The sequence below is a fragment of the Pseudomonas moorei genome (assembly GCF_042846945.1).
Taxonomy (GTDB): Bacteria; Pseudomonadota; Gammaproteobacteria; order Pseudomonadales; family Pseudomonadaceae; genus Aquipseudomonas; species Aquipseudomonas moorei.
This window is the reverse complement of the sequence record NZ_AP035776.1, coordinates 5411887-6324358: the sequence shown is the minus strand read 5'-3', so window position 1 is coordinate 6324358 and position 912472 is coordinate 5411887. Positions and strand designations below refer to the sequence as shown.

The window sequence follows — 912472 nt, the reverse complement described above, 5'->3', positions numbered from 1 at the left end:
CCTTCGGCTCAGTGCGAAGAGCACAGTCCAAGACCGATTGCAGTACAACTGCTGTTAGAGGTTCTGAATCGCTTGGCAAAAGCCGAAGCCGGTCACTGCCGTACGACACGAGCGCACCGGACAACTCCAGCTTTACGTCCGTAAGCCCAGGCTCACCGCAATCCCAAGTTATCTTCTGCAGTAAATCCAGCCGTAGCTCTTCATCATTGCGGGCTTGAATAAACGATCTCACGCGGTTAGAGATTTCGGCTCTCAAAATCGCATCACGTAGTGGTTTCACCTCAGCATTGCGCGCTGCTTGTTGCCAGTAATCGAGTACTGCGTGGCCATCTACCCGGTGGCTGATTTCTCGCTCACGGCCGATAGGTGAGGTGGAGAGAAAGCGAAGGGTGACTTGGGTGTCCGGGTTGCGCTCGACTAAGTCGACAAAGTTGTCCAGAGCCTCCCGCACGTCCTGGGAGTTGATCGTGATACTTCCGGATCCGAGAGTGTCCTTGACTTGGACGCCTTTTAAAGAGTCCTCAGCCGCGATCGCATAATCTTCTGCCACCTCAAGATAAAGCCGTTCACCCGACTTCAAGCGGATCCACGCAAGCGCGCTGACATAGAGCTGATATGCATACCCCCGGAGGGCATCAACAGCCTGCCTCTTTGGGTCTCCAGATGGATCTAGCAGACGGGGGCCTGACGAAAATAAATTGCTCATGTGCGCTTACAGACCTGGTGAACCACTGAAAGGTATTGTGCGGCTTAGTGCACGGCGTCAGCTTAATCTTCGTCAATGTCACTGAACGTAGAGCGCTGACCCTTGCCGGATGGTGCTTCTGCCGTGGGCATGTCAAAGAATACGCTCGTGCCCTCATCTTCTGACTGCCTACGCTCGCATGCAGATATCGCTTCGCGAGCATCACTCGAAAGATTGTGCAACTGTTGCTTAAGATCGTCGTCATTCACGCCCAATATTTCCGCGTATTTTATGAACGATGTGACCTTGGAAAATTGATCCTCGATGTCGGAATCGAGATTCACATCTAGCTCTATATTCGCGATCTCCTCTGAGATGTAGTTATTTATAACATCAAGAATTTTCAAGGTCAGAGTGATCAGCTCATGGGGCCAGAACAGGGTCAGTATCTCTTCGCTGGGGAGGAACGAGATGTCCCATTTTTTGAGCGCGGCCTGCTCCAGTTCAAAGCTGCACCGGCTTCTAACGTCATCAGGAAGGAGTAACAACGAATGCGCTTTGGCGAGCATTCGATATTCGGCCCGCCATGCAATTTTGTACCATGGATCGGATCGACCTCTGCGGCGGAGAAGCTCAGGTTCCAACTCAATTAATCGTTTCAAAAAGGTCAGGGGAGCTCGCCGGCTGAGGAAGGCAAACAGATTTTCGTTCTGCTTGGGTTCGTTTGGAACCTCCAACAACCTCTCTGCCAACGTTTCAAAATGCGCTGTGCGGATCAATACAGCATCTTTTACGTTCTGCACGCCATCGCAGACGGCCTCCGTCAGAATCGTTTCAGTTTTCGCGCCTTTCAGATAGAAACCCACTAGGTCTGGGCGAGCGCTAAGTATGCTGCTGATGGCGTCTGCGAAAGTCGGATGGATGAAAGACCAGTAGATCTCGTTGTTTTCCTCTTTCTGCGTAAGGAAGGAGTCTTTCAGTTGAAGAAGAGCTTGGGTGATGAGGGCTTCTGTGGTTCCAAATTTATCAGCAACTTTTTGGATGCTTTCAAGCTCGCCTTGAATTGGTAGGCGCGACCTGGCAAGAAACACGATGGTCAGGGCTGCTAGCTGGGGGGCGGCCAACTCGTTAATCGTGTCTTTCAAAAACTCTTGTGGATGATTGATGAAACGAACCAGGTCATCCGGAAGTTTTTTGATGGCGGATGTGTAGGTGGGATCGCCTAGACGCCGTGCGATTTCGGGCAGCAAGTTTAGGTCTTCAGAAATACCGGCCAAGTGAGGTTTAACCTGACGCTTCCAGTCGTGAGGCTGCTGACCTGCCTTGATATGGTTATACAGAATTTGCTCACGCTCGCTCGCAAGAAGCTCTCCCACCTGTACGGTCGCTTTCCCACTAGCAAGCAGTTGGTGGTTCCGAGTTCCAAGACGAAGCTTGGCTTCATTCCAGATATGCGTTCTTGAGGTGAGTATGAAATAGCAGCCCTGTTCCAATGCGGTCTTCATTTTGGGAAGGAATTCGATCCATGCATCGACGTAATCTTCCCTCATCTGGTTCGGGCCAAATGCATCGTCGACCCAAAAAAGTCTCTTGGGCTCGTTAGGGTTCCAATACGTTTTGATCTCCAATGGGCCGTCACATTTGAAACACTCCAACTGATCAGTATCTGCCGCCATCGTCGCGAGGATAGCTGCGAGCATAGACTTACCAGCCGCCGGTGCTCCCAAAAGCAATACGAGTCGATGCTCCCCGAGCACCTTGACCGCTGCTCGATGCGCATCTGTTGGAACGTAGATTCGAAGGGAGGGGAGGAGATGCCCCAGCAGTGCACGTGTCTGTGCAGCACATCGCTCATCAATAATCGATGATAGGTCGCCCAAGCCGTATACCCTGGGTACCAGGGCTCTCAAGCGAGCACTAGCGCGGATCTCGGTCGTCAGCCATTCCTTGCCACATACGTGGGGGGCTTGAACACCTTGAGCCCGCAGAAGATCTCCTATACCCGCCGCTACTGGGGCATCTACCCCCATGTTCGTGATCAGGTAGTAGCTACTTGCACGACCGTCTTGAACCAAAGCAGCCACGCTCTCCAGCTCAGGATGGATATCGCTGATTTTCAAACGGCGCTCAGCCTTGCCGCTGAATTTGCACTGGACGGTCGCCTCTTGGAACTGTCCCGAATCATCCAGCAACAGGAATACTGCGTCCTGGCCCCCATCTTGAGCCTCTCGATAGGTTAAAACTGTCCGATGGAGGGATTCGCTGCACACCTGGGCGCAAAGATCTTGGAACGCTTTCCAGCCGAGAGTATGCAATGAAAAGTCGGGCTGATATATGGCTTGAGCGGATGGCGGGAGGGTCACGATAGCGTCAGTCCTTGGCTTCGATCATAGACATTTCGATCGCGCACTCAGTGTTTCACTCGATTGAGAGCGTTTCAACAGTTTGTCGGCCGCTACGGCGCAGGAACGTTTCTATCACTCAGATCTATTCCAGTGCCTGCCAACAGTCGAAGTAGATATCCCGAGCTTCCTAGCAACCTCTCTCTGGTTCAATCCTTGCTGCTTCAGTTCAAGGACATCGCGCGTTGTCTCACTCCCTTTTGCCGTAAGCGGATGAGCGATCTCATCACTGGTTACGTGCGTCTCTAGAATTTGCAAACTTCCCAGCTCGTTCTTTACGCGCAGGAGCATCTCAGCGGGTGTCGAATTTTGTTCGGCCGCATAAACGAGTGCCATGAGCGAAAGAGGGTGCAACTTCAAGCCTTTCGCGAGCTCATCGCTCGCCTCAACGGTCACTGAACACTGCGCGGCTTCCAATCGGCTGACGTATGAGGCAGTCATCGAGCCAGAAATTTTTTGCTGCGATAGACCTTGCCGCCCGCGTACGAACTTTAAGGCAACTGCAAAAGCTTGGCGAAGCGTCATGCCGAACGTCCCTTCAAACAGAACGATATGCCGCGATTGCCTAGTCCCGTACAAATGCATATACTCATTCGTGCGGGATTTAATCGCTTTTGCACCCTTGCTGCAGTCGGGCGTTCAACCGTGATGCGCCCAACCTGATGTGTTTCTTGGCCTACAGGAAGCTGAATTCAATATAGGGCCAAATCGAAAATTCACTCGGTTTCTGGCATTTCCAGATTTCGGCTCATGCTGGTGGCACGGCGTTTCCACGCGATTTATGGCTGATCCATATCGTCGCGTTTACCGTGTGATTTACAGCTTTAAAAGGTTGGGGAAGCGCCCTATATCAGCCAATCCAAATCGGCAATTGATCATGAAAATCCAGATTTATTCAGACCTGCACAACGAGTTCGTGCCGTTCACACCACCCGCAACCGACGCAGACATCGTCGTTCTGGCCGGGGACATCGACGTCCTGGCGAGAGGTGTGAAATGGGCCAACGAAACGTTCAACCAGCCCGTCATTTACTGCGCAGGGAATCACGAATTTTACAAAGGCCACATCGACCACACGCTTCGCAAAATGCGAGAGGCCGCTGCGCCGCATGCGCATGTCCTGGAAAATCAGGTTTGGATTTGCAACCAAACCCGATTTTTGGTCACGACCGGCTGGACGGATTTCTCCTCCACCGGAGACACCGTGGAAGCAATGGTGTCCTGCGGACTATGGATGAACGACTTCCAGGTGATCAGAGCAGAGGAACGCTTTCGTCGGCTACGTCCGTCAGACGTGATTGAGCGAAACCATGATGCGTTCGACTTTCTGGTCGGTGAACTCGCCAAGCCGTTCGAAGGGAAAACAATCGTTGTCACGCACCATTGCCCAATCGCAGAAGTGGTAGGCGATAAGCATGACGGCCATCTAAGTGCTGCTTATACAAACCGGTGGAACTCACTTCTTGCAAAGGTGGACGTTTGGATTTTTGGACATACCCACAGGGCTATTGATATCGAGCTGGGCGGGTGCCGGCTCATCTCAAATCCGCGTGGTTATCCCCAAGAATTTACAGGCTTCATCTCGGATTTCACGATGGAAATCTGAGCGGTGATGGAGGAGGGGGAGGATGTACTGGATCAAAACTTACGGAGCGAGATTGTCCGACTTCAGGTTTCACAGGTATCCAGCGGTCATTGAGAGAGCGCGAGCTGTCATTGCTGATCCAGACGTTATTGGATACCTGTTGTGTGCTCTGGAGCTCCCTCCAAAAATCACAGGGCTGCTCTTTTGCGACCCTGCGCAAAGGTACCCCGAAGGCTTACCCATACATGCACTACCCGTTGTAGATCGAAGCCAGCGTGCAGGCTACGACGTTTTTACGACTATCGATGGTGGTGTTTTTGTCGTCGCTCACTGGCTGTTTGAGAACGGTGCCTTAGATCGGTTCGACAGAGTTCATTGATGTTTTTGGTGGGACGCTTGTGGTGATAAACGAGGCTGAGGAAAGAAAGTATGGGGCTCCCAACATGCGTTTTGGACGCCAAGAAAATTGATTTCGGTGTCCAAGTGACAGGCTACCTGTGCTGCGCTGAATTCCAGCCTCCCTGCATGATCGGAGTGGTTTTTTCTGAAACACGCGGGCGGTTTGAGGACGGGAAAACGATCCGTACTTCCAGGCTCGAAAGGGTGTTCGAACTGATGGGATATCAGCTTTGTGAAACGCACAATGGAAGTCGGTACGTGATTTGTCACTGGTGGCATGAGAACGGCGCCATGCCCGATTTCAATTTGATCCATTAGTGAATTACAGGCTTTTTCAATCGGCATCCAAGGTTACCCAACTCCCGCGATGCACGGCTCCCAGATGTCTGGATCCGTGTCGCTTTGAAAGTCTTTAGAAAACAAGGCAACAGTGTGCAAGCAGATTTGATTGAAGATGTGCTGTATGGCCCCGCGCAGATGCTCGGAGGCTCTCAGCTTGAAGACGGTGAGCTCATTCAACTGGCGCGTGAGGAGTTCGAGGGGCAGCCATTTTGCATTGTTCGGAATTGGATGCTACTCGACGTCATGCTCGCCGAGGCCCAGGAGTGTGAAGTGAGGAAGCAGGGACTTCAGCCCACTGTCCTTTTCATCAGCCATGCTGTGTACGACAGTGATGCCAGCGTCCCAGCTAGCGATGGTTTCGTTACCGGTTATCAGAAAGACTTCCACGGATGCTTTTTTGAAAGCAAAGACACGCTGTACATCCTGGCTGGCCGTGGTGCAAGAAAGCACGTTAGTGTGCCTGCAATTTCAGCGCTGAATGAAAATTTGTCTGGGCTCATCAGATAGTTGCGAGATTGGGAAAAGCTCCATAGTTGGGCTCAGTGCCTTGCTCGCGATTGGAGTGATTCAGAGACGCTGATCAAGAAACTATTCCCCGCTGTCCAGGGGTACCCACAGCATCCCAAAAGCTCGGCGGACTCATATTGATCAAGGCACAGTGAGGCTACGGCAATTTGCCAAGATGATGTATGGAATCCATCACGCTCCAAGTTCACTCGGAAGACCATTGGTATGATGCAATGGTAATAAGCTTCGATTCATCAAGAGATAGCCTGCGGAGCCGGTGCACTATCCACTATCAACCCGAATATCTTGTGGATCAGCACGCTCAACTGGGTACGGTTAAAGCGCCTGCCGTCAGTGCGAACCTCCCTCTGGAGTGGGATATTCGGCGTGAGCCTGCCCCCGCTTTTCTGCACGATATCATCCCAGCCGGTGCTGGACGTCGGCACCTCTTGTCGAGAATGGCAGTACCGCCAGGGATGTCGATTGATCTCTTTCTGCTGCAGCAATTCGCTGCTGCTCCCATTGGGCATATGCGTATAAAAAGTGCGGCCGGAGCGCTGTGTTCCGCACAAAAATTAGCTGGTGGGTTTAACCGAGACGAGGTTATTCAGGAAGGTATGGGCATTCTCGACCAGGCCATGGAATCGGGAATGGTGATAAGCGGTGCCCTTGGCGCCGGCGGCGAAGCTAAAAAAATGCTGCTGGTCGAAGATGCTTGGGGGCAGCTTTATCCTGAGGGAGCGCTACGCGACGCTGATGTGTGTCGGCATTGGTTTGTTAAGTTTCCGCGTAACACCGCCACTCAATTAGATCGCGACATCCTTCATAGCGAATACTGCTTTTACCGCGCGCTGGGTGAACTAGGGATCGACACGATCGCCGCCGATGGCCTGACCCACGAAGCAGCGAAGATGCCGAGCATTTGGATGCAAAGATTCGATCGGACAGTCACTCCGGACGGGGTGGAGCGCATCGCAGTGGAGTCAATGTATTCATTATGCGGAGTCAGCAATCGAGGTGGTTTTTTGAATCATTTCGACGTCGTGGATCGGCTAGCGGAAACATGGATTGCTGCCGGCCAAGAGTCTGAAATACCGGACATGCTTAGCGAATACTTGCGGCGGGATTTGATCAATCAGATCGTCGGGAACACCGACAACCACGGCGGAAATCTCTCGATCCTTCGGGGCAAGGAGCGAGTGAGCTTTGCACCGGTTTACGATCTTGCACCCATGTTGCTGGATGTTGAAGGCATAGTGCGGATCACCCGGTGGTCAGCGCAGATAGAACGATTAGGTTCGGTCGATTGGGAGGCTGTGTGTGCTCGCTTCGCGCATAGGGCAGATCCGCAATGGTTGTTCGATCGCTTAAAGGCGGATGCCCGGTTGTTGCTGGCGTTGCCGGATTTGCTACTGGATCTAGGGATCCCCCAGGTAGCTTGGAGTTCGCCGATGATTCCTTTGAGTCGTCTGGAAGATACGTTTCGTCGTTGGAAGTTGATGTGATTGATCCACTTCCAAGTTCGCAGATATTGATCTCAAGCCAAATGGTCACATCCGATGCAGCCGGTGTTCAGAGCGGATGAAAATGACTATTGAGGGCGAGTGCGAAAGGGCGGCCAAGTCAGTGCAATTATCCTGATTGAGCACCTGTCCACGCGGCATCATTTTCACGACACAAGCCGATCAAATGAAGGGAGGAGAAGAAACCTATGACTGAAAATTTATTGCCTATCTTGCGTGAACGCTACCCAGAGTTTTTTTCCAGCGCTCCGCTTCGTGAAATTGGGTGTTTGCCAGGATGGCTAAATTTAATCGATGAGCTCTGCCGCACACTGAAAGCTCACTTGGATGCGCACCCCGAGGTGCCTCAAATCCAGGTACGTCAGGTGAAGGAAAAGTTTGGCGGATTGCGCTTGTACTATTCTGGCGGTGATTCGGTGTGCCGTGAAATGGTTACCGCTGCAGAACAACAGTCGATGTCGATCTGCGAGGTGTGCGGGCAGACCGGGACTTTAGGAGGCGAACGTTGGCTGAGTGTACGTTGTTCTGACCATATCAATTGGACACCCTCAGACGAAGGAAAATGAACTCATAGGTAGCCAACCATCGCCCATGAGAACAGACATCTGGGACGCTTTGCATGCGTCTACGCCAAGCATAGAACTTCACGACGTCTCTCGCCGGAAGATTACTCATTCTTCATTTCAAGCTTTGGCAGATTTGCTATGTATGGATGAAAAAACGCTTGGAATGTATCTGGGGGTATCGGCTGAAACGTTGGTGAAGAGGGCGAAGACAGGTTTTTTTCAGTACGCGAAAGCAAGCGCCTTGATTCGCTGATTGCTGTTGTGCGGTCGTCCTCAGAGCTGTTTGAGGGCGATGTCCTGGCGGCAGCCTCTTTCTTGCGTTCGCCATCGCGCGCTTTCAATTCGAAGGCACCGTTGGAGATACTTGATGCAGTGGGCGATGCTCGTGCCGTGATTGATTTGATCGGCCGGCTTGAGCACAGGATCGTCGTCTGAATGCATCGCTTTTTAATGGGGGAAGATCACGGTGTAGGGACGCGGAGCGCCTCCTTGGACGAAGATCAAGACGTTATCTAGATGCTGGGATTTTTGGAGGCTGACATTCATCCCCGTCCCGACTCAAAGCTGCCGCTCGCGACAGGCAGGAATCGGCCAGAAGCGGACATTCGCCATCCGCCTTAAAGTGCTTTTGGTTTGTATGGAAAGGAATACCGAAAAATAGCATCCTCCAAATACCAACCGAGTTCAAAAGAGTAAGCGCACCGAGCCTCTCCTGCTAACCATGTCTTCGGCCAATTTTGTCCTACGAAATCTGATGTGATTTACATTGCTAGCCGAAACCACTGCAACAAGAGATACGGCCTTGAGCTATTCTGAAGCTTTGAGATTTAGTATCTACAAGAGAGTACCACTCGATCTTCTACTGGGAGCGAGAAAATGGGTAAGCAACGCAAAGCCCCGAACAAAGAGGATACATATACCCCAGAGCTATGGAAAATGTTGGAGTGGGTGGGTAAGAAATTTGGAGTTGTTGGAATTGTAGTGCTGGTCGTCATTCTCGGATGGTGGAATTTGGACACGATTCGCAGTATGCCTGGTGTGGAGAAAGCTTATAGCTATCTGTTTCGAAGTTCCCTACCAAAGCCTGAGAATGGGAAGTTTAATATTGCAGTAACTCATCTTGTTGGGGATACTCAGGGAGTAGCTGAAAATAGTATTATCACTTCCATTCAGGATATCTTTCCATTCGCACATACAAAAATATTCGATCGCCGAATAGTCGAAGGCGATGAGCCGTTACTAGGAGTTGAGCAAGCGCAGAGGATACTCAAGGAGTCTGGGTTCGATGTTATTATTTGGGGCGAAACCATACCCGGCGCCCAGAGCCTCCTCAGACTTCACCTCACTGCCCCCATCAACATTAACTCCACTTACTCTAAGCGATACCAAAAAACTGAAGATCAAAATTTACCGAATTTATTTTGGCAAGATCTGACTAACATCCTTAGCCTACTCGCCGTCACTCATCAATTAAAAACATTTGATTCGAGCGACGTTCGTGACACTAAAGAGATGGAAGTTTTCATATTTCAATTAGAAGAATTACTGAAAAAAAGTAAAATTGAACAGTGGGAAAGTAACACTCGCTCGTTAGTTCAGCTATTGCTTGCGAACGAGCTTGCTGCTCTGGGGCAGACAAAGCACGACAAAAATTTAATAGAACGAGCCATTCCTATTTACGAGGAAGCGTTGCTCTCCTTGGAAGGAGCGGAGTACAAAGCGATTAGATTGAATGGTAAAATGAATATTGGTGCCGCCAAATTCATACTCGGCTCTTTAATATCTGATGAGCACCTGCTTTTGGAGTCGAAGAAGATATTAAGTGATCTACTTGCAGGAAGCGTAGAATTGGATCGCGAAGAAAGGGCAAGCATCAATAATAATCTCGGATCTATATTTAATTCTCTAGGTCAGATCCGTTCGGATGCGTCTTTAATGTATAAGGCTATTGATTTTTATCGCGAAGCCCTTTCAGATCGAAACAAAGATGAAGCACCATTGACTTGGATTGAAACAAAAAGAAATTTGGGCAACGTTTTTTTCAATGTCGGTGAGTTATTGTCAGATCCTAATCTTTTGAATGAAAGCCTATCTGAATATAGGGATATCTATGATTTACGGTATTCATCGCAGCTGCCTCTTAAGTCATCCATTGCCTTAGTTGATATTGGAAGGTCTCTAAACCTTCTCGCAAGCCTACAAAATGATAAAAAAATCAATGATGAGGCCATAACTGTCGAAAGACAGGCAATATCTGAGATAATTTTTGAAATTAGCCCATATGATTGGGCGAGAGCTTATTTATTCTTGGGTAACGCGTTATATTTTCGGTGGTCACTCAGCCATGATAAAGCTGCGCTTGAAGAGTCTATAGCCTCCTTAGAAGAGGCTCGAAAGGGCTTTGCTATGGTCGGGTCTGACGATGTGAAAATTGCAGAAAAAAATATTTCATTGCTCAAGAGCCTTGCGAAGTGAGCTTGGAAAATTAGTTGCAAAGGCTTTCGAGTTGCTAGTGTTAGTCTCAGCGGGCGGAGACCGGCCAAAAGCAGTCATGCACAATCCTTTTTAATCAACGCGCATTAATTAGTTAATGCAGAGTGTAATTTATGTGATGCGACCATTGCGCTCTCACCTCAACTTTGATCAAATGATGTCGCTCGCAAAAATACCTTACAATATTTATGAAGGCCGAGATGAAACTTACACAATGGACGCTATTTATCGACATGCTCGGATACCGAGATATAAATGGTGCAATTGACAGCGACGACAAAGCAGAGGAATTCGTCTCATTCATGCAGGCGAATCGGGAGATTTTCAGTGCTACTGACTCTCAAAGTGTCAGGGATCAATATGCGAAAAACAACGGATTCGATCTATACAAATATTACGAAATATCCAGCTGTTTTGTTTCGGACTCCTTAATAATTACATATAAACCAAAAGAGGTTGATGATCTCGACAACGAAGATTTGGCTTTCATGCATTCGGCCAACGCCTTATTCATCATCGCTATGCGTCTTCAAGCATTCACCTTTCATTGTTACTCAGAAAAAAGGTTGTTTCTTCGAGGCGGGATATCCAACAAGTACTGCCACGTAAAAGACAATTTTGCTGTCGGCGAGGGGCTTGTACAGGCATATTTGGCGGAGAGCAAAATTGCGATACACCCTAGAATTATATTGCATCCTGAAATACAAAAAAATGAAAACCTGATGAAAAAAATCGATTTCATCGCCAAGGTCATGTATCGAGGCAGATCGATTTTACAAAAAGATGATGATGACGGTATTTATTTCATCGATCACCTTGGGTATGCCGTATCTGTAATCGACAAAAAAATTCCAATGATTGGAATTTCAGCACTGAAAAATCCTATGCAATATTTACTTAGTCTGGAATCAGTCGATCGATATATAGCACGACACGCAGAGTCTGTAATGAATAAAATTCAGGAGCTTGAAGAAAAAACGATATCTCTTGCAGATAACCCTAAAGAGCTATCGAAAGTACAGTCAGTAATAGACAAGTTTGTCTGGCTGAAAAACTACCATAATAGAAGTATTGGCGACCATGATTTTCTAGCCAAATACTCATTGAAATAATTTAGCGCTTGACGGCGATCAAAGGATATTTACATGATCGATGAACTGGAGTCCATATATCGCCTTCAAGGAATATTGGCGACAGATTTTGCATGCCGGTATAAGAGCCAGTGTAGTGCGGGCTGTGATAACTTCAGTGAAGCAAAGTCCGCATTCGTGAGCAGCGGATACGCTTCTGGAAAGGTACCACGGCTCCTGTTCCTTTCACTGGATCCAGGTAGTACTGACAAGACGCTGGGCCCGGAAGCAAGGCTCCCCTCCCAAGTCAGAAGATATGAAGAGTTCGATCGAGACTTCGCAAGTCTCAACAAGACTAGGCATTGGTATCGGACACACCAACTTGCTTGGTACATCCTTAAGCGTTTCGTTCCAAACCTCGTCATTGCTGATGCAAGAAAGTACTTTGCACATGCCAACTCAGCGAAATGCAATATGGGGAAATCCCAAAACGCCAAGGCAAATAGCATCCTATTCCTGAACTGCCAAACGTACTTGCCTAGAGAGCTAGGGGTGCTCAAGCCTGACGTGATTGTGACTCAAGGTTCCGAGGCTAAGTGGGCCATAGAAAGTAATTCCACAGTTATTGCAGCGCTGGAGCCTAAAGTAAAAATGATAAGCCTGCACGGGAGAGAAATATTGTGGCTCCACACCTACCACCCTAGGTATGTCAAAGGCTTTTATGCACAAATGGCGGTTCAATCAGGTGTTGCAATGGGTTGGGAGCTCTTGGCTGACCACGTACTTGAATTTGTAAGCCGTCAGCAACGTTATGCTGGTCTGCCTGAATAAAAAGCAAGCCTGCGGAACACAGGCCGTAATGGAGTAAAAGGGCAACATGATGAGCGCACTTGCTGTCCTGCTCGACCGTCAGCTTTGGGTCGTTTTCTACCCCTCGCGACAGGCAAAAAACGGCTAAAAGCAGTCCTTCAAATTTGTTTAGGAAATCAGAGGCGATTCAGAACGCAATTTGCGCCCTAAGTAATCCTCTGCGTAAACTCAGCGAGCATGTTGTTAAGATCAATAAGTGTGCAAGGAGAGCATCTATGAGTCAGTCTATACGCTACTACGGAGTTCAGTCGTATGCCCATCGCGACCTCTACGTCAGGGTAGAGCATCGCCCACTGACGCGGTTCGGGCTAGACGGAAAAAAATCGCATGCCTGTCCCCTGTTGTCTCAAGAGGACGTTCAACTCAAAACTCCGACCACGAATAGACGAGCCGACTACGTCTTTGTTGATCCGTCTTTTAAGCCAGACGGGCAAGGATTTACTGATGCTTATCTAGTATCCGCAGAGCAGGAAAACGTGAAGGTTCTGATACCAGCGTGTCGTTTTCAGGTGGTTTCCGTTTGAGCTGAATAGGCCTTTATCTCGCAGATATCTGACCGCCTGCTTCTGGCCGCTCTCTGCCGGTCATGGTTACAAAGCCTCAATGCGTTGGCGTTCAGAGCGGATGCAAATGACGGATGAGGTCGAATGCAAAGGAGTGGACAAGTCAATGCAATTACCCTGTCCACCTTCCTCATCGCGACAACTCTCGTCGCCGTCGTGAACCATAAGAAATTATGAGCGACGGTGAGCCGCCAGATGCTCCATGTCTCGAATCCAGACCCTCAGAAATCGACGCCAGTCGTGGGCATAGGTTCCTTCCGAAAAACGTTCGGAGAGCGCGTTGGCCGCTTCGAATCGCATTCGCCAAACTTCAGGGATGTGCTGGTCTAGAACGATCACGAAATGGTGGCCGTCGCTGCTTTCGTACGGCGTTTCGGGTACAGAATTTCTCAACTCTTCAATCGTCGTGATCTGAGCTTCCCCATGCTCAAGATCTTGTCGATCAATTTCATCGAGAATGCTCAGGTGAGGTTTTGCGCGTTCATCACCGGGTCGCAATCCCTCCAGATCCCATAGAGCCGCACGTCTCGCACGCTCGCGCTGCCATAGGCTTTTCAAGTCGACCGCCATCAGTGTTTCCTTAATACATCACATTCTGCGTTAACGTTGATCTGTAGGAGTGGGCTCAAGCTCATCCACCATCTCCCTGGACGACCGAGGCGTTTCAACAGCACATGTAATTGTACGCTGTTGGGCGTTTAGATCTGAATGGGTTCGTCGAACAGCCTTCGAGCAAAACGAGCATGGGGTCGTCGTGAAGTCTTGATGAGCAGTGTCAATACAAATATATTTTCAGACCCCCCCTTGAAATTTTTTTTCAGCGACGGATCTTTATTATTTGAGAGCAACAGAAAAGCGGCGATCTCGGCGCTCCTCCTTACGCCGTTCCTTCTGGGGAAAACGGTGTCTGTTTTTGCTTTCGCAGTGCTTCTGCTTCTGGCCTTTTCTTGCGATTTATCCTGCTGACGCTGACGTATGGCCTGCCCCATGGGCATAGCAAAATCGGCTCTGTGCGGCGTAAGCCGCTGCTTCCCCGTTTGATTTCAAACAACGAGTCATTTTTTAAAAAAATACCCGTGTCGGACAACATTTGGATGGGGCTTTCAGTGGGCGAGCAGTGAGGTATGTATGCAGAATGAACTCGAATCTATAGTGTGCTTATCGGTTCAGCAAACATGTGACGCCATAGCGTTCGAAGCATTAATCCTGCGGGCCGTGGATAGTTTCAAGAGGCCCCCGGGATTTGATCCGCTAGTGCGATTGCATGCTTCCGACATTGGCCCGCAAGGTGTTGAGGTACTGCGTGCAGTGCTTCGACAACGAGGGCTTCACCCTGAATCCCGTATTGATGTTCCTGGTTACCTTGAACTGAGGTCTCGACTCAAAGACCACCTACGCTGTCAGCTCCAGTGGTATCTGGTGAGGGGTGGGCACGCAACTGAAGAGCTCCAAGAAGACCAACTCCACAGAGATTTGGGGCTGTAAAACGATCTATGATTTGCCCACACTACGTGCTATCGAAAAATAAGGAGCTTTGCCCATGTCTCGTTTGGCTGAATTTCGTAAACTCGAACAACAACTGGCCGCCCAGCTCGCAGAGCTTGAGTCGATGAAAAGCGATTCCGGCCTTAAGAAGGAAATGGAGTTTGAGAGCAAGCTGCGCGCGTTGCTTGGCGAGTATGGCTTTAGTTTGAAGAATATCATCAACATCCTTGACCCCCAGGGCAGTCGTCGCGCTCCAGCTGCCGAACCAAAATCCGGTACTCGTAAGCCGCGCCAAGTGAAGGTCTACAAAAATCCGAACAGTGGCGAAGTCGTCGAAACCAAAGGCGGCAACCACAAAACACTAAAAGAATGGAAAGCGAAATACGGCTCCGACACCGTGGAGTCCTGGCTGACCAAGTGAGTTTGGTTTGAGTACAAAAGGGCCCATTGAGGGCACTTTTTGTCGGCTAGGATGAGGGCGGATGGAGAAAAATGGAGAGGCAGAGAAGTTTCCTAAGCTTTTGCCTTTAGATGGCAGGCTTGCCGCCTGCCGGCCATAGCAATTTGCTTTCGCCCCAAGTCGGACATAAAGCTCTTCCCCTCAAACAACAGTTTATTTCGAAGGAAGACCGAAGCTGGCGATGAGACTTGCCGTCGCTAAAGTGCTTATCACAACGAGCAACGGTGTTGAGCCGAGTTTGTCTAGAATAACAGCGGCTGCCACAGGGCCTACTGCCTGTGCGACCAACATTGGACGGGCCAATAAGCCCATGCGGGCACCGTAGCCATCTTGCCCAAAAAGAGCCAGTGGGAGTGTCCCTCGTGCAATGGTCAGAATCCCATTGCCAGCGCCATATAGCGCCATCGCAATGAATGCCAGCCATGGAATAGCCGGCAACAGCAGTCCGATTCCTATCCCACTTAGCAATATCGCTGCCTTGGCAGATGTGGTCGGATGCAAGTTTCTCCCAAGGGAGAACTCTGCCAGCCGAGCTACGACTTGCGATGGCCCTATCATCATACCGATGGCCAGTGCGGTGGCCGTAGCGATGCCGAGCAGTTTCAGTACATCAAGCAGATGGACAGAAACTGAAGATATCACCAGCGACTGGAGTGTCAGTAGCGCTGCCAACAGCAGAAAGATGCGATTGCTTGACTTTGTGTGATGGGCGGTGGCCACGGGAGAGGCGTGTGTAGGAACTGCCGCACTGTTAGGAATGCTCTCACTCTTTGGAATCAACAAGAGATGAATCGGTAATCCTATGACCAGATGAGCTGCGGCTAACGCGACGCAGCTATATCTCCAGCCAATCTGATGTTCTAGGCCGGCGATCAGTGGCCAGCCCAAAGTGCTGGCGAACCCACCCAGTAGAGTGAGGCCGGTCATCGAAGTGCGTGCGCTGTCCCCAAATAGACGTCCAAGAGTCGAGAATGCGGCGTCATACAGGCCGGCGGCCATGGCGACGCCAATAAATGTCCAGGCCAGGTAATAGATGACCAGGTTGCCAGCCACACCCATCAGAAGCAGCCCCAGTGCCATCAATATCGAACTGGTTGCCAGGATGGGACGACCACCATGCCGATCTATCTGCCTCCCGACCATAGGAGAGCACGCCCCTGCGACCAACAAACCCCATGAAAGTCCCGCTACGGTGCTGGTAATTGACCATCCCATCTCTCGTGCAATCGGCGTCGCGAGGACTGCGGGCAAGTAGTACGTTGTACTCCACGCGAGTATCTGTGCGATGCCCATCGCCCAGACCAGCCCAGCTCTATTGATTGTGACCTGACTGCTGATTGGATAACTCACAAGGTGCGAGCCTATTTTAGTTGCTAGATGCAACAAATTAGCGACGCCGGTACAGCATCGTCAACCAAAATGAAGGAGTGGTTGACCGTTTCCTAAAATCAGGATTATTGTTGCGTCTAACAACTAATTTGTGATGGCCATGGCGAAGCAAAAAAAAGACCAGCTGACTCAGGATTCCGAAGATCTGTACGAAGCCTTGAACCAGCTCGTTCGGGTGTATCAGTTCCGCGACCGGGATCGCATCTGCTGCTACGACGTTTCAGTCACGCAGTGCTATGCCATCGAGACTTTGGTCAAGAGGGGCCGACTCCGCCTGCAAGCGCTGGCAGAAGAGATGTTTCTGGATAAAAGTACCGCGAGCCGGGTGGTCGATACGCTTGAACGCAAGGGCTATGTGTCGCGGGTGGAAGACAGCGAAGATCGTCGCGCAGTGCAGGTTGAGGTTACAGAATCTGGTCATGAGCTTTACCAGAAAATCCGCGCTGATCTGATCGCTGAAGAGCGGGCAATGATCGAACAGTTGTCACCCGAAGCTCGGCAAGGCGCGTTGAGCTTGCTGAAGCAGATCACTCGAACGACTGAGATTCGCTGTGGCCTGGTCAGTGGCTGCTGCCCATCGCTGCCTGATGTGAAATGAGGGGGAGCCCCTTTTTTTGTTTAAAATGTTGTTACTACCAACTTGATGGGTTCAAGCATGCACATTCGATTTGCTGAGGTCAGGGACGCTACGTCGATAGCTGACATCTACAACCAGGGTATTGAGGAGAGAAGCTCTACATTCGAGACCACGTTGCGTAGGCCAAATGACATGCTTGAGCGCATTGCCTTGATGGAGCGCTACCCGACCTTGGTTATGGTTAACGATGCAAATGAGGTGGTCGCTTGGGCAGGTTTGAGTAGTTACCGTTCCCGCACCTGTTACGACGGTATCGCAGATTTTTCGATCTACCTGGATCGGGGCATCCGAGGCCAGGGGCTAGGAAAAGTTTTGCTTCAAGCGCTACTGGATGAGGCCCAAGCCCGAGGTTTTTGGAAGGTGCTGTCGCGCATCTTTACCTTTAATGCGGCCAGTTTGGCGTTGTGTCGTTCGTGTGGGTTTCGGGAGGTGGGTGTGTACGAAAAACATGCATGCCTTGAAGGTCGGTGGCTTGATTGTGTGATCGTCGAGTATCTAATCCCTGCTAATCAGCCGCATTGAAGCGAGGAGTCAGTCATGGACAGTAAACTTCCTATCGCCATCATCGGCGCCGGCCCCGTGGGGTTGGCTGCTGCCTGCCACCTCCTCACGAGAGGGCTGACTCCCATGATCTTCGAGGCAGGGCCCAGTGCCGGGGCAAGCATCGAAAACTGGGCACACGTGCGGATGTTCTCTCCATGGAGGTTCAACATCGACAAGCAGGCCGCCAGTCTGCTCACGGCCCAAGGATGGGTGGCGCCCGCTGAGGATGTTTATCCCACCGGGCGTGAACTGTTAGATGACTACGTATATCCACTTGCAGCACTGCCATCCGTGAATAGGCATCTATGCCTGAACACCGAAGTCCTAGCGGTTACTCGGTTCGGCCAGGACGTCATGAAGACGAAGAGCCGTGCAGCCGCATCATTTCTGCTACGGGTCAGGACTCCAGAAGGCGAAGAGGATGTGCTTGCCAGCGCTGTCATAGATGCATCCGGCACCTTCCGCTCGCCAAATTGGATGGGAGCACATGGTATTCCTGCGTTAGGCGAGAAGGATTTGGCTGAACGCATCGCTTACGGCATTCCCGAAGTGCTTCATAGGGAACGCCAACGGTATGCAAATCGGCGTGTCATGGTGATAGGCAGTGGGCACTCTGCGTTCAACGTCTTGCAAGACTTGGCCCGGCTTGCCCTCCAGGAGCCTGGCACGAAGATTTTCTGGGTGATTCGCAGCTCTTCTTTGGATCGCATATTGGGCGGAGGGGCAAACGACAAACTGGAGGAGCGAGGGAAACTGGGGCAGAGGATTCGCCAGCTGTTGAATGATGGGGCCATTGAGCTATTCACCAACATCGCCATCGACAGGGTTGTTGCAACTGACGATGGCATCGTTGTTGAGGCGGGCGGTCAAGCCCTTCCCATGGTGGATGAGGTCGTAGTCGCAACGGGTTTCCGACCTGAATTGGGACTACTTGCCGAACTGCGCTTGGCGCTAGATTCAGCGACTCAAAGCCCCATTCATCTTGCTCCGCTGATTGATCCGAATGAGCATAGTTGCGGCACTGTTCGCCCACATGGTGCCGTCGAGCTGGCCCATCCTGATGAAGGGATCTTCATCGTAGGAATGAAGAGCTATGGCCGTGCCCCGACCTTCCTGCTCCTGACAGGCTATGAGCAGGTGCGTTCGGTGGTGGCGGCGCTGGCCGGTGATTGGGATGCGGCCAAGCGAGTTGAATTGGTCTTGCCAGAGACAGGTGTTTGCAGCACGCAATTCGATGATTCTGAATGCTGTAACCGTGCGGTAAACCCAGACTGCTGCGAGCCAACTTGTTGAACCGATGCGGATAAGGCTGCTGAAGTTGCGCCGACATCGACCCGCTCCTGCTGCTCGTAGCTGTATGCGAGGTAACTAGGCATTTGCCCAGAGATCTTTCTGGCTGAGAAGGATGCCTAGCGCCCCTCATGCACAGGCACGAGGGGCGGAGTATCTAACTGGACGACCTATGGAAGATGCGTCCGGCTAGCTGCTAAACAAGCGTAATTACACGTTAAACCTCCGCGACTTGAAGCTGATTTTCTCTTTGAATTCCTCCACTTTTCCGATGCGGCGAATGTTCGCCCATGTTCCTTTGTAATATGGGATTACGTTCCGGTCTGTCCATGGCGTGGTCAGGTCACCCATCACGCCGTTGAAATGGCCGAACTGCATAAACGTCTGGTTCCGCTTGATATCCGACTCCAGGTAGGCCAACGCATAGGATGAGCCGTAGTCATTAAACACCTCGACCACGTCCCCTGATGTAATAGCCAAGGCTTGTGCATCGTCGGGGTTAATTTCCAGATAGGCCATCGGCACACGCCGCTGCACGAAATCGTTGTATTGGTCGTGGTAGAGCGTTTGCCACACTTCGTTGATGCGCCCGCTGTTGACCCAGAACTGGAATTTCTCCTTCTGCTCTGCCACCGGTTTCGGTAACCCTGGCCACGTCGCAGGCTTGAACTCAGCCTTGCCGTCCGGAGTGTCGAATTTGTAGTCGGTGTAGAGCATCTCGGTGCCGATCAGTTTGCCATCTCGGTATTCTTTGGCGGGTAACTGGACTCCATTGTTGCCCATGGCCCTCAACCGCTCATAGGTGACGAGATTTCCCGTGGTGCCTCCCTGACTGTCGATTGGGCCAGCATCGGGTTGGCCAGCCATACGGAAGCCGTCATTGAAGGCGTCCTCCTCGCTTTTCCAGTCGAACCCTGCAAAACGCGCCGCCATGTCCTGTTTCCCTTCGTCCGTATACATCTGCCGAAGGGTGTTAGCGATAGCCGCTGCGATGAGGCAATCGGCTTTCGCCGAACCAGGGGGATCCATGAATTTTTGAGACAGGCGCATACGGCGCTCGCCATTCATTGAGGTGAGATTCATTTCGCCTGGATGGGTCGCCGGCAGCATCACATGGGCGGCTTCTGCCAGCTTGGTAGGGTAGAGGTTGATGTTGGCGAAAAAGAGACCGCCTTTGTTTTTCACCGCGTCGTAAATTGCGTCCACCATCTGCGCAGTTGTACCGCCGCGAACATTGGCCATGGCCTCCCTGACAATGTTCGCGCGTTTTAGAATGACTGCACGATGTTGCTCAGCATTGAGTGTGGTCTGGAAGGGATTGGCCCCCCATGCCGTATACATCATGCCCTTGCCGTTGATGATCTCCTGATCCACATAGATCTTGGTATTGCCTGGATAAGGGGGGCGTGTGTACCCCTCTTGGTGCCCACCCATCCGCACCACGCCCGTACCTCGTCGTCCGACGTTGTGAGTGGCCAGCACCAAGTCGACCAATGCCGACTGGATAAGGTAGTTGTCATTGCCCCAGATGACTCCTTTTTCGTAGGCGTGCATGGTATGGGGGCGGTGGCCAGAGGTTTTGGGTTTGTAAGCCCATTCGGCTGCTTGCTTGAGCTTGTCCACCGATACCCCGGTAACGCGACTGGTTTCCTCAAGCGACATTCGATTGGCTTGAAGTGCCTGCTCAAACGCTTTGGTATGGGCCGCGATGAATTCCTGGTCATGCCATTTTTGGTTGACCACGTAGGTCAGCAGACCGTTGAACAGAGCGATATCCGTTCCCGGTTCGATATCCAGGTGAAGCACGTTGTCTTTACCTGCTGCTTGCTCCGCTATAGCGATGGTCGGCGTCCTGCGAGGGTCGACAAAAATCACCTTGGCTGGGACAACGGACTCTCCAGGAAAACGCTGCTTACGTTTGTCGACTGTCTGGCCCTGCAAGTTGGGTAGCCAGTGGGCCAGGAAGTAGTTGGTTTGGGTTTCGTATGAGTTGCAGCCGATAGCAACAATGACGTCGGCCAGCTCGGCGTCTTCATAGCTGTTATTGAGTTCGCCAATGCCCATCTCGCGGGTAGCGTGGCACTCGGAGTTATAGGCAGGGCGGTTGTGGATACGCACCAATGGAGTTTTCAAGGCAGTGAACATCAACTTGCCGGTGCCCCAGGTATTCTCAAACCCGCCTCCAGCGCCTCCGTGGTCGAAGCAGTCAAAGGCGAGAGCGGCTGGCCCGTCATTATCGAGAATCTTCTTGGTCACCCCTGCATAGAGCGCCAGAGCATCATCCCAACTGGTGTCTACCCACTGATCAGCCACATAAACGCGCGGGCTCCGTAAGCGCTCCCTACCTACCCCGTCGGGGCTGTACATGACCTTGGCCAGTTGTCCGCCTCGTGTAGACGAGAGTCCTTTATTAACGTCGCACTGTTTGTCCGGCACGATCATGATGTTGTAGTGCTTGCCGTCCTTATCGGTGATCGTGTTTTGCATTGCCGGTGTCATGGTGACAGCCAGGGGGGGTAACTGTTTGCGGAAGTCGAGCCCGAGTGCATTCTCATCGGGGGCGCGTCCTCCTTCCTGATTTTCCGGCCATTTGTACACGTGATAGCCACAGCCCACGATGCAGAAGTGGCATGTCAGGTTGGTCTTTTGGGCATCTACAGGAGGCAGTGCCACACGATCTTTGTTGGTTGCCATTTGAATCTCCTTATCAAAGGAGGTTGGACTGACGTCCGTAGATCAACCCTTCGACGGCAACTGCACGTACTGAATCGTCTTTTGGGTTGTATTCGAGTACTACGCTGGGCAAGTTCTCGGTGGCTTGGCCAGACACCATCTGGCCCGCATGTTCAGGGTCGAAAATGCTGAAATGGCAGGGACATTTGAACACCTTCTGTCCCGCGTCATAGGCGACCGGACACCCCATGTGGGTGCAAAGCGTGCTGTAGGCAACAATGTCGCGCTCTGGGCCGACACCTCCCGGAACGGGTGCGCCCATCTTAATCAACGCGCAAGGTGAAGCCGCGTCAGGATAGAAAAATGAGACTGGTGTGTTGACCAGCAATTTTTGCGCCGTGGTGATTGCTTTCATCTGGTAAGGGAGATTGACTCGCCCCTCGACCACAGGCGTTGGCGTTGCGGCTTGAGTTAAATCGGGCACTCCGAAGGCCGCGCTCGCAGCAACCCCGCCTCCCGCCTTCAAGAAGGTTCTTCTGGAAATGGATGTCATCTCTGCCTCCGCAATTGCGCTTGCGATGCAGTCAGCCCTGTCTGTGTCGTAAGCAGCTATTCGTTCCAGCTATTCAGCATAGGATAGAAAACCCTGTGTTGTGGCCTAAATGGCAGCTTAGATGTCGAGTGAATTCACAGGGCCCGCTATTGGCAATGCAAGGATCCGGTCAAGGGAGGCGTGCATCATTGCTTTGGTTGCTCATCGCTGCGCGGCTATCACCTTTTCTGTGCCTTTGGAACGCAGATGGCGAAGTAAATGTGGAAGGATGACTTCAGCGTCAGGCCCCACACCTCTGAGGGTTGCTGAGGCGAAATTGCGCTGCTTCGGTAAACCTACAAAGTACAGGCCTGGGATGTGCAGTGCTCGTCCATCACGCTGCATCAGTCGCCCTCGATCATCCGTCACCGCTAGGTCTTCCAGAAAGGCAGTATTTGGGCGGAACCCGGTGGCGAACACCAGGCAATCAACGGCTTCCTGCTGACCATTCGCCCAAACAACTCCGGTTGGGGTTACTTGCTGGAACATTAACCGCTGATTGAAAAGCCCTGACTTCAGCGCTTTTTTGTAAGTACCGTCATCCAGTACCGGCGTGCTCTGATCATTGAGCCAGCGGGTTCTTTCCAGGCCTGTCCATTTCAGCCAGGCGTGGAAATCTGCGCCGAGTAGCTTCTGCGGAAAGAATCGAATCGCCTCGCGCGTGGCAAGCGTGACCTCGGCCACCTTCGCTAGCTCGTAAGCAATCTGCACTGCCGAGTTCGCCGCTCCAATTACTACGATGCGTTTTCCACTGAACATCTCAACATTCCGATACTCGGCACTGTGAATGCGAACACCTTGGAAGCTTTCGAGCCCTGGAACTTCGGGTGTATAGGGGCGACTGAATGCCCCTGATGCCACGATCAGCGCCCTGGTAAAGAAGCGCTGCCCATTGGCAGCCACTATCTGGAACGCACCAGCTTCCTGATCCACCTTTATGACCTGTATCCCCGAAAGAATCGGTAACTGGAAGAAGCTGGCGTACTGCTCCAAGTAGTGCACTACTTCATTGCGGGAGGGGTAGTGCCCCGGTTCTCCAGGAAACGGCAGCTCCGGTAGTGAGGAGTACGCTGCCGGCGAGAACAGTTCGAGGCTGTCGTAGTAGTTACGCCAGTTCCCACCCGGTTGCTGCTGCTCATCCAAGATCAGGAAATCGAGTCCCTGCTGTTTCAAATGCCAGCCACAGGCCAGTCCTGCCTGTCCTGCGCCTACTACGACAACATCGAATGGGTGATCTAATGCGTTCATGTGTGCGCACCTATACACATATAAAGGTAAGAAAAAATCAGCTAGACCCACCTGGGCAGCACAATAATGCGATGCTCTTGGTGTGATGGAGGATGTCCTCCAGTCGCTTGACGATGGCTGGGCCGTCCACCTCATAGAACATCTGACGTCCCACCTTAGTGGCGCGCACGATCCCGGCATCCAGCAGCACCTGAAGATGACGAGATACCACCGAACGCTCCTGGGGTAGATCAGCCGCAATCGCGGTCACATCTGCTCGACCTAATTGCATCACGCGCTTCAGCACAGCGACTCGTGGCGGCTCGCAGAGGGCTTTGAAAAATGCACCATCGAGAGACTCAATGGCAGACTCAATGGCTTGAGATCGGTTGCTGGTGACGTTCATGCCGAGAATATATGTGCATGTACATGCACATGTAAAGCCCTGTTTGGAGAATGGTACTGCCCCTTTTAGCAGAGAACAGTCAGGGTCAGTTTTTTCATCGCAAGGTTCCTGTTTGGGGGTTGAGGTGTAGGAGAGCCTAAGCCACTACGATGACAGGTTAATTACTAAGTACGGATATATGTGTAATCAGATGTTAAGCGGCTGGAGGCAGGCCATTGGCCGCGATACAGCTAAGGCTCATGGACGTCTAGGGCTTGAAATTACCTATATTTACGGTCATTGGTCTTTCTTCTTTACTGAATATTCGAAAAAACATATATTCGTAAAACCATATCCAATTCGAGACTTGGCGATGACCGATAAGACCCGCGTGCTGTTTGTTTGTGTGGCTAACGCTGCTCGCTCGCAGCTTGCTGAAGCTCTGCTACGGCACACTGATTCCGAACAATTTGACGCCTTCAGTGCAGGTACTGCGCCCAGCGAGATCGATCCCCGCACCCTGGGATCGCTTCAGCACCTAGGTGTAAGTACCCATGGGTTGTACAGCAAGTCTGTCGATGAGTTCGCGGGAGAGCGTTTCGATTACGTCATCACGCTGTGCGATAAATCGTCTTTGGAATGTCATGCCCTTCCAGGCGCCGGAGAGGTGCTGGCTTGGAACTTTGAAGACCCGGTGACCAGCACCAAGCACGATGCATTCCGTCACACCCTTCATGAGATCCATGAACGCATCAAGATGTTCGTGTTGGTGAAAAACAAACGTTGAGACCCCTATGGCTGACCATCTGACACCGACCACCGTATTCAAATGCCTGGCCGACGAAACCCGCATTCGCCTTATGTTGCTCATCACCCGTGAGGAAGAGCTGTGCGTTTGCGAACTGACCTGCGCACTCGATGAGAGCCAACCGAAGGTTTCCCGCCACCTGGCGCAACTGCGCAACTGCGGTTTACTGGAGGATCGTCGGCAAGGCCAGTGGGTTTATTACCGCCTGCATCCGAGTCTGCCGGATTGGGTGATCGCCGTACTGAAAACCACTCTTGACGCCAACCAGCATTGGCTCAGTCCCGACGCCAAGCGCCTCGACGTGATGGGTGATCGCCCTCAGCGCCTAGCCGCTTGCTGCTGAGTTAACGCCTGCCCGAGCAGCGCTCGGCCTTTACGAGATCGCCTGATGAAGATTCTGTTTCTGTGCACCGCAAACAGCTGCCGCAGCATTCTTTGTGAAGCCATGTTCAATCATTTGGCTCCGACGGATATGCACGCTTACAGCGCCGGCAGCCATCCGAAGGGAGAAGTGCACCCGCTGAGTCTGAAAACGTTGGATAAGGCTGAAATCTCGCCCACGGGGCTCTACAGCAAGTCCAGTGATGTCTACGAGAACCTGGCGCCTGATTTCGTCATCACGGTGTGTGACAAGGCTGCCGGCGAAGCCTGCCCGGTATTTTTCGGGCCAGCCACCAAGGCCCACTGGGGCTTGGCAGACCCTTCTGAATACCAAGGGACTCAAGAAGAGATCGAGGCGGCTTTCGAAGCCACTCTGGAACAGATCAGAACCCGAATCGAAGCCTTCCTGGCTTTACCGCTCAAGCAGTTAAGTGCCGAACAACTCAAGGCCGAGCTGGCCCTGATCGGCACCCTCTGACACTGGAGACATGACGATGAGTAAAAGCCGTCTTTCTTTTTTGGATCGCTATCTGACGGTCTGGATCTTTCTCGCCATGGCGATTGGTGTCAGCTTGGGTAGTCTGTTCGAGGGGCTGCCGGCCTGGCTTAACAGCCTTTCGGTGGGTTCGACCAACATCCCGATTGCCATCGGCCTGATTGTGATGATGTATCCGCCGTTGGCCAAGGTCAGGTACGAAGAGCTGCCGGAGGTGTTCAAGGATAAGCGCATCTTGGCGCTATCGTTGATCCAAAACTGGGTGATTGGCCCAGTGCTGATGTTCGTACTGGCCATCGTCTTTCTCGCTGACAAGCCGGAGTACATGACCGGCCTGATCCTCATCGGTTTGGCTCGCTGCATCGCCATGGTGCTGGTGTGGAATCAGATCGCGGGCGGCAACAACCAATACGTCGCTGGGTTGGTGGCCTTCAACAGCATCTTCCAGATCCTGTTCTTCAGTGTGTACGCATGGATCTTCCTTGGTCTGCTGCCGCCATTGTTCGGCCTGCAGGGCAGCGTAATTGACACCAACTTTGTCAGCATCGCCAAGTCCGTGCTGATCTACCTGGGCGTCCCATTCCTAGCTGGTTTCCTTACGCGCAAGATCCTCATCAGCCGCAAAGGTGAGACTTGGTACAGCCAACGCTTCATTCCGCGCATCAGTCCTTTGACGCTGGTCGCGCTGCTGCTGACCATAGTGGCGATGTTCAGCCTCAAGGGCGACATGCTGCTGCAACTGCCATTGGATGTATTGCGCATCGCAATCCCGCTGACCATCTACTTCGTGGTGATGTTCTTCATCAGCTTTTGGATGGGCAAGCTGCTCCGCGCTGACTATCCACGCACTACCGCGCTGGCCTTTACCGCTGCCAGCAACAACTTCGAGCTGGCCATAGCCGTGGCCATCGCGACTTTCGGTCTCGCCTCACCTGTGGCATTCGCCACGGTGATTGGCCCACTGGTGGAAGTGCCGGTGCTGATCTCCCTGGTTGGCGTGGCCCTCTGGCTGAAACGCCGCTGGTTCGATCAACCCAAAGGCGCCCTCACACAGGAATAAATCTATGACTGAAGAACTGATCCCCAACCTCGATGCCGAACTGGTTGATCTGCCGACACTTGATAAGCTCGGCAGTTCGTTGTCGGCCACGCACAAGCCGCGCATCCTGCTGCTCTACGGCTCGACTCGCGAGCGTTCATTCAGCCGCCTGCTGACCGAAGAAGCTGCGCGCCTGTTGCAGCACTTCGGCGCAGAAACGCGCATCTTCAATCCATCTGAACTGCCTTTGCCAGACGACGTGCCGGACAGCCATCCCAAAGTGCAAGAGCTACGCGAACTGGTGCTCTGGTCAGAAGGTCAGGTCTGGTGCTCCCCCGAGCGCCACGGCTCGATGAGCGCGGTGTTCAAGGCGCAGATCGACTGGATTCCGTTGACCATGGGCGCGGTGCGCCCAACCCAGGGCAAAACGCTGGCGGTGATGCAGGTCTGTGGCGGCTCGCAATCCTTTAACGTGGTTAACCAGCTGCGTGTGCTTGGTCGCTGGATGCGGATGTTCACCATTCCTAACCAGTCCTCGGTGCCGAAGGCCTATATGGAATTCGACGATAACGGTCGGATGAAACCTTCCCCCTTCTACGACCGTGTCGTGGACGTAATGGAAGAGTTGGTGAAATTCACACTACTGCTTCGCGACCGCCAGGACTATCTGGTCGACCGCTATTCCGAACGCAAAGAATCGGCGGAAGAACTTATGAAACGTGTTAATCAGCGCTCCATTTGAGGATATTTCGTCGTGCAACAACACCCATATTCCGTACTGCCCCTGGCACAGTTCAGTGGCCAATTGATCTTCACCCCGTGCCCCGGCACGAAGGGCACCCTACCTTTCGAAGCGCTGCAAACGCTTAAGAATGCAGGTGCATCGGCGTTGCTGACACTGATGCCGACTGAGGAGTTAATTCAGAACGAGATCGACCTGCTGCCCGAAGAGTGCCAAATGCTCGGCATCGAGTGGTTTCACCTGCCAGTAGACGATGATCAAGCTCCTGGCGAAGCATTCAAAAGCGCATGGGAACAGCACCATTCACGAATCAAACAACTGCTGAACGAAGGGCAAACCATAGCCATCCATTGCAAGGGTGGCTCGGGCCGTACCGGCTTGATCGCGGCGCAGCTGTTGATCGAGAGCGGTGTGCCATTCAGCGATGCCATCCGCGATGTTCAGTCGTTGCGTCCACGCGCCATTCAGCATCCAGCCCACATTGAATATATCGGCCAGTTCGACACGCAGTCGAACTCCCACTGACGACAGATACAGGGCACAACAACATGACTATCAAAGTTGGCATTAATGGATTTGGTCGGATCGGTCGCCTCGCTCTACGAGCCGCTTGGAGTTGGCCAGAGTTCGAGTTCGTGCAAATCAACGACCCGGCAGGCGATGCAGCAACCCATGCGCACCTGATCAACTTCGACTCTGTGCATGGCCGCTGGCACAGCGAAGCCAGCGCCGAAGACGATCATGTAGTGATTGGCGGTAAGCGCATCAAGGTCACCGCGAACAAAGCGATTGGCGACACCGACTGGTCGGGTTGCGATCTGGTGATCGAGGCCAGCGGCAAGATGAAAACGGTGGCGGTGTTGCAGGCCTACCTGGATCAGGGTGTTAAGCGTGTGGTGGTCTGTGCTCCGGTCAAGGAACAAGGCGCCTTGAATGTGGTGATGGGCGTTAACCAGCACCTATTCGACCCGGCGCAGCACCGCATTGTGACTGCTGCATCCTGTACCACCAATTGCCTGGCTCCGGTCGTCAAAGTGATCCACGAGAACCTGGGCATCCGCCACGGCTCGATCACCACGATTCACGACCTGACCAACACCCAGAGCATTCTCGATCAACCGCACAAGGATCTGCGCCGTGCCCGTGCCTCGGGCATGAGTCTCATCCCGACGAGCACCGGCTCGGCCACCGCTATTGCGGAAATCTTCCCCGAGCTGCGTGGCCGCCTGAATGGTCACGCGGTGCGCGTACCGTTGGCCAACGCCTCGCTTACCGATTGCGTGTTCGAAGTGGAGCGCGCCACCTCGGCGGAAGAGGTGAATGCGTTGCTCAAGGCGGCGGCAGAAGGCCCGTTGAAAAATATCCTCGGCTATGAAGAGCGCCCATTGGTGTCCATCGACTACCGCACCGACCCGCGCTCCTCAATCATCGATGCGCTGTCGACGATGGTGATCAATGGCACTCAAGTGAAGATCTATGCCTGGTATGACAACGAATGGGGTTACGCCAACCGCGCTGTTGAGCTGGCCAAACTGGTCGGTTTGGCCGATTAACAGGGAAATATCATGAACGCGTTGTCAGCCCTTTCACCGCAAGTGCGCCAGTATCTGTTGGTGACCGGCAATTACTGGGCCTTTACCCTCACCGACGGTGCGCTACGCATGTTGGTGGTGCTGCACTTCCATGCGTTGGGCTACAGCCCGTTACAGATTGCGTTTCTGTTTCTGTTCTACGAAATCTTCGGTGTCATTACCAATCTCGTGGGCGGTTACCTGGGTGCCCGCCTAGGCCTGAACCGCACCATGAACATTGGTTTGGGCCTACAGGTGGCAGCCTTGTTGATGCTGACTGTGCCCGCCGCCTGGCTGACCATCCCTTGGGTGATGGGAGCCCAAGCGCTGTCGGGTATAGCCAAAGACCTCAACAAGATGAGCGCGAAGAGCTCCATCAAGCTTCTGGTTTCTGATGGGCAGCAAGGCAAGCTCTACCAGTGGGTGGCGATCCTCACCGGCTCGAAGAACGCGCTCAAGGGGGTCGGCTTCTTTCTTGGCGGAGCCTTGCTGGCATTGATCGGTTTCAAAGGCGCGTTGCTGGCCATGGCGGGTGTCCTGGCGCTGATCTGGAATAGCAGCGTGATTCTGTTGAAGAGGGATCTGGGCAAAGCGAAAGCCAAGCCCAAGTTTCGCGACATCCTGTCCAAGAGCCGGGCGATCAATATCCTCTCGGCGGCCCGAATGTTCCTGTTCGGCGCCCGCGATGTCTGGTTCGTGGTGGCCTTGCCGGTGTACCTGAGCAGCGTGTTTGGCTGGGACTTCTGGAAGGTTGGTGGCTTCCTGGCGGCCTGGGTGATTGGATACGGCATCGTGCAGTCCATCGCACCCAATATCACCGGCAAGAAACGAGGGCACTTACCGGATGGTCGAGCGGCGTTTCTGTGGGCACTTGCACTGGCGGGTATGCCAGCGGCCATTGCTCTCGGGCTCAATACTGAGCTATCGCAACAGGTGGTGCTGCTCGGCGGATTAATGGTTTTTGGTGCGTTGTTCGCGGTGAATTCGTCGCTGCACAGCTACTTGATCGTCTCCTACGCCAAGGAAGATGGCGTGTCGCTGGATGTGGGATTTTATTACATGTCGAACGCCATGGGACGGCTGATAGGCACAGTGCTGTCCGGCTGGGTTTATCAGGTATATGGGCTACAAGCATGCTTGTGGATATCAAGCGCATTCGTATTGCTGGCTGCCCTGATTTCTATCGCCTTACCCAGGCATGCCGAGGCAATATGAAAAAGTTAAGCTGAGATAATTGCTAGGCTCTCGATATCCAGCTTGCAAGTTGCGAGAGGTAAACCGAGGGAGAATCAGTCACTATTTCCGCTGAAGAGATTTTAGGCATAAGAATTTCCTAAGGCGTATGACATTGCTCCCACCCTAGCCGGAAGGTCTCATAGAATGACGCATACGCATGATGGTCATGCTGACGTACCCAAGAGATACGATAAAGCTTTCGGTCTTGGTATAGCGCTAAATTTCGGTTTTGTTTTAGTCGAAGTGTTCTACGGCTGGAAAGTTGACTCACTTGCTCTATTGGCGGATGCAGGCCATAACCTTAGCGATGTAGGAGGATTGATTCTGGCTTGGGCGGCGTTGGCTGCTACACGCTTACAGCCAAATGATCGGCATACCTTTGGTTGGCGACGCGGCTCGATTCTCGCTAGTTTTATCAATGCGTTTGTTTTGCTGATTGCGATGGGATCGCTTGGATGGGAGGCGTTTCAACGCCTTCAGGCTCCGGTGCCGATAGCTGGTGTAACAGTGATGCTCGTTGCTGGTATTGGTATTTTGGTCAATACCATTACCGCTTGGCTATTCATTTCCGGAAGCCGAAACGATCTAAATTTGCGCGGAGCTTTCCTTCATATGTCAGCCGATGCTCTGGTATCGGTAGGCGTATTGCTGGCAGGGGCGTTGTATCAATGGAAAGGTTGGTACTGGATTGACCCGGTAATTAGTTTGGTGATTGCGGTTATTATCGTCGTTACTACTTGGTCATTGTTTCGTAAATCCCTCCATTTGCTGTTTGACGGCGTGCCCGATCAGGTCAATTTGCCTTCGATACGTCAATATCTCCTGAGTCAGCCAGGCATCACCGATATTCACGATTTGCATGTATGGGCTATGAGCACGACGGAGGTTGCGCTGACTGCCCATTTGGTTATGGCGTCATTGCCGGATAGCGATCAGTTCTTGCAGGATATGGCTGAAGAATTACGTGAGCACTTCGAGATCACTCATTGCACTCTGCAACTGGAGCGTGATTTAGGTTGTTCATCAGGTTGTAGCGGGCTATAGGGGCTGTGGTGCTATTTACGCTCAGGTTTGATTTCCCTGAACGATTGATCTGTCTGTGCGTCAACCTACCGTTTGGGGCCTGGGTACACAGGTGCAAAACCGCCGCCCAGTGTACGGAAGTTGGTTGTCTGGCCTTGGTATAGCCGTGCAGCCACCGACAGTACCTCGCCAGCATAGGCGTAGTTACGAACGTCGAACTTCAGCACTGGGGCCGTAGTTTCGGCTGATAGCGTTCGTTGGCCAGGCAAGATCAAGGCTTGGGCAACATAATCACCGGCGAGAATCTCCTTCCAGACCCGCTGAGTGAGCTTGTCACCACGGTAGGCCGCCCGGCTGCCAAATCCGGCGCAAGGTTTGAAGAACAGCCCCCGGCGCTCACGCCACAGGCGCTCTGCATTTTCTGCCGTTACTATTTCGGTATGCGGAATGCTGCTCAGTAATAGATCTTGGATAGCTTGTGGCACCTTCCATGCCTTCAATTGCTGTGCATCGCAGAGTAGGGCCAGATTGCGCTTGTCTGCGTACAAGGCGTGAGCTTGTGGGTGTGGCGTGAGTAGCGTTGCTCGTTCCAGGTAGGCTTGGCGCAGCGTGGCGTTGCTAACGGCCTCAAGGGAAAAGTCGGTCAACCGGTTGTAGACCATGTCGATGGTCAACCGGCCATGCCAAAGCAGACCATCCCTCAGGCTGAGCTCAGAGGGATCGACGATCACCGCTTCTAGTCCATGACGCTGGAACAGTTGTTGGAACAGCAGGAACTCTGGGTACAGGTACTGTTGTTCGGGTGACACATCAACAATGGCAATACTGCGCAACGGTTTATCCAGGCCGTACTGTGACCACTCTTGGCGAAACATTGCGATGATTTTGCTTTCAAACGTTTCGGCCCTTGCCGATGGTGGCAGCAGCTGTTCTATTGCCGGGCAGCAGGCATGTTGCGCTCGTGACAACACGGCGTTGAGCATTGCTCCACCAGCATTGGTGTTGATCTCGATCAGGCCGAAATTGTTTTCAGTGACATGAAAGTCATACCCAAAGAACACGCCCTTGACCCCACCCGGATCATGTCGTGCGATAGCAGGAGATTGAGCCAGCACTTCCTCACGGTAAGCCGGGAGCGCAACGACTGCTTCGACTGCGCGCACCACCTGCGCCATGCGATCCAAGTGGGCCGGTGCGATGAAGACTGGATGGGCTGCGAATAGATGAGGGCAGCGTTGCTGCACAAGCTCAAACAAACCTGGCTGACCGAGCGTCGATTCCAGAGTCTTGCGCAGGGCATCTTTATCCAGGCTGATGCAAAAGCACTGACTGTTGAGGGTTTCGATAGATACTCCTGCCAGAGCTGCTGCAGCGGCTGCCGTTGAAAGAAACGCGGCATCATTGTCGAGCAAGGGCATAACCAACTTAGGCATCGCTATTTCCCCTAGGGCTCTAAGACTTGACGGGCCGAGTCCCTAGCCAGAAGCCTGTAGTTGTTTGAGTCGGGCAGTTAGGCCTCTCATCACCGAGTATGTCTGGATGCCCAGAGGCTGCCTATCTAAGCGCTGAGCCACTCTTCAACCTTGTCACGGCTCGGGATGCCCCCTGAGTGAACAACCTTTCCATCAATCACGACACTCGGGGTGGACATGACCCCGTAGCTGACGATCTGTTGCATGTCTTCGATTTTTTCCAGCTTAACGGGGACGCCTCTCGCACTCGCCACCTGTTCGATGATGGCTACAGTCGATTTGCATTTTGCACAACCGGTGCCCAGAACCTTGATGTCTTTCATAAAAACCTCGGTGGGTGGATTACAACGCGAAGTTGAAGACGTAACCAACGATGAGAATGCCGACGGCGACGACCCCAATGAAGGTGGCTATCAGGCGAACTTTCAGCACCTTGCGCAAGATCACCATCTCCGGAAGGGATAGAGCGATGACACTCATCATAAAGGCCAGCACAGTGCCCAGCGCTGCGCCCTTTGCGAGCAGTGCCTGCACAATGGGGATGATGCCTGCCGCATTGGTATACATGGGGATGCCGATAAGAACCGCGAGCGGAACTGACCACCATGCTTCCTTGCCCATGAAACTGGCCATGAAGTCCTCAGGTACATACCCGTGAATGCCTGCGCCAATGGCAATGCCAGCAAGGATGTAAGGCCATACTTTTCCGACGATTTCACGGACGCTGCTGAACCCGGCATTTATCCGCTCATACAGCGGCATACTCGTGTCCCCGGTGGTTGCCTGGATCTTGGGCATATCACGAACCCAGTCTTCCAGATAGGCCTCCATTTTCAGGCGCCCAATGACCCAGCCGGCAACAATCGCAATACACAACCCCAGGCCGAGGTACAACAATGCAACTTTCCAGCCGAACAGGCCAAGCAGCAGTGTCAGCGCTACCTCATTCACCATGGGCGCAGAAATGAGGAAAGAGAAAGTCACCCCCAGGGGCACTCCAGCTTGAACAAAACCTATAAACAGAGGAACGGCTGAGCACGAGCAAAACGGGGTAAACACACCGAGAGAGGCCGCCATGACATTGGCCGTGCCCTCGCTTCGACCCGCCAACATTGCACGGGTACGTTCAGGCGTGAAGTGGGAGTTGATCATGCCCATCAAGAACACGATGCCGGTCAACAGCATCAGCACTTTGGGCGTGTCGTAGAAAAAAAACTGTAAGGCGCCTCCCAGGTGGCTATTACGATCAACAGGAAGCGCTGCGACCAAAGCCTCTGAAACAGGTATCAGGGCTTCATACAATCCGAACCAGACAAGCGCTGCTACCGCTAAAAACAGGCGGGGATTGCGTTCAGGCCAGCGCACGATCATTTCATTCATGTCCTCTACTCCTATGGTGTAGGCGCACTAGGCCACGGACGGATCGCCAAGATAGGTCGCAATCTCATTGACTGTGCTGCGTGCTGTGCGTGTTACACCGATCAGCGTGGCGGAAGCCGAACCTGTCCACTCGCCATAGCCCACCAGCCATAGTCTTGGTTCCTGGATCGAGTGAGTGCCTTCGACCTCAACACGACCTTCAGTGTCGATCACCCCCAGCGTATTCAGATGCTGAAGTGCGGGCCTGAATCCGGTACACCAGATCACCACATCCACTGCAGATTCAGATCCATCGGCCCACATTACACCGTCGCGAGTGAAGCATTCAAAAGGGCGTACAGACTTGAGAACTTCACGCTCACGGGCTTCTACAACTGGCGGCACCATGACAATGTCTCCCAACCCGCCGACGGGCTGATCAATGACACGCCCCTCCTGCTGAGCTTTCAAGCGCTGAGTGGCACGTTCGAATAGCACCCGCCCATCCACTTCATCAGGCAAAAACACCGGCTCAGTAGGAGTCACCCAAGTGGTCTCAGCTACCTTGGAGACTTCTGCCAAAATCTGCGCCCCTGAATTACCGCCACCCACCACCAAAACCTTCTTGCCAGCAAACGCTTGTGCTTCGACATAGTTCGCGGAGTGCAATTGCCGACCGGCGAATAACTCGGCATTAGGGTAGTGAGGGATATACGGATTGCTCCAGGTGCCGGTAGCGCTGATGACAACCTTGGCATCCCAATACCTGTCGTCAGAACGTACTCGTAAGCCAATTTCAGTACGCTCCACAGCGGTGACCCGAACCGGACGCTCAACAGGAAACTGGTAGCGCTGCTCATATTGGTTGAGGTAGTCGATTACATGATTTCGCGTTGGATACCCCTCCTGCGCAGGCGGCATCATCCAGCCAGGGATCGAGCTCCAGGTGGACGGGGAGAATAAACGCAGCGAGTTCCAACCATGCCGCCAGGCACCACCGGGCTCCTCCTCTGCGTCGAGGATGACGAACGAAAGTTGAGTTCGACGCAGGAAGTACGCTACCGCCAAGGCTGACTGACCCCCACCGATAATGACTACATCTCGTTGGTCACTGGCCGAATGAGTCATGGTGGAAACCTTAAGTCGATGCTGGGCGGTAGCCAGTATAGCGATCCAGGTTTGAACTCAACTGATCCAGCTCATAGGTTGAGGATGCTGTGTGGTCGACGGAAATTGGCCGAGGCGGTGAAAAATCATTTTAGAGCAGGTTTGACTGTCAGGCTTTGGCTAAAAAACGCGTTTCTGCGAAAAATTTGTGGTCTGCTGACTAGCTACGCGCTGACAGGTTTTATGTAGCAACGCAGTCTTCAAGACGGTGCCCGCGTTTTTACAGAGCCTGGGCCAGAAGTCGGCAATCGAAAGCCTATGCGAGAGCAAATTTGATTCGCTGTGTGGAATATTACATTTCTGACAGCTAGCCGGCGGTAGGTGGTCTATGGGCTAGAGTGAAGTACCAACGTTGCTATTCAAAGGGCTTGAAGATGAGCTTAGCCATTCACGCCATTGCAACGTGATTGGTGGAAACAATAGTGAGATCTAATTGGCGTTGGAAATTGCGTCCGCGATAGCTTCACTCAGTCAGGAGCACTTGAAATGACAAACACCCAAAAGTTGCTGTTCGCTTTAGGATCCGCAATCGCACTGCCAGTTGCCACATGCCTTGCACAAGCGGCAGAGCCGCAGATCAAGACGCTCACTTCTCCGAAAGATCCAACGGAAAGCGCAGTGCTAATAGGTCGAGTCATCAACGACGGGCTAACAATCCAGTTGGAGCTTGAGGGCGCCGAAGCTATGTGGATGCAGATGGGGACGCCTGCTCAGTGGAGTGAACATGTTCCCGCAAAGGACGAGCGGTATCACATCGAGATCAAGGTGACGGACAATAGAACCAAGACGCGACTCCCGTACTCCACGGTTACCTTCGCTGCAACGAACAAAGCCAATGGAAAGAGCGTAGAAACGGTTCTACCACCAATGTGGGGCGGCAGTGGTTTGCATTACTCTGAAAACAGTCCCTTGGCTGGCGATGGTGTTTACGCCGCTACGGTCATTGTTGGTGTTCCAACGTTCGCTCGTGAAATGAAGGACAAAGACCTCTGGTCGAAACCGGTAACCGCCCACTTTCACTTCAAATTGAAGGACAGTGTACTTGTCGAGGTATCAGAACCCGTCTCGGCAGCAAACTAGCGGATCCCATTTTGCCGAAGGAGGGCGCAGACAAGCACATGAGTGCCAGTAAAATGACCCAGCGGTCAGCGCGGTTAGAAACTCGATTAAAGTGAACTGACTTCGTCAGGGAGTGAAGCAGTAGTCGTGCCGGGCAGAAACGGCCAAAAAAGCTACCGCTCAAGCCAGTCGAAGAAAGCGGAGGTGGCTCACACTCCTCTGACGGGCCCTCACCGACAAACTAGTCATTAGATCTACGATACGTCGATCACATAACCCATGCCGCGTGAGGTGTGAATCAATTTTGATTCACAATGGTCATCAATTTTCGCTCGCAGTCTACGCACGGCAACTTCGATGACATTGGTGCCACTCTCAAGGTGGATATTCCAAACCTGTGATGCAATGAGTGATTTCGGAAGAACTTCACGACGGTGCTGGAGCATAAATTTCAATAACGAAAACTCTTTCGCCGTTAGGTCAATCCGTTTCCCTCCGCGAAACACCTGATGCTTGAGTAGGTCAAGCTCAAGATCACCGATTACTAGATGTGTCTGACTGGAAGGAGGGTTTGCTCTACGCAGCAGGACTCGGACTCTAGCAAGCAGCTCGGAGAACGCAAAAGGCTTGACCATGTAGTCATCAGCCCCCAGATCCAACCCTTTAACTCGGTCTTCTACGCCATCCCGAGCTGAGAGGAACAACACTGGCATACTTACGCCTGCGGCTCGGATCTTTGTCAGGACATCCCAACCGTTGAGACCAGGCATCATCACATCCAGGATGAGAAGGTCATAGGGTCTTTCCAGAATGAGTTGAAGAGCGTCGTTACCATTTATGACGCGGTCAACACTGAAACCGGCCTCGGTGAGGCCTTTCTGCAGGTAAATTCCAGTTTTCAGTTCATCTTCAGCTACCAAGAGTTTCATATTGGCAGGTTCCACGATTTGTATTGCAGCAGTTTGCGGCCAAAACCGATGCCTCAATACAAGCTGATGTAGTTTCTACAGCCGACTCAGCGCGGACGCACAGGCTCAACATAGAATATTGGGAAGCACTGCCTGCATTCACTTCACGGGTTACTCAGCTGACATCTCCATCTCTGGGCTGAGTGTGCCGAGCCAGGCAACCAGGCCCATAATGATCACCGCGACCGAAAACTCTAGAATCATGCTCCGCCGTAAAGCGTTGATGGCGATGGTGTGAGTACCTGACTGAATGGATCGCTCAAGCAGCGGGCTCAGGTGAAAGCGGTTCACCGCCGCAAATACCAGCATCCCCGCAAACAAGAAGACCTTCAAAGACAACAGGGCCCCGTACGTGCTGGATGTCAGCGTCTCGAATGCTGGCCCGACAACCATCAGATAGTTGACGATCCCGGTGATAGCCAGGGTTGCGACGATAAGCGTCCCCGCTAATTCGAAACCAGTCAGCGTTCGTGCCAGCAGCCGTATCTGCAGATCGCCTGTGAGGTGGGTCGAGCGCAATAACAGCGCGAATGCGGCGAGTGCACCCAACCAGCTGCCTGCACCCAGAAGATGGACAATATCGCTGGTGAAGTGCAGGTAGCGTCGACTGCCTTCATCCATGGCGCCATGCCCTGTCCAGGCCAGCGTCGCGAGGGCGATGGCCCCACACACTGTGACCAGCCAGAGGCTCAATGCCGGGGCTCGTCGATTGAGAGTCGCGGCGATGACCGCCACCGTCAACGAGGCTATTCGGGCCATCCAGGTCAACCCGACGTCAGTGTCCATCAGCATCATCTGCAGGATGTGGTGATGCAGTTCCATGACGCTGGACATACCGCTCATCGTCTTGGCCATGTGGAGCATGGCCGCCATCGATAGCAGTATGCCGATAAGGGCAGTTCCCCCCAGTAACGACCCAAAATTCAACACGGCACCGTCTGCGCGTTCCTTTCCTTTGAGACTGTACAGGCCAAACAGTGCCAGCCCGAAGAGCAGCATCAGGTCGATATAGAGCGCGAAGCGAAGGCTAATGTAGATTGAGTCGTCCATGGATCACTTGACTTTAAAGGTCACGGTGCCTGTGATCGGGTGGGTATCGGAAGAAACCGCCCTCCACTCAACCTGATATGTGCCAGGTGTGAGCGGTGCTGCCGGGGTGATAACCATCATTTTCGGATCGGCGCTACCCGCGACACTCGCTTTGACACCCATGGGGGAGTGGGCGGACATGCCCGGCATTTCGGTCATGATCAGTTTCGCGCCGGAAAACTGGGTGGTGAGCTTTTCTGAGAAATTCAGTTCGATTTTTGCCGGTGCAGCCACGGTGGCGCCATTGACCGGGGTAGAGGACAGTAGTTTTGGATGCGCCTGGGCAGCAGCGCTCAACAACAAACCGATGCTGAGTGCAGCGACAACACCGAGGGCTTTAAACGATGACATGCAAGGCTCCTGACGGCCTGGGCCGTGGGTGGGGTGTTACTGATTGAATGGATGTGGGGTGTATCTATCGGTCGGGTTTAGAACCACATTCGTACACCGACGACAAAGCGCGTATCGCTCTGGTCTTCGCCTTCTTCAAGGCGGTAATCCGCCGTTTTGCCGTAGGCGCGGTTCCAGGTCACGCCGAAGTAAGGTGCGAACTCGCGGCGTATTTCATAGCGCAGTCTCAGGCCGACCTCGGTGTCCGACAGCCCGGAGCCTGTGGCCCGTTGCGGGTCGTTTTTGCCATAGAGGTTGATTTCAGCAGTGGGTTGCAGAATCAAACGGTTGGTCAGCAAAATGTCGTAGTCGCCCTTGAGCCGCATCGCGGTCTGGCCAGCCTCGCCCAGGTAAGCGGTAGCTTGAGTTTCGAAGTCGTAGAGCGCCATGCCTTGCAGCCCCAGTGCCGCCCATGTCTGGGGTGCGCCAGGTTTGAAGTCTTGTCGCACACCGCTGACCACGTCCCACCAGGGACTCACGGCGTGACCCCAGAGTGCCTGAAGCTCAGCGCTTTCGGTCACGCCATTGGTTCGTTCGCCTTCGGTGCGCAGCCAGAGACGATCCGTGTCACCGCCAATCCAGCCGTTGGCTTCCCAACGTAATGCACTGCCCTTGTCAGCGTCTTGCCATTCGAGTTGATCGATCAGGAAAAATGAGTTGATCGAGCTGTCGTGCATCTGGTGGCCGGCATGGCTTTCAAACACCGCCGCGCGATCTGCATCGGTGAGCGCCGGAATTGGTGTACGGCTTTGCTGGGGCGCTGCGGGTTTCATACCCTGCATCTGGCTGTAATCCATGCCCTGCATCTGAGAGTGATCCATACCCGGCATTTGGGAATGATCCATGTCCTGCATCTGCTTGCCGTCCATGCCTTGCATCAGCTCGGTCTGCCCATATGCAAATGGCATGACACCCATCCCCAGGATGGCAAGGCCGGCGAGTAGCGGTTTTGCGGTTCTTTCGAAGTTCATGTCTGGCTCCTACTCTTGCACACGGACTTCGCGAAACATGCCCATTTCCATGTGGTACATCAGGTGGCAGTGGTAGGCCCATCGCCCCAGGGCGTCGGCGGTCACGCGGTAGCTGCGTTTGGTGCCAGGCGGCATGTCGATGGTGTGCTTGCGAACCATGAAGTCACCGTTCTCATCCTCCAAGTCACTCCACATGCCATGCAGATGAATGGGATGCATCATCATGGTGTCGTTGACTAGAACTACTCGGATGCGCTCTCCATATTTGAGATGAAGTGGCTCGGCATCCGCAAATTTGACGCCGTCAAAAGACCACGAGAATTTTTCCATGTGTCCGGTCAGGTGCAGGGTGATGGTGCGGCTTGGTTCGCGGCCATCGGGATCTTCGAAGGTGCTCTTCAGGTCTGAGTAGGTCAGTACCCGGCGACCGTTGTTTCTCAATCCCATGCCAGGATCGTTGAGTTTCGGTGTGGGGCTCATCGCCTGCATGTCGACCAGCGGGTTATTCGCTTCCGAGGCCGGGTGAGGCTCCATCGAGTTCATGCCGCTCATGCCCGACATCGAGTGACCTGACGTGTCTGCCGAGCCTGGCGTCGGACTGTGATCCATGCTCTGCATCGATCCACCGTCCATGCCCGTCATACCCTGCATGCCTTTGTCGTCGCCGGCCGACATTTGGCTGTGATCCATACCCTCCATGCCTTGCATAGAGTCCTGGGTCATACCCTTCATATCGCCATGATCCATGCCGGCCATATCACCCATGCCCATGTCGCTCATCGTGATCAACGGACGTGGATCCAGGGGAGGCACAGGAGCTGAGAGCCCTTCATGTACAGCCAGAGTACCTCTTGCGAAACCGGTACGATCCATCGACTGGGCGAACAAGGTGTATGCGTTTTCGGTGGGTTCGACGATCACATCAAAGGTTTCGGCCACGGCGATGCGGAACTCATCGACGCTCACCGGTTTCACGTACTGCCCGTCTGCGGCGACGACAGTCATTTTCAGCCCAGGAATACGCACGTCAAAGTAGCTCATCGCCGAGCCGTTGATGAACCTCAGGCGTAGCCGTTCTCCGGGCCTAAAAATACCTGTCCAGTTGCTATCGGGAGCCTGCCCGTTAAGCAAGTAGGTGTAGGTGGCGCCGCTAACGTCAGCAAGATCGGTGGGGTTCATTTTCATTTCAGCCCACATTTTCCGATCCGCGACGGTGGCAGACCAACCGTTCTTACCGACGTCATCAATGAAGTCGCCGACGGTGCGCTTGTGCAGGTTGTAGTAACTGGATTGTTTCTTGAGTTTCTTCATGACCCGCTCGGGGTCTTCATCCGTCCAGTCGGACAGCATCACCACATAGTCACGGTCATAGCTGAAGGGTTCGGGATCCTTTGCATCGATGACCAACGGGCCGTAGACGCCGACCTGCTCCTGGAACCCGGAATGACTGTGATACCAGTAGGTGCCGTTCTGTTTGACCTTGAACGAATAAACGTACAGGCCGCCCGGTTCGATGCCGTGAAAACTCAGACCCGGTACACCGTCCATGTTCACCGGCAGAATGATGCCGTGCCAATGGATCGAGGTGTCTTCCTTCAGCCGGTTCCTGACCCGCAACGTCACCGTATCGCCTTCACGCCAGCGCAATATCGGGCCGGGGAGGCTACCGTTGATGGTCATGGCGGTGCGGGGCGTGCCAGTGAAGTTCACCCCCATCTCCCCGATAGTCAGATCGAAATGAGTGCCAGCGAGCACATTCGGCTGCCCCTGACTGGTAATTGCCCACACCGGGCTGCGCCACAGCCCAAAGCCTGCGAGTACCCCGCCTGCCGCCAAGGCTTTCACGAAAGTGCGTCTTGATGTTCTGGAATGCATCGGGGGGTATCCAGTAAGTCTGAGTCCAGGCAGATACGGAACCGCTGCCATAGTACGGCCATGGCTCGCTACAGATAGTCGGTTCCAGGCGCCATTTTTCGAGCACGATGTCACATCATCAGGCGGCGCGTGATTACATTTGCGTCAGGTTGGCAACGGCAATTTGGCTGGGCTGCGATTGAGCGGCACCGATAGATTTGTCTTGTTTTGATAGGCCGTGTCTGGCCAGCCCTAAAGTAGTCGTCAATTGCCGTTTAAAAATAGCGCTTACCGACAGCAGCAACCGCCGCCGTTCCCACCACAACCTGAGGCTTTCTTACTCGCTACGCTTTCCATTGTCGCCAGCTGTGCTGGATAGCCAGCGTCCTGCAGGGCTGTAAGCAGCGCATGGCTGTCCGAATCGCCGCTGACCTTCACCCGTCCGGCTTGGAGATCCACTGATATGTCGCTGACGCCTTCAAGTGGGCGCAACGCTTCGGTGACGTGTTTGATACATGAGCCACAGCTCATGCCTTGGACTTGCAGTTCAACGGTTTTCATCGGTGATTCCTCATAACAAAATGCATCATGCAAAGACTGAGGCATTCGGCTTTTCTATGACGTTGGCTGATCTTCAACCTTGCTGCTATGGCAAGGTCAAGCGGTCTTTATCACTCAATTAATGGACGCCTGGCGCAGGCGTAACGCGTTGAATACCACCGACGCCGAGCTCACGCTCATGGCTAGTGCGGCAATTAGCGGTGACAAAAGGTGACCGGTAAGCGGGTAGAGCAAGCCGGCGGCCAATGGGATGCCCATGGCGTTGTAGAGGAAGGCGAAGGTCAGGTTCTGGTGCATGTTTCTCACCGTTGCTACGGAAAGGCTGCGAGCACGCAGGATACCGAGCAGATCGCCTTTGACCAGGGTGACCTGAGCGCTGTTCATCGCCACGTCAGTGCCAGTGCCCATGGCGATTCCTACATCAGCGCGTGCCAGTGCAGGGGCATCATTAATGCCGTCGCCGGCCATCGCCACACGGTGTCCGGCTTGTTGCAGAGACGCGACCAGACGTTCTTTATCTTGCGGTTTGACCTCTCCATGTACCTCCTCGATACCCAAATGCAGAGCGACCGCACGCGCCGTGGTAAGGCCGTCGCCAGTGGCCATGATGACTTTGACGCCATCCGCCTGCAGGCGCTCGACCGCCAGCTTCGAGGTGGGTTTGATGGGGTCGGCTACAGCCAGCAAGCCTGCCAGGGCGCCATTGACAGCTAAGTACATGATGCTCGTGCCATCGCCGCGTAGCTTCTCGGCCTGCGTTTGCAAGCTCTCGGTGGTGACGCCAGCCTCTTGCATCAACGCCGTATTGCCCAACTTTAGGCGACGGCCCTCGACTTGACCGCTTACTCCAATACCTGAGGCCGACTCAAAGGTTTCAGGTGGGCTCAGTGTCAGACCTGCGGCGCGTGCCTGATCGACGATGGCGCGGGCCAACGGGTGCTCGCTGCCCTGATCAAGACTCGCAGCCAGGCGCAGTACTTCATCCTGAGGAAATCCAGATACAGCTTCGACGCTGTGGAACGCTGGCCGCCCTTCAGTGAGGGTGCCCGTCTTGTCGACAATCAAGGTGTCTATATTGCGCAGATTTTCGATGGCAGCGGCATCACGAAACAAGACGCCGCTGCCAGCGGCCTTGCCGGTGGCGACCATGATCGACATGGGTGTCGCTAGGCCAAGGGCGCAGGGACAGGCGATGATCATCACTGCGACAGCGTTGATCAGGCCAAATACCCAGCTTGGCTCAGGCCCCCATAGTCCCCAACCGAGGAAAGTCAGTGCCGCGATGGTTATCACCACGATCACGAAGTAACCGGCGATTACATCAGCCAGGCGCTGCATCGGCGCCTTCGAGCGCTGGGCCTGAACAACCATCTGCACGATTTGTGCGAGCAGGGTGGCCGATCCTATCTTCTGCGCTTGCATCACCAGGCTGCCGTGGATGTTGAGAGTTGCGCCGATCAGCGCGTCCCCGGCCCTCTTCATGATCGGTATCGGTTCGCCAGTGAGCATCGACTCATCCACAGCGCTTTCGCCTTGCAGCACCTGACCGTCGACGGGCACTTTTTCGCCTGGTCGCACACGTAACGTATCGCCGCTGTGTACGTGCGTAAGGGGGATGTCTTCTTCCGTGCCGTCGGCATTGATCCGTCGTGCAGTTTTGGGGGCCAGTCCAAGCAGTGACTTGATGGCCGCCGAGGTTTGCGAGCGCGCCTTGAGTTCAAGCATCTGGCCGAGCAGGGTGAGTGAGATGATCACAGCCGCAGCCTCGAAGTACACGCCGATTCGACCGTCCATCATGAAGTTGCTGGGGAAGGCGCTGGGGGTCAGGGTGGCGACGACGCTGTAAATGAAAGCCGCTGCCGTGCCGAGGCCGATCAGTGTCCACATGTTCGGACTGCGCTGAATTACCGAATGTATGCCGCGTACATAAAACGGCCAGCCAGCCCAAAGCACGACGGGAGTGGCCAGCCCCAGCTCAATCCAGTTCTGCGTGGCGCCGTGGAACAGCATCAGGGCATGGCCGCCCATGGCCAGCGCGGTAACGATCACGGTCAGTGGCAATGTCCACCAAAAGCGCCGGGTGAAGTTCTTGAGTTCCGGGTTCTCTTCTTCCTCCAACTCGGGAATCACCGGCTCTAAGGTCATGCCGCACTTGGGGCAGACGCCAGGGCCGAACTGGCGGATTTCCGGATGCATGGGACAGGTGTATTCAGTGGCACTCGTTAACGGTTCTGCTGGTGCCTGATGGACGTGTTCAATTTCAGTCGGAGATATTTGATATCGCTCGGGCTCTGCCCTGAAGGTCGTTTGGCATTTCCGGCTGCAGAACCGATAGTTTTGCCCCTTGTATTCCGTACTGAACTGGCTTTCGTTACTGACGGTCATGCCACATACCGGGTCATGGGAACCGGTGGGTTCAGGCTTGTGTATTGGGTCGTCTTGACGAAGCTCAGGGGCGTGCATGGGCTAACTCCTGTTCGCATCCTTGGTTGAGTCTGAGCTTGCGCCGTGATGACTGTGTCCACCGTGGTGGTGCCCGAAAAAATGCATCAGCGGACACAACAGCAAAATCATATAAGGCAGTAAGCCCAGCATATGGCCGTAGTGTTCTCTGGCCAGATAAAACAGCGCGATCACCAACAGCATGCCCAGCGCTATACCGGGTTTGCTCCTCCAAAATGCTGGAGAGGTGTTAGCTGAATGTGGTGAGTTCATCATGGCTTTGTACTCCTGAGGGAGTGATGTCTAGTAGTACGGCGGTGTCACCCAGGCCATGCTGGCCACGGCGACACCGCCTTTGCATTGCCAGCGCCGCAATCCTTGGTGGATAGCGGTCGTCACTTCTTCATTGGCATGTCCATCATCGACGACTGCTGATCCATCATTTTCATCATCATCTCCATCATTCCTTTACTCATACCCATACCGTCCTTGGAGCCAGTCATCCCCATCCCTGAGCCCATCTCCATACCCGTACAACCAGCAGCACCTTGCTGCTTACTCATCATTGCCAAGCTGTCCTTCATCGTATTCATGCCCTCTTGCATAGCTGCTTGCCGTTCGGCTGGCGTCTTCGCCGCAGCAGCTTTGTCATGAGCCGCTTGCATTTTCTGCATTTGCTCGCTCATCGCTTTATTCATCGCCGACTCGGACGGTGCGCTGGCAGTCGTTGCGCTGGCAGGTGCGTCGGCAGGGTGATGCTCATCTTCGGCAGAAGCCATGAAGACGCTACTGGCCAAAATGGCGGCAAGAACCAGTTTCAATTGTGTTTGCATGGTGAACTCCGGGTATTTAGAGATAAGTAGGAACTACTAAGCCGCGCCGAATTGGCGCAATGAAGCAGAGCGGCCACGGTGTGACCTCCCTGAAAGTCGGATTAATCGTTGAAACGGACGAATATCAGGCGGGCTGGAGGCCCCGATGGCGCGGGGCGCTTCAGTGCGAGTGCAGCGAAGGTTAATGTTTGAGCGGGGATAAGCAGCAGCATCGCAGGTAACAGCAAGGCAAGCGCCAAACTGGCGAGATCCAGTGTCGGGATCTGCGATGCGGGACTGATCGTGTTTGCTGCATCGGCACAATGCTTAAGGCAGCCGCTGGCATGCAGCGCATGTTCATCCACCTGTTGCAGCGTGGAAGGCTTCTCGTGCGTTGCACTCAGGCTGTGCTGCGGCTGCACCAGGCAGCCGTGAAATACCGTCACGATCACAGCCAACACCCACACCCCTAGGGTGAGTCGCAAAAGATTGCGGTAGTGATGACGGAACCAATACATGACGTGCTCCACGGGCTTGTTAGTCCCTAGTTGTTCCAGTGTAGACATCCAGGCAGTCGCAGAGTTGACTTCAATCAGGTAAGTGGGTTTTTAGGTGCGCTTGGGCAGCAAGGCTGTTGCTCGGCAAGCAGGTGTTGCGGTGGTCATGATGCCGAGAGTGCAATCTTCCCGAGTCGGTTTATTTCGGCAAAACTAAACTCAGCTTTCTTGGATGCAGGCCATCCTCGCCGGCTGTTCATCGGCAGGCTGTAGGTAAATTGGAGCTAAGGTTTGACGTTGATGCCGGCGGCGATCAGAGCGCTGCGTAAGGACTGAGGCGCAGCGAAAGCGAGTCGCACAACTCGAAACTGCCAATGCATGACAATCGGTAAGTCCCATGAGAAAAAAACCTGAGCATCACCTTCAACTTCGAGTACGCGAGCTTGGGCAGTTGTTTAACTCGATGGATCCGACACCTTTTCTTAACAAGGATCTCGATCGCGAAGCTGAAGCGTTCATTGAAACTTGGGCTGCGGAATTTTCGTCGGACAGCCGGCTTCGTATCACAATCCACCTTGAGCACCTACCAGCAGAAGGCGATCCAAGTGCGATCATGATCGAGGCAATCCACAATTACTTTGATCATAAGGCAGGCATCACGCGCAGTGAGTTAAAACACCTCCTTCGAGATGGCCGAATCAGTCTGGTGATCGGCATCGCCTTTGTTACCCTTTGCCTGATTGCCGTGGATGTAATCGGCCAACTTGGTACTGGCGCTGTAGTCGGCATGGCGCGCGAAAGCCTGGTGATCGTTGGCTGGGTGGCGATGTGGCGACCGCTGCAGATTTTTCTATATGACTGGTGGCCGATTTTAAGATTGATTCGCGTCTACAAAGCCATCAGCCATGCGCATGTTCGAGTGGTGCAAGGTAAATGATTTCTGCCGTAAGCCGAAAGACGCCGGTATCGGCAATGTACTTGCTAGTCCATATTCGCCGCTATCAATCGGACATCGATTTCTGTGTCTTACCGTGACGAGCTAGCAGGACATCGCCATCCCAATCCCCATTTGCTGTTCCTGGGGGACGAGGAAGAAGTCGTCCATCGTCAAAAGCGACAGCTAGTGTGCTTCGTGGTGCATTTACACCAGGCTGTGTCGACGTCAACGTGATGAGGGGCACGGGGTGATAGATACGCTCCTCGACAACTGATCCCATCCACAGCGATGAAGTACGCCCGTTTGTGAGCTCAAAATCGACGACCCACACTCGAAGCACGAGGCGTGAACTGGTGAGTGCGCCCCCACTGTTCAGTCGAACGAGCGTCAGACTGGGGAAGCGACCACTGGCGAAAAGTGGAATAACCGGAAGAGCTGCCGGGTCGGTCTGGACGGAAAGCCAATTCAGGGCATTCAGAGTTGTCCAGGCCGCTGAGTCGCGCCACCCATTACGCTGCAGGACATCTTGCAATTCGCTCAGATCACCAGCCCACTGGAACGTTAGTGGCTCATTCATCTCGCCAGTCAGATCGATACGCCGTGCCGGTAGTTGTTGCCAACCCGACGCCCACCAATCGGTGGTGGCCATGGACGGAGTCCTTACGTTGACAGCATAGCGGTCGCTGTCGGTCGCATGGCTACGATAGATATTGAGCCCCCCGGCGAGAATCAGTGCTGAACAACCGGCGGCGAACAAGCCTTTTGGCTCAATGCGTCTAACTTGGCGCCGTAGGTAGGACAGCCCGAGCAGCGCCAGCCAAGCCGACCCGAATGCCAATCCCCCAATTACGTCGGAAAACCAATGCGCACCGAGGTAGAGGCGCGAAGAGGCGATCAGAAATATCAGGATTGCTGCGCCGAGAGCGACCACGAGGCGCCATGCCGGATGGAGATCGCGCGCGATGAGAAACGCGAGGAAACCGTAGAGCACGACATTGACCGTGCTATGGCCACTAGGAAAGGAAAATGCACTCCAGCCGGAATAGAGAAGCTCGCCGGGGCGAGCTCGATGCAACGCCACTTTGATGACCGAGTTGAGTGCTGAGGCGCCGGCAATCGCAATCAGCCAATAGGCCGCTGTGCGCCAGGCGCGTTTCCACATGAGCCATAACAAGACAACCATCGTTACCGCTGCCACGACCGTGGTGTCACCGAGTTCAGTAATAGCGATCATTACCGCGTCGCCTGGGGCTGTACGAAGCTCCTGGAGCACGTGGTATATCGCGCTGTCGACGAGCAACAAGGGGTCACCGGTGACGACATCCTCAAGGACGCCAAAGAAGAGCCAGGCTGCACCGAATAGAAGGACGGCTGACAATGTGAGAGTTCGTGCTTCGGGCCGCGAAGGATCGAGTAAATGGCTGAGACTGCGGCCCAACCAATTGTCGTGGGCGCCTGCCCAGTATCGCAGCCGTTCCAGAGTGTCGATGAAGTAGAGGACGCCTCGACGTAATGCCCAGCGCACGATATGCAGAAGTATCCAGCCCGTGATGAGTAGAGCGACCAATAGAATCGCAAGTGGCTTTGCTGCCGCCCCGAGAATGCTGAACGTTGCACCCACGAGTACACCGGACAGGATATGCGAGGGAGCCCAAACGAGCGCCGAGGCAACATTGACGGCATAGAATCGACTAACTGCCATGCCCATCATTCCAGCGAGTAGCGGGATGAAGGCTCGGACGCCTGGTACGAAACGCGCGAAAAATACACTCTTGACGCCGTGACGCTGGAAAAAGGCCTCGCTACGCTGAATCAGTTCGGGGTGGCGATTTAAAGGCCAGAAACCAAGAATTTCGCGGTGGTATCGATGCCCGAGCCAGAACGAAAGACCATCACCCGCGATGGCACCTAATGTGGCGGCGATCAGCAATGGCCAGAGGAGTAATACGCCGCTCGGCACCAAGGCACTGAGCGCGAGGATCACGGCTGTGCCGGGAACGACAGCGCCGACAATCGGGATTGACTCAGAAAGTGCCAGAAGAAACACCGCCAGATAGGCAACATGCGGATTCGTCGTGAGAAACTCGATGATCGATGAGACCAGGGACGTCATCATTCGCGGGCAACCTGTGCAATGTCGGCCGTAAGGCGATCAAGGAACGTTCTTCCCGTCAGATCGCACAATTGATATGAAGCAGGTGTCACGTTAGCGGGGAACTCTACTATGCGCTTTCAAAACGTCCCGAATGCAGCGTCATGGATGTGTTTGACCATATCCCCCTGGGGGGGATAGGATGCCGGCGCAATTCAGTGCGGCCTGAGGCTCAAATCATGAGTGAGCATGAACACGTCCATTCCCATACCCACCAGAGTCATGAGGCGATCATCAAGCGGCTCAAGCGGGCGGACGGCCATTTACGCGGCATCATCAGCATGATCGAAGAGGGTCGAGAGTGCGTAGACATTGCCCAGCAACTGCATGCTGTCGAAAAAGCTATATGCCAGGCCAAGCGCACGCTCATCCAGGATCACATTGATCACTGCCTGGAAGACACTGTCTCGGCCTTGAACAATGGCGAGCGCGCGCCACTGGAAGCATTCAAACAAATCACCAAGTACCTCTAGGTCTGTCATGCCCAATTTCGCTGAACTGCTGCAACAGGGCGGGGCTCACGCCGGGCTGTATTTTCCGAGTGCTATCTTGCTCGGCGCCTTGCATGGCCTGGAACCAGGCCATTCAAAAACCATGATGGCGGCCTTCATCGTGGCCATCCGTGGCTCGGTCAAACAGGCTGTGTTTTTGGGATTGGCCGCGACGCTGTCGCACACTGCAGTGGTCTGGTTGGTCGCCATCGTTGGTATGTACCTGGGCAAAGGCCTGGATGCTCAAACCACGGAGCCTTACTTCCAGATTGCATCCTCCGCCGTGATCATTCTGATTGCGCTTTGGATGCTGTGGCGTACCTGGCGTGGCGAGCAGATGTTCAAGTTCGAGCAAGGTGATGATCACCACCACGGCGACCATGGTCATAGTCATGGTCATCATGATGAGACTCATCGAATTGACACGGGCCATGGCCGTATCGAGCTTTCGATTTTTGAAGAGGGTACGCCACCGCACTGGCGCCTGAAGGCATTGTCCGGGCATGCGTGGCCTGCATCCGATGTTCGTCTTACTACTACCCGTCCAGACGGCAGCACTCAAACGTTTTCATTTATCGAGCGCAAAGGTTTCCTGGAATCGACGATCGATATTCCAGAGCCTCATGAATTTAGTGCTCGCTTGAGTATTGGGCATGCGGGTCACTCCCATGATTACGACCTCGATTACCAGGAGCATGATCACGGGCATGTACATTCCGACCAGGAAGGCTTGGAGTTGTCGGTTGACGTCTATCAGGATGCTCATGAGCGTGCGCATGCCAATGATATCCGCAAGCGGTTCACCAACCGGGAAGTCACCACGGGCCAGGTCGTCATGTTTGGTTTGACGGGTGGTTTGATCCCTTGTCCTGCCGCCATTACCGTTCTGCTGCTCTGCCTTCAGGTTAAAGAGGTAGCGCTGGGTGGCATGCTGGTTCTGTGCTTCAGCATCGGTTTGGCTCTCACCTTGGTCGCTGTTGGTGTTGCCGCAGCAATTGGGGCCAAACAAGCCTCCAATCGTTGGCCATGGCTGAGTACCGTTGCTCGTCGCGCACCTTACCTATCCAGCGTATTGATCATCGGCGTCGGCCTTTACGTGGGCATCCATGGTTGGATCGGCCTGAACGCATAAGGCGACGTCCGAGTGTTTGAACTCAACGCTTCCTTCGGCTTGTTCCTCGAAGTATTTGGCGTTGCCAATCGGTTGATGTTGGTCGGGAAATTGTCCTCCCCCCAACATACGCAGCACCGCCGAGATGAAAGTGAGGATCGATATATGCTTTTGAGCAAACGCGAACAGGCACAACTTGAGCGTCGCCTGATTACCACCCTCACCGAGGCCTGCGAGACGGCCAAAGCGGAGATTGTGGGTTTCTCCTGGTTGACTCACGAGGTGGATTACGCGCTGTTCCCATCCAGTCTTATGATTGTTTGGATTTTCGAGACCCATGCCAGCAGGAATCAAGCGCTTGCCTGCGGACAAGACAAACGGATGCTTGAACTGACCACTCGGGCGTTACTCGCAGCGGGTATTTACATCACTCAAGTGATGGCTCACCTGCACTTCGATAGTGAAGAGCAATGTCGGCAGGTGAACGCTGGTGACTGGCAGCAGCGCTTCGCGCTCAAACGTTTTGCGGAGAGTTGAAGCATGGCCAAGGATATCGAAAACCCCTGTATTTCTGTTTGCCAACTGAACAGCGAACTGTGCCTGAGCTGTGGTCGCACCAAGGAAGACATCAAAAAATGGAAGCGCATGAAGCGCCCAGAAAAGATGGCCGCCGTGCAGCGTGCGACTCTGCGTCTGAAAAGCATGCAAAAAAGAACACCTAAATCTCTGTGATTATCGATTCTGAGCAAGGCCGTTTGTGCTTGTTATCGGAAACTGATGAGCATCGCTTGATGTGATGGCGTTAAGCCGCTAATAGTTAGGGGGACTAGAAGAGGGATTAAAGATGAATTCGAGATTCGTTGTTGTCCCTGCAATCCCAAAAGAAACGGGATCAATGCGTAACGGAGCGCGTTTCCACTGTGAGACTGCGCCCATAGAATTCAACATTTATGACAACGAAGAGAAGCTACGTCTGACGACTACCTATCAGGCCCGAGAAGACGCCGAGGTTGAGTGTCAGCAACTGAACCTGGAGCGCCTTCAAAACGTACTTACGGATCAAGGATCCATGACTGTGCTAAAGGGCATTTCCCCTCTCTAGAAGGTATCAAATGCTTGGCGTTTCGAGACAAGTGGATCAAATGCTCAGGGACGTATGAAGCCTGATCGAGCATTTCAACGACTCTTATCGAGCTACTCACTCCGGCGTCATGAGCACCGCGAGCGTCATGTTGATGAACTCTTCGTTTCTATCGATAGCTGCCAGTGCACCGCGAACGTTTCCGGCGACCTCCGCCGATCCTCGTTGCTCGACCCATAGTGTGAGCTCCATGATTGCTGCTTCGAGAGCCAATTGATTTTGATTGATCTTGAAGAGTAGGGAAGGGAGCAGGTCTGCGATTCAATGATTAGCAGCCGTTGCTCGTTAATATCCGACTTTTTGATCATCACTTTTTGGCGTCGAACTATCTACCTGATAGGCATGCAGAAGCTTTTGAGGTGTCGGCTTTTCAGTGCGTGGCGCTTGCTGTCCGTAGCGCTTGCCAAAGGTTTTCCTTTTATCAATAAGGCGACGAACCCGCATTAACTGCTCGCCTTTGAGTACTCCGTTTTCGTAGGCTTCCATCATGGCCTTTTGGAGATCAACATCCTTAGATCGAGCAATTTCCATCGCCAATTTTATGGATAGCCAACCCTTCTCGACCGCAGCGATTAGACGCTCTTCTCCCTGGCGCAATAGCAGAAGAATTCCGTGTATGTAGCCTGAGTCCAAACAGGTTTTTTCAGCTATCTGCGGGCAGGTATATCCCCGAGCCGTGACTATCTACCAACTGCCGCCGGAGGCCAAACCCTGCTGGGCCACCTTGGCGGTATCCCAATTCGATAAGTCGCGACTGCCCTGCAAAAACTTTCACTGACAGTTCACGGCTGTACTCGCCTGCCATCATCCGCTTCACGCTCTTAACGATGTTGGAGACAGGCGATCCGTCGTTAGTGAATTGCTCTGCACAGTATTGAACGGAGACTCCGGCTTGGCGGCAGCGAACCTCATAGCTCGCGCTGACGTCCGGATCCTGGAAGCGCCCCCAGCGACTGACGTCATAGACCAGAACAGTGGAGTACTCCGCACGACCGCTTTCCACATCGAAAAACAGTTGCTTCAAGGCATCGCGACCCTCTAGGCGCAGGCCGCTCTTACCCGCATCGGTGTAAACCTTGCTGATCTCAAGATCATGGGTAACTGCGTAGAGGCGAATGGTGTCGAGCTGATTCTCGGTCGAGTATTGCTGATGCTCAGTGGACATCCGAACGTACGCCGCTGCCAAGGCCGTGCTCGGTTCATTGAGTGTATTACCCACACCAATTAGATTCTGCATCGACAACATCCTCAACTTTCTCGCGGCCACTAAGGCGTCGCCAGACGTGATGGGATACCGCGTTTTTCGATTTAGCTCTAAAGAAGGTAGAAGATCAGGAAGGGAAAAATGTTCACGAAAACGGGCAATTCTTTTCTGGCTCAAAAAGAGTACGCAGCCGGCATCGCCAAGGCGCTTCATATGGAGCTCGGAGAAACACACCAAGCCACCAAAACGCTGATGCGCTGGACGAACGCAAATGATAGGACAGTCAAGAACTGGATGGCAGGCAGCAGCGGCCCAAGAGGTGAGCACTTGGTTGCGTTGGTTAAGCATTCAGACCGTGCGTTGGCTTCTTTTCTCGGGATGGCGGGGCGACCACACGCGCTGAATGCTTCAGAGTTACCAACGCTCAGGCTGAAGCTTCAAATGGCAATCGAGGGAATAGATTATTGTCTAGCGATTAGGGATTGATAAGAAGCATTCCCTACATTCGCGTCGACTTGCCTACATTCGGGTAAGATCCATGGAGATCACCAGTAGCGTTTTATACGGCCTGAGCGCCCGAATCTTTTAGATGCTGTACGAGGGTTTCCTTCAATTCGAGAAGCGCCTCTCGCAGTCGCGAGTCCTCTCTGGCGTCGTCTGACGCCGGCCTGAACTCTTCAACGTGCCTGAGCAAGGCTTCGGCATTGTTTGTGTTGAGATCAAAAACAATCATGTTGAGTCCTGGGCTTGGAGGAGGGTGATGTCAGCAAGCGAATCCGTGACTGAGTTTTTCAAGCTCAGCCTTTACGAGTTCGTAGCCCGCTTCAGTGAGAGCGACCTCCAATGGTGTGCGACCACCGAAGGCGATTTTTGGTTGGGTCAGCCAGATGTCGGCTTTTTCTTTGTTGCCAAAGACCTGTTCGGCTTGGCGTTGGATCAGCTCAACGTAATTCACATTCGGGCCCTCGTGGGGATTGCTCGCATCCGTTCACTCCTCACTAAGTTCGTATCTGACACTTTTGGATGGAAACGGATATACATTTTCATCATTTCGCAAGAGATGTTCCGCTTCGTCCAATTGATGTAAAAGCATCACTTCTCGTGCCAGTGACTGATGGTAGAGCTTTTTCCAACACTCAGCTTCCTCCTTCCAACGTCGAATGGATTCATTTACCAGCTTCTTCGGTTGAGCACGCAGCTTCTGTTCGGCGGCAAATCGCATTACCTCCTTGATAAGCTCGTGATAGACGGGGCGTTGTTTTTTGATGCTCCCGGCACTTTTTCCCGCCTCTAAAGCAACAGCATTGAGGGTGATTGCTGTCCCAATCGGAACGCGGGCAGGTCTTCCTTCCACCAGCCGCTGCAACGCCTCGAAATACTGAAAAACACTGTCCGAACGGGTACCGTCGCCTTTAGTCAATTGGGTGTTTGTCATATCTTGCTCGCAATGTTTAATCAGTCCGCTTTCGCAACCAAGCGGTCGCGCATTTTTTCCAAGTCCTGGAGGTTTTGTGCATCCATACGATATTCGACAGATCCAGGGTCAAGCGTTTCCAGATCGAAGCGCAGAACTTCAATCGTGTAGTCGAGCTTGCTAAGTTTGATTACTGACTCGCTGCATCCATCACAAGTAGAGAAGTCGGCATGTGCTCGCTTCTCGCATGGCTGAATCGAAAGGCACAACCCCACAGGAGTTGTTGCGCAAGCGATCAATCCCTTCTTCTTTCGAATAAGCAGTTGATCAATAGTTTCCTCTAGGACGATCGCTTGTTTATCTTTATCGTTTTGAATCCTCCGACCTTCAACTCCGTGCAGCTTTTCTTCGGAATAGAGTATATCTCTGATATAAATAGCGTTGCTCGCATCAAGAGCAGCTTCTTTGAATTCAGCTACCATTTCAGGTGACCACTCACTCATTTTCATGAGCCCGGCTGAACAGCCTTTTTGGTAGTGTTCAGAGGTTTTTCCTGACAAATGACCTAGCACTCTTTTGAGGGGGGCTATGTCCATAAGATCGTCTTCGGCGCAGTAGACTGTCATAGTGCGTCGAAACTGGTGAGTAGTGAAACTCCAAGGTTTACCGATCTGAAATTTCTTTTCGGAGCGCCAGTCCCGGCTAGGGTCGATTAGCTCTAGGCAGAAAAGATCTTCTTCTTCGATGGGGATCGGTGGTAAACGAGTTTCATATTTAAAAGAAATACATTTATTGAATAAGACAGGCTCCTTTCGTTTGGTAATCGGGATGTGAGTCGGCGCAATAAAAAAATTTTTTATGCCTTTGTGTTCGTTTGGCAAGTAAGGGTGAATGATCTCATAGATTTCAACAAGTGTTTGAAGAGGAGTCTGAATATGCTCAGTTGTGATCCATCTGGTGTCAACAGCTCTTCCAGTCGACTTGGTTGAAATTCCAACTACATAAACACCTTCTTCGCACCAGCCGGTCGCCTTTTCAAGGCATTCATGCTCAAGTAATAATGCCTCGCCGCTGCGCATAAACGTCAAAATATGCACTAAAGCCTTAGCGCAATATTGCGCCATCCCTAAAAATGATGGGGCAAACGAGACATCCAGAATTTTATATTTTCGGAATAAATGATCGAGACCATGCATTCTTGCGGCTTCATCGAAGTCAGGCTCGCCTGCTGCATCTTGGCTAACCTCATTGAGTTTCTTGATCATGTACTGAGAATGTGTGCCTCTTGCGTAGAGGCGATTGCTCGCGGCTAGTTGGAGAAACTCAGTCAGCTGGGTGCGGTGTTGTTTGAAGTCTTCTAAGACTTCATGATAGTGACCCCAGCGAAGGTTCAAGATCCGAGGAGGGATTACTGGGTGTTGTTTTTTACTCTTATGCGACGTGCCCCTGTAAACATTTTTCAGCGCCTTCATGAAAGCGTTTGGTATCAAAAACCAGTGGTTTGGGCATTTGGTGATATTGAATATCCTTAAAATTTGCCACAAAACGCTCGCGCGCGCATGAGCCATGCTTGCCAGCATAGGTTTGTATAGATCCGGTCTGTGTACAAGATCGCGAATCAGAATGTCATGATCATCGGCATATCTGCATAAATATAATAGTGAGTAAAGCCCACCAAACTGACTGCTAGCACGAAGTGTCTTGGTAGCTCCCTTGTTAGAGAACATACGCATCAGAAAAAAAATCTGAACCAGGAAAATGTTTTCACTGTTTGTAGTTTTATTGCACTTCAATCCGGAAAAAGAATATGTGATGTTGTCAGTGATGACGAGTTTGAATTGGGTCATCTCCCAAATAAGATCACTTAGCTTCGACAAAGGCTGTCCGTGCTCATCAATCGACAGAATCAAGTCTTTAGATATATTGTCGAAAGACATTCCATAATAAACCTGAGGTTTGGCGACTGCCGGTTTAGTTAGTAAAGGGGCCTCGTCCCTCATAATAGGAAGTCGTGTGTTGACCTTTGCAGTGTCTTTTGTTGGTGTCATCGGATGGCTCCAATTTTGATGAAGCGTTCAAGGTATTTCGTCCAGTACTCGGTGAGTTCACGCTCGTCATAAACGCGCTTCCGGATGATTTTCGAGTCAGCTATAGCTGTTGGGTTAATTTCGTGAATTCTGTTCAAAAGTTTCTCGATGATTTCTAGCGCAGGCTGATGTATAAGGTTGAAATGATCAAGGTCGTTACAGGTTCCTAGGAATTTCTTGATGACATATTCCAGGCTGTAAAGTTTGTGGATACTCTCAGGCTCAGGTGTCACGCGAAATTCATTGCAAAAAAGGCATCCTCGGCTATTTTTGCAGTCTGGTTCATAGCCAGGCGGAATTGAAACTGCGCTTGTTGGTTTTGCGCCGCTGCATAAACCTGATGGGACTCTGAGGTGCTCTGCACTATCGAGCATGTTGACTATTTTTCTAACTGCCTCAACTATTCGGTCTATCGCCTCTTTTTCTTCAACGTTTGTGTAGCTTGCTCGCTGAGTTTTATCTGAATGATGTAAAAGAGCAGCTGCTGTATCTTGGTCGTAGTTTTTTACCAGCCATGAATCTTTATACGCCCTAAGCTTTTTATAGCTCAACATCGGAAATGCTGGGTCAACCATAGCCTGCATTTGCACACAAAGATTTCTAAGCAGGTTTTCATCAAGTTGACGGAACTCGGAGATCGTTCGGTAATCGAATCCAATAAATAATTTGTCGAATTGATGCCCGTTAAGAATGTGCTTGCGTAGTTCAATGAATTTTTTGAAATGCTTGACGAATGGCGCAGCTACGGTAAAGGTGATGGGTTGCACTCCTCCTCTCTGCTTGATGCTGATAATACGTGTGCCTATGCTCCCCTTCGAAATCTCGTAAGCGCCATTCCAAGGGGTGGATATAATGGTTGACTCATTCTCCCCGCTATTGAGTGCGAAAAGTGCTACGAAGCTGTCATGCGCTAACTTGTGCAGTCGAACCATTCTTTGGCAGTACAGATCAGAATTGCCCTCCGCGAGACGGTTAGCAGATTTATAAGCAAAGGATTGATAGTTTTTATAGTTTGCATTCGGATTCTCTTTGTGGACTTCAGACCAAAGCTTGCATTTTCCGGTTTCGTAGTCGACGTATCGGCTTATGTGCCCGCTGCGAACTTTGTTCGTTACAACGCTGTCGGTAAGGAATGGATAAGCCTCCGTAGTAAGAACTGCCCGTTCGTTGTCGATCTTTATAGCATGCGGAAAAAGATGTTTGCTTAGAGTGAAATCAGACAGTTCATTGAACACGCTTGTGAAAACATTGACAAACCGCTTGACCGGAGCCTCTGGAGGCGGCTTTGTAGACGAAGATTTATCCGTGATGGACTGAATTCGTTCGATGCCTGCACTAAAATCAATTTTTGATTCCGGAAAAAGATACGAGCCACACTCTATCGCCACCGATTGAAGTTTCGCTTGTGTAACTTCCTTTCGGTTGCTTTCTTTGAGGTGTGTAGTGAATGCTTGTAATGCACACTGATAGCTTTCTGGCGACTCAAGGAAGCCTATAAGATCACTGTTGTTGCAGAAGTTGACAATCAACGCAAAGTCAGCAAGTTTTGAACCGGCTCCGGCAGCAGTTTTATCTGAACATGCCATCGTAATTACTTCACTTACCAAATTTTGAATAGGCTTCGCCCGCTCTGGTCTATGGAGTGATACCTCCACAGTTTTAGGCAAGCGCACGCTTTTTTTACCTGTGAAGCACCAGGCACCAACGTCATGGTGTTTTCGATGCGCCGAGCGAACTACGATGTTCTCTAGAACATTGGACTTCAACAGCGCCTGCAGGTAAACCGAGGTGCGCACACCATATTTTTTTGGCTGTTGGGTATCGATATGTAAATCAATGGTTGAAATATTATCTAGGTTGCGCATGTTTAAATCTCGTTGTTGCACATGTCTATGATGTGCTGCTGGTACTCCTTATCTGCTTGGTAAATAATGTCTTTATTTTGCTGGAAGTTTAGGTAAGCTTGGGTTGTTTTTGAGTTGCTGTGATTCATGCGCTTGCGTACATAATCAATCAATTGCATATAGTTGATCTGCCCTCGGTTAAGCATTTCGCGTCGTTCCTCTACCAAATTCATTCCAAAGGTTGCACGAAGGTCGTGAAAACTAAAGTCCACGTCACACTCCAATTCTTGCATTAAAGGTTTCAAGTATTTTGAAATGAAGCTACGTACATATGAGCCTTTCTCGTTGCTTTCGAACCTGCCTCTATCGCTTTTCGCAACATAGTAAGGGGTGCCAGTCTTGCTCAAAAAAATATACTGCGCGCCCTCAGGTTGCTCAGGGGCTAACGCTGCTCGATGTAAATAGCGATCGGAATTGATATAAATGCTCAACTTATGGTGTAACCATTTTGGCATCATGATGGTCTGAGGTTTGTCGTGCTTCGCGTCAACCAGTGAGCCTCTCCCCGCGCGCACTGGTACAAGATCGAAGCTATTAGATTCGCTTGGTTGAATTGATGAAACTCGAAGCGTTAATATGGTTTGAATGCGCATCCCCGTCACCAAAGCAATCGTAAAAATCAAGAGCATTTCGGGATGCCCGGTTTTTATTAAGGCTTGGAGCAGTGCCAGTTGTTCTTTCTTACTCAGCGGTATCAGCTTTCCACCATCAATTATGTACTCGCCCGTGGAGTTGGGTCGGGTCGCGGGGAAAGTTAAATCCGTGTGCGTAATGTACTTGGTGCGCTCATATCCATAAGCATCTTCAAACTTTATCGTGGACTTCTTGGTTTTCCATGGGGGCTGTTCAGGAGTGAAGTTTCTATTCTCCATCAAGTCCTTATAGAACGTTATCATTGTCCGTATTTTTGCGTTTGCAGTTGCTTCGGAGATCAAAAGTTTTTTTGTTGGTAGATTGAATTTCTCTTTGTAGATGTAAGTTGGTCGCTCGAAGCGATACCCGCTAAAGTCGAGAAAATGCCGGCCTTCACTAGCTAGCGTGGTCATGAAGTCTGCCAGGTGTCCCGCCATGGCTAGCAGGGTTTCTGGGTCTTTTGAATCATCATCAAGAGCCAGGCGCAACAGGAAAAGTGTTCCCTCCTTCCATATCGAGCCATCAGGACTAAGAATGACAGGCTGGGATCGTATAACTTGAACTGTATGATCAATGCAAGTCACAGGATAACGAGTTCCGCCATGCTCACTTGGTTGAACCCAGCCTCGCGCCTCAGACTCGCCGCAACGTTTGAATAGGTCAACGTTGAATAATTTTTGTGCTCTGAATACTGTTGCGATATTTGTGTTATCGCTCTGGCTAACTTTTTCAGTGGCAGCGGGGGGCTTCAAAAGCATTAGCACTTTCCCAAAATTTGTCAAAAAAGGATTTCTCAACTGGTTTTCATCAGCTGTCTTGAAATGCAACTTGTGTTAGTGAAGATCAAGAATTGAAGGTGGGTGGGTCTCGGTCTTTGTTATTGGCCCCGTTGTCCGTTAGTTGTGTCCATCGTATTCAACTCACCAGCCGTTGTCGCGCCATCCCGACGAGCGGTAGTTGTTTTTGTCATATATTGGTGAGCAGGTTTTTTTTTGGTGGGTGAGGCTTATCCCCGCATAATTATTTATTTAGGTGCGAATTTGGTTATTAAATTACAAGAAATACAGGGATCCCTGCGTAGTTAGAATTGACGGGTTTGTCATATATTGATTTTGGATTGTGGCGTAAAAACTGACGTATTTTGGAATTGACGGCATCTTAAGATTGCGTGTTGCGTTCGAGATTTGAATAGGATCTGTCAACGCCCGCTCTATTAGGACGGGTGACGAAGTGGCATATTAATGAGGGTGGAGAACTCCGAGTAGATCGAGGTGGTTTGTCGAGGCTCAGACCTGGTGTCCAACTGCGTATCAATCGATAAGCTTGAATGAGCGAGACTTGGCAAGGGATGGTTGTAGTGGTCAACTGATTTCGGACGCGACGTTAAGTTTTTTACGCGGCCTGAGTTGGGGCCAGCCCATAGTTGAATTGGTGCGGTCGAATCCAGTTGTATCGATGCATCCGGTAATGACTTATGTTTCGGTGCGCTTCTTGAGCCGTCATATAGCCCACGGTCAGTATTCATTCATTTTTCAGGCTACGAAATACGCGCTCCATCGGCACATTATCCCAACAGTTTCCACGACGGCTCATGCTTTGGCGCATTCGGTAACGCCAAAGCCGTTGGCGAAACTGGCGACTGCAATATTGGGCGAGCCCTGGTCCGAGTGAAACAGCAGCCCTTGAGACCTTCCACGCTGTACATAAGCCTCGTCCAACCCCTTGATCACCAACTCGGCATCTGGCTTGTTCGACAGCGCCAAGCCCACAATTTGGCGCGCGGAAAGATCCAGAACGACGGCCAAGTGATGCCATTTCCCTTGAGCCCAGATGTCTACATATACACCGAGGGGGAGATTGAAGGGAGGGTAGGCAGGGATCGTCAAGCGGTTGGGAACGGGGAGAATTGCGAATCGGGCGATGTGCTGACGTCGGTGTCCATGGAGGAGCTGGATTCGGACTGGTATTGGGAGAGCAGGGTTGTCGATTCCTCGGTATCGCTCTCCTCGGCTGTCCATTTTTGCTGTGAGGTCACACGATGCGTGTTTTGGGCAAAGGTCACGCGTAATTCTGCACCTTGACCGTGTGCAGCGTGATGTCCACCACATCGCCATCGGCGCCGACCTGCGGCATCTCGATCCAGTCGCCGACGCGCAGCATGTCGTTGCTGGTCAGCTGCACACTGGCGACGAATGACAGCAGGGTGTCCTTGTAGACCAACAGGATCACCGCCGACATTGCACCCAGACCCGACAGCAGCAACAGCGGCGAACGATCGATCAGCGTGGCGACGATGATGATCGCGCCAAACACGTACAAGACCATTTTCGTCAGTTGCACATAACCTTTGATCGAGCGGGTGCGGGCGTGCTCGGTGCGGGCATAGATGTCCAGCAGGGCATTGAGCAACGCTGCGATGGCCAGCAGCAGGAACAGGATGGTGAAGGCCAGTGCGACGTTGCCGAGGAAAACCATCGCCGTTTTGCTCAGATCCGGCACCAGGTGCAGGCCGAACTGGATCACCAGCGACGGGGTGATTTGCGCCAGGCGTTGAAACACTTTGTTGTGGCGAAAGTCGTTGATCCAGTGCAGGCCGGCTGGCGACCGAGCATGCGGCTGGCATGCAGTATCAGATAGCGTGCCACTCGTCCGAGTACCAGGGCGATCACCAACAGCACTGCCAGCGCCAGACTGGAATGCAGGAGCGGATGCTGATCGAGAGTGCCCCAAAGGTCTTGGGCGTTGAGCCAGAGCTGTTTGATATCCATGGGTGAAACGATTCTTCTATAGGAAGCGACGGGGCGATTAAAGCATTTAAGACGCTTTGTATTACGCTCAGGGACAAATCAGGCAACAAAAAAGCCACTGTTTGCTGTCGTTTGCATAAAGAAACTCGGCCTGAGCGCTCGAAACCGGTACCCTATGCAGCTGTTTTTTTGCATATCTTCGAGGTAGCACCCGTGTTTTCCCAATTCGCCCTGCACGAACGCCTGCTCAAAGCCGTGGCCGAGCTGAAATTTGTCGAGCCAACGCCTGTGCAAGCAGCGGCCATTCCGCTGGCGCTCCAGGGGCGTGACCTGCGGGTGACAGCGCAAACCGGTAGCGGCAAGACCGCTGCATTCGTCTTGCCGATCCTCAACCGCCTGATCGGTCCGGCCAAGATCCGCGTCAGCATCAAGACCCTGATCCTGCTGCCGACCCGTGAGCTGGCTCAGCAGACCTTGAAAGAAGTCGAACGCTTCTCGCAGTTCACCTTCATCAAGTCTGGCCTGATCACCGGCGGTGAGGACTTCAAGGTTCAGGCCGCCATGCTGCGCAAGGTGCCGGACATCCTGATCGGTACGCCGGGCCGGATGATCGAGCAACTGAACGCCGGGAACCTCGACTTGAAAGAAGTCGAAGTGCTGGTGCTTGACGAAGCCGACCGCATGCTCGACATGGGCTTTGCCGACGACGTTCAGCGCTTGGTGGACGAGTGCACCAACCGTCAGCAGACCATGCTGTTCTCCGCCACTACCGGTGGTTCGGGCCTGCGCGAGATGGTCGCCAAGGTGCTGAACAACCCTGAGCACTTGCAGCTCAATGCGGTCAGCCAGCTGAACGAGACCACTCGTCAGCAAATCATCACTGCCGACCACAACCAGCACAAAGAACAGATCGTCAATTGGCTGCTGGCCAACGAGACCTACCAGAAGGCCATCGTGTTCACCAACACCCGGGCCATGGCCGACCGCATCTACGGTCGCCTGGTGGCTCAGGAGTACAAGGCGTTCGTGTTGCACGGCGAGAAAGACCAGAAGGATCGCAAACTGGCGATCGACCGCCTGAAGCAGGGCGGGGTGAAAATCCTCGTGGCGACCGACGTTGCCGCTCGCGGCCTGGACGTGGACGGCCTGGACCTGGTGATCAACTTCGACATGCCACGCAGCGGCGATGAGTACGTGCACCGCATCGGTCGTACCGGTCGCGCCGGCAACGATGGCCTGGCCATCTCGCTGATCTGCCACGGCGACTGGAACCTGATGTCGAGCATCGAGCGCTACCTCAAGCAGAGCTTCGAGCGTCGCACCATCAAGGAAGTCAAAGGCACCTACGGCGGACCGAAAAAGGTCAAGGCCTCGGGCAAAGCCGTTGGCGTGAAAAAGAAAAAGACTGACGCCAAGGGCGACAAGAAAAAAGTCGCCGCCAAGACCCCGACCAAGCGCAAGAGCGCCAACCGGCCGAAGAGCGATTCCCTGGTCAGCAAGGATGGCATGGCCCCGCTCAAGCGTCGCAAACCGGAAGCGCCGGCTGCTGAATAAAACGCCGTAGCGATCCCATAAAAAAACCGGACTCAGGTCCGGTTTTTTTATGCCTGCCAATAGTTGCTGCTATACGGACCTTTTGATCACTGGCTTGCAGGCGAAGTCGACCCCTTGACCCGTCACGCCGGGTGGGAGATCGCCAGCAAGCCGCCTGCCGTTTCAACCCTCGGTCTTTTTCTCCGCCGATCCCAGTTCCTTCAAGCGCTGGTCGATCAACTGGCACTTGTCCGGCAAATCCTTGGACGCAGTCCCAAGGTCCATCTTCTGCAACTCGGCATTGATCTCCTTGGCCTTGGTCGGGTTCTGCTCTGTGAGCCTGGCCACTTCCTGTGCCAGTTGTTCGCGTTTGGCGGTGGCCTCTTCGGGCGTGCAGGCCCAAGCGGGCAGGGCACAGGTCAAAGCGCCGGCGAGGGTGAGCTTAAGCAGTGTTTTCATGGTGGCAGGCCTCGGTTCCGGTTAAGGCGGGTTACCCGGTTGAGCGCTGCCCCATGGCAAAAGTTCAGTGACAGGTGATGGCCGCGCCTCTGTCGCTGGAGGTTAGTCTGCGTGGCAGCAGCTCGACTTCGCCCCTTCCGCGTACCGGTCGTGATGCCGCACCCATTCCATGATTTCCTCTTCATTCCTGCCCTTGGGCGTCAGATCGAGGTAGTTGTAGGCGCCGACCAGCATGTCCAGGCCTCGGGCGTAGGTGGAATAGGTGTGGAAAATTTCTCCGGCCTCATTGCGATAAAAAACACTGAGTCCCGGGAGTTCTTCCTCGGAACCGTCGGTTTTTTCGTAGTTGTACGTAGCCGTTCCGGCGGCGACCTCTTCGGCTCGGGCACTGACGCCAAAGTCATAATTGAAATCGCTGCCGGCCGACGATACCCAGTCGAATTTCCAGCCCATGCGACGCTTGAATGCCTGGAACTCGGCGAAGGGCGCATGGGAGACGGCCACCAGCGCGATGTCGTGGTGGGCCAGGTGCTGGTTGGCACCGTCGATGTGATCGGAGAGAAACGAGCAACCGGGGCAACCTTCGTCCCAGCCTTCGGCGAACATGAAGTGGTAAATGACCAACTGACTGCGCCCGCCGAACAGATCAGCCAGATTCAATTCGCCACCTGGTCCCTGAAAGCGATAGTCCTTGTCGACTTTCACCCAAGGCAGGGCGCGGCGTTCGGCGCTGAGTTTGTCCCGCTCCCTGGTGAAGGCTTTTTCGTGGGCCAAATGTTGTTTGCGGGCGACCAGCCATTCTTCCCGGGACACGACGGGATGATTCTGAATGTTCATGGGGTTTTCTCCTGCGCGATGCTTGGAGTTGACTGACACAGCTTAGTCGCTTGATCCCTGCCCAATTCGACATACCGCCGGTCGGTGCTGTTCGAAACCCCGGCTGAACGGCTGCCGTTCAGGCCGGTCACAACCTATGAAGGCCCTCTCACTCACGGGCACCGGAGGTTGAATCAGGATGACGACTTATAACTGGGATTTGATTGAGCGTTTGCTGCACGAGGTGCAAAACGGTGCGAGCAGTTTCACCCCGCGACCCTATGCCGAGCAGTACGCGACGCAGAAGGCAGCGGAAGGCGAGCAGACTGAAAACCTGGATCACCTGAAAGCGGTGGCTGGCGAGTACGAAAAGTTGCTGCTGGAGCGTGGCTACATTGAGCCTCGGCCCGAGGATCAGGGCGGCAGCGGTTCCAATTACATTTTGACGCCCCGTGGCTCAAGCCTGTTGAGCCTGATCGACAGCAGCATTCCGGGCAATGACCATCCACGCCAGGTGCTGGATGAACAGGAAGATGCGCTGGCTGTCGAGACGTTTGATGCAGTGGCGGCGAAGGCGCAGATTGCCTGAAAACCACGATCGCAGCCTTTTGCAGGCGTTGCCCGAGGCTGCGATTCATTTACCGCTGTTACCCCTGTTTTACCGCCTTCAGGCATTTCAAATCGCTGAAATCCTTGCGCACGCCCTCCATTTTCTTCAGCAAGCGTTGACGTTGTTCCGGCGTGCTCTCTGCCATCAAATCCACAAATAGCGAACGCGCCTGGGCTTCGGTGTTGGCGAAGGCCTCGCGGTATTGCGGTGTCCACAAACTCTCGCGATTGACCAGAAGCGTCTCGATTTGTTGTGGGAATTGTGGGCTCTGACGTTGCGCCACGGCCTCACTGAACTGTTTCTGCCAATGGGCACGGTTGGCGATCCATTGCGTGTTCTGGTCGCCCAGGCTGGTGGACCAGGCAACGACGCGCTGTTGCTGGGATGGATTGAGGGGGCCAAGCCAGTCTCGCAAGCGTTTTTCCATGCGCTCGCCGCGCTCCTTGATCTGCTGATCAAGGGACGGTTTCAAATATTGCTCCTGGTGTTTGCGCAGGTCCTTGGCGAAAGCTTCGTTCATTTCCGCGACCTGTTTGTCATTCAGGCCTTGCAGCAACTCGATGGCCGAGGGGGTGATCTCCCGTGCGGTCTCGGCGATTGCCTGTTTGGCCTCCTCCGTGCGGGCCTGCAGCGCCGCATCCGTGACTTGATTGGTTTCGACCATTGCCTGCAAGCGATCCAGCCAATCGAGGTAACCGGGTATTTGCGTGGAGCAATGCCAGCTGAGGTGTTCCCTGAGGCGTTCGTTGAGCCAGCTTTTTTGCTCAATGTTCATGTCCAGATAGTCGCTGAGCGACCATGGAATGATGATGTCGAGATTTCGGTAAGCAAGGCCCATGCGACTGCACCCGCCAAGCGCGAGGGTGACGGTCAGCACAACGGCGATGCGTATTAACCAGCGCGACATGGACCCTTCCTTGCGAAAACCCGGCTTACCGGGCTGATACTCATGTGAACGCAGGTTGAGCCCGGCAGTTCAGCTGATCAATAGAAGCTGCGCTCTGCCTTAAGCGTGACCAGTCCGTCGCACTGGCTGTTGTGCCCGGAGTAGGCTGAGCAATTGCTGCCGCTGAGGCTGGAGTCGCTATAGATCAGATCAAGGTCGATGCCCATGAACGGACGGGACAGTTTCAGCGACCAATCGGTGAAACTGCCCACATAGCCACCGTCCACCGCGACCGGAGTATTCAACTGATGGGTGGTGTATTTGAGGCTGACCCCGATGCCGAAGGGTTGATTGCCGCCCAAGTCGGCGAACAGGGTGCCGTTCTGTTTATCCGGGTCGTTGCTGAACGCAGCACCGAAACGGCTGCCGAGCAGGGTCAGGCCACCGAACAGTTCGTGGCTGTCGAGGGTGTCCACTTCGGGGTAGCTGTAATGAATGACGCCTACTTCATAGCCGAGGGTTTGGTCAAAGGGGTGTTTAAACCCTGCGTAGGAATCGACTTCGAGATTTTTCCCGGGGCTTATTCCCATGCTTGGCGACCACTGCCCCACATAGAAGCCGCTGTCATGAGTCAGGTCCAGGCCGCCGTGGAACGAGCCGACGGCCGATGTTTTCACCAGTCCCTGAGCCATGCTGCGAGTCGGGTTGGTGCCCAGCTTGAGGTCGAAATCACCCAGCTCGCGCTGAAAGACTTGCGCATGAGCCAGCGAGCAGACCAGGAGGCTGCCGAGCAGTAACAAAGGACGGGAGGTTTTGAGCATGCGTCACTCCATGAGCAGCGAGCGCAGGCTGATGGCCTGCTGAAACGCTTGATCCAGACGCGTGCAAGGATACCGGCGAATGATTGGCGTCGATGGCCGTTCGTCGATTTATACGAGATCAGTGGTAGGCAAGGAGGGTGTTTCAGGGTTCCAGTCCAAGCGCTTCGAAGCTCAAAGCGCTCGTGGACCAGGTGACGCAGAGGGTTTTACTTTTTGCCCAAGGTGATCTGCTTGGACGGGCCGAACGTCTGGCCGCTGACGCCTTTGGCAATTTGCTGGATTTCACCACCGGACTTGAGGAACGCAGCAATCTGATTGTTGATTGATTCGCTGGTTTCGACGGCTGGAGCTGGCTTTGCTTTGCTGTTGGATGCTTTTACGCGCATGGCGGCCATTAACCTGTAGAAAATTAACTTGGCCAGGCATCGTACAGGAAATGCCGGCTAATTGCTTGGTAAATATCCCTTGAAGGACCGCGGGCAAGAGCGAGGTCGAGCGCAAGTTATTATCTTGATTAATCCACTAAGCTACTGTTTTAACTAAAGACAAGGGCGAAAAAATGGGTGTTGCGCCTGTGAGTGACTGACGCTCGAATCCCGAGAATGGACTGACGAGCGGCCACGCCACCCGCCAGAACCCATGGTTTTTAAGGCTTTGAGCGAGATTTTCCTGCACCATCGGGCTGGGCACCGAACGCGCCTGGGAAAACCGGGTAGAATGCGCCCACGCAATGAGGGTATTGAACATGGCTTTAGTCGGGCGTTACAACAGTTTGCAAGTGGTTAAACACACTAACTTCGGTTTATATCTGGACGGTGGTGCGGATGGCGAAATCCTTCTGCCTAATCGTTATATTCCAAAAGATATTCCCAGCGAAGATGAAGACTGGCTCAATGTTTTTGTTTATCTGGACAGCGATGACAAACTCATCGCAACTACAGAGAAGCCGAAAGTTCAGGTCGGTGAATTTGCAAGTTTGAAAGTTGTTGAAGTCAACAGTATTGGCGTGTTCCTGGATTGGGGACTGCCGAAGGATCTGTTGCTGCCGTATTCCGAAGAGAAGCGGCAGATGACCGCGGGCGAATACGTCGTGGTGCATGTCTACCTCGACAAGCACACCCGCCGCATCACCGCGACCGCGCGTCTGGACCGTTACCTGGACAAAACGCCGGCCAACTACACCGCAGGCCAGGAAGTGGACTTGCTGGTTGCCGAAGCCACCGACATGGGGTTCAAGGCGATCATCAACAACAAGCACTGGGGCCTGATCCACAAGAACGAAATCTTCAAGTTCATGCGCGCCGGTAAAGAGGAGAAGGGCTTTATCAAGGAAGTCCGCGCCGACGGCAAGATCAGCCTGAGCCTGCAACCGGTCGGCCAGGAAGCGGCCACCAGTCTGAACTCGAAGATCCTCGCCAAGTTGCGCGAGAACAATGGCACCCTGGCGGTCAGCGACAAGAGCGATCCAACGCTGATCAGCAGCATGTTCGGTGTCAGCAAAGGCAACTTCAAGAAAGCCATTGGTGCCTTGTACAAGAATGGCCAGATTGTCATTCACGCCGATCGCATTGAACTAAGCTAAGCGCTTGCCAGCCCCATACAGGAGCGGCCCGAACCGGCGGCGGCTCCTGTAAGGGCAGGATGATGAAAAAAACACTCATAGCCTATGTCACCACCCTGGCGGCGTTTCTCGTACTCGATGGACTCTGGCTTGGCGTCCTCATGGCTTCGACTTACCGGGAGCTGCTCGGTTCGTTAATGCTCGAACAACCACTGTGGGCCCCGGCAGCGCTGTTTTATCTGCTTTATGTCGCCGGTTGTGTGGTGTTTGTGGTGATGCCGGCGCGGAGCTGGCCACACGCCGCGCGTCTGGGGGCATTATTGGGCGCGGTGGCCTACGGCACCTATGACTTGTCTAACTGGGCGACTCTGCAAGGGTGGTCGGCGCGGTTGGCGTTGATTGACATGGCGTGGGGGGCGGCGGCGACCTGTATCGCCTGCGCTACCGGTTTCCTGGTGGCGAGCAGATTGTCCGGGTCCATTCGCGACAGACCGGTGTAGGCGCGATGACGCAAAGGGCAATTTCAAGGTCTCTGTCAGGCGGCAGTTTCTGGCCATCTGGTTAATAATCGACAGCATAATTTTTCGCCCCGACACCGCTTGTTCAGCAAGCGGGTCGGGGCTTTGCTTTTACTGTCGAGTCACTGCCATGTTCTATGTCGTTTTCGAGGTCTTGCTGTGAGCGTCACTCGGCGTAGCGCCGATGGATTTGCCCTGCAAGTGATGCTGGGCTTGTGCCTGATCTGGGGCGTTCAGCAGGTGATGATCAAGTGGGCAGCACCTGACATCGCGCCAGTCATGCAGGCAGCGGGGCGTTCGGGCATGTCCGCGTTGCTCGTTGGGTTGTTGATCTGCTGGAAGGGCGGTTGGGATCAAGTCGGCACTACCTGGCGCGGTGGCGTGTTGGCCGGCGCACTGTTTGGCCTGGAGTTTTTCTTCATTTCCGAAGGCCTGCAACTGACCACGGCGGCCCATATGTCGGTGTTCCTCTACACCGCGCCGATTTTTACCGCGCTGGGTGTGCATTGGTTATTGCCGAGCGAGCGGTTAAGACCTGTGCAATGGCTGGGGATCTTCCTCGCCTTCGTCGGCATCGCCATAGCGTTTGCCGGTGGCGTGTCCTGGGCCAACCTCGATCACCGCATGCTGATGGGGGATGCGCTGGGTGTATTGGCGGGTGCCGCCTGGGGCGCCACCACGGTGGTGGTGCGTGCTTCGCGGCTGTCGGAAGCCCCCGTGACCCTGACCCTGTTCTATCAGTTGATCGTCGGCTTTGTCGGCCTTCTGTTGATCGCGCTGCTCAGCGGCCAGATCACCCACGTCAGCCTGACCACCGTGGCAGTGGCCAGTGTGCTGTTTCAAGGCGTGGTGGTGTCGTTCTTCAGCTATCTGACCTGGTTCTGGCTGTTGCGCCGGTATCTGGCGGCGAACCTGGCAGTCTTCTCGTTCATGACGCCGTTGTTCGGTGTCACGTTCGGTGTGGTGTTGCTGGGCGAAAAACTGAGCCTCAACTTCGTGATCGGCGCGGTTCTGGTGCTGCTGGGCATCACCTTTGTCAGCGCTGAGCAGTGGGTGCGTCGCCGTTTGCGCAAAGCGCTTGGCCAGCACTGACCGGGCTCAGGAGCAACCCGCCGGCCAGCAGCAAGCCACTGCCGGCGATCACCAGCGCAGGTTGCAGACCACCGCTGAAATGGCTGCTCAGTGCCGCCAGTAAAGGCCCGCTGAGCTGGCCTACGGCAAAGCACGCGGTCAGCAGCCCGGCATTGCGTTGGCTGGCGTGGGGCGCCAGTTCCCGGGAACGCTGCATCACCAGTTGCATGCAGGCCAGGAACGGGGTGCCACACAAGATCACCCCCAGCGCGAGTCCCGGACCGTTGCCCAGCAGGCAAGCGAAGACCCCGGCGGCTTGCATCCATAAGGTCAGGGTCAGCCAGTGACGCGTGGTATTGGCCGCTTGTCGGCGCAGACTCACCAACACCACGCCAATCGTCGCTGCCAGGCCGAAGCAAGGCCAGAACAGATCGGCCTGCCACTGCCCGTGGAACTGCGCGCTGGCCATTTGCGACAGGAAAGTGGCCGGGATGATGTAGCCCAGGCCGTACAGTCCATAGACCACGCCTAAACGACCGATGCCTCGATTACCCGTGCTGACAACGCTTTCAGAGGCGGGCACGGCCGCGCCCGGCTGCGGCAGGAAGCGCAAAACCCCCAACAACATCAACAGGGCAACGGCGGCATACACCAGCCACAACGTGGCGGAAGTCTGGCCCAGGAGGTTCGCGATCAGCGCCAGCACCCCGGTCAGGAAAATCCCCAGACCCGGTCCGGCAAATACCACGGCGCCGAGCCGCGGGCGCCCGGCGGCAGCCGCCAATGGCTGGCTCAGCGCGGTAATCATCACCAATACCCAGGCACTGGCCACGCCGGTGCCGAAACGCAGCAACAGATGCGACCAGAACCCGTTGGCCCAGAACGACGCCAGGGTCAGCAACACACAGAGCCACAAACCGCCCAACAGGCGACGGCGGACTTGATCGGCACGACGGGACAGCATCGCGTCCACGGCGCCGACGAAGTAGCCCAGGTAATTGGCGGCGGCAATCAATCCGGCGGCGGTCAGGTCGATCTGGCCTTCGCTGAGTAAATGCGGCAGTTGCGGCGTCAAGGCAAAACGGCCAATGCCCATGGCCATCATTAGAGCGACAAAACAGGCAAGCAAGCGAATCAAGGGAGACATGGCATGAGTTCCAGCTGAGGATCAATGACCGTCAGGCTAGGATCGATTGACTTTCTTTAAAAATGAATAATAGTGAGTAACTTGTTCTTGTTTGGAGAATGGCGTGGAATTCAGTCAATTGCGGATTTTCCAGGCGGTGGCGGAGGAAGAGTCCATCACTCGTGCCGCCGAACGCCTGCACCGGGTACCGTCCAACCTGTCGACCCGGCTTAAACAGCTGGAAGAGCAACTGGGGGTCGAACTCTTCCTGCGCGAGCGTCAGCGTTTGCAGTTATCGCCTGCGGGAAAAGTCCTGCTGGACTACACCACCAAGTTGTTTGCCTTGCATGATGAGGCTCACGCTGCCGTACAGGGCGGGCAACCGGCCGGTGACTTCGTGCTCGGCACCATGTACAGCACCGCCGCCATTCACCTTCCGGCGCTATTGGCGCGCTATCACCGAACCTACCCGGCGGTGAACCTTCAGGTGCAGTCCGGGCCCAGCGGCGAATTGCTGGAAGGCTTGCTGACCGGTCGGCTCGATGCGGCGCTGGTGGATGGTCCGCCGGAGCTGGCGGGGCTCGACGGTGTGCTGTTGTGCGAGGAGCGACTGGTGCTGATCAGCGAGGCGGACCACCCACCAGTGCTCAGTGCGCGAGATGTGGAAGGGCGTTCGGTGTTCACCTTTCGTCAGGGCTGCTCTTACCGGATGCGCCTGGAGGCCTGGTTTTCCCATGATCATGCGGCGATGGGCCGGGCCATGGAAATCGAGTCCTATCCGGGGATGCTGGCGTGCGTGATTGCCGGTTCCGGGGTGGCACTGATGTCGGAGTCGATGCTCGCCAGCCTGCCAGGCCGTGAAAGCGTGGCGGTACACCCGCTGGCCGAGCCGTTTGCCACGGCAACCACTTGGCTGATGTGGCGCAAAGGCATGGTTGGGGCCAACCTGAATGCGTGGATCGAACAGCAAGAGGCGGTGTATCCGTCGGCGCAAGTTCAGTCGCGTGCGATGGCATAAGTTGATATTGGTCAATTGTGATCGATTCAGTAACAGATCATTGCCAATTTGGTTGAGCATTGCACAGCACTTCAGACTATTATCAGTGCGAAGGGGCTACAGAATTCCGGCCGCTCGGCACTACCCTGAAGGGGGCATCATGAAAGAGAAAATTCAGAACTGGCTGCATGACCTGGGTGTCGCACTCGGTTTGATCGAACCGCCTCTGCAACCTGTGCCAATTCGCACGGACGACGAACAACGCCGTCGCCAGCCGCGTCGCCGGTAATCCTGTAGGAGCGGGCTCGCTCGCGATGAACGTTAACGATAACGCTGGTTGTTTTGAACTAAGCGTCGCCTGTAAGTTTTTCGCGAGCAACTTTGCTCCTGCAGGGGCGCGTACGGATGGGTTCAAACGGCGATCATGATCGCTAATGTCTGCCAATCTCCAGCAAAAACCGACTCAAGTCTTTCACTGTCCGGGCAGTCTTGAGCAGTCGGTCCTCCTCGGCGGTAAACGCCGTCAAGCCGAACTCGTCTTCCAGATGGAAGATCAACTCTTCGATATCCGTTTTATCCAATCCCAACTGCGCCAGGCTGGCGTTGTCGTCGAAGTCATCCTGACTCTCCAGCAGACGGCTGATGAAGTGATGCACTGCGGCACGAACGGCAGCTTTTTTCATGATGGTTCTTCGAGGGCGTTATCGTTGTTGTCCCTGCGTTGAATGTCCTGAAGAGGAGTACAGCAGGCTTCAGCCGTGACAGCGCTGCCACTCGTCAATCATGTGGCGCAAATGCTTCCCGGAGAAACTGCCGAAATGGCCGCCATGCACCGTGCGTATCGGCAGGCTGCGCAAGCGTTGCAGGCTGCGCGCGTAGTCATCGAGGTTGGAATGGTAGGCATCTTCGATCAATGGTCCGTCGTAGATGATGTCGCCGCTGAACAGGGTCTCGGTCGCCGCTTCGTACAGGCAGATGCCGCCCGGCGAGTGCCCTGGCGTGTGCACGACCTGCAATACCCGATTGCCCAGATCCAGCACATCTCCGTCTTCGACAAAACCCGTGGCCGGTGCGGCCTTGACGCTGTACTCGGCGTAGCAAAGCGGGCAGTCCGGATGCGCCTCGAACATATCGTCACCGACGAAAGCCCTGCTCAAGTCGTTTTCGCCGTCCGGTGCGGCGAGGATGTCCGCTTCGGCGGGATGCACCAGGCGCTCGGGGAATTCGTGATGACCGGCGATGTGATCGAAATGGCAATGACTGGCCACTGCCACCAACGGCCGCTCGGTGATCCACGGCAACTGCTCGCGCAAGCTGACCAGCCCTGAGCCGCTGTCGAGCAGCAGGTCCTTGTCCCGGCCCTGGATGTGCCAGAGGTTGCAACGGTAGAAGGGTCGGATGAACGGCTCGTGAATCAGGTGGATGCCGTCACTGAGCTGTTTGACTTCGAACCACTGATCGCGAGAAACAATTTTCATCAAAGGTTTTCTCCAGACGAAAAAAAACGGGTGTGGCAACCGACGCCACACCCGCCGAAGAAAGCATCAAGTCGTTATATTCAGCTTAGGCGGCGCTTGCCACTGTCACTTGGCGACGGGACATCAGGCTGACAATCACGAAGCTCACCAGGCCTACGCCGAGGCTGTAGTAGATCGGGGTGTTGGCGTCCAGACCATCCTTGACCATGAACAGCAGGGCAGTGGCGAAGCCCAGGCCCATGCTGGCGATGGCGCCGGCGGTGGTCGCGCGTTTCCAGAAAATCGCACCGATCAACGGAATCAGCATGCCGCCTACCAACAGGTTGTACGCCAGGGTCAGGGCGCTGATCACGTCATTCACGACCAGGGCGATACCCAATACCACCACACCGGTCAGCAGGGTCACCAGACGGTTCATGCCCAGGCTCGACTGTTTACCGCCGCGCAGTTTCGGCAGCAGGTCTTCGGTCAGGGTGGTGGCAGCGGCGAGCAGGCCGGCGCTGGCGGTGGACATCATGGCAGCCAGCGCTGCAGCAATCACCAGGCCACGGATCCCGTCCGGCAGGGACAGTTTGACGATGGCGGCAAAGGCGTTGTTGACGTTGTCCAGATCAGGGATCAGTACGTGTGCAGCCATACCGATCAAGGCACAGGCCAGACCGTAGATGATGCAGTAGATGCCGGCAGCCGTACCTGCGACCTGAGCGACTTTCGCGGTCTTGACGGTGAACACCCGTTGCCAGATGTCCTGACCGATCAGGATGCCGAAGAAGTAGATCATGAAGTAGGTGATGATGGTGTCCCAGCCGATGGTGGTGAAGCTGAAGCTTGCCGCCGGCAGTTTCAACACCAACTCATCCCAGCCGCCCACGCGATACAGGCAGATTGGCAGCAGGATGAACATCAGGCCGACGGTCTTGATCACGAACTGGACGATGTCGGTCAGGGTCAGGGACCACATGCCGCCAATGGCCGAGTAGATCACCACCACGCCACCGCCCAGCAGTACCGACACCCAGAACGGCAGGCCGAACAACACTTGCAATACGGTGCCGATGGCCAGGATCGAGGTCACGCCGATCATCAGTGCGTACGCCAGCATGATCGCCGCGCTCGCGGAGCGGGCCATCGGGTTGTAGCGCTTCTCCAGCACCTGGGTAACGGTGTAGATCTTCAGTTTCAGCAGCGGTTTGGCGAGGAACAGGTTCAGCGCGACGATCCCGCAACCCAGTGCGGCGCACAGCCAGAAGCCGGAAATGCCATGTACGTAACCCAGACGCACGGTGCCCACGGTGGAGGCGCCACCGAGAACGGTAGCGGCCATGGTGCCCATGTACAGGCTCGGGCCGAGGTTGCGACCTGCGACCAAAAAGTCTTCGTTGGTCTTAGCCTTGCGCATGCCGTAATAGCCGAGAAGCAGCATCGCGGCGGCATAGATGAGAACGACGAATAAATCCAATGCCATGATGGCGTGTCTCCGATTGTCTTTTTTATGGTGGAACTGAAATCAATCCCTGTGGAGCCACCTGTTCCTGTGGGAGGCGTGGCTTGCCTGCGATGAGGGCGCCGCGGTCTGTCAGGCAGACCGTGTCATCGTTCTTCGCGGGCAAGCCACGCTCCCACAGGTCATGTGTTGACCACAGGTAATGCGTTGAGTCAGGCGACTTGTCGCATCGCCGGTTTTGCGAGCGAGCCCGCTCTTTTGCTACGTGGATCATTCGGCCCGAACACCGCAGCCGATTCCGGGAACAGGCTCAGCAATGCCAGGTACACCAGTGAGGCCAGGCCCAGGGTGACTGGCAAGCTGATGTCGATACCATCAGCCAGGTTGCCCAGCGGACCGACAAACTGCCCCGGCAGGTTCACAAAGCACAGGCCAACGGCCGCGCTTGGAATCCATGCACCCAAACCACGCCAGTTCCAGCCGTGGCTGAACCAGTAACGACCACCTTTCTCGCCGCGGGTGAACACTTGCAGGTCATCCGGGCAGTAGAAGCCGCGACGCACCAGCAGGCCGATGATCATGATCACCATCCATGGGGTGGTGCAGGTGATGATCAGCACGGCGAAGGTCGACACGCTCTGCACCAGGTTCGCCGCAAAGCGCCCGATGAAGATGAAGGCAATCGACATCACACCGATCAGCAGCGTGGCCTTGACCCGCGACAGTACCCGTGGGAATACGCTGGACATGTCCAGGCCGGTGCCGTAGAGCGACGTGGTGCCGGTGGACATGCCGCCAATCACCGCGATCAGGCACACCGGCAGGAAGAACCAGCTCGGCGAGACCGCCAGCAGACCGCCGACGTAATTGTTGGCCGCGATGTAGTCCGGTGCCTTGATCGCTACGATGGTGGCGGTGGCGAGACCGAACAGGAACGGAATGAAGGTCGCGATCTGCGAGATCACCACCGCCGCCATGATCCGGCGCTTGGAGGTTTCACGCGGGATGTAGCGCGACCAGTCGCCGAGGAACGCGCCGAAGGAAATCGGGTTGCTCATGGCTACCAGTGCCGCACCGATGAAAGCCGCCCAGAAACCTGGCTGACCCATGTTGACGGTGCCGGCGTAGTTCACATCGAAAGGACCGGCGAAGGCGAAGACGCCCAGCAGGAACAGCAGGCTGGCACTCCACACCGCGATCTTGTTGACCCACAGCAGGAAGCGGAAACCATAGATGCAAACGGTCAGCACCAGAACCGCAAACAGACCGTAGGCCAGACCCAGGGTCAGGTCGGTTTCCGGCAGGCCGATCAGGCGCTTGGCGCCACCGATCAGCGCATCACCCGAACTCCACACCGAGAGCGAGAAGAAGGCGATGGCGGTCAGCAATGACAGGAACGAACCAACGATCCGCCCGTGCACGCCGAAGTGCGCACCGGAAGACACGGCGTTGTTGGTGCCATTGATCGGGCCGAACAGGCCCATTGGCGCAAGGATCAGCGAACCCAGCAGCACGCCCAGCACAATCGCCCAGACCCCAGCCTGAAAAGACAGGCCGAACAGGACCGGGAAACTGCCGAGTACGGCAGTGGCGAAGGTGTTGGAACCACCGAAGATCATCCGGAACAAGTCCGTCGGGCCTGCGGTGCGTTCGTTGTCCGGGATCTGTTCGACCCCGTAGGTTTCAATTTGTGTAAGGCTTTGGTCGTTGTTGTTTTTATTCATGATCTGCTCCGATCATTAAGGCGCACTCATCGTGTGTGAGTGTCACCCATATTGGCTAAGGGGTTGGCAGCCCTTCCGGCATCGCGGACAAATGTTCGTGACAGGCTAGCCATAGGCCTTGTTGTTCTTGGCCAGACGCTTGTTTCTTGAAAACAATCGTCTCGCGCTCCTGGCTAAAGTGCTGTTCCCCTTGCATGCGCAGTTCGGTGGCTACGTCATGAATGAAAATCGCCACGTCACCTTGCAGGCTGACGAAGGCGTTGCTCGAGGTGCACGAAATCACCTCGAAGCCGTCCTCGGCACGCCAGCTGTCCCACAATGCCTGATAGGCATCGCGCGACAGCAGGGGCTGTTCGAGGGTGTAGAAGACAAAGCTGGCATCGGCGCTGAACGCGCCGAAGTAGGCTTCGCGATCGTTACGGGCAAATGCCGACACCAGATCGGCGGCGGCTTTCAAAACCTGATCACGTTGGTTCACGGTCAATCCTTAGCGGTGGACCACGCCTGGCAGTACACAGAGCATTTCGTACAGCAGGTTGGCGGCCAGCAGCGAGGTGTTGCCGGTGGTGTCATAAGCGGGCGAGACTTCTACCAGATCGCAACCGACCAGGTCGAGGCCTTGGCAGCCACGAACGATCTCGATTGCCTGAATGGTGGTCAGACCGCCGATTTCCGGAGTGCCGGTACCTGGCGCCCAGGCCGGGTCGATACCGTCGATGTCAAAGCTCAGGTAAACCGGACCGTTGCCGACTTTTTCGCGAACTTCGGCCATCAGCGGTTCCAGGGATTTGTGCCAGCACTCTTCGGCCTGGACCACGCGGAAACCCTGGTTACGGCTCCAGTTGAAGTCATCAGCGGTGTAGCCCTGGGCGCGCAGGCCGATTTGCACAACGCGATCCGGGTCCAGAAGGCCCTCTTCAACGGCGCGACGGAAGGTGGTGCCGTGGGCGATTTTCTCGCCGAACATGTGATCGTTCACATCGGCGTGAGCGTCGATGTGCACCAGGCCGACCTTGCCGTGCTTTTTGTGGATGGCACGCAGGATCGGCAAGGTGATCGTGTGATCGCCGCCCAGGGTCAGCGGGATTACACCGTGTTCAAGGATATTGTCGTAGGACTCTTCGATGATCCGTACGGCATCCAGCAGGTTGAACGTGTTGATTGCGATGTCGCCGATGTCGGCCACCGACAGCGAGTCGAACGGTGCAGCGCCGGTCGCCATGTTGTACGGGCGAATCATGACCGATTCGGCACGAATTTCGCGAGGCCCGAAACGGGTACCAGGGCGCAGCGAAGTGCCGATGTCCAGCGGGACGCCAACGAAGGCAGCATCCAGGCCGGCAGCAGTTTCCAAATGGGGGAGTCGCATCATGGTGGCGATGCCGCCGAAGCGCGGCATTTCGTTGCCGCCCAGTGGTTGGTGAAGAATCTTTTCCACGGGTAGGGCCTCATCGTCGTTGTTTTATTTATGTCGGATACACCGTCCCACAGTAGGCACGGGCACCGCTGGGAATTGATTCTGCGAAATGTAGTGGCGGGGAAGAATCGCTACGGGCAAATACTTAGTTCAGATTTTTCTAAACTAACGGCAAAGGCCGAGATAGACTTTATGCCGTGCGCAGCATTCTGTGGCGAGGGAGCTTGCTCCCGCTGGGCTGCGAAGCGGCCCCAAAACATTCACCCTCATGAGCCAGATGCACTGCACCGTCAGATTTCAGGACTGCTGCGCCCGGACGCGGATCGACCGAACGGGAGCCAGCTCCCTCGCCACAAAAGCAACATGCACTGCCTTGCAAATGGAGCCCTTCATGGCCAACGCTTTACCCGACCTGAAACTATTGCGCATTTTCGTCAGCGTAGTGCGCCATCAAGGCTTCGCCAACGCCCAGCAAGAGCTCAATCTCTCGACGTCGGCCATCAGCACCTACATGAGTCAGCTCGAAGCGGCGCTGGGCCTGGTGTTGTGCCATCGCGGCCGTGGCGGTTTCAGCCTCACCAGCAAGGGTGAGCTGTTCCACCAGGAAACCTTGCGATTACTGGGCGAGCTGGAAGGCTTCGAACAGTATGCTGCCGCGCTCAAGGGCGAGTTGCGCGGGACGCTGAACCTGGGGGTGATCGACTCCACCGTCAGCGACAAGGCCCTGCCATTCGCCGAGGCGATTGGCGCCTACAGCCAGGAACACCCGGCGGTGCATCTGCATTTGTCGGTCATGAGCCCCTACGAACTGCAACTCGGCGTGCAGGACAACCGTCTCGACCTGGCCATTGGTGCGTTCTCCACGCGCATGAGCGGTCTGGTGTACATGCCGCTTTACCGTGAACAGCACTGGTTGTATTGCAGTACCCGGCACCCGTTGTTCAATGAGCGGCGTATCCCCGAGCAGGTCATCACCCAACAACGCATGGTCGGTCGCGGTTACTGGAGCCAGGCCGAGCTGGCGCGGCACGGCTTCAAGCACAGCGCCGCCACCGTGGAGAGTATGGAAGCGCAGTTGATCCTGGTGCTGTCCGGCGCCTACATCGGTTACTTGCCCGAGCACTACGCCCAGGCCTGGGCGGACAAGGGCGACTTGCGGGTGCTGCTGCCAGCGACCTTCGGCTATCAGGCGCCGTTCTCGATGATCGTGCGCCGTGGACGCAGCCGCGAGCCGCTGATCCAGACCTTCCGCGATTTGCTCAAAGCGCAGCTCAACCAGGCCGCTTAAGGAACCGTCGCGATGCCCAGAATTCAATGTTCCCGCTGCCTGCGTCCGCAAAGCCATTGCCTGTGCCCGCTGATCCCCCGTCTCGACAGCCGCACCCGTGTGTTGTTGCTGCAGCACCCGAGTGAAGTGAACCATGCGCTGAACACCGCGCGCCTGGCCGCGTTGGGTTTGAGCAATGCCGAACTGATCGTCGGTGAGGTCTTCGAGGATCTGCCGGCGCTGTTGAATCAACCGGGGTATAAGGCGCGGTTGCTGTTTCCTGCTGAAGACGCACTGCCGTTGCATGCCTGTGCCGGCTCCGATGAGCCGATATTGCTTGTGGTTCCGGATGGCACCTGGCGCAAGGCACGCAAGCTATTGCACCTCAACCCGCTGCTGGCGGCGTTGCCGAGGGTGACCCTGGCCGAGGGGGGAGTGTCCCGCTATCGGCTGCGCAAGGCCCCGGGGCCTGGAGCGTTGTCGACGATTGAGGCGATTGTCCAGGCGCTGGAAACCCTAGAGGCACCGACTTCGTTCGGGCAATTGCTCAGGCCGTTCGAAGCGTTAATCGAGGGGCAGATTGCGGCGATGGGGGAGGAGACTTACCAGAAGAATCACGGCGGATGATCATTTGTGGCGAGGGGGCTTGCCCCCTCGCCACAGGGAATGAGTCAAATCTACCTTTCGCGCATCGCCTCGGTCCGCGCTTTGAGCACCGGTTTGAGCAGGTAATCCAGCACACTTTTCTCCCCGGTGATGATGTCCACCGTCGCCACCATCCCCGGAATGATCAACAGCGGTTTGGCATCCCCGCCCAAGTGGTTTTTGTCGGTACGCACCTGAATCAGATAGAAGCTGTTGCCCTTGTCGTCGGTGATGGTGTCGGCGCTGATCAATTCCAGCTTCGCGCTCAGGCCGCCGTAGATGGTGTAGTCGTAGGCGCTGAACTTGACCATGGCTTTCTGGCCCGGATGCAGGAACGCCACGTCTTGGGGCCGGACCTTGGCCTCGATCAGCAGGTTGTCTTCCAGAGGCACGATTTCCACCATGTCGTTGCCCGGCTGGACCACGCCGCCGATGGTATTGACCTTCAGCGTTTTGATAATCCCGTGAACCGGCGAGACCACCGTAGTGCGGGTCACTCGGTCGTCGATGGCAATGCTCGATGCGGTGATTTTCGACAGGTCGGTACGTTTCTCATTCAGCTCCTTGGCGGCTTCCGAACGGAAGGTTTGTTCGGACTCGTCAATCTTGCTCTTGATTTCGTTGATCGCCGATTCGGCGCGGGGAATGGCCAGGGTGGTGGCGTTCAGCGAGCCGCGAATCTCCACCGCGCTGCGTTTGAGGCGCAGGATCTCCACCGGTGACACCGCGCCGGTGCCCACCAGCGGCGTGGACATGTTCATCTCTTGCTGCAGGAGTGCCAGGCTTGAGCTGTACTGTCCCTGTTTCGAGCGGAATTCCGCCAGTTCCTGGGTTTTTTGTCGAAGTTGTTCCGTCAGCGTCCGTTGTTCGCTGGCCAGTCGACGTTGCCGTTGTTCATACAGCGAACGTTCGTCTTCAGCCACCTGCGGCGCCTTGGCGATCACTTCGTCCGACAGCTTGAACGGCCGGCCTTCAGCCTCCGCCGACAGGCGTTCGACCTGTGCGGTCAGTGCATAGCGATCAGCCTCGCTTTCGCCCTTGTTCGACAGATAACGCGTGTCATCCAGGCGCAGCAAGGTGTCGCCCTTGTTCACCATTTGCCCTTCACGCACGAAAATTTCGGTGACGATGCCGCCTTCAAGGTTCTGGATCACCTGAACCTTGCTCGATGGAATCGCCTTGCCTTCGCCCATGGTGACTTCCTGCAGCACCGCGAATTTGGCCCAGACCAATGCGCTGATCAGCAAAGCGGCCGCCAGCCACACGGTGATCCGCGACCAGCGCGGCGAGTCCTGCAATGAAGCGCCGGCAGTTTCCGGCATGAATTCGCTTTCGGCGCTCTTGGCGAAACTGCCGAAGTAACCCCGCTGCTTCGAATGGGCAGGCGACTTGTCGGATGATGAACGGGCCATGAGTCGCTCCTAGACGGCCGCAGAGCCGACGCGGCCCTTGCGCAGTGCATCGATGACCGCTTCTTTGGGCCCGTCGGCGACGATCCGCCCGTTGTCCAGCACTACCAGCCGATCGACCAGGCTGAGCATCGAAGTGCGATGGGTGACCAGCAACACGGTTTTGCCCTGGACACAGCCATGGAGTTTTTGCCGCAGAGCGTCTTCGCTGCTGTTGTCCATGGCGCTGGTGGGTTCGTCGAGCAGCAGGATCGGTGGGTCGAGCAACAACGCCCGGGCCAGCAACACGGCCTGGCGCTGACCGCCGGAAAGTAACTGCCCACGCTCGCCGACAGGGCGGTCGAAGCCTTGCGGGTGTTGCCGGGCCAGTTCGGTAACGCCGGTGAGTTCGGCCACTTCAAGCATGCGTGAATCGCTGATATAGCGTGCGCCCAAGGTCAGGTTATCGCGCAAGCTGCCGGCCAACAGCGGCAGGTCGTGGGCGACATAACCGATCTGGTGGCGCAGGTCGGCGACGTCCAGTTGTCGCAAGTCCAGGCCATCGAGCAGCAGTTGGCCTTCCTCCGGTTCATAAAAACCCATGACGAGTCGCGCCAGGGTGCTTTTGCCCGAGCCGCTGCGACCGATGACGCCGACCCGCTCGCCGGGCTTCACGCTGAAGCTGACATTGGCCAGCGCCGCATTGTTCTGGCCGTTGTAGTGGAAAGTCACGCCGACGACATCCAGGGCGCCTTGCAGTTGCGTGCGCTCCAGCGGCCGCTGTTTGGCATCGCGTTCCTGGGGCAGCGACATCAGTGCGTCGGTGCTTTTCATGGTCAGCTGCGCTTGCTGGTAGCGTGTAATCAAGCCGGCGATCTGGCCCAGTGGCGCCAGCACGCGGCTGCCGAGCATGTAGCTGGCCACCAGTGCGCCCACGCTGAGGTTGCCGGCGATGATGCTGTAGACGCCAGCAACGATGGTCGCCATGCCGGAAAACTGCTGGATGAACAACGTGCCGTTGGTGGCCAGCGCCGAGAGGTTACGCGCGTGGCTGTCGAGGCGGGTGAGGGCGCCATGGGTGCTTTCCCACTTGTGCTGGCGCTCGCTTTCGGCGCTGCAGGCCTTGAGGGTTTCCAGGCCTCCGAGGGTTTCGATCAGCAGGGCCTGGCGTTCGGCACCGAGGCTGAGGCTCTTCTGCACGGTGTCGCGCAGACGCCTCTGGATCACCATGGCGAAAATGATCGTGATCGGAAACGCCAGCACCGGGATCACCACCAGCCAGCCACCGAGCAGGCCGATCACTACCAGCATCAGCACCACGAAGGGCAGGTCGATGAGGCTGGTGAGCGTGACCGCCGTGAGGAATTCCCGCAGGCCCTGGAAGTCATGAATGCTCTGGGCAAAACCACCGATGGTTGCCGGCCGCGCTTTCATCGACATGCCGGTGATGCGCTCGAACAGGGTCGCCGAGAGGATCACATCGGTTTTCTTCCCGGCGGTGTCCAGCAGATGCGCGCGCACCACCCGCAGCACCAGTTCGAATCCGGTGCCGATCAGCAAACCGATGGATAGCACCCACAAGGTCGATGTGGCCTGATTCGGCACCACGCGGTCGTAGGTCTGCATCACGAACAGCGGCACCATCAGGCCCAGCAGGTTGATCAGGAAACTCGCCAGGATGGCGTCGCTGTACAGCCATTTCGACAGCTTCAGGGTGTCGCGGAACCAGGCCTGTACACGGGGCACCAGCGGTGAGCGCAAGTCTTCCAGTTCATGTCGTGGTCGGGCGAACAAGGCCTGGCCGGAATAATGTGTTTCAAGTTCCTCGGGGCTGATCCATTGTTCGCCGCCGTCGGCTTCGCTGGGCAAGATCAGCACCCGACCGTCATCGCCGTAGCGGCGTAAAACGGCAGTGCGGCCGTTGTCGAGCAGCAGCAACACCGGCAAGTTGAGCGCAGAGATGTCATTGAGATTGCGACGCAGCAAGCGCGCCTGCAAACCCGCCCGGGCCGCTGCGCGAGGCAGCAGGTCCAGGCTCAGGCGTTGGTGTGCCATTGGCAGCCCGGCACTCAGGCTGGCGCGACTGACCGTCGCGCCATGAAGTTTGCAGAGGATCAACAGACCGTCCAGGAGCGGGTCATCGAAGCTCAGACGCGGATCGACACCGATGTTGCCGGGTTCCATGCTGGTCAAGTTAGTCGCTCCAGGTACTACTTCAGTTCAGGAAGACGCGCTTGGTTTTTCACCTCGTTCCGGGCGACGGCATCGGCGGGCAGCACCACCCGCTGTTTGCTCAGTAACTGGCCCATGCTCGCCAGTACACGGTACATCGAAAACTCCTCGGTGTAGCGAACTTCGGTGTAGCGGCGGTTGGCGTTGTAGAGCTCGTTTTCACTGTCCAGCAGGTCGAGCAGGGTGCGTTGGCCAAGGCCGAACTGATCCTGATAGGCCACTCGCACGCGTTTACTGGTCTCGGCGTATTCACGGGCGGTCGGGGTCTGTTTCTTGGCGTTGACCATGGCGTTCCAGGCCAGGTGGATGTTTTCGTTGAGCTGGCGCAGGGCGTTGTTGCGGATGTCCATCGCCTGATTGATCTTGTGGGCATCACTGGCCAGGCGGGCCTTGTCGCTGCCGCCACGGAACAGGTTGTAGTTCATCACCACGCCCACTCGCCACTCGTTGTCGTGGCCTTCGTCGCCCTGGATGTTGTTGTTGGCGCCGACCGCGGCTTCAGCATCGAGGCGCGGATAAAACGGCGACTTGGCCACTTCGTACTGGCTTTCGGCCGATTGCACGTCAGCCTGGGCGGATTTCAGGTAAGGGTTGTTGTCCACCATGCTCTGCTGGGCTTCCTGCAGCGAGGCAGGCACTTCGCCGCGGGTCGAGGGCGGTGTTTCAAGCTCATCGGGCATGCGTCCGACGACGCTGTAGAAATTCGACTCCGCATCGGCCAGGTCGACTTCGGCGGTGTCGAGGTTGTTCTCTGCCAATGCCCGGCGTGCGCTGGACTGGTCGGCGTCGGCATTGCTGCCGACACCGCGCTGGGTGCGCAGGCCGATCTGGTCATTGACCCGCAAGTGCGCTTGCAAGTTGTTCTTGGCCAGTGTCACCAGTTCGCGGCGCTTGAGCACTTCGAGGTAGACCTCGATGGTGCGCAGGGCCAGGTCCTGTGCGGTGCCCTGGGCGTAATAGGCCCGGGAGTTGACGACGCCTTTGGTGCGCTCGACTTCGTTGGCGGTGTTGAAGCCGTCGAAGAGCATCTGCCGCAGGCGCAGTTCCGATTGGGTGTAATTGAGGATTGCGGTGTGGTGATTGCCTAAAGCCCGGGTGTTGGTGTTATCGCTGTACCCGCGCCCGTACGCGGCATTCAAGTCTACCGATGGATAAAAGCCTCCCTTGGCAACCTTGACGTCTTCATCAGCCGACAGACGGCTGTCCACCCGCGATGCCAGCTCAGGATGGGTCGCGATGGTGCTCTGGATCGCCTCGGTCATGGACATTGCGTCAGCTTGAGAAGTGCAGGCCATGGCCAGCAAAACCGCGCTGCAGAGGGGGGTTAAGAGGCGCATGGGTACATCTCCCTGATTCCTGATGGTTCTTTATCAGTCGCCAATTATTTGACGACATTTATAGGTAAACCGTTTCATGCTTTTAACAACAGAGCTAAGAACATTCTGGGGAGGAGCTAAGAACTATTTCTCATAATTCCTATGCCAAAAAAAACTTATGCGCTCCGCAAAATCCAGCACATTGTTCAATGCGAAAGCCCTTGATTTAAGAGCTTTAGGGCGCTCTTCGGGGTTTGAGGAAAGTTCCAATCCACTTATCGACAATGGACGGAGAAGTGCTGGAGGGGAGGGACGCGTAGCAGACTGGGGGTGACGGTTTTTTGTCACTCGTGTGATTCAGGATCGTTACGCTGCGCTCGCAGGACCGGTTGTGCCGGATTTGGATCCCGATGCCATTGATTGCAAACGGGTTTATCCAGATACGCGAACGATGTCCGTGAGTTTTACGCTGGGCGAGTTGGTCGCCAGGACGGCGGTTTATTCAGATAAACCTGCTGACCGGCAGACGATCCGCCAGGCAACCCGCCTGAGCCATCGAGCATGTTCTCCGCGATAAAACAGGGTGCCGACAGCGGTTGGCAGCGGAGGAAATGCACATGGCTACGCTCATCGGTATCGTCAGTAAAGTCATCGGTCAGGTGTTCGCAGTGGCAGGTGACGGCACGCGCCGTGTCCTGGTCGAGGGGGACCGGTTGTTCGCCGGCGATCAACTGAATACCGGGGCCGAAGGCGCAGTGGCGGTGCATTTGCAAAATGGCCATGAGCTGACTCTCGGTCGCGGCAGCAGTCTGCAAATGACCCCTCAGTTGCTGGCCGATCAGTCGCCCCATGTGGTGGACACCAATGAGTCGGTGACGCAAAGCCAGGCGCAACTCACCGATGTCGAGCAACTGCAAAAGGCCATCGCTGCCGGTGATGACCCGACGCAAACCGCCGAGGCCACGGCGGCCGGTCCAGGTTCGACCGGGCCTGCCGGTGGTGCGCTGGGCGGTGGCCACAGTTTTGTCATGCTCGAAGAAGTGGCAGGACGGGTCGACCCGACCATCGGCTTCCCGACTGCCGGCTTCAATGGCATTCCCGAGTTTCCCGAAGCGCGGCACAACGCCGACATCAACAATGGCATAGACAGCACGGGAATCTCGGCGCCAGTCATCACTTCGCCTGTCGTTACGCCACCGGACGTCACGCCGCCTGTCGTTACGCCACCGGATGTTACGCCGCCTGTCGTTACGCCTCCGGACGTTACACCTCCCGTCAATCACCCGGTCACTCTCAACGGCCTGTCCGTCGAGGGCGGTGAACTGACCGTCAAGGAAGCCAACCTTGCCGATGGCTCGGCGAGCAATCCCGCTGCACTGACTCAGAATGGCACATTCACCGTCACGGCGCTCGACGGGCTGACCAGCCTGAGCATCGGCGGGATCAACGTGATCACCGGCGGCGTGGCTGCAGGTTTTCCGCAGTCGATTACCACAGCGCTGGGCAGCACCCTGACCGTCACCGGATACAACCCGGTCACTGGTGTGGTGAGTTACAGCTACACGCTCAATGGCAACGAAAACCATGCGAGCGGGGACGGCACCAGTCTCAGTGAACACTTCACTGTAGTGGCCAGCGACAGCAATGGCGACACGGCAACCGGGTCGCTGGACGTCAACATCACCGATGACACGCCCAAAGCCGTCGACGACAGCCATGATTTGACCGCTTCGGAAACGCAACTGACCTTGAGTGGCAATGTCCTGACCAACGACGTGCAAGGTGCCGACCGCGTTCCCACCGGCCCCAACAGCGGCCCGATCACCCCCGGTACGTTCAATGGCACATACGGCACCCTGGTGCTGAATGCCAACGGCACCTACACCTACACCCTGAACACCAACGATGCCGATTTCAAAGCCCTGCACGGCAGTGGCAACGGCACCGAAACCTTCACCTACACCCTCACTGATGCCGACGGCGACACCAGCACCGCCAATCTGGTTTTGCAGGTCCACAACAACGACGACCCGGTCACGATCGGCGGCCTGAACGTTGAAGGTGGCGAGCTGACCGTTTACGAAAAAAACCTCACCTACGGCAGCAGTCCCGACCATACGGCGCTGACCCAGAGCGGCACATTCACCGTCAATGCGCCGGACGGTCTGCAAACCCTGACTGTGGAAGGCGTCGCAATTGTCAGCGGCGGTGTACCGGTGGGCTTCCCGCTATCGGCTTCCACGGGCACCGGCGCCACCTTCACGATCACCGGTTACAACGCCGAGACGGGCGTGGTGAGTTACACCTACACCCTCAATTACAGCGACACCCATCCGAATGCCAACGGTACCAACAGCATCAGTGAGAACTTTACAGTCGTGGCTACCGACACCGACGGCAGCACGGCGACTGGGCAAATCAACGTTAACATCGTCGACGACGTACCGAAGGCCAACGCCGATGTGGCTTCGGTCGGCGAGGGTGGCATCGTCACCGGCAACGTGCTGGCAAACGACATTGGCGGTGCGGATGGCCCGGCCGTCGGTGGCGGCGTGGTCGGCGTGCGCGCCGGTTCGGACACCTCGACGCCGGTGGTGGGCGGCCTCAACAGCCAGATCAACGGCACCTACGGCTACCTGACCCTCGACGCCCACGGCAACGCCGAATACCACAGCTACCCCAACAGCGTGAACGGCCCCGGTGCGACCGATACCTTCACCTACACCTTGCGCGACGGTGATGGCGATCAAAGCACCACCACCATCACCATCGACGTGCACAACAGCTGCATCCAGGCGGTCAGCGACAACGACGTGACCGTGTTCGAAAAAGCCCTCGACTTCACCAAGGACGGCCAGGACCTGAGCGGCGGTTACGCCACCGGCAGCGAGCCGGGCAACACCGGCGAAACCGCCAGCGGCACCCTGGTCGGCTCGGTCACCGGCGGCAGCGGTGCGCTGACCTACACCCTGGTCGGCAGCGCCCAGGGCAACTTCGGGCTGATCCAGCTCAACCCCGACGGCACCTACACCTACACCCTGACCAACCCGGCGCACACCACGCCGCAGGCCAACGACGGCCCGAACACGGTGACCGAGACCTTCACCTACCACGCCACCGATTCGCTGGGGAACGTGGCCACCAGCACCATCGTGGTCAACATCGTCGACGACGTGCCGAAGGCCAACGCCGATGTGGCTTCGGTCGGCGAAGGCGGCATCATCACCGGCAACGTGCTCGCAAACGACATCGGCGGTGCGGATGGCCCGGCCGTCGGTGGCGGCGTGGTCGGCGTGCGCGCCGGTTCGGACACCTCGACGCCGGTGGTGGGCGGCCTCAACAGCCAGATCAACGGCACCTACGGCTACCTGACCCTCGACGCCCACGGCAACGCCGAATACCACAGCTACCCCAACAGCGTGAACGGCCCCGGTGCGACCGATACCTTCACCTACACCTTGCGCGACGGTGATGGCGATCAAAGCACCACCACCATCACCATCGACGTGCACAACAGCTGCATCCAGGCGGTCAGCGACAACGACGTGACCGTGTTCGAAAAAGCCCTCGACTTCACCAAGGACGGCCAGGACCTGAGCGGCGGTTACGCCACCGGCAGCGAGCCGGGCAACACCGGCGAAACCGCCAGCGGCACCCTGGTCGGCTCGGTCACCGGCGGCAGCGGTGCGCTGACCTACACCCTGGTCGGCAGCGCCCAGGGCAACTTCGGGCTGATCCAGCTCAACCCCGACGGCACCTACACCTACACCCTGACCAACCCGGCGCACACCACGCCGCAGGCCAACGACGGCCCGAACACGGTGACCGAGACCTTCACCTACCACGCCACCGATTCGCTGGGGAACGTGGCCACCAGCACCATCGTGGTCAACATCGTCGACGACGTGCCGAAGGCCAACGCCGATGTAGCCTCGGTCGGCGAAGGCGGCATCATCACCGGCAACGTGCTCGCAAACGACATCGGCGGTGCGGATGGCCCGGCCGTCGGTGGCGGCGTGGTCGGCGTGCGCGCCGGTTCGGACACCTCGACGCCGGTGGTGGGCGGCCTCAACAGCCAGATCAACGGCACCTACGGCTACCTGACCCTCGACGCCCACGGCAACGCCGAATACCACAGCTACCCCAACAGCGTGAACGGCCCCGGTGCGACCGATACCTTCACCTACACCTTGCGCGACGGTGATGGCGATCAAAGCACCACCACCATCACCATCGACGTGCACAACAGCTGCATCCAGGCGGTCAGCGACAACGACGTGACCGTGTTCGAAAAAGCCCTCGACTTCACCAAGGACGGCCAGGACCTGAGCGGCGGTTACGCCACCGGCAGCGAGCCGGGCAACACCGGCGAAACCGCCAGCGGCACCCTGGTCGGCTCGGTCACCGGCGGCAGCGGTGCGCTGACCTACACCCTGGTCGGCAGCGCCCAGGGCAACTTCGGGCTGATCCAGCTCAACCCCGACGGCAACTACACCTACACCCTGACCAACCCGGCGCACACCACGCCGCAGGCCAACGACGGCCCGAACACGGTGACCGAGACCTTCATCTACCACGCCACCGATTCGCTGGGGAACGTGGCCACCAGCACCATCGTGGTCAACATCGTCGACGACGTGCCGAAGGCCAACGCCGATGTAGCCTCGGTCGGCGAAGGCGGCATCATCACCGGCAACGTGCTCGCAAACGACATTGGCGGTGCGGACGGCCCGGCCGTCGGTGGCGGCGTGGTCGGCGTGCGCGCCGGTTCGGACACCTCGACGCCGGTGGTGGGCGGCCTCAACAGCCAGATCAACGGCACCTACGGCTACCTGACCCTCGACGCCCACGGCAACGCCGAATACCACAGCTACCCCAACAGCGTGAACGGCCCCGGTGCGACCGATACCTTCACCTACACCTTGCGCGACGGTGATGGCGATCAAAGCACCACCACCATCACCATCGACGTGCACAACAGCTGCATCCAGGCGGTCAGCGACAACGACGTGACCGTGTTCGAAAAAGCCCTCGACTTCACCAAGGACGGCCAGGACCTGAGCGGCGGTTACGCCACCGGCAGCGAGCCGGGCAACACCGGCGAAACCGCCAGCGGCACCCTGGTCGGCTCGGTCACCGGCGGCAGCGGTGCGCTGACCTACACCCTGGTCGGCAGCGCCCAGGGCAACTTCGGGCTGATCCAGCTCAACCCCGACGGCACCTACACCTACACCCTGACCAACCCGGCGCACACCACGCCGCAGGCCAACGACGGCCCGAACACGGTGACCGAGACCTTCACCTACCACGCCACCGATTCGCTGGGGAACGTGGCCACCAGCACAATCGTGGTCAACATCGTCGACGACGTGCCGAAGGCCAACGCCGATGTGGCTGCGGTCGGCGAGGGTGGCATCGTCACCGGCAACGTGCTCGCAAACGACATTGGCGGTGCGGACGGCCCGGCCGTCGGTGGCGGCGTGGTCGGCGTGCGCGCCGGTTCGGACACCTCGACGCCGGTGGTGGGCGGCCTCAACAGCCAGATCAACGGCACCTACGGCTACCTGACCCTCGACGCCCACGGCAACGCCGAATACCACAGCTACCCCAACAGCGTGAACGGCCCCGGTGCGACCGATACCTTCACCTACACCTTGCGCGACGGTGATGGCGATCAAAGCACCACCACCATCACCATCGACGTGCACAACAGCTGCATCCAGGCGGTCAGCGACAACGACGTGACCGTGTTCGAAAAAGCCCTCGACTTCACCAAGGACGGCCAGGACCTGAGCGGCGGTTACGCCACCGGCAGCGAGCCGGGCAACACCGGCGAAACCGCCAGCGGCACCCTGGTCGGCTCGGTCACCGGCGGCAGCGGTGCGCTGACCTACACCCTGGTCGGCAGCGCCCAGGGCAACTTCGGGCTGATCCAGCTCAACCCCGACGGCACCTACACCTACACCCTGACCAACCCGGCGCACACCACGCCGCAGGCCAACGACGGCCCGAACACGGTGACCGAGACCTTCACCTACCACGCCACCGATTCGCTGGGGAACGTGGCCACCAGCACAATCGTGGTCAACATCGTCGACGACGTGCCGAAGGCCAACGCCGATGTGGCTGCGGTCGGCGAGGGTGGCATCGTCACCGGCAACGTGCTCGCAAACGACATTGGCGGTGCGGACGGCCCGGCCGTCGGTGGCGGCGTGGTCGGCGTGCGCGCCGGTTCGGACACCTCGACGCCGGTGGTGGGCGGCCTCAACAGCCAGATCAACGGCACCTACGGCTACCTGACCCTCGACGCCCACGGCAACGCCGAATACCACAGCTACCCCAACAGCGTGAACGGCCCCGGTGCGACCGATACCTTCACCTACACCTTGCGCGACGGTGATGGCGATCAAAGCACCACCACCATCACCATCGACGTGCACAACAGCTGCATCCAGGCGGTCAGCGACAACGACGTGACCGTGTTCGAAAAAGCCCTCGACTTCACCAAGGACGGCCAGGACCTGAGCGGCGGTTACGCCACCGGCAGCGAGCCGGGCAACACCGGCGAAACCGCCAGCGGCACCCTGGTCGGCTCGGTCACCGGCGGCAGCGGTGCGCTGACCTACACCCTGGTCGGCAGCGCCCAGGGCAACTTCGGGCTGATCCAGCTCAACCCCGACGGCACCTACACCTACACCCTGACCAACCCGGCGCACACCACGCCGCAGGCCAACGACGGCCCGAACACGGTGACCGAGACCTTCACCTACCACGCCACCGATTCGCTGGGGAACGTGGCCACCAGCACCATCGTGGTCAACATTGTCGACGACGTACCGAAGGCCAACGCCGATGTAGCCTCGGTCGGCGAAGGCGGCATCATCACCGGCAACGTGCTCGCAAACGACATCGGCGGTGCGGATGGCCCGGCCGTCGGTGGCGGCGTGGTCGGCGTGCGCGCCGGTTCGGACACCTCGACGCCGGTGGTCGGCGGCCTCAACAGCCAGATCAACGGCACCTACGGCTACCTGACCCTCGATGCCCACGGCAACGCCGAATACCACAGCTACCCCAACAGCGTGAACGGCCCCGGTGCGACCGACACCTTCACCTACACCCTGCGCGACGGTGACGGCGATCAAAGCACCACCACCATCACCATCGACGTGCACAACAGCTGTATCCAGGCGGTCAGCAATAACGACGGGAATGTCGTGGCAGTCGATGATCACGTCATCACCAACGTGCTGTCGGGCAGTGTGACGTTGCCGGGCGAGTTGCTGTTGGCCAACGATACTGCCGCCAATGGCGATCCGCTCACGGTGTCGCCGACGACCTTCAACACCGGCTGGATCTCCAAGGCAGCGGACTTCACCGGCACTGGCGCGATCAACTTCAAGGGTACTAACCCCAACAGCACCGAGAACCAGAACCTGTGCGACGTGCGCAGTGCCTTCTCGGCCAATGCCGCGACCATGACGGCGGTGCTGGTGGTCAGCGGTTTCCTCGGTGCGGTGACCAATGCCCACGCTAATGATGAGGATCGCATTACCGTCAACCTGAAGCAGGGCGAAACCCTCAACCTGGACCACAACCTGGCAGCCGGCCATGTGGCCATGGAATATTCGGTCGACGGCGGAGCCTGGATTGCCCTTGCGGACGGGCAAACCCTGACAGCAACGTCGGATGCGACCTACCAGATCCACATCACCAACATCACCAACACCAGTGGCAGCAACTCCAACGGGGCGGAAGACTACCAACTGACCATGACCGTCAATTACGCCGGTGCCCATGACATAGCGCCCGATTACCATGGCGCCTACACCGCCAGCGACAGCCATGGCGGCAGCGACAGCGCCAACCTGACCATCAGCTACCAGGACAGTCACATCCTCACCGGGACCGCAGGCAATGACACGCTGGTGGCGGGCAATGGCGACAACATCCTCAATGGCGGTGACGGCAATGACATCCTCATCGCAGGCACCGGAAATAATGAGTTGCACGGCGGCGCCGGCAACGACTTGCTCTACAGCGGTCCGGGCAATGATCTGCTCGACGGTGGCATCGGCAACGATACCGCCAGCTACGCCCACGCCACGGCCGGGGTCACGGTCAACCTGAGCCTGCTCGGTGCGCAAGACACCCTGGGTGCAGGCATCGATACCCTGGCCGGTATCGAAAACCTGACGGGCTCGAACTACAACGACACCCTCACCGGTGACAATAACAACAACATCATCAACGGCGGCCTGGGCAACGACGTGCTCAACGGCGGGGGCGGCGATGACATTCTGATTGGCGGCCTGGGCAACAACACCCTCACCGGCGGCAGTGGTGCCGACACCTTCGAGTGGCTCAAGGGCAATAGTGGCCACGACGTGATCACCGACTTCGCACCGGGCACTGACAAACTGGACCTGTCGCAACTGCTGCAAGGCGAAACCAACACGGCGGCATCGCTGGATAACTATCTGCACTTCACCGTCAATGGCAGTGGCGCGTCGGTGGTGACCAGCATCGACGTCAGTGCATTGGCCGGCGCGGCGCCGAACCAGACCATCGATCTGGCAGGCGTCAACCTGGCCAGCCATTACGGGGTGACGCCGGGAGCGGGCGGGGTGATTACCGGGGCGGATACGGCGACCATCATCAACGGGATGCTCAATGATCATTCGTTGAAGGTGGATACGGTGTAGACAGCCAATGTGGGAGCGGACTTGCTCGCGAAAGCGGTTTCAGATTCAACAGTGATGTTGACTCAATCACCGTATTCGCGAGCAGGCTCGCTCCCACAAGGGGTTCTACAGTGAATCAGTGTTTTGTGAACGACGCGTTCCTCTGTGGAAGTGAGCCTGCTCGCGAAGAATAATGCGGTGTAAGCAAAAACTCACATCGGCTCTGGCGGCCCGATCAGTCTTCCCATCACCCCGAACACCCCCAGTTCCTTGATCGTTTCCAGTTCACCCCGGGTCTCGACCATCTCTGCAATCAACGGCAAATCGATGCTGTTGGTGGCCCTGAAGATTGCCTCGATGAACAGCCGTTTGTCTCGCTGCTCATCGATGTGCCTGATGTAGGCCCCATCGATTTTCAAGTAAGCCAGGCCCAGCTGCGTCAGGTTACCGATCTGGCTGAAGCTGCCGCCAAAATGCTGCAGGCCGATGCGGTAACCGGTGTTGAGCACACTGTGGCTCAGCCGTTGCAGTTCGTCCGCAGGGGGCAGCTGGCATTCGTCGATTTCCAGGGTCAGCAGTGGAGACAGGTCCGGCAGCGATTCGAGCATGTCGAGGATCAGTCGCAGTTGCACCGGGTCGCGCAGAGTGCTGCCGGACAAGCTCAGCGCCAGTGGCCAGCGGTTGGCGGCGAGATATTCGAGTGTGGCGTCGAGCATCGCCAGATCGAAGCGTGACGACCAGCCCAGTCGCTCGATCCACGGCAGGAAATGCCCGGCGGCAATCGCTTCGCCCTGCGGGTCGATCAGGCGTGCGAGGACTTTGTGGTGCAGCACCTGACTGGTGTCAGCGCATTGCACCACCGGCTGAAAATACAGCTGTAGTTTGCCTTCGGTCAGGGCGTCGTCGAGCCAGGTACGCCAGTCATGTTGAGGCTGATTCGGTACGCTCTCGTGGTGGCCCAGCATCACCCAGGGGCGGTCGGGGCGTTGCCGGGCTTGAGTCAGTGCATGGTCCTGGCGCAGTAGCACGTCGCTGGCCGGCTCACCGGGGTGATAGGCGACAATTCCCAAATGGGCGACGGGCGTGCAATCGCTGGCGCCGCTCAGGCGCAGGTTTTCCAGGGTGGCACAGATCTCGGCCGCCAACCGCGTGGCGTCTTCGGTGTCCAGGCCTGGCATCAGCAGGCTGAATTCGCCGCCACGATTGCGAGCTGCCAGCCAGGCGCGTCGCTCAGGCAATCGAGTCAAGCGCTTGAGCAATTCGCCAACTGCGCCGATCAAGGAATCGGCGCGTTGCCCGCCAAGTCTTTGGTTGAGACCCACCAGGTCGTTGATCTGCAGCGTCAGCAAATGGCCGTCACTGTTTTGTTCATCGACCAGTAAATAATCGGCCAGTTGTTCATCCAGCAAACGACGATTGGCCAGCCCGGTCAGGCTGTCCTGATAGGACTCGCTTCGTAGTTTTTCACTGCGTTCGGCTTCTTCGGCGAACAAGGCCTTGAGTTTCTCGACCATCTGGTTCATGGCCAACACCACGCGTTTCAATTCCGGGGTGCGTGGCAATTTCGGCAGGCTCAGGAACTCACGCTTGCTGATGGCTTCGGCCTGTTTGACCAGGGTGTCCAGCGGGCGAAATTGCCGACGCAACAGCCAGCCGCCGAAGACCGCGCTGAGCAGTCCGCACACCATCAGCCAGATCAGGCTGCCGAGGGTACTGTCCCAGAGTTTGGCCAGGGCGAACTGCGGATTGCTTAATACTTCCACCCGCGCCGCTTGCTCCCAGCCGCGCATGATCAGCGCGTCGCCCCCTTGGACACGCAGATTCACCAGGTTGACGAACCACCCCGGCACGCCCTCGATGCTCCCCGCAAAGTTGCGCTCTACCAGCACCTGCTGATTCTGGACATCGACAACGCGAATGCTACTGAAGTAACCGCTGTCGAAAATCGAACTGACCATCAGCTCCATCATGGCCGGATCATCGATTTGTGCTGTGAGCGACAAACCCAATGCAGTGGCCGCGTCCTGGGCGTGGGAACGCAGTTGACCGAGCATCTGCTCGCGGGAGCTTTCAAGGCTGACAAAAAAACTGCCACTGAACGCCACCAGCAGGAACAGGCAGATGGCGAGAAACAATTGGTTGCGCAGTTTCATCGAACGCTCCTTGCTCTGGCCGTTAACCGTTGCCCACGGCGAACCCTTCGGCCTGCATCTTTTTCAGTATGTCTTGCCAGCGCGACAGTTTTTTCGAGTCGCTACTGCGGTTGCCGCCATTGGCACCGGGCAGGTACAGGCCTTCGGCATTGAAGGCATACACCGGCAACAAGTCTTTGCGTTGGGAAGCGGGGCGGATGTCACCGATCAGGTTATCCAGCACCAGCGGGTCGGCGGCAGGGCTGCTGTAGAAGGTCAGCACCATATGCGCCTGGTTCTGGGTCAGCGCCTTGACGTAGGTAATGCGCAGTTTCTCGCTGGGAATGCCGAGTTGGCGCAGGCTGAAATATTTCGCCAGTGCGTAGTCCTCGCAATCGGCGGCGCCCTTGATCAGGGATTCGACCGGCGTGGCCCAGTAATCGGTCTGATGCCAGATGCGGGTATCGTCCTCAAAGTTCAGTTGTTGATTGAAGAAGCGATTGACCACATTGAGTTGTTCGCGCTCAGGCGCGTTGCGTTCGCCCTGGAGCATTTGACTCCAGGCCACGATACGTCCCTCTTCAAGGCCGAGTGGACCGTAGCGCTGGCCGACGGTTTGCAGGATCTGCGCAAAATCCCAATAGGCCCCGGCACTGCTGAGTCCGGCCAGCAGAAAAACGGCCAACAGCAGTCGTCTGCCGATCCGAAGTCGGAACGCTGGCCACCCTGGACTTCGCTGGCTGCGGGACATGTCCGGCTGCTCGTGTGCTGAGTGTTGAAGTCTAGGTGGTGTTTACGACGAAGAGGGGCAGATCGTCGGACGAAGGTGTCACGCAGGACTGCCTGAGTGGCGAGGGAGCCACGGAGGTTCAGGGTTTGTGCAGGGTTTTCTGGCGAAGGATATAGATCGTCACCAGCACCGCGCTGGTCAGCATGAAGCCGCGTGCCCATGGCAGCGGCACCAGATAGCAGGAGAACAGAATGCTTACCCACATCAGACCGATGGCGTAGACCTTGCCCTTGAGCGGAATGCCATTGCCATCGAGGTAGTCGCGAATCCAGGGCCCAAGGTGCCGGTGCTCCACCAGCCATCGATAAAAACGCGGCGAGCTGCGGGCGAAGCAGGCGGCCGCCAGCAGCAGGAAGGGCGTGGTGGGCAATACCGGCAGGAAAATCCCGATTACCCCCAGCGCTACGCTGAGCCAGCCGATGGCCAGCAGCACGTAGCGCAACATCAGGGGGCGGTTGCCTATGGGGGCGTCCATAGGCAGAACCTTAGTGGTGACGTGGCTTGAGGATCGCCGGTTTTTCGTCTGGCGCGTTGCACAGCAGGTACAGCGCGGTCAGGGCTTCCGGGATCTGCACGATCATGTCGTCCATCAGGTTGGCGTCGGCGGCGATGTCGGAGAACTCCGGTTGCTCGTCGAACAGGCCCGAACCGACCATGATCGGCAGCAGCATTTCGCTGACTTCATCTTCGGCGGTTTCGAACCAGGCTTCTTCGCGCAGGAACACGCCTTCCATGAAACCGATGCACCAGCCGCGCAGATCGGAGTCGTCCGGGTCTTCGCCCAGGTCCAGGTCGCACGGCAACTCGAACTCCTCATCGGAAGCCAGTTGACGGGCGATGTGGGCCTTGAGGGCCAGCAATGTGGATTCGATCGCTTCACGCTCGGTGTCGTCGGCGTAATGCGGCTCTTCGGCGAAGAGGGCGTCGATCCACTCACGATCCGGCACCACTTCGGAACAGATCGACAGGGCGGTGAGGTAGCCGTGGGCGGCCACGTAGTCCAGCGCCTCGTCATGCAGTTCATCGGCGTCGAGGAAGACTTGCAGGCGGGTTAGTTGCTCAGCGAAGGACATTAAAGGACTACCTTGGGGAATTAACAGATGCGGGAATTCTAGGCCTTCTTGAGCGCTCAGGCCAGCCGCGCGGCATATTTGCACCGCATTCGCTGTGGGAGGGAGCTTGCTCGCGATGAGGCCGTACCGTCCAACCCCATCGCTGCCTGATTCGCTGCTATCGCGAGCAAGCTCGCACACAGGATTTGTACTGTGTTGATGGAGTGTCTTATCAGCGGCGCCCTTTGCCGGACGGTGCTCGGGTATACTCGCGCGTTTTGTGATGCCCTGCTGGCGTCGCGGCTGAAATGTGAAGCGTCATGCAACGCGCACTTACGATTTGTCGGTGCGGTGCTGGTGGTTCTGGACCAGCCTTGCAGGGATGTTTCGGTGATTTTTGGAGTTTTTATGCTCGAACAGGCTCAACGCGTCCTCAAGGACATCTTCGGCTACGACAGTTTCCGTGGCCGTCAGGGTGCAATCATTGAGCGCGTGGCCAGCGGCGGCGATGCCCTGGTCCTGATGCCTACCGGTGGTGGCAAGTCCTTGTGCTTCCAGGTGCCGGCGCTATTGCGCGATGGCCTGGCGGTCGTGGTGTCGCCGCTGATCGCCTTGATGGATGACCAGGTCGCGACCCTCGAAGAGCTGGGCGTGGCCGCCGCCGCGTTGAACTCCACCCTCAGCGCCGAGCAACAGCGCGACCTGGCGGCCCGCATCAAGCGCGGCGAAGTCAAAATGCTCTATCTCGCGCCCGAGCGGCTGGTCCAGCCGCGCATGCTGGCGTTCCTGCAAGGCTTGAACATCGCCCTGTTCGCCATTGACGAAGCGCACTGCGTGTCGCAATGGGGCCATGATTTCCGTCCGGAGTACCTGCAACTGGGCCAGTTGGCGGAAATGTTCCCCGACGTACCGCGCATCGCCCTGACCGCCACCGCCGACAAACGCACCCGGGAAGAGATCGTCACTCGTCTGCACCTGCAGAACGCCGAGCGCTTCCTGTCGAGCTTCGACCGCCCGAACATCTTTTATCGCATCGTGCCCAAGGAACAGCCGCGCAAGCAGTTGCTGGCGTTCCTCGCCGAACGACGCAGCGATGCCGGCATCGTCTATTGCCTGTCGCGCAAAAAGGTCGAGGAAGTGGCGGCGTTCCTCAGTGAGCAAGGCTTCCCGGCGCTGCCGTACCACGCCGGACTGCCCAACGATTTGCGCGCCTATCACCAGAAGCGCTTCCTCAACGAGGAAGGCCTGATCATGGTCGCCACCGTGGCGTTTGGCATGGGTATCGACAAACCCAACGTACGTTTTGTCGCGCACCTCGATTTGCCGAAGTCCCTTGAGGCCTACTACCAGGAAACCGGTCGCGGTGGCCGTGACGGGCTGCCGGCAGATGCCTGGATGGCCTACGGCCTGCAAGACGTGGTGATGCTCAAGCAGATGCTGCAGAACTCCGAAGGCGACGAACGCCACAAGCGTCTGGAGCAACACAAGCTCGACGCCATGCTCTCGCTGTGCGAAGAAACCCGCTGCCGCCGCCAGACCCTGCTGGCCTATTTCGATGAAGACATGCCCGAGCCCTGCGGCCATTGCGACAACTGTGTCGACGGCGTGCAAACCTGGGACGCCACCGAGCCCGCCCGTCAGGCACTTTCCGCGATCTACCGCACCGGCCAGCGCTACGGTGTCGGGCATTTGGTGGATGTATTGTTGGGCAAGGACAATGAAAAGGTCCGCAGTTTCGGTCATCAACACCTGTCGGTTTTCGGTGTCGGCAAAGCGATGGCCGAAGGCGAATGGCGTTCGCTGTTTCGACAACTGGTCGCCCGTGGCCTGGCCGACATCGACCTCGAAGGCTACGGCGGCTTGCGCCTGAGCGACAGTTGCCGGCCGCTGCTCAAGGGTGAAGTGACCCTGGAGCTGCGCCGCGACCTCAAGGCGCAAACCACGACCAAAAGCAGCAAGAGCCAGGCGAGCCAACTGGTGCGCGGCGAAGAACGCGAACAGTGGGAAGCCCTGCGTGCCCTGCGCCGCAAACTCGCCGAAGAACACGGTGTGCCGCCTTACGTCATCTTCCCCGATTCCACCTTGCTGGAAATGCTTCGCAGCCAACCCACGTCCCTGGCGGAAATGGCCCGGGTCAGCGGCGTCGGCGCGCGCAAACTGGAGCGTTATGGCGAGGCCTTCCTCGAAGTGCTCGGCGGCCAGGTCGAGGCACCGAAGGCGGTGGCCGATGTGCGCCACGAATTGATCACCCTGGCACGCGCCGGCATGACGCCGCTGCAGATCGCCGGTCAGTTGCAATGCTCGGAAAAGAACGTCTACACCCTGCTGGCCGAGGCCATTGGCAATCAGCAGTTGTCGCTGGAACAGGCACTGGATTTGCCCGAGGACTTGATGGGCGAGGTTCAGGATGCCTTCCTCGACGGCGAAGGCGAGTTACCGCCGGTGTCGGAGATTTCAGCACTGTTTGCGGGCAGGGTGCCGGAAGGTGTTTTGTACTGTGTACGTGCCGCATTGCAGTCCGAATTCGAGATTTGAGTGGCCTGTCGTGCTGATTTAACGATTCACTAAAGATCAAGTCTTGCCTCAAGGCAAGGCTCATGCTTAGCTGACTAATAATTAGTATTTCTCTATTTCTGTCTAATCATGAGTGTTTTATGCCGTTAACCGATCAACACCGCTTTGGCATGCAACTGGCCCAGATGTCGCGGGGCTGGCGTGCCGAACTCGACCGCCGACTGGCCGGCCTCGGACTGTCCCAGGCGCGTTGGCTGGTGCTGCTGCACCTGGCGCGTTTCGATGAAGCCCCGACCCAACGTGAACTGGCGCAAAGTGTTGGCGTAGAAGGCCCCACCCTGGCCCGACTGCTCGATAGCCTGGAAAGTCAGGGCCTGGTGCAGCGTCAAGCAGTGCTGGAAGATCGTCGAGCCAAGAAAATCGTCCTCTGCGCCCCGGCGCTCCCCCTGATCGAACAAATTGAAACCATTGCCACGCAACTGCGCCACGAGCTGTTCGAAGGTGTCGATGAGGCGGATTTGGCGGTGTGCATGCGGGTGCACGGGCACATCCTGGCCAACCTTGAAAAATCTTGAGGCATAACCCCGCGCCAGACTTCTGAGAGGCCGCGTTGAGCAGACTATAAGAACTACTGCGCAATATCGTGTTCGTACCGCAGGTGCGAACACGTGCAGGTTGGTTCTGGTTACCCAAGGGATGCTCATGCTTGAGAGTCGGCTTTTCGTTGTTCGGGGTTGCACCCGATTGTTGCTGGTCAGTGCCATTGTCATTTATTCGGGCTTGGCGTCAGCGCTGGGCCTCGGTGAGATTACCGTTCACTCGGCAATGAATCAGCCGTTGCGAGCCGACATTGCGCTGGTGGATGCCGCAGGCCTGCAAGAGGGTGAGCTGTCGGTCAGCCTGGCGACGGCGGACGAATTCAGCCGGGCCGGTGTCGAGCGAGGAATCTTTCTCAACGATCTGAAGTTCACGCCGATCCTGCGGGGCAACCGCAGCCTGATTCGGGTGACGTCGCGCAAACCGGTCGATGAACCTTTCCTCAATTTCCTGGTTCAGTTCAATCAGGCCAACGGCCGTGTACTGCGCGAGTACACCCTGCTGATCGACCCTCCGGGTTCACCTGCGATTGTGCCGGCGACGGATGAGCCGTTGGTCAGCCAAGCCTCTTCAGAATTTCCCGACGTGCAACCGGCCGTTGCGACAGTGCCGGAGCGCAAGGAACCCACCAGTGTCCCCGCCACGCCGGCGATGGATCCCCTCGCCGAGCAAATGGCCGCCAGCGTTGTGCAAAACCAGCAGTTGCAGGCAACCATCGATGAGCTCAAGGCGAAGCTTCAGGCAACGGATGAACAGTTTTCCGCTGAGAAAAAGCAGGTGGCCGAGCTACAGGCCCGGTTGGCAGAAGTCCGGCAGGCGACAACGAAGCCGATTGAACCGGAGGTGACGGCACCGGCTCCTGTCATTATTGAAAAGCCCGGAACGGACTGGCTATTGATGTGTGGGTCGCTGATGCTGGTGACGTTGCTTCTGCTGGCCTGGTTTATTCGGCGTCGCCGCCAGCCATTCCAGGCTGTCTCCGAACCCACTGGCAAGCAAGAACCGATGCTGAACCGATCTGAGGAACCATTGCTGCCAATGTCATTACTGAAGCCGGTTGCCACTCCCGCTGAAGAAACACCTGCAAGGGATGTACTTGAAGGGGGCGCCATGCCTGGCGACGAGTTCCAGTTGAACCTGAATGACCTGTCGATGGATGCTAACTGGGACTTGACTGCCCCGAGCGAAAACCCGCCACCCGCCGCGCTGCCATCGAGTGAGTGGTTACTGGCAAAGCCGGGGGTTGAATGGGACATCGAGCCTGTCCTCCAAACCGAGGACGACATCGTTCTCGATGAATTCGCAGAGCCCGGTCAGTTGTCCGGCCTTGAACCGCTGCACCTGGCACCGCCGCCAAACCGCTGAAACCGGCCGCGCGAATCCTGTACAGGTGTCATGTGTTGTAAGCTGGACCGCATTCAAACGTCAGTCTTTCTGCCTCAGGGAACCTGTCTTTCATGACCGCGCACAAACCGGAAATCGTCATCACCTATTGCACCCAATGTCAGTGGTTGTTGCGCGCTGCCTGGCTCGCCCAGGAACTGCTCAGCACTTTCGGTGACGATCTGGGAAAGGTGTCCCTGGTACCAGGCACGGGCGGGGTCTTTCATATTTTCTGTGACGACGTGCAGATCTGGGAGCGCAAGGTTGACGGTGGCTTTCCCGAGGCCAAGGTTCTGAAACAGCGGGTCCGCGATCAAATCGATCCGGACCGCGACCTCGGACACAACGACCGCACTCAGTGAGAGGCGGCCTCTGCGGCGACGGCTTTCTTGCTCGAACCACCCGCAAGCCTGCTGGACACCACAATCGCGATGATGATCAGCGCACCGCCCAGCAACATGCGCAGGGTCGGGTTTTCATCGAATAACAGCCAGGCCACGGTGATGCCGTAAACCGGCTCCAGGGCAAAGACCACGGCGGCGGTACGCGCCTTGATCACGGCGAGACTCGCGACGAACAGACTGTGGGCGACCCCGGTGCAGAACACCCCGAGCAGGCCGATCCACAGCCAGTCGATGGCACGCACCTCGCTCAATTGCGGCGCCGCCACCGGCAACAGGCACAGGGCGACCACCACGTTCTGACACAACGCTGCCTGCACTGGCGGAATGCGGCCGGAACTGACGCGATTGGTCAGCGACAGCAGGGCAAACAACAGACCTGAGGCCACTGCCCAGAGCAGGCCAGTGGTAGCGCCGCTGGCCAGATCGAACGCTGGCGTCACGAGTACCAGCCCGATACTGACCAGCACGACCAGCAGGATTTCATTGGCGCGGATGCGCTCGCGGAAAATGAGGCCTTCGAGGATGACCGTAAAGGCCGGGAAACTGGCAAAGCCCAGCGTTGCAATCGCCACGCCAGCCACTTTCACCGCAATGAAGAAACTCACCCAATGCCCGGCCAGCAACAGACCGCTGAGCAACAGTCGACGCCAATCCACGGCTTGAAGTTTTTGCCAGCGGTGCTGGCTGGCGAATCGCGCAAAGAATGCCAGCGCCAGTACTGCGAAGGCCGCACGGCCGAAAACGATGATGGCCGGCGAAGCCGCGGCGAGTTTGCCGAACACGCCGGTCAGGCCAAACATCAGTGCGCCGATATGCAGGGCGCCAAGGGCGGTTCGGGGAGTCATTACAGTCCTTGATAAGCATTGTGAGCCAGGCCATTTAACCGCGCCCGATACCGTCGTGTCTGTCGCCAGACGCTCACAGTTTGTCGGCTGCCTCGCGTTGTCACAAGACTGACTTGCCCCTGTCATGGGCTATTAACCCGCCCGGCGCAAGCTGGCAAAAACCAGTCCTGAGGGTTGCCCATGACCAGCGCCGAGCTCGCCAAACCCAGCCGTAAACAACGAGTACGGACCCTATGGATTTCCGACGTGCATTTGGGCACGCGCGATTGCCAGGCCGAGCACCTGTCGCAGTTTCTCAAGGGGTACCACGCAGACAAAATCTATCTGGTGGGCGATATCATCGACGGCTGGAAACTGCGCGGCGGCATGTACTGGCCGCAGGCGCACACCAATGTGATCCGGCGCTTGCTGACGATGGCCAAGCGCGGTACCGAGGTGATCTACGTCACCGGCAACCATGATGAATTCCTGCGCCGCTATTCAAAGCTGATTCTGGGCAACATCCAGTTGGTGGACGAAGCGGTGCACGTGACCGCTGACGGCCGGCACCTGCTGGTTATCCACGGTGACCAGTTTGACGTGATCACCCGCTATCACCGCTGGCTGGCGTTTCTCGGCGACTCGGCCTACGAATTCACCCTGACCCTCAACCGTTGGCTCAACCATTGGCGTGCCCGTTATGGCTATGGTTACTGGTCGCTGTCGGCGTACCTCAAGCACAAGGTGAAAACCGCCGTCAGCTTCATCAGCGATTTTGAAGAAGCCATTGCCCATGAGTGTGTCAAACGCGAGCTGCATGGCGTGGTATGCGGGCACATTCACCACGCCGAGATCCGCAAGGTCGGTGAGGTGGACTACCTCAATTGCGGGGACTGGGTGGAGTCGTGCACGGCGTTGATCGAGCATTGGGATGGCACGATCGAGTTGTATCGCCTGGCCGATGCCCAGGCGCGGGAGGCGCAGTTGAAGACGTTGAAAGTGGCCGAGCCGGCGTGAACATTGCGCTGATTGTACTGGCCTCATCCCGAGGTCTGTCAGACGGATGAATATTCTTCCATCGCCGCCTTGTAGATCGAGTACTTCGGCTGTGCAAACAAGCGCGCCATCATCGGTTCAAAGAAGCTCAGCGGCAGCGTGTCATACGCTGGATCAAACGCCGCGGCATCGTACTTGGCGCAGAACTCGATCGTCGCTTGGTATTGCGGGTGGTCGCTGAATTGCTCACGCAGGTGCCGGTCCATGCCCAGGTGATGGAAGAAGTAGTAGCCCTGGAAAATCCCGTGTTTCTCGACCATCCACAAATTCTCGGCGCTGACGAACGGCTTGAGAATGGCGGCAGCGATGTCCGGGTGATTGTAGGAGCCCAGGGTGTCGCCGATGTCATGGAGCAGGGCGCAGACCACGTACTCTTCATCCCGGCCGTCGCGCCAGGCGCGGGTGGCGGTTTGCAGCGAGTGGGTCAGGCGGTCCACCGGAAAGCCGCCAAAATCACCCTCCAACAACTTCAGGTGCGCCGCGATTCGTGTTGGTAATTGGCGGGCATAGGCACTGAAATCGGCAGCAATGATCGCCCAGTCTTCCTGGGTGCCGTCCTTCATGTGGGTGAAACGGGCATTGGCATTCATCGGCAATCCTCTTGTCCTCTAGAACGGTACGCGTCCCAGAATCATGTCGCGATACATCACGAAATCGCCGAGCAGGCTGTAGAAGGGATGCTGGAAGGTTGCCGGGCGATTCCTTTCGAAGAAGAAATGTCCGACCCAGGCGAAGCTGTAACCGGCCAGCGGCAAAGCCCACAACAGCATCCAGGCGCCCCGACCGATGGTCAACGCCAGAATGAAAATAACCAAAGTCGTGCCGATGAAGTGCATTCGTCGGCAAGTACTGTTGCTGTGTTCGCTGAGGTAATACGGGTAAAACTCAGCGAAGCTGTTGAATCGTTTGACGTTTTCCACGACTGCGATCTCTGTGGTTATTGTTCTGGCTGCAAGTTGTTCTGCGGGTAGCTTATTTGAGTCTAGAGTGATCAAAGGCATCAGCCAGTGACAATAGGCGCCACTTTAGTATCCTTGGGAAATTGGCCGTGACCGGCGGCTCATCATGTAAGAACCCGACATGAGCGAACGAACGACTTCTGCAAGCTGGGCGATGGGGATTGTCAAAGCACTGGAAATGGACGGCCTGGATTGCCGGGTTCTGTTCAAACAGCTGGGGCTCGACTTCGAGGCACTGGATGATCCGGATGCGCGGTTCCCGCAGGACTCCATGACACGACTTTGGCAGCGCGCGGTTGAGCTGTCCGGCAACCCGGCGATTGGCCTGAACATGGGCAAGGTGGTGCGGCCCGCGCAGTTTCATGTAACCGGTTACGCCTTGATGTCCAGTCAGACCCTGGCCGAAGGCTTCAAGCGCCTGGTGCGTTACCAGCGAATCATCGCTGAAAGCGCCGACCTGAGTTTCCGACTGCTGGATGAGGGGTATGCGCTGATCCTGACGGTCCACGGCGACCATTTACCACCCACCCGCCAAAGCGCCGAAGCTTCACTGGCCTGCGCCCTGGCGCTGTGCGGCTGGCTGACCGGACGCACGCTGCACCCGCGCAAGGTGCTGGTCCAGGGCGATCAACCGGCGAATCTCGAACCTTACAAACAAGCCTTTCATGCGCCGCTGGTGTTCAACGCGCCTTACGATGCGCTGATTTTCGAGCGATCGGATATGGAAGCACCGCTGCCGACGGCTAACGAGGCCATGGCGCTGCTGCATGACCGCTTTGCCGGCGAATACCTGGCCCGATTTTCCGAGAGTCGCGTGACCCACAAGGCGCGTCAGGTGTTGTGCCGCTTGCTGCCACAGGGCGAACCCAAGCGCGACGCCGTGGCGCAAACGCTGCACCTGTCGCAACGTACTTTGCAGAGACGCTTGCAGGAAGAGGGCACGAGTTTTCAAACGTTGCTCGACGACACCCGGCGTGAACTGGCCGAGCAGTATCTGGCACAGCCGACCATGACCTTGCTGGAAATTGCCTACCTGCTGGGGTTCGCTGATCCGAGCAACTTCTTCCGCGCCTTCCGGCGCTGGTTCGATGCCACCCCCGGCGAGTACCGGGCGCGGCTGATGGAAGTGCCGCCGGTCAGTGACGCCAGAACGCCGGAATACACAGAACAAACACCGTAATGATCTCGAGTCGGCCCAAGAGCATGCCGAACGAGAGAATCCATTTGGCGGCGTCTGGCAAAGAGGCGAAGTTGCCGGCCGGGCCGATGGTTTCACCCAGGCCGGGGCCGACGCCGGACACGGTGCTGGCGGCACCGGTGAGGGCGGTCATCCAGTCGACTCCGAGCAGCGACAACAACAGCGCGATCACGCAGATGGTGATGGCGAAGAAGAACGAAAAGGTCAGAATCGAACGCACGATTTCTTCATCGAGTCGGTGACCGTTGTACTTCTGCTTGATCACTGCGCGCGGGTGAATCAACTGGTTAAGGTTGGACTTGAGCAGGATGTAGGCCACCTGGAAACGGAAAATCTTGATCCCGCCGGCCGTCGAGCCGGAACAACCGCCGACAAAGCCCAGATAGAAGAACAGCATCAGCGAGAAATTACCCCACAGGCTGTAGTCTCCCAGTGCGAAACCAGTGGTCGTCACCACCGACGTCACGTTCAGCGCCACATGTCGCAGCGCTTCCAGCCAATGCAGTTTGGTGGTCCACCAATACCAGGTGCCGAGCACCAGCCAGGTCACCAGCAACATGCCGAGCAAGCCTTGAACCTGTTGATCCTTGATCAGCGCCCGCCGGTTGCCGCGCAGGGTCGCTACATACAGGGTGAACGGCAGGCTGCCGAGAATCATGATGACGATCGCCACCCAGTGCACCGCCGGCTGCGTCCATTTGGCCAAGGACTGGTCGGAGGTGGAGAAACCCCCGGTGGAAATCGCCGACATCGCGTGGTTGATCGCATCGAACAGGCTCATCCCGGCCCACCAGAACGCCAGGCTGCCGACAATGGTGATGCCGACGTAGGCGGCGACGATCAAGCGCGCCACCATGTGCGAACGGGGCATGACTTTTTCGGATCGGTCCGATGACTCGGTCTGAAACAGGCGCATGCCACCGATGCGCAGCAGCGGCAGAATCGCCACCGCCATGCCGATGAAACCGATGCCGCCGAGCCAGTGCAACAACGAGCGCCACATCAGAATGCCGGGGGACATGGTGTCCAGGCCACTGAGCACCGTTGAGCCGGTGGCGGTGATGCCCGACATGCTTTCGAAGAACGAGTCGGTGTAGCTGATGTGCTGGGTCAGCAGAAACGGCATTGCGGCGAAGATGCACACCACCAGCCAGCTGCTGACTGTCAGCAGATACATGTCCCTGGGACGCAGGTGTATGTGTTCGGGACGTCCGGGAATCACCAGGGCCAGGCCGGCGACAAAGGTGATCATGCTGGCCCAGAGGAACGACGGCAGATCACTGGTGCGGTCGAAGATCACCAGCGTGGCCATGGGGACGACCATGGAAATGGCCAGGGTTATCAGGAAGATGCCGATGATGAAACCAATGATCCGTAAGGTCGGCAACGCCATGAGGTCCGCTCGGCTGATAGGGGAAAGGGCGCCATTCTACCTGCGGTGCGGGGCATGTAAACCGGCACTCTGGCGGTAGATACCGCTAGAATAGCCGCACACATTTTTCAGGAGGTGGCCGATGCAGGCTCTCGACGTATTGCTCAACCGTGTTTCCGTCCCACGTCTGGTCGAGCCGGCCCCCACCGCCGAGCAGCGCGAAGCGCTGTTTGCCGCGGCCATGCGTGCACCCGATCACGGTCATTTGCAGCCTTGGCGGTTCCTGACGGTCGAAGGTGCTGCGCGCGAGCAAATGGGTGAGCTGCTGGCAGAGGCGGCGAAGCTGCAGGATGGCGACGTCAGCGAGGCGGTCATCGACAAGGCGCGCAACGGTCCGCTGCGGGCACCGCTGGTGGTCGTGGTGATTGCACGCTTGCAGGATCACATCAAGTATCCGAAGTCCGAGCAGTTGCTGGCGGCTGGCTGCGCGGCCCACGGGATTTTGCTGGCGGCCTATGCGCAGGGCATTGGCGCGGTGTGGCGCACCGGCGACCTGGCCTATTCGGAGCATGTGGCCAAGGGCCTGGGGCTGGCTGAAGGGGAAGAGGTGATTGCGTTTCTGTACCTGGGCACGCCGCAGAAAGAACCGCGCGTTGCGGAGAAAGTCGACCTGACTGAATTTGTCAGTGCCTGGCCCGGTAAAGCGTGACGACCTCGATCAAAGGTGGGAACGAGCCTGCTCGCGATAGCGGTGTTTCAGTCACATTGATTGTGAATGTACTGCCGCTTTTGCGAGCAGGCTCGCTTCCACAGGGGGTCAGGGTTGGACCATTGCGCCGGGGACGAGTGGTAATTCCAGACTCGCGATAAACCCGCCTTCCGGGTGATTGGCCAGCACCAGACTGCCGCCATGTCTCTCCGCTGCCCGTCGTGCAATGGCTAAACCCAAACCATGACCTGCCGCCGTCTGGCCCGGTGCGCGGTAGAACGGCTCGCCGAGTTGATGCAGGTGTTCGGCGTCGACGCCAGGCCCATGATCGCGCACGGTCACCATGATCCGTTCACCCTGACGCAATGCCAGCATTTCGATCGGTTGCCCGCCCACCGGGTTGAAGCGTTGGGCGTTGCGCAGCAGGTTGTCCACGGCGCGCTCAATCATGGTCGGCCAGCCTTTGAGGTTCAGTTGCGACTCGGCCTCCAGTCTTACGCTTTGCTCCGGTGATGCCAATTGCGCATCCCGTTGCAACGTTGTGAGCAAGGCATTGAGATCGACCTCTTCAGCGCTGGCGTTATCGGCATCGACCCGTGCCAGTACCAGAATTTCGCTGATCAGCGCTTCGAGTCGGTCGCATTCGCGAGTCAGTCGCGGCCAGAGTTTCTGCCGTTCTTCCGGTGTCGCCCGTTCGGCCAAGGCCAGCGCAATGCGCAGCCGTGCGAGGGGAGAACGCAGTTCGTGGGATACATCGCGCAGCAACTGTCGCTGGCTGCCGATCAGGCTTTGCAGGCGCGCACCCATGCGGTTGAAGTCAGTGGCCAGTACGCCAAACTCATCGCGGCGGTTGGCCAGTTTGACCAGGCTGTTTTGTTGGTAAGTGGTTTGCCCCAGATCATGCACGGCACCGCGCAAACGGCTGAGGGGGCGGGTGATGGAAAGGGTGACGAACAAGCTGAACAGGGTCAGCACCACCAGGGCGATCCCCAGTGCGCTCAGCGGCCAGAGCAGGCTTTCGCGGTGCCAGGCGTCCAGTTCCGGGTGTGGAATACGATAAATCAGCAGGTAGGTGTCACCGGTTTTTTCGCTGGTGTATTCCGCGGTCAGACGGCGCCATGGCAGGCGTCGGTCATCATTGTTCTGGCGTGCTTCGAAGGCCGCCGCGCGGCGGGGGAAAGTACCGCGCACCACTGGATCGCCGCTTTCGTTGAGCACTTGAACATCGATGTGATACTGGCGTTTGCGCTGTTCGAGAATGTCCTGGGCAGCATCCTCACCCTGGCTCTCGTAGGTTTGCGTCCACTCTTGGGCCAGGGTGTTGAGGCCAGGATGGCGACTGAGAATCCACGCGTCCTGATTGAGCATGTGCCCCAGCAGAATGGAGAGTCCTGCAACCAAAGCGATCGCCAGCCAGAAGCTGGCCAGAATACGCCAGAACAATGAGCGCACAGAAAATCCTCGAACTGACACAAACCAGTGTGGGAGCGACCTGCTCGCGAAAGCGTCGGCACATTCAACATCAACGTGACTGAAAGAACGCTAATCGTGAGCAGGCTCGCTCCCACATTTTCAAAAGCAGCAGACCCAACGGGGTGAGCCATTGGGTCCGGGGGTTAACGCATTATTGCGCTTTTTGCTGTTGTTGCGCTTTCCAGGCCTGGAATTCGGCCCATTCGGCGCGGCGCTCAGCCTGTTGCTTCTGGATCTCGTCGAATTTCTTCTGTTGATCCGGCTTCAGCAGGGCGCGGACGTCGGCTTCGGCTTTCTTGTGGTTGGCGGCCATTTCGTCTTTCATCGCCTTCTGGTCGGCTGGCGAGAGTTTTTCCAGGTACTTCTCCACCAGTTGCTTACGCTCGTGCATCTGCTCGCCCATGATCTTGCGGATCTGGTCGCGCTGTTCGCGGCTCAGGTCCAGTTGGCTGTACGGGCCTTTGCCGTGCATGCCGTGCATCTGACCGCCGTGGCGCGAACCGTCCATTGGCCCACCCATCGGGCCGGTGCCTTCAGGCATGGCCATGGCAACGGTCGGCAGGGCGGCGGCGAACATCAGAGCGATAAGAGTCTTGCGCATGGTGAATCTCCTTGTCTCGTTCCCGGTACGTTCCGGATGAGTACAGATTACGGAGATCAAGGTCAGCGGCGGTCAGTGGAGCGTAAAGCTTGGGTAAAGATGGTTTTGCGCCGACCTGACATAACGCCATGTGGGGCGTCGGTCTGTGGCCAGGGAGCAAGCTCCCTCGCCATAGGTTGCAGTCGGCCAGCTCTTTCTCGGTTTACAGGCTGTAGTAGTAACCGCGGCTACGCAGGGCGACGATGCGCGGACGGCCATCGGGGTGCGGGCCGATCTTCTTGCGCAGGTTGCTGACGTGCATGTCCAGGCTGCGGTCATACAGGGTCAGTTTGCGGCCAAGGGCGATTTGCGCCAGTTCCTGTTTGTCCAGTGGCTCGCCGGGTTGCTTGAGCAGGGCTTCCAGCAAGCGGCTCTCGGAGACGGTGAGGGTGAATTCCTGTTCGTCGATGCTGACCACGCCACGCACCGGGCTGAAACACAAATCGCCCAGTTCCAGTTGGCTGGAAACGGCCGCCGGGTGGCTGCGGCGCAACACTGCTCGCAGGCGCGCGGTCAGTTCCCGAGGGTCGCAAGGTTTGGCCAGATAATCGTCGGCGCCCAGCTCCAGACCAAGGATGCGGTCCAGCGGTTCACCACGGGCCGACAGCATCAGCACCGGCAAGTCCGGGTGATCGCTGCGCAGTTGCTTGAGCAGTTCCAGGCCGCTGCCGTCCGGCAACATCACATCCAGCACGACGGCTGCCGGGGACGTTTCGGCCAGTGCACGACGGGCGCTCTGACCATCGTGACAGGCACGGACCTGAAAGCCTTCCTGACTCAGCCAACTGCTCAGGAGCTCGCACAGCTCCTGGTCATCATCAATAAGTAACAGCTCGCTCATGACTCACTCAATTTAGCCATTGTCGACGTTTTCGACTTGCACCACTGGCGAAGATACCGCAGAGCAGGGCCAATAGCGCAACTCCTGCGCCAATGACGAACCATTGTTGCTGGTCGGTCAGCAAGCGCGGCAGAGGGCTGCTGGCCTGGGCCTCCTTGAGTTGCAGCTTCAAGCGCTGGTTCTCCTGGCGCAAACGGGCCAGCACAGGGCTTTCGCGTTCGCCATCGGCATTCTGCAATTGTTTGCTCAATTCTTCCCGTTGCCGTTCGCTCTCTTTCAAGCGCTGCTGCAACTCGGTGATCTGGCTGCCGGCGCTCAGGGACAGCGGCGTCGAACTACCGCCGCTGGCGCTTTCTTCACCGTGGGCGGGGACCACGATCGATAACGTGACCAACATCAGACACAACGGACCCTTGCGCATCGCGACTCCTGGTTCCAATACGAGTATTGGGCAGTTTGTCGGCCGGCAAACGGGAATAATGAGCGATTGAGAGCGCGATGAACCGATAAGGTTCATCGCGGGAGGGGGAATTACGGCAGGACTTGCTTGAACGGCTTGACCGAAACGTTGGCGTAGACGCCCGCAGCGATGTACGGATCGGCGTCGGCCCAGGCCTGGGCGGCGCTCAGGGAGTCGAATTCGGCAACGATCAGACTGCCGGTGAAACCCGCCGCGCCCGGATCATTGCTGTCGACAGCCGGATGCGGGCCGGCCAATACGATGCGACCTTCGCCCTTGAGCACTTGCAGGCGCTCAAGGTGCGCAGGCCGGGCGGCCAGGCGGGCTTCCAGGGAGTTGGCGACGTCTGTGGCAATGATTGCGTAAAGCATGTCAGTCCTCGGTTTTTGGCGTAGTGGTATCGGCGTCGTGCAGGTGGCGGGACAGGTAGATGCCCTGGCCGACCAGGAACAGCAGCGTCATGCCCAGGCTGCCGAAGACCTTGAAGTCGACCCAGTAGCTCTGGAAGGTGAACGCGACAAACAGGTTGGCGGCACCGCAAAACAGGAAAAACACGATCCAGGCGATGTTCAGGCGCGTCCAGACCGGTTCCGGCAGGGTCAGCGCGTGGCCCATGATGCGTTTGATCAATAACTGATCACCGATGAAATGGCTGCCGATGAACGCGAGGGCGAACAGCCAGTTGACCACCGGGGCTTTCCATTTCAGGAACGTCTCGCTGTGGAAGGCCAGGGTCAGGCTGCCGAAGACCAGGCAGGCAATGAGGGTCAGCCACTGGCTCTTTTCCAGCTTGCGCTGTTTGATGAACAGCGTGCCGTAGACCACCAGGGAGCTGATGATGAGCATCGCGGTGGCGCTGTAGATACCGCCTACAGTGACCTCGTGGCCGGCAATGTCGACGACCCGTGGATCGATCTTGAAGACGATGAAAAACAGCAGGAGCGGGATGAAATCGATGAATTGTTTCACAGTGGCAGCCAGAAGCAGGATGTGGCGGCATAATAACAAACATATGGGCGCGCGATAGCGCCAGCTGATTTGAGGTTACAAAGCCCCGTGAATGTTGATTTGCATTGCCATAGCACGGCCTCCGATGGCGCCCTGGCGCCTGCGGTTCTGGTTGCGCGTGCGTTCGAGAAAGGCGTGCGAGTCCTGGCCTTGACCGATCACGACACCCTGGAGGGCCTCGATGAGGCGCGCGACGCGGCGAGCGCGCTGGGGATGCAACTGGTCAACGGCGTTGAGTTGTCCTGCACCTGGGGTGGCGCGACCATTCATGTGCTGGGTTACGGTTTTGACGTGAATGCCGCGCCGCTGGTCGAGGCCATTGCCCGATTGCGTGATGGCCGCTGGCTGCGTTCGGAGGAGATCAGCCGAAAACTGGCGCTCAAAGGCATGCCGGGCGCGCTGGAAGGCGCACGGGAGATCCAGCAGGAGTTGGGTGACAGCGGCAACGCGCCGGCCCGCCCGCACTTTGCCGACTGGATGGTGCGCGAAGGTTTCGTCAAGGATCGTGCCGAAGCGTTCCGCAAATGGCTGGGCGCCGGCAAGCTGGGCGACGTCAAGCAACATTGGCCGACCCTGGAAGAGACGGTCGAAACCCTGCGCGCGGCCAAGGCCTGGGTCAGTCTGGCGCACCCATGGCACTATGATTTCACTCGCAGCAAGCGTCGCCGCCTGATTGCCGACTATATTCAAGCAGGGGGCCACGCGATTGAAGTGGTCAATGGTCATCAGCCCGCCGAGCAAGTGGGCAGCCTGGCCATTCTCGCCCGGGAGTTTGGTCTGCTGGTCAGCGCCGGCAGTGATTTTCATGGCCCTGGAGGCTGGTCCGAGATCGGTGAGTACCGCCCGGTCCCGGAGGATCTGCCACCACTTTGGTGTCGATTCAAGCATGACCCAATTATTGCCGCCGTCTGAACAGGTAGAGAATGTGAGTCAATTTTTCCAGATTCATCCGGAAAACCCGCAAGCGCGCCTGATCAAACAGGCGGTCGAAATCATCCGCAAAGGCGGGGTGGTGATTTATCCCACAGACTCGGCTTACGCCATCGGTTGCCAGATCGGCGACAAGACCGCCGTGGAACGCGTGCGGCGTTTGCGTGGGCTGGATGACAAGCACAACTTCGCGCTGATTTGCAGCGATCTGTCGCAATTGGGGTTGTTTGCCAAGATCGACACCGGCCTTTTCCGCCTGCTCAAGGCCCATCTGCCGGGCCCGTACACCTTCATTCTCAACGCCACCCGTGAAGTGCCGCGCCTGCTGTTGCACCCGAAAAAACGCACCATCGGCCTGCGGGTGCCCAGCCATCCGATTGCCTTGGCGCTGCTCGAAGAGCTCGGCGAGCCACTGATGAGCGTGACCCTGATACTGCCCGGCGAAACCGACCCGATGACCGATCCCTATGAAATGCGCCAGGTGCTTGAGCATCAGGTTGACCTGATCATCGACGGCGGTTTCGGCGGGGTCAAGGCGTCCACCGTGATCAATCTCGCCGACGGCGAGCCGGAAGTGATCCGCGTCGGTTGCGGCGATCCCGCGCCGTTCATGGCCGAAGCCTAGATGTCTGCAGTAGAACCCGTCGACAGTCAGGCCGGAGCCCAGCAAGAGCTGCCCTTCGCGATGGTGTACGGCCAGGCGGTCATGGAGATGCCGCTGGATCTGTACATCCCGCCGGATGCGCTCGAAGTCTTTCTCGAAGCCTTCGAAGGCCCGCTGGATCTGCTGCTGTACCTGATCCGCAAACAGAACATCAACATCCTCGACATTCCGGTGGCGGAAATCACCCGCCAGTACATGGGCTACGTCGAGTTGATGCAGTCGGTGCGCCTGGAGCTGGCCGCCGAATACCTGGTGATGGCCGCGATGCTGGCCGAGATCAAGTCGCGGATGCTGTTGCCCAGGGCCGAAACCGTCGAAGACGAGGAAGAGGACCCGCGCGCCGAACTGATCCGCCGCTTGCAAGAGTACGAGCGCTTCAAGGCCGCTGCCGAAGGCATCGACGGGCTGAGTCGCGTCGGTCGCGATGTGCTGGTGCCCAAGCTCGACGCCCCGGAAGCCCGGGCGCGCAAGTTGCTGCCGGACGTGCGGTTGTCGGAACTGCTGCTGTCCATGGCCGAAGTGCTGCGTCGCGGCGACATGTTTGAAAGCCACCAGGTCAGCCGCGAGGCGCTGTCCACCCGCGAACGCATGAGCGATGTGCTGGAACGGCTCAAGGGCGGCGGGTTTGTGCCGTTCGTCGAGCTGTTCACCGCCGAAGAAGGGCGTCTGGGAGTGGTAGTGACTTTTATGGCGATCCTCGAGCTGGTCAAGGAATCCTTGGTCGAGCTGGTGCAGAATGAGCCGTTCGCAGCGATCCATGTGCGAGCCCGAGCCGAATAACGAGTTGAATCATGAACCTGAGTGAACCCCGCGAGCTGGCACCTTTGCTCGAAGCCTTTCTGTTGGCCTCGGGAAAACCGCAATCCCTGGAGCGCCTGTACGAACTCTTCGAAGAGGGCGAACGGCCGGAGCCACCGGTTTTCAAGAAAGCGCTGACGATACTCGCCAAGTCTTGCGATGGCCGCGCCTTCGAACTGAAGGAAGTTGCGTCCGGTTATCGCCTGCAAATCCGCGAAAAGTTCTCGCCGTGGGTCGGTCGTTTGTGGGAAGAACGCCCGCAGCGCTATTCCCGCGCCATGCTCGAAACCATCGCCCTGATCGCCTATCGCCAGCCGATCACCCGTGGCGAAATCGAAGACGTACGGGGTGTGGCGGTCAACAGTCAGATCGTAAAAACACTGATGGAGCGTGAGTGGATCCGCATCGTCGGATACCGCGACGTGCCGGGCAAACCGGCGATGTTCGCCACCACCAAGGCGTTTCTCGATCACTTCAACCTGAAGAACCTCGACGACTTGCCACCGCTGGCCGAACTGCGCGAACTGGAGCCCGATCCGGTGCTCGATTTCGACGACGCGCCAGTGCCTGCCGGTCTGCAAGAATTGGCGGACGCCAGCGCCGAGCCGGAAGAGCCCAAGGAAGAAACCAGTTTCCATACGCTGTTGCTGGAACTTGACAGCATGGAGGAGGGGATCAAGACCGATTTCGATGATTTGTTGCGCGATGGCGAGGCATCCGTGACTGATCCGGAGTTCGCTGATGTTCAGCCGGGCACCGAAGTCGCGCAGATCGAGCCGGAGCCTGACCTTGAAGTCGAGCCCGAACCCGACATCGAGCCGGAGCAGGAAGACGACATTCTTGGTGTCGCCGAAGCTCGGGAAAAACTGCTGGCGGCGGTCGCTGCCCTGGAACAGCCGAAACCCGAGCTCAGCGATGAAGAGGCCGAAGCACTGGCTTTAGCCGAAGCCATCGAAGCCGAACGCCGCGAATTCGAAGACTGACCGCAATCCTGTAACCACCCAATCCCCCTGTGGGAGCGGGCTTTGGTAAAACATCACCCAATCACCGGTCGGCGGAAAAGCCATTAAGCTTTGGCGGATCAACTAGTCTCTGATGCGCAAACGCCCTGATGAGCGTATGATTCGCGACCCTTCGGCGATCCCTTCGCCCAGGTACACAGATTTGCAACGTTCCAGGCCACGCCTGGACAGACCACACCGGGAGGTGCCCAGATGAGTATCAACGACCAGAAAGACGACCAGGAAATCGGCCCAGCAGGCGAAAAACTGCAAAAGGTCCTCGCCCGTATCGGCGTCGGCTCGCGCCGTGACGTGGAAGCCTGGATCAGCCACGGCCGCATCAAGGTCAATGGCAAAGACGCCACCCTTGGCCAGCGTGTCGACATGCACGACGCCATTACCATCGATGGCAAGGTGATCAAGCGCGAAGAAGCCGCCGAGTCGGTACGCCGCGTGATCATGTACAACAAACCCGACGGCGAGATCTGCACCCGTGTCGATCCGGAAGGTCGTCCGACCGTGTTCGACAAGCTGCCGCGTCCGAAAGAAGGGCGCTGGATCAATATCGGTCGCCTGGACATCAACACCACGGGTTTGCTGATGTTCACCACCGACGGTGAACTGGCCAACCGCCTGATGCACCCGTCCTACGAGATGGACCGCGAATACGCCGTGCGTGTACGTGGCGAAGTCGATGACGAGATGATCGAGCGCCTGAAAGCGGGCGTTGTGCTCGAAGACGGCCCGGCGCGTTTCACAGATATCCAGCAGGCCCCGGGTGGCGAAGGTTTCAACCACTGGTACCACTGCGTGGTGATGGAAGGTCGCAACCGCGAAGTCCGTCGCCTGTGGGAGTCCCAGGGGCTGGTGGTCAGCCGTCTGAAGCGCGTGCGTTTTGGTCCGGTGTTCCTCAACTCCGACCTGCCGATGGGGCGCTGGCGCGAAATGAGCCAGTACGAAGTCGACATTCTCAGTGCCGAAGTTGGCTTGACCCCGGTGGCCATGCCGCAACTGAATGCCAAGAGCAAAGACAAGCTTGAGCGTATGCAGCGCAAATCGTCGCGTCCGATGGCCAAGACCGAGCGTGTACGTACCTTGCGTCCGGCGGCTGGTGCGCCGGCCGCGCCACGCGAAAGCCGCGAGCCGCAGATCGAAGGCGAGCGTCCGGGTCGCAAGCCTGCCGCGCGTCAGGACGGTGAGCGCGGTCCACGTTCGCCACGTCCGGCCAATGGCCGCACCGAGCGCGGCGAAGGTCGCGGTACGCCAGTCGCCGATCGTCCGGCCGACACCAAGCGCCCGGCCAAGCCGGCACCGAAGCGTCCGGGGATCAAGCTGGTCGAGGGTGACAAGCCTTCCGGCAAGCGTCGCGGCGCACCGGCCGGTTCGGGCCAGCGTCCGGGGTTTGGTCGTCGCAAGCCGGAGTGATCGGTAAGCGCTTCATAAAAAACGCCAACCCTCGGGTTGGCGTTTTTTTTCGCCTGGTTTAAGCGATGTGTTGTTTTTGAGAGCCTATTCGCTGGCAGGTCAGCTCCCACAGGGTTATTGGGTGTAGCTGAAATTGAGCAGTGCCAGAGATCAGTGTGGGAGCGGGCTTGCCCGCGAAGGCGTCAGGCGCAACGCCGCCATACTGGAAATGGAAATCCGTCGTTACACCCTGTAAAGAAAATCTGACGGAATCCACGGATTATCCCCGTGAAATCCTCACTCTTCTGAGGCTGTAAGAAAATTCTTCCACTTCACCTCCCGTTCAGTCTCCATCGAGGGCTCTAACCCGCTTGTTTGAACGCCTCATGCAGGGTGTTATGCGCGCCATGCCTGTCGTGCAGGTGCATAACAAGAAGGAGGCGCAATGAACGCCGCAATCCGTTTTCACCTCTCTGCATGGGACGAGTTTTCTGCCGTCCCCGTCAATGACCCGCAAGGGTCTGAGCCCTTTTTTGCAGCCGCCCGAGCCATTCGGGGTGGACACGGGCAATCCCGGCAACCGACACGCTGATTCAGCGGTGTCTGGCAGCAGGGGGTTAGCGGTGTACAATGCGCCGCGTTTTACCTGTGACCTCCTGCGCACCTGCGCAAACCTCGAGGCTATCCGCCTTGTTCACTCCGCCGCGTCACGAGCGCGTCGGGTTCGATTTCGTCACAGATAAAAACAAACAGGTGACGCATGACCGTTGTAAATACGCTGAACTCCTGGTGCCTGCGCTGGGGTTTGATCGGTGCCGCTTAACGTCTTTCCTGAGCAGCAACGTCGACTGAACATCATCAAACCTTGCGTGAGACCCTTTTCATGAGTGGACAAAACTCGCATTCAGGCGAGCTGAAACGCGGCCTGAAAAATCGCCACATCCAACTGATTGCCCTTGGTGGCGCGATTGGTACCGGTTTGTTCCTCGGCTCGGCCGGGGTACTGAAATCCGCCGGTCCGTCGATGATCCTTGGCTACGCCATTTGCGGCTTCATTGCCTTCATGATCATGCGCCAACTGGGCGAAATGATCGTTGAAGAGCCTGTGGCCGGTTCTTTCAGCCACTTCGCACACAAGTACTGGGGCGGTTTCGCCGGCTTCCTGTCGGGCTGGAACTGCTGGATCCTGTACATCCTGGTGGGCATGTCGGAGCTGACCGCCGTTGGCAAATACATTCACTACTGGGCGCCGCACATCCCGAGCTGGGTCACGGCTGCTGCCTTCTTCATGCTGATCAACTTGATCAATCTGGCCAACGTCAAAGTCTTTGGCGAGGCCGAGTTCTGGTTCGCGATCATCAAGGTCGTGGCGATTGTCGGCATGATTGCCCTGGGCAGCTACCTGCTGGTCAGTGGTCACGGCGGCCCACAAGCGTCGGTGAGCAACCTGTGGTCCCACGGTGGCTTCTTCCCGAACGGTGTCAGCGGCCTGGTGATGGCCATGGCGATCATCATGTTCTCCTTCGGTGGCCTGGAAATGCTCGGTTTCACCGCAGCCGAAGCCGACAAGCCGAAAACCGTGATCCCCAAAGCCATCAACCAGGTGATCTACCGCATCCTGATTTTCTACATTGGTGCGCTGGTTATCCTGCTGTCGCTGACCCCATGGGACAGCCTGCTGGGCACATTGAACGCCTCCGGCGATTCCTACAGCGGCAGCCCGTTCGTCCAGGTGTTCTCGATGCTGGGTAGCAGCACCGCCGCGCACATCCTCAACTTCGTGGTCCTGACGGCAGCGTTGTCGGTGTACAACAGTGGCACCTACTGCAACAGCCGCATGCTGCTGGGCATGGCCGAACAGGGCGATGCGCCGAAAGCGCTGTCGAAGATCGACAAGCGCGGCGTGCCGGTGCGTTCGATCCTGGCCTCGGCCGCTGTGACCCTGATTGCGGTGCTGCTGAACTACCTGATGCCGCAAAGCGCGCTGGAATTGCTGATGTCGCTGGTGGTGGCCACCCTGGTGATCAACTGGGCGATGATCAGCTTCTCGCACTTCAAGTTCCGCCAACACATGAACAAGACCCGCCAGACGCCGCTGTTCAAGGCCCTGTGGTACCCGTACGGTAACTACATCTGCCTGGCGTTCGTGGTGTTCATCCTCGGCGTGATGCTGTTGATCCCGGGGATCCAGATCTCGGTGTACGCGATTCCGGTCTGGATCGTGTTCATGTGGGTCTGTTACGGCATCAAGAACAAGCGCAGTGCGCAACAGGCGTTGCAGGCTGCAAGCGCGAAATAAGCGTAGAGCATAGAAACAACAAACCCGGCCATGTGCCGGGTTTTTTTGTTCTTGATGTTTTTATTTTGCGATTGCACTGAAGTCCGGTTCCTACAAAGTCGGGTGTCGATTACTACAGTCATTTCGGAACTTTTAATAAAACGGATGAATTCAGAACGGGCCTACACCCTGCCTGCTTGTGTTTGCCCTAGACTCGGGCGCTCCCATTAACCAAGGAGTGCTGATTGTGGCGAGTCAAAGTTACATGAGTATCACCGGTAAGCGACAAGGTTTGATTTCGGCGGGCTGCTCAGGCCAACGCTCTATCGGCAACAAGTGCCAACTCGGCCATCAGGATGAAATCATGGTGTTGGCCTACTCGCACGATATGCTCACGGGTAATGATGGCAGTGTTACAGGCGGTCGCGGCAGGCATATGCCGATCATGATTACCAAAGCCATCGATAAATCATCGCCTCTGCTGGCAAGTGCGCTGCATGAAGGTGAAGAACTGGACTGCATCATCAATTTATACCGAACCTCCTCGACCGGAGGTCAAGAACGATATTATTCGATACACCTCACCGATGCGCGTATTGCGCATATCAGCCAGCAGGTTCCCCATGCCATTCGCATGAATGATGCCGAGCCGCAAGAGTTGGTGTCTATCCGATACGGAAATATTGCCTGGGCGCATGTTCCAGCGGCCACCAGTGCTTATAGCAACTGGATGAAAGAGGGTGACTGAATCTTCCTGCGATATTCATGATGTAACCAGGTCTGCTTCTGATCTGGTTGCAGCGGGATGCGCCATTGGCATGGCGTATATTCCTGACGGTTTTGCACGGCTTCGATTTGGTTCGATGGTCGCCGCCTATGTTGATGAAGTGATTCAGGCGGTTGATGAGGGGGTTATCAGTGCGTGGCAGGCCGTGCAGGAAATAAGAGCCGAATATGAAGACTTGTCGGCAAAGGCGCGCTTTTATCTTCAAAATGGTGTTGGGGTTGTGGCGGGGGTGATGCAGATTAGGACGGGGTTTACGATTATCGGAACTCCGGGAGGGCTCGGTGTGATTCCAGGCACCCTCATGGTTGGGCATGGAGCAAATAATATCTATGAAAGCTTCGGAAATATTTATCGTGGGCCGGGTGCTCCGAGCACGGTTGGGCCTGTTAGGTATTTTTATAGGGATATGTTTGATGAAAAGGGTGACATGGTTTACTACTCAATGGACTTGTTTCTTTCCGCAATCGGGGTTTTTAGGCCGGTGTCAAAGCCTGGTTCGGTGGAGTTGTTCAGGCGTGATCCAATTAACTATGAGATGGCTTATCGACAGAGTGGTAGGTTGGCTTTGTTTTTTGAAGTATTAGTTGATTTTTTTACGATAGACTCAATGCTGTCAGATTGATCTTTTGCTCTAACTCTAGAAAGTATTTTAGGAGGCGAATTTGGTCATATCACTCCACGCATTCTAGGGATGTAAATCTTTAAGCCGCAAATAACTAGAATTATGTAGGTTGTCAGATAGGCTATGTCTAGATTGCTTTCATCTATGTAGATTAGTTTTCTGATGCCGAACACAATAATTCCGGTGGGGAGTCCGGAACAGCCTAAAACCATGAAGGTGACTGCAATATGATATCGAATGTTTTCAATGTTCATGGGTTGTAAGGTCTTGTTTTTTTGGGTGCGTTGGATGAGGTGGTTGTGTAGTCTGTAGTGACTTATGCGAGTGTTATGTCATTCCTCGCATTCTAGGTATATAAATTCGTAGTCCAATTAAAACAAGTGCTATGTAGGTTGTAAGATATGCGATTTTTAGATGTTCTTCATTTATTTGAATTACTTTATTTATGCAGAATACAATGGCGAGTGTGGGTAATCCCGAGGACCCCAAAACCAAAAGAGTAACCGCAATATGATATCGAATATACTCAAAATTCATTATCTAAGTAATCGGCTTGGTGTGAAGTCTTAGATTAGTGTGGTCACTGGAAACAATGCAACATCCCTTTTGTAAATCCGACAACACTGTAAGAATAATCCGACAAAGGCTTTTTCAATTTCGCCTGCACCAGTGATTGTCCCCTATTCAAAACGCTATCGCGGTATCCTGAACGCTCCCCACCCCGGACCCCTTTTCCATGCTGGTGATTTCCAACAACGTGCACATACCGGATGCCGAGATCGAGTTGACCGCCATTCGCGCCCAGGGCGCCGGTGGGCAGAACGTCAACAAGGTTTCCAGCGCGGTGCATCTTCGCTTCGACATTCCGGCCTCGTCCTTGCCCGAGTTCTACAAGGAGCGGCTGCTGGCGTTGCGCGACAGCCGCATCACCAGCGAAGGTGTGTTGATCATCAAGGCCCAGCAATACCGGACCCAGGAACAGAACCGGGCCGATGCGTTGGCGCGTTTGACCGAGTTGATCCTCAGCGCCACCAAGGTCGAAAAGAAACGTCGCCCGACCAAGCCGACCCTCGGTTCGAAGACCCGTCGGCTCGAATCCAAGAGCAAGCGCGGCAACATCAAGGCCGGGCGCGGCAAGGTCGATTTCTAGCGGGATTCTCGCGCTTCGCGCTGTTTCGGCGCCTGCCGGTACAAGTAGATGCTGAGCATCAAACCGCTCAAGGCGGCGAGGGCGGCGAACAGGAAGATCGAAGCAAAACCGAAGCCTGCCGCAATCGCGCCGGCCAAGGGCCCGGTGATCCCCAGCGACAGGTCAATGAACAGCGAATAGGCGCCAACCGCCGCACCACGGCTGGAAGCAGGCACGAGGTTGACCGCTTCGACCCCCAGCGCCGGAAACACCAGTGAGAAGCCAAAGCCACTGAGCGCCGCGCCCGCGAGCGCCCAATGCGCGTCGGGTGCCAGCCACAGCAGCAACAGCCCCAGGGTTTCCACCGACAGGCAGGCAATCGCCACACGAAAGCCGCCGAGACGGTTGATCAGGTTGCCGAACAACAGCCGTGCACCGATGAAGCTGGCGCCAAACAGGCTCAGGCACAGCACGGCGTTGTCCCAATGCCGGGTGGCGTAATACAGGGTGATAAACGTGGCGATGGTGCCGAAACCGATGGAGCCCAAGGCCAGTCCGCAGCCGTGGGGCAACACCCGCCCGAGTACATGCATGAACGGCAAACGCTCACCGACCACAATCGGCGCAGCGGTTTTCGGCCACGCCAGCAACAGTCCCAAAGCGGCCAGCAGCACGATGCTCACGCCCATGCTCCACAAGCCCATTCGATTGACCAGTAGCACCCCCAACGGCGCACCGACCGCCAGTGCGCCATAACTGGCGATGCCATTCCAGGAGATGACTTTGGCGGTGTTCGCCGCGCCAACCCGGCCGATGCCCCAGCCAATCGAACCGGAGCCCACCAGGCTTTCCGCGCTGCCGAGCACCAGGCGGCCGACCAGCAGGCTGATCAGACTCAACATCGGCAGGCTTTGGGTCCAGGCTGAAATCAACATGAACACACCACTCAAGCCGCAGCCGGCGAGGCCATACATCACCGCCAGTTTGCTGCCCTTGTTATCGATGATTTTCCCGGCGTACGGACGGCTGAGCAGGGTGGCGAGGTATTGCACGCTAATGACCAATCCAGCGATCACGGCGCCAAAGCCGAGGTCGCTGTGGACGTAGCCCGGCAATACGGCCAAGGGAATGCCGATGTTCAGGTAGCCGATAAAGGTAAACAGGACGATGGAGACAACTTGCAGCGTGACCGCCAGGGGGCGCTGGTTTTCAGACATGGGTAAAGGTCCACGGGGAAGCAGATAGATAGGCTGCTTATGATAACGGCGTAGACGGTCGTGGGTTGTGAAAAAAGTAAAACTATTTGCCGAACGGGATCGTTCAGGGCTTGGCCGGTGCAACCAGTTGCGTAGTGACCAGAGCGGCCAACGCATTTTCTTCGCTGCCGAATCGAGCCAGCAAGGCGGCTTGTTTTTCCGGCGGGAGACGATTCCAGATTTCGATCATTTTCTCGGCGGTGCCGATCAGGACGCTGGCCTGCAGCGCTTCATCAAAAGGAGGCGTGAAATCATCGGTCATGGTGCGGGGCTCAGGGTTCAGGCTGTGTGGAAAGCGCATGTTAGCGCTTTCCACACGGTCTGTACGGCGGGTGTTTCAGTCTTCGCTGTCGGCCTTGCGGCTGTCAGTGGCTTCTTTCGGCTGGGGCTGTTGGGCACCGGCTTGTTGCGTGGTCGTCTGCTCAGGTTCGTGCAGGCTTGGGAAGGGGAGATTGGGAATCTCGTGCATAGTCGCGCTCCTCGCTAAGTCTGTTGACAGATCTGGTAGATCCGCGCTTTTAAAAAAGCCTGGGCAGGATACAGCAGGAGAAATGACAAACAGACTTTTATATCCATTTGTTTCGACGGATGGGATTGTCTAGACAGGTCTATTGTTTTGTCGCAGACCCACTTGCAGGAGCGAGCTTGCTCGCGATGGTGTGTCAGTCACTGAGGTGTCAACTGATACTCCATCGCGAGCAAGCTCGCGCCTACAGGGGGCAGTGCTAGAGGGTTACTTGCAGACGTCAGCAATCGCCTCGGCCAGCAGATCCAGGCGTGTCGCATCAATCCCCGCCACGTTGGCCCGACCTGAACTGACCATGTACACGCTGTGGTGGTCGCGCAGTTTTTTCACTTGTTCCGGTGTCAAACCGGTGTAGGAAAACATCCCGCGCTGCACACCGATATGCGCAAAGCGCTCGCGCAAACCATAGGGTTCAAGGGCTTGCACCAGGCCGCTGCGCAGTTGGGCGATGCGCAAGCGCATGGTTTCCACTTCGTCGGCCCAGAGGCGTTTCAACTCCGGATCGCCGAGGATGGTTGCCACCACGGCTGCACCGTGATCCGGTGGCGTCGACCACAGGTTGCGGGCGATGTTGGCCAGCTGGCTGCGGATATCCACCAGCTTGTCGGCGGTTTTTGCGCAGACAATCAGGGCGCCGGTGCGGTCGCGATACAGGCCGAAGTTCTTCGAGCAAGAGCTGGTGATCAGTACTTCCGGCAACTCGGCGGCGAACAGCCGGGTCGACCAGGCGTCCTGTTCCAGGCCATCGCCGAAGCCCTGGTAGGCGAAGTCGATCAGCGGCAGCAATTCACGCCGGCGCACCACTTCCAGCACGCGGCGCCAATCTTCATGGGTCAGATCGAAACCGGTCGGGTTATGGCAGCAGGCATGCAGCAGTACCACGTCACCCTTTGGTGCTTCATTGAGCACGGCGAGCATGGCATCGACGTCGAGACGGTTGTCGCTGCCCACGTAGGGGTAATGACTGACCTTGACCTTGGCCGCCGCGAAAATGGTTTCGTGGATTGGCCAGGTCGGATTGCTCAACCAGATGCCCCGGCCCGGCAGGCACTGGGCGATGAAGTCGGCACTCAAGCGCAACGCGCCGGTACCGCCCGGTGTCTGGGTGGCGCCGGCGCGCTGTTCACTGATCAGCTTCGAGTCGGTGCCGAGCACCAGCTCACTGATGAGCCTGCCGAAGGCCGGTTCGCCATGACCACCGATGTAGGTCTTGGTGGTCTGGCGCTCGACCAGTCGCGCCTCGGCGAGTTTCACGGCCTGGGGAATCGACGTCAGGCCCTGGGCGTCTTTATAGACACCCACGCCGAGGTCGAATTTGCGCGGGTTGGGGTCCTGCGCATAGGCCTCCATCAGACCGAGGATCGGGTCGCCGGGCACCCGGCCGATGGCGTCGAAATGCATTACTTGCGGCCCTCGGCGTCCTTGGCCACTTCGTCGGTGCGCGCGGCCATGATGAAGTCGTTACGGTGCAGGCCCTTGATCGAGTGGCTCCACCAGGTCACGGTGACTTTGCCCCACTCGGTCAGCAGGCCCGGGTGATGACCTTCAGCCTCGGAGATTTCACCGACGGCGTTGGTGAATGCCAGGGCGTGCTTGAAGTTTTTGAACAGGAAGACTTTTTCCAGCTGCATGATGCTGTCGCGCACTTCGATGTTCCAGTCCGGGATCTGCTTGATCAGTACCGGCAGTTCTTCGTCGCTGACTTGCGGTGCATCGGCGCGGCAGGCTTCGCAGTGGGCTTGGTTCAATGTGGACATGATGGATTCCTGAAATCGAATAAATGGAAATCGGCCGTCAATGTCACCACGCTAAAGCAAAGCGTGGATTCCTGACAGACTCACTTGATCGTAAAAGTCGCGGATCACGCGGCTTTTGGCGGAAATTTCGGGGCGTGCAGACCCAACTGCATGCCTTGTTTGACCAGGCCCATGATGTCTTCGTGGGCGAGATCGAACAGACGCTTGAGGTTCGGCAGGACAAAGTACAACGGCTGCAGGATGTCGATGCGGTAAGGCGTGCGCATGCATTCCAGCGGGTCGAAGGCCTGATGCTCAGGCTCGTCCGACAGGCTGTAAACGGTTTCTTTCGGCGAAGACAGAATGCCGCCACCGTAGATGCGCCGGCCTTGCGGAGTTTCCACCAGGCCGAACTCGATGGTCATCCAGTACAGGCGCGCCAGGTATACGCGTTCTTCCTTGGAAGCCTGCAGGCCAAGTTTGCCGTAGGTGTGGGTAAATTCCGCGAACCAGGGGTTGGTCAGCAGCGGGCAGTGGCCGAAGATCTCATGGAAAATGTCCGGCTCTTGCAGGTAGTCCAGCTCTTCGCGGGTGCGAATGAAGGTGGCCACCGGAAACTGCTTGTTGGCGAGCAATTCGAAAAAGGTCTGGAAGGGGATCAGCGCCGGCACACGGGCGACCTGCCAACCGGTGGTTTCACCGAGGACCTTGTTGATTTCGCCCAGTTGCGGAATGCGGTCGTGGGGCAGACCGAGTTTTTCGATACCGTCCAGGTATTCCTGGCACGCACGCCCTTCGATCACTTTCAACTGGCGAGTGATCAGCGTGTTCCACACCGCGTGTTCTTCGGCGGTGTAGTCGATAAAACCTTGCGCATCGGGCTCGCGAGCCACGTATTGCGTCTGCTTCATGCTGCTCTCCTGCGAGGGGGATTCGTTCTTGTTATGTCCAGCTATGGACCTAGAAATAACCCATGGATTGCAGCCTTGCAGCAGGTGTTCAGCGTCGAGCGCAGGAAAAATCCGTAGAAAACGTAAAGTTTTCGTTACGTGTTGGGCGGCATCGCGCAGCTATTGAGATTTGCCGGTTTGAAAAGCGCTCCGGGTGTCACATAATCTTGACGACTATCTGTTGACCTTGGCAGAAATATCCGTCCGTGGCGCTGCAATTTCCCTGTGGGTGCGCCGGCAATGACTTCATCCACCGCTTTTCCAGGCCTTTTATATGCGTATCAAAGTCCACTGCCAGAACCGCATTGGCATCCTGCGTGACATTCTCAACTTACTGGTGGAGTACGGGATCAACGTCGCTCGCGGGGAAGTGGGCGGCGAGCATGGCAACGCGATCTACCTGCATTGCCCGAACCTGATCAACATTCAGTTCCAGGCCTTGCGTCCGAAGTTCGAGGCGATTGCAGGGGTTTTCGGCGTCAAGCGCGTAGGGCTGATGCCCAGCGAGCGCCGGCACATGGAACTCAACGCGTTGCTCGGCGCGCTGGAATTTCCGGTGCTGTCGATCGACATGGGCGGCTCCATAGTCGCGGCCAACCGTGCAGCCGCACAGTTGCTGGGTGTACGCGTCGATGAAGTGCCGGGGATACCGCTGTCGCGTTACGCCGAAGATTTCGATTTGCCGGAACTGGTACGCGCCAACAAATCGCGGATCAATGGGCTGCGGGTCAAGGTCAAGGGCGACGTGTTTCTGGCCGATATTGCGCCGCTGCAATCGGAGCATGACGACAGCGAAGCGATGGCCGGTGCGGTATTGACGCTGCACCGCGCTGACCGGGTGGGTGAGCGCATTTACAACGTGCGCAAACAGGAGTTGCGTGGCTTCGACAGTATCTTTCAAAGCTCGAAAGTCATGGCAGCGGTGGTGCGTGAGGCACGGCGCATGGCGCCGCTCGACGCACCGCTATTGATAGAAGGTGAAACCGGCACCGGTAAGGAATTGCTGGCGCGTGCCTGTCATCTGGCCAGTCCTCGCGGTCAGTCGCCATTGATGGCGCTCAATTGCGCCGGTCTGCCGGAGTCCATGGCCGAGACCGAATTGTTCGGCTACGGCCCTGGTGCTTTCGAAGGTGCGCGGGCCGAAGGCAAGCTCGGCCTGTTGGAGCTGACAGCGGGCGGTACGCTGTTTCTCGATGGCGTTGGGGAAATGAGCCCGCGCTTGCAGGTGAAATTGCTGCGCTTCCTGCAGGACGGTTGCTTCCGTCGTGTAGGCAGTGATGAAGAGGTCTACCTCGATGTGCGAGTGATCTGTGCGACCCAGGTCGACCTGTCCGAGTTGTGCGCCCGTGGGGAATTTCGCCAGGACCTCTATCACCGCTTGAACGTGTTGTCGCTGCACATCCCGCCGCTGCGCGAATGCCTCGATGGTTTGACGCCGCTGGTGGAGCACTTCCTCGATCAGGCCAGTCGGCAGATCGGTTGCCCGCTGCCGAAACTGGCACCGACGGTCATGGAGCGACTCAGTCATTACCATTGGCCGGGCAACGTTCGCCAGCTGGAAAACGTGCTGTTCCAGGCGGTGTCCCTGTGCGACGGCGGTACCGTCAAGCCTGAACACATCCGTTTGCCTGATTACGGCGTGCGTCAGCCTCTTGGCGATTTTTCCCTCGATGGTGGCCTGGATGAAATTGTCGGGCGCTTCGAAAAGGCCGTGCTGGAGCGGCTGTACACCGAGCATCCGAGCAGTCGGCAGTTGGGCAAGCGATTGGGGGTATCCCACACCACCATTGCCAACAAGCTGCGTGATTATGAGGTTGGCAAGGACAACGCCTGACCCTGTGGCGAGGGAGCAGCTCCCTCGCCACAGGATGCTGTGCTGCTCCGACAGGTCAAGCATTGCCACCCACCGGCATAACACCGCCGGTTTTTCGTCTTTGATACAAATCCTCCCCGTCAGCTCAATCCCTCAAGTCCTTTGTTTGCCGGGCCTCGTGCCGTCAAAAACAAGTTGGTCTGCAAATTGCTTATCGCTCAGCAGTACAGCAGTGGGCGGCAAACGTCCGGAAGGCAGAGGAAAGAGCGTGGACAAGTACCTTTACGTGGCAATGACCGGCGCCAGCCAGAATGCACTGGCGCAAAAGGCCCATGCCAACAACCTGGCGAACATCTCCACCAACGGCTTCCAGAAAGATCTGGAGCAGGCGCGTTCGATGCCGGTGTTCGGTGACAGCTTTCCGGCGCGTGCGTTTGCGATGTCCGAACGCCCGGCCACTGACTTCTCCCCGGGCGCCCTGGTAGAAACCGGTCGCGACCTCGATGTTGCCGTGCAAGGCAGCGGCTGGCTGGCAGTGCAGAACCCCGATGGCGGTGAAAGCTACGTGCGCACCGGCAGCCTGGTGGTTGACGCCCTGGGCGTGTTGCGGGCCGGCAACGGCATGCCGGTGATGGGCAATGGCGGGCCGATTGCCGTGCCGCCGCAGCAGCAGGTCGAAGTGGGCGAAGACGGCACCATCAGTATCCGTGCAATGGGCGAAGGCCCGCGCGTGATGGCCGAAGTCGACCGTATCAAGCTGGTCAACCCCGACATCAAGAACATGACCAAAGGCCTGGACGGTTCGATTCACACCAAGGACGGTCAGCCGGCGCAAGCCGATGCCAACGTCAAACTGGTGTCCGGGTTCCTCGAGTCGAGCAACGTCAACGCCGTGGAAGAAATGACCTTGGTACTGGCCTTGTCCAAGCAATTCGAACTGCACATCAAGATGATGAACACCGCCAAAGACGACGACCAGGCCATGGCTCGGGTCTTGCAGATCAGCTAATTATCAGAACGTCGCGCCGTAAAACAGGCGCACGAGGAGAATCGAATGCTTCCGGCTCTATGGGTTGCCAAAACCGGTCTGTCCGCTCAGGACACCAACCTGACCACCATTTCCAACAACCTGGCCAACGTGTCGACCACGGGTTTCAAGCGTGACCGTGCCGAATTCCAGGATCTGCTCTATCAGATCAAGCGTCAGCCAGGCGCCCAGTCGACCCAGGACAGCGAACTGCCGTCGGGTCTGCAACTGGGTACCGGTGTGCGTATCGTCGGCACCCAGAAGAACTTCACTGCTGGCAGCCTGCAAACCACCGAGCAGCCGCTGGACATGGCCATCGACGGTCGTGGCTTCTTCCAGATCCTGCAGCCGGACGGCACCACGGCCTACACCCGTGACGGTACCTTCCACCTCGACTCCAATGGCCAGATCGTCAACGCCAGCGGTTTCGCCCTGGAGCCGGCCATCGTCATCCCGAACAACGCCCAGAGCTTCACTGTCGGCACCGATGGCACGGTATCCATTACCGTGCCAGGCAACCCGGCCGCTCAGGTGATCGGCAACCTGCAAACCGCCGACTTCATCAACCCGACCGGTCTGCAGGCCGTTGGTAACAACCTGTTCCTGGAAACCGCCGCTTCCGGCGCGCCGCAAATCGGCACCCCGGGCCTGAACGGTTTCGGTACCACGCTGCAGAACACCCTGGAAGGTTCCAACGTCAGCACCGTTGAGGAGATGGTCAACATGATCACCACACAGCGTGCCTACGAGATGAACTCCAAGGTGATCTCCACCGCCGACCAGATGCTCTCGTTCGTAACGCAGAATCTGTAATCAAGTCTATGAGGCGGCCATGAGGCCGCCTGCAACACCGTGAGGAAGGGTCATGAATCGTTTCGTTTCTGTTCTGGCATTGACCGGGGTTACCGTGCTCGCGGGCTGCGTGCCGTCGACACCCAAGCCCAATGATCCCTACTACGCCCCGGTGTTGCCGCGTACGCCGCTGCCGGCTGCCGCGAACAACGGCTCGATCTACCAGGCCGGTTTCGAACAGAACCTGTACAGCGACCGCAAGGCGTTCCGGATTGGTGACATCATCACCATCACCCTGAACGAGAAGACCCAGGCCAGCAAGAACGCCAACTCGCAGATCGACAAGAACAGCAAGACCGGCATCGGTCTGACGTCGCTGTTCGGCTCTACGCCCAATACCAACAACCCGTTCGGCAGTGGCGACCTGAGTCTGAACGCCAGCTATGAAGGCGACCGTGCGACCAAGGGTGACAGCAAGGCGGCACAGGGCAACACCCTGACCGGTTCGATCACCGTGACCGTCGCCGACGTGTTGCCCAACGGCATCATTGCCGTGCGAGGCGAGAAGTGGATGACCCTCAACACCGGCGACGAGCTGGTGCGGATTGCGGGTCTGGTGCGCGCTGACGACATCGCCACCGACAACACCGTTTCGTCGACCCGTGTCGCCGATGCGCGCATCACCTACTCGGGCACCGGTTCGTTTGCCGATGCGAGTCAGCCAGGCTGGTTCGACCGTTTCTTCCTCAGCCCGCTGTTCCCTTTCTAGGTGGCTTTCCAGTTGAGCATGTTGAACTTCAAACACCTCATGGTGGCCGCCGTTTTGTTGTCCGCGGCCTTCAACGCTCACGCCGAGCGATTGAAGGACATCGCCAGTATTTCCGGCGTGCGTTCCAACCAATTGATCGGTTACGGCCTGGTGGTCGGGCTCAATGGCACCGGCGACCAGACGACCCAGACGCCGTTCACCCTGCAGACCTTCAACAACATGTTGTCGCAGTTCGGTATCAAGGTGCCGCCGGGCTCGGGCAACGTGCAGTTGAAGAACGTCGCCGCGGTGTCGATCAGTGCTGAGCTGCCGGCGTTCGCCAAGCCGGGGCAGCAGATCGACATCACCGTTTCGTCCATCGGCAACTCCAAGAGCCTGCGTGGCGGTACCTTGCTGCTGACGCCGCTCAAGGGTATCGACGGCAACGTCTATGCCGTCGCCCAGGGCAACCTGGTGGTGGGTGGCTTCGATGCCGAGGGGCGTGACGGTTCGAAGATTACCGTCAACGTTCCGTCGGCCGGTCGCATCCCGGGCGGTGCTTCGGTAGAGCGGGCGGTGCCAAGTGGATTCAACCAGGGCAATAGCCTGACCCTGAACCTCAACCGTTCCGACTTCACCACGGCCAAACGCGTCGTCGACAAGATCAACGACATGCTTGGCCCAGGTGTGGCTCAGGCCATCGACGGCGGTTCGATTCGCGTCAGCGCGCCACTGGACTCCAGCCAGCGCGTCGATTACCTGTCGATCCTCGAGAACCTTGAAATCGATCCGGGTCAGGCGGTGGCGAAAGTCATCATCAACTCCCGTACCGGCACCATCGTGATCGGTCAAAACGTCAAGGTTTCCCCGGCCGCCGTCACCCACGGCAGCCTGACCGTGACCATCACCGAAGACCCGATCGTCAGCCAGCCCGGGCCTCTGTCCAATGGCACGACGGCCGTCGTGCCTCGCTCGAAGATCAATGCCCAGCAGGAAGCCAAGCCGATGTTCAAGTTCGGCCCGGGCACCACCCTCGACGAAATCGTGCGGGCGGTGAACCAGGTCGGCGCGGCACCGGGTGACTTGATGGCGATCCTCGAAGCACTCAAGCAGGCCGGCGCATTGCAAGCCGATCTGATCGTGATCTGAGGACGGCGCTCATGGATATGCGCAAGAGTGGTTTGGCCAGCAGCAGTGACTCAGGCTCCTATTCGGACCTCAATCGCCTGAACCAGCTCAAGGTCGGCGACAAGAACAGCGACGGCAACATGCGCAAGGTTGCGCAGGAGTTCGAGTCGCTGTTTCTCGGTGAAATGCTCAAGTCCATGCGCTCGGCCACCGAAGCGCTCGGTCAGGACAATCCGCTCAACACCCCGGCGGCCAAGCAATACCAGGAAATGTACGACCAGCAGTTGGCCGTTTCCATGTCCCGCGAGGGCGGTGGTATCGGTCTGGCGGACGTCCTGATGCGGCAGATGTCGAAGAACAAGCCGATGGCACCCGGTGAGGCGGCAGCCGCATCGGCCGCCAGGCAGGAAGCGGCAAAAGCTGCGGTGCAGACCCCGGTGGCTGCCGGTACCGTCGCACTCGGCGGGCCGCTTTCGCGGGTCAATGGCCAGCGTCCATTGTGGGCCTCGCGGTCGGTGCACGCGCCGACGGGCGAGGGTACCCATCTCAATGACATGGCAATGATCAATCGGCGACGCCTTGCATTACCACCGAAACTGGCTGATCGCTTGCTGGCGGGGCTGGTGCCCTCGGCAACGACCACGGCGGCGAGCGCAACCACGGCGCAGAACAAGATCCAGTTGCCACAGAACACGCGCAGCGGCTCCGGCCCGTTGTACAACGGCGACTGGCTCGCTGCGCAAGCGGATTCAACATCGAGCGGCAGCCTGCAGATTTACGGTCGTGCAATGGCGCAGATTCCTCTCGCACCGGCGAAAAAAGCCTTCAGCTCCGCCGACGAATTCGTCAATACCATGCTGCCGATGGCCAAGGAAGCGGCCGCGCGCATCGGTGTCGACCCGCGTTACCTGGTGGCCCAGGCGGCGCTGGAAACCGGTTGGGGCAAATCGGTCATGCGCGCCCAGGATGGCAGCAGTAGCCACAACCTGTTCGGCATCAAGGCGGGCGATAGCTGGAAAGGTAATTCGGCGCGGGCCATCACCAGCGAATTCAGGAATGGCGAGATGGTCAAGGAAACGGCGCAGTTCCGTTCCTACGACTCTTACAAGGACAGCTTCCATGACCTTGTGACTTTGTTGCAAACCAACAATCGCTATCAAGATGTCGTGAAGTCGGCCGATAACCCAGAACAGTTTGTACGCGAGTTGCAAAAGGCCGGTTACGCAACCGACCCGGACTACGCAAGCAAGATTTCGCAGATAGCCAGGCAGATGACGAGTTACCAGAACTACGCTGCGGCGGGCGTTTCAACGAATTTATAAGGTCTGAACCATGAGTTTGCTCAATATCGGGATGTCGGGTCTGAGTGCGAGCCAGAGCGCGTTGGTGACCACGGGCAACAACATTTCCAACGTCGACACCGCCGGGTACTCGCGCCAGCAGACTGTGCAGGGCACCAAAGGCTCTATTCAGTACGGCAATGTGTTCATCGGTACCGGCACGACGCTGGCCGATGTGCGCCGGGTGTATAACTCCTATCTCGATTCGCAGCTGCGTACCGCCACTTCGCTCAACAGCGAAGCATCGGCCTACAGCGCTCAGGTCACACCGCTGGATGCCACGCTTTCCGATAACAACACCGGTTTGACCGGTGTGTTGCAGAACTTCTTCACCTCGATGCAGGGTGTTGCGACTTCGCCAACCGACGACACGTCCCGCCAGTCGGTGCTGACCGGTGCACAGGCGCTGTCCAGCCGTTTCAATTCGATTGCCAAGCAGCTGAACGACCAGAACACCAACCTCAATGGCAGCCTGTCTGACATGGCGGGCCAGGTGAACAAGCTGGCCACCTCGATTGCCAATCTCAATCAGAAGATCTCCGAGCTTTCCACCGGCAGCAGCCAGCCCAACGACCTGCTCGACTCGCGCAACGAAGCCGTGCGTCAGCTGTCCGAGCTGGTCGGTGCGCAGGTTGTCGAGCGCGGCACCAACTTCGACGTGTATGTCGGCAGCGGTCAGCCATTGGTCGTCGGCAATACCACCAACACCCTGCAAACCGTCCCGAGCAGCGATGATCCGTCGCGCATGGCGCTGCAGATGAACCGTGGCTCCAGCACCATCGACATCACCTCGGTGGTCAGCGGCGGTTCGATCGGTGGTCTGCTCAACTACCGCAAGGACGTGCTCGACCCGTCGCTCAATGAGCTGGGGCGTGTGGCGCTGGTGGTGGCTGACCAGATGAACAGTCAGCAAGCGCAGGGCATCGACAAGAACGGCGATTTCGGCGCGGCGATTTTCAACAACATCAACAGTGCCGCCCTGGTCAGCCAGCGCAGCATTGCCCAGGCCGGCAACAGCGCCGGTTCCGGCAACCTCGATGTGACCATCAAGGACACTGGAAAGCTGACCACCAGCGATTATCAGGTAACGTTCACCAGCCCGACCGACTACACGGTCAAGCGCTCGGACGGCACTGACATGGGCGCCTTCAGCACCACGACCACACCGCCTCCGGTGATCGACGGCTTCACCCTGAACCTCAACGGTGGCGCGCTCAGCGCCGGTGATTCGTTCAAGGTGACACCGACCCGTGGCGCGGCGGCGAGCATCCAGACCGTGCTCACCGACCCGAAAAAAATCGCCGCGGCTGCACCCTTGACCGGCAATGCCAGCGCCAATAACGGCGGTACCTACACTCAGCCGGCACTGACCAGCACCCTCGATATCTACAATCCGGCGGCCCAGGCGGAAATGCAGACCGCGCTCAAGTACTCGACGCCGGTCAAGCTGGTTTTCGGTGCCGCAAGCGGTGGCAGCCAGAGCTACAACCTGGTCGATGCCAAGGGCAATTCGATCAGTACCGGCACCATTGTTCCGGGTCAGAGCAACACCCTGAACCTGAACGTGGGGATGGTCGATGGCACGGGCGCTCCGATCATGGACAACAGTGTCGTTCCGGCGGTGCAGAAGACCTTCACCGTGCAGACCACGGTCGGCGGCACACCGGCCAGCGGCGAAAGCTTCACGATCAACCTGACCGGCGCCGCGTCTTCGGATAACCGCAACGCGCGATCCCTGGTGGGGCTGCAAACCAAACAGACCGTCGATACCGGCTCGGCGAGCAAGGGCATCAGCCTGACCGACGCGTACGGCAAGCTGGTGACCAACGTCGGCACCAAGGCCGCCCAGGGCAAGTCTGACGGCGATGCCACTACGGCGATCCTGACCAATGCCAAAGGTGCCCGTGATTCGGTGTCCGGGGTGAACCTGGATGAAGAAAGCGGCAACCTGGTCAAATACCAGCAGTACTACACCGCCTCTTCGCAGATCATCAAAGCTGCGCAGGAAATTTTCAGCACGCTGATCAACAGCCTTTAAGGAGTCGTAATTCATGCGCATTTCTACCGCCCAGTATTACGAAACCACCGCTGCCAACTATCAGAGCAACTACAGCAAGGCCATCGCGACGAGCAATGAAGCCAGCAGCCTGACTCGCATCAACACCGCCGCCGACGATCCGATCGGTGCCGGGCGCTTGCTGAGCCTTGGCCAGCAGAGTGCGGCGCTGAATCAGTACGGTACAAACATCGACAGCACCAAGAGTGCGTTGAGCCTGCAGGAAACCACGCTGACCTCCATTGGCAACGCGTTGCAACGCGCCAAGGAGCTCGCCCTGGCTGCCAGCAACGGCACGGCTACTGACGCCGACCGCAAGGCCTATGCGTCGGAAGTGGGCCAGATCCAGCAGCAAGTAATGGGCCTGATGAACTCCAAGGACTCGGCGGGCAACTATCTGTTCTCCGGTTCGAAAACCGACACCGCGCCTTATTCGCAGAACTCGGACGGCACCTTTACCTACAACGGTGACCAGACCAGCATCAACCTGGGCATTGGCGACGGCATGACGGTGGCGACCAACACCACCGGTTGGGATGCTTTCCAGCAGGCCATCAACACCAGCCGCACCCAGACCACCATGACCGCTCCAGCGGTGGATGACGGTCGGGTGGTGCTGTCCAACGGTACGATCGGCACCAGTTCCACCTACAACGCCAAGTTCGCCGGCGGCCAGCCCTACACCGTCAACTTTCTCAGCAGCACCCAGTTGCAGATCACTGATGCGCTGGGTAATGACGTGACGGCCGAAGCCAGCCAGAACGGTGTCATCAGCAATGCCAACGGTGCCAACCAGACGGTGAGTTTCCGTGGCGTTGACCTGAAGCTGAACATCAACCTCAAGTCCACTGACGCCAACCCGGATGCGGTGATCGCCGGCCACAGCTTCCAGTTGGCGGCCACGCCTGACAGCTTCAATGCTTCGCGCAGTCCTGGAAACACCTCGACCGCGGTCATCACCGGTTCCAGCGTGACCAACCAGGCGGCTTACACCAACGCCTTCCCGTCGGGCGGTGCAGTGCTCAAGTTCACCAGTGCCACGGCCTTTGACCTGTACGCCGCACCGATCACCGCCGACAGCCGGCCGGTCTCCTCGGGCACCGTCTCGGGTGGCAATGCCACCGCAGCGGGCGTGACCTTTGCCTTGGGCGGCGGCGCTCCGGCCTCCGGTGACCAGTTCCTGATCCAGAACAACGATCATCAAACCCAGAACGTGCTCGACACCCTGGGCCACATGGTGACCGCGCTGAATACGCCGATCGACGGCAACCCGGTGGCCAAGCAGAATTTCCTCGGCGCCATGGAATCCGGCCTCGGCAACATCGACAGCGCGGTCAACCAGATCGGCTCGGCCGTTACCTCGATCGGTGCCCGCGGCCAGTCGCTGGATAATCAGTCCGCGACCAACGAGAGCCTGACCCAGGCGAACGCCACGAGCCAGTCGTCGATCCGTGACTCGGACCCGGCGGAAGTCATGACTCGCCTGACCTTGCAACAGACCATGTTGCAGGCTGCGCAGTTGGCGTTCAGCAAGATTTCTCAACTGGGTCTGTTCAACAAGATCTGATGGTGGTCGGGCGCTCAGGCGCCCGTCTGCCTTGTCCCTTCAGTATTGATCGTCTTTTTTGCGGTATTCGAGGGCTCGCTTTTCAGGGCGGGCTCGCGCCGCCTGTGAGCCCGCCGTGAATTCACTCCCCCTTGTCAGCCTGGTCATTCCCGCCTTCAATCCACGCTTTTTCGGTCGCGCCTTGCACACGGCCGTGAGTCAGAGCTATGGCCATCTGGAAATCATTGTTTGCGATGACAGTCGCGGTCATGAGATCGAAGACATCGTCAACTCGGTGATCGAGCAGGGTGCGCGCATACGTTATGTGCGCAATGCACAAACCCTGGGGTTGGTCGGCAATCTGCAAGCTTGCCTGGAGCAGGCACAAGGCGAGTTCATCAAGTTTCTGTGTGACGACGATCAGCTGTTTTCCGCCTGTATCGAGCGTCAGGCCCAAGTGCTTATCGATTGTGCCGACGTCAATCTGGTGGTCGCCCAACGATTGTTCTGGGATGCCGACGACATGCCGTTGCCATCGCGCATGGAAAACACTCCGCTGTCTCCGGTGGGCGGGGTGTTCAAAGGCGATGACCTGCTGGCGATATTCGAAAACTTCCCGGTCAATATCCTCGGGGGCTTCAGCAACGCGCTGTTCCGTCGGGCAGATCTGCTTGAACTGTTCCCGGCATTGACCCAGCCCGGTCATTGCTTTGTTGCGACGCTCGATTTTGCCTTGTACGTCTGCCTGATGCGGCGGGGCAATATGGCGGTGTCCAATCATGTGCTCGGCGTCGAACGCCTGTATCCGGAGCGTTTGAGCAGCCAGCAATCAATGAAGGATGCGGCGGAAATCGAGCGGCAATGGCTGTCGCAGATGCTCAAGGCGCGTAGCGGCGAATCGGCGCCGGCTCCAGGCTGGGTGCGCTACCTGCCGCTGACCAGGGTCGACGAGTCACCACGGGTCTGGGAAGAGTTGCCATTGAGCCGGACCCTGGGCACAAAGCAGACCACCCAGGGTTGGCATGTGGGTATTGACAGTGTCAGTTTCTCCCAGCTCTACGCTCAATGGCTGGAGTGCCGGCATCTGACTGACGGCCAGCGCAACCTGCTGCCAGACACGCTGGCAGCCTGGCCCAAAGTGCCGAAAATCGTTCCGGTCATCATTGATGAGGACGGCAGCCGTTCGGCGCTGGAGATCACGCTGCAGTCGCTCGCCGCGCAGGATTATCCGCCTGAGCTGACCGTGGTTCTGTCGACGTCCTGCACGCGGGTCGAACTGGAGGAGCGGGTTTTCCGCGTGCCGCTGCAAGACGACTGGCAGCAGCAGGTCAACGAGTTGTTGTCGCAACTGGAAGGCGCCGACTGGTTCTATCTGTTGCGTGCCGGCGATCGTCTGGTGGTGCCGGCTTTGTTGGTCATGGCCGAGCGAATTGCCCTCACGCCGGCGATGACCTGCCTGTACAGCGACGAAGGTGGGCTGTACCAGGGTGAATCCGCAGAGCCTGCGTTCAAGCCCGATTTCAACCTTGACCTGATGCGCAGCTACCCCTATGTCGGACGCGCCCTGGCGTTTGAGCGTAAGCGTTTCCTGGCCGTGGGCGGCTTCAATTCCCGGTTCGCCGAGCTGGCGCCTCACGATGTGCTGTGGCGTATGGTCGAAGATGACGGCACGCAGGTGGTCGGCCATATTGCCGAAGTTTTGCTGGAGTCCACCCTGGATCTGGCCAAATGGCTGTCGCAGCCGCAAGTGCTGGACACCAACCCGCTGTTGCTCGAAGCACACCTGCAGCGCCTGGGCATTGCCCATGAGATTCGCCCAGGCAGTTCGACGATCCTCAATCGTGTCGATTACCTTCATGGTGAGCGCTCGCTGGTTTCGATCGTCATCGTCAGCAAAGACCAGACCAGTGCCTTGCAGCGCTGCGTCGAGAGCCTGCTGGAGAAAACGGCCTACAGCGAATACGAGTTGTTGCTGGTGGACAATGGCAGTGAAGGTGTCGAGGCGCGCACCTGGTTCGACGGTATGGCGAAGCTGGGCAGTGAGCGGGTTCGGGTACTGAGACAGGAGCGACAAGGAAGTCTGGCGCAGGCGCGCAACTTTGGCGTGAGTCAGGCTTCGGGCGACTATGTCCTGATGCTCAATCCGTACACGGTCATCACCCAGGGCGAGTGGCTTGCCGAGCTGCTCAATCACGCGCAGCGTCCGGAAGTCGGCGTGGTCGGGGCCAAGCTGTTCAACCCCGATGGTCGAGTGCTGCATGCGGGCCTGATCCTTGGCTTGCAGGGGCCGGCCGGCGTGCCGTTCCATGGCGAGCCGATGCAGGCAGCGGGCTACATGTTCCGCTTGCAGACGGCTCACGATTTGAGTGCCGTGGGCGGTGATTGCCTGATGGTGCGCAAGGCGGTTTTTGAAACCGTCGGCGGCCTGGATGAGCAAGACCTGGCGCAGTCCCTCAACGAGGTTGATCTGTGCCTGCGCATCGGTCAGGAAGGTTATCTGGTGGTCTGGACGCCTCATGCCCAACTGGCTTTGGGGGTGCAACCGCTCGTGGCGGCGCAGGAAGGTGACCAGGCTCGCAGCGAACAGGAGCAGGAGGCTTTCTACAAGCGCTGGCTGCCGATCATTGCCCGCGATCCTGCCTATAACAGCAACCTGGCGTTGCAGGGTGTGGGTAATGCAAGCTTCAGTCTTGAGCCTGGTCTGCGTTCCGGCTGGAGTCCGTTTTCCCAGGCCCAACTGCCTAAAATTCTCGCGTTGCCAGTCAATGCCTCAGCCATCGGTCATTATCGGGTGACTCAACCGTTGATCGAACTGGAAGCCGCCGGCAGGGCACAGGGGCGCATTCACTACAATCTGCCGACCATCATTGAAGTCGAGCGTTATTCGCCTGATGTGATCATCTTGCAGGGGCGCTATTCGGAAGGGCCGATCAACGAAATTCCGAGCCTGCAAAAATACTCCAGCGCGCGACGCATCTACGAGCTGGATGACTACGTGATCAACGTGCCTCATCGCAATGCCCATATCCGCAACATGCCGGGCAAGGACGAGATGGAGAAACTGGTCCGTCGCGCCATCGGCATGTGCGATCGCGTGGTGGTTTCCACCGAGCCGTTGGGCAACGCCTTGTCGGACATGCATCACGACATCCGCGTGGTGCCGAACATGTTGGCGGCCCACTTGTGGACCGATTTGCGCAACCAGCGCCGCACCTCGAAAAAGCCGCGGGTCGGTTGGGGGGGCGGCACCAGTCACCACGGTGATCTGGCGGTCATCGCCGATGTGGTCCGTGAGTTGGCCAATGAAGTCGACTGGGTGTTCTTCGGCATGTGTCCGGATGATCTGCGTCCATACATGCATGAGTTCCACGGGGTGATCGGGTTGGACGTCTACCCGGCCAAGCTGGCCAGCCTGAATCTGGACCTGGCCCTGGCGCCACTGGAGTTCCACATCTTCAACGACTGCAAGAGCAACCTGCGCTTGTTGGAGTATGGCGCTTGCGGCTACCCGGTGATCTGCACCGACACTCAAGCCTATAGCGGCTACTTGCCGTGCACCCGCGTCAAATCCAACTCCACGGACGAGTGGCTGCAAGCCATTCGCATGCATCTGGCCGATCCGGAAGCCAGCTATCGCATGGGCGATGAGTTGCGCGAGATTGTGCTGCGTGACTACGTGCTGCGTGGCGACAACCTGCGTTATTGGGAAAACGGCTGGCTCGCGGACTGACAGTCCGGGCGTTGGTCAAGTCAAGGCAGGCGACGATGAGTCGCCTGCCTTTTTTTTGTCTCGAAGACCTTCGCGCGGCAACGCCGCAACCCTCTCGTCGTATCGCCTGGCGCCGGACCGAAAGAGCTGGCGCGTTTCCTGCAAGTCCCCTCTATATCGCCATAAAACGAGCACTTGCGGTGATTGCGCAGGTGCGTCGAACGGTACGCAGGTATTACCCAGATGGCCCGCAAAAGCTTGATACAGCTTGGCTGAGCCCTGTGACGAACAAGAGGGGAAGGGAATGAAGGCAGTTATTTTGGCGGGTGGCCTGGGCACGCGAATCAGCGAGGAATCGCACCTCAAGCCCAAGCCAATGATCGAGATCGGTGGCAAGCCAATTCTCTGGCACATCATGAAACAGTACTCCGTTCACGGAATACACGATTTCGTGATTTGCCTTGGCTACAAGGGCTACGCGATCAAGGACTTCTTCGCCAACTATTTTCTGCACACCTCTGACGTTACGTTCGACATGCGTAACAACCGCATGGATGTTCACCAGAATTACAGTGAGCCATGGCGCGTCACCCTGATCGACACCGGGGAAGAAACCATGACGGGCGGGCGCTTGCGCCGCGCTCGACGTTATGTCGAAGACGAACAGGCATTTTGTTTTACCTACGGTGATGGTGTGTCTGACCTGAACATTGGTGCGCTGGTCGACTTCCATCTTTCACACGGCAAGATGGCGACCGTCACCGCCGTCCAGCCACCTGGCCGTTACGGTTCGTTGAGTCGCGAAGGTGACCGCGTTCTGGGCTTCACCGAAAAACCGCGTGGCGACGGCGGATGGATCAATGGTGGTTTTTTTGTCCTGTCGCCCAAGGTGCTGCCGTTGATCGACGGCGACGAAACCTCGTGGGAGTCCGGTCCGCTCGATGGTCTTGCCGCGCGCGGCGAGCTCATGGCGTTCCAGCACGATGGTTTCTGGCAACCCATGGACACCCTGCGTGACAAGAATCATCTGGAAGCGTTGTGGCAGAGCGGGGAGGCCCCATGGAAGCAATGGGACTGAGCCCGCAATTCTGGCGTGGAAAGCGGGTCCTGGTCACCGGCCACACCGGTTTCAAAGGCAGTTGGCTGACGCTGTGGCTGCAAAGCCTGGGGGCCCAGGTCAGCGGGTTTTCCCTGGATCCGTCCACCGAGCCGAGCCTGTTCGAACTGGCACGGGTGCACGAAGGCATCAACGATCAGCGGGGCGATCTGCGTGATCTCGGCGCCTTGCTGGAGCTGATCGCCGAAACCCAGCCGGAAATCGTCTTGCACCTGGCGGCCCAGCCGCTGGTGCGCGAAGGTTATCGCGACCCGTTGGGCACCTATTCCAGCAACGTCATGGGCACCCTCAACCTGCTCGAAGCGATTCGTCAGGTGGGCGGCGTGCGCGCCTGTGTGCTGGTGACCACCGACAAGGTCTACGCCAATCAGGAATGGTTGTGGCCGTACCGCGAGAACGAAGCACTGGGCGGTCACGACCCTTACAGCAGCAGCAAGGCTTGCTGCGAGTTGCTGGCGCAATCCTATGCCGCCTCGTTCTTTCCTCCGGAAAAGCATGCCGAGCACGGCCTGGCCCTGGCCACGGCGCGCGCCGGCAATGTGCTGGGCGGTGGCGATTTTGCGCCGGAGCGTTTGATTCCCGATGTTCTCCGGGCCTGGTCGGCGGACGAGCCCGTGACCCTGCGCTACCCGCAGGCCGTGCGTCCCTGGCAGCACGCGCTGGAACCCTTGGCCGGTTATCTGCAATTGGCTGCCGGCTTGTATGAGCAAGGCCCGCAGTTTGCCGGTGCGTGGAACTTCGGCCCGAGCGAAGCGGACATGTGCAGCGTCGGCGAAGTGGTCGAATTGCTCGCCAGTCGCTGGCCGCAGGCACGCGGCTTGCGCATCGAACCGAGCGACTTGCACGAGGCCGGTCTGCTGCGTCTGGACAGCAGCCGCGCCCGTCAATTGCTGGCCTGGCAACCGCGCTGGTCGTTGCAGCAGTGCCTGACCCAGACCCTGGATTGGCATCTGGCGCGGCAGAACGGTGACGACATGCGCCTTATCACCCTGAACCAGCTCAACCTGTACCGAGGCGCGCTGTGAGCGAATTTCTGTTGAAGGCGCTGCCGCTGGACGGGTTGTTCAGCGTGCAGCACAAACGCTTCGAGGACGAGCGCGGACACTTCGCCCGGCTGTTTTGCGAGGGCAGCCTGAGCGCCTTCGGCCAGGCGTTTCACATCCGTCAGATCAACCATTCCTGCACCCGCGAACGCGGCACTGTACGCGGCCTGCATTATCAGAACGCCCAGGCGCCGGAAGCCAAGTTGATCACCTGTTTGCGCGGTGAGGTCTGGGACGTCGCGGTGGATTTGCGCCCAGACTCCGAAACCTTTCTGCACTGGCATGCCGAGCACCTGCGCGCCGGCGATGGCCGCAGCCTGCTGATCCCGGCCGGGTTCGCCCACGGTTTCCAGACCCTGAGTGCCGATGCCGAGCTGCTTTACCTGCACAGTCACGATTACACGCCTGAGCACGAAGGCGGGTTGTCGGTGAACGATCCACGGCTGGCGATTGCCTGGCCACTGCCTGTCAATAATCTGTCGGCGCGCGATGCCAGCCATCCGTCGCTCGATGAACACTTCGCCGGAGTGCGTTTATGAACTGCCGTGGTTGCGGTACTCCGCTGGCCTTGCCGTTGATTGATCTCGGCACCTCGCCACCGTCCAACGCCTACGTGCGCGCCGATCAGCTGGAGCAGGCCGAGCAATGGGTGCCGTTGAAAGTCGCCGTATGCCAGCAGTGCTGGCTGGTGCAGACCGAGGACTACACCAGCGCCGACAGCCTGTTCGATGCCGAGTACGCCTATTTCAGTTCGTTCTCCAGCACCTGGCTGGCGCATGCGGAAAAGTATGTGGCCGAGATGGTCGAGCGTTTCAGCCTGACCGCTGAAAGCCGAGTGGTGGAAATTGCCGCCAACGACGGTTACCTGTTGCAGTACGTGGCCAGGCGCGGCATTCCCTGCCTGGGCGTCGAGCCAACCCGCAGCACCGCCCAAGCGGCACGGGAAAAGGGCCTGGATATTCGCGAACTGTTTTTCGGTCGCGACACCGCTGCGCAATTGCTTGGCGAAGGCTGGGGCGCCGACCTGATGGCCGCCAACAACGTGTTGGCCCACGTGCCGGACATCAACGATTTCCTCGGCGGTTTCGCGACCCTGCTCAAGCCGACCGGCGTGGCGACATTCGAGTTTCCACAACTGCTGACCCTGATGGCCGGCCAGCAGTTCGACACGCTGTATCACGAGCACTATTCCTACCTGTCCCTGACCGCCGTGCAGACCCTGTGCGAGCGCAATGGCCTGGAAGTCTTCGACGTCAGTCAACTCTCGACCCATGGCGGTTCGCTGCGGGTATTCGTGCAGCGCCTCGATGGCGAGCGTCGTGAGGTGCAGCCAGCGGTTGCGCAGCAGTTGCAGGCCGAGCTGATTGCGGGGGTGAAAACCCCGGAGTACTACGCGACCCTGGCGCCGGCTGCCGAACGGATCAAGCACGAACTGCTGCGCTTTTTGCTCCAGGCCAAGGCCGAGGGCAAGCGCGTGGTCGGCTATGGCGCCGCCGCCAAGGGCAACACCTTGCTCAACTACGCCGGGGTCAAGCCGGATCTGTTGGCCTGGGTCGCCGATGCCAACCCGCACAAGCAGGGCAAGTTCTTGCCGGGCAGCCGCATTCCGATCGTGTCGCCGCTACAAATCGAAGTCGAAAAGCCTGACTACGTGCTGGTGTTGCCATGGAACCTGCTGGATGAAATCACCCAGGCCTTTGCCTGCATTCGTGCGTGGGACGGTCGTTTTGTGATCGCCATTCCTGAGTTGATTATTCGATGAGCCGAATTCATTACACCAAGCCAAGTGTTGGCGAGCTGGAAGCAGACTATGTACTCGACGCCGTTCGCCACGGCTGGGGGGAACGCTGCTACGAGTACCTCACCCGCTTCGAAAAATCCTTTGCCGGGCACGTGGGCGCGACCTATGCGATTGCAACCTCCAGTTGCACTGGAGCGCTGCACATGGGCATGGCGGCCCTGGGCATTGGCCCCGGCGATGAGGTGATCCTGGCCGATACCAACTGGATCGCTTCGGCCGCGCCCGTGACCTATCTTGGCGCGACCCCGGTATTCGTCGACGTGTTGGCGGACAGTTGGTGCCTCGACCCGCAGCAGGTTCGACAGGCAATCACTCCAAGGACCAAGGCGATACTGGCCGTACACCTTTACGGCAATCTCTGCGACATGGATGAGCTGCTGGCCATCGGTCGCGAGTTCGGCCTGCCGGTCATCGAAGACGCTGCCGAGGCGATCGGCTCACAATGGCGTGGTCAGGCAGCCGGATCGCTGGGGGCTTTCGGTGCGTTTTCCTTCCATGGCACCAAGACCATGACGACCGGCGAAGGCGGCATCTTCGTGACGTCGGACAAGGCCTTGTATGAGCGAGTGCTGACCCTGTCCAACCATGGCCGGGTCGCAGGCAGCAGCAAACAGTTCTGGCCGGATTTCCTGGGCTTCAAATACAAGATGAGCAACCTGCAAGCGGCCGTCGGTTGTGCGCAAGTCGAGCGGATCGACGAGCTTATCCGGCGCAAGCGCGAGATCTTCGCCAACTACGCCGAGGCATTGCGCGATTTGCCGGGCCTGTCCATGAACCCTGAGCCGGAACATTCGCGCAACGGTTACTGGATGCCCACGGTGGTCTTTGACAGTGAATTGGCGATCACCCGAGACATGTTGATCGCAGCCTTCCAGGGCGCGGATATCGACGCTCGGGTGTTCTTCTGGCCGCTCTCGTCGTTGCCGATGTTCAGCGAGTTGACGGCTGCAACGCCTGTGGCCTGCTCGCTGCCGGAGCGCGCGATCAATCTGCCGAGCTACCACGATATGACCGATGACGATCAGCGTCGGGTCATCGAAATCTTGCGCACCCTGGTGCTCAAAAGGACCCGGCTATGAAAGTGTATTTGCTGGGGGCCGCCAATCCTGAAGCGGTGCGGATGATCCTCACGCTGCAACGCTGCCAGCCGGATCTGCAGTTTGCCTTCCTCGATAACGACCCGGCGAAGCAAGGCACGCTGTTTTATGGCGTGCCGGTAGTGGGGGGCACCGACAGGGTTGCCGAACTGAAAGGTCCCGACACCCGCTTCGTCAATTTGATTACCGGCAGCACGGCGCTGCGTTATCGAACCACCTGCGAGATTGTCGAGGCCGGTGGCACCCTGGGCAACTTCATACATCCGGGGATCGACCTGACGATGATCACCCTGGGGGTCGGCACGTACCTGCAAGAGGGCGTGATCATGCAGGCGCAAGTCAGCCTGGGCGATAACACCAGTATCAGCGCCGGCAGCGTGGTCGGCCATGAGGGGCAGATCGGCCATTCGGTGTTCATGGCGCCCGGTGTATGCATCGCCGGTTGTGTCGAGATCGGTGACGGCACCTTCATCGGCACCAACGCAACGATCCTGCCGCGTTTGCGGATCGGCCGTTGGGTCACCATCGGTGCAGGCGCGGTGGTGACCAAAGACGTTCCAGACCATGCGGTTGTGGTGGGTAATCCCGCCAGGACCATCAAGACCAATCCTGTTTCCTTTCAAGACGGTCGGGTTTTCAACTAACCACCGCGGCTAAATTCTGGAGAGTGTGCAATGAATCCTCATGAGCTGTTTCGTGAAGAAGTAAAAGAGAACATCGAAGGCCTGCAACAGGACAAAGCCCTGCAAGCCACGTCGCTGGATTGGGTGGGGACTACCGCCCGGCACAAGTACACCTACAACTTCAGCTGGATGGGGCGCCCGATCATTCAGTTTCCCCAGGACATGGTCGCCATGCAGGAGATCATCTGGGCGCTGCGGCCGGACATCATTGTCGAGACCGGTATCGCTCATGGCGGCTCCCTGGTGTTTTACGCCTCGATGCTGGAGCTGATCGGTCATGGTGAAGTGCTGGGCGTCGACATCGACATCCGTCAGCACAACCGCGAGGCAATCGAATCGCACCCGATGAGCAAACGGATTCAGATGATCCAGGGTTCAAGCATTGATCCGGCGATTGTCGATCAGGTCCGTCAGCGCATCGAGGGCAAGAAAGTGCTGGTGGTTCTGGACTCAAACCATACCCACGAACATGTCCTTGAAGAGCTGCGGGCCTATGCGCCGATGACCTCGGTAGGCAGTTACTGCGTCGTGATGGACACCGTCGTTGAAGACATGCCGGAAGATGCGTTTCCGGATCGTCCATGGGGCAAGGGCGACAACCCGAAAACCGCGGTATGGGCTTACCTGGAAGAGAACCGCGATTTCGAAATCGATCAGGCCATTCACAGCAAATTGCTGATCACCGTCGCGCCGGATGGCTATCTGCGTCGCGTGCGTTAATCGACAAGACATCGTTGGGTTTTTCGGCTAATGGCCGGTTGTGGGGAAATTTATGCAAGGCAAAAACAGTTCTGAACACGGTGCGGCACTTCACGAACAATTGACCGTGGTGCTGATGTCTCACGAACGTCCGGCATTTTTGCGCAGGGCAGTACGTTTTTACAGCGACTTGCCTTGCAGGATTCTGGTGCTGGACTCTTCGGCTCAAGCCCAGCCAGCAGACATGGCCGGGCAGTTTGCGAATGTGGATTACCAGCATGTGCCGCAGTACGGGTACTGGGGCGTTCGGGCCAAGCTGGCCTATGGCGTGGAACAATTGACCACGCCATTCATGGTGTTCGCCGCTGACGATGACTTCCATGTGCATGACGCCCTGCGCGAAGCCGTTGCCTTCATGGATGCCAATCCCGACTACGGCCTGTGCCAGGGTTACAGCCTGATGTACCTGGCACTGCCCAATAGCGTCAATTACTACCGTCGTGACAAGAAGGTCTGCGAAGACTATTCGGCCGAGTTGGCCCAGGATCGTGTACTGGAATACATGCACCAGTACCTCCCGCCTTTCTATGCGGTACAGCGCACCGAACTGGTACAGGACTGGTTTGCAGCCCTCCCTCATGACGCGTCCTTCCAATGGCAGGAAATCGGCCACACGTATTACATGCTGGCGCGAGCCAAGGCGCGGATTCTGCCGATCCCGTATGTCGTGCGCGAGATGAATTACGGGTACTCCGAACACAATACCGAGATCTTTCACACACTGGTTCATAACGACGCCAAGTCGGTCGCCGAGCGTGAAACCTATGCGACTTTTCTTGCCGGGCTGCCGACTCAAGTTCAAGCGCAGGACCCCGAGCAAGGCAAGCAATTCGCGTTGCAGAGCTTTGAGGCCCTGGCCGATAGCTTGCGCACCGGTCGGGCATTGACGACCGAGCTGATATTCCAGTCTGGCTGGACGAATATCGCGTCAGGCCCCCAGCGCCGTTTCGGCCCCAGGCAGTACGTCGAAATGCCGTTCTACAATCAGGCGTTTTTCGATCAATTGACCCATTTCGAATTCCTGTTGCACGCCATGCCGGCCGGGCGGGTTCAACTCAGTGGCCTGGAGGGTGTATGGACCCGTCAGCAGAATCTGATGCTGGCGCGTAACAACGACACGCCGGAAAGTGTGGTCGATCGTTTGTGGCAGGCTCACGACATCAACGTGTTCAACCGCACGGTGATCAAGCATCTGGCGGCTCAATTGGAACTGCTGGTTGACGACGAAGAGGCGCAGACCCTGCGTGACTGGGCCGCGCGTCTTGAGGCGGTGTCGATCGAGGGCAATCGTGCGACATTCGACAAAACACTGTCCGGTCGACTGCTCAAGTGGCTTGAACCTCGTCAGCCCGATGCACAAGAGGCCGAATCGATTGCCCGCCACCTGGCGGCCAACGACGGTGGTCCACAGTTCGGGATCTTCCTGCTGGATCTGGATAACGATATCGAAAAACTGCAAGTCAGCCTCGACAGCCTGCTTGAAGGTCACAGCAAGGCATTCAAAATTGTCGTGTTCACCACGGGTGAAGCACCGGCGGCCACCACGGCGCAGAACACCTTGCACTTCGTCCGGGTCACTCAAAGCAACTATGTCGACAAGCTGAACCAGAGTGCTCGTCAGTCGCCTTGCGATTGGTTGCTGCTGGCTGAGGCGGGTGACGAATTCACCGCCGGTGGCCTGTTGCGTGCCAGCCTGGAATTGCTGGGCGCTGCGGACTGCCGTGCAGTCGCCACCGACGAAATCCAGCGCACCGCCGAAGGCGCGCTGGTGGACGTGTTCCGCCCTGGCTTCAATCTGGATCTGCTGCAAAGCCTGCCGGCCGTGATGGCGCGTCACTGGTTGGTGCGTCGTGACGTATTCATGGAAGTCGGTGGCTACCAGGCCGATTTCAGCAAGGCCCTGGAGTTCGACTTGCTGCTGCGCATCATCGAGCAGGGCGGCCTCAACGGGCTGGCCCACCTGGACGAGCCGCTGCTGATTGCCCGCGCACCGGTACTGGAAGAAAACGCCGATGAGCGCCTGGCGTTAATGCGCCACCTGGGCAATCGTGGCTACAAGGCCAAGATCACTTCGGCGCAGCCTGGCACTTATCAGATCGACTACCGTCACACCGAGCGCCCGCTGGTTTCGATCATCGTGCCCGCCGGTGACGATCTGCCGGCCTTGCAACAATGCCTGCAAGGCGTATTGCTGCGTACGCGCTACAACCAGTATGAAGTCGTTGTTGCGGTCAATCCGAATCAGTCGGCTGAGGTCAACGACTGGCTCGGTACTTATCAGCATCCGAAAGTCAGCATTCTGCGTACTGACAAGCTCATGAGCGTTCCCGCGCTGTACAACGCCGCCAGTCAGCAGGCCCAGGGCGAATACCTGGTGCTGCTGGGCGCCGACAGTGAAGTGGTCAACCCGAACTGGCTTGAGTCGCTGCTCAATCACGCCCAGCGTCCGGAAGTCGGGGTGGTCGGTCCCAAGTTGATCGACCGTGATGGCAAGGTCACCCAGGCCGGCCTGATTCTGGGCATGAACGGTGGGGTTGGCTCGGCCTTTGTCGGTGAGAAGCAGGATGCCAATGGCTACATGCACCGGCTGGCTCTGGAGCAGAACTATTCGGCCGTGTCGAAGGTTTGCCTGATGATCGGTAAAGCGTTGTTCACCGACCTGGGTGGTCTGGACAGCTCGACCTTCGCTGAAGGTTTCAGCGATGTCGATCTGTGCCTCAAGGCCGGCCAGGCCGGCTACCTCACCGTCTGGACGCCGCTGGTTCAGGTCATTCATCAGGGTGAAATGCCGCAGGCGCCGAACGCCCTGGATGCGCTGCGTGAAAAATGGGCTGCCGCCTTCGCTCAGGACCAGGCCTACAACGCCAATCTGGCTTTGAGCGGCAAAGGGTTCTCCCTGGGTAAAAGCGCCCCGGTGGACTGGGCGCAGTTGCTCGCATAAGCCTGGCGGACAGGTATAAGGATTCAGGCATGTTCAACGGTAAATCGATTTTCATCTCAGGCGGCACCGGGTCGTTCGGTCGCAACTTCATCCGCCGCTTGCTGGAGCAATACCAGCCCAAGCGAGTGGTGGTGTTTTCTCGGGACGAACTCAAGCAGTACGAGATGCAGCAAACATTCAACGCGCCGTGCATGCGTTACTTCCTTGGCGATGTGCGCGATGCCGAGCGTTTGCGTCAGGCCATGCGCGGTATCGATTATGTGGTGCATGCCGCAGCGTTGAAGCAAGTGCCGGCGGCCGAGTACAACCCGACAGAATGCATCCGCACCAACGTCAACGGTGCGGAAAACATCATCGCCGCTGCCATCGACAACGGCGTGAAGCAAGTCGTCGCGTTGTCCACGGACAAGGCGGCCAGCCCGATCAACTTGTATGGCGCGACCAAGTTGCTGTCGGACAAGCTGTTCGTCGCCGCCAACAACATCGCTGGCGAACAGCAGACCCGTTTTGCCGTGGTTCGCTACGGTAACGTGGCCGGTTCCCGTGGCTCGGTGGTGCCGTTCTTCAGCAAGCTGATCAACGAGGGCGCCAAGGAGCTGCCAATCACCGATGAGCGCATGACCCGGTTCTGGATCACCCTCGATCACGGTGTGCAGTTCGTGCTCGACAGCTTCGCGCGCATGCATGGCGGCGAAGTGTTTGTGCCGAAGATTCCGTCGATACGCATTGTCGACCTGGCCTTGGGCATGGCTGAGCACTTGCCGCATAAACACGTGGGGATTCGCCCCGGCGAGAAGCTCCACGAGTTGATGGTGCCGGTGGACGATGCGCGCATGACCCTGGAGTTCGCCGATCACTACACGATCCAGCCATCGATCCGCTTCACCAGCGTCGATGTGGATTTCGCCGTGGATAAGCTGGGCGAGCGGGGGAAACCAGTAGGCGAAGATTTCGAGTACCGCTCTGACACCAACCCGCACTTCCTGTCGGTGGGGCAAATTGCAGATCTGCACGCTCGGTTGTCGGCATGATTCCCTATGGTCGGCAAAGCCTTGATCAGGGGGACATCGATGCGGTGGTCGAGGTCTTGCAGTCCGACTGGCTGACCCAGGGGCCGGCCATCGAGCGTTTCGAACGGGCGATGGCCGAACGCTGCCAGGCTGATTTTGCCGTCGCGGTGTGCAACGCCACGGCCGCCCTGCACATCGCTTGCCTGGCCGCTGGCCTGGGGCCGGGTGATCGGTTGTGGACGACGCCCAACACCTTCCTGGCTTCGGCCAACTGTGGTCGCTATTGCGGCGCCGCAGTGGATTTTGTCGATATCGATCCCCAGACCTGGAACCTCGACGCCGAGGTATTGGCCGCCAGGCTTGCCCGGGCCGAGCGTGACGGCACGTTGCCGAAAGTGCTGGTGGCCGTGGCGTTCTCCGGGCAGAGCTGCGACATGCGCAGGATTGCCGGGTTGGCCGAGCGTTATGGCTTTACGGTCATCGAAGATGCGTCCCATGCGGTCGGCGCGTCCTACGCCGGTCGTCCGGTGGGCTGTGGCGAGTTCGCGGCAATGACGGTGTTCAGCTTCCATCCGGTGAAAATCATCACCAGCGCCGAGGGCGGCATGGTCCTGACCAACCGCCCGGACCTCGCCGAGCGCCTGCAACGCTTGCGCAGCCATGGCATGACCCGGGATCCTGCGCAGATGACCGAGCCGAGCCACGGGCCCTGGTACTACCAACAGGTGGAACTGGGTTTCAACTATCGCCTCACTGATCTGCAAGCGGCGCTGGGGTTGTCGCAGTTGGGCAAGCTCGATGAGTTCGTCGTGCGTCGGCGTGAGCTGGCCGCACGTTACAAGCGCTTGCTGGCGCACTTGCCGCTGACCTTGCCTGGTGCGCAGGCGGACGCTGAATCGGCGTGGCATCTGTACGTGGTGCGCCTGCAACTCGACCGAATCAAGCTCAGTCATCGACAAGTATTCGAAGGGTTGCGGGCCGCCGGGGTCGGTGTGAACCTGCACTACATTCCCGTGCATTTGCAGCCGTACTATCGCCAACTGGGATTCGCCGAAGGTGACTTCCCGCAAGCCGAACGCTACTACGCCGAAGCCATCAGCCTGCCGCTGTTTCCGTTGCTCAGCGATGAGCAGCAGGATTATGTGGTCGAGCAACTGCGACGGCTGACTGAATAACTGCCGCAGAGCGGCTGATGGAAAATGTGCGATGCGTGAACTGACCGAACAGGAAAAATTCTGGCAAGGCGACTTCGGCAACCAGTACGTCGAACGTAACGTCGGGCAACCGCTGGTGGCGGCCAACCTGGCCTTGTTTGCCAAGGCGTTGACGCGAGCCGGACGTATTGAAAGTCTGTTGGAGCTGGGTACCAATGCCGGGAACAACTTGCAGGCCTTGCACCAGTTGTTGCCGCAATGTGAATTGTTCGGCGTCGAGATCAACGCCAGTGCCTGCGCCCAGGCCCGGACGCTGGGCATCGGGCAGATCTGGCACGGCTCGCTGTTTGATTTTCCGCGTGAGCGCAGCTTCGACCTGACCCTGAGCAAAGGCGTGCTGATTCATCTCGCTCCAGAGCTGTTGCCAGCCGCCTATGCGCAGCTGTATGAGCTGAGCCAGCGCTACATACTGATCGCGGAGTACTACAATCCTTCGCCGGTTGAAGTCTCGTATCGCGGCAACAGCGGCAAGCTGTTCAAGCGTGATTTTGCCGGTGAAATGCTCGATCGCTACGACGACCTGCAGTTGCTCGATTACGGATTTGGCTACCACCGCGATCGGCAATTCCCGGTCGACGACATCACCTGGTTTCTCCTGGAAAAACGCCCTTGAACAGCGTCGCCATCATTCCGGCTCGCGGTGGCAGCAAACGTATACCGCGCAAGAATCTCAAGCTGTTCGATGGCGTGCCGATGATTGTCCGCTCGATTCGGACCGCCATTGATTCGGGGTTGTTCTCCCAGGTGGTGGTCAGCACCGATGATCCAGCTATCGCCGAACTGGCGCGTTCGGCAGGCGCTCAAGTGCCGTTCATGCGCCCCGCAGCGCTGGCCGACGACTTCACCGGCACCGCCGCGGTAATTGCCCATGCGCTGCAAGCCCTGCGCGAGCAAGGTCAGCAGTTCGATTACGCCTGTTGCATTTACGCCACCGCGCCGCTGCTGCAGGCGCGATTTCTCAAGCAAGGGCTGCAGTTGCTGGAACAGCATCCGGACAGGTCCTTCGCATTCTCGGTGTGCGATTTCGGCTTTCCCGTTCAGCGAGCCCTGACCGTTGACGATCAGGGGGCGCTGACTGCGCTTTACCCTGAGTTTCGCGAAACTCGCTCACAGGATTTGCCAGCGGCATATCAAGACGCCGGCCAGTTCTATTGGGGACGCAGCAAGGCCTGGTTGAACGGTGAGGTGCTGTATTCACCGGCAAGCTTGCCGGTCATCCTGCCGCGCTATCTGGTGCAGGACATCGACACGCCTGAAGACTGGAAGCGCGCCGAATACCTCTACGCCGCCTTGAAGGCGGGAGGGGAGCTGCAATGAGAGTGCTGATCCGTGCCGACGCTTCGCCCACCATTGGCAGCGGACACATCGCCCGCTGCCTGACCCTGGCCAGGGTGTTGCGCGGGCAGGGCAGCCATGTGGCCTTTGCCTGTCGTCTGTTGCCGGGGCATCGCCTGGATGCGTTGCGGGCCGAGGGCTTCGAAACCTTTGCACTACCCGAGCGTTATGAGGGTGAAGACCCGCAGCCGGCCATCGAATCCATGTTGCCGTGGCAGGCGGACATTGCCGCGCTGGGGCAGGTGCTGCAAAGCCATTCGGCGTTCGACTGGGTCATCGTCGATCACTACGGCCTGGATCATCACTGGCAGACCGCCGCCCGCCGCTGGGCGCCACGGATCGCGGCGGTGGACGACCTGGCCAGCCGAACCTACAGCGTCGACCTGCTGCTGAACCAGAACCTCTCAGGTACAGCTGAGGCTTACGCATCGCTGCTGGCGCCCGGCTGCCGGACTTTGCTCGGCCCACGATTTGCCCTGCTGCGCGAGGAGTTCTGCTGTCCGCCGATCGAGATCAAACCGAGAGCCAGACGCGTACTGGTGAATTTCGGCGGGTTCGACGCGGCGATGCAGACTCATCACGCGATGCTGGCGCTGATGGATTTCCATGAGTTGGAAGTCGATTTTGTGGCCGGTGCCGATAACCCGGCCTGGACGCAGATGCAGGCCCTGGCGGCAGGTCGTCCGCTCTGGCGTTTGCATGCGTTTGTCAGCGACTTTTACCGGTTGATGACTGAAGCGGACCTGTTCATTGGCGCTGGCGGTGGTACCAGTTGGGAGCGAGCGGCCCTGGGGCTGCCAACGATCAGCATTGCGGTGTCGAACAATCAGCAGGCCAATGGCGAGGTGATGGCGGCTGCGGGTGCGCATGTGTTCATGGGTGCCCGCGAGCAGGTCAGCGTCGAGCAATTGCGCCTGGCCATCGGTTTTGTCGCGGACAATCAGGGCCTGCGCCAGAGCATGGCGGCACGATCGCGTCAGCTGGTCGACGGTCGTGGCGCACAGCGAGTGGCGGCGGCGCTGGCGGGCGCTGTGTTGAGCGTGCGCCGGGCAACCCTGGCTGATGCACAATTGTTGTTCGATGGGCGCAATGCCGAGCCGGTGCGGCGCTGGTCGCTGGAGAGCGGTGTGATCGAATGGTCCGCGCATCAGAACTGGCTGACCGCAAGCCTGAGCAACGCCCGGCGGCTGTTGCTGATCGCCGAGGCCGATGACGGGCCGGTCGGCGTGTTGCGTTATGACCTGCGCGGCTTTGCCGCCGAAGTGTCGATTTACCTGTTCGAAGACCGGCTCGGCCTGGGCTGGGGCAGGGCGCTGCTGGCGCGGGGTGAAGCCTTTGCGATGGCCCATTGGCCGCAACTGGAGTCGCTCAACGCAACCGTAATGCCGGGCAACCAGCCTTCATTGAAGGTTTTTCGCGAAGCCGGTTTCACCCAGAGCGCTTGCGCGTTCACTCGCGTATTGAAGGATCACAGAAATGACTAGTTTCAAGATTGGCGAGCGCCTGATCGGTGCCGAAGCGCCGCCATTCATCATTGCCGAGATGAGTGGCAACCATAACCAGTCGCTTGAACTGGCCCTGCGGATTGTCGAAGCGGCTGCCAGGGCCGGTGCTCATGCGTTGAAGCTGCAAACCTACACCGCCGAGACCATGACGCTGGATTTATCCGAAGGTGAGTTCTTCATCAAGGACCCCAACAGCCTCTGGGCGGGTTCCTCGTTGTACGCGCTGTATGAGAAGGCGCATACGCCATGGGAATGGCACGCGCCGATCTTTGCCCGGGCCAGGGAGCTGGGCATGCTGGCATTCTCGACCCCTTTCGATGAGACAGCGGTGGACTTCCTCGAAAGCCTCGACGTGCCGGCCTACAAAATCGCCAGTTTCGAAAACACCGACTTGCCGCTGATTCGACGGGTGGCCGCCACTGGCAAGCCGTTGATCATTTCCACAGGCATGGCCAGCATCGCCGAGCTCGATGAATCCGTACGCGCCGCCCGGGAGGCTGGTTGCAAGGATCTGGTGCTGCTCAAGTGCACCAGCACCTATCCAGCGACGCCCGCCAACAGCAATGTGCGAACGATTCCCCATCTGCGCGAACTCTTTGGCTGTGAAGTCGGTTTGTCGGACCATTCCATGGGTGTCGGGGTGTCCGTCGCGGCGGTGGCGCTGGGGGCTACGGTGGTGGAAAAACATTTCACCCTCGACCGTTCGGCGGGTGGTGTGGACGCCAGCTTTTCTCTGGAACCCGCGGAACTGGCCAGTCTGGTAGTCGAAACCGAGCGGGCCTGGCAGTCCATGGGGCAGGTGCATTACGGCGTGACCGAGGCCGAGCGCAAGTCCCTGGTGTACCGCCGTTCGCTCTATGTGACTCAGGACATGACCGCCGGCGAACCCTTCAGCACCGCCAATCTGCGGGCCATTCGTCCGGGCCTGGGACTCGCCCCCAAACACGCTGAAAGTCTTCTGGGGCGCCGCGCCCGCGGGGCGATCAAGCGTGGAACAGCGCTGGATTGGTCGTTGGTCGAATAACCTGTCGCGGGTCTGATTCGGCAAAATAGCGTGACCTGCGAGTCATAACGCGCATCTTCACTGTATTGTATTAACCGGGAAGGTGGCGCCTGGGGTCTGACTGGCCCAGTGATTGCCTTTTTATTCTTCCCGTTGTCGCCGCCTCGGGGTGACGTTTTTCTCTGTTTGTCGGCGCCCCTCGAATCCTTGCGAGCGGTGGTATTGGGCTGTTTATTATTGGGAAGCCGTAATGATTGGCATAAAAAGCATTGCGAGCTACGTTCCTGTAGCCGGCGTGGACAATTACGCACAAGGTGCAAAATTCGATAAGGATGAAGAGTTCATCCTGGGCAAGATCGGTTCGGCCTTCCTGCCGCGCAAAGGCGCTGAACAGGAAACATCCGATCTGTGCGTTGAAGCGGCCAATGCGCTGTTTGCCAGCAACCCTGATCTGAAACGCGAATCCATTGATGCTCTGATCGTCGTTACCCAGAACGGTGACGAAGAAGGTCTGCCCCACACGGCTGCCATCGTCCAGGACAAGCTGGGCCTGCCGACGACCGTGGCGGCGTTCGATATTTCCCTGGGCTGTTCCGGTTATGTCTACGGCATTTATGCGATCAAGGGCTTCATGGAAGCCGCTGGCCTGAAGAATGGCCTGTTGATCACCGCCGACCCGTATTCGAAAATCGTCGACCCGGAAGACCGCAACACCACCATGCTGTTTGGTGACGCGGCTACCGCCACCTGGATGGGCGAGGACCCGGTCTGGGCGCTGGGCAAGGCCAAGTTCGGTACCGATGGCGCCGGTGCGCCGCACTTGAAGGTGACTGACGGGGTGTTCTTCATGAACGGTCGTCAGGTGTTCAACTTCGCACTGCTCAAGGTTCCGGCGCATTTGCATGAATTGCTCGCTGAATCGAGTCTCTCGGCGGACGATATCGATGCTTTCTGTATTCATCAGGGCAGTGCGGCGATCGTCGATGCGGTGGCGCGACGCTTCGAAGGCGAGCCGGAGAAGTTCATCAAGGACATGGTCGAGACCGGTAACACCGTGTCATCGAGCATTCCGTTGCTCCTGGAGAAGCACGTTCTTGATTCGAGCTGGAAACGCGTGGCGCTGAGCGGTTTTGGTGTGGGGCTATCCTGGGGTTCGGCGATCATCTATCGTTCCTGAGTGAAAGTCTTTTCATAAAAAAGACCGATACAAAAAAAGCGTTCAAGGGGTAACCTTGGACGCTTTTTTTGCTTTAAAGGAATGCGAGGCTGCATGAGCGAATGGTTTGAAGACAATGCTCAAGTGATACAGCGACGCTGGCCGGCGCTGTATTCGCGACTGTTGATGGAGGACGGCGAGGTCCCGGTCGAGCTGCTCAAAGGCATGGACTCGACACTCAGTGTGGATGGCATCCAGCTCACCAGTCGACATGATCGTCTTCACGAAGCCCGTATCCAGGCAGCCAGCCTGCCTCTCGACAAGCCCCGGCTGCACGTCTACGGCACTGGACTCGGGGATCTGCCTCGCGTGTTGCTGGAGCGTCCAGGGCTCGAGAAGTTGTATGTTCACATCCTCAATGGCGCGCTGTTCAAGCTGGTGCTGCAACTGCTTGATCACCAGCAATGGCTTGAACATCCGCGAGTAGAGCTATTGTTTGCCGGCGACCTGCCGGACATCTGCACGCCGTTTTTTGCATTGCCGGCTGAAATGCTGCTGGCGGATGACTTCAACGCGAAGATCCGTGATCGACTGGTCAGCGAAGTGCATCTGAGCTTCAACAATCGCGAGTTCGATCCGCAGTCACCGTTCATTCGGCAGCGCCTGCAGGATTGCCTTGATGTGTTGCTCACCGACGCGGACGTGGCGCAATTGTTTGGCACCTGTGCCGGTCGGGAAATCTATGTGATCGGTACCGGGCCGACGCTCGAAGGGCATTTTCAGCGCCTGGCGGCGGTACGCGGGCAAGCCGAGCGTCCCCTCTTCATTTGTGTCGATACGGCGTATCGACCCTTGCGCGAAAACGGGATCGCACCGGATCTTGTGGTGAGCATCGACCAGCGCATCAGTTTTCGGCATTTGCCCTTCGAAGAGTCCGACGGCATCCCGCTGGTCTACATGCCCATGAGCGACCCGCAGGTGCTGAAGGCCTGGAGGGGCAAACGCTATGGCGGTTATTCCCCCAGCCCTATTTATGCGCAGTTGCGTCAGCAGTACCCACGGGGACAGTTGCATGTAGGCGGCAGCGTGATCCACCCGGCGGTCGACCTGGCGGTAAAAATGGGTGCCTCGCGCATTACCTTGTTCGGCGCTGACTTTGCCTTTCCGATGAACAAGACCCATGCCGGATGGAATGACGGTGACCTTGGGCCGGCGGTCAGTCAGGCGCGGCACTGGGTGTTGGACGGGCAGGGTGAGCGTGTCAGGACACAGCTGAATTTCCGCAGTTACCTGTGCGTGCTCGAGCGCTATATCGCCGGGCATCCACAGGTGCGTTTCCTCAACAGCAGTCGGGCCGGGGCAATGATTGCCGGGACACAGTTCAATACGGATTTCGCGCAATGAATGCCAGGTTGAAATGCCTAAATGAATGCCGTCAGTGCGCCCAAATGTTCCGTTTGGGACGAGATGTCGAAGCGGCGTTGACCATGGTCGATGTGATCGATGAGGCGCAGGCATTGGTGTTGACCGCGTCTCAGGATGTTCAGCAGGCATGGACCTGCGTGTTGACTCAAATGCTGGCCTGTCAGGAGCGTCAGGATTGGTTGGGGCTTGCCGACTTCCTGGAGTACGAGTTGTTGGAGCTGCTGGAATCCGTTCCGTCTTGAGCCGGGCCGACCTCGCTGGCGCGCGGGTTTGCGTCAGGGTTGATTTTATGGCGTCATTTTTTTGCGGTTGAGGGGCGCTAAGCCCTTGTTTTCTCGGGGGTGGCAGGGTGATGGCAATTTTTTTTAAAAAAGCCCTCAAGCAACCTGCCAACCCGACGATAACTATTACGAAGGTTCTCTAGGCCATACCCGGCGGTTGCCAGGGCCGGAAGCCGCAGTACCCAACCAACGAGGAATTCGTCATGGCTTTAACAGTAAACACCAACACCACGTCGTTGAACGTTCAGAAGAACCTGAACCGTGCTTCCGACGCTCTGTCGACTTCGATGCAGCGCCTGTCTTCCGGCCTGAAAATCAACAGCGCCAAAGACGACGCAGCTGGCCTGCAGATCGCTACTCGCATGACTTCGCAGATCCGTGGTGGTAACCAGGCAATCCAGAACGCCAACGACGGTATCTCCGTTGCCCAGACCGCTGAAGGCGCTCTGCAAGCATCGACCGACATTCTGCAGCGTATGCGTGAACTGGCTGTTAAAGCACGTAACGGCACCAACGGTACTGCTGACCAGACCGCTACCAACTCCGAATTCGCTCAGATGTCTGACGAATTGACCCGTATCTCGGCTTCCACCAACCTGAACGGCAAAAACCTGCTGGACGGTTCGGCTGGTACTGTACAGCTGCAAGTCGGCGCCAACACCGGTTCGGCCAACCGTATCGACCTGGTACTGAGCTCCAAGTTCGACGCCGTTTCCCTGTCCGTAGGCAGTGGTACTGTTGTTCTGACCGGTGCGACTTCTGCCACTCTGTCTGCGAACATCGACAACGCGATCACCGCGATCGACGCTGCAATTGCAAACATCAACGCCACTCGCGCAAACCTGGGTGCTTCGCAAAACCGTCTGACCAGCACCATCTCCAACCTGCAGAACATCGTGGAAAACACCACTGCAGCACAGGGTCGTGTACAAGACACCGACTTCGCCGCAGAAACCGCGAACCTGACCAAGCAGCAAACTCTGCAACAGGCTTCCACTTCGGTTCTGGCTCAAGCCAACCAACTGCCTTCCGCTGTACTGAAACTGCTTCAGTAATTTCGGAATGAGTTTAAGCGGGAGGGTGTGCTGGTCACGCTCTCTCGCTTTTTACGTTAAGAGGTGATGGACATGGATATGAGCGTAAAGCTTAACGTGTCTTATCCGGCTCCCCAGTCAGCGAGTGCCGTTTCGGATAAGCAGCCAGAAAAGCCTGTGGCCGCCGATGTTGCTCCGGTGGTGGATAAAAAACAGGATGCGAATGACACCAAGCTGAAACAGGCCGTGCAGGAGATCGAAAAGTTTGTCCAGTCGATCAAGCGCAATCTGGAGTTCTCGATAGACGAGCAATCCGGAAAGGTCGTCGTCAAGGTGATTGCAAGCGAGACGGGCGAGGTCGTTCGGCAGATCCCCTCCGCAGAAGCGCTGAAGCTGGCAGATAGCTTGAACAATGCCAGTCACGTATTGTTCGACGCCAAAGCCTGATAGCTGGCACGAATAATGTTTGTACGATCTTTGGGCGCCGGTAAGGGTCAAAAGACTGGCTGCAACTTGAAGGGAGACAAAACATGGCAAGTCCAATTTTACCGGGTACGGGCCTGGGTTCTGGCCTGGACATTGGTTCGATCGTCACGGCACTGGTCAACTCCGACAAGGCGGCCAAGCAGACGCAGATCGACACTCAGACCAAGTCCAACACGCTGAAGATTTCCGGCGTGGGATCATTGAAAAGCGCACTGACGGCTTTCCAGACCGCACTGACCAATCTTGGCAGCACGACCAATCCTGCGTTTGCCGGCTTTACGGCGACTTCGGGTACTCCGTCGATCCTTACTGCGACCTCTGACAACACAGCCGTTGCCGGTACCTACAGTGTTGTCGTGAACAGCCTGGCCACCGGTTCGAAAGTAGCCAGTGCTTCTTTTGCCGGCGGAGCGGCCAGTGCCATTCCGAGTGGTACCCTGAAAATCAGTCAGAATGGCACTGATTACAATGTCACGATTCCTGCCAATGCAACCTTGCAGTCAACGCGGGATGCGATCAACTCGGCGCAGGCGAGCAACGGTATTTCCGCCAACATCGTGACCGACAGCAGCGGTTCGTCGCGTCTGGTGATCAGCTCCAGCAAGACCGGCGCGGGCTCGGATCTTGTTGTCAGCGGTATTGCGGGTCTTGCAATCGATGGCACTCAGCCGATGGGGGCTAATCCTTCGGCCTCCGCTTCCGGGGCTGTCAACGGGATTGCCACGGATGCATCGCTGAGCATCGATGGTCTGGCAGTGACCAGCAAGAGCAACACGGTGACGGGCGCCATCAGCGGTTTGACCCTGAACCTGGCATCCGTGAGCACCGGCACTCCTCCGGCTGCGGCGACTGTCACGGTGGGGACCAACTCCACCGGTCTGCAAACATCGATCCAGTCGTTCGTCGATTCCTACAACACCCTGATGAACACCATCAACAGTCTGTCAAAGGCAACAGCGGACAAAGATGGCAAGCTCACGGTTCAGGCGGCGTTTACCGGTGACTCGATGCCACGTGCGTTGATCTCCGATATCCGCGGCGTGTTGACTGCTCCCGGGGCGGGCGGCCCGTTGGCTGTGTTGTCGCAGATCGGCGTAATGACGGACCAGAACACCGGCAACCTGGCGTTCGATACCACTGCGTTCAACAAGACGATGTCCACCAGCGGCATGAGTGGTCAGGTGCAGCAGTTGTTCAGCGGAACCGACGCCACCAATGGCCTGCTGGCGCGCATGGGCAAGGCAATCACGCCGTACGTTCAGACCGGTGGCTTGCTCGATCAGCGCAACTCCAACCTGCAAACCGTGAGCAAGACCCTCTCCGATCAGCAGGCTGCGCTGGATTTGCGAGTCACCAACATGACGGCGACGCTGACCGCCAAATACAACGCCATGGACCTGCTGGTCGGGCAAATGAAGGCGACGGCGAGCAGCATCACCTCGTTCTTCACTTCGTTGAACGCGCAGAAATCCAACGGCTAGTCATGAGCTGACGACAAAAACCCGGCTACGCCTTTTGGCGTGCGCCGGGTTTTTGTCTTTTGAACTAAAGTTTTCTGACTCTCGGGCGATACACTGGTCATACGAGTCAGTGTGGTAATGAGGTAGAACATGAATCCAATGTTAGCCCTTCGGCAATATCAGAAAGTGGGCGCGCATGCCCAGGCGTCCGAAGCGAGTCCGCATCGTTTGGTGCAAATGCTCATGGAAGGTGGCCTGGATCGAATTGCTCAGGCCAAAGGCGCCATCGAGCGCAAGGATATTCCCGGCAAGTGCGTGTCCATCAGCAAGGCCATCGGCATCATTGGCGGCCTGCGTGAAGGCCTGGATCTTGAAAGCTGCGCCGATGCGGTGGGCGAACTCGACAGTCTCTACATCTACATGATGAAGCGTCTGGCAGAGGCGAACATCAGCAACGATCTGAAGATCCTCGATGAGGTTGCCGGGTTGCTTCGTACGGTGAAAGAAGGCTGGGACGGTATTGCTACGCCAGGTCCGCAGTTCTAGGGAGATCGCCATGAGTCTTGTGTTGCAGCGAATTGAACACACGCGTGAAGCGCTGGTTGATGCGCTTGCCGAGCGCAACTGGGAGGCTATCGGTCAATTGGACCTGGATTGCCGTTCCTGCATGGAAGACGTCTTGAGTGAGGCTTCGCTGGACGAGGCGGTGCTTCGCAGTAACCTTGAAGAGCTGCTGTATGTCTACAAGCAGTTACTTGAGGTGGCGATGGGGGAGAGGCAGGCGATAGTCGACGAAATGTCTCAGATCCAGCAAGCGCGGAACGCGGCAAAGGTTTACCATCTGTTTGGTTAATTAATCCTCGGTTAATCCAAACATAGTGCGCCATAAATTTGACTGTGCACGGTTTTTTGACTTAACTAGTGGCTGGTTCCAGATTTCAGTCGTCTTCAGGCATGACCTGCCTGCAAGCGTTTAGCTTGCCCCAGCATTTTGGGCATTGAGTTGACTAGGGAAGTTGCTATTGCATGTGGCGTGAAACCAAAATTCTGCTGATTGATGACGATAGCGTCCGCCGCCGCGACCTGGCGGTGATTTTAAATTTTCTGGGCGAAGAAAATTTACCCTGCGGTAGCCACGACTGGCAGCAGGCTGTCGGCTCTTTGTCGTCAAGTCGTGAAGTAATCTGTGTCCTCATCGGGACGGTCAATGCTCCTGGTGCACTGGTGGGCTTGTTAAAGACACTCTCGAACTGGGATGAGTTCCTTCCGGTTTTGCTGATGGGCGATAATTCTTCGATTGATCTGCCCGAAGACCAGCGTCGCAGAGTGCTTTCGACCCTCGAAATGCCACCCAGCTACAGCAAGCTGCTCGACTCCCTGCACCGTGCCCAGGTCTATCGCGAGATGTACGACCAGGCCCGTGAGCGCGGTCGTCATCGCGAGCCCAATCTTTTCCGTAGCCTTGTCGGCACCAGCCGGGCGATTCAACACGTCCGTCAGATGATGCAGCAAGTCGCCGATACCGATGCCAGCGTGCTGATCCTCGGTGAGTCGGGGACGGGCAAGGAAGTGGTTGCGCGCAACCTGCATTACCACTCCAAGCGCCGTGAGGCACCATTCGTGCCGGTCAACTGCGGGGCGATCCCTGCAGAGCTGCTGGAAAGCGAATTGTTCGGTCATGAGAAGGGCGCCTTCACCGGCGCGATCACCAGCCGTGCCGGGCGTTTCGAGCTGGCCAACGGCGGCACCCTGTTCCTCGACGAAATCGGCGACATGCCGTTGCCGATGCAGGTCAAATTGCTGCGCGTTTTGCAGGAGCGCACCTTCGAGCGTGTGGGCAGCAACAAGACCCAGAGCGTCGATGTGCGCATCATTGCTGCGACCCACAAGAATCTCGAAAGCATGATCGAGATCGGCACCTTTCGCGAAGACCTGTATTACCGCCTGAATGTGTTCCCGATCGAGATGGCGCCGCTACGCGAACGTGTCGAAGACATCCCGCTGTTGATGAACGAATTGATCTCGCGCATGGAGCACGAAAAGCGCGGTTCGATCCGATTCAACTCAGCGGCAATCATGTCGCTGTGCCGTCACGGCTGGCCAGGTAACGTCCGCGAGCTGGCGAACCTGGTGGAGCGCATGGCGATCATGCATCCGTACGGTGTGATCGGTGTGGTCGAGTTACCGAAAAAATTCCGCTACGTCGATGACGAAGACGAGCAACTGGTCGACAGCCTGCGCACCGATCTGGAAGAGCGGGTGGCCATCAACGGCCACACTCCGGACTTCAGCGCCAACGCCATGCTGCCGCCGGAAGGCCTGGACCTGAAGGACTACCTTGGCGGTCTGGAGCAAGGCTTGATTCAGCAGGCCCTGGACGATGCCAACGGCATTGTGGCGCGCGCTGCCGAGCGCCTGCGTATCCGTCGCACCACCCTGGTGGAGAAGATGCGCAAGTACGGCATGAGTCGTCGTGAGGGTGATGAACAGGCGGATGATTGACGCCTGTTTTTCAAGTCCTTCATTTATGGGCGGTTTTTTTTAGGCACGGGTATTGCTAAGTCCCTCGCAACGTTCCGTTTCACTGACGGTCAGCCACGCGAGAGAGCACGATGCCCCAAGCCGCCCAGATGTCTCCTGTCTCAGATGCTTTTGGCCAAGCCCTGGGGCAACCGTCGTCGGTAGAGCAGGCAAGCCGGCAGGGTCTTGAAGAGGCTTTTGCCCTGTTCAACCAGATGTCGAGCCAGTTGACCGATTCCTACAGCATGCTCGAAGCCCGGGTCACTGAACTCAAGGGTGAGCTGGCGGTGGTCAGTGCCCAGCGCATGCAGGAGCTGGCGGAAAAGGAACGCCTGGCCAACCGCCTGCAAAACCTCCTGGATCTCTTGCCTGGCGGCGTCATCGTCATTGACGCCCAGGGCATCGTGCGCGAAGCCAATCCCGCGGCCTGCGAACTGCTCGGGCTGCCCCTTGAGGGCGAGCTGTGGCGCCATGTCATTGCACGGTGTTTTGCGCCCCGCGAGGACGATGGTCATGAAGTCTCCCTCAAGGATGGCCGGCGTTTGTCGATTGCCACGCGCTCGCTGGATGCGGAGCCCGGTCAATTGGTGTTGCTTACCGATCTGACTGAAACCCGTCATCTGCAAGATCAGCTGGCCCGTCACGAACGTCTGTCGTCTCTGGGGCGAATGGTCGCGTCGCTGGCTCATCAGATCCGTACGCCCTTGTCTGCCGCGTTGCTGTACGCCAGTCATTTGACCGAGCAGGCATTGCCGGTCGAGACACAGCAACGGTTCGCCGGGCGCCTCAAGGAACGCCTGCATGAGCTGGAGCATCAAGTGCGCGATATGCTGGTGTTTGCCCGCGGCGAGTTGCCCTTGACCGATCGGGTCACCCCCAGGCAACTGATGCAGTCGCTGCAAGCGGCGGCGCTGACCCATGTGCAGGGCCTGCCGATCCGCTGGCAGTGCGACAGTCATGCCGGCGAATTGCTGTGCAGTCGCGACACCCTGGTCGGAGCCATTCTCAACCTCATCGAAAACGCCATTCAGGCCAGCGGCGGTGATGTCCGTCTGAAGGTTCATCTGTACACCCGTGAAAACACGTTGCGCCTGTGTGTCAGTGATAGCGGCAGCGGTATCGATGATGCCGTGCTGGCGCGTTTGGGGGAGCCGTTTTTCACTACGAAATCCACCGGAACCGGCCTGGGCCTGACCGTGGTCAAGGCGGTTGCGCGTGCTCATCAGGGAGAATTGCAACTGCGCTCGCGGTTGGGGCGCGGCACGTGTGCGCAGGTGATACTGCCGCTTTTTTCCGGTGAAAAAACCGGTGCCCCGGGAGTCGAGTAAGCGTCATGGGTATCAAGGTTCTGCTGGTCGAGGATGACCGCGCGCTACGCGAGGCGCTGGCCGACACACTGTTGCTCGCGGGGCACGATTACAAAGCCGTCGGTTCGGCAGAAGAGGCACTGGTTGCCGTTGGGGGCGAGGCGTTCAGCCTGGTGCTCAGTGACGTCAACATGCCGGGCATGGACGGCCATCAGTTGCTCGGTTTGCTGCGCACGCGTCAACCGCAACTGCCGGTGTTGCTGATGACGGCACATGGTGCCGTCGAGCGCGCGGTCGATGCGATGCGTCAGGGCGCTGCGGATTATCTGGTCAAGCCGTTCGAGCCCAAGGCCTTGCTTGATCTGGTCGCCCGCCATGCCCTGGGCAGTCTCGGCGTCCCCGAGAGTGAAGGGCCGGTAGCGTTCGAACCGGCCAGTGCGCAATTGCTCGAACTGGCTGCGCGGGTTGCCCGCAGTGATTCCACGGTGTTGATTTCCGGTGAGTCGGGCACGGGCAAGGAGGTGCTGGCGCGCTACATTCATCAGCATTCCCATCGTGCCAGCCAGCCATTCATTGCGATCAACTGTGCGGCGATCCCGGACAACATGCTGGAGGCCACGCTGTTCGGTCATGAAAAGGGCTCGTTCACCGGTGCCATAGCCGCGCAGGCCGGCAAGTTCGAACAGGCCGATGGCGGCACCATCCTGCTTGATGAAATTTCCGAAATGCCTCTGGGTCTGCAGGCCAAACTACTGCGGGTGTTGCAAGAGCGCGAAGTGGAGCGGGTCGGTGCGCGCAAGCCGATCACCCTGGACATTCGTGTCGTCGCGACCACCAACCGTGATCTGGCCGCAGAAGTGGCGGCGGGGCGATTCCGTGAAGACCTTTACTATCGCCTGTCGGTGTTTCCGCTGGCCTGGCGTCCTCTGCGCGAGCGCGCCGCTGACATCCTGCCTTTGGCCGAGCGATTGCTGGCCAAACACGTCAATAAAATGAAACATGCCGCGGCGCGACTGTCGCCCGAGGCTCAGGCTTGCCTGGTCGGTTACCCGTGGCCCGGGAACGTCCGTGAGCTGGATAACGCGATTCAGCGTGCGCTGATCCTGCAGCAGGGCGGCTTGATTCAGCCACAGGATTTCTGCCTGAGCGGCCCGGTCGCCTGTGCGCCTTTGCCGGCCATGGCGTCGGTGCCGACCTCTGTTCGGGTTTTGGAGGTCGAAGCCGAATCTGCCGGGGCGCTTGGCGATGATCTGCGTCGCCGTGAGTTCCAGATGATTATCGACACCCTGCGCACCGAGCGTGGCCGACGTAAAGAGGCCGCTGAGCGCCTGGGCATCAGCCCGCGTACCTTGCGCTACAAGTTGGCGCAAATGCGCGATGCGGGAATGGACGTGGAAGCCTGTCTGTTCGCCACCTGAACGCGTGCTTGTGTAGGCGCGAACCTGCTCGCGATGGTCGTTAACGATGACCCGGGGTTTCAGGATAAACGCGGTGCTCTTGCGCTCATCGCGAGCAGCCTCGCTCCTGCAGGACGAGGTTCGGCTCAGGGCGGTGGATGGCTTTTATTGGGCGCAGTCGCGGAGCTGGCACCCTTGTTGCTAACACCTCACTACCCGCCGAGTGAGTGTCAAAAAATTGCGGGACGCTAACGACGTAGTTCGTCAAAGAGAGAGACCATGAGCCAAGGTATTGAATTCAATCGGTTGATGCTGGATATGCGCGCCATGCAAATGGATGCCATGTCTGCGCCGAAGTCGACTGCCGCGGTCCCTGAAATGGGTGGCACCAGCTTTTCCGACATGCTCGGTCAGGCCGTCAATAAAGTGAACGACACCCAACAGGCGTCCAACCAGTTGGCTAACGCCTTCGAGATCGGCAAGAGCGGCGTCGACCTGACGGACGTGATGATTTCCTCGCAAAAGGCCAGTGTGTCCTTTCAGGCATTGACCCAGGTGCGTAACAAGCTGGTTCAGGCTTACCAAGACATCATGCAGATGCCGGTTTAAGGACGAGATTGAGTCATGGCAGAAGCAGTCGCCGATAATGTTCCGGCCAAGGCCACACCGGTAGACGGCAAACCGCCGTTGTTCGGCTTGTCCTTCCTGGAAAACCTTTCCGAGATGACCATGCTGCGTCAGGTCGGCCTGCTGGTCGGCCTGGCCGCGAGCGTGGCGATTGGTTTTGCCGTGGTGTTGTGGTCCCAGCAACCGGACTACCGGCCGTTGTACGGCAGTCTTGCCGGTATGGATGCGAAACAGGTCATGGATACCCTGGCCTCCGCCGATATTCCTTACACCGTTGAACCCAATTCCGGTGCCCTGCTGGTCAAGGCCGATGACCTGTCCCGTGCGCGGCTCAAGCTCGCGGCCGCTGGTGTCACTCCCAGCGATGGCAATATCGGTTTTGAAATCCTCGATAAAGAGCAGGGTCTGGGCACCAGCCAGTTCATGGAAGCGACCCGCTACCGTCGCGGCCTCGAAGGCGAGCTGGCGCGGACCATCTCCAGCCTGAACAACGTCAAGGGTGCCCGCGTGCACCTGGCGATTCCAAAAAGCTCGGTGTTCGTGCGCGACGAGCGCAAGCCAAGTGCTTCGGTTCTGGTCGAGCTTTACTCCGGTCGCTCCCTGGAGCCGGGTCAGGTCGTGGCCATCATCAACCTCGTGGCGACCAGCGTTCCCGAGCTGAGCAAGTCGCAGATCACCGTCGTCGACCAGAAAGGCAACCTGCTGTCCGATCAGGCGGAGAATTCCGAACTGACCATGGCCGGCAAGCAGTTCGATTACAGCCGTCGCATGGAAAGCATGCTCACCCAGCGCGTGCATAACATCCTGCAACCGGTACTGGGCAATGATCGCTACAAGGCCGAAGTCTCGGCCGATGTCGATTTCAGCGCCGTCGAATCGACCTCCGAGCAGTTCAACCCGGACCAGCCGGCGTTGCGCAGCGAACAGTCGGTCAACGAACAACGTACCGCCAGCAATGGCCCGCAAGGCGTGCCGGGTGCCCTGAGCAACCAGCCGCCATCGCCGGCCTCGGCGCCGCAAACCACCGGTGGCGCCACTGCGTCGGCCGGCATGGTGCAGCCAGGCCAGCCATTGCTCGATGCCAACGGTCAGCAAGTCATGGACCCGGCCACCGGTCAGCCGATGCTGGCGCCGTATCCGGCGGACAAGCGTCAACAATCCACCAAGAACTTTGAACTCGACCGTTCCATCAGCCACACCAAGCAGCAGCAGGGCCGTTTGAATCGCCTGTCGGTGTCGGTGGTGGTGGATGACCAGGTCAAGATCAACCCGGCCAACGGTGAAACCACCCGTGCGCCGTGGAGCGCCGACGAATTGGCGCGCTTCACGCGTCTGGTGCAGGACGCCGTCGGTTTCGACGCCAGCCGTGGCGACAGCGTCAGCGTGATCAACATGCCGTTCTCCGCCGAGCGCGGTGAAGTGATTGCCGATATTCCGTTCTACTCCCAGCCGTGGTTCTGGGACATCGTCAAGCAAGTGCTGGGCGTCCTGTTCATCCTGGTGCTGGTCTTCGGTGTGCTGCGTCCGGTGCTCAACAACATCACCGGTGGTGGCAAAGGCAAGCAGCTGGCCGGCATCGGCAGCGACGTCGAGTTGGGTGGCATGGGCGGCCTGGACGGCGAACTGGCCAACGACCGCGTCAGCCTCGGTGGCCCGACCAGCATCCTGTTGCCGAGCCCGAGCGAAGGCTATGACGCACAGTTGAACGCAATCAAGAGTCTGGTGGCAGAAGATCCGGGTCGTGTGGCCCAGGTCGTGAAAGAGTGGATTAACGCAGATGAGTGATAACCGAGCCGTTGCCGCCAAGCTGTCCAAGGTCGACAAAGCCGCGATCCTGCTGCTGTCCCTGGGTTCTACCGATGCGGCCCAGGTGCTGCGCCACATGGGGCCCAAGGAGGTCCAGCGTGTTGGCGTGGCGATGGCGCAGATGGGTAACGTGCACCGTGAGCAAGTCGAGCAGGTGATGAGCGAGTTCGTCGACATCGTCGGCGACCAGACCAGCCTGGGCGTCGGCTCCGACGACTACGTGCGCAAAATGCTCACCCAGGCCCTGGGCGAAGACAAGGCCAACGGCCTGATCGACCGGATCCTGCTGGGCGGCAACACCAGTGGCCTCGACAGCCTGAAGTGGATGGAACCGCGCGCCGTCGCCGACGTGATCCGCTACGAGCACCCGCAGATCCAGGCAATCGTGGTGGCGTACCTCGACCCGGATCAGGCCGGTGAAGTGCTCGGCAACTTCGACCACAAGGTGCGACTGGACATCATTCTGCGGGTTTCCTCGCTGAACACCGTGCAGCCGGCCGCCCTGAAAGAGCTCAACCAGATTCTCGAGAAGCAGTTCTCCGGCAACTCGAATGCCTCGCGCACCACCCTGGGCGGCATCAAGCGCGCCGCGGACATCATGAACTTCCTCGACAGCTCGATCGAAGGTCAGTTGATGGACTCGATCCGCGAAGTCGACGAAGACCTGTCCGGTCAGATCGAAGACCTCATGTTCGTGTTCAACAACCTGGCCGATGTCGACGACCGCGGTATCCAGGCATTGCTGCGCGAAGTGTCCTCCGACGTGCTGGTACTGGCCCTCAAAGGCTCGGACGAAGGCGTCAAGGAAAAGATCTTCAAGAACATGTCCAAGCGTGCGGCCGAACTGTTGCGCGACGACCTCGAGGCCAAGGGCCCGGTGCGCGTCAGCGACGTGGAAACCGCGCAGAAGGAAATCCTCACCATCGCCCGCCGTATGGCCGAAGCCGGGGAAATCGTTCTCGGCGGCAAGGGCGGCGAGGAAATGATCTAACACCATGGCCAAGCATGATGAGTCGCCCACTGACCTGATCCGGGCCAGGGATGTCAGTGGTTTCGATACCTGGGCACTGCCCAGCTTCGATCCGCCTGAGCCCGAGCCTGAACCGGAGCCGGAACCCGAACCGCCGGAAATGGAAGAAGTGCCGCTGGAAGAAGTCCAGCCACTGACCCTCGAAGAGCTCGAAAGCATTCGCCAGGAAGCCTATAACGAAGGCTTCGCGACCGGTGAGCGAGAAGGTTTCCACAGCACCACGCTCAAGGTTCGTCAGGAAGCCGAAGTGGCGCTGGCGGCGAAGATTGCCGGCCTGGAACAACTGATGGCGCACCTGTTCGAGCCTATCGCCGAGCAGGACACGCAGATCGAAAAGTCTTTGGTCGACCTCGTGCAGCACATCACCCGACAAGTGATTCAGCGCGAACTGGCCATCGATTCGACGCAGATCGAACACGTCATGCGCGAGGCCCTCAAGCTGCTGCCGCTGGGCGTCGGCAATGTGCGGTTGTACATCAATCCGCAGGATTTCGAGCAGGTCAAAGCCCTGCGCGAGCGTCATGAGGAAACCTGGCGCATCGTTGAAGATGAAGCGTTGCTGCCGGGCGGTTGCCGGGTCGAGACCGAACACAGCCGTATCGATGCCACGATCGAAACCCGGATTGCACGGGTGATGGACAAGCTGTTCGATCAATTGCACGAACAGTCCCTGCACCCGGCCGCCCCCGACCTGAGCCTTGAACTGCCGATTGAAGCCAGGCCTGCCGTTGCGCCAGTGCCGGACGCCGCCGATGCGTCTTGATCGCACCAGTTTCGCCAAGCGCCTGGGCAGTTACGCCGAGGCCACGGAACTGGCTGGCGCGCCAATCCTGGAAGGGCGTTTGCTGCGCATGGTCGGCCTGACCCTCGAAGCCGAAGGCTTGCGCGCCGCCATGGGCAGCCGTTGCATGGTGATCAACGACGACAGCTATCACCCGGTGCAGGTCGAAGCCGAAGTCATGGGTTTCTCGGGCAGCAAAGTATTTCTGATGCCCGTCGGCAGCGTCGCAGGTATTGCGCCTGGCGCTCGTGTGGTGCCCCTGGCCGATACCGGTCGCCTGCCGATGGGCATGAGCATGCTCGGGCGGGTACTCGATGGCGCCGGGCGTGCGCTGGACGGCAAGGGCGGGATGAAGGCCGAGGACTGGGTGCCGATGGACGGCCCGACCATCAACCCGCTCAAGCGCGAACCGATCAGCGAGCCGCTGGATGTGGGCATTCGCTGCATCAACGGTATGTTGACGGTTGGCCGTGGCCAGCGGCTCGGGCTGTTCGCCGGTACCGGCGTCGGTAAATCCGTCTTGCTGGGCATGATGACCCGCTTCACCGAGGCCGACATTATCGTCGTCGGGCTGATCGGTGAGCGGGGTCGTGAAGTCAAGGAGTTCATCGAGCACATCCTCGGTGAAGAAGGGCTCAAGCGTTCGGTGGTCGTTGCGTCGCCAGCGGACGATGCGCCTTTGATGCGTCTGCGCGCGGCCATGTACTGCACGCGAATCGCCGAATATTTCCGCGACAAGGGCAAGAACGTCCTGTTGCTGATGGATTCGCTGACCCGTTTCGCCCAGGCTCAGCGGGAAATCGCTCTGGCCATCGGCGAGCCGCCGGCCACCAAGGGCTATCCGCCGTCAGTGTTTGCCAAGTTGCCGAAGCTGGTGGAGCGGGCCGGTAATGCCGAGAAGGGTGGTGGCTCGATCACTGCGTTCTACACCGTACTGTCCGAAGGCGATGACCAGCAGGACCCGATTGCCGACTCGGCACGGGGCGTACTCGATGGTCACATCGTCCTGTCCCGGCGCCTGGCCGAAGAGGGGCATTACCCGGCCATCGACATCGAGGCTTCCATCAGCCGGGTGATGCCGGCGGTGGTATCGGCGGAGCACATGGCTCGTGCGCAGTATTTCAAGCAGTTGTGGTCGCGCTATCAACAGAGTCGCGATTTGATCAGTGTCGGTGCCTATGTCGCCGGTGGTGATCGCGAGACCGACCTGGCGATTTCCCTGCAGCCACAATTGGTCAAATACCTGCGTCAGGGGCTCAACGACAGCATCAGCCTGGGCGAAAGCGAAGCGTATCTGGCCTCGATCTTCGCGCCAGCGGCGAGCGGCTAACCGGTCATGGCCCAGACTCGAGCAGGGCGCCTGGCCCCGGTGGTGGAGATGGCCGAAAAGGCCGAGAAAACCGCGGTCCAGCGTCTTGGGCACTTTCAGGGGCAGGTGCGTTTGGCCGAAAGCAAACTCGCCGACCTCGAAGCCTTTCGACTCGACTATCAAGAGCAATGGATCGTGCGCGGTAGCGGTGGTGTCTCGGGCCAATGGTTGCTGGGCTACCAGGGATTCCTTGCGCAACTGGGTACGGCCATCGACCAGCAGCGCCAAAGCCTGGCCTGGCACCAGAACAACCTGAACAAGGCCCGGGAAACCTGGCAACAGGCGTTCGCCCGGGTCGAAGGTTTGCGCAAACTGGTACAGCGCTATGCGGATGAAGCGCGAGTGCTCGAAGACAAGCGCGAACAGAAACTGCTGGATGAATTGTCCCAGCGCTTGCCGCGCCAGGATGCGTATTGAATCAAGTGAGCGGCGATCGGATGGACACCACCCTTTTCCAGCCTTGCCCCAACCTTTACCAACTGCTAAACCTTGTACAGGCAGGTTCCCCAATGACAAGGAAGCCATGACATGTCAGTCGTTAAAGAAATCTCTGCGGATGGGAAAAAGCTGACGATTTCGGTCAAGGGGCGATTCGATTTCGCCAAGCACCAAGAATTTCGCGAATCCTATGAGCGCACCGATGGCGCCATGCCGAGGTCCGTTGTAGTCGATCTCAAAGAGGCGACTTATCTCGACAGCTCTGCGCTCGGCATGTTGTTGCTGCTTCGGGATCATGCGGGTGGCGACCACTCCGATGTTCGCCTCGTCAACAGCAGTTCCGATGTGAAGAAAATCCTCGCGATCTCCAATTTCGACAAGCTGTTCGACATCAGTTGAACGCCGTGCAGCCTGCACTCGAATCGCTGACGATTCTGATTGCCGAGGACAGCGCGGCCGATCGCATGCTGTTGTCGAGCATCGTTCGTCGCCAGGGGCATCAAGTGCTGACCGCGGCCAACGGTGCCGAAGCGGTCGAAGTCTTTCGCCTGCAATGTCCGCAACTGGTGTTGATGGACGCGATGATGCCGGTGATGGATGGCTTCGAAGCGGCCCGGCAAATCAAGGCATTGGCCGGGGAAACCCTGGTGCCGATCATCTTCCTGACGTCATTGTCGGAAAGCGAAGCCCTGGCCCGTTGCCTGGAAGTGGGCGGCGACGATTTTTTGGCAAAGCCTTACAACCAGGTGATTCTCTCGGCCAAGATCAAGGCGATGGATCGCTTGCGACGATTGCAGGCCACTGTGCTGCAGCAGCGCGATCAGATCGCCCGGCACCACGAGTATTTGCTCAACGAGCAACGCGTGGCGAAGGCCGTGTTCGATAAGGTGGCCCATTCCGGCTGCCTCAATGCCCCCAATATCCGTTACTTGCAATCGCCCTATGCGTTGTTCAACGGCGATTTGCTATTGGCCGCGTTCACCCCCGCGGGCGACATGCATGTGCTGCTCGGCGACTTCACCGGTCATGGTTTGCCGGCTGCCGTCGGTGCGATGCCCCTGGCTGAAGTCTTTTACGGCATGACCGCCAAGGGCTATGGCCTGGCAGAAACCTTGCGCGAGATGAATGCCAAGCTTAAACGCATCCTGCCGGTGGACATGTTCTGCTGCGCGACGCTGCTGTGCTTGAGCTTTCAGCGGCGTTCGGTGGAGGTCTGGAACGGTGGCATGCCGGACGGTTACCTGCACAGTATTGCCACTGGCGAACGAACACCGCTGACCGCCCGGCATTTGCCCCTGGGGGTGCTGAGCCCGCAAGCATTCGATGACCGCACCGAAGTGTTTCCCATGGCGCTCGGGGATCGGGTATTCCTGCTGTCGGACGGGGTGATCGATACCTGCGATGCCGACGAACAGCTGTTTGGCGTGCAGCGGCTGCAAGCGGTGTTCGCCGCCAACCGTCATCCGGATGCCTTGTTTGAGGAAATCGAACAGGCGCTGCGGGATTTTGGCGGCGTAACACGCGACGACGTCAGCATGGTCGAAATCAGTCTGCTGGAGCCCGCACAGCTGAATCCGCCCGCCCTGGTTTATTCCGACAGCGGCCAGTCCTGCCCGCTGGACTGGTCGGTGAGTTTCGAGTTTCGTGCCGCCACGCTCAAGCGCTTCAACCCGTTGCCCTATTTGCTGCAATTGCTGCTGGAGGTTCACGGTCTGCGGACGCAAAGCGGGGCGCTCTACAGCGTACTGGCGGAACTGTATTCCAACGCGCTGGAGCATGGTGTGCTGGGACTGGACTCAAGCCTCAAGCGCGATGTCTCGGGTTTTACCCGCTACTATCAACAGCGCAATGCACGTCTTGATGAGCTGCAGGACGGTTTTGTCCGGGTGCATTTGCAGGTCACACCGCAAGGCGAGGGTGGTTGTCTGGCGATTCGTGTCGAAGACAGTGGCAAGGGATTTGATGTCGAGCGGGTGCTGGAGCGTCCGCTTGACCCTGTCCGTCTGTCGGGACGCGGTGTCAGTCTGATCCGCCAGTTGGGGCGAAATGCCAGTTGGTCCGACGATGGTCGCAGTGCCCGCGTGGAGTTTTACTGGGAGGCTCTGGCATAATCCGCGCATTCTTGATCAAGGAGTGAACAAGTGGCTGACACACATCTCGACCCGAACGTGCTGAGCGCGTTGCAAGAGATCATGGAGGACGAGTATCCGACCCTGGTGGATACCTTTCTCGCTGATTCCGAACAGCGCTTGCAGCTGCTCAAGCAGGCTGCCGATGCTACACAATTCCTTGAGACAGCCCACAGCTTCAAGGGCAGTAGCAGCAACATGGGCGCGATTCGCCTGGCTGATCTGTGTCATGAGCTGGAGCAGCAGGCCAAGGGGCTGGATCTTTCAGGCATCGAAGCGCTTGTCGCGGCAATCGACCGCGAATTCGCCTTCGTCCGGCCGCTTTATGAAGAGGAACGACGGCGTTCGTCTCCACCAGTTTGACCATTCGACGCTAATAGAACGCCTCCAGAGCAAAGCTGGCGCGACCCTTGCAACAATCCCCCCAACTGTACCTACGATCCCAGTGCAGCGGAGACCGTTTCATGCCCGTTACCCCCCAAGTGCTTCTTCAGGCCGCCACGCAGGCCAAGACTCAAGCCGCCGCCAATTCCACGGCGCCGGCCGCTGAGACCGGGGATAAAGCGTCCAGCTTCGCGCAGGTCTACGCCAGGCAAGCCCAAAACAAACCCTCTGTGGTAGTGGATGGATCGGCCAAGCCGGTACGTGATAAATCCCCGGACAATGCCGGTAAAAAAGACCGCCTTGCCGACAAATCTGCCGCCCCGGAACCGGCGGTTGCCGATAGCGGCAAAACCTTGCCCGCCGATAAACCGGCGCAAGCCAGCGACTCGAACGGCAACGATAATGCGTCGGACACCCAGCAAACCCCGGTAGCCGATGCCGCGCCCGTTGACCCGACGCTCGATCCTGCCCAGATGCAAGCCGCACAGTCCGTGGTGAGCGTACCTGTCCCGGTAACGCCGCCAGTGGCTGAACCTGTGCAACCATCGGTCCAGGCACCGGCCCAGGCACCGGTTGCAGCGGCGGTGACGGCAACGACGACGGCTGCCACTGCCACCACCGATACCCATTTCGATCCTGAAGCCGATCCCCTCGATGCGCTGCCAGCCTTGCGCATGGCCATGGAGCAAAGCGGACACCTTTCCGCCTCCAGTCAGGCACAACCTAAAGCGGCGTCGACCTCCGCGCAGGCGCAGGCCGATGGCGAGCAGACACCGGCGCAAGTCTTCGCCGCCGGCATGGCGAGCATGCTCGATGTGCAGGCTGACAAGGACAGCACCAGTCAGGGCGGGGACAAGGCGTTCAGCGGCCTGATCGATGACGGTCTCAAGGACCTCAAGTCCGCCAGCAGTGACACTCGGGTCGACGATTTCGCCAACCGTCTGGCGGCACTGACGCAAGCGGCCACGCCGAAAACCGCCAACGCGTTGCCGGTGAACCAGCCGATCGCCATGCATCAAAGTGGCTGGACCGAAGAAGTGGTGAATCGGGTCATGTACCTGTCCAGCGCCAATCTCAAGGCCGCTGACATCCAGCTGCAACCGGCTGAACTGGGGCGCCTCGACATTCGCGTGAACATGGTGCCGGACCAGCAGACCCAAGTGACCTTCATGAGTGCTCACCCTGGCGTCCGTGAAGCGCTGGACGGTCAGATGCATCGTCTGCGGGACATGTTTGCGCAGCAGGGCATGGGGCAGGTTGACGTCAATGTGTCGGACCAGTCCCGTGGTTCGCAGCAAGGTCAGAATCAGGCCCAGCAACAGCAAAGCGGGCGTACCAGCGCCAGTGGCGGGCGCCTCGATGCCATGGATGAAGATATCGCCCCGAGCGTGGCTGAAGTGGCGGCAACGATCACCAGCGTGATCGGCTCCAGCGCTGTCGACTACTACGCCTGATCCAGCCAGAGACTTAACCCTGTGGGAGCGGGCTTGCCCGCGATGACGCCATTACATTCAGCATCATCGTTGATTGTTACATCGCTCTCGCGGGCAAGCCCACTCCCACAGGGTGTTGCTGTGTGCTTCGGATCGTACACATCCCCACCCATCTCCCTTCCGATACTTCTGGCATAACACTTGCTCTTGCCTTGCCGTGCGACTGTGAAAACCCGAATAGTGACGGATTATTGGCATGGCGAAGAGCGAAGCAGCAGTAAAAGACCCCGCAACCAAAGGCAAACTCAAGCTGATTATCTTGATCGTGGTGGCCCTGCTGCTGGCGATCGGTTTGTCCGTGGGCGCGACCTGGTACTTCATGCACAGCGCTCAGAGCAAGCCTGCCCCAGTGGCTGAAACCGCCCCGGTCGGCAAGCAGCCGGCGATTTTCGAATCGATGGCACCGGCGTTCGTCGCCAACTACAACCAGAACGGCCGTCAACGCTACATGCAGGTGAGCATCACCATGCTCGGCCGCAACCAGGCCGATCTGGACGCGCTCAAAGTCCACATGCCGGTGATCCGCAACAACCTGGTCATGCTGTTCTCCGGGCAGGACTTCGCCACGCTGGCGTCGCCGGTCGGCCAGGAAATGTTGCGGCAGAAGGCCACGGCCAGCGTCCAGGAAGTGGCGCAGAAAGAACTCGGCAAAGTGGTCGTCGAACAGTTGCTTTTCACTAATTTCGTACTGCAGTAGGAACACGACATGGCCGTGCAGGACCTGCTGTCCCAGGATGAGATCGACGCGCTGTTGCATGGCGTCGACGATGGTCTGGTACAGACCGATACCGTTGCCGAACCCGGCACCGTCAAAAGCTACGACCTGACCAGCCAGGATCGCATCGTCCGTGGACGCATGCCGACCCTGGAAATGATCAACGAGCGTTTCGCCCGCTACACGCGCATCAGCATGTTCAACATGCTGCGTCGCTCGGCAGACGTGGCGGTCGGTGGCGTGCAGGTGATGAAGTTCGGCGAATACGTGCACTCGCTGTATGTGCCGACCAGTCTCAACCTGGTCAAGATCAAACCGCTGCGCGGTACGGCGCTGTTCATTCTCGACGCCAAACTGGTGTTCAAGCTGGTGGACAACTTTTTCGGCGGCGACGGCCGGCACGCGAAGATCGAAGGGCGTGAATTCACCCCGACCGAACTGCGTGTCGTGCGCATGGTATTGGAGCAGGCCTTCATCGATTTGAAGGAAGCCTGGCAGGCGATCATGGAAGTGAACTTCGAGTACATCAACTCGGAAGTGAACCCGGCCATGGCCAATATCGTCGGCCCGAGCGAGGCCATTGTGGTGTCGACCTTCCATATCGAACTCGATGGCGGTGGCGGTGACCTGCACGTCACCATGCCGTACTCGATGATCGAGCCGGTGCGCGAAATGCTCGACGCCGGCTTCCAGTCGGACCTCGACGATCAGGACGAACGCTGGGTCAATGCCCTGCGCCAGGACGTGCTGGATGTCGATGTGCCCATCGGCGCCACGGTTGCCCGTCGCCAACTGCGCCTGCGCGACATCCTGCACATGCAGCCCGGGGATGTGATCCCGGTGGACATGCCGGAAGAGATGATCATGCGTGCCAATGGCGTACCGGCCTTCAAGGTCAAGATGGGCTCGCACAAGGGCAACCTCGCGTTGCAAGTGATCGAGCCGATCGAACGCCGCTGACAGGCACCCCATACATTCGCTTTTAACTGACGGCTTCCAATCGAATGGTTGCCTGCCGAGGACAAATGATGGCTAACGATATCAATACCCAGGACGACCAGGCGCTGGCGGACGAATGGGCTGCGGCCCTGGAAGAAACCGGTGATGCCGGGCAGGACGACATCGATGCCTTGCTGGCGGCCGATGCGGCCAGTTCGTCATCCAATCGCTTGCCCATGGAAGAGTTCGGCAGCGTGCCGAGGAGCAACGAGCCGGTCAGCCTCGAAGGTCCGAACCTGGACGTGATCCTTGATATCCCGGTGTCGATCTCCATGGAAGTCGGCAGTACCGACATCAACATCCGCAACCTGCTGCAACTGAACCAGGGTTCGGTGATCGAGCTCGACCGCCTGGCCGGTGAGCCACTGGACGTGCTGGTCAATGGCACGCTCATCGCCCACGGCGAAGTGGTGGTGGTCAACGAGAAGTTCGGCATCCGCCTGACCGACGTGATCAGCCCAAGTGAACGCATCAAGAAGCTGCGCTGAGTGAAAAGGCTTCTGGGGTGTGTACTGGCGCTGCCGCTCAGCGTGCTGGCAGCCGAACCGGTGGCGACGGCTGCGAGCGCGGCTGCCGCGCCGGCGGTCACGAGCGGAGTGGCCGGGCAATTGACGCAACTGGTATTCGGCTTGCTGCTGGTGCTGGTGCTGATTTTTTTCCTCGCCTGGCTATTGCGCCGGGTGCAGCAGGCCGGACCGGCCGGCAAGGGCCAGGTGATCGAACTGATCGGTTCCCGTGCCTTGGGCCCGCGCGACCGATTGATGCTGGTGCAAGTGGGCAATGAGCAGATTCTTCTGGGCCTGAGCCCTGGCACCATCACGGCATTGCATGTGCTCAAGGAGCCGGTGCAAGTGCCGACGACCGAGACGACGACCCCCGAGTTTGCCCAGCGCCTGATGGAGCTGTTGGGCAAGGATCAGAAGGATAAGAAGTAATGGGTGCGTTACGCATCGTCTTGACGCTGGCGCTGATGCTGGCCGCGCCGCTGGCATTCGCCGCCGATCCGTTGTCGATCCCGGCGATTACCCTGGGCACCAACGCCCAGGGGGCTCAGGAGTACTCGGTCAGCCTGCAGATCCTGCTGATCATGACCGCGCTGAGTTTCATTCCGGCGTTCGTCATGCTGATGACCAGTTTCACCCGGATCATCATCGTCTTTTCGATCCTGCGCCAGGCCCTGGGCCTGCAGCAGACGCCATCAAACCAGATCCTCACCGGCATGGCGCTGTTCCTGACCCTGTTCATCATGGCGCCGGTATTCGATCGCGTTAACCAGGATGCCTTGCAGCCGTACCTGGCGGAAAAACTCACCGCCCAGGATGCCGTGGCCAAGGCCCAGGTACCGATCAAGGACTTCATGCTCGCCCAGACCCGCACCAGCGATCTGGAACTGTTCATGCGCCTGTCCAAGCGCACCGACATTGCCACGCCGGATCAGGCACCGCTGACCATCCTGGTACCGGCGTTCGTGACTTCCGAGCTGAAAACCGCATTCCAGATCGGCTTCATGATCTTCATTCCGTTCCTGATCATCGACCTGGTCGTGGCCAGTGTGCTGATGGCCATGGGTATGATGATGCTGTCGCCGCTGATCATTTCCCTGCCGTTCAAAATCATGCTGTTTGTACTGGTGGATGGCTGGGCGCTGATCATCGGCACCCTGGCCAGCAGCTTTGGAGGTGTGTCGCCATGACCCCTGAAGTGGCGGTCGATATCTTCCGCGAAGCGCTGTGGCTGACCACCATGATGGTGGCAGTGCTGGTGATTCCGAGTCTGCTGGTGGGCCTGCTGGTGGCAATGTTCCAGGCCGCCACGCAGATCAACGAACAGACCCTGAGCTTTTTGCCGCGCCTGTTGGTGATGCTGGTGACGCTGATCGTCGGCGGCCCATGGCTGGTGCAGACCTTCATGGATTACATCCTGCAGTTGTACGGCAGTATTCCGCAGGTCATTGGTTAAACCATGTCGCTGCTCGCATTGACCGACACCCAGATCAGCACCTGGGTGGCGTCATTCATGTTGCCGCTGTTTCGCGTCGGGTCGCTGCTGATGGTCATGCCGGTTTTCGGCACGACCCTGTTGCCACGGCGAATACGCCTGTATTTCGCCGTGGCGATCACGGTGGTCATCGCCCCGGGCCTGCCCCCCATGCCACCGGTGCATGCGCTGGACCTGAGCGGATGGATGCTGATCGCCGAGCAGATTCTTATCGGCGCCGTAATGGGCTTCTCGTTGCAGCTGTTCTTCCAGGCCTTCGTCGTGGCGGGGCAAATCGTCGCCATTCAGATGGGCATGGGCTTCGCCTCCATGGTCGATCCCACCAATGGAGTCTCGGTGGCGGTGATCGGGCAATTCTTCACCATGCTGGTGACGCTGTTGTTCCTCTCGATGAATGGCCACCTGGTGGTGTTCGAGGTGCTCACTGAGAGCTTCACCACGCTGCCGGTCGGTGGCGGCCTGACGGTCAATCATTTCTGGGAACTGGCCGGCAAGCTCGGCTGGGTGCTTGGCGCGGCGCTGCTGCTGGTGTTGCCGGCGATTACGGCGCTGTTGGTGATCAACATCGCCTTTGGCGTGATGACCCGGGCGGCGCCGCAACTCAACATCTTCTCTGTCGGCTTTCCGCTGATCCTGGTACTCGGGCTGTTTATCGTCTGGGTCGGGCTGGCGGACATTCTCAATCAGTATCAACCGCTGGCCTCCGAGGCCCTGCAGTTTTTACGCGAACTGGCACAGGCGCGCTGAGTCATGGCAGAGAGCGAAAGCGGTCAGGACAAAACAGAAGACCCCACGGAGAAAAAGAAAAAGGACGCCCGGGAGAAGGGTGAGATTGCCCGCTCCAAGGAGCTGAACACCCTGGCCATCATGCTGATCGGCGCCAGTGCGCTGCTGATTTTCGGCGGGGCGATGGCGCAAGACATGGTGGAGCTGATGCGCCTGAACTTCTCGCTGCCACGGGAAGTGATCCTGGATCAACGGTCCATGGCCACCTACCTGATGCATTCAGGGCAAATAGCGCTATGGTCGATTCAACCGTTCATGATTGCGATGGTGCTGGCGGCGGTCATCGGCCCGATATCCCTCGGTGGCTGGTTGTTCGCGGCAGGGTCCATGGCGCCCAAATTCAGTCGCTTGAACCCCGTCCCGGGCCTCAAGCGCATGTTCTCCACCAAGGCGCTGGTCGAGCTGCTCAAAGCCCTGGCCAAGTTCATCATCATCCTGTTCGTGGCCCTGGCGGTGTTGTCCTCCGACATCGACGACTTGTTGCGCATCGCCCACGAACCGCTGGAAATGGCGATCATCCACAGTCTGCAAGTGGTGGGCTGGAGTACCTTGTGGATGGCGTGCGGGCTGATCATCATCGCCGCCGTGGACGTCCCGGTGCAGCTGTGGGAAAGCCACAAGAAACTGCTGATGACCAAGCAGGAAATCCGCGACGAACACAAGGACCAGGAAGGGCGGCCAGAGGTCAAGCAGCGGATTCGCCAGCTGCAGCGCGAAATGTCCCAGCGGCGGATGATGGCGGCAATACCCCAGGCCGACGTGGTCATCACCAACCCGACCCACTACGCCGTGGCGCTCAAGTACGATCCGGACAAGGGCGGGGCGCCGATGCTGATCGCCAAGGGCAGCGACTTCCTCGCCCTGAAGATTCGGGAGATCGCGGCGGCCAACGAGATTCTGTTGCTGGAGTCGCCTGCGCTGGCGCGGTCGATCTACTACTCAACGGAGTTGGAGCAGGAAATTCCGGGTGGGTTGTATCTGGCGGTGGCGCAGGTGCTGGCGTATGTCTATCAGATCCGCCAGTACCGCGCGGGCAAAGGAAAGCGGCCGGAGCCGCTTAAGGATGACTTGCCGATTCCGCCGGATTTGCGGCGGGATGCTTGAGTTGTGCAATCACCCGCACTTTATTTTTTAGTAATTGGCACCGGTCGATAACAGTTCGGGCCGATTGGTGTCAGCGGTAACTATCTCGAATGGACTTACTGTCGGGGAGAGCAAAGGCTGGGAACGCGCTATGTAGGCGTCCGCTTCCAGGTTGTTGCAGTTCGTAGGTTAATGCGGCCAATGTTTCTGCTCTGCTGATATTTCCATATTTTCCACTGAGTGCTGCTTTGTAAGTTTCAATCTTTACGGAGTTGATACTATCTGGTGTTATGTAATTGATTTTTCCAATATTGGCAGAGATTGTATCTGCAAGATTTGGTTCGGGGATTGTGCCAGGAAGATTTATGTGGAGCTTCAGCTCTTGCAAATCGCGGCTATCAATTTTTCCAGCGGCAATGGATCTGAGCGATATTGGGCGCTTGAGTTCCATTGGGGCAGTGTGTGAGTACGTGGTCAGGAAAGATTGATTGGAAGCATTCGTGTATTTATTTTGGGTTAGATAGGTGGTGTTTGTCGTTGACTTAGTGAATGTCATGGCTTCTATGGTTTTTGTTGTAGGACCTTTTTTTAATCTGGAAAGGAATTGCATTGCCAACCCTACGGATTTAAAAGATATATGGCCACTGGGGTCGCTTCGATTGGTTGGGTTTCCCAAACAGTATGTATATGAATTCAATCCACCCTTCCCAAACGGACTCCAACTATCCGGACTGTTAAATCGCATCAACACAGGATTAAACGCCCGGTACCCATTCCCCAATAAATAACACCCGGTCACCGGGTCCGGCCGTTCGCCGTTGAAACCCAACAGACTGAGCAAGGCGCTGAGCGCCGAGCGATGGCCGTAGGGGGAGTAGGCGATGGGGCGTGGCGGGAGGCCCTTCTTCAGGGTGTGCAGGACCGAGCGCTGAAGGTCCGTGGCCAGCAGCGTGGTATCGAGTGCATTACCTTCGTGTTGCTGCTGCGCCAATAGAAGGTCGTCGTGCTGAATGATCGAATGCTTCGTCGCGCCCTGAATTTCGGTCGCCAGGCGGCTTTTGCAGTAGAAGCGCTGATGTACCGGCGTATCAGGCTGTGTCTGGTGGACCAGCCGATCCAGTGGGTCGTAGCGATATTGGCAATGCAGGGTTGTGGATGGGGCGGTCATTGGCTCACTCCGCAGATAAAAAATGGAGAGCTTGAGTATCTGCGCAGGTGCCTGGGTGGGGTACTAGCAGAACTGATAGTCCTCGAGCATCGCTCCTTTTCATAGCCATACAGGTCGACCCATATCCCCCTGAAAAAACGATCTATTTCCCCTTCGCAAAAGTTGGAAGGCTTCTTGCAGTAGCCGCCCTGCGCCCGCTTCAGGCGTCAAAAGTTTGCTTTAAAGGAACGGGGAAAACCGGTGGATCGCTCTCAGTTAATCAACAGTGCCCGCAGCAATATCGCTGACCTCAGTCGAGGCAACATGGGCGTGCCGCTGTTGCTGCTGGTCATGCTGGCGATGATGATGCTGCCGGTGCCGCCGTTCCTGCTCGACGTGTTCTTCACCTTCAACATTGCCCTGTCGATCGTCGTGCTGCTGGTGTGCGTGTACGCCTTGCGGCCGCTGGATTTTGCGGTGTTCCCGACCATCCTGCTGGTGGCGACCTTGCTGCGGCTGGCGTTGAACGTGGCTTCCACGCGGGTGGTGATGCTCCACGGCCAGGACGGTCATGCCGCGGCAGGCAAGGTGATCCAGGCGTTTGGTGAGGTGGTGATCGGCGGTAACTACGTGGTCGGTATCGTGGTGTTCGCGATTTTGATGATCATCAACTTCGTCGTGGTGACCAAGGGTGCCGGACGCATCTCCGAGGTGAGCGCGCGTTTCACCCTGGACGCGATGCCCGGCAAACAGATGGCCATCGACGCCGACCTCAACGCCGGCCTGATCGATCAGAGCCAGGCCAAGCTGCGCCGGATGGAGGTTGCCCAGGAGGCCGAGTTCTACGGTTCGATGGACGGTGCCAGCAAGTTCGTTCGCGGTGACGCCATTGCCGGCCTGCTGATTCTGTTCATCAACCTGATCGGCGGCATGGCGGTCGGGATCTTCCAACACAACATGAACTTTGCCGATGCCGGCAAGGTGTATGCGCTGTTGACCATCGGTGACGGTTTGGTGGCGCAATTGCCATCACTGCTGCTGTCCACCGCTGCCGCGATCATGGTGACCCGTGCTTCCGGTTCGGAAGACATGGGCAAGCAGATCAATCGCCAGATGTTCGCCTCGCCCAAGGCGCTGGCGGTGGCGGCGGGCCTGATGGCGGTCATGGGCCTGGTACCCGGCATGCCACACTTCTCGTTCCTGAGCATGGCGGCCCTGGCGGCAGGCGGCGCCTACCTGTTCTGGAAGAAGCAGAACGCGGCCAAGGTCCAGGCGCTGCAAGAGGTCAAGCGTCAGCAGGAACTCTTGCCTTCGCCGGCCCGCGCTCAGGAAACCAAGGAGCTGGGTTGGGACGATGTGACGCCTATCGACATGATCGGCCTGGAAGTGGGTTATCGCCTGATTCCGCTGGTCGACCGCAACCAGGGTGGCCAGTTGCTCGCGCGAATCAAGGGCGTGCGCAAGAAGCTCTCCCAGGATCTCGGTTTCCTGATGCCCACCGTGCATATTCGTGACAACCTCGACCTCGCGCCAAGCGCCTATCGCTTGACCCTGATGGGGGTGATCCTGGCCGAAGCCGAGATTTACCCGGAGCGCGAGTTGGCGATCAATCCGGGGCAGGTCTACGGCACGCTCAACGGCATTAACGCCAAAGATCCGGCTTTCGGCCTGGAGGCGGTCTGGATCGAAATCAGTCAGCGTTCACAGGCGCAATCGCTGGGTTACACCGTGGTCGATGCCAGTACAGTAGTGGCAACCCACTTGAACCAGATTTTGTACAAGCATTCGAGCGAGCTGATCGGTCACGAAGAAGTGCAGCAACTCATGCAGTTGCTGGCCAAAAGCTCGCCAAAACTGGCGGAAGAGCTGGTACCGGGCGTGGTTTCGCTGTCGCAACTGCTCAAGGTTCTGCAGGCGCTGTTGGCCGAGCAGGTGCCGGTGCGGGACATCCGCAGCATTGCCGAAGCCATCGCGAACAATGCCGCCAAGAGTCAAGATACTGCCGCATTGGTGGCCGCCGTGCGCGTCGGCGTATCCCGCGCCATCGTCCAAAGCATTGTAGGCACTGAGTCGGAGCTACCGGTTATCACGCTGGAGCCAAGGTTGGAACAAATATTGCTCAATAGTCTGCAGAAGGCAGGGCAAGGCTCGGAAGAGGGCGTTCTGCTGGAGCCAAGCATGGCCGAGAAGCTGCAGCGCTCATTGATCGATGCAGCGCAGCGTCAAGAGATGCAAGGTCAACCGGTGATTCTGCTGGTGGCCGGTCCGGTTCGCGCGATGCTCTCGCGATTTGGCCGGCTGGCAGTCCCGGGTTTGCATGTGTTGGCTTACCAGGAAATCCCTGACAACAAGCAAGTGACCATCGTTGCGACAGTAGGGCCCAACGGCTGAGGTAGTGGTTTATGCAAGTTAAGCGTTTTTTCGCCGCCGATATGCGTCAGGCCATGAAGCTGGTTCGTGATGAGCTGGGCGCCGACGCCGCCATCATTGGCAACCGCCGCATTGCCGGTGGTGTCGAGCTCACGGCTGCCCTGGATTACAAACTGTCGGCGCTGGCCCCGCGTGTTCCGAACATGGAACTCGAAGACGAGCTGCGCAAGACTCAATCGCGGATCGTCACCGCCCAGGCTGAATTGAGCCTGCGAGGCGATGGCGAGAGCGACAAGAGCACCAATCGCCAGTTGTTCGCCGGCCTGCCGTTGACCGCCGCCGAGCCGTTGATCGAGCCCACCTATGCCGAACCCCGTCGTCCTGCGCCGGCCGCTGCGCCAGCCTCGAGTGGCGTGGACCCGCGGGCGTTCGATTCGATGCGTTTCGAGCTCAATAGCTTGCGTGAACTGATGGAAGTGCAGCTGGGCTCCCTGGCCTGGAATCAGCTGCAAGGCAGCCGCCCTGAACAGGCGAACCTGTGGCGCCGCCTGCAGCGCATCGGTCTGTCCGGCCCGCTGTCGCGGGATTTGCTGGCGCTGATTACCGATATCGACGAGCCCCGTCAGGCCTGGCGCATGTTGCTGGCGCATCTGGCGCGGATGATCTCCACGCCGGAACTGGAACCACTGGAAGAGGGTGGCGTGATTGCCATGGTCGGCCCCGCCGGCATGGGCAAGACCACCACCCTGGCCAAGCTGGCCGCCCGTTACGTGCTCAAGTACGGCCCGCAGAACATCGCGCTGGTGAGCATGGACAGCTTCCGGATCGGGGCTCAGGAGCAGCTCAAGACCCTCGGTCGGATTCTCAACGTGTCGGTGACCCACGTCGATCCGGGGCAATCGCTGGTGCAAGCGCTGGATCCGTTGCTGCGCAAACGCGTGGTGCTGATCGACACCGCCGGCCTGCAGGCCAGCGATCCGGCCCTGCGCATGCAGCTGGAAAGCCTGGCCGGGCGTGGCATCAAATCGAAAAATTATCTGGTTCTGGCAACCACCAGCCAGAAACAGGTTCTAACCGCCGCTTATCACAGTTACAAGCGCTGCGGGCTCGCGGGCTGCATCCTGACTAAACTGGATGAAACGGCAAGTCTGGGCGAGGTGTTGAGCCTGGCCATCAGTCATGAATTGCCGGTGGCCTACCTGACCGATGGCCCGCGGATCCCGGATGATTTGCATCTGCCGCGTCGTCATCAGTTGGTCAGTCGCGCCGTCAGCGTGCAAATGCAGGAAGAACCCAGCGAAGAAGCCATGGCTGACATGTTCGCTGACATCTACCACAGCCCGACCAAGCAGGTTGGCTGAGGTAAAAATGAATAGTTTTTGTACCTACATCGATGGTCTGCCATGCATTGTTCCGGTTGAGAACGCGCAGCCAGTAATGTGGCCTCCGTCTATGCAAGACAAGGTAAAGAAATAACATGGGCAGCATGCATCCCGTACAGGTGATCGCGGTGACCGGCGGCAAAGGTGGCGTCGGGAAGACTAATGTGTCAGTGAACTTGTCCCTGGCTTTGGCTGAGCTTGGCCGGCGCGTCATGCTGCTGGACGCCGATCTGGGGCTGGCGAACGTCGACGTTCTGTTGGGGCTGACACCCAAACGTACCCTGGCCGACGTGATCGAAGGCCGCTGCGAGCTGCGCGACGTCCTGTTGCAGGGCCCCGGCGGCATCCGCATCGTTCCCGCCGCGTCCGGGACCCAGAGCATGGTTCATCTGAGCCCGGCGCAACACGCCGGCCTGATCCAGGCATTCAGCGATATCGGCGACAATCTCGACGTACTGGTGATCGACACCGCTGCGGGCATTGGTGACTCGGTAGTCAGTTTTGTCCGCGCGGCGCAGGAAGTCCTGCTGGTGGTCTGCGACGAGCCGACGTCGATCACCGACGCCTACGCCTTGATCAAGTTGCTCAACCGCGATTACGGCATGAACCGTTTCCGCGTCCTGGCCAACATGGCGCAGAGCCCGCAGGAAGGCCGCAACCTGTTCGCCAAGTTGACCAAGGTCACGGACCGCTTTCTCGACGTTGCCCTGCAATACGTCGGTGCCGTGCCTTACGACGAAAGCGTGCGCAAGGCCGTGCAGAAGCAGCGCGCCGTCTATGAAGCGTTTCCGCGTTCCAAGTGTTCGCTGGCGTTCAAGGCCATCGCCCAGAAAGTCGATACCTGGCCGCTGCCGGCCAACCCCCGTGGGCACCTGGAGTTTTTCGTCGAGCGCCTCGTGCAACAAACGGCAGGACCCGTGCTATGACCGCCAGCGGTTACAACCTCTACAAGAAGTCGGCACGTGACGCGCAGTACGAATTGATCGAGCGTTACGCGCCACTGGTTAAACGCATTGCCTACCACTTGCTGGCGCGTCTGCCGGCCAGTGTCCAGGTCGAAGACCTGATCCAGGCCGGCATGATCGGCCTGCTGGAAGTCTCGACCAAATACGACGCCAGCAAAGGCGCCAGTTTCGAAACGTACGCGGGCATCCGAATCCGCGGCGCCATGCTCGATGAGGTGCGCAAGGGGGACTGGGCACCTCGTTCGGTTCACCGCAACACGCGCATGGTCAGCGATGCAATTCGCTCGATTGAAGCTAAAACCGGCCGTGACGCTAAAGATCACGAAGTTGCGGCCGAACTCCAATTGAGTCTCGACGATTATTACGGGATTTTGAACGACACCCTGGGCAGCCGGTTATTCAGTTTCGACGATCTGTTGCAGGACGGCGAACACGAAGGGCTGCACGAGGATGGCGCGAGTGCTCATCTCGAGCCGTCGCGCGACCTGGAAGATGAACGCTTTCAGGCGGCGCTGGCGGACGCGATTGCCAATTTGCCGGAGCGTGAGCGACTGGTGTTGGCGCTGTACTACGACGAAGAGTTGAATCTCAAGGAAATCGGTGAGGTCCTGGGGGTTAGCGAATCTCGGGTCAGCCAGTTACACAGCCAGTGCGCGGCCCGTTTGCGGGGGCGTTTGGGAGAGTGGCGAGCGCGTTGAAGGCAGTGTGGGGGCACTGCGACGTGGCGGGTGGGGTGTTGAACCGCGCCGGTCTCGATCCGTTGTACTCCAGACAGTCATTGAGTGCTTTGCCAGATTGATTGAAATGGCGCGTCCAGGTGCTGGGCGCGTTTTAGTCTGCTTGGAGGTCGAATTGGACAAGAACATGAAAATCCTCATCGTTGATGACTTCTCAACGATGCGGCGGATCATAAAAAACCTGTTGCGTGACCTTGGGTTCACCAACACGGTCGAGGCCGACGATGGCACTACCGCCATTCCGGTTCTCAACAGCGGGAGCATCGACTTTCTGGTGACGGACTGGAACATGCCTGGCATGACCGGTATCGATCTGCTGCGCCACGTGCGTGCCGATGAAAAGCTCAAGCATCTGCCGGTGCTGATGGTGACCGCCGAAGCCAAGCGCGAGCAGATCATCGAAGCCGCCCAGGCCGGTGTTAACGGCTATGTGGTCAAACCCTTCACGGCCCAGGCGTTGAAAGAAAAAATCGAAAAGATTTTCGAACGCATCGGTTGAACTGCGCCACGGGGGAGCTATGGGGCATAACGAATCATCGCAGGGCGATTTCGAATCGACCCTGAAAAAACACGCCGTCGAACTGGTCGCGAGCCTTGAAAAGGGCAGGTTCGGCGATGCTGTGCAATTGATCCATGAGCTCAACCAGACCCGTGACCGCGGCCTGTACCAGGAAGTGGGCAAGCTCACCCGCGAGCTGCATAGTGCGATCGTCAATTTTCAGATTGACCCGCACATGCCGCAAGCCGAGGAAGTGTCACAGATCACCGATGCCACCGAGCGTCTGGGGTATGTGGTCAAGCTGACGGAGGCTGCGGCCAACCGCACCATGGACCTGGTGGAAAACGCCACGCCGCTGGTCAATCGCCTGAGTGAAGAAGCCCAGGCCTTGAGCACGGACTGGGGACGTTTCATGCGCCGCGAAGTCGGGGCTGAAGAGTTCCGCGAGCTGGCCCGGCGAGTCGACGGGTTCCTGGCGCGCAGCAGTGAAGACGGGCGTGCGGTGTCGAGCAACCTCAACGACATTCTGCTCGCCCAGGATTACCAGGACCTCACCGGTCAGGTGATCAAGCGTGTGACCCAACTGGTCACCGAAGTCGAAAGCAACCTGCTCAAGCTCGTGCTCATGGCCAGTCAGGTGGACCGCTTCGCGGGCATCGAACATGACCGTGAAGCGATGCTTGCAGAAAAAGATCCACAAAAACATCTCTCTCAGGGTGAAGGTCCGCAGATTCATGCCGATAAAAGAGAAGACGTTGTGTCCGGTCAGGACGATGTGGACGATTTGCTATCCAGCCTAGGGTTTTAGAGTTCTAGGTATTTTAGGTTTTTAGACCTGTAGGAGCACACCCTTAATGAGCTTCGGCGCCGATGAAGAGATCCTTCAGGATTTCCTGGTTGAGGCCGGCGAGATTCTAGAGCAACTGTCCGAACAACTGGTCGAGCTGGAAAGCCGGCCGGATGACGCGGACCTGCTCAATGCAATTTTTCGCGGTTTTCACACTGTAAAAGGGGGCGCCGGCTTCCTCCAGCTCAACGAGTTGGTGGAGTGCTGTCACATCGCCGAGAACGTGTTCGACATCCTGCGCAAGGGCGAACGTCGCGTCGACTCGGAATTGATGGACGTGGTTCTCGAAGCACTGGACGCGGTGAACAGCATGTTCAGCGAAGTCCGCGAGCGTAGCCCGATCACGGCGGCCACACCCGAATTGCTCGCAGCCCTGGCCCGTCTGGCCGAGCCGCAAACCGCTGACGAGGCGGCGCCTGCACCTGCGGTAGAAGAAGTGGTGCAAGAGCCTGTTGCCGAAAGCGAGTCGGGCGACATCACTGACAATGAATTCGAACAACTGCTGGACTCGCTGAATGCCGTCAAGGCTCAGGCCGAAGCGCCAGCCGCTCCAGCAGCAGATAGCGCTGCCGCTGCCAGTGACGAAATCACTGACGCCGAGTTCGAGTCACTGCTCGATCAATTGCATGGTAAAGGTCAGTTCGCCGTCGATGCCCTGGCATCACCTGCGGCGTCCAGCGAACCGCCTGCGCCTAAAGCGCCAGGCGACAGCTCCGACATCACCGACGACGAATTCGAAGCGTTGCTCGATCAGTTGCACGGCAAGGGCAACTTTGCGGTCGACGCACTGGAATCGGCCATCGCTTCGGTGCCGGCGCCGGCAGCACCTGCCGCTGCGGCGGCGGGTAGCGATCTGATCACCGATCACGAGTTCGAATCGCTGCTCGACGAATTGCACGGCAAAGGCAAGTTCACTGATGTGGGTACTGCTGCAACCGGTACCGCCGCTTCGGTGGCCACGCCAGTCGCCAAGGCAGCAGCGCCGAAACCTGTCGCCAAAGCCCCCGAACCCAAAGCTGAAGCGCCGGCGCCTGCCGCCGCACCGGCAGCCGCCCGTGCCCCGGCCGCTCCGCCTGCGGAGAAGCCGGCCAGCGAAGCCGAGACCACCGTGCGGGTCGATACCGCGCGTCTCGACGAAATCATGAACATGGTCGGCGAATTGGTATTGGTGCGTAACCGCCTGGTCCGCCTGGGGGCCAACAGCGCCGACGAGGCCATGTCCAAGGCGGTGTCGAACCTGGATGTGGTTACCGCCGATCTGCAAACCGCGGTCATGAAGACCCGGATGCAACCGATCAAGAAGGTCTTCGGTCGCTTCCCGCGTCTGGTTCGCGACCTGGCTCGCCAGCTCAAGAAAGAGATCAACCTGGAACTGGTCGGCGAAGAAACCGACCTCGACAAGAACCTCGTCGAGGCCCTGGCCGACCCGTTGGTCCACTTGGTCCGTAACGCGGTCGACCACGGCATCGAGTCGCCGGAAGAACGCGAAGCTTCGGGCAAGGCCCGTGGCGGCAAGGTGATCCTGGCCGCGGAACAGGAAGGCGACCACATCCTGCTGTCGATCTCCGATGACGGCAAGGGCATGGACCCGAACGTCCTGCGCTCCATCGCGGTAAAACGCGGAGTGATGGACAAGGACGCGGCCGATCGCCTGAGCGACACCGAGTGCTACAACCTGATCTTCGCCCCGGGCTTCTCGACCAAGACCGAGATTTCCGACGTGTCGGGTCGTGGCGTGGGCATGGACGTGGTGAAAACCAAGATCTCCCAGCTCAACGGTTCGATCAACATCTACTCGGCCAAGGGCCAGGGTTCGAAGATCGTCATCAAGGTGCCGTTGACCCTGGCGATCATGCCGACACTGATGGTCATGCTCGGCAACCAGGCGTTCGCGTTCCCGCTGGTGAACGTCAACGAGATTTTCCACCTCGACCTGTCGACCACCAACGTGGTGGACGGCCAGGAAGTGGTGATCGTGCGGGACAAGGCGCTGCCGTTGTTCTACCTCAAGCGCTGGCTGGTCAGCTCCGCCGCTCATGAAGAGCAGCGCGAAGGCCATGTGGTGATCCTTTCCGTGGGCACTCAGCGGATCGGCTTCGTTGTCGATCAACTGGTGGGTCAGGAAGAAGTGGTCATCAAGCCATTGGGCAAAATGCTCCAGGGAACCCCGGGCATGTCGGGCGCCACCATTACCGGTGACGGCCGCATCGCGCTGATTCTCGATGTTCCGAGCATGCTCAAGCGTTACGCCACGCGGCGTATTTGATTCTGATGGAGCGGGGCGACTGAGCCTCGCTCCGTCTAACGGAGTGTTTATGGCAGTCAAAGTCCTGGTGGTGGACGATTCGGGGTTTTTCCGCCGCCGCGTCTCGGAAATTCTTTCAGCGGATTCGAATATCCAGGTCGTCGGCACGGCGACCAACGGAAAAGAGGCGATTGATCAGGCTCTGGCCCTCAAGCCCGACGTGATCACCATGGACTACGAGATGCCGATGATGGACGGCATCACGGCGGTGCGGCACATCATGCAGCGCTGCCCGACCCCGGTGTTGATGTTTTCCTCGCTGACCCACGAAGGCGCCCGGGTCACCCTGGATGCGCTGGACGCCGGCGCGGTGGACTTCCTGCCGAAGAATTTCGAAGACATCTCGCGCAACCCCGAGAAGGTCAAGCAACTGCTGTGCGAGAAGATTCTCAGTATCGCGCGCAGTAACCGTCGTGTCAGCACCTACACGGCACCGCCACCGGTAGCGGCCTCCGCGCCGACACCAGCGCCTTCGAGCGTTGGCAGTTTCAGCGGCAACGTGCCCGCGCGTCCGGCCCCGGCTCCGATCCCGGCTCGTGCGCCAGCGCACGCACCCACGTCGCCTGCGCCCAAACGCAAAGCCTACAAACTGGTGGCCATCGGCACCTCCACCGGTGGCCCGGTGGCCTTGCAGCGGGTCCTGACCCAGCTGCCGGCCAACTTCCCGGCACCGATCGTGCTGGTCCAGCACATGCCCGCGGCCTTCACCAAAGCGTTCGCCGAGCGTCTGGACAAGCTCTGCCGCATCAGTGTCAAGGAAGCCGAGGACGGCGATATTCTGCGTCCGGGCCTGGCGCTGCTGGCACCGGGTGGCAAGCAAATGATGATCGATGGCCGTGGCGCGGTGAAAATCCTGCCGGGCGACGAGCGTTTGAACTACAAGCCTTGCGTGGACATCACCTTTGGTTCTGCGGCCAAGTCCTACGGTGACAAAGTTCTGGCGGTCGTGTTGACCGGCATGGGCGCCGACGGTCGCGAAGGCGCGCGCCTGCTCAAGCAGGGCGGCAGTTCGATCTGGGCCCAGGACGAAGCCAGCTGCGTGATCTATGGCATGCCGATGGCCATCGTCAAAGCCGAACTCGCCGACGCGGTGTATAGCCTCGACGACATTGGCCGGCACCTGGTCGAGGCGTGTGTCTGATGGACGTTCTAAGCCTGATCGGGATCATTCTGGCGTTCGTTGCCATCATCGGTGGCAACTTCCTCGAAGGCGGTCACCTCGGTGCATTGGCCAACGGCCCGGCGGCGCTGATCGTACTCGGCGGCACCTTCGGCGCGGCGTTGCTGCAATCGCCGATGAGCGCCTTCAAGCGCGCCCTGCAGATTCTGGCGTGGATTCTGTTTCCACCGCGCATCGATCTGGCCGGTGGCGTCGACCGTGTCGTCAACTGGAGCCTGACCGCGCGCAAGGAAGGCTTGCTCGGACTGGAAGGGATGGCCGACACCGAACCCGACAACTACGCGCGCAAAGGCCTGCAACTGCTGGTGGACGGCGCTGAACCCGAAGCGATCCGCAGCATTCTGGAAGTCGATTTCTATACCCAGGAAAGCCGCGACATCGAAGCCGCCAAGGTCTTCGAAAGCATGGGCGGTTATGCGCCGACCATCGGCATCATCGGTGCGGTGATGGGCCTGATCCACGTCATGGGCAACCTGGGTGACCCATCGCAGCTGGGCAACGGCATTGCCGTGGCCTTCGTCGCCACCATCTATGGCGTGGCCAGTGCCAACCTGGTGCTGTTGCCGATTGCCGCGAAACTCAAATCCATCGCGATGCGTCAGTCGCGTTATCGGGAAATGTTGCTCGAAGGCCTCCTGTCGATCGCCGAAGGTGAAAACCCGCGCTCCATTGAGTTGAAGCTTCAGGGCTTCATGGATTGATGGGGGGCATGGATCATGGCACGTCGTCGCCAGCATGAAGAGCATGTCAACCACGAACGTTGGCTGGTTTCCTACGCCGACTTCATCACCTTGCTCTTCGCCTTCTTCGTGGTGATGTACTCGATCTCCTCGATCAACGAAGGCAAGTACAAGGTCATTTCCCAGGCGCTGATCGGGGTATTCACGGACGCCGATCGTTCCTTGAAACCGATCCCGATCGGCGAAGAACGGCCCAAGACCGTGACCCCGGCCAAGCCACTGGTCAACGACAGTGACCAGGTCGAAGCCGGTGTTGCTGGCACCAGCGATCCACTTAAAAGCATCGCCGACGACATCAGTGCAGCGTTCGGTGACTTGATCAGCTCCAATCAGATGACCGTGCGCGGCAACGAGTTGTGGGTCGAGATCGAACTCAATTCCAGCCTGTTGTTTGGCAGTGGTGACGCCATGCCCAGCGACATTGCGTTCAACATCATCGACAAGGTCGCCGCGATTCTGAAGCCGTTCGACAACCCGATCCACGTCGAGGGTTTCACCGACGATCAACCGATCCGCACGGCGCAGTACCCGACCAACTGGGAACTGTCTTCGGCCCGTTCTGCCAGCATCGTGCGCATGCTCGCCATGCAAGGGGTAAACCCCAGTCGTCTGGCGTCCGTGGGGTACGGCGAATTCCAGCCGGTGGCCAATAACGCCACGGCAGAAGGCCGGGCGCGCAATCGTCGGGTGGTGCTGGTGGTGTCGCGCAATCTCGACGTGCGGCGCAGCCTGACCGGCACGGGGACTGCTCACGCACAACCGGACGCGGCGTTGAAGCGTGCTGGCACACAAACTGCACCGACCCCGGTCAAGTCGCCGGGACGAGAGGGAGCCGTCAATTCTCCGTCACCCGCATTAACACGTTGAGCTATTTCTCGGTCGATCCGTTCGGCCGGGAGGAACAATCCGAATGAGAGTCTGGGCAGTCGCCAATCAAAAGGGTGGTGTCGGTAAAACCACTTCCTCTATCGCTTTAGCCGGTTTGCTGGCCGAGGCGGGCAAGCGCGTGGTCGTGGTCGATCTCGACCCCCACGGCTCCATGACCAGCTATTTCGGTTACGACCCCGATACCCTGGAACACAGCAACTACGACCTGTTCCTGCATAAGGGCAGCGTGCCTGAGGGCTTGCCCGGCCAGTTGTTGCTGTCCACCAGCGACGAACGTATTTCCCTGTTGCCATCGAGCACCGCGCTGGCGACCCTTGAGCGCCAGTCACCGGGCCAGAGTGGCCTGGGCCTGGTGATCGCCAAGAGCCTGGCGCAGTTGTGGCAAGACTTCGATTACGCGGTCATCGACAGCCCGCCGTTGCTGGGCGTGCTGATGGTCAATGCCTTGGCGGCGAGCCAGCAACTGGTGATTCCGGTGCAGACCGAGCACCTGGCGGTCAAGGGCCTGGAACGCATGGTCAACACCCTGGCGATGATCAATCGCTCGCGCAAACAGGCGCTGCCGTTCAGCATCGTACCGACCCTGTTCGATCGTCGTACGCAAGCGTCCCTGGGCACGCTGCGTGTCCTGCGCGACAAATTCCCGGATGAAATCTGGCAGGGCTACATTCCGGTGGACACGCGTTTGCGCGATGCCAGCCGGGCCGGGCTGACGCCTTCGCAATTCGACGGCAAAAGCCGTGGGGTTCTGGCCTACCGCGCGTTACTCAAGCATTTGCTGGCGGCACAACTTGTTCCGCAGGTGGCGTGAGATGAATCCAGTCCCTGTAGGAGCGAGCTTGCTCGCGATGGACGACAACGATAACGCGGGGTTGATGGAGATGCGCGGTGTCCATACCTTCATCGCGAGCAAGCGCTCTCCTGCAAGGGGGCTGGCATGAATCGGCCGGTGAAGACCACCTCGCGTCCGCAACTGGCGCTCCAGTCCTATCTGGACAGCTTGCTGATGGAGGCGACCGAAGAACTGCCGGTTGAAGTTCAAGCGCTTGCTGAAATCGTCGAAGTTGTCGAAGCGATTGAAGTAGAAGCTGCGCTGGATGAGTTCCAGGCTGCGGTGCTCGAAGAACAGGCCCGTGATGCGCAGAAAAGCGCCGCCCTTGCCGCGCCGGTCCTGGCACCAGTCGTTGAAAAAACTCAGGTCGCCGTGATCGAAGCCACTGCACCGGTACTCGCTCAGGTATCGACCATCGCACCATTGCTGCAAGCGTTGGCACCGCCAGCCGTGGAAGAGCAACTCGCTGTGGTACCGCCGGCTGCCGAGGTACCTCAAGCGCTGGTGCCACCGGTCGTCGAAGTGCACCTGCCGCCTGCCAACACACCGCCACCGGTGGAAACCGATGGCCGTCCGTCCTGGGCCGCCGAACCGTTCGAGTGCCTGTTGTTCGATGTCGCGGGCTTGACCCTGGCGGTGCCGCTGGTGTGCCTGGGGTCGATCTACCCGCTGGCGGGGCATGAGCTGACGCCGTTGTTCGGCCAGCCGGAATGGTTCCTGGGCATCCTGCCGAGCCAGGCCGGCAATCTGAAGGTGTTGGACACCGCGCGCTGGGTCATGCCGGACCGGTATCGCGAGGATTATCGCCAGGGCCTGCAATACGTCATTTCCGTTCAGGGCTACGAATGGGGGCTGGCAGTGCATCAGGTCAGCCGCTCGTTGCGCCTGGACCCGAACGAAATCAAATGGCGCAGCCATCGTGGTCAACGACCATGGTTGGCGGGCACCGTGATTGAACACATGTGTGCGTTGCTCGACGTTTCCGCGCTGGCCGAGTTGATCGCCAGCGGTGGGGCCAGGCACATGGGCGGCAGCAAGCCGACTCAAAAAACTACATAACAGAACAACACCGCCAGGGCGGTTTTTCGAGGGGTCAGGGTATGAATGATAAGGCGACGGCGGCAAAGGGTTCCGAAGATCCGATCCTGCAATGGGTCACCTTCAAGCTGGACAACGAAACCTACGGCATCAACGTGATGCGCGTTCAGGAAGTCCTGCGCTACACCGAAATCGCCCCGGTACCGGGTGCCCCGAGCTACGTGCTGGGCATCATCAACCTGCGCGGCAATGTGGTCACCGTGATCGACACCCGTCAGCGCTTCGGCCTGATGAACGCCGAAATCAGTGACAACACCCGTATCGTCATCATCGAGGCCGACAAGCAAGTGGTCGGGATCATGGTCGACAGCGTGGCCGAAGTGGTTTACCTGCGTCAGTCGGAAATCGAAACCGCGCCGAACGTGGGTAACGAAGAGTCCGCCAAGTTCATTCAAGGCGTGTGCAACAAGAACAACGAACTGCTGATCCTGGTCGAACTCGACAAGATGATGAGCGAAGAAGAATGGTCGGAACTGGAGAGTATCTGATTGATTCTTGAGGTGGCGGTCATTGTCCTGTTCCTGTTTTGGGCGGGCACGCTGGCAATGTTTCTGGCGTACATTCGCGGTCAGCGGCTGATTGCCGCGCAACAGGCCCAGAGTGATGCGCTGCGCGATCAGCGCATCAAGGACCTGGCCAAGCGCGTCGACAATTACCAGAACGGCAGCGTGCGCATGGGTGAAGACCTGCACGAACTGCGCGCGATCGTCGCGCCTTTGCCGGACAAACTGGCCCAGCTGGAACAGCGCGACCCTTCCAGCCTGTCGTTCGCCCAGGCGGCGCGACTGGTGGGCATGGGCGCCAGCGTCGACGAACTGACCCAGTCCTGCGGCTTGACCCAGGCTGAGGCAGAGTTGATGAGCAAGTTGCACAAGAGCAGCTAAAAGCCTGTAGGAGCGAACCCGCTCGCGATGGGCGTTAACGATGACGCGGGCTGACTGAATCAACGCGTCGCGCTTGAGTCCATCGCGCGCAAGCTCGCTCCTACAGTGGTTTCAGGCTGGTCACAAAATCGGTGTTCACTGAACATCAAATGTAGGAGCGAACCCGCTCGCGATGGACGTTAACGATGACGCGTGCTTTCTGAAGCAACGCGTCGCGCCTGAGTCCATCGCGAGCAGGCTCGCTCCTACAATGGTTTCAGGTCGGGCACAAAATCGGTGTTCACTGAACATCAAATGTAGGAGCGAGCCCGCTCGCGATGGGCGTTAACGATGACGCGGGCTGTCTGAATCAACGTGTCGCGCCTGAGTCCATCGCGAGCAGGCTCGCTCCTACAATGGTTTTGGTCGTACCCGCTGCCTCTGTGGTCGTGACCTCATTCGCGATGGCATTTTTGAAGACTCAATAATCATCCCCGCGTTCAGTGACATCCTTCTCGACCCAGGGCGCATCCGGAACATGCCCAGCCGGAAACTTGCCTTTCAGGTTCCACGCAAACGCGATGATCTCGGCAATCGTCAGATAGAGTTCCTGCGGAATACTGTCCCCCAGCTCCATCCGCGCCAGCAGCTTCACCAGTTCGGCGTTTTCGTAGATCGGCACTTCGTAGTCGCGAGCGATTCGCAGAATTTCTTCCGCCAGTGCTTCATCGCCCTTGGCCGTGAGGGTCGGGGCGTGGGTGCCGTCGTATTTGAGGGCGATGGCCTGGCGTGGGGCGTGGGGGTTATTCATGCGTTTTCGTCGACCCAGCGTTGTTCGAGGCGGGTTTGAGTGCCCTGGGGCGGTGTGCCGAGGTGGCAGTCGAGATCGCCGACATTCAGGCCTGATGCCAGCAGGCGTTCGCGCAATGCCGACAGATTGCTTTCGATCAGGCTCGCGGTGTAGGGCCGCTCGGCCCACAGCTGGCTCGACAGGCTGCCTTTGATCAACTGTGCCTGAACCTGCAACGGCCCCAAGGGTTCCATGTCGAACGCCAGGTCAACGCGCCACAGATTCTGTTTGGGTTCGCGTTCGTCGCGGCGTTCCTGTTGCGGTTCTTTCTCGGGGGCCTCTTCACGCTGAAACTTCACTTGCAACGGCACGATGTCCTGCAGGTTACGCATCGGGATTTCCAGTTGCCAGGTGCTCATCAGGCGCCCGTCGGCGGTCACGCCGGTCTGTTCCAGACTCGATAATTGGTGGCTTTGCAGGCGTGAGACCGCAGCGGCGGCCAGGCGCAGCAGATGTTCGAGGTCATCTTCACTCTCGGCACTTTGCAACAGGCGCTCGGGCAGCGGAAAACTGGTTGGCGAGGGTTTGGCGCTGACCTGCCCGAGCATGCCCAGGGCATTGCGCACGAAATTCGGCATGGCCTGGGCCAACGTATTCGCCGCGATGATCGCGCTGAGGTTGGTGTTGGCCTGAAGCCCTGGCGTCAATTGCGCGATCAGCTTCAGCAGGTCGGCTTTCAAGTCGGGCGCCAGCGCCGGGTTCTGGCCGGTCAGCAACTTGGTCTCGAGGAACGCACCGCTGCCCAGTAATGCCTGGGCCAGGCCTTTGGCCGTACTCAGTTGCTGAACATCGGGCAAACCGGCGAGCAATCGGGAAGCGGCGTTACGCAGGTCTACGGAGGTCTGGTCGGAATCCGGCAGGTCTTGCAGGAGTTTGAGCAAACCGTCCAGCGAGCCCTGGCGATTTTGCTGGTCGACCAGTTGCTGGGTCACGGCCAGTTGATCCTGCCGGCTGCTCAATGGCACGAACTTGAGCGTCTGGGTATCCTGGACCAGCGCGCTGAGCAAGGTGCCGATGCGCAACGGTTGCGAGCTGTCGATGCTCAGGGTGCTGCCGCTCAGGGCTGTGTTGAGCAAGCTGACCATCGAGCGAAACACCGTTGCCTGGCCTGGCACCTGCGGCAATACCTGGGAGGTCAGCACTTTGGCTTGCAGCAGGGTACCGACCGGCAATTGCGCCGTGTCGATGCGGGTGAGGGTGGCGACGCTGGACGCAATGGCTTGTTGCACGGTCACTGCCAGATTGCTCGCCGAGGGCTGAGTGACCACCATGCTGGTGCCCTGGGCCAACGGCTGGTTGCTGGTGGCCTGGACCGTGGTCTGGCGGCCGCTGTCGAGGGTGACCTTGAGCAACAATTGAAATGTCTGATCCGCCTGCTTGAGCGACAGCACCTCGGCCCTGGCGGTCTGACCGGCGTCGATCAGCCCCTCCATTGGCGTCAGTAGCTTGATCAGCTCGCCACTGACCGCCAGCGGACGTGCGGTCGCCGGTGCGGTCTGCGGTAGCGGGAGGATGTTCATGTCGCCTGTCATACGCGGTCACAACCTTGGGAAAATGCGCTCTTTAGAGTAGGAAATGGCATGTATAATGCCGCCCCGTTGTATACAGAGTGGCCGAAACATTGCAATTATTTGACCCAGCTCTCTAGTTCGGGCTGCCAATACCTTTATTCTGCCTCTCTTTAACGGCCGCGCCAGAGCCGACTTGAACCGTATAAGGCCCGTGAACCCTTGACCAGTCCTGTCCTGCAAACCGTTGCCCTTGCCTGTGAGCGAGACCTTCGGCTGCTCTTCGAAAATCTCGATTTGAGACTGGCCAGTGGCGAAATGGTACAGATCAGCGGCCCCAACGGCAGTGGGAAAACCAGCCTGCTACGCCTGCTTTCGGGCCTGATGCAGCCGACCGACGGTCAAGTGCTGCTCAATGGCCAGCCACTTAACGAACAACGCACGGAACTGGCGCGCAACCTGCTGTGGATCGGCCATGCCGCCGGGATCAAGGACCTGCTGACGCCCGAAGAGAACTTGAGCTGGCTTTGTGCCCTGCATCAGCCGGCCTCCCATGAAGCCATCGGGCAAGCCCTGGCGGCGGTCGGACTGCGGGGGTTCGAGGATGTTCCCTGCCACACACTGTCCGCTGGCCAGCAGCGTCGTGTCGCGCTGGCCCGGTTGTACCTGGATTGCCCCCCCCTGTGGATTCTCGACGAACCGTTCACCGCCCTCGACAAACAAGGCGTGGCGCAACTCGAAGAGCACCTCGCCGCGCACTGCGAGCGCGGTGGCATGGTGGTGTTGACCACTCACCATACCCTGAGCCGGATGCCGGCCGGTTATCGCGACATTGATCTGGGGAAATGGGCCGTATGAGTGTTTTCGGCCTGTTGGTCGCCCGTGAGGCCCGTTTGCTGTTTCGCCGTCCGGCGGAACTGGCCAATCCGCTGGTATTCTTCGCCATCGTCGTTTCGTTGTTCCCGCTGGCGGTCGGACCTGAGTCTCAATTGTTGCAAACCTTGTCTCCGGGACTGGTCTGGGTCGCAGCCCTTTTATCGGTTTTGCTCTCGCTGGACGGGCTTTTCCGCAGTGATTTCGAAGACGGATCACTGGAACAGTGGGTCCTTTCGCCGCACCCCCTGGCTCTTCTGGTATTGGCCAAGGTGCTGGCACACTGGATGTTTTCCGGCCTGGCACTGGTTTTGCTCGCGCCCTTGCTGGCGTTGATGCTCGGTTTGCCTGCCGCTTGTCTGCCGGTGTTGCTGCTTTCCTTATTGCTGGGTACACCGGTGCTGAGCCTGCTCGGTGCGGTGGGCGCGGCACTGACGGTGGGTTTGAAGCGCGGTGGCCTGTTGCTGGCGCTGCTGATTCTGCCGTTGTACATCCCGGTGTTGATTCTTGGCAGTGGCGCCTTGCAGGCGGCGTTGCAAGGCATGCCGGCGACCGGTTATCTCCTGTGGCTTGGTAGCCTGACCGCCCTGGCGATAACCCTGACACCCTTTGCAATAGCCGCTGGCCTGAAGATCAGCGTCGGCGAATAATGAGGTCTGGTTAAAAAGTAACCAGTAAAGACCCTTTGGCCGGCTCGTGACAACGGGCGGCAACCGTGATGGAAACAGTATGAACTGGACGTGGTTTCACAAGCTCGGCTCGCCCAAGTGGTTCTACGGCATCAGCGGCAAATTGCTGCCGTGGCTGAGTGTCGCGGCGTTGCTGCTGATCGGCGTTGGCGTGGTCTGGGGCCTGGCCTTCGCGCCGCCGGACTACCAGCAGGGCAACAGTTTTCGGATCATCTACATCCACGTTCCGGCCGCCATGCTGGCGCAGTCCATTTATGTGATGCTGGCCGTGTGCGGCATCGTCGGCCTGGTCTGGAAAATGAAACTGGCCGATGTCGCCCTGCAATGCGCGGCGCCCATCGGTGCCTGGATGACCGCCGTGGCGCTGGTCACCGGCGCGATCTGGGGCAAACCGACCTGGGGCTCGTGGTGGGTCTGGGATGCCCGACTAACGTCCATGCTGATTCTGCTGTTCCTGTACTTCGGTCTCATTGCGCTGGGCAATGCGATCAGCAATCGTGAGAGCGCCGCCAAGGCGTGCGCGGTGCTGGCCATTGTCGGTGTGATCAACATCCCGATCATCAAGTACTCGGTGGAGTGGTGGAACACCCTGCACCAGGGCGCGACTTTCACCCTCACCGAAAAACCGGCGATGCCCGCCGAAATGTGGCTGCCGTTGTTGCTGACGGCGCTGGGTTTCTACTGTTTCTTCGGCGCTGTGTTGTTGCTGCGCATGCGCCTTGAAGTGCTCAAGCGCGAAGCGCGGGCCAGTTGGGTGAAAGCCGAAGTGGAAAACAGTCTGGAGGTCGCTCGATGAGTTTTGCTTCATTCGGCGACTTCATCGCCATGGGCCATCATGGCCTGTATGTCTGGTCAGCCTACGGCATTTGCCTGGCGGTGCTGGCCATCAACGTGGCGGCGCCGATCCTGGCCCGCAAGCGGTATCTGCAACAAGAGGCGCGACGTCTGCGCCGGGAGAACGGCAAGTGAATCCCCTGCGTAAAAAGCGTCTAATCATCATTCTCGCGATCCTGGTCGGTGTCGGCGCTGCCGTCGGCCTGGCCCTGAGCGCCTTGCAGCAGAACATCAATCTGTTTTACACCCCGACCCAGATCGCCAACGGCGAAGCGCCGCATGACACGCGCATCCGCGCCGGCGGCATGGTCGAGAAGGGGTCGCTGCAACGTTCCAGCGATTCCCTGGACGTGAAGTTCATCGTCACCGACTTCAACAAATCGGTCACCATCACCTATCGCGGCATCCTCCCGGACCTGTTCCGCGAAGGGCAGGGCATCGTTGCCCTGGGCAAACTTAATGCCGATGGCGTGGTGGTGGCCGATGAAGTGCTGGCCAAGCACGATGAAAAGTACATGCCGCCGGAAGTGACCAAGGCCCTCAAGGACAGTGGTCAAACCGCTCCAACACCTGCGAAGGAGGGTTGATCCATGACTTCCGCAATCTTCATCCCCGAACTGGGCCACCTGGCCATGATCCTGGCGCTGTGTTTTGCGCTGGTACAAGCCGTGGTGCCGTTGCTCGGTGCCTGGCGCGGCGACCGCTTGTGGATGAGCCTGGCCCAGCCAGCGGCCTGGGGCCAGTTCGCCTTTCTGGTATTCGCCTTCGGGAGCCTGACCTACGCGTTCATGACTGACGACTTCTCCGTCGCCTATGTCGCCAGCAATTCCAACAGCTCGTTGCCCTGGTACTACAAATTCAGCGCCGTGTGGGGCGCGCACGAAGGTTCGTTGCTGCTCTGGGCGCTGATCCTTGGCGGCTGGACCTTCGCGGTGTCGGTGTTCTCCCGGCAGTTGCCGCAAGTGATGCTGGCGCGGGTACTGGCGGTCATGGGCATGATCAGCACTGGTTTCCTGCTGTTCCTGATCCTCACGTCCAACCCGTTCTCGCGGATCCTGCCGCAGATTCCGGCAGACGGTCGCGACCTGAATCCGTTGCTGCAAGACATCGGCCTGATCGTGCACCCGCCGATGCTGTACATGGGCTATGTCGGTTTTTCCGTGGCCTTCGCGTTCGCCATCGCCGCATTGCTGGGCGGTCGTCTTGATGCCGCGTGGGCTCGCTGGTCGCGCCCCTGGACCATCGTGGCCTGGGCGTTCCTCGGTATCGGCATCACCCTTGGCTCGTGGTGGGCCTACTACGAACTGGGTTGGGGCGGCTGGTGGTTCTGGGACCCGGTGGAAAACGCTTCCTTCATGCCATGGCTGGTGGGCACCGCGCTGATTCACTCGTTGGCGGTCACGGAAAAACGTGGCGTGTTCAAAAGCTGGACCGTGCTGCTGGCCATCGCCGCTTTCTCGCTGAGCTTGCTGGGCACGTTCCTGGTACGTTCCGGCGTGCTGACCTCGGTGCACGCCTTTGCCTCCGACCCGGAGCGCGGCGTGTTCATCCTGATTTTCCTGTTGTTTGTGGTCGGTGGCTCGCTGACGCTGTTCGCGCTGCGCGCTCCGGTGGTCAAGAGCCAGGTCGGCTTCAACCTCTGGTCACGGGAAACCCTGCTGCTGGGCAACAACCTGGTGCTGGTGGTCGCGGCTTCGATGATCCTGTTGGGCACCTTGTATCCGTTGGTTCTGGACGCGATGACCGGCGCCAAGCTGTCGGTCGGCCCACCGTATTTCAACGCGCTGTTCATTCCGTTGATGGCACTGCTGATGCTGGTGATGGCGGTCGGCGTGATCGTGCGCTGGAAAGACACGCCGGTGAAATGGCTGGCGGGCATGCTGACCCCGGTGTTGCTCGGCAGTGCTGCGCTGGCCGTGGTGGCCGGCATCGCCTATGGCGATTTCAATTGGGCAGTGCTGGCGACCTTCATGCTGGCCGCCTGGGTGTTGCTGGCCGGTGTGCGTGACATCTTCGACAAGACACGTCACAAGGGCCTGATCAAAGGCCTGCCGACCCTGACCCGCAGTTATTGGGGCATGCAGCTGGCCCACCTGGGCATCGCGGTCTGCGCCCTCGGCGTGGTGTTGTCGAGTCAGAACAGTGCTGAACGCGACCTGCGCCTGGCGCCCGGCGAGTCGATGGATCTGGCCGGTTATCACTTCATCTTCGAAGGCGCCAAGCACTTCGAAGGCCCGAATTTCACGTCTGACAAGGGCACCATCCGGGTCATCCGCGACGGTCGGGAAGTCAGCGTGCTGCACCCGGAAAAACGCCTCTACACCGTGCAGAATTCGGTGATGACCGAAGCCGGGATCGACGCCGGGTTCACCCGTGACCTGTATGTCGCACTGGGCGAGCCGTTGGGCGATGGCGCGTGGGCCGTGCGCGTGCACGTCAAACCGTTTGTGCGCTGGATCTGGCTCGGCGGGTTGCTCACCGGTCTGGGTGGGTTGCTGGCGGCGCTGGATCGACGGTATCGAGTCAAGGTGAAAAGCCGCGTGCGTGAAGCACTGGGCATGTCGGGAGCCACTGCATGAGACGTTGGTTGATGCTGTTGCCACTGGTGATTTTTCTGGTGGTCGCTGTTTTCCTGTATCGCGGTCTGTACCTGGACCCGGCCGAGTTGCCTTCGGCCATGATCAACAAGCCGTTCCCCGAGTTCTCCCTGCCAGCGGTGCAGGGCGACAAGACCCTGACCCGTGCCGACATTCTGGGTAAGCCGGCGCTGGTCAACGTGTGGGGCACCTGGTGCATTTCCTGTCGGGTCGAGCACCCGGTGCTCAACAAGCTCGCCGAGAAGGGCGTGGTGATCTACGGCATCAACTACAAGGACGTCAACGCCGACGCCCTGAAGTGGCTGAACGAGTACCACAACCCTTACCAGCTCGACATCCGCGATGACGAAGGCACCCTGGGCTTGAACCTCGGCGTCTACGGCGCCCCGGAAACCTTCTTCATCGACGCCAAGGGCATCATCCGCGACAAGTTCGTCGGCGTGATCGACGAGCAGGTCTGGCGTGAAAAACTGGCCGCCAAGTATCAGGCGCTGGTCGACGAGACCAAGCCATGAAGCGCTGGATCGCCGCCGTCATTTTGGGTTTGAGCCTGGCCGGTGTGGCGCAGGCGGCCATCGACACCTATGAGTTCGCCAAGGAAGCGGATCGCGAGCGTTTTCGCGAATTGACCAAGGAGTTGCGCTGCCCCAAGTGCCAGAATCAGGACATCGCCGACTCCAACGCGCCCATCGCCGCCGACCTGCGCAAAGAGATTTTCCGCATGCTCGGCGAGGGCAAGGACAACCAGCAGATCATCGACTTCATGGTTGATCGCTACGGTGACTTCGTCCGCTATAAACCCGCTCTCAACGCCAAGACTGCACTGCTCTGGTTCGGCCCTGCCGGTCTGCTGCTGGGCGGTTTCGTGATCATCGCGGTGATCGTCCGCCGTCGTCGCGCGCAACGCGCTGACACCCCGGGCTCGCTTTCTGCCGAGGAGCGCGAGCGCCTCGACCACCTGTTGGATAAAAACCAAGAATGATTGATTTCTGGCTCGCTGCAGGTCTGCTGCTTCTGGTGGCCCTGAGTTTTCTGCTGATCCCCGTTCTGCGCAGTCGTCGCGCCCAGCTCGAAGAGGATCGTACCGCCCTGAACGTGGCGCTGTATCAAGAGCGCGTGGCTGAGTTGCAGACTCAGCAGGAAGAGGGCGTGCTCAATGCGGCGCAAATGGACGCCGGTCGTGCCGAAGCTGCCCGTGAATTGCTCGCCGATACTGAAGGCGTCGCCGCGCCGCGGGTATCGCGCCTTGGCAAGCCCGCGCCGTTGCTGGCAGCGGTCCTGGTGCCGGTGCTGGCCCTGGGTTTGTACCTGCATTTCGGCGCCAGCGACAAGGTCGAGCTGACCCGGGAATTCTCCCAGCCACCGCAGTCGATGGATGAAATGACCCGGCGTCTGGAGCGTGCGGTCGCGGCGCAGCCGGATTCTGCCGAGGCCCTGTATTTCCTCGGTCGTACCTACATGACTCAGGATCGTCCTGCCGATGCCGCGAAGATTTTCGAGCGCACGGTGAACCTGGCGGGTCGTCAGCCGGAATTGCTCGGTCAATGGGCCCAGGCCCAGTACTTCGCCGATGGCAAGCAGTGGTCCGAGAAAATCCAGGCACTGACTGACGAAGCACTCAAGGCTGATCCGAAAGAAGTCACCAGCCTCGGGCTGCTGGGTATCGCGGCTTTCGAAGGTCAGCGTTATCAGCAAGCCATTGATTACTGGAATCGCCTGATGGAGCAATTGCCGCCAGACGACCAGTCCCGAGTGGCGCTGCAGGGTGGCATCACCCGCGCCACCGAGAAACTGGTGGCCAGCGGCGGCAAGGTGGCCGAGGCACCTGCGGCCAAACCGGCGGCGCGGCTCAAGGTCCATGTGGACCTGGCTGCCGAGCTGAAGGGCAAGGTCCAGCCGGGTGACAGCGTGTTCATCTTCGCCCGCGCCACTTCCGGCCCACCCGCGCCGTTGGCGGCCAAGCGCCTGACCGTGGCGGACTTGCCGGCAACCGTCGAACTGGGCGATGCCGATGCGATGATGCCGCAGTTGAAACTGTCGAACTTCCCTGAAGTCCAACTGGTTGCGCGCATCTCCCGTGCCGGTCAACCGACGGCAGGTGAGTGGGTCGGTCGCAGCCAACCCCTGGCCAGCAGCACCACCGCGCCGCAGACACTGACCATCGACAGCCCGGATAAATAACAGGAAACGCCACCATGACCGCCATCGCTCGTATCACCTTGCTCAGCGTTGTTTTGGGGCTGAGCGCTTGTGCGGTCCAACGGCCACCCGAGCATCAGACGCCGCCACCGATCCCGTCACAGCCTGGCACCAAGCCGACGCCCTCGACCGCGCCGGGCAAACCGACCACACCGGGCAAGCCCGCCAAGCCGCTGCCGCGCACCTCGGCCAGCTTCGCGCCGCCGCCGGGTGGCAACAGCCATTGGGACCCGAAACTGGGGGTCTATGTGCTCGACGATCAACCGAATACGTTTTACCGTCAGCGCACCTACTACCGCTGGGATAATGGCTGGAGCCGTTCGATCAGTCCGAACGGGCCGTGGGAAGAGACGGATATCCATGGGGTGCCGGGTGGTTTGGGGCGGCAATTCGGGCAGTAATGCAAAGGCGACCTTCGGGGTCGCCTTTTTTGTGGGGGCTTGAATGGCTTGTCGGCGCTGGCTTGTCGGGGTGCCGCATCGCAGCGATGGCGGCCTGACAGCCGACCTGTGTGTTGTTGACTGAGTACATATCCGTTGCTGCGGTAACGGCGGCTTAGGGTTTCGCCCGTACGGCGACTTACTTTTTTTTCAAACGCCAAAAAAAAGATAAGCAAAAAAAGGCTCGCCCCGAGCGTCCGGCTCCTCGCTAAGGCTCGGCGTTCCTTCGCTGCGGTATCCATTCGGGGACACTGCCCTCCGGTCGGCTTCGCTTCGACCTACATGCAGCGTGTTCGACTGCGTCGAACGGCGCTACGCGCCACTCCCCGGATGCACACCTCCACTCAGCCTCCCGAAGGGGCGGGTGGATCAAGATCAAGAGCTGCAGGCGAGCTAACGCTCGGCCTGATGAGTGGTGAAGAGCGGGTGGGTGTACGCCGTCGTGCTTTTCTGAGCTGGCTTGTCGGGGCGCCGCATCACAGCGATGGCGGTGTGTCAGGAGGCACTTGGTTGATTGGCCAGGTGTCGTCGCAAGCAAGCTTCACTTCTGCAAAACCGGCACCTGTCTCGATCAAGCCTTCGCCTGGCGTGGTGCACCCCTCCAATGGATTGCCAGGGCGATGAGTCCGAGCACGACACCAAAGACGACGATGCCTGACCAGCCGTAGCGTGCCATCAGCCAGCCACTGACCGCCGCTCCCACCGCACCGCCGAAGAAGGTGGCAGTCATGTACAGGCTGTTGATGCGACCCTGTGCTTTGGGGTCTACGGCGAATGCGCGGGTCTGGTTGGACACCAGGCCGGACTGCACGCCGATATCGAGCACAATCACCCCCAGTACGAGCAATGCCAGCGAGGTCTGCGCGCCGGCCAGCAGCAGGTAGGCCAGGGTGACGATACCGATGCTGGCGCCAATCACACTGCGCGAGCCCAAGCGATCAGCAGCACGGCCACCCAGCGATGCAGCGAGTGCACCGGCCGCGCCGATGATGCCGAAGCCTCCCGCCCAGGCACTGCCCAGCTGCCAGGGACCCTTGGCCAGCAAGGTCGCCAGGTTGACCCAGAAGGCGTTGAAGCAGGCCCACAACAGTGCCTGGACGATCATCGATTGCCGAATCGCCGAGTTATCGCGCATCAGTGGCCAGAGTGAGGCGAGCAGGCGCGGATAGGAAAGATGGGTGCTCGGCACACCTTGCGGAAGCAGTGTGGCTGCAGCGATCCAGACCGGGATCATGAACGCGGCTTCCACGCCATAGACCGCGCGCCAGCCCCAAGTCTCACCGACCACGCCACTGATGGTGCGACCGAGCAGGATGCCGACCATGATGCCACTGACCACCGTGCCGACGTTACGCCCGCGCTCGCTCGGCTTTGACATCACGGCGGCGAATGGCACCAGTTGCTGGGGCACGCAGCTGACGATGCCGAGGCCGAAAGACGCCGCGATCAGCGTGCCGACACCGGGCGAAATGGCTGCCGCGATCGCGAAGCAGAACGCCAATGCGATTTGACCCAGCACCAGTTTGCGCCGGTCAAAACGGTCGCCCATGGGCAGTAACAGGGCCAGCCCGGTGGCGAACCCCAGCAGGGCCGCGCCGGCTACCAGATCGACTGTCGTCACGTCGAGCCCTAGATCCGACGCGATCAATGGCAGAATCGGCTGGGTGCAGTAAATGTTGGTGATCACCGCGCCGGCGATGATCGCCATCATGATGATCTTGCCGCGGGACGCCAGGGCCGGCGCTGTCGTACTTTCGGATGATAAGGGCAGGGCGCTCACGAAACTCTCCTTCCAGGTTGGTTTTCCGGCATGTGCGACGTGATATCGCGCGCGGAAGTTGAATGACCAACCTTACGGGTTCGCATAAATATGGATAATCCCCTAGGATCGGGAATCATCCTTCCATAATTTGATAGGGACACGATGAATCGCCTTGAATCCATGTCTGTACTGATCGCCGTGGTCGATTCGGGCAGTTTGTCGGGTGCCGCGCGGCAGCTTGGCATGCCACTGGCTACGGTCAGCCGCAAGGTGGCGGAGCTGGAATCACACCTGCAGACGCGTCTGCTTCACCGAACCACCCGGCAACTCTCGTTGACCGAAGCCGGCGCTTCGTACGTGGCGGCCTGTCGGCGTATTCTTGAGGACATCGCCGAGGTCGAGCGCGCCGCGACCGGGGAATACGCCTCGCCCAAAGGTGAACTGGTGGTCACCGCTCCGGTGGTTTTCGGACGCTTGCATCTGGTGCCGGTGATTGCGGAATTTCTCGCGCATTATCCGGAGATCGAGATCAATCTGATGCTCACCGACCGTGTCGTGCATCTGATGGAAGAGCACTGCGATGTCGCGGTGCGCATTGGCGACTTGCCCGACAGCTCGCTGATGGCCACACAAGTGGGTGCCGTGCGCCGGGTTGTTTGTGCAAGCCCTGATTACCTCGCGACCCATGGCATACCCTTCAAGCCTGCGGATCTGGCCGGGCACGCCTGCATTACCTTCGAAGTCCTGGCGTCCGTAGGGGCCTGGGTGTTCGGGACGGGCAAATCAGAGATGTCCGTGCGCGTTCATTCACGGCTGGCCGTCAATACGGCGGAAGCAGCCATCGACGCGGCGATGCTCGGGGTGGGCGTGATACGGGTGTTGTCCTATCAGGTTGCCGATGCCTTGCGCAAAGATGGCCTGCGTGTGGTGCTCGAGCCTTTCGAATCGTTGCCGCTGCCTGTCAGCCTCGTGCATAAGGGGCAGGCGCCACTACCCCTGAAGTTGCGGGCATTCCTCGACTTTGTGACCCCGCGCTTGCGTGCTCGCACGGCGGGCCAGGCCGCTCCGGGAGAACGCGTTTCTCTGTAGGCGCGATGGCGGTCAACGATGACGCGTGCTGGCTGATTGACCGCATTATTCACCCCGAACAGTGCGCGGCGGATCGCACTCGGGTAACGTGGCCGCCGCTGACCTAGTGGCTCAAGGGCTGTCGGTGGTCCAACAACAAGTCTGGCGACAAGCGAAGAGGGTGTTTTGATGGCGGGCAGGTTGATCTATCTCATCGGACCTTCCGGTTCGGGCAAGGACAGCCTGCTGGATGCCGCGCGGTTACGACTGGCCGAACACGGCTGTCGTATCGTGCGGCGGGTCATCACTCGCTCGGCAGAGGCGGTGGGGGAGGCGGCGCTGGGTGTCAGCATGCAAGAGTTCGCCGAGATGGAGGCCCAGGGCGCCTTTGCCTTGAGCTGGCACGCCAACGGTCTGGCCTATGGTATTCCGCGGGAAATCGACGACTGGCTGGAAGCGGGGGACGACGTGCTGGTAAACGGCTCTCGCGGGCATCTGCAGGACACTCGAGAGCGCTATCCCGATGTGGTCGTTCTGTTGCTGACCGTGGATCAAGCCGTGTTGCGCCAGCGCCTGCTGGCGCGCGGGCGTGAATCGGTGGTCGAGATCGATCAGCGATTGGCACGCAACGCCCGTTTCAATGAGCGCTTGCTGGCCGATAGCGAGCCTGCCGTGCATCTGCTCGACAACTCCGGGCCGCTGGAGTACACGGTGGAGCGCTTGCTGGTCTGCATCGATAAACCGGACGCATGAGACTGATGTTGCTGGCGCTTGTAGGGTAATCGTCAGATCCGTGGATTTGAGCATCGCTGTTAAATCATCGCTCTGAAATCGTTGAGTGCCTTGACGGATTGAACCAAGCCTTGGCGCAACAAGAGGTCGAGATAATTGCCCACGTCCATCGGCGGTGCTTTCAACTGATGGCGTTGTCGTTGGGCAGCAGAGACCACTGCCGCGGGATCCAGGTCAAACAGATTGTCGACGAACTCGTCAGGGTGCTGAGCCTCTATACCGAATGGAGCGAGTGCCGCAACGGGAAAGTCTTTCTGATTGAAGGTGACAATGACGCAGGCACTACAGCGAATCGCGGCGGCCAATACATGTCGATCATCAATGTCGGGCAACGACAGTCCTTCAATCAGCTCTTCGTAGCCTGTGATGCAGGCGTCAGGAATGGCCTCATCCATCAACCCGGATGTGCGGTCCAGTTGTTCGACGGTCAGATCCGGGCGTTTTTTCAACAGGTTGCGTTTCCATTCGTTGTGTATCTCCCGGGACCAGCGCTCTGAAGCAACCGGAAAGTGCGAGCCACATCAGAAAGTCTCTCAAGGGCGCGGGATAAAGCACACAAGCGTCATATACAACGGTAAAAGAAGAGTGCCTCACTCGTATCCTGTCCTTAAAGCCTGTGCCTGCTCGGCGAGGAGCATCATTGCTTGTTCGCTGGCTACTTCACGCCGGTTTTTATAGTCCATCAAATCGACAAATCGCACCCGTCGGTGCTTGCCGGTTTTGTGGTAAGACAATTCGCCGGATTCGAGCAGTTTGATCAGGTGCGGACGTGAGACGTTGAGCAGGTCTGCTGCTTCTTGCGTGGTCAATTCGGCGTGAATCGGCACCACTTTGACGGCGTTGCCCGCAGCGAGTTCTGCCAGGATATCGACGAGCAGCCTTAGCGCGGAGGTGGGTAGTTCGACGCTGTGCGCTTCGTTCTGGTCATCGAAAATCTGGATGCGCTGGGTTTCGAGTTGAGTGGCGAGATAGGCGGCCAAGGCACGCTGGCCCTTGATGGCGGCTTGTACTTCACGCTCGAGAGGCAAGGTAATGGTCGGATCAATGACTGTCGACATGACGGTTTCCAATATTCTGATAAATCGATGTCGGCAGGCTATTCGAATTATTCGAAAACCTCAATAAACGAAATAATCGAAATTCAAAAGCGTTTTTCTCAGCAACCCCAGGACATACTCGACAAGCGCCCGAGCCGTGGCGCTGGCCAGCCTGCCTGCCATTTATGCGGTAACCAGGGAAGGTTGTTTTGACACTATCAAAAACCGCAGCAACGCCAGCAGCGGAAACGCACTGCCAACCACCACGATCCACAACCAGCCACCCTGTTCGTACACCAGGCTGGCCACCGATGATCCGAACGCACCCCCAATGAAGATGCTGGTCATGTACAGGGCGTTGAGTCGGCTGCGGCTTTTGGCATCGAGAGCGTAGACCGCCCGTTGGCCCAGGACCATGTTCATCTGCACGCAGAAATCGAGTACCACACCGGTCACTGCCAGACCGATGACGCTGTAGGCCGGATGGATGAAGGCCGGCAAGAAGCTCAGGCTGGCGAACAGCAGGGCCAGCAAGGACGCGACGCGGGTGTGGCCGGCATCGGCCAGGCGACCGGCGATGGGGGCGGCGATGGCGCCGATGGCACCGACCAGCGCGAAGATCGCAATCTGGCTTTGCGACAGGCCATGGTTGCGCGCCAGTTCCAGGGGCACCGCCGTCCAGAACAGGCTGAACGTGGCAAACATGCAGCCCTGGTAGAAGGCGCGTTGACGCAGCACCGGTTGCTGGCGCAACAGCGTCCACAGCGAGCCCAGCAACTGGCCATAAGAAGCGCTGTGATCCGGTTGGCGCTTGGGGATGGTCAGGGCCAGCACACCGCTGATGGCAGCCATCAACAGCGCCGCAATGACAAACATCGCTCGCCAGCCGAAGTGGTCCGCAACGACGCTGGAGACCGGCCGCGCCAACAGAATCCCCAGCAGCAAGCCGCCCATGATCCCGCCGACCACACGACCGCGAGATGCCTCCGGCGCCAGGTGCGCGGCCAGTGGAATCAGGATCTGCACGGACACCGAACTGAAGCCCACCAGCAGCGAAATCAGCAAAAACACGTTCGGCTGATCGGTGAACGCCGCGCCCAGCAGGCTGGCAATCGCCACTACCGTGGTGATGATCATCAGCCGACGGTTCTCCAGCAAATCACCCAGGGGTACCAGGAAGAACAGGCCCAGCGCATAACCGATCTGGGTCAACGACACGATCAGGCTGGCCATGGTGTTGGTCAGGCCGATGTCCGGGGCGATCAGGCCGATGATGGGTTGCGCGTAGTAAATGTTGGCCACGATGGCGCCACAACAGAACGCGAACAGCAGCACCATGCCTCGGGTCATTGTCGCGGTGCCGTGGGGCACTTGAGTTGCCTGGTTCATAACGTGTCTCGCTGAGCAAAAGGGGATGCGCGCAGGCTAATGGCCTGACCGGTACGGCGGAAGAGTGATTGGAGTGATAGCACTCATTCCGTTGCGGAATGAGTGAAGGGTCATGTGCCGTCGGCCCGTGAACCTTGCGTCGAAACTTTGAGGGCTGATGATACATTCACTTACATCTTGTTCGATAGCATGCTTATGTTCGCCCTTGCCTCCTTAACGTTCATTAGCGGAAGTCACGTCCATGAATGCGATGTTGCGTTACCTGATTCGCGGCGCCTCTCTGGTTACGTTGGTCAGTTTGTTCTCGGTCAGTTGGGCTCAGGCACAAGAGGCGCCGGGCATGCACATTGGTGTGCGCGGCGAGATCATCGAGGTCAGCGCCGATCGGGTGAAAGTCCATGCCAACAGCGGTGAAAACCTGACCGTCAACCTGAACAAGGACACCAGGATTCGCGCCGTTACCCTGGCCAATATCGAAGACATCAAACCCGGCAGTTACATCGGCTCGGCCGCCATTCCTCAAGAGGATGGCAGCCTGAAGGCGCTGGAAGTCCACGTTTTCCCGCCGGAACTGGCGGGCAGTGGCGACGGGCATCGCCCCTTTGATCTGGCCAAGGGCAGCAGCATGACCAATGGCAGCGTCGGCGACCTGGTGGTCAGCAACGGCCGGATCCTGACCGTTAACTACAAGGGCGGCCAGCAGAAGATTCTGGTGCCGGAGGACGTGCCCATCGTCAACGTGCTGCCGGGGGATCGCAGCTTGCTCAAAGTGGGGACGAAAATCGTCACGTTCGTCACCCAAAGCGCCGATGGCACGCTGACGGCGCAGTCGATTTCGGCCGGCAAGGACGGGGTGACGCCGCCGATGTAAGGCCTACCGACCATCCGAAGAAAAACCCGCTTAGCCCTGACGGCTAGACTCTACAGGGGGATCACTTCAACGCGTCCTTACCAAGCGGGAGCATCACGATGAAAATCGTATCTTCGCTGGCATTGGTGGTAGCGGTCGGGTGCATCTGCGGATGCTCAACAGTGCCTGACCGTCAGGTCACCAATGTTCCCCTCAATGCTACTTCCATCAACGCCGGCCATATCGCCCGGCCCATCATGATGTCCAGTGGTCATGAAACCGTGTTCTGGTTTGCCGTCAGTGGCGAGAGCATGGGCAGCGCTTTACCAGGCCGTCTGATGGCCTACATCTATCCGGGAAGCTGTGCGAGCCTGGGTTCGAAACCGGCCTATGACATGAACGACGGTCCGAACGCGCGGTTCTATTCCCAGGCATCGCACCAGTATTTCTGGAAAAGCGCACCGGTAGCCGTCGAGACGCTTCGAGCGGGCGGCTATGCATTGGTGGTGCGGGAAAGTCCGGCCGATGGTCACCAGAGTATTTTCTGCGGCAACTTGAGCTGAAACAGCAGATGAAAAAAACTGTGGGAGCGAGCTTGCCCGCGATGATATCTGCACAATCAACATCGTCGTTGACTGCCATGACCCCATCGCGAGCAAGCTCGCTCCCACAGTCGTCGCAGTGTTCAGGTGATTACTGACCGCTATAGATCTGGTCGAAAACGCCACCATCATTGAAGTGGGTTTTCTGCACAGTGCGCCAGTCGCCAAAGGTTTTCTCTACCGAGAGGAATTCCACTTTCGGGAAGCGATCGGTGTACTTGGCCAGAACGGCCGGGTCACGCGGACGCAGGTAGTTCGCCGCCGCAATCTCCTGGCCTTCCGGCGACCACAGGTACTTCAGGTATTCCTCGGCGGCGGCGCGGGTGCCTTTTTTGTCCACGGTTTTGTCGACCACCGACACCGGCGGCTCGGCTTCGGCGGAGACGCTTGGGTAGATGACTTCAAACTGATCGCGACCGAATTCGCGGGCGATCATTTCCGCTTCGTTTTCGAAGGTCACCAGCACATCGCCAATCTGGTTGGTCATGAAAGTGGTGGTAGCGGCGCGACCACCGGTATCGAGCACCGGCGCTTGCTTGAACAGTTTGCCGACGAAGGCTTTGGCCTTGTTCTCGTCGCCGCCGTTCTTCAGCACATAGCCCCACGCCGACAGGTAGGTGTAGCGGCCGTTACCCGAGGTTTTCGGGTTCGGCACGATGACTTGCACGCCATCCTTGAGCAGGTCCGGCCAATCCTTCAGCGCTTTCGGGTTGCCCTTGCGGACGATGAACACGGTAGCCGAGGTAAACGGCGCGCTGTTATTCGGCAGGCGCGTCACCCAGTTGTCCGGGACCAGTTTGCCGTTGTCTGCCAGGGCGTTGATGTCGGTGGCCATGTTCATGGTGATGACGTCAGCCGGCAGGCCATCGATGACCGATCGCGCCTGTTTGCTGGAGCCGCCGAAGGACATCTGCAGGGTGATGTTTTCGTTGTGTTCGGCTTGCCAGTGTTTCTGGAACGCAGTGTTGTAGTCCTTGTAGAAATCGCGCATCACGTCGTAGGAAACGTTGAGCAGGGTCGGTGCGGCCTGAGCCACACTGGTCAGTGCCAGGCCAGCGGCCAGAAGCGAGGCGCCTAAGAGTTTTTTCACTGCGCAATCCTTGTTCTGAAAGTTTGTTTTTAAAGGTGAGGCAATTTGCCAGCGACTATAGCCGGGCTCGCATAGTCCTTTAAAGATTAAAAAGCACTTTGCTTATTCCAGTTTCTTGAACAATGCATTGCCGCAACGAGAGCAGAACGCGGCGTCGGGTTCATGGCTGTTTTTCCGGCACACCGGGCATTCGTGGTGAAGGTTTTCACCCCGCATGGCGTTGGCCAGTTCAGCGGTGAATATGCCGGTCGGCACGGCGATGATCGAGTAACCGGTGATCATCACCAGCGAGGAAACCACCTGCCCCAGCGGCGTCTTCGGCACGATATCGCCGAAGCCTACGGTGGTCAGGGTCACGATGGCCCAATAGATGCCTTTGGGAATGCTGGTGAACCCGTGTTCCGGGCCTTCGATCACATACATCAAGGTGCCGAACACGGTCACCAGCGTGCAGACGCTGACCAGGAACACCACGATTTTCTGCTTGCTGCCGCGCAGGGCAGACATCAGGTAATTGGCCTGTTTCAGGTAAGGGCTGAGCTTGAGCACGCGGAAAATCCGCAGCATTCGAATGATCCGGATGATCAGCAGGTACTGCGCATCGGAATAGTACAGCGCGAGGATGCCGGGCACGATGGCCAGCAAATCCACCAGGCCATAAAAGCTGAAGGCGTAGCGCAGTGGCTTGGGCGAACAGTACAGGCGCAGGCCATATTCAATGGCGAAGATGACCGTGAAACCCCATTCGATATACGCCAGCACATCGGCGTAGTCCTGGTGCACCGCATCGATGCTGTCGAGCATCACGACCACCAGGCTGGCGAGGATGATCAACAGCAAAATGCCGTCGAAACGCCGACCGGCCTTGGTGTCGGTCTGGAAAACCATGACGTAGAGTTGTTCACGCCATTTTTTAGTACTGATGTCCATGGATAACGCCTGACTCGAGAATCAGCGCAGCCTAGGTCGATTCTCCCCGGGAGCGCAAGGCGCAGAGACATCCATGGCGTTGCCGAACACTTGAGCCACCGAACGGACCAGCCAGCAGGCGAGGATGAACGGCGCGGTCAGCGTGGGCAGGCCGATCGTGGCGAACACCGGCGTCAGCAGCAGCGCCAATGCAATGCCGGCCAGTGGCAGCCACGGTTGCTGGCGCTGCGAGCTGAAGGCGAGGGCAGCGAGCACGGCGTTATAGCCACCGAGGCCGAGCAGGGCGGTGTAGAAATCATGGTGCAGCAGGCTCCAGCCCATGCCCGCGACAGACGCCAACAGCGCCCAGCAGAATGCGCGACGGTCAGCAATCAGCAAGCCGGCGGCAATCATCGCACCGGCCAGCGGATGACCAAGGAACATCACCTGACCAAAGCCTTTGAGGGGCGCGGCGAGCATGTTCGGCGTGTCGACTTCGATCAAATGTGCCTGGGTCGAGGGCGTGGCGAAGCACAGCAGCACCCAGCTCAATACCACGAAGGGCGTGGTGTAGGCGGGCAGGCATTGGTTGAACCGGGCGCGCTTGAGCCACTGTTGAGTGAGCATCGCGCTCAGCCCGCCGCAGGCGATGATCACCAGCGGCAGCATGGCCGACCAGGGGAAGTACAGGCTCAGCAACAACCCGAGCAGGACGCCGTTGTAACTGAACAGCCCGGCCTGGCGATCGGCCTTGGCGTAGCCACGACGTTGTGCGGTGAGCAACCCGGCGACGCCGCCGAGCAGCGCGCCGCCGAGCAGGGCGGGGGCGGTAAACAGAATGGCAAGCAGGCACAACAGACCGAACAGCGGGTGACGCTGGAGGAATATCTGGCTGAAGCCGTTGAGCGTGGCCGTTGCCCAATCGGGGCAATGGGTGTTGAAGTGGTTGGCAGGCATGGCAGTTCTGAAAGTCAAAGGGAGCGAGTCGGTCGAGCGCGACCCCGGCGGATCGCCAGCAGGCTGGCTCCCACACTGAATCTCTGTTCAGTATTGATTTCATGATCGACACAAAAACCATGTGGGAGCCAGCCTGCTGGCGATGAGGCCGGTATGGGCGCTCTAGATCAACGTCTCGATGCGCAAAGAGTTAGTCGATCCCGGCTGCCCAAACGGCACACCTGCCGTGATCAATAATGTGTCGCCACGCTGGGCCATGCCTTGGGCCTGGGCGATTTCCAGTGCGGTCGAGCAGACTTCATCGACCTGGCGCAGGCGATCGTTGACTACCGAGTGCACGCCCCACGCCACGCTCAGGCGACGGGCGGTTTGCAGGTTCGGAGTCAGGTTGAGGATCGGCACCGTCGGCCGCTCCCGTGCCGCTCGCAGGGTCGACGCGCCGGACTCGCTGTAATTCACCAGTACGGCCACCGGCAGCACATTGCTGATGCGACGGATCGCGCAGCTGATCGCGTCGGAAACGGTCGCTTCGGCTTTCGGCCGGCTGACGTCCAGTTGGGTCTGGTAGTCCGGACCGTTTTCCACCTGACGGATGATCTTGCTCATCATCTGCACGGCTTCGAGCGGGTATTCGCCGGAGGCGGTTTCCGCCGACAGCATCACCGCATCGGCACCTTCGGCCACGGCGTTGGCCACGTCTGTGACTTCGGCACGGGTCGGGGCCGGCGAGAAACGCATCGATTCGAGCATCTGGGTAGCCACCACCACCGGTTTACCCAGTTGGCGGCATGTGCTGATGATGTTTTTCTGGATCTGCGGCACGCTTTCGGCCGGCACCTCCACGCCGAGGTCACCCCGGGCAACCATGATCGCGTCGCTCAATTCGGCGATTTCCCGCAGTTGGGTGACCGCCGAAGGCTTCTCGATCTTGGCCATCAAGAACGCTCTGTCGCCGATCAGGGCGCGGGCTTCGCGGATGTCGTCCGGACGCTGCACGAACGACAGTGCCACCCAGTCCACACCGAGTTCGAGACCGAAGCTCAAATCGCGGCGATCCTTGGCGGTCAACGGGCTGAGATCGAGCACCGCTTGCGGCACGTTCACCCCTTTGCGATCCGACAGCTCGCCACCGTTGAGCACGGTGGTGTCGATGGCGTCGGCGTATTTGGTGACCACCCGCAGGCGCAGCTTGCCGTCGTCCAGTAGCAGGTCCATGCCCGGCTCCAGCGCGGCGATGATTTCCGGATGTGGCAGGTTGACCCGGCGCTCATCGCCCGGCGTGGTGTCGAGGTCCAGGCGCAGGGCCTGACCGCGGACCAGTTGCACCTTGCCCTCGGCAAACTTGCCGACCCGCAGTTTCGGGCCTTGCAGGTCCATCAGGATGCCCAGCGGATAATTCAGCTGACGCTCGACTTCACGGATCCACTGATAGCGCTGGGCGTGGTCGGCGTGATCGCCGTGGCTGAAGTTCAGGCGGAAGATATTGACCCCGGCCTGCACCAGCTCGCGGATGTCGTCGATTCCGTCGGTGGCAGGGCCGAGGGTGGCGAGGATTTTGACCTTTTTATCAGGCGTCATGGTTTTGGGCTCTCGAGAATCAGAATGGCGCGGAAGTCATTGACGTTGGTGCGGGTCGGCTCGGTGACGATCAGTGCGTCCAGCGCCTCGAAGTAGCCGTAACCATTGTTGTTGTCCAGCTCGTCGCTGGCGCTCAAGCCGAGGGCGGCGGCGCGCTCGTAACTGTCCGGGGTCATGATTGCGCCGGCGTTGTCTTCGGAGCCGTCGATGCCATCGGTGTCACCGGCCAGCGCGTAGACACCGGGCAGGCCCTTGAGGCTGTCAGTCAGGCTGAGCAGGAATTCAGCGTTGCGTCCGCCCCGGCCATTGCCGCGCACGGTCACCGTGGTTTCGCCACCCGAGAGGATCACGCACGGCGCCGGCACTGGCTGCCCATGCAGGACCACTTGGCGGGCGATGCCGGCGTGGACTTTGGCCACCTCGCGGGATTCGCCTTCCAGGTCGCCGAGAATCAGCGGGCTGAAGCCGGCCTGGCGGCATTTCACGGCGGCAGCTTCCAGCGATTGCTGCGGGCGGGCGATCAACTGGAAATGACTACGGGCCAGGCTTGGGTCGCCGGGCTTGACCGTCTCCGATTCCGGGCTTTGCAGCCAGGTGCGCACGGACGGCGGAACTTCGATGTCGTAGCGCTTGAGAATCGCCAGCGCCTCGGCCGAAGTGCTGGGGTCGGCCACGGTGGGGCCAGAGGCAATGACCGTGGCGAGGTCGCCCGGTACATCGGAAATCGCATAGGTATAAACAGTGGCGGGCCAGCAGGCCTTGCCCAGACGCCCGCCCTTGATCGCCGAGAGGTGCTTGCGCACGCAGTTCATTTCGCCGATGGTCGCGCCGGATTTGAGCAGGGCTTTGTTGATCGACTGCTTGTCGGCCAGGGTGATGCCGGCGGCGGGCAGGGCGAGCAAAGCCGAACCCCCGCCCGAGAGCAGGAAGATCACGCGGTCGGCTTCGGTCAGGTTGCTGACCAGTTCAAATACCCGTTTGGCCACGGCCTGGCCGGCTGCATCCGGTACCGGATGCGCGGCTTCGACCACTTCGATTTTTTCACAGGGCGCGCCATGGCCGTAACGCGTCACGACCAGGCCGGACACTTCACCCTGCCAGCAGCGTTCGACCACCTGGGCCATGGCCGCGGCGGCTTTGCCCGCACCGATGACGATCACCCGACCGCTGCGATCCTTGGGCAAATGGGCTTCGAGGACTTGCTGCGGATGGGCGGCGTCGATGGCTGTGGCGAACAGCTCGCGGAGGAATTGTTGCGGATCGACCGACATGGCGGGCTCCCGGAATTCTTGTTATTGGAGTAGGGCGAAAACAGGTGTTTCGGCTCGGTCCCTGTGGGAGCTGGCTTGCCAGCGATGCAGGCGCCGCAGTCTTACAGGCAGACCGAGGCGATGTCATCGCGGGCAAGCCCGCTCCCACAAGTATTGCGGCGAATGTTACTTATCGCGAATCGAGAAATTCGCCATGTGCTCCAGGCCTTTGATCAGTGCCGAGTGATCCCAGTTGCTGCCACCGATGGCCGCGCAGGTGCTGAACACTTGCTGGGTGTTGGCGGTGTTCGGCAGGTTGATGTTCAGCTCCTTGGCGCCTTGCAGGGCCAGGTTCAGGTCCTTCTGATGCAGGCTGATGCGGAAGCCCGGATCGAAGGTGCCCTTGATCATGCGCTCACCGTGCACTTCCAGGATTTTCGACGAAGCGAAACCGCCCATCAGGGCTTCACGCACCTTGGCTGGATCGGCACCGTTTTTCGAGGCGAACAGCAGGGCTTCGGCCACGGCCTGGATGTTCAGGGCCACGATGATCTGGTTCGCCACTTTCGCGGTCTGACCGTCGCCATTGCCACCGACCAGAGTGATGTTTTTGCCCATGGCCTGGAACAGCGGCAAAGCGCGTTCGAAGGCATCGGCGTCGCCACCGACCATGATGCTCAGGGTCGCAGCTTTGGCGCCGACTTCACCGCCGGACACAGGCGCGTCGAGGTACTGGGCGCCTTTCTCGTTGATTTTGGCGGCGAACGCCTTGGTGGCGGTCGGCGAGATCGAGCTCATGTCGATCACGATTTTGCCTTTGCCAACGCCGGCGGCAATGCCATCGGCGCGGAACAGCACGTCATCGACCTGTGGAGTATCCGGCACCATGACGATGATGAATTCGGCTTCCTGGGCCACTTCTTTCGGGTTCGCCAGGGCAACGGCGCCAGCGGCGACCAGGTCGGCAGGCGCGGCGTCGTGGTGCGCCGACAGGAACAGGCTGTGACCGGCTTTCTGCAGGTTCAACGCCATTGGGTGGCCCATGATGCCGGTGCCGATAAATCCGATTTTAGCCATGAGAAAATCCTCTTGTTTTTGTCTTGCTCAAGCAAATAGGGAACTGTTTTTTGTGGGAGTGAGCCTGCTCGCGATAGCGGTGTGCCAGGCAACATAGATGTTGAATGTGCCGGCCTCTTCGCGAGCAGGCTCGCTCCCACAGGATTTGTGTCAGATCGCGTTATGGGTTTTCAGCCAGCCCAGGCCTGCTTCAGTGGTGGTCAACGGCTTGTATTCGCAGCCGACCCAACCCTGGTAACCGATGCGGTCCAGGTGTTCGAACAGGAAGCGGTAGTTGATTTCACCGGTGCCTGGTTCGTTGCGCCCCGGGTTGTCCGCGAGCTGTACGTGGTTGATCTCGCCCAGGTGCGATTGCAGGGTGCGGGCCAGATCGCCTTCCATGATTTGCATGTGGTAGATGTCGTATTGCAGGAACAGGTTGGCACTGCCGACCTGCTCGCGAATCGACAGGGCTTGCGCCGTGTTGTTCAGGTAGAAGCCCGGGATGTCGCGGGTGTTGATCGCTTCCATCACCAGCTTGATGCCCGCCGCCTGCAGCTTGTCGGCCGCGTACTTGAGATTGGCGACGAAGGTTTTTTCCACGGTGGCGTCGTCGAAGCCTTGTGGACGAATCCCGGCCAGGCAGTTGACCTGGGTGTTACCCAGCACCTGTGCGTAAGCGATGGCCAGATCGACGCCGGCGCGGAATTCTTCGACACGGTCCGGCAGGCAGGCAATGCCGCGTTCGCCCTTGGCCCAGTCACCGGCCGGCAGGTTGAACAGCACTTGGGTCAGACCGTTTGCGTCGAGCCTGGCCTTGATTTCGGCAGAGCTGAAGTCGTACGGGAACAGGTATTCGACACCCGTGAAGCCGGCCTTGGCGGCCGCGTCGAAACGGGCAAGAAAGTCCTGTTCGGTGAACAGCATGGACAGGTTGGCTGCGAAACGCGGCATGGTGGTCTCCTGTAAATTTGTCAGGTCCCTTATGGGAGCGAGTCTGTGGCGAGGGAGCAAGCTCCCTCGCCACACAGGCGCGCTCACACGGAGGAATCAATCAAGCAACGAAATCGCTGTCGGTGCGTCGTTGCCGACCAGCGCCAGGTCTTCGAATTCGTTGACGGCGTTGATCTCGGTGCCCATGGAAATGTTGGTCACGCGCTCCAGGATGATTTCAACGATCACCGGTACCTTGAACTCTTCGATCAGCTCCTGGGCCTTGCGCAGGGCAGGCTGGATCTGAGCCGGTTCGAATACGCGCAGCGCCTTGCAGCCAAGGCCTTCGGCAACCGCGACGTGGTCGACACCGTAGCCGTTGAGTTCCGGTGCGTTGAGGTTGTCGAAGGACAACTGCACGCAGTAGTCCATGTCGAAACCGCGCTGCGCCTGACGGATCAACCCCAGGTACGAGTTGTTCACCACGACGTGGATGTACGGCAGCTTGAACTGCGCGCCCACCGCCAGTTCTTCGATCATGAACTGGAAGTCATAGTCGCCCGACAGTGCGACAACCTTGCGGTCCGGGTCAGCCTTGACCACACCCAGCGCCGCCGGAATGGTCCAGCCCAACGGGCCGGCCTGACCGCAGTTGATCCAGTGACGCGGCTTGTAGACGTGCAGGAACTGCGCGCCGGCAATCTGCGACAGACCGATGGTGCTGACGTAGCAAGTGTCTTTGCCGAACACCTGGTTCATTTCTTCATACACACGCTGCGGCTTGACCGGCACGTTGTCGAAGTGAGTCTTGCGCTGCAGGCTGGCCTTGCGCTGCTGGCAATCCTGCAACCAGGCGCTGCGGTTTTTCAGCTTGCCGGCGGCTTGCCATTCGCGAGCGACTTCGATGAACACGGTCAGCGCGGCGGCGGCGTCGGAAACGATGCCCAGGTCCGGGGTGAACACGCGGCCGATCTGTGTGCCTTCGATATCGACGTGGATGAACTTGCGGCCTTCGGTGTAGACATCCACCGAACCGGTGTGACGGTTGGCCCAGCGGTTACCGATACCCAGTACCACGTCGGATTTCAACATCGTGGCGTTGCCGTAGCGATGCGACGTCTGCAAGCCAACCATGCCGACCATCAGCGGGTGATCGTCCGGGATCGTGCCCCAGCCCATCAGGGTCGGGATGACCGGGATGCCGGTCAGTTCAGCGAATTCAACCAGCAGATCGCTGGCGTCGGCGTTGATGATGCCGCCACCGGCCACCAGCAATGGACGCTCGGCCTGATCGAGCAGGGCCAGTGCCTTCTCGACCTGAACTCGGGTAGCGGTCGGTTTGGCCAGCGGCAGTGGCTGGTAAGCGTCGATGTCGAATTCGATTTCGGCCATCTGTACGTCGAATGGCAGGTCGATCAGCACCGGGCCAGGACGGCCGGAACGCATTTCGTAGAACGCTTTCTGGAACGCGTAAGGCACTTGGCCCGGCTCCAGGACCGTGGTTGCCCATTTGGTGACTGGCTTGACGATGCTGGTGATGTCGACAGCCTGGAAGTCTTCCTTGTGCATACGGGCGCGGGGTGCTTGCCCGGTGATGCACAGGATTGGAATCGAGTCGGCCGAGGCGCTGTAGAGCCCGGTGACCATGTCAGTACCGGCAGGGCCGGAGGTGCCGATGCACACGCCGATGTTGCCGGCCTTGGTGCGGGTGTAGCCCTCGGCCATGTGCGACGCGCCTTCAACGTGGCGGGCGAGGACGTGATCGATGCCGCCGACCTTTTGCAGGGCGGAGTACAGCGGGTTGATGGCGGCACCGGGGATGCCAAAAGCGGTATCAACCCCTTCACGGCGCATCACCAGAACGGCGGCTTCGATTGCTCTCATTTTGCTCATGGTTTTGTGCCTCTTTACGTTTTGTAATTGTATACAAGTGGCTTTGCGCAGAGTGTATTCACGGCGGACGGCGCAGGTCAATCCATTTTCTCAAGCGGTTGTTTCATTCGTCGGAAGCCCGAATCAGTGTGGCTTTTCGTCGCATGTGGCGCTTTTCGATAATTATTGTATACAAAAAAATAATTCATTGTGTTCTATTTGTTGCATCGGGCTGCGGCACATCGAAGCAGCCCAACGGCTTTCCGAAAAACAAAATGAGGACGGCACCATGAGCGCTTTAACCTTGAAAGTCGCAGTCAACCTGGTCAACGAGGCCATCACCGCGGGGCGTGCAATCAGCGCGGCACCGTTGACCATTGCGGTACTGGATGCCGGTGGGCATCTGATCGCCCTGCAACGCGAAGATGGCGCGAGCCTGCTGCGCCCGCACGTTGCCATTGGCAAAGCCTGGGGCGCCATCGCGCTGGGCAAAGGCTCGCGCCTGCTGGCGCTGGATGCGCAACAACGCCCAGCGTTTATCGCTGCGTTGAACAGCCTGGGCCAGGGCAGCGTCGTGCCGGCACCGGGTGGTGTGCTGGTTCGGGATCAGGAGGGGAAAGTGCTGGGCGCAGTAGGGATCAGCGGCGATCTGTCGGATGTCGATGAGCAGTGTGCGATCACGGCGATTGAGGCGTTGGGGTTGAGGGCGGATGCGGGGGTGAGTGCTTGAACTTAATAGTTTGAAGGACCGCATCGCGAGCAAGCTCGCACCCACACAGGACTTGTATACGACGCGAAACCCTTGTGGGAGCGAGCCTGCTCGCGATTGCTATCGACCAGACACAACCAGCTAAAAGTCTGCCTCATCCTCTGGCTGACAAAGTCTAGCCTTCTTCATGACTTCATCATGCAAGGAGCTAAGGAATGCCAGATTTACCCGCTTCAAACCGCCTGCGCATCGGTCGCTATACCGAAAAGAGCAGAGTTTATCTGCTGACCACCAACACATTTCACAGAGAACCTGTTTTCAGCGACTTTGCGTTGGGAAGACTGGTTGTCGCACAATTTCGCGCTGCGCAGGATCAAGGATGTGCAAACTCGTTGGCCTGGGTTGTGATGCCCGACCACTTTCATTGGTTGGTGGAGTTGCAACGCGGGTCATTGAGCGCATTGGTGCAGAAGACTAAATCCTTGAGTACTAAAGCGGTAAATCGATGCTCCGGACGTAAAAACAGCCTTTGGCAGAATGGCTTTCATGATCGAGCGCTGCGCCGTGAGGAAGACTTGGTGAGGTTGGCACGGTACGTCGTGGCCAATCCATTGCGTGCGGGGTTGGTTGAAAAGTTGGGTGATTATCCGTTGTGGGATGCTATGTGGGTTTGATTTGAAACCGAGCTGACGCTATCGCGAGCAGGCTCGCTCCCACGGGAAACGCGAACACCGTAGATACAATATGAAGCTGCTCGCGAATCCTCTCACTGCGGCTTAGCGATCCGGCTCACAACCCTTGAGCACCAACCGGATGATCGTCTGCGCCGCCGCTTCATAATCTTCTTCATCCAGCTTGGCCTTGCCGGTGATGGCGGTGATTTGCCAATCGAAGTCGGCGTAGGTCTGGGTCGCGGCCCAGATGCTGAACATCAGGTGGTTGGGGTCGATCGCGGCGATCTGGCCGCGGTCGATCCAGGTCTGGATGCAGTCGATGTTGTGTTTGGCCTGGCTGTTGAGTTGCTCGACCAGGTCGGTGCTCAGGTGCGGGGCACCGTGCATGATTTCGCTGGCGAACACCTTGGAGGCAAACGGCAGGTCGCGGGAGATGCGGATCTTCGAGCGGATGTAGCCACTCAATACTTCGCTGGGTACACCCTCGGGGTTGAAAGGGGTCGAGGCCTGCAGGATCGGCTCGATGATGCTTTCAAGAACCTCGCGGTAGAGGTTTTCCTTGGATTTGAAGTAGTAGTAGACGTTGGGCTTGGGCAATCCCGCCTTGGCTGCGATGTCGCTGGTTTTGGTCGCAGCGAAGCCTTTGTCGGCAAATTCTTCACTGGCGGCACGCAGGATCAGTTGTTTGTTGCGCTCGCGGATAGTGCTCATAAACCAGGTGGTTCCTTGCCTGTACTGGCGGTTGCGCATGGTAGCACCGGCCTTTGGCGGCGCTCAAGAATGCGCCGTGCGGCGCTCGGCCGCGTTATGCTGCACGCCACCTCTACAAGAAGGAAGCCTGATTCATGGCAGGAAGCAGTTTGCTGGTGCTGATCGACGACATCGCCGCCGTACTCGACGACGTTGCGTTGATGACCAAGATGGCCGCCAAGAAGACCGCCGGCGTGCTCGGTGACGATCTGGCGCTCAATGCCCAGCAGGTCAGCGGTGTGCGTGCCGAGCGGGAAATTCCGGTGGTATGGGCGGTTGCCAAGGGCTCGTTTGTCAACAAGCTGATCCTGGTGCCATCGGCGCTGGCCATCAGTGCGTTCATCCCGTGGCTGGTCACGCCGTTGTTGATGGTCGGCGGCGCGTACCTGTGCTTTGAAGGCTTCGAGAAACTCGCCCATAAGTTCCTTCACAGCAAGTCCGAAGATCAGGCCGAACATGCCGGACTGGTCGAGGCGGTCGCCGATCCGGCGGTCGATCTGGTGGCATTCGAAAAGGACAAGATCAAGGGTGCCATCCGTACCGACTTCATCCTCTCCGCAGAAATCATTGCCATTACCCTCGGCACCGTGGCCGGTGCACCGCTGACCCAGCAAATCATCGTGCTTTCGGGCATTGCCATCGTCATGACCATTGGCGTCTACGGGCTCGTGGCGGGCATCGTCAAGCTTGATGATCTGGGCTTGTGGCTGACGCAAAAGCCCGGACGGATGGCCCAGCGCATCGGCCGCGGGATTCTGCGCGCGGCGCCGTACATGATGAAGAGTCTATCGGTGATCGGTACGGCGGCGATGTTTCTGGTCGGTGGCGGCATCCTGACCCATGGCGTGCCGGTGCTGCATCACTGGATCGAAGCGATTGGCGCGGGGGCGGGCGGTGCCGGGTTTATCGTGCCGACGTTGCTCAATGCTGCGGCGGGGATTGTGGCGGGGGCGGTGGTGTTGGTGGGGGTGATGGCTGTCAGCAAAGCCTGGAAAAGGGTGAAAACCTGAACCTGTGAGTCGTTCCCACAGTGAATTGTGGTGTGACACGAATATTGAAAGGCCATTCGATGTGAGTCGAATGGCCTTTTTTGTACCCGCTGGAGCTACTCGGCAATCCGCAATTTGCGTGACTCGGTGTACACGTAACGTACCTTCTCGTATTCGAACGGCGAGTTCAGTTGGCCATAGCGGAAGTTGGTCTGGTAGCGCTTGTCGATGCCGCGCAGTACCCAGATTTCCGGATGGTTGGAGCTGACTTCAGAGACGTTCAGGTAGTTGATCGCCGACTCCGCACTGAAGTCCACCACCAGCCCGCCGGTGTCGCGGAAGTTCGATGGTCCGAGGATCGGCAAGACAAAGTAGGGGCCGCCCGGCACACCATAAAAACCCAGGGTCTGGCCGAAGTCTTCGTCCTGGCGAGGCAGGCCCATGGCGGTGGCCGGGTCCCAAAGTCCGGCGATGCCGATGGTGGTGTTGAGCAGGAGGCGCCCGGTAATTTCCATTGAACGGTGGCCCTTGAACTGCAACAGGCTGTTCAACAGGTTCGGTACGTCGCCGAGGTTGTTGAAGAAGTTGCTGACCCCCGTGCGCAAGAAGCCTGGCGTGACGTAGCGATAGCCGTTGACCACGGGCAGGAATACCCACTGATCGAACCGGTAATTGAAGTGGTACACCCGGCGGTTCCACTGTTCCAGCGGATCGTAGACGTTCAATGCACTGAGCGTAGAGCGTTCGAATTCACGCTGATCCAGCCCCGGATTGATCTTGAGTTTGCTCAGGGGTTCCTTGAAACCGTCGCTGTCGACCACAACCGGGGCGTTGGCTTTGCTGTTGTCGGCGTTGGCCGCGCCTGCACAGAGTAACGCAGCGATAAGCAGGAGGTATTTAGCCACGGAAAAACTCCAGCATGGCGTCGCTGTTGACGCGGTAGTTAAGGTTGCCGCAATGGCCGCCCAGCGGATAAAGGGTCAGGCGATCGCCAAAGGTCTTGCGCAGGAAACCGAGGTCGCCAGGGCCGAGGATCACGTCGTCGGCGTTATGCATGACGGCAATTTTCGGGCTGTCGTGCAGATAGTCCTTCAGCGCATACAGGCTTACCTGGTCGATCAGTTGCAGCAAGCTGCCGCCATCGGTGCGGGCGCGCCACATCGGAATCACCTGCTCGGTGATGTAGCAGTCGAAGTCACACTGCAAAGCGCGTTTGAGGAAAGGCGTCAGGCTGGTGCCCTCGGTGATCGGGTACTTCGGTGGGGTAATCAGGCCCCGACGGTTGATCAGGTCGGATGTGAAAGCGATGTCGGCCGCCGAGAAGCGAAATGAGGTGCCGATCAGCATGGCCATCTGTTCATTGGTCAGGTGCTGCTTGGACTGCTGGAGGTCGTAGAGCAGTGCATCGTTGAGATCGATGTAGCCTTTCTGCTGGAAGTAGCGGGTCAGTTTGTTCAGCACCAGTTCATAGAAGGTGGTGGTGTTATTGATGCCCTTGACCTCGGTTTGCACCAGCTTGTCGAGGTTGGTGATCGAGGTATAGAGGTTGACCGGCGGGTTGAGCAGCAGGACTTTCTTGAAGTTGAAGCTGCGGCGGGTTTCGTCCAGGTGCGCGACGAAGGCGGCGTCCAGGGCGCCCAGGCTATAACCGGTCAGGTAGTACTCGGTAACGGGCACGTTCGGGTTTTGCGCCCGCACGGCCTGCATCACCCGGTACATGTCCTCGGCGTCTTCCTTGGTAATACCCGGGGTGGCGAAGCGTGAAGCGGCGCTCATGAAGTCGAAGCTGGTGGGCGACGACAGTTGCACCACATGATAGCCGGCCTTGTAGTAGAGCTTTTTCAGGTATTCGTTAATGCTGCTGTCATAGCGCGCGCCAGTGCCGGCGATCAGGAAGATCAATGGAGCGGCTTTATCCTGGGTGGCAATGCGGTAGGTGAGTTTCTTTACCGCCCAGAAGTTGTCCGGCAAGTTGAATGCCCGCTCCGGGCGCAAGGTCATGCTGCGATCCGACTGATGGATGTCGTCGTCCAGCGGAAGCTCCGGACGCAAGTTTGGTGGCGTCGTGGCGATGGTCGCCTCGAACGGGTTGGTCAAGGGGTAGCCATAACTGGCGGCGTCGATATCGACCGCCATTGCGGACGCACTTAATATCAGGCCGCCAAACAGGGCAGCGAAGCGCAAGGAACGGAGCATGACTAGATCCCTTAAAAAAGGTGTCGAATGAAGTTCGCAGGCTATGACCATTGAATTTGCGCCAAAGTGCCACGCATCGGCACCAAACAGGCCTAATTTCGAAGTAATAGTAGCTGGACGATACACTTTGCAGCGTTTGAATGGCCAGTTAACTGTTGTTAGCGCTTGCGTAAGGCTGGCGGGCGATTAAGCTGGCCGCCGTTTTTCGCTTATTGGAGTGCTTCATGTCCCGTCGACTGTCTGTGGTTTTGCTGCTCGTTTTGCTGCCTTTATGGCTGGCCGCCAGTTATGGCGCGCGGTACGGCTTCATGGAGGATGCGCAATGGGTCGGCATTTGCGTGGATGAGGCGAGTCGTTGGGAGTGTCAGGTCCGTTCGAATCTGGGCCTGATGATTCACTTCAGCGTATTGGGTTGGAGTGCGGTCGCGGCTGCCGTGATCGGCTTCGTGCTGCCGGGGCGGGCAGGGTGGTGGTTGGCGGTGTTGGCGCTGGTGTTCGGGTTTCCGGCGCTGGCGCTGTACAACACGACCCTGGCTGTTTTTGCGGTGGTGATTGCCGGGTTGCGGTTGGTGCGTGGGTCGCGCACTGCCTGATAGATCGTCAGAGAGGGCAAGCCTGCCTCCACAGTGGGTTTCAGTGAATACGGAGTCTGCGTAAGACAAAGATTCCTGTGGGAGCGTGGCTTGCCCGCGATGAGGCCAATAAAGGCGCTAAAGATCAGCCCTTGCGAACCCGCAAACACCGCCACAACGCCGTCACCATCAACACGCTCACCAGCGCCCAGCCCCAGGCCTGCTGGTTCTGCAGACCTTCGCGGTACAGCTGAGGCGCAATGCCGGCGCCGATGATGAAGGTCAGCAAGGCAATCTCCCGACGCGGCACGTTCACCGGGCGGCACAGATAAACCAATGCCGGCACGATGAATGCGACGCTCGGGAAGCTGCGATAGCGTGGGTCGAACACCATTTCCAGCATCATGACCGCGGCCGCAAACCCGACCACTGCCAACAACCCTCCAGCCCGACGTTCCAGCGCATTGAATGCCCGTTCGCGCCAGCCAATGCGTGCGCTCAGCGTCAGTGCTGCATGGGCCAGCACCAACAGGTTCAACGCTGTCAGCAAGGCCACCCAGAGCCATTCACTGGTAAAGCGTGTGGTGACCCGTGCCAGGTCGCCCCAGGCACCGATCGCGCAGGCGGCCAACGCTCCCAGCAGTGGCAGCACCAGTGCCGCGCGAGTGCTGCGCACACGACCGCCAAGGATCAGCGTTCCGAGGAAGATCAAGCCACCCACCACCAGCCACTGCGACCAGTACGGCACGTTCGTCACCGGCCCGGCCAGCACGCCCTTGTCCTGGCGATCGGCATCGAACAAGCCCCAGTAGCCGCCGACCGCACCCTCGCTGGCGCGCTTCCACGGTTGGTCGAAGGCTTCGATCAGGTTGTAGTGCCAGCCCTGCTGCTCGGCCATGGCCACGAAACCGCGAATGAACTTGGCTTCATTGACCCGGCTAGGCAAGGCGGTTTCGCGCTGGCGGCCTTCACTTGGCCAGCCCGTCTCGCCAATCATCACGTCCTTGGGGGCGAATTTGTTGCCGAACACCTGGCGCACTTCGGCCACGTGTTGCAGCGCGGCGTCGATGTTCGAAGGATCGTCTTCCCAATAGGGCAGCAGATGGATGGTGAGGAAATCCACGGCAGGCGCGATTTCCGGGTGCTTGAGCCAGAACTCCCAGACATCGGCATAAGTGACAGGCTGTTTGACCTGGCTTTTGACTTTATTAATTAGCTTCGCCAGCTGCGCGCCGGTAACTTCCTTGCGCAACAGGGTTTCGTTGCCGACGATCACCGCCGTGACCACGTCGGCGTTGGCGTTGGCCGAGGCGATCAGCAGGTCGACTTCTTTTTCGGTGTCCACCGGATTGCTGTTGACCCAGGCGCCGATCATCAGCTTCAACCCATGCTTGCGCGCCAGGTCCGGCAGCGCCTCAAGACCGGTCATCGAGTAAGTACGGATGCACTCGAAGCGGGTCGCCAGCAGAGCGAGGTCAGCGTCCATGCGCTCAGGGCGCAACTTGAACGGTTGATCGAACGGCGATTGATCCTTGTCGAAAGGGGTGTAGGAGGCGCATTGCAGCTTGTGCGTCGCGCTGGCGACGTCCGGCAGGATCACCGGTTTGCCGAGGCCGTACCAGAAACCACACAGGGCAAAGAGGCCCAGCAGGCAGGCGAATAGATAAGCAAAAAAAGGAAAGCGTGATGTCGCAGGCATGATCAGGCCGTCTGGGAACAAAGCCGCGCATGTTACCTGCATTTGCTGTGCGCTTGGTGACCCGCATGATTTTGACATGCAAAGTTCGGGCGGACTGGCCGGTGCATTCGCTGTGCCGTGGATTAATGGCTTTCTGATGTCGTTTCTCGATGCCTTGAGGTCGCTGGTAGAGCAGGTCGCCATTGTCGTCAGGTTGATTATCGAAGGCGTCAGTTCCCTCGTTGATAAACGCGCTGATGATCGAACGGGTTTGCGGTGGGCGTGATGGGGGCGCTGTGCACCATAACAATACGTTGACGCGACTCGGCATCCGTCGAGCGCAGCACTTTCGGGGAAGTAACGATGAAGATGCGACGACTTTTAGGCGCGAGTGCCGCTCTGGTACTTGCGATTGGCTCCACATTCGCCAATGCCGAAAGCAAGACCGTGAGCATCGGTTACGTTGACGGCTGGTCCGACAGCGTCGCGACTACTCACGTAGCGGCAGAAGTGATCAAGCAGAAACTCGGTTATGACGTGAAGCTGCAGGCCGTTGCGACCGGGATCATGTGGCAGGGCGTGGCGACCGGCAAACTCGATGCCATGCTGTCGGCCTGGCTGCCGGTAACCCATGGCGAATACTGGGCCAAGAACAAGGATCAAGTCGTCGACTACGGTCCGAACTTCAAGGATGCGAAGATCGGCCTGATCGTGCCGGAGTACGTCAAGGCCAAGTCCCTGGCGGATCTGAAAACCGATGACAGCTTCAAGGGGCGTATTGTCGGTATCGATGCCGGTTCAGGCGTGATGCTCAAGACCGAACAGGCGATCAAGGACTACGATCTGACCGGCTATCAACTCAAGGCCAGTTCCGGCGCCGGCATGATTGCCGAATTGACCCGGGCCGAGAAGAAAAACGAATCCATTGCCGTCACCGGTTGGGTGCCGCACTGGATGTTCGCCAAGTGGAAACTGCGTTTCCTGGAAGACCCGAAAGGCGTCTATGGCGCGGCTGAAACCGTGGACAACATCGGCAGCAAAGAACTGGCAACCAAAGCACCGGAAGTGGCCAAGTTCCTGAAGAACTTCCAATGGGCCTCGAAAGACGAAATCGGCGAAGTCATGCTGGCGATCCAGGATGGTGCCAAACCTGAAGCTGCTGCAAAAGACTGGGTGGCGAAACACCCTGAGCGTGTTGCCGACTGGACCAAGTAAGAGCAAGGCAAGCGCCTGATCCGCGCTTTACAGGGCTGCCCGATATCCATGTCGGGCGGCCCTTTTTATTGCCAATGGATTAACGTCGCGTGACGGCTGTTTTTTATCGACCGGAATTTGGCGAAAACGTCATGCCGTTCTAAGACTAAGGTCGTCTGGAACCTGGCTCGCAGCCGCATAGAGTGGATATCGTTCCAACTAAATCTGTGCTGCGAGGATAAAAACAATGAACGACAGCATTTACCTCTCGATTCAAAACAGCCCGCGATTCAAGGAGCTGGTTAGCAAGAGAGAACGATTCGCCTGGATTCTCTCGGCGATCATGCTAGGGCTTTACTCCGGTTTCATCCTTTTGATTGCTTACGGGCCGCATATTCTGGGAGCGAAAATTAGCCCGGAATCTTCGATTACCTGGGGCATACCGATCGGCGTCGGGCTGATTGTTTCGGCCTTCGTCCTGACCGGTATTTACGTACGACGCGCCAATGGCGAATTCGACGACCTGAACAATGCGATTCTCAAGGAGGCTCAGCAATGATCCGGCGTCTAATGGCTCTATTGAGCATTGCAGCATTTGCACCTGGCGCCTGGGCAGCCGAAGCGCTGACCGGCGAAGTGCATAAACAACCGCTCAACGTTGCCGCGATTATGATGTTCGTGGTGTTCGTCGGCGCGACGCTGTGCATTACCTACTGGGCTTCCAAGCGTAACAAGTCGGCGGCCGACTACTATGCGGCGGGCGGCAATATCACCGGTTTGCAGAATGGTCTGGCGATTGCCGGTGACTACATGTCTGCAGCGTCCTTCCTGGGTATTTCCGCCCTGGTATTCGCCTCCGGGTACGATGGCCTGATCTACTCGATCGGTTTTCTGGTGGGCTGGCCGATCATTCTGTTCCTGATCGCCGAGCGTCTGCGTAACCTGGGTAAATACACCTTTGCCGATGTGGCGTCCTATCGCCTGGGGCAAACCCAGATCCGCACGCTGTCGGCTTGCGGTTCGCTGGTGGTGGTGGCGTTTTACCTGATCGCGCAAATGGTCGGTGCCGGCAAGCTGATCCAGCTGCTGTTCGGTCTCGACTACTACGTTGCAGTGATACTGGTGGGCATTCTGATGTGCATGTACGTGCTGTTTGGCGGCATGCTGGCGACCACCTGGGTGCAAATCATCAAGGCGGTGTTGCTGCTGTCCGGTGCTTCGTTCATGGCGCTGATGGTGATGAAGCACGTCAACTTCGACTTCAACATGCTGTTTTCCGAGGCGATCAAGGTTCACCCTAAAGGTGAGGCGATCATGAGCCCCGGTGGTCTGGTGAAGGATCCGATTTCGGCATTCTCTCTTGGTCTGGCTCTGATGTTCGGTACCGCTGGCCTGCCGCACATCCTGATGCGTTTCTTCACCGTGAGTGACGCGAAAGAAGCGCGTAAGAGTGTTCTGTACGCAACCGGCTTCATTGGCTACTTCTACATCCTGACCTTCATCATCGGCTTCGGCGCGATCCTGCTGGTCAGCACCAATCCGGCCTTTAAAGATGCGGCTGGCGCGCTGTTGGGTGGTAACAACATGGCGGCGGTGCACCTGGCCAATGCGGTGGGTGGCAGTATTTTCCTGGGCTTCATCTCGGCAGTGGCGTTCGCGACCATTCTGGCAGTGGTTGCCGGTTTGACCCTGGCCGGTGCCTCGGCGGTGTCTCATGACCTGTACGCCAGTGTGATCAAGAAGGGCAAGGCCAACGACAAGGACGAAATCCGGGTTTCGAAAATCACCACCATCATTTTGGGCGTGCTGGCGATCGGTCTGGGCATTTTGTTCGAAAGCCAGAACATTGCGTTCATGGTGGGCCTGGCATTCTCCATCGCGGCGAGCTGTAACTTCCCGGTGCTGCTGCTTTCGATGTACTGGAAGAAGCTGACCACTCGGGGTGCGATGGTCGGTGGCTGGTTGGGTCTGGTGAGTGCTGTGGGCTTGATGATCCTTGGGCCAACCATCTGGGTGCAGATTCTGCATCACGAGAAGGCCATCTTCCCGTATGAGTACCCGGCGCTGTTCTCGATGATCATTGCCTTCATCGGTATCTGGTTCTTCTCGATCACCGACAAGTCGGCGGCGGCTGATAATGAGCGGGCGCTGTTCTTCCCGCAATTTGTTCGCTCGCAGACCGGGCTGGGCGCGAGTGGGGCGGTTTCGCACTAAGGCTTCATGCTTTTATATAAGTAACGCAGTTGTAAAAGATGTCCCGGTCGAAAGATCGGGGCATTTTTTATTGGGCGGTGATCGCACGATTCCGTGAATATCCCCCCGATAGGAAGGTAGGGGCGAGCTTGATTGCTAAAAAACTAGCGGATAACTCGGACGGTTAGACAGGGCGCGTTATCGTTACCGACCGAACGGATATGTACAGACGCGCAAAAGAAAGCGCACAAACAAAAACGGCCTCTATATAAATAGAGGCCGTTTCCGGTGCAACCCAAGACGTTATCGCAAGACAGGTCTTACTTGCGGTCTTCCAGCTTGGTGATGTCACGCGACTCGTAGCCAGTGTACAGCTGGCGCGGGCGGCCAATCTTGTACGGGCTGGAGAGCATTTCTTTCCAGTGGGAGATCCAGCCGACAGTCCGCGCCAGGGCGAAGATTACGGTAAACATGCTGGTTGGAATGCCGATCGCCTTGAGGATGATCCCCGAGTAGAAGTCGACGTTCGGGTAGAGCGAGCGCTCGATGAAGTAAGGGTCGGTCAGGGCGATCTCTTCCAGGCGCATGGCCAGTTCGAGTTGCGGATCGTTCTGGATGCCCAGTTCCTTCAATACTTCGTCGCAGGTCTGCTTCATGACGGTAGCGCGCGGGTCGCGGTTTTTGTAAACGCGGTGACCGAAGCCCATCAGTTTGAACGGATCGTTCTTGTCCTTGGCCTTGGCAATGAACTTGTCGATGTTGGAAACATCGCCAATCTCATCAAGCATGGTCAGAACGGCCTCGTTGGCGCCGCCGTGGGCAGGGCCCCACAGTGCAGCGATACCGGCGGCGATACAGGCGAACGGGTTGGCACCCGAAGAGCCGGCCAGGCGTACGGTGGAGGTCGAAGCGTTTTGCTCGTGGTCGGCGTGGAGGATGAAGATCCGGTCCATGGCCTTGGCGAGTACCGGGCTGATCGGTTTGATCTCGCACGGGGTATTGAACATCATGTGCAGGAAGTTCTCCGCATACGACAGGTCGTTGCGCGGGTACATCATGGGTTGGCCCATGGAGTACTTGTAAACCATCGCTGCCAGGGTCGGCATCTTGGCAACCAGGCGGATCGCGGAGATTTCGCGATGCTGCGGGTTATTGATGTCCAGGGAGTCGTGGTAGAAGGCCGAGAGGGCGCCGACTACGCCGCACATGACGGCCATCGGGTGGGCGTCGCGGCGGAAGCCGTTGAAGAAGGTCTTCAGCTGCTCGTGAACCATGGTGTGGTTCTTCACGGTGCCGACGAACTGGGCCTTCTGTTCTGCGGTTGGCAACTCGCCATTGAGCAGCAGGTAGCAGGTTTCCAGGTAGTCCGACTTTTCAGCCAGCTGTTCGATCGGGTAGCCGCGGTGCAGCAGAATGCCGTTGTCGCCGTCGATATAGGTGATCTTCGACTCGCAGGAGGCGGTCGACATGAAGCCAGGGTCGAAGGTGAAACGGCCCGTGGCCGTGAGGCCCCGAACATCGATAACATCGGGACCAACGGTGCCGGTTAAAATGGGCAGCTCGACGGGGGCTGCGCCCTCGATGATCAACTGCGCTTTTTTGTCAGCCATGTGGCCTCCTATTTATGCTTGAAATCATCAGACAGACCCCCCACGCAGGGCCCGCACCACTATAGTGAGATAAATTCGAATGTCAATTTGCCTAAAGTCTTGCTCCAGAAGGCTTTAACCGGACTTTTTTCTCGAAATTGCCTGCCATTTACGCCTTTTATGCCAGATGCGCAATCCGCTGTTTGGGTGAGGTGTTTGCGTTGTCATTAGTAGCCTAACTGTCTATACTCGGCAGCCGACCGCCAAGGGCTTTTGGGCTTGCTTTATTGGGGGTCGCCTCCCTGGGTGGTGGTTACCTGACCAGTGCACTCCCCAACAACTTTGCCCTGATTGTTAGGGGCTCTTCAGTGTGAAAAAAAAGCCGTGAAAAGCCAACGACCTGTAAACCTAGACCTAAGGACCATCAAACTCCCAGTCACTGCTTACACGTCCATTCTTCACCGTATCTCCGGTGTCATCCTCTTCGTGTGCCTTGCCATCATGCTTTACGCATTGGACAAGTCGCTGAGCTCCGAGGAAGGCTTCGGTCAGGTGAAAGCGTGTCTGACCAGTCCGCTAGCGAAGCTAGTGATTTGGGGCATCCTGTCCGCTCTGCTGTATCACTTGGTTGCCGGTGTGCGCCACTTGATCATGGACATGGGCATCGGTGAGACGCTGGAAGGCGGCAAACTGGGCTCGAAAATCGTTATCGCCGTTTCCGTGGTGGTAATCGTTCTGGCAGGAGTTTGGATATGGTAACTAACGTCACGAACCTGTCGCGTTCGGGCCTCTATGACTGGATGGCGCAACGTGTGTCTGCGGTCGTTCTCGCGGCTTACTTCATTTTCCTGATTGGATACGTCGTTGCCCACCCGGGTCTCGGCTATGCCCAGTGGCATGAACTGTTCGCCAACAACTGGATGCGTATCTTCAGTCTCCTGGCCCTCGTTGCCCTTGGCGCTCACGCCTGGGTCGGCATGTGGACCATCGCGACCGACTACCTGACGCCAATGGCGTTCGGCAAGTCCGCGACTGCTGTACGTTTCCTTTTCCAGGCAGTATGCGGCGTTGCGATGTTCGCTTACTTCGTCTGGGGTGTGCAGATTCTCTGGGGTATCTGAGTCATGGCTAACATTCCAACGATTTCTTTCGACGCCATCATTATTGGTGGTGGCGGTGCTGGCATGCGCGCAGCGCTGCAATTGGCACAAGGCGGTCACAAGACTGCCGTAATCACCAAGGTTTTCCCGACTCGTTCGCACACCGTATCGGCACAGGGTGGCATCACCTGCGCCATCGCGTCCGCTGACCCGAACGATGACTGGCGCTGGCACATGTACGATACCGTCAAGGGTTCCGACTACATCGGTGACCAGGACGCTATCGAATACATGTGTCAGGAAGGCCCGGCTGCAGTTTTCGAACTGGACCACATGGGTCTGCCATTCTCCCGTACCGAAACCGGCCGCATCTACCAGCGTCCGTTCGGCGGTCAGTCCAAGGACTACGGCAAGGGCGGCCAGGCTGCGCGTACTTGCGCGGCATCCGACCGTACCGGTCACGCACTGCTGCACACTCTTTATCAGGGCAACCTGAAAGCCGGTACCACGTTCCTGAACGAGTACTACGCTGTCGACCTGGTGAGAAACCAGAAAGGCGAGTTCGTCGGTGTGATCGCAATCTGCATCGAAACCGGTGAAACCACCTACATCCGTGCCAAGGCTACCGTTCTGGCAACCGGCGGTGCAGGTCGCATCTACGCGTCCACCACCAACGCCCTGATCAACACCGGCGACGGCGTTGGCATGGCTCTGCGTGCTGGCGTTCCGGTGCAGGACATCGAAATGTGGCAGTTCCACCCGACCGGCATCGCCGGCGCCGGTGTACTGGTGACTGAAGGTTGCCGTGGTGAAGGTGGTTACCTGATCAACAAGCACGGCGAGCGTTTCATGGAGCGTTATGCTCCGAACGCCAAAGACCTGGCGGGTCGTGACGTTGTTGCCCGTTCGATGGTTAAAGAGATCATTGCCGGTAACGGCTGTGGCCCGAACGGCGACCACGTAATGCTCAAACTCGACCACCTGGGCGAGGAAGTGCTGCACAGCCGTCTGCCAGGTATCTGCGAACTGTCGAAGACATTTGCGCACGTTGACCCGGTTGTTGCGCCGGTTCCGGTTGTTCCGACCTGCCACTATATGATGGGCGGCGTTGCCACCAACATTCACGGTCAGGCGATCACTCAGGATGCCGATGGCGTAGACACCATCATCCCTGGTCTGTTCGCTGTAGGCGAAGTGGCTTGCGTATCGGTTCACGGCGCCAACCGTCTGGGCGGCAACTCGCTGCTCGACCTCGTGGTATTCGGCCGTGCTGCCGGCCTGCACCTGGAAAAGGCGCTGACCGACGGCATCGAATACGACGACGCTACCGACGCCGACATCAATGCGGCCCTGGCACGCCTGTCCGCTCTGAACGAGCGTACCGATGGTGAAGACGTGGCGACCCTGCGTCGCGAGCTGCAAAGCTGCATGCAGAACTACTTCGGTGTATTCCGTACTGGCGAATACATGCAGAAGGGTATTGCCCAGCTGGCTGATCTGCGCAAGCGCATCGCCAACGTCAAGATCAACGACAAGTCGCAGGCGTTCAACACGGCGCGTATCGAAGCTCTTGAGCTGCAGAACCTGCTGGAAGTGGCTGAAGCTACCGCCATCGCCGCCGAAGTACGTAAGGAATCCCGTGGCGCTCACGCCCGTGAAGACTACGAAGATCGTGACGACGAAAACTGGCTGTGCCACACCCTGTACTTCCCGGGTGAGAAACGCGTCGCCAAGCGTGCCGTAAACTTCTCGCCGAAAACTGTTCCGACTTTTGAACCTAAGATTCGGACTTATTAAGGGTGGCCGCCATGTTGCAAGTCAGTGTTTATCGTTACAACCCTGATCAGGACGCTGCGCCGTTCATGCAGGAATTCCAGGTTGATACCGGTGGTAAAGACCTGATGGTGCTGGACGTACTGGCACTGATCAAAGAGCAGGACGAAGGTTTCTCCTATCGTCGCTCTTGCCGTGAAGGTGTTTGCGGTTCCGACGGCATGAACATCAACGGCAAAAACGGCCTGGCGTGCGTCACGCCGCTGTCTGCCGTCGTAAAAGGTAACAAGTTGATCATTCGTCCTCTGCCAGGTTTGCCGGTTATCCGTGACCTGGTCGTCGATATGAGCATCTTCTACAAGCAATACGAGAAGGTTAAGCCTTACCTGCAGAACGACACGCCGGCTCCGGCCATCGAGCGTCTGCAGTCCCCTGAAGAGCGTGAAAAGCTCGATGGTCTGTACGAGTGCATCCTGTGCGCTTGCTGCTCGACCTCTTGCCCGTCCTTCTGGTGGAACCCGGACAAGTTCCTGGGTCCAGCTGCACTGCTGCAAGCGTATCGCTTCCTGGCAGACAGCCGCGACACCAAGACGTCCGAGCGTCTGGCTTCGCTGGATGACCCGTTCAGCGTATTCCGCTGCCGGGGGATCATGAACTGCGTCAACGTTTGTCCGAAGGGCCTGAACCCGACTAAGGCCATCGGTCACATTCGTAACATGCTGCTTTCCAGCGGCGTGTGATTCAGCTGCTGTACCCGTAGGACCGCTATACCCGTAGATGCTACGGTGCAGGCTTCAACCGGCACCGTAGTTTTAACCTGAGCAGCAGCTCAAAAAGCTGCCGCTCTTATTTTGAAGAAATGAGACAAGCAGGGGCATCCGGGCTGGTACCCGGACTATCAGTGTGATCCTAGTGGCTTGTTTTGGTCGCTGCATTCGGACTTCTGCAAGTTTGCTCGGTGTCGACACCGATGGTGTTCCCCTAACCGAGGGTGACCAAGCATGCAAGAAAGCGTGATGCAGCGCATGTGGAACAGCGCCTACCTATCCGGTAGTAACGCTGCCTATGTGGAAGAGCTCTACGAGCTCTACCTGCACGACCCTAACGCTGTGCCAGAAGAGTGGCGCACCTACTTCCAGAAGTTGCCTGCTGACGGCAACCCTGCCACCGATGTTTCGCACTCCACAATTCGCGATCATTTCGTCTTGCTGGCAAAGAACCAGCGCCGCGCTCAACCGGTTTCCGCCGGCAGCGTGAGCAGTGAGCACGAGAAGAAGCAAGTTGAAGTGCTGCGATTGATCCAGGCCTACCGTATGCGTGGCCACCAGGCAGCCCAGCTTGACCCGCTGGGGCTGTGGCAGCGTCCTGCACCTGCAGACCTGTCGATCAATCATTACGGCTTGACCAATGCCGATCTTGATACGACCTTCCGTGCCGGCGACCTGTTCATCGGCAAAGAGGAAGCGAGCCTACGCGAAATTCACGAAGCGTTGCAGCAGACATATTGCCGCACCATCGGCGCTGAATTTACGCACATCACCGATTCCGAGCAGCGCCAGTGGTTCCAGCAGCGTCTGGAAAGCGTGCGTGGTCGTCCGACGTACTCCGCTGACATCAAGAGCCACCTGCTCGAGCGCGTCACTGCCGGTGAAGGCCTGGAAAAATACCTGGGTACCAAATACCCGGGCACGAAGCGTTTCGGTCTGGAAGGCGGCGAGAGCCTGATTCCGATGCTCGACGAGTTGATCCAGCGTTCCGGTTCCTACGGCACCAAGGAAATCGTCATCGGCATGGCCCACCGTGGCCGTCTGAACGTGCTGGTCAACACCTTCGGCAAGAACCCGCGCGAACTGTTCGATGAGTTCGAAGGCAAGAAGAAGGTCGAGCTGGGCTCCGGTGACGTTAAATACCACCAGGGCTTCTCGTCCAACGTGATGACCACCGGTGGTGAAGTTCACCTGGCCATGGCTTTCAACCCGTCCCACCTGGAAATCGTTTCTCCAGTGGTCGAGGGTTCGGTCCGTGCCCGTCAGGATCGTCGCAACGACCCTACCGGCGAGAAGGTTTTGCCGATCTCCATCCACGGCGACGCGGCATTTGCCGGTCAAGGCGTGGTCATGGAAACCTTCCAGATGTCGCAGACCCGCGGTTTCAAGACCGGCGGTACCGTGCACATCGTGATCAACAACCAGGTCGGTTTCACCATCAGCAACCCGCTGGACTCGCGTTCCACCGAGTACGCCACCGACGTTGCGAAGATGATCCAGGCGCCGATCCTCCATGTGAATGGTGATGATCCGGAAGCCGTATTGTTCGTGACCCAGCTGGCCATCGACTACCGCATGCAGTTCAAGCGTGACGTGGTGATCGATCTGGTCTGCTACCGTCGTCGCGGCCACAACGAGGCCGACGAACCAAGCGGCACCCAGCCTCTGATGTATCAGCAGATCACCAAGCAGCGCACCACCCGTGAGCTGTATGCCGATCGTCTGACCCAGAGCGGTGTGCTGGACGCAGAGCGTGTTCAGGCGAAAGTCGATGAATACCGCAATGCGCTGGACAATGGTCTGCACGTAGTGAAAAGCCTGGTCAAAGAGCCGAACAAAGAGTTGTTCGTGGACTGGCGTCCGTACCTGGGCCACGCCTGGACTGCGCGTCACGACACTCGTTTCGACCTGAAAACCCTGCAGGAACTGTCCGCCAAGCTGCTGGAAATTCCGGAAGGCTTCGTGGTGCAGCGCCAGGTTGCCAAGATCTACGAAGACCGTCAGAAAATGCAAGCCGGCGGCCTGCCGATCAACTGGGGTTACGCCGAAACCATGGCGTACGCGACCCTGGCGTTCGAAGGTCACCCGATTCGCATGACCGGTCAGGACATCGGCCGCGGTACGTTCTCGCACCGTCACGCCGTGCTGCACAACCAGAAAGACGCGGGCACCTACATCCCGCTGCAGAACCTGTACGACGGTCAGCCGCGTTTCGATCTGTACGACTCGTTCCTGTCTGAAGAAGCGGTGCTGGCGTTCGAGTACGGTTACTCGACCACCACGCCGAATGCCCTGGTTATCTGGGAAGCCCAGTTCGGCGACTTCGCCAACGGCGCCCAGGTAGTGATTGACCAGTTCATCACCAGTGGCGAGCACAAGTGGGGCCGTCTGTGCGGTCTGACCATGCTGCTGCCGCACGGTTATGAAGGTCAGGGTCCAGAGCACTCCTCGGCTCGTCTTGAGCGTTACCTGCAGCTGTGCGCCGAGCACAACATTCAGGTGTGCATGCCGACGACGCCGGCTCAGATCTACCACTTGCTGCGCCGTCAGGTGATTCGCCCGCTGCGCAAACCTCTGGTAGTCCTGACTCCGAAGTCGCTGCTGCGTCACAAGCTGGCCATCTCGACCCTGGAAGATCTGGCCGAAGGTTCGTTCCAGACCGTTATTCCGGAAATCGATGCCCTGGACCCGAAAAAGGTCGAGCGCGTTGTTCTGTGTAGCGGCAAGGTCTACTACGACCTGCTGGAAAAACGCCGTGCCGAAGGCCGTGACGACATTGCCATCGTGCGTATCGAGCAGCTGTACCCATTCCCTGAGGACGACTTGAAAGAAGTCCTGGCTCCTTACACCAACGCCAAGTATGCCGTCTGGTGCCAGGAAGAGCCGATGAACCAGGGTGCCTGGTACTGCAGCCAACACCACCTGCGTCGCAGCATCAGCAACCTCAACAAGTCTCTCGTACTCGAGTACGCGGGCCGTGAGGCTTCTGCTGCACCTGCTTGTGGTTACGCATCGATGCACGCCGAACAGCAGGAACAACTGCTGAAAGACGCCTTTACTGTTTAACGCCTTCGCGCACCTGAAACCGAATTTAAGGAACCACAGATAATGGCTATCGAGATCAAAGCCCCCACTTTCCCGGAATCGGTTGCCGATGGCACCGTTGCCACCTGGCACAAAAAACCGGGCGACGCCGTCAAACGTGACGAACTGATCGTCGACATCGAAACCGACAAAGTCGTACTGGAAGTTCTGGCCACTGCTGACGGCGTGCTGGGCGCTATCGTCAAGAACGAAGGCGACACCGTTCTGTCCGACGAAGTCCTGGGCTCCATCGTTGAAGGCGGCGCTGCTGCCGCTGCTCCAGCCGCTGCCGCTCCTGCTGCCCAGGCTGCTGCTCCGGCTGCCGAAGGCGAAGACGATCCTGTTGCTGCACCGGCTGCTCGCAAGCTGGCTGAAGAGAATGGCATCAACATCGCTTCCGTTGCCGGTACTGGCAAAGGCGGTCGTGTGACCAAGGAAGACGTGGTTGCAGCCGTTGCTGCCAAGAAGGCCGCTCCGGCTGCCGCACCTGCCAAGGCTGCTGCTCCGGCTGCCGCTGCTCCGGTTTTCTCTGCCGGTGACCGCGTTGAAAAACGCGTTCCGATGACCCGCCTGCGTGCCAAGGTTGCCGAGCGTCTGGTTGAAGCTCAATCGAACATGGCGATGCTGACCACGTTCAACGAAGTCGACATGACCGAAGTCATGGCGCTGCGTTCGAAGTACAAGGACCTGTTCGAGAAGTCCCACAACGGCGTGCGCCTGGGCTTCATGTCGTTCTTCGTGAAAGCGGCCACCGAAGCGCTGAAACGCTTCCCGGCAGTCAACGCGTCGATCGACGGCTCCGACATCGTTTACCACGGCTATGCTGACGTCGGTGTGGCTGTTTCCAGCGACCGCGGCCTGGTTGTACCGGTTCTGCGTAACGCCGAACTGATGAGCCTGGCTGAAATCGAAGGCGGCATCGCCACTTTCGGCAAGAAAGCCCGTGACGGCAAACTGTCGATGGAAGAGATGACCGGTGGCACGTTCACCATCACCAACGGTGGTACCTTCGGTTCGATGATGTCGACTCCGATCGTCAACCCGCCGCAAGCAGCGATTCTGGGTATGCACAACATCATCCAGCGTCCTATGGCGATCAACGGCCAAGTCGTGATCCGTCCGATGATGTACCTGGCACTGTCCTACGATCACCGTCTGATCGATGGCAAAGAAGCTGTAACCTTCCTGGTGACCATCAAGAACCTGCTGGAAGATCCGGCTCGTCTGTTGCTGGATATCTGATAGAAGCAGCCATGAGCTGCAGGCTCGAGCTGTCGGAAAACCCGCAGCGCGGCTTGCAGCTCGCGGCTTCAAGCTTTTCGCTAAAGAGGATTTTTTGAATGTCGCAGAAATTTGACGTAGTAGTGATCGGTGCCGGCCCTGGCGGCTATGTGGCTGCCATCAAGGCCGCGCAGCTGGGTCTCACCACTGCCTGCATCGAGAAGTACACCGACGCTGAAGGCAAGCAAGCCCTCGGCGGTACTTGCCTGAACGTCGGCTGCATTCCGTCCAAGGCGCTGCTGGACAGCTCCTGGAAGTACAAGGAAGCCAAAGAGAGCTTCAACGTTCACGGTATCTCGACCGGCGAAGTCAAAATGGACGTCGCTGCGATGGTTGGCCGCAAGGCTGGCATCGTCAAGAACCTGACCGGCGGCGTTGCCACCCTGTTCAAGGCCAACGGCGTTACTTCGATCCAGGGCCACGGCAAACTGCTGGCCGGCAAAAAAGTCGAAGTCACCAAGCCAGACGGTTCGGTTGAAATCATCGAAGCTGAAAACGTCATCCTGGCTCCAGGTTCTCGCCCGATCGACATTCCGCCGGCTCCGGTTGATCAGAAAGTCATCGTCGATTCGACTGGCGCTCTGGAATTCCAATCCGTACCTAAGCGTCTGGGCGTAATCGGCGCTGGCGTGATCGGTCTGGAACTGGGTTCGGTCTGGTCGCGTCTGGGTGCAGAAGTGACTGTCCTGGAAGCCCTGGACACCTTCCTGATGGCAGCCGACACCGCTGTTTCCAAGGAAGCGCTGAAAACCCTGACCAAACAGGGCCTGGACATCAAGCTGGGCGCTCGCGTGACCGGTTCCAAGGTGAACGGCGACGAAGTCGTTGTGAACTACACCGATGCCAACGGCGAACAGACCATCACTTTCGATAAGCTGATCGTAGCCGTTGGTCGCCGTCCGGTGACCACCGATCTGCTGGCTGCCGACAGCGGCGTGACCCTGGACGAGCGCGGTTTCGTGCACGTTGATGATCATTGCGCCACCACCGTACCGGGCGTCTACGCCATCGGTGACGTGGTTCGCGGCATGATGCTGGCGCACAAGGCCTCGGAAGAGGGCATCATGGTTGTCGAGCGCATCAAGGGCCACAAGGCTCAAATGAACTATGACCTGATCCCTTCGGTTATTTATACTCACCCGGAAATTGCGTGGGTGGGTAAAACCGAGCAGGCCTTGAAAGCTGAAGGCGTTGAAGTTAACGTCGGCACCTTCCCGTTCGCAGCTTCTGGCCGTGCCATGGCTGCCAACGATACCGGTGGTTTCGTCAAGGTTATCGCAGATGCCAAGACAGACCGCGTATTGGGCGTCCACGTGATTGGCCCAAGCGCTGCAGAACTGGTTCAGCAGGGCGCAATCGGTATGGAGTTCGGCACCAGCGCTGAAGACCTGGGCATGATGGTCTTCTCCCATCCGACCCTGTCCGAAGCCCTGCACGAAGCAGCCCTGGCTGTGAATGGCGGCGCCATCCACATCGCCAACCGCAAGAAGCGTTAAGACAATAAGAAACCACGGCGGTTGCGGCCCGTCGTGAGCCTTGCGTGCAAGACTCACCGCGGAATGTCCGCTGGACGCAGTCTTGCGTAGCTCAGCTACGCAAGCAGCAGTCACAGGTGGTGCGGCACTTCAATAAGTGCAGCACCGAATGCGCAGTACCTAACGAAGACGGTAATAAGCATGAATCTTCACGAGTATCAGGGTAAGCAGCTGTTCGCTGAGTACGGCCTGCCAGTATCCACCGGTTACGCGGTAGACACCCCGGAAGCAGCAGCAGAAGCTTGCGACAAAATCGGCGGCAGCGAGTGGGTTGTCAAAGCCCAGGTTCACGCCGGTGGTCGCGGTAAAGCGGGCGGCGTCAAGCTGGTTCGCAACAAAGAAGACGCCAAAGCCTTCGCACAGCAGTGGCTGGGCAAGCGTCTGGTGACTTACCAGACTGACGCCAATGGTCAGCCAGTCACCAAGATCCTGGTTGAATCGTGCACTGATATCGCTAAAGAGCTGTACCTGGGCGCTGTCGTTGACCGTTCGAGCCGCCGCATCGTGTTCATGGCTTCCACCGAAGGTGGCGTGGACATCGAGAAAATCGCTCACGACACTCCAGAAAAAATTCTGAAAGCCACTATCGATCCACTGGTTGGCGCTCAGCCGTTCCAGGGTCGCGAGCTGGCATTCCAGTTGGGTCTGGAAGGCAAGCAAGTTGCCCAGTTCGCCAAGATCTTCGTAGGTCTGGCCAAACTGTTCCAGGATCACGATCTGGCCCTGCTGGAAGTGAACCCGCTGGTGATCAAGGCTGACGGCGATCTGCACTGCCTGGACGCCAAGATCAACATCGACGCCAACGCCATGTACCGTCAGCCTAAGCTGAAGACTTTCCACGATCCGTCGCAAGACGATCCGCGCGAAGCGCACGCTGCCAAGTTCGAACTGAACTACGTGGCACTGGAAGGCAACATCGGCTGCATGGTCAACGGTGCCGGCCTGGCCATGGGTACCATGGACATCGTCAACCTGCACGGCGGCAAGCCAGCCAACTTCCTCGACGTAGGTGGTGGTGCTACCAAAGAGCGCGTGACCGAAGCCTTCAAGATCATCCTGTCCGACACCAACGTCGCTGCAGTACTGGTCAACATCTTCGGCGGCATCGTTCGTTGCGACATGATTGCCGAAGGCATCATCGGCGCCGTGAAAGAAGTCGGCGTGAAAATCCCGGTTGTTGTTCGCCTTGAAGGCAACAACGCTGAGCTGGGCGCTAAAGTACTGGCAGAAAGCGGTTTGAACATCATCGCTGCTACCAGCCTGACCGACGCTGCTCAACAAGTTGTCAAAGCTGCGGAGGGCAAATAATGAGCGTCCTGATCAATAAAGACACCAAAGTTATCTGCCAGGGTATTACCGGTTCGCAAGGTAGTTTCCACACCCAGCAAGCCATCGAGTACGGCACCAAGATGGTTGGTGGTGTAACTCCAGGCAAAGGCGGTACCGAGCACCTGGGTCTGCCAGTGTTCAACACTGTGAAAGACGCTGTAGCTGCCACTGGCGCTACCGCCAGCGTGATCTACGTTCCGGCTCCTTTCTGCAAGGACTCGATCCTGGAAGCTGCTTTCGGCGGCATCAAGCTGATCGTTTGCATCACCGAAGGCATTCCTACCCTGGACATGCTGGACGCTAAAGTTAAGTGCGACGAGCTGGGTGTAATCCTGATCGGCCCTAACTGCCCAGGCGTGATCACTCCAGGCGAATGCAAGATCGGCATCATGCCAGGTCACATTCACTTGCCAGGCAAGGTCGGTATCGTTTCCCGTTCCGGCACCCTGACCTACGAAGCTGTGAAGCAAACGACTGACGCCGGTTTCGGTCAGTCGACTTGCGTCGGCATCGGTGGTGACCCGATCCCGGGTTCGAACTTCATCGACATCCTGAAGCTGTTCCAGGAAGACCCGAAGACCGAAGCGATCGTGATGATCGGCGAGATCGGCGGTTCGGCTGAAGAAGAAGCGGCTGCCTACATCAAGGCACACGTGACCAAGCCGGTTGTTTCCTACATCGCTGGTGTGACTGCTCCTCCGGGCAAGCGCATGGGCCATGCTGGCGCAATCATCTCTGGCGGCAAAGGCACTGCAGACGAGAAATTCGCTGCTCTGCAAGACGCAGGTGTTAAAACCGTGCGTTCGCTGGCAGACATCGGCAAGGCCCTGGCCGAGCTGACTGGCTGGGCTGTCAAGTAAGCTTCGCGCTTAGCTGACGCTTCACCAGGCAAAGGCCACCTTCGGGTGGCCTTTGTCGTTTCTGGTTCTTGGAAATGCCCGAGGCTTCCGTGGCGGGGGAGCAAGCTCCCTCGCCACAGGGGGTTAGTGGAAAAATATAGGCGTAAACACGACACGGAAATGTCGTGTATCGGATAGTTCGCCCCTTAACAGTGCGCTTGACGCTCAAATTCGTTAGGATACGCGCCATTTTTGCGTCCGCGGCCCACAAGGCAGCGACGCGCTAAACGGGTCAGTCTCATACGGACCGACAGCATTTCCCTCACCCATAGGGAAATCCCTCTCTAAATTCCGATTCAGTAGTGTGGTATTTCCTTAATGAAAGTGTTGAAAGGCCAGGACATCCTGGCACTTGGTTTTATGACGTTTGCCCTGTTTGTCGGGGCCGGCAACATCATCTTCCCACCTATCGTCGGTTTGCAGTCCGGGCCTAATGTCTGGATGGCGGCGCTGGGTTTCCTGGTCACCGCCGTCGGTCTGCCGGTGATCACCGTTGTCGCACTGGCCAAGGTCGGTGGTGCGATGGATGCCTTGAGCAGTCCGATCGGTAAAGTCGCTGGTGGACTGCTGGCGGCGGCGTGCTATCTGGCTGTTGGTCCGCTGTTCGCGACACCACGTACCGCGACCGTATCCTTCGAAGTGGGCCTGGCGCCGTTGACCGGCGAAAGCCCGCTGGCGCTGTTCCTGTACAGCTCGGTCTACTTCCTGCTGGTGTTCTTCATCTCCCTGTACCCGGGCCGCTTGCTGGACACGGTCGGGCGCTTCCTCGCGCCCTTGAAGATCATTGCCCTGGCGGTGCTGGGCATCGCGGCATTCGCCCTGCCGGCCGGTGACATCGGGCACGCAACGCCCGAATACGTTGCGGCGCCATTCTCCCAAGGCTTCATCAATGGTTACCTGACCATGGATACCCTGGGCGCATTGGTATTCGGCATCGTCATCGTCAATGCCATCCGCTCCCGTGGCGTCGAATCGCCGGCCCTGATCACCCGCTACGCGATCATCGCCGGCTTGATTGCCGGTGTGGGGCTGGCGCTGGTTTATGTCAGCCTGTTCCGTCTGGGATCGGGCAGCCATGAAGTGGCGGCTGGTGCTACCAACGGTGCGGCGGTGCTGCATGCCTACGTGCAACACACCTTTGGCTCCCTCGGCAGCGGTTTCCTTGCGGTACTGATTTCTCTGGCGTGCCTGGTGACGGCGGTGGGCCTGACCTGCGCCTGCGCCGAGTACTTCAGTCGTGTACTGCCACTGTCCTATAAGGCGCTGGTCATCATCCTGGCTGCGTTTTCCCTGTTGGTGTCCAACCTGGGCCTCACCAAGTTGATCGCATTCTCGATTCCGGTGCTCACGGCGATCTACCCGCCGTGCATCGCCCTGGTGGCGCTGAGCTTCTGCAAGGACTTCTGGCACGAGCAAGGCCGCATTGTCGGCCCGGTGATGCTGGTGTCGTTCCTCTTTGGCCTGATCGACGCCCTCAAGGGCGCGGGTCTTGCGGACTGGATGCCGTCCCAACTGTCCCATTTGCCCCTGAGTGAGCAAGGGCTGGCCTGGCTGGTGCCTTCGGTGATGACTTTGGTGGTCGCCGTAGTCTGTGACCGTATGTTGGGCAAGCGCCAGGAAGTCCTGGCCTAAGCTTATCCGGCCCGTCACGAGCGGGCCGATCAAGCAGCAAACCGAAATGCCCCGTATCAATCGATACGGGGCATTTTTTATGGTGGGATGCGGTGCCTTTTCTTCTGCGCTAACGTCGAAGGGTTGCGCAATCCACTTGCAGGAGCGAGCTTGCTCGCGAAGAACCTGAGAGCAACGCGTTTATCCAGAAAACACGCGCCATTATTCGCGTCCTTCGCGCGCAAGCTCGCTCCTGCAAGGAAACGTGTCCCTGCCACTACATCACAAGGACCTGCATGTCGTTCATCCAAGCCAACCTGATCCACATCCTCGCCGCCCTCTGGTTTGTTATCTGTTGGGGTGGCTACACCCGGTACGCGACATGGAAGGGCCGCGATACCGCGTGCCTGGCCAGCGTGCTGCACCTGTATCGTGAAGACTGGATGCGCCGCATGTTGCTGCGCGATAACCGCATTGCCGATGCCAGCGTGATTGGTAACCTGGAGCGCAATGCATCGTTTTTCGCTTCGAGTACGCTGATTATCCTGGCCGGTATTCTCACGGTACTCGGCGCTTCGGAAAGGGCGCTGTCACTGCTGGCGGATATCCCGATGGTGCAGCAGGCTTCCCAGGGGATGTCGGAAATCAAGTTGCTTTGCCTGGCGCTGGTGTTCGTCTACGCGTTCTTCACGTTCAGCTGGTGCATGCGCCAATACAACTTTGCGGCCGTTCTGGTGGGGTCGGCCCCCATGGTCGGTGAGCGCCAGGTGTCCGAACAGGAGCGCAAGGCTTTTGCGGCCCGGGCTGCCCGGGTTATTTCCATGGCGGCCAACCAGTTCAACTTTGGCCTGCGTTCTTATTATTTCGGGATGACCATGTTGGCCTGGTTCGTCAGCCCCTGGTTGTTCATGTTGATGAGTGCCGGTGTCGTGTTTGTGCTGTATCGCCGGGAGTTTCACTCCGACGTTCTCGACGTGATGGTCTATACCCCTACAGAGGCACCGTTGCCCGAGGTGAATAAAGAGGCTGCTTGATGAGTATTCCATTCTGGTGCGTGTTTATCAGTGCCTTGCTGATTTATATCGCGCGAATACCCGTGACCAAGGCCATGAAGGAGCAGGGCGGTTACAACAATCACCTGCCGCGCCAGCAGCAGGGGCAACTGATCGGCTTGGGGGCTCGTGCGTTGGCGGCTCACCAGAATAGTTTTGAAGCCTTCATATTGTTTGCAGTTGGTGTGCTGATGGCGCATACCACGCAAACGGCGGGATGGCTCATTGATTGGCTGGCGATCATCTTTGTCATCTCGCGAGTGATCTATTTACTGTGTTACTGGAAAGATCTGCCATGGCAGCGCAGCCTGGTTTGGCTGGTGGGACTCGTCTGTTCGCTATTGCTGATGATTAGTCCGACTTTTCGTACGATTTTGCTCTAACGAGGTTATGGCTAATCCTATTGCAGGCAAAAGAAAACCCGCACTTGGCGGGTTTTCTTTATCACGCTAAAAACCGTTTCAGTTTTTAGGCGCGGCTTCTTTTGCCGCTGCTTCGTTCGATTCAGCCTGAGCTTTGGCAGCTTCAGCGTTTTCTTTCGCAGCGTCGTTCACTTTATCCTGAGCTTTGTTCATGTCTTGCTGAGCTTGCTCAGCATGTTTGGCAGCATCTTGAGCTTTGTCCTCGGATTTTTTATCGCAGGCAGCGAGACCGAGGGAAGCGGTCAACATCAAGGCAATAGCTAAAGTCTTACGCATGGGGTGTTTCTCCTTATGGAAAATATCTACTGGCCTTTCGAGCGCAGCCATCAAGGTTAAGTTCCTCAAAACGTTCAGATATATAAGTTTGTTCTAATGCGGAACTTTTGCCGGGACCGTTACTTCATTGCACGAATTTTTAAATGTGAGTTTCTATCAAATGGCCGAAAACCCCGTTTTTGAGCGCGCCACACGATTCTTGTCGGCACTGCGCCATTGCCAGGTCCTTGGGCTTCGCGTTCACAGTGCCAGCAGCGAAGGGCTGACGGTGGTGCTGCCCTATAGCCCGCAAATCGTCGGAAATCCGCAAACCGGAGTCATCCATGGCGGTGCGCTGACCACACTGATGGACACCGCCTGCGGCATGTCCACCCTCTGTGTACTGCCGGAGTTCGAGGTCTGCCCGACCCTCGACCTGCGCATCGACTACATGCACGCCGCCGAGCCGAATAAAGATGTCTTCGGTTTCGCCCAGTGCTACCGCGTGACCACCGATGTGATCTTTGCCCGCGGCTTCGCCTATCAGGACGATCCGGAGCAGCCCATTGCCCACGTGGTGGGCACCTTCATGCGGATGGGCAAGGGCATCAAGGGCGCCAAAGGCTTTGGTGGTGCGATCACAGGAGGCGCAAAAAATGACTGATTCCTTCAAGGAGCAACTGCGGCTGGCTCATGAGCGGGGCGACTATGCCGTGCTGTCGCAGCGCATTCCCTATGCCACGCTGATCGGCGTCGAATGCTCGCGGGTGGGGGACGAACTGCTGTTTCGTCTACCGGCCAACAAGGACAACATCGGCAATCCCTTATTGCCGGCCATCCACGGCGGAGTGATTGCCGGCTTCATGGAGCTTGCTGCTGCGCTGCACCTGCTGGTGTTCACCGGTTCGCCAGGCGTACCGAAGATTATCGACTTCTCCCTCGACTATCTGCGTGCCGGGCAGTTTCGCGATACCTGGGCCCGATGCCAGGTATGTCGCCAGGGACGCCGGGTCGCCAACGTCGCAATCACCGCCTGGCAAAGTACCGAAACCGAACCCATCGCCACGGCCCGGGCACATTTCAAACTTGAGGAGCCCTTGAAATCCTGAACACCGCCCCCAACTCTGATCACATCCCGCTGCTGGCCCTCAGGGTCGCGGCTTAGCCATCTGATTGGAGTTTGATGACCATGAGTGTGGAAACTCAAAAGGAAACCCTGGGCTTCCAGACCGAGGTGAAGCAACTGCTGCACCTCATGATCCATTCGCTGTATTCCAACAAGGAAATTTTCCTTCGCGAACTGATCTCGAACGCCTCTGACGCTGTAGACAAATTACGTTTCGAAGCGCTGTCCAAGCCCGAACTGCTGGAAGGCGGCGCCGAACTGAAAATCCGTGTGAGCTTCGACAAGGACGCCAAGACCGTCACCCTCGAAGACAACGGCATCGGCATGAGCCGTGAGGATGCGATCACGCATCTGGGCACCATCGCCAAATCCGGCACCGCCGACTTCATGAAACACCTGACCGGTGACCAGAAGAAAGACTCGCACCTGATCGGTCAGTTCGGTGTCGGTTTCTACTCTGCTTTCATCGTCGCTGACAAAGTCGACGTCTACAGCCGTCGTGCCGGCAGCGCCGCCAGCGAAGGCGTGCACTGGTCTTCCAAGGGTGAAGGCGACTTCGAAGTTGCAACCATCGATAAAGCCGAGCGCGGCACCCGTATCGTCCTGCACCTGAAATCCGGTGAAGACGAGTTCGCCGATGGCTGGCGCCTGCGCAACATCATCAAGAAGTATTCCGACCACATCGCCTTGCCGATCGAGCTGCCAAAAGAAGTGGCCGCCGTCGAAGGCGAAGAGAAGCCGGCCGCCGAATGGGAAACCGTCAACCGCGCCAGCGCCCTGTGGACCCGTCCGCGTACCGAGATCAAGGACGAGGAATACCAGGAGTTCTACAAGCACATCGCTCACGACTTCGAAAACCCACTGAGCTGGAGCCACAACAAGGTCGAAGGCAAGCTGGAGTACAGCTCGCTGTTGTACGTGCCGGCCCGTGCTCCGTTCGACCTGTACCAGCGTGAAGCGCCGAAAGGCCTGAAGCTATACGTGCAGCGTGTGTTCGTCATGGACCAGGCTGAGTCGTTCCTGCCGCTGTACCTGCGCTTCATCAAGGGTGTGGTCGACTCCAATGACCTGTCGCTGAACGTGTCGCGGGAAATCCTGCAGAAAGACCCGATCATTGACTCCATGAAGTCGGCGCTGACCAAGCGCGTTCTGGACATGCTGGAAAAACTGGCGAAGAACGAGCCTGAGCAATACAAAGGCTTCTGGAAAAACTTCGGCCAGGTCATGAAAGAAGGTCCGGCAGAAGACTTCGCCAACAAAGAGAAAATCGCTGGCCTGCTGCGGTTCGCATCGACCAACGGTGACGACGGCGAGCAAGTGGTGGGTCTGGCCGATTACCTGGCTCGCGCCAAGGAAGGTCAGGACAAGATCTACTACCTGACCGGCGAAACCTACGCGCAGGTCAAAAACAGCCCGCATCTGGAAGTCTTCCGCAAGAAAGGCATCGAAGTGCTGCTGCTGACCGACCGTATCGACGAGTGGCTGATGAGCTACCTCAACGACTTCGACGGCAAGAGCTTTGTTGACGTGGCACGCGGTGATCTGGACCTGGGCAACCTTGATTCGGAAGAGGACAAAAAGGCCGCGGAAGAAGTCGCCAAGTCCAAGGAAGGTCTGGTTGAGCGTCTGAAAACTGCGCTGGGCGAATCCGTTGCCGAAGTTCGGGTTTCCCATCGCCTGACCGATTCCCCTGCGATTCTGGCCATCGGCGAGCAGGACCTGGGCCTGCAAATGCGTCAGATCCTGGAAGCCAGCGGGCAGAAGGTTCCGGATTCGAAACCGATCTTCGAATTCAACCCGGCTCACCCGCTGATCGAGAAGCTCGACAACGAGCAGAGCGACGAACGCTTCGGCGACCTGTCGCACATCCTCTTCGATCAGGCGGCCCTGGCGGCCGGCGACAGCTTGAAGGATCCGGCGGCGTACGTGCGTCGTCTGAACAAGCTATTGGTTGAGCTGTCGGCTTAACTGCGTTGTAGAAAAACCCGCTTCGGCGGGTTTTTTCATTCTGGTGTTTAACAATCAGGAGTCAGAAATGAGCCAAATCACTGTACGTTCCGTTGCCTATCAAATTGACGGCCAGCCCTACGAAAGCCGTCTGGCTTTTGACGCCGACCTTAAGGGTCCGCGTCCGGGCCTGTTGATGGCGCCGAACTGGATGGGCGTCAGCGCTGGCGCCGAGGAAATCGCCAGGTCGGTGGCGGCCAAGGGTTACGTGGTACTGATCGCTGATCTTTACGGTCAATCGGTTCGTCCACAGAACAACGATGAAGCGGGCGCGGCGATGATGCCGTTGAAGAACGACCGTCCATTGTTGCGCAAGCGTATGCAAGCAGCGTTCGAACAGCTGCAAAGCCAGGGCGAAGTGGCCGTTGATACCTCGAAGCTGGCCACGTTCGGTTTCTGCTTTGGTGGATGCTGCGCGCTGGAGTTGGCCCGTACGGGTGCGCCGGTGAAAGCGGCAGTCTCCTTCCATGGCACCCTCGACACCCCGGACGTCAATGATGCGAAAAACATCAAGGGCAAGGTGTTGGTCCTGCATGGTGCTTCCGATCCGTTGGTGCCGAAAGAACAGCTGCCGGCGTTTGAAGAGGAAATGAATGCTGCAGGCGTGGATTGGCAACTGCTCAGCTACGGCGGCGCGTTCCATTCGTTTACCGATCCGCATGCGAATGTGCCGGGCATGATGATGTATAACGCCAAGGTTGCTGCTCGGGCGTTTACCTCGATGCACAACTTGCTGGATGAAGTGTTCAAGGGCTGATGTTGTCCGGCACTGGCTAATGCAGTGCCCGGGCTGGCCTCTTCGCGGGCAAGCCCGCTCCCACAGGAACTGATGGCGTTCGCATAATTTGTGAATCACCTCGAACCCTGTGGGAGCTGGCTTGCCAGCGAAGGCGACCTGCCATGCGATACAAAACTACGGCAATTCGATCCGCTCGACTTCCCCCGGCACCGTAGGCCAATCCCCGGCCGCCCAGCGTCGGCGCGCTTCATCGATAGCCGCCGGATCGCTCGCCACAAAATTCCAGTTGATCCGTCGCGGACCATCCAGCGGGGCACCGCCAAACAACACGGCATGACAGTCGCTTTCGGCGAACAATGTCATTTCCTCCCCTTCAGGCAATACCACCAGTGCATGGGGTTCTACAGGCTCACCGTCCAGTTGCACCTCGCCGCTCAAGACATACAGCGCACGTTCTTCATGTTCGGTGGGGATCAGCAGCGTCGTCGCCGATTGCAGGTTCAACTCCGCATAGAGCGTCGGAGACAGTACGGGTACCGGCGATTCCAGGCAGAAGCCTGTCCCGGCAATCATGCGGATTTTCACCCCCAGGTTCTCGCTGACCGGCAGTGTGGCGGCGGGGTGATGGCTGTAATGCCCAGGACCTTGTTCATGATCCTTGGGCGAGGCCAGCCAGATCTGCAGGCCGTGCATCGTAAAGCCGTTTTCCTTGAGCGCCTCTGGCGTGCGCTCGACATGGGCAATCGCGCTGCCGGCGGTCATCCAGCTGACATCGCCGGTATCCACCACCTGATCGGAGCCGAGGCTGTCCTTGTGCTGGATCTGCCCCTGGAACAGGTAGGTGAGGGTGGAGAGGCCGATGTGCGGATGTTGGCGGATGTTCATGCCTTTGCCCGGCGGGTAGCGAGTTTCCAGCATATGGTCGAAAAACACAAAGGGTCCGACGCTGCGGCATTTGGCGGACGGCAGTGGACGAAGAATCGGCTGGCCCTCGACATCTTCGGCGCGGGGGCGGATCACGAGCGGAGTGTTCATGGTGCATTCCAGGCTGGGGCGGGTGATGCGTTCGAGCATAACCCGCTTGTGCAGCCCTTGCCGCTATTGGCTGAACGCACCCTCGGACAAATGGGTTTCGATGCTGACGTCGCTGGTGGTCATCAACTTGTGAATTGGGCAGCGGTCGGCCACGCGGTGCAGTTCTTCGCGCTGGGCGTCAGTGAGTACGCCCTTGAGGGTCAGTTTGACGTGCAGTGCGTATTGGCCTTTCTGCTCCTGGCTGTTGTCGCGCTTGACCTCGACCCCGACTCCGGTCAGCGGAATGTCTTTTTTCTTCGCGTAAAGCTTCAGGGTCAGGGCCTTGCAGGCACCGAGGGCGGCGTCGAAATAATCATGGGGTTCAGGGGCCGAGCCTTCGCCGCCTGCCGAAGGTGGTACATCGGCAAAGAGCTCGTGGTCATCAATCTGGACGCTGTGACGAAAGCCTTCGCTGGAGACGGTGTTCACGGTAACTGTCATGGGAAACCTCGCAGGCAACTGGAAATTTATTCGATCAAAAAAGACCTCGAAGGTATAGAGCATTCTCGCCGATGCGTGTTCAGGTTGATTTGCCAATCGTGGATTTGACGCTGAATCGTTACTGCCTGTTGATCGTAGTAGTAAGGCTTTTTGATATCACTTTTTCGTCTTACGCAAATTTTCAACAGTCCGATACCGTCTAAGAGACCAGCTGCCTGACGCAGCGCTTTTGGAAGGAACCAGGGGAATGAGTATCAGAAGTCTCAATATTGCGCCGCGCGCGAGTCTGGGTTTTGGCCTGTTGGCGTTGATGGTTTTTGGCTTGGGGGTATTTGCGCTGCTGCAAATGTCGAACATGCGGGCGCAGTCCGATCAAGTCGATGACAACTGGCTGCCCAGCGTGATGGCAGTCGGAGACATGAGTCAGGACATGTTGCGACTGCGAGCGCTGACCATGCGCTTGCTGATCAATCGCGATCCGCAGGCGCAGGCGCAGAATGTCAGCAAAATCAACGAACTTAAAAGTGTTCTCGACCAAGCCCAGCAACGCTACGACAAGTTGATCGTGCTGCCTGAGGAGCGTGCGTTGTTCGATCGCTTCAAGACTGCTGAGCGCAAGTATCTGCAGTTTCAGAGTCAGGTAATGGTCGAAGCTACCCAGGGACGGGTGGAAGAGGCGGCGGCCATTCTCAACGGCGAGATGAATCCGTTGGCCGATGAGATCACCGTAGCCCTCAAGGAGCTGGTTGCACTCAATCAGAACAACGCCAATCTGGCGACAGAGGCCGGGCGTCAGGTGTTCAACCAGTCGCGGGTCTGGGTGGGGGTGATGATCGGTGTGAGCGCGCTGATCACCATTGGCCTGGCGCTCCTGTTGACTCGCAGTATCGTGTTGCCGCTGTCGCAATCGCTGAAAGTGGCCGAGGTGGTTGCTGGCGGCGATCTGACCGGTGTCATCAACATCACCGGCAAGGACGAACCCGCACGGTTGCTGCATGCGCTCAAGAGCATGCAACAGAGCCTGCGTGAAACCATTCAACGCATCTCCGATTCATCCAGCCAATTGGCCTCGGCCTCGGAGGAGCTCAGTTGCGTCACGGAAGACGCCACTCGTGGCCTGCATCAGCAGAGCCTGGAAATCGAGCAGGCGGCCACGGCGGTCAATCAGATGACCGCCGCCGTGGAGGAAGTGGCAAGCAATGCGGCGGCTACGTCGCAGGCTTCTCGCGAGTCCGATCGCATTGCCCAGCATGGTCGTGAGCAGGTGCATCAGACCGTGTTGTCGATCCAGTCATTGGCCGAGGGCGTCACCACCAATGTCACTCAGGTCGAGGATCTGGCACAGAAGGTACATGGCATCACCAAAGTGCTGGACGTGATTCGCGCGATTGCCGAGCAGACCAATCTGCTGGCGTTGAATGCCGCGATTGAAGCCGCGCGGGCGGGGGAAGCGGGGCGCGGGTTTGCAGTGGTCGCCGATGAAGTACGGGCGCTGGCGCATCGCACCCAGCAGTCGACCCGGGAGATCGAGCAGATGATCGCGGGCATCCAGCAAGGCACCGATCTGGCTGTCAGCTCGATGCAGCACAGCAATACCCGTGCGCGCTCGACACTGGAGGCGGCGAAAGCGGCGGGCGAAGCACTGGAGGACATCGCTTCGGCATTCACCCTGATCAACGAGCGCAATATCGTGATTGCCAGCGCTTCCGAGGAGCAGGCGGCCGTGGCACGGGAAGTGGATCGAAACCTGACGAACATCCGCGATCTGGCGCTGCAAAGCTCGGCGGGGGCAAATCAGACCAGTGCCGCGAGTCAGGAGTTGTCACGCCTGGCGGTGGATCTGAATACGATGGTGGCGCGGTTTTCGGTCTAGGTGCCAGATGAAAAAAGCCCCGCGATGGCGGGGCGTGTTTGTCGGCTGGCGGAGATCAAATGTGTTGAGGGGGCTTGCCCCCCCCTCGCCACAGGGATCAGCTGCCTTTGACGGTCTTGCCGTTGACCTTGCCGTCCAGGAGCATGATGTTGTACTCCTTGCCGTCGGTTTCGACCTGTTGCAGACGAACCAGCAGGTAGTCCCAATCCTTGGCGAACCACATCACGGTGATGCGTTTGTTCTGTGTCGGGTCGCGCACACGTTCGACCTTGATCGCATCGATCATGCCGGCCTTGGTGTCGACTTTTTCAGTGCCCAATACGCGGAAGTCATAGGTATCGACATCACTGCCGTCGACCACCTGATAGTTCATGCTTTTCTTGCCGGCGGCGACATCTTCCTGCAAGGCCAGCTGATAGCTGGATTTGTCGAGCATGCCACGGTTCAGCGGAACCTTGACTGCATCACCGCGATCGGTGCCGGTGATCATTTTGGCGTTCCAGTCGAAATCCAGGTCCGACTTCTTGGCCTTGCCCAGGCCGCCTCGTTCAAAGTGGTAGGACTGTGGCAGCAAGGTGTCTTTGTCCAGGGTCAGCGTACTTTCTTCGGTGAGGCTGGCGATCATCATCGAAGCCTTGAAGCTGAGCTTCCAGACACCATTCGCTTCCTGGGTCAGGCTGCGTTCGGCGGTGCCGCTCATGGGTAACTGCTTCCAGTCTGCGGTGTAGCTGGCGGAGAAAGGTTGAAGGTCCGCAGCCTGCGCGAATGGCAAGGCGAGCAGAGCACAAGCGAAGAGCAGGGCACGACGCATAAAATCTCCTAGGTTCGAATCAAGTGGCCGCTGGCCGCGAGTAACTGTCCATCCAGTAAAGCACCTTGCTCGCCGAGCGATAACCGGCCTTCGGCGAACCAGCGGACGGCCAACGGGTAAATCAGGTGTTCCTGAACATGGACCCGCTGAGCGAGGCTCTGCGGCGAGTCGTGTAACTCTACCGGTATTACTGCCTGTACGACCAGTGGTCCGCCATCGAGTTCCTCGGTGACAAAGTGTACGGAGCAGCCGTGTTCGGTATCACCGGCTTCCAGCGCTCGCTGATGAGTGTGTAACCCTTTGTATTTGGGCAGCAGCGAGGGATGGATATTGAGCAGGCGTCCTTGATAGTGGCGCACGAAGCCGGCACTGAGGATGCGCATGAAACCGGCCAGAACCACGAGTTGGGGATTGTAGGCGTCGATCAGTTCGATCAGCGCGGCATCGAAGGCCTCGCGGCCTTCGAAAGCCTTGTGATCCAGGGTGCGGGTGTCGATGCCCGCGTCCCTGGCGCGTTGCAGGCCGTAGGCGTCGGCGCGGTTGGAGATCACCGCAGCGATGCGGACCGGGCTGTCGCCGGTCCGCGTGCTGTCGATCAAGGCCTGCAAGTTACTGCCGGTGCCGGACAACAGCACCACAACATCACAGGTCTTGGGCATCAGTGAGCCTTGAGGTTCTTCAGTTCAACCTGGGCTGCGCCTTCGGCAGCAGTGGAGATCTGACCGATGACCCATGGCTGCTCGCCGGCTTCACGCAGAACCTTCAGGGCAGCTTCCACGTGCTCTTGCGCCACGCAGATGACCATGCCCACGCCGCAGTTCAGTACGCGGTGCATTTCGTTCTCGTCGACGTTGCCTTTCTCTTGCAGCCAGTCGAACACCGCCGGACGGGTCCAGCTTGCCACGTCAACCACTGCCTGAGCGCCTTTTGGCAGGACACGCGGGATGTTGTCCAGCAGGCCGCCACCGGTGATGTGGGCCATGGCTTTGACGGCGCCGGTTTCCTTGATCAGCTTGAGCAACGGCTTGACGTAGATGCGGGTAGGGGCCATCAGCAGGTCGGTCAGCGGCTTGCCGTCGAGCTGGGTGTTTTCGATGTCGGCACCGGAGACTTCGATGATCTTGCGGATCAGCGAGTAACCGTTGGAGTGCGGGCCGGACGACGGCAGGGCGAGCAGGGCATCGCCCGCCGCGACTTTGGAGCCGTCGATGATTTCGGATTTTTCCACGACGCCGACGCAGAAGCCGGCGAGGTCATAGTCTTCGCCTTCGTACATGCCAGGCATTTCAGCGGTTTCGCCGCCAACCAGGGAGCAGCCGGACACTTCGCAGCCTGCACCGATGCCGGTCACGACCTGGGCCGCGGTGTCGACATTCAGTTTGCCGGTGGCGTAGTAGTCGAGGAAGAACAGCGGCTCGGCGCCGCACACCACCAGGTCGTTGACGCACATGGCAACCAGGTCGATGCCGATGCTGTCGTGCTTGTTCAGGTTCAATGCCAGGCGCAGTTTGGTGCCGACGCCGTCAGTACCGGAAACCAGCACGGGCTGCTTGTAGCCAGCCGGGATTTCGCAGAGGGCGCCAAAACCGCCCAGGCCGCCCATGACTTCCGGGCGCGCAGTGCGCTTGGCGACGCTCTTGATGCGTTCGACCAATGCTTCACCGGCGTCGATGTCTACACCGGCGTCCTTGTAGCTCAGGGAGGGTTGCTTGCTCATGATCCAGGCCTTTAGGGGGGATTCAGGGGTAACGACCGAGTTCAGCGGGGCCGCCGAAACCGACGAGGGCGATTGCCTCACGCGAATTTCGAAAGTGCCCGGCTGTTGCCGGTCTGCGAAGGCGCGCGATTTTATCAGGCTTGAAGGGCAGCGGCCATCCTCAGGCCGACGGCAGGGGCATATCCGCCTAAAAAAACCGCATTTGCCCCGTGTTACTGGCATCCTTTACGCCTGCACAAGCTATCGCCATTAAGCGTCTATCGTTATGACAGTGCGAAAACTTACTCAGGACGTGTGAATGTTTTGCGCCGGGCGATGGTCACAGCCTTGCTCGATCGTCTTCATGCGGTCTGTTCCAGCCGCTCTTGTCGTCAGGAATCTTCCATGCGTTTTTGTAAATTCTTGTTTGTGGGCTGTTTGGCGCTGGTCAGTCTGGCCAGCCATGCCGAAACCGTCAAAGGCCTCTATCAGGTGCGCGAGCCCGTCAGCAGTCAGACGCAGGAGGAGCGTGATCAAGCGACTCAGCGCGCGCTGGATACGCTGGTGTTGCGCCTGACCGGCGACCCCAAGGCGGCGCAAAATCCGGGGCTGGCAGCGATTCGCAAAGACCCGCAGCAAATCATCAGTCAGTACGGATTCGATGCCGGCCCGCCGCAAGTGCTGAAAGTCGATTTCGACCCGACAACCACCGAACAGGCGTTGCGCCGCGCCGGGCTGGCCTTGTGGGGCGCAAACCGGCCATCGATCCTCGGCTGGTGGTTGAACGACTCCGCGGAGGGTTCAAGCCTGGTGGGCGATGGCCAGGCCAGTGCGGCGCCCTTGCGTCGAGCCGCGCAACACCGTGGCCTGCCGTTGCGTCTGCCGCTGGCGGATCTGAACGAGCAGGTGGTCGCCACCGCACCGAATCTGGAAAGCTCCGATCCGGCAGCGTTGCGTGCCGCCTCGGAGCGTTATAGCGCCGACGCTGTGCTGGCGGTGCATGCCCGTGAAGAGGGCGGCCAATGGCAGGCCAAATGGCATTTGTGGCTGGGCGACCAGAAAGAAGCCGGCAGCGTACAGGGTGCCGATCAGGCCGCCGTGGCGGATGCGGTGATGCTGGCGGTCAATGAACGTCTGGCGCCTCGATTCGTCGCCAGGGCCGGGGCTTCGACGCAGCAGTTGCTGGAAGTGCAGGGCATGAATCTTGAGCGCTATGCGACGCTCGGACGTTTGCTGGAACCTTTTGGCGGGCGGCCACAGAGTGTCGACGGCGACCGGATTCTGTATCGGGTCAATGGCAGTGTCGATCAATTGCGGGCGCAATTGTCGCTCGCCAAATTGCAGGAGGTGGCCGCAGCGCCGACCCCGGTCCCGGTCGCTCCGGCCCAACCTTCGACCGGTTCGGCCCCGGCCGCGGCGCCCGCTCCGGTGGTGACGCCGCAGTTGCGTTTTCGCTGGTAGATTTTCTTTCTTTATATAGAAGCAATGGAGTGGTTCATGGCCGATACGCGGCGTTGGTTCTGGTTGGGTGGCGTTGTTTTTATCTGCGCGTTTGTCTGGTTGTTGCATCCGATCCTCACGCCGTTCCTGGTGGCGTTACTGTTGGCCTACCTGTTCGATCCGCTGGTCGATCGTCTGGAAAAGGCCGGTTTGTCCCGGACCCTGGGCGTGGTCGCGGTGTTTGCGCTGTTTACCTTGATCTTCACCACGTTGCTGCTGGTCCTGGTGCCGTTGCTAGCCAAGCAGCTGTTCCGTTTGTATGAGTTGGCACCGCAGATGCTCGACTGGCTGCAGCACACCGCGCTGCCATGGGCGCAATCGAAGTTCGGTTTGTCGGAAGGCTTCTGGAAATTCGACAAGCTCAAGGCCGCGATCAGCGAGCACATGGGCCAGACCACCGACATCGTCGGCGTGGTGCTGAGCCAGGCCACGGCATCCGGCCTGGCATTGATTGGCTGGCTGGCGAATCTGGTTTTGATTCCGGTCGTCAGTTTCTACCTGCTGCGGGACTGGGACCTGATGATGGCCAAGATTCGCAGCCTGCTGCCGCGTGATCGTGAAGAGCGCGTGGTGTTGCTGGCCGGTGAATGCCATGAAGTGCTCGGAGCGTTTGTCCGTGGCCAGTTGCTGGTGATGGTGGCGCTGGGTGTGATCTACGCCGCCGGCCTGATGCTGGTGGGGCTGGAGTTGGGGCTGTTGATCGGCCTGATTGCCGGTCTGGCGGCCATTGTGCCGTACATGGGTTTTGTCATCGGGATCGGCGCGGCGCTGATCGCGGGCCTGTTTCAGTTTGGTGGCGATCTCTACCCCATGGTCGGGATCGTCGCGGTGTTCATGGTGGGGCAGGCGCTGGAGGGAATGGTGCTGACGCCATTGCTGGTGGGAGACCGGATTGGCCTGCATCCGGTGGCGGTGATTTTCGCGATTCTGGCCGGTGGCGAGCTGTTCGGTTTTACCGGCGTGTTGCTGGCGCTGCCGGTTGCCGCAGTGATCATGGTGCTGGTGCGCCATGTGCATGATTTATATAAGGATTCTGATATGTACAGCGGCGTCGACGAGCCAGAGCTCTAGGTCTGGTCGCAGGTAGCCCGGTTCGATGCCGGGCTGCCGTCTGCACCGCCAAAGAAACTGTCATAAAACCGGGGCATCAACGCAAACCTTTGATTTTGCATGTGGTCTGTCGCATTGTGCGGTCGGCTTCACGGGTATAAACTTCGCAAACTTTACACAGAGGCCACTAACGGTTCCTTTGGAACTGTTCAGTCAGCATGAAACCGATTCAGCTGCCCCTAGGTGTGCGTCTGCGTGACGACGCCACCTTTATCAACTACTACCCAGGCGCCAATGCCGCTGCACTCGGCTATGTCGAGCGGCTATGCGAAGCCGACGCCGGCTGGACCGAAAGCCTGATTTACCTCTGGGGCAAGGACGGGGTAGGGCGTACGCATCTTTTGCAGGCGGCCTGCCTGCGCTTCGAGCAGTTGGGCGAACCGGCGGTCTACCTGCCATTGGCCGAGTTGCTGGATCGCGGCATAGAAATCCTCGACAACCTTGAACAGTACGAACTGGTCTGCCTGGATGATCTGCAGGCAGTGGCCGGGAAGGCCGACTGGGAAGAAGCGCTGTTCCATCTGTTCAATCGCCTGCGCGACAGTGGCCGGCGCCTGCTGATTGCCGCATCGACATCCCCACGTGAACTGCCGGTGAAGCTGGCGGACCTCAAGTCCCGCCTGACCCTGGCGTTGATCTTCCAGATGCGTCCGCTGTCCGACGAAGACAAGTTGCGTGCCCTGCAACTGCGCGCGTCGCGTCGGGGGCTGCACCTGACCGACGAAGTCGGACATTTTATCCTGACCCGCGGCACTCGCAGCATGAGCGCGCTATTCGAGTTGCTCGAGCGACTCGATCAGGCCTCCCTCCAGGCGCAGCGCAAGCTGACAATTCCCTTCTTGAAAGAGACGCTTGGCTGGTAGAAAAAAGCCGGGAATGCCAATGCTGGCGGGGCTTTCGGCATATTTCAGGCGCCAGAAAATCCGCCTTCCTACAGGGTTGTAGGCTGCGCAGGTGTCTAAATGGGGCTTAAACGCTTAGATGTTGGCGAGAAACTGAAAAGTCACAAAAAGTTAGATTGAATTTGCAAATGAGGTTGATAGCGGGCATAGTCTCGACTTCTTTACAACTATCAGCCACGGTCGTGCCCATGCTAAAGCGCTTCGCACCCCTCGTGCCTCTCGCACTCGTCACCCTGTTGTTCGGTTGCGCTGCTCACACTCCGGTGTCCCAGCAGGACCAACAGGTTAAAAATAGTGTTACCGCCCAATCTTCCGCTCGTTATCAGGAAGCTCTTTTCCAGGAAGAGACGGCCACCGAAAAAGAACTGGCTGCCTTCGCTGATGGCAAGTCCTACAAGCTGCCGGTTCTGGCCGACAGTATCCTCGAACGTGGCATGTCCCTGATCGGTACCCGTTACCGTTTCGGCGGTACCTCTGAAGCCGGTTTCGATTGCAGTGGTTTCATCGGCTATCTGTTCCGCGAAGAAGCGGGGATGAACCTGCCACGTTCCACTCGCGAAATGATCAACGTGGACGCGCCACTGGTGGCTCGCAGCAAGCTTGAGCCTGGTGACCTGCTGTTCTTCGCGACCAACGGTCGTCGCGGTCGTGTCAGTCACGCAGGGATCTACCTGGGTGACAACCAGTTCATCCACTCCAGCAGCCGCAAAAGCGGTGGCGTGCGGATTGATAGCCTGGGCGACAGCTACTGGAGCAAGACCTTCATCGAAGCCAAGCGTGCACTCGCCATGGCACCGAATGCTGAACCGATCGTCACCGCACGCAAGTAAGCGGACATTTTGTAAGGCGAACTTAAAGTCTTACTTGAAGTTTGCTACATAAGCGCTAGAATCATGATCCATGAATGATGGCAAACCGCCTGCGTGACGCGCAGGCGGTTTTGTTTTCTGCGCCCCCAGCAGAAAAAAGCCGCAGCCAGATCAGGATGTTCTGCTTATGTCGACGTCGGCCCGCCTCACAATCATGCTTTTCGCAGCGCTGCTCAGTGCGTGTGCCAGCCGCACGCCGCCACCTGCGCCTGTGGTTCGCGCTCCCATTATTTTCGGTTCTTCCCAGGCCTTTTCGCCTGAAGCGGAGGATGTGCTGTTCCGCGCGTTGGGATTGGTGGGGACGCCTTATCGCTGGGGTGGCAACACGCCGGATTCCGGCTTTGATTGCAGTGGGCTGATCGGCTATGTGTACCGCGATGTCGCCGGCATTTCCCTGCCGCGCACCACGCGGGAAATGATCTCCATGCAAGCGGCCGATGTGGGCAAGGAAGGCCTGCAGACCGGTGATCTGATCTTCTTTGCCACCAATGGCGGTTCACAGGTCAGTCATGCGGGCATCTACGTCGGCGAAGGCCGCTTCGTGCATGCACCTGCCACCGGCGGCACAGTCAAGCTCGACAGCTTGTCCAAGGCGTATTGGCAGAAAGCCTACCTGAGCGCCAAGCGTGTCCTGCAACCGGAACACCTGGCGCGCAACCCGTAATAGCCAGAGAGTGCTCTCATGACCGCTCGCACGCTCAATCTCGACGACTCGCTCTATCACTACCTGCTCGACGTGTCCCTGCGCGAAACGCCGCTGCTCAAGCGCTTGCGCGACGAAACCCAGGCGCTGCCGATGGCGCGCTGGCAAGTGGCGCCGGAGCAGGGTCAGTTTCTTGCGTTGCTGGTGAAGCTCACCGGTGCCCGACGTCTGCTGGAAATCGGCACCTTCACCGGTTACAGCGCGCTGTGCATGGCCGCGGCATTGCCCGATGACGGCTCATTGATCTGCTGCGACATGCCGGGTGACTACAACGCCACCGCACGCCGTTACTGGCAGGAGGCCGGGCTGGCCGGTCGAATCGATCTGCGTCTGGCACCTGCGCTGCAAACCCTGGACGAACTGGAACGGCAAGGGCAGGACGGGCGGTTCGATCTGGTGTTCATCGACGCCGACAAGGCCAATTACCCCACTTATCTTGAGCACGCGCTGCGACTGCTGCGGGTGGGTGGCTTGGCGGTGTTTGATAACACGCTGTGGAGCGGGCGGGTGCTGGAAGAGAATCCGCAGAGTGCAGACACCCGAGCCATCCAGGCACTCAACCGTGCCTTGAAGGATGACTCGCGGGTGGATCTGTCGTTGTTGCCGCTGGGCGATGGGCTCACGCTTTGCCGCAAACGCTGATCCCTTGTGGCTCCAGGTGGGGGCGGGCTTGACGTGTCATTATTTAGCCGCTGAAACCCGCCAAACCTTGTTCCCCACATCATCTGCCACCAACAAGTCGCCCTGCTGATCGATCACCACGCCCACCGGCCGGCCCATGGCTTTTTCTTCGTTATTGAGGAAGCCCGTGAGTACGTCCACCGGCTGCCCGCTGGGTTTACCGGCGCTGAACGGTACGAAGATCACCTTGTAGCCACTGTGTGGCTTGCGGTTCCATGAGCCATGCTGGCCGACGAAGGCGCCTTCGGTGAATGGCGCCGGCAACCGGCTGCCTTCGGCAAATGTCAGGCCCAGTGACGCCGTGTGCGGGCCGACTGCATAGTCCGGCGCGATCGCCTTGGCCACCAGGTCCGGGTTCTGCGGTTCGACGCGAACGTCGACATGCTGGCCGTAGTAGCTGAACGGCCAGCCATAGAACGCGCCGTCCTTGACCGAGGTGATGTAGTCCGGCACCAGATCACTACCGATTTCATCGCGCTCATTGACCGCTGTCCACAGTGCGCCGCTTTGCGGCTCCCAGGACAGGCCATTGGGGTTGCGCAAGCCCGAGGCAAAGATCCGGTGGTTGCCGGTGGCGCGATCCACTTCCCAGATCGCCGCGCGACCTTCTTCCTTGTCCATGCCGTTTTCGGCGACGTTGCTGTTCGAACCCACCGTGACGTACAGCTTGCTGCCGTCCTTGCTGGCGATGACGTTTTTGGTCCAGTGGTGATTCAGCGTACCGCCGGGCAGGTCGAGCACTTTGACCGGTGGCGACTTGATCGCCGTATCACCGGTTTCATAGTGAAAGCGCAGCAGGCGATCGGTGTCGGCGACGTACAGGTCATTGCCGACCAGCGTCATGCCGAAGGGCGAGTTCAGGTTTTCCAGAAACACCGTGCGGGTTTCCGCGATGCCGTCGTGGTCCCGGTCGCGCAGCAGGGTGATGCGATTCGCGCTCGGCACGCCCGCACCGGCGCGGCCCATGACTTTCTTCATGACCCATCCGCGCAGGCCTGTGCCGTCATCGGGTTTGGGTGGGGCATTGGTTTCGGCGACCAGCACGTCGCCGTTGGGTAGCACATAGAGCCAGCGCGGGTGGTCGAGGTTCTCGGCGAACGCAGCGACTTGAGTGCCGGCAGCGGCGACGGGGCTCGCGCCGTCGGGCCAGCCAATCGCCGGGGCGATGTTGATCGTCGGCAGCAGCGTCTTGTTGGGTTCTGGCAACTTGGGTGACGGGCCGGTGCCGTCGGCGACTTGCAGGCTGGAGGTTTCACCGCAAGCGGCGAGCCCTCCGGCGAGCGCGATAACGAGAACGAGCTGGGGCTTGCGCATACTGATCTTCCCTGTGAATGCAGTGACCTGATCAATAGAGAAGTTTCGTTGCGCGATGGTTCAACCGTTAGCCGCGAGCTTCCTTGAGCAGCACGGCGATACCGGGGTGGTAGTGCCCCCCTTCGTTGCGCAACTTGCGGTAGGCGTAAGGGAAGTACCAGGCGACGGCGCAGGTGTGCTCTTTTTGCAGGTCGTCGACCATGTCCTGCAGTTCTTCCGGGGTGGCGCCTTGCTGGGCTTTGTGCGGTGCCACGAACAGGCAGCCGAGTTTCAGGTCGCTGGCGTAGCTGATGCGTTTGGCGTCACTGGTGATGTCCTGCAGGGCTTGCGTCAGGTTCAGGCTGTTGACCCGTGGCCAGCGTTGCGTGGCCTGTAACCAGGCGCGTGATTCAGGCGTGGCGATAAACAGATCGGCGCGGCCGTTGCGCTCGCCTTCCTCGATGTGTTTGCGCGTGGGCGATTGTTGCAGGGTCACCATTTCGGCCATCCAGGCGGCGGCGGAAAGCAGGCCGAGATTGGCTTTTTCGTCGAGCCAGTAAGGCGTTTCGTTATCGCCGCGCACGGCGTTGTAGCGGTCGATACAGTCAAACCAGCGCTCCAGCAGCGGGCGCAGGAATTCCAGCTTCGGATTGCTGATGATGATGCCTTGCATGGGGCTTACCCTTGTTATTGTGATGTGGGTTGTGGCTCTTTGATATCATTGCTTGCAGTGTGGCACAAGATTGGCGTCAGTTTATTGATCAACGGCAGTTATTCACTCGCCCGGCCGGTCTTCATTTGACGCTCCACCCCCAACCCTCTAACCTTCGCGGCTTGTTTCAGGTGCTCTGTGGCTTGGGTCGACAGAGTGAAACAGGGAAGCCGGTGAGTGGACGCTTCGAGCACGAAGGCCGCGATCCCGGCGCTGCCCCCGCAACGGTAAATGAGTGAAGACTGTGCCTTGAGCCACTGTGCCGAGTATCGACACGGGAAGGCGCACAGTCAGGCCAACGCCGCTCATGAGCCCGGAGACCGGCCTGATCCATCCAAGCGGCGTCACGGTGGGCGATGCCAGGCTTCTTGCCGTCTTTTCTTGTGCCCGCCCGCCGTTATCCTGCCTCAACGGAGAGCTCTCCCATGACTGATACCCCTGATCGTGACGAACGTCATCTGGCGCGCATGCTGCGCAAAAAAGCCGTGATCGATGAGCGCATCGCCAACTCCCCGAACGAATGCGGCCTGCTGCTGGTACTCACCGGCAACGGCAAGGGCAAGAGCAGCTCGGCGTTCGGCATGCTGGCCCGGTCGATGGGCCATGGCATGCAGTGCGGTGTGGTTCAGTTCATCAAGGGGCGCAATAGCACGGGTGAGGAGCTGTTCTTCCGGCGCTTCCCGGAGCAGGTGCGTTTTCATGTGATGGGCGAGGGCTTCACCTGGGAAACCCAGGATCGCCAGCGCGACATCGCCGCCGCCGAAGCGGCCTGGGCGGTTTCGCAACAGTTGCTGCGCGACCCCTCCATCGGCCTGGTGGTGCTGGATGAGTTGAACATCGCCCTCAAGCACGGCTACCTCGATCTCGATCAGGTGCTCGGCGATCTGCAGGCACGCCCGCCGATGCAACATGTGGTGGTTACCGGCCGTGGCGCCAAGCCGGAGATGATCGAGCTGGCCGACACCGTCACCGAAATGGGCATGATCAAGCACGCCTTCCAGGCCGGTATCAAGGCGCAAAAAGGCGTCGAGCTGTGAGTCGTATTGTATGAATAGCCCTCGTCAATGCCCGGCGGTGCTGATTGCCGCGCCGGCCTCCGGTCAGGGCAAGACCACCGTCACCGCTGCGTTGGCCCGTTTGCATCGCAATCAGGGGCGCAAGGTTCGCGTGTTCAAATGTGGCCCGGACTTTCTCGACCCGATGATTCTGGAGCGCGCCAGCGGTGCGCCGGTGTATCAACTGGACATGTGGATGGTGGGCGAGCAGGAGAGTCGTCGGCTGTTGTGGGAGGCCGCGGGTGAAGCGGACCTGATCCTCATCGAAGGTGTCATGGGCCTGTTTGACGGCACGCCGTCCAGTGCCGACCTGGCGCGGCACTTCGGTGTGCCGGTGCTGGGGGTGATCGACGGCACTGCCATGGCCCAGACCTTTGGTGCCCTGGCCCTGGGGCTGGCGCGCTATCAACCCGACTTGCCATTTGCCGGTGTCCTGGCCAACCGCGTGGGCACCCTGCGTCACGCGCAATTGCTTGAGGGCAGCCTGACCGAAGGCCTGCGTTGGTACGGCGCGTTGTCCCGTGAAACCGGAATCGAATTGCCGAGTCGTCACCTCGGACTGGTGCAGGCCAGCGAGTTGAACGATCTTGATCTGCGCCTCGATGCGGCGGCCGATGCCCTGGCCAGCAGTTGCGAGGTGGCGCTACCGCCGGCCGTGGAATTCGCGGCCCCGGATGTCATCGCTGCCGATCCCTTGCTGGCCGGTGTGCGCATTGCTGTGGCCCGTGACGAAGCCTTTGCCTTTACCTATGGCGCAAGCCTGGATTTGCTGCGGGCCATGGGCGCCGAGCTGGCGTTTTTCTCGCCGATCCGTGACACCGGTTTGCCCGAGGCAGACAGCCTCTATCTGCCGGGTGGTTATCCCGAACTGCACCATGTGGCGTTGTCGCAAAACACCTCGATGTTGAACGCGATCCGCGCGCACCACGAAGCGGGCAAGCCGTTGCTCGCCGAATGTGGCGGCATGCTGTATCTGCTCGATTCGCTGACCGATGTCGAGGGTTCGCGTGCAGAACTGGTCGGCTTGCTGGCCGGTGATGCGGTGATGCAAAAGCGTCTGGCGGCGCTGGCGCTACAGGCTGTCGAATTGCCGGAAGGGTCGCTGCGCGGGCACACCTATCATCATTCGCTGACCACCACTGAGCTTGTACCGATTGCCCGAGGCTTGAGCCCCAATGGCGGGCGCGGGGCGGAGGCGGTTTATCGTGAGGGACGGATGACAGCCTCTTATGTGCATTTCTATTTTCCGTCCAATCCGACGGCTGTAGCCGCATTGTTTGCACCCGATCTTGAGGACGCCTTCGCCGGCAAGCCGGCTCCTGCAGTTGATCACCTGAACCCTGTAGGCGCTGGCTTGCCAGCGAAGAGGCCATGACCGACAACGCATTCACCGAAGCCGAACGCGCAGCGGTTTACCGCGCCATCGGCGAACGTCGCGACATGCGTCACTTCAGTGGCGGTACGGTCGAGCCCGAATTGCTGCGGCGGTTGCTCGAAGCCGCGCACCAGGCGCCGAGTGTCGGCTTGATGCAGCCCTGGCGGTTCATCCGCATCAGCGACCGAACCCTGCGCGGCCAGATCCAGGAACTGGTGGAGCAAGAGCGCATTCGCACCGCCGAAGCCCTCGGCGAACGCACCGACGAATTCATGCAGCTCAAGGTCGAAGGCATCAGTGATTGCGCCGAGGTGTTGGTGGCGGCGCTGATGGACGATCGCGAGCGGCATATTTTCGGTCGTCGCACCTTGCCGGAAATGGACATGGCGTCGTTGTCCTGCGCGATCCAGAACCTGTGGCTGGCGGCCCGGGCCGAAGGTTTGGGCATGGGCTGGGTTTCGCTGTTCGAACCGCAAGCCCTGGCCGATTTGCTCTGCTTGCCCTCCGGGGCCAAGCCACTGGCCGTTTTGTGCCTGGGACCGGTCAAGGAATTCTACCCGGCGCCGATGCTGGTTCTGGAAGGGTGGGCGCAGGCGCGTCCGCTAAGTGAACTGCTGTACGAAAATTATTGGGGAGTGCGCCAATGAGTGTGGCGTTGTTGAGTGTCGCCGCTGTGGCGCTGGATGCGCTGCTGGGTGAACCCAAGCGCTGGCATCCGCTGGTGGCGTTCGGCCGGTTTGCCGAGCGTATCGAGCAGCGTTTCAACGCGGGTGGTCGCGGCTGGCGCAGTCACGGGTTCACCGCGTGGGTGATCGCGGTGTTGCCATTGACCTTGTTGGCCACGGCATTTTCCTGGGCGCCTTATGTGGGCTGGATGGTCGAGATTCTCGCGCTGTATTGCGCCCTCGGCATGCGCAGCCTGGGCGAACACGTCGAGCCCGTGGCCAAGGCCTTGCGCAGCGATGATCTGGATGCGGCGCGTACGCGCGTCAGTTACCTGGTCAGCCGCAAGACCAGCGAACTGGATAAAACCGAAGTGGCCCGTGCGGCCACCGAATCGGTGCTGGAGAACGGCAGTGACGCGGTGTTTGCCGCACTGTTCTGGTTTGCCGTGGCCGGCGCGCCAGGCGTGGTGCTCTACCGTTTGAGCAACACCCTGGACGCCATGTGGGGCTATCGCAACGAGCGCTTCGAGCGTTTCGGCTGGGCGGCAGCCAGGATCGATGATGTGCTCAATTTCATTCCTGCGCGTCTGGTGGCGTTGACTTACGCCTTGCTGGGCAAAACCCGACTGGCCCTCAAATGCTGGCGGACCCAGGGTCCGACCTGGGACAGCCCGAACGCCGGTCCGGTAATGGCCGCGGGGGCCGGTGCGCTGGGTGTCGAGTTGGGTGGGGCGGCGATCTATCACGGTGAACTGCATCAACGTCCGCAACTGGGCGAAGGCCTGCCGGCGGATGCCGACTCCATCGATCGTGGCTGGCAATTGGTCCAGCGCGGGGTATGGTTATGGCTGCTGATTCTCTGCCTGGGGGCTGAATTTTATGCTTGAGCACGGTGGACGGTTGCGCAAGGCGGCGCTCGAATACGGCATCGAGGAAGCCGATTGGCTTGACCTGTCCAGCGGCCTTGCGCCCTGGCCGTTTCCCATTCCGGATATCCCCCTGCGAGCATGGGCGCGCCTGCCGGAAACCGATGACGGGCTGGAACAGGCCGCCTGCGACTACTACGGCACTCTGCAGGTGTTGCCGGTGGCCGGTTCGCAGATGGCCATCCAGTTGCTGCCGCGTCTGCGCCGGGCCGGCAAGGTCGGCGTGCTGTCCCCCTGTTACGCCGAGCATGCCGAAGCCTGGCGGCGTAACGGCTACATCGTGCGTGAAGTGCTCGAGCAGGAAGTCGACTTTTATGTCGACAGCCTCGATGTGCTGGTGGTGGTCAACCCGAACAATCCGACCGGTCTGAGCCTGACGCCCAATCGCTTGCTCGACTGGCACTCGCGGCTGGCCCAGCGCGGTGGCTGGCTGGTGGTGGATGAAGCGTTCATGGACAACACACCGCAGCTGAGCCTGGCGCCATTTTCCCATCAGGTCGGCTTGATCGTGCTGCGTTCGTTCGGCAAGTTTTTCGGTCTGGCCGGGGTGCGGCTGGGATTTGTCCTGGCCGAGCGCAAGTTGCTCAAGTTGCTCGCCGAGCAAGTGGGACCATGGGCTGTCAGCGGTCCGACCCGAGTAGTGGGCGAGGCCTGCCTGCGCGACACCAAAGGGCATGCGCTGCAGCGCAGACGGGCTGAAGAGGCCAGCGAACGTCTGGCGGCGTTACTGGAGCAACACGGTTTCAAACCTCAGGGTGGCTGTGCGTTGTTCCAGTGGCTGATCACCGAGCGCGCCGAAGAACTGCATGAGTTCATGGCCGGTCGGGGCATTTTGCTGCGCTTGTTCGCGCAAAACAGCAGCCTGCGTTTCGGTTTGCCTGGCGATGAGGCTGACTGGTCGCGTCTTGCCACGGCGTTCGAAGCTTTTGCCAGGGAATGCCAATGACAACGCTGATGGTGCAGGGCACCACATCCGACGCCGGTAAAAGCACGCTGGTGACGGCGCTGTGCCGCTGGGTCACGCGTCAGGGCGTTAGCGTGGTGCCGTTCAAACCACAGAACATGGCGCTCAACAGTGCCGTGACGGCCGACGGTGGCGAAATCGGTCGCGCGCAGGCGGTGCAAGCGCAGGCCGCCTTCCTCGAGCCGCACACCGACATGAACCCGGTGCTGCTCAAGCCCAACAGCGATACCGGCGCCCAGGTGATTATCCATGGTCGCGCGGTCACCACCATGAATGCCGTCGCTTATCACGATTACAAAGCCATCGCCATGCAAGCGGTGCTGGCGTCCCATGCACGCTTGAGTGAGGCCTATCCGCTGGTGATGGTCGAAGGTGCGGGGTCGCCGGCCGAGATCAATCTGCGTGCTGGCGATATCGCCAACATGGGCTTTGCAGAAGCGGTGGATTGCCCGGTGCTGCTGATCGCCGACATCAATCGTGGCGGTGTGTTCGCGCATCTGGTGGGCACGCTGGAGCTGCTGTCGCCCACTGAACAGGCGCGGGTCAAGGGCTTCATCATCAATCGCTTTCGCGGCGATATCGCCTTGCTGCAACCCGGTCTCGACTGGCTGGAACAGCGCACCGGCAAACCGGTGATCGGTGTGCTGCCCTACGTGCTGGACCTGCACCTGGAGGCCGAGGACGGCATTGACCAGCGTCAGACCGACAAGGTCGATCAGGTACTGAAAGTGGTGGTGCCGGTGCTGCCGCGCATCAGCAACCACACCGATTTCGACCCGCTGCGCTTGCACCCGCAAGTGGACCTGCAATTCATCGGTCCCGGCCAGGCGATTCCGCCAGCTGATTTGATCATCCTTCCCGGCTCGAAAAGTGTGCGCAGCGACCTGGCGTATCTGCGCGCCAACGGTTGGGAACAGGCCATTTCCCGACACTTGCGCTACGGCGGCAAACTGCTGGGCATCTGCGGCGGCTTGCAGATGCTCGGCGAGCAGGTGCACGACCCATTGGGCCTGGAAGGCGTTCCGGGGTCCAGCGCCGGGCTGGGGTTGCTGGCGTTTGAAACCCGACTCGAAGAACATAAGCAGTTGCGTAATGTGCGCGGGCGTCTGGCGCTGGAGAATGCGGAAGTCAGCGGCTATGAAATCCATGCCGGCGTCACCACCGGCCCGGCGCTGGAAAACGCCGCCGTACAACTCGACGACGGACGCTGCGACGGCGCGCAAAGTGTCGATGGGCAGATTCTCGGCACCTACCTGCATGGTCTGTTCGAATCCCCGGCGGCCTGCAGCGCACTGTTGCATTGGGCAGGTTTGCAGGCGGTGCAGGACGTGGATTACCACGGTTTGCGCGAGCGCGATATCGAGCGGCTGGCGGATCTGGTGGAGAAGCATCTGGATACCTCGCTGTTGCGTGAACTCTGTGGGATTTGAAGTGACTGCACAGGCCCCATCGCGGCCAAGCCCGCTCCCACAAGGATCGGGGCTGTCTACCGATTTTCGGTCTGCACACAGAACCTGTAGGAGCGGGCTTGCCCGCGATGAGGCCTGTCGCTACACCGCCAAATAAAAGGTTAAGAATATGCTCCAACTGATCCTCGGCGGCGCCCGCTCCGGCAAGAGTCGTCTGGCCGAAAAACTCGCATTGGACAGTCAGCTGCAAGTGACCTACATCGCCACCAGCCAACCGCTGGACGGTGAAATGAGCGACCGGGTCGCCCATCACCGCGCCCGTCGTCCGGCCGAATGGGCCTTGATCGAAGAGCCGCTGGAACTCGCCCGTGTCCTGCGGGAAGCCGCCAATGCCGATCGCTGCCTGTTGGTAGATTGCCTGACGCTGTGGCTGACCAATCTGCTGATGCTCGACGATGCGCAACGCCTGGACACCGAGCGCGATGCCCTGCTGGAGTGCCTGGCGTCGTTGCCGGGTGAAATCATTTTTGTCAGCAACGAGACCGGAATGGGTGTCGTGCCGCTGGGCGAATTGACTCGCCGCTATGTCGATGAAGCCGGTTGGCTGCATCAAGCTTTGGCCGAGCGTTGTCAGCGAGTCATCCTGACCGTCGCCGGCCTGCCCCTGACTTTGAAAGGAACTGCGTTATGACCCAATCCTGGTGGCTGAACCCGTGCAAACCGATCGACGTCGACGTGATCGAGCAGGCGCAGGCCCGTCAACAACAACTGACCAAGCCGGCCGGCTCTCTCGGTCAGCTCGAAGCGGTGGCGGTGCAATTGGCGGGATTGCAAGGGCAGATCAAGCCAAGCCTGGATCAACTGTGGATCGCGATTTTTGCCGGTGACCATGGTGTGGTGGCGGAAGGGGTATCGGCATTTCCCCAGGAGGTTACCGGGCAGATGCTGCATAACTTCGTCACCGGCGGTGCAGCGATCAGCGTGCTGGCGCGGCAGTTGGGGGCTTCCCTCGAAGTGGTGGACCTGGGCACGGTGACGCCGGCATTGAACCTGTCGGGTGTGCGTCATCTGAACATCGGTCCGGGGACGGCGAATTTTGTGCAGGGTCCGGCGATGACCCAGGCTCAAGGTGAGCGAGCTCTCCAGGCCGGTCGCGACAGCGTGCAGCGCGCACTCGCGTCGGGCGCCCAGCTGTTCATCGGTGGTGAGATGGGCATCGGCAACACCACGGCGGCCAGTGCCCTGGCGTGCGCATTGCTGGAATGTCCGGTGGTGCATCTGGCCGGGCCGGGCACCGGGTTGAATGCGGCAGGCGTCAGCCATAAGGCTCAGGTGATCGAGCGCGCATTGGCCCTGCACGGCGCTCAGCGTGGCGATGCGTTGCAGACCCTGTTGAACCTTGGCGGTTTTGAAATCGCGGCCTTGGTGGGCGCTTACCTGGCCTGCGCCCAGGAAGGTATTGCGGTGCTGGTGGACGGTTTCATTTGCAGCGTCGCGGCGCTGGTCGCGGTGCGCTTGAATCCCGAGTGCCGACAGTGGCTGCTGTTCGGCCATCGCGGCGCCGAGCCGGGGCATCGCCATGTCCTGGAAACCTTGAGCGCCGAACCCTTGCTCGACCTCGGCCTGCGTCTGGGGGAGGGCAGTGGCGCTGCGCTGGCCGTGCCATTGCTGCGCCTGGCCTGCGACCTGCACGGGCAGATGGCGACGTTCGCCGAGGCGGCGGTGGCGGATCGTCCGGCATGACGTTGCGTCTGGATTTGCTGCGCCATGGCGAAACCGAACTCGGTGGCGGCCTGCGCGGCAGCCTCGACGATGCGCTGACCGAAAAAGGCTGGCAGCAAATGCGCGAGGCGGTATTGGCGCAAGGGCCTTGGGATCGTCTGGTCAGTTCGCCCCTGCAGCGTTGTGCACGGTTCGCTGAAGAACTGGCAGGGCGATTGGGCTTGCCGGTCGAGTTGCAGGCAGACCTGCAAGAACTGCATTTCGGCGCCTGGGAGGGGCAGAGCGCTGCGGCGCTGATGGAAACCGATGCCGATTCCCTGGGTTTGTTCTGGGCCGATCCCTACGCATTCACACCACCGCAAGGTGAGCCGGTGGCGGCGTTCGCCGCGCGGGTGCTGGCGGCGGTAGCGCGTTTGCATGCCACCTACGCGGGCGAGCGGGTATTGCTCGTCAGCCATGGCGGCGTCATGCGTTTGCTGCTGGCGCAGGCGCGCGGCTTGCCGCGGGAGCAGTTGCTCAACGTCGAAGTCGGTCATGGCGCACTGTTCTCGCTGTCGGTCGAATCCGGCGGATTGCTAAGGGAAGTGCACTGACCATGCTGCCGTTCTGGATCGCCTTGCAGTTTCTCAGCAGCCTGCCGATTCGTCTGCCGGGCATGCCGGCACCGCAGGAGCTGGGGCGGTCGCTGCTGTTTTATCCGCTGGTGGGCTTGTTGTTCGGCGGGATCCTATGGGTGCTCAACTGGCTCATGCTCGGCACACCGCTGCTGCTGCACGCGGCACTCCTGCTGACGGTCTGGGTGTTGCTCAGCGGCGCATTGCACCTGGATGGCCTGGCCGATAGCGCCGATGCGTGGCTCGGTGGCTTCGGCGACCGAGAACGCACGTTGACCATCATGAAAGACCCGCGCAGCGGCCCGATTGCCGTGGTCACCCTGGTATTGGTGCTACTGCTGAAATTTGCCGCGCTGCTGGCCTTGATCGAACAGCAGCAGGCCATGGCGCTGATCATCGTGCCGTTGCTCGGACGCAGCGCGTTGTTGGGGTTGTTCCTGACCACGCCTTATGTTCGAGCCGGTGGTTTGGGCCAGGCGCTGGCTGATCATCTGCCACGCTCGGCGGGCAAGCAGGTGTTGGCGGTCAGTGGGTTGGTTTGCGTGCTGATTGCTGGCCTGAGTGGTTTTTTTACGGTGATGCTGGCTGTGGTGCTGTTTGTCTGGCTACGACAGCTGATGCTGCGACGGTTGGGCGGGACGACGGGCGATACGGCCGGGGCGTTGCTGGAATTACTGGAAGTTGCGATGCTGGTCGGGCTGGCCTTGATGTAACGCACTCGCGAGCGGGCTCGCTCTGTGAGTTGCCTGTAACAAAAAAATTGCTTTCATTTAACCACGGGTATATACACGCACCATGCTCGAATCCCAATGCTTATGCATCAACCTGCGTCGCGCCGCCCGTGGCGTCAGCAGGCATTACGACGGCGCTCTCGACGGTTTCGGGATCAACGTTGCGCAGTATTCTTTGCTGTGCAATCTGCAACGCCTGGATCAACCGAGTATTTCCACCCTGGCCGAGGCCATGGGGCTGGACCGCAGCACCCTGGGGCGTAATTTGCGCGTTCTGGAAGGCGAGGGCCTGGTGATGCTGGTCGAGGGCGAAGACATGCGCAATCGCATCGTCCGGCTGACGGATGCCGGGGCCGAGCGTTTGCAAGCGGCCTTGCCGGCCTGGGAAGCGGCGCAACAGCGATTGATCGATCGCCTGGGTGCCGAGAAGCGTGAAACCTTGTTGAAGCTGCTGGACGAACTGGCTTGATGCCGGTTTTTCCGACCTTAAGCGGGTATATACCCGCGATTGGAGAATAAGAATGACATCGATGTGGCGTACCTGTGGTTGGGTGTTATTGGGGAGTGCGCTGATCCTTGCGTTGTCTCTTGGCGTGCGACACGGCTTTGGCCTGTTTCTGGCGCCAATGAGTGCGGAATTTGGTTGGGGGCGGGAAGTCTTTGCCTTCGCCATCGCCCTGCAGAATCTCATCTGGGGGCTGGCGCAACCCTTTACCGGGGCGCTGGCTGACCGTTTCGGCGCGGCGAAAGTGGTGCTGATTGGTGGCGTTCTGTACGCCCTGGGCCTGGTGTGCATGGGCTTGTCGGATTCGGCAGTCACCCTGTCCTTGAGCGCTGGCCTGTTGATCGGTATCGGGCTGTCCGGTACTTCGTTTTCGGTGATCCTCGGCGTGGTCGGGCGCGCGGTACCGCCAGAGAAACGCAGCATGGGCATGGGCATTGCCAGCGCCGCCGGTTCATTCGGCCAGTTCGCCATGTTGCCCGGTACGCTGGGGTTGATCGGCTGGCTCGGCTGGTCCGCGGCGCTGCTGGCGCTGGGCTGTCTGGTGGCCTTGATCGTGCCACTGGTGAGCATGCTCAAGGACAAACCCTTGCCAGTGCTGGGCCATGAGCAGACCTTGTCCGAGGCACTGCGCGAAGCCTGTTCCCATTCGGGTTTCTGGCTTCTGGCGTTCGGTTTTTTTGTCTGCGGTTTTCAGGTGGTCTTCATTGGCGTCCACCTGCCGGCCTACCTGGTGGATCAACACCTGCCGGCGACGGTCGGCACCACGGTGCTGGCGCTGATCGGCTTGTTCAATATCTTCGGCACCTACACCGCAGGCTGGCTCGGCGGGCGCGTGTCCAAGCCACGTTTGCTCACGGGACTTTACCTGTTGCGCGCGGTGGTGATCGCGCTGTTCCTGTGGGCGCCGGTGACAACGACTACCGCCTATCTGTTCGGTATGGCCATGGGTTTCCTGTGGCTGTCGACGGTGCCGTTGACCAATGGCACGGTAGCGACCTTGTTCGGTGTACGAAATCTGTCCATGCTGGGTGGGATAGTTTTCCTGTTTCACCAGCTCGGTTCGTTCCTCGGTGGCTGGTTGGGCGGGGTGGTGTACGACCGGACCGGGAGCTACGACTTGATCTGGCAGGTAGCGATTCTGTTAAGCCTGATGGCCGCCGCCTTGAACTGGCCTGTGCGTGAAACGCCGGTGGCGCGCCTGCAACCGCAAATGAGTGCAACATGAACCGTCTCTGGCCGCGAATCACTGTTCTTACTGTCTGTGCCTTGCTGCTTGCCCTGGCATGGTGGGGCTGGCATCAGGGAGGCCTGGCCCTGATGCAATTGGGGATGGGCGCTTGCTAGCGGGATGCGCGGGCGAGTAACTTCGAAGTCTGACGACTTACAAGGAAGCCCTGACATGTTGATGCGCTGGCTGGCAGTACCTGCATTTTTGGTCGCGTTTACCGGGTTGGCTCAAGCGGCGCAATGCCCGACGTTGTTGGAAGGTTCGCTGCCGAAACTACGGGCCAAGGAGTCCATCGACCTGTGCCAGCGATTCGCCGGCAAACCCTTGGTGGTGGTCAATACCGCCAGTTTCTGTGGCTTCGCCCCGCAATTCAAAAGCCTTGAAGCGCTCAACCAGCGTTTCAAGGATCAGGGGTTGGAGGTGATCGGTGTGCCGTCCAATGACTTCAAGCAGGAGTCCAAAGATGGCGCGGAAACCGCCAAGGTCTGCTACGTGAACTACGGCGTGACCTTCACCATGACCGAGCCGCAGAAGGTGCGTGGCGACGATGCGACACACCTGTTCCGGGTGCTCGCCGAGCAGTCCAGCGCGCCGAAGTGGAATTTCTACAAATACGTGGTCGATCGCCAGGGCAAGGTGATCGCCAGTTTCTCCAGTCTGACCAAACCTGATGATCCGGACTTCATCGCGGCGGTGGAGAAGGCTCTGGCTTCACCGCCTCCAGCTTCAACACCCTGATCGATGCCCACTAAAAAGCCCCGCCTCTGTGCAAGAGTGCGGGGCTTTTTTGATTCAGCTGGCGAGGGGTTCAGGCTCGCCGTGAATCGTCAGAAGCGGTAGGTAGCGCCGACACCGAAACCGTTCGCACTGTTTTCGTACTTGGCGTTGTAGGACTGACCCAAGCCGTTGGCGCGATTGACAGTGACAGACTCTTCCTTGAGGTAGGAGTAGGCCACATCGATGGTCCAGTCGTCGGTTGGGCTAAAGCCTGCACCGACACTGAAGATAGTCCGGTCGCCGGTAGGAATGCGTGGCGAACGATCAGTGTTGTTGGTAGGCGACTGGTCAAAGGTGAGACCGGTACGCAGTACCCACTGCTTGTTCAACTGGTAGGAAGTACCCACGGCGTAGGCCCAGGTATCATGCCAGTTCTGCTCTTCCGTGATGGTACCCACGATGGATGGCGCGAGGGCACCACCGGTAGCTGCGGTTACGCCTTCGTTGTTGACGGTGATGTCTTTCAGGCGGCTCCAGCGAGTCCAGGTCGCACCGGCATAGAGCTTCCAGGCATCATTCATGTCCTGAGTCACGGAAAGGTCGTAGGACTCAGGTGTTTCGATCTTCAGCGAGGCATCGTAACGGTTGGATCTGAGTAGCTGAGGTGGCACACCAGCGCCGGTAGTCACATCGGTGTGGCCGTCGAGCTTGTAGTTCACTTTCGAGTGATAGGTCAGGCCTACGCGAGTGGTGTCGGTGGCTTGCACCAGGACGCCGGCGTTAAAGCCCAGGGCCGTATCGTCACCCTTGATCTCCACATTGTTGTCGCCGGTGCGGGGGATAGGGAGGGCAATGTCCGATTCCAGGGTGCCGGAAATGCGGTTGATGGTAGGGCCAAAACCGATCGACACTTTATCGTTGAACGCGTAGCTGACGGTTGGCTGCAGAGTGACAACCTTGACTTCGCTCTTGCTGCCGAAGGCGCGGCCCTGAAAGCCGTTTTCGTAGTTGGTGATCAGCCCGAACGGAGCGTAGACACCAAGGCCAAAAGCCCATTCATCGTTGATTTTGTTTGTGTAGAAACCCATCGGTACTGTGGTGAACGGAACCATATCGCCTTTGTTGGTTCCGCTTGAACGGCCACCGGTATCGCTGATGTCGGTCGAGGCGTCGATCGATGCGATACCGCCAGTGATTTGCTGGCCTTTGAGGCGGGCCATACCGGCAGGGTTACCAAAAACTGTGCTTGCATCATCGGCAGAAGAAGATCGCCCTGCAAAACCAGTCCCCATCCCGCTGATGCTTTGTTCGTTGAGGGCAAAGCCACTTGCGAAGATCTGGGTGGATGCCATGGCAACGGCGAGGCTAATGGTGGTTTTGAGCATTACTTTTTTCATTATTAGAACTCCTGATGATCACCGGGCCGAAAATTACCAACATTTTCGTCCCAGCGCTATAGGCTGTATCGCTTGATTTAGAGCGGTTTTGTAGGACAATCCGACCAAATTCGCAGCTCGATGTGCGAACTTTGGATCCAGCGGGATCAGCAGGCTACCTGATTCAGCGGTGAAACACAGGTTTGCCAGGCGTGAGTGAAGTCTCGCAGGCGTCCTTGAGGCTGGAAGGTCTGACGCCAGATTCGCGCCATTCCCAGCAGGTCGTCCGCTTCGGGCAGGGGGGTGTTTTGTTCTTCGACCAGCAGCCAGGCAATGGCGGTGGCGTAACGCAGGTTAACGGTCAATTCGAGGTGCGGACCGCTGAGGAAAGCATGTTGACTGGCCAGGCCGCGTACCAGGCTGGCGCGTTCGGGGTCGAGTGCGAGGTAGTGGTCCCAGAGCGCCTGATGGCGTGGTTCGGCGATCCGGTAGAGACCATGGCCTCGGCGGTCGTGAAGGGCGGTGCCGAGGGCTGACTGGCTGGCGGCGATGCCTACCAACAGGGATTCGGCAGTTGCGCTGTGGCGTCCAAGATAGAGGAGTGTCGGACGGATCACATAGCGGCACAGTTCGCTGGCAGCGATACCCATAAAACCCTCGAAACACTCAATGGGGCGGCGATACCTGAATGGGCCTTGGCAGCAGTGGATCGACTCAGGCTCGCCGGAAGCGGAACAAGCCGCTTGAGTTGAAGTGTAGTGTCATATTCACGACGTAAAGGTCTGTTTTTAAAATATTTCCGGCGTCGAGTTATAACCGTTATACCGGTTAGTACTTAGTCGGCACGCCTGGATTGTGAAATTCCGGGCAACAAAAAGCCCCGCTTTCTTGGCGGGGCTCCTGGTGTTACAGCCTTGCTGGCGTATCAGGCAACCAGTGCCTGACGGGTACGCTCGATCACGGCCTGCAGCGGTTCAGCGCTGGAGTATTGATCGGGGTACAGGCGTTCGCTGTGACGAGCGATGCCGTGTTCGTTGACCAGCGTGAAGCTGAAACAGCCTTTGCGAGCAGCCATGATCAGGCAGTTCATTGGTGCAAAAGCGTTGGTTAGGGTGCGGATGGCATCCTGGGTATGGATTTGAGTAGACATAGTCATTGGTGTTCCTACAAGCGACACGGATAAGAACCGTGCAAAATTAAAACGTTCCAGTGACGACGACCACCATTGGTCGAACGAAGAACCTGACTGGAACAAAGCAGCCAGTTTGAAGCGCTGATAAAGTTGGCGCGCTTGGGCTGGCAGGTAGGTACTTAGGAGGGCAGGCAACACATCAAGGGCAAAGGTTCTGGGCCCGGGGTGAAGATCCTGATCAATTTGCAGGCTGGTTCGGTCAGAGTAAGTGAGCCTGGCAACACCCTTTGCTTTCGATTCAAAGGCTGTGTTGGCGCAAGATTTACCTGGAAACCATCGAGGTGGTCGATCCCGCTTGTTCGGTGGAGGCTTCGTTTGGGAAGGCTGTCCGGGGGGATTTGTTCGACCAGAATTGACTTTCAGCTTGGTACTAACGCCGCGGATACTAACCGATTGAATTGGAGAAGGGAAGTGTGATAGCAAAAAAGATCACTGGCGCGGCATTCAATTCCATCGCCCCAGGGCGGTTGATCGCAACTGATGCTTTCCCGATACGCCATTAAATAGCCCGTCATCCGACCAGTGGCGGTGGAGATCCAACCAGTCAGAACCTGCTTTGGTCATGGGTTTGTCACAGATTATCCCCAAGCGTGTTGCCAAAATGCGCCGAAAAAGCGCATCGATATAACCGTCGAGAAGGTACTTGTGCACATAAGTTGCGCAGTCTGTCACCCCACTGTCATCCAGCCTTCAACCGCAGTGGGTGCCTGTAACCAAAATTTAAGTCAATGAAAAACATCGCTTTTTTTTACTGGTGAAAAAATCGTCAGTTTGACTGCAGGCCCCATTCCACAGGGCTTTGCGAGAGTTCAGGGGCGGTTGTCCACTGAGTTATCCACAGCTTCTGTGGATTGTCCCTAGCGCTTGCTCTAGGACGGGCGTGCAGCGTTTTTTTTGACTTTACCTGTAAGAAAAAAAGAGTAGAGTGGCGCGCCTTCCGAAATGCCCCACAGTGCTTTATGAAGTTTCGTTCACAATTTCTTTCCAGCCCTGCCAAACCTTCCGCTGTTGTCCCGCCCAAGCGCTTTTCGATGCGTGTGGCCGAGTGGCTTCTGGATAGTCCGCACCTGGGCGCAAACCCGAATGTGAAACACATCGCCGGGCGTTTGCTCAAGCAACCGGCCCGTGATGGGGTCGTGGCTGCGCAAAGCCGACTCGGCCAACTGATGTGCCGGGAATGTGGCAACGCCCGGGATCGGCGGATTGGCCATGACCTTCTGCGTCAGGCCGCGCGTGCAGGCGATCTGCGCGCGCAAAAGGAACTGGGCCTGATCGAAGACTGAGCTGTCCAAGACCTGACGCCTTGGTTAACCTTCAAGCTTTATTTCAATGGCAGGAATGGCTATGGCTATGGACGTGACCAGCGCATTGCTCGGTCTGGCGGGTGCTGCACTGCCGCTACTGGTGTTGGCCTGGCAACTGCAACGCCGGGCAAGCAATGCGCAGGCGCAGGTGGCGTTGCTCGAAGAGCGCCTGGCCACGGCGCATCTGGCTCAAGATGGATTGATTGCCCAGCTTGAAGCCTGTCGCGATGAAATCGCCGATTTAAGCCAGGCCAATTCCGTCCGGCAAGCCGACCTTGCCGCCGTGCGCCGCGAAGTCGAACTGCTGCAGATCGAACGGGACGATGCCCGCGACGCCGCCCACGCCTGGAATATCGAGCGTGCCGGCAAGGACGCCGAACTGCGTCGCCTCGACGCCCAGGCCGCCGCTCTCAGCGCGGAGTTGCGCGAACAACAGGAAAGCCATCAGCAGCGCCTTGATGACTTGCAAGGCTCGCGAGACGAGCTGCGAGCGCAGTTCGCCGAGCTGGCGGGGAAGATCTTCGATGAGCGTGAGCAGCGTTTTGCCGAAACCAGTCAGCAGCGCCTCGGCCAGTTGCTCGACCCGCTGAAGGAGCGCATCCAGTCCTTTGAAAAACGCGTGGAGGAAAGTTACCAGGCTGAGGCCCGGGAGCGTTTCTCGCTGGCCAAGGAGCTGGAGCGCCTGCAACAACTCAATCTGCGCCTGAGCGATGAAGCCACCAACCTGACCCGTGCCTTGAAAGGGCAGAAAACCCAGGGTAACTGGGGCGAACTGATTCTTGAGCGAGTGCTTGAGCATGCGGGTCTGGAGAAGGGGCGCGAATATCAGACCCAGGTCAATCTCAAAGGGCCGGATGGCGAGCGGTTTCAACCGGATGTGATCATTTACCTGCCGGGCGACAAGCAGGTGGTGGTCGATTCCAAAGTCAGTCTCACGGCGTATCAGCAGTACGTGGCCGCAGAAGACGAAGCCATCGGCCAGATCGCCATCAAGCAGCACGTGCTGTCCCTGCGCAACCACGTCAAGGGCTTGGCGGGCAAGGATTACAAGCGTCTGGACGGCCTGCACAGCCTGGATTTCGTCTTGTTGTTCGTGCCGATCGAAGCCGCATTTTCCGCCGCGCTGCAGGCTGAACCGACGCTGTTCCAGGAGGCGTTCGACCGCAACATCGTGATCGTCAGCCCGACCACGTTGCTGGCGACGCTGCGTGTCATCGACAGCCTGTGGAAACAGGAACGCCAAAGTCAGAATGCGCGGGAGATCGCCGAGCGGGCCGGGTGGCTGTATGACAAATTCGTGCTGTTTATCCAGGATCTGGATGAGGTCGGCAATCGCCTGCAGCAGCTGGACAAGGCCTACAGTTCGGCGCGCAACAAGCTGACAGAGGGCCGTGGCAACCTGGTCAGTCGCAGTGAACAACTCAAGTTGCTGGGGGCGAGGGCAAGCAAAAGCCTGCCGGCCGATTTGCTTGAGCGGGCGATGACGGATGTGGACGGGTTGGTCGAGTTGCCGGAGTAGCGAAACCGCTTCGCGAGCAGGCTTGCTCTCACAGGGGAATGCGGCGAATGAGGGAGCGAGTCTGCTCGCGATGGCGGTGGTCGCACCACCGCGGCAGCCAGGCACTACAACGGCAAATACCGACTCAACAACGCCCGCAACGCCGCCGGTTTCACCGGTTTGGCCAGGTAATCCAGTCCGGCTGCATGCACCTGTGCCATGGTCTCGGGGCGTGCGTCGGCGCTGATCACCACGCCCGGCACCGGCTCACCCAAGCGGGTGCGCAGCCAGGCCATCAGCTCCGTGCCGGTTTCGCCGTGGTCGAGATGGAAGTCCACCAACGCCAATTGCGGACGCACTCCTTCATTGAACAATGCCACGCACTCATCGCGATTGCGTGCAGTCCAGACCTGGCAACCCCAGCGAGTCAGCAAGCTGTTCATGCCGATCAGGATGCTGTCCTCGTTGTCGATGCACAGCACCTGCGCACCACTGAGTAATTTGCCATTGAGTTCGGCAGCCTTGGCCGGCTGCGCGGTTTGCGCCCTGGCCAGCGGGACACTGACGCTGAACACGCTGCCGCGCCCCGGCCACGAGCGAACGCGCAAGGAATGCCCGAGTACGCGGCACAAACCGTCGGCAATCGCCAGGCCCAGCCCCAGGCCTTTCTCGGCACGGGTCTGATGGCTGTCGAGGCGTTTGAATTCTTCGAAAATCACCTGCTGCTTGTCTTCGGGAATGCCGGGGCCACGGTCCCAGACCTCCAGGCACAACTCGCCCTTTTGCCGGCGAACCCCCAGCAACACCGGGCCCTTGGCATAACGGAAGGCGTTGGTCAGGAAGTTTTGCAGGATCCGACGCAACAACTTGATATCGCTGTCGATGCGCAGCGTGCTGCTTCTCACACGAAATTCCAGTCCCTGTTCCCGCGCCAGTGCCTTGAACTCGGCCCCGAGTGTGTCGAACAACTCGTTAAGCGCGAACGGCTTGGGATGGGGATTGATCTTGCCGTTTTCGAGGCGGGAAATATCCAGCAAGTCGCTGATCAGGTCTTCGGCTGAACGCAGCGAGCTGTCCAGGTGCTGGACCAATTTCTGTGCCTCTCCGGACAGTCCCTCGTCCTGATGGGACAGGGCAGCGGAGAAGAGTCGCGCGGCATTCAAGGGTTGCATCAAGTCATGGCTGACGGCCGCCAGGAAACGGGTTTTCGACTGGTTGGCGGCCTCGGCGGTGCCCTTGGCTTCAGTCAGGGCAATGTTGAGCTGAGACAGCTCGTGGGTACGTTCGGTGACCCGTTGTTCCAGGCCTTCATTGGCTTCGGTCAATGCCTGTTCGGCTTCGCGGAACGCGGTGATGTCGGTGAAGCTCATGACGAAACCACCGCCCGGCATCGGATTGCCGATCAGCTCGATTACCCGGCCATTGGGAAACAAGCGCTCGGAGGTATGTGCACGGCCCTGGCGCATCCAGTGCAGGCGGCGGGCGACGTGCACTTCGGCTTCACCGGGACCACACAGGCCGCGCTCGGCGTTGTGGCGAATGATGTCGGCAATCGGCCGACCGACACTGATCAGGCCATCCGGGTAATCGAACAGCTCCAGGTAGCGCCGGTTCCAGGCCACCAGTTTCAGCGACTGGTCGACCACGCTGATGCCCTGGGTGATGTTCTCGATCGCGCCTTGTAGCAGTGCGCGGTTGAATTGCAGTACCTCCGAGGCTTCGTCGGCGATGCGTACGACGTCCTCCAGTTGCATCTCCCGACCTTCGATGGCGGCCTTTACTACCGCACGCGTCGAAGAGGCGCCGAGCACGCCGGCCAGCAAGCGTTCAGTGTGGGCGATCCATTCACCGTCGGCGTTCTGGTTCGGATTGAAGCCTTTGCCCTGGCGGTAGGCAAAGCGGATGAAACTCTGGCGCGCACGTTCCTCGCCGACAAAGCGTGCCGCCAATTGCAGCAAGTCGTCGATCTGTACCGCCAGCATCGAACGTGCGCTAGGGCGGGCACTGATTTCCTGGCCGATGAAGCGACCGGCCTGCCAATGTTCCGAAACCCGCGTGCGAGACAGTACCGAGACCCAGGCGAACAGGGTGAAGTTGCCGGCGAGGGACAGCACCACACCCTGGGTCAGCGGTGTGATCGGCAGGTGCAGCGGGTTACTGTGCAGCCACGCCAGGCCGGGGAAGCTGCTCAGCGACCAGCCCAGGCTAAGGGCGGTAATCGGCAGGATCAGGGTGTAGAACCACAGGAACGTACCGGCGGCGAGGCCGGCGAACACGCCACGGCGATTGGCCTGTTTCCAGTACAGCGCGCCAAGCATGGCCGGAGCCAGTTGGGTCACCGCCGCAAAGGCGATCTGGCCGATGGTCGCCAGGCTTGCGGTCGAGCCCAGCAAGCGATAGCTGACGTAGGCCAGCAGCAAAATGACCACGATACTCACCCGGCGTACCGAGAGCATCCATTGACGGAACACTTCGAAAGGGCGCTCGGCGTTGTTGCGGCGTAGCAACCATGGCAACAGCATGTCGTTGGAGACCATGGTCGACAGCGCCACGCTGGCCACGATCACCATGCCGGTCGCCGCCGATGCGCCGCCGATAAACGCCAGCAGGGCCAAGGCGGGATGCGCCTGGGCCAGGGGCAGGCTGATGACGAAGGAGTCCGGCAGCACTGAACTCGGCAACAGCATCTGACCCGCCAGCGCAATGGGCACGACGAACATTGCCGCCAATGCCAGGTAGGCCGGAAAAACCCATTTGGCCAGGCGCAAGTCCTGCGGATCGATGTTTTCCACCACGGTCACATGGAACTGCCGTGGCAGGCAGATGATCGCCATCATCGCCACACCGGTCTGTACCACCATCGATGGCCAGTTGACCGTTTCCTTCCAGTATTCCTCGAGTCGCGGGGCGAGCATGGCCTGGTTAAACAGGTCGTCGAAACCGTCATAGAGGCCGTAGGTCACGTACGCACCGACTGCCAGAAAGGCGAACAGCTTCACCAGCGATTCGAACGCAATGGCCAGCACCATGCCGCGGTGGTGCTCCGTGGCATCGAGGTTGCGAGTGCCGAAAACGATGGTGAACAGCGCCAGCACCAGCGACACGATCAATGCGGTGTCCTGCGCACGTACGCCCATGGCATCGGCACCGGCGCCGATCAGCAGGTTCACCCCGAGCACGATGCCCTTGAGCTGCAGGGCGATGTAGGGCAACACGCCGACCAGGCAGATCAAAGCGACCACCACCGCCAGCGATTGGGATTTGCCGTAGCGGGCGGCGATGAAGTCGGCGATGGAGGTGATGTTCTCCTGCTTGCTGATCATCACCATTTTTTGCAGCACCCACGGTGCCCCGACCAGCAGCAGGATCGGCCCGAGGTAGATCGGCAGGAATGACCAAAGCTGTTCCGCGGCCTGGCCCACCGCGCCAAAGAAGGTCCAACTGGTGCAATAAACGGCGAGCGAAAGGCTGTACACCCAGGCACGCACCCGCGGCGGCAGCGGCGCACTGCGTCGGTCACCGTAAAAGGCGATGGTGAACATGATGGCCATATAGGCCAGGGCGACGGCGGCAATCAGCCCGCTGGACAGCGACATGGGAACTCCCGGCAACCAAAGACACCCGGGCCTCCCGCCCGGACAGACAGTCTCGCACGACCGCCCCGGTTAGTCAGTGTCGACCAAGGTCGTGGCGTGGCGGGGTGTCGCAGCGTGGCGGGCAGCTGGTTTTTTGCGGTTTGTGCCTGCCCCATCGCGAGCTGGCTCGCGATGGTGGCCTTACTGACTCAACGCAATTTCGATCAGCTGATGCAGTTCCTCGACTTGCAACGGTGCCTCGGAGAACAGAATGCGAAACACGATGGGCGCAGCCACCAGGTTGATCAGGCGGTCGACGCTGGGGCGGGGCTGATCCGGATAGCGATCCAGAATCGCCTGTAGCTGTCCGCCAATGATTGTCGCGCAATAGCTCGGCTTGAGGCTCGATTGCACGTCGCGCAGCATGTGGCGGCCGGGGGCGGAGCTCATTTCATCGAGGTACTGTTCCGCCCAGGCACACACGTCTCCGCGCAGGCTGCCGGTATTGGCCGACTCGGTTTCCGGTTGCATGCGGGCGAGGGCTACATCCGCCAGCAGCGCCGACAGATCACCCCAGCGCCGATAAATGGTCGAGGGCGTGACGCCCGCGCGAGCGGCGATTTGCGGCACGGTCACGCTGGCCCGATCCTGCTCTTCGAGTAGTTCGCGCACGGCCTTGTGTATGGATTCCTGCACCCGGGCACTGCGGCCGCCGGGACGTAAAGTCGGAGCTGTCATCACACTTTTCCTGTCTCGCGTCGAAGCCTGCCAGCCAGCAATCGCCTCGATCCTGAAAATGCTGTATCGGACCTTAACACAAAGAATTTGCTTTAAGCGCCAGGCGGTAGCACACTCCGCAAAAGCAAAAAATTAGCTTTTGCGGAGTGTGCCCATGTCCAATACCCATTCAAACCGCGCAAGTCTGTGGTTTCTGGCCATCACCTTGCTCAGTTTTCTCGCCGCCTCCACGGCACCCACGCCGTTGTATCACCTGTACCAGGAACAGCTGCGGTTTTCGGCCGCCATTCTGACGCTGATTTTCGCGGTGTACGCCCTCAGCCTGCTGGTCGCGCTACTGACGGTCGGCTCGCTGTCGGATCACCTTGGACGCAAGCCGGTGATTTTCACGGCGGTGCTGCTGAACATTGTCGCGATGCTGCTGTTTATCCAGGCTGACAGCGTCGCCTGGCTGATCAGTGCACGGGTGCTGCAAGGCTTTGCCACCGGCATGGCGACGGCGGTATTGAGCGCTACGCTGCTCGATACCGACCGCCAGCAGGGGGCGCTGATCAACAGCGTCGCACCCTTGATCGGCATGGCGCTGGGTGGGATGGGGTGCGGTTTGCTGGCTGAATTTGCCCCGGCTCCGTTGCACTTGACCTATTGGCTACTGCTCGTGTTGTTCGTGATGCAGGGGGTGTACGTCTGGCGTTTGCCGGAAAGTGTCTCGCGCCAGCCGGGAGCGTGGGCTTCATTGCGACCCACCCTGCATGTGCCGGTTCAGGCGCGTTCGACCTTGTGGCGGGTACTGCCGCTCAATACCGCAACCTGGGCGCTCGGTGGGTTTTACGCGTCTCTGGCGCCTTCGTTGGTACGCACGGCGACGGGGTCAACCTCGAACCTGATTGGCGGCGCGACCGTCGCCGTGCTGACGTTGACCGGTGCCTCGATGATTTTCATCCTGCGCAATCGGCCTGCCGGCAACGCGCTACAGTTGGGGGCCGGTTGCCTGGCGACGGGCGTTGCCCTGATTCTCCTGGGTGCGCATGACGCCAGTCTGCCGCTGTTTTTCCTTGGCACGCTGGTCGCCGGTTGTGGTTTTGGTGCCGGTTTTCTTGGGGCTTTGCGCAGCGTAGTACCGTTGGCCTTGCCCCATGAGCGCGCCGGTTTGATGTCGGCGTACTACGTGCTCAGTTACCTGGCCTTTTGCCTGCCGTCACTGCTGGCCGGTAACCTGGCGCGCACCTTTGGGCTGGTGATGACCACCGATGGTTATGGTGTCGTGCTGATCCTCCTGGCCCTGGGGGCTTGGCTGGCGCACCGTCTTCGTCGCTCTTCCGGGGTTTGCAGCGCTACCGGGCAGTCGTGAAAAAAACGCACCCGAGCCGCCAGTTCACTGAGGGCGGCTCGAATTATGGTGATCCAGGCGGAAGGCAATGCCTGATTGCTTATCTGTAAAATAGATAACTCTTAGAGAAATTACCCGTTATATAGATATTCGATCCGGATCTATGATGGATTCCACCTCACTTGAGGACAGGAGTTCAGACATGACATGCCCCAACACGATCAAGCCCGGTATCAAGCCGTTCAGCCACCTGCAGCACCCCCGCGAAGTCATTCGCCAGTTCACTCCGAACTGGTTTGCCGCCACCATGGGCACCGGAGTGCTGGCGTTGGCGCTGGCACAATTGCCCGTCGTCACTCCCGGTTTGCGCGCTATCGCCGAAGCGCTCTGGCTGTTTAACATCTTTCTGTTCGTGTTGTTCACCGCCCTGTACGCGGCGCGGTGGGTGCTGTTTTTCAATGAGGCCCGGCGGATTTTTGGTCACTCCACGGTTTCGATGTTTTTCGGCACGATCCCCATGGGCCTGGCGACCATCATCAACGGTTTTCTGGTGTTCGGCCTGCCGCGCTTTGGCGAAGGCGTGATTCAGGTGGCCGAAGTGTTGTGGTGGCTGGATGTGGCGATGTCGCTGGCGTGCGGCGTACTGATTCCCTACATGATGTTCACCCGCCAGGAACACAGCATCGACCAGATGACCGCGGTTTGGCTGTTGCCGGTGGTGGCGGCGGAAGTGGCGGCCGCCAGTGGTGGCCTGCTGGCGCCACACCTGGTCGATGCTCACTCGCAATTGGTGGTGCTGGTGACCAGCTACGTGCTTTGGGCTTTTTCCCTGCCCGTGGCGTTCAGCATTCTGACGATTCTGTTGCTGCGCATGGCGCTGCATAAACTGCCTCACGAAAACATGGCCGCTTCGAGTTGGCTTGCGCTCGGGCCGATTGGTACCGGGGCACTGGGCATGTTGCTGTTGGGTGCCGATGCGCCGGCCATCTTCGCCGCCAATGGGCTGCCGGGTATCGGTGAAATCGCTGCCGGGCTGGGGCTGGTCGCCGGGATCACGCTGTGGGGCTTTGGCCTGTGGTGGATGCTGATGGCCGTGCTGATCACTCTGCGTTATCTGCGCGGCGGCATTCCCTTCAATCTCGGCTGGTGGGGCTTCACCTTTCCGTTGGGCGTCTATTCCCTGGCAACGCTGAAACTGGCCAGCACCTTGCACCTGACGTTTTTCAGTGTATTCGGTTGTGTGCTGGTGAGTTTGCTGGCCGTGATGTGGCTGATCGTCGCCAAACGCACCGTGCAGGGTGCCTGGCGCGGTGAACTGTTTGTCTCGCCGTGCATTGCCGGATTGAAGAAATAACCGGCAAAGATTAGGTAATGTGTGGCCTGGATCGCCGTGCGACATTCCAATAAATGTATCCACGCCACTCACACCTGAATCAGGGACACGGAAGATGAGTCACCCCTCACAGTTCACCTTGCTGCGCACCCGACGTTTCCTGCCTTTTTTCGTGACACAGTCCCTCGGGGCATTCAACGATAACGTCTTCAAGCAGTCGTTGATCCTCGCCATCCTGTACAAGCTGACCATCGACGGTGATCGTTCGATCTGGGTCAACCTGTGTGCGCTGTTGTTCATCCTGCCGTTCTTTCTGTTTTCGGCCCTGGCCGGGCAGTTCGGCGAGAAGTTCGCCAAGGACGCGCTGATCCGCCTGATCAAGCTCGGCGAAATCGTCATCATGGCGATCGGCGCGGTGGGTTTCCTGTTCGATCATTTGTCGCTGATGCTGGTAGCACTATTTGCCATGGGTACGCATTCGGCGCTGTTCGGACCAGTGAAATACTCGATCCTGCCCCAGGCGCTGCATGAAGATGAACTGGTGGGTGGCAACGGTCTGGTGGAAATGGGCACTTTCCTGGCGATCCTGGCCGGGACCATCGGTGCCGGAATCATGATGTCGTCCAGTCACTATGCGCCCATCGTTTCCACGGCCATCGTCGGGATTGCCGTGCTGGGCTACCTGGCCAGCCGCGGCATTCCACGGGCCGCGGCGGCGTCGCCGCAGATGCGCCTGAACTGGAACATTTTCAGTCAGTCCTGGGCCACCTTGAAACTCGGCCTGGGGCAAACCCCGGCGGTGTCGCGCTCGATTGTCGGCAACTCGTGGTTCTGGTTTGTCGGGGCGATCTATCTGACGCAAATCCCGGCCTATGCCAAGGAATGGATGCACGGCGACGAGACCGTGGTGACCTTGATTCTGACGGTGTTCTCGGTGGGTATCGCACTGGGCTCGATGCTGTGTGAGAAATTGTCCGGACGCAAAGTCGAAATCGGCCTGGTGCCATTCGGTTCTTTCGGGTTGACCGTATTCGGCTTGTTGCTGTGGTGGCATTCCGGCGGGATTCCGGACAGCGTCGAAGGCCATGGCTGGGTCGAGATTCTCGGCTTTGGCCACACTTGGCTGGTCTTGATCGACATCCTCGGCCTGGGTGTTTTCGGCGGTTTCTACATCGTCCCGCTGTACGCACTGATCCAGTCGCGCACCGCCGAAAACGAGCGGGCGCGGGTCATTGCCGCCAACAACATTCTCAATGCGCTGTTCATGGTGGTGTCGGCGATTGTCTCGATCATCCTGCTGAGCATGGTCAAACTGTCGATCCCGCAACTGTTCCTGGTGGTGTCGCTGCTGAACATCGGCGTCAATGCCTACATCTTCAAAATCGTCCCCGAATTCACCATGCGTTTCATGATCTGGCTGCTCAGCCATTCGATGTACCGTGTGGAGCATCGCAACCTGGATTTGATACCCGACGAAGGCGCGGCGCTGCTGGTATGCAACCACGTGTCGTTCGTCGATGCCCTGCTGATTGGCGGTGCGGTGCGTCGGCCGATTCGCTTCGTGATGTATTACAAAATCTACAACCTGCCGGTATTGAATTTTATCTTTCGCACGGCCGGGACGATTCCGATAGCGGGGCGCCAGGAAGACATCCAGATCTACGAAAAGGCCTTCACGCGCATTGCGCAGTATCTGAAGGATGGTGAGCTGGTATGCATCTTCCCCGAAGGCAAATTGACCGCCGATGGCGAGATCAACGAGTTCAAGGGCGGGGTTAAGCGGATTCTCGAAGAGACGCCGGTGCCAGTGATTCCATTGGCGCTGCAAGGGTTGTGGGGAAGTTTCTTCAGTCGCGATCCGAATAAAGGGTTGTTTCGCCGATTGTGGTCGCGGGTGACATTGGTGGCCGGGCCTGCGGTGGCGGTCGAAGTGGCTGAGCCGGCCAGATTGCAGGCGTTGGTCGGGGAGTTGCGCGGGGCCGTTAGATAAAAGTTGTTCGTGCGTGCCTCATCGCAGGCAGGCCCGCTCCCACAAGGATTGGTGATGTGCCTGCTATGTTTGGCACAAAACAAACCCTGTGGGAGCAGGCTTTCCCGCAATGGCGTCAGAGACTTATGCGCTGACCTTGAGCCCAACCAGTCCGGTGATGATCAACGCCACACTGGCCAGCCTCACCAGCGCCATGGACTCGCCAAACAGAATGATCCCGGCGATCACCGTGCCGACGGCACCGACACCGGTCCAGATTGCATAGGCCGTGCCCAGCGGCAGTTCCTTCATGGCAAGGCCCAACAAGCCAAGGCTGACGCCCATGGCTGCAACGGTCAGTGCGGTGGGGAGAGGGCGACTGAAGCCGTCGGTGTATTTCAGGCCGACAGCCCAGCCGACTTCGAACAGGCCGGCGAAAAACAGAATGATCCAGGACATCGAAGACCTCCATCGATTGACGGGGTCGTCCCCAGATTAATGACTCGATTGAGCCGCGAGGTCGTCCTCGCGTTGCGCAATATAGTGCCCAGCATTAACCCGGGGATCAAGTTTGCGGATTAATCGGCGGCTTGGCGAGCCGCCATTTCCCGGTCCTGCTTCTCGCTCATGCGACGGAAATACGTCGAGAGCAACGCCCCGGAAATATTGTGCCAGACGCTGAACAGCGCACTGGGCACCGCCGCCAGAGGCGAGAAGTGCGCGCTGGCCAGGGCCGCGCCCAATCCCGAGTTCTGCATGCCGACCTCCAGCGCCAGGGATTTGCGCTGAGCCAAGGGCAGTTTGAACAAACGCCCGGTGAAGTAGCCCAGCAGGTAGCCGAAGCTGTTGTGCAACATGACCACGGCCATGATCAACAGGCCGGACTCGGCAATCTTCGCCTGGCTGGCGGCCACCACCGCCGTGACAATGATCACGATGCTGACCACCGACACCAGTGGCAGCACCTCGACCGCGTGACGAACCCGATTGCCAAGCAGGCGCTGTGCTACGACGCCGAGCACGATCGGCAGCAGCACCACTTGCAGGATCGACCAGAACAGCTCCATGAAGGACACCGGCAACCAGGCCGAGGCCAGCAACCAGATCAGGGCCGGAGTCAGCAGCGGGGCGAGGAGGGTGGTGACGGCGGCAATGGCCACCGACAGCGCCAGATCGCCGCGTGCCAGCCAGGTCATCACGTTCGACGAGGTACCGCTTGGGCAGCAGCCGACGAGGATCACGCCGACAGCGATTTCGGGCGGCAGGTGAAACGCCTGGCAGAGCAACCACGCCACACCGGGCATGATCACGAAATGTGCAACCACGCCCAGGGCCACGCGCCATGGATGGCGAGCCACTTCGGCGAAGTCTTCGAGCTTGAGGGTCAGGCCCATGCCGAACATCACCAGCCCCAGCAGCGGCACGATGGCGCCCTTGAGGCCGATGAACCACGTCGGTTGCAGAAACGCCACGATGGCGAAAATCAGTACCCAGTAAGCGAAGGTGTTGCCGACAAAACGACTTAAAGCAGCCAGTGCGCGCATGGCCTGATCCTTTTTATTAAGTAGCAGCACAAGACCCCTGTAGGAGCGAGCCTGCTCGCGATGGAGTGTCAGACAAAAAGGGGGACTGACACTTCATCGCATGCAAGCTTGCTCCTGCATTAGAGATCACAAGGCTTCAGATCCCCTGCGGAGTCTCTTCTCCGCCCAATGCCTCGACCAGCGCCGGCAGGAAGTCGCCAAAGGTGAGCATCATCAGGGTAAAGCTGGCATCCAGTTGGCCGAGGGCTTCGTCGCCACCGTCCTGTTCCGCCTGGTCTTGCAGCAGATCCTCGAACTTCAGGCGCTTGACCACCATCTTGTCGTCGAGGACGAAGGACAGTTTGTCCTGCCAGGCCAGCGACAACTGAGTGACCACCTTGCCGGTGCTCAAGTGCAGCTGGATTTCTTCGCTGGTCAGGTCCTGACGCTTGCAACGCACGATGCCGCCGTCTTCGTGGGTGTCGCGCAGTTCGCACTCGTCCAGCACAAAGAAATCGTCCGCGGCTTTCTGGGTGGTGACCCACTCGGTCATGGTCGCGGTCGGAGACATTTTTACCGTCAACGGGCGAACCGGCAGAGTACCGATCACTTCACGCAAGGTGGACAGCAGGTCCTCGGCGCGTTTCGGGCTGGCCGAGTTCACCAGGATCAGGCCTTGCTTCGGCGCGATGGCGGCGAAGGTCGACGAGCGACGGATGAAGGCGCGCGGCAGGAACGCCTGAATGATTTCATCCTTGATCTGATCGCGTTCTTTCTTATAGACCTTGCGCATTTGCTCGGCTTCGATCTCTTCGACCTTTTCCTTGACTGCGTCACGCACGACGCTGCCAGGCAGAATGCGTTCTTCCTTGCGGGCGCTGATCAGCAGGAAGTCACCACTGACGTGCACCAGCGGTGCATCTTCGCCCTTGCCGAACGGCGCGACGAAACCGTAGGTGGTCAACTCCTGGCTTGCACATGGACGCGCCAGTTTGGTGGCCAGTGCAGTTTCCAACGCCTCGGCATCAACAGGCAGATCTTGGGTCAGGCGATAGATAAGCAGGTTCTTGAACCACATGGGGTGAGTCTCTCCTTTATACAAAGGGGGGCATTATTGACTTCGCGGTGCCATAGGCCAACCCTTCTCTAAGCCTTTGGAAGGCATGAAAAAATTAATTAAAAAAGTGCTTGCCAGAGGTGGGGTCGCTCCGTAGAATGCGCGCCACACCGAACGTGAAGGGTGATTAGCTCAGCTGGGAGAGCGTCTGCCTTACAAGCAGAATGTCGGCGGTTCGATCCCGTCATCACCCACCATTCGCATTCAGTGTTACGCGCAGCGGTAGTTCAGTCGGTTAGAATACCGGCCTGTCACGCCGGGGGTCGCGGGTTCGAGTCCCGTCCGCTGCGCCATATTCGGTAACCTGGAACACTGAACGCCAGGTCACCACGGAAAAGCCCGCTGAAGCGGGCTTTTTTCTGCCCCAAGTTTGTATGTTGTTCCTGCGGGTTGCATCGTTTCACCGGTTTTTAGATTTTTTTGAAAAAAACTTCAATTAAATCAACACTTTATAAAAACCTGTGGCATAATGTTTCCCGCAACGAAGGTAAAGGGTGATTAGCTCAGCTGGGAGAGCGTCTGCCTTACAAGCAGAATGTCGGCGGTTCGATCCCGTCATCACCCACCACTTTCAACGCTACGCGCAGCGGTAGTTCAGTCGGTTAGAATACCGGCCTGTCACGCCGGGGGTCGCGGGTTCGAGTCCCGTCCGCTGCGCCATATTCGGTAACCTGGAACACTGAACGCCAGGTCACCACAGAAAGCCCGCTCAATGCGGGCTTTTTGCTGTCTGGAATTTGGCTATTCCTGCAGCGAGTCGGTCCTTCCATGGTAAGAGCGAACGTGCTCCGGGCGCCGTTCCGACGATGGTCGTCAAGGATAGCGCTGCAAATCCGCCCCTCCGTGGTGTTCTCGGTTTTTTTCGCGAGCTGGCTCGCTCCTACTGTTCGGCGTTGCGGGCGTGTCGGTAATCGCTGACGGCTTCGTAAACGGCTTTGCGCAACCGGTTGATGCCGCCGATAGGGCGATGAGCCTCGAGTCCAAACCACGGGTTGAACGACAGGTTATCGCATTGCAGGTTCAGCGCAGGCGTATCGAAGTCCTGGGCGGGCACCTTGATTCGTGCCACGGTCTGGAAGGGCGCATCGTTCTCGCTCCACTCTATGCTGGTGTCTTCGATCGGCATGTACTTGTTGGCGTCCTGGCGCTGGATCTGCAAGACGAAACACGCAGGTACCCGATCAGTCGACAGCTGCTGATTCAGCGCATTGCGCAGGAAGTTCGGCAATTTCCGGTTTTGCGCCGGCAAGTTGTAGGGCGGGCAGCTTTGCGGGTCGGGCATCACACGAAACTTGGCGTTGGCTTCACCGAATTTGTAGGGCGAAACTGAAAAGTAGGTGGTCTGGGTCGGACTGGGCGTCGCGGGTGACAAGGTCGCCAATGCAATGAACAGGTGACGAACCTGCCAGGTGCGCGGATCCCAGCCCGGAAAAAAGGCCATGACTTTTTTGCCATCTGCCTGCGCGGCAACGTTCTGACGATACTCGGCGACATTACTGACGAAAAAGTTCGGGTGGCTGAACATCACGAAGTCTTGTTCGCTTCGCTGCGTTTGATCGCTCAGCAGTTGTTTGCCCGGCACGTCGAGTAGCTTGATCGCCATGCCCCGGGCATCGCGCATGCTGTCGAACTGTGGATAGGCATTGCCGTTGGACAGGCGCATCGTCGCTTGCCAGGTTTTGCCAGGCTCGTTGAACACACCCTGACGCAAATCGCTCGCCAGGTCCGGCAGCACCTGGACTTCAGCCTGCACGCAACCGTGGGCCTTGGCATGGGCGTCGCGCAGATAGCGGGTGCTTTCACGGTGTTGGTCGACGATGCGCACGGCCGTCTGAATGATGTCCTGAGTCATCGCTGCTTCACCGTCCGGAATCTGCTCTTGCGCCGATACCGGACCGCCGTGTTGCCAGGCGAACCACGCCGAGGCCAAGGCCCAGGCAAGCAACCCAAGACCCAATAGCCAGAGCAGAGTCTTGCCGAGAAAAGCGGCCAGGCGCAGCCAGAGGGTCATGAGCATGGGGGATTCCTTTTGTAATGGGCGAGGGTCATGGCAATTGCGACTCCAGCGGGCCGCCCAACACCTTCAGATACTCCAGCAGCGCCCAGCGCTCCTGTGGTTGCAGCAGACGTCCGATCACGCCGTTGCCCAGTTTGCCGGCACGGAACTCGTGACCGCTGTTGAGGTTGCCGGTGATGCGCGTGTCGAACAGAAAGGCATTGGTAAAGGCTTCGGTGCGATAGCCCAGGTGCTTCGGGTCGTACTCGAACGTGCCTTTGTAGAAGGTGGTTGAGCGTTCATCCTGAGGCGAGAGCAATTGATAAAGGCTTGGCACCGAGCCGTTGTGCAGGAACGGCGGTGTCGCCCACACGCCCGCCAACGGCCGGGCCTTGTAGGCGCGTAACTCGCGGACACCGATCGGCAAGCCGAACCCGTCCATTTCAGGCCGTGCGGCGGGTGTGATGCCCGCCTCGCGATAGGCCCGGTTCGCCACAAACGCCGTGACATAGGCCAGCCCTTTGGCCACGGACATCTGGCTCAGATCAAGGGGGTGCGTGGGTTTGGGTTCGACATCCAGTTGACCGAGCTCCGCCGGATTCCATTGCAGTGCCGTCAAGTCGTAGCGGTGATCGGCGATGTTGTTGGCCGCGCCGGGGTCGGTGCCGATGTATTCCACGGGGAGCATTTTCAGGTGTTGGACGTATCGTCCTTCGCCTTGGGTCGTCCGCGGTACGTGACAGCCTGCGCAGTTTTCGCTGAACAGTGCGCGACCCTTTGCCGCCAAGGATTTGTCGATGGGCCCCAGCAGTTCTTCGGGCCAGGCAGGCGGAGCGAGCCGTTGCAGGGTTTCTTCGATCAGATGGAGATCGCGCACCCGGACGCTGGAGGGGTAACGATCGTCGCCCTTGAAGGGCTGACCATCGCGGTCGAAGAAATTCAGTGTGGCGCCGACACCCAGGGCTTCACCGATATTGCGCGCCATGGGCTGCTGCGCCGAGCCGTTCCACTGCACCCAGTCGAAGGTCCACATGTCCCACAACTGCGGGTAGTCCACCGGGGCATTGGCCACGCGATAATTGTCGGGAGAAATGGCATCGCCGAAGCTGGCGTTGGCGATACGACCGAAGGCATCGGTACGCCCGGGCCCTTCCTCAGTCGGATAGAGCCCGCGATGGGTATCGTTCCAGGCCACTTTCAGAAAGGTATCGAGCGAAGCCTTGATTTCGTTGCGCAGTTGCTGGCGCCGGGAGTCGTAATCCCCGGCCAGTACCTGGCGTGCGAAACGTTCGAATTTCCAGGGGTTGTAATAAGTTGCGGCCAGGCTCGCTACCAAGGCTTGTCCGAAACTGCCACCTCGCAGTGTAGGAACGCTGGAGGGCAACACATGCTGTGCCGAACCGCCATCGATGCGCACAGCTTGACCGTTGAAACGCAGTTCTCCGGTATGGCAGGCGGCACAGGTAATATCCAGAAACGTATCCGCACTCCCGGGATTTTGGTGCCGGGCAAAGCCCACCGGAAGATTTCCAGGGTTGTTCGGGGTGGGTTTCTGGCTGGGGTCGATCAGAAAGCCGAAGCGTGCGAGGTACTCAGGGGAGGCGAGTCGTTGTTGCGAAAAGGGCAATTCAAGGGCCGTGAACCAGTCGTAGTGCAGGCCCTTGACCTGCGTACCCTGAGGCGTGAAGTAGTATGTCTGGCGGTCGGCATCGTCCCATTGGTCGAGATAATGCACCTGTTGTGCGGGTGACCAGAGCGGTAGCTCAGGGTTGGCAACGTAGTACAGAACCACGGCCAGAGCCACTCCCAGCAGGATTGCGATCGCCATGAGCAAGCGGAATAAGAGGCGCAAGATGAACATCCGTGTCGATTAATGTTCCGTTATGCCTTAGCCTCAGATCAGCGGCAAGTGGCCATTACGCCAGACATTGTGGGATACGGGATCTGTCTCGGTATGAGTCGGATGACAGATGTTTCATCATCTACACTGCGAAAAGCGTTTAAACACCTGAACTTATCCGAAATTTCCGGCTCTCATGCCGGTAGCCATTGGTCGTGGCCGCCTGATAAGCTCGCGGCTTTACTCGATTGCCCTTTAGGCGCATGAACAAGGAAATAGCATGAAACAGCATCGGTTGGCGGCGGCGGTGGCCCTGGTTAGCCTGGTACTTGCGGGTTGCGACTCGCAGACCAGCGTAGAGCTGAAAACCCCGGCGCAAAAAGCTTCCTACGGAATTGGCCTGAACATGGGCAAAAGTCTGGCTCAGGAAGGCATGGATGACCTGGACTCCAAAGCCGTAGCCCAGGGCATCGAAGATGCCGTCGGCAAGAAAGAACAGAAACTGAAAGATGAAGAGCTGGTTGAAGCCTTCGCCGCGCTGCAAAAGCGTGCCGAAGAGCGTATGGCCAAGATGAGCGAAGAGTCGGCAGCCGCTGGCAAGAAGTTCCTCGAAGAAAACGCCAAGAAAGCTGGCGTAGTGACCACCGCTTCGGGCTTGCAGTACGAAGTGATCAAGAAAGCCGATGGCGCTCAGCCAAAGCCGACTGATGTAGTGACCGTCCACTACACCGGCAAGCTGACCAATGGCACCGTTTTCGACAGCTCCGTCGAGCGCGGCAGTCCGATTGATTTGCCGGTTAGCGGTGTGATTCCGGGTTGGGTCGAAGGCCTGCAACTGATGCACGTAGGCGAGAAGTACAAGTTGTACATTCCTAGCGAACTGGCTTACGGCGCGCAAAGCCCAAGCCCGGCGATCCCGGCCAACTCGGTGCTGGTGTTCGACCTGGAGCTGCTGGCGATCAAGGATCCGGCAAAAGAAGACGCTGCCAAGTAATCAGCGTCTGCTCTTAGAACAACGCCTCGCTTTTGCGGGGCGTTGTTGCATCTGGTGTCTGGTGCGGGTAAACAAAGCGAACAGATGCTGCAGGCTGGAGTCATAGCCATTGTAGGTGTGGTGCTAACCGCGCCAGAGCGCCAAGTCAATGAAATCTTGGGTTTTTTTAGATGGGCAAAAAACGCCCGATCTGAGTTCGGCCCTTGTGCAGCGGGGCTTTCAGCCTTTAAAAGTCGCTCTGTTCACAAGGTTATCCACAATTTGTGTGGATAACATTTACATGGGAGGAATGATGAAAGCGCCCTGGAATTTTGCTCGTTTCCTGCCTCTGGCTGGACGACTGCTCGCTCGTGGACGTTTGCCAACGCTGTTGTTTGCAGTGGCCAGCAAAGGTGCCAGCCAAGGCAATCGCCTGGGCAAGTTCAAGGATGATCTGCGCCTGTTGCAGGCACTTTGCCTGGCCTACTGGCGCGGTGAGTATCGGGCCATCAGCCCCAAAGCGCTGGTCTCGGTCGTGGCGGGCCTGATGTATTTCCTCAGTCCGGTGGATGCGATTCCGGATTTCATTCCGGTATTCGGCATGCTGGACGACATTGCGGTCCTGGCCTGGTTGATGAAAGTCTTCGATGACGAACTCAACGCGTTTCGCGTCTGGCGCCAACGCCAGATGCCTGAGAAGCTCGCAGTGGTCGAGCGCCTGCCCGATACCCTTGAGCAACTCCAGCTTCAGGGACCGAAAAAACCCTGATCGGTTCCCATCTTGCCCGCAGATAGATGCCCCCCGCGACCTTAGCCGCTGTTAGGATTACACTTCTAGGGAAAAGTGCCGACTCGCTAAGTGTTTTTGTCCTACGGGGTAGTCATGGATATTCAGATAATTACACGCGAAGGCGAGCCCGAATATGCGGTTCTGCCATGGGCTCAGTATCAGGCTCTACTGAAAGCAGCAGGCATCAACGAAGCACCGTCGCGTCCGGCCGCAGCGCCGCTTGCGACACCCCAGGACCCGATTCTTCCAGGTCTTGATCAACTACGCAGTTTGCGCGAAGGGAAGGGCATCGCCATCGAGGCGCTCGCCTGCACGGTAGGCATCAGCCCGTCTTATCTGGCCATGATCGAAAGTGGTGAACGTCTGCCCGACGCTGCCATTCGCCGAAGCCTGGCCTGGGAATTGACGGTGCCAGGGTGGAGGGATGAATCGTGAGCGTACGCATCAGTCGTCAACATTGGGACGGGTTGCTGGGCGAGCTGGATCAGGCTCGCCGTCAGCGTCATCTACTGACTTATCGGGCACTGCTGGAGCGTTTACAGCTTCCCACGCCCGCCATGCAAACCTTGACTGCCGCGCTTGAGCATCTGGCGGCGCTGGACGCCAAGGCTGAACAGCCGCTGCGCAGTTCGCTGGTGATCAGCCAGGGCGCCAGCCGTCTGCCACGCACCGGCTTCTTTGAATGTGTCGAGCGCCTCGGGCGATTCTCCGGGCCATCCGATGGCGTCGCCGCCGCATCCTGGCACGCCTCGGAAGTGGTGCGCGTATTTGAGTACGAGTACCCCGAGTCGGCGGAGGCCTGAGTGTTTTTTCGACTCAAGGCGCAGGTCAGTTACTGGCTGGCACGCAGGCTTTTTCACTGGCAATGGTTCGTGCGACAGCCGCGTGGCTGGAGCTGGCTTGAAGGCCAGTTCGCCCGTATGGCTAACCTGGGCGATGTCGACGCTCAGAGCTTCTATGGCCACATCCTGACCTTTCGCGGTGTCGGTCTGGGCGCTCGCGAAGAGGGCCTTCGCCTGCTGCGCCTGGCGGCATTGGCCGGCGATGGCAAAGCGGCCTATCAGGTCGGAGTGATCAGCCTCGCCGGAACGCCGAGCAAGGCGCCGGATCCGACTGAAGCGGCACGCTTCTGGAGCATTGCAGCGAAGGCCGGGCATCCGTTGGCCGAGCTCAAGCTAAAAGAGCTGGCGGCTCGAGATGATGGGCTATAGCCCAGAATGGTGTTGTTCCGGCGGGTGCCATCGCGAGCAGGCTCGCTCCCACAATGGATCTGTTGAAGACGCACAATTCGTGTGACTCAGCATTACCCTGTGGGACGCGATGGCCTCAGGCCATTCATCGATGCCCGGCCAGCAGCACATCCTCTTTCTCCGGCGCCGCCAGACTATCGATCACATGCACGCTGTATCCCTGCACATTCTTCGCATGGTGTTTGGCCTGGGACGCCATCTCGGCCAATTGACTGGCGTCGAGTTGATCGCAGGCCTGTGGATGCAAATGCACCACGCCGATGGAGAGGGACAGCAAGGGAAACTCCTGGCGCACGCCCTGGCGATTGGGCGCGATGAAACAGCCGGCTTCGAGGTGTTCGCTGCGGTAGAAGCGTCGGCACTGGCTCTGGAAGTCATCCAGTAACTGGTTCAAACGTTTGCGCCAGTCTTCCGGGCCGAGCACCAGGAGGAAATCATCGCCGCCGATATGGCCGACGAAGTCGCGGGATGGGTCGACGCGGTCGTTCAGACATTGCGCCAGGCAGAGCAGGACTTCATCACCACGGCCGTAGCCATAGATGTCGTTGAAGGGTTTGAAGCTGTCGATGTCGACGTAGCAGATCACCGATTCCCGTTGCTGTTGCAGCAGCCGCGTCAGGCATTGCTGGATCGGCACGTTGCCTGGCAGCAGGGTCAGGGGATTGGCGTAGCGCGCTTGCTGGATCTTCAGTTCGGTAATCAGCTTGAGCACATCGATGACCCGGCCCAGGCCCAGATAGCTGCCGTTGAGGGTGATGATGAAGTCTTCTTCGATACGTTGGCGGGCGCGACTGGTGATCAGGCGACTGACCTGCTGCAGCGACTGACTCATTTCGACGGCCAGGAAGTCATCGTTCATCAAGCGGCTGATGGGTTTGCGGGCGAACAGGTCGGTGGCAAACGGCTTGAGCAGGGCATCGGAAAGCGAATGCCGGTGGACGATGCCACACGGCTGGCCGTGCTCATCCAGCACCGCCAGCGAATTCAGATTGGCCTGGCGGCGGAAGGCTTCCAGTACCGTGGCAGTCGGCGTGTCACGCGCTACTGCCGGTTGCTCGTTGAGCAGGGCGCTGAGGTCGCTGCCTTCATCATTGAGCACCACAACGGCATTGTCCTGACGCGGCATCAGGGAGCGGGCATCCCGGGGCGGATGTTCTTGCGGTCGGCAGAGCAAATAGCCCTGGATCAGATCGACCCCCATTTCAGTCAGCACCGCGAGTTCTTCCGGCAATTCGATGCCTTCGGCGATCACCTGTGCCCGCGATGCCTTGGCAATCTGCAGGATCGAGCCGACGAATTCGCGCTTGAGGGCATCCTGGTGTATGCCATCGATAAAGTGCCGGTCGATCTTCACATAGTCCGGTCGCAACTCGGACCACAGACGCAAACTTGAATAGCCTGCCCCCAAGTCATCCAGGGCAATGGAAAACCCCATTGCCCGATAGTGATGCAGGGCGGTTTGCAACAACTGGAAGTCGTCGGTTGGTGTCTGCTCGGTGAGTTCGATCACCACCTGGCTCGGCGGGATGCCGAAATCCTCCAGCAGTTGCAGGGTGCGGCCGGGTTGGTGCGCGGCTTCGAGCAGGGATTCCGGGGACACGTTGAGGAACAGCTTGCCGGGCAGTTGCTGTTCATTGAAGCGTCGACAGGCGCTTTCACGGCAAGCGATTTCGAGTTCGCTCAAGCGCCCGGCCTGGCGGGCGACGGCAAACAACGCAATAGGGGAGTGCAGCGGGCTGTTGGAGGGGCCGCGACTGAGGGCTTCGTAGCCGAGAATCCGTCGTTCAGAAAGACAAATGATCGGTTGGAACAGGCTGTGCAAACCGCCTTGAGTCAGGATTGAACTCAACGCACTCAGCTGTTCTGTCGTGGTCATGGCGATCTCTGGCGATAAAAAAAGGACCGGGCGTGCTCTTGGTAAGAGAGCACGCCCAGTCCTCTATTTCACGACAGAATGATGACTGTTTGATGACGCTCCGGGGAGCGTCAGCATTAAATTGCCATCATCTTAGTGCTTGGCTACCGCGGTATTGAGCTTGAGGTAGTCCAGCAGAATGCGCCCGGTTTCGCTCAGGTAGGCGTCGTCTTCTGGCTTGGTCTTGTCCGGCTCGGCCGCGATGGCGTCTTCGTCTTCTTTCTTCAGCTCTTTGAGTGGCTCTTCGCCCTTGGCCTTGCGACGAATGTTCTCCATGGCCAGTTGCTTGGCTTCGATATCGGCGTGTTGCGCACGACGGTCGGCTTCATTGAGGCTGACGGTTTTTTCTGCCATCAGTTTCTGCGCCAGGGCCAGCTTGTCGCGAATGAACACGAACTCCGCGTCCTTGGCCGTACGCACGTCATGCTCGGATTTGAGCTGGCTGATATACGGTTTGAACGGGTCGACCGCAGGCTTGATGGCCGCTTTGATGGTGTCCCACGGCATGGCTTCCGGCAGGGCGCTCTCGCCGATTTCCTTGGTGTCGATGATCGACGGGTAATCGATGTCCGGCAGCACGCCCTGATGCTGGGTGCTCTGGCCGGAAACCCGGTAGAACTTGGCCAGGGTCAGCTTCAGTTCGCCATGGTTCAGCGGCTGGATGGTCTGCACGGTGCCTTTACCGAAGGTCTGGCCGCCGATGATCAAGGCGCGGTGGTAGTCCTGCATGGCACCGGCAAAAATCTCCGAGGCCGAGGCGGACAGGCGGTTGACCAGCAACGCCATCGGACCCTTGTAGAACGCACCCGGGTTTTCATCTTCCAGCACATCGACTCGTCCGTCGGCGTTGCGCACCAGCACGGTCGGACCTTTGTCGATGAACAGGCTGGTCAGCTCAGTGGCTTCCTGAAGGGAGCCGCCGCCGTTGTTGCGCAGGTCGATGACCACGCCGTCGACCTTGTCTTTCTGCAACTCGGTCAGCAGTTTCTTGACGTCGCGGGTGGTGCTCTTGTAATCCGGATCGCCGGCACGGAATGCCTTGAAGTCCAGGTAGAACGCCGGGATCTCGATGACACCGAGCTTGTAGTCCTTGCCATCCTGCTTCAGGTTGAGGACCGATTTTTTCACCGCCTGATCTTCAAGCTTCACCGCTTCTCGGGTGATCGGCACGATCTTGCTGGTCTGGTCGTTCGGCGCATTGCTGGCCGGAATCACTTCCAGGCGCACCACGGTGCCTTTCGGGCCGCGGATCAGCTTGACCACTTCGTCCAGGCGCCAGCCGACCACGTCGACCATTTCTTTGTTGCCCTGGGCAACACCGATGATCTTGTCGGCCGGTGCGACCTGCTTGGTCTTGTCCGCCGGACCTGCCGGCACCAGGCGCACGACTTTCACTTGATCGTTATCGCTCTGCAACACGGCGCCGATGCCCTCCAGGGACAGGCTCATGTTGATGTCGAAGTTTTCCGCGTTATCCGGCGACAGATAGTTGGTGTGCGGGTCGTAGGACATGGCGAAGGTGTTGATGTACGCCTGGAAGATGTCTTCCGCACGGGTCTGGTCCAGGCGCGCCAATTGGTTCTTGTAGCGCTTGGTCAGGGTTTCCTGGATCTGTTTGGAGTCCTTGCCGGCGATCTTCTGCCGCAACACTTCGTCCTTGACGCGCTTGCGCCACAGGTCGTCGAGTTCAGCGGTGGATTTGAGCCAAGGGGCGTCCTTGCGATCGACCAGCAAGGTTTCCTTGGTGGTGAAGTCCATCTTGTCGACGCCCTTGCCCAACTCTGCAAGGGCGAAGTCCAGACGCGATTTGACGCGGTCCAGATAGCGCTTGTAGATGGTAAACCCGGCGTTCAGGTCGCCGCTTTTGAGGAAGTCGTCGAACTGGGTCTTCCACTTGTCGAATTCGGCGATGTCGCTGGCCATGAAGTAGCTGCGCGACGGATCCAGCAGCTTGAGGTAGCTGTCGTAGATGATCACCGAGCGCGCGTCATCGAGCGGCGGCTTGCTGTAATGATGACGCTTGAGTAACTCCACGACGTTCAGACTGGCGATGACTTCGTCACGGTCAGGTTGAAGGTTGTCCCAGCTGTTGGCTGCGAAAGAACTGCTCGACATCGGCAACAGGCCGATACCGATGAATAGGGCGAGGGCGGTGCTGGGGAACAAACGCTTCATGTTGATTCGACGCGGGGACAATTGATAACGCATATTAGGCCGTCTTTGAAGTCGCCGGTTCCACAAGGGCCGGTCGCATGATGCAAAAAGCCCGGCGCTACAGCTTCGGGCTCAGTCCAGACTCACTATGGAGGCACTGTGAAAGCATTGCAAGGCGTTGACGGTCAAGTGGAGTGGGTTGAAGAGCCAAGTCCGGCATGTGATGTCGGCCAAGTTCGCATCCGAGTGGCGGCAGCAGGTCTCAATCGTGCCGATTTGTTGCAGAAAGCAGGTTTGTATCCGCCGCCGCCGGGGGCCAGCCAGGTGCTCGGTCTAGAGTGTTCGGGGGTGATCAGCGAGGTCGGGCCGGGCTCGTCCTGGCAATTGGGGGATCGGGTCTGCGCCTTGCTGGCCGGGGGCGGGATGGCCGAAGAGGTGGTTGTCGACGGACGGCATGTGTTGCCGGTTCCCGACGGAATGTCATTGGTCGAAGCCGCCGCGTTGCCGGAAGTGTATGCGACCGTTTGGTTGAACTTGTTTCAACTCGCAGCGCTCAAGCCTGGTGAAAAAGTTCTGCTGCACGCCGGCGCCAGTGGAATTGGTTCAGCTGCCATTCAGTTGTGCAAGGCGTTTGGTAACCCGTGCTGGGTCAGCGTGGGGTCTGCCGAGCGTCTGGCGTATTGCGAAGCGCTCGGAGCCCAGGGTGGCGTGGTGCGCACCACCGACCTGGAGAGCTTGAGCGACCTGGGACCGTTCAATGTCATCCTCGACCCGGTGGGCGGTAATTATTCGGCGTTGAACCTCAAGCTGCTGGCGCAGGACGGACGCTGGGTGCTGATTGGCCTGATGGGTGGCCGCGAGGCGAAGCTGGACCTGGCTCAAGTACTGGCCAAGCGCGTGCAGTTGCTGGGGTCGACCCTGCGCAGCCGCGACGAACAGTTCAAGGCCGATCTTTTCAGTGATCTGAGCCAGCATGTGTGGCCGCTGTTTGCCGAAGGGCGGTTGAGCCCGCAATTGGCCAGGACCTTTGCGATCAAGGACGCCGAAGCGGCGTTCGCGGAGCTGGCGAGCAACAAGGTGGCGGGGAAGGTGGTATTGGTGATCGACGAAAGCTTGAGCTGAATCCTGAGGGAGCGTGGCTTGCCCGCGATGAACGATGACGCGGTTTGACAACTTCACCGCGTCGCCCGAATCGCGAGCAAGCTCGCTCCCACAGGGGATCGTTGTTATTTCCAGAGGTGGATCGGCCAGCCCGCTTTCTCGGCGTGCTCAAGGAGCACCGGATCCGGATTGACCACATGCGGGAAATCCACCTTCAACAGCAACGGCAAATCGTTGCGTGAGTCGGAGTAGAAACTCGCCCCTTCCAGGTTTTCCTCTTCCGCATCCAGCCACTCCAGCAGCCGGGTGATCTTGCCTTCGCGGTAGGTCAGAGTGCCCACGGTTTGGCCGGTGTAGACACCGTGAGCCACTTCCAGCTCGATGCCGAGAATCTCGTCGATGCCCAGGCGTTCGGCAATCGGTCGCACCAGGTGCGTGCCCGAGGCGGAGATCACCAGAATGCGATCGCCGAGCTTGCGGTGCTCGGCAATGGCGCGGGTGGCGCCGCTGAAGATGATCGGTTCGATGATCTCCTCCACCCATGGACTGACCAAGTGCTCGATCTCTTCCGGCGTGCGCCCGATCAACGGTTCGAGACTGAAGGCCATGTAGTCTTCCATGGCCAGGTGGCCCCGGCCGTAGGCGTCCATCAATTCCCTGTCGCGGCGCAGGAAGGATTCGCCGTCGACCCAGTTGAGACGGGCCATTTGCTCGCTCCACAGCGAGGCGCAATCGCCGTGGATCAGGGTTTCGTCCAGATCAAAAATTGCCAGGGCCATCAGTGCAGTTCTCTCTTCAACATCAACAAGGGCATCAGGCTACCTCACACAGCGCCGTCGGATCGATGGAAAGCGCGAGGCGCTGACCATCGGGGTGCAGATCGGACGTCGAGCGGTTGAGCACATCCACCACCAACTCCACGCCGCGTGCTTCGATGCGGTAACGGATCACGTTGCCCAACAGACTGTGGCTGCGCACCTGCGCGTCCAGCTCGCCGTCGAGACTCAGCTCGATGGCCTCCGGGCGAATGGCGATGCGATGGCTGATCGGCCGCTGCAGCAGCTTCGAGGCGGCGTCGGCGTCCAGCAGATTGTAGTTGCCGATGAAACCGGCGGCGAACACATCCACTGGCGCCGTGTACAGGGTCTCGGCGTCACCGCTTTGTACGATTTTTCCCTGATTCATCAGGAAAATGCGGTCAGACATGGTCAGCGCTTCTTCCTGATCGTGGGTGACGAAGATCGTGGTCAGGCCCAGTTCGCGCTGGATCTGACGGATCTGTTCGCGCAAGTGTTTACGAATTCGCGCGTCAAGCGCCGATAGCGGTTCATCCAGCAGCAACAGGCGTGGTCGCGTGACGAGCGAGCGGGCGAGGGCCACGCGCTGGCATTGGCCGCCAGACAGTTGATGCGGGTAGCGCGAGGCAAAGTCGTTCAACTCGACCAGTTTCAGCACTTCGGCAACGCGCTTGTGGCTGTCGTCGGCGTTGACCTTTTGCATGCGCAGACCGAAGGCGACGTTCTGCTCCACGGTCATGTTGGGGAACAAGGCGTAGCTCTGGAACACCATGCCGATTCCGCGTTTTTGCGGGCTCAAAGGGACGATATCAACACCATCGAGCAGGATCTTGCCACCATCTACCGAGGTCAGGCCGGCGATGCAGCGCAGCAGCGTCGACTTGCCGCAACCGGACGGGCCGAGCAGGGTGACGAACTCGCCTTTCTGGATTTCGCAGTTGATGTCGCTGAACACCGTGGTGCCCGCGTAATTCTTTTGAAGATGTTGGACGCTGACATAGCTCATTCGCTTTTGTCCTTGTTCAAGATATTGGCCGCCCAGGTCAGAACCAGCACAAAGAAGAAGTAGGAGATCACCAGCGCACTGGTGAAGTGGCCGCTGCTGTTTCGCATGTTGTTGAGGTAGACCTGCAGGGTTTCGTAACGGGTGCCGACGAGGATGTTGGCGAACACGAACTCACCGAACAGGAACGAGAACGACAGCAGCAACGCCACCATCAAGCCCTTGCGCAGGTTCGGCAGCACCACCAGGAACGCCGCTTGAAAGGTGCTGGCGCCGAGCAGTTGCGCGGCGTCCATCAGGTCGCGCAGGTTGATCGCTTGCAGGTTGTTGGTGATCGCCCGATACATGAACGGTAACGCGACGGTGAAGTAGCAACCGATCAGAATCCAGGGCGTGCCGACCATCGCAAACGGTCCGGAACCGTAGAGCTGCAACAAACCCACCGAGGACACCACGGGCGGTACGGCGAACGGCAGCAGGATCAGGATGTTCATCAGCGCGTCGAGTTTCGGGAAGTGGTAATGCACCACGAACAGCAGCGGCAGAATCAGCACCACCGAGAGAATCAGCGCGCCGATGCAGACCAGCAGCGATTGGCCGAAGGCACTGAGAAACCGTGGATCGCTCCACAGCTGCGCATACCATTTGATACTGAAACCGCTGGGCAGAATCGTGGCCGACCAACTGCTGGAAATCGAATAGATAAACGTACCGAGCAACGGTAACAACAGGATCGCAAACAGCAGGTACACCACCACCCGATGGTAAATGCCCACGGGGCCCAATTCAGCGCGAGACATGGTAGCTCCTCTTCAACAGCAGCTGATGCACGATGGTCACCAGGGTCATCAAGGCCACCAGCACCACGGCCAGGGCACTGGCCAGGTTCGGATCGAGGGAGATGTCCCCCGAGACCATCGCCGCGATACGGATCGGCAGCACGTTGAAGTTGCCGGTGGTCAGGGCGTACACCGTGGCGTAGGCGCCGAGGGCGTTGGCCAGCAGAATCACGAAGGTGCCGAGCAGTGCCGGGGTCAGTACCGGCAAACCGATGTGGCGCCAGAACTGCCAGCCGTTCGCCCCGAGCAGTTCCGCGGACTCGCGCCAGTCTTCGCGCAGGGCGTCGAAAGCGGGGTAGAGCAGCAGTACGCCGAGGGGAATCTGGAAGTAGGTGTAGAGAATGATCAGCCCGGTTTTCGAGTACAGGTTGAAATCCTGAATGATCCCCGCCTGCTTGAGCATGATGGTGAAGCTGCCGTTGAAGCCCAGCAGGATGATGAACGCAAAGGCCAGGGGCACGCCGGCAAAGTTGCTGGTCATGTTGGCGAACGCGTTGACGAAGTTGCGCAGTTTCGAGTCGACCCGCCGCAGCGAATACGCGCCGAGCACGGCGATGATGATCCCGAATACGCTGGACCAGAAACTGATCTCGAGGCTGTACTGGATCGCCTGCAGGTAGAACTTCGAGTTGAAGATTTTGCTGAAGTTGGCCAGGCCCCAGCCGAACTCTTCCGACTCCAGGCTGTTGATCATCACCCATGCCAGCGGGGCGATTTCGAACACGATAAAGAACAGTGCGAAGGGCACCAGGCACAAGGCTGCCAGCCATTTGCCGCGAGTCATGGCATTCACTTGAGCAGCTCCCGGCACACGGGTTTGTCATGGGGCACGCCCAGCAGCTCGCAGACCGTGCCGCAAATGTCCGTCTGTTTCGGTGCCGCGTCGGCATTGAAACTGAAGGCATCGCCGAGCACGAACAGCGGTACTTCGCGTTCTTCTGGCAACAGGCCGTTATGGGAACGGTCGTTGTTCATGCCGTGATCCGCCGTCACCAGTACCTGGTAACCGGCGTCGAGCCAGCCTTGCAGGTAGTCGGCGATGATGATGTCGGCCGAACGGGCGCTGTTGCGGTACTGCGGGGTGTCGAGACCGTGCTTGTGTCCGGCGTCGTCAATGTTCATGGGGTGGATCAACAGAAAATTCGGCGCATGGCGCAGGCGCAGGTTTTCCGCGTCGGCGAACAGGTGCGAGTCGGGGTAGTGATCGCTCCAGTAAAAGTGGCCGTACTGAATCGGCAGGTCGGGGTCGTCGGTATGGCGATCCCGGGCAGGCACGAACGGTGAACGGTTGTACAGCTCGCTGACCCAGTGATAGGCCGCCGCGGCGGTCTTCAGGCCGGCATCCCTGGCGTAGTGGTAGATGCTGCGCTGGCTGGACAGGCGCGAGACGTTGTTGTGCACGATACCGCTGTCGATCGGCGTGACACCGGTCAGGATGCATTCGTAGAGCGGTCGGGACAGGGCCGGCAACTCGCACTCCAGTTTGTAGAGCGCTGCGCGTCCTGCGCCGACATAAGCCTGCAGGTGCCCCATGGCGTGCCGGGCAACCTCGTAGCTGAGGCCGTCGAGCACGACAAGGATGACGTTGTGCTTCATAGGGGCAATGACTCCGTGAAACGGGAATTCGGAACTCACTCGATCCACTGTGGGAGCGAGCCTGATCGCGAAGGCGCCCTGCCAGTCAACAAGTGTGTTGAATGCAAGTGCGCTATCGCGAGCAGGCTCGCTCCCACAGGGATTTCCATTGGCCCGTCAACTGGCGGGCTACAGCATCACTTCATTTCGACAATGACTTCTTCGTTCCACTTCTGCGGCAGCGCCTTGGAAGTCTTCTCCCACGCATCCGCGTCCTTGATCGGCGTGACGTTTTTGTACTGCTCGTTAGGCAGCAGCTTGGCCTTCACGTCATCCGGCAGTTTCACGTGTTCGGCGCGGATCGGACGGGCGTTGCCGCGCGCCAGGTTGGTTTGGCCGGCATCGCTGAAGATGTACTCGCGGGTCAGCTTGGCGGCGTTCGGGTTCTTGGCGTATTTGTTGATGATGGTGGTGTAGCCGGAAATCACCGAGCCATCGGACGGGATCAGCACCACGTAGTCATCCGGATTGGCCATCTTGGCTTTGTAGCTCAGGCCGTTGAAATCCCAGACCACGCCGACTTCGATCTCGCCTTTTTCCATGGTGGCGATGGTCGGGTTAGCCATCGACAGGCGGCCCTGTTTGGCGATATCGGCAAACATCAGCAAGGCAGGTTGCAGGTTTTTCTCGTCACCACCATTGGCCAGTGCGGCGGCCAGTACGCCGTTGGCGGCCTGGGCGGCGGTGCTCACGTCACCGATGGAAACCTTGTATTTGCCGTCCTTGAGGTCGGACCACTTGGTCGGTACATCGGAACCGTGCAGCAACTTCTTGTTGACGATAAAGGCGATGGAACCGGTGTAGGCCAGTGCCCAGTTGCCGTCCTTGTCCTTGGCCCAGCCAGGCACTTGGTCCCAGGTCGAAGGTTTGTACGGTTGCACCACGCCTTGCTTGACCGCGATCGGGCCGAAGGCGGCACCGACGTCGCCGATGTCGGCGCTGGCATTGTCTTTTTCGGCGGCGAACTTGGCGATTTCCTGCGCCGAGCTCATGTCGGTGTCGATGTGCTTGAGGCCGTAAGTCTTGGCCAGGTCGTCCCAGGTGCCTTTCCAGTTGGCCCAGTCATCGGGCATGCCGACGCTGTTGACTGCGCCTTCCGCTTTCGCAGCGGCTTCCAGGGTTTTCAAATCATCAGCCGCCATGGCGGCGGTGCACATGGCAATGGTCGAGCCTAACAGTGATGCCAGGAAAAGCTGTTTCATTCCGAAGCTCCTATGGGCGTTTTCAACGCTGCGATTGCGGTTGTGTTGGTCTAGGTCAGCAATACCTGAGCCAATTTAAGGGGACTCGATGACACTTTGATGTCGTTCGTCGCCCGACAAGACTTTTATGTGGCCGATATTGGAGGGTGCCCGGTAAGCGTAGACCATGGGCAAAGGCTCGCTAGACAGGGCACTTGGCCGGTGAATTGCAGGTTTTCAATTGACCCTTGGATAACGTTCGGAATGACCGTTCGGTAGGTTGTCATCTCTCAGTCATCTGCACTGCCTACGCTTGCAGAACGTTGATCGAGCCGATTTGTCGTGCGGTTCCGCCCCGAAACAGTGCTGGTCTAGTCCAGATAGGTAACATTGATGCGCGATGAGGCAGTAAAAGCGGTGACAGCCATTGGCCAGGTGCTTCAGGAGCAGCTCGACCATGGGCTGTTGGCTCCCGGCAGCAAGTTGCCGGCCGAGCGCAAGCTCAGCGAGTTGTTCGGCACCACGCGGATCACCGTGCGTGAGGCCTTGTTGCAGCTGGAAGCCCAGGGGCAGATTTATCGTGAAGAGCGACGTGGCTGGTTCGTCTCGCCACCGCGCCTGGCCTATAACCTGATGCAGCGCAGCCACTTTCACGCGATGGTCAGCGCCCAGGGGCGGGTGCCGTCTACCGAGGTGATTTCGGCGCGATTGCAACCGGCGTCAGCGGCGGTCTGTGCCTGGTTGCAACTGCCGGCATTGTCGAGCGTGATTCAGATTTGTCGCTCGCGGCGTATCGATGGGCGGTTGGTGCTGTACGTGGAGCACTACCTCAACCCGCAGTATTTTCCGGGGATTCTGGCGTTCGATTTGAATCAGTCGATCACTGAGTTGTACGCGCGACACTACGATTTGCACTACGGCCGGGTGCGCTTCGAGATTGTGCCCACTGCGTTGTCGGCCGATGCGGCGGCGGCTTTGCGCGTTTCGGTGGGCAGCCCGGGCCTGCGTATCGCCCGGGTCAATTACGATCAGCATGAACGCCTGATCGACTGCGATCTGGAGTTCTGGCGACATGATGCGATTCATGTCGGTGTGGATGTGGTCTGAGACGTTGGGGGCTATTCCTTCTGTGGGCCGCCGCCAGCCGTGATGACTTGCACGCTCATTCGCGGTGTCGCCAGGTCCATGCCCGCTTCATCCAGATGGCGTTTGAGTGACAGGTTGAAGGCGCGCGAAACCTCCCACTGCTTGATCGGCGCGGTCTTGAACCGGGCGCGCAGAATCGCGTTGCCGGACTCGAAACTCTCCACGCCCTGAATTTCCAGTGGCGACCAGATGTTGCGCCGTTGCAGCGGATCGGTGCGCATTTTCTGCCCGACGTCGCGCATCAGTTTGATCGCGTTGTCGATGTCCATGCTGGCAGGCACCGCGACCCGGAAGATCGCGTAGCCGAATTCCCGGGAATAGTTCTTGATGCTTTTGATTTCGCTGAACGGAATGGTGTGGACGATGCCATCGATATCCCGCAGGCGCACGGTTCGAATGGTCAGGCCTTCGACGGTACCCAGGTGACCGCCGACGTCAACGTAGTCATCGATGGCCAGGGAGTCTTCGATGATGATGAACAGCCCGGTGATCAGGTCGGCCACCAGCGACTGGGCGCCGAAACCGATCGCCAGGCCGATCACACCGGCACCGGCCAGCAGCGGCGTGACGTTCATGCCCATGTTCGCCAGGGCGACGATCAGCGCAATGATGAAAATCGCCACGAACAACACGTTGCGGATCAGCGGCATCATCGTCTGTGCACGGGCATTGGCCAGGCCTTTGCGCGAGCGGGTGAGGGCGTGATGCACGGCGGTATCGCTGAGAATCCAGATCAGCCAGGCAAAGATCAGGGTGCCGCCGAGGCTGAACAGTTTGACGCTGACCTCATGCCCGTCGCCTTCGGTGAAGCGGATCAGCGACATGCCCCAGACCCGCAGACCCAGTTCGATGAACGCCAGCCACACCAGCAGGTGGGCGAGGGTATAGCAGAAGCTTTTCAGGCGTTCCGAGTACAGTGCGTGACGCTTGCCCCCGCGTTGCGGCTTGAGGGCATGGCGGCGCACCAGCCCGTTGATGACCATGCACAACACCAGCAGCACGGTACAGATCAGCGACTGTCGCAGCGCGGTGCTGGTATCGCCGGCCGAGACGAAGGTGGCGAACAGGGAAATCCCCACCAGCACCAGCGCCGGCACGTACCAGAAGGTGCCAAGGATATCGATGGTATCGCTGAGGGCTCGGCGGGTCAGGCGCCGGGACAGTGGCTGATTGCGGATCAAGTGGGCAATCGGCCGGCGGAAACGCAGGATGAACAACCCGGTGGACAGCGCCGCCAATACGTTGGCCACGGTCGCGGCGGTATGCGCCAGGTTTACGCCAAGGCCGTCGATCAGGCGTGGGTCGTTCAACGCCTCGCCAAACGCGGCGAAGCTGCCAATCAGCCATAACGGCCGAAAGGCCTGATGCCGGAGGATGTACAAGGCGCGGTGGCGGTGGGGACCGTCGAGCAAGGAAAAAGCGATCACACAGATCGCCGAAAAACAGGTGCCGACCACCAGCGCATACGCCAGCACCATGGCCAGGCTTTTGCCCAGGGACGAAGGCAGCGCGTAGCTCATGTACACCGTGATGACCAGGGCGATCAGCCACGGCCCCAGTTTGCGCAGGGCGAAACGCAACATGTCCAGGGCCCTGGGGTGTTGCGGCAGTTCTTCGGTCAGGCCGAAGCGCATGCGCACCCGATGGCTGACCCAGATCAGCGCCGCCGCCAACAGGCTCCAGACCATCAGGATCATGGCAAAGGCGAAGACCATTGGCAGCCACTCACTGGCCGGCAGCACCAGTGCCGCCAGTTCGTCCTTGGCCAGGTCAAACTCGTCGGACCAGCGAGTGATCGGGCTGTCGACGCCGGAAAACTGTTTTTCGAAACTGGCCAGGGTCCCGCCAATCAGACCCAGCACGCCCTCTTCGGCGGTCGGTTGTGCCTTTTTCGTGGCATCGCGCAGCTTCTTCAGGTCTGCCAGCAACTGGGTGCGCTGTTGATCGTTTTCCAGTGACTTGATCACTTCGTCCAGGGATTGCCCCAAGGGCACTTGCGCCTCGGGCTGGGTCTTCCCCGAGCTGTTGAGCAGGCCCGGCAAACCGACCGCCTGGGCAGGCGCCATCGGCAGCAGCGTCATGAGGCAGACAAGGAACAGGCACGGTAGGGCGAACAGGCGAGCGAACACTAGGCGGTCAACCTCGGGATGAGCGGGTCGATCGAGTGTACGAGCCCGTGAAATTCAATGCGAGTCGGGGGGAGGATTTATTCGTTGAGTTTGGCGAGGATCTTGAACACCACGGTGGCGAGGATGGTGAGCATGCCGATCCACATGGCGAACACGCCGAGATTCTTGTCGCGAAAATTGAAACCGATGGCCAGCAGGATCATTCCGACCAGAATCGGGACCAGCATGGCGTGGAACGAGGAGAGCGAGATCATGGCGACTGCCTTGTCGAAAGGGATGGTTAAAGTTTAGGCGGCTTTTGATGGGGTGCAGTGATGTGTATCAGAAATGCATCACTGCAATCATGAACTTTGCGTTGAATTGGCTGATGTCATCGCGGGCAAGCCCGCTCCCTCAGGTTAATGCGAATTCCTGTGGGGGCGGGCTTGTCCGCGATGTTTTTCAAGGGTTACGGCAGCTCACGACTGGCGTAGAACGCGCTCAGCACCTTGACCAGGTGCGCCAGGTCATGGCTGCCGCACAGCTCACGGATCGAGTGCATGGCGAAGGTCGGCAGGCCAATATCCACGGTGCGTACGCCCAGATGACTGGCGGTGATCGGACCGATGGTTGAGCCGCAACCCATGTCGCTGCGCACCACAAAGCTTTGCACCGGTACTTCTTCAGCCATGCACAGGTGACGGAAGAACCCGGCGGTTTCGCTGTTGGTGGCGTAACGCTGGTTGCTGTTGACCTTGATCACCGGGCCGGCATTGAGTTTCGGGCCGTGGTTGGCGTCGTGTTTGTCGGCGTAGTTGGGGTGTACGCCGTGGGCGTTGTCGGCCGACACCAGCAGGGATTTCTGAATGGTCCGTACGAATTCATCACCTTCGGGCAACAGGCGGCGCAGCGTCTGCTCCAGCATCGGGCCATCGGCGCCGCAGGCCGAACAGGAACCGACTTCTTCGTGATCGTTGCAGACCAATACGCAGGTTTCTTCGGTGTCGGCATTCAGCAGTGCTTGCAGGCCGGCGTAGCACGACAGCAGGTTGTCCAGGCGCGCGCCGGCGATGAAGTCGCCGTGCAGGCCGATCACGGCAGCGCTTTGGGTGTCGTAGAAGCTCAACTCGTAATCGAGCACGACGTCGGCGTTCAGCCCGTGTTCGCGGGCGAGTTGGTCGGTGAGCACGGCGCGGAAATCCACGCGTTCGTCGCCGGCAAATTGCGCGAGCACAGGTGGCAGCTCGGTCTGGGCGTTGATCGCCCAGCCCATGTTGGCTTCGCGATTGAGATGAATGGCCAGGTTCGGGATGATCGCAATCGGTGCCTTGAAGTCGATCAACTGGCTTTCGACCTTGCCGTCGCGGCGGAACGTCACGCGGCCAGCCAGGGACAGGTCGCGGTCGAACCAGGGGGCCAGCAGTGCGCCGCCATAGACTTCGACACCCAGCTGCCAGAAACCCTGGCGCTGCAGTTCCGGCTGCGGCTTGACCCGCAGGCACGGGCTGTCGGTGTGGGCGCCAACCAGGCGAATACCGCCATGCAGCGGCGAATGACGGCCCATTTTGACCGCGACGATCGAGGAGTCGTTACGGGTGACGTAGTAGCGGCCATTGGCCTCGGTGTTCCATGGCTCGCGCTCGTCGAGGCGCTGATAGCCCGCCGCTTCCAGACGCTGAACCAGGCTGGCAGTGGCATGAAACGGGGTGGGGGAGGCCTTGAGGAAGTCGATCAGGCCTTGGTTCAACTCTTCGCGCATGTGTTAACTCCAGACAGCAATGGCGCCAGTTTAACGTATTGGCCTGGTAAATGGCGTCGCACTGATGGTTGAGGCGGGCGCAGATATTGAATCTGGAGGAGAACCCTGTGGGAGCTTGCTCGCGATGATGGAGTGTCAGCCAGCATCCCGCTGGATGTGCCGGCCTCATCGCGAGCAAGCTTGCCCACAGGTTTTGCGCCCGTGATTTAGAACGGTGCCGGGCACTCGAAGCGCAGGCGTTCGCCCGTTTGGGGATGGGTGAAACTGAGCATGCTGGCATGCAGGCACAGTCGCGGCCAGGCGGCGAGTGCCTGTTCGTGGGCGTAGAGCCCGTCGCCCAGCAGCGGATGTCCGATGGACAGCATGTGCACGCGCAGTTGATGCGAGCGACCAGTGATCGGCGTCAGTTCGACGCGGCACCAGTCATCGCAACGTTCCAGCACGCGCCAGAACGTCAGGGCATGTTTGCCGAATTCATGGTCGACCACATGGCGTGGCTTGGTCGGCGGGTCGTAGCGCAGCGGCAAGTCAATGCTGCCGCTGTCGAGTTCCGGCTGACCCCAGCACAGTGCGGTGTAGGCTTTTTCGGTCTCGCGGTCGTGAAACTGCCGAGACAATTCGCGATGCGTGTCCGGGTCGCGGGCCAACAGAATGATGCCGGACGTTTCCCAATCCAGTCGGTGGACGATTCGCGCTTCCGGGTAGCCATTTTCTTGCAGGCGGGTGATCAGGCAGTCCTTGTTGTCGTCGGCTCGGCCGGGGACGGAAAGCAACAGGGTCGGCTTGTTCACCACCAGCACGGCGGCGTCCTGATGAATGATATGGATATTGGACAACGGCATTAAACAGCCTCGTTACAAACGCCAACGGCGGTTCGATCATTCATACGCCCCTCTCTGTAGGAGCTGGCTTGCTGGCGATGCAGGCAACGCGGTCTGACTGTCACAACGCGTTGATGCTATCGCTGGCAAGCCAGCTCCCACAGGGAAGGCGTTTCGAATGATCGAGCCGCCGTGGCTCCTGCCGGATCGACTCAGCGATCGGGCAGGGTGATGTTGAGTTCCAGAATCGAGCAGCTGCCCTGGCTTTCCAGTGCGACGTGCACGTCATCGGACCCGATATTGACGTACTTGCGGATCACCTCGACCAGTTCCTTCTGCAAGGCCGGCAGGTAGTCCGGGGTGCTGCGTTGGCCGCGTTCGTGCGCCACGATGATCTGTAGACGCTCTTTCGCTACCGACGCGGTGCTTTGCTTTTTGTTGGCACGAAAGAAGTCAAAAAGGTTCATTGCTTAGTTGCCTCCAAACAGGCGCTCGAAGAATCCCTTCTTCTTTTCATCGAGGAAACGATGTTCCACGGTCTTGCCCAACAGGCGGTCAACGGTATCGCTGTAGGCCTGGCCGGCATCGCTCTGGTCGTCGAGAATGACCGGAATACCCTGGTTGGATGCCTTGAGCACCGCCTGGGATTCCGGGATCACGCCGAGCAGGGTCACCGAGAGGATTTCCTTGACGTCTTCTACGCCGAGCATTTCGCCTTTGCTGACACGCTCCGGGTGGTAACGGGTAATCAGCAGGTGTTCCTTGATCGGATCCTGGCCCTGTTCGGCGCGACGGGACTTGCTGGCCAGCAGGCCGAGCATGCGGTCGGAGTCACGAACCGAGGACACTTCCGGGTTGGTCACGACAATCGCTTCGTCCGCGAAGTACATGGCCAGGTGGGCGCCCTTTTCGATGCCGGCCGGGGAGTCGCAGACCACGAACTCAAAGTCTTCCTTGAGTTGCATCAGGACTTTTTCCACGCCTTCAACGGTCAGCGCGTCTTTGTCGCGGGTCTGGCTGGCGGCCAGCACGTAGAGGTTTTCCAGGCGCTTGTCTTTGATCAGGGCCTGTTGCAGGTTGGCTTCGCCGTTGACGACGTTGACGAAGTCATACACCACGCGGCGCTCGCAACCCATGATCAAGTCGAGGTTACGCAAGCCGACGTCGAAGTCGACGATAACTGTTTTGTGACCGCGCAAAGCGAGGCCGGTACCGATAGCGGCGCTGGTGGTGGTCTTACCCACACCACCCTTGCCGGATGTAACCACGAGAATCTTGGCCAAGGTGTTTCACCCCTAAGGAAAAAGGACTTTTAGCCCCTGAAAAACATCTCTTGAAAACTACTGCAGTCGGACAGCCTTGGCTGGAACCCGGTCCCTGGCGGCGTTTACCCCCGGTAAACACTGCTTTCGACCTTTTTCCTACTTCGTTTGAGCCGTTTTCGCTACGTTTTAGAGATGCTTGGAAAATGCGGCAGTATCCGTTAAAGCCGAATGATGTTCAACACATCGCCCGACAGGCTCACCTGTACGCCCGAACCCCATAGAGGATCGCGACGCAGGTCTTCGGAAACCTTGTAATGACCGGCGATGGAAACCAGTTCAGCGCTCATTTGCTGACAGAAAATCCTGGCTTTCGTGTCGCCTTTGACCCCGGCCAGCACACGGCCACGCATCGGGCCGTATACATGGATGTTGCCATCGGCGAGAAGTTCCGCCCCCGGGCTGACCGACGAGATCACCACCAGGTCGCTGCCCTGGGCATAGATCTGCTGACCGCCGCGCACCGGTGAGGTGATGATTTTCGTCGGCTTGATGGTCGGCTCCGGTGGTTTTTCCGGTTTTTTCGCCACCACGCCTTCGTTCAGGTCCAGCGGACGCTCGCGGGCGCCGGAGGGCGGCAACACCGGCAGATCGACGGCAATCGCGGCCGCGATGTCTTCGATGCGGCTGGCGCGGATCGCCAGGGTGCGCAAACCATGTTGGCGGCAAACGCGCATCAGGCCCGGCAGGTCGACCGCGCCTTCGGTGGCCGGCAGTTTGTCCAGGGCCAGTACCAACGGCGCGTTGCTGAAGAAGTTCGGCGCCTGGGCGACCTTGGCGGCCAGTTGCCGGTCAAGGCTTTCGAGGTCGTTACGGGCCAGTTCCATCACCGTAATGGCGAGCATGCTGCCCTTCAGCTGGAACACGGGATCTTGGTCTAGCGGTTCGGTTTGGCTCATGGTTGGCATACAGCGACTTGTCACTAAAAGTGCCGAGACTTATAACGAGAACGCCCGCAGGCCGCAAGCCGGGTCGAACGATGTAGAATGCGCGGCCATTGTCATTTCGGAACCTTTAATGGATCGCCCGCGTTTTCGAACAACCTTTCTTTCTCCGCGCTTCTGGCCGCTGTGGTGCGGCCTGGGGCTGTTGTGGCTGATTGTGCAGTTGCCATATCCGGCATTGCTGTGGATCGGTCGTGCGCTGGGTGCCTTGATGTATCGCGTGGCCGGCGACCGACGGCGCATCGCCAAGCGCAATCTGGAACTGTGTTTCCCCGAAAAAAACGCTGCCGAGCGCAAGCGCCTGCTCAAGGAAAACTTCGCCTCCACCGGCATCGCCTTTTTCGAAATGGCCATGAGCTGGTGGTGGTCGCGCAAGCGCCTGGCGAAACTGGCCCACGTCGAAGGGCTGGAGCATTTGAAGCAGGCCCAGCGCGAGGGCAAGGGCGTGATTCTGATGGCGCTGCATTTCACCACGCTGGAAATCGGCGCGGCGCTGCTCGGCCAGCAACACACCATCGACGGCATGTACCGCGAACACAAAAACCCGTTGTTCGATTACGTTCAGCGCCGTGGCCGCGAGCGGCACAACCTCGATTCGCTGGCGGTCGAGCGCGAGGACGTGCGCGGCATGCTCAAATTGCTGCGCTCAGGCCGGGCGATCTGGTATGCGCCGGATCAGGACTACGGCGCCAAGCAAAGTATCTTCGTGCCGTTGTTCGGCATTCAGGCGGCCACGGTCACCGCCACCAGCAAGTTCGCACGGCTGGGCAAGGCATGGGTGGTGCCGTTTACTCAAGAGCGCCTGGCGGACGGCAGCGGTTATCGCCTGGTGATTCACGCACCGCTTGAAGGCTTTCCCGGCGAAACCGAAGAGGCCGACTGCCTGCGTATCAACCAGTGGATCGAAGGCGTTTTGCGCGAACACCCTGAGCAATACCTCTGGGCCCATCGCCGCTTCAAGAGCCGTCCACCCGGTGAGCCCAAGCTGTACGCCAAACGCGGTTGAACCACGATCCCCTGTAGGAACGAGCCTGCTCGCAAAAAAGCTGAGAGCGCTGTGGGGTGTCAGACGCCCGGCGTTATCGTTGACGACCTTCGTCGGAGCGCCGCCCGGAGCCGGCTCGCTCCTACAGTGACATCCCATCAAGCACCATGGAGCGTTGTGCATGAGTCCAAAGGAACCGGTTACAGGGTTGATTCTTTCCGGCGGCGGGGCGCGGGCGGCTTATCAGGTCGGCGTCCTGGCGGCGATTGCCGAGCTGTTGCCGTTGGGCGCGGACAATCCGTTTCCGGTGATCGTCGGCACTTCCGCCGGGGCAATCAATGCCGTCAGTCTGGCCAGTGGAGCGACGGATTTTCGCGCGGCCATCGAGCGCCTGACCGCGTTCTGGCAGGGTTTTCGCAGCCACCTGGTGTTGCGCAGCGACTGGCCGGGGGTGATCCACCAGGCCAGCCGCTTTGTCAGCCACAGCTTGCTCGGACTGGGCGCCCGGGTCCCGGTGGCGCTGGTCAATAGTTCGCCGTTGCGCAGGCTGCTCAACAGCAAATTGCAGATGAACGGCATCGCCGAAGCCATCGCGCAAAAGCAGTTGCATGCGGTAGCCGTCACCGCGTTCGGATATGAGTCGGGTCAGGCCGTCACCTTCTATCAAGGGGGCGGCACGATTGACGCCTGGCTGCGTCATCGACGAATCGGCATTCCAACCCAATTGTCCGTTGAACATTTGCTCGCCAGTTCGGCGATTCCGCTGCTGTTCGCCCCGGTGAAAATCGGCGAGGAGTATTTCGGCGATGGTGCGGTGCGCCAATCGGCACCGATCAGCCCGGCGCTGCACCTGGGGGCCAGTCGAGTGCTGGTGGTGGGGGTCAGCGGCAACCCGCGGGGTTTCGACCCGGAGCAGCCACTGCAACGCGCCTACACCGGTCAGCAACCGTCCCTGGCGCAGATCGGCGGGCATCTGCTCAACAGTACGTTCATTGATAGCCTGGAAGGTGACATCGAGCTGCTGCAGCGTCTGAACCAGTTCAGCCACCTGTTGCCCGAGGGTACGCCAACCCGGGCCCTGGGTGTGGCGCCAGTGGAAGTGCTGGTGATTTCACCCAGTCAGCCCATCGATGAAATTGCCGCACGCCATCGCCAGGAACTGCCGGCGGCACTGCGCCTGTTCCTGCGCGGGCCGGGCGCGACCAAGACCAGCGGGGCGGGGGTGCTGAGTTATCTGTTGTTCGAGGCGGGGTATTGCAGCGAATTGATCGAGTTGGGACGGCGGGACGCGCTGGCCAAGAAGGAAGAGCTGTGCCGGTTTCTGGGGTTGTAGGAGCGCGCCTGCACGCGATGGACGTTAACGATGACGCTGGGAGCCTGACACCCCGTGGCGCTCTCTGATCCATCGCGAGCAGGCGCGCGCCTGCAAGATCAGAAGTGGTACTTCACCAGCAGGCTGGTCGCGCTCTGATCGGTCTTGAAGGACTCGCTGTCTTCAATCCCGTACTTGTTTTTCCAGTAATCGTACTCGACGCCCACGTATAGCTGCTTCGCACCGATATTCAGCGCTTTGCCCAGGTCGTACTTGATCTGCGGATTGAAGTGCAGGTTGGCGTGGTAGGTGCCCTTGGCATTGGTGTCGTTGTCGACCACCCAGTCCATGAAGCCGTCGATCAGGATGCTCGAATCGCCCACGGGAATGGTGTAGGACCAGACTGGCGTGATCTGCCAGATGTTGTCGCCCGGACGACTGCCTTCGGTGTGGCGGTTGTAGAAGTTCAACTGGAAGTAGTCGAAGCCGGGGATCGCCAGGTCAAAACCAGGACCGATCAGGTAGGACTCGGTATCGTTTTCACCGAACTCGTAAGTCATGGCGAGCAATACGTCCTTGACCGGACCGAACTCGAGCTTCTTGTCGAAGATTTTGCCGAACGACAGCCGCGGGCTGATTTCACCGTAGTAGGTGTTCGAGCCGGCGTAGGCGTCGCCCTTTCCGTTGTAGAAAATCTTGTCGACGAACATGAAGTTGTCGCCGTATTTCCAGGCATCGGCGTGTTCGAAGGTCACCGTCTGCTGAATGGTCGGGTTGACCCGGAAGTCCCGGCCATACAGATAAGTCAGGCTGTTGTTCTGCCATTGCAGCAGATCGCCGGCCATGGCCTGGCCCCCTGCCAGCATCATCCCCGCCAGCATCAGGCTAGTGCACGTACGTTTCATTCGGTTGCTCCCAAAAAAGTAGGTGGTTCCACGTCATTTTTTTAAGGTCGGCGCTCTGGTGTGGCGCCTTTTTCTGTTGCGATAAAAAATCATCCATTCGGTCAGCTTTAGTGCTGTTAGCAAGAGCTGCGCCAAGGCATTCGAAAAGCAAAAAAACTCCCGCTCGGCTGCTCAAGAACAGTCGATTGAGAGGGGTTTGGGGATGCCTTGGTACCGTCCAGAGCCGGGATAAGTTGGCTTTCTGGTCAGGAATTAAATCCGGGCTTTTTTTTAAAGCGGATTCAGGCGGCCGCGGAGAATACTGACTCCTCGGCCAGGTCTCAAGTGCCCCGCAACAGCGCACCGACGACAGGTTTGGGGCACGGTTGCGGGTCATCTTAGAAATGCACCTTCACCAGCAGGCTGGTGGTGTTTTCGTCGGTGTCGAGATTGGCGTTGTTTGAGATGCCGTATTTGTCTTTCCAGTAGCTGTACTCGACGCCGACATACACCTGTTTTTCGCGCCAACCCAGGGCTTTGCCCAGGTCGTACTTGATCTGCGGGTTGAAGTGCAGGTTGGCGTGATAGGTGCCGTGTGAGTTCTGGTCGTTGTCCACCACCCAATCGATGTAGCCATCGATCAGCAGGCTCGAACGCCCCAGTGGAAAGGTGTAGGACCACGCCGGCGTGATTTGCCAGACGTCATCGCCGGGACGCGAGCCTTCGGTGTGGCGGTTATAGAAGTTCAAGGTGAAAAAATTGAAGCCCGGTACCGCGAGGTCGAAACCTGGGCCGATCAGATAGGCCTCGCTGTTGTCTTCGCCATTCTCGTAGGTCATGGCCAGCAGCACGTCTTTGATCGGGCCGAATTCGAAACGGCGATCGAGTATTTTGCCGAAAGAGAGGCGAGGGCTGAACTCGCCGTAATAGGCATGAACGCCTTTGTTTCGATCCCCCTTGCCGTTGTAGTAGGTACTGTCGACAAACAGGAAGTTGTCACCGTACTTCCAGCGGTCGGCGTGCTCGAAGGTCACCGTCTGCTGGATCGGCGGATTGACCGCGAAATCCTTGCCGTACAGATAGCTCAGGCTGTTGGTTTGCCACAGCAGTAAATCGCCAGCCATGGCTTGAGTGGCGGCCATCAGACCGCCTCCCAACAACAGGTTTGTGTGTGTGCGGATCATCTGTTGCTCCTTCTTGTTCTTATTGTTTAAGGCGCAGGCAACCCCTGCCCTGTAGGCGCGAGCCTTCTCGCGATGGTCGTCAACGATTACGCGTGTTACCTGGATAAACGCGGTGTCTCGAGTCCATCGCGAGCGGGCTCGCTCCTACAGGGGGGATGGTTACCTGTCAGTGAGCGTGGCAGTCGTTAATGGCTGCGCGTTCGGCGCCGCCGAGGATGTTGAACAGCAGGTTCAAGGTCAGCGCGCTGAGCGTGGCCATGGCGATACCGCTGTGGGTGATCGGGCTCATCCACACCGGCAGGTGGGCAAAAAACTCCGGACGCACCACCGGGATCAGGCCCATGCCGATGCTGACCGCCACCAGCAACTGGTTGCGCCGGTCGCCGATATCGGCTTCCTGGAGAATCTTGATGCCGGTCGCGGCGACCATGCCGAACATGGCAATGGCGGCACCGCCGAGCACCGCTGGCGGAATCGAGGCCACCAGGAACGCGGCTTTCGGCAACAGGCTGAGGACGATCAGCAAGCCGCCGGCCACGATGGTCACCGAGCGGCAGCGCACGCCGGTCATCTGCACCAGGCCAATGTTCTGGGCGAAGGAGGAGTGGGTGAAGGTGTTGAAGAATCCGGCGACAAACGAGGCGCCGGCATCGCACAACAAGCCGCGACGCAGCATGCGCGGGCAGACTTCCTGGCCGGTGATCTTGCCCAGGGCCAGGAACATCCCGGTAGACTCGACGAAGATGATCACCACCACCAGGCACATCGACAGGATCGGCGCGAGTTCGAATTTCGGCAGGCCGAAATGCAGGGGGGTGACGAATTGCAGCCACGGCGCCTGGGCCATGCCACTGAGGTCGACCATGCCAAGCAGGCCGCAGAGCACATAGCCCAGGCACATGCCGATCAGCACGGAAATATTGACCCAGAAGCCGCGCATGAAGCGATGCACCAGCAAAATGGTGCCCAGCACCAGTGCGGCGATGGTCAGGTAAATCGGCGAGCCGAATTGACTGGCGGCAGCACCGCCACCGGCCCAGTTCACGGCCACGGGGAACAGCGATAATCCGATCGAGGTGATGACCGTGCCAGTCACCAGGGGCGGGAAGAATCGAACGACCTTGGACATGAACGGGGCGATGATCATGCCGAAGAACCCGGCGGCGATGGTGGCGCCGAAGATTCCTTGCAAACCGATACCGGGCATGCCGGCCATGGCGACCATGCTGCCGACGGCGGCGAAACTGGCGCCCATCATCACGGGCATGCGAATGCCCACGGGGCCGATGCCGAGTGACTGAACGATGGTGGCAATGCCAGCCACCAGCAGGTCGGCGTTAATCAGAAAGGCAATTTCTTCACGACTCAGGCCAGCGGCCTGTCCGATGATCAGCGGCACCGCGATGGCACCACCGTACATCAGCAGAACATGTTGCAGACCGACCAGGATCAGTTGCAAAAGGGGCAAACGCTGAATGGCGGGTGCGTCGGGGATGCGCGCTTTGGAGAGCTCGGACATGCAACACCTCGGATCTTTTTTATTCTTGTGATTGAACAGCTGCCGGGTTGCTCACAGCTGTTTCTTTGCATCAGGTAAACCGCGTTGCGGCCAATCGCTGGCAAGCCAGCTCCCACACAGGCAGTGCAAAACCCTGTGGGAGCTGGCTTGCCAGCGATGCTTTTAACGATTAATTGGTCTGGGCTCCCTGAACAATCCAGGCGCCGATCAGGTCACGTTCCTGCTGGGTCATCTTGGTGATGTTGCCCAGGGGCATGATCTGGCTGGCGACGGCCTGAGCCTGGATCCGCGCTGCGTTCTGGCGGATCTGCTCGGGGGTGTCGAACATCACACCGGCCGGAGCCGCGCTGAACAGCGGACTGGTCGGTTTCGCCGAGTGGCAAACCGCGCAACGTTCCTGAATCACGCTGTGCACCTTGTCGAAGCCAGGACCTGCATTCGAGGCTTGTGCCGGAGCGGCAGCAGGCGTCTCGGCGGGTTTTGCTTCAGCGGGTTTCAAACCACCACCCAATGCCGTTTCCGGCAGCGGTTGGTATTCGATCTTCGCAGGTGCCTTGGCCACGTCCGGGCTGGTCATCGGCGCAGGGCCGGTGACGTAGGCCAGGCTGATCATGCCGACCGCTGCCACGGGCAAGGTCCAGGCAAACTTGTGGCTGTCGTGACGGGTGTTGAAGTAGTGACGAACCAACACTGCCAGTACCGCGATCCCGGCCAGGATCAACCAGTTGTATTGGCTGCCGTAGGTGCTCGGGAAGTGGTTGCTGATCATGATGAACAGCACTGGCAAGGTGAAGTAGTTGTTGTGACGCGAACGCAGCAAGCCTTTGGCTGGCAGCGCCGGATCCGGCGTGCGGTTCTCGGCAATCGCCGCCACCAGTGCCCGCTGCGCCGGCATGATGATGCGGAACACGTTACCGACCATGATGGTGCCGATGACTGCGCCGACGTGCAGGTACGCACCACGACCGCTGAACACCTTGCTGAAGCCGTAAGCGGCGCCAATAATCAACACGAACAGGATGAAGCCGAGCAGGGCAGGGCGTTTGCCCAGGGCCGAGTCGCACAGGAAGGAGTAGACGAACCAGCCGATGAACAGCGAGCCGATACCGATGGCGACGCCTTCAGGACCGCTCAGGGTGCTGCCGGGAGTCAGCAGGTAGAGCGTCGGGTTGGAGTAGAACACCACGCACAGCAGCGCGATCCCCGACATCCAGGTGAAGTAGGCTTCCCATTTGAACCAGTGCAGGTTGTCCGGCATGGTCGGTGGGGCCAGTTTGTATTTTTCCAGGTGGTAGATACCGCCGCCGTGGATCGCCCACAAATCACCGGCCAGGCCACTTTTCGGGTTGACCCGATTGAGGTTGTTTTCCAGCCAGACGAAGTAGAACGATGCGCCGATCCAGGCCACACCAGTAATCATATGAACCCAGCGCACGCTCAGGTTCAGCCATTCCAACAGATGTGCTTCCACAGTCTTTACCTCTCGCCTGTCACTCTGTTGTCGAGTGATCAGACCTTCTCTTATTGGTGGGGGGCGAGGATCAAACGCTCATCCTCTTTGAAAAAATGCTCATCGCAGTTATTGCCTGTGCCACTGCGATCAACCACCAGGAAGTCATCCCGCTTTTCGATCGTCAGCACCGGGTGGTGCCAGACGCCGCGATGGTAATTGATGCCCTGCCTGCCGTTGGTAACGAAGGCGCGGACCAAGCCTGATACAGGTACATCGCCAAGTGGCGCGACCACGATCAGAAAGGGGTTGCCGAGCAGCGGAATGAAAGCCTGGCTGCCCAGCGGATGGCGCTCCAGCATGCTGACGGTCAGCGGCATGTCCTGCGCGTCGGCGCGGAAGATGCTGATGATCGCCTTGTCCTCTGGCGTGGCGGTTTCCACCGTCGCCAGTTTGTGAAAGCGCATGGTCGAACCGTTGTTGATCATGAAGTGATCGCTGCCGTCGGTTTCGATCACGTCACCGAAAGGGGCGAAGGCTTCTTTGGTCAAGGGTTCAATCGTCAGTGTGCGCATGCTGTTCTTATCCGAATTCTGTGTTGTTGGTTCTATCGTCATCGCTGGCAAGCCAGCTCCCACAGGTTGTGTGTACACCACAATTCGTTGTGGGAGCGGGCTTGCCCGCGATTAGGGGCGACGCTTATTTCGCGACCTTGCCCAGAACACGCAGGCGGCTCACACCACCATCCGGGAATACGTTCAGGCGGATGTGGGTGATCGGGCCCAATGCCTTGATCTGCTCGGCGAAGGTGTGCTCGGCGTGCATTTCCAGCTTCTGGCTTGGCAGCAGTTCGCGCCAGAACAGCGATTGGGTTTCGATCTGGCTGTCGGTACCGCCCTTGACGAAGGCGCCCTGGATCGAGCAGCTGTCCGGGTAGTTGCCCTTGAAGTGCAGGGTATCGACGATGATTTTCTCGATTTCGCCCGGGTGGCCCAGTGCGACGATCACCCAGTCATTGCCCGGTGTACGGCGACGCGCGGTTTCCCAGCCGTCGCCCATGTTGATGCCACGGCCCGGGTTGAGGATGTTGCTCATGCGGCCGAAGTGTTCGTCAGAGCAGGCGAGGGCGCGGCCACCGTTGAGGGCTGCAGCCAGGTCGACTTGCTCGTTGTCGCCCACAGCGGACCAGTCGCGGAACGGAATGCCGTACACGCGCAGACGGGCAACGCCGCCGTCCGGGTAGATGTTGAAGCGCAGGTGGCTGAAGGCCTGGTCGTTGTTGATTTCGTGGTAGTGGTGGCTGTTGCCTTGCAGCTCCACGGCGGACAGCACTTCAGTCCACTGGGTGTTTTCGTTCGGCTCGCCTTCGGCCAGGAAGCAGGCTTCCAGGGAGGCCGACGGCGGGAAGTTACCGGTGAAGAATGAAGTGTCGATGTCGACGCCTTTGATCGAGCCAGGCACGCCCAGGCGGATCACTGCGCTGTCGTAGCCTTCAAAGCGCTTGCGGCGCGATTCCCAGCCGTCCATCCACTTGCCGTTGTCATCGAACACGCCCTCCTTCCAGACGGCCGGAGTCGGTTGGAACAGACGATTGGCGTCTGCGAACCAGTCATCGGTGACCGAGATGATTTTGGTGCCCAGGCGGGCGTCGGCCAGGTTGACGAACTTCTCGAAAGGTACGGCGTAAGCTTTCATTCTTCTTGTCTGCCTTTAATAAGTTGGCTTGGGATGCTCTCAGGGCCCTGGGCGATTTGTGCGTTCAGTTACGCTCGGGCCAAGGTCGCTATAGGGTCAGTAAACGGAACAGGGCGATCTTGTTGATCTCCGCCAGCGCGCACTTGAATTCGGTGTCGACCGAGTTGTGAATGCGCGTTTCGAACGCCGCGAGGATCTGATGCCGGTTGCTGCCTTTTACCGCCATGATGAAGGGAAACTTGAACTTGGCTTTGTAGGCGTCGTTCAGCTCGGTGAAGCGCTGGAACTCTTCGGCCGTGCATTGGTGAATACCGGCGCCAGCCTGTTCATTAGTGCTGGCTTCGGTCAACTCGCCCTGGACGGCGGCTTTGCCGGCCAGGTCCGGGTGAGCATTGATCAGGGCCAGTTGGCTTTGCTGATCAGCACTCAACAGGATGTCGCTCATGCGCTGGTGCAGGGTTTCGATCTCGTCGATCGAAGCGTCCTGGCCCAGCTCGAAGGCTTTTTCGGCCACCCATGGCGAATGTTCGTAGATATCGGCGAACGCGCTGACGAAAGCGTCGCGGCTCAGGGTCGATGGCTTGATGGATTGAAAGGTGCTCATTTGGCAGCCCCTTGGTACGGGTGGGTTGCTTGCCAGTGGCGTGCAATGTCGACGCGACGGCTGAACCACACCTGTTCATGACTTTTAGCGTATTCGATAAAGCGCTTGAGCGAGGCCAGACGCGCCGGACGGCCAATCAGACGGCAGTGCAAGCCAATCGACAGCATCTTCGGTGCTTCGGCGCCTTCGGCGTACAGGACGTCGAACGCGTCTTTGAGGTATTCGAAGAAATCGTCGCCCTTGTTGAAACCCTGGACCTGGGTAAAGCGCATGTCGTTGGTGTCCAGGGTGTACGGGATCACCAGGTGCGGCTTGCCGGTCGGGTTGTTCGGTTCCCAGTAGGGCAGGTCGTCGTCGTAGGTGTCGCAGTCGTAGAGGAAACCGCCTTCTTCCATCACCAGGCGACGGGTGTTCGGGCCGGTGCGGCCGGTGTACCAGCCCAATGGGCGTTCGCCGGTGATTTCAGTGAGGATGCGGATCGCTTCGAGCATGTGCTCGCGTTCCTGGGTTTCATCCATGTACTGGTAGTCGATCCAGCGGTAGCCGTGGCTGCAGATCTCATGGCCGGCTTCGACCATGGCACGGATCACGTCCGGGTGACGCTGGGCGGCCATGGCGACGGCGAAGATGGTCAGCGGAATGTCGAATTCCTTGAACAGTTTCAGAATCCGCCAGACACCGGCACGGCTGCCATACTCGTAAAGCGATTCCATGCTCATGTTGCGCGCGCCTTGCAGCGGCTGCGCCGAGACCATTTCAGACAGGAAGGCTTCGGATTCCTTGTCGCCGTGCAGGATGTTGCGCTCGCCGCCTTCTTCGTAATTGAGTACGAACGACAGGGCGATGCGGGCATTGCCCGGCCAGTGTGGGTGAGGAGGGTTACTGCCGTAACCGACCAGGTCGCGTGGGTAGTCAGCGCTCACTGCAGGCTTCCTTCTTATTCGATGATGACGGTTGGTGCGACGCAGCTGAAAAACTCGATGGTAGGCTGGCGTCACAGCGATGGGCTGATTGTATACAACTTTATATTCAATTTGTAAGCCTGATTTTTTGCATTTTTCTTTAACGGTCATCTTTTCGTGCGCTTGACCCGGTCCTGCAAGAAACCTGCCTGATAGGTCAGCTAATGGCTGGAGGGTTCAACAAGTCTGCGGTTCGGCCGTTAATCGCCGGGAAATCCATGGATGGCGCTGGTCGCGGTAAAAATGTGGTTTTTATTGTGTACAATTTTTTTGAAAAGTGTCTTAATCAGTCGCTCGCCGCAGCTTTTCGTGCTCCGAAACGGTGCGGTCTCCTTTTCAACTGACTTCGGGAGGCGCGAGGTCTGACTGCTTCATGCAGGCAGGCGCGCAGAATCAATGGGACGTTTGACTACACATGTTTTGGACGCTGCACATGGCTGCCCGGGCAGCTCGATCAAGGTCGAGTTGTACCGTGTTGAAGGTTCGCAGCTGGAATTGGTCGCCAGCGCGATAACCAACAGCGATGGCCGTGTCGATGCACCGTTGTTGCAAGGTGATGACTACCGTACCGGGGTCTATCAGGTTCAGTTTCATGCGGGCGATTACTACCGCGCCCGTGGCGTTCAACTGCCGGAACCGGCGTTCCTGGATGTGGTGGTGCTGCGTTTTGGCATTTCTGCGGAGCAGGACCACTATCACGTGCCCTTGCTCATTTCGCCGTACAGCTACTCCACGTATCGCGGCAGCTGATCCCCCAAGCAGCTGCCTCAACCTGGAAGCGACTGCGCATATAGCTTCTTTGGTCTTTCGCCCGCTCACACTGCGGGCTTTTTTTCGCCTGGATAAAAGTGGTGCCTGCGCTGGCGCTTTCGCCGGCAAGCCGGCTCCTACAAGGGATTCGCACGACCTGTGGGAGCTGGCTTGCCAGCGAAGCTGTTAACGGCTGAGCAGGGACGCTGCCCCGGCTCCACTGAACAACCCGGCACTGATCCGGTTGAACCAGCTCTGCCCCTTGCCACTGCGCAGATACCGCGCCGCGCCATGGGCACCCAGCCCGTAAGCCAATTTGCACAGCAGGTCCAGCACGGTCCAGGTGGCAATCATCACCAGCAACTGCGGGAGGAACGGCTGTTCGGCGCTCAGGAACTGCGGGAGGAAGGCGGCGAAGAACAGAATGTCTTTCGGGTTGCTCGCACCCAGCATGAAGGCGCGCCCGAACAGGGCACGAAAGCGTGGCGCCGGGGCCGCTTGAGGCACTTCGGCGCCATGGGCCGGTTGACGCGATTGCTGCCAGCTCTGCCAGGCGAGGTAGAACAGGTACAGCGCACCGACGATCTTCAACGCGCTGAACAATTGCTCCGACGCCAGCAGCAGCGCGCCCAGACCCAGCGCCGAAGCGCTCAGCAGGCAAATCGAGGCAATCACGCCACCGAGAAAGGCCGGGTAGGAACGCACCAGACCGTAATTCAAACTGTTGCTGATCATCAGCAAAGACAGTGGCCCCGGGATCAGGATCACCACCAGCGCAGCGCCGCTGAACAGCAGCCAGGTTTCCAGACTCATCACTTTCCTCCATTTGCACAAAAGCCTCACCCGACGGGGTGAGGCTGGTTTGAAGCGCGTACCGCGTAAGGTTTACAAGAAGATGAACTTGGCGATGAAGATCGCGCAGAGCACCCACAGACTCGCGGAAATTTCCTTGTACTTGCCAGTGCCGGCCTTCAGGACCACATAGGTGATGAAGCCCAGCGCGATACCGTCGGCGACCGAAAAGGTCAGGGGCATCATGATGGCGGTGACGATCGCCGGAATGCTGTCGGTCGCTTCGTCCCACTCGATGTGCTTCATGCCACCCATCATCAACATGGCCACGTAAATCAGTGCACCTGCGGTGGCGTAGGCGGGAATCATGCCGGCCAGTGGAGCGAAGAACATGGCTGCAATAAATAGCACACCTACGGTCACTGCGGTAAGACCAGTCCGACCACCCGCCGCTACACCCGCGGCACTTTCCACGTAGCTGGTGACGGGAGGAACACCGACGATCGCGCCAAATACGCTGGAGGCACTGTCGGCTTTCATGGCGCGGGAGAGGTTTTCGATGCGACCATCGGCGTTGACCAGATTTGCGCGCTGCGCCACGCCCATCAAGGTGCCGGCGGTGTCGAACATGTGCACGAAGAGGAAGGCCAGCACCACGCTGATCATGCTGACGTTGAACACGCCGGCAAGGTTCATCGCCATCCAGGTCGGGGCCAGGCTCGGCGGTGCCGACATGATCCCTTCGTAATGCACCAGGCCCAGGCCCCAACCGGCCAGGGTTACGGTGATGATGCTGATGAGGATGGCGCCAAAGACCTTGTGGTAGCTGAGTACGGCGATCATCAGGAAGCAGATGGCGGCCAGCAGCGGGGCTGGCTCGCGCAGGGAGCCCAGTTTGATCAGGGTGGCCGGACTGTCGACGATGATGCCGGCGGTTTTCAAACCGATCAGGCCCAGGAACAGGCCCACACCCGCACCCATGGCGAAGCGCAGGCTCACCGGAATGCTGTTGAGCAGCCATTCGCGGACGCGAGAGAAGGTCAGGATCATGAACAGCACACCGGACACGAACACCGCACCGAGGGCGGTCTCCCAGTTGTAGCCCATGGTGCCGACCACGGTATAGGTGAAGAAGGCGTTCAGGCCCATGCCCGGCGCCAGGCCGACGGGCCAGTTGGCGTACAGGCCCATCAGCAGGCAACCCAGTGCGGCGGCGATGCAGGTGGCGACGAACGCCGCACCGTGATCGATCCCGGCGTCCGCCATGATGTTGGGGTTGACGAAGATGATGTAGGCCATGGTGATGAAGGTTGTCAGACCGGCAATCAACTCGGTCTTCACCGTGGTGCCATGCAAGCTGAGTTTAAAGATGCGCTCCAGCCAGCCATTGCGTAAAGGCGGCGAGAGATCCAGCGTCGATGCTTCGGATTTGCGGCTTTCCACAGCGAATACTCCTCAAGAGTTTTATTGTTATTTCCAGGGCCGGACCCGAGAGGGTGGCAGCGGCCCTTTGAGGCACTTGCGATTTTGTTGACCGCTTGGTCAGGAACTCGCACGAGGTGGATTATGCTTTTGTGTACAAATAAAGCAAATATTGTTTTTTGTTTTGTAGACGAAAAAAATGACGATAGCGGTATATCGCCAGGAAGGGTGCCATCGCGGGCAAGCCACGCTCCCACAGGAATTGTGTCGTTCACCGACCTTGTGAATGACAAAAAATCTGTGGGAGCGCGGCTTGCCCGCGATGGCGTCAGATCAATCGATACATCTGTCGCGGATCAAATATTCAGTCAGCGGCCACTTGGCTTTTCCCCAGCGCCAGATTCACCGCCAACCACCCATTCACCGCCGTTTCCCCGGCCTCGGCAAACACCCGCTCCAGCAATCTCACCTGCTCACGACGCAGCGCCTGCTCGAAGCGCGCCCCCTCGTCGGTCAGCTCCAGCAGGCGTTTACGCTTGTCGGTCTCGGACGCAATGCTGTTCACCAGATGCATTTCCAGCAATTGGCGCAGTGGCATGTTCAGGGCTTGCTTGCTTACGCCCAGCAAGGCCAGCAACTCTTTCACACTCAAGTTCGGGTAACGGGCGATGAAAAACACGATGCGTTGGTGCACACGGCTCAAGCCTCGGCGTTCAAGCATTTCATCGGCCTTGGCGGTGAAGGCCTGGTAGCCGAAGAAAAACGCTTCCATGGCTAGCTGCTGGGATGTCGGGTTTTTAAGGTCAAGCATATTGACGTATCCGCTCGGGCTGACGTAATTTCGGTCAACAAGTTTGACTCATTTTCCTCTGGCCTCGCTACCGGTGATCCCCATGGCTTTTTCCGAACGTGTTTCGCGCCTTAAAAGTTCTCTGATCCGTGAAATCCTTGCCGCTGCCCAGCGCCCGCAAGTGATGTCGTTCGCCGGCGGGTTACCGGCCGAAGCCATGTTGCCAAAGGTCGAATGGGATCAGATGCCGCTGACCATGGGCCAATACGGCATGAGCGAGGGCGAACCGGCGTTGCGCGAAATGTTGGCGGCCGAGGCCCGGGCACTGGGCCTGCCCTGCGAGGCGAGTCAGGTGTTGGTGGTCAGTGGTTCGCAACAGACCCTCGATCTGGCGGCCAAGCTCTACATCGACAAGGGCACCGAGATCCTGCTCGAAGCGCCGACCTACCTGGCGGCACTGCAAATCTTCCAGCTGTTCGGTGCCGAATGCCTGACCGTGCCGCTGCAAGCCGATGGCCCGGACCTGGCGCAATTGCGCATACGCCTGGAAAAACACCGTCCGGCGTTCATCTACCTGATCCCGACGTTCCAGAATCCATCGGCCGTGCGGTATAGCGAAGCCAAGCGCGATGCCGTGGCGGCGTTGCTCGACGAGTTCGGCGTGACCCTGATCGAAGACGAACCTTACCGCGAACTGACCTTCGACGGTGGCAGTGCGACACCTATTGTCAGTCGCTTGAAAAAATCCAGCTGGATCTATACCGGCACCGTGTCGAAAACCTTGCTGCCGGGTTTGCGCGTCGGTTACCTGATAGCCAGCGCCGATCTGTTTCCGCATTTGCTGAAACTCAAGCAATCGGCGGATCTGCACACCAACCGCGTCGGCCAGTGGCAAGCGCAGCAGTGGATTGGCAGCGAAAAATTCCGGGAGCATTTGAGTGAATTGCGCGACTTCTACCGCGGGCGTCGCGACGCGTTTCAATCGGCCCTGGAGACGCATTTTGCCGACCTGGCGGATTGGCAGGTGCCGCAAGGCGGGCTGTTTTTCTGGCTCAGCCTCAAGCAGCCATTGGATACCCGAACCTTGCTGCACACGGCGTTGGCCAATGATGTGGCGTTCATGCCGGGCGAGCCGTTCTTCCCGGATCCGGACAACAACCCCGGTCATCTGCGGTTGAATTTCAGCCACATCGATCCGGCGCGGCTGGATGAGGGGCTCAAGCGGTTGGCGGCGGTGGTGCGTCAGGCGCAAGCGGCGCAAGCCGCCTGAAAACAGATAAACCGGTGCAAGGGCCGGTTTATTTTTGCCTGAAGATGTGTGGTGACTGTAGCGGCCCCGCTGAAGTTTTTCAGGCCGCAGCGAAGCGCTTGTCCAGATAATCAATGATCACCTTGGACTCATACATCCAGGTGGTCTGGCCATTCTCTTCGATGCGCAGGCACGGCACCTTGATCTTGCCGCCTTGCTCCAGCAGGGTCTGGCGATCCTGTTCGTTGTTCTTCGCATCGCGCAAGGCCACCGGCACATTCAGGCGGCGCAGGGTGCGGCGGGTTTTCACGCAGAACGGGCAGGCGTGGAATTGATACAGGGTCAGGTCCTTGGCGGCGCTGTTGACCTGGGCCTGAGCCTCGGCCGGGCGCTGCTTTTTGCCTGGGCGGGTGATGAAGTCGATGAAGATGATCAGTTGGCCAAGGCCGACACGAAGCGCTTTTACGAACACGTTGAAAGCCTCACGGAGCGAAAAATGAAGGGCGCGCAGCTTACCTGATTTTCGCTGACGAAAAAAAACCGGCGATGAATGCCGGTTTTCTTCGTGCTGCGAATTACTTGATGAGGCTGAGGAATTCACTGCGAGTCGCAGCGTTCTCGCGGAACTCGCCGAGCATCACCGAGGTGATCATCGACGAATTCTGCTTTTCCACACCGCGCATCATCATGCACATGTGCTTGGCCTCGATCACCACTGCAACGCCCAGGGCGCCGGTGACTTGCTGGACCGCGTCGGCGATCTGGCGGCTGAGGTTTTCCTGGATCTGCAGGCGGCGGGCGTACATATCGACGATCCGCGCAACTTTCGACAGCCCCAGGACCTTGCCGCTCGGGATGTAGGCGACGTGGGCCTTGCCGATGAACGGCAGCAGGTGGTGCTCGCACAACGAGTACAGCTCGATGTCCTTGACCAGCACCATTTCGCTGTTGTCGGAGCTGAACAAGGCACCGTTGGTGACTTCTTCGAGCGTCTGTTCATACCCGCGGCAGAGGTACTGCATGGCTTTGGCGGCACGTTTTGGCGTGTCGAGCAGGCCCTCGCGGGAGACGTCCTCGCCCAGTTGGCCGAGAATCGCGGTGTAATTCTGTTCCAGGGACATGAAACTACCTGTGGGATTTTACGCAAAGGGCAAGGGTACGGTGGCGGACACGTCGCTGCAAGCATGACGCATCAGCTTTACTCGTCCCGACCTTCCATCATGGTTCGTTTGAGCATCACATAAACGGCGCCGGCACCGCCGTGCCGAGCCTGGCACGAGGTGAAGCCCAGTACCTGCGAATGCTGGCGCAACCACGTGTTGACGTGGCTTTTGATCATCGGCCGCTTGCCGTCCAGGCGCACGGCCTTGCCGTGGGTGACGCGCACGCAGCGAATTTCGAATTTGGTGGCTTCAGCGAGAAAGGCCCAGAGGGCTTCCCGGGCCTTTTCCACACTCATGCCATGCAGATCGAGGCTGCCTTCGAACGGAATCTGACCGATCTTGAGCTTGCGCATCTGGCTTTCCTGTACACCGTCGCGCGCCCACATCAGCTCGTCTTCCGGACCGACATCAATGACAAATTGATCCGACAGCCCGTCTACGGTGGTGGCGTCGGTGCGCACGGTGGCGGCCTGACGCAGCTTGGCGATCTGCGCGCGGTCAGCCTTGGGTTTGCCGGTTTCGGCGCGATCGTGCTTGATCGGCTTGACGCCTTGGATCGCGCTTTTGAACAGGGAAAAATCGTCGTCTTGCATGTCAGCCTCCGCGAAGGGCGGCCAGTTTACCCAACTCGAAGCGAATGGGCGCGCGACAAAACGCGCGACCTTCGGCTCAGTCGTGTTTTTTCATCAAATGCGGGGACATGGCCAGCTCCCGCGACTGGCGTGCGCGACGACGGCAGCGCCGCCACAACCAGACACCGACGTACAGCACGACCAGGCCAATCGCCAGAATCACAGCGGCGCCAGCGCGGTTGGTGTTCATTTCGCCCAGGGCGGGTGCGTGGCCGAGGAGGCTGGCAATGCCGGCCATGATCAGCAGCACGCCAGACATGGCCAGCAACGCGGCAATCGTCGCGCCGATTCGAAAACGCCAGTTGCTTCGGCCTTTGGGCCGCAAGCGGCGAGCGTCAAAACCATCGGATAACTTCATTCCGACCTTCCTCAATGGGTATCGGCCCTTCGACCGGGAGTTGACCGGGATGTTCCTGAGGCTAAGACAATTACGGCTAACGAGAGGCTTTTGCGGATGAGCGGCGCTTTAGACCGCTCATTGAACGTCGATCAAATCAGATCGCGAGTCAGCGCGAGGGTGGCGAAGTTGTCCGCCATGATCGCCATTTCGGTCTGCTGGACGTGCTCGGCGCTCAGGACGCCGCCCTTGTAGGGCAAGTCGCGGGTGGCACAGGCGTCTTCCACCAGTGTGCAACGGAAGCCCAGGTTCTTCGCGGCGCGTACGGTGGTGCTGACGCTGGAATGGCTCATGAAACCGCAGACGATCAGGTCGAGGGCGCCAAGATCCTGCAGGCGTTTTTCAAGTGGGGTGCCGTGGAACGCGCTCGGCAGCAATTTGCCGATGATGGTTTCGTCGCCCTGTGGTTCGAGCCCCGGGATGAATTCACCGCGCTCGCCTTGTGGGTCGAACAGGCCACCGACGGTGCCGAGGTGGCGTACATGCACGATCGGGCGGCCGGCGGCACGGGCCGCGGCCAGCAATTGCTTGATGTTCGCGACGGCAGCGTCCATGCCGCTCAGGGCCAATGGACCGCTGAGGTATTCTTTCTGGGCATCGATGATCACAAGTGTCGCGTGGCTCAGATTGGCTGCTGCGTAACCGCGGCCGCTGAGTTGAAACATCGTTTTTGGAACGGACATTCTGGGGCTCCTTTGAGTGGGGCTTTTGCGACATTCTCCTCTGGCTGAGCGCTTCTGTGAATCGCTACCATCGCAGGCACCGTCGTTACTGGCGTGCAGCCTTGTCAAGTGGGCCGTTTTGTTCAACCCCAAGCGGAAAAAAGAGAAGGGTCCTACATTTGCACCGTTGGTTTTCCTGCGTCGTCGCGACGGCGTTTGGCTGATAGAATCGCCCGTCGATTTTTCTGGAGTTTGCCGTCGTGATCACTTCCCGCCTTCGTACCCTGCGTGACCATATCCGTTGGGCCGTCAGTCGCTTCCATGGGGAGGATCTGTTTTTCGGCCATGGCACTGACAATGCCTGGGACGAAGCCCGTCAACTGGTGTTGGGTGCGCTGCATTTGCCGTGGGAAATCTCCGATAGCTACCTGGACTGCAATCTGGAGGAAGACGAAGTCGTTCATCTGCAGCACCTGCTCAAGCGCCGTATCGAAAAACGCGTGCCGACTGCTTACCTGCTGGGTGAAGCCTGGTTCTGCGGCATGTCATTCATTGTCGATGAGCGCGTGCTGATCCCGCGTTCGCCGATTGGCGAGCTGATCGAAAACCGCTTCACTCCCTGGCTGGCCCACGAGCCTGCGCGAATTCTCGACCTGTGCACCGGCTCCGGTTGCATCGGTATCGCCTGCGCCTACGAGTTCCAGAATGCCGAAGTGGTACTGGCCGACCTGTCGTTCGAAGCGCTGGAGGTGGCGAACCAGAACATCGAGCGTCACGGTGTCGATGAACGGGTCTACACCGTGCAGGGTGATGGTTTCGACGGTTTGCCGGGGCAGCGTTTCGACCTGATCGTGTCAAACCCGCCTTATGTCGATGCCGAAGACTTCGCCGACATGCCTGACGAATACCAGCATGAACCGGAGCTGGGCCTGGCCTGCGGCGAGGATGGTTTGAATCTGGTACGGCGCATGCTCGCCGAAGCGGCCGATCACCTGACCGAGAAGGGGTTGTTGATCGTCGAGGTGGGCAACAGCCAGGTACACGTCGAGGCGTTGTACCCTGAAGTCGATTTCGCCTGGCTGGAATTCGAGCGCGGCGGGCATGGGGTGTTCATGCTGTCGGCAGAACAGTGCCGGGATCATCGGGCGCTATTCGCCTCCCGCGTCTGACCGCAATCACTGTGGCGAGGGAGCTTGCTCCCGTTGGGCTGCGTAGCAGCCCCCAAACCTGCCGACTCGGTGTACCAGAATCTCAACGAGGGAAAGGTTTACGACGGCTTCGCCGCCGAACGGGAGCAAGCTCCCTCGCCACAAAAGCGTCTCACCACCGACTGATTTCGGCGCTTACCGGTGCGTCGCAATCCAGATCAACAAGCCCGCCTGGAACACCGCAAACGCCACCAGGCAAGTGATGGTGAAACGCAGCCCGGCGTCTTCGCGCTTGTACTTGCTGACTTTTTCTTCGTGTTTCTTGAGTTTGACTTCCTGCTCGGCCAGGTTGTGCTCGGCTTGCTGGAGCATCTGCGCTGCCTCGAGAATTTCCACAACCTGCAGTTTTTCCGTGTTCCAGTCACCCGACAGGTCGCCGACCTGGACTGCCTTGACGCTGCCCTTCAAATGCTGGGCGTCGGCGTAGACCACATCGAAACCGTGCACGCGCAAAAAATGGTCGCGACGCAGGCGGGTGTCTTCGTTCAGCGCATCCTTGTTGTTCAGGTCGGTGCCGTCGACGGTGTAGCCCGGCCATCTCTTCTTCGCCCAGGTAATGCCCTGGGCCGCCATGAAGCGACCGATACCGCGGTTCAGCGGTTCGATTTGCAGGCCGCTGTCGGGTCCGAAATGCACACGTTTTTCGCTGTGGTCGACCCACACGTCGAGCTGATTCTGTTCCTTGCGCACGCGTTGGCCGGGCAGGGTGATGTTCATGCGCATCAGGCTGCGCTGCTTGTCGTTGCGTTCGGCATAACCAAACTCGACAAAGCGCAGGGGGCGCCCGCCGGTGTTGCGGTCGGTCTGCAACGGCGCCAGACGGAGCATCTTGTGGTGCTCGACGCGGACGTCCGCCCAAGGCAGCTCGACCACTGGCGGTGTGTCTTGTTCAGCGGTGGTGTCGGGTGAAGTCTGGGTATCAGTCATAACGGCGAGATCCTGTCCAAGCTCTGCTTGTCGCCAGCCAGTGCGCTGGCGACAAAGGCTTATCGGCCGTTTTTTTCAGGACTGGAGGGCCAGGGGGCGTTCTCGACCGGTTTTCACGCCACGTTGTCGCCTAAAGCGCTCAACTGGCGCGAAGTCCGTCAATAAACCCGAGGATTCGAGTGCCCAGTTCTGCCGCCAGGGGCAATTGCGGATCCTTATAGGAAGCCAATTGCCGTTTCACATCGTTGGGCACGATGCGCATGACGTGGTTCATGCCTTCGATCACTGCCAGTTCGGCGTCCGGTTTGGCGGCCTTGAGCATTCTGGCGTCATTGACGCCGACCTGGATATCGTTGCTGCCCTGGATGATCAGCGCCGGCATTTTCAACTTCGCAAATGCCGCCGCAGGGTCCTGGCGGAACAGCGAAATCAGGTACGGCTGCACGCTCGGGCGAAATATTGCCTGCAAGGGTGGTGGCACGTTGTCGTCGGTCTTCCCGGCCTTGAGGCTGTCGAGCAGTTCGTTACTGCGCAGCATCAGTGGCGGTGGCAGGTGATTGCTCAGTTGTTGGCGCACCACTTGATCGATCGGCCGTGCGCTGCCGGACAAGGAAATCACCGCGGCCGCATCGACACTCGGTGCCGCGAGGCTGGCGATCAAGGCACCCTCGCTGTGCCCCAGCAAAATCAGCTCGCCGAAGCGTGGATCGGCCTTGAGCTTCTGGCCCCAGGCTTGAGCATCGGAAACATAGGCCTCCAGCGTCAGATTGCGTTCATCGGGGGTCGCCGCCAGGCTCGCCGCAACGCCGCGTTTGTCGTAACGCACACTGGCGATGTTGTGTTTGGCCAGCACCCAGGCCAAGCGTTTCAGGCTGTCGTTGCGCCCGCCGTCGGGGTTGTTGCCGTCACGATCGGTTGGGCCGGAGCCGGAAATGATCAGGACAACTGGTACAGGGGTGTCGGACTTGGGCAGCAACAGCGAGCCGAAAAGCTCGCCGTTGCCGGTATCCAGCGTGATCGGCCGTTGCAGGACGGAGGCCTGGACGAAACCGGTAAACAGGGTAAGGCTCAAGGCTAGAACTCGCAGCATCATCACGCCATCATGAACGAAGATGCCGTTTGGACTCGCCGGCACCCGGAAGGTTCGAGGATGAACTACTTGGGTAGCCTGCGTATACTGGCGCGCATTACGTATTCAGGTTCATTTCACGGAGCGTCCTGCATGTCCGGCAATACCTACGGCAAGCTGTTCACTGTCACCACCGCTGGCGAAAGCCATGGTCCGGCGTTGGTCGCCATTGTCGATGGCTGCCCGCCGGGCCTTGAGATTTCGCTGGAAGATCTGCAGCGCGATCTCGACCGGCGCAAGCCTGGCACCAGTCGCCACACCACCCAGCGCCAGGAAGCCGACGAAGTCGAAATCCTCTCCGGCGTGTTCGAAGGTCGTACCACCGGTTGCTCGATCGGTCTGCTGATCCGCAACACCGACCAGAAATCCAAGGACTACTCGGCGATCAAGGACCTGTTCCGCCCGGCCCACGCCGACTACACCTACCACCATAAATACGGCGAGCGCGATTACCGTGGCGGTGGCCGCAGTTCGGCCCGTGAAACCGCCATGCGCGTAGCCGCTGGCGCGATCGCGAAAAAATACCTGGCGACCCAGGGCATCGTCATTCGCGGCTACATGAGCCAGCTCGGTCCGATCGAAATCCCGTTCAAGACCTGGGACTCGGTCGAGCAGAACGCTTTCTTCAGCCCGGACCCGGACAAAGTGCCGGAGCTGGAAGCCTATATGGACCAGTTGCGCCGCGACCAGGATTCGGTCGGCGCCAAGATCACCGTGGTCGCCGAAGGCGTGATGCCGGGTCTGGGCGAGCCGATTTTCGATCGCCTCGACGCGGAACTGGCCCATGCGCTGATGAGCATCAATGCGGTCAAGGGCGTGGAAATCGGCGCCGGTTTCGCCAGCGTCGCCCAGCGTGGCACCGAGCATCGCGATGAAATGACCCCGCAAGGTTTCCTCAGCAACAACGCTGGCGGCATTCTCGGTGGCATCTCTTCCGGTCAGCCGATCGTCGCGCACCTGGCCCTGAAGCCAACGTCCAGCATCACCACGCCGGGCCGTTCGATCGACATCCATGGCAACCCGGTGGACGTTATCACCAAGGGCCGTCACGACCCGTGCGTCGGCATTCGCGCCACGCCGATTGCCGAAGCGATGATGGCCATCGTGTTGATGGATCACCTGCTGCGTCACCGTGGGCAGAACGCCGATGTGCGCGTGAGCACCCCGGTGCTGGGTCAGCTTTAATGGCTGACCTGATAGCCGCTGCAGTCTGATGGCTGCGGCGGCGCTGCCGTACTGGCGGCTTTCCAGTTTCTATCTGTTCTATTTCGCCTTGCTCGGTTCGACGGCGCCGTTCCTGGCGCTGTACTTCGATCACCTGGGGTTTTCCGCTGCGCGCATCGGCGAGCTGGTGGCGATCCCGATGCTGATGCGATGCGTGGCGCCGAACATCTGGGGCTGGCTGGGGGATTACACCGGCCGGCGGCTGGCCATCGTACGATTCGGCGCGGTCTGCACGCTGCTGACCTTTTCGCTGATTTTCGTCAGCAAGACCTACGCCTGGCTGGCGATGGTCATGGCCTTGCATGCGTTCTTCTGGCACGCCGTGTTGCCGCAATTCGAGGTCATCACCCTCGCACATCTGCAGGGCCAGACGTCGCGCTACAGCCAGATTCGCCTGTGGGGCTCCATCGGTTTCATCATCACCGTGGTCGCGCTGGGCCGGTTGTTCGAATGGCTGAGTCTCGACATCTACCCGGCGGCGCTGGTGCTGATCATGGCCGGGATCGTGCTCAGCAGCCTGTGGGTGCCGAACGCGCAACCGGCGCCGGGCCACCGGGTAGTGGGGGAGGGATTCCTCAAGCAGCTGCGCAGCCCCGGCGTGCTGGCTTTTTACGCGTGCGTGGCGCTGATGCAGATGAGCCATGGTCCGTACTACACGTTTCTGACCTTGCACCTCGAGCGATTGGGTTACAGCCGCGGGGTGATCGGCATGCTCTGGGCTGTCGGTGTGGTGGCCGAGGTGCTGATGTTCATGGCCATGAGCAGAATCCTTGCGCGCTTCTCGTTGCGCCGGGTGCTGCTGGCGAGTTTTCTGCTGGCGGCGTTGCGATGGTTGTTGCTGGGGTCGCTGGCCGAGTTTCTCTGGGTATTGTTGTTTGCCCAGGTGCTGCACGCGGCGACATTCGGCAGCTTTCACGCCGCTGCCATTTCATTCGTGCAACGTAGCTTCGGCGCGCGTCAACAAGGCCAGGGCCAGGCGTTGTACGCCGCGTTGGCCGGGACCGGCGGCGCCCTGGGCGCGTTGTACTCCGGCTACAGCTGGAACGTCCTGGGCGCCGCATTGACCTTTAGTATTGCCAGCCTCGCAGCCCTGGCGGCTGCCGTTATCATTGCCACGTGCATGCAAGAGGACAGGCCATGAGCCTTACCCGTGAACACCTCGCCCGGGAAATCATCGACGCCGGACGTTTTCTGTATGGCCGCGGCTGGTCGCCCGCCACCAGCAGCAATTATTCGACCCGCCTGTCGCCAACCGAAGTGCTGTTGACGGTGTCGGGCAAGCACAAGGGCCAATTGGGCCTGGACGATGTGCTGGCCACGGATCTGTCGGGCAACAGCCTGGAGCCCGGCAAGAAGCCGTCCGCCGAAACCCTGCTGCACACTCAGCTCTACAGCTGGCGCCCGGAGATCGGCGCGGTGTTGCACACTCATTCGGTGAACGCCACGGTGCTGTCGCGCCTGACGCCTGAAGACTTCATCGATTTCGAAGATTACGAACTGCAAAAAGCCTTCAGTGGCGTGACCACCCACGAGACGCGGGTGCGGGTGCCGATTTTTGATAACGATCAGGACATTGCGCGCCTCGCCGCCAAGGTGCAGCCTTGGCTCGACGTTCATCCCGATTGTGTCGGCTACCTGATTCGCGGCCATGGTCTCTACACCTGGGGCGCGCGCATGAGCGACGCCCTGCGGCAGATCGAGGCCTTTGAATTCTTGTTCGAGTGCGAGTTGAAAACCCGCTCGCTCTCTAACCGTAAAGCATGAACCGTTTAGGAGTTGCCTGATGAGCAGCCTGTCCGTCTACCACGTCTCAAGCCCTGACATTCCAAACAAGGTGCTGACCCATTTCGAAGACATCGCCTCGACCCTGGCCGAGCAGGGCGTGCGGTTTGATCGCTGGCAAGTGGCGGCGAAGATCCAGCCGGGCGCCAGTCAGGAAGAAGTGATCGGCGCTTATCAAGAGCAGATCGACAAGCTGATGACCGAGCGCGGTTACATCACAGTCGACGTAATCAGCCTGAACAGCGATCACCCGCAAAAAGCCGAATTGCGCGCCAAATTCCTTGATGAGCACCGTCATGCCGAGGATGAAGTGCGCTTTTTCGTCGCCGGCCGTGGCTTGTTCACCCTGCACATCGACGATTACGTCTACGCCGTGCTCTGCGAGAAAAACGACCTGATCTCGGTGCCCGCCGGTACCAGGCACTGGTTCGACATGGGCGAGCATCCGCATTTCGTCGCGATTCGCCTGTTCAACAACCCGGAAGGCTGGGTGGCCAATTTCACCGGTGATGACATCGCTGGCCGCTTCCCGCGTCTTGAGGATTGAAACGATGCCGATCAAAGCAATTCTCACCGACATCGAAGGCACCACCAGCGCGGTGAGTTTTGTGTTTGACGTGCTGTTCCCCTATGCCGCGAAACACCTGCCCGATTTTGTCCGTCAGAACGCCGGGCGCAACGACGTCGCCGAACAACTGGCCAGCGTGCGCCGCGACAGCAACGAGCCGGATGCCGACGTCGAGCGGGTGATCGGGATTCTGCTGGGCTGGATTGCCGAAGACCGCAAGGCCACGCCGCTCAAGGCCTTGCAAGGGATGGTGTGGGCGCAGGGTTATCAGGCAGGTCAGTTGAAAGGTCATGTGTACCCGGATGCCGTCGAAGCGCTGAAACGCTGGCATCAGGATGGCTATCAACTGTTTGTGTATTCCTCGGGCTCGATCCAGGCCCAGCGCCTGATTTTCGGTTGCTCGGAGGCAGGGGATTTGACGCCGCTGTTCAGCGGCTACTTCGACACCACATCAGGACCCAAGCGCGAAGCGCAGTCCTACACCCGCATCACCCAGGCTATTGGCGTTCAAGCCTCGCAGGTTCTGTTTCTGTCGGACATCGTCGAAGAGCTGAATGCGGCGCGCACAGCGGGGATGGCCACGTGCGGACTGGCCCGTGAGGGCGGGGCGTTGGCGGGGCATGTCACGGTGGACAGTTTTGCGCGGATCGATCCCGCTTCGTTCCAGGCCACACATAACCCGTAGGAGCCAGCCTGCTGGCGATGGACCGGAGTGCCCGCGTTTAACCAGGCCACACGCGTCATCGTTGACGACCATCGCGAGCAGGCTCGCTCCTACAGTTGTTTCAGGCTTTACAGCGAATGATAGGTTGGCAAGGCAAACCGCTGCTGGCTCTGGAGCATCGAGATTTGCGGCAGTTCGCTGGCCTGTTCGGCGAGGTCTCGGCGAATCGCGCTGATGACCCACGACAGTTGATCGCCGTTGTGCAATTGCTGGTAGGAAATCGAGCGCTTGAACACTTTGTCTTCGCCACCGCGCAGGGTCAGCAGAATCCCGCCGTCAGGTCGTGCCTGGGTGGTGACTTCGAAGTTGGAGAACAAGGACGAAAATTTTTCTTGGATCAGGCTCATGTCTTTCGGCTCCGTTAGCTCTGGAATGGCAAGCATGAGGAGGTAGTTGCAGTGATTGTGCCAGTACGCCAATTAACTAAAATTCTATATAAATCAGTAAGTTAAGATTTTTACTGATTTATTCTTCCGTGCAATTTGCATGAATGGCCATCGTGCATCCTGCATTTTGCGTGGTCGTCGGCGATTCGATGGAACCATTGCGCGTGCAGATGCTCATGATTTCCAACATCGCTGTGGCGGATACAAAACATTTCAAAAACCGCGTGTACAGCTCAAGAACCGTTGACGTATTTTCGGGCTCAATCAACGCCGCCCGACAATAAGAAGACAGAACGGGAGCAATCATGAGCCGCACGCCAAGCGACACGATCACCTGGGGCATGATGCTCCGCAAGCTGCCGACCATTGCCAAAGCCATTCCACGGGTGGTGAAGGGGATGAAGGTGGCTAACGTCAAGGACCCGACCCAAGCGTGTGGCCTGGGCTGGAGTTTCGAACAAGCCACCTTGCGCAATCCCCAGGGCCCGGCCTTGCTGTTCGGCGAGGTGGTGCTGACTTATGCACAGGTCAACGAGTGGGCCAATCGCATCGCCCATCACTTGATTGCCCAAGGCATCGGCAAGGGCGATGTGGTGGCGGTATTCATCGAGAACCGTCCGGAGCTGCTGGTGACGATATTGGCGGTGGCCAAGGTCGGTGCGATCAGCGCCTTGCTCAATACCTCGCAGACCCGCGATACCCTGGTGCATAGCCTGAATCTGGTCGCGCCGGCGGCCATCGTCGTCGGCGAAGAATTGGTCGCGGCGTATTTGGCGGTGCGCGAGCGGGTTTCGATTGCGCGGCCTCGCACCTGGTTTGTCGCTGATCGGGATACCTACAGCCATCCTGGCATTGCTCCCGAGGGTTTCATCAACCTGATGACCGCCAGCATCGACAGCCCCGGCGACAACCCCGTCAACACTCAGCAGGTGTTTTGCGACGACCCCTGTTTCTATATCTACACCTCGGGTACCACCGGGCTGCCCAAGGCCGGAGTGTTCAAGCATGGGCGCTGGATGCGCAGCTCGGCGAGCTTCGGCATGATCGCGCTGGACATGCGCCCGGACGATATCGTCTATTGCAGCTTGCCGCTCTATCACGCCACCGGGCTTTGTGTGTGCTGGGGCTCGGCCATCAGCGGTGCCTCGGGATTCGCCATCCGCCGCAAGTTCAGCGCCAGTCAGTTCTGGAACGATGTGCGCAAATACCGCGCGACCACCCTCGGTTACGTCGGCGAATTGTGCCGTTATCTGGTCGATCAACCGCGCAGTGCCGACGACCGCAAGCACGCTGTCACCAAAATGATCGGCAACGGCCTGCGCCCTGGCGCATGGGGCGAATTCAAGACACGTTTCGGCGTGCGTCACATTTGCGAGCTGTACGCCGCCAGTGACGGCAACATCGGTTTCACCAACATTCTGAATTTCGACAACACCGTCGGTTTTTCCCTGATGTCCTGGGAGTTGGCGGTTTACGATCACGACAGCGGCGCGCCGATTCGCCAGGCCAACGGCTTCATGCGCAAGGTCGGCAAGGGTGAGCAGGGTTTGTTGCTGGCCAAAATAGACGACAAGGCGCCGCTGGACGGTTACACCGATCCGCAAAAGACTGAAAAAGTCGTGCTCCACGACGTGTTCGTCAAAGGCGACCGCTACTTCAATACGGGCGATCTGCTGCGCAACATTGGGTTTGGCCATGCGCAGTTTGTTGATCGACTGGGCGATACCTATCGCTGGAAGGGGGAAAACGTTTCGACCACCGAGGTCGAGAACATCCTCCTGCGACACCCGCAAATCTCCGAAGCCGTGGCCTATGGCGTGGAAGTCCGTGATACCAATGGTCGCGCCGGGATGGCCGCCATCACGCCGGCCGAATCCCTGGCCACCCTGGATTTCACCGAACTGCTGGCCTTTGCCCGGCAACAGATGCCGGCCTACGCCGTGCCGTTATTCCTGCGGGTGAAAGTGAAAATGGAGACCACCGGGACGTTCAAATACCAGAAAACCCGGCTCAAGGATGAAGCGTTCGACCCGACCCGGACCGGCGCTGACCCGATCTACGCCTGGCTGCCGGGAACCGAAACGTACGTGCAGGTGACCGAGCAGGTGCTGAAGGATATTCACGGCGGTCGATATCGATATTGAGTGTGCCTATGGCCCCGTTTCAGAAAAAAGAAGTGACAGTGCCGGGGCTGCTCTGGAAACTGTCGGTTTTGCGAATAACTGAAAGTGGAGCGTTCAATGTCCGACAAAAGCCGCCAGATGACCCCCGAAGAAGCGGCCGAATTTGCCGAGCAGGTATTCAACAAGGCACGCGAGGGCGATGCGGCCATGATGGCTGCGCTGCTGACCAAGGGCCTGCCGCCGAACCTGCGCAATCACAAGGGCGACACCTTGCTGATGCTCGCCGCTTACCATGGTCATCTGGACACGGTAAAAGTCTTGCTCGAACACAAGGCCGATCCGGAAATCCGCAACGACAACGGCCAGAGCCCGATTGCCGGTGCCGCCTTCAAGGGTGACCTGGCAGTAGTCACGGCGTTGGTGGAAGGTGGGGCGCAAGTCGAAGGCTCGTCTTTCGATGGTCGTACCGCGCTGATGATGGCGGCGATGTTCAACCGCGTCGCCATCGTCGACTACCTGATCAGCAAGGGCGCCGATCCGAAAGCCAAGGACGCCAATGGCATCACCGCGCTGGAGGCCGCCAGGACCATGGGGGCGGTCGATACCGTTGCGCAACTGGAAAAACTGCCGGGCTGACGCTGTACTTCTGTGGCGAGGGGGCCAGTTCCCTCGCCACAATATCATCTTGAATGCGTTATCCTTCGCGCCCTCAAAATTCCCTCGCTACAGGATCTGCCCCCATGAAAGCCGCACTCGTCGAACTCATCAGCAAAATCAGCTCCGGGTGCATGGGCGATGACGAAATCCTCAAGGTCGCTGACGAGGCGGCCCAGGCATACGCGGACCCAGAGGCTTTTCTGGCGGCCAACCCTGACATCAATTACGACGACACCTTCCCGATCCCGCTGGGCGAATGGGTAGTGGTCGGCAGCCTGCCGGAGACCGTGCTGTTCCAGGCCGACACCTACATGGACCTGTTTGCGCAGATCGTTGCTTCGTTCGGGCCGGGTGTCGAATTCAATCTCAAGCCCAAACAACTGGCCAAAACCGAAGCCCTGACCGCGCTCAATCGCATCCAGGTGCAAATGAGCAGCCTGAACAAGGAAAACGGTGGCTATGTGCTGATGAACTTCAGCCAGTTGCTCGACGACGAACTGCAAGTGGTGCTGGTCTATGGCAACGACGTGCCTCGGGTGCTTGAGTTGTGCGCCGAAGTGGGAATCGCCGCTGCACCGTCCCTGGAAGCCTTGAAAGTCGCCATCCACGTCTGAAACGCCAAAGCTGTCAATAAAAACGGAACCCTGGCCTTGGGCAGCTATCCTAAGAGGGCCAATCACTCTTCAGGAGCGTCACCATGGGTTCCACGTTCAACAGCCTGGTAGGCCTGATCATCCTTGCCCTGGACATCTGGGCCATCATCAACGTACTGAAAAGTGGCGCCGAAACCGGGATGAAAGTCCTCTGGGTGCTGTTGATCCTGTTGCTGCCGGTTTTGGGGCTGATCATCTGGGCGATCGCCGGGCCACGGGGAAACGTCAGAATCTGAAGTCATTCTCCCAAGCGACATAAAACCTGTGGGAGCGAGCTTGCTCGCGATGACGGCGGCACATTCAGAATTAATGTGGCGGACAAATCGCTATCGCGAGCAGGCTCGCTCCTACAAGGCATTCTGGCGAGCCATCGAGTGAGGTTCGACCTGTCATCTTCCGCGACGTAAAATGCGCGCCTTTCCCGGGCAATCGAGCCGATCGATTGGCCATCATGGGCGGGTAACCGTCCGTTGCCATCCGCAATCATCGGAGCGCTTCCCATGAGCACCACCCCGACCAACGACTACCTGGAAACCCTCTACGAAGGCTATGGCCAGCGCTTTCGCATGGAAAAACTGCTGCACGAAGTTCGCACCGAACACCAGCACCTGGTGATTTTCGAGAACCCGCGCATGGGCCGGGTCATGGCGCTGGACGGCGTGATCCAGACCACCGAAGCCGATGAATTCATCTACCACGAAATGCTCACCCACGTGCCGATCCTCGCCCATGGCACCGCCAAGCGCGTGTTGATCATCGGCGGTGGCGACGGCGGCATGTTGCGTGAAGTGGCCAGGCACCGCAGCGTCGAGCACATCACCATGGTCGAGATCGACGGTACCGTGGTCGACATGTGCAAGGAATTCCTGCCGAATCACTCCAAGGGCGCGTTCGACGATCCACGCCTGAACCTGGTCATCGACGACGGCATGCGTTTCGTCGCCACCACCACTGAAAAGTTCGACGTGATCATTTCCGACTCCACCGACCCGATCGGGCCAGGCGAAGTGCTGTTCTCGGAAAACTTCTATCAGGCGTGCCACCGTTGCCTGAACGAAGGCGGCATCCTGGTCACGCAGAACGGCACGCCGTTCATGCAGATCGAAGAGGTCAAGACCACCGCCGGTCGCCTGCGCAGCCTGTTCCCGGACTGGCACTTCTATCAGGCCGCCGTGCCGACTTACATCGGCGGGGCGATGACCTTCGCCTGGGGCGCGACCAATACCGCTTATCGCAAATTGTCCCGCGAAACCCTGCAACAGCGTTTTGCCGGCAGTGGCATCATCACCCGCTACTACAATCCGGAAATCCACATCGGCGCCTTTGCCTTGCCGCAATACGTATTGCAGGCGGTGAACAAGCCCAGCAACGACTGATGATGCACCCATGCAGGAGCGAGCAAGCTCGCTCCTGCAGATCGATCGTGTGGATTGGCGGAACGATTAGCCAGCTATCAAGGTCGAGATGGATAGAGGCCCATCCATGGGTTTTATCGAGGAGGCACTGATGCAAAAGTGGAAAATCACTTTCGTGGATGATCACGGTGAAACTGTCGACGAAGTCTTTGAGTGCGACGAGTGCCCGGATAACGAACACGCGGCCAAACTCATCAAGGCCCGGTTGCTCCCCGTCGCCGCCGAACTGGATCTGAACGATCTGGAAGGGCGAACCGCCGATGCGACTGTCAAAAGTCTCAGGGCCCAGAACAGCATTCAAATCCTCGGCATCACGCCAATCTGAATATCTCTTGTTACATTCTCAACCAGGCCTTGGCAGCGGCTCTATCTTGGGGCTAATCTGCAAGCGAGATCAGCGAATGGATCGCTAAGGTCTGGTCTTGTCAGCTCCATGCTTGTTTCCCGTCGGCACACCGGATGCCGTCGTACGCACCGTTCGGTTGCGCACGCTGGGAGTACGGAAAGTCTATCCATCAGTTTGAGGAGGACGTTTCATGAGCACAGCCTATCAAGAAGATATCAGCAGCAGCGTTCTGCGCCGCATGAAAGAAGGCGGTTTCGACTTTTCACGGTTCCATCCCATCGAGTTCTACGCCATTTTCCCGGACGAGGAGCGGGCACGCAGGGCGGCAGGTCATTACCGTGGTGAATCCCTGAATGCGCAAATCAGTGTGCGCGATGACGGCGCATGGGCACTTGAACTGAGCAAGGTCATGTACGCCACTTACGATGACATCGGCGATTTCGAACAGGGTTTCGAAGCTGTGGTCGAGCCATTGGGCGGCATCATTGAGGGCTGGGGTGTCAAACAGGAGGTACGAGGGCGACTCGCATAAGCTTATGAACAGCAGCAAGCATCACTAACGGCTGACCCTCGGGTTGGCCGTTTTCGTTTGAGCGGATCGGAAGTTGAATACAAGGCGCTGCGGTGCGGCGATCCGACTTGCCAGCGAAGGCGTCCCCGAGCGCACCACATGACTAAAAACCACTTCGCCGGCAAGCCGCCACCTACCGACTATGCTGGTGACAGGCGTCAATAACGCCTTGCAATGAAGCGGAGGCGATCGGGTTGGAGCATTTGTCGCACAGGATTGGTGCGGTGCGTGTGGGGTGATTATCCAACTGATTGATATCAAAGCGTTTCTGCCGATGGCACGGGCCTTGCGAAGGCCTGTATGTCCGGGTGACAAGGAGTACGGCATGATCCGCACCTATTTTGATGAGATGTACGATGCCGGCGGCCAGGTCCGCCCGCATTATCGGGAGTTTGCCCGTTGGCTGGCCGAAACGCCTGACGAGCTTTTGGCACAACGGCGACGCGAGGCCGATCTGTTGTTTCATCGCGCCGGGATTACTTTCACGCTCTACGGTGATGAGCAAGGGACAGAGCGACTGATTCCCTTCGACACCATTCCCCGCAGCATTCCCGCCAGTGAATGGCGCATTGTCGAACGCGGCTGCATCCAGCGGGTCAAGGCGTTGAACATGTTTCTCGCCGACCTCTATCACGAGCAACGCATCATCAAGGCCGGCATCATTCCGGCCGAGCAGGTGCTGGCCAACGAGCAATACCAGTTGGCAATGCAAGGGCTGGATCTGCACCGCGATATCTACTCGCATATCTCGGGCGTCGATCTGGTGCGCGACGGCGACGGCACCTATTACGTGCTTGAAGACAATCTGCGAACGCCGAGCGGCGTCAGCTACATGCTCGAAGACCGCAAGATGATGATGCGACTGTTCCCCGAACTGTTCGCGGCACAACGCATCGCCCCCATCGACCACTACCCGAACCTGCTGCTCGATACCCTGAAAAGCTCCAGCCCGATCGACAACCCGAGCGTTGTTGTGCTGACGCCGGGGCGTTTCAACAGCGCGTTTTTCGAACATGCGTTCCTGGCACGGGAAATGGGCGTGGAGCTGGTGGAGGGCGCGGATCTGTTCGTACGTGACGACAAGGTGTTCATGCGCACAACCGACGGGCCTAAAGCCGTCGATGTGATCTACCGTCGCCTCGACGACGCCTTCCTCGACCCGCTGGCGTTCAATCCGGATTCGATGCTCGGCGTGCCAGGGCTGCTGTCGTCTTACCGATCCGGCAATGTCGTGTTGGCCAATGCCATCGGCACCGGGGTGGCGGACGACAAGTCGGTGTACCCGTTCGTCACCGACATGATCCGTTTCTATCTGGATGAAGAACCGATCCTGAAGAACGTACCGACCTGGCAGTGCCGTAATCCCTCGGAGCTTTCCCACGTACTGGCCCATTTGCCGGAACTGGTGGTCAAGGAAACCCAGGGCTCCGGCGGCTACGGAATGCTGGTGGGGCCGGCGGCGACGGCAGCGGAAATCGAAGCCTTCCGCGCGCGGATCATTGCCAAGCCCCATGCCTATATCGCGCAACCGACGCTGTCGTTGTCGACCTGTCCGACCTTTGTCGAAAGCGGCATCGCGCCACGTCACATCGACTTGCGTCCGTTTGTATTGTCTGGTCGCGAAACCCGGGTCGTGCCCGGTGGTTTGACCCGTGTCGCCCTGCGCGAAGGCTCCCTGGTGGTGAACTCCTCCCAGGGCGGCGGAACCAAGGACACCTGGGTGGTCGAGGATTGAAGGAAGCCTGTCATGTTAAGTAGAACTGCCTCGGATCTGTATTGGATGTCGCGTTACCTGGAGCGGGCGGAAAACCTCGCACGGATGCTCGACATCAGTTATTCGCTGTCGCTGATGCCACAGGATGGACGCGGTGACGGCCTGCACGAACTGGCCATGCCACTGCTGATCACCGGCACCCTGGATGATTACCTCGAACGCCACGGCGAATTGCACGCCGAACGACTGCTGCATTTTTTCGCCCTGGATGCGGCCAATCCGGCCAGCATCTACAGCTGCCTCGGTGCCGCGCGGGCCAGTGCTCACGCGGTACGTGGCCGAATCACCGCCGACATGTGGGAAAACATCAACGCGACCTGGCTGGAAATTCGCGGTATTGCCGAGCAAGGCTTGAGTCGCTACGGCATGAGCCGTTTCTGCGAGTGGATCAAGGAACGGTCCCACCTGTTCCGGGGCGCCTCCTACGGCACGATCATGCGTAACGATGCGTTCCGCTTCATTCGCCTGGGGACCTTCATCGAGCGCGCCGACAACACGCTGCGCCTGCTCGATGCCCGCTACGAGATGGCGGGTGATCAGGCCGAAGCGGTCAGCGATGGCACGGCCCACGCGTACTACCAGTGGAGTGCCTTACTGCGGGCCTTGTCGTCATTCGAGGCCTACACCGAAATTTATCGCGACGCCCCCGGCGCACGGCATGTGGCCGAGTTGCTGTTGCTGCGCGCGGATGTGCCGCGCTCCCTGCGAGCGTGCACCGAAGAAATCGACCAGATCCTTGCCCAGTTGCCAGGGGCCAACGGCCGTCCCGCGCAGCGCCTGGCGGCGGAAATGGACGCGCGACTGCGCTACACCGGCATCAACGAAATTCTCGACGAAGGCCTGCACGCCTGGCTCACCGAGTTCATCCCACTGGTGCGCCAGCTGGGTAACGCGATTCACAGTTCTTATCTGGAGGCTGCATGAGACTTTCGATTAGCCACGAGACCACCTATCACTACGAAGATCAGGTGCGGGCGAGCATCCAGTACCTGCGACTGACCCCCCATGACAGCGAGCGTCAGCACGTGCTCAGTTGGCAGCTTGACCTGCCGCGGCCGGTGCGCGCGCAACTCGATCCGTTCGGCAACATCCTGCACGTGCTGACGATGGACGAACCGCACGAAGCGATCATCATCGGCGCCCGTGGTCAGGTCGACATCGACGAGTTGCGCGAAGCCGAGCACGAAAGCCAGTCAGCGCTGCCGTTCCTGCGCTTCACGCGCCTGACCGAAGCCGACGCAGCCCTGCGCGCGTTTGCCGAAAAGGAGTGCAAGCAACGTCGGGATCGCACAGCGCTGATCGACTTGATGCATGGCCTGAACCAGCACATGACCTACACGCCCGGCGCCACCGAAGTGGACACCAGCGCGGCCCAGGCCTTCGCCGGTCGTTCGGGCGTGTGCCAGGACCACACCCACGCGTTCCTCGCCTGTGCCCGCAGCCTGGGGATTCCGGCGCGGTATGTCTCGGGCTACCTGTACAGCGAAAACAGCGAACACCTAGCCAGCCATGCCTGGGCCGAAGCCTGGCTCGATGACGCCTGGTACAGCTTTGACGTGACCAATGAACTGGCGCGGCCTGAGCGCCACTTGAAACTGGCGGTGGGCCTGGATTATCTGGATGCGTGCCCGGTGCGCGGGATGCGCCGCGGCGGCGGCTGTGAACAGATGCATGCCAAGGTGTTTGTTTCACCGACGCCGGTGCTGGCGCCGGTTATCTCAGTGCAACAACAATAAATAGCAACAGCGCACATCTCTGTAGGAGCTGGCTTGCCAGCTCCTACAAGGGGAATGTGATCAGGGCTTCACCTTGCGCCCAACCATATGCTTCAAATACCCCACCAGCATGCCCAGATCCTCGTCCGGCAACACCTCGGCCGAGAATCCGGGCATCTTCGCTTGCGGCCACTGGCGCAAACTCTGCGGATCACGGATATAGCGCTTGAGGAAGTCCGCGCCGAAGTACTCGGTCGGATTGTAGGGAATATTCAGGTCCGGTCCGAATTGCGCGTCACCGGCACCATTGAGGCGATGACAGGCCAGGCAGTTTTTCTGAAACAGTGCAAAGCCCTTGTTGACCGGATCGTCCGCCTTCAACGCAGGATCGGGCAGCAGGGCAGGGAAGCGTTCGGCCACCGGAGCCATGCGCTTGATGCTCGCGACTTCGAACGGCCACTGCTCCGGGCTGATATTGCCCGCTTGCGGGTTGGTCCAGACCAGGTAGAACGGCCCGGCGCTGGGCTTGCCTTCGGACAGCGGCGGCCAGGGTTTGGCCGGATCCTCGATCGCCAGCCAGGCGCGCGCGCCTTGGGTATTGAGCAGCGGGGCAGCGGCCATCTCGGCGGCAAAACCGTCCAGGGCCACGGCTTGCAGATGGTCATCCGGCTGAATGCCGGTCAGCAGTACAGACAGGGGCACGGCGCGATAGCTCATGTCCCGTTTATAGGAAACGTCGTTGGTGATCGTGATGGTCTGGGCTTGAGGATGCTTGAGCAGCTCCTCGGTCTGCCAGGTGCGATTGCTCGCGCCCAGCTCAAGGTTCAGCTGTGCGGCATACAGGGGCGTGCTGATGAGCAAGGCCCCGAACAGAATGAGCGTTTTCAAGGGATCGCCGTCCATGTCGTGGAAGTGCCACAAAGGTTGGCACAGCCACGCCGGCCCGGGTAGCGAGCCAGTCACATTTTTTAACGTGGCGATCTAAAACTCTGGTGCCGTATTGTTTGATAACCGACTAGCCGATCACCTTGGTCAGGTTCGGCAAAATCAAAAGCAATGTGGTGGCGAAAAGAATGAGCCCGGCTTGACGAACTTTCGATTGTTTGAACATGGCTTGACCGCCTTTTTTGTTATTTCCTGATGCCTGCCTACATATCTCCATGACGGCAAGCGTTGCACTTCCTGTAGGACGAGCGCCTCGGCAAAACCCGACGACAACTTCGTATAACTTCACCTTAGAGCCCGCGTCTCGCTTGATTTAGATCCATTTCGTATGGAAATCCAACTAGATGCTATTAAAAAGGCATGAGGCCTATTGCCAGCTTCTTGGGCGGCCTTTTGCTAGACGCTTGCGTGTCCGCAAGCAGCCAATTGTGTCGCGGACTACCGTCCGTCTGAGCGTGTCCGTCAACGCCAGTGAGCGCTGCGGTCATTGAATCCCTTGCGTCCGGGGACAAGAGTGGGGGCTCTGTGTTTACTCACCTGCACTGCGGTTCGAGGACGTCATGACCCAAGCTTTGATTTTCGACGCGATACGCACGCCCCGTGGCAAAGGCAAGGCAGATGGCGCCTTGCACAGTGTCAAACCGGTGAACCTGGTGGCCGGGTTGTTCACGGCGCTGCAACAGCGAACTGATCTCGATACCAGTCAGGTCGATGACGTGGTGCTTGGCTGTGTGACACCGATCGGCGATCAAGGCGCCGATATCGCCAAAACCGCCGCTCAGGTGGCGGATTGGGACGTCAGCGTGGCGGGGGTGCAGATCAATCGTTTCTGCGCGTCGGGGCTGGAGGCGGTGAACCTCGGGGCCATGAAGGTTCGTTCCGGTTTTGAAGACCTGGTGGTGGTCGGTGGCGTCGAGTCCATGTCCCGAGTCCCGATGGGCAGCGATGGAGGGGCCTGGGCACTGGACCCGCAGACCAATCTGCACAGCCACTTCACGCCCCAGGGCGTGGGTGCCGATCTGATCGCGACCCTTGAAGGCTTCAGCCGCGTGGACGTCGATGCCTATGCGCTGCATTCCCAGCAAAAAGCCGCGCGGGCGCGGGCCAATGGCTCGTTCAACAAATCGCTGGTGCCGGTTCAGGACCAGAACGGCATCATCCTGCTCGATCACGATGAGTTCATCCGTGCCGACTCGACCCTGGAGGGCCTTGGCAAACTCAAGCCCAGTTTCGAGATGATCGGGCAGATGGGCTTCGATGCCACCGCGCTGCGGGTCTACAGCCATGTGGAGCGGATCAATCACGTGCATACACCCGGCAACAGTTCCGGGATCGTCGATGGCGCGGCGTTGATGTTGATCGGCTCGGAGGCCAAGGGCCGGGCGTTGGGCTTGCAGCCCAGGGCGCGGATTGTCGCCACGGCAGTGACCAGTACCGACCCGACCATCATGCTCACCGGCCCTGCGCCCGCCACCCGCAAGGCACTGGCCAAGGCCGGGCTGCGGGTGGAAGACATTGATCTGTTCGAGGTCAACGAGGCGTTCGCCTCGGTGGTGTTGAAGTTCATCAAGGACATGGCCGTCGACCCGAACAAGGTCAACGTCAATGGCGGCTCCATCGCCATGGGTCATCCGTTGGGCGCCACCGGCTGCGCGATTCTCGGCACCTTGCTCGATGAACTGGAAAGCCGGCACCTGCGCTATGGCCTCGCGACCCTGTGTGTCGGCGGCGGCATGGGCATTGCCACCATCATCGAACGCCTCTGAGCCCCGAATTCAAGGACAAGTGACATGACCCAAGCCATACGTTATGAAAAAGGCCAGGACCGGATCGTTGTGCTGACCATCGACATGCCGGGCCAGAGCGCCAACACCATGAACGCGGTTTACCGTGAAGCCATGGCAGACTGCGTCGCCCGTCTGGTCGCCGACAAGGACGCCATCGCCGGCGTCATCATCACCTCAGCCAAGAAAACCTTCTTCGCCGGCGGCGATCTCAATGAGCTGATCAAAGTCGGCAAGCCTGAGGCCAAAGCCTTTTACGAAATGGTGCTGACCCTCAAGGGACAACTGCGCACCCTGGAAACCTTCGGAAAACCGGTGGTCGCCGCGATCAACGGCGCGGCATTGGGCGGTGGCTGGGAGATCTGCCTGGCCTGCCATCATCGCGTGGCGCTGGATCATCCGTCGGTCCAACTCGGCTTGCCGGAAGTGACCCTGGGTCTGCTGCCGGGCGGCGGCGGGGTGGTGCGCATGGTGCGCATGCTCGGCCTGGAAAAAGCCCTGCCGTATCTGCTCGAAGGCAAAAAAATACGGCCACAGCAGGCAATGCAGGTGGGGTTGATCGACGAGTTGGCAGCCGATCACGAAGAACTGATGGCCAAGGCGCGAGCCTGGATTGTCGCTAACCCGGTAGCGCTGCAACGTTGGGACGTGAAGGGTTATCAGATTCCCGGTGGCACGCCATCGAACCCGAAAGTTGCGCAGATGCTGGCCATTGCGCCGTCGATCCTGCGCAGCAAGACCCAGGGCTGCCTGCCGGCGCCGGAGAAAATCCTTTGCGCCGCCGTGGAAGGCGCCCAGGTGGATTTTGACACCGCGCATCTGATCGAAACGCGCTACTTCACCGAGCTGACCACCGGCCAGGTCTCGAAGAACCTGATCGGCACCTTCTGGTTCCAGCTCAATGAAATCAATGCCGGTGGCTCGCGTCCCCAGGGCTTTGTCCCGTACGTCACGCAGAAGGTCGGGGTGCTCGGTGCCGGGATGATGGGCGCGGGCATTGCCTTTGTCAGCGCCTCTGCCGGCATCAACGTGGTGCTCAAGGACATCAACCTCGCGGCAGCAGAGAAGGGCAAGGCGCATTCGGCGGTGCTGCTGGACAAGAAAGTCGCACGCGGGCAAATGAGCGCCGAGCAGCGAGAAGGCATTCTGGCGCGCATTCAGACCACTGAAGACGATGCAGATCTGGCCGGTTGCGATCTGATCATTGAAGCGGTGTTTGAAGACCGCGAACTGAAGGCCAAAGTCTCCCTGGCTGCGCAAAAGGTCGTCGGCCCGGACGCGGTGATCGCTTCCAACACGTCGACCCTGCCCATCAGCGGCCTGGCCACGGCGGTGCCGGACCAGAGCAAGTTCATCGGCCTGCATTTCTTCAGTCCCGTGGACAAAATGGCCCTGGTGGAAATCATCAAGGGGGCCAACACCAGCGATGAAACCCTGGCTCGCGGGTTTGACTTCGTCCTGCAAATCAAGAAAACCCCGATTGTGGTCAACGACAGTCGTGGTTTCTTCACGTCGCGGGTGTTCGGCACGTTCACCAATGAAGGCATCGCCATGCTCGGTGAAGGCATCAGCGCGCCGATGATCGAGACCGAAGCGCGCAAGGCCGGCATGCCCATCGGTCCGTTGGCGATCTCTGACGAGGTTTCCCTCAGTCTGATGAGCCATATCCGCCAGCAAACCGCCAAAGACTTGCAAGCCGAAGGCAAACCGCTGGTCGAGCATCCGGCCTTCGCTGTGATTGACCTGCTGCTCAATGAGTACAAGCGCCCGGGCAAGGCCGCAGGAGGTGGTTTCTACGACTATCCCGCAGGCGGCCAGAAGCATCTCTGGCCAGGGTTGAAAACCCGCTTTGAGAAGATTGACGGACAGATTTCACCCAAGGACGTGCGCGATCGACTGCTGTTCGTGCAGGCCATCGAAACCGTGCGCTGCCTGGAGGAGGGCGTGTTGACGTCGACGGCGGATGCCAATGTCGGCTCGATCTTCGGCATCGGCTTCGCGGCGTGGACCGGCGGGGCACTGCAGTTCATCAATCAATACGGGGTCCAAGACTTTGTCGCCCGTGCCCAGTACCTGGCCGGACAATATGGTGAACGCTTCGCGCCGCCGGCACTGCTGCTGGAGAAAGCCGCCAAGGGGGAGGCGTTTTAAGGGGGGATTGATGCATGCCGGGGCTTGCCTTGTCACTGTGTTTCAAGGCAGGCTCTGGGGTGTGCATTATTCCCATCACGTGTCAGGTATTTTTTATGTCGTTACGCATCTGCATTCTGGAAACCGACATCCTGCGTCCGGAATTGGTTGACCAGTACCAGGGCTACGGGCAGATGTTCAAGCGCCTGTTTTCTCAGCAACCCATCGCCGCCGAGTTCACCGTCTACAACGTGATGCAGGGTGAGTACCCAAGCGATGAGCTGACCTTCGACGCTTACCTGGTCACCGGCAGCAAGGCCGATTCCTTCGGCACCGACCCCTGGATCCAGACCCTCAAGACCTACCTGCTGACCCGCTACGAACGTGGCGACAAGCTGCTGGGCGTGTGCTTCGGTCATCAGTTGCTGGCCCTGTTGCTGGGCGGCAAGAGTGAGCGCGCCATCCAGGGCTGGGGCGTCGGCACCCATCAATACAAACTCGCGGCCAAGGCGCCGTGGATGAGTCCGCTGAAGGAAGAGCTGACGTTGTTGATCAGCCACCAGGATCAGGTAACGGCGCTTCCGGAAAACGCCACGGTGATTGCCTCCAGCGATTTCTGCCCGTTTGCCGCGTACCACATCAACGATCAAGTGCTGTGCTTCCAGGGCCATCCCGAGTTCATCCACGACTATTCGCGGGCACTGCTGGAAATTCGCCAGCAAGCGCTGGGAGAAGAGATTTTCTCTAAAGGTATCCAGAGCCTGGAGCATGAACACCACGGCGCCACGGTGGCCGAGTGGATGATGCGATTTGTGGCACACAAGCCGGAAAATCAGGCGGTGTAAGACGGCGGCATCACACCTGTGGCGAGGGAGCAAGCTCCCTCGCCACAGCGTTTGTCAAAGCCAGCCCGACTTCTTGAAACTCGCCCACAAACCCACACACCCCACCGTAATAAACCCCAGCACCGCGAAATACCCGTAGTGCCAGCTCAGCTCCGGCATGTTCTGGAAGTTCATCCCGTAAATCCCCGCCACCGCCGTCGGGAACGCCAGAATTGCCGCCCATGCCGCGAACTTGCGCTGCACTACGCTCTGGCGTGAAGCCTCCAGCAATACCCCGACCTCGATGGTCTGGCTGGCAATATCGGCCAGGGTCGTCAGGTCTTCCAGCTGTCGGGTGACATGGATTTGCACATCGCGGAAGTACGGGCGCATGTTCTTGTCGATGAACGGGAAGTTCAGCTTTTGCAGTTCCTCACCTATCTCCACCATCGGTGCCGCGTACCGGCGCAGCCGCAATACGTCCCGGCGCAGGCTGTGCAGGTTCTGGATGTCGCGCTCATTCAGCGAGCCGCACAGGACGTTGCGTTCCAACTCATCGATACGGGCATGAATGGCTTCGCCCATCGGTTGGTAGTTTTCAATGACGAAATCGAGGATGGCATAGAGTACGAAATCTTCCCCGTGCTCCAGCAACAGCGGACGCGCCTCACACCGTTGCCGGACATGGGCGTAGGACGCCGAATGTCCGTTGCGGGCCGTGATGAGGTAGCCCTTGCCGGCAAAGATATGAGTCTCGATAAACTTGAGTTTGCCGTCCTCCATGATGGGGGAATAGGTGACGATGAACAGTGCATCGCCGAAGGTTTCCAGTTTCGGCCGGCTGTGTTTCTCCAGGGCATCTTCAATCGCCAGTTCGTGCAGGTTGAACTGGCGTTGCAGGTTATACAGTTCTTTTTCGTTCGGCTCTTCGAGGCCGATCCAGACGAAGTGACCCGGCTTTGCAGCCCAGGCCGCGCCTTCGTCGAGGGTGATATTGGTGACTTTCTTCCCGGCGCTGTAAACCGCAGCAGCAACAACTCTACCCATGATGTTTTTTCACTTCTTATTGGCAGCAATCTATTGGCAAATGGCCGTGGCAGGCAGTGATCAGCTTAATCCTGTCTACTGCTTGAGAGTCAGTGAAATCTGCTGAGTTCGCAGGCAAAAGTTCGCAGGCAAAAGAAAACCCGCACAAGGCGGGTTTCTGTCAGGCGGCTTGCAGTTGCCGGTCCATCGAGTCGATGCATTCGCGCATCTGCTCGCGGCACCGGGCCATCAGCATCGGCATGTCATCCAGGCTCAAGCCCGCCGTGGGAATGGCCGGTAGCGAGCGAATCAGAATTTTCCCACTGCGCCAGCGGTTCAATCGCATGTGCTTGACGTAACTGCTGACACACACCGGCACGATTGGCACCCCGGCAGCGATCGCCATTTGGAAGGCGCCTTTCTTGAACGGCAACAGCTCTTCGCCCAGGTTGCGTGTGCCTTCCGGGAAGACCCAAATCGAGGTGTCTTCGTTTTGCAGGGTGTGGGTGGTGGTCAGCATCGATTGGCGCGCCTTCTGCGCATTGCCGCGATCGATCAGAACATTGCCGGCCAGCCAGAACAACTGGCCGAACAGGGGAACCCATTTCAGGCTCTTTTTGCCGATGCATACGGTGCGCCGGGGCACCACGTTGCCAAACACGAACAGATCATAGTTGGACTGGTGGTTGGCGATGATCACGCAGCTGTCGGGTTTGTTCATCAAGGGGCCGACATCGGCTTTAACCCTCAGGCGCAAAATGCACATTGCGGGCCATGCATAGAGGCGCGCGCATAAACGGCTGTTGTCCGGATTGAACGGGCGGCACAGGCCGAGCACCACACCCAACATGCCTGCCAGGATAAAGTGCAGGCCCATCAATGACATACGTAAAGCAAACAGCATTTGCAGGCCCCACCGGGACAAAAGGTGGCGCAGTGTACGGATGTGCACTGTTTTCGGCAATTGCCGTTATATAGGTGGGAGATAGACGATGTTTGAGCGCATGTTTCCGACTGATGGGTCAGACGCATGCCAGAGCGGTTGCAGGCTTTTTCAACGGAGCAGGTGCGAAAAAGCCCGACACGACGGCCGGGCTTTTCGTTATTGCCGGCTTGGATTAGCCCAGATGTTCCTGATCCAGGATGATTGCGTTATCCAGGGCTTCCAAAAACGCTTTGCGCACTTTCAGTTTGGTGTTCTTGTGCGCCGTCATGTTGATCTTCTTCAACTGACGAGCCGCGGCCAATGCTGCGCCTTGCAGTTCTTCGGCCGACACCACGACGTCGAGGAAGCCGGCATCCACGGCGCTCTTCGGGTTGAACATCTCACCGTTGATGACCGAACGCGGGAACGCCGATTTGCTCAAGCGATCACGGGCGATCTCGATGCCGGCGTGGTGCATGGTCATGCCGATCTGCACTTCGTTCAGGCCGATGCTGAACGGGCCGTCCGTACCGATACGGTAGTCGGCCGACAACAGCAGGAAGGCACCCTTGGCCACCGCGTGACCAGTGCACGCCACAATCACCGGGAATGGGTGCGACAACAGGCGACGGGCCAGCGTCGAGCCGGCAGTCACCAGCGAGACCGCTTCCTTGGGGCCGGACGTCATCACTTTCAGGTCGTAACCGCCCGAGAGAATCCCGGGCGTACCGGTAATGATCACCACCGCACGATCAGTCACCGCCTGATCCAGCGCAGCGTTAAACGCAGCAATCACGTCCGGAGAGATGGCATTCACCTTGCCATTGCTCAAGGTCAGGGTCGCGATACCGTCTTCGAGATGGTAGGAAATCAACTCACTCATGACGCTAGTCCTTTTAATAAAGTTGGGCAGACGTTACCCAGCGTCACAGGCCAGGTAAAGCGCCGTGACTGACCCGCCAGTCACGCTTTGCGTGCCCGGCAAGCAGGCTGCGCCACGCCCGCCATGCATTGCCCTCTATATAGAAGGGCGGCCGGAGCCGGAGAATGGCCGGTTTGCCATTGCCTTCATCGGTTCGAAACCCCCGATCGAGTTAAGCGCATGAAAATTCTCAAAAAAATGTTTGCCAACAGAAAAGCTTTCGACTACATTAGCGCGCCTCGACAGACAGAACATGTTTGAAGAGATACGGTGAAGTGTCCGAGTGGCTTAAGGAGCACGCCTGGAAAGTGTGTATACAGGAAACTGTATCGAGAGTTCGAATCTCTCCTTCACCGCCAAATTCGATGTAAACAAAACCCCTGGTTTCGAAAGAAGCCGGGGGTTTTGTGTTTTTGGCGGGTCAATTTCTGATGGGGCATGGCTTCAAGCAAAGGTGCTTTCGGTTTGATGGAGGACAAGGGGCTGACGTGTGATATGTCAGTTTGGAAAATCGATGCAACTAACGTATCTCTATCGACCCGAAGGCCGAGATGGTGATCGTTCGCTACGCATCGCATCCGGTTGCCAGCAACTCCGCCAACGATCCTGTGACGTTGCCGGCATTCGACGCGCTGGCTCAATACCTGAGCAGGAAGGAAAACCAATGATCACCACCACGACCCACGCCATCGAAGGCCGACACATTACCGCCTACCTGGATATCGTCAGCGCCGAGTCGGTACAGGGCGTCAACGTTGTGCGTGATGTCTTCGCCGGGATGCGCGACTTTTTCGGTGGGCGCTCTCAGACCCTGGAACGTGCGCTGCAGGAAGCGCGAATCCAGGCCACTGACGAAATCAAGGAGCGGGCCCGCGCGCTTCAAGCGGATGCGCTGGTGGGGCTCAATTATGAGATCAGCATGCCGGCCGGGAAGGGGGGAATGGTCGTGGTGTTTGTCACCGGTACGGCGGTGAAGCTGAGATGACGCGTGAGCCATTCGTCGGGCATTTGGCAAACTGAATAACAAGTCCATTAATGACCGGCTAGTCTCAAACGCTTGGTGATGGGTATTTTTCAGGCAAAGGGCTTGCCGGTATCCATCACGCATTTGAGAGGGGGTGAAGAGATGGCTGATCCGTATATCGAAGACGACGGGGCAGAGTTTCCGATCAACAATTGCGTGCAGTGTGGACAAACGGTCTATGTGGCGAGTTTCGGTGAAGATCAGACCGAGGTCGACAGGATCAAATCCAAGGCACGCCGAGTGCTGAAAGCCAAATTTTTACCCAGGATAGCGGCACCGGTCAGGAAGTGATTAAACCGCCAGCAGACCCCGTCATTGAACGGGGTTTTTTATGTCTGGCGGATTATTTAACCGTTTGTTTCTGCAAATTATCTTTCACAAAGTTTTCACAGCGCCTTACGTAGGCTCAACTCATCCGTTAGAAAGCAACACCCTGCCCGTTCCCCAGCGGGCTTTTTTTTGTCCGGCATAAAACCTTTTCGATAAATGCTGTCCAACCGTCGCCAATAACGAGGTTGAGCACACGCATGTCTGGACTTTTTCGTCTCTAAAGCATTCAATCTCGCCCCTTTCGATTTACACCCTTTTTGTTGAGGTTTTTGTCATGCGTTTCACTCTGCCTGCTTTGGTTCTGGGTCTTCTGGTTGCTCAAGGTGCAATGGCTGGCGACGGCACTGCTGCCGTTGGTGGCGGTTTGGGCGGCGCGCTGGGTAACGTCGTGGGCCAGAGCATGGGTGGTAGCACTGGCGCAGCGATCGGTGCTGGCGTAGCAGGCGCGGCGGGCAGTGCCGTTGCAGCCAAGAAAGGCCATCGCACCAGCGCCGCTATCGGCGGTGGCGTTGGCGCGGCCGGTGGTTCGGTGATCGGTAACAGCCTGGGCGGCAAGGCCGGTTCGACTATCGGTGCAGGTCTGGGTGGTGCATTGGGCGGCGGCGTTGGCAGCAACCTGGCCAATGGTCACAAGCGTCACTGATTCTGATCGGCGACTCAAAAAAGCCCGGCTCGATGCCGGGCTTTTTCGTTTATGAACGATTTTCTCTGCGTTGCCTCCAAGTGATAAGCCCATTGAATACGAGGCATGCCATGAACCCCATGACTACTAAGAGCAAGGAAGTGAATATGTCCGGTCGTTTGACGTTGCCTGCGCTGGTGCTAGGCCTGTTGCTCACACCGCTGGCGATGGCGGCCGGTGATGGTACGGCGGCGGTCGGTGGCGGTCTTGGTGGTGCGCTGGGTAATGTGGTCGGCGGACAAATGGGCGGCAGCACGGGTGCCGCGATTGGTGCCGGTGTGGGTGGTGCCGCCGGGAGTGCGGTCGGCGCACCCAAGGGTAGCCGCACGGAAGCCGCGATAGGCGGTGGGCTGGGCTCCGCAGGAGGCTCGGTGATCGGCAACAGTCTCGGTGGGTCTACCGGTTCGACCATCGGCGCAGGCCTGGGCGGGGCAGCGGGTGGTGCGGTCGGCAACAATCTGGGCAGCGACAACGGCGGCTCCCATTCCGGTGGCGGTCATAAACACAAGAATAAACACGGAAACAAACATCACTGACGGGGTGTCGCACTCCACCCAAAACCCGGCCGCGCGCCGGGTTTTTCGTTTCCGTCGGCAGGGCGCTGGAACGTTTGACTGAGCGTCGCCTCGAACGTGATACACCCCCCAGAACAATGCGAGGCATGCCATGACTCCGGAAACCGAAGGCAAGGAAGAAAAGGGCCCGAGTGGACTGCCGTTCATCAATGATCCCGGTAATGAAGATCCGGGTTCTCTGATAGATGACGCCACGGTGCCGCTCAACGATTCGGATGACGCGGGCGACGTGGGCAACACCGAGTTTGAGGATGAGGACGACCAGGATTGAGCGGCGTCGCGATTATCCGTGCATTGAAACATCAGGTGCCCGTTGCCCTGAGCCAGCTGCGCTCGTTATGCTGCTGAAACCTTTAATCAGTCATCGAGCCGGCCGCAATCGAGCCGCCTGGGATGTCGTTGAAAACGGATCAGATGCGATGAGTGCAGCGCTGGATGAGTTCGGCCCGATCAAGGCTGTGATATTCGATATGGACGGCTTGTTGCTGGACACCGAGGGCATCTACACCGAGGTCACGTCGATCATTGCCGAGCGCTATGGGCGCACGTTCGACTGGAGCATCAAGCAGAACATCATCGGTCGTGGCGCGGGTGATCTGGCTCGTTATGTGGTCGAGGCGCTGGACCTGCCCATGAGTGCCGAAGAGTTCCTGGTGATCCGCGAACCCCTGATGCGCGAGCGTTTTCCTACCGCTCAGGCCATGCCTGGCGCACAGGAACTGGTACGGCATCTGAAGGCCAATAACATCCCCATTGCGGTAGGTACCAGCTCTTCGAGCCAGTCATTCGGCCAGAAAACCACCTTGCACCGCGACTGGTTCGCGCTGTTCGACATCATCGTCACGGCCGATGACCCGGAAGTCGGCGCAGCCAAACCGGCGCCGGATATTTTCCTCACCGCAGCCCGGCGCCTGGGTGTCGCCCCGCAAGATTGCCTCGTGTTCGAAGATTCACCCTTTGGCGTCACGGCGGCGAAAGCGGCGGGGATGACGGCGATTGCGATTCCCGATGCGGCCATGGCTGATGAAAAATACGCACACGCCGATGGCATTCTTCGCACGCTGAAAGCGTTCAAGCCAAGTGCTTGTGGTTTGCCGGCCCTCGAATGGGCCTGACAACGGACAATGTGGGAGCAAGCTCCCACATTTGATTGACCTCTAACTCATCAAGCGCCGAAACCACCGTCGATGGTCAGGCTCGCACCGGTGATGTAGCCGGCCTCGGGGCCGACGAGGTAGGCGACGAAGCTGGCAATCTCTTCGGCTTTGCCGTAACGGCCGACGGCCATCAGTGGAATCAGACTGTCGGCGAAGTCACCGTCGGCCGGGTTCATGTCCGTGTCGACCGGCCCCGGTTGCACGTTGTTGATGGTGATGCCTTTCGGGCCAAGATCGCGGGCCAGGCCCTTGGTCAGGCCGACCAGTGCCGACTTGCTCATCGCGTACGGGCCGCCACCGGCGAAGGGCATGCGATCGGCGTTGGTGCTGCCGATGTTGATGATGCGACCGCCTGCGGTCATGTGCCGGGCGGCGGCCTGGGTGGCGATGAACACGCTGCGCACGTTGATGGCCAGTGTCTGGTCGAAGTCTTCGAGCTTGAAATCTTCCAGTGGCGCAACGGCCAGCACGCCTGCGTTGTTGACCAGGATATCCAGTTGGCCAAAGGCTTCTACCGTGGCGGTCACCGCGCCACGAATGGCGTCGGCGTCGGCGCTGTCAGCCTTGATGGCCAGGGCATTGCCGCCGTTCCCAATGATGCTGTTCTGCAGCTCTTCGGCCTTGGCCGTGGAGCTGACGTAGGTAAAGGCGACTGCCGCGCCTTCAGCCGCCAGGCGCTTGACGATGGCCGCGCCGATGCCGCGGGAACCGCCTTGAATCAAAGCCACTTTGCCGCTGAGGTTCTGAGTAGTCATATCGATCTCCAAAGTCCCGAGGCGAGATTGCCTTGGTTGATGGAGCCTAGTATTGATTCGGGATTACAGGCTGAGTAGACCGCCATTGCAATAGTCTGTGTAAACCAAAAGTTTATAGTGGCGACTATGGAAACCTTCAGCAGTATCGAATGCTTCGTACGCAGTGCCGAGGTCGGCAGTTTCGCCGAGGCTGCACGGCGCTTGAGCCTGACGCCGGCGGCAGTAGGTAAAAGCGTGGCCAAACTCGAAGCCCGGCTGGGCGTCCGGTTGTTCCAGCGCAGCACTCGCCGCCTGACGCTCACCGAGGCCGGTCAGCTGTTTCTCGATGAAGTCAGTGCCAGTCTGCACACCATCCAGAATGCCGTGGCCAATCTGGCCAGTGCCGAGGGGCGACCGGCGGGGACACTGAAAGTCAGCATGGGCACCGTGTTCGGGCGTCTGTATGTCGTACCCTTGCTTGGGGAGTTTCTCAGGCGCTTCCCGGCGATCAACCCCGACTGGCATTTCGATAATCGTCAGGTCGACTTGATCGGCCAGGGTTTCGATGCAGCAATTGGTGGCGGATTCGAGCTGCCCCAAGGCGTGGTGGCGCGCAAGCTGACCCCGGCCCACCGTGTGCTGGTGGCGTCTGCCGACTACCTGGCAGCACATGAAGCCATTGCCGGGCCCGACGATCTCAAACTTCACGACGGCATCCTGATTCGCTCGCCGCAGACCGGCCGGGTGCGTTCCTGGCAGTTGACCAGTCGTAGCCAGCAACACAGTCCATTGGTGCTCAAAGCGCGAATGACCATGAGCGATTCTGAGGCGGCCTGCGCAACGGCCACCCAGGGCTTGGGCATTGCGCTGGTGAGCATGCCGTTCGCCTCGGGTTATCTGGAAGCGGGGACCTTGCAGCGGGTGTTGCCGGACTGGTATGTCGACGACGGCAATATTTCCATCTATTACGCCGAGCATAAATTGCTGCCGGGCAAGACTCGGGCATTTGTGGATTTTATTATTGAGCAGTTTGCCGAGCAGGGGCTGACGCAGAGGTTTAGTGCTTTATGAGCTTGGCCTGGGACCGAGTTGTTTCCATCGCGAGCAGGCTCGCTCCCACACGGGATCTGCAGCCTTCACAAATCTCTTGTGAGGGCAAGCCTGCTCGCGATGAACGATGACGCGGTCTACTGCCCAAACCGCCCCGGCCAGCCAATAATCCTTTTCGGCCGTGGCGTCGCGTAAGTCCGCACTTTCGACGTCGACAACCCCAGACGCACCAGGGATTCGGCAATGGTCACCGCCGCCGTCACACCGTCCACCACCGGCACTCCGGTGCGTCGGCGAATCTGTTCATCCAGCCCGGCCATGCCTCCGCAGCCGAGGCAAATCACCTCGGCCTTGTCCTGGGTCACCGCCAGTTCGGCCTGATGCACGATAGCTTCCAGTGCGCGTTGCGGTTCGTGCTCCAGCTCCAGTACCGCCAGACCACTGGCCCGCACCGACGCGCAACGATCCCAGAGCCCGGAGAGTTTGAGACGATCCTCGATCAGCGGCACCGTGCGGTCGAGGGTCGTGACCACCGAATAGGCATGGCCGAGAAACATCGCGGTGCTCGCCGCCGCATCGGTGATGTCCACCACCGGCACGTTGAGCAGTTCCTGCAGGCCTTCGCGGCCGTGCTCGCCGTAGCCGGCTTGAATGACGGCGTCGAAGGGCTGGTCGTAGGACATCACCCGATCCATTACCGCAATGGCCGCCAGATAGCTTTCAAAGTTGCCTTCGACGGAATCGGCACCGAAGTGCGGGGTCAGGCCGACGATTTCCGTGCCCGGGGAGGCAACGGACTGGGCCGAGCGGGCGATGGCCTGGGTGATGGATTCGGTGGTGTTGACGTTGACCACGAGAATTCGCATGGGGGAGTCCTTATTGCGCGGTGATTCGCGGCCCGGGCATGCCGGGCCGCCGGGTGATTAATGACTGACGTTGTCGACCGCGATCGCTTCGCCGCTGACATCGGCGTAGTGCGGTTGGCGTTTGGCGATGATCAGGTAGAGCATCCCGGCAATCCCGGCGCCGATCAGCCAGGAGAACGGCGATACGAGGTGGAAGCCAGGCACCAGCGCCAGGACGATGGCGATCAGGGCGGCAGGAATGAACGCCGCCACGGCGCGCAGGTTGACCCCGCGGCTGTAGTAATAGGCGCCGTTCGGGTCTTCGCTGTACAACTGCGGCACGTTGACCTGACCTTTTCGTATCAGCCAGTAGTCGACCATGATCACGCCATACAGCGGCCCGAGCAGGGCGCCGAGGCCTGACAGGAAGTACACGATCACCAGCGGGCTGTTGTAGAGGTTCCAGGGCAGGATCAGCACGGCGATGGTCGCGCTGATCAGCCCGGCGCGACGGAACGTCAGGTATTTCGGTGCCAGGTTGCTAAGTACGAAGGCCGGGGCGACGAAGTTGGCCATGATGTTGACCGCGACTGTGACGATGAGGAATGCCAGACAGCCAAGTACCAGGAAGAAGGTGTTGGGGATCGAGGCGATAATTTCTGTAGGGCTTTCAATAATGTGGCCATTGATCTGGAATTGCGCGCCGCACAGCAGCACGGTGATCGAGGCAAACACCAGAATGTTGACCGGCAGTCCCCAGAAATTGCCGACCTTAATGGTCTTGCGGCACGGCGAAGAACGGGCGAAGTCGCAGAAATTCAGGATCAGCGTGCCGTAGATCGCCAGCCACAGCGCGCCACCGGCAAAGATGTTGCGCCACATCTCGCCACCGGTCAGGGGGTCGCGGATCGACCAGGCGATGGTCGCATTGGCCTGGGTGTACATCCACGCGGCGAGTGCCGCGACAGTCAGCAGGATCACCGGCCCGGCAAAGGCCTCGTAGCGTCGCACCATCTCCATGCCATAGGCGAGGATCGCCAGCTGCACGAACCAGATCGCCACGAAGCACACCCAGCCCAGGGTCGACAAACCGAGGATCGAGTTGTGGTCGTAGTCGGCGAATCCGGGGTGGACGGCGGTCAACAAGACGCGGAACACCACCGAGGCCAGGTATGTCTGAATGCCGAACCAGGCAATGGCGATGACGGCGCGGATCAACGCGGGAATCTGCGCACCGTGAATACCGAAACTGATGCGGCTGATGACCGGGAAGGGCACCCCGGTCTTCTGGCCCATGTAGCCGGAAAGGTTCATGAAGCAATACACCAGCGCCGCGCCAATCCCCAGGGACAGCAGAATCTGCCAGCCACCCAGGCCCAGGGCGTAGAGGCCGATGGCGAACGAATAGTTGGCGATGTTGTGAACGTCGTTGGTCCATAGGGCAAAGATGCTGTAACGACCCCAGCGCCGGCCTTCGGCCTTGGTCGGTGCCAGGTCCTTGTTATGCAGGCGCGGGCTGAGTGCCACGGGGGATTGCAGGGTTGGGTCACCAGGTGCGTGCGTGACGTGGGAGGAGGGTAGATCCAGCGCGATAGTGTTGTTGGAGAGACTTGTACGCATTCCGGCAGGCTCCTGATGCTCGACGCCGCGATGACTGTGCATGAGCGCAAGGGCTCGACAAATCTTCGTCGCGGGTGGCGAATATCATTGGTTACGGGGCATCTGCAGCCTGTACGGGATAGGGCGCTTCAGGCTTGTGGATCTAATGTGTGTGTATGTTTTGAGATGATTGTATACAAAACATGTATGCACCTTTGCCAGATCCATGCCAGCCAGGAATCTATAAAGTCAGCTGCTCATTTCCTTTTGTTATGGGTTGATGCTAAGTGCCTGAAAAAAAGGCGATATAAATTGACCGTTCGAACAGGTATTTATTTTTCGACAGGCTTTGTGGGAAGAGTCGACCCAGGTGGTCGGAAAGGCAGGATGTAACTTTTTCGGGCGAGGAAACTAAAAGTGCACACAGAAATGGCACCGATGGTGACATTTCTGTGTACACATTTTTGGATGTGTCACGAATCCTGTAGGAGCGAGCCTGCTCGCGATAAACCCGAGAACGCCGCGGCGTGTCAGGTTCCCAGCGTTATCGTTAACGACCATCGCGAGCAGGCTCGCTCCTACGGTGGGTTTACGCTTTGGACTTGCTGATGATATTGCCCGCGTGCAGCCCGCATTCCTTCTGCGTGGCTTCTTCCCACCACCAGCGGCCTTCGCGTTCGTGCTGGTTCGGCAGTACCGGGCGGGTGCAGGGTTCGCAGCCGATGCTGATGAACCCGCGCTCGTGCAGGCTGTTGTATGGCAGCTCCAGCATGCGGATGTAGCCCCAGATCTCTTCGCTGGTCATTTGTGCCAGCGGGTTGAATTTGTACAGGGTGCGCTCCGGGGTGGAAAACGCGCCGTCGATTTCCATTACCGCGACCGCGCTGCGAGTGCCGGGGCTCTGATCGCGGCGTTGGCCGGTGGCCCAGGCTTTCACGCCTGACAGCTTGCGGCGCAGCGGTTCGATCTTGCGGATGCCGCAGCATTCGCCATGGCCGTCCTTGTAGAAACTGAACAGGCCCTTTTCCTTCACGAACGGTTCAAGTCTGGTGTAGTCCGGCGACACCAGTTCGATGTCGATCTTGTAGTGCTCGCGCACTTGATCGATGAAGCGGTAGGTCTCGGGGTGCAAGCGACCGGTGTCGAGGCTGAACACCTTGACGTTCTTGTTCAGCTTCCAGGCCATGTCCACCAGCACCACATCCTCGGCGCCGCTGAAAGATATCCACAGGTCATCGCCAAACTCGGCGAACGCGAGTTTCAGGATGTCCTGGGCGGATTTATTGGCATAGGTCGTGGCGAGTTCCACGACGTCGAACGTTGGGCTCATCAGGGCGGCTTCCTACAGGTCATTGGCGCTGGGCGCTCTATATTGGGCCGATGGTAACAAAAAGCTGCGCCGGTCGGGGTGTCCTCTGCGTTGCGTGGTGGGGGAGTAATCGCTAGAGTTCGGGCTCGCTCGACTCAATAAACAATACAAATGGGAGTGTCTTGTGGAAATTGCCTGTCTGGACCTTGAAGGTGTGCTGGTCCCGGAAATCTGGATCGCCTTCGCCGAAAAAACCGGGATCGAATCCCTCAGGGCCACCACCCGGGACATTCCCGACTACGACGTGTTGATGAAGCAGCGCCTGCGGATTCTCGACGAACACGGCCTGAAGCTCGCTGATATCCAGGAAGTGATCGCCACGCTCAAGCCGCTGGACGGCGCGATCGAATTCGTCAACTGGCTGCGTGAGCGCTTCCAGGTGGTGATTCTGTCGGACACCTTCTACGAATTTTCCCAGCCGCTGATGCGCCAACTGGGCTTCCCGACCTTGCTGTGCCATCGCCTGATTACCGACGATGCCGGCCGGGTGACGAGCTATCAGTTGCGTCAGAAAGATCCGAAGCGCCAGTCGGTGTTGTCCTTCAAGAGCCTGTATTACCGGGTGATTGCTGCGGGTGATTCCTACAACGACACCACGATGTTGGGCGAGGCCGATGCCGGCATTCTGTTCCATGCACCGGACAACGTGATCCGTGAGTTCCCGCAATTCCCGGCGGTGCACACCTTTGAAGACCTGAAGCAGGAATTCATCAAGGCCTCTAACCGCGCCCTGAGCCTGTAACCCGCCCCCCTGTAGGAGCAAGCCTGCTCGCGATGGACGTCAACGATCACGCGTTCAGTCTGAAAGCGAGCGGGGTCTTCAAGTTCATCGCGAGCAGGCTCGCCCACAGGGGACGGTGTTAATCAGAGGTTTTGCAGGGTGTCGAGCAGCACCTTCACCTTGGTGATCGATTCCTGATACTCGGCCTGCCACTGCGAATCCGCGACAATCCCGCCACCGCCCCAGCAACACACCTGCCCATCCTTGATCAGCAAACTGCGAATGGCGATGGAGCTGTCCATCTCGCCGCGCACGTCCAGGTACAACAACGAACCGCAATACAGCCCGCGCCGGGTCGGTTCCAGCTCATCGATGATCTGCATCGCGCGAATTTTCGGCGCCCCGGTAATCGAGCCGCCCGGGAAGCTGCCGGCGATCAAGTCCAGCGCATCGCGATCATCGGCCAATTGGCCGGTCACGCTGCTCACCAGGTGATGCACGTTGGGGTAGCTTTCCAGACTGAACAATTCCGGTACCCGTACCGAACCCGTTCTGCAGGTCCGACCGAGGTCGTTGCGCAGCAGGTCGACGATCATCAGGTTTTCCGCGCGATCCTTGGGGCTGGACAACAGTTCGGCGGCGTTGGCCGCGTCTTCGGCGGGTGTGACACCGCGAGGGCGAGTGCCTTTGATCGGCCGGGTTTCAACCAGCCGCTCGCTGACTTTGACGAAGCGCTCCGGCGACAGGCTCAGCACGGCGGCGCCGTCGGGCAGGCTCTGGAAGCCGGAAAAGGGTGTCGGGCACGCCGCCCGCAACGCGCAGTACGCGGTCCATGGATCACCCTGGCAAGGGGCGCGGAAGCGTTGGGCGAAGTTGACCTGATAGCAGTCGCCGGCCTGGATGTATTGCTGAATGCGCTCGATGGCGTGGCGATATTGATCGGCGCTCAGGTCGGCATTCATCGGCGCTTGCAGTTTGAAAGCCTCCACCGATTCAACCGCCGGCTGCTCGAACAGCTGAATCAAACGCTCGCGCTCGCTGTCCGGCAGCGCCGGATGAAACACCAACTGAGTGGTCTGCCGCTGGTGATCGCTGATCAATGCCCAGTCGTACAGGCCGAAGCGCGCATCCGGCAATTGCAGGTCGTCCAGGGCCTGGCTCGGCAGGTGTTCCAGATGACGGCCGAAATCGTAGCTCAGGTAACCGATCAAGCCGCCGGCAAAGGGCAGTTCACAGTTGTCAGGCATGGCGGCATCGCCGAGACGCGTCAGGTTTTCCCGCAGGCGTTGCAGGAAATCAGCACCGCTTTCGTCGGGCAATACCGTCAGTTGTTCCAGCGGCCAGGCGCTGAGCAAGTCATAGCGCCCGCGTTCGGCGCTCGGTCGGCCGCTGTCGAGCAGCACGGCACCGGGGGCATGGCGGATGGCCGCGAAGTAATCGGCGGGGTTGGCACGATAGGGAAGCGGGTGTACGGAACAGGTCAACATGGGTGAGGGCGATCGGCCGTTGAGGCGGGGTGGGGATTGTAGTCCCCTGCAGGATTTGGTCCTAGAGGGGATGTCGGAAAATGGCTGGTTGGAGTCCGTTACGCAAAACCTGTGGCGAGGGAGCTTGCTCCCGTTGGGTTGCGAAGCAGCCCCCTTGCTTTCTTGAGTCCCACCGAGTGTTCTGGTTTTGCGACTGCTTCGCAGCCGAGCGGGACCAAGCTCCCTCGCCACAAAAGCAATGAATATCCCTGAGGGAGTGGGAATCAGCCCTCGACGGTCGGGACATGCCCGAACATCTCCTGCACAAACGCGACGCGCTCTTCGACGGTTTCGGTCACGCCGCGAGCCTTGAGGTCTTCCAGTCGCGCTTCGACCGCATGGGTGCGCAGGGTCAAACCGCAGTGGTTGGCAATCTGGATGTTCAAGCCCGGCCGGGCGTTGAGCTCCAGGATCAGCGGACCTTTTTCCTGGTCCAGCACCATGTCGACACCGATGTAACCCAGGCCGCACAGCTCATGGCAACCGGCGGCGAGTTTCATGAAACCGTCCCAGTAAGGCAATTGCACGCCATCAACCGCGTTGGTTGTGTCGGGGTGTTTGTTGATGATGTTGTTCAGCCAGGTGCCGCGCAGGGTCAGGCCGGTGGCCAGGTCGACACCGACGCCGATGGCGCCCTGGTGCAGGTTGGCCTTGCCGCTGGACTGGCGGGTCGGCAAGCGCAGCATGGCCATGACCGGGTAACCCATCAGCACGATGATGCGGATGTCCGGTACGCCTTCGTAACTGATGCTTTTGAAGATCTGGTCCGGGATCACCCGGTATTCGATCAGCGCCCGGTCGCGATGGCCGCCCAGCGAATACAGGCCGGTGAGGATGCTGGAAATCTGATGCTGGATTTCCTCCCGGCTGATGATTTTTCCGGACACCGTGCGAAAACGACCCTCGAAGCGGTCAGCGACCACCAGGATGCCGTCGCCGCCCGCGCCCTGGGCCGGCTTGATCACGAAGTCGTTGCGATCACCGATGATGTTGTCGAGGTTGTCGATTTCTTTCTCGGTGGAGATCACGCCATACATTTCCGGCACGTGGATGCCGGCGGCGATGGCGCGTTCCTTGGTAATGATCTTGTCGTCGACGATCGGGTACAGGCTGCGCTTGTTGTACTTGAGTACGTAGTCCGCGTTGCGCCGATTGATGCCCATGATGCCGCGGGCTTCCAGGGCCTTCCAGGTCTTCCAGAAGCCGAACATCAGCTGTCAGCCTTGTTCAGGAAGGCCTTGAAACGCACCAGTTCGGTCAGTCGATAGCCGCGATAACGCCCCATTGCCAGCATGAAGCCCACCATGATCAGCAGGACTGCCGGGAAGGTGAAGACGAAGTACACCAGCTCCGGCACGGTCATGATCAGGTGGGCCAGGGAGGCCGCGAACAGCGTGCCGATCGCCACTTTCATGGCGTGGCTGGCACCGCGTTCTTCCCAGGTGATCGACAGGCGTTCGATGGTCATGGTCAGGATCACCATCGGGAACAGCGCCACCGACAACCCGCGCTCCAGGCCAAGCTTGTGGCTGAACAGGCTGATTGCGGCGATCAACACCACTACGAATGTCAGCACCACGGACAGCCTTGGCAGCATCTGCAGCTTCAAGTGCTCAAGGTAGGAACGCAGCGACAGCCCCAACGCCGTGATGATGGTAAACAGCACGATGCCGAAACCGAGCTGGGTCTCGCGGAAGGCCAGGGCGATCAGCACCGGGGTAAAGGTACCCAGCGTCTGCAGGCCGACCAGGTTGCGCAGGATCAGGATCACCAGCACGCCGATCGGGATCATCACCATGATCATGAAGGTCTGCTGGGTTTGCAGCGGCAGGCCGTACAACGAGTATTCGAGGAAGTTGGCGTCGGTGTTTTCGTCGGTCAGCTTCGCCAGGCGAATGGCGTTCATTTCGCTGTTGTTCAGGCTGAAGGTCACGTTGGCCTTCTTGCCGCCATCGACGGTGATCAGGTTTTCGTCACCCGTCCACCACAGCAGGCGGTCGGTCGGCAGGCCTTGTTCACCGGTTTCCGGGTTGAAGTACAACCAGTCGGTGCCGTTGAAGCTGCGCAGCCAGAGTTCCGGGGTTTGTGGCTGATCGGCTACCAGGCGAATGGTGTGGACTTTCTCGATGGGCACGTGGGCGATGGACAGCAGCAGTTCGACGATCCGGGCCTTGTGCACGGTGGATGGATCACCGGCCAGCAGCAACTTCACGTTGTCATCGTTGAGATTGTTGACACGTTTGATGGCTTCGCCGATGAACGTCTCGACGTCGGCCGAGTGTTGGCGGATTGGTGCGAGCAGGGCTTCGGCGGCGATTTTTTCCGGGCCTTCGATGGCGATGCTGTCGCGGAAAGTCGGGCCCTTGACCTTGGACTTTTCGCCGGAATAGCGCTTGGTCAGCACCAGGCGGTAATACAGGGTCTGGTTGCCCTTGGCGCGGCGCGCGGACCAGGTGACCTTACGGTTGCCGTCGACGCGGTTCACCGCCACGCCGTAGTTGTTGGAGATGAAGCTCTCATTGAGGCTGACGAAGTCGCGGCTCAGGGGCGGCACGAACATCTGGATCTTGACCGGGTCCTTGGCATTGGCGACGAACTCGACCTTGGCGTCGATGTTCCACAAGTCGTCGGTGGCGTCTTCGGTCACGGGAATGCCGAGCACGAAGATCTGATAGGCCGTAACTGAAATGCCCAGCACCACCAGAATGGCGATCAGCAGTTTCAGGTGAAGGGTAAGAGAGCGCATTTAAATTACTCTGCGGTATGAGCGTCGGTGGTGCAGGCGGGTTTGCCGGCAGCATATTTGAGGCTGGGGTCGACCAGCGCGTCGAAGCGTTTGAGTGCTTCGGAGCCAATCAGGAGCGGGTATTGAAAAGCGCTGCGGTCGGTCAGGTTCACTTCGATGCTGCGCAGGGCCGAGCCCATGCAGATATCCAGTTCGATCACCGGGCGGGCGGTGTATTTCTTGCCTTCTTCGGGGTCGTAGTCGCCGGCCCGACGCTTGATCTTGCTGACCCGGGCCAGCGGTCGTTCGATCGGGTGCGAATGGGCAGCGTCGATGGCCAGATAGAAACGCACCCACGACTCGCCGTTGCGTTTGAAGCGTTTGATGTCGCGGGCACTCAGGGACGCGGTTTTCGCCCCGGTGTCGAGTTTGGCCGCCACTTCCAGGTCGATACCGCCCAGGGATGCGTATTCATTGAGGCCGTACACGGTCTTTTCCCCCGCTGCGGCAAAACCGGGCAGACAGAGAAAATAAAGGAGTGTGGGGAAGGGCTTGAGTCTCATAAATCCTGGTGCGCAGCGGTCCGTACTTCGATTCAAGGCCCTGGCATCGCTGCGCAAGCTCCCTCGTATGCCTATCAGCTATTTATGACAAGCCGTGCAGATGTGGCAAACAAATGCGGGCGGCATTCTAGCACGGTGGTTTTATGGCGCCAGCGCTGGCGGGCGGCTATAAACAGAGGTTTCTGCTTTGTTATGGTGCAGACGGTTATTAGACGATTGTCGACAATATCTAATTATCCTTTGACTAAGGCGCCTTGATTCGCTAGTTTTTGCGGCATTGGCTTTCAAGGTGTCGACAATATGCTGGATCAACTCGATCCCCCGCTCATTGCCCAGGACGATTCGGAAACACTTTCCGAGAACGTCTTCCGGCGCATTCAGGCGGCCATCGTCAAGGGCGAGATCGCCCCGGGCAGCAAAATCTCCGAACCCGAGCTGGCGCGCACCTACGGCATCAGCCGTGGTCCGTTGCGCGAAGCCATCCACCGCCTCGAAGGCCAGCGCCTGCTGGTGCGTGTGCCGCACGTCGGTGCGCGGGTGGTGTCGCTCAACCATGCCGAGCTGCTGGAGCTCTACGAAATCCGTGAGTCCCTCGAAGGCATGGCCTGTCGCCTGGCCGCCGAGCGCATGACCCTCGAAGAAATCGACGAGCTGCGCCGGGTCCTCGAAACCCACGAGCGCGACGAGGCGTTTCAGGCGGGTCGGGGCTACTACCAGCAGGAAGGCGATTTCGACTTCCATTACCGAATCATCCAGGGCAGCGGCAACCGTACGCTGACGCAAATGCTCTGCGGCGAGCTGTATCAATTGGTGCGCATGTACCGCATCCAGTTCTCCACCACGCCCAATCGCCCACACCAGGCGTTCGCCGAGCACCACCGAATTCTCGATGCCATCGCCGACCGTGACGGTGAACTGGCCGAGTTGTTGATGCGCCGCCACATCGGCGCTTCCAAACGCAATATCGCCCGTCATTACCAGGACGGCGCCAACCCGACAGCCAAACGAGGTGAGTCATGAGTTTGAACAAGAGCACTCCAGGCCAGCGTTTCCGCGATGCGGTCGCCAGCGAGCATCCATTGCAAGTGGTCGGCGCAATCAACGCCAACCACGCGCTGCTGGCCAAGCGCGCCGGTTTCAAGGCGATCTACCTGTCGGGTGGTGGGGTGGCTGCGGGCTCCCTCGGCGTGCCGGACCTGGGCATCACCGGCCTGGATGACGTGCTGACCGACGTGCGTCGCATCACCGACGTCTGCGACCTGCCGCTGCTGGTAGACGTGGACACCGGTTTCGGCTCCTCGGCGTTCAACGTCGCCCGTACCGTCAAGTCGATGATCAAGTTCGGCGCGGCGGCGATTCACATCGAAGATCAGGTCGGCGCCAAGCGTTGCGGCCACCGTCCTAATAAAGAAATCGTCTCGCAGCAGGAAATGGTCGACCGCATCAAGGCCGCCGTCGATGCCCGTACCGATGACAGCTTCGTGATCATGGCCCGTACCGACGCCCTGGCAGTGGAAGGTCTGGAATCTGCCCTGGATCGCGCCGCCGCGTGCATCGAGGCCGGCGCCGACATGGTGTTCCCGGAAGCCATCACCGAACTGGAGATGTACAAGCTGTTCGCCAGCCGCGTGAAAGCGCCGATCCTGGCCAACATCACCGAATTCGGCGCGACGCCGCTGTACACCACCGAGCAACTGGCAGGCGCCGATGTGTCGCTGGTGCTGTACCCGCTGTCGGCGTTCCGCGCCATGAACAAGGCTGCCGAGAACGTCTACACCGCGATCCGCCGCGACGGCACGCAGCAGAACGTCATCGACACCATGCAGACTCGCATGGAACTTTACGATCGCATCGACTACCACACCTTCGAGCAGAAGCTCGATGCGTTGTTTGCGCAAAAGAAAGGCTGAATCAAACCCTGTAGGAGCGAGCCTGCTCGCGATGGTCGCCAACGATAACGCGGGACATCTGATACCCCGCGGTGTGCGACCCGCCATCGCGAGCAAGCTCGCTCCCACAGGAGGTGGGATCTATCCCGACCAATGTATTTGCCGATTCCCTAACAAATTCAAGAAGACTGGAGACAGCAATGGCCGAAGCAAAAGTACTCAGTGGCGCCGGGCTCCGTGGCCAGGTGGCCGGACAAACCGCACTGTCCACCGTGGGCCAGTCGGGCGCAGGCCTGACCTATCGCGGCTACGACGTTCGCGAACTGGCGGCTGACGCACAATTCGAAGAAGTCGCCTACCTGCTGCTGTACGGCGAACTGCCGACCAAGGCGCAGCTGGCGGCTTACATCACCAAGCTGAGCAAGCTGCGTGATCTGCCACAAGCCTTGAAAGAAGTGCTCGAGCGCATCCCCGCCGATGCTCACCCGATGGATGTGATGCGCACCGGTTGCTCGTTCCTGGGTAACCTGGAGCCAGAGCTGGATTTCTCCGAGCAACACGACAAGACCGACCGTCTGCTGGCCGCGTTCCCGGCGATCATGACCTACTGGTATCGCTTCAGCCACGAAGGCAAGCGCATCGATTGCGTGAGCGACGAGCCGACCATCGGTGGCCACTTCCTGCACCTGCTGCACGGCAAGAAGCCGAGCGAGTTGCATGTCAAAGTGATGAACGTGTCGCTGATCCTCTACGCGGAGCACGAATTCAACGCCTCGACCTTCACCGCACGGGTTTGCGCATCGACCCTGTCCGACCTGTATTCCTGCATCACCGCAGCCATTGGTTCGCTGCGCGGTCCGTTGCACGGTGGCGCCAACGAAGCGGCGATGGAAATGATCGAGCGCTTCTCCTCGCCTGAAGAAGCGGTCGAAGGCACCCTCGGCATGCTGGCGCGCAAGGACAAGATCATGGGCTTCGGCCATGCGATCTATAAGGACAACGATCCGCGTAACGAAGTGATCAAGGGCTGGTCGAAAAAACTCGCCAACGAAGTGGGCGACAAGGTGCTGTTCCCGGTTTCCGAAGCCATCGACGCCACCATGTGGGAACAGAAGAAGCTGTTCCCGAACGCCGACTTCTACCATGCCTCGGCGTACCACTTCATGGGCATCCCGACCAAGTTGTTCACACCGATTTTCGTCTGCTCGCGCCTGACCGGCTGGGCCGCCCACGTGTACGAACAACGCGCCAACAACCGCATCATCCGCCCGAGCGCCGAGTACATCGGCGTCGAACAGCGCAAGTTCGTGCCAATCGAACAACGCTGAATGGTCGGGGCGACGCAGGGATCTGAATAACGCATCGATCCCTGTAGGAGCGAGCCTGCTCGCGATGGAATGTCATTCACATTGGTGTCGACTGACACACCATCGCGAGCAGGCTCGCTCCCACAGTGGACAGTGTTTACTTCATGCCCGGTGCCAGCCCCACCCTTTGTAATTACCGTGACCGAGTCCTGACGATGAACACAGAATTTCGCAAATCGCTGCCTGGCAGCCATCTGGATTACTTCGACGTCCGTGCGGCTGTCGAAGCCATTCAGCCGGGCGCCTACGACACCCTGCCGTACACCTCCCGCGTGCTGGCGGAAAACCTTGTGCGTCGCTGCGACCCGGCCACGCTCACCGAATCCCTGAAGCAATTCATCGAGCGCAAGCGCGACCTCGACTTCCCGTGGTTCCCGGCCCGCGTGGTGTGCCACGACATTCTCGGCCAGACCGCGCTGGTCGACCTCGCCGGCCTGCGTGACGCCATCGCCCTGCAAGGCGGCGACCCGGCGCAAGTGAACCCGGTGGTGCCGACCCAATTGATCGTCGACCACTCCCTGGCCGTCGAGCGCGGCGGTTTCGATCCGGAAGCGTTCGAGAAGAACCGTGCCATTGAAGATCGTCGCAACGAAGACCGTTTCCACTTCATCAACTGGACCAAGAAGGCGTTCAAGAACGTCGACGTGATTCCGCCGGGCAACGGCATCATGCACCAGATCAACCTGGAGAAGATGTCTCCGGTGATCCAGGTGCGTGATGGCGTGGCGTTCCCCGACACCTGCGTCGGCACCGACAGCCACACCCCGCACGTCGATGCGCTGGGCGTGATCGCCATCGGCGTCGGTGGTCTGGAAGCGGAAAGCGTGATGCTCGGTCGCGCATCGTGGATGCGACTGCCGGAAAGCGTCGGCGTTGAACTGACTGGCAAGCTGCAACCGGGCATCACCGCCACCGACATGGTGCTGGCGCTGACCGAGTTCCTGCGCAAGCAAAAAGTCGTCGGCGCATGGCTGGAGTTCTTCGGCGAAGGCGCCGCCGCGCTGACCCTTGGCGACCGCGCGACCATCTCCAACATGGCCCCGGAATACGGCGCCACGGCAGCGATGTTCTACATCGACCAGCAGACCATCGACTACCTCAAGCTCACCGGCCGTGAAGACGAGCAGGTGCAGTTGGTGGAGAACTACGCCAAGACCACGGGCCTATGGGCTGACAGCCTGAAAGGCGCGCAATACGAGCGCGGCCTGACGTTCGACCTGTCCTCGGTGGTGCGCAACATGGCTGGCCCGAGCAACCCGCACGCCCGTGTCGCGGTGTCGGATCTGGCGGCCAAGGGCATCTCCGGCCAGTGGGACGATGTACCGGGCCAAATGCCTGACGGCGCGGTAATCATCGCGGCCATCACCAGTTGCACCAATACCAGCAACCCACGCAACGTGATCGCTGCCGGCCTGCTGGCGCGCAACGCCAACAACCTCGGCCTGACCCGCAAGCCATGGGTCAAGTCGTCCCTGGCACCGGGTTCGAAAACCGTGGCGCTGTACCTCGACGAAGCCGGCCTGACCAGCGAACTGGAACAACTCGGTTTCGGCGTCGTCGCCTTTGCCTGCACCACGTGCAACGGCATGTCCGGTGCGCTGGACCCGGTGATCCAGCAAGAGATCATCGACCGCGACCTGTACGCCACCGCTGTGCTGTCCGGTAACCGCAACTTCGACGGACGGATCCACCCGTACGCCAAGCAAGCGTTCCTCGCGTCGCCGCCGCTGGTGGTCGCCTACGCCATCGCTGGCACCATCCGCTTCGACATCGAGAAGGATGTGTTGGGCGTGGTCGATGGCAAGGAAATTCGCCTGAAAGACATCTGGCCGAGCGACGAAGAAATCGACGCGGTGGTCAAGGCTTCGGTGAAGCCGGAGCAGTTCCGTCAGGTGTACATCCCGATGTTCGCCATCCACGAAGACACCGGGCCGAAAGTCGCACCGCTGTATGAGTGGCGCGAGATGAGCACCTACATCCGCCGTCCGCCGTACTGGGAAGGCGCGCTGGCCGGCGCCCGTCCGCTCAAGGGCATGCGCCCGCTGGCCGTGCTGCCGGACAACATCACCACTGACCACCTGTCGCCATCGAACGCGATCATGCTCGACAGCGCCGCCGGTGAATACCTGGCGAAAATGGGCCTGCCGGAAGAGGACTTCAACTCTTACGCGACTCACCGTGGCGACCACCTCACCGCGCAGCGCGCGACCTTCGCCAACCCGAAACTGTTCAACGAAATGGTTCAGGAAAACGGCAAGGTCAAGCAGGGCTCGCTGGCTCGCGTGGAGCCGGAAGGCAAGGTCATGCGCATGTGGGAAGCCATCGAAACCTACATGGACCGCAAGCAGCCGCTGATCATCATCGCCGGTGCCGACTACGGTCAAGGCTCGTCCCGCGACTGGGCGGCGAAGGGCGTGCGCCTGGCGGGCGTGGAGGCGATTGCCGCTGAAGGTTTCGAGCGCATCCACCGCACCAACCTGGTGGGCATGGGCGTGTTGCCGCTGGAGTTCAAGCCGGGCACCAACCGTCACACCCTGGCCATCGACGGCAGCGAAACCTACGACGTCGTCGGTGACCGTACACCGCGCGCCGAGCTGACGCTGGTGATCCATCGCAAGAACGGTGAGCGCGTCGAAGTGCCGGTGACCTGCCGTCTCGACACCGCCGAAGAAGTGTCGATCTACGAGGCCGGCGGCGTGCTGCAACGCTTCGCCCAGGACTTCCTCGAAGAATCGGCGGTTGCCGTGTAACACGCGCTGCACGGACACGGGACTTTGAGTCCCGTGTCTTTTTCCAGATCAGGAGTAATGAGCACCATGGCTCACGCACCGCAAATCAAGATTCCCGCCACCTACATGCGTGGCGGCACCAGCAAAGGCGTGTTCTTCAGCCTGCAAGACTTGCCTGAAGCCGCACAGGTTCCAGGTCCGGCCCGCGACGCCTTGTTGCTGCGCGTGATCGGCAGCCCCGACCCGTACGACAAACAAATCGACGGCATGGGCGGCGCGACGTCGAGCACCAGCAAAACCGTGATCCTGTCGAAAAGCATCAAGGCCGATCACGACGTCGACTACCTGTTCGGCCAAGTCTCCATCGACAAGCCTTTCGTGGACTGGAGCGGCAACTGCGGCAACCTGTCGGCGGCGGTCGGTTCGTTCGCCATCAGCAACGGTCTGGTGGACGCCAGCCGCATTCCGCACAACGGCGTGGCCGTGGTGCGCGTATGGCAGGCCAACATCGGCAAGACCATCATTGCCCACGTACCGATCACCAACGGCGAAGTGCAGGAAACCGGCGATTTCGAACTCGACGGCGTGACCTTCCCGGCCGCTGAAGTGCAAGTCGAATTCATGGATCCGGCTGCGGAAGAAGAGGGCGGTGGCGGGTCGATGTTCCCGACCGGCAACCTGATCGATGATCTGGAAGTGCCCGGCGTCGGCACCCTCAAGGCGACCATGATCAACGCCGGCATCCCGACGATTTTCGTCAATGCCGAAGACATCGGCTACAAGGGCACCGAGTTGCAGGGCGCGATCAACGGCGATCCAAAGGCTTTGCTGATGTTCGAAACCATCCGTGCCTACGGCGCGCTGCGCATGGGCCTGATTGCCAACATCGACGAAGCCGCCAAGCGCCAGCACACGCCGAAAGTGGCGTTCGTGGCCAAACCGGCTGACTACGTGTCGTCCAGCGGCAAAACCGTTGCGGCGGGTGATGTGGACCTGCTGGTGCGTGCGTTGTCGATGGGCAAGTTGCACCACGCGATGATGGGCACGGCGGCTGTCGCCATTGGTACCGCGGCGGCGATTTCCGGCACCCTGGTCAACCTTGCGGCGGGCGGTGTGGAACGTAATGCGGTGCGCTTCGGTCACCCGTCCGGCACCTTGCGCGTCGGCGCCGAAGCCAGTCAGGTGAATGGTGAGTGGACCGTGAACAAAGCCATCATGAGCCGCAGCGCGCGGGTGTTGATGGAAGGATACGTTCGCGTGCCGGGTGATTCGTTCTGACGTAAATCTCGATATCACCGCAAATCCTGTGGGAGCGAGCTTGCTCGCGATGAGGCCTTCGCTTTCAGCCTCCTTGTTGGCTGACTCAGCGCTATCGTCGGAACGCCGCCCGGAGCAAGCTCCCACAGTTGATCGAATTTCAGAACAACAAAGCAGTAATCGACCGAGATTGCCCTGAACCGAGGCCCCATCAACGAAACCAGTGCGGAGTGAAATCGAACATGAGCGCCAACGTTGACCTCAACAATCGCCCGGACTACGACCAGGTTCTGCAGGACATCGCCGATTACGTACTGACCTACACAATCGAGTCCGAGGAAGCCCTCGATACCGCCCGTAACTGCCTGATGGACACCCTCGGCTGCGGGTTGCTGGCCCTGCGTTTTCCCGAATGCACCAAACACCTGGGGCCAATCGTCGAAGGCACCGTCGTGCCGTTCGGCGCTCGCGTGCCCGGTACCAGCTACCGCCTCGATCCGGTCAAGGCCGCCTGGGACATTGGCTGCATCGTCCGCTGGCTCGACTACAACGACACCTGGCTCGCGGCCGAGTGGGGCCATCCGTCGGACAACCTCGGCGGCATACTCGCGGTGGCCGATCACGTGTCGCAAAAGCGCCTGGCCCAGGGTGACGCGCCGTTGACGGTTCGCACGGTGCTGGAAGCGATGATCATGGCCCATGAGATACAAGGCGTGATCGCGCTGGAAAATTCGTTCAATCGCGTAGGCCTCGACCACGTCATTCTGGTGAAAGTCGCCTCGACGGCGGTCACCGCCAGGCTCATGGGCGCCAATCGCGAGCAGTTGCTCTCGGCGTTGTCCCACGCCTTCGCCGACGGCCAGGCGCTGCGCACCTATCGCCATGCACCGAATGCCGGCTCGCGCAAATCCTGGGCGGCGGGGGATGCGTCCAGTCGTGGTGTTCGTCTGGCGGACATCGCCATGCGCGGCGAGATGGGCATTCCTGGTGTGTTGAGCGCCAAACAATGGGGCTTTTACGACGTGTTGTTCAGTCACACCAACAACGATCTGGCGCTCAAGCCCGCAGACAAACGTGCTTTCGGTTTCTCGCGGCCATACGGCAGTTATGTGATGGAAAACGTGCTGTTCAAGATCAGTTTTCCCGCCGAGTTCCACGCGCAAACAGCCTGTGAAGCCGCGGTGACCCTGCATCCGCAGGTGCGAAACCGCCTGCACGAAATCGACCGGATCGTCATCACCACCCACGAATCTGCAATACGCATCATTTCCAAGGTTGGCCCCTTGGCCAATGCCGCCGACCGCGATCACTGCCTCCAGTACATGACCGCGGTGCCACTGGTCTTCGGCAACCTGGTGGCCGAGCATTACGAAGATGACTTCCATAAGGCACATCCGATCATCGATGTGTTGCGCGAGAAAATGGTCATCGTCGAAAACCCGGTGTACACCCGTGAGTACCTGGAGGCCGACAAGCGTTCGATCGCCAACGCCATTCAGGTTTTCTTCAAGGACGGTACCAGCACCGAGAACGTGGTGGTGGAGTACCCGATCGGCCACCGCCGGCGTCGTGTCGAGGGTATTCCGCTGTTGGAGGAGAAGTTCAGGGCGAACCTGCTGACTCGATTCACCGGGCAACGCAGTGGAGAGATTTTTGCGTTGTGCAAGGATCAGGCGAGGCTTGAAGCTACGCCTGTGAATCGGTTTGTGGATTTGTTTGTTATCTAGGAGGCCGCGTTATCGTTCATCGCGGGCAAGCCACGCTCCCACAGGGTTTTGTTGTGAATGCAAAATCTGCATTCATCAGATAACCCTGTGGGAGCGGGCTTGCCCGTGAAGGCGTCAGATCAGACGCCGCATGCTTATTTGAAGCGCCGCTCGACGCCTTTTTCCACGAGGATCTTCGCCGAGATCTCTTCAACGGAAAAATGCGTGGAGTTGATGTGCGGGATGTTCTCGCGGCGGAACAGGTTTTCCACTTCGCGCACTTCAAACTCGCATTGGGCGTAGCTCGAATAGCGGCTGTTGGGCTTGCGCTCGTTACGGATCGCGGTGAGGCGATCCGGGTCGATGGTCAGGCCGAACAGCTTGTGCTGGTGGGCACGCAGGGCACTTGGCAGTTGCAGGCGCTCCATGTCGTCCTCGGTCAGCGGGTAGTTGGCGGCGCGGATACCGAACTGCATGGCCATGTACAGGCAGGTGGGTGTCTTGCCGCAGCGCGATACGCCCACCAGGATCAGGTCGGCCTTGTCGTAATAATGCGTGCGGGCGCCGTCGTCGTTGTCGAGGGCGAAGTTCACTGCCTCGATCCGCTCCATGTAATTGGTGTTGGAGCCGATGGAGTGGGATTTGCCGACGGTGTAGGAAGAATGCTCGGTCAGTTCCTGTTCGAGAGGCGCCAGGAAGGTCGAGAAGATGTCGATCATGAAACCATTGGAAGTCGCGAGGATCTCACGAATGTCCTGATTGACGATGGTGTCGAAGATAATCGGACGGAAGCCGTCGGTTTCGGCGGCTTTGTTGATTTGTTGTACCATGGCCCGGGCTTTATCCGCGCTGTCGATGTACGGCCGCGTGAATTTGCTGAAGGTAATGTTTTCGAACTGCGCCAGGAGGCTTTGACCCAGGGTTTCGGCGGTAATGCCGGTGCCATCGGAGATAAAGAAAGCAGATCGTTTCATTTGCACCTTGGGCCTTAAGCTAGTGACGAATCTTGGATATGATAGGCGCGATTTGTCGGCCGCCAATGGCCCGCATTCTCACTTATTTTCCAGGTCCAGGCCATACAGCTGGCAAACGCTCTTCCGAGCAGCCGGCTTCTGAGCTTTTCCAACACAGTTAGTGGAGAGATCACCTTGGTAGAGTACGTAGTTTCCCTCGATAAGCTCGGCGTCCATGATGTGGAGCATGTGGGGGGCAAGAACGCATCCCTGGGCGAGATGATCAGCAACCTTGCGGGTGCCGGTGTATCGGTGCCCGGTGGCTTCGCCACGACCGCTCAGGCTTATCGTGATTTCCTGGAACTGAGCGGCCTGAACCAGCAGATTCACGACGCCCTTGATGCCCTGGACGTCGACGACGTGAATGCCCTGGCCAAGACCGGTGCCCAGATCCGTCAATGGATCATGGAAGCCGAGTTCCCTGAAAAACTGAATACCGAAATCCGCACGGCGTTCGCCACGTTGTCCGCGGGCAACCCTGACATGGCCGTGGCCGTGCGTTCTTCCGCGACCGCCGAAGACCTGCCGGACGCTTCCTTCGCCGGCCAGCAGGAAACCTTCCTGAACATCCGGGGCGTCGAAAACGTCATTCGCGCCGCCAAAGAGGTGTTCGCCTCGCTGTTCAACGACCGCGCCATTTCCTATCGCGTGCACCAGGGCTTCGACCACAAGCTCGTTGCCCTGTCGGCCGGCGTGCAGCGCATGGTCCGTTCCGAAACCGGCACTGCCGGCGTGATGTTCACCCTCGATACCGAATCGGGTTTCCGTGACGTGGTGTTCATCACCGGCGCCTACGGCCTGGGTGAAACCGTCGTGCAAGGCGCGGTGAACCCGGATGAGTTCTACGTGCACAAGGGCACGCTGGCCGCCGGTCGTCCGGCAATCCTGCGCCGCAACCTGGGCAGCAAGGCCATCAAGATGATCTACGGCGACGAGGCCAAGGCCGGTCGTTCGGTCAAGACCGTCGATGTCGACAAGGCCGATCGCGCGCGTTTCTGCCTGACCGACGCCGAAGTCAGCGAACTGGCCAAGCAGGCGATGATCATCGAGAAGCATTACAAGTGCCCGATGGACATCGAGTGGGCCAAGGATGGTGACGACGGCAAGCTGTACATCGTGCAGGCCCGTCCGGAAACCGTGAAGAGCCGCACCCAGGCAAACGTCATGGAACGTTACCTGTTGAAAGAAACCGGCACCGTGCTGGTGGAAGGTCGTGCCATCGGCCAGCGCATCGGCGCCGGCAAGGTCCGCATCATCAAGGACGTGTCCGAGATGGACAAGGTCCAGCCAGGCGACGTGCTGGTTTCCGACATGACCGACCCGGACTGGGAACCGGTCATGAAGCGTGCCAGCGCCATCGTCACCAACCGTGGCGGCCGTACCTGCCACGCGGCGATCATCGCCCGTGAACTGGGTATCCCGGCCGTGGTCGGTTGCGGTAACGCCACCCAGCTGCTGAAAGACGGCCAGGGCGTGACCGTTTCCTGCGCCGAAGGCGACACCGGTTTCATCTTCGAAGGCGAACTGGGCTTCGACATCAAGAAGAACTCCGTGGACGCCATGCCGGAGCTGCCGTTCAAGATCATGATGAACGTCGGCAACCCGGACCGTGCCTTCGACTTCGCACAGCTGCCGAACGCCGGTGTGGGCCTGGCCCGTCTGGAGTTCATCATCAACCGCATGATCGGCGTGCACCCCAAGGCACTGCTGAACTACGCCGGTCTGCCGCTGGACATCAAGGAAAGCGTCGACAAGCGTATCGCCGGTTACAACGATCCGGTCGGTTTCTATGTCGAGAAACTGGTTGAAGGCATCAGCACCCTGGCGGCGGCGTTCTGGCCGAAGAAGGTCATCGTGCGTCTGTCGGACTTCAAGTCCAACGAATACGCCAACCTGATCGGCGGCAAGCTCTACGAGCCGGAAGAAGAAAACCCGATGCTGGGCTTCCGTGGCGCTTCGCGTTACATCAGCGAATCGTTCCGTGACTGCTTCGAACTCGAATGCCGTGCTCTCAAGCGCGTTCGCAACGAGATGGGCCTGACCAACGTCGAAATCATGGTGCCGTTCGTCCGTACCCTGGGCGAAGCGAGCCAGGTTGTGGACCTGCTGGCGGAAAACGGCCTGGCCCGTGGCGACAACGGTCTGCGCGTGATCATGATGTGCGAACTGCCGTCCAACGCCATCCTGGCTGAAGAGTTCCTCGAGTTCTTCGACGGGTTCTCCATCGGCTCCAACGACCTGACCCAGCTGACCCTGGGCCTTGACCGCGACTCCGGGATCATTGCGCACCTGTTCGACGAGCGTAACCCGGCGGTCAAGAAGCTGTTGGCCAACGCCATTGCCGCGTGCAACAAGGCCGGCAAGTACATTGGCATTTGCGGTCAGGGCCCTTCGGACCACCCGGACCTGGCCAAATGGCTGATGGAACAAGGCATCGAAAGCGTGTCGTTGAACCCTGATTCCGTACTGGAAACCTGGTTCTTCCTGGCTGAGGGTCAGGCGCAAGCTTGATCCGGTGTAAACGGGCCGCTCTCTGTAGGAGCGAGCCTGCTCGCTATGGTCGTAAACGATAACGCGTGTTTACTCGATAAACGCGTTGTTCTGGAGTCCATCGCGAGCGGGCTCGCTCCCACAGGGGGCGGTGCCTTTAAGATTCAAGTAGGGCGGGCTCCTCCGGATGCCGCCCTTTTTTGTGCAAGAGCTTATGCAAAGCAGCAGCAACCTATTTCCTGTCGCCCTGATCAGCGCCGAGCGGCGCGGTGATCTGAGCGAAGATGTTTATCGTTTAAAGCCCGGCAACAGCCCCGACGGCACCGTCGAAATCGCGGTGACTCGCCTCGGTATGGCTGATGAGCCGGCGGTGCGTGGCGTGCCGGTTATCCTGCTGCACGGCAGTTTTTCCAATCGACGCTTCTGGTTTTCTCCGAAAGGGCTGGGTCTCGGTGCCTATCTGACGCGCCTGGGCTTCGACGTGTGGATTCCGGAGATGCGCGGTCACGGCTTGTCCCAGCGCAACCGCAACTACCGCAAGAACCGCGTCGCCGACTACGCTCGTTACGATCTCCCGGCCATTGGCGCGTTCGTGCGTGAGCAAAGCGGCCAGGTGCCACACTGGATCGGTCACTCGCTGGGTGGCATCACCCTGGCGGCAGCGCTGGGCGGTGAATACATCGGTGAGCCCGTGGTCGCGTCTGCGGCGTTCTTTGGCACTCAGGTCAGCCGGACCTACTGGCCACTGAAGATTCCACCGGTGGAGTGGAGTGGGCGCTTCATTCTCAAGCGTTTTGCCCAGCTGTCGGGTTCGCGGCTCAAGCGCGGCCCGGAGGACGAGCCGATTGGCCTGGCCCTGGAAAGCATGCGCTGGTACGGCCTGTTCGGGCGCTTTGGTGATGCCGACAAGAACTGGTGGGCGGGTTTGGCCGAGGTTAAATTGCCGGTACTGGCGGTGAGTGCCGCCGGTGATCATCAGGACCCGGCCTGGGCTTGTCGCAAGCTGTTCGATCAGATGGGTTCAGAGCACAAGCAATTTATCAATCTGGGGCGCGAGCAGGGCTTTGCCGACAATTTTGGCCACGTGGAAATGCTGGTCAGCAAAGCCGCACAGGCTGAAGTCTGGCCGCTGGTGGCCCGTTGGCTGGCGGACCAGCAAACCCCTCTGCCGGGTGCAGAAGCGGATTTGGCTGCGGTGATTTGAATTGGCCGCTCTATCAAGGGCATTTCGCTCTGATCGGCTAGCGGCTAAGATATGACGCATTGAGCTGTTCTGGTCATTTTCGATGACTGAGTCATCAGTGATGTTCGTGCTGTCTTCCTCTTAACAGGAGTTTCTCGATGAACCATTACCTCACGCCTGACCTGTGCGACGCCTATCCGGAGCTGGTGCAGGTGCTGGAACCGATGTTCAGCAATTTCGGTGGTCGGGATTCCTTCGGCGGCGAAATCGTGACCATCAAATGCTTCGAAGACAACTCGCTGGTCAAGGAGCAAGTCGAGCTCAAAGGTAATGGCAAGGTGCTGGTGGTCGATGGCGGAGGCTCCCTACGTCGTGCATTGCTGGGTGACATGCTGGCCGAGAAAGCCGCGAACAACGGCTGGGAAGGGCTGGTGATCTACGGTTGCATCCGTGACGTCGACGTGATCGCGCAAACCGATCTGGGGGTTCAGGCTTTGGCCAGCCACCCGATGAAAACCGACAAGCGCGGTATCGGCGATCTGAACGTGGCCGTGACCTTTGCTGGCGTGACCTTCCATCCGGGCCATTACATCTATGCGGACAATAACGGCGTGATCATCTCGCCTAGCCCGCTGAAAATGCCTGAGTAAGCTTTGACCGAAGGAATGCGGATGTTTGAGGAAGAAAACGCGCAATGGGGGCTGGTACATGCCCTGGTACTGGATGGTAAAGGCGGCGCGCGTTCGATAGCCCGGACTGAACTCGATGAATTGCAGCTGCAGGCCCATGAAAGCCTGTGGCTGCATTGGGATCGCAGTCATCCGCAGACCCAGACCTGGCTGCGCAAATCCAGTGGTCTGAGTGAGTTCAGCTGTGATCTGCTGCTGGAAGAAAACACCCGACCGCGTCTTTTACAGCTTTCGGACAGCGAACTGCTGCTATTTTTGCGCGGGGTCAATCTGAATCCGGGTGCCGAGCCTGAAGATATGGTCTCGGTGCGGATCTTCGGGTCTGCCCAGCGCGTCATTTCCTTGCGTTTGCGCCCATTGCGCGCCACGGATGAGTTGCTGGTGCAACTGGCGGATGGCAAAGGACCGAAAACGGCCTCCGAACTCATCCTGTATATGGCGCAGTACTTGACCAACAAGGTGCAGGATCTGGTCAGCGACCTCTCGGAAGTGGTCGATGAGGAAGAAGAAAAACTCGATGCCGACGAACGGTACACGCCCGAGCATGGAGCGATTTTACAGATCCGTCGGCGAGCGGCTGCGTTGAAGCGGTTTCTCGCTCCGCAGCGGGATATTTTTGGTCAGCTGACACGGATCAAATTGCCCTGGTTCGTCGACGACGATGGTGATTACTGGAACGAATTGAACAACAGCCTGACCCGGTATCTGGAAGAGCTGGAATTGACCCGGGAGCGGGTGGGGCTGGTCCTGGAGGCTGAAGACCGGCGTTTGAGCGTGCGCATGAACCGCACGATGTACCGCTTCGGGATCATCACCGGGATTTTTTTGCCGATGAGTTTTCTGACCGGTCTGCTGGGAATCAACGTCGGTGGAATCCCGTTCTCGGGGAACCCTTACGGGTTCGTGATTGCCTGCCTGATAATGGTCGTGGTGGCCTTGGGGCAGTGGTGGTTGTTCCGCCGTTTGCGCTGGGTTTGAACGTGAGCCATGTGACCTGGGCAAATTTGATCGCGTCTTTCACAGACATCACGAGAGGTGCGTATGCACGATCCGTTTGAACAGTCTTTGCGTGACATGCTCAAGGCGTCTCCGTCCACCCGGGACGACGATGCTTGCCTTGGTCGTGTACTGAAAACCGCCAATCGCCAGGTCGGCGCCGGTGATTTGTTCAGCCTGCTGGGCCGTTGGTTGCCCGCCCTGATGATTGCCCTCAATAACGGATCGGCCCATGTGGCGCCGGTATCCCGCCTTCGTAAACCTACTGCTCGCACTGCTGATAAGGCTGATTGAATATGGAACTTGATCTCTGGACTCAGAGCCTCGTCACTGCAATGACTGCGTTATGGACCAAGGTTGCGAACTTCATTCCGAACCTGTTTGGCGCACTGGTCGTGCTGCTGTTGGGTTTTGTCGTGGCCAAATTGCTGGACACGCTGCTCTCCAAGTTGCTGGCCAAACTGGGCCTCGATCGCCTGATGGGCGGCACCGGTCTGACCAAGTTGCTGTCTCGGGCAGGCCTTCAGGTACCGATCTCGACGCTGATCGGCAAGATCGTCTATTGGTTCGTTTTGCTGATTTTTCTGGTTTCTGCCGCAGAATCCCTTGGACTTGAGCGAGTTTCAGCTACGCTGGACATGCTCGCGTTGTATTTGCCGAAAGTGTTTGGCGCAGCGCTGGTGTTGCTGGTGGGAGTCTTGCTGGCGCAACTGGCCAACGGGCTGGTGCGCGGCGCGGCGGAAGGCGTGGGCCTGGACTACGCTTCCGGCCTGGGGCGAATTGCCCAGGGACTGGTCATCATCATCAGTATTTCGGTCGCGATCAGCCAGTTGGAGGTCAAGACTGACCTGCTCAACCATGTGATTGTGATTGTTTTGATTACCGTTGGTCTGGCGGTTGCGCTGGCCATGGGATTGGGAAGCCGGGAAATTGCCGGTCAGATTCTTGCGGGAATCTATGTGCGTGAGTTGTACCAGGTTGGGCAACAAGTACGTGTTGGCGAGGTCGAAGGCCAGATCGAAGAGATCGGCACGGTTAAAACCACATTGCTGACCGATGAGGGTGAGCTAGTCTCTCTTTCCAATCGGATCCTGCTTGAGCAGCATGTGAGTAGCCGCTAACCCGGCAAACCCTGCTAATGTATGCCGCCGCAAAATGCCCGCTGATGCTGGCTGCGGCGGACATTGACCTGACTGTCGGCCCGACTTGTTTTGAATAAAGCCCAATCGCTATCCATGCGCTACGACCCCCGCGAGCTCTCTGATGAGGAGTTGGTCGCGCGCTCGCACACCGAGCTGTTTCACGTGACGCGCGCCTACGAAGAGTTGATGCGGCGTTACCAACGAACATTATTTAACGTCTGCGCACGATATCTCGGGAACGATCGCGACGCAGACGATGTCTGTCAGGAAGTGATGTTGAAGGTGCTGTACGGCTTGAAGAACTTCGAGGGCAAATCGAAGTTCAAGACATGGCTATATAGCATCACTTACAACGAATGCATCACACAGTATCGGAAGGAACGGCGAAAGCGTCGCTTGATGGACGCCTTGAGTCTTGACCCCCTTGAGGAGGCGTCCGAAGAAAAGGCGCCGAAACCCGAGGAAAAGGGTGGACTCGATCGCTGGCTGGTGTATGTGAACCCGATTGACCGCGAAATTCTGGTGCTACGATTTGTCGCAGAGCTGGAGTTTCAGGAGATCGCAGACATCATGCACATGGGTTTGAGTGCAACAAAAATGCGGTACAAACGCGCTCTAGATAAATTGCGTGAGAAATTTGCAGGCATTGCTGAAACTTAGTTCAGCGCAAATATCTCTTACGTGTAGGCAAGTTCTGTTAGACTTGCCGCCGAGTTGTCCCCCGGTTTGCGGGACTGCTTCACAATCACCAGATGGGGATTTAACGGATGAAACTGAAAAACACCTTGGGCTTGGCCATTGGTACTCTTATTGCCGCTACTTCGTTCGGCGCTCTGGCACAAGGCCAAGGCGCAGTTGAAGGCGAGCTCAACTACGGGAAAAAGTACAACGACAGCGTCAAGAACGTTGAAGATGGCTACACTCCTGGCGCTTCCATCGGTTACTTCTTGACCGACGACGTGTCGTTGAACGCGACCTACAACAACGATGACTACACCCGTTCGAACAACGGCACTGGCCATCAGAAAATCGAAGGCGACCAGTTCGGTCTGAACGCTCAGTACCACTTCAACAACGCTGGCGACGCTCTGCGTCCTTACGTTCAAGGTGGTGTTAAGCACGGCAGCATGACCAACGTAGCCGCTGATGGCCACACCGGTCGTGACCAGTCGACTTTCCTGACCGCTGGCGGTGGTGTTAAGTACTACTTCCTCGAGAACGTTTACGCCCGTGCTGGCGTAGAAGCTGACTACAAGCTGGACAACGGCAAGTGGGACTACATCCCGTCCGTAGGTCTGGGCGTGAACTTCGGTGGCGGCAACAAGCCTGCTCCAGCTCCAGTTCCAGCACCGGCTCCAGAGCCAGCGCCAGTTGCAGAAGCTCCAGTTGCTGAGGTTGTTCGTGTTGAGCTGGACGTCAAGTTCGACTTCAACAAGTCGGTCGTTAAGCCAAACAGCTACGCTGACATCAAAAACCTGGCTGACTTCATGAAGCAGTACCCATCGACCACCACTACTGTTGAAGGTCACACCGACAACGTCGGTCCTGACGCTTACAACCAGAAACTGTCCGAGCGTCGTGCAAACGCCGTTAAACAAGTTCTGACCAACCAGTACGGTGTTTCGCCATCCCGCGTTCAGTCGGTTGGCTACGGCAAATCCCGCCCAGTTGCTGACAACAGCACTGAAGCTGGTCGCGCTGTTAACCGTCGCGTAGAAGCGAAGGTTGAAGCTCAAGCTCAGTAATTAGCTTGCAGCTCTGAAAAGCCCGGCTTAGGCCGGGCTTTTCTTTGTCTGCGATTTGATGAAGCAACGGGCAATCAGGCAGATCAGGCGGTTTGATCGGCCACCATCGCGGGCAAGCCGCGCTCCCACTGAGAAGACGTTGCACAGGCCGCTACTGTGCCGATGACCAGAATGGCCGGGCTCTTGAGCTCGAAGGCGCAGGCATCTTCCTCCATCGCCGTCAGGTCACTCCGACATTCCCGTTGATGGGGCAAGGACGCGTTTTCAATCATCGCCACTGGCGTATCCGTCGCCATTCCACCGGCAAGCAGCTGTTCGCGGATTTCTCCGAGCTTGGCCACCCCCATGTAGATCACCAGGGTCGTTCCGCTCTGGGCCAGCGCCTGCCAGTTCAGATGACTGCCGTCCTGGGTATGGGCCGTGACCAGCGTCACGCCACGCGCAACACCGCGCAGGGTCAACGGAATAGCGCATTGGGTCGCGCCCGCGAGTCCGGCCGTGATGCCGTTGACCAGTTCAACCTCGACCCCGCGCTCACGCAGCCACGCTGCCTCTTCGCCGCCGCGCCCGAATATGCAGGGATCGCCACCCTTGAGTCGCACCACGCATTTGCCTTGGCGCGCGTAACGCAGCATCAGCCGATGAATGAACGCTTGCGGGGTAGAGCGACATCCGCCGCGTTTGCCCACGGGGATGATCCGCGCACCAGCGCAATGTTCCAGTACGGCGCCATTCACCAGGTCATCGATCAGCACGACATCAGCCTCTCTCAACGCCCGAACGGCCTTGAGGGTCAGCAATTCCGGATCGCCAGGTCCCGCGCCTACCAGCCAGACTTTTGCGTTCATAGTATTTTCCTCACGAGGTGACCGCGACCGGGCGCGCAGCGGCGACCAGCAAACGCTTGATTTCCGGGACGCACGAGCCGCATTGCGTGCCGCAGCCCAATTGCTCTTTCAGCCCCTGCAAGTCCAGCCCTCGGGTAATCCCGGCGCAGACCGCGCTTTGACTGACGTTCTTGCAGTTGCACAGGGTTTTATTGCCGGCAACCGACGTAGCCCCGTGGCCCGGTGGCGTGCTCAGTGGCGCCAATAGCCAGCGTCGCAGCTGTTCGTCGGCACGACCTTCCAGCCACAGGTTTTGCAGCCAGTGCTGGGCGAGGGTCTCGCCGGCCAGGCGAATCGCGGTAATTCGGCCGCTGTCGATCCGCACGCGCTTACCGATGGAGCGCTGCGGGTCGTCGTAGGCCAATACCGTACCTTCATGCAGCCCCAGGCATTGATCGATCTCCCGCAGCAAGCTTGGGTCCGCTGCTGAGGCGCTGGCGGCGCGTATAAGCAATGCTGGGCGTTCGCGGCCTGCCAGGCTAAGGCTTGCGTAGGAAAACGCCTCGCAGAGGGTGCGTAGCGTCTCAAAATGCTGTTGAACATCGCCTTCGATCAATGCGAACAGACGCCAAGGCAACTGCACCGGCTCCAGGCGCACGCCGCTGTGCTTGAGTTCGGGTTGTTTGGACAGTGGATCAAAGTCGGGAAGGGTGAGGCTGTTCACGCCGCCCTTGAGAAAGCGATCGCCCCAATGCATCGGCAGGAACGCTTGGCCGGGACGCACGTTGTCGTCGCTGCTGACCGGCACAATCACTTCACCGCGCCGGCTTTTCAGGCTGACCAGGTCGCCCGGTTGCAGGTCATGTTGGCGCAGCTCCTGCGGATGCAGGCTCAATACCGCTTCGCCCACATGGCCGAACAGTTGTGCGGCAGTGCCGGTACGGCTCATGCCATGCCATTGATCACGCAGGCGGCCGGTGATCAGCGTCAGCGGGAACTGTGCATCGCGCTGCTCCTTGGCGGCGCGGAATGGATCGGCAACGAACTGCGCGCGACCGTTGGCGGTGGGGAAGACGCCGTCGCCGTACAGGCGGGCGGTGCCTGCGCTGGCATTCGTAGGGAAGGGCCATTGTTGCGGGCCGATCCGGTCGATCAGGCCATGGCTGATGCCGGACAGGTCCAGATCTCGACCGCGGGTCAGTTGTTTATATTCGTCGAAGAGCTGCGTCGGGGATTCAAAGGCAAATAGGCTGGGTTGTCCGGGGCGCAGATGCTTTTCCAGGCGTTGTGCGAAATCTACGGTGATCGCCCAATCGGGCCGCGCTTCACCAGGTGCGACGATGGCTTGGCGGACGTGGGAAATGCGTCGTTCGGAGTTGGTCACCAGGCCGTCTTTTTCGCCCCAACTGGCGGCGGGTAATAGCAGGTCGGCGAACGCCGCTGTTTCGGTGGTGCGAAACGCTTCCTGCAACACCACGAACGGACAGTTTTGCAATGCAGCGCGCACGGCGTTTTGGTCCGGCATCGATTGCGCCGGGTTGGTGCAGGCGATCCACAATGCCTTGATCTTGCCGCTGCGCACCTGCTCGAACAGTTCGATGGCGGTAAGCCCGGTACTGGCCGGGAGCTGTTCGACGCCCCAGTAAGCAGCCACTTCAGCGCGGTGGTCGGCACTGGCGGCTTCACGATGCCCGGGCAACAGGTTCGACAGGCTGCCGGTTTCACGGCCGCCCATGGCATTGGGCTGACCGGTCAGGGAGAAAGGCCCTGCGCCAGGGCGGCCAATTTGCCCGGTGGCCAGGTGCAGATTGATCAATGCGCTGTTTTTGGCGCTGCCAGCGGTCGACTGATTCAACCCCATGCACCACAGCGACAGAAAACTTGGGGTAGTGCCGACCCATTCAGCACACTGCTGCAGTTGTTCAATGCTGATGCCGCACAGCTGCGCAACCATGGACGGCGTGTAGTCGTGTACCAGGTGCTTGAGTTCCGTCAGACCTTGGGTGTGCGCCTCGATGAAGTCGCGGTCGACCCGGTTTTCCCACAGCAGCAAGTGCAAAATCCCATGGAACAAAGCGACATCGGTGCCCGGCAGAATCGCCAGATGCAGGTCAGCCAAATCACAGGTGTCGGTGCGGCGCGGGTCGATGACGATGACTTTCATCTGCGGACGGCGGGATTTGGCTTCCTCCAGGCGACGAAACAGCACCGGATGGGCGTAGGCCATATTGCTGCCAACGATCATCACGCAATCGCTCGATTCCAGGTCTTCGTAGCTGCACGGTGGTGCGTCGGCGCCGAGGCTGCGTTTGTAGCCCACCACCGCAGACGACATGCACAGCCGGGAGTTGCTGTCGATGTTGTTGGTGCCCACCAGCGCTCGCGCCAGTTTGTTGAAGGCGTAGTAGTCCTCGGTCAGCAGCTGTCCGGATATGTAGAACGCGACACTGTCCGGGCCATGTTCGGCGATGGTGCGGGCAAACACGCTGGTGGCGTGATCGAGGGCGGTGTCCCAGTCGGTGCGACTGCGGGCCAGGCCTCTGCCCAGGCGCAATTCGGGATGCAGCGCCCGCGCACTCAAGTCACCGGTCAAATGCAGGGTCGAGCCCTTGCTGCACAGCTTGCCGAAGTTGGCAGGATGGGCTGGATCGCCGCTGACGCCGAGGATGCGCTCGCCGTCATGCTCGATCAGCACGCCGCAGCCGACTCCGCAGTAACAACAGGTGGACGCAGTGATCTGGCGGTTCATCAGGCGACTTCCCGCGTTGGTCCGACGTCAGCCAAGGCCTGTTCCAGGGTAAAGGAATGGCCGAACATCAACTGATCGCGGATTTCGCCGATGACCTGGTGCTCAAGGATTTGCCGAAAGTACCAGCCACCGTCGGCCGTATCGCCGTAGAGGCAGGCCCCGACCAGTACGTCATCCTTGATCACCAGTTTTTTGTAAACGCCGCCGATGGGGTCGGTGAGGGTGATGGTTTCAGTGCCTTCACCGCCCATGTAGTCGCCGGCGGAAAACAGGTCGATGCCGGTGACTTTCAATTTGGTCGAGGTCACCGAGCCTTTGTAGCTGGCGAAGCCCAGTTGTGCGAGATGATTGGCGCAAACCTTGGCCTGGTCGAACAACGGCGCCACCAGGCCATAGGCGATGCCGCGATGGCTGGCGCATTCGCCGATGGCGTAGACCCGTGGGTCGTAGGTTTGCAGGGTATCGTTGACCAGAATCCCGCGGTTGCAAGGGAGGCCGGATTGTTCCGCGAGTTCGATGTTGGGGCGGATGCCGGCGGCCATTACCACCAGATCGGCGGGAATAATGTCGCCGTTCCTGAACTCCACCGAGCCAACCCGGCCATTACCGGCATCGTGCAGCGCCTGGGTTTGCTCGCAGAGGCGAAAGTGCAGGCCGCGGGCCTCCAGGGCATTTTGCAGCAGCTGCCCGCTGGTCTTGTCCAGTTGCCGATCCAGCAGCCATTGGCCGAGGTGCACGACGGTGACGTGCATGCCCCGCAGCATCAGCCCGTTGGCCGCCTCCAGCCCCAGCAGTCCACCACCGATGACCACCGCGTGTTTATGGGTTTTGGCGGTGTCGATCATGACCTGGGTGTCGGCGATGTCACGGTAGCCGATCACGCCCTGCAGCGTGTTGCCGGGAATCGGCAGGATGAACGGGCTGGAGCCTGTGGCGATCAACAGGCGATCGTATTCGGCCACGGTGCCGTCTTCGGCAATGACCCGGCGCCTGACCCGGTCGATTTCCACGACTTTGCGGTTGAGCAGCAACTTGATGTCGTTTTCCAGGTACCAGTCCAGGTCGTTGAGCACGATCTCTTCGAAGGTCTGCTCGCCAGCCAGCACCGGCGACAGGAGGATACGGTTGTAATTGGTATGGGGTTCGGCGCCGAAGACCGTGATGTCGTACAGCTCGTTGCTCAGTTTCAGCAGTTCTTCGAGGGTACGAACGCCGGCCATGCCGTTGCCGATCATCACCAGTTTGAGTTTTTTCATCAGGTCCTCCGGGGAACACAGACCCGCCTCTTCAGGCTTTCCAGGTCTTGCTCGACAATTTCGCGCAAACAAAAAAAGGCGTCCCGCCAGTTGCCTGACGGGGACGCCTTTGTCCGGTCCCGTTCTCTCGGGAAGCACAGTCTTCGTCGTTGAAGCCTGCACGTTATGTGTGATGAGAAGGCTAATGCAGTGGTTGTGCCAAGTCGTTCTGACCCATGGTTCGGCGTGTGTGCAGGCGTTCGCCATGGGCCAATGACGTTTTGATGCACCGATTCAACGCGCGGCGCCCATTAATGGAGCGCCAACACCAGTAGCACCAGATTCACCACCAGCGAAATCAGCGCCAGGGTCCGCCACACCTTCAACGGTTCGCGCTCCAGCAATGGCCGGGGGCGTACGCTCAAGCTGCGTCGCTCGCCCTGTTCCATCAGCAACAACCACTCTTCTGCGGTTTCAAAGCGTTGAACCGGATCCGCCGCGACCGCGCGTTCCAGGGTTTGTATCAGCCATTCCGGGAGGTCGGGACGATAGCGGCTGGGACTCACCGGAACGCCGAACCGTGGGCGCTGGAAAGCTTCAATTTCGCCATAGGGAAAATGTCCGGTGAGCAGGACATACAGGGTCACGCCGACCGAGTACAAATCCTGTTGCGCACTCGGCGGGTCTCCGCGAAACGCTTCCGGCGCAATGTAGCTGGGGGTACCGGGCAGGGCAGAGGGTTCGTCGAGGGACAAGCCAGGGCAATAGGCGAGGCCGAAATCGAGCAGCCGCAACTCGCCGTCGTCCCCGAGCAGCAGGTTCTCCGGTTTGATATCGCGGTGCAGAATCTGCCGCCGATGCAGCATGCCCACCGCTCGCAACAGGCGTTCGGCCAGGTCTTGCCATTGCGCCAGCGGCAAGGGGCCGGCTTGTTCATGCAGTTGTGCCAGGGTCGATCCCGAATATTCGCGCATCACGTAGTACACATGCTGACGCTGACTGGCGGCATGCACTTCAGGGAAGTGCCGCCCAGCGACACGCTTCAGAAACCATTCTTCCGACAACAACGCTTGCCCGGCCGGGTGATCGTCGCGCAAGTGAGCGGGCAGGGTTTTCAGCAACCAGGTTTGCCGCTGACTGTCACGCACGCGATAGAGCAGGGATTGCTGGCTCTGGCCGACGATCCCTTCGACCTGCCAGCCCTCGAAGTCCTGACCCGGTTTCAGTGCGGGCGGCAGTGGCCATTGCTGCAGTTGAATCAACGCGTCGCCGATGCTGGTTTCACCGAGGGCGTCGACCCGCACCAGCAAGGCGCTGGCATTGTCCTGGCTGCCGGCCAGGTGCGCGGCATTGACCAGGGTTTGTGCGGCGCTGTGCAGATCCGGTTGGTCACGCAGAATCGCGGCAATGGCCGTGTCACCCAGGACCGCCCAGACCCCGTCGCTAAGCAGTACAAAGCTTTCATCAAGACGCAATTCGCCGTCGAGAAAGTCCAGCACCAGGTGCTGATCGAGCCCCATCGCCCGTTTGAGCACATGCTGCATCCCCGGCTGGTCCCAGACGTGATCCTCGCTGATGCGCTGCAACTGATCGGCATGCCAGCGATACACCCGGCAATCGCCCACATGGGCCAGGGTGAAACGCCGGCCGCGCATGACCAATGCGCTGACCGTGGTCAGCAGCGGTTGTCCACCGCCATTGGCCTGCAGCCAGCGGTTTTGCGCCAGCAGCAGACGATCCAGTGCCTGGGCGACGCCCCAGGTTTCCGGGGTGGCGTAGTAATCCAGTGCCAGCGCCTGCAAGGTGGAGCGAGCGGCCAGTCCACCGTCGGCGCACTGGCTGACGCCGTCGGCGATGGCGAACAGGTAACCCTTGCTCGCCGCCAGCGCCGGGGCTGGTGTGACCAGCCGCAACGCATCCTGGTTTTCTTCGCGCGGGCCGATGGCGCTCGCTTCGGCGAAGCTCAGTTGCAGGCTCATCGCCGGCTCAGACCCGCGCAGCGGTCACAGCGGCCGAACCCCAGGTGGTTCTCCAGCGACGTTTCACCCCGTGCAGGCCGAACCAGGCGAGGACGCCAAGGCTGGCGAACAGCCACAGGGCCATTTGGTAGCTGCCGGTGCTTTGCTTGATCGCACCCATGCCGGCCGCCAGGGCAAAGCCGCCGATGCCGCCAGCCATGCCGATCAGACCGGTCATCACGCCGATTTCACGACGAAAGCGCTGTGGCACCAACTGGAACACGGCGCCGTTGCCCGCACCGAGACCGAGCATGGTGCAGACGAAAAGTGCCAGCGCGGCGTAGGAGCTCGGCAGGTTGAAGCCGACCGCGGCAATGCAGATCGCGGCCACGGTGTACATCGCCAACAGGGTGCGAATGCCGCCGAAACGGTCGGCCAGGGCACCGCCCAACGGGCGCATCAGGCTGCCACCGAACACGCAGGCGGCGGTGTAGTAGCCGGCAGTCACCGGGCTCAGGCCGTATTGATCGTTGAAATAGCCGGGCAGGGCGCTGGCCAGGCCGATGAAGCCACCGAAGGTCACGCTGTAGAAAAACATGAACCACCAACTGTCGCGGTCGCCCAAGGCCTTGAAGTAGTCGGCCATCGACTTGGCTTTCGGCCGTTCAGGCGCGTTTTTGGCCAGCCAGGCGAAAACAATCAACGACAGGATCAGTGGAATGAGGGCAAAACCGAACACGTTGCTCCAGCCATACGCCGCCGCCAGAACCGGCGCGATCAACGCCGCGAACACGGTGCCCGAGTTGCCGGCACCGGCGATGCCCATGGCTTTGCCTTGATGCTGCGGCGGATACCATTGCGATGCCAAAGGCAGGGCCACCGCGAAAGATGCGCCGGCCATGCCGAGGAACAAGCCCAGGACCAGAGCTTGCTCGTAGCTGTGGATGCCGAGCTTCCAGGCCCCGAACAGTGCGCAGATAACGATCACCTGGCCAATCAGGCCAGCGGTTTTCGGTGACAGGCGATCAGCCAGCATGCCCATGATGAAACGCAATACCGCGCCGGCGAGAATAGGCGTGGCCACCACCAGCCCGCGTTGTTGTGTGGTCAGGTGCAGGTCGGCGGCGATTTGCACGGCCAGGGGGCCAAGCAGGTACCAGACCATGAAGCTCAGATCGAAATAGAGGAAGGCGGCAAAAAGGGTTGGGGTATGGCCGGATTTCCAGAAGCTTGAATTCATCGCGCACCTCAGCTGATAGGAGTCTCGAACGGGAGTCATGCAGGTGGGGCGCCTTGAGGGCTGCACCACCAGCCCCGGGCAATGGGGCCAAAACAAAAAAACGCCGCCACCTGATTCGCCATGGGGCAAATGAGGTGAGCGACGTCTTTGTCGTAGGTGGGGCAACCGCCGTTGGTTACCGGTGTGGATTACGTAGCGAGATTTGTGCCAACCGTCGGTATTGGTTGGCTGAGGAAATTATTGTGGCGAGGGAGCTTGCTCCCGCTTGGGTGCGCAGCACTCACAAAGCAGGCAAGGCTGCCGGATTTTGGGGCCGCTTCGCAGCCCAGCGGGAGCAAGCTCCCTCGCCACAGGGGGGTGTCAGCCCAGCAATTCACTCATCGCGATGATTTGCTCCGCCACCTGAATCAGCTTCTGCTGGCGGCTCATGGCCTGGCGGCGCATCAAGGTGTAGGCCTCTTCTTCATTGCAGTCCTTCATTTTCATCAGCAGCCCTTTGGCCAGCTCGATGCGCTTGCGCTCGGCCAGCTGCTGGTCGCGGGCGTGCAGTTGCGCACGCAGGGCCTGGTCGCTTTCGAAGCGCGCCATGGCCACGTCGAGAATCGGCTGCAAGCGTTGGGCGTGAATACCTTCGACGATGTAGGCACTGACCCCGGACTTGATCGCCTGGCGCATCACGTCCGGATCGTGTTCATCGGTGAACATCACGATCGGTCGTGGTTGGTCGCGACTGACCAGTACCACTTGCTCCATCACATCGCGGCCCGGTGACTCGGTATCGATCAGAATCACATCCGGACGCACCGTTTCGACGCGCTCGGGCAGGTCGATGGTCAGTCCCGACTCGTCGATCACCTCGAACCCGGCCTCGGTCAGGGCCGCCTTCAGGCGTCCGACTTTTTTGGCGGTGTCGTTGATCAGCAGAATACGCAGCATGTTTGCAATCTCCTGTCAGCGGTTGGCCAGTCGGTACGAGCTGTCGCTCATGGCGTGCAGTTTGAAACTGCGGGCATAACCGGCAGGGTCCGAGCCGTCCCAGACCTTGCCGTCGATCAACTGGCTGCTGCGCATTTCCTTGTCCGGTGCGGCGACGCCGACAGCGCTGGCGGCCTCACGATACAAGCCCAGTTGTTGAACCTGGCGGGCCACCGCGAGGTAATCCGGATCGTCGCGCAGCAGGCCCCAGCGCCGGAACTGGGTCATGAACCACATGCCATCGGACAGGTACGGCAGATTGACTTCACCCTCGCCGTGGAAGCGCAAGGCGTGCGGATCCTGCCAGCGATTGCCGAGACCGTCGTCGTAGTCGCCCAGCAAACGCGGTTCAATGCATTCGATCGGCGCATCAAGGTATTGCGCGGCACTGAGCAATTGCGCGGTGCTGCGACGATTTTCGCTGCTTTGCTCGATGAAACGGCTGGCCTGCAGAATCGCCATTACCAACGCGCGGGCGGTGTTCGGGTATTGCTCGACGAAGGCGCGGGTGCAGCCGAGCACTTTTTCCGGGTGATCGGGCCAGAGGGTCTGGCTGGTTGCCATCGTAAAACCGAGGTTCTGTTGCACCGCGCTGGCCGCCCAGGGCTCGCCGACGCAGAAACCGTCGATGCGTCCCGCTTGCAGGTGCGCGACCATTTGCGGCGGCGGCACCACTACGCTGTCGACGTCCTGCAACGGGTGAATGCCCTGGCTGGCGAGCCAGTAATACAGCCACATGGCATGGGTGCCGGTGGGGAAGGTCTGGGCAAAGGTGAGTTTTGGGCGACTTTGGTGCACATGCCGGTCCAGTGCTTCAGGACTGGTCACGCCCAGCGCCTGCAAACCGTGGGAGAGGTTGATGCTCTGGCCGTTCTGGTTCAGTCCCATCAGTACGGCCATGTCTGTGGGCGCCACACCGCCGATGCCCAGGTGTACCGCGTAGATCAGGCCGTAGAGGCTATGGGCGGCGTCGAGTTCACCGCTGACCAGTTTGTCCCGCAGGTTGGCCCAGGATGGCTGGCGCTTGAGGTTCAAGGTCAGGCCGTAGGGCTGGGCGAAGCCCTGGGTGGCGGCGACCACGACTGAGGCGCAGTCGCTCAGGGCCATGAAGCCGAGGTTGATTTCGGACTTTTCCGGGGCATCGCTGCCATTGACCCAGGCCAGCGGGCCGGCTGATGGTTCGTTCATCGCGTCTTCACCTTGCAAAAAAAAGCGTCGTCCCGCGTCCTCGCACGCGCAAGGCCGGATGACGACGCCATTGTCCTGGCACTCATCCCGCCGTTGGCACGAGTGCTGATGACTGGAGCGGTGCAAGGCATATGCCATCGTCGATTGATTGAGTCGCGCGCCTCGCCTGTGGGCCTCTTGCCCGGCTATAATCGCCGCCACTTTTCATAGCCCAGAGTCAAAGCCGCCCATGTACACCCTGGCCCGTCAGCTGTTGTTCAAACTTTCCCCGGAAACCTCCCACGATCTGTCCCTGGACCTGATCGGCGCAGGCGGGCGTCTGGGGCTCAACGGCTTGTTGTGCAAGGCGCCGGCGAAGGTGCCGGTGACGGTCATGGGCCTGGACTTCCCGAACCCGGTGGGCCTGGCGGCCGGTCTGGACAAGAACGGCGCGGCCATTGACGGCTTTGCCCAGCTGGGTTTCGGCTTTGTCGAAATCGGCACCGTCACCCCGCGTCCTCAGCCAGGTAACCCTAAGCCACGGCTGTTTCGCCTGCCGGAGGCCGAGGCGATCATCAATCGCATGGGTTTCAACAACCTCGGCGTTGATCACCTGCTGGCCCGCGTCGCTGCGGCCAAGTACAAAGGTGTGCTGGGCATCAATATCGGCAAGAACTTCGATACCCCGGTCGAGCGTGCGGTCGACGATTACCTCATTTGCCTGGACAAGGTTTACGCCCATGCCAGCTATGTGACGGTCAACGTCAGCTCGCCGAACACGCCGGGGCTGCGCAGCCTGCAGTTCGGTGACTCGCTCAAGCAACTGCTGGCCGACCTGGCCACGCGCCGGGCGGAACTGGCGCTGCGCCACGGCAAGCATGTGCCCCTGGCGATCAAGATCGCGCCGGACATGAGCGACGAGGAAACCGCGCAGGTCGCGCAGGCGTTGATCGAAACCGGAATGGACGCGGTCATCGCCACCAACACCACCTTGAGCCGCGTAGGCGTCGAAGGCATGGAGCACGGTGACGAGGCGGGTGGTTTGTCCGGCGCACCGGTTCGTGACAAGAGCACCCACACCGTGAAAGTGCTGGCGGCAGAGCTGGCGGGTCGCTTGCCGATCATCGCCGCGGGCGGTATCACCGAAGGCAGGCACGCAGCGGAGAAAATCACCGCCGGGGCGAGCCTGGTGCAGATCTACTCGGGCTTCATCTATAAAGGCCCGGCGCTGATTCGTGAGTCGGTAGACGCCATCGCAGCCCTGCGCTGATCCTTTGTAGGAGCAAGCTCGCTCCTAGAGAACGAACAGGCATAAAAAAGGGCTCCTCGAAGGAGCCCCTGGGCCGGAGCCCGCCGTCCGGATGGGACGTGCGTGGTTAATTCGTTACGTAATCAGATTGTCGTGTCGGAGTGTGTGCCCTGTGTTAGCCGACGGCGTGAAGTTCGTTGAGTCTGTGGATTCCCGCAGTGCCGGTCATACCGTCCCAGTTGTCGCCGCGTCCTTCTCGCCAGCCGTTAATCCAGGCTTGGCGTACCGACGGTAGAGTAAATGGGCAAAGCTCACGGGATTTGCCACCAACGCCATATTGATATCCGCGCAAAAACGCTCTTTCCAACGGATCACGCTTAAGTCTTCTCATAGGGTGTAGCCCTCACTTGTTGACTGTTTTCATCGCGTCGACCTCAATCGAGGTCAGGCAGAAAAACTCTGCCGTTGGGGGGCTCGCTGCCGGCGTGGCGAGCCAAGGTGTTGGCGTCATTGCGGCGTCAACCTGAGTTGAGTTCTAACCAATGCGTCACATCGAGGGAATGATCGTTTTGTCATAAGGACGTAACCATAAAGATGCTATGGCCATAAGTAACACGATGTTTGTCGCGTATTTATTGATCAAAGCCCTGTATGATCGGCCCCCCGCCGGATGCCGGGGTTAATCCTTTGGTGAGAATGCCTCGCGTTGCAGCGCGGGATTATTCGACGAAGGGTCGAGTTATGACATTTTGTTGCATCAACTTTTTTATCTGTCCTTGCATCTAAGCTCTTTTAACCCGAGCAGCAGGGGTGGAACGGCACACCTTCGTGCCACGCGGGCGCTCTTCGAGAAAAGCGCCTGATTGAAAACCGGGCCGGCAATGCGTTGCCGGCTCACTCAGCTAAAGGCTCTGGAACTCCCATGTCCGATCGTTTCGAACTCTTCCTCACTTGCCCCAAAGGCCTTGAAGGCCTGCTCATCGAGGAAGCCGTCGGGCTTGGCCTTGAGGAAGCACGGGAGCACACCTCTGCCGTGCGCGGCATGGCCACCATGGAAACCGCTTATCGCCTGTGCCTGTGGTCGCGTCTGGCGAACCGCGTGCTGCTGGTGCTCAAGCGCTTCCCGATGAAGGACGCCGAAGACCTCTATCACGGCGTGCTCGATATCGAGTGGCAAGACCACATGCTCAACGACGGCACCCTGGCCGTCGAGTTCAGCGGTCACGGCTCGGGCATCGACAACACCCACTTCGGCGCCTTGAAGGTCAAGGATGCCATCGTCGACAAACTGCGCACCCCGCAAGGTGACCGCCCGTCCATCGACAAGCTCAACCCGGACCTGCGCATCCACCTGCGCCTGGACCGTGGCGAAGCGATCCTCTCCCTCGACCTGTCGGGCCACAGCCTGCACCAGCGCGGTTACCGCCTGCAGCAGGGCGCGGCGCCGCTGAAGGAAAACCTCGCGGCCGCCATCCTGATCCGTTCCGGCTGGCCACGCATTGCAGCCGAAGGCGGGGCGCTGGCGGACCCGATGTGCGGTGTTGGTACATTCCTCGTCGAAGCGGCAATGATCGCCGCCGATATGGCGCCGAACCTGCGCCGCGAGCAGTGGGGTTTCACTGCGTGGCTCGGTCACGTGCCGGCGCTGTGGAAAAAACTGCATGAAGAAGCCGTCGAGCGTGCAGCGGCCGGGCTGGCCAAACCACCGCTGTGGATTCGCGGTTACGAAGCCGACCCGCGCCTGATTCAGCCGGGCCGCAACAACGTCGAGCGTGCCGGCCTGAGCGAGTGGATCAAGATCTACCAGGGCGAAGTCGCGACCTTCGAACCGCGCCCGGACCAGAACCAGAAAGGCCTGGTGATCTGCAACCCGCCGTACGGCGAGCGTCTGGGCGACGAGGCGAGCCTGCTCTACCTCTACCAGAACCTCGGCGAACGCCTGCGCCAGGCCTGCCTGAACTGGGAAGCGGCGGTGTTCACCGGCGCGCCGGACCTGGGCAAGCGCATGGGCATCCGCAGCCACAAGCAGTATTCGTTCTGGAACGGCGCCTTGCCGTGCAAATTGCTGCTGATCAAGGTGCTGCCGGACCAGTTCGTCACCGGCGAGCGTCGTACCCCGGAACAGCGTCAGGCCGAGCGTGAGCAAGCGATCTACGATCAGGCGCCGACCGAGCCGCAAGAGCGCAAGTACAACAAAAACGGCAATCCGATCAAACCGGCGCCGGCACCGGCTCCGGTGATCGAGCAGCCGCGCCTGAGCGAAGGCGGGCAGATGTTCGCCAACCGCCTGCAAAAAAATCTCAAGGCGCTGGGCAAGTGGGTCAAGCGTGAGGGCATCGATTGCTACCGCGTCTACGATGCCGACATGCCGGAATACTCCATGGCCATCGACCTGTATCACGATTGGGTCCACGTTCAGGAATACGCTGCGCCGAAATCCATCGACCCGGAAAAGGCTTCGGCGCGCATGTTCGATGCCCTGGCGGCGATTCCGCAGGCCTTGAACATCGACAAGAGCCGTGTAGTGGTCAAGCGCCGCGAGCGTCAGAGCGGCACCAAACAGTACGAGCGTCAGGCTGCGCAGGGCAAGTTCGTCGAGGTCAATGAAGGCGGCGTGAAGCTGCTGGTGAACCTCACCGATTACCTCGACACCGGGCTGTTCCTCGATCACCGGCCGATGCGCATGCGCATTCAGAAAGAGGCGGCCGGCAAGCGCTTCCTCAACCTGTTCTGCTACACCGCGACGGCCAGCGTTCATGCGGCCAAGGGCGGCGCGCGCAGCACCACCAGCGTCGACCTGTCGAAAACCTACCTGGACTGGGCGCGTCGCAACCTGTCGCTGAACGGTTTTTCCGACAAGAACCGCCTGGAGCAGGGCGATGTGATGGCCTGGCTGGAAAATGCCCGTGAAGAGTACGACCTGATCTTCATCGACCCGCCGACCTTCTCCAACTCCAAGCGCATGGAAGGGATCTTCGACGTGCAACGTGACCAGGTGCAGTTGATTGACCTGGCCATGGCACGTCTGGCGCCAGGCGGGGTGCTGTACTTCTCCAACAACTTCCGCAAGTTCGAGCTGGAACCCAACCTCAGCGAGCGTTATGCGGTCGAGGAAATCACCGCCCAGACCATCGATCCGGATTTTGCCCGTAACGGCAAGATTCACCGTGCCTGGAAAATCATGGCCCGCTGATACGCGGATCCACTCGTAGGAGCGAGCTTGCTCCGGGCGGCGCTCCGACGATGGTCGTCAACGATAACGCGTGCATTATTGAATGCACGCGGTACATCGGAGTCCATCGCAAGCCGGCTCGCTCCTGCGGGGCACTGGTCAAATTAGTGGCTAATAGCTATAACTCCACTCAGGGCCAAAGGGCTTTCCTGCACCTGGCGTTTTGAGTCGCGTTTATGTCGTTGCACGCCGTGCGCCCAAAAATCCTGGGTTTTATCAGCGAAGACGTTTCGGCCTGGCTGGTCGCGCTTCTGGTATTGCTCGTCGGCGGGATCCTCACGGGATTGCTGGCCTGGTCGACGCTGAATGTGTTTCACCATCAACTGCGGCAACGTTTCCAGCTGCTGGCCAGCGAGCGTTACAGCCGTATCGAAGAACGTTTCCAGGATCAGGAGCAGCGCCTCGATGGCCTGCGCCGCTTCTTTACCAATTCCGACGCGGTCTCCCGTGCAGAATTCAACGGCTATACACAGCCTCTGTTACGCCGTACACAGGCCTATTCGTTCGCCCAGCGGATAAGGGGCGACCAGCGGGAGGCGTTCGAGCGTCGAGTGCGGGATGAGGGCCTGACGAATTTCACCGTGCGCGAGCTCAACGCTGATGGTCAACTGCAACTGGCCGGCGAGCGTGATGAGTACGTGGTGGTGCTGTACAGCCAGACGCAAAGCAAGCTCGGTGCGCCGTTTGGCTATGACTTGCTGGCCCAGCCCTTGCGGCGCGCGACCCTGGAGAGGGCCGATCAGCATCGCGGCATGGCGGTGTCGCAACCCATGCATCTGGTCAGTATCGAACCCGCCTATGCGCGGGGCGTGCTGCTGGTCGCGCCAGTCACGTTGCGCGATGACCCCGATGCGGTAAACAACAAACCCTTCGGTTATGTCATGGCGGTGATCAGCATGCGCCAGTTGCTGGCCGACGGATTGCCCGAGGCTGAGCGTGACTACCTGTCGGTGCGCATTCTCGATTTATCCACAGACGATCAGCATGAAGTGCTGTTCGAATCGCCCAATGCACCGGCACTCAGTGAATTGTCGACGACTCGCCTGTTACGCCTGGCTGACCATGATTATCAGGTCGATATCCAGCCCAGCGAGGCCTTCCTGTTGGCCAATCATTCGTCAGTGACCACACTGGTGGTGCTCGGCGGTTTGCTCAGTGTGCTGCTCAGTGCCTTGCTGTATGTGCTGGTCAGTCAGCGTCAGCGCGCGTTGAAGCTGGTTGAGCAGCGCACCGGTGAACTGCGCGCCCGAGAGCAGGAATTACGCGGCACCCACGGCCAACTGCGCGGCGTGCTGAATGCCGCGACCCAGGTAGCGATCATCGCCACGGACTTGCGTGGGGTCATCAGCACCTTCAATGCCGGCGCCGAACAGATGCTCGGCTACCGCGCCGCCGAAGTGGTGGGGCACATGACCCTGGAAAACCTGCACCTGCCCCGGGAGCTGGAAGCACGTTCGGCGGAGTTGAGCGCACGTTATGGCAAACCGGTGCCAACCTGCCACGCGATGCTGGTCGAGGGCAGCGTGGAAGGCAATGTGGAGGGCGGCCACGAAGCGCAGGAATGGACGCTCGTACGGGGCGATGGCAGCCACCTGATGGTCAACATGCTGGCGACCCCGGTGCTGGACGAGCAGGGGTTGTGGGTCGGACACCTGGCGGTTTGCATCGACATCACCGAGCGCAAACGCGTGCATGAAGCGCTGGCGGCACGGGACGTCTTGCTGAAGAAGCTCAGCGCCCATGTGCCCGGCGGGATCTACCAGTTCAAGATGGAATTCGACGGTCGCTTCAGCGTGATCTACGCCAGCGACGGCATCCGCGAGATCTACGAACTCGATCCGGACGTGCTGTTGCTCAACGCCGAGGCGATCTTCACGCGGATTCATCCCCAGGACACTACCCGGGTCCGTGCTTCGATCCGGGCCTCTGCCGACACCCTCAGTCCCTGGCGCGAGGAGTACCGCGTACAGCTTCCCCAGCGCGGCCTGCGTTGGGTGCGCGGCGAGGCGACCCCCGAGGAGCTGCCCGGCGGCGGTGTGCTCTGGCATGGTTATATCTCGGACATCTCCGATTTGAAGCGGGTGGAAGAAGAGCTGCGCGCGCTGTCTGTCACCGATTCCCTGACCGGCATTCACAACCGTCGCTATTTCCAGGAACGCCTGACCAGCGAAATGGCCCGGGTCGAGCGCGGTGGTGGCGAATTCTCGGTGATCATGCTCGATATCGACCACTTCAAGCGCATCAATGACCAGTATGGCCATGCCGTCGGCGATCGGGTGTTGAAGGCGGTGTGCGAGCGCATCGGCCTGCGGTTGCGCCGCACGGACGTGTTCTGTCGTCTGGGTGGCGAAGAGTTCATGGTGCTTTGCCCGGACATTGGCGGCGAACAGGCTTATCTGCTGGCGCTGGAATTGTGGCAAAGCTTGCGCAGTGCACCGATCGACGAAGTGGGGGTGGTTACCGCGAGTTTCGGGATTGCCAGTTGGCGGGCCGGCGAGGGCGCCGATGCGCTGTTGCTGCGGGCGGACTCGGGGGTTTATGTGGCGAAACAGGAGGGGAGGGATCGGGTGCAGGGCGAGGCGGACTGACCTGACGCAATCCCTGTAGGAGCGAGCCCGCTCGCGATGGTGCATCAGCTACAGAGTCGTCAACTGACACACCATCGCGACCAGGCTCGCTCCTGCACTGGGTTTCGCGGCGTATTACAGCGCCGAGGCGGTCTGCGCCAGTTTTGGCTGGCGATACAGGTCCAGCAGCACCTGATCAAGCACCGACGAGGCGCCAAACGGTGCCTTGTCGTTGAGGATCGCCACCACGGCCCAGGTATTGCCGTTGACGTCGCGGCTGAAGCCGGCGATCGCGCGCACGGTATTCAGGGTACCGGTCTTGACGTGGGCTTCACCGCGCATTGCCGTGGTTTTCAGGCGTTTGCGCATGGTGCCGTCAGTGCCGGCAATCGGCATCGAGCTGATGTATTCGGCGGCGTAAGGGCTGTGCCACGCGGCTTGCAGCATCGAGGCCATTTCCCGGGCGCTGACGCGTTCGGAGCGGGACAGGCCGGAACCGTTTTCCATCACCAGGTGCGGTGCGGTGATGCCTTTCTTCGCCAGCCACTGACGCACCACACGCTGGGCGGCCTTGGCGTCGTCGGCATCGGCGTCGGTACGGAATTTCTGGCCCAGGCTCAGGAACAGCTGTTGAGCCATGGTGTTGTTACTGTATTTGTTGATGTCGCGGATGATTTCCGCCAGGTCCGGCGAGAACGCCCGTGCCAGCACCTTGGCGTCTTTGGGCGTTGGCGCCAGGACATCTTTGCCCTGGATGCTGCCGCCCAGTTCCTTCCAGATCGCGCGCACGGCGCCGGCGGTGTAGGTCGCGTGGTCGAGCAGCGACAGGTAGGTCTGCGAACTGCAGCCTTCTCCCAACTGGCCACCCACGGTCACGGTCACGCTGCCATCGGCCTGGGGCACCGGGTTGTAGCGCACGCCGCCGGTGCATTGTTTGGAATTGATGGCCTTGACCTGATTGTCGATGCGGATGGTGGCAATCGGCGGCTCCACCGAAACCAATACCTTGCCCGAGTCGTTACGCGCAACGAATCGCAGGGCCTTGAGGTTGACCAGCAACGCATCGGGCTTGACCAGGAATGGTTTGTTTTCGTCGTTGCCGTCGTCATTGAACTCCGGCAGTTGCGGTTGCACGAAGAAGCTCTTGTCCAGCACCAGATCGCCGGTGACCTGGGTCACGCCATTGGCCCGCAGGTCGCGCATCAGCAGCCAGAGTTTCTCCATGTTCAGCTTCGGATCGCCGCCACCCTTGAGGTAGAGGTTGCCGTTGAGGATGCCGCCACTGAGGGTGCCATCGGTGTAGAACTCGGTTTTCCACTGATGGTTCGGGCCGAGCATTTCCAGGGCCGCGTAGGTGGTCACCAGTTTCATGGTCGAGGCCGGGTTGACCGACACATCGGCGTTGAAAACAGTCGGGGTGCCGGGGCCGGTGAGTGGAATCATCACCAGCGACAGGGCGTTGTCCTGCAATTTGCTGGCCTTGAGGGCTTTCTCAACGTTGGGCGATAACGCGGTGTTGATCGGATCAGCGTAGACGGGGAGGGCCAGGGGAAGGAGAAGACCGGCCAGGAGCAATGGACGCAACGATTTGATCATGTGAAATAAAACCCTACAGCCGAGGGGGAAAAGACGAGGGCATGAAAACAAATTCCCTCAGTGGTCATGAAAGTGTCGGCATTATGCCCCAAGGTGTTGTGGCTTGTGCCGTGCCTTGGCCCTCTAATCCGCTATTTTTTACCAATGGCAGGTCTGGCGCCGTTCAGAGGCGGGCAATCGGCGGCTTAAACTGCTAAAGTGCCGCCCGTTATTACTTAAGAGGATTGTTCCAATGGCGACTAACCGTTCCCAGCGTCTGCGCAAAAAACTGTGCGTCGATGAATTTCAAGAGCTGGGTTTCGAGCTGAACCTGGATTTCAAAGAAGATTTGGCTGATGAAGCCATTGATGCTTTCCTCGACGCGTTCCTGAAAGAAGCCATGGAAGCCAACGGTCTGGGCTATGTGGGCGGCGACGACTTCGGTCTGGTTTGCCTGCAGAAGCGTGGTTCGGTGACTGAAGCTCAGCGCGCCGCTGTTGAAGCCTGGCTCAAGGGCCGCAGCGAACTGACCGAAGCAACTGTCAGCCCGCTGATCGACGTGTGGTACCCGGAAAAGCCGATCAATCCGGTAGCTTGATGTTCTGAAAAGTGGCGACCCATGGGTCGCCGTTTTTTTGTAAGCGTCGCGATGAACCTCAAAGCGCTGCGGGGCGTCATGTGTCCAGCGTTATCGTTGACGACCATCGCGAGCAAGCTCGCTCCTACAAGGCTTTGCGCCAGTTCAGAATCAGCAGCGTCACCACCCCCGCGACAATCCCCCAAAACGCCGAACCAATGGAAAACAGCGTCAGCCCCGATGCCGTGACCATGAAGGTGATCAGCGCCGCTTCACGTTCCTTCACTTCACTCATCGCAATGCTCAAGCCGTTGATGATCGAGCCGAACAGCGCCAGCGCGGCTATCGACAGCACCAGTTCCTTGGGCAGTGCGGCAAACAGGGCCGCCAGCGTCGCACCGAACACCCCGGCGATCCCGTAGAAAATCCCGCACCAGACGGCCGCCGTGTAGCGCTTGTTGCGGTCTTCATGGGCGTGCGGCCCGGTGCAAATGGCAGCGCTGATGGCGGCGAGGTTGATCCCGTGGGAGCCGAACGGCGCCAGCAGCAGCGAGGCGATGCCGGTGGTGGTGATCAGCGGTGAAGCCGGCACCGTGTAACCGTCAGCGCGCAATACGGCGATGCCGGGCATGTTCTGCGAGGTCATTGCCACGACGAACAGTGGAATGCCAATGCTGATGGTCGCGGCCAGGGAGAAGTGCGGGGTGGTCCAGACCGGTGTCGCCGCTTCCAGGTGGAATCCACTGAAGTCCAGCAGCCCCATCAGTCCCGACAACGCCGTACCGATCAGCAGCGCGCCCAATACCGCATAGCGGGGGGACAGGCGCTTAACCACCAGGTAGGTGAAGAACATGCCCAGCACCAGCGCGGTGCGATGCTGGGCGGCGACGAAAATTTCACTGCCGATTTTGAACAGGATTCCCGCCAGCAATGCAGCCGCCAACGATGCCGGGATTTTTTTCATCAGGCGTTCGAAGCTGCCGGTCAGCCCGCAGATCGTCACCAGCACGGCGCAGGTAATGTAGGCACCAATGGCCTCGCCGTAGCTCACGCCGCCAAGGCTGGTGATCAGCAGGGCGGCGCCAGGGGTCGACCAGGCAATGGTGATCGGCGTGCGATAGCGCAGCGACAGGCCGATGGAGCACACCGCCATGCCGATGGAGATCGCCCAGATCCACGACGAAATCTGCCCGCTGCTCAGGCCCGCCGCTTGCCCGGCCTGGAACATCAGCACCAGGGAGCTGGTGTAGCCGGTCATCATGGCGATGAAGCCGGCGACGATGGCGGAAGGCGATGTATCGGCCCATGGGCGCAGTTGCGTGTGCGTGGCGTCGCTCATGACGGTGATGTTCCTTGTTCTGATAAAGATGTCCGCCACACCACAATTCCATTGTGGGAGCGGGCTTGCTCCCACAGGGATCCTGTGCAAAGGCGGATTCTGCGATTAAGCCTAAACTCAAACGTAACCAATCGTTGCGATACAGCGGAAGCGACAAACAGCCATACAGTCGTGTTGCCACCATTCATTGTGTACAATTGCAGTGTTTTTTACGCGATACTTGCCAGCGACCCACTGTGCCGTATTACAGTCACGGTCAATTCGCCGCAGTTCTCCCGACTCGAGTGCCCATGAACGAACAGTTGCAGCCCCTCAAGAAACAACCGCGAGCAGGCAAAGCCGGCCGCAGCGGTACCCAGGACGATATTGTCTATGCGCATATCTTCGAGGCGATCCTCGAACAGCGCCTGGCGCCCGGCACCAAGCTGAGTGAAGAAGCGCTGGGGGAAATTTTCGGGGTCAGCCGCACCATCATTCGTCGTGCACTGTCGCGCCTGGCTCATGAAGGCGTGGTACTGCTGCGTCCGAATCGCGGCGCGGTGGTGGCCAGCCCGAGTGTCGAAGAGGCCCGCCAGGTGTTCATGGCACGGCGTCTGGTAGAGCGCGCCATCACCGAACTGGCGGTGCAACACGCTACCGCCGAACAGATTGCCGAGTTGCGTCAGATGGTCAACGACGAGCGCGACAGCTTCTCCCGCGGCGATCGCGGTGCGGGCATCCGCCTGTCGGGCGAATTCCACCTGAAACTGGCTGAAGCGGCGAAAAACGCCCCGTTGATCAGCTTCCAGCGCAGCCTGGTGTCCCAGACTTCGCTGATCATCGCCCAGTATGAAAGCGGCAACCGTTCCCACTGTTCCTACGACGAACACACCCAGTTGATCGACGCCATCGAGGCGCGCAACGGTGAACTGGCAGTGGACCTGATGATGCATCACATGGATCACATCGACAGCAAACTCAACCTCGACGAAGAGAGCGCGTCAGATGATTTGCATGCGGTGTTTTCACATTTGTTGCAGACCAAGAAGCCTGGGCGTTCCACCGCAAAGCTCTGAAATACCGAAGGCGGTCTCAAGGACACAAAAAATCCCCCGGTATCTGACGATCACGGGGGATTTTTTTATGCCTGTGAAACCTAGCGCTGATGCACCAGATTCCCCGCCGCATACGTCTGCAGCACGGTCCGGTCATCCCCCAGGGTCATCAGCACAAACAGCGTCTCGGCGATGTTATTGGCCTGCTTCAGGCGATAGCCCAGCAGTGGCGTGGCGTTGTAGTCCAGCACCAGGAAGTCGGCGTCCGTGCCCGGCTGCAGGGTGCCGATCTTGTCTTCCAGGCGCAGGGCGCGGGCGCCGCCGAGGGTCGCCAGGTACAGCGACTTGAACGGGCTCAGGCGCGCACCTTGCAGTTGCATCACCTTGTACGCTTCGTTAAGGGTTTGCAGCAGCGAGAAACTGGTGCCGCCACCGACATCGGTACCGATGCCGACATTGAGCTTGTGCTTCTCGGCCATCGGCAGATTGAACAGGCCGCTGCCGAGGAAGAAGTTCGAAGTCGGACAGAACGAAATGGCCGAGCCGGTTTCTGCCAGGCGCGCGCACTCGTCATCGCACAGGTGCACGCCGTGGGCAAACACCGAGCGCTTGCCCAGCAACTGGTAGTGATCATAGACGTCCAGGTAGCCCTTGCGCTCCGGGAACAGTTCCTTGACCCACTCGATTTCCTTGAGGTTCTCGCTGATGTGGGTCTGCATGTACAGATCGGGGTATTCGGTCAGCAACTGGCCAGCGAGGGTCAATTGTTCCGGGGTGCTGGTCGGCGCGAAGCGCGGGGTCACCGCGTAGTGCAGGCGGCCCTTGCCGTGCCAGCGCTCGATCAGCGCCTTGCTTTCGACGTAGCTGGACTCGGCGGTGTCGGTCAGGTAATCCGGGGCATTGCGGTCCATCATCACCTTGCCGGCGATCATCCGCAGGTCCAGCTGTTCGGCGGCTTCGAAGAACGAGTTCACCGATTGCGGATGCACGCTGCCGAACACCAGCGCGGTGGTGGTGCCGTTGCGCAGCAGTTCCTTGATGAAGATGTCCGCGACCTCATCGGCGTGGGAGTTGTTCGCGAACTGACTTTCGCACGGGAAGGTGTAGGTGTTGAGCCAGTCCAGCAGTTGCTCGCCATAGGCACCGACCATGCCGGTTTGCGGCAGGTGGATATGGGTATCGATGAAGCCCGGGGTGATCAGGGCATCCTGGTAATGGGTGATCTCGATGTCCGCCGGCAGGGTCGGCAGCAAGTCGCTGGCGTGGCCAAGGGCGCAGATCTGGCCGTTATCCACCACCAGCAGGCCGTCCTCGAAATACTCGTAGGAGGCTTCGATCCCGACTTCGGCGGGGTCGGCAATACTGTGCAGAATGGCGGCGCGGTAGGCTTTGCGAGTCAAAGGCATGGTCATTCTCTATTTATGAAGCTCATCAGTTTGAGGCTTTCAGTTTTGTGGCCTGACTGCGGCGCGACACGGGCAGCAGTTTGGCAATCGGTTCGGCGCTGGCGATCTGTTGGCCGAAATTGGCGTTATAGGTGGCGATGATTTCGCCGGCGATGGAGATGGCGATTTCCACAGGCAACTTGCCTTTGACTTCGCCGATGCCCATCGGGCAGCGCATGCGTTGCACGACGCTGCTGTCGAATCCGCGGTCGCGCAGGCGATGTTCGAATTTCACGCGCTTGGTCTTCGAGCCGATCAGGCCGAAGTAAGCGAAGTCATTGCGCTTGAGGATCGCGGCAGTGAGTTCCAGGTCGAGCTGGTGGTTGTGGGTCATGACGATGCAGTAGCTGCCGGCGGGCAGGTCGTCGATTTCGTCCACCGGTTCTTCGCTGACAATCTTGCGCACGCCGTGGGGGATCTGCTCGGGGAACTCCGCATCCCGCGAGTCGATCCAGCGCACCCGGCAGGGAAGGCTGGCCAGCAGCGGCACCAGTGCGCGACCGACATGGCCGGCGCCGAACACGGCGATCTGCGCCTGGACCTGGCCCATCGGTTCGAACAGCAATACGGTGGCGCCCCCGCAGCACTGGCCCAGGCTCGCGCCGAGGCTGAAGCGCTCCAGATGGGTGTCCTGCTTGCCGCTGGCGAGCATCTCGCGGGCGATCTGCATGGCCTTGTATTCCAGGTGCCCGCCACCGATGGTGTCGAACGTCTGGCTGGCACTGATGACCATCTTCGAGCCGGCATTGCGTGGCGTCGAGCCGAGCTCTTCGATGATGGTCACCAACACGCAGGGTTCACCGCGGTTTTGCAGGTCGGCGAGGGCGTCGATCCAGTTGTACATGTTCACCTCGACATCTTCGTTGTCTGTTCGGGCCTCTTCGCTGGCAAGCCAGCTCCCACAGGGTTTGCGTCGATCGCATAAGCGTGATTCAGCGCCTGTCTGTGGGAGCTGGCTTGCCAGCGATGGCAGCGCCTCGGGCTTAGAGCGGAGCCAACTCGGTTTCAGCCTCGACAGCCTTCGCCACCTTCAGCTGGCGCATCTGCTCACAGCCCCACAACACGCGCTCCGGGGTCGCCGGTGCGTCGATTTTCGGTTGATGCTTGTAGTCGCCCAGGCTTGCCACGGCGTCCTTGATTGCACACCACGCGGCGATACCGAGCATGAAGGGCGGTTCGCCCACGGCCTTGGAGTGGAACACCGTGTCTTCCGGGTTCTTGCGGTTTTCCACCAGCTTCACCCGCAGGTCCAGCGGCATGTCCGCCACGGCCGGGATCTTGTAGCTGGCCGGGCCGTTGGTCATCAGCTTGCCTTTGTTGTTCCAGACCAGCTCTTCCATGGTCAGCCAGCCCATACCCTGGATGAAACCGCCCTCGACCTGGCCGATGTCGATCGCCGGGTTCAGCGAGGCGCCAACGTCATGCAGGATGTCGGTGCGCAGCATCTTGTATTCGCCGGTCAGGGTGTCGACCAGCACTTCGCAGCACGCCGCGCCGAAGGCGAAGTAGTAGAACGGACGACCACGGGCCTGGCTGCGGTCGTAGTAGATTTTCGGGGTCTTGTAGAACCCGGTGCTCGACAGCGACACCTGGGCGAAATACGCCTGCTGGATCAGGGCTTCGAAGGTCAGGATGTGATCGCGAACCCGCACGTGGCCGTTGTGGAATTCCACGTCTTCTTCGCTGACCTTGTATTGCCGCGCGGCGAATTCCACCAGGCGCTGCTTGATGGTTTCGGCGGCGTTCTGCGCCGCCTTGCCGTTCAGGTCGGCGCCACTGGAGGCAGCAGTCGGTGAGGTGTTCGGCACTTTATCGGTGTTGGTCGCGGTGATCTGCACGCGGTCCATTTCCACCTGGAACACTTCGGCCACGACCTGCGCGACTTTGGTGTTCAGGCCCTGGCCCATTTCGGTGCCGCCGTGGTTCAGGTGAATGCTGCCGTCGGTGTAGACATGCACCAGCGCTCCGGCCTGGTTGAGGAAGCTGGCAGTGAAGGAAATGCCGAATTTCACCGGGGTCAGCGCCAGGCCTTTTTTCAGGATCGGGCTGTTGGCGTTGTAGCGGCGGATCGCTTCGCGGCGCTCGGCGTACTGGCTGCTTTCTTCCAGTTCGGCGGTCATTTCCTCGAGCATGTTGTGCTCGACGGTCTGGTAGTAGTGGGTGACGTTGCGCTCGGTCTTGCCGTAGTAGTTGGCCTTGCGCACGGCCAGCGGATCGAGGGCCAGATGACGGGCGATGGCGTCCATCACTTCTTCGATGGCGACCATGCCTTGCGGACCGCCGAAACCACGGTAGGCGGTGTTCGACGCGGTGTTGGTCTTGCAGCGGTGACCGTTGATGGTCGCGTCGCCCAGGTAATACGAGTTGTCGGAGTGAAACATCGCCCGGTCGACGATCGAGGCCGACAGGTCCGGTGAGCAGCCACAGTTGCCGGCCAGTTCCAGGGCGATGCCGTGCAGGCGGCCGGTGCTGTCGAAGCCGACGTCGTACTCGACATAGAAGGGGTGACGCTTGCCGGTCATCAGCATGTCTTCGACGCGCGGCAGGCGCATCTTGGTGGGCTGTCCGGTCAGGTGCGCGATCACTGCGCACAGGCACGCCGGGCTCGCCGCCTGGGTTTCCTTGCCACCGAAACCGCCACCCATGCGGCGCATGTCGACGACGATTTTATTCATCGACACATCCAGCACTTCGGCCACCAGTTTCTGCACTTCGGTGGGGTTCTGGGTCGAGCAGTAGACGATCATGCCGCCGTCTTCGGTCGGCATCACCGAAGAGATCTGGGTTTCCAGATAGAAATGTTCCTGGCCGCCGATGTGCAGCGTGCCCTGGATGCGATGTTCAGCGGTGGCCAGCGCGGTGGCTGAATCACCGCGTTGATGGGTGTGGCTGTCGAGTACGAAGTGACGCTTGCGCAGGGCTTCGACCACATCCAGCACCGGCTCCAGATCTTCGTATTCAATGATCGCGGCCATCGCCGCCTTGCGCGCGGTTTCCAGGTCTTTCGCGGCAACCGCGACCACCGGTTGACCGACGAACTGCACGGTATCGATCGCCAGCAGCGGGTCGCCCGGCAACAACGGACCAATGTCTTTCAGGCCCGGCACGTCTTCGTGGGTGATGGCGATGCGCACGCCTTCAAAGGCGTAGCACGGCGCGGTGTCGATGCTGATGATCCGGGCGTGGGCACGGTCCGACAGGCGGGCGTATACGTGCAACTGGTTCGGAAATTCCAGGCGATCGTCGATGTACTGCGCTTCACCGGACACGTGCTTGGCGGCGCTGTCATGCTTGACGCTGCGGCCGACACCGGTGGTCAGGTCCTTGGCGAACAGTTCAGCCAGTTCGGCCTGGGTCTTCTCTACGGCGTGATGATTAGACATAAGCGGTCACCCGAGTCTCGATGTGCGGTGTTTGCAGTTCGATGAAGTATTTGCGCAGCAGGTTCTGCGCGCTGAGCAGGCGATATTCCTTGCTGGCGCGGAAGTCCGAGAGCGGTGTGAAATCTTCGGCCAGGGCCGCGCAGGCACGTTCGACCGTGGCGTGAGTGAAAGGCGCACCCAGCAACGCGGCTTCACAGGCGGCGGCACGTTTCGGAATGGCTGCCATGCCGCCGAAGGCCACGCGGGCGTCTGCGACCACTCCATTTTCCAGGCGAATGTTGAAGGCGCCACACACTGCCGAGATGTCATCGTCCAGGCGCTTGGAGACTTTGTAGGCGCGGAACAGTTTTTCAGCGCTGGCGCGCGGCACGATGATCTTCTCGATGAACTCGCTTTCCTGGCGGGCGGTGACGCGGTAATCGATGAAGTAATCCTCCAGCGCCAGGGTGCGGCGGGTTTCGCCCTTGCACAGAACGATTTGCGCGCCGAGGGCGATCAGCAGGGGTGGCGAGTCACCGATGGGCGAGGCGTTGCCGATGTTGCCGCCCAGGGTGCCCTGGTTGCGGATCTGCAAGGAGGCAAAACGTTGCAGCAATTCGCCGAAGTCCGGGTACTCGGCTTTCAAGGCGTCGTAGCAGTCGGAAAGGGCTGTGGCGGCGCCGATTTCCAGGCGATCCTCGAAGCGCTCGATGCGTTTCATTTCGGCGACGTTGCCGACGTAAATCATCACCGGCAGCGTGCGGTGGAACTGGGTGACTTCCAGCGCCAGGTCCGTGCCGCCGGCCAGCAGGCGGGCCTGTGGATAAGCGTCGTAGAGGTCGGCCAGGTCAGCCACGGTCAGCGGCACCAGGCAGCGTTTGTCGCCACTGTTGAGTTCGCCGATAGCGGTCGGGGCAATGGCTTTGAGGCGGGCGATGGTTTCGGCTTCACGGGCGTCGAACTGGTCGGGCTGTTTAGCGCAGCAGGACTGTTGGGCCGCTTCCAGAATGGGGCGATAGCCGGTGCAGCGGCAGAGGTTGCCGGCCAGGGCTTCGTGGGCTTTATGGGTGTCGGGTTCGTCGCTGTTCTTTTGCAGGGCGAACAGCGACATGACGAAGCCCGGCGTACAAAAACCACACTGTGAGCCGTGGCACTCGACCATGGCTTTCTGCACGCTGTGCAGCTCGCCTTTGTGCTTGAGGTCTTCGACGCTGATCAATTGCTTGCCGTGCAGGGACGACACGAAGGTCAGGCACGAGTTGAGGCTGCGATAACGGATGTGTTCGCGACCCTCGTCATCCGTTTGCAATTCGCCGACCACCACGGTGCAGGCACCGCAGTCACCGCTGGCGCAGCCTTCTTTGGTGCCGGGTTTGCCCACATGGTCGCGCAGATAGTTGAGCACGGTCAGGTTCGGGTCCAGGGCGTGCTCGCTACGGAGTTCCTGGTTTAGTAAAAACTGGATCACGGAAGGCCTCGCAGACTCATTATTGTTGTTAACCGACTTGAACCGAATTTAGCAGGTCTGACTTTTCGGTCAATGATTTTCTGACTTAAAGGTCAGGAAATTGCATTTTGTCGATCGACAACCGGTTTCTTCATTATTGACCCTTGCGGGATAGCCTGCTTTTTTGCGCGAATCGTGCCAAAAACCACCGGGCGGGCCCTGCGCCATGTCGTATCAATTGCGCTACACTGCGCCGCCTGTACAGATCGAAGAGTTTGAAGGGAAAACCATGACGTTCAAGGCGCCGGACAGCCTCGCCGAGCAAATCGCTCACCACCTCGCCGAACGCATCATTCGCGGCGAAATGAAGCCCGGAGAGCGCATCCAGGAGCAGAAGGTCACGCTGGCACTCAATGTCAGCCGCGGCTCGGTTCGCGAGGCCCTGCTGATCCTTGAACGCCGACACCTGATCGCGATCCTGCCGCGACGTGGCGCCCATGTCACCGAACTCACCGCGCACAAGGTGCAGAGCCTGTGCACGCTGATGAGCGAGATGTACATCCTGCTGGGCAATGCCGTGGCCAATGGCTGGCAAGTCCAGGCCGACCTGGCGCCGTTCGTGCAGATCCAGCAGCGCCTGAGCAGCGATTTCGAGCGCCAGGACATTCGCAGCTTCGTCGATGACAGTTTCAGCGTGATGCGCGCTGCGTATCCGTTTGCCAACAACCCGTACCTGCAGGAAACCGTCGAGAACCTGCAGCCGGCCATGAGTCGGGCGTATTTTCTCGCCCTGGACCAGCGCAAAGCGTCGATGAGCGAGTTTCTGGAGCTGTTCGAACGCTTGCTTGCCGCCGTGATCGCCCGTGACTTTGCGCAGATTCGCCTGGTGCTGACGGCTTACGCCCAGCGCAGTTGCGATCTGGTGGTCTCTGCCCTGACGGACGCTTAAGCGTGCGGCTCAAGTGCATCAAGCTGGCGGGGTTCAAATCCTTCGTCGATCCGACCACGGTGAACTTCCCCAGTAACATGGCGGCGGTGGTCGGGCCCAATGGTTGCGGCAAGTCGAACATCATCGACGCCGTGCGTTGGGTCATGGGCGAGAGCTCGGCCAAGAACCTGCGCGGCGAGTCGATGACCGACGTCATCTTCAACGGCTCCACCAGCCGCAAGCCGGTGAGCCAGGCGAGCATCGAACTGGTGTTCGATAACTCCGACGGCACGCTGCTCGGTGAATACGCTGCTTACGCGGAAATTTCCATTCGGCGCAAAGTCACCCGCGACAGCCAGACCACCTATTACCTCAACGGCACCAAATGCCGGCGCCGTGACATCACCGATATTTTCCTCGGCACCGGCCTCGGCCCGCGCAGCTACTCGATCATCGAGCAGGGGATGATCTCCAAGCTGATCGAATCCAAGCCCGAAGACCTGCGTAACTTCATTGAGGAAGCGGCGGGCATCTCCAAGTACAAGGAGCGCCGGCGCGAGACTGAAAACCGCATCCGCCGCACCCACGAAAACCTGGAGCGCCTGACCGACCTGCGCGAAGAGCTCGAACGCCAGCTCGAACGCTTGCACCGTCAGGCCGAGGCCGCCAAGAAGTATCAGGAGCTCAAAGGCGAAGAGCGGCAGCTCAAGGCCCAGCTGTCGGCCCTGCGTTGGCAGGATCTGAACGCTCAGGTCGGCCAGCGCGAAGCGGTCATCGGCACCCAGGAGATCAGTTTCGAGGCGCTGGTGGCCGAGCAGCGTAACGCCGATGCCAGCATCGAGCGTCTGCGCGACGGGCACCATGATCTTTCCGAGCGCTTCAATCTGGTGCAGGGGCGCTTCTATTCGGTCGGTGGCGACATCGCCCGGGTCGAGCAGAGCATCCAGCATGGTCAACAGCGCTTGCGCCAGTTGCAGGATGATTTGAAGGAAGCCGAGCGCGCGCGTCTGGAAACCGAGTCTCACCTGGGCCACGACCGCACCTTGCTGCTGACCCTCGGCGAAGAGCTGGACATGCTCACCCCCGAGCAGGAAGTCACCAGCGCTGCCGCCGAAGAAGCCGCCGCCGCGCTGGAAGAGTCCGAAACCACCATGCACGGCTGGCAGGAGCAGTGGGACACCTTCAACCTGACTGCCGCCGAACCGCGACGTCAGGCCGAAGTCCAGCAGTCGCGAATCCAGCAACTGGAAACCAGCCTTGAGCGTCTGGCTGATCGCCAAAAGCGTCTTGGCGAAGAGCGCGCCTTGTTGTCGGCGGACCCGGAAGACGCGGCGATCATGGAACTCAGCGAGCAACTCGCTGAATCCGAGGCGACCCTTGAGGATTTGCAGACCAGCGAAGAAGCTCAGGTCGAGAAGCTAGAGCAGTTGCGTCAGCAATTGCAGCAAGCGCTGACGGCGCAGCAGCAGGCCCAGGGCGATTTGCAGCGCCTCAACGGTCGACTGGCCTCCCTGGAAGCCTTGCAGCAAGCCGCCCTCGATCCGGGCACCGGCACCGCCGAATGGTTGCGTGAGCAGAACCTGGCCGATCGCCCGCGTCTGGCCGAAGGGCTGAAGGTCGAAGCGGGTTGGGAGCTGGCGGTGGAAACCGTGCTCGGTGCCGACCTGCAAGCCGTGCTGGTGGATGATTTCAACGATTTCGATCTGTCCGGATTTGCCCAGGGTGATCTGCGTTTGCTCAGTCCCGCGACCGATGGCGTGCGCGTGCCCGGCAGTTTGCTCGACAAGGTCGAGGCGCAGATCGATCTGTCGCCGTGGCTGGGGCAGGTCAAACCGGTGGACAGCCTCGAACAGGCATTGGCCTTGCGTGGTCAGTTGGCGGTCGGCCAGAGTCTGATCAGCCGCGACGGGTACTGGGTCGGTCGGCACTTTTTGCGGGTGCGCCGCGCCAGCGAAGCGGAAAGCGGCATGCTGGCCCGAGGGCAGGAAATCCAGAAGCTGGGCCTTGAGCGCGAAGAGCGCGAAGCAGCGGTCGAAACCCTGGAAACCGAATTGCAAAACCTGCGGGCGCAGCAGCGTCAGCAGGAAAACGGACGCGAACACTTGCGTCGTTTGCTGCAGGACGAGGCTCGTCAACAAGGCGAATTGAAAGCCCAGTTGTCGGCCGGAAAAGCCAAGGCCGAGCAGTTGACCTTGCGCCGCACGCGTCTTGATGAAGAAATCGAGGAGTTGGGCGAGCAACGGGCCCAGGAGCACGAAAACATCGGTGAAGCGCGCATCCAGTTGCAGGAAGCCCTCGACGCCATGGCGCTGGACACTGAGCAGCGTGAGTTGCTGCTGGCCCAGCGCGACAGCTTGCGTGAGCGTCTTGACCGGGTGCGGCAGGAAGCGCGGCAGCACAAGGACCACGCTCATCAATTGGCGGTACGCCTCGGGTCGCTCAAGGCCCAGCACGATTCGACGCGCCAGGCACTGGAGCGTCTGGAGATGCAGTCCGAGCGCCTGACCGAAAAGCGCGAGCAATTGAGCCTCAATCTGGAGGAGGGCGAGGCGCCACTGGAGGAGCTGCGCCTGAAGCTTGAAGAGCTGCTCGACAAGCGCATGACCGTCGACGAAGAACTCAAGACCGCGCAGATCGCTCTCGAGGATGCCGACCGCGAGCTGCGCGAGGCCGAGAAGCGCCGTACCCAGGCCGAGCAACAATCCCAGCTGATTCGCAGCCAGCTGGAAACCCAGCGCATGGAATGGCAAGCCCTGACCGTGCGGCGCAAGGCATTGCAGGACCAGTTGCTGGAAGACGGTTACGACCTGCACGGCGTACTCGCCACGCTGACACCTGAAGCCAACGAGAAGGACGCCGAGGAAGAACTGGAACGCATCGCGGCGCGGATTCAGCGCCTGGGTGCCATCAACCTCGCGGCCATTGACGAATACCAGCAACAATCCGAGCGTAAACGTTACCTGGATGCGCAGAACGACGATCTGGTTGAAGCGCTCGACACCCTGGAGAACGTGATTCGCAAGATCGACAAGGAGACCCGTAACCGCTTCAAGGATACCTTTGATCAGATCAATGGCGGTTTACAGGCACTTTTCCCAAAAGTTTTCGGTGGAGGCCGCGCGTATTTGGAACTGACGGGCGAAGATCTACTCGATACAGGGGTGACGATCATGGCGCAGCCGCCAGGAAAGAAGAACAGCACCATCCATTTGCTCTCAGGTGGCGAAAAAGCCCTGACCGCATTGGCCCTGGTTTTTGCGATCTTCAAGTTGAATCCGGCGCCGTTCTGCATGCTCGACGAAGTTGACGCACCCCTGGATGACGCTAACGTTGGACGCTACGCACGATTGGTCAAAGAAATGTCGCAGACCGTGCAGTTCATCTATATCACCCACAACAAGATCGCCATGGAAATGGCCGAGCAATTGATGGGGGTGACGATGCATGAGCCTGGTTGTTCGCGACTGGTAGCGGTGGATGTCGAGGAGGCGATGGCGATGGTGGACGCCTGATGACGGCGTGTATCAGGGTAGACAAGACGTTTTACTGGCCTGGACTTGCTGGCCAATCGACATAATCGCTGAAGCCAGCGTGACAAGCGGTGTAAAGTTACCTTTGGTCGTGCTAGTTTAATGTCAATTTTTCGTATACGTGGGCAAAACGCCTGTCAGAACATAGAGTTGGCGCCACGTTTTAAAGCGGTTTACAGGTTGTAAACCCCTTATTTTTCAGCATTTTTTATAGAGGCACGGGATTACATGGAAATCGGTCTGCGCGAGTGGCTGATCGTCATCGGCATTATTGTCATTGCCGGTATTCTTTTCGATGGCTGGCGCCGTATGCGCGGCGGCAAGGGAAAACTGAAATTCCGTCTTGACCGAAGCCTGTCCAACCTGCCGGACGAGGACACCAGCGCCGAGCTGTTGGGCCCGCCTCGGGTGCTGGACACCCACAAGGAACCGCAACTGGACGAGCAGGATCTGCCGTCGGTGAGCATGCCGGCCCGCGAACCGCGTGAATCGGGTTCCAAGCGCGGCAAGCGTGGTCATGGCGAACCTTCGCAAGGTGACATGAACCTCAGCCTGGACCTGGATGGCGGCCCGAGCTTCAGCAGTCGCGACGACGATTTCGTCGAAGATGCCAAGGCAGCCCCTGCGGTCAGCGACAAGGATCATCCGCAAGCCGAAGAAGTGCTGGTCATCAGTGTGATCTGCCGTGACGCAGCCGGCTTCAAGGGCCCGGCCCTGTTGCAGAACATTCTGGAAAGCGGCCTGCGTTTTGGCGAAATGGACATCTTCCACCGTCACGAAAGCATGGCGGGCAACGGTGAAGTCCTGTTCTCCATGGCCAACGCGGTGAAGCCGGGTGTCTTTGATCTGGATGACATCGATCACTTCAGCACGCCGGCGGTGAGCTTCTTCCTGGGTCTGCCAGGCCCGCGCCATCCGAAGCAAGCCTTCGACGTGATGGTGGCGGCGGCACGCAAATTGTCCCAGGAGCTGAACGGCGAGCTCAAGGATGACCAGCGCAGCGTGCTGACGGCCCAGACCATCGAGCACTACCGTCAGCGTATCGTCGAGTTCGAACGTCGCGCCCTGACCCAGAAACGCTAGGATCGCTGTTGTGGCGAGGGAGCTTGCTCCCGCTCGGCGGCGTAGCCGTCGTAAATCTGCAAACTCGTCGTACCTGGCACAATGAGGTGGATGGCCTTGGGGCCGCTTCGCGGCCCAGCGGGAGCAAGCTCCCTCGCCACAATCTCCATTGCCTTGAGCGAGTGTGATTAAGAATATTGAGCAGCCTCGGCTGCTCTTTTGCTTTATGAGAGAACACCCATGACTGCCGCCAAAAACCGCATTCTAGAGCTGCGCGCCGAGCTGGATCAGCACAACTATCGCTATCACGTGCTGGACGAGCCGAGCATTCCGGACGCCGAATACGATCGGTTGTTCAACGAGCTCAAGGCGCTCGAAGCCGCCAACCCGGAACTGATCACCAGTGACTCGCCAACTCAGCGAGTGGGCAGCGCGGCGCTGTCGGCGTTCACTCAGGTGCGCCACGAAGTGCCGATGCTCAGCCTCGGCAACGCCTTCGAAGAAACCGACATGCGTGAATTCGACCGCCGGGTGACCGAAGGGCTGGATCTGCCGGCCGGTGATCTGTTCGGTGGCGGCGCGGCGGTCGAGTACAGTTGCGAGCCGAAGCTTGATGGTCTGGCGGTCAGTTTGCTGTATCAGAACGGCGTACTGGTGCGTGGCGCAACGCGCGGCGACGGCACCACCGGCGAAGACATCAGCGTCAATGTGCGCACCGTGCGCAACATTCCCCTCAAACTGCATGGCACCGGCTGGCCGGCCACGCTGGAAGTGCGCGGCGAAGTGTTCATGTCCAAGGCTGGTTTCGAGCGGCTCAACGCCACGCAACTGGAAGTGGGTGGCAAGACCTTCGCCAACCCGCGTAACGCGGCGGCGGGTAGCCTGCGTCAGCTGGATTCGAAGATCACCGCCAATCGCCCGCTGGAATTCTGCTGCTACGGCATCGGCCAGGTGTCCGCCGATATCGCCGATACGCATATCGGTAACCTGCAGCAGCTCAAGGCCTGGGGCATGCCGATCAGTCATGAGCTCAAGCTGGCGAACGGCATCGACGCATGTCTGGATTACTACCGTGATATCGGTGAGCGGCGCAACGCACTGCCTTACGAAATCGACGGCGTGGTGTTCAAGGTCAACAGCATTGCCTCCCAGCGCGAACTGGGTTTCCGCGCTCGCGAACCGCGTTGGGCCATCGCCCATAAATTTCCGGCCATGGAAGAGTTGACCGAGCTGCTCGACGTCGAATTCCAGGTCGGGCGCACCGGCGCCGTCACGCCCGTGGCCCGCCTGAGGCCAGTCAAGGTGGCGGGTGTCACCGTGGCCAACGCGACGTTGCACAACATGGACGAAGTTGCGCGCCTGGGGCTGATGATCGGCGACACCGTGATCATCCGCCGTGCTGGCGACGTGATTCCGCAAGTGGTTCAAGTCGTGCTTGAGCGTCGTCCGGACGATGCGCGACCGGTTCATATTCCCCGGCAATGCCCGGTGTGCGGCTCCCATGTCGAGCGCACGCAACTGATCAAGCGCAGCAAGGGCCGCGAGACTGTCAGCGAAGGCGCGGTGTATCGCTGTGTCGGTCGACTGGCCTGTGGTGCGCAACTGAAGCAGGCGATCATTCACTTCGTTTCGCGTCGTGCGATGGACATCGAAGGCCTGGGCGAGAAGAGTGTCGAGCAACTGGTGGACGAAGGCCTGGTGAGTTCGCCAGCCGATCTGTACGCCCTGACGTTCGAGCAGATCGTGGATCTGGAAGGCTTTGCCGAGCTGTCGAGCAGGAACCTGCTTGGCGCCATCGAAGACAGCAAGAAGCCGGGTCTGGCACGGTTCATCTATGCCCTGGGGATTCCCGATGTCGGCGAGGAGACAGCCAAGGTGCTGGCGCGCTCCCTGGGTTCGCTGGAGCGGGTACAACAGGCTCTGCCGCAAGTGCTGACGTACTTGCCGGATGTCGGGCTGGAAGTCGCCCACGAGATTCACAGCTTCTTCGAAGACGAGCATAACCGGCAGGTGATCGCCAATTTGCTCAAGCACGGTTTGCAAATACAGGATCAGGGCGAACTGGGCGCCGAATTTGCCGCCAGCACGACATTGGGCGGCTTTCTCGACAAGCTGAACATTCCTTCGGTCGGGCCGGGCGGAGCACAAAAGCTCGCCGACAAGTTTGGTTCGCTGCAAGCGGTCATGAGTGCCGACTGGCTGGATATGCGTCAGGCGTTGCCGGAGAAACAGGCCAGCTCGGTCCGCGAATTTTTTGCGATCGAGGAACATCGCCAATTGGCCGAGGCTGCCGAAAAACAACTGGCCGACTTCGGCATGCATTGGCACAGCGAGAAGAAGGTCGTCGAAGGCTTGCCGCTGGCCGGTCAGACCTGGGTACTGACGGGCTCGCTGGAGCTGATGAGCCGCGATGTGGCCAAGGACAAGCTGGAAAGCCTTGGCGCCAAAGTGGCGGGCTCGGTGTCGGCCAAGACCCATTGCGTGGTCGCCGGGCCGGGCGCCGGGTCGAAATTGACCAAGGCCAATGAGCTGGGGCTGAAAGTGCTGGATGAAGAAGCGTTTGTCGGGTTCCTGAGCGGGCACGGTATTTCAGTCTGACGTCATTCGCTGGCAAGCCGGCTCCTGCAAGGACGACGCAGTTCATTGCAGGCGCGGGCTTGCCAGCGAAATCGGTATCAGCCCCTTTGAAAGTCACGGGAACGATCGACGGCCAATCATGATCTAGTCTTGGCAAGCCCCAGGGAGAGATCGCCATGTACCGCTACTTCGACCAGCTCAGCTCGCGCATCGCTGCGCCTGTCATCGGCGAAAGCTCACGCAATAGCAAGGTCTGGCCGTGTCGTTGCGGGCAGTCATTGTTCTTTCGCAACAGCCAGTGCCTGGCCTGTTCGGCGGCGTTGGGTTATCACCCTCGGCTCAGTCGTGTCTCTTCATTGCAACCGGGCGTGCAAACTGACACCTGGTTGCTCGACGCCGACCCTGGCGCTGGCGTGTTCCGTCGGTGTGCCAATCTCGACTCCCCGGCGGCCTGTAACTGGCTGCTGCCCGCCAATGATCGCGATGCCTTGTGCATGGCCTGTAGCCTCAATCGCACCATCCCTGATCTGTCATTGGCCGAAAACCATGAACGCTGGTGCAAAGTCGAAACTGCCAAGCGGCGCCTGATCGCGCAGTTGGTCAGCCTCGGATTGCAGGTCATCCCGAAAACTGTCGACGAGGACACCGGCCTGGCCTTTGACTTTATCGGCGTGAACCTCGAGGGCAAGCCACCGACCACGGGCCATGCCAACGGCTTGATCACGCTGGATATCAATGAGGCCGACGACGCCCATCGCGAACGGGTACGCGTGCAAATGCACGAGCCCTATCGCACCCTGCTCGGGCATTTTCGTCACGAAGTCGGGCATTACTACTGGGATCGGTTGATCGCCGGCAGCGATTGGCTCGAAGCCTTTCGCGGCCTGTTCGGTGACGAGCGCGCCAGCTATGCCGAGGCCCTGGAGCAGCATTATCAGCAAGGTGCGCCACTCGACTGGCAGCAGTCTTACGTCAGCGCCTACGCCACCATGCATCCCTGGGAAGACTGGGCGGAAACCTGGGCTCACTACCTGCACATGATGGACGCGGTGGATACCGCGCTGGGGTTTGGCATGAGTGCCCGGGAAATGGATTTCGACTACCAGCCGTTCCCTTCAAGCACCCTTTATGATCCGCAGCATCCCGGTGCCGAGGCGTTCCTGTCCTTCGTCAATGCCTGGATCGAACTGGCCGGCATGCTCAATGAACTGTCGCGCAGCATGGGGCAGCCGGATTTTTACCCTTTTGTATTGCCGCCGGCGGTGATCACCAAGCTGCATTTCATTCACCTGGTCATCCAGCGCGAGGGCGGCAGGGCAGACGAGGTGCTGCTGGACCTGTAGGAGCGAGCTCGCTCGCGTAGAACGTGAACGCGACGCTTACCTTCAGGCAACACACGTCACCGTCAACGTCTATCGCAAGCAAGCTCGCTCTTGCACGGGCTGATTTTTATCGTTGGCGCATGTCCTTGACCGGACTGATATTTTTTATCCGAAACCAACGGTTGTAACTTCGCCGCAGATAGGTACAATGGCGCGGCTCGCCGTCAGGTGAGCGTCGTTATGGTGACCCCATCGGTCCCCCCGCAACGATCAGCCGTGAACCCGGTCAGGCCTGGAAGGGAGCAGCCGCAGCGGTGACATTGTGTGCCGGGGTGTGGCTGGTGGGTTCACCACCTATCTCTAAGTCCTTGATTCTACAAGGATTTATCAGTCAAAAATCTCGAAGTGTGACAGCGCTTAGGTACACCGAAGTGGTGCACCGTAAACGGCATGCTAGCGTGTCTGTTTCAGCTATTCCACCCGATCCTGCAAGAACTCCTTCACGCACGCTCAGCCTTCTTGCGAAAGGGCAGCTATGCCTTCGTCAATCATTCGCTGTGTACGGTCGAGGTGGTCTAAGCAATCCCTGACGTGTCTTCCTACCTGTTCTGAACCGCGAGATTCGATCCATTTGGCCAGTTCCTCTACCGCAGCCGCGACGGCAACTTGATTGTCGTTCAAGGCGCGTAGGATGCTGGGTAGCACGTTGTCTTTCATGTCGGTCTATCTCTATCGGGGTTGAGTGCGGTGCCGTTGTTTGACAAAGGGTTGTACCATCGCGGGATACGCATCGCCACACCCACCGAACAAGGGGAAAAGGCAAGGAATGGCACACGACGACAAACGGGTAAAGATCAAGCTCGAACCTGCAAGTTACGCAGAACTGTGCGAAGAAGCGGCAGCTCGCAATGTTGATCCCGACGTACTCTGCCGGGAGACAGTTGAAGCCTTCCTAAAAGAGTTTCGTGAAGCAGAATCTGATCCCGAAGCAATGCGTGCTCTGCAAAAGAAGCTGGGCCTGAAGAAAAAAATGCTCCACTGATGCACGAGAGCGTCTAGCTCTCACCAGTATCCCTGCACGAGTGGTGTGTTTCTCTCCCTGCCGGGTTTACCTTCGAGGAGAGCGTGGTGAGCGTGTGCTCACAGCTACCAGTGAAGGCCCACCAATACCCACAACATCACGCCTGAAAGAAAAAGGACGATGATGAAAACCATATCGAGTAATGACGGTTGCAGGCTCATTCAATACCCTCCTCATTGATAAGTTTGAGGGTAGCCTATTGCCATTACGATGCTCGAATAATCCATATTTTTTTATGGTTTATTGTTCCGGCTAGCCAGCACCATGGGGCGTCTGAGTCACAGGTCAGCTCTTCGCCTTTGCGGCTCGGAAGGTGGTTCAGGACCAACTGAGGCGACCTCTGCAACTGGGTGCGGGAATGGCGCGTGTAGGAATGGCTACGGGCACAATTCGCCCGAGGACAAGACTAGCCCCAGGTTGGCGGAGTGATGTGCTGGCGATTAATGCAGCAGCAACGAAACCCACCCATCCCACCAGAAGGCCATAGACAACATCATCAGCCCATAGGCTCCTATCAGCAGCAGGCACACCCAATCATGTAAAAGAATACGAGTGATCATAGCGTCCACCTCCCTGACAACTAGATCCAGCGTAGCGGAGCTTCTCCTGGGACGACTGTCGCAACAGACCATTTCCGTATCTTCTTGGCTGATAGCGACGGAAGGGTGTTTTCCACAGAATCCGTTTTCGCCACTCCGGGCAAGGTCAAACTCTCGATGCGAACTAGCGGCGTCTGGGTCTGGAGGCCGATCGGTACCTTGAGTAATACCTATGACTGGCGAATCCGAATGATGGCGTCTCTGATGCCTTGAGCGTTGGTGTCCAGCGTTTCCATGGCAGTAATCGCGTTAGCAGCGACACTCCCGACACCATTCTCAGAGAGCCACTTGGTGATCTCTTCAATTGCTGCACATATAGCGTGCTGGTTGTGTAGGAGCAAAGTCAGTGCATCGGCAGTGGCGATCTTGGCATCTGGGTTATTTGACATGGCCATGGTCCTGGACTAATTGGTGCGGGAAGACTGGCTGGCATTTGAATGGTGAAGTTCGTCTCAGGACTCGGAGAGGAAGTTCCGGTAACATGCTCTCCACGGGGAAGGTCTCAGAAATTATGCAACACTAGTGCGTAGGGGCTGATCTTGGCGCTCTGCTCGATCGAAAGTTCTGAAAGGGATATCAATGAGAATCTTATCGTCAATCTTACTAGCGTCAATTTGGTCGACCGGCTACGCCGCTGATGATTGCACCCGTATCAATGAAGATAGCAAACGTCTTGCGTGCTACGACATGAAATACCGCCCGGTCTCCACTGTTGAGCAGGCTTCTAGCTGGGAAGTTAGCGAGACAGTCTCAAAGATTGATGACAGTAAAACTGTCGTATTGCATGCGACCTCCAAAGAGGTAGTGGCGAAGCAGTTCGGGGGGCGCGATACAGCTGACCTTTACATTCGCTGTGCCGAAGGGGCAACGTCGTTGTATTTCGTCTTGGCCGGGAACTTTCTAGCTGATTCAGAGGAGTACGGACAAGTGATTTACCGGGTTGATAATCAAAAAGCCCGGACGTATAGCTTTTCGTCCTCCACTGACAACAAGGCTCTTGGTCAATGGGGTGGTCAATACGCTATTCCTGTGGTGAAGCACTTATTCGACGCTCAACAGGTAGTTGTCCGTATCACGCCCTATAACGAATCACCGGTAACGGTGACCTTTCCTGTTTCTGGCCTGCGGCAAGCCATTGCCCCCTTGCAGTTAGCGTGTAAGTGGAAGTGATGTCCAAAATCAATGCGGCACCGAATAAGCCAATTTCTCAACACCTTTTGTGGCGATAGGCTACTATCAAGTCAATTCATTGGTATGCACCAGGAGAGAGGGATGGGTAAGGTCAAGGCGCTGGCAGGGGCGGCGGTGACGCTAGTAAGGAGGCTCGACGGCCATCGAGACCGGGTTGCTGATCACGCTGATACAGCGGCCAAAGCTGGCAGATTGGTGGCTGCTGCGACGGTGGCTGGTGCATCAGTTGCCGCTCCTACCGGATTGACCGCAGTGGGGGTAACAATTGGTGTTGTCAGTGCTCCTGCCATTGTTACTGCTGCCCCCATTATTGTTTCCATCGCGGGAGGTATGATGCTCTTTTCGGCGGCAGCCTCTCTCTATACAAAAGCTCGGAAGAGACGGCTGAATAGCTAATAACTCACGGTTAGCGTCGTCCCTATCTCTCCGCTATTATTCGTAGAGCCCCGCAGATCGACGTTTGCGGTGCTTTTTCGTTTCTGGATTGTACGTAGCTGCTGGGCCTCATTTCCAGTGGACGCGGGGGTGGCGCTTTGATAGCTTCACTTGTTTTGTCGATTTCCGGTTCGGAAGGCAGCACTCCTGAGAGCAGGTATCGCGGACTTCCACCTTTCCCAATTCCGCAAGGAGCGACATCCCTTGGCTCTTCAAATATCGCTGTTCAACCACAAAGGTGGCGTAAGTAAGACCACTACCGCATTTAACTTGGGCTGGATGCTGGCTCAAAAGGGTAAGAAGGTCTTATTAGCCGACTGCGATCCGCAGTGTAACCTCACCGGAATGGTGCTAGGGTTCAAGGGCAGCGATGACTTTGCAGAGATATATAACTCAGGCGGAGTCAGAAACATTCGTGATGGTCTAGCGCCAGCGTTCGAATCCAGGCCTGCTCCAATTCAACCGGTCAAGTGTGAGGCTATCGTAGGTCAGGAAAATCTACACCTGATCCCTGGCCATATTGGGCTTGCGGAATATGAAGTTACCTTGGGAATTGCTCAGGAGTTGTCGGGCTCCCTTGTTACTCTCCAAAACCTTCCTGGCTCGTTTAATCATCTTTTCCAGTTGACTGCAAAAGAGTATGGCTGTGACTACATTATCGTAGATATGAGTCCAAGTCTGGGGCCGATAAACCAGAACCTGTTGATGACTAGCGACTTTTTCTTGGTCCCGATGAGCCCTGATTATTTCTCGGTTATGGCCACCGACTCGCTGGCAAGTGTACTTCCAAAGTGGAAGGCCTGGGCTAATGCGGCCCACTCTACCCAAGTGCTGCAAAAGGCTACTTATCCCTTCCCAGTAGTTGAGACTAAGTTTCTCGGTACTGTGGTACAGAAGTATCGTGTCCGTGAGGGGGTAACTGCTTCGGCGGCCTTCCAGAAGTGGATTGACGAAATTGAAGCGGGCGTAAAGTCTAAGCTTGTGCCGGCGCTGGACGCTTGTGGAATGATGATGGCTCCGGAAGCTTATGCCTCAATTGGCGTAGAGCCGGGGGAGCCGCTTCTCCAGATGTCGGACTTTAATGGTTTGATCGCCCTGTCTCAAAAGCATAAGGTTCCAGTCTATGCATTGAGCGATGAGCAGTTGGAGCAAACAGGCATTGTGCTTGAACGGACTAAAAAGTCGATGGAGAAGTTTGGCGCTCTTTTCTCAGAGGCGGCGGACCGAATCATCGCTCTGACCGAACATGCTTAAAGCACTTGAGGCTGCTCGTGAAAGCCTCCTTCGAGTCGAGCATTTGGGCGGTCTTTACAGTGCCCTACAATCATTAACAACGTCAGCGATAGATTCAAGTGACCTGCTTCGGGCCCAAGTAGTACTGGCAGTCAGTGCACTGGATTTCTATATTCATGAAGTTACGGTGGCGGGGATGTTGGAGGTGATAAAAGGTGATCGCCCTTCAACGCCAGCATTCGATAAGAACCGTGTTTCAGTTGGGGCGATGCTGGGTGGAATGCAGTCGCAAACATTTGATTGGTTCGAGGCTGATGTGCGGGAAAGGCATAGTTTCTTATCGTTTCAGCAGCCGGAGAAAATTGCCGATGCAGTTCGACTATTTTCGAATGTTAGGCTGTGGGAAACGATTGCTGAGAAGATGGGAGACAATGAAGTAAAGAGTCGGCTGCGATTGATCGTGGATAGGCGGAACAAAATTGCTCACGAGGCTGACATGTCGCCTAGCTACCCAGGAGAGCGATGGCCCATCACGCAGTCAGATGTCGCAGAGATTCGCGTGTTCATTGGGCGTGTCGTAGAGGCGATACACGAAAGCGTGGTTTCGGTATAACTATGTCTGTGCCTTCGGGTAGGGGCGTCCGCTACTAAGATGCCCGAATATCAGTGCTTGCTGGCTTGGGGGAGTTGATGTTTGGCTTTTCAAAACGACACTCGCCCTGGGCCAAATATCACCCCGCGAACCTGTAGCCAAATATCAAAGAGATATCTGGGTAAAACCCTAATAAGCGGGGGCGGTCCTTAACGCCGATACTAAGCCGCCTCTCGATCGACGGTTGTGATTCCAAAATATCGTAGGCAAAACAAAAGCCCCGCACTTGGCGGAGCTGCGGTATCCGCTAGAAGGGATTAGGCCTTGTTCCAGTGCCGTTTTACTGTAGCAATGCCGATCTTTAGTTCACCAGCTACTTGGGCTTGAGTCATATCCCTTACCTTGAGTCGCTGCACTGCTGCTGTGGTGTCTGTCGCTTCTGGGCGTCCCAACTTCTTGCCTTCGCTCTTTGCACGCTTCAACCCTGACTGTGTGCGTTCGATCAGCAGGTCACGTTCAAACTCTGCCACGGCGCCGAGAACTTGCATGGTCATCTTGCCTGCGGCGCTAGTGAGGTCCACACCACCAAGTGCGAGGCAGTGAACACGAATGCCAGCAGTCGCCAAGTGCTCGACGGTCTGGCGTACATCCATCGCGTTACGGCCTAAGCGGTCCAGCTTGGTCACGATCAGCACGTCACCAGATTCCATTTTGCCCAGCAGTGTCTGGAAGCCTTTACGCTCACTGGCGGGGATACTGCCTGAAATGGTTTCCTCGACCACCCGGCTCGCCTGTACATCGAAACCAGCGGCTTTTACTTCTTGCACTTGGTTCTCAGTGAACTGGTTCAAGGTGCTAACGCGGCAATACAAGAAAGTGCGGGACATGGCGGGTGACTCCACTGGTATCACTTAAGGTAGCATCAGTTTATCAAGGTATCGACAATGACCAAAGGATATTTTGATGATGCTTAATACCGCTCGTCAGGAAGGTATCGTTTAACGGTCGTTTGTTGGTACTAGCCGGGGTGCGGTAACTCCCCCTGAAAAGTCAGGGCTGAAAACTTAGTAGCTACGATGATGACTCAATCTTGAGCCACCTAGAGGCTCAGGCTCACTATGCTGAGTTTCCGCCGAGTACGGTGTGGCTCGATAGGGGCAATAGATGACGCAAATCTGCGTCATGTCTGAGCAACTTTGCTCGCTCATCTGAATCGCGGCTCGACGTAAAGTTGCGTTCAGGGGGAAGTCTGCTCGAAAAAAGCGAGGCAGGCTTAGCCCCAGCAGTGGCAATGCCCCGTAAACAGTAGGCTGAAGGCCGGGATGAATACCAGAAAGGCGGGATTCAGTCACGAAGGGGATTAGTTATAGTAATAGGTATTGCGTAGCTATCTTGAGGGGGCATTCTCAGAGAATTACTTGTAGAGTGTTTTAAGTCGCAGAGTTATATGTGTGACGTACCGTCACGCAATAATCAACTTATGCCGCTCGGCATAGTTAACATCAAGATCAAGAGCAGGGTGGCGGCTGAGCCCCCTATCCACCCTACTGAATAGAGTTGTTATCTTGCCTCACGGCGTACATGTAATTGGTGGGGCAGGGGCAGACAAGCCCCACATGCTGTTGATCTGAACCGTGTAGGTATGTGGTGACTGACAGTCACGGATAACTGACCTCCAAGTCTGCAACGTCCATCATACCTACTTGTGCCTCAGGGCACGATTAACAACTGTTCAAGTTTCAAGGGAGGAAAGGGGGAGAGCCACCTCCCGCTTTTTCTTTGAATTGTGCAAGGGGAACTGGTGCCTGAAGGCACAGACTAATCCCCTGTGATCATAGTCACTGGTAATCCTTCAATGATTTATTAGTCGTGGCGTATACGCCACAGCTTCAGAACCTCTACAGTATTCTGCACAGTTAAAAGCAAGATCAAGATCAAGATCAAAAGCGGGAGGGGGCTTCTTGCCCCGTCTCTCCCCTTTACTTTATAGAGTTATAACTCGTGCCTCAGGCACAGGTGGTTATGCTGTAGCGTCTACGCTACAAGATAACTATATAAAAATGGTTAATCTCAAAGCTACGCTTTGGCGATGCGTTCCCGCTCCTACCTCCGGTAGAAGTGGTCACTTCTTTTAGATACATGCGGCCGAATTACTTCCCCCCCCCTCCGGCAGGTGGGGGGCAAACAGCCTGGAACTTGTCTTGTTCAGCGTGCATCTCGTCGCGCCACTTCCTGATCGTCTTCGCAGATACGCCAGTTTCTCTCTCGATGGGTTTGACTAGCATTCCATCCATTAACATCTGTAACGCCTGGCCTTTCTTCGGATGCTGCTGACGAGTTGGGAAGGCAATGATGTTTGGCGTGGGGGCTTTGTATTCCAGCTCAGCTTCGTACTCTTCGGCGGTCTTGTACTGAGTTAGTGTCCGCAAGTCATGGTGTAGTTTGGCCAGCTCTTCGGGGCTCGGAGTGATTGACTCATTGCAGTCTTCCCAATCAGAGACTCGCAGCTCGGGCTCGACACCCTCCATCTCGTTGATAATGGATCGGGGGCGACTCTTTATCATCCATGGAATGATCAATTCAATCGCCTTCACGTAGCGCCTGGCGTGCCTCTCCCCAAGTCGCAGCAATTCTTGTACGGCCTCGGTGGTTACGATGGGGAGGGATTCGAGAATAACTGCAAGGTTGCGTACAGACAGTGGCATCGACTTGCCTCCTACTTCGGTAGGGCGATCATGCCAATCGAGTCTTGCCACGCCCTCAATGATGTCGAGTGCAAAAACCGGGTAGCGCCCCCAGTAAGTAGTCACGCCAATAAAGCCGTAGAATGGATTAATGGCGGCTTTGGGTTTGCGTCCTCTAGTACTCTTAAGCTGCACCGGTTCTTTGATCCTGGATGAGTCTTTATTCTGCTGTACCATCTTCCCCAGCCATTTGTCGGCATTGGTGGCAATCCGGGCGTTCAGAGTTTCCAGTTCAGACTGAGAGAGGCGGCTGAGTGTATCGATGTAACTAACTGATGCTGTAGTAATATTCATAGTGTTTCTCTTTGTTTATTAAGTTCGTTTCATAGGCAAATCCTCAGTTGGTTTCCGGTAGATCATTGCCGGTAACTCATAAACCCATATTGCAGACAGCGCGAAACCCGCTCTGTTCAGTGGCCTATTGGCTTGAACATGCGAGGTAGTTGTCAGGTGGGGGAGGTGTTGCGAGTGCCAGCAGCTGTGGCTGGGTATGCAGATAATACATGGAGCAAGCGGGGCGTCAAGAAAATAGTAATGGGGCAGTTGTAGGCAAAATCTAAATTTTACTAGCACCACTCTCCACAGAGCGTACAAGGCACACTAGGATGTTCTTGTTGCTATGCCGTATAACATGGGGTTGCTTGGTTGCTCTCGCTCTTCAGTGTGGTCTACAGGGGCTGGAGTGGCAGATAACTATCTTCGGCTAGTCAATTTGTTCGTAATTTACGTCCTCCCAATTTACGCCAAGCGGTATCAGTTTGTTTTATAAGTTCTCCTAGTTCTTTCTACTTCTTTTCTTTGTCTTGGTTGATGAAGACGGATAATTATCTAGAGATGCTGTATCCGCTTCCATGCGGATGATTTGCGTGAGCGACTTCCGAAGTGCGCGGCTTTGCGGAATGAGCGAGAAGCGAAGTACGTGGCTGAGTACCAAGCAGCAATGCAGAAGTACCTAAACGAGCAAGAAGCAGAGTAATTAACTTGGCGCCTGCAAGGCGGGCGCCTTTATATGCCCAGGGAGGGCACCGTAATAATGAGTAATGTAGTTCCGTTTAATTTTGGTGATATCTCTGTACGTGTAGTTATGCAGGGTGGCGATCCGTGGTGGGTTTCTAGTGACGTTGCCCAAGCTCTTGAATACAGCCTACCGTCAGCTATGACCCGCCATCTGGACGATGAGGAAAAGGGTATGTCAACTATACATACCCTTGGCGGGGACCAGAAAATGCAGGTAATCAATGAGTCTGGCCTGTATTCCGCGATCTTCAAGAGCCGCAAGGAATCAGCTCGCCGCTTCAAGAAGTGGGTCACTGGTGAGGTTCTGCCGACCATCCGCAAGACTGGTAGCTTCGGCTCTGTGCCAACACCAGTGAACCTGTCAGACGCATCGGCTCTCCGTGGGCTGTTGCTGGGTTACACCGAACAGGTGTTGCAACTGGAACACAAGATCAGTGAGGACAAGCCAAGGTTGAGTTCTACGACAACGTGGCGGTAGCGGTTGGCACTCAGTCGGTACAGGACATTGCGAAAGAGTTCGGCGTGGGCTCCACCAAGTTCTACAAGTTGCTTCGTGATGAGAAGATCCTGATGGGCCATCCGAAACAGGAATGTGCCTCACCAGAAATACTTGAACGCTGTCCACTTTGAAGTTGTTGTGACTGAGCGGAGGGTACAAGAGAACGCTGCCTGGATCTGGGTAGCAAGAGTTAGGAAGGTGGAGATGGCGTTAATGGAAGTGCGGGATCGCAAGGGCGTACTTCATGGGCATGAAATCCCGATGCGACCCCGTGTGGTTATATGTCTTTCAGTTCTATCCGTTGTAGTGCTTCCGCCATCGCCTTGAGTGGACTGCGGCTGCCATAGATGCTGAACGTCACCGCACCGTCTTCGTGTCCCGCTATCCGCTTGATGAGCGAGTCCTGCACGCCAGCATCCCGCAGGTCGTCAATGAGCGTGTGTCGAAAACTGTGAAAAGTCTTCCTCGGGTCGGTGATGCCCAGCTTGGTCTTGTACCGACCGAACCACTTCGACGGTGCGTGGCCCAGCTTCCCCCGCACGGCTTCGAGTTCAGGGAACAGGCGATCTGCTTCGGTGGCTCTTACTGACTCAACGTGCTGCAACAGGCCCAAGTCAATCAGGGCAGGGTGGATGGGCAGTACACGTCTACTACTAGTGTTCTTTAGGTTCTGATCTTCCCGGCTGTCATCGATGCGGATGCACGGGATGCCCTGTTGTTCGATGAAGTCATCCACCTGCAGCTGGCAGAGTTCTTCTAGTCGTGCCCCGGTGGTTCGTCCTAGTAGCGGCAACCAATAGCGCCACGGATGTTTTCGGGCTTGTGCCTTAAGAGCATCCAGGTCGAGCAGGGTGGTCAGATCGTATCGATCAAAAGACAGTCGCGCCTCTTTGGCCGATCCCGTCATTACTTTCATGCCCACCAGTGGGTTGTCCGCGACATACCCGTTCGACTTGCACCAGTTGAGAAAGGCAGAGAGCTTGCGTAAGCGATTGTTCACAGTAACGGCGGTGATGGTCTTGTAAGTGGCGCCTGACTCAACGACTTGCTTCAGGGTCTTGCCCTCGTACTCTGGGCGTAGTCCGAAGTATTGCGGACAGCGACTCAGGCGTTCTTTCAACAGTCGAGCTTGCTGAGCGTCGAAGGCGTCGACGGGCATGTCACCCATCAACTCGAATAGATCGCGTAGGGCACGTTCCACCTCGAAGGTGCTGACCTCTCGCCAAGTACCGCCACGTTTCCCTTCTTCTATATAGAGCTTCGACAAGGTGGCAAGGGTAGGGCTGTCGCTGTTCCGCTTCACCGCATTGGTTGGCGCCTTCCGTGCAGCAGATTGGATTGTTGTTAAGGGGGCAGAATCTCGCCACTCCGAACACAACCTACGCAGCGTCTGGAGGTCTGTCATCGGGTGTTCAAACAGGTGGTTGAACACTTGCTGAGCCAGTGAGCTGGCGAGGAACGATGCAGCCTGACGCTCTCGCAAGTTCAAGCACATACGCAGGGTGTGACGATTCGGAAACAGATGCTTGGGCAATCGAAGGTTCAGGTAGTAGACCGATTGGCGGCGGACGATATAGGTCATGAGTGGAACACCAAAGTGGAACAGCAGAGTGGAACAATGCTGACTACACCCCGGAGTATTGACTGCCCGTGCAGCGAGTTCGCACGGTAGATATCTTGCAACCTCAAAAGCCTGAAACCCTTATTACACAAGGTCTGCAACGATTACCGAGCATGCTTGCATGCCACCCGGTCAGGCCTGGAAGGGAGCAGCCGCAGCGGTGACATTGTGTGCCGGGGTGTGGCTGGTGGGGTTGCCTCCATAACGCACCGCGAGCCCTCTCTCGCGTTATCTATTCGAATACCCTCTTTATTGCGCTGCCATGGATTTTGTCCATTGCGGCTTGTCATCGTTCGTGATTGACAGATCAGGCATAAATAAAAAGGAGGCCGACCTGTCGTACCAGACAAGTCGGCCTCCTTTTTTATTTTTCTGCCACTAAGGCTTGGACAAGGCCTGGTCAACCGCTGCAATCAGCTTTCCCAGGTCCTTTGGGGTGGCTTTATGAATGACTTCGAACAAATACGCCCGCTGTTCGTCTTCATCGCCCAAATCTGCGAAAAAGGCTTTCAGCTTCACGCCCAGCACGTCGGCTAACTGGAACAGGACATCCACGCTGGGGGTATAGGTGCCGGTTTCGAAGCGGCTGATGGTTTTGGGGTCAAAACCGGTTCTTTCGCCAAGTTCAGCCTGAGTAAGCCCCGCGACCTTGCGGTAGCGCCGGATGGCTGGACCCAAACTTGAAATTTGCATTGCTCAATTCCCATTTAGAATCAAGAACTTAACGATAGATTTTTGCATTAGACAACTGCATGATCCATCACCTTGCTTTGCAAAATGTGATGTGTTTCGTAGAATTGCCGGTCAGTTAGGGCTTTCAGTGACCGGTTTTCAGAAGTTTGAATAATGTGAAAAAGCCAGCATGGCACGCGCTCGCACGGTTGCGTACGCGTTAAACCGGCTCTGAAAACCTGCCGAATTTACCATTGTTGACGTTGCTCCCTTAAGCGGGTTTCATCGCCAGCAACAGCGAGTCTGACTCATGGATGAGAAGTACCGCAGGGCGGTCGATGCCGCTGCTATTTTTTCCGAGACCGATCTCTCCGGCCGGATTACCCACGTCAACGATCAGTTCTGCGCAGTCTCCGGCTACAGCCGTGAGGAACTGCTCGGGCAGAACCACCGCATGCTCAATTCGGGCATGCACTCCACGGAGTTTTTTGCCGGCATGTGGCGCACCATCGCCCTGGGTAACGTGTGGAAGGGCGAAATCTGCAATCGCGCCAAGGACGGCAGCCTGTATTGGGTCGAAAGCACCATGGTGCCTTTGCTCGATAGCGCCACCGGGCGGGTCGAGCGTTATGTCTCCATTCGTTTCGACATCAGTGAAAAGCATAAATTGCTGCATTCGCTGCAATGGCGGGTCGGGCACGATGTGCTGACCGGATTGCCCAATCGCGCGTATCTCTCGGACATGCTGGACCAGGCGCTGGAGTTCTCGCGTCAGGAGAGTATCCCGCTGGCGGTGTGCATGCTCGATCTCGATGGCTTCAAGGCCGTCAACGATAGCTACGGGCATGCCAGTGGCGATCTGTTGCTGGTGGAAGTGGCCCGGCGCCTGCGCGGCATCGTGCGTGGCGAGGATGTGGTGGCGCGGCTGGCGGGTGACGAATTCGTGCTGATACTGCGTTATGTGCGCGACTTGCCGGACCTGCGTGCGGCGTTGAACCGGGTGCTGGGGATCATCTCGGCGCCGTACTCGCTGCATGGCAAGGACGTCAACGTGTATGCCAGCATCGGCGTCACTCTGTTCCCCCACGACAACGCAGATGCCGAAACCCTGTTGCGCCACGCGGATCAAGCCATGTATGTGGCCAAGCAGAGCGGGCGCAAGCGCTTTCATTTGTTCGACGTATCACGGGACCGGGAGGGCAGGGCCAAGCACCAGACCGTCGAGCGGGTGCGCCAGGCACTGGCCGCCAATGAATTGCGTCTGCATTTCCAGCCTAAGGTCAACATGCGCCGTGGCGAGGTCGTCGGTTTCGAAGCACTGCTGCGCTGGGAGCATCCGCAGGACGGCCTGGTGGCGGCGAAGGAGTTTCTGGCGCTGGTTGAAGAGACGGACCTGATCATCGATATCGGTGAATGGGTAATGGATCAGGTGCTGTCGCAACTGGATCGTTGGCAACAGGCCGGGCATGACTGGCCGGTGAGCATCAACATTGCCGCGCGGCATTTCCAGCGGGTGGATTTTGTCGAACGGCTCGCCAGCCTGCTGGCGAGACATGCGCAGGTCGCACCGCAAAGGCTGGACCTGGAAATCGTCGAGTCGGTCGCCATCGAGAACATTCAACACGTCAGCGATTGTTTGCGCGCCTGCCAGGCGCTGGGGGTGCAGTTCTCACTGGGCGATTTCGGTACCGGTTATTCATCCCTGAGCTACCTCAAGCGCCTGCGCACCCAAACCATCAAGATCGACAAGTCTTTTGTGCGCGACATCCTGCATGACCGCGACGACCTGGCCCTGACCACCGCGGTGATAGGCCTGGCGCGGGCGTTTGGTCGGCAGGTGATCGCCGAAGGGCTCGAAAGCGCCGAGCACGGTGAGTTGTTGCTGCAACTGGGCTGTGAAGTGGCGCAGGGCTATTACATTGCCCGGCCGATGCCGCCTGCAGACATACCGGACTGGGTCGCCGGTTTTGTCGTGCCAGCACAATGGCGGGCTCTGGAAGTCAGTCGCTGAATTCTGTGAGAACGAAGGTGCCCGCTGCCACAGGTTATGGGGCGAGTTCGGATCTACCGCCGATGTAGAGGCGAATGATGTCGTCGATCTCGCCGGACATTTTCATGCGCAGCAAGGTGCGCAGAATCCTTTGCACCGGCACCTCGGGGGCGTTGCGCACGTAGCAGCCCACATGCTGGACCTGCAGCACCGCGACACTCTGCAGTTGTTGCTCCGGCATCAGGCGCTGATTGAACCATTCCAGCGACCATTGATTGCTGACGGCATACCGGTTGCGGCCCGCCTGGAGCTTTTCCAGCACCTGTTCCTGGTTGCGCGCGTCGTCGCGGTGCAACTGGTTGTTATCGAACAGCGGTTGCAGGGTCGGGTAGCTATAGCCGAGCACGGTGCCGATGGACTGGTGCGATAAATTCGCCGGCGTCACCGAAGCGGGGCCAGGAGGGCGACTGACCAGGATGTCGGGCTGGGTCCAGAGCGGGATGCTCCAGATATAGTCGCCGGACTGGTTTGGCATCCAGGACTGCGCGGCATAGCAGCGGATATCGACTTCGCCCTGTTCCATGGCGCTCTGAACCCGGGTCCGGGGCAATACATGAAACTCCGCCGGGACGCCGACCTGGGTCGCGAGGCTGAGCATGACGTCGTACAGAATGCCCTGGGTCGGCCGCCCACGGTCCAGTTGCAGCATCGGCATCGCCCAACTGTCGGGCACCACAAAACGCAACGGCGCATCGGCGGCCGCTCCGTTCAGGCTGATCAACAGCAGTGCCCCCAAGGCCAGCCGCATAAATGCTCCGATGTATCTTTGAAACAAAAAGCCCCCAAAGTGCAGCTTAGCCAGATTAGACGAGCGCACCGGATGCAATTTTGCCCTTGCTCCGCTAGCATTAGCCGCTTCAGCTTCCTTCGTTGCGACGGTTTTCGATGAGTTATCAGGTTCTTGCACGTAAATGGCGTCCGCGCTCGTTCCGCGAAATGGTCGGCCAGACCCATGTGCTCAAGGCTCTGATCAATGCCTTGGACAGCCAGCGGCTGCACCACGCCTACCTGTTCACCGGTACGCGCGGGGTCGGCAAGACCACCATCGCGCGAATCATTGCCAAATGTCTGAACTGTGAAACAGGTATCACTTCAACGCCTTGCGGCGAATGCTCGGTGTGTCGCGAAATCGATGAGGGCCGTTTCGTCGACCTGATCGAGATCGACGCCGCGAGCCGCACCAAGGTCGAGGACACCCGCGAACTGCTCGATAACGTGCAGTACGCGCCGAGCCGTGGACGCTTCAAGGTCTACCTGATCGACGAAGTGCACATGCTCTCCAGCCATTCCTTCAATGCGCTGTTGAAAACCCTCGAAGAGCCGCCACCCTACGTCAAGTTCATCCTGGCGACCACTGACCCGCAGAAACTTCCTGCAACGATTCTCTCGCGGTGCCTGCAGTTCTCCCTGAAGAACATGACCCCGGAGCGTGTTGTCGAGCATTTGACCCATGTGCTGAGCGTCGAGAACGTGCCGTTCGAAGACGATGCACTGTGGCTGCTGGGCCGCGCCGCCGATGGGTCGATGCGTGACGCCATGAGCCTGACCGATCAGGCGATTGCCTTCGGTGAAGGCAAGGTCATGGCCGCCGATGTGCGGGCGATGCTCGGGACCCTCGATCATGGGCAGGTCTACGACGTCCTGCATGCCCTGATTGAAGGTGATGCCAAGGCCTTGCTCGAGGCCGTTCGTCACCTGGCCGAACAAGGCCCGGACTGGAATGGCGTGCTCTCGGAAATTCTCAATGTGCTGCACCGTGTCGCCATCGCCCAGGCCTTGCCTGAAGGCGTCGACAACGGCCATGGCGACCGGGACCGGGTGCTGGCACTGGCCCAGGCGTTGCCGGCCGAAGACGTGCAGTTCTATTACCAGATGGGACTGATCGGCCGTCGCGACCTGCCCCTGGCGCCGGACCCCCGAGGCGGCTTCGAAATGGTGCTGCTGCGAATGCTCGCTTTCCGGCCCGCCGATACCGCGGATGCCCCGAGGCAAACGCTAAAGCCAGTGGGGATCAGCCAGGCCACAGTTGATTCCGCCAAATCCGTGGCTGCCGCGCCCGTTGTTGCGCCGGTAGTCGCTGCGGCAGTTGCACCTCTGGCGCCCGCGCCTGTCGTCACTCCGGTAGCGCCGCCTGAGCCGGTCGCGGTGCCCGAGCCCGAGCCGGTGGTTGAGGCGGTCGTGGTCGAAGAAGTGGTCGACCTGCCGTGGAATGATCCGGTCGAGCCGGCAGACGTTCAGCAGCCTGCCGTCGAGCCGGTACTGGAAACCGCCAGCGAGCAACCGGAATTGCCGCCGATGCCGTTGCCGACGCCCGACAGCGTGGTGCCGGACGCGCCGGAGTGGGTCGCCGCACCGATTCCGGAGCCTTCGGTGGCCGAGGTCGATGCCGCCACACCCGGCATGGATCTGGACGACGAGCCGCCGCTGGATGAGGATTACATCGAGCCGGACATGGATTCCGCCTACAGCTACCTCGACGAACTGGCCAGTGAGCATGCCGCCGAGCCTGCTGCCGAACCGGAGCCCGAGCCTGCCGCCGCGCCGGCCACGGGACTGGCCCTGCAATGGCTGGAACTGTTCCCGAACCTGCCGATCTCCGGCATGACCGGCAGCATCGCCGCCAACTGCACGCTGATCGCCGTTGATGGCGACCATTGGCTGTTGCACCTGGACCCGGCCCACAGCGCCCTGTTCAACGCCACCCAGCAACGTCGCCTCAACGATGCGTTGAATCAGTACCACGGGCGTACGCTGACCCTGACCATGGAACTGATCAAGCCCGAGCAGGAAACCCCGGCCCAGGCCGCGTCGCGCCGGCGTGCCGATCGTCAGCGCGAGGCCGAGGAGTCGATCCATGGCGATCCGTTCATCCAGCAAATGATGCAGCAGTTCGGTGCGGTGATCCGTAACGATACTATTGAACCTGTCGAAGCTCTGGTCAGTCAGGGCTAATAACTGAGGGCGTTCGGTCAGCAAGGCCGGGCGCTGTTTTTATCCAAGTACTTTTGAGGTGATTCCCATGATGAAAGGTGGCATGGCCGGCCTGATGAAGCAGGCACAGCAGATGCAGGAAAAAATGGCCAAGATGCAGGAAGAGCTGGCCAATGCCGAAGTCACCGGTAAGGCTGGTGGCGATATGGTCACCGTGGTGATGACCGGTCGTCACGACGTCAAGCGCGTGACCATCGACCCAAGCCTGGTCGAAGGCCTGAGCGAAGATGACAAGGAAATGCTGGAAGCGGTGTTCGCCGCAGCGGTCAACGACGCTGTGCGCAAAATCGAAGCCAACAGCCAGGACAAAATGTCCGGCATGACCGCTGGCATGCAACTGCCACCGGGCATGAAACTGCCGTTCTGATTTCGTCTTCGGGCGCCAGATGAGCTACAAGAAATGCCAGGCATCGAGCCTGGCATTTTTGTTTCCGGCTTCCCGGGATGGCGTCGACCCGGTAAAACTGAACAATCATCGAACGCGCCACCGCCACAAAGGTCTTCTCCCTAACCACTGAATTCAACGATCAAGGAGACGCTGCCATGTCCGACCCCATGACCCTCAACCAACGTATCGTCCTGGCCTCGCGCCCTGTCGGCGCGCCAACGCCAGAGAATTTCCGCCTGGAGCGGGTCGCGCTGCCCGAGCTGGCTGACGGACAGGTGCTGCTCAAGACCCTTTATCTGTCGCTGGACCCTTACATGCGCGGGCGCATGAGTGACGCGCCGTCCTACGCCGCGCCGGTGGAAATCGGTGGCGTGATGACCGGCGGCGCTGTCAGCCGCGTCGAGCGCTCGCTCAATCCGAAGTTTCAGGAGGGCGATCTGGTGGTCGGCGCCACGGGTTGGCAGAGCCACAGCATCAACGACGGTCGTAGCATCATGCCTCTGCCGGCGGGTCTGCCGAGCCCGTCGATGGCCCTGGGCGTCCTCGGCATGCCGGGCATGACCGCATACATGGGATTGATGGACATCGGCCAGCCCAAGTCCGGCGAGACGCTGGTGGTCGCGGCCGCGTCGGGTGCGGTCGGCTCGGTGGTCGGGCAGGTGGCGAAGATCAAGGGTCTGCGCGTGGTGGGCGTGGCCGGTGGCGCCGAAAAGTGCCGCTATGTAGTCGAAGAGCTGGGCTTCGATGCCTGTATCGATCACAAGAGCCCGACCTTCGCCGAGGAGCTGGCCCAGGCCTGCCCCAACGGCATCGATATCTATTATGAAAACGTCGGCGGCAAGGTGTTCGATGCGGTCGTGCCACTGCTCAATCCCAAGGCGCGGATTCCGCTGTGTGGGCTGATTGCGTCGTACAACGCCAGCGAGGCGCAGAGCGGCCCGGATCGCCTGCCGCAATTGCAGCGCACACTGCTGACCAAGCGCGTGCGAATTCAAGGCTTCATCGTCTTCGACGATTACGGTGACCGTCAGCCGGAATTTGTCAGCGCCATGGCGCCGTGGGTGCGCGATGGCAAGATCAAGTTCCGCGAAGACGTGGTCGATGGTCTGGAGCAAGCGCCCGAGGCATTTATCGGTCTGCTGGAAGGACGCAACTTCGGCAAGCTGGTGGTTCGGGTCGCCAAAGACTGACGCCGCAATTTGACGCTAATCTGAGGCGCGGGTATAAACCGCGTCTCGTTGTTTTGTCGGATTTTTCCCCCATGAGCTTCAGCCCTTTGATTCGCCAACTGATCGATGCCCTGCGAATTTTGCCAGGTGTCGGTCAGAAAACCGCCCAGCGCATGGCGTTGCAGTTGCTCGAACGTGATCGCAGCGGCGGCTCGCGCCTGGCACTGGCCCTGAGTCAGGCCATGGAAGGCGTCGGTCATTGCCGTTTGTGCCGCACCCTGACTGAAGATGACCTCTGCCCGCAATGCGCGGACACCCGCCGTGACGACACCTTGCTCTGCGTGGTGGAAGGGCCGATGGATGTCTATGCCGTGGAGCAGACCGGGTTTCGCGGTCGCTACTTCGTGCTCAAGGGCCACCTGTCGCCACTCGACGGGTTGGGGCCGGAGGCCATCGGTATTCCGCAGTTGATGGCTCGGATCGAGGAGGCGGGCACGTTTACCGAAGTCATTCTCGCCACCAACCCGACGGTGGAAGGCGAAGCGACCGCCCATTACATCGCCCAGTTGCTCAGCAGCAAAGGCCTGATCGCCTCGCGCATCGCCCATGGCGTGCCGTTGGGTGGCGAGCTGGAGCTGGTGGATGGCGGGACGCTGGCGCATTCGTTTGCCGGGCGTAAGCCGATCAGCTTGTAATGTGTGTCGTTTGGGGTGACGCCATCGCGAGCCTGCTGGCGATAGCGTCGCCTCGGTCCCCTTGATTCACACAATCCTGTTGAAAACCAAGCAAGCGCTCGGTTAACGTCGGCGAACCCTTCAGTGGAGTTCGCCGATGTCTGCCTTTCAGGAATACTTCGACCCCAGCCACCAATTGGTCCGCGACAGCGTCAGACGTTTCGTCGAGCGCGAGATTCTTCCGGACATTGACCAGTGGGAAGAAGCCGAAAGCTTCCCCCGCGAGCTCTACCTCAAGGCCGGTGCGGCGGGCATCCTCGGTATCGGTTACCCCGAGAGCCTGGGGGGTAGCCACGAAGGCGATCTGTTCGCCAAGGTTGCCGCCAGCGAAGAGTTGATGCGCTGTGGTTCGGGTGGCCTGGTGGCGGGGCTTGGCTCGCTGGACATCGGCCTGCCACCGATTCTCAAGTGGGCCAGGCCTGACGTCCGTGATCGGGTTGTGCCACAGGTGTTGTCCGGCGAGAAAATCTGCGCCCTGGCCGTCACCGAACCCGGTGGCGGTTCCGATGTTGCCAACCTGCAAACCCGTGCCGTGCGTGACGGCGACGTTTACCGGGTCAGCGGCAGTAAAACCTTCATTACCAGTGGCGTGCGCGCGGATTTCTACACAGTCGCGGTGCGAACCGGTGAGCCGGGTTTCGCCGGCATCAGTCTGTTAATGATCGAAAAGGGCACGCCCGGTTTCAGCGTAGGGCGTCAGTTGAAGAAAATGGGGTGGTGGGCGTCAGACACTGCTGAATTGTTCTTCGATGATTGCCGGGTGCCCGTAGGTCATTTGATCGGCGGCGAGAACATGGGCTTCGCTTGCATCATGGGCAACTTCCAGAGCGAGCGCCTGGCCCTGGCCTTGATGGCCAACATGACGGCCCAGCTGGCGCTGGAGGAAAGCCTGAAATGGGCACGGGAGCGTGAGGCCTTTGGCAAGCCCATCGGCAAGTTCCAGGTGATCAAGCACCGCCTCGCCGAAATGGCCACGGCACTGGAAGTGTCGCGTGAATTCACCTACCGCCAGGCCGCGAAAATGGCCGCGGGGAAGAGTGTGATCAAGGAAATATCCATGGCCAAGAATTTTGCGACGGACACGGCGGATCGCATCACCTCGGACGCGGTGCAGATTCTGGGTGGCATGGGTTACATGCGCGAAAGCCTGGTGGAGCGGTTGTACCGGGATAACCGGATACTTTCGATCGGCGGCGGTACGCGGGAAGTGATGAACGAGATTATCAGCAAGCAGATGGGGCTCTGAGGCTTGCGGTGTAACGACTGACGCCATCGCTGGCAAGCCTCCTACAGAGATCTGCGCCGTACACAAATCCTGTGGATGACAAAGAACCCTGTGGGAGCTGGCTTGCCAGCGATGGCGTCAGTGCAGGCGCCGCTTACCTGTCGGTCAGCGCAAACTGCGTCAGGCAGAACGTCGGAATCCCCATGTCTTCCAGGCGCTGCGACCCGCCCAGCTCCGGCAAATCAATGATCGCCGCCGCTTCATGCACCCGTGCCCCCATGCGCCGAATCAGGTTCGCCGCAGCAATCAGGGTGCCGCCGGTGGCGATCAGGTCATCGAACATCACCACCGAATCGCCTTCGCAAAGACTGTCCGCGTGCACTTCGAGGAAGGCTTCGCCGTATTCGGTCGCATAGCCTTCGGCCAGCACATCGGCGGGCAGTTTGCCTTGCTTGCGGAACAGCACCAGTGGCTTGTTCAACTGATAGGCCAGCACCGAACCGATCAGGAAACCACGGGCATCCATGGCGCCGATGTGGGTGAAGTCAGCCTCGACGTAGCGATGGGCGAAGCTGTCCATCACCAGGCGCAGGGCCGTGGGCGACTGGAACAGCGGGGTGATGTCGCGAAAAATCACCCCCGGCTTGGGGAAGTCGATCACAGGGCGAATGAGGGATTTGATGTCGAAGGAGTCGAAGGCCATCGTCAAGGTGTCCTGGCAGGGCTGCAAACGGCGCAGTATACCCGCGGCTGAAAGGGTTCGCTCAACCGCGGATCGAGATCAGCCTTCGATCGAGCCGCCAGCCAGCGCACAGAGCTGGATCGGATCGAGAATCTGGATCTCCTTGCCTTCAGCGGCGATCAGTTCGTTCTGCTGGAAGCGCGTGAACACCCGCGACACGGTTTCCACCGCCAGGCCCAGGTAGTTGCCGATTTCATTGCGCGACATGCTCAGGCGGAACTGGTTGGCCGAGAAACCACGGGCGCGGAAGCGTGCCGACAGGTTGACCAGGAAGGTCGCGATGCGTTCGTCGGCCGTTTTTTTCGACAACAACAGCATCATCTGCTGATCGTCACGAATCTCGCGACTCATCACCCGCATCAGCTGGCGGCGCAGCTGCGGCAGTTGCAGGGCCAGTTCGTCGAGGCGTTCGAAAGGAATCTCGCACACCGACGTGGTTTCCAGCGCTTGCGCCGACACCGGATGTTTCTCGGTGTCCATGCCCGACAAGCCCACCAGTTCACTCGGCAAGTGGAAACCGGTGAGCTGTTCTTCGCCGGCATCGCTCAGATTGAACGTTTTCAGCGCACCGGAGCGTACGGCGTAAACGGAGTCAAAGGTGTCACCCTGGCGAAACAGAAACTCGCCCTTTTTCAGCGGGCGGCCACGTTTGACGATTTCGTCCAGGGCATCCATGTCTTCCAGGTTCAGTGAAAGTGGCAAACACAGCGGGGCCAGGCTGCAATCCTTGCAATGGGCCTGATTATGAGCGCGCAACTTTACTGGCTCAGACATTTCTTCAATCCTTGTGGGAAAACACGCATAAGACGTAAGGGTAACCCACCGAAGGACATTGAGGCCAGCGTACGGCGGATTTGCCGTAAGGGCTTAGATCACACGGGAAAACCGTTGGCGATTGTGATGTTCCAGATACGCATCAAAAACCATGCACACCGAACGCACCAGCAGACGGCCGGCAGGCAGTACGGTGATCCGTTCACTGTCGAGTTCGATCAGGCCATCCTTGGCCATGTCGTGCAATTGAGGCCAAAGTTCGCCGAAATAACCCTGAAAATCGATATTGAAGTCTTGCTCGATCTGGGCGAACTCCAGGTTGAAAGTGCAGATCAGCTGCTGAATGACCGCACGCCGCAGCCGATCATCGGCGTTGCACAACAGGCCGCGGCTGGTGGCCAGCTGTGAAGAGGCCAAAGCGTTCTGGTACTGATTCAGGTCGCTGCTGTTCTGGCAGTACAGGTCGCCGATCTGGCTGATGGCCGACACGCCCAGCCCGATCAAGTCGCAATGCCCGTGGGTGGTGTAGCCCTGGAAGTTGCGTTGCAGGGTCGATTCTTCCTGGGCAATCGCCAGTTCATCGTCGGGCAGGGCGAAGTGGTCCATGCCAATGTAGCGATAACCGGCAGCGGTCAGTTGTTCGATGGTGCGCTGCAGCATTTCCAGCTTCTGCGCCGGTGTCGGCAGTTCGTTGCTGTTGATCCGTCGCTGCGGCAAGAAGCGTTCCGGCAGGTGCGCGTAGTTGAATACCGAAAGACGATCCGGTTGCAGGTTGATGACTTCTTCGACTGTGCGGGCGAAGTTGTCCGGGGTCTGTCTCGGCAGGCCGTAAATCAGGTCGATGTTGATCGAACGAAACTGCAGGGTGCGGGCGGCGTCGATCACCGCGCGGGTTTCTTCGAGGCTCTGCAGCCGATTGACGGCGCGTTGCACCGCCGGGTCGAGGTCTTGCAGGCCGATGCTGACGCGGTTGAATCCCAGCTCACGCAGCAAGCCCATGGTCGACCAGTCGGCCTCGCGTGGGTCGATCTCGATACCGTAGTCGCCGGAATCGTCGTCCAGCAAGTTGAAGTGTTTGCGCAAATGCGCCATCAGCTGGCGCAATTCATCGTGGCTGAGAAAGGTGGGCGTGCCACCACCGAAGTGCAGTTGCTCGACTGTTTGCGCGGGGTCGAGGTGGCAGGCGATCAACTGGATTTCCTGCTCCAGGCGCTGCAAGTAGGGCAGGGCGCGGCCACGATCCTTGGTGATGACTTTGTTGCAGGCGCAGTAGTAGCAGATGTTGGCGCAGAACGGCACGTGCACATACAGCGACAGCGGGCGCTGGGCCTTGCGGCTGTCGCGCAGGGCGTGAAACAGGTCGAACGTGCCAACCTGGCTATTGAATTGTACGGCGGTCGGATAGGAGGTGTAGCGCGGTCCCGCCAGGTCATAACGGCGGATCAGATCGGTATCCCAACGAATGGCGTCGAGCATCATGCGGGCGTTCCCCCGGATAGGCTGGCAGTGCCGGCGAGTCTAGGGTCTGCGTCGTTGAGGCATCTTGATTTGCGTCAAGGGTCAGGGTTCGTGTTGTCGGTGCGGGCCTCATCGCGAGCAGGCTTCCACATTTGCAATGCATTCCCTGTGGGAGCGAGCCTGCTCGCGAAGGGTACACCGCCGATCTAATGCCCCATGAGCCAATGCTGATGCGGTCCCGGCAAGGTCCAGATACCAAACAGGATCACCAGCATTCCTCCCGCCATGCGCACACTGCGCTTGCGCAACAGCGCCGTCACTCGCTCGGCCGCCAGCCCGGTGGCGAGCAGCACCGGCCAGGTGCCCAGCCCGAACGCCAGCATCAGCACTGCACTGTCGAGCGCGTTCCCCTGACTGGCCGACCACAACAAGGTGCTGTAAACCAGGCCGCACGGCAACCAGCCCCAGAGCGCGCCCAACAGCAGCGCACGGGGCACGCTCGACACGGGCAACAGTTTGTTGGCAACCGGCTGGATATGCCGCCACAGGCCGCGCCCGAGGCTTTCGATGCGGGTCAGGCCGCTCCACCAGCCCGCGAGGTACAGGCCCATCGCGATCAACAGCAAACCGGCGAGCACGCGCATGAACATCGCCGCCGGACTGTTGGCTACCGCCCAGCCCGCCAGACCGATCAGCAGGCCGGCGGTGGCATAGCTGAGAATTCGCCCAAGGTTATAAGCCAGCAGCAGGCGAAAACGTCGGCTGCGCTGTTCCTTGGGGATCGCCAGGGTCAATGCGCCCATCAGGCCGCCGCACATGCCCAGGCAATGACCGCCACCGAGCAGACCCAGAATCACCGCCGACACCAGCAGTGGCGCCAATTCAAGCATGGGGCGGCGCCTTGTCGTCGGGGTTGGCGGCATGACTGCCGGCTTCGTCGACTGCGGCGGTGTGGTTCGGATCCTGGTCGTCGAACAGGATGCTGTGGGCCGGGCCGTCGAGGTCGTCGTACTGCCCGCTGTCGACCGCCCAGAAGAAGATGTAGACAGCGATGGCCACGATCAGCAGGGCAGCCGGGATCATCACGTAAAGAGCTGGCATCTGGACTCCATGCCCGTTGCGGCTCAGGCCGGCAGCGGACGGGTTTGTGGCGTGCTGCTGGTGGCGGGCGCGCTCGGCAGGCGAGTCAGGCGCAGCGCGTTCAGCACCACGGTCAGGGAACTGATGGACATACCGACCGCGGCCCATACCGGAGTGATCCAGCCGAGGGCGGCGAACGGCAGCATGAGGCCATTGTACAGCCCGGCCCACAGCAGGTTCTCGATGATTACCCGACGGGTGCGCCGAGCCAGGCTGAAGGCCTGCACCAACGCGTCGAGTCGATTGGACAACAGCACCGCGTCCGCACTGGTTTTCGCCAGATCGGTGGCCGAACCCATGGCCACGCTGATGTCGGCAGCGGCCAGCACCGGTACGTCGTTGACTCCGTCACCGAGCATCAACACCTTGCGACCTTGCTGGTGCAGCTGTTGCAGGACTTGCAGTTTGTCGTCCGGGCGCAAGCCGCCGCGGGCTTCGTCGATACCGAGTTCGGCGGCGACACTGGCGACCATCGGCGAGCTGTCGCCCGACAGCAGCAAGGTGCGCCAGCCACGCGCCTTGCAGGCATCCAGCAGGGCGCGGGCATCGGCACGCAAGCGGTCGTCGAGGACCAGCCACGCCAACGGCCCCTGGCTATCGCCCAGGAGCAGCCATTGCCCGGCTTCATCCGGCATCGACGGCAGGGCGGCGCCACTGAGTTCGCAGACAAAACCGGGTTGGCCAATGCGCAAACGCTGTTCGCCGACCCGTCCTTCGAGGCCGAGGCCAGGCGTGCTGTGCACGTCTTCGGCGGCCAGTGGCGCACGGCCAAAGGCGCGGGCAATCGGGTGTTCGGAGCGGTTTTCCAGCGCGGCGGCGAGGCTCAGGCATTGATCGCTGTCGAGGGCGCCAAGGGGACGGATCGAGCGCAGCGTCAGGCGTCCTTCGGTGAGGGTGCCGGTCTTGTCGAAAATCACTGTATCGATCTGGTTCAGGCCTTCGAGCACATGGCCGCGCGTCAATAACAGCCCCAGCTTGTGCAACGTGCCGGTGGCCGCGGTGAGCGCCGTCGGCGTGGCCAGGGACAGGGCGCATGGGCAGGTCGCAACCAGCATCGCCAGGACAATCCAGAATGCCCGCGACGCATCCAGCTCCCACCACAGCAAGCCGATCGCGGCGGCGGCAATCAGTGACAGCAGGAGGAACCATTGCGCCGCGCGGTCGGCGATTTCCGCCAGTCGCGGCTTTTCGGCCTGGGCGCGGTCCAGCAGGCGGACGATGGCGGACAGACGAGTGTCCTGACCCAGGGCCTGGACTTCCACGGTCAACGCACCTTCGACGTTCAGGGTGCCCGCGGTAACCGCATCGCCTGTGGTCCTGGCTTGCGGCAGGTATTCGCCGGTGAGCAGCGATTCGTCGATGCTCGACTGGCCTTCGAGGATCTTGCCGTCGGCCGGGAGAACCGCGCCGGGGTGCACCAGCACCTGGTCACCGACGCGCAGTTCGCTGAGCAGGATGCGTTCACTCTGACCGTCGGCACTCAGGCGCAGGCACGAGGCCGGCAACAGATTGACCAACTGTGCGGTGGCGGCGGCCGTACGTTCCCGGGCGCGGCGTTCCAGATAACGCCCCGCCAGCAGGAACAGCGCGAACATGCCGACGGCGTCGAAGTACAGCTCACCCACGCCGGTGATCGAGGTCCAGATCCCGGCGAGGTAGGCGCTGCCAATGGCCAGTGACACCGAAACGTCCATCGTCAGGTGGCGAGTGCGCAGGTCGCGCATGGCCCCTTTGAAGAAGGGCGCGCAACTGTAGAACACGATCGGGGTGGTGAGGAACAGCGCAACCCAGCGCAGGATTGTGTGCAGCTCGGGGCTGAGGTCGATGTTGAATTCCGGCCAGGTGGCCATGGTCGCCATCATCGCCTGGAACCACAGCAGTCCGGCGACACCCAGCTGACGCAGGGCCAGACGGTTTTCGCTGGCCAGTTGTTCGCTGGCGCGGTCGGCCTGATAGGGGTGCGCGGCGTAACCGATGTGGCGCAACTCGCCGAGCACCTGACTGAGCGGCAATTGGGCATCGGCCCAACGGACGTGCAGGCGATGGTTGGACAGGTTCAAGCGCGCTTCGGCCACGGCTGGCAGCGCACGCAGATGTTTCTCGATCAGCCAGCCACAGGCGGCACAACTGATGCCTTCCATCAACAGCGTGGTTTCGGCGAGTTCGCCTTCGTGGCGGACAAAGGGTTGCTGCACATCCGCGCGGTCGTACAGGGCCAATTCGTCCACCAGTTGCACCGGTAGCGCTTCGGGGTTGGCCGACGCTTCGCTGCGATGCTGGTAATAGCTTTCCAGTCCACCGGCGACAATCGCCTCGGCCACCGCCTGACAGCCCGGGCAGCAGAACTCGCGGGTTTGCCCCAGGACCGCCGCGGTGAATCGGCTGCCGGCCGGGACGGGCAGGGCGCAGTGGTAGCAGGGGATTGGGGTGGTCATGTCGGTCGTTATGAAAACCAATGTGGCGAGGGAGATTGCTACCGTTCGGCTGAGAAGCAGTCGTAATGCTGAATACTCGCAATTTCTGAAAAAACCGGTCCGCAGGCTTTAGGGGCGCTTAGCACCCCAACGGGAGCAAGCTCCCTCGCCACATCGCAGGCGCATTATTTTTTCAGGTCTTCCGCGCCTTGCAGAGGCTCGTCCCCGAGCAGCAGATCCTTGTCATGGCTGACCAGTTCTTCTTCGAACAGGCGCCATGTGTGGTCGTCCTGAGTGCCGAGCAATTCGACAAAGCGCCGGCCTTCGATCTTGTCGCTCAACTGGCCGATATAGCGACCCTGTTCGGTTTCACTGCGGGTCAGGACAATCTTGCGGTCCTTTTCCGGCTGGGTCGGCGAGATCAGGTTCAGATCCACGGTTTTCGGCTGGCTGTTGCCGCTCAAGCGCAGGTCGACTTCCCCCGTCACGTCATCCAGGTGAACGTTGGCACGCATCTGTAGCGTCTGCGCCAGCAGTTCACGGTCGAGGGAACGGTTGATGCCTTTGCCGGCCTCGTAGTAGTTGTCGTTGACCAGGTTGTCCGGGTGGTTCACCGCAATGGTCACCATGGACAGGGTCAGGGTCACCGAGCAAGTCAGAATCCCGATGATGATCCACGGCCAAAGGTGCTTGTACCAGGGACTTGCGGCGTTTGCTGCGGGCATGTTCAGTCTCTCAACGATTTTGGGGGCCGATGAATCGGCTCTTGGCTTCTACGTGGATGCTGGCGTCATCGGCATCCTTGAGGATGAATTTCACCTCGTTGGTGCTCGACGGCAGGTGTTCTGGCGCCACGGACAGTTCGGCCGGCTGGCTGATGATGTCCCCGGCCGCCACCTTGATCTCGCGCCGGCCTTGCAACTTCAGGTCCGGCAAGCCGGTGGCTTCCAGCACATAGGTGTGGGCGCGCTGATCCTTGTTCATGATCTTCAGGCTGTAGACGTTTTCGATCCGCCCTTCGGCGTTTTCACGGTACAGCACGCGATCCTTGCTGACGTCGAAACCCACCAGCGAACGCATGAAAAACGCAGTGACCAGCAAACTGATCATCGCCAGCAGCACCACGGCGTAGCCGATCAGGCGTGGACGCAGTTTATGGGTTTTCTGCCCGGACAGGTTGTGCTCGGTGGTGTAGCTGATCAGGCCGCGCGGGTATTCCATCTTGTCCATGATGCTGTCGCAGGCATCAATGCACGCGGCGCAACCGATGCACTCGATCTGCAGGCCGTCGCGAATGTCGATGCCGGTCGGGCAGACCTGAACGCACATGGTGCAGTCGATGCAGTCGCCCAGGCCCTGGGCCTTGTAGTCGACGCCTTTTTTGCGCGGGCCACGGCTTTCGCCACGACGTGGATCGTAGGACACGATCAGCGTGTCCTTGTCGAACATCACGCTCTGGAAACGTGCGTACGGGCACATGTAGATGCACACCTGCTCGCGCAGCCAGCCGGCATTGCCGTAGGTGGCGAGGGTGAAGAAGCCGACCCAGAAATACGACCAGCCATCGGCTTCGCCGGTAAAGAAGTCGATAACCAACTCACGGATCGGCGAGAAGTAGCCGACGAAGGTCATGCCGGTTACAAAGCCGATCAGCAGCCACAGGGCGTGCTTGCTGAATTTGCGCAGAAACTTGTTGGCGCTCATGGGCGCCTTGTCGAGCTTGATGCGCTGGTTGCGGTCGCCTTCGGTGACCTTTTCGCACCACATGAAAATCCAGGTCCAGACGCTCTGCGGGCAGGTATAGCCGCACCAGATCCGCCCGGCGTACACCGTAATGAAGAACAGGCCGAAAGCGCTGATGATCAAAATGCCCGAGAGCAGGATGAAGTCCTGCGGCCAGAAGGTCGCGCCGAAAATAAAGAATTTGCGCTCCGGCAGGTTCCACCAGACGGCCTGATGGCCGCCCCAGTTCAACCAGACCGTGCCGAAATACAACAGAAACAAAAAGGCGCCGCCCATCATTCGCAAGTTGCGGAACAGGCCGGTGAACGCACGGGTGTAGATTTTTTCTCGAGAGGCGTAGAGATCGACGCTGTTGTTCGCGTTTTTGTTGGGTGGTGTGACGTCGTGTACCGGAATCTGGTTGCTCATCATTGCATCCCACGGCAGTGGAAAAATGCCTCGGTCAGTGCGTGCCGACCGCGGTCAAAGAGAGGTGTTGCAGTGGCGCAATGATACGCCTGTCGCTCTAGCCCAAGGGTGCGACCTTTGGTCGCGTTGGGTGAATTTCACAGATGGTGTAGCGAATGTAACAAAACATGATGCAGGTCAATTGACATGTGCAGTATAGCTGTCCGGTCGTGGGGTGGTGCCAACGTCAGCCCCTGGCGCGGCAACAGGGGCTGTGTGATCGGGATCTTGTCTTGCGGTTACAAAAAAAAGACCCCGTCAAATGACGGGGTCTTTTGTGTTGCGTCCAGCGTTCGCCTTACTGAGCGTCCGCCGCCGGAGCCTTCTCACCGTGAGACAGGCTGTAGACGTAAGCGGCCAGCAGGTGAACCTTGTCGTTACCCTGCAGTAGCTCTTGCGCAGGCATCTGGCCCTGACGGCCGTAACGGATGGTCTGCTGCAGTTGAGCGAAGCTCGAACCGTAGATGAACGCGGCAGGGTGGGTCAGGTTGGGGGCGCCCATTGCCGGGGTGCCTTTGCCTTCCGGACCGTGGCAAGCCACGCAGTTGGCCGCGAACAGTTTCTGGCCGGCAACCGGGTCAGCCTTGGTGCCTTCCGGCAACTTGCGGCCATCGAGGTTGGTCACCACGAACGCGGCAACGTCAGCAACGCCTTGTTCGCCAATCACTTCAGCCCACGCCGGCATGACCGCGTGACGGCCACCCATGATCGTGGTCTTGATGGTTTCCGGCTCGCCGCCCCAGCGCCAGTCGGCGTCGGTCAGGTTAGGGAAGCCGTAAGCGCCTTTGGCGTCGGAACCGTGGCAAACCGAGCAGTTGGAGGCGAACAGGCGGCCACCCATCTTCAGGGCTTGCGGGTCCTTGGCGACTTCTTCGATTGGCATGGACGCGAATTTGGCGAAGATCGGGCCGAACCTGGCGTCCGACTTGGCCATTTCCTTTTCCCACTCGTGAACGCCGGTCCAGCCAGTCTGGCCGTTGGCGAACGCGGTCTGCTTCTCGTTATCCAGGTAGTTGTAACCCGGCAACAGCCCCTTCCAGTTGCCCAGGCCCGGGTACAGCACCAGGTAGCCCAGGGCGAAGATGATGGTGCCCACGAACAGCATGAACCACCATTTCGGCAGCGGGTTGTCGTACTCCTCGATCCCGTCGAAGGAGTGTCCAACCGTCTCTTCGGTCGCCTCGGTGCGCTGGCCCTTGCGGGTCGACAGCAGCAGCCAGGTCAGGGAAAAGATCGTACCGAGACTGAGGACTGTGACGTACAGACTCCAGAATGTAGTCATTCTTTGTTACTCCTAGAAGCTTGCTCGACGTGCTTGATGGCTTCGGGATCATCCGCGAAAGGCAGCAAGGTCGCGTCTTCAAACTCCGACTTGCGCTTGGGGCTGAAAACCCACAAGGCCAGACCGATAAAGGCAACCATCACGACAACGGTGCCCAGGCCGCGAATCATCCCGATATCCATTTAGATCACCGTTTGCTTTTGATGATGGTGCCCAGGCCTTGCAGATAGGCCACCAGCGCGTCCATTTCGGTTTTGCCCTTCACAGCATCCTTGGCGCCGGCGATGTCTTCGTCGGTGTAAGGGACGCCGAGCGTGCGCAAGACTTCCATTTTCCGGGCAGTGTCCTTGCCGTCGAGCTTGTTTTCCACGAGGAACGGGTAGGCCGGCATTTTCGACTCGGGCACGACGTTGCGCGGGTTGTACAAATGCGCACGCTGCCAGTCATCGGAGTAACGACCGCCGACGCGGGCCAGGTCCGGACCGGTACGCTTGGAGCCCCACAGGAACGGGTGATCCCAGACGCTTTCACCGGCCACCGAGTAGTGACCGTAACGTTCGGTCTCGGCGCGGAACGGACGGATCATCTGCGAGTGGCAGCCGACGCAACCGTTGGCGATGAAAATGTCACGACCTTCCAGTTCCAGCGCCGGGCGAGGCTTCATGCCTTCAACCGGCTTGTTGGTGACGTCCTGGAAAAACAGCGGAACGATCTGGGTCAGGCCGCCGACGCTGACGGCGATAACCATGAAGAAGGCCAGCAGGCCAATGTTCTTCTCGACTGCTTCATGCTTCATCAGTGAGCTCCAACTACAGCAATCTGTTCGGCGGCTTCAGCTTCAGCCGGGTTCGAGGCACGTACGGTACGGAATACGTTGTAGGCCATGAACAGCATGCCGGTGGCGAAGAATGCACCGCCCAGTGCGCGGACGATGTAACCCGGGTGGCTGGCTTGCAGTGCTTCGACGAACGAGTAGGTGAGGGTGCCGTCATCGTTGATTGCACGCCACATCAGGCCCTGGGTGATGCCGTTGACCCACATCGAAGCGATGTACAGAACGGTACCGATGGTCGCGAGCCAGAAGTGCGCGTTGATCAGGCCGGTGCTGTGCATCTGCGCACGACCGAACAGTTTCGGGATCATGTGGTAGATCGCGCCGATCGAGATCATCGCCACCCAGCCCAGCGCACCGGCGTGTACGTGGCCGATGGTCCAGTCTGTGTAGTGCGACAGCGAGTTCACGGTCTTGATGGCCATCATCGGGCCTTCGAAGGTCGACATGCCGTAGAACGCCAGGGAAACGACCAGGAAGCGCAGGATCGGGTCGGTGCGCAGCTTATGCCAGGCGCCCGACAGGGTCATCATGCCGTTGATCATGCCGCCCCAGCTCGGAGCCAGCAGGATGATCGACATGGCCATGCCCAGGGACTGGGCCCAGTCCGGCAGCGCGGTGTAGTGCAGGTGGTGCGGGCCGGCCCAGATGTACAGGGTGATCAGTGCCCAGAAGTGCACGATGGACAGGCGATAGGAGTAGATCGGACGTTCGGCCTGTTTCGGCACGAAGTAGTACATCATCCCCAGGAAGCCGGTGGTCAGGAAGAAACCTACGGCGTTGTGGCCGTACCACCACTGGATCATCGCGTCCGTGGCGCCCGAGTAGGCGGAATAGGACTTGAAGAAACTGACCGGCAGGGACGCGTGGTTGACGATGTGCAGCATCGCGGTCACGACGATGAAGGCACCGTAGAACCAGTTGCCCACATAGATGTGCTTGGTCTTGCGCTTGACGATGGTGCCGAAGAACACCAGGCCGTAGGTGACCCAGACAATGGCCAGCAAAATGGCCAGCGGCCATTCCAGCTCAGCGTATTCCTTGGTGGTTGTGTAACCCAGCGGCAAGGTAACGATGGCGCCGACGATCACCGCTTGCCATCCCCAGAAGTGGAAGGCAGCGAGGCTGTCGGAAATCAGTCGCGTTTGGCAGGTTCGCTGCACGACATAATAAGAAGTGGCAAACAGTGCACATCCACCGAAGGCGAAAATCACCAGGTTGGTGTGCAACGGGCGCAGGCGTCCAAAAGTCGTCCACGGCAGACCGAAATTCAATTCCGGCCATACGAGCTGTGAGGCGATGAAGACACCGAGCCCCATGCCAAGGATCCCCCAGACCACCGTCATGATGGCGAACTGGCGGACTACCTTATAGTTATAAGCAGTCGGACTGATTGCTGTGCTCATTCTAAGGTTCCACGGTTTGGGTGTTTTATTAGGATTAAAAATCGGCCGCAAGTATGTAGAAAGCAGGGGGTCATTGCAACGCGCCATGACCTGGATCAATGCTTTCAAATGCTGATTCTGCGGCCTTTCCATGCGCCGCGTAGGGACAAAATTGCACACCGGCAAAATGTCCCGCCGGACTAAATGGGCGAGGGGGTCAGGTCACATGTAACGGGGTGTGTTCAAACGCAAGGATCAGGTGACCGATGGCAATTCGCGCGACAGCCGGTATCTACCAGCCTTTGCGGCCTGTCATCGAGCTGAATCCGTCGAACACATCGGTTAGGGTCGACCTGGAACCGGTACTTGCCAGTCCGCATCGGAGCAAGCTTAGACCCGAATCTGGCGAACCGAAAGGAAGACTGAATGAGGGTGCGACAATGGGTCGCAAAGGGGCAGGAAGCTGCCGCATTCCGGAGAATGCGGCAGTAGAGCGGTCACCGATTACTCGGCTTTGCCTTCAGCCTGCAAGCGCTCGGTGCCGGCAGCGTGCGACAGGCTGTACACATACGCCGCCAGCAATTGAACCTTGTCGTTACCGAGCAGTTCGCTTTGCGCTGGCATATGGCCCTGGCGACCATGGCGGATGGTTTGTTGCAACTGCGCCAGGCTTGTACCGTAAATAAAACCGGCCGGGTGCGTCAGATTCGGCGCACCCATGGCTTCAGTGCCCTGGCCGTTTGCCCCGTGGCAGGCTACGCAGGTGGTGCTGAACACTTGCTGTCCGGCTTGCAGATCCGCGCCGCTGTCGGCGGCCAGCGGCAGGCCGGCCAGTTCATGGCGCACGTAAGCCGCGACGTTTTTCACCCCCGCTTCACCGAGGATTTCACCCCAGGCCGGCATCGCTGCCATGCGTCCGCCCATGATGGTGGTCTTGATGGTGTCGGGGGTGCCGCCCCAGCGCCAGTCGCTGTCTGTCAGGTTGGGGAAGCCGAACGCGCCCTTGGCATCCGAGCCGTGGCATACCGAGCAGTTGGAGGCAAACAGGCGGCCGCCCATTTTCAACGCTTGCGGATCCTTGGCCACGTCTTCCAGTGGCATGGCGGCGAATTTGGCGAAGATCGGTCCGAACTTCGCATCAGCCCTGGCCATTTCCTTTTCCCATTCGTGCGCACCGGTCCAGCCGTTTTCGTAGCCGGGCAGGATGCCTTTCCAGTTGCCCAGGCCCGGATAGAGGATCAAGTAGCCGACGGCAAACACCAGGGTGCCGGCGAACAGCATGAACCACCACTGCGGCAACGGGTTGTCGTACTCCTCGATGCCGTCGAAGCTATGGCCCATGGTCTGGTCGACGCTGCCCTTGGTTTCACCCTTGCGAGTGCCGATCAGCAGCCAGGTCAGGCCGATCAGGCTGCCGATGGTCAGTACGCAGATCCACGTACTCCAGAAGGTGGTCATGGCCGGGTACTCCTTGTTGCGGATTCTTGGGGGGTGACACTGTCGGGTTGTGGCTCGTCGGCGAACGGCAACAGGCGCGCTTCGGCGAATTCCGGATTGCGCTTGCCGTTGAACACCCAGAGCGTCAGGCCGACGAAAGCCACGAACACCACGACCGTGCCCAGGCCGCGAATCATTCCACTGCTTATTTCAAAGACCATGGCTCACCTCTTGCTCTTGATCGCAGTGCCGAGCACTTGCAGGTAGGCGACCAGGGCATCCATTTCCGATTTGCCCTTGAGCGATTCGGTCGCGCCGGCGATGTCTTCGTCGGTGTACGGCACGCCCAGGGTGCGCATGGCGCGCAGCTTGGTTTCGGTGTGGCTGCTGTCGAGCGCGTTGGCCACCAGCCATGGGTAGGCCGGCATTTTCGATTCCGGCACGACGTTGCGCGGGTTGTACAAGTGCGCGCGGTGCCAGTCATCGGAGTAACGTGCGCCGACCCGCGCCAGGTCCGGTCCGGTGCGTTTCGAGCCCCACAGGAACGGGTGATCCCAGACACTCTCACCGGCCACCGAGTAGTGCCCGTAGCGTTCGGTCTCGGCACGGAACGGGCGGATCATCTGCGAGTGGCAGCCGACGCAGCCTTCGCGGATATAGAGGTCGCGGCCTTCGAGTTGCAGCGCGGTGTAGGGCTTCATGCCTTCCACCGGTTTGTTGGTCACGTCCTGAAAGAACAGCGGGACGATCTGGGTCAGGCCGCCGATGCTCACGGCAAAGATCATCAACAACAGCAGCAGGCCGACGTTTTTTTCGATTGTTTCGTGTTTCATGGCGGACTCCTCAGGCCATCTGCGCGGCAGCGGCAACGTCGGCAGGCTGCGAGGCCCGCACGGTGCGCCAGGTGTTGTAAGCCATCAGCAACATGCCGCTGAGGAAGATCGCCCCGCCCACCAGCCGAACGATGAAGCCCGGATGGCTGGCCGCCAGGGTTTCGACGAAGGAGTAGGTCAGCGTTCCGTCTTCATTGACTGCGCGCCACATCAGGCCCTGGGCGATGCCGTTGACCCACATGGAGGCGATGTACAGCACGGTGCCAATGGTCGCGAGCCAGAAGTGCGCGTTGATCAGGCCGATGCTGTGCATCTGTGGGCGACCGAAGACTTTCGGGATCATGTGGTACAGCGCGCCAATGGAAATCATCGCCACCCAGCCGAGTGCGCCGGCGTGCACGTGGCCGATGGTCCAGTCGGTGTAGTGGGAGAGGGCGTTGACGGTCTTGATCGCCATCATCGGCCCCTCGAACGTCGACATGCCGTAGAACGCCAGGGACACCACCAGGAAGCGCAGGATCGGATCGCTGCGCAACTTATGCCAGGCCCCCGAGAGCGTCATCATCCCGTTGATCATCCCGCCCCAGCTCGGAGCCAGCAGGATCAGCGACATCACCATGCCCAACGATTGCGCCCAGTCCGGCAGCGCGGTGTAGTGCAGGTGGTGCGGGCCGGCCCAGATATAAAGGGTGATCAGCGCCCAGAAGTGCACGATGGACAGGCGATAGGAATACACCGGGCGTTCGGCCTGTTTCGGCACGAAGTAATACATCATCCCGAGGAAACCGGCGGTGAGGAAAAAGCCCACGGCGTTGTGCCCGTACCACCACTGCACCATGGCATCGGTCGCACCGGAATACACCGAGTAGGACTTGGTGAGGCTCACCGGCAGCTCAAGGTTGTTGACGATGTGCAGAATCGCCACGGTGATGATGAACGCACCGAAGAACCAGTTACCGACGTAGATGTGCTTGGTCTTGCGCTTCATGAGCGTGCCGAAGAACACCACGCCATAGGCGACCCAGACTATGGTGATCAGGATATCGATCGGCCATTCCAGCTCGGCGTACTCCTTGGAGCTGGTGTAGCCCAGCGGCAGGCTGATGGCGGCCAGCAGGATCACCAGTTGCCAGCCCCAGAAGCAGAACGCGGCGATTTTTGGCGCGAACAGTTGTGTCTGGCAGGTGCGCTGCACGGAGTAGAACGAACTGGCGAACAGGGCGCAGCCGCCGAAGGCGAAGATCACCGCGTTGGTGTGCAGCGGGCGCAAGCGGCCGAAACTGGTCCACGGCAAATTGAAGTTGAGTTCGGGCCAGACCAACTGGGCAGCGAGAAAAACCCCGAGCCCCATGCCGACGATGCCCCACACCACCGTCATAATGGCGAATTGGCGGACCACCTTGTAGTTGTAGGCGGTACTGATAGAAGTGTTCATGGTTCCCCATCCACGGTTCAGCCGAAGTGGGCGCTTGCGCAAGGCAGTGTCCCCTTCGCCTGGAGTTATAGGCAGACTAAAAGCGAGGCAAGCATGGACAAGAAGCACAAGGCCGGTATTGACGGGGATCAATGGGCGCAGTGCGTGCGGGATCATGGATGGCTGTGGAATGCCGCCGTGGCGCCGGCTTCGGCGACGCTGATTCTGGCCCATGGTGCCGGTGCGCCGATGGACAGCGACTGGATGAGCGACATGGCTGCACGCCTTGCCGCACAGGGCGTCAACGTCTTGCGCTTCGAATTTCCCTACATGGCGCAGCGGCGTGTCGACGGCGGCAAGCGCCCACCGAATCCGGCACCGAAGCTGCTGGAGTGCTGGCGCGAGGTATACGCCGTGGTGCGACGCCATGTCGCCGGGCGTCTGGCCATTGGTGGCAAGTCCATGGGCGGGCGGATGGCCAGTTTGCTGGCGGATGAAATGGGGGCCGATGCGCTGGTGTGTCTGGGGTATCCGTTCTATGCCGTGGGCAAGCCGGAGAAGCCGCGTGTGGAGCATCTGGCTGAGTTGAAGGCGCGGACGTTGATCGTGCAGGGCGAGCGAGATGCATTGGGCAATCGCGAGACGGTCGAGGGGTATGCGCTGTCACCGAGCATCGAGCTGATGTGGCTGGCGGCGGGGGACCATGATTTGAAGCCGTTGAAGGCCTCAGGGTTTACCCATGAGGAGCACCTGGCGGCTGCGGCGCAGAAGGTTGCATCATTCCTTCAGTGAGGCTTTGTTGAGACGCTGATCAGCCCATCGCGAGCAAGCTCGCGATGAGGGACTGCCAGGCAGCATCACGTTCACAGACTCAAAAAAAACCCGGAAGCTTTCGCGATCCGGGTTTTGTTTTTCCAGCAGCTATCAGCGATTGAACCGCTCCACCAACGAATACTGGGTATTCGCGGTCTTGGTCAGCTCTTCGCTCAGCAGCGCCGAGTTCTGTGCCTGTTCCGAAGTCTGGTCGGCGAGGGTGGAAATGTTGCTGATGTTGCGGCTGATTTCCTCGGCGACCGCGCTTTGCTCTTCGGTCGCGGCAGCGATCTGGGTGGTCATGTCGGTGATGTTGGCCACCGCTTCGCTGATGCCGACCAGGGCCTGGTCCGCCTCCAGTACCCGCGCCACACCTTCTTCCGCCTGACGATGCCCGGCTTCCATGGTCTGCACCGCCGTGCCGGCCGTTTGCTGGAGCTTGGCGATCAGGGCGTGAATCTGCCCGGTGGATTCGCTGGTGCGTTGCGCCAATTGGCGCACTTCATCCGCCACCACAGCAAAGCCACGACCCATCTCACCGGCGCGGGCCGCTTCGATGGCGGCGTTCAGCGCCAGCAGGTTGGTCTGGTCGGCGATGCCTTTGATCACATCGACCACACCGCCGATTTCGTCGCTGTCCTTGGCCAGTTGGGTCACGGTCTGTCCGGTTTCTCCGACCACCACCGACAGGCGCTGGATGGCTTCGCGGGTTTCCCCGGCGATATCACGGCCACGCCCGGTCAGGCGATTGGCTTCCTGGGTGGCGTCGGCGGTGCGTTGCACGTGGCTGGCGACTTCCTGAGTCGTGGCGGCCATCTGGTTGACGGCGGTGGCCACCTGCTCGGTTTCGACGCGCTGGCGCTCCAGGCCCGAGGAGCTGTTGTGAGCCAGGGTGTCGGACTGTTTCGCCTGGTCGGTCAGGTGCTCGGCGGTGTCCTGCAAGCGGGTCAGGCAGGTTTTCAGGCGGGCTTCCTGGCTGAGGATCGACATCTCCAGACGCGCCTGGGCACCGCGGCTGTCGGTGTACATCTGTGCGATCAGCGGGTCCGAGGTGGTCTGCTCGGCCAGTTGCAGCAAACGCTTGATGCCGCGTTGCTGCCAGCTCAGGCCCATCAGGCCCAGTGGCACCGAGAGAGCGGCGGCCAAGGCAAACCCCCACTGGGAGTTCAGCGAGGCACCGATCATGAAGCTCAACTGGCTGACCAGAATGAACGGCAGCCAGTCTTGCAGGATCGGCAACCATTTATCGGTGGAAGGAATGGCCGGCTTGCCCTGATTGATGCGTTGGTAGAGCGCTTCGGCACGGCGGATCTGTTCGGCGGTGGGCTTGACCCGCACCGACTCGTAACCGATCACCTGATTGCCTTCGAAGATCGGCGTCACATAGGCGTTGACCCAGTAGTGATCACCGCTCTTGCAGCGATTCTTGACAATGCCCATCCATGGCAAGCCTTGTTTGAGTGTTGCCCACATGTGCGAGAACACCGCGGCCGGAACGTCGGGGTGGCGAACCAGGTTATGCGGCGCACGGATCAGTTCCTCACGAGAAAACCCGCTGATTTCGACGAAGGCGTCGTTGCAGTAGGTGATCAGTCCCTTGGCATCGGTGGTGGAAATCAACCGTTGCTGAGCCGGGAAGGTCCGTTCGCGTTGTGTGATGGGCTGGTTGTTACGCATGGCTTTTCAATCCGCAAGGCTTTCAAGAGTTGTCGGCTGCGTCGCGAATTTGTTGAATTTTTTTTTGCGGAACCTGAAGCGTGTCGCAAATTCGCCGCGAAAACGAAGGTCGAGCCGCCGGGCGGCTGCGCTTTTCAGGTTTCCCTTGATGGGATCCAAGCGTATGATCCGCGGCTGTTTTGCGTGGGTGTTTGCTGCGGTCAAGGTTGGCTCAGTACATGGCCCTCAAGGTGTCGCCGGGTTTCCAGCATTTACATTAATGGAATTTGATTGTTGTTCAGCTTTGGAAAAGGGCTGGGGATAAAGGGTTAGTTTCAATGCTTAAAAAAGTTGCAATCATAGGGACGTCGTTCAGGTTTCCAGGATCTACTTCTGCAACTTTTTGGCCGCAACTGCTGGACCGGCGAAGCTTCATTACCCAAGCAGATTTTTCCCGCTGGTCCAAAGACGAATTCTTGCACCCGGACAAGGCAAACCCTGCAACGTCCTACACCTTTGCTTCCGGATCCCTGGGCGACATCTCGACCTTCGACGCCGGATTCTTCAATATTTCGCCTCGTGAAGCGGCGGTCATGGACCCTCAGCAGCGCTTGTTGCTGGAGCTTGGCTGGGAATTGTTCGAGAACGCCGGCGTCAAGCCGTCGAGCCTGCGAGGCAGCGATTGCGGTGTGTACCTGGGCATAGCCAGTGTCGACTACAGCTACCGCCTGGCCCATGACATGTCGATGATCGACGCCGCCACCGCCACCGGCAACACCTTCAGTATCGCGGCCAACCGGTTGTCCTTTTTCTACGACCTGCAAGGTCCGAGCATGGCCATCGACACGGCATGCTCTTCTTCGTTGATCGCGTTTCACCAGGCTTGCCAGGCCATTCAGAGCGGCGATATCGAACAGGCGATCACCGGCGGGATCAGCCTGCACCTGCATCCTTTCGGCTTCCTGATTTTTTCCAAGGCTTCGATGTTGTCGCGCACTGGGCAATGCCACGTGTTCGATGAGGCGGCGGACGGCTATGTCCGTTCCGAAGGCGCCGGACTGTTCTACCTGAAGGATTACGACAAGGCGATCGAGGACGGTAACCAGATCCTCGCGGTCGTTGCCGGCACGGCGGCCAATACCGATGGGCGCAAGTCGAGCCTGACGGTCCCGAATGCGGATGCACAGATTGCCCTGATGAAACAGGCTTACGATTCGGCAGGCATCAATGCGGCCGACATCGATTACCTGGAGGCTCACGGCACGGGCACGCCGGTGGGCGATCCCATCGAGAGCCGGGCCATCGGCGAGGCGCTGGGCCAGCAACGCCCATCGGATCAGCCACTGCTGATCGGCTCGGTCAAAAGCAACATTGGCCACCTCGAGGCCGCCTCTGGCGTCGCCGGCCTGATGAAGGCGCTGCATTGCGTGATCGAGCGCAAGGTGCCGCCGACCATTGGCATCAACAAGCTCAATCCGAACATTCCTTTCGCTGATCTCAACCTGAGGGTGGTCACCGAAACCCAGGCCCTCAAACCCACTGGAAAACTGGTGGTCGGGGTCAACTCCTTCGGGTTCGGCGGGGCCAACGCCCACGTGATCCTGGAGAGCCCGCCACCGGCAGCGCCAGCTGCGAGCCAGGCACAACACCATGTACCGCTGATGGTTTCGGCCAAGGACAGCGCAGCCCTGGCCGAGCAGTGTGAACAGCTTGCGCAGTTCATGTCCGCGCCGGACGCACCGAGCCTCTACGACGTCGCCTACCAATCGCTGTGCCGCCGCGAATTGCACCCGCAAAGGGTTGTTGTACTCGGTGCGCAAACGCAGGGCAGTGCACAGGCGCTACTGGATTTCGCCACCGTACCTGGCGTGCCGGCACTGTCGGCGGTCCTGGAAAGTGGCCGTGCCGTGGAGCAGGCCAACGGTCCGGTGTTCGTTTACTCCGGCAATGGTTCGCAGTGGCAGGGCATGGGCCGGTCCTTGCTGGCCGACCCGGTGTTCCATCAGGCGGTTGCCGAGCTGGACGCGATTTTCCAACCCTTGTCCGGTTATTCGTTGATCGCGGAACTGGCGGGTGAGCTGGGCGACGACCGTTATCCGCTGACCGAGTTTGCCCAGCCGGCGCTGTTTGCATTGCAGGTGGGTGTCACCCGCATGCTGGCGGAAAAAGGTGTCGTGCCGGTGGCCGTGATCGGCCACAGCGTGGGTGAAGTCGCGGCCGCCTGGGCGTGCGGCGCGTTGACACTGAATGACGCCACGGCCGTGATCTACCATCGCAGTCGCCTGCAAGGCTTGACCAAGGGCTGCGGCCAGATGTCGGCGGTCGGCTTGTCGGGTGATGACACCGCGAGCCTGTTGCAGACACTTGGCCTGGACAGCGAGTTGGTTGTCGCCGGCGATAACAGTTTCAAAGGGGCGACCGTCGCCGGCTTGCCGGCAGCCCTGGATACCCTGGAGAGCGCCCTGACCGAGCGTCAGGTGTTCGCCCGCCGCCTGGGTCTCGATTATGCGTTCCACTCGCCGGCCATGGAGGTGATAGCCGATCAGGTGGTCGCAGCCTTGAGCGATATCGTTCCGGGACCTGCGCGTATTCCCCTGTATTCGACCGTGACCGGCCACCTGCTGGCTGGCGAATGCCTGGACGCCGAATACTGGTGGAAAAACATCCGTTATCCGGTGCTGTTCAAATCAGCCAGCGAAGCGCTTGTCGAGCAGGGTTACAACGTGTTCGTTGAAGTCGGGCCACACCCGATCTTGCGTGCCTATGTGACCGATGCACTGAACAGCCAGGAACGGGAAGGTGTTGTGATTCCGACCGTGCTGCGCGGCGACGAGTCCCTGCAGTCCATCGACCGCACCCTGGCGAAGGTGCTGATTGCCGGTGTCGACATCGATCTGCAATGCCTGTTTTCCGCTCCCGGGCGTTTCGTGCAGTTGCCCAATTACGCCTGGCAGCGTGAACGTCTGTGGGTTGGCGAGTCGCCGGAATCGAGCGGCAAGCTGCAGCGTGAGCGCGTGCACCCGCTGCTCGGTTACCCGTTGCCGGAACACGAATTCACCTGGGACAACCGCCTCGATACGCAACTGTTCCCGTCACTGGGCGACCACATGGTGGGCGACTCGGTGTTGTTTCCGGGGGCAGGCTTCACCGAGCTCGCACTGGCTGCTGCCTTGCAGTATCAACCCGGCGAATTCGTTGAAATCGAAGAACTGGAGATTCACAGCCCGCTCTTGCTGCATGCGGAATTCAGCAAGAAAGTCCGGGTGACGGTCGATAGCAGCGACGGCACCGTTTCCATTGTGTCGCGTACCACCGCCCAGGCTGAGCCGTGGGTGCAGCATGTGGTCGCCAGGCTGCCCGGCGAGGCGCGCGGCGTCCTGCTGGCCTGTGCTGCGCCGGCCTTGCCGGCACGTGCACCGGATTTCACTTCGTCCGGGCACCTGGCGCTGACCCGTGCCGTCGGCCTCAATTATGGTCCGGCCTATCAGGCGGTGGAGGCCGGCTGGATCGAGGGCAACCAGGTGTTGGCGCGCTTGGCGGTCCCGACCTCGATCGAAGCAGAACTGGCCAGCCTGAATCTACACCCGGCGTTGCTGGACAGTGCCTTCCAGTTGATCACCCAGCTGTTGAGCCAGGAGGCCGGCAGCCGCAAAGGTCTGGCCTTTATTCCGGTGAAGCTGGGGCGCATCGCCTTTGCCGCCGGCAGCCTGCCGCCTTGTCTGGCCCAGGTCAGCCTGGTGAAACGCTCGGAGCATTCGCTGCTGGCGGATTTCACCCTGTACGACGCCGACGGCCGCGCGGTCATCTGCATCAAGGACGCGCGTTTTCGTGGGGTGCGACTGCACAAGGATCGCAGCGGCGATATCAAGCTGGCGGATTTTGTCGGGGTTGCCAAACCCTATCCCGCCAATGAACGCGCCGTGCCCACGGCCGGTTCAGGGTTGCAGGCATTGCTGCAGCAGCACCTGGACACTGTCGCGGATGAGCCCGGGCTCGTGCGGTATGCCCATGAAATCGACCCCTTGCTCGACGGTTTGTGCGCCAGCTTCCTGCTCGAAGCCATCGACAAACTCGGCGGTGAACTGACCCGCCAGCAGCACGCCACCTGGAACGCCGGTCGTTATCTGGATCATTTGCTCGCACAAGCGGTGGAGGATGGCAGCCTGGTCTCGGTCGGCAATGACGCCTGGCAATTGGCCGATCAGGGCGAGCGCGCGAGTGCCCAGGACATCTGGCAGGAACTGTTCCGCAGCTATCCCGAGCATTTCCAGATCATTCATTCGGTTGGCCGTATCGGCATGCACCTGCTGGAGCTGATGAGCGGCCAGGTGGAGCTGGCGCAGTTGTTGCCACGGGAAACCACACCCGCCGTATTGACCCGCCTGGTGCTCGGCGCTGGCGGCTACCACGCGGTGCTGGGTGGTGTGCGCGAGCACATCGCCCAACGGTTGCGCGCCCTGCCTGACGGGCAGCGCTTGCGAATTCTCGAGCTGGGCTTCGAAGGCGCGCCATTGGCGGCCGATCTGTGTGTTGGCCTGGATTTCGATCGGGTCGACTATCAGTACGTGGCTCGCAACATTGAAGGGCTGTCGATGCTCCAGGCTGACGTCCCGGACCTTCAGGTGCTGAACCTGGAAGACGCGGAAAAAGTGGCCCGGGTGCCGGCCAATGACTTCGATTTGCTCCTCGTCGCCACCGACCTGGCACCACTGGAAGCACTCAGCCAGGGCTTGCAACAGGCGAGCGCCAGGTTGGGTGCCAGGGGCGAAGTGCTGCTGCTGGCGCAACACCCTGCGCGTTGGGCCGACTTCACTTTCGGCGCCGAGCCTTCCTGGTGGCTGGCCCGTCAGGGGCAGCAGGCACTCTCGGTGCAGCAGACCCCGGGTTTCTGGCAACAGGAATTGCGGCGTCATGGGCTGACGGTAGCCGAGCCCCTGGAGTTGATTCCGGACATGGCATCCGGCAGCTATTTGCTGGTGGCCGCCAGGGACAACGCGAAGCCCCTCGCGGTTGCCCCGGCGTATCCGCACCAACGCTGGATGCTGGTCGCCGACGAGCAAGGGCCTGAAGGCCCGTTGGCCGAGGCGCTGGCCACGATCCTGCGCGAGCAGGGTCAGGACGTCGCGCTGCTCGTGCCGGGCTCGGCCGCAGTACTGACGCAACAGTTGAGTGCAGGGCCGGCGGCTCAGCACATCGTGATGCTCGCCGGTCTGTTCGCCTCCCAGGGGCTGGATGCGCAGGCGGATCGCTGCATGCTGGCGGCGTCCATCACTCAGGCCTGTGAGTCGGCCGGCATCGCCGCCGACTGTTGGTTGCTGACCTCGGGCGCCGCTGTTCATCTGCTGCCCCCAGGCGCTGCGCAGGAAACGACGGTGACTCATATCGCCGATGCGGCCTTGTGGGGTTTCGGTCGGACCCTGAGCAACGAAGCGGTCGGCTGCCGTGTCCGTCTGCTCGATCTGGCAATGGGCGCCGACGCCGGGCACCTGGCCACGGCGCTGCTCAATGCCGATGAAGAAACCGAACTGGCGATCAGCGCGGCGGGCGATCGCTATGTCGCACGGCTGCGAGTCCAGCCCGATGAATGGCCGCAAGACGGCACGCCGCAGGTGCCGGCGCAGATCAAGCTCGGGTTCGACTTGCCGGGACAACTGCGTCATTTGCGCTGGGAAGCAGGGGAGCCAAGGCTACCGGCTGACGACCAGCTGGATATTGAGGTTCAGGCGACCGGTCTGAATTTCCGTGATGTGATGTATGCATTGGGCCTGCTCTCCGATGAAGCGATTGAAAACGGCTTCTCGGGTCCGACGCTGGGCTTTGAATTTGCTGGCGTGGTGCGTGGCAAAGGGGCGATGGTCGAGGGCGATTTCCAGCCGGGCGACCGCGTCGTGGGCTTCGGTCCGTCGAGCTTCGCCAATCGCCTGGTGACCAATGCCAACGCGGTGGCGCGCATTCCTGAAGGCATGTCCTTTGAGGCTGCGGCGACCATCCCGAGTACCTTCTTTACCGTGTACTACGCCGTGCATCACCTGGCGCGCCTCGAACCGGGCGAGAAGATCCTGATTCACGGTGCTGCGGGCGGTGTGGGGATTGCGGCGATCCAGATTGCCAAATGGTGCGGCGCCGAAATCTATGCCACCGCCGGCAGCGACGAAAAACGCGATTTCCTGCGGCTGATGGGGGTCGAGCACATTTTCGACTCGCGTTCGCTGGCCTATGCCGATGACATCCTGGCCATCACCGATGGCCGAGGTGTGGATGTGGTGCTCAACTCGCTGGCGGGCGAGGCGATCAATCGTAATCTGCGGGTTCTCAAACCCTTTGGCCGCTTCCTCGAACTGGGCAAGCGGGATTTCTACCAGAACACCAGGATCGGCCTGCGCCCGTTCCGCAACAACATCAGTTACTTCGGCATCGACGCCGACCAACTGATGAGCGAGCGCCCGCAACTGACCCGTCGACTGTTCGGCGACATGATGGAATTGTTCCGCGACGGCCTCTTGAGCCCATTGCCGTACCGTGCCTTCGATGCCAATGAAGTGGTCGAAGCCTTCCGCTACATGCAGCAGGCACGGCAGATCGGCAAGATCGTGGTGACGTACCGCTCGCCGATTCGAGGTGTTGTCGCGACATCAATGGCGCCCGCACCGACGTTGTCGCTGGCTGCGCAGGGCAGCTATCTGGTCACCGGCGGGCTCAGTGGTTTCGGTCTGCGCAGCGCGCAATGGCTGGTGGAAAAAGGCGCCCGGCACCTGGTCCTGCTGGGTCGACGTGGCGCCGCGACGGAAGAGGCGCAACCCTTGTTGGCGATGTGGCGCGAACAGGGCATCGAGGTCCAGGCACTGGCCTGTGACATCACCGATCGCGCACAGCTGCTGTCCGTCATGTCGCGTATCCAGGCCAGCGGCCAGCCGTTGCGTGGCGTGGTGCATGCGGCAACGGTGTTCGATGACGGCTTGATTCGCAATCTGACCCGTGAACAACTGCAGAGCGTTCTGGAGCCCAAGGCCAAGGGGGCGCAGTACCTGCATGAATTGACGGCCCATTTGCCACTGGACTTCTTCGTACTGTTCTCCTCGGCAACCACCCTGTTCGGTAATCCGGGGCAGGCCAACTATGTGGCCGCCAACCATTGGCTCGAAGCACTGGCGCGCCATCGCCTGGCGCTTGGTTTGCCGGCCACCAGTGTGCTGTGGGGGGCCATCGATGATGCGGGGTTCCTCGCCCGCAACCAGGACATCAAGGACGCCCTGCAAAGCCGCATGGGTGGTGCGGCCCTGCAGTCGCAGGCGGCGTTGCAGACCCTGGAACGCTTGCTGTTGCAACGCCGTTCGGGCCTGGGCGTGCTGGAGCTGGACTGGAAGGCGTTGTCGCGCTTCCTGCCAGCCGCCGGCTCACCCAAGTTCAATGAACTGGCGAGGTTGCACGGCGGCGAACAGGACGAAGAAAGCGATGCCGACGATATCCAGCGGCTGCTGGCGGAAATGGACGACCCCGAGCTGATCGAGCTGTTCAATGAAATGCTCAAGCAGGAAATCAGCGAAATCCTGCGTATACCCACCAGCAAACTGGATATCACCCGACCGCTCCAGGAGTTGGGGCTGGACTCGCTGATGAGTGTCGAGCTGGTGGTCGCGGTCGAGGAGCGGTTCGGTGTGCGTCTGCCGGTCATGGAACTGAGCGAAGCGTCGAACATCGGCAAGATCACCGTGCGCATCCTTGAGCTCTTGCGCGGCAACCAGGACGGTGATGTGCAAGCGGATGGCGAAAAAAACCTGCAGTCCCTGGCGAGCGAAACGTTCTCGCGTCATGGCGTCGACATCTCCCATGACGACATCGCGCAACTGAGCGATGGCCTCGACGCCCAGGGTTCCAAACTTTCACGCTTGATTAATTGATCCGGACCATGACCCATAAAACCTCGCCCGGGCTTGCCACTTCGATGAAGGACAAGCTGATCCAACAAGCCCTGGAACGGCGTCTGCGCAAAACCGGCGATGGCGCACCAAGCCCATCGCTGGAAGGTTTCAAGGGCACTCCGAAGGAGGCGTTCGGGCAGTTCTGCCGATTTGACCAGTTCCCCGGCTATCAGCAGCTACGCATCATGCTCGACGGCGCCGCGCGCTTTGGCCTGGCCAATCCGTTCTTCAAGCTGCATGAAGGATTGGCGGGGGCTGAAATCGTCATGGGTGGCAGCCGCTATGTGAATTTCGCGAGCTACAACTACCTGGGGTACTCGGGTCACCCGGTAGTCGCCGAGGCTGCCAAGGCCGCCATTGACCAGTACGGCACCTCGGTATCGGCCAGCCGTCCAGTGTCGGGCGACCGTCCGATTCATCGCGAGCTGGAGCAGGCATTGGCTCGCCTCTATGAAGTGGACGATGCCATTACCTTCGTCAGTGGCCATGCGACCAACGTGACCACCATCGGTTACCTGTTCGGCCCACGGGACCTGATCCTGCATGACGAACTGATTCATAACAGCGTGCTGCAGGGCATCCAGTTGTCCGGTGCGCGGCGCTTGAGCTTTGCCCACAATGACTGGGAAGCGGTCGACCGGGTGCTGAGCGATCAGCGTCAACATTTCGAACGCGTGCTGGTGGTGCTCGAAGGCATTTACAGCATGGACGGCGATTTCCCGGATTTGCCTCGTTTCGTCGAGCTCAGAAGCAAACACCAGGTGTTGCTGATGGTGGATGAAGCGCATTCCCTGGGGGTCATGGGGCAGACCGGCAAAGGCATCCGTGAGCATTTCGGCCTGGCCGGCGGTGATGTGGATATCTGGATGGGCACCCTGAGTAAAAGCCTGGCCAGCTGCGGTGGATACATTGCCGGTGAGTCGGCGTTGGTGGAACACCTCAAATTCCTGGCGCCGGGCTTTCTCTACAGTGTCGGCATGCCGCCATCGGTGGCGGCGGCAGCGTTGGCGGCGTTGCGTTGCCTGCCGGAAGATGGCGAGCGCGTCGCCACCTTGCAGGCGCGTGGCCGGCAATTCCTTGAGCTTGCCAGGGACGCGGGACTGGACACCGGCACCAGCACCGGTCTGGCGGTAGTGCCGGTCATCACGGGCAGTTCGCTCAAGGCCACCCAATTGTCCAGCGCATTGTCCCGTCGTGGCATCAACGCCCAGCCCATCCTGCATCCGGCAGTGCCCGAGAAATCGGCGCGCGTGCGCTTTTTCGTGTCGTGCCTGCACACCCCGGAACAAATCGCCGAGACCGTCGCCATCGTTGCGCAGGAACTGCGCAAGCTCTGAGGCGCGCGTCCGAAGACCAACGCAATCTTCGATGACGTCTTCGCCGGCAAGCCGGCTTCTACGGGTTTGGCGTGATCTGCAGGTGTACGCGTTTTTGTAGAGACCGTCTTACTCGTCACCGGGCAAGCCGGTTCCTGCAAGGGCGGCGACCTCACCATGACAAAACCTGCCACCCACCCCTCAAGTCCTGCGCGGCATGCAGGGTGCGTTGGCTCTCCAATGTGCTGTGATCCATTGATTTTGTGTTCTATCGGCAAAAGATCTCAGCCTGCGGCAGCTCCTACATGGAATGTGCTGGAGCGGTATGGGATTTAGGAAAAGTCCTACAGAAAGCTCGTTGGGTCTTCCGTAGCCTTGCGCCCTCACTCATCTGACTCGCTTCCGGGGGGCGCACATTGTCGAACAAGTCGTTACGCATTCTGATCGCCGATGAACAACATTTTAACCGGCTGAGAATCGAGCGTTGGTTCAACCAGCTCGGTTACTACCGGGTGGCGCCAGTGCAAAACCTCGACGAACTGTTGACCCTGGTGGAATACGGTTGCGAGCCGTTCGACCTGCTGGTCATCAATGCCGCACTGGCGGGCGGCAAACTCGACCTGCTGGGTTTCTGCCTCGATAACCGGCAACTGGATCGCGTGTTGATCTACGATGGACAGCAGGCGCAGCTGCCACCCATTCCGGCCTGCGAGCAGCAGAAAACCCAGGTAAGTCATGCCGTGCTGCCGGATCTGGCGGCGCTCCAGCGCCTGATGACTATCATTGATCCAGGCATGCCGTTCGTCGGGACTGTCATTTCTGTCAGGTAGTCCGTCAAGGCGTTCCATGCCACAGTTTATGCGCAGCGTTGTGTCCGATCCGGGCCTTGCCCATGGGCAGCCAGTGCCCAATCGTCGTGTTTTTTTGCACAGGGAGTAGCCATGAAGTCAGTGCTGATAGTGGACGATCATTCGGTGATACGCGGCGCCCTCAAAATCGTACTCAAGCAGGAAGGATTCAAGCGGATTCACGAAGCGACCAGTGGAAACGAAGTCCTGCCGATGATTCGTAAGCACACACCGGAACTGGTGGTGCTGGACCTGAACATACCGGCGCTCGACGGCCTCGATGTGCTGGCCAGGATCAAGGCCGGTGAGGTGCCATGCCGGGTCGTGGTGTTCACTTCCCAGGAGCCGATGTTTTATCAGGAGCGCTGCATGCGCGCCGGTGCCTCTGCCTATGTGGCCAAGACCAACGACCTGCAGCATTTGCACAAAGCCGTGCACGCCGTGATGTCCGGATACACCTATTTCACCCGGTTACCCTCCAGTTCAGTGTCGTTGAGCACTTTGCAACGCAGTGAAAAACAGATGATCGACAACCTCTCGGACCGAGAACTGACGATCTTCCAGCACCTGTCCCGGGGCATGACCAACAAGGCCATCGCGGAAATCATGCACCTGAGCCACAAGACCGTCAGCACCTACAAATCCCGATTGACGGAAAAGCTCAATGTGGAGTCGTCGGTGCACCTGCGGGACCTGGCCCGGCGCAATCATCTGATCTGAATGAACGCCTTCCGCCCCCTGCGTCTCCTGAAAAACTTCCTGCTGCCTGGGCTTTGCCTCTGGGCATCGAGTGTCTGTGCACAGCCACAGACATTGACGTTGCTGGGGCGCTCCGACGTCGAAGGGTACAGCGTCGCGCTGTCAGCGGCCGACTCACGCTGGTTGCAGCAAAAGGGCCGGTTGGTACTGGGCGTCTCTGCTCCGGATTATCCCCCCTTTGACATCACCACCACCGGCCATGCACTGGAAGGGGTAACGGCGGACTATGCCGGATTGCTCGAAAAGCTGTTGCAGGTGCAGATCGTTGTCCAGCGCTATGAGTCCCGCGCCGAGGCGGTCCGGGCGCTCAAGCAAGGTGATGCTGACCTGCTGGGCACGGCCAACAGTTATGAAGCACGGGATTCGCAGTTACGCCTCTCCAGTGCCTATGCGGTTGATCAACCGGTGCTGGTGACCCGCATCGATTCGACTCAAGTGCCGGCCCCGGCGCTGGCCGGCGAGCGACTGGCAATGCTGTACCACTACTTGCCCGAACAAAGCGTGCAGCAGTTCTATCCCGAGGCGAAGGTTCAGCTCTTCCCCTCGACGCTGGCGGCGGTGGGAGCCGTGGCCTTCGGTCAGGCGGATGTCTATCTGGGCGACGCGATCAGTGCCCATTACCTGATCAGCAAAAACTATCTGAACAACGTGCAACTGACCGATTTTTCGCGCATGGAATCGGGGCGCTTTGCCTTTGCGCTGACTCACGAAAACCGGCAATTGCGGCGCATCGTCAACCAGGCTCTGGCGGCGATCCCAGCCAATGAACAGATGAACATCTTGCGGCGCTGGGGCGCGGGCGGGGTGTCGATGCCGGGTACTCAGTCACTGCAATTGAGCGTGGCCGAACAACGCTGGCTCGAACAACACCCGCGGGTCAGCGTGGCGATCAACGCGAATGTGCCGCCGATCACGTTCATCGACAGCGAGGGCAAGTATCGCGGCATCGGTGTCGATGTGCTGGCCAAAATCAGTCTGCGTACCGGGTTGCAATTCGACCTCAAGGCCATGCAGTCGGTGAGCGAAATGATCCAGGGCATACAGAGCCGCCAGGTCGACATGCTGGCCGGGATCGGTCTCAGTTCTCGGCGCGAAGAAGCGCTGCTGTTTACCCGGCCCTTCCTGACCAGTCCGTCGGTATTGGTTACGCGGCTATCGCCCTACAGCCCCAAGACACTGGACGAGATGGCCGGAAAAACCCTGGCGCTGACTCAGGGCAACATCGCCAGCGACTACATTCGGGAGCATTTCCCGTTGATCCGCTTTGTCGATGCACCCTTGTCGGCAGAGGCCATGGAGATGGTCGCCCAGGGTAAGGCCGATGGCAGCATCAACTCGTTGATCAGCGCCCGTTACCAGATTTCCCGGCAATACCGCGACCGTCTGCAAGTGACCAGCACCGTGGGAACCGATCCTGCCCGCAGCACCCTGGCGACCAGCCGCGAGGCGACCGAGTTGCATTCGATCCTGGACAAGGCGCTGCTGAGTATTCCCCCCGAAGAAATCGACGAACTGACACTCCCCTGGCGAAACGACCAAATGGTGGAGCAGAGCTATTGGTTGCGCTATCGGCAGAGCATTTTCCAGGCGTTCGCCGCGGCCGGCGTCCTGCTCTTGATTGCGCTCGGCGGGATGCTCTGGCAGCGCCGGCAGATTCGCCAGCGCCAGCAGCTGCTGGGGCAATTGCAGGAAGCCAAGGACGCCGCCGAACAGGCCAACCGGGCCAAGACCACGTTTCTGGCGACCATGAGTCATGAAATCCGCACGCCCATGAACGCCTTGATCGGCATGCTCGAGCTGGCGCTGAAACGGGCGGATGAAGGTGTCACCGACCGTTGCGCCATTGAGGTGGCGTCGAACGCCGGGCAGCAATTGCTGGCCTTGATTGGCGATATCCTGGACATCGCCCGTATCGAGTCCGGGCATTTGTCACTGACACCGGAGCGGACCAACCTGCAGGCGCTGGTGGTCTCGGTGTGCCGGGTCTTCGAAGGTCTGGCGCGGCAGAAAAACCTGCGATGGCGGGTCGAAGTCGACGCAAACAGCGACTGCGATGTGTTGATCGATCCCGTACGTTTCAAGCAAGTACTGTCCAATCTGTTGAGTAATGCGATCAAGTTCACCGCTGAAGGCGAGGTCAGCCTGAAACTGCGGGTGGATCCGACGTCCTCGCAGCGCCTGGCGGTCAGCGTACAGATACAGGACAGCGGCATCGGCATCAGTGCCTTCGACCAGCAACGCCTGTTCAGCCCCTTCGTGCAGGCCGGCAACAGCCAGCAATCCGGCCGCCAGGGTTCCGGGCTGGGGCTGGTGATCAGCCGCACCCTGTGCGAAATGATGGGCGGCCGCCTGCAACTCGACAGTGCGCTCGGGCGCGGCACCCGTGTCGACATCAACCTTGAACTGATGGCCCTGCAACCGCTGCCCGCCAGCGAGCTGGCGCAGAGCGCTGCGCAGCTGCCCACCCGACCGCTGACGATTCTGGTGGTCGACGATTACCCGGCCAATCGCCTGTTGCTTACGCGACAGCTGAGTTGGCTGGGGCACCAGGTAATGGAGGCGGAGGATGGTCAGCAAGGCTTGGCAAAATGGCGCGAGCACGAGTTCGATCTGGTCATCACCGACTGCAACATGCCGGTGCTCAGTGGTTATGAGTTGGCGGGGGCGATTCGCGATGACGAGCGTTTACAGGGCATGGCGCCGACCGTGATTCTGGGATTTACCGCCAATGCGCAACACGAGGAAAAGATCCGCTGCATCGAGGCGGGCATGGACGATTGCCTGTTCAAGCCGATTCGGCTGGAGGATCTGAGCGGCTGGCTGGGCGCAAGGTTTTTGAGCGAAGCGCAGGACGAAGCACCGTCAGCCGCCGAGATTGATTTGAGTGGCCTGGAGCGTTATGTGGGGGCGGATCGAGAGCTGATCACCCAGTTGTTGCACGATCTGGCGGTGACCAATCGCGATGACCGCGAGCTTCTGCTGCAGGAACACGCCAGTGGCAATCACCCCGCCTTGCAGGATCTGGCGCACCGCATCAAGGGCGGGGCGCTGATGGTTCGGGCGATGACGCTGGTCGAATATTGCGAACAGCTGGAGCGTGCGTGCCGCGAGGGCAACGCCGCACTGATCGACGCTGCCGTCGATCAGTTGCAGCAAGCCATGACGCGCCTGGACCTCAGCCTTAAGCCGGGCTGACCCTTAGTCCCAGTCGGGCGCGATGCCTTTCGGGCTGGTCAGGCGATGGCCGCGATCCAGGCTGGCGATCAATTGCATGTCGGCTTCGCTCAGTGTCAGTCCGCAAGCCTTGAGGTTGCTCTCAAGGTTGGCGCGTTTTGTGGACGAAGGAATCACCGCGTATCCCATTTGCATGGCCCAGGCCAGGGTGACCTGTGCCGGTGTCGCCCGCAGGCGCCCGGCGATCTGCTGGATGGCCGGGTCCTTGAGCACCTCGCCGTAGGCCAGGGTCATGTACGAGGTGATCTGGATGCCCTGGCTCTGCGCGAACCCGACCACTGTGCGGTTTTGCAGATAGGGGTGCAGTTCGATCTGGTTGGTGGCGATGTGCTCGGCGCCGATGGCAGCGATGGCTTGTTGCATCAGGTCGACGGTGAAGTTCGACACACCGATCTGCCGGGTCAGGCCCAGACGCTTGGCTTCGAGCAGGGCGCCCATGAATTCTTGCACCGGCACCTGATCTTCCGGCGACGGCCAGTGGATGAGCGTCAGGTCGAGGTAGTCGGTCCGCAATTTGCGCAGGCTCTCCCTGAGGCTGTCGATGAGGCGATCCCTGGCGAAGTTGGCCACCCAGATCTTGCTGGTGATGAACAGTTCTTCCCGGGCAATGCCACTGGCGGCGATGGCCTGGCCGACCTCGGCTTCGTTCTCGTAGATTTGCGCGGTATCGATGACCCGGTAGCCCAGTTCGAGGCCGGTGCGCACCGAATCGATGACCACCTGGCCTTGCAAGCGAAAGGTACCCAGGCCGAATGCGGGGATGGACATGTATGACTCCAGAGGTTGCAGTGGGAATGGCCGCGAGTATCCGTGTCTGCATCCGTGGGAAAAACCGCTGCAATGGCAAAGCAATGTTTACCGCAAATCATGAATCGGACAGTCTGATGCAGCGCGGGGGGGGCTGATCTGGCGGCGTGTGAGTCAGATGAGTCGTTATCGTTCCACTGGTAGAACGATCAAGCTGATTTTTACCGCCTAGCGCATCATTGGCGATGTTTTTAAGCTATGTCCATGGTTTCACTCACCTCTTCAGGAGACACCATGAAAAACATCATCGGTATCTACGCTCGTCCCAATACCCACTGGGTCGGCGACGGTTTTCCGGTTCGTACACTGTTTTCCTACGACAATCTGGCCAAACACATCAGCCCGTTTCTGCTGCTGGATCACGCCGGGCCCGTTGAATTCACCCCGACCACTGAGCGGCGTGGCGTGGGTCAGCACCCGCACCGGGGTTTCGAAACCGTGACCATCGTCTACAAGGGCGAACTGGAACACCGCGATTCCACCGGCAGTGGCGGCAAGATCGGCGCGGGCGATGTGCAATGGATGACCGCCGCTTCCGGCATTCTCCACGAAGAGTTTCATTCCGAAGGCTTTGCCAAAAGCGGTGGCACCCTGGAGATGGTGCAGTTGTGGGTCAACCTGCCGGCCAGGGACAAAATGGCCGACCCCGGTTACCAGACCCTCCTCGACGCGGATATCCCAAACATCGCCCTGAAGAACAACGCCGGCAGCCTGCGCTTGATTGCCGGTGAGTTCGACGGTCACACCGGGCCGGCGCGCACCTTTACGCCGATCGACGTCTGGGACCTGCGTCTCAATGGCGGCCAGGCGCTCACGCTTGACCTGCATGAAGGTCGTAACACGGCGTTGGTGGTCTTGCGTGGCACGGTTCAGGTCAACGGTCTGGAATCGGTCGGCGAAGGGCAGTTGGCCCTGTTCGAGCGCAAGGGCAAGCAGCTCACCCTGGAAGCCAGCGACGAGGCCGTGGTGCTGTTACTCAGTGGCGAGCCGATTGACGAGCCCATCGTCGGGCACGGTCCGTTCGTGATGAACACCGAGCGAGAAATTCACCAGGCGTTCGCCGACTTCCAGTCCGGCCGCTTCGGCCGCCTGCACGGTTGACGGGAAGACCCGCGACATCACACTGAGCAGCGGCGCGTAAATCCGCCAGCTCCCATCCTCTGTGGCAACGGGCACGCACGCTGCCACAGGTTTCTGGACGTCAGGTTCCAGCGAAATCAATTGCTCCTACACTGTGGCCAATGCGATCTTCCGTTCATTGTTCCGGGCTGGAGTTTCTTGATGTTGTCTTTGCTTACCGAACACCCGCTGGTGTGCGCCCTGGTGCTGATCCTGATCGATCTCGGGCTGTGGCGCCTGGTCACGGCCAATCGCAACGGCTGGAAGCTGCTGTTGCGGGTGGTGATTTTCTCGCTGTTCAGCCTGTTGCTGTTCAACGAAGGCTTGAACCCGATGGAGACGGCGCCCTGGGCCGACAACGTGCCGCTGCACCTGGCGGCCACGGGGTTGCAGATCGGTTGGTGGCTGTTCGGCGCGCGCACCCTGACGGTGTTGATTGGCGCGGCGATGATGCAACGGGTCGGGCATACCGGGCGATTGTTGCAAGACCTGCTCGGTGCGGTGATTTTTCTCGTCGCGGTGATCGCCGCCCTGGCGTACGTGCTCGATCTGCCGGTCAAAGGTGTTCTGGCCACGTCCGGCGCGTTGGCGATCATCGTCGGCCTGGCCCTGCAGAGCACCCTTAGTGACGTGTTTTCGGGGATCGTCCTGAACACCACCAAACCCTATCAACTGGATGACTGGATCTCCATCGATGGCACCGAAGGCCGGGTCATCGACATCGATTGGCGCGCGACGCGCCTGCAAACCTCACAAGGCAGCATGGCGGTGATTCCCAATTCGCTGGCGGCCAAGGCCAAGATCGTCAACTTCAGCCGGCCCAGCGATATTTTCGGCATTTCGATCAGTTTGCAGGTGAGCCCCCACGTCCGGCCGAACAAGGTGATCGATGCCCTTGAGCGGGCGATGCAGGGCTGTCGCATGCTGTTGAACAAGCCGGCGCCGAAAGTGGCGCTCAAAAGCTCCTCCAGCGCCGGCGTGGAATACGAAATCAGCGGGTTTGTCGCCTCGATGAACGAACAGCGCGAGGTCCGCAATCAACTCTACGATCTGGCGTACCGGCACTTGCAGGCGTCCGGGGTCAACCTGCTGTCGAGCGTGGAACCCATCGCCTCGACCAACCTTTCACGGGCGCGGGCGCTGCTCGACAGTTCACCGATTTTCTCGACCTTGCGCCAGGAAGAGAAAGAAACCTTCAGCCAGAACATGACCCTGCAAACGTTCCGCGCCGGGGAGACCATTCTGGCGGCGGGGGAGGTCAGCGATCATTTGTTCATCATTGAATCCGGGGTGGTCACGGTAACGCTGAACCGCCACGGCACGCCTTTCGAGTCCGGGCGCATGGGGCCTGGCGAGGTGATTGGCGAGGCCGGCATTCTGGACGACAGTTCGGTGCCCGCCACCTTTGCGGCGAAGACTCCCTGCATGCTTTACCGCATCGAAAAGGAGTACCTCAAACCGTGCCTGGATGCCCGTCACGACATCAACGACGCGATGCAAACCTTGCTGGATTTCCGCCTGCACAAAGCCAAGACCCTGACTCAGGAGGTGCCGCAGGTGGTGCCGAAGACCGGGTTTTTGCACTGGTTGCGTAATCGGGTATGAAGGGCCGTGGCAGGGGGCGCGGGTTAGTTGACCTGTTTTTCGCCCGTGGAGTGGCCTCCTCGACTTCTGGAAAATTGGCTATTTGTGCAAAGCGCTCCGGGGACTAACTTAGCCACACACCCACTTGCCCTGGAGCATCCCATGCAACCACGTACTGATTTCTACACCGCCAGCCCTGACGCTCTGAAAGCGATGATCGCCCTGGAAACCGCGGTCTCCAAGCTGCCGCTGGAGAAACCCCTGATCGAACTGGTCAAGCTCCGTGCTTCGCAAATCAATGGCTGCGCCTTCTGCATCGACATGCACACCGCCGATGCGATCAAGGGCGGGGAGACTCCGCGTCGTCTGTTCGCCGTGACCGCCTGGCGTGAGGCGCCGTTCTTCACCGAACGTGAACGCGCTGCGTTGCTCTGGACCGAATCCCTGACCCAGCTCAGCCTGACCCATGCGCCGGATGAAGACTACGAAGTGGTCAGCGCCCAGTTCACACCGAAGGAAATGGTCGACCTGACGGTGGCCATCAGCACGATCAACAGCTGGAACCGCCTGGCGGTAGGCTTTCGCAAAACCCCTCAGGCCTGATCCTCAAGTCATTGCCGATGCGCCTCAATGGGCATCGGCACTCGGCGCGGCCGGTGGTTGCACCTTGCGCATCAAGGGCACCATCGCCGTGGCGATGACGAAGCAGACCCCGATCATCAAAAACGCGTCGCCATAGGTTTGCGTCTGGGCTTCGCGGAAGGTCAACAGCCAGAGCTGATGCAGGCTGGCAGTGACCCCGACATCGCCGCTCTGGCCCAGGGCGGCGAAGTTGTTTCCGACCTGGGACAGCCACTGGTTGAGGGCCTCGTTGGTGCTGTTGAGGTTTTCCGCCAACCTTGTGAAGTGCAGGTTGGTGCGGTCGTTGAGGATGGTCGCACAGGCGGCGATGCCAATCGCGCCGCCCAGGTTGCGCATCAGGTTGAACAACCCCGAAGCATGTTTCAGTCGCGCCGGTGCCAACCCGCCCAGGGTCAAGGTCACCGCGGGCGGCACCGCCAGTTGCTGGGCAATCCCGCGCAGGGCTTGCGGCAGCATCAATTCCCTGGCCCCCCAGTCATGGGTGATCGGGCTGAAATCCCACATCGACAAAGCGAACAGCCCAAGGCCGGTCATCATGATCCAGCGCAGATCGACGCGGTTGGCCAGAAAGGCATACAACGGAATTGCCATGATCTGGAACACGCCGGTGGAGAAAACCGCCAGACCAATGTCCAGTGCGCCGTAGCCACGCACCCGACCGAGAAACAGCGGCGTCAGGTAAATGGTGGCAAACAGGCCGATGCCGGTGACGAACGAGAAGAAGCAGCCGAGGGCGAAATTGCGGTCCTTCAAGGCGCGCAGATCGACGATCGGGTTGGCCACGTGCAAGGTTCGGCCAATGAACGCCAGGCCTGCCAGGCCGCTGATCCAGGCGGTAGTCAGAATCGTGCTGTCGCTGAACCAGTTCCAGCGCGGGCCTTCTTCGAGGGTGTACTCCAGGCAGCCGAGAAACAGTGCGAGAAACACCATGCTTATATAGTCGGCGCCCTTGAGCAGCGAGAGTTCCGGCTGATCGATTTTCACCAGGATCGGCACCGCCACGGCGACAAAAATCCCCGGCACCAGGTTGATGTAGAACAGCCAGTGCCAGGACGAAATGTCGGTGATGTAGCCACCAATCACCGGGCCCAGGGTCGGCGCCAAAGACGCCACGGCGCCGATGGTCGCGGCGGCGATGACCCGTTGCTTGCCGCTGAAGAACACGAAGGCCGTGGTGAACACCATGGGGATCATCGATCCGCCGAGAAAGCCTTGCAGGGCGCGGAAGGCGATCATGCTCTGGATGTTCCACGCCACGCCGCACAACAGGCTGGTCAGGGTGAAGCCCACGGCTGAGGCGCAAAACAGCCAGCGCGTCGAGAACACACGGGAAAGCCAGCCCGACAGCGGAATGACGATGATTTCGGCGATCAGGTAACTGGTTTGCACCCAGGCGGTTTCGTCGGTGCCGGCCGAAAGCCCGCCACCAATGTCACGCAGCGACGCCGAGACGATCTGGATGTCCAGCAGCGCAATGAACATGCCGATGCACATGCTGGCGAAGGCGAAGACCTTGGTCGCTGTCGCCATGTTCGCCGCATTGAACGGTTGCGCCGGGGCGGCGAGGGCGCGGCTCATGGCGCGCTGGCCACGGCTGGCGCTTCAGGCTCCTTGCGTGTGTCCACTTCGGCGGTCACCGACAGGCCGGGGCGCAGGTGGCCGAGTACGCCGTCAGCCGGATCAAGATGGATACGCACCGGCACCCGTTGCACGATTTTGGTGAAGTTGCCGGTGGCATTTTCTGGCGGGAGCACGCTGAATTGCGCACCACTGGCCGGCGCGAGGCTGTCCAGGTGACCGTGAAACTCCTGACCCGAGAGCACGTCGGCGTGAATCACCACCCGCTGGCCGGGCGTCATGCGCGCCAGTTGGTCTTCCTTGAAGTTGGCATCGACCCACAAGCCGCTGGAGGGGACCACCGACAGCAGTTGCGAACCGGCCTGGGCGTAAGCGCCGAGCCGTGCCCGGCGATTGCCGATCACGCCGTCGACCGGTGCACGCAGTTCGGTGTAGCCAACGTTCAATTGCGCCAGGTCACGTTCGGCCTTGGCCTGGACCAGCGCGGCGCGGGCCTGCTGTTTCTGGGTGGCGATCACGTTCAACTGCCGCTGTGCCGCCAGCAGTTCGGCCTGGGCGCGAGTGCTTTGGGCCTGGGCGGTCTTGAAGGTGGCGTTGGCCCGCTGCGCGCTTTCCACGGAAACGGCGTTGGTGCTGACCAGTTTTTTGTAGCGCGCATCGTCATCCCGCGAACGGGCGGTTTCGGCTCCGGCGGCGTCGATGCCGGCGCGGGCCTGGCCGATGACGGCTTGCTGCAATTGTTCGGTGGCGTCGAGATTGGCGAGCAGGGCTTCCTCGGCCGCTACTGCGCCTTCGGCCTTGGCCAGGTTGGCGCGGTAATCGCGGGCGTCGAGACGAATCAGCACATCGCCAGCCTTGACCTTCTGGTTGTCGGTCACCAGCACTTCGTCGATGTAACCCGCCACTTTCGGCCCGATCACCGTCACGTCGCCGCCAATGTAGGCGTCGTCGGTTGCTTCGATGAAACGGCCGGTCGTCCACCAATGCGCGACGTACACGCCGGCCAGTGCCAGCGCAGCCATACCCAGCGTTGGCAGGAGCAGGCGCTTGAGCAGGGGAGGCTTGGGGGTGTTCACCGGGACAGCAAGGTCGGCTTCAACGGAGGGCATGCTGGTCATGGAGAATTACCTGTCGGAAACGGCGTTTAATTACGCGCGTAATATGACGTATGTAATATTTAGTGGCAAATGAATTTTGCTGCCGGTCGTCAGGTGCTGGGTTGGCTGAGGATTGAGGTCAGAAACAAAACGAAGGAGCTGCCAGCGGCAGCTCCTATCAGGTGTAACGCGGGGGAAAAGGGGGGATCAAGCGCGTTCGAAGATCGCCGCAATCCCCTGACCGCCGCCGATGCACATGGTCACCAGGGCGTAACGGCCGTTGATGCGATGCAGTTCGTGGATGGCCTTGGTGGCGATGATGGCACCGGTCGCGCCCACCGGGTGACCCAGGGCGATGCCCGAACCGTTCGGGTTGACCTTGGCCGGATCCAGGCCCAGCTCCTGGCTGACCGCGCAGGCTTGGGCGGCGAAGGCGATGTTGGCTTCGATCACGTCCAGGTCGGCGATGGTCAGGCCGGCACGCTTGAGCGCCAGGCGCGTGGCCGGGATCGGGCCCAGGCCCATCAGTTCTGGCTCAACACCGGCGTGGGCGTAGCTGACCAGACGCGCCAGCGGACGCAGGTTGTTGGCCTGGACCGCGTTGCCGGTGGCCATGACCAGTGCAGCCGCGCCGTCGTTCAAGCCCGAAGCGTTGCCGGCGGTCACCGAACCGTCCTTCTTGAACGCCGGCTTCATTGCCGCCAGCTGTTCCAGGGACGTGGCGCGTGGGTGCTCGTCGACGTTGAACAGCTTGGTGCCCTTGCGATCCTGGATTTCCACGGTCGCGATCTGCTCGCTGAAATAGCCGTTGGCGATCGCATGGGCAGCGCGTTTCTGGTCTTCCAGAGCCAGGGCATCCTGCATTTCGCGGGTGATGCCGTTGCGTTCAGCGACGTTCTCGGCGGTGATGCCCATGTGGATGCTGTGGAACGGGTCATGCAGGATGCCCAGCATGTAATCGATGGCCTGGACGTTACCCATGCGCGCGCCCCAGCGGGCCGAAGGCATCAGGTACGGGCCGCGGCTCATGGATTCGGCACCGGCACCGATGGCGATTTCGGCGTCGCCCAGCAGCAGGGTCTGCGCCGCACTGATGATCGCTTGCAGGCCGGAGCCGCAGAGACGGTTGACGTTGTAGGCCGGGGTTTCTTTCGGGATGCCGGCGTTCATCGCGGCGACCCGGGAGATGTAGGCGTCACGGGTTTCAGTCGGGATCACGTTGCCCATGACCAGATGGCCGACCAGCGCCGGGTCCACGGCGGCCCGTTGCAGGGCGGCCTTCACGGCGGTGGTTGCCAGGTCGGCCGGTGGCACGTCCTTGAGAGAACCGCCAAAGGTGCCGATGGCGGTACGGGCGGCGCTGACGACGTAGATTTCCGGAGTGTTCATGGCTGGTTTCCTTTCGGTGAATGCTTATCAGTACTGCGATTGAGCAGGGCGTTCAAGGCTGTTTTCGCTTCGTCGCTATTGAGGCGTTCGATGAATAGCAGGTTCTCTTCACGCAGGGTGGCTTGCAGTTCGGCCATGCTGGCCTGTTTCATCAGTTGTCGCGATTGGCGCAGGGCTTGCTGAGGCATTGCCAGCAGTCGATGGGCCAGACGGGTGGCCGCCGCCAGGCATTGCGCCCCGTCGTCGAACACTTCGTTGGCCAGGCCCCATGCCACCGCTTCGCTGCCGTCCAGACTGTCGCCCAACAGCAACAGGCGCGCGGCGCGTGCCTGGCCGAGCAGGCGTGGCAGCAGCAGGCTGGCGCCGAACTCCGGGCACAGGCCCAGGTTGACGAACGGCATGCGCAGCTTGGCATTGCGGGTGACCAGCACCTGATCGCAATGCAGCAACACGGTGGTGCCGATACCGATGGCGGCCCCGCATACGGCGGCAATCAGTGGTTTTTGCAGATGGGTCACGGCGCGCATCAGGCGAAAGGCCGGGCTGTCCAGATGCGTGGGTGGCTGCTGCAGGAAGTCCACCAGGTCATTACCGCTGGAAAAACAGCTCGGGCCGCCGGTCAGGATGACCACGCCGACCGAGTCGTCCTCGTCCGCCGCGAACAACAGGTCGGCCAGGCGCATGTACATGGCGTTGGTCAACGCATTGAGCTTGTCGGGGCGGTCGATGGTCAGCGTCAGTACGCCATCGCGTTGTTCATGTTTGATCAGGTCAGTCATGGATGGCTCTTGCAGAGTCGGTTCGGCCGTCACTTTAAGCGTCAGGCAAACCCCGCAGCTATGACAAAACGGGTCAACCCGACTGATGCTTTTTGCCATGTGCCGTTGCCGGCCCGACAGCGGCAGTCGATTCGCACACACCCATTCGGGGTATGGTGCCGCCTGGCGAATCGCCCAATAGTAGGTTCATCCGCTCATCCAGAGCCGAACTCGCTTGATAAGGTGAATGTGCAATGCGCAAGACACTGAAGGTGATTTCCAGTCTGTTTGCTCTTCCGTTGATCATCAATGCCCAAGCCGCCGAAGTGGACGACAGCCAGACGCTGCGGCTCTACAACTGGGCGGATTACATCGGTGAAAAAACCCTGTCGGACTTTGAAAAGTCCACCGGCATCAAAGTGATCTACGACACGTTCGATTCCTACGAAACCGTGCAGGCCAAATTGCTCACCGGCCACTCCGGTTATGACCTGATCGTGCTCAACGCCTCCCTCGCACCGCCGCTGATCCAGGCCAAGGTGTTCCAGCCGCTGGATAAAAAGTTGCTGCCGGGCTGGAACAATCTGGACCCGAAAGTCCTGCACGACCTGCAAGGGTTCGATCCGGGCACCGCCTACTCGGCGCCCTACACCTGGGGTAGCAACGGTGTCACGTACAACGTCGACAAGATCAAGGAGCGCATGCCGGACGCGCCGATCGGCTCGCTGGCGATGATCTTCGATCCGAAGATCGTGTCACGCTTCGCCGACTGCGGCGTGACCCTGCTCGATGCCCCCACCGAAGTCATTCCCATGGCCTTGAAGTACCTGGGACGCGACCCGAGAAGCGCGGCCCCGGCGGATCTGAAAGCGGCCCAGGATTTGTTGCTGTCGGTCAGGCCGTACATCCGCAAGTTCGACTCGGTCAATTACCTGACCAGCCTGCCCAATGGCGACGTGTGCATGGCGATGACCTGGTCCGGCGACTACGCGACGGCCATGGCCCGCGCCGAAGAAGCCAAGAAGCAGATCAACCTGGCGTACTTCATTCCCAAGGAAGGCTCGCTGATCTGGTTCGACAACATGTACATCCCGGCCGATGCGCCCCACGTCGCCAACGCCCACAAGTTTCTGGAATACCTGATGCAGCCGCAGGTGATGGCGGACGTGAGCGACTTCATCAATTACGCCAACAGCAACGCGGCGGCCACGCCATTGCTCAACGCCAGCGTGCGAAACAATCCGGCGATTTATCCCGATGACGACATTCGTCAACGGCTGTTTCCGCAGAAAACCCAGGACGCCAAAGACATGCGAGCCATGACACGCGTCTGGAGCACCGTAAAAAGCGGGATTTGATCGACCCATCGATTCGTTTGAGGTTTTTGTATGGCTACTCCAACTAAAAAAGTGTTCTCGACAGTCGACGCGGCTGAACTGGTCAAGGCCGACAAGGCCCATCACATGCACGGCTATCACGTGTTCGACGAGCATGCCGAGCAGGGTTCGCTGAACATCGTCGCCGGCGACGGCGCCTACATTTATGACACCCAGGGCAACCGTTTTCTCGATGCCGTCGGCGGCATGTGGTGCACCAACATCGGCCTGGGCCGTGAGGAAATGGCCCTGGCCATTGCCGATCAAGTGCGGCAACTGGCTTACTCCAACCCGTTTTCCGACATGTCGAACAACGTGGCGATCGAGCTGTGCGAAAAACTCGCCAGCCTCGCCCCCGGCGACCTCGACCATGTGTTCCTGACCACTGGCGGCTCCACGGCGGTGGACACCGCGTACCGGCTGATCCAGTACTACCAGAACTGCCGCGGCAAGCCGGAAAAGAAACACATCATCGCGCGCTTCAACGCCTATCACGGCTCGACCACCTTGACCATGTCGATCGGCAACAAGGCCGCCGACCGGGTGCCGGAGTTCGATTACGCCAACCCGCTGATACATCACGTGTCCAACCCCAACCCGTACCGCGCCCCGGATGGCATGAATGAAGCGCAGTTCCTCGAGTTCCTGGTCAAGGAATTCGAAGACAAGATCCTGTCGATCGGCGCGGACAAGGTCGCCGGCTTTTTCGCCGAGCCGATCATGGGCTCGGGCGGGGTGATCATTCCGCCGAAGGGTTATCTCAAGCGCATGTGGGACGTGTGCCAGCGCTACGACATTCTGTTCGTTGCCGACGAAGTGGTGACTTCGTTCGGGCGCCTGGGCAAGTTTTTCGCCTCCCTGGACGTGTTCGATGTGCAACCCGACATCATCACCACCGCCAAGGGCCTGACGTCCGCCTATCTGCCATTGGGGGCGTGCATCTTTTCCGACCGCATCTGGAAAGTCATCGCCGAACCCGGCAAGGGCCGCTGCTTTACCCACGGCTTTACCTACAGCGGTCATCCGGTGTGCTGCACGGCGGCGCTGAAGAACATTGAAATCATCGAACGGGAAAACCTGCTGGCCCATGTCGACGATGTCGGCGGTTATCTGGAACAGCGCCTGGCCACGCTCAAGGATTTGCCGTTGGTGGGGGATGTGCGTTGCCAGAAGTTGATGGCCTGCGTGGAGTTCGTCGCCGACAAACGCACCAAGGCGCTGTTCGCCGATGAAATCAACATTGGCGAAAAAATCCATGTGCGGGCACAGGCCCGGGGCTTGCTGGTGCGGCCGATCATGCACCTCAATGTCATGTCGCCGCCGTTGATTCTCAGCTATGCCCAGGTCGACGAAATCGTCGAGATCCTGCGGGTGTGCATCCTGGAAGTGGCGGCCGAGCTGGAGCAGAGCGGCCAGTATTTCGGGCAATGAGTCTTTCAGTCAGGCTTTTACCAAGGGCCTGCTCACCCGCTAGACTGCGGGGCATGAGCAAACCAGACGACGACACACTGATCGCAATGCCCTTCGGGGCCTTGCACAAATGGCATGAGGGCATGCGCGAGGCCTTCGCCCATGTCGACGAGCCTGACGCCCTGCAATACCTGGCGTCAGCATTGGCGCAGCTGGTGTCCATCGAGTCGATGATGATCAGCCTGGAGCGCAAGGACCGCGCGCCTCAGTTGCTGCACCAGCGCGGCATTGCCCAGGAATACCAGGTCTCGATTCTCGACCGCTATTTTTCCGGGGGCTACCTGCTCGACCCGTTTTGTCTGGCGGTGGAGCAAGGCTTGGCGCAAGGCTTTTATCACTTGGAGGAAATTGCCCCGGACAACTTCTTCGACAGTGACTACTACAAGTCCTACTACCTGAAGGCGGGTTGTTCGGAAGACAGCTACTACATCGTCGATACGGGCAACGACACCAAGATATCCGTCAGCCTGTTTCAAGGTTTCGGCGGTGAATGCCTGCAGGTCGAACAACTGAACCTGCTGCGCGCCGTCGAACCGCTGGTGCGCGAATTTGTCAGCGAGTTCAGTCAGCGCGGCCTGTTGCGCAATCACGAAATCCAGAGCGATAACGATCAAGGCCTGCGGGATGATCTCAAGCACCGGGTGCAGTCGGCATTCGAGCAATTCGGGTGCGATGTGCTCACCGAGCGTGAGCGGGAAGTGGCGCACATGGTGCTTCGCGGTCACTCGGTGAAATCCACCGCCAGCCAGATGGGCATCTCCCCGGAAACCGTGCGCATGCACCGCAAGAATCTGTACCTGAAACTGGAAGTGGGGTCGCAGTCGGAGTTGTTTGCGCTGTTTATTGAGTGGTTGCGCAAGCACTGACCACAACGTAGAGCCAATGTAGGAGCGAGCTTGCTCGCGAAGAACCTGAGAGCACCGCGTTCATCCAGAAAGCGCGCGCCATTATTCACGTCCATCGCGAGCAGGCTCGCTCTACAGGTGTTGCATCAGTCTTCGCGTTTTACGACCAAGGTGAGAATGTCATAGCTGGCCACCAGTTCACCCAACTGATTGGTGACTTCCACGTCCCACGCCACCACCCCTTGCGGGACGCCTTGCGGGCTCTTCTTGCCCTGGTCGATTTTGCGTTTGCAGGTCAGGCGAGCCTGGATGGTGTCGCCGATGCCCACCGGGTTGATGAAGCGCAGGGTGTCCAGGCCGTAGTTAGCCAGCACCGGGCCGACACCCGGGGATACGAACAGACCGGCCGCTGCCGACAGCACGAAATAACCGTGGGCGATGCGCTTGCCGAACTGCGATTCCTTGGCGGCGATGTCGTCGAAGTGCATGTAGAAGTGATCCCCCGACAGGCAACCGAAGTTCACCAGGTCCGCTTCGGTGACCGTGCGGCGGTGAGTCAGCAGCGACTCGCCGATCTGCAGGTCCTGGAAGTAACGGTGGAACGGGTGCACCTCGGTTTCGATGACCTTGGCGCCACGCACGTATTCACCGGTCACCGCCGCGAGCATGGTGGGCGAACCCTGTACCGCCGCGCGTTGCAGGTAGTGCTTCACCGCGCGCAGGCCGCCCAGTTCCTCACCGCCACCGGCACGACCAGGGCCGCCATGCTTGAGTTGCGGCAGCGGCGAGCCGTGGCCGGTGGACTCACCCGCGCAGTTGCGGTCCAGCACCAGCAAGCGCCCGTGCAATGCAGCGGCCACCGGAATCGCCTTGGCGGCGATCTGAGGATCCTTGGTCACCAGGCTGGCCACCAGGCTGCCTTTGCCGCGTGCGGCCAGGGCCAGGGCTTCGTCGAGATCGTCATAGGCCATCAGGGTGCTGACCGGGCCGAACGCTTCGATATCGTGAGCGCCGCCTTCGGCATGCGGGTCGCGAGCCTGCAGCAGGGTCGGGGCGAAAAACGCACCCTGGCTGACGTTCTCGCCGCGCGGTTCGAAGCCATCGCGGGCGCCGAACAGCATGTCGCTGCTTTGCAACAGCGCTTCCAGACGTTCGGCCACGTCTTTCTGCTGATCGTGGGACGCCAGTGCACCCATGCGCACGCCTTCCACCGACGGGTCGCCGACCACCACTTTGGCCAGGCGATCGCGCAGGCGCGTGGCCACGGCGTCGATGTGTCTGGCCGGAACGATGGCGCGGCGAATGGCGGTGCATTTCTGCCCGGCCTTGGTGGTCATTTCCCGGGCGACTTCCTTGATGAACAGCTCGAACTCTTCGTCATCCGGGGTGACATCCGGGGCGAGGATCGCGCAGTTCAGCGAATCGGCTTCGGCGGTGAACGGCACCGAGTTGCGAATCAGGTTCGGGTTGACCCGCAGCTTGGCCGCGGTGTCGGCGGAACCGGTGAAGGTCACCACGTCCTGGCCTTGCAGACGGTCGAGCAAATCGCCGGTGCCGCCGATGATCAGTTGCAGGCTGCCCGCTGGCAGCAAACCGGACTCGTCCATCAGGCGCACCACGGCTTCGGTCAGGTAGCTGGTGGCGCTGGCCGGTTTGACGATGCACGGCATGCCGGCGAGGAAACTCGGGGCGAATTTTTCCAGCATGCCCCAGATCGGGAAGTTGAAGGCGTTGATGTGCACCGCCACGCCGCCCCGAGGCACGAGGATGTGGGTGCCGGCAAAGGTGCCCATTTTGCTCAGCTGCAGGGCCGGGCCTTCGTGGACGACGTTGCCCGACGGCAGTTCCCGCGAACCGAGACTGGCATAGGTGAATAGCGTGCTGTTGCCGCCTTCGATGTCGATCCAGCTGTCAGCGCGGGTGGCGCCGCTGTGGTGGGAGATTGCGTAGAGCTGTTCCTTGCGTTCGCTCAGGTACAGGGCCAGTGCCTTGAGGCGCTGGGCACGCTGCTGGAAATCCAGCGCCATCAGGCCGCTGACGCCTTGGCGGCGGCCGTGTTCGATGGCTTCGGCGAAGTCCGGGCGCTCTTCGTGGGTGCGGGCGATTTCATGGCCATCGATGGCGCTGCGCAGGATTTGTGCGCCGTGTTGGCCGATCCAGCGGCCGGCGATGAAACTTTGCAGGGTAGGGGCGTGGGACATGGCATTGACTCTCAAAAGTTTTGAAAACACAGCTGGACCACTGTGGGAGCGAGCCTGCTCGCGATAGTGGTGGGCCAGTCGACCTTGATGTTGGATGGACTGCCCTCATCGCGAGCAGGCTCGCTCCCACAGGGTTTTGCGTTGTTCTGTGGAAGGGGTTCAGAGCTGATCGAAATCCAGCACAACCTTGTCGCTGACCGGAAACGCCTGGCACGACAGCACATAGCCGGCGGCCACTTCGTAGTCTTCCAGGGCGTGGTTGCTGTCCATTTCCACTTCACCCTCGATGACCTTGCATTTGCAGGTCGAGCACACACCGGCCTTGCACGAGTAAGGCAGTTCGGCGCCCTGGGCGTTGCCGGCGTCGAGGATGCTCTGGCTGTTGCGTGGCAGGTCGAAGGCCAGGGCGCGGCCGTCGCTGATCACGGTGATCTGGCTGACGGCGGCGTCCACTTGGCGGGCGGCTTCGCGGGCTGCGCGTTTTTGCTGGCTGCCAGCGGCGGCGAACAGTTCGAAGTGGATGCGTTCAGGCGCCATGCCCTTGGTCTTGAGGCTGTCGCGCACGGTCTCGGTCATTTCCTGCGGGCCGCAGATGAAGGCGGCGTCGAGGGCTTTGACATCGATCCAGCGGCTGAACAACTGCTCGCACTTCTCGGCGTTGATCCGGCCGTTGTACAGGTCGACATCCTGCTGTTCACGGCTGAACACGAAGATCAGGTTCAGGCGTTGCAGGTAGCGGTTCTTCAAATCTTCAAGCTGTTCGCGGAACAACGCGCCGGAGCTCGAACGGTTGCCGTACAGCAGGGTGACGCGGCTGTGGGGCTCGGTTTCCAGGGTGGTCTTGATGATCGACAGGATCGGCGTGATGCCGCTGCCCGCCGCGACAGCCAGGTAATTGCCGTGGCGCGCCGGATCGAGTTCGACGCAGAAATGCCCGGCGGGCGGCATCACTTCCAGGCTGTGCCCGGCCTTCAACTGTTCGTTGGCAAAGGCAGAAAAACGCCCACCGGCCACGCGCTTGATGGCGACACGCAGTTCGCCGTCGTTGACCCCGGTACAGATCGAGTACGAGCGACGCACTTCTTCGCCGTCCAGTTGGGTGCGCATCACCAGGTGCTGGCCCTGGGTGAAGTGAAAACTGTCCTGCAGGTGTTGCGGAATCTCGAAGGCGATGGACACCGCGTCACGGGTCTCGGTGCGTACATCCTTGATGGTCAGGCTGTGAAATTTACTCATTGTTGTTCTCCAGCTGGGACGGCCGATCGCCGCTCAGATGCACTTGAAATAGTCGAACGGTTCCCGGCAATCGACGCAGCGATACAGCGCCTTGCACGCGGTGGAACCGAACTCGCTGAGCACTTCGGTGTGCGCGCTGCCGCATTGCGGGCAGACGACCACCGGGCTTTCACCGAGCAGGCTGCGCTTGCTGGTGCTGCCCTCGGGCGGCGCGATGCCATAGGCGCGCAGGCGTTCCCGGCCGTTGTCGCTGATCCAGTCGGTGGTCCAGGCCGGGGTCAACCGACGTTCCAGTTGCGGCGCCTGAAAACCGGCCTGCTCCAGCGCCTGGCGAATATCGCCTTCGATCACTTCGGTGGCCGGGCACCCGGAGTAGGTCGGCGTGACCACCACGTGCAGATGGCCGGCCTGCCAATCGAGATCGCGGACGATGCCCAGGTCGACCACGCTGACCACCGGCACTTCCGGGTCCATGACCTCGGCCAGGATCGCCCAGGCAGCGGCCAGGTCGGTCGGTTGTGCCGGCCGGGCGCCGAGGTCGCTGGCGATCAGCTCACCAGGTTGCATCGGGGTACGCTCGTGGCAGGAATTGCATCTCGGCCAGCAGGATGCCCAGGTGTTCGGTGTGCAGGCCCTTGCGTGCATTGAGGTAGAAATAGCTGGGCGCGGCAGGCACGGGCAGGGTGGCGCTGGCGAAGATTTCGTTGACCCTGGCTTGCCAGGCGGCGGCGACTTGCGCGGTGTCCGGGGTGATACCGGCCGCGTGCAGACGTTGTTCGCTGTCATCGGCGCTGGTCAGTTCGACGGTGAAACGCCAGACCTCGGGGATCGCCGCGAGCATGCGTTTGTGGCTTTCCTCGGTGCCGTCACCCAGACGCTCGACCCACTCGCCGGAGCGGCGCAGGTGATAGGTGACTTCCTTCACGGCCTTGGCGGCAATCCCGGCAATACGCTCATCGCTGGACTGGCTCAGGCCGCTCAGCACTTGCAGGTGCCAGGCGTCATACAGGAACTGCTTGAGGATGGTCACCGCGTAGTCGCCGTTGGGTTGCTCCACCAGCAGCAGGTTGCGATAGGCGCGCTCGTCGCGACGGAACGCCAGGTCGTCGGCGTCGCGGCCGTCGTCCAGCAGTTCGGCGGCATAGTCCAGCCAGTTGCGCGCCTGACCCACCAGGTCGAGGCCGACGTTCATCAGCGCCAGCTCTTCTTCCAGGGCCGGGGCCTTGCCACACCACTGGCACAGGCGCTGGCCCTGGATCAGGGCGCTGTCGCCGAGGCGCAGCAGGTATTCGATCAGATCGGTCTTGTTATTCATGGTCGACCTCACATGTGCCCGACTTCGGCCGGCAGCTCGTAGAAGCTGGCGTGGCGGTAGACCTTGTCGTCCGACGGATCGAACAGCGGGTCTTTTTCATCCGGGGAGGAGGCGGTGATCAGCGCCGAAGGCACGACCCACAGGCTGACGCCTTCGCTGCGGCGGGTGTAAAGCTCGCGGGCGTTCTCGATGGCCATGGTGGTGTCGGCGGCATGCACGCTGCCGACGTGCTTGTGGTTGAGACCGTGCTTGCTGCGCACGAAAACTTCGAAAAGGGTCCACTCGGACATTTCAATTACTCCACATCAGGTGGCCGGATCAGGCGGCGTTCTTGTTTTGTTTTTTGCGGGCGTGGGCGACGGCGGCTTCGCGAACCCAGGCACCGTCTTCAATCGCCTTGCGGCGGGTGGCGACGCGTTCGGTGTTGCACGGGCCGTTGCCTTTGAGCACTTCGTAGAATTCGCTCCACTGGATCTCGCCGAAATCGTAGTGACCGCGCTCGGCGTTCCACTTCAGGTCCGGATCGGGGCAGGTACAGCCCAGCAGTTCCAGTTGCGGGATGGTCTGGTCGATGAAGCGCTGGCGCAGTTCGTCGTTGCTCTGGCGCTTGATTTTCCAGGCCATGGACTGGGCGCTGTTGGGCGAGTGTTCATCGCTTGGACCGAACATCATCAGCGAGGGCCACCACAGGCGGTTGATCGCGTCCTGAACCATGTCTTTTTGCGCCTGAGTACCGTGGCGCATCATGGTCAGGAGGATTTCGTAGCCCTGGCGCTGGTGGAAGCTTTCTTCCTTGCAGATACGCACCATGGCGCGGGAGTAGGGGCCGTACGAGGTGCGCTGCAAAACCACCTGGTTAACGATTGCCGCGCCATCCACCAGCCAGCCCACCGCGCCCATGTCGGCCCAGTTCAGCGTCGGGTAATTGAAGATGCTCGAATACTTGGCCTTGCCGCTGTGCAGCTTGGCGATCTCTTCATCGCGGTCGGCGCCCAGGGTTTCCATGGCGCTGTACAGATACAGGCCGTGACCGGCCTCGTCCTGAATCTTGGCCATCAATTGCAGTTTGCGTTTGAGCGTCGGCGCGCGGGTGACCCAGTTGCCTTCGGGCAGCATGCCGACGATCTCGGAGTGAGCGTGCTGGGAAATCTGCCGGATCAGGGTTTGCCGGTAGGCATCTGGCATCCAATTCTTGGCTTCGATCTTGATTTCTGAATCGATTTTTTCCTGGAAGGCGCGTTCCTGATCGGACATTTCCGACAGGTCTTTGATGCGCTTTACGCCTGTTTCTACGAGCTGTGCGTACATTGGGGGTCTCCCGCCGTGAATCTGTTCGAGGGCATGGAGAACTTTATAAGCGATACGGAAATTAATATCAAACAGAAAATGATGTGTCGTATTTGTTTTTTGTATCGCTTTGGGGGGGAGGCTTGGTTTTGGGGGGTATCCATTTCTTCGGTAATGGCGGCTGGCGGTTTCGCCTTGCGGCGAACCATTTGGAAAAACGTAACGCCGCCCCTGTAGGAGCGAGCCCGCTCGCGATGGTGGATAACGATGACGCGGGCTGTCTGAACGCCCGCGTTGTCCCGGCATTTTTCGCGAGCAGGCTCGCTCCTACAGAGACGGCGCAAACCCTGTAGGAGCGAGCCTGCTCGCGATGGTGGATAACGATGACACGGGCTGCCTGAACGCCCGCGTTGTCCCGGCATTTTTCGCGAGCAGGCTCGTTCCCACAGAAAAGCTGATGGGCGTACACCAAAAACAAAAAAAAGCCCCGCAAAAGCGGGGCCATAAGGGGTGCAGCAGTCATGCTTCAGGAGGTCATGCTTTCGGACGTTTATCCAATACGTGGCACGCCTTGCCTTCAGATCGTTTGATCGAGTGCAAAGGCTGCAAAACAATCCGCGAACTGATCCCGATATAGGTCTTGATGTGCTTGCTCAGCTCCCCGCAAACAGCCTTCTGCTGTTCGTCGCTCAAGTGCTGATGGTCGGCCTTCAACTCGACGTGCACATCAACGCTGTCCAGGTTGCCATGGCGATACAGATGGATCTCATAGCACTCGGCAAGCTGTTTGACTTTCAGCACCTGCTCTTCGATCTGCGTCGGGAACACGTTGACCCCACGGATGATCAGCATGTCATCGCTGCGTCCGGTGATCTTGTCGATGCGTCGCATTGGCCGTGCAGTGCCCGGCAGCAGACGCGTCAGGTCGCGGGTGCGGTAGCGGATCATCGGCAGGGCTTCTTTGCTCAGGGAGGTGAACACCAGTTCGCCCATCTGCCCGTCCGGCAGTACTTCGCCGGTGACCGGGTCGATGATTTCCGGGTAGAAGTGGTCTTCCCAAATGGTCGGGCCGTCCTTGCTCTCGGCGCACTCCATGGCGACGCCCGGGCCCATGATTTCCGAGAGGCCGTAGATGTCCAGGGCGGTGATGCCCAGGCGGGTTTCGATGGCGCTGCGCAGTTCGGCGGTCCAGGGCTCGGCGCCGAAGATGCCCAGGCGCAGGGCCAGTTTGTGCGGGTCGATGCCCTGGCGCTCGATTTCATCGGCGATGTTGAGCATGTACGACGGCGTGACCATGATGATGTCCGGCTGGAAATCCTTGATCAGCTGCACTTGTTTTTCGGTCTGGCCGCCGGACATCGGGATCACCGTGCAACCCAGGCGTTCGGCACCGTAGTGTGCGCCGAGGCCGCCGGTGAACAGGCCGTAGCCATAGGAAATATGCACCTTGTCGCCGCGACGTCCGCCTGCCGCGCGAATCGACCGCGCAACGACGTTGGCCCAGGTATCGATGTCGTTCTGGGTGTAGCCGACGACGGTCGGTTTGCCGGTGGTGCCGCTGGAGGCGTGCAGGCGAACGATGTCATGCATCGGTACGGCGAACATGCCGTACGGGTAGTTGTCACGCAGGTCGGACTTGGTGGTGAACGGGAATTTCGCCAGGTCCTCGAGGGACTTGATGTCGTCCGGGTGCACGCCCAGGGCATCGAAACGCTGACGGTACAGCGGCACGTTCTCGTAGGCGTGCTTGAGGCTCCAGCGCAGGCGATCCAGCTGATGTTGACGCAACTCGTCGATGCTGGCGGTTTCCAGCGGGTCCAGCACAGGATCAAGCACGGATTGGGCAATTGGCATGTTCATGACTTCACTCGAATTGTTTTTGTGTTCCAGCCCCTGCGCACAGGGGCTTTGAGTGCATGACCCAAGGATACCTCTCGGCTCCCCGGGAATCGCGGTTCTTTAACGGGATAGACGCTCGATGATCAGCGCGATCCCTTGGCCGACGCCGATGCACATGGTGCACAGGGCGTAGCGACCTTGACGTTCTTCCAGCTCATGCAGGGCCGTGGTCACCAGGCGAGCACCGCTCATGCCCAGCGGATGGCCGAGGGCAATCGCGCCGCCATTGGGGTTGACCCGTGGGTCGGTGTCGCTCAAGCCCAGTTCGCGCAGTACCGCCAGGCCTTGTGCGGCGAAGGCTTCGTTGAGTTCGATCACGTCCATGTCTGCCAGGCTCAGATTGGCCAGCTCCAGCACCTTGCGAGTGGCCGGCACCGGGCCGATGCCCATGATGCGTGGCTCGACCCCGGCCGTGGCCATCGCCACCACCCGGCCACGTGCAGTCAAACCGTGACGCTTGGCGACTTCCGGGCTGGCCAGCAATAGCGCGCAGGCACCGTCGTTGACCCCGGAAGCGTTGCCGGCGGTGATGCTGCCGCCTTCGCGGAACGGCGTGCCGAGTCTGGCCAGTTGTTCGAGGGTGGTATCGCCGCGTGGGTGTTCATCTTGCTCGACCACTTTGGCTGGGCCTTTGCGCTGGGGTATTTCCACCGCAACGATTTCCCTGGCCAGGCGCCCGTTAGCCTGGGCAGCAGCGGTGCGTTGCTGGCTGCGCAGGGCGAAGGCGTCCTGGTCGGCCCGGGAGATGTTGAACTGTTCGGCGACGTTCTCTGCGGTTTCCGGCATGGAGTCGATGCCGAAGGCCTTTTTCATCAGTGGATTGACGAAGCGCCAGCCGATGGTAGTGTCGAAAATTTCCGCCTGGCGGGAAAACGCCTGCTCGGCCTTGCCCATCACCATAGGTGCGCGGGACATCGATTCGACACCGCCCACCAGCATCAACCCGGCCTCGCCACTGCGAATGGCGCGGGCCGCCGTGCCGACCGCGTCCAGCCCCGAACCACACAGGCGATTGAGGGTGGTGCCGGGCACGCTGACCGGCAACCCGGCCAACAGCGCCGACATGCGCGCGACGTTGCGGTTGTCTTCGCCGGCCTGGTTGGCGCAGCCGTAGATCACGTCATCGACGCGGCTCCAGTCCACCTGCGGGTGACGGCGCAGCAGTTCGCGCAGCGGCACCGCGCCGAGGTCGTCGGCGCGCACGCTGCTCAAGACTCCGGCATAGCGACCGATCGGGGTCCGTACCGCATCGATGATCAGGGCGTCATTCATTCGGGTTCTCCTGCGTCAGCACCGGGCCGCGCACTTTGTAGGATTTGCCATGGAACAGGGCGATCAACTGGCCCTGCTGGTTTTCAATGCGTACGTCGTAGTTGCCGGTGCGACCCGAGCGGCTCTGCTCGGTGCAATCGGCGTTCAACGTGTCGCCCAGACGCGCCGGGGCGATGTAGTCGATGCTGCATCCGATGGCCACGGTGGCTTCGTTGTAGCTGTTGCAGGCGAAGGCGAATGCCGAGTCGGCGAGGGCGAACAGGTAGCCGCCGTGACAGGTGCCGTGGCCCTGGAGCATGTCGGCGCGCACGGTCATGCCCACCCGGGCGCAGCCGGGACCGGCCGAAAGCAGGCGCATGCCCATGGCCTGGCTGGCGCTGTCGCGCTGGAACAGCGCCTGGGCGCAATCGCTGGCCAGGGTCATGGCTTCGTGATTAGTCATGGAAGTTTCTCCCTTCGGCGACCCGACGACGCAACAGCAGCGAAGGGCGATAGCGTTCTTCGCCATAACCGGCGTGAAGGTTTTCCAGCGTTTCAAGAATGTGCGACAGGCCGATGGCATCGGCCCAGGCCAGCGGGCCTTGCGGGTAGTTGACCCCGGCACGCATGGCCAGATCGATGTCGGCAGCTGACGCCACGCCTTGCAGCAGGGCATCGGCGGCTTCGTTGGCGAGCATCGCCACGGTGCGCAGGACCGCCAGTGCCGGGCTGTCGCTGAGCAGGCTGACCTTGAAGCCGGCCCGTTGCAGCAGGGCCACGCCTTGTTCAAGGGCCAGCGCATCGATGCCCGCCGCGTAGCTGATGGCGATGCGCTGGGCCTTGCTGTAATCGAGGGTCAGATCCAGCAGGATCAGGTTACGCAGCCCGTCTTCTGTGGCCCGCTGACAGGCCATGCGCCCGTCGCTCAAGGCCAGCACGGCGTCACCGACCCGCAGCAAGCCTTGACCATCACGCTGGATCACTTCGACGCCTTGCGTACCAAGGCGTGCGAGCAAACCTTGGGCGATGCCCAGATCACCTTCGGCCACGCACGTCTCGACGGTCGCCGCGCTGCTGATCTCGGCAGGTTGCGGACGTTCGGTGCCTGGGGCGTAGCTGTAGAAGCCCTGACCGCTTTTGCGCCCCAGTCGTCCACCGTCCACCAGTTCTTTCTGGATCAGCGACGGCAGGAAACGGGTGTCCTGGTAATAGGCATCGAACACCGAGCAGGTCACGGCATAGTTGACGTCGTGGCCGATCAGGTCAGTCAGTTCGAACGCACCCATGGCAAAACCACCGGCCTCGCGCATCAACGCATCCAGGGTCGGGCAATCGGCGGCGCCTTCCTGCAACAGGCGCAGGCTCTCGGCGTAGAACGGCCGGGCCACGCGGTTGACGATGAAGCCCGGCGTGGAACAGGTGTGCACCGGTTTTTTGCCCCAGGCTTTGGCGGTGTCGTACAGGCACTCGGCCAGGGTCGGGTCGCTGGCCAGGCCGGAGACGATTTCCACCAGCGCCATGACCGGCGCCGGGTTGAAGAAGTGCAGGCCGAGCAGGCGATGTGGGTGTTCAAGTTGCGCGGCGATGCTGGTGATCGACAGCGACGAAGTGTTGCTGGCCAGGATGCAGTGTTCGCCGCAAATGCCTTCGAGCTGGCGGAACAGGGCGCGTTTGACCTCAAGATTCTCGACGATGGCCTCGATGATCAGCTCGCAATCGGCCAGCGCTTCAATGGCTTCCACGGCCTGCAGGCGGGCGATCGTGGCGCTGCGGGATTCGGCCGAGAGTTTGCCGTTCTCGACCCGTTTGCCCAGTTGCCGGTCGATGCCTTCGATGGCCTGGGCGGCGGCGCCGGGGCGGTTGTCCAGCAGCAGCACCGGGTGACCGGCCTGCGCGGCGACCTGGGCAATGCCGGCACCCATGGCGCCGGCACCGATCACGGCGATGCGTGCGTTGGTATTCAATGCGGTCATGGCTCAGCGCCCCTTGAAGCTTGGGGTGCGTTTTTCCATGAAGGCGCTGACGCCTTCGCGGTAGTCCTCGCTGCGCCCGGCCAGGCGTTGCAGATCGCGCTCCAGTTCCAGCTGTTCGTCGAAGCTGTTGCTCAGGCTGGCGTTGAGGCTGCGTTTGATCAGGGCCAGGCCGTAGGTCGGTTGGGTGGCCAGGTGTTGCGCGAGCTTCAGCGCTTCGTCGCGCAGTTCGGCGTCTTCCACGCAGCGGTAGATCAGGCCCCATTGCTCGGCCTGTTCGGCGGTCAGGCGGTTGCCGAGCAAGGCCAGGGCCTTGGCGCGCGCCATGCCGATCAGGCGCGGCAGGGTCCAGGTGCCGCCGGAGTCAGGGATCAGGCCGATCTTGCAGAACGCCTGAATGAAACTGGCCGAACGTGCCGCCAGCACCAGGTCGCAAGCCAGCGGAATGTTGGCGCCGGCACCGGCTGCCACGCCGTTGACCGCGCAGATCACCGGCATCGGCAGGTCGCGCAACTGGCGGATCAGCGGGTTGTAGAACTTCTCGATGGATTCGCCCAGGTCCGGCACCGCGCTGCCCGGTGCGACATTGCGGTCGCTGAGGTCTTGTCCGGCGCAGAAGCCACGACCTTCGCCGGTCAACAGCAGCACGCGCACGTCCGGGTTCTGCCGGACTTGCTTGAGCGCTTCCTTCACTTCGCCGTGCATCCGGGTGTTGAAGCTGTTGAGCTGATCCGGGCGATTAAGGCTGAGCAGGGCAACGCCGGCCTCGATGGAAAACAGAATGTGTTCGAAGTTCATGGTCTTGGCGCTCACTTGGGAGATCGTTCGCTTTTTATAAAAAAGGCGTGGTGATTACTGGCCGGTGAAGGTCGGCGTGCGTTTTTCCTGGAAGGCGGCGATGCCTTCGTCGCGGTCACGGGTGCCGGCCAGCACGGTGAAGGCATGGCGCTCGAAACGCAGGCCGCTGGCCAGGTCGGTGTCCATGGCCTTGAGCAGCGCTTCCTTGGCCAGGCGCACCGCCAGCGGGGCTTTGCCGGCAATGCTGCGGGCGATTTGCACGGCGCGCTCGACGGTGAATTCCGGTTGCGTCACTTCGCTGACCAGCCCGGCGCGCTGGGCCTGGCGGGCGTCGATCGGCTCGCCGGTCAGGACCATCTGCATGGCCATGGATTTGCCGACGGCACGCAGCAGGCGTTGGGTGCCACCGGCGCCGGGCATGATCCCGAGGTTGATTTCCGGCTGACCGAAGCGGGCGTCTTCACCGGCAATGATGATGTCGGCGTGCATCGCCAGTTCGCAGCCACCGCCGAGGGCGAAGCCATTGACGGCGGCGATCAGGGGTTTGCTGAAGCGGGTGATGGCCTGCCACGAAGCCTGGCGCGGGTCGTCGAGGATGCCGACCAGGTTGCGTTCGGCCATTTCCTTGATGTCGGCACCGGCGGCGAAAGCCTTGCGGCTACCGGTGAGGACCACGGCACGGGTCTCGGGGTCGGCTTGTGCGGCGCTCAGTTCGTCGGCCAGTTCGCCCAGCAATTGGGTGGTCAGGGCGTTCAGGGCTTGCGGGCGCTGCAGGGTAATCAGGCGCACGCCGGGCTCGATCAGTTCGACGGCAAGGGTTAGAGGCATGGCGGATGCCCTCAGGGTGCACGCTCGGCGGTGATGCCGGCTTGTTATTGGATCGGTCACAGGAACCGGTTTTGCCCGAGTATACCTGCAACGTGATACGCAAATGCAATACAAAAATAGATTTAATGTGTCCTTTTGTCGTTGTGGTAGTCACTGGTTGTCCGTCGGGCATGGGCGTTCATATGCCTGAATGCCCCGGTTTTATTGGCTATTAAGCGGGTATTAGCGGCTGGCGCCTGGCCGCTTTCACTGCCCTGTTCAAGTGATACGGTTTTTTGTCTTTGTGCTGGTAAAAGCGATGTGATACAAAATGAGCCATTATTTGCATCGCTTTGTGAAGGAACCTGCCATGACCTGCTACAGCCTTGATGGCCTGACTCCGGTGGTTGACCCCACTGCCTATGTGCATCCGTCCGCCGTGCTGATCGGTGATGTGATCGTCGGTCCTCATTGTTATGTCGGGCCGCTGGCGAGTCTGCGCGGCGACTTTGGCCGGATCGTCCTGGAGGAAGGCGCCAATCTGCAGGACACCTGCGTGATGCACGGCTTTCCCGACAGCGACACGGTGGTCGAGCGCAACGGCCACATCGGTCATGGCGCGGTGCTGCATGGCTGCCGGATCGGCGCCGACGCTCTGGTGGGCATGAATGCCGTGGTGATGGACAACACGCGCATCGGCTCGCGTTCATTCGTCTCGGCGGCAGCGTTCGTCAAGGCCGGTTTCGAATGCCCCGAGCAGTCGCTGGTGATGGGCGCCCCGGCCAGCGTCAAGCGCACACTCAGCGATCAGGAAGTGGCGTGGAAACAGGCAGGCACTCGCGAGTATCAGCAATTGGCCCAGCGTTGCCTGGAACAGATGCAGGTCTGCGAACCGCTGACCGAGCCGGAGCCGGATCGCCCGCGCATCAGCGACAGTGGCTTGCGGCCCAAGGGCAACGCGTTGTGAACACGGTCCCTTGTAGGAGCGAGCCTGCTCGCGATGGTGTGTCAGTCGACGCCAGGCTGGCTGACCCACCATCGCGAGCAGGCTCGCTCCCACAAGGGGGTGCGATTAACCCGCAGACATTCGGTATATTCCTTTTCTTTTTTCGCTCGGTACGCCCATGTCGTCCCTGACACCTTTGAACCACTTGATTACCCGCTTCCAGGAGCAGACGCCGATCCGCGCCAGTTCCTTGATCATCACCTTGTACGGCGATGCCATCGAGCCCCATGGCGGGACGGTGTGGCTGGGCAGCCTGATTCAGTTGCTCGAACCGATCGGCATCAACGAACGGCTGATCCGCACCTCGATTTTCCGCCTGACCAAGGAAGGCTGGCTGACCGCCGAGAAAGTCGGGCGTCGCAGTTACTACAGCCTGACCGGCACCGGTCGCCGGCGTTTCGACAAGGCGTTCAAGCGGGTCTACAGCACCAGCATGCCGGCCTGGGACGGTTCCTGGTGCCTGGTGATGCTGTCGCAACTGACCCAGGACAAGCGCAAACAGGTGCGTGAAGAACTGGAGTGGCAAGGTTTTGGTGCGATTTCACCGGTGGTGCTGGCGTGCCCGCGCAGTGATCGCACCGATGTCAACGCGACCCTGATCGACCTCGGCGCCCAGGAAGACACCATCGTCTTCGAAACCACCGCCCAGGACGTGCTGGCCTCCAAGGCCCTGCGCCTGCAGGTGCGCGAGAGCTGGAACATCGAGGAGCTGGCGACCCATTACAGCGAGTTCATTCAATTGTTCCGGCCGCTCTGGCAAGCGCTTCGCGAGCAGGAAAACCTGCAGCCGGCGGACTGTTTCCTGGCACGGATCCTGCTGATTCATGAATACCGAAAACTGTTGTTGCGCGATCCGCAACTGCCGGACGAGTTGTTGCCCGGCGATTGGGAAGGGCGTGCGGCGCGGCAGTTGTGCCGCAACATTTACCGTTTGATTTACGCCAAGGCCGAGGAATGGCTGAACGCTGCACTGGAAACGGCCGACGGCCCGTTGCCGGATGTGGGGGAAAGTTTTTACCGGCGTTTTGGCGGACTCAAGTAACACGTCATGGTGCAGGGAGCAGGGTTGTTCAGGAGATGCGAAGCACCCCGATGTCGTGTGGATTGACGTAGACAATAAAAATAAGCCTGCGTGAGGCCTGACATGATTTCTACAATTGCACAGCGCCAGGATGGGTTCGATCAATGGATCCATCAGATCAACCAGATCTGTGGCGCTTTCAACGCACAACCCCTGGGCACCGGGTTTGCCGGGCAGATCCGCGAATACCGCAGCGATGCCCTCAAGCTCAGCTTTGTCGATGCCTGTCAGGCGCGCCTGTACCGCACGCCGCAGGAAGTCGCGGCGGGCGAGGGCGGCAAATACTTTGCGGTGTTCCAGCTCGATGGTACGGCGGGCATGGCCCAGGGCGACGACAAGGTGCTGCTGTCCGCCGGCGACATCACACTGATCGATGCCGCGCGCCCGAGCGACTTCACCTACAGCGAGAACTCCCGGCAGTTGTCGCTGATCCTGCCGTATCAATTGGTCGAGCAGACCCTGCGCTTCAACCAGGTCAAGTGCGGTCACCGCATCGCCGCGACGTCGCCCATCGCCATGCTGTCGCACCGCTTGGTGCTTGATGCCACCCGCCAGCCAAACCTCGGCCGTCAGGAAAGCGAAGCGACCCTGGAAGCGATTGTCAGCCTGCTGCGTCCAGCCATCAGCCAGACCGACGACTGCACGGATCTGCATGAACGCACTTTCCGCAAGACCTTGAGTTTTATCGACCAGCACATCCGCTCGGAGGAGCTGTGCCCGGAATGGCTGGCGCGGGAAGTCGGCATGTCCACTCGCGGGCTGTACCGGATGTTTGCCAAGAAAGGCCTGGTGGTGGCGCGCTACATCAAGAATCGTCGCCTGGACCTGTGCGCCGAATCCCTGCGCCAGTCGGGCAAGGAGCAAAAGTTGTCGGTGCTGGGCTACTCGTGGGGTTTTTCCGATTCGAGCTACTTCTCCACAGCGTTCAAGTCACGCTTCGGCATCGCGCCGGGGGAGTACCGCAAGCAGCATGCTTGAGTGAAGCGTTTTTCGCAGGGTTTTGTGCCATCCATCCGTGTTTTCAGGCACCGTTCTTGAGCAATTCGCTGAAGGCCTCCAGCTCGCTTTTCTCCAGATCGGAAACCAGCACAAAGCGCATGTGGTTCGCTTGCCAGGACACAACGTTGAAGCCACGGATGGTCTGACTCTGGCGCGGCTTGTCGGCTTCCGGCGCGGGCAGGATAAACACATTGATGATGTGCTTGGCCCGGCCATAACTCAGCGCCGCCGTGGTCTGGTGTTGCAGATAATCCAGGCGCCCGCCCAACAGGGGAAAGCCTTGCGCCGCGTAATCGAACACCGGTGGCGAGAAGTCGAGCTTGCCGGTGAACCAGGGCTTGACGGTGTGACGGTCGGACGAAATCACATCGTTCAGATGCTCGCCCATCAACGAGCGGACATGACTGGAGACCGCCTCGTCCATCAACGGCTGCTCGCTGCCCGGCGTCGCCACATACAGCACCATCGCCAAGGCCAGCGCCGCCGCTGAAAAAGCCGGTGCAAACCATTTGCGCCAGCGCTCCAGAGCCCCGGGCGCTGGCACCTCAGGGGTTTTCAAGCGGGCAACCAAGGACGCCGGCGCGGCGTAATACGGCGCCTTGTGCCTGACGCTGTCCTTCAACCGCTGCGCCTGATCCAGTAACCGCGCGCAGTCGGCGCACTCGGCCAGATGCCCGGCCACATTCGCCGCCGTCGCGGGATCGAGTTCCTTGTCCAGATAGCCATGCATCAGCGTCTGGCAAACCGTGCAGTCGTGTTCATTCATGAGCGTGCAACTTCAATAGTTCGAGCTTGAGCATGGCGCGAGCCCTGGCCAGCCTCGACATGACGGTACCGATGGGAATGTCGACCACCAGGGCGATGTCCTTGTAAGCCAGGTCTTCGAGTTCTTTGAGAATGATCACCTCACGAAACGCCGGTGGCAGGGCGCACAGGGCTTGCTGGATCAGCGCCGCATTTTCGGTGTGGATGGCCAGCAGTTCCGGGGTCTGGCTGTGGCTCATCGCAGCCTCGTTTTCACCTGGCTCGTCGTCGAAAGCGACCCAGTGCCGTCCGGCCGAGGCCTTGAGCCAGGTGTAGCTTTCGTTGCGCACGATGGTCAGAAACCAGGCCTTGGCGTTGCCGTCGACGAAGCGGTGCGCAAACCGCAAGGCGCGCAGGGCGCTTTCCTGCACGACATCGTGCGCGGCGCTGTCATTGCCCGTGAGCCAGCGCGCGAGGTTGTAAGCGGCATCCAGGTGCGGCGCAAACAGTTCCTCAAATCGCTTCATAGTGGTTCCCGCACTGTCCCACCCCTATAACTGCGGTGCATGGTCTTTTATTCCCGGGAAAATTTATTTTTTCGACAGGGAATAAAGACCGGTCCTGCAAGGTTTTACCTCGTGTCAGCTACATCACTGTAGTTCTCCAGCGAGGGAATACCGATGGACATTCAAGCAAAACATCCACTGCGCACCGACGGTCCGTTGAATCCCGACCGCCGAACACTGCTCAAATGCTCGGCGTGGGCCGGGGCCGGGGTCCTCTGGGCCTTGAGCGGCGGCATCCCCCGGGCCTTCGCTCTGGACGATACGGGGAACGTCTCAGATCCCAAGGCGCTGGCCAGCACCTTTCACTTCGTGCAGATCAGCGACTCGCACATCGGTTTCAACAAGGAGGCCAATCCGGATCCGGTGAAGACCCTGCAAGTGGCGATCGACAAGGTCGTCGCGCTGCCCAAGCGTCCATCGCTGATCCTGCATACCGGCGATATCACCCACCTGTCCAAACCCGCCGAGTTCGACACCGCCGCACAATTGCTCAAGGGCCTGCCGTCCACCGTGCACTATGTGCCGGGCGAGCACGACACCCTCGACGAGGGCGGCGGCAAGCTTTATCTGGAGCGTTACGGCAAGGGCACCAAAGGCAATGGCTGGTACAGCTTCGACGACCACGGCGTGCATTTCATTGCGCTGGTGAACGTCTTCAACTTCCAGGCTGGCCATGAAGCGACCCTTGGCGCCGATCAACTGGCCTGGCTGGCCGATGACTTGCGCGCGGTGAGCAGCAGCACCCCGATTGTCGTGTTCACCCATATTCCGTTGTGGACCATCTATCAGCCGTGGGGCTGGGGCACCGAGGATGGCGACCAGGCGATTGCCATGCTGCGCAAGTACGGTTCGGTGACGGTGCTGAACGGGCATATCCATCAAGTCATCCAGAAGGTCGAGGGCAACATCACCTTCCACACCGCGCGCGGTACGGCTTATCCACAACCGGCACCGGGCACGGCGCCGGCTCCGGGACCGATGACGGTGGCGGCGGATCAATTGCGCAATTACCTGGGGATCACCGATGTGCGTGCGACGCAGGGTGAGCACCCCTTGGCCCTGATCGATTCGACACTGGTTTAGCGGAGGAAATGGGAATGAAAGCGCGATTGTTGGCTGTTGTCTGCCTGCTGTTGTCGATGCCGGTGTGGGCTCAGGAGGTGAAAGTCGATATCAAGGAATTCATGTTCGGGCCCAAGGATCTGAACGTGGCGGTGGGCACCAAAGTGACGTGGGTGAACGACGACGAGATTCCGCACACGGTAGCGGAAACCCACAAGCTGTTTCGCTCCGGGGCGCTGGATACCGGTGACAGCTATTCCTGGGTGTTCAATACACCGGGGGAGTATGAGTATTTTTGTGCGCTGCATCCGCAGATGCTGGGGAAGATTGTGGTCAGCCAATGAGTGGACCGATGTAACCCTGTGGGAGCGAACTTGTTCGCGATGGTGTGTCAGTCGACACCCATGTTGCTGATACTCCATCGCGAGCAAGCTCGCTCCTACAGGGGATTGGCCCGGCACCTTCGCCGGGTGCTTCCCGTTCGCCGCGAGGGTGGCGTAGGACATATCCGTATCTTGGTGCGCCGGAGCTGTAGGATTTTTTTTGGTGGGATGATTGCCAGTTGCTAGGGGGGGCCGCTTCGCAGCCCAGCGGGAGCGAGCTCCCTCGCCACAGATGCTCGTCGCTCAGCGGCTTTCAAGGTTACTTCCCGAAAGCCACAACGCCTTGCGTCGTTGCCTACGGTTACGCCAGAATCCGCCGGCTTGTGCGCCCTGGGGCCGCTCGGTAACTTGATTCGCGTCACTGATGGTCAGTGATCGGGTTTAGTAGCCCGTGGTGTTTCAGCAAGGTGCAAAGCTCCGAAACTCAGGTGTCCCATGCCTGGTCTTGATGGTGGCTGTGCGCAGGGCGCTTCGGCGCGCCGGTAAATGCTGATCTCCCCGGTCTACTAACCTGCGTACAGCCACCACCCTTCTTTTAGTAGAGAAGGGTTAGTGGCACCTTTCAGGAGTAATCAGCCTATGTTCAAGGTGACACCGAATCCGCCGGACACCGACCCGGCAACGCCCTCGGAAACCATCGATTCAAACACTTCCCATGCGCCGCCCGAACGCATTCCCTCCGCCGCCGACATCCGCGCCACCCCGCGCAAAATCTGCACCATGTTCATCGTCAACCCGGAACTCGATGTCGAATCCCTGCTGGCCCACGCCTGCGAATCGTTGGCGTCGGCCAATGTCATGACCCTGGATCTGGCGGATCGTACGGAGGGGACCAGTCGCAATACGCTGCTGGGTATCGCGCAAGTGATCATGCTGGGCGAGCTGGCGGTAAACCGGGCGCTGGATCGAATCGATCCGCCCGAGTAGACGTCAAAAGATCGTCCAAACGCGACCCGAGCCTGGGCCAGCTCAGGATTGGCTGACGGGCATAAATCGGCTGCCCGGCAAAGATCCCTGTAGGAGCGAGCCCGCTCGCGATGGAGTATCAGCAACACTGGTGTCGACTGACACGCCATCGCGAGCAGGCTCGCTCCCACAGGGGGGGGCGTTACTTCGGTGCGTTGAGGTCCAACGTCGGCGTTTCATCGAAGAAGTTCCACGGCTTGAGCAGCACGTGCACCCATTCGGTCGGCATGATCGGCCACTCTTCGGCGCGGGCGATGTGGGTGGTGCCGGTGGTCAGCCACACGACGTCGTCGGTGTTTTCGATGGAGTGGTTGTCCTGGGTGAACTGCCCCAGGCCCGAGTCTTTGTCCGAGCGGTTCGGGTACTTGCCTTCCGGGTACTTCTCCTCCGGGTTGTATTGCGTCACCCACAGTTGCTTGTCCATGAAGCTCAGGCGGTGATACAGCCATTCGTCCTTGCCGAAGTTGGCGCCCTTGGCCACCGGGTGCGTGCCGCCGGCATAGGGAATCAACTGATAGGACATCGGGTTGCCGACCTTGTTTTCCTTGCCGAAGTTGGTCAGCAGGCGAACGGTCGACGGGTCGAATTTCTGCGCCGCCTGTTGCTCGGTGCTGACCACTTTGGTTTCGGTCTGCATGGTGCTGGTGCGCGGTCCGCCACGGTCGTTCGGGGCAATCACCGGGTTCACCTCCACCAGCGAGTTGCTTTCACCGTCCACGTCCATGTCGAGGCGGAAGTTGTAGATGTGCTGGTGGGTGGTGCCGACGATGTTGTGATCGAGCAGCGTGCCGTAACGGGTGTCTTCCTTGGCGGTGTCTTCGTGCATGGTCCTGGACTTCACACCCTTGACCGCTTCGATGCCGGTGGCGCCGGCGTCGATGCCGATGGTGCCGTTCTGCTGGAAGACCCAGTCGAAGATGTAGTCATAGTTGCCGACGGTGCTGATCCAGCGCACCACCAGTTCCCGGCGTTCGGTACTGAGGTTGGGCTGGCCCATTTCCTGGTGTTTGTACTCGGGGCCGGCGTAGCGTTCGAACACTGCCATGGCGCGCGGGATCGCCGTCGGGGCGCCGGTGTAGTCGGCGATGGTGGCGTCCAGCAGCACGGCGTTTTCCGGGGCGTCTTTGCCGCGGGCGATCGGCGAGGTCAGGGTGCCCATGCCGTAGTCGCCCGAATCCAGGTAGGCCTTGAAGTACCAGCCGACATCCGGATCGCCATACGGCACGATCATGCCGCCCAGCGAGCCCTCGTACATGATTTTGCGTTTCTTGCCCTTGTCGTCATAGGTGACGGTGGACAGGATCGGCCCGACCCGCGAGTCGAGGCGCACATGGAAGTCCCAGTTCTGCCAGTGAATGCTGTTGCCGGTGATGGTGTAGTTCTTGCCCTCGGGCTCGATGATCTCCAGCGGCTTGACCGATGTCCCCTTGCGTCCGCGCCCGTCATAGGGCGTCGGCTTCATCGGCACCGGGATGAGCGCTTCGTCTTCGATCTTGATGAGTTTCTTCTGCTCCAGATCGACAATCGCCACCAGGCCTTCGATCGGATGCGCCCAATAGTTGCCGTCATCGGTATTGAGGTAGCTGACGATTTTCAGCAGGCGCTTGTCCTGTGCCAGGCCGTCCTTGCCGTCGAAGTAGCCGACGGTCAGCGGTGTGGCCACGACCTTTTTCACGTCGTTGATACCGCGCTTGGCCAGTGCCGCTGCGTACTCCGGGCTGGTCTCGACGGCCGTTTGCACCGTGGTGAAATCGTCCAGCAGCACCATGCCATGGGCGCCTTCAATCGGTGTCCAGGATTTGAGTGACTTGCTGTCCAGATCCACCAGCGCTTCGATCACGTGCTTGCCGTCCAGCACCACGATATTGGCCTGGCGCGGCTGCTCGACCTTCTGCCCGGTGTAGACGAAGTTCCACACCTGATCTTTCGGCGGCTCCTTGACCGAGACTTCGGTGAAGCGGAAACCGGGTTGGTAATGGTCGGACTTCTTGACGATGTCCACCGCCGCGGTGATTTCGTCCGCGCTCAGGGGATTGAGCGGGTTAGGGCGGGTTTCGACGACAAAGGTCTTGTCCAGGCCGGACTGGAATACCTGGTTGATGAAGTCCTTGGACATGAATGCGGTCTTGCCCTTGAACACCACCGGCACCGTCAGCGCCATGGGCTTGCCATTGAGCATGGCCACTTTGCTGTTCGGCTTGACCTTGAGGTAGACCCCGTCCTTGGCAATGGTGAACAGGTTGGAATAGTCGTCCCATTTGACCGTGGCACCGAATTCCTCAAGGCCCGCCTGCAGCGGCACCATTTCGGCGTGACCGCCATGGGCCTGGGCATTTCCGGCCCAATAGGGCAGGCCGAGGGTGCCCAGGGTGATGGCCAGCGCGAGCCGGGCAAGCGGTTTTCTGTTTCGCAACGCAAGGGAGGTGAACATTCTGGGTTCCTTCGAAAAAGCCGGTGACAGCACACCTGTACTTTGCAACAGCCCGACGTTGGCTGCTTTTGGATTCCTGCCAGAATCCTTTGGCTCTGTGCCGTAATCAGCTTTCCCGACTGGCGGGGGCTTGGCAAGCGGATATAGCGCTTTGCCATCGCGCCGCTGCAGGTGAGCGGGAAGCGTTTGTGAACGACAGGGATCAACTGTAGCTGGCTTGCCAGCAATGCTTTTCAGACCTTCAACACCTTCCCGCCAATGGCCACCGCCACCAGCAGCACGGCCATCAAGCCGAAGGCAAAGCTCAAACTGCTGCCATGGGCGATGAAGCCGATGACCGCAGGCCCCGCAAGAATACCGGCGTAACCGAGGGTGGTGATGGCCGGCACGGCGATGCTTTCCGGCATGACGGTCTGCTTGCCGACCGCGGTGTACAGCACTGGCACAATGTTCGAGCAGCCGGCCCCGAGTAACGCATAACCCACCAGCGCCGCTTCCCAGCTGGGGGCCAATGTCGCCATGAACAGACCGGCCGCTGCCGTCAGCCCGCCGAACACCATCACTCGCGTAGCGCCAAGGCGCCGCACGATTGAGTCCCCGGTCAGGCGTCCAGTGGTCATGGTCAGGGCAAACGCCGCATACCCCAAGCCAGCATAGGCGGTATCGATCCCGCGTTCCTGGGCCAGGAACACCGCGCTCCAGTCCAGGGCCGCGCCTTCGGCGAGGAACACGATGAAACACATCACGCCGATGAACAGCACGATGCCGTGGGGAATGGCAAACGCCGGTCCCGAGCTGTCGCTGCCATAGGGCAGCAGGTGCGGCGCGGCTTTGGCCAGGGCGATCAGCAGGATCACGACCACCACCAGGGTCGCGCCCAGCGGTGAAATACCCAGGCCGAGCAGCCCGCTGACACCCGCCGCGCCGACGATCCCGCCGAGGCTGAACAGGCCATGAAACCCCGACATCATGTTCTTGCCGCTGGCCCGTTCAACGATCACCGCTTGCAGGTTCACCGTGGAATCCACCGTGCCGAGGCCGGCACCGAAGATGAACAACGCCGCGATCAGCGCCGGAATCGATGACACCGTTGCCAGCAGCGGCAGCGCCAGGCAGATCAGCAAGGTGCCGCCGGTCGCGACTTTGCGACAACCAAAACGCGAGGCGAGCATCCCGGCCAAAGGCATCGCCAGAATCGAGCCCACCCCCAGGCACAGCAGCAATAAACCGAGGGTGCCGTCATCCAGCCCGGCGCGGACCTTGGCGTACGGCACCAGTGGCGCCCACGCGGCGATGCCAAGCCCGGCGATGAAGAAGGCAATGCGCGTGGACATTTGCTCCAGGCGCCCTGGAACGAAGGGGGATTGAGTCTTGAGGTTGGTCATATCGATCCTTGAACAAAAACGTCGCGTTCCCAAGGGACAGTGATCCACCTGCGAGGGTTCGATCAGGGGAGCCGCAAGGTTTGCGCTGAAACAGGCTGACATCCTTGCACAGCCAGAGCCTGTTTCGCGATATGTTGGGGCAGACCCATCATTTCCAGCAGGGAGGGCGCCATGGCGCGGATGTACGATGCACGAGGCAATATCTACAAGGTGGTGGCGCCTGAGGAACTGCGCCGCAGGGGAATCGCCGTGCCGGATCAGGCCAGTCAGGCCGCACAAAACATTCAGACATGGACCTTGTCGGCCATAGAGGCTTGCTGCCGTTGGGCCGCCGGCACCCAGCCGCCCGGCAGCAAGGAACATTGCAGCGATGGCTTGCTGGTCGGCCCGTTCCAGTCGTCGCAGCCATTCGATCTGTTGATCGTCAACACCGACGGCACCCTGGCCGAGCGCAGTGGCAATGGCCTGACGATTTTTTCCCAGGCCCTCAGCGATCAGGGACTTTGGCCGAAGGACCAAGCGTGTGTGCTCAGGGTTCATCACGACAAGGCTGATGTGCGTTCACCGGGGGAGATTTCGGTGAAAGCGGCGCAGGTCGATGGCGTGCAAGGGTTTTGGCTGGACCTGGGCAAGCCGGGGTTTGGCCCTGAGGCGGTCAGTGCGCAGGGGGGTTGAAAGCGTGGCCTGCAACGGTCGTGAGCTCAGCCATGTGCAGCCATTGGCAGCCCTCAACGGGGCATGGTCGCGCAGTCAGTTCGTGCGAGTCGGCAATCCGCACTGCGTGACCCTGGTCGACAGCGCCGATGCCTTGCCGGGCAATGAGCAAATGCGCGAGCCAGCGCTGGGCGAAGGGTTGACGCAGATCGCCTACGCCATGCCGACCGGCGCAGGAAAACCCTGCCCGGCGGGGATCAATCTGCAATGGGCGATGCGGTTGTCACCCGGGCACATCGCCGCGCGGGTGTTCGAGCGCGGAGAGGGGCCGACCGCTTCCTCGGGTACCAGTGCCAGTGCGGTGGCGTGTGCGGCCTGGCGGGTGGGTTGGGTCGATGCGGGGGAGGTGAAGGTGACGATGCCGGGTGGGACGGCGCCGATTCTGCTGGAGCAAGAGCGGGGGGAGTTGAGTCGGGTGAGCCTGTTTGGTACGGCTCGGTTGATGGACTGATCCCGAGACAGCCATCGCCGGCAAGCCGGCTCCCACAGGTTTAATGCAAGGCCTTGTAGGAGCCGGCTTGCCGGCGATGGCGTCGACCCGAATTCAGCTCAAGCCATCACCGAACTCCACCACCGGCATCGTCCGTTTCATCAGTACCTTGCCGCCGCGAATCGAATACAGCGGCAGGCCCTGGCTGCGGATCACCTCGTAGTCGCTCTCGGCCGACAATATCAACAAGTTCGCCGGCCGCCCCGGTTCCAGTCCGTAGCGATCACCCAAAGCCATGGCCCTGGCGCTGTTGTCGGTGACCAGGTCCAGCGCGCTTTGCAGGTTGCGGTAACCGAGCATGTGGCAGATGTGCAGGCCTGCTTCGAGGACCCGCAGGATGTTGCCGTTGCCCAGCGGATACCAGGGATCGACGATCGAATCCTGGCCGAAACACACGTTCATGCCGGCTTCGAGCAGTTCGTTGACCCGGGTCACACCACGGCGTTTCGGGAAGTTATCGAAGCGGCCTTGCAGATGAATGCTTTCGGTCGGGCAGGAGACAAAACTGATCCCGGAATGCCCGAGCAGGCGGAACAGTTTGGCGCAGTAGGCGTTGTCATAGGAGCCCATGGCCGTGGTGTGACTGGCGGCGACCCGTGAACCCATGTCGCGGCTGCGGGCTTCTTCGGCCAGCACTTCGAGAAAGCGCGAGTGCGGGTCGTCGGTTTCGTCGCAATGCACATCCACCAGGCAACCGGTGCGTTCGGCCAGGTCCATGAGGAACTTCACCGAACTCACGCCTTGATCGCGGGTGTATTCGAAATGCGGGATGCCGCCGACCACGTCGGCGCCCATGTGGATCGCTTCCTCCATCAGGTCCCGACCGTTGCGGTACGACTCGATGCCCTCCTGGGGGAATGCGACGATTTGCAGGTCGATCAGATCACGGCTTTCCTCGCGCACTTCGAGCATGGCCTTCAGCGCGGTCAGTTGCGGATCGGTGACGTCGACGTGGGTGCGCACATGCTGGATGCCGTGTGCGGCGAGGGCCTGGATGGTTTTTTTGGCACGGGTCTTGGTGTCTTCCTGGGTAATCGTCGCCTTGCGCTCACCCCAGCACTCGATGCCTTCGAACAAGGTACCGCTCATGTTCCAGCGCGGCTCGCCAGCGGTCAGGGTGGCATCGAGGTGGATGTGCGGCTCGACGAAGGGCGGTACCACCAGGTTGCCGCCGGCATCCAGATCGTCGGGGCCCAGGGTCGGAGCCTCGGTTTGCCGGGCGATGTGGCTGATCAGGCCGTTTTCCAGGTGCAATTCATGCAGGCCTTCCTGGTGACGCAGCCGGGCGTTGATGATGTGCATCAGGAGCGTCCTTTTCGATAGACAATGACACTACGTTAGCGCGACGGGGGCGATTCCTGCCAGCGTCATTGATCTCGCCTGTCACGGGCGTGAGCTCCTGGCATGTGAAAGCCAAAAAGCAGGCATAAAAAACAGCCGTTGAAGGCTGTTTTTTGCATCACTGACGGAACGCATTTCCCCTGTAGGAGCGAGCCTGCTCGCGATGGACGTAAACGATAACGCGGTGTATCTGGAGAACCGCGTTGTCTTGACGTCCATCGCGAGCAGGCTCGCTCCTACAAGGGTTCTGCTTTACTCGCCGCGATAGATGCAACCGCTGGTGCAGGTCTCGTGGATACGAATCGCGCTGAGTTCCGGCAGCAATGGCTTGAGTTCGGCCCAGATGAATTTGGCCAGTACTTCGCTGGTCGGGTTTTCCAGGCCAGGAATATCGTTCAGGTAGTTGTGGTCCAGACGCTCATACAGCGGCTTGAAGATCGCCTTGATTTCCGAAAAGTCGCGGATCCAGCCGGTGTGCGGATCAATATCGCCACTCAGGTGAATCGCCACTTTGAACGAATGGCCGTGCAGGCGACCGCACTTGTGGCCGTCCGGGACGTGGGGCAGGCGGTGGGCGGATTCGAAAGTAAATTCCTTGAAGATTTCCACAGTGTTTTCAGCTCTGTTCAGGTGGCGATCGCCGTGGCGATAGGGGCAGGCGGCGAGTTTAACAGCTTGTCCTGACTAAAGGGTCAGCAAGCGCTCGCCGAGGCGACCGTTGGCGGCCAGTTCGAGGAATTCGTCGCCCAGGCGACGGCTTTCGTCCATCGCCGCACGCCAGTATTTCTGCCGGCTCGGGGCGTCGCCCATGAAGCGTTTGAAGTCATTACGATCCGGCAGTTTGCCGTAGGGCAGGCGCGCCAGGTATTCCCGGGACGGCGCCAGCAACAGCACATTTCGCAGTCGCACAGGGCAGGCGCGGCGCCAGGGCAGGGTCTTGTCGAACCAGCCTGGAATCACCCGATCGGTGAAATGCGGGTAGAGCACGATGTCGTCGCCGCTGTAGGGCAGGTCGAGGTGGTAGTCCAGCAGACCGCCATCGCGGAAGGTCCCGGCGCCTGCACCCGGCAGGTCGCGCACGCCCTCCATGACCATGGGAATCGAGCCCGAGGCGAGCAAGGCCTGGCGCAGATTGCCGGCATTCAGCGCGACGAAGCGCGACGGGAAATCGTTCAGCGGGTTGACCGGTGGAGCCAGGCGCGGGTCGTGGATGATCAGACGTTCGAAGTGCCGCGACAACCGCGCGCGGCCGCGCAGGTTGTCGGCGATCACCGACGACAGGCCCAGGCCCAGGCGGCCGCGATGGTCGTCCGCGAGCAGGCCGTGGCTTTTGACCACCATGATGTTCAGGCGGTAATGGGCGTTGTCGAGCAGGGTGGCGTCGCGGCCGTCGAGCAGTTCATCGAGCATGCGCCGCGAACTCTGGCTGATTTGTGCCATGGTCACGCCTTTGGCGAAGTTCTGTTCGGTGTAGAGCTGGCCGAGGCGGCGGATGCCCTCGGCGGCGTCCGGCAGGCAGGCACTGGCAAAGCGCCAGGAACCGACCGATGCACCGATCAGCGAGCGCTCCCGGGGCGCCGCCGGCAGCCATTGGCCGAACAACGCCAGGTCCAGCCCCTGGATCCCCAGCGCCTTCGGGCCCCCGGCGGCACCGGGTAGCGTGCCGACATCGATAGCGCTCAGGCCGTTTTCGCGGATGCGCGCAAAGGCACGAGGACCGGCCTTGAGCGTCAGGGAAGGGAACTTGATGTGGATGGCGGTCATACCGGTCTCGATGTCTGGCAAGCGGGTGGATTATGTGGGAGTGAGCCTGCTCGCGATAGCGCTGGTGCAGCTGCATTGATTTTGGTTGGGCCAGCGTCATCGCGAGCAGGGTTTGCATCTGTGTCTGCTTGCCATTGCAGCCCAATGATGGCCATTCAGTTTCAATTAAGTTCAGCCCGCTAAAGTGGAGCCCGTATGCAACACCCAGGGGCCGGACGAAGCCTTGAGGTTGCACGACGCTGGTACCATTGTGCCTTTCGAGAAGCTCACCGCCTCGACATCGACCGGATCTGCAATTAGACGCGGTCGGCGGCCAGTGACTCAAGGATCATCAGGATTCGTAATGACGCTGCTTTCCTTTTTCACACGGCGCGCGGGCAGCCTGGCGCTGGTGTTGCTGGCTTTCTGCTCGGTGGTCATGGCCCGCGACCTGGACCAGGACGAAGCCCTGCGCTTGCGCCAGCAAGGGATCATCCTGCCGCTCGAGCAAGTGTTGCAGCAGGCGCTGGACCGTTATCCGGGGGCCAGACTGCTGGAAGCCGAGCTGGAAGAGAAGCATGACGTCTACATTTATGACGTCGAAATGCTGACGGCGGCAGGCGTGGTTCGTGAGTTTGAAATCGATGCCGCCACGGGCCGTTTACTGAAAGACAAGGAAGATTGACCGATGCGTTTGCTCCTGGTGGAAGACCACGTACCCCTGGCCGACGAATTGATGGCCGGCCTCAATCGCCAGGGCTACGCCGTGGACTGGCTGGCCGACGGTCGCGATGCGGTCTGTCAGGGCAGCACCGAGCCTTACGACCTGATCGTCCTCGACCTCGGCCTGCCGGGTTTGCCGGGGCTTGAAGTGTTGGCCCACTGGCGTGCCGAAGGTTTGCCCACGCCGGTGCTGATCCTCACCGCCCGCGACTCCTGGGCCGAGCGCATCGAAGGTCTCAAGGCCGGTGCCGACGATTACCTGAGCAAACCCTTTCACCCTGAAGAGTTGCACCTGCGCATCCAGGCGCTGCTGCGTCGTTCCCACGGCCAGGTCAATCAGCCGACGCTCAAGGCTGCGGGTTTGCACCTGGATGAAGGTCGCCAGTGCGTGAACCGTGACGGCACGCAGATCCAGTTGACCGCCGCCGAATTCCGTTTGCTGCGCTATTTCATGCTGCACCCGGATCAGATCCTTTCCAAAGGCCACCTCGCCGAACACCTCTACGACGGCGAGACCGAACGCGATTCCAATGTGCTGGAAGTCCACGTCAATCACCTGCGGCGCAAACTCGGGCGCAGCGTGATCGAGACCCGTCGCGGCCAGGGTTACCTGTTCGGTGGGCAAGCCCGGTGAGGTCGATCCAGCGCCGCTTGAGTCTGGGCCTGATCAGCGTGATGGTGGTTGTCGGCCTGGTGCTGGCGCAGACCAGCCTGTGGCTTTTCGAAATGGGTTTGCAGCGCTACCTCGAAGCCGGCCTGCGCAACGACAGCGAAAACCTGCTGGTGGCCCTGGTGCGTGGCCCGCAAGGTTTGCAGCTGGATGAGCGGCACTTGGCACCGGCCTATCAGCGACCCTTTTCCGGGCACTATTTCCGCATCGACTTTGCCGACAGCCAGTGGCGTTCCCGTTCGTTGTGGGACCAGGAACTGCCACGCCTCGAACAGCCCGGTCTGGACAGCAACCTGCAATTGGGCCCCGAAGGGCAGCAGTTGCTGGTGCTGCGCTCGGACTATCGCCGCCTGGGCCAGTCGATCTCCATCAGCGTGGCGCAGGACTACACCCCGGTGCGCGAGAGCTTCCTGCGCATGCAGCAGGTCGGCCTGGGGCTGGGGCTGGCGGGGCTGCTGCTGATTTTGCTGCTGCAACGAATCACCGTGCGGCGTGCCTTGCGCCCGCTGGAAACGGCCCGTGAGCAGATTGCGCAATTGCAACAGGGCCAGCGTTCGCAACTCGATGACCAGGTGCCGGTGGAACTGGAGCCGCTGGTGGCGCAGATCAACCACCTGCTGGCCCACACCGAAGACAGCCTCAAGCGTTCACGCAATGCCCTGGGCAACCTCGGCCACGCCTTGAAAACCCCGCTGGCGGTGTTGTTGAGCCTGGCCTCAAGCGCGCAACTGGACGCGCATCCGGCATTGCGCAAGACCCTCAAGGAACAACTGGAGCAGGTTCAGCAGCGACTCAATCGCGAGCTCAATCGTGCCCGCCTGGCCGGCGATGCGCTGCCAGGGGCACTGTTTGATTGCGCTGGCGAACTGCCGGGATTGTTGGCGACCTTGAACATGATTCACGGTGACCACCTGACGCTGAGCTATCGCGCCGCGGCGGGCCTGCAATTGCCGTGGGATCGCGAGGACGTGCTGGAATTGCTCGGCAATCTGCTGGACAACGCCTGCAAATGGGCGGATGCCGAAGTGCGGCTGAGCGTGCTCAAGACTGTCGAAGGCTTTGAACTGAGTGTGGAAGACGACGGGCCGGGCATCCCCGAAGATCGCCGCGAGCAGGTATTCAGTCGCGGCACCCGGCTGGATGAACAAACTGACGGACACGGCCTGGGTTTGGCGATCGTGCGCGACATCGTCGAGGCGTGGGGCGGGGTATTGCAGCTGCAGGAGAGCGAGTGGGGCGGATTGAAAGTGCTGATCGAATTGCCTGAACGCCTCTGAAGCCGGACCGGCAACCTGTGGGAGCGAGCTTGCTCCCACATTGGTTTTTGTGGTGTCGGGTTCAAGCGTGATGAATCTCCCGATCCTTGGTTTCCGGCATGAAGAAAATGCCGAGGATGGCCGTCATCACCGCAATGACAATCGGGTACCACAGCCCGTAGTAGATATCGCCGGTGGCCGCGACCATGGCGAACGCCACCGTCGGCAGGAAGCCGCCGAACCAGCCATTGCCGATGTGGTAGGGCAGCGACATCGAGGTGTAGCGGATGCGCGCCGGGAACAGTTCCACCAGCCAGGCGGCAATCGGGCCGTAGACCATGGTCACGTAGATCACCAGGATCGTCAGCAACAGCAGCACCATCGGGTAGTTGGTCTTGGCCGGGTCAGCCTTCTCGGGGTAGCCGGCGTCTTTGAGCGATGTGGCGAGCGTGGCGGTGAAGGCGTCGTTGCGGGTCTTGAAGTCGGCAGCCGGCATGCCGGTGCCTTCGAAGCTGGGGATCACTTTCTCGCCGATGCGGACCTGCGCGACAGTGCCCGGTTCGGCCGTCACGTTCTTGTAGGGGATGGCCCGTTTTGCCAAGACGGTTTTCGCCAGGTCACAGGAACTGGTGAATTTGGCCTTGCCCACCGGGTCGAACTGGAACGAGCACTGAGCGGGATCGGCGATCACCGTGACCGGATTCTTCTCCTGCGCAATAAAGACATCGGGGTTACCGTATTGGGTCAGCGCATGGAAGATCGGGAAATAGGTCACTGCCGCGAGGATGCAGCCGGCCATAATGATGCCCTTGCGGCCGATGCGGTCGGACAGGCTGCCGAAGATGACGAAGAACGGTGTGCCGATCAGCAGCGAGCCGGCAATCAGCAAGTTGGCGGTCTGCGGGTCGATCTTCAGCGTCTGCAGCAGAAAGAACAGCGCATAGAACTGCCCGGTGTACCAGACCACGGCCTGGCCGGCGGTGCCGCCGAGCAGGGCCATGATCACAATCTTGAGGTTCTCCCAGCGGGCGAAGGATTCGGTCAGCGGCGCCTTGGACGACTTGCCCTCAGCCTTCATTCTCATGAACACCGGCGACTCGCTGAGCTGCAAGCGGATGTACACCGAGACGATCAGCAGCAGGATCGACAGCAGAAAGGGAATCCGCCAGCCCCAGGTTTCGAAGGCTTCAGCGCCCAGCACCGTGCGGCAGCCCAGGATCACCAGCAGCGACAGAAACAGGCCGAGGGTCGCGGTGGTCTGGATCCACGAGGTGAAGTAGCCGCGCTTGCCTTTGGGCGCGTGCTCGGCCACGTAAGTTGCCGCGCCGCCGTATTCGCCGCCCAGGGCCAGGCCTTGCAACAGGCGCAAGGTGATCAGGATGATCGGCGCCGCCACGCCAATGGTTGCGTAACCGGGCAGAAAACCCACCACGGCGGTTGATAGACCCATGATCACGATGGTGATGAGAAAGGTGTGTTTGCGCCCGATCATGTCGCCCAAACGGCCAAACACAATCGCCCCGAACGGCCGCACGGCGAAGCCCGCGGCGAACGCGAGCAAGGCAAAGATGAATGAGGTGGTCTCGTTGACGCCGGCAAAGAAGTGCTTGGCGATGATCGCAGCGAGGGAGCCGTAAAGGTAGAAGTCGTACCACTCGAACACGGTGCCCAGGGACGAGGCGAAAATGACCTTGCGCTCTTCCCTGGTGATGCCGTGTCCGGGGGCGCTGCCCGAAGTTGCAGTGTCGATGGCTGCCATGAGTGTTCTCCGTCTTGCTCTTGTCGTAGGCCGGAGTTTTTCCTTATTGCTGCCGCACCCTGGCCCTGGGGCTGATGTCGTCGAATGAGCGATTGCGCGAAGCGTGCATGCAGGGTGGACGCCTCGAATCGCTGCAAGGTTCCTTAAAGCATAATCAACGTCTGGGGGATGTCCACTCGCCATCATGGTGGCGGACCTTGTAGGAGCGAGCTTGCTCGCTCCTACAAGGGGGGGGGGGCGGGGTCAGACGCGGAACTGATCCATCAGACTCTGCTGTTGATTGGCCAGGCTGTTGAGCGACTGGCTGACCCGCGCCGACTCATTGGCCTGGCCCGACAGCGATTCGGTCACATCACGGATGGTCGCCACGTTGTTGTTGATCTCCTCGGCCACCGCGCTCTGTTCTTCGGCGGCGCTGGCAATCTGCAGGTTCATGTCACTGATCACGGTCACGGCATCGCCGATCTGGCGCAGCGCGGTCACGGCCTGGCCGACCTGATCGACACTGCCCTGGGCCAGGCGATGGCTGTTGCCCATCGAACCGACCACATCCTGGGTACCGCTTTGCAGTTGTTCGATTACCAGGCGGGTTTCTTCCACCGACTCCTGGGTGCGTCGCGCCAGGTTGCGCACTTCATCGGCGACCACGGCAAAACCGCGTCCGGCCTCACCGGCACGGGCCGCTTCGATGGCCGCGTTGAGCGCCAGCAGGTTGGTCTGTTCGGCGATGGCGCGGATCACTTCCAGCACCGAACCGATTTTCTCGCTGTTGGCCGCCAGGCCTTCGACTTGCACCATTGCCGCGCTCATGTCGGCAGCGAGGTTGTCGATGCTGGCGGTGGTGCGGTCGATCACGGTCAGGCCCTGGCGGGTCGCCTGATCGGCATCCCGCGCAGCCTGTGCCGCTTGCGCGGCGCTGCGGGCAACGTCTTGCGCCGTGGCGCTCATTTCGTGGGAAGCGGTCGCGACCTGATCCACCTGCCGGTATTGCTGCTCCATGCCGGCGCTGGTCTGGGTGGCGATGGCGGAGGACTGGTCCGCGGTATTGCGGGCGTCCTGCACAGAGCGTTTGACCTCGGCAATGATCGGCTGCAGCTTGTCGAGGAAGCGGTTAAACCAGCCAGCCAACTGGCCCAGTTCATCTTTCTTGTCGTAGGCCAGGCGTCGGGTCAGGTCGCCTTCGCCGCTGGCGATGTCTTCGAGCATGTGCGCCACGCCGAGGATCGGTCGGGTCACGCTGCGGGCCATCAGCCAGACCAGGAGCAGGCCGATCAATGCCGCCAGTATGCCCAGTCCGAGTTCTGTCAGGGTACCGGCGGTGTTGCTGTCATCCAGTTGCTTTTTCAGGGCTTCGGCGGGGCCGACCAGGACTTTTTCCGGCACGTCGAGCAACACGCCCCAGGTTTTGCCACCGGGAATCGGCTGGAACGGCGACAGCACCTTGAGCTGTTGCTGGCTGTGCAGGCTGGCGGTCTTGCTGCTGGCGGCGAGCATGCGCATCAGCTCGGCACCGTTGGTCTTGTCCACGGCCTCCAGGCGCTGGGCGAGTTTGCTGGCGTCGGGGCTGTAGCCGGCGAGCAAACCGGCCGGGCTGAGAATGCTGACGCTGGTCTGGCCGTCATAGAGCTTTTTGCTGGCGCTCTGGCTGATCGTCTGCAGGCTGTTGAGGTTGATGTCCACCGACAGCGAGGCGATTAGCTTGCCATTGACCATCAGCGGAAAAACGATGCTGGTCATCAGCACGTTCTGGCCGTCGATCATATAGAAGTAGGGCTCGATCACGCACGGTTTGAGGGTGGTGCGCGGGCAGGTGAACCAGGCGTTGGCCGCTTCGCCGCTGGGACCGGTACTGGTGTCGGCGATGTCCTTTTCCGGCAGTGGCATGGAGGTCAGCTTGCCTGGGGTCGGTTGCGACCAGTACAGGGCAAAACGCCCTTTCTCATTGCTGCCGACTTCGCTCTGGCCGGCAAACAATTCGTCCTTGCCATCCAGCCCGTTGGGCTCGAACACCAGGGACAGGCCGAGCAGCTCAGGGTTGGCTTGCAGCGCCGACTTGACCTGACGGGTCAGGTCTTCGCGCAAGTCGAAGGCATCGAGAAAGCGCTTTTCGGCCTGGTCGCGCAGAAACAGCACCTGACGGGAAAAGCCGTGGCCATATTGATAGGCGTCCATGAACTGCTGGCGGATGCCCAACGCCTGGTTTTCACCCTGGGACTCGATCCGCGCCTGGGCGGCTTCGGTCAGCATTTCCATGCTCGAGGCTTTCACCAACGCCGAGCTGTTCTCCATGCGATACAGCGAGAGACCCACCAGCAGGGTCACGATGCCCGCCAGGCAAAGCCCGGCCAGCAGGGTGATTTTCCATTGAATGGACAATTGCTTGAGTGACATGGAGACGTCCTTATTCGATAAATATCTGCGACTTTGCACTGTAACGGCCGGGTCTCTGGTTTCTTTATCCCGTCTATCGTCGATCTCTCTGCAGGAGCTAGTGTGCTCGCGATGGTCGCCAACGATGACGATGGAGACCTGATAGCCTCAGGTGCTCTCATGTGCTTCGCGAGCTGGCTCCCTCCTACTGGTATTCATATGCCGTTACATCTGCGCAGGGCCCGGGCGCTTTGACACGAAGGCAAGTCTGCGGCACAGTGCGCGCCCTCTAATAAGACCCATTCCTTTATCCGCTGGCGGCTCACGCAGACTGCCGGACGGACTCTTTCCGTTTGTCTCGAGGTAATGAAATGAATGCAGTGATTGCCGCGGTCGGCATCATGCTGGTACTCAGCCTGTCCCGCGTGCATGTGGTCATCGCGCTGATCGTCGGTGCCCTGGTGGGCGGCCTGACCGGGGGGCTGGGCATCGAAGCGACGCTCAAGGCCTTCAACAGTGGCCTCGGCGGCGGGGCGACGGTGGCCCTGTCTTACGCGTTACTCGGCGCTTTTGCCGTGGCCATCGCCAAGTCCGGCCTGGCTCATGCCCTGGCCGACAAGGCGTTGGCGATGGTCGATCGCCAGCACGCCAACGGCGGAGGCCAGGTCAAGTGGTTGCTGATCGGCCTGCTGTGGGTGGTGGCCATAGCCTCGCAGAACATTCTGCCGATACATATCGCCTTTATCCCGTTGCTGGTGCCGCCGCTGCTTTATGTACTGACCAAGCTGCAACTGGATCGCCGGCTGATCGCCTGTGTCATGACGTTCGGTTTGATTACGCCGTACATGTTCCTGCCGGTGGGCTTCGGCAACATCTTCCTCAATGAAATCCTGCTGGCCAACGTTGCCCGCAGCGGCGTGGACATCACGGGCATCAATGTCACCCACGCCATGGGCATTCCGGCGCTGGGCATGGTGGCGGGCTTGCTGATCGCGTTTATCAGCTACCGCAAGAAGCGCGTCTACGACCTGGAAAAGATCGAGCAAGTCGAGCAGGTCGCGGTGCAATACAACCCGCTGAGCCTGATGGTGGCCGGAGTGGCGATTGCCGCGGCGTTCATCGTGCAGCTGCTGCTGGACTCGATGATCATCGGTGCGCTGGTGGGTTTCCTGATCTTTTCGGTGTCGGGCATCGTCAAATGGCGCGACACCGATGACCTGTTCACCGAAGGCATGAAGATGATGGCGATGATCGGTTTCATCATGATCGCCGCCTCGGGGTTCGCCGAAGTGATGAAGGCCACCGGTGAAGTGCAGACCCTGGTCGAATCGTCGGCGTCCTGGATCGACCACAGCAAGGGCATCGGTGCCTTGTTGATGTTGCTGGTGGGGCTGTTGGTGACCATGGGCATCGGTTCGTCGTTTTCCACCGTGCCCATTCTGGCGGCGATTTTCGTGCCGTTGTGCGTGCAGTTGGGCTTCAGCCCGCTGGCGATCGTCTGCATCGTCGGTACCGCCGGCGCCCTCGGTGACGCCGGTTCGCCCGCCTCGGACTCGACCCTCGGCCCGACCTCCGGTCTGAACATCGACGGCCAGCATCACCACATCTGGGACACCGTGGTCCCGACCTTCCTGCACTACAACCTGCCGTTGCTGGCGTTTGGCTGGGTGGCGGCGATGGTGCTGTAAACCCGCAAGCCTTGTGGGAGCCCGCTCGCTCCCACAGGAGGCTCAGTGCGCCCGTCGACCGCGTTCAACTTTTGAATTGGCCTGCCGTTAAAGCCTTTAACCACGCCAATAAAATCAAAAAAGAGTGAACGTCATGCGCATGAGCCTGAAGGCCAAAGTCCTGTCCCTTGCCGTCCTCCCGGTGTTGCTCTTTGCGCTGGTCATCAGCCTGACCACGTTGTTCATCCTGCAAGCGCAGGCACGCCACGAAGTCGAGGAAACCCGCGAACGCCTGCTCAGCGATGCCAAGGCCACCCTGCAGAGTTACGTTGCCGTGGCCATGACCACGATCAAACCGCTGTACGACGCGGCAGCCCCGGGGGATGACGCGGCGCGCGCCCAGGCGATCAAGTTGCTGTCGAGCATCGCCTACGGCAAGGAAGGCTACTTCTTCGGCTACGACTCCAACACCGTGCGCCTGTTCAAGGCCAACAGCCCCGAAGGCGTGGGCCAGAGCTTCAAGGACAACCGCGATCCGAACGGTGTCTATGTCAACCGCGACCTGGTGAAAGTCGCCAAGGACGGAACCCACTACCTGCAATACAGCTCGCCGCTGCCGGGTAACAGCCAGGTGCTGGTGCCCAAGCTCGGTTACACCGAATACCTGTCGAAGTGGGACATGGCGGTGGGTACTTCGGTGAACCTGGACGGCATCGAGGCGCAAGTCGCCGTGGTCGAGGCCAAGGTTCAGGAGCGCATGGAAGGTGTGGTGCTGAGTATCGTCGGCGTGGCGTTGGTGGTGTTGCTGGTGATCGCCGCGGCCGGGATGCTGCTGGCCAATACCATTTTGCGTCCGCTGAACCTGATGAAAGCCAACCTCGACGATATCGCGGCGGGCGAGGGCGACCTGACCCGTCGCTTGAACATCACCAGCCAGGATGAACTGGGTCAACTGGCCGGCTCGTTCAACCGTTTTGTCGACAAGATCCATGGCCTGGTGCGCCAGATCACCGAAATGACCACGCAGCTGACCGGTTTGGTGGATCAGGTGTCCGATCAGGCCAATCGTTCGGACCAGGCCATGGAGCGCCAGCGTCACGAGACGGATCAAGTCGCCACGGCGATCAATGAAATGTCGGCGGCCGCCCAGGAAGTGGCCAAGAGCGCGCAAAACGCGGCGGTGGCCGCCCGGCAGACCGATGAAGAAGGCCAGGCGGCCAAGCGTGTGGTGGCTGGCAGTATCGAGAAGATTCATGCGTTGGTGGACGACATTCGCAACAGCGGCGTGTCTCTCGACAGCCTGCAGAAAGACGTGTCGTCGATTGTCAGCGTGCTCGGGGTGATCCGTTCGATTGCCGAACAAACCAATCTGCTGGCGCTCAACGCGGCCATTGAAGCGGCCCGTGCCGGTGAGGCTGGACGTGGTTTCGCGGTGGTGGCCGATGAAGTCAGGGCGCTGGCCAGCCGCACACAAATCAGTACCCAGGAAATCCAGGGCATGATCGACCGCTTGCAGGCCGGCACCCAGTCAGCGGTGGAAGCGATGCGCCGCTCCAGCGAGGCCGGCGACGGTACCTCGGCCCAGGCCAATGAGGCTGGTGCGTCGCTCGATACCATGGCCCAGTTGATTGCCACCATCAATTCGATGAACGCACAGATCGCCAGCGCCGCCGAAGAGCAGACCGCCGTGGCCGAGGAGATCAACCGTAGCGTGCATCAGATAGCAGTGGCGGTGGACAACGTAGCCGATGAAACCCAACTCGGGGCGCAAACCTCGCGCAGCCTGGCGGATCTGGGGCAGCGCCTGGGCAAGCTGGTCGGGCAATTCCGTATCTGATTGGCAACACTTTTGTGGCGAGCGAGCTTGCTCGCGCTTGAGTGCGCAGCGCTCAGCGCTTTTTTGGGGCCGCTACGCAGCCCAGCGGGAGCAAGCTCCCTCGCCACACAAGCGCCGTTTGCGGATTACGGCCTTTCCCAATAGGGCAGTTTACCGACCCGACAGGTTTCGGTTACCGGGCCAGAGCACGGCAATCTGCTGGGTGACCTTGGCGGCCTCTGGGCCGACCAGGCTTTGGGTTGGTTGGGTACATATCCGTTTCTTCGGTAACGGCGGCTTAGGGTTTCGCCCTTACGGCGACTTACTTTTTTTTCAAACGCCAAAAAAAAAGATAAGCAAAAAAAGGCTCGCCCCGAGCGTCCGGCCCCTCGCTAAGGCTCGGCGTTCCTTCGCTGCGGTATTCATCCGGGGACACTGCCCTCCGGTCTGCTTCGCGACGACCTGCATGCAGCGTGTTCGACTGCGTCGAACGGCGCTGCGCGCCACTCCCCGGATGAACACCTCCACTCAGCCTCCCGAAGGGGCGGGTGAATCAAGATCAAGAGCTGCAGGCGAGCTAACGCTCGGCCTGATGAGTGGTGAGGAGCGGGGTGGCGCGCGTTGCTTCTGTAGGAGCGAGCCTGCTCGCGATGAATGACCGGGCAACGCGGGCATTCAGACAGCCCGCTTCATCGTTGACGTCCATCGTCGGAACGCCGCCCGGAGCTGGCTCGCTCCTACAGGGGGCCCGGCGAATGAAGTGGATCTTGCCGGTATCGTCATTGCCGATGTAGATGCCGTAGACCCCGGCCTGCCGTACTTCGATATAGCGCGAAGGCGGCCTTATAGCCGACCCATCACCCGCAGATGCACCCAATCCCCTTGTGGGAGCTGGCTCGCCAGCGAAGGCGGCCTTATAGCCGACCCATCACCCGCAGATGCACCCAATCCCCTTGTGGGAGCTGGCTCGCCAGCGAAGGCGGCCTTATAGCCGACCCATCACCCGCAGATGCACCCAATCCCCTTGTGGGAGCTGGCTTGCCAGCGAAGGCGGCCTTATAGCCGACCAATCACCCGCAGATGCACCCATTCCCCTGTAGGAGCTGGCTTGCCAGCGAAGGCGGCCTTATAGCCGACCAATCACCCGCAGATGCACCCAATCCCCTTGTGGGAGCTGGCTTGCCAGCGAAGGCGGCCTTATAGCCGACCCATCACCCGCAGATGCACCCATTCCCCTGTAGGAGCTGGCTTGCCAGCGATGGCGGCCAGCCAGCCGACCAATCACCCGCCGATGTACCCAGTCCATTGTGGAAGCGAGCCTGCTCCGGGCGGCGTTCCGACGATAGCGGCCCACCAGCCTACACTGGTAACACGGGTTGTTCTTCTCGCCCCGACGACCACTACCAAAGGAGTCAGGCTCATGATCAACAGTGACAGTATCTGCGACTGCCCGAAATGTTCGTGCAAGCTGGGCGCGCACCCGATTGCGCGCCACGGCAAGCACTATTGCTGCGAGGCCTGCGCCAAGAACCACGAACACGGCGAAGAGTGCTCCAGCAAGGGCTGCAAGTGCGCCCACGCCAAATAGTTCGTTCACGTTGAAAAGTGGAGCCTAGTCGGGCTCCACTTCCAGTTTCAGGCTGTCGTCGTCCAGGCGTTCGGTATGCCGGACGGTGCCCGTCAGGCGGCGTCCTTCGACTCTGAGCACGACGGTCTTGGCCTGCTCAAGGTCTTCCGGCAACGGCGGCGGAACGCGAATCGCGAAGCAGGTCGGGTCGTTCATGACCTGTTCCAGGCCAACCCGGCACTCGACGCTCCTGGTGATGCGGCCGAACAGCGTATCCAGACCATAGTCCAGATGCGCAGGGCTGCTGATGGGTGTCATATTCTTGCCCCCCCTCTAATCCTGTTGCTTGCCAGGCGTCAGCCAGCCGGCCGCCACTTGACGTTTTCCACACCGAACTTCTCTGCCATCGGCTTGCTGGTCTTTTGCACCTTCTCCCGGCCAAAGCGCGGTATGCGGCCCACTCCCGCATCGCAGCTTGCCCAATGCCAGGCTTCTGCGTTGTCCATTTTGTCCAGACGGATAATGAACGACTTGGGCACGCCATGAAGGGTGTATTCAATGACGAAGAGTTTTGCATTGTTCATATAGCCCGTATTCCTCCCTGTGGTACATAAACGGATCACGGGCCACACGGAAAATTCATTCGGATTGGCGGACGGTGGCAGCCGCTGGCGGCAAATACAAGGCCTCGTTACCATTGGGCCTTTCCCGACCCCAATGATTGCTGCCCATGGCCCTTGCCGCCCCGCCTGATCTGAGTGATACCGATGTGCCCGTGCAACCGCTGGCGCGCACTTATCCGCGTGGGTTGTTCATCGAACCGCATGAGCATGTCTGGGGGCAGTTGCTGTATGCGATGAGTGGCGTGATGTGGGTCGAGACGCCTCACGAGGCGCTGGTGGTGCCGCCGCAACGGGCGGTTTGGTTGCCGCCCGGCGTGCCTCATGGGATTCGCGTGGTCTCGGACCTGCAAATGCGCAACATCTACCTGCGACCGTCGTTGGCGGCAACGCTCGATGCCAGCGTCCAGGTCATCGAAGTCGGCGGTTTGTTGCGCGAGTTGATCGTTGGCCTGGTGGAGCAGGGCGACGATGGTGCGCCCGAGTATTACGAAGCACTGGTGGGACTGGCGCTGCTGGAGCTCAAGCGGGCCAGGCGCTCGCTGCTGAAAATCCCGCTGCCGGATGAGTCTGACCGGCGGCTGACGAACCTCTGCCAGGCGGTCATGGCCGCGCCGTCGCTGGACATTCCTTTCGAGCAACACGCGGAAAACGCCGGTGCCAGCGTGCGGACCCTGGCGCGGTTGTTCAAGGACGGTCTGGGCATGGGCTTCGCTGAATGGCGGCGCCAGGTGCAACTGGCGACGGCAGTGGCCGAGTTGATTCAGGGGGTGCCGGTCAGTGCCATCGCCCGTGAGCTGGGGTATTCGCCCAGCAGCTTCAGCGATATGTTCCGTCGGGAACTGGGTGTCGCGCCGTCGCAGTTTTCGGCAGGCCAGCCTCAGGGCTGAAGCGTTCAGGGCCAGGGTTTGGCCGAAATTCAGAAGCACTTGGCCGGTACTCGTCGGCACTGCGCACTAGACTTGCGGGCATGTCTCAATTGCCCAAGGAGTCTGTCATGAATTACCTCATTTCACTGGCGATCGGCCTGGGTGTCGGCCTGCTCTACGGCGCCCTGGATTTTCGTTCCCCCGCACCACCGGCGATCGCACTGGTAGGCCTGCTCGGCATGCTGGCCGGCGAAAAGCTCTGGCCGATGGGCCGCGAACTGGTGGCCGGCTGGATCTCCTGAACCTCCTCTGATCATTCGATGGAAACCCTCATGAAAGCATTGCAGTTCGACAAAACCGGCGACCTCTCGGCCCTGCGCTACGTCGAGGTTCCGACGCCCGTTCCCGGCGCCGATGAAGTGTTGGTGGAAATCAAGGCGGCGGGGCTCAACCCCAGTGATGTGAAGAACGTGCTGGGTCGTTTTCCCTATACCACGATGCCGCGGATTCCCGGTCGCGATTTTGCCGGCATCGTCGTTGAAGGCCCGCAGGCGCTGGTCGGTCAACACGTCTGGGGCACCGGCCGCGAGCTGGGTTTTTTCGCCGATGGCTCCCATGCGCAATTCGTCAAGCTGCCGGCCAATGGCGTCGCCCTCAAGCCCACGCATTTGAGCTTCGCCCAGGCCGCCAGCCTGGGAGTGCCTTACACCACGGCGTGGGATGCACTGGAGCGCAGCCTGGTGACCGCCGAAACCCGCTTGCTGGTGATCGGCGGCGGGGCGGTGGGCAGTGCCGCGCTGGCATTGGCCAAGGTGCGCGGTGCCCAGGTGCTGGCAGCCGCGCGGCGACCAGAGCAGGTCAAGGACTTGCAGGACCAGGGCTATCAGACGCTGCAATTGGATAAACCCGAGGACCTGGGTGCTCAGGTCAATGCCGTATTCAAAGGCGGCGCTGATGTGATTTTCGACACCACGGGGTTCTGGTTGCCGGCGTCTGTCGCGGCATTGGCCACCTTCGGCCGCATCGCCATCATCGCCGCGCCGGTGGACGGCATGGTTCAGCTACCGGCCCTGGCGCTGTACCGCAAGGGCGGCTCGGTGGTCGGCATCAACTCGTTGCTGTACGGCGTGCAAGCGTGCGCGGCGATGCTCGATCAGTTCGGTCAATTCTTCGATCAGGACTTGCTGCCGTTGCCTCAGGGGCTGTTCGAGTCGCCATTGGCCGAGGGCCTGGAGCGTTATGCCGAGGTCAATCAGGGCAGTGGTGACAAAGTGATCCTGTTGCCGTAACACCGCCCACCTGTGGGGGCGGGCTCGCTCCCACAGGGGCTGCGGCGATGCAATGCGCTGCCGCAATGGTGCTCTGATAGAATCGACGGCACTTTTCCTGCGAGGTGCCCCCATGAGCGAGCCGATTCGCCTGACCCAGTACAGCCACGGCGCTGGATGCGGTTGCAAGATTTCTCCCCAGGTACTGGAAGTGATTCTCGCCGGCAGTGGCGCGCAGAATCTGGACCCCAGGCTCTGGGTCGGCAACGCCTCGCGCGATGACGCGGCGGTGTATGCCATCGACGAAGAGCGCGGCGTGGTGTCGACCACCGATTTCTTCATGCCAATCGTCGATGATCCTTTCGATTTCGGCCGCATCGCCGCCACCAATGCCATCAGTGACATCTACGCCATGGGTGGCGACCCGTTGATGGCCATCGCCATTCTTGGCTGGCCGGTCAATGTGCTGGCGCCGGAAATTGCCCGGGAAGTGATTCGCGGCGGCCGTTCGGTGTGCGATGAAGCAGGTATTCCGTTGGCTGGCGGGCATTCCATCGACGCACCGGAGCCGATCTTCGGCCTGGCCGTTACCGGGCTGGTGGAAAAGCGCCATATGAAGCGCAACGACACCGCGACGGCCGGTTGCCTGCTTTACCTCACCAAACCCCTAGGCATCGGCATCCTCACCACCGCCGAAAAGAAAGGCAAGTTGCGCAACGCTGACATCGGCCTGGCCCGGGACTGGATGTGTACCCTGAATAAACCCGGCAGCCGCTTTGGCAAACTGGATGGCGTGACCGCGATGACCGACGTCACCGGTTTCGGTTTGTTGGGGCATCTGGTGGAAATGGCCGATGGCAGCCAGCTGACCGCCCTGATCGAATACGACCGCGTACCGCGTCTGCCAGGTGTCGAGTATTACCTGGAGCAGGGCTGCATTCCCGGCGGGACCTTGCGTAATTACGACAGTTACGCCAGCAAACTGGGGCGATTGCAGGAACTGCACAAGCGCGTATTGTGCGACCCGCAGACCAGCGGCGGCCTGTTGATCGCGGTGACGCCCGAGGGTAACGACAGCTTTCTCGCGGCCGCTGCGCAAATGGGCCTGGACCTGGCACCCATCGGTGAACTGGTCGAGCGACAGAGCAATGCGGTCGAGGTGTCTTGATGTCTGCCGACTGCACCGATTACCGCGATATTTTCCTCAACGACCGGCCGCTGATGGATGCCCGTGCGCCGGTCGAGTTTCTCAAGGGCTCGTTTCCCGGGGCGGTCAATTTGCCGCTGATGAACGATCACGAGCGGCAACGGGTCGGCACTTGTTACAAGCAGCAGGGCCAACAAGCCGCCATCGAACTGGGCCATCAACTGGTGTCCGGCGCGATCAAGGCCGAACGCATCCAGGCCTGGGCAGACTTCGCCCGGGCTCATCCCGATGGGCTTTTGTATTGTTTTCGCGGCGGGTTGCGCTCGCAGATCGTCCAGCAATGGCTCAAGGACGAGGCGGGCATCGACTACCCGCGCGTCGGTGGTGGCTACAAGGCCATGCGCAGCTTCCTGCTTGATACCCTCGATCAGGCCGTTGCGCAGTGCGATTTCGTGTTGTTGGGCGGCATGACCGGCACCGGCAAGACCGAAGTGCTGATGCAGTTGCGCAACGGCCTTGACCTAGAAGGTCACGCCAATCATCGCGGCTCGAGTTTCGGCAAGCGCGCCACGGGTCAACCGACCAATATCGACTTTGAAAACCGCCTGGCGGTGGATGTGCTGAAAAAGCGCGCCGCCGGCCTTGAACAATTCGTGCTGGAGGACGAGAGCCGGGCGATCGGCAGCTGTGCCTTGCCGTTGCCGCTGTATCAGGGCATGCAGCAGTTTCCGATGGTCTGGCTCGAAGACAGCCTGCAGGGGCGGGTCGAGCGAATCCTGCGTGATTATGTGGTGGACCTGTGCGCCGAGTTCATCCGGGTGCGCGGCGAGGAAGGCTTTGCGCTGTTTTCCGAGCGGATGCTGGAGAGTTTGAATAACGTGCACAAGCGCCTGGGTGGCGAGCGCCATCGACGGATGCTGATTCTGATGGAGGATGCCTTGGCGGAGCAGGGTCGCAGCGGCGCGGTGGATCTGCACCGGGGCTGGATCGAGGGGTTGCTGACCGAGTATTACGATCCGATGTATGCCTTTCAACGTGAAAAGAAGGGCGCGCGGATCGAGTTTGCCGGGAATCGCGAAGCGGTGTTGGGGTATTTGCGGGAGCGGGTCAGTCAGCGAGGATGAGGGCGGTTTTGCTGGCTTCATCGCGGGCAAGCCTGCTCCCACAGGGGCTGTGGCGTACACAAAGGGCCCGATCAGGCCCTGTACAACTCAGGTCGGGCAAGTCTGCGGTCCATTATCCAGCCCTTGCTTGTAGCGATGGCTTTCCAGGCTGGCCTTGCCGTTGCGCCAGGTCAGGGTCAACACGATCAGCGAATCAAAGTCGCTCGATTCCCAGTCCTCGGTGATCGTCTGTTTCTTGCCGACCGCTTCCCCGGCGACCTTGTTGATCAGCTCCGGCAGGTAACCGTGGGACCAGGCGGTGTAAATGATCGAGTTGTGATACTTGTCCTGGAGCAGTTCATCGGCCAGGTCACCGGTGTCGTTGGCCGAGAAATTGATGTTGACCGGCAAGCCGAGCTTTATCGCACTGGGGCTGATGGTCATCAATGGACGGATATAGCTGTAGGAGTTGTTCAGTTCGCCTTCCTCGACATTGCGCGTCGGGTTGGCGGCAAATACGTAGTTGGCCTTGCCGAATTTTTCCGGGAGCAGGGTGGCCAGGTCGATCGCGCGGTTCAGGCCCTGGCAATTGAGCTGGCCCAGGCCGCCGGCAGGTTTTTCCGCATGACGCAGGAACACCAGCGTCTGCACACCGTCTACCGGTTGGGCGCGACTTTCAAGGGACTCAAACGACAGGAATAACGCACTGGCCGCCAGCAATGCGGGCAGGAATATGTACGCACGGCGTTTGAAGCGATTGGCGAATTTCAGAGGGTTCTTCATGAAATAGGGGGGCTTCGCACATTGGGTTAGGGCTGACAAACCTCTACACCACGAGTTGCCGGCATCGGGTGTTTTCCATGTCTATGAGTCGGGTCGTCTTTGGATGGCCAGTGCTCAGAGTCCGCAGGTGCCTGTTTGGTTCGATTCCGACCGCGCGCTGCAATCTACCGGTACCCCTGAAGTGACTGGAGCGAAGATTAGCGACAGGATATTGCGAAATGATGGACAGGCTACACCTTAGAGGCTTGATCCGGACTGTCAACTGTTGATCTTCAACATCAGTGATATTGATAACGGCAGCGCAACTCCTGCATTAGTATCACTACTTTCAATTTTCTCGTGGATCCTTCCCATGACCGATTTGTCTGCGTTTCCCATCACCCAAAAATGGCCCGCACAGTACCCGGAGTGGATTCAGCTGTACTCCTTGCCGACACCCAACGGCGTCAAGGTCTCGATCATGCTCGAAGAGATCGGCTTGCCTTACGAGCCACACCGCGTCGGGTTTGACACCAACGATCAAATGTCCCCCGAATTCCTGTCGTTAAGCCCCAACAACAAGATCCCGGCCATCCTCGATCCCCATGGCCCGGACGGCCAACCTTTGCCGCTGTTCGAGTCCGGGGCGATTCTGATCTACCTCGCCGACAAAAGCGGGCAGTTGCTGGCCCAGGAATCGGCAGCGCGTTACGAAACCATTCAGTGGCTGATGTTCCAGATGGGCGGCATCGGGCCAATGTTCGGCCAGCTCGGCTTCTTCAATAAATTCGCCGGCAAGGACTACGAAGACAAACGTCCCCGTGACCGCTACGTCGAAGAAAGCAAACGGCTGCTCGGCGTCCTCGACAAGCGCCTTGAAGGGCGTGACTGGATCATGGGCGAGCGCTACACCATTGCCGATATCGCGACCTTCCCCTGGGTGCGCAACCTGATCGGCTTCTATGAGGCGGGCGATCTGGTCGGCATCCAGAACTTCCCCAACGTCACCCGGGTGCTGGAGAAGTTCCTGGCACGGCCGGCGGTCAAGCGCGGGCTGGAAATTCCAAAGCCTGTCACCAACTGACCACCGCAATCCCCCTGTAGGAGCGAGCAAGTTCGCTCCTACAGGGGGTTGGTGCTTGCTCAAGGATTATTGCCATCGCGGTAATGCAGTCTTGAGCGTTCGACGTTTGTGCCCTGTACCTCGCAGGGCATAAGCTTTGCCCCCCTACGACTTTCGTCTTGTTCTCCGATTACCAGGAATGCCCATGTCCAGTCAGTTCCCCGAAGCACGCCCACGCCGTCTGCGCCGCAATGCGAGCCTGCGCAGTCTGTTCCAGGAAACCGAGTTCAGCCTCAACGACCTGGTGCTGCCGATTTTCGTCGAAGAAGAAATCGATGACTTCGTGCCGATCAAAAGCATGCCCGGTGTGATGCGAATTCCCGAATCGAAACTGGCCGGCGAGATCGAGCGTTACGCCCGGGCCGGGATCAAGTCGGTGATGACCTTTGGCGTGTCCCACCACCTGGACAGCAGCGGCAGCGACACCTGGCGCGACGACGGTCTGGTGTCGCGGATGTCGCGTATCGCCAAGGACGCGGTGCCGGAGATGATTGTCATGTCCGACACCTGCTTCTGCGAGTACACCGATCACGGTCATTGCGGTGTTCTGCACAACCACGAAGTCGACAATGACCAGACCCTGATCAACCTCGGCAAACAAGCCGTGGCGGCGGCCCGTGCCGGTGCCGATGTGATTGCGCCGTCGGCGGCGATGGACGGGCAGGTCCAGGCCATTCGCCGGGCACTCGACGCCGCCGGGTTCCAGCAGACGGCGATCATGGCCTATTCGACCAAGTTCGCCTCGGCGCTGTACGGCCCGTTTCGCGAAGCCGGTGGCAGCGCGCTCAAGGGGGATCGTAAAAGCTATCAGATGAACCCGATGAACCGCCGTGAAGCGGTGCGCGAATCACTGCTCGACGAGCAGGAAGGCGCCGACGCGCTGATGGTCAAGCCGGCCGGCGCCTACCTGGACATCATCCGCGACATTCGTGAGGTGTCGCGTTTGCCGCTGTCGGCGTATCAGGTGAGCGGCGAGTACGCGATGATCAAGTTCGGCGCGCAAGCCGGGGCGATCGATGAAGACCGTGTGGTGCGCGAAAGTCTTGGCGCAATCAAGCGGGCAGGGGCGGATCTGATCTTCACCTATTTCGCGATGGACCTGGCACTGGCCGGTATCTAAGACTCACCCGGTCCCTTGTTGGAGCTGGCTTGCCAGCTCACAGGGGGGCGGAATCAGCCAAAAAACGACCGAATCCCGTGATGTTTGAAATACCGCTCGATCACCTTCGGGTCCGAGCAGGTTTCGGCTATCGCCACATAGGTGTCGGGCCGCAACAGGTAAAACCCGTTACGCCCCAGGCCTGCCGTTTCAAACGCTGGTCGCCAGTCGAACACATGCAGCGGCAAATGATGTTCGATGCACCAGGCGATCATTTCGTCGCTGGTGTCGCCATACACATGCACCTGCCAGTTAGGGGATTTCAGCGGTTCGAAGTTGTCCCCCTCGCCATCGTGCGCCCAGGGCAAGCGGTCGCCGCCATGAACATGTCCGGCAACGCCGGTGCTCAAAGGCATGCGGCGGTAGTTCAAGGTGATCTGCGACACCGTGCGAAACAGGAATTCGCGGGACCTCTCGAACGTGGCCATTTTCGGAATCAGGAAGGGCGCCAGGCGTGTGCGCAGCAGGTCGGCCATGCGGCCTTCGGCGGTGACGAACGTGAACACCCGGTCAGTGGTTGCCACCAGTTTGCGGGCAAAGGCCATGCGTTCGGTTTCGTAGGTGTCGAGCAATCGGGCCTCGGCACCGCCGCTTAACACTGCGGCGAGTTTCCACGCCAGGTTGATGGCATCGCCAATGCCAGTGTTCATGCCCTGGCCGCCGGCGGGGCTGTGCACATGGGCCGCGTCGCCGAGTAAAAACGCACGGCCGGTGCGGAAGTGGTCGGCCACCCGATGATGCACGCGGTAGGTCGAGAACCAGTTCACCTGTTCGATCTGCACCTTCAGATGCTCGATGGCCCGGCTGCTGACATCTTCGAATCGCAGGGTTTCGGCGTGCTCGGCGCGCTCATCGCGAACGGTGCCGATCAGGCGTGCGCGACCGCTTCCTGCCAGGGGGAACACCGCGAGAAAGTCGGCCTCATCGAGGTCCACGTGCAGTTCGCCGTTGAATGTCGGGCCGCTGGCCTGCACATCGGCCACATAGAAAATCTGCTGGTAGGTCCCGCCGGGAAAGCCGGTGTCCAGGGCCTTGCGCACGACCGAGCGGGCACCATCGCAACCGGCCAGGTAGCAGGCCTGGCAGGTTTCCCGCTGACCATCGGGCAGACGCAACGTGGCGCTGATGCCGTCACCGGTTTCCTCGAAAGCCTCGAGCTCGGTGTCGCGCTCCACGGTGACGCCAAAGGATTCGAGGCGTTTGATCAGCAGCCGTTCGTGTTCGTCCTGGGGGAATATTTCGAGGAAGGCGTAAGGCGTCAGGCCCTCGCCGATGCGGCTGAGCGGCAAGCGGGCCACGGGTTCACCCTTGACCCAGAAATTGGCGGCCTCCACGCAATGACCCTGCTGCACGACGCTGTCACTGAGGTCGAGTTGACGGTACAGCTCCAGCGTCCGGGCCTGCACGGCCAGTGCCCGCGATGTGGTACCGGACGTGGATGTTTTGTCGATGATTCTTGCGTGGATCCCCAGTCTGCTCAGCCACAGCGCCAGGACCAGCCCGGTCGGGCCAGCGCCAATGATCAACACGTCGCTGCGGTGCATGAACCTGTCCTCCTCGCGGTGTGGGTCTAGTATGGTCCAGCCGTGGCGGGCGGCCAGGCTGGCTGCCCAACGGAGAAGACCCTTGCTCAGGGGCATAGCCTCGGACAGGCCATTGATCGTATGGTTAGCCCGGCATAACGGATTTTCTGGAGCAGCATGCAAGCCCATCGATTGATCATGAGCATCGTCGCGTTGCTGGTGCTGGCCGGTTGCGGCAGTCAACGCACGCAACAGGCGCCGGTGCGAACGCCCGCCGAGGTCAAGGCCGAAATTGTGCGACTGCTGCCGGCCAATGCCGTTGACCGCCAGGGTTGGGCCACAGACATCTATGCGGCGTTTGCCGCGCAGAAAATCGAGACGACCACGCAAAACCTCTGCTCGGTGCTGGCTGTCACCGAGCAGGAGTCGACCTTTCAGGCCGATCCGAGCGTGCCTGGCCTGGGCAAAATCGCACGCGACGAAATTGATCGTCGGGCCGCCAAAGCCCACATCCCCGGCCTGTTGGTCAATGCGGCGTTGCAGGTGCGCTCGGCCAATGGCAAAACTTACAGCGAGCGCCTCAACGCGGCGCGTAGCGAAAAGGAACTGAGCGCGATCTTCGATGATTTTATCGGCATGGTGCCCATGGGCCAGACGCTGTTCGGTGGCTTCAACCCGGTGCACACCGGCGGGCCGATGCAGGTCAGCGTCGAATTTGCCGAGCAGCACGCCAAGGGTTATCCCTACCCGGTAGAAGGCTCGATCCGCCATGAAGTCTTCACTCGGCGTGGCGGCATGTATTTCGGTATCGCCCATTTGCTCGGATACCCGGTGAACTACCCGCAACCGCTGTATCGCTTCGCCGATTTCAACGCCGGTTGGTACGCCAGCCGCAATGCCGCGTTCCAGAACGCCGTGAGCCGGGCCTCGGGCATTCCGCTGGCGCTGGATGGCGACCTGGTCAATTACGGTTCGATCATGCCCGGCACCACGGAAGTGGCCGTGCGCAGCCTCGGCAAGCAACTGGATATGCGCAATACGACGATCAGGGATCAGCTGCAGGAGGGCAACAGCCTGGGGTTCGAAGACAGCCCGTTGTATCGGCGAGTCTTTGCGCTGGCCGAACAGGCTGAAGGCCGGCCATTGCCTCGGCAGGTATTGCCGGGGATTGTCCTGCAAAGCCCGAAAATCACTCGCAAACTGACCACGGCCTGGTTTGCCAAGCGGGTCGATGAGCGTTATCAGCGCTGTATGGCGCGGGCTGACTGAAGAGCACACGATCGCAGGCGGTTGTGCGGATTATCCCAGGCATAAAAAAACCGGCTGATGAGGCCGGTTTTTTGTCGAGGAGAGCGGTAAAGCCATTCATTCAAGCGATGTGGTTGCTGTTCAAGTGGTCGGAACCATCGGCGGCGATGGTGTTGCCTTTCAGGTGGTCGGAACCATCGGCGGCGACGGTGTTGCCTTGCAGGTGGTCGGAACCATCGGCGGCGACGGTGTTGCCTTGCAGGTGGTCGGAACCATCGGCGGCGACGGTGTTGCCTTGCAGGTGGTCGGAGCCATCAGCGGCCACTCGATTCTGGATCAGGCGATCAGAGCCACCTTCTGCCACGCGACTTTCAATCAGACGATCCGAGCCGCCTTCGGCGACGACAGGTTGAGCAGAGGTAGCGGCGAAAGCGTTTACTGCAAAAACCGAGAAAGCGATGCTGAGAAGAGTCTGGCGTTTCATGGTGGTGTGCTCCGGGTCTTGTTGGGTGGGTATGGAGCAGATGTTACGCCGCGCAATTTTTATGAGAACTTCATTGGCATGATGGTGAACATCGACGGGATTGATAGGGATAGCGGCATACCCCTTGTGGGCTTGATGATGCGGTCGTCGGATGGCTCCAGCAGGGCCAAGGGCGGCTTCTACACTGGTTGGCATCCCAAGGAGGTGTGTATGTATCAGCTCTACGGTCATCAGAATTCGGGCGCGGCCGCAATCGAGGCGGCACTGGAACTGTGTGAGATCCCTTATCGTTTCATCGATGTCGAGTCGTCTTCGCAGGCCGCCCTGGCCCTGGAGAAGCTCAACCCGCTCAAGCAGATTCCGACCCTGCAATTGCCCGACGGCAGCATCCTCACCGAGAGCGCGGCGATACTGATTCATCTCGGGCTGACGTTTCCCGAGTCGAATCTGCTGCCGGACAACCCGGCCGACCGTGATCAGGCCATCCGTGGCCTGGTGTACATCGTCAGCAATTGCTATGCGGCGATCGGCATCATCGATTACCCCGAACGCTGGCTGGCCGTGGCGGATGAGTCGTCACGGCAAAACCTGATGGCCGGCACCCGCGCACGGCTGCATTGGAGTTGGGAAGTGTTTGCCGATCAGTTTTCCGCCGAGCTGTATCTGGGGGACGAGACGCCGGGAGCGCTGGATGTGCTGGCGGCGGTGGTCAGTCGATGGTCAGGCAGCCGCGAACATTTGCGCACGGCCCGGCCGGGGTTTTACGCCTGGCTGGAACGCATTGACCGACATCCGACGCTGGCGCCGGTGTTCGCCCGGCATTGGCCGGCCTGAGCACTGCAAAACAAAGGCGGGCAGTGTGTTTCCTGGCGTCAACTGATCCTGTGGCAAGCGCGGTCACTGCAGGAGCGAGCTTGCTCGCGAAGGGGGCATCAGCCTCAACATCCTGGTTGACTGAACGACCGCTATCGCGAGCAGGCTCGCCCACAGGGAAGGGGGGGTGTGTTTGAGTTATTCCCCGCGAATGTACTGTTCCAGCTGACGAATCAGTTCCGCCTGTTCCGCGATGGCTTCCTTGACCAGGTCACCAATCGACAGCAAGCCGATCAACTTGCCGTCCTCCACCACCGGCAAGTGGCGCAGGCGTTTGTCGGACATGATGCCCAGGCAGGTATCGACGGTTTGATGGGTGTCCACGGTAATCACCGGTGAAACCATGATGTCGCGTACCGGCGTACCCACCGAAGAACGCCCGTGCAGCACCAGTTTGCGCGCATAGTCACGCTCACTGATGATGCCCAGCACTTCGTCATTTTCCACCACCAGCAAGGCGCCGACGTTTTTCTCTGCCATCTTCATCAGCGCTTCCAGCACCATATGACCAGGTTTGATCTGGTGCACTTCCTGATTCTTCTGATCTTTCAACTTGAGTAGTTGCGCGACGGTTTTCATGGCGGTTTCTCGGGTGTTGTCGTTGTTATTGAAGAATCGTAGACGCCGGCGCGCAGGGCAAGAGAGAAAGCGGCAGATAACCTGCAAAAAACGTCATTCGGTGGTTTTTCTTCGGTAAACCCCGGATTCCTTGCCCGGCAAAGTACCTGTGGGAGCGGGCTTGCCCGCGATGAGGTCATATCAGTCGACATCCATGTTTAATGTCAGGCCGCCATCGCGAGCAAGCTCGCTCCCACAGGTCCGTGGTGGCGTAGAATCACCACCCTGAATCAATGTTGAGGTTTTCAGTGGTGGATTTACCGCAGGGCTTCGTCCTGACCCGGCATTGGCGCGATACCCCGGCCGGTACGGAAGTCGAATTCTGGCTGGCGACCGACAGCGGTCCGCGGCGCATCCGCCTGTCTCATCAGCCGTCGGTGGCCTTTATTCCGGCCAGCCAGCGCGAGCAGGTCGAGGCGTTGCTGCACGACGAAAAAAATGTCGAACTGCGGGAACTGGCCTTGCTGGATTTCGAGCATCGTCCGGTGCTCGGGCTGTATTGCCGGCAGCATGGACAATTGATGCGCCTGGAAACCGCCCTGCGCAGGGCCGGGGTCGAGGTGTACGAAGCTGATGTGCGTCCGCCGGAACGCTATCTGATGGAGCGCTTCATCACCGCCCCGGTGCGTTTTGGTGGCACGCCAGGCGCCGAGGGCGTGTTGCTCGACGCGCAGATGAAGCCCGATTCCGGCTACCGTCCGAAGCTGCGGCTGGCGTCCCTGGACATCGAAACCACCGCCCGGGGCGAGTTGTATTCCATCGCCCTGGAGGGCTGCGGCGAGCGGCAGGTGTACATGCTCGGCCCACCCAATGGCGATGACAGCGAGGTGGATTTCCAGCTCGAATACTGCGACTCGCGCACCCTGCTGCTGAAAAAGCTCAACGACTGGTTTGCCCGGCACGATCCCGACGCAATCATCGGCTGGAACGTCGTGCAGTTCGATCTGCGGGTGCTGCATCAACACGCCCGGCAACTGGGCGTGCCGCTGAAGCTGGGGCGTGGCGGCGAGGAAATGCAGTGGCGCGAGCACGGCAATGGCAACCATTATTTTGCCTCCGCTGCCGGCCGGCTGATCATCGACGGCATCGAGGCGCTGCGTTCGGCGACCTGGAGTTTTCCGTCGTTCAGCCTGGAAAACGTCGCGCAAACCCTGCTGGGCGAAGGCAAGTCGATCGACAACCCGTACCAGCGCATGGACGAAATAAACCGCATGTTCGCCGAGGACAAGCCAGCGCTGGCCAGGTACAACCTCAAGGACTGCGAGCTGGTCACCCGAATTTTCGCCCACACCCAATTGCTGACCTTTTTGCTGGAGCGGGCCAGTGTCACCGGGTTGCCGGTGGACCGCATGGGCGGCTCAGTGGCGGCGTTCACTCACCTCTACATGCCGTTGATGCATCGCCAGGGCTTTGTCGCGCCCAACCTCGGCGGGCGCCCGCCACAGGCCAGCCCCGGCGGGTTTGTCATGGACTCGCAACCGGGCCTGTACGAGTCGGTGCTGGTGTTCGACTACAAAAGTCTTTATCCATCGATCATCCGCACGTTCCTCATCGACCCGGTGGGTTTGATCGAAGGGCTCAAGCATCCCGAGGACAGCGAGTCGGTGCCCGGTTTCCGGGGTGCCCGGTTTTCCAGAACCCGGCATTGCCTGCCCGCCATCGTGGCCAGGGTTGCCGAGGGTCGGGAAATCGCCAAGCGCGAACGCAACGCCCCCCTGTCCCAGGCGCTGAAGATCATCATGAACGCCTTCTACGGGGTGCTCGGTTCCAGCGGGTGCCGGTTTTTCGATACGCGCCTGGCATCGTCCATCACCCTGCGCGGTCACGAGATCATGCTGCGCACCCGTCAGTTGATCGAAGACCAGGGCCATACGGTGATTTACGGTGATACCGATTCCACCTTCGTCTGGTTGCGCCGGGCCCACGGTCAGCAGGAGGCCGCGCAGATCGGCCATGCGCTGGTGGATCACGTCAACCAGTGGTGGCGCGAGCATGTGCGGCAGGAATTTGGCCTGGAGAGCGCGCTCGAACTGCAGTTCGAAACCCACTACAAGCGTTTCCTGATGCCGACCATTCGCGGTGCGGAGGAGGGCAGCAAGAAGCGTTATGCGGGGTTGGTGACGCGCGCCGATGGCACCGACGAGATGGTCTATAAAGGCCTGGAAACCGTGCGCACCGACTGGTCACCGCTGGCCCGCCAGTTCCAGCAGGAGCTGTACCTGCGCATCTTCAACCGCAAACCCTATCAGGATTATGTGCGCGACTATGTGCGCCAGACCCTGGCCGGAGCGTTCGATGATCGCCTGATTTACCGCAAGCGCCTGCGCCGCACCCTCGAGGATTATCAACGCAACGTGCCGCCCCATGTGCGGGCAGCGCGTATCGCCGATGACTACAACGACCGGCAGGGCCGTCCGCGGCAATACCAGAATGGCGGCTGGATCAGTTATGTGATTACCGTCGCCGGCCCTGAGCCGCTGGAGATCCGCAGCGCACCCATCGATTACGAGCATTACATCAGCAAGCAGTTGCAACCGGTGGCCGATGCGATCCTGCCGTTCGTCGATGACGATTTCTCAACCCTGATTGGTGGGCAACTGGGCCTGTTTTGAGTCCATCAGCGACAACGTCCAGTCATCCAGAATGCCGTGGAAGTATTGATTCAGGGCTTGATGGAACAGGCTGTCGTCAGGTGCGACCTGGGCGAACAGCGTCATCGACGAATGAAATTTCAGGTCATCGGGATGGCCGAAAATCTCCTTCACCGAGCGCTGCTGGATGTTCAGCACTTCTTGGGTGCATGTGCGCAGCCGCGCGCCCAGCAATGGGTGCTCGAGATAGGCTCGGGCTTCTTCGCGGGAACCGATCGCGAAGCGTTTGGACATGTCGCTGTCACCCAGCCCGGCAAACTGCGGAAAGATGAACCACATCCAGTGGCTGCGCTTGCGGCCGGCATTCAATTCGGCCTGAGCCCGGTCGAACACCGGGTCCTGCGCCTGAACGAAGCGCTGCAGGTTAAAGGCGTCCAGCCGATCGGTGCTTCTCATGCGCAAGTCCTCTGACAGACTGCGATGGCTCAGACCATGGCCAACCGCTGTTTGCGTTGCGGCGCGTGAAACGCTTGGTCCAGCGCCTCCAGATCCCCGGGTTCCAGCACTAACTGCGCTGCCTGTGCGTTGAGTCGCACATGCTCGGGGCGTACCGCCTTGGGGATGGCAATCACCCCGTCCTGGCGCAAAAGCCATGCCAGCGACACTTGGGCAGGCGTCACGCGGTGACGGGCGGCCACTTGCCTGAGCGTGGCATTGGCCAGCATCTTCCCGCCCTGGCCAATGGGGCAGTAGGCCATGACCGGCATCCTGCGCTGCTGACACCAGGGCAGTAAATCAAATTCTATGCCGCGCTCTTCCAGGTTGTAGAGCACTTGATTGGTGGCGCAGGCCGGCGCGGCCAATTCCTGCAGATCATCGACGTCGAAATTGGACACGCCCCACCGACCGATCTTGCCCGCTGCGCGCAGTTGTTCGAAGGCTTCGACCGTTTCCTCCAGGGGAAACTGGCCGCGCCAATGCAGCAGGTACAAATCGATATGGTCGGTGTCAAGGCGCCGCAGGCTGCGTTCGCAGGCCTGGGGGATGCCCTTGCGGCTGGCGTTGTGCGGGTAGACCTTGCTGACCAGAAACACCTCGTCGCGCCGGCCGGCGATGGCTTCGCCCACCACTTCCTCGGCACCACCTTCGGCATACATCTCGGCGGTGTCGATCAGGGTCATGCCCAACTCGATCCCCAGGCGCAACGCCGCGACCTCCTCGTTGTGCCGGGAGCGATCTTCGCCCATGTGCCAGGTGCCCTGGCCGATGACCGGCACGTTGACACCGGCCAATTCGAGAGAACGCATGCAAATCTCCTGTAAACACTCAAGCCGTATTGCTATTGGCAATCAGCATAGCTTCCGGGTTCCGCGCTTCGATCAAAATTGCAGCATGCCGGTGATCGATTGGTGACGGCATGACTGCACTTTTGCGAAATCCACGGCTCTACTTTTGGGCAGCCTGCGGCGATCCCCACCGTCGGCCCATGCCCAAGTCCAAGAACCCATGGCTCGAGCGTTACCCATCAGTATCACCTCAATCCGCCGCCGTTGCCTGCTGCTGGTTGGCCTGTCGACGTTCCTCGTCAGCGGATGCAGCCATCAGGACGGCAACGACCTCATGACTCAATTGCGCGAAGGCAAACCCCAGGAATTTCTGCAAACCAGTGTCGACCGCATGGCCACCCTGACCATGCGCGACAACCTCGACAGCCTTTACCTGCTGATGAGCAAGCTGTACCGGCGCAACCCCGACGAGCTGAAAAAATCCGGCTTCCTCGACGCCGGCACCGCTGGCAAGCAAGTACGCATGGCCATCGAACTGCAGCAGCCGCTGCCTACGCTTGGCGGTAAAAAGGACCTGGCGGCGCTGCGGTTTGCCATGAGTCCGGAGTTTCTTGGCGACCGGGTCGGTGCGTTCATCTATGCCATCGGCAGCATGCTGGTCACCGCCCACGGCAATCGCCTGGAGTTCTACATGACGGACACGATCAACCCGACGTTCGTCAGCAACGCTGCGCGCAACATCGAGATTGCCACCTGGATCCTGAGCCAGCGGCAAAATAAAAACGGCGAACCCATGCTGTTCTCCAACGAAATCTCGGAGGAGGGCAGCAACCTGAGTTTTGCCGTGGAGTTCGGCAAAATAGTCGCGCGCCTGGATTTGCTGACGCAGATGCTGGACGAGCGCTACCGGCGCATCGGCCTCAATTACGCCCAGAGCCTGCTGTTTTTGAATTTTCTGCCGGTGCAGTAAGTTCGCCATCTATTCCTGAGCTGGCTTGCCAGCGATAGCGGTGGGTGGTTCACACGTTGATCGCCTGAACTGACGCCATCGCCGGCAAGCCAGCTCCTAAAGGGGCATGTGGCGATGTGGATATAAATATAGATCGCATCGATATAACTGGTTATAAGAAAAATCGCTATGCTGCGGGCCAGATTTCCCTTGCAGTCTTTGTGGGCGTATCGATGGATTTAGTGAATATCGGGTTGATCGTAGCCGGGCTGGTGGTTGGCTTCATCGTCGGCATGACGGGCGTGGGCGGTGGGTCGTTGATGACGCCCATTCTGCTGTGGTTCGGCATTAACCCGGCAACGGCGGTGGGCACCGATCTGCTGTACGCGGCTATCACCAAATCCAGCGGCGTACTGGTTCACAAAAAGAACAACAACATCGACTGGGCCATCACTGGCTGGTTGACGCTGGGCAGTGTGCCGGCGGTGGCGTTGACCCTGTGGTTCCTGAGCAGTCTGCACAGCGCGCCCGAGGCGATGAACGCCATCATCAAGCAGGCCCTGGGTTTCGTCCTGTTTGCCACGGCGCTGGCGATCCTGTTCAAGAAACGCCTGCTCGATTTCGCCCACAGGCGTGCCGGCGGCAACTACAACCCCAGCGGTACGCGGCTGAATGTCCTGACGGTCATCACCGGTCTGGTGCTCGGCACCATGGTCGCGCTGACCTCCATCGGCGCTGGCGCGCTGGGCACCGTGGCGCTGTTCATCCTCTATCCGCTGTTACCGACCCGCCGCCTGGTCGGCACGGAAATCGCTCACGCCGTGCCGTTGACCCTGGTCGCCGGCCTTGGCCATGCGAGCATGGGCAACATGGACTGGCATGTCCTCGGTTACTTGCTGGTCGGTTCGCTGCCGGGGATTTATCTGGGCAGCCATCTGACCGGCCGCATTTCCGATGAACTGCTGCGTCCTTGCCTGGCGACGATGCTGGTGCTGATCGGCTACAAACTGGTGTTCTAAAATGCGGCACCGACAAAAAAGCCCCTGACAATCAGGGGCTTTTTCGTTTCTGCTGACCGGTTGATGCTCGTAAAGGAAGCTTCCTTCCGACTTTAAAGAGTCTTCCTACATCTTTCCGCTTTTTGCCTTGTTAGCGTGCCTGCCAATTTTCGCGAGCACGAACCAGGGACGGTTTGGACGTCGCGCTTCTTCGCCTCTTTGCCAAGGATAAGCGTATGTTCCGGTCGGCCAATGCAGCGCATCTCGTGCTGCAGAATCCTGCGATCCGTCACGACTTCAAGGTGCTGGCCTTCAACGGCACTGAAGCCATCAGCACGCTTTACAGCATCCGCATTGAACTGGTCAGCGAGCATCCGGATTTCGATCTGGAAAGCCTGCTCGGCCAACCCGCGTTTCTGCAATTCGGCCTTGATGGCGAAGGCATCCATGGGCATATCGAAGACGTGCGGATGGGCGAGGCGGGTAAACGTCTGACTCACTATCACCTGACCCTGGTACCGGCGCTTCACTATTTGCAGTTCAGCCACGACCAGCGGATTTTCCAGCGTTTGAACGTGCCGCAGATCATCACCCAGGTCCTCAAAGGCCATGGCATTCAGGCCGATGCCTTTACCTTCCATGTCAGCACCAGTGCGCCGCGCGAGTACTGCACCCAGTACGCGGAAGACAATTTCACCTTCCTCCAGCGCCTGTGCGCCGAGGACGGTATCGCCTGGCATCACCAGCACTCGGCGGACGGTCATAGGCTGGTGTTCACCGATGATCAGGTGTTCCTGCCCAAACTCGGGGCCACGCCTTATCAACAGGACAGCGGCATGGTGGCCGAGCATCCGGTGGTCAGCCGCTTCAGCGTGCGTACCCGCACTCGCACCAGTACCGTCACCCGGCGCGACTATGATCTGAAACGGCCGAGCCTGTTGCTCGAGAGTCGTTTCAGCGCCGAGTTCGGCCCGGCGCTGGAGGATTATCGTTACCCACTGTGGCTGGGGAACGAAAAACGCGGCGACCACCTTGCCCGTCAGGCGCTGGAGCGGCATCGCAGCGACCATGAACTGGGCCAGGGTGAGAGCAATCAGCCACACCTGCGTTGCGGCCATCTGTTCAACCTGATCGACCACCCCCGGAAAAAGTGCAACGACTTGTGGCAGTTGCTCAGTGTTACCCATGATGGCCGACAGCCGCAGGTGCTCGAGGAAGCGGCCAGCAGTGACGTCAAGGCCGCCGACGGTTTCACCCAAGGCTACCGCAACACGTTCTGCGTGATTCCCGCACGGGTGGTTTTTCGTCCACCGCTGCCGCCGCGCCGCCCTCCATTGGTCAGCCAGACAGCGCGGGTGACCGGGCCTGCACACGAAGAGATCTACTGCGACGAGTTCGGCCGGGTGAAGTGCCAGTTCCCGTGGGACCGCGCCGAATTCAACAGTGAACGCAGCAGCTGCTGGATTCGCGTTTCATCGAGTTGGGCCGGGCAAAACTTCGGTTCGGTGACCCTGCCGCGCATCGGCATGGAAGTCGTGGTGACTTTTCTGGAGGGCGATCCTGATCAACCGCTGATCACCGGCTGCGTGGCCAACAAGGTCATGTCCGCGCCTTATCCCTTGCCCGGGCACAAGACCAAAAGCGTGCTGCGCAGCCACAGTTCACCGCACACCGGTGGGTACAACGAACTGATGATTGAAGACCGCGCCGGTCAGGAAAAGATCTACCTGCGCGCCGAACGTGATGTCGAGCAACTGATCCTCAATGACAGCCACAGCCAGATCCGCCGCAACCGCGTTGAGCAGGTCGACGCCAACAGCACCAGCCTGATCAAGGCGGATGAACGGCACACCACCAACGGCACGCGCAGCACCGTCATCGGCACCCACGACCTGCTCAACATCGGCGGCAACAGCAGTACCATCGCTGACGGCACCTTGGTGATCCAGGCCGGTCCACAGGCGCGAGTCTCCGCCAGCCAGGTGGTGATCGATGCCGACGCGAGCCTGACGCTGTCGGCCGGCGGCCATCACATCGTGATTCATTCGGGCGGGATCTTCAGCAGTGTGCCCATCGTCGAGGGGGGCGTGCCGGTGGCGGGGTTACCACCGCTGTCCGCTGCATCAACCACCGCATCTGCCCCACAAGTGCCTTTGTTACCCCATGCGCAGCGACTGGCCCTGATGGCCAGAAAACCGATCTGCGCAGTTTGCGAAGCAACCCGACAGCAAACGGGTGAAGCCAATGCTTGAGTTACCTCCATTACCGGATGATTTGCCATGGTCTATATCGGCCTACCTTCTCCTGGACGGTGTCAGTGCCCCCAACCTGTCGCACACGCTGCGCCGTTGGGATAATCCGGTCCAAGGCCTCTACCAGGGAACGCGCTGGCAGGAACTGGCGGATATTTCACCACGGCTGGTCACCCTCAATGGCGCAGACGATCCGGTGCTGGCGTACTTTCAGGAACATGCAGCCATGGAGTGGGGCTTTCTGCTGTTCAGCGATGCTGATGCGTCAGCGCTTGTAAAGCACTGGCGTCGCCTGTTGACCGTCAAGCACCCGAGCAACGTGGACGTCATGCCACGCCTCGCCGATCCAGCCGTCATGCATCAGTTGCTCGACCTTGCACGGCAAGCCAACAGTGCACGCTGGTTCGGCCCCGTCCAGCATCTGTGCCTGCCTGATGGTCTTCAGGCCGTGTGGCTACAGCATCAACGTCCGGATCACGCCGCGCCAGACAGCGGCGATACCTATCGGTTGACCGAGGAGGAACTCACGGCCCTGGAAGAGGCGCAGTTCCATCATGTGGTACTCGACCTCAACGATCACCTGCGGCGCTATTTCCCCGGATTCATGGCGTCCTGCACAGACCGGGAGCGTCTGCGGTTTGCTGAAAAAACAGCGCAGGAGGCTTATCGAAACGGCTTCACCTCGGAACAGCAAATCACTCTCTACGGCAATGTATATGCCCATCTGGCCGGCCAGCCGTTGAGCGATCACCCGGACATCGTCGAGCTGCTGACGGTGTCGTCCCAACAATCACCGTTGAGCCGCGTGAATCGCGCAGCCGAGCTGGCACATCAGCGCTCGACCCAGCTTCCGGGAGACGAGCCATGACCACTCAGAAACCGCCGCAATCCGCTGCCAACATCGCCGCCATGGCCAAGAGCGCCCAGGACATCCGTTCGCCCATGGGCCTGTGTCCCCTGATGGGCCAGAAAGTGCAGTTGCTGCCGCTGCGTTATGGACTGGTCGAACACCTTGATCCCTCATCCGAACTGACCCTGCCGCTCAAGCTGAACAGCCAGCCGCTGGGCATACGCCTGCTGCGCGACGGTTACCTGTACATCATCGACAGCGGCACCGGCTACCTGCACGAATACCGCGTCGAACAGGGGCAGATCAGCAAGCTGCTGTGGCAGGGCCCGGAGGTGGCGGGCGATACGCGCACCACGTCGGTGGGTGAACCGCACTTGGTCTTCGCCCGTCGGCACACCTTGTTTGCCAGCTATTCGGAAATCCAGTGGACGGCCTACAAGTGTTCGCAAGTGCTCAAGGACGCCGCCGAGCGCGAGCGCTTGATGCAACGCATCGAGCTGGCCAAAGCCTGTCCAGACCGGGGCGGCGCCGATTTGCTGAGCCTGCGCCAGGCGATAACCTGGCTGGCCGAGGTCGCAGAAACCAGCGCGCCAAGCCCTGGCCGCGAGCCATTGCCCGAAGGCGCCCACCCGCAAGAGCGCCAGCCCTATGGCTGGGAAGACACGTCGCTGTTCAAGGCCACGGCGATCGAAGCACTCACCAGCCAGGTGCTGGGGGATCATCAGAACGACTACCTATTCCTGGTGTTGCGCGACGACTTTGGGGTGATGCGCGACCTGGCCAGCGCCCAGCTGCAAGTCGCGGACTGGATCGAGCAATGGAGCGCCGACGACGACGCCCAGCGCAAGTACCTCACCGGTGCCTACATCCAGTCCTTGTACGAGGTGACACCGGCGCGCCTCGAGGCGCTGGCTACCCGCGATGCCGATGTCAACGCCCTGATAGAAGACACCGACCCTGCGCAGCAGGCCGCCCTTGAAGAGTATCTGCGCATCCGGCGTGACCATGACGGGCCGCCGATCCATGGCGACGAGGCCCATTGGCGCAAGGCGGCGGCCAGCGATCCTTATGCGCGCGCCGCCGTCAACCTGCAGGACGCCCTGGGCGTGGCGCTGTGGCAAAAGCATCGAGACACCATTGCCAGGCTCCACGGGCAAACCTGGGAAACGTTGCACGGCGAGGCTATCGGCCAGCGCGGCATTGATCATCTGGTCAATCGGGCCGGGATGGAAGCATTTGTCCGCCAGCAGCAAACGCTGCTGGCCCATTGGCACAAGCGCCTGCAGGTGATTCGCGAAGACCGCTTGAACATGATCGTCGCCGGCCATTTCCACCGTGCCGCCTGGTATTACGACTTCCGAAGCGATGCCCAGATCCGCCATCGCCTGGAGACCGAATTCGTCTGCGTGGCCGCCCTGTGCGGTGACCGCGAAGCCACCGAAAAACTGGCCGCCTACCTGCAAAGCAACCTGCTCACCGTGGTGCCGGGGCTGGACACCCTGACCCGGGCCGATCAGCTCGACCTGAGCAAGAAACTCATGGACCTGAGCAATTTCTCGATCACCCTCGCCACGGCACCGGAAAGCCTTGCCAGCGTGAATGTGCTGAGCAACCAGTTCAGAAGCCTGATGAATGAGCGGTTGCCGAACTTTGAGGACCTGAATACGCGGTTCAGGGGGCTGCAGAGTTTGTTGGACGGGGCGTATAACCCGGCGAGGCAACTCAGTATCGCGGACGAGTTAGACACGGCCTACAACGCATTCAAGCAACGACAACATATCGACCCCAACAACTTCATCCGCGACCTGGGCGTGCCGGCACGTCTGCAACTGTTACGCGAGTTTTCCCGCAGCGGCTTGACCCTGCGGGCGGCGTCGGCGGCGGAAATCCAGGCGTTCAACCAGGCCCGCGATGCCGCGCTCGACCTGCGCCGCCAGCTCAAGGACACCTACAAACAGCGCCATCGCGAGTTGTCGCGGCAAATCTATGGCCTGACCGAGCCCGGCGGTGAGCAGAGGCTCAACCAGCGGATCATTAGTCTCAAGACCGCGCTGGTGCCGCTGGAAGACCACCTCAGCCGGGCCCTGACCGTTGGCGCGGGTGGCCCCTGGCAAATCGGCACCGTGATCGATGGCATGGCCCCGGCGCTGCGTGACGAAATGGTGCGCACCGTGCGTGATTTCCGCGCCACGGGGACGTTTGGCCAGCCACTGATGAGTGCGTTGAAGTCCGGGGGGGACGGGATTGCGTTGTTGCTGTTTGTTTATCAGGGGCAGAAGTTTGTGGAGGTGTTGAGTGCGCTTGGTAAGGATAGTTATCGCTCGTTATCAGGCCTGGGAGCTCTTGTTGAGGCATTTATTGTAATGTCAGCTGCTGGCTTTGCCGCTGTACAGGGCCTGTCGGTAACACTCCTTCAGGCATATATCGTGCAAATGGACAGCGCCGCCGGCAAACTCAACACCATGAGCCGTTTAGGACGCTGGAGCGGTATCGCAGGAGTTGGAGCATTTGGGTTTGGCGGTCTTGCTGCCTTAACCGATCTCGGCAAGCACTCCCGGCAATGGGCTAAAGCGCTGGCCCAAGGCAATCACCAGGCCTTGGCGGCCACGACCCTGCAAATCGCCGGCGACGGCATCCTCGTGGCCACCAACACCTGGGGCGCCAAACACACGACGTCGATCATCAGCCAGGTACTCAAAAAACCCGCCGAGCTGCGGGCCCTGGCCTGGGCCGAAGCCAGCCCGCGGCTGTTGAGCATCGCTGCCAGGGCCAACCTGGTGGGGTTGATCGGCACGGCCCTGCAACTGGTGGGCGAAGGCCTGTACAACTACTTCAACCTGGACGCACTGCAGAAATGGCTGCAAGCCAGCGCCTGGGGCAAGGCCAACCTGCAACGCAGCCTGGCCGAGGACTGGAGCGCGTTGGCCCGGGTGGTGCAACAACCCACCTGCGAGCTGGTCCGTGAGGGTGAACGCACCTATGTGCAACTGCGACTGCCCGGCGTGCGCACCCGGGAAATGGACAGCCGTCAGCTGCATTTGCAGGCCTATCGTCAAACCGGCGATCTGCATCGACCCCGGCCCTACAGTCGGCAGTTACCGCCGACCCGCTGGCAGGAATGCAGCGCGGCGTGGGCGGCGGTTGCCGTGGTCGCCAGCCAGGAAGAGGAGGCCCTGACCCTTCACCTGCCCATCGGCACAGGCATCCAGGCATGGGATTTTGCCCTGGCGATCAACATCGGTTACCAACTGGAGCCCGGGCGCGACTTGCTTCACCGCACCTGTTTTGTCCTGAGCGACCTGCGCATCGCCACGGTGCGGGGGGTACGTTTGCCGACCCAGGGCCGATTCAGGCTCGAGGCCGTGGACAGCTTGCCCCGCGGCACGGGCGATGCCCCTTACTGGTGGTTCACCCGTGACGAAATGGCGACGGTCGATGTTTAGCCAACTGTTCAAACGCCAAGACAAGCCTGATACCGCCGAGCCGGCGCCGGACATTCGCAGCCAGCGGCCCAGCGCCGGGCAGCTGCGGGTTCGGGGATTGAACGAAACCCTGTTTCTGGCGCCATTGCCGGTGTACACCGGGCAGGCGCCAGTCTCTCGGCGTAACTTTTCGGCGATGAATGAAACCTATCTGGAGTTGGGGGGGAGCAACTACGGGATGGTTGAACAGGGAAAGAGATTGGCAGTGTTTATTTTGATGATCTTGTTTATGGCTTTTCTAGCTCCCTGTTTAGTGGTTTTGTATTGGGTGCTTTTTTATCCTGAAAACATTCGTGAGCCGTTGAACGAACTTATCAACGCAATCAAAGTGTTTTCCAGTTATGCGCTTCTATCCGTATTACCAATTGGAGCAATGGTCTACGGCATGCTCTCCAACGTCCGCACCCTGGCCAAAAGCTACCCGGTGCGCTTCAACCGCCAGCGTCGCGAAGTCTGCTACATCGACGACACCACCCATCGCGTGCTGATCGTGCCCTGGGAAAGCGTGGTGGCCTGGGTCGCTCGCAGCCAGGGCATCACCCGCTACGGCGCGATGCGCGATTACACCTTCGGCATGGGCCTGGAAGACGAAGCGCACGACACCGTGCAATTCATCCTGTCGGCCCAGCCCAGCGATGCCCATGCCCTGGGCATGTGGACGGCCATTCGCAACTACATGGAAGAAGGGGAGTTGGTCGATACGCCCAACCCCATGCTCGTTGCGCTGGGCATCACCCTGAGCGAAGACGAGCTCAAACCTTATGAAGGGTTGCACACCTTTGAAATCGAGCGGCTTGACGCCCGGGCACTGGGTCGGTTGGACGACGGTGGTGGTCACCTGACGGCTGAAGAGCGAAAGCGGTGGGGATACTCCAAGCGCACCCCCTGGCCCCTGCGCTGGTGGTATGTCCGCCGCGTCCTGACCTTCTGGAAAATGCCCTACCTGATCGCCGAGTGGGCCCACCGCAAGGGCCGGCCGACCCTGCCGCAAAGCGTGCAAGCCTGGTCCCGCCCACTGCCCCCCGAGCAATGGGCCCAACCCAGCCCGGCCCTGCAAAAAGCCAACGCACTGGTGAAAACCGCCATGGACAAGAAAGGCGCGAACTTCATCGATGCCTGTAAAACGGCGGGCCTGCATTGAAGACGCCGCTGCAAACGAGAAAGGGGAATGACGGGTGGTTCACCCGTGACGAAATGGCGACGGTCGATGTTTAGCCAATTGTTCAAGCGCCAAAACAAGCCTGATACCGCCGAGCCGGCGCCGGACATTCGCAGCCAGCGGCCCAGCGCCGGGGAGCTGCGGGTTCGGGGATTGAACGAAACCCTGTTTCTGGCGCCATTGCCGGTGTACACCGGGCAGGCGCCAGTCTCTCGGCGTAACTTTTCGGCGATGAATGAAACCTATCTGGAGTTGGGGGGGAGCAACTACGGGATGGTGGAACTGGGGAAAAGACTGGCGTTTATGTTCTGGATGCCTATGTTTGTAGCTTTCATAGCTCCAAGCCTACTCATCCTGTACGGGGTGCTCTTTTATCCAGAAAATTTCAGGAATCCGTTGCAAGAACTGCTTATGTTCTTCGAGGTCACGACCAAAGTTTCTCTCGCTTTCATCCTCCCCATCGGCGCCTTCATCTACGGCATGCTCTCCAACGTCCGCACCCTGGCCAAAAGCTACCCGGTGCGCTTCAACCGTCAGCGTCGCGAAGTCTGCTACATCGACGACACCACCCATCGCGTGCTGATCGTGCCCTGGGAAAGCGTGGTGGCCTGGGTCGCTCGCAGCCAGGGCATCACCCGCTACGGCGCCATGCGCGATTACACCTTTGGCATGGGCCTGTAAGACGAAGCGCACGACACCGTGCAATTCATCCTGTCGGCCCAGCCCAGCGATGCCCATGCCCTGGGCATGTGGACGGCCATTCGCAACTACATGGAAGAAGGGGAGTTGGTCGATACGCCCAACCCCATGCTGGTTGTTCTGGGCCTGACGCCAACCGAGGACGAGCTCAAGCCGTATGAAGGCCTGCATACGTTTGAGATTGAGCGTAAAGGCGCGCGTTTCATGGGGTCGTTAGACGATGGCGCCGAGCACCTGAGCGCCGAACAGCGTCACCGTTATGGATATGGCAAGCGCACCCCCTGGCCCCTGCGCTGGTGGTACGTGCGCCGCGTCCTGACCTTCTGGAGAATGCCCTACCTGATCGCCGAGTGGGCCCACCGCAAGGGCCGGCCGACCCTGCCGCAAAACGTGCAAGCCTGGTCCCGACCACTGCCCCCCGAGCAATGGGCCCAACCCAGCCCGGCGCTGCAAAAAGCCAACGCACTGGTGAAAACCGCCATGGACAAAAAGGGCGCGAATTTCATCGACGCCTGCAAAGCGGCGGGCCTGCATTGAAGACGCCGCTGCAAACGAGAAAGGGGAATGACGGGTGGTTCACCCGCGACGAAATGGCGACGGTCGATGTTTAGCCAACTGTTCAAACGCCAAGACAAGCCTGAAACCACCGAGCCGGCGCCAGACATCCGCAGCCAGCGGCCCAGTGCCGGGCAGCTGCGGGTTCGGGGTTTGAACGAAACCCTGTTTCTGGCGCCATTGCCGGTGTACACCGGGCAGGCGCCAGTCTCTCGGCGTAACTTTTCGGCGATGAATGAGACCTATCTGGAGTTGGGGGGGAGCAACTACGGGATGGTTGAACTGGGCAAAAGGCTGGCGATTCAAATATGGATGGTTTTGTGTACCGCTTTTGTTGTGCCTGTGCTTATTTGTCTATGGCTCGTTGCTTTTAGCCCCCCTGAAATCGACCGAAAGTTTTTCGACATTGTTGGGGATGCTGTGCAGGTATTCGCGACGGGTTCGCTTCTATTTATCCTTCCCGTCGGTGCCTTCATCTACGGCATGCTCTCCAACGTCCGCACCCTGGCCAAAAGCTACCCGGTGCGCTTCAACCGTCAGCGTCGCGAAGTCTGCTACATCGACGACACCACCCATCGCGTGCTGATCGTGCCCTGGGAAAGCGTGGTGGCCTGGGTCGCTCGCAGCCAGGGCATCACCCGCTACGGCGCCATGCGCGATTACACCTTTGGCATGGGCCTGGAAGACGAAGCGCACGACACCGTGCAATTCATCCTGTCGGCCCAGCCCAGCGATGCCCATGCCCTGGGCATGTGGACGGCCATTCGCAACTACATGGAAGAAGGGGAGTTGGTCGATACGCCCAACCCCATGCTCGCTGCGTTAAGCATCACCTTGAGCGAGGACGAGCTCAAACCTTATGAAGGGTTGCACACCTTTGAAATCGAGCGGCTTGACGCCCGGTTTATGGGTGATCTCGATGACGGCATGGATGACGCCTACCGCAAGCGTTATGGGTATCCCCAACCGACGAGATGGCCCCTGCGCTGGTGGTACGTGCGCCGCGTCCTGACCTTCTGGAAAATGCCCTACCTGATCGCCGAGTGGGCCCACCGCAAGGGCCGGCCGGCCCTGCCGCAAAGCGTGCAAGCCTGGTCCCGACCACTGCCCCCCGAGCAGTGGGCCCAACCCAGCCCGGCCCTGCAAAAAGCCAACGCACTGGTGAAAACCGCCATGGACAAAAAGGGCGCGAACTTCATTGATGCCTGCAAAGCGGCGGGGTTGCATTGAACCCTGCGCTGCTCATCTGGCCCGGCGGGCGACTGATCGATGGCGATGCCTCCAGTTCAACACATTGGATGTGTTGAACTGGAGGCTGAATACGAACGTTCTCGCACAATGAAAGGAGAAAGCCGCGATCATCGGAATGCTATTCAGTTAAGAGCGTGTGGAAGCAAGCTCGCTCCTACAATGTCGCTCATTGAACAGCATTACGCGATTACGCGGCTTTTTAGCACTGCATGATTTCTTTGTTAGCCGACCCGCGACGCTAAGCCTCCCAGCCAGCCCCACCCACAGCTTCCTGCGCCAGTGGGTGCAGCTCTGCGCCTTGATGCGAGTTCTGCCAGGCCAGCAATTCCTTGCGCATGCCAGGCGTCCAGTACAACTGCAGATGATTGCGTATGCCGAGCACAGCCTTTTGCTCGTCCGGTTCGCTGGCGAAGTACTGGGCGATCTGGTTGGCCATCTTGATCAGGTTGTCCGTGCTCATCGGCGCACCTCCGCTTTGTCGCCACGGGCGTGGCGCCGATCCTTGAGCAGACGGTCCTGTTCGTCACTGAAGGCCTGATAGCGTTTTTGCCACTCGGAAGGGTGGTAGACGCGGCTGACTTCCACGGCGGTCACCTTGTACTCCGGACAGTTGGTGGCCCAGTCGGAGTTGTCGGTGGTGATCACGTTGGCCCCCGATTCCGGGAAGTGGAAGGTGGTGTACACCACGCCCGGCGCGACCCGTTCGGTAATTCGCGCACGCAATACGGTTTGCCCGGCACGGCTGCCGATGCCGACCCAATCACCTTCGTTGATGCCCCGGCTCTCGGCGTCGGTCGGGTGGATTTCCAGGCGGTCTTCTTCATGCCAGGCAACGTTTTCGGTACGCCGGGTTTGAGCGCCGACGTTGTACTGGCTGAGGATGCGCCCGGTGGTCAGCAGCAGCGGGTAGCGACTGTTGACCTTCTCTTCCGTGGGCACGTAGCCGGTCAGCATGAAACGCCCCTTGCCGCGCACGAACTGCTCGATGTGCATGGTCGGCGTGCCATCCGGCGCCTCGGCGTTGCACGGCCATTGCAGGCTGCCGTGGCGCTCGAGTTCGGCGTAGCTGACGTTAGTGAAGGTTGGCGTCAGGCGGGCGATTTCATCCATGATTTGCGATGGATGTTCGTAGTTCATCGGATAGCCCAGGGCATTGGCCAGGGCCACCGTACCTTCCCAGTCGGCCTTGCCGCCCAGGGGCTCCATGACCTTGCGCACACGGGAGATGCGGCGCTCGGCGTTGGTAAAGGTGCCGTCTTTTTCCAGGAACGAGCTGCCCGGCAGGAACACGTGGGCGAACTTGGCGGTTTCGTTGAGGAAAATGTCCTGCACCACCACGCATTCCATGGCCGACAGCGCCGCGGTGACGTGCTGGGTGTTCGGATCGCTCTGGGCGATGTCTTCGCCCTGGCAGTACAGGCCCTTGAAGCTGCCGGCCAGGGCAGACTCGAACATGTTGGGGATGCGCAGGCCCGGGTCGGGTTGCAGGGTGACGTTCCAGGCCTGTTCGAACTCTGCCCGTACCACCTCGTTGGAGATGTGACGGTAACCGGGCAACTCGTGGGGGAAGGAGCCCATGTCGCAGGAGCCCTGAACGTTGTTCTGACCGCGCAGCGGGTTCACGCCCACGCCTTCGCGACCGATGTTGCCGGTGGCCATGGCCAGGTTGGCGATGCCCATGACGGCGGTGCTGCCCTGGCTGTGCTCGGTGACGCCCAGGCCGTAGTAGATCGCCGCATTGCCACCGGTGGCATACAGTCGAGCGGCAGCGCGGATGTCGGCAGCTTCTACGCCGCAGACCGGGCCCAGGGCTTCCGGCGAGTTTTCCGCGCGGCTGACGAATTCACTCCAGCGGGCGAAATCGCTGCCCTCGCAACGGGCGTCGACAAAGGCCTGGTTGAGCAGGCCTTCGGTGACGATGACATGGGCCAGGGCGTTGAGCATGGCGACGTTGGTGCCCGGGCGCAGGGCCAGGTGCAGTTCGGCGCGGGCATGCACCGAGTCCACCAGATCGATGCGCCGTGGATCGATGACGATCAGCCGGGCACCTTCGCGCAGGCGGCGTTTGAGCTGCGAAGCGAACACCGGGTGGGCGTCGCTGGGGTTGGCGCCCATGACCAGGATCACGTCGGCTTTCATCACCGAGTCGAAACTCTGGGTGCCGGCGGATTCGCCCAGGGTCTGTTTCAGACCATAGCCGGTGGGCGAATGGCAAACCCGTGCGCAGGTGTCGACGTTGTTGTTGCCGAAGGCTGCGCGCACCAGTTTTTGCACCAGATAGGTTTCTTCGTTGGTGCAGCGGCTGGAGGTGATGCCGCCAATGGAATCGCGGCCATATTTTTGCTGCAGCCGGCGGAATTCGCTGGCGGCGTAGGTCACCGCTTCATCCCAGCTGACTTCCTGCCACGGGTCGTTGATGTGCTTGCGGATCATCGGTTTGGTGATGCGATCCGGGTGGGTGGCATAGCCCCAGGCAAAGCGCCCCTTGACGCAGGAATGGCCGTGGTTGGCCTGGCCGTTCTTGTCCGGAACCATGCGTACCAGTTGCTCGCCTTTCATCTCGGCGCGGAACGAACAGCCGACGCCGCAATAGGCACAGGTGGTGATCACGCTGCGTTCGGGCTGACCCAGTTCGACCACGCTTTTTTCCATCAGGGTCGCGGTGGGGCAGGCTTGCACACAGGCGCCGCAGGACACGCATTCCGATTCGAGGAAGTTATCGCCACCGGCGGCCGCGACCCGGGATTCGAAACCGCGCCCGGTAATGGTCAGGGCAAAGGTGCCCTGGGTTTCTTCGCAGGCACGCACACAGCGGTTGCAGACGATGCACTTGCTCGGGTCATAGTCGAAGTAGGGGTTTGAAGTGTCTTTCTGGTCGGCCAGGTGGTTGTCACCTTCATAGCCGTAGCGCACTTCACGCAGGCCGACCTGGCCGGCGACGGTTTGCAGCTCGCAGTTGCCGTTGGCCGAACAGGTCAGGCAGTCCAGCGGGTGATCGGAGATGTACAGCTCCATGACGTTACGGCGCAGGGTGGCGAGCTTCGGCGTCTGGGTATGCACGGTCATGCCTTCGCTGACCGGCGTGGTGCAGGACGCGGGGTAGCCGCGCATGCCATCGATCTCCACCAGGCACATGCGGCAGGAGCCGAAGGCTTCCAGGCTGTCGGTGGCACAGAGTTTGGGAATGGTGGTGCCCAGCAGCGCGGCGGCACGCATCACGGAAGTGCCTTCGGGCACGCTGATGCTGCGGCCGTCGATGTTCAGGGTGACTTGCACCTGGCTGTCGCGGGCCGGCGTTCCCAGATCGATATCGGTTTTCGGGTCGAAAAGAGTGATCATTGCTCGGCCTCCGAGGGTTGCAGACCGAAGTCGGCGGGGAAGTACTTGAGGGCGCTGACCACCGGAAAGGGGGCCATGCCGCCCAGGGCGCACAGCGAACCGTATTGCATGGTGTCGCACAGGTCCTTGAGGATGATCACCTGCTCATCGCGAGCGCTCTGGTCCGGGGCGGCGAGCAGGCGGTCAATCACCTCCACGCCGCGGGTCGAGCCGATGCGGCACGGGGTGCATTTGCCACAGGATTCCTCGGCGCAGAATTCAAGGGCGAAACGCGCCATGTGGGCCATGTCCAGGCTGTCGTCAGCCACCACCACGCCACCGTGACCCAGCATCGCGCCGATGCCGGCGAAGGCTTCGTAATCCAGTGGCGTATCGAATTGCGATGGCGGCACCCAGGCGCCGAGCGGGCCGCCGACCTGTGCGGCTTTCAGCGGCCGGCCACTGGCGGTGCCGCCGCCGTAGTCTTCCACCAGTTCCCGCAGGGTCAGACCAAAGGCGCGTTCCACCAGGCCGCCGTGACGAATGTTGCCCGCCAACTGGAAGGGCATGGTGCCCAGCGAGCGGCCCATGCCGTAATCGCGATAGAACTGTGCGCCCTTGGCCAGAATCAGCGGCACCGAAGCCAGGGTCAGCACGTTGTGCACCAGGGTTGGCTGGCCGAACAGCCCCTTCAACGCGGGGATGGGCGGCTTGGCGCGAACCACACCGCGCTTGCCTTCGAGAGAGTCGAGCAACGCGGTTTCTTCACCGCAAATGTAAGCGCCGGCACCCACGCGCACTTCCATGTCGAAGGCCAGGCCGCTGCCGCCGACATTGGCGCCCAGGTAACCGTTCGACCGGGCAATTTCCAGCGCATTGCGCAGGGTGGTCACGGCATCCGGATATTCCGAGCGCACATAGATGTAGCCGTAGGTGGCGCCGACGGTGATACCGGCAATCGCCATGCCTTCGATCAGCAGGAAAGGGTCGCCTTCCATCAGCATGCGATCGGCAAAGGTGCCGGAGTCGCCTTCGTCGGCGTTGCACACAATGTACTTTTGCGCCGCTTCGGTCGCGCGCACCGTGCGCCACTTGATCCCGGCGGGGAAGGCCGCGCCGCCACGGCCACGCAGGCCTGAATCGAACACCTCGGTCGCGGTCTGTTCGCCACCGATGGCGACGGCTCTTTTCAAACCCTCGAAACCGCCATGATCGCGATATTCATCGAGGTCCAGCGGCTGGGTAATGCCGGCGCGGGCAAACAGCAGGCGCTGTTGAGTCTTCAGATACGGCAACTCCTCCACCAGGCCCAGGGCCAGTGGATGAGAAGACGGCTCGCCCTCGAGCGCTTCGAGCACAGAGGGCACATCGGTTGCGGTCAGCGGGCCGAAGCCAATACGGCCTTGCGGGGTGTCCACTTCCAGCAGTGGTTCCAGCCAGTACAGGCCACGCGAGCTGGTGCGTTTCACCTCCAGGGGCACAACGCGTCCCCGGGCATGGGTAATCAGGGCTACCACAACCTCTTCGGCGCCCACGGCGCGAGCCAGTGAATCACCGGACACATGGAAAGCTGACATCAAGCGTCCTCCCGGCAAGCATCGAGCAGGGCATCCAGACGCTCTGCGCTCAACCGCGCGTGCACGCGGCCATCAAGCTCCAGGGCCGGCGAGCAGGCGCAGGCACCGAGGCAATAGACCGGACGCAGACTGATGCTGCCATCGGCGCTGCTGCCGTGGTCGTCCAGTTGCAGGCGGTCGCGCAGCTGCGCGGCAAGCTGCTCGGCACCCCGACTCTTGCAGGACTCGGCCCGGCACAGACGCAGGATGTGCCGGGCGGGCGGCGCAGTGCGGAAGTCATGGTAGAAGCTGATGACCCCGCGAATCTCGGCCTGGCTCTGGTTGAGGGCGTGGGCAATCTCGGGGATGGCGGCATCGGGGATATAGCCGATGCCCTCCTGAATTTCATGAAGGATGGGCAACAGTGCGCCGGGGGAGCCTTTGTGGCGCTCCAGCAGGCTGTTGACCATGGGCAGGTGCAACATCTCATCAGGCATACAGCATTCCTCACGGTCACGGACAAACCAGGCGGTTGTCGGTCGTCCGAAAGTGTCGGCTGCGGCATTCACGCCACGTCACGGAATCGTGGCATTTTCAGGCCGTTGGCCAGGGCACCCTGAGCGGGCATCTTTTGGGGCCCGGGGCGGTCTTTGCCGCGCCTCTTGAAGGGCATTAAGGCAGCTTGCCACGCCGCCTCTGATTCATCAGCACCAAAGCGACGTGTTCGGTTCTTTCCACGACCACCCGTTAAGTCTAGAAGACCACAGCCCAAGCGTCTTGAAACGCTCTTGCTCAAGGACTGATGGTCAGCAAGCCTGATGAGGCATGAGATTAGCCTGGCCTGTTGCGCAATGACCGCCCTGACCTAAGCTTTGGGCAAGGCGAACAACATTCGCGGAGCGTCACCCGGAACGATCGCCGCGATGCGCAATCATTAGAGCGTGGATATCAAAAGGAGATGCGCATGCTCATCAGGTCACTGACCCTGGCTACCCTGCTGGCAGTTGCCGGCCCGTTGTTCGCCGCCGATGGCGATTCGCCGCTGGACATGGACAAGGGCAGGTCCCGACCACTGATCATCATCGCTCCCAGCACGGTCGACCCGACGTGGGTCAGCCTGAAAAAGGAGCTGGACGAGCCGGACAACAAAAAGGGCTTCACCGAGCGAAACCTGGTGCTGTACACGGTGCTCAATCTGATGGGGCAGCGCGATGGCAAAGACCTCGGGCCGCAGGACACGGCCGCATTGATCCGTTCGCTCAAGTTGGGGGCGGGGGCCAAGACCAAGGTGATTCTGGTCGGCAAGGATGGCGAAAAGAAACTTGAACAGCCGGGGCCGATTGAGTTGAAAGAGGTGTTCGCCGCTGTCGATCAACTGCCGGCGGCCGAGAAGGAAACACCACCCCCCACCATAGCGCCCGCCGCCGAACCCGAGCCGACCGCCAAGGGCGCCAAAGGCGCCAAAGGCACAAAATCCGGCAAGCCGGCCAAGCCCGCCAAACCACCGGAAATGCCGGATGATTGAGAGGCTTCCGCGACAGGAAAACTATCTCGGGTTCACTGGCTCAGGGCACTCAAAATCTGGTGAGCGATCTTGACTCGATCCGCAATCGGGTAGTTTTTGTTGGCCAGGATCACAATGCCAATGTCCTTGGACGGCACAAACAGGGCATAGGCACCGAAGCCACCGGTCGACCCGGTTTTGTTCAGCAGCAGGTTGTCCGGTTGCGGTTGAGGCGGGTTGAGCCACTGGACCTTGTGCGCCTCCATGGCCATCTGCGACGAGTTGCCGGCCAGCAATCGGTCGAGGGGAGCCGGGTATTGATACAGCTCCCATCCCAGGCCCTGGGTCATCTCGCCAACGCGGTAATAACCGGTATGGGTCAGGGCGATGGCCTGTTGCAACGGTTTTTCCAGCGAGGCGGGTTGCAGGTTCGCTTGCACATAGCCGATCAGGTCCGAGGCGCTGGTTTTCACCCCGTAAGCCTCGGAGTCCAGCGCCCCCGGCCCGACGCGCACCGGCTTGTCCTCCTTGTTGTAGCCCTGTGCATAAAGGCCCATCTGCGCCTGCGGCACGTTGAGGTAGGTGTGCTTGAGTCCGAGCTTGGGCAGCAGCGTGTTTTCCATCAGTTCATCGAATGACTGGCCCATGCTTTGGGCTGCGAGGTAGCCAAACAAACCGAGGCTCGGATTCGAATACTGTCGGTGGGTGCCAGCGGCGTAGGTCGGTTGCCACTGCTTGAAATAGCCAAGCATCTTGTCCGCCGAGTCGGCGGCGTCGGGGAATTGCAGGGGCAGACCGCCGGCGGTGTAGGTGCCCAGTTGCAACACGCTGATGTGATCGAACGCAGTGCCGCGCAACGCGGGCAACACCTGGCTGGCCTTGTCGGACAAGGACAACTTGCCGCTGGCCTGGGCGTAGGCGGCGAGGGTAGCAGTGAAGGTTTTGCTCAGGGAGCCGATTTCAAACAGGGTGTTCTCAGTGACCGGTTGCGCGTGTTCTTTCGACGCTACCCCGTAGTTGAAGTAGTGCGGCTTGCCGCTGACGGTCACCGCTACCGCCATTCCGGGAATGCCCTGGGCTTGCATGACCGGGCGCACGGCGGCATTCACCACCGTCTCCATTTGATCCTGTGCATTACATTGGCCAGCAGCGAGCGCCACCACGCAAACCGCGAAGATTTTCAGTCTGTCCATGGGAGTGTTGTCCGTCATCGATTCAATTGCGCATCATTTTAGGGGGTTAATCGCTACGCTCCGAATGGTTTTTGAGCCCTGCCGCAATCGGCGGCAGGACAGGTTATTGGAGACCGTGCATCCGTCAGATCACCGCACCAGGCACGGCCGCTTGTTATCGAAAGTCCACCCCGGAATCAAAAACTGCATCGCCACGCTGTCATCCCGCGCGCCCAGACCCATGCCTTTGTAGAGTTCATGAGCCTTGGCCACCTGGTCCATATCCAGCTCGACTCCAAGTCCCGGTTTCTGCGGCACTTGCACGCAGCCGTCGACGATTTGCAGTGGGGCTTTGGTCAGGCGCTGGCCGTCCTGCCAGATCCAGTGGGTGTCGATGGCGGTGATGTCACCCGGTGCGGCCGCCGCGACATGGGTGAACATCGCCAGGGAGATATCGAAGTGGTTGTTGGAATGCGAGCCCCAGGTCAGGCCCCATTCATGGCACATCTGGGCCACGCGAACCGAGCCTTGCATCGTCCAGAAATGCGGGTCGGCCAGTGGGATGTCCACCGATTGCAGCTGAATCGCGTGACCCATTTCGCGCCAGTCGGTGGCAATCATGTTGGTCGCGGTTTTCAAACCCGTGGCACGCCGGAACTCGGCCATGACTTCACGCCCCGAGTAACCGTTTTCCGCGCCGCAGGGGTCTTCGGCGTAAGCCAGTACCTTGTGCTGGTCGCGGCACAAGCGAATGGCCTCTTTGAGTGACCAGGCACCATTGGGATCGAGGGTGATGCGTGCGTCAGGGAAGCGTTCGGCCAAAGCAGTGACCGCTTCGATTTCGGCATCGCCGCTGAGTACGCCGCCCTTGAGTTTGAAGTCCTTGAAGCCATACCGGGCGTGGGCGGCCTCGGCCAGACGCACCACGGCGTCGGCGGTCATGGCTTTTTCGTGACGCACCCGGAACCAGTCATTGTCGGCATCCGGCTCGCTGCGGTAGGCGAGACCGGTTTGCTGGCGGTCGCCGACATAAAACAGATAACCGAGCATTTTCACTTCATCGCGCTGCTGGCCTTCGCCGAGCAGGGCGGCGACGGGGACGTCCAGGTGCTGGCCGAGCAGATCGAGCAGCGCCGCCTCCAGTCCCGTGACGGCATGGATGGTGATGCGCAAATCGAAGGTCTGCAGGCCACGACCGCCGGCATCGCGTTCGGCGAAGGTCTGGCGCACTTGATTGAGAATCTTCTGATAGGTGCCGATCGGGCTGCCAACCACCAGGCTGCGGGCGTCTTCAAGAGTCTGGCGAATGCGCTCGCCACCCGGTACTTCGCCGACGCCGGTATGGCCGGCGTTGTCCTTGAGGATCACGATGTTGCGGGTAAAAAACGGGCCATGGGCGCCGCTCAGGTTGAGCAGCATGCCATCGTGGCCGGCCACCGGAACAACCTGCATGCTGGTAATGATCGGGGCTTTGGCGGTGTCGTGCGGGGTCATGTTCTTATCCTTTTAAACCGTGTTCTTGAAAAGATTTCAGGCGTGGTGGGGCGCCGGTTTGGCCGTTGTGGTGAGGGAGGGGGCTTTGGGCGTGTTGCGTGCGGCGAAGACGATGATCGCGGCGATGATCGAAGTCGCGGCCAGGCCGTACAGCCCGCCTTGAATGGAGCCGGTGCGTTCTTCCAGCAGGCCGAAAGTGGTGGGCGCAACGAACCCGCCAAGGTTGCCCACCGAGTTGATCAACGCGATGACGCCAGCGGCGATGCGTGCATCCAGATAGGCCTGGGGGATCGGCCAGAACAGTGATGACGCCGATTTGAAACCCAGTGCGGCAAAGCAGATCGCGACAAAAGCGAAGACCGGCCCGCCCGTGGTGGACATGAACATACCGGCGGCGGCGATCAGCAGCGCGGCGGCGACCCACGCCTGCTGGTGCTTCCATTTGGCCGATAGCGAGGCAAAGGCGTACATGCCGACAATCGACAGCAACCACGGAATCGAGTTGAACATTCCGACCTGGAAGTCGCTCAAGTCGCCCATTTTTTTGATGATGCTCGGCAGCCAGAAGGTGGCGGCGTAGATGGTCAGCTGGATGAAGAAGTAGATCAGGCAGAACAGGATGATCTGGCGATCCTTGAGCAGTTTGCCCAGGGACGGTTTGACGGGCGTCGCGGCTTCGCGAGCCTGTTGCTCATCATCGATGGCCTGGACCAGCGCGTCTTGCTCGTCGCGGGTCAGCCATTTGGCGTCGTGGGGCCTGGAATCAAGCCAGAACCAGACAAACACGCACAGCCCGACCGAAAACATGCCTTCAATGAAGTACATCCACTGCCAGCCGTGCATCCCGAAGCCGTTGATTTGCAGGAGCAACCCGGACAGCGGGCCGGAAATCAGCGACGCAACCGCCGAGCCACTGAGGAAAATGGCGATGGCCTTGCCGCGCTCCACGCCAGGCAACCAGCGAGTGAAGTAGTAGATCACGCCAGGGAAAAAACCGGCTTCGGCCACACCCAGCAGAAAACGCAGGACGTAGAAATGGGTTTCGTTCTGGATGAACGCCATGCCGGCAGCGACCAGGCCCCAGGTCAGCATGATGCGGGTCAGCCAGAGGCGAGCGCCGACTTTCTGCAGAAGGATGTTGGAGGGCACTTCGAATAGTGCGTAGCCGATGAAGAACAGACCCGCACCGAGGCCGTAGGCGGCAGCGCCGATCCCCAGGTCGTGTTCCATGTGGGCGCGGACGAAGCCGATGTTCACGCGGTCAATGTAATTGACGATGAACATGATCACGAACAGCGGCAAGACGTGGCGTTTGACTTTCGAGATGGCGGACTTCAGGACCGAATTGGCGCCATCGTCCATGGCTGAAATGGATGTTTTCACTGCGTTTTCTCCCACTCGTTATTTTTATGCGGGGTGCGGCTGGGTGCTGCGTTGTTGATAGACATCATACAACTGCAATTTTTTATCTTGCAAGAGGTGTGGCGGAATAAAATGGCGTGATTCAGGCGGTTTTTATTCGTTTTTCTGTGGTTTGTGAACGTTTGATTGGGCTTTAACAGGCATTTTGTTGAGTGTTGTCATACAAGTTAAGCGATGTTTTCTTGAGTTTGCAGGTGAGTGCAGTGCTACGATTGCGCTAGTTCCGCTTTTGGATGATCGCCATGCAAGAAGATCTCGACGCACCTGCCCGCAAGCGCAGCCACAACCTGGCCCATGACCTGGTGGCCAAGCTGACCCAGAGCATCCTGCTCGGCCAGATGCTGCCCGGCGCAAAGCTGCCGTCTGAGAACACGATTGTTCAGGAGCATGGTGTCAGTCGCACCGTGGTGCGCGAGGCGATTTCGAAGTTGCAGGCCTCCGGGCTGGTGGAAACCCGGCACGGCATCGGCACCTTTGTGCTGGAGCGTGCGCCGGAACAGGGTCTGCGACTGAATGTCGATACGGCGCTAGGGGTGCGCAGCATTCTGGAATTGCGCTTGGGTCTGGAAACCCAGGCCGCCGCACTGGCCGCCACTCGACGCAGCGATCAACAGTTGGCGCAAATGCGCGAGGCGCTCGACGACTACCAGCGGCTGTTGTCCAACAACGACAGCTGTGTCGAAGCGGATCGGCGCTTTCATCTGTTGATCGCCGAAGCCACTGGCAATGTGTGCTTCACCGAAATCATGCAGCACCTGGGCAGCGCCATGATTCCGCGAACCCGAGTGAATGCCGCTGAGCGCGGGGCGGTGGACCTGAGCAAGCTCGGAGAACTGGCCAATCTCGAGCATGAGGCGATACTCAATGCCATTCGGCGCCAGGACCCGGACGCGGCGCGGGCAGCGATGTGGCTGCATTTGACTAACAGCCGCGACCGGTTTTCTGCCAGTTGATTGCGAGTCATCGTTCATCGCGGGCAAGCCCGCTCCCACAGGGATCGAGGCGGTGCGCATATTCTGTGTGCGCCCCTGAACCCTGGGGGTGCCAGACACCTCAACTCAAACGGCTGATCCAGTGCGAGTCTCCTGAACCATCGGTCTGCGCTCCAGATTCAACGCCAGCACACTGATCAACACCACCAGTGCACCGATCCCCACCATCAGGGTCGGCTGTTCACCCAATGCAAAAGCCGCCATTGCCATCGCTGTCGGCGGTATCAGATACAGCGTCATCGTCGCCCGGCTCAAGTCCACATGCGCCAGTACGTAAGCCCAGGCGAGATAGGCCAGGGCGCTGGGGAAGATGCCCAGGGCAAACACGGCCAGTTGCACGCGCAGCGGTGCCACGGCGACTTGCTCCATCAGGCCGGGCAGGAAAACCAGTAACAGTAAGGTCCCGGACCAGACCGTGTAACAGACCAGGGTCAACCCGTCATAACGCCCGGTGTGGTGCTTTTGCAGGGCGAAATACAGGCTCCAGGACAGCGCCGCCAACAGGATCAGCAGGCCGTGGACGTCAATGCTGCCCAGGCCATGATCGCCCGTCACCACAATCACTACGCCGATCAGCCCCAATACCACGCAGCCCCAGCGCCAGGGGCTCACCCGGTCCTTGAAGGCGAAGCGCGCGAGCAAGGTGCTGAACAGTGGCGTGGTTTGTGCCAACACGCTGGATGCGCCGGCGCTGACGCCTTGCTGGCCGAAGTTGATCGCCACGTGATGCAGGCTGACCGCAAAGAAACCCAGCCCGAACAGCAGGGGAACATCGCGCAGTCCCGGCAGGCGAATGCCTCTGGACAAGGCGACCACGGCCATGAACACCGATGCCAGCAGAAAGCGCAAAAGCGCCAGATGCACGGGGTCGTAGGCCAGCAGGCCGATGTGGATGCCGGTCGGGGAATACCCCCAGCAGGTCACGACAAATGCCATGGCCAGGATGATCTTCAACGGCGAAACGGGGGAGGGTGTGAGCGGCTTCATGGTGGTGCACCGGTAGGCAGGTGCACTCAGTATCTGAACCTGATCCATTCGCCACAACTGACTTATACTGCGGCGATTGTTCACTTTGGGTGATGTATGGAGCTGTCGCAGATTCGCATGTTCAAGACCGTTGCCGAACTGGGCAGCATCGCTCGTGCCGCCGAAATGCTGCATTGCGTGCCGTCGAACATCACGGCGCGGATCAAGGCGCTGGAAGCGGAGTTGGGTGTCGCGTTGTTTTTGCGCGAGGGTCGCGGCTTGCGCATCAGTCCGTCGGGGCAAACCTTTCTGGCCTACGCCTCGAAAATCCTGGCGCTGACCGCAGAGGCGAAACGGGCGGTGGACCCCGCAGCCGAGCCCTGCGGACCGTTGCGCATCGGTGCCATCGAATCCTCGGCTACCGGTCGTTTGCCACGACTGTTGGCCAAATTCCACAAACGTTTCCCGCAAGTGGCGCTTGAGTTGACCACGGGCACCTGGGGTCAGTTGCTGGATGACACGCTCAATCATCGGCTTGACGGCGCCATCGTCGCGGTGGACGTCGAGCGCTCGCACCTCAAGCGCACGCCGATGTATCGCGAAGACCTGTTGCTGATTGCCTCGACATCTTTGGGCCCGGTGCGCGAGATGTCGGATCTGCATGACAAGACCGTCTTCATGTGGCCTCAGGGGTGTCCGTATCGGGCAGCGCTGGAACATTGGCTGTTGCGCCAGGGGCAGGCGTTGCCGATTGTCAGCCTGGCCAGTTACGGCGCGATCGTCGGGTGTGTCAGCGCCGGGGCCGGCGTGGCGCTGGTGCCCAAGGGTGTATTCGATCAGTACGCCAAGGGCGCCGGCTGCGTGGGCTATGAATTCCCCGAGCTGACGGCCATCGAAAACCTGTTCTACTGGCATGAAAACGCCGGGGTGCACCCGGCGCGGGAGGCGTTCGTGGCGATGTTGCGCGAGGAGTTTGCCTGAGCACTTCGCTCTTTTTCTGTGGAGCTGGCAAGCCAGCTCCTACAAGAGCCAGGCGTTTCAGAGACTGCTGACATCCCGCATCAACAAGCCGAAATTCAAATCCACTGCATCCGGAATCGGCAAATACACGGTATGCCCATCTCCCGGCGCGACTTCGATCGGCTCGCCGCGGATGTTTTGCAACTGATGCAGATCGAAGTGGAAGTTGCCCTTGGGCGTCATCAGTTCCATATGGTCACCCAGGCCAAAACGATTCTTCACTTTCACTTCCGCCAGGCGGTCGCGCCGCTCGCCGGTCAGTTCACCGACAAACTGCTGGCGCTCCGACACCGAGCTGCCGTTCTGGTAGTTCTGGTATTCGTCATGCACGTGCCGACGCAGAAAACCTTCGGTGTAGCCGCGCTGGGCGAGGGATTCGAGGTCGGTCATCAGGCTGCGGTCGAAATCACGGCCGGCCAGCGCGTCGTCGATGGCCCGGCGATAGACTTGCGTGGTCCGCGCACAATAGAAGTGCGATTTGGTCCGGCCTTCGATTTTCAATGAGTGCACACCCATCTGCGTCAGGCGCTCGACATGCTGCACGGCGCGCAGGTCCTTGGCATTCATGATGTAAGTGCCGTGCTCGTCTTCGAAGGCGGGCATCAGTTCGTCGGGGCGATTGGCTTCCTGTAGCAGGAACACTTGCCCGGTGGGGGCGCCCAGACCCAGGGTCGGTTCGGGCTGATACTGCTGGACGATTTCGCCAAGGGTATTTTCCGTGGCCTCCTGCGCCGAATACTTCCAGCGACAGGCATTGGTGCAACTGCCCTGATTGGCGTCGCGCTTGTTCATGTAGCCCGATAGCAGGCAGCGACCGGAATAGGCCATGCACAAAGCACCGTGCACGAACACTTCCAGCTCCATGGCGGGAACCTGTTGGCGGATCTCGGCGATTTCTTCCAGGGACAGTTCCCGCGACAGGATGATCCGGCTCAAGCCCTGTTGCTGCCAGAACTCGACACTCGCCCAGTTCACCGTGTTGGCCTGCACCGAAAGGTGGATCGGCATCTGCGGGTAGTGCCGGCGCACCAGCATGATCAGGCCGGGGTCGGACATGATCAGCGCGTCCGGCGCCATGGCGATGATGGGGGCCAGGTCCTTGAGGAACGTCTTGAGCTTGGCGTTGTGCGGCGCGATGTTCACCACCACGTAGAAGCGCTTGCCCTGGGCCTGCGCTTCGCGGATGCCGAGGGCGAGATTGGCGTGATCGAATTCGTTATTTCGTACTCGCAGGCTGTAGCGCGGCTGCCCGGCGTACACGGCATCGGCGCCGTAGGCGAAGGCATAACGCATGTTTTTCAGGGTGCCGGCGGGGGCGAGCAGTTCCGGAGCAATGAGAGTCATGGTGGTGTCGATCGCAAAAGCCGCCGAGGTTAAACGTCTTGCCCCGAGGGTTTATTGATCTGGATCTATGCTTGATGAAAAAAACGATGGCACTCGCGCGAGCCATGGCGGCCTAAGCATCAGGGCGCAACATTGCGTTCCGGCGGACTGACATGGATCGGACATGAACAAAGAGACCTTACAAGACAAGTCACTGACGGTTTTACTGGGGCTGGTGAGCATCGCCTTCATCTGGATTCTGTTGCCGTTCTATGGCGCGGTGTTCTGGGCGGTGATCCTCGGCATCCTGTTTGCGCCGCTGCAGCGTCGGCTGCAATTGAAGTTCGGCTGGCAGCGCAACATCACGTCCCTGCTGACCCTTGGCATCTGCCTGGTGATCGCGATCCTGCCGGTGATCATCCTGAGTGTCTTGCTGGTTCAAGAGGGCACGGCGCTCTACAAGAGTATTGAAAGCGGCGACCTGGACATCGCAGGCTATGTGGCGCACTTCAAGCACAGCTTGCCGCCGTACTTTCAGCACTTGCTCGATCGGTTCGGGGTCGGCGAGCTGAACGGTCTGCGGGAGAAAATCATCAAGAGCGCGGTGACAGGCAATGAATTTGTCGCCACCCAGGTCTTCAGTGTCGGTCAGGGCACGTTCGATTTTGTGGTGAGTTTTTTCATCATGCTTTATCTACTGTTCTTTTTTCTGCGCGATGGCGCCGAGCTGGCACGCAAGGTTCGCTCCGCCATACCGCTGCAGGAACACCAGAAACGTCGGTTGCAACTCAAATTCAATCGCGTGGTGCGAGCCACCGTGAAGGGCAATCTGTTGGTGGCGATCACACAAGGCGCGCTGGGTGGTTTGATTTTCTGGTTTCTGGACATCCCGAGCGCGTTGCTCTGGGCCGTATTGATGGCGTTTCTGTCCCTGTTGCCAGCGGTGGGGGCGGGCATTGTCTGGGCACCGGTGGCGGTGTTTTTCCTGTTCACCGGGGCGATCTGGCAGGGTGTGGTACTGGGGGTGTTCGGGGTTTTTGTGATCGGCCTGGTGGACAACGTCCTGCGGCCGATCCTGGTGGGCAAGGACACCAAGATGCCGGACTATCTGATCCTGATCTCGACCCTGGGCGGCCTGGCGATCTTCGGGCTCAACGGCTTCGTGATCGGCCCCTTGATTGCCGCATTGTTCATGTCGAGCTGGGCGATCTTCATCGAAACCAAACCAAGGATTCAGCTGCCTTAAGCACTGAGTTTGCCTGTCTGGCCAGTGCCGATACGTTGCGACAGCGCCTGGGCGGCCGGCAGCGATGTCAGCGGGCCGCTGATCTGTTCGCCGTCCTGGACCAGATACCAGCAGGCGAGCAGTCCCAGCTCTCTGAGGGGGGCGGGAACGGCGCTGCCGATAACGGACATGATCTGAACCTGAGACATCATAAGTACCTCCATCAATCTATGGAGATACCTTACGGGGCGCGCGCTTTTACGGACAATCACCGTTTTCGATAGTGGTCATTGACGGCATTGAGTCCAGTGGACCGTTTGCCGCTCAGTCGACCACCTGATCGAGCATGTGCACCACCTCCTGCTCGTTGAGCAGGCCCTTGCGCACCAGGTTTTGCGTCAGCAGCGAAAGGAACTTGGCGCTGCGATGGCCTTCCAGGTGCTTGAGTTCAGTCAGGGCGTTGTACACCTTGCTGGAAGTGCACAGGCCGACAATGCGGTGCGGATTTTGTGTGGGCATGGATTCGTCCTTGTTGTTATCAACCTGTTGTTGGCGGACAGGCCCAAGCTTGCGGGCCTGACATGACATAAATATGACGGTTGTCCGCAAAGGGACCGGTGAGTCAATCTTGCCAACTTGAGCAGCCGAGACTGTCCCGATAGCGACACCGGCGAGATTTATCCAGACTTGCGCCGACAGACGGCCATGAAAAAGCCCCGCGGATCAGGCGGGGCTTGTTGAGGCTGTTACCAGCGTCCATAACCGTGAGGATGGCCATAATAGCCGTGGGGTCCGTAGTAGACCGGTCTAGGGCCGTAGTAGATCGGCTGTTGTACGTACACCGGCGCCGGTTGGTAGTAGACCGGAGGCGGTGGTGCATAAACCGGTGCGGGCTGGGCATATACCGGTTGGGCATATACCGGTTGGGCGTAGACAGGTTGCGGTGCGACATACACCGGCCGGTTGGCGTTGATCAGGGCCGAGCCGACGATGGCCGTACCGACGATCGCTCCAAATACCGTCGCGTCATTACCACCACCATGGGCTTGCGCCTGTCCTGCGACAGCGAGGGCGCCGATCAGCAAGGCTACTGTGGGGATTTTACGGATCATGATAATTCCTCGGTTCTTCGACCCGGCGCTTGTGTCTGCAATAGACCCAAGGATTGTCGCGGGGATACATCTAAGACAGCGTTTTTTTGAAAATCAGCACAGCCGCTAGGTAAATTTTGTGTAAGGTCTGTACCGGCTTGCTTACGGTCGCCTGTGGGAGCGTGCAGGCTTGGGAATATGATCGATCAGAACGGTGTGGACTGGCTAATCCCGTCCATCTGAAAGTGCAAAGGGAAGGAGCAACACATGCAGATGAATCCGGACAGAAACACCCAGCTGTGCATGTCCCTCTCTGGACGCCCCGGCAACTTCGGTTTGCGATTTCATAACCATCTCTATGAACAACTGGGGCTGAATTTCTACTACAAGGCGTTCAGCAGCCAGGACCTGTCGGGTGCCGTTGGCGGCATTCGCGCCCTGGGGATTCGGGGGTGCGGCGTGTCGATGCCGTTCAAGGAAGCCTGTATTGCCCTGGTCGATGAGCTGGATGCGTCTGCCGCCGCCATTCAATCGATCAACACCATCGTCAACACGGATGGTCATCTCAAGGCGTATAACACCGACTACATTGCCATCGCCCAACTGCTGGAAACCCACGCAGTGCCCAAGGACACCACATTTGCCCTGCGCGGCAGCGGCGGGATGGCCAAGGCCGTGGCCAGTGCCTTTCGCGATGGCGGTTACAAAAATGGCCTGATCCTGGCGCGCAACGAACGTGCCGGTCGTGCCCTTGCCGAATCCCTGGGCTATCCATGGCAAGCGGAACTGGGTGCCCGGCGCCCGCAAATGCTGATCAACGTCACCCCGATCGGCATGAGCGGCGGCCCGGAGGCCGACCAACTGGCGTTCGAGGTCGACGCGATTTCCTCTGCGGATATCCTCTTCGATGTGGTGGCGATTCCCTCGGAAACACCGCTGATCGTGCGTGCTCGAGCCGAAGGCAAGCACGTCATTACCGGGCTCGAAGTGATCGCGATCCAGGCGCTGGAGCAGTTCGTGCTGTATACCGGTGTGCGGCCGACCGCCGAGCAGTTCCAGAAAGCGGTGGCCTTTGCCCGTAGCTAGAAGGAGGTTTGCATGCATCCGCGCATTCTCAATCTGAATCAGGTCGAACTCGAACCGCTGCCGGAAAACCTGGCGCCTGGCGGTGAGACGGCCAGCCGCTATCAGCAGCGTCTGGCTCGGGTCGGCCAGCAACTGGGCGCGCAAAAACTCGGTTATCGCTTGTACGTGCTGGAACCGGGGATGCGTGGCAGCCCGTTTCACAGCCATCGGGTCAACGAGGAGATGTTTTACGTCGTGGCCGGGGAAGGGCAGGTTCGCCTGGGTGCCGAACGCTTTCCCATCCGTGCGGGCGACGTGATCGCCTGTCCGCCGGGCGGTCCCGAGGCGGCGCACCAAATCATCAACACCAGCAACGCCGAGTTGCGCTACCTGGCGGTCAGTACCCAGCAGTCGCCGGAAATCTGCGAATACCCCGATTCCGGCAAATATGCGGTGATGGATGACTTCAAGGTCGATGCCCGGGGTAATGTCTCGGGTTTTGTGGCCGTTGCCCGACAGGCGGACGGGGTGGATTACTGGGACGGGGAGTGAACGATTCCCGGATCGAGTCGGCGAAGGTGTATGTGTGGCGAAGGCGCAAGCTCCCTCGCCACAGGGACGTCATTCAAGCGGGTGACGGATTTTACTCAAGGCGCGCCAAACGCTCTTCCAGTGCCGCAATCCGAGCCTCCAGCTCTTCGATCCGCTCGACCGAAACACCGCTACCGCCGCCACGTTCGACCGGATTCTGCCGCGCCGCAAGGATCGCGTCGATATCCGCCGGATCACCCAGGGCATGCATGTAGCGGTCTTCTCGCTGGCCGGCCTGGCGCGGAATCAGCAGCGCCAGCCCTCGGGCAATCAAGCGCTCCAGTTGATGCACCACTTGCTCGGCGTCTTCGAAATCATGCATGCGGCCGCTGCGGGTCAGCAGTTCATTGATGGTTTGTGGGCCACGCAGGAACAATAATCCGGCCAGAATGACCTGCGCCGGCACCAGTTCCAGCGCCTTGTCGACCTTGTGCTCCCAGCGATCCGCGCGACTGCCCATCACCAGTTTGGCGAAGCCGCGTCCCTCAAGGGCACGCAAGCTCTGGCCAACCTGGCCCTGGGTCAGGTTCATCACCGGTTCACGGCTGGTTTTCTGGTTGCAGGCGATTACCAAGGCATTAAGGGTCAGCGGGTAGGTTTCCGGGCTGGTGGCCTGTTTTTCGATCAAAGAGCCCAGAATGCGGATTTCCGTGCTGTTGAGTCGCGGCTCTTCAAAGGTCGTCTCTTGCTCGGTGATCATGGTTTGCGTCCTCCCTTACCCGGTTCAGGTTTTCACTTGAGTGGATGCACTTTAAATTGGTATGCGGCAATGGCAACAGAATTCGTGCATCATCTGAGGGGTGTTATTGCGGGTTTAACGAATTTTTAACGAAATTTTTACAAAACGGCAGTCACCCTGTGCGGGGCCACGGACCGCATGCCCCTTAAACGGGGGAATTTGCGCGTTGCTTGCATCGACAACGTCACCGGCCTCAAGTAATGGAAGATGGAGCAAGGCATGAAGTTGATGTTGGTATCAGCCAAACAAAATGTGCTCAATAGTGCACAGATCATATGACTATTCTGATAACCGGCGCTGCCGGATTCATTGGGTTTCACACCGCTCGGCGTCTATGCCTGGACGGCCATGAAGTGGTTGGCATCGACAACCTCAATGACTATTACGACGTCACGCTCAAGCGTGCTCGACTCAAAGAACTGCAGTCCTTGCCGGGCTTTCGTTTCGAGAGACTGGACATTGTCGATAAACCGGCCCTGATGGCGTTGTTTCGCGATAACCCCTTTACCGAAGTGGTGCATCTGGCCGCTCAGGCAGGCGTGCGCTATTCGCTGGACAATCCTGACATCTACGGGCAATCGAACCTGGTCGGCTTCCTCAATGTGCTGGAAGCCTGCCGGCACCATCGCCCTGCGCATTTGATCTACGCTTCCAGCAGTTCGGTGTACGGCAGCAACAGTAAAATGCCGTTCAGCATCGAGGACGCGGTCGATCATCCCATTTCATTGTATGCCGCGACCAAGCGGGCCAATGAACTGCTGGCCGAGAGTTATTGCCACCTGTACGGCATGAAAGCCAGCGGGCTGCGCTTCTTTACGGTTTACGGACCGTGGGGGCGGCCTGACATGGCGCTGTTCAAGTTTACCGAGGCGATGCTCAAAGGCCTGCCGATCGATATCTATAATCAGGGCGAGATGGCGCGGGACTTCACGTACGTCGACGATATCGTCGAAAGCATCGCCCGGCTGCGTACACGACCACCGGAATCGACCGGGGAGCGCGAAGGTGTCAACCGGTTGTTCAATATCGGTCGCGGCAAGCCAGTGGCACTGCTGGAATTCGTCGACTGTCTGGAAGCGGCACTGGGCATGCAAGCCCAACGCAACTATCTACCGTTGCAGGACGGCGATGTAGTCAAGACCTGGGCCGATGTGTCGGCACTGGAAGAATGGGTCGATTTCAGTCCGCAGGTGCCGGTTGGCACCGGCGTCGGGGAGTTTGTGAAGTGGTATCGCCAGTTTTATCAGTTATGAACCATTCTCCCTTGAAAACAAAAGAGCAAGGCAAAAGAGCGCCTCTATGAGCAATGACATTTTTGTATCGGTACTGATCCCCGCGAAGAACGAAGCGAACAACCTCAAGCCCTTGCTTGAGGAAATCCGCGTGGCGCTGGCGGATGAGTCTTTTGAAATCATCGTCGTCGACGATGGCAGTACCGATGCCACCCTGCACGAACTGCAGCAGGCCAAAAACAATGGCCTGAGCCAGTTACGCATGCTGCATCATGATCGCTCCCTGGGGCAAAGCACCTCGCTGTACCACGCGGCGCAGGCTGCTCGCGGGCAGTGGCTGGCCACGCTCGATGGCGATGGGCAGAACGACCCGGCGGACATCCCGGGCATGTTGGCGCTGGTGCGTCACCAGCCAGCCAATGGTGATTTGCAACTGGTGGCGGGCCACCGGGTCAACCGCCGCGACACCGCGAGCAAGCGCTGGGCTTCGCGTTTTGCCAATGGCCTGCGCAGCCGTCTGCTCAAGGACTCCACACCAGACACTGGCTGTGGCTTGAAACTGATTCAACGCGCAGCGTTTTTGCGCCTGCCGTACTTCGATCATATGCATCGCTACATTCCCGCGTTGATCCAGCGGCACAATGGCAAGATGGTCGTCCATCCGGTCAACCACCGGCACCGCACTGCCGGCGTGTCCAAGTACGGCAATATCGACCGCGCCCTGGTCGGCATCCTCGACCTCTTCGGCGTGTGGTGGCTGATCAAGCGTACCCGTCTGAATACTCAGGCCCGGGAGGTTCAGGAATGAACCTTTCCCGCGAATCCCTGTGGTTGGTGATCGGCTTTGCCGGCCAGCTCGCGTTTACCGGTCGTTTCGTTCTGCAGTGGCTGTACAGCGAATACAAAAAACGCAGCGTGATCCCGACCAGTTTCTGGTACCTGAGCATCGTCGGCAGCGCCCTGCTGCTGATGTATGCCATTTACCGTCAAGACCCGGTGTTCATCGCCGGTCAGGCTTTTGGCTTTATTGTGTATCTGCGTAACCTGCAATTGATTGCAAAAAGCAAAAACCTCAAGGAGTAAGTCAGGCGCAGATCGTTGTCGCCCGGGGTCGAATGCCTGGGCTTGATGCTGCTCGCCCTGCTTTTGGTCGGTGCCCGCAACAGGACAGCGCCCCGCATCACCCGTTCGGACTAGGCAAGGCTAACGATTCTGCCGCGTCCGGGCGGCGCCAAACTTCATGCTCAAAGGGGTGTTGCGCCACGCGCGCCCCGCCAAATGAGCAGAAGGCGCCGCGATGGAGTTTGCATTCAGCGACGAACAGGAAATGATCCGCGCATCGGCCGAGGGCTTCCTCGCCGATGTCTCGGATTCAGCCGCCGTACGGGCGGCGATGGTCAGTGAACGGGGGTTTGACGAGGCGCTCTGGCAGCGGGTTTGCCAGGAAATGTACTGGCCGGCGATTCACATTCCCGAAGCCTATGGCGGATTGGGTCTGGGGTTTGTCGAACTGGCGATTCTGCTGGAGCAAATGGGTCGCCGTTTGCTCTGCTCGCCGTTTTTCGCCACCGCCTGCATGGCCACGCCGGCGCTGTTGCTGGCGGCCAATGATGAGCAGAAACAGCGCTGGCTCCCGTCGATCGCCGACGGCAGCCTGACCGCGACCCTGGCCTTCAGCAGCGCCAATGGCTGGGCGGCTGACGATGTGCAGGCAACCGTTGTGCCCGAGGGTGAGGGTTTTGTGCTCGACGGCACCCTCAAGCATGTGCTCGACGGCCACGGTGCAGACCTGCTGATCATCGCCGCACGGCTTCCCGGTTCTACCGGCGAGACGGGTATCAGCCTGTTTGCGGTGGAAGCGGGGCGCGCGGGGATCGAGCGGCAGATGCTCCCGACCATGGACCAGACCCGGCGTCAGGCGCGTATTCAACTGGACGGCCTGTACCTCGAAGCCGACTGCCTGCTCGGTGAGTTCGGCGCGGGTTGGCCGCACCTGGAGCGAGCCCTGCAATTGGCCTGCATCGGCCTGGCCGCCGAGCAGACCGGCGGCGCACAACAGGTACTCGACCTCAGCGTCGCCTACATGCAGGAGCGCCAGCAATTCGGGCGTCCCCTTGCCAGTTTCCAGGCCCTCAAACACCGCGCCGCCGACATGATGCTGCAAGTCGAGTGCGCGCGTTCGGCCAGCTACTACGCCGCGTGCGTGGCCCAGGAAGTCCTCGACCCGCAGGGTGATCCGCAGGTCGCCGCCGAACTGCCGCTGGCCGCCGCGCTGGCCAAGGCGCAGTGCTCCGAAACCTATTTCCACTGTGCATCCGAATCGATCCAGTTGCATGGCGGTGTCGGTTTCACCTGGGAATACGACCCGCACCTCTACTTCAAGCGCGCCCGTGCCAGCGAAAGCTTTCTCGGGTTACCGGCCTGGCATCGCGAGCGGATCGCCGTCGCGATTCTTGGAGAGCAGCCATGAAAATCAGTTTCAGCGAGCAGGACGAACGCTTCCGCCAGGCAGTATCCGACTGGTTGAGCGCCAACCTCTGTGGTGAATTCGAAGCCCTGCGTTTTCGAGGCGGCCCCGGCGACGAGCACATGTTTCCCGAAGAGCGCAAAGCCTGGGAACGCAAGCTTGCCGAGGGGGGCTGGACCTGTGTCGGTTGGGCGCCGGAGCATGGCGGGCGTGGCCTGTCGATCACCCAACAAGTGATCTTCCATGAAGAATATGCCCGCGCCGGCGGCCCCGGACGCATGGGCCATATCGGCGAAGGCCTGGCTGGCCCGACCATCGCCGCGTTCGGCACGGTCGAGCAGCAGCGGCGTTTTCTGCCAGGTATCGTCAGCGGCCGCGAGTTCTGGTGCCAGGGCTATTCCGAGCCTGGCGCCGGGTCCGACCTGGCCAACGTCAAGACCCGTGCAGTGCTGGATGAAGCCAGCGGCACCTGGCGGATCAACGGACAAAAAGTCTGGACCTCCCTGGCCCACGAGTCGGACTGGTGCTTCGTGATTGCCCGCACCGAGCCGGGTAGCGTTGGCCATCGCGGTTTGTCGTTCCTGCTGGTGCCGATGGCCCAGGCGGGAGTTACCGTGCGGCCGATCGAGCAACTGACCGGCACCTCGGAGTTCAACGAGGTGTTCTTCGACGATGCCCGCACCGACGCCAGCTATATCATCGGCGCGCCGGGCGAGGGCTGGAAAATCGCCATGGCGCTGCTGGGCTTCGAGCGCGGCGTCTCGACCCTCGGCCAGCAGATGCAGTTTCAGAACGAACTCAACGAGATTATCGCCATCGCCAAGTCCAATGGCGCCGCGCGCGACCCGATCCTGCGCCAGCGCCTGGCCGAAGCCTGGAGCGGGTTGCGGATCATGCGCTACAACTCGCTGCGCATGCTCTCCGGTAGCCAGGACGGTTCGCTGCGCAAAGAGGCGACCATCTACAAGCTGTTCTGGTCGAGCTGGCACGCCAGCCTCGGCAAGTTGGCGATGGACGTCCTCGGCGCCGAAGCGGAACTGCTCGAAGCCGCGCCTTATCAACTGAGCCGTTTGCAGTCGCTGTACCTGTTCAGCCGCGCCGACACCCTCTACGGCGGCAGCAACGAAATCCAGCGCAACATCATCGCCGAGCGCGCTTTGGGAATGCCCAAAGAACCGCGTCCGCGCGCCTGAAAGGAGAGAATCCATGTCTGTACCTCACTATGTTGCAGGTCGCGGCCTGCTGCGTGACAAGTCGGTCCTGATCACTGCGGCGGCAGGCGCCGGGATCGGTTTTTCCGCCGCTGTGCGCGCCGCCGAGGAAGGTTGTCGCGCGCTGATGATCAGCGATATCCATGAAGGCCGCCTGGCCGAGGCGGTGTTGAAAATCCGCGAGACCACCGGGCTGCAACAGGTCTTCGGCCAGGTCTGCAACGTCGCCGACGAGGCCCAGGTGCAACAGTTGATCGCCAGCGCCGAGCGAGACTTGCAAGGCGTCGATGTGCTGATCAACAACGCCGGGCTCGGCGGTTCGCGGTTGTTGGTGGACATGGGTGACGAAGAGTGGAACCGGGTGCTCGATGTGACCCTCACCGGCACCATGCGCATGACCCGCGCGATGCTGCCGAAGATGATGGAGCGCCGCGCCGGCGTGATCGTCAACAACGCCTCGGTGCTGGGCTGGCGCGCGCAGAAGGAGCAGTCGCACTATGCCGCCGCCAAGGCCGGGGTGATGGCCCTGACCCGTTGCGCAGCGGTCGAGGCCGCCGACTACGGCATCCGCATCAACGCGGTGAGCCCGAGCATTGCCTTGCATGATTTCCTGCGTAAATCCGCACCCCAGGCGGTGCTCGACCAACTCGCCGCCAACGAAGCGTTCGGGCGAGCCGCCGAGGTCTGGGAAGTGGCCAACGTGATGATGTTCCTGGCCAGCGACTACAGCTCCTACATGACCGGCGAAGTGTTGTCGGTGTCCAGTCAGAGGGCTTGAACATGCCACGAATTTTCGCCACGCCGATGGCCCTGTTCGACGCCGTGGGCCAGTCCCTGGGCGTCAGCGACTGGCTGCTGCTGGAGCAGGCACGCATCGACCGGTTCGCCGAGGCCACCGGTGATCACCAATGGATTCACGTCGATCCGGTCAGGGCCGCCAGCGGCCCGTTTGGCGCCTGCATCGCCCATGGCTACCTGAGCCTGGGGCTGGTCAATCTGTTTTTGCCGCAGATCGTCGAAGTGCGCGGCATCGCCATGGGCGTCAACTACGGCTGCGAGCGGGTGCGTTTTCCCGCCGTGGTGCGCGTCGGTTCGCGGGTGCGTGGCAGCGCGCAATTGATCGCCGTCGAGGAGGTCAAGGGCGGCGTTCAGGCGACCATCCGCGTCAGCGTCGACATCGACGGCGAGGATCGCCCCGGCTGCGTGGTCGACACCATCAGCCGCTATTACCCCGCCTGATCCAGGCAGCAGGATTTCGAGGAATTGAACATGAAAGAAGCCGTCATCGTTTCGACCGCCCGTACCCCGATCGGCAAGGCCTTTCGCGGTGCCTTCAACGACACCGAGGCGCCGCAACTGGGTGGTCATGTCGTGCGCGAAGCCGTGCGCCGTGCCGGGATCGAACCGGGCGAGGTGGACGATGTGATCATCGGTGCCGCCGCGCAGCAGGGCACCCAGTCCTACAACCTGGGGCGCCTGTGCGCGATTGCCGGCGGTCTGCCGGCTTCCGTTGCCGGGATGGCCGTCGAGCGCCAGTGTTCATCGGGCCTGATGAGTATCGCCATGGCCGCCAAAGGCATCATGTGCGACGAAATCGATATCGCCGTAGCCGGTGGCCTGGAGTCGATTTCCCTGGTGCAGAACAAGCACAAGAACCTCTATCGCAATCAATCGAATGCGGTAATCGAGCTTGATCCACATGCCTACATCCCGATGATCGAAACCGCCGAGATTGTCGCTGCGCGCTACGGTATCTCCCGCGAAGAACAGGATGAGTACAGCTACCAGAGCCAGGTACGCACCGCCCTAGCTCAAAGCGCCGGTCTGTTCGACCGTGAACTGGCGCCGCTAAGTAGCCGCAAGGCGATTTTCGACAAGGCCACGGGCGAAACCCGCTATGAAACCGTGACCTTGCTGCGCGACGAGTGCAACCGCGTCGACACCACCCGCGACAGTCTCGCCGGGCTGGAGCCGGTGTGGCCGGGCGGCCAGTGGAGTGACAAGGGCCGCTTCATCACCGCCGGCAACGCCTCGCAGTTGTCCGACGGTGCTTCGGCCTCGGTGTTGATGAGCGCCAGACTGGCCGAGAAACGTGGACTGGAACCCCTGGGCATTTATCGCGGCATGGCGGTCGCTGGCTGCAACTCCGACGAGATGGGCATCGGCCCGGTCTACGCCATTCCCAAACTGCTCAAGCGCCATGGCCTGACCATGGATCACATCGGCCTGTGGGAGCTGAACGAGGCGTTCGCCTGTCAGGTCCTGTACTGCCGCGACACCCTGGGCATTCCCGCCGAGCGTCTGAACGTCAACGGCGGGGCGATTGCCGTCGGCCATCCGTTCGGCATGTCCGGTGCGCGCATGGTCGGTCATGCGTTGGTCGAAGGGCAGCGACGCGGTTTGCGCTACGTGGTGGTGAGCATGTGTATCGGTGGAGGCATGGGTGCCGCTGCATTGTTCGAGGTGCTCTGAATGATCGACGCTCAGCAGATTCAAGCGACCATGGCGCGCTATGTGGAATTGGTGGATGCCGGCGACATCGACGGTATTCTCGCGCTGTATGCCTCTGATGCGGTGGTTGAAGACCCGGTCGGTCAGGTGCCGCTGGCTGGCCTGGATGCCATCGAACGCTTCTACCGTGATGGCTTGGGGACGATGAAAGTCTCGGCCACGCTGACCGGCCCGGTGCGGGCGACGCTCAACGGTTGCGGGGCCATGCCGTTTCGGGTCGACATGGAGTGGGGCGGACAGCCGTGCTCGCTGCATGTGATCGACGTGATGGAATTCGGTGCCGACGGCAAGATTCGTTCGATGAAAGCGTTCTGGAGTGAGGTCAACGTGACCGCGCGAGGTGCGGTATGACCCTGGAGCAGAGGGTTGCGCGCCTGGAAGCACTGGAGGACATTCGTCAGCTCAAGCATCGCTATCTCAATGCCTGCGATCTCAAGCAAGTCGAGGTCATTGCCGACTGTTTCGCCGAGGGGGAGGTGCTGATCGACTACGGTCCGCTGGGAATCTTCCGCGAGCGCGACAGCTTTGTCGCGCTGTACCGCGAACTGGCCTGTCATGAGCGGGTGATCGATCTGCACCATGGCGCCAACCCTGAAATCGAGTGGCTAAACGAGGATCAAGCCCTGGGTTGCTGGGCCCTGTGGTATTTCAACCTGGATGGCCAGAGCGGGGCGACACGGCAGTTGGGCGGTTTTTATCAGGACCGTTATCAGCGTATCGCCGGTCAATGGAAGATCGTCGCCACCCGTTTTACCGCTCATTCGGAAGTGGCACGCCCCTGAAGCACCTGCATGCACCGTCAATCCACTGTAGGAGCGAGCTTGCTCCGGGCGGCGTTCCGACGATGAACTGGAGACCAGCGCGGGGCATCAGGTTCCCCGCGTTATCGTTCACGACCATCGCGAGCAGGCTCGCTCCCACAGGTTTTGTGGTGGACCTGGCATTTGTGAGCACCGCCAATCCCCTGTGGGACCTGGCATTTGCACTCACCGCCATTCCCTTGTAGGAGCGAGCCTGCTCGCGATGAACTGGAGACTGCTGTGGGGCATCAGGTTCGCCGCGTTATCGTTCACGACCATCGCGAGCAGGCTCGCTCCTACGGCAAGTCGGGATTCTGTGTCCGATTGGTTTCGTAGTAAGCCTTGAGGTTCTCGGCAATCTGCAACACAACCTTGTTGAAGGCCTTGGCCAGCAACCACTCCGCCAGCCTGCCGCCGCGCAGGCTGTAGCTCATCTGCAAGGTGATGCGGGTCACGTCGTCTTCGTTTTGCAGGGAATAGCTGAAGCTGGCCTCGCGAAACGGGAAGGGCGAGCCGTTGCTGCCTTTGTGCAACAGCAACACGAAACCGATGCCTTCCTGCCATTTCACCACGCTTTCATCCAGGTACTGGCCACCCTTGCGCAGCACCCGGCGACTGGCGCCGATGCCTTCCTGTGGGCCGGGATGAAACCGGCAACCGGTGAGTCCCGGCACGTAGTGCGGGGCAAGACTCAAGTCACGCAGCCTGGCCCACGCGGCTTGTGGCGGGAGGTCAAGTACAACGCTGTGGCGAGCAATCGCGGACATGTCGGGGCTCCTCTTGTCAGTGGGATCGGGCGGCATCGAGAAAGGCCGGACGTTCACCCGCGCCATGCACCGCGATGTCCGCGCCGCTGACATAACGAGCCAGCGCCGAGGCCAGGTACAGGCAGGTATCACCGATGTCTTCGGGACTTGCCAGGCGTTGCAGGGGGATGGTCGCGGCCACCCGCGCAAGGCCGGCGTCGTCACCATAGTGCATGGCGGCCTGCTCGGTGAGAATCAACCCGGCGGTCACCGCATTGACCCGCACCTTGGGCGCCCACTCCACCGCCAGCGAGGTGCTCAGGTTCAGCAAGCCGGCCTTGGCTGCGCCGTAAGCGGCGGTGCCGGGGGAAGGGCGGGTCGCGCTGACGCTGCAGATGTTGATGATTGCACCGCCATCGAGCTGGGCCTGCATCACCTGGTTGGCTTGCTGACAGAGGTTCAATGGCGCCAACAGGTTCAGGCGGATGATCGCCTCGCTGAACCGGGGTGATGCCGTGGCGGCGTCAGCATTTGGCGAGCCGCCGGCATTGTTGATCAGTACGTCGAGGCGCCCGAAGCGCTCGACGATCTGCTCGATCAAGCGCCCCGACTGCTCGACGTCGCGCAGGTCGCAAGGTACGAACCAGGCCTCGCGCCCGGCGCTGGCCGGCAAGGTCGTCGGGGCTTCGCGGCCGCAGATCACCACGTCGGCGCCACCGTCCAGAAAGCGCTGGCTGATGCCGCGTCCGACCCCTTTGCCACCGCCGGTGACCAGTACCACTTTGCCGCGAAAGTCCATCGGATCAAGCATGGGAGTTCTCTTTTTGTCGCTCGGGAATACCACCGATGCTAGGTCTGCCGACCGTGCAATCCAACGTCCGATGAGACTAGAGACTGTGCAGGGGCGAGCAGGCTCGCTCCTACGGCGCGTAGTCCTGTCGGACGATGTTGATGGGCCGGCCCGCAGGAATAATCCGGCGACAACAACAGGCCGGGAGGACACCTTATGGGCGCTTCAGCGCAAGGGCACTTCGTTACGCTGCCGGAAGGTTTGCAGCTGCACTACTTGGATATCGGCGGGCAGGACGCCGGCAGCGGCGAACCGGTGATTTTCATTCATGGCAGCGGGCCGGGCGCCAGCGGTCACAGCAACTTCAAGCAGAACTACCCGGTGTTTGCCGAAGCCGGCTACCGCGTCATCGTCCCGGACCTGCCAGGCTATGGCGCCTCGGACAAGCCCGAGACCCTCTACACCCTGGACTTCTTTGTCGGCGCACTGAGCGGTCTGCTCGATGCCCTCGACATCCCGCGATGCGTGCTGGTCGGCAATTCCCTGGGCGGTGCCATCGCCATCAAACTGGCTCTGGACCAGCCACAACGGGTCAGTCGACTGGTGCTGATGGCGCCCGGTGGCCTGATGGAAAAAGAACAGTATTACCTGCAGATGGAAGGCATCCAGAAAATGGGCGCAGCCTTTGCCAAGGGTGAACTGAATGACGCGGCGGGCATGCGCCGTTTGCTGGCGCTGCAGCTGTTCGACGAAAGCCTGATCAGCGACGAGACGGTCAACGAGCGGGTGGCGGTGGTGCAGCAGCAGCCCGTCTGCGTGCTGTCGACCATGCAGGTGCCGAACATGACCGCGCGCCTGGGTCAATTGCAGTGCCCAATCCTCGGCTTCTGGGGCATGAACGACAAGTTCTGCCCGTCCTCCGGGGCCCTGACCATGCTCGAGCATTGTTCCGGCATCCGTTTTGTGATGCTCAGCGAATGCGGACATTGGGTTCAGGTCGAGTACCGCGAGTTGTTCAACCGCCAGTGCCTGGCATTTCTTCAGGAGGCCCGCGGATGAGCGTGCAATTGCGCCGTGAATTCGGCGAGGAACTTTACCAGGCGCTGCTCAGCGGCTCGACCCTGGCACCGCTGACCGAGCGCTGGCCGGCGATCAGCATCGAGGACGCCTACCATATTTCCCTGTACGCCATCGAACGCCGCGTCGCGGCCGGGGACCGGATCGTCGGCAAGAAAATCGGCGTGACCTCGGCGGCGGTGCAGCAGATGCTCAACGTGCATCAGCCGGATTTCGGGTTCATCACCCGACAGATGTCGTTCGCCGACGACGCGCAGATTTCCCTGTCGGCCAACAAGCTGATCCAGCCCCGTGCCGAGGGCGAGATTGCCTTCAAGCTCAAGCACGACCTGGTCGGCCCCGGCATCACCGAAGCCGACGTACTGGACGCCACCGAGTACGTGATGCCGTGCTTCGAAATTGTCGATTCGCGGATTCACGACTGGCGCATCCGCATTCAGGACACCGTCGCCGACAACGCTTCTTGTGGCGTATTTGTGCTGGGCGACAGCCAGGTCGATCCCCGTGGCCTGGATCTGCCCAACCTGCGCATGCGTGTGTTCAAGAACGGTGAGCCCCTCAGCGAAGGCCTGGGTTCGGCGGTGCAGGGCAATCCGCTGACGGCGGTGGCCTGGCTGGCCAACACCCTGGGTGCCTTCGGTATTCCGTTCAAGGCCGGGGAAATCATCCTTTCCGGCTCGCTGGTACCACTGGAACCGGCCCGCGCCGGCGACCGTTTCGAATTGACCATCGATGGCCTGGGCAGTGCCCGGGTGTCTTTCTGCGCCTGACTTGTGGGGTTTTAACCGGATGAGCAAGAAACTCAGAGCGGCCATTATCGGCCCGGGCAATATCGGCACTGATCTGCTGATGAAGATGTGCCGATCGGAATGGATCGAGCCGGTATGGATGGTCGGCGTCGACCCGCAATCGGAAGGCCTCAAGCGCGCCCGCGAGATGGGCGTGAAAACCACCGCGGAGGGCGTCGACGGGTTGCTGCCTCACGTCCTCGATGACGATATTCGCATCGCCTTCGATGCCACCTCGGCTTATGTGCATGCGCAAAACAGCCGCAAGCTCAACGAACTGGGGGTGATCATGATCGACCTTACGCCGGCGGCCATCGGCCCGTTCTGCGTGCCGCCGGTCAACCTCAAGGAACATGCGTCGAGCCTGGCGATGAACGTCAATATGGTCACCTGCGGCGGTCAGGCGACCATTCCGATGGTGGCGGCCGTGTCACGGGTGCAGTCGGTGAGCTACGGCGAAATTGTCGCCACCGTGTCCTCCGGTTCGGTAGGGCCGGGCACCCGGCAGAACATCGACGAATTCACCCGCACCACGGCCGGCGCGGTGGAGCAAATCGGCGGCGCGCGACGCGGCAAGGCGATCATCGTGATCAACCCGGCCGAGCCGCCGCTGATGATGCGCGACACCATCCATTGCCTGACCGATGACGAGCCGAACCAGGATGCGATCCGCACGTCGGTGCTGGAGATGGTTCACGAAGTGCAGCGCTATGTGCCCGGCTACAAGCTGATCAACGGGCCGGTGTTCGACGGGCGCAAGGTGTCGATTTTCATCGAGGTCGAAGGCCTTGGCGATTTCCTGCCCAAGTCCGCCGGCAACCTCGACATCATGACCGCCGCCGGTTTGCGCACAGCCGAGATGTTCGCCGAAGAAGCCCACAAGGGCACCCTGCAACTGCCGGTCCGTTGAGTGGAGAATCCCGATGAATTTACAAGGCAAGAGCGTCCGTCTGCATGACATGAGTCTGCGCGACGGCATGCACGCAAAACAGCACCAGATCAGCCTCGAGCAGATGGTTTCGGTGGCCTCCGGCCTCGATGCCGCGGGGGTGCCGCTGATCGAAATCACCCACGGTGATGGCCTGGGCGGTGCATCGCTGAACTACGGCTTCCCGGCCCACAGCGACGAGGAATACTTCGCGGCAGTGATCCCGAAGATGAAGCAGGCCAAGGTTTCGGCGCTGTTGCTGCCGGGGATAGGCACCCTCGATCATCTGAAAATGGCGCATGAACACGGGGTCTCGACCATTCGCGTGGCCACCCACTGCACCGAGGCCGACGTATCCGGCCAGCACATCGGCATGTCGGCGAAGATGGGCCTGGATACCGTCGGCTTCCTGATGATGGCGCACATGGTCAGTGCGGAAAAACTGCTGGCGCAGGCGCGGCTGATGGAAAGCTATGGCGCCAACTGCATTTATTGCACGGACTCGGCGGGCTACATGCTGCCCGATGAAGTGACGAATAAAATCGGCGCCTTGCGTGCTGGACTGAATGCCGGGACCGAGGTGGGTTTCCACGGTCACCACAACATGGGCATGGCCATCGCCAACTCCCTGGCCGCTATCGAGGCCGGTGCCGCGCGGATCGACGGTTCGGTGGCAGGCCTGGGTGCGGGGGCGGGCAACACGCCGCTGGAAGTGTTCGTGGCGGTGCTGGAGCGGATGGGCGTGAACAGTGGCGTCGATCTCTACCGGATCATGGACGTGGCCGAAGACCTGGTGGTACCGATGATGGACCAGCCGATCCGCCTCGACCGCGACGCGCTGACCCTGGGCTATGCCGGGGTCTACAGCTCGTTCCTGCTGTTCGCCAAGCGTGCCGAACAGAAGTACGGCATCGCCGCCCGTGAATTGTTGGTGGAGTTGGGTCGTCGTGGCACGGTGGGTGGCCAGGAAGACATGATCGAAGACCTGGCGCTGACCCTGTCACGGGCTCGGGGAGTGTTGCCGACCTGAGGCTGGGACGAACAAAAAAACCACCGAAGATCCGGTGGTTTTTTTTGCGGCCACTGCAAGCCTCGATCAGGGCAGCAGATTGCGTACCAGTGGCGGGTAGCAATTGATGGCGCTGCTGGAGCAACTGAAATACGCGGTGGACGGTCGATAGGCTTTATCCTTGAACAACTGGCACAGGCTGGCGCTACTGCCGGCGCAAACAATGATGAACAGGGCACAAGTGGCTTTTCGCATGGCGAGCCTCGACACGGATATTTGTTGTTGTGCAGGTACGTTATGGCGAGGGACGCCAGCCGGCTTCGTCCGAATGGACTACCCGGAGAAACTGAAGCCAGCCCACAGCCTTTGTGGCGGCCCCGGCCTCTGCATACACCGCCAATCCCCTGTGGGAGCTTGCTCGCGATGGCATCGGGTCAGGCACTTTGATGCTGGATGTGCCACCGTCTTCGCGAGCGGGCTCGCTCCCACATTGGATCTGCGCCGGCCAATATCCTGCCGGCCTGCCTGGCCCGGATGGAGAAGCAACCGTCGGCTGTTCCTACAAAAAGCGCCGACATGCTCGGCATTCAGCAGGTGTTTTCCCACAGGATTTTAGGGTTGCCGGTAGGAAGTGGCTTTTTTAATCTGCCGGCCGTCGCTGCCAATTCAGCGACCGGGCTTGGAACCCCGATGTGTAAACGGCGCAAATGTGCCCTTCATAACGTATGCTTGCGCGCCTTTAATGTGTGCATTCCGTTATGGCGGCTGTGCGCGGGAGACCTCTTGGTCTGCCGGGTTCCGTTTACCCCGGGTTCCAACCTGCGTGCAGCTGCCACCCCTTCGCTTGGAACCGAATGGAGCAGCTTTAACCAGTAGACGGAGCTCCACCATGCCCAAACCCACCCCCAATCCCCCCGAATCAAAAGCCGACAGCACGACTCCCAGCCTTCACCTCAAACCCACCCTCCTGCAATCCAGCATTCCCCACACCCCGAGCAAGATGTTCCTCATCGCCCCCGACATCGACACCGAGAGCCTGCTGGCCCACGCCTGTGAATCACTGGCGTCCGCGAGCATCATGGCCACTGACTTCGCGACCTTCGTGGACGGGCCGCAGCGCAGCATGTTGTTGGGTATCCAGCAGGTGATCATGCTGGCCGAGCTGTCGGTGAACCGCGCACTGGATAACCTCGCTCCGCCCTGTTGAACACTGATCCACAGATGTTTTGCGATCCATAAAAAACGCGACCCCACAAAGGGCCGCGTTTTTTCACACCCCACAACTACTTCTGCAAAACAGTCGCCGAGTTCGCCGAACCAAACTGCTGCACGCTGGCCGTCTGCGCCATGCCGCTCTGATCAACACTGGCAATGTTGCCGGTGCCGCCCTGGGTCACATAAGCCACGTTCATGGTGTCAGCCTGCTTGATGGTGATCACGTTGTCGTCGCCATACAGCTGGTTGGTGAACGCCTGGTTGCCGCTGCCTTCCTGGTTGAACTCGGTGCTGTTGCCGCTGCCGTTGCTGCTGCCCTGGGCCAGGTTGTTGGTGCCGCGCTGGTCGGCGATGAGGATGTTGTCGCTGCCGTTCTGGTCGAAGTACAGCTCGTTGTAGGAATCGGCCTGGGTCACGGTGGTTTTGTTGCCGGTGCCGGTCTGGTGGGTGGTCATGATGTGGCCGGCGCCGTTCTGGGTGAAATTGGCGACGTTGTTGGTGCCATTCTGGTTGACGGTCGCCCGTTGGTTGCTGCCGAACTGGCCACCTTTCTGCGGGCCTTTCCAGTTGCTGGCGTAGACCTTGTTGCCGGTACCCGAGGAGGTGGCGTTGAGCACATGGCTGTCGCCGCTCTGGTAGGTGAAATGCACGTTGCTCGTGCCGGTTTGATAGAGCGCCAGGGTCGAGCCGACGGAGTCGAACTGGTCGGCGTAGATCGCGTTGAGGTCGCCGACTTGCATCACATTGGCGACGTTGTTTTCGCCGAAGCTCTGGTCGACCACGGTTTCGTTGGTCTGCCCGTATTGGGTGACGGTGGCCTTGGCGCCGAGCTGGGTGTCTTGCCAGACTTCGGTGCCGTTGCCGTCGCCGGACTGGTTGATGCTCAGGTTGCCGCCGGTGCCGTTGCGCTGGTCGCCATAGGCGTAGTTGGTGTTGCCGGCCTGGTTGATGTCGATCTGGCCGCCCATCTGGCCGATCTGTTCGGCTGTCGCGTAGTTGGTGGTGCCGTACTGGATGATCACCGCATTGTTGCCCGTGCCCAGTTGAATCTGTTCGATGTTGGCCTCGTTGCCGTCGCCGTACTGGTAGGTCTTGGCGGTGGCGCCTTCCTGACTGTCCTGGTAGATGAACGAGAAGTTGCCGGTGCCTTCCTGTTGCTGCAGGGCTTCGCCGCCGCCGACACCGATCGACTGGCTGGCATGGCTGGTGTTGAAGCTGCCGCTCTGGTTCTGGGTGATGGTGCTGTTGTCCTCGAACAATTGCTCGGCGTAGCCGGCGTTGTAGTCGCCGACCTGGGTCTGGCTGATGGTGCTGGTGGCCGTGTCTTGCACGGCGGCCGCATCATTGCCTTGGCCCGTTTGCTGCTGGGTGGCGGTGCTGAATGGCGCCGAGGTTTGCTTCACATCGGCGATGTTGGCGGTACCGGACTGGTTCTGCGTGGACACGCTGTCGTTGGCAAGGGCCTGGGCACTGACAATGACCAGGATGGCGGCGGTGAGGGGCGTCAGTTTGAACATGGTGAAACCTCCAAGTGGTGCAGTGCTTTAGCGATATTGTTTGACCGATACGCTCATGCCGTTGCCGGCCTGGGTGACGGCGCTTTGCTGTCCTGAGCCGGCCTGTTCGATGCTGGCGTCGTTGTTGTTGCCGTTCTGGGCGATTTGCGCGCGGTTGTGGCTGCCGCTCTGGATGATCGAAGCGGCGTTGCCCGAACCTTGCTGGGTGATCAATGCCATCAGGTCGCTGCCTTGTTGCAGGATGAAAGCTTCCTGATTGCTGCCCGACTGCACGATCTGGCCGAGCAGCGACTGACCGTTCTGCTGCAACAGCGCGATGTTGGCCTGGCCGTTCTGGTCGATCAGTGCGTGCTGGCCGATCGGTGGTGGCAGCTCGCCGAGATCGGCGGCAGGGGCCAGGTCGTCGTTCTCCATCAAATCGTCGGCGCTCGCGCCTGCGCTGCTGCAAAGCAGAAGCAGGCAGAGCAGGGCGGCGGTCGACAGGTTCATGGCGTTGTCCTGTGGGAAGCGGCCAGCCCCATCGACCCGGGAGTCGATGGGGCAAGGGCTCAGTTGGAGATCACCGACACGGTGCGCACGGTGCCTTGGGACGAGGTGATGGTGGCTGTCGGGTTCGCCGACGGAATCACCGTGGTGGTGTTGTTCACTGTCAGCCTCCAGCGACCGGTCACCGGCACCGTGGTAGTGCCCAGGGTTTGCAGCCCGGTCGGGGTGCTGACCTGGATGGTGATGGTGTTGCCGGTGGTCACCGATGAGGTACCCGCGAAGTCCCAGGTGAAGCGGTTATTGGAACGGGCGGTCACCGTGGCCGTGGTCACCGTGAAGGTTTCCGCAGCAGGCCGTGGCGAGACTTGCACCGTGACCGTGGCCGGCGTCGTCGACACAGCACCGAAGCTGTCCTGGGCGAAGTAGCTGAAGGTGGTGGTGAAGGCTGTGGTGACCGTGGCCGGTGGGGTGTAGGTCAGGACCGTGCCGTTACTGCTGACGGTGCCGCGACCTGTCGGTGGTTGAGTGAAGCTGGCGACGGCGAGTGGGACGTTGCCTTCCGGATCGGTGTCGTTGGCCAGCACGTTGATTGGAATCGCCACACCCAGGGTCGCGACGCTGTCGGCGACGGCTACCGGAGGTTGGTTGGGCGCCACGGTAATGGTCACCGTCGCAGGATTGGCCGAGGCCAGGCCTTTGATGTCTTGAGCCTTGTAGGTGAAGGTCGTGGTCAGTGGTGCATTGACCACGGCTGGCGGGGTGTAGATGACCGCGGTCGATCCGCTCAACGCCACCGTGCCCTGGCCGGCGGCCGGTTGAGTGAGCGCGGTGATGCTCAGCGGCACGTTGCCATCCGGGTCGTTGTCGTTGGCCAGCAGGTTGAGGGTGATCGGCACCCCGAAGCTGGTGCTGCCGCTGTCGGCCACGGCGATCGGCGCCTGGTTCTCGCCACTGTCCGGGGCTGTACCGACCACCACCACAGGCTCGGTGTCGCTGCCGCCGGCGGCGGATTTGACGGTGACCGTGGCGGGTGGTTGCGGCAGGTCCGCCACCGTCAGACGTTGCAGGGTGCCGGACTTCGACAGTCGGCCATGGCCTTGAGCGACCATGTCGGGAACCGCCACTTCGTCGCTGGACGTCGCCTCGATCAGCAGGCTGTGATTGCTCCAGTTGTAGCGAGCCGTCTGGATTTTCACCAGGTCACTGAGCTTGCTCGACACGGCGGTCGGGCGGGTGGAGCCGGTCGGGTTGGTGGCGGTGAGCACCACCACTGCAGGCACGGGGCCGTTGAACAGGCGCTGGCCGAAGAACAATCCGGTGCCGTCGCCGGTCAGGTTGGTCAGGCAGGGACTTGGCGGTGGGCCCGGGACCAGGGCGACGGTTTCGCGGAAACACAGCGTGGAGCTGTTGTCGGCTTTGCCGAAGACTTCGACCCGGGTGCTGGTGCCGGTGCCCGACGTGGTGCGGCGGTAGGTGGCGCGGTTGAGTTCGACCGCGGTCTGCGCCCGGTTATCGAGGACTTTGCCGGACACGGTGAAGAGGTTGGTCTCGATGGTCCCGGCGGGGCCCTGGATGCGCACGAAGTTGGTGTTGTTGGGGCTGCCGGTGACCTGTTCGGTGAGGTTCGGGTCGCCGACGTAGGTTTCGATGGTGCCGGTGTCCGGGTTCACTTCGGTGTAAGGCCCGTTGACGCTGCGCAGGAATGGCCCGATCGCACCGTTAAGCGCACCGCTGAAATTGCCCGGTGCACCGATGCCGACATCTCTGGTGATGTTGATTGCGCGACGTCCTGGTGTCGTGACGTTGACGGTTTCCACGCCGTAGGGGTGGGTAATGGTGTAGGTCCCGGCGACGGGCACGCTAATGCGCATGCGAATCCGCGCGAAACTGATTTGATCGCCATCGACCGGGGTTCCGCTGGCAAATGCCGCTTCGATTCCGGCGACGTAGGCGTCCATTCCATAGCCGGCGGCATTGTTGGGGATGGTGGCCTGGGCGAGGAACCAGAACGATTCGTCTGGCCAGTTATCCGGGAATACCATCGGCAGGGTGTCGTCGAAAATGCCCGGAGTCGGCAGCAGGGTGCACATGTAGGCCGGTGGTGTGGCAGCCGCCACCCGCGAGCTCACGGCCCGGGACTGGCACAGTTCCATCGACAGCAGGTTGTTGTCCTGATACCAGATCGGGAATTTCCCCGTGGCAAAGGTATAGGGGCCAGGGTCGACGGCAGCGAGTTGCGCGAAGGCACTGCCGGACAGCGAAAGAGTCAGTCCCAGGGCGTTGAGCGCCAGGCGTGGCCAATTGTTCATGATGCCTCCTGATGGGGATCTGGGCATGTGAGCGTTCATTGCACGATGACCACTTCTTCGGTGTCGCTGCCGCCATTGGAGGACGTCACGCGAACCTTGGCCGGCGGAATCGGTGAGAGGCCGGTGGACAGGCTTTTCACGGCGCCATCGCCGCTGAGCGCGCCGATGGCGGCCCCGGTGCCGGAGGTGGCGGTCAGCACCGGCGGCGATGTTTCATCGCTGGTGGAGGCCACCACGGTGATTTGCCCGGTGCTCAGGCTGTACTCGGCGCGTGAAATCACCACCAGGTCGGTCAGAGGTATCGGCAACGTGGTCGGTGTGCTGCTGGGGATGGCCAGGTGGTTGTCGGCGGTCACCTGCAGGGTGCTCGGCAACGTCGGGTCGGTGGAGGACTGGGCGTACCAACTGCCGGTGCTGTCAGCCTCGGTCAGGTTGAGCACCGGGTTGTTGCTGTCCAGGGTCACTTTGGCGGGCGGTGGCGGGGCCAGGACGAAAACGTCCTGATGGGCCACTGGCGCACTGCTGCCGGCCGTACGCGAGTAGGTGCTGCGCTGGGTGATCATCGGGGTCGGCCGGGTCACCGTCGACAACTTGCCGGAAATGGCCATCACCGTCGTGCGCAGATCCAGCCCGTTGGGACCTTCTATGCGGATGTAGTTGGTATTGAACGGGCTGCCGGTGAAGGCTTCCACCAGGTTCGGGTCGCCGACGAATTGCTCGGCGGAACCGGTGACCGGGTTGGTTTCGGTGTAGGGGCCATTGACGCTGCGCAGGAACGGCCCGACGTCACCTTTAAGCGCGCCGTCGTAGGTCTTCGGTGCGCCAATCCCGATGTCCCGGGTCATGTTGATCGCCCGGCGCCCGGGGGTGTCGACATTGAAGACTTCGACGCCGTAGGGGTGGGTGATGACGTAGGTGCCAGCGGTGGGCACGTCGACGCGAATGCGGATGCGGGCGAAGCTGATCTGGTCGCCCTCGACCGGGTCGCCACCGCTGAAGGCCGCTTCGACGGCACTGACATACGTCAGGTCGATACCGCGTGCGGCATCGACGATTGAGCCGTCTCCGGTGAACCAGAACGCTTCATCGGGGAAGTTGCTCGGGAAAACCACCGGTTTTGTGTCGTCGAAAATCCCGGGAGCCGGCAGCAGATTGCACATGTAGGTGGGGGCCCCCGGCGCGCTGGGGACCCGCGAACTGACGGCCTTGGACAGGCACAAGTCGAGCGTGCGGCCATGGGTGTCCTGATACCAGGACGCGAAGGAGCCAATGGCGGGTAAATAGGGGCCGGGGTCGACGGCAAACAGCGCTGCCTGGGCAACGCCTTGGGCCAGAGCGGTGACGACCAGGGCAGTCGCGGTTTTGGACAGTAAAGGGTGCATGAGTATTCCCTCTATCAGAGTACCTGCCCCTTGGGGATGGGTCAGTTGGCAGGGCTTCGGCAACTTCCATACCAATCGTTGGAAATACCCCTGAGAGCCCCGCGATACAGGCGTTTGTGACGCAGGCGCAGAACCTGGCCCGATAAAGGGAACGGGCCTCTTTCCCCAACATTGGGGGCAGATGGGGAGGGTGCGACAGTGGGGAAAGGGTGGGGGGGATGAGACCCGACTTCGGGCAAACTGCCAGCAGTGGGCTATAAACCCTCTAGGGGTTTTTCGGAAAATCGTCGATGACCATGCAGGCAAAAACGCTGGAGTCCGATAAGGGCGACATCCGCTTGAGCAGGCGCAAGCGGCCGTTCAATCTGCTGCGCTGGTTTTCGCTCATCAGCATGGCGGTGATCGGTACGGTGGCGGTGGCGCTCGGCTCGGTATCGACCAGATTCGTGATTACCGAAAGCGTGCAGCGCGATGCGTTATTGACCTCGCAGTTCCTGACCGCGATTGCCTCGGCCGAGGTGCGCCATGTGTCGATCCCCAACGTGCGGACCATGGGTGAATTGCTCGACCCGCGCAAAGACCGCGACTTTCCCGATGTCGACCCGATGGCCCGGGCCAACGCCCGTGGCGAATTCCTCGACCACATCTCACACTTGCCGGACGTGATCCTGGCCAACGTTTACGCCCCCGACCGCATGGTGATCTGGTCAACCAACCCTGCCTTGATGGGCACCACCATTCATGCCGATGAAGACCTGGACCGGGCCTTCGCCTCAATGACGCCGGTATCGGCCAGTTACCACGATGTGGACAAGAGCCGCATGGAACAGAAGTTCGTGACGCCACCGCAATACATCTTCATCGAGAACTACATTCCACTGTTCGATGCCGATGGCGACAAAGTCACCGCGATGGTCGAGATCTACAAGGAGCCCCAGGACCTGATCCAGCGCATGGCGCGCGGCCTGGTGCTGATCTGGCTGGCCACGGCCCTGGGCGGTGGGCTGATTTACCTGGGCCTGTACTGGATTGTGCGGCGGGCAGCGATTCTGCTGGCGCAGCAGCAAAAGCAATTGATCACCAACGAAACCTTTGTCGCCCTGGGCGAGATGTCATCGGCGGTCGCCCACAGTTTGCGCAACCCGCTGGCGACCATTCGCTCAAGCGCCGAACTGGCCCTGGAGTTCGACGGCGGGCCTGCGCACAAGAACATCAACGACATCATCGGTCAGGTCGATCGCATGTCGAAGTGGGTGCGCGAGTTGCTGCAATCCTTGCGACCGCTGAGCGACGAAGCCGAGCCGGTGAACCTGGTCGCGGTGTTGCTTGACAGCCTCGCGGCGTTTGAGCAGCAGATCGCCAGGGCCGGGATCAACGTCGTGTTCGAGCCTCAGGACACGCCCATGGTGTTGAGCCAAAAGGTGCAACTGACGCAGATCCTCAACAGTTTGCTGGCCAATGCCCTGGAGGCCATGGACGAAGGCGGAACGCTGACCATCAGCCTGAAGCCGATCGATGCCCGCCGCGTGTGCCTGGTGATGAGCGATACCGGCAAAGGCATGAACGCGGAGCAGCGTGCCATGGCGTTCCGGCCGTTCTTCAGCACCAAGCAGGGCGGGCTCGGAGTCGGGCTGCTGCTGGTCAAGCGAATCATGGAGCGTTTTGGCGGGACGGTGGCGCTGGACAGCCGTGAAGGCAAGGGCACGCGTGTCCGGTTGTCGTTCAAGCTGATTCCCTGAAAATGGGGGCGAAGTTTCCCCGCTAGCGGGTGCCATTCCCCAGTCGTTTTTTTCAGGTCATGGCACATTGATGTTGATAAGCCATTGTTTCAGCGTGTATTAATTCTTTCGTATAACGCTGTTACAAATTTGGCGAGCTATTTGCAAAACCCCCATCACCCCCTTCACGCATACGAGGCGGCTGGTGATGGACAGAAAAGCGCGGTATCCCTTCAAATGGTTTGGCCTGGCGCCCTTGAGCGTCATCCTCTCAATGACACTCAGCACAGGGACGCTGCGCGCTGCACCCATAGACGACGAGCGACAGCCGGAGCCGTCCGATCCTTCCGCTTACTACGATGAGCCGGCGGACGAGCCGGCCGCATTGAACGCCATCTTGACCATGCCGGAGGCCAACCAGGATTCTTTCGAGTTGCCTGACGGGGTCAAGGGAACACGCGATTCCACCCGGGTGGAAAACGTTCTGCCGCCCACCGTGCAGACCAGTTTCAACTACCCCACCAATGGCAAGCCGAGCCCGTTGTTTGGTGCGCAGCCGTTCACCCAGCAGTTGCTGCTGTTCGAGGAATTCGGCCCGGAAAAACTCGACCCCACCACGCCTGCGGCGCCATTGCCGTTTCCACCGGCAGCCATTGGCCCGTTGCCCCAGCAGGACCCCACCAATGCCGCCCGCAGTGCGCCACCCAGCAACGCACTGGATGCGTTCCTGCGTCAACCCGGGTTGACCCCGTTCCCCAGTCAGTACTCCAACGTGGTGGACCGCAATCCTTGGCAGGCGCAGATCGAATATTTCCTCAACCGCCACATCGGTGCGGCGGCTGAAGGTCGTCCACCAGGAAAGGGCTGGTCGCATCAGCGCTGGAACGAGTTCTACCCGCAGATGGCCTACAAAACCGTGCAGACCGGTGCGCGGGTCAACAGCGGCTGGCGTGACAGTCATCAGATGCACGGCTATGCCGTCGGTGAGTTCGGCCCCGGTGGCCTTTACCACAACGTCGCCGGTGTACCGGCAACGGATGGCACTTCGAAGGGCGTCGACGCGCGTTTCCACCCGAACATGCCGGTGCAGAATCACAATTCGGTGTGGACCTTCGACGGTACCTTGCCGCCCAAATTGTTGATGGTGCGTTACGGCCAACCGGTGCTGATGCGCCATTACAACGGTTTGCCCATCGACCCTTCGGCGAACATGGGGTTTGGCCTGCACACCATCAGCACCCACGAGCACAACGGTCACGCGCCGGCGGAAAGCGACGGCTATGCCAACGCGTTTTTCTTCCCCGGCCAGTACTACGACTATCGCTGGCCGATCCAGTTGGCCGGCTATGACAGCATCAACACCGATGCCCATGACCCACGCGCGGCATTTCCTTGCGCACCGGGCGAGACCCTGTGGACCAACGACGTCAATCCCAGCCGCAAGACCTGCGAGAACGGCACGATCAAGATTCGTGGCGACTGGCGCGAAACCATGAGCACCCACTGGTTCCACGACCACATGCTCGATTTCACCGCGCAGAACGTCTACAAGGGCAACGCGGCGATGATGAACTACTACAGCGCCCTTGACCGTGGCAATGAATCGGTGAAGGACGGCGTCAACCTGCGCTTCCCCAGCGGCAGTGCCTTGCCGTGGGGTAACCGCGACTACGACGTCAACCTGGTGTTTGCCGACAAGGCCTGGGATCAGAACGGTCAGCTGTGGTTCAACCCCTTCAACACAGACGGCTTCCTCGGGGACCAGGTGCTGGTCAACTGGCAATGGAAACCGAGCCTGGATGTGCGCGCCCGCAGCTACCGCTTCCGCATGCTCAACGGTTCGGTATCGCGTTACTACAAGTTTGCGCTCGTACGTGAAATCAAGGGCACCAGCGGTGAGTTCCAGGGGCCCAAGGGCTCGGGTGTGTCCTATGCCCGGGTGCCGTTCCACATGATTGCCAACGACGGCAACATCATGGAACACAGCGTGCCCTTCGACGGCACCATGGACCTGGATGGCGACGGCGATAAACAGAACCACAACGCGATCCTGCCAACCCAGGGCATTGCCGAGCGCTTCGACATCATCGTCAACTTCGCAAAAAACGGGATCAAGCCGGGCGACAAGATTTTCTTCGTCAACCTGCTGGTGCACGACGATGGCAAAGGCCCGAAAGAACCGGTCTCACTGGCCGACGTACTGTCCGAGAAATACCTGGCGGTAATCAAGCAAACCAGCAAGGGGCCGCAGTGGGACAAAGGCGATCCGGCGGTGGGCAAGGTGTTGCAGCTCAACGTCAAGCCTTACACCGGTCAGGACCTGGCCATGGACCCGGCGCTGTATGAACCGGCCAAACCGGGCAAGGCTGAAGGCCTGGTGATGATCCCGCTGAAGATCCACCGCGACAACGCGGCCGACAAGGCGCTGCTGGCCAAGGCCCGTCACCGCACCTTCGTCTTCGGTCGCTCCGACGGCACCGACGAAGCACCCTGGACGGTCAAGACCGATGGCGGCTTCGGCTTCCACATGGACCCGCGTCGCTTGAACGCAGCGACCCAGTTGGCCAGCGGTCCCACCGATGCCGGAGCGGCCGGTTTCGGCACCCTGGAAGTGTGGAACATCAAGGCCGGTGGTACCGGCTGGAGCCACCCGGTGCATGTGCACTTCGAGGAGGGGATCATCCTCAGTCGCGGCGGCAAGGCACCACCGGAATGGGAAAAATGGGCACGCAAGGACGTGTACCGCATTGGCTCGGAAAAGGATGGCCTGGACAATGTGGAAATGGCGATCAACTTCCGCGAATTCGCCGGGACCTACATGGAGCACTGTCACAACACCCAGCATGAAGACAACTCGATGCTGCTGCGTTGGGACATTGAGAAGCCCGGGCAATTCCAGTTGATGCCGACACCGCTGCCCAGCTGGGATGGCGTGCGCTATGTGAACTCGGCGGCGCTGCCAACCTTCCGCACTGGCGACGGCATGGGCCCACAAGTGCTGGTCAAGTAATGAACCGGGAGGGTGTCGACATGAAGTGGCAAACACCACGCTCACGGAGCCTGGGCATGCACCTGGTGCTGGTACTGGTGACCTGCGTGCTGGCCAGCCGGCTGCTGGTTGCCAGCCAGTCACCGTCGACACCTGCACCTGTACCGACCGCCGCTGATACAGCGGTCGCCGACTCCGCCACCCCGTGGGGTGGCGACTATTTCCCCAACACCCTGCTGACCGATCAGGACGGTCGGCAGGTGCATTTTTTCGACGACCTGATCAAGGGCAAAGTGGTGGTGATCAACTTCATCTTCACGTCCTGCAGCGACTCCTGCCCGCTGGAAACCGCGCGCCTGCGCCAGGTGCAGAAACTGCTCGGTGATCGGGTCGGCAAGGACGTGTTTTTCTACTCCATCAGCATCGATCCACTGAGCGATACACCGGCCGTGCTCAAGGCTTATGCGCAACGCTTCCAGGTCGGGCCGGGCTGGCAGTTCCTCACCGGGGAATTCGCCGATGTCACCGAGCTGCGGAAAAAACTCGGGCTGTTCATTGAAGGTGTCGACAACGGGCGCAGCAAGGATCACAACCTGAGCCTGATCGTTGGTAACCAGCAAACCGGGCGCTGGATGAAAGCGTCGCCGTTCGAAAATCCGTGGATTCTGGCCGACCAGTTGGCCAACACCTTGCAGAACTGGAAGCAACCGAGCATTGAGCAGAGCTACGCCGACGCTCCGCCAATCCGGCCGCCGAGCAACGGCGAAGAACTGTTTCGCACCCGCTGCGCGTCCTGTCACAGCCTCGGCCCGCTGGACGGGCAGGGTATCGGCATGCGCAGCATCGGCCCGGACCTGATTGGCGTGACCCGTCAGCGCAATCCGGTCTGGCTCAACCGCTGGATTCGTGAGCCGGACCGCATGCTGGCGGAAAAAGACCCGATTGCCATGGAGCTGTTCGAGCGTTTCGACAAGATCCCGATGCCCAACCTGCGCATGGACGAGCATTCAGCGCAGTCGATCATCGAATTCCTCGAGGAAGAAACCGAGCGCCAGCATCCGGTCGCGGCATCGTTGGCCAGCAGCACAGAGGCACCGGAAGATCATCCGGCGATCGCGGTGCCCGGCAAGGCCCTCGATAAAACCCGGGCGCAGTAATGGCTAAATAATTTCAATGGGCAGTCAATCCCGGTCAATGCCACCTACACTGATCCGGGACATGGCTAAGAAGGCTTGTTTCAAGTATCCAGGACGGTTCCATGCAGATACTAGAACAACAAAAAATACCTGCGCCGGATGCGCCGGCAGCAGAAGGCAAGGGCTGGCGGCCACCCTTCAATCTGGTGCGCTGGTTTTCCCTGGCGAGTTTTTTCATCATTGCCGCCGTGGCCCTGGGGCTGGGTTACATTTCCACGCGTTTCGTGGTGGAAGAGAGCATTGAGCGCGACTCGCTGCTCACCGCCCAATTCATCCAGGCCATTGGCGATGCGGAAATTCGCCATGCCGGAATAACCACAACCAGGACCATGGGCGAAATGCTCGACCCGCGCCTGGACAACGCCTATCCCGATGTCAATCCGGGTTCCCGTGCCGCTGCCCGCATAGAGTTTCTCGACCATGTCGAGCACCTGCCGGACTCGTTGTTGGCGGTGGTGTATGCGCTGGATCGCACGGTGGTCTGGTCGACCAACCCGGAGATGATCGGCATGCGCATCGAAGGCGACGATGAGCTGGACGAGTCCTTCGAAATGAAAGAGACGGTGTCCACCAGCTACCACGAAATCGATGAAGAGCGTCCCGAGCAAAAACTGTTGCGCGAGCCTGAGTATTTGTTCGTCGAGAACTACATCCCGATGTTCAACGCCGACAAAAGCAAAGTGATTGCCATGGTGGAAATCTACAAGGAGCCGGCCGACCTGGTGGCGCGTATCCAGCGCGGATTCAAGGCGATCTGGCTGGCGACCCTGCTCGGTGGCGCGGCCATCTACCTGGGGCTGTTCTGGATCGTGCGGCGGGCGGCCACGCTGCTGCAGAGCCAGCAGAAACAACTGATCGCCAACGAGACGTTCGTGGCCCTGGGGGAAATGTCCTCGGCGGTCGCCCACAGCCTGCGCAACCCGCTGGCGAACATCCGCTCCAGCGCCGAGCTGGCCCAGGAAATCGCCAGCCAGACCGCACAGAAGAACATCGGCGACATCATCAGCCAGGTCGATCGCATGTCGCGCTGGGTCCGTGAATTGCTGGTGTCGTTGCGCCCGGTGAATGACGACGATGAAAACGTCGATCTGGTGCTGGCCGTCGACGATGCCCTGAGCGCCTTCGACCCCTTGATCAAACGTTCGAACGTCGAAGTGCGCTTCACGCCCAAGAGTGTTCCGCCAGTCGTCAGCCAACAGGTGCTGCTGACGCAAATTCTCAATAGCCTGTTCGCCAATGCCCTGGAGGCCATGCCCAAGGGTGGCGTGTTGAGCGTCGATATCGAATCGACGACGCCCGAGCAGGTGAGCCTGATTATCAATGACACCGGCAAGGGCATGACCCGGCAACAACTGCACTCGGTCTTCAAGCCGTTCTTCACCACCAAACAAGGCGGGTTGGGCGTAGGCCTGGCCCTGGTCAAAAGAATAATGGAGCGTTTCGAAGGTTCGGTCGAACTGACCAGCCAGGAGCAGGAAGGAACCCGCGTCAGTCTCAACTTTAAAGTGGCAACGGGAGGGGAATATGGAGCACAGCATATTGCTGGTCGAGGATGATGAACTCCTCGCCGAGAATATTCAGACCTACCTGGAGCGCAAGGACTTCGAGGTGACAGTCTGCCACTCGGCGGAAGACGCACTGGAGCAATTGGGGACCTTCGTTCCTGACGTCGTGCTGACCGACAACTCCTTGCCAGGCATGAGTGGTCACGACCTGATCCAGAAGTTGCGCATCAGCGCACCGGACCTGAAAGTGATCATGATGACTGGCTACGGCAACGTCGAAGATGCCGTGGTGGCGATGAAAGAAGGTGCCTTCCACTACGTGACCAAACCGGTGGCCTTGCCAGAGCTCAAGCTGTTGCTGGACAAGGCCCTGGCCACCGATCGGATGGAGCGCACGCTGTCGTTCTACCAGGAACGCGAAGCCCAGAAATCAGGGGTGCAGGCACTGATCGGCGAATCGGCACCGATGCTTTACCTCAAGGGCACCATCAACCAGTTGCTCGACGCCGAACGCCGCATGGCCAACTCCGATCTGCCACCGGTGTTGGTGGAAGGCGAAACCGGCACCGGTAAGGAGCTGGTGGCCCGCGCCCTGCATTTCGATGGTCCGCGCGCCAAGGGGCCGTTCATTGAGTTCAACTGCGCCTCGATTCCGTCCAACCTGGTGGAGTCGGAGCTGTTCGGTCACGAGAAGGGCGCGTTCACCGACGCCAAGGACCGTCGCCTCGGCCTGGTCGAAGCGGCCGATGGCGGCACACTGTTTCTCGACGAAATCGGTGAAATGGACCTGCTGCTGCAGGCCAAATTTCTGAAGCTGCTCGAGGACCGGACGATTCGCCGGGTCGGTTCGGTCAAGGAGCGCAAAGTCGATCTGCGGGTGATCAGCGCCACTAACTGCAACCTTGAACAAATGGTCCAGCAGGGCAAGTTCCGCCGCGACCTGTTCTTCCGGTTGCGCATCATTTCGATCAAGGTGCCGCGGTTGTATGCCAGGGGTGAAGACATCCTGCTGCTGGCCCGGCACTTCCTGGCCACCCACGGCAAACGCTACGGCAAGCCGAACCTGCACTTCAGCGACCAGGCCGAAGAGTTGCTGCTCAACTACAGCTGGCCCGGCAACGTGCGCGAGCTGCGCAATATGCTCGAGCAAACCGTGTTGCTGGCACAGCACGACACCATCGCGGCCCATCAGCTCAACGTCTGCCTGAGCCTGGTGGATGAGCCGCCGATGTTCCAGCACGAGATGCCCCCCAGCGAGCCGCGTCCTTCCTACAACGGCAGCGAGTCGATGAACCTGCCGGAAGTCGAGCGCGACATGGTGCGCAAGATGCTCGACAAGACCGACTGGAACGTCACCAAGTCCGCACGCCTGCTGGGCCTGAGCCGCGACATGCTGCGCTACCGGATCGAAAAGCTCGGCCTCGCTCGCCCGGACAAACGCCAGTGGTAACGAGCCGCTTCAAGCGGGAGCGGCCCTTTACAGGGCCGGGTCCGGTGCGCTGCGACAGGACTGCATGCACGAGGGATCGAGGACTTCCTGGTTCACGTAGACACCGCGCTCCGGGTCGTAGGAGCGGATGAACACGCGAACGGTGGTGTCCGCTACCGTCGGCAGGCGGGAGTCGGAGAACACATGCTCGCTTGAAATCGGGATGAATTCGGCGGGCGCCGTCGGGATGTATGAGCCTGGCGGCACGGTGTTGATGGAAGGCGGCGAGGGATGGGCGAAGGGTTGGTCTGACCCGTAATAATGGAACTCAGTGTTCGACTGATCGGTTTGCATCAGGCTGTCGTCCGCCTGTACACCCGTGGCGGCAGTCAGGCACAGGGCAAGCAACAGTGTCTGTTCGGTTTTGTTCATGGCAACACCTGCGAAATCGGTTTTCGCGCATTTCCCCAAGGCCATTAACTATAGCGTTCCCGTGGCCAGGCGTCGGTGTGGCCTGGCTTACAAGATCACTACAACCTCCGGATGGGGTGATTGCCAGGCATGAACTAGAATCGGCGCGGTCAATCAAGACCCGATTCTGGAGCGTGCAATGGAAATGCCGACAAAAGATAAAGCCATCGCCAGCAACCGCGATGCCTGGAATGACTCCGCCCGCCACCACAAGGACAGCGCCGAATGGCAGGCTCTGCTGAGCGCGGTGACTCGCAGCGATTTCTCTTGCCTGGACGACACCCTGACCGGGTTGCTCACGCAGGTCGGGGTCGACGGCAAGGAGGTGGTGCAACTGGGCTGCAACAATGGTCGCGAAAGCCTGTCGCTGTATGCCTTGGGGGCCAGGCATGTGGTCGGCGTCGATCAGTCGGCGGCGTTTCTCGATCAGGCGCGGGAACTGGTCTCTCGTTCACCCCGTAATCCGGAATTCATCGAGACGGACATTCACCACTTGCCGCTTCAGTTGCAGGGTCGCTTCGACCTGGCGCTGATCACCATCGGCGTATTGAACTGGATGCCGGACATCGGCGAGTTCTTCCGCCACGTGGCGCAGACGCTGAAGCCGGGCGGCGCGCTGGTGGTGTACGAAACCCACCCGTTCCTGGAAATGTTCGACCCCGAGGCCGCCGAGCCTTTCGGACTGGCCAGCTCGTACTTTCGCGCCGAGCCTTTTGTCCAGAACCAACCGATCGTCTACGAAGGCAAAGTCGAGCAAGCGGCGGCTGCCTCCTACTGGTTCGTCCATACCCTGGGCGCCATCTTCACCGGGGCCATCTCGGCCGGATTGCAGATCAGCCACTTCAAGGAGTACCCGCATTCCAACCGCGAGGAACTCTATGATCGCTACCAGCAGCAAGCGGCGCAGTTGCCGTTGTGTTTTACCTTGGTGGCGGTGAAGTGCTGAGTAGGTGTTGCGCTGACTGACGCCATCGCGAGTGAGGCCTCAGAAGTTTTCGCCCCGATCAACCTTCCCCAGCCACGCCATAGGCCACCCTCGGCACCCCTGGCAGGTGCTGCTCCAGCAGTTCACTCAACGACTCGCCCTGCTCCAGACAAGCATCGCCAAAGTCGGCACCCAGTTGACTGGGGTGGGCGACGATTTCCAGTAGACCGTCGTCCGGTGGGGGGGCATTGCGCAGGTCCTGCGGGGTGCCCACGTAGTCGGCGGTGGCGCCGGCCAGGCGGCTCAAGCGGTGATTGAGCAAGTGCTTGAACACACGTTTGGGCAGGCTTTGCGTGTGTCCCAGGTTACGCGCCAGGCGCAGGGGAACGCCTTGGTCGGCGGCGAAACGCGCGACGATTTCGCCGATCGGCCAGATGGTGTGCACGTTCTGATGGGAGTCCAGATGGCTGGGCCTGACACCATGGTCCAGGCAGCGTTGCCACTGCGCTTCGAGTTCTTCGTGTACGGCGCGGCGATCCTGATGGCCGAGCCACAGGCGGGCGCGGGACAGGTTGAGGTCGAACAGGCCGGCGCTGTCGCAGAAGGTCCGGCGCGTCAGAATGCGCCGGCTCAACGGGCGGCCGGAGGTGAGGTTGAAGTGCAGGCCCACGCGTCCTTCCAGCAACGGATGCCGGGCCAGTGAACACGCCGCTTCGAAGGCCGGCATATTGGCCATGGCGGTGGCGGAACTGATGACCCCGGCCTGGAAGGCGCCCAGGATCACCGCGTTGTCGCAGGCACTGAGGCCGAAATCGTCAGCGTTGACGATGACTTGGCGAGGCATGTTCGTCCTCCATGGGGGGTAGGTGGATGCAAGGGCTCAGAAATCAATCCAAGGGGTATAGACCAGACTCCCGCATCCATGACAGCCAAATGTCAGATCAACATCTCCCGCTTTTGCGGCCAATTGCCATCAAGCGCTTGCCGCTGCTGGATCTGCAACAGGCAGGAAGGGCCGGGAAGGCTTTGGGCAAATCGATAAACGGTCGTGAGTCTTTGAGTTCGCGGCAGGCGCTACCGTCTTTTGAACACGGCTCGAAGGTCGTTCGGTAGCCGACAAAAAACATTGAGTCCCGCTATTCTTGGCCCACGCTCCTCCAACAGGTTCTTCCATGCTTGAAGTCCGCGGTGTCTTCAAAAGCTACGCCACGCCCCAAGGGCCATTGCCGGTGTTGCAAGGGGTCGACTTGACGCTGAAACCCGGCAGCAGCCTGGCGTTGATGGGCGAGTCGGGCAGTGGCAAGAGCACCTTGCTGCACTTGATCGCCGGTCTGGACAAGGTGGATCGCGGCAGCATCCGCCAGGGCGAGCATCGCCTGGAGCAGATGAACGAAAGCCAACTGGCGAACTGGCGGCGCACCGAGATCGGTTTGGTGTTCCAGCAGTTCAACCTGATCGGCAGCCTGCGGGTAGAGGACAATCTGGCATTCCAGGCGCGGCTGGCGGGGCGGCATGATCGGCGTTGGCAGGCGCATCTGGTGCAGCGCCTGGGGTTGAGTGAGTTGCTGCGGCGCTATCCGGAGCAGTTGTCCGGAGGGCAGCAGCAACGGGTGGCGTTGGGGCGTGCCCTGGCGTCGCGGCCGCCGTTGCTGTTGGCCGACGAACCCACCGGCAGCCTCGATGAAGCCACCAGCGATGACGTGCTCCAACTGTTGCTGGAACTGCTCGATGACAGTCCAACGACCCTGCTGATGGTCACCCACAGCCCCCATGTCGCGGCGCGTCTGGCCGACAAAGTGGTGCTGCACGGCGGACGTCTGGCCGGTGTGGGCGAGCGCTGAGATGGGCATTTTTGGCGAGACCCTGCGCGCGTTGCTCAGCCATTGGCGGCTGCATCCGGTGCAGTTTTTCAGTGTGCTGACCGGCTTGTGGCTGGCCACCAGTCTGCTGACTGGTGTGCAGGCGCTCAACAGCCAGGCGCGGGACAGCTACGCCCGCGCCAGCCAGTTGATCGGCGGCGAACCTCAGGCCAGTCTCAGTGCGCCGGGGGGCGGGACCTTCTCACAGCAGCTGTTTGTCGACCTGCGCCGCGCGGGTTGGCCGGTGTCGCCGGTGTTGCAGGGCCGGCTGATGCTTCAGGGTCATGAGGACCAACGTTTGCAACTGATGGGCATCGAGCCGGTGTCACTGCCGGCCGGTGCGGCGGTGGCCGGACAGGCCCTGGCCATCGAGCAGGTGGTCGGGTTTTTCACGGCGCCCGGCAGCACCTGGATTGCGCCGCAGACAATGCAGTCCCTGGGGTTGAGCGAAGGGGCGCGCCCCCTCGCGGCAAATGGTCAGGTGCTACCGCCCTTGCACGCGCAAAGCGACATGGCCCCTGGGGTGTTGCTGGTGGACATCGGTTTCGCCCAGGCGATTCTCGGATTGCCGGATCAGTTGTCGCGTCTGCTGCTGCCCAAGGGCTTCACCGCGACATTACCGGATGCGCTCAAGGGGCAACTTCAGCTCAAGACCGCGGGCGAAGAAAACAATCTGGCGCGCCTGACCGAAAGCTTTCACCTGAACCTCGACGCCTTGGGTTTTTTGTCGTTTGTGGTCGGCCTGTTCATTGTGCATGCCGCCATAGGCCTGGCGCTGGAGCAGCGTCGAGGTTTGCTCAGAACCCTGCGTGCCTGCGGGGTCAGTGCGCGGATGCTGATCACCTGCCTGGCCGTCGAACTGGGTGTGCTGGCGCTGATGGGCGGGGTGGCCGGCGTTGTCAGCGGCTATTGGCTGGCCGGCGTATTGCTCCCGGACGTCGCCGCCAGCCTGCGCGGGTTGTATGGCGCGGAAGTGGCGGGGCAACTGAGCCTCAGTCCGCTGTGGTGGCTCAGTGGGATCGGTCTGAGCCTGCTGGGCGCCTTGCTTGCCGGAGCCAACAGTTTGTGGCGGGCGGCACGCTTGCCATTGCTGGCGCTGGCCGATCCGCAGGCCTGGCATCAGGCCCATGCGCGCTGGCTGCGACGCCAGGGGTGGGTGGCGACCCTGGCCTTGGCTATCGCATGGCTGGCCTTGCTGCGCGGTGACAGCCTGGCCAGCGGTTTTGTACTGATGGCCACGCTGTTGCTGGGGGCCGCGCTGGCGTTGCCGGTGCTGCTCAATACCTTGCTCAATGGTTTGCTCAGAGGCAGTCGATCCGTGCTCGGCCAATGGTTCCTGGCCGATTGCCGGCAGCAATTGCCCGCGCTGAGTCTGGCGCTGATGGCGTTGCTGTTGGCGCTGGCGGCAAACATCGGTGCCGGCAGCATGACCGCCGGTTTTCGCCAGACCTTTAGCGACTGGCTCGAGCAACGGTTGACCGCCGAGCTGTACCTCAATCCGCAAAACCCGGCCCAGGCCCGGGAACTGCACGCCTGGCTCAAGCAACAGTCGCAGCTCACGGCGGTGTTGCCGAACTGGCAAGTCGCAATCCAGTTGCAAGGCTGGCCGGTGGATGTCTTTGGCGTGATCGATCACCCGACTTACCGCGAGCATTGGCCACTGCTCGAAGCCTTGGGCGACAAACCCTGGGATCGCCTGGCCAGGGACGACGCGATGATGCTCAGCGAACAACTGGCACGACGCTTGAAAGTGCAACTGGGCGATCACCTGACGATTCCCACGCCCAATGGCGACTGGTCGCCGCGTATCGTCGGGATCTACGCCGACTATGGCAATCCGAAGGGACATGTGCTGGTCAACGTCAATCACTTGCTGCGCGGCTGGCCGCAATTGACGCCGAACCGTTTCAACCTGCGCATCGAGCCGGCATTGATCACGCCGTTCGTCACGGCGCTGCAAGCGCGTTTCGCCCTGGATGACAGCCGCATCGTCGATCAGGCCCGGCTCAAGGGCTGGTCCACGCAAGTCTTCGAACGCACCTTCGCCGCCACCGCCGCGCTCAACAGCCTGACCCTGTGCGTGGCGGGGGTGGCGTTGTTCATCAGTCTGCTGACCCAAAGCCAAAGTCGCCTCGGGCAACTGGCGCCGCTGTGGGCGCTGGGCGTGACGCGCCGGCAACTGATGCTGCTCAACCTCGGGCAAACCTGGTTGCTGGCGTTGCTGACGCTGGTGCTGGCGTTGCCGCTTGGCATTGCCCTGGCGTGGTGCCTGGACACGGTGATCAACGTCCAGGCCTTCGGTTGGCGCCTGCCATTGCGGGTGTTCCCGCTGCAATTGCTGCAACTGATGGGGCTGGCGGTGCTGGCGACCTTGCTGGCCTCGGCATGGCCGCTGTATTCGCTGTATCGCACGCAACCGGCGGACCTGCTGAGGACCTTTGCCCATGAGGATTAGGCTGGGTGTATTGATAATTGCCGCCTTGCTCGCCGGTTGCGATCAATCGGCGCCGGTGGACAAAGGCTTTGCCGGGCTCGGCAATCAAGCAGCCGCATTCACCCCGGTGGTGCCGGGTCGTGTGTTCAGTTTTCCGGCAGATCATGGCCCGCACGATGGCTTTCGCATCGAGTGGTGGTACGTCACCGCCAACCTCAAGGACGCGCAGGGCCGTGAGTTCGGCGTGCAATGGACGCTGTTTCGCAGCGCCTTGCAAGCCACGCCCGCGCTGTCTGGCTGGGCTAATCGGAGCTTGTGGCTCGGTCACGCGGCGGTGACCTCGGCGGGGGTACATCACGCCGCCGAGCGTTACGCCCGTGGCGGTGTGGGCCAGGCCGGAGTGAACCTGACGCCATTCGATGCGTGGATCGACGACTGGCGTTTCAGCAGTCAGGCAACGGTGGCCGATCCGCTGGCCGATCTGCAACTCAGCGCCCGCGACAAGGGGTTCAGCTATCAATTGCACCTGACCTCCAATCGGCCCCTGGTGCTTCAAGGCGACCAGGGTTTCAGTCAGAAGTCCGAACAGGGCCAGGCGTCGTACTACTACAGCCAGCCGTTTTTCCAGGCCAGCGGCACCCTGGAGATCGACGGCGAGACGCATCAGGTCAGCGGTCCCGCGTGGCTGGACCGTGAATGGAGCAGCCAGCCCCTGACCGCCAACCAGACGGGGTGGGACTGGTTTTCCCTGCACCTGGACAGCGGCGAACAGGTGATGCTCTATCGCATGCGGCAAAAGGACGGCGGCCCTTACCTGACCGGTACGTGGATCGACGCCCAGGGGCAGGCGCAGTTGTTGAAGGCCGACGACATCCGCCTTGCTCCCCAGGACACCGCCAGGGTGGCCGGGCGCAAGATGCCGGTCAGCTGGTCGATCCAGATCCCCGGCAAACACCTCGACATCGTCATCAGCGCACTCAATGCCGGCGCCTGGATGGATTTGCGCATTCCGTATTGGGAAGGGCCGGTACGCCTGAGCGGCAGCCATGGCGGGCAGGGCTATCTGGAAATGACCGGCTATTGAGGGGGAACTCTCGACAGCGCGCTATCCTCCCAAGTCAATAAGCCCTTTCACAGGAGCCTGCCATGCGCGAAGACCTGACACCGCCCGACCTTGAAACGTGGCAGCGCCTGTTCGAAGACGAGGGCTACTGGCAACAATCCCCCGACGCCCACTACATGGAACTGCAGCGCCTGGCCGACGACCTGTTGGGGCAGGGCGCCATTGACCTGGAACAATGGCAGGACCTCAAGGCCAGGGCTGAGCAATCCCATAAGGACTCCCCGGCCGTGAACGTGGCCCGGGAAGTCGACGATCCCGAAACCTGAGGACAATTCTGTGAAACCCTGCGCCCTGCGGCCCCACCCCGGCACCAGGGCCGGGGCAATGGAAGCGCCAGCGGCGAATCGATGTCGCAAGAAACCGCGAGCAGTCCCTGATCAGCGTCTATGCTCATCGGCACGGTCGGCGCTTGATCGAGGTTGAGCGCCTTTCGCTGCCATTCTTCACAGGGAAAGTACCGCTATGAAACGTCACACTCGCAAGCTCTCCACATTGACCCAGGCGATCAGCCTGGCGGCTGTGTTGTCGACGGCCAGCTTCTGCGCTTTCGCTGCGGACATTCCGTTGGCGGAGTCCGTGATTTCCGATCATGTCACCACCAAAGTCGTGTCGGTCGACGTGCCCAACCGTCAGGTGGTGCTGGAAGGCCCTGAAGGTCATCAGGTGTCGTTGCAACTCACTGAAAAGGCCAAGAACCTGGATAAGCTGAAGGTCGGTGACAAGGTCAAGGTTGATGTTCTGCACTCGGTCGCGGTCTCTCTGGACACCAGCGTCGATAAAGGCCTGCCGGGCACTACCGAATACACCGGAGAGACGCGCAATGCACCGGGCTCGGCCAAGCCAGGTGGAGAAGCCTACCGGCAGGTGAAGGTGGAGTTGCAGATCACTGATATCGATCTCAAGCACCATCGCGTCACCTTCAAAAACCCGGCCGGCCAGTCGAAAACGGTCGATGTGCAACGGCCTGAAGTTCAGGCCAAGCTCAAGGACCTGAAAAAAGGCCAGAGTGTGGTGGTGACTTATACCGATCTATTAAAAGTGACCACTCTGAAATAGATGGATAGTTGGTTTTACAGGGCGATTGTTCTTGTATAAGCGTTTGTACAAGAACAATCAGTTGTTAATGGACGAACTGGTGAGTTTGGTTTTTTGTTCGAATCAACTATCCGTTGATATGTCAGTAACAGGTGTAACTGCAAATTTCATGTTGTAAACGCGGTTTTTCTCAACGACATCAATTAAAATGCTTCTCGTTCGCCCAGTGCCGAGGCTCTTTACCAGTGCAAGGATTGCCGAGGCCATTGCACTGGGCGAACAACTTTCTCCAGTCATTCCAGCCTGTTTTTCACCTCCTCAAAAGAATCCAAGTCGATCAGCCGCGCGGATCGATATTGATGTCGCCTGCGCAGACTTTCCCATGAGGGATGAACGTCACTCATCGAAAGTTGAAGTTCGGATATTCCGTCAGCCCCCATCATGTCGGGGGCACTGAAATGCAGCTCTGCAAAATGTACAAAGTGCAGGCGTTCACCCCCGGATACCGATCAACACGGTCCCTTACTTTGAGTTCGGCCATCGGCAGGCGAATTCGCTTGTCGCGCACTATGCTAGAGGGCCGGCAAGTCGAACGATCAGTGCCGCGCGAAGGTCATACGGCAGGACCCTGCGCCACGTTGTGCGCACCATGGCTAAAGCCACCACTGCAGTCCCGAGATGGAGTGAAGACGACATGAAAATCCTGATGGTTTTAACGTCCCACGATCAATTGGGTAACACCGGCAAGAAAACCGGGTTCTGGCTGGAAGAATTCGCCGCCCCGTATTTCGCCTTCAAGGACGCGGGGGCTCAGTTGACCCTGGCTTCGCCCAAGGGCGGGCAGCCACCGCTGGACCCGAAGAGCGATGAGCCCGATGCGCAAACCGAAGCCACCGAGCGCTTTCGCAAGGACGCCGCAGCACAATCGGCGTTGGCATCGACAGTCGTCCTCAGCTCGGTGAAGGCCGACGATTACGACGCCATCTTCTACCCTGGCGGCCATGGGCCGTTGTGGGACCTGGCCGAAGACAAGCATTCAATCGCATTGATCGAAGCCTTTTACAAGGCAGGCAAACCGGTTGCGGCTGTGTGTCATGCACCGGGTGTCTTGCGCCATGCCAAAGGCGCCGATGGCCAGCCACTGGTCAAAGGCAAGAAGGTGACGGGGTTTACCAACAGCGAAGAAGAAGCGGTGCAACTGACCCACGTCGTGCCGTTTCTGGTGGAGGACGAACTCAAGGCCAAGGGCGGGATTTATTCAAAGGGACCTGACTGGGCCAGCTATGTGCTGACCGATGGTCTGTTGCTGACCGGGCAGAATCCGGCGTCTTCGCAAGCGGCTGCCGAAGCCTTGTTGGCAAAATTGAAGTAGATGCTGCTTTTGTCGGAGCACGGCTTGCCAGTGATGGCGCAGGCGAAATCGCTATCGCTGGCAAGCCAGGCTCCCACAGTCCCGTGTGTTAGAGAGTGCTCAACACGGCGAAACACTGCTCGATCGAGCGCCGCTGCGTCTCGGCGTACAACCCCAGCTCATCAATCGTCGGACGGCCCAGGGCCTGCTCGAACGCTTGCTGGTTGGAATGCACCCCGTAGTGGGTTTGCGCCGCATCACCCAGGTTTGACTGAAATATCCCCGCCGCACTGACCGGCAGGAAATCTTCGTACACCAAGGGTTCAACCTGCAGATAGCCACCGCTGACCAGATCTTCCAGCGTCAAGGTGTTCAGCGCCTTCGCGGCCAGGCCTTTTTCCGTCACGAAATAGCGAAAGTACGCCAGGTCCTGTTGGCGCATGCCTTCGTACGTGTCGGGAAACTCACTGAAATGCTGCACCATCAGCGCGTTGTAGCGAGCGGCGTTGGCTTCGTTGGGGAAATCCTTGAGTTCATCGCGTGCCGCATTGAGCAAGCGGTCGTACAACGCCCGTCCTTTAGGCGTGAGGGCCGCGCCGCGTTGTTCGATTTCACCGAAACGGGCGCTGTGGCTGCCCCGGGCCTCGGCCTGGTCAGTGAACGCGATCGGCTCGTCGAGTGCCTTGAAACTGGTCTGGCGCAACAGGATCGGGCACTGGCGGCGGGGCGGGCCTTCGATCACGGCTTTGGGGGTGATGCCATGCGCCGGCATTTGCGCCTGGACGATATCGATGTCGAGGGTGCGCGGTGTCAGGTGATTGATGTGCGGGCCCTTGAAGGCCACCACATCGGCAATCAGGCGATGCTGGGCGCTGAGCTGGCGGTACTGCTCGGCAGTGACCGTGGCGCTGTGGTGCCAGCGGAAGGTTTCCAGCGCTTGTTCGACGAAGTCCCGGGCTTGCGATTCTGTGAGGCCGCCCTGGCTTTCGGCTTGATCGATAAGGGCGAGGGCGGTGGGGGTGAAGATCGAGCGTTTGTCGAGCGTCGATTGGGCGAATGCCCGAAGCCCCAGGTCTTCGATCAACTCCAGGCGCAACAGCGAGGTGAATACCCGGAACGGGCTGACTTGCAGCGCCTCTTCATGCACGGCACGAAACGCGGTGGAATGCACCGGCACCCCGGCCGGCGTCAGGTCGTAATAACCCACCGGTTGCATGCCCATGACCGCGAACAGACGGGCGAGGGTCGCCAGTTCTGCCGCCGTCCCGACACGGATCGCGCCGTGGCGCTCCAGGTCCAGGCGCTCGATTTCGCCGGTGCTTTGCAACTGCCGGGCCACTTGTGGATCGCTGTCCAGCACATGACGGTTGGTCTGCTCCACCAGTTCCATCAGCGCCCCGTACAGTGGCACCTCTTCGCGGTACATGTCGGACATCGCTTTGGAGAAGCGTTGGCGGATCAGGTCGGGGCTGACGAAGTTCGGGTGATTCATGAACACAATTCCTGGCGCGGTGACGTTGAGCAAAAGATCGCAGCCTTCAGCGTCGCCGACAAACGAAGTTTCTGACGAACTTCATTCTGCAAAGGACTGCATCCTCAGTGCAGTCGTTGATCCTGAGGGCTTTCCGAGCGCAGGGATGCCAAAAACTCCCGATACAGGCGCGCCGAACCGGAGGGCGCTTCGACCATCGGCATATGGCCGATGCCTTCCCAGACTTCCACCCGCAGATTGGCCAGGCCTTTGCTCCAGATGGCCACGCTGCTGACATCGATCAAGCGATCCTTGCGTCCCCACAGCAACAGCGCGGGTGCTTGAATGGCTGGAAGCTTGGGCTCCATCGGTGGGCTGGCGCGAAAGTCGCGGAAGATTTCTTCCAGTTCGTCGCGTGCCTGTTCATAGCGATGGGCCATGGCGTCCAGCACCACGCGCGGCACCCAGGGCGGAGCCGCCATGGTCATGCCATAGAAGTATTTGAATTCTTCCCGGGAGTTGATCAGAAACGGGTTATGGCCCTTGGCCAAGTGCCGTTCCAGGTCACTGGGTTCGGGGGCGGTGACGCCCGCCGGGTCGAACAGGGCGACCGAGGCAATGCGGTCCGGATAGGTGGCCGCCAACCATGCCGCAATGTAGCCCCCCATCGAGTTGCCGATCACATGGACCTTGTCGACCCCACAGACATCGAGCAGTTGGATCATGCGCTTGGCCTGCAGCGGGATGTCATAGCCGCCGCCTTCCTTGAAGCCGGTTTCGCCGTGGCCGGCGATGTCGGGAATGATCACCCGGTAGCTGCCGACAAAATGCCGGGCAAAGCGCAGCCAGAGATTCTTGTCGGCACTGAAGCCGTGCAGCATCAAGACGTTGCTGGACGCCTCATAAGGGCCGCCTTGCCAGGTCGAGACGGTCATTTCGGATATGGGCACGACGATCTTGTGCAACTTGTACAGCTTGGCCTCGGTGGCCACGCTCAAGTCATAAAGCCAATAGCCGATGGCCGGATAGCTCAACCAGCTCCAGGCGGCAAAGACCGCGATAGCGACAACCAGTAAAAGCATCAGGTGTCTTCCTTCTAACGGTTCAGGACAAAATGTGATCGGCGGGTTTCAGGGCTCGGGTCAGGCGATGGAAGCTGAAACTGAACCCCGGAAACATGGCAATCACATGACCGCTCTTGCTTTGATACCAACTGTGGCAGCCTCCTGACTTCCACACGGTGCGTTCCATTTCTCTATGGATCATTTCAGTGTAGGTACGTTCTGCCTCGGGGCGAACTTCGATGCTGCGCAAACCTCGTGATTTGAGGGTACGAATGCAGTCGAGGATGTAATTCATCTGCGATTCGATGATAAACAGCGCCGACGTATGGCCGATTCCGGTGTTTGGGCCGGTGACGATAAACAGGTTGGGAAAGTCCGGCAGGCTGGTGCCGAGGTACGCGCGCGGGAACCGGGCCCAGACATCTTTCAGGCGAGTGCCGTGCTTGCCGGTGACCGGGTAGGAGATCACTCCGTCGGTGGCGTCGTAGCCGGTGGACCAGACAATCAGGTCCAGGTCGATGTGCTGGCCGTCCTGCATGACGATGCCGGTTTCGTCGAGGGCGGCAATGCCTTGTTCACGGCTGTGCAGCGTCACATTGCTGCGACCCAGTGCCGGGTACAGCGTGCTCGACAGGATCACCCGTTTGCAGCCGATGGTGTAGTCCGGCGTCAGTTTTCGCCGAAGTTCGGCGTCCGGCACCTGGCGCTTGATGAAGCGCAAGGCCTGGTGCTGGACCATGCGTATCGCCGGTTTGGAGTATTTGAAGGCAATCACCCGGGTTTCGAATTGCCAGTAAATCAGCCAGCGCAGCAGTTTGTAGGCCGGTTTCAGCCCGAGCAACCAGCGCTGGAAGCGGCCAAACGAGCGGTCAGCCCGGGGCAATACCCAGTGCGGCGTGCGCTGGAATACATGCAGGTGCGCGACATCCGGGGCCATTGCCGGAATCACCTGGGCCGCACTGCCGCCGCTGCCGACAATGGCCACGCGTTTTTGTCGGTAGTCGTAGGTGTGATCCCAGTTGTTGGTGTGAAAAGTCTTGCCCTGAAAGCGTTCCTGGCCTTCGAAGTGCGGGACCACAGGCTGGCTCAGCGGCCCGGTGGCATTGATCAGGAACTGCGCGTAGAAGGTGCCCTTGGCGGCCGTGTGGACCGCCCAGCGTTTGTTTTCGTCGTCCCATTCGACGCGTTCGACATTGGCTTGCAGTTCAACCCGGTCGCGCAGGCCGAAGTGCTCCACGACATAGCGGGTGTAGCGGTGCAGTTCGGCCTGTTCGGCGAACATCTGCGTCCAGCGGTAGGGCGCGAAGGACAGCGAGTAAAGCGGCGAGGGCACGTCGACCGCGGCGCCCGGGTAGGTGTTCTGGCACCAGGTGCCGCCGAAAAAGTCCCGCCGCTCGAGCAGGCGAAAGTCGGTGATGCCGTCCTTGAGCAAATTGACCGCTGCACATTGACCGCCAAAGCCGCTACCAATGATCAACACCTGAAAGGTCTGCATGGGCCTCCTCTTTATCGTTTTTGCGTCAAGCCTGTCTTCATGTATAGCCAAACATTGAGCGTACGCCTGGCGGCTATGCCACGGTATTCAGCCCGCCCACCGGTGATGGCTATTTAACGTTGCCCTGTTAGACTTCGAGGCATACGCGCAACCCTGGAAGCATCAGGTACCGCTCTGTGGAGAGGTCCCAATGGGAAAGATGGGAGTGAAAGGGCTTTCACTGGCCAGGAGGCTCTACACGTCGCGCATGCTTGGCCTGGTGCTGGGGCTGTTATGCGTGAGTGTGGCGATGTACCCCCTGAACCCGGCACCCTGGGTCTGGGCACTGATGTTGTTCAACGGCCTGATCTGGCCGCACCTGGCTTATCAATGGGCGCGCCGGTCCCAGGCTCCCTATCACGCCGAACACCGTAACCTGCTGGTTGACGCCTTTCTGGGTGGCTTCTGGGTGGCGGCCATGCAGTTCAATCCGCTGCCCAGCGCGACCACCATTTCCATGATGGCCATGAACAACGTGGCGATCGGCGGCTTGCGCTTTCTGTTGGCGGGCAGCGTTACGCAGATCCTCGGGATCGGTATCGGATGGCTGATTTTCAAACCGCTGTTCATTCCTGAAACCAGCCAGATTCAGCTTTACGCCTGCTTGCCCTTGATGTGTTTTTATCCGCTGGCGCTGGGCTGGATCTGCTTTCGCCAGGCCCATACCCTCGGACGGCAGAAACGTGAATTGCTGGCCCTGAGCCGAACCGACAGCCTGACCGGTCTGCTCAACCATGGCGCCTGGAAGGATCAACTGGAAGTCGAGTTTCAGCGCTGCCAGCGCCAGCATCAGGGCGGGGCGATTGCGCTGATCGACATCGACCATTTCAAAATCATCAATGACACTTACGGTCACGTCGCCGGTGACATCGTGTTACGGCAACTGAGCAAGATGCTCAAGCAGAACCTGCGGGCCACCGATGTTGCCGGGCGTTATGGCGGTGATGAGTTTTGCGTGATTCTTCCGGATCTGCCCTTGATCAATGCCGCGGCGGTCATGGAAGCGCTGCGTGATCGCTTTGCCACGTTGGGCTATGAGCAGAATCCGGCGCTGACCGTCAGCCTGAGCATCGGCCTGGCTGCGTTCAATCCCGCTCACAGTGACGCGACCTTATGGCTCAGCGATGCTGACCGGGCGTTGTACGAGGCCAAGACGACGGGGCGTAACCGGGTCATTTGCTGCGGTGATGGTCGGGCTGAGCATGAGCTGCTTGATTCGGTTTGATGATCTTTGAGGCAGACTGCCTTGCTCCCCGATTCCTTGTAGGAATTGGCTTGTCGGGGCGTCGCATCGCAGCGATGGCGGCCTGACAGCCGACCCATCACCCGCAGGTGCACCCGATCCACTGTAGGAGCGAGCTTGCTCGCGATGGTGGCATAGCAGGCGATGTGGAGTTGGATGTGCCCGACTCGTCGCGGGCAAGCCTGCCACAGGGGGAACTGGATGTTCCCGGGTTTTGCGTCGAGTCAGAGCCCGAGGTCAAGGGCGTCGGGCGATGGCGCCCATGGCCATGAACAGTGCGGCAATCGCCCGGGCTTCGTGGAGTTCGCCGCGGGCTACGAGCTCGGGAATATGTGCCAGGGGCACGCGAACGCATTCCAGGGGTTCGGGTTCGTCGCCGGTCAGTTGGCGGGGGCTCAATCCCTCAGCCAGGACCACCCGGTAGCGGTGACACAAATGCCCCGGCGCCAATGTCAGTTCACCCAGTTCGGTCAGGCGTGCCGCACGCAGCCCGACTTCCTCGCAAAGTTCCCGTTGGGCCGCTTGCACATAATCTTCGTCGGGCTCCGCGCCGCCCTTGGGCAGGCCGAGGATGGTTTTTTCCACACCGACCGCGTATTCGCGCACCAGCAACACATGCTCCGGATCAGGCATCGCCACCAGCATGACCGAGCGGTAACCGGTGCCGCGCAGGCGTTCGTAAATCCGCTGCTGGCCATTGCTGAATTGCAGGTGCAGGGCTTCGATCTGAAAGTGGTCGCTTTGCGCCAGCAGTTCAGTCTTGAGGATGGTTGGACAGTTGCGCATGGGTCAGGCCCCCTGGTTGGGATGGAGCCACTGTGCGCCGTACCGGGAGGGCCGCCATCGTCCGAGCGGACGAGGGCGAAAACCGGCCCTAACCGAGGGTCGCCACACTGCGCAGAATCAAGCGCACCAGCATCGTCTGGCGGGTCACGCCGGTCTTGGAGAACGTGGAGCGCAAGTGCGCCCGCGAGGTGTTGCGGCTGATTCCCAGTTCTTCCGAGGCTTCGTCGAGGGTCAGGCCGTTGGCCAATAACATCGCCAGCTGGGTTTCCGCCGGGGTGAAGTCGAACAGCGCGCGAACGATTTCCTGGGGCGCGGTGGACTGTTGTTCCGGGTCGCTGATGAAAATCACCACGGTCGGGCACTGTTTGCCTTCGCTCCAGTCGGTCAGCGGCACCGAACGCACGATAATTCCCAGGTCCGCGCGGCCGGACGGTCGCTGCACACGCAGCGCTTCGACCACCGACGGGTTGCTGCTCTTTTGCGACAGCAGCGACTGCTTGACCAGGCGCCGGAACTCCTGGGTATCGCGGGCCGTCCCCACTTGCAGGCCATCGTTGACCAGTTTGATCCCGTCCTTTTCCTGGATCAGCCGATCGGCAACCGGGTTGGTCTGCAGCACTTTGCCGGCTTCATCGAGGATGATCGTGCCCACGGCCATCTGGTTCACCGCACCGGCGTACAGGTTGCGTTCGGCTTCGATGCGGTTGAGCTGCATGTGGATTTTGATCGAGCGTTCCAGGTGCGGGATGAAGTGCGTGAGCAACGCTTTCTCTTCGCCGCCGAAGGGCTTGTCGTCGCGCCCGCGGCTGATGCGGATCCGGCACTGGGCACCGTCAACGGTGTTGATGTCGGCACCGAGGATGTGGAACACGTCCACCGGTTCGAGGAAATTCTTGTAGAACTCCGAGTGCTGCCAATCGTCGTTGGACACGAACTCGGCGAGGGTCACTACCTGGCGGTTAGGCAGGTCGACAAACGGGTCGAGGCTGAAAAAGTGCTTGTTGTAAGACGCCGTCGCCTCGGTCGAGGTGCCGGTGGTGTTGACCATCAGGCCGTCCACATGCGCGCTGGGCGGACGCAGGATGAAGGTCACGTACTTGCTTTGCAGGTGCACATTGAGCTGGTTGAGAAAGGTTGCCCAGGGAATGGTTTCCAGTGGCCCCTGATAGAGGTTGCCGAGTAATTCACTGAACGTATCGAGGCTGAGGTCCTGCTGCATAGGGAAAAACCGTTTTTATTATTAGCGTTGGCGGTGGCCGAGAATAAGCGTCGGTATCGACTCCTTGCAACGCTCGGGCGCAGGGCCTGACAGGCGGCTGCCGACCAGGCCCCTGGAACGCGAAAGGCTGCGTATTCAGGCGCGTTCGCGAGCGCGCACGACAAATTTCCTGTGTTCCAGCACGTCCGCCGACAGCGCCGCGACGTCGGTGTAGAACTGCTCATACCAGCGACGCAACTGATAGACCGGGCCGTCGCCGTCACACAAAAGCGGGTTGTCGACGCGGGTCTTGCTGTGCCAGATCGCCACGTCTTCGTAGAAAGCTTCCTGGGCCTGCTGCACGTAGGCCTTGGCCATCGCCTGATTCTGTTCTTCGCTCAGCCCCGGGATTTTCTTTACCAGTACGCCGTAGCGCAGGGTGAAGCTGTCGAGGTCGATTGGTACGTGGCAATTGAGCAGGATCGAGTGAATCGGCTGGCCGTTCATGGCGCCGGTCATTTCGGTGATCTGATAGGCCGGGCCGTAGTAGGTGGCCACGGTGCTCAACTCGCTGTCGCCCGACAAGCGCTCGCTGCGGGCGCTCATGATCTGGGTCGCCAGGTGGCCTTCGAACACGTTGCTGAATTCCTCGACCGGGGCGCCGTGGACGGTGCCGAAGTGCGCCATGTCGGCGATGTTGTCGATCAATTCGCGGCAGTTGGTGCCGATCTGCAGTTCGGCGACTTCCCACGCCGCCCACTCGTCACTGAAGCAGGCGTCGATGCGCGGGATGCGCTGTTCGGGAAGCGGAAGGTTGCCCTCCGGGTCATTCCAGACGAACAGCAGATGGTTTTCTTCCATGAGCGGCCAGCTCTTGATCCTGGCCCGTGGAGGAATGCGCTTGGCATAAGGAATGTCATCACAGACACCATCGGCACCCCAGCGCCAGGCGTGGAACGGGCAGCGGATCGAGTTGCCTTCGACACAGCCGGTGCTCAGGTCGGCACCCATGTGCGGGCAATAGCCATCGAGGATATGCAGCTCGCCGTCTTCGCCTTGAAAGACCACCAACCGGGTACCGAATACCTCCAGGCGATGGGCCTTGCCGTCACGGTATCGGGCGGCCAGGCCCAGGCAATGCCAGCCGCGGGCGTAGCGGTCTTCCAGCAGTTTGGCTTCGATGCGGTGCAGGGTACTCATCTTGTTGTTCTCCCAAGGGTCACGGGTTCGGCGCACGTAACGGATTCTGCCGGCCCTGTAAAAGCGGGCATCGTCTGAATGGACGATGGCTGCGTCGGGCCGGCCGGCTCTACTGGCGCCATTGGACCCAGTGCAGGAGTTGGCGATGAGTAATGAATCAGGGCCGGTGGCGGTGATTACAGGGGCTGCCAGCGGTATCGGTCGAGGCCTGGCTGAACATGCGGTAACGCTGGGCATGCGTCTGGTGCTGGCGGATCGGGATGCGGTGGGCCTGCAAGCCCTGGGCGATCAGTTGCGGGAAAACGGGGCACAGGTCATCACCTGCGTGACCGATGTCGGCGATCTGGTTCAGGTCGAGCGCCTGCGTGATTGCGCGATCGAACACTTTGGCGCGGTGGATCTGCTGTTCAACAACGCCGGGGTGATGCAAACCGGCTACAGCTGGGAAATCACCGACGCGCAATGGCAACGCATGCTCGACGTCAATCTGGGTGGCGTTATCAACGGCATTCGCAGTTTCGTGCCGTTGTTGTTGCGTCAAGGGCGGGCGGCCCATGTGATCAACACCGCATCCCTCGCCGGGCTGGTCAGCAGTCCGTTGATGGCGCCGTACAACGTGACCAAACAAGCCGTGGTGGCCCTCTCGGAAACCCTGCATTACGAACTGGCCATGCTCGGCGCGCCGGTATCGGTTTCGGTGCTGTGCCCGGGGCCGGTCGCCAGTGAAATCATGGCGTCGAATCAGACTGTGGACACGGCCGGTTCGTCCTTCAGCCAATTGCTCGACAACACGATTCGTCAAGGCATGACGCCGGCAGAACTGGCGACGCAGGTGTTCGCTGCCGTCGCGCAAAAACGCTTCTGGATCTTGCCTCATAAGGGCTTCAAACCGGCGCTGGAGCGTCGGGTACACAGCATTCTGGAAGAAACCAACCCACAGTTTCACATGACCGATGTCGAGGAAGACGCCCATGCCGCTCGATAAGCAGATTGCTGCGGTGCTCCAGCCGTTTCGCGACCTCCCGCCGCCCGATTTCAGCCAGCTCGACGCCGCGCAATACCGGCAGTTCAGCGACAACCTGCTGCCCGCAATCCCCGGTGACCCGATGATCGAGGTGCGTGACCTGAAGGTCGCCGGCGCGGCGGGGCAGCTGGATGCGCGACTATATCGGCCGCTTGAGCAAGACAATCTGCCGCTGCTGGTGTTCTTCCACGGCGGCGGTTTTGTCATGGGTAACCTCGACACCCATGACAACCTTTGTCGTTCCCTGGCACGCCAGACCGAAGCGGTGGTGGTTTGCGTCGCCTATCGACTGGCGCCGGAACATCAGTTTCCGGCGGCACCGCTGGATTGTTACGCCGCCACCTGCTGGCTGGTCGAGCAGGCCGCCGCGCTCGGCGTCGATGGCCGCCGGCTGGCGCTGGCCGGGGACAGTGCCGGGGGCAATCTGGCGCTTGCAGTCAGCCAATTGGCGGCGCAACGCCAAGGGCCGAAAATCAGTTACCAGTGTCTGTTCTACCCGGTCACCGATGCGCGTTGCGACAGTCAGAGCTACGAGGATTTTGCCGAAGGCTATCTCCTCTCCAGCGCGATGATGTACTGGTTCTGGCAGCAGTACTTGCCCGATGCCGGGCTGGGTGATGATCCCCTGGCTTCACCCTTGCGTGGCGACAGGCTGGCGCAGTTGCCGCCCACCACGCTGCTCACGGCCGAGTTTGACCCGTTGCGTGACGAGGGCGAGGCATTCGCCCGACGCCTGCTTCAGGCCGGCGTATCGGTGCGCCTGCAACGTTGTGAAGGCATGGTTCATGGCTTTATCAGCCTGGCGCCGTTCGTCGAGCGAGCCGCATGGGCGTTGTCCGATGCCGCGGCAGACTTGCGCGGGGCACTCAATTGAACGGCGCGGCGAACCTGGCATTCGATGCGGTGCCACAGTTGATCGAGGCCATTGCCGCCGGGCAAATGGTGGTGATCACTGACGACGAACACAACGGCGAAGGCTCGTTGCTGATGGCTGCCGAACAGTCAGGCGCCGAAGCGGTCACGTTCATGGCGGTCCAGGCGCGCGGGTTGATTTGCCTGGCCTTGACCGAACAACGCTGTCGCGCCTTGGGCCTGGACCTGATGGTGCCCCATTCACGGGCGCAACACGGTGTGGGTTTTACCCGCTCGATCGAGGCGGCCACCGGGGTGTCCACCGGCATTTCCGCGGCGGATCGGGCGCGCTCGATCCAGGTCGCGGTCGATCCGGCCAGCGTGCCTGCGGACCTGGTTCAGCCCGGGCATGTCTTTCCGGTGCAGGCCTTGCCCGGTGGCGTGATGCAGCGCGCCGGGCATGTCGAAGCCGCTTGCGACCTGACCCGACTCGCTGGCCTGCAACCGGCTGCGACGCTGGTGGGCATTCTCAACGAGGAGGGTGAGCTGGCCCGTGGTGCCGAACTTCACGAGTTTGCCCGTCGTCATGGCCTGCGCATTGGCAGCATTGCTGATTTGATTCACTACCGCATCCTGCATGAAGGCACGATCGAGCGTGGTGATGAGTATCCGCTGCATACCCGGCACGGCGTGTTTCAGGTGACCACTTACCAGGACACCTACCAGGGGTTGCTGCATCTGGCACTGGTCAAAGGCCGGGTGGACAGTGCTCAGCCGGTTCTGGTGCGAGTGCAAAGCATCGAGACGCTGCGCGACGCATTGGGTTGTGAGGGCGAAGGCGGGCCGCAGCAATGGACCCTGGAGCGGTCGCTGGCGGCCATCGCCGCGGCTGAATGCGGTGTGCTGGTGCTGCTGGCGCAGAAGGAAACCGCCGACGGCGTGCTTGAACAACTGCGTCAACGCAGCGGCGGCAAACCACGGGCGCCACAGTTTCCGCAACGGACCCTGGGCGTCGGCGCACAGATCCTGCGCGATCAAAACGTCCGCAAAATGCGCTTGATGAGCTCGCCGGTGCCCTACAAAGCGGTGTCCGGGTTTGATCTGGAAGTGACCGGGTTTGTGCCGTTTCAAACAACTACCTGAGGCAGACACATAACCCTTCGTCAGCAAGCTCGCGATGGCGATCTGGCAGGCGCAATCGATGTTGGATGTGCCGACCTCATCGCGAGCAAGTTCTCTAAATGACTTAAGGTTTTAAACCCCGCAACATTCCCTTCGCTTGATCCTGCACCGCATCCGGTGCGGTCATGTTGCCGTCGATCACGGTGATCACCGCATGTCCCTGCCACAGCTGATACGCATCGGCCTTTTGCTGGGCGGCGGTCGGGGTCGAGGGGGCGGTCAGGTTGACATGAACCACGCCATCGGCGCCGCGCTGGGAGATGAAGTTCACCCGGTCCCAATTGCCGATTGGCGCGAAACTCACACCTTTGACTTCACCGGGCGGCAGTGCCGGGTAGTTGAGGTTCAAGCCGCTGGCGCCTGGCAGGCCGAGCACGTTCAGTTCGCAGGGGCGTTTGTGTTTGGCGCAGGTCTGTCTTGCTGCCGTACCAGCCAGGGTCGATTGCTCGATGACTCGCACTGCAAACCGCGCCGTATCGTCCATGGCGCCCAGGGTTTTGCGGTAGCCGGCCTGCTGATCCTTGATGATCAGGTCCATGTCGATGGCCGTCGACACCGCCACCGCCGGAATTCCCTTGAACATCGCCCGCACCGCCGCGTTCAGGGTGCCGGACATCTGTGTCAGCGGACCGACGTTTTCGCCGAAGTTAGTGCCCGACACCACCAGGTCTGGCGGGTTGTCCTTGAGCAGCACGTCAAGGCCGACGTTGACCGCATCTACCGGAGTACCAATGGCGGAGGTCTTGCCGGTGGGCGGGGTATAGCCCTCCGGAGGCCCGACGCAGAATTTACCCGGCGCCAGTTCGGTCACCGCCAATGCCTGGCCGGGCACGACCACGCTGGCGGCGCTGATGCCGCTGCTGTCGTTCAACGGGCCGACCAGGGTTACCCGATGTCCGGCGGCGGTCAGTGCACGGTACATCGCATCGATGCCGGGTGCGCGGCAACCATCGTCGTTGGTCAGCAGGATGTTCAATGCATTGGCCTGCATCGACAGGCCGACGCTGGCCATGGCGATGACGCCAGTGAGCAGTTTATTCATGGGGCGTTTCCGTCAGTTGAATCGAGAGAAAGCACAAAGCCCCGACCGATCGAATCGGTCGAGGCCTTGAGGGTTTAGCGGGTGCCGAGTTTGCGCAGGTTGCCGGGGGTGAATTCGTCTTCGGTGAAGGCGGTGGCATTGAGCTTGGCGGGTTTTTGATCGACCAGCATACGGTCAACCAGATACGAACCGGCGATCAGGTCATGGTAGATGCCGAGGCGAGCATGGTAGCGCTGCATCTCGTAGGCGTAGATCGAGGTTTGCATGTTGGTGCGCCAGAGCACGCCGCGACTGTCGTAGTTGTCCGCCAGGGTCGCCGCCCAGGAGTCCTCGTCCAGGTACAGCACGCGCTTGGCGTAAACGTGTCGGGCACCTTCCTTGAGGGTGGCTTGCAGAACCCACACGCGATGTTTTTCATAGCGCATGTATTGCGGATCGACGTGGCCGGTGGTGGCCAGGATCTGGTCGGTGCTCACGCTCGGATCGTCGATCTTGTAGTTGTGGTACGGAATGTAGATTTCTTTTTTACCGAGGATGGTCCAGTTGTAGCGATCCGGTGCGCCGTTGAACAAGCGGTCTTCGTCGTACACACGGAAACCACCGGCACCGCTTGGCGAGTCATAGCCCACGGTCGGCGCGCGACGGACGCGACGTTGTCCCGGGCTGTACTGCCAGGCCTGACGCGGCGAGGCGGTCGGGTTGATGAACTCGTGACCGACGACGATCTCGCCTTTCTTGCGCACCGGTTCAAGCGTGGTGATCAGGAAGTTGGTGAGGATACCGTTGGCGCTTTCCAGGGTTTTGTCCGGGCTGGACCAGATCGAGAAGATCTTGTAGTTGACCTGTTCGAGCACCCGTTCCTTGTTGGAGTAGACCACCGCCTGCCCGTAGTTGGCCTCTTCGGTGTTGGCGCGCCCGGCCAGCGTGTGGTTGAACATCAGTTCGCTGCCGTTCTTCGGAATCGGGAATGGCGAGGCGCCCCAGGCGTTCTGTGTGTCGTTGTTGTCATTGGCCAGTTCGGCACTGACCGCGTTTTTCTTGACCAGGTCTTCCAGGCGTTGATCGAAGCGGAAGTCCCGATGGCTTGGATAGACCGGGATATTGAACGTTTCGGGATAGCGTTTGAGCAGCGCTTTCTGGCCGTCGGTCAGGTTGTCGGCGTACTTGTCCATGTTCTTGGCATTGATCACGAACAATGGTTTTTCCGCGGCGTACGGGTCCGGGTAGGGCGTGCCGGGGCCGGCGTATTTGAGCTGCGGTGGCAGGCCGCGCCATTTGCCGGTCCAGGCCGGGATGCTGCCGTCGGCGTTGCCGGCCTTTTCGGCGCCCATCGGCGTCAGGTCCTGGCCCAGGCGAGCGGCTTCTTCGGGGCTGACCCTGGCGTGGACCAGGCCACTGCCGAGCAGGCCGACGGTCAATGCCGTGGTCAATAATGTTTGGGTGAATCTGGACATGCTGTGCTCCTCCGACAGGGGAATCAGAACCGGTACTTGAAGTTGAGTGCGACGTTGTCGCGGTCGGCCAGCGGACTGTTGTTGGCGTTGCCCAGATAGGCGTTGTATCGGGCTTCGACGGTGAAGTTGCCCAGGTAACGCCACGAACTGCCGATGCTCGCGCGGTTGTCGTTCTGGCCTGTGTTGATCGAGCCCACCAGCGAGCTGTCACCGTGGGCCGCAGCGCTGAAAGTGACCGGCACCGACATGTCCCAACCGCTGAATACGTTGTTGTAATCAAAGTTCGCTTGAACCGTGTAGCCCCAGGCATCGCGGTCGTAGACCAGGCTGTCGGTGCCCGGCAACGTGAAGCCGGGGGCCAGGGTCACCGGCTGCGACTTGTCGTTGCTGATCACGGTGTTGTAGACCAGCTCACCGGTCAGGGTGGTGTTGTCCGCCCAGGACGTCGGGCCGACCACGTAGATCATCGACGTCTGCGCCTGCATGGTTTTGCCGCGCACCGGGCTGGAGAAGCCGTTGTTGACCATCACCGGAGAACCGTCGCGGTAGCTGACCTCACCGGCCCAGCTCACGCTGCCCAGCACGGTGGAAAAACTCGCGCCGTACAAGTCGATATTGTCGAAGTAGCGCACCTGGTAGTGGCCCAGGTTCGACGCGAAATCCAGCGACGGGGTCTTGTCGTGGTAACGCGAGTAGTAAATGCCGAACTCGGTGTTGTTCAGCGACTCGGCGGCGTAGGTGAACGCCAGGCCGTACTGGCCGCTGTCACTGGGTTTGTCGTCCTTGAGGCGAGTGACGAAGCCGGAAGCGTCGTTGAAACCACCTTCGTCGATAAAGTCGGTGGTGGAGAAGTAACTGCCCACGCCGAACAGTTGAGTCTTCTCCCACTTGTATTGGTAGTAGGCCTGCACATCCAGGCTGTCAGTCAGGCTGTACTGAGTGAACAGCTGGCCGACGGGCAACAGGATCTCCTTCACCTCAACGCCGGGCGTGGTCGCCTTGGTCGCATCCACCGGGCTCTGCGCCGCGGAGATGCCAGGGTAGAACAGACTTTCACCCCAGCTCACCACCTGGTTGCCCAGGCGCGCGTTGAGGGCGTGGCCACTCATGTCCCAGGTGCCGTAGGCGTAGTAATCGAGCATGCGCAGTTCGTTGCGATGCTGGTCGATGGTGTCCTGGGAGAAGTGGTCTGGCTGGCTGCAATGCCCCCCCGCAAAGCAGTTCGAGGTGCCGGTATTGTTGTCGTTGCTCTGATCGTAGACGTTGTCATAAAAGCCTGTCGCCCGGACGAACACGCCATAGTCGTCTTGCCATTTGATGTTGGCTTCGGTGAGGAAACCACTGCGGTTGTTGATCAGGCTGCCCTTGGCGAACGCGTTATCGCCGTCGTTGCCGTTGGCATTGGCCGTCAGTTTGTGATCGCGGGACTCGGCCCGCCAGGCCAGGCTGTATGTCAGCGTGGTGTCCCAGTCGATGCTCATATCCTCGTTCGGCTGGAAGCTCATGGCGTTGACGTGAGCGCTCAGTCCACCAGCCAGCAACAACAAAGCCAGCTGTACGCGAGTGTGCTGTGTTGGTGGGGCGATTATTGTTTTTATCATGTCGTCCTCATGCCCAGGTCAGACCTGCCTGACCTGCATTTGCGGGGGGTTATTGGTGCTGTGGGCGACTATGGAGTCACGACTTGCGCGCAACATCGTCCAAGCGGACTAAGCGATTTGCAGGGGAGGGCGGTTACCGTCGCCTTAGTCCCAACGGACGATGAACACCCGGCGTGCGCGGCGAACAATCCCGAGACCGACTGCACCGGGCGAAGATCTGGCGGCGGCGGATTCTGCCTGATGGGCGCTGAACAAGGGTGATCGCATGAACGCTGCCGGGATCAAGTGGGACGAATGCTGTGATGTGCTGGTGATTGGCTCCGGAGCAGGGGGAATGACCGCTGCACTGCGCGCCCATGACCTGGGTCTCAATGCGCTGTTGATCGAGAAGAGTGGTGAATACGGCGGTACCTCGGCGGTGTCCGGCGGTGGTATCTGGATCCCCGACAACCATCGGATCAAGGCGCTTGGCGGCAGCGATTCGGCGGCTGAAGCGATTGCCTATATCCGTGCGGTGACCCATGGCGAGATCGATGACGGACGCATCGAGGCTTACGTCGAACATGGTCGCGAGATGGTCGAATACCTCGAACGCCAGACGCGGGTGCGTTTCGAGGCACAAGCGCGTTACGCCGATTACTACCCGGAAGTCGAGGGTGGCAAGCCGGGCTATCGCTCCATGGACCCGCAACCGTTCGATGCCGCCGAACTGGGCGAAGAATTCCTGCGCATGCGCGCGCCGTCCCCCGGCACCCTGATGATGGGGCGCATGGCGATGACCATGAAAGAAGCCCAGGTGCTGCTGTGTCGCGGGCCCGGCTGGCTGCGCCTGACCTTGCGGGTGATGTGGCGTTACTGGCGTGATCGTGAGGGCCGGCGTTTGTCGCGCCGCGATCGCTACCTGACGCTGGGTAATGCCTTGATCGGCGCCTTGCGTTGCTCGCTGCAGGATCGCGGCAAGTCGCTGTGGCTCAACTGTTCGCTGGAAGAGCTGTTGCTGGTCGGTGACCGGGTGGGCGGCGCACGGGTCAATCGCAATGGTCAATGGCTCAACGTCAAGGCGCGCTGCGGGGTGATCATCGCCGCCGGTGGCTTCGAGCGTAATCAGGCGATGCGCGCCCAGTACCTGCCGCAGCCGTCGCGTGCCGACTGGAGTGCCACGCCGCCGCACAACACCGGCGACGGTATCCGTGCCGGCCAGGCCATTGGCGCGCGCACGGCATTGATGGAGCACAGTTGGTGGGCGCCGACCACCCACGTCCAGGGCGAAGAAAAACAGCGTGCAATGTTTGTCGAACGGACCTTGCCGGGGTGTGTGCTGGTCAACAGCGCCGGCGAGCGTTTCGTCAACGAAGCCGCGCCCTATACCGATATCGTTTATGCGATGTACGCCAACAATCGCGAAGGCGCAGCGAGCGTGCCGTGCTGGATGGTGTTCGACGCCGAGTTCCGCCGCAAATATCCCTGTGGCGCGTTGTTGCCGGGGTATGCACAGCGTGACTGGCAATTACCAGCGCATCTGCGCGAGTACTTCCACAAGGCCGACAGCCTGCAGGGATTGGCGGCGAAGATCGGCGTCGATGGCGGCGGATTGGTGCGCACCGTGCAGCGCTTCAATGCCATGGCGGTGCAGGGTGTCGACGAAGATTTCCATAAGGGTGAATCGCTGTTTGATCGTTATTACGGCGACCCGAACGTACAGCCCAATCCGTGCCTGGCGCCGTTGCTCAAAGGGCCGTTCTATGCGGTACGCATCGATGCCGGGGACATTGGGACCAAGGGCGGTTTGTTGACCGATGTGCATGCCCGCGTGCTGCATGAGGACGGCCAGCCCATCAAGGGCCTGTATGCCATCGGCAACAGCGCCGCATCGATGATGGGCCGCACCTATCCGGGTGCCGGTTCGACCATCGGCCCGGCCATGACCTTCGGGTACCTGGCGGCCAACCACATCAAGCGCCAGAGCGAGACGGCTTCGGCCAAAAGCGTGTTCGGGAGTGTCGAATGAACAGTCAACGTCAACAGGTGGCGGTGGTCACCGGGGCCAGTCGCGGGGTTGGCCAGGGCATTGCCCTTGCGCTGGGGGCCAAGGGCATGACGGTGTATGTCACCGGCCGCGCCCCGGAGCACGGTGGGTCGAATGTGTACGGCCATGCGCTGCGTGGCTCGCTGGAAGACACCGCCGCCGCGATCACGGCCGCTGGCGGGCGTGGTATCGCGGTGGTGTGTGACCATGCCGATGACGTGCAGGTGCAGGCGTTGTTTGCGCAGGTCGAACAGGAATGTGGACACCTGGACCTGCTGGTGAACAACGCGGCGTACATCCATGACCAACTGATCGAACCGGGCCCGTTCTGGGCCAAGCCTTTGGCGTTGGTGCGCATTCTTGATGTCGGGCTGCGCTCGGCTTACATCGCCAGCTACTATGCCGCGCCTTTGTTGCTGCGCAGTGCCCAGGGGCTGATCTGTTTCACCTCTTCATTCGGTGCCGGTTGCTACATGCACGGTCCCGCGTACGGTGCGCAAAAGGCCGGAGTCGATAAGCTGGCGGCGGACATGGCGATCGATTTCGAAGGGCAGGGCGTGGCGGCGTTGTCGCTGTGGCTCGGCCCGCAACTGACCGAGCGCACGAAAATCGCCGGCGAGCAGCACGGTGAGCAATACCAGGCTTTTCTCGCCGATGCCGAAACCCCGCAATTCAATGGCCGGGTGATTCATGCCTTGCTCAATGACCCGCAGTTGATGACGTTGTCCGGGCAGACGTTGATCACTGCGGAGATAGCGCCCGGTTATGGCATCAGTGAAGCCGAGGGTCGTCAGCCACCTTCACACCGCGCCCTGCTGGGGGAACCGCGCCGGCAGCATCCGGCGCGGGTGGTTTAGCCGACATAAACATCCCTCTGCAGGAGCTGGCTTGTCGGGTGGCCGCATCGCTGCGAAGGCGTCGGCACAGTTAATATCACTGGCGCCTGACACACCGCTTTCGCTGGCAAGCCAGCTCCTACGGATTTTTTTAGGTGGCCTCGGATTCCGCCTGCAACCACAAACCCTGTGGGAGCTGGCTTGCCAGCGAAGACGGCATCAGCTTCAACAACATGGGTGCCTGACACACCGCCATCGCGAGCAGGCTCCCTCGCCACAGGTACAGTGTTCGTCCTTATCTGAACAGCATTGCGCTCCTACAGGGACTGCGTTCAACTGACCGGCTGCAACGCCCATTCGCGCAATACATTCTTCGTCACTTTCCCCGCTGCGTTGAGCGGCATGCTTTCGAGTACCTGCACCCGGCGCGGGACTTTGTAGTTGGCCATCTGCTCACGGCACCAGGCGAGGAACCGGGCCTGCTCGATCTCGACGCCCGGTGCTGGCAGCAAAAACGCCATCGCTACTTCACCGAGGCGCTCATCGGGAATGCCGATGACCGCCGCCTGGGCCACGCCCGGATAGGTCAGCACGCATTGCTCGATCTCCGCCGGATACACATTGAATCCGCCCGTGATGAACATGTCCTTGAGGCGATCGGTGATGCGCAGGTATCCCTGTTCATCGAGCATGCCGATGTCACCCGTGTGCAGCCAGCCGTCGGTGTCGAGCGTCGCCTGGCTGGCCTGCGGATCATTGAAATAGCCCTTCATCAGGTTGTAGCCACGCACCTGGACTTCGCCCGCAACGTTCGCCGGTTGGCTGCGACCCTGACTGTCGACGCAGCGGATTTCCACCCCGGGCATGGCCCGGCCACTGGTGTTGGCGACCAGCTCAGCGGCGTCGCCCGGGCGGCAAATGCTGGCAAAACCGCAGACTTCGGTCAGGCCATACGCGGTGACGATGGTGGCAAATCCCAATTCCTCGCGCATGCGCTGAATCATCTCCACCGGAATCGCCGCCGCGCCGGTCACCGCCACTCGTAATGAGCTCAAATCGAAGTCGCTACGTCGCGGATGGGCCAGTAGCGATTGATACAGCGTCGGAGGTCCGGGCAGCACGGTGATGCGCTCACGCTGGACGCATTCGAGCACCGTCTGCACATCGAACACCTGCTGCGGCAGGATGGTGCAACCGCGCATCAGCGCCGCCAGCCATCCGGCCTTATAGCCGAAGGAGTGGAAGAACGGATTGACGATCAGGTAGCGATCGCCTTCGCGCAAGCCGACGATTTCGCTCCAGTCGCGCACGATTTGCAGGTTCTGCCCGTGACCAGTCATCACCCCTTTGGGTTTGCCGGTGGTACCCGAGGTGAACAGCACATCGGACAAGGCCTGCGGGCCGACCTGTTGTTCGCGGGTACGCAGGGCCAATTGCGGCAGGTCCGCCGCCAGCTCAAGAAAGGTTTCCCAACCCAGGGTGCCGGCACTTGCACCGCGCAAGGTGACGATGTGGCGCAGGTCGGGCAGGTCTTCAGCGGCCAGCATGCCGGGGTAATCGGCGCCGAGAAATTCGCCGATGGCAAATAAAACGCAGGCGCCGCTTTCGCGCAGGATGTAGCCGGCCTCGCTGCCTTTCATCCGGGTGTTGAGTGGCACCAGCGCGGCGCCGACACTTTGCAGCGCACCGGCGGCGACAATCCATTCCCACACGTTGGGCGCCCAGATCGCCACCCTGTCCCCGACTTGAACCTCCAGTGCCAGCAAAGCGCGGGCGGCTTGCCGGCGCAATTGGTCAAGTTGTCGGTAGCTGATGACTCGGCCCGCATCCTCGATGGCGGGGCGGTCGCCGTAGGCCTGGGCAGCGTTGGCGAACAGTTGAGCGATGGTCAGTGCGGTGGCGACAGGCGGCATGGGGCCTCCCCGGTTAGAAGACAGATACGAAAAAGAGGGAGTGGGCCGGGCAGGGCGCCCGGCCGGGTAGCGAATTACTGGGCGGGCGGGGCGAAGCGACGGCCGGCGGAGAAACCGCCGTCCACGGCGATCATCTGGCCGCTGACGAACGACGCGTCGTCGGATGCCAGGAACAGCGCGGCGCTGGCCACTTCTTCCGGTTGCCCGGAACGACTGAGCATGTGTTGCGAGGCGAAGAAGGCGTGAAACGCTTCGTGCTCGCGGACCATGCTGGTCATCGGCGTTTCGATCAGGCCCGGGCACAGGCCGTTGACGCGCACATTGGCGTGGCCGTAGTCGATGGCCATCGAGCGGGTCAGCTGGTTGATGCCGCCCTTGGCGACGTTGTAGGCGACGTTGTTGTCGCAGGCTTGCAGGCCAAAGATCGAACCAATGTTGATGATCGAACCACTGCGCTGCGAGACCATCGACGCCACCGCGTATTTGCTGGTAAGCATGCTGCCGGTCAGGTTGATGTCCATCACCCGTTGCCAGTTGGCGGTGGTGGTCTGGGTCACGCTGCCCTGGTCGGCGACGCCGGCGGCATTGACCAGCACATCGATGCGCCCGAAGCGGCTGATGACTTCCTGCATGACCTGCTGCACCTGGGCTTCATCGCGCACATCCAGGGTCATGAATAAACCGGGGAAGTCCGCCGGTGCGCTGCCGATGTCCAGCCCGACCACTTGCGCGCCTTCGGCGGCGAAGCGGCGCACGCAGGCCAGGCCGATCCCCGAAGCGCCGCCGGTGACCACCGCGACCTTGTTCTGCAAACGAGCCATAACTGCACCTCTTTTATTGTTGTGGACTAATGCTGGCCGAGTCTAACTGCTGACCGTGGCGCAGTGATCGTCCAATGAGACTAAGCACCCGATCTGCCGTCTGACACCGATCAACTGTAGGAGCGAGCCTGCTCGCGAAAAACGTCCGGGCACCGCGTTCATTCAGACAGTGCGCGTCATCGTTGACGTCCATCGCTAGCAGGCTAGCTCCTACGTGGGATACGTAGCTTCAGTCAGGGAATTTCAGGCGTACCCGGGCACCTGTCGGGCGGCTCTGGCAGGCCAGTGTCCACCCGTCGGCCAGCTCTTTCGGGGTCAGCACATCGTTGCGCGCCAACCGGACCTCTCCTTCCTTCACGACGCACATGCAGGCCCCACAAAAGCCTTCTTCACAAGACGACGGCACGTCCAGGCCCGCTGCCTTACAGCTTTGCAGCAAGGTATCACCGGGCTGGCAGACGACTTCGTGTTGCTGGCCATCGAGTTCGACGATCAGCGCTTCGCACCGGGAATCCATGGCAGCGGCGCGGGCGAGGGCTTCTTCGGCGAGCAGTTCGTCCGGATCCGGTGGCGAGACGAAGCGCTCGACATGAATGCGTTCGGCGGCTTCGCCCAGTGCCAGCAGCGTGCGCTCCACGGTGTCCATGAACGGTCCCGGCCCGCAGATGAAGTAGTCGCCTCCGGCCGATCCGTGCAGCAAATGACGGACCTGGTGGTCCGTCAGGAAACCCTGCACCGAATCGAGGATGTGCACCACGTGCAGTTGATCAGGATGCGCCTTGATCAACTCACGCAGTTCGTCCTTGAAAATCACCGAGGTTTCATCGCGGTTGGCGTAGATCAACCGGATCGGCCGCCGACTGCTGTGCAGTACCGACTTGAGAATGGAAAACACCGGGGTGATGCCTGAACCACCGCCGAACAAGACCAGGGGGCTGTCGGTGTCTGCCTGCGGGTCGAGGCAGAACAGCCCGGCCGGAGGCAATACCTCCAGCCAGTCGCCGACCTGAACCTCATTCATCCAGTTCGACACCCGGCCGCCCTCGACCCGCTTGACCGTGACCTTGGGCAGTGCATCGGCCAGCGGCGAGCTGGCCATGGAGTAGCAGCGGGTCAACAGTTTGCCGGCGCAGGGTACGCGAAAACTCAGGAACTGGCCCGGTTTGTAGCAAAAGCGCTCACGCAAGGTGGGCGGGATATCCAGCACCAGCGAGCGCGCGTCAGCGGTCTCGTCGATCACCGCGCACACTTGCAGCATGACGCTTCCCGTCGTCGATTCAGCTGGGGTCAGGTTCTGTTGTTGCGTGCCCATGTTCACCTCTACCTCAGAGCCCGCTGATCAGTTGCGCGTTGTCGACACGGATCTCGGCGCCGTTGACGAAGCGTGACTCGTCCGTGGCCAGGAACAGCACCACGTTGGCAATGTCCCGAGGCGCGCACATGCGGTTCATCGGGTCCTGGTCAAGGGCTTCCTGAGGAATCGGCTGACCGCCCGCCAGGGCCTGGGTCATCGGCGTATTCACACCGTCCGGGTGCACGCTGTTGCAACGAATGCGATAGCCCTGTTGCTTGCAGTGCAAGGCGATGGAGCGGGTCATCGCCGCCACCGCGCCCTTGGATGCCGAGTAGGCGCAGAACATCGGCATCGCGCCCAGGGCCGCCACGGACGACATGTTGATGATCGAGCCGCCGCCGGTTTCCTTCATCGCCTGGATGGCGTATTTGCAACCGAGGAAGTAACCGTCACCGTTGATTTTCTGCACCTTCTGCCACAGCTCCAGCGTGGTGTCTTCGATGCTGCCCAAGGCCAGGATCGCGGCATTGTTGACCAGCACGTCGAGGCGGCCGAAGTGTTCCACGGTGGTTTTGACTACGTGTTGCCAGTCGCTTTCGCTGGCGATGTCGTGACGGATGAACAGCGCATTAGCGCCGATTTTCGCAGCGGCCTGGCGGCCGGCTTCTTCATTGAGGTCGGTCAATACCACTTTGGCGCCTTCGCGGGCCAGCAGCAGGGCGTCTTCGCGACCGATGCCGCTGGCGGCGCCGGTGATGATGCAGACTTTGCCTTCTACACGTTGCATTGTTGTTCTCCTGATCGTGCGGTTTGAAGTGCGACTTGGTCGGCCACGTGGGCGGCAGCCCGGCGACCGGAATAGATGCAATCGGCCAGTGACAGGCCGGAGACATACAGATTGGAGGCGATACCCACCGCGTTGCGGCCGGCGCTGTACAGGCCTCGAATCGGCACGCCGGCAGGGTCCAGCACCCGGCCACTGCGTTCGCAGACTTTCAGTCCGCCGAGGGTGATGACCGGGCAAGGGAAGAGTTTGCTGTCGAAAGAAAGATCGAGGGCGTACCACGGGCCCTGGTCGAGATCGGCGAGCATCGCTGGGGATTTGCCGAATTCGTCGGCGATGTCACCGCGTGCGGCGCGGCTATAGCGCTCGACGCTCTGGCGCAGCAGTTCGGGCGGCAGGTTGCAGCGTTTGGCCAGTCCGCCGAGGCTTTTGCTGCGCCTGGCGTTAAACAGCAGGTTGAGTAGCACTGGCAGACGCTGGAAATTCCAGACTTTGCCGGGGCCGACCTGACGGAGTGCTTCACGAACCAATGCTCGATTGAGAATCAGAATGGCGCGGCCGTCCTGTGCTTCCACCATGGCGTGGCCGAGGGTCGCGCCGTAGATTTCTTCGTTGGCGTACCGCTGGCCGCGAGCGTTGACGATCATTCCCCTGGCCCAAGCCAGCGGCGGGTTGATAAAGCGCCAGGCGCTGATCTTGTCCATCCGCGCCACGCTGCCACCCGCGCTCTGGCCCAGGGCAATGCCGCTGCCGTTGCAGCCGGTGGTGCCCAACGGCAAGCCCGCCAGGTATTGCGGTGCATGCTGGCGCACCAGATCGCGATTGAAAATGAAGCCACCACTGCTGAGCAATACGCCCTGTTCGGCGCGAATCAACAGGCGTTCGGCGCTGGCTTGCTCGATGCGGCGCTGTCGGGCGCGCAAACGATCGGCCAGGGCCGGGGCGTACATATGAAGGGCGCTGGCCCAGCGTGACAGTCGCGCATGTTGGCGTGCGGCCCGGCTGCCCGGCGGTAGCTGCCAGGCTTCGACGCCGAGCACCTGGTCGCGGGTGTCGAGCACCAGTCGCCGCACTTCGCACTGAGTGCGTAAGCGTGCACCGTGGCGCAAGGCGCTGGCCTTGAGCGGGGCGAACAGGCTGGCGCCGGACATGCCCGGACCTTTGGTGCGATGACCGCGCGGTGCCGGTTTGGCGTGCGCGGCATAGTCCGGCACGGCTTCGTTGCCGGAGTAATAGAGGTAGAACCGGTCGCTCGGGTACGAGGTCTTGTGCGGCAGGACGCTGGCTTCAAACGCAACGCCCTGACGTTCGAGCCAGGCCAGTTGCTCGCAGCTGCCGGCGCAGAAATCCTTGAGTGTCTGGCTGCTGACGGCTTCCCCGACTTCCTGACGCAGGTAATTGAACATGGCTTCGTCGGTATCGTCGTAGCCCGCCTGACGCTGGTACGGGGTGCCACCACCGGCATACACCACGCCGCCACTGAGTGCTGTCGCGCCACCTCCTTCGAAGCGATCCAGCGCCAGCACCGCCAGGCCACGGCTGGCCGCTTCGATGGCGGCACAGGCACCGGCACCGCCGAAACCGACGACCAGCAAGTCGCAACGGTCATTCCACGGCAACTGCTCGGCGCTGTTCACTCGCAACGCCGTCAACCCGTTCAGGCCTTCCATGTTCGGGCCTCAGCCGGCGACAGCGAAGGAGGGGGCGGGTTTGGCGGTGGTGGTGTAGCTGCCGTCGAGGTAGACCAGCGGGGTGATGGCTTCACTGGTGTGGATTTGCAGGATGCGCCCGATGAATACGGTGTGGGTGCCGTAGCTGAAGTGGCCGTCCTGGCGGCAGAGGATCGCTGATTGCGCGTCGCCCAGGTATGGAATGCCGCCGGGGCTGGTCAGCCAGTTGCCACGGTCGAAGCGTGCTTCGCCCTTGATCGCGCCGCTGCACAGGTGGGCCAGGTCCTGTTGTTCGACGCCGAGGATGTTGACGCAGAAGTCGGCGCCGGTGGCCAATGCGGCGTGGGGCGAGGCGGTCTTGTTGACGCAGATCAGCAGCGATGGGGGTTCGGTGCTGAGGGAGTCGACGGCCGTGGCGGCCATGGCGAATCGTTCGGAGCCGTTGCTGGTGCTGATTATGGTGACTGACTTGGCCAGGCGGCGCATGGCCTGGAGCATGTCGGCTTTGAGGTTGGCGTCGTTCATCGCACTGGGCCTTTTTTGTTGGGGGGGAGTGCGGTGGATTCTTGCTCTGGGTTGTTTGGGGGGCATCGTCCGAGGGGACTAGTTGGCCTTTGGCCTTTGGCCTTGGCGGCCTTTGGGCCGACCAGGTTTTGGGGTGGTTGGGTACATATCCGTTGCTGCGGTGATGGCGGCTGGCGGTTTCGCCCTTACGGCGACTTACTTTTTTTTCAAACGCCAAAAAAAAGATAAGCAAAAAAAGGCTCGCCCCGAGCGTCCGGCCCCTCGCTAAGGCTCGGCGTTCCTTCGCTGCGGTATTCATCCGGGGACACTGCCCTCCGGTCGGCTTCGCTTCGACCTACATGCAGCGTGTTCGACTGCGTCGAACGGCGCTGCGCGCCACTCCCCGGATGAACACCTCCACTCAGCCTCCCGAAGGGGCGGGTAGATCAAGATCAAGAGCTGCAGGCGAGCTAACGCTCGGCCTGATGAGTGGTGAGGAGCGGGTGGGTGTACGCCGTCGTGCTTTTCTGAGCTGGCTTGTCGGGGCGCCGCATCGCAGCGATGGCGGCCTGCCAGCCGACCAATCACTTGCAGATGTGCCCAATCCCCTGTGGGAGCGAGCCTGCTCGCGAAGGCGATCTGCCAGGCAACGCAATTCTCCAACCCCACATGGTCCGTTTGAGGGATGTCCACCACTGCGTGCATTGCTTGAATGCCAGGGTAGGGGCGCTACACCCGCCCCGCTGCACGCGCGCCCCGGCGGATGGGGTGAACAAAGGAGAACAATAAAAATGCTCAACCAAGACCTGATTCGCCAGCGTCTGAGCCAACGTGCCCGCGAGCTGGTGCCGATCCTGTGTGAACGCGCTCTCAATGCCGCGCAAGCCGGGCAGTTGCCTGAAGAAACCTTGAAGGATTTCCAGGACGCCGGGTTCTTTCGCATCCTGCAGCCGTCTCGCTGGGAAGGCTATGAACTGGAGCCCAAGGATTTCTTTGACGTGCAGATGACCCTGGCCGAAGGCTGCATGTCCTCGGCCTGGGTGCTCGGCGTGGTGGCGATTCACAACTGGCAGCTGGCGCTGTTCGATGATCGTGCGGCGCAGGACGTCTGGGGCGACGACTCCAGCGTGTTGATCTCGTCTTCCTACATGCCCGTGGGCAAGGTCGAGCGGGTCGAGGGGGGATTCAAGTTGAGTGGGCGCTGGGGGTTTTCTTCCGGTAGCAAGCATTGCGACTGGGTGTTCCTCGGCGCGCTGGTGCCGCCGCAAGAGGCGGGCGGGGCGCCGGATTACCGGACCTTCCTGGTGCCGCGCAGCGACTATCAGATACTCGACAACTGGAATGTGATGGGCCTGGAAGCCACCGGTTCCCACGACATTCTGGTGGAGAACGCTTTCGTTCCCGAGTACCGCACCCACCGCGCGCTCGACGGTTTCATGCAGAGCAGCCCGGGCAATGCGGTGAACACCGCGCCGCTGTTCCGCTTGCCGTTCGGGCAGATTTTCGTGCGTGCCGTGTCGTCTTCGGCCATTGGCGCCTTGCAGGGGGCGGTGGATCAGTTTGTCGAGCACAACCGCGCGCGGGTCGGGGTCAACGACGGGCGCAAAATGGTCCAGGACCCGGCCGCGCAGTCGGCGCTGGCCAATGCCATGGTGTGCGTCGATGAGTGCAAGACCGTGCTGTACCGTAACTTCGCCTTGATGCTGGAGCGCGCACAGAAGGGCGAGCCGTTGAGCCTGCCCGAGCGGGTGAAGATGCGGTACGACTCGGCGCTGGTGGCCGACAAATGTGCCAGGGCGGTCGGTGATCTGATGTTCAACAGCGGCGCTTCGACCATCTTCCGCAGTCATCCGATCAACCGGGCCTTCCGCGACATCCACACCGGTCGCGCCCACGTCGCCAACAGCCCGGCCAAGTACGCCTGGAACCTGGGCGGCGTGAGCATGGGGCAGGACAGCAACGACTTTTTCCTCTGACCCATGCGTACAAATCAGCTAGTCCGTTTGCGTGATTCGAGCGCCCCGTCGATGCATGAGCATTGACGGCAAGGCGAAGGTCTACGGCGCCGACTGCGCATCCAAATAAGCACAAGGATCAACCATGAAATTTTCCCTGATTTACGAAGCCCAGACGGTGGACTCCAGCCGTGAAGGCGACCGCAAGATTTTCCAGGACACCGTTGAGCAAGCGGTGCTGGCCGACAAGCTTGGCTTCGACACCTTCTGGTGCGTGGAGCACACGGCCCTGAGCAACTACTCGCACATGTCGGCACCGGAAACCATGCTGGCCTTCGTCGCCGGTAAAACCGAACGCATCGGCATCGGTCACGGTGTGGTCTGCCTGCCGCCGGCGATGAACCATCCGGTAAAAGTCGCCGAGCGCATCGCTACCCTCGACCTGCTGTCCAAGGGGCGCGTGCACTTCGGCGTCGGCAAGGGCGGTACCCAGCAGGAGGCCGGCACTTTCGGCTATGACCTGGCGACCCTGCAGCCGCAGATCGACGAGATGATGTACCTGATCCCGAAAATGTTCGTGCAGGATGAAATCGAGCACAACGGCGACTTCGTGCAGATCCCGAAACGTCCGATCCATCCCAAGCCATATCAAGACCCTCACCCGCCGATGTACCTGGCGTGCACCAACACCGAGTCACTGAAAAATGCCGGCGGTCGTGGCATGGGCGCGTTGGTGCTTGGCTTCGGTGGCCCGGAAGAAATCGCCAAGAAGGTCGAGGTCTATCACGAGGCGTTTGATCATCGTGACGAGAAAAAGCAGGTGGGCTTCCGCCCCAACCGTCACATCGCCGCGCTGTGCCCGGCCATCGTGCTGGAAGACAACGCAGAAGCGCGCCGCATCGGCATTCGTGGCCAGCGTTATTTCATGGAATCCCTGGGCTACTGGTACGGCGGTGGCGAGCGTCCGGACCCGGAGAAGTGGAAGGACGACACCTTCGTCGATGGCAACGGCCAGGCCGTGATCAAGTCGCGCTTCGCCTCCGAAGAAGTCAGCGTCGACTTTTCCGACCCGACCATGGCCATGATGAACCCCAACCACGCCTACGGCACGGTCGAGGACTGCATCAACTATGTGCAGCGCCTGATCGACGCCGGTGCCGACGAAATCCTGTTCATCTGCCAGATGGGCACCGTGCCGCAGTGGGCGCAGCTGGAGACCTTGAAGAACATCGGCGAGAAGGTGATTCCGCATTTCCGTAAGGCGTGATGGTTGACGCTAAACGCATGAACACCGCATGCCCCTGTGGGAGCGAGCCTGCTCGCGATGAGGTCGGCACATTCAGCATCAATGGTGCCTGACCCATCGCCATCGCGAGCAGGCTCGCTCCCACAGTTTGATTGCATTCCAGGCCTGGCATGGACGTCAGGCCCACTTTCCAGCGGGTCCCCAAGGCCCGTTTTTTTATGCTTGCGAATAAGGCATTGAACACCCCACACCCCTTGTAGGAGCGAGCCTGCTCGCGATGAACCGGAGTACGCCGCGGGGTGTCAGGCTTTCAGCGTTATCGTTGGCGACCATCGTCGGAACGCCGCCCGAAGCAGGCTCGCTCCTACAGGTTATTGCGTAAGTTCGCACCACCGATTTGGCCTTTGAATAGAACCTGTTTAACGGCTGTCAGTGTTACTTGATGAAAGCCACAACGCCTTGCGTCGTTGCCTACAGGTACGCCAGAATCCGCCGGCTTGTGCGCCTTGGTCCCCCTCGGTAACTTGATTCGCGTCACTGCTCATCAGTGATCGGGTTTAGTCGCCCGTTGTGACACGAAGCGCATTTGCATCCCAAACAGTCAGGTCATTTCATGTCCTGCACTTCATGGTAGCTGTGCGCAGGGCGCCTTCGGGCGCGCCGGTTTCGTGCTCCGCCGGTCGACTAACCTGCGTACAGCTGCCACCCCTCTTGTTTAGTCGCAAGTAGGTGACGGCTCCACATTTTGGAGCATTCAATCATGGTCAAACCTTCACCCAATCCGCCAGACACCGATCCGGCATCCCCCTACGAAAGCCCCGATTCCAAAAAACTCAACGAAGCCGCCGAACGCGCCCTCGACTACCACTTCCCCTCGACCGCCGACATCAAGGCCACTCCTCGAACCATCTGCACCCTGTTTACCGTAGACCCAGAGGCTACGACCGAAACCCTGATGACTTACCTGTTGGAAACGCTGGCCTCGGTGGATGTGATGGTGCATCAGCTGGTGGATCATCTGCAGGGCGGTGACCGCAATGCGCTGTTGGGCATTTCCAATAGCGTGATGCTCGCGGAGATCACGGCGAACCGGGTGCTGGATCAAATCGAACCGGCAACATAAACCCACAACACCGCTGACCCCCTGTGGGAGCGAGCCTGCTCGCGATAGCGATTTAAATTCAACATCGATGTCGAATGTTGTGGCCCCATCGCGAGCAGGCTCGCTCCCACAGTTTTTTGCGTGTACTCCATCAAATCCGCTAGTCCCATTGGACGATGTTGCCCCTCGCCGAACCCGTTTGAATAGGCCCACATAAAGTCTCCCCACGGCACCCGCCGAAGGGCGGCACGGCCTGAGCAAAACGAGGAGTGCATCCATGGATATCCGTGGTCTGGGTTACGTCACCCTGTTGTCCAGCGACCTGGCGCAATGGCGTCATTACGCGAGCCAGGTGCTGGGCATGATGGTCAGCGGCGACGATGAGCGTTTGTACCTGAAAATGGACGAGCGTCATTACCGCGTGCTGGTGCAGAAAAACGCCGAAAACGGCTTCGGTGCCTGCGGCTGGGAAGTGCCCGGCAAGGCGGCCCTGGAACAGGCGGTCAGCGAGCTGCAACAGGCCGACGTGCAAGTGACTCGTGGCACCACCGCCGAAGCCGAGCTGCGCAAGGTCCAGGAACTGGTGCACTTCAGCGACCCGGACGGCAACCGTCACGAAATCTTCTGGGGCCCGCTGCAAGACTTCGCCCGTTTTGTCTCGCCGGTCGGCGTCAAAGGGTTCGTCACCAACGACCTCGGCATGGGCCATGTGGTGCTGCCGGCACCCGCCTTCGAGCGCTGCCGCGATTTCTACGAGCAGGTGATGGGTTTCGGCCTGTCGGACCTGATGAAAGTGCGCTTTACCCCGGACCCGGCCGAGCCGCAAAAACGCATTCACTTCCTGCACTGCAACAACGGCCGTCACCACTCGCTGGCGATTTTCGAGTGCCCGATGCCCCATGGCTGCGTGCACATGATGGTCGAGGTCAATGCGCTGGATGAAGTCGGCCGTGCCCTGGACCGCGTGCACGCCAACGGTGTGAAGCTGTCGGCCACCCTCGGCCAGCACACCAACGATCAAATGATTTCTTTCTACATCAAGACCCCGTCCGGGTTTGACCTGGAGTACGGCTGCGATGGCCTGGTGGTCGACTGGGATCGCCACACGCCGTTCGAAAGCACCGTGGTCAGTCACTGGGGCCACGACTTCAGTGTCGGTCGCCAATGAGGAACATGACGATGGACAAGCAAATGACCACAGCCGAGATTGTCGGCCAACTGCGCGACGGCATGACCATCGGCATCGGTGGCTGGGGCCCGCGCCGCAAGCCGATGGCTCTGGTGCGCGAGATCCTGCGCTCGGACCTCAAGGATCTGACGGTTGTTGCATACGGGGGGGCGGACGTGGGCATGCTCTGCGCGGCCGGCAAGATCAGGAAACTGGTGTTCGCCTTTGTCTCGCTCGACTTCATTCCACTGGAGCCTTACTTCCGCAAGGCGCGCCAGGAAGCGGCGCTGGAGGTGATGGAAATCGACGAAGGCATGTTGCTGCTGGGCCTTCGCGCCGCAGCGATGAACGTGCCTTTTATTCCGACCGCAGTCGGGTTGGGCACCGATGTCCTGCGCCACAACCGGCAGATCAAGTTGATCGCCTCGCCCTATGCCGATGGCAAGGACTGGGTGGCGATGCCGGCGCTCAAACTCGATGCGGCGCTGGTGCACGTCGACCGTGCCGACAAACGCGGCGTGTGCCAGATCAGCGGCCCCGATCACTACATGGACGACCTGTTCGTGCGCGCCGCGACCCACAGCTACGTGACCTGCGATGAACTGGTCGACAGCGACTGCTTCCACCAGGACAGCGCCCACGCGCATCAAGTTTTCTGGGAACGCAACCTGACCACCGCCGTGGCCCACGTGCCGGGCGGGGCACATCCGTCGTCCTGTGCGCCGTTGTACGGTTTCGACGTCGCGCACTTCAAGACCTACAACGCTTCGGCGCAGGCCGTCGATGGCTGGCAGAACTATGTCCGCGACTACATCGACTGCAACCACGAACAGTACCTGGACAAGGTCGGCGGCCTGGCTGCGATCCGCCAACTGCCATTGCCGATTTTCTGAGGGAGCCTTGCGATGAGCACTACCACTTACAGCCTCGCCGAACTGATGATCTGCGCTGCCTCCGAAGCCTGGCGCGACGACGGCGAAGTATTGGCCAGCGGCATCGGCGTGATCCCCCGCCTGGCCGCATCGCTGGCGATGCAGACCAGTAACCCGCAGCTGCTGATGACCGACTCCGAAGCCTACATGGTCGCCGAACCGGTGCCTTTGGGCGCGCGCAATGGCTACGAACCCAAGCGCGACTGCTGGATGGGTTTTTCGCGGATTTTCGACAACGTCTGGGGCGGCAAGCGCCACGCGTTGGTGGGCCCGACCCAGATCGACCGCTTCGGCCAGGCGAACATTTCCTGCATCGGCGACTACGCCAAACCCAAGGCGCAGATGCTCGGGGTGCGCGGTTTTCCCGGCAACTCGATCAGTCATGCCAACTCGTTTTGCGTCCCCAGCCACAACCGTCGGGTGTTCGTCGAAGGCGAGGTCGATATGGTCGCCTCGGTCGGCTACAACCCGGCCCGCCTGGCCCGGGGCTGGTCGCTGGACGACATCGATATCCGCCTGATCATCACCGACCTCTGCGTGCTGGATTTCCAGGGGCCCTTTCGGCAGATGCGCCTTCGTTCGCTGCACCCCGGCGTGACCGTGGCCCAGGTCCAGGACAACACCGGATTCGAGTTGCACGTCCCGCAGGATTGCCCGACCACGGCGGCGCCGACGGTCGAGCAGTTGCAACTGATCCAGCGCCTGGACCCGCACAACCTGCGTGCCTTGCAGCTAAAAGACAACCCGCCAGGCCAACGCTGAGCGCCACCCGTTTCGGAGAAAAGTGATGGCTGAACATAACGACAAGAACGAGGCCGAGGTGGTGCTATACGAGGTGCGCGGCGCGGTGGCCCTGGTCACCATGAATCGCCCCGAGTACCACAACGCGCAGAACTCGCAGATGACCTATGCGCTGGACGCGGCGTTTCGCCGGGCCTGCGACGACGATGAGGTGAAGGTCATCGTCTTGCGTGGCGCCGGCAAGCATTTCTCCGCCGGACACGACATCGGCACCCCGGGCCGTGACGTCGACAAGACCTTCGACCGGGCCAGCCTGTGGTACGACCATGTGAACAAACCGGGCGGCGAGTTTCTGTATGCCCGGGAGCAGGAAGTCTATCTGGGCATGTGTCGGCGCTGGCGGGAAATGCCCAAGCCGACCATCGCCATGGTCCAGGGTGCATGCATTGCCGGTGGGCTGATGCTGGCCTGGGTCTGTGACCTGATCGTCGCCAGCGAGGATGCTTATTTCGCCGACCCGGTGGTGCGCATGGGCATTCCCGGGGTCGAGTATTTCGCCCATGTGCACGAATTGAACCCGCGCATCGCCAAGGAGTTTCTGTTCCTGGGTGAGCGCATGTCGGCACCGCGCGCCTATCAGATGGGCATGCTCAACCGGGTAGTGGCCCGTGATGAGCTGGAGCAACAGACCCTCGACATCGCCGGGCGCATCGCGCAAATGCCGCGCCTGGGCCTGCAATTGAGCAAGCAAGCGGTGAACAACGCCGAAGACCTGATGGGCAAGCGCGCGACCATGGACATGGTGTTCGGCCTGCATCACTTCGCCCATGCCCACAATGAACTGGTGTCCGGTGACCGCCTCGGTGGCTACGACGCCAAGGCCATGGCCAGTTCCCAGCGCAAGACGGGCGAGGCGTGAGCATGGCGATTTCGTTGAATACCCGTTTGACCGAACTGCTCGGTTGCCGCTACCCGATCATCCAGACCGCCATGGGCTGGGTTGCCGACCCGAAACTGGTGGCGGCCACGGGCAATGCCGGCGGCTTCGGTTTTCTCGCCGGGGCGACCATCGAGCCGCAGCAGATGGAAGCGGCGATCCTCGAAACCCAACGCCTGACCGATCAGCCGTTCGGTGTGAACTTCCATATGTACCAGGCCAACGCCGGCGAGATTGTCGAACTGGTGTTGCGCCATAAAGTCCGGGCGGTGAGTTACAGCCGTTCGCCGGGCAAGCAGATGATCAGCCGCTTGAAGGACGCCGGGGTGGTGTGCATCCCCACGGTCGGCGCCCTCAAGCATGCGCAGAAAGCCGTGGAAATGGGTGCCGACGCGGTGACCGTGCAGGGCGGCGAGGGCGGCGGGCATACCGGATCGGTGCCGACCTCGATGCTGCTCGATCAAGTGGTCAGCGCGGTCTCGGTGCCGGTGGTGGCGGCGGGTGGCTTCAAGGACGGCAGGGGTTTGGTCTCGGCCCTGGCCTATGGTGCCGAAGGCATTGCCATGGGCACGCGCTTCTTGATGTGCGCTGACAGCCCGGTGCCCCAGGCGACCCTGGCGCGTTACCTGGCGGTCAAGGACCCGGCAGCGATCATCGTCAGCCGCGCCATCGACGGCATGCCGCAGCGGATGATCCGCAACGAATTGCTCAACCAGCTGGAAAACAGCGGTGGCCTCAAGCGCTTGCTGCTGGCGGTGCAAAGTGGCCTGGCGTATCGCCGCCACACCGGCATGAGTCTTGGCCAGTTGCTCGGCAGCGCCTTGAAGATGCGCGGCGCCGGGGAGCTGACCGCCGCGCAAAGCATCATGGCCGCTAACGCGCCGATGGTGATCCAGAAAGCCATGGTCGACGGGCAACCGGCCGCCGGGGTGTTGCCCGCCGGGCAGATCGCCGCCTCCATCGACAGCTTGCCCAGTTGCGCCCAATTGATTGAACAGATCGTCCAGAACGCCGAAGCGCGCCTGGGCGAGCTGTGTCGCCGTGTGTCGTGAAGGGGCCATGCATTGTGAAGGAAGGAAACCATGAAACCATTTAGCGTCAGCATCGAAAACGGCATAGCCGAACTGGTGTTCAACCGGCCACCGGTCAACGCCTTCAACAACCAGGGCTGGGCCGATATCGCCAGCGAGATCGAGAGCCTGGGCCGTAACAGCGACGTGCGGGTGATCGTGATTCGTGCCGAGGGGCGCGGCTTCTGCGCTGGCGTCGATATCAAGGAACTGGCCGCCGACGGCAACCTGATCGTCGCCGTCAACAAGGGCAACTACGACAGCTTCAAGGCCATTCACCGCAACCCGAAACCGGTGATTGTCGCGGTGCACGGATTTGTTCTGGGGGGCGGCATCGGCATTTGCGGGGCTGCCGACATCATCGTTGCTTCCGAGTGCGCCACCTTCGGTGTACCGGAAGTCGATCGTGGGGCCATGGGCGGCGGTGCGCATTTGCAGCGGCTGTTCCCTGTGCAGAAGGTCCGGCACATGTACTTCACCGGCGAGCCGATCGATGCCGCCGAGGCTTATCGCCTGGGCGCGGTGGAGCGTGTGGTCAAGCGCGAAGACTTGCGTGAAGCCGCCTTGCAGATCGCCCGCACCATCGCCGCCAAGAGCCCGGGCATGATCGGCCTGGCCAAGGAAGCATTGACTGGCATCGAAGACGGCAACCTCGAAGACAAATACCGCTGGGAGCAGGGCTTCACCCTTGAAGCCTATCGCTCGCTGGACTCTCAGGAAGCACGCGACTCGTTCGTCGAGAAACGCGATGCCCGATTCAACGGCTGAAGGCACTTTCATGGACCTGACCTATACCCCGGCCCAGCAGGCCTTTCGCGCCGAAGCGCGGACCTGGCTGGCCGCCAACGTACCCGCCGAACCGCTGCAATCGTTCGACACTGAACAAGGTTTTGCCGAGCACCGCGCCTGGGAAGCCAGGCTCAACGAAGGCCGTTGGGGCATGGTGACCTGGCCGACCGAACTCGGCGGCCGTGGCTGCGACTTGATCGAATGGCTGATTTTCGAGGAGGAATACTACCGCTCCGGTGCGCCCGCTCGCGTTAACCAGAACGGTATCTTCCTGCTCGGCCCGACCCTGATGGAGTACGGCAGCGAAGCGCAAAAGGCGCGCTTTCTGCCGCGCATGGCCACCGGCGAAGACATCTGGGCCCAAGGCTGGTCGGAGCCAGGTGCCGGTTCCGATATGGCGGCGATTCGCTCGAAGGCCGAGCGGGTCGGCGACCACTACGTTATCAACGGCCAGAAAACCTGGTCGACCCGTGCGGTGTGGGCCGACTGGGTGTTCGGCATCTTCCGCACCGACCCGCAGTCCCAGCGCCATCACGGCCTGACCTTTATTCTGCTGCCGCTGGACACGCCGGGCATCACCGTGCGGCCGATCCCGCAGCTCAATGGCTTGCCGGGGTTCGCCGAGATTTTCTTCGACGACGTCAAGGTACCGGTGGAGAACGCCTTGGGTGGCGAGGGCATGGGCTGGCACGTGGCGATGTCCACCGCCGGTTTCGAGCGCGGCTTGCTGCTGCGTTCGCCCGCGCGCTTCCAGGAAACCGCCAGGCGCCTGGTGCAGTTGTACCAGGCCCATCGCGAGCAGGCCGACCGCGACCCGGCGATCGGCGAGGCCGTGATGCGCGCCTGGCTGGACGCCGAGGCCTACACCTTGAGCACTTACATGACCGCCTCGCAACTGGTGCAGGGCGGCAAGATCGGGCCGGAATCCTCGACCAACAAAATCTTCTGGTCGGAGCTCGATCAGCGCATGCACGACACGGCCATGAGCATTCTCGGCCTGCGCGGCGAGTTGCTGCCCCAAGCCCCGGCGGCCGGTGATGTCGGCCATTGGCTGGACGGTTTCCTGTTTGCCCAGGCCGGGCCGATCTACGCCGGCACCAACGAGATCCAGCGCAACATCATTGCCGAACGCATGCTCGGCATGCCGCGTGCCTGAGGAATAGACCATGGATTTTAGTTTCAGCCGCGACCAACTGCTGTTCCAGGACAACGTCAGAAGTTTCCTGATCAACGAAGTCACCCCGGAGCGCATCCGCGAACTGTGGCAAAGCGACAGCGGCCGCAGTGATCAACTCTGGGCGCAACTGGTGGAATTGGGCCTGACCGCGCTGACCGTGCCCGAGGCCCAGGAGGGCATGGGCATGAATGAGCTCGACTTCATTCTGATCGCCCAGGAATGTGGTTACGCCGGCCTGCCCGAGCCCCTGGTGGAAACCGTGCTGGTCGGTGTGCCGTTGCTGGCCGCCCTTGACGAGCAACACACGGCGCTCAAGCACGACTGGCTGACGCGGGTCGCCGGGGGCCGCGCGCGGTTGGCGATCGCCGAGCCGGGCAATCCGTTGGTCAGTGATGCCCATGTGGCCGATCTGTTGCTGCTGGCCCATGGCGATGAGGTGCATGCGCTGGAGCGGGGCGCCGTGCGTCTGACGCGCAATGAGTCGGTCGATCCGAGTCGCCAGCTGTTTCAGGTCGAGTGGACGCCAACACCCGCGACCTGTGTCGCCCGTGGTGAACAAGGCCGACGTTTGTGGGCCGATGCCTTCAACCGTGGCGCCCTCGCCAGCGCCGCGCAACTGCTGGGGCTGGCCAAGCGCATGGTCGACCTGGCGGTGGACTACACCTTTGAGCGCAAGCAATTCGGCAAACCGGTGGGTTCGTTCCAGGCGGTCAAGCATTTGATGGCCAACGTCGCGGTGCAGATCGAATTCGCCAAGGGGCCACTGTATCGCGCCGCCTACGCGGTGGCCGAGCAGCAAGCGGGGCAGGGCGCGATGGTGTCCCACGCCAAACTGGCGACGGCGGAAGCGGCGTTGCTGGCGGCGAAGAACACCATCCAGGCCCACGGCGCCATGGGGTACACCTGGGAGGTTGACTTGCACCTGTTCATGAAACGCGCCTGGGCGCTGGACAAGGTGTGGGGCGATCGCGGCCACCACAAAGGTCGGATTCGCGCGGCTCTGTTTGACGGCAGTCCAGAGCTGGGTGCGGGCAGTACGTTCTAACCCCGACAGTTAGGGCGACGAAATCCCTGTGGGGGAGGGCTTGCCCGCTCCCACAGGCTATCGGCGCCTGATTTCAATTTTTCTACCGTACCGAGGTACACCATGGCTGAAGCCTATATCGTCGACGCCCTGCGTACGCCCACCGGGCGGCGCAAGGGTGGTCTGAGCCAGATTCACGCCGCCGACCTGGGCGCCCATGTGTTGCGTGCATTGGTCGAACGCAACGACATTCCCGACGACGATTATGACGACGTGATCTTCGGTTGCGTGGACACCATCGGCCCGCTGGCCGGCGACATCGCCCGTACCAGTTGGCTGGCGGCCGGTTTGTCGCAAGCGGTGCCCGGCACCACCATTGACCGCCAGTGCGGGTCGTCCCAGCAGGCGGTGCATTTCGCCGCCCAGGCCGTGATGAGTGGCACTCAGGACGTGGTCGTCGCCGGGGGCGTGCAGACCATGACCCAGATCCCGATTTCTTCGGCGATGATCGCCGCCGAACCCTTGGGCTTTACCGATCCGTTCAGCGGCTCTGAAGGTTGGGTGCGACGCTACGGCGCGCAGCCGCCGACGCAGTTCCGTTCGGCACAGATGATTGCCGAGAAGTGGGACCTGTCTCGGGCGCAACTGGAAGCCTATTCGCTGGAGTCCCATCGACGTGCCTTGCAGGCCATCGAGCAAGGCCGCTTCAGCCGCGAGATCGTGCCACTGGCCGGCGTGCTGCATGACGAAACGCCGCGCCACACCAGCCTGGAAAAAATGGCCGAGCTGGAGTTCCTGTTCGGCTGCGACCGGGTGACCGCCGCGGTATCCAGCCAGACCTGCGACGCGGCCAGCGCGATGCTGATCGTCTCCGAAGCGGCGCTCAAGCGTTATGGCCTGACGCCACGTGCGCGGATTCACCACCTGAGCGTACGTGCCGAGGACCCGGTCTGGATGCTCACTGCGCCTATTCCGGCCACCGCTTATGCGCTCAAACGTGCCGGCATGAAGCTGGAAGACATCGACCGGGTGGAAATCAACGAAGCGTTCGCGTCGGTGGCCATGGCCTGGCTCAAGGAGACCGGTTACCCCTACGAACAGACCAACGTCAACGGCGGCGCCATTGCCCTCGGTCATCCGCTGGGTGCGACCGGTACGCGCTTGATGTGCAGCTTGCTGCATGAACTGGAACGCAGCGGCGGGCGCTTCGGTTTGCAGACCATGTGCGAAGGCGGCGGCCAGGCCAACGTCACCATTATCGAGCGTTTGTAAAGCCGGATGTACACCGATCCTGTAGGAGCGAGCCGGCTCGCGATGGACTGAAGAACGACGCGGTTATCCAGACATCCCGCGTATTCGTTTACGACCATCGCGAGCCGGCTCGCTCCTACAGGGAAATGTGGCGACAAGTGAGGAATTTGAAACATGAAAATCTGTGAAAACCGCGTGGTGATCATCACCGGTGCCGGCGGTGGCCTGGGGCGCGCGTATGCGCTGGCTTTCGCTGCCGAGGGCGCGAAGGTGGTGGTCAATGACATCAACCGGGAGGCGGCGCTGACGGTGGTCGGCGAGATCCTCGGTCAGGGCGGCAGCGCCGTGGCCAATAGCGACGACATCACGCGTTATGACTCGGCCGGGCTGATCGTGCGTCAGGCGATTGAAACGTTCGGCGGACTGAACGTGGTCGTCAACAATGCGGGCATCTGCCGTGACCGTATGTTCGCCAGTCTCAGCGAAGCAGACTGGGATGCGGTGGTGGCGGTGCATCTGAAGGGCCATTTCTGCATTGCCAGCCATGCCGTGAAGTACTGGCGTGAGCAGGCCAAGGGCGGGGCGAAGGTCGATGCGCGGATTATCAACACCAGTTCGGGAGCCGGCCTGCAAGGCTCCATCGGCCAGTCCAACTATGCGGCGGCCAAGGGCGGCATCGCCGCACTGACCCTGGTGCAGGCAGCCGAGTTGCGCCGCTACGGGATCACGGTCAACGCCCTGGCCCCGGCTGCGCGCACTGGCATGACCGAACAGGTGTTCGCCGACACCATGAAAAAACCGGAGGAGGGCTTTGATTACTTCGCGCCGGAAAACGTCGCGCCGCTGGTGGTGTGGCTCGGCTCCGAGGCTTCGGCGGACGTGACCGGGCAGATGTTCGAGGTCGAGGGCGGCAAGTTGTCGATTGCCGATGGCTGGCGTCGTGGTCCGGAACTGGACCGCAAGGGCCGATGGGCGGTAAGCGAGATGGGCGATGCGGTGGCGCAGCTGCTGACTCGGGCGGTTCCGGCGGCCAGGGTTTACGGCAGCTGAAAAAGAACGGTATCGGGAGGGCGCGGGTGGCTATAATCGGCCCACGTTCCAAAACCGATCACCTGTAGGAGCGAGCGTGCTCGCGATGGTCGTTAACGATAACGCGTCGATTCTGGATAAACGCGTTGCGCTTGAGTCCATCGTGAGCAGGCTCGCTCCTACAGGGGGCCGACGTTTCCCTCCGTCACCACACGAGACCTGCCATGACCATTTCCCTGTATGACGCTTCCGTTCCTGTTTTCAAGCAAATGCTAAACGCCCTGAGCGATGTGTTGAAGAAGGCCGAAGCCCACGCGACTGAAAAGAACATCGACCCGAACGCATTCCTGCAAGCCCGCCTGTACCCGGATATGTTCCCGCTGGTGCGTCAGGTGCAGATCGCCGTTGATTTCGCCAAGGGCGTTTCCGCCCGTCTGGCCGAAGTCGAACTGCCGAAGTACGACGACAGCGAAACCACTTTCGCCGAGCTGCAAGCCTTGATCGCCAAGGTCCTGGCCTTCATCGGCGAGATCAAGCCGGAGCAGATCAACGGCAAGGAAGGCATCGAAATCGTTACCCGTCCGGGCACGCCTAAAGAGAAGCGCTTCTCTGGCCAGGCTTACCTGCTGACCTACGGGCTGCCGCAATTCTTCTTCCACGTCACCACCGCTTACGCATTGCTGCGCCACAACGGCGTGGAAGTGGGCAAGCGCGATTACATGGGCGCGTTCTAAACCGTCCAGGTACAAAAAAGCCCCCGCAGCCTTGGTTTGCGGGGGCTTTTTCATGTGTGCGCATTTATTCGCTACACCACGAACCCTGTGGGAGCGAGTTTGCTCGCGATAGCAGTGGGTCAGTCAACATTGATATTGAATGTGACGCCGCCATCGCGAGCAGGCTCGCTCCCACGGGGGGGTTGGGTTAGGCCAGGCGTTCTGCCTTTGCCTCTTCACCCAGGCATGCCGCCGCCGTGAACAGCACGTCGGTGGACGAATTCAACGCCGTCTCCGCCGAGTCCTGCAGTACGCCGATGATGAAACCGACCGCGACCACCTGCATCGCGATTTCACTCGGGATGCCGAACAAACTGCACGCCAGTGGAATCAGCAGCAGCGAACCGCCCGCCACACCCGAAGCGCCACAGGCGCAGATGGCTGCGACAACGCTGAGCAGGATGGCGGTCGGGATGTCCACGGCAATGCCCAGGGTATGCACCGCTGCCAGCGCCAGTACGGTAATGGTGATGGCTGCACCGGCCATGTTGATGGTGGCACCCAGCGGGATCGACACCGAGTAAGTGTCTTCATGCAGGCCCAGGCGCTTGCTCAGTTCCAGGTTGACGGGAATGTTCGCCGCCGAGCTACGGGTGAAGAACGCGGTGATCCCGCTTTCACGCAGGCAAGTCAGCACCAGTGGATAGGGGTTGCGACGCAATTTCCAGAAGACGATGGCCGGGTTCATCACCAGTGCCACGAACAGCATGCAGCCGAGCAGCACCGCCAGCAGGTGGGCGTAACCGACCAGGGCACCGAAACCGGAGGTGGCCAGGGTCGAGGCCACCAGGCCGAAGATCCCCAGCGGTGCAAAGCGAATCACCACGCGCACGATGACGGTCACGCCATTGGACAGGTCGCCCAGCACTTCGCGGGTGGTGTCGCCGGCGTGGCGAATGGCGACGCCCATGCCGATGGCCCAGGCCAGAATGCCGATGAAGTTGGCGTTCATCAGTGCGCTGATCGGGTTGTCGACCACGCTCAGCATCAGGCTTTGCAGGACTTCGCCGATGCCGCCGGGCGCGGTCACCGCAACGTCATGGGTCGACAGCACCAGGCTGGAGGGGAACATCATGCTCGCCACTACCGCGACCACGGCGGCGGCAAAGGTGCCCAGCAGGTACAAGAACAGAATCGGCCGGATGTGGGTTTCCTGGCCATGTTTATGGTTGGCGATCGACGCCATGACCAGCACGAACACCAGAATCGGCGCGACCGCTTTTAGCGCGCTGACGAAGACCTTGCCGATAAACGCCGTGGACTTTGCTGCTTCCGGCGCGAACAGCGCCAGGGCAATCCCGGCGATCAAACCGATGATGATTTGCGTGACCAGGCTGGTGCGTTTGAGGTGTTGCAATAGAGAAGGGGATGAAGCGGTCATAAAACAGCATCTCTGATTTTTTATAAGTGCATGGTTTCGCAGGTGTGCAGCAACAAGCCGGGCAGGCCGCAGGCCGGAAACCGTAAGGGGAAACGCGGGGGTGTAATGCCGCTGATTAACCTGTGGCGAGGGAGCAAGCTCCCTCGCCACAGGTCAGTGTTTCGGCTTGGTTGAACGGCATCGACCACAGGGTGTACGTTTTTCAGGGCGCGGACTTTATCACAGCGTAGGGCCGATCCTTCAGACCTGTGACGAACTGACGCCCTGGCGTTCAACGCAATTTGCAGGTTCGTGCAACCCTGTGCGCAAACACTCTGTTAAGATCCGCCATCCTCATTTTCATATCTGCCAGTGGGCCTTCGGGCTATCGCTGGTGTTGTCGTTTTTCTGGAGTTTTGCATGCGGTTGTTGCCCATCCTTCTGTTGTCCGCCGCCGGTTTCACGGTGCTGACCACGGAGTTCATCATTGTCGGCCTGCTGCCGGCCATCGCCCGCGACCTCGAGGTCAGCATCCCGCAAGCGGGTTTGCTGGTGACCCTGTTCGCGTTCACCGTTGCCGCCTTCGGGCCATTCCTCACCGCGTATTTCGCCCGGTTCGAGCGGCGCAAGCTGTTCATCAGTGTGCTGATCATGTTCGGCCTGGCCAACACCCTCGCGGCGTTGGCGCCGAACATTGGGGTCATGGCGGTTGCCCGCTTGATTCCTGCCTTGGGACTGCCGGTGTTCTGGGCGCTGGCCAGTGAGACGGCAGTAGATATTGTCGGGCCGGATTACGCCGGACGCGCCATCGCCAAGATTGGCTTCGGCATCGTCTGCGCCACGGTGTTCGGTATTCCGGTGGGTACCCTGATTTCCGATGCATTCGGCTGGCGCAGTGCTTTCGGCATCCTCGCGTTCATCGCCTTTGCCAAGGCGCTGCTGCTGTTTATCTATTTGCCCAAAACCAGTCTGCATCAGCACCAGGTCAGTTTCCGTTCACAGTTCAAGATCCTGCGCAGCCCATTGATGGTGGGCCACGTGCTGCTGTCGATCATTGTGTTCAGCGGCATGTTCACCGCCTACACCTACCTGGCGGACATCCTCGAGCGTTTGGCCGGTTTCGATGGCACGGTGGTTGGCTGGTGCCTGATGGGCTTCGGCGCGGTCGGGTTGATCGGTAACTCGCTGGGGGGGCGTGCGGTGGATCGCCATCCGCTGATCGCTTCGATGATGTTCTGCGCGTTCATGATTGCTGGCCTGGTGGCGCTGGTGCCGAACATTCATTCGCCTGTCGGTCTGGCGGCGGCGATGGGCATCTGGGGCATCACTCAGGCAGCGCTGTTTCTGGTCAGCCATGTGCGGTTGATGAAAGCCGCACCCGAGGCACCCGCATTCGCGGCATCGCTGAACATTGCCGGGGCCAACCTCGGGATCGGCCTGGGCGCCATGATCGGCGGCCGGGTCATCGACAGCGTTGGCTTGCAAGGCCTGGGGTTTGCGGCTGCCGCTTTTATTCTGGCGTCGATCCTGTTGGCCATCGCGCTGATGACCTTCAAGCCTCGGCCCGTCTTCGCCTGAGGCTTCACAGTTCGGTAAACAACTCGCGGCGGGCACCTTCGGTAATGGCGACAATGCCAGGGTGCTTGACCTTGCGGTCCACCGAAATGGCATAGAACGATTCGCTCACCGCGTCGGTCTGGCCTATCAGCTCCACGCCGTATTGGCGCCGCACTTCATCGGCGATCACGCTCGGACCGATGAAAATCCCGCTACCGGACTGCCCGAAGGCTTGCATCAAGGCACTGTCGTCGAATTCGCCAACGATGCGCGGCTGGATCTGTTGTTCGGCGAACCAGCGTTGCAAGCGGCTGCGCACCACGGTTTCCGGTCCGGGGATCAGCAGCGGAGCACCGTTGAGGCTACCGGGGAAGTCGCCACCGTAGCGCGCTGCCAGCTCCCTGGTCGCAAAAAAACTGATCCCGCATTCACCGAGTTTCTGGCTGTAGCCCTTGATGTCCAGATGCGACGGCATCGGGCTGTCGGAGATCACCAGGTCCAGGCGCTGGATGGCCAGGTCGGCGAGCAGGCGTTCGAGCTTGTCTTCGCGACAGGTGATGCGCAGCGGTTCGCTCAATTCCATGGTGGGCGCGATCAGTCGGTAGACGATGGATTTGGGCACCACGTCGGCCACACCGACCCGGAACAGGATCTGTTGCTCGTTGGGCTGCGCCCGCAGCATCAGTTCCAGTTCACCTCCCAGCTGAAACATCTGTTCGGCGTAGGGCAGGGTTTGCCGGCCGGCCTCGGTGAGCTCCAGTTGCCGGCCGACCCGGCGAAACAACTCGATGCCATAGGTCTGTTCGAGCAGGGAGATTTGTCCGCTGATGGTCTGGGGCGTCAGGTTCAGTTGCTCGCAGGCGCGCACGATGCTGCCGGTCTTGGCCACGACCCAGAAGTAATGCAGTTGTCGATAGTTGAGCATTGCGGGTTCTACAGTTCGTTAAAATCGAAGTATAGCCGCTAAAAATACGAATTTTCCTGAAGTGTTTGTCTCCCTAGAATGCGTCGCTATCAACGGGCCATCGTCTCGGCACCGTTTGTTCTATTGGAAGGAGACAACATGAAGTTCAAGACCACGGCATTGCTGATCACGTCTTTACTGGTACTGGCCGGTTGTGACCAGGCGGAAAAAAGCGCCCAGCAACTGATGGGCAAAGCTGCCGAAAGCGCCAAACAGGCCATCGACGATACTCACAAGGCCGCCGAGCAAGCGCTGAGCGATGCCACTGGCGGGTTGAGCAGCAAAAAAGAATCAACGGAAAAAGATGCGGAAAAAACCGAATCTTCGTCCCAGGAAATCTAAACCGTCTTACAGCGAGTTAGGACTGACCCATGGAATACCTTTTACAACTAGCTGCCAGCCCCACTGCGTGGATTGCCCTGGCCACCCTGGTGGTGATGGAAATCGTGCTTGGCATCGATAACCTGATCTTCATCTCGATCCTGACCAACAAACTGCCCGAGCAACATCGCCAGAAAGCACGGCGCATTGGTATCGGCATGGCGCTTATTCTGCGACTGGGCTTGCTGAGTACCATTGCGTTCATCGTTCAGTTGACGGCGCCTGTGATCGAAGTGTTTGGCCAGGCCTTCTCCTGGAAAGACATGATCCTGATTGCCGGTGGCCTGTTCCTGTTGTGGAAAGCCACCACCGAGATCCATCACAGCATGGACCCGGCTCCGGAAGATCCGACCTCGGCGACCTCGACCGTGACCCTGGGCTTTGCCGCAGCGATTGGTCAGATCCTGATGCTGGACATGGTGTTCTCCATCGACAGCATCATTACCGCTGTCGGCATGACCGAGCATTTGCCGATCATGATCATCGCGGTGGTGGTGTCGGTGCTGGTGATGTTGCTGGCGGCTGATCCACTGGCCAAGTTCATCAACGACAACCCGACGGTGGTGATGCTGGCCCTGGGCTTCTTGATCATGATCGGCATGACGCTGATCGCCGAAGGCTTCGGCGCCCACGTACCGAAAGGCTATGTCTACGCCGCCATGGCGTTCTCGGCTGCGATTGAGGTGTTGAACATGATGTCCCGCCGTGCACGGCAGAAGCGGGCTTCCGCTGAGGCTTGATTGGCGCTTAAACAAACGGCCGCCTGTGCTCGAAAGAGTCCAGGCGGCCGTTTTTGTTTGCAGGGCCCGAAGGCTTCGGTTAATGGGCCGTGGCGTGGTGCTCGGCGGATTTTTCGGCTTTGACCAAGGGCGTCGGTTGAACAGGGTGGTGATGGTGCCGACGCGTAATGCGCAGAACTCCCCAAAGCATGGCGGTGGCAACGGCCAGCCAGCTGGAAATCAACATCACGATTGTCATTGTCAGGCTCATCGATGCCTCCTCTTTGCCCTGCAGCGGGCACACACGACTTGCAAGTGACAGTCTAGACGCTGCGGTGTTTCAGGCTATTGATCGAAGGTCGACTGAGATCAACCAGTTCGCTCTATCAAAACCGATCATCTACCGGTTAAGGCTATACCGCCGGCGCGTGGCGCCCTATGATCGACGGCCAAGCCGGGAATGCGATTGCCTGGCGTCTGATCAAGAGAGTGATGATGGTGCGGGTAATTTCTCGAATTCTATCGGCGGTACTGATTGTGGGGGCTGTGGCGGGTCTGGCTGGCTGTGCGGGCAGTGTGGCGCCGGAGATCAAGCGTCTGCCGGAGCGTGTCGAACTTAGAGGCCAGTTTTACAAGGGCGTGGCGAATCAAAGCGGGCCGCAGGTGCTGGCGAGCATGCTGTCCCAGCAGGGAGTCGTGATTACCCCTGGTTTGCTCGACAAGCCGCTGCATTTGCCGGGCGCCGAAGCGCAACTGCAACAGAACATGCAGAACCTGGCCCGTGAATACGGGATGATGGTCTATCCCCTCGACAGTAACCTGCCAGCCTTGTTGACCCAGGTTGCGGCCGGCTATCCGGTGATGGTGCGCTTCAATGAAGGCTCAGCGCTGTGGGCCGAGCCGCGTTATGCCATTCTCGCCGGGTACAACCGTCACAAGCAGACCGTGCTGCTGCGAGCAGGCATGAATCAGCGCACGTTGATGAGCTTCAGTTCATTTGAATCGGCGTTCAAGGATGCCGGTGGCTGGGCCGTGTTGATTCAGGCACCAACGCAGATACCGGCCAATGTCGATCAGCAGCGCTGGCTCAAGGCTGCCAACGAACTCGCGCAGGCCGGTCAGGAGCAGGCGGCCACCAAGGCGAAGAAAGCGTTGGGCGCACAGTAAGCCCGTTTGTCACCTCCATTGCACCCCTGCGCATTGCCAGCTTCTGATGATTAAGGCCCGGGTTTCTCGGGCCACGATCAGGAGGCGTTCATGGCACATTCCAATACCCCCGCCGGCCCGCATTCGTCTGAGCATTCGTCCGGCGATGAGCTGGCATTCGACCCCGACTCCCCGGATCTCGCCGACCCTCAGGTCGATCCCATTGGTCCGGCCAAGGCGCCGCGGGATGTCAAGCCGGGCGATAATCCCAAGGCTCCGGCGAAGCCTTACGATCCACTGGGTGATCTGAAACCCTAGGTCACATTGGAGGTGTGTATGTCTACTGATTCTAGCTTTGACGATAAACGTCCGGAAAACGTCCCGACAACACCTGAGCAAGACGTGGATCCGGTGATGGATCCGGATAGCCCGATGCGCGATCCTCTGGCTCGTCCTGCGGTGGTGTCAACCGAACATCCGAAACCCTGGAGAGACCCGAGTACCGGCGACGGTATCCCGGATGACGACCAGATGCCGCTGCCCAATGATTAATGACAAATGAAAAAAAGCTCCGAATGATCGGGGCTTTTGCTTTGTGCTGTTGCGCCGTTATTTCGAGGCTTCAACGACGCCGCTTTGACGCTGTTTGAGGTTCTTTTCGGATTTGTATTGCAGGGCTACAGAAGGCACGTCTGTGCTGTGGCCGGTTTCGACCCAGTTACGGATACGAGTGGCATCGGCAAAGTGCGTGTATTTGCCGTAGGCATCGAGGATCACCAATGCAACCGGGCGGTTAGCCATATGGGTGACCAGGACCAGGCAGTGACCCGCTTGGTTGGTGAAACCGGTTTTGGTCAGTTCGATGTTCCAGTTCGGTTTGCCAATAAGGTGATCGGTGTTGTGGAAACCCAGGCTGTAGTTGGGTTTGCGGAACGACACGGTCTTTTCCTTGGTGGTACTCAGTTGCGTCAGCAGCGGGTACTTGTGCGCGGCCACCAACAGTTTGCTCAGGTCGCGGGCGGTGGACACGTTGCGTGGCGAGAGGCCGGTTGGCTCGACGAAATGGGTGTTGGTCATGCCCAACGCCCTGGCCTTGGCGTTCATCGCAGCAATGAACGCCGCGTAGCCCCCCGGATAGTGGTGCGCCAGGCTTGCGGCGGCTCGGTTTTCCGACGACATCAAGGCGATCAGCAGCATTTCCCGGCGCGGCATTTCACTGTTGAGCTTGACCCGGGAGAACACACCTTTCATTTCCGGGGTGTCACTGATGTTGATGTTGATGTATTCGTCCATATTCTGTCGGGCTTCAACGATCACCAGGCCGGTCATCAGTTTGCTCACGGAAGCGATAGGTACAACGACATCGGGATTGCTGGCGTAAATGACTTTGTTGGACTGCAGATCCACCAGCAATGCACTGCCGGAAGCGATCTTCAAGTGCGATGTATCTCGAGGCGCTGCAGTGGTTTCGCCAGCGCTGGCGATTGGCGTGATGAAAGTCCCTGTAACTGCAAAAAATAGGCTCAGGATAGAAAGACGGATTTTCACGCTGGCAGACTCATAAAGTGTTGATAAGCCGTTTTGTAACGGGCTATTTCCTAAAAAGCGCGACATTCTGGAGTATGGCTGAATAACTGTCGATGGTTGTTCCGGGAAGACGTTAAAGTCATTTGAAACATGAAAAAAAAGTCATTTTCCGGCGGGTGGTCAGCTTTTTCCGAAGGCGAAAAAAACCCCGCCATGGGCGGGGTTCCTTGACTGGCTGGCAACGCCGGAAAACAGGACTCAGCTGTGCAGGGTTTCAGCCGCGTACAGTGTGTTTTCCAGCAGGCATGCACGGGTCATCGGACCGACACCACCCGGCACTGGAGTGATCCAGCTGGCACGGGACAGGGCGGTTTCGTAGATCACGTCGCCGACCAGCTTGCCGTCTTCCTGACGGTTGATGCCGACGTCGATCACGATCGCGCCTTCCTTGATCCATTCACCCTTGACCAGGCCCGGCTTGCCGGCGGCCACCACGACCAGGTCGGCACGACCGATGTGACCGGCCAGGTCCTTGGTGAAGCGGTGGGTGACGGTCACGGTGCAGCCGGCCAGCAACAATTCCATCGCCATCGGGCGACCCACAATGTTGGAGGCACCGACAATTACCGCATCCATGCCATAGAGATCGGCACCGGTGCTTTCCAGCAATGTCATGATGCCTTTCGGGGTGCACGGGCGCAGCAGTGGAATGCGTTGGGCCAGGCGACCGACGTTATATGGGTGGAACCCGTCGACGTCCTTGTCCGGACGAATGCGTTCCAGCAACTTGGACGCGTCCAGGTGTTCTGGCAGAGGAAGCTGAAGCAGGACACCGTCGATTGCCGGATCGTCATTGAGTCGATCGATCAGATCGGTCAGCGCTTCTTGAGTGGTTTCGGAAGGCAGGTCATAGGCTTGGGAAAGAAAGCCGACCTCTTCACAGTCTTTACGCTTGTGCGAGACATAAACCTGAGAGGCAGGATCGCTGCCGACCAGGATCACCGCGAGGCCGGGCGTGCGCAGGCCTTGCTGGCGACGCTCATTGACCCGTTGGGCGATCTGCTGGCGCAGTCTGGCGGCGATCGATTTGCCGTCGATTAGTTGTGCAGTCATTGCGCGTGATTAACCATCGAGAGGGGAAAAAAAGAGAACGCATTCTCGCATGTCAGGAGGTGAGGGCAAAGGCGCTTGGTCTGCAAATTCCCCTAACTCCTTTAATTAAATGAATTTTTTTTAAAAAGGATTTGACGACCCTCGGGGGGCTCTATACTATTCGTCGCACTTGTCGGGCACAGCCTAGCACTGGTTAAGAAGGTCAAGCGGAATTACGGTTCTGCGAGACTCGAAAGCATTTAGTTTGTAGTCCTTCAAGGGTACAGATTAATAAGGCGCCCGTAGCTCAGCTGGATAGAGCATCCGCCTTCTAAGCGGATGGTCGCAGGTTCGAGTCCTGCCGGGTGCGCCATTAGGCAGCTTTGGCACAAGTAACGCAATATGGTGGGCGTAGCTCAGTTGGTAGAGCACGGGATTGTGACTCCCGTTGTCGTGGGTTCGATCCCCATCGTCCACCCCATATTTCGGAAGGCGCCAGATTAACAGTCTGGCGCCTTTGCTTTAACAGATTCAACCCGCGGATGTGGTGGAATTGGTAGACACACTGGATTTAGGTTCCAGCGCCGCGAGGCGTAAGAGTTCGAGTCTCTTCATCCGCACCAAATAAAGCTTCACTCATGCCGACAGGCTTGGTTGGGGTCAGCAAGGAAGTCGTTTGGCTTCATTGTTACGCAATATGGTGGGCGTAGCTCAGTTGGTAGAGCACGGGATTGTGACTCCCGTTGTCGTGGGTTCGATCCCCATCGTCCACCCCATATTCCGAAAGGCGCCAGATTTAACAGTCTGGCGCCTTTTTTGTTTTAGTGGCATGAGTTTTCCGTGGCCGCAGGTTCTGGGTCGCAGGGGTAGGGCGTTTCGTCGTATTTATGTTTCTCGATGATGCTGCGCTGCCCGCCGGCCTTGTACGCAAGATCGGCTGTCAGGGAGATGATTGGCAGCCTCTTCTATATATAGAAGGGTTGGCGCAGAGCCCTGGCGTGATTGGCTGTATTTGCCACCGGGGCGAGGTGCATTCGTGCATTCGCACCTATAAATTGCCTGCTGCGTTTTTACCCGTTTTCAGTAGGGTGACTTCTTGAGTTTGACCCACTAGAATGCATGCCCTTGATTCTGGGGTCGGAAACGGCCGGCCAACGTCTGTGCAACGAGGAATATCCATGCAAGTTTCTGTTGAAAATACTTCTGCTCTTGAGCGCCGCATGAGCATCACCGTGCCGGCTGAGCGCATCGAGACTCAGGTCAACAAGCGTCTGCAGCAGACTGCCCAAAAGGCCAAGATTGCTGGCTTCCGTCCAGGCAAAGTGCCAATGAGCGAAATCAAGCGTCGCTTCGGCGCTGAAGCTCGCCAGGAAGCTGTAGGCGACGTGATCCAGTCCTCCTTCTACGAAGCTGTGGTTGAGCAGAAGCTGAACCCGGCTGGTTCGCCTTCGATCGAGCCTAAGTCGCTCGAAGCTGGCAAGGACCTGGAATACGTTGCTGTTTTCGAAGTGTTCCCTGAGTTCACCGTTGCCGGTTTCGAAGGTATCACCGTAGAGCGTCTGAGCGCTGACGTGGCTGATGCCGATCTGGACAAAATGCTGGACATCCTGCGCAAGCAGAACACCCGTTTCGAAGTGGCCGATCGCGCTGCTCAAAACGAAGACCAACTGAACATCGATTTCGTCGGCAAGGTCGACGGTGAAGTGTTCGCCGGTGGTTCCGCCAAGGGCACTCAGCTGGTTCTGGGTTCCGGCCGCATGATCCCGGGCTTCGAAGAAGGTCTGGTTGGTGCTAAGGCTGGCGAAGAACGCGTTCTGAACCTGACCTTCCCAGAGGACTATCAGAACTTGGACCTGGCTGGCAAAACTGCCGAGTTCACTGTTACTGTAAACAGCGTTTCCGAGCCAAAACTGCCAGAACTGAACGAAGAATTCTTCGCTCAATTCGGTATCAAGGAAACCGGTCTGGAAGGCTTCCGCACCGAAGTTCGCAAGAACATGGAGCGTGAACTGCGTCAGGCGATCAAGTCCAAGGTCAAGAATCAGGTAATGGACGGTCTGCTGGCCACCAACCCGATCGAAGTGCCTAAGGCTCTGCTGTCCAACGAAGTTGACCGTCTGCGCGTGCAGGCTGTTCAGCAGTTCGGTGGCAACATCAAGCCTGATCAACTGCCGGCCGAGCTGTTCGAAGAGCAAGCCAAGCGCCGTGTTGTGCTGGGTCTGATCGTGGCTGAAGTGGTCAAGCAATTCGACCTCAAGCCTGACGAAGCCCGCGTTCGCGAAATGATTCAGGAAATGGCCTCCGCCTACCAGGAGCCTGAGCAAGTTGTGTCTTGGTACTACAAAAATGACCAGCAATTGAACGAAGTTCGTTCGGTTGTGCTGGAAGAGCAAGTTGTGGATACTGTTCTGCAGAAAGCTAGCGTGACCGACAAATCGGTCTCTTACGAAGAAGCGGTCAAGCCGGTAGAAGCTCCAAAAGCCGACTGATCGTTTTTGCGGTAAGAAGTACACACCATAAGCCAGCCTTCGTGCTGGCTTATGCGTATTCAAGACATAACTATTTGGGAGTGACTGCAGAGCATGTTCCGTAATTCGTATATTCAGCAGAACTCTGATATCCAGGCCGCAGGCGGTCTGGTCCCGATGGTTGTCGAGCAGTCCGCTCGTGGCGAGCGCGCCTACGACATTTACTCGCGTCTGCTCAAGGAGCGAGTAATCTTTCTGGTTGGCCCGGTAGAGGACTACATGGCCAACCTGATCTGTGCGCAACTGCTTTTCCTTGAAGCGGAAAACCCGGACAAGGACATCCATCTCTATATCAACTCCCCGGGCGGTTCGGTGACGGCGGGTATGTCGATCTATGACACCATGCAGTTCATCAAACCCAACGTTTCGACCACCTGTATCGGTCAAGCGTGCAGCATGGGCGCGTTTCTTTTGACGGCGGGTGCCCCTGGCAAGCGTTACTGCCTGCCGAACTCGCGCGTGATGATTCACCAGCCGCTGGGCGGTTTCCAGGGCCAGGCCTCGGATATCGAAATCCATGCCAAGGAAATCCTCTTCATCCGTGAGCGTCTGAACACGCTGATGGCCAAGCATAGCGGTCGCACACTTGAAGAAATCGAGCGCGATACAAACCGCGACAATTTCATGAGTGCGGAAGCGGCGCGTGAATACGGGTTGATCGATGAAGTGATCAACCAGCGCCCCGCTTAAAATAAGCAGCTCAAAATAGGGGTGGTCGGCGGGTCCGATCACCAGCGGGCTTGAAAAAGCCCGCAATAGCCTTCATCTTGTGTTGCAAGCCTATCGGATTTGGATCGAACGAATGACTGACACCCGCAACGGCGAGGACAACGGCAAGCTGCTCTATTGCTCCTTCTGTGGCAAAAGCCAGCATGAAGTACGCAAATTGATTGCCGGCCCCTCGGTCTTTATCTGCGACGAGTGCGTCGACTTGTGCAATGACATCATCCGCGAGGAGGTGCAGGAAGCACAGGCCGAAAGCAGCGCGCATAAATTGCCTTCGCCTAAAGAAATCAGCGGCATCCTTGATCAATACGTGATTGGTCAGGAGCGTGCGAAAAAGGTTCTGGCCGTAGCGGTGTACAACCACTACAAGCGCCTGAACCAGCGTGACAAGAAGAATGACGACGTCGAACTCGGCAAGAGCAACATCTTGCTGATCGGCCCGACAGGCTCGGGTAAAACCCTGCTTGCCGAAACTCTGGCCCGTTTGCTGAACGTTCCGTTCACCATCGCCGACGCAACCACCCTCACCGAGGCGGGTTATGTGGGTGAAGATGTCGAGAACATCATTCAGAAGCTGCTGCAGAAGTGTGATTACGATGTGGAAAAAGCCCAGATGGGCATCGTCTATATCGATGAAATCGACAAGATTTCGCGCAAGTCTGACAACCCGTCGATCACCCGGGACGTTTCCGGTGAGGGCGTGCAGCAGGCCTTGCTCAAGTTGATCGAAGGCACGGTCGCTTCCGTTCCGCCTCAGGGTGGTCGCAAGCATCCGCAGCAGGAATTCCTTCAGGTCGACACCCGTAACATCTTGTTCATCTGTGGTGGTGCATTCTCCGGGCTGGAAAAGGTTATTCAAAACCGTTCCACCAAGGGCGGCATCGGTTTCAACGCAGAAGTGCGCAGCAAGGAAGAAGGCAAGAAAGTCGGTGAATCCCTGCGTGAGGTCGAACCTGACGATTTGGTCAAGTTTGGATTGATCCCGGAATTCGTGGGTCGTCTGCCGGTACTTGCCACGCTGGACGAGCTCGATGAGGCGGCTTTGATGCAGATCCTCACCGAGCCGAAAAATGCTCTGACCAAGCAGTATGCCAAGCTGTTCGAGATGGAAGGCGTGGACCTTGAGTTCCGTGCCGATGCTCTGAAATCGGTCGCGAAACGCGCGCTGGAAAGAAAGACCGGTGCTCGTGGTCTTCGTTCGATTCTCGAAGGTGTATTGCTCGACACTATGTACGAAATCCCCTCGCAGTCCGAGGTGAGTAAAGTAGTGATCGATGAAAGCGTTATAGAAGGCAAGTCCAAGCCACTGTATATCTACGAAAACAGTGAGCCTGCTGCCAAGGCCGCGCCAGACGCTTAAGCTTCACGCAGCTGGAACAAAGAAGGGGCCTTCGGGCCCCTTTGCTTTTGTGGGACCGGTCAGTGCAGGCGTTGGCTTGCCAGCGCACGCGGGATCACACCCGACCTGAGTTTTCGATGTATCCTGACCCACAGGCGCTGCCGTAGGCAGCGATCGTTCAAGTCGCTCTTTTATCCGCTTGTTTTTTTCCAAACCAGCCCCCATCTTGGTTTCAAGCTTACTTCCATCTGTTTACGGCCTTATGGCCGCCATAGAGGCGAAATCATGAAGACAACCATCGAATTGCCTCTCTTGCCATTGCGTGATGTCGTGGTTTATCCGCACATGGTTATCCCGCTGTTCGTGGGGCGCGAGAAATCCATCGAAGCCCTTGAGGCTGCGATGTCGGGCGACAAGCAGATCCTTCTGCTGGCCCAGAGAAACCCTGCTGACGACGATCCCGGTGAAGATGCACTTTATCGCGTTGGTACGATTGCGACCGTTCTGCAGCTGCTGAAGCTGCCTGACGGTACGGTCAAGGTTTTGGTCGAGGGCGAGCAGCGAGGTGCAGTGGAGCGCTTCAGCGAAGTCGACGGCCATTGCCGCGCCGAAGTCTCCTTGATCGATGAAGTTGAAGCACCCGAGCGCGAGTCGGAAGTGTTCGTGCGCAGCCTGCTGTCACAGTTCGAGCAATATGTGCAGTTGGGCAAGAAAGTCCCTGCTGAAGTCCTGTCGTCGCTCAACAGCATCGATGAACCTGGGCGCCTGGTCGACACCATGGCCGCGCACATGGCATTGAAGATCGAGCAGAAGCAGGAAATTCTCGAAATCATTGATTTGTCGGCCCGGGTCGAGCACGTTCTGGCCCTGCTGGATGCCGAGATCGATCTGCTGCAAGTCGAAAAACGCATACGCGGTCGCGTTAAAAAGCAAATGGAGCGCAGTCAGCGCGAGTACTACCTGAATGAGCAGATGAAGGCCATTCAGAAAGAGCTCGGCGACAGCGACGAAGGCCACAACGAAGTCGAGGAGCTGAAAAAGCGTATCGACGCCGCTGGTCTGCCGAAGGATGCGCTGGCCAAGGCTACGGCCGAACTGAACAAGCTCAAGCAAATGTCGCCGATGTCCGCGGAAGCGACCGTGGTGCGTTCTTATATCGACTGGCTGGTTCAGGTGCCGTGGAAGGCTCAGAGCAAAGTGCGTCTGGATCTGGCGCGCGCCGAAGACATTCTTGATGCCGATCACTATGGTCTGGAAGAAGTCAAAGAGCGGATTCTCGAATATCTCGCCGTACAAAAGCGCGTGAAGAAAATTCGTGGTCCCGTGTTGTGCCTGGTAGGTCCTCCTGGGGTGGGTAAAACCTCTCTGGCGGAGTCGATTGCACACGCCACCAATCGCAAATTCGTGCGCATGGCCCTCGGCGGTGTGCGTGATGAAGCTGAAATTCGTGGTCATCGCCGTACTTACATCGGTTCGATGCCAGGAAGATTGATTCAAAAGATGACAAAAGTGGGTGTCCGCAACCCGTTGTTCCTGCTCGATGAAATCGACAAGATGGGCAGTGATATGCGTGGTGACCCGGCGTCGGCGTTGCTGGAAGTGCTCGATCCCGAGCAGAACCACAATTTCAACGATCACTATCTGGAAGTCGATTACGACCTGTCCGACGTGATGTTCCTGTGCACTTCGAACTCCATGAACATTCCACCGGCACTGCTGGATCGGATGGAGGTGATTCGTCTGCCGGGCTACACCGAAGACGAGAAGATCAACATCGCCGTCAAATACCTTTCGCCGAAGCAGATTGCGGCTAACGGCTTGAAGAAAGGCGAGCTGGAATTCGACGCCGAAGCGATTCGCGACATCATCCGTTATTACACTCGCGAAGCCGGTGTGCGGGGGCTGGAGCGCCAGATTGCCAAGGTTTGCCGTAAGGCGGTCAAAGAGCATGCTCTGGAAAAACGCTTCTCGGTGAAGGTCACCGCAGACATGCTGGAGCACTTCCTGGGCGTGCGTAAATTCCGCTACGGCCTGGCTGAACAACAGGACCAGATCGGACAAGTCACCGGGTTGGCGTGGACTCAGGTGGGCGGTGAATTGTTGACTATCGAAGCTGCCGTCGTACCGGGTAAAGGCCAGTTGATCAAGACCGGTTCGCTGGGTGACGTGATGGTCGAGTCGATCACCGCTGCCTTGACCGTCGTCCGTAGCCGCGCGAAGAGCCTGGGGATTCCCCTGGACTTCCACGAGAAGCGTGACACGCACATCCACATGCCGGAAGGGGCGACCCCCAAGGACGGCCCTAGTGCCGGTGTGGGCATGTGCACGGCGCTGGTTTCTGCATTGACCGGTATTCCTGTGCGCGCGGACGTCGCCATGACCGGTGAAATTACATTGCGTGGTCAGGTACTGGCGATCGGTGGTTTGAAAGAAAAACTGTTGGCTGCTCACCGTGGCGGGATCAAGACTGTGATCATTCCTGAAGAGAATGTGCGCGATCTGAAGGAAATTCCTGACAATATCAAGCAAGATCTACAGATTAAACCGGTTAAATGGATTGACGAGGTCCTGCAAATTGCGCTGCAATACGCGCCGGAGCCCTTGCCGGATGTGGCTCCGGAGATAGTCGCGAAGGATGAAAAACGCGAGTCCGATTCCAAGGAAAGAATTAGCACGCATTAGTACGTATTTGCCTGGGGGGCTTCCTTGACAGCTTTTTAGAGCCCTTGTTATAAAGCGGCTCTTAAGTGTCTGTAGGCCATTCAGCACTCGTTTTTGCTTTCACCAAAAAACTTAGAATCATACTCAAATAGATATAAGGGGACTTAGAGTGAACAAGTCGGAACTGATTGATGCTATCGCTGCATCCGCTGATATCCCGAAAGCTGCTGCTGGCCGTGCGCTGGATGCTGTAATCGAATCCGTCACTGGCGCTCTCAAGGCTGGCGACTCTGTTGTTCTGGTAGGTTTCGGTACTTTCTCCGTAACCGATCGTCCAGCTCGCATTGGTCGTAACCCACAGACCGGTAAGACTCTGGAAATCGCAGCAGCCAAAAAACCAGGTTTCAAAGCCGGTAAAGCTCTGAAAGAAGCTGTCAACTAAGTTCGATTCAGGTTTTTGCCTATCCGGGTCGGGGTCATGCCTGACCTGGCAGCGGAGCGGTAGTCCAGTCGGCGAGATGCCGGTCCGTGACGCCGAGGCTCGCAAGTTCGAGTCATCGGTCCGCTCCGCCAGTTACGAGAAGGCGCATCCTCGGATGCGCCTTTCTTCTATCCGGATTCTACCCACGCTCCACGGTTGCCTAATTTTGAAGTTCAACCGTTTATGGGGGACGCATGCTGCAGAATATCAGGGACAATTCACAAGGCTGGATTGCCAAGACCATTATCGGAGTCATCGTTGCATTGATGGCTTTGACCGGTTTCGACGCCATTTTCAAGGCCACGACGCACAACAATGAAGCGGCGAAGGTCAACGGCGAACAAATCAGCCAAAACGAGCTGAGCCAGGCGGTCGATATGCAACGCCGTCAACTCATGCAACAACTGGGCAAGGATTTCGATGCTTCCTTGCTAGATGAAAAAATGCTGCGTGAATCAGCGCTCAAGGGCTTGATTGACCGCAAACTGTTGCTGCAAGGCGCAGAAAGTTCAAAATTCGCCTTTTCCGAAGCAGCACTGGACCAGGTCATCCTGCAAGCCCCTGAATTCCAGGTGGATGGCAAATTCAGTCCTGAGCGTTTTGATCAGGTCATTCGCCAGCTCGGTTACAGCCGTCTGCAATTCCGCCAGATGCTGGCTCAGGAAATGCTGATCGGTCAGTTGCGCGCCGGTGTGGCGGGCAGTGGTTTTGTCACCGATGCACAGGTCATGGCTTTCGCCCGTCTGGAAAAACAGACCCGCGATTTCGCTTCCCTGAACATCAAGGCCGACCCAGCGGCCGTGAAGCTGACTGACGATGAAGTCAAAGCCTATTACGACGAACACGCCAAGGAATTCATGACGCCAGATCAGGTAGTCATCGATTACCTCGAATTGAAGAAGGCTTCCTTCTTTGATCAGGTCAGCGTCAAGGACGAAGATCTGCAGGCGGCGTATCAGAAAGAAACCGCGAACCTGTCCGAGCAACGCCGGGCTGCGCACATTCTGATCGAAGTGAACGACAAGACTACCGAGGCGCAAGCCAAGGCCAAGATCGAAGAGATCCAGGCCCGTCTGGCCAAAGGCGAAAAATTCGAGGCGCTGGCCAAAGAGTTTTCCCAGGATCCTGGCTCGGCAAGCAATGGCGGTGATCTTGGCTATGCAGGTCCGGGTGTCTATGATCCGGCGTTCGAAAAAGCGCTGTACTCGTTGGCCAAGGACCAGGTTTCCGCGCCGGTTCGCACCGACTACGGTTTCCACCTGATCAAGCTGTTGGGTGTGGAGGCGCCGGAAGTGCCGACCTTCGCCAGCCTGAAAGACAAGCTGACCCGCGAACTGAAGGCCCAGCAGGTCGAACAACGTTTCGTGGAGGCGAGCAAGCAACTGGAAGACTCTTCGTTCGAGGCATCCGATCTGGCTCAGCCGGCGCAGGACCTGAAACTGACCGTTCACACCTCCAAGCCGTTTGGTCGTGAAGGTGGCGAGGGTGTTGCAGCCAACCGTGCCGTGGTGACCGCAGCGTTCAGCCCTGAAGTGCTGGACGAAGGAGCCAACAGCACCGCCATCGAGCTTGATCCTGAAACCGTGATCGTATTGCGCGCCAAGGAGCACTTGAAGCCTGCACAGCTGCCGCTGGAAAGTGTAGCTGGCCCGATCCGCGCGCAATTGGCCAAGGAGCATGCCAGTGCTGCCGCCAAGACCAAGGCTGAAGAGCTGATCGCCAGCCTGCGCGATGGCAAGACGCCACTGGACAAGGCGATCGACGGTCAGAACTGGAAAGTCACAGCCGCCGCGACTCGGGCTCAGGAAGGGGTTGACCCCGCCGTACTGCAAGCGCTGTTCCGTATGTCGAAGCCTGTCGCGAAAGACAAGCCGACCTTCAGTAGCGTGACTTTGCCTGATGGCAGCCTGATGATCGTGCGCCTGAACAGTGTGAACGAAGCCGTAACGCCGACCGAAGAAGAGAAGGCTCAATACCGTCGCTTCCTCGCTTCGCGCGTTGGCCAGCAAGACTTTGCGGCGTACCGCAAGCAGCTGGAAAGCGAGGCGGACATCAAGCGTTTCTGATGCCTGACTGAGTTTTTCTACTCATCAAGAACCCCGGCCGAAAGGTCGGGGTTTTTTGTTTGGGCAATTGTCATCAATCTTCCGGGATCTTTTGCCTAATATCGGGATCAACGGACCTGTATCTGTTTTAAGACACAATCGTTGCGCCGCTAAGCAACGATCTGTTGCACAATACGCCCCGAACCGATTTCCTCAGGATGTTCAATGTTTAAATCATTTCCCATGCGTGTTGCCGGGCTGGCGCTGGTGCTGGCCGCTGCGGCCGGGTGCTCGTCGAAGAAAGCCGCCATCTATGAGCATGAGAACTTCTCCGACTCCGGTACGTTTTCCCGTAACTATCCGGTGACAGATGCGCAATCCTGTGAAGCCGCCCGTCGGGCATTGCTTAGCCAGGGCTACATCATCACCAGCAGTGATCCGAAACTGGTCAGTGGCCACAAGAGCTTCCAGCAGACCGGTGAGACCCATATGGAGATCAGCTTCAGTGTGGTTTGCGCCGATGATGGCAGCGAAGGACACCATGCGACCATGTTCGCCAATGCCCTGCAGGACCGCTATGCATTGAAGAAGACCAACAACTCCGCCAGCCTCGGCGTCGGCGTCTTGGGCTCGGTGTCGATGCCAATAGGCTCGTCGGACGATTCGATGGTGAAGGTTGCCAGTGAGACCGTCTCGTCCGCCAAGTTCTATGAACGATTCTTCACCCTGGTCGAGCTGTTCCTGCCGCCAGAAGCCAAGAAGGCTGCGCACATCACCGAAAAACCGAAAACCGATCTGGGTGTGCCTGAAGCCAAGGCTGCTCCGGCTCCGTTAGCGGCAACCCCGGCTCCGGCAACCCCGGCTCCGGCAGTAGAACCGGCACCCGCAGCGACTCCGGCTCCTGTCGAAGCCACGCCAGCGGTGTCTGAACCGGTTGCGCCACCGCCTGAGGCGGCGCCTATCACGGCAGCTCAGAGCGAAGCGCCGGCAGCATCCACGGAAATCATCACGCCACCGACCCCTCCAAGTGACATGCCGCCGCCGACCGAGCCGATCCCGGCAATGCCAGTCACCGGCCAGTGATGGGCAACAGCGTTGCGGGATCGGAAACAGGCAAGCCGCTCCCGTAACGTCGCCAGACTTGACCCACGTCAACCCAGGCTGCCGTTTTGCAGCCTGCCTCAAAAAAACGCTGATAAATTCCTGACCGCCTGCTACGTTTTATCCTACAGCGACGGAGTGTCGTGTCCGCGTCATTATTCTTTCATGCGCGGACTTTATGCTCGGTTTGCTGGTCATTTGATCAGACGTTTTTTCAATGAGCCGGGGGAGACTGGACAATGGACGATTATCAGGAAGAGCTGCTCGAGTATCAGGCGTTTGAACTGGATCCACTGGAACCGGCCGAAGACGCTACCGAGCTGTAAGCGTCAGGCGGACTGGCGATGGCTGCGGCGAAATTCGCCGGGCGTCTGCCCGTTCCAGCGTTTGAAGGCGCGTTGAAAGGCTTCGGCTGAGGCAAAGCCGAGCAGGTAGGCGATTTCACCGAACGCCAGTTCGGTATCGCGTATGTAAGTCATGGCCAGATCGCGACGTGTGTCGTTGAGGATTGCGCGAAATTGCGTGCCTTCCTCGGCGAGTTTGCGACGCAAGGTCCAGGTAGGCAGCTTCAGGCGTGCCGCCACTTCTTCCAGGTCGGGTTCCCGACCACCATTGAGCAAAGGCCCCAGCAGCTGAGTGATGCGTTCACGCAGGCTGCGGGTGCGTGTCAGTTGCTCCAGTTCCCGCTCACACAGTTGCAACAAGTGCCGCCACGTACTCGGGCAATGTTCGGGATTACGCTGGGCAAGGCTCGCCAGGTTCAGGCGCAACTGATTGTGTTCACAGCCGAACTGGATCGGACAGTCGCCCAGCACTTCATAGTCCGCGCGATAGTCGGGCGCTACGAACTCGATCTCGATGCGTTCGGCACGCAGCGGGACGGTGCTTACACTGGATAATTGCTGTAACCATCCGGCGATGATCGAGTCCACCACGAAGCGGTTATAGGTGTTGTAAGGGCTGATGGAATAGAACCGCAGCCAGGCACCCTGAGCGTCTTCGTGGAAGCTCGACTGCCCGCGATAGTTGGAACCATACAAGGCTTCAAAACGAATCAGACAACGTGCCGCTTCGCGTACTGTCGGCGCTTGGGCGGCGGTGACTCCGGCGAGACCGGCCTGACTCAGGCGACTGAGCTGGCCCATGCGCAAGCCGAGCGCCGGGTCATCGGTCAGTTGGATGGCACTGTGGCCCAATCGCATGTAACGGGGGATCGAAAGCCGCGCACCCGCTTCGCCGAGACGAGCGGCATCGAGGCCGTATTGGTCGAGCAGAGGTTGCGGATCTACACCGTGGCTGCGCACCGCGTCGGCCAGGCTGTGAACAAAGCCCACCGACAGATCGCCCAGACGCATCGGAAGCGGTTTCATGCGCTACAACCAGAGGTTCAGCAGGCGTGCACCATGCGCGTTGGCGTTGATGAACTGCTGACCGTTGCTGCTGATGAAGCTTTGTCCGCCGCTGCCCTGATCCCAGAATTGCCCGCGCAGAAACACGCTGACGCCAGCCGTGGCCTGACTGGCCGGTGCCTGGGTAGTCAGGGTCAGGCGCTGCCAGGCCTGACCTTCGCTGAGCTCTCCTGGCTTGAGATTGACCGAGACCGGTGTCGACGAGCCCCGGTATCCCCGCCACGGCTGATCCCAGGTGCCACGCCCTGCCACAAAGGCTGGAACCGCTACCAGTTGCACGCTCTGATCATCGAGCTTGCGATAGTTTTCCGGATACCAGCTGTCGCGACCGATCAGCACACCCAGGCGTCCGGCCGGCGTATCGAAAGCATTGAGCGAATGTTCGCCGTTGGCCTTGATTCCGTCCTTATCGGCAAACACCGAATGTATCTGGCGCTGCGGTTGTCCGATCGGCAGGCCATCGCGGCCAAACACGACGCTGCTGTTGTAAAGCGCACCGTGGCCGATTTTCAGGGTGCCGTCGATGACACTCGGCTCGGGCAATACAATGGAGCCTGCCACCAGTGTCACGTGGAATTCCTTGGCCAGCCCGCCAAACAGCGCCTGGTAATCCTTGGCCATGGCTTTGGCTTTCATGCGCAGGTGAGCATCGTCCAGGCGGTTGCCGCCCTGGGCGCTGATCAACGCACGGACGAACTTCAAGGGGTTGCTCACGGCCAGCCAGTTCATGGCTTCCTTCAGTGTGGTGGCCTGGTACAACTCATCCTTCTCGCCGCTGACCATCAGCCAGGTGCCGACATGCTCCGGCAGGACCACGATGGTTTTCTCATTGAGCAGTCCCTGGTCCTTGGCTTTCTGCAAGTAGGCCGCGAGTTTGCGGTGCAGGCGTTCAGGGCTCTGGTAGTCGGTAGGAAACAGTTCAGGCTGGATGCCCAACAGATTGCCGCGATCGGCAGGTACGCCCTGATCGACGGCAAGGTTGATGCGCAAGTCCGAAAGGTAATGACCCACCGGGCGATCCGCAGCCCACATGGCGTAGGTCGTCAGGACGGCAATCAGCGCCATGGAGAGGGTCAGGTACAAAAGTTTGCGCATGGGGAAGCACAACGGCCGTGAGCAGGATTCGATGACTAGGGTATGGCCCATGTCGGCGATTGCCAAGGGGTGCTGTGCATTTGGATCAATAAGTTGTCAGTTTCGGTCATTGAGCGCCAACCCTACGGCTCTTAGTCTGTCGAACATGACTGACGGGGGCCACAGAGCTCCTGCATTTTTCCGTGATCGCTCGTTGTGGAGTTACCGATGACCGCCGCTCATTACCCGCACCTGTTGGCCCCGCTGGACCTGGGTTTCACCACATTGCGCAACCGCACCCTGATGGGCTCGATGCACACCGGTCTTGAGGAAAAGCCCGGTGGTTTCGAGCGCATGGCGGCGTACTTCGCCGAACGTGCCCGTGGTGGCGTCGGTCTGATGGTCACCGGTGGCATCGGTCCGAACGACGAGGGCGGGGTGTATTCCGGTGCGGCCAAGCTGACCACCGAAGAAGAAGCGCTCAAGCACCGGATCGTGACGCGCGCGGTGCACGAGGCGGGTGGCAAGATCTGCATGCAGATCCTTCACGCCGGCCGTTATGCCTACAGCCCCAAACAGGTCGCGCCGAGCGCCATTCAGGCGCCGATCAACCCGTTCAAGCCCAAAGAGCTCGACGAGGAAGGCATCGAGAAGCAGATCCGCGATTTCGTCACCTGTTCGACCCTGGCGCAACAGGCCGAATACGACGGCGTTGAAATCATGGGCTCCGAAGGTTATTTCATTAACCAGTTCCTCGCTGCCCACACCAACCATCGTACAGACCGCTGGGGCGGCAGCTACGAAAACCGCATGCGCTTGCCAGTGGAGATCGTCCGTCGGGTGCGTGAAGCGGTTGGGCCCAACTTCATCATCATTTTCCGCCTGTCGATGCTCGACCTGGTGGAAGGTGGCAGCAGCTGGGAAGAAATCGTGCAGTTGGCCAAGGCCATCGAGCAGGCCGGTGCGACCATCATCAACACCGGTATCGGCTGGCACGAAGCGCGGATCCCGACCATTGCCACCAAGGTCCCGCGTGCGGCGTTCAGCAAGGTCACGGCCAAGCTGCGTGGTTCGGTGAACATTCCGCTGATTACCACCAACCGCATCAACACCCCGGAAGTCGCCGAGCAGATCCTGGCCGAAGGTGATGCCGACATGGTCTCGATGGCGCGGCCGTTCCTCGCCGACCCGGATTTCGTCAACAAGGCGGCTGAAGGTCGCGCCGACGAGATCAACACCTGTATCGGTTGCAACCAGGCGTGCCTGGATCACACCTTCGGCGGCAAATTGACCAGTTGCCTGGTCAACCCGCGTGCCTGCCACGAAACAGAACTCAACTATGTGCCGGTCAAGCAGATCAAGAAAATCGCCGTGGTCGGTGCCGGTCCTGCGGGTTTGTCCGCCGCGACGGTAGCGGCCGAGCGTGGCCATCAAGTGACGCTGTTCGATTCGGCCAGCGAAATCGGCGGCCAGTTCAACGTTGCCAAGCGCGTGCCGGGCAAGGAAGAGTTCTACGAGACCCTGCGTTACTTCAACCGCAAGTTGCAAACCACCAACGTTGAGCTGTGCCTGAACACCCGCGTGGATGTGGCAAGACTGGTCGAGGGCGGTTACGACGAAATCATCCTGGCGACCGGCATTGCGCCAAGAACCCCGGCGATTCCAGGCGTCGAGAACACCAAGGTCCTGAGTTACCTGGATGTGCTCCTCGAGCGCAAGCCAGTGGGCAAACGTGTCGCGGTGATCGGCGCCGGTGGCATCGGTTTCGATGTGTCGGAATTCCTCGTTCACCAGGGTGTGTCCACCAGCCAGGACCGCGATGAGTTCTGGAAAGAGTGGGGCATTGACACGCACCTGGAAGCGCGTGGCGGTGTCGCTGGCATCAAGGCCGCACCCCATGCACCGGCCCGTGAAGTGTTCCTGCTGCAACGCAAGAAATCCAAGGTCGGCGACGGCCTGGGCAAAACCACCGGCTGGATTCACCGCACCGGTCTGAAAAACAAACAGGTGCAGATGCTCAACAGTGTCGAATACCTGAAGATCGACGACCAAGGCCTGCATATCCGCATCGGCGAAACCGGCGAGCCGCAAGTGCTGCCGGTGGACAATGTGGTGATCTGCGCCGGGCAGGACCCGCTGCGTGAGCTGCAGGAAGGCCTGGTGGCGGCGGGGCAGAACGTGCACTTGATTGGCGGTGCGGACGTCGCGGCGGAGCTGGATGCCAAGCGGGCGATCAATCAGGGTTCGCGGTTGGCCGCTGAGTTGTAATCGCAGCTGCTAAGATGCCGGCTCTTAACCCTGGGCCGGCATCAATGCTTTCTCCTCCTGCAAACGGGCTACCCCAAGCCCCCCTCGAACCGCTGCAACTCGACTGGCTCGGCGCAGCCAGAATCGAAGTCGCCATCCTGCGTCTGGATCAGATCGACCCGCTGATCAGCGGCAACAAATGGTTCAAGCTCATCGAACACCTCAATGCCGCCGACCGAGCGGGTGCCGAGGGCATCATCAGCCTCGGCGGCGCGCACTCCAATCACCTCCACGCACTGGCCGCCGCCGGCAAACGCCTGGGTTTTGCCACGGTCGGCCTGCTGCGCGGACATCCTCAGCAAACGCCCACCGTGAAAGACTTGCAGGCGTTCGGCATGCAGTTGCACTGGCTCGGTTACGGTGGCTATCGCGCGCGGCATGAAGCGGGTTTCTGGCAGCCGTGGCAATCCCGATACCCGACATTGCATCCCGTTCCTGAGGGTGGCGGTGGTTTGCCCGGCGCGCGGGGCTGCATGCAGTTGAGGGCGCAGGTCTCTGCGCAACTGGCCAATATCGGCTGGAGCGGCTACGACGGCTGGTGGCTGGCCTGCGGAACGGGCACGACCCTGGCCGGCCTGGTGCTGGCCGAAGCGGGGGCTCATCCGGTTTACGGTGCGCTGGCGGTGCCCGACGATCACGGCGTGGCGCAGTTGGTCGAGAGGATCGTTGAAGAAGCGGGTGAAACCAGAGCGCTTTATGAACTGTTCGACGCCAGTCGTGGCGGGTTTGCCCGCGTCGATCCGGCGTTGCTTGAATTCATCGAAAAGACCGAGAACGCCAGCGGAATTCCTCTGGAACCGCTGTACACGGGTAAGGCGTTGCTGGCGCTCAAGCAGCAGGTTGAAGCGGGCAGGTTTGCGCCCGGGACGCGACTGATCTTTATCCACACCGGCGGCTTGCAGGGCCTGCGAGGCTTCGGTTCACAACATTGAAGGGCATTGAAACAAGTGTGGGAGCAAGCTTGCTCCCACATTCAGGCGTTGGGTCTCAGGAATCGCGGCTCACCCGTTTGGGCATCATCCGCAGCAAGGTGTTATCGCCTACCACATAGTGGTGATAAAGCCCGGCCACCGCATGCAGGCCAATCAGCCAATAGCCGATGGTGGCACCGAGTTCATGCCAGCCCTGAATCTGTTTGGCCAGTGCCTTGTCTTCGCCGACCAGCATGGGCAGGTCGATGCCGTAGAACATCACTTGATTGCCTTTGGCACTGGTGACCAGCCAGCCGAGCATCGGCATGGCGATCATGAAGATGTACAGCGCCCAGTGCATCAGTCTGGCCATTACCGTCTGCCACCGAGGGGAGGCCGGGAAGATTTGCGGCGCCGGGCCCAGGCTGCGAGCAAACAAACGCAACCAGACGAGAACGAACACGGTCAGGCCGAGCATGTAGTGCAACTCCACGATCAGCGTCCGACCGCCACTGCCCTTGGGGAAAATACCGCGAAATTCTATGCTGGCGTAAACCAGTGCCAGCAGGACCAGCATCAACCAATGCAACGCGATCGATACAGTGCTGTAGCGCGATTCGGAGTTTTTCCACGGCATTCGGTGTTCCTCACAGGTCTGGTCAAGCCACCGTTCTTGATTGGCGGTGTGCATTAACTGTAATCCTGTTTCAGCGGATTTGCCTGTGGCGATCAGTCGCCGGATGCCCTGGTTCAGGTAATTGACAGTAAAAAGCGCCAGTTCCGTTCAGGCACTGGCGCTGTTTGTGCAGGCGTGGCAATCAGTGGGTTTGAGGCATCTCACCGTTGGCCAGACGCTTGTTGATGTCGGCGATCACGGCCGGCAGGTCAGTGATGGTGTCGATCATGTAATGCGGGCGCGAGCCTTCGAACAGCGCGTGGATACGCTTGCGTTCGCTGTCCAGTTCGTCGCTGGGCAAGGCGCGATAACCTTCGTAGTCCAGGCCCAGGGCGTTGCCCGAACAGATGAGCGCGACGGTCCACATGCCGGCGCGACGACCTTCGAGAATACCCGGCACCGTGTCGTCGATCTTCACGCAGGCGGCAACGTCATCGATACCCAGGGCAATCACGTTGGCCAGTGCCTGTGCCGGCCATGGGCGGCCGTTCGGTACTTCGTCGGTGGCGACCACGTGATCGGCCACGTAACCGTTGGTGGCGGCCAGTTCGACCACCTTGTCCATGACCTGTTTCGGGTAGCCGGAGCACGAGCCGATCTTGATCCCTTGTTGGCGCAGGTTGGCGATGGTGTCCAGGGCGCCCGGGATCAGTGCCGAATGCTCGGCGATTTTCTCGATCTGCAGCGGCATGAAGCGTTCGTAGATGGCGGTCACATCGTCGTCGGTGGGCGTGCGGCCAAACACGTTGCGGTAGCGCTCGGCGACTTCCGGTTGATTGCACAAGGTGCGGATGTGGTCCCACTTGCCCATGCCCATCGGGCCACGGGCTTCGTCGATGGACACCTGGACGTCGAACTCGGCGAAGGCTTCGACAAAGATCTGCGTCGGCGCGAAAGAACCGAAATCGACCACGGTGCCGGCCCAGTCGAGGATGGCGGCCTGGAGTTTGTTTGGATTGGTGTAGTTCATGGTGATCAAGTCCTGTGGCAACTGGCTAATAGGGGCGATGCGGTTACTGTGGGAGCGAGCCTGCTCGCGATGAGGCCCTGTCAGTCGACTTCATAGTGAATGGCAGATCCCTATCGCAAGCAGGCTCGCTCCCACCTGGGAATGTGGTGTGACTTAGATCTCTAACACTTCCATCTCACGCAGCACGTCGCCAATCGCCGCCACCGCTTCGCGCATCTGCGCCGGGGTGACGTGACCGATGCAGCCGACGCGGAAGGTTTCGACCTGGGTCAGTTTGCCGGGGTAGAGGATGTAACCCTTGGCCTTGACGCGTTCGTAGAATTCCTTGAACTGGTAGCGTGGATCTTTCGGTGCGTGGAACGTGGTGATGATCGGCGCCTGGATAGCGGCGGGCAGGAAGCTGCGCAGGCCCAAATTGCCCATTTCTTCCATCAGTGCCTGGCAGTTGGCGGCGTAGCGCCGATGCCGGGCCGGCAAGCCGCCTTCTTCGTTGTATTGCAGCAGGGCTTCGTGCAGCGCGGCGACCACGTGGGTCGGCGGGGTGAAGCGCCATTGGCCGGTCTTGGCCATGTAGGCGTGCTGGTCATGCAGATCCATCGCCAGCGAGTGCGAGTTGCCGGCCGCACTGGCCAGGGCTTCCTTGCGGGCGAAAACGAACCCCATCCCCGGCACGCCTTCCAGGCATTTGCCGGAAGCGGCGATCAGCGCGTCGAACGGAATCTGTTGCGCATCGACCGGCAGTGCGCCAAAGGAGCTCATGGCGTCGATGATCAGGCATTTGCCGTGCTGCGCAATAACCTGGGCGATTTCCGGCAGCGGGTTGAGGATACCGGTGCTGGTTTCGCAGTGAATCAGTGCAACGTGGGTAATGCTGTCATCGGCTCGCAGCAGGCGGTCGACGTCGGCGGCGGTGGTGGGTTCGTCCTCGGCGGTTTCGAAGGTGCTGAACGGGCGGCCGAGCACTTCGCAGATTTTCGCCAGGCGTTTGCCGTAAGCACCGTTGATCAGCACCAGCACTTTGCCGTCGCGTGGTACCAGCGTGCCGATGGCCGCTTCGACCGCGAAGGTGCCGCTGCCTTGCAGGGGCACGCAGTGATGGCTGGCGCTGCCGTTGATGATTGCCAGCAGTTGTTCGCAGAGGCTGGCGGTCAGTTGGTTGAAGCGGTCATCCCATGAACCCCAATCGACCATCATCGCCTGACGGGTGCGTGCCGAAGTGGTCAGTGGGCCAGGGGTGAGCAGGATGGGGGCGGCAGTACTCATTCTCGTGTCCTCGCAATCGATGGGATGAAGCTACGGGGCTTAAATTGCAATTTGCCGTGCTATCAATCAAATTGTTTGTTGTTATGCCAGCCATCAGTGAGGGTTATTCATGAATCTGTTCCAGCTGCGGGCCTTTGACGCCGTGGCCCGTGAAGGCAGCTTTACCCGGGCCGCCGCACGGCTGTTCATCAGCCAACCGGCGGTCACCGGGCACATCAAGGCGCTGGAGGAGCACTACCAGATCAGCCTGTTACGCCGCACCGCGCGACGGGTGGAACTGACGGAAGAGGGCACCAAACTGGCGGCGATCACCCGGGCCATGTTCGGCCTGGCCGAAGAAGCGCAGGCGATGCTGGAGGCCAACCGGCAATTGCTGACCGGGCGCCTGGAAGTGGCGGCGGACGGCCCGCACATGGTCATGCCGATGCTCGCGAGCCTGCGGGCGCGTTATCCGGGCATCACGGTCAACCTGCGCCTGGGCAATGCCCAGGAAACCCTGGCGGCACTGTTGTCCGAGCATGCCGACGTGGCGGTGCTGACCGAGGTCGAGCCGCGCAAGGGCCTGCATCTGCAAACCCTGAGCGAGTCGCGGATTTGCGCACTGGTGCCCGAAGGCCATCCGTGGGCGCAGCGGTCCAAAGGCGTGCTGCTCAAGGAACTGGATCAGGTGATCATGGTGTTGCGTGAGCCGAGTTCGATTACCCGACGCACCTTTGATCAGGCGTGTGTCCAGGCGAACGTCAACCCAAGGGTATTGCTGGAGCTGGACAGTCGCGAAGCGGTGACTGAGGCGGTGGCCGCCGAGCTGGGCGTGGGCGTGGTGTCTTCGGTAGAGGTGAGCCACGACCCCCGGGTGGCGGCGGTGCCGATCATCGGCGAGGGGTTGGTGAACCGGCACATGATGGGCTGTATGGAGCGGCGTCGGGATTTGCGTTTGATCCAGGCGTTTTTCGAGTTGGCGCCTGTCTGATGCATGACCTGAGGTTTCAGGTGAGACTCTCGCGCACCGTTTCCAGAAACGTCGCCACCACCCGCCGCGAACTCTGCTCGCGCAGGCACACCAGCGTCTCGGTCAACCGCCGTTTGCAATCGGTGATCGGCAATGCACACACCCGCGAATCCGCGCCGAATTCCGCTGCCGACACCACGCCGACACCAATCCCCACGACCACCGCCTCTCGCGCCGCCTCCCGCCCTTCGACCTGAATCGCCGGGCGGATGCGGAACCCGGCGCCCGCCATTTCTTCTTCCAGGGTCTGGCGGGTGACCGAGCCGATTTCCCGCAACACCAGCGGCGTATCGTCCAGGTCCGCCAGGCAGATGGACTCACGATCGGCCCACGGGTGATTGCGCGACACGAACGCCACCATCGGGTCGTTTCGCAGCGGCACGGAGATCAGTCTTTCATCATCGACATCGCGGCCGAGCAGGGCCAGATCGGCCTGGTAGTTGAACAGCCGGAACAGCGATTCATCGGTGTTGCCGGTTTCGATCTTCACGCTGATGCCGGGGTAGCGCTCACAAAAACGGGCGATTTGCGGCAGCACATGCACCGGTGCATCCACTGCCAGAACCAGGCTGCCCGTCTGCAAGGCCTGGGAGTCCTGCAGCAGTTCCTGGGCTTCGGCCTCGATGACAAAAAGCCGCTGGGTGACGCTCAACAGGCGCTCGCCCAGATCGGTCAGGCGCACCGAGCGCTTGTTGCGGTGGAACAGCAAAACACCGTAGCGCTCTTCGAGTTTGCGCACCTGGTCGGAAATCGCCGGTTGCGTGAGAAACAGCCGTTCGGCGGCTTTGGTAAAGCTTCCGTGAACGGCGACGGCGTGGAAAGCTTTGAGCTGGGCGTGGGATACCGACATGGAAACTCCAGTAACAAGCTGAACCTATATTTGAAATACGATAATTCGATTTCACTTATTAATCAGTAATTGTTTTGATCAGCTTCAGCGCCGCCGATTGTCAGTCGAACAGTCGTGGTGGCCATGAGCCTGTACGTGCAGTTGCAGGACTCATCTGACCGAAGTCACCCCAGGGACCGAGTGATTTCGTGGTGCTTAAAAATAAAAAAGACAGGCGTTTTCTTCCAATTCTGCCGGCACACTCACACCCTGAGGTCAGAACCAACATGAACAAGCCCATCGGTACCCTCCAGCGTTGGCGCATGCAGATCTTCGCGATCACCTGGCTTGCCTACGCCGCTTTCTACTTCACCCGCAAAGCATTCTCCGTGGCAAAGCTCGGGATTGGCGAAGACCCGACGTTCATGCTCGACAAGATGGCCATGGCCAACCTCGATGCGATCTACCTGACCGCTTACGCCATCGGCCAGTTCACCTGGGGCATCCTGGCCGATCGCTTCGGCCCGCGGGTCGTGGTGCTTGGTGGCTTGCTGATTTCGGCGGCGGCCGCGCTGGTGATGGGCAGCTTCGCCACGTTGCCGATCTTCGCCACCTGCATGCTGATTCAAGGCCTGGCGCAGTCCACCGGTTGGTCGGGGCTGTGCAAGAACCTTGGCAGTTTCTATCCCGCCGAGCAGCGCGGGCGGGTACTGGGCCTGTGGAGTTCCTGCTACGCCTTTGGCGGTCTGGTGGCATCACCCTTCGCCGGTTGGTGGGCCTATACGCTGATCGGCACCTGGCATGCGGCATTCATTTCCAGTGCGGCGGTGGTGGGGCTGGTCGCTGTGCTGTTTTTTATTTTTCAACGCAACAAACCCGAAGATGTCGGCTTGCCGGCTGTGGAGCCTGACCCCGAGCTGACCGCTGAAGAGGCGCACGCGCAAAGCAGGATCAGCGTCCTGGCGCCATTGAAAGAGATCCTGCGCAATCGCACGGTGCTGGTGCTCGGTCTCGCGTACTTCATGCTGAAGCCGGCGCGTTACGCGATTCTGCTCTGGGGCCCGGTGATCGTTTTCGAACAGATGCCTTCGGTGGGCAAAGTCGGCGCGGCGATCATTCCGACTGCGTTTGAACTGGCCGGGTTGCTCGGGCCGATCATGATCGGCCTGGCCTCCGACAAAGTGTTCGGCGCCCGGCGTATGCCCGCCTGTGTGCTCAGCCTGCTGGCGCTGACCGTGTCGCTGGCGTTGTTCATGGGGGCCCTGCACACCGGCAGTGTGCTGTTGGTGGTGGCGCTGCTGTTCGTCATGGGCCTGACACTTTATGGACCGGATTCGATGATCAGCGGTGCGGCCGCCATCGACTTCGGCACCGCCAAGGCCGGCGCCACCGCTGCCGGTTTCGTCAACGGTTGCGGCTCGGTCGGGGCGGTTCTCGGCGGGTTGCTGCCAGGTTACTTCGACACCGTCACCGTGTTCATTGTCTTCGCCGGCTGCGCGATGTTCTCCGCACTGGTATTGATCCCGCATTGGAACAGCCGCCCCGGTGGCCTGGGAACTCACTATCCCCTCGTGCCGAACGGGCCGATAAGCGTCAAACCCCTGCGTACCTGAACCCTGTCTGTCGCCGCCTGCTGCATTTGCGGCAGGCCGGCGTGTGGACAACCGAATGGAGAGTGACCCCATGAGACCCTTTTGGCTGGAGCAGGCCTTGAAGGCCGATACGTCCGAGACCTGTCCGGCATTGCAGGGCGACGTCCGCGCCGACGTCTGCATCGTCGGCGGCGGCTACACCGGTTTATGGACCGCGATCATGCTCAAGGAGCAGAACCCCGGCCTGGAGGTGGTGCTGATCGAAGCCGATATCTGTGGCGCCGGCGCCAGTGGCCGCAACGGTGGTTGCGCACTGTCATGGTCGGCCAAGTATTTCACCCTTGAACGCCTGTTCGGCGTTGAGGAGGCGGTGCGGCTGGTCAAGGAATCCGAGCGCAGCATCCACGCGATCGGGGCGTTCTGTGAACAGTACGCGGTGGACGCCGACTACCGCCTCGATGGCACCCTCTACACCGCGACCAACCGTGCCCAGGTCGGCTCGACCGACGCGGTGATCGCGGCGCTGGAGCGCCATGGCATCAACTCCTTCAGCCAGCGGCCGGTGGCGGATGTGCAACGCATGGCCGGATCCGTCAAACACCTGGAGGGCTGGTTTTCGCCGGCTGCTGCCAGCGTGCAGCCGGGCAAACTGGTGCGCGGTTTGCGTCGGGTGGCCTTGCAGCTTGGCGTGCGGATTCATGAAAACACCGCCATGATCGGCCTGGAGGAAGGCAAGCCGGCGGTCATTCAAACCGCCAATGGCAGCGTTCGCGCCGATCGTGTGGTGCTGGCGATGAATGCCTGGATGGCGCGGGCATTCCCGCCGTTCGAGCGCAGCGTGGCGATCGTCTCCAGCGACATGCTGATCACCGAACCGCGACCCGAACTGCTCAACGAAATCGGTTTGACCAGCGGAGTCACGGTGCTCGATTCGCGGATTTTCGTGCACTACTACCACAACACTCCGGACGGCCGGATCATGCTCGGCAAGGGCGGCAACACGTTCGCCTACGGCGGGCGCATGTTGCCGGTGTTCGATCAGCCATCGCCTTATGCCGGACTGCTGCGCAGCAGTCTGACGGACTTCTTCCCGGCGTTTGCCGACGTCAAGGTCGACGCGACCTGGAACGGCCCGTCGGATCGCTCGGTCACGGGGCTGCCGTTCTTCGGGCAGATGAGTGCCAACGGCAATGTGTTCTATGGTTTTGGTTACTCGGGCAGCGGGGTAGGGCCGTGCCACATGGGCGGGCAGATTCTGGCCTCGCTGGTCCAGGGTCTGGACAACCCCTGGACGCGCTCGCCGCTGGTCAACGGACCGCTGGGCTTTTTCCCGCCAGAGCCGATCCGTTATCTCGGTTCGCTGATGGTGCGCAATGCCATTCGGCGCAAGGAACACGCCGAGGACCACGGGCGGCGGCCTCGGCATCTGGACGTGCGCCTGGCCAAATTCGCGGCGGCGGCCGGCAAGGCTGACAAGGGGTGAGGCTCAGGACTCGGCGTCGGTGGGATCGATCAACCAGTCGAGCAGCAGACGGCTATCGCCTTGAGGCTCACCGCGCCTTGCGGGTCGAGGCCTGGAGCGCTGCCCCGTGCTGGCGCAGAACACCGGACGGTCGGGATCGCTGTCGAGGAAACTGACCCACCCGTCGCTGCCGGCCATGGGTAGACCGCAAGGGTCGATGCGGGTGTCGGTCACCGCGACGGGCAGCCAGAGACCGGCGCCCTCTGCGGTCTCATGGTCCATGGCCGGCCACAAACTCACGTTTATGCGACCTTGCTCATCCAGCGCTGCCCGCTGCCCGGTCTGGCCCCGCACCCGCGCAGGCTGATAGCCGGGGATGCGCGGCCTGGGTTGTTCAAGCGCTGGACGAAACACCGTTGACCAGGGTATTGCGCTGAACTGATTGCGGTAACGCCGGGGCGTGTCCGGGGTGTCCTGCTGCAGAATCGAACCCTGTTCGCCCTGATGCCGGGCCTGCGTTACCAACCATTGATCGTTGAAACCCGGAAGTGGGTGATCAGCCACCTGCACGATGCAGCCACTGCGCAGTTCGCTGTGATTACTTTGGCCGTGAATCTGCATATGCCGGCATCGCAAGCGCTCCAGATGCCGGCTAACGAGTTGATCGCGGTGGCGCTGCTCGGGATCGGGACGGGGCATCGGTGGCGCGGACGGGGTAAAGGCATGATTGGCCGCACCGTCGTCGGTGTCCGTTGCGCCGCGGTGTCGGGCATCCAGCCTTGGCGCGCAGGGCCGTGAATCGTGCCGCTGGAACAATTCGCTGATCAGCGGTTGGCTGCTGGCGGTGGACGCCTCATTCAGGAAGGGCATCAGCAGCGGTGCCTGGGGAAAACTCAGGCTGTCGTCGGCAAACACCAGTACATGCCCGTCACGGCGATGTTCGAAGTGATAGTGAATGCCTTCTTCCTCGCACAGCCGTTGCAGCAGGGCCAGATCGGTTTCTTCGTATTGAATGCAAAAAGGCCGGTGCGGATAGTGGCCGTTTGACAGTTCGAAGCGAAAGCTGTCATCGGGCAGACAATGTTCCTCCAGCAGTTGTCGAAGAATCATGGGTACGCTGAGTTGCGTAAAGATGCGCCGGCAACGATGCCGGTCCAGCGCCTGCAACGCGGGCCCCAATACCAGTTTGTAGATGACCCGCTGCGGACCGCGATGTTCGCGACTGACATTGTGCAGTACGCCGTGAATGCCCTGGTCGTGCCCCACGCTCAGGAACGCCGCTTGATGGAGGAGCTGTTCCAGCGGCATGGCGGGCGCCAGGCCGATCACTTCAATCTCGAATGCATAGGGTTGGTTGAGGGCTTCTCGGCCACTGAACTGCACGACCTGCAGGCTCAAATCGTCGTCCAGCAGTGTCAGGGTGAAGGGACTTTCCTTGTCGTTATGCATCGAACGCGCTTCTGCCATGGAATACGGGAGCAGAGGGTACGAAACCACAGCCCTTAATGGACATCGCAAACAGGAGTTTCAGAATTGCCCTACAACTGCCGGTGAATATGTCGATTCGAGGTCAGAATTTTTGGTCGATTGCCAACTTTAGGCCGGGTAAACTTGCGCAATGCGTCGGCCAATAGATGTCTCGGCGCCATAGACAAGAGAGTGAGTAATGGGCGCACAGTGGAAGGTTAAACACAAAGAAGCGGCAGCCAATGCCAAGGGCAAGATCTTCGGCAAACTGGTGAAAGAAATCACCATTGCTGCGCGTAACGGCGCTGATGTTGCCACCAACGCACACCTGCGCCTGGTGGTTGAACAGGCCAAGAAAGCTTCGATGCCCAAGGAAACACTGGATCGCGCCATCAAGAAGGGCGCGGGCCTGTTGGGCGAGACCGTGCAATACCATCGCGTGACCTATGAAGGGTTCGCACCGCATCAGGTGCCGTTGATCGTTGAATGCGTGACGGACAACATCAACCGTACCGTCGCTGAAATCCGCGTTGCGTTCCGCAAGGGCCAATTGGGCGCTTCCGGTTCCGTGGCCTGGGACTTCAACCACGTCGGCATGATCGAAGCCTCGCCGGACACTCCGGACGCCGATCCGGAAATGGCCGCCATCGAAGCGGGCGCCCAGGATTTCGAGCCGGGCGAAGACGGCGCGACCCTGTTCCTGACCGAGCCTGCGGATCTGGATGCCGTGCAAAAAGCCCTGCCGGGACAAGGCTTCACCGTACTGTCGGCCAAGCTGGGCTACCAGCCGAAGAACCCGGTCAGCGGCCTGAGCGATGAGCAGATGGCTGAAGTCGAAGCTTTCCTCGAAGGCCTCGATAACCATGATGACGTGCAGGACATGTTTGTCGGACTGGCGGGTTAAGTTGTTTTTCCAGTAACACCGCTATCGCGGACAAGCCCGCTCCCACAGTCATTGTATCGTTCGCAAAAAATGCGTACGCCGCTGAACACCGTGGGAGCGGGCTTGCCCGCGATTGACCGCGCAGCGGTCATCAATCGTTCAGTACCTGAATAACCTCGTCAAACCCCGGTCGCGCCAGGACGTCAGGCTGACAGCAGCGCTGTTGCAAATCCTCCAGTCGCCGGCGCTCCCCGTCGCTCAATCCCGAGTCGATCCGCTCCAGCAATTCCCCCAGCAGAACCCCGAACGCTCGGACTTCGATGCGTTGCAGTGCGCGGCTTTCCAGGGTGTCCTGCGTGGCATGGAAAGACGCGGCGCCAAAGTCTCCCAACAGGCAATCACCTTGCTCGTTCCACAGAATATTGTGGCCGTAGAGGTCGCCATGGGTGATGCCCTGGCGGTGCAAATGCTCGGCGACCGAAGCGATACCACGGGCAATGCGCAGGGCGACATCAGCGGTGAAGCGGGTGTCTTCGGCGTAGACGTCGCGGCTGCAGGTCGCCAGGCTCGGCAACGCGGCAAGGTTGCGGTAGCTCGGTTCGATCAGTTGCATTACCAGCCCGGCGGTGTCTTGCGGGTGATCGACCACCCGGCCTTCGACCCGGATCAGGTTGGGGTGAATGCCAGCGGTGATGCAGGCGTTCATTTCGTGCAACGGCGAGCCGTCGCTGGTCATTTCGCCCTTGTAGAGTTTGACCGCGACTTGCGTGTCCGCATGGCCCGGGCGTGCCCATGCCGCCCGATGAATCAACCCCGAAGCACCTTCGCCCAGGAGCTGCTCCAGGCTCAGCTGGGACCAGGAGATGCTCGGCGTGGCTGCCAGGGCGGCCGCATCAGCTTCGGTTTCCAGTGGGTTACCGGCGTAGGCCAGCCAGGTCAGGCTCGGCAGCGCAAGCAGCCATTCGGGCAATTGGCTGATCTGGTTGGCGGCGATGCGGATCAGCTCCAGCCGATGGCAATTGCGCAGGCTCTGCGGCAAAGATTGCAGCCGATTACCAGCCAGCATCAGTTTTTGCAGGTAGGGGCGTTCGCCCAGTTCCGTCGGCAGTTCACCGATGCAGTTGTCGGTCAGGATCAGCCAGCGCAGGAGCGGCGGCAACGCGGCGCCTGGCACGTGCTCGATGCGGTTGGCCTTGAAGGCGATCATGGTCAGCGCCGCGCATTGACCCACGCATGCCGGCAGTTCGGTAAACAGATTGTCCGAGCAGAACAACACGCGCAGACGGGTCAGGCGGTACAAGTCATCCGGGAGGCTGCTCATGGCATTGCCACTGAGGTTGAGCACCTCCAGGGAGTCCGCCAGGTCGAAGATCTCCCGCGGAAATTCTGTCAGGCCGCAGCTGAGATCCAGACGGGTAATGCCTGCCAGCGTGCCGGCGCGCAATTGTTCAAGGGTATGCATGAACGGGGTTCGCCATCGATTGAATGAATGGGCGGCATGATAGCGGGAATAAGCTGTTGCCGGTCAGGCTGCTTTCGCGATCAAGTCCGCAGTCGATCGAGATGTTTAATCGAGTGCGGACGAAATGTGGGAGCGATCAGGCCGACTCCCGAACCTCCCCCAACTGCCCCAGGCGACTGCGGGTGCGGGCCAGATCGATGGCGTCGCCGTCCAGGCTTTCGCGCAATGAACGCTGGCCCAGCAGCACCAGATGCTTGTCCTGGTCATACAAAACGTCCACCAGATTGATGAAGCGTTGTTGGGCGGCGATTGAACAGTCGGCCAGGTTGGGCAGTTCGTCGATGATCCAGTGATCGAAGCGCCGGCACAGCTCCAGGTAATCCATGACCGCCGTGGGCTGCTCACACAGATCCGCGAAGGTAAAACCGATGGTGCGGCCTTCGCAGTAACGGGCGGGCAGGTGGCGAGTGCCGACCGGCAGCGCAATGCCCGGCGCACCGGCGGATGGCAGGTTTGATGCCTGCCGCTGCGACGCGCTCCCCGGCCAGACGTATTGCCCCTGGGTAAACAGTTGTTGCGCGTGAGTTCTGGCCTGGCTGCGGTAGTCGTGTGGCCCGCCGACCTCCATCACCTGCATGCGCGCGTTGATCAGGTCGATCACCGGTTTGAAGCGCGCGTGGTACAGCGGATTGGGCAACAGGCCTTCCGGCGGGTAATTGGAGGTGACCAGCAGCAGGATGCCTCGACGGAACAGGGCCTTGAACAGTCGCGTGATCAGCATCGCATCGCCGATGTCATGGACATGGAATTCGTCGAAACACAGCACCCGGCAATCGCGCAGCAAATCGTCCAGGGTGGTCGTCAACGCGTCCGGTTGATCGCGATGGTTGAACATCCCCTGATGCAGCCGGGCAAAAAACTCGTGGAAGTGCAGGCGCTGTTTTTGCGCCAGGGGAATGGCCTGGAAAAAACCGTCGAGTAGCCAGCTTTTGCCGCGACCCACGGCGCCATGCAGGTAAAGACCGGGCAGGGTTTTCGTCGCACTGCCCAGTAGCGTCGTGGCGTGCTGCGCCATGCAGTCGATCACCCGCTGTTGACTGTGGCTGAGGGTGTAGCCCTGCGCGTGAGCCTTTTGGCGAAAGTAATCGTGGATGACCCGGCCTGTTGCGACCCCATGGGCGGGGGCAGCGGAGGCTTTGCCGAACAACCGGCGCAGCAACGGCCAGCGCGGTGCAAGACGCGAACGGTTGGGTGGTCGAACGGCCACTGTGATGTCACCCCATGATCTTCAGGCCGCCCGACGCGGCGGCGCCATAGTGTACCCAGAGGGGAGAATTCGCTTCCAGTTGTGTCGATGGAATGCGGGCGTTTATTGGACAGAATAATGCGGTATGTACAACTTATTACCCGTTGCTGTGGTGGCGAGCGTCGAGCATGGCCCTACAAAGTTGCTTCTTATGGAGGGATCCCAATTCGCTGTGTGACTGGCGATTTCCCGGTGCGTTGCTACCCTGATTTTTCAGGACACCCCTCAAAAGGAACGGGGCCGTGAATGGACGTGCAGTGGTGGCAGTCTTGAGCTTGGGACTCAGTGCGACGGTGACGGCCGCCGAACTTCAGGTAGAGGTTCGGGTCGACGTCCAGCGCGGCTGTCAATTGGTCGGGCAGTCACGCAGCGTGGGAATCGAACAACTGGGCGTGCTGGACTTCGGCAGCACGGCGCGGCTGGATGAGCCTGCCGGGCCGCTGGGCGCGGCACTGATGAACGAGCGCTTGCCACGGCTCGAATGCAATCCCGATACCCCTTATCAATTACGCGTCGATGGCGGCCTGCATGGCGGCGTCGGCGATGTGCGTTACATGGCGGGCAGCGCCGAACACAGCAAACCCATTCCCTATCGACTCTATCAGGACCCGGCGCGGCGAATTCCACTGGCGGTGGATGTGCCCATGAGTGGTCGCGTGACGTCGAGCGGAACGGTGGATTTGCCGTTGTATGCGCGCATCGAACCCTTGGCCGAGATACCTTGGGTCAGCCATTACTCGGATCTGGTGAAGGTGACGGTCACTTGGTAAGCGCATTTTTTACAGTACGCAATCTGGCGGAGCCACGGTTGGACAAGGAAGGGGCGTTCGTGGATGAACGCACGTTTTTTGGGTCCTGAGGAATGGGATTGGCGTGATGAGCAGCAGATTCTGGACAGTGATCCCCTTCGCCGCACTGGCATTGCCGCCCCAGGGTGCACAAGCAGCCGTCAGCGGGCAGATCTACGCGCGACTGACGATTTCCGCCGGTTGCGAAGTGACCAACGGCGCCAGCCCCGGCAGCCCGATCAGCGATTTCGGCACCCTCGATTTCGGCCAGCAAGGACCGACCTGGAGCAGCCCGATCAAGGCCAACCTCAGTAAAGAGGGCAGCGGCAAGCTCAACGTTGCCTGCAACCCATCGGTCACCGGGTTCACGGTCACCATCGATGGCGGTACCCATGGCGACGGCACCACCCGCCGCCTGAGCAACGGCACCTGGAGCATTCCTTATCAGTTGTTCCTCGATGCTTCCGGCAACCAGAGCTACAGCATCGGCCAACAACACAATTTCGCCGTCACCAGCGGGGCGCAGGTACCGATTCCGGTATTCGGCTCGGTGGTGGCGAATACTCGCGCGCTACCGGCCGGTGTCTATACCGACACCCTGACAGTGACGCTCGACTGGTAAACCTGTAGAGGACGGACACCATGCACATGCTTGTATCAAGGATAGGTTTGTCATTGCTCGGCCTGGCCCTGGCGTCCGGCGCCCAGGCGGCCACCACTGTCACTGGCCAAATCACCTCCAGCCTGATCCTGACCAGCAGTTGTCAGGTGAACGGGAGCGGCGGTTCCACAGGACTGAACTTCGGCGCACTGAATTTCGGCACCACCGACAGCCTGTTCACCTCTGCCACCGGGCAGGTGTTGGGCGGTGGCGGCGGGGCGTTGTCGATCCTCTGCTCCAGTGGCACCACCCCATCGGTCAAGGTGCGGGCCGGCGCTCACGATGGACAATCGCCAGGCGGTAGTCGGGCGCTATACGACGGTGTCGCCAACTATGTGCCGTACGATTTGTACACCGATGCCGGGCACTCGCAGCTGCTGGCCATCGACGGCGTGATCAATCTTTCCGCGAGTACCGGCGTGGCACAGACCGTGAACATCTACGGCCAGGCGGTGGGCAAGGCCGGGCTGCCGGCGGGCACTTACACCGACACCATTGCCGTCGAACTGACGTTCTAGTGCGATGAAGCGCCACGGCTGTGCGGCGCTGCTCCTGTTCTGTGCCGGTAGCGTGCCAACGCCCTTGGCGGCGGTGACCAGCCAGAGCTTCCAGGTCAGTGCCACGGTGACGGCGGGTTGCCTGGTGGTGGGCGGGGTTTCCAGTTACGGCAGCCTGAATTTCGGCAGTCGCTCGGCCCTGGCCACCGGCACGGTGCAGGTGGCACTCACCGGGGGCGTTCAATTGCAGTGCACGCCGGGCGTCACCCTGAACATGACGGTGGATGGCGGGCAATACAACAGCGGAGGGCGACATCTGCAACTGACAACCGGCGGCAACCAGATCGCGTATCAACTGTTTCGCGACGCGGCATTCAGCCAGAGCCTGGGGATCGGCCAGAGCGTGGCCGTGGCGTACAGCGATGCGAACAACATCAGCCTGCCGATTTACGGTCAGGTGCAGTTACCGGGCAATCAACCCGGGGGGACATACAGCGATGTGCTGCAGGTGCAGCTGTCGTGGTAACGGGGTGATTGGATCAGGCCTGAGGGTCTTAAGGAGTTGGCATATGTATTCACCTTCGCGGCGGCCTTGGGTCGTGCGTCACGCGTTGTGGGCACTGCTTTGGCTGGGGGCGGCCAAGGTGCAGGCGGCCAGTTCGGTGCTGATCTGGCCGATCGATCCGGTGCTGGAGGCCGATCAACAGGCCAGTGCCCTGTGGCTGGAGAATCGCGGCAACGAAACCGCCAATCTGCAGATCCGCGTGTTTGCCTGGAGCCAGAGCGGCTTCAACGATCAATATCAAAACCAGCGCGACGTGATCGGCAGCCCGCCGGTGGCGAAAATCGAGCCCGGCCAGAAGCAATTGGTGCGCCTGACGCGCACCCGGGAAATTCCCCCAGGGCAGGAACTGGCTTACCGCATCATCATCGATGAAATTCCCTCGGCCAAACCGCCCGCCGCAGAAGACGGCAAGACGGCGGCGGCAATTCGTTTCCAGATGCGCTACTCGGTGCCGCTGTTTGCCTACGGCGCGGGTCTGTGGAGCAAGGAAGACACCACCCGCCAGCGTGATCCCAAAGGCGTGGGCCTGCCGGATCTGAGCTGGCGCAGGGTGGCGGTGGACGGACGTTCCTATGTCGAAGTACGCAACCAGGGTGCGGTGCATGCACGGCTGACAGACGTGGCGTTGAAGCAGGGCGGCCAGACCAAACCCCTTGTGGAAGGGTTGCTGGGCTACGTGTTGCCCGGCGCGATCATGCGCTGGCCAGCGCCCGGTGCAATGGCCGGGGATCCGGCGTTGCAAGTTCGGGTCAATGGCGCGCCGCAGGTCCAGAGTATTGCGCCGGCACGGTGAGTCCTGCCGTTTTTTTTGTGGCGAGGGCATTTGCTCACCCTGGCTGCGCGGCGGCCCAAGACCCTGCTGCAAGATTGGCCAGATCACTGCACTGAACGGATGACAGGTTTATGTGCAGGCAGGTGAAGTAACGGAGGACGGCGTCCATTGACGGACAATCAGTAGTCATGAGCCAGGGTTGGGCTCGCCATGTTCAGCGTCCGTTGTGGGCCATGGGCTGTGCGTGGTGCCTGGCGATCGTTCATCACGCAGAGGCCGGTGACCTGCCGCCTCCGCCCAGCGGCATGGAGGCGGTTGCCGATGCGCAGTTGTTCCTGGAACTGGTGGTCAATCAGATGAACACCGGACGAGTGGTGGCGGTCGAGCAGCGCAACGGGCAATTCTTCGTGCCGGCCAGCGCATTGCGTGACACCGGCATGAAACTGCCGGAAAACATCGGCGCCGAAGTCGCGCTCGACAGCTTGCCGGGCCTGCACAGCGAGTACGACAGCACCGGTCAGCGCTTGCTGCTCGATGTACCGCCAGACTGGCTGCCCGAACAGTTTGTCGGCCGTCGCGACGCCTATCCGCGCACCCCGGCCCTGAGCAGCTTCGGCGCCTTGCTCAACTATGACCTGTACCTCAACGACACCGATGATGCCGGCACTTATCTGGCGGCCTGGAACGAAGTGCGGCTGTTCGACCGTTGGGGCACGTTGTCCAATACCGGGCAATATCGCCGCACGATGTCGGGGGCTGCCACCAACGCGCTGAACAACGGCTATTTGCGTTACGACACCACCTGGCGTTACTCCGATGACGATCGGTTGCTGACCTACGAGGCTGGCGATCTGGTCAGCGGGGCTTTGCCCTGGAGCAATTCGGTGCGCATGGGCGGGGTGCAGATGTCGCGGGATTTCGCCGTGCGCCCGGACCTGGTGACCTACCCCTTGCCGCAATTCGCCGGGGAGGCTGCCGTGCCTTCATCGGTGGATCTGTTCATCAATGGCTACAAATCCAGCAGCGCCGAACTGCAACCCGGCCCCTACACGCTGACCAATATTCCCTTTATCAATGGCGCTGGCGAAGCGGTGGTGGTCACCACTGATGCCCTGGGACGGCAGGTCTCGACCACGGTGCCGTTCTACGTCACCAGCAGTCTCCTGCAAAAGGGCTTGAGCGACTTTTCCGTGGCAGCCGGCACCTTGCGCCAGGACTACGCGCTACGCGATTTCAGTTACGGCCGGGGTGCCAGTTCCGGCAGTCTGCGTTACGGCGTGACAGACAACTTCACCCTGGAAAGCCACGCTGAGGCCTCCGATGCCCTGACCCTGGGCGGCATCGGCGGCAATGTGCGGCTGGGCAATTTCGGGGTGCTCAACTCGGCCATCAGCCAAAGCCGTTTCGACGGTGAAACGGGCCAACAACTGAGTCTCGGCTATCAATACAGCAGCCAGCGCTACAGTTTCTCTTACCAACGGCTGCAACGCCGTGATCAGTACGCTGATCTGACATTGGTCGATAGCCCCTACACCACACTGAGCAAACGCAGCGAACAGGCGACCCTCAGCCTGAGCCTCGATTCCTGGGGCAGCCTGGGCGTCGGCTACTTCGACGTGCGCGCGGCGGACGATTCACGCACCCGTTTGCTCAACCTGACGTGGAGCAAACCGTTGTGGCGCAACAGCAGTTTCTATCTGTCGGCCAACCGCGAAATCGGCGATAGCCATTGGGCGGTGCAGGCGCAACTGGTGATCCCGTTCGACCTGCGCGGCAGCCTGGCGATCGGCAGTGAGCGCAGCAATAGCGGGCAAACCCGGCAACGGGTCAACTACAGCCGTGCCGTACCCACCGAAGGCGGGGTCGGTTTCAACCTTGGATACGCCACCGGTGACGGCCCGGACTATCGTCAGGCCGACCTGACTTGGCGCCTGCAATCGGTGCAATTGCAGGCTGGCGTTTATGGCTCCAGCGATGCCGAAACCCGCTGGGCCGACGCCAGCGGTTCGCTGGTGTGGATGGACCGCCAAGTGTTCGCCGCCAATCGCATCGATGATGCCTTTGTCGTGGTCAGCACCCATGGCTACGCCGATATCCCGGTGCGTTACGAAAACCAGTTGGTCGGCCAGACCGATCGCAACGGCCATTTATTGGTGCCCTGGAGTAGCGCCTATTACCGCGGCAAATACGAAATCGATCCCCTGAACCTGCCGGCCAACGTGCGCAGCCCCAACGTCGAACAGCGCATCGCGGTACGTCGGGGCAGCGGTTATCTGCTGGAGTTTCCGTTGAGCCGGGTCATCGCCGCGAGCATCGTCCTGGTGGATGGGCAGCAGCGGGAATTGCCCTTGGGCAGCGGTGTGGTGCACGAGCAAAGCGGAACGCAAACCGTGGTGGGCTGGGATGGCCTGGTGTACCTGGAAAACCTGCAACAGCAGAACAACCTGCGGGTGACGCTGGGCGACGGCAAGACCTGTCAGGTGCGGTTCACCGTCGACATGAACCAGGATCAGGTCCCGCTGATCGGGCCGTTGGTGTGTCAATGAAGGGCATGAAGGGGGTGCTGCTGCTGACGCTGTGTCTGCCGGGCTCGGCCTGGGCATTGTGCTCGGTGACCGGGACCACGCCAGTGGCTTTCGGCTCGGTGAGTTCGATTGCCGTGCGCACCACATCGCAATCCAGTTCCACCGTGAATGGCGGCTTGAGTTGCACCGGTTCACTGCTGTCATTGCTGACCACCAACGATCATTTCTGGGCCACTGTCACCTCAAGCCAAAGCGGCTTGCTCGGGCCGACCGGTGATGTCATCGGCTACACGATCTACGCCAACAACAGCACCAGCTACCCGCTGACCCGCGGCACCACCTACGACTTTGCGCGCAACGGCATCATCGATGCACTCGGCCTGCTCGGCAGTGTGGTACCCAAGTCCGTGCCGCTTTACCTCGGTACGACCATCGGCAGCAACGTCGCCGCCGGGGTCTACACGGAAACCCTGAGCATCTTCTGGAACTGGAATTACTGCTCCGGCATCGGTGCTCTCGGAGTCTGTCTGGGGCGCGACATCAGCAGCGGCACCGCCACGTTGACGGTCAACCTGACCGTGGCCAACGACTGCACCATCACCGCGCCGAACATCAGTTTCGGCAGCGCCCCGGTGGTCAGTGCCTTCACGCCGGTCACCGGGCAGACCATCAACCTGGCCTGCACCAAGGGCAGCGCATACACCGTGGGTTTGAGCGATGGGCAAAACCCTGTGAGTGTCGGCGGGCGTCGCCGGATGATTTCGGGCAGCAATTACCTGGCTTACGACATTTTCAAAAGCGCCGGCACCACACGCTGGGGCAGCGTCAGCAGTGCCCGCCGGGCCAGCTCCGATGCCGAGATCAACCCGGGCAACGGCCTGGGCACCGGCAGTCAGGTCTTCAACTACAACGCGAAGATCTATACCGACCAGGCCACACCGCCAGCAGGTACTTACCTGGACAATGTGATCCTCGACGTGGGGTTCTGAAGCCTTGCCTGAATTCGCGGTTGTCCTCGAACCTCTGTAGGAGCGAGCCCGCTCGCGATGGACGTCAGCGATAACGCCTGCCATCGGGTTGATCGGGTTGTCTGATCGTTTTTCGCGAGCAGGCTCGCTCCCACAAAGGCGAAGGGTGTTCAGAACTGGTTGGTTTGCCTCAGCATCTGCGCCGCCGGCGTATCCGCCGGGCTGACCATTGCATAGTTGTAGCCGCCCCCCGACCAGTATTCGGCCTGCAAGCCGTCATCACGGCGACTGCCCCTCGGCAGCAGGAAGTTTTTCGGTCCCGGCGGGCGCACATAGAAGCTGATCTTGTGCCCGCCCTGATCTTCATAAACCACCATCGCGGCCGGCCCTTGCTCGGTACTGAGCAAACGCCCGCTGACCGGTTTGAACCCGGCGCCCGAGAGGTCGGGCAGGCGATTGGCCTGGGTGAAATACCTGTCGAGCCAACCTTGCATGTCGCCGTCGGTGCTGACCTTGTAGTCTGCCGGCAAGATGCCTTGCTGGGCAAACAGTCGGTAGGCCTGCAGGGCATCGGTCATGGGCAGCGGGGGGCTGGCGAGGGTCATCTCCCGCGCCTGCCAGCCGCTGAGCCCACCGATGCTGACGGCGATCAGCAACATGGCGGCACTGGCCAGGTGGCGACGGGACTGGCGTTTCAGGCGTTGACGAATCATCACCGGATCGAGGTCCGGGTTGGCCGGTTGCTGCAAGACGCCGCTCAGGGCCGCGCGCAGTTGCTGGGCGTCTTTTTGCCAGGCGCGCACTTGCTCGGCTATCTGCGCATTGTTGGCGAGAAAGGTTTCCACCAGGCGTCGGTCGTCATCGCTGAGTTGGTGGTCGACATACGCGTGCAGATCACGCTCGCTGGGAGGCATGCTGATCATTTGAGTCTCCGCAGGGAAGGGCGGTTGATTTCACCATCGCTGAGTTGGCGCAAGGCCTGGCGGGCGCGGGACAGGCGGGACATCACCGTGCCGGTGGGGACGTCGAGAATCTCGGCGACCTCTTTGTAACTCAGGCCTTCCACCGAGACCCAAAGCAGCAGCGCGCGCTGTTCGGTGGGCAGTTGGTCGAAGGCGTTGAGGGTCGATTGGGCGATCACCGTGCGTTCTGCCGAGGGCTGTGCATCGTCACGCCCGGTGAAGAACTCGAGCATTCGCGCATAGCGTCGGGAGCGCCGGTGCGCGTCGAGGAACTGCCGATAGAGAATCGAAAACAGCCAGGCACGCAGGTCGCCGTCGGGCCGCTTGTCGTTCCAGGCCGACAGTGCCCGCTCCAGGCACGACTGCACCAGATCGTCGGCACTGCTGGGATTTCGCGTCAGCGATACGGCGAAGCGGCGCAGCCTGGGAATAATTTCCCGCAATTGTTCGTCGATCTCATTCATGAAGTTCTGACCAGTCACTACGCTGTGGTGAGTGTCCAGGAAGACGCACGGCAATCGAGGTTATTCCACGCCGGAAAAAATAAATACCGAACGATGGAATAAACCCTCGGGGGGTTCGTCTGTCTGGTTCTTCTCACTTGTGGCCGATGGCCCTGGAGACCTTCATGGTAGATCGATCAACACCGCCCACCCGGCCACCCCTGAGTACCGCGAGCCTGATGATGCGCCTGGCGGGCATTGCGGTAGTCGTCGCTGCCGCAGCCGGGGCTTTTGCCTACGTCAACGGCACCCTTGACCCACAACGCTTGACGCCGAAAAAGCTGATCAACGTCCTGGAAACCAACAACGGCGTGCACCCCGGGTTCCGGCGCAATCACTCCAAAGGCGTGTGTGTGATCGGCCATTTCGAGAGCAGCGGCGAAGCGCGCAGTTACTCCTCGGCACAGGTGTTCAATGAAGCGCGGACCCCGGTAGTCGGGCGTTTCGCTTTGCCGGCGGGTAATCCTTATGCGCCGGACAGTGCCGTACCGATTCGCAGCCTGGCGTTGCGCTTCACCCAGGCCAACGGCCAGCAATGGCGCACCGGGATGAACAGCATGCCGGTGTTCCCGGTAGGCACCCCCGAGGCGTTCTATCAATTGCAACAAGCCCAATCGCCAGACCCGGCCACCGGCAAGCCGAACCCGGCAGCGGTGCCCGCGTTCTTCGGGTCGCACCCGGAAGCCGCATCTTTCCTGGCCTGGATCAAGACCGCCAAGCCGTCGGCCAGCTACGTGACGGAAACCTACAACAGCGTCAACGCGTTTTACCTGGTGAACGCCGCCGGACAACGGCAGGCGGTGCGCTGGAGCATGGTGCCAGTGGCCCAGGGCGCACCCGGTGCCACGACCCCGGAAGGCAGCGATTATCTGGAAAAAGACCTGGTCCAACGCATCGCCGCAGGGCCTTTGCGCTGGCAGTTGAACATCACCCTGGCCAACCCTGGCGATCCGGTCAACGATGCGAGCAAGGCCTGGCCTGAGGGGCGCAAAGTGTTGAACGCCGGCACCCTGGTCCTTGAAAGCACCCAGCCGCAACTCAGTGGCGAGTGCCGTGACATCAACTACGACCCGTTGGTATTGCCGGCCGGGATCGAAGCTTCCGACGACCCGTTGCTCGCCGCACGTTCGGCCGGTTACGCCAATTCCTACCTGCGCCGCACCAGCGAAGTCAGCCAGTTACCCGCCGCTAAACAGGAGGCCAGGCAATGAGCGCCCAACCGAACCATTTCGCTCCCCTGGCGCGACTGCTGCATTGGCTGATGGCGCTGATGATCATCGCCATGTTGTTCATCGGCGCGGGCATGGTCGCGTCGGTGTCCGAACGCCATGAGTGGCTGATTCACCTGCACAAACCTTTGGGCGTCGCCATTCTGCTGCTGGTGATCGTGCGTCTGGCGGTGCGGTTTTCCACGCAACAGCCACCGCTACCGGCGGACCTGCCGGGTTGGCAAGCGCTGGCGGCCAAGGCCTCCCACGTACTGCTTTACGCCTTGATGCTGATTTTGCCGCTGCTGGGGTGGGCGATGATTTCGGCTTCGGGCGAACCGGTGATGCTTAGCCATTCGCTGCAGTTGCCGTCGATTCTGCCGGCGAATGCGCAGGTGTTTGCGTTCCTGCGCAAGGCACATGGGTATCTGGCGTATCTGCTGTTCTTGACGGTGCTGCTGCATTTGGCGGCGGCGTTGTTTCATGCCTGGGTGCGTCGGGATGGTGTGCTGGACAGTATGTTGCGAGGGAAGGATCGCGGTTAGTCGTAACCTGAAAAAAGATCGCAGCCTGGGGCGTCGCCGCAGGCTGCGATTTTTTGATCTGAAAGAGCAATCAGCGCAGCGTATCAACCATCTCGGCCACCGTGGTCAACACATCCTTGCCCAACTGCTTCGACCGCTTGCCCGACCAGCCGGTCAACGGGTCCGGATGATCATTATTATCCTTGAACGGCATTTCCAGGGTCAGCGACAGGCAATCGAATTTCTCACCCACGCTGTTACACGCCAGCGTCATGTTGGCCTTGCCCGGTTCGTCACGGGTGTAGCCGTGTTTGGTCTGGAAGTCCTTGGTCAGGTGCTTCAGGTGGGAGCGGAAGTGCTCTTCCAGTGTTTCGATTCGCGGCGTGTACCCCGGGTTGCCTTCGCAACCGGCGGTGAACACGTAGGGGATTTCCTCATCGCCGTGGATGTCGAGGAACAGGTCGACGCCGTACTTTTCCATCTGTTGCTGTACGAAAAAGACTTCCGGGCTGATTTCCGGACTGGCGCTCTGCCAGGCGCGGTTCAGGTCCTGGCCCATGGCGTTGGTGCGCAGGTGACCGTGGAAGGCGCCGTCCGGGTTCATGTTTGGCACCAGGTACAGATCGGCGCTGGCCAGCAGTTTGTTCAGCACCGGGTCGTCGTGTTTTTCCAGGCGTTCGATCACGCCTTCCATGAACCACTCGGCCATGTGTTCGCCCGGATGTTGCTGAGCGATCATCCACACCTTGCGCTGGCCTTCGGCGCCCGAGCCTTTGCGCAGCAGCTGAATGTCCCGACCTTCGACGCTTTTGCCGGTGGCCAGCAGTTCGGTGCCCGCCTTGGTTAGCGCCTGCTCGATCAACCAGTCGTGACGACCACGGCTGTAGGGTTCGAAGTAGGCGAACCAGGCGTGGGTCTGGGTCGCTTCAAGGCAGAAACGCAGGCAGTCGCCCTCGAAGATGGTCGGTACACGGAACCAGTTCACATGATCGTAGGACGCCACTGCCTGATAACCGTCCCAGGCCTTGTTGTAAGAGGATTGACTGGCGTTGTTCAGGCGAAACCAGTGCTCCTGTCCGACATGCAGGCCACTGGCTTTGAAGTGGAACCATTGGAAATGCTTGCTTTTGGTGTCGGGGCGGATGGCCAGCAGTGGCTTGAGCGGGTCGCTGACATCGATAACCTGGATGTTGCCACTGTCGAAGTTGGCACTGATGTCGAGAGAGGATTTAGCCACGGTAGGGTTCCTGTTTGAGATTTTATGGCGGCTACTTTACACGCAAGCTAAGGGGGTTAGGAGTGCAGAAGAATCGGTTCACCCGCGCTGCTGACGTTCTGAATGACCGCTCACCTTTGCCGCGAAGCGCTACTACACAGCGTAGCGATCATCCGTGTTACCACCAGCACAGTTTTGAGGCCATCGGGTTAGAGAAGGGACGGGTATTTTTATGCGATGCACCGCACTGGCAGTGGCTGGGTGGATTCGCCTATCGCCGTGCATTGAGGTCAGGCCTGGAGGGAGAGGGCGCTGCAATTTGGCATCAGCCTGATTTTGATGGCAAGACAGGTCATCGCCGAGAAGGGGAACGATGGGGCAGGAACATGATGCAAAACGGGGGGCGTCCTCCTTGACGCTGTCGCAGCTTAGAGACTGTGGAATTGATTCTCAAGTGCTATTTTCTCGGCGGTTCGCCCAATGATCTCGGGCTGCCCATGCCAACGGGTATTCTTTTGAAATGGTCCGCGCCACTGAGTGTTTGCGGCACTTGAAGGCTTCATTAGCCTGACGCCATAAACCAGAATGCAGGCAAAAAAAGACCCGGCAAAAAGCCGGGTCAAAAACCGTGATTAGCCTGATGAGGAGATAGACCAAAAGTCCGACCTGAGGTCCCTTGATCCATCGACTGATCTCGCGACCAGATGTTGCAATAATAATCATTCTCGTTTGTGAGTCAAGCGCTTTTATCCAGCCAATTGGAAAATTCATTCCGAACCACTGCCTGCGCCTTCTCTTTATGCTTTCTGATGCCCTTCCAGGGATCGGGAGACCATGGCCTTGGCCATATCGATCATGTGCACCGCCGAAAACGCCAGGTCCCGACTTGCGCCCTGCAAGTGATTGGCTGACTCGTAGGCAATGGCTGCGGCGCAGCGCAACAGATCCGAGGCATGAATCAATGCTTCTTCACTGGTGATGTTGCGGTTCACATCAAAGAAACGCTCCTCGACCTCAGTCTCCGTGACCGTTGGCTTCAAGTAGTAGTCCAGCGCCCGTTGTGCGGCGGCGGAGCCTTGGGGCGAGGTGAGGGAGGTGTCGATTTGCATGTCCGGCAGTTCGTGGGCAGGTTGGGTCATGGTGATGGCAAACTCCGTTATAGATTCAGATCCGTGAATTCATCCTAATACGATTTGTATTTGTGACCATGAGTTTAATACTACAATTTGTGTTTTGATGACCGGAGCTGGCCCAGTATCGTGCCGCCCATGGATAAATGGATCGAATTGGTCAAGGCCAAGATGAGTGAACTCAACGTCACTCAGGAAATACTCGCTGAACGCCTCGGAATGTCCCAGGGCGGCATTGGCCATTGGCTGAATAAACGTCGCGACCCGGGTGTCGAGAACATGAACCGGGTGTTGAAAGCACTCGGCATGGACTTTCTCGAAGTGGCGCTGGTGATCCGCGAGCCTGCGGACGCTGAGGATGAAGAGGTCTGCCTGACACAAAAGTACAATCCGTACTTTCGTTACCCGGTCCGTGACTGGAAGGCAGCCGCTGAGGTGCGCGATGGAGAACGGACGCAGTATCGTTTCGAACTGTCCGACTATCACGCCCAAGGCACGGCATTCTGGTTGACGGTGACTGGCGACGCGATGACCGCGCCCAGTGGCCTGAGCATTGGCGAAGGCATGTTGATTCTGGTGGACCCGGACGTGGCAGCGCAGCCGGGCAAACTGGTGATCGCGCAATGGCCCGACAGCACCGAGGCGATCTTTCGCAAGCTGATCGAAGAGGGCGGGCAGCGTTACCTGGTCCCGCTCAATCCGACGTACCCCAAAGCCCTCTACACCGACGACTGCCTAATCATCGGCGTGGTGGTTCAGGCGACAGCCAGGTTCTGATCGGATCGGTCCTCGCAGGGCGCAGGACCGATCGTCATTTCACGCCTCTTCCAGTTCGACCAGCGCACTGCCTTCGCTGACCATTTCGCCTTCCTGGCAATACAACGCCTTGATGACCCCCGCGTGAGGCGCACGAATGCTGTGCTCCATCTTCATTGCTTCGAGCACCACCAGTTGCGCCCCGGCTTCGACCGTTTGCCCGGCCTCTACCAGCACTCGCACGATGCTGCCGTTCATGGGCGCCGTCAGCCCGCCCTGATGACTGTGACTGGCTTCGACGGCGCTGATCGGGTCATAGGCTTCGATGCGGCGCAACTCGCCATCCCATTGCAGATAGACCAGGTCACCATGGCGGATGGCCCGATGCTGGCGTCGCACGCCGTCGTGCTCGGTGAGCAATTGTTCGCCCTTGAGTCGCGCGCCCTGGGCGTTGATGTCGCCCAGCGTCAGCGCGCGGTCCTGGCCTTCGCAACTCAAGTGCAGGGTGATTTCCGTTGGCAATCCGGCACGGAAGCCGTTGCTGTTGGCCCAGGGCGAACTCGGGTCATCGAGGCGCGGTGAACGGGGCTGGCTCTGGGCAAATGCCTGGGCGGCGGCTTGCCAGAAGGCATCGCTGAGCGCAGCAGGTGCCGGCAGCAGTTGTTCCTGGTAACGCGGAATGAACCCGGTATCCAGTTCCGCCGCGGCAAACGCCGGGTGGGCAATGATTCGACGGAGGAAGTTGATGTTGGTCTTGAGTCCGCCAATAGCGAACTCATCGAGCATGCTCAGCAGGCGCAAACGCGCCTGTTCACGGTCCTCGCCCCAGGCAATCAACTTGCCGAGCATCGGATCGTAGAAGGGGGAAACCTCATCGCCTTCCTCAACGCCACTGTCGACACGACGCCCCGGCCCCTCGGCCGATTCACGATACAACTCCAGGCGCCCGGTCGCCGGCAGGAAATCATTGCCCGGGTCTTCGGCATACAGCCGTACTTCAATGGCGTGGCCGATCAGCGGAACCTGATCCTGGGTCATGGGCAGCGCTTCACCGCGTGCGACGCGAATCTGCCAGGCCACCAGGTCCAGGCCGGTGATGGCTTCGGTGACCGGGTGTTCGACTTGCAGGCGCGTGTTCATCTCCATGAAGAAGAATTCGCCGCGCGCATCCAGCAGAAACTCCACGGTGCCGGCGCCGACATAACCGATGGCCTGGGCCGAACGCACGGCCGCTTCGCCCATGGCACGCCGCAGTTCCGGGCTCAGGCCTGGTGCGGGCGCTTCTTCGACGACTTTCTGGTGCCGACGCTGAATCGAGCAGTCACGTTCGTTGAGGTACAGGCAGTTGCCGTGTTGATCGGCGAACACCTGGATTTCCACGTGGCGCGGTTTGAGCAGGTATTTCTCCACCAGCATCCGCGAATCGCCGAACGACGATTGCGCTTCACGCTGGGCCGAGGCCAGGGCTTCGGCCAGTTGGCTGACGTCCTCGACCACTTTCATGCCCTTGCCGCCACCACCGGCCGTGGCTTTGAGCAGCACCGGGTAACCGATGCGTTCACAGGCCGCGCGGAAGGTCTCGAAGTCCTGAGCTTCACCGTGATAACCCGGCACCAGTGGCACGCCAGCGGTTTCCATCAGGGCTTTGGCGGCGGACTTGCTGCCCATGGCGTCGATGGCCGACGCCGGCGGGCCGAGGAAAATCAGGCCAGCCGCTTCGATCGCGCGGGCGAACCCGGCATTTTCCGACAGAAAACCATAACCGGGGTGGATGGCCTGGGCGCCGCTGGCCTTGGCGGCGGCGATCAGTTTGTCGATTTGCAGGTAGCTGTCGGCGGCTTTGCTGCCACCGAGGTCGACGCGAATATCCGCTTCGCGGCTGTGGCGGGCGTCACGGTCAATGGCGCTGTGTACGGCCACGGTGGTCAGGCCCAGGGCCTTGGCGGTGCGCATGACCCGGCAAGCGATTTCGCCACGGTTGGCCACCAGCACAGAGGTGATAACAGGTGCGCTCATCAACGGGGCTCCTTGGTGGTGGTTTCGGCCTGCCAGCTCGGCGGACGTTTTTGCAGAAAGGCGCGCAGGCCTTCCTGGCCTTCAGGGCTGACGCGGATGCGGGCGATGGCGTTTTCGGTGTAGCGGCGCAGCGCCGGGTTCAGCGAGCCGTCGCCGACTTCACGCAACAGATCTTTGCTGGCACGCATGGCGGCGGGGCTGTTGAGCAACAGGTTGTCGATCCACTGTTCGACCTTTTGCTCCAGCTCGGCCAACGGATAGCTCTCCGACAACAAACCGAGTTCCCGGGCCCGTTGCCCGCCGAAGCGTTCAGCGGTCAGGGCATAACGTCGAGTGGCACGTTCGCCGATGGCTTGCACCACGAACGGGCTGATCACTGCCGGTGCCAGGCCAATGCGGACTTCTGACAGGCAGAATTGCGCGTCATCGGCACCGATGGCCATGTCGCAGCAACTGATCAGGCCCAGGGCGCCACCAAAGGCCGCGCCTTGCACCACCGCCAGGGTCGGCACTTTCAGTTTGGCGAGGTTGTACATCAACTCCGCCAGGTCCCGGGCGTCGTCGAGGTTGGTGTGGTAATCGAGTTCGGCCGATTGCTGCATCCAGGCCAGGTCGGCACCGGCACTGAAATGTTTGCCGCGGCCACGCACCAGCAGAAAACGCAGGCTGGCATCGCTCGAAACCTTGTCCAGCGCCAGGATCAATTCGCGGATCATCTGCGCGTTGAAGGCGTTGTTCTTTTCTTCGCGGCTGAGCCACAGGGTGGCGAAACCCCGAGGGTCGGTCAGCAATTCGAGGGTGGTGAAGTCGCTCATTTTTTTATTCTCCACGGCACTTGCAGGAGCGAGCCCGCTCGCGATGGACTAAAGGGCGGCGCGTTTATCCAGAAAGCACGCGTTATCGTTAACGTCCATCGCGAGCCAGCTCGCTCCTACAGGATCGGATCACATCCGGAACACGCCGAAGCGGCTCGGTTCGATTGGCGCGTTCAATGACGCGGACAAGGCCAGGCCCAGGACATCGCGGGTCTGCGCCGGGTCGATGACGCCGTCGTCCCACAGTCGTGCGCTGGAATAATAGGGGTGGCCCTGTTCTTCGTACTGGTCGAGGATCGGTTGCTTGATCTCGGCTTCCTGCTCGGGGCTGAAACCCTGGCCACTGCGCTCGGCTTGTTCGCGCTTGACCTGCACCAGAACACCAGCCGCCTGCTCGGCACCCATCACGCCGATGCGCGCATTCGGCCACATCCACAGGAAGCGCGGATCATAAGCCCGACCGCACATCCCGTAGTTACCGGCACCGAAGCTGCCGCCGATGATCACCGTGAATTTCGGCACTTTGGCGCACGCCACGGCGGTCACCAGTTTTGCCCCGTGCTTGGCGATACCGCCGGCTTCGTATTTCTGCCCGACCATGAAGCCGGTGATGTTTTGCAGGAACAGCAACGGGATGCCGCGCTGGCACGCCAGCTCGATGAAGTGCGCACCTTTTTGCGCGGCTTCGGCGAAGAGGATGCCGTTGTTGGCGAGGATCGCGATCGGATACCCGTGCAGGTGGGCGAAACCGCACACCAGTGTGGTCCCGAACAGTGCCTTGAATTCGTCGAACACCGAGCCGTCCACCAACCGGGCAATCACTTCGCGCACGTCGAACGGTTGCTTGGCATCGGCCGAGACCACGCCGTACAACTCGTCGCTGCTGTAGAGCGGGGCAATGGGTGTGCGTTGCTGAACCTCGCCTTGTTTGCGCCAGTTGAGGTTGGCGATGCTGCGGCGGGCCAGGGCCAGGGCGTGCTCGTCGCTTTCGGCGTAATGGTCGGCGACCCCGGAAATCTTGCAGTGCACATCGGCACCGCCCAGGTCTTCGGCGCTGACCACTTCACCGGTCGCGGCTTTCACCAGCGGTGGGCCGGCGAGGAAGATCGTCGCTTGCTCACGGACCATGATCGCTTCATCAGCCATCGCCGGCACGTACGCGCCGCCTGCGGTGCAGGAACCCATGACCACGGCAATCTGTGGAATGCCCATGGCGCTCATGTTGGCCTGGTTGAAGAAGATCCGTCCGAAGTGCTCGCGATCAGGGAAGACTTCATCCTGACGCGGCAGGTTGGCGCCGCCGGAGTCCACCAGATAGATGCACGGCAAGCGGTTCTGCTGGGCGATGGTCTGGGCGCGCAGGTGCTTTTTCACGGTCAGCGGGTAGTACGAGCCACCTTTCACCGTGGCATCGTTGGCGACGATCATGCATTCGACGCCTTCCACACGGCCGATCCCGGCGATCACCCCGGCGGCGGGAACGTCTTCGCCATAGACCTCGTAGGCGGCCAATTGGCTGATTTCGAGAAACGGCGAGCCCGGATCGAGCAGGCGGTTGATGCGCTCACGGGGCAGCAGTTTGCCCCGCGAGGTGTGGCGTTCTTGCGCTTTCGGGCCGCCACCTTGCGCCACTTGGGCGAGCAGGGTGTGCAGGGCGTCGACCTGTTTGAGCATCGCCGCGCTGTTGGCGGCGAATTCCGCCGAACGGGGGTTGAGCTGGGTATGCAGGATAGCCATGGACAGCTCCGTTTAGCGGGTTTCGTTGAACAGTTCGCGGCCGATGAGCATGCGACGGATCTCACTGGTGCCAGCGCCGATTTCGTACAGCTTGGCGTCACGCAGCAGACGACCGGCCGGGAATTCGTTGATGTAGCCGTTGCCGCCGAGGATCTGGATCGCATCGAGGGCCATTTGCGTGGCGCGCTCGGCGCTGTAGAGGATCACGCCAGCGGCGTCCTTGCGCGTGGTTTCGCCGCGCTCGCAGGCCTGGGCCACAGCGTACAGGTAGGCACGGCTGGCATTGAGTTGGGTGTACATGTCGGCCACTTTGCCCTGGATCAGCTGGAATTCGCCGATGCTTTGGCCGAACTGCTTGCGGTCGTGGATGTACGGCACGATCAGGTCCATGCAGGCCTGCATGATCCCGGTCGGGCCACCCGAGAGCACGACGCGCTCGTAGTCGAGGCCGCTCATCAGCACTTTCACGCCGCCGTTGAGCACGCCGAGGATGTTTTCTTCCGGCACTTCGACGTCATCGAAAAACAGTTCGCAGGTGTTCGAACCGCGCATGCCGAGCTTGTCGAATTTGTTGCTGCGGCTGAAGCCTTTCCAGTCGCGCTCGACAATGAAGGCGGTAATGCCGTGGGGGCCCTTTTCCAGATCGGTCTTGGCGTAGATCACGTAGGTGTTGGCGTCCGGACCGTTGGTGATCCAGGTCTTGCTGCCATTGAGCACGTAGTGATCGCCACGCTTGTCGGCGCGCAGCTTCATCGATACCACGTCGGAGCCGGCGTTCGGTTCGCTCATGGCCAGGGCGCCGATGTGCTCGCCGCTGATCAGTTTCGGCAGGTATTTGGATTTCTGCTCGTGGTTGCCATTGCGGTTGATCTGATTGACGCAGAGGTTGGAGTGCGCGCCGTAGGACAGTGCCACCGAAGCCGAACCACGGCTGATTTCTTCCATGGCCACCACGTGGGCCAGGTAACCCAGGCCTGCGCCGCCGTACTCTTCCGGCACCGTGATGCCCAGCAGTCCCATGTCGCCGAATTTGCGCCACAGGTCGGCGGGGAACAGGTTGTCGATGTCGATCTGAGCGGCGCGCGGGGCGATCTCTTTGGCGACGAAGGACTGAACCTGATCGCGCAGCATGTCGATGGTTTCACCGAGGGCAAAATTCAGGGATGGGTAGCTCATGGGTCACCTTTTGGCTTTTTGTCGGGTGGGGAGGGCCGTGATTCAGCTCTCACCTTTACGTTAACGTAAGCCTGTGACGAATGGCTGTCAATCACCCTTTACGTTAACGTCAACTTGAGCGAGAGTAGAGCCAGTTCAAGATAGAACGCGGACCCGAGTTGCAGGAGCAACCTGTGGCGAGGGGGCTTGCCCCCGTTGAGTGCGTAGCACTCCGAAGATCTTCGGTGTACCGGAGATTTTGAGGCTGCTGCGTAGCCTGATGGGGGCAAGCCCCCTCGCCACATCGCTCCCAAAGACACCGCGATTAGCCCATAAATAAAGACAATAGGGGTCGTCATGGATCAACCCAGTGCACATCCGCAGCGCAGCTACACCCGCGGTTCCCAGGACAAAGCCTTGCTGGCGATGACCATCGGCCAGGCGTTCGACAACACCGTCGCGCAGCACCCGGACGGGGAGGCGCTGGTCGTGCGCCATCAACAGCTGCGTTACACCTGGCGGCAACTGGCGGCGGCGGCGGACCTGCATGCCAGAGCCCTGCTGGCGCTGGGCCTGCAGACCGGTGACCGTCTGGGGATCTGGGCACCGAATTGCGCTCAGTGGTGCATCAGTCAGATCGCCAGCGCGAAGATCGGCGTGATCCTGGTCAACATCAACCCCGCCTACCGCAGCTCCGAACTGGAATACGTATTGAAGCAATCCGGCTGCCAATGGCTGGTCTGTGCCGGGGCCTTCAAGTCCTCCAACTACCACGCCATGCTGCAAGGGCTGGTGCCGGAACTGGCGGAGCAATCCATCGGCAAGCTGCAGAGCGAACGCCTGCCGGCATTGCGCGGTGTCATCAGCCTCGATGCACAGCCACCCGTCGGTTTCCTGCCCTGGTCGCAGCTGAGCGATCTGGCGGCCAGCGTGTCGCTCGAGCAACTGCACCAGCGCCAGGACAGCCTGCATTTCGACCAGGCGGTGAACATCCAGTACACCTCCGGCACCACCGGGTTTCCCAAAGGCGCGACCCTGAGCCACTACAACATTCTCAACAACGGTTACATGGTCGGTGAAAGCCTTGGCCTGACTGCCGCGGATCGCCTGGTGATTCCGGTACCGCTCTATCACTGCTTTGGCATGGTCATGGGCAATCTGGGTTGCATCACCCATGGCAGCACCATGATTTACCCCAATGACGCCTTCGATCCGCTGCTGACCCTGAGCACCGTCGCTGAAGAAAAAGCCACCGCGCTGTACGGTGTGCCGACCATGTTCATCGCCATGCTCGATCAGCCTCAACGTACCGAATTCGACCTGTCGAGCTTGCGCACCGGGATCATGGCCGGTGCGACTTGCCCGATCGAGGTGATGCGACGGGTCATCAGTGAAATGCACATGAGCGAAGTGCAAATTGCCTACGGCATGACGGAAACCAGTCCGGTGTCCTTGCAGACCGGGCCGTCAGATGACCTGGAATTGCGCGTAACCACCGTCGGCCGCACCCAGCCGCAACTGGAAAGCAAAATCATTGATGAGGCCGGCAACCTGGTGCCGCGCGGCACGATCGGTGAACTGTGCACCCGCGGCTACAGCGTGATGCTCGGCTACTGGAACAACCCCGAAGGCACTGCGGAAGCGATCGACCAGGCAGGCTGGATGCATACCGGGGACCTGGCGAGCATGAACGATGAGGGGTACGTGTGCATTGCCGGGCGCAACAAGGACATGATCATCCGTGGCGGCGAGAACATTTACCCACGGGAGCTGGAAGAGTTCTTCTTCACTCACCCGGACGTGGCCGATGTGCAGGTGATCGGGATTCCTTGCTCGCGTTATGGTGAGGAGATTGTCGCCTGGATCAAGTTCCACCCCGGCCACAGCGCGACCGAACAGGAACTGCAAGCCTGGTGCAAGGAGCGCATCGCGCACTTCAAGACACCGCGTTACTTCAAGTTCGTCGAGGAGTTTCCGATGACGGTGACCGGCAAGATCCAGAAATTCCGGATGCGCGAGATCAGCGTCGAGGAGTTGCGTAGCAAGCAGGGCTGAACAGGCCTTGTGTAGGAGCGAGCCTGCTCGCGAAGGACGTCAACGATAACGCGTGCAGTCTGGATCAACGCGGTGCCTTTGAGTTCTTCGTCGGAACGCCGCCCGGAGCAGGCTCGCTCCTACAAGGGGCGGCGGTGCAAATACCGAATGCCAGACAGCACAAAGGGGAGCCGAAGCTCCCCTTTAATTTTTCGTTTCGCGTGCTCTTTTTTTATTATTGAGGGGCGGTCTGTTGTTGTTTTTGGTGACCGTGACCCTTTACCGCTGTTTTTTGTCGATCCCCATCCGGGATCAAGAGCAAACGTATTTTTTTGAGCGCTGATCTACTTTTTCGCTGAGCGATCCAACCAGTTCGGGAGCTACCTGAAGGTAGTTTTATTGTTCTCTGCCCGGTTGCGGGTAACTCCGAAAAGCACCCTGAAAAGCACATCTTCTCCAAAAAAATCTGTTAGCTGCGTCTCTGCCGTGTTGTTTTTGTTATGTCAGAGTCGTTACGTCTTGTTTTTATTGGGTATGCCGCTTTTTTTATTCTTGTTATGCCATAGAGATAGCAGGTGTCGTGCCAACTTTTAAAAAGTCTTTAAAAACAACGACTTAAAAAAATCGTAAGGTTTCCCCCTCAGGCAAACCCTGACAATTTGTTTCCGTGTTACTCGCTTTTACCCCACGTTCTGACACAGCGGTAACACCCGGACACAACCGCGCCCTCACTGAGCGCTACGCGCCCTGGCCACGCGCGAACCGGTAGGCCGCCCCAGCACAGTGCAGATTTGCTGGCCGGCCAGGATCAGGGCGTCCAGGTCGATGCCCGTTTCGATTCCCAGCCCGTTGAGCAGGTAAACCACGTCTTCGGTGGCGACATTACCGCTGGCGCCCTTGGCATAAGGGCAGCCACCGAGGCCGGCGATGGAGCTGTCGAATACCGAGATACCTTCCAGCAGGCTGGCGTAGATGTTGGCCATGGCCTGGCCGTAGGTGTCATGGAAATGCCCGGCCAGTTTTTCCCGTGGCACGACGGCGGAAACCACGTCGAACATCTTGCGGGTGGCGCCTGCGGTGCCGGTGCCGATGGTGTCGCCCAGGGATACCTCGTAGCAGCCCATGGCGTAGAGCTCGCGGGCGACCCGAGCGACTTGTTCCGGTGCGACGTTACCTTCATAGGGGCAGCCCAGCACACAGGACACGTAACCGCGCACGGTCACGCCGTGTTGCCTGGCGGCGTCCATGATCGGTACGAAACGCTCCAGGCTTTCGCTGATCGAGCAGTTGATATTGCGCTGGGAAAACGCCTCGGAGGCCGCGGCAAACACTGCGACTTCCTTGACCCCGGAGGCGAGGGCGTCTTCAAAACCGCGAAGGTTGGGCGCCAGGGCTCCGTAGACCACCCCGGGTTTGCGCTGGATCTGCGCGAAGACATCGGCGGAACCGGCCATCTGCGGCACCCATTTGGGCGAGACGAAACTGCCGACTTCGATATAGCCCAGGCCCGCAGCCGTCAGCGCGTCGACCAGTTGCACCTTGTCGGCAACGCTGATGGGTTGGGCTTCGTTTTGCAGACCGTCGCGCGGGCCGACTTCGACAAGGCGTACGTGGGTGGGGAGGGACATGGGGTTCGACCTGTGCTGATTGTTCGGAGAATCCTGTAGGAGCGAGCCTGCTCGCGATGGGCTCCCAGGCACCGCGTTTATCCAGCGAACACGCGTTATCGTTAACGACCATCGCGAGCAGGCTCGCTCCTACAAGGGGGCGGGTTTTATTGAATGACTTCCTGGTTTTTGAGGGTCTGCTCCAGCGCCTGGACGCAACGCTCTTCCGCTGTATCGAGTTCGAGTTTCATCTGCTCGATGTCCAGCAGTTGCTGTTCCAGCTGTTCCCGACGCTCACTGATTTTCGCCAGCATGCTGTGCAGTTGCTTGGTGTTACCGCTGGAAGGGTCGTAGAGCTCGATCAGCTCGCGGCACTCTGCCAGAGAGAAGCCGATGCGCTTGCCCCGCAGGATCAGCTTCAGGCTGACCTTGTCGCGGGGGGAATAGATGCGTTCCTGACCGCGCCGTTCAGGGCTGAGCAGGCCTTGCTCTTCATAGAAGCGAATGGCCCGGGTGGTGATGTCGAGCTCGCGGGCGAGGTCGGAAATGCTGTAGGTCTGGCTGCTCATGGAAGCGCTCGCAAAAGGTCATGGCGCTAAGCTAATGTCAGGTTGACGTATACGTCAAGGGGCAGGGGTTGACTGCTGTTCTTGCCGGCCCCATCGCGAGCAGGCTCGCTCCCACAAAGTATTCGGGTATACACCTCCTGTGGGAGCGAGCCTGCTCGCGATGAACGATAACGCGGTATGACGCCTTATACCTTCTCGAGCTTCTTCTCATGCGCTGTCACCTGCTGGCACAACTCGATCATCTGCTCGCGCATCCAGCGGTTGGCCGGATCCTGGTCCGTGCTTTCATGCCAGTACAGGTGGGTTTCCACCGGCGGCACATCGTTGACCGGCAAGCTGAAGGCGTGCAGATCATTGCGACGGGCGAAGCGCTCCGGAACGGTCATGACCATGTCGGTCTGCTGCAGCACTTGTGAAGCCATCAAATAGTGCTGGGAGCGCAGGGCGATCTTGCGCTGGATGCCCATCTTGCCCAGTGCCAGGTCGACATGGCCCAGACCGCTGCGGCGGCTGGAAATATGGATGTGGGTCAGACCCAGATAATCATCCAGGGTGAATTTTTCCTTGCCCGCCAACGGGTGGCCCTTGCGCATGGCGCACACGTAGCGGTCTTCCATCAATTTGACGTGTCGCACCTGCGGGTCGGTGTTGAGCGGCGCATCCACAGCAAAATCGAGGCGACCGGCGGCCAGTTCCTTGGTGGTCTCACGGCGCTTGGACAGGAAGCTCTCGATGATCACCGTGGGGGCGAGGCGGCGCAGGCGCTGGAACAGTGGCGGCAGGATCACCGCCTCGGTCAGGTCGGTCATGCTGATGCGGTAGGTCTTGACCGCCTGCAGCGGATTGAAAATGCGGCTTTCCTGTACCGATACCCGCAGCAGGGAGAGGGCGTTGCGTACCGGGCCGATGATGTTCTGGGCCATCGGCGTTGGCACCATGCCCTGGGCGGTACGCACGAACAAAGGGTCGTTGAAGGTCTCGCGCAGGCGGGCCAGAGCGTTCGATACCGCCGGCTGGGTAATCCCGACAATCTGCCCGGCGCGGGTCAGGTTGGCTTCGGTGTAGATCGCGTCGAAGACGATGAAAAGGTTGAGGTCGACCTTGCTCAGATTCATTACGCGGCTCTCTTATTGTGTGGGCGGCTGGCCTTGAAGATCAGCCGATCATATATCGGTGATGAATGTTTATACACGCCGAGAATAGGCTAGGTAAATTTTCGTAGCTGTTCTAGCATCGATTGCATGATCTAAACAACCTCCCCCAAGAAGGTATCTCGCTCATGGATTTCGCTTATTCGCCCAAGGTTCAGGAACTGCGTGAGCGCGTGACAGCGTTCATGGACACCTACGTCTATCCCGCTGAAGCGGTGTTCGAGCGCCAGGTCGCCGAGGGTGACCGCTGGCAGCCTACCGCGATCATGGAAGAACTCAAACTCAAGGCCAAGGCGCAGGGTCTGTGGAATTTGTTTCTGCCTGAGTCAGAGCTCGGCGCCGGCTTGACCAACCTTGAATACGCGCCCCTGGCCGAAATCATGGGGCGTTCGCTGTTGGGTCCTGAGCCGTTCAACTGCTCTGCGCCAGACACCGGCAACATGGAAGTGCTGGTGCGCTATGCCAACGAAGAACAGAAGCAACGCTGGCTCGAGCCGCTGCTGCGTGGCGAAATCCGCTCGGCATTTGCCATGACCGAGCCGGACGTCGCGTCGTCCGACGCCACCAACATGGCCGCCCGTGCCGTGCGCGATGGCGACGAGTGGGTGATCAACGGCAAGAAATGGTGGACGTCCGGGGCCTGCGATCCACGCTGCAAAATCCTGATCTTCATGGGCCTGAGCAACCCTGATGCCCCGCGTCATGCGCAACACTCGATGATTCTGGTTCCGGTGGACACCCCCGGTGTGAAGATCGTGCGTCCGCTGCCGGTGTTCGGTTACGACGATGCGCCCCACGGTCATGCCGAAGTGCTGTTCGAAAACGTGCGCGTGCCGTACGAAAACGTCCTGCTCGGCGAAGGACGCGGCTTCGAAATCGCTCAGGGCCGCCTTGGCCCAGGCCGGATTCACCACTGCATGCGATCGATTGGCATGGCCGAACGTGCCCTTGAATTGATGTGCAAACGCTCGGTGAACCGCACGGCATTCGGTAAGCCCCTGGCGCGGCTGGGTGGCAACATCGACAAGATCGCCGACTCGCGGATGGAAATCGACATGGCGCGCCTGCTGACCTTGAAAGCGGCGTACATGATGGACACCGTCGGCAACAAAGTGGCGAAGAGTGAAATCGCGCAGATCAAGGTGGTGGCGCCGAACGTGGCGTTGCGGGTGATCGACCGGGCGATCCAGATTCATGGCGGGGCAGGGGTCTCCAACGATTTCCCGCTGGCCTACATGTATGCGATGCAGCGCACCCTGCGCCTGGCCGACGGCCCGGACGAAGTGCACCGCGCGGCGATCGGCAAATTCGAGATCGGTAAATACGTGCCCAAGGACATGATGCGTAGCGGACATTGATGCGAAATGGTGCGCCGAACCAGCTGTGGCGCTGGATCGGCGCACCTCCGGCTGTGTGAGCAGCCGGGCGAGAAAGCAGAGCCGTCAGCGCTGGATGCCGTACAGGACTGCTGCATTGGGGGTGCGATAACTTATACCGGCAATAATGAATCGGTCCCCTTGCATCACGATGTCATAGGGAACGCCTCTTAAGGTGTGTCCATAAAAGTTGTTGGCAAAGGTGGGATCCAGCGAACCGTCCTTATTCAAGCGACCCGAGAACATTTGACTGGATGAGCCCGGCATCCAGCCGGCCACCACGATCTTGTCATCCTCGGGTTGTACGCCGACTGCCGTCAAAAGACGTCTATCACGGGTCAACTCAACTTTGACCTCCTTGCCCTGGTTGAACTGATCATCAGGAGTACCGTTTGCGTTGTATCTCATAATGAGTGCAGCTGTACCCTCGGCGTTCCCGACACAAATCAGTTTGCCATCGGGTTGAGCAATCATCTTTTCAAGATGGTATGACTCTACTTCGTGACTCAGGTGGGTATATCCCTCAGTACCAAAACTCGTGTCGAGTTTTCCCCGTGACGTGTAGCGACAAAGGACTATTGCGGAAGCGCTTAACTGCTTCGTTATGTCGTTCATCCCTATGACAATCTTGTCGTCATCCTGTACCGCGACGCTCATCATTCGAATGAACTCGCTACCTAAATCAATCTCGACGTGACCTTGATCTCCAAAGGACTTATCGAGCTCTCCGTTGTTGTTCCAACACGTCAGCAACCCCCCGTCGGCGACGTCTTTTTTAAATCGCTGGCTGAGTATCAAAACTCTTCCGTCCGAGAGTACGCCCCCGTCGCAAGGGGCTGCATTCGAAGAGAAAGCCGGAAGGGGGACAATAACGGGTTGAAAAACCAGGTCAGGGCTACCGTTTTCATTCAGGCGTTTGGCTGCCGGTTTTCCGCCCGCCCCCTCCAGCACATCGCCCACGATCAGTATTTTTTTGTCGTGCGAAACCAGTCGGGTCGGTTTTGAATTGTTACCGGCCTGGAATTGCCCCGTAACGCTGCCATTACTGCCAAACGATGGATCAGGTAGCCCATCGGCGCTTGTGCGGTAAATTTGATATTGATTTGAGCTGTGTATGGCATAAATCAAATTACCGTCGGGTTGCACGACCACCGAGTGAGTCGTTCCGCCTACGGGGCCGTCTACAGCGCCGTTGGTGCCGAACCGGGTGTCCAGATCACCGGGTGCTTTGGGAGATGTTTGTTCAGTGCTCATGAGTATTCCTTGAAAATCGCCTCGATGTACTGACGTCACCTGCATTTGGGCCAAATGTGGAGGTCAGGATTCGTTGCGAGCTTATTTCAGGGGCGTCGAGCAAACACCTGTCAATGTTGACAGTTTCTTAGTTCTTTTTGGTTGGTCTGTTTGTCGTTTTAATGTTGTGAAGCCTAATACACCCATACCTCAACCCGCCGATTCTTGATCCGCCCCTCATCAGCGCTATTGGTCGCCACGGGCATTTCAGCGCCAAACCCGCGAACTTCGCGCAGCACCACGCCGCTTTTCACCAGTTCGCGCCGCACCGCCATGGCCCGCAGTTTCGACAGCAGGTCAGCGCGCGCCGGGTCGCTCTTGGCATCGCCAAACCCCACCAGTGTTACCTGCCGATCGGTTTTATTGTGCTGCTTTATATAGTCGAGCACCCGTGACAGGTCCTGGCGGGCCTTGTTGTCCAGGCTGGCGCTGCCTTCCTCGAAGCGAAAGTTCACGGTCAGGCGCTGGGCGTGGCGGCTGAGTCCCTGGTATGCCTCGGGCATCATCGCGTTGGGTGTGACGCTCATGGCCTGCACAGTCTGGGCGATAAACCCGTTGGCCGCGACAATCGCCTGGCCCTGGCTGCTTTGTGCGAACGTCACCAGCGCTTCGGCCCAGGGATTTTTCCCGTTGGGCGGCAGGTAGAGGAACAAGCGGCGGGACAGGGGATAGTCTTCCGTGGCGATCAGGCTGTTGAGTGGCAGCATGGCCTGGGATTGACCATCGACAATCGCTACGGCTTTGGCCGAACGCACATACGGCAGGCCGATGAAGCCGATGCCTTGCGGGTCGTGGCTGACCGCGTCGGACAGTTGCTCACTGGACTCGAAACGTTTCGCTGCACTGCTCAGGGTTTTCCCGCGATGGTTGAGGACAAGTTCCTTGAAGGTGTCGTACGTACCGGACTGATCATCCCGCGCATACAGATGAATGGCCCCACCCCGGCCGCCGAGTTCTTCCCAGGTTTTGACTTCGCCACTGAAGAGGCGCGCCAGTTGCTCGGTGTTGAGTTGGTTCAGCGGGTTTTGCGGGTGAAGGATAATCGCCAGACCGTCGATGGCGATGACCTGCTCGGCCTCGGCGCTTTTCAGATCGCCCAGGACCCGGAGGTCGGCCAGCTCACTGTCCTTGATCGGGCGCGAGGACGCGGCCAGATCGGCGTTGGCGTTCTTCAGTGCAGTGAAACCGGTGCTGGAACCGTGGGCCGCGATCTCGACCTCGACCCGGCGTCCTTGCGGGGTTTCACCGACAACCCGCAGTTCGTTGGCCTTGTCCGGCGCTTCGCTGTGCACCTTGAGCAAGCCCTGTTCGCGCAACAGTCCTTCGACCAGCGCCGGGCCGAGTGCCGCACCGATGGTGTTGGAGCCCTGGATGCGCAGCACCGGGCCATGGTCGGGCAGCGGCAAACCGCTGGCCGAGGTCATCAACGGCCAGCAGGTGCACAGCATCAACAGGAACAAACCGCGCAGCGTCATGCCGGCACCTTAAATAGCCAAAAGGAGGTGCCGGAAGATTAAGTCAGTAAGGTTTCTGAAAAATGACAGTTTTTCAGTGTGTTCGAGCCTGCTCGCGATGAGGGCCTGGCATTAGTCCGCCATCGCGAGCAGGCTCGCTCCCACAGAAGAGGGTTATCAGCTCAATTCAAGCCAGATCGGCGCATGATCGGAAGGTTTTTCCATACCACGCAGTTCGTAGTCCACGCCGGCGTCCTTGACCCGTGGCAACAACCCATGGGACGCCATGATCAGGTCGATGCGCAGTCCACGCTTGGGCTCGTCTTCAAACCCGCGGCTGCGGTAGTCGAACCAGCTGAACATGTCGGTCACCTCCGGGTTCAGGTGACGGAAGCTGTCCACCAGGCCCCAGTTCTTCAGGCGGGCCATCCACTCGCGCTCTTCCGGCAGGAAGCTGCATTTACCGGTTTTCAGCCAACGCTTCATGTTGTCCGGGCCGATCCCGATGTCACAGTCTTCCGGGGAAATGTTCACATCGCCCATGACCACCAACGGCTGATCATTACGGAACTGGCTTTCCAGCAATTGCTGCAGATCGCTGTAGAAGCGTTCCTTGGCCGGGAATTTGGTCGGGTGGTCGCGGCTTTCGCCCTGGGGGAAATAGCCGTTCATGATGGTCACCGGCACGTCATTGGCGTCGGCGAAAGTACCCCAGATAAAACGCCGCTGGGCATCTTCATCGTCGGTGGCGAAGCCCTTGTGCAGCGCCAGCGGTTCTTTGCGCGACAGCAGGGCGACGCCGTAGTGACCTTTTTGTCCATGGAAATACACGTGGTAGCCCAGGGCTCTGACTTCATCGAGCGGAAACTGGTCGTCATGGACCTTGGTTTCCTGCAGGCCGATCACATCGGGCTGGTGTTTTTCGATCAGCGCCGCCAGCTGATGGGGACGGGCACGCAGCCCGTTGATGTTGAAGGAGACGATCTTCATGGTCGGCAGTCCTGGCAAAAGGGCGATGCTAGCTGACATGTCGGCATCGGGCCAGTGTCGGGGTGAGTTGAATCGGTGGGTTGCGCCCGCGATGGGTCCGTGCAGCCGTCTTTTATATTGACTGACTGATCTGCGAGTCTGGTCTATACCTGTGGAGGGAACTGTGTTGCCACCCAGGGGCTCGTACCAACAAGAGCACAGCCATCCGAGCTGTGCCGGGGAGAATGACCGCCATGCCCGAAACCTCGACCGCCATCGCCGATATTCACATGCTCGACAGCGGCTATTCCCGCGAAGCACGTTCCCTGTTGTACCAGGCTTACCGGCACGAGCCGACGTTCGGCTACCTGTTCGAAGCGGAGCGTCCCGGCTACGAACAGCGTGTGCGCGCCACGGTGCGTGAACTGGTCAAGCAGCATTTTCTCCAGGATTTGCCGGCCATCGGCCTGCTGGTCAACGATCGCTTGATCGGCATCGCCCTGATCGCGCCGCCGCAACGGCGCCTGGGCATCACTGAAAGTTGGGCCTGGCGCCTGCGGATGGTGCTGAGCACCGGGTTTCGCTGCACCCGTCGCTACCTCGAGTATCACGATGCGGTGATGGCTTGCGTGCCGTCCGATTCGGTGCACCTGCTGCCATTGCTCGGGATTCATCCGCAATTCCAGGGCAAGCACTTCGGCGAACAACTGCTGCAAGCGGTGCACAACTGGTGCGCGGTGGACGAACACTCTCAGGGCGTGGTGCTCGACACCGGCAATCCGCGCTATCTGGAGTTCTATAAGCGACAGGGTTATGAGGAAATTGGTGAGGTCGCAGTAGGACCGATCCGCGAGCACGTGTTTTTCCACGCCAATCCTCAAGTCGTGCAAACCGCAACGGCGTAACCGTCGAACTTTTGGGGCGCATCAGGCTCTATCACGCTCCCGTGTTCATCAAGCATGCTCGTGATAGCATCCGCGCCTATGAAGTTTCCAGGAAGAATTACCGGTGGCGTGCTGATGCTGATTTCCAGCTGCGCGGCGCTGGCCCAAAGTGAATTGGATGTGCGGATCAAACCGTCCAACGATGAACTGAAAGCCAATATAGAGGGCTATATCGGCAGTCTCGGCGATCGTGACGAAGCAGCCTTGCTGCGCTTCAGCCGGGGCGCCGAGGAGCAGGCGCGCAAAGCCGCCCAGGCCTTGGGTTATTACCAGCCGCACATCGACAGCGACGTGAAGGGCGGCAAGACGCCGCGCCTGATACTGACCGTCGACCCCGGCGAGCCGGTGCATCTGCGCAACGTCACCATCCGTATCGACGGCCCGGCCGCCTCGCTCAAATCCTTTCGTGTGCCCAATGACCATGCGCTGACAACCGGCGCGGTGCTCAACCATGGTCGCTATGAAGATGCCAAGCGGCTCATCCAGAACCAGGCCTCGCGCTATGGCTTTTTCAACGGGCGTTTTACCCGTTCGACACTGTCGGTGGACCCGCGGGCCGGCGTGGCCGATATCGAGCTGATTTATGACAGCGGGCCGCGTTATGCCCTGGGCAAGGTCAGCTTCGAGGGCGACACTCCGTTCGATGAAGACCTGTTGCAACGCATGGTGCCGTTCAAGGCGGGTGCGCCCTATGACTCCGAGCTGATTGCCGAACTCAACCAGGCCCTGCAATCGAGTGGCTATTTCGAGGGCGTGCGGGTGGACGCGGCGCCGACCGCCTCCAGGGACAACGTGATCCCGGTGGACGTCAAGCTGTACACCCGCAAGCCGCGGACCATGGGCGTTGGCCTGGGTTATTCCACGGACGTCGGCCCGCGGATCAAAGCTAACTGGACGCGCCACTGGGTCAACCCGCAGGGGCACAGCTACGGCTGGGAGACCGAAGTCTCGGCACCACGGCAAAACGTCGGGGTGTTCTATGACATTCCGCTGGACCCGCCGCTGACGGACAAACTGCGTTTCGCCGGTGGCTATCAGAATGAAGAAATCGCGGACAAGGACAGCCTCAGCAAACTCCTGACCATCGGTCCCGAATGGCACAGCAAGTTGCCCAGCGGATGGCAGCGGGTGGTGTCACTCAAGTGGCAGCGTGAGGAGTACCGGCTCGGCGACGATTCGGGGCTCAGCAACCTGCTGATGCCCGGCGTCAGCTATTCGTACCTCAAAAGCGATAACCGCATCGACCCGCACAATGGCTATCGCCTGCAATTCGAAAGCAAGGTGGCCAAGGAAGGTCTGGGTTCCGATAACAACCTGCTGTATGGCACGGCGCTGGTGAAGGGCTTGACCACAGTGTTCGACAACCACCGTTTCCTTGGTCGGGTGCAGGTCGGCGGCAGTGCCACCAACGGCTATAAGTCGGTACCGCCGTCGCTGCGCTTCTTCGCCGGTGGCGATCAGAGCGTGCGCGGCTACGACTATCAGAGCCTGTCCCCGGAAAACAATAAGGGTGACCGCATCGGCGGCCGCTACATGGTCGCGGCCAGTGCGGAGTATCAATATTCCATCGCCGAAAAATGGCGTGTCGCCACGTTCATCGATCAGGGTAACTCCTTCAATACACTTGAACTGCCGAACCTGAAGACCGGCGTCGGTATCGGCGTGCGCTGGGTTTCACCAGTGGGGCCGATCCGCCTCGACCTGGCCCACGCGCTGGATGACGATGGCGGCATTCGACTGCACTTTTCCATGGGGCCCGAGTTGTGAAGCGTGGTTTGAACATATCGCTGCTGGCGATACTGACGCCGCTGATGCTGGTCGCCCTGACCCTGGCCACGGTGTTGGGCACGGCGGCGGGCAGTCGTTGGGTGCTTGGCTTTGTTCCGGGTTTGACCCTCGACAACTTCCAGGGGCGCCTGGGCGGACAATGGAGCGCCGATCGCGTTGTGTGGCAGCAAGACGCCAGCCAGGTCGAACTGAACAAGGTGATTTTTGCCTGGTCGCCGCTGTGCCTGACGCGCATGACCTTGTGTATCGAACAATTGCAGGCTGATCAGGTCAATCTGCAATTCCCGCCGGGCAGTGAAGAACAAAGCAGCGGGCCGATCAGCCTGCCGGATTTGAAATTGCCCGTGGCGCTGGAGTTGGGGGACGTACAGGTCGGCGTCTTGCGGTTCAACGGCAGCGAGCAGCTCAAGGGCCTGCAACTGACGGCGCACTGGACCGAAAAGGGGATGCAGATCGACTCGGTGAAACTGCAGCGGGACGATCTGAACCTGAATTTGACCGGGCAGTTACAACCCGGCGGCAACTGGCCGCTCAGCGCTGAAGGCCAATTGACCCTGTCGACCCCCGCGCCCTGGGTGCTGGCCCTGAAAATCGATGGCGATTTGCTCAAGACCCTCAATCTGAAAGCCGACAGCAGCGGGTACCTCAACGGCCAACTGACCGGCCAACTGCAACCGCTGGTGGAGAACCTGCCGGCCAAGGTGCGCATCACCGCTGACGGTTTCAAGCCCGGCGCCGACCTGCCGGACACCCTGCAACTCAATCAACTTGAACTCACGGGCGACGGCGACCTGAAAAACGGCTACTCGCTGCTCGGCAAGGCCACGTTACCGGCCGAACAAGGACCTGTTGCACTGATGCTGCAAGGCAAGGTCGACGCCAATGGCGCGCAGATCGCCGCGCTGGACCTGACGGCCAGCGACAAGCAAAACCTCAAGCTTTCCGGGCAAGTCGATTGGAGCAAGGGCCTGAGTGCCGAAGCGAAAATCGATTGGCTGGACTTTCCGTGGCATCGCCTCTATCCGCTGATTGATGAGCCGCAAGTGGCGTTGCGCAGCTTCAATGGCGAAGTCTCCTACACGGACGGTCAGTACCTCGGCCATTTCAACGCCGCCCTGGACGGCCCGGCCGGGGCGTTCAGCCTGACCAGTCCGTTCGCGGGTGACCTGACAAAAATCTACCTGCAACAAATTCAACTTACGGCCGGCCAGGGCAAGGCTGAAGGGCATCTGAACCTGCAGTTCGCCAATGGTATTGCCTGGGATACCGCGCTGGATTTGTCGGCGATCAACCCGGCGTACTGGGTGGGGGAATTGCCGGGCACCCTGGCCGGGCCGTTGCGCAGCCAAGGGGAGGTGAAGGATGAGAAACTCAGCCTGAGCGCCGACCTTGATTTGAAAGGCAAGCTGCGTGGTCAGCCTGCGGTGATCCAGGCCAAGGCCAATGGTGGCGGCGAGCAGTGGAACCTCGATGCACTGCAGATTCGCCTGGGCGACAACAGCATCAGCGGCAAGGGCAGCCTGCAACAGAAGGTCGCCGGACAGATCGATATCAAGTTGCCGCGTCTGGCCCAGCTCTGGCCGCAATTGCGCGGCCAGCTCAATGGCCGGATCGATGTCGCCGGCACGCTCAAGGCGCCGCAAGGCAAGTTGGGTCTGCAAGGCACTCAGCTGGCGTTCGCCGACAATCGGCTGCAAAGCCTGAACCTGGACGCCACCCTCGACAGCGCGCAACGGGCGAACATCGACCTCAAGGGCAGCGGGATCCAGGTCGGCGACACCTCCCTCGGCACCCTGACCGCCAGTGGGCAGGGCGATATCAAAAACCAGAAACTCACCCTCGATCTGCAAGGGCCGAAGCTGAAGCTGGCCCTCGGTGTCGACGGCATCCTGGACAAAGGCAACTGGCGCGGACGCCTGGCCAGCGGCGATATCCAGGCCGGCGGCCAGGACTGGAAGCTGCAAGGCCCGGCAAAGCTGGAACGACTGGCGGACGGCAAGATCAACTTCGGTGCCCATTGCTGGCAGTCCGGCCCGGCCAGTCTGTGCGGCGAAGACCAGCGCCTGATGCCTGATCCGAAACTGCGCTATCACCTCAAGCAGTTCCCCATCGAAAGCCTCGCGCAATGGTTGCCCAAAGACTTCGCCTGGCAGGGTCGACTCAACGCCGACGTGCAGCTGGATCTTCCGGCCAGCGGCCCGAACGGCCAGGTCAGCCTCGACGCCAGCGGTGGCGTCTTGCGCATGCGCGAGAAGGATCAGTGGCTGGACTTCCCGTACCAGACCCTGAAACTCACCAGCAAACTCACGCCCAAGCGCATCGACACCGACCTCAACTTCGTCGGCGGCAAGCTCGGCGAACTGATGGTTCAGGCGCAGATCAACCCGTTGCCCAAGAACAAGCCGCTGAGTGGTTCGTTCCGCTTGAGTGGCCTGGACCTGTCGGTGGCGCGGCCATTTGTGCCCATGGTGGAAAAACTGAGTGGCCGTTTGAACGGCAGCGGCACGATTTCCGGTGGCCTGCTGGCACCGCAGGTCAATGGCAACCTGCTGCTCAGCGATGGCGGGGTCTCCGGGCCTGAGTTACCGATGGAACTTCAGGACTTGCAAATGCAGGCGGTCATCGTCGGCGAAACCGTGCAGTTGAACGGTGGCTGGAAGAGCGGCAAGAGCGGGCAGGGCAGTTTGAGCGGCAACGTCGCCTGGGGCCAGGCCCTGGTGGTGGACCTGGCGCTCAAGGGCTCGCAGTTGCCGGTCACCGTCGAGCCTTACGCGAAGCTGGAAGTGGCGCCGGACCTGAAGATCTCGATCAAGGACAACAAACTGGCGGTCGCCGGGAAAGTCCAGGTGCCCAAGGGCGAAATCATCATTCGCGAGCTGCCGCCCTCAACGGTCAAAGTCTCCGATGACACGGTGATCGTCGGCCAGCAGACCGAAGAGGGCAAGCCGCCGATGGCCACCCTGATGGACATCGATGTGGTGGTGGGCGAGGACAAACTGAGCTTCGCCGGGTTTGGTCTCACGGCCAACCTGCAAGGCCATGTGCACATCGGCGACAACATGGACACCCGGGGTGAGCTCTGGCTCAACGACGGTCGCTATCGTGCCTACGGTCAGCGGTTGACCGTGCGCCGGGCGCGCTTGCTGTTTGCCGGCCCGATCGATCAGCCGTATCTCGACATCGAAGCCATTCGCAAGACTGACGACGTGATCGCCGGCATCCGCTTGAGCGGCAGCGCCGAGCAGCCGACCACGCAGATTTTCTCCGAGCCGGCCATGAGCCAGGAACAGGCGCTGTCCTATCTGGTGTTGGGCCGTCCGCTGAGCAGCAATGGCGAGGACAACAACATGCTTGCCCAGGCGGCCCTCGGGTTGGGATTGATGGGCAGTTCCGGGGTCACCAGCGGGCTGGCCAAGAACCTGGGGATTCAGGACTTCCAGCTCGATACCCAGGGCAGCGGCAACACCACCAGCGTGGTGGCGAGCGGCAACCTCTCCGAGAAGCTCAGCCTGCGCTATGGCGTGGGTGTATTCGAACCGGCGAACACCATTGCCTTGCGTTACAAGCTGAGCAAAAAGGTCTACCTCGAAGCCGCTGGCGGCGTGGCCAGTTCGCTGGACATCTTCTACAAGCGGGATTTCTAGGTCCCGCTCTCTCCAAAACCTGCTCTCAACCCTGGCTGGCAAGCCTGCTCCTAACGGAATCCACGGACCTGTAGGAGCAGGTTTGCCAGCGGAGGCATCACTGCGTTCGCCGTTAATATCCGACGCCGTTAGTCAACTAATTACAAAGCATGCTAACTATTGCGTTGACATTCGCTGCCTAAGCAGTAATATCTCGACATACATTCACTGCCTAGGCAGCTAATTGGTGTCCAGATGAAACATTTCTCGCCAGACGATTTCCAAAATTGCCACCTTGGCCTGCTGCTCGGACGCGCCGCGCTGCTCAAGGACCGCATCATCGACACGCACATGGAGCCCCATGGCATCACCGCCGCGCAGTTCAAGGTGCTGATCATCGTGGCCCAGTTCGGCGTCGATACCCCGGCCGAGCTGTGCCGGCACCTGTCTTTGGACAGCGGTTCGATGACCCGGATGCTCGATCGTCTGGAACAGAAAGGTTTACTTGCCCGCCAACGCTCCGAAGCCGATCGCCGGCAGGTCCAGCTGGTGCTGACCGAAGAGGGCCAGAAACTGGCCGCCCTGTTGCCGCACATCGGTGCCGATGCCATGAACGAACTGGCCGGCGGCATCACCCCTGAAGAGTTGAAGACCCTGGAACAGATCCTGAAGAAAATATTGGTGGCAGCCGGTGACGCGATCACTCTGCTGCGGGTAGGTGACAAATGAGCAGCAAAACCCTGCGTACCGGTTTCAGCCTCGTGCTGTTGGCCATGACGCTCGCCGGTTGTGCCAATTACAGCGGCCTGAATACCGAAGGTGTCAGCCTCGAGGCGAAAAACCTCAAGGCCGGGCAATCCCTTAGTGGTGTGACTCTGTCGCCGGCGGCCTGGCCGAACAGCGACTGGTGGAAAAGCCTCGGCGACCCTCAGCTCGACGGCCTGATTCGCGAAGCCCTGCACGACAGTCCCGACATGCAGATCGCCGACGCCCGGGCCCATCAGGCCAGCGCTGCCGCTTACGCCGCCGATGCCGCGCGGATGCCGACCGTCGATGCCAGTGCCGGCGTGACCCGTTCGCGTCTGGCCCGTGATCAAGACCCGACCGGCCAGGGCGACACGTACTCCACCCTGCGTAACATCGGCGCCAGTTTCAATTACAACTTCGACCTCTGGGGTGGCCAGCGTGACGCCTGGGAAGCCGCCTTGGGCCAGGCCCGTGCCGCTGAAGTCGATCAGCAGGCCGCGCAATTGACCTTGTCCGCCGACGTGGCCCGCGCCTACAGCGATCTGGGGCAGGCGCACATCGTCTATGACCTGTCCGCCGAAGACCTCAAGCGCACCCGGCAGATGCTCGATTTGAGCCAGCGTCGGCTGAGCGCCGGGATCGACAGTCAGTACCAGTTCCAGCAGACCGAAAGCCTGGAAGCCACCTCTGAAGCGAACCTGATTGACGCCGAAAAACGCCTGCAAAGCGCCAAAATCGCCCTGGCCGTGCTGCTGGGCAAGGGCCCGGATCGCGGTAACGAGATTGCCCGGCCGAAAGTCCTTCAAGCCAGCGCCGTGGCGTTGCCGTCAGTGCTGCCGGCCGAGTTGCTCGGTCGTCGTCCGGACCTGGTGGCCGCGCGCTGGCGGGTCGAGGCAGCCAGCAAGAACATCGACGCCGGCAAAACCCGGTTTTATCCCAACTTGAACCTGAGCGCGGCAGCCGGTGCCCAATCGTTATTGGGCGATGCGATGTTCGGTTCGGCCAGTCGTTTCTTCAATGTCGGGCCGACGATTTCACTGCCGATTTTCGATGGCGGCCGCCTGCGCGCCGATCTCGATTCCCGCGACGCCGATTACGACCTCGCGGTGGCGCAGTACAACAAAAGCCTGGTGAAGGCGTTGGGAGATGTCAGTGACAGCATCAACCAGTTGCGTGATATCGGCCGGCAAATCAACGCCCAGCAACACGCCACTGACATCGCCCAGGATTCTTACAACACCGTGGTCCAGCGGTACGGTTCCGGCATCGGCAACTACCTGGACGTGCTCAGCATCGAACAGCAATTGCTCCAGGCCCAGCGGCAGCTGGCCAACCTGAATGCCGAGCAGATCGACTTGTCGATCCAACTGATGCAGGCGCTGGGCGGCGGGTTCACGCCCGACACCCTCGCTTCAGCCAACACATCGCCAGCCACGCTGAGCCACTAATTCAAGGTATTTGTCATGGCCACTGCCGATACAACTCAAACTGCTGAAAACACTCCCGGCAATCCCAACTCGGGCAAGCGCAAGTTCATGCTGCTGATCCTCGCAGCGGCGGTGGCGCTGAGCGGCGCGGGCGTCTGGGCCTACCACGAGTTTTACGGTCGCTGGAGCGAAAGCACCGACGACGCTTATGTCAATGGCAACGTGGTGGAAATCACGCCGTTGGTGACCGGCACCGTGGTCAGCATCGGCGCCGATGATGGCGATCTGGTCCACGAAGGCCAGGTATTGTGCAACTTTGACCCGAACGATGCGGAAATCGGTCTGCAAAGTGCCCAGGCCAATCTGGCCCGCACCGTGCGTCAAGTGCGCGGCCTGTACAGCAACGTCGATGGCCAGAAAGCCCAGGTCAATGCCCAGCAGGCAGAAGTGCAGAAAGCCCAGGACAACTTCAATCGCCGCAAAAATCTCGCGGCGGGCGGAGCGATTTCCCAGGAAGAACTGTCCCACGCCCGTGATGACCTGACCTCGGCGCAAAACGCCCTGGCCGATGCCAAGCAGCGACTGAAAACCACCGCCGCCCTGGTGGATGACACCGTGGTGTCGTCGCATCCGGACGTGATGGCCGCCGCCGCGCAATTGCGCCAGGCGTATCTGAACAACTCGCGCAGCACCTTGATTGCACCGGTCACCGGTTACGTGGCCAAGCGCACCGTGCAGCTCGGGCAGCGTGTGCAGCCGGGCACGGCGCTGATGGCGGTGATCCCGCTGGATCAGTTGTGGATCGACGCCAACTTCAAGGAAACCCAATTGCGTGACATGCGCATCGGCCAGCCCGTGGAAATCGAAGCCGACCTTTACGGCAGTGCCGTGAAATACAGCGGCACCATCGACAGCCTTGGTGCCGGTACTGGCAGCGCGTTCGCCCTGCTGCCCGCGCAGAACGCCACCGGTAACTGGATCAAGATCGTGCAGCGCGTGCCGGTGCGGATTCACGTCAACGCCGATGAGCTGGCCAAGCACCCCCTGCGAGTCGGTCTGTCGACCGTGGTGGATGTGAACCTGCATGACCAGAGTGGCCCGGTACTGGCGCAACAGCCGCCGCAAAAGGCGTCGTTCAGCACCAACATCTATGACCGTCAGTTGGCCGAGGCTGACCAAATGATCGCTCAACTGATCCACGACAACAGCGCCGCGGTCAGCAAAACCGCGCAGCGCTGATTCGCCTATGTGCAGCAAGCTGCCCCCTCTGTGGGAGCGGGCTTGCTCGCGATAGCGGTTTGCCAGTCAATGAATGTGTTGAATGTTCATTCGCCATCGCGAGCAAGCTCGCTCCCACAGGGTCCCCTGTGTCTCTAACAGACGCAGCGCCAACAAGGTTTCAAAGGATTCGCGATGAGCAATAACGCCTCTTTTTCGCCGCCCAGCCTGCTGCTGAGCACCATCGGCCTGTCGCTGGCGACCTTCATGCAAGTGCTCGACACCACCATCGCCAACGTAGCGCTGCCGACGATTTCCGGCAACCTCGGGGTGAGCTCGGAGCAGGGCACCTGGGTGATCACTTCGTTTGCCGTCAGCAACGCCATTGCCTTGCCGCTGACCGGTTGGCTCAGCCGGCGGTTTGGCGAGGTGAAGCTGTTTGTCTGGGCGACGCTGCTGTTCGTACTCGCCTCGTTCCTGTGCGGTATTTCCACCTCCATGCCGGAACTGGTGGGCTTTCGCGTGCTGCAAGGGGTGGTGGCGGGGCCGTTGTATCCGATGACTCAAACGCTGCTGATTGCGGTCTACCCCCCGGCGAAACGGGGGATGGCGCTCGCGCTTTTAGCGATGGTCACGGTGGTGGCGCCGATTGCCGGGCCGATCCTCGGCGGCTGGATCACCGACAGTTACAGCTGGCCATGGATCTTCTTCATTAACGTGCCGATCGGTTTGTTCGCCGCCTGGGTGGTCACCCAGCAGATGAAGAAACGTCCGGTGGTCACCAGCCGCCAGCCCATGGATTACGTGGGCGTGATCGCGCTGATCATCGGCGTCGGCGCGTTGCAGATCGTCCTCGACAAAGGCAACGATGCCGACTGGTTCGAGTCCAGTTTCATCATTATCGGTTCGGTGATTTCCGTGGTCGCCCTGGCGTTTTTCGTGATCTGGGAAATGACCGATGAACACCCGGTGGTGAACTTGCGGCTGTTCGCCTACCGCAACTTCCGCTTTGGCACCCTCGTGTTGGTGCTGGGCTATGCCGGATTCTTCGGGATCAACCTGATCCTGCCGCAATGGTTGCAGACCCGATTGGGCTACACCGCGACCTGGGCCGGCCTTGCTGTCGCACCATTGGGCATCCTGCCGGTGCTCATGTCGCCTTTCGTCGGCAAATACGCCCCGCGATTCGACATGCGGGTGCTGGCGGGCGGGGCGTTCCTGGCGATCGGCCTGAGTTGCTTCATGCGTGCCGGCTTCACCAATGAAGTGGATATCCAGCACATCGCCCTGGTGCAGTTGTTCATGGGCATCGGCGTGGCGTTGTTCTTCATGCCGACCCTGACCATCCTGCTGTCGGACCTGCCGCCCAGCCAGATTGCCGACGGTTCCGGCCTGGCGACGTTTCTGCGGACACTGGGCGGTAGCTTTGCCGCCTCGCTGACGACCTGGATCTGGATTCGCCGGGCCGATCAGCACCATGCCTACCTGACGGAAAGTCTCACCCCGTTCGACCCGGCCACCCGGGAGGCGTTACATCAATTGGGCGGGGCAGGGGCCAAGGCTTATACGCAGATGGATCAGATGGTGATCAGCCAGGCGTACATCATGTCCACGGTGGACTACTTCACGCTGCTGGGCTGGATGTTCATGGGCCTGATCGTGATCGTCTGGCTGGCCAAGCCACCCTTTACCGCCAAGGCCGGGCCGGCGGCTTCTGCCGGGCATTGATACAAACGCAATCCCTGTAGGGGCGAGCAAGCTCGCTCCTACGGTTTTTTATTGTGCAAATTAGTTGGCGGGGGCAGCCAATTGCGGCGGCGGTGCGAAGTCAAACGGCGCCAATGCAAACCCCTGTTCATCGACTTGCAATGCCCACCCTTGGCGATCCCAATCCCCCAGCACAATGCGCCGGGCGGCTTGATCGCCCAGTTGCAGCTTGTGCACGGCGGGGCGATGGGTGTGGCCGTGAATCAGGGTTTTCACCCCGTATTCCTGCATGATCCGCGGAATTTCTTCGGGTGTGACATCAACGATGTCATTGGCCTTCATCCGCGTTTGCGCACGGCTTTCACTGCGCAGCTTGCGCGCCAGCTTGTGCCGCGTACGCAGCGGCAAGTGTCGCAGGATGAACAGGGTGATCGGGTTGCGCAGGTAGCGACGCAGCTTCATATAGGCTTCGTCGCGGGTGCAGAGGCTGTCGCCATGCATCAATAGCACTGGCTCGCCTGCCAGTTGCACGACACTCGGATCCTTCAGCAAGGTGCAGCCGGCCTGTTTGCAAAAGGCCTTGCCGAGCAGGAAGTCGCGATTGCCATGCATCAGAAAGATGGCCGTGCCGCTGTCGCTGAGGTCGCGCAGGGCCTGGCAGATGGAACGCTGGAACGGCGTCATGGCATCGTCGCCAATCCACGCCTCGAAAAAGTCGCCCAGAATGTACAAGGCACTCGCCGAGCGGGCGCGTCCGGCGAGCAAATCCAGAAACGCCCGGGTAATGTCCGGGCGCTCCTCTTCCAGATGCAAATCTGAAATCAGCAATATCACTCAATGATCTCGGCTTTCTCGATGATCACGTCGTCTGCGGGTACGTCCTGGTGGCCGGCCTTCATGGTGGTGGAAACACCTTTGATCTTGTCGACAACGTCGGTGCCTGCAACGACTTTGCCGAATACGGCGTAGCCCCAGCCCTGAGTGGTCTTGGCGCTGTGGTTCAGGAAGCTGTTGTCAGCCACGTTGATGAAGAACTGGGCGGAAGCCGAATGCGGCTCCATGGTGCGCGCCATGGCCACGCTGTACTTCTCGTTCGGCAGGCCGTTGTCGGCTTCGTTCTGGATGCTCGGGCGCTTGTCTTTCTTTTCTTTCATGCCAGGCTCGAAACCGCCGCCCTGGATCATGAAGTTACCGATGACGCGGTGGAAAACAGTGTTTTCGTAGTGACCGGCTTTGACGTATTCGACGAAGTTGGCCACGGTGATCGGGGCTTTCTCGGCGTTCAGTTCCAGGACGATGTCGCCATGGTTGGTGGTCAGTTTGACTTGGGTCATGATTACTACTCTTTTCAGGGAATTCGTGGGTGTTGGGACATTGCGGTCCCTTCACCGGTTCAGCCTTTTTCGGCCAAGGTGCGCAGTTTAGCGTGCCAGACGCGAATTTCGAGGCTGTTTTTCATTTGCGCCCCATTAAATGCGACCGTTTGCAGGCCTGCTCTGTCAGCTGCTTGACGGCATCGGCTATGATAGCGGCTTTGTTTTGTCCGGCCTTTATTACGGCCACGCACTTGTACGTTCAAGGATCCTATGAGCAAGCCCACTGTCGACCCTACCTCGAATGCCAAGACCGGCCCTGCTGTGCCGGTCAATTTCCTGCGGCCGATCATCCAGGCAGACCTGGACTCGGGCAAGCACACGCAGATCGTCACGCGTTTCCCGCCTGAGCCCAATGGCTACCTGCACATCGGCCACGCCAAGTCGATCTGCGTGAACTTCGGCCTGGCCCAGGAGTTCGGCGGCGTCACGCACCTGCGTTTCGACGACACCAACCCGGCCAAGGAAGACCAGGAATACATCGACGCAATCGAAAGCGACGTCAAATGGCTGGGTTTCGAATGGTCCGGTGAAGTGCGCTATGCCTCGCAGTATTTCGACCAGTTGCACGACTGGGCCGTCGAGCTGATCAAGGCCGGCAAGGCCTATGTCGACGACCTGACCCCGGAACAAGCCAAGGAATACCGTGGCAGCCTGACCGAGCCAGGCCGCAACAGCCCGTTCCGCGACCGCAGCGTCGAAGAGAACCTGGACTGGTTCGCCCGCATGCGCGCCGGCGAATTCCCGGACGGTGCACGTGTGCTGCGAGCCAAGATCGACATGGCCTCGCCGAACATGAACCTGCGCGACCCGATCATGTACCGCATCCGCCACGCCCACCACCACCAGACCGGTGACAAGTGGTGCATCTACCCGAACTACGATTTCACCCACGGTCAGTCGGACGCCATCGAAGGCATCACCCACTCGATCTGCACCCTGGAGTTCGAAAGCCACCGTCCGCTGTACGAGTGGTTCCTCGAGAACCTGCCCGTGCCGGCCAACCCGCGCCAGTACGAGTTCAGCCGCCTGAACCTGAACTACACCATCACCAGCAAGCGCAAGCTCAAGCAGCTCGTGGACGAAGGTCACGTCAATGGCTGGGACGACCCGCGCATGTCCACGCTGTCGGGCTTCCGCCGCCGTGGCTACACGCCGAAATCGATCCGCAACTTCTGCGAAATGATCGGCACCAACCGTTCCGACGGCGTGGTGGATTTCGGCATGCTCGAATTCAGCATCCGTGACGATCTCGACCACAGCGCCCCGCGCGCCATGTGCGTGCTGCGTCCGCTGAAAGTCGTGATCACCAACTACCCGGAAGGCCAGGTCGAGAACCTCGAACTGCCATGCCACCCGAAAGAAGACATGGGCGTGCGCGTTCTGCCGTTTGCCCGTGAGATCTACATCGACCGTGAAGACTTCATGGAAGAGCCGCCAAAAGGCTACAAGCGCCTGGAACCGGCCGGCGAAGTGCGCCTGCGCGGCAGCTACGTGATCCGTGCCGACGAAGCGATCAAGGACGCCGACGGCAACATCGTCGAGCTGCGTTGCTCCTACGATCCGGACACCCTGGGCAAGAACCCCGAAGGCCGCAAGGTCAAGGGCGTGATCCACTGGGTGCCGGCCGCTGCCAGCATCGAGTGCGAAGTACGCCTGTACGATCGTCTGTTCCGTTCTCCGAACCCGGAGAAGGCCGAAGACAGCGCCAGTTTCCTGGACAACATCAACCCTGATTCGCTGCAGGTACTCACCGGTTGTCGTGCTGAACCCTCGCTGGGCCATGCACAGCCGGAAGACCGTTTCCAGTTCGAGCGCGAAGGCTACTTCGTTGCCGACATCAAGGATTCGAAACCAGGTCAGCCGGTATTCAACCGTACCGTGACCCTGCGTGATTCGTGGGGCCAGTGATTTAGCGTCAAGGAATTAACGTGCTTACGATCTACAACACGCTCACCAAGAGCAAAGAAGTCTTCAAGCCGCTGGATGGCAACAAGGTGCGCATGTACGTGTGCGGCATGACCGTGTACGACTACTGCCACCTCGGCCACGGTCGCAGCATGGTCGCGTTCGACCTGATCACCCGCTGGTTGCGCTTCAGCGGCTATGACCTGACCTACGTGCGCAACATCACCGACATCGACGACAAGATCATCAATCGGGCCAACGAGAACGGCGAGTCGTTCGAAGCCTTGACCGAGCGCATGATCGCGGCAATGCACGAAGATGAAGCGCGCCTGAACATCAAGAAGCCGGACATGGAACCGCGCGCCACGGATCACATCCCAGGCATGCACGCCATGATCCAGACCCTGATCGACAAGGGTTACGCCTACGCCCCGGGCAATGGCGACGTGTATTACCGCGTTGGCAAGTTCATGGGCTACGGCAAGCTGTCGCGCAAGAAAATCGAAGACCTGCGCATCGGTGCGCGGATCGAAGTCGGCGAGTCCAAGCAGGACCCGCTGGACTTCGTGCTCTGGAAAGCCGCCAAGCCGGGTGAGCCAAGCTGGGAGTCGCCATGGGGCGCCGGGCGTCCGGGCTGGCACATCGAGTGCTCGGTGATGTCCACGTGCTGCCTCGGCGAAACCTTCGACATTCATGGCGGCGGCAGCGACCTGGAGTTCCCGCACCACGAAAACGAAATCGCCCAGAGCGAAGCGGCCACCGGCAAGACCTACGCCAACGCGTGGATGCATTGCGGCATGATCCGTATCAATGGCGAGAAGATGTCCAAGTCCTTGAACAACTTCTTCACCATCCGCGACGTGCTCGACAAGTACCACCCGGAAGTCGTGCGTTACCTGCTGGTGTCCAGTCATTACCGCAGCGCGATCAACTATTCGGAAGACAACCTCAAGGACGCCAAGGGCGCTCTGGAGCGTTTCTACCATGCGTTGAAAGGCCTGCCGAGCGTGGCTCCGGCTGGCGGCGAAGCGTTCGTCGAGCGCTTCACCACGGTGATGAACGACGACTTCGGAACGCCTGAAGCCTGCGCCGTATTGTTCGAGATGGTGCGTGAGATCAACCGCCTGCGCGAGAGCGATCTCGATGCGGCGGCCGGTCTGGCGGCGCGTCTGAAAGAGCTGGCCAGTGTGTTGGGTGTGTTGCAGCTTGAAGCCGATGATTTCCTGCAGGCCGGCGCCGAAGGGCGGGTGGACGCTGCTGAAGTCGAGGCGCTGATTGCTGCGCGTCTGGCGGCACGTGCCGGCAAAGACTGGGCCGAATCCGACCGCATCCGCGATCAGCTCACGGCCATGGGCGTGGTGCTGGAAGACGGCAAGGGCGGGACGACCTGGCGCCTGGCTGACTGATTGCTTGATCGGTAAAAAACAAAACCCGCCTTGTGCGGGTTTTGTTTTTTTGTGGCGGGGCGTTAGCTCAGGAGCCCGGTGCTGACCGCAACAATCAGGAAGATCCCGAGCACCGCCCGGTAGATGACAAACGGCCAGGTGGAGAACTTCTCCAGAAAGCGCATCAGGCCCCAGATGGCGAAAAACGCCGAGATGCTGGCGATCACCAGGCCGAAAACCAGGTGCGCCCAGGCTTGCGCGGGAAGATCGGCATGGAACAACACCCACAGCTCCTTCAAACCGGCCAGGGCGATTGCGGGCAGCCCCAGCAGGAAGGAAAACCGCGCTGCCTCTTCACGTTTGAAATTGAGGAACAGCGCCGCGGTCAGCGTTGACCCCGAACGCGACACCCCGGGGATCAGTGCGCCGATCTGGGCAATGCCAACGATCAGCGCATCACGCAGGCGCATTTCGCCAACGGTGCGGCGATGCCGACAACTGAGTTCGGCGGCCGCCAGCAAAACCGCCATGACCACGCAGGAAATCCCGATCACCATCAGCCCCCGCAACGGCGAGTTGCAGGCATTGAGGGTCGAGGACAGCGCGATGCCGGCAATACCGATGGGAATGGTCGCCAACACGATAGCCACCGCGAGGATGAACCACTGGTTGCTGTAATCGCGTTGGCGTATCGCGCCGACACTGCCGCTGACAACTTGTTGAACGTCACGCCAGAAATAACTGACCACCGCCGCCAACGCGGCCAACTGCATGGCCGCCGAAAACGCCGAACCGGGATCAGGCCAGCCGAGCAGGGCGGGCACGATGCGCATATGCGCGGTGGAGGACACGGGCAACAACTCGGTGATGCCCTGAATGATGCCCAGGAAGCCGATTTGCAGGTAATCCAGCGAGGCAAAGCCTATATCAAGGCCGGTAGAACAGATGTTGGTCAAAGCACTTATCCTGTGAGGATCAGGAGGAGGAAGGGTCTGGATCAAATGGAGTGGGGCGAAAAGCCGAAACATTTCGTCACAGTCTAGTCGCTGCGGTCAATAGGGGGAGTGAGTGGTTTTTGCGGTGGGTGGGCGCCTTCGCGAACAGGCCCGCTCCCACAGGGGATTTGTGTCGTGCACAAAAACCAGATCTGACGAAAATCCCCTGCTCGCGATTGACTGCACAGCCGTCAGCTTTCCAATTGGCGCAAGCGCTTGTAGAGCGTATTGCGACTAACCCCCAACCGCCGTGCCAGATGGGAAATATTGCCCCTGGCAGCCTTCAGTTCCCGGTTCAACGCCTGGGTGTCATTCAGATCAACCCCCAACGGCTCCGGTGCCTCCACCGGCTCCATCTCCAGATCGACAAAGAAATCATCCGGCAAATGCTCCGGCCGCACTGGTTGTTCCTCGGCCATGGCCAGCGCCACCTGCATCACACTGCTGACCTGGCGTAAGTTACCGGGCCACGGATGACGGCTGAACAGCTCCAGCACTTCATGGCTCAGTCCCGCCCATTGGCTGGGTTCGCGATGCTGTTCCCACAGTCGATTGAATAGCGCCTCTTTATCGCTGCGTTCGCGCAACGGCGGCAGCTCCAGCGTCAGCCCGCCGATACGGTAATACAGATCCTCACGAAACCGACCCAATTGCACCTGTTCGCGCAGCGAGCGGTTGGTGGCCGAGATGATCCGCAGATCCACCGGGAACAACTCGCTGCTGCCCACCGGTTGCACGCAACGCTCCTGTAGCACCCGCAGCAACCGGGCCTGGGTCGGAAGCGGCATGTCGCCGATTTCATCGAGGAACAGTGTGCCTTTGTCGGCCTTGCGGATCAGGCCGATGCTGCCTTTCTGGTTCGCCCCGGTGAACGCGCCTTTCTCGTAGCCAAACAGCTCGGACTCCACCAGTTCGGCGGGGATCGCTGCACAGTTGACAGCAATGAACGATTGTTTGCTGCGGGAGCTGGCCTGATGCAGGGCCTTGACGAAGACTTCCTTGCCGACCCCTGTTTCACCGTGAATCAACAGTGGAATGTCTTTCTCCAGCAAGCGCTCGGCCTGGCGCACGGCCTTTTCCACGCGACTGTCGCCGAAGTGCAGGGTGTTCAGGCTGATGGCCGGAGGTTTGGCGGCTACCGCGGCGCTCTCGGGTTCAGTGCTTTGGGTTGCGGAAAACAGTCGTGGCTGAATCGGTGCCTGCTTCGGCCGTTTCAGCAAGCACTGGAAGCGGTGGCGTCCGCAACTCTGCAGGGCAAAGGGCAGGCCCTCGGGCTGATTCAACAATTCCAGCAGCGAAACGTTGAACAAACTCTCCACGCTGACACGCGACAGGCGGATGCCCAACAAGTTGTCAGCGCGGCGGTTGGCGGACAGCACCTGGCCACTTTCATCGAATATCAGCAAGCCGGCCCACTGGCTGTCGAGGTTGTTCAGGCCCGTGTTGAAGGTCAACTGGAAATGCTGGCCGTGGAACAAGTTGAGGATCAGCCGGTTTTCCACGGTCTGGCTCATCATCTTGACCATGCCCAGGGTGTGGGACGGCGGCAGGTAGCTGTCGCTGGAGACATCCAGCACGGCAATGACCTTGCGCTCGGCGTCGAAAATCGGCGCGGCGGAACCGGTCATGAAGCGGTTGGCCTTGAGAAAGTGTTCGTCGTGCTCGATGTGCACCGCTTGTTCGCAGGCCAGGGCGGTGCCGATGGCATTGGTCCCGCTGCAGTGCTCCAGCCAGCTGGCGCCGGCGCTGAAACCGCGGGTCAGGCTTGGCTCTATGAAGCGCTGGGTGCCCCATGACGTCAGCACCTGGCCCTGATTGTCGGCGAGCATGATCAGGCAATTGGAGTTGCTGAGGATGTTCTCGTAATACGGCAGGACTTCCTGGTGGGTGGTCTGCACCAGCGAGTGCTGGCTCTCGAGCAACCGCGCGATACCTTCGGCGGGCAACTGATCGAAGGCCGGAGCGCTCTGATGATTGAGGCCGAACGCGCGGCAACGGGACCAGGAGTCCTGGATGATGGCTTCGTGGGACAGCGGCAGGGCAGGTGGGGCCATTACAAGTCAGCCTCTGATTAACGCTTTTATTGTTGTTATGGATGCATCAACTACGCAGGACTTTGTAGGAGCGAGCTTGCTCGCGATGGACGTCAACGATGACGAGGGCTGTCTGAATGAACGGGGCGATCTCTCGTTCATCGCGAGCGAGCTCGCTCCTACAGGAACCGTAAACGGTCTGTAGAGTGTTGTTCACGAATGTTCATTGTCAATCGGTGAACTGTTCAATTGTTCACTTTCGGTTGTTCATTTGTGTTCATCAACGAACGTGACTCAGTAGTCACTTTCAAGGATTTCAAGCCAAATCAACGGCTTGTGATTTCTGGCACAAATGTCGCTATACAGCTCCGGTCGCTTGACTCCAAAAATAAAAAAAGGCCGAGCCATGTCATTAACCCTGGAGCATGTCAGCCGTACCGTCGAGGGCCAGACCTGGATCGACGATGCCTGCCTGAGTTTCGAACCCGGATCCTTCAACGTTTTGCTGGGGCGCACGCTGTCCGGCAAAACCAGTCTCATGCGCTTGATGGCCGGGCTGGACAAGCCCGACACCGGGCGCATCCTGATGAACGGCGTGGATGTCACACAGCGGCCGGTGCGTTTGCGCAACGTGTCGATGGTGTATCAGCAGTTCATCAATTACCCGACCATGACGGTGTTCGAGAACATCGCCTCGCCGCTGCGGCAGGCCGGGGTGTCCAATGAGCAGATCCAGACCAAGGTGCTGGAAACCGCCAGGATGCTGCGCATCGAGAAGTTTCTGCAGCGTTATCCGCTGGAGCTCTCCGGTGGACAGCAACAGCGCACGGCCATGGCCCGGGCGCTGGTCAAGGATGCCGAGCTGATTCTGTTCGATGAGCCGCTGGTCAACCTCGACTACAAACTGCGCGAGGAGCTGCGCCAGGAAATGCGCGAGCTGTTCAAGGCCCGCCACACCATCGCGATCTACGCCACAACCGAACCCAATGAGGCGCTGGCCCTGGGCGGCACCACGACCATTCTTCACGAAGGCCGGGTGATCCAGAGCGGCAAGTCTTCCGCGGTCTATCACCAGCCGCAGACCGTGTTGGCGGCCGAGCTGTTTTCCGAACCGCCGATCAACCTGATGCCGGGGCGCATCGCCGGTAACGAAGTGAGCTTCGCCAATTTCGTGCATTTCCCGCTGAACGTCGATTTGCGGCCGGTGGGCGAGGGCGAGTTTCGCTTCGGCGTGCGGCCCAGCCATATCTCGCTGGTGCCCAGCAACGACGACGACCTGGAGTTGGCGGTGACCGTCGAAGTCGCGGAAATCAGCGGCTCGGAAACCTTCCTGCATGTGCGCAACGAACATTTCCTGCTGGTGCTGCACTTGCCCGGTGTCCACGAATACGACGTCGATGCGCCGATCCGCATCTACATCCCGACCCATAAACTGTTTGTGTTCGATACGCAGGGGCGGCTGGTCCAGGCGCCGGGCCGGCGTGTCGCGAGGGTTGCCTGATGGCCGAAATCCGTTTGCAGAACCTCGCCCACAGCTACACCAAAACCCCGGGCGGACCCGAGGATTACGCGATCCGCGAGATGGACCACATCTGGGAGCAGGGCGGTGCCTATGCCTTGCTCGGTCCATCGGGGTGCGGCAAGTCGACCTTGCTCAATATCATTTCCGGGTTGCTCAGCCCGTCCCAGGGCCACGTGCTGTTCGATGGCAAAGCGGTCAACGACTTGACCCCGGAGAAGCGCAACATCGCCCAGGTTTTCCAGTTTCCGGTGGTCTACGACACCATGACGGTGTTCGACAACCTGGCGTTCCCGCTGCGCAATCAGGGCATGGCCGAGGCGAAAGTTCACGCCAAGGTGCGGGAAATTGCCGAAGTCCTCGATCTGCAGAATCTGTTGAGCAAAAAGGCGCGCAACCTCACCGCCGACGAAAAGCAGAAAGTGTCCATGGGCCGTGGACTGGTGCGCGATGACGTTTCGGCGATTCTGTTCGATGAACCGCTGACCGTGATCGACCCGCACCTGAAGTGGAAGCTGCGGCGCAAGCTCAAGCAGATCCATGAGCAGTTCAACATCACCATGGTCTACGTCACCCACGATCAACTGGAAGCCTCGACCTTTGCCGACAAGATCGCGGTGATGTACGGCGGGCAAATCGTGCAGTTCGGCACGCCACGGGAATTGTTCGAACGCCCGAGCCACACCTTTGTCGGTTACTTCATCGGCAGCCCGGGGATGAACCTGATCGAGGTGCAGCCGCAACCGGGCGGCGTCGGTTTCGCCTCGACCCATTTGCCGCTGTCCGCGGCCCTGCAGCAACGCATCGCCGAGACCCAATGGGAAACCCTGAAAGTCGGTATCCGGCCCGAGTTCGTCCATGTGTGGGAAGAGCCATTCGATGACGCGATGCGGGCTCACGTCGTACACGTCGAAGACCTCGGCACCTACAAGATCATGACCCTGGACCTTGATGGCGCAGCGCTGAAAGTTCGCCTGGCCGAAGACAAGCCGGTGCCTGAAGGCACGGCGTATATCAGTTTTCCGGGGCAATGGCTGATGGTCTATGCCGACGAATTCCTGCTGGAGCCCCACGCCGTCAACGAAGCAATGGCCAATAAAGAGGCGCAGCCATGAACAAGGTGCAGAACAACAAGGCCTGGTGGCTGGTGCTGCCAGTGTTCCTGCTGGTGGCGTTCAGTGCGGTGATCCCGATGATGACCGTGGTCAACTATTCGGTGCAGGACATTTTCGACCAGTCCAGCCGCTACTTCGTCGGCGCCGACTGGTACAGGCAAGTGCTGCTCGATCCGCGCCTGCATGACTCATTGCTGCGCCAGTTCATTTATTCGGCCTGTGTGTTGCTGATTGAAATTCCCTTGGGCATCGCCATCGCACTGACCATGCCCACCAAGGGGCGCTGGTCGTCGCTGGTGCTGATTATCCTGGCGATTCCCCTGCTGATTCCGTGGAACGTGGTCGGCACCATCTGGCAGATCTTCGGTCGCGCCGACATCGGTCTGCTGGGTTCGAGCCTCAATGGCATCGGCATCAGCTACAACTACGCGGCGAACACCATGGACGCCTGGGTCACTGTGCTGGTGATGGACGTCTGGCACTGGACGTCGCTGGTAGCGCTGTTGTGTTTCTCCGGTCTGCGGGCGATTCCGGACGTGTATTACCAGGCGGCGCGGATCGATCGGGCTTCGGCCTGGGCGGTGTTCCGGCACATCCAGCTGCCCAAGCTCAAGAGCGTGCTGCTGATCGCGGTGATGCTGCGCTTCATGGACAGTTTCATGATCTACACCGAACCCTTCGTGCTCACGGGCGGCGGGCCGGGTAATGCCACGACCTTCCTCAGTCAGACATTGACCCAGATGGCCGTAGGGCAATTCGACCTGGGGCCGGCAGCGGCATTCTCGCTGGTGTATTTCCTGATCATCCTGTTGGTGTCCTGGTTGTTCTACACCGCCATGACTCACTCCGACGCCAACCGCTGAGGCCCGCCATGAGCAAGAGAAAGCTGATTCCATTGCTGGTCTACATCCTGTTCCTGCTGGTGCCGATCTACTGGCTGCTGAACATGTCCTTCAAGAGCAACACTGAAATCCTCGGCGGCCTGACGCTGTTTCCCGCGGATTTCACCCTGCACAACTACAAGGTGATCTTCACCGACCCGAGCTGGTACAGCGGTTATCTCAACTCGCTGTACTACGTGAGCCTGAACACGGTGATCTCCCTGAGCGTGGCGCTGCCGGCGGCCTATGCGTTCTCGCGTTACCGTTTCCTCGGCGACAAGCACCTGTTCTTCTGGCTGCTGACCAACCGCATGGCACCACCGGCGGTGTTCCTGTTGCCGTTCTTCCAGCTGTATTCGTCGATCGGCCTGTTCGATACCCACATCGCCGTGGCCCTGGCGCACTGCCTGTTCAACGTGCCGCTGGCGGTGTGGATTCTCGAGGGGTTCATGTCCGGCGTGCCCAAGGAAATCGACGAAACCGCCTACATCGATGGCTACAGCTTTCCCAAGTTCTTCGTGAAGATTTTTATCCCGCTGATCGGCTCCGGCATCGGCGTCACGGCGTTTTTCTGCTTCATGTTTTCCTGGGTCGAACTGCTGCTGGCGCGCACGCTGACGTCGGTGAACGCCAAGCCGATCGCGGCGGTGATGACCCGTACGGTCTCGGCGTCGGGCATCGACTGGGGCGTGCTGGCGGCGGCGGGGGTGTTGACCATCCTGCCGGGCATGCTGGTGATCTGGTTTGTTCGCAACCACGTGGCCAAGGGCTTTGCCCTGGGTCGGGTCTGAGGAACTGAATGATGGAATGGATGAGCTGGACGATTCCCACAGCGGCTTTCTTCGTCGTCATTGGCCTGATTCTGCTGGGCATGACGACCTGGGAGCTGCGTTCGCCGAGCATGTTGCGGCGAGGTTTTCTGCCGATTGCCACCACCCGTGGCGATCGGCTGTTTATCGGTCTTCTCGGCAGCGCCTACCTGCATTTGCTGGTCATAGGCGTGACCGACTGGAGCATCTGGGTCGCCTTCGCGTCGTCCTTGGTGTGGCTGTTGGCTGTGATGCGGTGGGGCTAGTCGAATCGCTCGGCAACGTTGCTCCGAAACTTAAACAGGAGGTCTCTATGTTCGACAAAAATAATAAGCTGCGACATAGCATTTCATTGGCAGCCATGCTGGCACTCAGCGGTTTGAGCGCTTCGGCCTGGGCTGATGCCTATGAAGACGCTGCGAAGAAATGGATTGGCAGCGAGTTCAAACCATCCACCCTGACGGCCGATCAGCAGCTCGAGGAATTGAAGTGGTTCATCAAGGCCGCCGAGCCGTTTCGCGGGATGGACATCAAGGTCGTCTCGGAAACCCTGACCACTCACGAATACGAGTCCAAGGTGCTGGCCAAGGCCTTTACCGAAATCACCGGGATCAAAGTGACCCACGACTTGCTGCAAGAAGGCGATGTAGTGGAAAAGCTGCAGACCGTGATGCAGTCGGACAAGAGCATCTATGACGGCTGGGTCAACGACTCGGACTTGATCGGTACGCACTTCCGTTACGGCAAGACCGAAGCCATCACCGACCTGATGGCCAACGAAGGGAAAAACTTCACGTCGCCCACCCTCGACATCAAGGATTTCATCGGCACCTCCTTCACCACCGCACCGGACGGCAAACTCTATCAACTGCCCGATCAGCAGTTCGCCAACCTGTACTGGTTCCGCGCCGACTGGTTCGAGCGCCCGGACTTGAAAGCCAAGTTCAAGGAAAAATACGGCTATGAGTTGGGCGTGCCGGTGAACTGGTCGGCCTATGAAGACATCGCCAAATTTTTCAGCGAAGACGTCAAGGAAATCGATGGCAAGCGTGTCTACGGGCACATGGACTACGGCAAGAAAGACCCGTCCCTGGGCTGGCGCTTCACCGATGCCTGGTTCTCCATGGCCGGTGGCGGCGACAAGGGCTTGCCCAATGGTTTGCCGGTGGATGAGTGGGGCATTCGTGTCGAGGATTGCCATCCGGTGGGCTCCAGCGTGACCCGCGGTGGCGACACCAACGGCCCGGCAGCGGTCTTCGCCACCCAGAAGTACGTTGACTGGATGAAGGCCTATGCGCCACCTGAAGCGGCGGGCATGACCTTCTCCGAATCCGGCCCCGTGCCTTCCCAGGGCAACATCGCCCAGCAGATTTTCTGGTACACCGCGTTCACGGCCGACATGACCAAGCCGGGTCTGCCCGTGGTGAATGCCGACGGCACGCCGAAATGGCGCATGGCACCGTCGCCGCGCGGTCCGTACTGGGAGGAGGGCATGAAGCTGGGGTATCAGGACGTGGGTTCCTGGACGTTCATGAAGTCCACGCCCGAGAAGCAAAAACTCGCCGCCTGGCTCTATGCGCAGTTCGTGACGTCGAAAACCGTATCGCTGAAGAAAACCATCGTTGGCCTGACGCCGATCCGCGAATCGGACATCAACTCGCAAGCGATGACCGACCTGGCGCCGAAGCTCGGTGGCCTGGTGGAGTTCTACCGCAGCCCGGCCCGCGTGCAATGGACCCCGACCGGGACCAACGTGCCTGATTATCCTCGCCTCGCGCAGTTGTGGTGGAGCCACATCGCCGAAGCGGCCAGCGGCGAGAAGACCCCACAACAGGCACTGGACGGACTGGCCAAGGACCAGGACGCCATCATGTCCCGCCTGGAACGCTCAAAAGCGCAAACCACCTGCGCCCCGAAAATGAACCCCGAGCGCGATGCGCAATACTGGTTCGATCAGCCGGGCGCACCGAAGCCGAAACTGGCGAACGAGAAGCCTAAAGGAGAGACCGTGAGCTACAACGAACTGCTGAAGTCGTGGGCCGATGCGCGTAAGTAAATGACCGGAGTGTGAAAGGCGAACGGCACCGGAAGGTGCCGTTTTTGTTTGTGCCTGTGCCAGCGCAGGCACCGTGTCGGGCAGCACGGAAAGATCAGGTCAATACTGCCGATTCAGTAACGGCCAGAACGCAAAAACGGCACCCGAAGGTGCCGTTTCTGTTTGCTACCGATAACGCTTAAGCGATCAACCCGCCAGACCCGATTGCTGAACCAGGCTCAGCAGCGGTTGTGGGTACAGGCCGAGGAAGAACGCCAGTACCGCGATGGCCAGCAGCATCACGCCGCCTGCACGTTGCTCCCAGTGCAGTTGCGCATCGTGGCGACGCAGGTTCGGTTCGATCAGGTACAGGGTGACCATCACACGCAGGTAGTAGAACACGCCGATGGCGCTGCCCAGTACCAGCGAGCCGACCAGCCACCACTGCCGGGATTCGACGCCGGTGGCGATGATGTAGAACTTGCCGATGAAGCCTGCGGTCAGCGGGATACCGGCCAGGGACAGCATCATCACGGTCAGTACGGCGGTCAGGTACGGACGGCGCCAGAACAGGCCGCGGTATTCGTACAGGGCATCCGCGTCACGACCGTTGTACGGCGAGGACATCAGGGTGATTACGCCGAAGGCGCCAAGGCTGGTGATCACGTAGGTGACCAGGTACACGCCAATGGCTTCCACGGCCATGCCCTTGCTTGCCACCAGGGCAATCAGCAGGTAACCGAAGTGGGCGATGGACGAATAACCCAGCAGACGCTTGAGGTTGCTCTGGGTCAGGGCCAGCAGGTTACCGAACAGGATCGACGCGATGGCGATGATGGTCAGTACGTTGCTCAGCACGCCGCTGCTTGCTGCCGGCGAGATCTGGAACAGACGCACCATCACGGCAAACACGGCAACCTTGGAAGCGGTTGCCAGGAACGCTGCGACCGGGGCCGGAGCACCTTCGTAAACGTCCGGGGTCCACAGGTGGAACGGTACCAGCGACAACTTGAACGCCAGACCGATCAGCATCATGCCCAGGCCCAGTTGCGCCAGCGAGCTTGGCAGACCGGTAGCCGCCAGCGCCTGACCGATGCCAACGAAGCTCAGGGAGCCGGAGTCAGCGTAGAGCAGGGCCATACCGAACAGCAGGAACGCGGAACCGGCCGCCGACAGCACCATGTACTTGATGCCGGCTTCCAGTGAACGCTTGTTGAAGAAGGCGTAGGCCACCAGACCGTAGACCGGCACCGACAGCAGTTCCAGGCCGACGAACAAACCGGCCAGGTGCTGCGCGCTGACCAGGACCAGGCCACCGGCGGCGGCCATCAGGATCAGCAGATACAGTTCTTCACGGTTGCCCGGGTAACCCGAACCGCCATCGCCGAGGTAGGCGTGGGCGAGGGTGACGCAGGCAAGGGTGGCGACCAGGATCAGCGCCATGTACAGACAGGCAAAGGTGTCGATTTGCAGCAATGGCGTCACGGCCAGGGGCGCGACTTTCAGGGCTGGCAGGATCGACAACAGTGCCAGGTTCAGACCCGCCACGGAAATCAGGAAGGTCTGCGAGTGGTTGCGGCGCCAGGCGATCGCCAGCATCACCACGACAATGGTGAGGCTGGTAATCAACAGCGGCGCTAGCGCGATAAAGTGTTGAGTCGTGAATTCCATAGCGCTCTTACCGGGCCGAAGCGAGTTGAGTGAAGGCGGTGCCGAGCCACTGCTGCACGCCATGCATCGTAGCGGCAGAGGTATCGAGGAACGGTTGCGGGTAGACGCCGATGTAGATCAGCAGCGCTGCCAGACCGACCACCATGATCATTTCGCGACCGTCCATGCCATGCATCACGGCATCCGACTTGGCCGGACCGAAGTAGGCACGGTGGATCATGATCAGCGAGTAGACCGAACCGAACACCAGGCCCGACGTCGCAATGACGGTGACCCATGGCGCGAACGGGAAGGTGCCGATCAGGATCAGGAACTCGCCGACGAAGTTACCGGTACCCGGCAGGCCCAGGGAGGCGGCGGCGAAGAACAGGCTGATGGCTGGCAGGTAAGCGATCTTCGACCACAGGCCACCCATTTCACGCATGTCGCGGGTGTGGGTGCGCTCGTACAGCTGACCGCTGAGGATAAAGAGTGCCGCGGCCGATACACCGTGCGCCAGCATCTGCATCACCGCGCCCTGCAGCGCCAGCTGGCTTCCGGAGTAGATGCCGATCAGTACGAAGCCCATGTGGGAAACGGACGAGAAGGCGATCAGTCGCTTGATGTCGGTTTGCGCGAACGCCAGGAACGCACCGTAGAAGATCCCGATCAGACCCAGGGTCATGGCGATCGGCGCGAACTCGGCCGACGCATTCGGGAACAGCGGCAGGGCGAAACGCAGCAGGCCGTAGGCAGCGGTTTTCAGCAAGATACCCGCCAGGTCCACGGAACCTGCGGTTGGCGCCTGTGCGTGAGCGTCAGGCAACCAGGAGTGGAACGGTACGACTGGCAGCTTGACCGCGAAGGCGATGAAGAAGCCGAGCATCAGGATGTACTCGGTGGTCATCGACATCTTGGTTTTCAACAGGTCGGCGTAGTTGAAGGTAATCACGCCGGTGTTGTTGAAGTTGACCAGTACCAGACCCAGGATCGCCACCAGCATGATCAGGCCGGAAGCCTGAGTGAAGATGAAGAACTTGGTCGCCGCGTAGATCCGGGTTTTCTTGCCGTCCGAAGAACTGTGACCCCAGAGCGCGATGAGGAAGTACATCGGCACCAGCATCATTTCCCAGAAGAAGAAGAACATGAACAGGTCGAGGGCCAGGAACACGCCGACGACACCGCCCAGGATCCACATCAGGTTCAGGTGGAAGAAGCCAACGTGGCGCTGGATCTCTTTCCACGAGCAGAGTACCGAGAGGACACCCAGCAGACCGGTCAGCAGGATCATCAACAGCGACAGGCCGTCCAGGGCCAGGTGCACGTTGATGCCGAAGCGCTCGATCCACAGGTGCTTGAACTCAAGCGACCAGGTCGGAGCGGCACCCGGTGCCGGAGCAAATGAATAGTCACCGTGGGCCCACAGCCAGAGGCCGAGCGCAAGCAACAGGGACATGGTGATCAGCGCAATCCAGCGGGGGAGGGTGGCGCCGAAGCGCTCACCCAGCCAGCACAGCAGGCCGCCGATGAAGGGGATCAGGATTAGCCAAGGCAGAATCATGACGGGCTCAATTCCTTTCGCAAGTTCGCAAGGTTCATATCAGACCGCTACCAGCACGACGGCGCCAATTACCAGCACGGCACCAGCAGCCATCGAGGCGGCATACCAACGCAGTTGACCGGTCTCGGTACGGCTCAGGGCGGTGTGACCGCCTTTGGCCATGCGCGGGATCAGACCGATGGTCTGGTCGAGCGGGTCTTTGCGCAGGATGTGGCTGATCGCCAGGTATGGCTTGACGAACAGTTTGTCGTAGATCCAGTCGAAGCCCCAGGCAGCGAACCACCAGGCCGACAGGAAACGGCCGATGCCGCTGTTGGCAATGGCGGTCACGAAGCGACGCTTGCCGAGGAACAGCAGCGCGGCCAGCAGGATACCGGCCAGGGCAATGGCGCCCGAAGCGATCTCCAGACTGTGCTTGGCTTCGCCACCGGCATGGCCGACGCTTTCCGGCAGCACGCCGTGCAGCGGTGGAACGATCATCGCGCCGACGAAAGTCGACAGGACGATCAGCACCGACAGCGGTAGCCAGTGAGCAATGCCGTGACCGGCATGGGCTTCGGTCTTCGCTTCACCGTGGAACGTGATGAAGATCAGGCGGAAGGTGTACAGCGAGGTCATGAATGCGCCGACCAGACCTGCGTAAAGCAGACCGTGGTTACCGCTGGCGAACGCTTCCCAGAGGATTTCGTCCTTGGAGTAGAAGCCCGCAGTCACCAGTGGCAGAGCCGCCAGGGCTGCGCCGCCAACGATGAAGCTGGCGTAGGCCAGAGGCAGTTTCTTCCACAGGCCACCCATCTTGAAGATGTTCTGCTCGTGGTGGCAGGCAACGATCACCGCACCGGAGGCAAGGAACAACAGGGCCTTGAAGAAGGCGTGGGTCATCAGGTGGAAAATCGCGCCATCCCAGGCACCGACGCCCAGGGCCAGGAACATGTAGCCGATCTGGCTCATGGTCGAGTAGGCGAGGATACGCTTGATGTCGGTCTGTACCAGTGCGGCGAAACCTGCAAGAACCAGGGTCACGCCACCGACGATGCCCACCAGGTGCAGGATTTCCGGCGCCAGGGTGAACAGGCCGTGAGTACGGGCGATCAGGTAGACACCGGCGGTCACCATGGTCGCGGCGTGGATCAGTGCCGAAACCGGAGTAGGACCGGCCATCGCGTCCGCCAGCCAGGTTTGCAGTGGCAGTTGCGCGGATTTACCGACAGCGCCACCCAGCAGCATCAGGGTAGCCAGGACCATCCAGAGGTTGCCGGCCTGGAATTTCTGCGGTGCCAGCACCAGCAGTTCCTGGATGTTCAGCGTGCCCAGTTGAGCGAACAGGATGAACAGGCCGATGGCCATGAACACGTCACCGATACGGGTCACGATGAAGGCCTTGAGTGCCGCGTTACCGTTGTTGCGGTTGCTGTAGTAGAAACCGATCAACAGGTACGAGCACAGGCCCACGCCTTCCCAACCGAAGTACAGGAACAACAGGTTATCGCCCAGTACCAGGAACAGCATGCTGGCGATAAACAGGTTGGTGTAGGCGAAGAAGCGCGAGTAACCGTCTTCACCGCGCATGTACCAGGACGCGAACAGGTGGATCAGGAAACCGACACCCACCACCACGCCGAGCATGGTGATCGACAGGCCGTCGATGTACAGGGCGAAGTCAGGCTTGAAGCCTTCGACCGCCATCCACTTCCACAGCACCAGGGTGTAGTGACCACCCTCGGGCGGCGCGACATTGAATTGCCAGATCACGTAGGCCGCGACCACGGCGGACAGGCCGACGGAGCCGACGCCGATCAGTGCCGAGAGGTTTTCCGAGAAGCGTCCGCGGGAGAACGACAGCAGGAGAAACCCGATCAGGGGGAATACGAAGGTCAGAAAGATCATGTTCATCCGCGCATCTCACTGGCAGCGTCGATATCGAGCGTGTGGAAGCGGCGATACAGTTGCAGCAGGATCGCCAGGCCGATACTGGCCTCGGCGGCTGCCAGGCTGATCACCAGGATGAACATGATCTGTCCATCCGGCTGCGCCCAGCGGCTACCGGCAACGATGAACGCCAGCGCGGAGGCATTCATCATGACCTCCAGGCTCATCAGCACGAAAAGGATGTTGCGGCGGACCATCAGGCCAACCAGACCGAGGCAGAACAGGATGCCGGCGACCGCCAGACCATGCTCCATGGGGATAGCAGGCATCGTCATTGCTCCTTGGCTTCGTTGCGGCCCAAGTGGAACGCCGTGACGGCTGCGGCGAGCAGCAGCATCGAGGCGAGTTCAACCACCAGCAGGTAAGGACCGAACAGGCTGATGCCCACGGCCTTGGCGTCTACGGTGGTGTGGCCGACGGCCTGACCGCTCTGGTGGGAGAACAGCACATACAGCAGTTCCACCAGCAGCAAGGCGGCGAGGGCGACAGGGCCGCCCCATATGCCGGGCTTGAGCCAGACGCGCTCTTGCTGAACCGAGGCCGGGCCCAGGTTCAGCATCATCACCACGAACACGAACAGCACCATGATGGCGCCAGCGTAGGCGATCACTTCCAGCACACCGGCAAACGGCGCGCCGAGGGCGAAGAACGTCATGGCCACGGCGATCAGCGAAATGATCAGGTAGAGCAGGGCGTGCACGGGGTTGGTGTTGGTGATCACGCGAAGCGTGGACACCATAGCGATACCCGATGCGAAATAGAAAGCGAATTCCATCTTTCTTCCTTAAGGCAGCAAGCTCTTCACGTTGATCGGTTCGGCTTCATTCTGCGCGGAGCCTTTCGGCTTACCGGCAATCGCCATACCTGCAACACGATAGAAGTTGTAATCAGGGTTTTTGCCGGGGCCGGAGATCAGCAGATCTTCTTTCTCGTAAACCAGGTCCTGACGTTTGAACTCGGCCATTTCGAAATCCGGCGTGAGCTGGATCGCGGTGGTCGGGCAGGCTTCCTCGCAGAGGCCGCAGAAAATGCAGCGCGAGAAGTTGATGCGGAAGAAGTCCGGGTACCAGCGACCGTCTTCGGTTTCAGCTTTCTGCAGCGAGATGCAACCGACCGGGCAAGCCACGGCGCACAGGTTGCACGCTACACAACGCTCTTCGCCGTCGGGGTCGCGGGTCAGGACGATACGACCACGGTAGCGCGGCGGCAGGTAGACCGGTTCTTCCGGGTACTGCAGGGTGTCGCGCTTGCGGAAGGCGTGGCCGAAAATCATCACCAGGCTGCGAAGCTGGGTGTAGAGGCCATGCACGATGTCAAATATGTACTTCATGATTCTCTATCCTCACTGAGCCGCGACGGCGGGCGTGTTGAGCAACACGATCGCAGCGGTCACCAGCATGTTGACGAGGGTCAGCGGCAGGCAGAACTTCCAGCTGAAATCCATCACTTGGTCATACCGTGGGCGCGGAATCGAAGCACGCAGCAGGATGAAGATCATGATGAAGAACGCGGTTTTCAGTGCGAACCAAATGAACGGGATCTGCGGCAGGATATCGAACGGACCGTGCCAGCCACCGAAGAACAAGGTCACCAGCAGCGCCGAGATCAGCACGATGCCGATGTACTCGCCGACGAAGAACATGCCCCATTTCATGCCGGCGTATTCAATGTGGTAACCGTCGGCCAGTTCCTGTTCCGCTTCCGGCTGGTCGAACGGGTGACGGTGAGTCACGGCCACGCCAGCAATGAAGAAGGTCAGGAAACCGAAGATCTGCGGAATGATGAACCACAGGTGCTGGGCCTGGTAATCAACGATGTCGCGCATGTTGAACGAGCCGACCTGGATCACGATGCCCATCAGCGACAGGCCCATGAACACTTCGTACGACACGGTTTGCGCCGAAGCCCGCAAGCTGCCCAGCAGGGCGAACTTGTTGTTGCTCGACCAGCCGGCGAACAGCACCGCGTAGACCGACAGACCGGCCATGGCGAAGAAGAACAGGATGCCGATGTTCAGGTCCGCCACGCCCCAGGTCGGGGTGATCGGGATGATCGCGAAGGCAATCAGCAGGGCGCTCATGGCCACGACCGGTGCCAGGGTGAAGATCATCTTGTCGGCGAACGGTGGCGTCCAGTCTTCCTTGAAGAACATCTTGATCATGTCGGCGGCGATCTGGAACGCGCCGAACGGACCGACACGGTTCGGACCGTAACGATCCTGCCAGAGGGCGAGCAAACGACGCTCGACCCAGCTCAGCAGCGCGCCGCAGACCACCACGGCCAGCAGAATCACCACGGCCTTGAGGACCGCGATGATGATGTCGATCACTTCAGGAGTGAACAAGGTCATTGAGCTGCCTCCTGCAGACCGTCAACGGATTTGCCAAAGATCGCTGGCGGAATGCCGGCGATGCCCGCAGGCAATGCCACCAGGCCTGCGCCCAGTTCTTCATTGATGCGCAGTGGCAGACGCAGGGTCTGGCCAGCCACGTTGAAGCTCAGCATTGCGCCATCGTTGACACCCAGGCGATCGGCTTCGGACTTGGCCAGTGCGACGTAGGCCGCCGGGATGCGTTCCTGAACCGGAGCGGCTTTCGAAGAGGTTTCTTCGCTGCCGAACAGGTGGAAGAACGGCACAACCTGCCAGGTGCCCTGGGCCGGGTTGAACGCGCGCGGGACGTTGGCGAACCAGTTCAGCGAGTCACCGGTGCTTTCGATCAGGCGGGTGCCTGGGTCGCCAGCGCGGATGTGACCACCGACTTCGTCCTGGAACTTGTTCCAGGCTTGCGGCGAGTTCCAGCCCGGAGACCAGGCGAATGGCACTTGCTGACGAGGCTCGACCGAACCCGAGTAACCTTCCATCGAGAAGGCAAACGCGGTGTCCTTGTCCTGGGGAGTACGTGGCTCGTGCACGCTGATGTCGGCGCGCATGGCGGTACGACCGGAATAACGCAGCGGTTCGCGCGCCAGTTTCAGGCCCTTGATGCGGAACGCGGCGGACGGAGCCGCATCGACGATGGCCGCCAGCTGCGGGGTGCTCGAGGCGACCGCAGCGGTGACGTGGTCCAGTTGCGTCCAGTCGATCGGCTGGTTCAACAGGGTCGAACGCAGGGCATGCAGCCAGCGCCAGCCTTCGTGAACCAGGATGCTGGCGTCCATGTATTGCGGGTCGAAAACCTGGAAGAAGCGCTGGGCACGGCCTTCCTGGCTGACCAGGGTACCGTCGCCTTCGGCGAAGCTGGCGGCTGGCAGGACCAGGTGCGCACGATCGCTGGTGGCGGTCTTCTGATGGTCAGCCACGATCACCACTTTCGCGGCGGTCAGGGCAGCGTCGACCTTGGCTTTGTCGGTACGGGTGTACAGGTCGTTTTCCAGCACGACGATGGCGTCGGCCTTGCCGTCGATCACCGCTTGCAGGGCTGCATCGACCGATTCGCCACCGAGCATGGCCAGGCCGAGGCTGTTGGCCTCTGGCACGATCAGGCTGATGGAGCCGTTCTTCTCGCGCAGTTTCAGGGCCTTGGCGATGTTCGCGGCGGCTTCGATCAGGGCTTTGGAGCCCAGGGAAGTACCGGCGATGATCAGCGGGCGCTTGGCGGCGAGCAGGGCGTCGGCGATGCGCTTGGCCAGTTCGAGGGCTTCGGCGTCCAGGCCTTCAACGGCAGGCGCGCTGGCGTCGAGGGCGTGAGCCACGGCAAAACCGATGCGAGCCAGGTCGTCCGGAGCGGCATGAACGCACTCTTCCGCCACGTCGTCGAGCTTGGTCTCAGCCAGGCTGGCGATGAACAGCGGGTTCAGCGCGTGCTGGCCGATGTTCTTCACTGCGGCGTCGAGCCAAGGCTGTACGCGCATGGCTTCGGCCATGTCTTCGGCCTTGCCCTTGACCGATTGGCGCAGGGCCAGGGCCATGCGTGCAGCGGTCTGGGTCAGGTCTTCGCCGAGGACGAACACGGCGTCGTGGTCCTCGATGTCGCGCATGTTCGGTACTGGCAGCGGGCTGTCTTTCAGCACTTGCAGGACCAGGCGGATGCGCTCCAGTTCGGAGGCTTCGATACCGGAGTAGAAGTGCTCGGCACCCACCAGTTCGCGCAACGCGTAGTTGCTTTCGAGGCTGGCGCGTGGCGAACCGATACCGACGATGTTGCGACCGCGCAGCAGGTCGGCGGCTTTATCCAGCGCTTCGTCCAGACCCAGCTTGGTGCCGTTGGCCAGCAATGGCTGACGCGGACGGTCTTCGCGGTTGACGTAGCCATAGCCGAAACGGCCACGGTCGCACAGGAAGTACTGGTTTACCGAGCCGTTGAAACGGTTTTCGATACGACGCAATTCGCCGTAGCGCTCGCCCGGGGAGATGTTGCAACCGCTGGAGCAGCCATGGCAGATGCTCGGCGAGAACTGCATGTCCCACTTGCGGTTGTAGCGCTCGGAGTGAGTCTTGTCGGTGAACACACCGGTCGGGCAGACCTCGGTGAGGTTGCCGGAGAACTCGCTTTCCAGGGTGCCGTCTTCAACGCGACCGAAGTACACGTTGTCGTGGGCGCCGAACACGCCGAGGTCGGTGCCGCCAGCGTAGTCCTTGTAGTAGCGCACGCAGCGATAGCAAGCGATGCAGCGGTTCATTTCGTGGGAAATGAACGGGCCCAGTTGCTGGTTCTGGTGGGTACGCTTGGTGAAGCGGTAACGGCGCTCGTTGTGGCCGGTCATTACCGTCATGTCTTGCAGGTGGCAATGACCGCCTTCTTCACAGACCGGGCAGTCGTGAGGGTGGTTGGTCATCAGCCATTCGACAACACTGGCGCGGAAAGCCTTGGATTCTTCATCTTCGATGGAGATCCAGGTGTTGTCGGTGGCAGGGGTCATGCAGGACATGACGATGCGACCACGGGTGTCGTTCTCGTCGGTGTACTGCTTGACCGCGCACTGGCGGCAAGCGCCAACGCTGCCCAGGGCAGGGTGCCAGCAGAAATAAGGGATATCGAGGCCTAGCGACAGACATGCCTGTAACAGGTTGTCTGCCCCATCGACTTCGAGCTCTTTGCCGTCTACGTGGATAGTGGCCATGGTTCAAAGTTCTTCGTTGGCCCGGTGTCAGCGGGCGTGGCTAATGGAATCTTGTTGTTCGTCCGAATCCAAACAGCCCTTGAAAGGCGTCATCGAACGAAAGACGAAGGGCACGGACCCTTCGCCTTTTTAAGCATTTATGCGCCGACTACGATCGGCCTTGCCAGAGGCGGGACGGCGGCGCTGGTAGGCGCGATGCCGGCTTCGAACTCTGGACGGAAGTATTTGATTGCGCTGCCCAACGGCTCCACGGCGCCCGGTGCGTGAGCACAGAAGGTCTTGCCCGGGCCGAGGAAACCGACCAGACCCAGCAGGGTCTCGATGTCGCCTGGCTGACCCTGGCCGTTCTCGATCGCCATCAGGAGCTTGACGCTCCATGGCAAGCCATCGCGGCAAGGGGTGCAGAAACCGCAGGATTCGCGAGCGAAGAACTGCTCCATGTTGCGCAGCAGGGACACCATGTTGACGCTGTCGTCGACCGCCATGGCCAGGCCGGTACCCATACGGGTGCCCACCTTGGCGATGCCGCCGGCATACATTTGTGCGTCCAGGTGCTCTGGCAACAGGAAACCGGTACCGGCGCCGCCAGGCTGCCAGCACTTGAGCTTGTAACCGTCGCGCATGCCGCCGGCGTAGTCTTCGAACAGCTCGCGCGCGGTCACGCCGAATGGCAGTTCCCACAGGCCAGGGTTCTTGACCTTGCCGGAGAAGCCCATGAGCTTGGTGCCCATGTCTTCGCTGCCTTCGCGGGCCAACGATTTATACCAGTCCACGCCGTCGGCAATGATCGCCGGCACGTTGCACAGGGTCTCGACGTTGTTCACGCAGGTCGGCTTGCCCCACACGCCAACGGCGGCCGGGAAGGGCGGCTTGGAGCGTGGGTTGGCGCGGCGGCCTTCGAGGGAGTTGATCAGTGCGGTTTCTTCACCGCAGATGTAACGCCCGGCACCGGTGTGCACGAACAGCTCGAAATCGAAGCCGCTGCCGAGGATGTTCTTGCCCAGCAGGCCTGCGGCCTTGGCTTCTTCCACGGCACGGTTGAGGTGCTTGGCGGCGGTGGTGTATTCGCCACGCAGGAAGATGTAGCCACGGTAGGTTTTCAGCGCGCGGGCACTGATCAGCATGCCTTCGATCAGCAGATGGGGCAGTTGCTCCATCAGCATGCGGTCTTTCCAGGTGTTGGGCTCCATTTCATCCGCGTTGCACAGCAGGTAGCGGATGTTGATGGATTCGTCTTTGGGCATCAGGCCCCACTTCACGCCAGTGGGGAAGCCTGCACCGCCGCGACCCTTGAGGCCGGAGTCCTTCACGGTCTGGACGATGTCGTCCTGGGCCATGTCGGCGAAGGCCTTGCGGGCGGCGGCGTAACCGTTCTTGGCCTGGTACTCGTCCAGCCAGACGGCTTCGCCGTCATCACGCAGACGCCAGGTGAGCGGGTGAGTCTCGGCCGAACGCTTGATGCGGTTGGCCGGACCGAAGGAAGTCAGGGTCATACGTAGCCCTCGAGCAATTTGGCAACGCCTGCTGGCTGCACATCACCGAACGTGTCGTCGTCGATCATCAACGCCGGCGCCTTGTCGCAGTTGCCGAGGCAGCAGACCGGTAGCAGGGTGAAACGACCGTCGGCGGTGGTTTGACCCAGGCCGATGCCGAGCTTGCTCTGGATTTCGCTGACAACGGACTCGTGGCCGCCGATGTAGCAGACCATGCTGTCGCAGACGCGAATGATGTGACGGCCAACCGGTTGACGGAAGATCTGGCTGTAGAACGTCGCCACGCCTTCAACGTCGCTGGCCGGAATGCCGAGGATCTCGCCAATGGCGTACAGGGCGCCATCCGGCACCCAGCCACGTTCCTTCTGGACGATCTTCAGGGCTTCGATCGACGCCGCGCGCGGGTCTTCGTAGTGATGCAGCTCGTGCTCGATGGCCGAGCGCTCGGTTTCGCTCAGGGCGAAACGGTCTGTCTGGATAAGCGTGCTGTTCATGCTTAGCGGTCCACGTCGGCCATAACGAAATCGATACTACCCAGGTACGCAATCAAGTCCGCGACCATGCTGCCTTTGATCACCGAAGGGATCTGCTGCAGGTGCGGGAAGCTTGGGGTGCGAATCCGGGTGCGGTAGCTCATGGTGCCGCCATCGCTCGTCAGGTAATAACTGTTGATGCCCTTGGTCGCTTCGATCATCTGGAAGGATTCGTTGGCCGGCATGACCGGGCCCCACGAAACTTGCAGGAAGTGCGTGATCAGGGTCTCGATGTGCTGCAGGGTGCGCTCTTTCGGTGGCGGCGTGGTCAGCGGGTGATCCGCCTTGTACGGGCCTTCCGGCATGTTGCGCAGGCACTGGTCGATGATCTTGATGCTCTGGCGCATCTCCTCGACGCGCACGATGCAGCGGTCGTAGGCATCGCCATTGGCCGCCAGCGGCACTTCGAATTCGAAGTTCTCGTAGCCCGAGTACGGACGCGCCTTGCGCAGGTCGAAGTTGCAACCGGTCGAACGCAGGCCGGCACCGGTGACGCCCCATTCCAGGGCTTCCTTGGTGTTGTAGGCCGCGACGCCGATGGTACGGCCGCGCAGGATGCTGTTGTCGAGGGCGGCTTTCTGGTATTCGTCCAGACGCTTGGGCATCCACTCGACGAAATCCTTGACCAGTTTCTCCCAGCCGCGCGGCAGGTCATGGGCGACACCACCGATGCGGTACCAGGCCGGGTGCAGACGGAAACCGGTAATGGCTTCGATCACCGTGTACGCCTTCTGGCGGTCGGTGAAGGTGAAGAACACCGGGGTCATGGCGCCGACGTCCTGGATGTAGGTACCCAGGAACAGCAGGTGGCTGGTGATCCGGAAGAACTCGGCCATCATGATGCGGATGACGTCGACCTTCTCAGGCACCTTGATGCCGGCCAGCTTCTCGACGGAGAGCACGTACGGCAGGTTGTTCATCACGCCGCCGAGGTAGTCGATACGGTCGGTGTACGGAATGAAGCTGTGCCAGGACTGACGCTCGGCCATCTTCTCGGCGCCACGGTGGTGGTAACCGATGTCCGGTACGCAGTCGACGATCTCTTCGCCGTCCAGCTGCAGGATGATGCGGAACGCACCGTGCGCCGAAGGGTGGTTCGGACCGAGGTTGAGGAACATGTAGTCCTCGTTCGGGCCGGAGCGCTTCATGCCCCAGTCTTCCGGCTTGAAGCGCGCGGACTCTTCCTCGAGTTGCTGCTTGGCCAGGTTCAGCGTGAACGGGTCGAACTCGGTGGCGCGCGCAGGGAAGTCCTTGCGCAGCGGGTGACCTTCCCAGGTCGGCGGCATCATGATGCGCGACAGGTGAGGGTGGCCTTTGAAGTCGATGCCGTACATGTCCCAGACTTCACGCTCGTACCAGTTGGCGTTCGGCCAGATGCTGGTGACGGTTGGCAGGCTGAGGTCGCTCTCGGACAAGGCGACCTTGATCATGACGTCACTATTACGTTCGATCGACATCAAGTGATAGAACACAGAGAAGTCGGCGCCGCTTGGCAGCCCTTGACGCTTGGTGCGAAGACGCTCGTCCACGCCGTGCAGGTCATAGAGCATGACGTACGGCTTGGGCAGGTTGCGCAGGAATGTCAGGACTTCGACGAGTTTGGCACGGGCAACCCAAAGCACCGGCATGCCGGTGCGGGTAGGCTGGGCGGTGAACGCCTCGGGGCCAAAACGGTTGTTCAGTTCGACGACCACATCCTGGTCGTCTGCCTTATAAGGCGGGATGTACAGAGCACTGCCTGTAGTCATGGTTATTTATCGCTTTCGGTCAACGTAAAGAATGAAGCCAGCTTCTCGTTTCTTTGAAACAGCAGATCTGGATCAGACTTCGTCGGGGCTGCGCAGGTTGGTTACCTGAATACGCTGTTCGCGGCGCTTTTCCTTCTCGGAAGGCATCTCGGCGCGATAAACGCCTTGATCACCTACGACCCAGGAAAGTGGGCGACGCTCCTGGCCAATCGACTCCTGCAACAGCATCAAGCCTTGCAGGAAAGCTTCAGGGCGGGGCGGGCAGCCAGGCACGTAGACGTCCACGGGCAGGAACTTGTCCACCCCTTGAACGACAGAGTAGATGTCGTACATGCCACCGGAGTTGGCGCACGAACCCATGGAGATGACCCATTTTGGTTCGAGCATTTGCTCGTAGAGACGCTGAATGATCGGCGCCATCTTGATGAAGCAGGTACCGGCGATAACCATGAAGTCCGCCTGACGCGGTGATGCCCGGATAACTTCGGCGCCAAAGCGCGCGATGTCGTGGGGCGCCGTGAAGGCGGTGGTCATTTCCACGTAGCAGCACGAAAGACCGAAGTTATACGGCCACAGGGAGTTCTTGCGCCCCCAGTTGATCGTGCCGTTAAGCACGTCTTCGAGCTTGCCCATGAAAATGTTTTTGTGGACTTGATCTTCTAACGGATCGGAAACGGTTTCCCGTTCGCCAATCGGATACTGCTCGTTAGGAGCATCGGGGTCGATCCTGGTGAGATTGTATTGCATTGCCAAAGCCTCATTGTTTCAGCTTCGCTTGCCGCTTGCGCCGAGCTTCCGGAGCCCAGTCAAGGGCGCCCACTCGGAATAGGTAGACAAGACCTGCCAACAGAATTGCTATGAAAACGAGAGCTTCGACGAATCCGGTCCAGCCGCTTTCGCGGACGGACACAGACCATGCAAAGAGAAAGAGGGCTTCGATATCGAAGATCACGAACAACATCGCGACCAGATAGAATTTGGCTGAGAGCCGCAAGCGGGCGCCACCTGTAGGTAGCATGCCGGACTCGAACGGTTCGTTTTTGCTGCGGCCCCAGGCTTTTGACCCGAGGAGGCTGGAGACGCCGAGCATGAAGGCACAGAGGCCGACTACGCCCAGAAGGAAAATGGCAAAGCCCCAGTTGTGGGCCATGAGTCCTGTCGCTTCGGGCATGCTGATAATCCTTAACAGAGAGCAAAGGTCTCTGAGCTTGAAAAGAAACAAAGCAGTGACGATATGTCGCAGCAATCAATCCCGCTGATTTTATGGCTAAACACCCGGCAAGTAAAATTCCTATAGCGAAATTATTTATAGGAATAAGGACATAGCGCGTGGCAAAAGCGCCGTGGCCCTTGTGTTGCGGGCATTAGCCGGTTTTTCGTCAACAATGTTTTGTAGGGAATGTAACGAACATGGCGGAGTCTAAATGATAATCAATATTGTTTGAGTTGGTTTTTATTCTGTTTAACGGGCTGGCGTTCGTGAAGTTGTCTTATATGCGCGTTACTGCAAGTAGCGGCGGTGATCTTTTTAGCGGATTTTTCCGATGTTGATGCCGCTCTGGATCAGTATTTTTCCAGATCGCCACCAACTCCCGTAGGAGCGAGCCTGCTCGCGATGGTGGCCAACGATGACGCTGGGGGCCTGACATCCCCCGAGGCGTCCTCCGTATCATCGCGAGCGGGCTCGCTCCTACAGTAGGGGCGTTCATTGAAATGCAGGCAAAAAAACGCCCCGAACCAGTCGGGGCGTCAGAGGTGCAGCGCTGCGGTTAGCTTTCTATTCGTCCGCAGCGGCCGTTATTTCAGGTGAAGCAGATCAGTGGAACTGTTCTTCTTCAGTCGAACCGGTCAGCGCGGTTACCGAAGACGAGCCACCCTGGATCACGGTGGTCATGTCGTCGAAGTAGCCGGTGCCCACTTCCTGCTGGTGAGCCACGAAGGTGTAGCCCTTGGCGGCGTCAGCGAATTCCTGCTCTTGCAGTTTCACGTAAGCGGTCATGTCGTTGCGGGCGTAGTCGTGCGCCAGGTTGAACATGCTGTGCCACATGTTGTGAATGCCGGCCAGGGTGATGAACTGGTGCTTGTAACCCATGGCGGACAGTTCGCGCTGGAATTTGGCGATGGTCGCGTCGTCCAGGTTTTTCTTCCAGTTGAAGGAAGGCGAGCAGTTGTACGACAGCAGTTGGTCTGGGTATTCCTTCTTGATCGCTTCAGCGAAGCGACGAGCCTCTTCCAGATCCGGCTTGGCGGTTTCGCACCAGATCAGGTCGGCGTACGGCGCGTAGGCCAGGCCGCGAGCGATGGCCTGGTCGAGACCGGCGCGCACTTTGTAGAAGCCTTCCTGGGTACGTTCGCCAGTGACGAATGGCTGGTCGTATGGATCGCAATCGGAAGTCAACAGGTCAGCAGCGTTAGCGTCGGTACGAGCCAGGATGATGGTCGGAGTACCGGCAACGTCAGCCGCCAGGCGAGCAGCGGTCAGCTTTTGTACGGCTTCCTGGGTAGGAACCAGTACCTTGCCGCCCATGTGGCCGCACTTCTTCACGGAAGCCAGCTGGTCTTCGAAGTGAACGCCGGCGGCGCCTGCTTCGATCATGCTCTTCATCAGTTCGTAAGCGTTCAGTACGCCGCCGAAACCGGCTTCGGCGTCAGCCACGATGGGTGCGAAGTAGTCGATGTAGCCGTCATCGCCCGGGTTCTTGCCGGCTTTCCACTGGATCTGGTCGGCACGACGGAACGAGTTGTTGATGCGCTTGACCACGGTTGGAACCGAGTCCACCGGGTACAGCGACTGGTCTGGGTACATCGATTCGGCGGAGTTGTTGTCCGCGGCTACTTGCCAGCCCGACAGGTAGATTGCCTGGATGCCGGCTTTCACTTGTTGTACGGCCTGGCCGCCGGTCAGGGCGCCCATGCAGTTGACGAAATCTTTCTCAGGACGGAAGGCTGGCTTGGCACCCTGGGTAACCAGGTTCCACAGCTTCTCGGCGCCCATTTTTGCAAAGGTGTGCTCAGGTTGAACCGAGCCACGCAGACGGACGACGTCAGCAGCGGAGTAAGTGCGTGTCACGCCTTTCCAGCGCGGGTTTTCAGCCCAGTCTTTTTCGAGGGCTGCAATTTGCTGTTCGCGTGTCAGTGCCATGGGAGATAAACCTCGTCGCGTCTTTATGAAAAGTTGTTCTGCGGTGGAAAATTCCTGCGCTCGCTGACCAGAAGCTTAAGCGGTCAAGTCGGGTTCGGCGGGGGTGGCGACGGGATGAACGATGGGCTCGAGGGGAAGTGAGCAGGTAAGGGCGATACTGGCGGGCGCATTCGGGCGTCGTGGGCCTTGGTGCGAACTTCAGTGTGATGCCGGGTTTACCTAAATACGCTTCCGTCCCTCGGGACAACTTCGTTCCAGTCGGCAACCTCGTCAAACACACCTTGTGGGCGGTACAGACACGAAGCGGTTCGCGGGATAGGTGCGAACATCGCCTCGAAGGCCCTTGCCAGGGCCCCTGATTAGCGGGAGCGAGGCCATCATGCCTTCGCTTTTTTGGCTCGTCAAACATTTTGTAGTGCTTTTTTTCAAGCACTACATCTTTGGTCTAATACGACTTGTCAGTCAGTTTTTGGTGACTTAGTCCAAAGTATCGACTTTCACCCGCAACGTCATGTCGTCCCGGCCCTGGGTCGAGTAGCTGCGACTGAGGCCCTGTTTGTCGGCCTGTGTCTGGCTGTTGACCCCGGCCAGCAGGATCCATTCGCCCAGGCGCCCGGTGACGGTTGTGTCGGTGCTTTGTACGTTCACTACATCGGGACGTTCCTGGCTCATGCGGTCACGATTGGTACTGATCGACAGGTGAACGATGTCGCCGGTGACAGTCGCCGTGACGTAAAAGCCCTGGGTGACGTTGCGGTATTCGGTCTGACTGCGCAAAACGCCATAGGCGTCGGTCTGGGTGCTGGTCAGCGGTACGCTCTGGCCTACCTGGATCAGTGCTGGCGCACCTTCGCTGGCCTGGACCTGCTGAATGCCACCGTCACGGCTGGTTGTGCTGCGGTTGATGATGCGGGTCTGGCTCGGCTTGGCGCCATTGACCGAATAGCCCTGGTCGCCCTGGAAATTGTTTTCGTTGGTATCGACAGTGATCAGCAGGCGTTTCGGGGCGGTATCGAGTTGGCTTAAGAGCACCTTAAGTTCGTCGATTTTGCGCTGATCGGCGTTGACTATGAGCTGATTTTCGTAGGAGCTGACCTGGCCTTCCTTGCCGATGAAATCCCGTGCGACCGGTAACAGATCGGCGCTGGTGTGGTAGTTCAATGGCACGATTTCGGTCGCAGCCATGACCGAAAAACTGCAGGTCACCAGCAGCGCGGTGAGCAGGGTGCGTAGGGACATTTCCGTTATCTCCGACATTGTGATTTGTGCAGGAACGAGCTTGCTCGCAATGAGCTTCGGAACGCCACGTTTATCCAATGAAAACGCGCCATCGTTGACGACCATCGCGAGCAAGCTCGCTCCTGCAGATGTTGATAGTGCCAGTTTGTCGGCCCGCAGTGGGGCAAGTTGAATCCTGGGCAGCAAAACGCCCCGGCATCCGAAAATGGCGGGGCGTTCTGTGCTGTTCTTTCATGCTTCTTCGCGAGCAGGCTCGCTCCCACAAGGTCTTGCTCAAGCATTGTGGGAGCGAGCCTGCTCGCGATGGGCGCGACTGGGTATCAAGCCGAATGGCGAACCATATCGACATGCGGAATCCCTGCTTCCAGGAACTCCTCGCTGACGACGCTGAAACCCAGGCGCTCGTAGAACGCGGTGGCTTGCACTTGGGCACTCAACTTCTGGTGTTTCAGTCCGCGCTTCTCGGCTTCGCAGATCACAGCCTGCATCAGCGCATCACCGACTTTCAGACCGCGCCAATCCTTGAGTACCGACACTCGGCCAACGTGACCGTCGGGCAGCAGGCGCGCTGTACCGATCGGAAAATCGCCTTCGAGCGCGAGAAAGTGCACCGCGCCCTGATCGTCGGCATCCCATTCCAGTTCAGGCGGAACGGACTGCTCGGCGACGAACACCGCTTCACGAATGCGCCGGATCTCGGCGTTGTCCTTTTGCCAGTCTGCGACACGTACGTGAATCTTATTCATCGGCGAACCCCAGGCTACCTTGCTTGACCAGTTCACACAGCAGACCGCGGCCGTCTTCGTCGCTCAGCCAGTCACCCAGGTTGTCCGCGTGCAAGGCATCGGCGGCGCAGATCATTTTCAGCAGCTCGCGCAGTTTGCCCGGCAGATAACGGCTTTGGCCGCTGGCAAACAGCAGCAGGTCGTCATCGACTTCCGACCAGGCCAGGCGTGCGCTCGGGTTGCGGATCAGCACGGCGCCTTGCTCCAGGGCGCCGAGAACGTCTTCTTCTTCGACGTCTTCAGGGCCGACGACCAATTCCGGATAGCGCGGCTCGGTCATGAACTGGCCGAACCAGGTCAGCAGCAGGCGCTCGTCGCTCATGTGCTCGGCCAGCAGATTTTTTAGGCGGTCGAGCGCGTCGTGCTGGATCTGGTGAGGGTCGACCGCAGGCAGGGCATCGGCGTCTGTATAGCGCTCTTCGTCCGGCAGGAACTGGCTGAGGAAGTCGGTGAAGTGGGTCAGCACTTCAGAGGCGCTTGGCGCGCGGAAACCCACGGAGTAGGTCATGCAGTCATCAACGGCTACGCCGCAGTGGGCCAGGCGCGGCGGCAGGTAGAGCATGTCGCCCGGTTCCAGTACCCACTCATCGGTGGCTTCGAAATCAGCGAGGATGCGCAAGTCCGCATGTTGCAGTAGCGGGCTTTCGGAGTCGCACATCTGGCCGATTTTCCAGTTGCGCTTGCCGTGGCCTTGAAGCAGGAACACGTCGTAGTTGTCGAAGTGCGGGCCCACGCTGCCACCTGGCGCGGCGAAGCTGATCATCACGTCGTCGATGCGCCAGCTCGGCAGGAAGCGGAAATGTTCGAGCAGCTCGCTGACTTCCGGCACGAACTGGTCAACGGCTTGAACCAGCAGGGTCCATTCACGTTCCGGGAGTTTGCTGAATTCGTCTTCGGCAAACGGGCCACGGCGCAATTCCCATGGACGCTCGCCGTGCTCGATGATCAGGCGCGATTCGATTTCTTCTTCCAGTGCCAGGCCGGCCAGTTCGTCGGGATCGATCGGGCTTTCGAAATCAGGAATCGCCTGACGAATCAGCAGCGGTTTCTTTTGCCAGTAGTCGCGCAGGAACTCCCGTGCCGTGATGCCGCCCAGAAGTTGAAGAGGAATGTCAGGATTCATGTGTAACCTATTGAAAAAATGCGCTTTTCATACGGGAATGAAAACGCCCGGCGCTGCCGGGCGTCTCAAAGGGTCATGCGGTCGATCAGATGCGTTTGGCTTGAGCTACAGCGTTGCCGATGTAGTTCGCCGGGGTGAGCAATTTCAGCTCGGCCTTGGCGGCGGCCGGCATGTCCAGGCCGTCGATGAAAGTTTGCAGCGCTTCAGGGCTGATGCCCTTGCCGCGAGTCAATTCTTTCAGCTTTTCGTACGGGTTTTCGATGTTGTAGCGACGCATCACGGTCTGGATCGGCTCGGCCAGGACTTCCCAGCACGCGTCCAGGTCGGCGGCGATTTTCTGCTCGTTGAGCTCCAGCTTGCTGATGCCCTTGAGGCTGGCTTCGTACGCGATCACGCTGTGGGCGAAGCCGACGCCGAGGTTGCGCAGGACGGTGGAGTCGGTCAGGTCGCGCTGCCAACGGGAAATCGGCAGCTTGCTCGCCAGGTGCTGGAACAGTGCGTTGGCGATGCCCAGGTTGCCTTCGGAGTTTTCGAAGTCGATCGGGTTGACCTTGTGCGGCATGGTCGACGAACCGATTTCGCCCGCGATGGTGCGCTGCTTGAAATAGCCCAGGGAGATGTAGCCCCAGATGTCGCGGTCGAAGTCGATCAGGATGGTGTTGAAGCGGGCGATTGCGTCGAACAGCTCGGCGATGTAGTCGTGCGGCTCGATCTGCGTGGTGTAGGGGTTGAAGGCCAGGCCCAGCTCGTCTTCGATGAAGGCGCGGGCGTTGGCTTCCCAGTCGATCTCGGGGTAGGCCGACAGGTGTGCGTTGTAGTTGCCGACGGCGCCGTTGATCTTGCCCAGCAGCGGAACGGCAGCGACTTGAGCGATTTGACGCTCCAGGCGGTAAACCACGTTCGCCAGTTCTTTGCCCAGGGTGGTCGGCGAAGCCGGTTGACCGTGGGTGCGCGACAGCATTGGCACTTCAGCGAAGCGCAGTGCCAGTTCGCGGATGGCGTTGGCGGTCTGGCGCATCAGCGGCAGCATCACGTCATCGCGGCCTTCGCGCAGCATCAGGGCGTGGGACAGGTTGTTGATGTCCTCGCTGGTGCAGGCAAAGTGGATGAACTCGCTGACCTTGGCCAGTTCCGGCAGCTTGGCCGCTTGCTCTTTGAGCAGGTACTCAATGGCTTTTACGTCGTGGTTGGTGGTGCGCTCGATCTCTTTGACGCGCTCGGCGTGTTCCAGAGAGAAGTTTTCCGCCAGGGTGTTGAGCACCGCGTTGGCTTCGGCGGAGAACGCCGGCACTTCGCTGATGGCAGGGTGAGCGGCCAGACGCTGGAGCCAGCGCACTTCAACCAGAACGCGGGCACGGATCAGGCCGTACTCGCTGAAAATTGGGCGCAGGGCCTGGGTTTTGCCGGCGTAGCGGCCGTCAACAGGGGAAACCGCAGTGAGCGAAGAGAGCTGCATGGGGTGTTCTCGGACAGTCGGGCAACGAAATGGGGCGCGTATCATACATGAAAAAATCCGCCGGTCCGTTGCCAACTGACCAGCGTATTACGCGTTACTGACTACAAAAGGGTGTCGCGGATGCGCCTCAGCTGGCGCGCATCAAGGGGTAAAGCTCTTTCAGCAATTTGCGTCGGCTGATCACCAGCTGCCAGCGATGACCGCCCAACTGCCGCCACAAGCGTGCCGAGCGGATGCCGGCCAGCAGCAACGCGCGGATTTTCGAAGCGTTGCTCGGTTGCTGCAGGTTGCGCATGTCGCCGTGGACCTGGATGCGTTGGCGCAGGGTACTCAGGGTGTCCTGGTACAGCGCGCCACACGCGGCGATCACGTTTTCATGAACCGGGCCGAAGTGTTCAACCTGGGATTGAATCTGGGGCAGGCGTTTGCCGATGATGTCCAGCATGTCGCTGCGTTTGGCCAGCTGGCGCTCAAGGCCGAGCATGGCCAGCGCATAGCGCAGCGGTTCGCGCTGCAAGGCACTCGGATCGCGTTCAAGGGCGCCAATCAAGGCGCGATAGCCTTCGCGCAGATTGATATCGTCGCCGCCATAGACTTCCAGGGTGTCCTTGGGGTCGCGGATCAGCAGGCTGCCCAGCATGCAGCTCAGGCCGGCCTCGTTGGTCTGGCCGGTCTTGGCGATCCTGTCGACCAGTACGGCGGCGAGAAACACGCCGCCCAGCGCCGTCAGTTGCTCCTGAGTCGGGCTCATTGGGCCTGGCCCTTGCTGGTCCAGGGTTCAGCCACTTCGATGACCCCGCCACCCAGGCAAATTTCACCGTCATAGAACACCACGGACTGGCCCGGAGTGACCGCGCGCTGCGGGTCGTCAAACGTGGCGCGGTAGCCGGTGGCGGTCTTTTCCAGGGTGCAGGGCTGGTCGCTCTGGCGATAGCGGACCTTGGCGGTCAGTCGGCGCGGCTCGCTCAGGTCGATTGGATTGACCCAATAGATGTCCGAAGCGAGCAGGGCGCGGGAGAACAGCCACGGGTGGTCATTGCCCTGGCCGACGATCAGTTCGTTATGTTCCAGATCCTTGATCAGCACGTACCATGGCTCGTCGCCAGCGTCTTTCAAGCCGCCGATGCCCAGGCCCTGGCGCTGGCCGATGGTGTGATACATCAGGCCATGGTGGTGGCCGATGACTTCACCTTCGGTGGTTTTGATCTCGCCCGGTTGTGCTGGCAGGTACTGTTTGAGGAAGTCGCTGAAGCGACGTTCGCCGATAAAGCAGATCCCGGTGGAGTCTTTTTTCTTCGCGGTCGCCAGTTCGTATTTCTCGGCAATCGCGCGTACTTCCGGTTTTTCCAGTTCGCCGACCGGGAACAGGGTTTTGGCGATTTGTTCGCCGCCGACGGCGTGCAGGAAATAGCTCTGGTCCTTGTTCGCGTCCAGGCCCTTGAGCAATTCGGTGCGACCGTCGATGTCACGGCGGCGCACGTAGTGGCCAGTGGCAATCAGGTCGGCACCCAGCATCATGGCGTAGTCGAGGAACGCCTTGAACTTGATTTCGCGGTTGCACAGGATGTCCGGGTTCGGCGTGCGACCGGCCTTGTATTCGGCCAGGAAGTGCTCGAAGACGTTGTCCCAGTACTCGGCGGCGAAGTTGGCGGTGTGCAGCTTGATGCCAATCTTGTCGCACACGGCCTGGGCATCCGCCAGGTCATCCATGGCGGTGCAGTATTCCGTTCCATCGTCTTCTTCCCAGTTCTTCATGAACAGGCCTTCCACCTCATAACCCTGCTCGATCAGCAGGAGGGCGGAAACGGAAGAGTCCACGCCGCCGGACATGCCGACAATGACGCGCTTCTTTTGTGTGTCAGAAGGGGCTGGATCACGCATAGGGATTCAATGAGTGTCTTGAAAAAGGACGCGATTCTAACAGGCTGGAGCCCGCAAGGCTAAAGAGAAGGGCGGATCAATTCGAGACCGAAGTGTTTACCGTCCAGATAGTCGTCGATACAGCGGATAATCAGCTCGCTGCGCCAATTGTCACGCTGTTCGATTAATTCCTCGCGGGTCAACCACTTGGCGCCGACTATGCCGTCGTCCAGTTGATAGTCCGGATGGTGTTCGAGGGGCTTGGCGATGAAGCAGACCCGTTGGTAGGTCACGCCGTTGCTCGGTGCGGTATAGAGATAAATGCCCAGCACGCCGGTCGGCTCGACGTCCCAGCCGGTTTCCTCAAGGGTTTCGCGCACGGCGGCCTCGGTCAGGGTTTCGTTCGGGTCGAGGTGGCCGGCCGGTTGATTGAGTACCACGCGTCCGTGCTTGAGTTCTTCGACCATCAGGAAGCGGCCATTGTCTTCGACGATGGTGGCGACGGTGATATGGGGTTTCCAGTCCATGAGCTGTCCTCGATGTTGAAATGCTGTCCCACAGGGTTTTGTGTTTCTACAAAAGCCACAAACACAAACCCCGGCACGGGGCCGGGGCTTGTGATGTTCCCTTACAACCTTACACCAGCGCAGCAATCGCCGCGTTGAGCGTGGCGCTTGGGCGCATGGCTTTGCTGATCAGTTCGGCATTGGCGTGGTAGTAACCGCCGATGTCCACTGGCTTGCCCTGAACGGCGTTGAGCTCGGCAACGATGGTCGCTTCGTTCTCGGTCAAGGTCTTGGCCAGGGTCGCGAATTGCGCTTGCAGGGCCGTGTCTTCGGTCTGGGCAGCCAGGGCTTGAGCCCAGTACAGCGCCAGGTAGAAGTGGCTGCCGCGGTTGTCGATGTTGCCGACTTTGCGCGATGGCGACTTGTTGTTGTCCAGGAACTGGCCGGTGGCCTGGTCCAGGGTCTTGGCCAGAACCAGCGCCTTGGGATTGTTGTAGGTCACGCCCAGGTGTTCCAGGGACGCGGCCAGGGCCAGGAACTCACCCAGCGAGTCCCAGCGCAGGAAGTTTTCTTCCAGCAGCTGTTGAACGTGCTTCGGTGCCGAACCGCCAGCGCCGGTTTCGAACAGGCCACCGCCGTTCATCAGCGGCACGATCGACAGCATCTTGGCGCTGGTGCCCAGTTCCATGATCGGGAACAGGTCGGTCAGGTAGTCACGCAGAACGTTGCCGGTCACCGAGATGGTGTCCTTGCCTTCGCGGGTGCGCTGCAGGGTGTACTTCATCGCGTCAACTGGCGCCATGATCTGGATGTCCAGGCCGGCAGTGTCGTGATCCTTCAGGTAAGCCTGAACTTTCTCGATCACTACGCCGTCGTGGGCGCGCATCGGGTCCAGCCAGAAGATGGCTGGAGTGGCGCTTGCGCGAGCACGGTTGACCGCCAGTTTGACCCAGTCCTGGATCGGCGCGTCTTTGGTCTGGCACATGCGGAAGATGTCGCCGGCTTCAACCGACTGTTCCAGCAGCAGGGTGCCGTGGGTGTCGGTCACGCGGACAACACCGTTGGTCTTGATCTGGAAAGTCTTGTCGTGGGAGCCGTACTCTTCGGCTTTTTTCGCCATCAGGCCAACGTTCGGCACGCTGCCCATGGTGGTTGGGTCGAAAGCGCCGTTTGCCTTGCAGTCTTCGATCACCGCCTGGTAGATGGTGGCGTAGCAGCGATCCGGGATCACGGCCTTGGTGTCGTGCAGTTGACCGTCGGTGCCCCACATCTTGCCGGAGTCACGGATCATCGCTGGCATCGAGGCGTCGACGATGACGTCGCTCGGCACGTGCAGGTTTGTGATGCCCTTGTCGGAGTTGACCATGGCCAGCGATGGGCGCATGGCGTAGACCGCCTGGATGTCGGCTTCGATGGCGGCTTGCTGCTCGGCCGGCAGGGCCTTGATGCGAGCGTACAGGTCGCCGATGCCGTTGTTCAGGTTGAAGCCGATCTGCGCCAGCACGTCAGCGTGCTTGGCCAGCGCGTCTTTATAGAACTCGGCAACGATCTGGCCGAACATGATCGGGTCGGAGACCTTCATCATGGTGGCTTTCAGGTGAACCGACAGCAGTACGCCCTTGGCTTTGGCGTCTTCGATTTCGGCGGCGATGAAGCTGCGCAGGGCGTTTTTGCTCATGACCGCGCAATCGAGGATCTCACCGGCTTGCACGGTGGTTTTTTCTTTCAGGACGGTGGTGGTGCCGTCTTGAGCGATCAATTCGATTTTCACAGCGCCAGCGGCGTCGATCAGGGCAGCCTTTTCGCTGCCGTAGAAATCACCGGTGTTCATGTGCGCGACGTGCGACTTGGAGTCAGCTGCCCAGGCGCCCATTTTGTGCGGGTGCTTGCGGGCATAGTTCTTGACCGACAGCGGGGCGCGACGATCGGAGTTGCCTTCGCGCAGAACCGGGTTCACGGCACTGCCCTTGACCTTGTCGTAACGGGCCTTGGCTTCTTTGTCGGCTTCAGTGGTCACGGTTTCCGGGTAGTCCGGCAGTGCGTAGCCCTGGGCCTGCAGCTCTTTGATCGCGGCTTGCAGTTGCGGAACCGAGGCGCTGATGTTCGGCAGCTTGATGATGTTGGCTTCAGGCGTAACGGCCAGGGCGCCCAGTTCGGCGAGGTGGTCGGCTACGGCTTTGTCGCCCAATTGCTCGGGGAAGCTGGCCAGGATGCGCCCTGCAAGAGAGATATCGCGGGTTTCAACGGCGATATCAGCCGAGGCGGTGAAGGCCTCTACGATAGGCAACAGTGAATAGGTGGCGAGGGCGGGAGCTTCGTCGGTGAAGGTATAGATGATCTTCGAGCGGGTGGGCATATTCGGATTAACTCTCTCTTCTTTGCTAAAGCGTGCGCAGAAACTCGAGGGCGCCGGGTAAGCGCGTTCGTTCAAAGTCATCCATGAGCCGAATATCGAGGTTTCGTTGCTGTGATGTTGGGTGCATCAGTAGAGCGTCAAGCAAGCGGGCTGCGGTAACAGGCCGGCTTATGCGGCGGAAAGGCTCATCGTGGAGCAGTTCAGTCGTCGTGACCCTTTGGTCAGCGGGCGGCATTATACATAGGTAGCTGGCAATCTGCCGATGGTTCATACACAACGATTGTCGTCCATTGGTCTAAAGGTCGCAGGGGCGCGTCGGGCGTAGAGTCATTCGTCGTGCTGTAGTTTGGCGCTTTTCCCTTTGCTTTCAGGCTTGTAGGTCACCAGTTGTGCAGCTTTGCGGCACGTGGAAGGAACATAGGGTTTGCGCGCAGATTTAACTGGGTTACGCTCGAACGAAGCCAGATGTTCAATCCAATCAATGGAGTTCAGCATGGGTTACAAGAAGATTCAGGTTCCAGCCGTCGGCGACAAAATCACCGTCAATGCAGACCATTCTCTCAATGTTCCTAATAACCCGATCATTCCCTTCATCGAAGGCGACGGCATTGGGGTTGATATCAGCCCGGTCATGATCAAGGTTGTCGATGCTGCTGTGAAGAAGGCTTACGGCGGCGAACGCAAGATTTCCTGGATGGAAGTGTACGCCGGGGAAAAAGCGACTCAGGTTTACGATCAGGACACCTGGCTGCCTCAGGAAACCCTGGACGCGGTCAGGGATTACGTGGTTTCCATCAAGGGCCCGCTGACCACTCCGGTGGGTGGCGGCATTCGCTCGCTGAACGTGGCGCTGCGCCAGCAACTCGATCTCTATGTCTGCCTGCGTCCGGTGCGCTGGTTCGAAGGCGTGCCGAGCCCGGTCAAGAAGCCAGGCGACGTCGACATGACGATCTTCCGCGAGAACTCCGAAGACATCTATGCCGGTATCGAGTGGAAGGCCGGTTCGCCTGAGGCCACCAAGGTCATCAAATTCCTCAAAGAGGAAATGGGCGTTACCAAGATCCGTTTCGACGAAAACTGCGGTATCGGCGTCAAGCCGGTTTCCCTGCAGGGCACCAAGCGTCTGGCGCGCAAGGCGCTGCAATATGTGGTCGATAACGACCGCGATTCGCTGACCATCGTGCACAAAGGCAACATCATGAAGTTCACCGAAGGTGCCTTCAAGGAATGGGCCTACGAAGTGGCGGCTGAAGAGTTCGGCGCGACCCTGCTCGACGGCGGTCCGTGGATGCAGTTCAAGAATCCGAAAACCGGCAAGAACGTCATCGTCAAGGATGCCATCGCCGACGCCATGCTTCAGCAGATCCTGTTGCGCCCGGCCGAATACGATGTCATCGCGACCCTGAACCTGAACGGCGACTACCTCTCCGACGCCCTGGCGGCGGAAGTAGGGGGTATCGGTATCGCGCCAGGTGCCAACCTGTCCGACACCGTGGCCATGTTCGAAGCCACCCACGGTACTGCACCGAAGTACGCCGGCAAGGACCAGGTCAACCCGGGTTCGCTGATTCTGTCCGCGGAAATGATGCTGCGCCACATGGGCTGGACCGAGGCGGCCGACCTGATCATCAAGGGTACCAACGGCGCAATTTCGGCCAAGACCGTGACCTATGACTTCGAGCGTTTGATGGACGGCGCCACGCTGCTTTCGTCTTCGGCGTTCGGCGATGCCCTGATCTCGCACATGTAAGCGAATACCGGCAACAAAAAAACACCCGACTCAAGCGATTGAGTCGGGTGTTTTCATTTGACCGGGGCGTATGTGGTTCAGGCAGTGACGGTTTGTTGTCCGGAAGGTTTTGCGACTGCGCTGGTGTCCTGTGGCAAGCCAATGTTGACGGCGTGCAGGCCTTTAGGGCCCTGAATGATCTCGAAGACGACAGCCTGGCCGGCTTTCAGGGTTTTATAACCATCCATCTGGATGGCCGAGTAGTGAGCGAACAGGTCTTCGCTCTTGCCATCCTCATTGATAAATCCGTAACCCTTGGCGTTATTGAACCATTTCACCTTGCCACTGACCTTGACGCCTGACATATCCATATCCCTCTGCAACAGACTCCATCACTGGAGTATCATCCAGTTCATCCGCAGTCACTTCTTCGAAAAAAGTTGACTCCGCGGACCTTTTTTACCCACTGTGGGCTCTATTGGTTGTAACACCGTTTTGCTGATAGTCAAGCTGACCAGGCAGTCGGAGTTGAAATCGTCCATGGTCGCCCCCACCACTGTATTTGCACAACTGACGAACCTTTCTTTCCATGCATGCAATCAGCCAGATTCGACTAACATTCAATCAGGATCGCCCGACTCTCCAGAAAGATCGCCCGGAGGAGCATGACGACGATTCCGCAGGCATTGCTGTTCAGGAGGCCAAGCCTGCGCTACAGGCGCCGCCGATGTACAAGGTGGTTTTGTTCAATGATGACTACACACCGATGGATTTCGTCGTCGAAGTGCTCGAGGTGTTTTTTAACCTGAATCGCGAGCTGGCGACCAAGGTCATGCTGGCCGTCCATACAGAAGGGCGGGCAGTATGTGGAGTGTTTACCCGCGACATCGCCGAGACCAAGGCCATGCAGGTCAACCAGTACGCCAGGGAAAGCCAGCATCCGCTACTCTGTGAAATCGAGAAGGACGGTTAATCGCCGGACACTTGGGTATGAGGTGAAGCTATGTTAAACCGCGAGCTCGAAGTCACCCTCAATCTTGCCTTCAAGGAGGCCCGTTCGAAGCGTCATGAATTCATGACCGTCGAGCATCTCCTGTTGGCCCTATTGGACAATGAGGCTGCCGCCACCGTTTTGCGTGCCTGCGGCGCGAACCTCGACAAACTCAAACACGACCTGCAGGAGTTCATCGACTCCACCACGCCGTTGATCCCCGTGCATGACGAGGATCGTGAAACCCAGCCAACCCTGGGCTTCCAGCGTGTACTGCAGCGTGCTGTGTTTCACGTACAGAGCTCGGGCAAACGCGAAGTGACTGGCGCCAACGTGCTGGTCGCGATCTTCAGTGAGCAAGAGAGTCAGGCAGTGTTCCTGCTGAAACAGCAGAGCGTTGCCCGTATCGATGTCGTCAACTACATCGCCCATGGCATTTCCAAGGTGCCAGGGCACGGCGATCACTCTGAGGGCGAGCAAGATATGCAGGACGACGAGGGCGGTGAGTCTTCTTCTTCAGGCAACCCACTGGACGCTTATGCCAGTAACCTTAACGAACTCGCGCGCCAGGGTCGTATCGATCCGTTGGTCGGTCGTGAGCTGGAAGTCGAGCGCGTTGCGCAGATCCTGGCGCGTCGTCGCAAAAACAATCCGCTGCTGGTCGGCGAGGCGGGCGTGGGTAAAACCGCGATTGCCGAAGGCCTGGCCAAACGCATTGTCGACAACCAGGTGCCGGACCTGCTGGCCAATAGCGTGGTTTACTCCCTTGATCTGGGCGCCTTGCTGGCCGGGACCAAATACCGCGGCGATTTCGAGAAGCGCTTCAAGGCGTTGCTCAATGAACTGAAAAAACGTCCGCAGGCGATCCTGTTCATCGATGAAATCCACACCATCATCGGTGCGGGCGCAGCGTCCGGCGGCGTCATGGATGCCTCGAACCTGCTCAAGCCGCTGCTGTCTTCCGGTGATATCCGTTGCATCGGTTCGACCACCTTCCAGGAATTTCGCGGCATTTTCGAGAAGGACCGTGCCCTGGCTCGGCGCTTCCAGAAAGTCGATGTGTCAGAACCTTCGGTGGAAGACACCATCGGTATCCTGCGCGGCCTGAAAGGGCGTTTCGAGACCCATCACAACATCGAATACAGCGATGAAGCCCTGCGTGCCGCTGCCGAACTGGCGTCGCGCTACATCAATGACCGGCACATGCCGGACAAGGCCATCGACGTCATCGATGAAGCGGGTGCCTACCAGCGCCTGCAGCCGATCGACAAGCGCGTAAAACGCATCGAGGTGGCTCAGGTCGAGGACATCGTCGCGAAAATCGCGCGGATTCCACCAAAACACGTCACCAGTTCCGACAAGGAACTGCTGCGTAACCTTGAGCGTGACCTGAAGCTGACAGTGTTTGGCCAGGATGCCGCGATCGACTCCCTGGCGACCGCGATCAAACTGTCCCGTGCCGGCCTCAAGTCGCCTGACAAGCCTGTCGGTTCGTTCCTGTTCGCCGGTCCTACCGGTGTCGGTAAAACCGAGGCGGCACGTCAGCTTGCCAAGGCCTTGGGTGTCGAGCTGGTTCGTTTCGACATGTCCGAGTACATGGAGCGGCACACCGTCTCGCGTCTGATTGGTGCGCCTCCGGGCTATGTCGGGTTCGATCAGGGCGGTCTGCTGACCGAAGCCATTACCAAGCAGCCACACTGCGTGCTGTTGCTCGATGAAATCGAGAAGGCGCATCCGGAAGTCTTCAACCTGCTGCTGCAGGTCATGGACCACGGTACGTTGACCGATAACAACGGGCGCAAGGCGGATTTCCGTAACGTGATCGTCATCATGACGACCAACGCCGGTGCCGAGACAGCAGCGCGTGCGTCGATCGGTTTCACCTATCAGGATCACTCTTCCGACGCGATGGAGGTGATCAAGAAAAGCTTCACGCCGGAATTCCGTAACCGCCTGGACACCATCATCCAGTTTGGTCGCCTCAGTCACGAGGTTATCAAGAGCGTGGTGGACAAGTTCCTTATCGAGCTTCAGGCGCAGCTGGAGGACAAGCGTGTGCTGTTGGAAGTCACCGATGCTGCCCGCAGCTGGCTGGCGGCCGGTGGTTACGACGTAGCGATGGGTGCTCGCCCCATGGCTCGCCTGATCCAGGACAAGATCAAGCGTCCACTGGCGGAGGAGATTCTCTTTGGCGAACTGGCCGAACATGGCGGTGTGGTGCACATCGACATCAAGGACGGCGAGCTGACCTTCGAGTTCGAGACAACGGCCGAAATGGCCTGACGTTAAACCGTTACAAAGCCAATAGGCGCCGATTGGCGCCTATTTGCTATCCGGCATCTGGTGATGAAGGTGGAGTCTCCATCGAAATCCCACGCAAACAAAAACGCCCGGCAATGCCGGGCGTTTTGTGTTGACTTGATCAGCGAGCGGACCCTGTCTCTGTAGGAGCGAGCTTGCTCGCGATGGTCGTCAACGATGATGCGGGGAGTCTGGCTAGACGCGTAACCCTCAGGTTTATCGCGAGCAAGCTAGCTCCTACCTTAGCGAGCGCGGTAAGTGATGCGCCCTTTGCTCAAGTCATAGGGCGTCAGCTCGACGCGCACTTTGTCACCGGTAAGAATACGAATGTAGTTCTTGCGCATCTTGCCGGAAATATGCGCGGTTACGACGTGCCCATTTTCCAACTCCACACGAAACATGGTGTTGGGCAGGGTGTCGACGACAGTGCCTTCCATTTCGAAGCTGTCTTCTTTCGACATGCAGTAAAGCCCTCGGTGTCCAATGAATGGCCCGGTGCAACTGCGCCAGGCAAAAGCGGCGTGCATTGTGCCCGAAAAGTGGGGTTCAAGCCAAGGGGTTTAGGCCGTGCTCTAGTTCAGAACAACCCAGCGCTGATTAATCAGCAGTTCAATGGGCCGATATTGCGTCTTGTAGCTCATTTTTTTGCAGTTTTTGATCCAGTAACCGAGATAGACCGCGTCCAGCCCCAGACGCCGGGCTTCGGCAATTTGCCAGAGAATTGCAAAGCGCCCCAGGCTGCGTCGCTCTTCGCCGGGCTCGTAGAAGGTGTAGACCGCCGACAGTCCGTTGGGCAAAAGGTCGGTGACGGCGATGGCCAGCAGCCGTCCATCGAGGCGGAATTCGTAGAAGCGTGAAAACGGCAGATCGCGTACCAGAAACGTCGAAAACTGATCGCGACTCGGTGGGTACATGTCGCCATCGGCATGACGCTGTTCGATATAGCGTTGGTAAAGGTCGAAATACTCTTCGCTGAAGCCTGGCTTGGCCGGGCGTACCTGCAAGTCGGCATTGCGTTTGAAAATGCGTTTCTGCTGACGGTTAGGCGTGAATTGCCCTACGGGGATGCGTGCAGGTACACACGCATTGCAGTTTTGGCAATGCGGACGATAGAGGTGGTCGCCACTGCGACGAAACCCCATTTCCGACAGGTCCGCATAGACATGCACATCCATGGGCTGGCTAGGATCGAGGAACAGGGTTGTCGCCTGCTCTTCGGGCAGATAACTGCAAGAGTGGGGCTGAGTGGCATAGAACTTCAAACGCGCCAACTCGGTCATGATCAACCCTCGGGATAAGCTTTTGAATAAGTGTAAGCCACGCGCGCAAAAGTCGCTCAGCAAACCCAGGTTGCGCGGCTGGGCTGGTCCAGATACTGCGCCAGATAGCCGGCAAACGCGCGGCGGGGGATCGCTCGGGCGCCCAGACTGTGCAGATGATCGGTCGGCATCTGGCAATCGATCAGCACGAACCCCGAGTCTTTCAGATGTCGCACCAGGGTGGCAAAGCCATATTTAGAGGCGTTGTCCGCGCGGCTGAACATGGATTCGCCGAAAAACAATTGCCCCATTGCCAGGCCATACAACCCGCCAACCAGTTCGCCCTGATCCCAGACCTCCACCGAATGGGCGTAGCCGCGTTTGTGCAGCTCCAGATAGGCGTCCTGCATGGCTTGCGTGATCCAGGTGCCGTCAGCGTATTCCCGCGGCGCGGCGCAGGCGCGGATGACTGCGGCAAAATCCTGATCGAACGTCACTTGGTAGCGTTGTTGGCGCAGTAATTTGTTCAGGCTGCGCGAGACATGCAGTTCGTCGGGAAACAACACAGTGCGGGGGTCTGGCGACCACCAGAGAATCGGCTGGCCTTCCGAGAACCAGGGAAAGCAGCCGTGACGGTAGGCCCGGATCAGCCGATCGGCGGACAGATCGCCCCCGGCGGCCAACAGGCCGTTGGGGTCGCGCATGGCTTTTTCCAGCGGCGGGAAGGTCAATGTGTTGCGTTGTAACCAAGTCAGCATGGCGTTCGGGCTTGCAGAGAGGGGAGGGCGGTGGCGGATTGTCGGTCCGCCACTCAGTGTGCCGTCAAACGACGGGAATGTCGTCCAGGTATTTTTCCGCATCCAGTGCCGCCATGCAGCCCGCTCCGGCCGAAGTGACGGCTTGGCGATAGACATGGTCGGCCACATCACCTGCAGCGAATACGCCAGGGATGGCCGTCGCCGTGGCGTCGCCTTCGTTGCCGCCCTTGACCAATAGGTAGCCGTCCCGCATTTCCAGCTGGCCGACGAACAGGTCGGTGTTGGGCTTGTGGCCAATGGCGATGAACACGCCGGCCAGGGGTAATTCCTGTGTGGCCCCGGTATGGCTATCGCGCAGGCGCGCGCCGGTGACGCCGCTGGCATCGCCCAGCACTTCATCCAGATGCTGGTTCCAGTGCAGGCGGATATTGCCATTGGCGGCTTTTTCGAAGAGCTTGTCTTGCAGGATTTTCTCCGAGCGCAACTTGTCGCGACGATGAATCAAATGGACTTCCTTGGCGATGTTCGACAAGTACAGCGCTTCTTCAACCGCGGTATTACCGCCTCCGATCACGGCGACGACCTGGTTGCGATAGAAAAAGCCGTCACAGGTCGCGCAGGCTGAAACGCCTTTGCCGGCAAACGTCTCTTCCGAGGGCAGCCCCAGGTATTGCGCGGATGCCCCGGTGGCGATAATCAGCGCATCGCAGGTGTAGGTTCCGCTGTCTCCCGTAAGTTCAAACGGGCGCTGTTGCAACTTGGCCGTGTGGATGTGGTCGTAAACGATCTCTGTGTCAAAGCGTTCGGCGTGTTTTTGCATGCGCTCCATCAGGACGGGGCCGGTAAGGCCTTCGACATCGCCGGGCCAGTTATCGACTTCGACGGTGGTGGTGAGCTGGCCACCTGCCTGTATGCCTGTAATGACAACGGGTTTGAGGTTGGCGCGGGCGGCATACACGGCTGCGCTGTAACCGGCGGGGCCGGAACCCAGAATGATCAGGCGGTGATGCTTCGCTTCGCTCATAAAAACACCTCATAAGCCTTTGTCACAAAAGAGAATGCGTGCTCAAATTGAGTCGCACGTCATGTGCTTTTGACTATGCTACAAGCTAAGGTTTCAAGCATGGCATCGGACGAACAAACCCGTACAATGCGTGGCTGTAACAGTGTTTGTAACAAAATAAGCATTGCGCTTCGTGTTTATAAAAACCAAGGCGCAGTGTTAAAAGTAGTCCCTGTTACGTCCGTTAACTTTTTTACCTGCCTGGATTGGGCAGTTTTTTTGGCAGTTTTTATAGTCATTCAACAGATGGACGCGCCGCAGGCGCAGGAAAAGAAGCGTTTTGAAGAAATCCACCGCAGCACCTAAACCAGCCGTCGTTCCGCTCTGGCGCCAGCATCTGCACTACCGACTCAAGGAAGGTGCATTGATCGCCATTGGTGCCTTGTGCCTGTTCCTGATGATGGCCTTGTTGACCTATGGCAAGGACGATCCGGGCTGGAGCCATAACAGCAAGATCGATGACGTACAGAACTTCGGAGGGCCGGCGGGTTCCTACAGCGCCGATATCCTGTTCATGGTGCTCGGCTACTTCGCCTACATCTTCCCGTTGCTGCTGGCGATCAAGACGTACCAGATATTCCGTCAACGCCATGAGCCATGGCAGTGGAGCGGCTGGCTGTTTTCCTGGCGCCTGATCGGCCTGGTGTTTCTGGTACTGTCCGGCGCTGCATTGGCACACATCCATTTCCATGCCGCGACCGGTCTGCCGGCCGGGGCGGGCGGCGCGCTGGGGGAAAGCCTCGGCGATCTGGCAAAGAACGCCCTGAACATCCAGGGCAGTACGCTGCTGTTCATTGCGCTGTTCCTGTTCGGCCTGACGGTGTTTACCGACCTGTCCTGGTTCAAGGTGATGGACCTCACCGGCAAGATCACCCTCGACCTTTTCGAGCTGTTCCAGGGCGCGGCCAATCGCTGGTGGGCGGCCCGTACCGAACGCAAGCAACTGGTCGCGCAATTGCGAGAAGTCGACGATCGGGTGCATGACGTGGTCGCGCCGACCGTTACCGACAAGCGCGAACAGGCCAAGGTCAAGGAGCGTCTGATCGAGCGTGAGCAGGCGCTGAGCAAGCACATGTCCGAGCGCGAGAAGCAGGTGCCGCCGGTGATCGCACCGGCCCCGGTCAAGGCCCCCGAGCCAAGCAAGCGCGTACAGAAAGAGAAACAGGCGCCGCTGTTCGTCGACAGCGCCGTGGAAGGCACCTTGCCGCCGATCTCGATTCTCGACCCTGCGGAAAAGAAACAGCTCAACTATTCACCGGAGTCCCTGGCGGCGGTCGGTCACTTGCTGGAGATCAAACTCAAGGAGTTCGGCGTCGAAGTCACCGTGGACTCGATCCATCCGGGGCCGGTGATCACCCGCTACGAAATCCAGCCGGCGGCCGGGGTCAAGGTCAGCCGTATCGCCAACCTGGCCAAAGACCTCGCGCGCTCCCTGGCCGTGACCAGTGTGCGGGTCGTGGAAGTGATTCCCGGCAAGACCACGGTCGGTATCGAGATCCCCAACGAAGACCGGCAGATCGTGCGTTTCTCCGAAGTACTCTCGACACCCGAATACGACAATTTCAAATCGCCGGTCACCCTGGCCCTGGGTCATGACATCGGCGGCAAGCCGGTGATCACCGATCTGGCGAAAATGCCTCACCTGCTGGTGGCCGGTACCACCGGTTCCGGTAAGTCGGTGGGTGTGAACGCGATGATCCTGTCGATCCTGTTCAAGTCCGGCCCGGAAGACGCCAAACTGATCATGATCGACCCGAAAATGCTGGAACTGTCGATCTACGAGGGCATTCCGCACCTGCTGTGCCCGGTGGTGACCGACATGAAGGACGCCGCCAACGCCCTGCGCTGGAGCGTTGCCGAGATGGAGCGGCGTTACAAGCTGATGGCGAAGATGGGGGTACGGAACCTGTCGGGCTTCAACGCCAAGGTCAAGGAAGCCCAGGACGCCGGCGAACCGTTGAGCGACCCGCTGTACAAGCGCGAAAGCATCCACGACGAAGCGCCGCTGCTGCAAAAGCTGCCGACCATCGTCGTGGTCGTGGACGAATTCGCCGACATGATGATGATCGTCGGCAAGAAGGTTGAAGAACTGATTGCCCGTATCGCCCAGAAGGCGCGTGCCGCCGGCATTCACTTGATCCTCGCGACCCAGCGTCCGTCGGTGGACGTGATCACCGGCCTGATCAAGGCCAACATCCCGACCCGCATGGCGTTCCAGGTATCGAGCAAGATCGACTCCCGGACCATCATCGACCAGGGCGGCGCCGAACAACTGCTGGGCCACGGTGACATGCTGTACATGCCGCCGGGCACCAGTCTGCCGATTCGTGTCCACGGCGCGTTCGTTTCCGATGACGAGGTTCATCGGGTGGTTGAAGCCTGGAAACTACGCGGTGCGCCGGAGTACAACGACGACATTCTCAACGGTGTCGAAGAGGCCGGCAGTGGCTTTGAGGGCAGCAGCGGGGGCGGTGACGGTGACGATCCGGAGGCCGACGCGCTGTACGACGAGGCGGTGCAGTTCGTTCTGGAAAGCCGCCGCGCGTCCATTTCCGCGGTTCAGCGCAAGCTGAAAATCGGCTACAACCGCGCTGCGCGCATGATCGAAGCCATGGAAATGGCCGGTGTCGTGACGTCCATGAACACCAACGGTTCGCGTGAAGTCCTGGCCCCTGGCCCGGTACGCGACTGACCTGATTTTGAAGGGCGGCGTCTTGAGGCGCCGCCTGCACTCCCACGAATGTTATGAGGACTCCCATGCGTCTTATCCGCATGCTGCTGCCGGTACTGGCCTTGACCACGCTCTCGGCCCACGCCGATGAAAAGGACGTGGCGCGCCTGACCCAACTGCTGGAAAAATCCCAGACCCTGACCGCGCGTTTTTCCCAGCTGACCCTTGATGGCACGGGCACCCAATTGCAGGAAACCGCCGGTGAGATGTCCCTGCAACGCCCGGGACTGTTCTACTGGCACACCAATGCGCCAGCCGAGCAGACCATGGTCTCCGACGGCAAGAAAGTGACCCTGTGGGACCCCGATCTGGAACAGGCCACCATCAAGAATCTTGACCAGCGCCTGACCCAGACTCCGGCCTTGCTGTTGTCCGGTGATGTGTCCAAGATCAGCCAGAGCTTCGACATCAGCGCCAAGGAAGCCGGCGGCGTGATCGACTTCACCTTGAAGCCGAAAACCAAGGACACCTTGTTCGACAGCCTGCGCCTGTCGTTCCGCAATGGTCTGGTCAACGACATGCAACTGATTGACAGTGTCGGTCAGCGTACCAATATCCTGTTCACCGGCGTGAAGGCCAACGAGCCGATCCCGGCCTCGAAATTCAAGTTCGACATCCCCAAGGGTGCGGACGTGATCCAGGAATAAGACGCCACACCCTTGTAGGAGCGAGCCTGCTCGCGATGGGCGTTAACGATAACGCTGGCAGCCTGACACCCAGCGGTGCCCGTAAGTCCATCGCGAGCGGGCTCGCTCCTACAATGGGGACGGTGTCCAATTGAGGTTTCAGAGGTAGTGATGGACCTGTTTCGCAGTGCCCCGATTGCCCAACCATTGGCCGCCCGCTTGCGTGCGACCAATCTGGACGAGTACGTCGGTCAGGAACACGTGCTCGCTCGCGGCAAGCCATTGCGCGAAGCGCTGGAGCAGGGTGCCCTGCATTCGATGATCTTCTGGGGGCCGCCGGGCGTGGGCAAGACCACCCTGGCGCGCCTGCTCGCGGAAGTCTCGGACGCGCATTTCGAAACGGTGTCGGCGGTGTTGGCCGGGGTCAAGGAAATCCGCCAGGCCGTGGAAATCGCCAAGCAACAGGCCGGGCAATACGGCAAGCGCACCATCCTTTTCGTCGACGAAGTGCATCGCTTCAACAAGTCGCAGCAGGATGCATTCCTGCCATACGTTGAAGACGGCACGCTGATTTTCATTGGCGCGACCACGGAAAACCCTTCGTTCGAACTCAATAACGCCTTGCTTTCCCGCGCCCGCGTCTACGTGCTTAAGAGCCTCGACGAAGCGGCGCTGCGCAAACTGGTGCAGCGTGCGCTGACCGAAGAGCGTGGCCTGGGCAAGCGCCAGCTCACCCTGAGCGATGAAGGCTTCCAGATGCTGTTGTCGGCCGCCGATGGCGATGGCCGGCGTCTGCTCAATCTGCTCGAAAACGCCTCGGACCTCGCCGAAGACAACAGCGAAATGGGTGTCGATCTGCTGCAAAGCCTGCTGGGCGATACCCGTCGTCGTTTCGACAAGGGTGGCGAAGCGTTCTACGACCAGATTTCCGCGCTGCATAAATCGGTACGCGGCTCCAACCCCGATGGCGCGCTGTACTGGTTCGCGCGGATGATCGACGGCGGTTGCGATCCGTTGTACCTGGCCCGGCGCGTGGTGCGCATGGCCAGCGAAGACATCGGCAATGCCGACCCGCGCGCGCTGAGCCTGTGCCTGGCGGCTTGGGAGGTGCAGGAGCGCCTCGGCAGTCCCGAAGGCGAACTGGCGGTGGCCCAGGCCATCACCTACCTGGCCTGCGCGCCTAAAAGCAACGCGGTGTACATGGGTTTCAAGGCCGCGATGCGCAGCGCCACCGAGCACGGCTCCCTGGAAGTGCCGCTGCATCTGCGCAATGCCCCGACCAAACTGATGAAACAGCTGGGCTATGGCGACGAATACCGTTATGCCCACGATGAGCCGGATGCCTACGCCGCCGGCGAAGACTACTTTCCGGAAGAGCTCGAACCTCAACCCTTCTATCAGCCCGTACCACGCGGCCTGGAATTGAAGATTGGCGAGAAGCTCAATCACCTGGCGCAACTGGATCGTTTAAGCCCCCGGCAGCGGAGAAAATAGTGGTTCCCTTGATCATCGCGGTTTCCGTCGGCGGGATAGCCGGCACGCTGTTGCGCTTCGCCACCGGTAACTGGGTCAATGCTAATTGGCCGCGGCACTTCTATACCGCGACGCTGGCCGTTAATATCGTGGGCTGTTTGCTGATCGGCTTTCTATACGGTCTGTTTTTGATTCGCCCGGAGGTGCCGTTCGAGGTACGCGCCGGGTTGATCGTCGGCTTCCTCGGAGGGCTGACGACTTTTTCATCCTTTTCACTGGATACGGTGCGCCTGCTTGAAAGCGGGCAGGTGCCGCTGGCACTGGGCTATGCTGCCATCAGCGTATTCGGCGGGCTGCTCGCCACCTGGGCTGGCCTGTCCTTGACCAAACTTTGATAACGAGAGACCGACATGCTCGATTCCAAACTGTTACGTAGCAACCTTCAGGACGTAGCGGACCGCCTGGCATCCCGTGGCTTTGCCCTGGATGTTGCGCGCATCGAAGCGCTGGAAGAACAGCGCAAGACCGTCCAGACCCGCACCGAAGCCCTGCAGGCTGAACGTAATGCGCGCTCCAAATCCATCGGTCAGGCCAAGCAGCGCGGCGAAGACATCGCGCCGTTGATGGCGGACGTCGAGCGCATGGCTGGCGAGTTGAGTGCCGGCAAGGTCGAACTGGACGCGATCCAGACCGAGCTGGATTCGATCCTGCTCGGTATTCCAAACCTGCCACACGAGTCCGTACCGGTCGGCAAAGACGAAGAAGATAACGTCGAAGTGCGCCGCTGGGGTACGCCGACCGCGTTCGATTTCCCGGTTCAGGACCACGTTGCCCTGGGCGAGAAATTCGGCTGGCTGGACTTCGAAACCGCCGCCAAGCTCTCCGGCGCACGTTTTTCCCTGCTGCGCGGGCCGATTGCCCGTCTGCACCGCGCCCTGGCGCAGTTCATGATCAACCTGCACGTCACCGAGCACGGCTACGAAGAGGCTTACACGCCGTATCTGGTCCAGGCCCCGGCGCTGCAAGGCACCGGCCAGTTGCCCAAGTTCGAAGAAGACCTGTTCAAGATCGCCCGTGAAGGCGAGGCTGATCTGTACCTGATCCCGACCGCCGAAGTGTCCCTGACCAATATCGTGGCCGGTGAAATCGTCGATTCGAAACAGCTGCCAATCAAGTTCGTTGCCCACACCCCATGCTTCCGCAGCGAAGCCGGTGCGTCGGGTCGCGACACCCGCGGCATGATCCGCCAGCACCAGTTCGACAAGGTCGAGATGGTGCAGATCGTCGAGCCTTCGACCTCGATGGAAGCGCTGGAAGGCCTGACCGCCAACGCCGAGAAAGTCCTGCAACTGCTGGAACTGCCTTACCGCACCATTGCACTGTGCACCGGTGACATGGGCTTCGGCGCGATCAAGACCTACGATCTGGAAGTGTGGATCCCGAGCCAGGACAAGTACCGTGAAATTTCGTCGTGCTCCAACTGCGGCGACTTCCAGGCCCGTCGCATGCAGGCACGTTTCCGCAACCCGGAAACCGGCAAGCCGGAACTGGTCCACACCCTGAACGGCTCCGGCCTGGCGGTCGGTCGTACCCTGGTGGCAGTGCTGGAGAACTACCAGCAGGCCGACGGTTCGATCCGTGTGCCTGAAGTGCTGAAGCCGTACATGGGTGGCCTCGAGGTCATCGGCTGAATGAACTATCTGCCGCTGTTCCATAACCTTCGCGGCAGTCGTGTGTTGGTCGTCGGCGGGGGGGAAATTGCCTTGCGCAAATCCCGCCTGCTGGCCGATGCCGGTGCGCTACTGCGGGTGGTCGCACCTGAAATCGAAACTCAATTGAGCGAACTGGTCACCCTCAGTGGTGGCGAGTGCGTGCTGCGCGGTTACGTCGAGGCGGACCTGGACGGTTGCGGGCTGATCATTGCCGCCACCGACGACGAAGCGCTGAACGCGCAAGTCTCCGCCGATGCCCATCGGCGTTGCGTGCCGGTCAATGTGGTGGACGCGCCGGCCCTGTGCAGCGTGATCTTCCCGGCCATCGTCGACCGCTCACCCCTGGTGATTGCCGTGTCCAGCGGCGGCGATGCGCCGGTCCTGGCGCGCTTGATCCGCGCCAAGATTGAAACCTGGATTCCCTCCACCTACGGTCAACTGGCCGGTCTGGCGGCACGCTTCCGCAATCAGGTCAAAGGCCTGTTGCCGGATGTGCAACAGCGCCGGGCATTCTGGGAGGACGTGTTCCAGGGACCGATTGCCGACCGGCAACTGGCCGGGCAGGGCGCCGAAGCCGAGCGTTTGCTGCAAGTGAAAATTGACGGTGAAGCGCCCGTGGCGACCGGCGAGGTGTATCTGGTAGGCGCCGGCCCCGGTGATCCCGACTTGCTGACCTTCCGTGCCCTGCGCCTGATGCAGCAAGCCGATGTGGTGCTGTATGACCGCTTGGTGGCACCGGCGATTCTCGAGCTGTGTCGGCGTGATGCCGAGCGGGTTTATGTCGGCAAGCGCCGCGCCGATCACGCCGTGCCGCAGGACCAGATCAACCAGCAACTGGTGGACCTGGCCAGGCAAGGCAAGCGTGTGGTGCGATTGAAGGGTGGCGATCCGTTCATCTTCGGCCGCGGCGGTGAAGAGATCGAAGAACTGGCGGCCCAAGGCATTCCGTTCCAGGTCGTGCCGGGCATCACGGCGGCCAGCGGTTGCGCGGCGTACGCCGGGATCCCGCTGACTCACCGTGATTACGCGCAGTCGGTGCGGTTTGTCACCGGCCATCTCAAGGACGGTTCCACCGATCTGCCATGGGCCGATCTGGTTGCCCCGGCGCAGACCCTGGTGTTTTACATGGGGCTGGTGGGTCTGCCGATCATCTGCGAACAGCTGATCAAGCATGGTCGCGACGCCAATACCCCGGCGGCGTTGATCCAGCAGGGCACCACGGTCAACCAGCGAGTGTTTACCGGCACCCTGGCCGATCTGCCACGGCTGGTGGCGGAGCATGAAGTGCATGCGCCTACGCTGGTGATCGTGGGTGAGGTGGTGCAACTGCGCGAGAAACTGGCGTGGTTCGAAGGGGCTCAGGCGCAGGTCTGAAAACCGGGTTGCCCCGATCGCGAGCAGGCTCGCTCCCACAGGGGATTTGTGAACGACACAAATCAAATGTGGGAGCGAGCCTGCTCGCGATTACGTCCTTAAATCACCGCAAGGTTCAGATCAGACTCCGGCCCTGCGCCAAACCCCTTTGCCGCTCAATCGCGCCCGGTCATGGGCCGCGCTGAAGTCCTGTTTCGGGCCTTTGGGCACGATGCCGGTCGGGTTGATGGTCCTGTGGCTACCGTAGTAGTGATGCTTGATGTGGGTGAAGTCCACCGTCTCGGCAATGCCCGGCCACTGATAAATCTCCCGCAGCCAGTTCGACAGGTTCGGAAAATCGGCAATCCGCCGCAGGTTGCACTTGAAGTGCCCGTAATACACCGCGTCGAATCGAATCAATGTGGTGAACAGGCGGATATCCGCTTCGGTCAGGTATTCCCCCGTCAGGTAGCGGTTGGCACCCAGCAATTGCTCCAGTCGATCCAGTTCTGCGAACAATTCATCGAACGCTTCTTCATAAGCCTGCTGCGACGTGGCAAACCCGGCACGGTACACGCCATTGTTCACCGCCGGATAAATCCGCTCGTTCAGCGCATCGATCTCGTTGCGTAGCGGCGCCGGGTAGAAGTCCAGGTCATTGCCGGTCAGCGCGTCGAACGTGCCATTGAACATGCGGATGATTTCCGCCGATTCATTGTTGACGATGCGCTGCTGTTGCTTGTCCCACAGCACCGGCACCGTGACACGGCCGGTGTAGTCGGCGGCATCGGCGGTGTAGCGCTGGTGCATGAAGTCGAAGTGATCAAGCTTGTCGCCGGTCGAGCCATGGGACTTGTCGAAGGTCCAGCCGTTTTCCAGCATCAGATAGCTGACCACCGACACGTCGATCAGGTTTTCGAGGCCCTTGAGTTTGCGCAGGATCAGCGTGCGATGGGCCCACGGACAGGCCAGGGAAACATAAAGGTGATAACGACCGGCCTCGGCCGCAAAGCCACCGACGCCGGTCGGTCCCGGCTTGCCGTCGTCCGTCACCCAGTGACGGCGCTGCGACTGTTCGCGCTGAAACGCGCCGTCCTTGCTGCTTTCGTACCACTTGTCCTGCCAGCGACCTTCGACTAACAAACCCATGCTCAGACTCCTCAACCCATAATCGTTGGAGTGGAGTCTATTCCCATGAGTTCGAACAAAAAGCGCAAAGGTTGGGCGGTTATGATCGATTAAATCGATTTATCCCGAGCATCCCAGTACCGCTGTGCGGTTTCGAACGCCTGTTCGCGGCTCTGTCCGAGGCCGCGTAACGCCAGGGCCATGGTGGAAATCAGGGCCATCTGCGGATAACTGTCGACCACATCCCCGCGCCACACGGCCAGCAAATGCCCAGGGTCGAGGCTGGCCGGTTTGACGTGGCGCTGGCTCGACAGCTGCGGCCATTCCTCGTCCCAGCTCTCGCCACCCGTGGTGCCATACAGGTGACTGTCGGCATCGGGATTGATCTCGATCTCGCCGCCATCGCCCTTGACCACAATCGCGGTGTCACCGAGCAAGCCGCTGGCATCGCGGTGCACCGCCTGATAGCCAGGGTGGAAAATGCTTTGCAGGCCGCAGCGCGCACCCAACGGGTTGAGAATGCGCGTCAGGGAATGGATCGGCGAGCGCAGGCCCAGGGTGTTGCGCAGGTCGATCATGCGTTGCAGTTGCGGCGCCCAGTCCACCAACGGCATGAAGGCCAGGCCGCCGTTGTCCAGTGCCTCGCCGACCTGCTGCCAGTTGCGGCACAGCGGGATCTGCAATTGTCCCAGCAATTGTTCGCTGTACAGCCGACCCGCTGTATGGGCGCCAGCGCCGTGCATGAAGATGCGTACGCCGTTTTGCGCCAGGCACTTGGCCGCCAGCAGATACCACGGCAAATGACGCTTTTTGCCGGCATAGGTCGGCCAGTCCAGATCCACCGCCAGAGAGGGCGGCTTCAAGCGCTCACGCAAGGCTTCGGTGAACCCGGCCATTTCCTCGGCGCTTTCTTCCTTGTGCCGCAGCAGCATCAGGAACGCGCCGAGCTGGGTGTCCTCGACCTTGTCGTCAAGCACCATGCCCATGGCTTCACGGGCCTCCTCGCGAGTCAGGTCGCGGGCACCGCGTTTGCCTTTGCCGAGAATCCGCACGAACTGGGCGAACGGGTGTTCGGCGGGCGTTTCGAGGGTCAGCGCTGGATAGTCGGTCATAAGCAATTCGTCGGTTTGGGCAGACCCGCCAGTTTCGCGGCGAGTTTGGCAGGGGTGCCTTTGAACAGTCGGTTCAGGTGCAGGCTGTTGCCCTTGGTCGGACCGAGTTTCAAAGCGGTGTATTTGATCAGCGGACGGGTGGCCGGCGACAACTGGAATTCGGCGTAGAAACTGCGCAGCAGCTCAAGGATTTCCCAGTGTTCAGGGGTCAGTTCGATGTCTTCGGCTGCCGCCAGGGCGGTGGCAACTTCAGTCGACCAATCACTGAGTTCGAGCAGAAAACCGTCCTTGTCCAGCGCGATGGTACGTGTGCCGACTGTCAGGGAATTCATAGCCAACTGTTGACCTTGTCGTGGTGGATCGACAGCTCGAGGAAGGCCGGGTAATCAATGGCCGTGGCCCAGTCTGGAACGGCGATGGCCCGCGCTTGGGCATCTTCGGCCAACACGTAGAGGGTCAGGCCGCGAGCGTTCAGCGCCGCGCAAGGCGCAGTACCCGGCTGCAAGGCATAGGCCGCGTCGCCGGACAGCAGCAGCGCGTCGTTGGCGCCGATCACGCGCAGGCAACTGCTCAGGCGCGAGTCGCCGAAGGGGGAATGAGACAACACATGCAAAGTCGACATCAGAGGGTCATCACCTGATCGTAACGGTCAATGAGCGCCGTGATTTCGTCGGCAGTCAGCAACTGGGCTTCCTCCAGCGACAGGGCACGGGTGTCCAGGCCACGTTCGGCGGCGCTGTCGGCACAGAAAAACAGCTCTTCGACACCGAACATCGGCAGGGCCTGAAGGTTGGCGCTCAGGTCTTTCTGTTGCAGGGATTTGGCGTTCTGTCGTGCGGCGAGCTGCAACACGCCGTCATCGAGAAACAGCAGGCCAATGGGCAGATCGAAGGCGCCGCCGGCCAGCACGATGTCCAGTGCTTCGCGCGCGCCAGGCCCGGACCAGGGCGATTGGCGACTGATGATCAGCAGGGATTTGGCCATTTCAAGCACCTCCGAAACAGATCAGGCGGTCGGCATCTTGAACCGCATCATGCAGCTGACCGAGGCCGGACAATTCCCACGGCGCGCCGACGGCGACGGCTTCACGTTGATAGCGGCTGGCTTCTTCTTCGTTCAACACACCGCGGCGCAGGGCGGCGGCGATGCACACCACGCCATCGAGTTGGTGCTCGGAAACAAAGGCGCGCCATTGCTTGGGCAGGTCCTGCTCGTCCTGGGGCGTGACCACGCTGCTGGAGGCGTTGTACACGCCGTCCTGGTAGAAAAACAGCCGGACAATTTCATGCCCGCCGGCCAGCGCGGCCTGGGCGAACAGCAGGGCACGGCGCGAGGAGGGCGCATGGGCGGCGGAAAACAGCGCGATGGCGAACTTCATGATGGACTCGATCAGCAAAACTGCGGCCATGATAAAGCTTTATCGGTGGGCCGGCTAAATCGATCTTGCCTAAGCGGGCCTCATCGCGAGCAGGCTCGCTCCCACAAGGGGTCGGTGTCGCATATAACGTTGGAATCCCGCACAAAACCACTGTGGGAGCGAGCCTGCTCGCGATAGCGTCCTGACAGACAGCGCCAAACTCAGCGCGGCATATACCCCAACTGCCAACGCCGCGGAATCTTCAGCGACAGCAACCCCAGTCCCGCAGCAAGCAGGCCGCTGGCGAACAGCGCCTTTAAGCCCAGTTGATGTTCGAGCGCGGCGCCCAGTACCGCACCGGCGAACATGCCGGTCCAGGGGATCAATTGCACGCGCCAGCCGTTACGGCGCTCCCCGAGCAGCCAGCGACCCAGCCCGCGTCCGAAGCGCGACAGGGCGCCGGTGACGTAAGTCAGGCCGACCGGCAGACCGTTGACCTCTTCCACGGCGGCGTTGAGCATGCCCATCGCGATGATCGCCGCCAGCAGGGCTGGCAGCTGCGACTCAAACGGCCAGGCGGCGGCAGCGCAGAGTAACGAGGCGATGCTCAGCAGCAAGGGCAACGCCCGGCGACCGGCCAGCCGGCTGACGATGATGCCCAGCGCATTGCCGAAGATGAAGGTGGCGACAAGCAGTACCAGGCGCAGGCTCAGCCCCAGGTCGCCGACGCTGATGGCAACGGCCATCCGGGTGGTATTGCCGCTCATGAAGGACACGAAGTCGCCGCTGGCCATGAAACCGATGGCATCGGTCATGCCGGCCAGCACCGAGAGCATCGCCACCAGCGTCAGGCCGATACGTCCGCGCCATTTCTGAGCGTGCAAGTGTCTGGAACTGGCGTGGGTACTTGAAGACGAAGGCAGCATCGGCGAAAGCATCCTTGAGCAGTACGTTATGGGGTCAATCCATATAACTCGCAATACTCCAGCCAGTCCATCCCGGCCATCTCGGCCACTTCCCGATGGACTTCCAGGCGCTGGGCCTGATAGTCCTCGGGTGTGGCGGCGGTCAACAGCAGTGTCAATTCCCAGGCAAACAGGCCAAGGCGCTCGGCTTCGGCCTCGAAGGCTTCGTGCAAACGCTCATCGCGATACTGCGCGAAGGTTTCGCCCTTGGCCTGCGCGAGCAGTGGATTCAGGTTGTCGAGCTCGACGCGCAGCTCGGGGCGTTCATCGAGAAACCGTTTCAGTGCCTGTTCGTGTTGTTGTTCGGATGCCGCCATGGTCACGCCTCGGTAGGTGATTACGAAGACTGCTTCTTGCTGGCCTTGGCCGCTGCCGCCAGGCATTCGAGGGCAAACTGCTCGGTGTAGGTCATCTGGATCGGCGTGGTTTGCCCCTTGACGGTTCTTTCGCCGTCGAGGATGTAACGGATGCGCTTGTCGGTCACGCCGATGCGCTTGGCGATCCAGGAGGGTGTCTGACCGATCTGGCTGATCAGCTTGTCGGCATATTCAGTGGTCGGTTTGTAAAACTCGGCGTTGGGTGTCATTGGGCTTCCAGAGTTGGGGTCGATGCGACGCGATGGGCGCGACAGGGTGCGCGAATCATCGCGCGGTGTCGCGGTATAAATGCAGTAAAGCAGAACGAAACGCCGTGCCACGGTGATACAGTCCGCTTTTTCCTGATGAGCGAATGCAATGCGAATTCTGATGGTAGCGCTGGCCGTGACGTTGCTGGCCGGTTGCGCGGGCTCGGTGATGAGCGATGCCCGCAGCAAACCTCCGTACAAAACCCTGAACTCGGACAAGCCGGCCAAGGACGTTGCCCAGTGCGTGCAGTTTTCCTGGCAGGACGAAGCGGTGTTCGGCGTCGATGCCGCGGCGTACCTGCAGCCGGGCGAGAAGGGCGGAACTACCGTCTACACGCGTTCGGCGGAGTCGTTCGTTGACGTGACCACCGATGCCTCGGGCACCGTGTTGAGCTACTACGCTCAGCATGATGACTTTGTCGCCAAGCGGCGCCTGGCGGCCTTGGCGACCTGCCTGTGACTTGATGCACGCCTGGTGTAGGAGCGAGCTCGCTCCTACACCAGGCGTGTTGATTCAGTCATTCAAGCGCTTCTGAAAAAAGAAGTGCTTATACCCCGGCGGGTAGTCGGCAATGTGCCCGATCTCGCTATAGCCGCATTTCTTGTAGAACTCCGGTGCCTGGAATTCGAACGTGTCGAGCCACAGCCCGATGCATTTCCTCTCCCGCGCCAGGTCTTCGGCCATTTGCATCAGCTTCGTACCCATGCCCTGTCCCCGCGCCTGCTCCGGCACCGACAACAGGTCGATGAACAACCACTGGTAGAACAACCGGGCGTACAGCCCGCCGAGGATTTCGTCATTGTCATCGCGCACCAGCAGGGCTATGTGCTCGGGCACGGCACCACCGGCCTTCGAGGCGTTATAGGCGCGCAGTGGCAGCAGGATGGCTTGGCGTTCTTCTTCCGTGGGGTTTGGCGACAGCTCGATACGCAGGGTCATGGCTATGTCCTTATGGCAGTGAAGCCGCAGACTATATTGGTCGTAGCGATTGATCTATCCCCGGCACCCATGGAACCGTCGCCCGCGCGCAGATGTCTAGCCTCAGAGCGCGTCATTCCAGAACGCCGCCCATGAGGACACGCCGTGAATATTTTCGAAGCCTTGCGCGAAAGCCACGAACGCCAACGTACCTATGCCAAAGCGTTGATTCGCACCAGCGGCGACACCCCGCAACGGGTCGAAGCCTACAAACAGCTCAAGTCCGAACTCCAGGCCCATGAAACCGCTGAAGAGCGGCATTTCTACATCCCGTTGATGGAATTCGACAATGGCGTCGACCTCAGCCGCCATGCGATCGCCGAACACCATGAAATGGATGAAATGATGGAGGCGCTGGACGAGACCGAAATGTCCAGCCCGGCCTGGCTGGCCACCGCGAAGAAGCTGGCCGAGAAGGTCCATCACCACCTCGAAGAGGAAGAGCAGAAGTTCTTCCAGATGGCCGGCAAGTTGCTCGACGACAAACAGAAAGAGTCCCTGGCTGGTGCCTATGTGAAGGAATACAAGGCTCAGCTCGTTTGAGGGATCAAACGCCGGGCTTTTTCACCTAAGATGCGCAATCTCGAAAACACAGGATGCGTTGTCATGTCGAACACAGCCGAGCGGGTCAATATCCTCGATTCACAGGTGTTGTCCCACGACTGGTATCTGTTGCGGAAAATCACCTTCGATTATCAACGCAACAACGGCGAGTGGCAGCGCCAGACCCGCGAGGTCTACGACCGTGGCAATGGCGCGGCGATTTTGCTGTACAACCGCGAAAAGAAAACCGTGGTCCTGACCCGGCAATTCCGCTTGCCGGTGTTCGTCAACGGCCACGACGGTCTGCTGATCGAAGTGGCGGCGGGGCTGTTGGAAGGTGCCGCGCCGCAAGAACGCATTCGTGCCGAAGCGGAGGAAGAGACCGGTTACCGCGTGCATCATGTGCAGCCGGTGTTCGAGGCCTACATGAGCCCGGGCTCGGTGACGGAAAAACTGCACTTTTTCATCGCCGAATACGATGCGACGTCGAAGGTCAGCGAAGGCGGCGGGCTGGAGGAAGAGACCGAAGAACTGGAAGTGCTGGAATGGGCCTTCGATGAAGCGCTAGAGGCGTTTTATCGCGGGGAAATCTGCGATGCCAAGACCATCATGCTGTTGCAGTATGCGGCGATGAAAAACATATTCGCGGCTTAAGCCGTCCCCCTTCTGTGGCGAGCGAGCTTGCCCGCGTCGGGCTGCGAAGCGGCCCCGAAAATCTCAGTGCCTGGCGAATATTTGCCAGCGCTACGCACCGGAGCGGGAGCAACCTCCGTCGCCACAGAGACGTTGTTTACCCAAACAGGTCGGCGGTCATTCCGTTGCTTGGCCATTGTCCACCTTCCAGCGTGAGCAACAACGCCTTCGCCTCCAGCCCCCCGGCAAACCCCGTCAGCTTCCCCGACGCACCAATCACCCGATGGCACGGCGCGACAATCGAAATCGGGTTCTTGCCATTCGCCGCACCCACCGCCCGGACTGCACTCGGGCTGCCGATCTGCTCGGCAATCTGGCGGTAGCTGCGGGTCTCGCCGAACGGAATGGTCAACAGCGCCGCCCAGACCTTTTTCTGGAATGGCGTGCCGACAAACTCCAGATCCAGCTCGAAATGATGGCGGCTGCCGGCGAAGTATTCGCGCAGTTGTTGCGCCGTGCGCAGCAGAATCGGGTTATCTGGTGCGTCGCTCATGGGCCCGAGCCGTACCCGGCCCGGCTTGTCGTTTTCCCAGAGGATGGCCACCAGTCGCGAGCCGTTCGCCACCAGCTTCAACTCACCGACCGGGGACGCCAGGGTGCTACAGGTGTAAGTCATGCCGAAGGCCACGCCGAATTGTTGAACGGGCGTTAAGGATACTGCCTGGCCGGGGAGGCGCAATACGCAATCGCGACCATACTTGCCTACGGCTCCTGAAGCGTTCCCCTGTTCAATAACAAGAAGAGACCGACTGATGAAGTACGAACCTTTTGCCAAATCGCTGATAGCGACCTCACTGGCACTCAGCTGCCTGATGGCCCATGCCGCCTCCGTAGCCCCGGTCGCGGCCGAAAACGGCATGGTGGTCACTGCCCAGCATCTGGCCAGCCATGTGGGCGTGGATGTGCTCAAGAGCGGTGGCAACGCCGTCGATGCCGCCGTGGCGGTGGGGTATGCGCTGGCGGTGGTCTATCCCGCCGCCGGTAACCTGGGCGGCGGCGGATTCATGACCATTCAACTGGCCGACGGGCGCAAGACCTTCCTCGACTTCCGTGAAAAAGCCCCGCTGGCCGCCACCGCCGACATGTACCTCGACAAAGCGGGCAACGTTGTTCCGGACCTGAGTACTCGCGGCCACCTGGCCGTCGGCGTGCCGGGCACCGTGTCCGGGATGGAACTGGCCCTGAGCAAATACGGCACCAAGCCACGCAAGGAAGTGATCGCCCCGGCGATCAAGCTGGCCGAAGACGGCTTCGTGCTGGAACAGGGTGACGTCGATCTGCTGGACTACGCCACCGACGTGTTCAAGAAGGACATGAAGGATTCCGGATCGATTTTCCTGAGCAACGGCGAGCCGATGCAGGTCGGACAGAAACTGGTGCAGAAAGACCTCGGCAAAACCTTGCGGACCATCTCCGAGAAGGGCGCCGACGGCTTCTATAAAGGCTGGGTCGCCGACGCCATCGTCACCTCCAGCCAGGCCAACAAGGGCATCATCACCCAGGCCGACCTGGACAAATACAAGACCCGCGAACTGGCGCCGATCGAGTGCGACTACCGTGGCTACCACGTGGTCTCGGCCCCGCCACCAAGCTCCGGTGGTGTAGTGATCTGCCAGATCATGAACATCCTCGAAGGCTACCCGATGAAGGATCTGGGCTATCACTCGGCCCAGGGCATGCACTATCAGATCGAAGCGATGCGCCACGCGTACGTTGACCGCAACAGCTACCTCGGCGACCCGGACTTCGTGAAGAACCCGATTGCCCACCTGCTGGACAAGAACTACGCGACCAAACTGCGCGAAGCCATCAATCCGCAAAAGGCCGGTGTGTCCCGCGAACTCAAGCCTGGGGTCGCGCCCCATGAAGGCAACAACACCACCCATTACTCCATCGTCGACAAATGGGGCAACGCGGTGTCGGTGACCTACACCCTCAACGACTGGTTCGGTGCCGGGGTCATGGCCAGTAAAACCGGGGTCATTCTCAACGACGAAATGGACGACTTCACCTCGAAGATCGGTGTGCCGAACATGTATGGCCTGGTCCAGGGTGAAGCCAACGCCATCGCCCCCGGCAAGGCGCCGCTGTCATCCATGAGCCCGACCATCGTCACCAAGGACGGCAAAGTGGTGATGGTGGTCGGCACCCCCGGCGGCAGCCGCATCATCACCGCGACCCTGCTGACCATGCTCAACGTCATCGACTACGGCATGAACATCCAGGAAGCGGTCGATGCGCCACGTTTCCACCAGCAATGGTTGCCGGAGGAAACCAACCTCGAAGCCTTCACCACCAGCCCGGATACGGTGAAGATCCTCGAAAGCTGGGGCCACAAGTTTGCCGGGCCGCAGGACGCCAACCACCTGGCAGCGATTCTTGTCGGCGCGCCATCCCTGGACGGCAAGCCGGTCGGCAAGAACCGCTTCTACGGCGCCAACGATCCACGGCGTAACACCGGGCTGTCGCTGGGTTATTGAGTCTTGTGTTTGGACGGGGACGGACTTATGTTCGTCCCTGTTCCACTGACTTTTCAAGGAAGGAACCATGACTACCGCACTGTTAATCATCGACGTCCAGCAGGCCTTGTGCTCCGGCGAGTATGAGTGCTTTCAGATCAAGCGAGTCATCGACCGCATCAACGGCCTCAGTGCCAAAGCCCGAAACAAAGGGCTCCCCGTGGTGCTGATCCAGCATGAAGAAAAGGGCAGCCCCCTGGCGTATAACGCCGAAGGCTGGCAACTCGCCGAAGGATTGCAAACCGCGCCCCAGGACCTGCGCGTACGCAAGACCACCCCCGATTCGTTCTACCAGACCCACTTGCATGACCAGTTGCAGGAGCTGGACGTCAGCCGCCTGATCATCTGTGGTCTGCAAACCGATTATTGCGTCAACGCCACCGTGCGCCAGGCACTGAAACTGGGTTACGACGTAGTGCTCGCGGCCGATGCCCACTCCACCGTCGACAACGGCAATATGGCCGCAGAAGACATCATTGCCGAACACAACAAGGATCTGGCGCACCTGACCAGCGCGGTCGCGCGGATCGACGTCGTCCCGGCCAACGATATCCGCCCCTGAAACCACCACATTGCCTGTGGGAGCAAGCTCGCTCCCTCAGGTCTTGCGCTAATGCCAATCAGGTCGCCAACACCCGCCGATTGATCTAGGACGCGCCAAAGATGTCGATCAATTCATTCAGGAAGGCACTGACCAGATCACGCTGCCGCGATGAATGCCGCACCGCCGCATGGAAACCCACCTCATAGCGCAGCAACTCGGGGTTGAGCGGGTGCAGTTGCCCCAGTTGTTCATGCCGTGCCGCATAGTGCTGTGGCAGAAAACCCAGGTGTTGGCCCGACAGAATCAGCAGGGCGGCACCGTCCATGCTGTCGGTGAGCACCGTCAGGCGTTCGATGGAGGTGGGTGCCGGCATTTCCGGCAAGGGGTGGCTCGGCCAGACCCAGTCGAAGTGGCTGACATCGTCCCGGGTCAGTGCGCCCACCTGGCTGAATAGCGGATGAGACGGCGCGCAGTAGGCGATCTGGGTTTCCTGGAACAGCGGGAAGTAGTCGATATTGGGCAATCGGTGCCAGAAATAACCGATGGCCAGGTCGATGTGGCTGTTGATGATTTTCTCTTCCAGCAGCGATGACGACAGTTCGGTGAAGTGGAAGTACAACCCTTCGTGCCTGGCCCGCAGGCGCGCAATGGCCAGGCCGATTTTTTTGTTGGCCACCGGGTCGATTTGCCCGAGCAGGCCGATGTTGATGTTGCCCGAGACTTTGCGGTTGATGTGCTGGACTTCAACCCGGAAGCCTTCAGCTGCCGCGAGCAAGCGCCGGGCCGCCTCGACAAACTGGCCGCCCTTGGGCGTCACCGAAAATCCGCCCCGGCCACGTTCGCACAGACGAAATCCGACCCGCGCCTCAAGCGTCGCCAACTGCGCGCTGATGGTCGGTTGCGTGGTGTTGAGGGCGGTTTGCGCCGCCGAAATCCCGCCTGCCTCGACGACGGTGAGAAATACCCGGATCAAGCGCAGATCCAGCTCCGTTACAGTTCCCAGCCTTCGTTGAGCAGTAGATAATAAAATAGCCATGCGAATAATCAATGAGTTAGGTGACGCAAGTCACTACAAAATGTGTTGAGACGGCATTATTTGTTAAATAAACATGAATAGCCATCATTTGAACGTAAAATGTGCGATTTTGGGTGTGATTGAAGTTCCGCAGTTAATACTGTGGTTTCTATTATTTGTTTGATTGGGGATGTGTAAAGGTTTTGATAGGTTGGTGCGTAATAGCCGAACTATGTCACAAAAATGTTTCTGTGATCTACTTAAGATAGGTACATTTTTTAGCGGTATGTCATGACGATCCAGATCGATGCGCGAGTAATAACCTTAATTATTCAATCGCTGTGATCTTCTGGTTTTGTCCAGTGCCAACCACCTTTCCGATGCGTAATCCAATCGTTTGCGAGCTTCGTTTAAGCTGCAGTTGATTTTTTTTGATGGCTTCGTAGTATTTGGTTCGCAAAGAGGGTTGGTAAGTTTACAGATGGGGGTCTTGCAATGATAATACTTTTTACTCATAAGTGTTGATGAGGCTTCAAAATGTTCGGCAATCATATTTCTGGTTTTACAGTGGGAATTTTTATTTATGTCCGCTGCGTACACTAGTTGTCCGATGGTTAACTCGATCTCTCTACAACATTCGCCTCTAACGCAATCGTCGCTGAGAATCCGTTGGGTTTTTATTAAACGATACGCTATTTTTTCAATTTGCGGGTGAGTTGAAATCCATGGGGCAAGGTGTAGTGCTCGAGTTAAACCAGGATATTTGTTCAGTTGAGCCGCTATCATCCGCAAAGCGTGCTCTTGTAATCCGTTCATTGGCTGATAGTTTAATTTTTCCTCATTAGGGGCTCTGGATAACCAAAATTCACTAGCGAGTTGAGCTGCATTCGCAATGCGGGAAAGCTCGGCGATATAGCTTTTCGGTCCAAATGTATCCAATTGCTCAGCATCAAAGAGTTTAGCTCTCTCAATTTTGGTGTTTCGTCGGTCAAACCCGCAGCCACAATGAAATAAGTTAGCATCTGTCCATTGTTTTCGCGCGTTGCAGGCGGGGCATTGAGAGATTATGCAGCACTCATGGATAGGGCAGACGGATAGACCCTTTATATCTTGGAAGATGGAGATTACTTCGGAGCGCAAGCATTCGGGGCAGTAGGTAAAACGTCGTGAAAATTGAACTGGATTAACAGCAATGTCGTCGACAAACCAAGCATGGTATGGATAACCTCCGTAACCATAAATATTATCTTCGAATAGTGGTTCGAGCTCTGGTGCTACGGCAATTAACTCACAAATCAACGGTGATTGCTCCGTTAATAAGTTCAGTGCGCCAGTATGGCATGGGATCTCCAACGCAGCGCACATGCATTTTACCGTGCTATAGCCATTGTAATGCGCGGTTCGCATAAGTATACCCTTGGGGCTTTCCAAAGTTTGTGGTATTCCGACATAGCAAAAAGGCTTAATCATTTTTTTGACCTTTTTGAGTTTTCTTTCAAACAGCTAGTAAGTTGTGCGGCTGTCATTCTGAAATAATTTGGGGTGCAGCAAAATGCTAGGTCGTCGGCGGCTTCCGCGAAGTCACTAATTTTTAGCGTGTGATCCCCCCGAAGTAGAGTTATTTGAAAGCTATCATGCAGAAGATTGCTTAAGTTTCTAAAGTTTCCGCTAGTAGCGAGATAAATTGCCATATAGTGTTTAGGGTCTGTTAAGTGAATGTAATTATCTAATTCGCCTAGCCTGATCATTTCCTTTTGTAAGGCTGATAGAACGCCAAGCAGGATAGATGATGATTTTTTACCTGCCATTGATAATGTTTTTAACCGTGCACGGTAGGGGAATCGATCACTTAGCTCTTGAACTGTATTAATGGTGGACTCAGCGCCAGATGTCCCAGATATTAAAAAAGGAGTACCTGATTTGTTTAGGAGTTTGGTGATCCAACTACACAAGGAGCTCTTGGTCTTGAATTGCCCTTTTTCTGCTACGTGGTGGAAATCATCCAGAATTATCAATTTTACGCCCATTGTGGTTAGTCTCTGTAGGATTAGGGTTTCTAGTGTGGTTATGCTTTGATGGTCGTTGGTAATTCCGCCTAGGGTTTGTGCCATTACCATTGATAAACTTTTTATCGTTGCAGATTCTGGAAGTTCAAAATATACGCAGGCACTTATCGTTTTTTTGCAAGTGGAGTCTCGCGTGGTATAAGGAGGTATAAATTGTTTTTCTATCATTTGGCATAGCCTTGTTTTACCTACGCCAGTTGGGCCAATTAGCATCGCAGAAGATGGATCTTTTCGATTATGGGTGGTGTTGATGCATTTCGATATTAGTCGCATTGCCTCCAGGTAGTCTGGGTAAAGGATCGTGCAGTTAGAAAGTTCTTCAAGCTTTTCATTTATAATTTCTTCATTTAATTCGATTTTCATAGTTTTTCCACTTCAAAGGTAGGCGGAGTGCTATCGTCAAAGGTAGTTATTTGAGTTGTATCTATGTCTGCATGGTTATTTGTTTGGCGAATTTTTGCTTTATCATGTTTGGTTGATTTAGCATCTTTACGTAACTGCTGAACTTTTCCATATTCCTGAGACATGCGCTGACGAAGACGTAGTAATTCGACATTAGCTTCGCTATCGTTAAACTCTCGGCCCTCTGATAAATACTGTTTGTGTAGTAGGTCATGCTCGGTCTTGGTCAGGCCATTTTGATAATCCGGACGAGTTGCATATGCACGCTGAGGGTTACGTGGAGTATCTGGGTGAGCGACCCAAATCTCACCTAAATCAAGTGGATTGTAGTAACATATCGCACGTTGTCCCTTTTTCAGTTTCGACCGAATTTCCGGGAGTCCAGGCCCATGCCAGCTCAAACATAGAAAATGCACTCTCCCTGCGGCGCTTATACTTGATTCTGTAACGGTACGACACAGTATATCGAGATCTTCTGCGGTGAATTTTTCTGGTGGTAGGCGATTTTTCATTGCCCGTTCCCAAGCAACGGCGGGAGGCATATTCAATGTTCGATGTTTGCGTTTATGGTAGATTTTTTCTATCCAATCCTCGACATATTGATTCATATTCTCCGACGTATAAGACGCTTCGCTTTCTGAGTCGTAAAACTCACACTTGGTAGGATTAGACATTGTGGTGCCTGCTTGTTCATGCAGCCACAGTTCGAAGCTTTCAAAAAAACGCTCTATCCGTGCACGAGCATTGGGCGTATAAGGAGGACTTCGCTCAAAAGATATATTGAGCCGATCTAAAAAGTGACGAATCGTCGAGTTGTTGAATTCACTACCATTGTCGCTGTGCAAATAAATGGGTTTACCACGTTGACGTTCTTCCCCACGCACCGCAATCAGTGCTTTCATCAAGGCGCGTATTGTTTTTTCTGCGCATGGATATGTTGGTGATAATTCCCAGCCGATCACGCATCGAGTCTTTATCTCCATTATGACTGTCCAATAGAGGATTTTTCCTAGAATATTTCCCTTTTCATCAACTACAACTATCTTGAGTTGATGGGTATCAATTTCGGCTAAATCTAAAACTTCCTCTGGCTCATGGCTTAGTCTTGTAGAGGAATGATTTTTTTTCACATAATTTTGGCCGTAGCGCGCAGCTTCGCTTGTTTGCGCACATAGTTTTCTTATTCTTCTCTGGATTGTAGATAATGAGGGCGGGCGGAGGAGAAGACTAGAGTTTGGGCTGCGGTGGAGATTAATAAGTGCAACCTGACCGTCGATGAACCTAAATATTGTGATGGGTTTTACTGGTGGTGTCGCATCTCGGTATTGTGTTTCAATCATTTCTCTAATGATCTCTTCAACCTCTGGATCTAAGCATTTTCCACGTGGAGCGAAGCTCTGCTCTTTTAGTAAACAGAAAGGATCACAATTGTGTTGTTTGTAATGCTTTGACCATTTGTATACTGAGTTGTAGCATGGGGTCGAGTTGTCACCTAATTCTAGGCTAACTTTTTCGATTAATTCTTCTGTCGCCTTCTGGGGTAATGGACCGCCGAATTTCTTATGAGCGGCGTCGACATAACGATGCTTCCGCATAGCTTCAATTACTTGTGGGTCATGTGGGTTGAGAAATGCTAACGCTTTGGAACCGGCTCCTGGAGGACGGGTAAATTGCACAATGGTTTGTTTCGATATTTCGGCATTCATTGCATTTATTTTTAACGAGAGAGTCTGTGTCCGCTCCAGGTCTCTTAACGTGACTAATTCTATATCAACATGAATAACTTCCATCACTCTGCCATTCACGATGTATTGGCTTCCAACTGTCGGGTCCTCTGCATTCTTATGCATAAACCAGCGGCCTATCGACTACTAGATCCAATGTCAAACGTTCGGTCAAGTTAGCAATTAAGCCCCCTGTGAAAAGATGGTGGCAGATCATCCCAATGTCCGGTGCGGCGTTGTCCTGTAATAAATCGCCCAGCGTTGTCGGCCATTCACGCTGATCTAGTGTCCCGAGCGCTTAATTCATTAGCTTATTTTTCATCGCACTCAGCTTTGCCATATGTACTGAACTGATGATGGCCTCTGCTGTTTTGTTCCATTTGAACGGCTTTGCCGAATGCTCGTTGTGGGCAGTGATGAATTGGCGGATCGCAGCTTTCAGATCAGTGACGCTGGTGAAGACGCCTCGATACAGCGCCCGTCTCTCTAACTGCGAAAACCAGCCTTCTACGGCGTTCAGCCAAGACGCGCTGGTCGGTGTGAAATGCAGCTTGAAGCGGGGATGCTTTTCCAGCCAGGCCTTGATCGCAGCGGTTTTGTGGGTCGAACTGTTGTCCAGAATCACATGGAGATCCAGGTCAGCAGGCGTGTTGCTATCAATCTGGCGGAGAAAATCCAGGAATTCCTTGGCCCGGTGCCGCTGAGTGATCCGGCCCATCACTTCACCCGTCAGGATGTCGAACGCCGCGTACAAACTCGCCGTGCCATGGCGCTTGTAATCATGGGTTCTCCGCTCAATCTGCCCAGGCCGAAGTTGCAGCATTGGCTGAGTACGATCCAGTGCCTGGATCTGGGTTTTCTCGTCAACCGAAAGCACCATGGCGTTATCTGGAGGGCTCAGATAGAGCCCGACCACATCAATGACTTTTTCGGCGAAGTGCGGGTCATTGCTGATCTTGAAGGACTTCAGGCGGTGCGGCTTGAGATCGGAGGCAGCCCAGATTTGTCGAACCTGCCAAGTGGTAACGCGCGCGTATTTGGCCATCAACCGAACGCTCCAATGCGTTGCTTCCTTGGGAACCCGCTGAGTTGTCAGCGTCAGGATTTCTTTGACCTTTTCAGCACCCAGCTTCAAAGGCTGACCGCTACGCGGCAGGTCGCTCAGGCCCTCAATCCCCGATTCCAGATAGCGTTTTCGCCACTTGAATACCGTCGGAGAGGTGATCTGTAACTGAGCACAGATGGTCAGGGGTGTTACACCCTCAGCGAGCAAAAGGAGTATCCGCGCCCGCTGACCGAGGCTTTGCTCCAAAGTACCCATGCGCAACCAACCTTGAAGAGTGATGACGTCGGCGGGTTGCAGTGCGAAAGGAGCAACTGGTCGAGGCATGCGTGGAACCGTCTGGAAGCGAGGGGCACACAGTATATCTTTATGCGTTAACAAGCGAACTAACCGCTCACGATACTAGATAATGGAAAAAGTATTCTTGTTGTTGTGCGTCGATAGGTCTTAATCGACTGTAAAGGGCTTGCAGGGTATGGAACATGGTGGACCCGATGATGCGTTTTTGGTCGAGGAGCTTGAAATGCCAGCCCTCCTGGTCACACAGCGCATGAAAACTTTCTAACTTTGCTAATCGACTCTCTCTCTGTTTGGAAAAGTCGTATTTGACTTCGGTGAAATAGCTATCGCCGTGTTCAAGCACAACTAGAAAGTCCGGGGTATAGCGATAGCGTTGTCCATTGTCTATCCAAGTAAAGGTATGGGGTTGGGTGTAGTACTTCACTACCCGTGCGTCGTGCTCCAACCAAATGCAATAGGCGGATTCGAGTACCCCGTCGCACTCCATCGAGTACCCATTTTTTAGGGATGGGAAGTTAACAATGAAATTTTGTCGGCGCCTTCGGATTGACTTCTTTGCGGGACCGTCTTCGAGATGCATTTCTTTTGATGTGATAATCATAACTGAGAACTCCCTTAATGTTATGTCGACACTTACTCTTAGTGCTATACAGATCTTTGCTAGAAGGCCGATATTTATCGATTTTTGCATGGTCGCTTGGAGTTGGCTCGGAACTGTTAGTTTCTGTTTGATCTAAGGTTACGTTGCTCATTTGATTTAATCTGTAGTTTAGGTCGAATTTCTAATGTATTTAGATTAGATCGGTATTTTTTTTCGTCAACTAAAAAGCGACAATTGACTTGATGCTAATAAAAACAATTAGTTAGGGGGTTGTTGCTGGTTGGTGTTTACCTTAGTTGGTAAATTTTCCTTTGGGTGTAAACTTTTACCTTTTTTGGTTAATTTTGTATCGTTAGGATGTAAAGGTGGTGAGGGGCTAGAGGCTTGCATTTATCGAGAATCGATTATGATCATGCGTAGATATTCGCATATAGCGTGGGAGCTTTTGTTTAAGTAGTTGAAGGAAATGAACAGGCTGCAAAAAAATTGCAAAAAAGTAACTGGCCGCGCTGGGATTAAAGGAGTCTGAATGGCAGTTCCAAAGCTTAGGCTTCTGAACGATTGAAATGAGGGGGCTCCCATTCTGACGCACTTATCCTGTGATGTGGATTAGGTTTTTCTAATGTGCTTTGTGAGTTCCAAGCGGACGGTTGGGTTTTCGTGAAGAGTCCCGTGCTGCTCCACTCTGATGAAAGTTATTATATTGGCGGTGAAGTTGATTATTTTTTGCGTTCAGCTAATGGGCGGTGGTAAGTGTGCTTGAGTCCTAAAGTTCCGCTGTTGAGTATATTCGCATTAATGAATTAGTAATAATTGGGTTAGGAACATTTTATAGAGAAGTTAACTTTGGTGTGTCATTCGTTACTTGGTTTAAGTTATCGTTTGTTTTTTTTCGCGTTATTTGTTTTTTATTAAGTGGGCGCTGCTCATTGAGTTTTTATGTTTGACTCTTATCTGAACTTTGTCTGGAGCCCGTTGGATATGCTTTTTCTGAGTTGCGACGTGGATAATTTGGAATTCGGTTTGGTGAGAGTGTGCTCCTGAATTTCTCGAAAATTTCTAAATTCAAAGGTGAAGCTAAATTTTTGATTGATTAAATTTCTTAGTTATTAAAAGTTCGAATTAATTAACTTTAATAATTTTATTTTGATCTTTAAGTCAGAATGTCGATCTTTTTTTCGAGTGAAATATCCTGGTTTTTATTGCGTGTATTACGTAGCATGTAATTACACTGTACAAAATTATTACTCCAATGAGTGTTTTCTTTTGATATTGATGCGGGATAATTACATGTTATCCAAGGTGATGACCGTTTATCGGGAAAATAGTCGGGAATTCGGTATCATTTGATTGGTAACCCGCGATTATTCAGGGCGTAAACCCTCGCGCTCATTCGCCTCCATGCGGCTTTACTTATAACCTAGGGTTAACTTTCAAGAAGTTTTGATGCCGATTGGACGTTTAATACTCCAGCATCGGCAGCTGCTTAGTTACATACAATAATACGACACCTTGCAAAAGTATGCCGCTGTCTTTCCGTCGCGCAGTAAATCGGTGGTCGACGGTTGCTGAAGCTGCACGCCCTCACGGCGGTTTCGTGTCGGCTGGAGTGGCCGTTCCTTGTCGTTTAATGCCCGCTTCGAGCTGAAGGGGTAGCCGAATGCGTCATGCGCGGAAGTGGTCGAGCTTGAGCTGGGCCATACCCAAAGGCGGCCTTGGCGGTTAAGTGGCTGAGGAGGGGCCTGGACGGAGCGTCCACGCTGGTGATGGACTTCGACGTGGTCATCCTGGCGCTTGTTGCCGTATGTACGGCCGCGACCCTCTCGCGTGCGTACACAGGATTCCGGTGGTTTCATTGGTCTCCCGCTTGCAGTATGTTGGACCTCGCTGCCGCATTGTTCTAATGACGGCCACCTGATAACGATTGGCCGGACGTGGGTGTACGGTCCTGCTCATCACGGCGTTCCACTCGCGGCGGGTGTCCGAAGATGTCTGATCAGCCTCTGAGATACGGTAGTTACCAATGGTTTGAAGAAACCACAGAGGAGCTTCCGCTCAACGCGAGTGAGGTTGAGGTGCGCCTGGCCATCGCCGAGTTTGTAATTCGGCGGGTGGCCGGAACGCCGGCCGGGGAAGAAATTTTCAATGGGCTGTTACAGCATTTTGAGAATCGATATCCCCAGCACAAACTGCTTTCGCATTATTTGCTCAGCCCTGGCTACTTGGCCCCAGACGCCGAGGACCTTGAGCCAGAGGCGGAAAAAACGACTTTTGGATTTGGCGCACTCGATGAGCGGCTGATCAATAACCTGCGCCATCGCGATGAAAGCCAGGAACCACCCGGCCCGCTGGCTGGGCTAGGGACGGATCTCCCGCCTGGCGACACTCGTCGTCGAAAACCGTAAGTCAGCAGTCCTGACAATGACAAAAGCGGATCGACAGACGATGCCCTCTCGTCTCCGGCTGTGATGAAGGGGGTAAATCACTCCCCCGTTGTGGCGTTTCGTGGGGTACAGCTCGCTTTCGATCTTCACTCCGGCGTCATCATTACCGCGAGGGTCATCTTGATGAATTCTTCATTTCGGTCGATCGCCACCAGGGCGCCGCGTACGTTATCCGCGACTGCACCACGCTGCTCTACCCAGTTTGAAAGTTCTAGGATGACCACTTCCAGGGCCAGTTGGTTTTCATTGAGCTTGGACAACAGGGAAGGCAGCAGGTCTGAAGTGGGTATGGTGTTTCCTCCGTGAAGGGCAAAGCGTAGCAGGGCGTGGCGGCCTTCGATGGAATTAGCGGGCAGTTGCTGCGTGTGGCAAGCAACTGAGGCTGGGAGGGGGAGTATGACGGTTATAGAGCAAGCGGTAGACGCACTGCAAAAGGCCAGGAAGGTGGTCTTTTTCACCGGCGCTGGCATCTCCGCCGATAGCGGCATTCCCACGTACCGCGAAAAACTGTCTGGAATCTGGGCAGGATACGATCCAAGGGATTTGGAGACGGCCAAGGCTGTTATCGCCAGAGCAGGATTGACCCAGTTACCGAAACTTCACTGACCCAGGCTCCTATCTCGTGAACCATTATCAGTGCTGGATTTTTGCCGATTGGTGTTGGGTCAATGTGGCATTGGCCACTGGTTCAATTCGGCGTCAGCGCCAACACTTTGCCACAGGGCCCACGGTACTGGGTGAATAGTTGTTGCGTTTTGCCTGGGCAACACTCAATGGGTTGGAGTGTTGCGCTGAAGATTTGGCTGATCGTCAGTCGGGTGGCTACGGCTACCTCTCCGTCGGAGCGATTATGGGCGCGGCTCCGGATCTGGTTGTGCAATCCATTGCTGATATGAAGGCCTGCTATCCGCTGTTGCATTTGCGAATCATGGGAGACACAAGTGACCAACTCAGTAATATTGCTCGAGCAACGAAGAATCGACGTGGCGGTGGCACGGCTATCCAACATTGAAGATCGCCATCGCTAGAAATTCGCACCGCTGGGCAACGAACATTTGGCTGTTGTTTTTGATCTTGAAATCGAGGAGCAACTCTACCCTTTCGGCATTGTGCTTCGAAAAGGCGAGCCAATGAGCCGTGAGCTGGGAATATTCCTGAGAAAACTCAGGGCGCGAGCGAACTAGCTGAGTGCTTTTCCTGCAGCCGACCAATCTTTAAACGCGGTTTTCATTGCGGTAATTGCGAAAATAAAATCAGGCGCCCTGGGCGCAAGCCTCAGCCAACTCAGCTAACTCCCTATATGCCCGCTGATACTCAGCATTAGCGCGCAAGTACTTCTCCAAGGTATCGTCATGAGAGTCTAAAATTTGTCTGAGTGCGTGACGTACGGCTCGCGCTTTTTTAACGGCGTCCAAATAGGGCTTCAGGCGGTCGTCATCTATAAACATAGCGAGGCAACCTCTGGTAGAGATACTTTTTTATTTGAGTTTTTAAATCAGCTTAATGAGTCCTAGGTCAAATAACCGTGTGACTCAATCGACAGAGGCTTTGAATTAGATCATGCGTAAAGGAATTGAGTGAAGAACGCTAGGTTTGCCAAAAGAGAACCTTCAACTGCAAGAATATGAAGGGGAAAATATGATAAGGGTGCTGTCCCTACCAAGAGGAAATAACATCGCATCATGGAAACATACCGAATTGAGAAGGCGGTCGAATGCTGGGTATTGTTCAAAGGAGCTTCGGTTCGACCGATGGCGCGGGCCGCTGCACGGTCCGACATCATCCAGATTGCACGCAGGGAGTTTTTCGGGCGGTCGGTGTGTATCAAAATAAGAAATGCAGACGGCACACGTGAGGAACTGAGGGTCTGAAGGTTCACGATTATCTATCGATGAGGTGCAGACTTGAGCGAAGAGTCGACTGACGGCGCTTCGGCTGTATTGACTGCGCCTATAATCGGCTCAACATTTCAATGCATTTTGATCCCAAGCGCTCGCTTGAATGCGGAGCAAACATGAAGCAGATTCCTGAAGACTTCGCGGCGTATAAAAGGACTTCAGTTTTCACGGAGCAAAGCATCCCCGTCGAATTGCTAAACGAACATAAAACCAAAGAAGGTGTCTGGGGGGAGTGATTCTAGAGAGGGAGTTACTGTATACCATCACCCATGCCGCGGAAGAATATATGCTCGATAGTCAGCGCTCTGGTGTAGTGGAGCCGACCATTATTCATCGAGTAAAGCCTTTTGGGAAAGTCGCATTTTATGTAGAGTTTTATAAATAGGCTGAGAGTTCGTAATTCGAATATCTGGTTTCGAGCCTACCTGATTTGAGCCGCGGGGCTGATTGACTTCCTGCTTTCTTTGTTCGTGTTTTGCGAACACAGTTGTCGGTCCGACACCAGTTGTCTCGGTCCTCGACGGGCCGTAACTTAGTCGTAGTGTGTTTTTAGAAGCTTAACTAGTTAAAGTTGGTCGGCGATTTTTGCGCCGATCAAAGTTAATTGTGTGCTCCTATTAAAGTCGCGCGGCCATACCTAGGGTAGGTTTGGATCGTGCGATTTCCATTGCGCCAATATGTTTTTGCAAACTCAGCACAACACCTGTTGTGAAAAGTGCGCGTGCCCGCCAACAAGGACGCGATCAACCCAGCACGCCGAAGTTCAGGATGTATAAGCGGACCCGATTTTAAAAAGCCGGGACGCAGGCGTTTTCGGAGCAAACCCATGACCAATAAAAATAAAACATTGCTGACAAGTGATCTCTCCCGCCGCGATTTCCTGCGCAATACCGGCGTAGCTGTCGGTGGCGTGGCACTGGCGAGCATGCCCTTCACCTTTGCCATCGGTGGCGAGCGGGTGATCAAGCTGGGTTACGTCAGTCCGCAAACCGGGCCATTGGCGCCATTTGCAGCCGCTGATAACTACATCATCGAATCGCTCAAGCAAGTCTTGAAGAACACCATCGATGTGGGCGGCAAGGCGTACCGCCTGGAGGTCATTGTCAAGGATAGCCAGTCAAACCCAAACCGTGCGGCGGAAGTTGCGAGCGAGCTGATCCTCTCCGACCAAGTCGATCTGATGCTGGTGTCATCGACCCCGGAAACCATCAACCCGGTGTCCGACCAATGTGAAATCAACGAGATTCCGTGCATCTCCACTGTGGCCCCGTGGCAGCCGTGGTTCTTCACCCGTGGCGGCAAGCCTGATCAGGGCTTCGAGTGGACCTACCACTTTTTCTGGGGGCTGGAGGATGTCATTGGCACCTACAGTGCGATGTGGGGCGCCATGCCTTCGAACAAAGTGGTCGGCGGCCTTTTTCCCAATGACGGCGACGGCAATGCCTGGGGCGACCAGAAGCTCGGCTTCCCGCCGGTGCTGGCGCAGAAGGGTTTTCAATTGGTCGATCCCGGTCGCTTTCAGAGCCTGACCGACGACTTCTCCGCGCATATAGCCGCGTTCAAGAAAGCTGAAGTCGAGATCGTCACCGGAGTAGTGATTCCACCGGATCTGAGCACCTTCTGGACTCAGGCGCGGCAGCAGGGCTTCAAGCCCAAAGCGGTGTCGGTGGGCAAGGCGTTGCTGTTTCCCACCGCCGTCGAAGCGCTGGGCAAGGTCGGCAATAACCTGTCGACCGAAATCTGGTGGAGCCCGACGCACCCGTTCAGTTCTTCGTTGACCGGCGCCAGTGCCGGGCAACTGGCCCAGGGTTTCACCCAGGCCACCGGCAAACAATGGACGCAGCCGCTGGGCTTCGTGCATGCGTTGTTTGAACTGGCGGTGGACATCCTCAAGCGCACCGAACAAGTCGGTGACGCCCATGCCGTTCGCGACGCCTTGCTCAAGACCAACCTCAACACCGTAGTCGGGCCGATTAACTGGAATGGGGGGCCAGTGAAAAACGTGGCCAAGACACCACTGGTCAGCGGCCAATGGCGTTTGGGTGGTGACAACAAATACGACCTGATCGTGACCAGCAATGCTACCGCCCCGGCGATTCCATTGGGCGGCGAGATGCAGGCCATTACGTATTGATCGCGCAACAACAAGCAGGTGCACCATGCAACAGCCACTTCTACAAATGACCGACGTGCATAAAAGTTATGGCTCGGTGAAGGTTACCGACGCCATAGACCTGACCCTGCAACCGGGCGAAGCCATGGGAATCATCGGCCCCAACGGCGCCGGTAAAAGCACGCTGTTCAACCTGATCGCCGGTGGCATGGCGGCCGACAAGGGCACGATCCATTTCGAAGGCCGCAACGTCACCCGCGAGCCGGTGTTCAAGCGCTGCCAGCAGGGCATTGGCCGCTCACACCAGATCCCGCACCCGTTCGTGAAAATGACCGTATTCGAAAACCTCCTGGTGGGCGCGACCTTCGGTGCGCGGTTGCGCGACAAGGAGGCCAATCAATGGTGCGCGCAGACCCTTGAGCTTACGGGGTTGATGCGCAAGGCCAACGTACTGGCAGGCTCGCTGACACTGCTCGACCGCAAGCGCCTGGAAATGGCCCGCGCCTTGTCGACCCAGCCGCGTCTGTTGTTGCTGGATGAAATCGCCGGTGGCCTTACCGAACCGGAGTGTCTGGCACTGGTGGAAACTATCCAGGGCATCCATAAGGCAGGGGTCGCCATCATCTGGATCGAACACATCGTGCACGCCTTGCTGGCCGTGGTCAGCCGTCTGACGGTGATCAACTTCGGCGCCAGGCTGGCCGAAGGAGAGCCGCGCAGCGTGATGGCCGATCCGCGTGTCCAGGAGATCTACATGGGCATCGGGAGCTGAAGCATGCTGACCATTGAAAAACTCTGTGCCGGCTACGGCGACTTTCAAGCGCTGTTCGATATCAGCCTGACCCTGGAACAGGGCGAAACCGTGGCCATCATTGGCTCCAACGGTGCTGGCAAATCGACCTTTCTGCGCTCGCTGGCCGGCCTGATCAAAAATCAGTCCGAGGCCATTACCTTTAAGGGCCAGGCCATCGGCGACCTGGCGGCCAATCAGGTGCTGGAGCGCGGTATTGCCCTGGTGCCGGAAGGCCGCAAGCTTTTTCCGTCGTTGAGCGTGGAGGAGAACCTGCTCATCGGCGCCTACAGCAAGCGACCCGGGCCATGGACCCTGGCGCGGATCTATCAGTTGTTTCCGGTGCTGGAAAAACTGCGCAAGCGCCCGGGTACGGCGCTGTCCGGTGGGCAGCAGCAAATGGTTGCAATTGGCCGGGGCTTGATGGCCAACCCGCACTTGCTGTTGTGCGACGAGATCAGCCTGGGCCTGGCGCCGACGACGATCAAGGACATCTACGCCGCGCTGCCCTCGATCAAGGCCGACGGCACGACGGTGATTCTCGTCGAGCAGGACATCAATCAGGCATTGAGTGTCTGCGACCGCTTCTATTGCTTCCAGGAAGGGCGTGTGTCCCTGACCGGACGTCCTGGGGATGCGGACAAAGCACAAATCAAAGCCGCGTATTTCGGGATCTAGTGATGGAATGGCTCAATACTTTGCTGCAAGGCATGTTGCTTGGTGGCCTCTACGCGATGTTCGCGGTGGGGCTGTCGCTGATGTTCGGCATCATGCGCCTGGTCAATATCGCCCACGGTGACTTCATCGTTTTGGCTTCATACCTGGCGTTGATGGTGGTCAACCATCTGGGTTTCAGCCCCCTGGCCAGTCTGTTGATCGTGGTGCCGCTGATGTTCTGTTTCGGCTACCTGCTGCAACGGCTGTTGCTCAACCGAACGCTGGGCACGGATATCCTGCCGCCACTGCTGGTGACCTTTGGTTTGTCGATCATCGTGCAGAACCTGCTGCTGGAATGTTTCAGTGCCGACAGCCAGAAACTCTCCCAAGGGGATCTTGAAGTCGCCAGTGTCGGTTTCGGCGGCCTGAACGTGGGCGTGATGCCGTTGATTGTCTTTGGCAGCGCGTTACTGATCATCGCTGGCCTGCAATTACTGTTTTATAAGACCTCGGTGGGCCGGGCGTTCCGCGCCACTTCCGATGACCAGCACACGGCGCGGCTGATGGGCGTCAATAACGCGCACATTTTCGGGCTGGCCATGGCGCTGGCGATGGCGGTGGTGTCGATTGCCGGGGTGTTTCTGGCGATCCGTACCAGTTTTGACCCTACGGTGGGCCCGGCACGGCTTCTGTACGGTTTCGAAGCGGTGATCATCGGTGGCCTGGGCAGCCTGTGGGGCACCCTGGCCGGTGGGGTGATCCTCGGTGTCGCACAGGCACTGGGCGCAAAAATCGATCCCGGCTGGCAAATCCTTGCCGGTCATCTGGTGTTTCTGCTGATCCTGGTCGTGCGCCCGCGCGGCCTGTTTCCCCGGAGTGTCGACTGATGAATGCCTTGAACAATCCCCCGCTGGCCTGGCGCGTACAACGCACAACCACCAGCAGCACCATAGGTCTGTCGTTGTTGGGGCTCAGTCTATTGGTACTGTTCAGCGCGCCGTTCTGGGCGGACCGCGCCAGCCTGCGACTGGTGGTGGAATTCGCTTATTACCTGGCCCTGGCGCAAATGTGGAATCTATTGGCGGGGTACGCCGGTATGGTTTCGGTGGGGCAGCAGGCGTTCGTCGGTCTGGGCGGGTATCTGCTGTTCATGTTGGCGAGCCAGTTTGGCGTGCCGCCATTGTTCGCCGTCTTGCTCTCTGGCGTGCTGGTTGCGCTGCTGGCCATTCCCACGGCACTGATCGTATTTCGCCTGCGCGGCGCCTATTTCGCCATCGGCACCTGGGTCGTGGCAGAAGTATTTCGTCTGGGGCTGGCACAGATGAGCAGCCTGGGCGGCGGGTCGGGGCAAAGTTTGCCAGCAGCGATCGTGAGGCAGATCGGCAATGACCGGGACGGGCGCGAGACCCTGATTTACTTCACTGCACTGGCGATTGCCATTGCCGCCGTGGCGGTAGTGTTCTTCCTGCTGCGTTCCAGGCAGGGGCTGGCCCTGGCGTCAATCCGTGATTCCGAACCAGCGTCCGGCAGCCTTGGGGTGGATACATTCCGCACAAAACTGATGGTCTACGTGCTGGCGGCCGGGTGCACGGGGGTGGTCGGCGCGCTGATCTTCCTGCAAAAGCTGCGGATTTCCCCTGACGCGGCGTTCAACCTGCAGGACTGGACGGCGGTAGTGATCTTCATCGTGATCATCGGGGGCATCGGCACCCTCGAAGGCCCCTTGATCGGGACGCTGATCTACTTTGCGTTGCGCGGCTGTCTGGCACAGTACGGCGCGGTGTACATGATTATCCTCGGCGTGGTCGCGGTGGTGATGATGCTCAAGGCTCCGCAAGGGGTGTGGGGACTGATCAGTGAACGTCTGGGCTGGCAGGTTTTCCCGATGCAACGGAAATTGTCTGCCCGCGATTAAAGTTGGTTCCCTGGGTTCGTCATTATTTGCGTTTTACAAACACAATTGTCGGTTGTTAGCTAATTGTCCGCAGGCGTGGCGAGACGTAACTTGAGTTCACTGCATTACAACAACAAAGGTGAAATCATGAGTAGCGCTGCAATTAATACAGTCTTCGCCTCGCTGGATAACTTCCGCAAAGGTTCAGTGGAAGTTATCAGTGGCAAGGCCAGTCACTACGCTTTTTCGAACATCTTCGAAGTTGCCCAAAATTCCCTCCCGTACGAAAAAGTCGTCGTCGGCTTCAACCTTGGCTACGTCATCGAAACCCTGCGCGCCGAAGGCCAGTCGCCCTGGTTCACCGCCGCGCACGATGAGTTCGCCATCGTCATGGACGGTGAAGTGCGAGTGGATTTCCTCAAGCTCGATGCGCCGTTGACCGCAGGCGAGGGCACGCAACTGGCGGGTGAATCACCCAAGGGCAAACCGATGGGCTACGTGCTGCTCAAGCGCGGTCACCAGTGCCTGTTGCCGGCCGGTACGGCCTATCGCTTTGAAACCAGCCGTCCAGGCGTGCTGCTGCAACAGACCATCAAAGGACCGTTGTCGGTCGAGAAGTGGGCAGACATCTGCTTCAAGTGATCCGCCCAGCCGCCCCCAGCCCACAACAATCAGAGGATTTCCGCCATGGCCATGCTTGAAACCGCCACCGATACCGCAGTGTTCGCCGACGATGACGTCCAGGCCAGCGCTCCCCATGCCGTTACCGGCTACCGCTCTTACAAACTCGGCGCCTTCGAACTGTCGCGCGACGAGTATTTCGCCCGTATCACCTGGCCGGCCAAAGGCCAGACCCGTTCGCACCTGATCCCGGTTGATGCCTTCCTGCGCGCCATGATGCGCGATGTCGCCTGGGGCTTTTTCTATGGCTGGGTCAACTTCGACCACGTCATTGGCACCCGCAACTACTACGGCAAAGTCGACCTGTACGCCGGGACCTTCAACGGCACGCTGAAGGCCGCCGGGGTCAACTACACCGAAAACTTCGAAACGCCGCTGATCATGGCGACCTTCAAGGCCATTCTGCGTGACTGGACCAACGCCACCTTCGACCCGTTCGCCGCCCCGGAAGAGACCGGCAGCGCGTTCGGCCGCAAGAACGGCGACAACATCGAAGCCATCGAGCGCTTTCGCATCGCCACCAAGCGCATGCCGGGCCTGAAAGACGATTCGCCGCTGCGCAACGATTTGCCGATCAATCGTCACTTTGCCGATGTGTCCCAGGACGAGCCGGAAGTGCACGCGGCCGAAGGTTTTGAAGGCGAGCTGCATGCCTTCAGCCTGTTCAAGTACCTGTCGCGTTCGGACGTGACCTGGAACCCGTCGGTGACCTCGGTGTGCAAGGCCAGCCTGTTCTGCCCGACCACCGAGGAATTCATCCTGCCGGTGTTCCACGGTAACGACCGGGTCGAGTGGTTCTTGCAGATGTCTGACGAAATCGTCTGGGACGTGGGCGACAAGGACGACGGCAACCCGCGAGCGCGCATCACCATGCGCCCTGGCGACATCTGCGCCATGCCGGCGGACATCCGTCACCAGGGTTACTCGACCAAGCGTTCGATGCTGATGGTCTGGGAAAACGCCACGCCGAACCTGCCGCAGCGCTACGAAAGCGGCGAACTGACGCCGTATCCGATCGAGTTCTAAGACCGCGTGTCTTGCCCGGCCTCGCGCCGGGCGTTGCCCCCAGCCATCCAGTCAGACACTGCGCCCCAAGGTACGGTGCGAGGAAACCATTATGCAAAATCAGCTCTATATCGATGGCCGCTTCGTCGATGCGGTTGCGGGCGGCACCATTGACGTGGTGTCGCCCCATGACGGCGCGTTGATCACCCGCATCGCCGCCGCCGAAGCCGCGGACATCGACCTGGCGGTGGCCGCCGCCAAGCGCGCATTCCCGGCGTGGTCGGCGTTGGGCGCCGCCGCCCGGGGTCGCCTGCTGTTGAAACTGGCGGACAAGATCGAAGAGTGCGGTGAGGAGCTGGCGCAGCTCGAATCGCTGAACACCGGGCACCCGATTCGCGACTCCCGTGGCCTCGACGTGCCGCGCACCGCCGCGTGCTTTCGCTACTTCGGTGGCATGGCCGACAAGATCGAAGGGTCGGTGATCCCGGTCGACGCCGGGTTCCTCAATTACGTGCAGCGCAAGCCGATTGGCGTGGTCGGGCAGATCGTACCGTGGAATTTCCCGCTGATGTTCACCAGCTGGAAAATGGGCCCGGCGCTGGCGGCGGGCAACACCATCGTGATCAAACCCTCGGAAATCACTCCGCTGTCGACCCTGCGCATCGTCGAGCTGATGACCGAAGTCGGCTTCCCCAAGGGCGTGGTCAACGTGGTGCCGGGCTACGGCCATACCGCCGGGCAAGCGCTGGCCGAACACCTCGACGTCGGCAAGATCGCCTTTACCGGCTCGACCGCCACCGGCCGGCGCATTGTTGAGGCCTCGCAGAGCAACCTCAAGCGCATCCAGCTGGAGCTGGGTGGCAAGGGCGCCAACATCGTGTTTGAAGACGCCAATCTGGACGCCGCCGTCAATGGCGCGGCCTGGGCGATCTTCCACAACCAGGGCCAGGCGTGCATCGCCGGTTCGCGGTTGATTCTGCACAAAGACATCGCCGACCAGTTCCTTGAGCGCTTCATCGCCCTGGCCAAATCGATTCGCCTGGGCGACCCGATGGACCCGGACACCGAAATGGGCCCGCTGACTTCGGCCCTGCACCGCGACCGCGTGATGGCCTACATCGACATCGCCATCGAGCAGGGCGGCAAGATTCTCGCCGGCGGCAAGGCACCGGACGACAAAAACCTGGCCAACGGCTTCTATGTCGAGCCAACCGTGGTCGAGGCCAAGCCCGGTGATCGCGTGTGCCAGGAAGAAGTCTTCGGTCCGTTCGTCACCGTGGTGCGTTTCAGCACCGACGAAGAAGCGCTGGCCATCGCCAACAGCACCGAGTACGGGCTGGGCAGCGGCCTGTGGACGCAGAACCTGAGCCGTGCGCATAAAATGGCGGACGCCATTCATGCCGGCATGTGCTGGATCAACTGCTACAAGCGCGTCAGCCCTGGCAGCCCGTTTGGCGGCGTAGGGCAGTCCGGTTACGGCCGGGAAATGGGTTTCGAAGCGATCCACGACTACACCGAAGCCCGCTCGGTGTGGGTCAACGTCGACGCGAAAATCCCCCCACACTTCAAACGCTGAGGTCGGCCATGAATCCTTTTGTTTACCAAAGCCTGCCGACCCGTGTGGTGTTCGGCTGGGGCAAGCTCTCGGCACTGGCCGAAGAGATCGAGCGTCTGGGCGCGCGCCGGGCGCTGATCCTCACCACCCCGGAACAGCACGGCCTGGGCGAGCAGGTCGCGGCGCTGCTGGGTGAGCGCGCCGCCGGGGTCTATCCGCACGCGGTGATGCACGTGCCGCTGGAAGTGGCGCAAGCGGCGCGCATCGAGGCGGCCCGTCTGGATGCCGATTGCTGCGTGGCCATCGGCGGTGGTTCGACCATTGGCCTGGGCAAGGCGATCGCCATGGACTCGGGGCTGCCGATCGTGGCGGTGCCGACCACCTACGCGGGTTCGGAGATGACGCCGATCTACGGCCTGACCGAGAACCGCCTGAAGAAAACCGGGCGCGACCCGCGGGTGCTGCCGAAAACCGTGATCTACGACCCGCAGTTGACCCTGACCCTGCCGGCGCAGATTTCCGCCTGCTCGGGCATGAACGCCATGGCCCATGCGGTGGAAGCGCTGTACGCCCAGGACGCCAACCCGATCATCGGCTTCATGGCCGAGGAGTCGATCCGCTCCCTGGCGCAGGCGTTGCCAGGCGTGGTCAATGACCCCAATGATCCGCACGCACGCAGCCAGGCGTTGTACGGCGCATGGCTGGCGGGCATCTGCCTGGGTTCGGTCGGCATGGCCTTGCACCACAAGCTGTGCCATACCCTGGGCGGGACCTTCAATCTGCCCCACGCCCAGGCGCACGCCATCGTGTTGCCCCACGCCGCGCATTACAACCGCGAAGCGGCCGCCGGGCCGTTGCAACGCGCAGCCCGTGCACTGGGGGGCAGCGAGGCGAGCGAGGTCGGCGCCTTGCTGTACGCGCTGAACCAGAAGCTGGGCATCCCCCTGGCACTGGCGGACATCGGCCTGCCGGAACACGGCCCGGCCGAGGCGGCGCAAATCGCCTGCGCCAGCCCTTACTACAATCCACGGCCGTTCGAACAAGGCCCGATCGAAGCGTTGCTGACCCGTGCCTTGAAAGGCCTGGCGCCAGCCTGATCAACCGTGCGCCAGCACCTGTCGGAATAAAAACAATGACCGATCAAGACAAAGCCATCGAAAAACTCATCTCCGAACAAGCGGTGAACAGCTTCGGCGACGCGCCCAATGCGCGATACCGGCAGATCATGCAAAGCCTGGTTCGCCATCTGCACGCGTTCGTCAGTGAGGTCGAGCTGACCGAGCAGGAGTGGTTCGAAGGCATCCGCTTTCTGACCGACACCGGCCACAAGTGCGATGGCCTGGTGCGCCAGGAATTCATCCTGCTCTCGGACACCCTCGGCGTGTCGATGCTGGTCGACGCGATCAACCATCGGCACAGCGCCACGGCCACCGAAACCACGGTGTTCGGGCCGTTTTACATCGAAGGCATGCCCGAGCGCGAATTCGGTGAAAACATGGCCTTGACCCCCGGCGAGACGGCGCTGGTGCGTGGACGGGTGGTCGACACCCAAGGCAACGCCCTGGCCGGCGCGGTGTTGGACGTCTGGCAGACCGCGGAAAACGGCATGTACTCGGGCCAGGACACCGAACAGCCCTTCGGCAACCTGCGCGGTCGCTACCGCACCGACGCCGACGGCTGCTTCGCCATCCGCACGATCGTCCCGGTGGCCTACCCGATCCCCACCGATGGCCCGGTGGGACGCATGCTCGATGCCGCGAACCGGCATGCCTGGCGCCCGGCGCACCTGCATTTCATGATTCAGGTGCCGGGGTATCGCAAACTGGTGACGCACCTGTTCAACCACGATGATCCGTACCTGGAGTCCGACGCGGTGTTCGGGGTCAAGCAGTCGTTGCAGGTGATCTACGAAGATCGGCTCAGCCACGACGAGTTGTCGGCGAAGCTGGGGATGGAACTGCCATTCAAGCGGGCGTGTTACGAATTCGTGATGGAGGGCGAGTGAGTCATGGGGCAGTTTTTTGCGGTGTTTGCCACCGATAATCCGGATGTACAGTCTCTACGCCAGCACCTGCGTCCCACGCATCAGGCGCATTTGCGATCGCCTGATGCACATCATGTGGTCGTTCGTTTAGGCGGCCCGACGCTTGATGAAGAGAGCACGGCCATGAATGGCACGTTGCTGGTGATCGAAGCGCAATGTCTGTCGGACGTAGAGGCCTTTATGCAGGATGACCCCTACGTTCGCGCCGGACTCTTTGCCAGTATGGAAATCCGCCCCTGGAACTGGAGCCTCGGTAACCCTGAGCTGCGCAGTCAGCTATGAATAACCTCGCGCTTTGCCACATCGATGAAATTGAGGATGGCGGGGCCTTGGGGCTTCCCGGGCAGCAGCCTCTGCAACCCGAGGGCATTGTGGTCGTGCGACGCGGAGAAGAAGTGTGGGCTTATGTAAATCGATGCCCGCACTTTTCCGTGCCGCTCAACTTTCTGCCACAGACTTATTGCACTTATCGCAGCAAAATAATCATGTGTGCCCATCACAGCGCCATGTTCCGCTATGAGGATGGACATTGCGTCGATGGACCCTGTAAGGGCGCGCAGTTGGAACCGGTATTGATCAGGGTAGTGGAGCGCGTTGTCATGCTGGATGAACCTGAGTAAGTCATCGACTACTCAGGTTGCTCGCTCGCAAGTACAGATTCACACGTAAGACTGAATCATTGCCTGAAGGGTTTTCAGCATCTGCGCACGCTCATCATTGCTCTTTTCGGTGTCTGATTGTTTTTTGTCGAACCAGCTGCTGCCGCTCTGCAGGATTTCGGCGAGGATAGGGAAGTGCAAGTGTTTCTTCTTCGCCAATTCGACCGGATCTGCAGCACTGTATTGGTCGAGGGCCGATTGTAGTGTCATGCGTTGCGACAGCCACTGCGGTGCGGACTTCTCCTCGGGACTCATGTTGTCCATAAAGTTGAGTGCCGCTTTGACTCGACCGACAGGGTCATTGGCGAACGGATCTCTCCAGTTCTTCTCCTGATCTTCTGGCCCAACGTAATACCCGGTTGCCAGTTGTGCCTGCTGATGCATGACATCCTGTGCGGCAGTCTGTTCCTCTGCCGTGAACCGGCCACCCTGGTTGGTTGCCACGGCATTCAATGACCGTCGATCCAGATCGCCCAACAGCGCATTCCGATCCGCGATGCTTTGGTCATACGGCTTGCCGCTGGCTTTCATCAGTGCGTATTTTCCATCCATGCTTTTGCGGGCATCGATTGCAACTTCGGCAAATGTTTTGTCTTTGGAACTGGATATCGCGCCAGGCTGAGCAACGCCGAGAATCATCGCATCGGCACTCATTCCAGTGCGCACCGGAAAGTACGGCGCGTTATTGTCGATGGCGTTAATGTACTTGGCGGCTACGCCGGAAAAACTCACAGAGTCATCATTAAGTGCGTTGTCCTGTGGCTGCACATGATCAGCGCTCTTGTTTTAGCGTCTGTGGTAGTTGAGTTGGCGGAAGTTGCATAAGTCGCGATCAGCGCGTTAGGTTGGGCGGAGTTGACGTTCATTAATGTTCCTTTGTAATAAGGGGCAGACGTCGGCAGGCCACAACACTGGGTACGAGTGAGGGGCTGGAATTTTTAGGTGTTGCGGGTTAAGCCGCTAATGACAGTTGGACAGTGGCTTATTACTTACAAATAAGTCACTTTCACCCTGGCGCTAATCTGACAATGCACTATTCGATCCGGGGGGATTAACCATCAATGAATTTTTCGAGCAATCGGCGAAATTCCTTAAACTCTTCCGGACTGAAATGCCTCAGTCGAGCATTAAGCACCGGGGGCACGATTTCGGGGATTTGTTGCGCCAGATGATGCCCTTGTATGGTCAGGCTCAAGTTGACGATACGACGATCCTCATCACTGCGTGAGCGCTTTAACAGTTCCTTGGTTTCCAGTTTGTCGAGCATTCGAGTCATCAGCCCGGTATCAATCCCAAGCAGCGTCGAGAGCTCAAAGGGGGTGCTCGCAACGCCGCTGTTGAGCGAGAGCAAAATGCCCATCTGTTGGCTGGTGATGCCGTGATCCTTGAGTGCTGAATCAATTTCGGCCGTCACCAGGTTGCGTGCCTTGGCCAGAGTGAATCCGACGCTCTGGGTGAGCATGAAGTTCTGTTTGCTGTAGTGGTTCACATCATCTCCGCGGGAGCTTTGGAGCAATCTTCAGAGTACGGCCAAACGTTGCCGATGAGCGCAGCATACCCCGTTAATGTGCGCTGACACCCGCAGCGGTCGCGGCTGATTTATTGGGATGGGTTACCCAGATCAAAGGAATGATCAGGATAAAGACTAACGCCGACAACCAGAACATGTCATTGAGGCCAAGCATTGCTGCCTGCGCATTCAACTTGGTTTCCGTGAAAGCCAAGACTTTGCCGACGCCCCCGCTCAAGGTTTTCTGCATCGCGGCAATGGACTCCACGAATCCAGGGTTGTAGATCGATAATTGCTCCACCAACTGCGCGTGATGTTCGATCGTGCGATGGTTCCACCCGGTCGTCAGCAGAGAAGTGCCGATCGCTCCGGCAAAAACACGGGCGAAATTTGAAAGCCCGGCCGCGGCAGGAATTTTTTCAGGCGGTAGTCCTGAAAGAATGATGGCGGTGAGTGGTACGAAGAAAAGGGCGGTAGGAATTCCCTGTAGCAAAGTCGGGAGCACAAGAGTGTAAGCGTCGACGCCGGTGGTGTAATGCGAGCGCATGAAAAACACGCCGGCAAACCCCAGAAAGGCCAGTGTGGCAAGTATTCGCGCGTCCATCCTGGGCATTATTTTGCCCATGACGGGTGCCAGGATCACGGCGAAAATACCCAGCGGCGCGGTCACCAGGCCAGCGTCAACGGAGCGGTAGCCAAGGTAGCCCTGAATCCACTGCGGCAGAAGAACCAGGTTTGCGAAGAAAATCGCGTAGGCCACCGAAATCGCGATGGTGCCACCCAGAAAGTTGCGCCTGGCAAACAGGCGTAAATCAACAATGGGTTTTTCCTCAGTGAGCTCCCAGATCAGGAAAAACACAAAGCTGACGAGTGCAAACACGCCCAGCGCACAGATAACCGGCGAGTCAAACCAGTCCAGGTCTTTTCCCTTGTCCAGCATGATTTGAAGAGAACCGACCCAGGCAATGAGCGAGATCAAGCCGACGATGTCGATTGGCAGGCGCCGACCAGGCGTTTCACGATCTCGATAGATCATCCAGACGACGCCAGCGGCAAACAGGCCTACAGGAATGTTCACGTAAAATATCCATGACCAACTGTAGCTATCGGTAATCCAGCCGCCGAGCGCCGGGCCGGCAATGGGCCCGACCGTGGCGGTCATTGCCCAGAGTGAAAGTGCGCTGGAGCTCTTGTGTTTGGGAAAAGTGGTCAGCAGCAGCGCTTGTGAAAGGGGCACCAATGGCCCGGCAGCAACACCTTGCAGCACCCGGGCAGCGAGCAGGATCGGCAGGCTCGGCGCAATTCCGCATAACCAGGAGGCAAACGAAAACAGCAAAATCGCCATGACGAACAAGCGCACTTGCCCCAGGCGCTGGGATAGCCAGCCGGTTAGCGGAATGGATATCGCGTTGGCTGCAGCGAACAACGTGATAACCCAGGTACCTTCATCGACAGAGACGCCCAAATTTCCCGAGATCGTCGGGATCGCCACGTTGGCAATCGATGAATCGAGCACATTCATGAAAGTGGCCAGCGATACGGCGAGCGCACCCAGAAGAAACCTTGCTCCCGTGAGTGGAGCAGGTGAGGTAGAGGCAGTCGTAGAGGGCATGCTGCCTCCTGAGAAAGCACCAATCGAAATTTATCTGATATGTCAGATAAGTGATTATAAAAAAGGCGCCGTCACCAGGGATAGACGCCTGAATTTGATTGATCATGATAGTAACTGACTTAGCAGATAAATAAATAGCATCGTTGTGCCCTGCCGATCAAAGGCACAACCCTGCGCAAGGAAAACCCCAGACCCCGGCTATGAGCCAGGTTTCAGGGCAGTGGGCTGACCGGTTACTGACCGTCAGGTACGGTCAATTGCTTGTCACCCGTGTCGACGATGAATACCGCCAGTAACCGGGCGGGTTTGCTGTCGCTGGCGTTTTCGCTGACGGTGTGGTGTGCACCAGGATCCTCGTACCAACTTTCACCTGCCTTGTAGATGCGTGGTGCCGAGCCATCCACGGAACTGCGTATCTCCCCCTCAAGCACAAAGGCATAAATAAAAGCCGACTTCGCATGATGATGTGAGGGAGACGCGCCTTTTGGGGGGTATGTAACCACCGCCGTAATCATGGATTTTCCTGGAATATTGGGGATTTCCCTCATGAAGTTCGGTGTCACTGTCTCATGAGGTCTTTTTTCGTTGTCGCTCGCCTGGGACGTTAAGCAAAGCAAAATCAAAGACGCGCTCAGTGCCAGTTTGGTGAATTTCATATTGACTCCTTTTGGTGCAATGGGGAGTTGTTGAATGAAGATTCTGGTAATGCTTTTTTGTTTTCGAGCGTGCCGTTCAAGGCAACGGCTTTGGTGCCATCGTAATAACGATCTTGCCACTGGGGCGAGGGCGTTTTCCCTCAAGGATTTCGTGTACTTCTTTTACGTCGTCGAGGTGAAAAGTCTGACCAACATTGGTCGTGATACCACCGCCGTCGATGAGTTTCGCGATGTCCGAAAGTGCAGCCGATGTCACGTCAACCAGGAAAAACATGGCTGTTACCTGATTTTTCGTGGCCAATGTCTGATCGGGGGCTGAGACCGCGGAAACCAGAATTCCGCCTTTTTTCAATAAGGGGAATGAACGGGTCTGTGTGTCGCCGCCGACAAGGTCTACGACAACATCAACGTCCTTGGCGATGTCCTCAAAACGCTGGCTGCCATAGTCAATGACAACATCGGCGCCGAGTTTTCGGACATAGGCCGCGTCTTTCGCAGAGGTCGTGGTGATAACGCGGGCACCTGCCTTCTTGGCAAACTGAATGGCAAAAGCGCCGACCCCGCCAGCGCCTCCGTGTATCAGAACAGACTGGCCAGATTTCAGGTGACCGTGGTCAAACAATGCTTGCCATGCGGTAACGGCTATTACAGGTATGGAAGCGGCTTCGATTGCATCGAGGGAGTCTGGTTTTAGCGCAATCATATTCGCCTGGGCGATGGCGTGGTGTGCATAGGCGTCAGTGAATCGCTTGTTGGTCACCCCAAATATCGCGTCGCCTACCTTGCAGTTTGAGACTCCTGGCCCGACCGCAACAACAACGCCCGATAGATCCGAGCCAAGCGTGAGTGGCAAAGGCTGGGGAAGCACACTGTTACCAGCCCTGATCCACCCGTCCCATGGGCCGACACCAGCAGCGGCTACCTGGACAAGTACCTCGTCTCGATCTGGAGTAGGGGTAGGTATTTGTTCAATAACAATGTTTTCGGGACCACCAAAATGGTGCACGCGCGCTGCAGTAGTATTCTGAGGGACATTCGCGGGTAAAATTGCCATGTTTTTATTGCCTAAGGCTAATTTTTAGGGAAACAGCGAAGTCAGTGTAGCGCGCGCCAAGAAGACCGTTTTTCAGATACGGTTAAAGCCTATGAGTAAACATAATAAAAATGCTGGTGTTTATAGCATTCAGAGAGGGGAGCTCTTCTTTGTTTGCGAATTGAGTGATTTGTGCAGAGCATCTTCGAGATGTAAAAGAGCCATTAGCGCTTGCCGGGTGTCGATCAGAATGGACTCGCTACGAATATATTGCCGTTTGAAGGGTTATTGATTTGAGCAGGTCTATCTCTGATGGTATAAAGGTTAAATATTCCCAATTATTTAAATCTTGATACCATTAAGGCACCCCGAGACTAAGAAGGCGCCTCACTTTCGTGGGTGTCACTTGCAAAGCTTTTATTTTTTTGTGATCGGTAAGAAGACTACCTGATTAACCAAGGGAGAAAAGCATGAAAACAGCGGCACAAGTTCTCAAGTTAAAAGCTGTGCAGAACCAGCAAGTCCATAGTATCGCCCCAGATATCATGGTGCTTGATGCATTGAAAATCATGGCCGAGAAGAATGTCGGTGCACTTCCCGTGATCGAAGGCGGGCAAGTGGTTGGCGTAGTCAGTGAGCGCGATTATGCCCGTAAGGTTATTTTGAATGGACGCTCTTCGGTGGGAACACCGGTCAGGGAAATCATGAGTTCACCCGTGGTCACCGTCGAGGCTCAGCAGTGTGTTGAATATTGCATGGCCGTAATGACTGACAGCCATTTGCGTCACTTGCCGGTGCTGGAAAACGGCGAATTGATCGGCTTGTTGTCAATTGGTGACTTGGTCAAAGAAGCGCTGGTAGAGCAGGCTGATCTGATCCAGCAACTCGAACACTACATTCGCGGCCATTGATACTGTCAAAAAATAACCCCCTGAACTGACCAATTTTCAGGGGGTTATTTCATTCTACGCATGCTACCGCGGGGGGGCGAAAGCTGCGTGAGTGTGTTACTTGTTGTTGGCTAGACGCTTGGCGATAGTCGCTACGTGCCGGCCCTGGAACCTGGCGATCTGCAGCTCGTTTTCGCTTGGTTGACGCGAACCATCAGCGCCGGCCAGCGTTGTAGCGCCGTAAGGCGAACCGCCGGAGATTTCAGTCATGTTAGTGAGGCCTGGCTCGGAGTAAGGAACACCGACAACTACCATGCCGTGATGAAGCAGTGTTGTGTGGAAGCTGGTGATAGTAGTTTCCTGACCGCCGTGTTGCGAGGCAGTACTGGCGAATACGCTGCCGACTTTGCCTATCAGACCGCCAGACATCCACAAGCCGCCTGTCTGATCGAGGAAGTTACGCATTTGCGAGCACATGTTGCCGAAGCGTGTCGGAGTACCGAAGATAATGGCGTCCGCTTCAGCCAGAGCGTCTGGCGTTGCGTACGGAATGCTTCCGAATGCAGCCTTGTAACCCTTGATACCACTTTTAACCAATACGTCTTCCGGCATAAGCTCCGGAACTTGCAGCAGCGTTACCTCTACATCACCGACTTCACGCGCGCCGGCGGCTATGGCTTCCGCCATCTTGTAGATGTGGCCATAGGAGCTGTAGAAAACGATTTGAATTTTTGTTGGCATGTCGGTGTCCTGTTTAATTTCTTTGACTAGCAACTTGCGGCTTATATAACTAAGCCACCAAGCCTGTTTCAAACGCTTTCAGATTTCGTTTGATGTTTGAATAAGCATTCAACGAACGGCGTTTGCTTGTTGCAGCATGAGCAGGACGGGAAAACAACACAATGGTGTTGAGGTTCATGATTTGCGAACGATGCGATTGCCAACGCCAAACGTTCCAAAGTGCGATCGATAAGTTCGCCATTCGCAAACGTCTACGCGTTGCCTCGCTAAATTCAGGTGGTTACGCTGGGACCAGTCGCCTGACCGATCTTGGTTATTTACCCAAGTGGCGGGCTTTTCCCAGCAAGCGGATTTCGATAGGAACAATAAATGGAAACGCTAGATGGAGTGGTTGTAGTCGGTGGTGGTCCGGTTGGACTTCTTACTGCATTGAAACTTGGCAAAGCCGGTATTCGGGTTGTGGTCCTCGAGGCAGAATCAGGTGTTTCGCCTTCGCCACGAGCTGTTGCGTACATGCCGCCGACCGCTGCCGCTCTGGACCGCTTCGGTTTGCTTGAGGACATCCGCAAGCGTGCCGTATGGTGCCCGGACTTCGCCTACCGCCATGGTGATGGTGAGCTTATCGCGAAGATGGATTGGAGTGTGCTGTCCCAGGACACCCAATACCCCTACATGTTGCTGCTCGGGCAGAATCATGTCTCCAACATCATCGCGCAGCATTTGCGCGAGTTGCCCAACGTTGAGATCCGTTGGAATCATAAGGTCGAGGAAGTCGATCAGGATGATGCCTACGTGACCATCCAGACCAGCAGCCCTGGCGGTACTTCTCGCCTGCGCGCACGCTGGGTAACGGCAACGGATGGTGCACGCAGCACCGTGCGCCAGAAGGTCGGCTTGACGTTTGACGGCATTACCTGGGGTGAGCGTCTGGTTGCCACCAACGTGTTTTACGACTTCAATTTGCATGGCTATTCGCGGGCCAACTTCGTTCACGACCCGGTTGATTGGGCTGTGGTCGTGCAGCTAGACAAGACCGGCCTGTGGCGTGTCTGCTATGGCGAGGACGCCTCGCTGTCGGATGCCGAGGTTCGTCAGCGCCTGCCTGAACGCTTCAAACGCTTGCTGCCAGGTGCTCCGACGCCTGATCAGTATCGCGTCGATCACCTTAACCCGTACCGTGTGCACCAGCGTTGTGCCGCAGAATTCCGCCGTGGCCGGGTGATTCTGGCTGGCGACGCGGCGCACGCGACCAATCCTATGGGCGGCCTCGGCTTGTCCGGCGGCGTACTGGATGCGGAGCATTTGGCAGAAGCCTTGATCGCCGTGATAAAGAATGGCGCATCGACCAAAACCCTGGACGAATACTCGATTGACCGCAGAAAGGTCTTCCTCGAGTTCACCTCGCCAACGGCCACTGCCAACTTCACCTGGATGAAGGAAAGCGATCCGGCCCAGCGTGCGAAGGACGTTGCCATGTTTGAACATGCGGGTACCGATCGCTCGGTAATGCGTCAGTTCCTGCTTGATTTTGAAAAACTCAACGGCCGACGGGTCATTGAACCAAAGCTGCGAGCCGCTTGAACTAGCGGGATTTATGGGCCCGGGAGTTAGCGCTCTCGGGCTGCATGAGCCTTATGTTCGATTTTCTATTTCTATTTTTATGTTTTAAAGGTTTTTAAGAAACTCATCTTAAACTTGAAAAGACGTAGTCCTGTTCATGACTTTTAAATAATTAAAAGCGTGGCCAGGTGTCCCAGAATAATAAAAAAATAGGGTTCATAACATGAAATCGAAAGCGAGTTTTAGTTTTGCGGCCGTAAAGCCGTGTTCGCGCAATTTACAATTAAGCATCGCTGTAGTGTTGCTGGGGACACAAGGAGTACCCGAAGTAAAGGCTTTCCCGATTGATACGGGAAATCCAGATTACAATGTGGCATTTGACAACACCATTAAGTACAGCGCTGCCTGGCGGGTAGAAAACCAGGATCACGCCGTTCGGCCCACCTATAACCCTAACCTCGATGACGGTGATAATAACTTTAACCGTGGATTGATTTCCGATCGACTGGATCTTCTGTCGGAACTCGACATGAATTATCAGCGTCGCTACGGATTCAGACTCAGTGGTGCCGCATGGTACGACGACGTTTATAACCGCGGTAACGACAACCACACCGATACGGTCAACAGCATTTCAGTAAAAAATGATGAATTCACCCACGATACTCGGCGCTTCGAGGGACGTGATGGTGAGTTGCTGGACGCTTTCGGTTACGGGAAATTCGATCTCGGAAACATGTCTCTGTCGCTCAGGGGCGGACGTTACAGCCAGGTCTATGGTGAAAGTCTGTTCTTTGGTGGCAACGGTATTGCCGTTGCGCAGTCGCCAGTCGACATAAACAAACTCCTCTCGGTACCCAGTTCTACCTTCAAGGAAATCATACGTCCGATTGGTCAGGTCGGCGGTAGCCTCCTGGTCAACCAGAATGTGACGCTCGGTGCGTATTACCAATACCGCTGGGAGTCGGCTCGGTTACCGGCGGCGGGCAGTTATTTCAGTTACGCGGACTTCCTGGATGAAGGGGGCGAGTCATTCATTTTGGGTCCAGGCTTCGCGTTGACACGCGGCAGGGATATCGATGCTCGCAATTCCGGGCAGTACGGATTGCAGGTCAAATTAAAGTTTGGCGAGTTCGAGTACGGGCTGTATGCCGCTCGCTACCACGACAAATTTCCGCAGTTCTACCTGCGGCCCGGGGAGGGTGATTACGCCCTGGTGTATGGCGAAGGCATCAGGACGTTTGGGGCCAGCGTCAGCACCTTGATCGGCGAGACCAATGTCGCGGCCGAAACCTCCATCCGCCGCAATACCCCCCTTGCTGCTACGGGCAACGTGGTCGTGGATCTGTCTGGCTCTGGCGACGGTGACCACAATCCGTTGTATCCGGTAGGTAATACCTTTCACGCCCAGGTGTCGGCAATTTCCGTATTGCCTGGCAGCGTCCTGTGGGACGGCGCGACGTTGCTTGGAGAAGTCGCTTACAACCGGATCACCAGCATCGACAAGAACAACGATCAGTTGGACCCCAACGTCACTCGCAACGCCAGCTCGCTGCGCATGCTGTTCACCCCCGAATACTTCCAGGTGTTTCCTGGCGTAGACATGACCACGCCTGTCGGCATCGGTTACGGCATCAGCGGCAACACCGCCGTGCTGGGTACCGGGTTTTCGCCTGAGGGAGGAGGGGACGTGAGTCTGGGTCTGCAGTTCGATTACCGCAAGTCCTGGCGTGGTGGCATCACCTTTACCCATTACTACGGCAGCGCCGGTGGCGTGGTGGATTCGACCTCGGCCCTTTCCGGGGACCAGGTGTATGCCGACCGCGATTTCGTTGCCATTTCCCTGCAGCGCACGTTCTAGCCCGAAAGGAACATAACAATGATTAACAAGACACTCCTTGGATTCACTTTCCTCACTGGCCTGGTCGGTGCGCTATCGGTATCGGCGGCAGTCAGCCCGCAGGAAGCGGCGACACTGGGTACAACCTTGACGCCCCTGGGCGGTGAAAAGGCGGGTAATGCCGATCACAGTATCCCGGCTTGGGACGGCGGCACCAAACAAGCCGCTGCCAGTGGCAGTAACCATATCCCTGGCGATCTGTTTGCTGCTGACAAACCCGTGCTGAAAATTACTGCCGCGAACATGAAACAGTACGCCGACAAACTGTCCGAAGGCACGCGCACGCTACTGCAGAAATACCCTGACAGTTTCCGCCTGGACGTTTACCCGACTCGGCGCACGGCATCGGCGCCTGATTACGTCTACAAGAACACTGCCCTCAACGCAGTCAATTGCAAACTCACGCAAAACGGCCAATCGGTGGAGGGTTGTTTTGGTGGCATTCCGTTCCCGGTGCCCAAGAGCGGGCAGGAAGTGATCTGGAATTTCCTTTTGCGGGTTGAGCCTGAGTCCGTGGAGTTCGGCTTCAAGAACGTGGTGTTGACCAGTGACGGCGGTCAAACGCTGGCGACTCGTAACGACAACACTTTTCAATACCCCTACTACTACCAGAAAGGCTCGGTTCTGAATTGGTCCAAGGAGTATTTCCTTCAGCGTTTCAGCACCACTGCGCCGCCGTTCAAGGCGGGTGAGACGTTAGTGATTCGAGACAGCGTAGATCCACAGCAGTCCCGCCAGGCCTGGCAATACCTGGTCGGCCAGCGTCGTGTCAGGAGGGCTCCTACCGTAGCCTATGACACGCCTGACTTCGTTGCTTCCGGCGCCAACTACTTTGATGAAGTGCAAGGCTTCTTCGGTATGCCGGATCGCTACGACTGGAAGATCGTCGGCAAAAAAGAAACCTATATTCCTTACAACACCAACGGACAGGTGACCGCGCCGCTGGACAAGGCCTTTGCACCGCATCATTTGAATCCCGACACGCTGCGCTGGGAGCTGCATCGCACTTGGGTAGTGGAGGCAACCGTATCGAGCGGCAAGCGTCATGCCGTGCCAAAACGCACCTTCTATTTTGATGAAGACACCTGGCTGCTGACATTGCTGGATGGCTATGACGCCGAGGGCAAACTCTGGCGCACTTCTCAGGTTCTTCCTTTTGTTGTGCCGTCGGTACCGGCCGTACTGGTCAAGCCCGTAGCAGTGTTCAACCTGCAGGCCGGAACGGTCAGTAACGTTCAAGCGTTCAATGGCGAAAACTTCCGGGTCGTGCCACTAAAGCCTGAGTCCTATTTCACCGGTGATGCAGTGGCCGCCGAAGGCGTGCGCTGACCAACACGGTATCGGTCCCGAAAGGGGCCGATCATTTACAGGAATCTTGCCAATGAGCTCTATGAATTTTCATGGCGCGCGACCACTGCTGCGCGCCGTTTGGTTCTGCGCCGCGCTGGCCGCAGCCATTCCCGGTTTTGCCCAAAGCGCCTCTTTGGATCTGCTTGATACGCCTGCCGCGCAGGATCAACGCGCTGAACATGCAGTGCTGCTGGCGGTGACGCGCGCTGCCGATCGCCTGGTGGCGGTTGGGGAACGAGGCATTGTGTTGTTGTCGGATAACAACGGTGTCAGCTGGCGTCAGGCGCGAGCGGTGCCCAGCAGCGTCGCGTTGACGGCCGTCAGTTTTGTGAACGGTGGCGAAGGCTGGGCGGTGGGGCATGCGGGGGTCATCCTGCACAGCGCGGATGGCGGGGAGACCTGGAGCAAGCAACTGGACGGCAACCTCGCCGCACAACTGGAACTGAAAAGCGCGCAAGCGCAGCCGGGCAGCGATCCCCAAGCCGCTCAGCGGCGGCTAAGCGCGGCGCAGCGCCTGGTGGCCGATGGCGCGGACAAACCCTTTCTCAGCGTTTACTTTTCCGACCCGCAACATGGTTTGGTCGTGGGTGCCTATGGACTGGCAATGCTGACCGATGACGCGGGTGCTCATTGGCGATCAGTGGGCAATGAACTGGACAACCCCGGCGGGATGCATCTGTACGCCATTCTTGGCGATCCGCAGTCAGTGATGATCGTCGGTGAGCAGGGGGTATTGCTGCGTGGTCCCAAACTTGGAAAAGCCTTCTCGCGGGTGCAAAGCCCCTATCACGGTACCTGGTTTGGTGCGGTGCGGGTGGCACCAGGTCAGGACCTGATCTTCGGACTCAAGGGCAATGCCTATCGTCTGGAAGATGGAAGCCAATGGCAATCAGTCGAGACCGAAGAGCGCAGCAGTTTGACCTCCGGCAAAAAGCTCGCAGACAACAGTCTGGTGTTGGTCAGCGAGGGCGGGCGGTTAATGCAGAGCATTGATCAGGGACGTCATTTTCAGCTGTTGTCGGCGGCCGGCCTGGATGGTTCGAGCATTACCGACGTGACTCAAGCAGCGGATGGCGCTCTGGTATTGACCGGTCCGCGCGGCATCAAACGCCTGAACACGATGACCCTCAATAAAGAGAACGTTCAATGACCGCTCATCATGTAATTGCCGCGGATGACACCGAGCTGATGGCACAGCGCGGGTCATGGGTGGAGCGTTTGCTGTTTGGCCAACGTGCGCTATTTGTATTGCTATGCCTCTTGGCCACCTGCTGGTTCGGCTACAAGTCCGCTGGTCTGGAGCTCAACGCAGCGTTCGAAAAAATGCTCCCCAGCGGGCATCCTTACATCCTCAACTATCTGGAAAATCGCTCACAACTTGCCGGCGCGGGTAACACTTTGCGCATCGCAGTCGAGGCTAAATCCGGGACTATTTTTGACACCGACTATCTCGAGACGGTGAAGAAACTGACGGATGAGTTATTCCTGCTGCCGGCAGTGGATCGGCCGTACATGAAGTCGCTGTGGACACCTTCGGTGCGCTGGACAGCCGTGACCGAAGAGGGTCTGGACGGCGGTCCGGTGATCCCGGACAACTACGACGGTTCGCCGCAGAGCCTGGCTCAGGTCCGGCAAAACATCGAGCGTTCTGGTGAAATCGGGCAGTTGGTCGCCGACAATTACAAGTCCAGCATCATCCTGGTTCCATTGCAGGAGCAACGAGAAAGCGGGGCGGCGCCGATCGACTACCAGGCACTGTCACAGCGCCTGGAGATGCTGAGAGCCACCTACAGTTCGTCGCGGGTGGATGTTCACATCATCGGTTTTGCCAAGCTGGTAGGCGATCTGATCGCAGGGATGCGTCAGGTCATGACGTTTTTCCTGGTGGCTGCGGCCATATGTCTGGCGATTCTGTTCTGGTACACCCGATGCATTCGAAGTGCACTGGTGGTGCTCAGCTGTTCGTTGGTGGCGGTGGTGTGGTTGTTAGGCACCTTGGCCAGCCTTGGTTTTATCCTTGATCCTTACTTGGTACTGGTCCCTTTTCTGGTGTTCGCCGTCGGCTTGAGTCACGGCGCGCAAAAGATGAACGGCATTACTCAGGATATCGGTCGAGGGGTGGACCGGCTGATGGCGGCTCGACTGACATTCCGGCGTTTGTTTCTGGTCGGTCTTTCAGCCCTGGTGTGCGACGTCGTTGGCTTTGCGGTGTTGATGGTGATCGATATCCCGGTCATCAAGGATCTGGCGATCTGCGCCAGTATCGGCGTGTCGATCCTGATCGTGACCAATCTGATGCTGCTACCCGTGCTTCTATCATTCATTGGGGTCAGCGAGAGTGCTGCCCGCAGAGCGGCCGAGTCCCCCGCGGCGGAGCTGCTGGATGTCAATCACGTCAAGCATCCTGCCTGGGCTTTCCTCGATCTTTTCACCCATCGACGCTGGGCGGGATTTGCACTGTCAGCGGCTGGTGTCCTTGCCCTGGTGGGCGTGGGCTACGGCACGCAACTGAAGATCGGCGATACCAACCCGGGCGCACCAGAGTTGCGCGCCGATTCCCGCTATAACAACGACAACGCGTTCGTGGTTGGACATTATTCGGCGAGTAGCGATGTCTATGTGGTGATGGTCAAAACCCCACAGTTCGCTTGTGCCTTATATGACACGGTGCGCACCGTCGATCGATTGGAGTTCGAGTTGTCGCAGGTGCCAGGTGTGGAAGGTACAAAATCCCTGGCTGGGCTGGCGAAGATTGCTGCAACGGGGATGAGCGAGGGGAGTCTGAAGTGGTACGAAATACCGCGTAATCAGGACATGCTCAATGCCATTATTACCCGCGCGCCGCGCGAGATATTCAACCAAAACTGCGACCTGTTGAGCGTCTACGTTTATCTGCGTGACCATAAGGCCGATACGTTATCCCGGGTGGTGAATGTCGTCGAAGACTTTGCCAGGCGCAATAACTCGGCGGATTACCGGTTCCTCAACGCGGCGGGTAACGCTGGCATCGAAGCGGCCACCAATATCGTGGTCAAGGAAGCCAATCGAAAGATGCTGTTCCTTGTCTATGCGGCGGTGATTGTCATCAGCCTGGTGACATTCCGTTCATGGCGCGCAGTGCTCTGCGCGGTGCTTCCATTGATGCTGACGTCGGTACTGTGCGAGGCGCTGATGGTCTGGCTGAACATCGGCGTCAAGGTGGCGACATTGCCCGTCATTGCGCTGGGTGTCGGTATAGGCGTGGATTACGCGTTGTACATCATGACTGTCATGCTGCGTTACTTGCGCGAGGGCGCAAGCCTGTCCGAGGCGTATTACAGGGCCCTGGTGTTCACTGGGAAAATCGTTGTGTTGACCGGGGCGACATTGGGGATTGCGGTGGCGACCTGGTACTTCTCACCGATTAAATTCCAGGCCGACATGGGAATACTGCTGGCCTTCATGTTTGTGTGGAATATGCTCGGCGCGTTGATCCTGCTTCCGGCGCTGGCCTACTTTCTTTTCAAACCAGGCAAGGCACCGGATACAGTTTCTCAATAGTCCAGGCTGCAGGCGCGACTATCACCGTCAGGTATCTGAGGGTGATAGTCGAAATGGAAGTTCGTTGGAATTAGTTGCAGGCTTGTGCTGGCGAGGCGATTTCCGGTGTCAGACCGAGGCGACGATCCCACTCCGGCTCCATGGAAAACATCGACGAGAGTAAATCCAGGAATAACTTTACTTTAGCCGTGCCTCGATGTGATGTCGGGTATACCGCGGAAAAGTAGGGCGTGTCTGTTTCGTAATCAGGAAGAATACGAACCAGCCGACCGTCCAATAGATCATCGCAAGCCACCATGGTTGGCAGATAAGCGATGCCCATTCCCCTGCGTGCAAATTCCTGGACCAAATGGACGCTGTTGGAGCGAAGCGCGGGTACCAGCGTCACTTCATTGTGCTGTGAGTCATTGTTCAATGACCAGCGACGCCATGGGTAATATCGGTAGCAGGCGAAATCGTGTTGGCAAAGATCGTCGGGACTCAGAATGGGCGGACGCCCTGCCAGATATTCAGGTGTGGCAACGAAGACACCACGCATCAAAAACAGCTTTCGCTCGATCAGGGATTCCGAGGCCGGTGGAAAGATTTGAAGCACGATGTCGTATCCTTCCTGCACGGGATCAACGACTTGGTCATTTGCAAAAACATCAAAATCGACGCTAGGGTGTTTTTTCCTGAATTTTTCAATGACCTCTGGAAGTTGCTGTAAGGCAAATCCATTTAAAGCGGCAATGCGTAAAACACCTGAGACTGAGGTGGAAGTATCGCGTGAGCGCTGAGAAAGTGATTGCATCTGATCAATCAGGCTATGGCAGTCTGAGTAATACGAAATACCTACTTCAGACAGCTTTACAGCCCGACTGGAGCGATGAAATAGCGAAACTCCCAGGTATTCTTCCAGGTGCTGCACTCGAGTGGTGATGACTGATTTGGCCACCCCGATTTGTCTTGCTGCGTTCGCAAAATTACCCGCCTCTGCAGCGCGTACGAATGCTTCTATACTCAGATAAATGTCCATCCCGGCGCCTCATTCTTTTCTTGTTCTAGCGATTTGGCTATCCAGCATTTACTCAATGTCTAACAGCACTTGAGTGAGCGACTGGCTAGCGAGAGATGTCTGCAAAAACTCGTCAATTACCAGTCCATCCCTGTGCAAAACAGCTTGAGTCCGAAAGGACGATTGGCTTGTGCCAACCCCCCGCCCCAGCATGAGTAACGCGTAGAAATTAAACAACATCTTGATGGTTCCTGATCGGCGAACGGTCCGATCGTCAAAATCAAACGACGACTGGCGTCGATTGTCCATGCAAGATCTATGCGCGCCAACACTCGATTTGTTCGTGGATTCTGCTTTGAAAAGCGCGATCGGTATGTTCGCAATTGGCAAACGGGCTTCGCATTGCCTACCCAAATCAGTCTAGTTACGCTGGATCCATCGCCTGGTCACTTATAACGAGTCACGCAAGTGTCAGGCCCTGCAAGCGGATACTGAGAAAGGGCAGTCATGGAAACGGTTGATGGCGTAGTGGTAGTCGGTGGTGGGAGCGTAGGACTCCTGACTGCACTGAAGCTGGGCAAGGCAGGTATTCGAGTCGTTGTGCTGGAAGCTGAATCCGGCATCACATCGGTGCAACAGGTCGTAGCCTGCATGCCAACGACTGCCGCTGCCCTGGATGAGCTGGGCCTGCTCGAGGACGTTCGCAAGAGCGCCGTAATGTGTCCTGAAATCGCCTATCGCCAGGGTGACGGGAAGCTCCTTGCCAAGTTGGACTGGGAGGTATTGGCTGAAGACACTCAATACCCGTACATGCTGCTGCTTGGGCAAAATCATGTATCCAGCATCCTCGTGCAACATTTGCGCGCGCTCCCCAACGTTGATATCCGCTGGAACCATCGAGTCGAAAATCTTGATCAGGATGATGCGTACGTCACGCTTCAGATAAGCAGTCCTGGAGGGCAAACGCAGCTGCGCTCGCGTTGGGTTGCCGGGACCGATGGTGCACAAAGTACAGTGCGCGAAATAGTAAGCCCCAGATTCAAAGGTCGAACGTGGCCCGAACGAATGGTTGCGGTTAATGTTTTTTATGACTTCTCGTTGTACGGTTATTCCCGTGCCAATTTCATTCACGATCCGGTTGATTGGGCTTTTATCGTGCAACTTGATAAGTCCGGTTTGTGGCGAGTCTGTTACGAAGAGAATGCGACGCTTACCACTGCCCAGGTTCGTCAGCGTGTTGGCGAACGACTCCAGCAGTTGCTGCCAGGCGCGCCAACTCCCGACCAATATCGTGTAGAGCACGTCGCTCCTTATAAAGTCAGCCAGCGCTGTGTCGCGGAGCGTCGCCACGGTAGGGTCATACTGGCTGGCGATGCAGCCCAGACTACCAATCCAATGGGTGGTTTCGGACTGTCCGGAGGCGTGTTGGAGGCGGTTGACCTGAGCGAAGCCTTAATCGCCATCATCAACCAAAATGCTTCAGACAGCGTGCTCGATGAGTATTCGGATAACCGCAATCAAGCGTTCAAGGATTTTACATCGTCCAGGTCAACTACCTTTTTTGCCTGGATGAAGGAAAACGGTCGGGTGCAACGTAAGCGTGATCTGGCGATGTTTGAAAAAGTGCAAACAGATCGCGCTGTCATGCGTCAATTCTTGCTCGAGTTTGAAAAGATGAACGGCCGGCGTTCCCGGTCGATCAGCGCCTATGTCAGCCTGGTTATGTACGCGCTCAAACACCAATTAAATAATATTGTTGGATTAATGCATCAACTCGGCAATTTGACATTGCGATCATTGCGGTTTTTCCGTAGCAGACTGAGCGAATCAATCTCGCTCGAATAATTTCCGGCACGATCTGCGCTACGACTATTTGTCTTGATGGCCAGATAAAAAAGTGTGCCACTCAGGCAGCGTCTTGCAAGAGTAAGTCATGAGATATACCGCCTGGCGTTGGATGCTGGCGGAGCTTTCCCACGTCAGGACGGGTCAAACAATATTAAGAGAACTGACCTATGGATCGTTTGCTCAGTGTGGAAGCCTTTGTAAGAGTTGCTGAAACCAGCAGTTTTGCAAAGGCCGCAATGCAGTTGGGCGTTGCCCGTTCAGTGGTAACTCACCGTATTCAGCAGTTGGAACAGTTTATAAATTCGCCACTGTTTCACCGCAGTACACGGCATGTCCGTCTTTCGGAGGTGGGTGAGACTTACTACAAAGAATGTTCAGATATGGTCACCAGCTTCAACTCATTGACGGATCATATGCGCGAGCTCCGTGCAAAGCCGTCAGGGAAGCTGCGAATTCAAATGCTGCCAGGTTTTGCCATCGGTCATTTCGGAAAAATAATGGCTGAGTTCAATCAAATTTACCCGGACATTGAAATCGATGTCGTGGTTAACGATCGAGTCGTGGATCTGATTGAAGAGGGTTTTGATATCGCGTTTCAAATGTTCCCTCCTTTGGCAGAAAGTCTGATCGAGCGAAAATTGTTTTCGGTGCGACGAGTGTTTTGCATGTCCCCGGATTATGCGGAAAAGTTTGGCATGCCCCAACACCCTAATGACCTGCAGCAGCACAAGATAGCTTTGTATGCAGGATATCCATCGCGTAATCGCTGGGTCTTCACCCATGGGGAAGAACAGGTGGAGTTGAGCCTGCCGGGCCAAGTGCGTTCAAACTCGGTGCATTTGTTGCGTGATTATGCGGCGACGGGGGAGTGCCTTGTCTGTCTTCCGACTCTGGTGGCTAGCTATGACTTGTTGAACGGACGACTCATCCCGGTTTTGCCGAATTACACCTTGTCTTCCTTCAATTTTTCAGCAGTGTTTCCAGCCACTCAACGACGCGCATTGAAAGTTCGCACGTTAATCGAGTTTCTGGTGGAAAAGTTTCGTGAAGAACCTCATTGGGATAAGCCGCTACTGGAACGCGGATGGGTAGCGTAACTCGAACTTCCGAGTGTGTTTTTTTGTTTATTGAAATCAAACAAAAGGTGAAATCATGAGTAGCGCCGCAATTAATACAGTCTTCGCCTCGCTGGATAACTTTCGCAAAGGCTCGGTGGAGGTCATCAGTGGCAAGGCCAGTCACTACGCGTTTTCGAACATCTTCGAAGTTGCCCAAAATTCCCTACCGTACGAAAAAGTCGTCGTCGGCTTCAACCTCGGCTACGTCATCGAAACCTTGCGCGCCGAAGGTAAGTCGCCTTGGTTTACCGCGTCACACGATGAGTTTGCGATTGTCATGGATGGCGAAGTTCGGGTGGATTTCCTCAAGCTCGATGCGCCTTCCCAATACGGTGAGGGCACTCATCTGGCTGGAGAGCTGCCAGTCGGCCAACCGATGGGTTATGTACTGCTCAAGCGCGGTCACCAATGTCTGTTGCCGGCCGGTACGGCCTATCGCTTTGAAACCAGCCGTCCTGGCGTGCTGCTGCAACAGACCATCAAAGGACCGTTGTCGGTCGAGAAGTGGGCAGATATCTGCTTCAAGTAATTCGTTGCGCCTGATTGCTTAACCCACAACTACAAAAGGAATCCCGCCATGGCCATGCTTGAATCCGCCACCGATACCGCACGGTTTTCCGATGATGAAGTCAAGATCAGCCCGCCTCACCCAATCACCGGGTATTGCTCATTTCAACTCGGCGCCTTCGAACTGTCGCGCGACGAGTACTTCGCCCGTATCACCTGGCCGGCCAAAGGCCAGACCCGTTCGCACCTGATCCCGGTCGATGCCTTCCTGCGCGCCATGATGCGCGATGTGGCCTGGGGCTTTTTCTACGGCTGGGTCAACTTCGACCACGTCATCGGCACCCGCAACTACTACGGCAAAGTCGACCTGTACGCCGGCACCTTCAACGGCACGCTGAAGGCCGCCGGGGTCAACTACACCGAAAATTTCGAAACGCCGCTGATCATGGCGACCTTCAAGGCCATTCTGCGTGACTGGACCAACGCCACCTTCGACCCGTTCGCCGCCCCGGAAGAGACCGGCAGCGCGTTCGGCCGCAAGAACGGCGACAACATCGAAGCCATCGAGCGCTTTCGCATCGCCACCAAGCGCATGCCGGGCCTGAAAGACGATTCGCCGCTGCGCAACGATTTGCCGATCAATCGTCACTTTGCCGATGTGTCCCAGGACGAGCCGGAAGTGCACGCGGCCGAAGGTTTTGAAGGCGAGCTGCATGCCTTCAGCCTGTTCAAGTACCTGTCGCGTTCGGACGTGACCTGGAACCCGTCGGTGACCTCGGTGTGCAAGGCCAGCCTGTTCTGCCCGACCACCGAGGAATTCATCCTGCCGGTGTTCCACGGTAACGACCGGGTCGAGTGGTTCTTGCAGATGTCTGACGAAATCGTCTGGGACGTGGGCGACAAGGACGACGGCAACCCGCGAGCGCGCATCACCATGCGCCCTGGCGACATCTGCGCCATGCCGGCGGACATCCGTCACCAGGGTTACTCGACCAAGCGTTCGATGCTGATGGTCTGGGAAAACGCCACGCCGAACCTGCCGCAGCGCTACGAAAGCGGCGAACTGACGCCGTATCCGATCGAGTTCTGATCGTTGTTCCGTACCTGGCGTCTCGATTCGGTCTTGATTCGTGTTTTCAATACGTAAGTTCATCACGAAAGAAACTGGATCGGCCAATCGGACAGGGTGCTCGTGCGAGCTCCCTGTCCGGTCACTTCTTGGCATTTGCCTTTTGTTGCACTAGAACCGTTTCGATACAGCTCATTGCGGGCAGAAGTTGCTGAGCTATCAGGGTAGCTTTCTGCGTGGGGTGCATTCCTGATTTTGTCCTTGTGAATAGCGGATCATCAAAGTACGAGCGCAGCCTGGAAAGTGATCCGCTTACAGCAGGTTGCCCCACGTTCATGCATTCGGCCGTGCGAGTAACGCTTCTCTCGCGAAACAGGACGAGAAAAGTAACCACAATATTCAGGTCAAACGTATAAAGAAATTTCTCGTTAATGCTCATGAGTTGAAGTTTTCTAGTGTTCGAGGAGGTTGCAGTTAAGTGCGATAGTTCGAGTGGCGCTGAGGTCAAGCGGTTCAAAGTACTTTTCTCGCGCCGGAGCGTTTGTCATTGGAAAATTGAGTGTTTGCATTGGTCTACTGAAAAATATCGATATTGGGGTTTGAGTGGGCAGGGTTAACGGATAAAATTTCGGGCGTTGTAAATTTGGTTTTTGTGCTCTAGTACTGCTTGTATTTTACGTGCTGATGCACGTAAAATAATTTTAGGGGAAGTGTGGTAGTATGCAGTTCCCCTTTTTAGACTCGGCTTGTTTAGCGAGTCTTTTTTTTGTCCGAAAGAAATGTTTTTAATCCGGCAGGTGATTTGTTTTGTCGGTGGGTAATTATTGATGCTTATGTCGCCGCGCTTTCAATGTCTCAATCAACAACGACGCCCATTGAATTCGGCGGCTTGTAGTCAACGCGTATCACCGCCTCAGTCGTGACCACCGTTTCGCGTTATTTACATCTAAGGATGGTCTGAAAAAGACTTCCTGATTTGGCAAAATGCCCTGACGCCAGCCGCTGAGTTTTTCCGATGAAGCAGATGACCTTCGCCGACGCCGAGTACGCCGGCAAGCGCAAGCAGACCCGCAAGGAGTTGTTCCTGATCGAGATGGATCAGGTCGTTCCGTGGACGGGCCTGATTGCCTTGATTGAGCCCCATTATCTAAAGGGCGAAGGCGGCCGCCCGGCTTATCCGCTGATGGCAATACTGCGGGTTCATCTGATGCAAAATTGGTTCGGCTATAGCGATCCAGCGATGGAAGAGGCGTTGTACGAGACCACGATCCTGCGCCAGTTTTCGGGGTTGAATCTGGAGCGTATCCCCGACGAAACCACGATCCTCAACTTCCGCCGTTTGTTGGAAAAGCACGAACTGGACGCCGGAATTCTAGCGGTGATCAACGGCTACCTGGGCGACCGAGGCCTGTCGCTGCGCCAAGGTACCATCGTGGATGCCACGCTGATCAGCGCGCCCAGTTCGACCAAGAACAAGGACGGTAAGCGCGACCCGGAAATGCATCAAACGAAGAAGGGCAACCAGTACTACTTCGGGGCGAAAGCACATATTGGTACCGATGATGAGTCGGGCCTGGTGCATAGCGTGGTGGTCACAGCAGCCAATGTGGCGGACGTTACTCAGGTCGACAAACTGCTGCACGGCCAGGAAAACGTGGTCTGCGCCGATGCTGGCTACACCGGTGTCGAAAAGCGAGAAGAGCATCAAGGACGCCAAGTCGTCTGGCAGGTCGCTGCGCGCCGAAGCACCTATAAGAAATACGGCAAGCGTAGTCTTCTGTACAAAGTCATCCGCAAGATCGAGAAGGTCAAGGCGCAGACGCGAGCGAAAGTTGAGCACCCGTTTCGAGTGATCAAGCGGCAGTTCGGTTACACCAAGGTGCGGTTCCGTGGGTTGGCAAAAAATACGGCTCAGATGGTGACGTTGTTTGCGCTGTCGAATCTTTGGATGGCGCGCCGGCATTTACTGAAAACGTCGGGAGAGGTGCGCCTGTAATGCGGGGGATGGTTGCTACGAGACGCTCGTAGCAACCGAAAACATAAAATATGCGACGAAGCTGACGGTATTTTGAGCCGAGATCTCGCTTTTTAGATCACTGAGGCCAGCTGGCCGCGAAATGGCGGGCTACTTCAGAGCATCCCTAATTGGCTACATCAACCAGCACGACTTCACTGCGTTGATGTGCAAAAAACTTAAGGTGAGATTCGTGTTGAACGGCAGCGCCGTCGCCGGTACCGACAAGCGTGCCGTTGACCTCAACGCTTCCAGAGGCAACGACCAAATACACCTTTCTACCGTTGGCGATTGAATACTCAGCCTGTTCAGAGATGTCCAGCGTAGCCGCCGCCAGGCGTGCGTCTGCGCGAATTCGCAGCGCTTCTTCGTCGCCATCAATGCCGCTGGCAAGCGTCACGAACTTGCCGTTGGTGATCTTCGTCGGAAAAGGCCTGACGCCCCAGCTTGGAGGCAATCCTGTCTGATTAGGGAAAATCCAGATTTGAAATATCCTGGTTACCTCGTTTTCGAGATTGTATTCGCTATGTTGGATACCCGTACCGGCGCTCATTACTTGAACGTCTCCGGCAACGGTACGTCCCTTGTTACCAAGGCTATCTTCGTGAGTAATTGCGCCCTGGCGCACGTAGGTGATGATCTCCATCTCTTTGTGCGGATGAGTACGAAACCCTGTCTGGGGCGCAATGGTGTCGTCATTCCAAACTCTCATCTGGCCCCAGTTCATGCGATTGGTGTCTTGATAATCGGCGAATGAGAAGTGATGGCGGGTATCAAGCCAGCCGTGGTCTGCGCCACCAAGTTTTGAAAACGGACGTAACTCAATCATGTGTTTGCCTCTGGGAGTGTTATCCGGACAGGGGGAGTGCCGGTGCTTTAATGAACACCTCCTCGAAGTGGATAAATAGCCAAAAAAATGGGACCTATTTATCTAATTCATCGATCCATTTGTCACCCGGAGTGTAAACATGCAGCTTCAGGCGTTGATCTGCTGTAGCGAAATGTCTGTTCGTAAAGTGCGAACATCCGGTTCGCTTTTTAAGAGTCCAGGATTTCAGGCAGCCCGTGTGGTGGTTTTCACATCACCCAAAGAGCGCAAGTTATATTCAGGCATAGCCAAAGAGTTTGGCGAAGCGGAGTGAGGAGTGCGGGCAAAGAGCTTTCTATAATTTCTTGAGTTGCGGGGAACCGTGCCTGCAGTGGTATCCCGAGTCTCTGATACGGCACTCGGCCCCCTGCAACTCATTGGATTAGCCAATTATATGGAAATTAGCTATCGGTTCGCTTGGTACTCTTTAATATGCTGGCACCCTATCTTGAAGTCCTTATCAGTCACTCGGATCAGTCCAGGCCTCGAAGCGCTTTGTTCAGTCCTGACTGACAATTCATCAACGCTTCTTTGATGCCTGGCAAATCCTCTTGCAATCTCCAGACAGGGCCGACGACGTCAATAGAGTAGCTACCTTGCGGGGTCTGCAAACCCACTGCCACTGCACCGACCCCGATGGTGTGCTCATCGAAGTCATACGCGAAGCCTTCTTCACGCACGAGCTTCAACTGGGCCAGTAACTCGCTCAGCGTTGGGGTTTTCGGCGTCAATGGCTGCAGGGTGTGACCGACGAGTTTGATCACCGCCTCATCATCAAGTTTTGATAACAGGATCTTTCCGCCAGACGTCGCGTAAATGTTGAACATGCTTCCTGCAACCGGAGACACCCGCAAAGCCTGGTGAGAAACCACTGAATGCAGGATCAGCAAGTTGTCCCCGTTGGCTGTTTCCAGAACTGCGGTTTCACCTGTGGTTTGTGCAAGCTGCTCCAGGAACGGCCGGGCATGCTGGGTGATATCGACATGGCTGTGAGAGGCGAGTCGCATCAGCGCCGGGCCCAGACGGACACCCCCCGCGCCCTGAAGTTCGAGCAGTTGCTCGACGACCAGGGCGTCGACCAGCCGTTGCACTGTTGAACGTGGCAACTCAATCCGCTTGGCGATGGCGCCGAGGCTTAGTCCGTTGGGTTCGCTTTCCAGGCAGCGCAGGATAGCCGCCGCCCGGGTAATTACTTGGATGGGACTGCGATCAGATGAGGAAATGGTCATCAATATTGTCTCTTGTACTGCAAAGCGGTACACTGTACCGAAATTTCGAATGGGTTAGTGAATTTTAGCTTACCTGCTCGGTTCCGCACCTTTTCGAGAGTTATAAAGTGTCATCTCCGACCCCTATACCTGCTGCCGCACCCAGTCCCACCCCGTTCGACGGGCGTTTGGCTGTAGGGCTTTTTGGCGTTTTGATTGCTGCTCTCATCTCTGGCATCAACGACCGCGTCACCGAAATTACCTTGATCGACAGCCTGGGTGTTTTCGGGCTTGGCCACGATGAAGGCACCTGGATCAGCACCGCGTACGCTGCTGCGGAAGTCTCTGCGATGCTGATCGCACCCTGGCTGGCAATCACTTTTTCGATACGCCGTTTCGCAATCGCGGTCACCGTCGTTTTTACCTTGCTCGGCGTCATTATTCCCATGTCCCCTAACCTGCAGACTTTGCTGGTTCTTCGGGTATTGCAGGGGCTGGCTGGTGGAGCGTTACCCCCACTACTGATGACCGTAGCACTGCGATTCTTGCCCTGGAACATAAAGTTGTACGGCCTTTCCGCGTATGCACTGACGGCGACGTTCGGGCCCAATCTGGCAATGCCTCTGGCTGCGCTTTGGACTGAACAAAGTGATTGGAGGTTGGTGTTCTGGCAAATCGTCCCGGCGGGTCTCGTCGGTGCTGCGCTGATTGCCTACGGTTTGCCACAGGATCCACTCCGTTTGGAGCGATTCATGCAAGCGGACTGGATGGGTGCGGCCCTTGGCATGGGCTGGATTTCCATGCTGGTCATTGCCCTGAGCCAAGGCGAACGTCTGGATTGGCTAGCCTCGCCGATTATTGTCGCGATGCTTATGGGCGTAGCAGTTTGTCTGCCGCTGTTTTTGCTGAACGAGTGGTATCACCCCTTACCACTTTTCAAGTTGCAGCTGCTTAAGCGGCGCAATTTCGCCTACGGATTATCGACGCTTTGCCTATTTGTCATCGTCGCGACCGCGGGAAGTGCCATTCCGGCCGCTTATCTCATGGAGATCCATCACTATCGCCCACAGCAAGTGATGCCTATTGCCCTGATGATCGCCTTGCCTCAGTTGGTTCTTGCGCCTTTGGTGGCTTTTGTCATCAATCGTCATTGGCTGGACTCCCGCTATGTACTCGCTGGAGGGCTCATCCTGTTAACCATTGCTTGCATAGGTGCCTCGTTCATCACCAGTGATTGGATACGGGAAGATTTCTACGCGCTGCAGGTGTTGCATGCGATCGGTCAGCCCATGGTCGTCGTGCCTTTGCTGAAGAACGCCACCGGAGTCATTGCTCCGATGGAAGGGCCGTTTGCGTCGGCAATGGTCAACGCTTTGCGGGGTATGTCTGCGGTGGTGGCGGGTTCTGCCGTAGAAAACTTTATTACCCAGCGCGAGCATTTCCATTCCAACGTTTTGCTCGACGCCGTCGGTTCCCGCTGGCACACCCTGTCGCCGCTCGTGACCCAGGGGTCTGTTGCCGAACTTGCGGAACGGGTGAGAGGGCAAGCCCTGGTCCTTAGCTTCAGCGATGCCTTCCTGGCACTGCTGCTGATCATCGCCGTCCTGTTTTTGATTTTGTTGACTCTCCCTAAACGCGCCTATCCACCGCAACCTCCGGTACAGCCATGAAACATAGAACCGCTATTTCACTCATCGCCGCCGCAATGCTTCTGTGTGCTGTTTACGGCTTGTATCGCCTGTTTGGCAGTGGAACCGTCCAGACTACCGATGATGCATACGTCCGGGCAGATTCAGTGTTTGTGTCGCCGAGGGTTTCAGGCCAAGTGGCCAAGGTTTTGGTTGAGGATGATCAATCCGTCAGTGCAGGTCAGCCATTGGTTGAACTCGATGATCGTGATTTTGTGGTAGCCAGGGATTCAGCCGCAGCGGGTGTCCAGGGGGCTGAGGCTGAGGTGGAAAATCTTGCGGCAGGCATCGAGCGTCAGGCAGCCGTGATCGATCAAGCTGCCGCCACCACCCGGTCTACCGCAGCGTTGGTCAAATTCGCTGAGTTCAACGCTCAGCGTTATTTGAATCTTTCGAATTCAGGCGCGGGCACCCAGCAAGAGCGACAAAAGGCCGAAGCCGATCTGCACAGGCTTCAAGCAGCACGTGACCGTGACGAAGCTTCCCGAATCGCAGCGCTGAAAACACTGGACGTTCTGAAGGCCCAGCTTCAAGTGGCCAAGGCGACGCTGGCCAAGGATCAGGCGGCTCTGCACCAAGCGGATTTGAACCTGTCGTACACCAAAATTTCGGCACCGCAGGATGGCATGGTCGGGCAACGCTCGGTGCGCGTGGGTGCATACGTCTCCCAGGGACATCCACTCCTGGCAGTCGTGCCTCTGGACGAGGCTTACGTGGTTGCGAATTTCCGGGAAACTCAAATGGCGCACATGCGCCAGAACCAGAAGGCGGAGATACACGTTGACAGCGTCGCTGGACACAACTTTCAGGGACGCATTTTCAGCGTGGCGCCAGCCAGCGGTGTTTCATTTTCAGAAGTCGCGCCCGACAACGCTACTGGCAACTTCACAAAGGTCACTCAACGTATCCCGGTAAAAATCGTATTTGATGCCAATCAACCGGACCTTGATCGCTTGCGAGTAGGCATGTCGGTGGTGGTCAGTATCGATACCGCAAGGGAGCAGTGACATGAAGCACGCATTGTTGTCCCTGGCCCTGATCGGTGTTGGCGCCTGTTCCGTGGGACCCGACTTTAAAAAGCCTCAGCCCCAACTGCCTGAAAGCTGGTCCACGATCGCCAGGGCCGAAACGTCGATAGGAGGGCCAGTAGATAGCCAATGGTGGCAAAAGCTTGGTGATGATCAGTTATCGTCGCTGGTGGAGCGTGCGGCGAAGTCGAACCTGGACGTGCGCACGGCCAGCAGTCGCCTTGAGCAAAGCCGAGTGCTGCGTCAAGTGACGGGTAGTCAGCAATATCCGGGCGTTAGCACGGGTGGGAGCTACCAACGCGACCGAAGCAGCCAGACGGGGCTGCTGGACGCGTCAAACCTCAATGGCAAAGCGCCGTATGAAGTGTGGACTGCGACCCTGGATGCCAGTTGGGAAATCGACCTGTGGGGCCATGTGCGCAGGAATGTGGAAGCCGCTGACGCTGATATTCAGCTCACAGCAGCGCAGCGCGACGGCGTGCTTTTGAGTATCGCGGCGGAAACGGCCACGGACTATATCCGGCTGCGTGGAGTGCAAGCGCGGCTCGCCGTTGCGCGCCAGAACCTGGAGATCGCACAGCAAAGCGCCGAGCTGACTCAACTGCGTTTCGACAACGGCGTGACTACTAATCTGGATACCGCTAACTCCGCTGCGCAAGTAGCAACGATTGAAGCGACATTGCCTGTCTTGCAGGCCCAGCAGGATGGCCTGATCAATGCTTTGAGTTATTTACTGGGTGAGCCGCCGAGAGCGTTGACCAAAGAATTGCATGACGTGAAGGCGATCCCGCACCCAGCTCCGGATGTCCCCCTGGGATTGCCATCCGAGCTGGCTCAGCGCCGCCCGGATATTCAACAGAGTGAAGCCGCGCTGCACAGGGCCACTGCGGCGATCGGAATCGCCGAGGCGGACTTTTATCCACGAGTGAGTCTGGGAGCCAGTTTTGGTTTTCAAGCGTTGAATGGATCGGACCTTGGCGCTTGGAATTCACGCCAATGGTCCTATGGTCCCAGCTTGTACCTGCCGATATTTCAGGGGGGGCGTGTGACCGGAACACTGGAGTTGCGCAAGCGTCAGGAACAAGAGGCTGCTCTGAATTATCAACGCGTAGTCCTGGGTGCCTGGCATGAAATTGACAACGCAATGACTGATTACGCGGCTGAAAAACAGCATCACGCTGCTTTGGAACAAGCCGTCCAGCACAATACGGACGCACTCAGCACTGCACGTGATCGCTATAACCACGGTGCGACTGACTTCATTAACGTGCTTGGTGTACAAAGTGCGTTGCTTGCAACGCAAACTCAACTTGTGGACAGTACAACTGAGGCAGCAATAGATCGTGTGCGTTTGTACCGCGCACTGGGTGGTGGATGGCCGACACCGTAGCTCTGGAGTCACTCAATAGGAAATAGCTGTTATCGCCAGAGCAGGATTGACCCAGTTACCGAAACTTCACTGACCCAGGCTCCTATCTCGTGAACCATTATCAGTGCTGGATTTTTGCCGATTGGTGTTGGGTCAATGTGGCATCGGCCACTGGTTCAATTCGGCGTCAGCGCCAACAACGTATCGGCATCGGCATCGTGGGCGCCCGGGCGAGTGCAGTTTAGTGATAGGTCATGGCCAGCGTTTCGCAGTGGGCGGGGAGATGCGTCAGGTGAAGCGCCTCAGGAGCCGTGTCTCTGCGCTCAACACCGAATGCTTGAGCTGGAAGTACATCTCCACGTTGTCATTCACTCGCATGATCGGCTTTGAGGTGCAAAGCAAATGCCATGGCTTTGGGCCCAGCTGAGTCAGAAAATCCGCGGCAGCCTCTGATAGCGCAGTATCAGTGATCGACTGATTGAAGAACGCTGGTGTGAAATTCATGGTAGCGCCAAATTCGTCCGCAATTTCATATCCCAGTTTGACGCGTTCGCATCGGCGATTCCTGGATTCGAACTGTTCAGGTTCAACCTGGCAGACGATGCTGACGGGAGTTGGATGGTAGTTGCCATCATCGTTGTCTTGACCCACCGACAAGCCAACATATCCAATAGGTTCCCAGCCCTGGCTGAGTTTTTCGAGCACAGCCGCGTATGACTCGAACGACTCGCGGTCATTGTTAAACACGCCGTGGCGGGGGCTAACATCCTTGTAGACGGTAAGCACACTCTCCACCTCGAAGGTGCCAAACGCAGGCTTCACATTCAATTTCCATTCAAGCGAATTGAAAGGCTTGAATGTGTGCTGTAGCAGGACATGCTTGTCCATCGGATTGAAGAGGTCCTCGCCGTCAGAGAGCATTACAAAGGCACCCGTCTTGACGCCGTCTTTCAGAATTTCGCCAGTCTTGGGATTGCGGGCGCTGATCTTTGCATAGCCAGTACCAGATAGCGCGACGCGCTCATGCGGGGGCCGGTGAAATTTGCCGAAGTACACGGACCAGTCAGCAATCACGTCTCTCCAGACCTGGTCCTCGATCTGCAATCTGTGTTTTGCGCAAACCATGACCTCCCGAATGACACGACTGAGCGTATGGACGCTTGAGAGCGCGAAGGCTGCAGTCGGAAAGGGGAGCTCAGCCGTTGAATCAACGATTTCTGTCCGCATGTAGGCCGCTTTGACGGCCTCAATGATCTTCTCCTTATCCAGATCAGGCAGATGTTGGCGAACAATGCTGTCAAGTCGCTTCATGCCTATGGAGTGGGCCATAAAGCTAACGGTCGGATTTTGCAATGCCAGGCTCTGCGCGAAGACTCGAACTTGCTTCATCTCCAGCAGGAACTCAGCAGGGTATTCAAACTGAAAAGCATCCACTGTCATCGCGTCATCGCGTCATCGGGACATAGCCAAATGCCGTTCGATTCTGCTCTGATTTCTTCGTCAGTAAGGCCAACTGGTGGTCTAGGACCACCGGGAGAAGCTGCATAGATGTGCGCAGCCACTGCTACCCCTTTCACACCAACGGAACCATCGCCTTTGATTTCGGGACCGTTGGTGGGCCTGCCGCAACCATAGAAAGAACACATATGGCCCGCGTTGCCTGCAAGGATAATGCGCGTGGCCTTTAAAAATTCGACACGTCGTGACTTGGACATCCGTCAATTACTCCGAGTGGGGTAAAAATGCGATGAAAAATGCGCAGCCGAGCTCTAGTGCACTGGATCAATTTGCGGTCCAGTCGGAGGGTACTTTCGACTATGCGAACAGGTGAGCCAGACCTGCAACCGTAAAGCTCAGGCCTACGAGGAGCGCAGCTCTGAAGCGCGTCTGGTAAGGACGATAGTGGGCGCTTTCAATCTTCGAAAACTCGGCTTCTCCGATGGCAGCGTCGCTCCTCGCGTACAAAGCCATTTTGAGGTTGCGCTTAGATTTTTCAGGGTCCCGCTTCGCCACAACGTAGCGCGAATAGTTCCAGTACGAAATCCCGAGTGCTGCTGCGCACAGTGTCCATATCACTGATTGGATGAACAATATGGATGTCACGTTGCTCCTACCTCCTTGAACACAAATCCTATCGATCATCAGCGGCCCGCAACGCCGTCTTGATGCTCACCTATGATTCCCGCCCAACGTTTGACGGCTGGGCTTGGGGTGTACCTGGGTGGGGTCAGACCTTAACTGGTGATGTCAGAATGCTCGGATCGAGCACGATCAAGATCGGATAACTCACCCCATCCTGCAGTTCGTTGCCGGCAACCGCTTGATAGCCAGCTAAAATTGAAGCGTCGACGATGGCCCAGTCACGTAACGTTGCATGCTCGCCTGCAAGGCGATCTGCTTCGGCTTCCTGATCCTGAGACCGTGCGCGCGTCATGGCTAATTTCCTTGGTCAGTCAGTAGATGGTCCGAAGCGCTTAAAGCAATCAGCGTGACCGTAAATTCTACTGCCAACGCCTTTGGGCCACTTGCCATTACCACGGCTCATGTTATCAGCTCCGGATAGAGCGCAAGCCGTCGATGCACTCTGCAAATTCAAGGAATACACTCGCGATTCTGACCGTCTGGGGAGCGTTGTAGTGAATCTGTTCGATCTGTTGAAACTGTGGGAGCCGACGTTTACGCCGGAACAGGCCAAGGTCCACTTGGCCAGGTACAACGGCGAGGATCACCCGCTCGATGTGTTCATACAGGGAGGCTTCGACGAGTGGCAGAGCCGTCAAAGCAACCGCAATTTTAAGCTGCCCTACGTGGTTTCGCTGATTCAGGCCGGGAGTCCAACCCGCTGGTTGTTTGGAGGTCTTTTTAAGACAATGGATTGTGTCGAAAGAGACGGCCCGAAGCCTGACTACATCTACACCCTGGAGCGTGTGCCGGCGGCCGAAGAGTGGGTGGGGCGGCTGTATCTGAGCAGCAATTACACCAAACGTAACTCCTACCCATACGGTGAAACCCTGGCTGGGGACCTGGCGGTGACTGAGCTGCTGGCCGAACGCCTCAGCATTGGCCATTTCCCCGGTTTCAAAAAGGTCAACCTGACCAAAAGTCAGCTCGATGTTGTGGTGCAGCAGAACGTTGATTCCTGGCGATCCGCTCTGTCGAGCGTCAAGGGCATCTACCTCATCACCGATACGCATACCGGTAAGCTCTACGTGGGCAAGGCCGACGGGGAAACCGGCATATGGGGGCGCTGGTGTACCTATTCGACGACCAGCCATGGCCACAACGTGGCACTTAAACGGGAGTTTGGCATTGATGCTCCGCCTGAACGTGAAAAGGATCTGCGATTCTCATTACTGGAAATCGCAGACCTGCACGCGATGCCCGGGGAAATTGATGCGCGCGAGAGTCATTGGAAGGAAATTCTGCTAACCCGGTCGCATGGTTACAACCTCAACTAGCCATCATCCAGGTCTTTTGACGGCGGCTTGCCACAACTCGTATTGAGGCGTGGCGGTGTCAGGTGAAAAGCAACACCTGGAGCTGGATAGAAAAATGCAAAGCAATTTCAATTTGCCATCCCGAGGTAGCAATTTGCATTTTCAATTGAACAACCAGTTGCCTCCAAGACCTCTTTGGCTGGATAGGCAATCGACCTATGTGAACAGTCTTTCGAATCGAACGAGACCTTCTATGCTCTTGTAGACGCGCCACCGTGAGTAATTTTTAAACCCTCCCTGGAAGCGCGGAAGAGCCTTCACCAAAAGTCTGCTCTCTGGAGGAATGCATGGAGAATCTGATCGAGCACAACGGGTTGACCCGGCGCGAGGTTTTGGTACTGCTTGGGGCAGTGGTGTGGTCCGTTACCACTAGAGCTCAAACGTCGGCTTCGCCATTCGAGGCTGAGCTTGCGAAGGCGATCGCAGCTGATGACTTCGCCCATATGGGGGCCTACCGTGAGAAGTTCGAAGTCTTCCCAGGTGACACGTCTCGTTCGCAGGGTGGTTATCGCGGCCGTCAGAGCAAACGCCTGATCTCAAACCCGGCCAGAAGTCTGATCGTCGCATGCGAGGTGACCAACGAGGCTAACTTCCGCTCCCGGCTCGAGAGCCCGATCTGGCCAGGGGGGGAGTCGGGCGTGACCATTGGTATCGGCTACGATCTCGGGTACACCAACGCCCCAACCTTCCGATCAGACTGGGACGGCTTACTTCCCAATACCACGGTGGAAAGGCTCGCAAAATGTTGCGGTTTGAAAGGCAAAGCTGCCGCACAACGTGTCAAGGAGTTGAGCGTTAACAAGGTTGGATGGTCAGAGTCAAACACTCAGTTCGATGCGTACCTCCAGTTCGTGGCGGGTCAGACTGAGGATACGTTTCAGAACTGTAAGGACCTGCAGTCGGACTCCTTTGGTGCTTTGGTTTCGCTAATCTATAACCGAGGTGCCAGCCTTTCACGAAAGTCTGATCGCCGCCGCGAGATGCGCGCGATTTACGACTTGATGCTTAAGCGCGATTTTTCGGCCATTCCTGCCCAGATCCGCAATATGACGCGAATCTGGGAGGACGATCCGCAGGCGCGTGGCCTCTTGAAGCGTCGCGAACTCGAAGCACTGCTTTTCGAACAGGGCCTGAAGGGCTAGGGCGAGGAAAGACGGCATGCGAAGCATTCGTCTCGGTCTGGGAGTGCTCGCCGCCGTCGCGGTGTTACTGAGCGGTGAGGCACAGGCAGGTAAATCAACCACGGGCGCTCGCAATGTCGCTTACTTAGTTCAAATGGGTGAATGGGAGCGCGGCGCAGAGGAAGTGGCGCTCGTTCTGCCGTATCTGGTGAAACATCGCCGTGATCCGGACGCGGTGCCCGCGGCAATCCTTATGGCCAGTTCACTATCGCAGCTTGGTCGCCATGCCGAAGCCCAGCGTCTGCTGGCGCCTTTGGGCTCAAGCGCAGAAGTAGTAGCCGCTCGTGGAACTATTTTCCTCAAGCAGGGCAACTATAGCGAGGCCAGTGCCACACTTGCATCGGCACTTCAGGAGCCCTCGTCTTTGCCACGCGTAGCGCAGGCGCGTGTCCTTTGTGAACGGGCATTCCTTGCGGAGCAAACCGGCGATGCTGCCGCTGCCTCGGCGGGCTATTTGGACGCGCTAAAGTTATACGTGGCGGCGGCTCGTGAGCAGACCTTCTTCTTGGGCGCCCCGCGCGTGGAAGGCACGCTGTGGGATGAGGTCGCTCCGAAGCCGAGAATCGTACCTGGCCCCGTAGGGGATGTGATCGCTGAACTCGATCGGTTGGGCGAGCCCAATGCAAATCCAAATTACCATTCCGATTCGTTCAGTGCCTACCTAGAAGAGGAGTATTTGGACAACTATCCGAGGGCAGCTCCATTTGTAGATTGTTTGGTGTGGGTGGCCCGGAACAAAGAAGCGGCAGGCGAGCAGGAACTGGCCCATGCCATTTTCCAGACGGCGATCGCGCAGAGTAGCCTCCTCGATAGCCTGTCCTATACCCATCAAAGGGCGCTGGCTTTCATCGAATACTTCGAGTTTTTGGAGCGTGCCAACTTCGATCCGGATCGCCTGGTGAAATTGGTGCGCATTGCCCTGAACGTGCACATGATAGGAGATCTTAAACCGGCCTACAGTGAGAGCGATATCCGTAATCCGGGGAGCCCGACGACCAGTCCGAGGATGAAGGCGTTCCAGGTACTGAGCGGCATCATCCTGCGTGCGCTCTTGCGCTCTGGTAGCCCGTCGGACATAGCCAGCGCGTTTGAAGTCGAACAGGACTATCAATCGTCTAGTGCGTCGCTGGCCGTCCACGTCCACACCGAACGCCTCGTGCATCCCAGATATTCCTTTGTGTCGAAAGCTGAGCACAATGCCTTCTGGGCGCAATTCGATCGAGATTTACCGCCCAGTTACGCTATGAGCGCGTTGCCCCCTCTAGGCCCGCGACAGTTGCTCATCATGATCAGTCCTGACGCCGGAGCAGGTATCGGTCGCATCTGGGCGATTGGGGAGCAGAGGAAAGCATGGGCTGCGCTAGGAACTGACCGTGAAACCCTGCGTACCGACATCGAGAATCTCCGGTGTGCCCTGGACGTAGTAATGTGCTGTGAGTTCCCCGAAGACTCAAGGATGGGGGCCGCCTATGGTCGCCTGAAAAAGGAGTTCATCGCCGAATTCCAGCTTGAATCCGTCGGGCGCTGCCCATTACGAAACGACCAATTCGAGGCCACGATCGCCTATCGCGTGTTCGATGAGATTTTCGCCGATCCAATCATTCGGGAGATGGTTACAAAGGCCGATGAGATAATCATCGTGCCCCAGGGCGAGTACGCTTCGATACCCTTCGGTGCGCTGCCGATGGACCGGCCGCAGGCAGGGCGCGGCCCCGCACCGGCGTCCTCCACAAAATGGTTAGGCTTAGAGAAGGCCATCTCGATATATCCCTCGATCTACAGCTACGTTGATTCAAATTCAACGGAGCACACCTACCGCAAGATCAGACTGTTCGGCGTGGGTGATCCGCTCCTCGGTACTACCCACACGTCAGGCCGTGCTGCCGATTGTGCGCAGTTCGCGCTCCGTAGTCGGCGCGTTCGGGGCGGGTCAGCCGGCGACCCGATGCTTGCGCTTTTGCCCCTACCGGGGACACGTTGCGAACTCCAGGCTATCTCAAAGCTTAAGGGCGTCGCGGCGAGTAATGCGTCCCGCCTCTTGCTCAGGGATAGTGCTACTGAACGCAGGGTTCGCGCCGCTGCACGCACCAATCGACCCTTAAGCCAAGCTGAGGTTTTGATGTTCGCCACCCATGGTCTGATGCGCGGGGACTTCGGTCTTGAGGAGCCGGCCCTCGTACTGTCGCGGCCACGGCGCAATGGACCGGCCGATAACGACGGTTTCCTAACACTAAGCGAAATCATGCAAATGCAGATGCAAGCCTGGCTCGTCATTCTGTCCGCCTGCAATACCGGGTCCAGCGGCGAGGCCGCGGGCGACGCCTTAGCCAGCTTCGCAACTGCGTTCTTCCGCGCAGGCGCAGAGTCTGTTCTGTTGTCCCAATGGACTGTCCGCGACGACGTGGCAGCCTTCGTGACGCCACGCCTCGTAGCACTCATGCTAGGTGAGCCGACGATCGCGCAGTGCCAGCGGGGTGACGGGGGCCGACGCAGTACCGCCGAGGCCCTGCGAATGGCGCTCTGTGAGGCTCGGCAAAATGAAGCTCTGGGCGCTGACTTACCGGGCGATTGGGCGCCCTTCGTCTTGGTCGGAGGGAAATCCCAACTTTAGGTGGTTCCGCACCTGCAAGAGTAACGCACCATAGGCTACTTAAATGTCTAAGTTATTCGGATAGGGGAACGAGCGCATTGGGCCCTGAGGTGATTCCAATCGCGCTTGTGCGTTTGTCTGCGCCGGCTGCGCACCTCTACTATCCTGATCCGCGCCCCGATGCGCACACGACCAGACAACGTAATCAGGACATCAGCAAGATGAGCACTCAGCGTTTCGCCAAGTCGCAGATGGACACCTTCTATCCCCAAGCTCCCGCAGAGCTGCAAACGGAGTGCATCGTCGAGATGTCGCCCCAGCAGCTGATCGTCAAATACATGAACGAGGGCGAGCTCGTTGAGTACATCGGGGAAGTGGAGGGGGAAGGGCATTACATCATCCGAGGTAAAGGGTTTGAGGCGAGCGGCACACTGCATCTGGCGGATGGTCGCCGGCTGGAAGGCAGTTGGAAGGAAGGTCAGCAGTACGGGATGTGGCGGATCTTTTTGGAATCCGAGGAGTGATCGCCTGACCGGCGATACACCACGGGAGGATGAGTCCGCAATGGTTGTGCGCAGGTCAAACCACCAGCGCCGACCGCGCATGTAGCTGACTGTTGTGCCAGACTGGTCGTTTCGTAATGTATGCCGTCAGGAAAGTACACAGGGAGTGCCAATGCGAGATGGATTGACCAAGCAGCCTGATACCGGCAAAACCTCCGTGGCTCAATGCGCCAACCGAAATATCATCGACCGCCTGCCCGGCAATGTCTCTTCCCTAAAGATCAAGCCCCCCGCCATCACTGAAGCCGGCGTCTCGCTGCTGTCAGCTACCCTGGTGCGGATGGTTTTCGAGGTCCGCTGAATGCCACAGTTCGTCCAAAATGGCCCCAACATTCCAGAACGTTTGCTGCAGGCGCACGAGGAGGGGCGCGTGGTGTTTTTCTGCGGCGCGGGCATCTCTTACCCCGCACGCTTGCCGGGATTCGGGGGATTAGTGGACAAGTTGTTTAGCAGGCTGGCTCCCGTCCCGAGTGCGGTGCAGCAAGCGGCGATCAAATCCAAACAGTACGACACCGCCGTGGGGCTGCTAGAGGCAGACGTCGGGCGCGAGAGAGTTCGGCGGACAATGGCGGACATTCTCAACCCAGATCTCACTTCGCCAAAGGCCACGGCAACTCACAGAGCTCTATTGAACCTGGGCAGGACCCGCGACGGACGCATGCGGTTGATCACGACCAACTTCGACCGTTTGTTCGAGGAGGTCATTCCCGCGGCACCCTTTGCGGTGCACCCGTTTAAAGCGCCTCTGTTACCCGTGCCGAAAAACCGTTGGGACGGGTTGGTCTATCTTCACGGTCTATTGAGCGAAGCCCCCACAACGAGCGAGCTGGATCGCTTGGTGATTTCCAGCGGTGATTTTGGCCTGGCATACCTCACCGAGCGATGGGCAGCGCGATTCGTCAGCGAGCTGTTTCGCAATTACACCGTCTGTTTTGTGGGTTACAGCATCGCTGATCCAGTTCTTCGGTACATGATGGATGCCCTCGCAGCCGATCGTCTTCTTGGCGAGTCCCCGCCGGAGATGTACGCCTTCGGCAGTTACGCTAAGGGCAAAGAGGAAATTCGCTCCAACGAGTGGAAGGCCAAGAACGTTACACCGATTCTCTATATGGAGCACAACCGCCATGCCTACCTGCACAAGACCTTGCAGGCATGGGGGGAAACCTACCGCGACGGTGTGCGCGGCAAGGAACGCATCGTCGTTGAAAGCGCGATTGCCCGACCTCTGGCAAGCACGACACAGGACGACTTTGTCAGCCGACTACTCTGGGCACTGAGTGATCTGAACGGCCTGCCAGCTAAACGCTTTGCCGAACTTGAACCTGTGCCTTCGCTCGATTGGTTGGAGCCGCTTAGTCAAGCGCGCTTCGGCCATATTGACCTGGGTCGCTACGGTGTTCCACCAAAGACCGGAGTCGATGGAAAACTCGCCTTCAGTTTGCTGTCCAGGCCCTCGCCCTATCAGTTAGCCCCTCTCATGACGGTCGCCGACGCTGGAGCTCGCGGCAGCGAGTGGGACACCGTTATGAGAGAGCTGGCGAGGTGGTTAATCCGCCACCTAAACGACCCAAAACTAGTGCTTTGGCTCGTCAAGCGTGGAGGCCGCTTACACGACGAGATGGGGTCGTGGATTGAGCATCGCTTAGAGGCGTTGGCCAAGCTGGAGCTCGAGGGAAAAATGGACGAGTTGGAGCGCATTCGTGTCGGTGCTCCTAACGCCATTCCAGGCCCTTGGATGCGTACCCTCTGGCGACTACTGCTCCGTGGACGAGGTAAGTCCTGGATCAGCGAACTAGACCTATACCGTTGGCGAGATCGTTTTAATCGTGATGGGCTCACCAACGCCCTGCGCATGGAACTGCGAGATTTACTTACACCACGCGTTTCGTTGCGTGAACCGTACCACTTGGGTTCTGACGAGGAAGAAGGTCAAGAGGCTGCGGAGCTCAAGGATCTGGTTGAATGGGAGATTGTGCTTTCGACGGAGAACGTCCATGACTGTTATCGCCAGAGCAGGATTGACCCAGTTACCGAAACTTCACTGACCCAGGCTCCTATCTCGTGAACCATTATCAGTGCTGGATTTTTGCCGATTGGTGTTGGGTCAATGTGGCATCGGCCACTGGTTCAATTCGGCGTCAGCGCCAACAGTCAGTGCAAATACTGCACTTCAGGAAAAACCAACTTGTGCCAGGCAGTACGTGCCACCCAGGGCCAGGGGTTGATGCCGGACGGTACCACACGATTTTCCTACCAGGGGCAGCCGATTTACCACTACATGGGCTGCTCGACCTTCTCCGAATTCACAGTCCTGCCGGAAATTTCCCTGGCGAAAATCCCCAAAGATGCTCCGCTGGAAAAGGTCTGCCTGCTCGGATGCGGCGTCACCACCGGCATCGGTGCCGTGCTCAATACCGCCAAGGTCGAGGAGGGGGCCACCGTCGCCATTTTCGGTCTCGGTGGCATCGGTCTGGCCGCGATCATCGGTGCCAGGATGGCGAAGGCCGGCCGGATTATTGTTATCGACATCAACCCAGCCAAGTTCGATATTGCCCGCGAGTTGGGTGCCACCGATTTCGTTAACCCAAAGGAGCAATCCAAACCCATTCAGGACGTCATTATCGAGATGACCGACGGCGGCGTGGACTACTCCTTTGAGTGTGTAGGCAATGTGCAATTGATGCGCGCGGCGCTGGAGTGCTGTCACAAGGGCTGGGGCGAGTCGACTATCATCGGCGTAGCCGGCGCTGGCCAGGAAATCTCCACTCGTCCATTCCAGCTAGTCACCGGTCGCGTCTGGCGCGGCTCGGCATTCGGTGGAGTCAAAGGTCGTACAGAGTTGGCGAGCTACGTCGAGAAGGCACAGAACGGTGAAATTCCGCTGAATACCTTCATCACCCATAACCTGCCGCTTGAAGACATTAACCAGGCCTTCGAGTTGATGCACGCAGGTAAAAGCATCCGCACAGTCATTCATTTCGATCGCTAAGTCAGCAGATATCTAGCGATGAATCGCCAGGGCGAACGTGTCCCGGCAAAATTGCAACGCAAACCCACCTCGTTTCTACCAAAGAGAGCTATAAAATGAGTGTCTTTACTCACGTTACAGTCGGCACCAACGACCTGAACAAAGCCCGCAGTTTCTACGACAACGTACTGGGCAAACTTGGCCAAAAACGTATCGCAGATCTCGGAGACAATGGCTCTATCTGGGGCGAGAACGCACCATCTTTCTTCGTTCTGAAGCCGGCTAACGGCGCACCTGCCAGCGTTGGCAATGGTGTCACCGTCAGTTTCGAGGCACCAACCCGTGCCGCAATCGACGCCTTCCATGCCGCAGCATTGGCCGCCGGCGGCACGTGTGAGGGCTTGCCAGGACCTCGTGGCTGGGCACCGAATGCCTATGCAGCTTATGCCCGTGATCTAGACGGTAACAAACTGGCCGCTTATTGCTTCAAACCAGCTTAACCTGGTACGAGGCCAGCCTTGGTCCCGCTGGCCTCACCCATCCTGTTCAGCTTTTGCCAACTGGTAAATGCGCAGAAGAATTAGCAGTCTTTGTGTTGAACATCACGTACTGCACGAAGGTGTAATCCATCATCCTCTATGTGTGCGCCTCCTTGCCATAACAGGACGGATTTTGTCCGCCGCCAAGCATTTCGTTGTCCAATAAATTCCTGGTGCGTTACTTCTCTTCGGCGGCCTGACATGTCGGCGATGCTCCATCATGACTGGCCGAAATCCATAGTTGATTACTGCCTGTCACGTAAGCTGCTTTCCACCCGACAGCAGTCCACCTCTCGGACGGAAATCGAATGGGATTGCACCTCCACTTTCTAAGGACGCTTAGTGAGAAATGCGTAATAGCTATCAGTCTGTGGCAGCTTCCATTTTAAGATCTAATGACTTCATTTTATTTTCTAATGACCACTGAAGCCAGCATGGGCGCTCCCGATGTTCAATCACATAGGTGTGGATCTATGTAAACAGTGTGCCTGCGATATTTTACCGCCCTGACCAACGCCATACATTGCAGGGAAACCAGGGTCATCGTCAGCTTTTTCCGGATTTTTACCTGACCCGGACGTCGATTCGACCGCTGCACCCACAACAAAAACAATCAACTGCATAGGAATCATCGTATGTCAGGATCCCCACTTTCCGCGCAAGCCGCCGAGGCCAGCAGCGGATTGGCCATCGAAGGCCACTCGATCGACTACATCCCGGAAAACGAACGCCACGCCAAGCTCAGCAGCCAGGGGCCATTCTGGTTTCTCGGCAATTTCCATTTCTTCACCATCTCCATCGGCTTTGTCGGCCCGAGCCTCGGGTTATCGGCGCTGTGGACCATGCTGGCCGGCGCGCTGGGTATCATGTTCGGCACCATTTTCATGGCATTCCATGGCTCGCAAGGGCCGGAAATGGGCTTGCCGCAGATGATCCAGTCCCGTGCCCAGTTCGGCTATCGGGGGGTGATCCTGGCATTGATGGCGACGATGTTCGTGTTCGTCGGCTTCAACGTGGTGAACATCTCGCTGATCATGAACGGCCTCGAGCATGTGTTCGGCATCAACCCGACCTTCGTCGCCGTGGCCGTCGTACTCGTGGGCGCGCTGCTGTCGATCTATGGGCACGACTTGATGCACAAAGCCTTCAAGTGGGCGTTGCTGGCAACGTTGCCGCTGTATGCGCTGGTGACAATCGCGCTGATGTTCGGCGCCGGTTCCCAGGGCGTCACGCCAGCCACGGACCTGGGCTTCAGCTGGATTGCCTTCGCCACGCTGTTTGCCATCGGCGCCAGCTACAACATTTCCTATGCGCCTTACGTTTCCGACTATTCCCGTTACCTGCCGAAAAACACCAGCCGGCCGAAACTGATCGCAGCGGTATTCATCGGCGCCTCGTTGTCGGGTAGCTGGATGATCGGCCTCGGGGCCTGGCTTGCCCAGGAACTGAAAGCGGCGGACGCGCTGGTGGCGCTCAATCAGGTCGGTTCTTCGATGGTCCCGGGGTTGGGCAATCTGCTGGTGATCGTGTCAGTGGCGGGTTTCCTGCCGATCATTGCGCTCAATACCTATAGCGCCATGCTGACGTTGCTGACCGGTGTCGACTCGATCAGCAAGATCACCCCGACGCCCCGTGCCCGGGTGCTGTCGATCAGCGTCATCAGCCTGATTCTGTTGACCTGCGTGCTGTCGATCAAAGGTGACGGCATTGCGTTGTTGAACACCTTCCTGGTCTTGTTGCTGTACTTCCTCGTGCCCTGGACCGCGGTCAATCTGGTGGACTATTTCTTTGTGCGCAAAGGCCGCTACGCGATCCCGCATTTCTTTACACCGAACGGTATCTACGGCGCCTGGCAATTTCGCGGCATCGCCTCGTACCTGATCGGGTTTGCCGCGATGGTGCCGTTCTTCTACATCTTCGATGCCGCCGCCAACAAGGAAGTGTTCGTCGGCCCGCTGGCACGCATGCTTGAAGGTGTCGACATTGCCTGGCTGGTGGGACTGGTGGTGTCCGGACTGACGTATTTCCTCCTCAGTCGTTCGCTGGACCTGGTCGCCGAGCGCCGGGTCATCGACGGGATCAGCGAAAAAGACATCGTCGCCATGGCCCATCAAACCGTGGAGGCGGGGCGTTGAACACTGCAAAAAGTACCCTGGTCGCTTGCTGCCAGTTGGCGCCGAAAATCGGCGACCTCGCTTACAACCGCAGCCTCACCGAGCGCGCCATTCGCTCGGCGGCGCTGCGGGGGGCGCAGGTTGTGGTACTGCCGGAACTGGTGCAGAGCGGTTACCTGTTCGCCGACCGCAACGAAGCCCTGGCCCTGGCGGAAACCCGCGATGGCCCGACGCTGCGCCTGTGGCAAGCGCTGGCCCGGGAACTGAACCTTGTCGTGGTGGGCGGCTTCTGCGAGCACCTGGGCGGTGATGATCTGGCCAACAGTGCGGCGCTGATCGATGCCCAGGGTGTGCGCGCGGTGTATCGCAAGGCGCATCTGTGGAATGCCGAAAAGGAAATCTTCACTGCCGGCAGTGAAGCACCGCCGGTCATCGAAACGGTCCACGGGCGTATCGGCATGCTGATTTGCTACGACCTGGAATTCCCGGAGTGGGTGCGACTGCCGGCGTTGGCCGGCGCAGACCTGCTCTGTGCCCCGGTCAACTGGCCCGACGGCCCACGGCCGCAAACCGAGCGCCCGGCGGAAGTCTTGCGGGTGCAGGCCAATGCCTCGGTCAACCGCTTGTTCATCGCCGCGTGTGACCGCTACGGCCATGAGCGCGGGGTGGGCTGGGTGCAGGGCTCGGTGATTGTCGACGCCGACGGCTATCCGGTAGCCGGCCCCGCGGAGCAGGGCGGTGAGCAGATTTTGCTGGCCACCCTGAACCTCGCCGAAGCGCGCAACAAGCGCATCAGCGAGCGCAATGACCTGCATCGCGATCGGCGCCCGCACCTGTACGGGATGGACAGCTCGCTCGACTGACCGTCAGCGTCTGGCATTCAACGTTCGGGGAGGTCCAGGCTGGCGCGCAATTGCTCGTATTGCTCCTCGGGCATTTGAATCAGCAGGGGCGCCTGGCTTGGGTCCAGCCAACTGAACAGCCGAGTGATATCGGCTTGATCCATGGCGGTGCAGCCCAGCGTCGGCGAGTCCGGGCTGCGCCAGATGTGGAAGAAAATGCACGAACCCGCCGCCGGGGTGGCTGGCGTGTTGTGTTCGATGACGATGCCTTTTCGGTACAGCTCATCCATGCTGCGCATCTGCTCGGAGCTGCTCCAGTCCTTCGCTGTCGTCGCACCGTCGACGATCTGGTTGTAGCGTTGGGAGTGGCGGTCATCCACACATTCAGTGGTGGCTGTCAGCGCGAGGTAAGGCAGCCGGGTTTCAGCGGTGGTGTCGTAGCCAAACGCCGTCCCCAGTTTGAATATTCCGGCCGGCGCCTTTCCATCGCCTTCCTGTTTGATGGGCCCGTCGCGTTGATCAACGGGGCCCAGGCCCTTGCCCCAGGCCAGCCCGTTCTTGCCCAGCACCACATCGAACGCTGCCTGGTATTTGCCAAAGCTGTTGCCCTGTCGCACATAACGCTGAGCGGTCGCGTGGGTGTCGGTCCAGCTATGGCTGGTGACCACAATCAGTTGATTGCTGGTCTTGAGAACATCCCCCAGTGCCAGCGGCGTAATGGGGAAATCCATGACGTCTTTCAGCGTTGCATCGCCGCTGTAGGTGAAGTGCCACCACTCGGCCGAGTAGCCGCTGAAGCCTTCTTTCTCCATGGCGCGGGTGAGTCGCTGGCGATTGGCCTTGGCGGTGGCGCTGATTTGCGTCGAGTCGGTGTGCGCGCGCTCATCGAAGCAGTCGAAACCGGTGCCCATGTCGACGGCGCCGTCGTGCCAGCGCTGATCGTAGGGGGCCGTGCAATCGACGGCGGTGGCGGCGGGCGTCCAGATTTCGGCGGGCAGGGCGTCCGGACCGGTCATGGTCAGGTCGACGGTGCTGCCCCTGGAGTGATTGGACACCCGGGCCACATAGCCCAGGCGCCAGAAGTCTTGCTTGTCCACCCGTGGGTAGAACTCGGCCTTGCGCGGGTCGCCTGGCTCGGTGGCGAAGCGCCCCATGTCGGCGACCGCGCGGCTGGGCCGATAACAGTCGAAGACCTTCAGGCCGTAACCTTGCGCCTGCAGGTCCTTTTGCACCCGGGCCAGGGCCTTGGCGGCATTGATCGACAACAGGCACTCCGGTGCCGCATAACCGTCGAGCGGGTGTCCGGTGAAGTTGTGGGCGCTGGCGTAGCGGATGTCCTGCGCGATGCCCGGATCGATGGTGCGCAGGTAGACCATGTGTTCGGGCCTGGTGCTGACCGTCTCGCCTGCACCGACGAGACAGGGCAGGGTGAGGCTCAGTGACAGGAGCAACGTTCGAATTGCAAAGGGCATCGGGCCGGGTCTCCGAAAGGCATGGCAAGTCAGCCCATCATGGCGTGATTCCCGCCGCACCTCCATGCAGTTGTTGATCGGCATGATAGGACGAACGCACCAGCGGCCCGGAGGCGACGTTCTTGAAGCCCATCCGCGCGCCTTCCTCGGCGAACCAGGCAAACACGTCCGGGTGGACGAAGCGCTGCACCGGCAGGTGGCTGCGCGAGGGTTGCAGGTACTGGCCGAGGGTGAGCATGTCGATATCGTGTTCACGCATGCGCTGCATCACCTCGATGACTTCCGCGTCGGTTTCACCCAGGCCCAGCATCAGCCCGGACTTGCTCGGAACATGCGGCACCCGGTGCTTGAAGTTCTGCAGCAGATCCAGCGACCACTCGAAATCCGAACCTGGCCGCGCGGCCTTGTACAGGCGCGGAACAGTCTCCAGGTTGTGGTTGAACACATCGGGCGGCTCGCTGGCGGTGATCGCCAGGGCCACGTCCATGCGTCCACGATAGTCCGGCACCAGGGTTTCCAGTTGTATGCCCGGCGAGAGTTTGCGGATCTCCCGCAGGCAATCGACAAAGTGTTGGGCGCCGCCGTCGCGCAGGTCATCGCGGTCCACCGAAGTGATCACGACGTACTTGAGGCGCAATTCGGCGATGGCCACGGCGAGGTTGGTCGGTTCATCGACGTCCAGCGGTTTCGGCCGACCGTGGCCCACGTCGCAGAACGGGCAGCGCCGGGTGCAGATGTCGCCCATGATCATGAAGGTCGCGGTGCCGCCGGAAAAACACTCGCCGAGGTTGGGGCACGAGGCTTCTTCACAGACACTGTGCAGCTTGTGTTTGCGCAGCAATTGTTTGATGCGCTCGACCTCGGGAGAGATCGGCATGCGTACGCGGATCCAGTCCGGTTTACGCGCAAACTCATCGGTCGGGATGATCTTGACCGGAATCCGCGCGACTTTATCTGCGCCGCGCAGTTTGGTGCCGACTTCAACGCTCATATTCTTTCCTTATGTACGCAGAATTGTGGGAGCGAGCCCGATCGCGATGGTCGCTAACGATAACGCGGGCTTTCTGACGAAAACGCATCAGCTTTACGTCCATCGCGAGCAGGCCCGCGCCTACAGGGTTATTGCTGTGCAATCAGTCGCGATAGACCGGGAAGTCCGAGCACATCGCCGCCGCTTGCCGCGCCACCTGGGCCTCGACATCGGCATCGCCGAGGTGGTCGAGGATGTCGCAGATCCAGCCTGCCAGCTCAATGCTCTGGGCTTCCTTGAAACCACGGCTGGTGATGGCCGGGGTGCCAATGCGCAACCCGGACGTCACGAACGGCGATTGCGGATCGTTGGGCACGGCGTTCTTGTTCACGGTGATGCCGGCACGGCCGAGGGCGGCGTCGGCGTCTTTGCCGGTCAGGCCCTGGCGGATCAGGCTGACCAGGAACAGGTGGTTGTCAGTCCCACCGGACACCACGTCATACCCGCGCTCGATAAACACCTTGGCCATGGCCTGGGCGTTGCGGATCACTTGCGCCTGATAAGCCTTGAAGGCCGGCTCCAGCGCTTCCTTGAAGCACACGGCCTTGGCGGCGATCACGTGCATCAACGGGCCGCCCTGACCGCCGGGGAACACGGCGGCGTTGAGTTTCTTCTCCAGTTCCGCATTGGCCCTGGCCAGAATCAGCCCGCCACGGGGACCGCGCAGGGTCTTGTGGGTGGTGGTGGTCACCACGTCGGCAAACGGGATCGGGTTGGGGTACAGACCGGTCGCCACCAGCCCGGCGACGTGGGCCATGTCGACGAACAGATAGGCGCCCACCTTGTCGGCGATCTCACGAAAACGCGGGAAATCCAGGGTCTTGGAGTAAGCCGAGAACCCGGCAATGATCATCTTCGGCTGGTGCTCGACGGCCAGACGCTCGACTTCGTCGTAATCGATCAGGCCGGTGGCGGTGTCGATGCCGTACTGCACGGCGTTGTACAGCTTGCCGGAAAAGCTGACCTTGGCGCCGTGGGTCAGGTGGCCGCCGTGGGCCAGGCTCATGCCCAGCACGGTGTCGCCGGGCTGTAGCAAGGCCAGATAGACCGCCGCGTTGGCCTGGCTGCCGGAGTGTGGCTGGACGTTGGCGTAATCGGCGCCGAAGAGTTGTTTGGCGCGATCGATCGCCAGTTGCTCGACCACGTCGACGTGCTCGCAGCCGCCGTAGTAACGCTTGCCCGGATAGCCTTCGGCGTACTTGTTGGTCAGGCCGCTGCCTTGGGCTTCCATCACCCGCTGGCTGGTGTAGTTTTCCGAGGCGATCAATTCGATGTGGTGTTCCTGCCGCGCATCCTCGGCGTTCATCGCCGCCAGCAGTTCGTCGTCGTAGCCTTTGATCTGGTCGTGTTTGCTGAACATGGTGAAGTCCTCTGGTTGTTCTTGAATAGGGGGCTGCTCTTCTGTAGGAGCGAGCCTGCTCGCGATGGTCGTTAACGATGACGCAGGGAACCAGATGCCCAGCGGCGCTCTGGAGCCCATCGCGAGCAAGCTTGCTCCTACAGGTTGATGCGGTGTTCTCAGGCGTACTCGGCCATCGACGGGCAGGCGCAGATCAGGTTGCGGTCGCCGAAGACGTTGTCGACCCGGCCTACGGGCGGCCAGTACTTGGCATCGATCAAGGTTTCCAACGGATAAACCGCCTGCTCCCGGCTATACGGATGCGACCACTCGCCCACCAGCTCCGCCGCGGTATGCGGGGCGTTTTTCAACGGGTTGTCGTCCTTGTCCAGGCTGCCGTTTTCCACCGCGCGGATTTCTTCGCGGATGCGGATCATGGCGTCGCAGAAGCGGTCCAGTTCTTCCTTGGATTCGCTTTCGGTCGGCTCGATCATCAGCGTGCCGGCCACCGGGAAGGACATGGTCGGGGCGTGGAAGCCGAAGTCGATCAGGCGCTTGGCCACGTCGTCGACGCTGATGCCGCTGCTGTCTTTTAGCGGACGCAGGTCGAGGATGCACTCGTGCGCCACCAGGCCGTTGCTGCCGGTGTAGAGCACCGGGTAGTGCTCTTCGAGGCGACGGGAAATGTAGTTGGCGTTGAGGATCGCCAGCTGCGAGGCGCGCTTGAGACCGGCGCCGCCCATCATGCGGATGTACATCCAGGTGATCGGCAGGATGCTCGCGCTGCCGAACGGCGCGGCGCACACCGCGCCTTCTTTGCGCGCCATTTGCGCGTGGCCTGGCAGGAACGGCGCCAGGTGCGATTTCACGCCAATCGGGCCGACGCCCGGGCCGCCACCGCCGTGGGGAATGCAGAAGGTCTTGTGCAGGTTCAGGTGCGACACGTCGCCGCCGAACTTGCCCGGGGCGCAGAGGCCGACCATGGCGTTCATGTTGGCGCCGTCGATGTACACCTGGCCGCCGTGGTCATGAATGATGCCGCAGATTTCGCGGATGCCTTCCTCGAACACGCCGTGGGTCGAGGGGTAGGTGATCATCAATGCGGCGAGGTGTTCGCGGTGCTCGATGGCCTTGGCGCGCAGGTCTTCGATGTCGACGTTGCCACGGGCATCGCAGGCGGTCACGACGACGCGCATGCCGGCCATCTGGGCAGTGGCCGGGTTGGTGCCGTGGGCCGAGGACGGGATCAGGCAGATGTCGCGGCGGTCTTCGCCACGGCTCTGGTGGTAGGCGCGAATCGCCAGCAGGCCGGCGTACTCGCCTTGGGAACCGGCGTTCGGCTGCAGGGAGATCGAGTCGTAACCGGTGGCGGCGCAGAGCATCGCTTCCAGTTCGTCGGTCAGCTGCTGATAGCCGGCGCTTTGCTCGGCCGGGGCGAATGGGTGCAGGGCGCCGAACTCGGCCCAGGTCACCGGGATCATCTCGCTGGCGGCGTTGAGTTTCATGGTGCACGAGCCCAGCGGGATCATGGTGCGATCGAGCGCCAGGTCCTTGTCCGCGAGTTTGCGCAGGTAGCGCATCAGCTCGGTTTCCGAGTGATAACGGTTGAACACCGGGTGGCTGAGGATCGGCGACTGACGCACCAGCGCGGCCGGGATGGTCGCTTGGGTCGAAGCGGCGAGGGCGGCGAAGTCCGGCAGGGTTTTGCCATTGGACAGCAAGGCCCACAGGGTTTCCACGTCGGCCTGGGTGCTGGTTTCGTCGAGGGACAGGCCCAGACGCTCGGCATCGATCACGCGCAGATTGATCTGTTGGGTGCGCGCCTGGTCGTGCAGCGCGGCGGTGTTCGCGCCGGTCTTGATCGTCAGCGTGTCGAAGAAGTTTTCCTGCTCAATGTTCAGGCCCAAGGCGCTCAAGCCCTTGGCCAGGATCGCGGTCAGCTGATGCACGCGGTTGGCAATCTGCGTCAGGCCTTTCGGGCCGTGGTACACGGCGTACATGCTGGCGATGTTGGCCAGCAGCACCTGGGCGGTGCAGATGTTGGAAGTGGCCTTCTCGCGGCGGATGTGTTGCTCGCGGGTCTGCATCGCCAGGCGCAGCGCCGGCTTGCCGAAACGGTCCACCGAGACACCGACCAGACGGCCCGGCATGTCGCGCTTGAACGCATCCTTGGTGGAGAAGTACGCCGCGTGCGGGCCACCGAAGCCCAGCGGCACGCCGAAGCGTTGGGCGCTGCCGATGGCCACGTCGGCACCGAACTCGCCCGGCGGGGTCAGCAGGGTCAGGGCCAGCAGGTCGGCGGCCACGGCCACCAGGGCGTTGGCGGCGTGGAAACGCTCGGTCAATGCGCGGTAGTCGAACACGTCACCGTTGCTCGCCGGGTACTGCAGCAGGGCGCCGAAGAACGGGGTCACGTCGCTCAGTTCGTGCTCGTCGCCAACCACCACCTCGATGCCCAACGGCTCGGCACGGGTGCGCAGCACGTCGAGGGTCTGCGGGTGGCAATGCACGGAGGCGAAGAACTGGTGGCTGCCCTTGTTCTTGCTCAGGCGCTTGCAGAAGGTCATGGCTTCGGCGGCGGCGGTGGCTTCGTCGAGCAGCGAGGCGTTGGCGATCGGCAGGCCGGTGAGGTCGCTGATCAGGGTCTGGAAGTTCAGCAGCGCTTCGAGGCGACCCTGGGAAATTTCCGGCTGGTACGGGGTGTAGGCGGTGTACCAGGCCGGGTTTTCCAGCAGGTTGCGCAGGATCGGCGACGGCGTGTGCGTGCCGTAGTAACCCTGGCCGATGTAGGTCTTGAACAGCTGGTTCTTGCCGGCGATGGATTTGATCATCGCCAATGCATCGGCTTCGCTCAGGCCGTCTTCCAGGCCCAGCACGCTGGTGCCCTTGATGCTGTCGGGAATCACGCTGGCGCTCAGGGCTTCGAGGGAATCGAAGCCGAGGCTGTTGAGCATGGCTTGCTCGTCGCCGGCGTGCGGGCCGATGTGGCGGGCGATGAATTCGTTACGGGTGTCGAGGAGGGTGGTCATACTGAATCCTCACGCGTCGGTCTGGTCTTGGATCAGGCGTTCGTAAGCGGCTTGATCGAGCAAGCGGGAAATCGCCGACGCGTCAGCAGGCTGGAAGCGGAAGAACCAGCCTTCGCCCAGCGGATCTTCGTTGACCAGCTCAGGGTTAGCGTCGAGCGCCGAATTCACTTCCACCACCTCACCGTCCAGCGGCATGCCGATGCTGCTGGCGGCCTTCACCGACTCCAGCACCGACACTTCGGTCCCGGCGTCGAAGCCGCCCAGTTCAGGCACCTGGACAAACACCACATCCCCCAGTGCCTGTTGGGCAAACGCCGTGATGCCAACGGTCACCGTGCCGTCAGCTTCGGTGCGCAGCCATTCGTGGTCGACGGTAAAACGCAATTCGCTCATATCTACTCCTCATTGTTCTGACTCATTCGCTACAAATGGCGAATGACGATGGGCAGGCTCGGTTGGGTGGCGAGCGTGGCTGAAGGAGTGATAGCAAGGGCGGTGCCAATGTTTATTTATTGTTATAAATCAATGTGTTGATGATTAATTTGGCAGTTTTGCGGTTTGCTCGTGTATTGAAATCAATACAGGCAGGCCAGCAACAGGGGGCGGAGTCCGGGCCAGACGGGTTGAGGTGGTTTTGTCTTGGATTCGATACGCTGTATCGATTTTCATACATTGTTGGATGACACTCGAACCCTGTGGGAGCGGGCTTGTCGGGTCGCCGCATCGCAGCGATTGTGGTGTGTCAGGTAACGAAAATGGTGACTGACATGGCCTCATCGCGGGCAAGCCCGCTCCCACAGGGATTTTCAGTGTTGCTGAAACTGGCTGTCAGGCCTTGTTGGGAATCCCGTACTTGCGCAAGCGAACGGCGATGGCGCTATGGGAGGTTTGCAAGCGTGCCGCGAGCAATCGACTGGACGGATAGCTGCGATACAACTGCTCAAGCAGGTCCTTTTCAAAACCTTCGACAGCCTCTTCCAGGCTGCCCACCTCGCCATCGTTCCGGCGCTCCACAGCGGTCCTGGCAATGTCGAGGTCGTCGAGGTCGACCAAGGGGGTTTCGCAAATCGCCGCCGCGCGGAAGATCACGTTTTGCAGCTGGCGGACGTTACCCGGCCAGCGGTTGCCGAGCAGGGCGGGAAAGGTGCTCGGCGCCAGGCGGCAGACCGGCCGCTGGATCTGCGCGCACGCTTGCTGCATGAAGTGCTGGGCCATCAGCAGGATGTCATGGCCGCGTTCGCGCAGCGGCGGCACTTGCAGGTTGAGCACGTTGAGGCGATAGAACAGGTCTTCGCGAAAGTGCCCTTCGCTGACCATTTTTTCCAGGTCGCGGTGGGTCGCGCTGAGGATCCGCACGTTGACTTTGACCTCGCGATCACCACCCACCCGGCGGAAGCAACCATCGCTCAAAAAGCGCAATAACTTGGCTTGCAGGTACGGCGACATTTCCCCCACTTCGTCGAGGAACACCGTGCCCTGATCGGCCAGCTCCAGCAGCCCGAGTTTGCCGCCGCGCTGGGCACCGGTGAAGGCGCCGGGGGCGTAGCCGAACAGCTCGCTTTCGGCCAGGCTCTCCGGCAGTGCCGCGCAATTGAGGGCCAGGAACGGCTTGTCGCGACGACCGCTGATGGCGTGGCAGGCGCGGGCCACCAGTTCCTTGCCAGTGCCGGTTTCGCCCTGGATCAGCAGCGGCGCATCGAGGGCCGCGACCCGCTGGGCCCGGGCTTTCAGCGCACGGATCGGCGGCGATTCGCCCAGCAGCGCATCGAAGCCTTCGGCGTGATCGTGGTGCAGCGCCGACAGGCGTTCGCCGATGCGGTTCGGTTGATAGAGGGTGAGCAGGGCGCCGGCATCGGTGATCGGCATGGCGTCGAGCAGCAAGGTGTGGCCGCCGAGGCTGACTTCGCGCATGGGCAGACGAAAGCCGTGGGCGATCAGCGTCGGTTGCAAGTCGGGATCATCGAACAGCGTGCCCAGGGATTCACCGGCCGGCTCGCGACCGCACAAGGCGATCAAGGCCGGGTTGGCCAGCAGCACATGACCGCGATCATCCACCGCGAGCACCGGGTCGGAACTGGCGGCGAGCAAGGCATCCAGTTGCAGGCGACGGCGTTGTCCCGGAAGGATGTCGACCAGGGTCACCGCTTGCACGCCACGCACGCCGAAGAGGGCTTCGCGCAACTCCTCCAGCACTTCGGCGCCGAGGGTCGGGGCATCGATGTAGACGTTCGGCGGCACCATCTCCACGGCGTCGAGGTTGAAGCTGCGGCCGCCCAGCAGGGCCAGGACTTCCTGGGTGATGCCGACGCGGTCGATGAAGGTGACGTGGATGCGCATAGGTGGCCTTGACCGGTGATGAAGCGAAACGTTGCGTCGATGAGTATGGCGGGCGCCGTTTGAATTTGGCGAGCCGTCAATGCTTCTCGGGTGCTGGCGTTTGGCGGGAACAGGCCGCCAGGTCTTCGAGAAACGCCTGCAGGATCGGCGGTGGCGCCGTGCCGCGACGGGTGATCACGTCGAACGGCGACATCAGCTGCAAACTGGCGGGTGCCAGTTGGTGCATCTCGCCGGTCTTGATCCACTGCGCGGCAAAATGCGCCGGCAGAAAGCCCAGGTAAGCGCCGGAGATGATCAGGATCGCCAGGGCCTCGATGTTGTCCACGGTCGCCGCCGCCTTGCTCACGCCCAGGTGTTCCAGGTCGTATTGCTGCATGTAGCCGCGCACGACGATGCGGCTGGCGGCGATCTCTTCGAGCAGTTCGTCCCCCTCGGCCTTGCTGCCAAACAGCGGATGCCGCCGCCCGCAATACAGCCCCAGCGCTTCCTGGTACAGCGGCGAATGCAGCAGGCCCGGCACGTAGATCGGGAAGTGCCCGATGGCCAGGTGCAGTCGCCCGTCGAGCACGCGCTCTTCCAGTTCGGCGGGGGTGCCGACGTACACGTTCAGGTGCACATCGTGGCCACGGGAGACGAAGCGCTGGGTGGTGCGCGGGATCGGCGAGTCGGGGTCGGTGATGGTGGTGTCGATGATCCCCAGGTTGAGCTTGCCGCTGATGTGCTGCTTGAGCACGTCGGCGTCCATGCAGAAATTTTCCACCGCCGAGAGCAGGCGCTGGGTGGCTTCATGAATCGCCACGCCTTGCTCGGTCAGGCGAAAGCCGCTGCGCCCGCGCTGGCAGAGTTTGACCCCGAGGCGGGTTTCCAGATGGGTCATCTGTTCGCTGATGGTCGACTGGCCGGCGTTCAGCGCCGCCTGCGCAGCGGAAAACCCGCCGCAGCGGACAATGGTGGCAAAGACCCTGAGTAACTTCAGGTCGACATCGTGCAGTTGAATCACCTGGGACCTCCCGCCTGTGGATGCATCGGCAATGCCGATATGAGTATCTGATGTTTAGCATTTTTTCCACGAAAAGCTGCGCCCATAGTCACTCCAACGGCGGTCGCCTTGCAGTCCGCCAGGCCGATAACAAGAAGTGGAGAGGCTAGAAATGTCGAACAATGGTTATGAATCCGGTCGCCTGAACCTGCCATTCGTGGGTCATTGCACCTTTGGCAAGTCCCCGGTGTGCACCGACTGGGATGCCCTGGATGCCGACGTCGCGGTGCTCGGCGTGCCCAATGACATGGGCACCCAGTGGCGCTCCGGCGCACGCTTCGGACCACGCGGGATTCGTGAGGCATCGACGCTGTTTTCCTTCGGCCATGCCGGTGCCTACGACCACGAAGACGACGTGATGTACCTGACCGCCGCCGACGTGCGCATGGTCGACGTCGGTGATGCCGACATCGTCCACACCGATATGGAAACCAGCAACAAGAACACCGAATACGCCGTGCGCAAGATTCTCGATGCCGGTGTCATGCCGGTGGTGCTCGGTGGCGATCATTCGGTACACGCCCCGGTCATCAAGGCCTTCGAAGGCCGTGGCCCGATCCACATCATCCACTTCGATGCGCACCTGGATTTCGTCGACGAGCGTCACGGCGTGCGCTACGGCCACGGCAACCCGCTGCGCCGCGCATCGGAAATGAACCACATCGTCGGTATGACCCAGATGGGCATCCGCAACGTCTCGTCGTCCAACCGCGACGACTACGAAGCCGCCCACGAAGCCGGTTCGAAAATCCTTTCGGTGCGCGATGTGCGCCGCCTCGGCGTCGAAGGCGTGCTGGCGCTGATCCCGCAGAACATCAACTACTACATCACCATCGACATCGACGGTTTCGACCCGTCCATCGCCCCCGGCACCGGCACCCCGAGCCACGGCGGCTTCCTCTACTACGAAGTGCTGGAAATCATCCAGGCCCTGGCCAAGCGCAGCAAAGGCAACATCGTCGGCATGGACCTGGTGGAGGTTGCACCTGTCTACGACCCGACCGGGATGACCTCGATCCTCGCCGCGCAGCTGCTGCTCAACAGCATCGGTTTCATCTTCCACGAGCGGGGCAAGGTGCGTGCGGCCCAGAGCGAAGCCACCCCAGCCTGATATCGAAACCAGCAACCCCGGCAGGACCTGACTGCCGGGCAGAGAGAATAAAAATGGACACGATCGTCAAAAGTTACCTGCAAAAATTCGGCGTCTCCGAGGCCACCCAGACCTTCCTTGGCAAGGTCCAGAAAATGTTCATCGGCGGCGCCTGGGTCGAGGCCAGCGATGGCCAGACGTCCGAAGTCATCGAGCCGTCCACCGAAGGCCTGATCACGCGCATTCCCATGGGCACCACCGCTGATCTGGACCGTGCCGTGCAAGCCGCCCGCGCCCAGTTCGACGGCGGCGCCTGGCGCCAGGCCAAACCGGCCGAACGTGAACGGCTGATGCAACGCCTGGCCGACCTGATCGAACAGAACGCCGCCGAGCTGGCGGAAATCGAATCGATCGACATGGGCAAGTCGGTCGCCTTCGCCAGGGACGTCGATATCCAGGGTACCGTCGATACCCTGCGCTACTTCGCCGGCTGGGCCACCAAGCTGCACGGGCGTACCGTCGAGCCGTCGTTGCCGGGCAATTACCTGGCCTACACCCGCAAGGAAGCGGTGGGCGTGGTCGGTGCCATCGTGCCGTGGAACTTCCCGCTGCAAACCATGGCCTGGAAGCTTGGCGCGGCCCTGGCCACCGGTTGCACCGTGGTAGTCAAACCGGCTGAGCTGACTTCGCTGTCGGCCCTGCGCTTTGCCGAACTGGTCCAGGAAGCGGGCATCCCGGACGGGGTGATCAACATCGTCACCGGGCGCGGCAGCGTGGTCGGCGCGGCCATGGCCACCCACCCTGGCATCGACAAACTGACCTTCACCGGTTCGACCCCGGTCGGCCGTACCGTGGGTCGCGCCGCGCTGGACGACATGAAGCGCCTGACCCTGGAACTGGGTGGCAAATCACCGGTCATCGTGTTCGCCGACGCCGACATTCCGGCGGCGGCGCAGGCGGTCGCCAACGGGGTGTTTTTCAACTCGGGACAGGTATGCGACGCGGGCACACGGGCCTATATTCACAGCAGTGTCTATGACCAATTCCTGCGCGAGTTGATCGCCTATACCCGCACCCTGAAGATCGCGCCGGGGATGGACCCGGACTGCTTCATCGGCCCGCTGGTCTCGGCCCTGCAAAAGCAGCGCGTGACCGAGTACATCGAAACCGGCAAGCAAGAGGGTGCCCAACTGGTCTACGGCGGCCAGCCGGTCGAGGGCCCTGGCTTCTTCGTCGAGCCGACCATTTTCGCCCATTGTCGTAACGACATGCGCATCGTCCAGGAGGAGATTTTCGGTCCGGTGCTGGTCACCGCACCCTTCGACGATGAGGAGCAGGCACTGGCGCTGGCCAATGACTCGCCCTATGGCCTGGCGGCGGCCCTGTATTCCAATGAACTGGGCAAGGTGCACAGCCTGATTCCGCGTCTGAAGGCAGGCTCGGTCTACGTCAACGCCCACGGCACCCTCGACCCGTCGATGCCGTTCGGCGGCTACAAGCAGTCCGGGTTCGGCAAGGACCTGGGCGCCGAGCAGCTGGACTACCTGCTTGAGACCAAGGCGGTGTGGATCACGCTGCCCTGAGTCATTCCGGCCTGCCGGGCACCAAGGACAATGCCAGGCAGGCAAAGGGGACACCTGTGGCGAGGGAGCAAGCTCCCTCGCCACAGGACCCGAAAAAAATGCGGTTTTTTCGTCATGATCTTCCAACAATAAGAGTCCATCATGAACACAAACGCCAAGTCCGCCCCGAGCGTGTCGGTCCTCGATGACAAAATCGTCGTCGAAAGCCATTCGATTGACTTCATCCCCGAGAACGAGCGCACCGACAAACTGTCGAGCCAGGGCCCGTTCTGGTTTCTCGGTAACTTCACCTTTTTCACCATGACCATCGGCTTCGTCGGCCCAAGCGTCGGCCTGACCGCGCTCTGGACCACGCTGGCCGGTACGCTGGGCATCATGTTCGGCACGCTGTTCATGGCCTTTCATGGATCCCAGGGCCCACACCTGGGTCTGCCACAGATGATCCAGTCCCGCGCGCAGTTCGGTTATCGCGGGGTGATTCTGGTGCTGTTGGCGACACTGTTCGTGTTCGCCGGCTTCAACATCGTCAACCTCGTGCTGATGATGCAGGGACTGCACACGCTATTCGGCTTCAACCCCGCCGCGATTGCAGTGGCGGTGACAATACCGGCCGCGGTGCTGGCGATCCTCGGGCATGACTGGATGCACCGCAGCTTCAAATGGGCACTGTACCTGTCGTTGCCGCTGTACGGCCTGGTGACCCTGGCGGTGCTGATGGGCTGGGTGCCGGATGCGGCGTTGCCGGCGCTTGGTGCCGGAGAAGTGGCCCCGGCACCGTTGGGTTTCAACTGGACCGGTTTCATCGCGCAATTTGCGGCCGCGGCGAGCTACAACATCGCTTACGCCCCGTACGTATCGGACTACTCGCGTTACCTGCCGAAGAACACCTCCAGCGGCAAGCTGATCGCGGTGGTGTTCCTGGGCGCTTCGTTGTCCGGTGCCTGGATGATTTCCGTGGGTGGCTGGCTGGCCGATCACCTGCACTCCACTGATGTGCTGGTGGCCCTCGGGCAAGTCGGCAACACCGTGTCGCCGCTGATGGGCACGGCCGTTGTGGTGATCACCATCCTGGCGTTCCTGCCGGTGATCGCGATGAACATCTACAGCGCCAAGCTGACCACCCTGACCTGCGTCGACTCGATCAAGCACATCGAACCGACCCGCAAGGCGCGGATCCTGGCCATCGCCTTCGTGATCCTGTTGCAACTGGGCGTGGCCCTGAGCATCCAGAGTTCCGGCAAAGGCCTGTCGGTGCTCGGCATCTACCTGGTGGTGATGCTGTACTTCCTGGTGCCCTGGACCTCGGTCAACCTCACCGACTACTTCTTCGTGCGCAAGGGCCGCTACGCCATCCCGCACTTCTTCATGCCCCACGGCAACATCTACGGCAGCTGGGGCCTGCGTGGCATCGCCGCTTACGCCATCGGCTTCGTCTCGATGATTCCGTTCTTCTACATCTTCGACGGCGTCGAACAGCGCGAAGTGTATGTCGGCCCACTGGCCAAGGCCCTGGGCAGCATCGACATCGCCTGGCTGGTCGGGCTGATCGTATCGGGGGTGGCCTACTACTGGCTGAGCCGCTCGATCGATCTCAAGCGCGAAGAAGCGGTCATCCAGCACATCGAGAAAACGTCCCCGCAATTCACCACTGGCGACAAATTGACCAAGCCGTCGAAGCCCGTTTTCAACGAATCGACGGTCCGGAGATAAATCATGGCTACGCAAAAATACGACTACATCATCATCGGCGCAGGCTCGGCAGGTTGTGTGTTGGCCAACCGCCTGAGCGAAGATCCGGCCACCTCGGTGCTGGTCCTGGAATTCGGTGGCAGCGACAAGAGTGTAGTGATCCAGATGCCCAGTGCGTTCTCGATCCCGATGAACACCAAGAAGTACAACTGGCGCTACGAAACCGAGCCGGAAACCTACCTCAACGGCCGTCGCATTCACTGCCCACGGGGCAAGGTGCTGGGGGGCTCGTCGTCGATCAACGGCCTGGTGTACATCCGCGGTCATGCCTATGACTTCGACGAGTGGGAATCCCTCGGCGCCCAGGGGTGGGGCTATAAAAACTGCCTGCCGTACTTCAAGCGCGCCGAGAGCTACGAGTCCGGCGGTGACAGCTATCGCGGGCAAACCGGACCGCTGCACACCACCAACGGCAACCACATGAAAAACCCGCTGTACGGGGCCTGGGTCGAAGCTGGCGCAGAAGCGGGCTACATCAAGACCGATGACTGCAACGGCTACATGCAAGAAGGTTTCGGCGCCATGCACATGACTGTGAAAAACGGTGTGCGCTGTTCCACCGCGAATGCCTATCTGCGCCCGGCCATGGACCGTTCGAACCTGACGGTGATCACCCACGCGATGACCCGCCAGGTCATTCTCGAAGGCAAGCGCGCCGTGGGCATCATCTATGACCACGGTGGCCAGACCCACCAGGTCTATTGCAACAAGGAAGTGCTGATTTCGTCCGGGCCCATCGGCTCGCCGCACCTGCTGCAACGTTCCGGCATCGGCCCGGCCGAGGTCCTGCGCAAGGCCGGGATCAATGTGCGTCATGACCTGCCGGGGGTAGGGGAGAACCTGCAGGATCACGCCGAGGTGTACATCCAGTTCGGCTGCAAGGAACCGGTGACGCTCAACAGCAAGATGGACCCGCTGAGCAAATTGATGATCGGTTTGCGCTGGCTGCTGTTCAAGGATGGCTTGGGGGCCACCAACCACTTCGAGGCTGGTGGTTTCATCCGCTCCGACAAGGGTTTGCGCTGGCCGGACATTCAGTTCCACTTTCTGCCGGCGGCCATGCGTTACGACGGCAACAAGCCGATCAAGGGCCACGGTTTCATGGTGCTGACCGGGCCGAACAAACCGAAGAGTCGCGGCTATGTGCGCGTGCGTTCCGCCGACCCTTACGAGCATCCGGAAATCCGCTTCAACTACCTGGAGCGCGAAGAGGACCGCGAAGGTTTCCGCCGCTGCATCCGCCTGACCCGCGAGATCATCGGCCAGAAAGCCATGGACCGCTTCCGCGATGGCGAAATCGCCCCCGGCGCGCACCTGACCAGCGATGAAGACCTCGATGCGTTCGTGCGGGACAACCTGGAGAGCACCTATCACCCTTGCGGTTCGTGCCGCATGGGCGAGGACGAATTGGCCGTGGTGGATTCCGAGTTGCGCGTGCATGGCATTGCCGGGCTGCGGGTGATCGATTCCTCGGTGTTCCCGACCGAACCGAACGGCAACCTCAACGCGCCGACCATCATGCTCGCCGAACGGGCGTCGGACCTGGTGCGCGGACGCAAGATGCTGCCGGCGTCGGATGTGCCGGTGGGGCTGGTCGAGAACTGGGAAAACAGCCAGCGTTCGACCCTGCCGGGGCGTAACGTGCGCGTGTAACGCTAATTAATGTGGGAGTGGTGTGGCTTGCCCGTGATAGCGTCAGCTCAGTCGACGTGATGCCTGCCCAAACACAGCCATCGCGAGCAAGCTCACTCCCACAGGGATGGTTAGTCAGATGCAAAATGCGCATAAAACCACTATTCCCTGTGGGAGCGTGGCTTGCCCGCGATAGCGTCGGGTCAGACGACATAGATGCCAGCCCATACATAGCCATCGCGAGCAGGCTCGCTCCCACAGGTCATCGGTACATGGCAAAGATTTTCCGTCTCCGTTCCATTGTGGTTGCTAGTCTGTAGATCCTTGAGACCGCAATGGAGCACCCTCATGGCTATCCAGGCCCTGCGCGCCGACGCCTCGCACATCGACAAGATCGCCCCGTTATTCGACGCCTATCGCGGCTTCTACGGTCAGCCATCGAACCTGCCGCAATCCCGTGACTTCATCGCCGAGCGCATCGCCCGTGACGAATCGGTGATCTTTTATGCCGAGGACGCCAGCGGCGAAGCCCTGGGTTTCGTGCAGATGTTCCCGACCTTTTCCTCCATCGACGCGCACCGCACCTGGTTGCTCGGCGACCTGTTCAGCGCGCCCGCCGCTCGCGGCAAAGGCGTTGGCACCCTGTTGATGAACACCGCCCGCGATTTCGCACGGTTGAGTGGCGCCAAGGGCATGACCCTGGAAACTGCCACCGACAACCACACGGCGCAGCGCTTGTATGAGTCTTTGGGGTATGTGCGCGATCCGGGCTATTACACCTACTGCCTGGATTTGAAGCAGGGCTGAGCCCGGCGCTTCAAATCGCGGATGGTCCTTAACCGAACACCGGCCGGAAGAAACTGCGCTCATAGCTGAGGATGCAGCGGGTTTCTTCGGCGAACTTGAACGCGGCGATGCACGCCGGGTCGTTCATCGACTCTTGGCGATAGGTTTCGTAAGCCGCCAGACTGGGGAAGGTGAACATCGCCAGGGCAATGTTGTTGGCGCCCTCGGACGGCAGGAAGTAGCCGTGATGCTGGCCACCGAATTTCTCCACCAGGGGAATCCACAGCTTGCCGTAGTGCTCGAATGCGTCGAGCTTGTAGGGGTCGAGCACGTATTTCAGGTAGCAAGTGACCATCAGTTTTCTCTCCTTATAAAAGTGCAGGCCGGGGTACAAGGGGCACTAGTCTGCCAAGGCCTGTATCAGACTGCCATCAGCGATTTGCGCTCAAGAGGCCGGGAGCAAAAGCTCGCCCTCATAGGCAGGGTGGCGTGCAAGGCGTTTCGCCCATGAACCCGCAACAATCCCTTCGATAAAGGCGCTGGACATGGTGAAATGGCCGCCCCTTTTTGCCGTGCCTCATTACTGATCTGGAGCTGTACATGAACAAAGCTGCGGTGCTGACCTTCTTCTTGCTGCTTCAGGCAGGTTTGTCGGGTCCGCAAGCCTTTGCGGCCGGTGATGCCGAGGCGGGCGGCAAACTGTTCAAGCGTGTGTGTGGGGGCTGCCATCAGATCGGCGAGTCAGCGCGAGCCTTCTTTGGCCCGCAACTCAACGGCATCATCGGGCGCACGGCCGGAAGCACCACCGATTACCAGTACTCCGACGCCATGAAATCCTCGGGCGTGGTCTGGACCCGGGAAAAGCTCGCCGCGTACATCGAAGACCCCAAAGCCGTGGTCTCCGGTACACGGATGATCTTCTGGGGCATCAGCGATCAGGAAAAAATCGACGATCTGCTGGCCTATCTTCAGACTTTTCCGGCGCAGTGACAGGCCTGGGAAATTACCCCAACTCAAACACCCATTCGACCTGACCACCGATTGCATCCGATTTAACCCGCCCGCTTTGTAACCCTGATCGGCAGAGCACGGTCAAAAGCAGTCAGCAGGTACAAGGTGAGTTGCACTTGCACTTGCACTTACGCTGGCGGATGGCCGTCGGCCACCCGCCAGACAGTGCCATCAAGCCAGCAACTTAAGCTCGTCTTTGCCGTACTTGAGCGATTTCTCGTCTGGAATCATCAGACCGGTGTGTTCATCGCGCCCCTGGAGGACGAAGCGTGCGTTCGGGTTGCCCAACTGGGTAGCGGCCTGCTGGCTGTCGGCACCGATCTCGCCCTTCTTCATGCGGTTGACGATCAGCCCTACCGCCGTATCGTTGAAGTCGCGCAGCATCCAGGCATCGCCGTCGCTGTCGCCAGCCACCAACACCGGGCCATAGCCCTTCTGTTTAACCAGCACGTTCTTGATGCCGACGGTCTTGCCCGGCCCGTAGTTGAAGTGCCACTCCGGCTGATAGCGAGTGGTGTACTTGCCGTCTTCCATCGCCATGCGCAGGCCGATCACGTTCTCTGGCGGCACGCCGTATCCGTAATGAGGATTGCCTGCGAACACGCGTACCACATCGTCGATCGAGGCGGTGCTGACATAGACGTCGATGCCGTTGGCGCGCAGCGTGTGCATCAGGCCACGAATCTCCTCATGGATGCGGATGCCATGAAAGTGGGTGTCGGCCACCACCCCGGCCTTGCCCGGCAATGTGCGCGAACTCTCGTACTTGACCTTGCGCAGCGCGTCGCCGATAGCATAGTTGTTGGAGGCCTCGGCCATCGCCTGCAACTCAGCCGTGGTCATGTTCTTGTAGAAATACAGAATCCACTTGTAGCCGATCTCCACCGGAAAACTGTCGCAGATCGCGTCGTACATGAAGTAGAGCTTGGCGAGAAAATCCTTGTACTGCTCGCTGGCCTGGATCTCTTCCAGGCTCTTGTCGCCAGCGAGCCCCTTGTAGTTGGCGTGCAACCAGCGGTAATCCGCTTCCACATCGCTGGCGATGTCTTCCATCTTGACCGGCTTGCCGTCCACCGTGGTGTAGTCCTTCATGAACGCGCCGTTTGGCACGTCCTGACGCACCACAGCAGCGAACTCATCGGGCGTCAGCTTGTACTGCAAATGATTGATCTGGTAGACCAGCAGCGCTTCTTCACAGTCGTTCATGATGCAGGTGTTGTCCCAGTCGAACACCGCGTATGGGCGCTGGTCAGGACGGTAGGACGCACTTTTGACGCCGTGCTCATCGATCACCGCCTGCAGACGCTTTTGGTTAAGCGGCGACCAGCGCGCCGGGTCCAGCGCACTCGGTGTGGCCGGGGGCGTGGCGGCTTGCGTTATACGCGATGACAACAACAGCGGAGAAACGACGGAAACGGTGGCGAGGGTGTTCAGAAACTGGCGACGCTGCATGGCATAGCTCCTACTTCTAGACGAGAGGTTACAACCGAGGCGATGGCGAAAGCGTGTTTCGAAATACGGACGAGGGGAAGAATCCGTCCGGCCACGAGGCTAGCTCCAAATACACAAAAAAACAATAATGCCTCAATATTACACAAGCATGACGCACAGACCTTATCAGCCGGGCCCCGCCAAACTTGACAGCGACTGATGCCCCTCCACAATGCGTGCTCGGACAGCGACTCGAACAGCAGGGACACCCGGTATGTGGCAAGAAGAGCGTTACCAGCGGATCCGCGCACTGCTATCGACCTTGCAGCGCGTCACCACCGACCGCATCGTCACGGAGCTGAATGTTTCTCGCGAGACGGTACGGCGCGACCTGGTCGCTCTGGAAGAACAGGGGGAGTTGAAACGGATTCACGGTGGCGCCATCCGCGTTGAGGACGAAGCGCCCATCGCCGAGCGGGCGAACATCAACGTCAAATTCAAGCGTGACCTTGCGCGCGCCGCGGTCAGTCTGCTGTCGCATGGGCAGACGGTGTTCATCGACGCGGGCACCACCACCGTCATCCTTGCCGAAGAGTTGGCCAAGCTGGGAGGGCTGACTGTGATCACCAACTCGTTCAACGTCGCGCTGCAACTGCGCAACCCCGCCGCGTCAGGCGGTCGGCACAACGAGGTGCTCGTACTGGGCGGTTCACTCGATGATCGTGCGCCGGCGACGGTCGGCAGCACCACGGTGGCGGAAATTGGCCGCTATCGGGCCGATCTGGCGCTGTTGTCGCCGGTCGGCATCGACGCCCAGCGTGGTGCAAGCAACTACGACCACCGCGAAGCCGAAGTGGCGCGCGCGATGGCCGACAATGCCGAAGGCGTGGTCATCCTCGCCGATTACAGCAAGATTGGCGTGGAGAGCCGCGTCGCCTTCTGCCCGCCAGAACGCATCGACGTGCTCATCACCAACCACAAGGCGAGTACCGAAGCGGCGTTCACCGCACTGAACGCCAAGCTGAAACGTATTGTTCTGGTGTAGCGGTGGCTTGACGGTTGCAGATCCAATGCAAATGTCCATGCAATGACACACCGCCGACCCTTTTGCATGTCTGCTCACTGACGCAATTGCGCACAGTGATCCTGTTCCTCTTGTCCCGCCGTATACCACACGTAATCAGCGCTTTCGGCGCTCACGGTCTTGCCGGCTTCGGCCAGGATCAACACCAGGCTGTCCTGGCTGGCGCCGAGATCCTTCAAATGCAAAGGCACGCCCAGGTCCTTGCGCACATGGAACGCCCCGGCCAGTAACAGGGCAGGGGTTGGCGCGGCAAGCAGGCGCTCGGCCATGCGCCGGTCGCGCTGCTGCTGGACCGCGAGCATGGACGGCAGCAGCGTTTCAGGCAGCAACCCGCAGTGGGACGCGCGCAGGTCGTCCAGCAAGGTGGCTTGAACCTGCGGCGTGTTGGACGCTGCACCACTCAGGGTCGGGGGCTGTTGGTAGATCTGCAGGATCTGCGAGCGGTCGAGGTTGGCTGACAACAGCGGGTACGGTTGACGCAACGCATAGTTGACCACGGCCCCGTAAACGCCCCAATCCCAATTGGCTTGCCAGGCCAGCGCCTGATAGGGATCGGCCGGTGGTTGACCGGCACGGCTGGCGGCCTGCGCGGCATCGACCCTGGCCTGTTGGTCGGGGTTGAGCATTTCCATCAGCAGGCTACCCTGGGGACGTTGTGCCGCCAGTTCGCGCAGCAGCCAGAGTTGCAGGGCGTGGTGGTCAGGGTTGTCGTGTTGTTCGCCAACCAGCACCTGCGGCGCGCTGGCCAGGCGCTCGACCAGTTGCTGCGGCGTGAGGCTGCGACCGCTGGCGAGTTCGCGGATGACCCCGAAGTCGGCGTGATCCCGCCCTTGCGGGGCCATCGGTGGCGGCGTCGGTGCCACGAGACGGGATTGGCAGGCCACCAGCAGGCTGAACAGGCAGAGCAACAGAATGCGCATGGGATGTCCTTGTGAGTCGATGGTTGCCTCGTACACAACGGGCACAGGCGGGTCAGCGCGCGATAATCAATGGATGGCCACGTTCCGGGTGCCGCTGAATCAGCACTTGCAGGCCATACACCGCTTCCAGGGTTTCGGCCGTCAGGACTGCGTCTGGAGTACCGTAGGCGCGGGGGCGACCGTCTTGCAACAGCAGCAGGTGATCGCAATAACGTGCCGCCAGGTTGAGGTCGTGCAGGATCACCAGGACGGCCACACCGCGCCCGGCGAAATCGCGCACGGTTTGCAGGATGGTGTGCTGGTGCAGCGGGTCGAGCATCGAGGTCGGTTCGTCGAGCAACAGAATCTGTCCCTCGGCACCGGGCCACAATTGCGCCAGCACGCGGGCCAGGTGCACACGCTGGCGCTCACCCCCGGACAGGGCCAGATAACTGCGTTCGGCCAGGTGCAAGGCGTCGGCGGCACGGAGCGCCTCGGCGACGATTTCGCCATCGCGCACGCGACCACTGGCGTGGGGCAAGCGGCCCATGCCCACCACTTCATTGACCGTAAAAGCAAAGTTCAGGCTCGAACTCTGCGGCAGCACCGCCAGGCGCCTGGCCCGCTCCTGACCCGGCCAGCCGGCCAGCGGTTGTCCGTCGAGGCTGACTGTGCCTTCGCTGGCGGGCAGCTCATCGCACAAGGCTGCGAGCAAGGTACTCTTACCGGCGCCGTTGGGCCCCAGGACGCCGAGGACGTGCCCCGCCTGCAATTGGATATCGATGCCCGCCAGCACGGTGCGACGGCCGCGCTGTACCGCCAGGTTGTTTGCCCGCAGCATCAGGAGCGCCCCCGTACCAGCAAGTAAAGGAAGAAGGGAGCACCGATGAGGGCGGTGACGATGCCAATCGGCAACTCGGCCGGCGCCAGCAGCAGGCGCGCGACCAGATCGGCCAGCAATAACAGGCTGGCCCCGGCGAGCAAGGACGCCGGCAACAAGACGCGGTGATCGGGGCCGACCAGCAGGCGCATCAGGTGGGGTACCACCAGGCCGATAAAACCGATCAGGCCCGCGGCCGCCACCGCCGCACCGACGCCCAGCGCGGTGCACAGCACCAGCTCCAGTTTGATCCGCTCGACGTTGAAACCCAGGTGACGGGCTTCCGACTCGCCCAACAGCAGCGCATTGAGTGCCGCCGCGCGACGTGGCAACCACAACGCCACGCCGATCGCGACGATCAGTAACGGCCACAAGCGCGGGTAGCTGGCGCCGTTGAGGCTGCCCAGGTTCCAGAATGTCAGGGTGCGCAGCGTGGCGTCATCGGCCAGGTAGGTAAACAGCCCGACCCCGGCACCGGCCATGGCCGTCATGGCCACACCCGCCAGCAACATGGTCGCGACGTCGGTCTGGCCATTGCGACGCCCGAAGCGATAAACGATCGCCGTGACGATCAGGCCGCCGGCGAAGGCGCAGACCGACAGCAGGTACGGCTCGATGATCGGCGGCAGACCACCGAGCAGGCTGCCGCCGACGATGGCGAGGGCCGCACCCAGCGCCGCACCACCGGACACGCCGACCAGCCCCGGGTCGGCCAGCGGGTTGCGGAACAACCCCTGCATGGCCACACCCGACAGCGCCAGCACCGAGCCGACCGTGATGCCGAGCAAGCTGCGTGGCAGGCGGATCTGGCCGAGGATCAGCTCCGCTTGTTGGGTGTCGCCGCCGTTCAGTGGCAATCCGAGTAGCCGAAACCCGGCCAGCAAGGTATCACCCAGCGGCAAGCTGACCGGCCCGAGGGCCAGGGACATCCAGAACACCAACAGCAGCAACAGACCGAGGCCTGTCAGCAACGGACGCGGCCGGATAATCGCCGTCATCGCTGGCCCCCGGCAGTCTGGGCCAGGCACGCATTGGCGCAGAGCAGAAGGGGTTTCATAGGCATCAGGGACTTCCTTGGTCGATCAGAGACATTGACGGTGGGTGCTACGGCATCGAAGCCTTGGTAGCCGGAGATGATGCCACCGACGCCCGGTTTGCGCACACGCCAAGGCTCCGCGTCCTGGTAGCGGCTGCAAGGTCTGCGGCGCCTTGCTGATTGAAGAGAGATCAGGCTTTGCTGGCGGCCAGATAAGCGCCCAGGCGTCGTCCCATTTCCTCGCCCAGTGCCTGCAAGCCACTCAACGGACGGACCATCACCTCGAAATCGACGATTTTTCCTTCTTCGTTGAAACGGATCATGTCGATGCCTTTGAGTTGTTTTTCGCCAACCATGGCGCTGAACTCCAGCACCACATTCAAGCCGTCGTCCGTGGCCAATTCGCGGTGGTAGGCAAAGTCCTGGAAGACGTTGAACACTGTGTTGAGAATCATCGAGACCACCGGCGCGCCGGGATATGGCGTATGCGCCATGGGCGAGCGGAACACCGCGTTGGGGTCGAGCAAACCGGGCAGGGCACTGAGGTCGCCGCTGCGGATCATCTCGTGCCACTGGTTCAAGGACGCTGCGGCATTGGGATGCAGTTTCAGTCCGGACATTTTCAACTCCTGTTTATTGTTGTGGTTCAAACCTTGTCTGATGCGCTGGCTCGACAGCGCCGGGCTATGGCCCGGGCGGCATCGTCGGCCCACACACTGTAGATCGCCGGGCCAGGATGAAAACCGTCCCGCGCCATCGAACCGGCCACGGGCGCCAGCCGGGTCGTCAGCATCGTACAGTGATCGTTGCCCGCGGCCAGCCCGGCGAGCCGAGTGTTGAAGCGCGCCGCCCGGTTGCCCAGGTACCAGCGTAGCGGTTGCGGCAAGGCGGGAAACAGGTGCATGGGCGGGAGCGGGGACAGGATGATCTGCTTCACCGCGAATTGGTCGCGCAGCACGTCCATCAATCGCTGTTGCAGGGCGATCCACTGCTCGGCCGACAATTGACTCGTGACATCGTTGACACCGATGGACAGCAGCACCACGTCGAAGCGTTCCGGCGCACGCTCTGCGAGCAGATCCAGCAGCGCCTGGGAGTCCAGCCCGGAGCGCGCCCAGAGCTTCCAGAACACCTGATGATCCGTGGCCAGGCGGCTGACCAACTGGCCGCTCAGCGCTTCGGCTTGCGTGGGTGCACCGACCCCGGCTGCGGCGCTGTCACCGAGAATCAGCACACGCAGGTCCTGACCAATGCCAGCCACACCTTCGCGTTCACCCTCGGCTTCCGGCAATTTCGGCGTGACCCGCCGGGTGTACATACCCTGCATGAGCAACACGGGACCGAGCACGATTTTGGCCAGCGTTTCAGTCTTGCTCATGGAGAGGATCCTGTGAGGGGAGCCATAGATTCGCTTAAATATCGCCCACGAAAAAGCCCGGCTGATCAGGCCGGGCTTTTGCGGGGTGCTGCGGTAGAGCGAGCGGCTTAGGCAGCGCGATTCTCGATCAGGCGATCGGAACCACCTTCGGCGACAGTGTTGCCTTGCAGATGATCGGAGCCATCGGCGGCTACGGTGTTGCCTTGCAGATGATCGGAGCCATCGGCGGCGACAGTGTTGCCTTGCAGGTGGTCGGAGCCATCGGCAGCGACAGTGTTGCCTTGCAGGTGGTCGGAGCCATCGGCAGCGACAGTGTTGCCTTGCAGATGGTCAGAACCATCGGCAGCGACGCGGTTTTCGATCAGGCGGTCGGAACCCCCTTCAGCCACACGGCTTTCAATCAGACGATCCGAGCCGCCTTCAGCGACGACAGGTTGAGCAGAGGTAGCGGCAAAAGCGTTCACTGCAAAGATCGAAAAAGCGATGCTGAGGAGGGTTTGGCGTTTCATGATCGTGTGCTCCGGGGGTGTTGTTTGTTGGGTATGGAGCTCATGTTACGCCGCGGTTTTTTTAAGAGAACTTCATTGAGTCAATGGTGACTATCGACGCAGTCAATGGCTGTACTGCTGGCATATTTGCGGGAGCCGGCCTGCCAGCGATGGTCCTCTCAAGGACGCCATCGACAACCGCGAATACCGCTGGCCTCATTGTTCAGTGATACACAGCTCCCCGGTGGCGCGTATCAGCGCCTGGCCATGCAACGCATCCTTGATCAGGCTGGAACGCTGGGCGGCCAACCAGGCCGGGCAGTCCGGGTCCACGCGATAAGGCGTGAAATCGGCGTATTGCTGTAACAGACGGTTTTGCAACTCGTCCAGTTGGGGCCTGATTTTATTGAGGTCCGGTCGTGGTACGTCAGGCACCTTGCTCGCCGCTTGCCACTGCGCCAGCAACCCGTACTGCACCAGCTTGTTGGCTTCGATCTGGGCGGCGACCAACTCGGCGGCGTCGTCCGGGTCCAGTTTGTGTTCGATTGCCTGCCTGCGGGCATTGGCGATGACCAGCGTCTCCCGAGCGGTATCCTGGATCGGCTTGCCACTGTCCCATTTGGTCAACGCCACCTGATCAGCAAGATTCAAGCGCTCATTGATCGTGGCCAGTAACGGTTGTAGCGTATCGGGTGCCGGGGTGGGAGCAGCGGCCTGGGTGCCGCTGGCGAGAACGCCGAGCAGGGCGCCCGTCAGCAACGGCGAAAGGCGTGGAAAGTGGAGCATAAGCAGACCTCATCGGGAACGGAGTTCACACAGGGGTGTTATGTAGCACAGGCGCGACGAGGGGACGAGTGGTCGCGGCGCAATCAAGCGGACTCAGGCGCGGCCAGCCGCCGCTCAATCTGCGCCAGCTCCCAAGTGCTGAGCAGACTCACCGGGTCGGTGCCGTAACGCTGCCAACCGGCGAGCGTACGACCGTCCGTGCTCAGGCAATGCAGGCAGTGGCGCAGCTGATGCGCCTCGACCTCAAGCATCAAGCGCCAACCCTCGATGTCGACCAGCACCTGGCCGGCCACGGCTTGTTCGTTCAGGCGCTTTAGCGTGCGTATGCCTTGGGCGACGTCACGCAATTGCTGATAAACCTCGCGGGCGGTCAAGGGGGGCACAGGTGTCTCCGATAGATGCATGGCAGGGTGGAGTGGGGTGCCACAGGATAATCGATCAAGCACAAAACGGGCGCCCAAGAAAAAGCCCGGCTGATCAGGCCGGGCTTTTTGCGGGGTACTGCGCCAGGGCGAATGACTCAGGCAGCGCGGTTCTCGATCAGGCGATCGGAACCACCTTCGGCGACGGTGTTGCCTTGCAGGTGGTCGGAGCCATCGGCGGCGACAGTGTTGCCTTGCAGGTGGTCGGAACCATCGGCGGCGACGGTGTTGCCTTGCAGATGGTCGGAGCCATCGGCGGCGACAGTGTTGCCTTGCAGGTGGTCGGAACCATCGGCGGCGACAGTGTTGCCTTGCAGATGGTCGGAGCCATCGGCAGCGATGCGGTTTTCGATCAGGCGGTCAGAACCCCCTTCAGCCACACGGCTTTCAATCAGACGATCCGAGCCGCCTTCAGCGACAACAGGCTGAACAGAGGTAGCGGCAAAAGCGTTCACTGCAAAGATCGAAAAAGCGATGCTGAGGAGGGTTTGGCGTTTCATGATCGTGTGCTCCGGGGGTGTTGTTTGTTGGGTATGGAGCTCATGTTACGCCGCCGGTTTTTTAAGAGAACTTCATTGATGTGATGGTGAACATCGACGGGATTGATAGGGGAATCGACTTACCCTTCGCGTGCGTGATGATCCGAAGTGACTCGGCAGCGACCGGCATTCCGTCTGTCGCAGGATTTGAACCGGCGTTGATTTATCGCGTCATACAGTTCGCGATATCAACCCTATGGAAGCGACCATGCTTTTGAAGAACAAGAGTCTCATTGCTGTAATGTCCTGCGCCCTGATGCTGGCAGCCGCTCCGTTACTCCCTGCTGATCTGTCGATCATGAACGCCGCCTACGCGAAGGATGGTGGTGGTGGTGGTGGTGGTGGTGGTCATGGCGGTGAAGGTGGTGGCCATGGTGGCACCGGTAAGGGCGGTGGTGAGGGCAGCGGTCACAGCGATTCGGATCACGACGGTGGTTCTGCCAGTAATGGCCGTGGCAATGGGCTGAGCAGCGATCATGCCGGCAAGGCGGTTCGTGACCACGGGATAAGCGGCAACCACTATGGCAGTGATCGCAATCACGATCGTGGTCATGGCGCGACCACCTCGGGCATCGCCCATTCCAAAACTACTCGCGGCCTGACCAAAGCCTCGGCTATTTCGACCTCGACTCCAGGGGACCACAACACAAAAGGCTTGAGCCGCGCCGGCACGTCGGGAACGAAAAAGTCCTATTGAGTCAGTGGCTGTTGAGTCTTCAATCGCCATCGCGGCTGGCCGGGCAAACCGGCTAGCCGCCGTCCATAGTCAATCCGGCCGCTCGTCATC

831 protein-coding genes, 9 tRNA genes, 1 other RNA gene, 15 pseudogenes and 1 riboswitch (2 of these 857 running past the window's edge) are annotated in these 912472 nt (G+C 59.5%); of the genes and pseudogenes, 478 read left to right on the top strand and 378 right to left on the bottom strand.

The genetic code is table 11. The annotated features are described in order from the left end of the window. The 3 genes from ACGJAX_RS29515 to ACGJAX_RS29505 form a co-directional block, all read right to left on the bottom strand. On the bottom strand, window positions 1-580 hold the 5' end (the start) of the coding sequence (locus ACGJAX_RS29515) for a tetratricopeptide repeat protein (protein WP_390957051.1). The gene continues 3311 nt to the left of window position 1, outside the view; 580 of the gene's 3891 nt are visible here — the first part of the coding sequence; the start codon lies at window positions 578-580; its stop codon lies off the left edge, out of view. Window positions 581-768: 188 nt separating this feature from the next. After that, window positions 769-3048, bottom strand: coding sequence for a hypothetical protein (locus tag ACGJAX_RS29510; RefSeq protein WP_390957050.1), 2280 nt, complete (start codon window positions 3046-3048; stop codon window positions 769-771). A gap of 114 nt (window positions 3049-3162) precedes the next feature. Then, entirely contained in the window at window positions 3163-3612 is a 450-nt protein-coding gene (locus ACGJAX_RS29505) for a hypothetical protein (protein ID WP_390957049.1), read from the bottom strand. A 352-nt stretch (window positions 3613-3964) separates the two neighbouring features. Here ACGJAX_RS29505 and ACGJAX_RS29500 point away from each other — a divergent pair, with 352 nt between their 5' ends. The 8 genes from ACGJAX_RS29500 (at window position 3965) to ACGJAX_RS29465 (ending at window position 12403) form a co-directional block, all read left to right on the top strand. After that, window positions 3965-4693 carry a metallophosphoesterase gene (locus tag ACGJAX_RS29500; protein ID WP_390957048.1) on the top strand — a complete coding sequence of 243 codons (729 nt, stop codon included), beginning with the start codon at window positions 3965-3967 and terminating at the stop codon, window positions 4691-4693. Window positions 4694-5473: 780 nt separating this feature from the next. Further along, entirely contained in the window at window positions 5474-5920 is a 447-nt protein-coding gene (locus ACGJAX_RS29495; RefSeq protein ID WP_390957047.1) for a DUF6957 family protein, read from the top strand. Between the two features lie 182 nt (window positions 5921-6102). Next, window positions 6103-7425, top strand: a complete 1323-nt coding sequence (locus ACGJAX_RS29490) for a HipA domain-containing protein (RefSeq protein WP_390957046.1) — start codon at window positions 6103-6105, stop codon at window positions 7423-7425. A 206-nt stretch (window positions 7426-7631) separates the two neighbouring features. Next, complete coding sequence (locus ACGJAX_RS29485) at window positions 7632-8009, top strand: hypothetical protein (protein WP_390957045.1); 378 nt, start codon at window positions 7632-7634, stop codon at window positions 8007-8009. 261 nt (window positions 8010-8270) lie between these two features. After that, entirely contained in the window at window positions 8271-8444 is a 174-nt protein-coding gene (locus ACGJAX_RS29480; RefSeq protein WP_390957044.1) for an antitoxin Xre/MbcA/ParS toxin-binding domain-containing protein, read from the top strand. A gap of 441 nt (window positions 8445-8885) precedes the next feature. After that, window positions 8886-10484, top strand: coding sequence for a hypothetical protein (locus ACGJAX_RS29475; protein ID WP_390957043.1), 1599 nt, complete (start codon window positions 8886-8888; stop codon window positions 10482-10484). Window positions 10485-10702: 218 nt separating this feature from the next. Further along, window positions 10703-11614, top strand: a complete 912-nt coding sequence (locus ACGJAX_RS29470) for a hypothetical protein (protein WP_390957042.1) — start codon at window positions 10703-10705, stop codon at window positions 11612-11614. Window positions 11615-11647: 33 nt separating this feature from the next. Further along, window positions 11648-12403, top strand: a complete 756-nt coding sequence (locus ACGJAX_RS29465; protein WP_390957041.1) for a hypothetical protein — start codon at window positions 11648-11650, stop codon at window positions 12401-12403. A gap of 773 nt (window positions 12404-13176) precedes the next feature. Here ACGJAX_RS29465 and ACGJAX_RS29460 read toward each other — a convergent pair. Further along, window positions 13177-13575 carry a hypothetical protein gene (locus ACGJAX_RS29460; RefSeq protein WP_390957040.1) on the bottom strand — a complete coding sequence of 133 codons (399 nt, stop codon included), beginning with the start codon at window positions 13573-13575 and terminating at the stop codon, window positions 13177-13179. Window positions 13576-14545: 970 nt separating this feature from the next. Between ACGJAX_RS29460 and ACGJAX_RS29455 the strand changes: the two genes are divergently transcribed. After that, window positions 14546-14911 carry a histone-like nucleoid-structuring protein, MvaT/MvaU family gene (locus ACGJAX_RS29455; RefSeq protein WP_390957039.1) on the top strand — a complete coding sequence of 122 codons (366 nt, stop codon included), beginning with the start codon at window positions 14546-14548 and terminating at the stop codon, window positions 14909-14911. A 192-nt stretch (window positions 14912-15103) separates the two neighbouring features. Here the strand turns inward: ACGJAX_RS29455 and ACGJAX_RS29450 are convergent, their stop codons facing one another. After that, on the bottom strand, window positions 15104-16300 hold the full coding sequence (locus ACGJAX_RS29450) for an MFS transporter (RefSeq protein ID WP_390957038.1): 1197 nt from the start codon (window positions 16298-16300) through the stop codon (window positions 15104-15106). 139 nt (window positions 16301-16439) lie between these two features. Between ACGJAX_RS29450 and ACGJAX_RS29445 the strand changes: the two genes are divergently transcribed. The 3 genes from ACGJAX_RS29445 to ACGJAX_RS29435 are packed head-to-tail and all read left to right on the top strand — an operon-like array spanning window position 16440 to window position 18812. Beyond that, the gene (locus ACGJAX_RS29445) at window positions 16440-16937 is read left to right on the top strand and encodes a MarR family transcriptional regulator (protein WP_390960028.1); all 498 of its coding nucleotides are present in this window, start codon (window positions 16440-16442) and stop codon (window positions 16935-16937) included. A gap of 57 nt (window positions 16938-16994) precedes the next feature. Further along, a complete protein-coding gene (locus ACGJAX_RS29440; protein WP_390957037.1) occupies window positions 16995-17498 on the top strand; it encodes an arsinothricin resistance N-acetyltransferase ArsN1 family A in 504 nt (167 codons plus the stop codon). Between the two features lie 15 nt (window positions 17499-17513). After that, window positions 17514-18812: an NAD(P)-binding domain-containing protein gene (locus tag ACGJAX_RS29435; protein WP_390957036.1), complete on the top strand. Its 1299-nt coding sequence runs from the start codon at window positions 17514-17516 to the stop codon at window positions 18810-18812. 207 nt (window positions 18813-19019) lie between these two features. On the opposite strand, the gene ACGJAX_RS29430 is transcribed toward ACGJAX_RS29435, so the two are convergent. From ACGJAX_RS29430 to ACGJAX_RS29415, 4 genes are all read right to left on the bottom strand, one after another. Next, complete coding sequence (locus ACGJAX_RS29430) at window positions 19020-21503, bottom strand: arsenate reductase (azurin) large subunit (protein ID WP_390957035.1); 2484 nt, start codon at window positions 21501-21503, stop codon at window positions 19020-19022. A 13-nt stretch (window positions 21504-21516) separates the two neighbouring features. Next, window positions 21517-22035: an arsenate reductase (azurin) small subunit gene (locus ACGJAX_RS29425; RefSeq protein ID WP_390957034.1), complete on the bottom strand. Its 519-nt coding sequence runs from the start codon at window positions 22033-22035 to the stop codon at window positions 21517-21519. 201 nt (window positions 22036-22236) lie between these two features. Then, on the bottom strand, window positions 22237-23322 hold the full coding sequence (locus ACGJAX_RS29420) for an NAD(P)-binding domain-containing protein (RefSeq protein WP_390957033.1): 1086 nt from the start codon (window positions 23320-23322) through the stop codon (window positions 22237-22239). A gap of 37 nt (window positions 23323-23359) precedes the next feature. Continuing rightward, complete coding sequence (locus ACGJAX_RS29415; RefSeq protein WP_390957032.1) at window positions 23360-23707, bottom strand: metalloregulator ArsR/SmtB family transcription factor; 348 nt, start codon at window positions 23705-23707, stop codon at window positions 23360-23362. A 352-nt stretch (window positions 23708-24059) separates the two neighbouring features. On the opposite strand from ACGJAX_RS29415, the gene ACGJAX_RS29410 reads away from it, so the two are divergent. The 9 genes from ACGJAX_RS29410 to ACGJAX_RS29370 all read left to right on the top strand — a co-directional run bounded on the left by ACGJAX_RS29410 (window position 24060) and on the right by ACGJAX_RS29370 (window position 31003). Continuing rightward, window positions 24060-24473, top strand: coding sequence for an arsenate reductase ArsC (locus ACGJAX_RS29410; protein WP_390960027.1), 414 nt, complete (start codon window positions 24060-24062; stop codon window positions 24471-24473). Between the two features lie 7 nt (window positions 24474-24480). After that, entirely contained in the window at window positions 24481-24837 is a 357-nt protein-coding gene (locus tag ACGJAX_RS29405; RefSeq protein WP_020294740.1) for a metalloregulator ArsR/SmtB family transcription factor, read from the top strand. A gap of 45 nt (window positions 24838-24882) precedes the next feature. Beyond that, window positions 24883-25353, top strand: coding sequence for an arsenate reductase ArsC (locus ACGJAX_RS29400; RefSeq protein WP_390957031.1), 471 nt, complete (start codon window positions 24883-24885; stop codon window positions 25351-25353). Between the two features lie 16 nt (window positions 25354-25369). After that, window positions 25370-26431 carry an ACR3 family arsenite efflux transporter gene (gene arsB, locus ACGJAX_RS29395; protein ID WP_390957030.1) on the top strand — a complete coding sequence of 354 codons (1062 nt, stop codon included), beginning with the start codon at window positions 25370-25372 and terminating at the stop codon, window positions 26429-26431. 4 nt (window positions 26432-26435) lie between these two features. Then, a complete protein-coding gene (arsH, locus tag ACGJAX_RS29390; protein ID WP_390957029.1) occupies window positions 26436-27152 on the top strand; it encodes an arsenical resistance protein ArsH in 717 nt (238 codons plus the stop codon). Between the two features lie 12 nt (window positions 27153-27164). Beyond that, complete coding sequence (locus tag ACGJAX_RS29385; RefSeq protein ID WP_390957028.1) at window positions 27165-27677, top strand: tyrosine-protein phosphatase; 513 nt, start codon at window positions 27165-27167, stop codon at window positions 27675-27677. Window positions 27678-27700: 23 nt separating this feature from the next. Continuing rightward, the gene (locus tag ACGJAX_RS29380; RefSeq protein ID WP_390957027.1) at window positions 27701-28705 is read left to right on the top strand and encodes an ArsJ-associated glyceraldehyde-3-phosphate dehydrogenase; all 1005 of its coding nucleotides are present in this window, start codon (window positions 27701-27703) and stop codon (window positions 28703-28705) included. A gap of 12 nt (window positions 28706-28717) precedes the next feature. Beyond that, the gene (gene arsJ, locus ACGJAX_RS29375; protein WP_390957026.1) at window positions 28718-29938 is read left to right on the top strand and encodes an organoarsenical effux MFS transporter ArsJ; all 1221 of its coding nucleotides are present in this window, start codon (window positions 28718-28720) and stop codon (window positions 29936-29938) included. Window positions 29939-30103: 165 nt separating this feature from the next. Beyond that, window positions 30104-31003, top strand: a complete 900-nt coding sequence (locus ACGJAX_RS29370) for a cation diffusion facilitator family transporter (RefSeq protein ID WP_390957025.1) — start codon at window positions 30104-30106, stop codon at window positions 31001-31003. A gap of 65 nt (window positions 31004-31068) precedes the next feature. Here ACGJAX_RS29370 and ACGJAX_RS29365 read toward each other — a convergent pair whose 3' ends face one another. The 4 genes from ACGJAX_RS29365 to ACGJAX_RS29350 form a co-directional block, all read right to left on the bottom strand. Next, window positions 31069-32415 carry a hypothetical protein gene (locus ACGJAX_RS29365; protein WP_390957024.1) on the bottom strand — a complete coding sequence of 449 codons (1347 nt, stop codon included), beginning with the start codon at window positions 32413-32415 and terminating at the stop codon, window positions 31069-31071. A 125-nt stretch (window positions 32416-32540) separates the two neighbouring features. Further along, window positions 32541-32777 (bottom strand): MTH895/ArsE family thioredoxin-like protein, encoded by a 237-nt coding sequence (locus tag ACGJAX_RS29360; RefSeq protein WP_390957023.1) that lies wholly within the window; start codon window positions 32775-32777, stop codon window positions 32541-32543. Window positions 32778-32796: 19 nt separating this feature from the next. Then, complete coding sequence (locus ACGJAX_RS29355) at window positions 32797-33834, bottom strand: permease (RefSeq protein ID WP_390957022.1); 1038 nt, start codon at window positions 33832-33834, stop codon at window positions 32797-32799. Between the two features lie 27 nt (window positions 33835-33861). Then, entirely contained in the window at window positions 33862-34941 is a 1080-nt protein-coding gene (locus ACGJAX_RS29350) for an ArsO family NAD(P)H-dependent flavin-containing monooxygenase (protein WP_390957021.1), read from the bottom strand. A gap of 525 nt (window positions 34942-35466) precedes the next feature. Between ACGJAX_RS29350 and ACGJAX_RS29345 the strand changes: the two genes are divergently transcribed. Continuing rightward, a complete protein-coding gene (locus tag ACGJAX_RS29345; RefSeq protein WP_390957020.1) occupies window positions 35467-36060 on the top strand; it encodes an iron transporter in 594 nt (197 codons plus the stop codon). 233 nt (window positions 36061-36293) lie between these two features. Here the strand turns inward: ACGJAX_RS29345 and ACGJAX_RS29340 are convergent, their stop codons facing one another. The 10 genes from ACGJAX_RS29340 to ACGJAX_RS29295 form a co-directional block, all read right to left on the bottom strand. Continuing rightward, window positions 36294-36968, bottom strand: coding sequence for a heavy metal response regulator transcription factor (locus ACGJAX_RS29340; protein WP_390957019.1), 675 nt, complete (start codon window positions 36966-36968; stop codon window positions 36294-36296). 150 nt (window positions 36969-37118) lie between these two features. Next, complete coding sequence (gene copD / locus ACGJAX_RS29335) at window positions 37119-38057, bottom strand: copper homeostasis membrane protein CopD (RefSeq protein ID WP_390957018.1); 939 nt, start codon at window positions 38055-38057, stop codon at window positions 37119-37121. 3 nt (window positions 38058-38060) lie between these two features. Further along, on the bottom strand, window positions 38061-38447 hold the full coding sequence (copC, locus tag ACGJAX_RS29330) for a copper homeostasis periplasmic binding protein CopC (RefSeq protein WP_390957017.1): 387 nt from the start codon (window positions 38445-38447) through the stop codon (window positions 38061-38063). Window positions 38448-38524: 77 nt separating this feature from the next. Then, window positions 38525-39457 carry a copper resistance protein B gene (locus tag ACGJAX_RS29325; protein WP_390957016.1) on the bottom strand — a complete coding sequence of 311 codons (933 nt, stop codon included), beginning with the start codon at window positions 39455-39457 and terminating at the stop codon, window positions 38525-38527. Between the two features lie 9 nt (window positions 39458-39466). Further along, a complete protein-coding gene (locus ACGJAX_RS29320; protein WP_390957015.1) occupies window positions 39467-41332 on the bottom strand; it encodes a copper resistance system multicopper oxidase in 1866 nt (621 codons plus the stop codon). A gap of 267 nt (window positions 41333-41599) precedes the next feature. Further along, complete coding sequence (locus ACGJAX_RS29315) at window positions 41600-41872, bottom strand: cation transporter (RefSeq protein WP_390960026.1); 273 nt, start codon at window positions 41870-41872, stop codon at window positions 41600-41602. A 114-nt stretch (window positions 41873-41986) separates the two neighbouring features. Beyond that, a complete protein-coding gene (locus ACGJAX_RS29310; RefSeq protein ID WP_390957014.1) occupies window positions 41987-44335 on the bottom strand; it encodes a heavy metal translocating P-type ATPase in 2349 nt (782 codons plus the stop codon). A 3-nt stretch (window positions 44336-44338) separates the two neighbouring features. Then, window positions 44339-44590 carry a DUF2933 domain-containing protein gene (locus ACGJAX_RS29305; RefSeq protein ID WP_390957013.1) on the bottom strand — a complete coding sequence of 84 codons (252 nt, stop codon included), beginning with the start codon at window positions 44588-44590 and terminating at the stop codon, window positions 44339-44341. Window positions 44591-44709: 119 nt separating this feature from the next. Beyond that, window positions 44710-45147, bottom strand: a complete 438-nt coding sequence (locus ACGJAX_RS29300; RefSeq protein ID WP_390957012.1) for a hypothetical protein — start codon at window positions 45145-45147, stop codon at window positions 44710-44712. Window positions 45148-45248: 101 nt separating this feature from the next. Continuing rightward, window positions 45249-45644 (bottom strand): hypothetical protein, encoded by a 396-nt coding sequence (locus ACGJAX_RS29295; protein ID WP_390957011.1) that lies wholly within the window; start codon window positions 45642-45644, stop codon window positions 45249-45251. Between the two features lie 376 nt (window positions 45645-46020). Here ACGJAX_RS29295 and ACGJAX_RS29290 point away from each other — a divergent pair, with 376 nt between their 5' ends. Further along, on the top strand, window positions 46021-46560 hold the full coding sequence (locus tag ACGJAX_RS29290; protein WP_390957010.1) for a hypothetical protein: 540 nt from the start codon (window positions 46021-46023) through the stop codon (window positions 46558-46560). Between the two features lie 64 nt (window positions 46561-46624). Here ACGJAX_RS29290 and ACGJAX_RS29285 read toward each other — a convergent pair whose 3' ends face one another. Continuing rightward, entirely contained in the window at window positions 46625-48676 is a 2052-nt protein-coding gene (locus ACGJAX_RS29285; protein WP_390957009.1) for a VTT domain-containing protein, read from the bottom strand. A 215-nt stretch (window positions 48677-48891) separates the two neighbouring features. Between ACGJAX_RS29285 and ACGJAX_RS29280 the strand changes: the two genes are divergently transcribed. From ACGJAX_RS29280 to ACGJAX_RS29265, 4 genes are all read left to right on the top strand, one after another. Continuing rightward, complete coding sequence (locus ACGJAX_RS29280; RefSeq protein WP_390957008.1) at window positions 48892-49185, top strand: metal-sensing transcriptional repressor; 294 nt, start codon at window positions 48892-48894, stop codon at window positions 49183-49185. A gap of 7 nt (window positions 49186-49192) precedes the next feature. After that, window positions 49193-50335, top strand: a complete 1143-nt coding sequence (locus tag ACGJAX_RS29275; protein WP_390957007.1) for a nickel/cobalt efflux transporter — start codon at window positions 49193-49195, stop codon at window positions 50333-50335. Window positions 50336-50479: 144 nt separating this feature from the next. Beyond that, entirely contained in the window at window positions 50480-50851 is a 372-nt protein-coding gene (locus ACGJAX_RS29270) for a hypothetical protein (protein WP_390960025.1), read from the top strand. 3 nt (window positions 50852-50854) lie between these two features. Further along, on the top strand, window positions 50855-51046 hold the full coding sequence (locus tag ACGJAX_RS29265; protein ID WP_390957006.1) for a DUF1289 domain-containing protein: 192 nt from the start codon (window positions 50855-50857) through the stop codon (window positions 51044-51046). A gap of 466 nt (window positions 51047-51512) precedes the next feature. On the opposite strand, the gene ACGJAX_RS29260 is transcribed toward ACGJAX_RS29265, so the two are convergent. The 3 genes and pseudogenes from ACGJAX_RS29260 to ACGJAX_RS29250 form a co-directional block, all read right to left on the bottom strand. After that, window positions 51513-51716, bottom strand: a complete 204-nt coding sequence (locus ACGJAX_RS29260; RefSeq protein ID WP_390960023.1) for a hypothetical protein — start codon at window positions 51714-51716, stop codon at window positions 51513-51515. Between the two features lie 2 nt (window positions 51717-51718). Next, window positions 51719-52139: pseudogene (locus ACGJAX_RS29255) on the bottom strand (plasmid partitioning protein RepB C-terminal domain-containing protein); the annotation flags it as partial. Continuing rightward, window positions 52126-52620: pseudogene (locus ACGJAX_RS29250) on the bottom strand (recombinase family protein); the annotation flags it as partial. The pseudogenes ACGJAX_RS29255 and ACGJAX_RS29250, both read right to left, overlap by 14 nt. Window positions 52621-52800: 180 nt before the next feature. Here ACGJAX_RS29250 and ACGJAX_RS29245 point away from each other — a divergent pair. Continuing rightward, window positions 52801-53145: a hypothetical protein gene (locus tag ACGJAX_RS29245; protein WP_390957005.1), complete on the top strand. Its 345-nt coding sequence runs from the start codon at window positions 52801-52803 to the stop codon at window positions 53143-53145. Between the two features lie 73 nt (window positions 53146-53218). Here ACGJAX_RS29245 and ACGJAX_RS29240 read toward each other — a convergent pair whose 3' ends face one another. The 8 genes and pseudogenes from ACGJAX_RS29240 to ACGJAX_RS29205 form a co-directional block, all read right to left on the bottom strand. After that, the gene (locus ACGJAX_RS29240) at window positions 53219-53392 is read right to left on the bottom strand and encodes a hypothetical protein (RefSeq protein WP_390957004.1); all 174 of its coding nucleotides are present in this window, start codon (window positions 53390-53392) and stop codon (window positions 53219-53221) included. A gap of 30 nt (window positions 53393-53422) precedes the next feature. Beyond that, entirely contained in the window at window positions 53423-53614 is a 192-nt protein-coding gene (locus tag ACGJAX_RS29235; RefSeq protein ID WP_390957003.1) for an antitoxin Xre/MbcA/ParS toxin-binding domain-containing protein, read from the bottom strand. A 33-nt stretch (window positions 53615-53647) separates the two neighbouring features. Then, window positions 53648-54094 (bottom strand): hypothetical protein, encoded by a 447-nt coding sequence (locus ACGJAX_RS29230; RefSeq protein WP_390957002.1) that lies wholly within the window; start codon window positions 54092-54094, stop codon window positions 53648-53650. A gap of 20 nt (window positions 54095-54114) precedes the next feature. Beyond that, the gene (locus ACGJAX_RS29225; protein ID WP_390957001.1) at window positions 54115-56121 is read right to left on the bottom strand and encodes a hypothetical protein; all 2007 of its coding nucleotides are present in this window, start codon (window positions 56119-56121) and stop codon (window positions 54115-54117) included. Beyond that, a complete protein-coding gene (locus ACGJAX_RS29220; protein WP_390957000.1) occupies window positions 56118-58025 on the bottom strand; it encodes a hypothetical protein in 1908 nt (635 codons plus the stop codon). The genes ACGJAX_RS29225 and ACGJAX_RS29220 overlap by 4 nt, the downstream gene beginning before the upstream one ends. Before the next feature lie 2 nt (window positions 58026-58027). Next, the gene (locus tag ACGJAX_RS29215) at window positions 58028-59455 is read right to left on the bottom strand and encodes a tyrosine-type recombinase/integrase (protein ID WP_390956999.1); all 1428 of its coding nucleotides are present in this window, start codon (window positions 59453-59455) and stop codon (window positions 58028-58030) included. 603 nt (window positions 59456-60058) lie between these two features. Continuing rightward, window positions 60059-60640, bottom strand: a pseudogene (locus tag ACGJAX_RS29210) (DDE-type integrase/transposase/recombinase); the annotation flags it as partial. A 121-nt stretch (window positions 60641-60761) separates the two neighbouring features. Next, window positions 60762-61465 (bottom strand): annotated as a pseudogene (locus ACGJAX_RS29205) (mechanosensitive ion channel domain-containing protein); the annotation flags it as partial. A 192-nt stretch (window positions 61466-61657) separates the two neighbouring features. Between ACGJAX_RS29205 and ACGJAX_RS29200 the strand changes: the two are divergent. Further along, entirely contained in the window at window positions 61658-62998 is a 1341-nt protein-coding gene (locus tag ACGJAX_RS29200; protein ID WP_247257918.1) for a DEAD/DEAH box helicase, read from the top strand. A gap of 162 nt (window positions 62999-63160) precedes the next feature. On the opposite strand, the gene ACGJAX_RS29195 is transcribed toward ACGJAX_RS29200, so the two are convergent. Both ACGJAX_RS29195 and ACGJAX_RS29190 read right to left on the bottom strand, forming a co-directional pair. Next, window positions 63161-63436, bottom strand: coding sequence for a hypothetical protein (locus ACGJAX_RS29195; protein ID WP_090324425.1), 276 nt, complete (start codon window positions 63434-63436; stop codon window positions 63161-63163). A 102-nt stretch (window positions 63437-63538) separates the two neighbouring features. Further along, window positions 63539-64273, bottom strand: coding sequence for a DUF899 family protein (locus ACGJAX_RS29190; RefSeq protein WP_390956998.1), 735 nt, complete (start codon window positions 64271-64273; stop codon window positions 63539-63541). Window positions 64274-64451: 178 nt separating this feature from the next. Here ACGJAX_RS29190 and ACGJAX_RS29185 point away from each other — a divergent pair, with 178 nt between their 5' ends. After that, window positions 64452-64841, top strand: a complete 390-nt coding sequence (locus tag ACGJAX_RS29185; protein ID WP_390956997.1) for a transcriptional regulator — start codon at window positions 64452-64454, stop codon at window positions 64839-64841. 58 nt (window positions 64842-64899) lie between these two features. Here the strand turns inward: ACGJAX_RS29185 and ACGJAX_RS29180 are convergent, their stop codons facing one another. The 3 genes from ACGJAX_RS29180 to ACGJAX_RS29170 form a co-directional block, all read right to left on the bottom strand. Further along, window positions 64900-65769, bottom strand: coding sequence for a DUF6279 family lipoprotein (locus ACGJAX_RS29180; protein WP_390956996.1), 870 nt, complete (start codon window positions 65767-65769; stop codon window positions 64900-64902). A gap of 77 nt (window positions 65770-65846) precedes the next feature. Continuing rightward, complete coding sequence (locus ACGJAX_RS29175; RefSeq protein WP_390956995.1) at window positions 65847-66569, bottom strand: TorF family putative porin; 723 nt, start codon at window positions 66567-66569, stop codon at window positions 65847-65849. Between the two features lie 206 nt (window positions 66570-66775). Next, window positions 66776-66964 carry a hypothetical protein gene (locus ACGJAX_RS29170; protein WP_017337097.1) on the bottom strand — a complete coding sequence of 63 codons (189 nt, stop codon included), beginning with the start codon at window positions 66962-66964 and terminating at the stop codon, window positions 66776-66778. Between the two features lie 350 nt (window positions 66965-67314). Between ACGJAX_RS29170 and ACGJAX_RS29165 the strand changes: the two genes are divergently transcribed. The 3 genes from ACGJAX_RS29165 to ACGJAX_RS29155 all read left to right on the top strand — a co-directional run bounded on the left by ACGJAX_RS29165 (window position 67315) and on the right by ACGJAX_RS29155 (window position 69740). Continuing rightward, a complete protein-coding gene (locus tag ACGJAX_RS29165) occupies window positions 67315-68151 on the top strand; it encodes a S1 RNA-binding domain-containing protein (protein ID WP_090324417.1) in 837 nt (278 codons plus the stop codon). Window positions 68152-68213: 62 nt separating this feature from the next. Continuing rightward, on the top strand, window positions 68214-68630 hold the full coding sequence (locus ACGJAX_RS29160; protein ID WP_390956994.1) for a DUF2177 family protein: 417 nt from the start codon (window positions 68214-68216) through the stop codon (window positions 68628-68630). 177 nt (window positions 68631-68807) lie between these two features. Further along, entirely contained in the window at window positions 68808-69740 is a 933-nt protein-coding gene (locus tag ACGJAX_RS29155; protein ID WP_390956993.1) for a DMT family transporter, read from the top strand. Here the strand turns inward: ACGJAX_RS29155 and ACGJAX_RS29150 are convergent. Next, window positions 69685-70866, bottom strand: a complete 1182-nt coding sequence (locus ACGJAX_RS29150; RefSeq protein WP_390956992.1) for a YbfB/YjiJ family MFS transporter — start codon at window positions 70864-70866, stop codon at window positions 69685-69687. The two genes, ACGJAX_RS29155 and ACGJAX_RS29150, sit on opposite strands and share 56 nt — an antisense overlap. Window positions 70867-70969: 103 nt before the next feature. Between ACGJAX_RS29150 and ptrR the strand changes: the two genes are divergently transcribed. Then, entirely contained in the window at window positions 70970-71863 is an 894-nt protein-coding gene (gene ptrR / locus ACGJAX_RS29145) for a putrescine utilization regulator PtrR (protein WP_090324411.1), read from the top strand. Between the two features lie 139 nt (window positions 71864-72002). Continuing rightward, window positions 72003-72131 (top strand): PA1414 family protein, encoded by a 129-nt coding sequence (locus ACGJAX_RS29140; RefSeq protein WP_003184145.1) that lies wholly within the window; start codon window positions 72003-72005, stop codon window positions 72129-72131. 142 nt (window positions 72132-72273) lie between these two features. Here ACGJAX_RS29140 and ACGJAX_RS29135 read toward each other — a convergent pair whose 3' ends face one another. From ACGJAX_RS29135 to speB (ACGJAX_RS29110), 6 genes are all read right to left on the bottom strand, one after another. Continuing rightward, complete coding sequence (locus ACGJAX_RS29135) at window positions 72274-72525, bottom strand: phosphopantetheine-binding protein (RefSeq protein WP_090324410.1); 252 nt, start codon at window positions 72523-72525, stop codon at window positions 72274-72276. A gap of 69 nt (window positions 72526-72594) precedes the next feature. Next, window positions 72595-73320 (bottom strand): MBL fold metallo-hydrolase, encoded by a 726-nt coding sequence (locus ACGJAX_RS29130; RefSeq protein WP_390956991.1) that lies wholly within the window; start codon window positions 73318-73320, stop codon window positions 72595-72597. An 85-nt stretch (window positions 73321-73405) separates the two neighbouring features. Next, window positions 73406-74785 carry a sodium:solute symporter gene (locus ACGJAX_RS29125; protein WP_090324406.1) on the bottom strand — a complete coding sequence of 460 codons (1380 nt, stop codon included), beginning with the start codon at window positions 74783-74785 and terminating at the stop codon, window positions 73406-73408. 191 nt (window positions 74786-74976) lie between these two features. Continuing rightward, complete coding sequence (locus ACGJAX_RS29120) at window positions 74977-76488, bottom strand: cytosine permease (protein WP_248916459.1); 1512 nt, start codon at window positions 76486-76488, stop codon at window positions 74977-74979. A gap of 55 nt (window positions 76489-76543) precedes the next feature. Further along, window positions 76544-76966, bottom strand: a complete 423-nt coding sequence (locus ACGJAX_RS29115) for a nuclear transport factor 2 family protein (RefSeq protein ID WP_390956990.1) — start codon at window positions 76964-76966, stop codon at window positions 76544-76546. Window positions 76967-76975: 9 nt separating this feature from the next. Then, window positions 76976-77926: an agmatinase gene (gene speB, locus ACGJAX_RS29110; RefSeq protein WP_090324401.1), complete on the bottom strand. Its 951-nt coding sequence runs from the start codon at window positions 77924-77926 to the stop codon at window positions 76976-76978. A 370-nt stretch (window positions 77927-78296) separates the two neighbouring features. Between speB (ACGJAX_RS29110) and ACGJAX_RS29105 the strand changes: the two genes are divergently transcribed. Together ACGJAX_RS29105 and ACGJAX_RS29100 are read left to right on the top strand one after the other, a co-directional pair. Beyond that, on the top strand, window positions 78297-79193 hold the full coding sequence (locus ACGJAX_RS29105; protein ID WP_090324399.1) for a LysR family transcriptional regulator: 897 nt from the start codon (window positions 78297-78299) through the stop codon (window positions 79191-79193). A gap of 12 nt (window positions 79194-79205) precedes the next feature. Next, window positions 79206-79799: a DTW domain-containing protein gene (locus tag ACGJAX_RS29100; protein WP_390956989.1), complete on the top strand. Its 594-nt coding sequence runs from the start codon at window positions 79206-79208 to the stop codon at window positions 79797-79799. 50 nt (window positions 79800-79849) lie between these two features. Here ACGJAX_RS29100 and ACGJAX_RS29095 read toward each other — a convergent pair whose 3' ends face one another. Genes ACGJAX_RS29095 through ACGJAX_RS29085 form a run of 3 tightly spaced genes read right to left on the bottom strand, consistent with a single transcriptional unit; the run spans window position 79850 to window position 84774 of the window. Then, window positions 79850-81229 (bottom strand): HlyD family type I secretion periplasmic adaptor subunit, encoded by a 1380-nt coding sequence (locus ACGJAX_RS29095; RefSeq protein ID WP_390956988.1) that lies wholly within the window; start codon window positions 81227-81229, stop codon window positions 79850-79852. Window positions 81230-81238: 9 nt separating this feature from the next. After that, entirely contained in the window at window positions 81239-83398 is a 2160-nt protein-coding gene (locus ACGJAX_RS29090) for a type I secretion system permease/ATPase (protein ID WP_247257933.1), read from the bottom strand. A gap of 17 nt (window positions 83399-83415) precedes the next feature. Further along, window positions 83416-84774 carry a TolC family outer membrane protein gene (locus tag ACGJAX_RS29085; protein WP_390956987.1) on the bottom strand — a complete coding sequence of 453 codons (1359 nt, stop codon included), beginning with the start codon at window positions 84772-84774 and terminating at the stop codon, window positions 83416-83418. Window positions 84775-85370: 596 nt separating this feature from the next. Here ACGJAX_RS29085 and ACGJAX_RS29080 point away from each other — a divergent pair. Then, complete coding sequence (locus ACGJAX_RS29080; protein ID WP_390956986.1) at window positions 85371-93455, top strand: retention module-containing protein; 8085 nt, start codon at window positions 85371-85373, stop codon at window positions 93453-93455. A 191-nt stretch (window positions 93456-93646) separates the two neighbouring features. Here the strand turns inward: ACGJAX_RS29080 and lapD are convergent, their stop codons facing one another. From lapD to ACGJAX_RS29060, 4 genes are all read right to left on the bottom strand, one after another. After that, on the bottom strand, window positions 93647-95587 hold the full coding sequence (lapD, locus tag ACGJAX_RS29075) for a cyclic di-GMP receptor LapD (protein WP_390956985.1): 1941 nt from the start codon (window positions 95585-95587) through the stop codon (window positions 93647-93649). 22 nt (window positions 95588-95609) lie between these two features. Beyond that, on the bottom strand, window positions 95610-96317 hold the full coding sequence (gene lapG / locus ACGJAX_RS29070) for a cysteine protease LapG (RefSeq protein ID WP_390956984.1): 708 nt from the start codon (window positions 96315-96317) through the stop codon (window positions 95610-95612). 118 nt (window positions 96318-96435) lie between these two features. Beyond that, window positions 96436-96831, bottom strand: a complete 396-nt coding sequence (locus tag ACGJAX_RS29065; RefSeq protein ID WP_247257660.1) for a YbaN family protein — start codon at window positions 96829-96831, stop codon at window positions 96436-96438. A gap of 10 nt (window positions 96832-96841) precedes the next feature. Beyond that, window positions 96842-97429, bottom strand: coding sequence for a YecA family protein (locus ACGJAX_RS29060; protein ID WP_034146211.1), 588 nt, complete (start codon window positions 97427-97429; stop codon window positions 96842-96844). A 387-nt stretch (window positions 97430-97816) separates the two neighbouring features. Between ACGJAX_RS29060 and recQ the strand changes: the two genes are divergently transcribed. The 4 genes from recQ (at window position 97817) to ACGJAX_RS29040 (ending at window position 102264) form a co-directional block, all read left to right on the top strand. Continuing rightward, window positions 97817-99943, top strand: a complete 2127-nt coding sequence (gene recQ, locus ACGJAX_RS29055) for a DNA helicase RecQ (RefSeq protein WP_247257661.1) — start codon at window positions 97817-97819, stop codon at window positions 99941-99943. Between the two features lie 119 nt (window positions 99944-100062). Continuing rightward, window positions 100063-100497 (top strand): MarR family transcriptional regulator, encoded by a 435-nt coding sequence (locus ACGJAX_RS29050; protein WP_090324385.1) that lies wholly within the window; start codon window positions 100063-100065, stop codon window positions 100495-100497. A 127-nt stretch (window positions 100498-100624) separates the two neighbouring features. After that, on the top strand, window positions 100625-101884 hold the full coding sequence (locus ACGJAX_RS29045) for a FimV family protein (RefSeq protein ID WP_390960022.1): 1260 nt from the start codon (window positions 100625-100627) through the stop codon (window positions 101882-101884). A 92-nt stretch (window positions 101885-101976) separates the two neighbouring features. Then, entirely contained in the window at window positions 101977-102264 is a 288-nt protein-coding gene (locus ACGJAX_RS29040) for a SelT/SelW/SelH family protein (RefSeq protein ID WP_247257662.1), read from the top strand. On the opposite strand, the gene ACGJAX_RS29035 is transcribed toward ACGJAX_RS29040, so the two are convergent. Beyond that, window positions 102258-103151 (bottom strand): DMT family transporter, encoded by an 894-nt coding sequence (locus ACGJAX_RS29035; protein WP_247257663.1) that lies wholly within the window; start codon window positions 103149-103151, stop codon window positions 102258-102260. The two genes, ACGJAX_RS29040 and ACGJAX_RS29035, sit on opposite strands and share 7 nt — an antisense overlap. 180 nt (window positions 103152-103331) lie before the next feature. Between ACGJAX_RS29035 and ACGJAX_RS29030 the strand changes: the two genes are divergently transcribed. After that, the gene (locus ACGJAX_RS29030; protein ID WP_247257664.1) at window positions 103332-104147 is read left to right on the top strand and encodes a UDP-2,3-diacylglucosamine diphosphatase; all 816 of its coding nucleotides are present in this window, start codon (window positions 103332-103334) and stop codon (window positions 104145-104147) included. A 38-nt stretch (window positions 104148-104185) separates the two neighbouring features. Here the strand turns inward: ACGJAX_RS29030 and ACGJAX_RS29025 are convergent, their stop codons facing one another. Further along, complete coding sequence (locus ACGJAX_RS29025; RefSeq protein WP_390956983.1) at window positions 104186-104776, bottom strand: HD domain-containing protein; 591 nt, start codon at window positions 104774-104776, stop codon at window positions 104186-104188. A gap of 18 nt (window positions 104777-104794) precedes the next feature. Then, the gene (locus tag ACGJAX_RS29020; RefSeq protein ID WP_247257666.1) at window positions 104795-105106 is read right to left on the bottom strand and encodes a DUF962 domain-containing protein; all 312 of its coding nucleotides are present in this window, start codon (window positions 105104-105106) and stop codon (window positions 104795-104797) included. 160 nt (window positions 105107-105266) lie between these two features. Here ACGJAX_RS29020 and ACGJAX_RS29015 point away from each other — a divergent pair, with 160 nt between their 5' ends. Further along, complete coding sequence (locus ACGJAX_RS29015; RefSeq protein ID WP_247257667.1) at window positions 105267-106325, top strand: AraC family transcriptional regulator; 1059 nt, start codon at window positions 105267-105269, stop codon at window positions 106323-106325. Here the strand turns inward: ACGJAX_RS29015 and ACGJAX_RS29010 are convergent. Continuing rightward, window positions 106282-107736: a TrkH family potassium uptake protein gene (locus ACGJAX_RS29010; protein ID WP_390956982.1), complete on the bottom strand. Its 1455-nt coding sequence runs from the start codon at window positions 107734-107736 to the stop codon at window positions 106282-106284. The genes ACGJAX_RS29015 and ACGJAX_RS29010 overlap by 44 nt on opposite strands. Window positions 107737-107857: 121 nt before the next feature. On the opposite strand from ACGJAX_RS29010, the gene ACGJAX_RS29005 reads away from it, so the two are divergent. Beyond that, window positions 107858-108424, top strand: coding sequence for an NAD(P)H nitroreductase (locus ACGJAX_RS29005; protein WP_247257669.1), 567 nt, complete (start codon window positions 107858-107860; stop codon window positions 108422-108424). 108 nt (window positions 108425-108532) lie between these two features. Here ACGJAX_RS29005 and ACGJAX_RS29000 read toward each other — a convergent pair whose 3' ends face one another. The 6 genes from ACGJAX_RS29000 to ACGJAX_RS28975 all read right to left on the bottom strand — a co-directional run bounded on the left by ACGJAX_RS29000 (window position 108533) and on the right by ACGJAX_RS28975 (window position 112807). After that, the gene (locus ACGJAX_RS29000; RefSeq protein WP_247257670.1) at window positions 108533-109876 is read right to left on the bottom strand and encodes a HAMP domain-containing sensor histidine kinase; all 1344 of its coding nucleotides are present in this window, start codon (window positions 109874-109876) and stop codon (window positions 108533-108535) included. Between the two features lie 172 nt (window positions 109877-110048). After that, complete coding sequence (locus ACGJAX_RS28995) at window positions 110049-110498, bottom strand: Spy/CpxP family protein refolding chaperone (RefSeq protein WP_090324368.1); 450 nt, start codon at window positions 110496-110498, stop codon at window positions 110049-110051. Between the two features lie 202 nt (window positions 110499-110700). Then, window positions 110701-111378 carry a response regulator transcription factor gene (locus ACGJAX_RS28990; RefSeq protein WP_027922300.1) on the bottom strand — a complete coding sequence of 226 codons (678 nt, stop codon included), beginning with the start codon at window positions 111376-111378 and terminating at the stop codon, window positions 110701-110703. 7 nt (window positions 111379-111385) lie between these two features. Then, complete coding sequence (locus tag ACGJAX_RS28985) at window positions 111386-111799, bottom strand: translation initiation factor 2 (RefSeq protein WP_247257672.1); 414 nt, start codon at window positions 111797-111799, stop codon at window positions 111386-111388. Window positions 111800-111909: 110 nt separating this feature from the next. Beyond that, complete coding sequence (locus ACGJAX_RS28980) at window positions 111910-112209, bottom strand: YciI family protein (protein ID WP_008156126.1); 300 nt, start codon at window positions 112207-112209, stop codon at window positions 111910-111912. Window position 112210: 1 nt separating this feature from the next. Then, window positions 112211-112807, bottom strand: a complete 597-nt coding sequence (locus ACGJAX_RS28975) for a septation protein A (protein ID WP_247257673.1) — start codon at window positions 112805-112807, stop codon at window positions 112211-112213. A gap of 87 nt (window positions 112808-112894) precedes the next feature. Between ACGJAX_RS28975 and ACGJAX_RS28970 the strand changes: the two genes are divergently transcribed. The 9 genes from ACGJAX_RS28970 to arfB all read left to right on the top strand — a co-directional run bounded on the left by ACGJAX_RS28970 (window position 112895) and on the right by arfB (window position 122480). Next, on the top strand, window positions 112895-113758 hold the full coding sequence (locus ACGJAX_RS28970) for a PHP domain-containing protein (protein WP_247257674.1): 864 nt from the start codon (window positions 112895-112897) through the stop codon (window positions 113756-113758). A gap of 13 nt (window positions 113759-113771) precedes the next feature. Continuing rightward, window positions 113772-114401: an L-threonylcarbamoyladenylate synthase gene (locus ACGJAX_RS28965; protein ID WP_090327507.1), complete on the top strand. Its 630-nt coding sequence runs from the start codon at window positions 113772-113774 to the stop codon at window positions 114399-114401. A gap of 60 nt (window positions 114402-114461) precedes the next feature. Beyond that, entirely contained in the window at window positions 114462-115220 is a 759-nt protein-coding gene (locus ACGJAX_RS28960) for a ScpA family protein (protein ID WP_174552501.1), read from the top strand. 11 nt (window positions 115221-115231) lie between these two features. Then, window positions 115232-116221, top strand: a complete 990-nt coding sequence (scpB, locus tag ACGJAX_RS28955) for an SMC-Scp complex subunit ScpB (RefSeq protein WP_390956981.1) — start codon at window positions 115232-115234, stop codon at window positions 116219-116221. A gap of 231 nt (window positions 116222-116452) precedes the next feature. Next, complete coding sequence (gene rluB / locus ACGJAX_RS28950) at window positions 116453-117664, top strand: 23S rRNA pseudouridine(2605) synthase RluB (protein WP_090324361.1); 1212 nt, start codon at window positions 116453-116455, stop codon at window positions 117662-117664. Window positions 117665-118526: 862 nt separating this feature from the next. Next, entirely contained in the window at window positions 118527-119942 is a 1416-nt protein-coding gene (locus tag ACGJAX_RS28945; RefSeq protein WP_390956980.1) for an amino acid permease, read from the top strand. A 226-nt stretch (window positions 119943-120168) separates the two neighbouring features. Then, window positions 120169-120669, top strand: coding sequence for an Hcp family type VI secretion system effector (locus ACGJAX_RS28940; protein WP_247257676.1), 501 nt, complete (start codon window positions 120169-120171; stop codon window positions 120667-120669). Further along, window positions 120662-121330: a DUF4225 domain-containing protein gene (locus ACGJAX_RS28935; protein WP_390956979.1), complete on the top strand. Its 669-nt coding sequence runs from the start codon at window positions 120662-120664 to the stop codon at window positions 121328-121330. Before ACGJAX_RS28940 ends, ACGJAX_RS28935 begins: the two co-directional genes overlap by 8 nt. A gap of 736 nt (window positions 121331-122066) precedes the next feature. Beyond that, window positions 122067-122480: an alternative ribosome rescue aminoacyl-tRNA hydrolase ArfB gene (gene arfB / locus ACGJAX_RS28930; RefSeq protein ID WP_090324341.1), complete on the top strand. Its 414-nt coding sequence runs from the start codon at window positions 122067-122069 to the stop codon at window positions 122478-122480. Here the strand turns inward: arfB and ACGJAX_RS28925 are convergent. From ACGJAX_RS28925 to phhA, 6 genes are all read right to left on the bottom strand, one after another. Beyond that, window positions 122477-123676, bottom strand: coding sequence for an MFS transporter (locus ACGJAX_RS28925; RefSeq protein ID WP_090324340.1), 1200 nt, complete (start codon window positions 123674-123676; stop codon window positions 122477-122479). The genes arfB and ACGJAX_RS28925 overlap by 4 nt on opposite strands. Before the next feature lie 103 nt (window positions 123677-123779). Beyond that, window positions 123780-124016 carry a hypothetical protein gene (locus ACGJAX_RS28920; protein WP_247257678.1) on the bottom strand — a complete coding sequence of 79 codons (237 nt, stop codon included), beginning with the start codon at window positions 124014-124016 and terminating at the stop codon, window positions 123780-123782. A 36-nt stretch (window positions 124017-124052) separates the two neighbouring features. Beyond that, window positions 124053-124184, bottom strand: a complete 132-nt coding sequence (locus tag ACGJAX_RS28915) for a hypothetical protein (RefSeq protein ID WP_281198496.1) — start codon at window positions 124182-124184, stop codon at window positions 124053-124055. A gap of 264 nt (window positions 124185-124448) precedes the next feature. Next, the gene (locus ACGJAX_RS28910; protein WP_390956978.1) at window positions 124449-125642 is read right to left on the bottom strand and encodes an aromatic amino acid transaminase; all 1194 of its coding nucleotides are present in this window, start codon (window positions 125640-125642) and stop codon (window positions 124449-124451) included. After that, window positions 125642-125998, bottom strand: coding sequence for a 4a-hydroxytetrahydrobiopterin dehydratase (locus ACGJAX_RS28905; RefSeq protein WP_017337151.1), 357 nt, complete (start codon window positions 125996-125998; stop codon window positions 125642-125644). Before ACGJAX_RS28905 ends, ACGJAX_RS28910 begins: the two co-directional genes overlap by 1 nt. A 104-nt stretch (window positions 125999-126102) precedes the next feature. Further along, on the bottom strand, window positions 126103-126888 hold the full coding sequence (phhA, locus tag ACGJAX_RS28900; RefSeq protein WP_090324335.1) for a phenylalanine 4-monooxygenase: 786 nt from the start codon (window positions 126886-126888) through the stop codon (window positions 126103-126105). A gap of 313 nt (window positions 126889-127201) precedes the next feature. Between phhA and ACGJAX_RS28895 the strand changes: the two genes are divergently transcribed. The 52 genes from ACGJAX_RS28895 to flhB all read left to right on the top strand — a co-directional run bounded on the left by ACGJAX_RS28895 (window position 127202) and on the right by flhB (window position 183319). Further along, window positions 127202-128761 carry a sigma 54-interacting transcriptional regulator gene (locus ACGJAX_RS28895; RefSeq protein ID WP_390956977.1) on the top strand — a complete coding sequence of 520 codons (1560 nt, stop codon included), beginning with the start codon at window positions 127202-127204 and terminating at the stop codon, window positions 128759-128761. Window positions 128762-129008: 247 nt separating this feature from the next. Continuing rightward, a complete protein-coding gene (locus ACGJAX_RS28890) occupies window positions 129009-129749 on the top strand; it encodes a flagellar basal body rod protein FlgF (protein ID WP_390956976.1) in 741 nt (246 codons plus the stop codon). A 45-nt stretch (window positions 129750-129794) separates the two neighbouring features. Further along, window positions 129795-130580: a flagellar basal-body rod protein FlgG gene (flgG, locus tag ACGJAX_RS28885; protein WP_090324331.1), complete on the top strand. Its 786-nt coding sequence runs from the start codon at window positions 129795-129797 to the stop codon at window positions 130578-130580. Window positions 130581-130632: 52 nt separating this feature from the next. Beyond that, on the top strand, window positions 130633-131328 hold the full coding sequence (flgH, locus tag ACGJAX_RS28880; protein WP_090324329.1) for a flagellar basal body L-ring protein FlgH: 696 nt from the start codon (window positions 130633-130635) through the stop codon (window positions 131326-131328). An 18-nt stretch (window positions 131329-131346) separates the two neighbouring features. Next, window positions 131347-132456, top strand: a complete 1110-nt coding sequence (locus ACGJAX_RS28875) for a flagellar basal body P-ring protein FlgI (RefSeq protein WP_390960020.1) — start codon at window positions 131347-131349, stop codon at window positions 132454-132456. An 11-nt stretch (window positions 132457-132467) separates the two neighbouring features. Next, a complete protein-coding gene (gene flgJ / locus ACGJAX_RS28870; RefSeq protein ID WP_390956975.1) occupies window positions 132468-133757 on the top strand; it encodes a flagellar assembly peptidoglycan hydrolase FlgJ in 1290 nt (429 codons plus the stop codon). 10 nt (window positions 133758-133767) lie between these two features. After that, the gene (gene flgK / locus ACGJAX_RS28865; RefSeq protein ID WP_390956974.1) at window positions 133768-135813 is read left to right on the top strand and encodes a flagellar hook-associated protein FlgK; all 2046 of its coding nucleotides are present in this window, start codon (window positions 133768-133770) and stop codon (window positions 135811-135813) included. Window positions 135814-135826: 13 nt separating this feature from the next. Then, window positions 135827-137398 (top strand): flagellar hook-associated protein 3, encoded by a 1572-nt coding sequence (locus tag ACGJAX_RS28860; RefSeq protein WP_390956973.1) that lies wholly within the window; start codon window positions 135827-135829, stop codon window positions 137396-137398. Window positions 137399-137513: 115 nt separating this feature from the next. Next, on the top strand, window positions 137514-141107 hold the full coding sequence (locus ACGJAX_RS28855; RefSeq protein WP_390956972.1) for a glycosyltransferase: 3594 nt from the start codon (window positions 137514-137516) through the stop codon (window positions 141105-141107). Between the two features lie 283 nt (window positions 141108-141390). Further along, window positions 141391-142164: a glucose-1-phosphate cytidylyltransferase gene (rfbF, locus tag ACGJAX_RS28850; RefSeq protein ID WP_390956971.1), complete on the top strand. Its 774-nt coding sequence runs from the start codon at window positions 141391-141393 to the stop codon at window positions 142162-142164. Further along, window positions 142146-143228 carry a CDP-glucose 4,6-dehydratase gene (rfbG, locus tag ACGJAX_RS28845; RefSeq protein ID WP_390956970.1) on the top strand — a complete coding sequence of 361 codons (1083 nt, stop codon included), beginning with the start codon at window positions 142146-142148 and terminating at the stop codon, window positions 143226-143228. The genes rfbF and rfbG overlap by 19 nt, the downstream gene beginning before the upstream one ends. Beyond that, window positions 143225-143785: a dTDP-4-dehydrorhamnose 3,5-epimerase family protein gene (locus tag ACGJAX_RS28840; protein ID WP_247257688.1), complete on the top strand. Its 561-nt coding sequence runs from the start codon at window positions 143225-143227 to the stop codon at window positions 143783-143785. The genes rfbG and ACGJAX_RS28840 overlap by 4 nt, the downstream gene beginning before the upstream one ends. Next, the gene (locus tag ACGJAX_RS28835) at window positions 143782-145008 is read left to right on the top strand and encodes a methyltransferase domain-containing protein (RefSeq protein WP_390956969.1); all 1227 of its coding nucleotides are present in this window, start codon (window positions 143782-143784) and stop codon (window positions 145006-145008) included. Before ACGJAX_RS28840 ends, ACGJAX_RS28835 begins: the two co-directional genes overlap by 4 nt. Further along, window positions 145005-146126 (top strand): DegT/DnrJ/EryC1/StrS family aminotransferase, encoded by a 1122-nt coding sequence (locus ACGJAX_RS28830; protein WP_390956968.1) that lies wholly within the window; start codon window positions 145005-145007, stop codon window positions 146124-146126. The genes ACGJAX_RS28835 and ACGJAX_RS28830 overlap by 4 nt, the downstream gene beginning before the upstream one ends. After that, window positions 146123-146788, top strand: coding sequence for an acetyltransferase (locus tag ACGJAX_RS28825; protein ID WP_390956967.1), 666 nt, complete (start codon window positions 146123-146125; stop codon window positions 146786-146788). The genes ACGJAX_RS28830 and ACGJAX_RS28825 overlap by 4 nt, the downstream gene beginning before the upstream one ends. A gap of 30 nt (window positions 146789-146818) precedes the next feature. Beyond that, on the top strand, window positions 146819-147547 hold the full coding sequence (locus tag ACGJAX_RS28820; RefSeq protein ID WP_247257692.1) for a cephalosporin hydroxylase family protein: 729 nt from the start codon (window positions 146819-146821) through the stop codon (window positions 147545-147547). A gap of 52 nt (window positions 147548-147599) precedes the next feature. Beyond that, a complete protein-coding gene (locus ACGJAX_RS28815) occupies window positions 147600-150527 on the top strand; it encodes a TIGR00180 family glycosyltransferase (RefSeq protein ID WP_390956966.1) in 2928 nt (975 codons plus the stop codon). Window positions 150528-150556: 29 nt separating this feature from the next. Next, the gene (gene pseB / locus ACGJAX_RS28810; protein WP_090324317.1) at window positions 150557-151558 is read left to right on the top strand and encodes a UDP-N-acetylglucosamine 4,6-dehydratase (inverting); all 1002 of its coding nucleotides are present in this window, start codon (window positions 150557-150559) and stop codon (window positions 151556-151558) included. Continuing rightward, a complete protein-coding gene (pseC, locus tag ACGJAX_RS28805; protein ID WP_390956965.1) occupies window positions 151555-152712 on the top strand; it encodes a UDP-4-amino-4,6-dideoxy-N-acetyl-beta-L-altrosamine transaminase in 1158 nt (385 codons plus the stop codon). Before pseB ends, pseC begins: the two co-directional genes overlap by 4 nt. A 31-nt stretch (window positions 152713-152743) precedes the next feature. Further along, on the top strand, window positions 152744-153364 hold the full coding sequence (locus ACGJAX_RS28800; RefSeq protein ID WP_390956964.1) for a pseudaminic acid biosynthesis-associated methylase: 621 nt from the start codon (window positions 152744-152746) through the stop codon (window positions 153362-153364). Then, window positions 153361-154068, top strand: a complete 708-nt coding sequence (gene pseF / locus ACGJAX_RS28795) for a pseudaminic acid cytidylyltransferase (RefSeq protein WP_390956963.1) — start codon at window positions 153361-153363, stop codon at window positions 154066-154068. Before ACGJAX_RS28800 ends, pseF begins: the two co-directional genes overlap by 4 nt. Beyond that, window positions 154065-155570, top strand: coding sequence for a UDP-2,4-diacetamido-2,4,6-trideoxy-beta-L-altropyranose hydrolase (gene pseG, locus ACGJAX_RS28790; RefSeq protein WP_390956962.1), 1506 nt, complete (start codon window positions 154065-154067; stop codon window positions 155568-155570). The genes pseF and pseG overlap by 4 nt, the downstream gene beginning before the upstream one ends. Beyond that, window positions 155563-156615 (top strand): pseudaminic acid synthase, encoded by a 1053-nt coding sequence (gene pseI / locus ACGJAX_RS28785; protein ID WP_390956961.1) that lies wholly within the window; start codon window positions 155563-155565, stop codon window positions 156613-156615. Before pseG ends, pseI begins: the two co-directional genes overlap by 8 nt. A 229-nt stretch (window positions 156616-156844) precedes the next feature. Beyond that, complete coding sequence (locus ACGJAX_RS28780; RefSeq protein ID WP_090324307.1) at window positions 156845-157771, top strand: ketoacyl-ACP synthase III; 927 nt, start codon at window positions 156845-156847, stop codon at window positions 157769-157771. A 93-nt stretch (window positions 157772-157864) separates the two neighbouring features. Next, window positions 157865-159154: a 6-hydroxymethylpterin diphosphokinase MptE-like protein gene (locus tag ACGJAX_RS28775; protein ID WP_390956960.1), complete on the top strand. Its 1290-nt coding sequence runs from the start codon at window positions 157865-157867 to the stop codon at window positions 159152-159154. Further along, window positions 159151-159417 (top strand): hypothetical protein, encoded by a 267-nt coding sequence (locus ACGJAX_RS28770; RefSeq protein ID WP_390956959.1) that lies wholly within the window; start codon window positions 159151-159153, stop codon window positions 159415-159417. The genes ACGJAX_RS28775 and ACGJAX_RS28770 overlap by 4 nt, the downstream gene beginning before the upstream one ends. Before the next feature lie 242 nt (window positions 159418-159659). Then, the gene (locus tag ACGJAX_RS28765; protein ID WP_390956958.1) at window positions 159660-160511 is read left to right on the top strand and encodes a flagellin domain-containing protein; all 852 of its coding nucleotides are present in this window, start codon (window positions 159660-159662) and stop codon (window positions 160509-160511) included. Window positions 160512-160583: 72 nt separating this feature from the next. Then, window positions 160584-160937 (top strand): flagellar protein FlaG, encoded by a 354-nt coding sequence (locus tag ACGJAX_RS28760; RefSeq protein ID WP_390956957.1) that lies wholly within the window; start codon window positions 160584-160586, stop codon window positions 160935-160937. An 83-nt stretch (window positions 160938-161020) separates the two neighbouring features. Then, window positions 161021-162457 (top strand): flagellar filament capping protein FliD, encoded by a 1437-nt coding sequence (gene fliD, locus ACGJAX_RS28755; protein WP_390956956.1) that lies wholly within the window; start codon window positions 161021-161023, stop codon window positions 162455-162457. A 129-nt stretch (window positions 162458-162586) separates the two neighbouring features. After that, window positions 162587-162982 (top strand): flagellar export chaperone FliS, encoded by a 396-nt coding sequence (gene fliS / locus ACGJAX_RS28750; protein WP_390956955.1) that lies wholly within the window; start codon window positions 162587-162589, stop codon window positions 162980-162982. Window positions 162983-162992: 10 nt separating this feature from the next. Next, on the top strand, window positions 162993-163289 hold the full coding sequence (locus ACGJAX_RS28745) for a flagellar protein FliT (protein WP_090324295.1): 297 nt from the start codon (window positions 162993-162995) through the stop codon (window positions 163287-163289). Window positions 163290-163462: 173 nt separating this feature from the next. Next, on the top strand, window positions 163463-164938 hold the full coding sequence (locus ACGJAX_RS28740; RefSeq protein ID WP_090324293.1) for a sigma-54 dependent transcriptional regulator: 1476 nt from the start codon (window positions 163463-163465) through the stop codon (window positions 164936-164938). A gap of 128 nt (window positions 164939-165066) precedes the next feature. Continuing rightward, window positions 165067-166284, top strand: a complete 1218-nt coding sequence (locus ACGJAX_RS28735; RefSeq protein ID WP_390956954.1) for an ATP-binding protein — start codon at window positions 165067-165069, stop codon at window positions 166282-166284. A 5-nt stretch (window positions 166285-166289) separates the two neighbouring features. Beyond that, window positions 166290-167681 (top strand): sigma-54-dependent response regulator transcription factor FleR, encoded by a 1392-nt coding sequence (gene fleR, locus ACGJAX_RS28730; RefSeq protein ID WP_390956953.1) that lies wholly within the window; start codon window positions 166290-166292, stop codon window positions 167679-167681. A 258-nt stretch (window positions 167682-167939) separates the two neighbouring features. Next, window positions 167940-168269: a flagellar hook-basal body complex protein FliE gene (gene fliE / locus ACGJAX_RS28725; protein WP_248914789.1), complete on the top strand. Its 330-nt coding sequence runs from the start codon at window positions 167940-167942 to the stop codon at window positions 168267-168269. Window positions 168270-168284: 15 nt separating this feature from the next. Then, window positions 168285-170072, top strand: a complete 1788-nt coding sequence (gene fliF / locus ACGJAX_RS28720; RefSeq protein WP_090324285.1) for a flagellar basal-body MS-ring/collar protein FliF — start codon at window positions 168285-168287, stop codon at window positions 170070-170072. After that, complete coding sequence (gene fliG, locus ACGJAX_RS28715; RefSeq protein ID WP_007983391.1) at window positions 170065-171084, top strand: flagellar motor switch protein FliG; 1020 nt, start codon at window positions 170065-170067, stop codon at window positions 171082-171084. Before fliF ends, fliG begins: the two co-directional genes overlap by 8 nt. Before the next feature lie 4 nt (window positions 171085-171088). Further along, entirely contained in the window at window positions 171089-171886 is a 798-nt protein-coding gene (gene fliH / locus ACGJAX_RS28710) for a flagellar assembly protein FliH (RefSeq protein ID WP_390956952.1), read from the top strand. Then, entirely contained in the window at window positions 171876-173234 is a 1359-nt protein-coding gene (gene fliI / locus ACGJAX_RS28705) for a flagellar protein export ATPase FliI (RefSeq protein ID WP_090324281.1), read from the top strand. The genes fliH and fliI overlap by 11 nt, the downstream gene beginning before the upstream one ends. Window positions 173235-173240: 6 nt before the next feature. Then, window positions 173241-173690 carry a flagellar export protein FliJ gene (fliJ, locus tag ACGJAX_RS28700; protein WP_090324280.1) on the top strand — a complete coding sequence of 150 codons (450 nt, stop codon included), beginning with the start codon at window positions 173241-173243 and terminating at the stop codon, window positions 173688-173690. A 111-nt stretch (window positions 173691-173801) separates the two neighbouring features. Next, the gene (locus ACGJAX_RS28695) at window positions 173802-174110 is read left to right on the top strand and encodes an STAS domain-containing protein (RefSeq protein WP_090324278.1); all 309 of its coding nucleotides are present in this window, start codon (window positions 173802-173804) and stop codon (window positions 174108-174110) included. Window positions 174111-174115: 5 nt separating this feature from the next. Continuing rightward, window positions 174116-175822, top strand: a complete 1707-nt coding sequence (locus tag ACGJAX_RS28690) for a SpoIIE family protein phosphatase (RefSeq protein ID WP_390956951.1) — start codon at window positions 174116-174118, stop codon at window positions 175820-175822. 30 nt (window positions 175823-175852) lie between these two features. After that, a complete protein-coding gene (locus tag ACGJAX_RS28685; protein WP_390956950.1) occupies window positions 175853-176203 on the top strand; it encodes an Hpt domain-containing protein in 351 nt (116 codons plus the stop codon). Between the two features lie 101 nt (window positions 176204-176304). Further along, window positions 176305-177678, top strand: a complete 1374-nt coding sequence (locus ACGJAX_RS28680; RefSeq protein WP_390956949.1) for a flagellar hook-length control protein FliK — start codon at window positions 176305-176307, stop codon at window positions 177676-177678. A gap of 235 nt (window positions 177679-177913) precedes the next feature. Beyond that, a complete protein-coding gene (gene fliL, locus ACGJAX_RS28675; protein ID WP_247257708.1) occupies window positions 177914-178414 on the top strand; it encodes a flagellar basal body-associated protein FliL in 501 nt (166 codons plus the stop codon). Between the two features lie 9 nt (window positions 178415-178423). Next, complete coding sequence (gene fliM, locus ACGJAX_RS28670; protein ID WP_390956948.1) at window positions 178424-179392, top strand: flagellar motor switch protein FliM; 969 nt, start codon at window positions 178424-178426, stop codon at window positions 179390-179392. Between the two features lie 68 nt (window positions 179393-179460). Further along, window positions 179461-179919 carry a flagellar motor switch protein FliN gene (gene fliN / locus ACGJAX_RS28665; RefSeq protein WP_090324270.1) on the top strand — a complete coding sequence of 153 codons (459 nt, stop codon included), beginning with the start codon at window positions 179461-179463 and terminating at the stop codon, window positions 179917-179919. Further along, window positions 179920-180366 carry a flagellar biosynthetic protein FliO gene (fliO, locus tag ACGJAX_RS28660; RefSeq protein ID WP_247257710.1) on the top strand — a complete coding sequence of 149 codons (447 nt, stop codon included), beginning with the start codon at window positions 179920-179922 and terminating at the stop codon, window positions 180364-180366. Then, entirely contained in the window at window positions 180366-181124 is a 759-nt protein-coding gene (fliP, locus tag ACGJAX_RS28655) for a flagellar type III secretion system pore protein FliP (protein ID WP_090324267.1), read from the top strand. The genes fliO and fliP overlap by 1 nt, the downstream gene beginning before the upstream one ends. After that, window positions 181121-181390, top strand: a complete 270-nt coding sequence (gene fliQ / locus ACGJAX_RS28650; RefSeq protein ID WP_057398373.1) for a flagellar biosynthesis protein FliQ — start codon at window positions 181121-181123, stop codon at window positions 181388-181390. The genes fliP and fliQ overlap by 4 nt, the downstream gene beginning before the upstream one ends. Window positions 181391-181393: 3 nt before the next feature. Next, window positions 181394-182176, top strand: coding sequence for a flagellar biosynthetic protein FliR (gene fliR / locus ACGJAX_RS28645; protein ID WP_390956947.1), 783 nt, complete (start codon window positions 181394-181396; stop codon window positions 182174-182176). A gap of 3 nt (window positions 182177-182179) precedes the next feature. After that, window positions 182180-183319 carry a flagellar biosynthesis protein FlhB gene (gene flhB / locus ACGJAX_RS28640; RefSeq protein WP_390956946.1) on the top strand — a complete coding sequence of 380 codons (1140 nt, stop codon included), beginning with the start codon at window positions 182180-182182 and terminating at the stop codon, window positions 183317-183319. Between the two features lie 70 nt (window positions 183320-183389). Here flhB and ACGJAX_RS28635 read toward each other — a convergent pair whose 3' ends face one another. Next, window positions 183390-184466, bottom strand: coding sequence for an RHS repeat-associated core domain-containing protein (locus ACGJAX_RS28635; protein ID WP_390956945.1), 1077 nt, complete (start codon window positions 184464-184466; stop codon window positions 183390-183392). A 240-nt stretch (window positions 184467-184706) separates the two neighbouring features. Here ACGJAX_RS28635 and flhA point away from each other — a divergent pair, with 240 nt between their 5' ends. The 14 genes from flhA to ACGJAX_RS28565 all read left to right on the top strand — a co-directional run bounded on the left by flhA (window position 184707) and on the right by ACGJAX_RS28565 (window position 199172). After that, on the top strand, window positions 184707-186836 hold the full coding sequence (gene flhA / locus ACGJAX_RS28630; protein ID WP_390956944.1) for a flagellar biosynthesis protein FlhA: 2130 nt from the start codon (window positions 184707-184709) through the stop codon (window positions 186834-186836). A gap of 11 nt (window positions 186837-186847) precedes the next feature. Beyond that, the gene (gene flhF, locus ACGJAX_RS28625; protein WP_090324258.1) at window positions 186848-188176 is read left to right on the top strand and encodes a flagellar biosynthesis protein FlhF; all 1329 of its coding nucleotides are present in this window, start codon (window positions 186848-186850) and stop codon (window positions 188174-188176) included. 116 nt (window positions 188177-188292) lie between these two features. After that, the gene (gene fleN, locus ACGJAX_RS28620; RefSeq protein ID WP_008001746.1) at window positions 188293-189123 is read left to right on the top strand and encodes a flagellar synthesis regulator FleN; all 831 of its coding nucleotides are present in this window, start codon (window positions 188293-188295) and stop codon (window positions 189121-189123) included. After that, the gene (gene fliA, locus ACGJAX_RS28615; protein ID WP_007894214.1) at window positions 189120-189860 is read left to right on the top strand and encodes an RNA polymerase sigma factor FliA; all 741 of its coding nucleotides are present in this window, start codon (window positions 189120-189122) and stop codon (window positions 189858-189860) included. Before fleN ends, fliA begins: the two co-directional genes overlap by 4 nt. A 166-nt stretch (window positions 189861-190026) precedes the next feature. Continuing rightward, the gene (locus ACGJAX_RS28610) at window positions 190027-190398 is read left to right on the top strand and encodes a chemotaxis response regulator CheY (RefSeq protein WP_003183998.1); all 372 of its coding nucleotides are present in this window, start codon (window positions 190027-190029) and stop codon (window positions 190396-190398) included. A 19-nt stretch (window positions 190399-190417) separates the two neighbouring features. Beyond that, the gene (locus ACGJAX_RS28605) at window positions 190418-191206 is read left to right on the top strand and encodes a protein phosphatase CheZ (protein ID WP_090324257.1); all 789 of its coding nucleotides are present in this window, start codon (window positions 190418-190420) and stop codon (window positions 191204-191206) included. 46 nt (window positions 191207-191252) lie between these two features. Beyond that, window positions 191253-193511, top strand: a complete 2259-nt coding sequence (locus tag ACGJAX_RS28600; RefSeq protein ID WP_390956943.1) for a chemotaxis protein CheW — start codon at window positions 191253-191255, stop codon at window positions 193509-193511. A 49-nt stretch (window positions 193512-193560) separates the two neighbouring features. Next, the gene (locus ACGJAX_RS28595) at window positions 193561-194691 is read left to right on the top strand and encodes a chemotaxis-specific protein-glutamate methyltransferase CheB (protein WP_390956942.1); all 1131 of its coding nucleotides are present in this window, start codon (window positions 193561-193563) and stop codon (window positions 194689-194691) included. Further along, window positions 194691-195431 carry a flagellar motor protein gene (locus ACGJAX_RS28590; RefSeq protein ID WP_090324252.1) on the top strand — a complete coding sequence of 247 codons (741 nt, stop codon included), beginning with the start codon at window positions 194691-194693 and terminating at the stop codon, window positions 195429-195431. Before ACGJAX_RS28595 ends, ACGJAX_RS28590 begins: the two co-directional genes overlap by 1 nt. Before the next feature lie 15 nt (window positions 195432-195446). Then, entirely contained in the window at window positions 195447-196337 is an 891-nt protein-coding gene (gene motD, locus ACGJAX_RS28585; RefSeq protein ID WP_390956941.1) for a flagellar motor protein MotD, read from the top strand. A gap of 43 nt (window positions 196338-196380) precedes the next feature. Further along, window positions 196381-197169, top strand: a complete 789-nt coding sequence (locus tag ACGJAX_RS28580) for a ParA family protein (protein ID WP_090324248.1) — start codon at window positions 196381-196383, stop codon at window positions 197167-197169. A gap of 126 nt (window positions 197170-197295) precedes the next feature. After that, window positions 197296-198249: a chemotaxis protein CheW gene (locus ACGJAX_RS28575; protein ID WP_390956940.1), complete on the top strand. Its 954-nt coding sequence runs from the start codon at window positions 197296-197298 to the stop codon at window positions 198247-198249. 41 nt (window positions 198250-198290) lie between these two features. Continuing rightward, window positions 198291-198776 carry a chemotaxis protein CheW gene (locus tag ACGJAX_RS28570; protein WP_007980742.1) on the top strand — a complete coding sequence of 162 codons (486 nt, stop codon included), beginning with the start codon at window positions 198291-198293 and terminating at the stop codon, window positions 198774-198776. Beyond that, a complete protein-coding gene (locus ACGJAX_RS28565; protein ID WP_090324245.1) occupies window positions 198777-199172 on the top strand; it encodes a DUF2802 domain-containing protein in 396 nt (131 codons plus the stop codon). A 460-nt stretch (window positions 199173-199632) separates the two neighbouring features. Here the strand turns inward: ACGJAX_RS28565 and ACGJAX_RS28560 are convergent, their stop codons facing one another. Together ACGJAX_RS28560 and ACGJAX_RS28555 are read right to left on the bottom strand one after the other, a co-directional pair. Continuing rightward, window positions 199633-199962, bottom strand: a complete 330-nt coding sequence (locus ACGJAX_RS28560; protein ID WP_390956939.1) for an EscU/YscU/HrcU family type III secretion system export apparatus switch protein — start codon at window positions 199960-199962, stop codon at window positions 199633-199635. Further along, the gene (locus ACGJAX_RS28555) at window positions 199959-201533 is read right to left on the bottom strand and encodes a flagellar hook-length control protein FliK (RefSeq protein ID WP_390956938.1); all 1575 of its coding nucleotides are present in this window, start codon (window positions 201531-201533) and stop codon (window positions 199959-199961) included. The genes ACGJAX_RS28560 and ACGJAX_RS28555 overlap by 4 nt, the downstream gene beginning before the upstream one ends. Before the next feature lie 198 nt (window positions 201534-201731). On the opposite strand from ACGJAX_RS28555, the gene ccmA reads away from it, so the two are divergent. The 10 genes from ccmA to ACGJAX_RS28505 all read left to right on the top strand — a co-directional run bounded on the left by ccmA (window position 201732) and on the right by ACGJAX_RS28505 (window position 209102). Beyond that, complete coding sequence (ccmA, locus tag ACGJAX_RS28550; RefSeq protein ID WP_090324239.1) at window positions 201732-202367, top strand: cytochrome c biogenesis heme-transporting ATPase CcmA; 636 nt, start codon at window positions 201732-201734, stop codon at window positions 202365-202367. Continuing rightward, the gene (gene ccmB / locus ACGJAX_RS28545) at window positions 202364-203032 is read left to right on the top strand and encodes a heme exporter protein CcmB (protein WP_090327501.1); all 669 of its coding nucleotides are present in this window, start codon (window positions 202364-202366) and stop codon (window positions 203030-203032) included. The genes ccmA and ccmB overlap by 4 nt, the downstream gene beginning before the upstream one ends. 79 nt (window positions 203033-203111) lie before the next feature. Next, on the top strand, window positions 203112-203867 hold the full coding sequence (locus tag ACGJAX_RS28540) for a heme ABC transporter permease (protein ID WP_090324237.1): 756 nt from the start codon (window positions 203112-203114) through the stop codon (window positions 203865-203867). Then, the gene (ccmD, locus tag ACGJAX_RS28535) at window positions 203864-204040 is read left to right on the top strand and encodes a heme exporter protein CcmD (protein WP_247257723.1); all 177 of its coding nucleotides are present in this window, start codon (window positions 203864-203866) and stop codon (window positions 204038-204040) included. Before ACGJAX_RS28540 ends, ccmD begins: the two co-directional genes overlap by 4 nt. Continuing rightward, a complete protein-coding gene (gene ccmE / locus ACGJAX_RS28530) occupies window positions 204037-204492 on the top strand; it encodes a cytochrome c maturation protein CcmE (protein WP_090324234.1) in 456 nt (151 codons plus the stop codon). Before ccmD ends, ccmE begins: the two co-directional genes overlap by 4 nt. Window positions 204493-204495: 3 nt before the next feature. Then, window positions 204496-206484: a heme lyase CcmF/NrfE family subunit gene (locus ACGJAX_RS28525; protein ID WP_390956937.1), complete on the top strand. Its 1989-nt coding sequence runs from the start codon at window positions 204496-204498 to the stop codon at window positions 206482-206484. After that, window positions 206481-207017: a DsbE family thiol:disulfide interchange protein gene (locus tag ACGJAX_RS28520; RefSeq protein ID WP_390956936.1), complete on the top strand. Its 537-nt coding sequence runs from the start codon at window positions 206481-206483 to the stop codon at window positions 207015-207017. The genes ACGJAX_RS28525 and ACGJAX_RS28520 overlap by 4 nt, the downstream gene beginning before the upstream one ends. Next, complete coding sequence (locus ACGJAX_RS28515; RefSeq protein ID WP_247257725.1) at window positions 207014-207484, top strand: cytochrome c-type biogenesis protein; 471 nt, start codon at window positions 207014-207016, stop codon at window positions 207482-207484. The genes ACGJAX_RS28520 and ACGJAX_RS28515 overlap by 4 nt, the downstream gene beginning before the upstream one ends. Beyond that, complete coding sequence (gene ccmI, locus ACGJAX_RS28510) at window positions 207481-208683, top strand: c-type cytochrome biogenesis protein CcmI (RefSeq protein ID WP_390956935.1); 1203 nt, start codon at window positions 207481-207483, stop codon at window positions 208681-208683. Before ACGJAX_RS28515 ends, ccmI begins: the two co-directional genes overlap by 4 nt. Window positions 208684-208697: 14 nt before the next feature. Beyond that, a complete protein-coding gene (locus tag ACGJAX_RS28505) occupies window positions 208698-209102 on the top strand; it encodes a hypothetical protein (RefSeq protein ID WP_090324224.1) in 405 nt (134 codons plus the stop codon). A 610-nt stretch (window positions 209103-209712) separates the two neighbouring features. Here the strand turns inward: ACGJAX_RS28505 and ACGJAX_RS28500 are convergent. Continuing rightward, window positions 209713-210921, bottom strand: coding sequence for an MFS transporter (locus ACGJAX_RS28500; protein WP_390956934.1), 1209 nt, complete (start codon window positions 210919-210921; stop codon window positions 209713-209715). Window positions 210922-211083: 162 nt separating this feature from the next. Here ACGJAX_RS28500 and ACGJAX_RS28495 point away from each other — a divergent pair, with 162 nt between their 5' ends. Together ACGJAX_RS28495 and phnN are read left to right on the top strand one after the other, a co-directional pair. Then, window positions 211084-211992 carry a LysR substrate-binding domain-containing protein gene (locus tag ACGJAX_RS28495; protein WP_390956933.1) on the top strand — a complete coding sequence of 303 codons (909 nt, stop codon included), beginning with the start codon at window positions 211084-211086 and terminating at the stop codon, window positions 211990-211992. Window positions 211993-212160: 168 nt separating this feature from the next. Then, entirely contained in the window at window positions 212161-212724 is a 564-nt protein-coding gene (gene phnN / locus ACGJAX_RS28490; RefSeq protein ID WP_390956932.1) for a phosphonate metabolism protein/1,5-bisphosphokinase (PRPP-forming) PhnN, read from the top strand. Window positions 212725-212783: 59 nt separating this feature from the next. Here phnN and ACGJAX_RS28485 read toward each other — a convergent pair. The 3 genes and pseudogenes from ACGJAX_RS28485 to ACGJAX_RS28475 form a co-directional block, all read right to left on the bottom strand. Beyond that, window positions 212784-213357 (bottom strand): annotated as a pseudogene (locus ACGJAX_RS28485) (PIN domain-containing protein). Further along, window positions 213354-213821: a helix-turn-helix domain-containing protein gene (locus ACGJAX_RS28480; protein WP_390960018.1), complete on the bottom strand. Its 468-nt coding sequence runs from the start codon at window positions 213819-213821 to the stop codon at window positions 213354-213356. The pseudogene ACGJAX_RS28485 and the gene ACGJAX_RS28480 overlap by 4 nt, the downstream one beginning before the upstream one ends. A 162-nt stretch (window positions 213822-213983) precedes the next feature. Beyond that, the gene (locus ACGJAX_RS28475; protein ID WP_390956931.1) at window positions 213984-215189 is read right to left on the bottom strand and encodes an MFS transporter; all 1206 of its coding nucleotides are present in this window, start codon (window positions 215187-215189) and stop codon (window positions 213984-213986) included. Between the two features lie 241 nt (window positions 215190-215430). Between ACGJAX_RS28475 and ACGJAX_RS28470 the strand changes: the two genes are divergently transcribed. Continuing rightward, entirely contained in the window at window positions 215431-216060 is a 630-nt protein-coding gene (locus ACGJAX_RS28470) for a hypothetical protein (RefSeq protein ID WP_248914774.1), read from the top strand. Between the two features lie 98 nt (window positions 216061-216158). Further along, window positions 216159-216602: a hypothetical protein gene (locus tag ACGJAX_RS28465; RefSeq protein ID WP_090324218.1), complete on the top strand. Its 444-nt coding sequence runs from the start codon at window positions 216159-216161 to the stop codon at window positions 216600-216602. 130 nt (window positions 216603-216732) lie between these two features. Here the strand turns inward: ACGJAX_RS28465 and ACGJAX_RS28460 are convergent, their stop codons facing one another. The 8 genes from ACGJAX_RS28460 to gcl all read right to left on the bottom strand — a co-directional run bounded on the left by ACGJAX_RS28460 (window position 216733) and on the right by gcl (window position 226307). Next, window positions 216733-217731: a sulfate ABC transporter substrate-binding protein gene (locus ACGJAX_RS28460; protein WP_247257577.1), complete on the bottom strand. Its 999-nt coding sequence runs from the start codon at window positions 217729-217731 to the stop codon at window positions 216733-216735. 102 nt (window positions 217732-217833) lie between these two features. Continuing rightward, a complete protein-coding gene (locus ACGJAX_RS28455; protein WP_390956930.1) occupies window positions 217834-218661 on the bottom strand; it encodes an ion transporter in 828 nt (275 codons plus the stop codon). 21 nt (window positions 218662-218682) lie between these two features. Beyond that, window positions 218683-219597, bottom strand: a complete 915-nt coding sequence (locus ACGJAX_RS28450; RefSeq protein WP_390956929.1) for an urea transporter — start codon at window positions 219595-219597, stop codon at window positions 218683-218685. Between the two features lie 162 nt (window positions 219598-219759). Next, complete coding sequence (gene pyk / locus ACGJAX_RS28445) at window positions 219760-221175, bottom strand: pyruvate kinase (protein WP_090324211.1); 1416 nt, start codon at window positions 221173-221175, stop codon at window positions 219760-219762. Beyond that, the gene (locus ACGJAX_RS28440; protein WP_090324209.1) at window positions 221172-222446 is read right to left on the bottom strand and encodes a glycerate kinase; all 1275 of its coding nucleotides are present in this window, start codon (window positions 222444-222446) and stop codon (window positions 221172-221174) included. The genes pyk and ACGJAX_RS28440 overlap by 4 nt, the downstream gene beginning before the upstream one ends. Window positions 222447-222611: 165 nt before the next feature. Next, window positions 222612-223502: a 2-hydroxy-3-oxopropionate reductase gene (locus ACGJAX_RS28435; protein WP_390956928.1), complete on the bottom strand. Its 891-nt coding sequence runs from the start codon at window positions 223500-223502 to the stop codon at window positions 222612-222614. 150 nt (window positions 223503-223652) lie between these two features. Continuing rightward, window positions 223653-224435, bottom strand: coding sequence for a hydroxypyruvate isomerase (gene hyi / locus ACGJAX_RS28430; RefSeq protein ID WP_090324205.1), 783 nt, complete (start codon window positions 224433-224435; stop codon window positions 223653-223655). A 96-nt stretch (window positions 224436-224531) separates the two neighbouring features. Next, window positions 224532-226307, bottom strand: coding sequence for a glyoxylate carboligase (gene gcl, locus ACGJAX_RS28425; RefSeq protein WP_047531913.1), 1776 nt, complete (start codon window positions 226305-226307; stop codon window positions 224532-224534). Window positions 226308-226575: 268 nt separating this feature from the next. Between gcl and ACGJAX_RS28420 the strand changes: the two genes are divergently transcribed. Next, complete coding sequence (locus ACGJAX_RS28420; protein WP_390956927.1) at window positions 226576-227016, top strand: heme-binding protein; 441 nt, start codon at window positions 226576-226578, stop codon at window positions 227014-227016. A gap of 194 nt (window positions 227017-227210) precedes the next feature. Next, window positions 227211-227669: an REP-associated tyrosine transposase gene (locus tag ACGJAX_RS28415; protein WP_390956926.1), complete on the top strand. Its 459-nt coding sequence runs from the start codon at window positions 227211-227213 to the stop codon at window positions 227667-227669. A gap of 102 nt (window positions 227670-227771) precedes the next feature. On the opposite strand, the gene ACGJAX_RS28410 is transcribed toward ACGJAX_RS28415, so the two are convergent. After that, on the bottom strand, window positions 227772-228380 hold the full coding sequence (locus ACGJAX_RS28410; protein ID WP_390956925.1) for a TetR family transcriptional regulator C-terminal domain-containing protein: 609 nt from the start codon (window positions 228378-228380) through the stop codon (window positions 227772-227774). Between the two features lie 134 nt (window positions 228381-228514). Here ACGJAX_RS28410 and ACGJAX_RS28405 point away from each other — a divergent pair, with 134 nt between their 5' ends. Beyond that, complete coding sequence (locus tag ACGJAX_RS28405) at window positions 228515-229429, top strand: DUF808 family protein (RefSeq protein ID WP_390956924.1); 915 nt, start codon at window positions 228515-228517, stop codon at window positions 229427-229429. 95 nt (window positions 229430-229524) lie between these two features. On the opposite strand, the gene ACGJAX_RS28400 is transcribed toward ACGJAX_RS28405, so the two are convergent. After that, window positions 229525-230313: a VacJ family lipoprotein gene (locus tag ACGJAX_RS28400; protein ID WP_247257568.1), complete on the bottom strand. Its 789-nt coding sequence runs from the start codon at window positions 230311-230313 to the stop codon at window positions 229525-229527. Continuing rightward, window positions 230306-231604, bottom strand: a complete 1299-nt coding sequence (locus ACGJAX_RS28395) for a serine/threonine protein kinase (protein ID WP_090324193.1) — start codon at window positions 231602-231604, stop codon at window positions 230306-230308. Before ACGJAX_RS28395 ends, ACGJAX_RS28400 begins: the two co-directional genes overlap by 8 nt. 224 nt (window positions 231605-231828) lie before the next feature. Here ACGJAX_RS28395 and ACGJAX_RS28390 point away from each other — a divergent pair, with 224 nt between their 5' ends. After that, a complete protein-coding gene (locus ACGJAX_RS28390) occupies window positions 231829-232197 on the top strand; it encodes a hypothetical protein (protein ID WP_390956923.1) in 369 nt (122 codons plus the stop codon). 124 nt (window positions 232198-232321) lie between these two features. On the opposite strand, the gene ACGJAX_RS28385 is transcribed toward ACGJAX_RS28390, so the two are convergent. After that, window positions 232322-233917 carry a beta (1-6) glucans synthase gene (locus ACGJAX_RS28385; RefSeq protein ID WP_390956922.1) on the bottom strand — a complete coding sequence of 532 codons (1596 nt, stop codon included), beginning with the start codon at window positions 233915-233917 and terminating at the stop codon, window positions 232322-232324. A gap of 34 nt (window positions 233918-233951) precedes the next feature. Here ACGJAX_RS28385 and ACGJAX_RS28380 point away from each other — a divergent pair, with 34 nt between their 5' ends. The 4 genes from ACGJAX_RS28380 to ACGJAX_RS28365 all read left to right on the top strand — a co-directional run bounded on the left by ACGJAX_RS28380 (window position 233952) and on the right by ACGJAX_RS28365 (window position 237262). Beyond that, window positions 233952-234140: a hypothetical protein gene (locus ACGJAX_RS28380; protein ID WP_245706717.1), complete on the top strand. Its 189-nt coding sequence runs from the start codon at window positions 233952-233954 to the stop codon at window positions 234138-234140. 77 nt (window positions 234141-234217) lie between these two features. Further along, on the top strand, window positions 234218-235069 hold the full coding sequence (locus ACGJAX_RS28375; protein ID WP_090324188.1) for a glycine betaine ABC transporter substrate-binding protein: 852 nt from the start codon (window positions 234218-234220) through the stop codon (window positions 235067-235069). Window positions 235070-235295: 226 nt separating this feature from the next. Then, window positions 235296-235607 (top strand): DUF485 domain-containing protein, encoded by a 312-nt coding sequence (locus ACGJAX_RS28370; protein WP_007939152.1) that lies wholly within the window; start codon window positions 235296-235298, stop codon window positions 235605-235607. Further along, the gene (locus ACGJAX_RS28365) at window positions 235604-237262 is read left to right on the top strand and encodes a cation acetate symporter (RefSeq protein ID WP_247257565.1); all 1659 of its coding nucleotides are present in this window, start codon (window positions 235604-235606) and stop codon (window positions 237260-237262) included. Before ACGJAX_RS28370 ends, ACGJAX_RS28365 begins: the two co-directional genes overlap by 4 nt. Before the next feature lie 299 nt (window positions 237263-237561). Here ACGJAX_RS28365 and gltA read toward each other — a convergent pair whose 3' ends face one another. Continuing rightward, entirely contained in the window at window positions 237562-238851 is a 1290-nt protein-coding gene (gene gltA, locus ACGJAX_RS28360) for a citrate synthase (RefSeq protein WP_007959044.1), read from the bottom strand. Between the two features lie 363 nt (window positions 238852-239214). Between gltA and sdhC the strand changes: the two genes are divergently transcribed. The 12 genes from sdhC to ACGJAX_RS28300 all read left to right on the top strand — a co-directional run bounded on the left by sdhC (window position 239215) and on the right by ACGJAX_RS28300 (window position 253644). Further along, window positions 239215-239589: a succinate dehydrogenase, cytochrome b556 subunit gene (gene sdhC / locus ACGJAX_RS28355; RefSeq protein WP_016773673.1), complete on the top strand. Its 375-nt coding sequence runs from the start codon at window positions 239215-239217 to the stop codon at window positions 239587-239589. Then, window positions 239583-239951 (top strand): succinate dehydrogenase, hydrophobic membrane anchor protein, encoded by a 369-nt coding sequence (gene sdhD / locus ACGJAX_RS28350; protein WP_090324185.1) that lies wholly within the window; start codon window positions 239583-239585, stop codon window positions 239949-239951. The genes sdhC and sdhD overlap by 7 nt, the downstream gene beginning before the upstream one ends. Before the next feature lie 3 nt (window positions 239952-239954). Continuing rightward, the gene (gene sdhA / locus ACGJAX_RS28345; RefSeq protein ID WP_090324183.1) at window positions 239955-241727 is read left to right on the top strand and encodes a succinate dehydrogenase flavoprotein subunit; all 1773 of its coding nucleotides are present in this window, start codon (window positions 239955-239957) and stop codon (window positions 241725-241727) included. An 11-nt stretch (window positions 241728-241738) separates the two neighbouring features. Then, window positions 241739-242443 carry a succinate dehydrogenase iron-sulfur subunit gene (locus tag ACGJAX_RS28340; protein ID WP_090324181.1) on the top strand — a complete coding sequence of 235 codons (705 nt, stop codon included), beginning with the start codon at window positions 241739-241741 and terminating at the stop codon, window positions 242441-242443. Between the two features lie 261 nt (window positions 242444-242704). Further along, window positions 242705-245536, top strand: coding sequence for a 2-oxoglutarate dehydrogenase E1 component (locus ACGJAX_RS28335; RefSeq protein WP_090324180.1), 2832 nt, complete (start codon window positions 242705-242707; stop codon window positions 245534-245536). Between the two features lie 42 nt (window positions 245537-245578). Next, window positions 245579-246796 (top strand): 2-oxoglutarate dehydrogenase complex dihydrolipoyllysine-residue succinyltransferase, encoded by a 1218-nt coding sequence (odhB, locus tag ACGJAX_RS28330; RefSeq protein WP_247257564.1) that lies wholly within the window; start codon window positions 245579-245581, stop codon window positions 246794-246796. Between the two features lie 98 nt (window positions 246797-246894). Next, window positions 246895-248331 carry a dihydrolipoyl dehydrogenase gene (gene lpdA, locus ACGJAX_RS28325; RefSeq protein WP_247257563.1) on the top strand — a complete coding sequence of 479 codons (1437 nt, stop codon included), beginning with the start codon at window positions 246895-246897 and terminating at the stop codon, window positions 248329-248331. Between the two features lie 180 nt (window positions 248332-248511). Then, on the top strand, window positions 248512-249678 hold the full coding sequence (gene sucC, locus ACGJAX_RS28320) for an ADP-forming succinate--CoA ligase subunit beta (protein ID WP_003223015.1): 1167 nt from the start codon (window positions 248512-248514) through the stop codon (window positions 249676-249678). Continuing rightward, the gene (sucD, locus tag ACGJAX_RS28315) at window positions 249678-250559 is read left to right on the top strand and encodes a succinate--CoA ligase subunit alpha (RefSeq protein ID WP_017127973.1); all 882 of its coding nucleotides are present in this window, start codon (window positions 249678-249680) and stop codon (window positions 250557-250559) included. The genes sucC and sucD overlap by 1 nt, the downstream gene beginning before the upstream one ends. A 357-nt stretch (window positions 250560-250916) precedes the next feature. Then, window positions 250917-252230 (top strand): branched-chain amino acid transport system II carrier protein, encoded by a 1314-nt coding sequence (gene brnQ, locus ACGJAX_RS28310; protein ID WP_390956921.1) that lies wholly within the window; start codon window positions 250917-250919, stop codon window positions 252228-252230. 275 nt (window positions 252231-252505) lie between these two features. Then, window positions 252506-253243: a DUF599 domain-containing protein gene (locus tag ACGJAX_RS28305; RefSeq protein WP_090324172.1), complete on the top strand. Its 738-nt coding sequence runs from the start codon at window positions 252506-252508 to the stop codon at window positions 253241-253243. Next, window positions 253243-253644: an MAPEG family protein gene (locus tag ACGJAX_RS28300; protein WP_390956920.1), complete on the top strand. Its 402-nt coding sequence runs from the start codon at window positions 253243-253245 to the stop codon at window positions 253642-253644. The genes ACGJAX_RS28305 and ACGJAX_RS28300 overlap by 1 nt, the downstream gene beginning before the upstream one ends. 78 nt (window positions 253645-253722) lie before the next feature. Here the strand turns inward: ACGJAX_RS28300 and ACGJAX_RS28295 are convergent, their stop codons facing one another. Continuing rightward, a complete protein-coding gene (locus tag ACGJAX_RS28295) occupies window positions 253723-253959 on the bottom strand; it encodes a hypothetical protein (RefSeq protein ID WP_053156833.1) in 237 nt (78 codons plus the stop codon). 160 nt (window positions 253960-254119) lie between these two features. Between ACGJAX_RS28295 and ACGJAX_RS28290 the strand changes: the two genes are divergently transcribed. From ACGJAX_RS28290 to ACGJAX_RS28275, 4 genes are all read left to right on the top strand, one after another. Then, on the top strand, window positions 254120-254602 hold the full coding sequence (locus tag ACGJAX_RS28290; protein WP_247257585.1) for a PaaI family thioesterase: 483 nt from the start codon (window positions 254120-254122) through the stop codon (window positions 254600-254602). Next, complete coding sequence (locus ACGJAX_RS28285; protein WP_390956919.1) at window positions 254595-255047, top strand: hotdog domain-containing protein; 453 nt, start codon at window positions 254595-254597, stop codon at window positions 255045-255047. Before ACGJAX_RS28290 ends, ACGJAX_RS28285 begins: the two co-directional genes overlap by 8 nt. Window positions 255048-255127: 80 nt before the next feature. Further along, on the top strand, window positions 255128-257032 hold the full coding sequence (gene htpG / locus ACGJAX_RS28280) for a molecular chaperone HtpG (protein ID WP_390956918.1): 1905 nt from the start codon (window positions 255128-255130) through the stop codon (window positions 257030-257032). Between the two features lie 67 nt (window positions 257033-257099). Then, on the top strand, window positions 257100-257828 hold the full coding sequence (locus ACGJAX_RS28275) for a dienelactone hydrolase family protein (RefSeq protein ID WP_247257558.1): 729 nt from the start codon (window positions 257100-257102) through the stop codon (window positions 257826-257828). Between the two features lie 156 nt (window positions 257829-257984). Here ACGJAX_RS28275 and ACGJAX_RS28270 read toward each other — a convergent pair whose 3' ends face one another. Next, entirely contained in the window at window positions 257985-258845 is an 861-nt protein-coding gene (locus ACGJAX_RS28270) for a pirin family protein (RefSeq protein ID WP_390956917.1), read from the bottom strand. Window positions 258846-258908: 63 nt separating this feature from the next. Further along, on the bottom strand, window positions 258909-259325 hold the full coding sequence (locus ACGJAX_RS28265) for an OsmC family protein (RefSeq protein ID WP_090324165.1): 417 nt from the start codon (window positions 259323-259325) through the stop codon (window positions 258909-258911). A 247-nt stretch (window positions 259326-259572) separates the two neighbouring features. On the opposite strand from ACGJAX_RS28265, the gene ACGJAX_RS28260 reads away from it, so the two are divergent. Further along, window positions 259573-261198 (top strand): methyl-accepting chemotaxis protein, encoded by a 1626-nt coding sequence (locus tag ACGJAX_RS28260; RefSeq protein ID WP_390956916.1) that lies wholly within the window; start codon window positions 259573-259575, stop codon window positions 261196-261198. A gap of 97 nt (window positions 261199-261295) precedes the next feature. Here the strand turns inward: ACGJAX_RS28260 and ACGJAX_RS28255 are convergent, their stop codons facing one another. The 3 genes from ACGJAX_RS28255 to purM are packed head-to-tail and all read right to left on the bottom strand — an operon-like array spanning window position 261296 to window position 263726. Then, window positions 261296-262009: a DUF3108 domain-containing protein gene (locus ACGJAX_RS28255; RefSeq protein WP_390956915.1), complete on the bottom strand. Its 714-nt coding sequence runs from the start codon at window positions 262007-262009 to the stop codon at window positions 261296-261298. Between the two features lie 8 nt (window positions 262010-262017). Continuing rightward, window positions 262018-262668, bottom strand: a complete 651-nt coding sequence (gene purN, locus ACGJAX_RS28250; RefSeq protein ID WP_090324159.1) for a phosphoribosylglycinamide formyltransferase — start codon at window positions 262666-262668, stop codon at window positions 262018-262020. Beyond that, window positions 262668-263726, bottom strand: a complete 1059-nt coding sequence (gene purM / locus ACGJAX_RS28245) for a phosphoribosylformylglycinamidine cyclo-ligase (protein WP_390956914.1) — start codon at window positions 263724-263726, stop codon at window positions 262668-262670. Before purM ends, purN begins: the two co-directional genes overlap by 1 nt. A 384-nt stretch (window positions 263727-264110) precedes the next feature. Here purM and ACGJAX_RS28240 point away from each other — a divergent pair, with 384 nt between their 5' ends. From ACGJAX_RS28240 to ACGJAX_RS28215, 6 genes are all read left to right on the top strand, one after another. Then, entirely contained in the window at window positions 264111-265166 is a 1056-nt protein-coding gene (locus ACGJAX_RS28240) for a DUF2066 domain-containing protein (protein WP_390956913.1), read from the top strand. Between the two features lie 36 nt (window positions 265167-265202). After that, window positions 265203-266276, top strand: a complete 1074-nt coding sequence (locus ACGJAX_RS28235) for an AI-2E family transporter (protein WP_090324154.1) — start codon at window positions 265203-265205, stop codon at window positions 266274-266276. Window positions 266277-266473: 197 nt separating this feature from the next. Beyond that, on the top strand, window positions 266474-267178 hold the full coding sequence (gene hda, locus ACGJAX_RS28230) for a DnaA regulatory inactivator Hda (protein WP_007898944.1): 705 nt from the start codon (window positions 266474-266476) through the stop codon (window positions 267176-267178). Between the two features lie 227 nt (window positions 267179-267405). Further along, a complete protein-coding gene (locus ACGJAX_RS28225; RefSeq protein ID WP_090324152.1) occupies window positions 267406-268047 on the top strand; it encodes a C40 family peptidase in 642 nt (213 codons plus the stop codon). 166 nt (window positions 268048-268213) lie between these two features. After that, on the top strand, window positions 268214-268750 hold the full coding sequence (locus ACGJAX_RS28220; protein WP_090324150.1) for a C40 family peptidase: 537 nt from the start codon (window positions 268214-268216) through the stop codon (window positions 268748-268750). Between the two features lie 18 nt (window positions 268751-268768). Then, complete coding sequence (locus tag ACGJAX_RS28215) at window positions 268769-269431, top strand: class I SAM-dependent methyltransferase (RefSeq protein ID WP_390956912.1); 663 nt, start codon at window positions 268769-268771, stop codon at window positions 269429-269431. Between the two features lie 39 nt (window positions 269432-269470). Here the strand turns inward: ACGJAX_RS28215 and ACGJAX_RS28210 are convergent, their stop codons facing one another. Together ACGJAX_RS28210 and ACGJAX_RS28205 are read right to left on the bottom strand one after the other, a co-directional pair. Then, window positions 269471-270784 carry a PQQ-dependent sugar dehydrogenase gene (locus tag ACGJAX_RS28210; RefSeq protein ID WP_390956911.1) on the bottom strand — a complete coding sequence of 438 codons (1314 nt, stop codon included), beginning with the start codon at window positions 270782-270784 and terminating at the stop codon, window positions 269471-269473. 67 nt (window positions 270785-270851) lie between these two features. Next, entirely contained in the window at window positions 270852-271436 is a 585-nt protein-coding gene (locus tag ACGJAX_RS28205; RefSeq protein WP_248914761.1) for a hypothetical protein, read from the bottom strand. Between the two features lie 151 nt (window positions 271437-271587). Continuing rightward, a riboswitch (cobalamin riboswitch) is annotated at window positions 271588-271819 on the top strand. Between the two features lie 81 nt (window positions 271820-271900). On the opposite strand from ACGJAX_RS28205, the gene cobO reads away from it, so the two are divergent. The 14 genes from cobO to ACGJAX_RS28135 all read left to right on the top strand — a co-directional run bounded on the left by cobO (window position 271901) and on the right by ACGJAX_RS28135 (window position 283407). Further along, window positions 271901-272512, top strand: a complete 612-nt coding sequence (gene cobO, locus ACGJAX_RS28200; protein WP_247257549.1) for a cob(I)yrinic acid a,c-diamide adenosyltransferase — start codon at window positions 271901-271903, stop codon at window positions 272510-272512. Between the two features lie 10 nt (window positions 272513-272522). Next, window positions 272523-273905, top strand: a complete 1383-nt coding sequence (locus tag ACGJAX_RS28195) for a cobyrinate a,c-diamide synthase (RefSeq protein WP_390956910.1) — start codon at window positions 272523-272525, stop codon at window positions 273903-273905. After that, the gene (gene bluB, locus ACGJAX_RS28190) at window positions 273902-274552 is read left to right on the top strand and encodes a 5,6-dimethylbenzimidazole synthase (RefSeq protein WP_390956909.1); all 651 of its coding nucleotides are present in this window, start codon (window positions 273902-273904) and stop codon (window positions 274550-274552) included. The genes ACGJAX_RS28195 and bluB overlap by 4 nt, the downstream gene beginning before the upstream one ends. After that, window positions 274549-275457 (top strand): adenosylcobinamide-phosphate synthase CbiB, encoded by a 909-nt coding sequence (gene cbiB, locus ACGJAX_RS28185; RefSeq protein ID WP_390956908.1) that lies wholly within the window; start codon window positions 274549-274551, stop codon window positions 275455-275457. Before bluB ends, cbiB begins: the two co-directional genes overlap by 4 nt. Further along, window positions 275450-276442, top strand: a complete 993-nt coding sequence (gene cobD / locus ACGJAX_RS28180; protein WP_390956907.1) for a threonine-phosphate decarboxylase CobD — start codon at window positions 275450-275452, stop codon at window positions 276440-276442. The genes cbiB and cobD overlap by 8 nt, the downstream gene beginning before the upstream one ends. Next, window positions 276439-277890, top strand: a complete 1452-nt coding sequence (locus ACGJAX_RS28175; protein WP_390956906.1) for a cobyric acid synthase — start codon at window positions 276439-276441, stop codon at window positions 277888-277890. The genes cobD and ACGJAX_RS28175 overlap by 4 nt, the downstream gene beginning before the upstream one ends. 148 nt (window positions 277891-278038) lie before the next feature. After that, on the top strand, window positions 278039-278560 hold the full coding sequence (cobU, locus tag ACGJAX_RS28170) for a bifunctional adenosylcobinamide kinase/adenosylcobinamide-phosphate guanylyltransferase (protein ID WP_390956905.1): 522 nt from the start codon (window positions 278039-278041) through the stop codon (window positions 278558-278560). Continuing rightward, entirely contained in the window at window positions 278557-279612 is a 1056-nt protein-coding gene (cobT, locus tag ACGJAX_RS28165) for a nicotinate-nucleotide--dimethylbenzimidazole phosphoribosyltransferase (protein WP_390956904.1), read from the top strand. Before cobU ends, cobT begins: the two co-directional genes overlap by 4 nt. Continuing rightward, on the top strand, window positions 279609-280184 hold the full coding sequence (gene cobC / locus ACGJAX_RS28160) for an alpha-ribazole phosphatase family protein (RefSeq protein WP_090324130.1): 576 nt from the start codon (window positions 279609-279611) through the stop codon (window positions 280182-280184). Before cobT ends, cobC begins: the two co-directional genes overlap by 4 nt. A gap of 2 nt (window positions 280185-280186) precedes the next feature. Continuing rightward, window positions 280187-280918 (top strand): adenosylcobinamide-GDP ribazoletransferase, encoded by a 732-nt coding sequence (locus ACGJAX_RS28155; RefSeq protein ID WP_390956903.1) that lies wholly within the window; start codon window positions 280187-280189, stop codon window positions 280916-280918. An 82-nt stretch (window positions 280919-281000) separates the two neighbouring features. After that, window positions 281001-281405 (top strand): MarR family winged helix-turn-helix transcriptional regulator, encoded by a 405-nt coding sequence (locus ACGJAX_RS28150; protein ID WP_090324127.1) that lies wholly within the window; start codon window positions 281001-281003, stop codon window positions 281403-281405. 52 nt (window positions 281406-281457) lie between these two features. Continuing rightward, the gene (locus ACGJAX_RS28145) at window positions 281458-282666 is read left to right on the top strand and encodes an MFS transporter (RefSeq protein ID WP_390956902.1); all 1209 of its coding nucleotides are present in this window, start codon (window positions 281458-281460) and stop codon (window positions 282664-282666) included. Beyond that, window positions 282663-282785: a hypothetical protein gene (locus ACGJAX_RS28140; protein WP_390956901.1), complete on the top strand. Its 123-nt coding sequence runs from the start codon at window positions 282663-282665 to the stop codon at window positions 282783-282785. Before ACGJAX_RS28145 ends, ACGJAX_RS28140 begins: the two co-directional genes overlap by 4 nt. A gap of 55 nt (window positions 282786-282840) precedes the next feature. Beyond that, window positions 282841-283407, top strand: a complete 567-nt coding sequence (locus tag ACGJAX_RS28135; protein ID WP_390956900.1) for a glutathione peroxidase — start codon at window positions 282841-282843, stop codon at window positions 283405-283407. 89 nt (window positions 283408-283496) lie between these two features. On the opposite strand, the gene ACGJAX_RS28130 is transcribed toward ACGJAX_RS28135, so the two are convergent. The 3 genes from ACGJAX_RS28130 to ACGJAX_RS28120 form a co-directional block, all read right to left on the bottom strand. Then, the gene (locus tag ACGJAX_RS28130; RefSeq protein WP_390956899.1) at window positions 283497-284783 is read right to left on the bottom strand and encodes an outer membrane protein transport protein; all 1287 of its coding nucleotides are present in this window, start codon (window positions 284781-284783) and stop codon (window positions 283497-283499) included. Between the two features lie 146 nt (window positions 284784-284929). Next, complete coding sequence (locus ACGJAX_RS28125; RefSeq protein ID WP_090324121.1) at window positions 284930-285412, bottom strand: hypothetical protein; 483 nt, start codon at window positions 285410-285412, stop codon at window positions 284930-284932. Window positions 285413-285687: 275 nt separating this feature from the next. Continuing rightward, complete coding sequence (locus ACGJAX_RS28120; RefSeq protein WP_007898912.1) at window positions 285688-285912, bottom strand: hypothetical protein; 225 nt, start codon at window positions 285910-285912, stop codon at window positions 285688-285690. Between the two features lie 1001 nt (window positions 285913-286913). Between ACGJAX_RS28120 and ACGJAX_RS28115 the strand changes: the two genes are divergently transcribed. Together ACGJAX_RS28115 and rmuC are read left to right on the top strand one after the other, a co-directional pair. Next, window positions 286914-287237 (top strand): hypothetical protein, encoded by a 324-nt coding sequence (locus ACGJAX_RS28115; protein WP_090324119.1) that lies wholly within the window; start codon window positions 286914-286916, stop codon window positions 287235-287237. A gap of 175 nt (window positions 287238-287412) precedes the next feature. Beyond that, window positions 287413-288777, top strand: a complete 1365-nt coding sequence (gene rmuC / locus ACGJAX_RS28110; RefSeq protein WP_390960015.1) for a DNA recombination protein RmuC — start codon at window positions 287413-287415, stop codon at window positions 288775-288777. Window positions 288778-288881: 104 nt separating this feature from the next. On the opposite strand, the gene ACGJAX_RS28105 is transcribed toward rmuC, so the two are convergent. Both ACGJAX_RS28105 and ACGJAX_RS28100 read right to left on the bottom strand, forming a co-directional pair. Then, window positions 288882-292352, bottom strand: coding sequence for a NahK/ErcS family hybrid sensor histidine kinase/response regulator (locus ACGJAX_RS28105; protein ID WP_390956898.1), 3471 nt, complete (start codon window positions 292350-292352; stop codon window positions 288882-288884). A gap of 180 nt (window positions 292353-292532) precedes the next feature. After that, window positions 292533-293069, bottom strand: a complete 537-nt coding sequence (locus ACGJAX_RS28100) for a TetR/AcrR family transcriptional regulator (RefSeq protein ID WP_247257536.1) — start codon at window positions 293067-293069, stop codon at window positions 292533-292535. A gap of 154 nt (window positions 293070-293223) precedes the next feature. Between ACGJAX_RS28100 and ACGJAX_RS28095 the strand changes: the two genes are divergently transcribed. From ACGJAX_RS28095 to ACGJAX_RS28085, 3 genes are all read left to right on the top strand, one after another. Then, a complete protein-coding gene (locus ACGJAX_RS28095; RefSeq protein ID WP_390956897.1) occupies window positions 293224-294420 on the top strand; it encodes an MFS transporter in 1197 nt (398 codons plus the stop codon). A 181-nt stretch (window positions 294421-294601) separates the two neighbouring features. Further along, window positions 294602-295753: a TDT family transporter gene (locus ACGJAX_RS28090; protein WP_247257534.1), complete on the top strand. Its 1152-nt coding sequence runs from the start codon at window positions 294602-294604 to the stop codon at window positions 295751-295753. Window positions 295754-295847: 94 nt separating this feature from the next. Further along, window positions 295848-297722 carry an MFS transporter gene (locus ACGJAX_RS28085; protein ID WP_390956896.1) on the top strand — a complete coding sequence of 625 codons (1875 nt, stop codon included), beginning with the start codon at window positions 295848-295850 and terminating at the stop codon, window positions 297720-297722. Window positions 297723-297845: 123 nt separating this feature from the next. Here the strand turns inward: ACGJAX_RS28085 and sugE are convergent, their stop codons facing one another. From sugE to rdgC, 3 genes are all read right to left on the bottom strand, one after another. Next, window positions 297846-298160 carry a quaternary ammonium compound efflux SMR transporter SugE gene (gene sugE / locus ACGJAX_RS28080; protein ID WP_090324109.1) on the bottom strand — a complete coding sequence of 105 codons (315 nt, stop codon included), beginning with the start codon at window positions 298158-298160 and terminating at the stop codon, window positions 297846-297848. 119 nt (window positions 298161-298279) lie between these two features. Beyond that, entirely contained in the window at window positions 298280-299245 is a 966-nt protein-coding gene (locus ACGJAX_RS28075; protein ID WP_390956895.1) for a bile acid:sodium symporter, read from the bottom strand. Between the two features lie 136 nt (window positions 299246-299381). Beyond that, complete coding sequence (gene rdgC / locus ACGJAX_RS28070) at window positions 299382-300302, bottom strand: recombination-associated protein RdgC (protein ID WP_008060875.1); 921 nt, start codon at window positions 300300-300302, stop codon at window positions 299382-299384. Between the two features lie 160 nt (window positions 300303-300462). Here rdgC and ACGJAX_RS28065 point away from each other — a divergent pair. From ACGJAX_RS28065 to ACGJAX_RS28050, 4 genes are all read left to right on the top strand, one after another. Continuing rightward, window positions 300463-300538: transfer RNA gene (locus tag ACGJAX_RS28065), tRNA-Val, on the top strand. 19 nt (window positions 300539-300557) lie between these two features. Then, window positions 300558-300634: transfer RNA gene (locus ACGJAX_RS28060), tRNA-Asp, on the top strand. 199 nt (window positions 300635-300833) lie between these two features. After that, window positions 300834-300909 (top strand) — tRNA-Val (locus ACGJAX_RS28055). Between the two features lie 15 nt (window positions 300910-300924). Further along, a tRNA-Asp gene (locus ACGJAX_RS28050) sits at window positions 300925-301001 on the top strand. Between the two features lie 220 nt (window positions 301002-301221). On the opposite strand, the gene ACGJAX_RS28045 is transcribed toward ACGJAX_RS28050, so the two are convergent. Then, window positions 301222-302358: a catalase family protein gene (locus ACGJAX_RS28045; protein ID WP_390956894.1), complete on the bottom strand. Its 1137-nt coding sequence runs from the start codon at window positions 302356-302358 to the stop codon at window positions 301222-301224. A 28-nt stretch (window positions 302359-302386) separates the two neighbouring features. Continuing rightward, window positions 302387-304189 carry a di-heme-cytochrome C peroxidase gene (locus ACGJAX_RS28040; protein ID WP_390956893.1) on the bottom strand — a complete coding sequence of 601 codons (1803 nt, stop codon included), beginning with the start codon at window positions 304187-304189 and terminating at the stop codon, window positions 302387-302389. A 268-nt stretch (window positions 304190-304457) separates the two neighbouring features. Between ACGJAX_RS28040 and ACGJAX_RS28035 the strand changes: the two genes are divergently transcribed. From ACGJAX_RS28035 to ACGJAX_RS28015, 5 genes are all read left to right on the top strand, one after another. Further along, the gene (locus tag ACGJAX_RS28035; RefSeq protein ID WP_090324103.1) at window positions 304458-305171 is read left to right on the top strand and encodes an FKBP-type peptidyl-prolyl cis-trans isomerase; all 714 of its coding nucleotides are present in this window, start codon (window positions 304458-304460) and stop codon (window positions 305169-305171) included. Between the two features lie 292 nt (window positions 305172-305463). After that, window positions 305464-305919 carry a YkvA family protein gene (locus ACGJAX_RS28030; protein WP_247257529.1) on the top strand — a complete coding sequence of 152 codons (456 nt, stop codon included), beginning with the start codon at window positions 305464-305466 and terminating at the stop codon, window positions 305917-305919. A 114-nt stretch (window positions 305920-306033) separates the two neighbouring features. Beyond that, window positions 306034-306375 (top strand): helix-turn-helix domain-containing protein, encoded by a 342-nt coding sequence (locus tag ACGJAX_RS28025; protein WP_390956892.1) that lies wholly within the window; start codon window positions 306034-306036, stop codon window positions 306373-306375. Further along, window positions 306372-306743, top strand: coding sequence for a hypothetical protein (locus tag ACGJAX_RS28020; protein ID WP_003223109.1), 372 nt, complete (start codon window positions 306372-306374; stop codon window positions 306741-306743). Before ACGJAX_RS28025 ends, ACGJAX_RS28020 begins: the two co-directional genes overlap by 4 nt. After that, complete coding sequence (locus ACGJAX_RS28015; RefSeq protein ID WP_390956891.1) at window positions 306744-307151, top strand: sel1 repeat family protein; 408 nt, start codon at window positions 306744-306746, stop codon at window positions 307149-307151. 124 nt (window positions 307152-307275) lie between these two features. Here the strand turns inward: ACGJAX_RS28015 and ACGJAX_RS28010 are convergent, their stop codons facing one another. Continuing rightward, window positions 307276-309066, bottom strand: coding sequence for an EAL domain-containing protein (locus ACGJAX_RS28010; protein ID WP_390956890.1), 1791 nt, complete (start codon window positions 309064-309066; stop codon window positions 307276-307278). 132 nt (window positions 309067-309198) lie between these two features. Continuing rightward, window positions 309199-311280 (bottom strand): carboxy terminal-processing peptidase, encoded by a 2082-nt coding sequence (locus ACGJAX_RS28005; RefSeq protein ID WP_390956889.1) that lies wholly within the window; start codon window positions 311278-311280, stop codon window positions 309199-309201. Window positions 311281-311418: 138 nt separating this feature from the next. On the opposite strand from ACGJAX_RS28005, the gene ACGJAX_RS28000 reads away from it, so the two are divergent. After that, on the top strand, window positions 311419-312381 hold the full coding sequence (locus ACGJAX_RS28000; protein ID WP_390956888.1) for a zinc-binding dehydrogenase: 963 nt from the start codon (window positions 311419-311421) through the stop codon (window positions 312379-312381). Window positions 312382-312485: 104 nt separating this feature from the next. Here ACGJAX_RS28000 and ACGJAX_RS27995 read toward each other — a convergent pair whose 3' ends face one another. From ACGJAX_RS27995 to ACGJAX_RS27970, 6 genes are all read right to left on the bottom strand, one after another. Further along, window positions 312486-313139, bottom strand: coding sequence for an HAD family phosphatase (locus ACGJAX_RS27995; RefSeq protein WP_090324092.1), 654 nt, complete (start codon window positions 313137-313139; stop codon window positions 312486-312488). Window positions 313140-313173: 34 nt separating this feature from the next. Continuing rightward, complete coding sequence (locus ACGJAX_RS27990) at window positions 313174-314163, bottom strand: ABC transporter ATP-binding protein (RefSeq protein WP_090324090.1); 990 nt, start codon at window positions 314161-314163, stop codon at window positions 313174-313176. After that, entirely contained in the window at window positions 314160-314960 is an 801-nt protein-coding gene (locus tag ACGJAX_RS27985; protein WP_090324088.1) for an ABC transporter permease, read from the bottom strand. The genes ACGJAX_RS27990 and ACGJAX_RS27985 overlap by 4 nt, the downstream gene beginning before the upstream one ends. Continuing rightward, window positions 314947-315783 (bottom strand): ABC transporter permease subunit, encoded by an 837-nt coding sequence (locus ACGJAX_RS27980; RefSeq protein ID WP_162493946.1) that lies wholly within the window; start codon window positions 315781-315783, stop codon window positions 314947-314949. The genes ACGJAX_RS27985 and ACGJAX_RS27980 overlap by 14 nt, the downstream gene beginning before the upstream one ends. Window positions 315784-315788: 5 nt before the next feature. Next, entirely contained in the window at window positions 315789-316595 is an 807-nt protein-coding gene (locus ACGJAX_RS27975; RefSeq protein WP_390956887.1) for an alkaline phosphatase family protein, read from the bottom strand. A 176-nt stretch (window positions 316596-316771) separates the two neighbouring features. Further along, complete coding sequence (locus ACGJAX_RS27970; protein ID WP_390956886.1) at window positions 316772-317836, bottom strand: ABC transporter substrate-binding protein; 1065 nt, start codon at window positions 317834-317836, stop codon at window positions 316772-316774. Window positions 317837-318208: 372 nt separating this feature from the next. Between ACGJAX_RS27970 and ACGJAX_RS27965 the strand changes: the two genes are divergently transcribed. Continuing rightward, window positions 318209-318922, top strand: a complete 714-nt coding sequence (locus ACGJAX_RS27965; protein WP_247257522.1) for a UTRA domain-containing protein — start codon at window positions 318209-318211, stop codon at window positions 318920-318922. An 11-nt stretch (window positions 318923-318933) separates the two neighbouring features. Here the strand turns inward: ACGJAX_RS27965 and ACGJAX_RS27960 are convergent, their stop codons facing one another. From ACGJAX_RS27960 to minC, 7 genes are all read right to left on the bottom strand, one after another. Further along, window positions 318934-321090 carry a mechanosensitive ion channel domain-containing protein gene (locus ACGJAX_RS27960; RefSeq protein ID WP_390956885.1) on the bottom strand — a complete coding sequence of 719 codons (2157 nt, stop codon included), beginning with the start codon at window positions 321088-321090 and terminating at the stop codon, window positions 318934-318936. 77 nt (window positions 321091-321167) lie between these two features. Then, window positions 321168-321344 (bottom strand): hypothetical protein, encoded by a 177-nt coding sequence (locus tag ACGJAX_RS27955; protein WP_162842378.1) that lies wholly within the window; start codon window positions 321342-321344, stop codon window positions 321168-321170. 194 nt (window positions 321345-321538) lie between these two features. Continuing rightward, window positions 321539-322828 (bottom strand): M18 family aminopeptidase, encoded by a 1290-nt coding sequence (locus tag ACGJAX_RS27950; RefSeq protein WP_090324075.1) that lies wholly within the window; start codon window positions 322826-322828, stop codon window positions 321539-321541. Between the two features lie 206 nt (window positions 322829-323034). Beyond that, complete coding sequence (locus ACGJAX_RS27945) at window positions 323035-323670, bottom strand: RluA family pseudouridine synthase (protein ID WP_390956884.1); 636 nt, start codon at window positions 323668-323670, stop codon at window positions 323035-323037. A 191-nt stretch (window positions 323671-323861) separates the two neighbouring features. Beyond that, window positions 323862-324116 (bottom strand): cell division topological specificity factor MinE, encoded by a 255-nt coding sequence (gene minE, locus ACGJAX_RS27940; RefSeq protein ID WP_007974947.1) that lies wholly within the window; start codon window positions 324114-324116, stop codon window positions 323862-323864. 3 nt (window positions 324117-324119) lie between these two features. Continuing rightward, entirely contained in the window at window positions 324120-324932 is an 813-nt protein-coding gene (gene minD / locus ACGJAX_RS27935) for a septum site-determining protein MinD (protein ID WP_090324072.1), read from the bottom strand. Between the two features lie 200 nt (window positions 324933-325132). Next, window positions 325133-325870 carry a septum site-determining protein MinC gene (gene minC / locus ACGJAX_RS27930; RefSeq protein ID WP_090327481.1) on the bottom strand — a complete coding sequence of 246 codons (738 nt, stop codon included), beginning with the start codon at window positions 325868-325870 and terminating at the stop codon, window positions 325133-325135. Window positions 325871-325988: 118 nt separating this feature from the next. Here minC and ACGJAX_RS27925 point away from each other — a divergent pair, with 118 nt between their 5' ends. Together ACGJAX_RS27925 and ACGJAX_RS27920 are read left to right on the top strand one after the other, a co-directional pair. After that, window positions 325989-326921, top strand: coding sequence for a lipid A biosynthesis lauroyl acyltransferase (locus tag ACGJAX_RS27925; RefSeq protein WP_390956883.1), 933 nt, complete (start codon window positions 325989-325991; stop codon window positions 326919-326921). A gap of 160 nt (window positions 326922-327081) precedes the next feature. After that, entirely contained in the window at window positions 327082-328233 is a 1152-nt protein-coding gene (locus ACGJAX_RS27920) for a patatin-like phospholipase family protein (RefSeq protein WP_390956882.1), read from the top strand. A gap of 98 nt (window positions 328234-328331) precedes the next feature. Here ACGJAX_RS27920 and ACGJAX_RS27915 read toward each other — a convergent pair whose 3' ends face one another. The 8 genes from ACGJAX_RS27915 to puuE form a co-directional block, all read right to left on the bottom strand. Beyond that, window positions 328332-329117, bottom strand: a complete 786-nt coding sequence (locus ACGJAX_RS27915; protein ID WP_390956881.1) for an outer membrane protein OmpK — start codon at window positions 329115-329117, stop codon at window positions 328332-328334. A 377-nt stretch (window positions 329118-329494) separates the two neighbouring features. Next, window positions 329495-330280 carry an outer membrane protein OmpK gene (locus tag ACGJAX_RS27910; RefSeq protein ID WP_390956880.1) on the bottom strand — a complete coding sequence of 262 codons (786 nt, stop codon included), beginning with the start codon at window positions 330278-330280 and terminating at the stop codon, window positions 329495-329497. Between the two features lie 166 nt (window positions 330281-330446). Then, entirely contained in the window at window positions 330447-331799 is a 1353-nt protein-coding gene (locus ACGJAX_RS27905) for a nucleobase:cation symporter-2 family protein (protein ID WP_090324063.1), read from the bottom strand. A gap of 169 nt (window positions 331800-331968) precedes the next feature. Continuing rightward, window positions 331969-333270 (bottom strand): urate hydroxylase PuuD, encoded by a 1302-nt coding sequence (locus ACGJAX_RS27900; protein WP_390956879.1) that lies wholly within the window; start codon window positions 333268-333270, stop codon window positions 331969-331971. A 50-nt stretch (window positions 333271-333320) separates the two neighbouring features. After that, complete coding sequence (locus ACGJAX_RS27895; protein ID WP_085716886.1) at window positions 333321-333824, bottom strand: ureidoglycolate lyase; 504 nt, start codon at window positions 333822-333824, stop codon at window positions 333321-333323. A 124-nt stretch (window positions 333825-333948) separates the two neighbouring features. Beyond that, complete coding sequence (gene alc / locus ACGJAX_RS27890) at window positions 333949-334944, bottom strand: allantoicase (protein WP_090324060.1); 996 nt, start codon at window positions 334942-334944, stop codon at window positions 333949-333951. Between the two features lie 88 nt (window positions 334945-335032). Beyond that, window positions 335033-335548: a 2-oxo-4-hydroxy-4-carboxy-5-ureidoimidazoline decarboxylase gene (gene uraD, locus ACGJAX_RS27885; protein WP_090324058.1), complete on the bottom strand. Its 516-nt coding sequence runs from the start codon at window positions 335546-335548 to the stop codon at window positions 335033-335035. Further along, window positions 335545-336471: an allantoinase PuuE gene (gene puuE, locus ACGJAX_RS27880; RefSeq protein ID WP_090324056.1), complete on the bottom strand. Its 927-nt coding sequence runs from the start codon at window positions 336469-336471 to the stop codon at window positions 335545-335547. Before puuE ends, uraD begins: the two co-directional genes overlap by 4 nt. Window positions 336472-336906: 435 nt before the next feature. Between puuE and uraH the strand changes: the two genes are divergently transcribed. Then, window positions 336907-337260, top strand: a complete 354-nt coding sequence (gene uraH, locus ACGJAX_RS27875; protein ID WP_008031462.1) for a hydroxyisourate hydrolase — start codon at window positions 336907-336909, stop codon at window positions 337258-337260. 186 nt (window positions 337261-337446) lie between these two features. Here uraH and ACGJAX_RS27870 read toward each other — a convergent pair whose 3' ends face one another. From ACGJAX_RS27870 to ACGJAX_RS27860, 3 genes are all read right to left on the bottom strand, one after another. Next, the gene (locus tag ACGJAX_RS27870; RefSeq protein WP_248914739.1) at window positions 337447-338073 is read right to left on the bottom strand and encodes a LysE family translocator; all 627 of its coding nucleotides are present in this window, start codon (window positions 338071-338073) and stop codon (window positions 337447-337449) included. Between the two features lie 72 nt (window positions 338074-338145). Further along, window positions 338146-339495, bottom strand: a complete 1350-nt coding sequence (locus ACGJAX_RS27865) for an NCS2 family permease (protein WP_090324053.1) — start codon at window positions 339493-339495, stop codon at window positions 338146-338148. 343 nt (window positions 339496-339838) lie between these two features. After that, window positions 339839-340285: a MarR family transcriptional regulator gene (locus tag ACGJAX_RS27860; protein WP_390956878.1), complete on the bottom strand. Its 447-nt coding sequence runs from the start codon at window positions 340283-340285 to the stop codon at window positions 339839-339841. 82 nt (window positions 340286-340367) lie between these two features. Here ACGJAX_RS27860 and ACGJAX_RS27855 point away from each other — a divergent pair, with 82 nt between their 5' ends. Continuing rightward, window positions 340368-341534, top strand: a complete 1167-nt coding sequence (locus ACGJAX_RS27855) for an aminotransferase class I/II-fold pyridoxal phosphate-dependent enzyme (protein ID WP_390956877.1) — start codon at window positions 340368-340370, stop codon at window positions 341532-341534. Window positions 341535-341613: 79 nt separating this feature from the next. On the opposite strand, the gene ACGJAX_RS27850 is transcribed toward ACGJAX_RS27855, so the two are convergent. The 5 genes from ACGJAX_RS27850 to ACGJAX_RS27830 form a co-directional block, all read right to left on the bottom strand. Further along, window positions 341614-341985, bottom strand: coding sequence for a glutathione S-transferase N-terminal domain-containing protein (locus ACGJAX_RS27850; RefSeq protein WP_090324048.1), 372 nt, complete (start codon window positions 341983-341985; stop codon window positions 341614-341616). 103 nt (window positions 341986-342088) lie between these two features. Beyond that, the gene (gene folE / locus ACGJAX_RS27845; protein ID WP_003204506.1) at window positions 342089-342634 is read right to left on the bottom strand and encodes a GTP cyclohydrolase I FolE; all 546 of its coding nucleotides are present in this window, start codon (window positions 342632-342634) and stop codon (window positions 342089-342091) included. A 77-nt stretch (window positions 342635-342711) separates the two neighbouring features. Continuing rightward, window positions 342712-343269 carry a Smr/MutS family protein gene (locus ACGJAX_RS27840; RefSeq protein ID WP_390956876.1) on the bottom strand — a complete coding sequence of 186 codons (558 nt, stop codon included), beginning with the start codon at window positions 343267-343269 and terminating at the stop codon, window positions 342712-342714. A gap of 76 nt (window positions 343270-343345) precedes the next feature. Further along, on the bottom strand, window positions 343346-343666 hold the full coding sequence (locus ACGJAX_RS27835; protein WP_247256145.1) for a hypothetical protein: 321 nt from the start codon (window positions 343664-343666) through the stop codon (window positions 343346-343348). 131 nt (window positions 343667-343797) lie between these two features. Next, a complete protein-coding gene (locus tag ACGJAX_RS27830; RefSeq protein ID WP_090324044.1) occupies window positions 343798-344388 on the bottom strand; it encodes a cysteine hydrolase family protein in 591 nt (196 codons plus the stop codon). Window positions 344389-344627: 239 nt separating this feature from the next. Here ACGJAX_RS27830 and prmB point away from each other — a divergent pair, with 239 nt between their 5' ends. Beyond that, entirely contained in the window at window positions 344628-345536 is a 909-nt protein-coding gene (gene prmB, locus ACGJAX_RS27825; RefSeq protein ID WP_390956875.1) for a 50S ribosomal protein L3 N(5)-glutamine methyltransferase, read from the top strand. A 174-nt stretch (window positions 345537-345710) separates the two neighbouring features. Here the strand turns inward: prmB and ACGJAX_RS27820 are convergent, their stop codons facing one another. Beyond that, the gene (locus tag ACGJAX_RS27820) at window positions 345711-346502 is read right to left on the bottom strand and encodes a hypothetical protein (RefSeq protein ID WP_090324041.1); all 792 of its coding nucleotides are present in this window, start codon (window positions 346500-346502) and stop codon (window positions 345711-345713) included. A 139-nt stretch (window positions 346503-346641) separates the two neighbouring features. Beyond that, window positions 346642-347638: pseudogene (locus ACGJAX_RS27815) on the bottom strand (alpha/beta hydrolase); the annotation flags it as partial. A gap of 86 nt (window positions 347639-347724) precedes the next feature. Here ACGJAX_RS27815 and aroC point away from each other — a divergent pair. From aroC to mtnC, 5 genes are read left to right on the top strand one after another with little or no spacing between them, the layout of a single operon-like run. Continuing rightward, on the top strand, window positions 347725-348816 hold the full coding sequence (gene aroC / locus ACGJAX_RS27810) for a chorismate synthase (protein WP_090324037.1): 1092 nt from the start codon (window positions 347725-347727) through the stop codon (window positions 348814-348816). Window positions 348817-348844: 28 nt separating this feature from the next. Continuing rightward, the gene (locus tag ACGJAX_RS27805) at window positions 348845-349996 is read left to right on the top strand and encodes an MFS transporter (RefSeq protein WP_090324035.1); all 1152 of its coding nucleotides are present in this window, start codon (window positions 348845-348847) and stop codon (window positions 349994-349996) included. After that, entirely contained in the window at window positions 349993-350619 is a 627-nt protein-coding gene (locus ACGJAX_RS27800) for a methylthioribulose 1-phosphate dehydratase (RefSeq protein WP_390956874.1), read from the top strand. Before ACGJAX_RS27805 ends, ACGJAX_RS27800 begins: the two co-directional genes overlap by 4 nt. Window positions 350620-350638: 19 nt before the next feature. After that, complete coding sequence (locus ACGJAX_RS27795) at window positions 350639-351184, top strand: acireductone dioxygenase (RefSeq protein WP_390956873.1); 546 nt, start codon at window positions 350639-350641, stop codon at window positions 351182-351184. A 4-nt stretch (window positions 351185-351188) separates the two neighbouring features. After that, complete coding sequence (gene mtnC, locus ACGJAX_RS27790) at window positions 351189-351890, top strand: acireductone synthase (RefSeq protein ID WP_090324031.1); 702 nt, start codon at window positions 351189-351191, stop codon at window positions 351888-351890. A gap of 107 nt (window positions 351891-351997) precedes the next feature. On the opposite strand, the gene ACGJAX_RS27785 is transcribed toward mtnC, so the two are convergent. After that, window positions 351998-352276, bottom strand: coding sequence for a DUF3509 domain-containing protein (locus tag ACGJAX_RS27785; RefSeq protein WP_090324029.1), 279 nt, complete (start codon window positions 352274-352276; stop codon window positions 351998-352000). A gap of 118 nt (window positions 352277-352394) precedes the next feature. Further along, window positions 352395-352658 (bottom strand): hypothetical protein, encoded by a 264-nt coding sequence (locus ACGJAX_RS27780; RefSeq protein WP_139204809.1) that lies wholly within the window; start codon window positions 352656-352658, stop codon window positions 352395-352397. Here ACGJAX_RS27780 and ACGJAX_RS27775 point away from each other — a divergent pair. The 10 genes from ACGJAX_RS27775 to ACGJAX_RS27730 all read left to right on the top strand — a co-directional run bounded on the left by ACGJAX_RS27775 (window position 352621) and on the right by ACGJAX_RS27730 (window position 361590). Next, window positions 352621-354459, top strand: coding sequence for a long-chain-acyl-CoA synthetase (locus ACGJAX_RS27775; protein ID WP_247256139.1), 1839 nt, complete (start codon window positions 352621-352623; stop codon window positions 354457-354459). The genes ACGJAX_RS27780 and ACGJAX_RS27775 overlap by 38 nt on opposite strands. A 96-nt stretch (window positions 354460-354555) precedes the next feature. After that, window positions 354556-355074, top strand: coding sequence for an ankyrin repeat domain-containing protein (locus ACGJAX_RS27770; protein ID WP_090324024.1), 519 nt, complete (start codon window positions 354556-354558; stop codon window positions 355072-355074). A 104-nt stretch (window positions 355075-355178) separates the two neighbouring features. Then, window positions 355179-355709: a hypothetical protein gene (locus ACGJAX_RS27765; RefSeq protein WP_247256138.1), complete on the top strand. Its 531-nt coding sequence runs from the start codon at window positions 355179-355181 to the stop codon at window positions 355707-355709. 83 nt (window positions 355710-355792) lie between these two features. Then, complete coding sequence (locus ACGJAX_RS27760) at window positions 355793-355984, top strand: PLDc N-terminal domain-containing protein (RefSeq protein WP_047531608.1); 192 nt, start codon at window positions 355793-355795, stop codon at window positions 355982-355984. Between the two features lie 264 nt (window positions 355985-356248). Beyond that, window positions 356249-357124: a polyamine aminopropyltransferase gene (speE, locus tag ACGJAX_RS27755; RefSeq protein WP_248914728.1), complete on the top strand. Its 876-nt coding sequence runs from the start codon at window positions 356249-356251 to the stop codon at window positions 357122-357124. A gap of 130 nt (window positions 357125-357254) precedes the next feature. Beyond that, the gene (locus ACGJAX_RS27750; protein WP_090327478.1) at window positions 357255-357488 is read left to right on the top strand and encodes a hypothetical protein; all 234 of its coding nucleotides are present in this window, start codon (window positions 357255-357257) and stop codon (window positions 357486-357488) included. Between the two features lie 211 nt (window positions 357489-357699). Beyond that, a complete protein-coding gene (locus ACGJAX_RS27745) occupies window positions 357700-358041 on the top strand; it encodes a ribonuclease E inhibitor RraB (RefSeq protein WP_060541568.1) in 342 nt (113 codons plus the stop codon). Window positions 358042-358405: 364 nt separating this feature from the next. After that, window positions 358406-359815: a circularly permuted type 2 ATP-grasp protein gene (locus ACGJAX_RS27740; RefSeq protein WP_090324017.1), complete on the top strand. Its 1410-nt coding sequence runs from the start codon at window positions 358406-358408 to the stop codon at window positions 359813-359815. Between the two features lie 12 nt (window positions 359816-359827). Then, on the top strand, window positions 359828-360778 hold the full coding sequence (locus tag ACGJAX_RS27735) for an alpha-E domain-containing protein (protein WP_047531601.1): 951 nt from the start codon (window positions 359828-359830) through the stop codon (window positions 360776-360778). After that, the gene (locus ACGJAX_RS27730; protein WP_247256136.1) at window positions 360775-361590 is read left to right on the top strand and encodes a transglutaminase family protein; all 816 of its coding nucleotides are present in this window, start codon (window positions 360775-360777) and stop codon (window positions 361588-361590) included. The genes ACGJAX_RS27735 and ACGJAX_RS27730 overlap by 4 nt, the downstream gene beginning before the upstream one ends. A gap of 60 nt (window positions 361591-361650) precedes the next feature. Here ACGJAX_RS27730 and ACGJAX_RS27725 read toward each other — a convergent pair whose 3' ends face one another. Beyond that, window positions 361651-362472: a cytochrome c gene (locus ACGJAX_RS27725; protein WP_090324012.1), complete on the bottom strand. Its 822-nt coding sequence runs from the start codon at window positions 362470-362472 to the stop codon at window positions 361651-361653. Between the two features lie 112 nt (window positions 362473-362584). Beyond that, on the bottom strand, window positions 362585-362803 hold the full coding sequence (locus ACGJAX_RS27720; RefSeq protein ID WP_390960046.1) for a hypothetical protein: 219 nt from the start codon (window positions 362801-362803) through the stop codon (window positions 362585-362587). Between the two features lie 271 nt (window positions 362804-363074). Between ACGJAX_RS27720 and ACGJAX_RS27715 the strand changes: the two genes are divergently transcribed. The 3 genes from ACGJAX_RS27715 (at window position 363075) to ACGJAX_RS27705 (ending at window position 367273) form a co-directional block, all read left to right on the top strand. Next, on the top strand, window positions 363075-364280 hold the full coding sequence (locus ACGJAX_RS27715) for an acetyl-CoA C-acetyltransferase (RefSeq protein WP_390956872.1): 1206 nt from the start codon (window positions 363075-363077) through the stop codon (window positions 364278-364280). A 24-nt stretch (window positions 364281-364304) separates the two neighbouring features. Then, window positions 364305-366449 (top strand): 3-hydroxyacyl-CoA dehydrogenase NAD-binding domain-containing protein, encoded by a 2145-nt coding sequence (locus tag ACGJAX_RS27710; RefSeq protein WP_390956871.1) that lies wholly within the window; start codon window positions 364305-364307, stop codon window positions 366447-366449. A 95-nt stretch (window positions 366450-366544) separates the two neighbouring features. Continuing rightward, window positions 366545-367273 (top strand): amidotransferase, encoded by a 729-nt coding sequence (locus ACGJAX_RS27705; RefSeq protein WP_390956870.1) that lies wholly within the window; start codon window positions 366545-366547, stop codon window positions 367271-367273. A 54-nt stretch (window positions 367274-367327) separates the two neighbouring features. On the opposite strand, the gene ACGJAX_RS27700 is transcribed toward ACGJAX_RS27705, so the two are convergent. The 3 genes from ACGJAX_RS27700 to ACGJAX_RS27690 all read right to left on the bottom strand — a co-directional run bounded on the left by ACGJAX_RS27700 (window position 367328) and on the right by ACGJAX_RS27690 (window position 370086). Further along, on the bottom strand, window positions 367328-368299 hold the full coding sequence (locus ACGJAX_RS27700) for a CorA family divalent cation transporter (protein WP_390956869.1): 972 nt from the start codon (window positions 368297-368299) through the stop codon (window positions 367328-367330). Window positions 368300-368459: 160 nt separating this feature from the next. Beyond that, window positions 368460-369182, bottom strand: coding sequence for a 1-acylglycerol-3-phosphate O-acyltransferase (locus ACGJAX_RS27695; RefSeq protein ID WP_390956868.1), 723 nt, complete (start codon window positions 369180-369182; stop codon window positions 368460-368462). 214 nt (window positions 369183-369396) lie between these two features. After that, window positions 369397-370086, bottom strand: coding sequence for a crotonase/enoyl-CoA hydratase family protein (locus tag ACGJAX_RS27690; RefSeq protein ID WP_247256130.1), 690 nt, complete (start codon window positions 370084-370086; stop codon window positions 369397-369399). A gap of 308 nt (window positions 370087-370394) precedes the next feature. On the opposite strand from ACGJAX_RS27690, the gene ACGJAX_RS27685 reads away from it, so the two are divergent. The 8 genes and pseudogenes from ACGJAX_RS27685 (at window position 370395) to ACGJAX_RS27650 (ending at window position 373851) form a co-directional block, all read left to right on the top strand. Then, window positions 370395-370484: transfer RNA gene (locus ACGJAX_RS27685), tRNA-Ser, on the top strand. A 165-nt stretch (window positions 370485-370649) separates the two neighbouring features. After that, window positions 370650-370793 (top strand): annotated as a pseudogene (locus tag ACGJAX_RS27680) (6-aminohexanoate hydrolase); the annotation flags it as partial. Beyond that, window positions 370790-371110, top strand: coding sequence for a heavy metal-binding domain-containing protein (locus tag ACGJAX_RS27675; protein WP_390956867.1), 321 nt, complete (start codon window positions 370790-370792; stop codon window positions 371108-371110). The pseudogene ACGJAX_RS27680 and the gene ACGJAX_RS27675, both read left to right, overlap by 4 nt. 141 nt (window positions 371111-371251) lie before the next feature. Further along, window positions 371252-371440, top strand: coding sequence for a hypothetical protein (locus tag ACGJAX_RS27670; protein WP_390960012.1), 189 nt, complete (start codon window positions 371252-371254; stop codon window positions 371438-371440). A gap of 313 nt (window positions 371441-371753) precedes the next feature. Next, window positions 371754-372122 (top strand): bacteriocin, encoded by a 369-nt coding sequence (locus tag ACGJAX_RS27665; protein WP_090323999.1) that lies wholly within the window; start codon window positions 371754-371756, stop codon window positions 372120-372122. Between the two features lie 206 nt (window positions 372123-372328). After that, window positions 372329-372697, top strand: coding sequence for a glycine zipper domain-containing protein (locus ACGJAX_RS27660; protein ID WP_390960009.1), 369 nt, complete (start codon window positions 372329-372331; stop codon window positions 372695-372697). Window positions 372698-372827: 130 nt separating this feature from the next. Then, window positions 372828-373007, top strand: a complete 180-nt coding sequence (locus ACGJAX_RS27655; RefSeq protein WP_390956866.1) for a hypothetical protein — start codon at window positions 372828-372830, stop codon at window positions 373005-373007. 148 nt (window positions 373008-373155) lie between these two features. Further along, window positions 373156-373851, top strand: coding sequence for an HAD-IA family hydrolase (locus ACGJAX_RS27650; protein ID WP_247256122.1), 696 nt, complete (start codon window positions 373156-373158; stop codon window positions 373849-373851). 50 nt (window positions 373852-373901) lie between these two features. Here ACGJAX_RS27650 and ACGJAX_RS27645 read toward each other — a convergent pair whose 3' ends face one another. After that, entirely contained in the window at window positions 373902-374648 is a 747-nt protein-coding gene (locus tag ACGJAX_RS27645) for an SDR family oxidoreductase (RefSeq protein WP_390956865.1), read from the bottom strand. 126 nt (window positions 374649-374774) lie between these two features. On the opposite strand from ACGJAX_RS27645, the gene ACGJAX_RS27640 reads away from it, so the two are divergent. Further along, window positions 374775-375698 carry a LysR substrate-binding domain-containing protein gene (locus ACGJAX_RS27640; protein WP_390956864.1) on the top strand — a complete coding sequence of 308 codons (924 nt, stop codon included), beginning with the start codon at window positions 374775-374777 and terminating at the stop codon, window positions 375696-375698. A 116-nt stretch (window positions 375699-375814) separates the two neighbouring features. Here ACGJAX_RS27640 and ACGJAX_RS27635 read toward each other — a convergent pair whose 3' ends face one another. The 3 genes from ACGJAX_RS27635 to ACGJAX_RS27625 form a co-directional block, all read right to left on the bottom strand. Continuing rightward, on the bottom strand, window positions 375815-376543 hold the full coding sequence (locus ACGJAX_RS27635) for an aspartate/glutamate racemase family protein (protein WP_390956863.1): 729 nt from the start codon (window positions 376541-376543) through the stop codon (window positions 375815-375817). A 57-nt stretch (window positions 376544-376600) separates the two neighbouring features. Next, complete coding sequence (locus ACGJAX_RS27630) at window positions 376601-378142, bottom strand: cytosine permease (protein ID WP_390956862.1); 1542 nt, start codon at window positions 378140-378142, stop codon at window positions 376601-376603. 568 nt (window positions 378143-378710) lie between these two features. After that, a complete protein-coding gene (locus ACGJAX_RS27625; protein ID WP_047531543.1) occupies window positions 378711-379451 on the bottom strand; it encodes a phosphoadenylyl-sulfate reductase in 741 nt (246 codons plus the stop codon). Between the two features lie 163 nt (window positions 379452-379614). Between ACGJAX_RS27625 and thrH the strand changes: the two genes are divergently transcribed. Beyond that, window positions 379615-380232 (top strand): bifunctional phosphoserine phosphatase/homoserine phosphotransferase ThrH, encoded by a 618-nt coding sequence (gene thrH / locus ACGJAX_RS27620; protein ID WP_103402609.1) that lies wholly within the window; start codon window positions 379615-379617, stop codon window positions 380230-380232. Between the two features lie 122 nt (window positions 380233-380354). On the opposite strand, the gene pabB is transcribed toward thrH, so the two are convergent. The 4 genes from pabB to ACGJAX_RS27600 form a co-directional block, all read right to left on the bottom strand. Continuing rightward, window positions 380355-381698: an aminodeoxychorismate synthase component I gene (gene pabB / locus ACGJAX_RS27615; RefSeq protein WP_390956861.1), complete on the bottom strand. Its 1344-nt coding sequence runs from the start codon at window positions 381696-381698 to the stop codon at window positions 380355-380357. Window positions 381699-381961: 263 nt separating this feature from the next. Then, window positions 381962-382948: an alpha-L-glutamate ligase-like protein gene (locus ACGJAX_RS27610; protein WP_390956860.1), complete on the bottom strand. Its 987-nt coding sequence runs from the start codon at window positions 382946-382948 to the stop codon at window positions 381962-381964. Then, complete coding sequence (locus ACGJAX_RS27605) at window positions 382948-384483, bottom strand: inactive transglutaminase family protein (RefSeq protein WP_090323983.1); 1536 nt, start codon at window positions 384481-384483, stop codon at window positions 382948-382950. The genes ACGJAX_RS27610 and ACGJAX_RS27605 overlap by 1 nt, the downstream gene beginning before the upstream one ends. A 5-nt stretch (window positions 384484-384488) precedes the next feature. Continuing rightward, the gene (locus ACGJAX_RS27600; RefSeq protein WP_090323981.1) at window positions 384489-385025 is read right to left on the bottom strand and encodes an ATP-dependent zinc protease; all 537 of its coding nucleotides are present in this window, start codon (window positions 385023-385025) and stop codon (window positions 384489-384491) included. 303 nt (window positions 385026-385328) lie between these two features. Between ACGJAX_RS27600 and ACGJAX_RS27595 the strand changes: the two genes are divergently transcribed. The 6 genes from ACGJAX_RS27595 to prpD all read left to right on the top strand — a co-directional run bounded on the left by ACGJAX_RS27595 (window position 385329) and on the right by prpD (window position 393994). Then, on the top strand, window positions 385329-386045 hold the full coding sequence (locus ACGJAX_RS27595; protein WP_247256151.1) for a GntR family transcriptional regulator: 717 nt from the start codon (window positions 385329-385331) through the stop codon (window positions 386043-386045). Beyond that, window positions 386042-386935, top strand: a complete 894-nt coding sequence (prpB, locus tag ACGJAX_RS27590; RefSeq protein ID WP_047531524.1) for a methylisocitrate lyase — start codon at window positions 386042-386044, stop codon at window positions 386933-386935. Before ACGJAX_RS27595 ends, prpB begins: the two co-directional genes overlap by 4 nt. A gap of 179 nt (window positions 386936-387114) precedes the next feature. Beyond that, window positions 387115-388242 carry a 2-methylcitrate synthase gene (prpC, locus tag ACGJAX_RS27585; protein WP_090323975.1) on the top strand — a complete coding sequence of 376 codons (1128 nt, stop codon included), beginning with the start codon at window positions 387115-387117 and terminating at the stop codon, window positions 388240-388242. Between the two features lie 194 nt (window positions 388243-388436). Further along, window positions 388437-391031 (top strand): Fe/S-dependent 2-methylisocitrate dehydratase AcnD, encoded by a 2595-nt coding sequence (acnD, locus tag ACGJAX_RS27580; protein ID WP_390956859.1) that lies wholly within the window; start codon window positions 388437-388439, stop codon window positions 391029-391031. Between the two features lie 66 nt (window positions 391032-391097). Next, entirely contained in the window at window positions 391098-392288 is a 1191-nt protein-coding gene (prpF, locus tag ACGJAX_RS27575) for a 2-methylaconitate cis-trans isomerase PrpF (RefSeq protein WP_247256113.1), read from the top strand. Window positions 392289-392509: 221 nt separating this feature from the next. Continuing rightward, entirely contained in the window at window positions 392510-393994 is a 1485-nt protein-coding gene (gene prpD / locus ACGJAX_RS27570) for a 2-methylcitrate dehydratase (protein ID WP_390956858.1), read from the top strand. Between the two features lie 134 nt (window positions 393995-394128). Here the strand turns inward: prpD and ACGJAX_RS27565 are convergent, their stop codons facing one another. After that, window positions 394129-394947, bottom strand: a complete 819-nt coding sequence (locus ACGJAX_RS27565) for a pyruvate, water dikinase regulatory protein (RefSeq protein ID WP_090323970.1) — start codon at window positions 394945-394947, stop codon at window positions 394129-394131. A gap of 174 nt (window positions 394948-395121) precedes the next feature. Between ACGJAX_RS27565 and ppsA the strand changes: the two genes are divergently transcribed. From ppsA to ACGJAX_RS27525, 8 genes are all read left to right on the top strand, one after another. Then, window positions 395122-397497, top strand: a complete 2376-nt coding sequence (gene ppsA / locus ACGJAX_RS27560; RefSeq protein ID WP_390956857.1) for a phosphoenolpyruvate synthase — start codon at window positions 395122-395124, stop codon at window positions 397495-397497. Window positions 397498-397690: 193 nt separating this feature from the next. Further along, window positions 397691-398680 carry an alpha/beta fold hydrolase gene (locus tag ACGJAX_RS27555; protein ID WP_390956856.1) on the top strand — a complete coding sequence of 330 codons (990 nt, stop codon included), beginning with the start codon at window positions 397691-397693 and terminating at the stop codon, window positions 398678-398680. A 137-nt stretch (window positions 398681-398817) separates the two neighbouring features. Beyond that, window positions 398818-399309 (top strand): ribonuclease E activity regulator RraA, encoded by a 492-nt coding sequence (rraA, locus tag ACGJAX_RS27550; RefSeq protein ID WP_090323966.1) that lies wholly within the window; start codon window positions 398818-398820, stop codon window positions 399307-399309. Window positions 399310-399330: 21 nt separating this feature from the next. Beyond that, window positions 399331-400326 carry a zinc transporter ZntB gene (locus ACGJAX_RS27545; RefSeq protein ID WP_247256110.1) on the top strand — a complete coding sequence of 332 codons (996 nt, stop codon included), beginning with the start codon at window positions 399331-399333 and terminating at the stop codon, window positions 400324-400326. Window positions 400327-400389: 63 nt separating this feature from the next. After that, complete coding sequence (locus ACGJAX_RS27540) at window positions 400390-400638, top strand: hypothetical protein (protein ID WP_020801096.1); 249 nt, start codon at window positions 400390-400392, stop codon at window positions 400636-400638. 2 nt (window positions 400639-400640) lie between these two features. Continuing rightward, complete coding sequence (locus ACGJAX_RS27535; protein ID WP_008048604.1) at window positions 400641-401465, top strand: mechanosensitive ion channel family protein; 825 nt, start codon at window positions 400641-400643, stop codon at window positions 401463-401465. 90 nt (window positions 401466-401555) lie between these two features. Continuing rightward, window positions 401556-402146, top strand: a complete 591-nt coding sequence (sigX, locus tag ACGJAX_RS27530; RefSeq protein ID WP_075949123.1) for an RNA polymerase sigma factor SigX — start codon at window positions 401556-401558, stop codon at window positions 402144-402146. A gap of 107 nt (window positions 402147-402253) precedes the next feature. Continuing rightward, on the top strand, window positions 402254-403231 hold the full coding sequence (locus tag ACGJAX_RS27525) for an OmpA family protein (protein ID WP_390956855.1): 978 nt from the start codon (window positions 402254-402256) through the stop codon (window positions 403229-403231). Window positions 403232-403314: 83 nt separating this feature from the next. Here the strand turns inward: ACGJAX_RS27525 and cobA are convergent, their stop codons facing one another. The 7 genes and pseudogenes from cobA to ACGJAX_RS27490 all read right to left on the bottom strand — a co-directional run bounded on the left by cobA (window position 403315) and on the right by ACGJAX_RS27490 (window position 413403). Next, a complete protein-coding gene (gene cobA / locus ACGJAX_RS27520) occupies window positions 403315-404079 on the bottom strand; it encodes a uroporphyrinogen-III C-methyltransferase (protein WP_390956854.1) in 765 nt (254 codons plus the stop codon). Between the two features lie 10 nt (window positions 404080-404089). Continuing rightward, a complete protein-coding gene (locus ACGJAX_RS27515; RefSeq protein ID WP_390956853.1) occupies window positions 404090-406807 on the bottom strand; it encodes a molybdopterin-dependent oxidoreductase in 2718 nt (905 codons plus the stop codon). A gap of 20 nt (window positions 406808-406827) precedes the next feature. Next, window positions 406828-408063 (bottom strand): annotated as a pseudogene (locus tag ACGJAX_RS27510) (NAD(P)/FAD-dependent oxidoreductase); the annotation flags it as partial. 290 nt (window positions 408064-408353) lie between these two features. Continuing rightward, complete coding sequence (locus ACGJAX_RS27505) at window positions 408354-410021, bottom strand: bifunctional protein-serine/threonine kinase/phosphatase (RefSeq protein WP_390956852.1); 1668 nt, start codon at window positions 410019-410021, stop codon at window positions 408354-408356. Between the two features lie 7 nt (window positions 410022-410028). Further along, on the bottom strand, window positions 410029-411240 hold the full coding sequence (locus ACGJAX_RS27500) for a NarK/NasA family nitrate transporter (protein ID WP_103402625.1): 1212 nt from the start codon (window positions 411238-411240) through the stop codon (window positions 410029-410031). A 360-nt stretch (window positions 411241-411600) separates the two neighbouring features. After that, window positions 411601-412176 carry an ANTAR domain-containing response regulator gene (locus ACGJAX_RS27495; RefSeq protein ID WP_090323954.1) on the bottom strand — a complete coding sequence of 192 codons (576 nt, stop codon included), beginning with the start codon at window positions 412174-412176 and terminating at the stop codon, window positions 411601-411603. Window positions 412177-412191: 15 nt separating this feature from the next. After that, complete coding sequence (locus tag ACGJAX_RS27490; RefSeq protein WP_390956851.1) at window positions 412192-413403, bottom strand: ABC transporter substrate-binding protein; 1212 nt, start codon at window positions 413401-413403, stop codon at window positions 412192-412194. 229 nt (window positions 413404-413632) lie between these two features. Between ACGJAX_RS27490 and ACGJAX_RS27485 the strand changes: the two genes are divergently transcribed. Beyond that, the gene (locus ACGJAX_RS27485) at window positions 413633-414652 is read left to right on the top strand and encodes a quinone-dependent dihydroorotate dehydrogenase (protein WP_090323951.1); all 1020 of its coding nucleotides are present in this window, start codon (window positions 413633-413635) and stop codon (window positions 414650-414652) included. Window positions 414653-414806: 154 nt separating this feature from the next. Here the strand turns inward: ACGJAX_RS27485 and rmf are convergent, their stop codons facing one another. Further along, window positions 414807-415022 carry a ribosome modulation factor gene (gene rmf / locus ACGJAX_RS27480; protein ID WP_003223300.1) on the bottom strand — a complete coding sequence of 72 codons (216 nt, stop codon included), beginning with the start codon at window positions 415020-415022 and terminating at the stop codon, window positions 414807-414809. A gap of 531 nt (window positions 415023-415553) precedes the next feature. Here rmf and rlmKL point away from each other — a divergent pair. Then, entirely contained in the window at window positions 415554-417824 is a 2271-nt protein-coding gene (gene rlmKL / locus ACGJAX_RS27475) for a bifunctional 23S rRNA (guanine(2069)-N(7))-methyltransferase RlmK/23S rRNA (guanine(2445)-N(2))-methyltransferase RlmL (protein ID WP_248914689.1), read from the top strand. Window positions 417825-418039: 215 nt separating this feature from the next. After that, the gene (locus ACGJAX_RS27470) at window positions 418040-420451 is read left to right on the top strand and encodes a diguanylate cyclase (protein ID WP_390956850.1); all 2412 of its coding nucleotides are present in this window, start codon (window positions 418040-418042) and stop codon (window positions 420449-420451) included. Window positions 420452-420565: 114 nt separating this feature from the next. Here the strand turns inward: ACGJAX_RS27470 and dacB are convergent, their stop codons facing one another. Beyond that, window positions 420566-422026, bottom strand: coding sequence for a D-alanyl-D-alanine carboxypeptidase/D-alanyl-D-alanine-endopeptidase (gene dacB, locus ACGJAX_RS27465; protein ID WP_090323947.1), 1461 nt, complete (start codon window positions 422024-422026; stop codon window positions 420566-420568). 232 nt (window positions 422027-422258) lie between these two features. Between dacB and ACGJAX_RS27460 the strand changes: the two genes are divergently transcribed. Further along, a complete protein-coding gene (locus tag ACGJAX_RS27460; protein ID WP_007941073.1) occupies window positions 422259-422603 on the top strand; it encodes a YggL family protein in 345 nt (114 codons plus the stop codon). A gap of 124 nt (window positions 422604-422727) precedes the next feature. Here the strand turns inward: ACGJAX_RS27460 and ACGJAX_RS27455 are convergent, their stop codons facing one another. Beyond that, a complete protein-coding gene (locus ACGJAX_RS27455; protein WP_090323945.1) occupies window positions 422728-423921 on the bottom strand; it encodes a benzoate/H(+) symporter BenE family transporter in 1194 nt (397 codons plus the stop codon). A gap of 290 nt (window positions 423922-424211) precedes the next feature. Here ACGJAX_RS27455 and ACGJAX_RS27450 point away from each other — a divergent pair, with 290 nt between their 5' ends. Then, on the top strand, window positions 424212-424976 hold the full coding sequence (locus ACGJAX_RS27450) for a GntR family transcriptional regulator (RefSeq protein WP_090323944.1): 765 nt from the start codon (window positions 424212-424214) through the stop codon (window positions 424974-424976). 80 nt (window positions 424977-425056) lie between these two features. Here the strand turns inward: ACGJAX_RS27450 and guaD are convergent, their stop codons facing one another. The 4 genes from guaD to xdhA form a co-directional block, all read right to left on the bottom strand. Further along, window positions 425057-426361 (bottom strand): guanine deaminase, encoded by a 1305-nt coding sequence (guaD, locus tag ACGJAX_RS27445; protein ID WP_390956849.1) that lies wholly within the window; start codon window positions 426359-426361, stop codon window positions 425057-425059. Between the two features lie 25 nt (window positions 426362-426386). Further along, window positions 426387-427244, bottom strand: a complete 858-nt coding sequence (gene xdhC, locus ACGJAX_RS27440) for a xanthine dehydrogenase accessory protein XdhC (RefSeq protein WP_390956848.1) — start codon at window positions 427242-427244, stop codon at window positions 426387-426389. Between the two features lie 139 nt (window positions 427245-427383). Then, window positions 427384-429783 (bottom strand): xanthine dehydrogenase molybdopterin binding subunit, encoded by a 2400-nt coding sequence (xdhB, locus tag ACGJAX_RS27435; protein WP_090323939.1) that lies wholly within the window; start codon window positions 429781-429783, stop codon window positions 427384-427386. Next, on the bottom strand, window positions 429776-431230 hold the full coding sequence (gene xdhA, locus ACGJAX_RS27430; protein WP_390956847.1) for a xanthine dehydrogenase small subunit: 1455 nt from the start codon (window positions 431228-431230) through the stop codon (window positions 429776-429778). Before xdhA ends, xdhB begins: the two co-directional genes overlap by 8 nt. Before the next feature lie 268 nt (window positions 431231-431498). On the opposite strand from xdhA, the gene ACGJAX_RS27425 reads away from it, so the two are divergent. From ACGJAX_RS27425 to ffs, 6 genes are all read left to right on the top strand, one after another. Continuing rightward, on the top strand, window positions 431499-432158 hold the full coding sequence (locus ACGJAX_RS27425; protein WP_247256150.1) for a GntR family transcriptional regulator: 660 nt from the start codon (window positions 431499-431501) through the stop codon (window positions 432156-432158). 2 nt (window positions 432159-432160) lie between these two features. Further along, window positions 432161-435649 (top strand): chromosome segregation protein SMC, encoded by a 3489-nt coding sequence (gene smc / locus ACGJAX_RS27420; RefSeq protein ID WP_247256096.1) that lies wholly within the window; start codon window positions 432161-432163, stop codon window positions 435647-435649. A gap of 246 nt (window positions 435650-435895) precedes the next feature. Then, window positions 435896-436750 carry a cell division protein ZipA gene (gene zipA / locus ACGJAX_RS27415; protein ID WP_090323935.1) on the top strand — a complete coding sequence of 285 codons (855 nt, stop codon included), beginning with the start codon at window positions 435896-435898 and terminating at the stop codon, window positions 436748-436750. A gap of 219 nt (window positions 436751-436969) precedes the next feature. After that, entirely contained in the window at window positions 436970-439327 is a 2358-nt protein-coding gene (ligA, locus tag ACGJAX_RS27410) for an NAD-dependent DNA ligase LigA (protein WP_390956846.1), read from the top strand. Window positions 439328-439482: 155 nt separating this feature from the next. Next, on the top strand, window positions 439483-440649 hold the full coding sequence (locus ACGJAX_RS27405) for a putative zinc-binding metallopeptidase (RefSeq protein ID WP_390956845.1): 1167 nt from the start codon (window positions 439483-439485) through the stop codon (window positions 440647-440649). Window positions 440650-440878: 229 nt separating this feature from the next. After that, an RNA gene (ffs, locus tag ACGJAX_RS27400) (signal recognition particle sRNA small type) lies at window positions 440879-440975 on the top strand. A gap of 163 nt (window positions 440976-441138) precedes the next feature. Here the strand turns inward: ffs and ACGJAX_RS27395 are convergent. Next, a complete protein-coding gene (locus ACGJAX_RS27395) occupies window positions 441139-441345 on the bottom strand; it encodes a hypothetical protein (protein ID WP_390956844.1) in 207 nt (68 codons plus the stop codon). Between the two features lie 109 nt (window positions 441346-441454). Between ACGJAX_RS27395 and ACGJAX_RS27390 the strand changes: the two genes are divergently transcribed. Next, window positions 441455-441670: a hypothetical protein gene (locus ACGJAX_RS27390; RefSeq protein ID WP_390956843.1), complete on the top strand. Its 216-nt coding sequence runs from the start codon at window positions 441455-441457 to the stop codon at window positions 441668-441670. An 808-nt stretch (window positions 441671-442478) separates the two neighbouring features. Here the strand turns inward: ACGJAX_RS27390 and ACGJAX_RS27385 are convergent. Continuing rightward, window positions 442479-442697, bottom strand: a complete 219-nt coding sequence (locus tag ACGJAX_RS27385; RefSeq protein WP_390956842.1) for a hypothetical protein — start codon at window positions 442695-442697, stop codon at window positions 442479-442481. 190 nt (window positions 442698-442887) lie between these two features. Between ACGJAX_RS27385 and ACGJAX_RS27380 the strand changes: the two genes are divergently transcribed. The 4 genes from ACGJAX_RS27380 (at window position 442888) to ACGJAX_RS27365 (ending at window position 445780) form a co-directional block, all read left to right on the top strand. After that, window positions 442888-443478 carry a type VI secretion system-associated protein TagO gene (locus ACGJAX_RS27380; RefSeq protein ID WP_390956841.1) on the top strand — a complete coding sequence of 197 codons (591 nt, stop codon included), beginning with the start codon at window positions 442888-442890 and terminating at the stop codon, window positions 443476-443478. A 102-nt stretch (window positions 443479-443580) separates the two neighbouring features. Beyond that, the gene (locus tag ACGJAX_RS27375; RefSeq protein ID WP_390956840.1) at window positions 443581-443895 is read left to right on the top strand and encodes a hypothetical protein; all 315 of its coding nucleotides are present in this window, start codon (window positions 443581-443583) and stop codon (window positions 443893-443895) included. A 243-nt stretch (window positions 443896-444138) separates the two neighbouring features. Continuing rightward, window positions 444139-445188, top strand: a complete 1050-nt coding sequence (locus ACGJAX_RS27370) for an AAA family ATPase (protein WP_390956839.1) — start codon at window positions 444139-444141, stop codon at window positions 445186-445188. After that, complete coding sequence (locus tag ACGJAX_RS27365; RefSeq protein WP_390956838.1) at window positions 445181-445780, top strand: HEPN domain-containing protein; 600 nt, start codon at window positions 445181-445183, stop codon at window positions 445778-445780. Before ACGJAX_RS27370 ends, ACGJAX_RS27365 begins: the two co-directional genes overlap by 8 nt. A gap of 296 nt (window positions 445781-446076) precedes the next feature. Here ACGJAX_RS27365 and ACGJAX_RS27360 read toward each other — a convergent pair whose 3' ends face one another. Together ACGJAX_RS27360 and ACGJAX_RS27355 are read right to left on the bottom strand one after the other, a co-directional pair. Continuing rightward, window positions 446077-446646, bottom strand: a complete 570-nt coding sequence (locus ACGJAX_RS27360; RefSeq protein ID WP_390956837.1) for a recombinase family protein — start codon at window positions 446644-446646, stop codon at window positions 446077-446079. A 1263-nt stretch (window positions 446647-447909) separates the two neighbouring features. Next, window positions 447910-448797, bottom strand: a complete 888-nt coding sequence (locus ACGJAX_RS27355; protein WP_390956836.1) for a helix-turn-helix domain-containing protein — start codon at window positions 448795-448797, stop codon at window positions 447910-447912. A gap of 739 nt (window positions 448798-449536) precedes the next feature. Here ACGJAX_RS27355 and ACGJAX_RS27350 point away from each other — a divergent pair. After that, window positions 449537-449998: a BRO family protein gene (locus tag ACGJAX_RS27350; RefSeq protein ID WP_390956835.1), complete on the top strand. Its 462-nt coding sequence runs from the start codon at window positions 449537-449539 to the stop codon at window positions 449996-449998. Beyond that, window positions 449989-450150, top strand: coding sequence for a hypothetical protein (locus ACGJAX_RS27345; RefSeq protein WP_390956834.1), 162 nt, complete (start codon window positions 449989-449991; stop codon window positions 450148-450150). The genes ACGJAX_RS27350 and ACGJAX_RS27345 overlap by 10 nt, the downstream gene beginning before the upstream one ends. A 146-nt stretch (window positions 450151-450296) precedes the next feature. Here the strand turns inward: ACGJAX_RS27345 and ACGJAX_RS27340 are convergent, their stop codons facing one another. Further along, entirely contained in the window at window positions 450297-451601 is a 1305-nt protein-coding gene (locus tag ACGJAX_RS27340) for a tyrosine-type recombinase/integrase (protein WP_390956833.1), read from the bottom strand. A 417-nt stretch (window positions 451602-452018) separates the two neighbouring features. Then, window positions 452019-452333: a helix-turn-helix domain-containing protein gene (locus tag ACGJAX_RS27335; RefSeq protein WP_090323930.1), complete on the bottom strand. Its 315-nt coding sequence runs from the start codon at window positions 452331-452333 to the stop codon at window positions 452019-452021. 289 nt (window positions 452334-452622) lie between these two features. On the opposite strand from ACGJAX_RS27335, the gene ACGJAX_RS27330 reads away from it, so the two are divergent. Further along, a complete protein-coding gene (locus ACGJAX_RS27330) occupies window positions 452623-454323 on the top strand; it encodes an EAL domain-containing protein (protein ID WP_390956832.1) in 1701 nt (566 codons plus the stop codon). Between the two features lie 34 nt (window positions 454324-454357). Here ACGJAX_RS27330 and ACGJAX_RS27325 read toward each other — a convergent pair whose 3' ends face one another. After that, window positions 454358-455110 carry an ABC transporter substrate-binding protein gene (locus ACGJAX_RS27325; protein ID WP_090323926.1) on the bottom strand — a complete coding sequence of 251 codons (753 nt, stop codon included), beginning with the start codon at window positions 455108-455110 and terminating at the stop codon, window positions 454358-454360. A gap of 137 nt (window positions 455111-455247) precedes the next feature. On the opposite strand from ACGJAX_RS27325, the gene dnaX reads away from it, so the two are divergent. From dnaX to ACGJAX_RS27300, 5 genes are all read left to right on the top strand, one after another. Further along, complete coding sequence (dnaX, locus tag ACGJAX_RS27320) at window positions 455248-457314, top strand: DNA polymerase III subunit gamma/tau (RefSeq protein ID WP_390956831.1); 2067 nt, start codon at window positions 455248-455250, stop codon at window positions 457312-457314. A gap of 67 nt (window positions 457315-457381) precedes the next feature. Further along, entirely contained in the window at window positions 457382-457720 is a 339-nt protein-coding gene (locus tag ACGJAX_RS27315; protein WP_008028561.1) for a YbaB/EbfC family nucleoid-associated protein, read from the top strand. Between the two features lie 176 nt (window positions 457721-457896). Continuing rightward, on the top strand, window positions 457897-458931 hold the full coding sequence (locus ACGJAX_RS27310; RefSeq protein ID WP_390956830.1) for a zinc-binding dehydrogenase: 1035 nt from the start codon (window positions 457897-457899) through the stop codon (window positions 458929-458931). 71 nt (window positions 458932-459002) lie between these two features. Next, window positions 459003-459605, top strand: coding sequence for a recombination mediator RecR (gene recR / locus ACGJAX_RS27305; protein ID WP_057715679.1), 603 nt, complete (start codon window positions 459003-459005; stop codon window positions 459603-459605). A gap of 136 nt (window positions 459606-459741) precedes the next feature. After that, window positions 459742-460890 (top strand): acyl-CoA dehydrogenase family protein, encoded by a 1149-nt coding sequence (locus tag ACGJAX_RS27300; RefSeq protein ID WP_247256089.1) that lies wholly within the window; start codon window positions 459742-459744, stop codon window positions 460888-460890. 133 nt (window positions 460891-461023) lie between these two features. Here the strand turns inward: ACGJAX_RS27300 and ACGJAX_RS27295 are convergent, their stop codons facing one another. The 16 genes from ACGJAX_RS27295 to ccoN (ACGJAX_RS27220) all read right to left on the bottom strand — a co-directional run bounded on the left by ACGJAX_RS27295 (window position 461024) and on the right by ccoN (ACGJAX_RS27220) (window position 476791). Further along, entirely contained in the window at window positions 461024-461572 is a 549-nt protein-coding gene (locus ACGJAX_RS27295; RefSeq protein WP_090323920.1) for an adenine phosphoribosyltransferase, read from the bottom strand. 78 nt (window positions 461573-461650) lie between these two features. Continuing rightward, on the bottom strand, window positions 461651-462385 hold the full coding sequence (gene fnr, locus ACGJAX_RS27290; RefSeq protein ID WP_247256088.1) for a fumarate/nitrate reduction transcriptional regulator Fnr: 735 nt from the start codon (window positions 462383-462385) through the stop codon (window positions 461651-461653). Window positions 462386-462478: 93 nt separating this feature from the next. Continuing rightward, the gene (gene hemN, locus ACGJAX_RS27285; RefSeq protein ID WP_390960006.1) at window positions 462479-463861 is read right to left on the bottom strand and encodes an oxygen-independent coproporphyrinogen III oxidase; all 1383 of its coding nucleotides are present in this window, start codon (window positions 463859-463861) and stop codon (window positions 462479-462481) included. Window positions 463862-464049: 188 nt separating this feature from the next. Next, complete coding sequence (locus ACGJAX_RS27280) at window positions 464050-464733, bottom strand: sulfite exporter TauE/SafE family protein (RefSeq protein ID WP_390956829.1); 684 nt, start codon at window positions 464731-464733, stop codon at window positions 464050-464052. Continuing rightward, on the bottom strand, window positions 464726-464944 hold the full coding sequence (ccoS, locus tag ACGJAX_RS27275) for a cbb3-type cytochrome oxidase assembly protein CcoS (RefSeq protein WP_090323916.1): 219 nt from the start codon (window positions 464942-464944) through the stop codon (window positions 464726-464728). The genes ACGJAX_RS27280 and ccoS overlap by 8 nt, the downstream gene beginning before the upstream one ends. Window positions 464945-464967: 23 nt before the next feature. Further along, window positions 464968-467418, bottom strand: coding sequence for a heavy metal translocating P-type ATPase metal-binding domain-containing protein (locus ACGJAX_RS27270; protein WP_390956828.1), 2451 nt, complete (start codon window positions 467416-467418; stop codon window positions 464968-464970). Between the two features lie 164 nt (window positions 467419-467582). Continuing rightward, a complete protein-coding gene (locus ACGJAX_RS27265) occupies window positions 467583-468122 on the bottom strand; it encodes a FixH family protein (protein WP_390956827.1) in 540 nt (179 codons plus the stop codon). 10 nt (window positions 468123-468132) lie between these two features. Next, entirely contained in the window at window positions 468133-469548 is a 1416-nt protein-coding gene (gene ccoG / locus ACGJAX_RS27260; RefSeq protein ID WP_390956826.1) for a cytochrome c oxidase accessory protein CcoG, read from the bottom strand. 337 nt (window positions 469549-469885) lie between these two features. Continuing rightward, window positions 469886-470869 carry a cytochrome-c oxidase, cbb3-type subunit III gene (ccoP, locus tag ACGJAX_RS27255; protein ID WP_390956825.1) on the bottom strand — a complete coding sequence of 328 codons (984 nt, stop codon included), beginning with the start codon at window positions 470867-470869 and terminating at the stop codon, window positions 469886-469888. Further along, complete coding sequence (locus ACGJAX_RS27250; RefSeq protein WP_003175465.1) at window positions 470866-471051, bottom strand: CcoQ/FixQ family Cbb3-type cytochrome c oxidase assembly chaperone; 186 nt, start codon at window positions 471049-471051, stop codon at window positions 470866-470868. Before ACGJAX_RS27250 ends, ccoP (ACGJAX_RS27255) begins: the two co-directional genes overlap by 4 nt. 5 nt (window positions 471052-471056) lie before the next feature. Further along, window positions 471057-471665: a cytochrome-c oxidase, cbb3-type subunit II gene (gene ccoO / locus ACGJAX_RS27245; RefSeq protein WP_090323910.1), complete on the bottom strand. Its 609-nt coding sequence runs from the start codon at window positions 471663-471665 to the stop codon at window positions 471057-471059. Then, entirely contained in the window at window positions 471665-473107 is a 1443-nt protein-coding gene (ccoN, locus tag ACGJAX_RS27240) for a cytochrome-c oxidase, cbb3-type subunit I (protein WP_090323908.1), read from the bottom strand. Before ccoN (ACGJAX_RS27240) ends, ccoO (ACGJAX_RS27245) begins: the two co-directional genes overlap by 1 nt. Window positions 473108-473590: 483 nt before the next feature. Continuing rightward, window positions 473591-474544 (bottom strand): cytochrome-c oxidase, cbb3-type subunit III, encoded by a 954-nt coding sequence (ccoP, locus tag ACGJAX_RS27235; RefSeq protein ID WP_247256083.1) that lies wholly within the window; start codon window positions 474542-474544, stop codon window positions 473591-473593. Beyond that, window positions 474541-474744, bottom strand: coding sequence for a cbb3-type cytochrome c oxidase subunit 3 (locus tag ACGJAX_RS27230; RefSeq protein ID WP_047531411.1), 204 nt, complete (start codon window positions 474742-474744; stop codon window positions 474541-474543). The genes ccoP (ACGJAX_RS27235) and ACGJAX_RS27230 overlap by 4 nt, the downstream gene beginning before the upstream one ends. A 3-nt stretch (window positions 474745-474747) precedes the next feature. Continuing rightward, entirely contained in the window at window positions 474748-475356 is a 609-nt protein-coding gene (ccoO, locus tag ACGJAX_RS27225; RefSeq protein ID WP_047531409.1) for a cytochrome-c oxidase, cbb3-type subunit II, read from the bottom strand. Between the two features lie 10 nt (window positions 475357-475366). Beyond that, a complete protein-coding gene (ccoN, locus tag ACGJAX_RS27220; protein ID WP_390956824.1) occupies window positions 475367-476791 on the bottom strand; it encodes a cytochrome-c oxidase, cbb3-type subunit I in 1425 nt (474 codons plus the stop codon). A gap of 93 nt (window positions 476792-476884) precedes the next feature. Here ccoN (ACGJAX_RS27220) and ACGJAX_RS27215 point away from each other — a divergent pair, with 93 nt between their 5' ends. Then, on the top strand, window positions 476885-477562 hold the full coding sequence (locus ACGJAX_RS27215; RefSeq protein WP_390956823.1) for an alpha/beta fold hydrolase: 678 nt from the start codon (window positions 476885-476887) through the stop codon (window positions 477560-477562). Window positions 477563-477694: 132 nt separating this feature from the next. Here ACGJAX_RS27215 and ACGJAX_RS27210 read toward each other — a convergent pair whose 3' ends face one another. After that, window positions 477695-479260: a methyl-accepting chemotaxis protein gene (locus tag ACGJAX_RS27210; protein WP_390956822.1), complete on the bottom strand. Its 1566-nt coding sequence runs from the start codon at window positions 479258-479260 to the stop codon at window positions 477695-477697. 6 nt (window positions 479261-479266) lie between these two features. Next, the gene (locus tag ACGJAX_RS27205) at window positions 479267-479419 is read right to left on the bottom strand and encodes a hypothetical protein (RefSeq protein WP_390956821.1); all 153 of its coding nucleotides are present in this window, start codon (window positions 479417-479419) and stop codon (window positions 479267-479269) included. A 158-nt stretch (window positions 479420-479577) separates the two neighbouring features. Here ACGJAX_RS27205 and ACGJAX_RS27200 point away from each other — a divergent pair, with 158 nt between their 5' ends. The 5 genes from ACGJAX_RS27200 (at window position 479578) to ACGJAX_RS27180 (ending at window position 493276) form a co-directional block, all read left to right on the top strand. Then, window positions 479578-487137: an SDR family NAD(P)-dependent oxidoreductase gene (locus ACGJAX_RS27200; RefSeq protein ID WP_390956820.1), complete on the top strand. Its 7560-nt coding sequence runs from the start codon at window positions 479578-479580 to the stop codon at window positions 487135-487137. 8 nt (window positions 487138-487145) lie between these two features. After that, window positions 487146-488495 (top strand): aminotransferase class I/II-fold pyridoxal phosphate-dependent enzyme, encoded by a 1350-nt coding sequence (locus ACGJAX_RS27195; protein WP_390956819.1) that lies wholly within the window; start codon window positions 487146-487148, stop codon window positions 488493-488495. A gap of 395 nt (window positions 488496-488890) precedes the next feature. Then, window positions 488891-489304 (top strand): response regulator, encoded by a 414-nt coding sequence (locus tag ACGJAX_RS27190; protein ID WP_390956818.1) that lies wholly within the window; start codon window positions 488891-488893, stop codon window positions 489302-489304. A 111-nt stretch (window positions 489305-489415) separates the two neighbouring features. Then, complete coding sequence (locus tag ACGJAX_RS27185) at window positions 489416-490042, top strand: response regulator (protein WP_390956817.1); 627 nt, start codon at window positions 489416-489418, stop codon at window positions 490040-490042. After that, entirely contained in the window at window positions 490043-493276 is a 3234-nt protein-coding gene (locus tag ACGJAX_RS27180) for a transporter substrate-binding domain-containing protein (RefSeq protein WP_390956816.1), read from the top strand. 3 nt (window positions 493277-493279) lie between these two features. Here ACGJAX_RS27180 and dkgB read toward each other — a convergent pair whose 3' ends face one another. Then, window positions 493280-494083 (bottom strand): 2,5-didehydrogluconate reductase DkgB, encoded by an 804-nt coding sequence (gene dkgB / locus ACGJAX_RS27175; RefSeq protein WP_090323893.1) that lies wholly within the window; start codon window positions 494081-494083, stop codon window positions 493280-493282. 273 nt (window positions 494084-494356) lie between these two features. Here dkgB and ACGJAX_RS27170 point away from each other — a divergent pair, with 273 nt between their 5' ends. From ACGJAX_RS27170 to ACGJAX_RS27160, 3 genes are all read left to right on the top strand, one after another. Continuing rightward, entirely contained in the window at window positions 494357-495223 is an 867-nt protein-coding gene (locus tag ACGJAX_RS27170) for a pirin family protein (RefSeq protein ID WP_090323892.1), read from the top strand. Window positions 495224-495403: 180 nt separating this feature from the next. After that, window positions 495404-496846 carry a mechanosensitive ion channel domain-containing protein gene (locus ACGJAX_RS27165; RefSeq protein WP_390956815.1) on the top strand — a complete coding sequence of 481 codons (1443 nt, stop codon included), beginning with the start codon at window positions 495404-495406 and terminating at the stop codon, window positions 496844-496846. A gap of 141 nt (window positions 496847-496987) precedes the next feature. Continuing rightward, a complete protein-coding gene (locus ACGJAX_RS27160; protein WP_090323889.1) occupies window positions 496988-497428 on the top strand; it encodes a carboxymuconolactone decarboxylase family protein in 441 nt (146 codons plus the stop codon). Between the two features lie 24 nt (window positions 497429-497452). On the opposite strand, the gene ACGJAX_RS27155 is transcribed toward ACGJAX_RS27160, so the two are convergent. The 4 genes from ACGJAX_RS27155 to ACGJAX_RS27140 form a co-directional block, all read right to left on the bottom strand. Next, window positions 497453-499045 (bottom strand): DHA2 family efflux MFS transporter permease subunit, encoded by a 1593-nt coding sequence (locus ACGJAX_RS27155; RefSeq protein WP_390956814.1) that lies wholly within the window; start codon window positions 499043-499045, stop codon window positions 497453-497455. After that, window positions 499042-500163 carry an HlyD family secretion protein gene (locus tag ACGJAX_RS27150; RefSeq protein WP_390956813.1) on the bottom strand — a complete coding sequence of 374 codons (1122 nt, stop codon included), beginning with the start codon at window positions 500161-500163 and terminating at the stop codon, window positions 499042-499044. Before ACGJAX_RS27150 ends, ACGJAX_RS27155 begins: the two co-directional genes overlap by 4 nt. A gap of 186 nt (window positions 500164-500349) precedes the next feature. Further along, entirely contained in the window at window positions 500350-501531 is a 1182-nt protein-coding gene (locus ACGJAX_RS27145; RefSeq protein WP_247256068.1) for an acetyl-CoA C-acyltransferase family protein, read from the bottom strand. After that, on the bottom strand, window positions 501528-502310 hold the full coding sequence (locus ACGJAX_RS27140; RefSeq protein ID WP_090323882.1) for an enoyl-CoA hydratase-related protein: 783 nt from the start codon (window positions 502308-502310) through the stop codon (window positions 501528-501530). Before ACGJAX_RS27140 ends, ACGJAX_RS27145 begins: the two co-directional genes overlap by 4 nt. Window positions 502311-502543: 233 nt before the next feature. Between ACGJAX_RS27140 and ACGJAX_RS27135 the strand changes: the two genes are divergently transcribed. The 3 genes from ACGJAX_RS27135 to ACGJAX_RS27125 are packed head-to-tail and all read left to right on the top strand — an operon-like array spanning window position 502544 to window position 506001. After that, window positions 502544-503647 carry a polyamine ABC transporter substrate-binding protein gene (locus ACGJAX_RS27135; RefSeq protein WP_090323880.1) on the top strand — a complete coding sequence of 368 codons (1104 nt, stop codon included), beginning with the start codon at window positions 502544-502546 and terminating at the stop codon, window positions 503645-503647. 30 nt (window positions 503648-503677) lie between these two features. Next, window positions 503678-505096, top strand: a complete 1419-nt coding sequence (locus ACGJAX_RS27130; RefSeq protein ID WP_247256065.1) for an aminotransferase — start codon at window positions 503678-503680, stop codon at window positions 505094-505096. Further along, window positions 505093-506001, top strand: coding sequence for a helix-turn-helix transcriptional regulator (locus ACGJAX_RS27125; RefSeq protein ID WP_090323876.1), 909 nt, complete (start codon window positions 505093-505095; stop codon window positions 505999-506001). The genes ACGJAX_RS27130 and ACGJAX_RS27125 overlap by 4 nt, the downstream gene beginning before the upstream one ends. Window positions 506002-506126: 125 nt before the next feature. On the opposite strand, the gene paaZ is transcribed toward ACGJAX_RS27125, so the two are convergent. The 12 genes from paaZ to paaF all read right to left on the bottom strand — a co-directional run bounded on the left by paaZ (window position 506127) and on the right by paaF (window position 518765). After that, the gene (gene paaZ, locus ACGJAX_RS27120) at window positions 506127-508181 is read right to left on the bottom strand and encodes a phenylacetic acid degradation bifunctional protein PaaZ (protein WP_390956812.1); all 2055 of its coding nucleotides are present in this window, start codon (window positions 508179-508181) and stop codon (window positions 506127-506129) included. 159 nt (window positions 508182-508340) lie between these two features. Further along, window positions 508341-509417, bottom strand: coding sequence for a 1,2-phenylacetyl-CoA epoxidase subunit PaaE (gene paaE / locus ACGJAX_RS27115; protein WP_248914654.1), 1077 nt, complete (start codon window positions 509415-509417; stop codon window positions 508341-508343). Window positions 509418-509450: 33 nt separating this feature from the next. Beyond that, complete coding sequence (gene paaD, locus ACGJAX_RS27110; RefSeq protein ID WP_090323870.1) at window positions 509451-509984, bottom strand: 1,2-phenylacetyl-CoA epoxidase subunit PaaD; 534 nt, start codon at window positions 509982-509984, stop codon at window positions 509451-509453. Next, entirely contained in the window at window positions 509971-510732 is a 762-nt protein-coding gene (gene paaC / locus ACGJAX_RS27105; RefSeq protein ID WP_090323868.1) for a 1,2-phenylacetyl-CoA epoxidase subunit PaaC, read from the bottom strand. The genes paaD and paaC overlap by 14 nt, the downstream gene beginning before the upstream one ends. Before the next feature lie 8 nt (window positions 510733-510740). Further along, a complete protein-coding gene (gene paaB / locus ACGJAX_RS27100) occupies window positions 510741-511022 on the bottom strand; it encodes a 1,2-phenylacetyl-CoA epoxidase subunit PaaB (protein ID WP_007943393.1) in 282 nt (93 codons plus the stop codon). 28 nt (window positions 511023-511050) lie between these two features. Then, complete coding sequence (gene paaA / locus ACGJAX_RS27095; protein WP_090323867.1) at window positions 511051-512040, bottom strand: 1,2-phenylacetyl-CoA epoxidase subunit PaaA; 990 nt, start codon at window positions 512038-512040, stop codon at window positions 511051-511053. A 513-nt stretch (window positions 512041-512553) separates the two neighbouring features. Beyond that, entirely contained in the window at window positions 512554-513879 is a 1326-nt protein-coding gene (gene paaK, locus ACGJAX_RS27090; RefSeq protein ID WP_390956811.1) for a phenylacetate--CoA ligase PaaK, read from the bottom strand. 99 nt (window positions 513880-513978) lie between these two features. Continuing rightward, entirely contained in the window at window positions 513979-515190 is a 1212-nt protein-coding gene (gene pcaF, locus ACGJAX_RS27085; RefSeq protein WP_390956810.1) for a 3-oxoadipyl-CoA thiolase, read from the bottom strand. Further along, a complete protein-coding gene (gene paaI, locus ACGJAX_RS27080; RefSeq protein WP_103405841.1) occupies window positions 515183-515632 on the bottom strand; it encodes a hydroxyphenylacetyl-CoA thioesterase PaaI in 450 nt (149 codons plus the stop codon). Before paaI ends, pcaF begins: the two co-directional genes overlap by 8 nt. After that, entirely contained in the window at window positions 515625-517142 is a 1518-nt protein-coding gene (gene paaH / locus ACGJAX_RS27075) for a 3-hydroxyacyl-CoA dehydrogenase PaaH (RefSeq protein ID WP_390956809.1), read from the bottom strand. Before paaH ends, paaI begins: the two co-directional genes overlap by 8 nt. Before the next feature lie 3 nt (window positions 517143-517145). Then, on the bottom strand, window positions 517146-517937 hold the full coding sequence (paaG, locus tag ACGJAX_RS27070; RefSeq protein ID WP_390960004.1) for a 2-(1,2-epoxy-1,2-dihydrophenyl)acetyl-CoA isomerase PaaG: 792 nt from the start codon (window positions 517935-517937) through the stop codon (window positions 517146-517148). 54 nt (window positions 517938-517991) lie between these two features. Next, window positions 517992-518765 (bottom strand): 2,3-dehydroadipyl-CoA hydratase PaaF, encoded by a 774-nt coding sequence (paaF, locus tag ACGJAX_RS27065; protein ID WP_090323858.1) that lies wholly within the window; start codon window positions 518763-518765, stop codon window positions 517992-517994. 349 nt (window positions 518766-519114) lie between these two features. Here paaF and paaY point away from each other — a divergent pair, with 349 nt between their 5' ends. The 3 genes from paaY (at window position 519115) to feaR (ending at window position 521809) form a co-directional block, all read left to right on the top strand. Next, window positions 519115-519711, top strand: coding sequence for a phenylacetic acid degradation protein PaaY (gene paaY, locus ACGJAX_RS27060; protein ID WP_390956808.1), 597 nt, complete (start codon window positions 519115-519117; stop codon window positions 519709-519711). Between the two features lie 157 nt (window positions 519712-519868). After that, the gene (gene paaX / locus ACGJAX_RS27055) at window positions 519869-520792 is read left to right on the top strand and encodes a phenylacetic acid degradation operon negative regulatory protein PaaX (protein WP_090323854.1); all 924 of its coding nucleotides are present in this window, start codon (window positions 519869-519871) and stop codon (window positions 520790-520792) included. 102 nt (window positions 520793-520894) lie between these two features. Beyond that, a complete protein-coding gene (feaR, locus tag ACGJAX_RS27050) occupies window positions 520895-521809 on the top strand; it encodes a transcriptional regulator FeaR (protein WP_390956807.1) in 915 nt (304 codons plus the stop codon). Between the two features lie 43 nt (window positions 521810-521852). Here feaR and ACGJAX_RS27045 read toward each other — a convergent pair whose 3' ends face one another. Both ACGJAX_RS27045 and ACGJAX_RS27040 read right to left on the bottom strand, forming a co-directional pair. Next, a complete protein-coding gene (locus tag ACGJAX_RS27045; protein ID WP_390956806.1) occupies window positions 521853-522596 on the bottom strand; it encodes a zf-HC2 domain-containing protein in 744 nt (247 codons plus the stop codon). Continuing rightward, window positions 522589-523101: a sigma-70 family RNA polymerase sigma factor gene (locus tag ACGJAX_RS27040; RefSeq protein WP_090323849.1), complete on the bottom strand. Its 513-nt coding sequence runs from the start codon at window positions 523099-523101 to the stop codon at window positions 522589-522591. Before ACGJAX_RS27040 ends, ACGJAX_RS27045 begins: the two co-directional genes overlap by 8 nt. Window positions 523102-523254: 153 nt before the next feature. Here ACGJAX_RS27040 and ACGJAX_RS27035 point away from each other — a divergent pair, with 153 nt between their 5' ends. The 3 genes from ACGJAX_RS27035 (at window position 523255) to ACGJAX_RS27025 (ending at window position 525512) form a co-directional block, all read left to right on the top strand. Continuing rightward, the gene (locus ACGJAX_RS27035) at window positions 523255-524223 is read left to right on the top strand and encodes a metallophosphoesterase (RefSeq protein WP_247256056.1); all 969 of its coding nucleotides are present in this window, start codon (window positions 523255-523257) and stop codon (window positions 524221-524223) included. 14 nt (window positions 524224-524237) lie between these two features. Then, window positions 524238-524546 carry a cupredoxin family copper-binding protein gene (locus ACGJAX_RS27030; RefSeq protein WP_090323846.1) on the top strand — a complete coding sequence of 103 codons (309 nt, stop codon included), beginning with the start codon at window positions 524238-524240 and terminating at the stop codon, window positions 524544-524546. Window positions 524547-525164: 618 nt separating this feature from the next. Then, a complete protein-coding gene (locus ACGJAX_RS27025; protein WP_390956805.1) occupies window positions 525165-525512 on the top strand; it encodes a DUF6124 family protein in 348 nt (115 codons plus the stop codon). A gap of 181 nt (window positions 525513-525693) precedes the next feature. On the opposite strand, the gene tynA is transcribed toward ACGJAX_RS27025, so the two are convergent. Next, entirely contained in the window at window positions 525694-527982 is a 2289-nt protein-coding gene (tynA, locus tag ACGJAX_RS27020; protein WP_390956804.1) for a primary-amine oxidase, read from the bottom strand. A 233-nt stretch (window positions 527983-528215) separates the two neighbouring features. Then, on the bottom strand, window positions 528216-529367 hold the full coding sequence (locus ACGJAX_RS27015; RefSeq protein WP_390956803.1) for an MFS transporter: 1152 nt from the start codon (window positions 529365-529367) through the stop codon (window positions 528216-528218). Window positions 529368-529538: 171 nt separating this feature from the next. Here ACGJAX_RS27015 and ACGJAX_RS27010 point away from each other — a divergent pair. Further along, a pseudogene (locus tag ACGJAX_RS27010) lies at window positions 529539-530532 on the top strand (diaminopimelate epimerase). A 93-nt stretch (window positions 530533-530625) separates the two neighbouring features. On the opposite strand, the gene codA reads toward ACGJAX_RS27010, so the two are convergent. From codA to ACGJAX_RS26995, 3 genes are all read right to left on the bottom strand, one after another. After that, window positions 530626-531873, bottom strand: coding sequence for a cytosine deaminase (gene codA / locus ACGJAX_RS27005; protein ID WP_390956802.1), 1248 nt, complete (start codon window positions 531871-531873; stop codon window positions 530626-530628). Between the two features lie 291 nt (window positions 531874-532164). Next, on the bottom strand, window positions 532165-532521 hold the full coding sequence (gene queD / locus ACGJAX_RS27000; protein WP_047527439.1) for a 6-carboxytetrahydropterin synthase QueD: 357 nt from the start codon (window positions 532519-532521) through the stop codon (window positions 532165-532167). Between the two features lie 75 nt (window positions 532522-532596). Beyond that, a complete protein-coding gene (locus ACGJAX_RS26995) occupies window positions 532597-533676 on the bottom strand; it encodes a patatin-like phospholipase family protein (RefSeq protein WP_390956801.1) in 1080 nt (359 codons plus the stop codon). Window positions 533677-534019: 343 nt separating this feature from the next. On the opposite strand from ACGJAX_RS26995, the gene ACGJAX_RS26990 reads away from it, so the two are divergent. Genes ACGJAX_RS26990 through ACGJAX_RS26980 form a run of 3 tightly spaced genes read left to right on the top strand, consistent with a single transcriptional unit; the run spans window position 534020 to window position 536325 of the window. Then, a complete protein-coding gene (locus ACGJAX_RS26990; protein WP_390956800.1) occupies window positions 534020-534340 on the top strand; it encodes a PepSY domain-containing protein in 321 nt (106 codons plus the stop codon). 3 nt (window positions 534341-534343) lie between these two features. Further along, window positions 534344-535012: a response regulator transcription factor gene (locus ACGJAX_RS26985; protein ID WP_090323832.1), complete on the top strand. Its 669-nt coding sequence runs from the start codon at window positions 534344-534346 to the stop codon at window positions 535010-535012. After that, entirely contained in the window at window positions 535009-536325 is a 1317-nt protein-coding gene (locus ACGJAX_RS26980) for an ATP-binding protein (RefSeq protein WP_390956799.1), read from the top strand. Before ACGJAX_RS26985 ends, ACGJAX_RS26980 begins: the two co-directional genes overlap by 4 nt. Window positions 536326-536386: 61 nt before the next feature. On the opposite strand, the gene ACGJAX_RS26975 is transcribed toward ACGJAX_RS26980, so the two are convergent. The 3 genes and pseudogenes from ACGJAX_RS26975 to ACGJAX_RS26965 form a co-directional block, all read right to left on the bottom strand. Next, the gene (locus ACGJAX_RS26975; RefSeq protein WP_247256040.1) at window positions 536387-538063 is read right to left on the bottom strand and encodes an MFS transporter; all 1677 of its coding nucleotides are present in this window, start codon (window positions 538061-538063) and stop codon (window positions 536387-536389) included. A 243-nt stretch (window positions 538064-538306) separates the two neighbouring features. Then, window positions 538307-538819, bottom strand: a pseudogene (locus ACGJAX_RS26970) (methyl-accepting chemotaxis protein); the annotation flags it as partial. 393 nt (window positions 538820-539212) lie between these two features. Then, a pseudogene (locus ACGJAX_RS26965) lies at window positions 539213-540235 on the bottom strand (chemotaxis protein); the annotation flags it as partial. Window positions 540236-540804: 569 nt separating this feature from the next. Between ACGJAX_RS26965 and ACGJAX_RS26960 the strand changes: the two are divergent. The 3 genes and pseudogenes from ACGJAX_RS26960 (at window position 540805) to ACGJAX_RS26950 (ending at window position 543937) form a co-directional block, all read left to right on the top strand. After that, window positions 540805-542121: a Na+/H+ antiporter family protein gene (locus ACGJAX_RS26960; RefSeq protein WP_090323825.1), complete on the top strand. Its 1317-nt coding sequence runs from the start codon at window positions 540805-540807 to the stop codon at window positions 542119-542121. Window positions 542122-542254: 133 nt separating this feature from the next. Then, window positions 542255-543031, top strand: a pseudogene (locus tag ACGJAX_RS26955) (cache domain-containing protein); the annotation flags it as partial. An 84-nt stretch (window positions 543032-543115) separates the two neighbouring features. Next, complete coding sequence (locus ACGJAX_RS26950) at window positions 543116-543937, top strand: methyl-accepting chemotaxis protein (RefSeq protein WP_390960002.1); 822 nt, start codon at window positions 543116-543118, stop codon at window positions 543935-543937. Between the two features lie 730 nt (window positions 543938-544667). On the opposite strand, the pseudogene ACGJAX_RS26945 reads toward ACGJAX_RS26950, so the two are convergent. Beyond that, window positions 544668-544748, bottom strand: a pseudogene (locus ACGJAX_RS26945) (NUDIX hydrolase); the annotation flags it as partial. 588 nt (window positions 544749-545336) lie between these two features. Between ACGJAX_RS26945 and ACGJAX_RS26940 the strand changes: the two are divergent. After that, window positions 545337-545504: a metallothionein gene (locus ACGJAX_RS26940; protein ID WP_390956798.1), complete on the top strand. Its 168-nt coding sequence runs from the start codon at window positions 545337-545339 to the stop codon at window positions 545502-545504. Window positions 545505-545528: 24 nt separating this feature from the next. On the opposite strand, the gene ACGJAX_RS26935 is transcribed toward ACGJAX_RS26940, so the two are convergent. Beyond that, window positions 545529-545801 carry a hypothetical protein gene (locus ACGJAX_RS26935; RefSeq protein WP_247256038.1) on the bottom strand — a complete coding sequence of 91 codons (273 nt, stop codon included), beginning with the start codon at window positions 545799-545801 and terminating at the stop codon, window positions 545529-545531. A gap of 38 nt (window positions 545802-545839) precedes the next feature. Next, window positions 545840-546067 carry a DUF6555 family protein gene (locus tag ACGJAX_RS26930; protein WP_020799440.1) on the bottom strand — a complete coding sequence of 76 codons (228 nt, stop codon included), beginning with the start codon at window positions 546065-546067 and terminating at the stop codon, window positions 545840-545842. Window positions 546068-546213: 146 nt separating this feature from the next. Between ACGJAX_RS26930 and ACGJAX_RS26925 the strand changes: the two genes are divergently transcribed. The 5 genes from ACGJAX_RS26925 (at window position 546214) to mnmH (ending at window position 550511) form a co-directional block, all read left to right on the top strand. After that, window positions 546214-546993 (top strand): helix-turn-helix domain-containing protein, encoded by a 780-nt coding sequence (locus ACGJAX_RS26925; protein ID WP_090323821.1) that lies wholly within the window; start codon window positions 546214-546216, stop codon window positions 546991-546993. A gap of 107 nt (window positions 546994-547100) precedes the next feature. Beyond that, window positions 547101-547274, top strand: a complete 174-nt coding sequence (locus ACGJAX_RS26920; RefSeq protein ID WP_081997842.1) for a DUF1427 family protein — start codon at window positions 547101-547103, stop codon at window positions 547272-547274. A gap of 30 nt (window positions 547275-547304) precedes the next feature. Beyond that, entirely contained in the window at window positions 547305-548261 is a 957-nt protein-coding gene (locus ACGJAX_RS26915) for a zinc-binding dehydrogenase (protein ID WP_390956797.1), read from the top strand. Window positions 548262-548373: 112 nt separating this feature from the next. Next, a complete protein-coding gene (gene selD / locus ACGJAX_RS26910; protein WP_090323816.1) occupies window positions 548374-549408 on the top strand; it encodes a selenide, water dikinase SelD in 1035 nt (344 codons plus the stop codon). Beyond that, window positions 549408-550511 carry a tRNA 2-selenouridine(34) synthase MnmH gene (gene mnmH, locus ACGJAX_RS26905; protein ID WP_247256035.1) on the top strand — a complete coding sequence of 368 codons (1104 nt, stop codon included), beginning with the start codon at window positions 549408-549410 and terminating at the stop codon, window positions 550509-550511. Before selD ends, mnmH begins: the two co-directional genes overlap by 1 nt. An 87-nt stretch (window positions 550512-550598) precedes the next feature. Here the strand turns inward: mnmH and ACGJAX_RS26900 are convergent, their stop codons facing one another. Beyond that, window positions 550599-551273 (bottom strand): histidine phosphatase family protein, encoded by a 675-nt coding sequence (locus tag ACGJAX_RS26900; protein ID WP_390956796.1) that lies wholly within the window; start codon window positions 551271-551273, stop codon window positions 550599-550601. A 352-nt stretch (window positions 551274-551625) separates the two neighbouring features. Here ACGJAX_RS26900 and ACGJAX_RS26895 point away from each other — a divergent pair, with 352 nt between their 5' ends. Next, window positions 551626-552336: a glutathione binding-like protein gene (locus ACGJAX_RS26895; RefSeq protein ID WP_390956795.1), complete on the top strand. Its 711-nt coding sequence runs from the start codon at window positions 551626-551628 to the stop codon at window positions 552334-552336. A 184-nt stretch (window positions 552337-552520) separates the two neighbouring features. Further along, window positions 552521-553495 (top strand): porphobilinogen synthase, encoded by a 975-nt coding sequence (hemB, locus tag ACGJAX_RS26890; protein WP_090323808.1) that lies wholly within the window; start codon window positions 552521-552523, stop codon window positions 553493-553495. 53 nt (window positions 553496-553548) lie between these two features. Here hemB and ACGJAX_RS26885 read toward each other — a convergent pair whose 3' ends face one another. Then, complete coding sequence (locus tag ACGJAX_RS26885) at window positions 553549-555078, bottom strand: FAD-dependent monooxygenase (protein WP_390956794.1); 1530 nt, start codon at window positions 555076-555078, stop codon at window positions 553549-553551. A gap of 156 nt (window positions 555079-555234) precedes the next feature. Here ACGJAX_RS26885 and ACGJAX_RS26880 point away from each other — a divergent pair, with 156 nt between their 5' ends. Further along, window positions 555235-556326, top strand: a complete 1092-nt coding sequence (locus tag ACGJAX_RS26880; protein WP_390956793.1) for a DUF1615 family protein — start codon at window positions 555235-555237, stop codon at window positions 556324-556326. Window positions 556327-556426: 100 nt separating this feature from the next. Here the strand turns inward: ACGJAX_RS26880 and ACGJAX_RS26875 are convergent, their stop codons facing one another. Further along, a complete protein-coding gene (locus tag ACGJAX_RS26875; RefSeq protein WP_390956792.1) occupies window positions 556427-556789 on the bottom strand; it encodes a hypothetical protein in 363 nt (120 codons plus the stop codon). A gap of 210 nt (window positions 556790-556999) precedes the next feature. Here ACGJAX_RS26875 and ACGJAX_RS26870 point away from each other — a divergent pair, with 210 nt between their 5' ends. Continuing rightward, a complete protein-coding gene (locus tag ACGJAX_RS26870) occupies window positions 557000-557623 on the top strand; it encodes a glutathione S-transferase N-terminal domain-containing protein (RefSeq protein WP_090323801.1) in 624 nt (207 codons plus the stop codon). Between the two features lie 177 nt (window positions 557624-557800). Here the strand turns inward: ACGJAX_RS26870 and ACGJAX_RS26865 are convergent, their stop codons facing one another. Then, a complete protein-coding gene (locus tag ACGJAX_RS26865) occupies window positions 557801-558241 on the bottom strand; it encodes a CBS domain-containing protein (protein ID WP_047527469.1) in 441 nt (146 codons plus the stop codon). 290 nt (window positions 558242-558531) lie between these two features. Between ACGJAX_RS26865 and ACGJAX_RS26860 the strand changes: the two genes are divergently transcribed. Continuing rightward, a complete protein-coding gene (locus ACGJAX_RS26860) occupies window positions 558532-560892 on the top strand; it encodes a DNA polymerase II (RefSeq protein ID WP_390956791.1) in 2361 nt (786 codons plus the stop codon). Here ACGJAX_RS26860 and ACGJAX_RS26855 read toward each other — a convergent pair. Beyond that, window positions 560857-561327: a DUF1810 family protein gene (locus ACGJAX_RS26855; RefSeq protein ID WP_390956790.1), complete on the bottom strand. Its 471-nt coding sequence runs from the start codon at window positions 561325-561327 to the stop codon at window positions 560857-560859. The genes ACGJAX_RS26860 and ACGJAX_RS26855 overlap by 36 nt on opposite strands. Before the next feature lie 29 nt (window positions 561328-561356). Next, window positions 561357-562178, bottom strand: coding sequence for an aldo/keto reductase (locus ACGJAX_RS26850; protein WP_390956789.1), 822 nt, complete (start codon window positions 562176-562178; stop codon window positions 561357-561359). Window positions 562179-562377: 199 nt separating this feature from the next. Here ACGJAX_RS26850 and ACGJAX_RS26845 point away from each other — a divergent pair, with 199 nt between their 5' ends. From ACGJAX_RS26845 to ACGJAX_RS26805, 9 genes are all read left to right on the top strand, one after another. Beyond that, a complete protein-coding gene (locus tag ACGJAX_RS26845) occupies window positions 562378-563127 on the top strand; it encodes a hypothetical protein (RefSeq protein ID WP_390956788.1) in 750 nt (249 codons plus the stop codon). A gap of 212 nt (window positions 563128-563339) precedes the next feature. Further along, the gene (locus tag ACGJAX_RS26840) at window positions 563340-564125 is read left to right on the top strand and encodes a TSUP family transporter (RefSeq protein WP_390956787.1); all 786 of its coding nucleotides are present in this window, start codon (window positions 563340-563342) and stop codon (window positions 564123-564125) included. Window positions 564126-564340: 215 nt separating this feature from the next. Further along, on the top strand, window positions 564341-566356 hold the full coding sequence (gene tssI, locus ACGJAX_RS26835; RefSeq protein ID WP_390956786.1) for a type VI secretion system tip protein TssI/VgrG: 2016 nt from the start codon (window positions 564341-564343) through the stop codon (window positions 566354-566356). Next, the gene (locus ACGJAX_RS26830) at window positions 566349-567224 is read left to right on the top strand and encodes a DUF4123 domain-containing protein (protein ID WP_390956785.1); all 876 of its coding nucleotides are present in this window, start codon (window positions 566349-566351) and stop codon (window positions 567222-567224) included. Before tssI ends, ACGJAX_RS26830 begins: the two co-directional genes overlap by 8 nt. Beyond that, on the top strand, window positions 567221-570649 hold the full coding sequence (locus tag ACGJAX_RS26825; RefSeq protein WP_390956784.1) for a toxin VasX: 3429 nt from the start codon (window positions 567221-567223) through the stop codon (window positions 570647-570649). The genes ACGJAX_RS26830 and ACGJAX_RS26825 overlap by 4 nt, the downstream gene beginning before the upstream one ends. Window positions 570650-571073: 424 nt before the next feature. Continuing rightward, complete coding sequence (locus ACGJAX_RS26820) at window positions 571074-571829, top strand: hypothetical protein (RefSeq protein WP_390956783.1); 756 nt, start codon at window positions 571074-571076, stop codon at window positions 571827-571829. Window positions 571830-571856: 27 nt separating this feature from the next. Next, the gene (locus tag ACGJAX_RS26815) at window positions 571857-572528 is read left to right on the top strand and encodes a hypothetical protein (RefSeq protein WP_390956782.1); all 672 of its coding nucleotides are present in this window, start codon (window positions 571857-571859) and stop codon (window positions 572526-572528) included. 18 nt (window positions 572529-572546) lie between these two features. After that, the gene (locus ACGJAX_RS26810) at window positions 572547-573083 is read left to right on the top strand and encodes a hypothetical protein (protein WP_390956781.1); all 537 of its coding nucleotides are present in this window, start codon (window positions 572547-572549) and stop codon (window positions 573081-573083) included. Between the two features lie 66 nt (window positions 573084-573149). Then, complete coding sequence (locus tag ACGJAX_RS26805) at window positions 573150-574331, top strand: hypothetical protein (RefSeq protein WP_390956780.1); 1182 nt, start codon at window positions 573150-573152, stop codon at window positions 574329-574331. Between the two features lie 259 nt (window positions 574332-574590). Here ACGJAX_RS26805 and ACGJAX_RS26800 read toward each other — a convergent pair whose 3' ends face one another. The 4 genes from ACGJAX_RS26800 to ACGJAX_RS26785 are packed head-to-tail and all read right to left on the bottom strand — an operon-like array spanning window position 574591 to window position 579723. Next, window positions 574591-574812, bottom strand: a complete 222-nt coding sequence (locus ACGJAX_RS26800) for a formate dehydrogenase subunit delta (RefSeq protein ID WP_090323793.1) — start codon at window positions 574810-574812, stop codon at window positions 574591-574593. Then, complete coding sequence (fdhF, locus tag ACGJAX_RS26795) at window positions 574809-577691, bottom strand: formate dehydrogenase subunit alpha (protein ID WP_247256297.1); 2883 nt, start codon at window positions 577689-577691, stop codon at window positions 574809-574811. The genes ACGJAX_RS26800 and fdhF overlap by 4 nt, the downstream gene beginning before the upstream one ends. Next, the gene (locus tag ACGJAX_RS26790) at window positions 577688-579247 is read right to left on the bottom strand and encodes an NADH-ubiquinone oxidoreductase-F iron-sulfur binding region domain-containing protein (RefSeq protein ID WP_390956779.1); all 1560 of its coding nucleotides are present in this window, start codon (window positions 579245-579247) and stop codon (window positions 577688-577690) included. Before ACGJAX_RS26790 ends, fdhF begins: the two co-directional genes overlap by 4 nt. Next, the gene (locus tag ACGJAX_RS26785; RefSeq protein ID WP_090323789.1) at window positions 579247-579723 is read right to left on the bottom strand and encodes a formate dehydrogenase subunit gamma; all 477 of its coding nucleotides are present in this window, start codon (window positions 579721-579723) and stop codon (window positions 579247-579249) included. The genes ACGJAX_RS26790 and ACGJAX_RS26785 overlap by 1 nt, the downstream gene beginning before the upstream one ends. A 467-nt stretch (window positions 579724-580190) precedes the next feature. Between ACGJAX_RS26785 and ACGJAX_RS26780 the strand changes: the two genes are divergently transcribed. Beyond that, window positions 580191-580751, top strand: coding sequence for a DUF4174 domain-containing protein (locus ACGJAX_RS26780; protein WP_390956778.1), 561 nt, complete (start codon window positions 580191-580193; stop codon window positions 580749-580751). A 32-nt stretch (window positions 580752-580783) separates the two neighbouring features. Here the strand turns inward: ACGJAX_RS26780 and ampC are convergent, their stop codons facing one another. The 3 genes from ampC to ACGJAX_RS26765 all read right to left on the bottom strand — a co-directional run bounded on the left by ampC (window position 580784) and on the right by ACGJAX_RS26765 (window position 584779). Continuing rightward, window positions 580784-581941 (bottom strand): class C beta-lactamase, encoded by a 1158-nt coding sequence (ampC, locus tag ACGJAX_RS26775; RefSeq protein WP_390956777.1) that lies wholly within the window; start codon window positions 581939-581941, stop codon window positions 580784-580786. 111 nt (window positions 581942-582052) lie between these two features. After that, complete coding sequence (gene gudD / locus ACGJAX_RS26770) at window positions 582053-583396, bottom strand: glucarate dehydratase (protein ID WP_390956776.1); 1344 nt, start codon at window positions 583394-583396, stop codon at window positions 582053-582055. Between the two features lie 36 nt (window positions 583397-583432). After that, entirely contained in the window at window positions 583433-584779 is a 1347-nt protein-coding gene (locus ACGJAX_RS26765; protein WP_390956775.1) for an MFS transporter, read from the bottom strand. 281 nt (window positions 584780-585060) lie between these two features. Here ACGJAX_RS26765 and ACGJAX_RS26760 point away from each other — a divergent pair, with 281 nt between their 5' ends. Then, window positions 585061-585771, top strand: coding sequence for a FadR/GntR family transcriptional regulator (locus ACGJAX_RS26760; protein ID WP_090323781.1), 711 nt, complete (start codon window positions 585061-585063; stop codon window positions 585769-585771). Between the two features lie 105 nt (window positions 585772-585876). Here ACGJAX_RS26760 and ACGJAX_RS26755 read toward each other — a convergent pair whose 3' ends face one another. Further along, a complete protein-coding gene (locus ACGJAX_RS26755) occupies window positions 585877-586797 on the bottom strand; it encodes an EamA family transporter (RefSeq protein WP_390956774.1) in 921 nt (306 codons plus the stop codon). A 96-nt stretch (window positions 586798-586893) separates the two neighbouring features. On the opposite strand from ACGJAX_RS26755, the gene ACGJAX_RS26750 reads away from it, so the two are divergent. Then, complete coding sequence (locus tag ACGJAX_RS26750) at window positions 586894-587757, top strand: LysR substrate-binding domain-containing protein (protein WP_390956773.1); 864 nt, start codon at window positions 586894-586896, stop codon at window positions 587755-587757. 57 nt (window positions 587758-587814) lie between these two features. Here ACGJAX_RS26750 and yegQ read toward each other — a convergent pair whose 3' ends face one another. Beyond that, window positions 587815-589140 (bottom strand): tRNA 5-hydroxyuridine modification protein YegQ, encoded by a 1326-nt coding sequence (gene yegQ / locus ACGJAX_RS26745; protein ID WP_248915496.1) that lies wholly within the window; start codon window positions 589138-589140, stop codon window positions 587815-587817. Between the two features lie 163 nt (window positions 589141-589303). On the opposite strand from yegQ, the gene ACGJAX_RS26740 reads away from it, so the two are divergent. Beyond that, window positions 589304-590365: an AI-2E family transporter gene (locus ACGJAX_RS26740; RefSeq protein ID WP_390956772.1), complete on the top strand. Its 1062-nt coding sequence runs from the start codon at window positions 589304-589306 to the stop codon at window positions 590363-590365. Here the strand turns inward: ACGJAX_RS26740 and ACGJAX_RS26735 are convergent. The 3 genes from ACGJAX_RS26735 to ACGJAX_RS26725 all read right to left on the bottom strand — a co-directional run bounded on the left by ACGJAX_RS26735 (window position 590362) and on the right by ACGJAX_RS26725 (window position 591456). After that, window positions 590362-590553, bottom strand: a complete 192-nt coding sequence (locus tag ACGJAX_RS26735; protein WP_247256301.1) for a hypothetical protein — start codon at window positions 590551-590553, stop codon at window positions 590362-590364. The two genes, ACGJAX_RS26740 and ACGJAX_RS26735, sit on opposite strands and share 4 nt — an antisense overlap. Before the next feature lie 115 nt (window positions 590554-590668). Further along, window positions 590669-590863 carry a hypothetical protein gene (locus tag ACGJAX_RS26730; protein WP_034149937.1) on the bottom strand — a complete coding sequence of 65 codons (195 nt, stop codon included), beginning with the start codon at window positions 590861-590863 and terminating at the stop codon, window positions 590669-590671. A gap of 227 nt (window positions 590864-591090) precedes the next feature. Further along, window positions 591091-591456 (bottom strand): hypothetical protein, encoded by a 366-nt coding sequence (locus tag ACGJAX_RS26725; protein WP_390956771.1) that lies wholly within the window; start codon window positions 591454-591456, stop codon window positions 591091-591093. A 246-nt stretch (window positions 591457-591702) separates the two neighbouring features. Here ACGJAX_RS26725 and ACGJAX_RS26720 point away from each other — a divergent pair, with 246 nt between their 5' ends. Both ACGJAX_RS26720 and ACGJAX_RS26715 read left to right on the top strand, forming a co-directional pair. Beyond that, window positions 591703-592521: a shikimate 5-dehydrogenase gene (locus ACGJAX_RS26720; RefSeq protein WP_390956770.1), complete on the top strand. Its 819-nt coding sequence runs from the start codon at window positions 591703-591705 to the stop codon at window positions 592519-592521. 12 nt (window positions 592522-592533) lie between these two features. Next, window positions 592534-593052, top strand: a complete 519-nt coding sequence (locus ACGJAX_RS26715) for a cupin domain-containing protein (RefSeq protein ID WP_247256286.1) — start codon at window positions 592534-592536, stop codon at window positions 593050-593052. A 91-nt stretch (window positions 593053-593143) separates the two neighbouring features. On the opposite strand, the gene ACGJAX_RS26710 is transcribed toward ACGJAX_RS26715, so the two are convergent. Beyond that, window positions 593144-593791: a YceH family protein gene (locus tag ACGJAX_RS26710; protein WP_248915494.1), complete on the bottom strand. Its 648-nt coding sequence runs from the start codon at window positions 593789-593791 to the stop codon at window positions 593144-593146. A gap of 314 nt (window positions 593792-594105) precedes the next feature. Between ACGJAX_RS26710 and ACGJAX_RS26705 the strand changes: the two genes are divergently transcribed. The 10 genes from ACGJAX_RS26705 to ACGJAX_RS26660 all read left to right on the top strand — a co-directional run bounded on the left by ACGJAX_RS26705 (window position 594106) and on the right by ACGJAX_RS26660 (window position 602033). Then, window positions 594106-595083 carry an NAD-dependent epimerase/dehydratase family protein gene (locus ACGJAX_RS26705; RefSeq protein ID WP_390956769.1) on the top strand — a complete coding sequence of 326 codons (978 nt, stop codon included), beginning with the start codon at window positions 594106-594108 and terminating at the stop codon, window positions 595081-595083. A 46-nt stretch (window positions 595084-595129) separates the two neighbouring features. After that, entirely contained in the window at window positions 595130-595870 is a 741-nt protein-coding gene (locus ACGJAX_RS26700) for a glycosyltransferase (RefSeq protein ID WP_390956768.1), read from the top strand. Continuing rightward, window positions 595867-596145: a lipid-A-disaccharide synthase N-terminal domain-containing protein gene (locus ACGJAX_RS26695; protein ID WP_090323764.1), complete on the top strand. Its 279-nt coding sequence runs from the start codon at window positions 595867-595869 to the stop codon at window positions 596143-596145. Before ACGJAX_RS26700 ends, ACGJAX_RS26695 begins: the two co-directional genes overlap by 4 nt. 214 nt (window positions 596146-596359) lie before the next feature. Then, entirely contained in the window at window positions 596360-597532 is a 1173-nt protein-coding gene (locus ACGJAX_RS26690; protein WP_390956767.1) for an acyl-CoA dehydrogenase family protein, read from the top strand. Continuing rightward, window positions 597529-598722 carry an acyl-CoA dehydrogenase family protein gene (locus ACGJAX_RS26685; RefSeq protein WP_390956766.1) on the top strand — a complete coding sequence of 398 codons (1194 nt, stop codon included), beginning with the start codon at window positions 597529-597531 and terminating at the stop codon, window positions 598720-598722. The genes ACGJAX_RS26690 and ACGJAX_RS26685 overlap by 4 nt, the downstream gene beginning before the upstream one ends. A 13-nt stretch (window positions 598723-598735) precedes the next feature. Further along, window positions 598736-599518, top strand: coding sequence for an SDR family oxidoreductase (locus ACGJAX_RS26680; RefSeq protein WP_247256280.1), 783 nt, complete (start codon window positions 598736-598738; stop codon window positions 599516-599518). Window positions 599519-599520: 2 nt separating this feature from the next. Further along, complete coding sequence (locus ACGJAX_RS26675) at window positions 599521-599979, top strand: MaoC family dehydratase (RefSeq protein WP_247256279.1); 459 nt, start codon at window positions 599521-599523, stop codon at window positions 599977-599979. A gap of 30 nt (window positions 599980-600009) precedes the next feature. Continuing rightward, window positions 600010-601212, top strand: coding sequence for an acetyl-CoA C-acyltransferase (locus ACGJAX_RS26670; protein ID WP_390956765.1), 1203 nt, complete (start codon window positions 600010-600012; stop codon window positions 601210-601212). Further along, on the top strand, window positions 601213-601602 hold the full coding sequence (locus ACGJAX_RS26665; protein WP_390956764.1) for a nuclear transport factor 2 family protein: 390 nt from the start codon (window positions 601213-601215) through the stop codon (window positions 601600-601602). Further along, window positions 601599-602033, top strand: a complete 435-nt coding sequence (locus ACGJAX_RS26660; RefSeq protein WP_390956763.1) for a nuclear transport factor 2 family protein — start codon at window positions 601599-601601, stop codon at window positions 602031-602033. The genes ACGJAX_RS26665 and ACGJAX_RS26660 overlap by 4 nt, the downstream gene beginning before the upstream one ends. A gap of 314 nt (window positions 602034-602347) precedes the next feature. Here the strand turns inward: ACGJAX_RS26660 and ACGJAX_RS26655 are convergent, their stop codons facing one another. Together ACGJAX_RS26655 and ACGJAX_RS26650 are read right to left on the bottom strand one after the other, a co-directional pair. After that, entirely contained in the window at window positions 602348-602818 is a 471-nt protein-coding gene (locus ACGJAX_RS26655; protein ID WP_390956762.1) for an SRPBCC family protein, read from the bottom strand. A gap of 16 nt (window positions 602819-602834) precedes the next feature. Next, window positions 602835-603608: an SDR family oxidoreductase gene (locus tag ACGJAX_RS26650; RefSeq protein ID WP_390956761.1), complete on the bottom strand. Its 774-nt coding sequence runs from the start codon at window positions 603606-603608 to the stop codon at window positions 602835-602837. 195 nt (window positions 603609-603803) lie between these two features. On the opposite strand from ACGJAX_RS26650, the gene ACGJAX_RS26645 reads away from it, so the two are divergent. From ACGJAX_RS26645 to dmpG, 4 genes are read left to right on the top strand one after another with little or no spacing between them, the layout of a single operon-like run. Continuing rightward, window positions 603804-604646 (top strand): alpha/beta fold hydrolase, encoded by an 843-nt coding sequence (locus tag ACGJAX_RS26645; RefSeq protein WP_390956760.1) that lies wholly within the window; start codon window positions 603804-603806, stop codon window positions 604644-604646. After that, window positions 604643-605434 carry a fumarylacetoacetate hydrolase family protein gene (locus ACGJAX_RS26640; protein ID WP_390956759.1) on the top strand — a complete coding sequence of 264 codons (792 nt, stop codon included), beginning with the start codon at window positions 604643-604645 and terminating at the stop codon, window positions 605432-605434. The genes ACGJAX_RS26645 and ACGJAX_RS26640 overlap by 4 nt, the downstream gene beginning before the upstream one ends. Before the next feature lie 19 nt (window positions 605435-605453). After that, window positions 605454-606362 (top strand): acetaldehyde dehydrogenase (acetylating), encoded by a 909-nt coding sequence (locus ACGJAX_RS26635; protein ID WP_390956758.1) that lies wholly within the window; start codon window positions 605454-605456, stop codon window positions 606360-606362. Window positions 606363-606375: 13 nt separating this feature from the next. Further along, on the top strand, window positions 606376-607410 hold the full coding sequence (gene dmpG, locus ACGJAX_RS26630; protein ID WP_390956757.1) for a 4-hydroxy-2-oxovalerate aldolase: 1035 nt from the start codon (window positions 606376-606378) through the stop codon (window positions 607408-607410). Window positions 607411-607476: 66 nt separating this feature from the next. On the opposite strand, the gene ACGJAX_RS26625 is transcribed toward dmpG, so the two are convergent. Continuing rightward, window positions 607477-607644 carry a hypothetical protein gene (locus ACGJAX_RS26625; protein WP_390956756.1) on the bottom strand — a complete coding sequence of 56 codons (168 nt, stop codon included), beginning with the start codon at window positions 607642-607644 and terminating at the stop codon, window positions 607477-607479. 634 nt (window positions 607645-608278) lie between these two features. Here ACGJAX_RS26625 and ACGJAX_RS26620 point away from each other — a divergent pair. Further along, window positions 608279-608596, top strand: coding sequence for a DUF6124 family protein (locus ACGJAX_RS26620; protein ID WP_390956755.1), 318 nt, complete (start codon window positions 608279-608281; stop codon window positions 608594-608596). Window positions 608597-608672: 76 nt separating this feature from the next. On the opposite strand, the gene ACGJAX_RS26615 is transcribed toward ACGJAX_RS26620, so the two are convergent. From ACGJAX_RS26615 to ACGJAX_RS26600, 4 genes are read right to left on the bottom strand one after another with little or no spacing between them, the layout of a single operon-like run. Next, a complete protein-coding gene (locus ACGJAX_RS26615) occupies window positions 608673-610121 on the bottom strand; it encodes a curlin (protein WP_390956754.1) in 1449 nt (482 codons plus the stop codon). Window positions 610122-610148: 27 nt separating this feature from the next. Beyond that, a complete protein-coding gene (locus ACGJAX_RS26610) occupies window positions 610149-610610 on the bottom strand; it encodes a curlin (RefSeq protein ID WP_390956753.1) in 462 nt (153 codons plus the stop codon). Window positions 610611-610669: 59 nt separating this feature from the next. Beyond that, window positions 610670-612916 (bottom strand): Ig-like domain-containing protein, encoded by a 2247-nt coding sequence (locus tag ACGJAX_RS26605; protein ID WP_390956752.1) that lies wholly within the window; start codon window positions 612914-612916, stop codon window positions 610670-610672. 35 nt (window positions 612917-612951) lie between these two features. Continuing rightward, complete coding sequence (locus ACGJAX_RS26600; protein WP_390956751.1) at window positions 612952-614298, bottom strand: hypothetical protein; 1347 nt, start codon at window positions 614296-614298, stop codon at window positions 612952-612954. A 290-nt stretch (window positions 614299-614588) separates the two neighbouring features. On the opposite strand from ACGJAX_RS26600, the gene ACGJAX_RS26595 reads away from it, so the two are divergent. From ACGJAX_RS26595 to ACGJAX_RS26575, 5 genes are all read left to right on the top strand, one after another. Further along, the gene (locus tag ACGJAX_RS26595; protein ID WP_390956750.1) at window positions 614589-616037 is read left to right on the top strand and encodes an ATP-binding protein; all 1449 of its coding nucleotides are present in this window, start codon (window positions 614589-614591) and stop codon (window positions 616035-616037) included. A gap of 187 nt (window positions 616038-616224) precedes the next feature. Continuing rightward, on the top strand, window positions 616225-619026 hold the full coding sequence (locus ACGJAX_RS26590) for a multicopper oxidase domain-containing protein (RefSeq protein WP_390956749.1): 2802 nt from the start codon (window positions 616225-616227) through the stop codon (window positions 619024-619026). 20 nt (window positions 619027-619046) lie between these two features. Then, a complete protein-coding gene (locus ACGJAX_RS26585; protein WP_390956748.1) occupies window positions 619047-620162 on the top strand; it encodes an SCO family protein in 1116 nt (371 codons plus the stop codon). A gap of 101 nt (window positions 620163-620263) precedes the next feature. Continuing rightward, entirely contained in the window at window positions 620264-621757 is a 1494-nt protein-coding gene (locus ACGJAX_RS26580) for an ATP-binding protein (RefSeq protein WP_390956747.1), read from the top strand. Then, window positions 621726-623156, top strand: a complete 1431-nt coding sequence (locus ACGJAX_RS26575; protein WP_390956746.1) for a sigma 54-interacting transcriptional regulator — start codon at window positions 621726-621728, stop codon at window positions 623154-623156. Before ACGJAX_RS26580 ends, ACGJAX_RS26575 begins: the two co-directional genes overlap by 32 nt. A 27-nt stretch (window positions 623157-623183) precedes the next feature. Here ACGJAX_RS26575 and ACGJAX_RS26570 read toward each other — a convergent pair whose 3' ends face one another. Then, window positions 623184-623567, bottom strand: coding sequence for a hypothetical protein (locus tag ACGJAX_RS26570; protein WP_090327253.1), 384 nt, complete (start codon window positions 623565-623567; stop codon window positions 623184-623186). Between the two features lie 178 nt (window positions 623568-623745). Here ACGJAX_RS26570 and ACGJAX_RS26565 point away from each other — a divergent pair, with 178 nt between their 5' ends. Continuing rightward, the gene (locus ACGJAX_RS26565) at window positions 623746-624552 is read left to right on the top strand and encodes a methyltransferase domain-containing protein (protein ID WP_390956745.1); all 807 of its coding nucleotides are present in this window, start codon (window positions 623746-623748) and stop codon (window positions 624550-624552) included. 58 nt (window positions 624553-624610) lie between these two features. Here the strand turns inward: ACGJAX_RS26565 and ACGJAX_RS26560 are convergent, their stop codons facing one another. Beyond that, window positions 624611-625375, bottom strand: a complete 765-nt coding sequence (locus ACGJAX_RS26560; protein WP_390956744.1) for a ChbG/HpnK family deacetylase — start codon at window positions 625373-625375, stop codon at window positions 624611-624613. 328 nt (window positions 625376-625703) lie between these two features. Here ACGJAX_RS26560 and ACGJAX_RS26555 point away from each other — a divergent pair, with 328 nt between their 5' ends. From ACGJAX_RS26555 to ACGJAX_RS26530, 6 genes are all read left to right on the top strand, one after another. Then, window positions 625704-626372 carry an ATP-binding cassette domain-containing protein gene (locus ACGJAX_RS26555; RefSeq protein ID WP_390956743.1) on the top strand — a complete coding sequence of 223 codons (669 nt, stop codon included), beginning with the start codon at window positions 625704-625706 and terminating at the stop codon, window positions 626370-626372. A gap of 1 nt (window position 626373) precedes the next feature. Continuing rightward, window positions 626374-628845, top strand: a complete 2472-nt coding sequence (locus tag ACGJAX_RS26550) for an FtsX-like permease family protein (RefSeq protein WP_390956742.1) — start codon at window positions 626374-626376, stop codon at window positions 628843-628845. Further along, window positions 628835-629908, top strand: a complete 1074-nt coding sequence (locus tag ACGJAX_RS26545; RefSeq protein ID WP_390956741.1) for a lipocalin-like domain-containing protein — start codon at window positions 628835-628837, stop codon at window positions 629906-629908. The genes ACGJAX_RS26550 and ACGJAX_RS26545 overlap by 11 nt, the downstream gene beginning before the upstream one ends. Window positions 629909-629970: 62 nt before the next feature. Continuing rightward, window positions 629971-630213, top strand: a complete 243-nt coding sequence (locus ACGJAX_RS26540) for a hypothetical protein (RefSeq protein WP_247254295.1) — start codon at window positions 629971-629973, stop codon at window positions 630211-630213. A gap of 196 nt (window positions 630214-630409) precedes the next feature. Then, window positions 630410-631003 (top strand): hypothetical protein, encoded by a 594-nt coding sequence (locus tag ACGJAX_RS26535; RefSeq protein ID WP_247254296.1) that lies wholly within the window; start codon window positions 630410-630412, stop codon window positions 631001-631003. A gap of 673 nt (window positions 631004-631676) precedes the next feature. Next, a complete protein-coding gene (locus tag ACGJAX_RS26530) occupies window positions 631677-632354 on the top strand; it encodes a type 1 glutamine amidotransferase domain-containing protein (RefSeq protein ID WP_090319340.1) in 678 nt (225 codons plus the stop codon). Between the two features lie 88 nt (window positions 632355-632442). Here ACGJAX_RS26530 and ACGJAX_RS26525 read toward each other — a convergent pair whose 3' ends face one another. From ACGJAX_RS26525 to ACGJAX_RS26515, 3 genes are all read right to left on the bottom strand, one after another. After that, window positions 632443-633825 (bottom strand): 2-oxoadipate dioxygenase/decarboxylase family protein, encoded by a 1383-nt coding sequence (locus ACGJAX_RS26525; protein WP_390956740.1) that lies wholly within the window; start codon window positions 633823-633825, stop codon window positions 632443-632445. Window positions 633826-633929: 104 nt separating this feature from the next. Beyond that, window positions 633930-634886: an alpha/beta fold hydrolase gene (locus ACGJAX_RS26520; protein WP_090319346.1), complete on the bottom strand. Its 957-nt coding sequence runs from the start codon at window positions 634884-634886 to the stop codon at window positions 633930-633932. A 22-nt stretch (window positions 634887-634908) separates the two neighbouring features. Continuing rightward, on the bottom strand, window positions 634909-636363 hold the full coding sequence (locus tag ACGJAX_RS26515) for an NAD(P)-binding domain-containing protein (RefSeq protein ID WP_390956739.1): 1455 nt from the start codon (window positions 636361-636363) through the stop codon (window positions 634909-634911). A gap of 190 nt (window positions 636364-636553) precedes the next feature. Here ACGJAX_RS26515 and ACGJAX_RS26510 point away from each other — a divergent pair, with 190 nt between their 5' ends. Further along, window positions 636554-637627, top strand: a complete 1074-nt coding sequence (locus tag ACGJAX_RS26510) for a diguanylate cyclase (RefSeq protein ID WP_390956738.1) — start codon at window positions 636554-636556, stop codon at window positions 637625-637627. Window positions 637628-637882: 255 nt separating this feature from the next. Here ACGJAX_RS26510 and nudE read toward each other — a convergent pair whose 3' ends face one another. The 3 genes from nudE to ACGJAX_RS26495 all read right to left on the bottom strand — a co-directional run bounded on the left by nudE (window position 637883) and on the right by ACGJAX_RS26495 (window position 640829). After that, window positions 637883-638431: an ADP compounds hydrolase NudE gene (gene nudE / locus ACGJAX_RS26505; RefSeq protein ID WP_390956737.1), complete on the bottom strand. Its 549-nt coding sequence runs from the start codon at window positions 638429-638431 to the stop codon at window positions 637883-637885. An 88-nt stretch (window positions 638432-638519) separates the two neighbouring features. Further along, the gene (locus tag ACGJAX_RS26500) at window positions 638520-639650 is read right to left on the bottom strand and encodes a helix-turn-helix transcriptional regulator (RefSeq protein WP_390956736.1); all 1131 of its coding nucleotides are present in this window, start codon (window positions 639648-639650) and stop codon (window positions 638520-638522) included. A 135-nt stretch (window positions 639651-639785) separates the two neighbouring features. Next, window positions 639786-640829, bottom strand: coding sequence for a Rieske 2Fe-2S domain-containing protein (locus tag ACGJAX_RS26495; RefSeq protein ID WP_390956735.1), 1044 nt, complete (start codon window positions 640827-640829; stop codon window positions 639786-639788). A gap of 145 nt (window positions 640830-640974) precedes the next feature. Between ACGJAX_RS26495 and ACGJAX_RS26490 the strand changes: the two genes are divergently transcribed. From ACGJAX_RS26490 to ACGJAX_RS26480, 3 genes are all read left to right on the top strand, one after another. Then, window positions 640975-641814, top strand: coding sequence for an SDR family NAD(P)-dependent oxidoreductase (locus tag ACGJAX_RS26490; RefSeq protein WP_247256265.1), 840 nt, complete (start codon window positions 640975-640977; stop codon window positions 641812-641814). Then, window positions 641801-642727: an alpha/beta hydrolase fold domain-containing protein gene (locus tag ACGJAX_RS26485; protein ID WP_390956734.1), complete on the top strand. Its 927-nt coding sequence runs from the start codon at window positions 641801-641803 to the stop codon at window positions 642725-642727. Before ACGJAX_RS26490 ends, ACGJAX_RS26485 begins: the two co-directional genes overlap by 14 nt. A gap of 65 nt (window positions 642728-642792) precedes the next feature. After that, on the top strand, window positions 642793-643848 hold the full coding sequence (locus tag ACGJAX_RS26480; RefSeq protein WP_390960000.1) for a 3,4-dihydroxy-2-butanone-4-phosphate synthase: 1056 nt from the start codon (window positions 642793-642795) through the stop codon (window positions 643846-643848). Window positions 643849-643951: 103 nt separating this feature from the next. Here ACGJAX_RS26480 and surE read toward each other — a convergent pair whose 3' ends face one another. The 3 genes from surE to ACGJAX_RS26465 form a co-directional block, all read right to left on the bottom strand. Next, entirely contained in the window at window positions 643952-644929 is a 978-nt protein-coding gene (gene surE, locus ACGJAX_RS26475) for a 5'/3'-nucleotidase SurE (RefSeq protein ID WP_390956733.1), read from the bottom strand. Between the two features lie 74 nt (window positions 644930-645003). Further along, a complete protein-coding gene (locus ACGJAX_RS26470; RefSeq protein WP_390956732.1) occupies window positions 645004-646383 on the bottom strand; it encodes a DUF1329 domain-containing protein in 1380 nt (459 codons plus the stop codon). Window positions 646384-646406: 23 nt separating this feature from the next. After that, a complete protein-coding gene (locus ACGJAX_RS26465) occupies window positions 646407-647984 on the bottom strand; it encodes a DUF1302 family protein (protein ID WP_390956731.1) in 1578 nt (525 codons plus the stop codon). A gap of 265 nt (window positions 647985-648249) precedes the next feature. On the opposite strand from ACGJAX_RS26465, the gene ACGJAX_RS26460 reads away from it, so the two are divergent. Then, a complete protein-coding gene (locus ACGJAX_RS26460) occupies window positions 648250-649992 on the top strand; it encodes an FAD-binding protein (protein ID WP_390956730.1) in 1743 nt (580 codons plus the stop codon). Further along, on the top strand, window positions 649989-650867 hold the full coding sequence (locus tag ACGJAX_RS26455) for an SDR family NAD(P)-dependent oxidoreductase (RefSeq protein ID WP_390956729.1): 879 nt from the start codon (window positions 649989-649991) through the stop codon (window positions 650865-650867). The genes ACGJAX_RS26460 and ACGJAX_RS26455 overlap by 4 nt, the downstream gene beginning before the upstream one ends. Before the next feature lie 311 nt (window positions 650868-651178). Here the strand turns inward: ACGJAX_RS26455 and ACGJAX_RS26450 are convergent, their stop codons facing one another. From ACGJAX_RS26450 to ACGJAX_RS26425, 6 genes are all read right to left on the bottom strand, one after another. After that, a complete protein-coding gene (locus ACGJAX_RS26450) occupies window positions 651179-652759 on the bottom strand; it encodes a FadD3 family acyl-CoA ligase (protein ID WP_390956728.1) in 1581 nt (526 codons plus the stop codon). Between the two features lie 74 nt (window positions 652760-652833). Then, window positions 652834-653580, bottom strand: a complete 747-nt coding sequence (locus tag ACGJAX_RS26445; protein ID WP_247256257.1) for an SDR family NAD(P)-dependent oxidoreductase — start codon at window positions 653578-653580, stop codon at window positions 652834-652836. Window positions 653581-653809: 229 nt separating this feature from the next. Beyond that, entirely contained in the window at window positions 653810-654892 is a 1083-nt protein-coding gene (locus ACGJAX_RS26440) for a 2Fe-2S iron-sulfur cluster-binding protein (protein ID WP_390956727.1), read from the bottom strand. 13 nt (window positions 654893-654905) lie between these two features. Further along, window positions 654906-655661, bottom strand: a complete 756-nt coding sequence (locus ACGJAX_RS26435; RefSeq protein ID WP_390956726.1) for a glucose 1-dehydrogenase — start codon at window positions 655659-655661, stop codon at window positions 654906-654908. Then, a complete protein-coding gene (locus tag ACGJAX_RS26430; RefSeq protein ID WP_390956725.1) occupies window positions 655649-657328 on the bottom strand; it encodes an FAD-binding protein in 1680 nt (559 codons plus the stop codon). Before ACGJAX_RS26430 ends, ACGJAX_RS26435 begins: the two co-directional genes overlap by 13 nt. 9 nt (window positions 657329-657337) lie before the next feature. Next, window positions 657338-657853 (bottom strand): flavin reductase, encoded by a 516-nt coding sequence (locus ACGJAX_RS26425; protein WP_390956724.1) that lies wholly within the window; start codon window positions 657851-657853, stop codon window positions 657338-657340. Between the two features lie 770 nt (window positions 657854-658623). Between ACGJAX_RS26425 and ACGJAX_RS26420 the strand changes: the two genes are divergently transcribed. The 14 genes from ACGJAX_RS26420 to ACGJAX_RS26355 all read left to right on the top strand — a co-directional run bounded on the left by ACGJAX_RS26420 (window position 658624) and on the right by ACGJAX_RS26355 (window position 672987). Further along, window positions 658624-659808 carry a flavin-dependent monooxygenase gene (locus ACGJAX_RS26420; protein ID WP_390956723.1) on the top strand — a complete coding sequence of 395 codons (1185 nt, stop codon included), beginning with the start codon at window positions 658624-658626 and terminating at the stop codon, window positions 659806-659808. A gap of 124 nt (window positions 659809-659932) precedes the next feature. Continuing rightward, complete coding sequence (locus ACGJAX_RS26415) at window positions 659933-661054, top strand: LLM class flavin-dependent oxidoreductase (RefSeq protein WP_247256251.1); 1122 nt, start codon at window positions 659933-659935, stop codon at window positions 661052-661054. A 739-nt stretch (window positions 661055-661793) separates the two neighbouring features. Beyond that, window positions 661794-662156 carry a DUF6124 family protein gene (locus ACGJAX_RS26410; protein ID WP_390956722.1) on the top strand — a complete coding sequence of 121 codons (363 nt, stop codon included), beginning with the start codon at window positions 661794-661796 and terminating at the stop codon, window positions 662154-662156. Between the two features lie 256 nt (window positions 662157-662412). Then, window positions 662413-663303: a VOC family protein gene (locus tag ACGJAX_RS26405; protein ID WP_390956721.1), complete on the top strand. Its 891-nt coding sequence runs from the start codon at window positions 662413-662415 to the stop codon at window positions 663301-663303. Between the two features lie 11 nt (window positions 663304-663314). Next, window positions 663315-664196, top strand: coding sequence for a CoA-transferase (locus ACGJAX_RS26400; RefSeq protein ID WP_390956720.1), 882 nt, complete (start codon window positions 663315-663317; stop codon window positions 664194-664196). Window positions 664197-664208: 12 nt separating this feature from the next. Further along, on the top strand, window positions 664209-664997 hold the full coding sequence (locus tag ACGJAX_RS26395) for a CoA-transferase subunit beta (RefSeq protein ID WP_390956719.1): 789 nt from the start codon (window positions 664209-664211) through the stop codon (window positions 664995-664997). A gap of 25 nt (window positions 664998-665022) precedes the next feature. Then, window positions 665023-665895, top strand: a complete 873-nt coding sequence (locus tag ACGJAX_RS26390) for an enoyl-CoA hydratase (protein ID WP_390956718.1) — start codon at window positions 665023-665025, stop codon at window positions 665893-665895. A gap of 2 nt (window positions 665896-665897) precedes the next feature. After that, window positions 665898-666965, top strand: coding sequence for a nitronate monooxygenase (locus ACGJAX_RS26385; RefSeq protein WP_390956717.1), 1068 nt, complete (start codon window positions 665898-665900; stop codon window positions 666963-666965). Window positions 666966-666995: 30 nt separating this feature from the next. After that, window positions 666996-667751, top strand: coding sequence for an enoyl-CoA hydratase family protein (locus tag ACGJAX_RS26380; RefSeq protein ID WP_390956716.1), 756 nt, complete (start codon window positions 666996-666998; stop codon window positions 667749-667751). A 10-nt stretch (window positions 667752-667761) separates the two neighbouring features. Beyond that, the gene (locus ACGJAX_RS26375; protein ID WP_390959999.1) at window positions 667762-668928 is read left to right on the top strand and encodes an acyl-CoA dehydrogenase family protein; all 1167 of its coding nucleotides are present in this window, start codon (window positions 667762-667764) and stop codon (window positions 668926-668928) included. A gap of 10 nt (window positions 668929-668938) precedes the next feature. Continuing rightward, complete coding sequence (locus ACGJAX_RS26370; RefSeq protein WP_390956715.1) at window positions 668939-669994, top strand: acyl-CoA dehydrogenase family protein; 1056 nt, start codon at window positions 668939-668941, stop codon at window positions 669992-669994. A 102-nt stretch (window positions 669995-670096) separates the two neighbouring features. Further along, on the top strand, window positions 670097-671245 hold the full coding sequence (locus ACGJAX_RS26365) for an acetyl-CoA C-acetyltransferase (RefSeq protein WP_390956714.1): 1149 nt from the start codon (window positions 670097-670099) through the stop codon (window positions 671243-671245). A 153-nt stretch (window positions 671246-671398) separates the two neighbouring features. Further along, complete coding sequence (locus ACGJAX_RS26360; protein WP_390956713.1) at window positions 671399-672274, top strand: SDR family oxidoreductase; 876 nt, start codon at window positions 671399-671401, stop codon at window positions 672272-672274. Between the two features lie 203 nt (window positions 672275-672477). Next, complete coding sequence (locus ACGJAX_RS26355) at window positions 672478-672987, top strand: DUF1993 family protein (RefSeq protein ID WP_196587112.1); 510 nt, start codon at window positions 672478-672480, stop codon at window positions 672985-672987. A gap of 187 nt (window positions 672988-673174) precedes the next feature. On the opposite strand, the gene sstT is transcribed toward ACGJAX_RS26355, so the two are convergent. Further along, window positions 673175-674407, bottom strand: coding sequence for a serine/threonine transporter SstT (gene sstT, locus ACGJAX_RS26350; protein ID WP_390956712.1), 1233 nt, complete (start codon window positions 674405-674407; stop codon window positions 673175-673177). Between the two features lie 399 nt (window positions 674408-674806). Here sstT and ACGJAX_RS26345 point away from each other — a divergent pair, with 399 nt between their 5' ends. After that, window positions 674807-675964, top strand: coding sequence for an MFS transporter (locus ACGJAX_RS26345; RefSeq protein WP_247256239.1), 1158 nt, complete (start codon window positions 674807-674809; stop codon window positions 675962-675964). Window positions 675965-675968: 4 nt separating this feature from the next. Here the strand turns inward: ACGJAX_RS26345 and nhaR are convergent, their stop codons facing one another. Next, window positions 675969-676868: a transcriptional activator NhaR gene (nhaR, locus tag ACGJAX_RS26340; protein ID WP_390956711.1), complete on the bottom strand. Its 900-nt coding sequence runs from the start codon at window positions 676866-676868 to the stop codon at window positions 675969-675971. Between the two features lie 138 nt (window positions 676869-677006). On the opposite strand from nhaR, the gene ACGJAX_RS26335 reads away from it, so the two are divergent. Both ACGJAX_RS26335 and ACGJAX_RS26330 read left to right on the top strand, forming a co-directional pair. Next, on the top strand, window positions 677007-677249 hold the full coding sequence (locus ACGJAX_RS26335; RefSeq protein WP_090323751.1) for a hypothetical protein: 243 nt from the start codon (window positions 677007-677009) through the stop codon (window positions 677247-677249). Between the two features lie 29 nt (window positions 677250-677278). Beyond that, the gene (locus tag ACGJAX_RS26330; RefSeq protein ID WP_247256236.1) at window positions 677279-678028 is read left to right on the top strand and encodes a TerC family protein; all 750 of its coding nucleotides are present in this window, start codon (window positions 677279-677281) and stop codon (window positions 678026-678028) included. Between the two features lie 79 nt (window positions 678029-678107). Here the strand turns inward: ACGJAX_RS26330 and ACGJAX_RS26325 are convergent, their stop codons facing one another. Next, window positions 678108-678278 (bottom strand): hypothetical protein, encoded by a 171-nt coding sequence (locus tag ACGJAX_RS26325; RefSeq protein WP_248915488.1) that lies wholly within the window; start codon window positions 678276-678278, stop codon window positions 678108-678110. A gap of 167 nt (window positions 678279-678445) precedes the next feature. Here ACGJAX_RS26325 and ACGJAX_RS26320 point away from each other — a divergent pair, with 167 nt between their 5' ends. From ACGJAX_RS26320 to ACGJAX_RS26310, 3 genes are all read left to right on the top strand, one after another. Continuing rightward, window positions 678446-679174, top strand: a complete 729-nt coding sequence (locus ACGJAX_RS26320; protein WP_390956710.1) for a peptidase C39 family protein — start codon at window positions 678446-678448, stop codon at window positions 679172-679174. A gap of 90 nt (window positions 679175-679264) precedes the next feature. Then, window positions 679265-679471 carry a DUF6021 family protein gene (locus ACGJAX_RS26315; protein ID WP_090323745.1) on the top strand — a complete coding sequence of 69 codons (207 nt, stop codon included), beginning with the start codon at window positions 679265-679267 and terminating at the stop codon, window positions 679469-679471. Between the two features lie 18 nt (window positions 679472-679489). Further along, the gene (locus ACGJAX_RS26310) at window positions 679490-679705 is read left to right on the top strand and encodes a hypothetical protein (protein ID WP_090323743.1); all 216 of its coding nucleotides are present in this window, start codon (window positions 679490-679492) and stop codon (window positions 679703-679705) included. 57 nt (window positions 679706-679762) lie between these two features. Here ACGJAX_RS26310 and pbpG read toward each other — a convergent pair whose 3' ends face one another. Together pbpG and folD are read right to left on the bottom strand one after the other, a co-directional pair. Continuing rightward, a complete protein-coding gene (pbpG, locus tag ACGJAX_RS26305; protein ID WP_090323741.1) occupies window positions 679763-680701 on the bottom strand; it encodes a D-alanyl-D-alanine endopeptidase in 939 nt (312 codons plus the stop codon). Window positions 680702-680938: 237 nt separating this feature from the next. Beyond that, a complete protein-coding gene (gene folD / locus ACGJAX_RS26300) occupies window positions 680939-681793 on the bottom strand; it encodes a bifunctional methylenetetrahydrofolate dehydrogenase/methenyltetrahydrofolate cyclohydrolase FolD (protein WP_390956709.1) in 855 nt (284 codons plus the stop codon). Between the two features lie 275 nt (window positions 681794-682068). Here folD and ACGJAX_RS26295 point away from each other — a divergent pair. The 11 genes from ACGJAX_RS26295 to ACGJAX_RS26245 all read left to right on the top strand — a co-directional run bounded on the left by ACGJAX_RS26295 (window position 682069) and on the right by ACGJAX_RS26245 (window position 692635). Then, a tRNA-Arg gene (locus ACGJAX_RS26295) sits at window positions 682069-682145 on the top strand. A 32-nt stretch (window positions 682146-682177) separates the two neighbouring features. Then, window positions 682178-682253 (top strand) — tRNA-His (locus ACGJAX_RS26290). Window positions 682254-682310: 57 nt separating this feature from the next. Then, window positions 682311-682395, top strand: a tRNA-Leu gene (locus tag ACGJAX_RS26285). Window positions 682396-682472: 77 nt separating this feature from the next. Further along, a tRNA-His gene (locus ACGJAX_RS26280) sits at window positions 682473-682548 on the top strand. 402 nt (window positions 682549-682950) lie between these two features. Next, window positions 682951-684261 (top strand): trigger factor, encoded by a 1311-nt coding sequence (tig, locus tag ACGJAX_RS26275; RefSeq protein WP_247256231.1) that lies wholly within the window; start codon window positions 682951-682953, stop codon window positions 684259-684261. A gap of 93 nt (window positions 684262-684354) precedes the next feature. Continuing rightward, a complete protein-coding gene (clpP, locus tag ACGJAX_RS26270; RefSeq protein WP_090323736.1) occupies window positions 684355-684990 on the top strand; it encodes an ATP-dependent Clp endopeptidase proteolytic subunit ClpP in 636 nt (211 codons plus the stop codon). Between the two features lie 112 nt (window positions 684991-685102). Next, window positions 685103-686386, top strand: coding sequence for an ATP-dependent Clp protease ATP-binding subunit ClpX (clpX, locus tag ACGJAX_RS26265; RefSeq protein ID WP_007946893.1), 1284 nt, complete (start codon window positions 685103-685105; stop codon window positions 686384-686386). 264 nt (window positions 686387-686650) lie between these two features. Then, entirely contained in the window at window positions 686651-689047 is a 2397-nt protein-coding gene (lon, locus tag ACGJAX_RS26260) for an endopeptidase La (protein WP_090323734.1), read from the top strand. 148 nt (window positions 689048-689195) lie between these two features. Then, window positions 689196-689468 carry an HU family DNA-binding protein gene (locus ACGJAX_RS26255; RefSeq protein ID WP_002552737.1) on the top strand — a complete coding sequence of 91 codons (273 nt, stop codon included), beginning with the start codon at window positions 689196-689198 and terminating at the stop codon, window positions 689466-689468. A 233-nt stretch (window positions 689469-689701) separates the two neighbouring features. Further along, entirely contained in the window at window positions 689702-691573 is a 1872-nt protein-coding gene (locus tag ACGJAX_RS26250; protein ID WP_390956708.1) for a SurA N-terminal domain-containing protein, read from the top strand. Window positions 691574-691777: 204 nt separating this feature from the next. Then, a complete protein-coding gene (locus ACGJAX_RS26245) occupies window positions 691778-692635 on the top strand; it encodes a DUF2242 domain-containing protein (RefSeq protein WP_390956707.1) in 858 nt (285 codons plus the stop codon). Between the two features lie 347 nt (window positions 692636-692982). Here ACGJAX_RS26245 and ACGJAX_RS26240 read toward each other — a convergent pair whose 3' ends face one another. Together ACGJAX_RS26240 and ACGJAX_RS26235 are read right to left on the bottom strand one after the other, a co-directional pair. Continuing rightward, a complete protein-coding gene (locus ACGJAX_RS26240) occupies window positions 692983-694023 on the bottom strand; it encodes an AraC family transcriptional regulator ligand-binding domain-containing protein (RefSeq protein ID WP_390956706.1) in 1041 nt (346 codons plus the stop codon). 3 nt (window positions 694024-694026) lie between these two features. Continuing rightward, on the bottom strand, window positions 694027-695157 hold the full coding sequence (locus tag ACGJAX_RS26235) for a nitrilase-related carbon-nitrogen hydrolase (RefSeq protein WP_390956705.1): 1131 nt from the start codon (window positions 695155-695157) through the stop codon (window positions 694027-694029). A 207-nt stretch (window positions 695158-695364) separates the two neighbouring features. Here ACGJAX_RS26235 and ACGJAX_RS26230 point away from each other — a divergent pair, with 207 nt between their 5' ends. Next, complete coding sequence (locus tag ACGJAX_RS26230; RefSeq protein WP_390956704.1) at window positions 695365-697404, top strand: FAD-dependent oxidoreductase; 2040 nt, start codon at window positions 695365-695367, stop codon at window positions 697402-697404. A 44-nt stretch (window positions 697405-697448) separates the two neighbouring features. Next, the gene (locus ACGJAX_RS26225; protein ID WP_390956703.1) at window positions 697449-698375 is read left to right on the top strand and encodes a pyridoxal-phosphate dependent enzyme; all 927 of its coding nucleotides are present in this window, start codon (window positions 697449-697451) and stop codon (window positions 698373-698375) included. Window positions 698376-698430: 55 nt separating this feature from the next. On the opposite strand, the gene ACGJAX_RS26220 is transcribed toward ACGJAX_RS26225, so the two are convergent. The 3 genes from ACGJAX_RS26220 to ACGJAX_RS26210 all read right to left on the bottom strand — a co-directional run bounded on the left by ACGJAX_RS26220 (window position 698431) and on the right by ACGJAX_RS26210 (window position 701263). After that, the gene (locus ACGJAX_RS26220; RefSeq protein ID WP_390956702.1) at window positions 698431-698991 is read right to left on the bottom strand and encodes a cytochrome b/b6 domain-containing protein; all 561 of its coding nucleotides are present in this window, start codon (window positions 698989-698991) and stop codon (window positions 698431-698433) included. A 181-nt stretch (window positions 698992-699172) separates the two neighbouring features. Continuing rightward, complete coding sequence (phnX, locus tag ACGJAX_RS26215; RefSeq protein ID WP_090323600.1) at window positions 699173-700000, bottom strand: phosphonoacetaldehyde hydrolase; 828 nt, start codon at window positions 699998-700000, stop codon at window positions 699173-699175. A gap of 153 nt (window positions 700001-700153) precedes the next feature. Next, window positions 700154-701263 carry a 2-aminoethylphosphonate--pyruvate transaminase gene (locus ACGJAX_RS26210; RefSeq protein ID WP_390956701.1) on the bottom strand — a complete coding sequence of 370 codons (1110 nt, stop codon included), beginning with the start codon at window positions 701261-701263 and terminating at the stop codon, window positions 700154-700156. Between the two features lie 109 nt (window positions 701264-701372). Between ACGJAX_RS26210 and ACGJAX_RS26205 the strand changes: the two genes are divergently transcribed. Continuing rightward, entirely contained in the window at window positions 701373-702233 is an 861-nt protein-coding gene (locus ACGJAX_RS26205; RefSeq protein ID WP_390956700.1) for a LysR substrate-binding domain-containing protein, read from the top strand. Window positions 702234-702249: 16 nt separating this feature from the next. Here the strand turns inward: ACGJAX_RS26205 and ACGJAX_RS26200 are convergent, their stop codons facing one another. Continuing rightward, complete coding sequence (locus ACGJAX_RS26200; protein WP_390956699.1) at window positions 702250-703122, bottom strand: LysR family transcriptional regulator; 873 nt, start codon at window positions 703120-703122, stop codon at window positions 702250-702252. Window positions 703123-703388: 266 nt separating this feature from the next. Between ACGJAX_RS26200 and ACGJAX_RS26195 the strand changes: the two genes are divergently transcribed. After that, a complete protein-coding gene (locus tag ACGJAX_RS26195) occupies window positions 703389-704714 on the top strand; it encodes an MFS transporter (protein ID WP_390956698.1) in 1326 nt (441 codons plus the stop codon). Between the two features lie 70 nt (window positions 704715-704784). Beyond that, the gene (locus ACGJAX_RS26190) at window positions 704785-706176 is read left to right on the top strand and encodes an FAD-dependent oxidoreductase (RefSeq protein ID WP_390956697.1); all 1392 of its coding nucleotides are present in this window, start codon (window positions 704785-704787) and stop codon (window positions 706174-706176) included. 3 nt (window positions 706177-706179) lie between these two features. Here ACGJAX_RS26190 and ACGJAX_RS26185 read toward each other — a convergent pair whose 3' ends face one another. Further along, window positions 706180-707604 (bottom strand): type VI secretion system tip protein TssI/VgrG, encoded by a 1425-nt coding sequence (locus tag ACGJAX_RS26185; RefSeq protein WP_390956696.1) that lies wholly within the window; start codon window positions 707602-707604, stop codon window positions 706180-706182. Between the two features lie 217 nt (window positions 707605-707821). Here ACGJAX_RS26185 and ACGJAX_RS26180 point away from each other — a divergent pair, with 217 nt between their 5' ends. Then, window positions 707822-708526, top strand: coding sequence for a YebC/PmpR family DNA-binding transcriptional regulator (locus ACGJAX_RS26180; protein WP_090323589.1), 705 nt, complete (start codon window positions 707822-707824; stop codon window positions 708524-708526). 130 nt (window positions 708527-708656) lie between these two features. Here ACGJAX_RS26180 and ACGJAX_RS26175 read toward each other — a convergent pair whose 3' ends face one another. Further along, complete coding sequence (locus tag ACGJAX_RS26175) at window positions 708657-709967, bottom strand: protein kinase (protein ID WP_390956695.1); 1311 nt, start codon at window positions 709965-709967, stop codon at window positions 708657-708659. A 136-nt stretch (window positions 709968-710103) separates the two neighbouring features. Beyond that, the gene (gene zapE / locus ACGJAX_RS26170; protein WP_390956694.1) at window positions 710104-711234 is read right to left on the bottom strand and encodes a cell division protein ZapE; all 1131 of its coding nucleotides are present in this window, start codon (window positions 711232-711234) and stop codon (window positions 710104-710106) included. 281 nt (window positions 711235-711515) lie between these two features. Here zapE and ACGJAX_RS26165 point away from each other — a divergent pair, with 281 nt between their 5' ends. From ACGJAX_RS26165 to ACGJAX_RS26135, 7 genes are all read left to right on the top strand, one after another. Further along, window positions 711516-712043: a spore coat protein U domain-containing protein gene (locus ACGJAX_RS26165; RefSeq protein ID WP_390956693.1), complete on the top strand. Its 528-nt coding sequence runs from the start codon at window positions 711516-711518 to the stop codon at window positions 712041-712043. 106 nt (window positions 712044-712149) lie between these two features. After that, window positions 712150-712683 (top strand): spore coat protein U domain-containing protein, encoded by a 534-nt coding sequence (locus ACGJAX_RS26160; protein WP_390956692.1) that lies wholly within the window; start codon window positions 712150-712152, stop codon window positions 712681-712683. A 20-nt stretch (window positions 712684-712703) separates the two neighbouring features. Then, window positions 712704-713240 carry a spore coat U domain-containing protein gene (locus ACGJAX_RS26155; RefSeq protein ID WP_390956691.1) on the top strand — a complete coding sequence of 179 codons (537 nt, stop codon included), beginning with the start codon at window positions 712704-712706 and terminating at the stop codon, window positions 713238-713240. 4 nt (window positions 713241-713244) lie between these two features. Beyond that, entirely contained in the window at window positions 713245-713745 is a 501-nt protein-coding gene (locus ACGJAX_RS26150) for a spore coat protein U domain-containing protein (protein ID WP_390956690.1), read from the top strand. 43 nt (window positions 713746-713788) lie between these two features. Next, window positions 713789-714577, top strand: a complete 789-nt coding sequence (locus ACGJAX_RS26145; RefSeq protein ID WP_390956689.1) for a fimbria/pilus periplasmic chaperone — start codon at window positions 713789-713791, stop codon at window positions 714575-714577. A 167-nt stretch (window positions 714578-714744) separates the two neighbouring features. Beyond that, window positions 714745-717102 carry a fimbria/pilus outer membrane usher protein gene (locus ACGJAX_RS26140; protein WP_390956688.1) on the top strand — a complete coding sequence of 786 codons (2358 nt, stop codon included), beginning with the start codon at window positions 714745-714747 and terminating at the stop codon, window positions 717100-717102. 5 nt (window positions 717103-717107) lie between these two features. Continuing rightward, window positions 717108-718070 (top strand): spore coat protein U domain-containing protein, encoded by a 963-nt coding sequence (locus ACGJAX_RS26135; protein ID WP_390959997.1) that lies wholly within the window; start codon window positions 717108-717110, stop codon window positions 718068-718070. A 149-nt stretch (window positions 718071-718219) separates the two neighbouring features. Here the strand turns inward: ACGJAX_RS26135 and ACGJAX_RS26130 are convergent, their stop codons facing one another. Both ACGJAX_RS26130 and ACGJAX_RS26125 read right to left on the bottom strand, forming a co-directional pair. Beyond that, on the bottom strand, window positions 718220-718972 hold the full coding sequence (locus ACGJAX_RS26130; RefSeq protein ID WP_247256206.1) for an anti-sigma factor: 753 nt from the start codon (window positions 718970-718972) through the stop codon (window positions 718220-718222). Next, on the bottom strand, window positions 718969-719475 hold the full coding sequence (locus ACGJAX_RS26125) for a sigma-70 family RNA polymerase sigma factor (RefSeq protein WP_390956687.1): 507 nt from the start codon (window positions 719473-719475) through the stop codon (window positions 718969-718971). The genes ACGJAX_RS26130 and ACGJAX_RS26125 overlap by 4 nt, the downstream gene beginning before the upstream one ends. Before the next feature lie 164 nt (window positions 719476-719639). Between ACGJAX_RS26125 and ACGJAX_RS26120 the strand changes: the two genes are divergently transcribed. Beyond that, window positions 719640-720725, top strand: a complete 1086-nt coding sequence (locus ACGJAX_RS26120; RefSeq protein ID WP_390956686.1) for a catalase — start codon at window positions 719640-719642, stop codon at window positions 720723-720725. Beyond that, window positions 720722-721267 carry a cytochrome b gene (locus tag ACGJAX_RS26115; protein ID WP_247256204.1) on the top strand — a complete coding sequence of 182 codons (546 nt, stop codon included), beginning with the start codon at window positions 720722-720724 and terminating at the stop codon, window positions 721265-721267. The genes ACGJAX_RS26120 and ACGJAX_RS26115 overlap by 4 nt, the downstream gene beginning before the upstream one ends. A 70-nt stretch (window positions 721268-721337) precedes the next feature. On the opposite strand, the gene ACGJAX_RS26110 is transcribed toward ACGJAX_RS26115, so the two are convergent. The 3 genes from ACGJAX_RS26110 to ACGJAX_RS26100 form a co-directional block, all read right to left on the bottom strand. Next, window positions 721338-722483, bottom strand: coding sequence for a M14-type cytosolic carboxypeptidase (locus ACGJAX_RS26110; protein ID WP_390956685.1), 1146 nt, complete (start codon window positions 722481-722483; stop codon window positions 721338-721340). 429 nt (window positions 722484-722912) lie between these two features. Beyond that, the gene (locus ACGJAX_RS26105) at window positions 722913-723233 is read right to left on the bottom strand and encodes a hypothetical protein (protein ID WP_390956684.1); all 321 of its coding nucleotides are present in this window, start codon (window positions 723231-723233) and stop codon (window positions 722913-722915) included. A gap of 26 nt (window positions 723234-723259) precedes the next feature. Next, window positions 723260-723601, bottom strand: a complete 342-nt coding sequence (locus tag ACGJAX_RS26100; protein ID WP_248915413.1) for a DUF6124 family protein — start codon at window positions 723599-723601, stop codon at window positions 723260-723262. 129 nt (window positions 723602-723730) lie between these two features. Here ACGJAX_RS26100 and ACGJAX_RS26095 point away from each other — a divergent pair, with 129 nt between their 5' ends. Further along, window positions 723731-724369, top strand: a complete 639-nt coding sequence (locus ACGJAX_RS26095) for a S24 family peptidase (RefSeq protein WP_390956683.1) — start codon at window positions 723731-723733, stop codon at window positions 724367-724369. A 39-nt stretch (window positions 724370-724408) separates the two neighbouring features. Here ACGJAX_RS26095 and ACGJAX_RS26090 read toward each other — a convergent pair whose 3' ends face one another. The 4 genes from ACGJAX_RS26090 to ACGJAX_RS26075 form a co-directional block, all read right to left on the bottom strand. Further along, window positions 724409-726364 (bottom strand): acetyl/propionyl/methylcrotonyl-CoA carboxylase subunit alpha, encoded by a 1956-nt coding sequence (locus ACGJAX_RS26090; RefSeq protein ID WP_390956682.1) that lies wholly within the window; start codon window positions 726362-726364, stop codon window positions 724409-724411. Next, complete coding sequence (locus ACGJAX_RS26085) at window positions 726364-727179, bottom strand: gamma-carboxygeranoyl-CoA hydratase (protein ID WP_390956681.1); 816 nt, start codon at window positions 727177-727179, stop codon at window positions 726364-726366. The genes ACGJAX_RS26090 and ACGJAX_RS26085 overlap by 1 nt, the downstream gene beginning before the upstream one ends. Window positions 727180-727308: 129 nt before the next feature. After that, complete coding sequence (locus ACGJAX_RS26080) at window positions 727309-728916, bottom strand: carboxyl transferase domain-containing protein (protein ID WP_390956680.1); 1608 nt, start codon at window positions 728914-728916, stop codon at window positions 727309-727311. 12 nt (window positions 728917-728928) lie between these two features. Beyond that, window positions 728929-730092, bottom strand: coding sequence for an isovaleryl-CoA dehydrogenase (locus tag ACGJAX_RS26075; protein WP_008031893.1), 1164 nt, complete (start codon window positions 730090-730092; stop codon window positions 728929-728931). A gap of 336 nt (window positions 730093-730428) precedes the next feature. On the opposite strand from ACGJAX_RS26075, the gene ACGJAX_RS26070 reads away from it, so the two are divergent. After that, complete coding sequence (locus ACGJAX_RS26070; protein WP_390956679.1) at window positions 730429-732126, top strand: fatty acid CoA ligase family protein; 1698 nt, start codon at window positions 730429-730431, stop codon at window positions 732124-732126. Window positions 732127-732833: 707 nt separating this feature from the next. On the opposite strand, the gene ACGJAX_RS26065 is transcribed toward ACGJAX_RS26070, so the two are convergent. From ACGJAX_RS26065 to ACGJAX_RS26055, 3 genes are all read right to left on the bottom strand, one after another. After that, window positions 732834-733733 (bottom strand): hydroxymethylglutaryl-CoA lyase, encoded by a 900-nt coding sequence (locus tag ACGJAX_RS26065; protein WP_390956678.1) that lies wholly within the window; start codon window positions 733731-733733, stop codon window positions 732834-732836. 146 nt (window positions 733734-733879) lie between these two features. Next, the gene (locus ACGJAX_RS26060; protein ID WP_090323552.1) at window positions 733880-734281 is read right to left on the bottom strand and encodes a MerR family DNA-binding transcriptional regulator; all 402 of its coding nucleotides are present in this window, start codon (window positions 734279-734281) and stop codon (window positions 733880-733882) included. A 185-nt stretch (window positions 734282-734466) separates the two neighbouring features. After that, the gene (locus ACGJAX_RS26055; protein ID WP_047527602.1) at window positions 734467-735396 is read right to left on the bottom strand and encodes a LysR family transcriptional regulator; all 930 of its coding nucleotides are present in this window, start codon (window positions 735394-735396) and stop codon (window positions 734467-734469) included. 164 nt (window positions 735397-735560) lie between these two features. On the opposite strand from ACGJAX_RS26055, the gene ACGJAX_RS26050 reads away from it, so the two are divergent. Beyond that, complete coding sequence (locus tag ACGJAX_RS26050) at window positions 735561-736790, top strand: acyl-CoA dehydrogenase family protein (protein WP_390956677.1); 1230 nt, start codon at window positions 735561-735563, stop codon at window positions 736788-736790. 84 nt (window positions 736791-736874) lie between these two features. Here ACGJAX_RS26050 and ACGJAX_RS26045 read toward each other — a convergent pair whose 3' ends face one another. The 3 genes from ACGJAX_RS26045 to xthA all read right to left on the bottom strand — a co-directional run bounded on the left by ACGJAX_RS26045 (window position 736875) and on the right by xthA (window position 740545). Then, window positions 736875-738062 carry a hypothetical protein gene (locus ACGJAX_RS26045; protein ID WP_390956676.1) on the bottom strand — a complete coding sequence of 396 codons (1188 nt, stop codon included), beginning with the start codon at window positions 738060-738062 and terminating at the stop codon, window positions 736875-736877. A gap of 173 nt (window positions 738063-738235) precedes the next feature. After that, window positions 738236-739576 carry a substrate-binding domain-containing protein gene (locus ACGJAX_RS26040; protein WP_390956675.1) on the bottom strand — a complete coding sequence of 447 codons (1341 nt, stop codon included), beginning with the start codon at window positions 739574-739576 and terminating at the stop codon, window positions 738236-738238. Window positions 739577-739732: 156 nt separating this feature from the next. Continuing rightward, window positions 739733-740545 carry an exodeoxyribonuclease III gene (gene xthA / locus ACGJAX_RS26035; RefSeq protein WP_090323548.1) on the bottom strand — a complete coding sequence of 271 codons (813 nt, stop codon included), beginning with the start codon at window positions 740543-740545 and terminating at the stop codon, window positions 739733-739735. Between the two features lie 233 nt (window positions 740546-740778). Here xthA and ACGJAX_RS26030 point away from each other — a divergent pair, with 233 nt between their 5' ends. The 7 genes from ACGJAX_RS26030 to ACGJAX_RS26000 all read left to right on the top strand — a co-directional run bounded on the left by ACGJAX_RS26030 (window position 740779) and on the right by ACGJAX_RS26000 (window position 751999). Continuing rightward, window positions 740779-741429: an N-acetyltransferase gene (locus ACGJAX_RS26030; RefSeq protein WP_090327439.1), complete on the top strand. Its 651-nt coding sequence runs from the start codon at window positions 740779-740781 to the stop codon at window positions 741427-741429. Between the two features lie 78 nt (window positions 741430-741507). Beyond that, window positions 741508-743235, top strand: a complete 1728-nt coding sequence (locus ACGJAX_RS26025) for a BamA/TamA family outer membrane protein (protein ID WP_390956674.1) — start codon at window positions 741508-741510, stop codon at window positions 743233-743235. Next, a complete protein-coding gene (locus ACGJAX_RS26020) occupies window positions 743232-746900 on the top strand; it encodes a translocation/assembly module TamB domain-containing protein (RefSeq protein ID WP_390956673.1) in 3669 nt (1222 codons plus the stop codon). Before ACGJAX_RS26025 ends, ACGJAX_RS26020 begins: the two co-directional genes overlap by 4 nt. A 234-nt stretch (window positions 746901-747134) precedes the next feature. After that, window positions 747135-747608: a MarR family winged helix-turn-helix transcriptional regulator gene (locus tag ACGJAX_RS26015; protein WP_090323543.1), complete on the top strand. Its 474-nt coding sequence runs from the start codon at window positions 747135-747137 to the stop codon at window positions 747606-747608. Further along, window positions 747605-749074 (top strand): efflux transporter outer membrane subunit, encoded by a 1470-nt coding sequence (locus ACGJAX_RS26010; RefSeq protein ID WP_390956672.1) that lies wholly within the window; start codon window positions 747605-747607, stop codon window positions 749072-749074. Before ACGJAX_RS26015 ends, ACGJAX_RS26010 begins: the two co-directional genes overlap by 4 nt. A gap of 15 nt (window positions 749075-749089) precedes the next feature. Beyond that, window positions 749090-750292: an efflux RND transporter periplasmic adaptor subunit gene (locus ACGJAX_RS26005; protein WP_390956671.1), complete on the top strand. Its 1203-nt coding sequence runs from the start codon at window positions 749090-749092 to the stop codon at window positions 750290-750292. A 174-nt stretch (window positions 750293-750466) separates the two neighbouring features. Beyond that, window positions 750467-751999 carry a DHA2 family efflux MFS transporter permease subunit gene (locus tag ACGJAX_RS26000; RefSeq protein ID WP_390956670.1) on the top strand — a complete coding sequence of 511 codons (1533 nt, stop codon included), beginning with the start codon at window positions 750467-750469 and terminating at the stop codon, window positions 751997-751999. Between the two features lie 60 nt (window positions 752000-752059). Here ACGJAX_RS26000 and lpxH read toward each other — a convergent pair whose 3' ends face one another. Together lpxH and ACGJAX_RS25990 are read right to left on the bottom strand one after the other, a co-directional pair. After that, complete coding sequence (gene lpxH / locus ACGJAX_RS25995) at window positions 752060-752812, bottom strand: UDP-2,3-diacylglucosamine diphosphatase (RefSeq protein WP_390956669.1); 753 nt, start codon at window positions 752810-752812, stop codon at window positions 752060-752062. Next, on the bottom strand, window positions 752809-753312 hold the full coding sequence (locus ACGJAX_RS25990) for a peptidylprolyl isomerase (protein WP_090323535.1): 504 nt from the start codon (window positions 753310-753312) through the stop codon (window positions 752809-752811). Before ACGJAX_RS25990 ends, lpxH begins: the two co-directional genes overlap by 4 nt. Before the next feature lie 252 nt (window positions 753313-753564). Between ACGJAX_RS25990 and ACGJAX_RS25985 the strand changes: the two genes are divergently transcribed. Together ACGJAX_RS25985 and cysS are read left to right on the top strand one after the other, a co-directional pair. Then, window positions 753565-755262, top strand: a complete 1698-nt coding sequence (locus tag ACGJAX_RS25985) for a glutamine--tRNA ligase/YqeY domain fusion protein (protein ID WP_090323533.1) — start codon at window positions 753565-753567, stop codon at window positions 755260-755262. Window positions 755263-755282: 20 nt separating this feature from the next. Beyond that, on the top strand, window positions 755283-756665 hold the full coding sequence (gene cysS / locus ACGJAX_RS25980) for a cysteine--tRNA ligase (RefSeq protein WP_247256186.1): 1383 nt from the start codon (window positions 755283-755285) through the stop codon (window positions 756663-756665). 62 nt (window positions 756666-756727) lie between these two features. Here the strand turns inward: cysS and uppP are convergent, their stop codons facing one another. Together uppP and ACGJAX_RS25970 are read right to left on the bottom strand one after the other, a co-directional pair. Further along, entirely contained in the window at window positions 756728-757600 is an 873-nt protein-coding gene (gene uppP, locus ACGJAX_RS25975) for an undecaprenyl-diphosphatase UppP (RefSeq protein ID WP_390956668.1), read from the bottom strand. A gap of 230 nt (window positions 757601-757830) precedes the next feature. After that, on the bottom strand, window positions 757831-759693 hold the full coding sequence (locus tag ACGJAX_RS25970) for a sigma 54-interacting transcriptional regulator (protein ID WP_390956667.1): 1863 nt from the start codon (window positions 759691-759693) through the stop codon (window positions 757831-757833). A 385-nt stretch (window positions 759694-760078) separates the two neighbouring features. On the opposite strand from ACGJAX_RS25970, the gene ACGJAX_RS25965 reads away from it, so the two are divergent. The 6 genes from ACGJAX_RS25965 to ACGJAX_RS25940 are packed head-to-tail and all read left to right on the top strand — an operon-like array spanning window position 760079 to window position 766052. Further along, complete coding sequence (locus ACGJAX_RS25965; RefSeq protein WP_090323525.1) at window positions 760079-761173, top strand: ABC transporter ATP-binding protein; 1095 nt, start codon at window positions 760079-760081, stop codon at window positions 761171-761173. Continuing rightward, entirely contained in the window at window positions 761173-762306 is a 1134-nt protein-coding gene (locus tag ACGJAX_RS25960; protein WP_390956666.1) for an ATP-binding cassette domain-containing protein, read from the top strand. Before ACGJAX_RS25965 ends, ACGJAX_RS25960 begins: the two co-directional genes overlap by 1 nt. Then, complete coding sequence (locus ACGJAX_RS25955; protein WP_390956665.1) at window positions 762303-763169, top strand: ABC transporter permease subunit; 867 nt, start codon at window positions 762303-762305, stop codon at window positions 763167-763169. The genes ACGJAX_RS25960 and ACGJAX_RS25955 overlap by 4 nt, the downstream gene beginning before the upstream one ends. An 8-nt stretch (window positions 763170-763177) precedes the next feature. After that, complete coding sequence (locus ACGJAX_RS25950; protein WP_090323521.1) at window positions 763178-763978, top strand: carbohydrate ABC transporter permease; 801 nt, start codon at window positions 763178-763180, stop codon at window positions 763976-763978. A gap of 11 nt (window positions 763979-763989) precedes the next feature. After that, entirely contained in the window at window positions 763990-764262 is a 273-nt protein-coding gene (locus ACGJAX_RS25945) for a DUF2160 domain-containing protein (protein WP_090323519.1), read from the top strand. 47 nt (window positions 764263-764309) lie between these two features. Then, window positions 764310-766052: an ABC transporter substrate-binding protein gene (locus ACGJAX_RS25940; protein ID WP_390956664.1), complete on the top strand. Its 1743-nt coding sequence runs from the start codon at window positions 764310-764312 to the stop codon at window positions 766050-766052. Window positions 766053-766238: 186 nt separating this feature from the next. On the opposite strand, the gene nuoN is transcribed toward ACGJAX_RS25940, so the two are convergent. From nuoN to ACGJAX_RS25830, 22 genes are all read right to left on the bottom strand, one after another. Next, window positions 766239-767702 carry an NADH-quinone oxidoreductase subunit NuoN gene (nuoN, locus tag ACGJAX_RS25935; protein ID WP_090323516.1) on the bottom strand — a complete coding sequence of 488 codons (1464 nt, stop codon included), beginning with the start codon at window positions 767700-767702 and terminating at the stop codon, window positions 766239-766241. A 7-nt stretch (window positions 767703-767709) separates the two neighbouring features. After that, window positions 767710-769242, bottom strand: coding sequence for an NADH-quinone oxidoreductase subunit M (nuoM, locus tag ACGJAX_RS25930; protein WP_090323515.1), 1533 nt, complete (start codon window positions 769240-769242; stop codon window positions 767710-767712). Window positions 769243-769281: 39 nt separating this feature from the next. Next, window positions 769282-771135: an NADH-quinone oxidoreductase subunit L gene (gene nuoL / locus ACGJAX_RS25925; protein ID WP_248915399.1), complete on the bottom strand. Its 1854-nt coding sequence runs from the start codon at window positions 771133-771135 to the stop codon at window positions 769282-769284. Beyond that, window positions 771132-771440: an NADH-quinone oxidoreductase subunit NuoK gene (gene nuoK, locus ACGJAX_RS25920; RefSeq protein ID WP_007946416.1), complete on the bottom strand. Its 309-nt coding sequence runs from the start codon at window positions 771438-771440 to the stop codon at window positions 771132-771134. The genes nuoL and nuoK overlap by 4 nt, the downstream gene beginning before the upstream one ends. A 2-nt stretch (window positions 771441-771442) precedes the next feature. Beyond that, a complete protein-coding gene (nuoJ, locus tag ACGJAX_RS25915) occupies window positions 771443-771946 on the bottom strand; it encodes an NADH-quinone oxidoreductase subunit J (protein WP_390956663.1) in 504 nt (167 codons plus the stop codon). A 9-nt stretch (window positions 771947-771955) separates the two neighbouring features. Further along, window positions 771956-772501 carry an NADH-quinone oxidoreductase subunit NuoI gene (gene nuoI / locus ACGJAX_RS25910; RefSeq protein ID WP_178132024.1) on the bottom strand — a complete coding sequence of 182 codons (546 nt, stop codon included), beginning with the start codon at window positions 772499-772501 and terminating at the stop codon, window positions 771956-771958. A gap of 12 nt (window positions 772502-772513) precedes the next feature. After that, window positions 772514-773521 (bottom strand): NADH-quinone oxidoreductase subunit NuoH, encoded by a 1008-nt coding sequence (gene nuoH, locus ACGJAX_RS25905; protein WP_247256181.1) that lies wholly within the window; start codon window positions 773519-773521, stop codon window positions 772514-772516. After that, the gene (gene nuoG, locus ACGJAX_RS25900) at window positions 773518-776232 is read right to left on the bottom strand and encodes an NADH-quinone oxidoreductase subunit NuoG (protein ID WP_390956662.1); all 2715 of its coding nucleotides are present in this window, start codon (window positions 776230-776232) and stop codon (window positions 773518-773520) included. The genes nuoH and nuoG overlap by 4 nt, the downstream gene beginning before the upstream one ends. Window positions 776233-776369: 137 nt before the next feature. Beyond that, a complete protein-coding gene (gene nuoF / locus ACGJAX_RS25895; protein ID WP_130207583.1) occupies window positions 776370-777725 on the bottom strand; it encodes an NADH-quinone oxidoreductase subunit NuoF in 1356 nt (451 codons plus the stop codon). Beyond that, window positions 777722-778219, bottom strand: coding sequence for an NADH-quinone oxidoreductase subunit NuoE (nuoE, locus tag ACGJAX_RS25890; RefSeq protein ID WP_007970445.1), 498 nt, complete (start codon window positions 778217-778219; stop codon window positions 777722-777724). Before nuoE ends, nuoF begins: the two co-directional genes overlap by 4 nt. Window positions 778220-778221: 2 nt before the next feature. Further along, on the bottom strand, window positions 778222-780006 hold the full coding sequence (nuoC, locus tag ACGJAX_RS25885; protein WP_090323507.1) for an NADH-quinone oxidoreductase subunit C/D: 1785 nt from the start codon (window positions 780004-780006) through the stop codon (window positions 778222-778224). 72 nt (window positions 780007-780078) lie between these two features. After that, a complete protein-coding gene (locus ACGJAX_RS25880) occupies window positions 780079-780753 on the bottom strand; it encodes an NADH-quinone oxidoreductase subunit B family protein (protein WP_047527662.1) in 675 nt (224 codons plus the stop codon). A gap of 10 nt (window positions 780754-780763) precedes the next feature. Next, window positions 780764-781177: an NADH-quinone oxidoreductase subunit A gene (locus ACGJAX_RS25875; protein ID WP_003223812.1), complete on the bottom strand. Its 414-nt coding sequence runs from the start codon at window positions 781175-781177 to the stop codon at window positions 780764-780766. Between the two features lie 645 nt (window positions 781178-781822). Continuing rightward, window positions 781823-783148 (bottom strand): isocitrate lyase, encoded by a 1326-nt coding sequence (aceA, locus tag ACGJAX_RS25870; protein ID WP_057399864.1) that lies wholly within the window; start codon window positions 783146-783148, stop codon window positions 781823-781825. Window positions 783149-783625: 477 nt separating this feature from the next. Then, window positions 783626-784387 carry a secretin N-terminal domain-containing protein gene (locus ACGJAX_RS25865; RefSeq protein WP_390956661.1) on the bottom strand — a complete coding sequence of 254 codons (762 nt, stop codon included), beginning with the start codon at window positions 784385-784387 and terminating at the stop codon, window positions 783626-783628. A 320-nt stretch (window positions 784388-784707) separates the two neighbouring features. After that, a complete protein-coding gene (locus ACGJAX_RS25860; RefSeq protein WP_090323502.1) occupies window positions 784708-785133 on the bottom strand; it encodes a GNAT family N-acetyltransferase in 426 nt (141 codons plus the stop codon). Next, window positions 785126-786295 (bottom strand): cupin domain-containing protein, encoded by a 1170-nt coding sequence (locus tag ACGJAX_RS25855; protein WP_248915397.1) that lies wholly within the window; start codon window positions 786293-786295, stop codon window positions 785126-785128. Before ACGJAX_RS25855 ends, ACGJAX_RS25860 begins: the two co-directional genes overlap by 8 nt. Before the next feature lie 85 nt (window positions 786296-786380). Continuing rightward, entirely contained in the window at window positions 786381-787751 is a 1371-nt protein-coding gene (gene purB / locus ACGJAX_RS25850) for an adenylosuccinate lyase (protein WP_247256176.1), read from the bottom strand. Window positions 787752-787878: 127 nt separating this feature from the next. Next, entirely contained in the window at window positions 787879-788502 is a 624-nt protein-coding gene (gene hflD / locus ACGJAX_RS25845; protein WP_090323498.1) for a high frequency lysogenization protein HflD, read from the bottom strand. Further along, the gene (gene mnmA / locus ACGJAX_RS25840) at window positions 788499-789632 is read right to left on the bottom strand and encodes a tRNA 2-thiouridine(34) synthase MnmA (protein WP_390956660.1); all 1134 of its coding nucleotides are present in this window, start codon (window positions 789630-789632) and stop codon (window positions 788499-788501) included. The genes hflD and mnmA overlap by 4 nt, the downstream gene beginning before the upstream one ends. A 59-nt stretch (window positions 789633-789691) precedes the next feature. Beyond that, window positions 789692-790138 (bottom strand): NUDIX hydrolase, encoded by a 447-nt coding sequence (locus tag ACGJAX_RS25835; protein WP_248915396.1) that lies wholly within the window; start codon window positions 790136-790138, stop codon window positions 789692-789694. Window positions 790139-790247: 109 nt separating this feature from the next. After that, window positions 790248-792473: an NADP-dependent isocitrate dehydrogenase gene (locus ACGJAX_RS25830; RefSeq protein WP_390956659.1), complete on the bottom strand. Its 2226-nt coding sequence runs from the start codon at window positions 792471-792473 to the stop codon at window positions 790248-790250. Between the two features lie 493 nt (window positions 792474-792966). Between ACGJAX_RS25830 and icd the strand changes: the two genes are divergently transcribed. Beyond that, a complete protein-coding gene (gene icd, locus ACGJAX_RS25825) occupies window positions 792967-794223 on the top strand; it encodes an NADP-dependent isocitrate dehydrogenase (RefSeq protein WP_390956658.1) in 1257 nt (418 codons plus the stop codon). 77 nt (window positions 794224-794300) lie between these two features. On the opposite strand, the gene cspD is transcribed toward icd, so the two are convergent. Continuing rightward, complete coding sequence (gene cspD, locus ACGJAX_RS25820) at window positions 794301-794567, bottom strand: cold shock domain-containing protein CspD (RefSeq protein ID WP_248915393.1); 267 nt, start codon at window positions 794565-794567, stop codon at window positions 794301-794303. A gap of 224 nt (window positions 794568-794791) precedes the next feature. On the opposite strand from cspD, the gene clpS reads away from it, so the two are divergent. Both clpS and clpA read left to right on the top strand, forming a co-directional pair. Beyond that, window positions 794792-795175 (top strand): ATP-dependent Clp protease adapter ClpS, encoded by a 384-nt coding sequence (clpS, locus tag ACGJAX_RS25815; RefSeq protein ID WP_020799529.1) that lies wholly within the window; start codon window positions 794792-794794, stop codon window positions 795173-795175. 30 nt (window positions 795176-795205) lie between these two features. Next, a complete protein-coding gene (gene clpA, locus ACGJAX_RS25810; protein WP_090323486.1) occupies window positions 795206-797476 on the top strand; it encodes an ATP-dependent Clp protease ATP-binding subunit ClpA in 2271 nt (756 codons plus the stop codon). Between the two features lie 260 nt (window positions 797477-797736). On the opposite strand, the gene infA is transcribed toward clpA, so the two are convergent. From infA to trxB, 4 genes are all read right to left on the bottom strand, one after another. After that, entirely contained in the window at window positions 797737-797955 is a 219-nt protein-coding gene (gene infA / locus ACGJAX_RS25805; protein ID WP_002553999.1) for a translation initiation factor IF-1, read from the bottom strand. 111 nt (window positions 797956-798066) lie between these two features. Next, window positions 798067-798774, bottom strand: coding sequence for an arginyltransferase (locus tag ACGJAX_RS25800; RefSeq protein WP_247256171.1), 708 nt, complete (start codon window positions 798772-798774; stop codon window positions 798067-798069). A 56-nt stretch (window positions 798775-798830) separates the two neighbouring features. Beyond that, on the bottom strand, window positions 798831-799511 hold the full coding sequence (gene aat / locus ACGJAX_RS25795) for a leucyl/phenylalanyl-tRNA--protein transferase (protein WP_247256170.1): 681 nt from the start codon (window positions 799509-799511) through the stop codon (window positions 798831-798833). A 64-nt stretch (window positions 799512-799575) separates the two neighbouring features. Then, window positions 799576-800535 carry a thioredoxin-disulfide reductase gene (gene trxB, locus ACGJAX_RS25790; protein WP_247256169.1) on the bottom strand — a complete coding sequence of 320 codons (960 nt, stop codon included), beginning with the start codon at window positions 800533-800535 and terminating at the stop codon, window positions 799576-799578. A gap of 99 nt (window positions 800536-800634) precedes the next feature. On the opposite strand from trxB, the gene ACGJAX_RS25785 reads away from it, so the two are divergent. From ACGJAX_RS25785 to cysG, 7 genes are all read left to right on the top strand, one after another. Further along, on the top strand, window positions 800635-800880 hold the full coding sequence (locus ACGJAX_RS25785) for a hypothetical protein (protein ID WP_390956657.1): 246 nt from the start codon (window positions 800635-800637) through the stop codon (window positions 800878-800880). After that, on the top strand, window positions 800855-803266 hold the full coding sequence (locus ACGJAX_RS25780; protein ID WP_090323480.1) for a DNA translocase FtsK: 2412 nt from the start codon (window positions 800855-800857) through the stop codon (window positions 803264-803266). The genes ACGJAX_RS25785 and ACGJAX_RS25780 overlap by 26 nt, the downstream gene beginning before the upstream one ends. A 65-nt stretch (window positions 803267-803331) precedes the next feature. Further along, window positions 803332-803952, top strand: coding sequence for an outer membrane lipoprotein chaperone LolA (gene lolA / locus ACGJAX_RS25775; RefSeq protein WP_047527704.1), 621 nt, complete (start codon window positions 803332-803334; stop codon window positions 803950-803952). Between the two features lie 150 nt (window positions 803953-804102). Further along, window positions 804103-805425, top strand: coding sequence for a replication-associated recombination protein A (locus ACGJAX_RS25770; RefSeq protein ID WP_090323478.1), 1323 nt, complete (start codon window positions 804103-804105; stop codon window positions 805423-805425). Next, a complete protein-coding gene (gene crcB / locus ACGJAX_RS25765) occupies window positions 805425-805799 on the top strand; it encodes a fluoride efflux transporter CrcB (RefSeq protein ID WP_130211205.1) in 375 nt (124 codons plus the stop codon). The genes ACGJAX_RS25770 and crcB overlap by 1 nt, the downstream gene beginning before the upstream one ends. Window positions 805800-805814: 15 nt before the next feature. Continuing rightward, window positions 805815-807095, top strand: coding sequence for a serine--tRNA ligase (serS, locus tag ACGJAX_RS25760; RefSeq protein WP_090323474.1), 1281 nt, complete (start codon window positions 805815-805817; stop codon window positions 807093-807095). Then, entirely contained in the window at window positions 807096-808490 is a 1395-nt protein-coding gene (gene cysG / locus ACGJAX_RS25755) for a siroheme synthase CysG (protein ID WP_390956656.1), read from the top strand. It begins immediately after the preceding gene. Between the two features lie 120 nt (window positions 808491-808610). Here the strand turns inward: cysG and ACGJAX_RS25750 are convergent, their stop codons facing one another. The 9 genes from ACGJAX_RS25750 to ACGJAX_RS25710 form a co-directional block, all read right to left on the bottom strand. Beyond that, complete coding sequence (locus ACGJAX_RS25750) at window positions 808611-809618, bottom strand: glutathione S-transferase C-terminal domain-containing protein (RefSeq protein ID WP_390956655.1); 1008 nt, start codon at window positions 809616-809618, stop codon at window positions 808611-808613. An 89-nt stretch (window positions 809619-809707) separates the two neighbouring features. Beyond that, a complete protein-coding gene (locus ACGJAX_RS25745; RefSeq protein WP_390956654.1) occupies window positions 809708-810709 on the bottom strand; it encodes a glycosyl transferase family protein in 1002 nt (333 codons plus the stop codon). Next, on the bottom strand, window positions 810706-811041 hold the full coding sequence (locus ACGJAX_RS25740) for a TusE/DsrC/DsvC family sulfur relay protein (protein WP_248915389.1): 336 nt from the start codon (window positions 811039-811041) through the stop codon (window positions 810706-810708). The genes ACGJAX_RS25745 and ACGJAX_RS25740 overlap by 4 nt, the downstream gene beginning before the upstream one ends. Then, window positions 811038-811331 carry a sulfurtransferase complex subunit TusB gene (gene tusB, locus ACGJAX_RS25735; protein ID WP_390956653.1) on the bottom strand — a complete coding sequence of 98 codons (294 nt, stop codon included), beginning with the start codon at window positions 811329-811331 and terminating at the stop codon, window positions 811038-811040. The genes ACGJAX_RS25740 and tusB overlap by 4 nt, the downstream gene beginning before the upstream one ends. Then, window positions 811331-811693 (bottom strand): sulfurtransferase complex subunit TusC, encoded by a 363-nt coding sequence (gene tusC / locus ACGJAX_RS25730; protein WP_390956652.1) that lies wholly within the window; start codon window positions 811691-811693, stop codon window positions 811331-811333. The genes tusB and tusC overlap by 1 nt, the downstream gene beginning before the upstream one ends. Before the next feature lies 1 nt (window position 811694). Continuing rightward, window positions 811695-812087 carry a sulfurtransferase complex subunit TusD gene (gene tusD, locus ACGJAX_RS25725; RefSeq protein WP_247256298.1) on the bottom strand — a complete coding sequence of 131 codons (393 nt, stop codon included), beginning with the start codon at window positions 812085-812087 and terminating at the stop codon, window positions 811695-811697. Window positions 812088-812287: 200 nt separating this feature from the next. After that, on the bottom strand, window positions 812288-812992 hold the full coding sequence (locus ACGJAX_RS25720; RefSeq protein ID WP_390956650.1) for a DUF1275 family protein: 705 nt from the start codon (window positions 812990-812992) through the stop codon (window positions 812288-812290). Between the two features lie 26 nt (window positions 812993-813018). Continuing rightward, complete coding sequence (locus ACGJAX_RS25715; protein WP_113194442.1) at window positions 813019-813348, bottom strand: DUF6388 family protein; 330 nt, start codon at window positions 813346-813348, stop codon at window positions 813019-813021. A 20-nt stretch (window positions 813349-813368) separates the two neighbouring features. Continuing rightward, on the bottom strand, window positions 813369-813617 hold the full coding sequence (locus ACGJAX_RS25710) for a hypothetical protein (RefSeq protein ID WP_090327432.1): 249 nt from the start codon (window positions 813615-813617) through the stop codon (window positions 813369-813371). 148 nt (window positions 813618-813765) lie between these two features. On the opposite strand from ACGJAX_RS25710, the gene ACGJAX_RS25705 reads away from it, so the two are divergent. Next, window positions 813766-814116: a hypothetical protein gene (locus ACGJAX_RS25705; RefSeq protein WP_247256159.1), complete on the top strand. Its 351-nt coding sequence runs from the start codon at window positions 813766-813768 to the stop codon at window positions 814114-814116. 54 nt (window positions 814117-814170) lie between these two features. Here the strand turns inward: ACGJAX_RS25705 and ACGJAX_RS25700 are convergent, their stop codons facing one another. Next, window positions 814171-814596, bottom strand: coding sequence for a GNAT family N-acetyltransferase (locus tag ACGJAX_RS25700; protein WP_090323457.1), 426 nt, complete (start codon window positions 814594-814596; stop codon window positions 814171-814173). Between the two features lie 144 nt (window positions 814597-814740). On the opposite strand from ACGJAX_RS25700, the gene ACGJAX_RS25695 reads away from it, so the two are divergent. Beyond that, window positions 814741-815178, top strand: a complete 438-nt coding sequence (locus ACGJAX_RS25695) for a hemerythrin domain-containing protein (protein ID WP_090323455.1) — start codon at window positions 814741-814743, stop codon at window positions 815176-815178. A gap of 63 nt (window positions 815179-815241) precedes the next feature. Beyond that, window positions 815242-815832, top strand: a complete 591-nt coding sequence (locus tag ACGJAX_RS25690) for an NUDIX domain-containing protein (protein WP_090323454.1) — start codon at window positions 815242-815244, stop codon at window positions 815830-815832. Window positions 815833-815968: 136 nt separating this feature from the next. On the opposite strand, the gene ACGJAX_RS25685 is transcribed toward ACGJAX_RS25690, so the two are convergent. Next, a complete protein-coding gene (locus ACGJAX_RS25685; RefSeq protein WP_090327427.1) occupies window positions 815969-816487 on the bottom strand; it encodes a methylated-DNA--[protein]-cysteine S-methyltransferase in 519 nt (172 codons plus the stop codon). A 136-nt stretch (window positions 816488-816623) separates the two neighbouring features. Here ACGJAX_RS25685 and ggt point away from each other — a divergent pair, with 136 nt between their 5' ends. Both ggt and ACGJAX_RS25675 read left to right on the top strand, forming a co-directional pair. After that, window positions 816624-818351, top strand: a complete 1728-nt coding sequence (gene ggt, locus ACGJAX_RS25680; protein ID WP_090323452.1) for a gamma-glutamyltransferase — start codon at window positions 816624-816626, stop codon at window positions 818349-818351. Between the two features lie 67 nt (window positions 818352-818418). Continuing rightward, window positions 818419-818952 carry an isochorismatase family protein gene (locus tag ACGJAX_RS25675; protein ID WP_390956649.1) on the top strand — a complete coding sequence of 178 codons (534 nt, stop codon included), beginning with the start codon at window positions 818419-818421 and terminating at the stop codon, window positions 818950-818952. Window positions 818953-819037: 85 nt separating this feature from the next. Here ACGJAX_RS25675 and ACGJAX_RS25670 read toward each other — a convergent pair whose 3' ends face one another. From ACGJAX_RS25670 to ACGJAX_RS25645, 6 genes are all read right to left on the bottom strand, one after another. Continuing rightward, window positions 819038-819970, bottom strand: a complete 933-nt coding sequence (locus tag ACGJAX_RS25670) for a LysR substrate-binding domain-containing protein (RefSeq protein WP_390956648.1) — start codon at window positions 819968-819970, stop codon at window positions 819038-819040. A gap of 303 nt (window positions 819971-820273) precedes the next feature. Continuing rightward, complete coding sequence (locus ACGJAX_RS25665; RefSeq protein WP_390956647.1) at window positions 820274-821419, bottom strand: hypothetical protein; 1146 nt, start codon at window positions 821417-821419, stop codon at window positions 820274-820276. Continuing rightward, window positions 821416-822378, bottom strand: a complete 963-nt coding sequence (locus ACGJAX_RS25660; protein WP_390956646.1) for a TniB family NTP-binding protein — start codon at window positions 822376-822378, stop codon at window positions 821416-821418. The genes ACGJAX_RS25665 and ACGJAX_RS25660 overlap by 4 nt, the downstream gene beginning before the upstream one ends. Then, window positions 822375-824267, bottom strand: a complete 1893-nt coding sequence (locus ACGJAX_RS25655) for a DDE-type integrase/transposase/recombinase (RefSeq protein ID WP_390956645.1) — start codon at window positions 824265-824267, stop codon at window positions 822375-822377. Before ACGJAX_RS25655 ends, ACGJAX_RS25660 begins: the two co-directional genes overlap by 4 nt. A gap of 172 nt (window positions 824268-824439) precedes the next feature. After that, window positions 824440-825531 carry an IS630 family transposase gene (locus ACGJAX_RS25650; protein WP_390956644.1) on the bottom strand — a complete coding sequence of 364 codons (1092 nt, stop codon included), beginning with the start codon at window positions 825529-825531 and terminating at the stop codon, window positions 824440-824442. A gap of 67 nt (window positions 825532-825598) precedes the next feature. Further along, the gene (locus ACGJAX_RS25645; protein WP_390956643.1) at window positions 825599-826105 is read right to left on the bottom strand and encodes a TnsA endonuclease N-terminal domain-containing protein; all 507 of its coding nucleotides are present in this window, start codon (window positions 826103-826105) and stop codon (window positions 825599-825601) included. Between the two features lie 1988 nt (window positions 826106-828093). Between ACGJAX_RS25645 and ACGJAX_RS25640 the strand changes: the two genes are divergently transcribed. After that, window positions 828094-828510 carry a hypothetical protein gene (locus ACGJAX_RS25640; RefSeq protein WP_390956642.1) on the top strand — a complete coding sequence of 139 codons (417 nt, stop codon included), beginning with the start codon at window positions 828094-828096 and terminating at the stop codon, window positions 828508-828510. A gap of 125 nt (window positions 828511-828635) precedes the next feature. Here the strand turns inward: ACGJAX_RS25640 and ACGJAX_RS25635 are convergent, their stop codons facing one another. Further along, a complete protein-coding gene (locus ACGJAX_RS25635; RefSeq protein ID WP_390959996.1) occupies window positions 828636-828839 on the bottom strand; it encodes a hypothetical protein in 204 nt (67 codons plus the stop codon). A gap of 106 nt (window positions 828840-828945) precedes the next feature. On the opposite strand from ACGJAX_RS25635, the pseudogene ACGJAX_RS25630 reads away from it, so the two are divergent. From ACGJAX_RS25630 to ACGJAX_RS25560, 15 genes and pseudogenes are all read left to right on the top strand, one after another. Further along, window positions 828946-829110, top strand: a pseudogene (locus ACGJAX_RS25630) (Sir2 family NAD-dependent protein deacetylase); the annotation flags it as partial. Window positions 829111-830563: 1453 nt separating this feature from the next. Beyond that, complete coding sequence (locus tag ACGJAX_RS25625) at window positions 830564-830683, top strand: DUF1971 domain-containing protein (RefSeq protein WP_390956641.1); 120 nt, start codon at window positions 830564-830566, stop codon at window positions 830681-830683. A 50-nt stretch (window positions 830684-830733) separates the two neighbouring features. Next, on the top strand, window positions 830734-830832 hold the full coding sequence (locus ACGJAX_RS25620; RefSeq protein WP_390956640.1) for a hypothetical protein: 99 nt from the start codon (window positions 830734-830736) through the stop codon (window positions 830830-830832). Between the two features lie 441 nt (window positions 830833-831273). Further along, complete coding sequence (locus ACGJAX_RS25615) at window positions 831274-832581, top strand: ABC transporter substrate-binding protein (protein ID WP_390956639.1); 1308 nt, start codon at window positions 831274-831276, stop codon at window positions 832579-832581. Between the two features lie 25 nt (window positions 832582-832606). Further along, the gene (locus tag ACGJAX_RS25610; RefSeq protein ID WP_390956638.1) at window positions 832607-833332 is read left to right on the top strand and encodes an ATP-binding cassette domain-containing protein; all 726 of its coding nucleotides are present in this window, start codon (window positions 832607-832609) and stop codon (window positions 833330-833332) included. A 3-nt stretch (window positions 833333-833335) separates the two neighbouring features. Then, on the top strand, window positions 833336-834028 hold the full coding sequence (locus ACGJAX_RS25605) for an ATP-binding cassette domain-containing protein (protein ID WP_390956637.1): 693 nt from the start codon (window positions 833336-833338) through the stop codon (window positions 834026-834028). A 2-nt stretch (window positions 834029-834030) separates the two neighbouring features. Continuing rightward, on the top strand, window positions 834031-834894 hold the full coding sequence (locus tag ACGJAX_RS25600) for a branched-chain amino acid ABC transporter permease (RefSeq protein WP_390956636.1): 864 nt from the start codon (window positions 834031-834033) through the stop codon (window positions 834892-834894). Beyond that, the gene (locus tag ACGJAX_RS25595) at window positions 834894-835922 is read left to right on the top strand and encodes a branched-chain amino acid ABC transporter permease (protein ID WP_390956635.1); all 1029 of its coding nucleotides are present in this window, start codon (window positions 834894-834896) and stop codon (window positions 835920-835922) included. Before ACGJAX_RS25600 ends, ACGJAX_RS25595 begins: the two co-directional genes overlap by 1 nt. Window positions 835923-836048: 126 nt before the next feature. Continuing rightward, window positions 836049-836543, top strand: coding sequence for a hydroxyquinol 1,2-dioxygenase (locus ACGJAX_RS25590; RefSeq protein WP_390956634.1), 495 nt, complete (start codon window positions 836049-836051; stop codon window positions 836541-836543). Window positions 836544-836588: 45 nt separating this feature from the next. Beyond that, window positions 836589-837608: a hydroxyquinol 1,2-dioxygenase gene (locus tag ACGJAX_RS25585; RefSeq protein WP_390956633.1), complete on the top strand. Its 1020-nt coding sequence runs from the start codon at window positions 836589-836591 to the stop codon at window positions 837606-837608. 91 nt (window positions 837609-837699) lie between these two features. Beyond that, window positions 837700-839163, top strand: coding sequence for an aldehyde dehydrogenase family protein (locus tag ACGJAX_RS25580; RefSeq protein WP_390956632.1), 1464 nt, complete (start codon window positions 837700-837702; stop codon window positions 839161-839163). 8 nt (window positions 839164-839171) lie between these two features. Next, window positions 839172-840239, top strand: a complete 1068-nt coding sequence (locus ACGJAX_RS25575) for an iron-containing alcohol dehydrogenase (RefSeq protein WP_390956631.1) — start codon at window positions 839172-839174, stop codon at window positions 840237-840239. 35 nt (window positions 840240-840274) lie between these two features. Continuing rightward, window positions 840275-841147, top strand: coding sequence for a dioxygenase (locus ACGJAX_RS25570; protein ID WP_390956630.1), 873 nt, complete (start codon window positions 840275-840277; stop codon window positions 841145-841147). A 3-nt stretch (window positions 841148-841150) separates the two neighbouring features. Then, a complete protein-coding gene (locus ACGJAX_RS25565; protein ID WP_390956629.1) occupies window positions 841151-841468 on the top strand; it encodes a YciI family protein in 318 nt (105 codons plus the stop codon). Continuing rightward, a complete protein-coding gene (locus ACGJAX_RS25560) occupies window positions 841465-841806 on the top strand; it encodes a Rieske 2Fe-2S domain-containing protein (RefSeq protein ID WP_390956628.1) in 342 nt (113 codons plus the stop codon). Before ACGJAX_RS25565 ends, ACGJAX_RS25560 begins: the two co-directional genes overlap by 4 nt. Before the next feature lie 39 nt (window positions 841807-841845). Here ACGJAX_RS25560 and ACGJAX_RS25555 read toward each other — a convergent pair whose 3' ends face one another. The 5 genes from ACGJAX_RS25555 to ACGJAX_RS25535 form a co-directional block, all read right to left on the bottom strand. Continuing rightward, complete coding sequence (locus ACGJAX_RS25555; RefSeq protein ID WP_390956627.1) at window positions 841846-842577, bottom strand: hypothetical protein; 732 nt, start codon at window positions 842575-842577, stop codon at window positions 841846-841848. Between the two features lie 319 nt (window positions 842578-842896). After that, a complete protein-coding gene (locus tag ACGJAX_RS25550) occupies window positions 842897-843334 on the bottom strand; it encodes a MarR family transcriptional regulator (protein WP_390956626.1) in 438 nt (145 codons plus the stop codon). A gap of 73 nt (window positions 843335-843407) precedes the next feature. Beyond that, window positions 843408-844967, bottom strand: coding sequence for a DHA2 family efflux MFS transporter permease subunit (locus ACGJAX_RS25545; RefSeq protein ID WP_390956625.1), 1560 nt, complete (start codon window positions 844965-844967; stop codon window positions 843408-843410). A 233-nt stretch (window positions 844968-845200) separates the two neighbouring features. Beyond that, window positions 845201-845623, bottom strand: a complete 423-nt coding sequence (locus ACGJAX_RS25540) for a cupin domain-containing protein (RefSeq protein WP_390956624.1) — start codon at window positions 845621-845623, stop codon at window positions 845201-845203. 76 nt (window positions 845624-845699) lie between these two features. Further along, window positions 845700-846677 (bottom strand): zinc-binding dehydrogenase, encoded by a 978-nt coding sequence (locus tag ACGJAX_RS25535; RefSeq protein WP_390956623.1) that lies wholly within the window; start codon window positions 846675-846677, stop codon window positions 845700-845702. Window positions 846678-847126: 449 nt separating this feature from the next. Between ACGJAX_RS25535 and ACGJAX_RS25530 the strand changes: the two genes are divergently transcribed. Beyond that, window positions 847127-847567: a CBS domain-containing protein gene (locus ACGJAX_RS25530; protein WP_390956622.1), complete on the top strand. Its 441-nt coding sequence runs from the start codon at window positions 847127-847129 to the stop codon at window positions 847565-847567. A gap of 96 nt (window positions 847568-847663) precedes the next feature. Here ACGJAX_RS25530 and wrbA read toward each other — a convergent pair whose 3' ends face one another. Next, window positions 847664-848287: an NAD(P)H:quinone oxidoreductase gene (gene wrbA / locus ACGJAX_RS25525; protein WP_390956621.1), complete on the bottom strand. Its 624-nt coding sequence runs from the start codon at window positions 848285-848287 to the stop codon at window positions 847664-847666. A gap of 369 nt (window positions 848288-848656) precedes the next feature. Between wrbA and ACGJAX_RS25520 the strand changes: the two genes are divergently transcribed. The 5 genes from ACGJAX_RS25520 (at window position 848657) to ACGJAX_RS25500 (ending at window position 856637) form a co-directional block, all read left to right on the top strand. Next, window positions 848657-849868, top strand: a complete 1212-nt coding sequence (locus tag ACGJAX_RS25520) for an FAD-dependent monooxygenase (protein ID WP_390956620.1) — start codon at window positions 848657-848659, stop codon at window positions 849866-849868. Window positions 849869-850070: 202 nt separating this feature from the next. Then, window positions 850071-851708, top strand: coding sequence for a DUF1302 family protein (locus tag ACGJAX_RS25515; RefSeq protein ID WP_390956619.1), 1638 nt, complete (start codon window positions 850071-850073; stop codon window positions 851706-851708). A gap of 18 nt (window positions 851709-851726) precedes the next feature. Then, window positions 851727-853076 carry a DUF1329 domain-containing protein gene (locus ACGJAX_RS25510; protein WP_390956618.1) on the top strand — a complete coding sequence of 450 codons (1350 nt, stop codon included), beginning with the start codon at window positions 851727-851729 and terminating at the stop codon, window positions 853074-853076. Window positions 853077-853128: 52 nt separating this feature from the next. Next, window positions 853129-854247 (top strand): YCF48-related protein, encoded by a 1119-nt coding sequence (locus tag ACGJAX_RS25505; RefSeq protein WP_390956617.1) that lies wholly within the window; start codon window positions 853129-853131, stop codon window positions 854245-854247. Next, window positions 854244-856637 carry an MMPL family transporter gene (locus ACGJAX_RS25500; RefSeq protein WP_390956616.1) on the top strand — a complete coding sequence of 798 codons (2394 nt, stop codon included), beginning with the start codon at window positions 854244-854246 and terminating at the stop codon, window positions 856635-856637. Before ACGJAX_RS25505 ends, ACGJAX_RS25500 begins: the two co-directional genes overlap by 4 nt. A gap of 70 nt (window positions 856638-856707) precedes the next feature. Here ACGJAX_RS25500 and ACGJAX_RS25495 read toward each other — a convergent pair whose 3' ends face one another. Beyond that, window positions 856708-857655, bottom strand: a complete 948-nt coding sequence (locus ACGJAX_RS25495; RefSeq protein WP_390956615.1) for a LysR substrate-binding domain-containing protein — start codon at window positions 857653-857655, stop codon at window positions 856708-856710. 486 nt (window positions 857656-858141) lie between these two features. Here ACGJAX_RS25495 and ACGJAX_RS25490 point away from each other — a divergent pair, with 486 nt between their 5' ends. The 4 genes from ACGJAX_RS25490 (at window position 858142) to ACGJAX_RS25475 (ending at window position 862197) form a co-directional block, all read left to right on the top strand. Beyond that, complete coding sequence (locus ACGJAX_RS25490) at window positions 858142-859479, top strand: FAD-dependent monooxygenase (RefSeq protein WP_390956614.1); 1338 nt, start codon at window positions 858142-858144, stop codon at window positions 859477-859479. A 170-nt stretch (window positions 859480-859649) separates the two neighbouring features. Then, on the top strand, window positions 859650-860579 hold the full coding sequence (locus ACGJAX_RS25485; RefSeq protein WP_390956613.1) for a LysR substrate-binding domain-containing protein: 930 nt from the start codon (window positions 859650-859652) through the stop codon (window positions 860577-860579). Between the two features lie 55 nt (window positions 860580-860634). After that, window positions 860635-861129 carry a hydroxyquinol 1,2-dioxygenase gene (locus tag ACGJAX_RS25480; RefSeq protein WP_390956612.1) on the top strand — a complete coding sequence of 165 codons (495 nt, stop codon included), beginning with the start codon at window positions 860635-860637 and terminating at the stop codon, window positions 861127-861129. Window positions 861130-861177: 48 nt separating this feature from the next. Next, window positions 861178-862197 carry a hydroxyquinol 1,2-dioxygenase gene (locus ACGJAX_RS25475; RefSeq protein ID WP_390956611.1) on the top strand — a complete coding sequence of 340 codons (1020 nt, stop codon included), beginning with the start codon at window positions 861178-861180 and terminating at the stop codon, window positions 862195-862197. Between the two features lie 121 nt (window positions 862198-862318). On the opposite strand, the gene ACGJAX_RS25470 is transcribed toward ACGJAX_RS25475, so the two are convergent. Continuing rightward, window positions 862319-862513, bottom strand: coding sequence for a LysR family transcriptional regulator (locus tag ACGJAX_RS25470; RefSeq protein WP_390959994.1), 195 nt, complete (start codon window positions 862511-862513; stop codon window positions 862319-862321). 678 nt (window positions 862514-863191) lie between these two features. Between ACGJAX_RS25470 and ACGJAX_RS25465 the strand changes: the two genes are divergently transcribed. Beyond that, window positions 863192-864172: an IS5 family transposase gene (locus tag ACGJAX_RS25465; protein ID WP_390956610.1), complete on the top strand. Its 981-nt coding sequence runs from the start codon at window positions 863192-863194 to the stop codon at window positions 864170-864172. Between the two features lie 145 nt (window positions 864173-864317). Here the strand turns inward: ACGJAX_RS25465 and ACGJAX_RS25460 are convergent, their stop codons facing one another. Next, complete coding sequence (locus tag ACGJAX_RS25460; RefSeq protein ID WP_390956609.1) at window positions 864318-865019, bottom strand: pirin family protein; 702 nt, start codon at window positions 865017-865019, stop codon at window positions 864318-864320. 139 nt (window positions 865020-865158) lie between these two features. On the opposite strand from ACGJAX_RS25460, the gene ACGJAX_RS25455 reads away from it, so the two are divergent. Beyond that, a complete protein-coding gene (locus ACGJAX_RS25455) occupies window positions 865159-865332 on the top strand; it encodes a hypothetical protein (protein ID WP_390956608.1) in 174 nt (57 codons plus the stop codon). Between the two features lie 199 nt (window positions 865333-865531). Here the strand turns inward: ACGJAX_RS25455 and ACGJAX_RS25450 are convergent, their stop codons facing one another. Then, a complete protein-coding gene (locus ACGJAX_RS25450) occupies window positions 865532-866287 on the bottom strand; it encodes an IclR family transcriptional regulator C-terminal domain-containing protein (protein ID WP_390956607.1) in 756 nt (251 codons plus the stop codon). Between the two features lie 107 nt (window positions 866288-866394). Between ACGJAX_RS25450 and ACGJAX_RS25445 the strand changes: the two genes are divergently transcribed. Genes ACGJAX_RS25445 through ACGJAX_RS25435 form a run of 3 tightly spaced genes read left to right on the top strand, consistent with a single transcriptional unit; the run spans window position 866395 to window position 870372 of the window. Then, entirely contained in the window at window positions 866395-867936 is a 1542-nt protein-coding gene (locus ACGJAX_RS25445; RefSeq protein WP_390956606.1) for an MFS transporter, read from the top strand. Further along, complete coding sequence (locus ACGJAX_RS25440) at window positions 867933-868961, top strand: efflux RND transporter periplasmic adaptor subunit (protein ID WP_390956605.1); 1029 nt, start codon at window positions 867933-867935, stop codon at window positions 868959-868961. Before ACGJAX_RS25445 ends, ACGJAX_RS25440 begins: the two co-directional genes overlap by 4 nt. Window position 868962: 1 nt before the next feature. Continuing rightward, window positions 868963-870372, top strand: coding sequence for an efflux transporter outer membrane subunit (locus ACGJAX_RS25435; protein ID WP_390956604.1), 1410 nt, complete (start codon window positions 868963-868965; stop codon window positions 870370-870372). 267 nt (window positions 870373-870639) lie between these two features. Here the strand turns inward: ACGJAX_RS25435 and ACGJAX_RS25430 are convergent, their stop codons facing one another. Together ACGJAX_RS25430 and ACGJAX_RS25425 are read right to left on the bottom strand one after the other, a co-directional pair. Further along, window positions 870640-871791, bottom strand: coding sequence for a hypothetical protein (locus ACGJAX_RS25430; RefSeq protein WP_390956603.1), 1152 nt, complete (start codon window positions 871789-871791; stop codon window positions 870640-870642). A 787-nt stretch (window positions 871792-872578) separates the two neighbouring features. After that, the gene (locus ACGJAX_RS25425) at window positions 872579-872785 is read right to left on the bottom strand and encodes a hypothetical protein (RefSeq protein ID WP_390956602.1); all 207 of its coding nucleotides are present in this window, start codon (window positions 872783-872785) and stop codon (window positions 872579-872581) included. A 202-nt stretch (window positions 872786-872987) separates the two neighbouring features. Between ACGJAX_RS25425 and ACGJAX_RS25420 the strand changes: the two genes are divergently transcribed. From ACGJAX_RS25420 to ACGJAX_RS25375, 10 genes and pseudogenes are all read left to right on the top strand, one after another. Next, window positions 872988-873809 (top strand): GIY-YIG nuclease family protein, encoded by an 822-nt coding sequence (locus ACGJAX_RS25420; protein WP_390956601.1) that lies wholly within the window; start codon window positions 872988-872990, stop codon window positions 873807-873809. Window positions 873810-874135: 326 nt separating this feature from the next. After that, entirely contained in the window at window positions 874136-874990 is an 855-nt protein-coding gene (locus tag ACGJAX_RS25415; RefSeq protein WP_390956600.1) for a hypothetical protein, read from the top strand. Window positions 874991-875006: 16 nt separating this feature from the next. After that, window positions 875007-877640: a CHAT domain-containing protein gene (locus ACGJAX_RS25410; RefSeq protein ID WP_390956599.1), complete on the top strand. Its 2634-nt coding sequence runs from the start codon at window positions 875007-875009 to the stop codon at window positions 877638-877640. A 200-nt stretch (window positions 877641-877840) separates the two neighbouring features. Continuing rightward, a complete protein-coding gene (locus ACGJAX_RS25405) occupies window positions 877841-878143 on the top strand; it encodes a hypothetical protein (protein WP_390956598.1) in 303 nt (100 codons plus the stop codon). Between the two features lie 151 nt (window positions 878144-878294). After that, on the top strand, window positions 878295-878483 hold the full coding sequence (locus ACGJAX_RS25400) for a hypothetical protein (RefSeq protein ID WP_390956597.1): 189 nt from the start codon (window positions 878295-878297) through the stop codon (window positions 878481-878483). After that, window positions 878484-880247, top strand: coding sequence for an SIR2 family protein (locus ACGJAX_RS25395; protein ID WP_390956596.1), 1764 nt, complete (start codon window positions 878484-878486; stop codon window positions 880245-880247). Window positions 880248-880334: 87 nt separating this feature from the next. Next, window positions 880335-881171: pseudogene (locus ACGJAX_RS25390) on the top strand (zinc-binding dehydrogenase); the annotation flags it as partial. Between the two features lie 95 nt (window positions 881172-881266). Further along, window positions 881267-881650, top strand: coding sequence for a VOC family protein (locus tag ACGJAX_RS25385; protein ID WP_390956595.1), 384 nt, complete (start codon window positions 881267-881269; stop codon window positions 881648-881650). A 674-nt stretch (window positions 881651-882324) separates the two neighbouring features. Next, window positions 882325-883824: a cytosine permease gene (locus ACGJAX_RS25380; protein WP_248915382.1), complete on the top strand. Its 1500-nt coding sequence runs from the start codon at window positions 882325-882327 to the stop codon at window positions 883822-883824. Next, entirely contained in the window at window positions 883821-884666 is an 846-nt protein-coding gene (locus ACGJAX_RS25375; protein WP_390956594.1) for a nitrilase-related carbon-nitrogen hydrolase, read from the top strand. The genes ACGJAX_RS25380 and ACGJAX_RS25375 overlap by 4 nt, the downstream gene beginning before the upstream one ends. 17 nt (window positions 884667-884683) lie before the next feature. On the opposite strand, the gene ACGJAX_RS25370 is transcribed toward ACGJAX_RS25375, so the two are convergent. The 7 genes from ACGJAX_RS25370 to ACGJAX_RS25340 all read right to left on the bottom strand — a co-directional run bounded on the left by ACGJAX_RS25370 (window position 884684) and on the right by ACGJAX_RS25340 (window position 894852). After that, the gene (locus tag ACGJAX_RS25370; RefSeq protein WP_390956593.1) at window positions 884684-886117 is read right to left on the bottom strand and encodes a M15 family metallopeptidase; all 1434 of its coding nucleotides are present in this window, start codon (window positions 886115-886117) and stop codon (window positions 884684-884686) included. 37 nt (window positions 886118-886154) lie between these two features. Beyond that, window positions 886155-887108, bottom strand: a complete 954-nt coding sequence (gene lipA / locus ACGJAX_RS25365) for a lipoyl synthase (RefSeq protein WP_390956592.1) — start codon at window positions 887106-887108, stop codon at window positions 886155-886157. Between the two features lie 142 nt (window positions 887109-887250). Continuing rightward, a complete protein-coding gene (glyA, locus tag ACGJAX_RS25360; RefSeq protein WP_247256152.1) occupies window positions 887251-888507 on the bottom strand; it encodes a serine hydroxymethyltransferase in 1257 nt (418 codons plus the stop codon). A gap of 158 nt (window positions 888508-888665) precedes the next feature. Next, a complete protein-coding gene (gcvP, locus tag ACGJAX_RS25355) occupies window positions 888666-891515 on the bottom strand; it encodes an aminomethyl-transferring glycine dehydrogenase (RefSeq protein ID WP_390956591.1) in 2850 nt (949 codons plus the stop codon). A gap of 9 nt (window positions 891516-891524) precedes the next feature. Then, window positions 891525-891908 carry a glycine cleavage system protein GcvH gene (gene gcvH, locus ACGJAX_RS25350; protein WP_090323437.1) on the bottom strand — a complete coding sequence of 128 codons (384 nt, stop codon included), beginning with the start codon at window positions 891906-891908 and terminating at the stop codon, window positions 891525-891527. Window positions 891909-892343: 435 nt separating this feature from the next. Then, on the bottom strand, window positions 892344-893852 hold the full coding sequence (locus ACGJAX_RS25345) for a sigma 54-interacting transcriptional regulator (protein ID WP_390956590.1): 1509 nt from the start codon (window positions 893850-893852) through the stop codon (window positions 892344-892346). Window positions 893853-893928: 76 nt separating this feature from the next. Continuing rightward, window positions 893929-894852 (bottom strand): LysR family transcriptional regulator, encoded by a 924-nt coding sequence (locus tag ACGJAX_RS25340; protein ID WP_090323434.1) that lies wholly within the window; start codon window positions 894850-894852, stop codon window positions 893929-893931. 151 nt (window positions 894853-895003) lie between these two features. Here ACGJAX_RS25340 and speB (ACGJAX_RS25335) point away from each other — a divergent pair, with 151 nt between their 5' ends. The 5 genes from speB (ACGJAX_RS25335) to ACGJAX_RS25315 all read left to right on the top strand — a co-directional run bounded on the left by speB (ACGJAX_RS25335) (window position 895004) and on the right by ACGJAX_RS25315 (window position 901752). Beyond that, the gene (gene speB / locus ACGJAX_RS25335; RefSeq protein WP_090323432.1) at window positions 895004-896002 is read left to right on the top strand and encodes an agmatinase; all 999 of its coding nucleotides are present in this window, start codon (window positions 895004-895006) and stop codon (window positions 896000-896002) included. 53 nt (window positions 896003-896055) lie between these two features. Continuing rightward, window positions 896056-897564, top strand: a complete 1509-nt coding sequence (locus ACGJAX_RS25330) for an aldehyde dehydrogenase family protein (protein ID WP_390956589.1) — start codon at window positions 896056-896058, stop codon at window positions 897562-897564. A gap of 141 nt (window positions 897565-897705) precedes the next feature. Continuing rightward, entirely contained in the window at window positions 897706-899274 is a 1569-nt protein-coding gene (locus ACGJAX_RS25325; RefSeq protein ID WP_248915235.1) for a cytosine permease, read from the top strand. Window positions 899275-899277: 3 nt separating this feature from the next. After that, the gene (betA, locus tag ACGJAX_RS25320) at window positions 899278-900966 is read left to right on the top strand and encodes a choline dehydrogenase (protein WP_090323427.1); all 1689 of its coding nucleotides are present in this window, start codon (window positions 899278-899280) and stop codon (window positions 900964-900966) included. Between the two features lie 327 nt (window positions 900967-901293). Beyond that, complete coding sequence (locus ACGJAX_RS25315) at window positions 901294-901752, top strand: N-acetyltransferase (protein ID WP_247258241.1); 459 nt, start codon at window positions 901294-901296, stop codon at window positions 901750-901752. Window positions 901753-901780: 28 nt separating this feature from the next. On the opposite strand, the gene ACGJAX_RS25310 is transcribed toward ACGJAX_RS25315, so the two are convergent. Beyond that, window positions 901781-902086, bottom strand: coding sequence for an NIPSNAP family protein (locus ACGJAX_RS25310; protein WP_390956588.1), 306 nt, complete (start codon window positions 902084-902086; stop codon window positions 901781-901783). 245 nt (window positions 902087-902331) lie between these two features. On the opposite strand from ACGJAX_RS25310, the gene ACGJAX_RS25305 reads away from it, so the two are divergent. Next, window positions 902332-902721 carry a cytochrome c family protein gene (locus ACGJAX_RS25305; protein WP_390956587.1) on the top strand — a complete coding sequence of 130 codons (390 nt, stop codon included), beginning with the start codon at window positions 902332-902334 and terminating at the stop codon, window positions 902719-902721. 192 nt (window positions 902722-902913) lie between these two features. On the opposite strand, the gene ACGJAX_RS25300 is transcribed toward ACGJAX_RS25305, so the two are convergent. Continuing rightward, window positions 902914-904194 carry a haloacid dehalogenase-like hydrolase gene (locus ACGJAX_RS25300; RefSeq protein WP_390956586.1) on the bottom strand — a complete coding sequence of 427 codons (1281 nt, stop codon included), beginning with the start codon at window positions 904192-904194 and terminating at the stop codon, window positions 902914-902916. A gap of 253 nt (window positions 904195-904447) precedes the next feature. Between ACGJAX_RS25300 and ACGJAX_RS25295 the strand changes: the two genes are divergently transcribed. Continuing rightward, window positions 904448-905218, top strand: a complete 771-nt coding sequence (locus ACGJAX_RS25295; protein WP_390956585.1) for a DeoR family transcriptional regulator — start codon at window positions 904448-904450, stop codon at window positions 905216-905218. Between the two features lie 74 nt (window positions 905219-905292). On the opposite strand, the gene ACGJAX_RS25290 is transcribed toward ACGJAX_RS25295, so the two are convergent. The 9 genes from ACGJAX_RS25290 to ACGJAX_RS25250 all read right to left on the bottom strand — a co-directional run bounded on the left by ACGJAX_RS25290 (window position 905293) and on the right by ACGJAX_RS25250 (window position 911646). Next, on the bottom strand, window positions 905293-906177 hold the full coding sequence (locus ACGJAX_RS25290) for a ChaN family lipoprotein (protein WP_390956584.1): 885 nt from the start codon (window positions 906175-906177) through the stop codon (window positions 905293-905295). Between the two features lie 52 nt (window positions 906178-906229). Further along, on the bottom strand, window positions 906230-906997 hold the full coding sequence (locus ACGJAX_RS25285; protein WP_390956583.1) for a heme ABC transporter ATP-binding protein: 768 nt from the start codon (window positions 906995-906997) through the stop codon (window positions 906230-906232). Then, window positions 906997-907980: an iron ABC transporter permease gene (locus tag ACGJAX_RS25280; RefSeq protein ID WP_162493945.1), complete on the bottom strand. Its 984-nt coding sequence runs from the start codon at window positions 907978-907980 to the stop codon at window positions 906997-906999. Before ACGJAX_RS25280 ends, ACGJAX_RS25285 begins: the two co-directional genes overlap by 1 nt. Window positions 907981-908263: 283 nt before the next feature. Next, window positions 908264-908692, bottom strand: coding sequence for a nuclear transport factor 2 family protein (locus ACGJAX_RS25275; RefSeq protein WP_390956582.1), 429 nt, complete (start codon window positions 908690-908692; stop codon window positions 908264-908266). 26 nt (window positions 908693-908718) lie between these two features. Then, window positions 908719-909450 carry a GDSL-type esterase/lipase family protein gene (locus ACGJAX_RS25270; RefSeq protein ID WP_390956581.1) on the bottom strand — a complete coding sequence of 244 codons (732 nt, stop codon included), beginning with the start codon at window positions 909448-909450 and terminating at the stop codon, window positions 908719-908721. Window positions 909451-909557: 107 nt separating this feature from the next. After that, window positions 909558-909959, bottom strand: coding sequence for a hypothetical protein (locus tag ACGJAX_RS25265; RefSeq protein WP_390956580.1), 402 nt, complete (start codon window positions 909957-909959; stop codon window positions 909558-909560). A 195-nt stretch (window positions 909960-910154) separates the two neighbouring features. Next, window positions 910155-910724: a chorismate mutase gene (locus ACGJAX_RS25260; RefSeq protein WP_390956579.1), complete on the bottom strand. Its 570-nt coding sequence runs from the start codon at window positions 910722-910724 to the stop codon at window positions 910155-910157. Window positions 910725-910807: 83 nt separating this feature from the next. Beyond that, window positions 910808-911107, bottom strand: coding sequence for a hypothetical protein (locus ACGJAX_RS25255; protein ID WP_248915227.1), 300 nt, complete (start codon window positions 911105-911107; stop codon window positions 910808-910810). Window positions 911108-911244: 137 nt separating this feature from the next. Beyond that, window positions 911245-911646 carry a hypothetical protein gene (locus ACGJAX_RS25250; protein ID WP_390956578.1) on the bottom strand — a complete coding sequence of 134 codons (402 nt, stop codon included), beginning with the start codon at window positions 911644-911646 and terminating at the stop codon, window positions 911245-911247. Between the two features lie 247 nt (window positions 911647-911893). On the opposite strand from ACGJAX_RS25250, the gene ACGJAX_RS25245 reads away from it, so the two are divergent. Beyond that, window positions 911894-912382 (top strand): hypothetical protein, encoded by a 489-nt coding sequence (locus tag ACGJAX_RS25245; protein WP_390956577.1) that lies wholly within the window; start codon window positions 911894-911896, stop codon window positions 912380-912382. Window positions 912383-912451: 69 nt separating this feature from the next. On the opposite strand, the gene ACGJAX_RS25240 is transcribed toward ACGJAX_RS25245, so the two are convergent. Further along, on the bottom strand, window positions 912452-912472 hold the 3' end of the coding sequence (locus ACGJAX_RS25240; RefSeq protein WP_390959992.1) for a DUF2950 family protein. Its footprint extends 822 nt past the window's final position; only the last 21 of its 843 coding nucleotides appear in the window; its start codon lies off the right edge, out of view — the gene reads right to left on this strand; it ends in the stop codon at window positions 912452-912454.

Excerpts from the sequence above, each read along its gene's own strand:
- ACGJAX_RS28205 (WP_248914761.1), bottom strand. The coding sequence starts at position 271,436 with ATGCAAGGCATCATCATCAGCAATCCGAAGCTGGAATTCCTGCGCCCG.
- ccmI (WP_390956935.1), top strand. The coding sequence starts at position 207,481 with ATGATTGATTTCTGGCTCGCTGCAGGTCTGCTGCTTCTGGTGGCCCTG.
- ACGJAX_RS27265 (WP_390956827.1), bottom strand. The coding sequence starts at position 468,122 with ATGCCCGCAGCAAACGCCGCAAGTCCCTGGTACAAGCACCTTTGGCCG.
- ACGJAX_RS29380 (WP_390957027.1), top strand. The coding sequence starts at position 27,701 with ATGACTATCAAAGTTGGCATTAATGGATTTGGTCGGATCGGTCGCCTC.
- ACGJAX_RS26410 (WP_390956722.1), top strand. The coding sequence starts at position 661,794 with ATGGTCAAACCTTCACCCAATCCGCCAGACACCGATCCGGCATCCCCC.
- ACGJAX_RS25260 (WP_390956579.1), bottom strand. The coding sequence starts at position 910,724 with ATGCTCCACTTTCCACGCCTTTCGCCGTTGCTGACGGGCGCCCTGCTC.
- ACGJAX_RS26975 (WP_247256040.1), bottom strand. The coding sequence starts at position 538,063 with ATGGCAGCCATCGACACTGCAACTTCGGGCAGCGCCCCCGGACACGGC.
- ACGJAX_RS28005 (WP_390956889.1), bottom strand. The coding sequence starts at position 311,280 with ATGAAGCGTTTGTTCCCCAGCACCGCCCTCGCCCTATTCATCGGTATC.
- ACGJAX_RS25625 (WP_390956641.1), top strand. The coding sequence starts at position 830,564 with ATGAAGCAGATTCCTGAAGACTTCGCGGCGTATAAAAGGACTTCAGTT.
- cobD (WP_390956907.1), top strand. The coding sequence starts at position 275,450 with ATGCTTGAGCACGGTGGACGGTTGCGCAAGGCGGCGCTCGAATACGGC.
- ACGJAX_RS29295 (WP_390957011.1), bottom strand. The coding sequence starts at position 45,644 with ATGTATTGGTTCCGTCATCACTACCGCAATCTTTTGCGACTCACCCTA.
- ACGJAX_RS27785 (WP_090324029.1), bottom strand. The coding sequence starts at position 352,276 with ATGAGCCTGATCCAAGAAAAATTTTCGTCCTTGTTCTCCAACTTCGAA.
- ccoS (WP_090323916.1), bottom strand. The coding sequence starts at position 464,944 with ATGCCAGCTCTTTACGTGATGATCCCGGCTGCCCTGCTGATCGTGGCC.
- ACGJAX_RS25305 (WP_390956587.1), top strand. The coding sequence starts at position 902,332 with ATGAACAAAGCTGCGGTGCTGACCTTCTTCTTGCTGCTTCAGGCAGGT.
- ACGJAX_RS26660 (WP_390956763.1), top strand. The coding sequence starts at position 601,599 with ATGACCCTGGAGCAGAGGGTTGCGCGCCTGGAAGCACTGGAGGACATT.
- ccmD (WP_247257723.1), top strand. The coding sequence starts at position 203,864 with ATGAGTTTTGCTTCATTCGGCGACTTCATCGCCATGGGCCATCATGGC.
- ccoP (WP_390956825.1), bottom strand. The coding sequence starts at position 470,869 with ATGACTACATTCTGGAGTCTGTACGTCACAGTCCTCAGTCTCGGTACG.
- ACGJAX_RS28580 (WP_090324248.1), top strand. The coding sequence starts at position 196,381 with ATGAGAGTCTGGGCAGTCGCCAATCAAAAGGGTGGTGTCGGTAAAACC.
- hyi (WP_090324205.1), bottom strand. The coding sequence starts at position 224,435 with ATGCCGCGTTTCGCAGCCAACCTGTCCATGCTGTTCACCGAACAGGAC.
- arsH (WP_390957029.1), top strand. The coding sequence starts at position 26,436 with ATGACTGAAGAACTGATCCCCAACCTCGATGCCGAACTGGTTGATCTG.
- ACGJAX_RS26570 (WP_090327253.1), bottom strand. The coding sequence starts at position 623,567 with ATGAACAAAACCGAACAGACACTGTTGCTTGCCCTGTGCCTGACTGCC.
- paaX (WP_090323854.1), top strand. The coding sequence starts at position 519,869 with ATGTCGTCCCTGACACCTTTGAACCACTTGATTACCCGCTTCCAGGAG.
- ACGJAX_RS28210 (WP_390956911.1), bottom strand. The coding sequence starts at position 270,784 with ATGCGCAAGCCCCAGCTCGTTCTCGTTATCGCGCTCGCCGGAGGGCTC.
- lapD (WP_390956985.1), bottom strand. The coding sequence starts at position 95,587 with ATGAAACTGCGCAACCAATTGTTTCTCGCCATCTGCCTGTTCCTGCTG.
- motD (WP_390956941.1), top strand. The coding sequence starts at position 195,447 with ATGGCACGTCGTCGCCAGCATGAAGAGCATGTCAACCACGAACGTTGG.
- tynA (WP_390956804.1), bottom strand. The coding sequence starts at position 527,982 with ATGTTCACCTCCCTTGCGTTGCGAAACAGAAAACCGCTTGCCCGGCTC.
- ccoN (WP_090323908.1), bottom strand. The coding sequence starts at position 473,107 with ATGAGCACAGCAATCAGTCCGACTGCTTATAACTATAAGGTAGTCCGC.
- ACGJAX_RS26825 (WP_390956784.1), top strand. The coding sequence starts at position 567,221 with ATGACCACTCAGAAACCGCCGCAATCCGCTGCCAACATCGCCGCCATG.
- ACGJAX_RS26070 (WP_390956679.1), top strand. The coding sequence starts at position 730,429 with ATGGATCAACCCAGTGCACATCCGCAGCGCAGCTACACCCGCGGTTCC.
- ACGJAX_RS26695 (WP_090323764.1), top strand. The coding sequence starts at position 595,867 with ATGAACCTTTCCCGCGAATCCCTGTGGTTGGTGATCGGCTTTGCCGGC.
- ACGJAX_RS26730 (WP_034149937.1), bottom strand. The coding sequence starts at position 590,863 with ATGCCCACACAAAATCCGCACCGCATTGTCGGCCTGTGCACTTCCAGC.
- recQ (WP_247257661.1), top strand. The coding sequence starts at position 97,817 with ATGCTCGAACAGGCTCAACGCGTCCTCAAGGACATCTTCGGCTACGAC.
- hemB (WP_090323808.1), top strand. The coding sequence starts at position 552,521 with ATGTCCAGTCAGTTCCCCGAAGCACGCCCACGCCGTCTGCGCCGCAAT.
- ACGJAX_RS25710 (WP_090327432.1), bottom strand. The coding sequence starts at position 813,617 with ATGACACCCAACGCCGAGTTTTACAAACCGACCACTGAATATGCCGAC.
- ACGJAX_RS27145 (WP_247256068.1), bottom strand. The coding sequence starts at position 501,531 with ATGAACACTCCGGAAATCTACGTCGTCAGCGCCGCCCGTACCGCCATC.
- ACGJAX_RS26845 (WP_390956788.1), top strand. The coding sequence starts at position 562,378 with ATGGCTCGAGCGTTACCCATCAGTATCACCTCAATCCGCCGCCGTTGC.
- ACGJAX_RS26640 (WP_390956759.1), top strand. The coding sequence starts at position 604,643 with ATGAGCGTGCAATTGCGCCGTGAATTCGGCGAGGAACTTTACCAGGCG.
- ACGJAX_RS28130 (WP_390956899.1), bottom strand. The coding sequence starts at position 284,783 with ATGAAAAAAGTAATGCTCAAAACCACCATTAGCCTCGCCGTTGCCATG.
- ACGJAX_RS26395 (WP_390956719.1), top strand. The coding sequence starts at position 664,209 with ATGAGCACTACCACTTACAGCCTCGCCGAACTGATGATCTGCGCTGCC.
- tig (WP_247256231.1), top strand. The coding sequence starts at position 682,951 with ATGCAAGTTTCTGTTGAAAATACTTCTGCTCTTGAGCGCCGCATGAGC.
- ACGJAX_RS26225 (WP_390956703.1), top strand. The coding sequence starts at position 697,449 with ATGCTTTCTCCTCCTGCAAACGGGCTACCCCAAGCCCCCCTCGAACCG.
- ACGJAX_RS28990 (WP_027922300.1), bottom strand. The coding sequence starts at position 111,378 with ATGAGCGAGCTGTTACTTATTGATGATGACCAGGAGCTGTGCGAGCTC.
- ACGJAX_RS25665 (WP_390956647.1), bottom strand. The coding sequence starts at position 821,419 with ATGATTAAGCCTTTTTGCTATGTCGGAATACCACAAACTTTGGAAAGC.
- ACGJAX_RS27925 (WP_390956883.1), top strand. The coding sequence starts at position 325,989 with ATGGATCGCCCGCGTTTTCGAACAACCTTTCTTTCTCCGCGCTTCTGG.
- paaB (WP_007943393.1), bottom strand. The coding sequence starts at position 511,022 with ATGTCCGAGTGGACCCTTTTCGAAGTTTTCGTGCGCAGCAAGCACGGT.
- ACGJAX_RS27460 (WP_007941073.1), top strand. The coding sequence starts at position 422,259 with ATGGCGACTAACCGTTCCCAGCGTCTGCGCAAAAAACTGTGCGTCGAT.
- ACGJAX_RS25485 (WP_390956613.1), top strand. The coding sequence starts at position 859,650 with ATGGATCGTTTGCTCAGTGTGGAAGCCTTTGTAAGAGTTGCTGAAACC.
- arsJ (WP_390957026.1), top strand. The coding sequence starts at position 28,718 with ATGAACGCGTTGTCAGCCCTTTCACCGCAAGTGCGCCAGTATCTGTTG.
- ACGJAX_RS26985 (WP_090323832.1), top strand. The coding sequence starts at position 534,344 with ATGCGTTTGCTCCTGGTGGAAGACCACGTACCCCTGGCCGACGAATTG.
- ACGJAX_RS26010 (WP_390956672.1), top strand. The coding sequence starts at position 747,605 with ATGAGCAGCAAAACCCTGCGTACCGGTTTCAGCCTCGTGCTGTTGGCC.
- ACGJAX_RS26940 (WP_390956798.1), top strand. The coding sequence starts at position 545,337 with ATGATCAACAGTGACAGTATCTGCGACTGCCCGAAATGTTCGTGCAAG.
- flgG (WP_090324331.1), top strand. The coding sequence starts at position 129,795 with ATGCTTCCGGCTCTATGGGTTGCCAAAACCGGTCTGTCCGCTCAGGAC.
- ACGJAX_RS29005 (WP_247257669.1), top strand. The coding sequence starts at position 107,858 with ATGCAGGCTCTCGACGTATTGCTCAACCGTGTTTCCGTCCCACGTCTG.
- ACGJAX_RS28220 (WP_090324150.1), top strand. The coding sequence starts at position 268,214 with ATGTCGACGTCGGCCCGCCTCACAATCATGCTTTTCGCAGCGCTGCTC.
- ACGJAX_RS27835 (WP_247256145.1), bottom strand. The coding sequence starts at position 343,666 with ATGAAGTTATCCGATGGTTTTGACGCTCGCCGCTTGCGGCCCAAAGGC.
- fliG (WP_007983391.1), top strand. The coding sequence starts at position 170,065 with ATGAGTGATAACCGAGCCGTTGCCGCCAAGCTGTCCAAGGTCGACAAA.
- ACGJAX_RS25530 (WP_390956622.1), top strand. The coding sequence starts at position 847,127 with ATGAAAACAGCGGCACAAGTTCTCAAGTTAAAAGCTGTGCAGAACCAG.
- xdhC (WP_390956848.1), bottom strand. The coding sequence starts at position 427,244 with ATGTACAACTGGATCGACGCCCTCGCCGACCTGCAAAACCGCGGTGAA.
- prpB (WP_047531524.1), top strand. The coding sequence starts at position 386,042 with ATGAGTTTGAACAAGAGCACTCCAGGCCAGCGTTTCCGCGATGCGGTC.
- ACGJAX_RS28780 (WP_090324307.1), top strand. The coding sequence starts at position 156,845 with ATGATTGGCATAAAAAGCATTGCGAGCTACGTTCCTGTAGCCGGCGTG.
- ACGJAX_RS29400 (WP_390957031.1), top strand. The coding sequence starts at position 24,883 with ATGAAGATTCTGTTTCTGTGCACCGCAAACAGCTGCCGCAGCATTCTT.
- clpS (WP_020799529.1), top strand. The coding sequence starts at position 794,792 with ATGCATGCAATCAGCCAGATTCGACTAACATTCAATCAGGATCGCCCG.
- ACGJAX_RS28910 (WP_390956978.1), bottom strand. The coding sequence starts at position 125,642 with ATGCATTTCGACGCCATCGGCCGGGTGCCCGGCGACCCGATCCTCGGT.
- ACGJAX_RS27775 (WP_247256139.1), top strand. The coding sequence starts at position 352,621 with ATGAGCCGCACGCCAAGCGACACGATCACCTGGGGCATGATGCTCCGC.
- ACGJAX_RS26675 (WP_247256279.1), top strand. The coding sequence starts at position 599,521 with ATGCCACGAATTTTCGCCACGCCGATGGCCCTGTTCGACGCCGTGGGC.
- ACGJAX_RS27765 (WP_247256138.1), top strand. The coding sequence starts at position 355,179 with ATGAAAGCCGCACTCGTCGAACTCATCAGCAAAATCAGCTCCGGGTGC.
- ACGJAX_RS26095 (WP_390956683.1), top strand. The coding sequence starts at position 723,731 with ATGGATAAATGGATCGAATTGGTCAAGGCCAAGATGAGTGAACTCAAC.
- ACGJAX_RS27360 (WP_390956837.1), bottom strand. The coding sequence starts at position 446,646 with ATGTCCCGCACTTTCTTGTATTGCCGCGTTAGCACCTTGAACCAGTTC.
- ACGJAX_RS27310 (WP_390956830.1), top strand. The coding sequence starts at position 457,897 with ATGTCCGACCCCATGACCCTCAACCAACGTATCGTCCTGGCCTCGCGC.
- ACGJAX_RS26185 (WP_390956696.1), bottom strand. The coding sequence starts at position 707,604 with ATGCATAACGACAAGGAAAGTCCCTTCACCCTGACACTGCTGGACGAC.
- ACGJAX_RS27270 (WP_390956828.1), bottom strand. The coding sequence starts at position 467,418 with ATGACCACCCCAATCCCCTGCTACCACTGCGCCCTGCCCGTCCCGGCC.
- ccoP (WP_247256083.1), bottom strand. The coding sequence starts at position 474,544 with ATGACCACCTTCTGGAGTACGTGGATCTGCGTACTGACCATCGGCAGC.
- ACGJAX_RS29310 (WP_390957014.1), bottom strand. The coding sequence starts at position 44,335 with ATGCACGCCCCTGAGCTTCGTCAAGACGACCCAATACACAAGCCTGAA.
- ACGJAX_RS28980 (WP_008156126.1), bottom strand. The coding sequence starts at position 112,209 with ATGCTTTACGCAATCATTGCCACAGACGTCGCCAACTCCCTGGAAGCC.
- ACGJAX_RS26535 (WP_247254296.1), top strand. The coding sequence starts at position 630,410 with ATGAAACGTCACACTCGCAAGCTCTCCACATTGACCCAGGCGATCAGC.
- ACGJAX_RS27600 (WP_090323981.1), bottom strand. The coding sequence starts at position 385,025 with ATGAGACTCAAGCCCTTCCCCACACTCCTTTATTTTCTCTGTCTGCCC.
- ACGJAX_RS26000 (WP_390956670.1), top strand. The coding sequence starts at position 750,467 with ATGAGCAATAACGCCTCTTTTTCGCCGCCCAGCCTGCTGCTGAGCACC.
- ACGJAX_RS27770 (WP_090324024.1), top strand. The coding sequence starts at position 354,556 with ATGTCCGACAAAAGCCGCCAGATGACCCCCGAAGAAGCGGCCGAATTT.
- ACGJAX_RS28575 (WP_390956940.1), top strand. The coding sequence starts at position 197,296 with ATGAATCGGCCGGTGAAGACCACCTCGCGTCCGCAACTGGCGCTCCAG.
- ACGJAX_RS29415 (WP_390957032.1), bottom strand. The coding sequence starts at position 23,707 with ATGAACGTCACCAGCAACCGATCTCAAGCCATTGAGTCTGCCATTGAG.
- ACGJAX_RS27950 (WP_090324075.1), bottom strand. The coding sequence starts at position 322,828 with ATGCGCGAAGAGTTGAACCAAGGCCTGATCGACTTCCTCAAGGCCTCC.
- ACGJAX_RS29245 (WP_390957005.1), top strand. The coding sequence starts at position 52,801 with ATGTTCACGAAAACGGGCAATTCTTTTCTGGCTCAAAAAGAGTACGCA.
- ACGJAX_RS28260 (WP_390956916.1), top strand. The coding sequence starts at position 259,573 with ATGAGTATCAGAAGTCTCAATATTGCGCCGCGCGCGAGTCTGGGTTTT.
- ACGJAX_RS26670 (WP_390956765.1), top strand. The coding sequence starts at position 600,010 with ATGAAAGAAGCCGTCATCGTTTCGACCGCCCGTACCCCGATCGGCAAG.
- ACGJAX_RS27195 (WP_390956819.1), top strand. The coding sequence starts at position 487,146 with ATGACCCATAAAACCTCGCCCGGGCTTGCCACTTCGATGAAGGACAAG.
- gudD (WP_390956776.1), bottom strand. The coding sequence starts at position 583,396 with ATGACCCCGCACGACACCGCCAAAGCCCCGATCATTACCAGCATGCAG.
- fleR (WP_390956953.1), top strand. The coding sequence starts at position 166,290 with ATGGGTATCAAGGTTCTGCTGGTCGAGGATGACCGCGCGCTACGCGAG.
- surE (WP_390956733.1), bottom strand. The coding sequence starts at position 644,929 with ATGAATAAACTGCTCACTGGCGTCATCGCCATGGCCAGCGTCGGCCTG.
- ACGJAX_RS26335 (WP_090323751.1), top strand. The coding sequence starts at position 677,007 with ATGAAGTTCAAGACCACGGCATTGCTGATCACGTCTTTACTGGTACTG.
- ACGJAX_RS27800 (WP_390956874.1), top strand. The coding sequence starts at position 349,993 with ATGAGCCTTACCCGTGAACACCTCGCCCGGGAAATCATCGACGCCGGA.
- ACGJAX_RS27505 (WP_390956852.1), bottom strand. The coding sequence starts at position 410,021 with ATGAGCCTGCAACTGAGCTTCGCCGAAGCGAGCGCCATCGGCCCGCGC.
- ACGJAX_RS28505 (WP_090324224.1), top strand. The coding sequence starts at position 208,698 with ATGACCGCCATCGCTCGTATCACCTTGCTCAGCGTTGTTTTGGGGCTG.
- ACGJAX_RS26420 (WP_390956723.1), top strand. The coding sequence starts at position 658,624 with ATGCTCAACCAAGACCTGATTCGCCAGCGTCTGAGCCAACGTGCCCGC.
- fliS (WP_390956955.1), top strand. The coding sequence starts at position 162,587 with ATGAATCCAATGTTAGCCCTTCGGCAATATCAGAAAGTGGGCGCGCAT.
- ACGJAX_RS25620 (WP_390956640.1), top strand. The coding sequence starts at position 830,734 with ATGCTCGATAGTCAGCGCTCTGGTGTAGTGGAGCCGACCATTATTCAT.
- ACGJAX_RS26515 (WP_390956739.1), bottom strand. The coding sequence starts at position 636,363 with ATGCAGACCTTTCAGGTGTTGATCATTGGTAGCGGCTTTGGCGGTCAA.
- ACGJAX_RS29025 (WP_390956983.1), bottom strand. The coding sequence starts at position 104,776 with ATGAATGCCAATGCCCGTTTCACCCACATGAAGGACGGCACCCAGGAA.
- ACGJAX_RS26230 (WP_390956704.1), top strand. The coding sequence starts at position 695,365 with ATGACCGCCGCTCATTACCCGCACCTGTTGGCCCCGCTGGACCTGGGT.
- pseB (WP_090324317.1), top strand. The coding sequence starts at position 150,557 with ATGTTCAACGGTAAATCGATTTTCATCTCAGGCGGCACCGGGTCGTTC.
- ccoG (WP_390956826.1), bottom strand. The coding sequence starts at position 469,548 with ATGAGCAACCAGATTCCGGTACACGACGTCACACCACCCAACAAAAAC.
- mnmH (WP_247256035.1), top strand. The coding sequence starts at position 549,408 with ATGTCTGCCGACTGCACCGATTACCGCGATATTTTCCTCAACGACCGG.
- prpF (WP_247256113.1), top strand. The coding sequence starts at position 391,098 with ATGGCTCACGCACCGCAAATCAAGATTCCCGCCACCTACATGCGTGGC.
- ACGJAX_RS29135 (WP_090324410.1), bottom strand. The coding sequence starts at position 72,525 with ATGAAAAAAGCTGCCGTTCGTGCCGCAGTGCATCACTTCATCAGCCGT.
- codA (WP_390956802.1), bottom strand. The coding sequence starts at position 531,873 with ATGCACATCATCAACGCCCGGCTGCGTCACCAGGAAGGCCTGCATGAA.
- ACGJAX_RS26605 (WP_390956752.1), bottom strand. The coding sequence starts at position 612,916 with ATGAACAATTGGCCACGCCTGGCGCTCAACGCCCTGGGACTGACTCTT.
- ACGJAX_RS26850 (WP_390956789.1), bottom strand. The coding sequence starts at position 562,178 with ATGCGTTCTCTCGAATTGGCCGGTGTCAACGTGCCGGTCATCGGCCAG.
- nhaR (WP_390956711.1), bottom strand. The coding sequence starts at position 676,868 with ATGCTCAACTATCGACAACTGCATTACTTCTGGGTCGTGGCCAAGACC.
- ACGJAX_RS26130 (WP_247256206.1), bottom strand. The coding sequence starts at position 718,972 with ATGATCAGCATGCCTCCCAGCGAGCGTGATCTGCACGCGTATGTCGAC.
- purM (WP_390956914.1), bottom strand. The coding sequence starts at position 263,726 with ATGAGCAAGCAACCCTCCCTGAGCTACAAGGACGCCGGTGTAGACATC.
- ACGJAX_RS26525 (WP_390956740.1), bottom strand. The coding sequence starts at position 633,825 with ATGAATCACCCGAACTTCGTCAGCCCCGACCTGATCCGCCAACGCTTC.
- ACGJAX_RS28120 (WP_007898912.1), bottom strand. The coding sequence starts at position 285,912 with ATGTCTACTCAAATCCATACCCAGGATGCCATCCGCACCCTAACCAAC.
- ACGJAX_RS25600 (WP_390956636.1), top strand. The coding sequence starts at position 834,031 with ATGGAATGGCTCAATACTTTGCTGCAAGGCATGTTGCTTGGTGGCCTC.
- ACGJAX_RS28235 (WP_090324154.1), top strand. The coding sequence starts at position 265,203 with ATGGCCGATACGCGGCGTTGGTTCTGGTTGGGTGGCGTTGTTTTTATC.
- ACGJAX_RS26720 (WP_390956770.1), top strand. The coding sequence starts at position 591,703 with ATGCAGATGAATCCGGACAGAAACACCCAGCTGTGCATGTCCCTCTCT.
- ACGJAX_RS26995 (WP_390956801.1), bottom strand. The coding sequence starts at position 533,676 with ATGACCGCCATCCACATCAAGTTCCCTTCCCTGACGCTCAAGGCCGGT.
- ACGJAX_RS28240 (WP_390956913.1), top strand. The coding sequence starts at position 264,111 with ATGCGTTTTTGTAAATTCTTGTTTGTGGGCTGTTTGGCGCTGGTCAGT.
- fliJ (WP_090324280.1), top strand. The coding sequence starts at position 173,241 with ATGGCCCAGACTCGAGCAGGGCGCCTGGCCCCGGTGGTGGAGATGGCC.
- ACGJAX_RS27740 (WP_090324017.1), top strand. The coding sequence starts at position 358,406 with ATGATCCGCACCTATTTTGATGAGATGTACGATGCCGGCGGCCAGGTC.
- ACGJAX_RS26645 (WP_390956760.1), top strand. The coding sequence starts at position 603,804 with ATGGGCGCTTCAGCGCAAGGGCACTTCGTTACGCTGCCGGAAGGTTTG.
- cspD (WP_248915393.1), bottom strand. The coding sequence starts at position 794,567 with ATGTCAGGCGTCAAGGTCAGTGGCAAGGTGAAATGGTTCAATAACGCC.
- ACGJAX_RS26830 (WP_390956785.1), top strand. The coding sequence starts at position 566,349 with ATGCTTGAGTTACCTCCATTACCGGATGATTTGCCATGGTCTATATCG.
- nuoN (WP_090323516.1), bottom strand. The coding sequence starts at position 767,702 with ATGGAATTCACGACTCAACACTTTATCGCGCTAGCGCCGCTGTTGATT.
- ampC (WP_390956777.1), bottom strand. The coding sequence starts at position 581,941 with ATGACGGACAACACTCCCATGGACAGACTGAAAATCTTCGCGGTTTGC.
- pseC (WP_390956965.1), top strand. The coding sequence starts at position 151,555 with ATGATTCCCTATGGTCGGCAAAGCCTTGATCAGGGGGACATCGATGCG.
- ACGJAX_RS25475 (WP_390956611.1), top strand. The coding sequence starts at position 861,178 with ATGGCCATGCTTGAATCCGCCACCGATACCGCACGGTTTTCCGATGAT.
- ACGJAX_RS27150 (WP_390956813.1), bottom strand. The coding sequence starts at position 500,163 with ATGACCAGCATGCCCTCCGTTGAAGCCGACCTTGCTGTCCCGGTGAAC.
- ACGJAX_RS28010 (WP_390956890.1), bottom strand. The coding sequence starts at position 309,066 with ATGACCACGACAGAACAGCTGAGTGCGTTGAGTTCAATCCTGACTCAA.
- icd (WP_390956658.1), top strand. The coding sequence starts at position 792,967 with ATGGGTTACAAGAAGATTCAGGTTCCAGCCGTCGGCGACAAAATCACC.
- ACGJAX_RS29460 (WP_390957040.1), bottom strand. The coding sequence starts at position 13,575 with ATGGCGGTCGACTTGAAAAGCCTATGGCAGCGCGAGCGTGCGAGACGT.
- ACGJAX_RS27690 (WP_247256130.1), bottom strand. The coding sequence starts at position 370,086 with ATGAGTGAGTTGATTTCCTACCATCTCGAAGACGGTATCGCGACCCTG.
- clpX (WP_007946893.1), top strand. The coding sequence starts at position 685,103 with ATGACTGACACCCGCAACGGCGAGGACAACGGCAAGCTGCTCTATTGC.
- ACGJAX_RS27295 (WP_090323920.1), bottom strand. The coding sequence starts at position 461,572 with ATGGCCTTCGACTCCTTCGACATCAAATCCCTCATTCGCCCTGTGATC.
- ACGJAX_RS29420 (WP_390957033.1), bottom strand. The coding sequence starts at position 23,322 with ATGAACGCATTAGATCACCCATTCGATGTTGTCGTAGTAGGCGCAGGA.
- ACGJAX_RS26430 (WP_390956725.1), bottom strand. The coding sequence starts at position 657,328 with ATGGAAGGCCTGAACGGGTTGACGGCGTTGCGAGTGAACAGCGCCGAG.
- ACGJAX_RS25595 (WP_390956635.1), top strand. The coding sequence starts at position 834,894 with ATGAATGCCTTGAACAATCCCCCGCTGGCCTGGCGCGTACAACGCACA.
- ACGJAX_RS25605 (WP_390956637.1), top strand. The coding sequence starts at position 833,336 with ATGCTGACCATTGAAAAACTCTGTGCCGGCTACGGCGACTTTCAAGCG.
- ccoO (WP_090323910.1), bottom strand. The coding sequence starts at position 471,665 with ATGAAGCATGAAGCAGTCGAGAAGAACATTGGCCTGCTGGCCTTCTTC.
- ACGJAX_RS28480 (WP_390960018.1), bottom strand. The coding sequence starts at position 213,821 with ATGTCGACAGTCATTGATCCGACCATTACCTTGCCTCTCGAGCGTGAA.
- ACGJAX_RS29435 (WP_390957036.1), top strand. The coding sequence starts at position 17,514 with ATGGACAGTAAACTTCCTATCGCCATCATCGGCGCCGGCCCCGTGGGG.
- betA (WP_090323427.1), top strand. The coding sequence starts at position 899,278 with ATGGCTACGCAAAAATACGACTACATCATCATCGGCGCAGGCTCGGCA.
- ACGJAX_RS28800 (WP_390956964.1), top strand. The coding sequence starts at position 152,744 with ATGCGTGAACTGACCGAACAGGAAAAATTCTGGCAAGGCGACTTCGGC.
- ACGJAX_RS25770 (WP_090323478.1), top strand. The coding sequence starts at position 804,103 with ATGGACCTGTTTCGCAGTGCCCCGATTGCCCAACCATTGGCCGCCCGC.
- ACGJAX_RS29370 (WP_390957025.1), top strand. The coding sequence starts at position 30,104 with ATGACGCATACGCATGATGGTCATGCTGACGTACCCAAGAGATACGAT.
- ACGJAX_RS26205 (WP_390956700.1), top strand. The coding sequence starts at position 701,373 with ATGAATCTGTTCCAGCTGCGGGCCTTTGACGCCGTGGCCCGTGAAGGC.
- ACGJAX_RS26780 (WP_390956778.1), top strand. The coding sequence starts at position 580,191 with ATGCTCATCAGGTCACTGACCCTGGCTACCCTGCTGGCAGTTGCCGGC.
- ACGJAX_RS29185 (WP_390956997.1), top strand. The coding sequence starts at position 64,452 with ATGACGACTTATAACTGGGATTTGATTGAGCGTTTGCTGCACGAGGTG.
- ACGJAX_RS26880 (WP_390956793.1), top strand. The coding sequence starts at position 555,235 with ATGCAAGCCCATCGATTGATCATGAGCATCGTCGCGTTGCTGGTGCTG.
- ACGJAX_RS27455 (WP_090323945.1), bottom strand. The coding sequence starts at position 423,921 with ATGAGCGACGCCACGCACACGCAACTGCGCCCATGGGCCGATACATCG.
- ACGJAX_RS28825 (WP_390956967.1), top strand. The coding sequence starts at position 146,123 with ATGAAAGTGTATTTGCTGGGGGCCGCCAATCCTGAAGCGGTGCGGATG.
- ACGJAX_RS27405 (WP_390956845.1), top strand. The coding sequence starts at position 439,483 with ATGTACCGCTACTTCGACCAGCTCAGCTCGCGCATCGCTGCGCCTGTC.
- ACGJAX_RS25960 (WP_390956666.1), top strand. The coding sequence starts at position 761,173 with ATGGCCGAAATCCGTTTGCAGAACCTCGCCCACAGCTACACCAAAACC.
- ACGJAX_RS25690 (WP_090323454.1), top strand. The coding sequence starts at position 815,242 with ATGTCGAACACAGCCGAGCGGGTCAATATCCTCGATTCACAGGTGTTG.
- arfB (WP_090324341.1), top strand. The coding sequence starts at position 122,067 with ATGCTGGTGATTTCCAACAACGTGCACATACCGGATGCCGAGATCGAG.
- ACGJAX_RS27490 (WP_390956851.1), bottom strand. The coding sequence starts at position 413,403 with ATGAACGAACCATCAGCCGGCCCGCTGGCCTGGGTCAATGGCAGCGAT.
- fnr (WP_247256088.1), bottom strand. The coding sequence starts at position 462,385 with ATGTCTGAGCCAGTAAAGTTGCGCGCTCATAATCAGGCCCATTGCAAG.
- ACGJAX_RS26115 (WP_247256204.1), top strand. The coding sequence starts at position 720,722 with ATGAGCGCCCAACCGAACCATTTCGCTCCCCTGGCGCGACTGCTGCAT.
- ACGJAX_RS25435 (WP_390956604.1), top strand. The coding sequence starts at position 868,963 with ATGAAGCACGCATTGTTGTCCCTGGCCCTGATCGGTGTTGGCGCCTGT.
- ACGJAX_RS25645 (WP_390956643.1), bottom strand. The coding sequence starts at position 826,105 with ATGATTATCACATCAAAAGAAATGCATCTCGAAGACGGTCCCGCAAAG.
- ACGJAX_RS25785 (WP_390956657.1), top strand. The coding sequence starts at position 800,635 with ATGGCATCGGACGAACAAACCCGTACAATGCGTGGCTGTAACAGTGTT.
- ACGJAX_RS29015 (WP_247257667.1), top strand. The coding sequence starts at position 105,267 with ATGAGCGAACGAACGACTTCTGCAAGCTGGGCGATGGGGATTGTCAAA.
- ACGJAX_RS26155 (WP_390956691.1), top strand. The coding sequence starts at position 712,704 with ATGCACATGCTTGTATCAAGGATAGGTTTGTCATTGCTCGGCCTGGCC.
- ACGJAX_RS25405 (WP_390956598.1), top strand. The coding sequence starts at position 877,841 with ATGAGCACTCAGCGTTTCGCCAAGTCGCAGATGGACACCTTCTATCCC.
- zipA (WP_090323935.1), top strand. The coding sequence starts at position 435,896 with ATGGAAATCGGTCTGCGCGAGTGGCTGATCGTCATCGGCATTATTGTC.
- acnD (WP_390956859.1), top strand. The coding sequence starts at position 388,437 with ATGAACACAGAATTTCGCAAATCGCTGCCTGGCAGCCATCTGGATTAC.
- ACGJAX_RS25480 (WP_390956612.1), top strand. The coding sequence starts at position 860,635 with ATGAGTAGCGCCGCAATTAATACAGTCTTCGCCTCGCTGGATAACTTT.
- ACGJAX_RS27565 (WP_090323970.1), bottom strand. The coding sequence starts at position 394,947 with ATGAAACGATCTGCTTTCTTTATCTCCGATGGCACCGGCATTACCGCC.
- ACGJAX_RS29350 (WP_390957021.1), bottom strand. The coding sequence starts at position 34,941 with ATGACTCATTCGGCCAGTGACCAACGAGATGTAGTCATTATCGGTGGG.
- ACGJAX_RS25750 (WP_390956655.1), bottom strand. The coding sequence starts at position 809,618 with ATGGGTTTGTTAGTCGAAGGTCGCTGGCAGGACAAGTGGTACGAAAGC.
- serS (WP_090323474.1), top strand. The coding sequence starts at position 805,815 with ATGCTCGATTCCAAACTGTTACGTAGCAACCTTCAGGACGTAGCGGAC.
- ACGJAX_RS26815 (WP_390956782.1), top strand. The coding sequence starts at position 571,857 with ATGACGGGTGGTTCACCCGTGACGAAATGGCGACGGTCGATGTTTAGC.
- ACGJAX_RS25290 (WP_390956584.1), bottom strand. The coding sequence starts at position 906,177 with ATGCGCATTCTGTTGCTCTGCCTGTTCAGCCTGCTGGTGGCCTGCCAA.
- ACGJAX_RS27870 (WP_248914739.1), bottom strand. The coding sequence starts at position 338,073 with ATGAGTCTGGAAACCTGGCTGCTGTTCAGCGGCGCTGCGCTGGTGGTG.
- ACGJAX_RS28815 (WP_390956966.1), top strand. The coding sequence starts at position 147,600 with ATGCAAGGCAAAAACAGTTCTGAACACGGTGCGGCACTTCACGAACAA.
- ACGJAX_RS29180 (WP_390956996.1), bottom strand. The coding sequence starts at position 65,769 with ATGTCGCGCTGGTTAATACGCATCGCCGTTGTGCTGACCGTCACCCTC.
- clpA (WP_090323486.1), top strand. The coding sequence starts at position 795,206 with ATGTTAAACCGCGAGCTCGAAGTCACCCTCAATCTTGCCTTCAAGGAG.
- ACGJAX_RS25855 (WP_248915397.1), bottom strand. The coding sequence starts at position 786,295 with ATGAATCCTGACATTCCTCTTCAACTTCTGGGCGGCATCACGGCACGG.
- uraH (WP_008031462.1), top strand. The coding sequence starts at position 336,907 with ATGGGACGTTTGACTACACATGTTTTGGACGCTGCACATGGCTGCCCG.
- ACGJAX_RS28125 (WP_090324121.1), bottom strand. The coding sequence starts at position 285,412 with ATGGGTATCGCTGCCAGCGAACTGTGCCGCTATGTGATCCGTCCGACA.
- ACGJAX_RS26455 (WP_390956729.1), top strand. The coding sequence starts at position 649,989 with ATGAACAGTCAACGTCAACAGGTGGCGGTGGTCACCGGGGCCAGTCGC.
- ACGJAX_RS26790 (WP_390956779.1), bottom strand. The coding sequence starts at position 579,247 with ATGTCAGCTTTCCATGTGTCCGGTGATTCACTGGCTCGCGCCGTGGGC.
- ACGJAX_RS26665 (WP_390956764.1), top strand. The coding sequence starts at position 601,213 with ATGATCGACGCTCAGCAGATTCAAGCGACCATGGCGCGCTATGTGGAA.
- ACGJAX_RS26195 (WP_390956698.1), top strand. The coding sequence starts at position 703,389 with ATGAACAAGCCCATCGGTACCCTCCAGCGTTGGCGCATGCAGATCTTC.
- ACGJAX_RS26575 (WP_390956746.1), top strand. The coding sequence starts at position 621,726 with ATGGAGCACAGCATATTGCTGGTCGAGGATGATGAACTCCTCGCCGAG.
- ACGJAX_RS29190 (WP_390956998.1), bottom strand. The coding sequence starts at position 64,273 with ATGAACATTCAGAATCATCCCGTCGTGTCCCGGGAAGAATGGCTGGTC.
- rlmKL (WP_248914689.1), top strand. The coding sequence starts at position 415,554 with ATGTCCGATCGTTTCGAACTCTTCCTCACTTGCCCCAAAGGCCTTGAA.
- ACGJAX_RS27250 (WP_003175465.1), bottom strand. The coding sequence starts at position 471,051 with ATGGATATCGGGATGATTCGCGGCCTGGGCACCGTTGTCGTGATGGTT.
- ACGJAX_RS26520 (WP_090319346.1), bottom strand. The coding sequence starts at position 634,886 with ATGCTTTTACTGGTTGTCGCTATCGCGGTCTTTGCCGCCTGGAGCTGG.
- ACGJAX_RS27390 (WP_390956843.1), top strand. The coding sequence starts at position 441,455 with ATGGCACACGACGACAAACGGGTAAAGATCAAGCTCGAACCTGCAAGT.
- ACGJAX_RS25425 (WP_390956602.1), bottom strand. The coding sequence starts at position 872,785 with ATGACGCGCGCACGGTCTCAGGATCAGGAAGCCGAAGCAGATCGCCTT.
- fliF (WP_090324285.1), top strand. The coding sequence starts at position 168,285 with ATGGCAGAAGCAGTCGCCGATAATGTTCCGGCCAAGGCCACACCGGTA.
- cysG (WP_390956656.1), top strand. The coding sequence starts at position 807,096 with ATGAACTATCTGCCGCTGTTCCATAACCTTCGCGGCAGTCGTGTGTTG.
- ACGJAX_RS26200 (WP_390956699.1), bottom strand. The coding sequence starts at position 703,122 with ATGTCGGTATCCCACGCCCAGCTCAAAGCTTTCCACGCCGTCGCCGTT.
- ACGJAX_RS29455 (WP_390957039.1), top strand. The coding sequence starts at position 14,546 with ATGTCTCGTTTGGCTGAATTTCGTAAACTCGAACAACAACTGGCCGCC.
- ACGJAX_RS27025 (WP_390956805.1), top strand. The coding sequence starts at position 525,165 with ATGTTCAAGGTGACACCGAATCCGCCGGACACCGACCCGGCAACGCCC.
- selD (WP_090323816.1), top strand. The coding sequence starts at position 548,374 with ATGAGCGAGCCGATTCGCCTGACCCAGTACAGCCACGGCGCTGGATGC.
- ACGJAX_RS26025 (WP_390956674.1), top strand. The coding sequence starts at position 741,508 with ATGAAGTTTCCAGGAAGAATTACCGGTGGCGTGCTGATGCTGATTTCC.
- ACGJAX_RS25540 (WP_390956624.1), bottom strand. The coding sequence starts at position 845,623 with ATGAAATTCACCAAACTGGCACTGAGCGCGTCTTTGATTTTGCTTTGC.
- ACGJAX_RS27015 (WP_390956803.1), bottom strand. The coding sequence starts at position 529,367 with ATGACCAACCTCAAGACTCAATCCCCCTTCGTTCCAGGGCGCCTGGAG.
- ACGJAX_RS27170 (WP_090323892.1), top strand. The coding sequence starts at position 494,357 with ATGAAAAACATCATCGGTATCTACGCTCGTCCCAATACCCACTGGGTC.
- ACGJAX_RS26065 (WP_390956678.1), bottom strand. The coding sequence starts at position 733,733 with ATGTCCCTCCCCACCCACGTACGCCTTGTCGAAGTCGGCCCGCGCGAC.
- ACGJAX_RS25985 (WP_090323533.1), top strand. The coding sequence starts at position 753,565 with ATGAGCAAGCCCACTGTCGACCCTACCTCGAATGCCAAGACCGGCCCT.
- ACGJAX_RS25570 (WP_390956630.1), top strand. The coding sequence starts at position 840,275 with ATGACCGATCAAGACAAAGCCATCGAAAAACTCATCTCCGAACAAGCG.
- dacB (WP_090323947.1), bottom strand. The coding sequence starts at position 422,026 with ATGATCAAATCGTTGCGTCCATTGCTCCTGGCCGGTCTTCTCCTTCCC.
- ACGJAX_RS29465 (WP_390957041.1), top strand. The coding sequence starts at position 11,648 with ATGATCGATGAACTGGAGTCCATATATCGCCTTCAAGGAATATTGGCG.
- ACGJAX_RS29430 (WP_390957035.1), bottom strand. The coding sequence starts at position 21,503 with ATGGCAACCAACAAAGATCGTGTGGCACTGCCTCCTGTAGATGCCCAA.
- ACGJAX_RS27745 (WP_060541568.1), top strand. The coding sequence starts at position 357,700 with ATGAGCACAGCCTATCAAGAAGATATCAGCAGCAGCGTTCTGCGCCGC.
- ACGJAX_RS29125 (WP_090324406.1), bottom strand. The coding sequence starts at position 74,785 with ATGGCATTGGATTTATTCGTCGTTCTCATCTATGCCGCCGCGATGCTG.
- ACGJAX_RS28475 (WP_390956931.1), bottom strand. The coding sequence starts at position 215,189 with ATGAACCAGGCAACTCAAGTGCCCCACGGCACCGCGACAATGACCCGA.
- ACGJAX_RS26085 (WP_390956681.1), bottom strand. The coding sequence starts at position 727,179 with ATGAGCGACTTCACCACCCTCGAATTGCTGACCGACCCTCGGGGTTTC.
- speE (WP_248914728.1), top strand. The coding sequence starts at position 356,249 with ATGAGCACCACCCCGACCAACGACTACCTGGAAACCCTCTACGAAGGC.
- cobA (WP_390956854.1), bottom strand. The coding sequence starts at position 404,079 with ATGAACGCAAAAGTCTGGCTGGTAGGCGCGGGACCTGGCGATCCGGAA.
- ACGJAX_RS26250 (WP_390956708.1), top strand. The coding sequence starts at position 689,702 with ATGCTGCAGAATATCAGGGACAATTCACAAGGCTGGATTGCCAAGACC.
- folD (WP_390956709.1), bottom strand. The coding sequence starts at position 681,793 with ATGACTGCACAACTAATCGACGGCAAATCGATCGCCGCCAGACTGCGC.
- ACGJAX_RS28295 (WP_053156833.1), bottom strand. The coding sequence starts at position 253,959 with ATGCGTAAGACTTTAGCTATTGCCTTGATGTTGACCGCTTCCCTCGGT.
- wrbA (WP_390956621.1), bottom strand. The coding sequence starts at position 848,287 with ATGCCAACAAAAATTCAAATCGTTTTCTACAGCTCCTATGGCCACATC.
- fliH (WP_390956952.1), top strand. The coding sequence starts at position 171,089 with ATGGCCAAGCATGATGAGTCGCCCACTGACCTGATCCGGGCCAGGGAT.
- ACGJAX_RS25310 (WP_390956588.1), bottom strand. The coding sequence starts at position 902,086 with ATGGTCACTTGCTACCTGAAATACGTGCTCGACCCCTACAAGCTCGAC.
- ACGJAX_RS29010 (WP_390956982.1), bottom strand. The coding sequence starts at position 107,736 with ATGGCGTTGCCGACCTTACGGATCATTGGTTTCATCATCGGCATCTTC.
- ACGJAX_RS26050 (WP_390956677.1), top strand. The coding sequence starts at position 735,561 with ATGGATTTCGCTTATTCGCCCAAGGTTCAGGAACTGCGTGAGCGCGTG.
- ACGJAX_RS28830 (WP_390956968.1), top strand. The coding sequence starts at position 145,005 with ATGAGCCGAATTCATTACACCAAGCCAAGTGTTGGCGAGCTGGAAGCA.
- ACGJAX_RS26740 (WP_390956772.1), top strand. The coding sequence starts at position 589,304 with ATGAACAAAGAGACCTTACAAGACAAGTCACTGACGGTTTTACTGGGG.
- ACGJAX_RS29500 (WP_390957048.1), top strand. The coding sequence starts at position 3,965 with ATGAAAATCCAGATTTATTCAGACCTGCACAACGAGTTCGTGCCGTTC.
- ACGJAX_RS27380 (WP_390956841.1), top strand. The coding sequence starts at position 442,888 with ATGAGAATCTTATCGTCAATCTTACTAGCGTCAATTTGGTCGACCGGC.
- ACGJAX_RS25315 (WP_247258241.1), top strand. The coding sequence starts at position 901,294 with ATGGCTATCCAGGCCCTGCGCGCCGACGCCTCGCACATCGACAAGATC.
- ACGJAX_RS27395 (WP_390956844.1), bottom strand. The coding sequence starts at position 441,345 with ATGAAAGACAACGTGCTACCCAGCATCCTACGCGCCTTGAACGACAAT.
- ACGJAX_RS25385 (WP_390956595.1), top strand. The coding sequence starts at position 881,267 with ATGAGTGTCTTTACTCACGTTACAGTCGGCACCAACGACCTGAACAAA.
- ACGJAX_RS25450 (WP_390956607.1), bottom strand. The coding sequence starts at position 866,287 with ATGACCATTTCCTCATCTGATCGCAGTCCCATCCAAGTAATTACCCGG.
- rraA (WP_090323966.1), top strand. The coding sequence starts at position 398,818 with ATGAACCATTACCTCACGCCTGACCTGTGCGACGCCTATCCGGAGCTG.
- ccoN (WP_390956824.1), bottom strand. The coding sequence starts at position 476,791 with ATGAACACTTCTATCAGTACCGCCTACAACTACAAGGTGGTCCGCCAA.
- ACGJAX_RS25265 (WP_390956580.1), bottom strand. The coding sequence starts at position 909,959 with ATGAAACGCCAAACCCTCCTCAGCATCGCTTTTTCGATCTTTGCAGTG.
- ACGJAX_RS25535 (WP_390956623.1), bottom strand. The coding sequence starts at position 846,677 with ATGGCAATTTTACCCGCGAATGTCCCTCAGAATACTACTGCAGCGCGC.
- paaK (WP_390956811.1), bottom strand. The coding sequence starts at position 513,879 with ATGAACATGCCAATTGCCCAATCCGTGCTTGATCCTGTGCTGGACCCG.
- fliI (WP_090324281.1), top strand. The coding sequence starts at position 171,876 with ATGCGTCTTGATCGCACCAGTTTCGCCAAGCGCCTGGGCAGTTACGCC.
- ligA (WP_390956846.1), top strand. The coding sequence starts at position 436,970 with ATGACTGCCGCCAAAAACCGCATTCTAGAGCTGCGCGCCGAGCTGGAT.
- ACGJAX_RS25380 (WP_248915382.1), top strand. The coding sequence starts at position 882,325 with ATGTCAGGATCCCCACTTTCCGCGCAAGCCGCCGAGGCCAGCAGCGGA.
- ACGJAX_RS27735 (WP_047531601.1), top strand. The coding sequence starts at position 359,828 with ATGTTAAGTAGAACTGCCTCGGATCTGTATTGGATGTCGCGTTACCTG.
- ACGJAX_RS26320 (WP_390956710.1), top strand. The coding sequence starts at position 678,446 with ATGATCGACGGCCAAGCCGGGAATGCGATTGCCTGGCGTCTGATCAAG.
- ACGJAX_RS27035 (WP_247256056.1), top strand. The coding sequence starts at position 523,255 with ATGGACATTCAAGCAAAACATCCACTGCGCACCGACGGTCCGTTGAAT.
- ACGJAX_RS26610 (WP_390956753.1), bottom strand. The coding sequence starts at position 610,610 with ATGAACCTGTCGACCGCCGCCCTGCTCTGCCTGCTTCTGCTTTGCAGC.
- fliM (WP_390956948.1), top strand. The coding sequence starts at position 178,424 with ATGGCCGTGCAGGACCTGCTGTCCCAGGATGAGATCGACGCGCTGTTG.
- ACGJAX_RS25615 (WP_390956639.1), top strand. The coding sequence starts at position 831,274 with ATGACCAATAAAAATAAAACATTGCTGACAAGTGATCTCTCCCGCCGC.
- lapG (WP_390956984.1), bottom strand. The coding sequence starts at position 96,317 with ATGTCCCGCAGCCAGCGAAGTCCAGGGTGGCCAGCGTTCCGACTTCGG.
- ACGJAX_RS26565 (WP_390956745.1), top strand. The coding sequence starts at position 623,746 with ATGGAAATGCCGACAAAAGATAAAGCCATCGCCAGCAACCGCGATGCC.
- ACGJAX_RS25670 (WP_390956648.1), bottom strand. The coding sequence starts at position 819,970 with ATGGCTATTTTATTATCTACTGCTCAACGAAGGCTGGGAACTGTAACG.
- ACGJAX_RS27650 (WP_247256122.1), top strand. The coding sequence starts at position 373,156 with ATGAGTGCAGCGCTGGATGAGTTCGGCCCGATCAAGGCTGTGATATTC.
- ACGJAX_RS28610 (WP_003183998.1), top strand. The coding sequence starts at position 190,027 with ATGAAAATCCTCATCGTTGATGACTTCTCAACGATGCGGCGGATCATA.
- ACGJAX_RS28695 (WP_090324278.1), top strand. The coding sequence starts at position 173,802 with ATGTCAGTCGTTAAAGAAATCTCTGCGGATGGGAAAAAGCTGACGATT.
- ACGJAX_RS29030 (WP_247257664.1), top strand. The coding sequence starts at position 103,332 with ATGACCAGCGCCGAGCTCGCCAAACCCAGCCGTAAACAACGAGTACGG.
- ACGJAX_RS25545 (WP_390956625.1), bottom strand. The coding sequence starts at position 844,967 with ATGCCCTCTACGACTGCCTCTACCTCACCTGCTCCACTCACGGGAGCA.
- ACGJAX_RS29175 (WP_390956995.1), bottom strand. The coding sequence starts at position 66,569 with ATGCTCAAAACCTCCCGTCCTTTGTTACTGCTCGGCAGCCTCCTGGTC.
- ACGJAX_RS27905 (WP_090324063.1), bottom strand. The coding sequence starts at position 331,799 with ATGTCCGAGCTCTCCAAAGCGCGCATCCCCGACGCACCCGCCATTCAG.
- ACGJAX_RS28820 (WP_247257692.1), top strand. The coding sequence starts at position 146,819 with ATGAATCCTCATGAGCTGTTTCGTGAAGAAGTAAAAGAGAACATCGAA.
- ACGJAX_RS29290 (WP_390957010.1), top strand. The coding sequence starts at position 46,021 with ATGAGAAAAAAACCTGAGCATCACCTTCAACTTCGAGTACGCGAGCTT.
- ACGJAX_RS27730 (WP_247256136.1), top strand. The coding sequence starts at position 360,775 with ATGAGACTTTCGATTAGCCACGAGACCACCTATCACTACGAAGATCAG.
- ACGJAX_RS27695 (WP_390956868.1), bottom strand. The coding sequence starts at position 369,182 with ATGCTGTTTGCTTTACGTATGTCATTGATGGGCCTGCACTTTATCCTG.
- ACGJAX_RS28570 (WP_007980742.1), top strand. The coding sequence starts at position 198,291 with ATGAATGATAAGGCGACGGCGGCAAAGGGTTCCGAAGATCCGATCCTG.
- ACGJAX_RS29265 (WP_390957006.1), top strand. The coding sequence starts at position 50,855 with ATGGCCAAGGATATCGAAAACCCCTGTATTTCTGTTTGCCAACTGAAC.
- brnQ (WP_390956921.1), top strand. The coding sequence starts at position 250,917 with ATGAAAGTGTTGAAAGGCCAGGACATCCTGGCACTTGGTTTTATGACG.
- ACGJAX_RS28915 (WP_281198496.1), bottom strand. The coding sequence starts at position 124,184 with ATGCACGAGATTCCCAATCTCCCCTTCCCAAGCCTGCACGAACCTGAG.
- ACGJAX_RS26240 (WP_390956706.1), bottom strand. The coding sequence starts at position 694,023 with ATGAAACCGCTTCCGATGCGTCTGGGCGATCTGTCGGTGGGCTTTGTT.
- ACGJAX_RS27315 (WP_008028561.1), top strand. The coding sequence starts at position 457,382 with ATGATGAAAGGTGGCATGGCCGGCCTGATGAAGCAGGCACAGCAGATG.
- ACGJAX_RS27635 (WP_390956863.1), bottom strand. The coding sequence starts at position 376,543 with ATGCGAATTCTCGTGGTCAACGTCAACACCACCGAATCCATCACCCAG.
- ACGJAX_RS26580 (WP_390956747.1), top strand. The coding sequence starts at position 620,264 with ATGCAGATACTAGAACAACAAAAAATACCTGCGCCGGATGCGCCGGCA.
- ACGJAX_RS28995 (WP_090324368.1), bottom strand. The coding sequence starts at position 110,498 with ATGCGCAAGACTCTTATCGCTCTGATGTTCGCCGCCGCCCTGCCGACC.
- ACGJAX_RS26060 (WP_090323552.1), bottom strand. The coding sequence starts at position 734,281 with ATGAGCAGCCAGACCTACAGCATTTCCGACCTCGCCCGCGAGCTCGAC.
- ACGJAX_RS29280 (WP_390957008.1), top strand. The coding sequence starts at position 48,892 with ATGAGTGAGCATGAACACGTCCATTCCCATACCCACCAGAGTCATGAG.
- ACGJAX_RS28600 (WP_390956943.1), top strand. The coding sequence starts at position 191,253 with ATGAGCTTCGGCGCCGATGAAGAGATCCTTCAGGATTTCCTGGTTGAG.
- ACGJAX_RS25650 (WP_390956644.1), bottom strand. The coding sequence starts at position 825,531 with ATGCCTCGACCAGTTGCTCCTTTCGCACTGCAACCCGCCGACGTCATC.
- ACGJAX_RS28895 (WP_390956977.1), top strand. The coding sequence starts at position 127,202 with ATGCGTATCAAAGTCCACTGCCAGAACCGCATTGGCATCCTGCGTGAC.
- ACGJAX_RS28515 (WP_247257725.1), top strand. The coding sequence starts at position 207,014 with ATGAAGCGCTGGATCGCCGCCGTCATTTTGGGTTTGAGCCTGGCCGGT.
- ACGJAX_RS29080 (WP_390956986.1), top strand. The coding sequence starts at position 85,371 with ATGGCTACGCTCATCGGTATCGTCAGTAAAGTCATCGGTCAGGTGTTC.
- ACGJAX_RS28945 (WP_390956980.1), top strand. The coding sequence starts at position 118,527 with ATGAGTGGACAAAACTCGCATTCAGGCGAGCTGAAACGCGGCCTGAAA.
- ACGJAX_RS26370 (WP_390956715.1), top strand. The coding sequence starts at position 668,939 with ATGGATTTTAGTTTCAGCCGCGACCAACTGCTGTTCCAGGACAACGTC.
- ACGJAX_RS28025 (WP_390956892.1), top strand. The coding sequence starts at position 306,034 with ATGGATATTCAGATAATTACACGCGAAGGCGAGCCCGAATATGCGGTT.
- ACGJAX_RS28100 (WP_247257536.1), bottom strand. The coding sequence starts at position 293,069 with ATGACAGCTCCGACTTTACGTCCCGGCGGCCGCAGTGCCCGGGTGCAG.
- rluB (WP_090324361.1), top strand. The coding sequence starts at position 116,453 with ATGAGTATCAACGACCAGAAAGACGACCAGGAAATCGGCCCAGCAGGC.
- ACGJAX_RS26030 (WP_090327439.1), top strand. The coding sequence starts at position 740,779 with ATGCCCGAAACCTCGACCGCCATCGCCGATATTCACATGCTCGACAGC.
- ACGJAX_RS25800 (WP_247256171.1), bottom strand. The coding sequence starts at position 798,774 with ATGACCGAGTTGGCGCGTTTGAAGTTCTATGCCACTCAGCCCCACTCT.
- ACGJAX_RS27355 (WP_390956836.1), bottom strand. The coding sequence starts at position 448,797 with ATGAATATTACTACAGCATCAGTTAGTTACATCGATACACTCAGCCGC.
- ACGJAX_RS28390 (WP_390956923.1), top strand. The coding sequence starts at position 231,829 with ATGTCCCGTCGACTGTCTGTGGTTTTGCTGCTCGTTTTGCTGCCTTTA.
- ACGJAX_RS29340 (WP_390957019.1), bottom strand. The coding sequence starts at position 36,968 with ATGAAACTCTTGGTAGCTGAAGATGAACTGAAAACTGGAATTTACCTG.
- ACGJAX_RS25275 (WP_390956582.1), bottom strand. The coding sequence starts at position 908,692 with ATGTCCGGACTGAAACTGCATCCCAATGCCGCAGCGTCCTTGAACCAG.
- xdhB (WP_090323939.1), bottom strand. The coding sequence starts at position 429,783 with ATGTCTAATCATCACGCCGTAGAGAAGACCCAGGCCGAACTGGCTGAA.
- ACGJAX_RS29440 (WP_390957037.1), top strand. The coding sequence starts at position 16,995 with ATGCACATTCGATTTGCTGAGGTCAGGGACGCTACGTCGATAGCTGAC.
- ACGJAX_RS27375 (WP_390956840.1), top strand. The coding sequence starts at position 443,581 with ATGGGTAAGGTCAAGGCGCTGGCAGGGGCGGCGGTGACGCTAGTAAGG.
- ACGJAX_RS27130 (WP_247256065.1), top strand. The coding sequence starts at position 503,678 with ATGGCTACTCCAACTAAAAAAGTGTTCTCGACAGTCGACGCGGCTGAA.
- ACGJAX_RS27280 (WP_390956829.1), bottom strand. The coding sequence starts at position 464,733 with ATGCTTGAATTGGCGCCACTGCTGGTGTCGGCGGTGATTCTGGGTCTG.
- ACGJAX_RS28540 (WP_090324237.1), top strand. The coding sequence starts at position 203,112 with ATGAACTGGACGTGGTTTCACAAGCTCGGCTCGCCCAAGTGGTTCTAC.
- ACGJAX_RS29355 (WP_390957022.1), bottom strand. The coding sequence starts at position 33,834 with ATGAATGAAATGATCGTGCGCTGGCCTGAACGCAATCCCCGCCTGTTT.
- ACGJAX_RS25325 (WP_248915235.1), top strand. The coding sequence starts at position 897,706 with ATGAACACAAACGCCAAGTCCGCCCCGAGCGTGTCGGTCCTCGATGAC.
- ACGJAX_RS26990 (WP_390956800.1), top strand. The coding sequence starts at position 534,020 with ATGACGCTGCTTTCCTTTTTCACACGGCGCGCGGGCAGCCTGGCGCTG.
- ACGJAX_RS25285 (WP_390956583.1), bottom strand. The coding sequence starts at position 906,997 with ATGCTGCGGGCAAACAACCTGGCGGTACAGCGCGGCCGTCGCACCGTG.
- ACGJAX_RS27200 (WP_390956820.1), top strand. The coding sequence starts at position 479,578 with ATGCTTAAAAAAGTTGCAATCATAGGGACGTCGTTCAGGTTTCCAGGA.
- ACGJAX_RS25990 (WP_090323535.1), bottom strand. The coding sequence starts at position 753,312 with ATGACCCAAGTCAAACTGACCACCAACCATGGCGACATCGTCCTGGAA.
- ACGJAX_RS27645 (WP_390956865.1), bottom strand. The coding sequence starts at position 374,648 with ATGACTACTCAGAACCTCAGCGGCAAAGTGGCTTTGATTCAAGGCGGT.
- ACGJAX_RS29285 (WP_390957009.1), bottom strand. The coding sequence starts at position 48,676 with ATGATGACGTCCCTGGTCTCATCGATCATCGAGTTTCTCACGACGAAT.
- ACGJAX_RS27715 (WP_390956872.1), top strand. The coding sequence starts at position 363,075 with ATGACCCAAGCTTTGATTTTCGACGCGATACGCACGCCCCGTGGCAAA.
- ACGJAX_RS25515 (WP_390956619.1), top strand. The coding sequence starts at position 850,071 with ATGAAATCGAAAGCGAGTTTTAGTTTTGCGGCCGTAAAGCCGTGTTCG.
- nuoE (WP_007970445.1), bottom strand. The coding sequence starts at position 778,219 with ATGAACAGCACGCTTATCCAGACAGACCGTTTCGCCCTGAGCGAAACC.
- ACGJAX_RS28035 (WP_090324103.1), top strand. The coding sequence starts at position 304,458 with ATGAAACAGCATCGGTTGGCGGCGGCGGTGGCCCTGGTTAGCCTGGTA.
- ACGJAX_RS27705 (WP_390956870.1), top strand. The coding sequence starts at position 366,545 with ATGTCGTTACGCATCTGCATTCTGGAAACCGACATCCTGCGTCCGGAA.
- ACGJAX_RS26365 (WP_390956714.1), top strand. The coding sequence starts at position 670,097 with ATGGCTGAAGCCTATATCGTCGACGCCCTGCGTACGCCCACCGGGCGG.
- ACGJAX_RS25510 (WP_390956618.1), top strand. The coding sequence starts at position 851,727 with ATGATTAACAAGACACTCCTTGGATTCACTTTCCTCACTGGCCTGGTC.
- ACGJAX_RS27665 (WP_090323999.1), top strand. The coding sequence starts at position 371,754 with ATGCGTTTCACTCTGCCTGCTTTGGTTCTGGGTCTTCTGGTTGCTCAA.
- ACGJAX_RS29045 (WP_390960022.1), top strand. The coding sequence starts at position 100,625 with ATGCTTGAGAGTCGGCTTTTCGTTGTTCGGGGTTGCACCCGATTGTTG.
- ACGJAX_RS26005 (WP_390956671.1), top strand. The coding sequence starts at position 749,090 with ATGGCCACTGCCGATACAACTCAAACTGCTGAAAACACTCCCGGCAAT.
- ACGJAX_RS29225 (WP_390957001.1), bottom strand. The coding sequence starts at position 56,121 with ATGACACCAACAAAAGACACTGCAAAGGTCAACACACGACTTCCTATT.
- ACGJAX_RS29240 (WP_390957004.1), bottom strand. The coding sequence starts at position 53,392 with ATGATTGTTTTTGATCTCAACACAAACAATGCCGAAGCCTTGCTCAGG.
- pseG (WP_390956962.1), top strand. The coding sequence starts at position 154,065 with ATGAGAGTGCTGATCCGTGCCGACGCTTCGCCCACCATTGGCAGCGGA.
- ACGJAX_RS26015 (WP_090323543.1), top strand. The coding sequence starts at position 747,135 with ATGAAACATTTCTCGCCAGACGATTTCCAAAATTGCCACCTTGGCCTG.
- ACGJAX_RS25505 (WP_390956617.1), top strand. The coding sequence starts at position 853,129 with ATGAGCTCTATGAATTTTCATGGCGCGCGACCACTGCTGCGCGCCGTT.
- ACGJAX_RS26100 (WP_248915413.1), bottom strand. The coding sequence starts at position 723,601 with ATGACCCAACCTGCCCACGAACTGCCGGACATGCAAATCGACACCTCC.
- ACGJAX_RS29360 (WP_390957023.1), bottom strand. The coding sequence starts at position 32,777 with ATGAAAGACATCAAGGTTCTGGGCACCGGTTGTGCAAAATGCAAATCG.
- ACGJAX_RS26585 (WP_390956748.1), top strand. The coding sequence starts at position 619,047 with ATGAAGTGGCAAACACCACGCTCACGGAGCCTGGGCATGCACCTGGTG.
- aat (WP_247256170.1), bottom strand. The coding sequence starts at position 799,511 with ATGCTGACTTGGTTACAACGCAACACATTGACCTTCCCGCCGCTGGAA.
- paaC (WP_090323868.1), bottom strand. The coding sequence starts at position 510,732 with ATGAATAACAAGACCGATCTGATCGAATACCTGCTGCGCCTCGGCGAC.
- ACGJAX_RS27495 (WP_090323954.1), bottom strand. The coding sequence starts at position 412,176 with ATGCTGCGTATTCTGCTGATCAACGACACCGCCAAAAAAGTCGGACGC.
- ACGJAX_RS28415 (WP_390956926.1), top strand. The coding sequence starts at position 227,211 with ATGCCAGATTTACCCGCTTCAAACCGCCTGCGCATCGGTCGCTATACC.
- ACGJAX_RS28150 (WP_090324127.1), top strand. The coding sequence starts at position 281,001 with ATGCTCGAATCCCAATGCTTATGCATCAACCTGCGTCGCGCCGCCCGT.
- ACGJAX_RS27180 (WP_390956816.1), top strand. The coding sequence starts at position 490,043 with ATGAACGCCTTCCGCCCCCTGCGTCTCCTGAAAAACTTCCTGCTGCCT.
- ACGJAX_RS28525 (WP_390956937.1), top strand. The coding sequence starts at position 204,496 with ATGACTTCCGCAATCTTCATCCCCGAACTGGGCCACCTGGCCATGATC.
- uraD (WP_090324058.1), bottom strand. The coding sequence starts at position 335,548 with ATGAGCACCTTTCAATCCATCAAGCCATCGACCCTGAGCCGCGACGCT.
- ACGJAX_RS28470 (WP_248914774.1), top strand. The coding sequence starts at position 215,431 with ATGAATGCGATGTTGCGTTACCTGATTCGCGGCGCCTCTCTGGTTACG.
- ACGJAX_RS26710 (WP_248915494.1), bottom strand. The coding sequence starts at position 593,791 with ATGATCACCGAGCAAGAGACGACCTTTGAAGAGCCGCGACTCAACAGC.
- pyk (WP_090324211.1), bottom strand. The coding sequence starts at position 221,175 with ATGACGCCTGATAAAAAGGTCAAAATCCTCGCCACCCTCGGCCCTGCC.
- ACGJAX_RS26900 (WP_390956796.1), bottom strand. The coding sequence starts at position 551,273 with ATGAAGAACCCTCTGAAATTCGCCAATCGCTTCAAACGCCGTGCGTAC.
- ACGJAX_RS27660 (WP_390960009.1), top strand. The coding sequence starts at position 372,329 with ATGGCGGCCGGTGATGGTACGGCGGCGGTCGGTGGCGGTCTTGGTGGT.
- ACGJAX_RS29270 (WP_390960025.1), top strand. The coding sequence starts at position 50,480 with ATGCTTTTGAGCAAACGCGAACAGGCACAACTTGAGCGTCGCCTGATT.
- arsB (WP_390957030.1), top strand. The coding sequence starts at position 25,370 with ATGAGTAAAAGCCGTCTTTCTTTTTTGGATCGCTATCTGACGGTCTGG.
- ACGJAX_RS28155 (WP_390956903.1), top strand. The coding sequence starts at position 280,187 with ATGCTGCCGTTCTGGATCGCCTTGCAGTTTCTCAGCAGCCTGCCGATT.
- ACGJAX_RS25700 (WP_090323457.1), bottom strand. The coding sequence starts at position 814,596 with ATGACCCTGCGTATCGAGCTGTCGCCAAACCCCACGGAAGAAGAACGC.
- sdhA (WP_090324183.1), top strand. The coding sequence starts at position 239,955 with ATGGCTAACATTCCAACGATTTCTTTCGACGCCATCATTATTGGTGGT.
- flgH (WP_090324329.1), top strand. The coding sequence starts at position 130,633 with ATGAATCGTTTCGTTTCTGTTCTGGCATTGACCGGGGTTACCGTGCTC.
- ACGJAX_RS28115 (WP_090324119.1), top strand. The coding sequence starts at position 286,914 with ATGAAGTTTCGTTCACAATTTCTTTCCAGCCCTGCCAAACCTTCCGCT.
- ACGJAX_RS28635 (WP_390956945.1), bottom strand. The coding sequence starts at position 184,466 with ATGACCGCCCCATCCACAACCCTGCATTGCCAATATCGCTACGACCCA.
- ACGJAX_RS29160 (WP_390956994.1), top strand. The coding sequence starts at position 68,214 with ATGAAAAAAACACTCATAGCCTATGTCACCACCCTGGCGGCGTTTCTC.
- fliP (WP_090324267.1), top strand. The coding sequence starts at position 180,366 with ATGGGTGCGTTACGCATCGTCTTGACGCTGGCGCTGATGCTGGCCGCG.
- ACGJAX_RS29165 (WP_090324417.1), top strand. The coding sequence starts at position 67,315 with ATGGCTTTAGTCGGGCGTTACAACAGTTTGCAAGTGGTTAAACACACT.
- ACGJAX_RS28835 (WP_390956969.1), top strand. The coding sequence starts at position 143,782 with ATGAACTGCCGTGGTTGCGGTACTCCGCTGGCCTTGCCGTTGATTGAT.
- ACGJAX_RS28440 (WP_090324209.1), bottom strand. The coding sequence starts at position 222,446 with ATGTCGGTCGATCCGCAACAATTCCTCCGCGAGCTGTTCGCCACAGCC.
- gcl (WP_047531913.1), bottom strand. The coding sequence starts at position 226,307 with ATGAGCAAAATGAGAGCAATCGAAGCCGCCGTTCTGGTGATGCGCCGT.
- ACGJAX_RS28385 (WP_390956922.1), bottom strand. The coding sequence starts at position 233,917 with ATGCAGGTAACATGCGCGGCTTTGTTCCCAGACGGCCTGATCATGCCT.
- folE (WP_003204506.1), bottom strand. The coding sequence starts at position 342,634 with ATGTCCCTGGAACAGAATTACACCGCGATTCTCGGCCAACTGGGCGAG.
- ACGJAX_RS25400 (WP_390956597.1), top strand. The coding sequence starts at position 878,295 with ATGCGAGATGGATTGACCAAGCAGCCTGATACCGGCAAAACCTCCGTG.
- ACGJAX_RS27915 (WP_390956881.1), bottom strand. The coding sequence starts at position 329,117 with ATGAAACGTACGTGCACTAGCCTGATGCTGGCGGGGATGATGCTGGCA.
- ACGJAX_RS25345 (WP_390956590.1), bottom strand. The coding sequence starts at position 893,852 with ATGCGCATCCACGTCACCTTCATCGACCGCGTCGGCATCACCCAGGAA.
- ACGJAX_RS25715 (WP_113194442.1), bottom strand. The coding sequence starts at position 813,348 with ATGGCGGCATCCGAACAACAACACGAACAGGCACTGAAACGGTTTCTC.
- ACGJAX_RS26555 (WP_390956743.1), top strand. The coding sequence starts at position 625,704 with ATGCTTGAAGTCCGCGGTGTCTTCAAAAGCTACGCCACGCCCCAAGGG.
- ACGJAX_RS29345 (WP_390957020.1), top strand. The coding sequence starts at position 35,467 with ATGACAAACACCCAAAAGTTGCTGTTCGCTTTAGGATCCGCAATCGCA.
- ACGJAX_RS26315 (WP_090323745.1), top strand. The coding sequence starts at position 679,265 with ATGGCACATTCCAATACCCCCGCCGGCCCGCATTCGTCTGAGCATTCG.
- ACGJAX_RS28335 (WP_090324180.1), top strand. The coding sequence starts at position 242,705 with ATGCAAGAAAGCGTGATGCAGCGCATGTGGAACAGCGCCTACCTATCC.
- ACGJAX_RS26075 (WP_008031893.1), bottom strand. The coding sequence starts at position 730,092 with ATGAGCTACCCATCCCTGAATTTTGCCCTCGGTGAAACCATCGACATG.
- ACGJAX_RS26595 (WP_390956750.1), top strand. The coding sequence starts at position 614,589 with ATGACCATGCAGGCAAAAACGCTGGAGTCCGATAAGGGCGACATCCGC.
- ACGJAX_RS25370 (WP_390956593.1), bottom strand. The coding sequence starts at position 886,117 with ATGCCCTTTGCAATTCGAACGTTGCTCCTGTCACTGAGCCTCACCCTG.
- ACGJAX_RS26920 (WP_081997842.1), top strand. The coding sequence starts at position 547,101 with ATGAATTACCTCATTTCACTGGCGATCGGCCTGGGTGTCGGCCTGCTC.
- ACGJAX_RS27895 (WP_085716886.1), bottom strand. The coding sequence starts at position 333,824 with ATGCGCACACTGACGATTGAACCCTTGACCAAAGAAGCCTTCGCCCCT.
- ACGJAX_RS28265 (WP_090324165.1), bottom strand. The coding sequence starts at position 259,325 with ATGACAGTTACCGTGAACACCGTCTCCAGCGAAGGCTTTCGTCACAGC.
- ACGJAX_RS28290 (WP_247257585.1), top strand. The coding sequence starts at position 254,120 with ATGGCCGAAAACCCCGTTTTTGAGCGCGCCACACGATTCTTGTCGGCA.
- ACGJAX_RS27335 (WP_090323930.1), bottom strand. The coding sequence starts at position 452,333 with ATGCAAATTTCAAGTTTGGGTCCAGCCATCCGGCGCTACCGCAAGGTC.
- ACGJAX_RS26785 (WP_090323789.1), bottom strand. The coding sequence starts at position 579,723 with ATGCCTGATGAGATGTTGCACCTGCCCATGGTCAACAGCCTGCTGGAG.
- fdhF (WP_247256297.1), bottom strand. The coding sequence starts at position 577,691 with ATGATCACTCTTTTCGACCCGAAAACCGATATCGATCTGGGAACGCCG.
- guaD (WP_390956849.1), bottom strand. The coding sequence starts at position 426,361 with ATGCCTTTGACTCGCAAAGCCTACCGCGCCGCCATTCTGCACAGTATT.
- nuoH (WP_247256181.1), bottom strand. The coding sequence starts at position 773,521 with ATGACCTTGTTCACTCCTGAAGTGATCGACATCATCATCGCGGTCCTC.
- ACGJAX_RS28920 (WP_247257678.1), bottom strand. The coding sequence starts at position 124,016 with ATGCGCTTTCCACACAGCCTGAACCCTGAGCCCCGCACCATGACCGAT.
- ACGJAX_RS26055 (WP_047527602.1), bottom strand. The coding sequence starts at position 735,396 with ATGAATCTGAGCAAGGTCGACCTCAACCTTTTCATCGTCTTCGACGCG.
- ACGJAX_RS29100 (WP_390956989.1), top strand. The coding sequence starts at position 79,206 with ATGCCCAGAATTCAATGTTCCCGCTGCCTGCGTCCGCAAAGCCATTGC.
- ACGJAX_RS26245 (WP_390956707.1), top strand. The coding sequence starts at position 691,778 with ATGTTTAAATCATTTCCCATGCGTGTTGCCGGGCTGGCGCTGGTGCTG.
- ACGJAX_RS28435 (WP_390956928.1), bottom strand. The coding sequence starts at position 223,502 with ATGGCTAAAATCGGATTTATCGGCACCGGCATCATGGGCCACCCAATG.
- ACGJAX_RS27425 (WP_247256150.1), top strand. The coding sequence starts at position 431,499 with ATGACGTTCAAGGCGCCGGACAGCCTCGCCGAGCAAATCGCTCACCAC.
- ACGJAX_RS27945 (WP_390956884.1), bottom strand. The coding sequence starts at position 323,670 with ATGCCGTTGTCCAATATCCATATCATTCATCAGGACGCCGCCGTGCTG.
- ACGJAX_RS26210 (WP_390956701.1), bottom strand. The coding sequence starts at position 701,263 with ATGAGTACTGCCGCCCCCATCCTGCTCACCCCTGGCCCACTGACCACT.
- ACGJAX_RS25880 (WP_047527662.1), bottom strand. The coding sequence starts at position 780,753 with ATGCAATACAATCTCACCAGGATCGACCCCGATGCTCCTAACGAGCAG.
- hemN (WP_390960006.1), bottom strand. The coding sequence starts at position 463,861 with ATGCTCGACGCCATTCGTTGGGATACCGATCTGATCCGCCGTTATGAC.
- ACGJAX_RS27985 (WP_090324088.1), bottom strand. The coding sequence starts at position 314,960 with ATGTCTCGCGCTGAATTGGGCCCCGTGGGCATTTACCATCGGGTGGTG.
- purB (WP_247256176.1), bottom strand. The coding sequence starts at position 787,751 with ATGCAGCTCTCTTCGCTCACTGCGGTTTCCCCTGTTGACGGCCGCTAC.
- ccmB (WP_090327501.1), top strand. The coding sequence starts at position 202,364 with ATGAGTGTTTTCGGCCTGTTGGTCGCCCGTGAGGCCCGTTTGCTGTTT.
- ACGJAX_RS25270 (WP_390956581.1), bottom strand. The coding sequence starts at position 909,450 with ATGAGCAAGACTGAAACGCTGGCCAAAATCGTGCTCGGTCCCGTGTTG.
- ACGJAX_RS27160 (WP_090323889.1), top strand. The coding sequence starts at position 496,988 with ATGCAACCACGTACTGATTTCTACACCGCCAGCCCTGACGCTCTGAAA.
- ACGJAX_RS26105 (WP_390956684.1), bottom strand. The coding sequence starts at position 723,233 with ATGAATTTTCCAATTGGCTGGATAAAAGCGCTTGACTCACAAACGAGA.
- bluB (WP_390956909.1), top strand. The coding sequence starts at position 273,902 with ATGACCGACAACGCATTCACCGAAGCCGAACGCGCAGCGGTTTACCGC.
- ACGJAX_RS28740 (WP_090324293.1), top strand. The coding sequence starts at position 163,463 with ATGTGGCGTGAAACCAAAATTCTGCTGATTGATGACGATAGCGTCCGC.
- rfbG (WP_390956970.1), top strand. The coding sequence starts at position 142,146 with ATGGAAGCAATGGGACTGAGCCCGCAATTCTGGCGTGGAAAGCGGGTC.
- ACGJAX_RS25410 (WP_390956599.1), top strand. The coding sequence starts at position 875,007 with ATGCGAAGCATTCGTCTCGGTCTGGGAGTGCTCGCCGCCGTCGCGGTG.
- ACGJAX_RS27995 (WP_090324092.1), bottom strand. The coding sequence starts at position 313,139 with ATGGCCCTGGCAATTTTTGATCTGGACGAAACCCTGATCCACGGCGAT.
- ACGJAX_RS27610 (WP_390956860.1), bottom strand. The coding sequence starts at position 382,948 with ATGTTCGGCTTCTGGAAGACCTGGAAGGCCCTGGAAGCCCGCGGCATC.
- ACGJAX_RS25655 (WP_390956645.1), bottom strand. The coding sequence starts at position 824,267 with ATGCATAAGAATGCAGAGGACCCGACAGTTGGAAGCCAATACATCGTG.
- ACGJAX_RS29275 (WP_390957007.1), top strand. The coding sequence starts at position 49,193 with ATGCCCAATTTCGCTGAACTGCTGCAACAGGGCGGGGCTCACGCCGGG.
- ACGJAX_RS25685 (WP_090327427.1), bottom strand. The coding sequence starts at position 816,487 with ATGACTTACACCTGTAGCACCCTGGCGTCCCCGGTCGGTGAGTTGAAG.
- ACGJAX_RS25585 (WP_390956633.1), top strand. The coding sequence starts at position 836,589 with ATGGCCATGCTTGAAACCGCCACCGATACCGCAGTGTTCGCCGACGAT.
- minE (WP_007974947.1), bottom strand. The coding sequence starts at position 324,116 with ATGAACCTTTTTGACTTCTTTCGTGCCAACAAAAAGCAAAGCACCGCG.
- ACGJAX_RS28595 (WP_390956942.1), top strand. The coding sequence starts at position 193,561 with ATGGCAGTCAAAGTCCTGGTGGTGGACGATTCGGGGTTTTTCCGCCGC.
- ACGJAX_RS26870 (WP_090323801.1), top strand. The coding sequence starts at position 557,000 with ATGTATCAGCTCTACGGTCATCAGAATTCGGGCGCGGCCGCAATCGAG.
- ACGJAX_RS28735 (WP_390956954.1), top strand. The coding sequence starts at position 165,067 with ATGTCTCCTGTCTCAGATGCTTTTGGCCAAGCCCTGGGGCAACCGTCG.
- ACGJAX_RS26145 (WP_390956689.1), top strand. The coding sequence starts at position 713,789 with ATGTATTCACCTTCGCGGCGGCCTTGGGTCGTGCGTCACGCGTTGTGG.
- pabB (WP_390956861.1), bottom strand. The coding sequence starts at position 381,698 with ATGTTGACCTGTTCCGTACACCCGCTTCCCTATCGTGCCAACCCCGCC.
- ACGJAX_RS26925 (WP_090323821.1), top strand. The coding sequence starts at position 546,214 with ATGGCCCTTGCCGCCCCGCCTGATCTGAGTGATACCGATGTGCCCGTG.
- ACGJAX_RS29050 (WP_090324385.1), top strand. The coding sequence starts at position 100,063 with ATGCCGTTAACCGATCAACACCGCTTTGGCATGCAACTGGCCCAGATG.
- ACGJAX_RS29215 (WP_390956999.1), bottom strand. The coding sequence starts at position 59,455 with ATGCTTTTGAAGCCCCCCGCTGCCACTGAAAAAGTTAGCCAGAGCGAT.
- mnmA (WP_390956660.1), bottom strand. The coding sequence starts at position 789,632 with ATGCGTGATCCAGCCCCTTCTGACACACAAAAGAAGCGCGTCATTGTC.
- ACGJAX_RS28215 (WP_390956912.1), top strand. The coding sequence starts at position 268,769 with ATGACCGCTCGCACGCTCAATCTCGACGACTCGCTCTATCACTACCTG.
- ACGJAX_RS26750 (WP_390956773.1), top strand. The coding sequence starts at position 586,894 with ATGGAGCTGTCGCAGATTCGCATGTTCAAGACCGTTGCCGAACTGGGC.
- ACGJAX_RS27330 (WP_390956832.1), top strand. The coding sequence starts at position 452,623 with ATGGATGAGAAGTACCGCAGGGCGGTCGATGCCGCTGCTATTTTTTCC.
- ACGJAX_RS27500 (WP_103402625.1), bottom strand. The coding sequence starts at position 411,240 with ATGAATTCAAGCTTCTGGAAATCCGGCCATACCCCAACCCTTTTTGCC.
- sucC (WP_003223015.1), top strand. The coding sequence starts at position 248,512 with ATGAATCTTCACGAGTATCAGGGTAAGCAGCTGTTCGCTGAGTACGGC.
- ACGJAX_RS27820 (WP_090324041.1), bottom strand. The coding sequence starts at position 346,502 with ATGACTGATACCCAGACTTCACCCGACACCACCGCTGAACAAGACACA.
- ACGJAX_RS26310 (WP_090323743.1), top strand. The coding sequence starts at position 679,490 with ATGTCTACTGATTCTAGCTTTGACGATAAACGTCCGGAAAACGTCCCG.
- ACGJAX_RS27920 (WP_390956882.1), top strand. The coding sequence starts at position 327,082 with ATGAGTCCAAAGGAACCGGTTACAGGGTTGATTCTTTCCGGCGGCGGG.
- ACGJAX_RS25675 (WP_390956649.1), top strand. The coding sequence starts at position 818,419 with ATGACTACCGCACTGTTAATCATCGACGTCCAGCAGGCCTTGTGCTCC.
- odhB (WP_247257564.1), top strand. The coding sequence starts at position 245,579 with ATGGCTATCGAGATCAAAGCCCCCACTTTCCCGGAATCGGTTGCCGAT.
- ACGJAX_RS28045 (WP_390956894.1), bottom strand. The coding sequence starts at position 302,358 with ATGCTCATGACCCTCTGGCTGCGCCTGGCCGCTTTTCTCGGCAAGACT.
- ACGJAX_RS27990 (WP_090324090.1), bottom strand. The coding sequence starts at position 314,163 with ATGAGCTATGTCAGCGTCCAACATCTTCAAAAGAATTACGCGGGCACC.
- ACGJAX_RS28450 (WP_390956929.1), bottom strand. The coding sequence starts at position 219,597 with ATGCCTGCCAACCACTTCAACACCCATTGCCCCGATTGGGCAACGGCC.
- ACGJAX_RS26950 (WP_390960002.1), top strand. The coding sequence starts at position 543,116 with ATGACCACGCAGCTGACCGGTTTGGTGGATCAGGTGTCCGATCAGGCC.
- ACGJAX_RS25245 (WP_390956577.1), top strand. The coding sequence starts at position 911,894 with ATGCTTTTGAAGAACAAGAGTCTCATTGCTGTAATGTCCTGCGCCCTG.
- ACGJAX_RS25740 (WP_248915389.1), bottom strand. The coding sequence starts at position 811,041 with ATGAATTCCCTGACAGTCGGCACACGTACCATCGCGCTGGACAAGGAC.
- ACGJAX_RS27030 (WP_090323846.1), top strand. The coding sequence starts at position 524,238 with ATGAAAGCGCGATTGTTGGCTGTTGTCTGCCTGCTGTTGTCGATGCCG.
- ACGJAX_RS26500 (WP_390956736.1), bottom strand. The coding sequence starts at position 639,650 with ATGCAGCAGGACCTCAGCCTCGATACGTTCAGTGAATTACTCGGCAAC.
- ACGJAX_RS28275 (WP_247257558.1), top strand. The coding sequence starts at position 257,100 with ATGAGCCAAATCACTGTACGTTCCGTTGCCTATCAAATTGACGGCCAG.
- flgK (WP_390956974.1), top strand. The coding sequence starts at position 133,768 with ATGAGTTTGCTCAATATCGGGATGTCGGGTCTGAGTGCGAGCCAGAGC.
- infA (WP_002553999.1), bottom strand. The coding sequence starts at position 797,955 with ATGTCGAAAGAAGACAGCTTCGAAATGGAAGGCACTGTCGTCGACACC.
- ACGJAX_RS28395 (WP_090324193.1), bottom strand. The coding sequence starts at position 231,604 with ATGCTCCGTTCCTTGCGCTTCGCTGCCCTGTTTGGCGGCCTGATATTA.
- fliL (WP_247257708.1), top strand. The coding sequence starts at position 177,914 with ATGGCGAAGAGCGAAGCAGCAGTAAAAGACCCCGCAACCAAAGGCAAA.
- nuoJ (WP_390956663.1), bottom strand. The coding sequence starts at position 771,946 with ATGGAATTCGCTTTCTATTTCGCATCGGGTATCGCTATGGTGTCCACG.
- ACGJAX_RS25955 (WP_390956665.1), top strand. The coding sequence starts at position 762,303 with ATGAACAAGGTGCAGAACAACAAGGCCTGGTGGCTGGTGCTGCCAGTG.
- ACGJAX_RS26380 (WP_390956716.1), top strand. The coding sequence starts at position 666,996 with ATGAAACCATTTAGCGTCAGCATCGAAAACGGCATAGCCGAACTGGTG.
- ACGJAX_RS25875 (WP_003223812.1), bottom strand. The coding sequence starts at position 781,177 with ATGCCCGAAGCGACAGGACTCATGGCCCACAACTGGGGCTTTGCCATT.
- ACGJAX_RS26620 (WP_390956755.1), top strand. The coding sequence starts at position 608,279 with ATGCCCAAACCCACCCCCAATCCCCCCGAATCAAAAGCCGACAGCACG.
- ACGJAX_RS27965 (WP_247257522.1), top strand. The coding sequence starts at position 318,209 with ATGCGCGATGAGGCAGTAAAAGCGGTGACAGCCATTGGCCAGGTGCTT.
- scpB (WP_390956981.1), top strand. The coding sequence starts at position 115,232 with ATGAACCTGAGTGAACCCCGCGAGCTGGCACCTTTGCTCGAAGCCTTT.
- lipA (WP_390956592.1), bottom strand. The coding sequence starts at position 887,108 with ATGAGCGTTGAAGTCGGCACCAAACTGCGCGGCGCAGATAAAGTCGCG.
- ACGJAX_RS27545 (WP_247256110.1), top strand. The coding sequence starts at position 399,331 with ATGTTTGAGGAAGAAAACGCGCAATGGGGGCTGGTACATGCCCTGGTA.
- ACGJAX_RS26325 (WP_248915488.1), bottom strand. The coding sequence starts at position 678,278 with ATGAGCCTGACAATGACAATCGTGATGTTGATTTCCAGCTGGCTGGCC.
- ACGJAX_RS27210 (WP_390956822.1), bottom strand. The coding sequence starts at position 479,260 with ATGCGTAACAACCAGCCCATCACACAACGCGAACGGACCTTCCCGGCT.
- tusD (WP_247256298.1), bottom strand. The coding sequence starts at position 812,087 with ATGAAGTTCGCCATCGCGCTGTTTTCCGCCGCCCATGCGCCCTCCTCG.
- ACGJAX_RS25430 (WP_390956603.1), bottom strand. The coding sequence starts at position 871,791 with ATGACAGTGGATGCTTTTCAGTTTGAATACCCTGCTGAGTTCCTGCTG.
- ACGJAX_RS26135 (WP_390959997.1), top strand. The coding sequence starts at position 717,108 with ATGAAGGGGGTGCTGCTGCTGACGCTGTGTCTGCCGGGCTCGGCCTGG.
- ACGJAX_RS27340 (WP_390956833.1), bottom strand. The coding sequence starts at position 451,601 with ATGACCTATATCGTCCGCCGCCAATCGGTCTACTACCTGAACCTTCGA.
- pseI (WP_390956961.1), top strand. The coding sequence starts at position 155,563 with ATGACTAGTTTCAAGATTGGCGAGCGCCTGATCGGTGCCGAAGCGCCG.
- htpG (WP_390956918.1), top strand. The coding sequence starts at position 255,128 with ATGAGTGTGGAAACTCAAAAGGAAACCCTGGGCTTCCAGACCGAGGTG.
- cobU (WP_390956905.1), top strand. The coding sequence starts at position 278,039 with ATGCTCCAACTGATCCTCGGCGGCGCCCGCTCCGGCAAGAGTCGTCTG.
- ACGJAX_RS28225 (WP_090324152.1), top strand. The coding sequence starts at position 267,406 with ATGCTAAAGCGCTTCGCACCCCTCGTGCCTCTCGCACTCGTCACCCTG.
- ACGJAX_RS29095 (WP_390956988.1), bottom strand. The coding sequence starts at position 81,229 with ATGGCCCGTTCATCATCCGACAAGTCGCCTGCCCATTCGAAGCAGCGG.
- ACGJAX_RS27300 (WP_247256089.1), top strand. The coding sequence starts at position 459,742 with ATGTCTGCCTTTCAGGAATACTTCGACCCCAGCCACCAATTGGTCCGC.
- ACGJAX_RS26875 (WP_390956792.1), bottom strand. The coding sequence starts at position 556,789 with ATGAAACGCCAGACTCTTCTCAGCATCGCTTTCTCGGTTTTTGCAGTA.
- gcvH (WP_090323437.1), bottom strand. The coding sequence starts at position 891,908 with ATGAGCGAATTGCGTTTTACCGTCGACCACGAATGGCTGCGCACCGAA.
- ACGJAX_RS27135 (WP_090323880.1), top strand. The coding sequence starts at position 502,544 with ATGCGCAAGACACTGAAGGTGATTTCCAGTCTGTTTGCTCTTCCGTTG.
- gltA (WP_007959044.1), bottom strand. The coding sequence starts at position 238,851 with ATGGCTGACAAAAAAGCGCAGTTGATCATCGAGGGCGCAGCCCCCGTC.
- fliA (WP_007894214.1), top strand. The coding sequence starts at position 189,120 with ATGACCGCCAGCGGTTACAACCTCTACAAGAAGTCGGCACGTGACGCG.
- flgJ (WP_390956975.1), top strand. The coding sequence starts at position 132,468 with ATGGATATGCGCAAGAGTGGTTTGGCCAGCAGCAGTGACTCAGGCTCC.
- ACGJAX_RS28455 (WP_390956930.1), bottom strand. The coding sequence starts at position 218,661 with ATGGACATCAGTACTAAAAAATGGCGTGAACAACTCTACGTCATGGTT.
- fliR (WP_390956947.1), top strand. The coding sequence starts at position 181,394 with ATGTCGCTGCTCGCATTGACCGACACCCAGATCAGCACCTGGGTGGCG.
- dkgB (WP_090323893.1), bottom strand. The coding sequence starts at position 494,083 with ATGTCCATCCCCGCATTCGGCCTGGGTACCTTTCGCTTGCAAGGCCAG.
- paaH (WP_390956809.1), bottom strand. The coding sequence starts at position 517,142 with ATGACCGCATTGAATACCAACGCACGCATCGCCGTGATCGGTGCCGGC.
- ACGJAX_RS28090 (WP_247257534.1), top strand. The coding sequence starts at position 294,602 with ATGACATGCCCCAACACGATCAAGCCCGGTATCAAGCCGTTCAGCCAC.
- ACGJAX_RS28195 (WP_390956910.1), top strand. The coding sequence starts at position 272,523 with ATGAATAGCCCTCGTCAATGCCCGGCGGTGCTGATTGCCGCGCCGGCC.
- ACGJAX_RS27760 (WP_047531608.1), top strand. The coding sequence starts at position 355,793 with ATGGGTTCCACGTTCAACAGCCTGGTAGGCCTGATCATCCTTGCCCTG.
- ACGJAX_RS26650 (WP_390956761.1), bottom strand. The coding sequence starts at position 603,608 with ATGCTTGATCCGATGGACTTTCGCGGCAAAGTGGTACTGGTCACCGGC.
- aceA (WP_057399864.1), bottom strand. The coding sequence starts at position 783,148 with ATGGCACTGACACGCGAACAGCAAATTGCAGCCCTCGAAAAAGACTGG.
- rdgC (WP_008060875.1), bottom strand. The coding sequence starts at position 300,302 with ATGTGGTTCAAGAACCTGCTTATCTATCGCCTGACCCAAGATCTGCCT.
- ACGJAX_RS27640 (WP_390956864.1), top strand. The coding sequence starts at position 374,775 with ATGGAAACCTTCAGCAGTATCGAATGCTTCGTACGCAGTGCCGAGGTC.
- ACGJAX_RS28770 (WP_390956959.1), top strand. The coding sequence starts at position 159,151 with ATGAATGCCAGGTTGAAATGCCTAAATGAATGCCGTCAGTGCGCCCAA.
- ACGJAX_RS26760 (WP_090323781.1), top strand. The coding sequence starts at position 585,061 with ATGCAAGAAGATCTCGACGCACCTGCCCGCAAGCGCAGCCACAACCTG.
- ACGJAX_RS25575 (WP_390956631.1), top strand. The coding sequence starts at position 839,172 with ATGAATCCTTTTGTTTACCAAAGCCTGCCGACCCGTGTGGTGTTCGGC.
- ACGJAX_RS25865 (WP_390956661.1), bottom strand. The coding sequence starts at position 784,387 with ATGTCCCTACGCACCCTGCTCACCGCGCTGCTGGTGACCTGCAGTTTT.
- ACGJAX_RS29130 (WP_390956991.1), bottom strand. The coding sequence starts at position 73,320 with ATGAAAATTGTTTCTCGCGATCAGTGGTTCGAAGTCAAACAGCTCAGT.
- ACGJAX_RS26625 (WP_390956756.1), bottom strand. The coding sequence starts at position 607,644 with ATGCGAAAAGCCACTTGTGCCCTGTTCATCATTGTTTGCGCCGGCAGT.
- lpdA (WP_247257563.1), top strand. The coding sequence starts at position 246,895 with ATGTCGCAGAAATTTGACGTAGTAGTGATCGGTGCCGGCCCTGGCGGC.
- mtnC (WP_090324031.1), top strand. The coding sequence starts at position 351,189 with ATGCCGATCAAAGCAATTCTCACCGACATCGAAGGCACCACCAGCGCG.
- ACGJAX_RS28405 (WP_390956924.1), top strand. The coding sequence starts at position 228,515 with ATGGCAGGAAGCAGTTTGCTGGTGCTGATCGACGACATCGCCGCCGTA.
- ACGJAX_RS27980 (WP_162493946.1), bottom strand. The coding sequence starts at position 315,783 with ATGACTCGCGGCAAATGGCTGGCAGCCTTGTGCCTGGTGCCCTTCGCA.
- ACGJAX_RS26715 (WP_247256286.1), top strand. The coding sequence starts at position 592,534 with ATGCATCCGCGCATTCTCAATCTGAATCAGGTCGAACTCGAACCGCTG.
- ACGJAX_RS26735 (WP_247256301.1), bottom strand. The coding sequence starts at position 590,553 with ATGTCTCAGGTTCAGATCATGTCCGTTATCGGCAGCGCCGTTCCCGCC.
- ACGJAX_RS25495 (WP_390956615.1), bottom strand. The coding sequence starts at position 857,655 with ATGGACATTTATCTGAGTATAGAAGCATTCGTACGCGCTGCAGAGGCG.
- prpC (WP_090323975.1), top strand. The coding sequence starts at position 387,115 with ATGGCCGAAGCAAAAGTACTCAGTGGCGCCGGGCTCCGTGGCCAGGTG.
- ACGJAX_RS28030 (WP_247257529.1), top strand. The coding sequence starts at position 305,464 with ATGAAAGCGCCCTGGAATTTTGCTCGTTTCCTGCCTCTGGCTGGACGA.
- ACGJAX_RS26175 (WP_390956695.1), bottom strand. The coding sequence starts at position 709,967 with ATGCATACCCTTGAACAATTGCGCGCCGGCACGCTGGCAGGCATTACC.
- ACGJAX_RS26460 (WP_390956730.1), top strand. The coding sequence starts at position 648,250 with ATGAACGCTGCCGGGATCAAGTGGGACGAATGCTGTGATGTGCTGGTG.
- minC (WP_090327481.1), bottom strand. The coding sequence starts at position 325,870 with ATGAGCCAAACCGAACCGCTAGACCAAGATCCCGTGTTCCAGCTGAAG.
- ACGJAX_RS28465 (WP_090324218.1), top strand. The coding sequence starts at position 216,159 with ATGAAAATCGTATCTTCGCTGGCATTGGTGGTAGCGGTCGGGTGCATC.
- ACGJAX_RS29325 (WP_390957016.1), bottom strand. The coding sequence starts at position 39,457 with ATGAACTTCGAAAGAACCGCAAAACCGCTACTCGCCGGCCTTGCCATC.
- ACGJAX_RS28105 (WP_390956898.1), bottom strand. The coding sequence starts at position 292,352 with ATGTCGCTGTCCAGCGGGCTGATTGCCGCCGTCGCCCTGGCCTATATG.
- ACGJAX_RS28985 (WP_247257672.1), bottom strand. The coding sequence starts at position 111,799 with ATGCGCAAGGGTCCGTTGTGTCTGATGTTGGTCACGTTATCGATCGTG.
- ACGJAX_RS27840 (WP_390956876.1), bottom strand. The coding sequence starts at position 343,269 with ATGCAAGACGACGATTTTTCCCTGTTCAAAAGCGCGATCCAAGGCGTC.
- ACGJAX_RS25580 (WP_390956632.1), top strand. The coding sequence starts at position 837,700 with ATGCAAAATCAGCTCTATATCGATGGCCGCTTCGTCGATGCGGTTGCG.
- ACGJAX_RS26190 (WP_390956697.1), top strand. The coding sequence starts at position 704,785 with ATGAGACCCTTTTGGCTGGAGCAGGCCTTGAAGGCCGATACGTCCGAG.
- ACGJAX_RS27795 (WP_390956873.1), top strand. The coding sequence starts at position 350,639 with ATGAGCAGCCTGTCCGTCTACCACGTCTCAAGCCCTGACATTCCAAAC.
- clpP (WP_090323736.1), top strand. The coding sequence starts at position 684,355 with ATGTTCCGTAATTCGTATATTCAGCAGAACTCTGATATCCAGGCCGCA.
- ACGJAX_RS25945 (WP_090323519.1), top strand. The coding sequence starts at position 763,990 with ATGGAATGGATGAGCTGGACGATTCCCACAGCGGCTTTCTTCGTCGTC.
- ACGJAX_RS27675 (WP_390956867.1), top strand. The coding sequence starts at position 370,790 with ATGATCACCACCACGACCCACGCCATCGAAGGCCGACACATTACCGCC.
- ACGJAX_RS25860 (WP_090323502.1), bottom strand. The coding sequence starts at position 785,133 with ATGAATAAGATTCACGTACGTGTCGCAGACTGGCAAAAGGACAACGCC.
- ACGJAX_RS27855 (WP_390956877.1), top strand. The coding sequence starts at position 340,368 with ATGGCTTTTTCCGAACGTGTTTCGCGCCTTAAAAGTTCTCTGATCCGT.
- ACGJAX_RS25610 (WP_390956638.1), top strand. The coding sequence starts at position 832,607 with ATGCAACAGCCACTTCTACAAATGACCGACGTGCATAAAAGTTATGGC.
- tusB (WP_390956653.1), bottom strand. The coding sequence starts at position 811,331 with ATGTCGACTTTGCATGTGTTGTCTCATTCCCCCTTCGGCGACTCGCGC.
- ACGJAX_RS27230 (WP_047531411.1), bottom strand. The coding sequence starts at position 474,744 with ATGGTCTTTGAAATAAGCAGTGGAATGATTCGCGGCCTGGGCACGGTC.
- ACGJAX_RS26140 (WP_390956688.1), top strand. The coding sequence starts at position 714,745 with ATGAGCCAGGGTTGGGCTCGCCATGTTCAGCGTCCGTTGTGGGCCATG.
- ACGJAX_RS27780 (WP_139204809.1), bottom strand. The coding sequence starts at position 352,658 with ATGCCCCAGGTGATCGTGTCGCTTGGCGTGCGGCTCATGATTGCTCCC.
- cobT (WP_390956904.1), top strand. The coding sequence starts at position 278,557 with ATGACCCAATCCTGGTGGCTGAACCCGTGCAAACCGATCGACGTCGAC.
- ACGJAX_RS26895 (WP_390956795.1), top strand. The coding sequence starts at position 551,626 with ATGACCGATTTGTCTGCGTTTCCCATCACCCAAAAATGGCCCGCACAG.
- ACGJAX_RS29170 (WP_017337097.1), bottom strand. The coding sequence starts at position 66,964 with ATGGCCGCCATGCGCGTAAAAGCATCCAACAGCAAAGCAAAGCCAGCT.
- ACGJAX_RS29505 (WP_390957049.1), bottom strand. The coding sequence starts at position 3,612 with ATGACGCTTCGCCAAGCTTTTGCAGTTGCCTTAAAGTTCGTACGCGGG.
- gcvP (WP_390956591.1), bottom strand. The coding sequence starts at position 891,515 with ATGACCACCCTCCTCGACACCCGTAACGAATTCATCGCCCGCCACATC.
- ACGJAX_RS26490 (WP_247256265.1), top strand. The coding sequence starts at position 640,975 with ATGAGTAATGAATCAGGGCCGGTGGCGGTGATTACAGGGGCTGCCAGC.
- ACGJAX_RS29300 (WP_390957012.1), bottom strand. The coding sequence starts at position 45,147 with ATGCAAACACAATTGAAACTGGTTCTTGCCGCCATTTTGGCCAGTAGC.
- ACGJAX_RS27750 (WP_090327478.1), top strand. The coding sequence starts at position 357,255 with ATGCAAAAGTGGAAAATCACTTTCGTGGATGATCACGGTGAAACTGTC.
- ACGJAX_RS25640 (WP_390956642.1), top strand. The coding sequence starts at position 828,094 with ATGTCTGATCAGCCTCTGAGATACGGTAGTTACCAATGGTTTGAAGAA.
- ACGJAX_RS28145 (WP_390956902.1), top strand. The coding sequence starts at position 281,458 with ATGACATCGATGTGGCGTACCTGTGGTTGGGTGTTATTGGGGAGTGCG.
- ACGJAX_RS25250 (WP_390956578.1), bottom strand. The coding sequence starts at position 911,646 with ATGAAACGCCAAACCCTCCTCAGCATCGCTTTTTCGATCTTTGCAGTG.
- ACGJAX_RS28960 (WP_174552501.1), top strand. The coding sequence starts at position 114,462 with ATGGTGTACGGCCAGGCGGTCATGGAGATGCCGCTGGATCTGTACATC.
- ACGJAX_RS29150 (WP_390956992.1), bottom strand. The coding sequence starts at position 70,866 with ATGTCTCCCTTGATTCGCTTGCTTGCCTGTTTTGTCGCTCTAATGATG.
- ACGJAX_RS29490 (WP_390957046.1), top strand. The coding sequence starts at position 6,103 with ATGGAATCCATCACGCTCCAAGTTCACTCGGAAGACCATTGGTATGAT.
- ACGJAX_RS26450 (WP_390956728.1), bottom strand. The coding sequence starts at position 652,759 with ATGCCGCCTGTCGCCACCGCACTGACCATCGCTCAACTGTTCGCCAAC.
- ACGJAX_RS28560 (WP_390956939.1), bottom strand. The coding sequence starts at position 199,962 with ATGAATAACCCCCACGCCCCACGCCAGGCCATCGCCCTCAAATACGAC.
- ACGJAX_RS25470 (WP_390959994.1), bottom strand. The coding sequence starts at position 862,513 with ATGAACGTGGGGCAACCTGCTGTAAGCGGATCACTTTCCAGGCTGCGC.
- speB (WP_090323432.1), top strand. The coding sequence starts at position 895,004 with ATGTCGAACAATGGTTATGAATCCGGTCGCCTGAACCTGCCATTCGTG.
- ACGJAX_RS28590 (WP_090324252.1), top strand. The coding sequence starts at position 194,691 with ATGGACGTTCTAAGCCTGATCGGGATCATTCTGGCGTTCGTTGCCATC.
- ACGJAX_RS25465 (WP_390956610.1), top strand. The coding sequence starts at position 863,192 with ATGAAGCAGATGACCTTCGCCGACGCCGAGTACGCCGGCAAGCGCAAG.
- ACGJAX_RS28370 (WP_007939152.1), top strand. The coding sequence starts at position 235,296 with ATGAACGACAGCATTTACCTCTCGATTCAAAACAGCCCGCGATTCAAG.
- ACGJAX_RS25460 (WP_390956609.1), bottom strand. The coding sequence starts at position 865,019 with ATGATTGAGTTACGTCCGTTTTCAAAACTTGGTGGCGCAGACCACGGC.
- ACGJAX_RS25520 (WP_390956620.1), top strand. The coding sequence starts at position 848,657 with ATGGAAACGCTAGATGGAGTGGTTGTAGTCGGTGGTGGTCCGGTTGGA.
- dnaX (WP_390956831.1), top strand. The coding sequence starts at position 455,248 with ATGAGTTATCAGGTTCTTGCACGTAAATGGCGTCCGCGCTCGTTCCGC.
- ACGJAX_RS26705 (WP_390956769.1), top strand. The coding sequence starts at position 594,106 with ATGACTATTCTGATAACCGGCGCTGCCGGATTCATTGGGTTTCACACC.
- ACGJAX_RS27325 (WP_090323926.1), bottom strand. The coding sequence starts at position 455,110 with ATGCGGCTGGCCTTGGGGGCACTGCTGTTGATCAGCCTGAACGGAGCG.
- ACGJAX_RS27955 (WP_162842378.1), bottom strand. The coding sequence starts at position 321,344 with ATGATCTCGCTCTCCTCGTTCCACGCCATGCTGGTCCCGATTCTGGTC.
- xthA (WP_090323548.1), bottom strand. The coding sequence starts at position 740,545 with ATGAAGATCGTCTCCTTCAACATCAACGGGCTGCGTGCCCGTCCCCAT.
- ACGJAX_RS27185 (WP_390956817.1), top strand. The coding sequence starts at position 489,416 with ATGAAGTCAGTGCTGATAGTGGACGATCATTCGGTGATACGCGGCGCC.
- ACGJAX_RS27215 (WP_390956823.1), top strand. The coding sequence starts at position 476,885 with ATGGACAAGAAGCACAAGGCCGGTATTGACGGGGATCAATGGGCGCAG.
- ACGJAX_RS26485 (WP_390956734.1), top strand. The coding sequence starts at position 641,801 with ATGCCGCTCGATAAGCAGATTGCTGCGGTGCTCCAGCCGTTTCGCGAC.
- paaD (WP_090323870.1), bottom strand. The coding sequence starts at position 509,984 with ATGCAACCTGGTGAGCTGATCGCCAGCGACCTCGGCGCCCGGCCGGCA.
- ACGJAX_RS26685 (WP_390956766.1), top strand. The coding sequence starts at position 597,529 with ATGAAAATCAGTTTCAGCGAGCAGGACGAACGCTTCCGCCAGGCAGTA.
- ACGJAX_RS29040 (WP_247257662.1), top strand. The coding sequence starts at position 101,977 with ATGACCGCGCACAAACCGGAAATCGTCATCACCTATTGCACCCAATGT.
- ACGJAX_RS27525 (WP_390956855.1), top strand. The coding sequence starts at position 402,254 with ATGAAACTGAAAAACACCTTGGGCTTGGCCATTGGTACTCTTATTGCC.
- trxB (WP_247256169.1), bottom strand. The coding sequence starts at position 800,535 with ATGAGCGAAGCGAAGCATCACCGCCTGATCATTCTGGGTTCCGGCCCC.
- ACGJAX_RS25590 (WP_390956634.1), top strand. The coding sequence starts at position 836,049 with ATGAGTAGCGCTGCAATTAATACAGTCTTCGCCTCGCTGGATAACTTC.
- ACGJAX_RS28410 (WP_390956925.1), bottom strand. The coding sequence starts at position 228,380 with ATGAGCACTATCCGCGAGCGCAACAAACAACTGATCCTGCGTGCCGCC.
- ACGJAX_RS26465 (WP_390956731.1), bottom strand. The coding sequence starts at position 647,984 with ATGATAAAAACAATAATCGCCCCACCAACACAGCACACTCGCGTACAG.
- ACGJAX_RS26930 (WP_020799440.1), bottom strand. The coding sequence starts at position 546,067 with ATGAACAATGCAAAACTCTTCGTCATTGAATACACCCTTCATGGCGTG.
- ACGJAX_RS27385 (WP_390956842.1), bottom strand. The coding sequence starts at position 442,697 with ATGTCAAATAACCCAGATGCCAAGATCGCCACTGCCGATGCACTGACT.
- rmf (WP_003223300.1), bottom strand. The coding sequence starts at position 415,022 with ATGAGAAGACTTAAGCGTGATCCGTTGGAAAGAGCGTTTTTGCGCGGA.
- ACGJAX_RS26915 (WP_390956797.1), top strand. The coding sequence starts at position 547,305 with ATGAAAGCATTGCAGTTCGACAAAACCGGCGACCTCTCGGCCCTGCGC.
- ACGJAX_RS27630 (WP_390956862.1), bottom strand. The coding sequence starts at position 378,142 with ATGCGTACAAGTCTCTCCAACAACACTATCGCGCTGGATCTACCCTCC.
- ACGJAX_RS26800 (WP_090323793.1), bottom strand. The coding sequence starts at position 574,812 with ATGAGCACGGACAACCTGATCAAGATGGCCAACCAGATCGCCCAGTAC.
- ACGJAX_RS28775 (WP_390956960.1), top strand. The coding sequence starts at position 157,865 with ATGAGCGAATGGTTTGAAGACAATGCTCAAGTGATACAGCGACGCTGG.
- ACGJAX_RS25395 (WP_390956596.1), top strand. The coding sequence starts at position 878,484 with ATGCCACAGTTCGTCCAAAATGGCCCCAACATTCCAGAACGTTTGCTG.
- nuoL (WP_248915399.1), bottom strand. The coding sequence starts at position 771,135 with ATGAACATGATCTTTCTGACCTTCGTATTCCCCCTGATCGGGTTTCTC.
- ACGJAX_RS25835 (WP_248915396.1), bottom strand. The coding sequence starts at position 790,138 with ATGGACTGGAAACCCCATATCACCGTCGCCACCATCGTCGAAGACAAT.
- ACGJAX_RS29470 (WP_390957042.1), top strand. The coding sequence starts at position 10,703 with ATGAAACTTACACAATGGACGCTATTTATCGACATGCTCGGATACCGA.
- ACGJAX_RS25720 (WP_390956650.1), bottom strand. The coding sequence starts at position 812,992 with ATGCTGCCTTCGTCTTCAAGTACCCACGCCAGTTCCAGACACTTGCAC.
- phnX (WP_090323600.1), bottom strand. The coding sequence starts at position 700,000 with ATGAACTACACCAATCCAAACAAACTCCAGGCCGCCATCCTCGACTGG.
- ACGJAX_RS29410 (WP_390960027.1), top strand. The coding sequence starts at position 24,060 with ATGACCGATAAGACCCGCGTGCTGTTTGTTTGTGTGGCTAACGCTGCT.
- ACGJAX_RS28285 (WP_390956919.1), top strand. The coding sequence starts at position 254,595 with ATGACTGATTCCTTCAAGGAGCAACTGCGGCTGGCTCATGAGCGGGGC.
- ACGJAX_RS28305 (WP_090324172.1), top strand. The coding sequence starts at position 252,506 with ATGTCGTTCATCCAAGCCAACCTGATCCACATCCTCGCCGCCCTCTGG.
- ACGJAX_RS26355 (WP_196587112.1), top strand. The coding sequence starts at position 672,478 with ATGACCATTTCCCTGTATGACGCTTCCGTTCCTGTTTTCAAGCAAATG.
- ACGJAX_RS26400 (WP_390956720.1), top strand. The coding sequence starts at position 663,315 with ATGGACAAGCAAATGACCACAGCCGAGATTGTCGGCCAACTGCGCGAC.
- ACGJAX_RS28365 (WP_247257565.1), top strand. The coding sequence starts at position 235,604 with ATGATCCGGCGTCTAATGGCTCTATTGAGCATTGCAGCATTTGCACCT.
- paaZ (WP_390956812.1), bottom strand. The coding sequence starts at position 508,181 with ATGTCCCACGCCCCTACCCTGCAAAGTTTCATCGCCGGCCGCTGGATC.
- ACGJAX_RS28875 (WP_390960020.1), top strand. The coding sequence starts at position 131,347 with ATGTTGAACTTCAAACACCTCATGGTGGCCGCCGTTTTGTTGTCCGCG.
- ACGJAX_RS26960 (WP_090323825.1), top strand. The coding sequence starts at position 540,805 with ATGAATGCAGTGATTGCCGCGGTCGGCATCATGCTGGTACTCAGCCTG.
- ACGJAX_RS26330 (WP_247256236.1), top strand. The coding sequence starts at position 677,279 with ATGGAATACCTTTTACAACTAGCTGCCAGCCCCACTGCGTGGATTGCC.
- sstT (WP_390956712.1), bottom strand. The coding sequence starts at position 674,407 with ATGACCGCTTCATCCCCTTCTCTATTGCAACACCTCAAACGCACCAGC.
- ACGJAX_RS29060 (WP_034146211.1), bottom strand. The coding sequence starts at position 97,429 with ATGTCCTTCGCTGAGCAACTAACCCGCCTGCAAGTCTTCCTCGACGCC.
- ACGJAX_RS25330 (WP_390956589.1), top strand. The coding sequence starts at position 896,056 with ATGGACACGATCGTCAAAAGTTACCTGCAAAAATTCGGCGTCTCCGAG.
- sucD (WP_017127973.1), top strand. The coding sequence starts at position 249,678 with ATGAGCGTCCTGATCAATAAAGACACCAAAGTTATCTGCCAGGGTATT.
- ACGJAX_RS26885 (WP_390956794.1), bottom strand. The coding sequence starts at position 555,078 with ATGCACCGCAGCGACGTGTTGATCATTGGCGCTGGCCCGACCGGGCTG.
- ACGJAX_RS25500 (WP_390956616.1), top strand. The coding sequence starts at position 854,244 with ATGACCGCTCATCATGTAATTGCCGCGGATGACACCGAGCTGATGGCA.
- ACGJAX_RS25295 (WP_390956585.1), top strand. The coding sequence starts at position 904,448 with ATGTGGCAAGAAGAGCGTTACCAGCGGATCCGCGCACTGCTATCGACC.
- sugE (WP_090324109.1), bottom strand. The coding sequence starts at position 298,160 with ATGTCCTGGATCATTCTGTTTTTCGCCGGCCTGTTCGAAGTCGGCTGG.
- ACGJAX_RS28555 (WP_390956938.1), bottom strand. The coding sequence starts at position 201,533 with ATGACAGGCGACATGAACATCCTCCCGCTACCGCAGACCGCACCGGCG.
- ACGJAX_RS29035 (WP_247257663.1), bottom strand. The coding sequence starts at position 103,151 with ATGACTCCCCGAACCGCCCTTGGCGCCCTGCATATCGGCGCACTGATG.
- ACGJAX_RS27540 (WP_020801096.1), top strand. The coding sequence starts at position 400,390 with ATGCACGATCCGTTTGAACAGTCTTTGCGTGACATGCTCAAGGCGTCT.
- ACGJAX_RS29230 (WP_390957002.1), bottom strand. The coding sequence starts at position 54,094 with ATGACAAACACCCAATTGACTAAAGGCGACGGTACCCGTTCGGACAGT.
- paaA (WP_090323867.1), bottom strand. The coding sequence starts at position 512,040 with ATGTACGCACAGCTCGTAGAAACAGGCGTAAAGCGCATCAAAGACCTG.
- ACGJAX_RS26390 (WP_390956718.1), top strand. The coding sequence starts at position 665,023 with ATGGCTGAACATAACGACAAGAACGAGGCCGAGGTGGTGCTATACGAG.
- fliE (WP_248914789.1), top strand. The coding sequence starts at position 167,940 with ATGAGCCAAGGTATTGAATTCAATCGGTTGATGCTGGATATGCGCGCC.
- ACGJAX_RS28270 (WP_390956917.1), bottom strand. The coding sequence starts at position 258,845 with ATGAACACTCCGCTCGTGATCCGCCCCCGCGCCGAAGATGTCGAGGGC.
- ACGJAX_RS29065 (WP_247257660.1), bottom strand. The coding sequence starts at position 96,831 with ATGGACGCCCCCATAGGCAACCGCCCCCTGATGTTGCGCTACGTGCTG.
- ACGJAX_RS28135 (WP_390956900.1), top strand. The coding sequence starts at position 282,841 with ATGTTGATGCGCTGGCTGGCAGTACCTGCATTTTTGGTCGCGTTTACC.
- ACGJAX_RS27125 (WP_090323876.1), top strand. The coding sequence starts at position 505,093 with ATGAGTCTTTCAGTCAGGCTTTTACCAAGGGCCTGCTCACCCGCTAGA.
- phhA (WP_090324335.1), bottom strand. The coding sequence starts at position 126,888 with ATGAAGCAGACGCAATACGTGGCTCGCGAGCCCGATGCGCAAGGTTTT.
- ACGJAX_RS29305 (WP_390957013.1), bottom strand. The coding sequence starts at position 44,590 with ATGATGAACTCACCACATTCAGCTAACACCTCTCCAGCATTTTGGAGG.
- ACGJAX_RS27155 (WP_390956814.1), bottom strand. The coding sequence starts at position 499,045 with ATGAGCCGCGCCCTCGCCGCCCCGGCGCAACCGTTCAATGCGGCGAAC.
- ACGJAX_RS29195 (WP_090324425.1), bottom strand. The coding sequence starts at position 63,436 with ATGAAAACACTGCTTAAGCTCACCCTCGCCGGCGCTTTGACCTGTGCC.
- ACGJAX_RS26690 (WP_390956767.1), top strand. The coding sequence starts at position 596,360 with ATGGAGTTTGCATTCAGCGACGAACAGGAAATGATCCGCGCATCGGCC.
- ACGJAX_RS26725 (WP_390956771.1), bottom strand. The coding sequence starts at position 591,456 with ATGATCCGTAAAATCCCCACAGTAGCCTTGCTGATCGGCGCCCTCGCT.
- ACGJAX_RS28860 (WP_390956973.1), top strand. The coding sequence starts at position 135,827 with ATGCGCATTTCTACCGCCCAGTATTACGAAACCACCGCTGCCAACTAT.
- ACGJAX_RS28765 (WP_390956958.1), top strand. The coding sequence starts at position 159,660 with ATGGCTTTAACAGTAAACACCAACACCACGTCGTTGAACGTTCAGAAG.
- ACGJAX_RS26530 (WP_090319340.1), top strand. The coding sequence starts at position 631,677 with ATGAAAATCCTGATGGTTTTAACGTCCCACGATCAATTGGGTAACACC.
- ACGJAX_RS27515 (WP_390956853.1), bottom strand. The coding sequence starts at position 406,807 with ATGAACCGCCAGATCACTGCGTCCACCTGTTGTTACTGCGGAGTCGGC.
- ACGJAX_RS25560 (WP_390956628.1), top strand. The coding sequence starts at position 841,465 with ATGAATAACCTCGCGCTTTGCCACATCGATGAAATTGAGGATGGCGGG.
- ACGJAX_RS29320 (WP_390957015.1), bottom strand. The coding sequence starts at position 41,332 with ATGCATTCCAGAACATCAAGACGCACTTTCGTGAAAGCCTTGGCGGCA.
- ACGJAX_RS25455 (WP_390956608.1), top strand. The coding sequence starts at position 865,159 with ATGCAGCTTCAGGCGTTGATCTGCTGTAGCGAAATGTCTGTTCGTAAA.
- nuoF (WP_130207583.1), bottom strand. The coding sequence starts at position 777,725 with ATGACCCTGACTTCCTTCGGTCCGGCCAACCGCATCAAGCGTTCGGCC.
- ACGJAX_RS29425 (WP_390957034.1), bottom strand. The coding sequence starts at position 22,035 with ATGACATCCATTTCCAGAAGAACCTTCTTGAAGGCGGGAGGCGGGGTT.
- ACGJAX_RS27555 (WP_390956856.1), top strand. The coding sequence starts at position 397,691 with ATGCAAAGCAGCAGCAACCTATTTCCTGTCGCCCTGATCAGCGCCGAG.
- ACGJAX_RS25950 (WP_090323521.1), top strand. The coding sequence starts at position 763,178 with ATGAGCAAGAGAAAGCTGATTCCATTGCTGGTCTACATCCTGTTCCTG.
- ACGJAX_RS26805 (WP_390956780.1), top strand. The coding sequence starts at position 573,150 with ATGTTTAGCCAACTGTTCAAACGCCAAGACAAGCCTGAAACCACCGAG.
- ACGJAX_RS28680 (WP_390956949.1), top strand. The coding sequence starts at position 176,305 with ATGCCCGTTACCCCCCAAGTGCTTCTTCAGGCCGCCACGCAGGCCAAG.
- ACGJAX_RS25660 (WP_390956646.1), bottom strand. The coding sequence starts at position 822,378 with ATGAAAATCGAATTAAATGAAGAAATTATAAATGAAAAGCTTGAAGAA.
- ACGJAX_RS26445 (WP_247256257.1), bottom strand. The coding sequence starts at position 653,580 with ATGGCTCGTTTGCAGAACAAGGTCGCGGTGGTCACCGGCGGCGCTTCG.
- paaG (WP_390960004.1), bottom strand. The coding sequence starts at position 517,937 with ATGAACTTCGAACACATTCTGTTTTCCATCGAGGCCGGCGTTGCCCTG.
- ACGJAX_RS25965 (WP_090323525.1), top strand. The coding sequence starts at position 760,079 with ATGTCATTAACCCTGGAGCATGTCAGCCGTACCGTCGAGGGCCAGACC.
- ACGJAX_RS26150 (WP_390956690.1), top strand. The coding sequence starts at position 713,245 with ATGAAGCGCCACGGCTGTGCGGCGCTGCTCCTGTTCTGTGCCGGTAGC.
- ACGJAX_RS26160 (WP_390956692.1), top strand. The coding sequence starts at position 712,150 with ATGAGCAGCAGATTCTGGACAGTGATCCCCTTCGCCGCACTGGCATTG.
- alc (WP_090324060.1), bottom strand. The coding sequence starts at position 334,944 with ATGAAAGCTTACGCCGTACCTTTCGAGAAGTTCGTCAACCTGGCCGAC.
- yegQ (WP_248915496.1), bottom strand. The coding sequence starts at position 589,140 with ATGACTCTCATTGCTCCGGAACTGCTCGCCCCCGCCGGCACCCTGAAA.
- copD (WP_390957018.1), bottom strand. The coding sequence starts at position 38,057 with ATGGACGACTCAATCTACATTAGCCTTCGCTTCGCGCTCTATATCGAC.
- ACGJAX_RS26935 (WP_247256038.1), bottom strand. The coding sequence starts at position 545,801 with ATGACACCCATCAGCAGCCCTGCGCATCTGGACTATGGTCTGGATACG.
- ACGJAX_RS26820 (WP_390956783.1), top strand. The coding sequence starts at position 571,074 with ATGCTCTCCAACGTCCGCACCCTGGCCAAAAGCTACCCGGTGCGCTTC.
- ACGJAX_RS29315 (WP_390960026.1), bottom strand. The coding sequence starts at position 41,872 with ATGAAAACCGTTGAACTGCAAGTCCAAGGCATGAGCTGTGGCTCATGT.
- ACGJAX_RS26120 (WP_390956686.1), top strand. The coding sequence starts at position 719,640 with ATGGTAGATCGATCAACACCGCCCACCCGGCCACCCCTGAGTACCGCG.
- ACGJAX_RS28340 (WP_090324181.1), top strand. The coding sequence starts at position 241,739 with ATGTTGCAAGTCAGTGTTTATCGTTACAACCCTGATCAGGACGCTGCG.
- ACGJAX_RS26510 (WP_390956738.1), top strand. The coding sequence starts at position 636,554 with ATGGGAAAGATGGGAGTGAAAGGGCTTTCACTGGCCAGGAGGCTCTAC.
- paaE (WP_248914654.1), bottom strand. The coding sequence starts at position 509,417 with ATGAGTAAATTTCACAGCCTGACCATCAAGGATGTACGCACCGAGACC.
- ACGJAX_RS26635 (WP_390956758.1), top strand. The coding sequence starts at position 605,454 with ATGAGCAAGAAACTCAGAGCGGCCATTATCGGCCCGGGCAATATCGGC.
- rfbF (WP_390956971.1), top strand. The coding sequence starts at position 141,391 with ATGAAGGCAGTTATTTTGGCGGGTGGCCTGGGCACGCGAATCAGCGAG.
- ACGJAX_RS26865 (WP_047527469.1), bottom strand. The coding sequence starts at position 558,241 with ATGAAAACCGTCGCGCAACTACTCAAGTTGAAAGATCAGAAGAATCAG.
- ACGJAX_RS25830 (WP_390956659.1), bottom strand. The coding sequence starts at position 792,473 with ATGCCCACCCGCTCGAAGATCATCTATACCTTCACCGACGAAGCTCCC.
- ACGJAX_RS27970 (WP_390956886.1), bottom strand. The coding sequence starts at position 317,836 with ATGAAACAGCTTTTCCTGGCATCACTGTTAGGCTCGACCATTGCCATG.
- fliN (WP_090324270.1), top strand. The coding sequence starts at position 179,461 with ATGGCTAACGATATCAATACCCAGGACGACCAGGCGCTGGCGGACGAA.
- ACGJAX_RS26540 (WP_247254295.1), top strand. The coding sequence starts at position 629,971 with ATGCGCGAAGACCTGACACCGCCCGACCTTGAAACGTGGCAGCGCCTG.
- ACGJAX_RS28420 (WP_390956927.1), top strand. The coding sequence starts at position 226,576 with ATGAGCGCTTTAACCTTGAAAGTCGCAGTCAACCTGGTCAACGAGGCC.
- ACGJAX_RS26495 (WP_390956735.1), bottom strand. The coding sequence starts at position 640,829 with ATGAGTACCCTGCACCGCATCGAAGCCAAACTGCTGGAAGACCGCTAC.
- ACGJAX_RS27910 (WP_390956880.1), bottom strand. The coding sequence starts at position 330,280 with ATGATCCGCACACACACAAACCTGTTGTTGGGAGGCGGTCTGATGGCC.
- ACGJAX_RS27710 (WP_390956871.1), top strand. The coding sequence starts at position 364,305 with ATGACCCAAGCCATACGTTATGAAAAAGGCCAGGACCGGATCGTTGTG.
- ACGJAX_RS26425 (WP_390956724.1), bottom strand. The coding sequence starts at position 657,853 with ATGAACGACGCCAACCTCAAAGCCGACATGCTCCAGGCCATGCGCCGC.
- hda (WP_007898944.1), top strand. The coding sequence starts at position 266,474 with ATGAAACCGATTCAGCTGCCCCTAGGTGTGCGTCTGCGTGACGACGCC.
- ACGJAX_RS26385 (WP_390956717.1), top strand. The coding sequence starts at position 665,898 with ATGGCGATTTCGTTGAATACCCGTTTGACCGAACTGCTCGGTTGCCGC.
- ACGJAX_RS28140 (WP_390956901.1), top strand. The coding sequence starts at position 282,663 with ATGAACCGTCTCTGGCCGCGAATCACTGTTCTTACTGTCTGTGCCTTG.
- ggt (WP_090323452.1), top strand. The coding sequence starts at position 816,624 with ATGAAGTACGAACCTTTTGCCAAATCGCTGATAGCGACCTCACTGGCA.
- ACGJAX_RS25940 (WP_390956664.1), top strand. The coding sequence starts at position 764,310 with ATGTTCGACAAAAATAATAAGCTGCGACATAGCATTTCATTGGCAGCC.
- nuoG (WP_390956662.1), bottom strand. The coding sequence starts at position 776,232 with ATGGCCACTATCCACGTAGACGGCAAAGAGCTCGAAGTCGATGGGGCA.
- ACGJAX_RS27470 (WP_390956850.1), top strand. The coding sequence starts at position 418,040 with ATGTCGTTGCACGCCGTGCGCCCAAAAATCCTGGGTTTTATCAGCGAA.
- ACGJAX_RS27700 (WP_390956869.1), bottom strand. The coding sequence starts at position 368,299 with ATGGGTAGAGTTGTTGCTGCTGCGGTTTACAGCGCCGGGAAGAAAGTC.
- ACGJAX_RS27045 (WP_390956806.1), bottom strand. The coding sequence starts at position 522,596 with ATGAATGAACACGACTGCACGGTTTGCCAGACGCTGATGCATGGCTAT.
- cobC (WP_090324130.1), top strand. The coding sequence starts at position 279,609 with ATGACGTTGCGTCTGGATTTGCTGCGCCATGGCGAAACCGAACTCGGT.
- ACGJAX_RS26375 (WP_390959999.1), top strand. The coding sequence starts at position 667,762 with ATGGACCTGACCTATACCCCGGCCCAGCAGGCCTTTCGCGCCGAAGCG.
- ACGJAX_RS27670 (WP_390960012.1), top strand. The coding sequence starts at position 371,252 with ATGGCTGATCCGTATATCGAAGACGACGGGGCAGAGTTTCCGATCAAC.
- ACGJAX_RS26440 (WP_390956727.1), bottom strand. The coding sequence starts at position 654,892 with ATGGGCACGCAACAACAGAACCTGACCCCAGCTGAATCGACGACGGGA.
- ACGJAX_RS26615 (WP_390956754.1), bottom strand. The coding sequence starts at position 610,121 with ATGTTCAAACTGACGCCCCTCACCGCCGCCATCCTGGTCATTGTCAGT.
- cbiB (WP_390956908.1), top strand. The coding sequence starts at position 274,549 with ATGAGTGTGGCGTTGTTGAGTGTCGCCGCTGTGGCGCTGGATGCGCTG.
- ACGJAX_RS26855 (WP_390956790.1), bottom strand. The coding sequence starts at position 561,327 with ATGAGAAGCACCGATCGGCTGGACGCCTTTAACCTGCAGCGCTTCGTT.
- ACGJAX_RS27350 (WP_390956835.1), top strand. The coding sequence starts at position 449,537 with ATGAGTAATGTAGTTCCGTTTAATTTTGGTGATATCTCTGTACGTGTA.
- ACGJAX_RS29405 (WP_020294740.1), top strand. The coding sequence starts at position 24,481 with ATGGCTGACCATCTGACACCGACCACCGTATTCAAATGCCTGGCCGAC.
- ccoO (WP_047531409.1), bottom strand. The coding sequence starts at position 475,356 with ATGAAACACGAAACAATCGAAAAAAACGTCGGCCTGCTGCTGTTGTTG.
- ACGJAX_RS27165 (WP_390956815.1), top strand. The coding sequence starts at position 495,404 with ATGTTGTCTTTGCTTACCGAACACCCGCTGGTGTGCGCCCTGGTGCTG.
- nuoK (WP_007946416.1), bottom strand. The coding sequence starts at position 771,440 with ATGCCTGCTATCCCCATGGAGCATGGTCTGGCGGTCGCCGGCATCCTG.
- ACGJAX_RS28760 (WP_390956957.1), top strand. The coding sequence starts at position 160,584 with ATGGATATGAGCGTAAAGCTTAACGTGTCTTATCCGGCTCCCCAGTCA.
- ACGJAX_RS26700 (WP_390956768.1), top strand. The coding sequence starts at position 595,130 with ATGAGCAATGACATTTTTGTATCGGTACTGATCCCCGCGAAGAACGAA.
- ACGJAX_RS26435 (WP_390956726.1), bottom strand. The coding sequence starts at position 655,661 with ATGCAACGTGTAGAAGGCAAAGTCTGCATCATCACCGGCGCCGCCAGC.
- feaR (WP_390956807.1), top strand. The coding sequence starts at position 520,895 with ATGATTTCTACAATTGCACAGCGCCAGGATGGGTTCGATCAATGGATC.
- ACGJAX_RS26235 (WP_390956705.1), bottom strand. The coding sequence starts at position 695,157 with ATGCGCAAACTTTTGTACCTGACCCTCTCCATGGCGCTGATTGCCGTC.
- glyA (WP_247256152.1), bottom strand. The coding sequence starts at position 888,507 with ATGTTCAGCAAACACGACCAGATCAAAGGCTACGACGACGAACTGCTG.
- ACGJAX_RS28905 (WP_017337151.1), bottom strand. The coding sequence starts at position 125,998 with ATGTCCACATTGAACCAAGCCCACTGCGAAGCCTGCCGCGCCGATGCA.
- ACGJAX_RS28075 (WP_390956895.1), bottom strand. The coding sequence starts at position 299,245 with ATGCGCGCACTGGCTGCTTTAAGTCGTTTTGTCGGCAACACCTTCGCT.
- ACGJAX_RS28375 (WP_090324188.1), top strand. The coding sequence starts at position 234,218 with ATGAAGATGCGACGACTTTTAGGCGCGAGTGCCGCTCTGGTACTTGCG.
- ACGJAX_RS27655 (WP_390956866.1), top strand. The coding sequence starts at position 372,828 with ATGACTCCGGAAACCGAAGGCAAGGAAGAAAAGGGCCCGAGTGGACTG.
- ACGJAX_RS25745 (WP_390956654.1), bottom strand. The coding sequence starts at position 810,709 with ATGACCGACTATCCAGCGCTGACCCTCGAAACGCCCGCCGAACACCCG.
- nuoI (WP_178132024.1), bottom strand. The coding sequence starts at position 772,501 with ATGAAGTACATATTTGACATCGTGCATGGCCTCTACACCCAGCTTCGC.
- flhB (WP_390956946.1), top strand. The coding sequence starts at position 182,180 with ATGGCAGAGAGCGAAAGCGGTCAGGACAAAACAGAAGACCCCACGGAG.
- ACGJAX_RS26590 (WP_390956749.1), top strand. The coding sequence starts at position 616,225 with ATGGACAGAAAAGCGCGGTATCCCTTCAAATGGTTTGGCCTGGCGCCC.
- ACGJAX_RS26755 (WP_390956774.1), bottom strand. The coding sequence starts at position 586,797 with ATGAAGCCGCTCACACCCTCCCCCGTTTCGCCGTTGAAGATCATCCTG.
- ACGJAX_RS26125 (WP_390956687.1), bottom strand. The coding sequence starts at position 719,475 with ATGAATGAGATCGACGAACAATTGCGGGAAATTATTCCCAGGCTGCGC.
- ACGJAX_RS28175 (WP_390956906.1), top strand. The coding sequence starts at position 276,439 with ATGACAACGCTGATGGTGCAGGGCACCACATCCGACGCCGGTAAAAGC.
- ACGJAX_RS26360 (WP_390956713.1), top strand. The coding sequence starts at position 671,399 with ATGAAAATCTGTGAAAACCGCGTGGTGATCATCACCGGTGCCGGCGGT.
- ACGJAX_RS25415 (WP_390956600.1), top strand. The coding sequence starts at position 874,136 with ATGGAGAATCTGATCGAGCACAACGGGTTGACCCGGCGCGAGGTTTTG.
- ACGJAX_RS28495 (WP_390956933.1), top strand. The coding sequence starts at position 211,084 with ATGTCTGTACTGATCGCCGTGGTCGATTCGGGCAGTTTGTCGGGTGCC.
- recR (WP_057715679.1), top strand. The coding sequence starts at position 459,003 with ATGAGCTTCAGCCCTTTGATTCGCCAACTGATCGATGCCCTGCGAATT.
- ACGJAX_RS26080 (WP_390956680.1), bottom strand. The coding sequence starts at position 728,916 with ATGGCTATCCTGCATACCCAGCTCAACCCCCGTTCGGCGGAATTCGCC.
- ACGJAX_RS26550 (WP_390956742.1), top strand. The coding sequence starts at position 626,374 with ATGGGCATTTTTGGCGAGACCCTGCGCGCGTTGCTCAGCCATTGGCGG.
- ACGJAX_RS28925 (WP_090324340.1), bottom strand. The coding sequence starts at position 123,676 with ATGTCTGAAAACCAGCGCCCCCTGGCGGTCACGCTGCAAGTTGTCTCC.
- ACGJAX_RS28255 (WP_390956915.1), bottom strand. The coding sequence starts at position 262,009 with ATGCGTCGTGCCCTGCTCTTCGCTTGTGCTCTGCTCGCCTTGCCATTC.
- ACGJAX_RS26480 (WP_390960000.1), top strand. The coding sequence starts at position 642,793 with ATGGTGGTGATCACTGACGACGAACACAACGGCGAAGGCTCGTTGCTG.
- ACGJAX_RS29220 (WP_390957000.1), bottom strand. The coding sequence starts at position 58,025 with ATGCGCAACCTAGATAATATTTCAACCATTGATTTACATATCGATACC.
- ACGJAX_RS26655 (WP_390956762.1), bottom strand. The coding sequence starts at position 602,818 with ATGTCCGCGATTGCTCGCCACAGCGTTGTACTTGACCTCCCGCCACAA.
- ACGJAX_RS28300 (WP_390956920.1), top strand. The coding sequence starts at position 253,243 with ATGAGTATTCCATTCTGGTGCGTGTTTATCAGTGCCTTGCTGATTTAT.
- ACGJAX_RS26045 (WP_390956676.1), bottom strand. The coding sequence starts at position 738,062 with ATGAGCACTGAACAAACATCTCCCAAAGCACCCGGTGATCTGGACACC.
- ACGJAX_RS27485 (WP_090323951.1), top strand. The coding sequence starts at position 413,633 with ATGTACACCCTGGCCCGTCAGCTGTTGTTCAAACTTTCCCCGGAAACC.
- nuoM (WP_090323515.1), bottom strand. The coding sequence starts at position 769,242 with ATGATTCTGCCTTGGCTAATCCTGATCCCCTTCATCGGCGGCCTGCTG.
- ACGJAX_RS25300 (WP_390956586.1), bottom strand. The coding sequence starts at position 904,194 with ATGCAGCGTCGCCAGTTTCTGAACACCCTCGCCACCGTTTCCGTCGTT.
- ACGJAX_RS27975 (WP_390956887.1), bottom strand. The coding sequence starts at position 316,595 with ATGAAGCACAACGTCATCCTTGTCGTGCTCGACGGCCTCAGCTACGAG.
- ACGJAX_RS28085 (WP_390956896.1), top strand. The coding sequence starts at position 295,848 with ATGAGTCACCCCTCACAGTTCACCTTGCTGCGCACCCGACGTTTCCTG.
- dmpG (WP_390956757.1), top strand. The coding sequence starts at position 606,376 with ATGAATTTACAAGGCAAGAGCGTCCGTCTGCATGACATGAGTCTGCGC.
- fleN (WP_008001746.1), top strand. The coding sequence starts at position 188,293 with ATGGGCAGCATGCATCCCGTACAGGTGATCGCGGTGACCGGCGGCAAA.
- ACGJAX_RS28745 (WP_090324295.1), top strand. The coding sequence starts at position 162,993 with ATGAGTCTTGTGTTGCAGCGAATTGAACACACGCGTGAAGCGCTGGTT.
- ACGJAX_RS29120 (WP_248916459.1), bottom strand. The coding sequence starts at position 76,488 with ATGAATAAAAACAACAACGACCAAAGCCTTACACAAATTGAAACCTAC.
- ACGJAX_RS29105 (WP_090324399.1), top strand. The coding sequence starts at position 78,297 with ATGGCCAACGCTTTACCCGACCTGAAACTATTGCGCATTTTCGTCAGC.
- nuoC (WP_090323507.1), bottom strand. The coding sequence starts at position 780,006 with ATGACTACAGGCAGTGCTCTGTACATCCCGCCTTATAAGGCAGACGAC.
- ACGJAX_RS27450 (WP_090323944.1), top strand. The coding sequence starts at position 424,212 with ATGAACGAACAGTTGCAGCCCCTCAAGAAACAACCGCGAGCAGGCAAA.
- sdhD (WP_090324185.1), top strand. The coding sequence starts at position 239,583 with ATGGTAACTAACGTCACGAACCTGTCGCGTTCGGGCCTCTATGACTGG.
- ACGJAX_RS28095 (WP_390956897.1), top strand. The coding sequence starts at position 293,224 with ATGTCCAATACCCATTCAAACCGCGCAAGTCTGTGGTTTCTGGCCATC.
- pcaF (WP_390956810.1), bottom strand. The coding sequence starts at position 515,190 with ATGAATGACGCCCTGATCATCGATGCGGTACGGACCCCGATCGGTCGC.
- ACGJAX_RS27725 (WP_090324012.1), bottom strand. The coding sequence starts at position 362,472 with ATGGACGGCGATCCCTTGAAAACGCTCATTCTGTTCGGGGCCTTGCTC.
- ACGJAX_RS26040 (WP_390956675.1), bottom strand. The coding sequence starts at position 739,576 with ATGACGCTGCGCGGTTTGTTCCTGTTGATGCTGTGCACCTGCTGGCCG.
- purN (WP_090324159.1), bottom strand. The coding sequence starts at position 262,668 with ATGCCCAAGACCTGTGATGTTGTGGTGCTGTTGTCCGGCACCGGCAGT.
- ACGJAX_RS28380 (WP_245706717.1), top strand. The coding sequence starts at position 233,952 with ATGCAAAGTTCGGGCGGACTGGCCGGTGCATTCGCTGTGCCGTGGATT.
- ACGJAX_RS27805 (WP_090324035.1), top strand. The coding sequence starts at position 348,845 with ATGGCTGCGGCGGCGCTGCCGTACTGGCGGCTTTCCAGTTTCTATCTG.
- ACGJAX_RS26840 (WP_390956787.1), top strand. The coding sequence starts at position 563,340 with ATGGATTTAGTGAATATCGGGTTGATCGTAGCCGGGCTGGTGGTTGGC.
- lon (WP_090323734.1), top strand. The coding sequence starts at position 686,651 with ATGAAGACAACCATCGAATTGCCTCTCTTGCCATTGCGTGATGTCGTG.
- ACGJAX_RS25705 (WP_247256159.1), top strand. The coding sequence starts at position 813,766 with ATGCGAATTCTGATGGTAGCGCTGGCCGTGACGTTGCTGGCCGGTTGC.
- prpD (WP_390956858.1), top strand. The coding sequence starts at position 392,510 with ATGAGCGCCAACGTTGACCTCAACAATCGCCCGGACTACGACCAGGTT.
- ACGJAX_RS26600 (WP_390956751.1), bottom strand. The coding sequence starts at position 614,298 with ATGCACCCTTTACTGTCCAAAACCGCGACTGCCCTGGTCGTCACCGCT.
- cobO (WP_247257549.1), top strand. The coding sequence starts at position 271,901 with ATGACTGATACCCCTGATCGTGACGAACGTCATCTGGCGCGCATGCTG.
- ACGJAX_RS25970 (WP_390956667.1), bottom strand. The coding sequence starts at position 759,693 with ATGGCCCCACCTGCCCTGCCGCTGTCCCACGAAGCCATCATCCAGGAC.
- ACGJAX_RS27040 (WP_090323849.1), bottom strand. The coding sequence starts at position 523,101 with ATGAAGCGATTTGAGGAACTGTTTGCGCCGCACCTGGATGCCGCTTAC.
- ACGJAX_RS27605 (WP_090323983.1), bottom strand. The coding sequence starts at position 384,483 with ATGCGCTCTCTTACCCTTCACCTGAAACTGCTGATCGCCATTCTGGTG.
- tssI (WP_390956786.1), top strand. The coding sequence starts at position 564,341 with ATGTTCCGGTCGGCCAATGCAGCGCATCTCGTGCTGCAGAATCCTGCG.
- ACGJAX_RS27830 (WP_090324044.1), bottom strand. The coding sequence starts at position 344,388 with ATGTCCGTTCCAAAAACGATGTTTCAACTCAGCGGCCGCGGTTACGCA.
- ACGJAX_RS26545 (WP_390956741.1), top strand. The coding sequence starts at position 628,835 with ATGAGGATTAGGCTGGGTGTATTGATAATTGCCGCCTTGCTCGCCGGT.
- ACGJAX_RS28605 (WP_090324257.1), top strand. The coding sequence starts at position 190,418 with ATGGGGCATAACGAATCATCGCAGGGCGATTTCGAATCGACCCTGAAA.
- ACGJAX_RS27860 (WP_390956878.1), bottom strand. The coding sequence starts at position 340,285 with ATGCTTGACCTTAAAAACCCGACATCCCAGCAGCTAGCCATGGAAGCG.
- ACGJAX_RS27365 (WP_390956838.1), top strand. The coding sequence starts at position 445,181 with ATGCTTAAAGCACTTGAGGCTGCTCGTGAAAGCCTCCTTCGAGTCGAG.
- ACGJAX_RS29445 (WP_390960028.1), top strand. The coding sequence starts at position 16,440 with ATGGCGAAGCAAAAAAAAGACCAGCTGACTCAGGATTCCGAAGATCTG.
- ACGJAX_RS27140 (WP_090323882.1), bottom strand. The coding sequence starts at position 502,310 with ATGACTGACCTGATCAAACATGAACAACGCGATGGCGTACTGACGCTG.
- ACGJAX_RS27625 (WP_047531543.1), bottom strand. The coding sequence starts at position 379,451 with ATGAGCCCAACGTTCGACGTCGTGGAACTCGCCACGACCTATGCCAAT.
- fliD (WP_390956956.1), top strand. The coding sequence starts at position 161,021 with ATGGCAAGTCCAATTTTACCGGGTACGGGCCTGGGTTCTGGCCTGGAC.
- ACGJAX_RS29475 (WP_390957043.1), top strand. The coding sequence starts at position 8,886 with ATGGGTAAGCAACGCAAAGCCCCGAACAAAGAGGATACATATACCCCA.
- ACGJAX_RS29140 (WP_003184145.1), top strand. The coding sequence starts at position 72,003 with ATGAAAGAGAAAATTCAGAACTGGCTGCATGACCTGGGTGTCGCACTC.
- flhF (WP_090324258.1), top strand. The coding sequence starts at position 186,848 with ATGCAAGTTAAGCGTTTTTTCGCCGCCGATATGCGTCAGGCCATGAAG.
- ACGJAX_RS29365 (WP_390957024.1), bottom strand. The coding sequence starts at position 32,415 with ATGCCTAAGTTGGTTATGCCCTTGCTCGACAATGATGCCGCGTTTCTT.
- phnN (WP_390956932.1), top strand. The coding sequence starts at position 212,161 with ATGGCGGGCAGGTTGATCTATCTCATCGGACCTTCCGGTTCGGGCAAG.
- nudE (WP_390956737.1), bottom strand. The coding sequence starts at position 638,431 with ATGCGCAACTGTCCAACCATCCTCAAGACTGAACTGCTGGCGCAAAGC.
- ACGJAX_RS26090 (WP_390956682.1), bottom strand. The coding sequence starts at position 726,364 with ATGAGCGCACCTGTTATCACCTCTGTGCTGGTGGCCAACCGTGGCGAA.
- tusC (WP_390956652.1), bottom strand. The coding sequence starts at position 811,693 with ATGGCCAAATCCCTGCTGATCATCAGTCGCCAATCGCCCTGGTCCGGG.
- ACGJAX_RS28520 (WP_390956936.1), top strand. The coding sequence starts at position 206,481 with ATGAGACGTTGGTTGATGCTGTTGCCACTGGTGATTTTTCTGGTGGTC.
- paaF (WP_090323858.1), bottom strand. The coding sequence starts at position 518,765 with ATGCCTCTAACCCTTGCCGTCGAACTGATCGAGCCCGGCGTGCGCCTG.
- paaY (WP_390956808.1), top strand. The coding sequence starts at position 519,115 with ATGACCTGCTACAGCCTTGATGGCCTGACTCCGGTGGTTGACCCCACT.
- ACGJAX_RS26470 (WP_390956732.1), bottom strand. The coding sequence starts at position 646,383 with ATGTCCAGATTCACCCAAACATTATTGACCACGGCATTGACCGTCGGC.
- lolA (WP_047527704.1), top strand. The coding sequence starts at position 803,332 with ATGCGTCTTATCCGCATGCTGCTGCCGGTACTGGCCTTGACCACGCTC.
- ACGJAX_RS25440 (WP_390956605.1), top strand. The coding sequence starts at position 867,933 with ATGAAACATAGAACCGCTATTTCACTCATCGCCGCCGCAATGCTTCTG.
- copC (WP_390957017.1), bottom strand. The coding sequence starts at position 38,447 with ATGTCATCGTTTAAAGCCCTCGGTGTTGTCGCTGCACTCAGCATCGGT.
- fliQ (WP_057398373.1), top strand. The coding sequence starts at position 181,121 with ATGACCCCTGAAGTGGCGGTCGATATCTTCCGCGAAGCGCTGTGGCTG.
- ACGJAX_RS26415 (WP_247256251.1), top strand. The coding sequence starts at position 659,933 with ATGAAATTTTCCCTGATTTACGAAGCCCAGACGGTGGACTCCAGCCGT.
- hflD (WP_090323498.1), bottom strand. The coding sequence starts at position 788,502 with ATGAGCCCGACTCAGGAGCAACTGACGGCGCTGGGCGGCGTGTTTCTC.
- paaI (WP_103405841.1), bottom strand. The coding sequence starts at position 515,632 with ATGACTAATCACGAAGCCATGACCCTGGCCAGCGATTGCGCCCAGGCG.
- ACGJAX_RS29085 (WP_390956987.1), bottom strand. The coding sequence starts at position 84,774 with ATGCGCCTCTTAACCCCCCTCTGCAGCGCGGTTTTGCTGGCCATGGCC.
- aroC (WP_090324037.1), top strand. The coding sequence starts at position 347,725 with ATGTCCGGCAATACCTACGGCAAGCTGTTCACTGTCACCACCGCTGGC.
- ACGJAX_RS26680 (WP_247256280.1), top strand. The coding sequence starts at position 598,736 with ATGTCTGTACCTCACTATGTTGCAGGTCGCGGCCTGCTGCGTGACAAG.
- ACGJAX_RS25565 (WP_390956629.1), top strand. The coding sequence starts at position 841,151 with ATGGGGCAGTTTTTTGCGGTGTTTGCCACCGATAATCCGGATGTACAG.
- ACGJAX_RS29485 (WP_390957045.1), top strand. The coding sequence starts at position 7,632 with ATGACTGAAAATTTATTGCCTATCTTGCGTGAACGCTACCCAGAGTTT.
- ACGJAX_RS26220 (WP_390956702.1), bottom strand. The coding sequence starts at position 698,991 with ATGCCGTGGAAAAACTCCGAATCGCGCTACAGCACTGTATCGATCGCG.
- ACGJAX_RS26180 (WP_090323589.1), top strand. The coding sequence starts at position 707,822 with ATGGGCGCACAGTGGAAGGTTAAACACAAAGAAGCGGCAGCCAATGCC.
- ACGJAX_RS25490 (WP_390956614.1), top strand. The coding sequence starts at position 858,142 with ATGGAAACGGTTGATGGCGTAGTGGTAGTCGGTGGTGGGAGCGTAGGA.
- ACGJAX_RS26345 (WP_247256239.1), top strand. The coding sequence starts at position 674,807 with ATGCGGTTGTTGCCCATCCTTCTGTTGTCCGCCGCCGGTTTCACGGTG.
- ACGJAX_RS26405 (WP_390956721.1), top strand. The coding sequence starts at position 662,413 with ATGGATATCCGTGGTCTGGGTTACGTCACCCTGTTGTCCAGCGACCTG.
- ACGJAX_RS26560 (WP_390956744.1), bottom strand. The coding sequence starts at position 625,375 with ATGCCTCGCCAAGTCATCGTCAACGCTGACGATTTCGGCCTCAGTGCC.
- ACGJAX_RS27535 (WP_008048604.1), top strand. The coding sequence starts at position 400,641 with ATGGAACTTGATCTCTGGACTCAGAGCCTCGTCACTGCAATGACTGCG.